Origin of the sequence: Haloplanus sp. CK5-1 (assembly GCF_037201915.1) — an archaeon.
Lineage (GTDB): Archaea > Halobacteriota > Halobacteria > Halobacteriales > Haloferacaceae > Haloplanus > Haloplanus salilacus.
The window spans coordinates 1-893128 of record NZ_CP147505.1; the positions used below are offsets into that span (position 1 = coordinate 1).

The following is an 893128-nucleotide window of genomic DNA, read 5'->3' on the forward strand; positions in this document are numbered from 1 at the left end:
CCGCAGGACGGCGCGCGGTCGGAAGGCATCTCCGTCCGGCCGGCGTAGCGGGCGTATGCGAGACACCAACCGAGCGTGGTACTTCGCGGCGCGTCCAGACGGCGAGCCGACGATGGACAGTTTCGAGTTCCGGGAGGGAGACCGGCCGGACCCGGAGGACGGCGACCTCCTCGTCCGCGTCCGATATCTCTCCGTCGACCCGTACATGCGCGGCCGGATGCGCGACTCGGCGTCGTACGCGGAGCCGTGGGCGGTCGGCGACGCGCTACAGGGGAGGGTCGTCGGCGAAGTGGTCGAGAGCGAGAGCGAGGCGTACGAATCCGGCGACCTCGTCACCGGCAACGGGACGTGGGCCGACTACGCCGTCCTCGACGCCGACGACGCCGCACCCGTCGATCCCGCGGTCGCGCCCCCACCGGCGTATCTCGGCGTCCTCGGGATGCCTGGCCGGACGGCGTATTTCGGCCTGCTCGACGTCGCCGAACCCCGCCCGGGTGACACGGTCGTCGTCTCGGGGGCGGCGGGGGCGGTCGGGTCGACGGTCGGGCAGATCGCGAAACTGAACGGCTGTCGGGTCGTCGGCTTCGCCGGGACCGACGAGAAGGCCGACTGGCTCACCGGAGACCTCGGATTCGACGCCGCGATCAACTACGAGACGACCGACGACTACCGCGCGGCGCTCGACGACACGGCACCGGACGGCGTCGACGTCTACTTCGACAACGTCGGTGGCCCGATCACGGACGCGGTCTTCACGCGACTGAACGTAGACGCGCGCGTCGCCGTCTGTGGCCAGATCGCCCACTACAACGCCGAGACGACGCCGACCGGCCCCCGGAAGCTGCCGTCTCTCATCGCGCCGCGGGCGCGGGTGGAGGGACTCCTAGTCACCGACTACGCGCCGCGGTTCGACGCCGCGACCGAGCGACTGTCGGAGTGGGTCGCGGCCGGCGACCTCTCCCACCGCGAGACGGTCGTCGAGGGGCTGGAGAACGCACCCGACGCCTTCCTCGGCCTCTTCTCGGGGGAGAACGTCGGAAAGCAGGTGGTGAAGGTCTCGGAGTAGGATGAGAGGCGGGAGCGACCGAAGGAGTGATTTTCGACAGCGGCGTGAGAGGGAGTATGACGCTGGTCGTCCCGTTCGACGGGTCCGAACTGTCGGAGGTGGCGCTCGTCCGCGCCGCGCAGTTCGAGAGCGTGCTGAACGAGCGAGTCCTTGCAGTGAGCGTGATTCCGACGGGCAACGCCGAGTACGCCAGAGCGCGGGGTTGGCTCCGGACGGGCGAGCCGTTCGACGCGGAGCGGATCGTCGATACCCTCCGGGCGTCGGTCGCCGAGATTCACCCCGACGCCGAGTACCACCACACCGTGGTGGACCGCCGCGCCCCCCGGGGAACCATCGCGAAGGCGCTGTGTCGGTTCGCCCGCGACCACGAGGCGAGCATCGTGTTCCTCGGGAGCGAGAACGCGGGGCGGGTCGTGAGCGGGTTCACCGTCGGCCGATCCGTCGCCGCCGACGACGCCTACGACACGATGATCGTCTCGGCCGTGCGGCCGTCGAACAGCAGGAGACTCGAGGCGGCGAAACCGACCACGGAAGTCCTCAAGGAGTGAGCCGGGTCGGGATCAGGGCGCGACGCCGACGGTGAGGAGCGTCCCCCACGTCCGGTAGCGATCGACCATCGCCTCGCGGGAGTCCCAGTCCTCGGTGGGGAACGCCTCGGCCGGTGGAATCTCCACTTCGCGGTCCGGGATCGTGTCCTGTTCGGCGACGCGGAGACCGGCCTCGCGGAACGCCTCGCGGTACCGGTCGCGGTCCCACAACCGCATCTCGACGCCAACCTGCTCCTGCCACTCGTGGGTGTGGGCACTCTCCTCGAAGAAGTTGACCGCGCAGAAGAACGTCCCGCCGGGGCGGAGGATGCGTCGAATCTCCCGGAGAACCGTCGGGGGGTCGGTGGCGTAGTAGAACGCCTCCATCGACCAGACGTGGTCGAAACTCTCGTCGGCGAAGGGAAGATGCTGGAAGTCGCCGGTCAGGAAGTCGATCGACTCGTCGTCGGTGTACCCGCGGGCGTTCCGAACCATCCGCGTCGAGGCGTCGATCCCGACGCCGTGGCCCGCGTCCCGCGTCTCGCGGAGCGCCCGCAGCGCGTAGCCCGATCCGGTTCCGAGATCGAGGATCCGGTCGCCGGCCTCGACGGGCATCCGCGCGAGAGCGTGTTTCGCCGTGTGCCAGTGGCGCTCTTCCATCCCCTTGTCTTTCCCCTCGGCGGCCCACGCGTCGAACTCGGTCTGGACGCTCATCGGGTACGGACGACGGTGTCGGCGCACAAACCTCTGCTGATCGGGGCGCGGGACGCGCCACCCGGTGTCGTTACAGCAGGCCCTTGACCGCGTTGACGACGGTCCAGGTCGCCTGCTTGACCGGTTTGCCGTCCTCGCCGTTGATCACGATACCGCGGACGGTCCGCTCGCCGTCCCGACGGACGAACTCGCCGTTCTGTGTCGCCGAAACGAACGGTGGGACGGGGTTGTCGGCAGTAGCGAGGTCCTCGGCGGTGTCGCGGGTCATCCGCATCTTCAGGTCCGCGTCGTCGCGGCGGGACTGCCGGAGGTCGGTGATCCGCCCGTCGGAGCGCATCCGGAAGGAGTAGACGACGTCGGTGCCGACGAGGTAGACGTTGACGACGTTGCCCGTGATCCGGTTGTACACCTGTCGCTGGGCGAAGTTCATGTCGGCGTCACCGACGTTCTCGTTGTATCGCGGCTGCATCTCCTCCAAGTCGCCGAACAGGTCGTCGGCCCACGCCGGCTGATCCGACGACTGTGCGGCGACGGGGGTCGACGTGGCGACCAACGAGAGCACGACGAGGAGTGCGACGACGATGCGTCCGATCGGCGGGTTCATATCCGGAGGATTGCGCCGAGCGTATATGTGGGTTTGGGCCACAACGCCGGTCGTGTTCGATTGACATCCTCCTCCGCCTGAAGGCGGGGGAATCCCACGGCACCGCGCCGCTGGATTGGGATATTACGGTTTGCAGTCTACCACTTGTTCCTGCGGTTGGAATCCGCTGGACAAGTCATGAAGGTAGACTCCGGGCTGTGCCAACCAGCCGGTACTCCTATCCCCACCCAAAACGGGTGCGGACTCGGAGTTACTTTGATTGATGTCGAGACGGATGTTCTCTGCCCCATTCACGTCAGCGTTGAACGCCGCATCACACGTCTCACAAACGTAGAGGCCACGGTCGACACGCTGGCTATCGTCTTCTCTACCGCAGACGCAACACGTCTTGCTCGTGTCGCGCTCTGAGACCTCTACGACTTCGATTCCCTCGACTTTCGCCTTGTATTCGAGGATGTTCGAGAACCGGTCGAACGCCCACCCGTGTAGGTCGAGGTTGCCGTGCCGACCCCAGTTCTTCGACTCGCCGTTCTCATCCTCACGAACACCAGCGAGTTTCCCAACGTTGATGCGGCCAACTTCCTGCTCGACACACCGTTCTACGATGTGCTTCGCTAAGGAGTGAAAGAAGTGGCTTCGGCGCTCCGCCCACTTCGCGTGGAGACGAGTGGCCCGTTCGCCCCCCGAATCATCGCACTTGGCGATTTCCTTTGGGAAGTAGTACCCGTCCTGTTTCAGGCGATTGCCGGGGTACAGGTCGGCTTCCTCCGTACTGTACGCGACCGCCGCGAAGTTACAGATGCCGAGGTCAACACCCGCTGTTTCGTTGCCGGGTGCGTTGGGCGTCTCGATTTCGTCTTTGCAGACGAAGTGCAGTTCCCAGCGTCCTTTCGCCTTGTCGTAGACGGCACGGACTTGTTGTAGGTTTTCGACGGTGACACCGGGGCGTGTCTCGTATTCGACAAGGATGTATTCCCACGCCTTGGGGTGTCCCTTGTGATTCGCGCCTTTGGACAGACGAACACGATTGTTTTTCGAGTCGTGTTTGATGCCGTTTTGCTTCCACGTCACCGTTGACCGAGGGTGTTCTTCGTGGACGCGATGGCCTTCTGAGTCGTAGTAGTTTTTCTTCCGGTAGCCGGGGGGATTCGCTCGACTGTCGGACTTCCTCTTGCCGTACCACGAGTTGAAGGCTTCAGCGAGTTCCTCCAGAACGCGCTGACTGGACTGCGAGTGCAATCCCTTGTATTTTGAGTGACCTTTCAACTCGTCTTTGAGGTCGCCGTGGTCGGGAATTTCGCCCGTTTTCTCCCACACTTTGCGGGAGTGGTAGTTTGCAACGTTCCAGAGTTTGCTGGCCGACCACCCATGCCGGTCGAGCGATTCCTCTACCTGACCGTGGTTGAGGATTTTCGCTCGGTAGGTGCGGTGGACTTCTAGCATTCTGAACGTCTGTATAACCACTTATACTCGATTCTCTTGTGAATTTGGTTTGAGAACGGTTGAATATCCGGCCCTGTCATCGACGGTGAGTTGTGGAAGAGTTGTCGGATTCATCCCGCGCCTAAAGGCGCGGGTATTCTCCTCGAATTTCTATAAGCCGCCGAAATTGAGACCACCTCGAAAGCCCGCTAATCTGAACAGTACCTCGTACTATCAAACTCGATTTTGATATCGGGACGCCAGAAATTAGATCGGATCGTCTGAATCGGTGAGTAATGGACCTCCAGAAGACGATCGGATTCGTCAGAACGCTCGAAAAGGAGTTGGCACTGTTCAATGTCGACCCATCCGATCCGATAGTGGAGGAACTCACGGCGTTTTTCGAGACCCAAAACGTTCGTATCACGGGAAACCGGACGCCCCCGGGAACACCGTCCGAAATCGCCGTCCTCGGCGCTCGATCGGAGGTGCATACGATCGTGGATCTCGCCCTCCTGCGCGAACTCATCACCCACTCACCGGTGAGTCCCGATGAGGTCGGGGTCGTGGATACGGAGTACGAAGCGGTACTCGGGCACCTCAAGGAGACGACGTTCACGTCCTACGATCACGAACGGATGTTTTACGCCTCCCGCGAAATCGAGAATCGAGCCCATCGAGTCGGCTACGGCACGATCCACGCGGGGTTCCAGCGGTGTTCGATCATGAATCGCCAGCAGCCGACTTACAGAGCCCTCGCTCAACGGGGGCTAGACGTTCACGTGTATGGTGTTCCCGACGCCACACCACCGGATATCGACCGAGGACAGGTTCATACCAGCGAGACGACCGAAATCGCCGCGACGTGGTTCGTCGTCTTCGACGGTGCCGGGGACGACACGCAAAAAAGCGCCCTCGTTGCCGAAGAGCAAGCCGAGGACAACTTCTACGGGGTCTGGACTTACGACCCGGTCATCGTCGATAGGGCACTCGACCATCTCGAACGGACGTACGTCGTGACGGGAGACACGCGGTCGTGTTCCGGAGCCTGAAAGTTGAATACGTGGTCGGTCACCCCATCGTCGTTCCCCCTGCACCGAATATGATCGGCAGAAATTACTTATGGTAAATTTTCTGAAAATCGTCGGCGATAATTGCTCGAATACACCTAAATAGCTGGTTTTCAAAGTTCTGGTATGAGTGAGCAACGGGAGCAAACCAATCAGTCAAACGGGAAGGATGAGGCTGTCGAATACGAAGACATCTCGGAGAAAGCGGACGGGATCCTTGATCGATTCCTCGGAGGAGATACTGGGCCCACCACGAACCGGTCTGCATCCAACGCACGAGATACGTCGGTCAGCCAGGGGAACGAAGAAGAAGACCGCTCGGACGAGGCACAGGCGCTCGTTCGGAGTATCCTCGACGGCCTCGAAGAACCGACGATCGTAGTCGATACCGACGGACACGTCACACACGCCAACTCGCAGGCACTGGAGTTATACGACTGTTCCGAGGCGGAGGCAGTCGGGGCCAGTCCACACGAACTGCAGGCCCCTGAGAGTCCAGCTATAGTAGCGTTTGTAACTGTCCGCACACCTGATCGAACGCTGTCATGCGATCAGGTATGTGATGACTTACAAAGGCTACTATAGCGACATCGTGTCTGAGGCAATGCGGCGTGAGACTGATATCCAGCAGCGTGAGGAGGCAGTGCTCGTCGCCAACGGGGAGACGCCCCTCGAACGGACAGTGGCGCTGCTGTACGACGACGACGGCACATTCGCCGGCGCGATGCTCGTCGAGAAGGACGTGACCGAACGCAATCGGCAACGCAAAAAGAAGCGGTTCCTCGAACAGTACCAGCAGGAAGTCTTAGACGACCTGCAGGACAAAGTTGCCCGACTCGCGGAGGGTGACCTCACGATCGATCCGACCGTCGACGAGCCCGACGAGGACTACGACGAAGCCGTGGAGGTTTACGAGGAATTCACGCTCCTGAACGACAACCTCAACGCGGCTGCGGACAACTTCCGTGAGATCGTCGAAGACCTCACCCAAGACGCGGAAGACCTGAGTGAGACGGGGGAGACGCTCAGCGCAAGCAGTGAAGAAGTGACAGCCTCCATCCAGCAGATCGACGCCGCCTCGACGGAGATGGCACAGGGGGCCGACGACCTCGCCACCGAGACCCAGCGAGCCAGCGAGAACGTCGACGACCTTTCGGCGTCGATCGAAGAGATCATCGCGACCGTTCAGCGGATCGATTCGCAGTCGGAGGAAGTGGCGGACATCGCTTCCGAGGGTGTGGCGGAAGCGACGGAGTCGGTGGAGCAGATCCGAAACGCAACCGACGCGACGTCGACGGTCGCGGAACGCATCGAATCCCTCGAACGGAGTATGGAGGAAGTTGGCGAGATCATCGACATCATCGCGGACATCGCGGACCAGACGAACTTGCTGGCACTGAACGCCAACATCGAGGCGGCCCGCGCCGACGCGGGAGGCGACGGGTTCGCCGTCGTGGCGGACGAAGTCAAGAATCTGGCCGAAGAGTCACAGGAGTCGGCCGACAACATCGCCACGATCATCGAGAACGTCCAGAGTCAGACGGCGGACCTCGTCGAGAGCATCAACGACGCGACGGAGGAGGTGTCGGACGGTGCCAACGAAGTGGAATCCCTCGTCGACCGGCTCGAATCGATCGACGAACGGGCGAACCAGACGAGTGCCGGACTGGACGAAATCACGGATGCGGTGGAGTCACAGGCCGACAACTCGGAGGCGGTCAGCAGTGTCATCGAAGATGCAGCGGGGATGAGCGAGGAAATTACGGCGTCGATCCAACAGATTTCGAGCGGCGTAGACGAACAGGCGGAAGCGATGGAAGAGGTGGCGGCCAACGCACAGCAACTCAGTGCCATGAGCGACGACCTATACACGCGGGTCGGCGTGTTCAAACTCGCAAGCGACGAAAACGCGAACTTGGATGCAAAAACGGCTACACGGTGATCCGACTGGCAGAGTAATCAGTGACGGCGTCAGTGATACGATGGCAGCCCACCTGCAAGAGTTAGTATCCCCGGCCGTCCTCGAAACAACGACCGCACTTTTCGGCGTCTAACTCCTCGGTGGCTCGCTCGACCTGCATCGTCCGGAGTTGCCCGCGGTCGAGGTGGTACGTCTGTCCACACAGCGTTTGGAATTTCTCTGCCCCCATCGCGTGCTTGTGGATCGTCATGCTCGTCTCGTTCAGGATTCCCCTCACGTCTTCCCGTAGGGTCTTGCTCATAGTACGTGAGCCATTTTTGATCGGACCTCTTCACTCACCGTCATTTTCACACAGAGGCGAGTTTTGATCATCTGAAAGATCTGAAACCAAAGATAGAATCATAGTATAATAAGATTTCCAGAACGAGGGGTTGCGCTATCTCTGCTTACCCGCTCAATTGTGCTGACTGCATCCTCTTTATCTCGCACAGCCTTTTTGACAGTATTTCGATAGTTCTCTCAGACGCTGCTGAATATGGGTGCATATCGGTCGCTGATCTTTGCGCAACTCGTGTAGGGACGAGTCGGTAGAGAGTAGTGGGACTTCAGTTGTGAAGTTCTAAATATTCGTGTTACTGTGTCTCCCGGGCGTAGCCAACAGTTCAGCAGACGAACAGCACTGTTTTTCGCGTGCGAACCGAACACATGCACGTGGTAGAATTACTGATTCTCGTGGGAGTGCTGGTGGCAGTGTTCGTCGGGTACAATATCGGCGGGTCATCTACTGGTGTTGCCTTCGGTCCGGCAGTCGGCAGCCGGGCCGTCAGAAAAGTCACCGCCGGAGCCCTGTTTACCGTGTTCGCATTCCTCGGAGCGTGGACGATTGGGCGGAAGGTCATCACGACGATGAGTACCGAAATCGTCGATGCTGCAGCCTTTACACCCGCAGCGAGCGTTGGCGTCCTCTTTTTCACCGGGCTCGCACTCCTGATCTCGAACCTCTACGGTGTCCCGGCGTCAACCTCGATGACGGCCGTCGCAGCAATCGTCGGCCTCGGATTGGCAACGGGGACGCTCAACACTGCGCTGATGTTTACCATCCTGTCGGCATGGATCGTTTCCCCACTGGTCGCCGTCTTCACAGGTGCGTTTATCGGCAGATATCTGTACCCGCACCTCGACGCCAAATTCGAATTTGGTCGCCTTACGAACCCGTTGATCGCAATCGATACCCAGGAGCGGCTCCCACGGCTATCGGTCAACGACACCGTCTCGCCTCGGGATCTGATCGGGTCGGCACTTGTGGTGGTAATTGCCTGCTATATGGCGTTCAGTGCCGGAGCCTCGAACGCGGCGAACGCAATCGCCCCGCTTGTCGGTAACGGGTCCCTCAACCCCAGCCCGGCGATTCTCCTCGCAATCGGGGCCATCAGCGTGGGCGGCTTCACGATTGCCCGGCGGACGCTGGCGACCGTTGGCAACGACATCACGGAGATGCCGATTCTGGCCGCGCTCGTCGTTTCAACCGTGGGAGCGACGATTATCACCGTCCTCTCGTGGCTCGGAATTCCAGCCAGTCTCGCCGTGAGTACGACCAGTTGTATCATTGGGCTCGGGTGGGGCCGTGCAAGCCGAGCGCGGACGCTCGCAGAAATAGTCACACAGTCCCCTGCCGAAGAATCCGCTCCCAAGTTTACGACTGGTGCACTCAAACTGTACCCAGTTGAAGAGGGTGTCATAGAACTCTTCTCACACCGTGATGATTGTGCTTCCCGGATTGTCTCCGCGTTCGTAGTTGGTGATTGCGACGACGAGGCGCAGACACAACGCGAGGAACACCTGCGCTCGTGCATGGACGCGGCCTCGGGCGTGCGTTCGCCCGAGGCCGCAGCCCTTGACTGATTCGTTGGTTCGTTCGACGCCACTCCGGCGGTTGTACGTCTCGTCTAGCGTTGATTGCTTCAGCTGAACGTCGTTGCTGTGTTTTTCAATGCGGTCTTCTACCCTGTACTCGATATCTTTCGGGTCGTCGGTGTTTCGTGGATTGTACGGAGCGACTGGCACGACCCCTGCGGCCAGCAGGTGGTCGTGCCAGTCGAGCGTGTCGTAGGCACTGTCTCCAAGCATCCACATCGGTTTCCCGACGGCGAGCGCGTCACGCGTGACGCGCATCGCCGTCTCTTCTGGTGCTTGTTTGCTCTCGGTGAACTCGGCTGCAATCGGGATCTTTTGCCCGGTTGAGACGATCGTGCAGCCGTAGCCGTAGTAGTACTCGTCATCGGTTGGATCATAGCACTTCGATGCGTCTGGATCGGCGGGCATCGCTCTCACGTCGGTTGAATCGATAGAATACGTCAAGTCGAGCAGGCCCCGCAAGGCGGCCTGCTCGACGAGATGGTCGAAGACCCGGTCAACAACGTGCTCAAGATCAGTGAGGAATCGATCGACCGCGTCTCTCGACGGCGGTCGATCGAAGCTACAGCTGAGCCAGACAACGGTGTTGTTCAGTTCTCGTGCAACCGGACGGATACCGTAGATGTTCTTGTAATAGCAATGGAGAAAGCCACGCATCATCTCGGGCGGCTCAAGATCTCGTGTTCGCCCCGTCTCCGCCGGGGCGAACACGTCGAACCCTTCAAGAAACTCGAAGGAGAGGTGCTCGAACAACGCCAACGTCTCCGTTTCCACGGCATTGAAGAACGATTCTACCGAAGGATCATCTTGCAGGGTCGCTGAACTCATTCCACCTCAGCGTTCACCCTGCTCTTTGGTATGCGAACTGTTCTATGACACCCTCAGTTGAAGGCAAAAAGGGGGTCGCTTCGGGCCCGACTGTGGGCGAACTCGCTGAAGGCGAGACTCCTCACCCAGACAGGCAGCACACATCCGGTGATCGTGTGTCTAGTATTGGCGAAAAAGATCCAGAGGAACTATCCGCCGAAGGCCTGTTCCACCACGCAGCGGCAGCTCGCGTCGTGACACTCTGGGTTATCACACCGATGATGTCGCTCGTGGGGTCCTATACCTTGTTTTCACTCCTCGGCTAAGAGAACTCGCTGTCTGTCCGTCGACCTCAGTCGTGGTCAGAGGTGCCACCTATCTACAGGACTCGTGCGCGGGTGGTAGATTGGCATCTTTGATATCGAGACCCCTGTGCTGACTACATCCGCTGAATCGGTTACTCCAGTTCCGTCAGGTGTTGGTACGATCCACTCGCTGACCAAGGATTGAACTCGCAAGAGGAGGGTTGAAGCACCACTCAGTCGGCCGTCGCGTCCCGAATCTCCTCGACGTCGGCGTCGGTCTTGAACGTCGTCCCCCCGTAGTGTGCGCGGGAGGCGTCGAAGCCGGCCGCCCGGAGGTCGTCGAGGAAGTCGTCCATCGCGGGCGCCGAGCGGGTCCACTCCTTACAGAGGCGGTGCTGGTCGTAGTGGGTCGGTTCGTCGAGTTCGGCTTCGAGCGTCCGCAACGTGCGGTCGGCACGGGTCGCCTCGCCCATGTCGCCGGACAGGTTCCGACGGACGGCGGCGACGAAGTCGCGGTCGCGGATCGCCCCCAACCACAGGGGGCCGGCGGTGACGAGGCGGTCGCTCCCGCAGGCCGGGCAGTCCGCGGGCGGGTCGGCGATCAGGCCGAACTCGCCCTCGCGGGCGAGGCAGTCCTCGCAGTGGTGGACGTAGCCGAGTTCGTCGATGCAGTCGTCGGCACGGGTCGCCCGCCCGTCGAGTTCGAGGTACGTCCGGGCGTAGTGTCTGGAGACGTGTGAACAGATCGGGCGGGCGGCGGTGTCGTAGCGGGCGGCGGTCCGCACCATCGCCGAGAGCAAGATTCTGAGTCCCATCTCGGGGTGGTAGTCGGTGTTCCGGGGGACCGCGGCGTACGAGCGGACGCCACTCTCGAAGTGTGCGCCACAGAGGGGCGCGGTGTCGGTCGCGGTGACACAGACCAGGTCGCGGGCGTTGGCGAAGGCGGCGTCGGCGAAGGGGACCGGCGTGCCGAAGGGGTCGATGTCGACCACGTCGAACACGGTCGTCGACTCGTGCATCAGCGCGTTCGCGTCGCGTTCGACGGCAGTAACGTCCAGATCGTTGTGGGCGGCGTTCTCGCGGACGAGGGCGACGGCGTCGGCGTCGGTGTCAGCGGCGGTGGCGTCCCAGCCCTCGGCGGCGGCCCGGAGCGCCCGCACTCCAGTCGCGGTCATCGCGTCGAGATACGTCTCGGCTCGGGGTTCGCGGTCCGCGTACGCCCGGAGGACGGCGACGGTCACGTCGCGGTTCAGTTCCTGTGTGGGGTTGTAGAAGACGTCGTCGCCGCGCCCCTCGCTCGCGCCGTCGCGGGCGTCGGGCGCGTCGAACTCCACTCGGCCCTCGGTGACGCGCATGGGGTTGGTGGGCGGGGGAGGCCGAAAAGCGGCGCGGTTCGGGGCGGATCGGTGCCGCCGCGTCCGACGCCCGGCGTGCGGTCGTCGGACCGACCGAACCCCTTTAGACGGCGAAGCCCGACGGTTCGGGTCGTGAGCGAGGACGAGGGGTGGCGAACGACGCTCTCGGCGGCCGGAGAGCTCTCCGGACCGATAGTCGACGCCATCCTCTCGGCCCACGGCGACCGCGGGCAGCGAGCCATCGAAGCCGTCTCCGAGGAACGGATCAAACAGTACCGCGATTTCACCGTCGTCGTCGGCCACGACGACGAGTACATCGTCGAGGACGGCGGCTGTACCTGCAAGGACGCGGAGTACAACCTCGACACGGCGGATCCGACACAGCGGTGTTGGCACGCCCTCGCCGTCGAGGTGGCCGAACGCGTCGACGCGGTCGACCACCACGACATGTGGTACTCCGAGGTTCGGGAGTTCCTCTGAGGGGCGAAGGGCTTTCACCGACCGCTTCGGAGCGAGCGTATGCTCGACTACGTCGACCTGGAGGCCGACCTCGGGGAGGAAGAACGGTTGGTCCGCGACACCGCCCGCGAGTTCGTCGAACGCGAGGTGCGTCCCGACATCGGCGACCACTTCTTGGAGGGGACGTTCCCGACCGATCTGATCCCGGAGATGGGCGAACTGGGCTTCTACGCGCCGAACCTCGACGGCTACGGCCTGCCGAACGTGAGCGAGCGGGCGTACGGCCTCCTGATGCAGGAACTGGAGGCCGGCGACTCGGCGGTCCGGTCGATGGCCAGCGTGCAGGGGGCGCTGGTGATGTATCCGATCCACGCCTTCGGCACCGACGCCCAGAGGGAGCGGTGGCTCCCCGCCCTCGGCCGTGGCGAGGCGGTCGGCTGTTTCGGCCTGACCGAACCCGAACACGGGTCGGATCCGGCGTCGATGGCGACGTACGCCGAACGCGACGGCGACGGCTACCGGCTCACGGGGTCGAAAACTTGGATCACCAACGCGCCCATCGCCGACGTGGCGGTCGTGTGGGCGCGGGATCGCTCGGCCGACGGCACGGTCACTGGCTTCCTCGTCGAGGTCGACCGCGACGGCGTGACGGTCGACGAGATTCCGGAGAAACTGTCGCTCCGGGCGTCGATCACGGGTGAACTCTCCCTCTCGGAGGCGTGGGTGCCCGACGAAGACGTCCTGGACGTCGAGGGGATGGGGGGACCACTCTCCTGTCTCACGCAGGCCAGATACGGCATCGCGTGGGGAGCGGTCGGAGCCGCCCGGGACTGCTTCGAGACGGCCCGCGAGTACGCCACCGACCGCGAGCAGTTCGGCAAGCCCATCGGCGGCTTCCAGTTACAGCAGGAGAAACTCGCCGAAACCGCGACCCGAATCACGACGGCCCAACTGCTGGCCCACCGCCTCGCGGACCTGAAAGAGTGCGGCGAGTTGCGCCCCCAACAGGTGTCGATGGCCAAGCGCAACAACGTCCGGATGGCCCGCGAGGAGTCGCGTCGCACCCGCGAGATGCTCGGCGGCAACGGCATCACGGCAGACTACCCGCCGATGCGCCACCTGGCCAACATGGAGACGGTGTACACCTACGAGGGCACCCACGACGTCCACTCGCTGATCCTCGGCGAGGACCTCACCGGGCTCTCGGCGTTCGAGTGACGGGCGTGGTCGTGTGCCTCGGACACACGGGCCACGTAGCCATAAGAGACTCGTAGGCGTACCGTCGAACCGAGGGAACGAACATGTCCCCGACCACCCGCCACGGTCCCGACGGCGTCGACTGCTCCCGCGAGGAGGCGTGGGTGCTCCACGCCGCGATACTCGACCACGTCCGACGCGTCGTCGCCGCCGACCGCTCGCCGGATCGGGCTATGGGCGTGCTCGAACGGGTGGAGGCGAGCGATCCGCTCGATCACGCCGACCGGAGCCTCGTCCGTGATGCGCTGGTCGCGTACCTCGACGGCGACGCTCCGGAGCGTGACCGGGCGCCGGGGCGGGCGATCCTCGCCACGCTCGCGAGTCAGCCCTCGTCGAGCCAGTAGTCGACGTCGTCGTCGCGGCGGTAGTAGCCCGAAACGGTCCGCGGGTCGTCGCTCCCGGGTGGCGACCCCGCGTAGATGCCGATCTTCCCCGAGTCCGGGTAGACGGTCACGTCCGGGTCGGCCATCGTCGACAGCGCGAGATAGCGCAGCGTATCGTCGCCGTCGTTGATCACGCGGTGAGCGCCCTCGTCGCCGGCCGGGAACGCGGCGTAGTCGCCGGGGACGAGCGATCCGGTCCCCTCGGGGGTCCGGAGGCGTCCCGTGCCCGCGAGGACGTATATCGCCTCCTCGTTGCCGGTGTGGTAGTGGAACGGCCAGGACTTGGTCCCCGGCGGGAGTTCGTAGAGCGAACAGCCGAGGCGGTCGCCGCCGGCCGCGGCGGCGAGTTTCTTCCGGCGGAACGCGGTGTCGGCGTCGTCGCGTTCGACGGTCGACCAGTCGAGGTCCGTCTCGTTGACACGCATGGCGGCCGTTGGACGGCCGGGCGCAAAACGTTCGGGGCGGACCGTTCGGAGGGAGCGGACGGTCAGCCGTCCGCTTGGGCATCCATCGCCGCGACCAGTAACTCCGTCAGGTCGAGGATATCCAAGTCGTCCTCGTAGCCACCGGTCTTGCGGCCGTCCTCGAACATCGTCGTACACATCGGACAGGCGACGACGAACGTCTCGACGGCGGGTCCGGTGTCCTCGACGGCCTCGCGGAGACGCTCCTCGCTCGGCTTCACGTCCTCCTCGACGTCGGTCCAGACGCCGCCGCCACCCCCGCCACAGCAGAACGCGTCGGCCCGGTTGCGCGGCATCTCCACGAGCGTCGCCCCCGTCGCACGGATCAGGGCGCGTGGCGCGTCGTACACGTCGTTCATGCGCCCGAGGTGACAGGGGTCGTGGTACGTGACGGAACGGTCGAGGGTCCGCGGTATCGAGAGACGCCCCTCGTCGACCAGTCGTTCCACCACTTCGGTGTAGTGGGAGACGGGAGCGTCGAAGTCGTCGAGGGTCTCGGGGTACTCGTGGGCGAACGTGTTGTAACTGTGCGGGTCGGTGCAGACGAGTTCGTCGAACTCGCAGGCCTCGAAGGCGGCGGCGTTGTCCTCGGCGAGGGTCTCGTAGAGACCCTCCTCGCCGACGCGGCGCACGTCGTTGCCGTCGTTCACCTCGTCCTCGTGGAGGATGCCGTAGGAGACACCCGCCGCCTCGAAGATGCGGGCGAGCGAGCGTGCGACGCGGCGGTTGCGCTCGCCGTAGGAGGGGTAGTCGCCGACGTACCACAGCAGATCGACCGACTCCTCGCGGGCGTCGGGCACCTCGAAGTCCAGGTCGTCGGTCCAGTCGGGGCGCGTGCGAGCGGGGTCGCCGAAGACGTTGCCCTGCTGGAAGGCGTTCATCATCGCGTCTTGGACGTTCCGGTCCATCTCCCCCGACTCCGTGAGCCGCCGGTTCATCCCCGTGAACTGCTTGACGTGTTCGATGTCGACCGGGCAGGCGTCCATGCAGGCCGTACAGGAGAGACAGGCGGTCATCGACTCGGCGGCGATCACGCTCTCGCCGCCGTCGGCGACGATGGGGAGGTCGTCCTCGCCCGCCGCCCGCGACTCGCGGTACGCCTGCAAGTCAAGGATCACGTCTCGGGGGTCGAGGTCCCGGCCGACCGCCGTCGCGGGACAGACCGAGGAACACCGTCCGCAGTTGGTGCAAGCGTCCTGGTCGAGCAGTTCGCGCCACGTGAAGTCCTCGACCGAGGCCGTGCCGATGTCCTCGGGCGCGGCGTCCTCGGGGACGCCCGGCAGCCGATTTCCGGCCTTCGGATCGCGAGTCACCACGTTCGCGAGCGACGTGAGCATGTGGACCGGCTTGGCGTAGGGGAGGAGGGCGACGAAGCCGAGTGCGAGCAGGGCGTGGGACCACCACGCGACGGCGTAGACCGACTCGGCCGTCGCGGGCGTGATGCCCGCGGTTCGGCCCGCGAGCGCCAGCGCGTAGCCGACGAAACTCACCGTCTCGAACGACGGGAACCCGGTACCGAGGATGCGCAGCGCCTCGACGAGATAGCCGCCGACGCCGAGGGCGAGGAGAGTGAGGACGAAGGCGTCGTCCGCCAGATCCGTGTGTGTCCCCCACAGGCGCGGGTCGCGGACACCGTAGCGCCGCCAGCACGCCATGCCGACGCCGACGACGAAGAGGAGGCCGAAGGCGTCGAGGACCAGCGAGTACGACAGGTAGAAATCGCCGACGAAAAACGAGTCCCGACCCAGCAGGAGAGTCCAGAGCTCCATGTCGACGGCGAGGATAGTCGTCCCGATGAGCAGGACGAGAAAACCCCACACGACGAACGTGTGCATCACGCCGGCGTAGACGTCGCGGTCGAACTGCGCCTCGTTCGTGAGCAACAGGCGGGTCGCGCGGGCGACGCGACCGGGAAGGTCGTCGAGGCGGGCGACGGGGTCGGCCGGCGCGTCGGCGTAGCGCGCGACCCGCTCGTAGACGCCGTACACGAAGACGAGGATGGCGACCGCCGAGAGGTAGTAGAAGGCGGCCTCGCCGACGTGACCGATCGTCCAGAACGTCTCTCGGGTGACGGCCCCGGACTGGAGGACGGGCATAGGTAGTTGGCGACCCACGCGGGGGTTAAAGGTTGCCACGAGGGATCAAACGACGGCCCAGACGAGGAGCGCGACGCCGGCGACGACGGCCGGGACGTCCCGCCACGTCGGATCGAGACGGGGGAGCGTCGGGTTCCAAGCGAAACACCGGGCCCGGAGCGCGAGGGCGAAGCGGTCGGCGCGGGCGAACACCCGCCGGAGACCGGTGACGCCGATCAGACGGATCCGCTCGTAGAGCGACCGCTCGGAGCCCAGCCGGGCGTCCATCGCCGCCCGGATCGTCGCGAGGTCGTGGCGGAGCAAGGGGAGAAATCGGAGGACGAACCCCACCCCGGCCCCGAGGACGACGCCCGCGCGGCCGGGGAGGAGACGCTGGACCGCGGCTCGGGACTCGCGGACGCGCGTCGTGCGGAGGTACGCCGTCGAGACGAGGAGGAGGAGGAGGACCCGATAGCTCGCCAGCGTGGGCGTGACGGCGTCGGCCGGGACGAACCACGGCGGACCGAGCGTCACCCCCTCGACCAGCGGGCCGGCGAGGAGGAATGGGAGGAAGGCACGATACGCGCGCAGGCTCCGGACGACGGGGGTCGCGGACAGCCAGCAGATCCCGAGGACGATAGTCGAGAGGGCGGCCAGTCCGCGGGGCGTGGTGTGGGCGAAGGCCGCGACGGCGAGGGCGGCCTGGGCGAACAGTTTGGTCCGTGGGTCGAGGCGGTGGACGGGCGTGTCGCCCTCGGCGTAGCCGATCATGGGGGGCGGACGCCGAGGTCGGTCAGGGCCGCGGGCGGCGGGTCGGTCGCGTCGAGCGCGACGCGACCGTCGGCCAGTGCGACCGTCCGATCGGCGAGGGCGGCGAGATCCCGGAGGTCGTGGGTGACGACGACGACGCTCACCCCCCGATCCCGGAGGTCGGCGAGACGGTCGAGGGTCGACCGTCGGGCGTCCCAGTCGAGGCCGGTAAAGGGTTCGTCGAGGACGAGGTGGTCCGGCTCCATCGCCAGCGCCCCGGCGATGGCGACGCGTTCGCGCTCGCCGCCGGAGAGTTCGTCGATGCGGTCGGTCGCCCGACCGTCCATGCGGACGGCGGCGAGGGCGTCGTCGACCCGGCGGTCGATCTCGTCGTGGGCGAGGCCGAGGTTCTCGGGACCGAAGGCCACGTCCGCACCGACGGTGGCCGCGACGAAGCCGTCGCGGGGGTCCTGAAACACCATCCCGACGTTCGATCGGGCTGCGACGGGGTCGGCGTCGACGGGGGTGTCGTTGACGCGTACCTCGCCGGAATCGGGTGTCAACAGCCCGTTGCACAGGCGGACGAGCGTGGTCTTTCCCGACCCGTTTGGGCCGGCGAGGACGAGGAACTCGCCGTCGTCGACGGCGAGAGAGACGCCGTCGACGGCGACGGTCGCGGCGTCGGCGTCACCCTCGCCGTAGCGGTAGGTGACGTCCGCGACCGTGATCGTCATCGGGCGACCAGGGCGTCGCTCCGGACGATGGCGACCGTCGCGGCGACCTTCAGGCCCGCCACGGGGAGGAAGGGGAGGACGACGGTCGAGACGGCGGCGACGAGGCCGACGGCTTGGACCAGCGAGTAGCCGACCGCGCCGGCTGCGTAGATGACGACGGTCCCGGCGAGGAGCGCGACCACGAGCCGCGGAACGGGGATGTCGTCCGGCGCGGTCAGCCCGTCGGCCCCGTGGGCGACGGTCCCGACCGTCACCGCGGCGAGCGGGAAGCCGACGAGGAAGCCGCCGGTGGGACCGAGCAACACGCCGAGGCCGGCGTTGCCGCCGGCGAACACCGGGAGGCCGAGGAGGCCGGCGAGCAGGTAGAGGGCGAACGCGACGCCGGCCCAGACCGGTCCGAGGACGACACCGGCGAGATACACCCAGAGCGTCTGGAGCGTGATCGGGACGTTGGGGGCGAGCGGGTGGACCATATCCACGGGGGCTGTGGCGCTGGTCGCCGCCGCGAACAGCACCGCGCGAGCGACGTTGCCGGTCGCCTCGTCGCCGACAAGTTCGACCGAGTCCGTTGGGGTCGACATACCACCCCGTCGTCCGTAAACCACTTAGAACCTCTTGGTTGACGAGCCGGTCGGCGACGGGTTTTTGCGTCCGAGCGCGGATCGTGTAATATGGACGAAAAGACCTCGGAACTACGGGACATCTTCGTCGACGCGACGGGGACGGAGACCGTTACGGAGCGGCAGGCCGAGCGCCGTGGGTCGATAACCGAACGCGAGGCGCCCGAAGAGGTCGCGGCGGAGGTGGACGACCTCGTCGCGACGATGCGCGAGCGCTACGATTTCCGGACGGACCTCGACGCCGAGGCGTACCGTCGGCTGGTCCGAGGCTTCCACGACGACGCGGACGACGCGGCCCTCGCCGAGGCGCTCGACATCCCCGTCGAAACGGTCGTCGACGCGCGCTTGGACCTCCACCTCGTGCGCGACGCCGACCGGGACGTGCCGAACTTCGAGGCGATAAGGGATCGGATCGTCGACGGCGCTGACGACGACGCCATCGCCGACGACCTGGGGGACGCCGAGACGCTGGCACACGTCCGACGGGTCGTCGAGAGCGAACGGGAGGCGACCCGCGCGAACGGCCGGTTCCGGGACGCCTTCGCCGAACTCCTGACGGACGCCGACCTCACCGGGCGGTTGGCGAGCGACTCCCGGGAGGACGGACTGGAGGAGGCGACCGAGGACATCGAGACGGACGTCTCGCTTTAGCGAAGACTCTTAGGGTATCGGGAACGAGCGACTGGCAATGGCGTCGTCCCCCACCGACGACCTGGTAGACCGATTCACCCAGTTCTACCGTAACTACTACCGCGACGAGATCGGCCGCCTCGCACAGCGCTACCCCAGCGAACAACGCTCGCTCCACGTCGACTACGACGACCTCTACCAGTTCGACCCCGACCTCGCGGAGGACTTCCTCGCCCAGCCCGACCAACTCGGCGAGTTCGCGGAGGAGGCCCTGCGGGTGTACGACCTCCCCGCGGACGTGTCGCTCGGCCAGGCCCACGTCCGCCTGCGCAACCTCCCTGACACCGTCGACATCCGGTCGATCCGGGTCCACGACAACCACGTCGGCCGCCTGATCGCCGTCTCGGGCATCATCCGCAAGGCCACCGACGTGCGCCCGAAGATCGTCGAGGCCGCCTTCGAGTGCCAGCGCTGTGGCACGATGACGTACATCCCCCAGACCGAGGGTGGCTTCCAGGAACCCCACGAGTGCCAAGGCTGTGAGCGACAGGGTCCCTTCCGAGTCAACTACGACCAGAGCGAGTTCGTCGACTCCCAGAAACTCCGGGTCCAGGAGTCACCCGAGGGACTCCGGGGCGGCGAGACCCCCCAGAGCATCGACGTCGACATCGAGGACGACATCACGGGCGAGGTGACCGCCGGCGACCACGTCACCGTCACGGGCGTCCTCCACATCGACCAGGTGACCGACGGCAACGAGAAGTCCCAACTGTTCGACCTCTACATGGACGGCGTGAGCGTCGAGATCGAGGACGAACAGTTCGAGGACATGGAGATCACGGAGGCCGACAAGCGCGAGATCGTCGAACTGTCCAACCACCCCGACATCTACGAGGAGATGGTCGCCTCCGTCGCGCCCTCCATCTACGGCTACGACGAGGAGAAACTCGCGATGATCCTCCAGTTGTTCGCGGGGGTGACGAAAGATCTGCCCGACGGCTCGCGGATTCGGGGGGATCTGCACATGCTGTTGATAGGGGATCCCGGTACTGGAAAGTGTCTGAAAGGTGATACGAAGGTGGCACTCGAGGACGGGCGTGAGGTGCCGATTCGCGATCTCGTAGAACGGAACCTCGACGATCCGACGCCCGTGGATGATGGCGTCTACGACGAGACCGACATCGGTCTGGTCTCGGTCACGGAGGACGGGACGGTAACGACACGGCAAGCGACGAGAGTGTGGAAACGGGAGGCACCCGAGCGACTGTATCGGATTCGGACGGCCAGCGGCCGGGAAATCGAGACGACGCCGTCGCATCCGCTGTTCGTACAGGCCAGTGGGCACCTCGAAGCGACCAGAGCCGACGAACTCGCGGTCGGTGATCCGATCGCAGTCCGGCCCAGCGACGCGACTGCCGGCACGAACCGAGAATCAGTTGGGCGAACAGCCGTCGTCCCGGACGGTGGCCCGGCGACCACCGACGGAGCAATCACGCACGGAACGAACGACGTAATCCGGGACCGGATCGAATCCATCGAGGCAGTCGAACCGGACGACGACTGGGTGTACGACCTCGAAGTCGCTGGCACGCACACGTACCTCGCGAACGGGATCGTCTCACACAACTCGCAGTTGCTGTCCTACATCCGCAACATCGCCCCCCGCTCCGTCTACACGTCGGGGAAGGGATCCAGTTCGGCCGGCCTGACCGCTGCGGCGGTTCGCGACGACTTCGGCGAGGGCCAACAGTGGAGCCTCGAAGCCGGGGCCTTGGTGTTGGCCGATCAGGGGATCGCTGCAGTCGACGAACTCGACAAGATGCGGTGTGTGACCGGCGACACGCTCGTTCATCTCGCCGACGGCACGGTCCAGCGTATCGAGGAGCTCACGCAGGACGCCGCTGCCACGGGAACGATCGAAGAACTCGACACCGGACGGACGATCAGGGACGTCGATCTCGACGCGTGGACGATGACCGACGACGGCCGGATCGTCTCCCGTCCCGTGACGGCTATCCACGAGTACGAGGCACCGGAGCAACTCACCGACGTGCGACTGGAGACGGGCGAACGGCTCACTTCGACGGCGGATCATCCCTTCTTCGTCTTCGAGGACGGGGAACGGGTCGAGCGGGGGGCCGCAGATCTGAAGGAAGGTGACCGGGTGTACGTGCCTCGAGACCTTCCACAACCGATGACTGACGGGGGAGCTAACGCCTTCGAGACTGAGAACAGCGTGTTTCGGACGGACGCGGCGAGCGAACTACCAGATGAATACGCGGATTCAGAGGACGTGATCCTGCGTCGGGTCACGTCCGTAGAAATCATCGATGCAGGTGAGCAGGGGACCGTCTACGACCTCACCGTCGAGGGAACCCACAATTTCGTCGCCAACGGGATGGTGGTGCATAATTCCGAAGATCGATCTGCAATGCATCAAGCATTGGAACAGCAAGAAATTAGTATAAGTAAGGCTGGAATAAACGCCACCCTCAAATCCCGGTGTTCCCTGCTGGGCGCGGCCAACCCCAAGTACGGCCGGTTCGACCAGTACGAACCCATCGGCGAGCAGATCGACCTCGAACCCGCCCTCATCTCGCGGTTCGACCTGATCTTCACCGTCACGGACCAGCCCGATCCCGAGGAGGACGCCGCCCTCGCGGATCACATCCTCCGCACCAACTACGCGGGCGAGTTGAACACCCAGCGGGCGGAGGTGGCGAACTCGAATCACAGTCAGGCGGAGGTCGAGGAAGTGACTGACACGGTCGAACCGGCCATCGAGCCCGACCTCCTGCGGAAGTACATCGCGTACTCGAAGCGCACCTGCTACCCGACGATGTCCGACGAGGCGAAGGCGGCCATCCGCGAGTTCTACGTCGACCTGCGGGCGAAGGGGGCCGACGAGGACGCCCCCGTCCCGGTCACCGCCCGGAAACTCGAGGCGCTGGTCCGCCTCGCGGAGGCGAGCGCGCGGGTCCGCCTCTCGGATACCGTCGCCCGGGAGGACGCCGACCGCGTGATCGACATCGTCCGCTCCTGTCTGCAGGATATCGGCGTCGATCCCGAGACCGGCGAATTCGACGCCGACGTGATCGAGACGGGCACCTCAAAGAGCCAACGCGACCGCATCAAGAGCATCAAGGACGTGATCGAGACGGTCGACGCCGAGTACGAGGGCGAGGCGGGCGCGCCGATCGACGCCATCGTCGAACGCGCCGAGGCCGAGGGGATCGAGGAGGAGAAGGTGATGGACCAGATCGAGGGGTTGCGGCGGAAAGGCGACGTGTACAGTCCGAGCACGGATCAGTACAAGGTGGTGTGATGGACCGCATCTCCGCGATCCGGAACGTCGAGGAGGCGCTCCGGTCGTTCGAGGAGGGGGAGGCGGACCTCGCGACGACCGAAGAGCGGGTGCTCGCGGCGCTCCGGACCTACGCCACCGAGTTCGGCGACGAGACGGAGCGTGCGGCGTACGTGGGGCGGGGAGCCGACGCCGTCGACGGTGTGGTCGTGGTCGCGTCGTCGCGCACCGAGGCGCGGGAACGGATCCGCGACCACGCCGCCGACGCGCCCGGAACGTTCGAGGTCGAGCCCATCGGTTGAGACTGCCGGATCCGACAGTATTAGGTGTACAGTGACGGCACGCCTCCGCCGTGTTGCTCGTCGTCATCTACTCGCGGGACGCACGAACCACGCTCCGCAACGTCTGCCGGAGCCACGAGTCGACGGTCGTCCGGCAACTGGGGCGGGCTGCGCTGTTCGAGGAGACGGAACTCGGCGCGTTCCTCGCCCTGCGGCTCCGGGCGAAACACGGCGGCGACGTACAGATCGAGCGCACCAGCCCGCTCAACGAGTTCGAATCCGTCCCCGAATCGGTTCGGGAGGCCGCGACCGCCTACGAGGACCGCGAGGCCGCGACGACGCCGTACGACAAGTTCGCGACGGGGACCGATCATCCACAACCGGACGCCATGCGTGACGCCGACCTGTAGGTGCCGAGTATGCACGTGCGTATCGACGGCGAGTGCCACGAGGGCGTCGCCATCAAGGTGACGGACGTGGACGGGCGGGAACTCGTGCGGGCCATCAGGGGCGAGGAGGCGTCGCCGAGTGTCGACTGTCCCGCGCCCGGCCCCGTCCACGGACACGTGGCGATTCTGCCTCCGAGGGCGTTCGACCGACGGGGGGCACTCGCAGCGACGGCCCGTGCGCTCGGCCACGAGTCGGCCACGCGAGCGGCGTTGGAGGACGCTCGGGCGGAACTGGCGTCGCTGTCGATGCCGGCGGTCGACGTGCGGGCGGCGCGGCGACGGGTCGCCGAGACCGGGTCCGAGGAGGAGCGTCTACGTGAGCGTGTCGCCGAACTTCGGGGGCGGCTACGGGCACGACACGAGACGGGCGCAGACACTACGGCCGTCGAAGCGCAACTGGACGAGGCGACGCGCCGCCTCTCGGAGGCCGAGACCGAACGGATCGCGGCCGAGCAAGCGCTGGACCGCGCGGAACGAGCGGCCCGGGAGGCCCGTGACCGGCGGGAGCGTCGCCTCGAACTCGAAGACCGGATCGCCAACCGCGAACGGGAGGTGCGCTACGACCTGGCGGCGGCGGTGTGGGAGCAGTTCCGATCGGCGGTCCACGCCGTACCCGGGAGCGCGACCGTCGGCCCGACGCCGGGCGAGTTCGACGGCGATCCGGCGACGGCGGCGCTCGCCGTAGCCCGCCTCGCACCGCTGGAGGCGCCGGTCGTCGTCGACGGCCTCGATCGGGTATCGGGGGCGGACGCGGCGGCGACGCTGCTGGACGCGCCGGTCATTTATACGCGGTGACGCGGCCACCCCGGAGCATGGACGCCGACTGGTCCGTCACCGGCCTCGACGGCCGCGACGACGTGCGCCTCGTGACGGTCGAACTGCGGAACCCGGACCCGGTGGACCGCCGTGTCCGGGTCGACAACCGACTCGACGGCCCCGTCCTCCCGCCCCGTCGGGCCGGCGTTCCCGATCCGGGGTGGGACCGTGACGGGTTCACCGGCGTCGTGCCCGCAGGCGAGCGACGTCCGCTCGGGTACGCCTGTCCCGCACCGCCGAGTCGACCGCCGGTGTCGGTCGTCGACGAGGGGCGGGCGACCGGAGGATCGGCCGACGACGACGCCGAGGTCGCAGTCCGGGAACTCGCCGACCCGCGGCCGCCGGCGGACGCTGTCCCGGACGCGTCGCCGGGAGGCGGGAGCGGAAGCGACCCGGAGAGGAACGCGCGGGGCGACGGGCCCCCGACTCCCGTCGCGTCGTGGCTGGCGACGGTCGAGCGTCGCATCGAACGGGGCGAGGGGATGACCGGCGCGTCGGTCGCGGCCACGGTCGAAGGGCTGGGGGCGGTCGAGGACGGCGGCCACGACGTCGCCACGCTCGACGCGCGGCTGTCGACCGACGCGACGACGCTGCGGACGGTCGCGGAGCGAGCGTCGACGCTGGCCGACCGGGCGGAAGCGGTCGACATCCCGGTCGAGGCGCTCCGGAGGCTGGCGTGATCGTCGCCGTCGCCGGTGGGAAGGGCGGTGTCGGCAAGACGACCGTCGCGTACAACCTCGGGGCGGCCCTCGACGCAGTCGTCGTCGACGCCGACCTGGGCATGGCGGACCTTCCCGATGGACGTGGACCCGACCTCCACGACGTCCTCGCGGGGCGGGCGACGGTGACGGAGGCAGTCCGCGGCGGGAGGGTGTCTATCCTCCCCTGTGGTCGCTCGCTCGCCGGAGCGCGTGCCGCCGACGTGCGCCGACTGGCGGACGCTCTGCGGGCGGTCGCGAGCGAGTACGGCGACGTGGTCGTGGACTGTCCGGCGGGCCTCCGCGCCGACGTGGGGGTCCCGCTCGCGGTTGCGGACGCCTGCATCGTCGTGGCGTCGCCACGCAGGTTCGCCCTCGCGGACGCGACACGGACGCGAGAACTGGCGCGCGAACTCGACGCCGGACTCGTCGGTGTCGCGCTCAACCGGACGACCGACGCCGACGACCCACCGGAGGGTGTCCTCCGACGGACCCTCGGCGCGCCGGTGTCGACGGTGCCGGCCGATCCCCGCGTGGGACGATCCGTCGACGACGAGCGACCGGTGGTCGAGGACGCGCCGTCGTCGGTCGCCGCCGACGCGTTCCGATCGCTCGCGACGGGGGTTCAGTCCTGTAGCAGTCGATAGGTGTTCCGGACGGTGACGGGCGTGACGTCGGCCACCTCAGCCGCGGCCGCCTGCGTGAGCGACGCGTCGGCCTCGCGTGCGGCCGTGTAGAGACACGCGGCCGCGACGCCACTCGGGTTCCGGCCGGCGGCGTCACCGGACTCGCGCAGACGCCGCGCGTACGACTCGGCGCGACGTCGGACCGACGCGTCGACGTCGAGTTCGCTGGCGTATCGTGGGACGTACTCGACCGGATGGATCGGGCCGGTCGCCACGTCGAGTTCGCGGTTGAGTGCGCGGTAGGCCGCCCGGTGTTCGTCTTCGGTCGCCTTCGCAGCCTCCACCACCTCTTCGACGGTCCGGGAGACGGAGCAGACCCGGCAGGTGGCGTACACCGTCGCGGAGGCGAACCCTTCGAGCGACCGCCCGCGGAGGAGGTCGGCGTCCTGTGCCGACCGGAACAGCGAACACGCCGACTCGCGAACGTGTTTGGGAAGTTCGAGCGCCCCGACGAGTCGGCGGACCTCCGTAAACGCGTACACCTGGTTGCGCTCGCGCTTCGTCGAGATCTGCGCGCGGTTGTGCTGGGTCCGCATCCGGGAGAGCCGCCGTCGCTTTCGCCCCTTGACTCGGGTCGACCGCCCGATGTCCGTCGAGAGCCCACGGTCGTGACGGGACTGGGTCAGGGGTGCGCCCGTCCGTTCCGGTTGGCCCTCGTCGTCGGCGAAAGATCGCCACTCCGGACCGTGGTCGATGCGGTACTCGTCGACGACCAGTCCGCACTCCCCACAGATCGTCTCCGTGCCGTCGGCGTTCAGTCGCCCGCTACACTCCGGACACTCCGCCTCGCGTGCCTGGCTCATCACAGTCGAAAGTTGGTCCCGATGGTGTATTTAAACGGGGGCGAGCGCCGGGGCGAACGGCGGCCACCACGAGCAAGAGCATACCGGTTACCGGTATGTTCGTGGGGCGACACCCCGCTCCGGCGGTGGGTTTTACACGGAGGGGGACACCAGACTCCCTCGATGGCGCTGTCGGACATCGCCGCGGGGATCGAGGTTCGGGAGGGTCAGCGCGACCGGGGCGTCACGACGGTCGACGCGACCGAGGACGGACTGGCCGCTCGGCTCGACGATCACGCGGAGCGACTGCCGTGTACGCCCGAGGCGGCCGCGAACGTCCTGGAGACCTACGCCGCGGGAACGAGCGTCGGCGACTGTGCCCGAGAGGCCGGTATCGCCCCGATGACCGCCGCCAAACTCCTCCACCGGTGTGGCGTCACGGGGGTGTCTCCGCTCGCCCCGACTGCGACACGGATTCTGCGCGATTGGCTGGACGGCGACCTCTCCCGATCGGAGGCAGTCGATCTCACCGGCGTCGACGAGGCGACGTTCGCGCTGGCGACGTTCGTGGAGACCCACGATCCGATCCCCGAGTTGACCGACGCCGTCGAGGGCGTCCTCGAACCGGACGCGACGGCGACGGTCGCCAAACGCGACGCGTTGGCCGAGACGATGAGTTCGGTCGACGACCTTCGGTAACCGTCCGCGGTCGACGACCGGAGCGCGGCGAACGCGTTATCCACCTTCGTCCCCCATCCGGAGTCGATGCTCGAACCCGGCGATCCCGCACCGGACGTGACGGCGCACAACCAAGACGGCGAGTCGGAGACACCCGACTTCGGCGGGCCGACGGTCGTCTACTTCTACCCGAAGGACTTCACCGGCGGATGCACCGTCGAGGCGAACGGGTTCCAAGCCACGCTCGCGGAGTTCGAGGAGCTCGACGTCGACATCTACGGCGTCTCGATGGACGACGTCGAGACGCACGCCGACTTCGCCGACGAGGAGGGCCTGCTGTTCGACCTACTCGCCGATCCGGACGGATCGGTCGCGGCCGCGTTCGGCGTGTCGACTGACGGTGGCCACACCGACCGGGTGACGTTCCTCCTCGGGGACGACGAGGTGGTCGAGCGGTACGAGCCGGAACTGGCGGAGCCGACGGGGCACGCCCGCGCCGTCCTAGAGGACGCCCGACGCGAGTTCGTCGTCGGCGGATAGGCCGCTCGTCGGGGCGTGAAAGCCGACGGCGGCCGAACGACTACCGCGGGACGTACTCGCCGACGGAGTCCAGCAGTCCGTACCCCGATCCGGCCGACGGATCGGCGTCGAAGACGAGACCCGCAACGTCGGCGACGCCGGTCGCCACGGACCGCTCCGACAGGCAGGTCGGTGCGGCCGCCGCGCCAGCCGTGGTTTCGGGGACGGTCGCGTCCGCCACGGAGAGGTCGCCGCGGACCGACACGACCCCGTCGAGGTCGACACCCACGTCTTCGAGGCGGCCGCGCATACGCTGGACCGCATCGCGACCACGGGCCGTCGCCGGCGTCACCACGACCGTCCGGTCGGCGGCGGTCACGGCCGCGACCGACTGGTTCGCCGCCACCGGCGGCGTGTCGACGAGGACGTGATCGAACGTCTCGGTCGCCGCGGCGATGCGTGACTCGAGGACCCGAGCGGCGTCGGGGGACTTCGCGCGGGCGAGCCGTTCGAACGGCGCGGCGGCCGGACAGCACACCAGCCGGCCGTCGGTGTCGTCGAGCGGGAACTCGACCAACCCGTCGGCGAGTGGGGCGTCGCGGTCGTCGGTCAGGAGCGTCGTCAGGTCCGGATCGATCCGCCCCGAGAGGTAGTCGGAGAGACCCTGCGTGGCGAAGGCGGCGTCGAGGATGGCCACCTCGCGGCCGTCGCTGGCCAAGAGCGCGCCGAGTTCGACCGCGAGTCGGGTGGTCCCGGCACCGCCGGTCGCCCCGACCAACGCCGCCGACGACGCGGGTGAATCTACCATGCGGCGACGTGTGGCGGCTTCGGGTAAAAGAATGGGGACGATCCTACGGCTCGGGATCCAGCGTCGGCAACCGCTCCCGCGCCGAGAAGTAGTACAGGATCACGACGAACCCGGCGGCGGGGACGACGATGCCGAGCCAGTACATCTCCGGATTCCGGAGGTTGCGGTGGCGCGCGTCGAGCGCCACCCAGACCGCGATCGGGAACTGGGCGAGGAGCGCGCCGACGAGCAGCGCCGGGACCGCGTCGGGCATGGGACGGCCTCAGTCCCGGGCGTCGGTGGTGTTGAGCCGGTAGTACGTCGTCGTCCCGTTGCCGGTGTCGACGTCCTGCTCGGCGACCATCCCCTCGGCGACGAGTTCGTCGAGGGCGTCGTCGACGTCGTCGACGAGCATCCCGCTCGCCACGACGTCACCCGCGAGGTCGACCAGTTCGTCCTGAATCTCGGTCAGCACCTCGCGGATCGTCTCCGGGCGGGCGTCGTTCCCGAAGTCGACGCCACGGACGATTTCGCGTCTGGTGTAGGCGTTGTCGACGTTGTCGGAGAGGAAGGCGACGATCAACTCCTTCTCGTCCTCGTACTCGCCGACCGGCGTCGTGTCGGCGGCATCGGCGTCGGCTTGGAGGGCACCACGGTCCCATTCGTCGTCTGAGATGGGCATACGATGCGATGGACACCGTCGGGTATGAACGTTCGGCCGGCGGCAGGGGGTGCCGACGGCTCAGAACAGCGAGTCGGCCGTCGCCGCGCCGACGACGCTGAACACGGAGCCGACGCTGACGGCCTTGAGCGTCACCTCGGCTGCGCGGAGGTCGACACCGACACCAGCGACGTCGACGAGTGGCCCGCCGGTCTCGCCGACGAACGTCGCGGGCGCGCCGAACGCCACGGCGAGGGCGAACACCGACCCGTAGGAGACGGCCACGAGGGAGAGAAACCGGACGGGAATCCCACCCACTTCGGTCTCGGCGTCTGGGTCGCGGTCGTCGGCCTTGTAGAGCGCGCCGTACCCGATCGCGAGGACGATCCCGACGGTTGCGGCGGTCTGCAGCCACGACATGCCGGCGGCGAGGACCCACACCTCCTCGGTCACGACGAACGGACCGGCGAGGAGGAAGCCCCCGACGATCTGCTGTGCGCTGTCGGCCAACTTGTACCGCCGCCGCGCTCCGACCATACACCGGGAGACACACGCAATGAGTAAAGCAGCGGTGGTTCCGGGCGGGAAACGGTTTTCTCCCCACCGACCGCACGTACCGGCGTGACGCTCGAACGTCGGCACGTCCTCGGTGCGGTGTTCGTGCTCGCGGTCGTCGGGACCGCCGTCCTCGTCGCAGACGTGTTGGCGACGGTGTTCTTCGCCGTGACGGTCGCCTATCTGCTCGTGCCGCTCCACGAGGAACTGACCAGCCGGGGGCTCTCCACGTGGTGGGCGAGCATCGCCGCGACGGCGGCGGCGGCGCTCGCGGTCGTCGCCCTCGCAGTCCCGCTCCTGTTGGTCGTGGTCGGCCGCCTCGACGAGATCCTCGCGATCCTCTCGTCGCTCCCGCCGACGCTGACGGTCGACCTCTACGGCTTCTCGGCGACGGTGACCCTCTCGGAGGCCAGGGCGATGGTCCTGGGATACGGGCGGAGCCTCGCCCGGTCGGTCGCCGTCGTCGGTCCCGTCCTGGCGCTCAAACTGACCGTGTTCGTGATGCTCGTGTTCGCCCTGCTCTCGAGGACCGCCGACGCCGACCGTGCGGCAATCGCCCTCGTCCCACAGGGGTACCGCGACCTGGCCCGGGGACTGGGGCGGCGGACCCGCGCGACCCTCTTCGGCATCTACGTCCTCCAGGCGGCGACCGCAGCCGGCACCTTCGTCATCGCGGCGGTCTTCTTTTTCCTGCTTGGCTACCCGTACGTCCTCACGCTGGCCGTCGTCGCCGCGATCCTCCAGTTCGTCCCGGTGATCGGTCCGTCGGTGTTGCTCGTCGTCCTCGCTGCCGGTCACGTGATCGCCGGCGACCTCGTGCAGGCGTCGATGGTCCTCGTCCCCGGACTCGTCCTGATCGCGTGGCTGCCGGACGTGTTGATCCGACCACGGCTCGCCCGCGAGACGGCCGACCTCCCGGGGAGTCTCTACTTCGTCGGGTTCGTCGGCGGTCTCCTGACGCTGGGACCCGTCGGAGTCATCGCCGGGCCGCTGGCCGTCGCGCTCGCCGTCGAGAGCGCCGAGCGCCTCTCGGCGGAGCTCAACGACGTCTCCGTCGCGGAGGATTGAGGGACACTCGATTCGAGGCCTCGTTCCCGTCGGTCACTCGGCCTCGCCCGTTTCGCGGCTCCCTACCGCTCCGCTTCGAGGGATCGGTCCCTTCGGTCCCTGCGCCCTCGCAACGCTCGCCGCTCCACTACGACGCCGCGTTCGCTCCGCTCACTTGGCGTCGCCCTTCTCCGCGGTTCGCTCCCGCTCACCGCTCCGTATCGAGGCCGACTAGTCGTCGGCCTCGCCCTTCTCGACGGGCGCGCCGACGAGGTTGCCCCACTCGGTCCAGGAGCCGTCGTAGTTGATCGTGTCCTCGTAGCCGAGCAGTTCGTGGAGCGCGAACCAGGCGACCGACGAGCGCTCGCCGATGCGGCAGTAGGCGACGGTCGTCCCCTCGCCGTCGATGCCTTCCTCGGCGTAGAGGTCGGCGATCTCGTCGCGGGTCTTGAACGTGCCGTCGTCGTTCGTGACGGCGGCCCACGAGATGTTCTTCGCGCCGGGGACGTGGCCGCCGCGCTGGGCGGTCTCCTGCAGTCCCGGGGGCGCGAGGATCTCGCCCGTGAACTCCTCGGGCGAGCGGACGTCAACCAGCGGCAGGCCGCGCTCGATCGCGTTCTCGACGTCCTCGCGGTAGGCACGGATGCTCTCCCGGGGACCCGAGGCCTCGTAGTCGACGGCCGAGAACTCGGGGACCTCGTCGGTCAGCGGATAGTCGTTCTCGAGCCAGTAGTCGCGCCCGCCGTCCATCAGGCGCACGTCGTCGTGGCCGTAGTACTTGAACTGCCAGTAGGTGTAGGCTGCGAACCAGTTGGAGTTGTCACCGTACAGCACGACGGTGGAGTCGTCGGAGATGCCGTGACTCCCCAGGAGGTCCTCGAAGTCCTCCTTCGAGAGGATGTCGCGCGTGGTCTGGTCTTGCAGTTGGGTCTCCCAGTTGAAGCCGATGGCACCGGGGGCGTGGCCCTCGTCGTAGGCTTCGGTGTCCACGTCGACTTCCACGAGTCGGTGGTTCGAGTCGTCACTCTGGAAGTCGTCGAGGTGGTCTTCCACCCAGTCCGCCGACACCAGAACGTCTTTCGCGTACGCTGAGTCTGACATAGCGATAGACCCTACGGCACCCTCCCGTATAATCCCCACACTGACGGCAGAGGCGGCCAATCCTCCACCGAACCGGAAAATGTTGCTACTACCTGGCCGGCCGAACGGTTCAGGACGCCGACTGTCCCGACTGACGACCGCCGGGCCGGGAAACAGGCGGCAAATATTGTCTCGGTGTGGGACGCGCCGAAGCGTCGTTTCTAAACCCGGCGGGGATGTACGGGTGGGTATGGACGAGAACATCGTCGTCTCCGTCGACTGGCTCGCGGCCAACCGCGACGCGGTGCGGGTGGTCGACGTGCGCGACGCGTGGGAGTTCGACGGTATCGGGCACGTCCCGGGCGCGGTCAATGTCCCGTTCGACCAGTTCCGGAGCGAAGCGGGCGACGAGGGGATGCTCCCCGGGCGGGAGCGGTGGTCGGAACTGATGGCGGAGGCCGGTATCGGGACCGACGACCCCATCGTCGCGTACGACGACGAACACGGGGTGTTCGCCGCTCGGTTTCTGGTCACGGCGATGCTGTACGGCCACCGCGACCTGCACTTGCTGGACGGAGACTATAGCGCGTGGAGTCGGGCCGAGGAGACGACGACCGAGACGCCCGACCCCTCGCCCGCGACCTACGAGGTCCGGGAGCCGGCGTCGTCGCCGCTGGTCGACTTCGAGACGGTCGAGGCCGCACTCGACACCGACGCGCTGATCGTCGATACCCGCGAGGCGTGGGAGTACGAAGAGGCTCACCTCCCGGGTGCGATCCAACTCGACTGGCGCGAACTCGTCGACGAGGACACCCGCGGGCTGAAACCCCGCGACGAACTGGAGGCGTTGCTGGCCGGCCGGGGAATCACCCCCGACCGCCGGATCGTCCTCTACTGCAACACCGCCCGGCGGATCAGCCACACGTACGTCGTCCTCCGGCATCTCGGCTACGAAACCGTCGACTTCTACGAGGGGAGTCTCACGGAGTGGACCGAGCGCGGGGGGCCGTTGGTGGAGGGCGACGCGCAGTGACCGCAGGGAACTGCGCGTCGTAGTGGAGCGGCGAGCGTTGCGAGGGCGCAGGGATCAAAGGGACCGAGCCCTCGAAGCGGAGCGGTAGGGAGCCGCGAAACAGGCGAGGCCGAGTGACCGACGAAAACGGAGCCCCGAACCGGAGTGGCGAGCGGGAGCGAGCCGCGGAGAACGGCGACGACTAGTCGGCCTCGTAGCGACCGCCGAACGGTAGCGGACCGCGCACCATCCACACGTTCTTCCGGCGACCGGGCGGCCAGCAACGGCTCCGGGACACCGGCGTGTGACCCGGCGAGTCGCTGGCGATGCATACAAACGACGGGCCGTCGTAGCGCCGGCCATGGACGGCACGACGCTCGTCGATAGGCTGACCGACGACCTGGAAACCGAACTCTCTCGACTCGGCTCCTCGAAGTGGCTGTACGCACTGACCGCCGGCGAGATGAACGGGGACGCGGTCCTGTCCGCGGCGGCGACGGACGCGGCGGCCGCGGCCGAGCGGTTCGAGGCGTGGGCAGACGACGGCGACGACGCGGTCCTGTTCGAAACGCTCGCGACGACCGCGGCCGACCGCGCCGAAACCGTCGCCGCCGACTCGGACGACGACCCCGCCGCCGAACGGACGTACGCGGCGCTCGCCGGGTTCGACGACCCCGTGGAGCGACTGGGCGGCGCGCTCGGCCACTCGCTCGTCCTCGACCGGACAGTCGGGCAGATGGTCGGCTTCTTCGTCGGCGACGCCGACCCCTCGACCGCCGGCACCTTCCGCGACCTCCGCGACGGGATCGACGCCGACCGCGACCGGATCGTCGACGCCCTCGACGAGAACTGCGACGGCGACGACTGGGACCGTGCGGAGACCGCCGCCCGGACGGTTATCGACGCGGCGTACGACGACTACGTCGAGATCCTCGAGTCGATGGGGATCAAGCCGAAGAACGTCTGCTGAGGGGAGTCGCTCGGCCGCGCGGATCGGCCGGCGTAATCTCCACCGGAAATGGAGGGGTTCGAGAGGCGTTCACACGGGACGTCAGACGCCTTCGATGGTCTCGCGGTAGGCGGTGATCGAATCCATCGCGGCGTCGATCCGCGCGGCCACGTCGTCGCCCGCGTCCGCCTCGAGCTCGCGGAGGGTGTTCTCGTGGCGGGCGAGGCGGCCGTGGTCCGCGCCGGTCTCGGCCAACTCCGCCAAGTGGTCGGCCTGCGTCGCCAGTCGCTCGCTGGCGTCACCGTCTGCCAGTTCTGCTGCGGCGTCCAGTTCGTCACTGGCTCGTTCGAGTTCGGATACCGTCATCGGCGGCCCTACGACTGCCACCCCAAAGTTCCTGTCCCCGTCTCCGTTCGTCTGGGAACGAGGCTCGTCCACGTCACACGCCAGCGGGCGGTACCGCTTTCCGGCAGCCAGTCGTAGAACGGGACCATGCCGACGTATCAGGAGTGGACCGACGCACAGGAGACGGCGAGCGTCGTCGTCGACGGCCACGACCTCGACGTTGCGTACCGCGACGAAGGGAGCGGTGATCCGGTCGTCTTCCTCCACGGTATTCCGACGAACTCGTACCTGTGGCGGGACGTGATCCCGCCCATCGAAGCCGAACGTCGGGTCGTCGTCCCCGACATGTTGGGGTACGGCAACTCGGCGATGCAGGACGGGTTCGACCGCTCGCTCCGCGCTCAGGAGAGGATGATCGACGGCTTGCTGGCCCAACTGGGCGTCGGGACCGTCTCGCTCGTGGGACACGACCTGGGCGGCGGGGTGTTCCTGCGCTACGCGGCGCACAACCCGGACGCGGTCGAGCAACTCGTCCTGTCGAACGCAGTCGCGTACGATTCGTGGCCGATCCAACGCATCACCGACCTCGGCCTCCCCGAGACGGCCCGCGAGACGACCCCCGAGGAACTCGGGGCACTCCTCGACGACCTGTTCCGCGAGACGCTCTACGAGGACGGCGCGAGCGAGGAGTTCCTCGAAGGCATGACGGAGCCGTGGAACTCCGAGACGGGCGTCACCTCGCTCGTGCGGAACGCGAGCGCGACGAACACGAACCACACGACCGAGGTCGATCCGACCGCGATCACCGCGGAGACGCTCCTCCTGTGGGGTGCGAACGACGAGTTCCAGGCGATCGAGTGGGCCGAGCGACTCTACGAGGATATCGACGGCTCCGAACTGATGGGGGTGGACGAGGCCAGCCACTGGGTGATGGCGGACCGACCCGAGGCCTACCGCGACCGACTGACCGAGTTCCTGTGTTGAAGCGGGCGGGCCGAACGGGGGCCCGTCGACGTCGGCGACGGGCCACGCTGCGTGACGACCGATTCGCGAGGGACGTCGGTGGCTGGCTCCGAACGTCGCCGGAGGTCGAGGGAACGTCGACCACGTCGCACGCCCTTATTCGGGGGAGTTCTCGTCGTCCGGAACCGATTCACGCTGCGCCACGAGGACCGGACCGAGAAACCGATCCGCGACCTGGTCGGCCGGCATCCCGAACACGAACGTCGCCAGCGACGGATCCGATTCACCCATGACGACCACATCGAACGCGTCGGCCGCGTCCACGATCGCGTCGAGGACGTCGTCACCGCGGTCGACCCGTGTCTCGATGGCCGAGGCGTCCGTGCCGAGATCCGCCAATCGGTCCACCAGTCCACCGAGGAGCGTCTCGATATCGTCGTCCGTCGTGTCCGCATCGGCGACGTGGTACAGCGTCACCGACGCGTCGGTCTCCCCGAACAGGCCCGCGACGACACGGGCGAGGCGGTCGACCCCAACGGCACCGCGAACGGCGACGAGGACGTCTTCCACCGGTCCGGTCGCGTTCGGGACGAGCGCGGCCAAACAGCCGTGTTCGGTCGTGATACGGTCGATGGTCTTCTGTCCGTCGTGGGTGAACACGAGTCGCCGCTCGACGGTCGCCCCTGCCTCCTCGAACATCGTCTCGTACTCGTCGAGGCGTTCCGTGGCTCGGTCCTCGAACTGCATCTGTGCCTGTCCGGTCGCCGTCTGTTCGGGGATGGCGTGGTATCCCAGCAGAACGACGTGGGCGTTCGCGAGGAGGTCGGGCACGCCCTCGGGGACGGATTCCCCTTCGAGGACGCGAATCGGGACGAGGATCGATGGTCGGTCCGTCATGGTCAGACGTCTCCTTTGAGTGTGACGGTCCCAGCGTAATAACGGTACCAGAGGTACGAGGCGATCATGACGACGACGCCGATACCGATCGATGCGGGTTGCATGAAGACGATCAGTCCGAAACTGGCGAGGGCACCGACGGCCGGAACCACCGGATAGCCGGGCACCCGGTAGCTGGGCGCGTACCACTCGGGGTTCCGCCGTCGCAACACGATCAGGGCGACACACATCAGCCCGTACATGATCAGGTGGAGAAACGAGGCGACCTCCGCGAGGAGTTCGACCCGTCCGGTCGCGACGAGGATCAGGATCGGGCCACCGGCGGCGAGGAGGGCGACGTGTGGCGTGCCGTACCGGAGGTTGACCTCGCTCGCTTTCCGGGGGAGCAGGGCGTCACGGCTCAGCGCGTACACCGCCCGCGAGGCGCTGAGGATCGACGCGTTCGCGCTCGAGAACGTCGCCAACAGCCCGGCGCCCAGGATCGCGACCGCACCGGGCAACCCGAGGAAGTCACGGGCGACTTCGACCATGGCCGTCTCCCCGAACTGTCCCAGCCGATCGGCCCCGAACGCGCTGGTCGCGACGAAGATCGTCACGACGTAGAAGACGGTGACGACGAGTACCGAGCCGACCATCGCCAGCGGGAGGTTCCGGCCCGGTTGTTTGATCTCGCCGGCGACGGTCGCGACCTGGGCGAACCCCAGATACGACGTGAACACGAGCGCCGCGGTCGTCAACACCGGAAAGTATCCCCTCGAGAAGAACTGCTCCGGAACGGTCCCGCGGCCGAACACGCCCACGGCGTCGAGGACACCGTACGAGAGAAACCCCGTGAGCACCACGAGGAGGATTCCCACGACGACGTTCTGAATCTTCGCGGTGTTCTCCGTCCCGCCGATACTCAACGCGGTCAGCGCTGCGCCGAACAGCAGTCCGATCCCGATGACGGGACTGAAGGGGAGTTCGACACCGAGTTCGGTGAAGACGGCGCTCGCGTAGTGACCGAGTCCGACCAGATAGAACGCGGAGGCGAACATCAGCCCCAGCCACAGCCCGAGGCCGACGATCGCACCGTAGGCCGTCCCCATCCCCCGGGAGATGAAGTAGTAGCCGCCACCGCTCCGGGGCATCGCCGTGGCGAGTTCGGAGGTCGGGAGCGCCACGAGCAACGCGATCAGTCCGCCGATCGCAAACGAGAGGGTGGCCGCGAGACCGGCGTTGTTCGCCGCCAACCCCGGGAAGACGAAGATGCCGGCCCCGATCATGGTTCCGATCCCGATCGCCAGTCCACCGACGAGCCCGATGGTCCGTTCGAGTTCGACGCCGTCGTCGTGGATCGTCGTGTCGGCGGTGACGGCCGCCGGCTCCGCCACGGGGACCTCACCGGCGACGTTCTCGCCCGTGCCCTCACCGTCGACAGGCTGTTCGGTCACACGGGACCGATAGTTTCAGCCGTCGGATAAATCCGCCGACCGGTCGTACGGCCCGGTTGTAAGCAGCCGGCGAGAGGGAGACGGACCCGGAGTCGTTCCGAGCACAGCTCGAGCGTGTGGACCGTCCGTGTCCGAAAGCACCACGGATGAACACGCCAATACGTCTGTGTCCGAAAGGATGGTCACTATACCATGGTGTCACTACTCGTCGTTGGTGGCCTGGTCGTCGCCGCGTTCGTCGGATTCAACATCGGAGGATCGTCGACTGGCGTCGCGTTCGGGCCTGCCGTCGGGAGTCGGCTCGTCAGGAAGGTGACGGCGGCAGCACTCTTCAGCGTGTTCGCGTTCGTCGGGGCGTGGACGGTCGGACGCAACGTCATCGTAACGATGAGCGAGGGCATCGTACCGGCCGCACAGTTCACCCCCGTGGCCGGTGTCGGCGTCCTGTTTTTCACCGGGCTCTCGCTGCTCGTCTCGAACCTCTATGGCGTCCCCGCATCGACATCGATGACGGCTGTCGGGGCCATCGTGGGGCTCGGGCTCGCGACGGGATCGCTCAACGAGACGCTGATGTTCACGATCGTCTCCGCGTGGATCGTCGCACCGCTCATCGGACTCGGAGTCGGGGCGGTCATCGGCCGGTACGTCTACCCGCAACTCGAAGCGAGGCTGTCGTTTACGCGCCTCGAACGACAGTTGGTGCAGATCGATCGGTCGGGGCGGGTTCCCCGCCTCCGATTCAACAGGAACGCGTCACCCCGTGACCTCGTTGGATCGGCACTAGTGCTTGCCATCGCCTGTTACATGGGCTTCAGCGCGGGCGCGTCGAACGCCGCGAACGCGGTCGCGCCGCTCGTCGGCAACGGCGCGGTCAGCATCGATCAAGGCGTGTTGCTGGCCGTCGGTGCCATCAGCCTCGGAGGGTTCACGATCGCCAGGCGTACGCTCGCGACGGTCGGTGACGGGATCACGGATCTCCCCATTCTGGCGGCACTCATCGTCTCCACCGTAGGTGCGACGATCATCACCGTCCTGTCGTACTACGGCATTCCGGCGAGCCTCGCAGTGAGTACGACCTGCTGTATCATCGGTCTCGGCTGGGGTCGAGCGAGCCGAGCCGCCACGCTCGCGGAACTCGCGACGCCGCCGTCCAAGGCCCAACCGGGGCCGAATCTCACGACCGGCGCCCTCGCCGCCCCGTCGGCCGAGGAGGCCGAACCGGCCGGACCGACCGTCGGTGACCTCGCGGCCGGCGAGGGGTCCGACACCGAGAGTCGACAAGACGATCCCCCGTCGATCCCACCGATCGGCGAGGAAGACATCGACGAACTGGCGGCCGAGAGTCTGTTCGACCCAGCGGCGACGAGTCGAATCGTCGTCCTCTGGATCCTCACGCCGTCACTCTCGATCGTCGGCTCGTACCTCCTCTTCGTTTTCCTGCTGTGAACCGGTCCGTGGTGTCGATACCCTCTCGAGGCGTGTCCGGCGGCGAACCGGCGACAAACGCGGGTGCTCAGCGATCCGATTCGCCGGACGAACTTTAATATCCGCGTCGGTCGAAGTGCGCGACATGGTTCACACCGCCGTCCGTGGAGGTCCCTGAACGTGGTGGGAGTCGGCTTCTGGGCGCTGGTCGGACTGGCGACACTCACCAGTCTCGCCACGGCGTGGACGCTCGGTGCCAACAGCAACTCGCCACCGTTCGCGCCGGCGATCGGTGCCAACGCCATCTCGACGATGCGGGCGGCCTTCCTGATCGGCATCCTCGCCGCACTCGGCGCACTCACCCAGGGCGGGGCGATCTCCGCGACCATCGGGGCGGGGCTCGTCGACGGCGTCCAGATCACGTCGCTGGCGGCGACTGCGGGCCTGCTGACCGCGACCGGGTTCATGGCCTTCGGCGTCTACACCGGCTATCCGGTCCCGGCGGCGTTCGCAACGACCGGGGCGATGGTCGGCGTCGGCCTCTCGCTCGGCGGCGACCCCGCCATCGACACCTACCGTCGCATCGCGCTCTTCTGGATACTCGTGCCTCCAGTTTCGGGGGGACTCGCCTACCTCACCGCCACCCTGCTCCGACGCGACGACGTCCCGGAGACGGTCGGCGTCCCGTTGCTCGCGGCGGTCGTCAGCGGCATCGTCGCCAACGTCCAACTGGGGGTCATCCCCTCGCCGCCCGACGCGACCCAGAGTTCCATCGCGGGGTTCGTCGCGAGGGGGGTCGAGACACCGACCGTCGGCGGGATCGACCCGCTGGCGGTGTTCGTGACACTTTCGGCCGCCGCGGTGGGGTTCCAGTTCGTTCGCCGGCGGACGCAGGCATCGGTCGAGGACGGCATCCGAACTTTTCTCGTCCTCCTCGGGAGCGTCGTCGCCTTCTCCAGTGGTGGCAGTCAGGTCGGGCTGGCGACCGGACCGCTCGAGAACCTCTACGGGACCGAACTCGGGTTGCCCGGCATCGTCCTGCTGGCGCTCGGCGCGGTCGGCATCCTCGCGGGCGCGTGGATGGGTGCGCCGAAACTGCTTCAGGCGACCTCCCGCGAGTACGCACAGTTGGGAGCCAGACGCTCCATCGCCGCGTTGGTTCCCGGGTTCATCATCGCGCAACTGGCCATCGCGCTGGGGATCCCCATCTCGTTCAACAACATCATCATCTCCGGCGTCATCGGCGGCGGACTCGCCGGTGGCTCGGCGGGCGTCTCTCGCCGAAAGATCGGCGTGACTCTCGCGTTTTGGCTCATCACTCTGGTCACCTCCATCGCGATCGGGTTCGGGCTCTACAGGGCCTTCGCCGCGGTGCTCGGCGGGTGAGGCCGGTTAGCGGACGACGGTCACCGTCACGGGGGCCTCGCCGACGACGCTCGTCGCCACGGTTCCGAGCAGCCGACGAGCGATATCACTCCGCTGACCGCCGTGGCCACCCATCACGACGTGATCGACGTCGTTGGCGTCGACGTAGTCGAGGATGGCCTCGGCCGGATCACCGGTCTCCACCGCCGTCTCGACCGTCCGGTCGAGGTCGGTGGCCCGCGCTCGCGCCCGATCGACGATGCGGTCGCCCCGGTCACGTGCGCTCTCGCACCGGTCCTCGCCGGGTTCGAGGATACCACCCTCGCTCATCGCCCCGTCGATCGGCGTCACCACGTTCAGGACGGTCACCCGACAGTCGAAGAGTTCGAGCGCCCGTTCGAGTGCCTCGTCCGCCAGCGGCGATCCGTCGAGCGGGACGAGGACGTGCGATGGCGCCATGGGTGGTCTTGGGCCTACGCATACATATCGACGGTGGTCGTGGACCCGCCCCCGCCACGCGCGGGTGGGACCGTGACGGCCCCGCCCAAGCGAACCCGTCAAGTGCGCCGAGCACCCACCGGTAGCCGTGAGCGACGCGAATTCGGGTCCACTGTCGCCGGACCGTCCCGACGCCGAACGTCCGTTTCGGGTCGACGCCCCGTTCGATCCCGCGGGCGACCAGCCGGACGCCATCGAGGAACTCGTGTCCGGCTACGACTCCGGGACGGAGCGCCAGACCCTCCTCGGAGTCACCGGGTCGGGCAAGACCAACACCGTCTCGTGGGTGATCGAGGAGATTCAGCAGCCGACGCTGGTGATCGCCCACAACAAGACGCTGGCCGCGCAACTCTACGAGGAGTTCCGGAGCCTGTTTCCCGACAACGCCGTCGAGTACTTCGTCTCCTACTACGATTTCCAGTCCTAAACTATATTATCCTACCGCTACATAGACTAAACGTGGCGATTCGGAATGGTATCTAAATCACACGACGAGTGGTCTGTTATCGCAAACGAACACTCTCGGCTGGAAGAGGAAGTTGAATCGGGCGATATTGTGAAAGAAGACGCCCAAGCAATTGAAGATTTCATTGAACACGACCAAGGTAAGAATAAACTTACTACTGTCCGTGGTCACTTCACTGTTCTCCGAACAGCGGCGCGACGGGCTACAGTTCCACTTGTCGAAAGTGACGAGAACAACCTATCTTCGCTTCTGTCTTCCATGCGCTCCGGAGCGCACCCTGACGTGAAAGACGAAGGTATTGGTGTCTCGAATTACCAGAAGGCTTTCCGAGTGTTCTATCGCTACCATCCCGAACTCGGAGTTGACCCTACGGCGATTGAGATTGACGAGGAACGGGGTCGGCAGGTAGGGGCTGACGACCTACTGTTTCAGGAAGACGTGGACGCTCTTCTAAAAAACTGCTACACTCTCCGTGACCGTGCCTTACTCGCTATGGGATTGGCTACGGGACAACGAATCGACGCACTTCGGACTCTCCGGAACAAGCACGTCACGATACGAGGCCAAACGATGGACATTACGCTTAATGAGGAAGAAGGAACTCTGAAAGGCGCGAGCGGATCCAAGCCTCTGCTGTGGGCCAAACATTACGTGAAGGCGTGGTACAGAAACCATCCATATAAGGACGACCCTGAAGCGGCGCTCTTCTGCCCGACTCCGGACGCGCCTCTTCCCGACGATAGAAATCCCCGTGGGCCGATCCACTACCAGACTGTTCGTGACAAACTCCACCGAATTGGAGAGAAGGCTGGCATAGAACCTGAAAAACCGGTCTATCCACACCTTCTAAGGCACACTGCGATTACTCGTATGGTGCTTGAGGGGCTGAACGAACAAAAAATCAAGAAAATCGCTGGTTGGTCGGCTGACTCGTCACAGTTCGAGATATACGTGTCCATGTCTGACGAATTGTCCAACGATTCTATCCGTGAGGACTTGGGACTGCCAACCTCTGGTGAGGTACCTGTCCTTGGCCGTCCGACGCTTCAGGAATGTCCCGAGTGCCATGACCGCCTACCTGAAGACCCCGACCACTGCCCAACCTGTCAAGTCCCACTGACCACCTACGAAGCAATCGCGGGGGAATACGAAACCGAAATACCGTCACCAGACCCGACGAATTTGGTCGAAGATATGAGCCAAGAAGAGATGTTGAAAACAGTCAAAGCGATAGAAGAAAAACTATCCGAATAATCGGGTACTACTGTTCGTCACTCACCTTCTGTTCCAGTGCTTGCCGGGTACCACACAGAACGCAGTGAGACTCTCGCAGTTCTGACCGTGGACGGGCTTCAGGGCCGATAGCACTTCCACACTCCTTGCATTTGTCGGGCGCTTCTTCCGCTGAATTTGGCGATTTTTCCATCAATCATTGTTTGTACAATTCTATCCAGCAGTTCATCGCTTACGCGAGATTCTATACGTATAAACTTAGGACTCGCCGCATAAAAGAATATCTCCGGAAATCCTGCATACAGGCCGTCTATACCACATCTGTTGGGAATAATCAATTAATCTAAGAGGATTTTTGCTGGCGTCTGAACTATGCGTATGACTAACCAAAATCCTGATGTTAAAATTCCACAGGAACCTGACGACGCTGTGGCGATGGTCGAAGAGGAAATGGACGGCGGCGAAGAGTTAGACGGGACGTTGTAGCGCCCGAGTAGTCGGAGACAACAGAACCAAGTGTTCCTCTTCGCACGCCTGATTCAGATAATCTAACCCGCCAACGTTCGTGCCGCAAATGGTACAGTCTATCATTTGTCCAGCGTGTCATAGAAACAGTCACACCCGATTTACTGCGGTTCGACCGGCAGTAGAAATGTTGAGACGACTATAGTTATAGAAGGCAGTGCGAGATATAGAGGATATAGTCAGCACTGCCTATCGTAGGGTCATCAGCGTCGGGATCTGTAGTAAGCTACGACGTTCGCCGGATGCCGTGACACACCTCGAAGGGGGGATACATTACAGTACGTCAGACAAAGCGCCGGTCATCGAATTAATGTTAATACCGTGTTCCCACTCCTCCCGGAAAGTGTTGATAGAGTGTTCTTGAACACTACCCCAACACTTATGTCCTTGTCTGTAAACAATTGAAACGCAATGGCGAACCAAAATACGATGCAAGTAGAGTGCCCGCACTGTAACGAACCATTCGTCGTCGTACAGGAGAGGTCAGAGCAGACTCACAACCAGCAGTCAGAAGAGCAGGAGGAGCCGATGAACGCTGAGCTATTGAGTTACGAGGAAATTGAAGGGAGCCAACCATACAGCGGACGTGATGAGGAAATTCCCGTCGAACAGTGTGTGCGAGCTAAGATTAACATCGACGGGAAGGTCCGCCGGTTCACTTTCTGGTATACTCCTGAGCGTGAGGGTTACAAATATATCGTCCGCGGGGAGTTCGATTCAGGTTCAAAAATGAAGACGGTCTATTCGGGAGACGGTTCTCCGTTTTACACCGACCGCGGAGTGCCGAAGAACACGGACAAAAAGTGGACCTACCTCGATGAGAAAGAATGCCGTCGTCGTGCGAAAATCGCGGGATTAGGAGAGGTGCGAGAATCTGCGGAGAATCCTGACCGATACCAAATCCCAATTGGTGAGTCGAAGGAGGGGCTTGTTGAAAACGAAAATCTCCTGCTCAAACTCTCAAAGGGGCTGTTAGTGTTCCAAACAGACAGTTACTAATTGGACGCAGGCTTTGAACTCAATTAACTATGACACGAGGACCAGAACGTGATGTAAAGCGGAAAGACGTATTGGCGACGATAGAGCCGGGTATTCCGGTGACAGCGACTACGATACAGGATAATCACTTCGACTGCCACCCCGATACGGTGATGAATCGATTGAAGGAGCTACACAAACTTGGCGAGATTGAAACGAAAAGCCTGGGCGAACGCGCCCGAGTGTGGTGGGTTCCGGCCCCGGATACGGCGGTAGACAAGTCGCTTGTTAACGACGAGATGTTCCGTTCAGCAAAAGATCCCGGTATCCTTCGTGTGATGGCGGACTATCTGAACAACGATACCGAGCCGGTTACATCCGGTGAGATTGCGGAGCGCGTCGATGATTCACCGGATATCATCTACAATCGCCTCCGCAAGTTGGACGAGAGGGGGTGGATTGAGAGTCTGAAGGTCGGGTCTACCGCTAAGGTATGGTGGCTGAATAAAGACAAACTCAAAAGTGAGTCTGATACTGGTTCCGAGGATGATGTCGATTCTACCGTTGGAGTAAATACTGAGCCTAACGCCGAACCTGGAGATTACAACAACCCTCCCTCCGGAAGCGGATCAGATAACCACATAGCAGTGAAGGAATTAACAGACCATTTTGATGAACTTGTTAAAAAAGATGACAGTGAACATGTAGACAACGTTCAGACACTCCTAAACGCACTCCTCAATATCACAAAGAATCTATCTGATGAGGAGCAGTCACAGACTAGTCTGACCCTGTCGGAGGCTCTGAAAGACCATATTCGGGAGGTTGCAGGGAAGACCGAAGCTGAAGGCGTAGAAGGCATTCAGACCCTCGAAGAGGCACTTATACATATCTTAGACAACCCTTACGACGAGAAAAAATCGCTGACCGGATATGAAAAAACTCTCGAAGAACCAATAAAAGTGAGTAGGAAAACACTCCAAAAGCTATCGGGCCTACGTGACTGGACGGGGGCACGAGATCTTGAGGAGGCAATCCGCGAGCGAGCGAACATCGAGAGACGAGACGTGGGAGAAAGACCAGTAGACGTAAGCGACTGGTAGGGTAGGCTCCTCTGTGCCTCAATGCTCGTCCACCCCTCGTTATAGCGATTATCATTCATTTCAGAGCCCTGTCGTGGGAAACCGTGAGAGAGGTAATCAATCGATGGAAGCAAATTATGGCTTTGATCACTAATCCCCACAGTTCGGGCTTGAGACGTTGAAGCCCTCGCGGTAGCACGGCCAACACGAGTACTCGGCGGCGTACCAACAGTCGCAGTCAGGTGTAAGATACGCGCCCTGTATCTTGCACGCGAGTCTTGACAAGACTTGGATAGGCAGAACGTGCGAATCTTTCTATGACACGCTCATTTGTCTGTTTGGAACGGTCGGTTTGGTTCTACTCCCGTCTATCTCAAACAGTCACACCGTTGATTTCCACTCCTTCGGGAAGGTCGTCTTCCGCAATCCCGTGATACCAGATAAACTCTTCATTCCCCTCTTCGTCGGTTGTCCGGAACACCATCGTATCTCCTTGGCCCATAACGAATGATTCGTATTCGTGATTTCGACGCTTCCACGCTTGCCATGCCGACATGAACGAGCCGTCTGACCCCGCGAACACTTTGGACATTTTTCTCTTGCCCTAATATTGCAGGGCATTATTGAACTATATTTCTATAACTATGAAGCATTAATTGTGTGCGGCACGTATACTCGGATATGGCAATTTGGATTCCTGAAGACCAGATCCCCAACGAAGAACCGTGGGCTGACAGAGAATTTCTCGAACAGGCGTACCGAGAGCGCGGGCTATCACCTCGCATGATTGCCTATGAACTCGGTGTCTCGAAGAGCTACGTCACGGTGTACTTGGAACGATATGGTATGACCCGAAAGCACCGCCATGAACCGACACTTCGTCGCCTACATATCGAGCAAGGACTGTCAGCGGACGAGATAGCGGCGCTTGAAGAGTTCGATTGCTCGCCAGTTACAGTTGAACGGTACTTGGCGAAGTACGAATTGAGCGACGACGACCCCGACGACGTGTCCTACGGCAGACTTGACGACCTCGGTAACACGGAATCAGAACGGGCAGAAGTGTAGGGGTTCGATTTAATCACTCGATTTCTAACTGACCGCTCCCACTGCCCCCCTCGTTGCCGTTCTCGTCCCATTCGAGTTCAAATTCGATACTCAATTCACCGGGGCTGTCCGTCGGCCCCTCGCGTTCGGCTTTGACCTCAAACGTCGGTCGTGCTGGCGGCTCCATCGTCACGGACTCGGAACCAGATTTAAGCGTGACCGCTTCACCTTGTTCGAGTTTGTCAGCGACACTACGAAGATATGACGCGATTTCTTCTCGGCTCTGGTCGCTCTCTGATTTGAACAGGACTTCTTCGGGCATACAGGAACAATACACCGTCTGCACCGATAAGTCCACCCACTGCGTTGACGGCTTGAATAAATATCCACACGACCACCTACGTCAGTCTGTAGCGCCAAGCCACTGTTCGATTGAATGAACTCGGTGGTGAGTCGCCCGTGTCGACGGCTTAAGAATACTAAAGAGCCATACCCCGACGACACCACTACGAGCGCACCCTGACGACGACCATCACTGGCCGTTCTCGCCCCCCAGTCTGTCCCTCTCGGTGTTGAAGCCCGACGCCGACGAGTGGCCCATGCCGTCGAAGGCGACCGTCACGACCGGCCTGAATGGCCTGTATGGGCCACGAACGGTCGGCAGATTTCTGCTAAATAGGACTGTCAAAGAGGGAGCCTCGGCACTCTGAACAAATCGCCCCCGACGACCCCCGCTCATGCCGGGCTGGCCCCCGGTGGCCTGACTACCAGTCCCGGCGGCCCCAACGGTCGTCCCCCGGTACCCGGTGGGTATGTGAGATGGTGTCACGCGCTCTCTCGCCTGTGTCGACGACGCTCGTCAGTAGGGGTACTGTGACAGGGCCAGTCTCCCCAATTCTCTGTCGCGTAGAGGCGGTCTACGGGTTTCTCTTATCGTCTAAAACGGCTTTAGAGGGGTTTAGAAAAGGTTTTGCCCATATATTATTTCCTTGTCACTTTTAAAACGCTTTTCAGAGCCGACGACCTGTGAAATACTCTTTCACCCCCTTCATCCCGATATAGGGAACGAACAAGGAGACGCCCCAGTAGGTTCTCTGAAACACCCCCGGGTGTCGATTCGAGAGCGACCGGGTAGGAGTCCCATAGTATCACCACAGAATCGGTTTCTGCCAACCGACCATCCCGAAATAAGGAACGAAGTTCGAGATAACAGGGTAGTGAGTGTAAAATGCCTCTTACAGTAATAGACCACTGTAAGAGACATTTAACATAAGAGATGACTTACGAATCCCATTCGTACTCGGTCGGCCTTTCAGAGTGGTACGCTGTAATCCAACCTTCGTCCTCGAAGTCGTCACGAGCGGTGTATATCGTTTGCCGTGAGACACCTGTTTCTGATTCGATTTCTCCGATTGTAGCCCTCTCACCTTCCTTCGCCTGCTGTCGAAGAAATCGTGCAACCTTCCGTTTTGCAGACGAGTTCTCGGTAAGAACGTCTGTCGGAGAGGCATAGGTGACCAGTCGGCTATCTTGAAGCAACTCGGGGACGGCAGTTGTGTTCAGAACGAGAGTAGCGTCCTTGCTGGTGAACCGAGTCGCCCACTTCCCTACACGGGATTCGCTGAACTGGTGTCGAACCTCGTCACCAACTCGTCCGAACGACCCTTGCTGGTTCGGTGAACCGGGAACGGACTTACCGGCGAGCGCACCCCATAGTTGGAACTCTTCGTTTTGGGGACGCGGGGAGCCGTTAAGGATAACGAGCGGTGCGTCGTCGGTAATCACAGACTCGCCACGACGGTACTGAATCCCTCGCTCGGCGTCGTCTCGAAGTAGGGCAGGTTGCTTTGCGTCGTAGGCTCTAAAACCTTTGTTCGTACTGACAATATGTGGTCGCTTGCCGAACTCACCAGTTGCCCACACGGCGATACTCGCGTCTCGTCCCGGTGTGAAACTACGGTTCTGGTTGTGGTACGAACTGTCGTATGGTTTCCTTCTGGTCGCCGTCTGAATCACGGTCGTATCCATTTCTTGGTGAAGGAACTCGGCAGTCTCGTCGTCAGAGTAGACGCGCTGATGGTCGAAATCTGCACCGTAGTAGAGGTTCCACATCCACGAAGTTGGTGCAATATCGAACGCGACGACGTTCTTGGCTTTGGAATAGTTTGGCACCTTGAGAACGTATAGAGTGTCGTCTTCGGGTGTTTCACCCGGCTCTCGAACTACCCGGTGTCGCTGGTAATCAAGGCCGACGACCTCGAAGGGATTCGGGCCTTGATTCACCTGATGGGTTGGCGTCGGACTCCCCAAATTGGACTCACGTCGGTGGTACGATGTTTCCCATCCATTCGGGAGTTTTTCGGAGTGAAGCAAGCCGAATACCGCAAGGGGTGCTAAATGGTGTCCGTCCTTGTCAATATCATAGCCGAACTCTTTGTCAGGGTCAGACGGCTCAAACGAATTAAACGGATAATCGGATAGGAACGGCGCGAATGGCGGACAGTTCATGTCTCTGTTCCGCATGAAATCGCGGTAGTCAATGAAGTCGGTATTTGTGTCAATATAAGAATTAAGTTTTTTCGGTGGATTGTCAAGTTCAGTGATGTACGCGTCTCCGCGGAGGGAGCAAGTGAAGATATGACGGTCTTCGAGAATCCTGTCCATGTAGATGTGCTTCGGATGTGCGAGAATGACCTGTTCAGTGAACGGTGGGGGATTTCGTCCACCGAAGGGACAGCCCGGTTGGCATGGTAATTTCCTGTCTTCGTGAAGGTTGCCCAAGGTTGCTCCGCGCTCAATGTGGTCTTTCACCCGTTCTTCAATGTCATTGTTATGTGCGCCGCTATAGGAACCGCACAGGTCGTACTGTGACCTAACTCGTTGAGTTGTGACGCCGTTATTGTTGAACCGTTGCTCTATTCGGGCCAACTGCCGTTTCGTCGGGGCGGTGTAGACCGCACATAGGTCGTGAGCAGCAACGAGTTTAGGAACGAGTTTTTCGGGATGGATAGTCGGTGGTGGTTGAACAAGAACTTCCTCGTCATTCTTCAGCCCATGAAGAAGGAGACGCTTCGTTTCGTCACGGGCGTACCCACGTTTGAACGTGCTATGCGATGGATTGTTAGGGGTCTGGTGCGTACCTGACATTGTAGTTCGTTGTTGATGTACATGGGGCTATCGGGCCGGTTGGGCATGGACACTCCCCGGCTCGAATCGCGTCTTCCATTGTCGCTAGTTGTCCACTCTCTTGATGGCGGCGGCAACAAGAGTCCGGTCTAACACGGTAAGGACGCTGATACGAGACGAAGTACACATCTGACGCCACGGAGAGTTGAGGAAGAGTCACAAATCTGGATTGTTTTGGCTGTAGTTGTCGTTCAGACTGATCTCCGAAGACAGCTGTCGCTGTTCGCCAGCCTCGCTTCGCCGAAGCGAGGCGGCTCAACCGAGTCCGTGTTCGTATCCTGCTGGCAGTCCTTCTCCGTTAGTCCGGTACTTCTCTTTCCAGCCGAGTTCGTCGTCTAACACCCGTTCGATCCCGTGCAAAAACGCGTCACCAAACGCGAATGTTTTCGGAAGTGCTCGCCCGCCCCGCCGTGGTCGGGCGAGCACGGCCCACTGTAACACGAGCCACAACTGCTCTAACAGAAACCCCACGCCCACGTAGAACAGCCGGATTGTCGTCGATGGCGTTGTTGTCAGGGCACGCGCTTCTCGGAACTTCTCGTAGCTCTTCTCTATCCGTGAACGCTTGTTGTAGGTCGTAGCGACTTGCGCGGGCGTGCGGTCTTCCAGACCGTACGCCGCGTATCCTGTCGCTTTCACACCAGACTTTCCGCGGTCACCGTTCTGATAGGTAACGTTCACCGCCAGTGGATACGTCTGTTCGTGCTCTTTCCCTTCGCAAATCGTCTCTTCGGTCATGTGTGACGCGGCCTTGGAGAGTTTCTTCCGGAGCGAGTCTTTCCGGGTTATGACCGGAAAGACTGGCGGTGCTGTCTCCCGAAGAATACCGATTAACTCCCCGACAAAGGCGTCCCTGTCCATGAGGATCTGGTCGGTCTCGAATGGGTATGTTTCGACGCGGGCGAGCACGCGCTCGACCGCGTCGGCCTTGCTGTCCTCGCCGTCAACTGGTTCAACCGCCAGTGTGAGTGGCTTTCCCTGCGCGATGACGAACGCAGTACAGTACCGGTGACACTTCGTGGTTCCATCTCGTGCTTCCATTCTCCTGAACTCGTCCTCGTCGTCTGGATGACCGTGGAACGGATTGTCCATGAAGTCCAGACAGATGGTTCTCGACCCGCCGCGGTCGAGAACCGTCATCGCCACCAGTGCGAGGATATCGTTGACAGCATCAAGCATCGGCTCTTTCTCCAAGGTGTGCAACCAGTCCATCACTGGCTCGCGGTTTGGCGTGTCCTCAGTGTTCGTCGTGACACCGTTGACGGAGGTTGTGTCAACAGCAGCTCGTAAGACGACTTCCATGATTTCCTCGGAATCGAGGCCGGAGCCCTCGATTCCTTCCATCGGTATCAGCTCAAGCAACTCCATGCTAAGAGACTTCAACTGGCTGCTCGAAATGTACTCGTCCGGATCTGTGAGGATGCGTTTGAGTCTTGGGAACTCCATCACACACAGGAATCCGGGCAGCGGCTGAATCAGGCGACTGATTCAGTCGCGTCATTCTAATCACTACGTGTCAGAAACTGGTCTCTTGAGCCAGAGTGGACAACTAGCGATTGTTGAAATTTGATTAGCGGATTGTCTCTTGTTTTGTGAGTAGGGATTGAGGCGTGGCTATGTCGCCCGCTTCAAAATCCGAAATTACTCCGATGGCAAATAGCGATTGTTTTGATTGTGTCTTATCTTTGAAACGAACACCCACACACGCTGACCGATGTGGATGTAGAATACACTGTTCGTGGAAAACAGTATTTGGAACCGCTGTACCATTCTCAATAGCCCAGATACCTTCCAAATCAATTGCCGCATATGGGAAGTTATCGCTGACAACATGTTCCTTCGGTTGCCCGGCGAATTCACCGAGAAGGAGATATTCATCTTCCGTATCGTATATTCCACCGGTGGTGCGAACCGCAATCGCATCATCCGCACTCAGGTCTTTGTTCACCAAGGTAACAATGCTCACTTGGTCGGTATTGTGATTTAATCGGGTCATTTTGTACAATATGTTTACTGACTACTCTCGATTAGCTGGTTCTTCTTCTTCGTATTCGTTTACGAGCCGCTGAAGTAGGTCGTCGTACCGCTCGCCACCACGCAGGTGAGATTTGATTCGCTCACGAGTGGACGGTTCAGCCGGTATGGTCACGTACTCAGGCATTACATAATTTGTTAGGTTACGGAGTGTCTTTAATGGTCGTTTTTTATACATTTATAATATTATAATTGTGGGTAAATCTTAGAAAACCAGTGAACAGAGCGCCGTAGATAACTCTCAATATGGTATCAGAAAACAATGCACTCTTGATAGAATACTATTAATTAGTTATCTACAGGATGCTTTGGGTACTCTTCTACCACGTCTCGCTCGTCGGCGGCTACGTTGCTTTTTTTGACGTCGCTTTTGCTGATGTTGCGCATACTGACGTTGCTTTTTTTGACGTTGCTCTTTCTGACGTTTCTTTTTCTGACGTTGCTTTCGCTGACGTTGCTCTTTCTGACGTTTTCTTTTTTCGCGTCGCTTTTTTCCCGCTTTTTGGAGATAATTTTGCATATCGGTAGAATTCGATATTTGCAAAGTCGCTAGTTGTCCACTCTGGCTCAAGAGACCAGTTGCTGACACGTAGTGATCAGAATGACGCGACTGAATCAGTCGCCTGATTCAGCCGCCGTCCGGATGGATGCGTGATGAGGCTACCAAAACTCAAACGCATCCTCACAGATCCGGACGAGTACATTTCGAACAGCCAGTTGAAGTCTCTTAGCATGGAGTTGCTTGAGCTGATACCGATGGAAGGAATCGAGGGCTCTGGCCTCGATTCCGAGGAGATCATGGAAGTCGTCTTACGAGCTGCTGTTGACACAACCTCAGTCAACGGCGTCACAACGAATACTGAGGACACGCCAAACCGCGAGCCAGTGATGGACTGGTTGCACACCCTGGAGAAAGAGCCGATGCTCGATGCTGTCAACGATATCCTCGCACTGGTGGCAATGACGGTTCTCGACCGCGGCGGGTCGAGAACCATCTGTCTGGACTTCATGGACAATCCGTTCCACGGTCATCCAGACGACGAGGACGAGTTCAGGAGAATGGAAGCACGGGACGGAACCACGAAGTGTCACCGGTACTGTACTGCGTTCGTCATCGCGCAGGGAAAGCCACTAACACTGGCAGTTGAACCAGTTGATGGCGAGGACAGCAAGGCCGACGCGGTCGAGCGCGTGCTCGCCCGCGTCGAGACATATCCATTCGAGACCGACCAGATCCTCATGGACAGAGACGCCTTCGTCGGGGAGTTAATCGGTGTTCTTCGGGAGACAGCACCGCCAGTCTTTCCGGTCATAACCCGGAAAGACTCGCTCCGGGAGAAACTTGCTGTCACTGCTTCGCATATGACAGAAGAGACGGTCTGTGAAGACAAAGAGTACGAACAGACGTATCCGCTGGCAGTGAACGTCACCTACCAGAACGGTGATCGTGGAAAATCAGGGCTCAAACAAACGGGCTACGCGGCGTACGGTCTGGAAGACCGCACGCCGCAGCAAGTGGCGCAGGTCTACAACCATCGGTCACGGATCGAGAAGAGCTATGAGAAGTTCCGCGAAGCGCGTGCTTTGACAACGACGCCATCGACGATAATTCGGCTCTTCTACGTGGGTGTCGGGTTCCTGTTGGAGCAGTTGTGGCTCGTGTTGCAATGGGCAGTGCTCGCCCGGCCACGGCGTGGCGGGCGAGCACTCCCGACAGATTTCACGTTCAGTGATGGGTTTCTCCACGGGATCGAGCAGGTGTTAGACGATGAGCTCGGCTGGAAGCAAAAGCATCGGACAAACAGTGAAGGGTTACCACCAGGATACGAGCACGGACTCGGCTGAGCCGCCTCGCTTCGGCTGAAGCGAGGCTGGCGAACAGCGACAGCTATCTTTTGACGGTCGTCGAAATAACTGCCACAGCGGACAACAGCCAAGTATTTGATATTTTTCTAACTCGGTGCAGCGTCAGGAGTGGAATTCGTCTCGTTTCGGCCTTCTTATCGTGTTAAACCGGACTCTTGCCACCGGCGCTATCGATAGAGTGGACAACTAGCGAAAGTACTCTTGCCGAATGGCCGTCCTGGTATCGAGGGTTCACCTACTGGGGTATGCAATTGAGGGCCACAAATTAGTGGAACGTCAGATGGAACAGTGTCTTGTAGCGGCGGTACATCGCTGATTTCGCTTTGTATTGGCAGAGTTTTAATTCGAGCAGTCCCACCAATATCAAGTTCTACTTCCTTATTGGGTTGATTGTACAGTGTCCATATGTCAAACCGACATTGTTCATCATAAGTGAACATTGGCCCATCAGCAACTTCCCATTCATGTTCCAAACAACCTGCTTCAGTCAAATCTGAATCTATTCGTGATGCTCTTACGAAGATTAGAAATTGTTCGTGTAGGTGATTGAGTTCTTCTTTAAATTCAAATGGCTGATAATGCATTGGGTCAATTAGAGAATCAGGCACTTCGTCTCTCTCATACCACATTTCGCTGTCAAATTCACCAATGATATACTGATACCAAGTAGGCGGCTCGTCAACCCACTCACGGGGGAATGTACGATATGGTAGGTTGTTTGGAATCATGTCACTCACCGTGTTCGGCAACCTCGTCGGGGTCAAATTGCAAAATCATCTGTCGGATGAGTGACTCGTAGTCTTGCCCTCCGCGTTTTAATGCCCGCACTTCGTCCCGTGTTTCGGGATGAACTGGTATACTGACATATTGTGACTGTGCCATACTTAGTAATTGTTGATAATACTTATAAAATCGAGCCCGTGGGTTCATCCTCAAAAACGCTATTAGAACGTTTGAGAGTGGAGATAATAGCATATTAGTAATTCAGTAGGGCTACTGACCGAGCAGGATACCGGCTTGGTCATAGCACGTTCCTGAAGATCCGTATACTAGTGCCTATCCGATGGATACCGTGATTCTCACGCTGTTTCTAATTGCGTTCAGTGAGAGTCACAGATATATATTGATAAAATTTATTTCTATTATAACCATTACATCTATATGAGAGCCAAAGAGAATAGAGAGTAAAGCACATGGATGACGAAACTACGATAACAGTCAAAAAGTCTGTACGTGACGAGCTTCGTCGGTACAAAGCTCAAGATGGCCTCACGTACGATGAGGCAATTGCCCGTCTCCTTGAGGAAGCGGATTGGATTGACGACAAAACAGAACTGTTAGAGAAAATCGGGAAAACGGAGAACGACCAATGACATCTGCTAACCCAAGCCTGCTGGAAGTAATCGAAAACGAGTACCCTGGACGAAACACGCGGCTCGAAATCACGTCACCGGAGTTCACGTGTCTCTGTCCAGAAAAGCCAGAACAACCGGACTTCGGGACGATCATTATTGAGTACGTCCCCGACGATCACATTATCGAACTGAAGTCGCTAAAACTCTATCTCGGATCATATCGGGACGTAGAGATCTACCATGAGCCGGCGACCAATCAGATCCTCGACCACCTTGTCGAAGCCTGTGACCCTCGCTGGATGCGTATCACCGGGCAATTCAACGTCCGTGGCGGTATCACCACCGACACGGCCGTAGAGTACGGAGAACTAACCGACGACATTCCCGAAACTCGCGCCAGTAGGGCAGATAACCTCTCCCGAACCCCATCTGAGCGATAACAATGGAGTTCTACGCTGCACTCAGCCTCTGTTCGAGTTCAATCCGGAAGACCTCTGCCAAGTTAGTTGACGGATATGGGTCACTCGAACCGCTGGAGAACGTGATGTTCACCCCGATTTCTCAGGGTGAAACGTCACATACGGCGATACGAAATCTCCAAGATCGATTCGATATTAATGTCATGTTCGATTCTGGCGGATACGAAGTCCAAGTAGGTAACAAAACGTTCGATGATCTCCAAGCCTACCTACACGACTTCTATGGCGACAACCACTGGGGTCATCGCTATGTCCTTCCAGACAACGTTCCTCTATCACAAGATTCACCGGAACTCGTTGAAAAGAAGGTGAAACAGACGGCTGATATTACCACGCTGTTCTACCGTCAACTTCCAGATCATCTGCAGGAACGTGCACTTGCTGTCATTCAAGGTCACACACAGGATCAACTCCGCCAGTGTCTCAGTACCTACAAAGAACTTGACGGACTCCAACACATCGGATTCGGCAGTTTCGGTACCAGTGGTGTCAGCAACGGCGTAAATATGCTCACGACGGAAGCGTTCCACAACCTCGAATGGGCCGTCGAAAAGGCACATGACGCCGGAATGAGCGTTCACGCGTTCGGTGTTGGCGGCCCGACAAGCATCCCCCTGCTCTATGCAGCAGGGGTCGATAGCTTCGACACAACAAGTTGGATGCGGTCAAGTGGATACGGGAACGTGTTCTTCCCGTTCAAGAGCCGGTACAACGCGTCACACCGGACAAACCGGAGCGGGAACCTACTCACGAAAGACGAGTTACCCCACCTCAAAGCAGAAACCGGTCATTCCTGTCCATTCTGTGAGTCAATGAAGCAACTCCGGAACAATCGGTGGGATCGCATAATGCACAATCTCATCGTCATCCACGAGATGACGAATCGGGTTGAGCAGATGTCGTACGAGGAGATCCTCGCTGCTATGGACGAACAATCGACGTATCGTCGTCGGTTAGAACAGGTCACGTCAGCGTCACGGCCGAAACAGGTGATCTGAACCATGGCGAAACTTCATATCGAAGGTGCGAAGCACCGACCGGAAGCGATCAAGCATTATCTGGATTTCATTGACCAGCGTGACTACGACTCTGTTGAGGGTGTGATGGATGATGTCTATCGTGAAACTGGGTTAGATGTCGTTAATACGAAGAATATGCAGACGACGCTGGCTAAGTTAGGGTTAGTTGATGATTCTGATCGGCAGCAACTGACCGATTACGGCAGAGAGCTTGTTGAAGTCTTACTCTACAACGACCAACTATTCTATGAACTATTACACTTCACCTATGCAACTGCCTACTACCGTGACCCATCTTCAGATCGGGCGATTTCGTGGGCTTATTACCAGATATGCGACGAATTTCGTCGCCGAGCACCGGTCGAATTCACCCAAGACACCAAACAGGAAATCGTTGAATCCGTAGATTTAACGGCAGAACGCAGTTCAGAGGAAGGATTGAGTGATTCCGGGCCACTCAGCACGACGAGCCTAAACAATTACGCGCGGTTCATCAAAGAACTGGATCCAGACGTTTACGACGACAGTTCAGATGAGGTGACACTCCGGTCGTTCGCACCGACCGAACTAGTTCTAGCAACAGTCGATCATCTTTACCGCACTGATATTGATTCAAGGGCTCGTAACTACGGTGATCCAGTTGAATTGTCTGGAGACACGACTGAGATAATCTGTAATATTCTGCTGTTACAGGAAGAGCAACTGCCGGACGTAATTGAACACGTCGCGTCGATGGACGCACGACTATCGATTAAAAGCGATTACCAGCTTAGGGTCAGGCTCAGCGACCCGGTGGAAATCAATGACCTCGCCTGAAGCACCACTACTACGGCAGACGAACGTCCTGAAAGAGGCTGCTGACGAGTCGCTGCTGACTGATGCCCAGAAAGACGCCCGTGATGCCATACGTCAGCACCGTGAGGATGGTGCTCGATTCATCAATCTTCACGGTCCACGGCACGCTGGGAAGACGTTCCTCTGTTGGGTGTTACACCTCTCAGAAGGCTGGGATTATTACCAGACCGGTTCAAAGAGTGTAGATACGCCCACTGTCCTCTATGACCACGGGGAACCAGAACGACGCGAAACACGGAAACTCCGGAACCAGGCCAGCATCAACGGACTTGCAACAATCGTGTACGTCACTGATCGGCCTGCCGACGAGTTGTACCCACGCGTCGAATTATGGCCAGAAGATGAACACTACCAACAAATAGCCAACACATGGGACGACCTCGGACTTGACACCGAAAACGCACCTACACCAATCCAACAATGAGCACGCAAAAACCAACTGAGAACGTCGAAGAGTTATCTGACCTCGTTCGGAAGAGTGAAGGTATCATTTCGACCTTTGAGGCCCGGAGCCTCAAGGACGAACCAGAAACAGTCGAAGATGACTATCGACGGTACGCGCAGACACACGTCTCACTAGGCGACACTAGTGAGTTTGAAAACGAGATTTACGAAACCGTCATAGACGAAGATTCAGCGACGAAGGGGTACCTGTACGGCCCGTACGGGTACGGCAAGACAAGCACTTCCGTTAGTATTTGGCATACACTCAGTGACAACGATATTATTGCAGTTCCGCCGTTTACGATGGATTCGTTTGCTGCAGTGATGCGTGCTACCTACGGGTGGCTTCGTTACGAGTTCCAGAACAAAGCCCCGGGATACGTCGACGATCTTGATGACATTCACGAGCGGTATCTGCAGCAAGAGCTGCAGTCGGTTGCGAAGCAGAAAGAAGGCCAGCACGACCTGGACTTCGACAAGCTCGTTGCGATGTTCGAGGAGATGGAACAGGAGAATGATCTCGATCTCAGCATTAACGCTGATACGCTCATTGACTTTTTCGATGAGTGTACCGAAGTCGCGGTAGATGCTGGATTCGAGGCGCTCGTTATCATCGGTGACGAGCTCCAAGAGTACTTCAACAGCGCTGATAACGAAAAGGACGCTGAATCCCGGTTCCGACGGCTTGTCTTCGGCCTTCAGGCTGGGGCACAGATTCGTGACGAGTTTGGTCTCTTCATCTCGATGCCTGAGAAGACGAAGAGTATGCTGGACTCTCGGGCAGAAGATATTCTGAACCGCCTTCAGCGTGACAACCTAACGCTGAATCTCCAGAACGTGTACGGGCGGGAATTTCCTGCGGAACTATGGGATCGCTACGCGGATCAGTTCAACTTTGCAGACCAGAAGCACGAGATCATCTCTGAGTCCGCTCTGAAAGCCACAGGTGAAGTCTGTTCGCGGAATGACATCAGTAACGGGCCGCGAACCGTGATGGACATCTTCCGCCTCGCATTGTCCCAATACGAAGATCAGCAGGAAACCTTCACGGCCCTTGATTTGGCTGACTGCTTCTACCAGGGCGAGGTTCGATACCAGGGCTCCAGTACAAAAACCCAGACCGCTATCGGTGATGCCCTTGATCACTCAGCGGTTGATACTGAAGAGAAACAGAAGTTCCTGAAGTTGTGTGCGGTGTTCCCGGTCGAAGGGATTCCTGATGGTGTTGTTGAGGAATACGGACTCGGGCAAGCGGAGACAGAACTCTCAAAGAAATTCCATGGTGAAGTCATCAAGGTTGTCTCCGATGGGTACACGCTGGTAGACCTGACTCGAACGGAAACAACTGACCCGATTCGGGAGTTGATTCGTGACTTCTGGCGTGAGTACGGTGTCGGTGAAGCTGCGGCTGCAGATGCCGTTGAGGCGCTCGCTAACAATCTCTTGGCTGGTGAAATTCTCGAACCCCAACGCGGAACACTAGATGGCTGGACGAACGGCGGTAAGGACTTCAATAAACTGGACCACACCGCATTCAAAGACCAGTTTGAGGGGACGTTCGACACACGATTCCCCAAGCGCCGTATCAGCGTTGGAGTGTGTGATGACAGGAAGGAAGATGAGATTATCAGTTCACACGAGTCGCTTGGTGAATTCTTCGGTGCACCTGACCTCGGTCTGAATTTCGTTCTCGCATGGCAGAAAGGCGGAGATGAGGTTCCCGGGTCACACATCCGTGAAGAGTCAGACCGCGAGTACACGTTCGTGCTTGATGCTCGGCAGTCATTTGATGAACTTCCGAAGGGACTAGACTTTCTCCGTGACGCCATGGACCCGAAGGCAGTCACACCATTCCTGATGCTGGCGCTCGTACACTACCTGGACGACCCGCCAGCGGAATTAGACGCACAGCAGCAACAGCGTGTCGAGTCCTTCCAGCAGAGTCTTCTTGACCAGTCACTGAAGGCGCTCTTCGATGAGCAACTTATTACGAACGCGCCGTACGAGCTGCGGCGTGCTGGAAAGCGGGCTGTTGAAGGCCTCTTTACGAAGGCGATGGAGTCGCTGTACCCCAATTACCATACGGTGATTGCGAGCCCTCAGTACCGGGGTAAGATTGACAATTACATTGATTTCTTGGAGTCGCTGGAAACGACCTCGAAGCGGAAAGGGACTAACACAGTTGTTGAAGAGACGACCAGTGAGAATAATTCAGGGAAGCACGCGATGGCCGCCCGATTCGGGCTCCGTCAGACTTCCTCGTTTGACAACAGCGTAAAGAAGCACTACGGTGACCTGTTGACGATCGTCGATGACGACGCAGATCATTACGAGGTCAGAGCAGAACTCCACCCTCTGGAAGAAGAGATTCTTGCACAACTTGAAGCGGCAGACGATGACACGCTGGCGGTAACAGATGCCGAGGATCTCGCGTTGGAGAAGGGCTATCGTGATGAGGAGCTTGAGGTCATCGCTGAACTCATTCAGCGCCGCGGTCTCGCCGTCTACGACGAGTTAAATAATGCGCTCGTCCTGCAAGAGACGGATGTCACCATCGAGGACGTTGAACATGAAATCGAGGATTGCCGAGAGAAGATCGAGACTATTGAACAACTCGAACCGAATCGCGTCCCGGATGGCGTTCCTGAGCGGATTGATGAGTTAGCTGAAGAGCTGGGACGGACGAATGCTGATGACGGTGAGAAACTGGAGAGACTGAAGGTCGATGCAGAGCACATTACTGTCAGGTTAGAAGAAGTCGGTGAGCTGCTTTACAACCACTACGAGTCCGAGTGTAGTGATGTACAGAGGGATGCTAAACGAACACGTCGGGATTTCATCCCCAGTCACTTAGAGGATGACGTGGTTAGCGGTGTCGGGTTCGTCGGTGGATTGAACGATGCTCGAACCGAGTTGCTCGCTGACTTCCGAGACCTCAATGGCGAGTTGTCCAGTGTGATTGAAGCGGTCGAAGATGCCCAGAAACGGTACGATTCACGGTCGTTGGAAGCTGCGTTGGAACTTCACTCCGAAGCGGAATCTGCACGCGACACGTTACGTGATATAGAAGAGCAGATTGACGAGTTAGAGGAATATGCTGATGAGTTGGAGCAGTGGCGAACATTTGCAGATCGCGTTGGGAATGTCAAAGAAGACATTCAAGACTACTCTCGAACGTTCGACGAGTCCATTCGAGAAGAGACTGATATTGAGGAGTTCATCGGAGAAATTCACGAGCGGCTGGCGGAGAGCCCGATTGATGCGCTGACGAACAGAGAAGCGTTTGAAGAACGGCTTGATCAGATTGAAGAAGCCTACCAACAGCGCCGTGAAGAACGCCGTGAGGTGTTCAACGCTAAGCAGGAGACATTAAACGAGATTCTTGACGAGGCAACCGGTGGGAAGGCCGGTCGACTTCGGGTAACATTCGACGTGAAACAGCCAGATGAGTCTCGTCGCCGGCTGTTCGAAGACTTTAAAGACGAATACCAAAGTCAAGTGCTGGACCAGGCTGAGAAGAAGCTCAACAATGCCGAGAATGAGGTCGAATACGCGCAGATCGTCGGGATTGAAGCAGAGACTGAAGCCGATCCAGACCACGTTGCAGAACAGATTGAACAGGCTGAAGCGACACTCCGGGGCCTTCGAGGAACACTGTCACGGTTTGAGCTCGCCGATATTGGTGATGAGACAGACCTCGGTAGCGAAGGGGCCACACTACTCACAACGGCTGATGAGCTGCAACACGAGGCCAGGGGATTCCGGGCGCAGACCGATCCAGACGATGAGGAGCTTCAGGATCTGCTGGAGCGAATCAACGAGAACCGTGGCCCCGACTTCAAGGAACTGCTGATGGAGTATCACGAGGATGGTGAGGACATCAGCGTCGATGAGTTGCTAACCCGAGTCGAGCAGCTCTTCAAACTCAACCAAATTGACATCAAGATCACCGAACGACGCGGGCGGCGATAATCATGGCGTCGTTTGAAACACTCGCTGATCGTGCCAGCGAAGCACCAGTCATCTCACCCCTTCCAGCCCTCGCTACGTTCTATTTGGATGGTCTCTCCATCTATCGATCTGTAGACACGTTTCACCGGGATCTCTACGACCCCGATTATCAGTTCGAACAGGACGTAGTGATTGATGATGATTCACGCTATCACGAATACCCGTACATCAACTGTACCACAGATCCGATAACCCCTGCACTAAATGACGTTGTAGACTGGGCAAACGAAGAACATCACGACCGGATTCGACAGGATCTTCTACAACAGTCAAAGCTGAAAAACCACATTTTAGACGCCATTACGGGCGAAGATTTTGTTGCCCTCATCATTATTGACGGGCTCTCATACGATGCCCTTCGGACGGTTAGTAATGAAATTCTCCAGCCAGTGATTGTAGACGGGATTACAACGACCGAGCCCGGATTCAGACGGATTATCTATGGTGGTGACCCAGCATCAATATACGCTTCTCTGACCGGAGAAGGATTCTACACCGGATATGGGTTCACATACTGGGAGCGCGGCCAGGAAGATCTCTCAACCGATCTCCATTCAGCGATGGGGCAGAATATCCACCGTATCCGTGATTTCGATGAGGTCATCTCAACACTCGAAGCCGATGCACCATTCACAGAGAAGACGTACGTACAAGTAACCAGAATGGGACTAGACCAAGATTCACACAACCGGAAAGAGAATCCGAATCGTAATGTTGTACGTGACGAAATCTTATCCGACGTAAAATCGCTCGCAGAAACCGCCTCAACTATGTCTGATAACTTCCGCATCTTCATGACTGCTGACCATGGCATCCTCTGGCGAGACCAACTCCCAGAAGACCCGCCGATCGTTCATGACGAATGGACGAACCACGCACGATTCCTAACCGGACAGCATAATCTAGAACATGGGATGGTTGTCAAGGATTCCACGGATCCAACTACCGGATTGGCGTACCCATACCTAACCCGGGAACTGAAAAATACTGAGTGGGGTGTCCACGGTGGCTTCTCATATCAGGAATCCATCGTCCCGCTCATCGAAGTTACATCACCAGGTGATCTCGAATGAGACTGTTCATCGGAGAAGAACTCGAAAACGGCGAAGACACGTACATAGATGCAACAAGCGCCAGGTCAATCCTTGCCTGCGGAAAACGCGGAACCGGGAAAAGCTATGCACTCGGTGACATTGTAGAGGAGATCCACACCGAAGGAATCGACGTTGTTCCTCTCGTGATTGACCCGATGGGGATTTACTGGACAATGGCGGAAGAAAATGAGGAACAACGGGACCTGCTTTGGGACTGGGGGCTAAACGAAGAAGGTTTTCCTGTGAATCTGCTCGTTCCCGGTGAACCTGAAGAGCGGTTCGACGAAGAAGTTCTGAGAGAGTTTGAACGCCGCGGAATCGATATTAACCCGTTGCTGCTGAACCCGTCAGATATGTCTCCTGACGGGTGGTGTGACCTCTTTGACCTGAATATCAACAAGCCCATGGGGATTGCTCTGTACCGGGCAGTCCGAAAGCTGAACGACGAATATGAGGATGGAGATTTCTATCTCGATGACATCATAAAGAAGATCGAGATGGATGGTGACGCGAACGAGCGAACCCAAGAAGCCCTTCTAAACCGGTTAGAAATGGCTCATGACTGGGGGATTTTCGCTGATTCCTACCAGGACATCTTCCGGACTGTTGACGAAGATCGAATCAATATCCTGGATGTCAGTGTCATCGAACCTGGAAAATACGGACTCCGAAACCTCGTTGTCGAGGTACTCGGAAAGGAACTGTTCCGTCGTCGCCAGGCTGCTCGTCGGCGAGAAGAACTCCAGCTCGGTGTTGATATTCCGAAGGTGTGGCTGTTCATCGACGAAGCACACAACTTCGTGCCGAGCGGGAAATCATCACTGGCAAAGGACACAATTATCCGGTGGGTGAAAGAAGGCCGCCAACCGGGCTTGTCAATCGTCGTTGCAACGCAGCAACCATCGGCAATTGACAGCAATGTCCTGTCGCAATGCGACGTGATTCTGTGTCATAAGATCACGACGAGAGAGGACATTAAATCGCTCAACAAACTCAGTCAGGACTACATGAGTGGTGCGCTGAAGACCTACGTTCAGAACATCGATAATGTCGGAGAAGCGGTCTACGTGGACGACGAAGAAGAGACAGTGAAGATGGTACAGATTCGTCCGCGGAAAAGCAAGCATGGTGGTGGTGAAGCATGACACAGCCAGCGAAATCAATTGCTGTTGAACAGGTCGTAGATGAGGATGATGTAGGTCGCGTCAACGACTTCTTTAATCTGCGACCGATCAAGCGGGATCTACACCAGTTCACGTATCGGGATACTCTCGATCGGGCATTCTGTCGAGATGATCGACGACTCTTCTACATTGAGAAGGACGCTACTATCATGGCTGCTCTGATGGTCTGGTGTGAATCACGGGTGCTGGATGACGATGAAGCGCAAATCCGACTAGTGGCGGTTAAACCAGAACACCGTGGGCAGGGATTTGGCCGGGCTCTCTGTGAACGGGCTGAACAGTTCGCGTTTGAGTTCGGGGAGCAGAAGATGAGTGCTGATGTTATGGCGGAGTCGCAGGCTGTCGAGTTCTGGCAGTCACTTGGATATACGATTGAAGAGGAATGGACGACCGATAATGGCCGTTCAATGTATCGGGTTTCTAAGCCTATCTGAGTTTTTCGTGCGTTCGAACACTCGATCATAGGCCATCTATTTCTCCGATATAGAGTATTTGGCACCTGCGTGGTAGGGTAACTGCTCATAGTCAATTGAATGACTTCTATAAGGCGACTACTTCGAGACGATCATAGAGAGATACGACGAGTTGGCTGAATCGGCTTCCTAATCAGGAACGGCTTCGGTCAACTGTCTTGACACCGACGAGTCGTCCGGACCAGTAGACCGCCTCAACGACCACCTCGTCCGCATCGTCAGTAGGTAATCCAATGGTCGTACTTCCACAGTCCGAACACCACACGCGGCGAATGAGCCAGCCGTCGGCGTCGTAGTAGGTCGCGTAGACGACCGCCTTGTCACCCGTCCGAACCCGTCGGTTGCATCGGTCACAGATGTGGCCTGTCTCTACGCCGTTCAGAGCCGCCGCCGGAGACGGTCGGGTCATTGACCCACCTCAAGCGACGAATAGGCGACGTTACACTCGTCACACGCCCATCCGCGTTGGCCGGTTACACAGTCCAACAACGCTCCGTATTCGAGACGCGAGCCGCAACGGAGACACGTCGGCGTATCCGTCATTCGTCTTCACCCGTTGCGTGCGGGTTCGGTTCCTCGAAGCCGTCCCTGTAGCACGGCCAACAGCACAGCCCGAGGCCGTCGTTCCAATTGCCACAGTCGCAATCCTCGGGACGGTCGTCGTCGCGGTCGTCAGCACCGAACTCTTCGAGAGTCACGCCACCGTCGGTCGCGGCCACCTTCGGTGTCTCTTCGACGTGTTCCCCAAGTTGGGCGTCTACCTCGTCGGCGTCGACCCACGCGGGAGCAACGCGCTCGCCAGTAGCGAAGGCGACACGCCGGATGTGCTTACAGCGAGTCCCCCGGTATCGGTGGTCGGCACAGGTACATCGACTCTTACGGGAATCGACGGCGTACTCTCCGTTCTGGTTCTGACCGACGACGGTGTAAATGTCTCCGCCCTTGGGGAGAACGGCCATATACTCCGTTAGGGCGCGTACATCGCGCTGTTCGAGGTCGATACAACCAGCCGTTGCGGAAGATTCACCTTCCGCTGTCTCGAATTGACTCATGCCTTCTTGGCTCCGTTGAGAAGGCCTCGTCCGGTGTTGTCGCACCGGGCGTTTTCTGTGAATCACGCCCTAAGAGACGAGTCCTTCTCTATCTATACCTTGGACGGCACGGATATTAAGTCTGTCGCCTTAGACGGAATAGTTAACTGATTACGTATAGTAGAAGGCTGTATGAGCGAAGATACGAAACCGGGGCCGACACCACGAATAAGCGACGACGAGATACTGGCCGTCTTTCGGGATACAGACGACCCCGTACTGTCTACAGCCGAAGTGACTGAACAGATACCGCTCAAACGACGAGCAACCTACAATCGGCTCCGGTCGCTGGCCGACGAGGGTCGATTAGAAAGCAAGCAAATTGGGGGTCGTAACACGGTATGGTGGATAGCCTAATCAGAGAAACTGGGGCCACGGTCGTTTTTTGAAGAGTAGTAAGATTAGTACGACCTGACGCCGACCAGAGCCGCGAGACGCCTGTCAGCGAGATCTATGCTAACATTCTATAGAATTATCACGCCACAGGAAGCCGCTGAACGGCTTTGAGAGTGAATTAGACACGACAACCAAGACCACTCGCTCGGGTGGCGGCTCCGCTCACGCCGCCAGCAGGCGGGTATATGACTTTACTGATGATCATTCGAAACCCGAAACAGAGAGTAGACGACCCAAATCTTTCGTTCATTGCGGAATAGGAAACGAAGAACCGACCGGCGTTACCCTTCTTCGTCGGGTTCGAGTTCCTCGATTTCCTCACGGTGTTCGTTGGCCTCCTTGCCTTCCGTCTCGGCCAGCCTGTACTTGTCGTAGATGGGGGTAGAGAACAAATCTCCGTACAGACCAGATTCCACATAGAATCACTGTTCACCCCCTCACTTTCCAAGCGAACTGATAAAGTGAATCAGCCACTTAGAGAAGGTATTGTGAGCGATTCGAGTGGCCCCCTCTCTCCGGATAGACCGAATGCGGATCGCGCCTTTCGAGTTGACGCCCCCTTCGACCCGGCGGGCGACCAGCCCGAGGCCATCGAGGAACTGGTGAATGGGTATAATTCTGGTATGGAGAAACAGACCCTACTTGGCGTCACCGGGTCGGGCAAGACGAACACGGTGTCGTGGGTGGTCGAAGAACTCCAACAACCGACCTTAGTGATTGCGCATAATAAGACGCTGGCCGCGCAACTCTACGAAGAGTTCGGGAATCTTTTCCCGGATAATGCAGTAGAATATTTAGTATCCTACTACGACTACTACCAGCCCGAGGCCTACGTCGAACAGACGGACACGTTCATCGACAAGGACGCCTCGATCAACGACGAGATCGACCGCCTGCGCCACTCGGCCACCCGGTCGCTGTTGACCCGGGACGACGTGATCGTCGTCGCCTCGGTGTCGGCCATCTACGGGCTGGGCGACCCCGCGAACTACGTCGACATGTCGCTGCGCCTCGAAGCGGGGCAAGCGATCGACCGCGACGAACTGCTCGCCCGCCTAGTCGACCTCAACTACGACCGCAACGACGTCGACTTCACGCAGGGGACGTTCCGGGTGCGGGGCGACACCGTCGAGGTGTTCCCCATGTACGGCCGCTACGCCGTCCGGGTCGAGTTCTGGGGCGACGAGATCGACCGCCTGACGAAACTCGACCCGCTCGAGGGCGAGGTCGTGAGCCGGGAGCCCGCGGTCCTGATCCACCCGGCGGAACACTATTCGATCCCGGAGGAGCGCCTCGACCGCGCGATCGGGGAGATCGAGGACCTGATGGAGGATCGGGTCTCGTACTTCGAGCGACAGGGCGACCTCGTCGCGGCCCAGCGGATCGAGGAACGAACCACGTTCGACTTGGAGATGCTGCGCGAGACGGGCTACTGCTCGGGCATCGAGAACTACTCCGTCCACCTCTCGGACCGCGACTCGGGCGAAGCGCCCTACACCCTGCTCGACTACTTCCCCGACGACTTCCTCACGGTGATCGACGAATCCCACCAGACCCTCCCGCAGATCAAGGGCCAGTACGAGGGCGACAAGTCGCGCAAGGACTCGCTGGTCGAGAACGGCTTTCGCCTCTCCACGGCCTACGACAACCGCCCGCTCACGTTCGAGGAGTTCGAGGCGAAGACGAGTCGGACGCTGTACGTCTCCGCGACGCCCGGCGACTACGAACGGGGCCACTCCGAGCAGGTGGTCGAACAGATCGTCCGCCCGACCTACCTCGTCGACCCCGCGATCGAGGTGGCCGACGCGACGGGGCAGGTCGAGGACCTCATGGACCGCATCGACGGCCGCATCCAGCGGGACGAGCGCGTCCTCGTCACCACCCTCACCAAGCGTATGGCCGAGGACCTCACCGAGTACCTCTCGGAGGCGGGGGTGGCGGTGGAGTACATGCACGACGAGACGGACACGCTGGAACGGCACGAACTCATCAGGGGGCTCCGCCTCGGCGAGTTCGACGTCCTCGTCGGGATCAACCTCCTCCGCGAGGGGCTGGACATCCCCGAGGTGTCGCTGGTCGCCATCCTCGACGCCGACCAGGAGGGCTTTCTCCGCTCGGAGACAACGCTCGTCCAGACGATGGGGCGGGCGGCCAGAAACGTCAACGGCGAGGTGGTGCTATACGCCGACGAGACGACCGACGCCATGCGGTCGGCCATCGAGGAGACGCGTCGCCGCCGCCGGATTCAACGGGAGTTCAACGAGGAACACGGCCACGAACCGACGACCATCGAGAAGGACGTTGGCGAGACCAACCTGCCGGGGAGCGAGACTGACACCGAAAGCGTCACCGGGGACACACCGGAGAGTGACGACGAAGCCCGCGCCCGGATCGAGGCACTCGAAGAGCGCATGGAGGCCGCCGCCGACAACCTGGAGTTCGAACTCGCGGCCGACATCCGCGATCGGATCCGCGAACTCCGCCAGGAGTTCGACTTCGACGACGACGGGATCGCCCCCGAAGTCGACTCCGACTTCTAGCCGACGGCCCGGAACCGTTTTGTCGACGGGGCCACACCTCGACGCCATGCTCGGGCGGGTGCTGGCGTGGCTCGGATCGGACGACCACGCCGAGGACGAGGTCGACGTCGACTGGGTCGATCCCGGAACGGAGTACGGGGGCGACGGTCCCGTGCGGCGGTACGTCTGTGCCGAGTGTGGGGCGACGACGGAGGGCGTCGGCCCCGACGAACAGGTGGCGTGTCCCGACTGCGAGACGGTGTTCAAGGGAGTACTCGTCCCCGACCACGCCGTCTGTCCACGGTGTGAGTCGCGCATCGACGACGCCGCCTTCTATCCGGAGACCCGCCGGGACACCGAGTTCGCGGCGTGCGGGGCGTGTGACTATCGGTGGGAGAGCGACCCGCGCTAGTCCTCGCCCTCGATCAGCGTGGTCCCGTCGTCGTCGGCGTGGTGGAGCGCCACGTCGTGGCGGGTGTGGCGGGCGTGCGTCCGCGCCCAGCGCCGGGCCGCGTCCGCGGACAGGCGTTCGACGCCGTCCGGGCAGTTGTGACAGACCGCCCGCCAGGTCGACACGCCGTCGGGGTAGTGGCCCGTGTGACGCTCGTGGTCGAGTGCGAACTGCTCGACTGCGCGGTTGCCCGCGTGCAGGTCGTCGAGTTCGTACGAGAGGTCCCACTCCCGGCCACACCGCTCGCAGCTCACGGTCGGCGCGTCGCCGGGTGGGTCGTCGCCGGTCGCGCCGTCGTCGGCGTTTGACACGGTCCCACTTAGGGCCCGGACGCCCTTGAACGTGGTCCGGTCGCTCCCCCCCGTTCGGCGACAGTTCCGTCCCACTCGTTCATCAGTTCACGACTCCCGACTGCGGTTACACCGCCACTAGTGAAAACGTTCGAGAGTGGGGGCCGACGGGTGACTGCCTTCTACCCACGCCACACGTCGTCCCCGCCACAGTTCCGGCACTCGAGGATTATCGAGACGGTGTCCTGCCCGACCGTGTAATCGTCGAACAGGATGTCGGCGTTGCTCCCGCAGTTACTACAGAGTATCCAGATGTCGTTCCCCCCCTCGCCCGAGAATTTCAGCTGGTCGTTCAGATTACACGATTTGCATTCGAACAAGAACCCCTCGGGGCCGGCTCCAAGCGAGACATCGTTACTGTTGCACCGGCTACATTCGCAGTATATCGTCGTCATCGCTCTGCCGTTACCGTAATCGTTTGATATTTTTTCCGGTCGTCCAACCCGTCACACACGGTCCGCTCGAACGTCTCCGTTCGGGGAGAAGCCGACTCCGTGGTCGGTTTGGCGCCGAACGGGGCGTTCAGAACAGGCCGGTGACGTTGCCGTCAGCGTCGACGTCCATCCCTTCGGCGGCGGGTTCGGCCGGCAGGCCGGGCATCGTGAGCACGTCGCCGGTGAGGACGACGACGAACCCGGCACCCGCGTCGGGGTAGCACTCGCGGACCGTGAGCGTCCAGTCGTCGGTCGGCGCGCCCTTCCGCGTCGGGTCGTCCGTGGTCGAGTGCTGGGTCTTCGACAGGCAGACGGGCATGTCGCCGTAGCCCTGTTCCTCCAACCGTTCGAGGTCGTCCTGGGCCTCCTCGGTGAAGTTGGCGTCCTCGGCACCGTACACCTCGGTCGCGACGGTCCGGATCTTGTCCTCGAGGCTCTCGTCGAGGTCGTACAGCGGCTGGAAGTCGCCCTCGTCGCTATCCGCGAGGTCTTTCGCCGTCTCGGCCAGTTCGGCGGCCCCGGCCCCGCCGTCGGAGAACGCCTCGCTCACGACGACCGGGTAGCCCTGCTCCTCACAGTGGTCGACGATCGCCCGAATCTCCTCGTCGGTGTCCGTCGGGAAGCGGTTGATGGCGACGACGAAGGGGACGCCGAACTGCTCGATGATGCCGGCGTGGTGGTCGAGGTTCGTCGTGCCGTCCCGGACCGCCTCGGGGTCGGGCCCTTTCAGGCGGTCGTAGTCGGTCGGCCACATCTCCAGACCGTGGTACTTCATCGACCGGACGGCGGTCGTCAGGACGGCCGCGTCGGGCGAGACGCCACGCCGGGAGACGATGTTGCCGAACTTCTCGAAACCCAGGTCGGCTGCGAAGCCGGCCTCCGTGACGAGGTAGTCGCCGAGTGCGAGGCCGAGTTTGTCGGCCACGAGCGAGTTCGTCCCGTGGGCGATGTTCGCGAAGGGGCCGCCGTGGACGAAGGCGGGCGAGCCCTCGATGGTCTGGACCAGATTGGGTCGGAGGGCGTCTTTCAACAGCATCGCCATCGCCCCCTCGATGCCGAGGTCCTCGACGGTGACCGGGTCGCCGTCCGTGTCGTAGGCGACGATCATCGTCGCCAGTCGCTCCTTGAGGTCGGCGAGCGAGTCGGCCAGACAGAGCACCGCCATCACCTCGGAGGCGGCCGTGATCTGGAAGCCGTCCTCGCGGGGCGGGCCGTTGGTCGACCCGCCGAGACCGACGACGACGTCGCGGAGCGCGCGGTCGTTCATGTCCAGCGCGCGCTTCCACGCGACTTCGTCGACGTCGACGTCGAGGTCGTTGCCGTAGTGGACCTTCGTGTCGAGCGTCGCCGACACGAGGTTGTGAGCCGTCGTCAGCGCGTGGAGGTCGCCCGTGAAGTGGAGGTTGATGTCCTCCATCGGCAGGACCTGCGAGTGACCGCCGCCAGCGGCCCCGCCCTTGATGCCGAACACCGGCCCCAGCGAGGGTTCGCGCACCGCGACGACCCCCCGGTGGCCGAGGTGGTTCAGTCCCTGACCGAGACCGACCGTGGTGACGGTCTTGCCCGCCCCCTTCGGCGTCGCCGTCGTCCCCGTCACGAGGATCAGGTTCCCCTCGTCGGCGTCGGTCAGCGTCCGCTGGATCGCCTCCTGTTCGATCTTCGCGATGCCGTTGCCCTGCGGGTCGAGGTCCTCGGCGGCGAGGCCCAAGTCGCCGGCCACGTCCTCGATCGGCCGGGTCTCGGTCGCCGTCGCGATTTCCATGTCCGTCGGTACGTCGTCGGCGTCCGTCTCGTCCGAAGTCATCCCGAAAATATACACGGCCATCCCATATGTAAGCCGCGGCGTGGGCGAGTTTCACATCATTTTTCGACATCGAGCAGGGCGACCCGCTCCGCGATCAGGTCGGAGAGGTCGCCGTCGACGGCGTCGAGTTCCGCCGCCGTCACGTCGAAAAACGCCCGTACGCGGCCCGAATCGGTCGAATCGAGCGTCCCCGTGGGGTCGAGTGCGAGTCGCTCCCGGAGGGCGTCGGCCGCGGCGGTCTCGCGGTCACCGTCGTCGTCCGCAGCCGTCACGACGACGGCGACGGGCAGCCGGCCCTCGGACACCCCCATCTCGAGTGCGTCGTCGATCTGTCGCCGGCCGGCGGCGTACAGCAGTATCTCGACACTCCGCTCGCGGGCGACGTTCTCGCCGCGAGCGAACGCGCGGTCGGTCAGGTCGACCGCACGGGCGAGGTGTCGGCGGTCGACGACGTAGCGTGCGTCGAACGCCTGGACGGTCACGTCGTGGTCGGCGGCGACGGCGTCCAGATCCGAGAGGAACGCGTCGAGATCGTCGACCGTCGCGACCCCTTCGACGACGATCACTCGAAATCACCCAGGCTGGCCTGCTGGTCGGCCCCGGAGTCGGCCGACCGTCGGTCCGTGTCGGCATCGGCGTCGGCCGACTCGCCGTCGTCCCCCGCACTCCCCTCGGCCGGCGTCACGTCCGTCATCGAGGGATCACGGCGGCCGGCGTTTTCGAGGATGCGCTCGGCGGTCGCCTCGCGGCCCCGGAGCGCACCGAGGACGACGGACTTCTCCGCCTCGCGGAGGTCGGCCCGCGACTCGACGCCGGCCTCGTAGAGGCGGCGGGCGCGTTTGCGGCCGATCCCACGGACACCGGTCAGATCGAGCAGTTCCTCGCGGACGCCGTCCGCGACGCGCCGTTTCGCCTCGTTGACGGCGGCGACACAGTCCAGATCGAGTTCGACCGCGAGTTGCTCGGCCGCGCCGAGCAACCACTCGGCGGTGTCGACCTTGCCGCGCACGTCGCCGGGACCGACGCCGTAGCGCTCGGTGATCCGGTCCTCGTCGACCTCACTCGCCCAGTCCTCCAGCAGTTTCGCCGTCTTCAGCGCCGACAGCCACTCCTCGAAGCGCACGTCCTCGAACTCCGAGGGGACGCGGCCGAGGAACTCGGCCTCGCGCTCGTAGCAGAGTTCGGTGTACGTCTCCCGATCGCCCGACTTCAGGTAGAGTTCGTACATGTCGGGGGTGCGGGAGACGAGGTGGTAGAGCCCGAGGGCGGTGGGGTCCTCGGCCGCCCGCAGGCCGTCGACGATTTCGGCCGCGCTCATCGGGTCGAGATACAGGCGGGAGACGGTGTGGCCGAGGGGAGTGGCGGTGATCCCGTCGCCGTCGCGTTCGACGAAGTCGTTGGCGACGAGATACTCCAACACGTCGTCGACGACCGACTCCAAGTGACGCGTGTCGTCGGACTGGACGGCGTACAGCGTCCGGTCGAGGAACTCGAGCAGGCCGGATCGGGTGTGGGCAAATCCGGAGGCGACCGTCGAGAGTAGGTGGGTCCGCATCGCCGGTTCGCGGGCGAGTTTCGACCCCACGGGCTCCGAATCGGCCCACACGTACCTCTCGAACAGTTCGTCCATCGTGTCGTGGTCCTTCGCGAGTAGGACGGCCTCGCCGTAGGGGTCGAGGCCCGGCCGCCCGGCGCGGCCGAACATCTGGTGGACCTCCAGCGTGTCGAGGGGTTTCATGCCGCCGAACTCGCCGTCGTAGCGCCGCCAGTCGCGGACGATCACCCGCCGGCTGGGCGTGTTGACCCCCGCCGCGAGTGTCGGCGTCGCACAGATGACTTTCAGCAGCCGGTCGCGGAAGGCGTCCTCGACGAGCGATCGGTGCTCGGCCGAGAGGCCGGCGTGGTGGAAGGCCGCACCCTTCCGGACGACTCCGGCCAGGTCGTCGCTCGTCTCGGTGTCGGAGACGCCGGCCACCTCGTCGGCGACGGCGGCGAGTTCGTCGCGTTCGTCGTCGGAGAGTCGGTCCGCAGTCACGTCGGCCAGCCGCCGGGCCTCCGCCTCGGCGTTGCGCCGGGAGTTGACGAAGACCAGCGACGAGCCGTCCTCGTCGACGGTGTCGGCGACCAGGGCGGCGGTGGCCCGTTCGCCCTTCGCCACCGGCACCTCCCGCTGATCGCCGTCGGCGAAGGTGATTGCGTCGCCGAAGTGGACTCCCGTCCGGAGGTCGATCGGCCGCCAGTCGGACTCGACGAGTTCGGCGTCCAGCCAGTCGGCCACCTCGTCGGCGTTGTCGACGGTGGCCGAGAGCGCGACGACCTGGAGGTCGGGGGTGATGCGCCGGAGTTTCGCCAGCGTCACCTCCAGCGTCGGCCCCCGGTTCGGATCGTCGACGAGGTGGACCTCGTCGGCGACGACGCAGGTGAGGTCCTCGAGCCACGGCGCGCCGTTGCGCACCAGCGAGTCCACCTTCTCGCTCGTGGCGACGACGATGTCGCGGTCGGCCAGCCACTCCTCGCTCGACTCGTAGTTGCCCGTCGAGATGCCCACCGACACGTCCGGCTCGTCGAGCTCGGCCCAGCGCTCGAACTCGGCTTTCTTCTCGCCGGCGAGCGCCCGGAGCGGGACGATGTACAGCGCCGTGCCGCCGCGGGCGACACTCGACAGCATGGCGAGTTCCGCGATCAGGGTCTTGCCGCTGGCCGTCGGCACGCTGGCGACGAGGCTGTCGCCCCCGGTGACGCCGGCGTCGACGGCCGCGGCCTGTGGCGGGTAGAGTTCCTCGATCCCCGACTCGGCGAGACGGCCGGCGGCGCCCGACGGGAGCCCGGGGATGTCGGCGGGGTTCATCGGTCGTCGGTCCTTGGCGCGTCCCCGCGTTTAACCTGTCGGGTCGCGGGTCTCGGGCCCGGCGGATTTAGGGTGTGGGGCGTAGACGATGGAACGATGACCACGCTAGAGATCGAACCGGGCGACTTGACCGCCGGCGAGATCATCGACGCCCTCGACGACGGCCAGCGGATCGTCGTTCGCCTGGAGATGCTCGGCGGCGTCCACGAGGTGACGCTCCGCCACGACGGCGACACGTACTACTGCGATACGCCGACCACGCTCCACAAACACGACGACCCCGACGCGATGCGGACGTGCATCGAGGAGATGGGGTACGGGCGCAAGGAGTGAGGGCTGCGTGGCGCAGTTTTAACCCCGCCCGTCGACAACGACACGTATGGTCGACGCCCCCGACATCGACGAACTGGTCGGCGTCGAAGAGCCGAGCTTTCGACACGTCCTATCCTGCGTGTTCGGTATCCAGGAACACGAGAGCCGGACGTATCTCGTCCTGTTGGACAACCCGGGCAGCACGGTGGCGGAACTCGCCGAGGACCTCGACCGCGACCGGAGCAACGTCAACCGATCGCTGACGACGTTGCTCGACAAGCGACTGGTCGAACGGGAGCGTCGTCTCCTCGATCCGGGTGGCTACGTCTACCAGTACACCGCGACGCCGCTCCCGGAGGCCAAGGAACTGATGCACCACACGCTCGACGAGTGGGTCGCGCAGGTCCACGACGCGATCGACGAGTTCCAGCCGTAGTGAACCCACTCGCTTTTTGTCCCACGGCCCTTCGCTCCGCCAATGAGTATGGATCTGACCGCGGCCACCCCGTCGGAACCCGCCGCCGCCGACGACGGCGTCTGGCTCGCGTGTATCGAGTGTGGCGAGACGTTCGCGCCCTTCGACGAGATCAGGTACACCTGCGACCACTGTGACTGCCTGCTCGAAGTTCGGTACGCCGAACCGCCGACCTTCGACGACTTCGAGGGACAAGGGGTCTGGCGGTACGCCGCCGCGCTTCCCTTCGAGACCGGCGTCAGCCTCCCCGAGGGCGACACGCCGCTGCACCACGTCCCGCGGCTGGAGGAGGAGTTCGGCGTCGAGCGCCTCCGGGTCAAACACGAGGGGATGAACCCGACGGGTGCGTTCAAGGACCGCGGCATGACCGTCGGCGTCCGCGTCGCACAGGAACTCGGAGTCGGGCGGTTGGCGTGTGCCTCGACGGGGAACACGAGCGCCGCCCTCGCGGCCTACGGCGCACGCGGCGGGATGGAGACGCTCGTCCTCCTCCCCGCGGGCAAGGTGGCCTCGGGCAAGATCGCGCAGGCCGCCCTCCACGACGCCCGAATCCTCGAGGTCGACGGCAACTTCGACGACTGCCTCGACATCGTGCAGGAACTCGCCACGGCCGGCGAGGTGTACCTGCTCAACTCGCTGAACCCCTTCCGACTGGAGGGACAGAAGACCATCGGCCTGGAAATCTTAGAGGAGTTCGTGGCCGACCACGGCACCTATCCGGACCGTATCGTCCTCCCGGTCGGCAACGCGGGCAACACGGCGGCGCTCTACAAGTGCTTCCGGGAACTCGTCCAGAGCGGGGCGCTCGATCCCGAAGACGTGCCGAAACTCACCGGCGTACAGGCCGAGGGCGCGGCCCCGATGGTCGAAGCGATCGAGGAGGGAAACGACGAGATCCGCCGGTGGCCGGACGTCGAGACGGTCGCCACGGCCATCCGCATCGGCAACCCGGTGAACGCGCCGAAGGCGCTCCCGGGCATCCGGGCGACCGACGGTACCGCCGTCTCGGTCAGCGACGAGGCGATCACCGACGCACAGCGTGCGCTCGCGGGCGAGGGCGTCGGCGTCGAACCCGCCTCCGCGACGTCGATCGCTGGCCTCCGGAAACTCCGCGACCGGGGGGTCGTCGACGCCGACGAACAGGTGGTCTGTCTCACCACCGGTCACCTGCTGAAAGACCCCGAGGCCGCCTTCGAAGCGGGAGGCGATCCCGAACCGGTACCCAACGACGTGGACGCCGTCCTCGAACACATCGCGGAGTAGACGGCGCTATCGAGGTGATCGTCCGAGAAGCGGGAGACGGGGCGTTGTGAGGGGGGCACGTAACCAGACGGTTCGTCGTCTCCCACTCCGAGGGTGGGGCGGAACGGTAATCAACCCCGCCGTTATCGTAATTAATTAATAGGGGCCACGGGAGTAACAGCGACCGGCGCGCCCTCGGTTCACGCTCCGATATCCGGATCGGCCGCCAGGTCGTCGAACCCGGCGAGTCGGTAGGGCCGCGAGTCGGTGCAGTCCTCGTCGGCTGCCGCCAACTCCCCGATCGCGAGGTCGTACCGGTGGGCGAAGTCGTCGTAGTCGTCCGCCACGGCGACGGAGTCGATCAGTGCCTCGGCGGTCAGGTCCTCGTCGACCTCGTCGCGGAACGCCGCGGCCGTCGCTGCGGCCGCCGCCGCCGTCTCGGGGTCGGCACCGAACCGGTCCGCGAACGCCTCGGCGACCGTCGTCTCGAAGTCGTCGTCGTTCATGGTCGTCCGAAGGACCGGTCGCCACCTATACGTTGTGCCTTCTGCGTCCGACTGCCGTCTGACGGACGTTTTTGCGTGTGTGACCAGTACACACACACATGGCTCCGAGCGGCTTCCCGACCGGGACGGTCAGTAGTGGGCGAGACGACCCCTCGGCGTCGGTGCCGAGGCGAAGCGAGGTGTCCGAGGGCGACCCGCAAGCGCGCATCGCCGAACTGGAGCGCGAGAACGAGGCGTTGCGCGAGGCGGTGGCACAGCAACGCCGCGAGAACGAACGGATCGTCGAGCGCTACGAACGGTTGCTGGACGACTGCGACGCCGAGAACCCGGACCGGGACGCGATCGGTCCCGATCGGGAGGCGTCGAGCGACCCCTCGGACGGCGTCGTCGACCGGGTCGTCGGTCTGTTCACGAACCGGCGTTAGTCGTCCTCGCCGTCACCGAGGGTGATGCCGGTCACGTCGATGATCCGCTCGTCGGCCCGGATGGTCTCGACCGCCCCCTCGGGAACCGGATCGTCAAGGTTGTACACCGTCATGGCCTCGCCGCCGACCGTCTCGCGGCCGTTGAACATCCCCGCGATGTTGACCTCGTTGTCGCCGAGGACGGTCCCGATCAAACCGAGGACGCCGGGACGGTCGTAGTTGCGGACGACGAGCATCTGTCCGTGGGGGACGGCGTCGACGCGGTAGCCGTCGATGCGGACGATGCGCGGGTCGTCGCCCGCGAACAGCGTGGTGCCGACGACGATGTCGTCGGTTCCGTCGCCGACAGTGACGGTGACGAGACTCTGGAAGTCGTCGCTCTGCCGGGTCTTCTCCTCGGTCACCTCGATGCCGCGTTCCTCGGCGATATTGGGCGCGTTGACCGCGTTCACTTGCCACTCCAGAGGTTCGAACACGCCCTTGAGCGCGCTCGCGGTGACGAACTCCACGTCCTCGTCGGCGATGTCACCCTCGTAGCGCACGCGGACCGTCGAGATCCGGCCCTCGAACATCTGGGCGGCGACTTTGCCGGCCGTCTCCGCCAGCCCGATGTACGGTTCGACCCGCGGGAACGCACTCTCGTCGATCGAGGGAGCGTTCAGCGCGTTCGCGACGGGTTCGTCGGCGAACGCGGCGACGACCTGGTCGGCGATGCTCGTGGCGACGTGTTCCTGTGCCGCCTCGGTCGACGCCCCCAGGTGGGGCGTGACGACGACGTCGTCGACGGCCAGCAGGGGGTTGTCCGGCGAGACGGGTTCGTCCGCGAACACGTCGACCGCTGCGCCGGCGAGCGTGCCGTCCTCAACGGCCGCGGCGAGGGCCGTCTCGTCGACGACGCCGCCCCGAGCGCAGTTGATCAGGTAGCCACCCTCCATGTGTGTGAGTTCGTCCCCGGCGATCAGTCCCTCGGTCTCGGGGGTCAGCGGCGTGTGGACCGTCAGGAAGTCGGCGCGGTCGAGACACGCCTCGAAGTCGACGAGTTCGGCCCCGAGTTGGTCGGCGCGCTCCTGGCCGATGTAGGGGTCGTACGCGACCAACTCCATCCCGAGCGATCCCAACCGCTTTGCGACCTCCTGACCGACGCGCCCGAGTCCGACGACGCCGAGCGTCTTGCCGTTGAGTTCGGTCCCGAGGTAGTCGCCTTTCGCCCACTCGCCGTCCCGGAGGCGGGCGTGTGCCTGCGGGATGGAGCGGGCGGTCGCGAAGGCCATCGCGACGGTGTGTTCCGCGGCCGCGCGGACGTTCCCCTCCGGCGCGTTGGCGACGATGACGCCGTGGTCGGTCGCGGCGTCGATGTCGATGTTGTCGACGCCGATCCCCGCCCGGCCGACGATGACGAGGTCGGGGGCCGCCTCGAACACCGCTTCGGTCACGTCCGTTCCCGAACGCACGACGAGCGCGTGGGCGTCCGCGACGGCGTCGAGCAGGTCGGACCCCTCGGCGTCGTAGGCGGTCTCCACCTCGTGGCCCGCGGTACGAAGCCGGTCCAACCCCGCATCGGCGATCGGGTCCGTGACGAGTACCCTCATAGTCGAATCGACCCGAGGACGGAGTTAAGCGTTTCCAAACGCTCGGGGCACCGGGGACCACACGCCGATCCGCGTCCGGACCGCCGGGACCCGTCGGCCGGTGTCGCGTGGCGGGGGATTCAAACCCTCGGCCGGCAACGGGTCGGTATGCGACTCGTCGCCTTCGACTTCGACGGCACGCTCTCCGACTCGGAGATGACGGTGCTCCTTGGCGAACAGTGTGGCGTCGCCGACCGGATGGCCGAGGTCACGGAACGCGCGATGAACGACGAGATCGGATACGCCGAGAGCCTGCGCGAACGGGCTGCGCTGCTGGAGGGACTGGACACGGAACGGGCCGACGACGCCTTCGACGGGGTGCGCCTGCGACCCGGCGCGGCCGACCTGCTCGAAGCCCTGAACGACGCCGGCCACCACACCGCCGTCCTCACGGGAGGGTTCGAACGGGGGGTCGAGCACGCCCTCGACCGCGCGGGCGTCGGCGTCGACACCGTGATCGCCAACCGCCTCCCCCGGGAGGGTGGCCACCTCACCGGCGACGTCGAGGGGCCGCTGATCGAGGGCACCAAAGACCGGGCGTTGGAGTCGCTGGCGGCCGATCTGGACTACCCACTCTCGCGAACCGTCGCCGTCGGTGACGGAGCGAACGACCTCCCGATGCTGGAAGTCGCGGGACTGTCGGTGGGCTTCCTCCCCAAGCCGGCGGTGCGGCCCGCCTGCGACGTCGTCGTGGCGTCGATGGACCGCCTCGGTCGAGCGTTCGAGGAACGGGGGCTGATCGACGCGAACCGAGCGTGACGCGGCGGGACGCGTCGCCGCCGGTCAGGTCGCGGCGTCGATGGCTCGATCCAAGTCGGCGACGATGTCCTCGACGTCCTCCAGTCCGACGGACAGACGGACCATGTCGGGCGTGACCCCCGCCGCGCGCTGTTCGTCCTCGGTCAACTGCTGGTGGGTGGTCGAGGCGGGGTGGATCACCAGCGTCTTCGCGTCGCCGACGTTCGCCAGCAGCGAGGCGAGTTCCACGTTGTTCACCGTCTCGCGGGCGGCCTCGTACCCCGCCTCGAGGCCGAAGGTGATCATGCCGCCGTAGCCGTCGTCGAGGTACTCGCTGGCGGCGTCGTGGGTCTCGTGGTCCGGGAGGCCGGGGTAGGTCACCCAGCCCACGTCGGGGTGGTCGGCGAGATGTTCCGCGACGGCCATCGCGTTCTCGCAGTGGCGGTCCATCCGCATCGGGAACGACTCCAGTTTCTGGAGGGTGACCCACGCGTCGAACGGCGACTGCTGGTCGCCCAGATCCCGCAGGCCGCGGGCGATGGCAGCGTAGGTGAAGCCCGCGGGCGCGAACGTCTCGTGGAAGTTGACGCCGTGGTAGGCGGGGTTGTCCGCGCCGATCTCGGGGTAGTCGTCGGCGTACGTCCCCCAGTCGAAGGTGCCGCCGTCGACCAGGACCCCGCCGACGGTCGACCCCGATCCGTGGAGCCACTTGGTCGTCGAGTTCCACACGAGATCAGCGCCGTGTTCGACCGGTCGGCACAGATACGGCGTCGCGAACGTGTTGTCGACGAGGAGGGGGACGCCGTTCTCGTGGGCGATGTCCGCGATGCGCTCGATGTCGGGGGTCACCAGCGCCGGGTTGCCGATCGTCTCGAGGTGGACGTACGCGGTGTCGTCGTCGATGGCGTCGGCGTAGGCGTCGTAGTCCAGCGTGTCGACGAACCGGGTCGTAATCCCACGGCGCTCGACGGAGTGGGTGAGGTACGTGTAGGTGCCGCCGTACAGCGCCGAGGCGGTGACGACGTTGTCGCCCGCCTCCGCGAGCAGGAACGTCGCGAGGTCGAGGGCGGCCATCCCGGAGGCGGTGGCGACGGCCCCGACGCCACCTTCGAGCGAGGCGAGACGCTCCTGGAGGGTGCCGACGGTCGGGTTCATCAGCCGCGAGTAGATGTGGCCCTCCGTCTCGAGGGCGAACTGCCCCGCGGCGTCGTCGGCGTCGTCGAAGACGTACGACGTGGTCTGGTAGATGGGCGGCGCGCGCGAACCCGTCGACGGATCGGGGCGCTGGCCGGCGTGCAGGCTTCGCGTGTGGAATCCGGGTGCGTCGGTCTCGTCGTCTGGCATATGGGTAGCGTTCGACGGCGACCATTCTAATAACGCTGTCGAACGTGTACGAGAACGGCGAACCGAGGAGGCGTTGCCCGATCAGTCGGTGCCGAGGTAGAGTTCGGCCACCTCGTCGCTGTCGAGCAACTCCTCGCCGGTGCCCTGGAACCGATTCTCGCCCATATCGAGGACGATGCCGCGGTCGGAGCGCTTGAGCGCCGCCCGAGCGTTCTGCTCGACCATCAGGATCGGCGTGCCGGCGTCGTTGATCTCGACGATCTTCTCGAACATCTCCTCGACGAGTTGCGGGGCCAGCCCCGCCGACGGCTCGTCGAGGACGAGCAGATCGGGATCGAGGATCATCGCGGTCCCCATCGCGACCATCTGCTGTTGGCCGCCGCTGAGGGAGCCGGCCCGCTGGTCGGCGCGGTCCTCGAGGACGGGGAACTGGTCGTACACCTCCTCGAGTCGCTCGTCAAAGTCGAACCAGTCTTTCCCCTCGGCGGGCCACGCGCCCATCTTCAGGTTCTCCATGACCGAGAGGTTCGGGAAGATGTTGTCGTTCTGGCGGACGTAACACATGCCGTACTCGACGATTTCCTCCGGCGGCTTGCCGGCCAGATCGGTGCCGTTGAAGTGGACCGAGCCCTCCCGGGCCTCGACGACGCCGACGATGGTCTTCAGCAGGGTCGACTTCCCGGCCCCGTTCGGGCCGATGATCGTGACCACCTCGCCGTCTTCCATCTGCATGTCGACACCGTGGACGATGATCGCGTCGCCGTAGCCGCTGACGACGTTCTCGAGTTCGAGTAACATTAGACGTCACCTCCGAGGTACGCTTCGAGCATCCGCTCGTCGGACTGGACTTCCTCCGGGGTACCCTTCGAGAGCACCGCGCCGTCGTGCAGGCCGATGACGGTGTCGGAGATGCGCATGATCGCTTCGATGTCGTGTTCCACGACGAGGAAGGTCATGTCGCGCTCGTCGCGCAACTCCATGATGCGCTGGAGGAGTCGGTCGGTCAGGTCCGGATTGACCCCAGCCATCGGCTCGTCGAGCAACAGGAGCTCCGGATCGGCCATCAGCGCCCGGCCGAGTTCCAGCAGCTTTCGCTGACCGCCCGAGAGGTTGCCGGCGTACTCGTCGCGCAGGTCCCAGAGTTCGAGGAACTTCAGGAGTTCCTCGGCGCGGGCGCGGGCGTCCCGCTCAAACTCGCGGACCCCGCTGGTGTTCGCGGCCGCCGCGAGCACCTTCTCGCCGGGGTTGTTCTGCGACGCGAGCAGCATGTTGTCCATCACTCGCATCCCAGTGAGTTCCTGTGCGATCTGGAAGGTCCGCACCAGACCGCGTTGGGTCCGCTCGTTGGGTGGCAGTCCGGTTATGTTCTCGCCGTCGAACGTCACGGTCCCCTCGTCGGGGTGGTGGAAGCCCGCGAGCAGTTTGAACATGGTGGACTTGCCGGCCCCGTTCGGGCCGATGACGCCGACGATCTCCGTGCGCTCGACCTCGAAGGAGACGTCGTCGACGGCGACGATGCCGCCGAACGTCTTCCGGAGGTTGTTGGCTTCGAGGAGCGTCATCGCGTCGCCTCCCCGAACAGGCCGTCCGGACGTGTGAGCAGACCGATGATCAGTGCAACGAGACCGACGCCGAACTTGTACTCCGAGGGGATGACGGCGACGCTCACTTCCTGTGCGACGCCGATGAAGTAGCCGCCGGCGACGGCACCCTTGGGGTCACCGATGCCGCCCAGGATGACCGCCGCGAAGATGGCGATCAGGGCGGTAAAGCCCATGTTCGGGCGGATCTGGGCGTCGAGTCCGAGCATAATGCCGCTGAGGCCGGCGATGGCACCGCCGATCAGCCAGACGTACAGGACGAGTTTCTCCGTGTCGACGCCGCGGATGCGCGAGAGCATCCGGTCGTCGGACGCCGCGCGCATCGCGATGCCGATCCGGGTCCGACGGAGCATGGCGTAGACGCCGAGCAACAGGAGCAGGCTCACGACGATGATCGCGATCTGTTCGACGCTGAACCTGACCCCCGCAAAGGAGGGGTTGGCCTCCATCGGGAGGTCGTAGAAGTGCCCACTGGGCCCCCAGATCGCACGCAGCAGGTTCCGGATGAAGAAGGCCACGCCAATCGAGACGATGAGCAGCGTGATCGGGCTCCGGGTCCGGAAGTGCTGGAAGACCAGTTTGTCGAGGACCACCGAACCGACGGACATGAAGAGGACGCCGGCGACGATGGCGACGCCGAGCGGCAGTCCGACCTGTGCGTTGACCGCCCAGGCGACGTACGCGCCGGCGGCCATGTAGTCGCCGTACGCGATGTTGATGAAGTTGAGGATGCCGAAGATGAGCGTCAGCCCCAACGCGGCGACGGAGATGATGCTTCCGACGACCAGTCCGTTCCAGATGAGTTGTGGATCGAGTACCATCGATGATCACTCCGAAGTGCCGGCCTGCAACCGCTCGGCGTCGCCGAGCAGGCCCTCCGGCCGGTAGTAGAGGACGAGGATCAACACCACTCCGACGACCATCAGTCGGATGTAGGAGAGTTGGTCGCCGAAGGGCACGTCGCCGGGGATGAACCGCGTGATCTGTCGGAGCCCCACGATGACGCTGGCTCCGAGGATCGCGCCGCCGTAGCTCCCCGCCCCGCCGATGATGACGGCCGCCCAGATCAGGAACGTGATGCTGGGCAGGAACATGATCGACGAGATGGCGTAGACGTAGTGCGCCCAGAGGCCGCCGGCGAGGCCGGCGATGGCCGCGCCGATGCCGAACGACTTCAGCTTGAAGACGTAGGTGTTCTTGCCGAGTGCGAGGGGCACGTCGTCGTTCTCGCGGATGGCGTGGAGCACCCGCCCGAACGGACTGGTCGAGAGCCGTTCGAACAGCAGGTAGCAGACGGCGACGATGGCCCACACGAGAACGAAGTAGAAGAGGTCGTAGCTGAACGGGATCGCGCCGTCGAGCGGGCGGGGGATGTTCTTCAGCGTCTGGGCACCCGTCGTCAGCCACGCCTCGTTGTGGATCAGCAGTCGGATGAGCTCCGCGGCACTCAGCGTCACTATCGCCAGGTAGTCGCCCTCGAGCCGGACGCTCGGGAGGGCGATCAACACGCCGAAGACGCCGGCGAGGGCGGTCCCCGCGACGAGGCCGACGATGATCGGGAAGTCGAACCCGACGACCCGCGTCGCAAGACTGCCGGTCGCCGGCGGTGTCGTGAGTATCGCGGACGTGTACGCGCCGACCGCGAAGAACGCCGCGTGTGCGAAGTTCAACAGGCCGGTGTCGCCCCAGTGCATGTTCATGCCGATCGCCAGCAGCGAGTAGACGCCGGCGATGATGCCGACGACCAGCAGTAGGTCTACAAGTGCCATGGTTCGATGTGGTTCATGTGTTGAATATTGGAAGTTGGTGTGCGTCTGCGGACGTTGCAGACGGGCCTCAAGCGGTCAGTTCCTCGGTCGAGAACGTCGTCAGCTCGGTCCACTCGCCGCCCTCGACTTCGAGGACGGAGAATGGTCCGACGGGGTCGCCGTCCTCGTCGAAGTCCTGCGGGTTCGACGCGCCCTGGTAGTTGATCTCGTTGCCGGCTTCGAGTTCCTCCTTGCCCTCGGAGAAGGTGGTGACCTCGGTACCCTCGGGGCGAGCGACCGGGTTGATGTTGTCCGTGATGGCCTGCCGGGTGGCCTCGCCGGCACGCTGGGCCGCCAGCGCGATGATGTTCATCGCGTCGTAGCCGGCGGCACCGAAGGTGCCGGGTGCCTGACCGTGCATGTCCTGGTGGGACTGCTGGAACTGGTCGTAGGCCGGGCCGGGCGCGGGAGCCTGTCCGAAGATGGGTGCCTCGGCCATCGCGTCGGCCCCGATGCGCTCGATGAAGTCGGCCGTGATGACGTCGTTCCCGATGAAGATGGGGATGTCGAGGTCGGCCTCGATGTAGTTGCGCATGAACAGCGCCGACACCTCGGTGCCGGCGGTCATGGAGATGACGTCCGCCCCGGAGTCGGCGATCTCTTGCATCTCGCTGCGGTAGGAGTCGGAGTTGATGGCGAGGGCCACGTCGGCGACCTGTTCGCCGCCCTGGCCGGTGAAGTAGTCGGCCACCGCCGCCGAGAAGCTCTGTGATCCCTTGTCGTCCTTGTAGACGACCGCCATCTGGGTGTAGTCGTTGTCGAGGGCGTACTGCCCCTGTGCGCGCCCGGCGATGGCGTCGCTCGGGACCGTCCGCCACAGGTAGTCGTCGGGGCCACCCACGTCGTCCAGTTGGGTGGTCCCCGCGGAGACGGAGAGCATCGGAAGTTCCGCGTCCGCGACCGGCTGGAACAGGTTCGGAATCACCGTACTCGACGGGCCGAGCGTGGCCACCACGCCGGCCTCGTCGAGCGTGTTGAACCCCGAGACGGCCGCCTGTGGCGTCGTCTCCGTGTCCTGTTCGTTGATCTCCACCTCGCTGCCGAGGACGCCGGCGTCGTTGATGTCGGCGAGGGCGACGTCGCGGCCGCGGGCGGCGTTCGGGCCGACCCAGCCGAGACCCTGACTGAACGGCGCGAGGGTGCCGACGAGGATCGAATCGCCGCCACCACCACCGTCGCCACCGTCGCCGCCACCACCGCCGTCGCCGCCACCACCGCCGTCGCCACCGTCGCCACCGTCGCCGCCACCACCGCCGCCGGAGCATCCAGCGAGGCCGACGATACCTGCTGCACCTGCCGCCTTGACGAATCGACGTCGTCTCACGTTTCTGTCTGGCATCTTCAATCAAATCTGCAGGGATTTATCCCCATTAATGTTTGTGGAATAGTCGGGTGACAACATTGAACATGGGAATCGGGTCGGTAGTGCCGGGAAAAAATAATAGACGTACGTTATTTCCGACGTCGGCGGTGTCCCCGATCACACCGGTATCGGGCTGACTGGGAGCGTGGGGACCCGGCTGCCGGGAGCGCCGCCGTCGATCCTGCGGTCCCGCGTCTCAGCCGCCGAACAGCGAGTTGTGGACGGGCGCGAAGTCGTCGGAGCCCTCGACATCCTCCTCCTCGGCCGTGTCGTGGATCGCGCGACCCGCCAGTCCAGCCGACAGGAAGTCCCGAATCGGCGGCCCCACCTTCTCGGGTTCGACGAGGAAGGCGTCGTGGCCGTGGTCCGACTGGACGACGTGGTGGGCGACCGGGACGCCGGCCTCGCGGCTCGCCTCGGCCAGGGATTCGGACTGCGCGACGGTGAAGTGCCAGTCGCCGGTGAAGGACATGATCAGTGCCTCGCCCTCGAAGGCGGCGAGGGCGTCGGCGTCGCTCTCGTATCCCTCGCTGAGGTCGTAGTCGTCCATGGCGCGGGTGAGGTAGAGGTAGGAGTTGGGGTCGAACCGGTCGACGAACTTCTCGGCCTGGTAGTCGAGGTACGACTCCACCTCCCGGTACGGGAAGAAGGCGGCGGCGCGGTCGGCGGGAAAGGATCGCACGGCGTCCCGGCCGGCCGCTCGACGACCGAAGCGATCCGCCATCGAAGCCTTCGAAAGGTACATGACGTGCCCGATCTGTCGGGCGAGCGCCAAGCCATCGGTGGGGGGGTCGCCGCCGTAGTAGTTCCCACCCCGCCAGTCGTCGTCGGCCGTGATCGCTCGGCGGGCGATGGCGTCCAAGGCGAGACACTGGGCGTCGAGGCGGGCGGCCGCGGCGACGGGGACGATCCGCGCAACGTCGTCGGGGTACTGCACCGCCCAGTCGAGGACGTTCATCCCGCCGGCGCTGCCACCGACGACGGCACGCAGGCGACCGACGCCGAGGTCGTCGAGCAGGCGGCGCTGACTGCGCGTCCAGTCGCCGATCGTCACGGGCGGGAAGTCGGTCCCCCAGGGCTCGCCCGTCTCCGGGTTCTCGGCCGGCGGGCCGGACGACCCGTAACAGGACCCGAGCACGTTCGCACAGACGACGTAGTACTCGGTGGTGTCTATCGCCTTGCCGGGGCCGACGATGTCGTTCCACCACGCCCGCGCCTGGCCCGCCGTCTCGGCGACGCCAGCGCTGGCGACGTTCTGACTCCCGGTGAGCGCGTGACAGACGAGGACGGCGTTGCTCCCGCCGTCCGGGTCAGCCTCGAAGTCGCCGTACGCCTCGTAGGCGACCTGCAGGTCGTCGACCGACTCGCCACACTCGAAGGTGAACTCGCCGAGACTGCGCGTGCCGCTCTCGACGGACGTCATCGGAGCCCCCGTTCGAGGTCGTCGATGACGTCCTCGCTGTCCTCCAGACCCACCGAGAGGCGAACCATATCGGGCGTGACGCCCGCCGCACGCTGTTCGTCCTCGCTCAACTGCGAGTGGGTGGTCGAGGCGGGGTGGATCACCAGCGTCTTCGCGTCGCCGATGTTGGCGAGGAAACTCGCCAGTTCGACGGTTTCACACAACTCCTTGGCCGCCTCGTAGCCGTCGGCGAGGCCGAACGTGACCATGCCGCCGTAGCCGTCGAGGTACTCGCTGGCGGCGTCGTGGGTCTCGTGGTCCGGGAGGCCGGGGTAGGTCACCCAGCCCACGGCCGGGTGGTCGGCGAGGAACTCCGCGACGGCGCGAGCGTTCTCGCAGTGGCGGTCCATCCGCAGGGGGAGTGTCTCCAGTCCCTGCATGGTGACCCACGCGTCGAAGGGGGACTGGCCGTTGCCGAGACTCCGAACCGAGCGGTAGCGGACGGCGGCCGCGAGCGCCCGGTCGCCGAACCGCTCGCCGAAGTCGAGGCCGTAGGCGGGGTTCTCGCCGGCGAGTTCGGGGTAGTCGGCGTCGGGATGGTCCCACGGGAAGGTGCCGCCGTCGACCAGGATACCGCCGAGGGTCGTCCCCGACCCGTGGATCCACTTGGTCGTCGACTCCCAGACGAGGTCCGCGCCGTGTTCGATGGGGCGACAGAGGTAGGGCGTCGCGAACGTGTTGTCGACGAACAGCGGCGTCGCCCGGTCGTGGGCGACGTCGGCGAGACGGTCGAAGTCCGGCGTCACCAGCGACGGGTTGGCGATGCTCTCGACGTGGACGAACGCGGTGTCGTCGTCGATGGCGTCGGCGTAGGCGTCGTAGTCCAGCGTGTCGACGAAGCGAGTCTCGATTCCGCGGCGCGAGGCCATCTTCGAGAAGTACGTGCTCGTCCCGCCGTACATGTCGGAGGCAGCGACGACGTTGTCCCCCGCGGACGCGAGGACGCTCGTCGCGGCGTCGAGAGCGGCCATCCCCGCGGACGTGGCGACGGCGTCGGTACCGCCGGACAGCGAGGCGAGGCGGCGTTCGAGCGTTCGGGTCGTGGGGTTGGAGAACCGCGAGTAGATGTTGTCCTCGACGTCGAGGCTGAACCGCTCGGCCGCGTCGTCGGCGTCGTCGAAGACGTACGACGTGGTCTGGTAGATGGGTGGCGCGCGCGAACCCGTCGCCGGATCCGGCTCCTGCCCGGCGTGGAGGCTGCGGGTGTGAAAACCGTCGGTCATGTGCGTAGTGCATATTCCTGAAAGAACTTATAACCGGTAGTTACGCGCGTGCGGTCACACCGGGTCGTGCTCGTCCATCTCCCACCGGCTCAGTCGGCGCAGGATCTCGTCGAGGTGGATCTGCACGGTCTCCCGGACGATTTCGTCCGGGATCGGCTCGTCCGACGACAGGCGGGTCACGTTCGACCGCACCGGGACGAGTTCGGCGTCGTAGTCGCTGACGAACAGTTGCCCCTGTTGTTCGAGGCGTGTGGGGAGCCTGTGGCGGAGAAAGGGGAGATTCGTCCGGCAGACGTACGGTGATCCCTCCTCGTCGAACTCCATCTCGCTGGTCGAAATCGGGTGGTACTGCGTGTAGTCCGACCCGACGATTTCGGCGACTAGGAGCGGAATCTTGACCCGTGACGCCCCCGAATCGGAGCGGTTCGGGTCGAGAGCGTCGCCCAACTCGTCGTACGTGCGTCCGGTGGCGAACCAGACTGCGAAGTCGGCGACTGTCGACCGGGTCTCGACCGTCAACCCACCCTCGCCGTCCGTCCCGACGTCGAACGTCGTCCGAAACGGAACGTCGGCGCCGGCCTCGATGCCGTCGACGTAGTGCTCGTCTACCAAGTCCTCGCGGATTCTCCGCTCGATGTCGTGTGTCGCCAAGAAGGCCTCGACGGCGTCGACACACAGCGTCTGCAGTTCGGCCTTGGTGGTCATACGGCGCTGTTCCGCCGCCGGGAGTAAGAGCGTGGGGACCTGCGTCGACGTGTGGCCGAGAGTCCACCGGGGGGAGCCGGCACCGCCCGGACGCCGGTCCGTTGGACACCTCCACCCGGCATCAAAAGGACCATGCCGTCTCGCCACGCCATAGTCCCTACCGGATGACGACTGAACGTGAGTACACGGGCGACTACCCCGACAAGACGCTGTACATCCCGGGTCCGACCGAGGTTCGCGACGACGTCATCGACGCGATGGCCGAACCGATGTTCGGACACCGCATGGATCGGATGACGGACCTCTACACGACCATCGTCGAGGACACGAAAGAGTTCCTCGGCACCGACAACGACGTGGTCGTCCTCACGGCGTCCGGGACGGAGTTCTGGGAGGCTTCGACGCTCAACCTCGTCGACGAGCACATCCTCTGTACCACCTGTGGCAACTTCGGCGAGCGCCACGCGAAGGTGGCCGATCGACTGGGGAAAGACGTCGACCGACTGGCGTACGAGTGGGGGACGGCGGTCAAACCCGAGGACGTGCGCGGGCGACTCGAGGGCAGCGACACGGAGTACGACGTCGTCACCTGCGTCATGAACGAGAGTTCGACGGGGGTTCGCAACCCGATCGAGGAGATCGGCGACGTCGTCGCCGAGTATCCGGACACCCGATTCGTCGTCGACGCGGTGTCCGCCCTCGGCGGTGACTACGTCGACATCGACGCCCACGGGATCGACGTCATCTTCGCGTCGACGCAGAAGGCCTTCGCGATGCCGCCCGGACTGGCCGTCTGTGTCGTCAGCGAGGACGCCTACGACCAGGAACTCGAGAGCGACGCCGCGTCTTGGTACGGCGGTTTCCAGCGGACGCTCGACTACTACGATCGGAAGGGACAGACCCACTCCACGCCGGCCATCCCGATCATGCTGGCGTACCGCCAGCAGATGAAACACATGCTCGAGGAGGGCCACGAGGAACGCGACCGGCGCCACCGCGAGATGGCCGAGTACACCCGCGAGTGGGCACGCGAGTACTTCGACGTCTACCCCGAGGAGGGGTACGAGTCCCAGACGGTGGCCTGCATCGAGAACACGCGAGGCATCGACGTCGCCGAGACCATCGAGACCGTCTCGGACCGTCACGACATGGTGTTCTCGAACGGCTATGGCGATATCGCCGAGGAGACGTTCCGCATCGGCCACATGGGCGAACACACCGTCGAGAGCATCGAGACGCTGACGGACGCCATCGAGGACGCGGCGGGGCTATAGATCCGCCTCACGGAACCACAGGAGCCCCAACAGCGGCGGGACGAGGATCCACACGAGGAGCATGAGCGTCGCCGACACCTGCATGTTCACGTCGCCGTCCGTGTACAGCGCCCCCTGCAGGAAGGCGTTGGAGACGATTTTGAACGAGCCGGTGGGGTTGATCAGCCTGAGCATCCGCAGCACTTCCTGTCCGGTGAGCGGGAGCCACGACGGTGCGCCGCCGGCCCCGAAGTAGAAACGAAGCGGGAACTGGACCGCCCCCCACAGCGGGACGAAGAGGAAGTAGATACCGACCGCGCCGGCGATGGCCCGCCGACTCGACGACGCCGCCGTCGAGAAGCCGACGGCGATGCTGACGAAGGCGACGCCCAGGATGGCCGTCAACAGCGTGTATCCGAGATAGGACGCCGCGTCGAAGTTCACGGACGGGACGACGAGAAAGACCAGTGCCGGCAGGAGGAAGCCGACGGCGATGGGCGCAGCGATGGCACCCGACCGACCGATCACCTTGCCGAACACGACGTCGGCTCGCGAGTGAGGGAGCGAGAGCAGGAGCTTCAGCGACCCCGACTCGCGCTCGCCGACGACGGCGTTGTAGGCGACGATCAGCGCGATCAGCGGCACGAGCGTCGTCACGAGGGCGTCGCGGATGAAGATGGAGTTGAGCACCGCGTTCGAGCTGAACGACTCGCCCGGAGCCGGCCGAACCAGGTAGGCCGCGGCCGCCACCAGCAGGACGAACAACACCGACAGTCCCGCGACCCACCGCGACCGAACCGCGTCCTCGAAGTCCTTGCGCGCGACAGCGCTCCACGTCATACCGACACCTCCTCTCCCTCGGTGTAGGCGATGAACAGGTCCTCCAGCGACGTCTCCTCGGTCTGGAAGTCTTTCACCGTCACGTCGGCCTCTTCCAGTGCGCCGATGACCGCCGTCTTCGCGTCGGCCTCACAGGAGACGGTGACCGTCCCGCCGTCGGTCGACGCCGCGCTCACGCCGTCGAGGGCCCGCACCGCCGCGAGGTCGTCCTCGCTCGCGGCGTCGACGGTGACCGACAGCGTCTCGCCGCCGTCGACCGCCTCGCGAAGCCCTTCGATGCTGTCCTCGGCGACGAGTTCGCCCGCCCGCAGGATGCCGACCCGGTCACAGACGGCCTCGACCTGCCCGAGGACGTGACTGGAGAAGAAGACCGTCGCGCCACGGTCGGCCTCGGCGCGGACGATGTCGCGCATCTCGCGCGCGCCGCCGGGGTCCAACCCCGAGGAGGGTTCGTCGAGGATGAGCAGGTCGGGGTCGCCAACCAGCGCCATCCCGAGGACGAGTCGCTGGCGCATCCCCTTGGAGTAGCCGCCGGCCGCGCGGTCGGCGGCGTCGGCGATGCCGACTCGTTCCAGCAACGCGTCGGGGTCGGCGTCGACCTCCTTGGATCGCATGGCGAACTCGACGTGTTTGCGACCGGTGAGGCGGTCGTACACGTCGTACCCCTCGGGCAACACGCCGGTGCGTCGCCGCACCGCGACGCTGTTTCGCTCCGCGTCCAGACCGAGGACGCGTACCTCCCCGGCGCTGGGGCGGACGAAATCGAGCAACATGTTGATGGTCGTCGACTTCCCCGCACCGTTCGGGCCGAGGAAGCCGAACACCTCGCCCTCGGGGACCGTGAGGTCGAGGTCGGAGACGGCCGTGACGTCGCCGAACCGTTTGGTCACGCCGTCGAGTTCGATTGCGGCCATGGGAACCCCTTGGGGCAGTCCCCGTTAAAGGGTTTAGGTGTCGCTCGACGGTCGCGTTAAGTTAGAGGATGAGGCGGACGAGTTCTGAGTGCTTATGCCAGAATTCGACCGCCTCAACGGATGTATCGAGTGGATCGACTTGTCGTTTGTGGAGCGAAAGCGGACTCCCGAGTGGGCGATTCGAGTGGGCATCCGGTGTCATCTCGCCGGTATGTCAACAAGGGATGCCAGTCAGTTTCTCGATGAGTTGGGAGTCAAACGTAGTCACGTCGCGGTTCACAACTGGGTGCACAAGGCCGATCTACAGCCGATGTCGACGGTGAGTGCGGATCAACTTGCGGTTGACGAGAAAGTGATCCGCATCAACGGCGACGACTACTGGCTGTACGGTGCCGTCGATCCCCAAACAAACGAAATCCTGCAGTTCAGGCTGTTTCCAGCGACGACGAAACAGACGACGCGATGGTTTCTGACCGAACTTCATCGACGATATCGGCTATAGTAACCGTTAGAATTTTTTGCTCGGAGACTGTTGTGGGTGGTAGTGGATCATCTCGACGAGATCTCCGTCGAGGAATTGCAAGACGCTCTCGACAACGTGGACGAAAAGAAGCCGACACAACGGCTCTTAGCGGCAATTGCGTACAAGAATGGTGTAACGCAGACCGAGCTAGCTGAGTGGTACGACGTTCAGCGACGGACCATCTACAGCTGGCTCAAGCGACTCGACACCGACGAGTCGCTTGAGCAAGCCGTGTCTGACGATAAACGAACTGGGAGAAAACGTAAACTTTTAGAATTACAGCAAGAAGAATTCGAGGAAACCGTTCACGATCCACCTGAAAAGGTCGGGATCGACGCGCCGGCGTGGACGCCGGCGCTTGCCCAAGAGTATCTCGAAGAAACGTACGGCGTTGAGTATTCACTCCCGAGTTGTCGGCGGTTGCTGAAAGAAGCGGGATTGAGCTATCAAAAACCACGCCGTTCAGCCGCCGAGGCTGACGAAGACGAGCAAGAAGCGTTCCACGACGAGCTCAAAAAAAGCGGCGGGAAATGGACGCCACCGTAGTTTGTATTGACCAAACCAAGAAATCCGTGCAAGTTGAGCCGCGTGCCGCGTGGTTTCCGCGCGGCACGCGGCCCTCGGTCGAGCTTTCAGGCCAACGTGATTGGACGTGTCTGCTGGGCGCGATCACCGAGGACGGTGATCGCTTCTTCTCTCGATTTACCGAGTACGTCACGGCCGAACACGCAAAGCATTTCATTTTAGCATTATGTGAAGAATTCGAAGATGACTTGATCGTCGTGTTGGACGGAGCGCCGTATTTCCAGGCGTCGGCCGTCACGGACCTAGCGGCCCGTGACGACCTCGCCTTCGTGACGTTACCCTCGTATTCACCGGAGTTGAATCCAGTCGAAGAATGCTGGAGACAGCTGCAAAAGGCTCTGAGCAACCGCTTTTTTGACTCGCTTGATGAGCTAACAACAGCGATCGACACCGCTCTCGACAAACTCTCTGTTCCTAAAGTAAGCAATTACTTCTAATGCCTACTATAGATGGCGTCGAATTTCTCGTCGATGACGCCGATTATCTAGTGAACGTCCTCGACGAAGACGGGTACCGATTCCAGATGGTTTCACATGGGAATCGGAATGCCATCGAACGTGTCTTTTGGGAAATAGAACGACGAACCTCCTCATTTGCAACTAGTTTCAGCCATGTCGAACCGCAGACAGCAGAATCGTGGCTCCAAGCCCTCGCCGTCCGGCACAACTCACGCCAAAGTTAACGCGACCTAGTCGGCCGCCATCGAAAATTTATGGTAAGTGCTCACATGCACGTCCATCCCCATCTCCATCCAACCCGTCCCCCCCGTTGGACTCGTGATAGATTTGTGCTCCGGCTTGAGTGGCAAAGTCATCACAGTCAGCATTACCACTTGATCCCGAACGTTGTCGATCAGCTAAAATAGCCAGTTGTTTCCAGTCCGGTAACTCCACCGCGTTGGGCCCCAACTCAAACGTCCGATGTAGCCTCACTGACTCTCCTGCAATTGTGGTCCGCAGCTGGATTGTTTTTATGAATCCGTCTTCTCGGATTCGGACAAAGCCGCTTGTCTCACTGTCTGGAACGGGACGATATGTATGATACGTATGATTCCGAATCGTTGAGACGTTCGTCCGAGTAAAATCTGATTTAAAAAAGGTATCGTATGCACGGAGCCGATATTGAGTGAGCGTTAGCAGCGGGATAGCTGTCACATGTCTATCCATAAACTCAGTATTTTCCCACCGAGTAACCGTGTAGTAGACATCATGCGGTGACCCATCTGGACCAACTGCACCGAATCGATAATACGTGATTGTATCTTCCGTGTATTCGGTCTTGTTCGTTACAGTCCCATCAGGCAACTCTTTTTCTTTGTCAATAATCTGTTGTTTTGCCGTGTGATTACTCGCTATTATCCCAGATCGAGTCACATCGGTTGCATCCTCAACGTTCCCCTCTCTCAAATCATCTGGCCCCTGATACCGGTACGTGACGACGTAATCGTGTTCTTCCAGTACGTCATAGTGTGCATTCAATAGTGTCTGAACATTATTGAGCGTGCTTGTGTTTGTGCCCGGTGGGGGCGAAGGAGTCGGTGTCGCTGTTGGTTCCGGAGTTGGTGATACCTGTGTGGAGGAGTTGGCCACTGATGGTTGTGGGGAGGGACTCTTAGCGATTGTCGTGTGAGTTTCATTTGTAGTTCCGCCACAGCCTGCTAACAAGAGACAGACAGTACAGATCAACAACACCTTCCTAAGCTGCGGCGGCATCGTCATTTCAGCTTGAGAGTCTTGACGCATCAATTCTTCTGTTCCATTGGAAACGGGGTAGTACAGCTAAATACACCAGCGTGTCGTAGTGAAACGCCGTTTCCCTTGTTGCCCTCTCTCGGAGCGAGGGATCCACAGCTGAGAACTGCTAGTAGGTCACCACAGCGGTGAATCAGATGTATACTGACTATCTGCCACGAATGGCGTGACCGATACAGAGGCTAAACTCAGCACGCCGTCCAAATTGTATGATCCCATTCACCGTGTTTCAAGAGGATGTCATCAGATGCGCCACGGCAGAAAGATATTCTGTGATTGCTATTCGCTGTACAGCTTTCTCTTGTTGCCGTGATAATCCCAAGAGCATTTCCACTATTCATAATATCCGTCATGATTACACTGGCAGTACTGGTCGAAGAAGCGGTCCGGCGTCTTGACGAATACTCCAAGGAATAAATGCCGCTCACACAGTGGGAACGGGAGGCTGTCTCACCCTCGCTAGCGAGTGCTGGCTATGCGCCCTCAACTCAGCACGGATCGTGAGAGTTGAGGGATATTAGACCGCTTTCATCGATGGTGGACTTGCCGAAGAGCGTCAGCCGTGGCTCGCCCGGAGATGCGAATGTACTTCTGCGCTGTTGCCAAGTCGCTCCAACCCATGAGCGCTTGAAGTGGTACCGGCGCAACGCCCTGGTAGGCGTGGTAGCTGGCAGCGGTCGCACGGAGACAATGCGGATAGACTCGGCCATCGATGTCTGTTGCCTCGGCGGCAGCTGTCACTCGTCTATTGACAGTAGTACGGGACCGAGGGAACGCTTCGTACTGGTCAGTGAATCGCTCCAGACACAACTCCAGCCGGAGCGACAAATCAATCGGGATCGACCGGGCAGAAGCAACCGTCTTCGGGTGCCAGCGAGCTTCCATCGCTTCTTCCTGTGTAAGTTGCTCATTGTGAGTCGTCTCTTGTGCTGCTTGCCGACGACAATAGCCGCACTCGCAGGGTTCGTGTTGTGGAATGCGAAGCAGCATCCGATCCCAATCGATCCACTCTGCTCGGAAGTGCGCGATCTCGCCAGCCCGGAGTCCGAGTCGGCCAGCAGCCAGACATACGAATCGTGCCTGCAAGTCTCGCGGTTCCGGCAGTGAACTACACGCTTCCAAGAGGAGTTCGAACTCCCGGTCCGTGAGTACATCCTCGTGAGTGTGCCGCGTCGTCAAGGATTGTCGGTGCTGCTGTGCCCATTCATTCGACTGATGATAGTCGTCCGTCATCTACCACAAGAGCGCTGTTCTCCCGAGTTGAAAGACAACATATCGGTAACAAGTCAACCCAGTGCCGCTGAATATAGAGAGTCAGAGAGTGTATCTGACACACGCCGATCTGAAGTCCTCTAATCGTTCGATTCGTAGCATCCCCGAAACAAGATTATTAAACCAAGCAACATAAGACTGTATGGAACTAAATGCCATTTTCCTTCGACACCACTTACAAACAGTTAGACTCGGGCCTCTATTCGAGAGTAACGCCGAAAAGTATCGCTACTCCCGAGATTTTGGTTCGTAACGACGAATTGTGTGCTGATCTCGGATTGGAGGCAGCGAGGCTCGATGCTGACGTTCTCGCCGGCCAAAACCGCCTGGAAGAGCCAATCGCCCAGGCGTATGCAGGCCACCAGTATGGGAGTTTTACTGTCTTGGGTGATGGGAGAGCGATGATTCTCGGCGAACATGTTCACGATGATAATAGATACGATATTCAACTGAAAGGGGCCGGTCGAACCCCCTACTCCGGACGAGGCGATGGCAACGCAACTGTCAGTTCGATGCTCAGAGAGTATCTGTATTCGTACGCGATGCAGAATCTGAATATCAAAACATCTAGAAGTCTGGCAGTCGTCGAAACTGACGAGGCAGTCGAACGACGACGGACAGAACCCGGCGCCATCCTCGTTCGAGTGATGAACAGCCACATTCGCTACGGGACCTTCCAGTATGTTGCAGGCAAAGCATCTGACAAGCTACAACGATTCACAGACTACGTTATTGAGCGGCACTACCCACAGCTAGAGGATACGGATCGTACATACCTGGAGTTCTTCGATGCAGTCATGCAGTCTTCGATCGAGATGGTCGTTGACTGGCTGCGTGTCGGATTCGTCCACGGCGTCATGAATACGGACAACATGAGCATCGATGGAGAGACATTTGACTACGGACCTTGTGCATTCATGAATTACTACGACGAGGAGGCGGTCTTCAGCTCGATCGATAAGCACGGGCGATATGCATTCGGAAACCAGCGACCCATCCTGCGGTGGAATCTCGAACGGTTCGCGAAGGCACTTCAACCGCTGTGTACACATTCGGCGCTCACGTACGACGAACTCGAAGTCAAGCTAGACGAATTCGAGGAGCGATTCGATGCGCGATACTACACGATGATGCGGAAGAAACTGGGGGTCGACTCAGATGGTACCCGAGAGCTGGTCGATGAATTTCTGGCGTGGCTTCGCGAATCGAACGCAGACTATACCAATACGTTCCTAGAACTAGAGACGCCTGGGACGTTCGACGACCCAGTGTTTGCAACTGCAGAGTTCGAACAGCTTCGGGATAGAGTGGCTGCTGTTGGTCTAGACGAGGAGTTGATGCAGGAAGCCAATCCGCGGTATATTCCCCGCAACTACCTGGTCGAAGAGGCACTGGACGAGTATCTCGAAACTGGGGAGCTATCCACATTCGAGGAGTTACTGACCGTGTTAGCAAACCCCTATACAGCAGAGGATATGGGTTCACGATTTCAACAACCGCCGCCACGAGAGTTCGATGCGGAGTATACAACGTACTGTAATACTTGACGGTGATCAGCAGGATGAGTATACGCATCAATCTCAATTGTCCAAAGCGGTTCCACCCCTCGATGCCATCGCAGACTGGCAGTAAGACTGACCGATCCGTGGCTCCGTGAGGAGTATGAGTGTCCTCACAGGGTGGATATTCTCCACTGCTCAGGCCGGAACGCTATCGTCGGGCTATAGTAGCGTTTGTAACTGTCCGCACACCTGATCGAACGCAGTCATGCGATCAGGTGTGTGATGACTTACAAAGGCTACTATAGCAAAGGTTGGTGTCGACGAGCTGTTGGGCATTGCAGATCGAGAGAGTCGTATCCGCACATGCAAGGCACGGTTGCCGGTGTCGAAGTGACTTACCGAGAAACCGTCAGGAAGTACGTGCAAGATATAGAGCATGACGGCACCGTAGAAAGGGTAGTCGATAAGTGACTAGAATCCATTGGATAACTCTGCTCTAACTTTGATCTATAATTTTCATAGGTTATTTACATCAGCGTCCCGTTAAATCAATAAACTGGTTGATAACGTGTTTAAAGAAAATAACGAGTATCAACAGGAAAAGCTATTTTCGCCTGTAAAGAACCTTTCTACCAGTATTGAAGAGAAATTACAAAATCACTGGTCAACTCATTTTCATCAACATATATTTACTCAGATAGATGAAACAAAGTTCGAGCGGCTATACCACGACGGGTATAGCCGTCCGAACAAGCCCGTCAATGAGCTTGTCTCACTGGAGATTATCAAACACCTGCTTGGTCTCTCTGACGAAGAACTTGAATACGCCTATATCTTCGATTTTCGCGTCAGAAACGCACTTGGGAAAGAAACACTCGGCGACAACATCTGCCAAAAGACGTTCACCAATTTCCGCCGGCGGTTGATGGAACACGAAGAAGAGACTGGTCAGGATCTGTTACACGAGGTTTTCGAAGATCATCGCAACTATTTCCAAGAAGAGTTTGAGATCGATGCCAGTACGCAGCGGATGGATTCAACGTTTATCGAGGCGAACATCAAGCAACTCTCCCGTGTTGATCTCTTCGCCAAAGTTCTCCACAACTTCCTGTGCGATCTCCCTGAGGAGATCGTACAGGAGTTGCCCGCTGGTATCGACGAGTTCGCAGACACCGATAACTTGGAACTGTCCTACCAGCTTGAACCAGGCGAGATTCCAGCAACCATGGAAACACTCGCTGAGCATACCGCGTGGCTTGTTGATCGGTTCGAAGATGACGATGAATACGCCGAGTTGGAGAGCTTTGCTCATCTTCAGCAGGTTCTCGACGAACAGTGTTATCGCATTGCTGAACTCGAAGATGACGATGATGAGGACGATTCTGCTGACCAACGCCAGCCCGGTGACGACTCGTCACCGGACTGGCAACCACTCCGAACGTACACCTCTCCCGAAGAGAGTACCAACACTGAACAAAATGAAGAAAACACAGGCTCATCCGGAGAAAACGCCGATGACCAGTCCGATCACGTCGGGCTGAAAGAGCCCGACGAGATCGACAGTGGCACGATGCAAAACCCTCACGATGAGGACGCAACCTACCGCTCGAAGAACGGTGAGGACTATCACGGATACAAGGCGAATGTAGCGGAGACGTGCAATGGTGAGAATCCATTCCGACTCATCACTGCGGTTCGGGTCGATACCAACAACACGGACGACGGCGACCTCCTTGACGAGGACGTAACGACCCTCTCAACTGAGACTGGGTTACGTGACCTGCTCGTGGATGGCGGGTACACGCACAAGGAAGTAGAGAAGCGCTGCCGTGATCAGGAGATCACGCAGCACTTCTCTGGAATCGTCGGTCAACGGCCTGGAGCGGAAAAGATGTCGCTGGCTGCGCCGGAGTGGGACGGGACGAGAATGGTTGCGTGTCCTGCCGGACACGAACCATTCGACCAGAACCACTACGAAACCGGTCGTATTTCTGGAAAGATGGAGAAGGAGTTCTGTGACGAGTGTCCGCACAGAGAGAGCTGTTTCGTCAAGGAACAACAGAAACACTATAGCTACGGTTTCAGAGAACGGCGGGTAGAAATTGCGCAGCGACGCAAGCGGTTAGATGACCCGGCTGAACAGGAGTTTCTGAAGTTACGTGCCGGCGCTGAGTCGTTGATCAACGAGATGTATCACAAAGACGGGGAGAAAACGAAGTTCGCAGGAAAAATCAAGGTGAAAAACGGGTCAATAGCGAAAGCTATCGGGAGAAACCTGAAGCGAGCCTCCGGATTCTTGGAATCGGAGGCGAAGCAAGAGAAATCGGCGGGATAGTCGGGCAGACAATTCTGTTTGTCGCTGTCAGCTAGATCTTCTGTGGTGACGGCTCGCTTCCGGTGAGATATTCACTGGTGATTGGGGCGGGGTGTTCCCGGCGGAACACCCCTTTCTACGGTGCCCTCAGAGCATCTATTCACCAATGAACTCAACACCGGTAATCTCGAAACGAGCGCCGCCGACATCGCTCTCGGTTACGCGAACGTTCCATCCGTGGGCGGTCGCAATTTCTTTGACAATTTGCAACCCGTAACCGGTTCCCTCGCTGTCTGTCGAGTAGCCCGCTTCGAATATGCGTTCACGATCCTCTTCAGGAATTCCCGATCCGTCGTCTGCCACGTAGAAGCCGTTTTCTAGATCTCCAAATGATACAGTCACGTTGTCGCCGCCGTGTTCAACTGCGTTCTTGAGTAAGTTCTCTATTACTTGCTTGAGACGACTGCGGTCTGCTTGAATCGTTTGTCCCATCTCAATAGAGATTGTGGCCTCTTTCGTCTCTACGGTTTCCCAACACGGAGGGTGTCATAGAACTCTTCTCACACCGTGATGATTGTGCTTCCCGGATTGTCTCCGCGTTCGTAGTTGGTGATTGCGACGACGAGGCGCAGACACAACGCGAGGAACACCTGCGCTCGTGCATGGACGCGGCCTCGGGCGTGCGTTCGCCCGAGGCCGCAGCCCTTGACTGATTCGTTGGTTCGTTCGACGCCACTCCGGCGGTTGTACGTCTCGTCTAGCGTTGATTGCTTCAGCTGAACGTCGTTGCTGTGTTTTTCAATGCGGTCTTCTACCCTGTACTCGATATCTTTCGGGTCGTCGGTGTTTCGTGGATTGTACGGAGCGACTGGCACGACCCCTGCGGCCAGCAGGTGGTCGTGCCAGTCGAGCGTGTCGTAGGCACTGTCTCCAAGCATCCACATCGGTTTCCCGACGGCGAGCGCGTCACGCGTGACGCGCATCGCCGTCTCTTCTGGTGCTTGTTTGCTCTCGGTGAACTCGGCTGCAATCGGGATCTTTTGCCCGGTTGAGACGATCGTGCAGCCGTAGCCGTAGTAGTACTCGTCATCGGTTGGATCATAGCACTTCGATGCGTCTGGATCGGCGGGCATCGCTCTCACGTCGGTTGAATCGATAGAATACGTCAAGTCGAGCAGGCCCCGCAAGGCGGCCTGCTCGACGAGATGGTCGAAGACCCGGTCAACAACGTGCTCAAGATCAGTGAGGAATCGATCGACCGCGTCTCTCGACGGCGGTCGATCGAAGCTACAGCTGAGCCAGACAACGGTGTTGTTCAGTTCTCGTGCAACCGGACGGATACCGTAGATGTTCTTGTAATAGCAATGGAGAAAGCCACGCATCATCTCGGGCGGCTCAAGATCTCGTGTTCGCCCCGTCTCCGCCGGGGCGAACACGTCGAACCCTTCAAGAAACTCGAAGGAGAGGTGCTCGAACAACGCCAACGTCTCCGTTTCCACGGCATTGAAGAACGATTCTACCGAAGGATCATCTTGCAGGGTCGCTGAACTCATTCCACCTCAGCGTTCACCCTGCTCTTTGGTATGCGAACTGTTCTATGACACCCTCACCAAAGGCAAAACCTTCTCCGTCCAATGCGACGACGGTTCGACCGAGACGGTCTACGTTGACCTGATAGACCACGACGACCCCGATAACAACCGCTTCCACGCCGTCAATCAGTTCTCCGTCTCCCGCGAGACGACCATTCGCCCCGACGTGAGTCTCTTCGTGAACGGGATTCCGCTGGTCACGATGGAACTCAAGAGTCAGGCCCAAGATAATGACTGGCACGACGCCGTGCGTGACCTTCGGAACTACGAGGAAGACGTTTCCCGGCTGTTCGTCCCCGGTCTGTTCAATATCGCCGCTGACACGTTTGAACTTCGCTACGGCTCGGTCGGGGCACCCAAGGAGTTCTATGAGCCATGGAACGACGCCCCCGAAGAGTACGAAGACAGCAACGACGTGAAGCAAGCGGTCAAGGCTCTCTGTAATCCGAACTCGATTCTCGACCTATTGAAGAACTTCGTCTTCTACGAGCGCCGAGCGGGTGGTGACGCAAAAATCGTCCCGCGCTACATGCAATACTACGCGGTGAACGCGATTCTCGAACGCGTCCATGAGGGCGTCCACAAGCGAGGACTCATTTGGCATACCCAAGGGTCGGGCAAGTCGTTCACCATGCTCTACGCCGCCGAGAACTTGCTGTCACGTCCCACAGTCGCCCGCAATCCACAGGTGTTCATCATTGTCGATACGGACAAGTTGAACTCTCAAATGCGCGACCAGTTGGCGAATCTCTCGCTGGAAAAGTGGACTGAAGCCGAGAGTATCGACCACCTTGAGGAAATTATCGAACAGGGACAGAGCGAACTCGTCCTTACGACTATCCAAAAGTTCCAAGACGTAGAGCCGGACGAGCAAGGCAACGACGAGGTAGTCGTCATGAGCGACGAGGCGCACAGGTTTATGGAAGCCGACCTTGGAAGCCGCCTTGACGCCGCTCTTCCCGACTGTTACCACTTTGGCTTCACCGGGACGCCTGTCCGTGAGGGAGAACGTCACGAAGACCGCAACACATTCCGTGAGTTCTCACCCGAGAATGAGGACTACTTACATCGGTATTCGGTCAAGCAAGGGATTGACGACGGTCTGATTCTACCTGTTTACTTCACCCTTCGTCACGAAATGGAATGGGAGATAGACGAGGCGGGCCTTGACGAAGAGTTTGAACAGGAATTTCGGGGATTGAGTACGGACGAGAAGCGCGAGTTCATCCAAAAGAACGTCACCGCTCGGACATTGGCTGAAATCGAACCTCGCGTAGATAGCGCCGTCGAAGAAATCGACCAGCACTACGACGAACACGTTTCACCGAATGGCTGGAAAGGCATGGTTGTCACACCGAGTCGCCGGTCAGCCGCAATGTATGGTGAGCGACTCATACGGTCGTGCGAAAGTATTTACTACAGTAGTCGTATTCTCTCGTAATGGGCCGGCTGGACGATATTACTCTGGAAGAACTCCACGAGTTACGTGAGCAAACGGAAGGAGAGATCCCGCGAGAACGTGTTCTCGCGGCGATCGGCCGGAAGCAGGGTGATGAAATCGACAGACTCGCCGAACGCCACGATGTTGTCGAGAAAACGATCCGCAATTGGCTCGATCGGTTCGACGAAGAACCGATCGAGCAGGCACCCTACGACCAGTCTCGACCTGGACGGCCCTCGAAACTTGCAGACAATCAGCGCGAGGAGTTGTTCGATCATCTGCAAGAGCCACCAACTGAGCGGGGCTACGATCAGCAAGCGTGGTCAACGAAGCTCCTGTTACACCACGTTAGAGAGGAGTATGATGTCGAATACAGCAAGGGTCATGGACGAAAGTTGATGGGGAAGGCCGGGCTGTCCTGCCGGACAGCACGGCCGCGCAATCACGAAGCTGACACAGAGAAAGAGGCCGAATTTCAACAGACAGTTCAAAAAAACGACCTGAACTGACCGAGAAAACCGTTGTTGTCGTCGATCAGTTTACCAAACGCGTCGGCACTGTTCAACGCCGTGGCTGGTACCCGATTGGGTCAAATCCGACGATAGAGACATCGAACTCATGGGATAAGGTGACAGTGCTTGGCGCTGTCACCGACGACGGTGACAGCTTCTACTGTTGGACCGAAGAGAATCTCACGTCAAAACAAGGCATTTGGCTGCTTGGTGCGCTCCAAGAGAAATTCGGTGAAGAACTGGTTGTGTTTCTTGACCGTGCTGGGTACTTCTACAACAGAGATCTCTGGGAGCATGTTAGTGATGAGCGCTCGACCGAGACTGTCGAAGACAGTTCGGTCGAGTGCGTGCGCGGAGATGAGGAAGGTGAAGAGCATCTCGATGTCTGGTACTTTCCGTCGAAATTGCCGGAACTCAACCCGATCGAAGGGTGCTGGGATCGACTCAACGAATGGTTCAAGCATCGTCTCATTCCTGATCTCTCAGCGCTAAAACAGCAGATTCAACGAGGACTCTCTACAGTGTCTGAACCGAATATCTGGAACTATCTCTGTCCATGAGTACCGGTAAAATTTAACGCACGACCGTATCATTGACCGTCGCGGCGAAGACGAGATAGAAGTTCTCTACACCGCGACCAACGACGACCCTGACCTGATTCAACAGTTCCATACCGATTCCGAAGAGCGCGACAGTATCATACAGTCGTTCAAACAGACCGACGAGGAAGCCGAGGAAGCCGAGGAAGAGACGCCGAAACTACTGGTCGTTCACAACATGCTCCTAACCGGGTTCGACGCCCCGATTCTGAAGACGATATACCTTGACCGCAACTTGAAGAACCACAACCTCATGCAAGCCATTGCCCGGACAAACCGGCCAGCCGAGGGGAAGGAGAACGGTGAGATTGTGGATTTCCAAGGTCGCTAGTTGTCCACTCTGGCTCAAGAGACCAGTTTCTGACACGTAGTGATTAGAATGACGCGACTGAATCAGTCGCCTGATTCAGCCGCTGCCCGGATTCCTGTGTGTGATGGAGTTCCCAAGACTCAAACGCATCCTCACAGATCCGGACGAGTACATTTCGAGCAGCCAGTTGAAGTCTCTTAGCATGGAGTTGCTTGAGCTGATACCGATGGAAGGAATCGAGGGCTCCGGCCTCGATTCCGAGGAAATCATGGAAGTCGTCTTACGAGCTGCTGTTGACACAACCTCCGTCAACGGTGTCACGACGAACACTGAGGACACGCCAAACCGCGAGCCAGTGATGGACTGGTTGCACACCTTGGAGAAAGAGCCGATGCTTGATGCTGTCAACGATATCCTCGCACTGGTGGCGATGACGGTTCTCGACCGCGGCGGGTCGAGAACCATCTGTCTGGACTTCATGGACAATCCGTTCCACGGTCATCCAGACGACGAGGACGAGTTCAGGAGAATGGAAGCACGAGATGGAACCACGAAGTGTCACCGGTACTGTACTGCGTTCGTCATCGCGCAGGGAAAGCCACTCACACTGGCGGTTGAACCAGTTGACGGCGAGGACAGCAAGGCCGACGCGGTCGAGCGCGTGCTCGCCCGCGTCGAAACATACCCATTCGAGACCGACCAGATCCTCATGGACAGGGACGCCTTTGTCGGGGAGTTAATCGGTATTCTTCGGGAGACAGCACCGCCAGTCTTTCCGGTCATAACCCGGAAAGACTCGCTCCGGAAGAAACTCTCCAAGGCCGCGTCACACATGACCGAAGAGACGATTTGCGAAGGGAAAGAGCACGAACAGACGTATCCACTGGCGGTGAACGTTACCTATCAGAACGGTGACCGCGGAAAGTCTGGTGTGAAAGCGACAGGATACGCGGCGTACGGTCTGGAAGACCGCACGCCCGCGCAAGTCGCTACGACCTACAACAAGCGTTCACGGATAGAGAAGAGCTACGAGAAGTTCCGAGAAGCGCGTGCCCTGACAACAACGCCATCGACGACAATCCGGCTGTTCTACGTGGGCGTGGGGTTTCTGTTAGAGCAGTTGTGGCTCGTGTTACAGTGGGCCGTGCTCGCCCGACCACGGCGGGGCGGGCGAGCACTTCCGAAAACATTCGCGTTTGGTGACGCGTTTTTGCACGGGATCGAACGGGTGTTAGACGACGAACTCGGCTGGAAAGAGAAGTACCGGACTAACGGAGAAGGACTGCCAGCAGGATACGAACACGGACTCGGTTGAGCCGCCTCGCTTCGGCGAAGCGAGGCTGGCGAACAGCGACAGCTGTCTTCGGAGATCAGTCTGAACGACAACTACAGCCAAAACAATCCAGATTTGTGACTCTTCCTCAACTCTCCGTGGCGTCAGATGTGTACTTCGTCTCGTATCAGCGTCCTTACCGTGTTAGACCGGACTCTTGTTGCCGCCGCCATCAAGAGAGTGGACAACTAGCGAAGGTGTCTTCGAGAACATTGACGACGCCCTTGATTACGACTCCGAGACGAAGGCTTACGCCGCCCGTGACAAGGACGAACTCTACGACGACCTGACCGACCAGTTGGAAACGGTTATGGACATTTTCGACGGCATACCGAAGGACGACACCCAAGAGGCCGCCTACGAAGCCGTCGAACGGATTAGCACCCATCCAGAACGCCGAAACTTCAAACAGGGCTTCCGCCGACTACAGAATCTCTACGAAGCCGTTGCTCCGGACAAGCGGCTCATTAACGAGGGAATAGAACGTGATTACAAGTGGTTGAGCCGGATTCATGTCGCGTTCAAGCGCACGACTGGCGGCGAGGACGACCCCGAAGACGACATGCGCGAGAAGACACGCGAGATAATCAACGAGAACGTCGAAATTACTGAAATCAAAGACGATTTTCCGACCTACGAACTCGGGGGAGAATACCTTGAAGACGTAGAGGGATTGGATAACCCCGGCGTGAAGGCGTCACAGATTGCCCACGCCACCCGCGAACACTTACACCCACGGGAGAACCAGAACCCCCGATACAAGCGATTGAGCGAGCGCGTGACCGGCATTGTAGAGCGCTGGCAAGGTGACGAAATTAGTGACCCCGACGCCGTAGAGGCGCTCAAATCAGTCGAAAAAGAGGTTCTCGGCGTCGAAAAAGAAGCCGAAGAACAGGGAATGGACAAGGCGGAGTTCGCTATCTATACGCACCTGACTGAAGAGACACCAGACGCAATCGACTCTGACGACCAAGCCGAAGAAGTGGCGCAAGAAATCGTCTCACAGTTCCGTGAGCGGGTCGACCGAGGATACTACGGTTGGAAGACCAATCAACAGACCACTTCTGAAATCACCCGGATTCTACTGGACGTACTGGCAAAAGAACACGACCTCGGACACCTGATTCTGGACGAGGAAGGGTTTGAGGATACGATTCGGACGTACTTAATTCAGAATCATGGCTAAAGCCCGACGCCGAGAAATCGACCTGTTGGGCAACGCTGTTGAGTACGAAGTACAGCACAGTTCTAACGCTACTGAACCCCGCATTGACGTGGACATACACGGTGTGACAGTCGTCGTTCCTGAAGGCGAGGAAGTTCAGCCAACAGAGTTACTCAAGGAGAATGCGGCATGGGTCATAGACAAGCAACGGAACTACGACGCCTACCGTGAGCAAATTCCTGACCGTTCCTTTGAGGCTGGTGAGTCGTTCCCATTCCTCGGGCAAGACCGCGAACTCGTTATCGAACCAAGACAAAAACACGGGATAGACGAGGATTCGATTCGACTCCGGAAGAGTGCCGTCGAACAATCCTCTATTAAGCAAGTTCTCGAAAACTTCTACCGGAGCCGGGCGCGGGAGTATCTCACCGAGCGTACTGACCACTACTCGGAACAGATGGGCGTCGAATACGAGAAACTCGAACTCCGAAACCAACGAACACGGTGGGGAAGTTGTTCGACCGGCGGGACAATCAGTCTGAACTGGCGGTTGATAATGGCACCAGCCGACGTTGTTGACTACCTCGTCGTTCACGAACTCGCACACCTGACCGAACAAAATCATGGGACGGATTTCTGGCGGCTCGTCGGGGAGTACATCTCCGAGTACAAAGAGAAAGCCGAGTGGCTTGAACAGAACAGCGCGAAGTTGATTTTTAGCGAAGAAGACCTATAGAATATCAGGTCTACTGTAGCGCGTCATTATCAGAGCAAGACACCGACTCGTCGCCGCCCACAGCCACGAGACGCCTTCCAGCGCGGTCTATGCTAACATTTTATAAGGTTATCACGGCACAGAAAGCCGCTGAACGGCTTTGAGAGCAAATCAGATACGACGCTAATACCACTCGTACCGACGACGACCGCGCTCACAGCCTACTCACGTCGCTCACGACTACAAACGAAGGGCCAGCGGAGTTCATCAAGAAAATGCTATTCAGAGAGCCACAAGGTAAGGAAGTATGACGGAACAGCCGGAGTCTGGTGAACTTCTCGTTGGTCATATTTTGGACAATGGTCGCACAACAAAACAGATATATTATACTTTATTAAATCGCCAATAGCCCTATTATAGCACTATTTCAAGCAATTCTCACAGTATCCATATCAGAAAACATAGCATTTACACTCCCCGCGCTCTTATGCTGAAGTGGAACAATGGGAGAAGAAACCATTACCGTAGACGGAGAACAGATTTCACTAACAACGAGCGAAACAAGATATTGTAGTAATTGTGAAGAGGACGTTGGCTCGTTCATGGATAGCACCTGTCCCGGTTGTGGTCGTGAAGATTCTGTCCGGGTCATTAGCGAGGACTACACGGAGCGGGGCAAGTTCCTCTATTACGGTACTGGCACGATAGAGGATATGGCGGAAGCCCTCGAAAAGCGGGCTAAGTTCTTGCGTGTAATGAAAGAGAACGGGTGGGAAAGAAGAGGTGTTGCCGGAGACGACTATTCCCGTCTCACGAAGACCAAAGAGGGTTTGTGACCCCATCCCATCGGGGGCATCGCGCCAAGGCGTCCCGTGATTATTAACCAACAGTACACCCATGAACGCCAAGTCTGTTGGTTAACCACATAGCGGGATTCACAATCGAATCGGCCGTCTCCACTACCCACCAGTAGCCGACTCGTGGAACGACCGACCCGAACGGAACTCGGTCAGTTCGTTGATTCGGTCTTCCAGTTGCTCAATCTCTTCGCGGAGTTCGTCGCCTTCCTCGCCCTCCGTCTCCGCCAACCTATCCTTGAGTCCCTGAAGCCGCGTCTCTTTCTCGTCTTCATTCACGTCGGCCTTGCGAACGTACTCGCTCTTCGATACGTCGTACACGTCTGTTTCGGAAATCTTGGTCACATCAAGCGCTTCGTCCACTTTGCCCGAATCGACGGTCGTCAGCCGTTCACGTTCAATCCCGGCGGCCTCAAACGTGTTCAACACTATCTCGTCGTCTTTCAGCGAGCGATTCTTCCGGCTTGTCCGTTGGACAGAACCGAACTGGCCGGATATAGGCCGGTCGTGGTGAAGCCGGTCAAGCAAGACACTCCGAATGTCCTTCCGTAGGTCGTTTGCATTCCGCTGAACATCCGATAGTAGTGTATAGAGGTTGACCAGCCCCGGTGTCTCTACGTCTTCAAGCGTGGTCACATCATGGCGTTCGAGGGCGTCGATAAGCAAGAGAGAGTCGGCATAAACGTCCACGTCCGGCTCTTCACGCTCTTCGTCGGCGTCGTCAGTATCTCCTTGGGCTTCCACCAACGGCGAGCCGGTAGACTGGTCGCTTTCGGTAAGCGTCCCCTCACGGTCGTCCATCTCGAACCGTGGGTGGAGACTCATGACGGTCGCGTAAGGCTCCGCGTCCATAGGAAGACGGTCAAGGTCAAACTCACCATGTGCGTCTTGGATACGACGATATAGCGTCTCGAATTGCTCTTTCTGAAGTGGAATCGTTTCATCGTCGTCCCGATACTGAATCAGAACTCGGTGTTCCTGTACGTCGGTGACGCGAAACACCTTCCGCGAAAGTGGGGTGACAAGAGTTGCGTCTGACGGGAGTTCTTCGACGTTTTCAATGAGATTGTGCCACGTCGAATCGAAAGTCATGGGAGTAGATACGGAGAGGTGAGGTAAAGGTTTCAGGTACCGTCCAGAGAATAGCCAATACCCTTGTCTAATGCGGGTGCAATCTCGTTTTGTATATTCTGGTAGTGGCGATAAACAGACGTATAGAGCGCTCTACTCCTTAAAACATCCCCAAACAGGAGAAGACTGAAAGGTCTACAGCCCCTACGTATTCACAGAAGCCCATGACGGCGAGGGGGCGCACTTGCGCCGCAATTGGAATCAACAGTCAAGTTCCATACAGGATTTATAAACGGTATACCGCCGTCTTGTGAATCCTGAACGAGTGCGGGAAAAGTGGGCCGGCACGAATTTGAATCGTGGTTACGGCCACCCGAAGGCCGAAGGATACCAAGCTACCCCACCGGCCCGCAGGCGGAGCAACGCCAGCGCCGAGTTTAACAGTTGTGATTCGACCCACTCAGTACGACCGGAACCCCTCGGTGTCGAGGTAGTTGTGGGTGACGGTGACGGCGTGATCGGCGTGGAGCGCTCGCGGGCCGAGGCGGAGACGCAGGTCGGCGCGGTCGGCGAGCAGGGTCGTCTCCCCGTCGGTGAAGTCGTGGTGGTCCGAGAGGACGAAGACGGGGTCGGTCGGCGGGTCGACGTCGACGACCGGCGTCCCCGCCTCGTGGAGGTGGACGACCGTGCCGTCGACGGCGTCAAGCGTCGGTTCGAGCCCCCGGCGTCGGATCGAGACGCCCGGACTCGACTCGACGGCCTGGTGGCCGATGGCGTCGTCGCGTCGCTCCAGCGCCCCCCGGATCAGCGCGGCCGTGCTCCGCTCGTCGGGGTTCAGGCGGCGGAGGTCGCTCCCCTCGAACGTGACGGTGAACGCGTCGGCGAGGACGAGGTGGACGCGGACGTCCTCGCGGATGGCGTGGGAGAGAAAGAAGGCCGACGTGACACACCGACAGAGGACGTCGAGGCGACCGGCTCCGCCCGCGAGGTCGTCGAGGGTGAACTCGGGGGTCGTCGGGGTGTCGTGCCCGACGACGACGAACTGGCGCATGGGCGGAGTGGGAGGGCGTCGGCCTTGGGTCTTTCACTCCGCGGCGGGACGGTGGGCGGGCAGTCAGGCGGGGGCGGGCGTCGACCGTGGGGTTCGGGGGGGCTCGGGCGGGGCATCCCCACCCGACTCAGTGGACCGGTCGGAGCCGGGTTCGGCGGGTGCGCCGGGCTCCTTGTCGCCGTCGACGAGGAAGTCGGCGAGGTTGCCGATGAGCACCTCGTTGTCGGCGTCGTGAGCGTTCTCCCGTGTGACGAACTCGGTGTCGCCGACCGCGGCCACGCCGCCGTTACGGACGACCACGGCGTACTGGCCGGTGTCGCGGGTCGTCGATAGCTGCGTCCCCCGAGAGGCGACGAGCACCCGCGTGGCGTCCCCGGTTCGGATCGGGGCGGCCTCGCGCATCACGACGCGGTCGACACCGTCGGTGAGGGCGGAACCGCCGGCGGGCCGGGCGTAGATGCTCTGGAAGTTGTTGTCGTTCTCCTCCATGTTGTAGAGGTAGCCCGATCCGTAGGCGATGCCGTAGTTCGACCCGAGCGACGCCGTCTGGGGTCCGGTCTCCTGGAGGCCGCCGAGGCCGAGAAGCAGGCCGCCCGTCGCCTGGACGGAGGGCGGGTCGCCCATCACGAGGACGCGGCCGCCGGCATCGGTGAAGGCCTGGACGCCGGCGAGTTCGTCGCCCGTGAACCGCTCGCGGGGACTGACGACGAGGAACGCGTCGGCGGAGCGGAGCGACTCGTTGAGGCTCGCCCGCTCGCCGCGGTAGAAGCGGATCTGGTGTCCGTTCTCGGCGAGCGTCGACAGGAGGGGTTCGAGGTCCGTCTCCGAGACGCCGTTGGCGTGCCCGACGTCGACGAGGACGGTCTTGTCGCTCGCGTCGCTGTCCATGCGGACCTCGCCGTCTTCTGCCGTCCGGTCGGGGAGGGCCGAATCGGGGTGGAACTGCTGGTTCTCGACGGCGGGCGGGTCGTCGCCACCGTCACCCGAGCCGAGGGCGTACGGAGCGACGGCCGCGCCGCCGACGACGACGACCACGATCACGACGAACACCACGGCGAGTCTGGACTTAGGCGCTGACATTGCCGATCACCTCGTCTTCGGTTTCGACTTCTCCGTACACCATCAGATACGTCGGCGCGTCGACCGCGTCGTAGCCGACGGGACTCTCCTCGACGACGACCGTCCCCCCGTCCTCGGTGCTGAGAAGGAGAAGACCGCCGGTCGCCGGCGGTTCCTTGCGGACAACCTCGTAGTCCTCGAGGCCGGCTTCGTCGGCCGCGCGCTGGATGGCATCTTCGGAGGAGCCGATCTCGTCGGCCATCCCGTTGTCGACGGCGCTGGCACCGGTGTACACCTTGGCGTGTGCCACCTCGGTTCGACTGAGTTCGAGGTCGTCGCTCCGGTGTTTCATCACGCTCCCGACGAACGCGCGCTGGAGCGTTTCGATCTGGGCGCGACGCCGGTCGGCCGTGGAACTGGCCTTGTCCGGGCCGCTCTTGATCTCTCCGGGGATCGACGGACCGGGGGCCGCGCCGCGGACGCCGACGCTCCCGACGATGGAGGCCGGCGTGACGTAGATGGCGTCGGCAGGGAGCATCGCGTAGTAGGCCCCGGACGCGCCCGCGGATTTGACGGTCGCGACGACCGGCATCTCCTGGGCCGTCCGCTGGACCGAGAGGTAGAGTTGTTCGCTCGCGGCCGCGCCGCCGCCGGGACTATCGACGTTCAGGACGACCGCATCGATCGATTCGTTCTCGCGGGCCTCGCGGAGGTCCTCCTGGATCGGGGTCACGGTGTTCGAGGAGATCATCCCCTCGACCGTGACGACTGCGACCCGACCGTCGGGTTGGGTCGCCCGATCGTAGGCGACCGGCGCGAGGATCGCACTCAACAGGACGGCCGCCGCGACGACGAGGGCGTACGACTGCACCCGCGTCAGCGAGAAACCGTCTGGGCTGTTCGACATGGCGACTGGTCCTGGGATTGCCGCCGGCTAATAACTCCCCTTGGCGAAAACGTCGATTGTACCATGACACGCCGTCACGTAGGCCGCCGCCGTCGACGGCTCACTCCGTCAACCCGTAGCCACGTTTGAAGAGGAGGTAGTCGACCGCGAGAACGGCGGCCGTCACCGTCGAGAGGACGGCGAGCGAGGTGTTCGGGTCGATCTCGGTGACACCGATCATCCCGTATCTGACGCCGTTGACCATGTACACCATCGGGTTGAGCAGGGAGATCTGCCGCCAGAGCGGTGGCAACACCGAAAGCGAGTAGAACACCGCACCGAAGAAGACCAGCGGACGGAGGATGAACTGGTTCATCACGGTGAGGTAGTCGAAGTCGTCGGCCCACAGGCCGCCGACGATGCCGAGGCCGCCGAACAGCGTGGTGATGACGACGACGTTCGCGACCAGGTAGAACGGGTGGGAGATGGGAACGGACGTGAACACGAGGCCGACGCCGACGATCAGCAACGCCGTGACGATCCCCCGGGTCGCACTCGCGATCACGTACGACGCGACCATGTTGAAATTCGACATCGGCGTGACGATCACGGCGTCAATGTAGTCGTTCCACCGGCCGTGGAAGATGGAGAAGGAGGCGTTCTCGAAGGCATCGGAGATAGCCCCGAGGACGACCAGTCCCGGCAGGACGAACTGGATGTAACTCACGCCGGCGATGGAGCCGATGCGACTGCCGAGGATGACGCCGAAGACGGCGAAGTACAGCGTGTTGGTGATGATCGGCGGGAGGAACGTGTTGTACGGCCGCCTGACGAAGCGGAGAATCTCCCGGCGCACCAGCGTCCGGAGTTGGACGGTCGCTCGGCTCACGCCGTCCCCTCCTCGGCGACCGACGAGTCCGACCGGGTCAATTCGACGAACACCTCTTCGAGCGAGGTGCGGGAGACGTCCAGGTCGACAATTTCGTAGCCCGCGGCGTCGAGTTCGCGGACGAGATCCGGTGCGACGAGACCGCCTTGGGACGCGGAGACGACGAGTCGGCCGTCCCGGACCTCGACCGCCTCGACCTGTCCGTTGCCCGCGGCGATGGCGGGGGTCGATCGGATCGGATCGCGGAAGGTGACGGTGATGCGGTCGGTGCCCCGGTCCATCAGATCGTCCGGCGTGGCGACCGTGACGACCCGCCCCTGATCGAGGATCGCCACCTCGTCACAGAGGCGTTCGGCCTCCTCGATGTAGTGGGTGGTGAGGAGGATCGTCGTCCCGCCCTCGTTGAGGTCGGTGATCAACTCCCAGAGGTCGTGGCGGAGTTGGACGTCGACGCCGGCAGTCGGTTCGTCGAGGATCAGGAGGTCGGGATCGGTGACCAGGGCGCGAGCGATGAGGAACCGGCGCTTCATGCCCCCGGAGAGCCAGTCGAAGCGGGTGTCCCGCTTCTCGTAGATGCCGACCTGTTTCAGCGCTTCGTCGGCCCGTCGTCGAGCCTCGGGCCGCGGAATCCCGTGGTAGCCCGCCTTGTGTTCGAGTACCTCACGGATCGGGAAGAAGCGGTCGACGTTGAACTCCTGGGGGGCGAGGCCGACCCGGTCGCGGGCGGCGCGGTAGTCGGTCTCGACGTCGTGGCCGAACACGCGCGCCTCGCCGCCGCTCTTGCGGACGAGGCCGACGAGGATGTTGATGAACGTCGTCTTTCCCGCGCCGTTCGGACCGAGCAGGCCGAAGAAACTCCCCTCGGGGACCGAAAGCGAAACGCCGTCCAGCGCCGTCACGTCGCCGTATCGTTTCCTGAGTCCGTCGATTTCGATAGCGGCTACCATCTACCGGTACTGGGTGCCGGACGGAATTAAGGGCCGTGGAGTCGATGTGGGTGCTGGTAACACACCTCAATTAATGTAATTAATGTATATTGTCATTATAAATCATTAACTTTATTGTTCGATCGAGCGTCGGACCGAGTGCAATGCACGTACACGGCGACGCGTTCGAAGCGAACCGGATCGAGCGACGACCGACACGCGACCACTCACCACCGACATGGAACCGACGACCCGACCCGACGACGAACTAGCACAGCAAGCGCCGCTCGTCCCCGACATCGGCCGCGCGGACGACGCCCGTACCGACGGCGGGCGGACGACGACCGGTGACCGCACGGAGCGACGACGGCCCACGACCGACGTCTCGACTCAACGCGAGTACGACGACGAACTGACACAGGAAGCGCCGCTCGTCCCCGACATCGGCCGCCCCGAGACGCGACCGATCGACGACACGGAGCCCGGCCGATGACGCCCGACGAACTCGACACCGACGCGTACACTAGGGACGTCGACAACCCCGCGGCCGAGGAGTTCCGGGAGCGACTCGCCGACCAGCAGTTCGTCTTCGCGCCCGGACTCTACCACGCCCTCGACGCCCGCCTCGCCGAGATGACGGGCCACGACGCCGTCTACATGAGCGGCTACTCGACCGTCCTCGGCCAGTTCGGGTTCCCCGACCTGGAGATGGTGACGATGACCGAGATGGTCGAGAACGCCAAGCGCATCGCGGAGGCGACGACGCTCCCGGTGATCGCCGACTGCGACACGGGGTACGGTGGAATTCACAACGTCCGCCGGGCGGTTCGGGAGTACGAGAAGGCCGGCGTCGCCGCGGTCCACATCGAGGACCAGACGACGCCCAAGCGGTGTGGGCACATCGCGGGCAAACGGATCGTCCCCCGCGAGGACGCCGAGGCCCGGTTCCGGGCGGCGGTCGACGCCAAGCAGTGCGACGACACCGTGATCATCGCCCGCACCGACGCCTACGGCTCCGCCAACGGCGACTGGGAGGAACACCTCGAGCGCGGCCGGATCTACGCCGACGCCGGCGTCGACCTGGTGTGGCCCGAGATGCCCGACCCCTCCCGCGAGGACGCCGTCGACTACGCCGAGACCATCCACGAGACGCATCCGGATCTGAATCTGGCGTTCAACTACTCCTCCTCCTTTGCGTGGTCCGAGGAGGAGGACCCGCTGACGTTCGCGGAACTGGGTGACCTTGGCTACAAGTACATCTTCATCACCCTCTTCGGCCTCCACTCCGGGGCCCACGCCGTCTACGAGGACTTCGAGGCACTCGCCGAGACGGACGAACGGGCGCAGTTCGACCTCGAAGACCGGTATCTCGGGCACCCCACGGAGAGCCACCACGAGCTCTCCTTCGTGAGCGAGTATCAGGAGGTCGAAGCCGAGTTCGACCCCGAGGCCCGCCGCAGAATGGCGGAGTCCGCGGGGTTCGCCGACGACGAGACCGACCCCATCTCCACCGACGACGAGACCGACCCCATCTCCACCGACGACGAGACCGACCCCATCTCCACCGGCGACGAGACCGAGACACCGCCGGCGAACGACGACTGACGCCCGTCTCCGTCGGTGTGACGGTCACACCGACACCGACGCTCACAGCACCGCTCCGGCGAGCCACAGCGCCGCCATGCCGACGCCGATGGTGGCGAACACGTCCTCGGTGTACCACGCCACGGCCGCGGCGACGAGGCCCGCGACGAGGCGGTCGTCGGCGAGCGTCGCCGAAACCGTCGGTCCGGGGTCGACGACGGCCGGCGCCACCAGCGCCGCCAGAACCGCCGCGGGGACGTACCGGAGCGCCGCCTCGATCCGGGGTGGCATCCCGTCGATACGGCCGAACAGGTAGACGAAGGAGTACCGGATACAGAAGGTGAGGAAGCCGACGGCGAGGACGACCACCCAGACGGACGACGGCCCGTAGGTCGTCGTCACGCGTTCACCCTCCCGTCGGCGACGACGCCGGCGACGACGCCCGCGAGTGCGCCGCCGACGAGTCCGAGGTTCAGGGGCCACCCCGCGCCGGCGACGGCGACACTTCCCCCCACGAGGGCGGCGAGGACGCGCGGCCGGTCGGTCAGATCGGGAACGAGTAGGGCGAGAAAGACCAGTGGCACGGCGAAGCCGACGCCCCAGCGGTCGGGGATCCGCGCGCCGACGACGACGCCGACGACGGTGGCGGCCTGCCAGACGAGCCACATGGCGACCGCCGCGCCGAGGTAGTAGCCACGGCGGTGTGTCGGATCGGCGGAATCGACCGTGGGGTCGTCTGAGTCGGTGTCGGACGTGTCGCCGTCCCCGCTCCGCTCCCCGCCGTCGGTGAACTCCGCGATGGCCAGCGCGTAGGACATGTCCGTCAACAGGTACGCACAGAGGATCCGCCACCGCCGGCGGAAGTCGGCGAAGTGTGGCGCGATCGACGCCGAGTACATGCTCATCCGGAGGTTGATGATCGTCGCCGTGAGGACCACGACGGCGAGCGAGGCGTCCCGGCCGAGGAGGTCGACGACGGCGAGTTGGGAAGCGCCGGCGAAGACGACGACCGAGAGTCCGACAGCCTGGAACGGTGAGAGTCCGGCGTCGACGGCGGCGACGCCGGCGACGAGGCCGAACGGAACCAGCCCGAGCAACAGCGGAAGCGACGCCCGAGCGCCGGCGAGGAGAGGCGCGTGGAGGCGGGACATGGCGTACCCTGTACCGTGGGCTAAAACGACCTTTCGGTTCCGGCCTACAGCTCCGCGACCAAGTCCGAGACGACGTCGATCTCGTCCCGGTTGACGGTGTGGGCCATCCCCTCGTAGATCCGCTCGGTCACGTCGGCGTCGAGGCGTTCGTAGGTCACGACCGACTCGTGGACCCGCTCTACGGGGATGTGGGGATCCACGTCGCTACACCCGAAGAAGGCGGGCGTGCCGTCGAGCGATCCGGCGTACCGGTCCGGATCGACCGACTCGCCGATCAGCCCGCCGCTCAGCGCGACCACGCCGCCGTAGCGAGTCGGGTTGCGGGCGGCGTACTCGGTCGCGAGACAGGCCCCCTGCGAGAACCCCAACAGCGCCGTCCGATCGGGGAGGATACCGGCGTCCGCGGCTCGGTCGAGTGTCGCACCGACTTTCGCCAGCGCGCCCGAGAGGTTCGGCTCGTTCGACTCGACGGGTTCGAGGAAGGAGCGTGGATACCACTCGCTGCCGTCGGCCTGTGGAGCGAGGAAGGCCACGCCAGCGTGCTCGAACTCGCTCGCCATGCCGAGGATGCTCCGCGCGCTCGCCCCGCGTCCGTGAAGGAGAACGACGGCGGCGTCGGCCTCGGCGGGGTCGGTGCCCGCGGTCAGTACCGGGCCGTCGGCGTGGACGTCGGTCACGGGTCCCTCCCGGAGTCGGTGTGGTCGGTCACGTCGGATCGGAGGGGACGCGACGACTTCAATAGCTCGCCACGCGCCGTCAGTGGCCGACGACGACCGCCTGCCGGATCTCCAGTGCCGTCTCGAACTCCTCGCGGCGGCCAGTGTCGGAGCCGATCCGTCGGAGCTGTTCGGCGTGGGTGCGGGCGACAGCCTCGGTCTCGCGGCGGCCGAAGTCGAGACGCTTGCCGACCGACTCCCAGTGGTCGGCCGGGACGAGAAACACCTCCCGGTCGTCGTCGGCGGCGACGCGTTCGAACTCCCGACGGTAGGTGTCGGTGCGGTCGGCAAGGTCGCTCTGGACCCGCGCCAGCAAGTCCGACAGCGCGCCGGGGCCGACGCTCGCCTTCGCGGAGGCGAGCATGAACACCTGCCCGTCGATGGGGGAGTTCGGCGCGCCGGACACCGTTACCCTCCGGCGCGCATCGCCTTCCGGGCGAACCGCTCGATGAGTGCGTCGAGGCCATCGGGGTCGCCCTCGAAGACGAGGTCGACCTGCGTCAGCGACACCGACGGCCCGACGCCGACGGTCTGTGAGGAGAGCGTCGCCGCCCAGTCGTCGGCCTCGACCCGGTCGTCGTCGACCCGTTCGGCCCCCAGATTTTCGAGATACTTGATAGCCAGGCGCTTCGAGATGCCACGGAAGGACCGCTCCCGCGTCACCCAGTCGTCGGTCGTCATCCACCCGCCACCGGCGGGAACACCGAGAGCGTGTCGCCGTCCTCCATGACCGTCGCCGGGCCCTCCATGTGGAGTACCTCACGGCCGTTTTTCAGGATGTTGAGGTTCGGTTGGAGTTCGCCCTCGTCGTCGAGCAGTTGCCCCTCCATGCCGACGTACTCGGTTTCCAGGGTCGAGAGAACGTCGCCGACGGTCGCCCCGTCCTCGAACTCACGTTCGAGAGTTTTCTGACCGACTGCCTCGCGGAACGTCGCGAAGAACCGCAGTTCCAAATCCATACCGTTCGAAGGACCGCCGCAGTGAAAAGTCACGCGGCACAGTGTGGGACGATGACACGACGGCTCGGGGCGGGACGGGGCGACTCAGATGTCGCTCAGGCGGATGCCGTCGTCGACGGTGCGGTAGGTGCGCTCGCGGTCGAGATGGCCGGCGAGCCAGTCCACGTCCTGAATCTGCATGATGAGGTCCGCCTGCAGGTTGCGCCACGCGATGGCGTAGATGGGCGACTGCCCCCACGCCCGGAGTTCGGGGACGAACTCGTCGTACTGTTCGAGTTGCTCCTCCAGTCGCTCCAAGCCGTCCGCGACGCCGCTGGCGGCCTCACGCTCAGTCTCGGCGGTCTCGACGGCCTCGTTGAGACGGGCTTCGAGTCCCGCCACGGCTCGCTGCATGTCCTGTCGGGCGGCCTCGTCGTCTTCGGGGAGCGATTCCAGAATCTGACGCGGAACACCGAGGTCGAACTCGTCCATACACGTGGAAGTTTCCGGAGAGGCAAAAGGCTCCCGACCCCGGCCGCACCTCACTCGAGGAAGTCCCGGAGCGCCGCGGCACAGCGTCGACAGAGCAACACCTGGAGTTCGCCGTCCGCGTCGAGCAGGTCGAGTGCGCCGTAGACGTGTCCCGGTTCGATCGTCTCGCCACACCGATAACAGGGGTGGGGCCGGGCGGGGTTCGACCCCGTCGACTGGCGGTCGGTCACGACCCTCGGCCGTGGCCGTTGTGGTGACGTCGGTCCACACCGTCACGGGCGCTCCGGCCGGGACGGTCGTCCCCGGCCGGCGCGCCGCCGAGTGGCGTCTCGCTATCGACGACATCCCCCAACCCGAGGCGGTCGACCGTGTCGACGGTCGGCACGCCGTCGGGGGACCAGCCCCGGGCCGCGTAGTAGGCGTCGAGCATGGCGTCGAACGCCTCGCGGTCGACGGTCCGTCCGGCGGCCGGGCCGTCGGGGAGTGGCTCCTCGAACAGGTCCGGGAGCGAGTCGTCGGCACGGTCGAACCCCTCCCGGACGTTGAACAGGCGCACGAGCGTCCAGACGCGTTCGCCGAGCGTCGCCAGCGACTCGCGGTCGTGGTCGAGTCCGGCTGCAGTCAGCCACTCTGCGCCGAGGTCGCCCCACATGGTCTCGCCGGCGAAGTCGTCGACGACGAGGCTCCAGAGCGTCGATCGGACGTTCTGTGCGCCGACCACGGTGGCGACGCGGTCGGCGTCCGTCCACTCGTCGCGGGCGAACGCCTCGCGCTCGACCGGCCGAGCGCGGCGGTGACAGCCCCCACGGTCGCTGGTGGCGTAGGCGAGCGCCATCCCCGCCGCTCCGCGGGGGTCGTACGACGGCAGTTCCATCGACTTCACCGTCGGGACAGCTCCACCGGCGTCTCGCCCCCCGGCGTGTGCCACGCCGTCGGCGAGACGGTCCCCGAGGTCGGTCGACCGGGTGGCGATGGCTTCGAGGAGCGTGGCGGCGTCGTCCGCGTCGCCGAACGAGAGGCCGTCGTCGGCCTCCGGCCGACTGCTCGTGGAGCGTGGCTCCACGCCGTCCGCTCGCATCGCCCACGCCACCGCGTTGCCGGCGCTGATGGCGTCCATCCCGAGGCGGTCACAGATCGAAGCCAGACGGACCACCGTCTCGGCGTCGTCGACGCCGAGGCCCGCGCCAAGCGACATCAGCGCGCCGCCGCGGGGGATCGACTCCCCGTCGTCGGTGTCGACGCGAAAACCCCCCGGAACGGGGTCGTCGGCGTTCTCCCGGCCGGTCGCGGCGTCACGGATCGCCTCGATGCCGATGTCGCCGGCGTCGTCGAAGCGGCCGCCCTGCCACCCGCGGGTCGAGAGGACGCCCACCTCGTTGGCGAAGTCGACGCTCTCGACGGTCTCGCCGGCGGCCTGCCACCGCCCGGTGTCGTCGTCGCGGTAGGCGGCGCCGTAGCGGTCGCGGAGGTCGGCCAGGTCCTCGGAGGGCGTCGGCGGGTCGCCGCGGACGGCGACGGCCTTCAGCCGTTTGGCGCCCATCACCGCGCCGGCTCCGCCCCGGCCCGCGTGGTGGTCGCCGCCGTCGGAGGCGACCGTCGCGTACGCCACCCGGTTCTCGCCCGCCGGACCGATGCAGGCGACCGACCCCTCCAAGGCGGCGTCGGTCTCGGCGGCGTCGGCCCCCCACAGATCGGTCGCATCCTCGATTCGAACCGTACCGTCGGTGACGGTGATCGTCCGGGGGGTGTCGGCAACCCCCTCGATCACCAGCCCGAACGCGTCGGGGAGCGCGCCGGCGAGGGCGTCGGCGAAGGAGCCGCCGCTGTAGGAGTCCAGAAAGGTCCCGGTCAGCGGCGACTTGGTGATCGCCGCGTAGCGCGACTCGCCGGGGAGGTAGCCCGAGAGCGGGCCGAGAAGGAGACAGAGCCGATTCTCCGGACCGAGTGGATCGGTCCCGGCGTCGAGTTCGTCGTAGAGGTAGCGAGCGCCGAGCCCCTTCCCCCCCAGAAAGTCGCGCCGCCACGACGTCGGGACGCGGTCGCGAGTGACGGCCCCCACCGAGAGATCGACCCGGATCACGTCGCGCCGGAGGGGTGATGACATCGACACAGGTAGTCGGGAGGCGGTGTTAAGCGTTGTCCTCGCTCTCGACGTGGCGCATCTCGACGGCGACACCGCGGGTACTCGCTCGCATCTCGCGGCCGTGCATCGCCGCGCGGCCGACGCCGAAGGCGGCCGGCCCCTCGACGACCACTTCGTCGCCGACGCGGACGTCGTCGGCGGCGTCGACGACGCCCGGCGCGAGGACGCTGCCGTGTGGGACGAAGCCGTCTATCTCGACCCGTTTGGTCGGCGCGTCGCTCTCGGCCCAGTGGCGGGCGCCCGCGAGCGTGAACGCAAGGACGCCGTACTGTGGCACCTGCGCCGCGAGTTGGGTCCCGTCGCCGTCGCGCACCTGCAGTTTGGGGTGGCGACTCGTCGTCGTCAGGTCCGGAAAGAGGTCGTCACCCGCACCGGGACCGAACTGGTAGTCCGCGATGGCTCGGATCGTGTTGTGTTGGCGCTCCCGCTTCGAGTACTTGAGTTCGCCCGACAGCGCGGAATCGAGGTTCGAGAGCGACGCCCCGGTCGTCGGGTGGTCGTCGACGGTGAACTCGAAGGGGGTGTCCACCCGGTCGGCGACGCGTTCGCAGATGTCGCAGTAGCCCTCGCCGGGGACGTGAGCGATCACGCGGGGGTAGTCGTTGCGCGACAGATACCGCTCCAGGGCCGCGGCGACGAAGGCTTTCTCCCCCTCGGTCCAGTCGCCGGTGACCACCGCGTCGTAGTGCTGGGCGGGGTAGGTGCACTCCAACTCCTGGGGGACGACGCCGATTGGCGAGGTCATCGAGGCGACGTGGCCGCGGTAGTCGATGGCGCGGTGGAACTGGGCGTGGCTCTGGGAGTCGCTGTAGGGTTTGCGCGCCGAACACGGGACGAGCACCAGCGGGTTCGAGAACCGATTCCGGTATCGCGTCGTCACCCGGTCGGCGAAGCGCTGGATCTCGACGCGGTCGAGTGTCTCCTCGCTGGCGGCGCTGATCTCCGCCTCCCGGATCACGGGCGTCCGCCGTTCCAGATAGCGGTACTCGTGGTCGAACTCCCGGAACGCGGCGGTCAGCCAGTTCTCGTGGCGCGCCTGGCCTTCGAGGTAGTCCCGGAGGCGACCCCGTCGGATCCGCGTCCGGACGGTGGCAAGCGCCGACCGGAGGGCGGCGACGTTGTGGGCGACACAGGCCTTGCGGTCGAACTCGTCGAGCGGTGGGTCGGAGGGGAAGGCGCCGGGCAGTTCGTCGAGTTCGTCGAGGTGGTACTCGCCGTCCGTGGTGAGATAGCGCCCCTGCCGGCCCTTCACCCGCACGAGTTTCGTGTCGACCAGGTCGACGCCGGCGGCGACGAGGCTGGCGACGTTCGCCGGCGTCGCGACGCCCGCGAGGTAGAGCGCGGTGTCCGGGGGGATCGACTCCCGGACGTCGATCAGTTCGTCGCGAAAGGAGGCACCGTGACCGACGACGCCGGCGGCGTTCGCCAGAACGTAGGCGTCACAGCCGTAGTCGTCGGCCGTCCGAGCGGTGATCACGCCCGCACTCGGGTAGTCGACGTCGGGGTAATCGACGGCGAAGGAGTCCTGGACGGGCGACTCCGTCCCCGCGGGAAAGGCCCGATGGGGAAGGACCGTCAGTTCGGCGTCGCTCCCCTCGGGGTGGTCGCGGTCGGCGGCCCACAGGCTCCCGGCGTCGACGACGACGTCGTCGGCGACGGCGGGGGTCGTCACGGGGTCGCGCAGGCGGAGTTCGCCCAGGCGGGCGGCCCCGTCGCGCCCGTGGACCTCGAAGTAGTCGGTCATGGGAGAGCGTCGTGGCCGAGGCGGAACTACGTTGCGTTCCGACCGCGGCTTTTAGCCGTCCGCGTCCCAACGCGGCCCGTGACCGAGTACACCGGCGAGTGGGACCGCGAGGGCGTCGCGGCGTTCCTGTCGGAGGCCCGGGTGCCGATCCGACTGGCCTGTCGGACACCCGACGACGGTCTCTGGATGCTCTCGCTGTGGTACGGCTTCGACGCCGACGCCGAGCGGTTCGTCTGTGCCACCGCGGCGGACGCGGATATCGTGCGGTATCTCCGCGGCGACGACGGCGTCGCCTTCGAGGTGTCGACCAACGACCCGCCGTACCGCGGCGTCCGCGGGCGGGGGACGGCAACGATAACGCCCGACGAGGGGAAAACCGTCCTGCGGGACCTGCTGATCCGGTATCTCGGCGGGGCGGACTCGAAACTCGCCGACCGCCTCCTCTCGCCCGACCGGGACGAGGTGACGATCCGAATCGACCCCGGGCGGTGCTACTCGTGGGACTTCAGCGATCGGATGAGCGACTCGACCAGCGACTGACGGCGAACGCGGTCGCTCGACGTGTAGCGTCGTGAAAACGAGCGTCTCGGTCGGTATCGCCGCGAGGCGACCGTGTCGAGATCAGTTACGAACGAGGTTCGTCGCGCGCGGACCCTTGGGGGAGTCCTCGATTTCGAAGTCTACGTCCTGTCCCTCTTCGAGGTCCGGACCGCCAACGTCCTCCATGTGGAAGAACACGTCGTCGTCCGCGTCGTCAGTCTCGATGAAACCGTAGCCGCCTGTGTCGTTGAAGAAATCAACTTTACCGTTTGCCATTACGGACATACGTACGTCCCGGAAGGGGATAACCGTTCCGAGAGTCGCGGTACCACGGCGGTCGGTCGACGAACGGCCACCAGAGGAGTGACGCCGACGCGGGACGACCGCCGCTCAGCCGTATATCGCGCCGCTCGCCTCGCGGGTCACCGGCAACGCGTCCTCGTACAGGCACTCGAGCAGTTCGTACTGCGTGCGGGTCGCCGCGGCGTCGTCGGCGGCGGTCCGGAGTTCGGTGACGATTTCGCCGAGGGCGACGCGGCGGGCGACGAGACTCGCCTCGCCGTCGGCAGCCGTGCGTGCCGCCATGGCCGCCCGACGTGCGTGGTGTCGTGCGGGGCCGATCGACAGCGATCCGGCAAGGTCGTCGATCCGGTCCGCGACGGACCGGAGGTCCTCCGCGGTGTCGGCCGAAAGCGGGAAGTCACGCGCCACCTCGTCCGTCGACGGCGCGGCGCGGTCTCGGTCCGTCGGGCCACCCGAGTGCGATCGGTTGGACATCTGTCACTCGTACCGACGGTTCGCGTGTATATCAATGGTGGGTGGGCGTGTAGACCGACCGAACGAACGGTCAGTCTCGGTCGTCGCCAGCGGTCGGTCCGCTCAGGCGCTCGACGGTCACCGACTCGGGGATCGGTGTGAGCGCGGACGCCGACCAGTCGTCGTGGGCGAGGGTCACGCGCGTCCCGGGGTTCTCGGCGACGAGGCGAGCGACACCGCGGGCGGCGGCCTCCCGAGCGGCCGGGTCGACCCGATCGGGAAGTTCGGCGGTGAAGGGGTAGGTCTCGGAGAGCGCCCGCGGCACGGGGCCGAAGGGCGGCACGACCCGCCAGGCGGCGTCGAAGCGGTCGCCCGAGGGCGAGGACCCCTCGGTCAGCAGGAGGGTCGCTGGCGCGTCGAGACGGCCGAGGCGGTCGTGGTGACGGACCACTTCGGGCCGGCGCGCGCTCTCGGTCGAGCAGTAGAAGAAGGTCCCCTTGGAGGCGGGGTCGTGGCGCTCGATCTGTCCGGCGTGGTCCAGCAAGGTTCGGTAGCCGTCGAGCATCGCGGGGTGGGCGCGGGCGCGTGCCTCGACGAGTTCCAGCAGGTCTCCCTCCCGGATCGCCGCCTTGATTCGGCGGATCTCGGCGAAGGAGACGTGGAGGTTGTGCTCGGCCAGCAGGCGTTCCCGCTCGTCGTCGGCCGCGTCACGGAGGTCCTCGGGCGTGTGGGACGCACAGATCGGGCACGAACAGGGGAAGTAGTCGATGTCGGCGAGGTGCTTGGTTCCGCGGACGGTGAGATAGCGGTCGTCGCGGGCGTAGATGGCGTAGGCCGCGGAGTCGAAGAGGTCACACCCCATCGCGACCGCGAGCGCGAACATCATGGGGTGGCCCGCGCCGAAGAGGTGGACGGGAGCGTCCGCGCCCAGACCGCGCTTCGCGGCCGCGACGACGTCGACGACGTCGGCGTAGCGGTAGTCGTTCATCAGGGGGACGACCGCGCCGACGGGGAACACGTCGAGGGCGGTGGCGTCGGCGTGGCGGGCGGCCGTCTCCCGCAAGTCGAGGTGGGTCGACCCCTGGATCGGCGCGTTGACCAGCATCTCGCCGGTGTCGACCGCCTCGGCGTCGGCGAGGGCCCGCTCGGTCGTCTCCAGGTCGGCCTCGGCGGTCTCGCGGGCGGCGTCGGGCGGCGTCGGCACGTCGACCGGCGTCGCCACGTCGGAGCCGATCGCTCGCTGGAACTCGAGGATCTCCCGGGTCGTCACGTCGATGTCGCCGTACTCGGAGAGCTGAAAGGAGCCGGAGTCGGTGACGACGACACCCGAGAAGTCGAGCATCTCGTGGAGCCCCACGTCGAGAGCGCGGGCGCGAAGGTCGTCGGTCCCGCGGATGATGTAGGCGTTGGTGATGAGTGCCTCCGCGCCGAACTCGGCTTCGAGGCGGGCGGGCGACACCGTCAGGAGGTTGGGGTTGATCACGGGGAGGAGCGCCGGCGTCTCGACGGTTCGACCGGCACGGGGGACGGTCAGTTCCCCGATCCGGGCGAGCCCGTCACCGCGCCGGAACTCGAAACGGTCGCGCATACTCGGGGTTCCCCGGGCGCGGCGGTAAGCGTTCCGCTCCCGACCGGTCAGATGGGGAGCGCCGTCGTCGCCGCGAGAACGGCCGACGCTCCCTCCCGAGGGAGACCGCCCGTCTCGGAGAGCCGGATCGCCAAGTAGGCGAAGGCAAAGAGCGTCGCGTTGTACGCCCCGTGGACCAGCGACGGGACGACGAGGTTGTCGGTCAGTTCGTAGACGCCGCCGAAGACGAGGGCGGGGAAAAAGAGGACCGTCACCGTCACGAGGCGGCCGCCGGCCCCGCCGGTCAGCGCGACGTAGTGGACGCCAGCGAAGAGGGCACTCGCGAGGACGACACCCGGAACGGCGTCGAACGTCTCGCGGAGGCGACCCTGAACGATGCCGCGAAAGAGGAGTTCCTCCCCGGGACCGATGAGCAGTATCGAGGCGGGGACGAGCCAGAGCAGGACCGTCGGGTCGGCGCTGGCGAACTCCGCGACCTGGTTCTCGCCGGCCGGCGCGCCGGTGACCGAGACGACGAGCGCCCCGGTGACGGCGGCCACGAACGCCGCCGCGTACCCGACGACGACGATCAGGACCTCGCGGACCGAGGGCACGCGGACGCCGAGATTCCGGAGCGACCGGTCGCGCAGGCGGAGGTACGTCAGGGCGACGCCGCCGAAGGCGATCCCCTGGATCGACACGAGCGAGATCACGAGAAGGGTCGCCGGCGACGGCTCGAGGCCGAGGCCGACCAGTCCGACCGAGAGCACGAGTACGAGACCGATGCCGACACCGAGGCCGATGGCGGAGACCAGGAGGGCGACGCCGACCGCTCGCAGCCGTTCGGCCGTCGTCTCGTCGAGCGAGGGCATACCACCACCTGGGGCGGCAGGGTCGAAAAACTTCCCGCCGGCGGGCGCGGAGTACATAGGTGTCCGGCGTCTAGACGCACCCATGACCGACGACAGCGACGGCCGCGCGGTCGCGACGCTCGCGGGCGGGTGTTTCTGGTGTCTGGAAGCGCCGTTCGAGGAACTCGCCGGGGTCAGCGAGGTCGTTTCGGGGTACTGCGGCGGGCACGTCGAGGATCCGAGCTACGAGGCGGTCTGTTCGGGGACGACCGGTCACGCCGAAGTGGTGCAGGTCGAGTACGACCCCGACGTGGTGAGTTACGAGGCACTTCTAGAGGTGTTTTTCGCCCTCCACGATCCGACCACGGAGGATCGACAGGGACCGGACGTGGGTTCGCAGTACCGCTCGGCCGTCTTCTACCACGACGACGACCAGCGAGCGACCGCCGAGGCGGTCGTCGATCGCCTGGCCGACGACTACGACGACCCGATCGTCACCGAAATCGAGCCCCTGGAGACGTTCTACGAGGCCGACCCCTACCACCAGAACTACTACGCGAACAACCCCCAGCAGGCGTACTGTCGGGTGCAGATCCGCCCGAAGATGCGGAAGGTACGCGAGACGTTCGCCGACCGGGTCGCCGACGAGTGAATCCGGTCGAATCGGAAACCGGGAACCGGGTGCTCAGGCGTCCCGTTCCAGCGCCTCCCGCCGTTGTTCGTACTCCTCGTCGGTTAACTCTCCGCGGGCGTAGGCGAGACGGAGTTCGTCGAGCGCCCGATCCGAGTCGCTCTCACTGCCCGCCACCGTCCGGTAGACGAGGTAGCCACCGCCGACGAGGGCGGCGAGGAACAGGAGCTGCATCACGAGACCGACGGCGAGCATCCACCCCGGCATCGTTCCGTCTCCCCACATTCCGCCGCCCCACATCCCACCCATCATCGGCCCGAACCCCATCATCCCGAAGCCCATGAAGAACGTCGGGAGGATGACGAGCGCGACGACGACGACGAGCAGAACCGTGACCAGTCGCGTGTCGTCCGTGTTTCGTGTCATACGTGTTTCCTCCGTGAACCCGTCGTCGTAGTACGCGACCACGGTTCAATGCGGTTGTGGGTTAGAACACTCCGACAGTCTGTCGTGAAACCTTCGTATCCATAGTCGAGAGGGTCGATTAGGAACAGTATCGTAAGGAAAACTGCAATAGACGAGCCCCACGATGGAACGTCTATGCAGGCGACGACGATCGAAGGGGTCCTCGAGGCGCTCCGCATCGGCGTGGGCTTTCTCTGGACTGCGGCGTGGGCGATCATCATGGGCCTCACGGTCACGAGTCTCGTCCAGGTCTACGTCTCGAAAGAGCGGATGGCTACCGTCCTCGGCGATGGCGACCTGACCGGACTCGCGAAGGCGACTGCCTTCGGTTCGGCGAGCAGCGGGTGTAGTTTCGGGGCCATCGCAATCGGGAAGGGCTTGTTCAAGAAGGGTGCCCACGCCGTGAACGTTCTGGCGTTCATGTTCGCGTCGACGAACCTCATTGTCGAACTCGGTCTGATGATCCTGATCCTGCTGGGCTGGGAGTTCCTCCTCGCGGAACTGCTCGGCGGCCTCGTTCTCATCGCAGTCATGGCCGTCATCGTCCACCTCACGCTCCCCGAGAACCGCTTCGCCGAGGCCCGGGCGACGCTCAACGAGCGTGACCGCGAGTCGGGCGTCACGGAAGACCCGACCTGCGGGATGGAGGGGAAAGACGAGTACACAGTCACGACCGACGGCGGGGAGACGCTGACGTTCTGCTCGGAGGGCTGTATGGAGACCTACCGTCAGGAGACGTCGAGTAGCGGCGGATGGCGTGAGGAGTTGCTGTCGTGGGGCGGGTGGTACAAGGTCGGAAACCAGTACCGCAAGGAGTGGTCGATGATCTGGACGGACGTCGTCGCGGGATTTCTCGTCTCCGGGTTCGTCATCGTCTTCGTTCCCCAGTGGGTGTGGAACACCCTGTTCGTCCAGGGCGATGGCCTCCTCGTGACCGCCGAGCACGCCATCGTGGGCGTCGCCATCGCCGTCGTCAGTTTCGTCGGCAGCATGGGCAACGTTCCCTTCGCCGTCGCGCTCTGGGGCGGTGGGATCAGTTTCGCCGGCGTCATCGCCTTCGTCTACGCCGACCTCATCACGATTCCCGTCCTCAACGTCTACCGGAAGTACTACGGCTGGACGGTGATGCTGTACATCCTCGGCGTCTTCTTCGTGACGATGGCCTTCACTGGCTTCCTCATGGAGTTGCTGTTCGACGCCCTCGGAATCGTTCCGAATCTGGCTGGTGGCGAGACGGCCACCGAACAGACGTACTTCGAACTCAACTATACGTTCTACCTCAACATCGTCGCGTTCGCGCTCTCCGGGTTCCTGCTGTACGTCTATCGTCGCGGCGTCGGTGCACCGGGGCAGTACCGCGACCCCGTCTGTGGCATGCGAACCGACGACGGCGAGCCATCGGTGACACACGACGGCGAGACGTACCACTTCTGTGCCCGGACCTGCAAGGAGACGTTCGAAAAGGACCCAGACGAATTCACGCAGCAACACCCGGAGGCGGGAGCGTCTCGAGGTCACGACCACCATTGAACGCCGACTCGAGATGTCGAAGTCGTGGGGTCGCCAGCCTCGCGGTTGCGCTGACCAATCAAAACTGGTACATCAACGTCTCACGAACTCCCACGCACGAGCAAGTGTCTCGTCGGATCGAGGTGGAGAAGATGAATCGACGGCGAGTCGATCGGTGGCTTGGTCCCTGCCGTCCTCGTCGTCGGTGGTGTGCTCACCTGGCAAGCGTATCAGCAACAGTGGGCCGTTGAGCAGATGGGCACGTCGATGAGCGCGGTTCGCGGAGCGAACCCGCTGTTGTCCGTTCTCGGAACGCGTCTCGGCTGTCGTTGGTGGGGGCTATCCCATGGTTCGAGACGAGCTCGTAGCACGGAAACAGGCGAACTAGCGGGGTGTGCTCGCGTATCCATGATCGTTTACCGTATCGCCGAGACTGAACTCGGAACGAGAACGACCGTATGAAAGTCCCTCATCGTGGGACCTTTACTCGCTGACCGCGAAGATTGAGGAATGACCTCCTCGGGACTCTCTCGCCGTGAGCTCCTCCAATTATCGGGGATATCGACTCTCGGAGCGCTCGCGGGGTGTGCCAGTCGGCTACCGGGCACCGACGACGGTGGCGGTCGGGCGGTGACCCCCCGTCCGACTGTCACGGCTGACCCGGATACATCCGTCAGCCTCACTTCGACGTCCGGGACCATTCGACCGGCTTCGGATGCGTCGACGACTACTTCGATGTACGACGGACAGTACCCGGGCCCGGAGTTGCGCGTACAGGAAGGCGACGTGCTCAGCGTGGAACTGGCTAACGACCTTCGGGAAGAGACGACGATTCACTGGCACGGAATTCCCGTCGCGAATCCGGTCGACGGCGTGCCGAACGTGACGCAAGATCCGGTTGCCGCCGGTGATACATTCACATACAAGTTCCGTGCCGAACCCGCCGGGACGTACTTTTATCACAGCCACGTCGGACTCCAACTCGATCGTGGATTGCTCGGCCCGCTGATCGTCGAAGAGCGTGACCCACACGTCGAGTACGACCGCGAGTACGTCGTCGTGCTCGACGATTACCTCTCCAGAGAACCCCGTCTTCCGTCGGACGGTGGGACGGGTGGCGGCGGAATGGGTGGAATGATGGGAGACGTTCGACCGCCATACGAGGGGCTTTTGATCAACGGTCAACTGCCCGAGAATCCCCCGACGTTCGACGTGACGGAGGGTGATCGGGTTCGCTTTCGATTCGTAAATGCCGCCAGCGCGACGGTCTTTGGTGTGCGGATCGCTGGACACGAGCTATCGGTGACCCACGCCGATGGGCGGCCCGTCGAACCGGTCGGGGCCGACTCGTTCGTCCTCGGTGCCGGCGAGCGATACGACGTCGTCGTGGAGGCGACGAACCCGGGGAGATGGTTCGTTCAGGCGAACGCGCTCGACGGGAACGAACCACCGGCCAGGGCCGTCGTCGAGTACGAATCCACAGGTGGTTCGGGCACCCCACAGCCCCCATCGTCTTCGAGTAACAGATTGCAATACGGCGACCTGCGAGCACTCTCCTCGCTCGACGGTGTGAGTGGGGATCCCGACCGGACGTTCGATCTGTCGCTCTCACGCGGGAGAGACCAGTCCTACACGTGGACGATAGACGGACAGGAGCGTGTCATAGAACTCTTCACACACTATAGTCAGTTTGATTACTATTATAGTGGGTTATTAGCTTAGAAGTACGTGCACTCAGTGCACGGAGTTCAAAACCAGTCAGAGATTTCCCTTTCGTCTCCGAATAATGATTTCTCGCACCCGTTCAGCGTGGTTCGTCTCGGAGTGAACGAACGCTGTGAGGATGGCTTCGACGGTCTCGGAGCGGCTGGCTCCGAGGTCGTCACACTCAGCGACCAGTTCATCCACTTCTCGCACGATTTCCTCGTCAACAGCGACTCCGAACTTTTCTTTTGCCATAGCTAAAACATCTAAGAACAGCGTGCACCAAGTGCACGACGGTTTCAATTTGTCTAAGCTGATTCAGCGAGCCATGTGAACTCTTCTATGACACGCTCGGACAGGCCTACCCGGATGCCGATCCGCTTCGGATTCGGCCCGGGGAACACGTCCGGATTCGGATGACCAACCAGAGCCCAGTCGTCCATCCGATGCACCTTCACGGCCACTTCTTCCAGGTCGGCAACGCGATCAAAGACACCGTTATGGTCCCCGGACATCGAGGACAGGTGACGCTGGACTTCCACGCGGATAACCCCGGTCGGTGGTTGTTCCACTGTCACAATCTGTATCACCTCGATGCAGGGATGGCGCGTGTCGTGGAATACGTCGAATGAGTCGTCTGAGACCCGATTTCTGGGTGATCGAGCTGTCGCTCGTGTGGTCTTGGCCCTGTCCCGGCCGAAAGGTGAGTGCCATCCCGACGAATTCGAGCCGGACGAACGCTTCGTTCTCTGAAACACGATCAAAGCGCTGTATACGCATTCACGGATTCTCTCCTTCGCTTTTTCACGCTCCCCGTCGCACCTTCCGAGCGGCCCTCCGACGAACCCAGGAGGAAGCCGATGACCAACGTCAGACTCGGCCGCTGGCCGCTCGTGGCGCTCGCAATCGTCGGACTCGCGTTCGCCGCCCCCGTGGTCAGCGCACACGGCACCGACACGACTGCGGAGGACGCCCACTGACGATGCTACCGCCGATGACTGGGCGGTCGGGATGGAGGCGCAGATGACCGAGCACACGGGCCCGGTGCTGTCGAGTAGATGGAGTCCCAAACCGGTGTGTCCGTCGACGAGATGGCCCAGGACATGGCCGACCACGACCACTGTCGTCGAGGCGGCGAGCGTCGCGATCCGACGGACGGAGCCCCACCCGAACGGTCCCCGTCCCGCCAGGACGACAGGCTATTTGGGGAGCGGGTGGGACGTGTACCCGTGCGACTCGTCCAGGTAATGGTTCCGCCGGGCAAGCGGGAGGCGATCCTCCGCACTCTCGACGACGAGGGTATCGACTACGTCGTGAGCGAGGAGACCAGCAACCGGGAGTACACGGCCTCGGTAACCTTCCCGCTCCCGCAGGCGGCGGTCGAACCCGTCCTCGAGAAACTCCACGAGGCGGGGTTGGAGCGGGAGGCGTACACCGTGGTGCTCAACGCGGAGACGGTGATCTCACGGCGATTCGACAAACTGGTCGAACGCTACGAGGAGGACGGGGAGAACGGCCAGCGGATCGCCCGCGAGGAACTCGCCGCGCGGGCGCGATCGCTCGCCCCGGACTGGCGGACCTTCCTCGTGATGACCGCGATCAGTTCGGTCGTCGCCACCGCGGGACTGCTCCTCGATTCCGCCGCCGTCGTCGTCGGGTCGATGGTCATCGCGCCCCTGATCGGCCCGGCGATGGCGACGAGCACCGGATCGGTGGTCGACGACCACGAACTCCTGCTTCGAGGCGTGAAACTCCAAGTCGCGGGGGGTGTCCTCGCAGTCCTCGCTGCCGCCGCCTTCGCGATCCTATTACGGACCGCCCACGTCGTCCCCCTGTCCTCGGCGGACGTGTTCGCCATCAACGAGGTACAGGAACGTCTCGTCCCGGACGTGCTCTCGCTGGTCGTCGCTCTCGGTGCCGGGGTCGCCGGCGCGCTCAGCCTCTCGACCGGCGTCTCGACGGCACTCGTCGGCGTCATGATCGCCGCGGCGCTCGTCCCACCGACTGCGGTCGTCGGCATCGGCCTCGCGTGGGGGTCGCCCGCCACCGTCACAGGGGCGTTCGTCCTCGTTCTCGTCAACTTCCTGTCGATCAACTTCGCCGCACTCGCGGTGCTGTGGGCGATGGGCTACCGGCCGCGTGGCTGGCTCCGGCGCGAGGAGGCTCGGATCGCGACGCTGAAACGCATCGCCGCGCTCGGCGTGGCGTTGCTCGTCCTCTCCAGCCTGCTCGCGGCCGTCACCTACGGCACCTACCGGACCGCGACGTTCGAGGAGGAGACGCGGGCGACCGTCGACGAGGTCCTCGCCGCCCACGACGGCCTCGAACGCCTCTCGATCAGCGTCACCTACGAGGAGACGTTTCCTTTCTCCCGACCGGATCGGGTGACCGTCACCGTCGGCCACCCACCGGGGAGCGAGACGCCGGCACTCGCGAGCGACCTCGCCGAACGGATCGACGACATCTCGGACACGCCCTTCCGCGAGGACACTCCGGTGTCCGTCGAGGTGCGGTACGTGGCGGTCGACCGGATATCCGCCGACCGATCGGATCGGATCGACCCCGAGTCGACGACACCAGTAGCGGCGGCCACACAACGAGTGTACGCCCCCGGCCCACGCGTCTGACCTGCCCGAACCGCCGACGGTGACCGCGAGCGCCGACGTGACTTACGCCGCGGCCTAGCGCGAGGGGAGGTCCGGCTCCCAGTCAACCGTCTCGACGGCCAGATCGAGGACCGCCTCGACGTTCTCGCCCTCGGTGACACTCATGTAGGCGTCGGCGTCCACGTCGGACGACCGGTCGCTCTTGTTACAGACCGTGACGACCGGCGCGTCGAAGCGGTCGACGACCGCGTCGCGCAGGGCGAGTTGGGCGTCGATCGGGTAGCCACATGCCCCGCTGGCGTCGACGACGAAGAGGACGGCGTCGGCCAGGTGAGCGAGGGCGCTCACCGCCTGACTCTCGATGTCGTTGCGCTCGTCGGCCGGGCGGTCGAGCAGCCCCGGCGTGTCGATGATCTGGTAGCGGACGTGGTTCCGCTCGAAGTGGCCGATCTGGATGCCACGGGTCGTGAAGGGGTAGCGCGCGATCTCGTTGTCGGCGCGCGTGACCGCGTTCACGAACGACGACTTGCCGACGTTGGGGTAGCCGGCGACGACGATGGCCGGTTCGTCCGGGCGGATATCGGGCAGGTCCCGCAGCGCGTTTCGCGCCTCGCCGATCCGCAGGAGGTCGTCCTCGACCTCCTCGACGACGTCGGCCATCCGCGCGAAGGCCTGCTTGCGGTGTTTTCGCGCCGTCTCCGTGTCGGCTTTGCGGAGTTTGGTGTTGTACTCCCGCTGGATCGTCTCGACCTGTCGGCTGGCCCACGTCACCTCCGAGAGACTGGCCCGGAGGGCGTCGACGCCCACCTGTTCGACCCCGTCGTCGCCGGTGCGGGACGGCATCGAGCCACGCAACACGGCGTCGGCGAGTTCGCGGTAGAAGGGGTCGACGACGCCGAAGTCCGGCCACTCCGTCACCACGTTCTCCAGATTGTCCGAGAGGATGTTGCCCGCCGTCTGCAGCATCGACTGCTGGGCCTCGAACCCCGACTTCGCGCGCCCGGAGCGGGCGGCCCGCGAGAAGGCCTTGTCGATGAGTTCCTCCGACCGGGGCGTGGTCGGTAGGGCTTCGAAAATCATTGTCGATCCTTCGACACGCGCGGATAAAAGGCCGTCCGTTCGCACCGACGCGGAGCGACACTCACCTACGCCGCGACCGGCGGGTCGGAGTCACCCTCGTCGGGTGCGGGAGGCGCGCGTCCACACGCGGACGCCGGCGGCGACGAGCAGAATCGCGCCGCCGACGAGCAGGAACGGTTCGGCCCCGAGGACGAACCGGAGGGACTCACCGCCGAGGTCGACCACGGTGTAGAGCCCCGGGTCCTGCGCGTAGTTGAGAACGGCCCGGAACACGTAGAACAGGACGACGCCACCCATCAGCACGGGGACGAGCGCGAGGCGTCGCCACCGGAGGGCGGCGACCGTCCCGCAGACGGCGACCGCCGCCGTCCATGCGAGTAGTCGCTCCTCGTGGTTCGGGTCGCCGTCCCACCCGGTCGTGACGGTGCCTTCGTACCCCGGTGCAACGTGCACCAGCCCCTGATGGACGCCGACGACGATGGCGGCGAAGCCGGCGAGTGCGACGACGACCGGGACGATTCGATCGGTCCGCATACACCCGGTTGGTCGGCGAGAGCGTATCAAACCATATCCGACCATCGGACGGCACGGTCGATCAGTCGTCGTGGCGCTCCAGATACTCCGCTTGAACCGCGACGACCGCCTCGGAGTCGGTACAGTCGGCGTACCGCCGGAGCGGTTCGTCGTTGAGTTCGAGGAACGTCTCGCCCCACGTGAACTTCGAGAGGATGCGTTCGGCCGCGGGGCGGTCACCGAGGATGACCAGACCCGCGGCGAGTGCCTCGACGGTCGTCAACCGGAACGGCCTGCCGAAGTTGACGGGGTTGGCGGCGACCAGATAGGGGAGCGCTCGGTGGTCGCCGGGCAGGGAAAAGCGGGCCTCGCCCGCCGACTCCCACGAGCAGTCCAGCGCCACGAGCGTCCCCGCCGCGTCGGCCGGCGAGAGCGCTCGTTCGGCGTGTGGGTTGAGGACGACCCCGTACGGCGTCGCGCGGTCCGAGCGGTGGAGGTCGACGAGGTCGAACCGCGCGAGTTTGCGGGCGGTGCACTTCTCGGGGTCGTCGTCGCCCGCGTATCGAACGTGCAGATCCACGCCGGAGACAGGCAGTCGACGGACAAAAACGGCTCGGGGTGGGCCGGAACGACGACAACGATTTTGCCCTGTCGCCCCGCAGCGGACGGTATGAACGACGACGCCGGCGGGGACGTGACGGCCGAAGGGACAGTTCGGGCGTTCTACGCCGCCATCGACGACGGGGAATACGACCGTCTCCGGGACCGCCTCGGTCCGGAGTTCGTCCACCGGCGGCCGGACCGCACCCTCGAGGGCCGGGAGCGGTTCGTCCGGTTCATGCGCGAGGAGCGTCCCCGGACCGACACCGAACACGTCCTCGACTCGGTGTGTGTCGGGGAGGGAGAGGCGTTCGCCCGGGGTCGCCTCCGAGCGGTCGGCGGCGACGAGTTGTTCGGCTTCGTCGACGTCCACCGAATCGAGGGCGACCGGATCGCGTCGCTCGCGACGTACACGGACTAGCCGAGCGACGGGGGCGACTCGTCGCCCGCGGCCGACAGTTCGACTTCGACCTCCAGTTCGCCGTCCGGACCGGAGACGTACTCGACCTCGAGTTCGACGGCGTCGCCGTACGCGAAGTCGAGTTCCCAGTCGCCGCCGGTGATCGTCAGGTCACCCTCGCCGGACTGGAGTTGCTCACCGAGTTCGACGAGGAACTCGCCGGCCTCGGCCGCGGTTACGTCGTACTCCTCCTCGAAGTAGTCGTCGGGGTCGGGGTCGGTGCCAGTCGTGTCCTCGGTGGGAACGTTTGCCATAGTAGACGTACGACGCTCGAGGGGATAAATGTACGCTCAAGGGCGAGACGGGAGAGCAACCGATCGCCAACGGCGACGCTCAGTCCTTGTCGCCCGCGCCGACCGCGCTCTCGCCGACCTTCTCGTGGCCCTCGACGACCGCCGTCCCGCCCATGTACGGCCGGAGCGGTTCGGGGACGGTGACGGTGCCGTCCTCGTTCTGATAGTACTCGAGGATGGCGACCATCACGCGCCCGACGGCGGTGCCCGAGGCGTTGAGCGTGTGGAGGTACTCCGCGGACTCGTGGCGCTCGGGACGGTAGCGAAGCCCCGCGCGGCGGGCCTGGAAGTCCTCGAAGTTCGATGCGCTGGAGACCTCGAGCCACCGCCCGCCCCGCTCCGGGCCGTCCTCGGCGTCGGTCCCTGGGGCCCACACCTCGATGTCGTAGGTCTTCGCCGAGGCGAAGGTCAGGTCGCCCGTACAGAGCGTCAGCACCCGGTATGGGAGGCCGAGTCGCCGGAGTACCTCCTCTGCCTCGTCGACGAGGGCTTCGAGTCGGTCGTAGCTCTCCTCGGGTTCGACGAAGTTGACGAGTTCGACCTTGTTGAACTGGTGGACGCGGACGATCCCTCGGGTCTCCGTGCCGTGTTCGCCAGCCTCGCGTCGGAAGTTGGGCGTGTACGCCTGGTGTTTGAGCGGGAGGTCGTCCCGGAGGAGGATGTCGTCGGCGTACATGTTGGTGACGGGCACCTCGGCGGTGGGACAGAGCCAGAGGTCGTCGTCGTCGTAGTCCTCGGTCTCCCCGCCGCCGATCCGGTAGGCGTCCTCGGCGAACTTCGGGAGTTGGCCGGTTCCCTCCATCGACGTGGACTTGACCGGGATGGGTGGGAAGAGGTCGATATAGCCCTGTTCGCGGTGGACGTCCATCATGAACTGGACGAGCGCGTGTTCGAGACGCGCACCGTCGCCTTTCAGGAAGTAGAAGCCCGCGCCCGTCGTCTTCGCGCCGCGGGACTCGTCGATCACGTCGAGGTCCTCGCCCAGATCGTAGTGGGGTGTGACCGTCTCGGGCAGGTCACGCAGGTCGTCGAATCCGTGCCTGCGGTCCTCGACGTTGTCGCTCTCGTCCTCGCCGACCGGGATGTCCTCGTGGGGGACGTTCGGGAGTTCCATGAGACCGGCCTCGAGGTCGGCTTCGAGGTCGTCGGCACGGGACTCGACCTCCTCGAGGCGCTCCTTGAGTTCCGACGACCGCTCGATCGCCGCTTGGGCTTCCTCCTCTTTCCCTTCGGCCTTGAGACCGCCGATCCGGTCGCTGACCTCGTTGCGCTCGTGTCTCAGGTCGTCGCCCTCGCTTTTGAGCGACCGCCACTCCTCGTCGATCTCCAGCAGTCGGTCGATATCGACGTCGGCGGCCATCCCCCGATTTTCGAGGGTTCGCCGCACTTCGTCCGGGTTCTCGCGGAGGTACTGCCTGCTGAGCATTTGCCGGGACTTCTCGCGGCCGCGACAAAACCGTGTCGGGACCGATCGGTGTGGAGCGTCAGAACGCTTTTCACCGCCGCCGTCGGGGTTCGACCATGGCCATCGGCGACCTCACCGCCGTCCCCGACTGTACCGACCTCTACTACGTTGACACGGGCGCGTACGACGTGCCCGGCTACGGCTCCGTCTACATCCTCGACGCCGAGCGACCGGCGGTCGTCGACACCGGTCTCGGGACGAACGTCGACCGCGTGATCGGCGCCCTCGATTCGGTCGGGATCGACGACCTCGCCCTCGTGTTGACGACCCACGTCCACCTCGACCACGCGGGCGGGGCGGGCTACCTCGTAGAGGAGTACCCCACCGCCACGGTCCGAACCCACGAGATCGGCGTCCCCCACCTGATCGATCCCGGACGACTGGTCGCCGGGACGAAGGCGGCCGTCGGCGGCCAGTGGGAGTACTACGTCGACCCGAAACCCGTGCCCGAAGACCGGATCGAGGGGATCGAGGGCGGCGACGCGATCGACCTCGGCGACCGCAGCCTCGACGTGGTCCACGCGCCCGGCCACGCCCCCCACCAGGTGCTCTTCCACGACCGGGCCGCCGACGTGCTCTTCTCCGGGGACGCCGCGGGCATCCGGCCGCCGGGCGCGGAGCGACTCCATCCCACGTCGCCACCCGCGAACTTCGACCTGGAGACCTGTCTCGACGACGCCGCGACCATCGCCGACCGGGACCCGGCCCGGATCTGTTTCGGCCACTTCGGCGACGCACCCTTCACCGGGGCGCTGATGGACGAGTACGAGGAGGTCCTCTCCGAGTGGGTCGAGCGTGTCCGCACGAAACGCGCGGAACTCGGCGACGACGACGCCGTCGTCGAGCACTTCGTCGAGACGGCGGAACCGATCGAGCCGTGGGGGACGCGAAAGTCGCGGGCGGAGCGCCGTCTCAACGTGCACGGCGTCCTGGGCTATCTCGACGCCGAGTGAACGACGCCCGAAGCCAACGTAGTCCGGCGATCGTTTCGGAGACGAGGGAGCGAAAAGACGGGTTTTATCGGCGTCGCTCGTGTCGTCCTGAACGCATGGAGGTGCATCGATGGCAGCCGGCGGCGGGAATCTGATCACGCTGGTCGCCGCCCTCATCGGGGTCGGCGTCGTGGCGCAGATCGTCTCCGACCGCTTCCAGGTGCCGAGCGTCGTCTTCCTGTTGGCGTCGGGGGTGGTGCTCGGCCCGGAGGTGTTGGGCATCGTCGGGCCCGAATCCTTCGGGAACGCGCTCTCCGCTATCGTCGGCCTCTCGGTCGCGATCATCGTCTTCGAGGGGGCCTTCCACCTCCGCATCGGCCGGCTTCGGGAGGCTCCGGCGGCGACGTTCAAACTGGTGACCCTCGGGGCCGTCATCGCCCTCGTCGGGACGGCGGCCGTCGTCCACTACGCCCTCGGCGTGGGGTGGATGATCTCCGCCCTCGTCGGGGCGTTGCTGGTCGCCACCGGTCCGACCGTCATCGCACCGATCCTCGAGGTGGTCCCGGTGCGGAGCCGGGTGGGAACTGCACTCGAAACGGAGGGGATCGTCAACGACGTCACGGCGGCGATCCTGGCGGTGGTGATCTTCGAGGCGATCATGGCCGACGTGCGTGCGCCCGCCGACCTGTTCGCGCTGTTCGCCCAGCGACTCGGGACTGGCATCGTCATCGGACTCGCCGTCGCCGCCGCCGTCTTCTACGCGCTCCGTTACGTCGACCTTTCACCCGGAAACGCGCCACAGAACGCCAGACTCCTCGTGCTCGGCGGGGCGTTGGTGGCCTACGGCGGGGCCGAGGCCATCGCCACGGAGGCCGGCATCGCCGCCGCCGCCACCGCGGGCGTCGTCCTCGGCAACACCGACGTACCCTACGAGGAGGAGATCACCGATTTCAAAGGCGACGTGACGCTGATCGTCCTCTCCTTTGTCTTCATTACGCTCGCGGCGCTGCTCCAGTTCGAGTACCTCCTCGGACTGGGCGTGGGCGGACTGGTCGTCGCAGCCGCCGTCGCGCTGGTGATCCGACCGCTGCTCGTGTTCGTCAGTACGGCGGGCGACCGCTTCACCCGCGGCGAGCAACTGTTCATGAGTTTCGTCGGCCCGCGCGGCATCATCCCCGCCTCCGTCGCGACGCTCTTCGCCGTCGAATTCCGGGCCGAGGGGATGCCGGCGGAGGCGAACGTGCTCGTGGGGACCGTCTTCCTAGTCATCTTCCTCACCGTCGCGTTCGAAGCCGGGTTCGCCAGACGAATCGCGGAATCCCTCGACGTGATACCAATGCGTGTGATCATCATCGGAGCCGGGAGCGTGGGCCGAACCCTCGCCGGCCGGCTCGAAGACCGCGGAGAGAACGTCGTCCTCGTCGAAGAGGACGTGAACAACGTGGAGAAGGCCCGCAACGAGGGGTTGACCGTCCACCACGGCGACGGCACCGACACCGAGGTGTTGCGCTCCGCGGGGGGGGACAACGCCAAGATCGTCGCCGCCACCACCGGCGACGACGACGTGAACCTGCTGGTCGCACAGTTGGCGGAGTCGAAGTTCGGACCCGAAACCACTCTGGCGCGGGTCAACAACCCAAACAACGTCGACGCGTTCGAGGACCTCGGGGTTCGGGCCATCTCCGCCGTCGACGCCACGGCGATGGCGTTCGACGACTACATCGAGCGGCCGTCGCTCGTCAACTGGATGGACGAAATCGGGGAGCGCGGCGACGTACAGGAGGTCGAAGTGACCTCCGAGGAACTCGTCGGCAAGACCCTCTCGGAGATCGGACCGGAGCTTCCGGCGCACTGTCTGATCGCGCTGGTGACCCGGGACGGGGAGACGGTCGTCCCGGACGGCGGGCAGACGATCGAACTGGGCGACCGAGTCACCCTCATCGGCGACGACGAGGCGGTCAAGAAGTCGCTGGCGTTGGTCAACCCCGACGAGGCGTGAGCCGGTCGGTGGGATCGCCGTCCGATCCGACGATCTTAAACGGCTGCCACGAGAACAGCAGAGGGATGAACGACCCGGCTCTCGAAGTCGTGGAGTTTCTGCTGACGGCCCACGTCTATACCGACGACCGGAGCCTCGACGAGAACGATCTCCCGCCCCGCTACCGGCGGGTGTTCTGGACCGACGAGGATGAGGACGAGGGGGACGGGGGCGACGACGTCCCCACCGGCGGGATCGAACGACCACTGGTGGTCACCGACGAAACCGCGCGCCAGGCGACCGGCGTCGAGCGACCCTGGGAGGCGGTGTCGGACCTCCTGTTCACCGAGAAGGAGAACTTCTCCGGCCGCATCTCGCTGACCGAGCAGTCGATGGCGGCCGACTGGATCGTCGATCGGATCGACCGCGAGCGGATCGCCACCAACCCGACGCTCGCGTCGGTCCTCGCCGACCACGACGAGGTCGACGTCACCGTCGCCGAAGCGCGGGAACAGACCCGCCCGATCCACGCAGATCGGGTATGGATCGACAGCCTCCTCGACGCCTACTTCGACGAGGAGGAGGATGCCGAGATGCTCGATCTCGTGCAGGTTCGAGCCCCCGAAGAGATCGAGATGACACTCGACGACCTCGTGCTTACTGAGGATCAGGAAGGCGAGATCCAGAAGATCGTCAAGGCGATCGAACACCGCGACTACCTCGCCGAGATAGGCCTGCGTGAGATAGGCAAACTCCTCTTCGTCGGCCCGCCGGGAACGGGCAAGACGACCGCGTCGCGGGCGCTGGCCCACGAACTCGGTCAGCCGTTCGTCGAAGTGAAACTGTCGATGATCACCAGCCAGTACCTCGGCGAGACGGCGAAGAACGTCGAGAAGACCTTCGAGGTGGCGAAGCGGCTCTCGCCGTGTATCCTCTTCATCGACGAGTTCGACTCGGTCGCGAAAACCCGACGCTCCGACGAACACGCCGCGCTGAAGCGGGCGGTCAACACCCTACTCAAGAGCATCGACGACATCAGCCTGATCCGGGACGACGTGCTGTTGATCGGGGCGACGAATCACCCGGACCAACTCGACGCGGCGGCGTGGCGGCGCTTCGACGAGATCGTCAACTTCCCCAAGCCCGACGTGCAGATGCGGGCCGACATCCTCGAGGTGATCACCCGTCGGATGGATATCGCCGAGTTCGATCCGATGGCGGTGGCCGAACAGACCGAGGGACTCACCGGGAGCGACCTCCGAATGGTGCTCCGCGAGGCGGTGCTAGAAGCACTCACCGAGGAGCGAACGGCGCTCACACAGGAGGATATCCTCGACGCGGTCGCCGACTTCGAGGAACGGGACAACCTGAAGAACATGGACATGATCGACGGCGACGCGGACGCTCTGGTCGCCGGTGACGGTGGGCACGCCGATCACGATCACGACCACTGACGGGCCGGTCGACTGGAGGCCGAGGAAACCCCCCACGCCGACGCGCCGCGCCTACGACGCCCAGTCGGGGCGGTAAGACGGTTCGGGGTGGTCGGGGTCCGACCGAATCAGCGACGAGACGGCGGCCGCGACGGCGAGAAAGGGGAGCACCGGCAACAGGAAGAGGAAACACAGCACTCCGACTCCCTCTCCGACCCGTGCCATGACCAGTTCCGCGAACGACTTTCCGAGGGCTGCACGTCGGTCCATAGTCGGCGGTGCGCTACGACGGTCTACTACTATTTCGTTTCGGTGACGGCGGATGTTGTCGCGGATCGGCCGACTAGTGTCCGTCGCCGCGCAGACGACCGACACACTCCTCGATTTCCGCCACCGTCTCCGTCTGGCGCTGGGCCGAGCGAGCGACCTGCGAGACCTCCTCGGCGACGCGTTCCGAGCGGTCGCGTGCCTCGTCGACCATGGCGGCGATCTCCTCGGCGCTCGCCGCCTGTTCGTCGGTCGCCTCCGACACCTCCTGGATGCCCGCGACGGCCTCCCCGACGGCCTCGACGATCTCGTCGAGTTTCTCCATGCTCGCCTCGACCTCGTCGACACCCTCGTCGATCTGGGCCTCGGTCGTCTGGAGACTGTCGACGGTCCCTTCGGTTCGGTCCTGGACGTCGACGATCATGGACTCGATCTCGCCGGCCTGCTCCTGGGCCTGCTGTGCGAGCGACTTGATCTCGTCGGCGACGACGGCGAATCCGTCGCTGTCGCGGTCGGCGCGGGCGGCCTCGATGTTGGCGTTCAACGCCAGCAGGTTCGTCTGATCCGCGATGTCGTTGATTACTTCGATCACTTCGTCGATCTCGTCGACGGTGTCGCTGAGTTCGTCCACGTCCTCGCGAACGTCCCGACTCGACATCCGGACCGACGACATCACGTCCCGGGCCTCGCCGCTCGTCTCGCTTCCCTCCTCGGCGTGATCGCGGGCCCGCCGACTGGTGTCGGCGACCGAGTCGGCGGTCGAGGCGACCTCCTCGACGGTCGCGCTGAGGTTCGACACCTCGCTGGCGACCTCCTCGCTTTGCTCGGCTTGCTCCGTGGCGATGTCCTCCATCCGGGAGGCGCTGTCGGCGACCTCCTGGGTGATCTCCCGGAGCTCTCGTGTCCGTTCGTCGACGTCTGCCACGAGTTCGTCGAGGGTTTCGCCCATCTCGTTCAGCGAATCGACGACCGCGAGCAGTTCCTCGTCGACGTACTCGTCGGCGGCGAAGTCGGCACGAGCGGCGAGGTCGCCGTCCTGAATGGCGTGCATCGTCGACGTGACCTCCTCGACGAGGTCCTCGATCCGCTGGCGGCGGCGCACGTCCTCGGTGCGGTCTTTCACCAGTTCGACCACGCCGACGAGTTCACCGTCGTCGAAGAGCGGCGACGCGCTGAACGTGATGTGACGGGTGTCGCCGCGCGTATCGGTGAACGTGCTCCGGTCCTGATACTCCGGGAACTCGCCGTCGTCGATCCGCTCGACGTCGAACTGCTGGTGGGCGTCCCGTGGGGCCTCCAGAACCTTGTCGGCCAGCGTCTTCGCCCGGCGACCGTCCTGATACCACGCCTCACCGACCGAGTCGGCCGCCCGAGCGTCGGCCTCGGTACTCCCGGTCAGTTCCGCCATCCCGTCGTTCCAGAGGACGACCTCGTGGTCGGCATCGAGGATGAAGATTGGCGCGCCGATGCGACCGACGATCCGTTCGAACGTCAGGGGGAACTCGCCCGCGTGGCGTTCGGAGTCTGCAGATGACGTCGTAGCCATGGGTAATGAGTATGTCACTCGGACTCGTGGTGATATAGTTGATGGGCTGATTATCCCAATTGATATTCGAACCCGTTCGGCGCTCAGACGTCGAGTACCGCGCGGAATCGGGCATCGTTTTCCATCATCCGCTCGTAGGCCGTGCCGACCTCGGAGAGGGCGAACGTCTCGACGACGGGAGTGATCTCTCGGAGCGAACTGAACTCGAGGGTGTCCTGTGAGTCACGGGCGTGGCCGGAGCCCCACCCCGACACCGCACCACGGGTGCCGATCAGGTGCTGGACGTCCGTGGGAACGGAGTCCCCGGGGAGGCCGACGACGACGGCCTCGCCGTCGGTGCCGAGGCCACCGATCACCGACTCGACGGCGTCGGCCGAGGGCGCCGTCGAGAGGACGACGCGTGCGCCACCGAGGTCTTGCAGCGCCTCGGCGGGGTCGGTCGCGCTGGCGTCGACGAAGTGGTCCGCACCGAGGTCGAGGGCCAACTCCCGCTTGTCCGGACTTCGGGAGACGGCGACGGTCTCGAACCCCGCGGCGTGGGCGTACTGGATGCCGAGATGTCCCAACCCGCCGACGCCGACGACCGCCACCAGGTCGCCGGGGCGGGCGTCGCTGTTCCGGAGGGCGTTGTACGTGGTGACGCCGGCACACAGGAGGGGCGCGGCGTCGACAGCGTCCAAGTCGTCGGGGACGGCAGCCACCGCCTCCGACGGGACCGTCGTGTACTCGGCGTAGCCGCCGTCGAACGTCAGTCCCGTGATGTCGGCGTTCTCACACTGGAGGAAGTCGCCGCGGCGACACGGCTCACACGTGAAGCAGTGGCCGCCGTGCCACCCCGCACCGACCCGGTCCCCCTCACTCCAGGCAGTCACGTCGGCACCGACGGCGTCGACTCGGCCGACCACCTCGTGGCCCGGGATGCGTGGGTAGGTCACGCCGGGGAAGGTTCCCTCGACGACGAACGCGTCGCTGTGGCAGATCCCACAGGCGTCGACCGCGATCCGTACCTCCGTTGGCTCCGGATCGGGGACGTCGCGTTCGACGACGTCGAAGTCGGCACCCGCTTCCGGGACGACAGCCGCCCGCATCGTGTCCGTCATAGGGAGTCGGATGAGACGACGGGGCAAAAACGCGGGGATCCGCGGGTGGTATCACCACTCGCCGGGAGTAGCGGACAAGGCTATAACCGTGGGCGGCGACACCGTGACCACGATAGCATGGGACTGAGCGAGACGGTACTCGAGGCGCTCTCCACGCCGGTCGCCGTACTCGACGGCACCGGACGGATCGTCGACGACAACGCGTCGTGGCGGCGGTTCACGGACCGGGACGATCACCCACTCGTCCCCGTCGAGGAACCCTACCTCGACGGGCTCGCCGCGTCGGACGACGACCGAGCGACGGCCGTCGCGACACGACTCCGCTCGCTCCTCGACGGGAACACGGCGAGAGGGCGTGTGTACGAATCACACGTCGACGCCGACGACGGTGCGTTCGTCGTTCGACTCGGCAGCGTCGACCACGACGGCGACCGGTACGCCGTCGTGACCTGCGTCGAGCGACCGTCCCAGTCGCGGATCGCGACCGACCTCCGCCTGAAGGAACGCGCCATGGACGAAGCGCCGGTCGGGATCACCATCTCGGACCCCGAGCAGGAGGACAACCCCGTGGTGTACGCCAACGCCGCCTTCGAGCGGATCACCGGCTACCCGACCGAGGAGGTACTCGGGCGGAACTGCCGCTTCCTGCAGGGTGAGGACACCGATCCGGAGACGGTCGCGACGATGCGCCGAGCGATCGAGAACTGGAACCCGGTCACCGTCGACGTGCGCAACTACCGTCGGAACGGCGAGGAGTTCTGGAACGAAGTGACCATCGCTCCCCTCCACGACGACGACGGGGAACCCTCTCATTTCGTCGGGTTCCAGCGGGACGTGACCGACCGAAAGCAGGCCGAACGGGAGCTCGAAACCGAGCGCGACCGCCTGGCCGTCCTCAACCAGATCGTCCGCCACGACATCCGCAACGACATGACGGTCGCGCTCGGCTGGGGGAGCGAACTCGCCGAGGACATCGACTCCGAGAACGAGGCGGCCCTCGAGCGAGTGCTGACCGCGGCGACCCACACCAAGGAACTCACCGACGCGGTCGGCGACCTCGTCGGGATTCTGGGGACGACGGACCCGGAACTCGAATCGGTCCGGGTCGATACCGTCCTCCGACGCGAGGTCGAACGCGTCCGCTCGACTTTCGACTACCGATCGCAGTCGCTCACCGTCCGCGGCGACGAGACGCTCCCCGAGACGCGAGTGTGGGCGACGTCGATCCTCGCGTCGGTGTTCGGCAACGTCCTCGACAACGCCGTCTTCCACAACGACAAGGACGCCATCGAGATCGACGTCGACATCGACGTCGGCGGGGCGTCCGCCGTCGTCCGGATCGCCGACAACGGTCCGGGGATCCCGGACGCCCGAAAGCGCGAGGTGTTCGGCCGCGGGGAGAAAGGGCTCGAAAGTCCGGGGAGCGGGCTCGGACTCTATCTCGTCGACAACCTCGTCGACACGTACGGCGGGTCCGTCTGGATCGAGGACAACGATCCCGAGGGCGCCGTCCTCTGTATCGAACTGCGGAGCGCTGACGGACAGTCTTATTTGGATTAGCCGCGGAGATGTCCCCATGAGCAGAGCGGTTCCATCGGGATGGCTGAAGACCGGACGACGCGAGTACGAGAACCGCACCGTCGACGTCGAGGTGAAGTTCCAGCCGACACCCGACCGGGACGGAACCTTCGAAGTGTGGATCGTCGACGAGGAGCGCGAGGCGTCGACGGCCGTCGACAACGTCCAACCGTCGGAGGAGAGCGTGCGCGAACTCGCGAAGGACGTGATGGAGTCGTTCACCGAGGCGTACGACGAGAGCGGGGACGAGGCCGTGGCGCGAGCGATCGATCGGGCAGTCGAGGCGAACAGCGTATAGGTGGGTGCGGGCCCGAGAGCAGCGGTCACCGCCGAACGCGAGCGGGATACGACTACAGCGGAGAGCGTTCTACCGGCCGGTGCCTCCGTGATGAACACCACACCAGCGGTCGGGCGGACCGTCACCGCAAGCGCGAGGTCGTGACGCCACAGGACCGAGTCATACGAGCCCGAAAGACGGACCACACCACTGGCGCAGTCGGCTACGACCGGTCGTGGACGGTGATGACCGGAACGAGTGCCGATCGGACCGTCTTTTCCGCGACGCTTCCGAGGAGGATTCGATCGACTCCACGGCGGCCACTAGATCCCATCACGACCGCGTGGATGTCGCTCGTTTCGACGTACTCTCGGATCACCTCGGCGGGTGGCCCCTGTGCAACGGACGTTTCGACGTGTGGCAGATCGTACGCATCGGCTTCCGCGACCACCTCGTCGACGGCCTCAGTTGCCGGTCGCTCGAGTTCGTCCACGGAGAGCCCAGCGCGAACGTCGGGGCCGACCGAGGAGTCGTCCACGACGGCGAGGACGTGGACAGTGGCGTCGAGTGCCGACGCGAGAGCCAAGCCATGCCGGGCAGCCGCGGCCGACGCAGGGCTCCCGTCGGTCGGCACGAGGACGTTCTCGTACGGGAACGTCAGCCGCTCGTCGGGTTGCATTCGAGCGGTCAGAACGGGGACGTCGGACAGCCGAACCACTTTCTCCGTGACGCTTCCGAGGAGATAGCGCGAGATACCGGTTCGTCCGTTGGTGGGCAAGACGATCAGGTCGTGATCGTATCGTTCGGCGTAGTCGACGATCTCCGGTGCTGGGCTGCCCTGAACGACGTCGGTTCCGTGCGCCACACCGAGGGAGTCGAGCGTCTCCGCGACGTCCCCGACGATCGTCTCGCCCTCCCGTTCCAGTGCGTCGACGACGTCGCCACCGACAACAGTGACGCTGTCCCGAGTCGTATCGGCGACGAACACCACCTGGATCGTCGCCGCAGTCCACTGGGCGAGGTCGGCCGCGTGACGGACGATAGTGGCTGCGTGTTCGCTGCCGTCGACCGGGAGCAGAATGGAATCGTACATCTCACTACCGGTCACTACGGTGAACAGCCACAAATCAGTTCGCACGGCACGGTTCCACCCTTCGACGGAGCCAATTTTTTGACACTGCTCGACAGTTCACGGTTGTGAACCTCAGCAAGGGGTTTCTCCTCGCCCTCGTCGTCACCCTCCTCGGGCTGTCGGCCACACTGGTCGAGCCGTTCCTCCAGTACGTCCTCGGTGCCGTCCTGCTCGCCTACGTGCTCTATCCGCTACAGATCCGTCTCGAGACACACGTCTCACCGATGGTCGCCGCACTCTCGCTCGTGATTCTGGCGGTTGCTGGCTTCGTCGCCCCGTTCGTCGTGGTCCTCGCGACGGTCGTTGACAGTGCCGACCGGATCCTCCGAGACGCCGACACTGACTCGGTGCAGCTCGACGTACTCGAACCCTGGATCGGAGAATTCACCGGCCGACAGGTCGACATCGTCGGGTCGGGGCGGGAACTCGGGACGGTCGTGTTCGAACGGTCGACCCAAGCGTTCGGAACGATCACCTTCCACGTCCTCGGAATAGCGTTAGCGCTCTTCCTCGTCTACTACTTCCTCAAAGACGGCGACGACTTGGTCGACTGGCTCCACCGAACGGTCCCCCTCCCGATGGACATCCAGCGCGACCTCTCCACCGAGATCAACGACGTGATGTGGGGCGTTCTCTTCGGACACGTCTTCGTCGCCGTCGTCCAAGGGATCGTCGCCGGGATCGGACTCGCCGTCGCTGGCGTCCCCAACGCGCTGTTCTGGACAGCCGTCATGATCGTTCTCGCGATGGTCCCGGTCGTCGGGGCGATCCCCGTCTGGGGTGGGGCGGTGGTCTATCTGTATCTCACGGGCGAACCGCTGCTCGCCGTCGGGGTGTTCGTCTACAGCGTCATCGTGGTCGGACTCACCGACGACTACCTCCGTCCGTTCGCCGTCGACAGGTACGCCAAGTTGAATCCAGCCGTCATCTTTCTCGGTATCCTCGGCGGGGCGTACGCGTTCGGGATCATGGGACTGTTCTTCGGTCCCGTCGTCCTCGGCGCACTCAAGACCACGCTCCGCGTCGGCTTGGAGAACTGGTCTCGGATCGACGAGAGGGGCGTCGGCTGACCGTCCGGTCCGTCACGAACGGAGTGGATGGGATCCTCGGGGACGTCGGCAGGGGGACGAGCGTCGAGTGTGACCGTCGCGACTGTGTGGACGATTTCCGGGGGTCACTCCCGGCGTCACGCTGCAACACCTCCCGAAGCGACAGCGTAGCCACTAGTATATGCGGTCGGACACGTGTCCGGAGACGAAGAGTGCGAAGTAGAGACTCCGGAGTTGGACTCAGGGTTCGATCCCAAGCCAAGAGCCCGAGTTAAGGCAGTGTTTCATATAGTACGAAGATTGAAACGAGATGAATTTCGGGGGTAGCCGTATCTCGAGCCCGAATACGAGTCAATCCGAGAGCCGGCACTACTGGTGCGGGGACGGCGGTTGACTGTGGTGGAGGCCATCCACACGACCAGGGAACGAAACGACCTCAGTTCCATAGTACGCCTTGACGGATGAACATCGACGAAACGACCATCCGAAATCTGTGTACCGATGCCGTGTTCGAGCGGGGGCAGAAGTACCGCAACGAGAGACGCATCCAGCGAATCGAACGATTCGACGACGTCGTTACCGCCGTCGTACAGGGATCGTCTCAATACGACGTGACCGTCGAGCTGGGAGAAAAGACCATCGACGCCCGGTGTACGTGTCCCTACGATGATGCTGGCGAGTGCAAACACGTCGTCGCAGTGTTGCTGGACGTTGCCGCCGATCCACCCCAAGACGAGAGCGGACGTGTGGACTCAGTACTCCAAAACGTCTCGGCCGACGGTCTCCGGCCATTCCTACGCGACGTACTCGCCGAACACCCGGCTCTCCGTGATCAGTTCCTCGCACGCTTTGCCGACACCGGCAAATCCGTCGAAGAGTATCGCGCCGAAATCGAGAACCTGTTCGACCGGCACACACAGGACTATCCGGCCGTCACCGACGCCATCGACTTCTCGCACTTCTTCGAGTTGGCTGAGCAGTACCACGAGCGCGAGCGCTACCTGGAAGCCGCGGCCGTCTATCGCGCGCTGTTCGAGGGGATCGACGATAACGAAGTCAGCATCGACGCCGCATACGACCACTACGCCAAAGCCTTGCAGTCTGCCCTCGACGGATACGTCGAGTGCGTGCTCGCGGCCGATTCTGACCAAGACGAGTTCGAGAAGTATATCGGTGCGCTAGAAGATCAAGCGACGTCGGAGCAACCAGCGAACACCGAGCAGTTCTACCGGGCGATCGACGACCTCGAAGAGCGACGATGACGGCCCGGTCCCCCACACGGGAAGAGATTCGGACGCTCTGCTCCGAACGATCCTTGGAGCAGGGAACCACACTGGAACCAAAGTCGGACCCGGGAGTCGACTAGAGACTCCCGGCAATTTATGCTCCCACCTGAAAACGAACCTCTATGGGCGGTATCGAGCTACGGAACGGAACACTCATCGTCGAGCGTGAGCCAAATCGGCTCGACGGGTTGGCGATTGGGTTCTCCGAGATTCTCGGTCACTTTGACATCGAGCACGTTTACATCGCGGGATACGTTTCCATCCTCGCTGGTCGGGCGCGCTCTACCGAAGACGTCGACGTCCTCATCGAACGGATCGACGAGGAGACCGCAGACGAACTCGCAGAGGCGCTTGACGAGAACGGGTTCTGGGGACCGGCAATGCCACTCACATCGATGTACGAGATGCTCGACGACGGAGATAACATCTGGGTCGCGCCAACGGATCAGATCACGCCGCACCTCGAAGTCAAGTTCGCGCGCGACGAGTTCGACCGCGCGTCCCTCGAAAACGCTACAACGGCCCGAATCGGTGGAAAGACGATTCCGATAGGCCCCTTAGAGCTCCAGATCGCATACAAACTCTACCTCGGCGCGCAGAAGGACGTCGAGGATGCGGTCCACCTCTACGCCCTTTTCGAGGAAAGTCTTAGTGTCCCCCGCCTCGAAGAGTGGGTAACGCGACTCGACGTCGAAGCCGAATATGAGCGACTCAAACGCGCATGAGCGCCTGGATGCGAAGCACGAACGCAACCGTGAGCAGCGCATCGAAGGTGTCAAGCGCTGGGTCGAATACATCGAGTCCGAACCCCCTGAGACGTGGGGACCACAGCAGAACGCAGTCGTCAACGACCAGCTCGATGCGGCCCAAAGCGTCCAGACGTCGGTAGCCCACCAGCAGCACGTAACGGATGTAGCGGCGGAGATCCTCGAAGCGAGCGACGAGTCCGACGACGATTCGGAGTAGTCGCTCCCCTCGTGGGAAATTCCTCTCGATAACCGTACATAGTGCCTCGAAATAAGAGGAGTCGCCAAGACGTAGTCGCTCGGGCTGTAGGGAAAAGTGTGAGAGCCAAGGGCCCGAGTTATAGCAGCGTTTCAAGTATGATACTCGATCACCGAACGTGAGCTATCGAAATACTACAACGTGGAACGACTGGAAATCCATATTTCGTCCCAAACTGCCACGGAAGACGACGAGAATGACCAGTTCGGTTCAGTGATAGTACAGCCCACGATAGATTATTAGACCCATAGTTCCGACGTATGTGTACGATGGCGTCTACCAGCAGCGAGCCGACCGACGAGTTGGCAACTGCCGTCGGCCGGTACGTACTCGGTGAACTTTCGCTCGGTCGCGCCGCTGAAGAGGCGGATATGTCTCGCTGGGAGTTCGAAGAAGTGCTGGAAAACGCCGGCTTCACGTCGCTATACGGCCCGCGCACGGACGACGACCTGCAGCGGGAACTCGACGTGGCGCGCGATATCGACGAGTAGATGGCGGGCAGATACCCGCAACCGATTTTTATTGACGCGACCGTCCTCAGCAATTACGCCAGCACGGACTCGATCGGGTTTCTCGTCTCAATACTCGAATCACCCGTGGTCGTCCCGGCAGTCCGAAACGAGATCGAACGGGGCCACCGGTTCGGACACGACTACCTCGCTACAGCCGTCGAAGCGTTCGACGACGGACTCCAGATCGGCGACATTCCATCAGAAACAGCGGCCGGGCAACTTCGGGATCGACTCGATCCCGGTGAAGCGGACGCGTTGCGCGGAGCCGTCGAGCGCGATGGAACACTCGCTACCGATGATCTCGCGGCTCGTCGCCTCGCCGACGAATTGGGAATCCCGGTCACGGGTTCTATCGGGTTACTCGTGGTCGGTATCGAACGCGGGCGCATCGACAGAGAAACGGCAGACGAATGGCTGGAGACGTGGCGCAACGAGCGCGGATACTACGCGCCCGTCGAGAGTGTTGGTGAACTCCTGGACGAAGAAGAGCGTGGGGAGAACGACGGGTGACCGAGCGCAGTCTATCACAGACATGGAACTCGACGAATCGACCATCCGGGACCACTGTACCGACGCAGTATTCGAACGTGGACAAAACTACCGCGACGAGGGACGCATTCGACAACTCGACCGGTTCGACGACCTGGTGACTGCGACTGTCAGCGGTTCGAAGCTGTACGACGTGACTATCGAGTTCGGTGGGCGGAGTATCGACACGCAGTGTACCTGTCCGTACAATGGGAGTGGCGACTGCAAGCACGTCGTCGCAGTGTTACTGGATATCGCGGCCGACGTGCCACAGGACGAGAGCGAGCGCGTCGAGACAGTCTTAGACGACGTGTCGGCCGACGACTTCGTGGATTCGTCCATAATGCACTCGCCGAACACGCGGAGTTGCGCGAGCAGTTTCTCGCTCAGTTCGGCGACGACCACAAGTCGGTCGAAGCGTACCGCGAGAGGATCGAGGAGTTGTTCGACCAGCACACCGAGGACTATCCAGTCGTCACGGAAGCCATTGACTTTTCTCACTTCTTCGAATCAGCCGAGCAGTACCGTGAGCGCGAGCGCTACCGGGCGGCTGTGACCGTCTACCGTGCGCTGTTCGAGAGAATCGACGACAACCACGGCCGCATCGACGCCGCATACGATCACTACGCCAAGGCCTCGCAGTCTGCGCTCGATAGGTACGTCGACTGCGTGCTCGCGGCCGACCCAAGCGACGGCGAATTCGAACAATACGCAGGCGCACTCGAAGCACAGGCGATGTCCGAACCGCGGATCAACGAGGAGCAGTTCCGACGTGCGCTCAACGCTCTCGAAGAGCGGCGATGACGGTGACTTTCTCAGTCAAGATACGACAACACGAGCGAATCCGGCTGGACAACCCACTCGAGTAGGATTGTCGCATTCCTGATATTCCGATGGGAAAAGAGGGACGTGCCAAGACAATGTCGTCTTGGGCAGTAGGGAAAAGTGTGAGAGCCAAGGGCCGGAAGTGAGCCGAAGGCTCATATGCCAATAGTGAGAGGCTCCGAGCATGGGCGATACCGACCCGCGACAGCTCGTCGACGATCTCCGGACGCGACTTCGGGGCAATGCTGAAGAACCGCCGGAGGTCCCGTTCGAGGCCGACCGTCGCCACCTCCTCAAGATGAGCGACAACATGCGGCTCATGCAGTCCGAAATCGGTGACCATCGGCAACTGAAACTCCTCCGGCACGTCCGACGTATGGCAATCGTCCCGGAGTGGCCAACCGTCGAGGACTTCGAGGACAACGATGAAGCGGCAACTGCCGGCATCAGTGACATCGACGACGTCGAGGAGCTCCTGAACGAGCACGGATACCTCGGACTCACTCTCGAGTACCGTGCAGCTGCCGACGCCCTCGTCCGCTGGATTCACAGCGAGTACGAAAACGAACACACGAACCAAGACTACCGAACGGCCTTGCGGTCGTTCGGCCGCTACAGACTGAAGCGTGACGAACCCCCCGACAGTCTCGCTTGGATCCCGACGACCACCAGCAACGACTTCGACCCCGTTCCCTCCGAACGCGATCTCCTCAGGTGGGAGGACGACGTCGTCCCGATGATCGAGGCGTGTCACAACCCTCGCGACAAGGCGCTGATCGCCGTCCAGTTCGAGGCAGGCTGTCGGAGTGGCGAACTCTTCGATATCCGCGTCGGCGACGTGTTCGACGGCGAGTACACGACGAGTCTCCACGTCGACGGGAAGCGTGGCGAACGCTCGATTGCCCTGGTGATCTCGCTGCCCTACCTCCAGGACTGGATCACCGACGACCGCTGCCCGGAGGAAGGCGACGCATTCCTGTGGTCGAAGCTGAACAAATCCGAACGGGCCTCGTACCGGACGTGGCGCGACTACTTTGAGAACGCCGCTGAACGCGCCGGCGTCACAAAGGCGGTTACACCCACTAATTTCCGGAAATCGAACACCCGATGGCTCGTCCTCCAAGGGTACAGCCAGGCGAGGATCGAAGACCGTCAAGGGCGGAAACGCGGCTCCGATCACACACGCCGTTACATGGCTCGTTTCGGCGAAGAGAGCCAAGAACGTGCGTACGCCCGCCTCCACGGCCTTGATGTCGAACCCGAAGACGACGCCGGCGACATCAGTCCGATCGAGTGTCCACGTTGCCAGCGGGAGACACCGCGGGACAAAGAGCAGTGCATGTGGTGTAACTTCGCTCTCTCCGAGGACGCGGTCGGCGCTGCCAAGACCCGTCAAGAACTCGGCCTCCAGGCCGTCGGCCAGCTCGTCAACGAGGAAGGCCTCTCCCCGGCAGAGGCGGCAGAAGCCATTCAGCGAACCGTCGACGAACGCGTCCAGGCAGCACTCTCGGATCACGAAGAACCCTCCTGAGCCTGATCCAAGATGTGGAGGATCTGTTCGGCATCCTCCGAAAGGACACCTACGTCAAGTTCTGCGAGCGCTTCAATCGCTTCGCGATGCTCGCCAAGTTCCTCCTGAATTACCGTCTCCGGATCCTCACGCGGCGGTGGGCTATCGAAATCGCCATCAGTTGTACTCATAGCTGATCACTCCGGTTCTCGCTGCGGTCTGGACACGAGGGCCGACACGTCGGGTAGCCACACGAGGGACAGAGCGTTCCGGCGCTGACTTGCCGAACAAAGTGGATGTGCTTGCAGGATTCGCCTGCTGGACCCGCGCGATACTGGTAATCACCGCACTCGCAGGTGGCGTCACGGAGATCGACGCAGTACGTGGTGTCCGAGCGCAAGTTCCGGACCTTGAAACGAGCCGGTTCAGTTCGTATAGCAGTCAGTGGTTCATAGCGGGCGCGTCGTGCCCGCTCGATGGTCGATGACTGGGAGATCATCCCACCGTCGGCCAGCACCGTCGTCGACTGCTCCGGAGCCACCCGCTCGGGATCCATCAGCCGCGACCACGGGATGCGAGCAACATCGTCGAGCCCATCCTTGGTCCATGTCTCGATCACCGCGTCGACGGTCGACGCCGGGATGAGTCGACGGGCGAGCCACTGGCCGACGTCGACGAGACAGTCGTTCTCCCAGACCAGTGACTCAGGATCGTACACGAGGATGACGTACTCGCCATCGCGCTCGAGGAGCCACTCGTGAGCGTAGCGGCGGACCTGAATCCGACCACGTCGTGACGTCTCCTGATCAGCGGTCCGATAGGCCACCGCCTTGACTTCGAATGGCGTCCCCGCAGGGACGATTTGGCCGGCTGTGTCACCTCTCAGGGGACGCAGGAACACCCCGTCAAGGCAGTTCTGTGCCGGTACGTCCTCAGATCGATCAGGAACGAGACCGACACGATCGCCGAGCCACGTTGATGCACGACATTCACCGAGATGGCCGATGTCGCTGTTCACGCCGCGAGGCTGCGTGCGACTCATCGGTCGGACCCTCCATCGGCTTGAAGCCGTGCTGCTGGTATCTCAGTCGGAGTTGAGATGCTGTCGACGACGACATCATGCTCGAAGGCAGTCCGGTGGATATCCCGCGCTCGATGCAGGCGATCACGAGCGTCTGATCCGGTCGACACTGCTTCGAAGGGGCAGTCACGGCAGACGAGACGGTACGTCGAGCACTCGTCCAGCCCTCTCTCTGAGGCGACACGTGCGTAGTTGGGCGTCGACGAAGCCCACTCTCCGACTGGTGTCTCGTCCCGGACGATCTCCAAGAGGTCGAGACGGGCGACCTGTGACCACTGATCGAGTGCTCGAACTGCCTGTCGAGCTCGTCGTTCAGCTTCGATGTGACCGATATCTCCACCATCAGTACGGAGGTCAGTCTCGTCGGCGTCACTGAGTGTCTTCGCGAGTCCATTCAGACCAGACGGGCCCACGCGCTCGCGCTCAACAGGCGAATCGAAGCGAGACCCACACGCCCGGCACCGATACTGTTCATCACCGACCGCCGTCGACGCAGGATGCTCGGGAGCACGGCGGCGGATGCGTGGATCACTACAGTCCGGACACACCTGCATACGGTCGCGATCGTCGGTGTCGACGGTCCCACCGTCCGGGAGGAGCTCCGGGTCCTTCTCATCCTCATCCTCATCCTCGTCGTGATCCATTTCCATTTGCTTTCGAGCGCGGGCACGCTCTTCGGCGCGCTCTTCGATTTCACACTGGCGACAGAGGCGTCGCGACGTCGGCGCACTGCAGAGACGGCACGTCATAGCTGCACCCCCGATTCGCAGCCGACTGCATCCAGGTCGACGCGTTCCTCGAGGTCGATCGCCGCGTCCTCAACGCAGCCGGTGATACTCCGTTGGCTCCGCCTGCCGCCCGAGCCGCCGTCCGGGTGCCCGGCCATCTCGACGGCAACGAGCTTGTCGAGCGTCCGAGTGAGCTCGATGAGTGCCGCGTTCTGGATACGCATCTGCTCTGCGACGTCCTCGAGAGCGTCGGCCTGCCGCTCCATCGCGTTCAGTTCCTCGAAGCCGCCGTCGGTGACGACTGCCGTTACCGCACGTCCGCAGTCAGGGCACCGGCGTTGTCCGGCGTCGTCGACGTTGCACCGCTCGACCTCGCCGCACTCGTCACACTCGTAGATGGTGACACCACCGTCTGTTCGGAGGTCGTCACGCCGGCAACCGTCACACTGCTCGTTTCGCGTCGCGACGGTGTTGCTACACTCCATCGTCGCACACTTATTGAGACCGCCGTCGGTCAGCAGCGACGGGTCAAGGCTGCCATCGATGCGGGGATCATTTGAGTCGGACATCATTCGACACCTCCAGCAGCTCCACCCTCATCGACGACGACCGGTACCTCACGCACGCCGCCATCAGTAGAGGCATCCGCGTCGACGACGCGCAGCCCGGCTTGGTCGGCGAGCCACTGGATGCGGTCGCGCAGGCAGGCCTGCCCGGCTCCAGTCAGGGCATACTCGTGGGTACGCCCGTCGTGTTGGGTTCGTTCGAGGATGCCCGCATCGACGAGGCCGTCTAAGTTCTGGTAGATGCGAGCCCCCGGAAGTTCCTCATCGAAGTAGAGCTGCAGGTAGGTTTTGATTGCCGCACCCGACGTGACCGTATCCGTCGCCTGCAGGTGGGCGATCGCGGCCAGCTGATCGAGCTGGAAGCGGGTGACCGTAGTTGCGTGAACGTCGTCGCGACGCTCTGTCGGTGCGTCTGCGTCCGTTGGGGCCGTATTATTATTGCCCCCGGTGTTCTGGTCTGGCATGGGTCGTTTGAAACCTCCTGTTGGGGAGAGTAGACCCAGCCCGTCGTGCTGCAACACGGCGGGCATCTTCTGCCCACAAGGCCGGGTCATCCCACCCATATCTGGCTACACACTAATACTTTTCCCGCTACTAACCGGATTTAGTGGGGTTAGTAGCCTTATAATTAAGTGTGAGTAGCCGGAAGAGTCAGTCATATCGGTGTTACTATGAGTATATCTCCCCGAAAACGGGATGGAATGCGTCGAGACGCAGACTGGATGCGGCAACCAACGGACGACCGTATCTTGGAGGTACTGCGCGAAGAGGGAAACATGACTCCTCGGGCAGTGTCTAAGGAGGGGGAAGTCGCACGCGTAGATGTTTCCCGCGATTATGCTGGTGACCGTCTCCGTGAGCTCCGACGCTACGGTTTGATCGAGCGTGTTGACCGGGGGCTCTATCGCCTCACAGACAACGGTGAGGCCTATCTCGACGAGGAACTCGACGCCAGCGAGCTTGAGCCGGTTGACGATCTCAAGTAGCACTTCTATACTCGCTGAAGCCGCACCAGGACATCATCAACCCAGTCGGGCAGGTCGATATCGGCCAAGTCATCGTTACGGTCCCACGAGGTGACGACATCGGGATCGTGTCCTTCTCGGACATACTCAACAGTGGGCAGGGACCCACCAAGTAACGGGGGTTACCTTCCGAGGGGGGTCAGTGGGATATCGAACTCAGAGGCGATCGAGGCATCGATCACCCGATACATCCGCGAGTTGTCCTCGTGCTCGGTCCAGTCGATGAGATCGTATTCGCGGAGTTTATCCAATTTCGTTCGCCGAGCTCTGCGAGAGATGGGGTGTTGGGGGCGATTCTTCGCGTACGCATGCTCTTGGATCGCCTCATACGAGTCGTGTAGCTTGCTGCTTTCGAGCGTGTCATGCGCGCGAATTAGTTCGTAGAGGACGTGGTGATGATATGGGAGCGACCGAAGGTTCGACTCCCGAATCTCGGTCTGTGCACGGGCTCGGCCGTCGGTGATATCTCGATCAGTGATCGCGTCGTGATCCTGATTTTCGGCGATCTTCGCGGCCCAGCGAAGCGTTTGGATCCCCCGACGAGCGACTCCGGCGACAATATTCCCGATCGTAACCAGTTGCTCTCGCGAGACGGCACCGGATTCAAGGCCGAACTCGGCACGCGGTTCGAGGATATCCGCCAGTTCAGTGGCCGTGTACCGAGTAAGCCGGATGTGATGATCGCCGTCGAATCGAGACCGATAGCGCGAGTCAACTCGAGCAAACCAGTCATCAGCATCGTGTGCGATGACGATCGTCGCTACTTCAGGGACCCCGGCAAGCATATCGAGGGCATCGGTCTCTGGAACGTCGTCGGCTTCGTCGATAATCAGAAGGTAGGGATCATCGACGAGCTCCTGGAGGATCTGTGGGAGATCAGCTGTCGGCGTTCCACGATGGACAGTCGTTCCACTTGGGTGGTCGTTGATCGCTTCTCGAAGGAGATCACCACAGGTCATTCCAAGCGCGCGGATGTGCGTCGTCGCAACCGCGGTTGGCTGTTGAGGATTATCAAGTAGAAATCGGGCCAGCACGGTCTTCCCGACGCCACTCGGGCCAGTGATAAGCGCGTCCTCCGGGTAGTGCCCACTCACGGCTGGTTTGAGGATACGCGAGAGCTGTGAGGTCTCACTATCACGGTGGAGGAGCTCTCGAGGGAGCCGTGTTTCGTGGAACACCTCCGGATCAGTGATCATAGACGACTCTGCACAGACCTGATACAAATAATGGGGGTTCAGTTCCGAGTCCCCCTCGAAACACAACACAGGAGTGCGTTTATCAACAGGTGCCGATTGCAGACCCTCATGGACGGGACAGAACCATGGCACCTCTATTCAACTGAAGGAGCAGCGACCCATCTGAAACGGCCCGATAGCGACGAGACGTACTGTGGTGACGCGCTCAAGACGTATCGCCCACAGGGAACGGTTACAGATCCAAGTGCGTTCTACCTTCAGGATCAGTTCTGTACGGACTGTCTATACCAAGTTCTTGGCAAACACGCGACAGCAGTACTGGACAAGATCGCGGACTCAGACGAATAGCGACAGGTGTCACTCCGTACGTAGCGTCGATAAAAGAAACCGCGTCGGGTGACCGCTACCGGCGGTCAGTCGTGGTTCCTTATTCGTCGCGCCGGGTGGCCAGCAGTGCCGCCGCCAGCAGCGCGATGACTGCGATGACTGCACCGAAGCCCGGCCCGCCGCCCTCCGTGGGCGTCGCCGTGTCGGTCGGTTCCGGCGTGTCCGTTGCCGTCGGCTCGGGCGTGTCCGTTGCCGTCGGTTCCGGCGTGTCCGTTGCCGTCGGTTCCGGCGTGTCCGTCGGTTCCGGCGTCGCAGTCTGGCGGTTCTGGACGATCTCTACGCTTTCGACGTCCTCGTTGAAGGCGTCGTCAGCCACGAGTTCGTACGTGCCAGTCTGGACGTCGTCGAGTTCGAGCGAGACCATGTACTGTCCGTCGTAGCCCCACTCGTCGGTCGTGCTCAGCGCGACCGAGTCGCCCTCGTCGGTGCTGAGCTCGACGGTGATCGAGTTGTCGTCCGGTCGCAGGTTGGTCGTCCCCGCGACGACCATCGTGTCGTCGACGGCGATCGGGTTGACGCCCGAGGCTTCAGCGCCCTCGGGGTAGACGCTCTGGATCGAGGTCGACGATTCCGCGAAGCGGAACTGCGCGTTGACGATCCGGTCGTCGCTCGCGACCGCTTCGACCGTCTGGTCGAGGAAGCGAGCGCGCATCTGGTCGCCCGTCAGACCCGAGCCAGACAGGTTGTCCTCGACGAAGTCCGCGAGGTTGCCGCTCGGGAGTTCGCCGTCGCCGTAGTCGCCGTCACGACCCGACGTCAGGATGTGAACGCTGGCCTGACCCGTCGCGAAGCCGTCGGGGCCGACGACGTTGACTTCGTCCTCTTCGAACGTGTTGTCATCGTCGACCGAGATGGTCTCGTGGTTCGCGTTCCCGCGGTTGTCGAAGAACACCACGTCGACGTCCTGGTTACCCAGGGCGGTCCCCGAGATGTTCACGTCACCGTCTTCTTCGGCCACTTGGCCGCCGACGGTCTTGACGTTCGCGCTCAGCTCAGTGTCGACCACGCGGAGCGACGACTGGCTGCTCGTGCCCGTGTTGAACTCCGAGACCGGCACGGAGCTCTGGACGTTGTTGCTGCCACCCACGTCGGCCGTGTCGATCACGCCGAGTCGGTAGCTCCCGGGCAGCGAGAGGATGTTGTTGCCCGGCTCGTCGTCACCCTGCGAGAGGATGACGTCTTCCTTTTCGAACGTGTCGTCGGCGTCGACGCCGATCTCGCCGTCGGTGCCACTGCTGTCACCGTTCAGGTCGATCAGCTTGTATTCGCCGTCGCGGCGGATGTACAGCGACACGTCGTCGATGCCTTCCGAGGCGGTCCCGTTGACGTCGATTTCGCTGCCGACAACGTAGGTGTTGTCGGGCGTGTTGAGGGAGACGCTACCCTCTTCGACGGTCAGCGAGGGGTCGTCCTCGGAGCTGGCCGGGAGGTTCGGCACTTCGTCACCGGCCGCGTAGAGGTCGAGGTCGACGTCGGTCGTGTCGAGGTTCGTCGTGTCGACCTGTCCGCGCGCGATACCGGTGTCGTCGTCGATGGTCAGGTTCGCGTACGCGTAGTTGACGTCCGAGACGTCTGCACCGGACGGAAGAGGGTCACCGCTCTGGTAGACTTCCGTGTCGTTGACGACAACGCCGACGGAGTCCGTGTCGCCGACCTGACCGAAGACGCGCCGTGCGTCGCCGATCGTGACGCCGTCACGGAGGTCGTCGGAGTCGATGGTGACGACGTGGTCCTGGCCCGCGTTCGAGCCGCGGACCGAGAAGGTCACGTCGTTCCCGCGCGTGACCGAGTCTTCGTCCAGGTCGAGCGTGACGTCGTCGTCACCGGTGACGGTGACGGTCGTCGACTCGACGGCCTGACCGAAGTCGAGGTCGTCGGAGCCGGCGACCTCGATGGTGTAGGTACCCGTCCCGAGGTCGGTGAAGTCGAGTTCCCAGCCGACGTCACCGTCGGTGCCGATACCCGACTTGATCGCGTTACCGGTCGCGTCGCGGTCGGAGATAGCGTCACCAGTGACATCGAGGCCGCCCTCGTTCTCGACGGTGAGTTCGAGGTCCTCGGCCTGCTCGTAGTTGTACGAGGCGTTGACCGAGAGGTCACCCGAGCCGCTCACGTCCGTTTCGCCTTCGGGGACGGAGCCGCCCGCGATGTCCTCGTCCTGACTGTTCAGGACTTCGAGGTCGTCGACCTGCGGTCGCAGGAGAGTCACACCAATGCCTGGTGTAGTGCCACGGAACTCGTTGGTCGGACCGTCGATGTCGTACTGGCCCGTAGCCCGATCCTGATCGATCGGGACGGTCAGCGTCTGACCTTCGGCGTCTCCGGTGACACCAGTCAGGGAGCTCACATCGTCGCCGTCCGTGGCGACGAACGTGATGCCTTCCTCACCCTGGAAGACGGTCGCGCCGTCGTAGACGTCACCGCCACCGCTACCGGGGTCGGCGCGGGTGGTGATGTCCGAGACGGTCACACTTGCGAAGGCAGTGGAACCAAGCTCGTAGGTTGCGTCGTCGTTGTCGTCCACTGCAGCCGAGAGGTCGTAGGTGCCACTCGAAGCAGTGCTCCAGTCGATGGTAACGTCGGCAGTGACAGTAACGTCCGTGTCACCGCTGGTACCATCTTGTTGAGCGCCAGGTACAGTGACAGTAAACACACCGTCAGAGGTGGCAGCGTCACTGGTAGTAAGGGAAACACCTGACGAATTCTCTGCCGAGAGGGCAGAGACTCCGCTGATTGAACCAGCACCCGAACTCAGTTGGATCGGGTTACCTGCGCCGTCGGCAGTAACATTTGTAACCGTAAACTGTACCGTATGCGTTGTACTCGCTTGCCCAGCAACAGCGGGGTCCACCGAACCGTTGGTGATCCCGTCTGCTGGGGCCGCTGCAGCCGTTCCCGAGAGCGCCACGGTGCCAGCGAAGACGCTGAACACCATGAGCGCCGCGAGAATGACTGCGCGGGCTTTGTCGTTATAGTCTGTCATGTTTTGCGTTGTTGTCTGCATCGGCAATCCAGAGTCATTCTTTCATGCCGGATTTGTGGTCTGGCACTGCGCCAACCACGGGTAGGGGTACTCAAAGGATACCGTGGGTATATTAAATGTTTTGTGGTTGAACGCTGTGTATGGCGCATGTCAGACGCTCTCACGGAGGTATACGAATATGAGCCGTTCCACCAGACATAGGCAGATACGTTATGAAGACACCCGTCGTCAGGGAAAAATAGGATACCAATGACAGAGTCCACTCTTGATCGACGTTACCTTGCGATACTGTTCGATACTGTAGGTACCATCCGTGTGAAAATTAAACAACGAGACGACCGCGCAGTCGGATACTCGCTTCGACCGCAACTCCGAGTGGGACGGCCCAATTCGCGACGGTCAATCATTGACGCCCTCGCAACGTACTGTGAGGACAACGCAATTCACTACCGAATCGAAGAGCGGACGAGTCGGGACTCAGTACGGCTTGTTGTCTCGGGAATCTCGAATAGCAAGCAATTGCTGACTGCATTTCGGCCCGATATGATTCAACAAGCCGATGCCGTAGCGATCATGTTGGATGAGATTATCCCATCGCTTGAAGCTGGCAAGCAGGGCTCGAAAGAGGGCATGCTTGAGATTATGGGGTCTGTTGATCGGTTGCGAGCGACACTCCGCCACAAAGAAGATCGCAAATACGACAAGGCCTATTTTGAGTCCGAGTGGGCGGATGAGGTAGCGTAGTCAGCGCAGGCGACATTGTCAGCAGGGTGGCCCTCCGACGTACGTTCCGGCCAAATTTCAGGCCACCCGGGCCATCGTCCTCAAAGAACGCAGATCTCGAACTTCTCTTCGTCCTCGTCAAAATCGATCGCGACGTGATCGCCTTTCTCTGCCCCCAACTGTTCGAGATCGTCTCGAGGGAGTGAGACACCGAGGGTCCCACAACTGTTCAGGTCCTGCAGTTGGCGCGTGTCGCCACCATCTGAGAGTATCTCGATGAAAGTTTCGTCCATACAGATCTGATACTGTCCAATCTACATAATCTCTCCCCAGTGTGAACACCGTTCATACTGTGAAACCATAACAACTCTGATATGTTTTAACAAATAGTACTGAGCGTGTCATAGAAGAGTTCACATGGCTCGCTGAATCAGCTTAGACAAATTGAAACCGTCGTGCACTTGGTGCACGCTGTTCTTAGATGTTTTAGCTATGGCAAAAGAAAAGTTCGGAGTCGCTGTTGACGAGGAAATCGTGCGAGAAGTGGATGAACTGGTCGCTGAGTGTGACGACCTCGGAGCCAGCCGCTCCGAGACCGTCGAAGCCATCCTCACAGCGTTCGTTCACTCCGAGACGAACCACGCTGAACGGGTGCGAGAAATCATTATTCGGAGACGAAAGGGAAATCTCTGACTGGTTTTGAACTCCGTGCACTGAGTGCACGTACTTCTAAGCTAATAACCCACTATAATAGTAATCAAACTGACTATAGTGTGTGAAGAGTTCTATGACACGCTCAATAGTACTCGGAATATTGGCTCATCGGGCCGCTGCCGGGCCCGAGTACCCCTACCCGCTCGGGAGGGAAGACAGGTGATTTCGGACGAACTCGCCCCAAAAGGGCACGACGGGAGGGTCGCCCGATGAGCAGCGGCGACTGGGAGAGCTACCAGCATCACGACGCTGGCAAGCAGGCCCACGAAGGCCGGCTCAGAACTGCACTCCGGCGGATCAGCGAGCGAGTGCGGGGTGATAGATGAGCAGTAGCTATCGCCACACGGTCTTCAGCGCCGCGAAAGAGCGCTGGCCGCTGGGCAGCCTCGGCACCGGCTTGCTGGGGGTCTACGTCGCGATCATCCCGGCGGTCGGACTCGCGCCGGCCGGCGACCTCCTGATCGTCGTGCTCGCGTCACTGTTGGTGATCGCGAGCACGCATCTCGCGCGGGCCGAAGGCCGGCGCGCGTACCTGGAGGCCGAGCGATGACGCGGCGTAACGGCGAGGTAGCGGTCAAGCGGGACGGCCACGTGCACGCAGTCGCCGCGCCGGAACTCTCCGGGCCGATCAACGTCGACGTCGACGCACTGCTGTTGCGGAAACGGGGCGGTTGGGGCACCCGGCTCGAGGAGGTCCCAGAGTGATCGTCAGCGCATCGGTGTTCCTTGGAGCTCTCGTCGCCGGAATGGCGCTCAAGATGCGCCTGTCTTCACCTATCGATCGGGTGTTCGATTTCATAGACAGAGCGTTCACGGCGCGCTATCCAGCTTGGGGTGGCTTGACCGCCTTCAGCACGCTGGCGTTCCTGTGGATGGGAGTTTACGTGCTCCCTCCAGATGGCGGGGGCGCTGTCATCGATCTGCTGTGGATCGTGATGTTGGTAGCGATCCCACTGGCCGCCTACGGCGCATCCTCTGCGTTCGTCGAGATCGGAGTCGGCTGGGTCAGGCAAACCGGGATGTCGGTCTGCGGGGCGTACCTGAGCCTCGTTGCCCACGTCGCTTGGGTGTTCAACGCGGGTTGGACGCCGTCGTTGACTGATCCCGCAAGTCGGCAACTCATCCTCGATTCGGGTGCCTTCGTGTGGTATAGTCTCGCGCTCGCCTTCGCCTCGATCGTCGTGGTCGCCGGCGGTGGCGGAGCGCTTGACCGCGCGGTCACCGCCTTTCAGCGCGCAACGGGCCGCCAGGAGGCTGTGCCGTGACCGGGCCGACCGGCATCGCCGTCTCGGACGCGTTCGCGGACTACCTCGAGGACCTCCGCCGGACGGTCCACTTCCCGCGCTGTGCATCGCTCAGACAGAATAGGGGCACGCCCAGCCCGAACCCGGGCTTCAGACTTTCATGAACACTACGAAACTCAAAGCAGTGCTGTTCGCCGCCATCATGGTCACGTCCGTGTTCGCGGGCGTGATGGGTGCGGCGACGGCCCAAAGCGACACACCGGACGCACCGGGCGTCCAGACTGAAGGTACCGTCACGATCGACTCTCACAACACGACCTGGGACTCCCCACTCCACTACGAGAACGATAACGGGGAGGTCGTCGCACTTGACGGCCACGTCAACGCCTCGCAGGACAACCCCTATCGGTTCGACGTCTCGCACGTCGAGTTCGGGGACGCCGACGAGTTCCCGCACAGTGATGCGGACATCTCGTGGTACAACGAGTCCCGATGGACGGTCGGCGGATCGGCCTCCGCGAAGGGCTCGGTCGCCGAGACGACCACCGAGGGTACGCCCGCTCTCGAGGTCGCGACCGACGACTCGATGACCTCGGGCGACACCGTCCAGGTCACGTTCGACGACGTCGACATCAGCAGCGACGTCCAAAAGAAGCACCTCGCAACGGCGCTGAACGTGCCGGCGCTCGACTCGGGCGCTGAAGTGCAGATCCGCGCCGAGGAAGCGGACGGCGACTACGTGCGCGCTGTGATCAACTCCTCCGCATCGGGCGAGGACACGATCGCGAACTCGACGGGCGACGGCCGGCTCTACCAGCGTCAGATGGGTCAGATGACGGTTTACGGCACTGGTGACGGCACGCTCTCGAACATCGACTCGGTGACCGTCCAGATCACCGACGCCGACGCGACTGTCGAGATGACGATGCTGAATCTCGACAAGATGGGGACGTACACCTACGGTGAGACTCGCGAGGACACCGACGACGATGATGAACTCGAGACGACCCAGATCACCGAGCGCAAGGACGCGGGCGCGGTCGAAGTCCACTCGCTCGACACGCTGGGCGACTCGATCCGCGGCTCGAGCGGCGCGACGGTCCACGGCCTCACGATGGACGTCATCAAAGAGGTCGAGGACGTCGACCCGGACGACATCGAGTACAACCTAACGGAGACCGACGACCGACCGGGCTACCACGGCACGGCGACGCTGTGGATCCCGACCGGCGTCGAGTCCGCGTACGAACTCGGCTGGACGGGCCTCTCGACGACGGCCGAGCAGGCCTACCTCGAGGACCGCTACCTCGCCGTCGAGTACGCTGAGGGTGTCGGTGACACGAACCCGCAGGACGTCGGCTCCTGGACGGATCAGACTGGCATGTTCAGCGAAGAGGGCACGGTCCACTCGATCGACGACACGATCCAGCCGGGCCAGACCAACTACGTGCGCGTCTCGCTACGGCTCCAAGAGAGCGAGTTCAACACGCTCCGGAACACGCTGGAGTCGCTCGGAGAGGACGTTGAGGGCGGCGTCGGCATGGGGCCCGGTAGCGGAGGCGGCGGTCCGATCAGCTTCGTCCAGGGCGTCTTCGGTTCGATCGTCGCAGTCGTGGCCGGACTGTTCGCCAAGGCTCGAGGCTGGATTCCGGGGATGGGGTAACGGATGTCCGCCTCTGGCCCCGGAAAGTGGTCGAGCCGCCTTGAGAAGATCGCCAACATCGAGGGCGGCTCGTTGACCAACGTCGTGCCCAAGGCGGCGCTGCTGCCGATCATCGCGGCGCTGGCGTCGCTCGCAGACTTGGTCGGGGCGGTGCTCGGCATCCCGATCAACATCGCGAGTGCGTTCGGCGAGGGCTTGGCGTCGGTCGCAACCGCGCTGACCGGCGGGTCCGGGCAGATCCTCCAGGCAGGAGCGACCGAGAGCGCAGAGAGTCTCACCTCTGGCGTGTGGGCGCAGTTCGGCCCGTTCACGTTCCCGCTCGCGGTCGGAATCATCGCAGTGACAGCCTACATCTTCGCTCAGGGCCGGTCCCAGGAGGAGACGGGGAACTTCTTCTGGTTTATCCCCGACTTGCCCGGCCCCCTCGGGGCGGAAGAGGAGGACGAGGATTGAGATGGAGTCGTCCTCGCGCGGCCTTCGTGGGGGTAACCTGCGTACCTCGAAGGGCGACGAGCGACGGCTGCACCGATGGAGGCGCGCGTGATGAGCAGCAACGAGGGCGCTGTGACAGACTCAGAGTCACTGACGACGAACAACGGCACCTGGATCAACTGGGGCCGGCTCGTGACGGTCGCGATCGGGTTCCTGTCGACTGTGTGGTACTCCAACATCGCGCAAGTAGTCGGTTCGGTAATCGCGGTGCCGGTCAACCTCGCTCGATCGATTGGAGACCAGGCCGGACGCGTTACCGAGCAGTTCGTCTCGACGATTCCAGTTGGGTTGCGAGCCTCGTTCCAGCCGGCCGCGGATACGATCGGTTCGTTGGGCGCATTCGCACTGCCGGCGGCGGTCTTGGTTGTCACGCTGGTCGCGTACGTCGTCGCACGGGGGTTAAACGATGGCTGAGGACGGTGGTGGTGGCGGCTTCTCTCGCGATGACCTCGAGTCGTTGCTTCCGGATTTCATCTTCTACGATTCGGTGGCACGACTTGGCGAGCAGGTCAGAAACGCCGGCGGCCCGGTCCGCTGGGTCCGCCAGCGGATCGTCGAGTACGTCCTCGGCGCCGTGGCGGCGCTCATCTTCGGCGTCGCCGATGTCATCGACCAAATGTGGGGAATCGTCATCATGGCGATCGATCAGGCCGGCGCCGCAGTCCCTCAGAGCGTCCAGTCAGCCGGCACCGGTCTCGTTGTGGTCATCGGCGACTTCCACACTGCAGTCGTGGGCGTCGCGACGGTCGCCGGTCCAGCGAGCCCGATCATCGTGGTCGGCATCTACGCCGTCACGTTGTCGCTCGTCTTCATCGCTCTTCGAGCGGCGGCCCCTGCACTCACGGACCTCTTGGGATCGGTCCCGGTCATCGGGAGCGTCCTTGACGCGCTGCTCACGTTCGCGATCCAACTGTCCGACCGCGTGGTCGCGTTCCTCGGAGGTGACGGATAATGGCTGAACTGTCGCTGCGAGAGGTCGTCGGCCATCCCGCCTCGAAGGCAACAGCGGTGGTCGGACTCCTCGGTGGGTTGCTCAACCTGCCGGTCCTGGGAGCGATCTGGGCCGGCCTGTGGACGCAACTCCCGACGGTGTTCACGGTCACGAGCATTTTCGGGTTCACGGTCGCGCCGGAGTTGAGCTTCATCCCGACCCAAACGGCGAAGGTCGTCGCGCTGCTGGTCGCTGGGCTGTACGTCCTCAAAAAGCTCCTCGACGTGCTTCGCGGCGTGCGAACACGCATCAACGACGCGGGTTCAAACACATGACACAGAGACACATCCGACTGAATCGAGTCGAATCGACTGCTGACCACTTTGCGAGGGGCGGCCGATGATGGGCGTGTCGCTCCAGCCGCTCCAGGCGGGCACGGCGATCGCCCCCATCGCGGAGTACTGGACGTACGCCGTCGGCTTCCTCGTGTTCGGTATGCTGATGTACTGGACGTTCGACGAGCGAGATCAGACTGAATCGATCGCCGAGACGGTCGAGGCGGTCGGCGAGCGCTCCCGCACCGCGACTGGCGGCCTCGTCGGCGCGCTGGGCTCGCTCGTCGTCGTCATCGTCTCGATCGGCATCACGATCGGCCAGGAACTCGTGATGAGTTTGAACGAGATCGCGCCGTTCATCATGGAGGCCCCGGCGATCACGGGCCAGATCATCATCGCGGGACTGGCACTACTGAACTTGGAGGGCTACGTCCCGCTGGAACCGTGGCAAGCGGGCACGATCTTCCTCGGCATCGTCCTGGTCACGTCGCTCTGGAAGTACACGTCGGTCCTCGAGCAGGAGCGTGGTTCGAGTGTCCTCTGACTCGGATCGTGAGACTCGGTCCGTGCCGGCCGACTGGCGGCGGTCCGCGTGGGGGCTGTTCTTGGCTCTCCTCGGGGCGTCGTTCGTCGTCGTGACGGTGCCGGTGCTGACGCCGACGGCAGCGCAGCTGATCGGCGGTGGGTTGCTGATCGGCCTCGGGATGGGCCTGACGGACCACGTCATCGAGCGCGAACACGAACGACTGGCGACTCGCATCCGCAACTGGATCAAGCACGATTCGAGGGCGTAACCCCCGATTCGCATCTTTCAGTACATGAAACGGATACTCAGCGTCTTGTTGGTGATCGTCCTCGTGGTGTCGTCGAGCGGCAGCGTCGCCGTAGCTCAGACCGATATTCCGGCGGGCATGGTCGGCGTGCCGGACGCCAACGTCAGCGAGGACGTCCCGCTGGACTCCTCGCCGGCGCTGCGCGGATCTGACTTGGAGGGCTCGGTCATGGCCTCGGACCATGCGGAGTCGCTTGAGGTGATCGTAACGACGCCAGACCGCGCCTCGGACTATCTCAACACCTCGACAGAACTCACTGGCTCGAACGGCATCTCGCTCATCCTCCAGGACGACGTCCACAGTGCTGGGCGTGAGGTCGCGATCGACGCCGGCGCGGTCCGTGACGCACTGGGATACACGCCCGAGCGCCTGTACGGAACACACGAGGACGGCGAGCAGTGGTCGCGGGCCATCGAGTACCAAGGCGGGATGCTGATCTTCGAGGTGCCGCACTTCTCGAGCAACTCGGTCACGTTCAGCTCGGAGATCTCGATCTCCGGGACATACACGACCGGATCGAGTGTCAGTTACGACGTCTCATCGCTGGATTCGGTCGACAACTTCAGCGTTGAGTTCACCGGGATGTCGACAACCGAGACAGACACGTTCAGCGTTCCTGAAGACGGCTCCTCGTCAGACCCAATAGCGGGTGAGGAAATCCCATCGTCCGCGGCTGTCGACATCTCGTGGGATACCCAAGGAATCGACAAGAACAGCGGTCCCACAATGGACCCCAGCGACAACACCTATTCAGTGACCTATTCCGGTGTGACGGACCCGGGACAGGTTCAATCGACATTCGCGGCGACCGTCGCAGGGTCGTTCGACTTCCGCGTGATCGACCGATCCGACGGGAGTGTGATGGGCGAAAAGACGTACACGAGTGGGACCTCGACGACCGCGACGTTCGACTTTTCGAGCCAAACAACACCAGACGGAATCAAGTTAGTATGGGACAACTCCGATAACGATTATAAAATAGATATTCAGGGTCACGAGGTAGAGAAGTTACCTCCGGACAGTGTCGACGCTACTGTCGATGGATCAACCAAGACGTGGACGTCTGAAGGGTCTAAAACGATCAGTCTGAACAACGACGAGACAGTCGATGCGTCGACGTCAATCTCCGGGGGCGGCAGTGGCGTGTCGACAACAGTTAGCTACCAAGAGACGAGTTACTCTGAGAACCCGACGGTCGAGGTGAACGGCGACATAACGAGTTACTCCGGAACGCTGGCTCCTGGAGAGACAGCGACGGTAACCCCTCCGGCAGATGCGGTCCAAGAATCGAACATCGTGAACGTGTCGCTGGCAGACACGACAGATGCTCCGGATCGCGCTGTCGAGATGGACTATCGACACACCGCCCAAGACGAGCAAATAGTGGAATATGAAGGGACGAAGTGGACCGAAGGCTACAACTTCTCGAAGACGTTCGCCTCGGACCGCTCGGCGGCCAGCTTGACCATCCCCTTCGAAAACGAGGTCGTCGAAATCGAGTCGATCGAGACGCGGACCAACGGCGGGCCGTGGACATCCGTCTCCGAGGACAACTACGACCTCAACAACACGGAGCTGACGGTGCATTTCGGCGCGGTCAACGGCGGTGACGAGGTCGCCGTTCGGACGACCGGCCAGCAGGTCGTTTCGGTCAACTCCACGATCACGGTCCTCGACCCGACTGCGCCCGGGGATCGACTCGACAGCAAGGTCCGTATCGACGAGTGGAACGACAACTCGTCGATCTCAGTCGGTCGGACTGAAGATTCCGGCCGGATTCACTACACGTACCAGAAGTCGTGGGATGGCGCCGATGACTACGTCGAGATCACGGACGACGGAACGCAGCAACTCTACCTTCCGGGCGCGGGCGAACTCTCGGACTTCAGAGTCCGCACGGTACCGGTCCGCGCCAACGCCCGCTCGGGCGAGGTCGAGATCTCGGTGCAGAACCCCTCGACGACCGAGCCGTCGTTCTACGTTTCGCCGGGAGCCACGCAGAACGACGACGTCGAGTACACGCTGCTCACGGCATCCGACGGCGAGGAGTACATCCTCAGAAGCGAGACGAACAACGTCGTCCACGACTCGGCCGAGGCAAGTTCGCCGGTGACGCTCGTCGACGACGACTCCGAGGAGCTCCTGGTCATCGAGCAGGACTCGACGACCGCCTCCGAAGATGACGGCCCGTCGATGGTTGGGATCGGCCCGGCGCAGATCGGCACGGACTCGCCGCTGAACTCGGTGCCGGTGATCCTGCTGGTCGGCGCGGGGATACTCGTCGCGCTGGCAGTGATCTACCGCCGCCTCGGCTGGTCGATCCGCGACGCGACGGGGCCGGTGCCGGTCGACCCGGTCTTCGCACTCGCTGCGGGCCTGATCGCGTTCGTCGTGATCGACTACGTCGGCGGGGGCGTCCTCACCAGCGCCCTCGCGACGAACATCGAGCAGATCGGGAGCGGGATCAGCCAGATCGTCCCGCTGCTCGGCATCGGCGGCGCCGCGCTCCTGGGGTACTGGCTCTATCAGAACTACATCCTTGGGAACAGCGGCGGCGGTGGCAGCGACGACGACTCGTCGCGAACTATCGTCATCCGGGATGGAGGCGGTAACGAATGAGCGGGCGCGTGCGTCTCCTGCTGGCCGCGCTCATCGTCGTCTCGATGATCGCTGTCCCGTTCGCCGCGATGGGACAGAGCGGCGGAGAGGCGGGCACAACGCCCTCCGCTGACGAGTACTCCCTCTCGGAACTCCAGAACGGGGGCGAGGTCGTGGACGAGCGCTACCCTTCGCTACGGACTGCCGGCGACTACACGGCGTTCTGGATGGTCCGCTACCCACCGCGCGGGATGGGGAGCTACGGGGATCGGGGCAGTCAGCAGTTCATCGAGCCGTCCTCGACCGTCCAGCGTCAGAAGGTCCGGATGTACGCCTCGTTCCCGTTCGACGGCGAGACGCGAAACTTCACGGTGACGAAGGTCTACTGGACGCGGGACTCCAAGACGGTCCAGACCGACAACGGGACGACGACTGAGTCGGTCGCGAACATCTCGGCGATCGACCAGCAAACACTCCAGTACCAAAGCGGGATGCGCCGGACACAGGAGGTCTCGCTCCGGGGCTACTACGACCAGGCGACGCGTGTGACGGTCTTCCTCGGCCTCCCGGACGGCGACCGCCTGCGGTGGACGTTCAACATCAAGACGATCCCGACGGCTGAGCCGGTCTCGATCGACTCGCGGGGTGACCTCTACGAGTTCATCCTGCTGTTCGTGATCCTACCGACCCTCTTGGTCGTGTGGCTCGTCGACAAGAAGGTCTCTGCGTTCCGTCGGAGCGCACTGGCGGGGACCGGCCACGGACCGGGATTCTGGATCGCGATCGGGACCGTGATGGCGGCGGTCGCCTACACCACGGGCTACTACGCGACCGCCTCGCTGACCGCCGCGCTCCCGTTCGTCTTCCCGCTGCTGGTCGGCTGGGTCGTCGGGGCGTTCCGCCTCGAGGACGACGATGACGCAGTCGAAACGTGGGGGTTCGTCAAGATGGACCCCGAGACCGCGGCCTCGCCGCTCAAGGAGAAAGCGGAGATCCTCGACTCCGCGGAGATCGAGGTCCGTGGGTTCGACGTCGTCCACACGCCGGAGGACAAGCCCGCGCTGTACTCCAAGGGCCTGCTGTCGATGTGGGCGCGTTCGAAGGGGAAGTACGCGACCATCGACATCGAGAACAAGGAGGCCGAGTGGGAGGGCGTCGGCGACTACGACAAGATCATAGTCGTCGACCAGGACGCGCCGGACCTCGTGGAACATCTCCCGGAGCGCGTCATCTGGAAGTTCCCGTGGCGGACCTACACGCCGCCGACCGACGAAGACGGGGACATCATCGAAGACGCGCACGACGCGGCGCTGTTCCGTGCGCTCCCGCAGGAACTCGACAAGAGCACGTACATCGGCATCGCGGGCATGGTCCTCACGCCGATCGCGGCGGCGTTCCTCTCCCACGAGTTCGTCGGCGCGTGGCAGTGGGGACCGATCGCGTGCGCGCCGCTGATCCTCCGCTACGCCGAGCCGATCGAGGGCGAAGCGCGGGCGTACGCGGCACCGGGACAGGCCCGCAAGGCCTGGACGACCGCGTGGTACGCCGACATCAATATGAAGCGTTTCGCGACGATCGACCAGCTGGCGAAGGCACTGCTCGAGAGCGAGGAGCGCAAGTACAACGTCGAGGAGTGGCTCAACGAGTTCCGCGAGGAGGGCGTCATCGACTCGGCGAACGACAGCGACTCGGACCCGTTTGACTACGTCATGTCGGAGGATGATCCGGCGACGACGGCCAAGAACGGGACGTCTAACGACACGGGGGCGGACTGATGTCGGCCGATCATCCCCCGGACTCGCGGCCGAACTTCGGCCGCCCGGCCCTCGAGAATCTCGAGGATGCCCACGACGTCCTGATCGCAGAGCTTCGTGACGGCTTCGCCGATCTCGACGCGGTGATCCACTGGCATCGGCGGCTGGCTGTCCGGACGCTTGGCTGTCTCGACGGCGGGTTCTACGCCGACCTCCGCACGGAGGGGAAGGTCTGGGCGGCGCTCATCACCTCAGGCGAGCGCGAGAAGTTCCTCACCTCTGCCGACGCGATCAGCGAGGAGAGCGCCCTCGAGACGCGCCTGGACTACGAGGCGACGTTCGTCCTCCCGGCCACCGAGATGGCCTTTCGGTCGCTCCGGAAGAGCGCGGCCGAGTACTTCGGCGAGGATCGCGACGAGACGGTCACCGTCGCCGGTGAGGAGTTCCATGCGATGCGGCCGGCGCTCTCGCACCTAGAGGAGCGCCAGGAGGCGATGCTCGACGATCTCCTCGACGGCGTCGACGGCGGGCGCTCGGGGCTCCTCGACTGGCTGCGGGACCTGAACGGCGCAACGTTCGGGCAGATCCATCCGCGATTCCAGTCGCAGGCCTACAAGGAAAGCGACGTCCTCCGGCGCGTCCTCCTCGACGAGTACCACGACGACGCGGCGGCCAAGCGGACGCGCCAGCGCCTCGCGTTTGCGTACCTGCTCCCCGCGTTCAACGCGGGCGTCCGTACGCTCGTCGGGAAGGCCGGCGAGGACACTGGTATCGACGAACAGCTGGGTGCGACCATGGAGAGTCTGAAAGCATGAGTACGCAGAACCAATTCGAACCGACGAAAGAGGCGGTCTTAGCAGCGTTCCCCGACCAACACACCGAGAGCCGGCAGTACACCGGCGACGACCGACGTCACGACGACGCGACCGACATGAAGCGTCGACACAGCATCCCCGAGGTCAACTGGGAGGCACAGTGGTCACGGGCCGAGGCTGCGCACAAAGACTACGCAGAGGCCGGGGAACGAAAGTGGAAGAAGAAGCTCCTTCCCAACATCATCCGCCACGAGTACGAACCGTCCGAGTCGGGGATGTCGGACGGTGGGACCGACCTGCTCTCGGTCGGCGAACCGGGCTCTGGGAAGTCGAACTTCGCTCTCTGGCTCTCCCAGCGTCTGATGAGCGAAAACAACGAGAAGGTCGTCTGGCGCGCCTCGACGTCCCGGTCGGAGTGGCTCCCGTTCGCGCCCTGGGCGCGCGTCTGCTTGCCCAAGGGCGTGGACGTCCGCGCGGAGTTCGTCCCGAAGAATCCGACTCAGGAGGGCTTCGAAGTGGACCTCGAGGACGTCGTCCGCGAGGTCGTCCGGTACAACGACGTCGTCGACCTCAACAAGCGGGTGCTAAAGCCCGGCGTGTTCCACGTCGTGTACCCCGATCCGCGGATGCGAGGCTGCCAGTGGGTCTACGAGCAAGACCCCGAAAAGCAGTACGACGGCCTCGAGTTCTCGACAGAGGATCCGATCAACCACTGGTGGTTCGGCTGGATGCACGCCCGCGTCTCGCAGGGACCGCATCACTTCTCGTCGGTGATGTTCGACGAGATCGGCGACATCGCGCCGGAATCCGCCTCGAAAGACGAGTTCGCCCACTACCAGAAGGTCGAACTCCTGAAGGACTGCTGGGTCGACGCCCGCAAGTACGGCCACTCGATCTTCGCGTTCGGGCACTCCGAGACCGACATTCACTCGATGATCCGGCGGAAGATCCGGTGGCGCGCGACGATGGCCGGCTCGACGAACCCCACCAAAGCCGGTGGCATCGTTGGCTTCGGGAAGGTCCCGATGAACCACGACCTCATGTCGAGCCGTGACATCGGTGACGTCCTGATCTACAACGAAGGCGAGTTCCAGTTCCCACCGCTCAACACGACGCACATCGAGTCACCGACCTCGATGACACTGAAGGTGGCCTACCAGGAGGGAGCATGATCGACGCGACCGCCGGGGTGGGAGGCGTCAGTTCGATGTTCCAGCGTGCCGGCTCAGTCCGGCGTGTCTTCGCTTCGTTTTCGACGCCGAGACCCACGGGGTGGTGGGTCGGAAACAGCCAGAGACGGCGATCCGCGGCGGATCTACAGATCTTTTCGCACGCGCGTAGTACAGGAGAGGTAAAAATTATCCCCGGGGGAAGGGAGCGATGACCAGTTCTGTTGCGCTCGCGTTGAATCCCTACGAGATCATCTCGGGACTACTGCGCGACGTCGTCGGGTGGCTCCTCAACGCCGCCGGCATCGAGGGCGTCGCGACCGGAGCGGTCATCATCGCGATCGTCTGGCTCTGGTGGGGCTACAAGTTGAGCGCACTCGCGAGCGCCGGGCGCACGCTGGGCGCGACGATCGCGCAGCACGCGGTCGTGTCGGCCGCGGTCGCGGCCGCAGTACTGTGCGGACTCCTGTACGCGGGCGTCATCCCGGGTGTGGACATGCAGGCCGCGGGTGCGCTCGTCTCGGGCGCGCTCGAGGTGGTTCCATGGTAGACCTTGAGACCATTCTCCACGAGGAGTACGAGAGCGACGGTGGACTCGTCCTCTTCCGGTGTGCGGAGTGTGGATACACGTCGCTCAGTCTCGGCGGGACGCACGGCCACATCGAAAAACATCGGGGATACACCCGCTTCGGCATCAAGATCCCGTTCACCAAGACCTCGATGGGCAACTGGAGCGAGTTGATGAAGCGAACCGAGGTGTTACTCGTCGAGGACACGAGCGAGATCAGCCTCGAGGAGGTCGAAGGACTGTGAACGCCGTCGCCGAGGAGGATGTCGACGGCGAGTACCACGTCGGCGAGACGTACGCCAGCCGCGTCGGCACGGGCGACACGGTCGCGGTCACCGGCCAGATCACCAAGCGGACGACCATCGATGCGAAGCTCCTCGTCGGCGTCTGGGAGTGTCGCGACTGCCGTCGTCGCGAACGTGTGCAACAGGCGTTCTGGGACATCACCCCACCGATGTACTGCGACTCGTGCGAGAAGAAGTCGGTCCACTGGGTTCCCCGGAAGAACCGGTGGCAGTACGGCGACTACCGGAAGCTCCGCCTGAAGCCGCTCCCCGAGGAGATGGACGACGACCGCGAACACATCGACGCGCATCTGACGGGCGCGCTCGCCCGGCGCGACCTCGAGGCCGGCGACCAGGTCACGGTCGTCGCTGAGTTCGAGCGCTACCACGAGCAGGGCAAGACCGTCGCGACCGACGTCCTCGATGCGGAGGCGGTGTTCGTCGACGACGACTCACTCGACGAGGACGACCTCGCGGCCTACCGCGAGCAGCTGGACGAGATCGCCGCCGCCGAGGATCCGATCCCGACGCTCGTCGACTCTGTCGCGACCGATCACTTCGGCGACCAGCATCTCAAGGAGGCGCTCCTCCTCCTGTTGGTTCGTGGCAACGACGCCGCGTCGATGCGGGGGACGATCCACATGATGTTGCTGGGCGATCCTGGCACCGGGAAGACCGACTTCGGCGAGGCCCTCGTCGAACTCGCTCCACGCGGGAAGAAGGCCTCCGGCAACTCCGGGACCAGCGCGGCCGGCCTCACGGCGGCGATCACCCGCGACGACTTCTCCGACTCGGAGTTCACGATCAGCGCGGGAGCGATCCCGCAGTGCTCCGGCGGCGCCGTCTTCATCGACGAACTCGACAGCGCCGACGAGACCGATCAGGAGGCGATGCTCGAGGCGATGGAGTCACAGGTGATCAACATCCAGAAGGCCGGGCGGGAGGCTACACTGGAGGCGTCGACAGCCGTCCTCTCCGGCGCGAATCCCGAGGACGGGAACTTCCGGGAGGACGAACCGCCCCACCAGCAGACGAACGTGCCGTCGCCGCTGCTGACCCGCTTCGACCTGATGTTCGTGACCCGGGAGCGTGAGGAGCGCGAGGAGATCGCCAACATCGCCGGCCACATCATCGACAACCACGACGTCGAGATCCGCGACCAGCGCGGCCTCGACGTCGACGACTCGCTGCGGGAGAGCGTCGAACCTGAGGTCGAGGAGGACGTCCTCCGGGCCTACCTCGCGGCCGCGCGTCAATTGGAGCCGGTATTCGCGAGTCAGGAGGTGAAGGATGTGCTGGAAACGTGGTACGTCGAGACGAAGACGCGCATCATCGCCGAGGAGGATCGAGAGTTCCCCGTGACGCCCCGCAGCGCCCAGGACCTGATCCGGCTGGCCGAGGCCTCCGCGAAGCTGCGTCACTCCGAGACGGTCGACCTCGTCGACGCCGAGCGGGCGACGCGCCTGAAGGGGCGCTCGTTCCGCGAACTCGGGCTGGAGACGCCGGCGATGGAGGTCGAGACCGACGAGGACGGAAACCTCGTCGCCGATCACGCCGAGACGCCGACCGCCGCGGTGACCGAGGCCGTCGAGGAGCTGAAGATGCAGTCCAGCGAGTACGGCGCCGATCCCGAAGCGGTGGCGGTCGCCGCTGCGGAAACGTCCGACCTCTCCGTCCGGGAGGCCGAGGCGCTCGTCGAGGACATGATCGAGGCCGGCACCCTCAGCGAGGTCGGTGGCGGCCGACTCACCGCGTAGGCGACTTCTGCAGGCCGGTTTCGGACGTTCTACCCACAGTGAGAGCGGTCAGACTACCGATCCAGATGAGAGAACGATCGTCGTCGCCGTCAGAGCACCGCTCAGAACAGTAGTAAATTCTATGTCGCTATATTAATTCCGTGGCGATGTCTCTAATTTCGTGTTTGTACAGAAACGCGCAACTATTCGGCCCATAGCCGCTCCAGACCGGCCGCGACCGCCGCCGTGCGAACCACTAAGTTGCGTGATACTCAAAATTAACGCGTAATGCGTAGCGAGCGTAACAAGGACGGCACCTGGAACGTCTGGATGAGTCGCGACGAGTACCACGAACTCCCCCGGTCCGCGTCGTCGTTCCAGCGGGAGATCGCGATCCGGTTGATGGGCGACTGCGGTCTCCGCGTCGCCGAGACGCTCGACGTCGCTCCCGAGCACGTCACGCGGACGAAGGACGGCCGCCATCATCAGCTCGAGGTCATCTCGGGGAAGGACACCACCGGCGAGTACCAGGGCGGGAAGTATCGCGAGACGTGGCTCCCCCGTGACGTCGAGGTGCTGCTGGCGCGCTACGAACAGGAGAACGGCCTCGGTCCGGGAGATCCCTTCATCGATGTGAAAAAGCGGCAGGTCCAGAACTGGGTGAACGACGCCGCCGCCAGCGCTGCCGAGGAGACCGGTGACGACGACTACCGGAAGATCTCGACGCACGACCTCCGCCGCTGCTGGGCGAACCACCTGCTCGTCGAGGAGAACGTCTCCCCGCGGATCGTGATGGCCCTCGGTGGGTGGAGTTCCTACGACGCCATCGAGCCGTACCTGGCAGCGCCGACCGAGGAGAATATCATCCAGTCGATGAGCCAGGTGTCGCTCTGACAGCCCGGACTGCTTACTTCAAGCGCGCGCGTTTAGGGACGGTCGTCGAGAACAGGTGATTCTGATCGGTGCTACCTTCGAGTTATGTGTTTTGTTGAAAATTATTAGCAACTAACACAATCTGGGTGCTGAATACAGAAGGTGTATCCAGTAGAACAGATTCAGATTAGAGTCTATTTTGATGCCCATGAGTATGAGATTCGCTCCAGAAGATCGACATCGGAGAGGACGCAGCAATCTCAGTTGACTCGGGCTACAAAAAATCGAATTCGGACTGCTCTGTGACCGCTTCCGGCGGTCAATCGTGGTTCTTATTTTTGTATCGGGTAGCCAGCAACGTCGAAGCTAGGAGCGCGAGTACTGCAACGACCACACTAAAGCCGGGGCCACTGCCCTCCGTAGACGCCGCCGTCGGTGTCTGGGTAGACGTTGTCGCCGGTGTCTGGGTAGACGTTGCCGTCGATGTCTGAGTCGGCGTCGCCGTCGGCGTTTGTGTGGGTGTTGCGGTTGCCTGCGTGTCTTGCTCGGCAACCACACCGAACACCGAGAATCCAGGCGTATCGGCCGCAACGACCACCGTACTGTCAGTCTCGCTCACAATTTCGGTGTCGAGGGTGTCAAGCTCGCCGCCAGCTTCGTCGTAGCGGGTTATTCGAAGATCCGACGGGTCCGCATCGGCATCCTCAATTGCTGCACGCGAAACGGTGAGTTCTACCGTTCCAGAGCTGTCTGCTACATCGTCGGGCGGTGAGATGTCGACTGTCGCGATCACCGATCCGGATGGGGTCGGTGCACCGCTCGGGAACCCGTTGACGGAACTGATCGAGACGAACCCAGTCGTGGGTCCACTGAACGTGGCCTTGACGTTCGAAATGTCGCCCATCGAGACACGCTGGTCCACTGAGTCGGAGCCAGCAACGAGTGACCCGCTTCCGCGATTACTCCCGCTACTGGTGTCGTCGGTGGAATCTCCGCCGTCGTCGTCAGCGACCTGCACGACAGCGAACGGCGAAAGGCTACTTGCAGTCGCCTCGAGCCGGACGTTTCCGTTGTTGGTGCGCCGGACGTCCGTCTCCAACTGTGTCCAGTTCCCATTCACGTAGTGGAGAAGCCTCACCTGATCAATATCGTCGACTGCCGACGCGTTGACCGTGAGCGCCACCGTAACGTCCTCGTTGACTGCTCGGTCTGCCGAGATATCGGCGTAGACGGACACGGATTTAGCCAGTTCCTCGGTGGGTTCGGATGCCCCTCCAGTCGGTCGATCGGATTCGACCACAGTCACGAAACTGGCGGAGGTCGACGAGTCGAACGTCACCTCCGACTCCTCGATACCGCCGACTTCGGCGCTCAGGTCGGCCCGTGCCGTCCCATTAGCGTCGACGGAGCCGCTACCGACCGATTTGCTCAGCGAGGTCCGGGCCGAATCGGTGTAGAACGGTGTGAAGTCGACGTCCCCACTCACGCTGGTGCCAGTACCTGAACTATCACCGCTGGGGCCACTGGATGCGCCCCACCAGTTGTCGGTGGCGTCAAGCGTGTCGCCGGTACCGTCGTTGGTGACCCCGGAGTTGCTGTTCCCGGACAGGTCGTTGTCGTTGACCGTGACCGAGTCAAGTGTCGCGACGCCGCTGGGGTTCACACCGGCCGGTCCCGCTGTATCATCGAGGACTCTGACACCGTCTTGATTGCTGTTGATGTCGTTGTCGCTGATATCGGCGTTGAGCGTCTCACCAGTGTCGCCGAAGTCGGAGAATTTGACGCCAATGACGTTGTTGTCCAGGGTATTGGCCGTAATACTGGCACCGGAGATACCTCCCGTGTTGGTATCCTGCGTCGAGATAGCGATCCCGTGATCGAAGTCGGTGATCTCGTTGTTATCGACGACGGTGTTCGTGTTGGTACTCTGATCGCCACGGTTGTCCGTGATTAGGATTCCCTGTTGGGGTTGACTTCCGCCGGACTGCGTGATATTGTTGTTCGAGATAGTGACGCCATCGGTTGCTCGGATTGAGACTCCTTGAGCGAACCCCTGTCCATTAACGCGTTCGATGCTGAAGTCGTCGACGGTAACGGTGCTCGCTTCGACCTGGACGACAGGCGTACTACTCGCCTCGTCGAGCCGGATCGTCGTCGCATCCGCCCCGTCGGTCGAGGTGAGCGTCAGACCGGTAGTGCTGACCGACACCGACTCGTTGTAGGTGCCGGGAGGCACTTCGATCGTCTCTCCGGCGTTGGCGTTGTCGACAGCATCCTGAATGGTGGCGTTATAGACGCTTTGGTCAACGTTGAAAACGCCCGTTGAGCTGCCGTCGACGGCATCAAGCCACGGGGCGACAGCAACCTTACTCAGATTGTTGACCTGCGTGTCGAAGTCAGGGTTGGCGCTTCCCCACCAGTTGTCGGTGGCGTCAAGCGTGTCGCCGGTACCGTCGTTGGTGACCCCGGAGTTACTGTTTCCGGACAGGTCGTTGTCGTTGACCGTGACCGAGTCAAGTGTCGCGACGCCGCTGGGTGTCGTTCCCGCTGGCCCCGTCGTATCGTCAAGGACTCTGACACCGTCCTGATTGCTGTTGATGTCGTTGTCGCTGATGTCGGCGTTGAGCGTCTCACCAGTGTCGCCGAAGTCTGAGAATTTGACACCGATGACGTTGTTGTTGAGGGTGTTGTTAGTAATACTAGCACTGGAGATGCCCCCTGTGTTGGTATCCTGTGTCGAGATGGCGACCCCGTGGTCGAAATCGCTGATCTCGTTGTTGTCGACGACGGTGTTGGTATTGGTTCCTTGATCGCCACGGTTGTCCGTGATCAGGATGCCCTGTTGAGGCTGGGTCCCACCCGTCTGCGTGATGTCGTTGTTTGAGATGGTCACGCCATCGGTGGCCCGAATCGAAACACCTTGTGCGAATGTATCACCGTTCAGACGCTCGATACTGAATCCGTCGACGGTAACGGTGCTCGCTTCGATCTGGACGACGGGCGTGCTACTCGCTTCGTCGAGCCGGATCGTCGTCGAATCGGACCCATTGACCGACTCGAGCGTTAGATCCGAAGTGCTGATCGTGACCGACTCGTTGTAGGTCCCATCCTCAACTTGAATCGTATCACCGGAATTGGCCGCGTCTACGGCTGCCTGTATCGTCTCGTACGGCGACGATCCGTTATCGCTACCGTCCGTCGCATCGACCGTAAGCGTCGACTGTGCTGTCGCGTCTCCAACAAACGCCACCCCGCCGACAGCAATTACGGACACTATCATAATAGCCGACAACGCTATCGATAGTGCTTGCCTCGATCTACCCGCACCAAGGTTGCTCATCGATTATTCCCCCCGGAAGACCGCCGATTTTGTCTCAAACTACTGTGTAACATCGATTCTGCAGCATCCGCTGCAATAACTATCGCTCTATCCACTATAGCGGTGGCCGTCTCATAGTGTCTAGGGAACTGTTTTACCGATAGAGACGCTGGCGTTGGTAATGGGTCGGCTTGACGATATCACGCTCGAAGAACTCTACGATCTCAAGGACCAGATCGACGAAGGGAAGCCGCGAGAACGTGTTCTCGCGGCGATCGGGCGCAAGAAGGGCGATCAACTGGATACACTGGCTGACCGCCACGGTGTTGTCGAGAAAACGATTCGCAACTGGCTCGATCGGTTCAAGGAAGAACCGATCGAGCAGGCACCTTACGACGCTCCTCGACCAGGAGGTCCAGCAAAAATCGAGGGCAAAGATCGTGAGCGACTGTTCGAGCAGTTGCAACAGCCGCCGACCGAACTCGGATACGACCAGCAAGCGTGGTCAGCGAAACTCTTGCTTCATCACGCCAAAGAGGAATACGGCGTCGAATACCACGAAACCTACGCGTATGACTTGTTGAAAGAGGCCGGGCTGTCCTTGCGGACAGCACGGCCTCAACATCATGAAGCCGACCCTGAAGAGAAAACTGAGTTTCAGGAGACAGTCGAAAAAAACGGCCCGAACTAACCGAGAAAACTGTCGTTGTTGTCGATCAGTTCACCAAGCACGTCGGAACTGTTCAGCGACGTGGCTTCTACCCAATTGGCTCAAACCCGACAATAGAGGTTGCAACAGCGTGGGATTCAGTGACGGTGCTGGGCGCTGTCACCGACGACGGTGACAGCTTCTTCTGCTGGACAGAAGAGAATCTCACACGGAACCACGGGATTCGGCTGTTAGAAGCGCTGAAAGACAAGTTCGGTGAGGAGTTAGTGGTGTTTCTGGATCGAGCGGGTTACTTCTACGCGAGGGATCTGTGGGAGCACGTGAGTGGTGAGCGCGAGACCGAAACTGTCGGAGACAGTTCGGTCTCGTGCGTGCGAGGGGATGATCTCGAAGTGTGGTACTTCCCGTCGAAACTTCCCGAATTGAACGCTGTCGAAGGGTGCTGGGACCAATTGCAAGAGTGGTTCAAGTATCGCCTTATGCCAGATCTCTCGACGCTGAAAGAATGCATTCCACGAGGATTGAGCGCGATCACCGAACCGAACATCTGGCCGTATCTCACCGGTAAAGATTCGAACTAAACACTATCAGGCTTCAATAATACGATCGAATCGTCTGAGTGATCCATGTGAATTTTATTGCATATATGAGTCCAGTTAGGACGACCACTGCTGGTGCTGATTCTAAACGGTATTTAGGGTTATCTCCGTAACAGGATGCCAAATACAAGTATATAAAGTCGTCGGAAAATCCAGATCTGGTCGACTTCACTTCCGCATTCGCAGACGAAGCCGTGCTCTTGGTCCGCCTCTGCTTTCGAGAGTCGGTTACTCGACATACCCCACCTCCTCGGGGCGGGGGCAGAGGCCTTCCTCCCAGTCGTCGATGTACTTCTCTACGTTCCCCGCGAGTTCGTCGGCCATCCGCAGCGCCAGGTACGGGTTGTGGACCGTCTCGCGGACGACCGTCTCGAACGGGCGATCCCCGCGACAGTCGTCGAGGCGGATCTCGAGCGCGTACCGGACCTCGTCCGGCGGCACCTCTAGGTCGATCACCTCGGCGTAGACACGGAACTTGCCATCAGGATGCACCCACGTATCCCACCCGCCACCGAGGTTTGCGTCCCAGTGGGAGAGGTCCAGCATGACCACATCATCGAGCGGGAGTGGCGTTTCCTGACCGCCGTTGGTGAGCGCTGCCTGGTCCTCGAAGAGTTGCCCACAGCGAGAGCAGAAGTACTCGTGGTTCTCGTCAGCGGCCAGCGCGCCGTTGTTCTCCTCAGTGTCGAGTTCGTGCCCGCAGTCGGGACAGTCAGTCATCGACGACCGTCACCTCCACGTCGACCTGCTCCTTGAGGTCGTCCTTCAGTTCACGCACCCGCGCGTCTTTGCAGTCCGCACAGGGCGTTCCCTCCTGGAGGCGCTCCTGCATCTTCGACCGGAGGCGGCCGTGGTGCGGGTGTTCGGTGCCGCCCGTCCAGACGGCGTCGGCCTTCCGGTCGTAGCACGGCGGACAGAGCGGGTAGACCTCGGCCTCGTCGATCCACAGCAGGTGTGTCGCCTCCGGTATCTCTTCGACGTCCAGCCGTTCCTCGGCGATCTCCCGCAGCGCTTCCGAGCGCTGGATGTCCGCCTCCATGTCGATCCACATCTGGCGCTCGTCTTCCTCCAGGTCGTCGGGGTCGAGTGGGCCGAACGCCTCCTCGTGGGTGATCTCGATGCTAATCGAGTCGGGTGTATCGGCGCTCTCGACGCTCATGCGTCCCCCCGGTCGTCGACGACGATGTCCCGCAGGTCGCTCTCGTCGCCCCCAGACTCGTCTTCGTCGGTCAGGCCCTCGGTGAACGTCTCCACTTCCTCCCGGAACAGCCGGAAGAACTCTCTGGTCGAAGACTCCGTCGAGACCGAGGAGTGTTGCTTCGTGATCGAGTTGACCAGCGACTCGAACACTTGATCCTCTTCCTCGAGGACCTCGATGCCGTCGCCGAGACGTCGGTAGGCCAGCGTCTTCTGGAACATCCGAGTGTTCACGACGGCCTCGATCTCCTCCTCGGAGAGTTGGTCCGTGTCGATCATGCCTCACTCCCTTCCAGGATCTTCACGGTCTCGACGTAGTCCAGCCCCGAGACGTAGGCCATCGATCGGGAGAGCTGTTCGCCGTACACACAGGCGTCGCCATCATTCGGCGTGATCTGGGTGAGTTCGGCGGTGTCGCCATCGAGGTTGAACGTTGCGCTCATGCCGCCCTGTTCGGTGACTTCGACTCGGTACCGCTCGCGGTCCTCGTTGAGTTTGACTGTAGCGTCCATTTTTAACAGACCTCCCGGAGTTCGACGGTCATGTCCCGCTCTCTCGCTTCGAAGCGCGCCGCGACGTCGCCGGCGTCGCCGACGCGGTCGAAGTGGACGAACTCGCCCGGTACCTGGAAGGCCTCGTCGGGATCGTCCCAGACGGTCGCTCCACATCGAAGCCCGTCCGTGTAGATCACGGTCAGCTTGACGACGCGGTCGTCGCCCCGGTCCTCCATCACGATCCCGTCGTCGACGCCATCCCGCTCGTGCATCCGCTCGTCGTTCAGGTAGACGTCCAGATCGGGGCGGTTCTCCCCGCGGATGTGGCCGTGAGTCGGTTCCTCTGTCTCGGTGTCGTCGGTCGTACTCATCGAATCACGCCCCGTGAGGGGCAGACCTCCGTCGAGGGTTCGAACCCCGAAGCGTCCTTGCAGAGGTGATCGAGGACACCGAACCCGACACCGGTCCGGCTCACATCGACCCCTCCAGTTCGTGTCCCACCCAGTCGGTCAGCGTCTGTACCGAGAGCTGGCACTTTCGGCACTCTCTCCCGTGGCGTGACTGATCGGTGCCGACGATCTCGTGCTCACCGTCGGCGCAGGGGTCGCGAACATCGCCCCGTGACGCTTCGATATCGAGATCATCGCGAATACGCTCGGCAAGCAGTCGTCGATGGCAGTAGGTATCGTCAGCCTCCCAGCAAACAAACCAGATCGTACGCTCGGTCGCCCGATCTCGAAGTGTCTCGATGACCTGCTGAGGGCCTGCCGCGTCGAGATGATCGAGATACTGCTCCTCAAAGTCGACACTCTCCCACGCGACCCGCTGGGGCTCGTCGTGGCCATCAGCTTCGGCCGCCTCTTCGATCTTCTTGTAGGCGTCGAGCAGGTGTTCGGGCGGCGCGAGCGTCTGGAGGTTCCGATCGACGACGTCGTCGGTCCACTCTGCAGGATATCGAACGACGCCGAAGAGGTCGTCATCGGGTGCTGGCGTTGCCGATCCCTGCGACAGCGCAGTGAAATACGTCGTTCGGATCGGTAGGGCGGTCACGCCGATCCACCTCCAGTAGAGACAGGTCCGTCGTCGAGATGGGTGGGGCGAAGAACACGCTCCGAAACCTGGTGCTCACAGGGGAAGAGCTGAGCACTCGACCCGACACGAGTGGCCGCCCGAACCCGCGACCCGCACTGTGGGCACTCCGGAAGATCATCGGGGACAGTATAGATCACACCGACACACCTCCAGTAGACTGCTGGATACTGGTCTGGCCGTGATCGACTTCCGCACCGAAGCGCGCCGTCGCGACCGACGCAGAGGCGACGGCCTCTTGGTCCGCCAGGGCCTGACACGTCGGGATCACCCACCAAGCCCACGCAACGTGGTCGCGGAGCGCGTCGATGTCGGGGACGCCATCGGGACCAAGGTCGATCCAGATATCCCACACCCGATCCGGGGGATCGTCGAGAGCGACGGCGTCGTAGAGGACGTCCCGAGCGAGGGTGAGGTCGTCCTCAACGAGACGAGGGAGGACATCCGCGTGGCGTTCGGCGTCAGTGCAGAACGACAGGCAGAGCCGATAACCCTGCCCAGTTGCCTCGATGAGCCCCAGTGCTTCGAGGCGAGGGAGATGGGTCCGGAGCGATCGCGTTGACCGTCCAGCCTGATCTGCCAGGGCAGATTGGGTAAGGGGTTGGTCGGCACGAAGTAGCGTCGCGACTACGTCTCGGATGGTGGGCGAAGCATTCGCGAGGAGTCCGTCGGACTGCAGAGCCTGTAGCGCCCGCCGGACTTCATCAGTCCGAATGTCCCGCTCGAAGGCTTCACGAGATAGTCCACGACCGAGAGCGACCGCAGCGTCGTATGGTGTCGCTGCGAGACCGTGGAACAACGAAACAGCGTCACGGGTCGCCCGAAGCCGCTTCGTCGCTACCAGCGACCGGACGATTGCGGCGTAGGTCTTGCGACCGTGATCGTAGACGACCGGGACGTCAACGGCGATCTCGGGAGCGTCGTCGCGAAGGGCTTGCGGCTCGGCGAGTTCCTCCTGGAGGATCGTCGCGAGACCTTCGGGGGTGCCGCCACAGTCCCCGACGACGGAGACGGATGGGATGACCGCTCCGAGTGGATCGTCGTGATCGATATCGAGGCCGGTCGTCCACTCGAGCTTCTCGTCCCGCGTCTCGAACAGTTGTCGGTAGCCGGTATGCTGACCATAACACGAGCAGATCGCGAGGCCGACCGCCAGGGATCGCGCCATGGTCCGTCGATGCTCGGTATCGAACTTCGGTAGCGAGGGAACGCGCACTTCGAAGGTGACGTCGACGTCGGCGAGGTCCAGGAGGTGGACCATCGTCCCGACGAGTCCGAGTGCTTCACGAGTGATCGTCGAGCGGAACGCATCCCGATCCTCGTAGTCGCCCTGGTGCCACTGCTTGGTAAGCTCGAGGAGGTCGTCCCGAGCGGTCTGCAGTCCGTCGATATAGTCGGCCGGCGTCTCATGATCATCCGGAAGATGACCGAGACATCGAGACCCGCGGAGGATCTGCCGATGATCGTCGAACAGATCGGCGAACTCGGGAGCCTCGAGCAGTCGGTCCTCGGTGAGGACGAACTCCCAGATACGCCAGTCGGTTAACGCAGCTGCAGTACTCACCCAGTAAGGCATGGGGGAGTCGTACTCACAGGAGACACCGACCGCGTCTGCACTCTGATCGATCCAGATGTGGCCTTCGGCACGATCATCACGCCCCTCAACAGAGTGATCGACTACCGAGACGCCGCCATCAGGGGTACATTCCCGGGCAGCGATGTACTCAGACCGGTTCCAGTCGGCCGGCGTATGGAGACTGGGGAGGCGTTCCCGGTGGAACCCGCGCTGGCCGGCCTCACCAGCCGCCGCGGCCCCCTCGTCTCCCCCCTCCCGTGCATGCGCGTGGTTACACGGCATATCTTGGAACGATTTTCCGGTCTCGCTAACGCGCTCAGACACCGCTTCGTCGAGCGACGCTTGTCTACCGTATTCCGCATCGAGCGCGTCCAAGACATCCGAACCAGTCTGGAGAATCTCGACAGCACTACCAGCAGCGGTCTCGAAGCGCTCGGAGATCAGACCGAACTCACGGAGTTCGCCGAGTAACTGGCGAACGCGAGCGGAGGAGACGTCAAGAGTGTTGTAGAGCCGTTCGTACGGAAGTGTCTCGGCGTTGGTCTGAGCGATCCGTCGAAGGAGTTCAACAGCACGTCCATCGGGATCGAGATTCGCGAGCGCTGCCCTGGAGTCGCCTTCTATGCCCCATGCTCTGCACTGCTCCCTAACGCTATCCGGGAGCTGCCCGTGATGATCGTGCGCGAGGTGGACGAGATCGAGTCGGCGACCGACCACCTGCACATCGCAGGCACAGGCGAGCGTCGCGAGTATCTCGCAGACGCGGTCGCGCTGATCACGGCGGCGGTCGAACCAGTCCGGTTCGAGTCGAAACACTAGGGTCGGAGCATGATCTGCCAGCGTTAGCAGATCTGGAATCATCGATACGTCGTCTAGATCAGAGCGACCAGACCCGACCGAACGAAGAGTCCGTCGGAAGTCCCACATGGCACGCTCGTCGCCGGATGCAATGCGAATTAGGAGACCGACCAGATCGCCGTCACGAATCTCAAGGTCGAGATCCTCGAGCTGGTCGATAGCGTCGGTGACCGTTGTGCCCTGGAGTCCGTCACGGACAGACTGGACGAGGTCCTCCTGGAGCGCAGCCGTCTCGAGTAACGAGCCGAGGAGGTCACCTGGTGGACGATCGTCGAGCGTGACCGTCGCGACTGCATCGACGGGTTGCTGCCGGGAGAGGGAAACACCCGGCGTCACGCTGCCACACCTCCCAGCGGGGCAGCATGGCCACTACCTGTTTGTACGGTCGAACAAGTATCTAGAGATGAAGAATGTGTAGTAGAATCCCTCAGGTTTTGGATTCTGAGGGTTTGCGGCCAAGCCAAGGGCCGGATTTGAACCGGCGATGGGCGGCTCTGCAGGCCGCTGCGTTAGGCCGAACTCTGCCACCTTGGCGCGTCGGATACTATCGGAGTCCGTCGCTTAAGCCTAGCGGTCGGCGTCGAAACCGGCGGCTCAACGATCGATATGCAAAAAGCCCCGCCGAGCTCGCAGCTCGACGAGGCTGAGTATGAATGGTGAGGCGGCGAATCGAAACTCCCAGAGGGTCGCCCACTCCAGTACTGCTCGATACGCAGGCGGGCTTAACGTCCGTGTTCGGGATGGGTACGGGTGTCTCCCCGCCGCTCTGGCCGCCTTCATGCCGACCGACGGAATCGAACCGCCGTCAAACCACTGTCGGTAGGGTCTCCAACCGTACGTACGTGCGATCCAGCTAGCGCCTGGACCCGACACTCAAATCGGGTCACAGTGCGACATCTGATGAATGTGGCTCGGACTGTTAGTGCTCGCGGGCTCAACGCCTCGTTGCCTCGGCGCGTACACCCCAAGTCTATCTAACTCGTCTTCTACGAGTGTCCTCGGTGGTACTTCTTTTCCAGGTGGGTTTCGAGCTTAGATGCGTTCAGCTCTTATCCCGTGGTGCGTGGCTGCCCAGCAACTGCCCTCTCGGACAACTGGTACACCAGTGGCACCCAAGCGGAGTTCCTCTCGTACTATACGCTTGTTCCCGTCAAGTACCGTCACACCCCCAATAGATAGCAGCCGACCTGTCTCACGACGGTCTAAACCCAGCTCACGACCTCCTTTAATAGGCGAACAACCTCACCCTTGCCCGCTTCTGCACGGGCAGGATGGAGGGAACCGACATCGAGGTAGCAAGCCACTCGGTCGATATGTGCTCTTGCGAGTGACGACTCTGTTATCCCTAAGGTAGCTTTTCTGTCATTTACGGCCCGCAACAAGCAGGCTCGTAAGTTCGCTAAACCACGCTTTCGCGTCAGCGATCCTCGTTGGGAAGATCACTGTCAGGCTTCCTTGTGCTCTTGCGCTCTCTTCCGGGTTCCCGACCCGGATGAGGAAACCATCGGGCGCGCTCGATATCTTTTCGAGCGCGTACCGCCCCAGTCAAACTGCCCGGCTACCGGTGTCCTCCGCCAGGAGTGAGAGTCGCAGTCACTACCGGGTAGTATTTCAATGCTGGCTCGGTGGCCCGCTAGCGCGGGTACCTGTGTACCGCCTCCTACCTATGCTGCACAGTAGCGACCACGTCTCAGCGACAGCCTGCAGTAAAGCTCTATAGGGTCTTCGCTTCCCCTTGGGGGTCTCCAGACTCCGCACTGGAACGTACAGTTCACCGGGCCCAACGTTGGGACAGTGGCGCTCTCGTTGATCCATTCATGCAAGCCGCTACTGAAGCGGCAAGGTACTACGCTACCTTAAGAGGGTCATAGTTACCCCCGCCGTTGACGGGTCCTTCGTCCGATTGTACTCGGTGTTCAGATACCCGCACTGGGCAGGATTCAGTGACCGTACGAGTCCTTGCGGATTTGCGGTCACCTGTGTTGTTACTAGACAGTCGGAGCGCCCGAGTCACTGCGACCTGCTCTTGCACAGAGCAGGCATCCCTTATTGCGAACGTACGGGACTAACTTGCCGAATTCCCTAACGTCGGTTGCTCCCGACGGGCCTTGCCTTTCGCCGGCAGAGCACCTGTGTCGGATCTCGGTACGAACACCACACTCGTCTTTTCACGGGCTCTAGGTACGGCCGAGTTGCCCTATCCCGGAAGTCGTCCGCTTCCTGCCATTACGGCTTCCACGGAGGTGTCCGGTTCGACCGGGCGAGTGCCCGGCTCGGCTGTTCCCAAAGCGTCGACTTTCAATGTGTGGTGGCGCTGGAATATTAACCAGCTTCCCTGTTGTCTCGGTCGAATTACGGCGAGACTTAGGATCGGCTAACCCTCGGCTGATTGGCAGTGCCGAGGAACCCTTGCTCGTAAGGCCGTCGGGGGTCACACCCGACTCTCGCTGCTACTGTGACCAGGATTATCGTCACCACTCGGTCCACACGAAATCTCTCCCGTGCTTCCGTCCGAGCGGTGTGCCAGTCTACGCGGTCATCCTTTCACGGATGCGGGTAGGTCTCGGTGGTGGATTTGAGCCCCGATCATTTTGGGCGCCCCGAACCTCGGCCGGTAAGCTGTTACGCTTTTCTTGGAGGGTAGCTGCTTCTAAGCTCACCTCCCGGCTGTCTAGGGCTCGGGACTACCTTCGATCGCACTTAATCCACACTTGGGGACCTTAACCTACCGCTGGGTTATCTCCCTTACGGTGCACAGGCTTACCCCGCACACCGGACTCCCTTCGTCTGTGGCGTCCGCAAGTTCGGAGTTCGACAGGATGGCCGACTCCTCTCGGAGGCGGGTCATCCAATCGGTCGCTCTACCTCGCGGACTACCTCGGAAGAGGTCATGCTTCGACATGTTTCGACTGGAACCAGCTGTTGCCGGGTTCGATGGGCCTTTCACCCCTACGCATAGGTCACGGGAGGGTATTGTAGGACACCACCCCTAACGGGCCTCCACGTGCCTTTCGGTACGCTTCACCCTGCCCACGCGTAGATCACCCGGTTTCGGGTCGCATCCGCTTGACTCCCCGCGCTTGAACACGGTGGCCCTCGTCGTCAGACTGCGGCCGTATCGGTTTCCCTGCGCCTTCCCCGATAGTCGGGTTAGGCTCGCCAAGCAAATGCACTCCCTGGGTCGTTTTTCAAAACGCACGACGGAACATCGGCTTCCCACGAGTCCTACTGGAGGGTCGCCCCTCGGTCGTTTATCGTGGGACCTTGTATGCCCCGTCGCTCGATCGCCAGCTGAGTTCAGGCTCTATTGCAGTTCCCTTCTCGGGATACTTTTCAGCGTTCGCTCACGCTACTTGTTCGCTATCGGTCTCGAGGAGTGTTTAGTCTTCCCGGTTGATGCCCGGGACGTTCACGAGGAATATCCAATCCCCGCTATTCTGGAACTGACTCCCATCGTACTGTCCTCCGATACGGGGCTGTCACCCTGTATCGCACTCCGTTTCAGGAGATTTCTCGGAGGAGGTCGGATGTTGGTGGTCAGTCCGACACCACATGTCTCGTAAGAGATTCGGTTTGGACTGGCCCGCGTTCACTCGCGGTTACTGACGGGATCGCGTTTGCGTTCTGTTCCTGTTCCTACTGAGATGTTTCAATTCGGAACGTTCCCCATTGCGCGAGGCAATTGTGTAGGGATTCCCATTCGGAGATCCTCAGTTCTTCCCTTCCATGCAGGTCCCTGAGGCTTATCGCAGCTTGGCACGTCCGTCGTCGGCTCTCGAGCCGAGCCATTCACCAGCTGGCACAGTAGCCAGATTGATGGATGTCACACTAGTGACCCGGTTTGACTGTCGGGTCCAGTGGACGCCTGGATCGCACGTACATACGGTTTCATCACCCTCCCGTGGATGCGGGAGCGTTCGACCCTTCCCATCCGCGCTTGCGCGGGATGGTGCATCGGTCTGGGATCAGTCGTACCGCCCTCGCCCACTTAAGGGGCGTGGTTTGGTTTTCCGATCCCGGCATGGACCCACTGGGATTCGAACCCAGGGCATCCTCCTTGCAAAGGAGGCACTCTACCGCTGAGCTATGGGCCCACTCCCGGGCGATCCCGGGAGCGTGATGTGAAGCGTGAGCCTTGGTGGTTCTAAAGTGCCCGATCGGCGTGGTGATCGAACCGTGGACCGCAGTGGTCGTCGGTGGGCTCTCCCGTGTGGGAGAGTCCCGGTCTGTAGGAGGTGATCCAGCCGCAGATTCCCCTACGGCTACCTTGTTACGACTTAAGCCCCCTTGCGGAGCCCAGATTCGACTTGGGTATCCAGGCCTCATCCGGACCCCACTCGGGTGCTTTGACGGGCGGTGTGTGCAAGGAGCAGGGACGTATTCACCGCGCGCTGCTGACACGCGATTACTACCGAATCCAGCTTCATGAGGGCGGGTTTCAGCCCTCAATCCGAACTACGACCGAGTTTAGGAGATTACCGTCCTCTCTCGAGGTTGGAACCCATTGTCTCGGCCATTGTAGCCCGCGTGTAGCCCAGCACATTCGGGGCATACTGACCTACCGTTGCCCGTTCCTTCCTCCGTGTTGGCCACGGCAGTCCTCCTAATGTACCCACCCAAGCGAACTTGGTGCTGGCAATTAGGAGTGCGGGTCTCGCTCGTTGCCTGACTTAACAGGACGCCTCACGGTACGAGCTGACGGCGGCCATGCACCTCCTCTCAGCAACTCTGGCAAGGTCATCAACCTGACCGTCATTACTGCTGTCGATGCTGGTGAGATGTCCGGCGTTGAGTCCAATTAAACCGCAGGCTCCTCCGGTTGTAGTGCTCCCCCGCCAATTCCTTTAAGTTTCATCCTTGCGGACGTACTTCCCAGGCGGTCTGCTTAGCGGCTTCCCTACGGCACAGCACCCACTCGTAGTGGGAGCCGCACCTAGCAGACATCGTTTACGGCCAGGACTACCCGGGTATCTAATCCGGTTCGAGACCCTGGCTTTCGTCCCTCACCGTCGGATCCGTCTTCCCGAAGTGCTTTCGCCATCGGTGGTCCGTCCAGGATTACGGGATTTCACTCCTACCCAAGACGTACCCTTCGGGTCTTCCGGTCCCGAGCCGTGCAGTTTTCACCGGACGCCCGCCAGTTGGGCTGGCGGATTTCCCGATGAACTTGCTCGGCCGGCTACGGACGCTTTAGGCCCAATAAAATCGGCCATCACTCGAGCTGCCGGTATTACCGCGGCGGCTGGCACCGGTCTTGCCCAGCTCTTATTCCACTACCACCTTACGGTAGTGAAAAGCGAGGACTGTATGCCCTCGCACTCGGGGTCCCCTTATCGCACTTGCGTGCAGTGTAAAGGTTTCGCGCCTGCTGCGCCCCGTAGGGCCCGGAATCTTGTCTCAGATTCCGTCTCCGGGTTCTTGCTCTCACAACCCGTACCGATTATCGGCACGGTGGGCCGTTACCCCACCGTCTACCTAATCGGCCGCAGCCACGTCCTCCAGCGTCGGAACGTTTTCGCGTCTCGGCATTCCAGCGTGAGACGGGTATGGACTATTAGCCTCAGTTTCCCGAGGGTATGGTCCTCTAGAGGGTGGTTTGGCCACGTGTTACGGAGCTATTTGCTACGAGTCTGAACTCGTACAACTAGCATGGCTAAATCGGACCCCGATAGCAATGGCCTCCGGCAGGATCAACCGGAATGGTCTCACTCCATGGGGAGTGAGGGGTGGCGGGAAACGTAATGTTTCCGCGTCGTGTATAGACCACTGAGGTCCGTGGTTCGGGCCACCGCGTCGATCGGGTGACACCGAACCACCAAGGCTCACATCAGATTCCGTCTTACGGCGGACCGCAGAGGTGGAATCCTCATGTTTCGTCCGGACTTGAATCGAGTCGGGCGACCCACATAAGCCCGTCGATCGGGCGTGGGGTGAGTCGGCCGGTCGGCGTATCAGTCCGAGTCGAAGGCGTTCGTGCCCTCGCCGCGCTTCGCATCACAACCGAACGCCCTTAATCACTTAAGGCCGTCGGAAGCGTTCCGCCGCGGGCGGGCGATTATGTCGGCGACCGGATCGGTTCCGGCTGCCGGAATCACCACCGGCGACGTGCGTACTACGACACATGCCGGTGGCATAAATAAGGCCGTCGAAGTGGACCGCCTTCGTGGGACGGTTCCATGGGTCGGAGAATCATGGTCGAGAAAGCGGTGTTGCGCGGCTGGAGGCCGGTCGGTCATCCCCCGCTCGTACGGACGGTCCCGCCGGGGAGCGGCCGCGCGAGTGGACGGTGGTCGGCGCACGGGCAAAGCCCTGTCGACACTCACCACCTCGCCACCGCGGCCGGGGTTAGTCTTGGTGTTCGATACCCTTCTTCGAGACGTTGCCGTTCGTTATCTCGTCGACGTCGGAGAGCCAGACTTCGCCCTCGTCCTCGGCATCCCACTCGTCCATGTCGACGTCGGGGGGCGACTCGTTCCACGCCCACGCGTCGTAGACGTGTACCTTATCGGTCCCCTTCTCCCGGAGTCGGATCTCGGTCGGGTTCGCCTCCGCTTCCTCCTCGGAGTCGGCGGGGTTTTCGAGACGGCGGGCAGCCTTCAGCGCCGCCTGCCGGGGCATGTTGCCCGAGAACACGCTGTCCTCCTCCCCGTCATCCTGTAGCGCGAAGTTCCGCTTATCGTCCTCTCGTACCATGATTGTGCACCTCTATGCGAATCGAACACATGCCACAATATAAATATGTCGGCAAATCGGGGGCTCAACGGGGGTGGAGGGATACCCGTCGGCCGGCACTCCTCGACCGACTCGTCGCGTCGGGTGTCAGGAGCGACGGTCGACGAGTAGACAACACTTATGTGTATCCTGCGGCGAAAGAGGGGTAGACACCCCCGATGGTCCGGAAAAAGAAACTCAGTCCGAGCGGTGCCAAGGACGAGAACGGCGAGTACCACAACGTCCACGTGAACCTCCACGAAGACGAACTCGCCGTGGCCGGCATGGATATCGGCGACGAGGTGTTCGTGCGGGTACGCGACGGGAAGATCATCATCCAGAAGGCCGACCCGGACGACGTGGAACACGACTTCTGAACGGATGACCGCCCACGACCACGGCGGGAGCCGACCGTCGCCGCCGGGGGACGACGACAGATGAACGGGTACGACGCGCTCAAGCCGCTGTTGTTCGCACTTCCGCCGGAGACGGCCCATCGGGTGACACACCGGGTACTCCGAGGGGTCCAGCACACGCCCGTCGAGAACTTCCTCCGGGAGCGGTACACGGTCGAGAACGACCGCCTGCGCACCGAGGCGTTCGGACTCGACTTCGAGAACCCGGTGGGCGTCGCCGCCGGCTTCGACAAGAACGGCGAGGTGCCGTCGGCGCTGGTCGCACTCGGCTTCGGTCACGTCGAAATCGGCGGCGTCACCGCCGAGCGACAGGCCGGCAACCCCCGACCCCGCCTCTTTCGGCTCCCCGAGGACGGCGCGCTGATCAACCGGATGGGGTTCAACAACGAGGGAGCGGACCGGATCGGCGCGCGACTCGACGACGCCGACCTCCCGGACGCGCCCGTGGGCGTGAACATCGGGAAGTCGAAGGCGACGCCGCTCTACGAGGCGGCCGACGACTACCGCTACACCTACGAGCGCGTGGCCGACGCCGGCGACTACTTCGTCGTGAACGTCTCGAGCCCCAACACGCCCGGCCTGCGCGACCTCCAGCACCGCGAGTCGCTCGAACGCATTCTCGGGGGACTGCTCGACGCCGGGGCGGACCCGCTGTTGGTGAAACTCTCGCCCGACCTCGCGGCCCCCGCCATCGACGAAGCCCTCGCCGTCGTCGACGACTTGGACCTGGACGGCGTCGTCGCCACCAACACGACCGTCGACCGCCCGCAGGGGCTGCGGAATCCGAACCGGGTCGAACGCGGTGGCCTCTCGGGGAAGCCGATCGAGGAACGGGCGACGGGGACGATCGAGTTCATCGCCGACCGAACCGACGTACCGATTGTCGGCGTCGGCGGCGTCACCGACGCCGAGGGTGCCTACCGAAAGATCCGTGCGGGAGCGAGCGTCGTCCAACTGTACACCGGACTGGTGTACGAGGGACCGGGGCTCGCACGCGACATCAACGAGGGGCTCCTCGACCTCCTAGAACGGGACGGCTTCGACTCGGTGGAAGACGCGGTCGGTGTCGGCCGCTAGTTCCGGACGATCACGACCGTCTCGCCCGCCTCGATCATCTCGCCCTCGCCGGCGTAGCGACGCTCCTCCTCGATGTCGAACATCTCGGGTGCGAGTTCGACGCCGTCGACGTGGAGGTGGTCGTCGACGACCTCGAACTCACCGGCTTCGATGGCGTCCTCGATGGCGGACACCTGTCCGCCGAACTCGGGACCGACCAGCGAGTAGTCGAGGTCGACGCCGGCGACGACGGACTCGACCGGGGGTTCCTCGTCGACGGACTCGAGTTCGCCGACGTGCATCACACGCCGGATGTCGTCGGCGAACGCCGAGACGTCGCCGTACACCCGAACCGCGTCCACGTCGGCGTTCATCGACAACTGGTTGTCCGACTTGTACTTCCGGAGTGCCCCGACGACGGCCATCGCCCGTTCGCCCGCCGCGAGGTCGGCCTCGACGCCCAGCGGTTCGGGCCAGTCGGTCGTGTGGACGCTCCCCTCGCTGTACATCTCCCGCCAGAGCTCCTCCGTGACGTGGGCGAGGATCGGCGCGAACAGCTTACAGAAGCGCCGGTGGGCGATCTGGAGCGTGTACGCCGCCGACTCGTCGGTACCGTCGCGCAGGCGCTGTTTGGCGATTTCGAGGTAGTCGTCGCAGAACGTGTGCCAGAAGAAAGAGCGGAGGCCGTCCCGGGCCTTCGAGAACTCGCGGCGCTCGAAGTGCTCGGTGACGGTCTCGATCTGCGCGTCGAGTTCGGCCAGCATCCAGCGGTCGATCTCCCGGAGATCGGGCCGGGAGAGCCGCTTCTCCGGCGTCAGGTCGTCGACGAGTTTCGACGCGTTCCACAGCTTTCGCATCAGGCGCTCGCCCGCACGGAGGCCCTTCTCCTTGTACGGTAGGTCGTCGCCGACGGCGCTCCCGGCGGCCCAGTAGCGTGCGGCGTCGACCGGGAACTCCTCTAAGACCTTGTCGGGCGCGACGACGTTGCCCTTCGATTTGGACATCTTCTCCCTGTTCTCGTCGAGCACCATCCCGTTGATCATCACGCTGTCGAAGGGCACCTCGCCGGTGTGCTCGTAACACTTCACGACGGTGTGGAACAGCCAGAAGGAGATGATGTCGTGACCCTGCGGGCGCACGTCCATCGGGTAGAGTTCTGGCCGTTCGATGGCCATCTCCCCGGCGTCGTCGTCGAACTCCCACCCGGCGTTGATCAGCGGCGTCAACGAGGAGGTCGCCCACGTGTCGAAGACGTCGTCTTCGGGGACGAGCGTCCCACACCCACACTCCGGACAGGCGTCGACCGGCGGGTCGTCCGAGAGGGGGTCGACCGGCAACTGGTCGCGGTCGGCGACGATCTCGGTGTCGCAGTCGTCGCAGTACCACACCGGGAACGGGATGCCCGACGACCGCTGGCGCGAGATGGCCCAGTCCCACTGGAGCCCCTCGATCCAGTTTTTGTACCGCGTGAACATCTTCTCCGGGAACCAGTCCATCGACCGCCCGGCGTCGAGGTACTCCTCGGTCTTGTCCAGCAGTTTGATGTACCACTGTTCGGTGACGAGGAACTCGACTTCCGTGTCACACCGCTCGTGGACGTTGACGACGTGGGAGATGGCCCACCGATCCAACAACGCGCCGGCGTCGTCGAGGTCGTCGACGATGCGTTCGCGGGCCGCCTCGGCGGAGAGCCCCTCGTACTCCTCGGCCACGTCGGTCATCGTCCCCGACTCGTCGATGGCGATCCGGAGGGGCAGGTCGTGGGCCTGGTACCACTCGATGTCGGTCTGGTCGCCGAACGTACAGCACATCACGATCCCCGATCCGGTCTCCATGTCGACGCGTTCGTCCTCGATGATGGGTACCGTCTGTCCGAAGAGCGGAATCTCCGCCTCCTCGCCGACGAGGTAGCCGTTCTCGTCGTCGTCGGGGTGGACGAACACCGCCACGCAGGCCGGCAGGAGTTCGGGGCGGGTCGTTGAGATGGTGAACGTCTCGTCACGCCCGGCCACGTCGAAGGCGATGTCGTGGAAGTGCGAATCCTGTTCGGAGTCCTCCATCTCGACCTGCGAGATGGCCGTCTCACAGTCCGGGCACCAGATGGCGGGCGCGCGCTGGCGGTACTCCCGACCCTGTTCGTAGAGGTCGATGAAGGAGAGTTGGGAGATGCGCTGGACGCGCGGTTCGATGGTCTGGTAGGTCTCGGTCCAGTCGATGGAGATACCGAGCGCCTGCATCTTCTCCGTGAAGTCCGCCTCGTACTTCGCACAGACCCCACGGCACATCTCCTGGAACACGTCGCGGTCGTAGTCCTGGTGTTGCACCTCGAGTTCGTCCTCGGCGAGGCGTTCCGAGGCGATGCCGTTGTCGTCGTAGCCAAAGGGGAAGAACACGTCCTCGCCCTGCATCCGGTTGTACCGGGCGACGAAGTCCTGCAGGGTGAAGCCGTAGACGTGGCCCCAGTGGAGGCTCCCGGAGACCGTCGGCGGCGGCGAGTCGATGGAGAAGACGGTGTCCGGGTCTACGGCCCCCTCGCCTTCGTAGGCGTAGAGATCCTCCTCGACCCACCGCTCCTGCCACTGTCGTTCGACCGTCTCCGGGTCGTATTCTCCGCTCGGCATGGTATTGCTCGCGTGACGCTACCGGAGCGGCCGGTGTTAAACGCCTCGGTTGGGGGCTGTCGGGGCCGAAGAAGGGAACGGGGTTTACGCCAACGCGTCCAGCCGGAACTCGAAGGCCGCGACCGGCAGTTCGAGGTCGTGTTCGACCAGAACCCGCGGGTGGACCTCGCCGATCACGCCGACCGACTCGCCGTCGATCACCACGTCGGCCGCACGGCCGTCGATGAACGTCGGGTGGTCGGTCGCCGGTGTCTCGAGGTCGACGCCGAAGCCCCGACACAGCGCCGCCAGACGGGACTTGGCGTCCTCGTAGGTCGCGTCGTGGCGGGCCAGCACGGCCGCGACGGTGCGGCGCTCCGCGACGCCCGTGTTCTCGTCGGCGTCGGCGCCCGCGGCGAGACCGATCTCCGCGAGGTCCTGTGGGTACGCCCGGTGGGTGTTGTTCTCCAACACCATCAGCAGGGAGGGGAGCGCCCACGTCCGGAGCATCGTGTAGTCCTCGCTGTACGGTTCGGTGATGGTCACCGGCGGGTCGCCGCCGTAGGCGTCGCCGCCGGCTTCGACCCCCATCCGATCGTAGTTCTCGACTTCGGAGATCATGTGGAAGTTGAGCAGGTCCTCGAAGCCGAGGCCGACGAGCCGTGTCCGCGCGGCCGACTCCAGTTTCGACCGGTCGTGTCGACTCCCGACGGTCGCCACGTCCGGATACCGTGGGTCGAGTTCGTTGAAGCCGTAGGCCCGACCCACGTCGTCGATCAGGTCGAGTGGGTGGAGGACGTCCGTGCGGTACGGCGGGATCGACACCTCGTAGGTGCCCTCTGCCTCCTCGGGGGCCGCGTCCAGTCCCGACCGCTCGAAGAGGTCGACCGCCTCCTCGACGTCGAGGTCGATCCCGAGCATCGACTCGATGCGGTCGTGGGCGACAGTCTTCGTCTCCACCTCGAAGTCGGGGCGGACCAGGCGGCCGTCCGGATACTCGACTGCCACCTCCTCTATCGTCGCACCCCGGGCGTCGAGCGCGTAACAGATCACGTTGCACATCCGGTCGATGGTCCACTGGTCGGTCCCCGTGAGTTCGACAAAGAGGTTCCGCGAGTCCGTCGACACCTCCGTCCGGCGGCCGTTGATGACCGGCGGGAACGAGAACAGGCCGATCTCGTCGTAGATGGCGGGATAGCGGTCGTACCCCTCGACGATCGGCGCGTACGTCTCGCCAGTGGGGTGATCGGTGAGCACCTCCGCGGGCGTCATCTCCCGGTCGGCGTCGAGGGGGACGAACCGGTCACCGTCGGGGTCGAGCCCGCGGTAGGTGATGGCGTTGCCGGCCGGTCCCTCGTCGTTGGGATCGTAGCCCGCCCCTTTCAGCATCGTCAGGTCGTGGATGCCGATGGCCCCCTTCGCGCGCTTGCGTCCCATCGTGGCGTGGAGTTTCTCCTGCAACTGGATCAGGGAGTCGAGCGCGGCGTCGTCCAGGTCGACGCCACGGATCACCGCGCCGGTGACACGGGGTCGCTCCTCGGGCACCGACTCGTCGACGACGATGGTCCAGTCGGCGTCGTTCGTGTTCGGGACGTAGACGCCGCGGTCGTCGCCGTACTGGTAGCGCAACGAGCGGGCGACGCCCTCGACGGAGAGGCGATCCAGCCGGTCCGGGCCGAACTCCAGTTGCAACAGCCCGTCCTCGGTCTCGCCCTCGAACTCCAGACCGAGGGCGAACAGGTCCTCCTTCAACTCCTCGTCGCTCTTCTCGTCGTGCCCCGTCAACTCCCGGAGTGCGTCGGGATCGACGTCGACGACGGGCATCAGTGCAACACCTCCGTGGTCCGCAGGAGGTCCAGATCACAGAGCGTCCCGTGCACGTCGCGGATGTCGTCGAAGCCGTACATGAGCATCAGGAGTCGTTCGAGCGCCAGTCCCCACGCCATCACGTCGCACTCGACACCGAGCGGTCGCAACACCTCCTCGCGGAACATCCCGCTGTTGCCGATTTCGATGAGTTCCCCGGTTTCGGGGTGGGTGCCGAACAGTTCGAACGAGGGTTCGGTGTAGGGGTTGTAGTGGGGTTTGAACTCCAGATCGGTGATGCCGAACTGCCGGTAGAACTCCTCGAAGGTACCCATCAGGTCCCGGACCGAGAGGTTCTCCGCCATCACCCAGCCCTCGATCTGGAAGAACTCCAAGAGGTGCGTCGGATCGAGCGTGTCGTTGCGGTACACCTTCTCGACGCTGAAGAAGCGCTCGGGAGGTTCGAGGTCGCCGATTTCGGTGCCCGACAGGTAGCGCATCGACAGGGAGGTGGTGTGGCCCCGGAGGTCGACCGCGCGGGCCACCTCCTCGGTCCACGGCGAGTGGTACCCCTGCCCGTCCTCGCCGACGCCCTCGAGGTGGGCCGAACGGACCCGGTCCAGTAGGTCTTCGGGAATCGACTCCATCGGGGGCACGTCCAGCGCGAACTGGTCCCAGTGGGTCCGCGCCGGGTGGTCTTGGGGCATGAACAGACAGTCGTTGATCCAGAACTCCGAGTCGGCGTGGGGACCCTCCATCTCGCGAAAGCCCATGCCGACGAGCGTCTCCTTGACGCGTTCGGCGGTCTGACGGAGGATGTGGACCGAGCCACCCCGCTCCTCGGGGGCGTCGGCCTCGACGTTGTACGCCGAGAACTCGGCGTCGCGCCACTCGCCGGAGGTGAGCATCTCGGGCGTGAGGCGGTCGACCGTCTCCGCCGTCTCGACACCCTCCATCAGCGCGGTCACACCCGCGTCGGTGAGCGTGACCGAGCGGACGGCCCGCTCCCGGCGGTCGACGAGGCCGCGCCGGACGAGTCCGTCGAGGGCGTCGGATTCCTCGACGGCCTGCGGCCGGCTTCCCGAGGAGTGTGGCTCCTCGCCGTCGCCGGAAGAAAGCGACGCGAGCGCCGCCGCCTCCGGATCGGCGTCCGGGTCGGCGTCCGGGTCGGCGGTGATCTCACCCGAATCGACGTCGCCGTAGCTCTTGCGGGCGTAGTTCGCCAGCGCGATGTCGACTTCGGGACCGTCGAGGTCGGCCGCGCCGATGACCTGCCCCATCGGGACGGGGGTATCGTCGGCGCCGGCGGCGAGCGCGGCGCGGTAGAGGCGAACCTCGGGTAGTCCCGCCTCGGCGTAGGTCGCTCCCTCCTCGGTCACCTCGTGGGAGACCGATTCGGACGCCGAGACGGTCACCAACCCCTCGTCTTCGAGGTCGAACGCCGCGCCGGTCACCGTCGCCGGGTCGAGGTCCGTCGACTCGCTCAACTGTGCTATCGTCCGTTCGTCCGTCGCGCTCGCGGCTTCCAACACCGCGATCTGTGAGTCCGGAAGTCGCATTCTTGTTCGTATTCACCGAAGCCGGTCAGTTAGCAGTTCCGAAGGGGTCGCGTGGCCGGTCGAGCGGCCGAGCGAGCCGGTTTCGTCCGCCCGCCGCGGGCGGAGTCCGCCGGCCTCAGACGGCGAGGAAAAAGAACCCGAACCCCGGCTCGGTCGCTTCGCGGGCGAGCGTGTCGGTCGTGGCGGGGTCGGTCGCCATACCCGTTCGATTCGGGCCGCGAGACAAAAACGTTCCCCACCGTCAGTGGTCGTCGCCGGCGACGCCCCGCCGGTCCGAGTCGAGGTCGATGTCGACGTCCTCAAGGACCGCCTCCATCTCCTCGCGTTTCTCTTGGTGGTCTTCGAGGAACTCGCGCATGAGTTCGGCGGCCTGCTCTTTGCAGCCGCCACAGAGCCGCTCGCCGCCGACACACTCCTCGTACACCTCGGTCGCGAAGTCGTCGTCGTCGCCGGCCAGCAGGTAGGCGTACAGTTCGTAGACGGGGCAGTCGTCGGCCTCGCCGCCGAGTTCCCGCTGTTTCTCGGCCGTCTCGCGGCCACCCGTCGTCGCCGCCTTTACTTTGTCGTAGCCGTCCTCGGGGTCGTCGAGCAGGGAGATGTGACTCGCCGGCACGGAGGAGGACATCTTCCCGCCCGTCAGTCCGGTCATGAAGCGGTGGTAGATCGAGGAGGGCGCACGGAAGCCGTAGCCGCCGTGGTCGAGTTCCACCTCGCGGGCGAGTTCCTCCGCGGCCGCCCGATCCATCCCGAAGGCGTCGACGTGTTCGTCGTACCGGCGTTTCTCGCCCGGTATCGCCTCGATCAGCGCGTCGAACGCCTCCTCGGTGGCGTTGCGGTCGAGGAAACGGACCCGAGGACGGAGCGGTTCCTTTCCGGCCGCCCGGAGTTTCTCGATGGCGGCGTCGCGGTCGGCGTCGGGAGTCATCTCCGTATCGAGCCAGTCGGCGGCGTCCGCACAGCGAACCGGATCCCCGTCGTCGGAGGCGAGTGCGCCGTAGGCGGCCGCGAGGTGGTCGCGTTCCCCGGGATCGGCCGCGAAGGAGGCGTACGCCTCGGTCACTTTGAAGTAGCGCGTCCGCGCGGCCACGTCCCGCGCCAGCCGCATGTGGGGGTCCTGATCCGGGCCGACCGGGATGACCGTCGGCTTGGGCTCCTCCAGTTGGGGGTAGAGGATGTCGGCTATCTGCGTGACGACGGACTGCATGTGCGAGACTGAGGTCTCGCCGTCGAAGCCGTAGATGCCCTCGAACTCGGCGAATCTGGCCTTCGATCCGAGTTCGAACGCGAGGTCCTGCACCTCGCGGTTGGTCGACTGGCGGTAGAGTTCCCCCTCCTCGGGATCGAAGCCGAGGGCGAGCAGGGAGAGCAGGTAGTCGCGGGCGTGCTCGTCGATCTCGTCCCACGAGAGGCCACGGGCGCTGTGGGCTTCGAGGTCGGCGATCAGGCCGTAGGCGTCCGCGCCCCGCTCCTGGTGCCAGACGATCTCGTCGAAGACGAGTTTGTGACCGATGTGGGGGTCGCCGGTGGGCATAAAGCCCGAGAGGACGGCCGCGTCCTCGCCCTCGCGGAGGGCACGGGCGACGGGGCGGTAGTCGCGGTGGCCGAAGATGACCCCCCGGCGCATCAGGTAGTGGGGCTCCGGCACGTCGGGGAGAACCTCGTCGAAGGCCTCGATGCCGAACTCGTCGAACAGTTTGCGGTAGTCGGCGACGGTCGACGACCCCCAGGGGTCGAGCGCGACGTCGTCCGCGCCGGCGGCGGTGCCACCGTCGGTCGCGGCGTTGTCGGCGGCCGTCTCGTCGACGGCCGCGTCGCTCGGGGCCTCGCTGTCGGCGTCCTGCGGGGTGTCTCGTGTCATGTTATGGCGTGAGTCGGTCGATCGAGAGCCAGTCTATCCCCTCGTTCACGTCGGTCAGCGCAAAAACCATTCGTTTCCGGACCCCACCGGCGAGGCGCACGTCGAGCGAGAGGTCCCGAGGGAGGAACGTGTGATCGGGCGCGACGACCCGGATCAGACGCGTCGAGTGGCCCATCTCGTCGACAGTCGTGAACCCGTCGTAGGTGCGGAAATCCGCGCCGAACTTGAACCCGCTCTTCGGGACGCTCCCCGCCGCCCGGAGCGCCGCGTACGCGCGGAGGCGCCGGTCGAACCGCTCTCCCTCGACGGCACGGCCGCGCTCGACGACGCGGGGTTCGGCGATCGAGAGGGCGTCCCGCCGGGCGAGATACGCCGCCTCAACCAAGGACAGTTGCAGCGGCCCGCCGTCCGCGTCGCGGCCCCGGAGCCGCTGGCCGTAGAACCCACGGTCGTGGAGTGATTCCGGCGGCTCCCACACTACCGCCCGGTCGGCGAGGAGCGAGGCCGCCATCCCGGTCGGCGGGTCGTACCGCGACGTTTCGTCGTCCGCGCCGGCGTCGCCCTCGGGACCGGGGCGGCCCGTCTCGAAGTAGGTGAGTTCTCCCTCCTCGTCGACGACGGCGAGAGTCACGTCGCCGAGGCCGGCCGCGGCGATGGTCTCTCGCTCGCCGGCGACGCGGACGCAGTGGGCGACGGCGTCGTCCGCCGGTCCCTTTCCGCGTGGATACACCACGAAGTCCGCTCCGTGGGGGTCCTCAACCCAACCATCGCGGGCGGGCGAGAGGTAGAAGCCCCGGTCACGGAGGTCCTTGTAGACGACGAAGTGGAGGGCTGCGTCGGTGGCGACGAGGAAGGTCCGGAAATCGAGAGCGTCGGCGTCCCCACCGTCCGCAGGCGTGACCACGGTGTCGAGGTCGCCACGGAAGAGGAGGTGTGCAGCCTCCACCGGCGCGAGTTCGATCCGGTTGCCGTCGAGTGGACGGCCGTAGCCGCGGGCGTCGTAGAAGCGCTGGCGGGCGTCGCCGCCGACGCGGACCACGCCCTCCTCGACCTCGAAGGTCCCCTGCATACCCGTGTGGCGGCGGGGCGCGGGTAAAGGGTCTGCGGTGGCTGCCGACGACCGCCGGTCAGCCGTCCCACCGGTCGCAGGTGCCGTCCAGACACCGCCTCCCCGTCGCCGTCTCGAAGACCGGGAGACCACACGGACAGTCGTCGACGAAGACGCCCGCGGGAACGGTGAAGGCCGTCTCGCAGTCGGGGTAGCCGTCACAGCCCGCGAGCAGGCGACCCTTGCGCCGGATGATCCGGAGGTCGTCCCCGCAGTCCGGACACGTCCACGCGCGGTCGAACCGTTCGCGAACGACCCCGTCGAGTGGCTGGCAGGCGCGGTCGATACACACCTCGAACGTCGCGCCGCGGTCGACGGACACGAGTGGCAGACCGCAGTCCGAACAGGCCGAATCGAGGACGGTCGCCCCGGCGACCAGCGGATACCGAGTGTCGGTATCGGCGTCGACGACCGCACCGTCCGCCCTGATCAGGGCTCCCCCGGACTCGGGGTGGGTGCCGACGGGGACGCCCGCCGCCGACGCCCGGTACACCGACTTTCGGATTCGGTCGGCGGTCACCCGGAGTCGGCGGTCGTCGAGACGGGCGGTGAGACCGACCCCCGGACCGTCCCGTTCGACGGTGACGCTGTCGGCACGGGTGAGCCACGCCACCGGCTGGTACCCGCCTGCGTCGTGGACGAGGACGGTCCGGTCGGGCTTGACGAGGACGAGCACCCGCCCCCGGTAGGTCCGGTCGTCGGTCTCGACGGTACAGTCGCCGGCGAACGCGCGGATGGCGTCTGGCATGGGAGCGGTGGGGCGCCCTCCCGCCCGAAAACCCTCGGACGAAGGTCTTTCAGCGATGGCCGATCGAAGGCGCGCATGGACGCGGTGCTCTTCGACATGGACGGCGTGATCGTCGACACCGAGGAGTTCTGGCGCGAGCGCGAGGCGGAAGTGATCCTCCCCACGGCGGTCGCGGCGGGCGACCCGAAGCAGTCCGAGATACGGGGGATCAACTACCGCGAAACCTACGACTACCTGGCCGAGCGCTACGAGGTGGCGATGGGGCGCGAGGCGTTTCTGGACCTCTACGAGTCGGCTGCGGCGGAGCTCTACGAGTCGGCCGACCTCATGCCGGGGTTCCGGGATCTACTCGCGGCGCTCCACGACCGCGGCCTGCAGGTCGCGGTCGTCTCCTCCAGTCCCCCGTCGTGGATCGAACGGGTGGTCGAGCGGTTCGACCTCGACGTGGACGCCACGGTGAGCACCGAGGACGTCGACGGTCCCGGCAAGCCGGAACCGGACGTGTACGCGGCCGCGGCAGCGCGACTGGGCGTCGATCCGGGCGACTGCGTCGCCGTCGAGGACTCCCCAAACGGCGTCCGGGCGGCGACGCGGGCCGGGATCGTAACTATCGCCTACGGCGGCGATCCCGAGGCGGCGACGTTGGCCGACCACGAGGCGGCCGACGCCACGGCGTTGCGGGCGGCGTTCGTCGGTCTCGGCGTCCTATCGTAGGGTACGGAGCCGACAGCGAGCACCGTGAGTGTGCGTACGTGGCGTCCCCGTGCTATATTATCGGGGATCACGTACCGCCCGTAAATGACGGGATCGGGGGATCTCGAGCCGCGTCGGAGACTCGTCGAGGAGTTGAACGACATCGTCGCCGTCGTCGCGGTCGACGCGACGGTAACGTACGTGAACGCCGCGGTGCAGCAGGTGCTCGGGTACGCACCGACGGAGTTGATCGGCGACGCTGGAACGGCGTACGTACACCCGGACGACCGGGATACCGTCACGGACGCGATCGAAGCGGTGGGAACCGATCGGGAGGCGTCCCGGACGGTCGACTGTCGACTCCGACGGGCCGACGGGTCATGGTGTTGGATCGAGGCGATCCTGCAGAACCGGACCGACGACGACGTGGTCGACAGCATTCTGGTGACGGGTCGTGACATCACCGACCGCAGGGAGCGCGAGGCGGAACTCGTCACGACCAAACGGCGCATGCAGCTGGCACTCGAAGGGGCGAACCTGGGGATCTGGGACTGGGACATGCAGACCGGCGAAGTGTCACGCGACGAACTGTTGACGGAGATGCTCGGCTACACGCAAGCCGAGATGGGCGATCGGATGCGTGGCTGGGAACGGGTGGTGCATCCGGAGGACAGGGAGCGACACGACGAGGCGCTCGCCGAGCACATCTCGAAGCGGACGCCGTACTACTGGTGTGATCACCGGCTGAAGACGAAATCGGGGAGCTGGAAGTGGGTGCGCACGATCGGAACGGTCGTCGAACGCGACGCGGACGGCGATCCGACACGGGCCGTGGGGATACACCAGGATATCGACGACCGGAAGCGCGCCGAGTTGGCGCTGGAGGAGGAGCGGGACATGTTCAAAGAGGGTCCAGCGGTCGTCTTCAGATGGGAAGACGCGGCGGGCTGGCCCATCGAGTACGTCTCGAAGAACGTCGAGGAAGTGCTCGGATACGCGCCGGACGAACTCCAGTCGGGAGAGTTCAGGTACATCGACATCGTCCACGAGGAAGACCGGGAACGGGTCGTTCGAGAGGCGAGCGACCTCGAGTCCGGGGCGGTCGACAGCATCACCCTCACTCCGTATCGGGTGATCACGGCGTCGGGCGACGTTCGATGGGTGAAAGAGTACACCAGAACGGTCGAAAGCGGGGGCGAGACTCCCCATCTCGTCGGCTATCTCGTCGACGTGACGGAACGCAAGCGTCGGGAACGCGAGCTACGGCAGTTCAAATCGGCCGTCGAACGGAGCGCCCACGCCATCTACATCACCGACGCCGAGGGCCGGATCGAGTACGTCAACCCGGCCTTCGAGGAGATCACCGGATACAGCGAGCAAGCGGCCGTCGGGGAGACGCCACGCATCCTCAAATCGGGAGAGTACGACGACGACTTCTACGAGGAGTTCTGGGAGACGATCACCTCCGGAGAGCAGTGGGAAGCGGAGATGATCGACGAGCGGTCGGACGACGAGCGGATCGTTCTCAACCAGACGGTCGCGCCGATTACCGACGACGACGGCGACGTCCGAAAGTTCGTCGCCGTGGCCCGGGACATCACCGAGCGCAAGGACCGGGAACGGAAGCTCAGGGAGCGGGAGCAGAAATATCGGAGCCTCTTCGAGGGCACGCGCGACGCGCTCATGGTGTTCGACCGCGACGGCTACCTCGACTGTAACGAACGGGCACTCGAACTGTTCGGTATCGGCTCCGTCGAAGAGTTCCGAGAGTACACGCCCTGGGAACTCTCTCCTCCACGACAACCGAACGGGGAGGACTCGAAAGTGGCGGCGCTGGCGCACATCGAGACGGCCTTCGAGGAGGGGGAAGCGTTCTTCGAGTGGACCCACCAGCACAGCGACGGGGAGGAGTTCCCGTCAGAAGTGAAGCTCAGCCGGTTCGAATACCAAGGGACGCCGGCGATACACGCGCTCGTCCGGGACATTTCGGCGCGGAAGAAACGGGAGCGGGAACTCAAGGAGAGCGAGGAGAAATACCGCAGCCTGTTCGAGAACACCCGCGACGCGCTCATGCTGCTCGACCGTGACGGGTTCATCGACTGCAACGAGCGGACGCTCGAGCTGTTCGGCGTCGATTCCGTGGACGCCTTCGTCGGTCGTGCGCCGTGGGAACTTTCCCCTCCACAGCAGCCGGACGGGACGGACTCGAAGGCGGCGGCGCTGGCACACGTCGAAACGGCCTTCGAGGAGGGGGAAGCGTTCTTCGAGTGGACACATCAACGCGTCGACGGCACGACGTTCCCTGCCGAGGTGAAGCTCAGCCGGTTCGAGTACGAGGGCGAGCCGGTGTTGCACGCGCTGGTTCGGGACGTGACCGCCCGAAAGGAGTACGAACGACGGTTGGAGGAGCAACGCGACAACCTCGACGTCCTCAACCGGGTACTTCGGCACGACATTCGCAACGACCTCCAGGTGATAACGGGCTACGTTGAGATCCTCGCCGACGAGTGTGACGACGAGGAGGCGGACGCCCACTTCGAGACGATCGACGAGACCCTCGATCACGCGATTGGACTCACGAAGGTAGCCCGCGAGATGGCCGACGTGATGCTCTCGACCGACGAGGCGTCACGACCCGTCGACTTTCGAACCGTCCTCGAGAACGAACTCGGCGAGATACGGTCGACGTACTCGGAAGCGGTCGTCAGCACCGAGACGGCCGTGCCACGGGTCACGGTCGAAGCCGACGATATGCTGCACTCCGTCTTCAGGAACCTCCTGAAAAACGCGATCCAGCACAACGATGCGGAGACACCGAGAGTGACCGTGTCGGTGACGGAGCGTGACGACACCGCCGTCCTTCGGATCGCCGATAACGGTCCGGGAGTCCCCGAGAACCAGCGAGAGAACATCTTCGGCAAGGGGGAGAAGGGCCTCGACAGCCAGGGAACTGGCATCGGCCTGTATCTGGTCGATACGCTCGTCGAGAACTACGGGGGCGAGGTCGGCGTCGAAGACAGCGCGGCCGGCGGAGCGGCGTTCGTCGTCGAACTACCGACAGCCGAGTGAGACGGCCGACGACTACGCCACCCGAACCGTCCGCCCTCCCACGAACGGTTGCACCGGCAACTCCGGAAATGACACCTCCACCCGGAAGTCGAGTTCCTCGGCGTCCGCCCCGAACACACCCACCGGAACGGTCGTCACGTCCGAGAGGTAGGTCGTCTTCTCGTGCATCTCGACACCGTTGACGGTGACGCGGACGCCGACACGCGCGCCGCCGCCCTCGTTGCGGATCCGGAGCTCGCACATCTCGCTGTCGCCGGTGGCGATCGAGTCGGGAAGGTCGTCCCACGACACCCTGAGCGCCGGGAGGTCGGCGGCCGCCTCGACGATGCGCTCGGCGACGCCCTCGGAGAGCCCCGCTCCAGTCAGTTCGGTCGCGCCGGCGTCGACCAAGTCCGCGGGGCGGGAGTGACCGCCGGTCGCGAGCGTGCTCGCGCGGCCGGCCCCGACGCCGTCGACGGCGGTGAGGGAGACGGCGTCGCGGCTGACGCCGTGTTCGATCCGGGCTTCGAGGCGGCGAGCGAGGTTGGCGGCCCGCGGACCGGAGAACCGGTCGAGGAACTCCCGAAGGGCGGCGAGCAGACGGAGCGCGTTCCGGCGGATGATCCACGCGTCGCTCCGCAGGTCCGCGGGGACGGAGTCGCTAGTGCTGGCCCGCAGGATGGCGAGAACTTTCCGCCCGCCGTCGTCGAGCTCCGGGCCGTCGGCGTCGCCGTCCTCCGGTGACGTCCCCGACGCCTCGCGCCCCAGAACGGCCTCGACCGCCTCGGCCTCGGACTGGCGAGCGGAGACGGAGTCGAACTCGGCGGCAGCGGCGACGGTTTCGAGGACCGCAGCGGCGTCGATCCGGTCGCAGGCAGCCAAATCCCGGAAGGCCCGCGCGGTCGACAGGCGGAGGTAGTACTTCGAGGCGAGACGGCCGAGCGGTGTGGGATCGATGCCGAGGTCCTCGCGGGTCTCGACGAAGCCGCGGTCGACCAGCGACTCCAGCGTCTCGCGAACCCGGTCACGGAGGTTCTCGAAGTCGTAGGCCGCCGGCTCCGAGTCCGCGCGGACGTAGTAGAAGGTGGTCTCTAGCCACGAGAGCACGTCGTCGAGGTCGTCGACGGTGCCCATCGCTATCTCGGCGTTGAGGTGGGCGTCGAGATCCGAAGCGAGGTGGGACTCGATCTCGGTCCCCTCGCGCAGGAGGCGCCGATACCGGTCGGCGTCGGAGCGATCACACACCACCCAGCCGTAGCCCACGTCGTCGTACCCCGGACGGCCGGCCCGCCCGAGCATCTGCAGGAGGTCGAGGGGGCTGATGTCCACCTCACCCTCCAAGGGGTCGTGGTACTTGGTGTCGCGAACGATCACACACCGGGCGGGGAGGTTGACGCCCCACGCGAGCGTCGAGGTGGAGAAGAGGACGGCTATCTTCCCCTCGCGGAACCACGCCTCGATCCGGTCGCGGTCGGCCTTCGAGAGCCCGGCGTGGTGGAAGGCGACGCCGTCGAGGACGGCCTTGCGGAGGCTGTCGTCGCTCAGTTCTTTGGCGTCTTGGTGGAAGTCGTAGTCGCCCCGGGAGCCGACCGGCACGTCTCGCTCGGCGAGTTCGTCCCGGGTCTTGGCGGCGGCGCTGACGGCGTCCTGTCTGGAGGCGACGAAGACGAGTGCCTGCCCGTCCTCGCGGACGTGGGGTTCGGCCAGGTCGAGCGCGCGGTAGAGCCGGCGGTACTTGTCGGCGAAGGAGTTCTCGCCGTGGCTGTATGTCTTCACGCCCGTCTGGAGGTCGACGGGGCGGTAGTCGTCACCGAAGGCGAAGGTCGCCTCGGGCGGGGCGTCGAGCCACGCGGCCACGTCGGAGACGTTGGGCATCGTGGCCGAGAGTGCGACGAACCGTGGGTCACAGAGCCGGCGGAGTCGGGAGACGGTGACCTCGAGGACACCCCCGCGGCGCTCCGAGTCGAGGAGGTGGACCTCGTCGATCACACAGCAGTCCACGTCGGTGACGAAGTCGTAGCGCCGGGAGTCGTGTTTGCGGGTCGCGGAGTCGACCTTCTCGGGCGTCATCACGAGGACGTCCGCGTGGCGGGCGCGCCGGGGGTTCAGGTCGCGCTCCCCGGTGACGACGTACACCGAGTAGCCCATCTCCTCGAAGCGCTCCCACTCGCTCTCCTTCTCGTTGGTGAGCGCGCGCATCGGGGCGACGAAGAGTGCGGTCCCCCCCTCACTCAGCGTCTTGCAGATGGCGAGTTCCGCCAGTGCGGTCTTGCCGCTGGCGGTCGGTGCCGACGCGACGACGTTGTGGTCCGTCTCGACGAGGACCGGCAACGCCTCGCGTTGCATCGCGTTGAACTCCTCGAAGTCGAAGGCGTCGGCGAACTCCGGAACGGCGTCGGCGACCTTCACGCGGCCGGCACCCCCGTGGCGACGCGAGCGGAGCCGTAGCGGGTCATACCCGTGTCGGGGGGACGGGACGGCAAAGGCGTTTCCGTCCGGTCGGGGGTCGACTCGGTCCGTGGACGCGGCGGCGACGGCCAGCGAGACGACGGCCGGTCGCTCACGACCGGCAGGCGTGGTCGTGACGGTCGTGGAAACGTATCCGCGGACCGAGAGGTCGTCCCACACGTTTTTGCTCGGGGACCCGAACGGGAGGGTATGGCACGCAGGCGAAAGCCCGACTGGTTGCGGATGCGGCCACCCTCGGGCGGGCGGTTCACGGAGATTCGGGAGACCCTGCGAGAACACGACCTCAACACGGTGTGTGAGGAGGCGAACTGCCCCAACCTGGGAGAGTGCTGGAGCGGCCGCGACGGTCCGGGGACGGCCACGTTCATGCTGATGGGCGACCGGTGTTCGCGGGGCTGTAACTTCTGTGACGTGGAGACCGGCGGGATGGAGCCACTCGACCCCGACGAACCGTCGAACGTGGCCGACGCCGTCGCGGAGATCGGACTCGACTACGTCGTCCTGACGAGCGTGGACCGCGACGACCTGCCCGATCAGGGCGCGGGCCACTTCGCACGCACCATCGAGGCGATCAAGAGCCGGCACCCGGGCATCCTCGTCGAGGTGCTCATCCCCGACTTCCGGGGCGACCCGGACCTGGTCGATCTGATCGTCGACGCCGGGCCGGACGTGATCGCCCACAACGTCGAGACGGTCGAGCGCCTACAGTGGCCGGTCCGGGACCGACGCGCGGGCTACGAGCAGTCGCTGTCGGTGCTCGAACGCGCCGCCGCCGCCGACGTCTACACGAAGACGAGCCTCATGCTCGGGGTGGGGGAGTACGACCACGAGCTCTACCGCACCCTCTCCGACTGTCGCGAGGCCGGCGTGGACGTGATCACGCTCGGGCAGTATCTCCAGCCCTCGCGCTCGCACCTCGACGTCTACGAGTACGTCCACCCGGACGCCTTCGAGACGTGGCGGCGGGTCGCCGAGGAGGAACTCGGCTTCCTCTACTGCGCCAGCGGGCCGATGGTCCGGTCGTCGTACCGGGCGGGCGAACTGTTCGTCGACGCCGTCCTCCGGGACGGACGGAGCGTCGACGAGGCACGCCGCGAGGCCCACGCGGCGACCTGAGGGCCCCGGAGGGTCACACCGATCCGATGGTCGACCGCGTCCACGCGGTGACACCCACGGGGCGTCGCGAGCGGGGGGTGACGCTGGATCGACTGCGCGACCGACACGGCGACGATGCGGTCCACGGCCGATGAGCACGAACACGGACACCCAGAATCTGACGCTGGTACAGGCGGTCCGGGACGGTCTCCGGACCGAGATGCAACGGAACGAGGACGTGATCGTCCTCGGGGAGGACGTGGGCAAGAACGGCGGCGTCTTCCGCGCGACGGAAGGGCTCTACGAGGAGTTCGGCGGGGACCGGGTGATCGACACGCCCCTCGCTGAGTCCGGCATCGTCGGGGCCTCGATCGGCATGGCGGCCTACGGACTCCGTCCCGTCCCCGAGATCCAGTTCATGGGGTTCATCTACCCGGCGTTCGACCAGATCGTGAGTCACGCGGCACGCTTGCGGGCGCGAAGCCGGGGGCGGTTCACGTGCCCGATGGTGGTGCGCGCGCCGTACGGCGGCGGCATCCGAGCGCCGGAGCACCACTCGGAGTCGAAGGAGGCCTTCTTCGTCCACGAGCCGGGACTGAAGGTGGTCGTCCCGTCGACGCCCGCGGACACGAAGGGACTGCTCGCGTCGGCCGTCCGGGATCCGGACCCGGTGATCTTCCTCGAACCCAAACTCGTCTACCGGGCGTTCCGCGAGGAGGTGCCCACGGGCGACCACACGGTGCCGCTCGGCGAGGCGGCGGTCCGGCGCGAGGGGAGCGACGTCTCCGTGTTCACGTGGGGGGCGATGGCCCGACCGACGATGGACGCCGCCGAGACGCTCGCCGAGGAGGGGATCGACTGTGAGGTGGTCGACCTGCGGACGCTCTCGCCGCTGGACCGCGAGACCATCGTCGACTCGTTCGAGAAGACGGGGCGGGCGGCGGTCGTCCACGAAGCGCCCCGGACCGGCGGTCTGGGCGGCGAGATCACCGCCATCCTCCAAGAGGAGGCGCTGCTCTACCAGGAGGCACCGGTCGGACGGATCACGGGCTTCGACACGCCAGTACCGCTGTACGCCTCGGAGGACTACTACCTCCCCTCGCCGACGCGGATCGAGGCGGGAATCCGGGAGGTCGTCGCGTTCCCGTGACCGTCGAGACGTTCGCACTTCCGGACGTGGGCGAGGGGGTCACCGAGGGGGAGTTGCTCCGGTGGTTGGTGGAACCGGGCGACGAGGTGGGGACGGACCAACCGCTCGCGGAAGTCGAGACCGACAAGGCAGTCGTCGACCTCCCCTCGCCGTACGAGGGGACGGTCGTGGAACTGCACGCCGAGGAGGGCGAGTTGGTGCCAGTCGGGAGCGTCGTCGTCTCGATCGAGACGAGCGACGACGGGGACGCGACGGGGGGCCCCGAGGAGGGAGGCGACGGACCCGCGTCGGCGGCCGACCGACGCGCCGTCGCGCCGCCGCGGACGCGACGGCTGGCGCGCGAACTCGGCGTCGACTTGGAGCGCGTCTCGGGATCGAGGCCGGGCGGGCGGGTCACCGACGCGGACGTGCGGGACGCGGCGGAGGGGAGCGACGACGCGACGGGACACCGGGAGTCGTCGGAGACGGTCGAGCGGGCGGCGGCCGTCGACGGGGAGAGATCGACCCGCGACCGGACGCTCGCGGCCCCGGCGACCCGTCGCCTCGCGGACGACCTCGGCGTCGATCTGGACGCGGTGCCGACCGACGAGCGCCGCGACGGGGTCGCCGTCGTCACGGCCGAACTGGTCCGGGAGTACGCGGCGAGCGAGCGGGACGACGGGAGCGAGGCGGACGGGGAGACTGGAACGACGGCGTCGACGCCGGCCGCCGACCCGAGTCCCGGCGACCGCATCCCCTACCGGGGGATCCGCCGCACCATCGGCGAGCGGATGGTCGAGTCGACGGCACGGGTGGCACACGTCACCCACACGGACGAGGTGGACGTGACGCGGCTGGTCGAGACCAAAGCCGAGCTGGAACCGTACGCCGCCGAGGAGGGGGTCGAGCTCACCTACCTGCCGTTCGTGATGCGTGCGGTCGCCGGCGCACTCGCCGAGTTCCCGCGGGTCAACGCCTCACTGGACGAGGAACGCGAGGAGATCCGCTGTCACGAGACGTACGACATCGGCGTGGCGACGGCGACGGAGGCCGGCTTGCTCGTCCCGGTGATCGAGGACGTGGACCGGAAGGGGCTGCTCGACCTCGCCGCGGAGACGGCGTCGAAGGTCGAACGCGCCCGCGACCGGCGCATCGACCGCGTGGAGATGCAGGGCGGGACGTTCACCGTCACGAACGTCGGGGTGATCGGCGGAAGATACGCCACACCCATCGTCAACCACCCGGAGGTGGCGATCCTTGCGCTGGGTCGGATCGAGGAGCAACCCCGGGTCGTCGACGGCGAGGTGGTCGCCCGGCACACGCTCCCGCTGTCGCTGTCGGTCGATCACCGCGTCGTCGACGGCGCGGTGGCCGCCCGGTTCACCAACCGCGTGATGGAACTGCTCGCGGCCCCAGCGCGGTTGCTCGTCGACTGAGTGGCTCGGGCAACCTTGCGGTAAACAAGCCCTTTATTCGGGCGTGTGTGAGAGGATAGTTCATGACAGTCACACTCACCGACATCGAGGCCGCGCGGGAGCGGTTCGACGACCCCGACATCGTCAGGCAGACACCGATCGAGACGAACCGTTCGCTGAGCGAGATGTCGGGTGGGTCGGTCCACCTGAAGATGGAGCACCTGCAGCGGACCGGCTCGTTCAAGACCCGCGGCGCGTACAACAAACTGAAACAGGAGGCCGAGTCGGAGGGCGACAAACACGTCGTCGCGGCGAGCGCGGGAAACCACGCCCAAGGGGTTGCGCTGGCGGCGACGACGGTCGGACTGGCGTCGACCATCGTGATGCCCGAGAACGCCCCGCAGGCGAAGGTGGACGCGACCCGGAGCTACGGGGCGACCGTAAAGCTTCACGGCGCGAACTTCGGCGAGGCGATGACCCACGCCCAAAAGATGGCCGAGGAACCGGGACGCCTGTTCGTCCACGCGTACGACGACCCCGACATCGTCGCCGGGCAGGGGACGCTGGGGCTGGAGATCCACGAACAGGTGCCCGACGCCGACACGGTGATCGTCCCCATCGGTGGCGGCGGTCTGATCGGCGGGATCAGCACCGCGCTGAAGGCCTTGGACGGTTCGATCCGCGTGGTCGGCGTGCAGGCGGATCTGGCGGCGACGGTGCCCGACAGCCTCCAGAAGGGCGCCCCGGTCGACGAGGAGTCCCCGAAGACCATCGCGGACGGCATCGCCACCGGCGGGATCTCGGAGTTGACGCTCGGCCTGATCGAGGAGCACGTCGACGAGGTGGTGACGGTGAGCGACGACGAGATCGCCCGGAGCCTACTGACCGTCCTCGAACGCTCGAAGCAGTTGGTCGAGGGGGCGGGCGCGGCGTCGGTGGCGGCGCTGTTGAGCGACGAGGTGGACGTCGAGGGCGAGACGGTCGTCCCCCTCCTCTGTGGCGGCAACATCGACATGTCGATGCTGCAGACGGTGTTGACCCACGCGCTGACCGACCGGAGTCAACTCCTTCGTCTGCGCATCCGCATCCGGGACCAACCGGGCGAGATGGGACGGATCTCGGGCATCATCGGCGACAAGGGGGCGAACATCCGGACGGTGCGTCACGACCGGGCGGTCGGCGACTTGGACGTCGGCGACGCCTACCTCGTCTTCCAGGTGGTCGCGAGCGGCGAGAACCACGCCGAGAGCGTCACGACCGCCATCGAGGAGGCGGGCTACGAGGTGGAACGGGTGAACTGACCGGATTCTACACGATCGATCCGGCAAAATCGGCGGCGGGCACGGCGTCGATTATATACGTCGAGAGGCCCGAGGGTCAGTAATATGCCGTACGCGACCCACTCCGGAGAGGAACGCTCGGCGATGCTCGACACCGTCGGGGTAGCCGACCCCGACGACCTGTTCGACATCCCCGAGTCGGTTCGATTCGACGGTGACTACGGGATCGAGGCCCACTCGGAGCGGGCGACCAAGGCGGCCGTCGAGGGCATCCTCGACGAATCACCCGCACTGAGCGAGTTCCTCGGTGGTGGCCACTACGACCACTACGTTCCGTCGGTCGTCGACCACCTCTCGCTGCGGTCGGAGTTCCTCACGAGTTACACCCAGTACCAGCCCGAAGTCGACCAGGGGTTCCTTCAGGCGCTGTTCGAGTTCCAGTCGCTGGTGTCCGAGTTGACGGGGTTGGACGTGGCCAACTGCTCGATGTACGACCGGTCGACGGCGGTGGGCGAGGCCATCCTGCTCGCCGACCGGGTGCGGGCGACGGACGGCGACGAAGTGCTCGTGCCGGAGAGCCTGCCCGACCGGGTCCGATCGGTGCTGGAGAACTACGCCGACGGGCCGGATATCGTGATCGACACCTACCCCACGGCGGCGGGGACGGTCGACGTCGACGGCCTGGCCGACCGGATCGACGCCGATACGTCGATGGTGTACGCCGCGACGCCGAACGCCCGCGGCCTGCTGGAACCGGACCTCGACGCCGTGGGCGACCTGGCCGACGACCACGACGCGCTCTTCTGTGTCGGCTCCGACGCCGTCGCGCTCGGACTCCTCGAACCGCCGGCGGCGTACGGCGCGGACGTCGTCGTCGGCGACGCGAGCGTGCTCGGCCTGCCGACGACGTACGGGATGGGACTGGGTCTGTTCGCGTGTCGCGAGGAGTTCCTTCGGCAGGTGCCCGGCCGCCTCGTCGGCGCGGGGACGGACGACGCGGGCAAGCGTGCGTACACGCTGACCCTGCAGACCCGCGAACAGCACATCCGCCGGGAGCGGGCGACCTCGAACATCTGTACCAACCAGGCGTGGCTGGCGCTCCGGGCGGCCATCCACGCGGCGTGGCTTGGCCCCGACGGGCTGGTCGACCTTGCCGAGGAGTGCGTGACGGGAATCGCCGAGGCCTGCGAGCGGATCGACGCCCTCGACGGCTTCGACGCCCCCGTCTACGACGGCCACCACTTCCGCGAGGCGTTGGTCGACGTCGACGACCCCGCGGGCGTGGTCGATCACTGTCGTCAGGCCGGTATCGCGCTCCGGACCGTCGAGGACGGGAGCACGGAACGGCTGGCGGTCTGCGTGACCGACACCAACCGCGAGCAGGTCGAGGAGTTGGTCGACGCCCTCGCGGGCTACGGGGGTGGCGCATGAGCCAAGAGGGCCGGGAGCGGACGGACGGCGACTCCGGCGAGTCGGCGACTGGCGGCGACGCGACCTACGAACAGGCGCGGTGGGCGGCGGGCGAGACGTACGAACCGCTGTTGATCGAGAAGGACGCGACCAGCGTGTCGGTCGACTCCTCGCTGCCCGACGAGTTGACGCGGGACGAACTCGAACTGCCCGACCTGCGGGAACCGGAGGTGGCGCGCCACTACACCCGGCTCTCGCAGATGAACTACGGCGTCGAGTCCGGGCCGATCCCGCTGGGGTCGTGTACGATGAAGTACAACCCGAAGTTCACGGAGGACGTGGCTGCCCACCGGGGTAACCGGGTGCATCCGCTGCGGGCCGACGACGACAAGCAGGGAATCCTCCGCCTGCTGTACGAACTCCAAGAGACGCTCGCGACCATCGGCGGGATGGACGCGGTGACGCTCCAACCCCCGGCGGGCGCGGCCGGCGAGTTCACCGGCATCCAGGTGGCGAAGGCGTACCACGAGGCGAACGGTGAGGACCGGAGCGAGGTGATCGTCCCCGAGTCGGCTCACGGCACCAACTTCGCGAGCGCGGCAATGGCCGGCTACGACGTGGTCGAACTCCCGTCGAACGAGGATGGACGGGTCGAGGTCGACGCACTGGAGGCGGCCGTCGGTCCGGAGACTGCGCTCCTGATGCTCACCAACCCCAACACGCTGGGGCTGTTCGAGCGGTCGATCGAGGAGATTGCGGATATCGTCCACGACGCGGGCGGCCTGCTCTACTACGACGGCGCGAACCTCAACTCCCTGCTCGGGAAGGCCCGCCCCGGCGACATGGGCTTCGACATCATGCACTTCAACCTGCACAAGACGTTCGCGACGCCCCACGGTGGGGGCGGCCCGGGACAGGGACCGATCGGCGTCCGGAGCGACCTCGCACCGTTCCTGCCGACGCCGCAGGTCCGTGAGGGGAAAGACGGGTACGATACCTACGGCCCCGACCACAGCATCGGACGGGTCCACGAGTTCGTGGGCAACTGGCTCGTGTTGGTGAAGGCGTACGCCTACATCCTGCGCCACGGCGACGAGGGCCTGGAGAACGTGAGCGAGACGGCGGTGTTGAACGCCAACTACCTGGCCGAGCGGATCGAGTACGACGTTCCCTACGGCCCCTTCCACCACGAGTTCGTCGCGAGCGCCGACGCCGACGCGGCCGACGTGGCAAAGGGGATGCTCGACCACGGCGTCCACCCGCCGACGACGAAGTGGCCCGAGATCGTCGACGAGGCGCTGATGACCGAACCGACGGAGACGGAGTCGAAGGCGCGGCTGGACGACCTGGCGGCGGCGTTCAACGCCGTCGCCGCGACCGATCCCGAGGAGTTGGCCGAGACACCGACGACGACGACCGCCCGACGGATCGACCAGGCGTCGGCGGCGCGGAACCCGGTGCTGTCGTGGCACGCGCTGGAGTAGGGAGCCCGAACCCGCGGGAAAGTTTGTGACGGACCACGCTACTTATTGTGGTGTTTTCCGTGGCATAACACGTGACGACCACCGATTCGCACCTTCGGGACACCGATCCGGCGGTCGCGGAGGCCATCGCCGACGAGGAACGCAGGCAGGAGAACAACCTCGAGATGATCGCCTCGGAGAACCACGTCTCCGAGGCGGTCATGGAGGCCCAGGGGAGCGTGATGACGAACAAGTACGCCGAGGGCTACCCCGGCGAGCGCTACTACGGCGGCTGTGAGCACATGGACACCGTCGAGACCCTCGCCATCGAGCGGGCGAAGGAGCTGTACGGGGCCGACCACGTCAACGTTCAGCCCCACAGCGGGACGCAGGCGAACATGGGTGTCTACTTCGCCACCCTGGAGCCCGGCGACCGCATCCTCTCGCTCGACCTGAACCACGGGGGACACCTGAGCCACGGCCACCACGTCAACTTCTCGGGCCAACTGTACGAGGTCGAGCAGTACGGCGTGGATCCGGAGACGGGCTACGTCGACTACGACGCGCTGGCCGAGCAGGCCGCCGAGTTCGACCCCGACGTGATCGTCAGTGGCTCCTCGGCCTACCCCCGCGAGTTCGAGTGGGATCGCCTCGCCGCCGTCGCCGACGACGTCGACGCCCACCACCTCGCGGACATCGCCCACATCACAGGGCTGGTGGCGGCGGGCGTCCACTCTTCGCCCGTCGACCACGCCGACTTCGTCACCGGGAGTACGCACAAGACCATCCGCGCCGGCCGCGGCGGGATGATCATGACGACCGACGAACACGCCGAGGCGGTCGACAAGGCCATCTTCCCCGGCGGGCAGGGCGGCCCGCTGATGCACAACATCGCGGGTAAGGCCGTCGGGTTCGGCGAGGCGCTCGAACCCGAGTTCGAGGAGTACGCCGAGCGAACCGTCTCGAACGCGAAGACGCTCGCCGACGTGTTCACCGACGCGGGCATCCAGCCGGTGTCCGGCGGGACCGACAAACACCTCCTCCTGCTCGACCTGCGTGACTCCCACCCGGACCTCACGGGCGAGGACGCCGAGGACGCCCTCGACGACGTGGGGATCACCGTGAACAAGAACACCGTCCCCGGCGAGACGCGGTCGCCGTTCGTCACCAGCGGGATCAGGGTGGGAACGCCGGCGCTCACCACGCGTGGCTTCGACGAGGACGCCATGGAGACGGTGGGCGAACTGATCGTCGAACGGCTGGACGACCCGGACGACCCGGACGTGGCCGCCGAGGTGCGCGACGAGGTCGACCGACTCTGTGCCGAGTTCCCGGTGTACGAGTAACCACCGCGACGGCCGGGGCCACCGTCCGCGCGTCGTCGTCGGACCGCTCGGTTCGGGCCAGCCAGTCTTTATCACCGGGCCGCCGCGAGGTGACGTATGGTCGTCGGAGACGTGACTACCGGGACGGACGTACTGGTCATCGGGGCGGGGCCGGGCGGCTACGTCGCCGCCATCCGCGCCGCACAGCGCGACCTCGACGTGACGCTCGTCGAACGCGACGCCTACGGTGGGGTGTGTCTCAACCGCGGCTGCATCCCCTCGAAGGCGTACATCACGGCGACGAACGTGGCCCACGACGCCGCGACGGCCGAAGAGATGGGGATCCACGCCGACCCCGCGGTCGACCTCGGGGCGATGCGCGGGTGGAAAGACGAGGTCGTCGACCGCCTGACCGGGGGCGTGGAGAAACTCTGCAAGGCGAACGGAGTGAGCCTGCTGGAGGGGACGGCCACGTTCGTCGACGAGGAGACGGTCCGCGTCGGACACGACGGCGACGGGCAGGGGGCCGAGACCGTCGCCTTCGAGCACTGCATCGTCGCGACGGGGAGCCGGCCGGTCGAACTGCCCGGCCTCCCCTTCGCGGACGATCCGATCCTCGACTCGGCGGCCGCCCTCGACCTCGAAACCGTCCCCGACCGCTTGGTCGTCGTCGGCGCGGGCTACATCGGGATGGAACTGTCGACGGTGTTCGCCAAACTGGGCAGCGACGTGACCGTCGTCGAGATGCTGGACGACGTCCTCCCGGGGTACGAGGACGACGTGGCGCGGATCGTCCGGAAGCGGGCCGAGGACCTGGGTGTCGACTTCGCCTTCGGCGAGGGAGCGACGGGGTGGCTCGACGGCGCGGACGGTGGCGTCGTCGTCACGACGGAGACCGAAGACGGCGAGGAGTCGACCTACGGCGCCGACCGGGTGCTGGTCGCGGTGGGCCGGGCCCCAGTGACCGACACGCTCGACGCCGAGAACGCGGGGTTGGAGGCGAACGACGACGGCTTCTTCGAGACCGACGATCGGTGCCGGACCGAGGTCGAGGGTATCTACGCCGTCGGCGACGTGGCTGGCGAACCGATGCTCGCACACACGGCGTCGGCGGAGGGAGTCGTCGCCGCCGAGACCATCGCGGGCGACCCCGCGGCGGTCGACGCCCGGGCGGTCCCGGCGGCGGTGTTCACGGACCCCGAGATAGCGACGGTCGGAGTGACCGAGGCCGAGGCACGTTCGGCCGGGTTCGATCCGGTCATCGGGGAGATGCCCTTCAACGCCAGCGGGCGCGCGCTGACGACGGGCGAGACCGACGGCTTCGTCCGAGTGGTCGCGGACGCCGACGGCCTCGTCCGGGGGGCACAGATCGTCGGCCCGGAGGCCTCGGAACTGATCGCGGAACTCACCCTTGCCGTCGAGATGGGGGCGACGCTGGAGGACGTGGCGGCGACGATCCACACCCACCCGACGCTGTCCGAGGCGGTGATGGAGGCCGCCGAGAACGCACGCGGGCAAGCCATCCACACGCTGAACCGGTAGTCGTCGCTCCGGCGACGACCACGACGGTGACCGCACAGTGTCTCGATTCCATCACGAAGGGATGCGAACGCGCCGTCGTCACCGGAATCGAACACGTTCGTCGGCGGAAGAGAGGGGATGTTTCCCGGAACAGCAAAGTCTAATGGTGTGGCCACGCAAGCATCCCCTGATGCCCACGGTAGAATACCTCAACTACGAAGTGATGGACGATCACGGCTGGGAGATGGAGGACGACGACCTCTTCGAGAAGGCGGCCGACGCCGGTCTCGACGACGTCGACTACGGGACGCTGGAGGTCAACGAGGGCGAGTACGTCCTCGAAGCGGCCGAGGCCCAGGGCTACGACTGGCCCTTCTCGTGCCGTGCCGGCGCGTGTGCGAACTGCGCGGCCATCGTCACGGAGGGCGACCTCGATATGGACATGCAGCAGATCCTGTCCGACGAGGAAGTCGAAGAGAAGAACGTCCGGCTGACCTGCATCGGCAGCCCGACGGCAGACGAGGTGCAGCTCGTGTACAACGCGAAGCACCTCGACTACCTCCAGAACCGCGTCATCTAACGCCGGTATCATCCCGGTCAGACCTCCCGTTTTTTCGACGTCACCGTCCAGCGGCCGCGCCGCCGAGCCGGAACCACTAATCCCCGCCGCCACCCGTACCCGACAATGCTCGCGGAGCCGACCGACCTGTTGCGGTTGATCGCGGTGCCGGCCTTCGGCTGGGCCGCCTGGCGCGACGTTCGCACTCGCCGGCTACCGAACCGGCTGTGGTACCCGCTGCTCGCCGTCGGCGTACTCGCGCTCCTGTGGGACGTCCGGACTCACCTCCCAGTCGCGGGAATCGACGACCGCCTCTTCCTCGTCCGCGTCGGGGTGAGCCTGCTCGTCGTCGTCCCGCTGGCGTACGGACTGTGGTGGATGGGTGGGTTCGGCGGCGCCGACGCCAAGGCGCTGATGACGCTCGCCCTCCTCTTTCCGACCTACCCCGTCTACTACCTCCCGTGGGGTGCCTACCCACGGGTCGAGACCACCCTCGGCGTGTTCTCGATGACGATTCTGACCAACGCCGTCCTCGTCGGCGTCGCTTATCCCGTCTATCTCGGCGTCCGCAACGCCCTCCGGGGTGACCTGTCGCGGCTCATGTGTTTCGGTCGCCGGGTCGACGTGGGGGCGCTCCCGACCGAACACGGTCGCCTGTTCGAGGACGAAGGAGGGTACACCCGGAACGGGCTGGATCTGGACGCCCTTCGGATGTACCTGCGGTGGCGCGGAACCACGCTCGCGGCGCTCCGGGCGGCCCCGACGACCCACCGCGACCCCGAGAGCGTCGGGGAGACGGGCGACCCGACGGACGGGGCGGTCGACGACGACGGCCGGGAGCGTGGCGACGCGTCGGACGACCCGACGGACGGGGCGGTCGACGACGCCGAGTTCGACGACCCGTGGGCCGCCGAACGGTTCCTCGACGAGATCGACGGAAGCGCCTACGGGACGACCCCGGAGAAACTCCGCGAGGGACTGGAGGTCGTGACGACCGAGGAGACGGTGTGGCTCTCGCCGGGCATCCCGTTCATCGTCCCGGTCTTCCTCGGCCTGTGTGTCGCACTGGCCTACGGCGACCTGCTCTTTGCCCTGCTTCGGGCGGTTGGGTTGGTGTGACCGGGGGTGGGTTTAGTCGGTGTCGAGGTCCAGTCGGTCGAGACACGTCGAGAGCCGAGGGGTGGGGTCGACCGTCCGCTCGTCAGGATCGTACGCGACGAGTCCAACGTCGGCCAAGACCGGCAGGTCGACGTGGTGGAGGCCAGTTCGGAGCGTGCGGTCCCGGTCGTCGACACGATCGCGAAGTTCCGTCGCGAGTTCCGACACGGTGAGCCCGTCGGACCGACCGGCGACGACCGACAGAACGTCTTGGCGGTGTGGCCGCGCCAGGAGAACGCTCGCGGCGTCCCACGACGGATGCTCCGGCTCCCGCAGGTCCGGGAGGGAGAGCCGCTCGGACTCCAGCGGGAGCGGATCGACGACGACGTACCCCTCCGGGCGCCGTTCGATCCACCCGGCCGCCACCAGTTTCGGGAGGCAGCGGTGAGCGAGGTCCGTCCGGAGCCCTCGGCGGTCAGCCTCGGTCGCGTCCGGCGACGCGTCGCTCCCGTCCGAGGCGAGACGAGCACGGAGTTCGTCGACCGTCGTCGGCCGGCCTCGATCCCGCAGGATCGAGAGGATCCGTCGCTGACGGGGAGCGCCGAGTATCGACGACTGCACCAGCCCGCGCCCGGCGGCCGGCAACGAGTCCTGTTCGCCGTCCATACGTCTTCCAGCCGCCGAGGACCCATAGTTCGGTTACCCCAAATTTGTGACTGGGTCAGACGTCGGCGAACATCGCGTCGAGGAGTTTGTGTTGGGCCTTGCGGACGTGTTGGTGGAACGTCGACGCTCCGATGTCGAGCGACGCGGCCACCTCCTCGCCCGAACGGTGTCGCGGCCAGTCGAAATAGCCGCCGAAGTAGCCCGCTTCGAGCGCCGCTCGCTGCCGTTCGGTGAGGTCCTCGACGAGCGTCCCCGGGACGCGCTCCGAGGGCGGAGTCTCCCTGCCAACCTGTCGCTGCCCGTCGATCCGAACGTCCAGATACGTCTCCTGTAGCCTGTCGACGACCCGTCGGACGTTCGTCCCGGGCGGGAACCGAATGGTCGCACTGTACGCCCCGTCTTCGATGGTCCCGGCGTCGACGCTCCCGCCGTAGTCCGCGACGATTGACGCCATCGGCGGATCCGAGAGTCGCTGTTCGAACCGGACCTCGCCGTCCCGGTCGTCGAACGTGCGGACCTCCTTCCACGCCGGACGCCGATCGCGGAGGGCGTTGATCGTCTCCATGGCCCCGTCGGTGGCCGTGCCGTACAGGAGGTACTCGCCGTCGCCCACCGGCGTCACCCGAGTGACGCTGATCGTGCCCTCGGTCGGAGGCGAGCCGTCCTGCGGGGGCAGGAGGTTCGGAACCTCGACGTCGAGTTCGACGACTTCGTCGCTCATGAGCGCCCGCTTGCGATCGATCGCGGCGATGGCGTGCCCGATCACGTCGCCCAGTTGACCGACGACCGCTCGCTCCTTCTCGGCGAACGCGTCCGATCGCTCCGAGCAGACACACAGGACACCGTAGAACATCCCCTGGTGAACGACCGGAATCGCGGCGAGGGATCGGTAGCCGAACTCGCGGGCGTCGTCGCGCAACTGCTCTGGGGCGTCCCCCGCGAGGACGTTCCGGGCGATCCGCATCTCGCCGGTCCGAACGGCGTCGCCGATCGGTCCCCAGTCGGCCGGATAGCCGGAGCGGTCGGGAACCGGCAGGTCGTCGATGTAGCCGCAGACACCCGCCTCGACGCGTGGCTCCAGTCGCTGCCCCGAATCGACCGCCCCCATCCAGGCCAGCCGGTAGGAATCCGAGTCGGCCAGTCGATCACACACCACGCGCTCGATCTCGTCGCGGGTGGACTGTCCGATGGCCGCCTCCGTGATGCCGCGGACGACGTCGTTGAGTTCGTCGAGGGCGGCGAGTTGCTCGCGCTGGCGCTCCAGTTCCCGCTCGTACTGTCTGCGCTCGGAGATGTCCGTCGCCATCAGGATCGCCCCGTCGAACTCCCCGTCCCGATACACCGGAACCGCACGACCAGTGAAGTACGCCTCTTTCCCGTAGATCGACTCGAACGGGAAGTCGAACTCGATCGTCTCCCCCTCCTTGAGGCGCTCGAACAACTCCGCCTGTCCCGTCTCGACGATCGACGGCAGTTCGGTGATGGCCACGCCGACCGCGTCCGACGACTCCATTCGCTCGGGCAGCCCGATTATCTCCTCGGCCCGCGGGTTCTCGTAGGTGATCCGCAACTCCTCGTCCAGCCGAAACATCCCGAACGGCGCGTTCTCCACCAACTCCTCGTTGAACCGTCGCGCGTCCCGGAGTTCCCGCTCGTACTGTCTGCGCTCGGAGATGTCCGTCGCCATCAGGATCGCCCCGTCGAACTCCCCGTCCCGATACACCGGAACCGCACGACCAGTGAAGTACGCCTCTTTCCCGTAGATCGACTCGAACGGGAAGTCGAACTCGATCGTCTCCCCCTCCTTGAGGCGCTCGAACAACTCCGCCTGTCCCGTCTCGACGATCGGCGGCAACTCGCTGATATCGACCCCGATCGCGCCCGATACGTCCTCACCTTCGGGGAGGCCGACTATCTCCTCGGCCCGCGAGTTCTCGTAGGTGATCCGTAACTCCTCGTCCAGTCGAAATATCCCGAACGGCGCGTTCTCCACCAACTCCTCGTTGAACCGGCGGGCGTCCCGGAGTCGGCGTTCCCGCGCCTTCCGGTCCGTGATGTCCCGGACGACACAGACGATACCGCCGTCGTCGGCGACGGTCAACGAGAGATCCTGCGGAAACGTCGTTCCGTCCTTCCGTCGACCGAGCGCTTCGCCACGCCACGACCCCGACTCGTAGAGCGACGGGATGATCTCGTCTTCGAACCGTTCGCGCTCCGCGTCACCGTAACACATCGTCCAGTGTTCACCGCGGAACGCCTCGGCGTCGTCGTATCCGTACACGTCGGCGTGCGTCTCGTTGACGTAGGTGTACTCGCCGTCGTCGTCGGTGATGGCGATTCCGTCGATCGCCGACTCCATCACCCGAGCCCGTCGCTCCAGATCCCGGTCGTGCCGTTCGCCGTCGGTCCCGGTGTCGGGCGCCGCGTCCGTACCGCTCGACGACACATCGTCCGGGGAACGCCACCAGACCCTGGAGTTGGACCCGGTCGCCTTCGTCCGGAGTTCGCCACGGTCGGAAAGCGTTCGCAACCGCTCGTACACGGTCCGGCGACCGACGTCGAGGGCGTCGGCCACCTCCGGAGTCGTGAGGGGTTCGTACCGATCGTCGCGCCGGTCGAAGACGGCCAACGTGTCGGCGTAGACGTCCCGCCGAGCCATGCGTGTTCATGTTTGCTATTACACATAGTTCCATCGACGGAACCACCGACCGTGGCACCCGGCGTCGGCGGCCGCGGCCGACCCGACTCGCACGGCGGCGACACAAGACCTATCGGCCGGTAACACCGAGGGGCGGGCATGACCGTCGACGTGGATTTCGGGGATGACGGCCTCGTGCCCGCCGTCGCACAGGACGCCGACTCCGGCGATGTGCTGATGCTGGCGTACGTCTCGCCGGACGCGCTCGAGCGCACCCGCGAGACGGGGCGTGCACACTACTACTCGCGGAGCCGCGACGAACTCTGGGAGAAGGGGGCGACGAGCGGCCACACCCAGTCGGTCCGGGAGGTGCGGGTCGACTGCGACGGCGACGCCTTGCTCTACCTGGTCGACCAAGAGGGCGGGGCGTGTCACACCGGCTACCGCTCCTGTTTCTACCGGACCACCGACGGCGAGACGGTCGGGGAACGGGTGTTCGACCCGGACGAGGTGTACGCGGACGGGGACGGATGAAGGGAGCCGAGGCCGACGGCGACACCGACCCGGCGGCGGCGCTCCGGGCCGCGCGGTCGGACGTGGCCGACGCCCGCGCTGCCGTCGAGGACCACGGCGAGGAGCGCCTGCAGGCGGTGCGGACGGCGTACCGCGAGGCGACCGACCTGCTCGACCGATACGAGGGGCGGGCGACCGGCACCGGCGACTTCGCCGCGTTCGTCGAGTTCCAAGAGGCGTTCGTCGAACTGGTCGAAGGGTTGGACGACGACCTGCCGGCCCGTGACGCATTCGAAGCGGCCAACGACATCCTCGATCAGCGCCGACTCGGCGAGGACGACTTCGAGCGCGCCCGCGAGGCACTCGACCCGGCGGCAGACCGGGTCGCCCTGCTCTCGGAGCGGGCGGCGGCCGAGGAGCGCCGGGAGGCGGCCCGCCGCGACGCCCGGCAACGGCTCCGCGACCTGACCGACCGGATCGAGTATCTGGAGCGACTGCGACGACTGGGCGAGGCCGACCTCGACGCGCCCGTCGAGCGCCTGCGCGATCCGGTCGAGTCGTACAACGAGGCGGTCGAGGCGGCGTGGACGACGTTCAAGCGGGAGGCGAGCGCCCGCGAGGTGTTCCGCGTCGTCGAGGCGAGCGAGGCGTACCCGCTCGCCGCGTTCCGCCGGCCGCCACCGGAGCTCCGCGAGTACGTGACGACGTACGCGGCCGGCGAGGAGTCGATCCCGACGCTCCTGACGTACGCCGACTACTCGTCGTCGAAGCTCTCACACTACGTCGACGACCCCGCGGCGCTCCGGACGCGCGTCGCGACCCACCGGACGTATCTCGAACGGCTGGACGCCGACCCGTTGACGGTGGACTGGCCGCCGCCGGCGGCGGGGACGCTCCGGCACCGCGCCGGGGAACTCGTCTCGGTTACGGCCCGGTTCGCCCCGGACGACGTCGTCGCCGCGGCGCGACGCCTCCGGACCCTGCCCGACGAGGTGGCGTACGGCCGCCTCCGGGAGACGGCGATGGCCCGCGACGAGTTGGACGACACGGAGCGCGAGCGATTGGCCGAGGGCGCGGTCGAGTCGGAACTGGAAGAGGCACGGGCGGAGCGCGAACGTCTCGAGGCGGCACTCGACGGTTAACGCGCCGCTTCGAGGTGGTCGCGGAGGTCGGCCGCGAGGTCGGCCGCGCGCGACTCGTCGCGGGCCTCGGCGTAGATTCGGACCTTCGGTTCGGTGCCACTGGGCCGGACGAGCACCCACGCGTCGCCGTAGTCGAGGCGGTAGCCGTCGGTCGTGTCCAGATCGGCGTCCGCATCGCGGGCGTACGCCGCGGCGGCGTCGAGGAGGTCGTCGAGTTCGTCGCCGTCGTAGGCGATGTCCGCCCGGACGAGGTGGTAGTCGGTGTAGGGGGCGACCACCTCGCTCGTCGGCGCGTCGGCGCGGGCGAGGCGTTCGAGGAACTTCGCGGCGGTGTACGCGCCGTCGCGGGTCAGGCGGTAGTCGGGGAAGAAGACGCCGCCGTTGCCCTCGCCGGCGACGGGGACGTGGTCGCCGGCCCGACGGCGCTCGCGGATCCGCGTCACGATGTGCGCCGAGCCGATGGGGGTGAGGTCGAGGGTCGCACCGGCGGCGCCGACCACGTCGACCAACCGCTGTGAAACGTTGACCGCGGCGACGACGACGTCGTCCGCGGCGACGTGTGCGTCCACGAGCGCCGCGAGCGAGGCGTCGCCGTCGACGAACGCGCCACGCTCGTCCACGAAGATGGCGCGGTCGGCGTCGCCGTCGTGTGCGATCCCCACGTCGGCGTCGCTCGATCGGACGAGTCGCCGGAGTTCGTCGAGGTTCCCGGCGACGGGTTCCGGGTCGCGCCCGGGGAAGTGCCCATCCGGATCGGCGTTGACCGTACGGACCGCACAGCCGAGTTCGCGGAAGAAGTCGGGCGACACCAGCGCGCCAGCGCCGTGGCCGGGGTCGAGCGCGACGGTGAGGTCGGCGGCGGCGACGGCCTCGCGGTCGACGCCGTCGAGGAGGTCCGCGCGGTAGTCGGCGTTGATGCCGTCGACGCTCCGAACCGTCCCCACGTCGTCCCACCGCACGGTGGGGGCGACCCCGTCGTCGACGGCCGACTCGACGCGTTCGTACCCGTCGACCGAGAGTTCCGTGCCGTCGTCGCCGAGGAGTTTGATCCCGTTGTACTGCGGGGGGTTGTGGGAGGCGGTGAGGTGGATGGCGGGTACACCCTCGGCCTCGCAGTAGTAGGCGACGCCGGGCGTGGGGACGACGCCGAGGCGGTCCACGTCTACCCCGGCGCTCGCGGCGGTCCCCGCGACGACGTTCGCGAGGGGCTCGCCCGAGAGACGGGTGTCGCGCCCGATGGCGATCCGGTCGGCGTCCCAGACGGCCGTCGCTGCGCTCGCGATCCGGCGGACGAGGTCCGGAGTGAACTCCTCGCCGACGACCCCGCGCGTGCCGCTGGACCCGAACAGTTGCATCGACTGGGGGTCGTCGTGCGGGGCACAAATCCGTTGCGACCGCGCGCCGTCGGCATCACCGCGGCGAGCCTGCGGCTCGCGGTCGGAGGCTTTAGGCCGCCGCCCGACCCACGCCCGCTATGACGCAGTTCCCGGAGTTCGAAGTCGTCCCCGCGGTCGACATGCAGGACGGCGAGGTGGTGCAGTTGGTGCAGGGCGAGCGGGGGACCGAGACGCGCTACGGCGACCCGGTCGACGCCGCGCGACGGTGGGTCGACGCCGGTGCGCGCACCCTCCACCTGGTCGACCTCGACGGGGCCTTCGAGGGGGAGCGAGCGAACGCGGCGGCAGTGGAGGCCGTCGTCGACGCGGTGGACGTCCCGATCCAACTCGGTGGCGGCATCCGCACCGCCGAGGACGCAGTGGGACTGCTCGACCGGGGCGTCGACCGCGTGATCCTCGGGACGGCCGCCGTCGAACGGCCGGAGATCGTCGCGGAGATCAGCGAGCAGCGACCGGGGAGCGTGGTCGTGAGCCTCGACGCGAAGGGCGACGAAGTGGTCGTCTCGGGGTGGACCGAGGGCACCGGCCTCGACCCCGTCGACGCCGCACGGCGGTACGCGGATCTGGGCGCGGCGGGCATCCTCTTCACCGACGTCGACGTCGAGGGGAAGCTGTCGGGGGTGCGGGCCGAGCGCATCGAGCGACTCGCCGACGCCGTCGACGTGCCGGTGATCGCCAGCGGCGGCGTCGCGACGCTCGACGACGTGCGCGCGTGCCGCGAGGCGGGCGCGGCGGCGGTGGTCGTCGGCACCGCACTGTACGAGGGGGCCTTCACCCTCGACGCGGCGATGGGCGTGTAGCCGGGCGCAACCGACTTAGGCACGCCGCGAGAGGGTCGGACATGGACCGCACCGCCGCGCGAAGCCGCGAGACAGCGGAGACGACCATCGACCTGACACTCGACGTGGACGGCGAGGGCGACGCCCGCGTCGACACCGGTATCGGCTTCTACGACCACATGCTCGAATCGTTCGCCAAGCACGGCCTGTTCGACCTGACGGTGGAGTGTGACGGCGACCTGGACATCGACGACCACCACACCGTCGAGGACGTCGCCCTCGTCCTCGGCGGGGCGTTCGAGGAGGCGTTGGGCGACAAGCGAGGGATCCGCCGCTTCGCCGACCGTCGCGTCCCCCTCGACGAGGCCGTCGCCTCGGTGGTCGTCGACGTGAGCGGCCGACCCCTGTTCCGGTTCGACGGCGAGTTCTCCGAGGAACGCGTGGGCGACTTTACGAGCGTCATGGCACGCCACTTCGCACGCTCCCTGTCGACCGAGGCGGGACTCACCTGCCACGCCGAAGTGACGGGCGAGAACGCCCATCACGAGGTGGAGGCGCTGTTCAAGGCACTCGCGCGCTGTCTCGACGACGCCACGCGGATCGACGAGCGGCGATCCGACACGCCGAGCACGAAAGGCGAGCTCTGAGCGGGACGGGAATACGATGCTTGTCGTATATTTGTTCGACGACCGTCGTTAGTTATTTGCCTTCGGGCGTGGAGCCGGCGGGTATGCAGACGTTCGAAACGCTAGACAGCGACACCTCGAAGCTCGTCGTGTTGTACCTCCAGCGCGTCGGCGACGCGACGCCGGACCGGATCGCGGATAGGCTCCGACTCCCGCTGATGACCGTGTTGGCGACCGTCCGGTATCTGGAAAAGGAGGGGATCGTCCGGCGGCTGGCGGGGTCGGACCGGGTCGTACTGGCCGACCACGACGCCGCACACCCGGGTCGACGGGAGCGCGCCGGGGCGGCTTCGTCCCGACCGGCCTCGGTGCCGAGGTAGTCGAGGGGGTCGCCCACTGCGACGGCCCGCGTTCGGTGTCGAGACCGGCGAACGTGTGGTCGGCGTGGACGACTCAGTCGTCGGCCGCGACGTCGTCCGGGTCGTCGTACTTCTGCTCGCGGCGCTGCTGAACGTCCTTGATCGCGTGTTCCGGCGGCACGTCCATCGAGGGGTTCTCGTCGAAGAAGTTCACCGGCTCCAGCTTGAACCCGGAGATGCGGGCCGGGAGGATCGGCCAGTCCTCGGGTCGGGTGATGTGGTTGACGCCGAGGGTGTACCAGAGGACGAGGTCCTCGCCGTCGAGGGACCGATCGGCCTCGGTCCACGCGGGCAGGCCGTCACCGCCGGGGTTCTGGTTCGGATACTCGCCGGCGGGGAACCGTTCGTCCTCGTCGTACGGCGTCGCCCAGATGTGGTTGTCGATGAACGTCGACCGCTCGTGAACGCTCGATCCGGGCTGTGCACACGCCTCGACGTTCTCGCCGGGCATGAGTTTGTAGCCGGTCGGCTTGTCGAGTTTGTTCGTCTCGTTGGGGTTCACCACCTGCCAGTACCGGCCCTTGTGGGGGTCGGTGAGTTCCTGTGCCTCCTGTTCGCTCTTCAGTTGCGTCCGCTCGGCGTAGAAGGCCTGTCCCGCCGGATTCAGATCGGTGTCCTCGCCCGGCCACTCGTTTTGTACGCCGTCGGGACCCACCGGCACCGTCTGGTTCTCGACGCGGTAGAGTTCGTTCTCTCCGCCGTCGACGTCCATGTCCAGTCGGAAGTTGAAGAAGTGCTGGTGGATCATGCCCTTGACCCCGGGTGCCAGCATCTCCGCGAAGCCGGAGGCGTCCTCGCCGGGGGCGACCAGTCCGTTGCTGTCCACACCGGTCAGCCGGACCTGTCCCTCCATCGACCCGTCCTGGTAGAGATACCAGTTGAACTGGTAGTCGTAGTTGCCAACGGTGGCGACGAAGGAGATGACGAGTCGGCGGTTCCGACGCACTTCCGTGTTCTCGGTCCGCCAGTTGGTGTGTTTCCAGAGGGTACCGTAGTCCTCCTCGTGGAGACAGACCGCGTTGGGAATGGTGTTCACTTCGCCGTCGGTGTCGTTCATCACCGCGTCGAAGTAGTGCATGTACCCCAGGCAGTCACAGCCCTCGGTCAGCGAGTTCGCCAGCCGACCGATGTTGTACTCGCCGACGTCGAAGGCGTTTTTCCAGTTGTGGTTCGGATCCCGTTCGCCGTACGGGACGGCCATCTCCGCACACGACGCGCGGTTGATGATACTGCGGACCTCGCCGTCGTCCTCGTAGCCGACGTCGTGGAGGACCAGTCCTTCCCGTTGTGTCCAGCCGACGCGGAGGTGCCAGTTCTGCCACTCGACCTTCCGGCCCTCGATGGACCAGCTCGGCCCCTCGGGCTGGTCGACGTTGTAGGGTTTCAGATCCGTTCGCAGGTCGCGGTCCTCGGCCCGATACGGCGCGTCTTCGAGGTTGTCGACGACGTTCGACTCCGTCACGCCGTTGTCGACCACCTCGACGACCTCCATGTCGTCGAGGTCGACCCAAACGTGCACCCCGTCGATGGGTCGAGCGTAGCCGTTGTCCTCCTCGCTCGTCCGGATCCACGTCATCCCGTGGGCCAACCGTCGGTCGGTGTCGACCCCGTCCGGGACGAAGTGGTGACCGGCGGACCACGGGTCGACGATGGCGAGATCGAAGTTCTCGACGCCGCGTTTCGCGACGGCCTCCCGCCACTCCTCGTTCGCCTTCACCGTCTCCTCACACACGTCGAACTCCTCAAGGGTGATCGATGGCTGGGCGCCTTCGACCTCCTCCCACGAGATCAGTTCCGCGTCGTCGAGCGACACGACCGCCTCGTAGGTGGTCTTCTCGACCGGATCTCGGAGGATAGCGAAGGCGCGTCGGGCCACCGACGTGTCGTCGCCCCGCAGTTCGTCCTTCGACGGTTCGTCGAGGACGATCTTCACGTAGCGAGTCGGTTCGTCGACCCGTGTCTCCAGTATTTCGCGTGCAGCCTCGATTTCCTCGGGTGCGAGGGGATCGAGTGGGTGATCGACCGCGGATTCCATCTCTGTCGCCATTACAGTATCGTGTCTTAACCCCCTGACCAAATAGCTTTTCGTTCATACAATAGGTGTCCGAATGTGTGATCATACATTTGGATTTCGTCCGGAACAACTCCGAGTGACACAGTTCGTGGCGGGGGTGGTCCGCCGCGTCGGGGAGTGCTTCGTCGTCCCGGAGTGCGCAGTGACACCGCGTCCCCAGACGTTACGCCGGACGGGGGCACGTTGCGCCGTTCGGTAACTATAAGTGCGGAACGGAAATACACCCAGCCGACTCGGACAACAAACACCTAACTATCGTCCAAATTAGTTAAGAACTATGCTTACATTACAGAGTATAAGTAAAGACTTCGGAGAATTGACCGCCGTAGATGACGTGAGTGTCGAAATAGAGTCCGGCGAGCTCGTCACGCTCGTCGGCCCGAGCGGATCGGGGAAATCGACGGTGTTGAACATGATCGCGGGCCACCTGGAGCCCAGCGCCGGTTCGATCATGATCAACGGCACGGACGTCACCCCCCTGTCACCGCAGAACCGACCCACGAGCATGGTGTTCCAGTCGTGGGCACTGTTCCCACACATGACCGTTCGGGAGAACATCGAGTTCCCCATCGAGGCCAACGGCGAGGACGTCGACGGGCGGGTCGAGGAGCTACTACGGCAGGTACAACTCGATCCGTCGGAGTACGCCGAAAAGAACGCGGACGAGTTGAGTGGTGGCGAACAACAGCGGGTCGCACTCGCTCGCGCCATCGCCTACGATCCCGAGATCCTGCTTCTCGACGAGCCGCTGGGGTCGCTCGACTACGTGCTTCAACAGGAGCTACGTCGGGAGTTGAGCGACCTGAACGAGGAACTGGACATGACGTTCGTCTACGTCACCCACTCGCTGGAGTCCGCGCTGATCATCAGCGACCGCATCTTCGTCCTCGATCAGAGCCGCCTGGTGCAGGCCGGAACGCCCCGAGAGATCTACCAGGAGCCGAAAAACCGGTTCATCGCCGAGTTCATGGGCGACGCGAACGTCTTCCCGATCGACGCGACGCTACAGAGCGGCGAGGCGGTGCAGCGCGCCGACGCCGACGTGGACGACCTCGTGATCGCGGACGGCCGTGAGGAGGAGGCGAGCTACCTCATCGTCCGGTACGACAGGGCGACGGTGGCACCCGATCTGGAACGAGATATGGGTGTCGAAGGGACGGTGTTCAAGAAACTGATGAAGGGGAACACCGTCCTCGTCGAAGTGGTCGGCGAGGAGACCGAGGAGCAGTACTTCGCCGAGGTGGACTACGCGGAAGCCGAGCGGTTGGACCGGGGGGACTCCGTGTACGTACAGTGGAACGAAGCCGACACGGTGGCCGTTCCGGAGTAGATCATGTCGGTACTAGACCAACTACGTCGCGACGTCGGATCGGGATCGAAGGTCGCACCCCTCTCGCGCTACGTCGACCTCCCGCACGTCCTCATCGCACCCATCGTGGCGGTGCTGCTGGTGATGTTCGTCGGACCGATGGCGATTCTGGCGCTGTTCTCGGTGCAGTCCGGAAACGAACTGATGTTGAACCCGACGACGTGGACGCTCGCGAGTTACGAGGAGTTCGTCGTCGGCATGGTCACGGGGTCCGGCGTCTACGGACAGGTGCTCTCGACGACGACGCTGATCAGCGTCGCGACGGTGCTGTTGACCCTCGCCATCTCGTTTCCGGCGGCGTACGCGCTGGCGCGGAAGATACGCCGGTTCAAAACGGCGCTCCTGGTCGCGTTGATCCTCCCCCTGCTCACGAGCGTGACGATGCGCGTGCTGGGCTGGGTGATGTTCCTGATGAAAGGCGGCGTGCTCGCGGGGTTGCTCGATCTGTTGGGGATCACGGTCGAGTCGATCCTCTACCAGGAGGCCGCGATCATACTGGGAACGACCTACGTCTACTTGCCGTACATGCTGTTTCCGATCTACCTCTCGATGCTGTCGATCCCCGAGTCGCTGTACACCGCGGCATCCGACCTCGGCGCGAGTCGGACGAAAGTGTTCAGGGACGTCGTCCTCCCCTTGAGCAAGCCCGGCGTCGTTATCGGCTGTCTGTTCGTGTTCGTGCTGTCGCTCGGTGCCTCCGTCGAATCGGAGCTACTGGGCGGAGGAAGCGCGTTCACGATGGCCAGCAACATTCAGTACTCGTTCGGCATCGCACAGAACTTCCCGCTGGGATCCGTCCAAGCGACCTCGCTGTTGGCCATCGCCGGTGGGACCGGCGTCTACATCCTGAGCAACCTTGATCTCGCCGACATCGCGGACCGGAGCGGCACAGCCGGCGGCCACACCGCGAACGCGAACTCCGACGTCGAGAACGCCATCTGGTACGGCTACGTCCTCCTGGTGGTCCTGTTTCTCATGATCCCCATCGTCGCGATCATCGTCGCGTCGACCCACGAGGCTCGGGTGTTCGTACTTCCCTACGAGTTCACCCTCGACTGGTACAGGGAGGTGCTCGGCAACGGAACCATCAGGACGGCCATCGTCAACACGCTGAAAATCGCGATTCCGGTGACGATCATCAGCACCGTGATCGGCACCGCCGGGGCGATCGGCTACACTCGGTACACGTTCGCCAGACGGGAACTGTTCAAGATCTTCGTCCTCCTCCCGATATTCTTCCCGCTGATCCTCATCGGACTGGGGATGTCCATATGGACGAGTACCATCGGATTCGGCTACGGCATCGTCCAGACCATCGTCGGCGAGGTGGTCTGGATCGCTCCGATCGTCATGTTCGTCGTCTCGATCACCGCCCTCGGCATCGATCCGGACATGGAGCGGGCGGCACGGGATCTGGGTGCCGACACGACCAAACTGTACAGGGATATCGTCCTGCCGCTCATCGCGGACGGCGTGATCTCGGGGGCCATCTTCGCGTTCGTCCTCGCGTGGAACAACTACTACATCGCGTCGTACATGTCGGGATCGAACATCCTCGTGACGACGTGGATTCACAGCCGCCTAACACAGGGGTTCTCGGCGCTCGTCCCGGGCGTCGCCGCGATCCTGTTCTACATCTCACTCGCCGGTGTCATCGCCGCCTTCGGAGCGAAACGGCTGCTGTCGAAGGGCTGAGTGACGCCGGCGTCGCCCGCCATCCACAGTGGACGACGACCACCGCGCCGTCGGCGGTCACACGCGACCCGCGTCGTGTCGGGTGACGTCGGGTCGGATCGAGACCGTCTCGGGCGCGTGTCGCGTCGACGAGTCGGTGAAAAAAAAAGCGCGTGGGGTTACATCCGGGCCTTCGCTTCCCGCCAGATGGGCTGGAAGCTCTCCAGATCGGGCACCACGTCGAAGAAGACGGAGTTCGCGAGGATGTCGTCCAGGTCCTCGGTTCGGAGGACCGCCTTCTGCTCGTCGCTGTACTGGTCGAACGAGGAGGCGTGCGGGACGACGTTCACGCTGCTCGCGCCCTCGGGCCACGAGAGGTTGTACGCGGCCTCCGGGGACTGCAGGTACGCGACGTAGTTGTCGGCCAGCGGCGAGAGTTCGCCCTTGAGGAAGGAGTCCTGTTCGACCCAGATGATCCCCCCTTCCTCGTCGGGGATGACGTTCTTGAACTCCATCCGGCCGTCGCGCCGGAGCGTCCCCTGCCCGAAGTTGCTCGACATGATGAGGATGTCGATCTCGCCGGAGCTGAGCGCCTGATTCTGGGAGGCCACGTCGGGGTAGATCGCCTCCGCGTTGTCGAACAGGTCGAAGGTCGCCTGCCGGACCTGTTCGCGCTCCTCGTCCGAGTGTTCCTTGTACGGGTCGATCCCCTCGCGGAGCATGATGATCTGGATCATCCAGAAGAACCAGTCCGAGAGGCCGACGTTGTACTCGTCGTCCCACGCGATGTCGTAGGTCTGCCAGTCGGACTCCGCGACGGTATCCTGATTGACGCACATCGAAACCCATCCCCACCGCTGAGGGAGCGCGTACAGTTGGCCGTCCGTGTCGAACTCGCCGTCCTCGTTGACGTGGGCGTACTTGTACCCGTTCTCCGGTTTGAACAGGTCGAGATAGTTGTCGAACGTGTACGGTCGCCACGCCTCCTCGTCGATGGGTCGAAGCAGATCCTCGTCGACCGCGTTGGCGATGAAGGCGTTGTTCGGCGTGAAGATGTCGAACTGACTCCACTCGCCCGAGCTGAGACGGTTGATCGCCTGCGGGTCCTCGGTGAACAGGTCCAGCGACGTGTCTGTGTCGAACTGGTCCCGGAACGGGCCTTGGACGTTCTCCCCGTCGTAGCCCGCCCACGTCAGGTGGGAGACGGTCGTGCTCAGTTCCAGTTCTTCGTCGGTCGGTTCGAGCAGTTCGGGGTGGGGCTTGCCCTGAACGGTCGCCATCTCCTCGGCCTCCCAGTCCATCTGGACGCCGTTACCGCCACTGCCTCCGCCACCACCACCACCGGTACAGCCGGCGAGTGCCGCGCTACTCGCCCCGACGGCGATACCTTTGAGATACTGTCTTCGCTTGAGATGTTCTCTCATGTAACCACTGCACCGGAGACCCCATTAACATTTAATATCTGTGGTTAAGGCAATTTGAATCGTTCATACATTCATAATACACAGATAAAAATAAATTATCACGCCCTATATTTGCTATTTGGACAATGATTCGCCAACGAATACGTTCGAAACGGCCTTGGAGCGGACATTCGTTTCGTTTCGTCTCGTTTGGTGTTCAGATGCCGAGATTCACCGTCACAAAAACTAATATGTCTCGTATTTATCGGTCGGGTAGCATGGGATCAGAGACGGAGTATCCTGTCGGTCATCCGATGGATCCGCTGGCTCCAAAGGAGATCGACCAGGCACGCGAGACGCTCGAATCGGCCAAAGACCTCTCGGAGCGGACCCGATACATCGAGATCGTGCTCGACGAACCGCGCAAGGCGGAGCGTCGGGGCGAAACGACGCCGGAGCGGCGGGCGAAGATCGTCGTCCGGGACAAAAGCGAGGGCGAGACCTACGAGGGGATCGTCTCCCTCGACGAAGGGGCCGTCCTGTCGTGGGACCACCTTCCCGACGCACAACCGCGGATGGTCGGCGAGGAGTTCGTGGGAGTGGAGGAGGCGGTGACTGCCGACGAGGAGTTCCGGGAGGCGGTCAGAAAGCGCGGTGCGGATCCGGATCTGGCGATCGTGACGGCTTGGTCGGCGGGCTACGACTTCGTTCCCGGGGACATCGACCGGAGCCGTCGTCTGGCCCACGGCGTCACCTGGGTGAAAGGCGACGAAGACGAACAGGGAGCGAACGCGTACAACCGGCCGCTATCGGGGATCCACGCGTGGGTCGACCTCGACGACATGGAGGTGCTCAAAGTCATCGACACCGGGGTGACGAACCCGGACGTGGTCGGGAACATGGACACCTACCACTATCGGGCGGAGAATCGGGAGCTTCGCGACGACCTGACGCCGTACAACGTCGTGCAGCCCGAGGGGCCGAGCTGGGAGGTGGACGGTCGCGAGATCAGCTGGCAGAAGTGGAACCTGCGCGTCGGCTTCAACCACCGCGAAGGACTGGTCCTCCACGACGTCGGCTACGAGGACGACGGTGAGGTCCGCAGTATCATCAAGCGCGCGTCGTTCCCGGAGGTCGCGGCCGTCTACAACGACCCCGATCCGGACCACTACTGGAAGACGCCGTTCGACGTGGGCGAGTACGGGCTCGGTCGGCTGGCGAACTCGCTGACCGAGGGCTGTGACTGCCTGGGCTACATGCACTACTTCGACGCGGTGATGAACGATCCCGAAGGCAATCCGTCGGTGATCGAGAACGCGATCTGTGTCCACGAGGAGGATTACGGTCTGCTGTGGAAACACCACGACTGGCGCGTCGGCGACGACGAGGTCCGCCGGAACCGACGGCTCGTCGTCTCGTTCATTTCGACCATCGGCAACTACGACTTCGGCTTCTACTGGTACTTCTACCAGGACGGCGGTATCGAGGCACAGGTCCGACTGACCGGGTGTAACGCGACCGGACCGATGCCGCCGGGGGAGACCGAGTCGGGGTACGCGGAGATGGTCGGTCCGGACCACAAGTCGATGATCCACCAGCACGTGTTCACGGCACGGCTGGACATGGCCGTCGACGGGACGCAGAACTCCGTGCGGCAGGTCGACCTCGAAACCGTGCCGTACGGCCCGGAGGGGTACGATACGGACGCACACCGGGAACCCGACCGCCAGCACCCCAACCGATACGGACAGGCAGCGTACGCGAGCCGCGAGAAATACCGGACGGAGACGGAGGCGAACGCGCGGTCGAACCCACAGAGCGGCCGATACTGGGAGATAATCAACGAAAACGAGCTCAACGACGCGACCGGACAACCGATCGGCTACCGCCTGCGGCACAAAAACGGGGACAACACGGCGTTCGCGCCACAGGCCGGGTCGTCGGACATGAACCGGCTCGGGCTGGCGGACAAGCATCTCTGGGTCACACAGCACGACGAGGACGAACGGTTCCCCGCCGGCGAGTATCCGAACCAACACCCCGGTGGCGACGGCCTCCCGGAGTGGGTCGAGCAGGATCGGTCGGTCGAGAACGAGGACGTCGTCGTCTGGTACAACCTGACCCAGACTCACGTCTCGGTCCCGGAGGACTGGCCCATCCTCCCGGCGAAGATGATGTCGTTCAAACTCGAACCGGCCCACTTCTTCGAGGAGAACCCGGCCATCGACGTACCGCCGGAACACGAGATCAAGGACGTCGAACGGTGGACGACCGACAAACAGGAGTCGATCGACCCCGACGACTGACGGGACTCCCCGGGTCGTCCGCCGGCCGGGACGGGCGGACGCCGTTCCGATCACGAGCGGATCGTCGCCGAACCGGACGGCTACAGCACCGACGCCACGTCCTCGCGGACGGCCGCGTGGAACCGATCGCTCGCGTAGCGGTCCCGGGGGAGCGTCGGCCGGTCGTCCGCGTCGACGGCGGCCGCTATCGTGTCGACGGCGTCGGCGGTCGAGTCGAAGAGGCGGTCGGCCCGGCCGTCGAGCACCTCGCGTTGCCCCCCCGAATCGGGGGCGAACGCCACCATCCCGGCGGCGACGTACTCCGCAACGGCCATCCCGAAGTGTTCCGACGGTTTGCAGTTCAGGCCGTAGCGGTGGGTCTCCAGCAGGCGGTCGACGCGCTCTCTGGAGGCGTCGCGTTCGAGGTGGACGTAAGAGCGGTCGGCGGCCGCGGCCGCGACCCGCCGGGCGTAGTCGGCGTACATCGACGAGGACGACCCGACGAGGTGGAGGTGGAGGTCGTGACCCCGGTCGCGGACGCCGTCGACGACGCGGATCGCCCGCAGTGGTCGCTTATCCGGTGCGAGACGACCGAGGACGACGACGCCGTCCTCGCGGGCCGCCCACGGTCGGGGGTCGGGCGGTGGGTCGATCGGCGGGTGGCGAACGGTCGGCCGGCGGCCGTAGACGGCGTCGACGACGTCGGCCGTCCACGCGGAGTTGGCGAGGAGGGTGGCGTCGGCCGGGAGCGTCCGGTCGCCGACACCGGCCAGCCGACTCCACAGCGGATCGAGGCGGACCCCCGCCCCGTCCGGGGCGTGACGACGGTTGAACTGCGGGTAGTGGACGTACTGCAGGGAGGGGATCGGGAGGTCGAACTCGTTTGCGGTGCTGACGGCGGCGTCGAATCGATACGCGAGTCGGTCGAACACCCACCGAAGCAGGACGCTACGGGGGGCGAGCGCCGGACCGAACCGGTCGGGGAGGGCGTCGAACGCCCGCGAGACGGCCCGCGTTCCGGTGGGTCGGTGGACCGGGACGGCGGCCGCGGTGTCGAACAGGTCGTTGAGGTCGGCGAGCGACGACCGCGAGAGGGTGACGAGCGTCACGTCGTGGACGGACTGGAGCGCCTCGCAGACGTGGAGGCAGACGGCGTCGGCCCCGCCGCGGCCGTCGAGCGTGTTGTGGAGGACGGCGACCCGCGCCATGGACGGGAGAGGGGGGCGACGGTCTTATACCCCACACCGGCGGGGGACTTTTCACGACCGCCGCCCGCCGGGAGGGCATGGAGTGTGTGTTCGTGGGGTGTGGCGCGGTCGCCCGGAAGTACGCCGCCGACCTCGATGGCTCGGCCCTCTCCGTCGCGGCCGTCTGTGACCTCGACGCCGACCGTGCCGCGTCGCTTTCGACGACGGTCGACGCGACGGCGCACACGTCCCTGGATTCGGTCCTCGGCGCGACGGACGCCCCCCTCGTCGTCAACCTCACGAGCCACGGGGCCCACGCCGACGTGACCGAGCGGGCGCTCCGCGCGGACCGGCACGTCTGGTCGGAGAAACCGCTCGCGCTCGACGCCGACCGGGCGGCAGACCTCGTGTCGTTGGCCGAACGGCGGGGGCTGGCGCTCGGCTGTGCGCCCATCAACGACCGCTGTGAGACCCAGCGCCTCGCGCGGCGGGCGGTCGTCGACGGTCGTCTCGGCCGGGTTCGGTTGGCGTACGCCCACGCCCACGTCGGCCGGGTGACGGCGTGGCACGACGACCCCGAGTCGTTCCTCCGGGTCGGCCCGCTGTACGACGGGGCGGTCTACCCCCTGACCCTGTTGGTCGCGTGGTTCGGCCCCGTCGGACGGGTCCGGAGCGCCGACGCCGCCGACCCCTGGCCCGACCGCGAGTCGCGGTCACCCGACCGACCGAGCCACGTCGAGGCGACGCTGGATATGGCCGACGGACCGCTCGTCCGCCTGACGGCGAGTTTCTACGCCCCCCACCGGAGCCGGGAGTTCACGAGCCTCGAACTCCACGGCGACGACGGTTCGTGTTACCTCGACGACGCCGGCGACCTGGGTGGTGAGCGGGACGGCCACGCCGTCTCCGTCGGCCGCGAGGGACGGCCGTACACCCCGAACCCCCTCGACCACCCGCCGCGGCGGACGCCCTACCTCGCGGGGCCGGAGCGACTGGCCGCGGGCGTCCGCCGAGGGGCACCCGAACGCCGGTCGGCCCGCCGGGGGGCCCACCTCGTCGCCGTCTGCAACGCCGTCGAACGGGCCGCCGACGGGGGCGGGAGCGTCGCCGTCGACGCCCGCGGCGTCCCGGCGCCGGACCGGAGCCGGATCGTCCCCGGGCGTACCGGCACGGACGGCGTCGTCGGCCCGCCCGACGCCGCCGTCCGCCTCCCGCCGGTCGGCTTCGGCTGTTCGCGCTACCGCGACGGGACGTACGTCGACCGTCGCGACTCGATTCGGACGGCGCTGGACGCCGGCTACCGCTTCCTCGACTCGGCGGAACTGTACGGCAACGAGGCGCGGATCGGAGCGGTGCTCGACGAACCGGGGAGCCCCGACCGGGACGCCCTCTTCCTCGCGAGCAAGGTGTGGAACACCAACCACGGCCACGTCGTCGAGGCCTGCGAGACGACGCTCGCGGACCTCGGGGTCGACACGCTTGACTGCTACATGGTTCACTGGCCGGAGTCGTGGGCGTACACCGGTCCCCTGCGCCGACTCGCCGAGTTGCCCGTCGAGACACAGGAGGCGCTCACCTTCCCGGAGACCGACGACGGCGACCGGGCGACGGGGGACGTGAGCCTCGAGTCGACGTGGCGGGGGATGGAGGCAGTCTACGACCGGGGACTGGCCGCGTCGCTCGGACTCTGTAACGTCGACCGGGAGACGCTGTCGCGGGTCGTCGAGTTCGCTCGGGTCCCGCCGACGGTGGTACAGGTGGAGTGTCACCCCTATCGTCCCCGGACCGAGTTGGTCGATTGGTGTCACGAGCGGGGGATTCGGGTGGTCGCCCACTCGCCGCTGTCGGCCCCGGGCCTCCTCGACGACCCGGTCGTCCGGGAGGTGGCCGCCGGTGTGGGTATCTCGCCCGCGACGGCCGTACTCGCGTGGACCGTCGGCCGCGGCGTCGTCCCCATCCCGTCGAGCACCGACCCCGACCACGTCGTCGAGAACCTCGCTGCCGTGGGCCACCGTCTCGACGACGACGCCCGGGAGCGACTGACCGCACTCGAGGACCCCGAGTTCGAGCGATGAGCAAGGGGCGAGTCCACCGGCGGCGGCGAGTCGTCTCGGTCGCGACCCTCGCCGCGGTCGGTCTGGGTGCGGCGGTCGGGGGGCGCGCGCTCGTGGCGGGGGCGACGGACCACGCCACGGCGACCCGGTGGCTCCTCGTCGCCGGTGCGGTGTTCGTGGCCGAAGTCGGCTTCCTGGCCGCCCACCTCGACCCCGGGCGAGCGACGGCGGCGTTCGCGCCGCCGAACCTCGTCACGCTGGCCCGCGGTGGCCTGTACGCCGCGACCGCGGGCTTTCTGGTCGTCCCGCCGACGACCCCGGCGGTGCGGTGGGCGCCCGCGGCGTGTTACGGGACGGGGGTCGCCCTCGACGTCGTCGACGGTCGCCTCGCCCGGGCGACGGGGCGGACGACCGACCTCGGGGCGCGGCTCGACCGGGGATTCGACACACTGGGCTTTCTGGTCGCACCCCTCGTCGGCGTCGTCTGGGGGCGACTGCCGGTCGTCTACCTCTCGCTGTCGGCCGCGCGGTACGTCTACCGCGCCGGACTCGCGTGGCGGGAGCGACGCGGCCGCCCGGTCGGTGAGTTACCGGACAGCCGGGTCCGGCGCCCGCTGGCGGCGCTCCAGATGGGCTTCATCGCCGTCGCGCTCGCCCCCGTCCTTCCCACGACGGTGGTCCACCCGGCGAGCGTCCTCGTCGTCGTCCCGTCGCTCGCGACGTTCGTCCGCGACTACCTGTCGGTCACGGGGCGGTTGGATCGGACGGGAAGCGGGACGGGGCCACCGGACGGCGGTAGTATGAAGTGAGCGGCGACGCTACGGGGGACGTGACAGAGCGCGTCGAGGACGCCGACTGCGGCGACGCCGAGGCCGACACCGACCGACGGGCGGTGCGGCGGTCACTCCACTTCACCGCCCCCCGAACGGTCAGTATCGAACGCGAGCGTCGCCCGGACCTCGACCCCGAGGAGGTGCTCGTCGAGTCGACCGTCTCGGCGGTGAGTTCGGGCACCGAACTGCTGATCTACCGGGGGGAGATGCCGCGCGGCATCCCGACCGACGAGACCATCGACGCCCTCGCAGGCGACCTCACCTACCCCCTGAAGTACGGCTACGCGACGGTCGGGGAGGTCACCACGCTCGGGACGGGCGTCGACGACCGGTGGCGCGGCCGGCGGGTCTTCGCCTTTACCCCCCACGAGAGCCACTTCACGGCGACACCGGACGAACTGGTGCCGGTTCCCGACGGGATGGCCTCCGAGACGGCGGCACTCCTCCCGACCGCCGAGACGGCGACGAACCTCGTGCTCGACGGGCGACCACGGATCGGCGAGCGAGTCGTCGTCCTCGGGGCGGGGACGATCGGACTCCTCACGACGAGCGCCCTCGCGTCGTTCCCGCTGGAGCGACTCACGGTCGTCGAACCCGTCGCGCGTCGCCGTCGGATCGCCGACCGCCTCGGCGCCGACGAGACGATCCACCCCGATCGGGCGGCGGGTCTCGGCGACCGGGGGGACCCGCCCGGGGCGGATCTGGCGTACGAACTGTCGGGCGCGCCCGAGACACTCGACGACGCACTCGACGTCGTGGGGTACGACGGCCGGATCGTCGTCGGGTCGTGGTACGGGCGCAAGCGTGCCGAGACCGACCTCGGTGGCTTCTTCCACCGGAACCGGATCGACGTCTCCTCGAGCCAGGTGAGCACGCTCGCGCCGGACCTCCGGGGGCGGTGGACGAAAGAGCGTCGCCTCGACGTGGCGTGGGAGCGTCTCCGCGACGTCGACGTCGACGAACTCGTCACCCACCGCGTGGCGTTCGAGAACGCGCCGGAGGCCTACCGCCTGCTCGACGACGGCCCGGAGAACGCGGTGCAGGTGGTGCTCACACACGAGTAGCGGCGGCCGAGCATATAAACCGATCCGCGGCTAGCGGCGGATATGTACCGACTCTCGGTCTCCCGGACGTTCGTCGCCCAGCACTTCCTCACCGTCCCCGACCCCGGTCCGGAGGGCGAGGTCCACAGCCACCGGTTCACGGTCGACGTACGCCTCGCCGCCCCGGAACTGAACGCGTACGGCTACGTGGTCGATATCGACGCCGTCCACGCGGCGCTCGACGACCTGGAGGCGCGATACCGGGACGCGCTGTTGAACGACCTGCCGGAGTTCGAGGGACTGAACCCGAGCGTCGAACACTTCGCGCGGCTGTTCGGCGATCGGTTCGTCGAGGCGGTACCCACGGAGCGGGCGACGTCGCTGACCGTCCGGATCCACGAGGACGACGACGCCTGGGCCAGCCACGAGCGGTCGCTTCGATGACCCACGCGGACGAGCGGTATCTGGAGGCGAAACGCACCGTCGACGACCGGGCGCTGAACCGCCGGGTCAGGGACCACCTCGTCGAGGAACTGCCCGAGGCGCCCCGCGTGTTGGAGGCCGGTGCCGGCACCGGCGTGACGGTCCCGCGCCTGCTCGACTGGGGCGTGACCGCCGGCCACTACCGCGGCGTCGACCGCGACGCGGGCGTCCTCGACGTCGCGCGCGAGCGTCGGTGCGCCGAACTCGACGGGGATCGGACCGAGAGCGGGTTCCGGGTCGACGACCTGACCGTCCGCTTCGACCGGGGGGACGCACTCGACGCCCTCTCGACCGACCGCGGCGACGTGGTCGTCGCACAGTCGTTTCTCGACCTCGTTCCGATCGACGAGGCCCTCGACGCCTTCGAGGCGGCGCTCGACCCCGGCGGACTGGTGTACGCGCCGCTCACCTTCGACGGCGAGACGGTCTTCCAGCCCGACCACCCGGCCGACGACCGCGTCGTCGCGGCGTACCACGACGACATCGACGCCCGGCCGGGGCGGGACACCCACGCCGGTCGACAGTTGCTCGACCGCTGTCGCGGGCGCGAGGGCGACGTGCTCGCGGTCGGGGCGTCGGACTGGATCGTTCGCCCCCGAGGGGGTGAGTACCCCGCCGACGAGCGGTACTTCCTCGCGACGATCCTGGCGTTCGTCGAGTCGGCCGTCGACGTACCGGGGATCGACGCGTGGCTCCGAACGCGCCGCCGTCAACTGGACGAGGGGACGCTGATCTACGTCGCCCACGGGTACGACGTGTGTTATCGTGCTCCGTGACTACGACGCCCGCCGGTAGAGGACGATCAGGACGGCGACCAGTGCCACTTGTACCGCCTTGTCGCCGAGGCCGACGGGACTGACCACGTCCGGCCAGTTCAAGGGGAAATAGAGAACGACCTGAATCGCGGTGAAGGGGATCCCGACCAGATACAGCAGTCGCCGGCGGTAGTCGACTAGGAGGAGGAGGACGGCGACGAGGAAGGCGACGCCCGCGAGGAGGAAACTAATTCCGAGCGGGGAGTCGAGAAATCGGACGCCGAGGACGAGGTGGATCACCCCCGTGACGACGGCGAGGGCGGTGCCGACCCAGTCGAGGGTCGTGAGCGACGCCGTCTCGAAGGTGGAGTTGGACGACATTGTGTCACACGTTGTCGGACCAGCGTCCTAAAGTCATCGGGACCGGGTCAGACGGGCGGTCGGTACGACGGGTTACGGCTGGCCCGGTTCGAAGACGGTGTAGGGCGTGATGGAGGTTCGGAGGACGGCGACGACCAGTAAGGGAATCATCGCAGTCAGGAGTTTGCCGGCGAGTTCCGGCGTGAGGTACCGTATCGCGACGACGGGAATCAGCGCCGTGACGAACATGACGACGCCGAGGGTTACCCGAGGTTCCGGGGGCGTACCGTCCGGCGTCGAGTCGACGGAGACGTCACCGGGGTCGTACGAGGTAGCCATTGTTATCGGCAAACGTACGACCTCCGAGAAGTTATGTTTGTCGCAATATTTTCCTCATCCTAAATGATAATTCCGGATAGAATAGCGTCGCGACTCGGCGGGGTAGCGATCCGGGGGAGGGTGTGGCGGTCAGCCGAGGTCGGCCATGTAGGACTTGTGGAGACGGTAGAACAGCCACATCCCCACGAGCCAACTGAGGACGCCGTAGCCGGCGTACGCGACGGTCGGCAGGTCCATGTAGAAGTACATGTACGACCCGATCAGGAGATACACGAGGACGAACGCTCCCAAGACGCGGATGCCACGCCCGGAGACTTGCTGTTTCGGATTGACCATGGATGGGGAACTACGGCTGACGGCGAGTCCGATATCGTCCCTCGGTCGCGACGGAGGTTAAGGACGAAAGTTAATGCAAAACCTGCGAAACCCGCTGGGATTATATGAAGGAGCGGTCAATTGGCTGTATGATACGTGTAGGCGTCAACGGCTACGGTACCATCGGCAAGCGGGTTGCCGACGCAGTGAACTCGATGCCCGACATGGAACTGGTCGGCATCGGCAAGGCGAGTCCGAACCACACGGCCGACGCGGCGGCCGAGCGAGGCTACGACATCTACGTCCCCGAGGAGCGACACGGCCGCTTCGACGACGTGGGAATGGCGGTCGCAGGCGACATCCACGACCTCATCGACGCGAGCGACATCGTCGCGGACGCGACGCCCGCGGGAATGGGCGCGGAGTACCGCCCCATCTACGAGGAGTACGACACGCCAGCCCTGTTCCAGGGTGGCGAGGGCGCGGACGTGGCCGAGGAGAGTTTCACGGCACGGGCCAACTACTCCGAGGCGATGGGCAAGGACTACGTCCGGATCGTCTCCTGCAACACCACGGGACTAAACCGGATGTTCGCGCCGCTGGTCGAGGAGTACGGCGTCGAGCGTTCGAGCATCACGCTGGTCCGCTGTCGCGGCGAACACGCCGTCATCTCGGCGGACCCGGTCACGATGCCCTCCCACCACGGTCCGGACGCCCTCGAAGTGATCCCCGAAATCGGACAGATCACCACGATGGGCATGAAGGTGCCGACGGTGCGACACCACTTCCACGGAATCAACGTCGAACTCGGCGCGGAACCGAGCGCCGAGGAAGTCGCGGACCTCTTCGCCTCCCAGTCGCGCATCCACGTCGTCGACGGCGACCTCGACATCTCCTCGGGGTGGGACCTCCAGGAGTTCGCCCTCGACCGCGGGCGCGACCGGATGAACCTCTACGAGAACCAGCTCTTCGAGGACTCCATCACGATGGAGGGCAGCCAGCTACACCTGTTCCAGTCCATCCACCGCGAGAGCGACGTGGTGCCGGAGAACGTCGACGCCATCCGCGCGATGATGGAGACGGCCGACGCCGAGGAGAGCATCGAGAAGACGAACGAAGTGATGGGGATCGGTGACGTCTAGATGACGACCACAGGTGACGTGACGAGCGAGGCGGACGACGACGAGGCGCCCGAGGCGGGCACGGAACTGGTCGACGGCTACGGGTCGAGCCCCGGCGTGGCGACCGGCCCGGTGAAGATCATCGAGGACATCGACGAGGCCGACCGGATCGACGAGGGCGACGTGATCGTCACCGAGATGACCGCACCGGACATGGTGCCGGCGATGAAGCGGTCGGCGGGGATCATCACGGACGAGGGCGGGATGACCTCCCACGCGGCCATCGTCTCCCGGGAGCTCGGCGTACCGGCCATCGTCGGCACCGGCGATGCGACGGACGTCCTCCACGACGGTCAACGGATCACCCTCGACGGTCAGAAAGGGACGGTCGTCGTCGCGGACGCCGAGTCCGAAACGGGCACCGAGGCCGAGGACGCCGACCCGGAGGGCACCGGAGCGGTCGACGTGGGCGGCGCCCCCACGACGGCGACGGAAGTGAAGGTGAACGTCTCGATCCCCGATGCGGCACAGCGGGCCGCCGACACCGGCGCGGACGGGGTCGGCCTGCTCCGCCTGGAGCACATCCTGCTCTCGACGAGCAAGACGCCGGAGAAGTACGTCGCCGATCACGGCGAGGAGGCGTTCGTCGAGGAGATCTCCGAGGAGATCCGGAAGGTCGCTGACGCGTTCTACCCGCGGCCCGTCCGCGCACGGACCCTCGACGCGCCGACCGACGAACTCGCGGAGTTGGAGGGCGGGGAGAACGAACCCCACGAGCACAACCCGATGCTCGGCTACCGCGGCATCCGCCGCAGCCTCAAGGAGCCCGAGATGGTCAAACTCGAACTCCGCGCGTTCAAGCGCCTCCACGACATGGGCTACGACAACGTCGAGGTCATGTTCCCGCTCCCCAACGACGCGGAGGACGTCCGCCGGGCGCGGGAGTTGATGGACGAGGTCGGCATCGACCGCAAGAAGCACGACTGGGGTGCGATGATCGAGACGCCGGCCAGCATCCGGAGCATCGACGAGATCATCGACGAGGGGATCGACTTCGTCGCGCTGGGGACGAACGACATCGTCCAGTTCATGCTGGCTGTCGACCGCAACAACGCGATGGTCGCCGACCGCTTCGACGACTTCCACCCCACCATCCTCGAGGCGATGGCGGAGGTCATCGAGGCGTGTAACGAGAACGACGTGGACACCACAATCACGGGACAGTCGGGCTCCCACCCCGACATGGCGAAGTTCCTCGTCGAGAAGGGCATCTCCTCGCTGTCGTCGAACATCGACGCCGTGCCCGAGGTGCGCCGGGTCGTCGCCCGCGCCGAGCGGAAACTCCTGCTCGACAAGGCCCGCGAGAACATAGACGCCGACCCGCAGATCGACTGATCGACCGGTCCATTCTTTCCTTTCTTTCGCGTCGTCCGCCGGTGAGCGACGCCGCTAGCCTGCCGGGGACGACCCGTCACGCCGCCGCGGTGATGCGTGGGGCGAGAGCACACGTCTCGGAGGCGCCGGCCCGAACCGCCGTGGCGGGAGCGTCCCGGCCGGCGTGCCGTCCGGCGGGGCCGTCGGCGGCGACGGGCGTGGGTCGGAGCCGACGGGACGACGTCGACGGCCGGCGGCGACGAGAACGCGGAGACGAACGACCGTGACTGGAAGCGGGGTGGGACGTGCGGCCGAAGTCGGGTCGTGCGTTGCTGGGAGTCGTTCGGACGGTGAGAGCGAAAAAACAGGAACGGGAACGGGAACGGGAGCGAGACCACACGTGACGGTCGACGACCGTCGGATCGAGCCTACCCGATGAGGTTCAGGATCGTCGGGTAGATCTGGTAGGCCGCAGTGCCGATGAGCGCCACGGCGGCGAAGAGTGCGAGCGCGACCGCCCACGGCCGCAACGGTGCCAGGCCGGGCTGATCGATGTCCGTGTAGGACATGTACAGCGCGGCGAGGTACATCAGGCCGACGGCGGGGGCGAAGATGATGCCCGAGAGGGCAAAGAGGAAGAGCGGCGCCTCGATGACGAGGTTCAGCGCGAGCGGAATGATCGCGAACAGGACGACGACGAGGCGGAACACCGTGTCGCGCGTGATGTCGTATTTGTCGAACAGGCCGTGGACGGCGAAGGCGTCCTCCCAGAGGCGGGACATGCCGTACAGCGGGCCGATCAGCGTCGAGAACAGCGCGGCCATCACCGACAGCAGGAAGATGCTGGCCGACCACTCGCCGTAGACGCTCGTGAAGATGGTCGCCATCTGCGGAACGACCTCGAAGCCGCCGAGTTCGCCCGACTCGACGATTTCGGTGCCGTGCAGGGTCGCGGCCGCGGCCGTCCACATGAAGAAGGAGAAGACGGCCAGGATGACCGACGAGAGGACGTTCTGCCAGAGGACGATGTCGCCCCAGCCCTTGAGGCGCTTGACCTCCTCGTCCGTGAGGTCCTGCTTGCTGATCTCGACGCCGTTAGCCTTGGGTTCGAACATGCCCATGACCTTGTCCTTCGCGAACCAGACGTAGGAGACGGTCGGGCCGAAGCCCGCACCGATCCAGCCGAACATCGTCGCGACGAAGGCGAGGCCGCCGACGCCGAGGCCGTCGACGTAGCCGGGGACGGTCGGGATCAGGCCGCTCGCCAGTCCGCTGGCCCACTGGTCGGCGGTGAGGATGGAGACGAAGGCGATCATGATCAGGAACACCCACAGTAGCACCGTCGAGAGCTTCTCGATGAGGTCGTACGAGCGCAGGAGGACGATGCCGAGGCCGAGAAGCACCGTGGCGATCATCCAGAACCCGGTGCCGTTGAGCGCGCCGACGGAACCGATGGGGACCATGGTCTGTGCGGCCCCGGCGGTCTCCCCGAGGTGGCCGGAGAGGCCGATGGCGTACACCAGTCCACCGAGGAACACGTAGTAGAACACCCACTTCAGCCACTTTGGCTGTCTGTACAGCGCGTCGAGGAACGTCTCGCCGCTCATCACGCCGTAGCGGACGAGGTAGTACTGACCGAAGATCTTGGTGAAGGTGATCAGCGGGATGAGCCAGATGGCGTTCATTCCCAGATACGCACCGCCGACGGGGACGCTGAGCGCCTCCCCGCCACCGATCTGCGAGGCGGTGAACACCCACGCCGGCCCCATGTAACTGAAGAACTCTTTCAGGGTCGACGGCGGTTCGGAGATTCGGGCCTCGGTGGCCTCGACCGCCTCCGTACTCACGCCGATTCACCCCCCGGGCGAACGCCCGCAGGCGGACGATCGAAACAGTGGTGATCTTCGGTGCGTCCCGTCGCGCCGAGGACCCTCGGCGCGGAAGTGAGTCGACGTGATTGCTGCCGCATATTCGATCGGATGAAAGATAGTGAGGGATGTATAAAGGGGGGATAGGCACACTTTTTGCATGATTTATCATGTATGCCATGTTCCTTATATACATTTAGGTTGTTGGAGGGTGGCTCGAATCGGGAGACAGCGCGGGTATCGAGGGGGGCGCAGTAACGAATGACGCGGTCGGTACTGTTTTAATTATTGTTAGGAATTACCCATAACATGGTGATACTGACAGCCATTGACAGAGATCCCGGTTGCAAGGGCGTCGTCGAGACGGCGTACGACCTCTCCACGAGCATGGACATGCAGTTGGTGATCCTGCACGTCGTGCCCGAAGACAGCGACGAGGACGCGGCACGCGAGGAGATCAGCGAGATCGTCACGTCGGTCACCGGGGATCTGGAGGATATCGACCTGCGGATCATGCCCGAACAGACCCGCCGCGACCTACCGACGGGGCGGACCGCGAACCACATCCTGCAGGTGGCCGAGGAGATCGATCCCGACTACATCGTCATCGGCTCGCGCAAGAAGACCAAACTGGGGAAGATCCTGCTCGGGAGCGTCTCGAAACTGATCCTGGCCAACGCGGAGGTGCCCGTGGTGACGGTCGAACAGACGCGGGAGAACTAACGCCGCAAGAGGAGGTAACAGCCGACGCCACCGAGGGTCGCCACGACGCCGGCGACGACGAGTAGCGCGCGGTAGCCCCCGACGGTCGTCGGGAAGGCGAGGTCGGCGGTGACGGTGAAGCCGACGGGACCGAGCGTCTGCCCGAGGCGGAGCATGCTGGTTCGCATCCCCATCACGCCGGCGCGGAGGTCGTCGTCGACGAGGGTGACGACGGCGGTGTCGATCGACGGCATCACGACGCCGAAGCCGACGCCGAAGACCAGAAGCGACGCGGCGACGGCGGCCGGTGACGGGGCGAGACGCACCGCGAGGAGGCCCACGCCGTAGGCGACGAAGCCGAGCGCGACGAGTTCCGGTGCCGTCCGCCACTCCGAGATGCGACCGTACTGCGAGGAGACGGCCGCGCTCGCGACGGCGACGGCCGACAGCGTCGCACCGATCCGCCCCGAGCCGAGGCCGAACGCGTCGCTCAGGAGGAGTGGCATCGCCGTGAGGACGGCCCCGTAGAAGAGGAAGAAGGCAACGAACAGCGCGACGAATATCGCCACCGCCTCGGGCAGGACGGCGACGGCGCGGAGGCGGCCGAGGTACGTCCGGACGTCGGTCGAGCGGTCGGCGTCGGGGTCCGCCAGTGCCACGAGGGCGAAGACGCCGACGACGGCCCCCAGCCCGAAGAAGAGGAACGGCGCGTTCCACCGGATGCCCGCGAGCGCGCCGCCGAGCAGCGGGTAAAAGGCCGCCCCGGTGCCGATCGTACTGCCGTTCAACCCCATCACCGCGTCGCGGCGAGACCCCTCGTAGACGTCGCCGATCAGTGTCACGGCGAGGGTGATGAGTGCGCTCGCGCCGACGCCTTGGAGGAAGCGGAGCGCGACCACCTCGGCGAACGTCCGGGCGACGGCGACCCCTGCCCCGGCGACAGCGAACAGGAAGAGCAGGGGGACGATCACCCGGCGTCGCCCGAACCGGTCGGCGACCAGACCGACGAAGGGCGTGACGAACACGCCGGGGAGGGTGTAGGCCGTGATCACCAAGCCGACCTGCGCGTCGCTCACACCGAAGACGGGGCGCAGGTCGGGGAGGACGGGGCTGACCAGCGAGACTCCCATCACCCCCATGAGCGAACACGCGAGGACGACGTAGAGGGTGCTCGACCGCCACGGGACGAGCGAGAGCCCGGCCTCTGTGTCGGAGTCGGCCACGACGACACGTCACGCGTCGGGCTTGTTACCGTTTCCGTCGCGGAAATCGAGACTGGCAGAACCGTGTCCCATGCCCACGTCCACCACGACGCCGACCTCGCCGGGGTCCGAACGTTGATGCGGGCCGGGATGTTACGGCCGGTACGGACACGCCCGGAGGCCACCCAATGACGAAACTTCGTGCGGCCGAGCTGGAGTACAAACTCGACGACGAGCGAATCGTCGACGGGGCGTCCCTCGCCGTCGAGAACGGGGAAACCGTCGCCATCGTCGGCCCCTCGGGGGCGGGGAAGTCGTCGTTTCTCCGGTTGCTCAACCGCCTCGACGAACCGACGGGGGGGACGGTGTACCTCGACGGGACCGACTACCGGACGATTCCGCCGGAGCGACTCCGCAAGCGGGTGGGGATGGTGCCACAGGCTCCCGCGCTGCGGGAGGGGACCGTCCGCGAGAACGTCACGCTCGGCCCCCGGCTTCGGGGTGAGGCGATCGACGAGGGGCGCGTCGAACACCTCCTCGACGACGTGGGGCTGTCGGGCTACGCCGACCGCAGGGCGAGCGATCTGTCGGGCGGCGAGGCCCAGCGCGTCGCCATCGCGCGGACGGTGATCAACGACCCCAAGGTACTCCTGCTGGACGAACCGACCGCGAGCCTGGACGGCGAGTCCGAGACGGCTATCGAGCGCCTGCTGGCCGACCTGCTCGCGACCGGGGAGCGGACGGTCGTTCTCGTCACGCACGACGAGCGACAGGCCGAGCGGTTGGCCGACCGCGCGGCCCGCTTCGTCGACGGCAGGATTACCGACGTGGGGTCGCCACGGGAGGTGATGACGTGATCGCACTCCCGGATCGACTCTCCGATCCCGTCGTCGTCGAGGGACTGGTGCAGGTCGCCGCCGCGTCGGCGCTCGCGGCCGTCGTGATCGGGCTCTCCTCGATCCGCGATCTGGACCTGGAGCGCGAACTCGGCGGATCGTTCGTCCGGGGCTTCGTGCAGGTAGTGGCGATGGGGGCGCTGATCGGCGTCCTCTTCACCATCCCACTGTCGTACTCCGGACTTCTGCTCGCGGCGATGGTCGGCTACGCGGCCTGGGAGTCGCGCAAGCGGGGCGACCGCGTCCCCGACGCCTTCCGCATCTCCGTCGTCTCGCTGGGTGTCGGCTCCGCCGTCGTCATCGTGACGATGGTCGCGGCGGGTGCCATCGAACGGACCGTCCGCAACCTCGTGCCGGTCGGCGGGATGATCATCGCGAACGCGATGAAGACCAACTCGCTGACGCTGGATCGGTTTCAGGGGGAGATCGAGTCCAACAAGGACGAGATCGAGGCGGCACTCGCACTCGGCGTCCCCCCCGAACGGGCCGTCTCGGAGTTCGTCACCGAGTCGGTCCGGGCGTCGCTCATCCCCGTCGTCGACGCGATGCGGACGCTCGGCCTGGTGTACATCCCGGGGATGATGTCGGGGATGATCCTGGGCGGGGCGAACCCAATCTACGCCGCGGAGTACCAGTTCGTCATCATGGGCATGATCTTCGCTGCGGGCGGGCTGACCAGCATGACGGCGAGCCACCTCCTCGGGCGGGCAGCCTTCACCGACGCGGCACAACTCCGGCGGTTCGAGCCGACCGAGGGGACGGTTCTGGCGACCCTGCGGTCGGCGATCCAACGGTGATCAGCGGTGTGTCAGGCCGACTCGACCGCGTCGAGGATGGCGTCGTAGTCGGGTTCGTTCGTCGGGTCGTCGGCGATCCACTGGTACGTGACGACGCCGTCCGAATCGACGACGAAGACGGCGCGGTTGGCGATCCCGTGGAGGCCGAGGTCCGGAATGTCGATCTCCACGTCGTAGGCCCCGATGGCCTCGCCGCCCATGTCGCTCACGAGGTCGAACTCGATGCCGTTCTCCTCGCGGAACGCACCCTGCGAGAACGGCGAGTCGGCGCTGATCCCGAGAACGGTCGCGCCGGCGTCCTCGAACTCGCTCAAGCGCTCCTGAAACGTGACCAGTTCGCTGCGGCAGGGTGGAGTGAACGAGCCGGGGAAGAAGGCGAGGACGACCGGGCCGTCGCCGAGGTGGTCAGCGAGGTCGAACTGTTCGTGGTCGGCCGTACCGCGCGTCGCCGTGAACGTGGGTGCAGTGTCTCCGGTGGAAACCATACACGAAGGAAGGTAAGCTGACAGCATAAAAGCATCCACGAACTCGGGGCGGGCCGAGTCGGGAACTACTAACTACCGACGGGGGGAAACGGTCGGCATGGCGGAGTTCGGTGCACTGTCGCTCGTCCCCCCGTTGCTCGCCATCGGGTTGGCCATCGTGACACGGAAGGCAGTGCTGTCGCTGTTTCTCGGCGTGTGGTCCGGCGGTGTCGTCTTCACTGGCGGGATCGGACTGAGACAGACGTTCGAGTGGATCGCCGCCGCCATCGGCGACAGCACGTTCCACGCCCAGATCATCATCTTCACGCTGTTGCTCGGTTCGGCAGTCGCGATGATCTGGCGACTCGGCGGCTCGCATGCGGTCCGGGACTGGGCCATCGAGCGCCTCGACACACGCCGGAAGGTCGGCGTCGCGACGTGGCTGCTCGGCCTCCTCCTCTTTTTCGACGACTACGCCAACACGGCCGTCGTCGGGAGTACGATGCGCGACGTCTCCGATCACCTCCGGATCTCGCGGGAGAAACTGTCGTATCTCGTCGACTCGACGGCCGCTCCGGTGTCGACGCTCGCCATCTCCTCGTGGGTCGCGTTCCAGCTGTCGATGATCGAGTCGGGGTACGAGGCGACCGCCATCGCCGCGAGCGAGGTGCCCAACGCCTTCGAGGTGTTCCTCCGGTCGATCCCGTACAACACGTACGCGATCCTCGCGCTCGCGATGGTCGCCATCGTCGTGGTGAGCGGGCGGGACTACGGCGAGATGCTCACCGCCGAGCGGCGCGCGGCGGAGACGGGGCGGGTGACCCGCGAGGACGCGCGGCCGATGCAGGACGTGGCGGCCGAACTCGGCGAACCGAACGTCGAGAACCCGCGTCTCTACGCCTTCTTCGTCCCCATCGGCGTGCTGATCGCCGCGACGGTGGGGACGGCGCTCTGGACCGGCTACACGCCGGGGGCGTCGGCGTACGACACGATCACCGAGGCCGACTACGCGATGGCGCTCATCTTCGGCTCCTTCGCCATGGTCGTCTCGACGTACGTCATCGGCATCGCCACCGACCGGCTGACGCTCGGCGAGAGCGTCGACACGACGATCGACGGCTTCGGGATCATGCTGACAGCGGTGACGATCCTCGTGCTCGCGTGGTCCATCGGCAACGTCGTCGAGGCCCTCGGTACCGGCAAGTACGTCGGGGAGGTCGCCGGGCAGGTGCTCGATCCGGCGCTGTTGCCCGTCGTCGTGCTCTTTACCGCCGCGTTCGTCGCCTTCTCGACCGGCAGTTCGTGGGGGACGATGGCCATCGTGACGCCCATCGCCGTCCCGGTCGCGTGGGAGTTGACCGGCGACCACACGATGGTGGCTGCGCTCGTCGGGAGCGTCTTCTCCGGCGCCATCTTCGGCGATCACGCCTCGCCCATCTCGGATACGACCGTCCTCTCTGCGACGTTCGCCGGCGCGGACCTGATCGACCACGTCCGCACGCAACTGTACTACGCGGTCACCGTCGCCGTCGTCGCGGCCGCCCTGCTCGTCGTCTGGGGGTACACCCGCGTCACTCCGTGGCTCTTGCTTCCGGTCGGGGTCGCCGCGCTCGTCGGGGTGGTGTACGGTCTCTCGGCGCTCGACGCCAAGCGACGCGGGGTCGAACCCGGTCTCCCCGACGCCCGGTCCGCCGACGACGACTGACTACCCGACCGCGTCGAGTCGCTCCGCAAAGTCGGTCAGCACCCCGGCGAGCGGCCCGCGGTCGCGCTCGACCCGCCCCAGGGCCGAGAGCACCGCGGGATCGACCGGCGGAGAGCGGACGAAGGCCGCACCGCCGACCGCGGTGGCATGGAGGAGCCACCGTGTGGCCGCCCGGAGCGGCGGGAGCCGGACGTCGGCCAGAACGACGGCGACGCGCCACGCCTGCGCCCGACCCTCGGTGATCGAGAACAGCGAGAGCGCCTCGTCGAACCGCCCCAGCGTGGCGTCGACCGTCGACAGCCCCGGTGCGTAGAGGTCGGCCAGCGCCTCCTGTTGGGCGTCGAGGAGGCCGGCGAGGACGGCGTCGATCCGCAGGTGATCCTCGTGCTTGCGGTCCCGGTTCGGCGACAGGCCCACGTCCCGAAGCGCAAGCGCGAGGTCGTAGTTGATGTGGGCGTTGATGCCGAGGAAGGCGTCCTGCGCGACGAGCGCCGAGCCGTCGAGGGCGGTCGAGAAGGCGACGCGCCAGGGGGCGGGGACGGCGTCGTACGCACCCCGCTCGAAGGCGAGGAAGGCCCGGCGGTAGTAGTCCGCGAAGGTGACGGTGTAGCGGCGCATCCAGTCGGGGTCGGCGAAGCGGCCGTTCGCGATGGCGTCGCGGACTGCCGCGGTCATCCGGGTGTAGATCGTCAGGAACACGGCGCGGCGGTCGTCGCGGTCGCGGAGGCGGCGTTCGAGGTCACGCAGGCGGCGAAAGACGTCGTCGACCGAGTCGAACGGCCGTTCGACCCGGTCGACCAGCGACGGATCCGTCTCGCGGGGGCGCGGCGTCGGGGGGTCGCGCCGGAGGGCGAGCGCGACGGCCCGGAGCCGCCCGGTGTCGAGCGACCGGAGGAGCGCAAAAGCGCCGGCCATGGGGCGGGAACGCGGGGGGCGAGCATATAACTGGCGACGAGCGACCGACGGACGGGCGAGCATATAGCTGGCGACGAGCGACCGACGGACGGGCGAGCGAGACGACACCCGGCGGTCACGCGCGCTCGACGGTCGCAAGCACCCGCTCGATCCGGTCGATGGCCTCCTCGATGGCCGCGGCGTCGGTCGCGTAGGAGAGGCGGAGGTAGTCGGCCGCGCGTTCGCCGAAGTCGAGGCCGGGTGTGACCGCGACGCCCGCCTCCTCGAGGAGGAGGTCGGCGACCGCCAGCGAGTCGCCGGGGAGGTCGCTCACGTCCGCGAGCAGGTAGTAGGCCCCCTGTGGGGTGTAGTCGAGGCCGAGTCCCCAGTCGGCCACGGCGTCGACGAGGAGGTCGCGGCGCTCGCGGTACGTCGCCCTGATATCGGCGAGGTGCTCCGGCGGCGTCTCCAGTGCGGCGACGCCCGCGTCCTGGACGAAGTTCGGCGCGCAGATGAGGACGTTCTGGGCGAGGCGGTTGACCGCGTCGACGTACCCCGGCGGGACGACGACCCAGCCGAGTCGCCAGCCCGTCATCGCGAACCGCTTCGAGAAGCCGTCGAGGACGAACGCGTCGTCGGTGTACTCGAGGACGCTGTGGTCGGTCGCGTCGTACGACAGTCCGTGGTAGATCTCGTCGACGACGGGCGTCGCGTCGACGGCGTCCGCGACGTCGACGATGGCGTCGAGCGTCCCGCCGGAGAGCACCGCGCCGGTCGGGTTCGCGGGCGAGTTGAGCAGGACGGCGCGGGTGTCGTCGCCGACGGCGGCCTCGAACGCCGACGGGCGCGGGCGGAAGCCGTCGCTCGCGTGCAACGGCACCGTCTCGACCCGGCCGCCGACCGTCCGGACGAAGTTGGGGTAGCAGGCGTAGTGGGGGTCGGTGAGGACCACCTCGTCGCCGGGGTCGACCAGCGTCGCCATCGCGAGGAGGAGGCCGGGCGAGGAACCCGGAGTGACGACGATCCGGTCGGGGTCGACGTCGACGCCGTACACGTGGTCGTAGCGGTCGGCGATGGCGCGCCGGAGCGCCGGCTTCCCCCGCGCGGCGGTGTAGTTCGTGTGCCCCGCCCGCAGCGACTCCACGGCTGTCTCGACCACCCGGTCCGGCGGCGAGAAGTCGGGTTCGCCCACCTCCAGATGGATCACGTCGTCGGTGTCGTTCGCCCGCTCGAGCACGTCCATCGCCATGAACGGGGTCACGTCGGCGGCTCGCTGAGAGACCATCTCGCGGGGCGATACGGAACCCCGGCAGGAATACGCTCCGGTCGGGAGTGGCCGTCACTCGGTATCGGCGTCGTCGGCCTCGGTCGGGACGCCACAGAGGTTACCCTCGTCGTCGAACAGTTTGGCACGGAGGTATCGCGTGCGGTAGCGGTTCGCGCCGTCGGACGTGTCGGCCTCGCGAATCTCGTCGGTCCGGCCGTCCGCGACGGCGTCGACGAGTTCCTCGAGTTGTGCTTTCTCGCTCGGCGTGAGGTCGAACTCGTAGGTTCGGGACGCCTCGGCCTCCATCCGGGTCCACCGGCGCGCGGCGGCGATCACCAGCGAACAGGGCTCGCGACACGGGAAGACGCCGTCGCCGCCGGGGACGTCGAGGGGCGTCTCGTCGTCGTACGCCCACTCCCGGCGCTTGAGACACTCCGAGTCGGCACAGCAGGCCTCGGCGACCCAGTTGACGTGCTCGTGACCCTCGCCCCGGTCCCACGTCTCGACGACGCCGTAGATGCCGGTCTGTCGGGCGACGGCCTCCGTCCAGTGAGTCACGTCGAGACGGCCCTCCCGTTCGCGGTGCCAGTTCCCGATCGTCGCGGGGTAGAACCCCTCGACGGCCCGAACGAGGGCCGCCGGGCCGAGGTCCGCGAACGCCCAGCCGTGGGGCAGCGTGGGAGCCGTCGACAGCGGTCGGTACCGGCCGTCGTCGTCGGTCTTGCGGATTCGTCGGGCATCGTGGGGGTCGGTGTGGACCGACAGGGCGTCGTCGTCCGTGTCGGCGTCGTCGACGTGCCGGAGGTCGTAGCGCCGGCGGCCACGTTCTCCCGTCCGGGTCTCGATCAGGAGTTGGCCCCACTCGCGGGCCGTCCCGTCGGCGAGGCGGGTGCGACGTTCGGGGAGGGGATCGTCGGCCCGCTCGACCCACCGGAGAAAGGCCCACGAGGCGTCGTCCTGCGGGGCGTGCTGGTGCCAGAAGAACCAGTCCTCGACGTACGCTTCGTGGCCCCGCGCGGCGTCGAGGAAGGCCGACGCCGAGAGGCCGTCGTAGCGGGCCTCGGGGACGGCGAGGTGGAAGCCGTCGTCGTCGCGGGTCGCCTCGAGGCCGTCGAAGTCGACGCCGTCGGCGGCGGCCGTCCGCAGGGCTTCGGCCGGATCGGTCGCCGTCGGCCCGGACATCTCAGTCACCGTCGGCCCGGGCGGCATCGGTCGTCCCGTCGCGGGGGTCGTGGGCGTCGACGTCGGCCCCCGCGTCGGCCGCGCGTTCGAGCACCACGTCTGCCATCAGCGGTTCGGTGCCGATGGCCCCGGCGTACCAGACGTCGTGGCCGTCGATCCGGGTCGGCACCGCGTAGCCACCGCGCCCGTCGTCGGTGAGGCCCACGTCCTCGGGGATGTCCTCCTGAGTGTGGTAGCCGTCGGCGACGAAGAGGGGGACGAGGACGATGTCGTCGCTCTCGAAGTGGTCGGTGACGTCGTCGACCTCGGGCTCTTCGTCCATGAACAGCGCCCGGACCTCGCCGAACCGGTCGCGGTCGCGGATCCGGTCCGCGTGGTACTGGATCGCCTTCGCGGAGTTCTCGTTGCGGTTGGTGCCGTGGCCGACCACCGCCAAGCCGACGCCCGCGCCGACGTCGTCGTCGCCCGTCACCGTCTCGGCCCGCCGGACGATGACGTCGGTCATCGCGTCGTGGGTTCCGACCGGGCCACAGTAGTGGACCGTCTTGTCGACGTCGGTCGGCGTGAACGTCGCGTGGTCGGCGCTCGTCCCGTCGGAGTCCCAGTCCGCGGCCTCGAAGTCGAGGCGGAGTTCCCGTGGGATGACCTGCTCGGTGAAGTAGCCCTCGCTGACGAACAGCGGGACGACGTACACCTCGTCGGCGGTCACCGTCCGAAGCGCGTTCCGGAACGACGGTTCTTCCTTCCAGTACGCCTCCCGGACTTCGTCGACGCGGCCCGAGGCGCGGATCGTGTCGGCGTGGTCCTGGGCCGGGGTGCTCGACCGCGGGTTGAGGTGGGAGCCGTGGGCGACGATCAGCAGTGCCTCGCTCATCGGCGACGCGTAGGCGCGACGGACTCTTAGGCCCTCCGTCCGAGCGGCGCGCGGGTGCGATTGCACGATGGGCGCGTCGCCACGGCGCGGCGACACTACGACCGGTCACCGATCGGCGGCTGCGACCTTGTACACCCCACCCGTCGGTCCGTCCTCATCCGAGAGGTGGGTGGCGGACGCACGATCGGCGAAGTAGACCGCGCCGTCGACGACCGCGGGGGAACTCGTCACGTGGCCGACGCCGTCGACCGCCCAGACCGCCTCGCCCGTCCGTGTCTCGACGGCGTAGCAGGAGCGGTCGTAGGATCCGACGAGGAGGAGGTCGCCGGCGACGGTCGGACAGCCGGTGATCCGGCCACCCGTGTCGAACGTCCAGCGCCGTGTCCCGGTCTCGGCGTCGAGGGCGTAGAGCCGCGAGTCGTGGCTTCCGACGTAGACGGTCCCCGTCTCGGGGTCGACCGCCGGCCCGGACATCACCATGTCCTCGGTGTCGACGGCCCACTCGACGGTGCCGTCATCGAGATCGACCCGGTAGATCGACCCGTCCCACGACCCGAAGAAGGCGCTCCCGCCGAACGTCGCGATCGGTCCCTTGATCGCGCCGCCCGTCTCGACCGACCACTCGAACGCCGGTTCGGGGTACGTCCACGCGTAGAGGACGCCGTCGTTCGCGCCGACGACGAGCCGCCCGGCGTCGCGGTCGATCGCACACGTCGAGTGGGGGTGGTCGGTCGGCCGCCGGTCCTCCCAGACCACGTCGCCGGTGACCGCGTCGACGCCGAACATCGCGCCGCTGGGATCGTCGTACTCGACGGCGATGTAGACGACCCCGTCGCGGTAGCCCGGACTGGAGCCGATGGCGTCGCCGAGGCGCCGCCGCCAGAACTGCTCGCCCGTCGCGAGGTCGACGGCGTAGAGCGCGCCGTCGTACGCGCCGACGTACACCGTCCCGTTGGCGATGGCCGGCGTCCCGTGGATGCCCCGCGCCGCCTCCGCGACGGCCGCGGTCCAGACGCGGTCGCCCTCGGGGGTGAGTCGCCACAGTTCGCCGGCGTCGCCGGGGACGACGATATCGCCGTCCGGGGTGGGGACGGGACTCGCCTTCGCCGCCGTGTGCTCCCCCGTGTTCAGGTCGCGACGGACCCACTCGACGACCGGATCCATCGGAACCGTCGCGTCGGGGGCGACGCCCAGCCGTTGGAGGCCGCCGCGGAACTGGGTCGCCGCGGCCGTCGACGCCGGGCGACCGTCGTCGATGGGGTCGGGATCGGAACGGGGGGCAGCGAGACAGCCGGCGACGCCGGCGGTCGCGGCGAGACCGAGCGTTCGGAGAACGGCGCGTCGGGTGCACCGAGGCATGTGTGGGGTGTCTACAGCGGAGGACCATACGCTTTCGTGCCGCGGCGGGGGACGTACGCCCGATCCGGGTGGGGTGGGGGTGTCGTCGCCCGCGCTACCGAGTGGACGACGCCGGATCTCCGGATCACCGCCGATGACGGCGAGGGTCGAGCCACCGCGACTTCGAAATCGGGAAATAGGCCGCGAGTAAAGCGAGCACCGACAGATGCGCGAGCGTCCGCCCGGCCCGGCCGCGGCCGACGGCTTCTTCGATCGGTTCGTCCACCCGTGGCTGGCGCGGGCGGCGGCGCTCGGGATCGGCCTCTGGGCGGTCGCGTTCGTTCTGGCGACGGGCGGCCTCGCCGCCAGGCGCCTCCTCGCCGGTCGGATCGCGGTGCAACTGTTCTTCTACTCCGGCGTGCTCGGGACGCTCGGGATCCTGATTCTGGGCGTCTGCACTGTCGTCCTCGCCGGGTTCTTCCTCCGTCGAGAACTCGGAGGCGGGTAGTCGACGGCGTCAGTCGGCGGGGTCGAGAAAGATCGTGCTGGCGCCGATCGCGAGGGCGGCGACGCCGGCGAGCAGCGACCACTCGCCGAGGGAGCCCTCTAGCGCGACCGCGAGCAGGACGAGTCCGAAAACCTTGCTCAGACGGTCGAGCCAGCGGAAGCGCCGCGGCGAGAGCGGGATCCGCATCTAGCCGGCGAGCCGGCGCTTGCGTCGCTTGAGCAGGGCGTACACGATCAGCGTATAGAGGACCGGAACGCCGACCGTCATCGCGACCAAGTAGGGGTACAGCACGCTCGAGGGGATTCCGAGGACCTCCGAGACAGTGCTTCGCATCCCGTCGATGGAGAGGACGATGGTGAGCATGATCGCGCCGACACCGAGTGCGGTCTGGGCCGGGCGGTCGAGGGGATCGGCGGTGAAGTGCTGTGGTTCGTCGGTGTTGTCGATCAGCGGCCAGAGGATCATGACCCCGATGATAACCATCGGGACGAGGATGCCGCCGATGAACTCCCCCCACCCGCCGAGGGAGACGGTCGTGCCACCCAGCGACAGTTGCGACGGAACCATGCGCAGCGAGCCGAACACCCACATGAAGAACCAGTCGGGGCTGGGATCGGAGGGGGCTTCGAGGCCGATGGCGGCGATGCGCTGGACGGGGAAGAAGGCGGCGAGGAAGGAGATCGTCGAGGCCGTCAACAAGAGGACGATCGTCGAGAGCAGGAACTGCTGGGGGAAGAGGGGCGATCCGACGACGAAGGAGTCGTCGGCGGCGTCGGGCGTGCGCTCGCCGTCCCGGGAACTGGGCGCGTGTTCGGTGTGTTTCTGGCGCATCAGGATCATCATGTGGAGGCCGATGATCCCCGCCAGCAGCGCCGGAAAGAGGAAGACGTGCAGGAAGTACATCTGGGGGATCACTTGTGCGGCCTGCCCCGGGAAGGCCCCGCCGAACGCGAGCGACTGGAGCCACTCGCCGACGAAGGGCACCTCGCCGGTCATGTTGAACCCGATGGTCGTCGCCGCCTTACTGAACCCGTCGAGCGGGAGCGCGTAGCCGAAAAAGCCCTCCGAGAGCGCGATGAGGAGGAGGGTGCTCCCGACGAACCAGTTGGGCTCGTGGGGGTTGCGGTAGGCACCGCTGAAGAACACGCGGAACATGTGCAGCGCGATGGCAGCGATGAAGATGTACGCCGCCCAGTGGTGTGCCATCCGCATGAACATGCCAAAGGGCGTGTCGTAGGTGATCGACAGGACGCTCGCGAACGCCCCCGGCACCTCCTGACCCGACCACTCCGCGGCGTTACCCTCGTAGGTCACGTCCGCGGCCATCGGTTCGTACATCAGCCCGAGGAAGGAACCGGTCAACACCAGGAAGATAAAGGAGAAGAGGGCGATCTCGCCGAGGAGAAAGGAGCCGTACTTGTCTTCGGGAAACGCCTTCCCGAGGACGTCGTGGTTCAGTTCGAGACGGTCGTCGAGCCAGGTGAACAGGCGGTTGTTCGGGTACTTCCGGCGGGTCTCGATCTCCCTCCCGTGAACCGGTTCGCCGCCGGTCGCCCTGTCGTAGCCGGCACCGTCCGAACGGGGTGACGGCGTGGACTCGTTCGCCTCGTCGTCGGTCGTCGTGTCGTCCGCGTTGTCGCCTGTCATTGTCATTCGGGACCGACCGGGCCCTCGAACGGGCCGGTCGCCAGGAGCAGTTGTCCGTCCTCGTCGTCAGTGACGCCGATGGGAAGCTGTGGGAGTGGGCTCGATGCCGGTCCGCCGGTCACTTCCGCGCCCTGCAGCGGGTCGAACGCCGAGCCGTGACACTGACAGTAGAGCTGAGTCCCCTCGGTCCCGTTGACGGCACACCCCAGGTGGGTGCACACCTTCGAGTAGGCGGCGTAGCCGTCGACGGTGCCGTCGAGGTTCGTCGGCTCCCGATAGCTATCCTGGGGGAACCGGACGAGCAGGACCGCCGCGCGGTCCTCGGTGATCGCACCGCCGCCCTCCTCCTCGGGGTAGACGGTCAGCGGCTCCAGTTCCTCGTTTTGTGGGATGGCGTCCGAGGCCGTGAGGGGGTTGCCGTCGGCGTCGACCAGTCGGATCCCCTCGACGAACAGCGGGTCCGGTTCCTCGATCTTTCCCGACTCGCTCAGGCCGGCGAGCGCGGAGACGCTGAAGGCGCTGACGGCACCGACGCCGCCGACCGCGGCGAGCACCTTCGCGACTCGGCGGCGCTCGATCTCTATCTCGTCGTGTGGGTCGTCGGGTGTCGTGTCGGTCGGCATTCAGTGGTCCCTCCGTTCGGCGACGGTGATCGAGGGGACGAAGAAGGCGGCGTACACCAGGACGGTGGCGGCCAGCGAGAGGAACAGCATGCCGACGTAGAAGCCGATGAACTGGTTGCGCGCCTGTCCCACCGTCTCGAGGCCCACCAGCACGGCGAAGACGACGGTGCTCCAAGAGAGCCCGGCGAGCGCGAGCAGGCCCGTCCGGTTTGCGGGGGCTGGCCAGTAGTCGACGATCCAGCGCGTGTCCGTCTGCAGGTACGGAGGAACGGTCACGACCGGCGTTCCGCCGTCGGCCTCGACGTCGGACTCGGCGACGGAGTCGCGGACGTGACTGAGTCGGTCGAGAAACCGCGTCGCGCCGACCATGGCGGCCACGGTGCCGAGCAGCGCGACCCACGTGATCACGCCGGACTGGTTCGGACCCACCTCCACGGGCGTCGGCAGGAACTTCCCGGTCGGGTCGATCTCCGCTCCCGGATCGACGGGGACGGGGTCCGCGCCGACGCCGAGGCCGATCCCACTGCCCGGGGTGCCGCTCGTGAGCGCGACGTACCACATCGGGAGGAGTACCGAGGCGATCAACAGGACGATGAGCGCCGTCTCTCGTCTCATCCACGATCACCGGCGACGAGCCGATGAACGACCTGGAACGTGCTGTGTACTCTGTGACTCATGTGTAGCGAGGGATTAGCGTGCTCCGACCGACACGGGGACGCGGGAGGCCGGGCGGAGTCGCCTCCGTCGGTGTGGGCCGGAACATTACCTATCCCGAGATATTCGGGGTTGGGTTTATGCGTCTTCCGTTCGCGTCCAACCAGGCCGGGACCACCAACCGATTCCGACAGACCTACTACCGGGACCCCGAAAGGTTCGGGCGAATTCGGCCCGAAATGAACCGACGAACCTACCTCCGACGGCTCGGGGCCGGTGGTCTCACGGCGACCGCCCTCTCGGCTCCGGTGGCCGCCACGACTCACGAGAACGGGACCAGCACCGGCAACGGGGGCGCGGCGAACGAGACCGTCTCGAGCTCCGGCGGGAGCGGCGACGGCGAGACCCACGAGGTCGATATGGTGACCGAGGGCGGGGGCTTCTACTTCGACCCCGTCGGGCTGCACGTCCAGCCCGGCGACACCGTCAGGTTCGTCAACGCCAGCGGGTCCCACAGCGCGACCAGCTACTCGACGGACAACGACGCGGCGGAGACCCAACGCATCCCCGATGGCGCGTCGGGGTTCGACAGCGGCACCCTCGAAGCGGAGGGTGCGACCTACAGTTACACCTTCGAGGTCGAGGGGACCTACGACTACTACTGCGCGCCCCACAAGACCGTCGGCATGGTCGGCCGCATCGTCTGTGGCGAACCGGGCGGCCCGGCGACCGAGGGATCGATCCCCGACGCGCCCGGTAGCGGCGTGATGCCCTCGAGTGGGGACATCGTCGACGAATCGAGTATCGGCTACCCCTACGTCCCCGGCTCCGGACTACAGCCGCTCCCCTGGCAGTTCTGGGCCGGCGCCAGCGTGTTCGGCCTCGTCCACGTCTACCTCTTCTCGAAGTACGACCGCGAGTCCGGGCGCTACAGCGCCGAGAACGCCGACGAGTAGGTGAGTGGGAGAGTCCCCCCGTGCCGCCAGCGCCAACCACGGGAGTTCGGGGACGACGACGTCGAACGAACCGGAGGGCCAGCACAGACCTGTCGGCTGTCAAACCGGTTCGCCAGTCCCGAACCGGAATCCGCGACCGAGTGGCTCCGGCCGGTCGCCTTTGCGTAGAAACACGACCGAGCCGGGCACCGTAGTGTTACCATTCGTACACTACTAATGTCACCTCCATAAATTTAATTGCGTGGGTCCATCCTGTGTTGGTACAATGTCACGGTATCGGACGCCGGATCATCTGGTCTGTTTGGGGGAGGGAGGAACCGAGGTGGGGAAGACGTTCATGCGACAGCGGTGGATCCTGGAGGAGGTCCTCCGGGACGACCCGCGGGACGAGGCACCCGACGAGGACGCCCGTCCGCTCTACGCGTACTTCATCGACTCCGACAAGTCGACGCTCTCGACCGACATCGAGGACGAAATCGAGGAGACCGTCGACTCCATCGAGGAGGAGTACGGCCTCCAGAATGCTCCCGACGTCGAGGGGAGCGTCATCAACGTCGTCGAGGGGCCGCACAAAAAACACCTCCAGTCGGAACGGGTGACCGCACGGACGGACATCAGCGAGCTGGCACTCGACCAGAACATCAAGGCCTGGTGGTTACAACAGGGAGGGGACAGCGACGTGCTCGACCCCCTCTCCGGGCTCGAACGCGGCGGCGTCGACAGGATGCGGGGACTCACGAAGGCGATCTACCGGATCAGCCAGTGGAAGGGCGACCCGCTCAGTGAGGTCGAACAGAGCGTCAGGAACGACACCCACGACGAACCCCACGTCGCCATCGTCGTCGGTCTCGGCGGTGGCACGGGGTCGGGGCTGTTTCTCGACCTCGCACACCGGATCAAGCAGGCCGGGGCGACCGTCACGCTGTTCGGCGTCCTCCCGAACCCGAGCGGTGGCGACGACAACAGCGTCCGTGCCAACGCCTACGCCGCGCTCTCCGAACTCGAATACCTCGCCCTCTCGGGGCTCAACCTCTTCGAGGCGCGCGTCCTCCTCCCATACGACCCCGCAATCAGAGACGACACCTTCGACAAGGCCGCCGTCTACACCATCAACGCCTTCTACAACGTGTCCGGCGACCAGACGAACACGTACAGCCAAGTCGACGAGACGGACGATACCGACGGACCGCCGGATTACGCCCCGTTCACCATCGGCACCACCAGATACCTCCACTACCTGAAAGAGGACATCGAGCAGACCAAGGACAACTTCGAGGGCTTCACCGACGACAAGAAGGCCGCCCTCGACGCCGAGGAGTCGCTCTACGACGAACTGAGGTCGTACCTCGAGGAGAACCACGGCGACGAGGTGGTCAAGCAACTGCGCACGACCGACGATAGCTCGACGATGCGGCTACCGAGCGGGGAGGCCCTCGACCTGTGGAACCGGCTGGACGAACTCAAGGACCTCCTCGACGAGTCCCTGATGAAGGAACTCGAGTTCAAGTCGGCGTCGGAGCTATCGGAGGCGTTCGAGGACATCAAATCGGTCTCGGAGGACGAGGCCGAGTGGGAGGACGACAGCGACAGGGAGGCGGCGGTCGCGCGGGACTTCGTCGGCCGACTGGCGGACAACATCGGCACCCCCGCCGAGTACCAACAGGACGGGGAGTGGGCGGCCGACGAGCGGGACTTCGTCGAACTGGTCGTCAGGGAGGTGGAACTGGTGGCCCGCCGGGCGGGCATCATCAAGGCGAGGGAAGCCATCGACGACGAGGACGACATCGACGACGTCAGCGTCGCCGCCACCGACAGCGACCCGGTCGACGACGTCACCACCGACATCGACACCGCCATCGCCGAGGATAACCAAGGCTACGCCGTCAACGTCGACGGCTTGATCGACGATCTAGACGATGAAAAAAGCGATCTGACGACCGAAATCGACGCCCTCGAAGCCATCACCGAGGCGGGGCGTGACGCGGTCGGCGAACTCGCCGAGGAGTGGGAGACGGAGGCGGAGGATGCGGTCGAGCAGTACTACTCGCTGTTCAGCACGAAATCCGAGATAGAGGACCTCCTCAGCGAGTTGGAAACCAAAATAGACCGGGAGACCAACCTCGAGGACGCAAACAACCCCGAAAACATCATCATCAACGGGACGGGGTTCGACGACTACGGGACGCTCACCAACTTGCTGGACGACGCCGACTGTGACGACGTCGACGAGGAGATGATCGAAGGTGCGGTCAAGGACGTCAAGCGGGCGAAGCAGAAACGGCTCAAAGCAGAGGAATACCGCGGTAGCATCAAGGAGGCGGTGCTGTCGTTCGCGGGATACGGGAGGATCGGTGGCCTACAAAGCGACTACGAGGGGCTGCGCACCACGGAACTCCCGGGCGAACTCATCCGCCTGTCGAAGTGGAACGAGGAGTTCGAGGCGAGCGTTCAGGGGCAGTACTTCCAGGAGCGGACCAACAGTCTCGACGACCGGGAGGACGACCAGTTCGACGACATCAAGGACGCAGCCGAGTCGGTACTCGCCGACGCGAAGGCGAAGGGCGCAACCCCCTCGGAGTTCTTGGACGACGACCTGGACGACGACGTCCGTGACCGGGCGACCTCCATCCTCGACGACTTCGACTTCGACGACGTCGGCGCGGACCCGAGTTCGGTCAGCGGCAATTTGGACTCGGAGGCCGAGAACGCGGACACCGGCGAGGCGCTGGTCGGTGCGCTACGGGACGGCGCGGTCAGTGACCTCCTGCGGTCCGTTCTGGTGACGACGTTCCAGCGGCGCAAAGAGGAGAGGGAAGGGGAGCTAGAGACGCTCGAATCGACGATCGACGCCTACGAGACGCTCTCGAATATCGTCTCGGATCTGGGAGGGACGTTCCACTCGAACGCGACCGACGTCGACAGCGTCGACTCGATCGTGACCTTCGAGGAGGGCGGCACCGAAGGACCGTTCAAGGTCGATACAGAGCCGTACTCGCGGGGGCAACTCTCGGGGACGGACGACCTGAGCGACGCCCCCCTCTGGACGGGCGACGAGCGAGCGGCGATCGTGGAGTCCCTGACCGACATCCTCCCACAGGTCGAGAGCGAGCACCTCCCCATCAACAAGGCGGACATCCGCGACGGCGACACCGAACGGGTGGAGTACGAGGGCCACCGCATCGGCTCGGCGTTCATGAGCCCGCTGTTCGACGGGTACGTCGACGGTCAGGAAGCCGCGATCCCGGAGGTCAAAGAGGAGATCGTCGACAACCGTCGGTTCACCGAGGAGGGCTACCACAACATCGTGGGTCGGGGCGCGTTCGCGGATTCGTTCGACTTCGCGATGTCGACGTTCCTGCGTGGCGTGTTCCTCGACAACCTCCGCATCTTCACGACCGAGTGTCGCGACGCGTACACCTCGACGACGGACGTCGAGGGCGGCGACGACCGCCACAACCCCCAAGACGAGGTGCCGGGCATCGTCAAGCGCCACTCCTACGGGCTGGATGGCCTCACCTACCTCGACGACGACTTCCTCCCCGACGAGTCCGACGGCGGGTTCTGTTACCGGCGGGACGTCCTGAACTTCAACCGCAACGGCACGGAGGTCCTACTCAACCAGACCCACGAGGAGGTGGTGGCGACGCTCCTCGAGGACTACCACGAGGTCGTCGGCTACCCATCGACCATCGAGTTCCTCGACGAAGAGGACCTGCCACGGTAAATGAGCGAGCGCGAACCGGTCCGACCCGACGGCGGTGCCCCCGAACCCGGCGGGCCGCTCACCGACCGACAACGGACGCGTCTGAAACTGTTCGTGGCGCTGGTCGTCGTCGGTCTCCTCACCGTCCGCGTCGGCGCGCTCCTGGATCGGGCGTGGGACGCCCGCGGCATCGGCCACGCGGTCGCCTTCGCCCTGACTGCCCCCCGGTTCGACATCGACTTCGCGGTGCTGTTTCCCTTCGGACTCGTCACGGGGTGGCTGGGGCTGTTCGTCGTCGACCGGACGAAGACCCACCAGCGGTGGCCCGCGATACTGGCGTACAGCCTCCTGATCGCGTGGCTCGTGTTCGTCGAAAACCGGTGGCGGGAAGAAGTGAAGTGGGTGGCGTTCTGGTACGTCGCCGCAGTCGGCGGCGTCGCGGGGCTGACGACCGGCCTCGCTCCGAAACTGTTCGGGAATAGACGGCGCGAGTTTCCCGCCGCGGCGGTCGGGCTGTTTCTCGCGGCGACGACCCTGTGTACCGTGGCGTTTCTCGACGTCTACCTGGTGGCGGCCGATCGGGTTCCCGCCGTGGGCGGCCCGGTCGGGCCGGCCATCGACGCAGTCTCAGTCGCGGGATTCGTGGTGTTGTTCGGCTGGTTCGTCCTCTACAGTGACTACCGCTCCGTCGCGGTGTTGGGCACGTCCCGCCTCCGCTGCATCGGGGTGATGGCGGGGCTTCTCAACCACGTCCAGGACGACGAGTACGACGGCGAATCGAAGGTAGGCGGGCCGGCGCTCCTCGACATGAAGCAGTCGCTCCGCGAACACAACAACGTCGACGGCTTCGGAGCCGACCACGGGCCGCAGTACTTCGAGTTCGTCTACCTGCCCTCCACCCACCCGTCCCGTCTGACGTACGTGTCGGCGGTCCCCATCGACATCGGCGACGTCGGCGAAGCGACCATCAAACGCATCGTCGGTCGCGCCGCCGACGCGGACGTCAACCGCGCCACCGACGCGCTCCGCCGCGGGCTCCGCCGCGGGCTGTCGTTCGTGGCCGACAACGTCCTCCCCGGGAGTCTCAAACGCCGACTCTCGACGGAGACCGGTCTGCTGGTCGACAACATCGCCGGCGCGGGCACGCTGGTGTTCGTCACGAGCATCGAGGACTTCGAGGGCTACGGGCCCGACGCCACGCTCGCCGACCTCTCCCCGCCGGCCGAACTGGAGAAGTTCACCAAACTGTGTACCAAGCTCGGCGGGTCACGTGATCGGGTCATCGTCGTGACCGACGCCCACGAGGTGCTCGACCTCGACGGCAGGAGCGCGGTGACCGACGACGGGTTCGCCGGCTTCGTCCGTGGCCAGTTACTCGACGTCGGCCGCGAGTACACCGTCGTTCCGGTGACCTGGGACGGGGACCACGCCGGCGACGGACTGGTCGCGGGCGTGTCGGCGCTTCGGCGCGCGCTCGACGCCTGAGCACCGACGCCGCCGGATCCGCGTACGAGTCGGCCCCACACCCGACGCCCGTCGAGGCCCCGAAGCCAGCCATCCTGACACGTCAATGAAATTTTATCACGTCGGTAACACGTGTCCTACTCGCCGGACCAAACAGTGTAAGGTTTTATTACGTCATCGCAGGGACACAGTACTGTCAGATGTCTGCGAACGAACCGGAGTTCTGGAAATTAATCAGACAGCGGCTGCGACAGTTCGTCTTCTACAATCAGGACGACCTCTCCACACTGTTGGTGAGGCTGTTCGCCGTCGTGACGACGACGGTCATCCTGACGTACGCGTGGTCGCTCGGCTGGCCGAGGGGGTTGACCTGGCACGTGATGTACGGAATCGAGGCGGCGATTCCCGGTCCGCCGGGCCCAGTGTTCGTGGCACCGCTCGGGTTCCTGGTCGGTCTCGCCTCGCTCTTCGGGCTCGACGCCTACAAGCGCATCCAGGGACTCCTGTTGCTCCCTCCCGCGCTGATCGCGATGTTCGTCGTCATCCGCGGACTCGACCGCCTCGATATCGTCTGGAGTCCTACGACCATCGGCGTCGGCTTCCTCTTTTTCCTCGTGGGACTCGGGTTCGGCAGTTTCGACATCCTCCGCTCGGGCGAACGCGAGTTGAAGCGGGGCTTTCACCGACTCATCGCCGTGGTCGGTCTCGTCTCGTTTTGGGGTATCATCGAGGCGACGGTCGACTACCCGCCGCCGATCGTCCGCCCGACCAACCCGGGGGGCGAAGGGGCACCGCCGCTCATCGTCGCCGAGAACCCGATCGTCAGCCTCGTCACCGAGACCAGTTTCGGAAGCACACTCCCCACGTCGGCGCCAGCGGGGGTGTTCTACCTGATCATGCTGGGGGGCCTCGTCTGGGCGCTCTGGGACTTCACCGAGTACGAGATGGACAAGGACGTCCTCCTCCTCGGCCCCGACCGCGCCGGCAAGACGTGGTTCATGGGCGGTGCGGGACACTGCCTCGTGGAGCAGGCACGGATGGACAGCACCTTCCAAGACCCGGACTGCAACGGCCCACTGCACACCTACAGGAGGCCGTTCGCCCGTGACGAGTTCGACGACCCGCTGCTGGAGGCAAACAACCACGGGGAGTTCAACTTCTTCAGTTTCAAGTACGAACACGGCGTGCTCCCGAAGCGACGCCTCCGCGTCCAGACCGTCGACTACGCGGGGGAGTTCATCTCCGAGGTCAACCTGAACAACCCGTGGGTGGCGTTCGACCAGTCCTGGGCGAACAAGGACGACATCGAACCCGGCGAATTCCCCGACTTCGGGACGCTCACCCAACTTAAAAAGTCGACACAATTGAATATCTCGCCAGACGACAAGGACGCCGACACCATCTATCCCGAGGACATCCCGCCGCTCCTCTCGGCGATGATCGCCGAGTACGACGCCATCGCGTTCATCGTCCCGGCAGACGAACTCGTGGGCGACCTGGACGACGACGACCTCCCGGACCATCTGGAGAAGAGTGCGTTGGAAAGCAGACTAAGCAGTCGTGAAACCTACGCGAATCCGGAGGACGTCCCATTCAACGAGAACACGTACGCGTTCTTCGAGGTGTACAAGGAAGTGATCCAGCAGTACGGGGACGAGAAGGATCTGTTTTTCACCGTGACGATGGCGGACGCCTTCCTCAAGACGTTCCGCGACGAAACCACCCACCAGGATCCGAAGGGCAACCCGAACTGGGACCAGTTCCGTCGGCACGTCTACGACAAAATCGAGGACCAGCGGTCGGACATCGACTTTATGTCCGAACCCATGGCCGAGAACTACGAGAACTACTATCCGGTGTACTTCGAGCCCAAGGACCCGCCGGGCTATACGACCCCCGGGGGAGAGTTCAGGCCCTACATGGACTGGGACGACGACTACCTGTCGCTTCGGGGACTGCAGTTCCTGTTCAAGCGGATGGGGAGGTAACAGATGTTCTACGTGTTCGACAACGGCGGCGAGATGCGGTACCCCCCGGGTGGGTTGCGGGAGGCAGAACCCGACGGGTACAGCCAGCGCAGTCGGGAACTGTGGGACGCCGGCTTCTACTTCCACTACGACGGGGGCCGAAACCACGTCGCCTGCTACTTCAAGGGCGCGATCGGTTCCGGTCAGCAGTTGGTGAACAACCAGTTCTACGGCGTCTACTACGGCGACGGGACGGACCACGACCTGCTGGCAGCCTTCGAGGACGAACTCGAATCGGCGTTCGACAGCCAGGGGTGGCGGACGTCGGACTCGGACATGGGGACCGCCGCCATCTACGCGAATCTCACGAGCGTCCAACCCGTCGATCTGGCCGTCGACCAGGAGTTGCTGCGGGCCGCCACGTCCGACGAGTCGGAGACTGCGGACGGGCCGATCCAACTCGGCGCCCCCGACTTCACGAGTTCGCTCCGGGTCTGTAAGCGACTGATCGCCGACCTCGAAGACGCCCGGGTGACGATCTGCTCGGCCGGCGCGAGCGAGACGCTCCCCGACACGGACGTCGTGGTCATCCCCGAGGCCACGGACGAGCCGGGGGCGCCGGCCCGCGGAACGAAAGTGGAGATGCAAAAAAAGGAGTTGAGACGGCGTATCACGGAGACGAAGGCGGATCTCGAAGACTTCGTCGAGGGGGAGCAGGCCCGAGCGCGGGCGCTCGTCGAGTCGATCGAATCGGGGTTCCTCGATCCGACCGTCCCGGACGTCGAGAGCCTCGGATACCGGCTCGACACCCCGGCCCGAAAGGCCGAGAAGGAGTCGAGGGACACGACCTTCTACACGGGCCTCGGCGGGATCCTCGGCACCGTCCTCACGGTCGTCGCCCTCTGGTACGTCGGCGTCGTGGGGAGGCTCGTCGAGTCCCTGAGTTCGGAGGTCACCTTCCAGTTGGGCCTCGTCCCGGGAGTCGAACCGCCGGCGTTTGCCACCACCCCTATCGGGAGCTGGCAGATCGTCGGCGTGTGTCTGGTCGTCATCGGCCTGATGGCCGGCTGGGGACACACCGACAGGATCGTCGCCGAACTCCGGACGTGGATCTCGGGCGGAGACGGGACCGACGCGGGGTCGGTCGACGGCGCGAACGAAGCCGCGAAGTCGCTGGTGGCTGACTTGGAGGAGATACTGAACCACCCGGCTACCGAGCGAAGCGAGTTCTCCGACGTCCCCGACGGGATATTCGAAGGGGAGGTACACCTGAACGTGTACGACGACGCCGACTACCGCTCGAGTACCCGGAATACCCTCGTACTCTCGATGCTCAAAGGCATCGGCGCCGTCGGCGTTGTCGGCGTCCTGTTCGCCGGCGTAGCGTGGGTCGCGAGCCAGTACTGGCAGCCCTCCCTCAGCGTCCTCGTCGGGCTCGCTATCGGGTCCGTCCTCCTCCGCCTGCCGCGCGCCGCCACGACGGTGGCCCCGCTGCTGTTCAAGGCCGCCCGGTCGGGCTCGCTCCCCGACCGGCGCGCGAGTGCGGTCGGTGGAGCGCTACTGCTCGGTGGGTGGTCCGTCAGCCAGGCCGGCGCGGTGGCGTGGCAGCGAGGATCCGGCCTCCCGTATCACCTCGTCAGCGGCATCGGCGGAGAGCTCCCGGGCCGGGTCGTGGGGCCGGCAGCCGGCGTCGAAGTGCTCTTTTTCGGCGTCGTCGGGGGCGCCCTCGCCGCGCTCGGCGTCGCGGCGTGGCGGTCGCCGGAACCGCTGGTCCAGCGCGCGCTCCTCGCGGCGACGGTCGTCGGACTCGTCAACCTCTGGTTGAGCGTCGACTTCGTCTCGGCGTGGGGCTGGTTGGCCGGGGTCGCGAGTGGTATCGGCGTCGCGGCCGCGGCCACGTGGCGAGGGGTGTCCCCCGACCGACTGACGCGCGGCGTCGGAGGGTTGTACGGCGTGGTCGTCGTGGTCGTCGGCCTCGAAAGCCAGCTGCAATACCAGTCGCCGCTGGTGTACGACGCGTCGGCCGGCGGCTTCGTAGGCGGGACCCCGTCTTTTGCGGGGTACGCGTACTCGCTGAGCGCCTCCCGGGTCGCCCTGACGCTCGTCCACATCGCCATCGCCGCCGCCGTCCTGTACGTGCTCTGGACGGAAGTCTTCGGCAGCGACCGCACCGAGGTCATGGTGGTCGGTCCCGATGGAGACGCCCAGATTCGCCACATGTCGCTGCTGTTCGGGCACTTCCTCACCGACGTAGACGGCGACGAGCCGGAACCGAACGACGCGATGAAACGGATTCGGAAGCGGGACGACGGCGGCGGGACGACGCCCATGGAGGAAATCCTCGATACTGACGGCGTACTGCCGGCGTCGTTCACCGTCGACTCGTCCAACCTGCTCGTGTGGACGCCGCTGACCTCGGGGACGGTCCTCAGCGACGAGGTGTTCACGCGGCTCGACCGGAAGCTCAACAGCCGGACCAACCTCACCGAGGATACAGTCAGGGGTGCGCCACAGTACGTCGAACTGGCGATTTCGTTACAGGAGACGGACGTACTCGTCTTGCTGTTCCCGGCCGACGACGACGACGACGAGCGACGGCAGAAGTACCTGAACGACTGCTATAAGTTGCTGGAGCAGTTCCGCGACGAAGAACTGACGACCATCGGCGTCATCACGGGAGCCGACCACCTGATCGATGGCGTCGCAACCGAGCAGTGGGAGAATTTCCGCGAGGTGGCGACCGAGGAGGCATTCGAAGGCTACTCCCAAGAACGGCGGGAGATACTGCTCTCGTACCTGGACAACGCGGACCGCGGCGTCCTGCTTCCGGTGGTCGAGACGATGGACGGGGAGATCGAGGGTCTGGACCGGGCGGTCGGATACTTCGACGGTTCGGGCGGAGGATCGACCGACGTGATGGATCGGCTGTGAGCCGGGCGTCCCGGCGTCAGTAGAAGTTCTGTGTCGTGTACATCGCTCCTTCGGGCGTGATGTAGACGCCGATGCCCTCCTTCGCGAATCGGTCCCGGAGGATGTTCTCCCGGTGGCCCTTCGAGTTCATCCACCCCTCGACCACCGACCGGGCGGCCTCACGAACCGATGCGCCGTGGTCGGGGTGTGTGAGGGCGATGTTCTCGCCGCTGCTCCGGTCGTCGTGCTCGAACCTACGGTATCGGTCGCCGGCGTCGTCGCCGTCGGGGGAGGTGTGGGAGAAGAAGTCACGCTCGGCCATGTCCCGGCTGTGCTGGAGGGCGATGGCGCTCAGGTGGTGACTGTATTCGAGCGTCCCGAGGCCGTGATCGGTCCGTCGTCGGTTCGTCGCCTCGTGGACCGTGCGCTCGACGGCCGTCCGGTCCGCCGAGAGGCTCAGGTCTACCGGGATGTCGACCCGATCGCGGTCGACCGCTGCTCCGCAGTCGAGACAGGAATCCGGTGGGGCGACGCGACTGCCACACTCGCCACACGTCCACTGCCCGCCGAGGTGGATGATGGGTGCCTCACAGCCCGGGTGGTGGCCGCGAACCGTCGATGTCCCGCAGTTCTTGCACTCGGTCCGACCGACGGTGACCGTCAATCCAGCCCGCTGGCCGCTCGTCGACTCGCCGGGGTCGTGACCCGGGTCGTCGGTCCGCTCCTCCTGTCCGGTCAGGTCGTCGACCCAGTCGGAGCCGCCGCCGCCCGAGCCACCCGAGCCACCCGAACCGCCCGAGCCGTCGTCCCCCTGGTCGTCCTCCGCCTCCTCGGCCCAGTCCGGCAGGTCGTCGCTCAACACCCGACGGAACAGCGCCGTTCGCTCGACGTCGTCGCCACGTTCTGCCATCGTCCGTGTCCCTGTCCCGCCGGCCCCTTACGCTTGTCCCCCTCGGCCCGAGCCGCCACGCCGTCAGCGAAGTGTGTCGGCGACGGCCGAACCGACGTCGCCGGTCCACCTCGTCGGGTAACTGGTGGCGTCAGTACGGCGGCAAATCGTCAGACCCATCGTCCGGTTCCAGGAGGCCGGCCGCCCGACGGAGAGCCACGATCCAGTCGTCCGGCGACGGTCGTATCCACCCGCACGCCTTTCCGTCGAAGCAGTCGGCGAACAGGTCTCGGACGTTCTCCGGGAGTCGGTCGTAGTCGGGTGCGTCGTCGTGTGGTTCCACCTCGTCCGGTTCGGGGTCCTCGTAGGGGAACGGGTTGTTCTCTATCATGTCGGCGAAGCCGCCACTTTGGGCCCATCTACCCTGCGCCTGAAACGGGTGAAAGCCCTCCATCAGCAACTGGAAGATGTGGACGCCGAGGCCGAATCGGTCAGCCTCGCGGGCCGCGTCGAGCGAGTCACCGCGCCCCTCCAGGGGCGCGTACCGCGGGAGGTAGGTGTCGCCGCCGTACGCGCCGTCCTCACCGCTGATGTGGAAGGCGTCGCAGTCGATGAGCGTGACGTAGCGGTCGTCGACGAGGATGTCACCGTGGTTCAGGTCGCCGATCGCGTGGTCTTGCTCGTGGATAGCGTCGACCACGATAGCCAAGTTGTGCGCCGTCGCGTATCGTCTCTCGGGGTCGCTGTCCGCCCATCTCAGATCTTCGCGAGCGTACCGATGGGCGTCCTTGTATTGGTCGAGGTCCACGCGGGGCATGGTGTAGCCCAGGAACGACCCGGACCGATCCTCGACGACTCCGGTCGGCCAGACGATCGACCGGACATCGCTCTGGAGGTGGGTCGTATCGGTCGGCGGGTTCGCGATCATCGCCCGCACTTTGTCGGCCTTCTCGGACCGCCGCTCTTCCTCGAACACCTTCACGACCTCGTCCGAACCGGGGAGCGCGTAGACCGATCCCTCCACCCCAATCCCCAGCCGTTCACCCAGTGTCGCCTCCTCGGAGCCGACGACGACGTGGTCCCCCTCGAAGTCAGTCATCGCGGTCCGATTCGTCGGCGTCCGACATATATCCCTCGCCCGCAGCGGGGCGACGTCACACCGCTGCGAAGAGCACGTACCCCGCTAGCAACGCGACGAGTAGGCCGCCGAAGTAGAGCAGCGTTCGTTTCAGTTCCGAGACGACGGTTCCCGCAACCTCGGACCGTCGGCTCCGTCGTGACGTCGTCACCGGTGGATCGCTCGTCTTCGATCCACCGCCGCCACCGCCACCACCGCCGGCAGGGGGTCGGGGACGCGTGTCTCGGCCCGACCCGCTGCCACCGCCACCACCGCCGGCACTGCCACCGCCACCACCGCCGGCACTGCCACCGCCGCCACCGCCGGCTGGGGGTCGGGGTCGCGTGTCTCGGTCCGATCCGCCGGACTGCGTCTCGGTTTCCGCCGTCGTGGTCGAGTCGTCGTCGGTGAGCCCGGTCACCGTTTTGAGCGTGCGGGTCCACTCGCTGGCCTTGGGGCGGGCTATCGGATGCTCCTTTCCGGCGTGGAAGCACTTGTCGAACAGTTCCCGGATGTCCGCCGGGAGTTCGTCGTAGTCGGGTGAGTGGTCGTGTGGCTCCAACCCCTCGGGCCGAGGATCCGTGTACAGGAACCGGTTCCCCTCTATCATGTCGCCGAAGTCACCGGTCGTTGCTGCGGGACCCTGTGCCTGAAACGGATGGAATCCCTCCATCAACAGCTGGAAAATGTGGATACCGAGGCCGAACCGGTCACCCTCGCGGACCGCACTCAGCGTCCTCGCCCGTCCCTCGGGGGGCGCGTACCGCGGGAAGTAGGTGTCGTCGCCGTACGTGTCGTTCGCGCCGCTGATGTGGAAGGCGTCGCAGTCGATGAGCGCGACGTAGCCGCCGTCGACGAGGATGTTCTGGTGGTTCAGGTCACCGATGGCGTGACCCTGCTTGTGGATGGCCTCGAAGACGAGCGCCACGTTGAGCGCTGTCTTGTACCGCGTTTCCGGTTCGCTGTCCGACCACTGCATGTCCTCGCGGGCGTACCGCTGGACGTTCTTGTATGCGTCGAGGTCCACGCGGGGCATGGTGTAGCCCAGAAACGCGTCGGTTGAGGGATCCTCGACGACCGCCGTCGGCCAGACGATCGACCGAACGTCGCGCTCCCGGTGGGTCGGATCTGTCGGCGGGTTCGCCACCATCGCCTGCACCTTGTCGGCCTTCTCGACCCGCTTCGTCTCCTCGAATATCTTCACGACCTCGGACTCGATTCCCTGCACTCGGTACACGGCGCCCTCCGCGCCCGTACCGAGTTGTGCGCCGAGCTGGAGCGTCCCGGCGGGGCCGCGTACCGTCTCCCCCTCGAAGTCATCGGCATTCATCGGCGAGTACCCCTGCTTCGTCGGTCTCGGACGCCAGACGGTCGCCGGAGGTTGGAGACCGGACGACTGGAGGCGTCTCGGCGGACGTGTGGTGTCGCTCCGAACCCACGCGGTCGGGGGCTACACATCACGGCGGCCATCGCTCCGGCATCTACGTCTCCGAGGTCGCGTCCGGTAGCGCCTCCACCCACGCGCTCGCGGACGGTCGCAGCCGTGGATGCGTCTTTCCCTCGACGAAACACCGCTCGAACCGCCGTCGCAAGTCGGTAGGGAGCGCCGAGTACGGGGCCGCATCACTCGGTGGCTCGAGCAGTTCCGGCTGGGGGTCGCGGTACGGAAAGGGGTTCTTCCGAATCAACTCCCCGAATCCTCCGTCGGCCGCCTCGGACCCGCGGGCCTCGAACGGGTGGTGACCACCGGTAAGGAGTTGAAACACGTGAACGCCGAGACCGAATCGATCCGCACGCTGGACCGCCTCCAGTCCCTCGCATCCCTCCGGTTGCGCGTATCGTGACAGGGCGTCGTCGCCATCGTACGTGCCGTCGGACCCCTCGATGTGAAACTCGTCACACCCGGTCAGAAACAGGTCGCCGTCGTCGACGAGTATCCGATCGTGAGTCAGGTTTCCGACTGCGTGACCCTGCTGGTGGAGGCTGTCGACGGCGGTGACCAGTTCGGCCGCCGGGCCGCCTCGGACGGCCCCGTCGCGGTCGTCGAGGAGGCCGACGGCGTCAAGTAGCCGCCCGACGACGGTCGACGGGCGGGCCGCCCGCCGGATCCCGCCCCTCGACGCCGCCCACTCCAGGACGTTCGATGGATCGTCGACATCCGGATACGACAGACGGTAACCCAGAAACTCCCCTCCATCGGGGGTCGTGACCACCGCCGTCGGCCACGCGAACGACTGCCGCTCGGTCGGGGGTCGTTCGATCATCGCCCGGATCTTCGCCTCCGCCTGTCCCCCCGACCGCCGCTCCGGCGGGAGGATCTTCACCGCGTCGGTCTCGGCTTCGACGACGCGGTAGACGTGGCCACCCGGCCCCGTAGCCAGCGTCGCGTCGAGCGGCAGGTGCTCTCCGTCGTCCGATTCGACCGTCTCGCCCTCGAAGTCGTCGGCGGACCGCTCGCCGGACCCCATGACGTCCCGTACCGTCTCCGTCCCCGTTCCATCCTCGGTCACATCCGAGGACAGCGCACCGATGGCCAGCGTCTTGTCGTCGCCCGAGTAGGTCCGGTGGTGCTCGTTGTCCAGATACTCGCACAGTTCCTGCTGTACGTCGGTCATGTCGTCCGTCGACCGAACGAGGTCGAAGATCTGGTCGAAGAAGGCGTCTTTGACGTCGTCCCGTCCGTCCCAGACGAACTCGTCGATACCGTCGGAGAACACGGCGACGGCGTCGAACTCGTCTTGGTAGCCAAACCGGTACGACTCCTCCCACGAGTCGTGCATGAGCGGAACTGTCACGTTCGCGAACTCGGTGTCCACGACGGTCATCTCCCTGGGGATCGGGAGGTCGTTCGTGCCCTGGTGGTGGCTGACGATGCCGCCGTCACCGACCACCGCCGCGCCCATCCCCGAGGGACCCGCCGCGACGGTCAACAGCGTGGTGTTCAGTTCCGACGCCGACTGGTCGAGTTTCACCGCCTCCTCCTCGACGGCGGCTCTCGCCTCCGCCATCGCGTTTTTCATCGCCTCGCCGCACGCCTCGCGCTCGATGGTCTCGGCGTCCGACAGGTAGCGACGGAGCGCGTCGGCGGCCTCGCGCGTGGCCAGTTCGGACCCCTCGTGGGAGTGGCTCGCGCTTCCGAGTCCGTCGCCCACGGCAATGACGAATCGGCCACCGGAGAGCCGGTAGCCACACCAGGCGTCCTGACACGGCTCGTCGGTCTCCTCGTGTTTGGGCCCCCTGACCGAGCATCCGACGACCTTCGATCTTCGGGGAGCGTCGTCGCTCATCTACTGGTCGTCGCTGTCCGTATCGACCTGTGCTCCGGGATCGACGTCGCCACCGTCGCCCGGCTGTGACTCCTTTTCGAGGCTGTTCGAGACGATTTCGAACAGTTCCTGGAACATCCCCTCGTCGAGCGCGACGGGATCCTTGTCGGTCACCGAAACCAGCTCGTCGAGCGTGTCCATATCCGCTTCCTCCCCGATTCCGAACGCGAAAAACAGGAAGTGGTCCTCGTCGGTCCCACGCTCGAGCAGGTTCTGTGCCGTCTGCCACTGCTGGTCCCCGGGATTCATGTCCGTCGGTTGGCCGTCCGTGAGGAGCCAGATGATCGGTCGGTTGTACGCGTACCCGTTGTCCCTGTACTGCTGTTTTCGGTCCTCGTCGAGGTTCACCGCCTTCTCGATCGCCTCCCCCATCGGGGTGTTGCCACTGGGGCTCAGCGTCGGCGGGTCCCAGTTCTGAATCGGGGAGAAGTCCTGCTCCACCGTAACCTCCCCGCCGAACGAGACGACGGCGACGTCGACGCGTGTCTCGGCGTGCTCCTCCTCCTCGATTTCACTCTTGAAGTACTGTAACCCCTCGTTCAACTGGTCGATCCGCGACTCCGTCCCACCCTGACCGTCCGGCGTCTCCGTGGTCATCGAGTACGACGTGTCCAGAATCAGCACCGTCGGCGTCCGCTCAACCGTCGGTGGTACGTCCTCGAGTCCGCCGTCGGAACCCTCTTCCTGACTCATCGTTTTGCTCCATTGGTATCAATGTGTGATATGTAACTTTAATCCTCTGGTACTATTACTGACACGATCTGGTCGAAACAGGGAGGGGGTCGCCCAAGGGTTCGGGTCGTTCCCCGCCGTGACCGGTCCCGTCGTCGGATGCGCCGGAATTATATCGCGTCTTATATGACTGTATGCCGACAGTTCTCGGCGAGCGACGGTCGGCCACGGCCGTTCCCGGGGAGTTACCACGTACTCGGGACGGGGTCATCGTCGTCGTCGTCGTCCGTCGCTGACTCGGGTTCGTCGTCGTCGGAATCGGTCGGTGGTGAGGTCCGGAACGGGTCGTCGTCGTCGTCGTCCGTCGCTGACTCGGATTCGTCGTCGTCGGAATCGGTCGGTGGTGAGGTCCGGAACGGGTCGTCGTCGTCGTCGTCCGTCGCTGACTCGGATTCGTCGTCGTCGGAATCGGTCGGTGGTGAGGTCCGGAACGGGTCGTCGTCGTCGTCGTCGTCCCCATCGTCGCCGTCCGATCCCGTTCCGCCGCCGCCCGTTCCCGTCCCTGTCCCACCACCGCCCGTTTCCGAGAGACCACTCACCTGCTTGAGGGTGTCGACCCAGTCGTCCGGCGACGGCCGTCCCCATCCCTGGTTCTTCGCGGTTTCGCTGAAGCAGTCGGCGAACAGGTCTCGGACGTCCGCCGGGAGTCGGTCGTAGTCGGGTGCGTGGTCGTGTGGCTCCAACTCGTCCGGTTCGGGGTTCTCGTAGGGAAACTGGTTGCCCTCGATCATGTCGCCGAAGCCGCCGCTCGTGGCCTCGGAGCCCTGTGCCTGAAACGGGTGAAAGCCCTCCATCAGCAACTGGAAGATGTGGACGCCGAGTCCGAAGGGATCGGCTTTCCGGACCGCACCGAGCGAGTCGCCGCGCCCCTCCGGTGGGATGTACCGCGGGAAGTAGGTGTCGTCGCCGTACGTGTCGTTCTCCCCGCTGATGTGGAAGGCGTCGCAGTCGATGAGCACGACGTAGCCGTCGTCGACGAGGATGTTCTGGTGGTTCAGGTCGCCGATGGCGTGGCCCTGCTTGTGGATGGCGTCGACCATGATCGCCAGGTTGTACGCCGTCTTGTACCGCTTCTCGGGGGTGCTGGACGACCACTGCAGGTCCTCGCGAGCGTACCGCTGGGCGTCCTTGTACTCGTCGAGGTTCACGCGGGGCATAGTGTAGCCCAGGAACGACCCGGACCGATCCTCGACGACTCTGGTCGGCCAGATGATCGTCCGCCGACCCCCATCGTCGTAGGTCGGATCGGTCGGCGGGTTGGAGATCATCGCCCGCACCTTGTCAGCCTTCTCGGCCCGCCGCTCCGTCTCGAACACCTTCGCAACCTCGTCGGAACGGGGGAGTTCGTAGACCGAACCCTCGGCCCCCGCCCCCAGTTGCTCCCCCAACGTCACCTCGTCGGTGCCGATACTGACACGCTCTCGCTCGAAGTTCGTACTGCTCATTGGTGATCTCTCATCTCCGTCGACAACTGACCAGTGTGTCGATATGACGGATACTGGAAGCCACCGATTTAAGAGTTTGGAGGGTCGGAGACAGCGTCTATGTGAGCCACTCGATCCGTTGACCGCCTCGTTCCGTATCCAACACCACCTCAGTGAACCAAATTAACTATACCCTTCCACACAGTCAACACGACTGACGGTCATGAAACTCGCAACAATCGGTGTCGGTAACGCCGGAAGTAAGGTTGTAGACCGGATGGTCGAGTTCGAATCCGAAACCAACCGGAACCTGTGCCGACACGTCCACGCGATCAACACCGCCCGAACGGACCTCGCCAAGCCCGAGTACATCCCCGAAGAACAGCGCGTCCTCGTCGGCGACACGAACCAGAAGTCGAAGGGTCACGGCGTCGGTGGTGACGTCGAGATCGGCGCGGAGGTCATGTCCGCGGACATCGACGAGATCCGCCGCGCGTTCGACGACATCGAGATCCACAACGTCGACGCCATCCTCGTCGCCGCCGGTCTGGGCGGCGGCACCGGGAGCGGTGGCGGCCCCGTCGTCATCGACGCCCTCCAAGACATGTACGACGAACCGGTGTACGCGCTCGGTGTCCTCCCCGGCGAGTACGAAGGCGGACGCCCCGCACTGAACGCCGCCCGCTCCCTCCAGTCGTTCGTCAACAAGGTCGACAACTTCATCGGCTTCGACAACGACGCCTGGCGCGCCCGCGACCAGACGATCGAAGAGGGGTACGAGGAGATGAACCGCGAACTGGCGGCCCGTATCGTGACGTTGCTGGCGGCCGGTGAAACCGACGACTCGGACGTCGCGGAGAACGCGATGGACTCCAGCGACATCATCCGGACGCTCGCCACCGACGGGGTGTCCTCCATCGGCTACGCCGCCACGGCGGTCGACGCCCAGCCCGAAGGCCTGCTGGACCGGTGGGGTGGCGGCGGAGCCGAGGAGGATCCCCTGGACGACGCCAGTCAGGCGACGAAGATCAAGTCCCTCGTCCGCCGGGCGACCAACTCGCGCCTGACGCTGCCGTGCGAGGTGTCGAGCGCCGAACGGGTGCTCGTCGTGCTGTCCGGGCCGCCGAGCGAGTTCTCCCGAAAGGGGATCGAGAGCGCCCGCCAGTGGCTCGAACAGGAGGCCGGAACGGTCGAAGTTCTCGTCGGCGACGACCCGCGAGAGAACTCCTCTCGGCTCGCGGCGGCCGTCCTTCTGTCGAACGTCTCGGGAGCCACGCGGATCGAGACGCTCCAGAACCAGGCCGTCGACGCACAGGAACAGATCGCCGAGCAGCAAGCCGCTCGGGAGGAGAAGATCAACGACCTGATCACCGACGAAAACGACGACCTCGACCCCGTCGTCTGAACCGTGTCTCGAACTGACCGCGCTACAGCCCGGCAACGGGGGCAGCGATGAAACTGGCGCTGATCGGCGTCGGTGGGGCCGGGAGCCGTCTCACCGACGCGATCCGGAGCGTCGAGGCCGAAGGAGACCGACAGCTGTGCTACGGGAACGTGCTGACGGTCGACATCTCGCGGACGGTCGCCGACGAATTCGACCACGTCCCGAAGGACCGACACGTGACGATCGGCGACACGCACCCCGACGTCGACGACGGCGTCGCCGGCGATCAGGATCTGGCGGTCGAGATCGCCCGCACCGACGCCCCCGAGATACACCGCGCCCTCGACTCGATAACCATGCGGAAACTGGACGGCGTCCTCGTCGTGACGAGTCTCGGCGGCGGCACCGGGAGCGGTGTCAGCGCCGTCCTCGTCGAGCGGTTACAGGAGATGTACGACAAACCGGTGTACGTCCTCGGGATCCTCCCGGCCACCGATGACGGCGGACGGGCGGCGCGGAACGCTGCCCGGTCGCTCAGGTCGGTCGTCCCGGCCGCCGACAGCACCCTCCTGTTCGACAACGATCGGTGGGTCGACACCGACGAGAGTGACGAGAGCGACGACGCCGACGGCACCGGTGGGCGGTACGACCGTCCGAACCGGGAACTGGCGTCCCGGATCGTGACGCTGTTCGCCAGAGGCGACACGGATCCCGAATCCATCGGCGCCAACACGCTCGATTCGAGCGACACCATCCGGACGCTCTCCCCGGGTGGGGTCGCGTCGGTCGGCTACGCCGAGATCGAACTCGAAGACGGCGGTGGGTTGCTGTCGTGGCTCCTGTCGCTACTCCCCGGGGATCGGAGCGACGGCGAGGCCGACGAGCGGACCGACGCCGGAAAGATTCAGAGCCTCGTCCAACAGTCGCTCAACTCGCGGCTGACGCTCCCGTGTGAGGTGTCGAGCGCGGAACGGGTGCTCGTCGTGCTGTCCGGGCCCCCGGAGGAACTCTCCCGACGGGGCTTCGAGAGCGCCCGGCAACGGCTCGAAGAGGAGACGGAGACGGTCGAGGTCCTCGCCGGCGACGACCCGCGGGCAGGGTCGTCGACCGTCGCGGCCGTCGTGTTGCTCTCGAACGTCACCGGCGTGCCGCGCATCGACGCGATGCAGCGACGGGCCGTCGACTACGAACACGACGGCGAGGCGGTGCAGTCGCTCGAGGAGACCGACTGACTAGCGCCGCGAGCCACCGTCGTCGCGGGGACGAACCGCGTTGGCGAACACGACGAGGAGGCTCAACCCCCAGCCGATCGGGACTGCGAGGCCGGACCACATGGCCACGAACGCGACCCCGGAGAGCTCGAACTGTTGGCGGATGACGGTGCTGAGATCCCCGACGAACAGGACGTTGTCGAGGATCCACTCGGCCAGCGACGTGCTCGTCGGGAGGATGACTTCACCCAGCGTGGGCGAGAAGAGGGCGGCCGTCACGGGCGGCAGGAAGACGGCCGCGACGACCAACGGCGACGTCGCGACGAGGGTCAGTCGCCGACCGCCGGTACGGGCGGTGATCCACGCGAGCCCCGCCGAGACGGTCGCGACCACGCTCGCCGTGAGGACGGCTTTGAACCCCGCGGCCGGGAAGCCCCCCCACGCCAACGCCGTCAGCGCGCCCCACGCCACGGCGACGACGGCGACGATGGCGATGAATCCCAGGCCCGTCGCGATTTGGTTGAGCCGTCGAGTCACGTATCGGACCCAGAAGCCGGCGACTGCGAAGGGGTATGTGACGGCGATCAGGACGGCACCGAGGGCGCTCCACAGCCAGAATGCGAGGCGGTCCGTGGTCGACTGGGGCCGCCGGCGGTTCCGAACCGGATGACTGTCCGAGGTCGTCGAGAACAGAAGCTCGCGCCAGGCAGTCAGCAGCCAAACGAGGTCGGCTTTGACGGCGGCGACGAGCTCGGAGTCAGTCGGCATCGGTCCACGGTTCTCGGGAGAGTGGTTAACAGTTTTCGCTCGACTCCGGGCGGGGCGACGCTAGGGCGTCGCCTCGGAGCAGCGGAGGGCTGACGCTCGCCGGTTCGGATTACGCGAGAAGGTTAGTAGTCCATCCTGGATTCGAACCAGGGTCGAAGCCCCCAGAAGGCTTCAGGATTGGCCACTACCCCAATGGACTGACTGCACGGGTTCGTACCCGCGGTGGCCTTGTAAGCGTTGCGAGTCGGACTCGTCACCGGCACCTACTTGTGCTCGAGGAGTCCACCGCCGTCCATGTACGTCGGACGCTTCGTCGTCGTCGGCCCTGGAATCGGTGCGTATCGCGTCTCCTCGCGTTCCTTCCCGAACCGCCACGTCGTCGACCGTGGAGACAGCCTGACCGTCGCACCGACGCCGGACGCACCGGAGACCGACAATCCGTACATCGCCTACAACTGCGTGCGGGAGAGTCGGGGACGAGCCGTCCTCGGTAACGGCTCCCACGTCGATCCGGTGACCGAGAAACTGGACATGGGGTATCCGGCCCGCGACGCACTGGCGACCGCGCTCCTCTCGCTCGACTACGAGAAAGACGACTACGACACGCCCCGGATCGCGGGTGTCGTCGAGGCCGACGCCGCCACCGTGGGAATCGTCCGCCGGGACGCGCTGCTGGTCGAACGGGTCGAGGAGCCGACGCTGGTCGCCACCTACGAGGAAGACGACCCGCGGCCGTTCGACTTCGCGGCGTCGGACGCGGCGGGTGCGGCCCGCGAGGTCTACGACCTCGACTTCGAACACGCCGTCTGTGCGGCGGGGGTCTCCGTCGACGGCGGCGGCGTGGAGACGGCGGTCGTGAACGGCGAGGAGTGAGGCGACGACAACGCCTAACCGCCCGGGACCGCAAGCGACGGGCATGCGACTTGGCGTCGTCTCCGACATCCACGGGAACCGGATCGCGTTCGAAGCCGTCCTCGACGACATGCCTAGCGTCGATCGACTGGTGTGTGCGGGCGACGTGGTCGGCTACAACCCGTGGCCGGCCGACTGCGTCGCCGCCGTCCGGGAGCGATCGATCCCGACGGTAATGGGGAACCACGACCGGGCGGTCGCCCGCGACTCGGCGTTCCGGTTCAACGCGATGGCGAAGGCGGGCGTCGATCACGCCCGGGAACATCTCGACGACGACGCACTGTCGTGGTTGGACGAACTGCCGGACGAACGGACGGTCGCGGACGGGCGGGTGAAACTCGTCCACGGCCACCCCGCGGACCCGGACCGTTACACCTACCCCGAGGAGTTCTCGCCGCGGATGCTCGACGGGGAGGACCTCCTCGTCACGGGCCACACGCACGTCCAGGGCCACCGCATCTTCAGCGAGGGGGTGGTGATGAATCCGGGGAGCGTCGGCCAACCGCGGGACGGCGACCCGAGGGCGGGCTACGCGGTGGTCGAGGTGGGGGACGGATCGGGAGGCGAGGCGGTGACGGTCGAGGAGCGGCGCGTCGAGTACGACGTCGATGCCGTCATCGAGGCGGTGGAAACGGCAGGACTGCCCGAGCGGATCGGGACACGGCTGTTGGCTGGACAGTAGCCCGTCGGCTCAGATCGTCTGTTCCTGAACGATTTCGAGGGTCTTCTCGCGGTCCTCCCAGTTGACGAAGATGGCGACGGAGGTGGCGGAGGTGATGAGGTCGTGGATGTTGATGCCGGCCTCGGACACCGGTTGAACGATGTCGAGGATGATGCCCGGCCGGTTGGGGAGTTCACCGCCCGTGACGCGGATGACGGCGAACTGGTTCTCGACGGTGACCGACGAGAGCGTATCGTCGTCGACGACCTGTTCGTGGAGGACGTACTCCGCGTCCTCCGAGAGGTCGTCGTTGACGTAGAAGGTGACCGAGTCCATCCCGCTGGCGACGGCGTCGATGTTGGTGTCCTCGTTCCGGAGCGACTGTGAGAGGTCGGCGAGGATACCGGGGCGATTGCGGAGCGCGCGGCCGGCGACGGTGATGCAGGCGAGGGGTTCGTCCTGCATGTCGATGAGGTTCTGGAACTGGCCCTCGATGCGGGTGCCGCCGGTCAGCAGGTCGCCGTGCTGGTAGTGGACGACGCGGACGGTGAGGTCCTCGTCCTTGTACGAGAGGGCGCTGGGGGCGACGACCTCCGCGCCCCGAAAGGAGAGGTTCCGGAGTTCGTCGACGGTGATATGACCGACGTTGCGGGCACCCTCGACGACCCGCGGGTCACCGGTCATGACACCCTCGACGTCGGTGACGATGACCACCTCGTCGGCGTCCATGAACTTCCCGAGCATCACGGCGGTCGTGTCGGAGCCACCGCGGCCGAGCGTGGTCACCTCGCCGTCGATGGTCTGGGCGAGAAAGCCCGTGATGACGGGGACGACGTGGTCGAGGTCAGCGGCGAGGGCCTCGGCGCGTTTCAGCGTCTCCTCGGCGTCGACCTCGCCGAACTCGTCGGTGATGATCGGCCACGCCTCGGTGCCGGGTTCGACGAACGTGGCGTCGACGCCGCGGGCGGCCAGTGCCGCCTTCAGCATCCGGACGCTCGTCCGTTCGCCCATGCTGACGATTTCGGCGCGGTCGGCGTCCTCGGCCTCGAACGTGATCTCCTCCAAGAGTTCGTCGGTCGTCGACCCCATGGCGCTGGCGACGATGGCGATCTCGTGGCCTTCCTCCACCGCTTTCGCGACGGTGTCGGCCGCGCGTTCGATGCGGTCGCCGCTCCCGAGCGACGTGCCACCGAACTTCGCCACTACGCGCATCGTGGTCCCTCCACGGTGTCCGACGGGTGCCCAAGCATGCCATGGGGTAGCGGGGTGGACGGTTATAACTGTGTTCACTTGCCCACGCAGCGGCGTGCTCACGCCGCCGGTGCGACCGAGCACCCAAAGCTGTCAAATTACTGTTTTTATGTCGTCGGCCGGGCAGCACAACCGAGGGTGTTCGGCCCGTCGGTCGCCGATACGACGATGTAATACCTCGGAAACATTTAACCTCGGCGAGTGGATCTGTCGGCGCGATGGCACGCTACCGCGTACCGGACCATCTGGTCTGTCTGGGCGGAGGCGGGATCGAGGTGGGGAAGACGTTCATGCGACAGCGGTGGATCCTGGAGGAGGTCCTCCGGGACGACCCGCGGGACGAGGCACCCGACGAGGACGCCCGTCCGCTCCACGCGTACTTCGTCGACTCCGACGAGTCGACGCTCTCGACCGACATCGAAGACGAGATCCAAGAGACCGTCGAGTCGATCAAAGCGGAGTACGGCATCCGGCGACATCCGGACGTCGACGGCACCGTCATCAACGTCGTCGACGGGCCGCACAAAAAATGCCTCCGGCCGGAACGGATGACCGCACGGACGGACATCAGCAAACTGGCACTCGACCAGAACCTCCAGGCCTGGTGGTTGCAACAGGGCGGAGACAGCGACGTTCTCGCCCCCCTCTCCGGCCTCGAACGCGGCGGCGTCGACAGGATTCGGGGACTCACGAAGGCGATCTACCGGATCAGCCAGTGGCAGGGTGATCCCCTCGGTGCGATCGAACGGAGCGTCAGGAACGACGCCCACGACGAACCCCACGTCGCCATCGTCGTCGGCCTCGGTGGCGGGACTGGGTCGGGGCTCCTCCTCGACCTCGCACACCGCATCAAGCAGGCCGGGGCGACCGTCACGCTGTTCGGTATCCTCCCGAAGCCAAGCGGGCGCGACACCACCACCGTCCTCGCGAACGCGTACGCCACCCTCTCCGAACTCGAGTATCTCGCCCTCTCGGGGCTCAATCTCTTCGATGCGCGAATCCTCCTCCCCTACGACCCCGCAGTCGACGACGACACCTTCGACAAGGCCGCCGTCTACACCATCACCGCCTTCTACAACCTGTCCGGGGCTCAGGTGGATGCGTACCGACAGTTCGACGAGACGGACGACGCCGTCGGACCGCCGGAGTACGCCCCGTTCACGCTCGCGAGCACGCGGTATCTCCACTACCCAGGCGGGCAACTCGACCGGATCCGGAACGAGTTCCATGCGTACGTCGAGGACAAGTCGGCCGCGCTCGACGTCGAGGCGGGACTCTACGACGACCTGCGGGCGTACCTCACCGAACGCCACCCGGACGCGGCGAGGGAACTACACACGACCGTGGGTCACGGCGAGTATCGGCTCCCGTCCGCCGACGCCCTCGACCTCAAGCGCCGTCTCGACGACATCAGGGAGTTGCTCGAGCGACCGCTCCTGAAGCAACTGGAGTTCCGCTCCGCGCCGAAACTCCTGGAGGTGTTCGACGAGGTCCACGCCATCGCCGAGAACCAAGCCACGTGGGACGACGACCGGTCGAAAGACGCCGCGGTCGCCCGTGACTTCGTCCCCCGACTGGCGGACGGCGTCGGCGACGTCGACGACTACGAACCCGAGGGCGGGTGGGAACCCGGCGAGGAGGAGTTCGTTCGGGCCGTCCTCCGGGAAATCGAACTCCTCGCCCGACGCGCCGGGATCATCGAAGCCACCGAGGCCCTCCGGGGCGAGGCCGACGAGGTCGCGACCGAGATCCGGAACGCCATCAGCGAGGAAAACAACGGGTACGCCACCGAGATCAGGGACGAGATCGGTGCACTCGAAGGGGAGCGCGTCACGGTGGAAGACGAGATCGAACGGCTCGAGGCGGAAATCGAGGAGGGGACTCACCGCGTCGAGGAGTACAAAGACGAGTGGGACCGCTTGGTCGTCGACGTCGTCGACGAGTACCACGCCCTCGCCGAGCGGAGGCCGGAGATCGACCGCCTCCTCGACGAGTTACGACTAGCGATCGAGGAGGCGGTCGACTTCGACGGGATCCGCCACCCCGACGAGATCGAACTCACCGGCACGGGGTTCGACCAGTACCGCAGGCTGAACGAGTTGCTCGACGATGTGGGCCACGACCCGATCGACGAGGCGATGATCGAGGAGACGATCCAGGACGTCAAGCGCGCGAAACAGCTTCGCCTCGAGGCGGCGAGGCGTCAGGGGACGCTCCGCGAACGGATCCTGAGCCTCTTCGGGATGGGAGCGATCGCCGGACTGCGAGAGGACTACCGCATGCTCGAAACGAGGATTGACGGCCACCCCGCGGTCGAAGGGGGAAGCGAACTCGTCCACATCCCGTCGTGGACGGATCTATTCGAGGCGGAGATTCGGAGGAACTACTTCGAGGAACGGTCGGCGGCGCTCGACGACCACGCCGCCGACGTACTGGACGAACTCGAGGTGGAGACGAAGCGAGTCGTCGACGACGCGATGGAGGCGACGACTGTGTCCGTCTCGACCGCTCCGGACGTCGCCATCCGTGAGCACCTGGATCCCGAGGGTGGCGACGCGACCCAGGACGCGGATAGCGCGCGGAAGTTACTCGCGGAACTCCGCGGCGGCCCGGTCGAGGAGTACCTGTCCGCCGTCCTCGTCGCGCCGTTCGAGGAGCGACTGCGGGAACGGAAGGACGAACGGGACGATCTGTTGGCGGAACTGGAGGCGTACGAAGGGTTAGAATCGATCGTCACGGGGGTCGGGCGCGAGTACACGAAGGCCGTCGAAGGGGTGGAGCGTGTCGACGGGATCGAGACACGCGATCCCGGTTACGAGGAAGGGTTTAGGATCGAGACGATGCCGTACTCGCGGGGGAAACTCTTGGGGACGGACGACCTGGGCGACGCCGACCTCTGGACGGACAAGGAGCGGACGGAAATCGTGAGTACCCTGACCGACATCCTCCCGCAGGTCGGCGACGAGTACCTCCCGATCGACCACGCGGACATCAGCGATCCCGGCACGGAACGGGTGAAGTACGATGGCCACCGCATCGGCTCGGCGTTCATGAGCCCGCTGTTCGAGGGGTACGTCGACGGTCAGGAAGCCGCGATCCCAGAGGTCAAAGAGGAGATCGTCGATAACCGTCGGTTCACCGAGGATGGCTACCACAACGTGGGCCGGGGCGCGTTCGCGGACTCGTACGACTTCGCGATGGCCACGTTCCTGCGTGGCGTGTTCCTCGACAACCTCAGTATCTTCACCACCGAGTGTCGCGACGCGTACACCTCGACGACGGACGTCGAGGGGGGCGACGACCGCCACAATCCCCAAGACGAGGTGCCGGACGTCGTCAAGCGCCACTCCTACGGGCTGGACGGCGTGACCTACCTCGACGACGACTTCCTCCCCGACGAGTCCGACGGCGGGTTCTGCTACCGGCGGGACGTCCTGAACCTCGACCGCAACGGCACGGAAGTCCTGCTCGACCGGACCGACGAGGAGGTGGCGGAGACGCTCCTCGAGGATTACCACGAAGTCGTCGGCTACCCGTCCACGGTCGAGATGGACTGACGGGCGGGGTCGGTCGTCTACCACGGGATTGCCGCGGTGCGGTCGCGGCGCGGGTCGCGGCGCGGCGAGACGGACGTCACAGCACGGGTGACCGACGGCCGAACGTCGGTGCCGGCGATCGGCGACTCGGAGAACGAGGGGCCGACGGCGAGCGTTTAAGCGCCTCCCGCGAGAATGGGTAGGTATGGACGTGCGAGACGCGGTCGAGGCCGACGCCGACGCCCTCTCGGCGATCGCGGACGTGCCCTCGGACGTAATTCGGAACCTGATCCACGACAGGACCGTTCGGGTCGCGGAGCGGGAGGAGACGACCGCGGGACCGAACGCCGACACGGACGACGATGGCCCGGACGTGGCCGGATTCGTCAGTTTCGACGTGCGGGACCGGACGGTCCACGTGACACAACTGGGCGGGACCGAACGGGCCTGTGAGCGCCTGCTGACCGAACCCGTCCGCTTCGCCACCGGCGAGGGGATGACGGTCGAACTGCTGACGGTCGACGACGACGAGGTGACCCGCGCGGCCGCCGAGGCTGCCGGGTTCGAACGCGACGGGACGGGACCGGCGTTCGACGGGAAAGAGACCATCCGGTACCGACTCGATCCGTCCGATCCGACGTAGCGCGGGAAAGGACCGGGAGTCTCACGCGAACTTGCGGACGGTCAGGTCCAGCGTGTCGAGGTCGACGATGGGAGCGAAGCCGGCGTCGGGGTCGATGTTGACGCTCTTCTGGAAGGCGGTCTGGGCCTGCCAGCATCCGCTGTTGACCGCGAGGACGTCGTGGTACTTGCCGTACCCGAGTTTGTGGACGTGGCCGGTGTGGAAGACGTCGGGCACCTCGTCGACGACGAGGTAATCCTCCTCCTCGGGGGCCAGACGGTTCCGACCGCCGTACGTCGGGGCGACGTGGCGCTTTTTCAACAACTGGTACATCGCCCGGTGGGGTTCGTCGTAACTCGCCTTCTCCTCGGGCAGTTCGGCGATCACCTCGTCGAGCGAGACGCCGTGGTACATCAACACCGAGACGCCCTCGACGGTCACGGTGGAGGGGTTGCCGACGACCCGGGCGTCGTGGGCCGACATCATGTCCCGGAGTTCCTGGTCGAAGGCCGGTTGGGGTTCGGCCAGCCTGACCGCGTCGTGGTTGCCCGGAATCATCACGATTTCCAGGTCCCCGGGGACGGCCTTGAGGTGCTCCGAGAAGCGCTCGTACTGGTCGTAGATGTCGACGATGTCGAGTTCCTCGTCCTGGTCGGGGTAGACGCCGACGCCCTCCACCATGTCGCCCGCGAGGAGGAGGTACTCGACGGCCTCGGCCTCCTCGGTGTGGAGCCAGTCGGCGAACCGATTCCAGGCGTCGGCCATGAACTCCTGACTGCCGACGTGGACGTCCGAGACGAGCGCCGCCTGGACGTGCCGGTCGGCGGTGTTGGGCCGGTGGGTCCGGGGGACGTCGGGGAAGTGGAGGGTGTCGACGAAGACGAGGCCCGCGTCGTCCGAGAGCGTTCCCTCGACGGCGAGACACTCGTCGAGAAGTATCTCGTCGACCACGCCGGCGAGGTCGCGACCTTTCGTGATCATACAGGAGACGGTTCCGGTCGTGTCTTCGAGTTCGACGATCCAGTGGCCGTTCGCCGAGGACCGGACGTCGTCCACCAGCCCGATCATCGCCACGTCGTTCCCGCCGGTCATGTCCTCGATGGCCGACGCAGGGCGGTGGTTTACGCGGCCGCGAAGCTTCGCCGAGAGCGTCTCGTAGCGGTCGCGAAAGACCGAGACGAAGTCGGCGTACTCCCCGGTTCCGGTGCTTCGCCCGGTGATGTCGCCAGTGACCGTTACCGGCGGCGGCGAGCCGGGGTCCTCGGACGGGTCTGGGGTCGGCTCGGTCGTCGTCCTCGTCGCAGTCTCACACCCCTCCGTTTCGACTGGAGAAGTCGCATCCGAGTCTGTATGTGTCGGGTCGTGTCCTGCAGTTGAAACGGAGGAGTTGGGTTCGTCGGTGGTGGTCGACGGATCGTCCGTGGTGGCGATCGCCGAACCGTCCGTGGTGGAAGCAGCCGGGTCAGTCGGAGTGGTAGTCGCCGGCTCATCCGGCGAGCCGGCGTCGGTATCGGCGTCGGTGGTAGCATCGAGCGTCGAGCGGACGTGCGCGGCGGTGAGGCGGAGGGCGTCGTCGTCGGCCGTCTCGACGGCGGCGTCGAGGGCGGCAGCAGGATCGGATGCGTTCGCGAGGAGGGTCACTGCCTCACGCTCGGCGTTGTAACCGCGGCGGGCGAGTTCTCTGGCGACCCGAACTGGCGTCTCCAGTGGCACAGGAGAGCCACGACTGGCGCGGGCAAAAGGATGCCGGAAGTCCAGAAACTTCAACTCCGCCGGCGGTGAACGGGAACCGATGAGCGAGGACGACGGCCCCCGGTCCCCCGGCGGGTCCGACCCAGTCGACGCCGATCGGTTCGACGACGACTCCCCTCCAGTCGACGACGATCAGTCGCCCGACGGATCCGAGCCAGTCGACGAGGGTCGACCCGCGGACGACCCACGCCGGATCGACGCCGACCGATCCGACGACGACCGGAGGGGACGCGACGGGCCGCTGCGTCGGGTGCTGGCGGCCGAGAGTGGGGCGCTCCTAGTCCTCCGGGAGACGGCGGTGAGCGTCGGAGCCGTCGTCGCCGTCGGCCTCCTGTTGTTCGCGATCAGCGGCGTGTGGCCGCCGATGGTGGCCGTCGAGAGCGGGAGCATGGAACCACACATGCAGAAGGGTGATCTGGTGTTCATGACAGAGCCCGGGCGGTTCGCCGGGGACGCGGCCCACGAGGGGACGGGGGTAGTGACCCGCGAAACCGCACGGCAGGGCGACCACTGGAAGTTCGGCGCACCCGGATCGGTGATCGTCTACGACGATCCGGGGAGCGCCGGGCCGCCCGTGATCCACCGCGCACAGTTCTGGGTCGAGGAGGGCGAGAACTGGTACGACCGGGCGAATCCGGACTACGTCGCGGCGAGCGACTGCGAGGAGATGCGCAACTGTCCGGCCCCGAACGACGGGTTCGTGACGAAAGGGGACGCCAACGGACGGTACGACCAGGTGAACGGTATCAGCGAACCGGTCGAGCCCGGGTGGATCGTCGGTATCGCGCGCGTCAGGATCCCCTATCTCGGCTGGGTCCGGCTGAGTGTCTCGAGTCTCGCCCTCGATTCGCCGAGTGTGGCGTCGACGACGCTCGAGGGGGAGACGGGAACGGGACTCGGTGACGCCGGATCGGGACCGGTCGGGGAGCGCGAGTCGTGGAACGCGTCGATCGGTAGTGGACGGATGGGAGTGATCCCGAGGATCACGACGACGCCACCGACCGCGTAGCACGGCCGGTCAGTTGTCGAACCGGGCCTGCACGAACGGCTGGGCGTTCTCGATGTCGCCGAGTCGGGAGTCCGAGAGGAGGACCGCTTCGGTCTCGTCGACGGGGACCGAGAGGCTGATCTCCTTGGTGCGACCGTACCGCCCCTTGCTCACGACGACGGCGTTGACGATGCCGAGCATGTCGAGTTCGGAGATGAGGTCGGTGACCCGGCGCTGGGTCAACACATCGGCGTCTATCTCCTCACAGAGGCGCTTGTAGATGTTGAACACCTCGCCGGTGTTGATGTTGTGAACGCCGTTCTTCTCGAGGAGGATGATCGCGAAGAGAACGATCTTCGACTGCGTCGGGAGGGTGCGGACCACCTCGACGACGCGGTCGAGTTCGATCTTGTCTTGGGCCTGCCGGACGTGGTTCTCCTCGACAGTGTCGGCCTGTCCGCGTTCGGCGAGTTCACCCGCGGTCCGGAGGAGGTCGAGGGCGCGGCGGGCGTCACCGTGTTCTTGGGCCGCGAAAGCGGCACAGAGCGGGATGACGTCCTCGGTGAGTGCGCCGCCCTCGAACGCCACGTCCGCCCGGTGTTGGAGGATGTCGCGGAGTTGGTTGGCGTCGTAGGGCGGGAAGACGATCTCTTCCTCGCCCAGACTCGACTTGACACGGGGGTCGAGGAAGTCGGTGAACTTCAGGTCGTTCGAGATACCCATGATGGAGATACGGGAGTTCTCGAGTTCGGAGTTCATCCGGGAGAGGTTGTACAGCGTGTCGTCACCGGACTTCTCGACGAGTTTGTCGATCTCGTCGAGCATGATGACGACGACGCGTTCGTGATAGTCGACGGCCTCGAAGAAGGAACTGTAGACCCGATCGGTCGGCCACCCGGTCATCGGGACGGAGTCCATCCCCTCGCGGTCCGCTTCGAGGGATTCGATCCGGTCGTCGATAGCCGCCGTGGAGTCGAACGGGGAGTCGGCGGGGGTGGCGTCGCCGTCCGCGATGGCCGCCCGGCGGTCGGCTAGGTCGTCGATCCGGTCCTCGATGACCGTGCGGTTTTTCTCGATGAACTTGTTGGCGAGTTGGGCCAGCACCCGGTACTGGGTGTCGGTCACCTCACAGTTGATGTACTCCACCTCACAGGGGACGTCGTACTTCTCGGAGGTAGACTCCAGTTCCTTGCTGACGAACTTCGCACTGGCAGTTTTGCCCGTCCCCGTCTTCCCGTAGATGAGGATGTTGGAGGGGGTGTCGCCCCGGAGCGCCGAGACCAAGATGGTCGCCATCCGGTTGATCTGTTCGTTTCGGTGGGGGAGTTCGTGTGGCGTATAGGAGGGCCGAAGCACCTCCTTGTTCTCGAAGATTGGCTCCCCGGAGAGTAAGTCGTCGAACAGGCCCTGGTTGTCCTCGGCATCGTCGTCGTCGAGGACGTCGTCGATGTCGACGTCGTGAGAGATATCGGACGTCCGGTCCCGGGCGGGGGCGTCGCGGAGGTCGTCCTCTTCGGGGTCGGAGGCGGACCGGTCGTCAGGGGGTGAGTCGTCGGAGTCCATCTAGTTATACCCCATCGTTTCGGGTGGAAGACGCGCCGATATCGGGGTGACTCGACTGGAATCGACCCGGCGTCCGTCCGAGCGCGTCCAAATGATCCAGACGAAACAGACGAACAGACGGTAGAAAAAGTTTCCCCCTTGAGGCGCTGACCTGGTGTCTGGAAGCCAAAAACGTCACGAGAGGGGGTGTATCGGCCTGAGAAGCGATTTTCTCGATCGATCGACGAGACGGAGTTCCCGAACTCGGAACGTGTTGGGCGATCCACACCCACCCCCCCACCCCTTCGTTTCGGGTGGAACGGATTGAAGGGGTGGGGAGGGGGAGGGAACTCTAGCAAGGACAATCTATAAGTAGTATTCAAAGAAACAGTATCCGTACTCCATTCTAATATATTATTTCGTAGGGTGAAGTATGCGTACACTACGACGTTTCTAGGTGGATCGAGTCGGTACGCTCGATGGATCGTGGAGTTGTGGCCGTTCCACCTGAAACGAAGGGGTGGGGGGCGTCCGGCTGTCCCGGGCTACGGCCGTCGGGACGGAGCTGACATTCGGTACCTACTGACAGGCCAATTATAGTTGTCTGACGCACACTTAAGTGAACGGCGTGACCTTCATCCCGCATACGCCCTCTCGCGGTCGAAACGGGAGGTGCGGGAGGACAGGATGGGACTGCTCACAGGACTCAGAGACAGCATCACACGCGTGACGGATCGACTGTTCTCGGCCAGCGATCCCAAGCGGATCGGGATCTACGGACCGCCCAACGCCGGGAAGACAACGCTCGCGAACCGAATCGCACGCGACTGGACGGGGGACGCCGTCGGCCCGGAGAGCCACGTCCCCCACGAGACCCGCCGCGCCCGCCGGAAGGAGAACGTTGAGATAGAGCGCAACGGGAGTACCGTCACCATCGACATCGTCGACACGCCCGGCGTGACGACGAAGGTCGACTACAAGGAGTTCCTCGAACACGACATCGACGAGGAGGACGCAGTCCGGCGGTCCCGGGAGGCCACCGAGGGCGTCGCCGAGGCGATGCACTGGCTTCGCGAGGACGTCGACGGCGTGATCTACGTCCTCGACAGCACCGAGGATCCGTTCACCCAAGTCAATACGATGCTCATCGGGATCATCGAGAGCCAGGATCTCCCGGTGCTCATCTTCGCGAACAAGACCGATCTGGACGACTCGAACGTCAAGCGGATCGGGGACGCCTTCCCACAACACGAGACGGTGCCGCTGTCGGCGCTCGAAGGCGACAACATGGACGAAGTGTACGACAAGATCGCGGAGTACTTCGGGTGATGGAGATGCCGGAAGCCACTCCCACCGACGGCGACGACGGCGTGCAGATCGATCTCATCAGCGGGGCGCGGATGGAGGATCTCACGGGCATGGAGAAGATCCGACTCATCCTCGACGGCGTCCGCGAGGGTAACATCGTCATCCTCGAAGAGGGCCTTTCCCCCGACGAGGAGTCGAAACTCATCGAAGTGACGATGACCGAGATCAGCCCCGACGAGTTCAACGGGATCGAGATCGAGACCTACCCCCGATCGGAGACGGCGGATCGAAGCTTCCTCGACCGATTGATGGGTCGAGAATCCACGAAGAAACTCACCGTTATCGGGCCAGCCAACCAGATCCAGACGCTCCACAAGGACGAGAACCTCATCAGCGCGCTCGTCTCCCGGAAGTAGACCGATGCCCCACCAGTGCACGAACTGCGAACGCGTCTTCGCCGACGGCTCCAAGGAGATGCTCTCGGGGTGTCCCGACTGCGGCGGGAACAAGTTCCAGTTCAAACCGGATTCCGCGGCCGACCCGCCGACGCTGGACGACGGACCGTCCGTGACTCCGTCCGACACCGGATCGACCGATTCGTCCCCCGCCTCGTCGCCGTCGCCCCCATCGTCCGGTCCCGCTACCTCGGAATCCGTGGGTTCGGAGTCGGTGCCCGACACGGACGGTGAGTTCATCGAGGCCGAATCCGATCCGTCCGCCCTCGACCGAACGGAGGACACGGCTCAGGCGGACGCTCGACGGGACGTCGTCAGCCGGGACGAACTCGACGACGTGGCCGAATCACCCCCAAAATCCGGCGACGCCGCTCGAACCATCTCCCCCGACGACGCCGAGTCTCCGGGGATCGACGACCTCCGGGAGGAACTGAACGACCAGTTCGAGAGCATCAAGATCCTCGAACCGGGGCAGTACGAACTCAACTTGATGGAACTGTACGACCGCCAGGAGTGCATCATCTCGCTCCAGGAGGACGGTCACTACGTCATCGAAGTCGCCGACGCGTGGCGCGACGATGCGTGACCGTCCGCTCCTCCGCCGACTCGCCACCCGTCCGCTCCTCCGCTGATCCGTCGACCCGCTTTCCCCGCTGATCTCGCTTTCCGCGACACCCGTGGTTCCTCGCTCGTCGTTTCCTTCGACCACCGTCTCATCCTCCGATCCCGTCTCTTCTCGTCACGCTTTTGTACTCCCTTCCACGATCACCGGCGTCACTTCCGCTCGGGTCCCCGAACGTTCGTTTGCCTCCGTCGACGTCCTCCAAGCCGCCCATCCCCGTGCCGATCACCATCGTCTGTACCCCTTCATTTCTCTTCCAATTCTTCAACGTACTTGATACAGAAGCGACGAAAGACGGATATTCGTTCGAATTGAAATTATGGATATGTCGCTCGCTCCGACTCCCGCAAGCGAGTGGTGTGACGGGGGACGCGGACGCGCCGGGAGTGCCGTGAGCAGGGCGGGACCGACGGTCCCGCTGGCAGCCGGCGCGAAGCGCCGGCGACGGACGCAGTGAGCGAACGGCACGTCGGCAACGGGACGAACGAAGCGCGTCGAATGGACTCGCCGGGAGTGAAACCCTTATGAAACGGCGCGCCGAGGGTCGACCATGAGCCAGGCGACGAAAATCGTACTCGGAACGGTCGGCGTGTCGGCGATTCTCGCGGCCGCCCTCGTCTTGGGGATCCTTCTGGGGTGATGTTCGACCGACGGTCGCTCTCCGAGGATCTGAACGCCGTCCGTGACCGTCACGTCCCGGGTGTCATCGTCCTCGATACGGACGCCGACTTCGAGACGCTCCCCCCGGCGACCGCCGAGGACCTCGGCCTCCTGGTCGACGCACTCGATCCGACCACCTATCCCGACGAGTGGGTCCCCGACGACGCACCGACTCCGCTCCACCGGTACGCGGGGTCCGACTTCACCGTCGGGCTCCCGGGCGACGGGACGGTCATGTGGACCCGGCAGACCGATCCCCCGACGGTTCTGGTCAAGGCACGGGCGGAGGGGACGCCCGACGACTTCCTCGAGTTCCTGATCGCCGAGGCCCTCGTCGAACTCGGCCTCGACGTCCCGGAGTCGTTTCTCGGCTTCTTCGGCGCTCGATATCCCGACCTCGACGCGGCGGTCCCGCTCGATCCGGCGTCGGTCTACCAGATCGGAGCCGCGCTCTACGTCGGATGGCTCGGCTGTCAGACTCGGCCGATATTCGTCGACTGGGCCGCGGACCGTTCTCGTCTCCACGAGGCGTGGGTCGACGCCGGCGACCGCCTCCGGGACCGAGTCGATAATCTTCCCGGTGCGGTCGCTCGTGGCGAGACCGACTTCGCGGACGCGACCGAACTCGCCTGTGCCGCCATCAAGCACGGTCTCGACCTCCCGGCCCCGTTCGCTGCACTCGATACGACGGCCTACGTGGACCACGGCCCCGAGTACGCCGTCCGTTGGGCGGCGACGACGTTCGACCGACTCGACCGCGAGGACTGAAGACCGTGGGCTGACCCGCCGTCGACTCACTCCTCGTCGAACTCGACAGTCAGGTTCCCGTCAACGTTCAAATCGAGGACGACGTCGAAGAGGTCCCGGAATCGCGCCAACACTGCCTCGTCGTGAACTTCCTTCGAGAGATGGAACAGGCCCACGGCGTCGAACTCCACCAGCAGATCGAGGATCCGATCGGTCGCCTCGAACACCCCTTCGTCGTCGGCGTAGTACGCCATCTCGGTGAGCGAGTCGACGCTCACCCGTCGTTTCCCCTCGTGGCTCTCGAGGAACGTCCGCGTCTTGCTCACGACTCCCTCCAAATCGTCGGGCGAGGCGACGTAGTGTACTCGATCGGACGGTCGCCGGGAGTAGCCCCGTTCCACGGAGAGCGTGTCTAGAATTTCCGCCTTCGACTCGTCGACGTCGTAGTGTTCGAGTTTCTGCTCGACCTCGCGGGCGGTGGTTCGCGTCGAGACGACGAAGAAGTTGTCCGTATCGGTCTTGAGAAAGTCGGTGTCGATTCGGTCGGTCTCGCCGATGCTCGGGTGGAGCAACAGGATGCCCGTCCCGCCGGGGATCGTCTCCGGCGCGTTGTCGATGGCGAGCGTGTAATCCATATCCGTCCCTCCGAGCGGACGGACTTAAGACTGCGGATGGGCGTCACTCGCTCCCACGCGCTCGATCCGACCGTTCGTCGACGTCTCGTTCCATCCTGGGATCGAGTCCCCTCCCGATTCATACGGATTATTGTAAGTCATTACCGGTGAGTCGCCGGACCACCTTGGCGACTCACCGGTAAACAGTTACAACAAACCGTATCAGACGTTCTCGTCGGGGTCGTGCCGGTCGGCCATCCGCGCCGCCTCCGACGCGTATCGCTCCCGTCGGTCGTCGTCCTCGACCGACTCGAGTGTCCCCGGGTCGGCGTCGACGGCGGCTGTGACGCCTCCCATCCGTTCGACTGCGATCGGTGCTCGCTCGATCCGCCGGACCGCCGACCCGTCGAGCGTCGCGTACGCGAGGACGATCAGGCCCTTGTCGTCGTAGTTCCGGTCGACGAGCCACAGTCGCTCCGTTCCGTCGTCGCTCATGTCTCGGGCATCGACGCCAGTGGTGTTATACCCTCGCTCTCGACCATCGTCCCCTCGCTTTATCTCCGTCCCTTCCCTCGCCCTCGCTCCATCGCTCGCTCGCAGGTTCTCGTCCGCCGCCCCGACGCGTCAGCCTCATGACCGTCTGGACGCTATGGGTTCAGTGATGGACGCGACTGCGGTCACAGCGCGCGCCGCCGACCTCCCTCGTGATCCGGGTGTCTATTTCTTCTACGAGGGTGACGGCGTGCGCTACGTCGGTAAGGCGGTCGACCTTCGCGAACGGGTTCGATCCTACGCCGACCCACGGAGCGACCGCATCCGTCGGATGGTCGACCGCGCCGATCGGATCGACGTGGCGGTCACCGACACCGAGACGCAGGCGTTACTGCTGGAGGCGAACCTGATCAAGCGCCACCAGCCCCGATACAACGTCCGTCTGAAGGACGACAAGTCCTACCCGCTGGTCCAACTCACCGACCACCCAGTGCCGCGAATCGAGGTGACCCGCGATCCCGACGAGGGAGCGACCGTGTTCGGCCCCTTCACCCGGAAGGGGCGAGTCGAGACGGCCGTCAAGGCGATCCGAGAGACCTACGGACTCCGTGGCTGTTCGGACCACGAGTACCGTAATCGTGACCGTCCCTGTCTCGACTACGAGATGGGCCTGTGTACCGCCCCCTGTACCGGAGAGATCGGTGAGGCCGCGTACGCCGAGGACGTCGACGCGGCCGTCCATTTCTTCGAGGGAGAGACGGGAGTACTCGCCGACCCGATCCGTCGTGAGATGGAGGCAGCCGCCCAAGAGCGGTCGTTCGAACGCGCCGCCAACCTCCGGGACCGCCTCGACGCGGTCGAGTCGTTCCACGGATCGGGCGGTGACGCAGTAGCGTCGCCGGCCGACGAGCGAACCGTCGACGTGCTCGGCGCGGCCGTCGAGGGTGACCGCGCGACGGTCGCCCGCCTCCACAGCGAGCGCGGCCAACTCGTCGACCGCTCCCGGCACCGCCTCGACGCGCCCGAGGGCGAGGATCGGGTCGGGGCCCTCCTCGCCGCCTTCGTCCCGCAGTACTACACGGATCGTGACCTCCCCGACGCCGTGTTGTGTTCGGAGCAGCCCGCCGACCCCGAAGTCGTCTCGTGGCTGGAGAGTGAGGGCGTCGCCGTCCGCGTGCCCGGTGCGGGCCGCGAGGCGAAACTGGTCGATCTCGCGTTGAAGAACGCACGGCGGCACACCGGCGGTGATGACGAACTCGGGGCGCTGGCGGACGCCTTGGGGCTCGACGCCGTCGAGCGCGTCGAAGGGTTCGACGTGAGTCACTCCGGGGGTACGGCGGTCGTCGGCAGTGACGTCTGCTTCGTCGATGGGAGCGCCGAGAAGGCGGCGTATCGCCGGAAGAAACTCCCGGACCGAAACGACGACTACGCCAACATGCGCGCGCTCGTCCGCTGGCGCGCCGAACGGGCGGTCGAGGGCCGCGACGACCGTCCCGACCCGGACCTCCTGCTGATCGACGGCGGCGAGGGCCAACTCGCGGCGGCCCGCGACGCCCTCGCCGAGACCGGCTTGGACGTCCCCGCGGTGGCACTGGCGAAGGCCGAAGAACTGGTCGTCACACCGGACGGCGTCCACGACTGGGACACCGACGCCCCCCACCTACACGTCCTCCAGCGAGTCCGTGACGAGGCCCACCGCTTCGCTTCCCAGTACCACGAGAGTCTCCGAGACGACGTGTCGACGGCGCTCGACGACGTACCCGGTGTGGGTCCCGAGACGCGAAAGCGCCTCCTCCGACGGTTCGGCAGTGTCGAGAACGTCCGCTCGGCGTCGACCGCCGACCTACAGGACGTCGACGGCGTCGGCGAGAAGACGGCGGGGGCGCTCGACCGACTGTTGTGAGCGTGCAGGTGGCGCGAGGCCTCACCGCGGGACGTGTGCCACGCTCTCGCGAGCGCCCCGCGGCCGGACGTCAGGTCACGGGGTGGCTGGCCGCGGTATCGAATAAAAAACCTCAGTCGATCTTCCCGTACTGCTCCGAGAGTTTCGCCGTGGCTTCGTCCATCAAGTCCGCCTCGTAGTCGTCGAGGTCCCACTCGACGACCTCCTCGACGCCGTCTGCTCCGAGTTTAATCGGGACGCCGACGGCGGTGTCGTCGTGGCCGTACTCGCCGTCGAGGACGACGCTGCCGGGGAGCACCTCGCCCGTATCGCGGAGCACCGCCTCGACCATGTGTCCGACGCCGGTCGCCGGCCCCCACTGGGTCGCGCCCTTGCGCTCGATGACGTCCATCGCGGACTCCTGCAGCGTGTCGAGGATCTCCTCGCGCTCGTCGGCCGAGAAGTCGAGGTCGCGGCCGTCCACCCGGACCTTCGAGAAGACGGGCACCTGCGCGTCGCCGTGTTCGCCGAGGATCGTCGCCTCGACGTTCCGGACGGGAACGTCGAACCGTTCGGCGAGCACGTACCGGAAGCGCGCGGAGTCGAGGCGGCCGCCGAAGCCGATCACCGAGTGGCGGTCTCGGTCGCCGCTCTCGTAGAGGTGGCGGTTCAGCAGGTCGACAGGGTTCGAGGTCGTGATCGAGACGAAGTCGTCGTTGTACTCGGCGAGCGACGAGCCGATGTCCTCCATGATCGGCGCGTTGTCGCCTGCGAGGTCAATCCGGGTCTGTCCCGGTTGCCGCGGGATGCCGGCAGTGATGACGACCACGTCCGACCCGGCCGTTGCCTCGTACCCGCCCTGTCGGACCACCGTGTTCGAGTCGTAGGCGATCCCATGGTTCGTGTCCGCGGCCTGCCCGACCGTCTCGCTTTCCTTGTCCGGGATGTCGACGAAGACGAGTTCGTCCGCGACCTCCCGAAGCGCGATGTTGTACCCCGCTGCGGCTCCGACGGTCCCTGCCGCGCCGATGACGCTCACTTTCGTCATATCGCGTACAGATGACGCGGGACTCCGATTAAACGCTTCGGATAGCCGGACGTTCACCGTGCCCACACCACGGTGGCCTCGTTCTCGACGTTCGCGGCCCCAGTTGGTTTCGTCGGCGTGCCGTCCCGTGGGGTTTTTCGACTTCGGTCGCCTTCCTCGATCCATGAGTGGATTCGACAAGGAGGCCGAACGCGAGCGTCTCCGGGAGAAGTACGAACGGGACCAGGAGAAGCGCGCCGCCACCCAGCGGATGAGTGAACTCCTGTTGAAGGGTGCGACGATGACGAACAGCCACTGTGATACCTGTGGCGACCCAATCTTCCGCCACGACGGACGGGCGTTCTGTCCGACGTGTCGGGGCGAGGGCGACGCCGCTGGAGATGCGGGGACGGGAGCCACCGAGCCGGACGACACGGCCGAGGCCGACGCGCAGGCCGATACCGATTCGTCCCCGGGCCAGTCCGCCGAGTCGACCGACGGACCCACTCCGGACGAGTCGGCCACACCTGTCGAGTCCAGTACTCCCGACGCCCGCGCCACCGACGCCGACGTCGCCACCAGCGGATCCCGCAGGGCACCGTCGAGTACCGATACAGAGCGGTCACCCACACCAGCAACCGGTACCCGTGGCCGTGGTTACGACTCCGACGGTGCGACCGCAGACGTGCCGGCGCAGCGATCGTCCGATCCGGACGCAGATCCCGTCGGGACGGCCCGTGCGTCGCTCTCCCGGACCCTCGTCCGATACGCGCGGGCGGCCGAGGACGCGGACGACCCCCGTCGTGCCGCGGAACTACTCGGGGCCGCCCACGAGGCGGCCGAGACGCTCGCTGCGCTCGATCCCGTTCGCTGACGGCACTACGCGCACCCACCGCCGTCACTCACCGGTAGTCGCTGCCCACCACGCGCCGAATCCGCTCGGCCGTCACCTCGCCGACTCCGTCGACCTCCATCAGATCCTCTTCGCGCGCGGTCATCACGGCCTCGACGCTCCCGAAGCCCTCCAGCAAGGAGCGTGCGGTCACCGGGCCGATGTCGGCGATGGCGCCGACGACGTACTCCTGTTGTTCGGCCAGCGTCTTCGAACTCTTCTCGCCGTGGACGCTGACCTCGCGGTCCTTCGCCGTCTGCTCCCGCCCGGCGACGACCGCCAGGAGATCAGCGGTGTCGCTCTCGTCCTCGGTCCGGAGGACACTCACCCCGAAGTCGACCGAGAGCGACGCCAGCGCCCCTCGGATGGCGTCGGGATGGACGTTGCGCTCCTCGTAGAGGCCGTCGCCTTCGAGTACGACGACCGGGCGGGCGTAGTGGCGCGAGAGGTCACCCACTTGCTCGAACAACGAGCGGTCGCCGCCGGTGAGTGTGTCGAGGAAGTCGGCCACGGATTTGCGCTCGATCGCCACCCGGTCGGAGACGACGTAGTCGCCGACGGCGAGCGTCTCCAGTCGCGTCTCTATCCCCTCGCGGGTCGAGAGGTCGCGCGCGATGGCCGAGTCGAGTTCACGCTGGTCGACGACGATTTCGACCGCCTCGTCGTCGTCGTCGCCGGCGGTGGCGACGACCCCGTCCGCCTCGTCGCCGACCGTCTCGGCTTCGTCGCCGACCGTCTCGTCGAACGCCGCGAGTCCCGGCTGGGCCGCCGTTCCCCCGTCGGCCTCCGTCGCTTCGGTCCCGGTTTCAGTCGAACCATCCCCGTCGAACGCATCCAGCGCCGTCTGGGAGTCGTCGAGGTCGGCCGCCACCTCGTCGGCGACCCCCTTCAACTGCTTCAGTTCGTCCTCCATCTCCCGCTCGCGCCGCCGGGAGATCCAGAAGAAGGCCTCGTCGCGGGTGTCCTCGGCCATGAGGACGACCACTCGTCCCTCGTCCTGTCTCCCGGTTCGACCCTTGCGCTGGATCGACCGAATCGCCGTCGGCACGGGCTCGTAGAAGAGCACGAGGTCGACCTCGGGTACGTCCAGCCCCTCCTCGGCGACGGACGTCGAGACCAGCACTTCGAACTCGCCGGCTCGGAAGGCGTCCAAGGTTTCGCCCTGTTCTTTCTGGGTCATGCCGTCCGATCCCTCCTTGTCGCCCTGGCCGACGAAGCGACGCACGTCGAAACTCTCGCGCAGGAAGCCGGTGAGCGCCTCCGCCGTGTCCCGTGACTCGGTGAAGACGATGACCCGCTCCCCGCCGCCGATACCGAGCGTCTGAGCGAGCAACACCCGCGTCTGTCGGAACTTGGGGTGGAGGTCGTCGAACGCCTCGGCCTTCCGCATCGCCTCGCGTACCGTCGGTTCGGCGACCAGTCGCTGACTCGCCTTCGACGCACCCGAGGACCGCGCGGCGTTGCGCTGTCGCTCGAAGTACCGCCGTAGCGACTCCACCGACTGCGTCTCCGCGAGTTCGACCGCTCGACGGAGTTTCATCACCTCCGCGTGGATCGACATTCCCTCGTACCCCTCGGACTGGTCGGCGTCGATCAACTCCTGTAACTCCCCACGCATCCGGTTGAGGTCGCGTTGGGAGAGGTCCGGACTCGTCGAGTTCGTGACGCCGAGTTCCTTCAGCGACTCCAGTCGGTCGGTGATCACATCGTTGATCGCGTCGCGAATCTCGATCACCTCGTCGGGCAGGCTCACTCGTTCCCACTCCACCTCGGTGTCGTGGGTGTAGTCGGCCACGTCGGCGTCGTCCTCGGTCATCACGGTCACCTCTGCGAGGCCGAGGTTCTCACACACCGTCCGGATCGCCTCCTCGTCGCCGCCGGGCGAGGCGCTCATCGCCGTCACCAGCGGTCGCTCGGCGTCGGCGTGGTAGCGCTCGGCGATGTAGACGTAGGCGTAGTCGCCGGTCGCGCGGTGACACTCGTCGAAGGTGAGGTGTGTCACGTCGGCAAGCGAGATACGGCCGCCGATGAGGTCGTTCTCGACGACCTGTGGCGTCGCGATGACGATCCGGCTGTCGGTCCACAGGTCGGCCCGGTCGTCCGGGCGAACGTCGCCCGTGAAGACCGTAATCTCGTCGTCGGGGATCGTCAGCGCCTCGCGGTAAAAGGTCGCGTGTTGCTGGACCAGCGGCTTGGTCGGGGCGAGAAAGAGTGCCGTCCCGCCGGCCTCGTGGAGACGGTCGGCGGTCACGAGCAGACTCACCGTCGTCTTGCCCAGTCCCGTCGGGAGACAGACGAGGGTGTGGTCGGCGCGTGCGGTGTCGGCGAGTTCCTGCTGGTATCGCCGGCGCTCGATGAAGCCCGGCGCGAGCAACGGGTGGTCGACGTAGTCGTCGTCGCCGCCGTCGGTGGCCGCCATCGCCCCGTCTTCGTCGCCGCCGGAGTTAAGGGTTGGCGAACCGCGGTGAAAGTGGTATCGCGTCTCGGAGCCTCCGAGGAGGCCGGGGGACCGGTCGACCTCGACACCCATCTCGATCTCGCTCGCGACGGATTCGAGAGCGGTATCCCGCACTCTCCAATCTACACGACTCGGTCGCCGTCGTCGTCGTAGAGGCGGATGGCGTCGACGGGGCAGGTCCGCGCGGCGAACTCGGCGTCCAGTTCGGCGTCCTCCGGTACCTCGCGGACGAACAGATCGGGGTCGGTCTCCTCGCTCCCGACCAAGTCCGCTTTCCCGTCGTCGCGGTTCTCCTCGAACGCCGCCCACTCCTCGACGCACTGGAACATGCCGATGCAGGTGTCTCGGTCGAACTCGACGTGCATACCGGCCGTTGGACCGAGACGGGGATAGGCGTGGTGGGTCCGACCCGGCTCGGTTCGACTCAGTTCGTCGTCGACCTCGAGTCGTCACGCTCGGGGGGCGTTTCGACCCCTTCGACGGCCTCGGCGACGGACGTCTCCTTCTCGGTGTCGACGTGCCACCGGTCGACGTCGCTCTCGTAGTCGGCGAGGCGGTCGCTCACCGCCGACTTGAGTTCGTCGTCGTTGACGTTCACCTCGAAGATGAACTGGTCCCCGTCGTCCCCGCGGGTCGTCTTTTGGACGTTCGCGCTCACGAGTTCGTTGTCGAAGTAGTAGGGTGCGAGTTGCGTCATCACCTTCCGGTAGACGGTGCCCTCGACCGCCCGGAGCGCCTTCCGCCCCGCCGAGTCGGCGGCGCGGGCGACGTAGTTGATCGAGTCCTGCCACCGATCGACGGCTTCGCCGTTGTCGCCCCGTTCGACGTGGTCGTACGACTCGGAGAGCTTCTCGCCGGCCGTCCGCAGGTCCTCGTCCGGCTCTTTCCCCGCTTTCTCGCCTTCGCCCTCGCCGACGCTCGCCTGCTCCGCGGTCTTCTCGCTCACGTCCTCGCCGAGGCGTTCGTGGGACTTGGGCCGCCACTCGTTCCACTCCTCGAAGGCCTCGCCGTCGGCGCCGGCGTCGCGGAGTGCCCGAGTGATCCGCTCCCCGTGTTCGACGATCTCTGCCCACGCACCCCGGCGTTTGAATCCGGATACGCTCTCTTCCATCGCTCGTCAGTCTCCCATGGTGTCGCCGTACAAAACGGTTCCGTGCCGCTACCGACCGCTCGGTCGGTTCGTGCCGACCGGAGCCGTCGTCACACGGCCACGCGTTCGTGTCCCGATTCCGCCCATCGTGTCCCTCGATAGGGGCGTCGACCGATTAAATCTTGCCGCCTATCGCGACGGCGGGATTTTTGTTCACCCCTCGACACCAGTGTCGTATGGGCTACCACGTCGTCGAGACGGACGAAGTCGAACCGGACCCCGACCGCCCCTGTACGCGCCGCTCGCTGTCGGAACTGGCCGGGCTCTCGGAGATGGCGATCAACCGCTACACGGCCGAACCGGGCGAGGAACTGCCGCTCGCGTACCACTACCACGACGAACAGGAGGAGGCCTTCTACGTCATCTCGGGGACCCTCCACGTCGACACGCCGGAGGGGACCCTCGAAGCGGGGCCGGACACGCTGCTCACGGTCGAACCGGACAGCCCCCAGTTCGCCTACAACCCCGAGGACGCGACCGAAACCGTCGACGTCGTCGCCGTCGGTGCACCGGCGGTCGACAGCGACGTCCACGCTTACGAGCCGTAACTACCGGTTCCAGACGAACTGCGTGACAGCGTCGTCGACGCGCGTCGAGAGCCGCGACAGCCACGCTTCGGGCGAGGCGCGCTCCACCGAGCTCCGATCGACCTCGATCCGCTCGTCGCCGAACGGATCACGGTCCTCCTCGTCGACCGCGTCGACGACGACGCTCATCGAGCAGCGTCCGCACGCTTCGGTATCTTTCGCCATCGTCCCGGATTGAGCCTCCAGTGTCTTAAATCCCGCCAGCGATGCGCTCTCGATTCCCGCCCGCGATGCGCTTTTGACCCTCGCCGGTGTACCCGTCGGCATGTATCGACTCGCGACGTCGCTCGAACCGACCGGCCATCGTCGACGCCCGCGGCGATGAGCGGGGATCGAGCCGGGGACGCGACGGAGACGGCCGACGCTCCGACCCCCACCGAGGGGCCGGCCGACCACGCGCCCGACGACGACTGGGGCGCGCCGGACGGCGAGGCCGAACGGGCCGCGACCCTGCCCGACGAGGTGGTCGAGGCAGTCCCCGACTGGACCGACGATCCGTACCTTGACCGCGTGAGCGACCGCCTGATGCACAGCTACGATCTGGAGAAGGGGGTGACCCACGGCGGCGAGCGCTGGGATCTGTACGGCGAACTCCGCGTGGTGAACCAGAAGCAGTTCGTCCACCCGGCGCTCTCCTACGCCGACCACGAGTCCGAGGAGTACCTCTTCGCTCGCCGTGTCGCTCGCCCAACCGTCGCCGAACTCGAACGGCTGGTCGACCTCGGCCACGAGGTGGCGGACGAACGTGTCACCGGCAACGAGGAGCACTACCGGACCGACGTCACGTTCGTCCTCGTCGCCGACGCGATTCCCGACCCGGTCCGGGAGTACGTCGACGGCTTCCGCGACCGAACCCTGTTGAAGTTCGGCTACTACGGCCACTACGAGGTGAACCTCGTCGTCGTCGACCCGGATCGCCGAACCGCGGTCGCCAGCGAGGCCGCCGACGCCGTCCAGGCGTTCGCCCTCTGGAAAGACCTCGACGACGCCGATCCGGGCGTCCTCGAACGCATCGCGCGGCGCTTCTGGTCGTAGCGTGCGCCGACGTCGCTTGCTCGCCGGCGGCCTCGCCTCCCTCGTCGGACTGGCCGGCTGTGGGCTGGTCCCCGAGGAAAGCGACCCGGTCGAGGCGAGCGCGACGGCACCGGCGACACTCCCCGAGGCCGCCGCGGCCGACGCTGGGTACGAACGGATCGTCGCCGAGACGACGACTGTCGAGACGACACTGGACGCGAACGTCAGTGGCGACGTGGAGTTGAACGCCAGTCGGGACGCGGTGGTGACGCTGTTCCGGCGGGCCTACCGCGCAGACGGCGGACGACGGTTCGGACTGGTCACCGCGCCGACGGTCCGCATCATCGAGAACTCGGAGACGCGGTACGACCCAGTCCCGTCGCTCGATCCAGCCCACGTCGTCGCCCTCGCGACCGACCGGTCGGTCGACGCCGTGAGCGACCCCGGCGAGTCGGAGACGGTCACACTCCTCGGGACGGCGACGGCCCGCGAGACGGCGACGGCGACCGACGGGGACCGAGACCTCGCGTTCGTCCGGGCCCGGGTCCGGGCCGGCGACGACGCCGTCACCGCCGTCGCGCTCGCACCGACGACCGACGCCGTGCGCGCGCCGTTCGACGCCGTCGCTCGCGATCCGTAGCGGCCGAAAAAGTCGATTCGAGGTCGGGAGCCGCGCGTCAGTCGTCGCTCGGTGCGCTGACCGCACCGCCCTCCTTCCGGGCGCTCCGGATGTTGCCGTAGCCGATGCGGACGAGCGACAGCGCGAGGTAGATGAGCACGAGCGCCAGTCCGGCTTGGACGGCACTGGAGATCAGCCCCGCCGTCGATTCGGCTCCACCCTGCAGGATGTTCGAGTAGATGTTCTCGTAGACGGCGAGCCACAGCAGCCCCAGGACGGTAATCGTCGTCATGATCGCCATCGGGACGCCGGTGGAGATGAGCTGTTTCGAGTCGTCCCAGTTGGCGAGCCACACCGTCGCCGTCAGGAGCGCGAGCGCGGCCAGCAACTGGTTCGCGCCGCCGAACAGGCCCCATAGGACGACCCACTCGCCCGACGCGACGAGCGCGTAGGCGGCCAGCGACTGGATCACGGGGTTGGTGTACCGGCCGCGCGCGAGGTTGCCGAGGCTGAAGCCCTCGAGACCGGTTCTGGTCTGGCCGGCCGGCATGCCCACGATCTCCTCCATCATGTATCGGCCGAGGCGGACGGCCGTGTCGGTGGAGGTCAGCAGGAAGCTCACGAGCACCAGCGCCATGAAGACGCTCGCGGCCGTCTGGGGGAGGCCGAAGCTGGTGAGAATGATCCCGCCGCCGGTGGCGAAGTTGGGGAGCGCCCCTCCGATGCCGCCGGCCGCGGCGTCGGCCGCGAAGCCACCGATGGCGAGCGTCGACAGCGCGACGGCCGCGAGCAGGCCCTCGCCGAGCATCCCGCCGTAGCCGATGAGACGGGCGTCGGTCTCCTTGTTCAGTTGCTTCGCCGTGGTCCCCGAGGAGACCAGCGAGTGGAACCCGCTGATCGTCCCACAGGCGATGGTGATGAACAACAGGGGGAACAGCGGGAGGAAGACGCCCTCGACCCCCCAGAAGCCGTTGTACATCCCGATCGAGGAGTCGACGACGAGCGGCTGGCTGCTGGTGCCGAGCACCGTGCCGACGATGATGGCCAGCAGCGCTCCCCCGACGCCCGTGTACAGGAGGAACGACGAGAGGTAGTCACGCGGCTGGAGCAACACCCACACCGGAAGCGCGCTGGCGATGCCGGCGTACACCAACACGACCGGGATCCACGCCGCGGTGTTCGCTCCGAGAGCGCCCGACGCGGGAACCCAGCTCCCGCTTCCGGAGAACACCACGAACGTGCCGGCGGTGTGAGAGCCCTCCGCCAGCGGGAACAGCGCGAACGGGTACTGGAGACCGACCCAGACGCCGCCGAAGACGCCGGCGACGAACAGGATCGTTCCCGGAATGAACGGCCCGTCGAGTTGGTAGAGGTAGACGCCGAACACGAGCGCCAGCGCCACGTACACGAAACTCGCCGTCGCTACCTGCGGGAACGCGTTGAACACGATGGCCACCACGAGGGCGAACACCGCCACCACCAGCACGATGGTGAGAAAGGCGAACCACAGCAGCATGTTCTTCCCCTTCCGCCCGACGTACTCGCCGATGATGTAGCCGATCGACTTCCCCTCGTGTCGGAGCGATCCGGACAGCGAGACGAAGTCGTGGACCGCGCCCATCAGCGGGTTGCCGATGGCGATCCACAGAAGCGCCGGCACCCATCCCCACACCGCCCCCGCGGTGATCGGGCCGACGATCGGGGCCCCACCTGCGATGCTCGAGTAGTGGTGCCCCAGTAACACCGGTTTCTTTGCCGGGACGTACTCCTGACCGTCCTCGTACTTGTGGGCTGGTGTCTCGGCGTCCTCGTCGAGGTCGACGAACTGCGCGAGGTAGCGCGAGTATCCGACGTAGCCGATCGTGAACGTCACCAGCACCGCGAGTACGATCCAGATTACTTGTGTCATGTGTCGCCTCAGACAGAAAGATAATTAAAGATCAACTTAAGCGTTGGTGTTGCGTGCACGGGCGGCGGTCACTCGTCGCGCCCGACGAACGTCGGCTCCTCGGCGGCCGGATCGATGGCGAGTTCGTCGGCCACCGCCGCCAGCAGGTCGCCACGCACCTCTCGGGTCCGCGATTCGATCTCCGCGACGAGCGGCGGCGCGAACTGCTCCCGGACCTGTTCCAGCCGGTCGCGCTCGGTCTCGATCCGATCCCGGAGGTAGCGCGCCCCCCGACCGTCCTCGTCGTCGTCCGGTGGCGGCGTCAGTCGGTTCGCCACCAGTCCCCGGACCGACAGGTCCCGCTCCTCCATCTCCTCGATCGCCCGCCCGGTCTCGTTGACCGAGAGCTGGTCGGGGTTCAACACGAGGAAGAAGGCGGCGTCGTTGCGGAGCGCGCCGCCGGCGAACTCGAAGAAATCCCGGCGCTCGGCCAGCCGTTCGAGTACGGGGTCGCCGTCCATCACCCGTCGGGGTTCGTTGTTGCCGATGGCCGCCTTCTCGAAGAGGTCGATGCTCTGGCGGCGTTTGTGGGTCAAGCGGTCGATCCAGTCGCGGAGGAACTCCGGCAGGCCGAGCAACCGGAGCGTCGACCCCGTCGGTGCCGTGTCGAACACCACCCGATCGTAGTCGTCGCTCTCGCGCATCACGTCGACGAACCGGTCGAACAGCGCGGCCTCGTAGGCACCCGGCGTCTGGTGGGCCATCTCCAATTGTCGGTTGATCTCGTTGACCATCGACGCCGATACCTGCTCCGAGAGGCGTTGTCGGATCTCGTCGAGGTGTCTCGTCACTTCCGTCTCGGGGTCGATCTCCATCGCCGACAGACCGTCGATCCCGTCTACCGCCTGCGGTTCGTCGTCGAACGCCTGATCGAAGACGTCCGAGACCGAGTGGGCTGGGTCGGTCGAGACGATCAGCGTCTCGACGCCTGCCGTCGCACACCGGCGGCCGTATCCACAGGAGACGGTCGTCTTGCCGACGCCACCTTTCCCACCGAAGAAGACGAACGGTTGCATCTCAGAAGTGGTACTGCTGGCCCTTGCGTTCGAGGTACGAGTCACGGTCCCACAGTCGACGCTCCCAGGCCTCGAACTCGTCTTCCAGGTAGGGGAGGAGTTCGGCCGTGTAGTACGACACTGGCGAGGGGATGCCGAAGGCGTCGGGGAAACAGGCCAGGAGGAACGCGTCCTCGCTGTCCTCGGCCTCCTTCTCGATTTTCTCGTAGGCGGGGTGCGAGATCATGCCGTGGTACAGGCCCTGAAGCCACTCCCGGAGGACTTCGCGGTAGGCCGCGATCCGATCGGCGACTGTCATCGTCCCTCATCCACCGCGGCGGCGAAACATAAACCCCGTGCCGGCTGTGTGCGACGGACGCGCGGAACCCGCTCTCGGCGGAACACTTACCTCCACAGTGGTCCTGCCCCGCAACGAGATGAGCGACGGTCCGGAATCGCTCGACGGACGGTCCGACGCCGGTCGCGAGGCCGTGACCCGAGCGATTCGGGACGCCGCTCGCGAAGCGCGTGGCGTCCCGGTCGTCGAGACGGTGCCCGACGCCGTCGATCGCGTCCCGTTCGGGGACGCCACCCCGGAACTCTGGTCGGCGGTCGCCGACGGCTGTCTCGTCGATCCCGCGGCCGGTGCAGCGGTCGCTCCGGCGTTGGCCGAGGGGCTCTACTACGAGGCGGCCCCCCAGGTCGCCCGTGCACTCGCCCACGTCGGCGCCGACACACCCGCGGCGGTCCGGTCGGCGGTCCCCCGCCTCGCACAGTTGCTCGCCGAACAGGAGCGGTTCGTCGCCGTCACCGAGCGACACCCCGGACGGCCAGCCGAGGCCGCGACCGTCGTCCCGGCGGTGATGGCGTTCGGTGCGCTCGCTCTGACCGACGAACTGTACGCGCCCGCGGCCGTCCGCCACCTCGTGGAGGCACTCGAATCGGTCCCCGGAATCCGGGACGAGGACTGGGACGGCCTCGACGCGTTCTCGGTGGTCGACGACCCGTCGTCGGTGACGGTCACGGCCGACCGGGGGCGGGAGCGGCCGGCCGACCGACCCGAGGCGGTCGTCGGAGTGTCGCTCGGCTGGCTGGCTACCCAGCATCCCCGTCACCGCTCGACGCTCGCCGCGTGGGCCGCGGGCGACCGCCACGACCCCCTCCTCCGCCGGATCGGACTGCGCGCCCTCGGGACCGTCGCTCGGTGTGTCGACGATCCGGACCGGATCGACCTCGACGGACTCGTCGACCCGGTGGCCGCGACGGCCGCCCACGCCACTGCGACCCCGGAACTCGGATGGCTCGCGACACGACAACTCCGTGTGTTTCTCGACCACGTCGAGGAGCGCGAGACGGGACGGGTGATCGAGGCCGGTCTCCGGCGTCCGCTCACCGACCTCGTCGAGACCCGGGCGTCCCGGTCCGCGCCCCCCGAGCGCCAGCGCTACACGGCGACGTTGGCTGCGCTGCTGGGCCGGCTTCACGCCCGCCGCTCGCCGACCGACGCCGCGGCCCTCCGCCGACGGGCGGTCGAGGCGTTCGAGACTGCGGGGCTGTCGGCGGACGCGGCCGCCGTCCTCGCCGACCTGTGGGTGGTCGTCCCCGGTCGGCTCCAGCGGCGGGACGTGGTTCCGTGGGAGCGTCTCGTCACCGGGCTGTCCGGGTCGGTCTGGGCTGGCGTTCACCAGGACACGCCGGCGTCGTTCGTGAGACGGGTCGAGCGCGAACTCGCCACTCGGTTCGCCGACGCCGTCACGACCCATCCCGGGGTCGTTCCCACGGCCGTCGGTCTGGCCGACGGCGATCACGCCGGAGTGCGGCGGTTCGGTACCGGGCTGCTCTTGCGCGTCGGGTCCGACTGGGCGTTCGACGGCGACTTCTCTCCCGGCCCGGGCCCGGAGACCGAGCCGATGGCCCCCGTCGCTGCGGCGACGCCGACGCTGGCACGACGCCTCCGAACCGACCCCGACTCGCGGGTCCGAGCCAACGCCGCGAACGCCCTCTACTACGTCGCACGGTCCCACACGGACCGCGTCGTGGCGCACGTGGACCCGATCCACCGCGGGCTGAGGGACGCCGATCCGCACGTCCGTGAACACGCGAGTACCGTGTTGTGGGCGCTCCTTGAGGAGCACCTCGGCAGACACGGGGTGACGCCGGACGGAACCCCGCAGGTCGTCGAACGGCTCCGGGGAACCCTGCCCGACGTGGTCGCCCTGTTCGGCGATCCGGCGGTCCGCGTCCGGGCGGAGGCGGTGAAGGTCGTGTTGCGACTCGCCCCGTTCGCCCCGGAGCGAGTCGCGACCTACGCACCGCAGATCCGGAACGGTCTCACTGCCGACAGTCGACTCGTCGCTCGGCGGACGGCGACGACGCTGGGCCACGTCGCTCCGGCCGCGCCCGACTCGGTCCGTCCCGCCGTCCCCACTCTCCGGAGCATCGTCCGGGACGGTGACCGCGACGGGAGCGTCCGGTCGGCGGCCGCGGTGACGCTGGCGACGGTCGGCGACGTCGTCGACGACGCCGCGATCCGGGACGACGGCGTGGCGCACCTCCGGGACCGGCTGACCGACGTGGCCGAGACCGACGGCATCCCGTCGATGGCGCCGTTCTGTCGTCTCGCCACCGGTCGACCGGCGGTGGCGGCCGAACTCCTCCCGGAGTACGTGGCCGCCACGGAGACGCTCGTCTCGACGGTCGGTGACGCCCAGTCCGGTGGCCCGTTCAGCGCGCAACCGGCGCTACGCTGTGCGTGTCACGGCCTCGCGGCCGTCGTCGGCGAGGTCCGGGCCGACGCCGACGCTCCGATCCCCGATCGTTCCCTCGAACGCTCGGCCGTCGACACGCTGGCGGACGCGGTGGCCGTCCCCGATCCCGGAGTTCGGGCCGACGCGTGCCGGGCGCTCGGTCACCTCGGCGGCGAGCGTGCCCTCTCGATCCTCCGCGAGCAACGTGGGAACGTTGTCGACCACGACCACGCCGTCGCGCGGGCGATAGCGCGGATCGAGGCTCGATCCGGCGACTGAGCGGTTCGGTCGTCCGGTCGCCGCGCCCACCCGACCGTTCAAGCCTCGCGGGTCCCACAGTCCCCCCATGACCACCACGGACCGCATCCCGGTGACGATCCTCTCGGGCAACCTCGGTGCCGGCAAGACGACGCTGTTGAACCACCTGCTCGCGAACGCCGACCGCGACGTGGCGGTCCTGGTCAACGACATGGGCGAGGTGAACGTCGACGCCGACCTCCTCGCCGAGGGGACCGACCTCGACGGCGGTCGGGTCGCCGAACTGTCCAACGGCTGTATCTGCTGTGAACTGCGCGACGACTTGGAGACCGCGGTCGTCCGACTCGCCCGAGAGCGCGACTTCGACGCCTTGGTCGTGGAGTCGTCGGGCATCTCCGAACCCGCGCCGGTCGCCCGCCTGTTCACCACCGACTCCGCGGCGGCCGCCCGATACCGCGTGAACGCCCTCGTGACCGTCCTCGATACGCGACTCTTTCTCGACGCCTTCGGCGGCGACGAAGTGCCGGAACGCCGGGGCACCGACGACGACCGTCCCCTCTCGGACCTCCTCGTCGAACAGATCGAGGTGTCGAACCTGGTCCTTCTGAACAAGGCCGACCTGTGTACCGACGCCGAACTCGACCGGGCCGAGTCGCTGGTCGCCGCACTCCAACCCGACGCCGAGACGATCCGCACCGAGTTCTCGGCCGTCGATCCCGCCCGCCTCCTCGACGCCGACGTCTTCGACCCCGACGCAGTCGCGGACCTGCCGGGGTGGAAGCGAGCGATCGAGGCCGGTCACGACCACGCCCACGCCCACCCCGACGAGGTGTACGGCGTCTCCTCGTTTACGTATCGCCGCCGCCGACCGTTCCACCCCGACCGCCTCGCCGCCGTGCTCGCCGACCTCCCCGCCGGCGTCGTCCGGTCGAAGGGGACGCTCTGGGTCGCCGGCAACGAGGCCCGGCAGTCGGCGAGTCAGGCCGGTCCGTCGGTGCGAGTGACCGCACAGGGGCCGTGGATCGCCGCACTCCCCGAGATCGAGCGGAAGACCTACCGCGACAACCGTCCGAACCTCGACTGGCACGAGGAGTACGGCGACCGCCGCACCGAGTTCGTCGTCATCGGCACCGACGTCGACGAGGCGTCGCTCCGCGACCGGTTCGACGCCGCCCTCGTCACCGACGACGAGTGGGTCGACGTCGACGGCGACGGCGTCGCTGCCGACGCCGACGGCGACGACCCGTTTCCGACCGAGTCGGGCGAGACGGCCGTCATCCGGGAGCCCTAACAGGCACAACTCGATCCGGCCGCCCGCTCGAATCGCATCTCGCCGCCACAGTCCGGACACCGCGGCGTTCCGTCCCCAGTCCGGTCGAGTCCCTCCTCGTCGACGGCGACGTCCCGCACGCGGACGCCGCAGTCGTCACACCAGTACGCGCCCGACGAGCCGTCGTCCCCACCCTCGTCCGGCGCGCGGGTGGTCGAGGCGGACAGCACCTCGGTCACCGTGTCGATAAGTCCCATACCCGACGGCACCGCGGCCAGCGGTCTAAAGCCGATCCGTTCGTGTGAGGGGGACGCACGATCGAACCGGTCAGACCGCCCCGGCCACCCGGTCGAGCAGGCGGTCGAGTTCGCCGCCGCGCTTCCAGGCCGCGATCCGATCGGCGAACGGGAGGGGAAGGGACAGCGACACCCGCGACCGGGCCCGCACCCGCGACCCCTCGTCCTCCGCCGTGACCGTGACCCACGTCTCCATCCGTTCGAACGGCCCGTCGCCGACCTGTTCGTACCGGTAGCCCGACTCGAGGGGTTCGAACTGGAGTCGGAAGGACATCCCCGGACCGGTCGCCGTGACGACGGTTCCGCCCTCCGCGTCGGCCGCGTCCGCCACGTCGAAACTCCCCTCCCACGCCACCAGGTCCCGCGGCGAGAGCAGTCGCTCGAGTTCGCTGGGGGTGGCTGCGACGAATCGCTCGCGTTCGACTTCGCGCACACCCCCGCCTATGACGGTGGGGGACTTACAACTAGTCAGAACAGCGGGAGCGACAGCGCGAGGATCACGGCCCCGAGCGCGAGCCCCATGTAGTAGAGGCGGGTCGCGTCCGTTCCCGCGCCGTCGACGGCGTCCGGCGCCGCCCGCCAGACGAACTGGTAGTACGCGCCGACGATCAGGGAGGCGGTGACCGCCGCCGCCGCCGCGACCCCCGTCCGGAGCGAGAGCCCGTACGCTAGACCGTACAGCGGCCCGGCCGAGAGGGTGAGCATCGCGCCCAGTCCCGCGACGACGACGAACGGGACGGGATCGACCGGGTGACCATCCCGGTTCGTGGGGCGGCGGTCCATGGGCACTATAGGGTCGCCAGGGACAAGAAGTAAGTGCCGTTCGGGACGCCTGTCGGTATGGCCGACGACCCCGAGGGGTTCGACGACGCGGTGACCGACGCCGAGGGCGACCCACGGGTGATCCTCGCGCTGAACCTGGTGCTGTCCTCCGCGTTCGCGTGGCTCGTGATTTGGGGCCTGTCGGTCCTCGACGTCGCCGCCTACACCGCCGTCAACGTCGCCACGCTGGCCGCCGCTCTCGTCGGTGTGACGTACCTCATCACGCGGCACTGATGGCAGTCGTTTTAAGTCGCCTCCGGCCGCTTCCCCGACGATGACGATTGAGGACCGCGACGAGGCACACCTCGTCACTCACGCGCTCGCAAAGGATACGCTGTCGAAGATCCGGGACGTCGACACCGAACAGGTGGCGTTTCGGAAGGGGTTGGTGAAACTCGGCCGCATCTGTGGCTACGAGATCATCGACGGCGCGATGGACACCGAGTACGTCGCCATCGAGACGCCGCTGGCCGACACGACCGGCGAACGGGTGAAGGGACTCGACGACGTGGTCATCATCAACGTCCTCCGGGCGGCGACGCCCTTCGTCGAGGGCCTGCTGAAGGCCTTCCCCCGCGCGAAGCAGGGCGTCATCAGCGCCGGCCGCGACGAGGAGGCCGGGATGAACGAGGACGGCGAGTTCCCCATCACCGTCGACTACGTGAAACTCCCCGAAATCGGCGAGGACGACACGATCATCGTCGCCGACCCGATGCTCGCCACGGGGTCGACCATGTGTGCGGTCCTCGACTACGTCCTCGAGGAGGCGACCGACTTCGAGAACCTCTTCGTCCTCTCGGCGGTCAGCGCGCCGGACGGCCTCCTCCGAGTGAGTGAGGCCGTCCCCGAGGCCGACCTCCTGACGGTCGCCATCGACGACCGCCTCGACGACGACGGCTTCATCGTCCCCGGCCTCGGCGACGCCGGTGATCGCGCCTTCCGGACGACCTGACCCCCTCCTTTCCGGTCGAGAACCGGCGGACGACACACCGATTCGACCAGGTAGATCTCCACCGAAGCCGACCCCGGTAGCGCTCCGGAGCGCTCGATAGCCGACCGCTACGACAGGTCGACCCGGCCGCTCGTCGCGCTCCGGAGGCGGTCCCGGAGCGCGTCGGCCTCGGCGACCGGCACCCGCACGTCGAAGCTAACCCGTTCCTCGTAGGCCGCCTCGAACTCGACGCCCTCGCTCTCTAAGACGCCGCGGACCGTCCCCGAGTCGTCGTAGTCGACGGCGACGGCCACGCGCTCGTGTGGTCGCTGCTCGACCACGCCGGCGTCGTCGACGGCCGCGGCGACCGCCCGCGAGTAGGATCGTGCCAGTCCGCCGACCCCCAAGTTCGGACCGTTCTTGTAGCGCACGACCGCGCTCGCCACGTTACGGAGGTCGCGCTGGACGAGTACGTTCAGCGCCGGATCACCCGACGATCCGGAGGGTTCACCGTCGTCGCTACACCACTCCCGGAGTCGCCCGGACGCGGGCGCCGACCCCTCGGCGGGGACGCGGTAAGCCGGAACGATATGGCGGCCGTCGGGGTAGGCCTCGTTCACCGACGCGACGAACGCCTCCGCCGCCCCGACGGAGTCGGCCGGGGTGACGAACCCGAGGAACGTCGAGCCGTCGACCTCGACTCGCGACTCCCCCTCGCCGGCGACGGTGCGGTACGACGACATCTCAGAACTCGACCCGGCGGACGTACGGCAGCTCGCGGATCCCGACCAAGAGCTCACCCGGAAGGTCGGCGTCCGTGATGACGTAGAGTTTGGGGTCGTCGACGAACTCGGGATCCTCGCTGATCACCTGGCGGATGGAGATGTCGCGCTCGGCAATGGCGGCCGTCACGTCGGCGACGATGCCGGATTCGGTCTCGTCGTCGACCCAGATCGTCAGCACCGTCAGATCGAGGACGGGGGCCAGATCCATCAGGCTCGGGATCGCCGTGATGTTCTGGAAGATCCGCCGGAGTTGCGGGTCGTCGAGGATGGCGTTCGTCGTCGAGTCGACTACCCGGCGGTCGACGTCGATCTCGCGGGCGATCCCCGTGTTGGGGATCTCGATGCCGCCGGAGACGACCCGTCCCTCGTCGTTGACGGAGAACCCCCGCTCGAGGAGAAGCCGGATCACCGCCTGTTGACTCGGGCTCCCCTCGAACTTCTCCATGATCTCGTCGAACATTCCTCGTCGGCCGTTGAGCGGGGGCACTCATATACTCTCGGCTCCCGGTCGCTCGTCCGAGTCGGTCGACACGCGGCCGTCAAAAGCCGTAGCTCCGGTTTCAGTCCTGGTCCGCGCCGTCGCGGGTCTCGCTCAGATGCTCCCAGATTTCCGTACAGCCCGCGCCGGCTTCGACGTCGGAGAGGTGGTTTCGCTCTTCGGCGGCATCTCGATCGGCGTCTGCGTCCGACGACCGGCTCACGGTCTTACTGTTCTCGCTCATCGAACACCGGTAGGCCGTGTACACGTATAAGGCCGCGTTCAGGCGTAATGGCTACCCGTTCTCCCACATTGAGGCGGGGCTTTCCGGTATCCCTGACGGACCGATACGGCGGAAATCGACTGGGGTCGGTCGATTAGGGGGGTCCTACCGTGTCCGACGACCGGCAATCGTCGCCCACGACGACGGCCTTACCGCCGTCGGGGTACAAGCGACGCCCGTGACGACGGACGTGCACCAACTCGACGACGGGGCATGGGTCAGTGTCAACGACTCCCGCGAGGTGAACGTGAGCGACCTCTGGCGCCTCGCAGCCCACGATTTCTGCGCCTGCCGTCTCGCCGACTTCCTCGCGGAGGGGTTCGTCGAAGTGGGTGCCGACGGCGCGAACGTCGAGGGACGGATCGCCGGCCGGTGTATCCAGTGTGGCGAGGAGGGCGTCACCGACTGGTTGACGCTCGGTCGCGTCGATCCGAGAACCGGGGAGTTCAGACCCGTCGTGCCGGAGAGCGTCCACCTCCCGCGCCGTCGGACGCGTCCCGAACCGACGACCTGAGGCTCCGATATAGCGGCAACAATTGTCTCCTCCCCGGAGAGGCGGGAAGGCTGGCGGTGGGACCGACGGTATATACGTTCGGGTCCACTCTATGACGGTATCATGCCGTCCAAGGTCGAGCGCTGGAAAGACGAAACCTACGGAATGGAGATACGCGACCACCTCCTCCGATTCGCGGAGGAGGGCTGGGACGCGATCCCCGACGACGAACACGACGCGTGGTTCGAGCGGTTCAAGTGGTGGGGGTTGTACCACCAGCGGAAGGGACAGGAGAGCTACTTCATGATGCGCATCGGGACGCCGATGGGCCGGATGACGCCCGAACAACTCCGGACCGTCGGTGAGGTGGCGCGCGACTACGCCACCGGCCCCGTCGACAACCCCGAGTTCGGCTCGGCGTACGCCGACTTCACGACCCGGCAGTCGATCCAACTCCACTGGATCAAAGTCGAGGACATCCCCGACATCTGGGACGAACTCGAGTCGGTCGGTCTCTCTACGATTCAGGCGTGTGGCGACTCGTGGCGCAACATCGTCGGTTCTCCCGTCGCCGGCCGCGATGCCGACGAACTCGTCGACGTCTGGCCCGTCGTGCAGGAACTCCACGAGACGTTCAAGGGCAACGACCTCTACGCCAACCTGCCCCGGAAGTGGAAGGTCGCCATGACCGGCGACCGCCGTGGCTCCGGTCAGGGCGACATCAACGACCTGGCCTTCGAACCGGCGATCAAGGAGATAGAGGGCGAGGAGGTAGAGGGGTTCAACGTCAACGTCGGCGGCGGCCTCTCCCGCAAGGAGCCCCGCTTCGCCCGCGACATCGACGTCTTCTGCCGCCCCGAGAACGCCGCGGACGTCGCCGCGGGCATGTCCGCGCTCTTCCGGGACTACGGCGACCGCGACGACCGCTTCAACGCACGCATCAAGTTCCTCGTCGACGAGTGGGGGCCCGAGAAGATGCGTTCGGTTCTGCAAGAGGAGTACATGGATTACGAACTCCCGACCGCCGGGGAGGGGCTCCGCGACGAGTACGACTACAACGCCGGCCGCTCGGACACCCACGGCGACTACGTCGGCGTCCACGACCAGAGCGACGGTCAAAACTTCGTCGGCCTCTACGTCACCGTCGGTCGGATGAACGCCGACGACGTGATCGACCTCGCCGATATGGCCGAGGCGTACGGCTCCGAGATGATCGGGCTGACCCAGCGCCAGAACGTCATCGTCGGCGACATCGCCGACGAGGACCTAGACGACTTCCTCGCCGAGGACCTCCTCGACGAGCACTCGCCCGACCCCCACCCGTTCATGCGCGGGTCCATCGCGTGTACCGGGACGGAGTACTGCTCGCTCTCCATCGTCGAGACGAAAAACCGGATGGTCCGGTACGGGCGGTGGCTCCGGGACAACGTTTCCCTCCCCGAGGGCGTCGCCGACTTCCACATCCACCTCTCTGGCTGTACCGCCTCCTGTGCCCAGCCACAGATCGCCGACATCAGTCTCCGCGGGATGAAAACGCGGAAGGACGGCGACGCGGTCGAGGCGTTCGACGTCGGCCTGGGCGGTGGCCTCGGTGAGAACCCGACCTTCGCCGACTGGGTGAAGATGCGTGTCCCCGCCGACGAGGTGCCCGGTTACATCGCCAACTTGCTTGAGGCGTTCGAGGAGGAACGCGAGAGTTCCGAGCAGTCCTTCCGCGACTTCGTCGCCGAACGCGACGAGGACGAACTCGCCGCCCTCGCCGACGGCGAGGAGACGAGTTACGAGGATCCCTACCTCGGCAACACGAAGATGACGTGGTACCCCTACGCCGAGGACACCGACATGGGTGCCTCGCCCGCGCCGACGGACCCCAACGATCAGCCGCTCCCCTCGGACGACTAGCATGGCCGACCGCGTGCTGAAGGTCAACGCCTTCACGACGTTCGACCTCCTCGACGGGAGCGTGGAGGGGCACGGCTTCGAGGAGGAGGCCTTCGCCACGCTGAACGTGCGGACGCCCCGAGAGGACCCCGACGAGGTCACGCTGGAACTCGAACTCGACAACACGCAACTCGACGGTGTCCCGACCCACGCGGATCGGGTCGGCCTCTCGGCCGACGAGGCGCGCACCCTCGCGACCGAACTACAAAAGGCCGCGGAGCGTGTGGACGATACCGAGGACAGATGACCGACCGGACGCGGGCACCGACCGCCACGCTCTTCGACGCCGGCTTCGGCGCCGACGGCACCGCCCCACCGCCGGCCGACGCGGCCCGTGACCCCCCGACCGAACAGGCATCGAACCACCTCGACACTCCCAAACGATGAGTACTACGACCACCGGCACGGTGTATCTCGTCGGGGCCGGCCCGGGCGACCCCGAACTCATGACGGTGAAGGCCCGACGGCTTCTCGACGAGGCGGACGTCGTCCTCCACGACTCGCTCGTGGGCGACGGCGTGATCGAATCGATCCCCGACGCCACCCGCGTCGAACACGTGGGCAAGCGCGCCGACGGCGAGCGGACGCCACAGGCGGAGATCAACGACCACCTCGTCCGCGAGGCGCGCGCGGGCAACGACGTCGTCCGCCTCAAGGGCGGCGACCCGACCATCTTCGCCCGCGGGGGCGAGGAGGCCGAACACCTCGCGCGCCACGGCGTCCCCTTCGAAGTCGTCCCGGGCATCACCAGCGCCATCGCCGCGCCCGGGGGCGCCGGCATCCCGCCGACCCACCGCGACCACGCCTCGACGCTCGCGGTCGTCACCGGCCACGAGGACCCCTCGAAGGCCGACAGCGCCCTCGACTGGGGCGCGCTCTCCGACCTCGTCGCCGCCGGTGGGACGCTGGTGATCCTGATGGGCGTTTCCCGCCTCCCCGACAACGCCGCCGCCCTCCGTGCGGGGGGTGTCGACCCCGAGACACCCGTCGCGATGGTCGAGCGGTCGACCCTGCCCGACGAGCGAACCGTCACGGGGACCCTCGACACCATCGTCGACCGCGCCCGGGACGCCGGGATCGACCCCCCTGCCGTCACCGTCGTCGGTCAGGTCGTCGACGTCCGCGAGACGGTCGCACACTGCCTCGGCGCGGGCGACGCGAGCGACACGGTGGCCGACGGCCCTTTTACGACCGACTTCGAAGTCGCGGAGGTGAACCGACAGTGAGCGATTCGGACGACTCGTGGCCGCTCGAGCGCCTGATGACCGAGGTGGTCGGCTCCGGGACGAAATCCGCAGAGGACATGACCCGTGCGCAGGCCGGCGACGCCATGCGTCGCATCCTCGACGGCGACCCCGATCCGACGACGCTCGGGGCGTTCTGGCTCGCCAACCGCTGGAAGCACAACACGCCGGAGGAACTCGCCGCCTTCGTCGACGAGATGTGCGATCGCGTCGAGTACGCCGAACCCGACGCCGACCCCGTCGACTGCGGGGCCAACTACGACGGCAAGGGTCGGACCGCGATCCTCGGCGTCGCCGCTGGCGTCGTCGCGGCCGCCGCGGGTACGCCCGTCGTCGCCCACTCCGGCGACCGGGTCCCCACGCAGAAACAGGACGCGTACAAACACGTCCTCGACGAACTCGGCGTGGCGACCGAACTCTCGCCCCGCGACTCCGCGGACATGGTCGACGACGTCGGCTTCGGCTTCTACTACCAGCCGGCGTTCAACCCCGCCGTCGACGCCCTGTTCGACCGACGCGACCGGATGGGCGTCCGCACGTTCGTCAACACGGTCGAGACGCTCGCCAACCCCGCCGGCGCGAGCGTCCACCTCGGCTCCTTCTACCACCTCGCCTTCGCGAAGAAGGTGGTCGAGACGTTCGACCGGTGCGAGTTCCACGGTCTGGATCGCGTCGTCATGTTCCAGGGGATGGAGGGGTACGACGACATCCGGCCCGGCTACACCAAGGTGGCCGACTGGTCGGCCTCGGGCGAGTTCGACGACTACGAGATAGAGACCGCGGCCTACGGCATGGATTTCGAGGAGGACGACCTCGAAGTCTCCGACGTTGCCGGGGACAGCGCCCGCCTCACCCGCGAGGTGGTCGCGGGCGACCGCACGGACCACTGGCGCGACGCCGTCGCCCTCAACGCCGCGTTCCGGATCTACGCCGGCGGCGACGCCGCCTCCCTGGAGTCGGGCCTCGACGCCGCCCGCGACGCCATCGACGACGGGTCGGCCGCGGCCGTCCTCGACGACCTCCGGGCGTTCTGACCCGCCCGTTTAACAGCCCGCCTCGATTACGCATCCCATGAGCGACGACGACGTCATCCGGCCGAGCGAAGTCGGCGGCGACGGCGCCCCGCCCGTCGAGACCAAACCGTACAAGGTCATCTTCGAGGCCAACAAGTGCATCGGCACCGGCAAGTGCGCCGAGGTGTCGTCGAACTGGGACCTCGACCTCGACACCGGGCTGGCGCGCCCCCGGACCTACTACGTCGGCGAGGAGGAACTGGCCCACAACGTCCGCGCTGCGGAGGTCTGCCCGGCCAAGAAGGGCAGGGGGGTCATCCACGTGATCGACCGCCGGACCGACGAAGAGCTCGCTCCCGACCCCGAGGGTGACGGCACGCTGAGTGTCGACTGGTGATCAGCCGTCCAGCGCCTCGGCGACCACCCGATCGGCGACTTCGCGGACCCGCCGTTCGTCGCCGCTCTCCCGCGCGACGGTCCACACGGCGTCGGACGCAGCGACGGCGCGGACGGCCTCGCGGCGGCGCTCGGGATCGATCGACCGCGCTTTGAGCGTCCCTCGGAGGTCGCCGACGACCGTCGCCACCACTCCCGCGCCCGCGACCGTCGACTCCAGTTCCCGGCGCAGGTGCCGGCTCACCGCGGGGCTCGTCCCGCCGGTCGTGACGGCGACGCCGACCGGACCATCGTCGACGGTTGCGGGGACGACGACGCTCCCCCGCTCCCGGCCGCCGCTCCGGTCCGCGCGGTTGACGAGGATGCCCGCCTCGCTCGCCGCCCGCCCGACCGCGGCATTGAGGACGTCGTCGTCGGTGGCCGCGACGACGAGTGCGGGGTCGGCGGCCTCGATCCACGCCGGCACGTCCGCCGGGTCGGGCGCGGCGCGGACGAACTCGCTCCCGCCGAAGGCCTCGTCGGCGAAGGTCGGGCTGACGACGACGACCCGTGCCTCCTCGGCGAAGCGCCGCGCCTTCCGCGCGCCGACGGGTCCGCCGCCGAAGATCAGCACCACTTCGCCCTCGAAGTCGTGGACGAGCGGGATCACGACGGTTCCTCGCGGTCGGCGTGTGAAAAGTCGTCCGAACAGCCGCTACCCTTTTCCTCCGACCGCACCCACCTCAGGCCATGAACCGCGCCTCCCTCGACGTGGAGTCACTGTTGAAACTCGTCCTCGTCCTCGTGGTCGTCTGGCTCGTTCTCAGAATCGCGGGTGAGGTATTCGACCTCTTTTTCGGCCTGCTGGGTTTCCTCCCGGACCTCATCGGCCTCGTCGTCGTCGTCCTGATCGTCCTCTGGTTGCTCGACCGCATCTGACCTGCCCCGCAACCCTCTTCTCCGCGCCGCGTCAGGGGTCGACGTGTACAGCCTCAACGTCCCGGTCCCGGGTCGTGTCGAACGCCTCGCGGCCGACCTGCTGCCCGAACTGACGGCGTTCGACCGGATCCGCGACCGGCACAGCCTCGTCTGCAAGCGGTTCGAGGCCGACGAGGACGGCTACCACCGCCTCCGGGAGCGCCTCCGCGACGCGCTCTCGCCGGCCCCGGCGTTCGAGGCGACGGTGACGGGGATCGACGCCTTCGAGACGCCGACCCACGGCCCCGGCCCGGTCGTCTACCTCGCCGTCGAGAGCCCCGGACTCTACGACCTCCACGCCCGACTGGTCGAGGCGTTCGGCGCCGTCGACGACGACCTGGAGGGCGAGGCGTACGTCCCGCACGTCACCCTCGCCCGCGGCGGCGACGCCGCGGCGGTCCACGACGCCCTCGTCCGACTCCGCGGGACCGACTCCGACCCGGTTACGTGGACGGTGTCGGAGCTCGACCTCTGGAGTCGCACCCGGCGCGAGGCGGCGTGGACGGTCTCACTCCCACGGCCCTAGCGCCGTTCGACCCGCATCGGCATCCCGTTCTCCGGGTGCATCGTCAGCGACCCCCGGAGGTCGAACGGCCGGTCACGGTCGTAGCGCAGGCGGAACTCCTGCCCGACGACCCCGAGAATGAGCTTCGCCTCCAACAGCGAGAACTGTCGGCCGATGCAGGCCCGCGGCCCGCCGCCGAAGGGGAAGTGGGCGAAGCGAGGGCGGTCGGCGGCCCGGTCGCGCTCCCAGCGGTCGGGGTCGAACGCCTCGGGATCCGTCCACCACCGGGGCGACCGGTGGACGGCCCACTGGGGACACATGACCGCCGATCCGGCGGGCACCCGGTACCCCCCGAGTTTCACGTCCACCGTCGGCTCGCGGAAGATGACGTACACCGGCGGGTAGAGCCGCATCGTCTCCTGCAGCACCCGGTCGAGATACGTCAACTCGCGGGTGTCGGCGAACGTCGGCGGGCCGTCGAGGGCGGCGTCGAGCTCCTCGTGGACGCGCCGTTCGACCGCCGGGTGTTCCGAGAGCAGGTAACTGGCGTAGGTGAGCGTCAGCGCCGTCGTGTCGTGGCCCGCGAGTAGCATCGTCATCACCTCGTCGCGGATCTGCTCGTCGGTCTGGTCGCCGCGGTTCTGGGCACGCAACAGCGCCGACAGCAGGTCCATCGGCGGGTCGTCGTCGTCGGCGTGGCCCTCCGTTCCCCGTCGCTCCGCGACGATGTCCGCGACCACGCCCTCCAGTCGCGCTACCGCGTCCTCGTAGGCGCGATTGCCGCGGGTGGGGAGCCAGTCCGGCGTGATAAAGCGGATCGGGTCCGGTTCGAACCGCGCGCCGAGGGGTTCGAGCGTCTCCTGGATCGTCCGCACCCGTTCCTCGGAGAGGTCGACTCCGAGCATGGCGTCGGCGATGATCCGCACCGTCAGCCGCGCCATCTCTATTTCGAGGTCGATCCGCTTGCCGTCGTCCCACTCGTCGACCGCCTCGGTCGCGTGGCGGCTCATCGTCTCCGCGATGCCGGCGAGTCGCGACATGTCGAACGAGGGGTTCGCGATGTCGCGCTGGTTTCGCCAGGTCTCCCCCTCGCTCAGTAGGAGGCCGTCGCCGAGGAGACGGCCGAGCGCGTCGTCTTGGAACTCCGGCTTCCGGAACTTCTCGTGGTCGCCAACCAGCACCCGCTCTATCTCTTCCGGGTCGGTGAGGACGTACGTCTCCATCGGTCCGAGGTCGACCCGCACCACGTCGCCGTACGCCGCCTCGCAGGCGGTCAGAAAGCCGAACGGGTCCTTCGCGTACTGCCTGCTGTTGCCGAACAGCGGCTCCCCACTGGGACCGGGTGGCCGCGACCGAGGCTTCTGGGGCATCGCGGGCCGTTAGGACGGAACCGACATAAGGACGTGGCCGCTCACCCCTCGCGCTCGGCGACGAACCAGTAGTCGTAGGGCCGGTCGTCGTCGAGATACGACGCGACCGAGAGCCGAACGCGGTAGGGACCCGCCGGCGACCCCTCGACCACCGACGCGCGCTCGTCGATCCGCATCCCGCGAACGGCCGTCCGGTTTTCGTACGTCGCCGTCACGTTCGTCACGACGAGGGCGTGCCCGGCGTCGAACCGACCGGGCGCGGTGACTCGGTCCAGTGAGCGCTCGCCGTCGACCTCGGTCAGGCCGAGGGTGATCGGCGCCGACCGGTGACAGTCGCCGCTCGGCGGTCGGATGGGCGTCACCGTCGGCTTGTACGGCCCGGAGAACGTCTCCCGCCAGCACGGCCCCATATCGTCGCGTCGCTCGACGAAGACGACTTGGAAGGTGACGGTGACGGATTCGACGTCGTCGGGCACCGTTCCCGCGCGGACGACGTACTCGACGCCGACGGGGTCGGGTGTGGTCGTCGGCGGGGGCGTGGCCGTCGGTGTCTCCGTGGCCTGTGGGGAGGGGGTGGGTGTGGCTTCGGGTGCCAGCCCCGCACAGCCGGCACCGAACAGTACGAGGACCACGACGATGGCGTGTGTGCCTCGTCGCATACGAGGATCGAACGGCGACAGCAGAAAATGCGTTTCGGAGACCCTAGGGCGTCGGCGGGTCGCCGTCGTAGGCGTCGAGGTCGGCGTAGAAGTTCAGCATCGCGAACTGTAGTTTCTCCGGAGCGACGTCGATGAGTTCGTCGCGCTCCTCCGGCGGGAACGAGTCGCGGACCCCGTACTTCCCCATGTCGCGGGCGGCGCGCGTGTAACGCTTGTCGAGGAGGACGCGCACGCCGAAGTCCTCGGGCGAGCGAATCACCCGTCCCAGTGCCTGTCGTGTCTTGCGGATCGTCGGAATCTCGACGGCGTACCGCCAGCCTGCGTCCGAGGTTCGGTCGCCGTACTCCCGGTCGTAGGCGTCCTGCACCGCCTCGAGACGCGCCGAGAGGTTTGGGTAGGGCACGCCGACGACGACGACGGTTCTGGCGTCGTCGCCGTCGAAGCTCACCCCCTCGCCGAGCGTGCCCCACAGCGACGTGAACAGGGCGGCGCCGTCGGCGTCGACGAACCGCTGGCGGAGCGCCTCGGTCGGCGTCCCAGCCTCGTCGAGGTAGGTGTCCGAGAGGCTCAGGCGGTCGTGGTATCGCTCGGCCTCCGCGTACGAGGGGAAGAAGACGAGCGTGTTGCCCGGCGTCACGCCGACGACGCCGGCGAGCGTCTCCGCGACCGTCGCCTGCGTTTTGGGGTCGTCGCGGTCGCTCGCGAACAGTGCCGGCCCCTCGACGGCGTAGGTCCGTCGGCGCTCCTCGGGGTACTCCAACCCGTAGGCGAGCGTCGCCGGCGACTCCAGTCCGAGGACGTCCGAGAGCACGTCGAACGGACGAAGCGTCGCGCTCATCAGCACGCTCGCGGCCACCTCGTCGAACAGCCCTTCGGTCACCTCCCGCGGGATCGCCGTGTACAGTTCCGCGCGGCCGTACACCTCGTCGGTCCCACGGTCGCGCCGCACCGCCGCCATCGGGTGACGGCCGCTGTCCGTCCCCTTTCCCATCCAGTCGGCGACGAACCCCGCCGCCTGGAGCGTCGACGACTCCTTTCGTGTCGTCGTCTCGCCGCGGCGGTACGCTTCCTCGTGGGCCTCGTCGATCGCCTCGCCCAACTGGAGCGCGAGGTCGATCTCGGCGTCGATCCCGTCGCCCTCGTAGGCGTCGAGGAAGCCGAGCGTCAGGTCGTCCCGGCGGTCGTCGTTGGCGATGTCGAGGTCGTGCCACTCCTCGCCGACCTGTTCGCGCTCCCCGAAGCCGAGTGCGTCGTCGACGGCTCTCTCCAGTCCCGTCAGGAACGCTTCGATCACGTTCCGCGCACTCTCGGCCCGCGAGTCGTCGGCGTCGTCGAGTTCCGCGAGTGCCCCCTCCAGCGTCCGCGCCGAGAGCGTCCGCGTGGCGTGTTCGCGGGCCGCCGACTCGATGTTGTGGGCCTCGTCGAAGACGGTGATCACCTCCGAGGGATCGCGGTCCAGCCACCGGAAGAAGTGCTCGCGGATCGACGGGTCGAGGAGGTGGTGGTAGTTACACACGACGAGGTCGATCCCCTCCATCCCCTCTTTCAGGAGTTCGTAGCCACAGAGCCCCCGTTCGTCGGCGTAGGCGTAGATCTCTTCGGGTGTGCGTACGTCCTCGAACAGCCACTCCCGAAACTCGTCGGTGTTCCGGGTGAGGTTCGCGCGGTAGTGTTCGCAGACGTTCGCCGCCTCGAGCTCCTCGATCTCCTCCTCCAGCCCTTCGAGTTCGTCGACGACGGCCGTCCGGGCCTCGGCGGCCTCCTCCTCGCCCGCCCGTACGTCGTCGAGGAGGGCGTCGCTCCGCTCGGCGAGTTCCTTGCGGTCCCGTTCGGCCTCGACCAGCGAGCGGGTGGTCTCCTTGAGGCTCCGACACTCCTCGTACCCCACGTCGAGGTGACACATCGACGCCTTCCCCTTGAACACGACCGCCTGGATGGGTTCCTCGCGTGCGATGGCGCGGGCGTCCTCGACGAACTGGCGCATCTGCTGGTGGACGTTCGTCGTGATGACCACCGTCCGGTCCTCGTCGCGGGCGTGTGCGAGGGCGGGTACGAGCGCCGACAGCGTCTTGCCCGTCCCCGGTGCGCCCTCCATCAGTACGTCCTGCCCGCGGGCCAGCGAGTTGGCGATCCGATCCATCGCCCCCCGCTGGTTCGGGTACGGTTCGTCGTAGGGGAAGAACCGCTCGTGTCCCGCCGTGTCTGCCACGGGGATCAGTTGCGCGTGCCCGAAGTAAAACCCTCTGGCGTCCGGCGTCGTTGGCCGCCCCATAGACCGCACGGAGCGTGGATTTCCCCGACTACGGCGCTCCGAAGCCTCCGCCTACCGACACCGCCGGAGCCGAATCGCCGCGTCCGCCGTGTTCGTCGCTGTCGACCGCGCTCAGAGCGCGTCGGCCGTCGCGGCGTAGACGCCGCCGAGGACGCCGCCGTAGACGACGTGCCACAGCAGCGAGGGCGGCGCGAAGTTGGGGAACGGCGGCGAGGCGGGCGAGCCGACGGCGCTCAGCCACAGGGGCATGAGCAACGCCGCCAGGACGACCCACGTCGCGACGCCCCAGGCGACACCCAGACCGACGACCTTCCCGGTCGATTTCGGATCGAGCGCGCCGACGGCCGCCGCGAACGCGACGCCGAGCACCGCGCCGTGGGAGACGTGGACGACCATCCCCAATCCCGGGTTCGGAGGCGGCGCGAGCGCGTACAGCGAGGGAATCGCCACCGCGAGCGTCGGCGCGTTCATCGCGAGAACGAGACCACCCATCGCCAACGCGCCGACCACGCCGCCGACCACGCCAGCCTGCCAGTTACCGCTCGATATCTCCGCCGCTACCGCTGATTTGGTTTCTGTTGCCATGGGTGAGTCGACCACGCGTGGTGACTACCCGTTTCGGGAGTCGGGCGTCTCCCGCACACGCCGCCGGGCGTATTATATGTCTTGATATCGAATCAACAAGAATCGCGCAGACGCGTCGCCTCACGCGAGCAGTTCGACCAGCAGGCCGGTCTGTGCGTGCAGGCGGTTCTCGGCTTGCTGCCAGATCAGCGCCCGGTCGCTCTCGATCACGGCGTCGGAGATCTCCTCGCCGCGGTGGGCGGGTAGACAGTGCATCACCTTCGCGTCGCTGTCCGCGAGACGGTCGGCGTTCACTTGGTAGCCGTCGAACGCCGCCAGTTTCTCCTCGCGAACCTCTTCCTCGCCCATCGACACCCACACGTCCGTGTAGACGACGTCGGCGTCGGCGGCCGCCCGGTCCGGGTCGTCGACGAGCGTCGGAGCCCGTCCCAGTTCGGCCGCCCGATCCAGGACGTCTCGGTCGACGCCGTACGCCGGGGGCGTCGTCACGGTGCAGTCGAGGCCCGCGAGCGCCGCGCCGAGGACGAACGACTGTGCGACGTTGTTGCCGTCGCCGATCCACGCGACGGTCACGTCGTCGAACCCGCCGAACGCCTCCCGGACCGTCAGCAGGTCGGCGAGCGTCTGACAGGGGTGGGCGTCGTCGGTCAACCCGTTGATCACCGGCACGTCGGCGTAGGCGGCCAGTTCCTCGGCCTCCGAGTGGTCGAACAGCCGCGCCATGATGGCGTCGGCGTACCCCGAGAGCGCGCGGGCGGTGTCCTTGATCGGTTCGCCCCGGCCGAGGTGGATGTCGTTCGGGCCGAGGAAGATGGCGTGGCCGCCCAGACGCGTCATCGCCGTCTCGAAGGAGGTTCGCGTGCGCGTACTCGGCTTCTCGAACACCATCGCCAGCGTCCGTCGGGGGAGGTCGGTGTCGTCCTCACCGGCCTTGATCGCGGCCGCGCGGTCGAGCACCGTCTCCAGTTCCGTGGCCGTGAGGTCGTCGACGTCCAGCAGGTCGGTCGTCTCGACGCTCATCCGTCGTCACCCCGCAGGCGCTCGCAGGCGTCGACCAACACCTCGATGGCGCGGTCGTACTCGGCCAGCGGGAGGTGTTCGTCCGGCGCGTGGTCGAGGTCCGAATCCCCGGGGCCGTACGTGACCATCGGGCAGTCCCACGTCGACGCGAAGACGTTCATGTCCGCCGTCCCCGTCTTCCGGAGGAGGCGGGGGTCGCCGCCCGCGTTTCTGATGGCCCCCCGGAACGCCCGGGCGACGTCCGTCCGCGGGCTCTCCATCACCGGCGGGACCGCGTCGTACCAGTGGACGGTGCCGCCGTTGAGTTGGCCGTCCGCCATCTCGCGGACGTCGTCGACGGTGTACTCCGGCGGGACGCGGAACTGCACCTCCATCGTCGCCTCGACGGAAAGGCCGTCGACGCTGGTGCCACCCTCGAACTCGGTGGGCTTGCAGGTCACCTGCTCGAAGACGGGCAGATACTCGTCGGGGTCGAACTCCTCTTCGACCCGCGACCACCAGTCCATCGCGTCCTGGATCGCGTTGTTCTCCGGGCGGGAGGTGTGTCCCGACTCGCTGGTGGCGACGTACGTCCCCGCCAGCAGTCCCCGGTAGCCGAGCGTGATGCCCGTCCACCCGCTGGGCTCGCCGTTGACGACCACGCCGGGTTCGGGCCGGTCGCTCTCGATCACGTGGCGTGCGCCCCGGGAGTCGACCTCCTCGCCGACGACGCCGAGGAAACTCACGCCCGTCTCCACCGCGGCGACGGCCATCGCCGCCAGCGACCCGGTTGCGTCGACGCTCCCGCGGCCCCACAGCGATCGCTCGCCGTCCGCGCCCTCGTCGATCTCGACGGGGATGTCGCCCGGCACGGTGTCGATGTGAGAGGTCAGGAGGACGGCGTCGTCCGCCGGTGCGTGGACGTTCCCCACCTCGTCGCGCCACACCTCGCGGTCGTGGCCCTCGAAGAACTCGACGAGCCGTTCGGCCGCGGCGTCCTCCTCGCCCGAAGGCGAGGGGGTCTCGACCAGGTCGACGAGGAGTCGTTGGGCGGCGCTCGACTCCGCCTCGCCCGTCTCGCTGACCGTCATTCCAGCACCGCCTCCAGCGACGCGACGAAGCTGTCGGCCTCGTCCTCCCCGATCGTCAGGGGCGGCAGCAGTCTGAGGACGGTCCGGCCGGCAGGCAGGGCGAGTACCTGTTCCTCGAGTGCCAGATCCCGCAGGAGGCGGTTGGCCCCCCGTTTCACCTCGACGCCGATCATCAGCCCCTGCCCCCGAACCTCGCGCACGGGGAGGTCGGCGTCCTCGATGGACTCCATCAGGTACCCTCCCACGTCGGCGGCGTGGGTCGGGAGGTTCTCCTCGACGACGACATCGAGGGTGGCGTTGGCGGCCGCACACACCACGGGCCCGCCACTGAACGTCGATCCGTGTTCGGGGTCGGCGTCCGCGATCCAGTCCGCACAGACGGTCGCACCCAGAGGGAGGCCGCTGGCGATTCCCTTCGCCGTCGTGAGGATGTCCGGTTCGACGCCCGCGCCCTCGGCGGCCCACAGCGTCCCCGTGCGGCCGACACCGGTCTGGATCTCGTCGAAGACGAGCGCAGCGCCGGTCTCCTCGGTCACCTCGCGTGCCCGCTCTAAGTACGCCGTCGACGCGGGGTGGATCCCGCCCTCCCCCTGGACGGGTTCGAGGAAGACCGCCGCCGTCTCCTCGTCGACCGCCTCGGCGAGTTCCTCGCCGTCCCCGTAGGAGACGAACTCGACCCCGCCCGCGAGCGGTTCGAACGGCTCCTTGTACTTGTCCTTCCACGTCATCGCCAGCGCGCCGAGCGTGCGCCCGTGGAACCCACGGCGGGTGGCGACGATCTTCTCCCGCCCCGTGGCGTTGCGGGCGAACTTCATCGCGGCCTCGTTGGCCTCCGTTCCCGAGTTACAGAGCCAGACGTTGTCCAGTCCCGGCGGCGACACCGTCGCCAACTTCTCGTACAGTTCCGTCCGCGCCGCGACCGGGTACGACGCCTGGACGTAGATGAGGTCCTCGACCTGCGATTTGACCGCGTCGACGACCCGCGGGTGACTGTGTCCCACGGACGCGACGGCGTAACTCGCGCCGAAGTCCAGGTACTCGGTGCCGTCGTCGGCGTAGAGGTGTGCCCCCTCGCCGCGTTCGATGCCGATTGGTTTCTCCGAGAAGACGAATCCGCTCATGAGTCCTCCAGTGCGCTCGCGTGGATGTGTGTACCGCTTTCGCCCAGTGCGGCCGTGACGGGCGCGTCGGCGTTGGCGTCGGCGACGACCACCTCGGTCGCCCCCCGCTCCAACGCCTCCGTCGCGGCCATTACCTTCTTGATCATAAAGCCCTCCGCAGCGTCGGTCAGCGCGTCGTACTCCGCGGGGGTGGTCACCGATTCGATCAGCGTCGACGGGTCGTCGGGGTCGGCGTACACGCCGGCCACGTCCGTGAGAACGACCAGCCGGCCGCCGAGTGCGCCGGCGACGGCCGCGGCCATCCGGTCGGCGTCCGTGTTCACCGGCACGCCGTCGTCGGCCAGCATCGGCGGCCCCGCGACGGGCGTGTAGCCGTCCCCGAGCAGACGCTCCAGCAGGTCGGCGTTCACCGACTCGATCGTCCCCGAGTGATCGCCCCGTTTGATCTTCTTCTTGCCGTCCTCGATCACGCGCACCGCCGACTTCCGCGCGCCGGTGACGAGGCCGCCGTCGACGCCGGAGAGCCCCACGGCGTCGACGCCCGCCTCCCGCATCGTCGCGACGAGGTCGTTGTTCACCCGTCCCATCGCCATGGTGAACGCTTCCATCGTCGCCTCGTCGGTGAACCGGCCGACGACGCCGTCCGGCGTCTCGACGTACGTGGAGTCGATCCCCAGTCGATCCAGCAGGTCGTCGACGGCGGTCGACCCGCCGTGGACGACGACGACGGGTTCGTCCTCGGCGACGAGGTCGGCCACGTCCGCGACGGCGCCCGCGGGGTCGACCGCCTTCGCGCCGCCGATCTTCACCACTACGGTCATGGCGCGCCCACGGGGTGGAGCCCCTGGAACTCCAAGCCTGCGGTCTCCTCGATGCCGAGGGCGACGTTGGCGGCGTGGACCGCCTGCCCCGCCGATCCCTTCATCATGTTGTCGATAGCCGAGAACACCACGAGCCGCTCGTTTCCGGGGTCGATCTCGAAGCCGACCTCGGCGTTGTTGGTGCCGGCGACCGCCTTCGGCTCGGGGTAGCGGTAGACGCCTCCCCCGCCGGCGACGGTTCGGACGAACGGCTCGTCGCCGTAACTCCCGCGGTAGGCGCTCCACATCTCCTTTTTCGTCACCGGGTCGTCGGGGAAGACGTGACAGGTGGCGGCCGCGCCGCGGGTCATGTCGACCGCGTGGACGGTGAACGACACGGAGAGCCCGAGGAACTCCTCGATCTCGGCCTCGTGGCGGTGCCCCGTCGGGGCGTAGGGACGGACGATCCCCGACCGCTCGGGATGCGAGGAGGCCGCGCCCCCGCCCGCGCCCCCTTCGGAGGAGCCGACCTTCACGTCGACGACGACATCCTCGTCGCCCGAGAGGACCCCCGCGTCGAAGAGGGGCTTGAGTCCCAGGATGGTCGCCGTCGCGTTGCAGCCACCCGAGGCGATCAGGTCGGCCCCGGCGAGGTTCTCGCGGTTGATCTCCGGCAGGGCGTACTCCGCGTCCGCGAGCAGGTCCGGCCGGTCGTGGCCGTCGTACCACTCGTCGTACTGCCCCTCGGTCGAGAGCCGGAAGTCAGCGCTCAGGTCGACGACCGTGTCCGCGGCGTCCCGGAAGTCGTCGATGCGCTCCATCGAGACGCCGTGGGGCGTCGCCGCGAAGAGAACGTCGACCGACTCCAGGTCCCCCGGAGAACTGAATCGGAGGTCCATCCCCCGGAGGTTGGGGTGCTGGTGGCCGACCGTCTTGCGTTCGTAACTCCGACTCGTCGCCTGGACCACTTCGAACTCGGGGTGGCCGTCGAGTAGACGGAGGAGCTCGCCGCCGGCGAAGCCGCTGCCGCCGACGACGCTCGCCGTGTAACTCACGCCTCCGCCTCCACGCTCCGGTCGGCTTTTGTTTCGAGCCAGTCGACGATGGCCGCGGGCACGTCGAAGTCGACACAGGAGTCGAGCGCCTTGAACTCGACCGTGTGGTTCACCTCGTGGACGGTGTAGGAGTCGCCCGTCTCCATGAGGTCGACGCCGAGCAAGCCGCCGCCGACGGCGTCGGAGGCCCGTTCCACGAGTTCCGCCACCTCGTCGTCGACCTCGAACTCGTTGACCTCGCCGCCCTTCGCGGCGTTGGTGAGCCAGTGGTCCGAACTCCGGGTCATGGCGGCGACGGGGTCGCCGTCGGTGGCGACGACGCGGATGTCCCGCCCCGGCTTCTCGACGAACTCCTGGATGTAGAACACCTTGTGCTCGTAGTGGCCGAGCGTCGCTTTGTGTTCCAAGATCGCTTCGGCCGCGCTCCGGCTCTCCACCTTGGCCATCAGCCGCCCCCACGACCCGATCACGGGCTTCAGCACGCAGGGGTAGCCAAAGTCCTCGATGGATTCGAGGGCGCTGTCGGTCGTGAAAGCGACGTCCGTGTTCGGCGTCGGCACGCCCGCGGCGTCGAGGACGAGGCTGTTTTTCACCTTGTCGGCACACAGTTCCGCCGTGTCGGCGCCGTTGACGACGGGCACATCGTAGGCGTCGAGGAACCGCGTCACGTAGCGGCTCCGACTCGTCGCCAGACAGCGGTCGACCGCGACGTCGACGTCCTCGAACGCCGCCGGCGGCTCGCTGATGTTGAACCGCTCTTTCCGAACGTCGATCTTCGTCACCTCGTGGTCGCGATCGCGCAACTCCGAGAGGAGGAGCTTCTCGTCCCGCCTGATCCGGGAGTAGAGGAGGCCGACGTGCATGCTCACTCCGCTCCCGCGCCGTCGGTCAGCGCTTCGTTCTCGTTCCCTTTGGCCTTCGCGAGCACCTTCGCCGCCAGACGCTCCTGGAAGCCGTGGTACTTCGCGACGCCCGTCGCGTCAGCCTGCGTAATCGACCCCACGTCCTCCGTGTTGAACGAGGCGAAGGACTCGTCGTACACCGCGTAGTCGCTGTCCCGGCCGACCGGGCGGGCCTGGCCGCCCTCGAACCGGATCGTCACCGTCCCCGTCACGCGGGTCTGGGTCGCGTCGATGAAGGCCTCCAGCGCCCCCATCAGCGGCGCGTCGACCAGTCCCTCGTACCCCTTTTGAGACCACTCGTCGTCGACGAGGCGCTTGAAGTCACGCTCCTCTTTCGTGAGTACGAGGCTCTCCAGGGTCTCGTGGGCGTTCAGCAGCGTCGTCGCCGCCGGATGCTCGTAGTTCTCGCGCACCTTCAGACCGAGCATCCGGTCTTCCATCATGTCCGTCCGGCCGACGCCGTACTCGCCGGCGACGTCGTTGAGGTGGTCGATCAGGCCGATCGGGTCCATCTCCTCGCCGTCGACGGCGACCGGATAGCCGTTCTCGAAGGTGATCTCGACCTCCTCGGTGTCGCCGGCCGGCGAGCGCGTCCACTCGTAGATCTCCTCGCCCGGGACGTGGCCGGGGCGTTCGAGGTCGCCGCCCTCGACCGACCGGCTCCACAGGTTCGTGTCGATGCTCCAGACGCCCTCGTTGCCGCCCTCCACTGGCAGGTTCTTCTCGTCGGCGTACTCGATCTCCCACTCGCGGGTCAGGCCGAGTTCGCGCACGGGCGCGATGACGTCGAGGTCCGAGGCGCGCCACACCGCCTCGAACCGGAGTTGGTCGTTGCCCTTGCCCGTACAGCCGTGGGCGACTGCGTCGCAGTCGTTCTCCTCGGCCACCTCGAGGATGGCCTCCGCGATGACCGGCCGCGCCAGCGCCGTCCCCAGCGGGTAGCCCTGGTAGGTGGCGTTCGCCCGCACGGATTCGAGACACATCGACGCGAACTCCGCCCGCGCGTCCACGACGTGGTGCTCCAGATCCAACGCCTCGGCCGTCTCCTCGGCCTCCGCGAACTCCGCTTCGGGCTGGCCGACGTCGACCGTGACGCCGACGACCTCGTCGTACCCCCACTCCTCTTCGAGGAGCGGGACGCATACTGTCGTGTCGAGTCCGCCGGAGAACGCGAGTGCCACACGTGTCATTACCGACCTCTCGACCCCTTAGAGACTTAAATTCTGCGTTTCTGTAATCGAAATAAAATGAGGTGCGTCGCGCTCACGACGACGGTTGGGTGGCATTCTGGGGAACGAAACGGGACGGGACGGGGGATGAGAGATAGGTGGGCCTAACGGCCCGGTCGTCGCGGTCGACGGGCCACGAACGGCGGGCGGACGAGTTCGGACGGTACAGGCGGCGTCCGGTCCATTGCCTGCGACTTTCACCGCTCCGTACTAATAACTTGCGAACCCCCGGCGAGCCACACGCGACCGGCCCCGCTCACGGGTCGGGGTAGCTGTCGGCCCACGGGCGGACGCGCTCCCCCCGGACGAGCCGCCGGCGTTGTTCGACGTGTCGAACGGCGTACTCGTCGGGCCGAACTGGCCGCCGACCGCGAGGGGGTCGACGTCGAGTACGAGGACCGCATGTGGGCCGACCCGGTGCAGTTCGCTGACGCCTGTCTCGGGGCCATCGACGACGCCGCCGACCGACTCGGGTACGACAGCGTGCGCCTCTTCAGCGGTGCCGGTCACGATGCGACGCATATGGCCGACCTGATGGACACCGGGATGGTGTTCGCCCGCTCCGAGAACGGAACGAGCCACAACGAGTCCGAGTTCACCAGTTGGGGCGACTGCTACCGGGCCACCGACACGTTCGCGAACGCGGCTCTGGATCTAGCGACGGCGTGAGTCCGAACCGCCCTCTGGGCGGGTCGGGGTCACCCTCCGTCCCCGGTCGCGCCCACGCGACGAACGGCCCGACACGGAGCCCCACCGAGCCGTCGGGAGCGACGGCACCGGCGAGTGAACGAACCGAGAGACGGACAGCACGAACACTTTACTCGCGGGCACGACAGCCACACACATGACACTAGATTCCACACGGATGACGGCCGCTGATATCGTCGACCGGGTCCGGAACGGTACGTGTTCGCCGACTGCACTCGTCGACTCCGTCCTCGACCGTATCCACGAGCGCAACGACCGGACGAACGCCTTCGTCACGATCACGGACGACCTCGCGCGTCGAATGGCGGCGGACGCCGAGCGGGCGATGGACCGGGGCGACCCCCTGGGACCGCTCCACGGCGTCCCGGTGGCGATCAAGGACCTCGACGACGTCGCGGGCGTCCGGACGACCTCCGGATCGCTCCTCTTCGAGGATCACGTCGCGGACGCCGACGATCCGTTCGTCACCCGTCTGAAGGAGGCGGGTGCGGTCATCGTCGGGAAGACGAACACGCCGGAGTTCGCCCTCGGAACCACGACGGACAATCGGGTGGCCGGCCCCACGGGAACGCCGTTCGACCCCGACCGGGTCTCCGGTGGGTCGTCCGGTGGGTCGGCGGCGGCGCTCGGGGACGGACTGGTGCCGATCGCACAGGGATCCGACGTCGGTGGCTCGATACGGACGCCGGCGAGTTTCTGTGGCGTCTTCGGGCTGAAACCGACCTACGGACTGGTTCCGATCGTCGATCGACCGAACGCCTTCGCCACCCACACGCCGATGTTTCACACGGGCCCCATGGCTCGGACCGTCGAGGACGCCGCGATCATGCTGGACGTGATGGCGGGCGTCCACCCGCGCGACCCCTTTTCGGTGCCGACACGGACCGACCACCACGCCGCCGTCGACCGACCGATCGACGACCTCACGATCGCCTACAGCCCCGGTCTGGGGACCTATCCGGTCGACCCCGCGGTCCGGGAGACGTTGGACGACGCCGTCTCCGCCTTCGAACGGGCGGGCGCGACCGTCGACAGGGTCGATCCGGACTTGGGTCACGATCGGGACGCGATCCTCGACGCCTACTACACGATGGCGACCGTCCTCTGGGAGTCGCTCTTCGACGACCTCGAGAGGCAGGGGTTCGACCCCCGCGGCGACGACCGGGACCGTCTGCGCCCGTACCTCGTCGACCTCGTCGTTGAGGCGGACACCCCGACGATGCGGGAGTACGAGCGCGCGGACATCGTCCGAACCGACGTCTTCGACGGCCTCCAGGACTGCTTCGAGGAGTACGACCTCATCGTGTCCGCGACGCTCGGGACGACGCCGTTCCCACACGGCGACGAACCGCACGAGATCGACGGCGAGGCGGTCGAACCGTTCCGAGGGTGGGTCCTCACGCAACCGTACAACTTCACGGGACAACCGGCCGCGTCCGTCCCCGCCGGGTTCGTCGACGGGCTCCCGGTCGGGATGCAGGTCGCAGCCCCGCGGTTCGCCGACGCCGACGTCCTCGCGGCGAGTGCCGCGTTCGAACGTGTTCGTCCGTGGGCCGACCGCTACCCCGCCTGACGAGCGGCCACGACCGCGAGAGTTTCGCCTCGAGGTTCGCCTTCACCGACGGCCACTCGTCGGCGAGGATGCCGAAATACACCGCCTCTCCCTGGGTTTCTGGTGTGTCTGCATGTGGTCGCGGAGCGTCGCCTCTTCGGTCCCGCCGACGCGTCGGATGGCGGCTATCGACCGGTGGTTCCGCGAATCCCTCTCTAGGTGGTCGACGCGCGACAGCGGTTCCAGACGGACGTAGTCGCCGTCGAGTGTGACCGGTGTGACGTCCAGACCCGCTTCTCGGCCCGAATCACCGTCGTTCCATCGGCGATTGGAGCGCCCCGCCGCTCACCCCGACGACCGGCCGTCCAGCCACCGGACCACCTCGTCCGCGTGGTCGTCCGGCGGAAAGACGGGGTAGAAGACGTGGTCGATCCGGCCGTCCGAGAGGACGAGTGTCAGCCGTTCGAGCAAGCGCTCCCCGCCGGCCTCGAAGGTCGGCAGGTCGAGTCGGTCGGCGAACTCCCCGTCCTCGTCGCTGAGCAGTTCGAACGGGAGGTCGAGCCGATCCCGGGCCTCCCGCTGGTAGTCACTCGACTGCACCGAGAGTCCAAAGACCTCGGCCACTCCCCGGTCTTGGAGGTCGTGATAGCGCCCGCGAAACCCGCGGGATTCGGGTGTACAGCCTCTCGCACCCGGTATCTCCTCCCACCCGTCCGGGATCACGTCCCGGTCCGGGCGCCCCGTCTTCGGATAACAGTAGACGACGGTCCGGCCGGAGACGCTCGACAGGTCGACCGTCCGCCCGTCCGTCGCCGGGAGCGGGACCGAGGGTACGGTCGCCCCCGGAAGGTGATCCGCCGCACCGTCGTCCGTCGGTTCCGGAAGGTCGTCCGGGAGTGGAAACTCTTCGCTCACGGTCGTCGCGTACGGCAGGAGGACTGAAATAACGTTCGGGCGTCGGACGTCGTTCGCCGGGACGGTCCGTCCGCGGTGTGGTGTGTGACACGACCCGGGCGCTACCACACACGATCCGGAGGGAACTCCAGTCTGTCGAATCGATCCGCCGGATCGGTGCCGAATAATTAAATACTGGCTGGGGAAAACGGCCGTTCGTAATGGTAGAAATCAGACGCGTCGATGCCCGCGAAATACTGGACTGCCGTCTCGAGCCGACGCTCCGCGTGACGGTCGAAACGGAGTCCGGTAGTGGTCGGGCCGACGTGCCGTGTGGTCGCTCTCGGGGGGAGCACGAGGCCGTCGACCTCCGGGACGGCGACGACAGATACGACGGCCTCGGCGTCCGGACCGCGGTGTCGAACGTGACGGATACCATCGCGCCCGCGCTGACGGGGCGGGACGCGCTCGAACAGCGGGCGATCGACCGGACGCTGATCGACCTCGACGGGACGGCGGACAAGTCCGCCCTCGGCGGCAACGCGCTCACCGGCGTCTCGCTGGCCGTACTCAAGGCCGCGGCCGACAGCGTCGACCTCCCGCTCTACCGGTATATCGGCGGGGCCGACGCGGGCGTGCTCCCGATCCCGTTTTTCGACCTGATCGAAGGCGGCGAACTCGCTTCGAGCGGGCTCGCGTTCCAGGAGCACCAGGTCGTCCCCGTGGGCGCGGACTCCGTCACCGAGGCCGTGCGCATGAGCGCGGAGGTGTACTACGAACTGGGTGACCTACTCGCGGAGCGACACGGTGAGGCGTCGCGCAACGTCGGGTTCGAAGGCGGCTACACTCCCATCGACGTCACCGATCCCCGCGACGCGTTCGAACTCGAACTCGCCGCCATCGAGGAGTGCGGATACGACGACGAGTTCGTACTGGCCGCGGACGTGGCCGCGTCTCACTTCTACGACGAGGCGACGGGCACGTACGGACTGATGGATCGCCGGTTCGACCGGGACGAACTGCTCGACTTCTACGAGGAACTGACGTCGACCTACCCCGTCGTGTCGCTCGAAGACCCGCTCGACCAAGCGGATTTCGACGGGTTCGCCGAGTTGACGGAGCGACTCGACATCCAGATCATCGGTGACGACCTGTTCGTCACGAACCCCGAGCGGTTACGGACGGGGTTCGACCGAGGGGCCGCGAACGCGCTGTTGTTGAAAGTCAATCAGGTGGGGACCGTCTCGGAGGCACTCGACGCCGCGGCGGCCGCCCACCGGCACGGCTACGCGGTGCAGGTCTCCGAACGCTCGGGGCAGACGGCCGACACCTGGCTCGCGGACCTGGCCGTCGGGTTGAACGCCGGGCAGATCAAGACGGGGGTCTCCAGGAGCGAGCGGACCGAGCAGTACAACCGACTGCTGGAAATCGAGGCAGCCCACGGAGCCATCTCGTTTCCCGACGGGCTGTGACCGTGTACGAGAACGAGCGGACCCTCCGTGACCACGGGAACGCGGACGCCAGAGCCGACATGCTGGCCGTCGGGGCCCACGCCGTGCGGGCCGTCCACCCCGAGAACACCGTTCCGTCCCACGTGACGGTGGCCGAGTCGACGCTCGACGTCGACGGCGTTTCGTACGATCTCGGGGCTATCGACGACGTCTACGTGGTCGGTGCCGGAAAGGGGGCCTCTCACCTCGTCTCGACGCTCCGGACCGTCTTGGGGGGGCATCTGACCGGGGGGATCGTCGTCGACAAACACGGGCAGGGGACGCCGGTCCGGGATATCGTGCTCCGCGAGAGCGGCCACCCGATCCCCGACGACGACGGACGGCAGGCCGGCGACGCGGTGATCGAACTGGCCGAAACGGCGACGGCGGACGACCTTGTGTTCGTCTGTGTCACTGGCGGGGCGTCGGCACAACTGACCGCGCCGCCGGACGGCGTCTCGACCGCCGACCTCGCGGCGCTCACCGAGACGCTGCTCAACGCCGGGCTCCCGATCCACGAGATCAACACCGTCCGAAAACACGTCTCCGAGATCAAAGGAGGGCGGCTGACCCGACTCGTCGACCCCGCACGACTCGTCACGCTCGTCCTCGTCGACGAAGTCGCCGGCGAGCCGTGGGGACCGACCGTCGGCGACGACACGACCTTCGCGGACGCGGTGGCCGTCCTCCGACGACACGGGCTGTGGACGGACACGCCGGCCCCGATCCGGGCCCACCTCCGGCGGGGAACCGACGGCAGCGTCCCCGAGACGCCCGACCGAGACACGCTTCGGCGCGCCGACTCCCAGGTCGTCGTCCTCGGCGACGCCACCGACCTCTGCGACGCGGCCGCGGCGAAAGCCGCCGAACTGGGCTACGACACGCGGGTGCTCTCCAGCGTGCTCGAAGGCGAGAGCCGCGAAGTGGGCGTCGTCCTCGCCGGAATCGCCGCGGAGATAGCCAGACGCGACCGGCCGCTGGAACCGCCCTGCGTCCTCGTCTCCGGGGGCGAAACCACCGTGACGGTCGGTGACGACCCCGGACGCGGGGGACCGAACCAGGAACTCGCCGTCCAGTTCGCCACCCGGGTGGACGGACTGGACGGCGTCACGCTGTTCTCCCTCGGGACCGACGGGACGGACGGCCCGACGACCGTCGCCGGCGGACTCGTCGACGACGGGACCCACGAACGCGCCGCCGACCTCGGGATCGATCTGTCCGACCACGTCGCCCGCCACGACACGACGGCCCCACTGGAACGACTGGGGGACGCGGTCGTCACGGGGGCGACGGGGACGAACGTGATGGACCTCCGCCTGTTGGCCGTCCACTGACCGGGAACGGGTGCGACGGCGCAGGCGAGGTCGACGGTCATCGACCCCGCCCACCCGACACGTCCGCCCCGGCCTCCGCGTTCGCCGCCTGTCGCTCCAGGTCGGCGGCGAGCGCCCGGGCCTGGTCGGGCGGGAGCGAGACGCTGTCCGCGTGGTGGCCGACGTGGTCGACGTCCTCGCCGTCGAACTCCAGTCGGAGTCTGACGCTTCCCGGCGCGGATTCGGGGCGGTCCACGTCGACGACGGCCGCCGCGTCGTCGCTCCAGTCGGGGCCGAACATCCGTCCAGTCGCGAAGTCGAGCGTCGTGTACGCGCTCACGTCGAGTAGTCTGATCGCCATCAGTCCGACGAGACCGGCACGTCGTCGACGCCTGTCGGTGCTGGACTCTCCCCCTCCGCGAACGGGTACCACGACTGCTTGGCGTCGTCCATGTAGGGGTCCTCGTAGGTGGTTTCCTCGGGTTCGCAGAGGTCGACGATCGACTCCGTACCGAAGTCCTCGACCCACTCTCGGAACGTCTGACCCTCCTCGCGGTGGGCGGAGAACGCGCCGATCAGGTTCCGGATCGCACCCGGCACCTCGTCGGCGGGCACCCGCTGGCTGACCCACTCGACGAACTCGGGACGGGCGCCGAGGCCGCCGCCGACGCCGATGTCGAGCGCTTCGACGATATCGCCGTCCTTCTGGGCCCGCATCCCTTGGAGCCCGATGTCGGCGGTTTGGGCGTGGCCACAGTCCGCGGTACAGCCGGAGTAGTGGATCTTGACCGCCTCCACGTCGTCCGGGACGTCGACGTTCGCGTTGAGCCAGCGGAGGACCCGCGTCAAGCGCAGTTTCGTCTCCGTGAGCGCGATGCCGCAGAACTCGGTGCCGGTACACGCCATCCCGCCGCGCTCGAACGGCGTCGGTTCGGGCCGGTGGGTGTCCAGCAGGGGTTCGGCGAGTAGCGGCTCGACCGCCTCCGGCTCGACGTCCATGATCAGCGGGTTCTGCCGACGGGTGAGTCGGATCTCGCCGGAGCCGTACGCCTCGGCCACGTCGGCCAGCGCGATGGCCTCCCGTGCGGTCACCCGACCCACCGGGGTGTTCAGGCCGACGTACGTCCGGCCGTCCGGTTGGTCGTGGACGCCGACGTGGTCGACCTTCCCCGCCTCGGGCGGGCGCCCCGCGTTGTACGTGTACTCGCCGCGGAAGTTCCGCCCCGCCTCGTCGAGGTCGAAGTCGACGTACTCCTCGAGGAGGTCGCGGACCTCCTCGGTCCCGTGGTCGTCGACGAAAAAACGGCTCCGGTTCTTCTGACGGTTGTCCCGCCGGCCGTGTTCGTGGTACAGTTCGACGAAGCCCCGAACCAGCTCGTAGGCGTTCTCCGGACGGACGAACGTATCGATGCTCCGCGCGCGACGGGGTTCGCGGCTGCCGGTCCCGCCGCCGACCCGGACGTTGAAACCGGTGATCGTCTCCCCCTGGATCTCCGTCTCGGCCGGTTCCAGCCCGATGCCGTTGATCGCGTCCTGCGCACAGCCCTCCCGACACCCCGTGACGCTGATGTTGAACTTCCGTGGCATGTTGGCGAGTCCGTCGTCGCCACGCAGGTCCTCCTGCAGACGTTCCAGCAGGGGCTGGGTCTCGATCAGTTCCGCCTCGTCCTTGCCGGCGACCGGACAGCCCACGATGTTGCGCATGGTGTCGCCCCCCGACGACCGCGTCGTCACGCCCACCGACTCCAGTTTGTCCCAGATGGCCGGCACGTCCTCCAGGTTGATCCAGTGGAGCTGGATCGACTGCCGGGTCGTGAGATCGATCCACGCGTCGCCGAACTCGGGATTCTCGACCGGGCCCGTGGCGTAGTCGCGGGCCACCTCGCCGATGGCCCGGAGCTGTTCGGCGTTGAACTGGCCGTTGGCGTTCGCCAGCCGCATCATGAAGTAGGACTCCTGCCCGTCACGCTGGTGGAAGACGCCCCAGAACTTGAACCGCGAGAACCACATGTCGCGCTCGTCCTCGGGGATCGACTCCCACCCCTTCTCGGCGAACTCGAGGATCTTCTCGCGAACCTCGTCGCCGTACATCCCCTCCTTCCACGCCTCCTTCTCGTTGCTCATCGGGCCTCACTTCCGGAACCAGCCGTGTGTCCATCTTTCTCCGCCGCACATTCGGGGATTCAATATTTCTCACGGAAGAGTATCTGTTGACCGTTGCGTATAAGGATATCCGTTCACAAAACGGGTTTTATTTGTCCCTCACTCCATGCTCGTTCGGTTTATTATGGGATATACCGTGTATAAGGTTGTAATTCGTCGATCTGAAGCCGAAAGAGTGGACGATCGTAGGACGGTTCGCCGCACGATGACCACGGCCGATGGTTCGGTCGAGCCACGGAGCGCGCGCCGTCAGTCGTCGTCAGCGCTGCTGAAGGTCCCCGAGTGTGGGTTGCCGTTCGGTAGGTCGACCTTGTAGGATTCGTTGATGTACCAGTAGGCGCCCCCCATCATGACCAGGCCCGCGAAGGCGTTGCCGAGCGTGACGATTGAGATGTTGTAGGCCATACCGACCCAATCGACGGCGGCGGGGGCTGCCTGTCCGGTCGTGATCTGCAGGAAGTTCGCCAGCGAGAGAACGGTCATGTTGGCGACGCTGTGTTCGAACCCCGTCCCGGTGAACGCGAGCAGACACCACCAGATCATCACGAGTTTGGCGATGGTGTTCTCGAGCCGGAAGCTGCACCACACCGCGAGCACGACCAACCAGTTACAGAAGACGGCTTGGATGAACAGTTCCAGCGGCGAGAGCGTCATCTTCGTCTCCGCCACGGCGTAGACGAGCGTGGGATCGGAGAAGACGCCGCCCCAGGCCGCCATCGCCCCAACCAGCAGGGACCCAAAGAGGTTGCCGATCCACGACCACGTCCACACCCTTCCGAGGGCCGCCCAACTCGTCTGCCCCTCCAAGGCACCGACGCCCATGATCATCGCGTTGCCGGTGAACAGCTCGGAACCGGCGACGATCACGAGGCTGAGGGCGACGCCGAACGCTCCCGCCATCACCACGCCGCGGAGCGGCTCCAGCGGCGTTCCGACCATCGGGGTCCCCAGCGCGAAGACGAGGAGGACTGCGAGACCGATGTACGCCCCCGCCATTCCCGCGTGGATCAGGTATGCCGGGAGCCGCTTGTCGATCAGTTCGATCTGTGCCGCCGCTGCATCACCGATGTCGGCGAGTTCGTCGCCGTACATCTACTCGTCCCTCTCGTCGACCGCCGTCGGTCCCCGTGAGACGTTCGCCACGATCAGTCCCAGACTCGGTCTGACCCTCATCGATGACCAAACTTTTCTGGACGATCGTATCGACTATCTCGAAACAGGTTCCTTTTCGTTCATATACGTGCGAGAAACCGATAGTATCTTCGGCATATAATTCTATCCGTTGCAGGTTTAATTTTTTCTAAGGTACATGGACATATCAGTACGTACTGAAGATATATCAATATCATTTGAGAATAAAAGGGGGAGGGGAGATTCAGACGACGATCGGTCGATCTTCGTGCCTGATCGGGTCGTCGCCCCTACCCGCCGCTCGCCCACAGGACGACCTGGATACCCAGACACGCCACCGGGGGGATGGTGAGGTTGTCGTCGACCACGTACCCCCGGATCACGGGGGTGAAGCCGTCGGCGACCGTCGCCCCCGCGCCGCCGACGGCCGCGGCAGCGAGTGCCGTCGGGAGCGCGACGTGTCCGACGAGAACTGCGGCGGCCAGCGAGAAACAGACCGCGAACATCGTGACGAGGACGCCCGCGCGCTTGGCGCGCCCGGCCTCGTTCGACCCGAGCAAACCACTGACCGGATCGCCGATGGCCAACATCAGCATGCCGGGAACCGCGACTACCGGATCGAAGAGTAGAGCTACGCCGGTCATACTGAAGGTGTACAGCGCGTAACCGGCGACGTTGTTCCGTTCGTACTCCCGGGTGAGCGTCTCGTATATCGTCCAGTCGAGGCCGACACCGAGTCGGACCGCCTCGAGACCGGCCGCGACGACCGACGCGGCGACGAGGACGTAGCCAAGTGTCACCCAATGGGCAAGTTCGAGCAGGTACAGCGCCGGGAAGCCGACGCCGCTGGCGTGGACGGCCCGCCGTTTCAATTCGCCGCGGGCTGCCATCTCAGGACCGCGTCACGTCGGTGTCGACGGGGTCGTAGCGCTCGAGCAGTCGGTCGAAGCTCTCCCCACTCTCGAGGACGGACTCCAGCGCCGCCGCCAAGTCGTCGACCGGAACGCGGACCTGCGCCGTCGTGTCGCGGTCCCGAACCGTCACCGTCCCCGGTTCCGACTCGACGCTTTCGTGGTCGACGGTGACCGACAGGGGCGTCCCGACCTCGTCCTGCCGGCGGTACCGACGGCCGATGTTGCCCGAGTCGTCGTGGGCGACCGACAGTCCCGCCCGGCGGAGGTCGGCGACCACCTCGTCGGCCAACGCCTCCAAGGCGTCGTCGCTCACGAGGGGGAAGACGGCCACGTCGGTCGGAGCCACCTCCGGCGACAGCGAGAGGTAGGTCCGCTCCTCGCCGTCCACCTCGTCGTGCCCGTAGGCGTGTGCGATCAGCGTGTACACCGTTCGGTCGACGCCGAAAGAGGGTTCGATCACGTACGGCGTGACGTGTTCGCCCGCCTCGGTCTGCTCCTCGATCCGGAAGTTCGCCACCTCGCTCTCGACGGTCACGTCCTCGCCGTCGACCGCGACGGTCACGGTCTCGCCCTCGAACGCGTCCGGGTCGCGTTCGGCCAGGTCACGGAGGGCGTCGGCGACGTCGCCGGCCCGCCCACCGAACTCCGGGCCGAGGACGCTCATGTCGGGGTCGACGACCGCTCGCTCGACGGTTCGAGGATCGTCGTACTGCTCGAAGACGGTGAAGTCGTCGTCGCCGTGTTCGGCGTGTTTCGAGAGGTCGTAGTCACCCCGCGAGGCGAAGCCGGCGATCTCGATCCAGTCGCCGTCCGTCGGATCCTCGGGGTCGTCGGCCGCGCCGCCCACCTCGCTCTCGGCGTCCCAGCAGTCGGCGGCGTAGTGGGCGCGTTCCCCCGCGAGGTGCTGTCGGAACCGGAACCGATCCATGTCGACGCCGATCCGCTCGTACCACTCCCGGGCGACGCCCAGGTAGTACGCCACCCACTCGCTGGTGACGATCCCCTCCTCGACGGCCTCGGCGACGGTCGCCTCGACGTAGCCGCCGTCACCGGCTTCGCCGGTTGCCCGAGGGATCTCCGATCCCTCGCCGTCCTCCTGTTCGGGCGCGGGGTAGAGGCGGAGCGACACGTCCGCGACCCGCTCTAGGGGCGGGTCGTCGTCGTCGGGGTCGACGAACTGCTCCAACTCCGCCTGCGTGAACTCGCGGGTGCGGACGATCCCTTTGCGGGGGCTGATCTCGTTGCGGTAGGCGCGGCCGATCTGCGTGATCCCGAACGGGAGTGTGTTGCGGGCGTACTCTTTCAGTCGGGGGAACTCGACGAAGATGCCCTGTGCCGTCTCCGGACGGAGGAAGCCCCGCTGTCCAGATCCGGGACCGATCGCCGTCTCGAACATGAGGTTGAACTCCTCGATCGATCGGCCGGCGAGGGGTGCGCCACACGAGGGGCAGGCGACCTCGTACTCCGCGACGAGGTCCTCCACCTCCGGAATCGGCAGGCTCTCCGCTTCCTCGACGTCGCTCGCGTCCTCGATCAGGTGGTCGGCGCGGTGGCTCTCCCCACACTCGCCACACTCGACGAGCATGTCGTCGAAGCCGTCGAGGTGGCCCGACGCCTCGAAGACCGGTTCCGGGGCGATGGTCGGTGCCTCGATCTCGTCGTTGCCCTCGCGGACGGTGAAGCGGTCGCGCCACGCCGACTCGACGTTGCGCTTGAGCGCCGCCCCCTCCGGGCCGAAGGTGTAAAAGCCCGCGACCCCGCCGTAGGCCTCGTTCGCCCCGAAGAAGAATCCACGACGCTTGGCGAGTTCCGTGATGGCTCGCGCGTCGCTCATACGCCCTCCAGCAGATCGATGTCGCGGACGATGCCCGCGAGCGTCCCGCCGTCGACCAGCGGAACCTGCTCGATGTCGTTCGAGAGCAGGAGCTGAGCCACCTCCTTGGCGGTCCGGTGTCCCGACACCGTCACCAACTCCTCGGTCATGAACGTCGCGACGGGTTCGCGCGGAATCTCGACGCTTCGGGTCGGGAAGTAGCGGTTGCCGACGGCCTTGATCCCCTCCCACATCCACTCGTCGTCCTCGTTCGCGATGCTCTCCCCGGTGTCGTCCTCGCCCTCGACTACCCGTGCGACCTCGATGATGTCCACCTCGGTCACCATCCCCGTCATCCCGCCCTCGTCGTCGAGGACGACCGCGTACGGCACGTCGGCGTAGTTGATCTCGCGCTCGGCGACCGTCAGCGGCGTCTCCCGGTGGGTGGTGTTGACGTCCCGCCGCGCCAGTGTGTCGACCCGCGTGTCGCCGTCGACGTCTCCCCGAGCGATGGCCCGCACCACGTCGGTCACCGTGAGGATCCCCTCGAGTTCGTCGCCGACGACGGGCACTCGGCGCGCGCTCTCGGCGACCATCATCCGGGCCACCTCGACGAGGTCGGCGTCCGTCGTCGTCGTCGGTACATCACGCATCAACAGCGCCAGTTGATCCTCGTCGGGGTTCTCGATGAGATCGTCCCGCGAGACGAGCCCGCGGTACGTCTCGCCGCCGTCGGTCGGTTTGACGACGGGAATCGAGGAGAAGCCCCGTTCCTGCAGGTACTCGAGAGCGTCGTCCCGGGTGCCCGGAAGTTCGACCGTGACGACGTCCTCGCGGGGCGTCATCGCGTCGGCTACGTGCATGTCCCCCGTTCGGCCGTCCACCCTCTAATACTCTGCGAACACGCCGACGGGGTCATCGTATCGATGTATTTATATGAGGTTGTGAGTATCTAACACACATGGCGCCCGATGTGACGGCAGCAGGGGGGCAGTGCTCGGATGTCATGGCTTCGGTGGACGACGGTAGGGGGGCCCCTGAGTTCGTCATCGCCGACGTGTCCCGCGACGACGCGTGGGTCTCCATCGATCTTCCCGACGCCCCGACGCTCGACGACTGGCGGTAGCCGGAACCCACGGCGTTCTGGATCCGCGGGCTTTATTCACGCTACCCGCCCAGGGAGAGACATGTCCGACGCCCCCGGGAACGTCCTCTTCGTCGTCATGGACACGGTTCGGGCGGACCACCTGACACCCTACGGCTACGACCGGCCGACCACCCCCGGTCTCGCCGACTTCGCCGACGAGGCGACCGTCTTCGAGGAGGCTGTCGCTCCCGCTCCGTGGACCCTCCCCGTCCACGCCTCGCTTTTCACCGGCCTGTACCCCAGCCAACACGGTGCCGATCAGGAGAACCCCTATCTCGAAGGGGCGACCACGCTCGCCGAGACGCTCTCGGCGGCCGGCTACGACACCGCGTGTTACTCCTCGAACGCGTGGATCACGCCCTACACCCACCTCACCGACGGCTTCGAGGCCCAGGACAACTTCTTCGAGGTGATGCCCGGCGACCTGCTGTCCGGCCCGCTCGCCCGCGCGTGGAAGACGATGAACGACAGCGACCGGCTTCGTGCGGTGGCGGACAAACTCGTCTCGCTGGGCAACGTCGCCCACGAGTACCTCGCTGGTGGCGAGGGCGCCGACTCCAAGACGCCGGCAGTCGTCGACCGCACGAAGTCGTTCGTCGAGGGCTCGGAGGAGTGGTTCGCCTTCATCAACTTGATGGACGCCCACCTTCCCTACCACCCGCCCGACGAGTTCGCCGAGGAGTTCGCCCCCGGCGTCGACTCGACGGCCGTCTGCCAGAACTCGAAGGAGTACAACTCGGGCGCCCGGGACATCGACGACGACGAGTGGGACGACATCCGCGACCTGTACGACGCCGAACTCGCCCACATCGACGCCCAACTCACCCGTCTGTTCGGCTGGCTCAAAGCCGAGGGCGAGTGGGACGACACCACGGTGATCGTCGCGGCCGACCATGGTGAACTCCACGGCGAACACGGCCTCTACGGCCACGAGTTCGGGCTGTACGACCCACTGGTGAACGTCCCCCTGATGGTCAAACACCCCGACCTCGACGCCGACCGGCGGACCGACACCGTCGAACTCGTCGACCTGTACCACACCGTCCTCGACGCCGTGGACGTACCGGGTGGCGACCCCGCTGCACCGGGCGAACGCGCCGTCCCACGCGACTCCACGCGCTCCCTGCTCTCCGAGAACTACCGTGCGTTCGACGCCGCGACCGACCCCGACCCCGGACAGGCCGCCGCCCCCGACGGCGCGTACGGCTTCGTCGAGTACTCTCGGCCCGTCGTCGAACTCAAGCAACTGGAGGAGAAGGCCGCTGGCGCGGGGATCGACCTCCCCGAGGACTCGCGGTTCTACGCCCGGATGCGCGCCGCGCGACGCCCGGACGCGAAGTACGTCCGGATCGACCGGATCGACGACGAGGCCTACCACCTCGACGACGACCCCGGTGAGACGACGAACCTCGCGGGCGCGGACGACGACGCCGTCACCGCGACCGACCGCGCGCTCGCCGCCTTCGAGGACCGCGTCGGCGGCGCGTGGACCGACGCCGACGGCGCCGACGTGACCGACGACGCGGTCGACGACATGGACGAGGAGACCCAAGAGCGGTTGCGGGACCTTGGGTATCTGGAGTAGGCGTCGCCCGTGTCGGTCCCGCGGTGGGTCCTCCGTCGCCCGTCCAACCTAGCACCGATTAGCGCTCTGCGCTCGCCCGTCCGCGTTCACCTCGGCGGCCAGAGTTCGCGCAGGCGCCGGCTGTCCACCGCGTCCCGGACTCGATACCCGACAGCGACGATCACGTGGACGAAGACCACGGCTACGAGTACGAGACCGATCAAACCGGCCACCACGAGCGGCGCCGACAACTCCTGTCCTCCGTCCACGATCCCTTGCGATCCGGAATCGCTCCCGCCGTCTCCACTCTCGCCCGCGACGGGCGTCGTCGTGGCCGTCGTCGTGGCCGTCGTCGTGGCCGTCGTCGTGGCCGTCGTCGTGGCCGTCGTCGTGGCCGTCGTCGTGCTAGTCGGCGGTTCGGCCGTCCGAACCGGCGTCTCAAGTGTCGTCGACTTCCGGTAGTCGCGACCGTCGGTGTCGACCGCACGGATCACGACAGTCGTCTCGCGGCTCGCGGCGGCGACCCGTTCCCGGACGACGACCTCCTCGCTCGGTTCCCCGTCGTAGGCGGTGACCGTGTCGACCGTGGTGCCGTCGGGATCTCGCGCCTCGACGACGACTCGAGTGACGCGGCCGTCGGTGACGCTCCCTTCGACCGTGACGGCGTCACCGTCGACGCGGGTGGCCGTCTCGTCGATCGTGATCGTCGGCACGAGGTGCCCCCGATAGTCGATGGGTATCTCCTTGGTCCGGGTGTTCCCCGCCACGTCGGTCGCCACCAGCGTGATCGACTCGGTGTCCTCGTTGACCGTGGCGTCGAACTCGAACTCCGTCTCGACCCGATCTCGTGTCGGCTCCTTCGACGTCGGGTTCACCGCATCCTGCCGGTCGCCCGTGTTCTCGACCCGGTACTCCAGCGAATTCACTTTGACGTTGTCGCTGACGGTGCCCTCGACTTCGAGGCGGTCGTTCGCGGTCCGCTCGAACCGATCCACGTCGATCACCGGCCGCTGAAAGTCCTCGACCGTGACGGTTAGATCGTGGGTGCGGCGATTCCCGTGTTCGTCGGTCACCTCCACTCGGAGGTCGTTCTCCCCGAGGCCGAACAGGAGCGGCTTGGAGACGTTCTCTCCGGGGTCGTCGATGCGGTACACCGTCCGATCGCGGTTCGACCCTCCGGCGAACATCCACTCGTAGTTGCGCTCGATCCGAACCTGGCTGATTTCGCTGCGGTCGCTGAGGTCGGCCGCGAGCGTCGTGTCCGCCGTTCCGATCGTCACCTCTCCATCCGGCGGACGCCCGTCTGACTCGAACGGCGACGTGTACGTCACCAGCGGTGCCGTCGAGTCCTTCCTGACCGTCGCGGTCACTCGACGCGTGTCGCTCGCCTCGACGACGACCGACACCTCGTGTTCGCCGTCGTCGAGGTCGAGCGTGATCCGCTCGGAGAACGTCTCGGCTTCCGGTTCGAAGGACCGCCTCGTCTCCCCGTCCACTTCGATCGCCACCGACTCGATCGAGGTGTCCGCCGAGGCGTCGATTTCGACCGTCGGATCGTCGGTGACGGTGATCGTCTCTCCACCCTGTACGCCGGTTCGATCGATACGCACGTCGACGTTCGGGTCCGCGGCGACCGTCGGCACGAGTGCAGTCACGAGCGCGAGACAGAGCACTACGATCGCGACGCGACCCGTACGAGTCCCCCCCATACTCCCTCGGTATCGACCGATTACACTAAGTGTTCCGCACGACTGCGTGGAGAACACGCCGATCGCCGCCCGCCGCCGGATCGACGACGTTCCGACTCCCGATCGGGGTCGGGACGGCCCGGTGGATGGCCGATCGCCCACCCGCTACATGAAGTCGTCCAGTCGCGACGGCTTGTTCCGGTCGTTCTGGAAGACGCTCTCCAGACTCTTCTCCAACACCTCCAGCCGTTGCTTGGTGTAGGGGCGACAGCCGAACTCCTCGGCCACCTCGATGGCGGTGTCCATGTACTTGTTCACCGACCCCTCGTGGACCGTGAGGTTCACCCGCCCGCCACACTCCCGGCAGTCGCCCGAGAGCGGGGCGCGGCGGTACGTTTTGCCACAGTCCAGACACCGCGTCTTCTGGCGGGAGAAGGCCCTGAGATTGCCGATCAGGTCGGGGAGGAAGTGGTACTCGATGACCCGTTCGGCCACGTCCGTCTCGTCGACGGCCCGCAGTTTCCGCGCCAACTCCAACTGGGCGTCCATCTTCTCCATCATCGACCCCAGCGTCTTGTACGCCGAGAGGTCCGGCCCCAGCGCGATGTCGGTCGTGTCGTGGGTGTGGTCGAAGCCGTGGTACTCCGAGTCGGTCCCCAGCGACGCCTCCGCGATCTCGACGTCGACGTCTTCGGGGTCGGCCATCTCGCGGGTCGCCTCGTAGAACTCCCGGGGGTACTCCCGCACCACGTCCATGTTGTGGGCCTCGTCGTCGATCTCGGTGGGGTCGATCCGCGAGGACATGACGAGGGGGGCGTCCATCGAGTTGTGTGCGTACAGCCAGTTCGCGGTGAAGATCGGCTCGCCGCCGACCTGCAGGTCGTAGAGGTGGCCCTCGTAGTCGACCTCCTCGACGCGTTGTACCCGGAGGTACGAGAGGTCGCCGTCGACGAGCGGGCGGAGTTCGTCGAGTCGAGTCTGTGCGGTCTCCGGCAGGTCTCGGCCGTCCAGGTCCGTGACGATCTCTCGAAGCTTCTCCAAGGACACGTTCTCGCGGCGCTTGAGGTACTTCGGAATCGTCCGCTTGATTCCCTCGATCTCCATCCCGTGGAGCGCCATCAGGGCGTCCGGAACCGACACGACGAGGCTCTTCGAGTGATAGGGCTCGTCACCGTCCAGAACTCTGTGCAGCGGGTTGTCGCCCGCTCCACCGGACACCGTCACGGTGTAGAGGTCTTGCCTGTTTCCGTCGCGCTCCGTCTTGACCGAGACGTTGGCTACCAGCCCGAGTCGGAGGAGCAGGAACACGATGCCGTCCTTGACGTCCTCGCTGGTCGTGTGGAACCCGACCGTGGTGACGTTGTCGTCGGTCGAGTCGCTCCCGTCGCCCGCGATGAATCCCCGCAGGAACGCGAGGACGGTTTCACGCGGTGCCCGGAGGATGGACTCGGGGATCACCTTCTCGCTGGAGTCGTACGACTCGGCGTCGACGAACCCGAGGTCGTGGAGTACGTCCTCGAAGACCGTCGGGAATCGGAGTTCGTACGTTCGGTTCGACCACCTGATGGAGGGGTCGTGACCGAGTGCCGACTCCGCACGTGAGCGCGCACGCTCGACGATCCTTTCGTCGCTGTTGTGGATCGCCGGATAGGTGCTCGACAGCGTCCCCTCCGCGACGAACAGGCCGAGGAGCCAGGCGAACTCCTCGTCGACGTCGATCTCGCGGTCGATACCCGTCTCGGAGCCGGACCGCCCCATCGTGACGTCCCCCGGAGCGCCCTCGAATCCACCCGCGTTCAGGATACGTTCGAACCGTTCGTACCCGATCTTGCGCTTGGCGAGACGGTACGACAGCCCCCGCATGAACTCGTCGTGCGCATCGCTCCCGTGATCGGTCGACTCCCAGACGGTCCGGAGTAGGTCCTCGACGTGGTCGTCGATGAAGACGTACGGATCGTCGACGACCTCGGCGACGTCGACCGTCGTTTCGACCGGATCGACGTCGAGCTGTCGCGGTGCCAGTACGAGGTCACCCTCCTCCAGATCCTCGCCGGCAACCTCTTCGATCCCGTCGTCGTACCGGAACAGGCTGTGATCAGCGGTGATGTCGAGCGAGCGACCGAACTGCGTCTCGACGCGGAGGAGCATCTCGTCGCCGTCGGCGGGATACCGGATCGCCTTCTCGATGGGTGCGAGCGACGCTCGGTGGTCGTCGTCGAAGACGTACGTCTGCCAGCCCTCCGAGAGACACGGCTTCTTCCGGAACTTCCCGTCTCGGACCACCTCGCCGCCCAGTTCCTCCCAGAACGATTCGACGGTCATGAACCGGACGTCGCCCTCGGGCGAGACGGCGACGAGCCGCGAATCGGCGGCGACGCTCCCCCCTCGCTGGTCCGGCAGGTACTCCCGACTGAAGTTGAGGAGGCCGTCCATGAGGAGCATGACGCAGTCTTCGTCACCGTCGCACTGCGCTACGGGCAGGTCGTTCGCATAGAGCGTGTGCGTATCCGCGACGGTGAGACAGTAGGTGTGGTCGACCGCCGACCGAACGGTCCGAACCCGCGTTACTGCGTCGGTATTGGCTCTCCCACCATCGGCCGCGGCCGCCGCAGTTTCCTCGACTTCGGTCGGTGGTGCGTCGAGTGGTGGCGGCAGTTCGTCACCGGCTTCCAGTTTGCACGCTTCGATACGCTCGATACCGCCGCTCCACCGCAGCACCTCGTGATCCGGCGTAACTGTGATTTCTCGACCACTCCGGGTCTCGATTTCGACGAGGTGATCCGGCGCGTGATGTTTCGACACCGCCTCGACCGGCTTCAGCACCTGCCCACCGTCGGCGTCGATACTTGGTACGTGAACGTCGCTGTCGAGTTCCTGCACGAGCGTTCCGAAGTCGTCCGTCTCCACGGTTTCCGGGTCGAGCCTATCCTCGACCAACCGCCCGATCCGCTCGTGGTTCCACGCACCATCCTCGTCCCGATACCACACCTTCGTCTCCGGATGGAAGCAGTTCCGCCGTTTCGCCGCGTGAAAGTACGGGTGCGCGTACCCCACCGACGCCGACGTGAATCCCACCACGCGTCCCACCACCGCGGCCGAAGTGTGGGGCGCCATCCCGAAGACGAGTTCGCCCACCAGTTCCGACCGCTCCTCGACCTCGTAGAACGCCGGGAGGTCGTAGAACTCGGTCAGCAGGTCGTCGACGAAGTCCGCGGTCCGGAGCAGGTGGTCGGCCGCGCCGTCCGAGAGGACGACGTCCTGCACCTTCAGTTCGACCAGTTGGTCGTCGAACCGGAGCGGGTCGCCGTCGATATCCGTCTCGTAGCCGAGTTCCCGGAGGTCCTCGGCGGTCACGTCGAGTTCCTCGGGCCGGACCGCAGTCACCGGTAGGTCCGTCATGTCGTAGCGGACGGTGCCGTCCTTGAACGCGCTCACGCCGTGTTTGGCGCGCAGGACCCCCTTCTCCATCGGTTCGGGCGTCTTGTTCGCGGAGGTGAGTCCCTTCACACCCTTCAGTATCTCGAACGCCGCCTCGCGCTCGCCGACGGCCTCGAGGGCCTCGCGGTATCGCTCCCCGACGTCGAGGGCCCGGCGCTGTGCGCTCGTCACGTCCCGGTCACAGCGGTCGCAGTGGACCCGCCCCGACTCGTCGGGGTCGACGATCCGCCCACAGGAGCCACACTCGTAGACCGGTTCCGTATGCGTGCCACAGTCCGGACAGCGCGTCCGGTAGGTCTCTCCTCCGCAGTCGTCGCACACCCGCCGACCCACCTCGACGGAAACGACGCCCCGACCCTCGTCGGTTCGGGCGGTCGCCGCCGTCCCGACGTCGCGCTGACTCCCGCCGGCCTCGCCGATCGGAAAGAGCGTGTGGACGGCCGGCGAGAGGTCGCGACTCTCCGACTTCTCCGGACGACCCATTCGGTTGCCGATGCGGGTCGGTGCGCGCTCCCTGACCGTGAAGGGAGCGACCGCCTCGACCGCACGGATCGCGTTCTCGCCGCCGTCGTACTCGCGGGCGACCGCCGGCAAGTCGTCGGCCGACCACTCGCGGTCGAGAGCCGTCGTCACGCCGAGCGACCGGGCGAGTGGCCGCCACTCCGGGATCCGGATCCGGCCGCCACCGGCGACGTGTTCGACCAACAGACGTTCGAGGATCCGTCCGACCGAGTCGTCGATGACGAGGCTGTCGGCCGCCGGATCGTCGTTCCCCGGTGGGACGGACTGTACCCCGCCGTCCCCGACCGCACGGTCGTTCGGACGGTGTGGCTCCTCGCCGTCGCCCCCGCCGGCGACCACCTCGCCAGAGGCGACCGCCCCCGCCAGCGCCTCGAATTCGTCGACGCTCACGTCGTGCCAGAGGTAGGTGTACGCCGGGTGCAGCGGGCAGTCGAACTCCGTCGCCCACCCGAGCGCCTCCGACGGTGTCGGCTCCGCGAGGTCGACCCGAGGGTCGTCCCGGAGCGCCTGTACGTCCGCGCCGCTCGCCTCGAACTCCTGTATCCACCACTCGACGGTGTAGGAGGCGGGCGCGAGCGGGTGGTTGTTCTCGACGAACTCCCCGTAGTTGACGAGGTACTCGCCGAGGTCGATGATCTCCTCGACGCCGTTTCGGACCGCCCGTGCCTCGTCGGGATCGTCGATCCGCCGCACCTCGCCGTTCGCGAGGCGGACGGTCGGCCCCTCGATGGTGTCGACGGGGACGACGCCTGCGGCCTTCCCCGGGCGTTCGGTCTTGATCTGTGTCCCGGCCGCGAGGAAGTCGTCGACCAGGTGCATCGTCGCCGGGTGGACCCCCGCAGTCGCGAACCCGTGGTTCCGGGCGCGACCGTACCGGAGGCGAAAGCCCCCCGACTCGGAGGGGTGGCCGAACACCGGCCGACCGGCGATCAGATCGCGAAGGTACTTCCCGGAGGGATCGACCCGTGGCGGCCCCACCCGCCCGGTATCGTCGTCGCCCTCGGTCCCTTCCGCGTTAGTTTCGGTCTCCGTGTCCTCTTCGCCGGGGTCGTCTCCGCTCTCGTCCGTCCCGATCGTCCCGTCGATGAGGTCCTGGAGCCACGGCCACTCCACCTCCTCCAAGTTGCGCGTGTAGCGCTGGATCTTCGGCGCTTTCAGCGCGATGCCCTCCGCGAGGACGAGACACATCCCCCCGCGGGCGGCGTTGGTGTCGATCCGTTCCAGATCACGAAAGCCGGACACCTCCTCGTCGCCCGTCGCCTCGCCGTCCAGCATGATCGGCGCGTGTTCGGCGATGAACTTCGTCTCCTTGTCCTTCGGTGTGTACTGGAGCCCCGTCTCGTCGTCGTAGAGGCTCACCTCCTCGGCGTAGCGCTCTATCTCGTCGTCGCGGGGTTCGAACGCCTCGATGTCCAGCAGCGACCGGGCGTAGTCGGCGACGAGGACCGACAGCGCCTGTGCGGTTCCCCCCGCCGAGCGGATCGGTCCGGCGTAGTATACGTTGACGAACTCGCTGCCGTCGTCGTTCTCCAGCAGCTCGACCCGGTCGATTCCCTCGATCGGCGCGGCGACGACCCCCTCGGTCAGGAGCGCGACCGCCGTCCGGACTGCTCCCTCGACCTTGCCCGCCTTCGTGTCGTAGTCGCCGACCGTCCCCTCGACGAAGTCCGTGACCAGTTCGAGCGCCGCCTCCTCGCGGGACATCTCCCCTTCGAGGTCGCGGACCCGTTCGGCGACGCCGTCGATGCCGAGGATGTTCTCGACCCGGTCGGCCATGTCGCGTGCGACCGGAATCTCCACCTCCGGTTCGGGGTCGTCGCCCCGCGATTTTGCGCGTTCGGCCCGCTCGAACGCCTCGTCGAGACGGCGTTCGATCCCCTCGAAGTACCGCTCGTCGTCGGACGTCACGATCCGGGTGAGAACGTCTCGGTCGTCCCCGCGAACGGCGTCTCGTCCTCGAAGGCACGGAGGTAGACTCGCCCCTCGACGACCGTCGCCGCGTTGAGATACCCGCCGACCGCCTGCCCGCTCGGTCGCGAGAGGACGGCGTGTGTCCGCGCGAACGGGTCGCCGTCCGGCCGGGAGACGTCGCCGACGCAGGCGGCGACCGTCAGCGGTTCGTCGAACCGGACCGATCGGTGCTCCTCTGTCGAGGGATCGTAGTACCAGACGTCGGCGTCCCGAACGGTCCCCGTTCCGGTGAACCACGCCGACGCGACTCCCTCCGCGGCGGCGGCCTCCTCGACCGCCTCGCGCCAGTCGTCGCCGTCCTCGACGGCGACGAGATACTCCGCACTCACGGCGAGTTCACGAGCGTCCATAGACGCGACACGACCGGGGTCGGATTAAACCTTACTCGGTGCGGCCGCTCGTCGGCTGAAAAACGAAGACCGAGCCGAACTGCGGACGACTCTCGGACGACGCGCCGATCAGAACGGGGCTTGCGGGCCCTCGTCGCGGCCGTCGGCCCCGTCGTCGCTCGTCTCGCCGGGGAACGAGGGCTCCATGCCGCCGTCGCCCCCCTCGCCGCCCATCCCCTCCATGCCGGTGTCGGCGTGGACCTTCGTGATCTCGGGGATCTCTTTGACCATCCGGCTCTTGATCGCCTGGATCGTCATCGGGGAGATGCCACACCCCGAACACGCGCCGCCGAGCTGTATGCTCACCTCGCCGCTCTCCATGTCGATGTGCTGGATCGCCGCGCTCCCGCCGTGCATCTGGATCTGCGGGAAGTTGCGGCGCAGGAAGTTCGTCACGCGCTCGCGGAGTTCGTCCTCGGGGTCGTCGTCGGCGTCCTGAGCGTCGGTACTCATACGCGACGGTTGGATTCCGACGGGCTTAGGCCTTTGGTTCGTCCCCCTCGTCGAGGCCGAACACGCCCCGCAGTTCGGCCTCGATCTCCTCGACGTACCGCTCCAGCGTCGCCTCGACCTTCTCGTCCTCGACGACGATGGCCGTCACCCGATCCACCGGGTCGTCGGGGAGTTCGACCCGGAACGCGCCGTCCTCGTAGAACGGTTCCGACTCGTTGAGCACCTGCTGGTCGATGGCGTGGACGAGCTCCGAGTCGAACCGCTCGTTCATCGTCTCGAAGGCGTTCTTGTAGGCCCGCTGGAGTTCGGTGAAGTAGTTGGCGTACTTGTCCTCGAACTTCTCGGGGTCGAAGTCGGCCATGGCCGCCCGTACCCGTGGCGCGGGCAAAAGTGGGACGGTCCCGGTTAGGCGTCGAACAGGTCCGTCGAGAGGTACCGCTCGCCGGCGTCCGGGAGGACCACCACCGTCGTCTCCACGGGATGTCTCCTCGCGTAGCCCGCCGCGGCCGACAGCGCCGCCCCCGAGGAGATGCCGATCAGCAACCCCGCCTCGCGACCGAGGCGGCGGGCCGCCGTCCGCGCGTCGTCGGCCGTCACCGACCGCACCTCGTCGACCAACTCCGTCCGCAACACGTCGGGGACGAACCCCGGGCCGATCCCCTGAACGTCGTGACCGTCCGAGGACGTCGCCGAGAGCGTCGGCGAGGACTCGGGTTCGACGGCGACGGTCGTCACCGCCCCCTCCCGCTCTCCGAAGTGCTCGGCGACACCGGTGATCGTCCCGCCGGTGCCGACGCCCGCGACGACGGCGTCGTCGGCCGCCGCTAGGTCCGCGGCCCGACGGTTCGCGCCGCCCATCCCCTCCTCGGCCGGCGTCAGTTCGAGGTCGGCTCCGAGTCCGGCGAGCATCGTCCGACGCTCCTCGGACATCGACTCCGGCATCGCCAGGACGCAGTCGTACCCCCGAGCGGCCGACACCATCGCCAGTCCGATCCCCGTGTTCCCGCTCGTGGCCTCGACGACCGTCCCGCCGGGCGGGAGTTCGCCGGCCGCCTCCGCGGCGTCGGTCATCGCCCGCGCGATCCGGTCCTTGACCGAGTAGGGGTTCGCCGCCTCCACCTTCCCGAGGAGGTTCTCGGCGACGCCGTCGAGTCGAAGCAACGGCGTCTCGCCGATCAGTTCCTCGACCGAACCGACGACGTTCCGTTCCGACTGGTCCGTCGGGCTCATCGGGGAGACTACTCCGCACGCTCAGGTAAGCGTTGAGCCGTACGTGTTCGCCTACAACTGGTCGGCGACGGCGTCGTCCGCGGCCTCGACGAACGCCGTCCGTGTCCCCGCCGGGATGGTCGCTCCCGCGGCGACGTCGTGGCCCCCGCCGTCGCCGCCGACCGACCGTGCGGCCTCCCGCATCACCGCCGAGAGGTCCAGTCCCTGCCGGACGAGGGTGTGAGGGGCACGCGAGGACACCTTCACCGCCTCGTCCTCGTCGTGTTCCGAGGAGCGTGGCTCCTCGCCCGCCGACGCGAACGCGACGATGGGTCTGTCGGCCCGCACGCCGTCGGTTCCGAGCGCCATCCCGGCGACGATGCCGACGATGGTCTCCCGCACCTTCGTCCCGGCGTCGAACCACTGGAGGTTGTCCTCGACGGTCACGCCCTCCGATTTCACGAGGTCTAACCCCTCCGAGAGGTTCTTGCGGTGGTTCCGGAGGAGCGTCCGCGCGCGGTCGAGGGCGTCGCCCCGGTCGCCCAGACACACCGCCAGCCCAACGTCGGCGCGGTCGTAGCGCGCCGTCGCGTTCAGCAGCGTCGAGAACTCGCTTACGTCCCTGAGTTCCGTCCCCACCTCCTCCCGGGTGAGGGTGTAGGTCGTCCCGATCAGGTCGTTCACCCCCTCGGCGGGGACGCCGCTCGCGACCGCTCGCTTGAGGAGGGCGCTCGCGACCGTCCGCCGGTCGTCGTCCGCGAGGTCGACCCAGCGTTTCCACTCGCCATCACCGGACTGCGTCCGGTTGTTCGAGGAACGGCGTTTCTCGCCATCCTCGCGGAGGTCGGCGTCTAGCTCCGCCAGAAACGACACCGTGCCGCTCTCGTCGCCGGTGATCCCCGGGATCCGCACGTCGCTCGCGTACTGCAGCAGTTTCGGCAACGGTCGGGTCTGCCGGCCGTACATCGCCAGGTCCGTCCCTTCGGCGAGGACGCCGGCCTCGATCCCCTCCGTGACGATCCCCTCGTTGGCTCCGGTGAGGCCGTCGCTCCCGCCCTGCATGTCGCCGACGGCACCGACGACCGCAAGCCCGGCGAGGTCGCGGTTGTCGACGCCGTCGGGTTCGAGTGCGCGGGCGACGGCGTAGGTCGCGCCCGCCCCGGAGAGTTCGCTCGCGCCGTTTAGCCCCTCCAGCAGGGGGTTGCAGTGGTACTCCGTCTCCGCGTCCGCCGGCTGGTGGTGGTCGGCGATCACCGGGGTGAACGCGTCGTCGTACTCGACGATGATGTCGAGTTGCCCGCTCCCGAAGTCGGTGAAGAAGGCCGTCTCGTGGTCGGTCGCCGCGACCTCCCGGATGGCCGCCTCGTCGAGTTGTTTCTCGAAGACCGCGTCGAACGGAATCCCGGCGCGTTCGAGCGCCGTCGCCGCGATGGCTGCGCTCGTCAACCCGTCGGCGTCGATGTGCGAGGAAAGCAGCACGGAGTCGGCTCGGCGGAGGCGGTCGGCACACGCCTCGGCCCGCGCGTCGAGTTCGGGGACGGGTCCCATCGGCCGGGAGTGGGTCGTCACCGCTGATAAATCATCGGTCGGCGTCGAGCGCCGCGACCGTCTCGCGGGCCAGCGTCTCGAACGTCGCCTCCGTGGCCACTACGTCGACGTCGATCCCGTGGGACGCGGCCGTCTCGCGGGTCGGGTCGCCGATGACGCCGACGACCGCCGCGTTCAGCCCTCGGACGGCGGCGTCCCGGACTCCTCGCTTGGCCGCGGCCTCGAGGAAGTGCTCGACCGTCAGCGACGAGGTGAAGCAGGCGGCGTCGAGGTCGCCCGCGGCGGCGGCCTCGGTCGAGTGGCCCGATCCGGCCGGGCGGACCAGCCGGTAGAGAACCGTCTCGTCGACGGTCGCGCCAGCGTCCCGGAGGCCGTCGAGCAGGACCGGACTGCCGTGGTCGCTGCGGGCCACTTCGACGGTCGCGCCAGCCGCACGGTCGGCGAGCGCCTCGACCAGCCCGGTCGACGAGAACTCCTCGGGCACCAGATCCACCGCGTAGCCCGCCGCTTCGAGCGCGTCGGCGGTCTTCGGCCCGATGGCGACGACCGTCGCCGTCCCCGGCTCCCAGTCGTCGGCGACGAGTTCCGCGCCGGTCTTGCTCGTGAACACGACGTAATCGGCGTCCACGGGCCGGTCGCCGGTCGGTTCGACCGCGAGCATCGGGTCGGCGACAGGGTCGGCCCCGAGTTCTTCGAGGAGGGAGCGGGCGGTCGCCAGTCGCTCGTCGTCGGGGCGGAAGACGGCCACGTGCGGCCGATCCTCACGCTCACGCTCGCGCTCGCTCACTCCTCGGCCTCCTCGCGTGCGCGGTCGATCAACTCGGCCGCCCCAGCCTCCCGGAGGTCGGCTGCCAGCGACGCGGCGGCGTCGGCGTGGTCCTCGACCGGCAGGTTGGCCGTCCGCTCGACCGTCTCGGTCCCGTCCAGCGACAACACCTGCACGACGACGTGGACGTACTCCCCCTGGACGACGGCGTAGACGCCGATGGGGGCGATACAGCCACCGCCGAGTTCCGCGAGGATCGTCCGCTCGACGGTCGTCTCGACCCGGGTGACGGGGTCGTCTACCGCGTTGCGGATCGTCTCGACTGCCTCGGTCCCCGCCCGGGCCGTCACCGCGATGGCCCCCTGTCCCGGCGAGGGGACGAACCGCTCTTTGGGGAGGCGGACGGTCCCGACCCTCTCCAGCAGGCCGCTCCGTGCCAGCCCCGCCTCCGCGAGGACGACGGCGTCGTACTCCGTCTCGACCGTCCGCTCCAGTGCCCGCCGTTCGAGTTCGCTCAGCGCGTCGAACCACTCCTGTGCCGACCGGTCGAACGCGTCCGGGTGTTCCCCTTCCGCCTCGTCTTCGGCGTCCAGCCGCTGCTGGTGTTCGCGCTGGAGGTTCGGCGCGAGCAGTTTCTCCAGCCGTGTGTCGACGTTGCCCCGGAGCGGTTCGACCGTCAGGTCGGATCGTTCGGCCCGTAACTGTGCGCCTCGACGGAGCGACGACGTGCCGACGGTGGCTCCCTCCGGGAGGTCCTCCAGGGCCACGCCGTCGCGGGTCACCAGAACGTCGCCCGCCTGCTCGCGGTCCGGCACGCCGGCGACCACCAACTCCGGCGGCGACTCCGTGGGCATGTCCTTCATCGAGTGGACGGCGGCGTCGACGTCGCCGTCGAGGACTCGTTCGTCGAGTGCCCGGACGAACGCCCCGGTCTTCCCGAGGCGGTGGATGAGTTCGTCACGGATCTCGTCGCCGCGGGTCGACACCTCGACCGTCTCGACCGTGCGGCGTCGCCCCGCCAACCGGTCGCTGACGCTCGCGGTCTGCCGGAGGGCGAGGTCGGACCCGCGCGTCGCTAGTCGTATGCTCCCGCGCGTGTTCATACTCGGACCGTCGCTCCCGAGGGTGAAAAGCGCACCAGTTCCGTCCCTTCCGAGAGGGGAACCTATTCCTCGCGGACCGGTGTAGCCGGGCACGATGTCGAGGATACCCAAGTACAACGCGGTCGGCCTCTCCCCGACGGTGTGGGGGGTCGAGGAGCGAAGCGACATCGAGACCAACTTGGAGCACATCCACGAGGCGCTCTCGGCGGCCACGTGGCTCAGCGGGTTGGAACTCCCGGTCAAACTCGCTGTGCTTCCGGAAGGTGCGCTGCAGGGGTTCACCGACGAGGTGTTCGACATGGACCACGCGACCTACCGCGAGGAGATCGCGATAGACATCCCCGGCCCCGAGACGGAGACCCTCGGGGAGTACGCCAAGGAGTTCGAGACGTTCATCGTCGCCTCCGCCAAGGAGAAGGCCCCGGAGTACGACGAGAAGTTCTACAACACCGCGTTCGTGATCGACCCCGACGGCGACGTGATCCACACCCACCGGAAGGTGACTCCCCTGTTGCCCGTCGAGCGGTCGGTGTCGCCCCACGACGTCTGGGACGACTGGACGGACCGTCACGGCGACGACCTCGACGACATCTTCCCCGTCGTCGACACCGAGATCGGACGGATCGGCATCTCGCTGGCCATCGAAGGCGCGTATCCGGAGTACGTCCGCGGGCTCGCGATGAACGGCGCGGAAATCGTCTGCCGAATCGCGTGTCCGGAGCCGCTCGTGGCGAACGATAGCTGGGAGATCCAGAACCGCGCGCGCGCCCTCGACAACACCTGCTACGTCGTCGCGCCGAACCTGGGCACCTACTACGTCAGCCCGGACGCCGACACGCCCGTCGACACCTTCGGCGGCGGGTCGATGGTCGTCGATCACAAGGGGTCGATCCTCGCCGAACACGCCTACGGCGCCGGCTCCTCGTACTGTGCGGCGACGATAGACGTCGAGGGGCTCCGCGAGTTCCGCACCTCCTCGCCGCTGACCAACTGGATCAAGGACCTCCGTACCGAGTTGATCCGCCCCATCTACGACCGGGAGATCTACCCGAAGAACCTGTGGCTCGACCGCCAGCCGGTGGACCACGAGACGTACGCCGAGGAGGTGACCGAGACACAGATCGAGAAGATGGTCGAGGCGGGGATCTTCGTCCCCCCGTACCACGAGCGCGAGGGCGGCGACGGCGACTGCGACGCGGTGTGAGCCGTCCCTACAGCGTCTCCTGATACGCGTCGATCGTCCGCTGGACGTCCGCCTCCGTGTGGGCGTAGCTCACGAACTGCGCCTCGAACTGGTTGGCGGTGAGGAAGATCCCTCGATCTTTCATCTCCTGCCAGAACACCCGCTCCCAGCGGTTCGTCTCGGCGGCGGCCACGTCCGCACCCGTCTTCGGACAGGCGTCGTAGTTGGGACAGTCCTCGCGCTGTCGACAGCCCGCCTCACAGCGTCCCTCGCCCCCCCGACCGTCGCGGGTGAAGACCGTCTTGAAGATGCTCCCCGTGCCGACGACGGTGTACTCCGGGGCTCGCTCTTCCAGCACGTCGGTGATCCCCGCGCGCAACCGCTCGCCGAGCGCGTCGACGTGGTCGTACACGTCGTTCTCGGCGGCGTAACGCAACGTTTCGAGCCCGGCGGCCATCGTCACCGGGTGGCCCGAGAAGGTGCCCGACTGGAACACGTCGCCGCCGGGCGTGAACTGCTCGACGATTTCGGCCGGCCCGCCGACCGCCCCGACCGGGAACCCCCCTCCGACGATCTTGCCGAGCGTCGTCAGGTCGGGCGTGACGCCGAACTCGCTCTGGGCACACCCCAGACCCCCGACCCGGAAGCCGGTGATGACCTCGTCGAAGATCAAAAGCGAGCCGTACTCGTCACAGAGTTCCCGCAGCGTCTCGTGGAAGCCCTCGACCGGCATCACGACGCCCATGTTCCCGAGGACGGGTTCCGTGAGGACCGCCGCGATGTCGCCGCCGTGTTCCTCGAACACGTCTGCGACGGTGTCGGCGTCGTTGAACGGGACGGGGATGGTGTGCTCGGCGAAGGAGTCGGGGATGCCGGGCGAGGAGGGTGTGGCCCCGTCGGGCCCGCCATCGACGAGTGTCGACTCCTGTGCGCCGTGGTAGCCACCCTGCATGACGACGATCTTGTCGCGACCGGTGTACGCCCGCGCCAGGCGGACCGCCGACACCGTCGCCTCGGTGCCGGAGTTGACAAAGCGCAGCATCTCCACCGAGGGGACGTGCCGGGCGACGAATTCCGCGAGGTCGACCTCCACCTCCGTCGGCGCGCCGTACATCGGTCCGGAACTGGCGTGTGACTGGATCGCCGCCTCCACCGGGTCGGGGAGGTCGTGGCCGTACAGCAGGGGCCCGTACCCCATCACGTAGTCGAGATACCGGTTGCCGTCGGCGTCGATGACGTACGCGCCGTCGCCGTCCTCGACGAAGAAGGGGTACGGCATCGACGCGCGGACCGACGAGTTGACGCCGCCGGCCAGCACCGACAGCGCGCGGTCGTACAGCGCCCGTGATTCGTCGTGGGTCATACTCACGGCTGCGTGCCACTGCGGAAAGAATGTACTGGGTCGCGTCGAAAGGAGCCACACCGCTGGTGCTCGAACCGGTCGCCGCCTTGCCGACTCAGACCGCGTCGGGACCCTCCTTGCCCGTGCGGACCTGGATCGCGTCGTCGATGGGCATGATGAAGATCTTGCCGTCGCCGGGTTCGCCCGTGTTGGCCCCCTCGCGGATGGCCTCGGCCACGTCGCGGGCAGGCACGTCGGCGACGACACACTCGATTTTCACCTTCTGGTGGAGGTCGACCGTGTACTCCTCGCCGCGCCACTGGCCCTTCTTGGCGGGCTGGGAGCCCCGGCCGGAGACGTTGGTCACGGTGATCGATGGCGCGCCGACCTCGGCGATGGCCTGTTTCACGTCGCCCAGTTTCTCCGGGCGGATCATCGCGACGACCATCTTGATCTCGCGGTCGTCCTCGCCGCCGTCGGTCCGGATCTCCGGGCCGCCGTCGGGCACCGCTTCGGGTTGATCGCCGAACTCGGGGTAGGTGTCGACGCCGTGCTCGGCGACGTCGAGTCCCTCACGCTCGTGGTCGGGCGAGACGCGAGCCTGCCCGATGGCCTTCAGGCCACCGAACACGAGCGCGGTCGAGACGATGGTCCACGCGCCGATGACGGTGACGCTGACGACCTGTGCGAGCAGGACCTGCGTCGAGAACCCGTTGATCGAGACGAACGGAAGCAGCACCGCCCCCATGGCGCCCGCACTCCCGTGGACGGGGTAGACGGCACAGACGTCGTCGATCTTGAGGTTCCGCTCGACGAATTTGAAGACGATGGGGAGTTGACCGCCGGCCAGCAGCCCGACGACGAGGGCACCCCACCACGTCGAGAGGTTGGTGATGCTGGTGATACCGACCAGGCCGGCGAGCATCCCGTTGGCGACGTAGAGGGTGTCGACCTTCTGGGTCTGCAGCAGCGAGACGCCGGCAGCGCCGATAGCCCCCGCACCCATCGCCAGCGTCGTCGTCAGCGCCACGCGGCCGACGGTGTCGGCGAAGGCACCGAGGGCGACCGAGCCCTCCTCGACGACGAACACCGAGGCGGCCGTGCCGACGTTGAACCCGTACCAGCCGAAACAGAGGATGAGCGTCCCCAGTACGGCGAAGGTCATCGAGTGACCCGGGATGACGTTCGACGAGCCGTCGTCGTTGTAGCGATCCATCCGCGGGCCGAGGACCCACGCCGCCGTGAGCCCGGCGATGCCGCCCATCCCGTGGACGATCATCCCCCCGGCGAAGTCACCGAAGCCGACGCCGAGGACGGTCGAGAGGTAGCCGCCGCCCCACGTCAGCCCCGTCACGACGGGGTAGATGACCGCCGAGAGGACGACGGTGTACGTGACGTACGCGCGGAGTTTCGCGCGCCCAGCCACGGCCCCGCTGACGATGGTCGCCGCGGTCATGGCGAACACCGCGCCGAAGAGCCAGCCGATCCACACGTCGGAGCCGCCGGTGATGTAACCGAACGGGTCCGACGCGCCGCCGACCATGCCGGAAACGCCCGCGCCGATCAGGAAGTAGACGATGACGCCGATACTCCAGGTCAGCATGTTCTTGGTCAACTGGTTCGCCACGTTCTTCGAGCGCACCTGCCCCGCCTCCAGCATGGCGAAGCCGGCGTGCATGAAGAAGATCAGGAAGGTGACGGTCAACACCCAGACGTTGTTGACGCCCGAGGCGAGTGCCGAGGCGTCGACCTGGAGTGCCGTCAGCATACGGTCACCTCCACGGGTGGTGTTTCGGTGTCAGTACTTGGACAGACGTTCGCGTTTTCGATTTTTTCCAGCATGCTCGTTCTCCGTATCGCGATAGTACGTAGGACAACGGCACAATATAAGGATTTGCGTTTACAAACGCTCGTATATAGTGATTAGTGTGGGTATTCGTCCGATATACTATCGAATAGATACTGTATAAGGTCGTAAAGTGGACACTCCTGCGGTTCGAACGCCCGAATAATCGAACGAACGTAGTGTCGTTGTCGCCCGGCGGTGTGGCCGCCGCTGCGCCCCGGTCAGAGGCCGCGCGCGACGTCCTCGGCGAAGTACGTGACGATCAGATCGGCCCCTGCCCGCTTGAGCGAGAGCAGGGACTCCCGCGCGACGGCGTCGAGGTCGAGCCACCCCTTCTCGGCGGCGGCGTGGAGCATCGCGTACTCGCCGCTGACGTTGTAGGCGGCGACCGGGTGGTCGAACTCCCGGCGGACGGCACTCACCACGTCGAGGTAGGGGAGGCCGGGCTTGACCATCAGGACGTCCGCGCCCTGTTCGGTGTCGAGGCGGACCTCGCGGAGCGCCTCGCGGCCGTTCGCGGGATCCATCTGGTAGTGGCGGCGGTTGCCGAAGGCGGGCGCGCCGTCGGCTGCGTCCCGGAAGGGGCCGTAGAACGCGCTCTCGTACTTCGCGGCGTAGGACATGATCGCCACGTCGGTGAAGCCGGCCTCGTCGAGGCCGTCCCGGATCGCCCCGACCATCCCGTCGGTCATGCTGGAGGGGGCGACCACGTCGGCACCGGCCTCGGCGTGGGAGACGGCGGTCCGGGCGAGGAGGTCGAGCGTCGCGTCGTTGTCGACGGTCAGCGTCGGGTCGTCGCGGGCGTCGGGTTCGAGGACCCCGCAGTGGCCGTGGTCGGTGTACTCGCAGAGACAGACGTCCGTGATCACCGTCGCGCCGGTCTCGGCGGTGATCGCCCGCGTCGCCCGCTGGACGACGCCGTCCTCGGCCCAGGCGCGGCTTCCCTCCGAGTCCTTCGACTCGGGGATGCCGAACAGCATCACGGCCTCGACGCCCGTCGCCAACACCTCCTCGACGCGGTCGACCGCGTCGGCGACGGGCACCCGTTCGTGACCGGGCATCGACTCGATGGGCACTCGCTCGTCGGTCGTCGCGTCGACGAACACGGGGGCGACGAGGTCGGTCGCCTCGAGGTCGGTTTCGCTGACCAGCGAGCGGACGCCGTCGCGGCGCAGTCGTCGCGGTCGGTCGCGGTGGGTCATCGTCGGTGGCCTCGGTCGGAACGGACAAAATCCCGTCGTTCCCCGCGTCGTGACGCAATAGATATGATCCTCGACGCCCCACGTCGGAGCGTGTTCACCCCGCTCCAGATCGCACAGCTCCCCACCGACCTCCGCGAGTTGCTCGCGACGGACTACGGGCTCTTGGTCCTCCTTGGCGTGTTCGTCCTCGAGGGGGCGATGCTCCTCTACGTCGTCCCGAGCGAACTCGTGGTGCCGGGCGCACTCGCCCTGCTCGGTGGCTCCGTCGAGACTGTCGTCGCCGTCGTCGCCGTCGCCGTCGTCGGCGCGACCGTCGGCCAGTACGCGCTGTTCTCGGTGACGAAGCGTGTCGGCCGGGAGCGCCTCCTCCGGTCCCGCTGGTTCCGCGTCAGCGACGACGCGTTGGCCCGCTTCGAGGGTTGGTTCGACCGGTGGGGGCCGGTGGTCGTTCCCCTGACCAACACGCTCCTGTTCACGCGCGGCATGGTGACCGTCCCCGCCGGATTGGCCGACATGGACGACCGGCAGTTCGTCCTCCTGTCGGCGCTGGGCACGCTCTCCTTCCAGTCGATCCTCGCCGGCCTGTATCTCTGGTTCGGCACCGTGCTGTAGGACGGGAAAAGAGCGCTACTCCGTGCGGTCGATGTCGATCCTCTCGCGGAGTGCCGCGAGGTCGTCGGATTCCGCGAGTTCCTCCAGACGCTCGCGGAAGTGGTTCTCGCAGAGGCCAACCCGGATTCCCTCCTTCTCCGCGGCGTAGGCGGCCTCGCGATCACAGTAGTGGCAGTTCATACCCCCGATACGGGCTCCCTCCCGTTTAACCCTGCGCATCCGGCAGACGTGCCGCGATGCGGCCGTACGCCTCGGTCGAGAGGCCGGCGATCCCGAGGCGATCGTCGTGGGCGTCGCTCCCCCCGGTCGCCAGCAGACTGTGATCCTCGATCACCCGGTCGAGTCGCGTCTCGTCGACCGGGTCGTCGTAGGGGTAGTACCGTTCGACCGCGTCGAGTCCGGTCGCGAGGTCGAGTGCGGCCTCGGTGTCGGCGTACCGGAACGGGTGAGCGAGCGACACCACCGAACACGCCGTCGAGAGGAGGGTCACCCCTCGCTCGACCGGCGGCACCGCCCGCGAGACGTAGCACGGACCGTCGTCGCCGATCAGTCGGTCGAACGCGCCGTCGTAGTCGCAGTCGGCGTCGCTCTCGTCGACCGCGCGGGCGACGTGTGGTCGGCCGACCCCCGGTTCGAACGACACGTCGAGGTCGACACCCAGTCGTGTCTCGATCCGCTCGGTCATGCGGTGGGCCCGGCTCACCCGGTCGGCCTGAATCCGGTCGAGTTCGGCTCGCAACTCCGGCGTCTCCTCGACGCCGTAACCGAGGAGATCGACCCGGCCCGTCGCCGTCTCGACCTGCAGTTCGATCCCCCGGATCACCGTCACGCCGTCCCGGACGGTCACGGGCGCGTCCAGTTCCGGGTGAATGCGGTCGTGGTCGGTGATCGCGACGGTCTCGACACCGGCCCGCCGTGCGGCCGCCGGCACGTCCCGGAGGGACAACCGGCCGTCGGAGACCGTCGTGTGTACGTGCAGGTCGGCAACCACGCCCATACCGTCCCCTCTCGATCCCCGACGATATGGTTTGCGCCGATTGGCCCGTGGTTCCACCCCTAGTGAGACGCATCCTCAATTAAGGATGATTATACATTTCGCTCTGTTTAAGGTCGTACATGGAAAACCATTATAGTTATCGACCGTGTGGAATACGATGATGAAGTTCAACGGCACTGGCGAAATGATCGACGCCCTCGAGTACCCGACGACCACCGACGAAATCATCGACGAGCACGGTCAACACGAGATCGAACTCCAGCGCGGGACCGAACGCGTCGGCGACGTCCTCGACCGACTGGCGACGGAGGAGTTCGAGACTCCCGAGGAAGTCCGTCTCTCCGTTCGCTCGGCGGTCGGACACAAGGCGATCGGTCGGCGCTTCTACAGCGACCGCGACCCGACGGCGCTCGGCGAGTCGGGGCCGACGCCGCTGTCGCTCTAGTCTAGGACCGACTCCAGATCCAGCGGCACCGAGCCTTTGGTGTATCCCGCCGTTCTCCCGTTCGGCCGCATCCGGTAGACCACCGCAGGTCGGTGGCCCACGTCCGGTCGCTCGTCGGCGACGGCCAACCAGTCGTCGTCCGGGAACGACGAGCAGTCGACGAAGAGGACGACCCCGCCCGCGTGGGCGGCTAGCTGTCCGTCGGTCTTCGTCTTCGCGGTGTCCCGAACCGCCGCACTCGGGGTTCCGGCGGAGCGGCGATTCGGCGGTAGGGGCCGCGTCACCTCCACGAGCGGCTGTTCGCCCCCCTCGCTCCGTGCCTTGAAGTCGATCGAGTGACCGGTCGTCACCTCGATCTCCGGTTCGACGTCGTAGCCGGCGTCGACGAGGAGCTTCGCCGTGTTGAACTCGCCCATCGTCGCCGCCATCCGCGTCAGGTCGAGGCGTTCGGAGGTGCCGAGTTTGCTCGCCATCGTCTCCCGGTCGTCGTCGAGGACGCCCTCGGTGAGGAAGGACTCGTAGAACGCGAGGACGTCGTCCCGGTCGGCGTCGGGGAAGCCCGCCTCGTGGTCCGCGAAGAAGTCGCGTGTCGTCCACCGGCCGTCCTTCGAGAGGAAGACGGGGAGGAAGAACCACGAGAGGTGGGGGTACTCCGCCAGCCACGGCGACTGTTCGAACAGTTCGGCGCGGAGTTCGCGCTCGGCCCAGTCGGAGACGCTCTCGGGCACCTCGTGGAAGCCGTACTTGTCGGTTCGCCAGAGAGGCCGGGGCGTCTCCGTGTTGCCCAGCCAGTAGCCGTCGTCGTCGGACCAACAGAAGAGGGCGGTGTCGCCGTTGTCGACGTCGAACCGCCGGGCGTCGTACCCCTCGGGCGGTTTGAACCACGGTCGGCTGCTGGTCGCGCCGAGGTTGGCGTCCAGCGGTTCGAACACCTCGGCTCGGACCTTGCCGTCGGTCCAGCGGCCGGGGGCGTGTCGGAAGCGAAGGGGTCGTGCCACGACCACCCTACGTCGCCGGACGGTTTACGCGTTCCGCGTCGAACACGACTGAACGTCCGTTACATATATATTCGGAGGTTTCCAAGTCACAACGTACCATGTCAATGGGTGCCTATGACGAGGACGAGCACGAACGCCGCGCGAAGAAGACCGGGCAGGTCGACACGGAGTTCGACGACGACCGCTCGGAGTATCGGGGGACCCTCTCCTACGAGTCGGGCGACTCTACCGAGGCGCTCCTGAGCCAGTTCAAGCAACTACAGGAGTGACTGCCTCGCAGTCACGGGCCGTCGCTCTCCGCCCGGAGCAGTAGCGTCGTCGCCGGCGACGGCAGTCGCGCACTCCGGCCGTCGCCCGGCATCCGGTCGACCGGCCGCCCGCCGACCCGCACCTCTTTCCGTCTCGACCTGTTCGATTCGACCGATGAGTTCCGACCCCTGTGACGGCTGTGGGACGGACGTTCCCGTCGCCGGCGGCGCCGGGAACTTCTGGACGTTCGAGGCGGAGTCGACCGGCGGGATCACGCTCGAACTCGCCGACGGTACGGAGCACTTCCTCTGTTTCGACTGTATCGAGCGCCTCCCCGACGACCGCGACGTGACCGCCGACGACGTGGCGGCGCTGTCCGAATAGTTTACCTGCGGCGGCCGGCAGGAGTCACCGTGGACCCCGACCGCATCCGTCCGTCCTTTCCCGCCCCGACGTTCCGCGGCAATCAAGAGGCCGCCCTCGACGCCATCCGGGACGCCTTCGCCGCGGGCAACGATGTCGTGTTGGTCCGCGCGCCCACGGGGAGCGGGAAGTCCTTGCTGGCCCGCGCCGTCGCCGGGGCGGCCCGCACGCCCGAGGAGGTCGATCCGGCCGACGCGACCGGCGCGTACTACACCACGCCGCAGGTGTCTCAACTCGACGACGTGGCCGAAGACGACCTGCTCGACGACCTCAACGTAATCCGGGGGAAGAGCAACTACACCTGCATCCTGCCCGACGAGACGACGACGCCCGTGGATCGCGCCCCCTGTGCCCGCGAGTCGGGGTACGACTGCACGGTACAGCACCGCTGTCCCTACTACGCCGACCGCGCCGTCGCCTCGAACCGATCCATCGCTGCGATGACGCTCGCGTACTTCATGCAGACCGCCGGCTCGGAGGTGTTCGGCCGGCGCGACGTGGTCGTCATCGACGAGGCCCACGGCCTCGCGGAGTGGGCCGAGATGTACGCCACCGTCGACCTACGGCCGTCGACCGTCCCCGTCTGGGACGACGTTGGCGTCCCCGACGTGACCGCGGCCGACGACCCGGTCGACCGGACCGCGCGGTTCGCCGAGACGCTCGCCGGCGTCTGCGAGCGGGCGGCGGGGGACCTGACCGCGAGCGACGACCTCACGCCCGCCGAGGCCGCCCGCCGCGACCGACTCCAGGAGCTCCGGTCGGAACTCCAGTGGTTCGTCTCCGACTACCGCGATCCCACGAGCGCGACGACGTGGGTCGTCGACCAACCCGACGGCGAGGGGACGGCGATCACCATCAAGCCACTCGACCCCGAGCGCTACCTCCACCACACCGTCTGGGACCGGGGGAACAAGTTCGCGCTCCTGTCGGCGACCATCCTCGACAAGGCGGCGTTCTGTCGGGGCGTCGGCCTCGACCCCGCGAACGTCGCCCTTGTCGACGTGCCCCACACGTTCCCCCTCGACAATCGCCCACTGTACGACGTAACCCAGGGGAAGATGACCTACGAGCACCGCGACGACACCCTCCCCGACGTGGCCCGACTGCTCGTCAGACTGCTGGCTCGTCACGCCGACGAGAAGGGACTGGTCCACTGTCACTCCTACGCGATCCAAGAGCGACTGGCCGACCGACTGGCCGACTTCGGCGTCGACGCCCGGGTCCACACCCACGACCGCGAGGACCGCGACCGGGCGCTCGAGGACTGGAAGGCGACCGACGACCCCGACGTGTTCCTCTCGGTGAAGATGGAGGAAGCGCTCGATCTGCGCGGCGATCTGGCGCGCTGGCAGGTGCTCTGTAAGGCCCCCTACCTCAACACGTCGGACTCGCGGGTCGCCCGCCGCCTCGAGGAGGGGCAGTGGGCGTGGTACTACCGGACCGCGCTCCGGACGGTGATCCAAGCCGCGGGGCGGATCGTCCGCGCGCCGGACGACCACGGCGCGACCTACCTCGCGGATTCGAGCCTGCTCGACCTGTTCGACCGCGCCCGGGGCGACATGCCGGACTGGTTCGCCGACGCCGTGGACCGGTCGACTCGCCCCGACCTCCCCGCCTTCGACCCCGAGGCGGCGCTCGTGGCGGTCGACGCGACGCCCGATTCCGGCGCAGGTCGGCAGTCTCGGTCGCGATCCCGGTCGACCGGGTCGACGGCTGCTCCCACGACGCGGGACGCGACGGACGACTCCGGGGCGAGTGCCGACGGGGACGACGCCCCGGACGACCACCCGCTCTCGGACGTGTGGGGCGAGTGACCGTGACATCCACACCCGTGCGTAGCGTACTCTGCGGGTCTGCTACGGTGGGCTGGGGGTCTATCCCACGCAACCCTTACCCCCGCTCGACGCCTATCGCAGACCACGCCCCGATGGTCACGAACTCCTTCAGAACGGCGTTGACTCTGTACCGCAGCGGAACCCTCTCGCTCTCGCAGGCGGCGCGACACGCCGGCTGTTCGGAGGCGGCGATGGCGGCGGCGCTCGGAGCGGACGGCGCGCCCACGCCCTCCAAGAGCGCACGTGACGGCATCGACGCACCCGCGGCGGGCGGGCGCCCCGGACCGGCCGGCGCGGACTAGTCGGGCAGGACGAACAGGCCGGTCCGCGTCTTGACGACGGGTGTCGTCTCGGCGTCGGGATCGAAGAAGTCCGGTCTGGGGATCGTCTCGGCGGCGTACGTCTCGGGATCGAGCACCTGCACCGCGTGGTCGTCCTCGACGGCGACGACCGTCGTCTCGACGGCGTCGTCGCGGGTCGCCACCCGCCGGGCGTCCGACTCCTCCTCGTCGAACGGTGCCTCGTAGTCCTCGCCCGTGGTCAGGCGGACGCCCTTCAGGTTCCCGCTGACGCTCCGGACGAGGACGGGCCCGTCGCCGTCCTCGGGATCGATCACGTCGCCGGGCGTGAACGCCGGGAGCCGAACCGCGTACGTGACCCGGTACACCTCGTTGCCGTCGCCGTCCTCCGTGACGAGGGTGGGGTAGCTCTCGACGCTCCCCCCGAGTTCGCGGACGATGCGGCGGGACACCTCCTCGCCGAGGCCGTTCGTCGACAGTTTCACGTCCGGGCCGTCGTCGGTCTCTTTCACCTCGGTGACGAAGGCCTCGCGGTCGCCGTCGCCCTCCTTGTCGGCGATGTGGGACTCGGCGATCTCGACGGCGCGGCTCCGCTCCTCGGGCGTCGGCGTCCGGTCGACCGCCCGCACCTGCACGGTGCTCGCGTAGTAGCCGCCGGCGATGCGGCCACACCGGTCGCAGGTACCCCGCGAGATCTTCACCGGGACGACCACCGTCTCCTCCAAGGGCGTCTCGCGGATCACGCCCGTGAACTGGCAGTGCATCCGGATCGTGTTCTCGTCGACCTGTTCGGGGTCGACCGCCCACGTGACGTCCCGGGCGTCGACGTGGACGCCGAGGGCCTCGCTCACCTCGTCGACGGCGACGTCGGTGTAGTCGCGGGCCTCGACGTCCACCCAGCGGTTCCCGCGGCGGACCGCACCGCACCCAGAACAGACCAGTACCTCGATCCGGTCGGGTGCGTCGACGAGGTCGAAGTCCTCGAAGTAGCAGGCGTCACAGAGGCGGCGGTCCCGGTCGCGGGGCGCGCCCGGCAACGGCTCGGGGCGTGCCGGCACCGGATCGCCACAGCGGGGACAGAACTCCCGGGAGTCGGCGTCGCTCATTACGTGACCGGAGTGGGTCAGCGGGGTTAAGTTCCGCGAATGGGCCGTTCGGTGCCCGCGTCCCGTTCGTGCCGACGGTCGGCCGTGGCGCGCTACGATCCGCTTCCGTCGGTCAGGCCTCGGTCAGCGTGAAGTCGAACGTGATCCTGTTGCATTTCCCACACTCCAACAGATACTGCCCGTCCGGATCGATCTCGTCGTCGCACGTGTCACATACCATGGTGTCCCCGTCCAGCGTGACCCGTCCGCCGCCGGCAGGACAGTGGTGGTGGTACCGGTGTTCGTTCGACAGCGAGTCGCCGCATTTCGGGCACGTTCCCTCAGCGATCACGGCCATGTTGCGTGGCAATAGATCACAGTGAACAAATAATCTATCGGGCTTCGCTCGGGGCGTCCGCTCGGCCGCGACCGGGCGATTCGGGGCGCAACTGTGTGTCGACAGGGTTTATTCCGCCCGGCGAGTACTACCGACCATGCAGTGGAAACCCGACTGGGGGCTTCGGGGTCGGATGGTCTTGACGATGTTCCTGCTGTTCGTCCTCTACATCGTCTTCGTCGCCATCCTCTGGCAGTATGCGGGGCTGTTCTTCGCCGTCGCCCTGATGGGGCTGTTCTCGCTGGGACAGTTCTTCTTCAGCGACCGACTCGCGCTGTACAGCATGGGCGCGAGACGCGTCGACGCCGACGAGTACCCCCGCCTGCACGCCATGGTCGACCGCCTCTGTCAGCAGGCCGACCTCCCGAAACCCGACGTCGCCGTCGCGGACACGACGATGCCGAACGCCTTCGCCGCCGGCCGCTCGCAGAAGAACTCGACGGTCTGTGTCACCGAGGGCCTCCTCCGCACCCTCGACGAGGAGGAACTCGAGGGCGTGATGGCCCACGAACTCGCCCACGTCAAAAACCGGGACGTGATGGTGATGACGATCGCCTCCTTCCTCTCGACGCTCGCGTTCATGGTCGTGCGGTGGGGGTGGCTGTTCGGCGGCGGGCGCAACCGTCAGGGCGGGGGTGGTGTCGTCGTGGCCATCGTCGTCTCGCTGGTCGTCTGGATCGTTTCGTTCTTCCTCGTCCGGGCGCTCTCGCGGTACCGCGAGTACGCCGCAGACCGGGGAGCCGCCGCGATCACCGGTCGGCCGTCGGCGCTCGCGTCCGCGCTGTTGAAGATCTCGGGTCGCATGGACGACGTGCCCGACCGGGACCTCCGCGAGCAGTCGGAGATGAACGCCTTCTTCGTCATCCCACTCCGGAGCGGCGTCGTCGGCCGCCTGTTCTCGACGCACCCGCCCACGGAGAAACGCGTCGACCGCCTGCGCGACCTCGAAGGCGAGATGGAACGCCGATGATGGGCCTGCTCGATTCGCTCCGATCGGTGCTCGGCGTCCGGACCGACGCCGACGCGACCCGCGACGCCGACCCCGAGGACCTGTTCGGCATGAGCACCGCCTACGTCACCATGGAGGCCGACCTCGACTTCGTCCCCGTCGACGCCGCGGCGCTCTGTTTCTCCTCGGTCGACAGCACCGACTTCGACACGACGGTCGACGACGTCGAGGAGATCCTCCGGGCGGGCGAAGCGGAGACTGGCACGACGTTCTACCGCCACGAGGACGACCACGGCTACCGCTGGGTCGTCCTCGAGGACGACGACCCCGAGGATCTGGTGACGAGCGTCCACTTCGCCGCCGACACGTTCGTCGAACGGGGGTACGGCTCCCGACTGCTGGCTGCCGTCTTCGGGTTCGAACGCGCCCGCGACGGGACGCGCGCCTACTGGCTCTACTCCTTCCGGCGGGGGGCGTACTACCCCTTCGTCCCGACGGGCGACCACGAACGCGACAACCGACTGGAGTTCAAACTCCAGTCCGTCCTCGACGGCGAACTCGACGTGGAGGACGACGAGAACTACTGGTATCCGCTGTGGCCCGGCGACGACGGCGGCCACCCGTGGACGTAGCGCGCCACCGCGGATGAATCCCCGTGGCCCCGTGTGATCGGTCACCGTGCCGTCCCGTCTTTTCACTTTCACCTTGGTGTTAACGAGGCTTTATGTACGGAGGGGCACAAGCCGAGTCACATGGCAGAAGACGACCTCGAGGACCTCCCCGGCGTGGGACCGGCGACGGCGGACAAACTGGTGGACTCCGGCTTCGAAAGCTACCAGAGCATCGCGGTGGCCAGCCCCGCGGAACTCTCCAACACGGCCGACATCGGCGAGTCGACGGCGAGCGACATCATCAACGCGGCCCGCGAGGCGGCGGACGTCGGCGGGTTCGAGAGCGGGGCGGCCGTGCTCGAACGCCGCGAACAGATCGGCAAACTCACGTGGAACGTCCCGGAAGTCGACGAACTCCTCGGCGGCGGCGTCGAGACCCAGTCGATCACCGAGGTGTACGGCGAGTTCGGCGCGGGCAAGTCCCAGGTCACCCACCAACTCTCGGTCAACGTCCAGTTGCCCAAGGAGCACGGTGGCCTCCGGGGGAGTGCCATCTTCGTCGACAGCGAGGACACGTTCCGGCCCGAACGCATCGACGACATGGTCCGGGGCCTCGACGACGAGACCATCCAGGCGACGATGGACGACCGCGGTATCGAGGGCTCGCCCGACGACGAGGAGGCGATGGAGGCACTCGTCACCGACGTCCTCGACAAGATTCACGTCGCGAAGGCGTTCAACTCCAACCACCAGATCCTGCTCGCCGAGAAGGCGAAGGACCTCGCGAGCGAACACGAGGACAGCGAGTGGCCGGTCCGCCTGCTCAACGTCGACTCGCTGACAGCCCACTTCCGCGCCGAGTACGTCGGCCGCGGGGAACTCGCTGACCGCCAGCAGAAACTCAACAAACACCTCCACGACCTGATGCGCATCGGTGACCTCTACAACGCCGCCGTCCTCGTGACCAACCAGGTCGCCTCCAACCCCGACTCCTACTTCGGCGATCCGACCCAGCCCATCGGCGGCAACATCCTCGGCCACACCTCCACGTTCCGGATGTATCTCCGCAAGTCCAAGGGCGACAAGCGGATCGTCCGCCTCGTCGACGCGCCGAACCTCGCCGACGGCGAGGCCGTGATGCGGGTACAGAACGCGGGACTCGTCCCCGAGTAACGACTCTCGCCGACGTCGCGTGTCGGTCCCATAGTATTGGAACCGAAGAACAATTTTACCACCCTCCGGTGCGTTGTCGAGAACGGTGATAACTCAATGACAACCCGTATCGCCGTCGTCGGTGGCGGCACCGGCGGCACGGTCCTCGCCAACAAACTCACGTCGAAACTCGCCGCGGAACTCGACGCGGACGAGGTGAAGGTGATCCTGATCGACGAGACGGGGACCCACGTCTACAAGCCAGTCTGGCTCTACGTCGCGTTCGGCCGGGCTGACCCGTCCGAGGGACTGCGACCGCTCGATGACCTCCTCGACCGTCGGGTTCGGCTCCGGACGAGCCGGGTGACCGACGTGGACACGGCTGGCAAGCGACTGACTCTCGGAGACGGCGAGACGCTCGAGTACGATCACTTGGTCCTCGCGACCGGGGCACGTCTGGTCCCCGACCGCGTCCCCGGACTCGCCGAGGGCGCTCACGACTTCTACAGCGCGGACGGGGCCGAACGCCTCCGCGACGCCCTCGCGGACTTCTCCGGCGGCCGTCTCGTCCTGTCAGTCGCTGGCATGCCGCACATGTGCCCGGCCGCACCGGTGGAGTTCTCCTTGATGGTCGAGGACTGGCTTCGCGACCGGGGCCTGCGCGAGGCCAGTGAGGTGGTCTACACCGCATCGACCGAGCGGTCGCACAAACTCCCGCCCGTCGCCGACTGGACGGACGAGCGGTTCGACGCCCGTGGCATCGAGGCCCACACCGACTTCGCCGTCGAACGGGTCGCCCCGGACGAGCGGACGCTCCACGCGGCGGACGGCCGGGCACTCGACTACGACCTGCTCGTGACCATCCCGCCACACGCGGGCGTCGGCCTCGTGGCCGACGCGGGACTGGGCGACGACGGCTGGGTCGAGACCGACTCCCGAACGCTGGAGGCGGCCCATGCCGAGGACGTGTACGCCATCGGCGACACGACCGACATCGAACGGCCGATGGCCGGCAGCGTCGCCCACTACCAGGCGGGGACGGTCGCCGACCGCATCGCCGCCAGCGTTCGCGGACACACGCCGACTGCGACCTACGACGGCAAGGTGCTCTGCTTCCTCGAAGCCGGCCTGGACGAGGCGACGTTCGTCTCCTTCGACTACGACTCCCTCCCCGATCTGCGCGAGGAGTCGAAACTCGTCCACTGGGCGAAGGGGGCGTACAACGAGTCGTACTGGCTGACTGCACGGGGGTTGATCTGAGATGAACGCCGACGACGAGGCGTCGAAGACGGCGGCCGACGCCCCAGACGACGCGCTGGCGGCCGCCATCGCCGAGGACCCCGAGGCCGTGGCGGCGTTCGTTCAGCGCCTCGACGACGTGAACGAACTGCTCGACGTGTTGGCCCTCGCAACCGAGGCGGCCGACGACGAGATGGTGTCGTCGGTGGCGGGCACCGCCGGATCGCTCGGCGAACTGGCCGACGAGGCCGCGGAGCCGGAAACGGTTCGGGGGGCGCGGACGCTCCTGCGAGCGCTCGGCGACGCGGGCGATCCCGACACGACCTATCGTGGTGTGGGTTCGCTCGGACTACTGCGGGCGCTTCGCGATCCGGAGGTCAAGCGAGGGCTGGCGTTTCTGGTGGCGCTCGCGCGGGGAATCGGTCGGGAACTGGATCGACAGGACCGCTGAATCACTCCTCGGTCGTCGTCTCCTCGATCTCCAACTCTCCCTCGTGGATCTTCGCGCCGTCCTGGACGACCTTCTCCGCGAGGACAGCACACTTGATCCGCATGGGGCTGATGTCGACGCCCAGCATCTCCACCACGTCGTCCCGGTCCATCTCGCCGAGTTCGTCGAGCGTGGTGCCGGGGAGTCGCTCGGTCAGCATGCTCGCGCTCGCCTGACTGATGGCACAGCCGTCGCCGGAGAAGCTGACGTAGTCGATGGTTTCGCCGTCGTCGTCGAGGCGTACGTCGATCTTGATCGTGTCGCCACACGACGGGTTCTCGCCGACGTGAGAGAACGTCGGATCATCGAGTTCCCCGTGATTCCGGGGGTTCTTGTAGTGATCGAGGATCTGCTGTCGGTACATATCCGAGCCCATACCCATAGTTGCGTCCGGGTAGGGTACTGTCGAGTAAAAGGATTCCGGGCCGGCTCAGGCCGGCACGGCCCGTTCGTCTCCTTCGTAGGCCTCGAGCAGTTCGCGGTAGCGGTTCCGGATCGTCACTTCCGAGATGTCCGCCACCTCGCTCACCTGCTTCTGGGTGACCTCCTCGTTGGTGAGCAGCGGCGCGGCGTAGACGGCCGCGGCGGCGAGGCCGACGGGGTTCTTGCCGCTGTGGACACCCCGGTTCTTGGCGGCCTCGAGCATCTCGCGGGCCAGTCGCTCGGCCTCGTCCGAGACGCCGAGTTCGGAGGCGAATCGGGTGACGTAGCTCACCGGATCCGCGGGGGCGACCTCGAGGTTGAGTTCCCGGACGACGTACCGATAGGTCCGCTTGAACTCCTCCTCGTCGACCCGGCTGACCCGGGCTACCTCGTCGATGGTTCGGGGGACGCCCACCTGTCGGGCGGCGGCGTAGAGTGCGCTGGTGGCGACGCCCTCGATCGACCGGCCGGGGAGGAGGTCGTCGGAGAGCGCGCGGCGGTAGATCACGCTCGCGGTCTCGCGGACGTTCTCGGGGAGACCCAGCGCCGACGCCATGCGATCGATCTCGCCGAGCGCCTGTCGCAGGTTTCGCTCTTGGTGGTTCTGGGTCTGGAACCGTCGGTTCCAGGTACGCAGGCGCTGCATCTTCTCGCGCTGGCGCGACGAGAGTGTCTTCCCGTAGCCGTCCCTGTCTTGCCAGTCGATGGTGGTCGACAGCCCCTTGTCGTGCATCATCTTCGTCGTCGGCGACCCGACCCGTGCCTTCTCGTCGCGTTCGGCCGCGTCGAAGGCTCGCCACTCGGGGCCGCGGTCGACTTCGTTCTCCTCGACGACGAGGCCGCAGTCGCGACAGGCCGTCTCGCCGTGTTCCTCGTCGGCGACGAGCGATCCCCCACACTCGGGGCAGCCGTGTTCGTGTTCGCGGTCGGTCGTCTCCGGCCGCGTACTCTCCCCTCGGTCCGTCTCGTCCGCCGTCCAGATGCGTGTTTCTGTCATGGTGGATAATGGATGTCACGACCGTACGGGCCGGTCCCGAACGGCGCGATTCTTCTTGACACATAGTTAGTCTTCTAAACATATAAATGCTCGGTCGAAATAGCCGAAAATACATAATATACTCGGCTATCCGGTGATTAATACTGTCATATAGTTAGAAGGAAAACGCAATTGCATATAAAGTTTCGTGTGCCGTGGCGGGCCAGTTCGCACGGTCCGTGGTTTTCCGGAGGAATTCATCGTACCGCGACCCGGCGTCGAACCCGAGCGGACTCGAACGGGACCGTCGCGACTGCCGGGTGACTCCGCACCGGGGTGACAGGCCTGTGAGGTGTGTCGTCGGGTGTGGTGGAGACGACGCGTGCCGATCCGTCCGAGGGGTTACTCGCTTTGGATGCGCGGCGCGAGCATGAACGTCACGTTCCCGAGCCCTTCGGCGAAGTCGTAGTGGAGTTTCACCGGGAACTCCTCGCCGAGTTCAACCGTCACTTCGGCGTCGCCGGGAATCGCCTTGTTCATGTCCTTCAGGTAGTCGAGCGAGAACAGCGAACTGGCCGGACCGGCGTCGAGGTCGATGAGGTCGTCGGCCCCCATCTCGAAGTCCACGTCGTCGGTGTCGCCCTCCGCTTCGATGTGGAACGTCGCGTCGTCCTCGTCGACGCGGAGGTTGATGTGGTCGGACACCATGTCGGCGGCCGTGATCCCACGGTCGAGTTGGTTCCCTTCGGCGACGATCAGCGCCGGCAGGTCGAGGTCGGGGATGTCCGGTTCCTGTCGGATGGAGTCGGGATCGATCAGCGCGAGCGTGTAGGACAGCCCGTCGATCCGGATGTGGAGTTTGCGGGTCTCTTCGTCGAGTTCGAGGTGGACGAGGTCACCGGCGTTCCCCATTCCCGCGATGTCTTCGAGACGGGAGAGGTTGACGCCGATGACGCCGCCATCGGCCTCGTAGGATTCGAACGCTGCCGCCTCCAGTGAGAGGTCGACCATCCCGACGTTCGCGGGGTCGACCGCACGGATCGCCAGGCCGTCCTCGTTGAGTCGTACCTTGCACTCGTCGACTAGCACGCTCACGGAGTCGAGGGCGTCCCGGAGCGTCGACGCGCTCACGATGGCCTTGAACATGTACGGAGTGGTACGCCCCTGGTGTTAAAAATACCCGCTGTTCGTTCGCGAGCGGGCGCGCGCGGCGCCGGCGCCGACTGCGACGGACGGCCCGGACACGAACGGGTTCGTGACAACCCACAGCCGTCCGGGACGTGTCTCGGTTGGTATGGGCGCGGAACCGACCGACGCGGACCGACGACTCGACGTCCGCGATATCGACGGCGAGCCGTTCGCTGACATCATGTCCGCTCTCGACGAGCTGGCCGCCGACGAATCGCTGTTGCTCGTGAACGGGTTCGAACCCGAACCGTTGTACGACGTGATCGAACGCCGGGGATTCGCGTACGAGACGGTCAACCCGGAACCGGGGCTGTGGTACGTCGAGGTCGAGGCCGTCTGACCGCCGACCCGATCAGAGGGGTGTCCCGTCTCGGTCGTCCGTCTCAGCTCTCCCGATCAGGACCTCGAACGCGCCGGGTTCCTGCCGTCGGTACTCCCACCGGAACGCCGGCCCCGCCTCCGCGTCGAACTGGTGGTACAGTGGCTCCGGATCGTGGTCGTTCACGAGGACGAACGCCTCCCCGGGCGCCAGCCCCTCGTACGCCTCGAAGATTGCCTCGTGACGCCGTGCAGGGGGGAGCTCGCGCACGTCCAGTTTCTCGGTCACCGACAGCGACCCCTCCGGCGGTGCCGACGGTTCCGCCGTCGCCCCGCCCGACGCGTCCCCGTTGGCCTCGTCTTCCTTCGTGATCCGAACACGACAGCGTCCCGGTTCCTCCTCGACGACCGCCCACGTGAACGACTCCCCGTACTGCTGGCGGAACTCGCGGTGTAGTGGGCGTGGTTCGTGCGGTGCGACGAGTTCCATCGTCGCCCCCTCGAGAAGGGTCCCGTACCGGTGGTGGATCGTCGGGTGACGCTCGGCTTTCGGAATCTCCCGTACGTCGAACGTCGTGTCGGCCGCGTCGTCGACCGCTCCGTCGCCGTCTCCGGTCTTGCCGATCCGGACGCGCCACTCGCCGGCTCCCTCGCTCAGGTACTCCCACTCGATCGTCTCCCCGCGCGTCGACCGCAGTTCGTGGTACAGCGGCTTCGGATCGTGATCGTTCACGAGGACGAATCCCTCGCCCGCCTCCAGCGCGTCGAACGTGCCGGTCAACTCCTCGTGGCGTCGCTGGGGCGGGAGGTCCCGCACGTCGAACGCCGGCCACTCGTCCGCGTCGAACGCCTCGCCCGTGGTGATCCGGATCTCCCGTGTCTCCGCGTCGATTCGGTCGGCCTCCCAGTCCACCCGTCGACCGCGCTCGATCCGATACCGGTCGAGGAGAGTCGCCGTCTCGACGGGGTCGGCGTCGGTGACGGCCGTCGTCGACGACTCCGGGTCGGCGTCGTCGAGGTGTTCGAAGAGGCGATCTCGGCGCTCCGCCCGTGACGCCGATCGAAGCTCCAACGTGTCCGTCATGGCGCGACGTAGTCCCAGCGTCCGGAAAGGCCCTTTCCCGAACCGCTTCGCCCGGCCAAACCGTTATCCCCCCTAGCCGCCGACCGGTGGCATGAAGCTCTCCGCCGTCGACCTCTCCCCGGTCCCCCACGGTGGCACAGCGGCCGACGCCTACGCCAACACCGTCGCGGCCGCACAGCAGGCGGAACGGCTCGGCTACTCCCGGTTCTGGGTCGCCGAACACCACGGCATGGCCGACCGACTCGCGGGGACGACCCCCGAGACGTTGCTCGGCCACCTCGCCGCCGAGACCGAGTCGATCCGCCTCGGCTCCGGAGCCGTGTTGCTCAACCACTACAGCCCGTTCAAGATCGCCGAACTGTTCGGGTCGCTGGACGCCCTCGCACCGGGCCGCATCGACGCCGGCCTCGGCCGAGCCAACGGCTCGCCGGCAGTCGACCGCGCCCTCGGGACGGAGCGGCGCGTCGAGAACCCCGACGAGGACCATGCCGAGAAACTCGAAGCCGTCGTCAACCATCTCTACGACGACTATCCGGCGGAGCACGCCTACGCCGACCTGGAGATTCCGCGGTCCGGTGCCGAACCTCCCGTCCCGTGGGCGCTCGGATCGAGTCCGTCGAGTGCAGCCATCGCCGGCGAACTCGGCCTCCCCTACTGTTTTGCCGCGTTCATCCGGCCGGGGTTCGCCGTCCGCGCCGTCGAGACCTACCGCGACCGCTTCCGGGCGTCACGGTTGGCCGGCGGCGTCGACGAACCGCGGGCGACGGTCGCGGTGAACGCGGTCTGTGCCGAGACCGACCACGACGCGGCGCGGCTCCGTGCCGTCGCCGAGGCGTCGTATCGGCGGATGCAACGCGGCGTCGTCGGGACCCACCCCACCGTCGAGGAAGCCATCGAGGAACTGGGTGAGGTCCCCGACCCGACGCCCGCGACGCTCGACGCCGACGAGTGGCCGCGGGCCATCTCCGGGAGTCCGGAGACACTCGCCGGCCTCCTCGACCAACTGGCCGACCGCGTCGGCGTCGCCGAGGTGATGATACAGCACGTCGTCGGCGACCACGAGGACGCGCTCCGCTCTCACGAACTGCTCGCCCAGGGTGTCGGGCTGGACGGGCGCTGACGGGAACTGCGGTGCGTCACGTCTATCAGCGTCGACGGCGTCCCTCCGGTATGCAACCGACACGCCGAGCCTCACACCACGCGGGGAGCCAGCGACCGGTCGCGGTGGTAGCATGACCGGCAAAGACGAGTACTACAACCGCGCGAAACAGGAGGGGTACCGCGCCCGATCGGCCTACAAACTGAAGCAACTCGACGGGACGGCCGACCTGTTCGAGACGGGCGACGCCGTGGTCGACCTCGGCGCGGCACCGGGCGGGTGGCTTCAGGTCACCGCCGAGGCGGTCGGCCCCGAGGGTACCGTCGTCGGCGTCGACCTCCAGCGGATCGAGTCGCTGGACCACGACGGCGTCGAGACGATCCGCGGCGACATGACCGACGAGGGGACGGTCGACCGCCTCCGCGACGCCGTGGGCGGTGACGACGTCGACGTCGTCGTCTCCGACATGGCGCCGAACATGACCGGCGAGTACTCCGTCGATCACGCGCGGTCGGTGTATCTCGCCCGCCAAGCCTTCGACGTCGCTCGCGACCTGCTAGCCCCCGGCGGCGACCTGGCGGTCAAGGTGTTCGAGGGACCGGACCTCGCGGACCTCCGCGCGGAGATGGAGGAGACCTTCGAATACGTCCGGGCGGTCCACCCGGAGGCCTCGCGGGACGCGTCGTCGGAACTCTACCTCGTCGCCAAGGGGTATCTCACCGCGCCCGTCACGTCGGGCGACGAATTCACCGTGGAGGTCGTCGACGAGGGGCGCGAGGGCGACGGCATCGCCCGCGTCGACGGGTTCACGGTCTTCGTCCCCGACGCCGACGTGGGCGAGGAGGTCGAGGTTCGGATCGACGACGTCAAACCCCGCTTCGCGTTCGCGGAGCGACGGAACTAGAACTCGTCGACCGGCCGATCCGCCTCGCGCTCGCTCGCCGCCCTCGCGGCGGCGGCCTTCGCCGCGGCGTCGGCCCGCGACCGCACGACCCCGACGACGGCGTACACGAAGGGCGTGTCGACGATAGCGATCAGGAGTTTGAGCAGGTACTGACCGAGCATCAGCGCGACGACGACGCTCCAAGGGGTGACGTCCCCGATTCCCGCGTACGTCGGCAGGAGGTAGAAGGCGACGCCGACGAAGATGACGGTGTCGATGGCTTGGCTCGTCGCCGTCGAGACGATGTTTCGGAGCCAGAGGAAGTCCCCGTCGGTCGCCGCCCGGAGGCGGTGGAAGACGAGGACGTCCCAGTTCTGACTGACGAGATACGCCAGCAGGCTCCCTGCGACGATGTTGGTCGCCGGGGCGAGGACGCCCTCGAACTGCGCGGCGAACTCCGCGTTCCGGCCGGGTGCGAGGATGGTCGACCACACCAGCGCCAGGAGGACGAAGTTCATCGCGAAGCCGACGTTCACCATCACCTGTGCGTCGCGCCGGCCGTAGAGTTCGCCGTAACAGTCCGACGCGAAGAAGGTGAGCGCGTAAGCCAGCGCCGCTCCCGGGAGAAATATCGTCCCGCCGATCCGCGGCAGGTCGGTCGGGAGCGGGATCGCGAGCACCTTCGCGGCGGTCAACTGTGCGGTGACGAGCGCCGTGACGAACAGCGCGAGGATCGCCACACGGCCGACCGGCCAGTCCTCGCCGGCGCTCATTCCTCGGACTCCAGTCGCCCGTGGCGGGCGTCGATGTCGTCCAACAGGTCGAGCGTCTTCCGGACCGACGCCCTGATAGCGTCGCTCCGGTTGACGAACTTGCCGTCTTCGCCGACGTGGTCGTCCAGATCGGAGAGCAGTTCGTCGGGGATCTCGACGCTGATCTTGGTCACGCCGCTCCCTCCGGGCCGCGGTCGGTCACGGGTTCTGATATTCGCATGGTGTTCTCTCGAGCATATTCTTCGATCGGACGCTTAAACGCGACGGCTTCGTCCGGAACCCGGTCGCCTCCCCTCGCGGTGTGACGGCGACCCGGGGCCACGCCCGCGACGCTCGGTGGCTACGGCTCCGGTACGACGTCCCGCTCCGGGGCCAGGTCACGACGCCCCCCGAGTGTCACCACGAACAGGACGCCGAGGCCGACACCGTAGGCGACCATCAACGGAATCGTGACGAGGAACATCGTCGTCACGTCGGCGGGCGTCGCGACGGCGGCGAAGCCCATGATGCCGACCACCACCTCGCGCCACCGTCCCCGCATGGTCCGGTAGGAGACGCCGGCGGTGTTGAGCAGGAGCATCAGGACCGGGACGTCCGCCAGCAGGCCGATGCCCGCGGTGGTGAAGAAGATGAGCCAGAAGAAGTTGGTGATGCGGTAGGCGATTATCATCTCCGCTCGGACGCCGTCGGCGACGAGGTAGGAGATGACCGTCGGCGCGACGGTGGTGTAGCCGAGGGCGAACCCGCCGAGGAGACCGACGACGAGCGCCGCGGCCCAGCCGAAGATGACGTTGCGGTTGCCACGGACGAACCCGCGTTCGCGCAGCGCCGGCCACGCGTAGTACGTGACGACGGGGAGGGTGACGAGGGCGGCGATCAGCGTCGAGAACTTCACCTCGAAGATCAACGCCTCCATCGGGTGGAGTGCGACGACGTTGATGTCCTCGGGGGTCACCTGGCTCGGCAACTGCGAGAGGAACTGTTCGAACACGCGGCCGATGCCGCCGGTGTAGAGCCAGCCGAACGTCACCGCGAGGACGATGCCGAAGACGGCGGCGATGCGGAACGCCCGCGAGGTGAGGCTGTCGAGGACGAACGTCACGTCGCTGTAGTAGCCGCCGATGTCGTCTTCGTCCGTCTCACCGCCGGTGAACTCGTCGAGGAAGGTGCCGCCGGCGCGACTCGCCCGGTCGCCGAGTTCGTCCGCCGTCGACTCGTCGCCACCGTCACCCTCGGCTTCTTCGGCCTCGTCGAACCGGTCGAGGATGGCGCGTGCCCGCTCCTCGTCGCCCGCCTCCATCGCGTCGCCCGCCATTGCCACGGCCTCGTCCTCACTCAAGTCGGCGAACGCCTCGGACGGCGCGGCCTCGATCCCCGCGGCGTCGAGTTCCGACAGGTCGATGTCGCCCGGCTCCCCGACCGTCGCGGGGTCGACCGCCGCCTCCAGTTCGGCGTAGACGAAGTACATGAACGCGACGGTGGTCCCGGCGAGGGTGCCGGCCGCGGTCCACAGCGCCAGTCCGACACCCCGCGAGACGGGGAGGCTCGCCCCCGGTCCGCCGAGGCGTCGCGAACTCCCCGCCCACGCCAGCAGGTCGTTGACGGCCGGTACGCCGCCTCGGGTGAAGAAGGCGTACGCGAGCAGTCCACCCACGACCCCGAAGCCGAGGATGACGTTCCAGTGGCGGCCGGCGGCCGTCCCGACGTCGAGTTGTGCGCTCCCACGCCTGGCCGTCACGACGACCTTCGCGAGGTAGAGGCTGAACCCGTAGAGGGCGATCATCGGCAGCGCCCACATGATCTGGGTAAACGGGTCCGGCGGGGTAAACAGCGCCCCGGCTGCGACCATACCGACGACGGCGTATCGCCACCGGTCGCGGAACGTCTCGTAGGGGACGATTTCGGCGTACGCCAGCCCACTCATCGCCAGCGGGAGTTGGGCCGCGAGGCCGAAAGAGAGCGTGAGCAGGAAGATGAACTGCGCCCAGAGGACGATGGAGTAGGTGGGAGTGAAGCCCGCAGAGAGGGCGTTGTTGGCGAGGAAGGCGAACATCACCGGGAAGAAGACGAGGTAGCCGTAGGCCAACCCGGCGAAAAAGAGGCCGGTCGCCACCAGTCCACCGAGAGCGAGTTTCCACCGTGGGACGGGCGAGGAGGGCCACAGGCCGCGGGCTTCGAGTGCGTCCCGCGAGAAGTAGACGAACACCGGGAGTCCCATGAGTATCCCCACGACGAGACCGATCTTCGCCTGCAGGAGGATCACGTCGAACGGCGTCTGGGCGATGATCTGGAGTTCGCCCGACGCCACCTCGTCCAGCCGCGACCGGGTGATCCCCTCGAGGAAGCCCCAGACGTACAACCGAAGCGCGTAAAAGGAGCCGATGAAACCGACGAGGAAGACGATGAACACCTTCTGGAGGTCCTTCTGGGCGGACCGGAGCATCGCGCCGGCCGTCTCCCGACCGGCGTCCAGCGTCTGACGGGTGTCCTCGTCCAGCGCGCTCGACATACAGCATCGAACCCGTCTCGGCGTCATCAATCTTTTCTCTCCTCTCGCCCCCGGACGGGCCGCCTCGAGGTCGGATGCCCCCGGAGACCGATGGAAAAAGGCCTATAACAGCACGGGGAATATGTCGGGTGAATGGCTGAGGACTCGGAGTCGGAATCGCCATCCGTGCCGACGGACGACGACCCTTCCGAGCCCCCGTCTACCTCCGAGTCCGCCGACCGTGACGACGACCCCGACGCCGATATCGACCCGGAGACCGACACCGTCTACACGCCGGACGACGCTCCCGAGGCGGGTGGGTCCATCGAGGACTTCCTCGACGACGACGAGACCATCGCGGCCGACGAACTCGCCCCGGCCGGCGCGACCGGTTCCGACGACCCGTACGACCGGGACGAACGCCGAAGCGTCTCCGACGCCGTCGGCGCACCCGTCCCGGACGACGAACTCGAGGACGACCCGGACCTCGAACTGGCAGCCGCGGTGGAGGACGGCGACGCGGAGTCGGCCGACACGGACACGGACGACACCGACGGTGGGTCGGCCGACACGGACGTGGATACCGACACGTCCACCGGTTCGACCACCCCCATCTCCGAGACGGTTCCGGACCACATCGACCTCTCGGACGGGTCGACGACGACCGACGACACCGACGACGGCGACACCGCCGACGCGCCGGCAGCGGGGCCGACGGCCCAGTCTCCGCCGGCCGATCCCACCGCCATGGACGACGTCGAGGACGGGGTGCTCGGCGAGGGTCCGGCCTCGGACGAGGAGATGCCGCTGGCGGACCACATCGAGGAGATGATCCGACGGCTGGCGGTCGTCCTCGTCGTCGGTGGGGTCGTCACTCTTGCCGTCTTCCCGGTCGCTGATCAACTCATCAACTTCCTCTGGAACTCCCACATCCCGGGCGCGGAGACGATCACCGACCGCCGGCCACGGCTCTACGGCCCGCTCGAACTGCTGGTCACCGAACTCAAAGTCGCCGCGCTCGCCGGATTCGTCGTCGGCCTCCCTATCGCCGTCTACGAGACGTACCTGTTCATGCGCCCCGGACTCTTCCCCCGCGAACGCCGCTACTACCTCGCCGCCGTCCCAACCAGTCTCGTCCTCGCGTTGATCGGCGTCGCCTTCTCCCACTTCGTCGTCCTGCCCGCCATCTTCGCGTACTTCACCTCCTACACCACCGGCACGGCCGTCGTCGCCTTCGGTCTCAAGGAGACGTTCGGCCTCATCCTCGTCCTCATGGGATACATGGCGCTCGTCTTCCAGATCCCCCTGTTCATCATGCTCGCGATCATGATGAACCTCACCACCCGCGAGTGGTTGGAGGGGCGTCGTCTGCTGTTCTGGGGTGGCTTCCTCGGACTGGCGTTCCTCGTCAGCCCCGATCCGACGGGGATGGCTCCCATCATCGTCGCGGCGACGATGATCACGCTGTTCGAGGGGACACTTGCCCTCCTCCGGTGGACTGACAACTGACTGTGTGATCGGTTCACACTCCGACTGCCCGGACGTACTCACCCTCGGTCTGCAGGAACGCTCTTGTACGGGACGACAGTATCGCCGGACATGACGACCGTCCTGCTGACCCGTCACGGTGAGACGACGTGGAACCGCTCCGGCCGTCTCCAGGGGTGGGCCCCGACGCCCTTGACCGACCGCGGCCACGAACAGGCTCGGTCGCTCGCCACCCACGTCGCCGCCGACTACGACGTGGACCGGGTGCTCGCCTCTGATCTCCGGCGCGCCAGACAGACGGCGTCACACCTCGCGGAGGGTGTGGACTGTGACCCCACCGTCGAATCGGCGTGGCGCGAACGCGACTTCGGCCGCTACCAGGGGCTCCCCAAGGCGACGGTGTTCGAGGACCACGACCGCTTGTCCATCCCTCGCGCCGGTCGGGACGCGGTGGACGCCCGCCCGGAGAGCGGCGAGAGTCTTCGGGATCTGGACGACCGCGTCCGCTCGCGGTGGGAGTCCCTCCTCGCCGAGAGTGCCCCCGACGAGACGGTCGTCGTCGTCTGTCACGGCGGACCGCTCTCCCTCCTCGTCGGGGCCGTCGACGACCGCGACATCGTCACCGCCGTCGCCGACGGCGAGCAGGACAACTGCGCGCTGAACGAAGTTCGGGTAGCGCACGGGACGACGACGCTCGTCGCGGAGAACCGGACCGACTTCCTCGAGACGCCGCCCGCGTAGGCCGCCCGCCGTCGGTCAGTCCTCGCCGATCGGGTACTCCTGCTCGAACACGTCCTCGACGACCGGCTCCTCCCCGTCGTCCTCGGGACTCACGCTCCCCGTTTCGTAGCCGTGGAGGTCGAGGGTGACGTGGTCGAAGCCCGCGTCGGTGAGGTGTTCGCGGGCCGCGCGGACGAACTCCTCGTCTAGGGCGGCGTCGAGTTCGTCGGGGGCGACCTCGATGCGGGCGAGGCCGTCGTGGTCGCGGACGCGGAACTGCGAGAAGCCCCATGTCCGCAACAGCGTCTCGGCCTTCTCGACGCGACTGAGTCGCTCCTCAGTCACTTCCAGCCCCGTCGGAATGCGCGAGGAGAGACACGCCATCGAGGGCTTGTCGGCGACCGAGAGGCCGTAGCGATCCGCGGCCTCGCGGACGTCCTCCTTGGTGATGTCGTGGGCGAGCAGCGGCGAGAACACCTCGAGTTCCTCGACGGCGCGCAGGCCGGGGCGGTGGCCACCGCCGGGGTCCGAGGCGTTCGTCCCGTCACACACGGTCGAGAACCCCAGATCGCGGGCCACGTCGTACATCCGTCCCAGCCGCATCGTCCGGCAGTGGTAACACCGGTCGTCGTCGTTCGCGACGAAGTCCGGGTTGTCGAGTTCGGAGAAGGTGACCGTCTCGTGGCGAACCCCGATTTCGTCGGCCACGCGCCGAGCGTCGTCGAGTTCCTCCCCCGGCAGCGTCTCGCTTCTGGCCGTGCACGCCACGGCGTCGTCGCCGAGGGCGTCGTGGGCGAGGGCGGCGACGGCGCTCGAGTCGACGCCGCCGGAGAAGGCGACGACGACGCCGTCGCGCTCCGCGAGGTCGGCCCGCGCGGCGTCGAGTTTCGCGTCGAGACTGCGTGTCATTGGCCCCCTTACCGCGTCGACGGGCAAAAGCGCGTCGTCCGAGTGTGTCACGCGGGCTGACGGCGTCGAGTGAGGTGGAGCAAGTTCTAAGTGTGACGCCGGTGTGTGGCACGCTAATGACCGAGTCGGTTCGTAATACCGACAGAACGTGTCTCCTCTTGTCCCCGGATCAAGCAGGACTGACCTGGTTTCTGGCCGGGACGGCGTTCTGTCTCGAGGACGACAGAAACGCGGATCCGAAGCCAAACTCTCAGTTCGAACAGTTTCGCGATGTCTTTCTCGCACGCGACTTCGACCATCCGTTGCTGGAATCGAACTATCTGACGGATATCCGATTCTGTACGTTCCAAGTGGCTCGGGAGGGATCTCTCGGTCAGAAGCGGACGACGATACAAACGGCCGACTACGCTGGCGGCTCTCTCGACTTGCTGATTCGGGATCCGGATGCAGCGTGGGACGCGCTCAAGGATGTGTGGGACCGCCATCAACTCCAGTCGGTGGACGAAATCGAAGCTACGCCGCTCTCACGGGACAAAGTCCTCTCGCTCCTGTCGGTACTGGTTCACGAGGCGGACCTGCTCGGATTCGTCCTGCCGATGGACGAGTTCGCGCTCGCCCAAGGGATGACGGACGCGGACCTGCCGGAGTATCTCTCACGAGCCGAACTCGAGACCCGGCAGGGAGCGAGACTGATCTCACAGATCGATCCGCAAGGCACGGGGTATCTACAGATCTACGCCGATCTGTACGAGGCGAACAACTCCTTCTTCTTGGGAACGATGAGCGACGTGTTTCTGGAGACGTTCGGGGACGCCGACTCGGGGGCGTCAGACCCGACCGATTCGTGGGATTCGTTTCGTGAGTACGTGTGGCGTCAGGTTCGCCGGACTGAGTGGTTCGAGCCGGGCCGATACGACGGGACACTCGACCACCGGGATCTGTTCCCTGTCTACTTCGAACCGGACCGAGCCGACCCGAGAACCGAACGTGGCATGTTCAAGCCGAAGCTGGACTGGGACGACGATCACTACTCGCTTCGAGGTCTCCAGCCCGTTCTGGAGCGGATGGTGGAGTGACCGGCAGACGAAGAGGAAAACTTCTTTCACCGGACCGACCAATTCGCCCTCGGGAGAGACGATACGATGCCTGCCAAGACGGGAACCTCGCACGCGCTCTCGGCGTTCGTCAGCCTGATCGTCGGCTCGATGCTCTCGAAGTACGTCTGGACCTACACTCCGTCACTCGCCGAAGCGGGTGCGACCATCGGCCGGCAACTCGAACTGTTGATCGGCGCACCGCTACCGCGGGAGATGGCCGGCGGCCTCGTCGTCGTCGTCCTGCTGTCGTTCCTGTGGGGCGTCGTCTACCACGTCGGCCGCCATGGGGAGTGAACGGGGTCCCGCGAGCGGTCGCGGGACGCGCCGGACGCCGGCCCTGCCAGTCCGGGATCACGCTCCGTCGCCAGTCCTGGCTCCGGCGTCCGCGATGTCCGACCAGTCGACCGCCTCGCCGCCCTCGTCGCCGTCGTACTGGTCCGCAACTTGGCGCCCTCGAAGTCGGCCCCTGCGAGGGTGGCGTCTGTGAGGTCGGCCCCGGAGAGCGCGGCCCCCGCGAGTTGGGAACCGGTGAGGTCGGCGTTGGTGAGATTCGTCCCGCGAAGCGCCGCGTCGGGTTCGATGTCGTCAACGTCTACCTCGTAGGCGCCCGAGAGGTCGACCATACCGTCGCTCTTGTTGTGGTCTGATAACTGTTGGTGGTCGGGCACTTCCGGGTCGCTCGACGGAAACACCCCGACCCGCAACGTTTTGCCGGATGGGGCGATACTCCCTGCCGCATGGAGCTCACGGCCATCCCGGGCGTCGGCGAGAAGACGGCGGCTGCACTCGCCGACCTCGACGACCCCGAGCGGGCGCTCCGGGAAGGTGACGTGGCGGCCCTCGCCGACGCACCGGGGGTCTCGACCGGTCGGGCCGCCGCCATCGCCCGCGCGGCCGTCCGGCACGACCACGGCGTCGACGGCGAATTCCTCGCCACCGACCGCGCCCGCGACTGCTACGAGTCGATCCTCGACCTCCTCGAGGCCCGGACCGTCACCGACTACGCCGCCCACCGGATGGCGACGCTCGTCCCCACCGGCGCGGCCTCCCGGATCGACGAGGTGCGCGACCTCGTCGACCGGGCGACGAGCCACGAGATAGACGAGGCGACCCTCGACGCGCTGGCGGGCGTCGAACCCCTCGCCGACCCGCCGCCGACCCGGGTTCGCGACCGGTGTCTCGCCACGACCGACGCCGAGACCTACGCCGCAGCCGAGGAAGCCGTCCCCGAACTCTCCGTCGAAGTCGTCGACGACGCCCGCGACCTGGCGGAACTCGCCCGCTCGTACGCGACGGTGATCGCCCTCGACGAGACGTTCGCGGGCGTCGACGTCGCCGGCGACGTCCGGGTCCGCCCCGACGCCCTCGACGACCCCGCCGAAATCGTCCCCGAGCGACTCCTCTCCTTTTTCGCGGCGAACCGCGACACCCTGTTGGCGGCCGCCCGCGTCCACGAGACGGCGGGGATCGAGCCCCCCTGTGATCTCGACGCCCTCCGGGACGCCCTCGCCCGCCTCGACGACGACGGCACCCCCGTCGGCGACGACGAACTCGACCGCCTGGTCACCGCCGTCGACGACCTGGACGCCGCCGTCGGGACCGCGGAGTCGACCGCCAACGACCACCTCCGGACCGCCATCCGCGAACGGGACGTGACCATCGAGGGGACGGACTTCCTCTCGCTGGTCGAACAGGGGGCCCGCGTCGACGCCCTCCTCTCCCGGGAACTCGAAGACGAGTTCGACCGCGCGGTCGAGAAGGCTCGCGAGGGTCTCGTCGACGCCCTCGCCCTCGAAGACGAGGCGGATCTGGCCGAACGCGTCTTCGGCGGCGACCTCACCTTCCCCGTCGAACACGACGAGGACGCCGTCTCACGGCTCCGAACCGAACTGACGGCCGCGCGAGACCGTCGGGCCGCCCGGCTCAAAAGCGAGTTGGCCGACGACCTCCGGGCGCTGCGCGACCCCGTGGAGCGGCTGGTTCGGGCGGCGCTCGAACGCGACGTCGAACTCGCGGTCGCCCGGTTCGCCGACGACTTCGACTGTACGCTCCCCGAGATCGGCGACGACGTCACCGGGATCGCCGTCGAGGGCGGGCGCTCGCCGCTGTTGGACGTGGCGTTCGCGGACGTGGAACCGGTCGATTACTCGGCGTCGGGCGTGACGCTCCTCTCCGGCGTCAACAGCGGCGGGAAGACGTCGACGCTCGACCTCCTCGCGCTGGTGACGACGCTCGCACACATGGGGCTGCCCGTGCCCGCCGACGCCGCGCGGGTCGAACGCGTCGACGAACTCCACTACTACGCCAAGAGCCAGGGTACCCTCGACGCCGGCGCGTTCGAGGCGACGCTCCGCGATTTCGCCGACCTCGCCGACGGCACCGACTCGCGGCTCGTCCTCGTCGACGAACTGGAGAGCATCACCGAACCGGGCGCGAGCGCGAAGATCATCGCCGGCATCCTCGAATCGCTCGACGGTGGCGACGTCACCGCCGTCTTCGTCTCCCACCTCGCGGGCGAGATACGGGACGCGGCCGGGATCGACGTGGCCGTCGACGGCATCGAGGCCGTCGGCCTCGTCGACGGCGAACTCCGGGTGAACCGCTCGCCGGTCACCGACCACCTCGCCCGGTCGACGCCGGAACTCATCGTCGAGAAACTGGCCGAGGATTCCGACCGCGACGGGTTCTACGCGCGCCTCCTCGAGAAGTTCTGAGAGGGTCGTCCCCTCGCCGCGGCAACCATTAAGTGGTCACGCGAGCGAGGTGAAAGTGATGACGGAGGACCCCGACGAGGGGATGCTGTCGTGGGACGAGTCGGTGTTCCGGGACGAACACGTGTTCGAAATCGACTACGTCCCCGAAACCTTCGACCACCGCGAGTCCCAACTGGAGAGCCTGAAGTACGCCCTCCGGCCGGCGGTTCGTGGCTCGCGCCCCCTCAACACGATGGTTCGGGGACCGCCCGGGACGGGCAAGACCACCGCGATCCTGAAACTGTTCGGCGAGTTGTCGGGACAGCCGGGAGTGCGGACCGTCCGGGTGAACTGCCAACTCGACTCGACGCGCTACGCCGTCTTCTCCCGTGTCTTCGAGAGTGTCTTCGACTACGAACCCCCTTCCTCGGGCATCTCCTTCAAGAAACTGTTCGGCCAGATCACCGACCGCCTCGTCGACGACGACGAGGTGCTGGTCGTCGCGCTCGACGACGTGAACTATCTGTTCTACGAGAACGAAGCCTCCGATACGCTCTACTCGCTGCTGCGTGCCCACGAGGGATCCGCGGGCGTCCGGATCGGCGTCATCGTCGTCTCGTCGGACCTCGGTCTGAACATGCTCGACGAACTCGACGGTCGCGTCCAGAGCGTCTTCCGGCCGGAAGAGACGTACTTTCCCGTCTACGACGCCGACGAAATCGTCGACATCCTGCAGGAGCGGATCGACCGCGGGTTCCACAACGGCGTGATCGGCACGCGGGAACTCGACCGGGTGGCCGAACTCACCGCCGAGAGCGGCGACCTCCGGGTCGGGATCGACCTCCTGCGGCGGGCGGGGCTCAACGCGGAGATGCGCGCCAGCAAGACGATCAGTATCGAGGACGTCGAGGAAGCCTACGACAAGTCGAAGTACGTCCACCTTTCGCGGTGTCTGCGCGAACTCTCCGACTCCGAGCGAGCGTTGGTCGAGACCATCGCGGAACACGACGGACAGCAGGCCGGCACGGTGTACGAGGCGTTCCACGAGTCGACGGAGCTGGGCTACACCCGCTACACCGAGATCGTCAACAAACTCGACCAGTTGGGCGTCATCGAGGCCGACTACGCCGACGTGGAGGGTCGGGGCCGCTCGCGGTCGCTGACGCTCTCGTACGATCCCGACGCGGTGCTCGATCGGTTGTGATCCTGACGGCCGGAACACATTTATCCGCGGCATCCTGCGTGCGACCATAGATGCCGCGTGACACGTTCACACGACGCGGGTGGCTCGCCACCATCGCCGCCGGGGTGACGGCGGGGTGTGGCGGCCGCTCGGTGTCGACGTCGACGCCGACCGACCGCCGGTCGACGCCGACGAGTACGGCGGCGGCGGCCGACGAGGTGACTGCCGAGGCGAGTGCGTCGTTCGAACGCGGTCCGGGCAACTGTGCCCTCGACTCGGCGCCCATCGCCGACGGAACGTGGCCGATGCCACACCACGACCCCGCGGGAACGAACGCTGCCTCCGAGGCCAACGGCCCCACGTCGTTCCCACTCAACGAGCGGTGGACGATGTCGGCGCTCGAATCCCAGGTGACGTTTCCCGTCTCCGACGAGAAGTACGTCTACGCCGTCGCGGCGAACGCCGACGCCGAGGGGGTTCCGAACTCGGCGTTGCTCTGTCACGACCCGCGCCGAAACGGCGAGATCCAGTGGCGACACACGGTCGACGCCACGCCAATCGGCCCGCCGGTCGTGGCCGACGACGCGGTGTACGTCCCGTTCGGCACCCGCGAGGACGCCCGCGTGGTCGCCGTCGACCGCGACGACGGCACCGCGTTGACCGAGTACGCCCTCCCCGGCCGGTTCGTGGGTGGACTGGCGACGGCGGGCACGAGTCTGGTGGTGCCGACCGACCGTTCCTACCGCGTCGTCGACGCCCGAACGGGGGGACACTGCTGGTCGTTCTCGCCCAACGACGTCAGCGAAGCGACGCGCCGCGACCGGACGATCAGGGCTGCTGCCGTGGGTGGGGAGATGGCCTACGTCGGTACCGGCTACCCCGACGGAGCACCGACGGCCGACACCGGACACCTGTACGCGGTCGATCCGTCGGTCAGCGGCATCCAGTGGCACGTCGAGTTGGGGGGGCCTGTCGGTCGCCTCGCGGTCGCCGACGGGGTCGTTCTCGCGACGACCGGTCACGGCGTCTCGGGGTTCGATCCCGAAGACGGCACGCGTCTCTGGACGGCGGCCGCCGACTCCGCCGTCCGCCCGGCAACGCTCGCGGTGACCGACGGCATCGCGGTGTACGGCACCCGGCGGACGCTCCACGGCATCGACACCGGAACCGGCGAGATGCGCTGGTCGTTCACGTTCGGCGTCCGCGGCGACGTGATCCTCGTCGGCGACGTCCTCTTCGCCATCGGCCGGACCGATCCGACGGCACAGCGCATCCTCCTCGTCGCGGCCGACGTGGAGTCCGGTCGACGCCGGTGGCAACAGGAGATTTACGACCCCATCGTGGACGTGATGGCCGCCAACGGCTACCTCTACGCCACCACGACCGACGGCCGCCTGTTCGCGTTCACGAGCATCTGAGCCCGCGTCGTCACCGACCGGGTCGTTTTTGCCCGCCGCCCGCACAGCCGTGTGTATGAAGACGCCGGGTGGATCGGACGCGGCGAAGCGTCGCGCGGGCGAACACGCCGCCGACCTCGTCGCGGACGGGACGACGGTCGGTCTCGGGACGGGCAGCACCGCCGCGCACGCGATCCGTGCGCTCGGCCGGGCGGTCGAGGACGGCCTCGATATCCGGGGTGTGGCCACCTCCTACGCCGCCCGGGATCTGGCCCGCGAGGTCGGGGTTCCGCTCGTCGCCCTCGACGCCGTCGAGCGGATCGACCTCGCCATCGACGGCGCCGACCAGGTGAGCGACGACCTCGCCTTGATCAAGGGTGGCGGCGCGGCCCACGCCCGCGAGAAGGTGGTCGACGCCGCCGCGGACCGGTTCGTCGTCGTCGTCGATCCCTCGAAGGAGACGCCGACCCTCGACCGATCCGTCCCGGTCGAGGTGTTGCCCGACGCCCGGGCGACCGCCCGCCGTGCGCTCCGTGACCTGGGTGGGACGCCGACGCTCCGCGCCGCGGATCGCAAGGACGGTCCCGTCGTGACCGACAACGGCAACCTCGTCCTCGACTGTGATTTCGGCCCCGTCTCCGACCCCGACTCGCTGGCCACGGAACTCTCGGCCGTGCCCGGCGTCGTCGCACACGGCCTGTTCGTCGGCCTCGCCGACGAGGTTCACGTCGGCCGCGAGGACGGCGTGACCGTCCGGACGGCCGACGGGAGCGACTGACCGGACGGCTCGCTACGCGGTCGAAAAAAGCGGAGAAACGGACGCCGATCTAAAGGTCGCGGGGCTGTACGGTCTTCCGGTCGTTCTGCTCTGCGCGGCGCGAGGCGTCCTCGAGGAGTTCCTCGACTTCCTCGTCGAGGGCACTGTAGAAGTCCGACGAGACGTTCTTGTCCTGGAGCGCTTCCTTGACGGCTGCTTTGACGATGAGGTCTGCCATACGACCTATACAAGCCAACCCCACTTAATAAGATTTCCCAAATCCGCCGCACGTACCGTCACAGATGCCGTTCTGCCGCCTTTCGATACGGCTATATAAACACTGTGCCGGGAACCGACACCTACGAGTGTCTCACCGCCCCACGGCCGGTATGCGCGACGTACTCGACGCGGTGGCGAACGGCGACCTCTCGCCGGCCGAGGCGGAGGTCCGACTCGCCGGCTACGCGACGACGGGCGCGGGACGATTCGATGCCGCCCGCGAGCGCCGACGGGGGATCCCGGAAGCGGTGCTCGCGGAGGGGAAGACGCCCGACGAGGTGGCGTCCATGGCGACGGCGGCCCTCGAAACGACCGGGAGAGCCGTGATCACCCGCGCCGACGACGCCCACGTCGCGGCCGTCACCGACGACCTGCCGGCGGAGGCGACGGTCGACCGCGACGACCGTGCCCGGACGCTCGTCGTCCGCACGCCCGCGTTCGATCCGCCGGACCTCGACGCGACGGTCGCCGTCGTCACCGCGGGCACCTCCGACGCGGCGGCGGCGGGCGAGGCGGGCGTCCTCGTCCGCGCCATCGGTGCGACGGTCGACCGCGTCGACGACGTCGGCGTCGCCCACCTCGGCCGGATCGTCGACCACCTCGGGACGATCCGGGCGGCCGACGTGACCATCGTCGCCGCCGGCCGTGAGGGGGCGCTCCCGACCGTCGTCGCCGGTCTCGTCGACACGCCGGTGATCGGTCTCCCGGTGTCGACGGGCTACGGCTTCGGGGGAGACGGGGAGGCGGCGCTGGGCGGGATGCTCCAGTCCTGTACCGCGCTCTCCGTCGTCAACGTCGACGCCGGCTTCACCGCCGGCGCACAGGCGGGGTTGATCGCCCGCGCCGTCGACGGTGCTCGTGACGATTGAGCCGGATACCTTCACATCTCGCCGGTTCTTGTTCCTTTTCGGATGACAATTGGACGCTTGTCCGGAGTACGCGTGCGCGCGCGGCAGGTATTTACGACTGTGACCCGAACCGACGCCGCCGGCCGCCGGTAGCCGGCACGATCATGGCACGCTGCGATCACTGCGGGTCACACGTCTCGGAACGCTTCGCACGGGTGTTCGCCGACGCGAGCGGGCGCATCCTCGCCTGCCCGAGTTGTTCGGCCAACGCCGGTATCGCGGAAGCCTCGAGACGACGCACCCCAAACGCGTAACCGCTGTAGCGACGTTCGACCACCACGCGAAGCCACCTTCCGGACGCCGTGTGCGGGCCGACACACGCCACGGCCGGGACGCGGACTACTATGTACGGCCGGAGCGAGCGTCCGACGGATGCACTACGTCTACGTCGTCGAGTGTGCGGACGGCACCTACTACACGGGCTATACGACCGACGTGGAGCGACGCGTCGCCGAACACGACGCCGGTGAGGGGGCGAAGTACACCCGCGGGCGGACGCCGGTGGAACTCGTCCACGCCGAGCGATACGAGACGCGGTCGGCGGCGATGTCCCGCGAACACGAGATCAAGTCGCTCTCCCGGCAGGCGAAGGAGCGCTTGGTCGAGGGCGACGCCGGCGACGCACCCGCGACGGACGACGACGCGTGAGCACCTTTTTGCCGTCCGCCCGGAACCGGGTCGTATGGACGCCATCTCCTTCGGCACGGACGGGTGGCGCGCCCGTCTCGACACCTTCACCGACGAGCGCGTGCGGATGGTCGGGCAGGCCGTCGCGGACTACCTCGCCGACGAGGGGGTAGACGCCCCCGTCGCCGTCGGGTACGACGCCCGCGCGACCTCCGAGGGGTTCGCCGAGTCGCTTGCGGACGTCCTCGCGGGCAACGGGTTCGACGTGCTCCTCCCGGAGCGGGACTGCCCGACGCCCGTGATCGCGTGGGGGATCGTCGACCGCGACCTCGCGGGCGCGCTGATGGTCACCGCCTCCCACAACCCGCCCGAGTACAACGGCGTGAAGTTCATCCCCTCGGACGGGGCACCCGCGCTCCCCGAGGTGACCGACGCCATCGAGGCCCGCCTCGTCCACCCGTCGACGGACGGCCCCCGCGGGTCGGTCGACCGCGTCGACTTCCTCGGCTCCCACGCCGAACAGGCCCGAGAACTGGTCGACCCCGACTGCTCGGAGCTGACCGTCGTCTACGACGCCATGCACGGGAGCGGTCGGGGCGTCACCGACGCCCTCCTCGAATCGGCGGGAGCGACGGTGATCCGGCGCCGCTGCGAACGGGACACCGACTTCGGGGGCGGGTCGCCGGAGCCGAGCCCCGAGCGTCTCGCCGGCCTCGTCGACGCCGTCGACGCCCACGACGCCGACCTCGGGGTCGCGAACGACGGCGACGCCGACCGCCTCGCTGTCGTCACGCCCGACCGCGGCTTCCTCGACGAGAACCTGTTTTTCGCCGCCGTCTACGACGCCCTCCTCGACTCCGATTCGGGCCCGGCGGTTCGGTCGGTCTCCACCACGTTCCTGATCGACCGTGTCGCCGACGCCCACGGCGAGGAGGTGATCGAGACGCCCGTCGGATTCAAGTGGGTCGCCGAGGCGATGGTCGAGGCCGACGCCCTGATCGGCGGCGAGGAGTCCGGCGGCTTCACCCTCCGCGGTCACGTCCCCGAGAAGGACGGCGTGTTGATGGCGTTGCTTGCGGCCGACGCGACGGCCGCCGACCCGCTGGACCGCCGCGTCGACCGTCTCCTCGACACCCACGGCGGGGTCGTCGCGGACAAGGTGAGCGTCGATTGCCCCGACGACCGGAAGGCCGCGGTCGTCGACGCCCTCGGCGACGCCATCCCGGAGACGGTCGCCGACCGCGCCGTCGACGACGTGATCACGCTCGACGGCTTCAAACTCCTGTTGTCTGACGGGTCGTGGCTCCTCGTCCGTCCGAGCGGGACGGAGCCGAAGATGCGCGTCTACGCCGAGGCCCGGAGCCGCGACCGGGTGGACGCGTTGCTCGCTGAGGGTCGTGACCTGGTCGTCGGGCTGGTCTGACCCCCCGTCCGTCGAAGTCGACATTCTCATATTCCTCCACTCCTCAGCCCCGTGCATGGACACGATCGATCGCGACCCACGGGAGGCGCGGGCGTGAGCAACGCACTCGGCCCCCTGTCGCGGCTTCGCCGCCTCCCGGACATGGCCGCAGTCCGGTGGTGGTGTCTCGTCGTCGCGGCCGAACTCGCGGTCGTGACTGCGTACATCGACCTCACCGGCACCATCGTCACCCAACCGCGGTACGTCGTCTACCCGTTCGTCTGGATCAACGTCGGCGTGTGGGCGATGCTCCGGACGGGGACGCCGAGCGTCGACCGCCGACAGTGGGCGTTCGCGACGGCGATGGCCGGCGGGTATCTCCTCCTCCTCTTCGTCGCCGGCGGCACGCTCCAGTTCGGGATCGGTGGGCCGCTCAACGGCGGTGCGGTCGCCTCGATTCACTGGAACATCCCCGGACTGGGACCGATCGTCGTCTACGGCACGCCGCGGGTTCGGCTGTCGGTCATCCCGTTCAAGGTCGTCGGCTACGTGGCGATGACCTACCTCGTCTACGCTCGCCTCCTCGACGCGACGCGAGCGGTCCTCTCCGGTGTGTTGGGGCTGTTCTCCTGTGTCGGCTGTGCCTTCTCGCTGCTGCTCCCCTTGCTCGGCGCGACGACGCTGTTCGGGTCGACGCTCACCGGCCTCGCGTGGGACCTCTCGACGCTCGTGTTCGTCCTCACCGTCGCCCTCCTCTACTGGGCCGACGAGGTGGGGGCCGCCGTCTCGCGTCGCCTCTAGAACTCCCCACGGAGTCGGTCGTCCGCCGCTTCGGTTTCGACGACGTCGACCCCAAGCGACTCGTAGAAGGGGCGGACCCCGGGGTCGAACTCGGCGACGAGGCGGTCCCGGTCCTCGGCGGCCCGCGACACGAGGGCGGTGCCGACCCCGCGGTCGCGCCACCGGCGGCGCGTCGCCACCGCGGTGATGCGGTCGCCGTCGCGGACGAGCGCGCCGACGACGCTCCCGTCGACGGTCGCCACCAGGACGCTCCCCGCTCCGATCCGCGCACGAACCGCCGTCGCGTCGGCGTCGAGTACCGCGCCGTCGACGATTCGCATCACGTCGAGGTGGTCGTCGGCGGTGGCCGGCCGGACTCGGATGCGGTCGGCCACGGCGTCGCCGGTCGACGCGCCCCCCTTGACGAGTCGGAGGATACGGACCCTGCCGGCGTCGACGTCGTCGTCCTCGGGGACCGGCGTCCCGTCGACGAGGACGGCTGCCTCGTGGGGGCTAAAGGACAGTTCCGCCAGCAGGTCGCCGTACGTGGCGCCGTCGTCGAGACGCAGTTCCCGCTCACCCTCGCCGACCACCTCGACGCGTACCGTCTGCATGGACCGACGGAGGGACGCGGCGGTCCTGAACCTTCGGATCCCCGACCACCCCGGTCGACGCTCGCTACGCCTCCGGCGCGTCGATCCCGAGTTCGTCGAGGAGCGTCCGGGCGGCCAGCGCCGACGACTCCGGGCCGCGTGCGGTAACCAGGTCGCCGTCGACCGTGACCGACCGGTCGGATCCGAGGTCGGCGTCCCACTCCGCGCCCGCGGCCGTCACCTCGTCCTCGACCCAGTACGGCAGTTTCCGGCCGTCGGGCATCAGGTCCCGGTCGTCGACGATACCTTCCTCCCAGGCGTTGGGGAAGCCGGTGACGCGACGCCCGGCGACGAGGAAGTCGCCCTCCCCGTCGCGGGTGAAGGCGAGGAGGCCGACGGCGTGACAGACGACCAGTGCCGTGCCGTCCGTCCCCTCGACGGCGTCGCGCAACAGCGCCCGGGCGTGTCGGTCCTGGTTCACGTCCCACTCGGTGCCGTGGCCGCCGGGGAACACGACGGCGTCGTAGTCGGCGGCGTCCACCTCGGTCACGCTCACGGGGTCGTCGAGTCTCGGGTCGGTCTCGTGAACCTCCCGGACGCGGTCGGCAGTCTCCCTGCCGACGTTCGCCGGGTCGACCGACCGCTCGTCGATCACCGGCCGCCCGCCGGTGGGCGTGGCGACGGTGACCTCCACCCCCGCGTCGCCGAGCGTGGTCAACGGCTCGGTACACTCTTCCCCCCAGTACCCCTCTTCGCTGACGACGAACAGTGCGGATGGCATACGCGCCGGCGTACGGCCGTGACGCGTAAATGCGTTCCCGACCCACCCCGTCCCGCCCCGGCCGTCGCGCCCCGTCTCGGGGAGTTTATGTGGCGACCGACCCCTCGGTACGGTATGAGCGAGGCCGACGGGTCGGGGCCGGGACGGGAGATTTGGATCGAGAAGTACCGCCCGGAGACCCTCGACGACGTGAAAGGACAGGACGACATCGTCGACCGCCTGTCGAGTTACATCGAGCGCGACGACCTGCCGCACCTCCTTTTTTCGGGGCCGGCGGGCATCGGGAAGTGCGTGACGGGCGAGTCGCCGGTGGTGACGAACCGAGGCGTCGAACGGATCGGCGATGTGGTCGGGGGTACGGATGGATTCGCCACTCCCGACGACGGCTTGGAGGTACTGACGTTCGACGACGGCTCGTTCGGGTACGCCGAACCCTCACACGTCTTCGGGAAGGACGCGGACGACCTCGTCCGCGTCACGACCCGGGACGGAAACGAGATGACCGTGACACCGGAACACGAACTACTGACGGTCGGGCGAGACGGGTTGGAGTGGGTTCCCGCACGTGACCTCGACGCCGGTTCGCGAGTCGTTCGGCCCCGACACGCGTCGCTCCCGGATGGTGACGGCCGACTGGACTGGCTCGACGCCATGGACGGCGACCGAACGTTCGTCCACGTCACCGAGGAGTTCGCGGCGACGCACGGGATCCCGGCCGAGAAGAACTACGTCGGCAAGAAACGGCGCGTGGTCGCCGGACTCCGACGCGGCGAGTCGACGGCCGCTATCGCGGACGCGGCCGATACGACGGAGAAAACGGTCCAGTCGTATCGCCGTTCGCTCGACGCGTCGCTACACGAACCGAGCACTACGTGTTCACTGTCGTATCTTCGGGGACTGGACGCCGCCGACGAGGCGTTGCGGACCCACGTCACCGAGATCCAGTACGTCAACCGCAACAATCAGCGGTCGGAGCCGATCTCGCCGCCGTGGGAACTCACCCCGGAACTGGCTGCGTTCGTCGGACTGACGGTGAGCGAGGCTCGACTCGACGGCGGTCGGGTGAAGTTCTACAACACCGACGACGGCTTGCTCGACCGATTCGACACCACCGCACGGTCGACGTTCGACGTCGAACCTCGACGGGGTGTTCAGAGCGACGTTCCGTACCGGGAGGTCTGTAACCGGACGTTGACGCACTTCTTGGAGGCTTGTTTCGACGTCGTCGACGAGACGTCCGGCGCCGGCTCCACGCTCGTTCGTGCCGACGAGGCGAGCAGGGCGGCGTTCCTTCGAGCCGTCTTCGATGCCGAGGGCCACGTCACCGAGCAGGGGGTCGTCGAGTTGACACAAAAAGACGGTAGCCTCATCACGCTACTCTCGTACTTGCTCGCTGGGTTCGGCGTTCCGAGCCGTCGGAAGCGAGTGGAGAACGCGGCGACCAACGGTTCAGACGAAGAACGGGAGTACCACGCACTCTACGTCTCCAGTTCCCGCCATCTCGAAGCGTTCGCCGAACACGTCGGATTCAGTATCGACCGGAAATCGGCCCGACTCGCGGCTAACGCCGACCGAGACTCGAATCCGAACGACGACACGATTCCAACACAGGATGCGGTCGAAACGCTCTGTGAGTCGCTCTATCTGCGGAAGACGGATCACATTCCGGATTCCCTCGACGCCACCTCGCCGGGCCGAGAACGGTACCTCGACTGTCTCGATAGCCTTCTCGACGCCGCGGAGACACGGCTCGACGAAGCGGAGCGGGCACTCGAGTGGATCGACGAACTCGGCTCCGACCTCGAGGCGGTTACGGCCGTCCCCGCAACGTGGGTCGGGACGCGTGACGAACTGGAGCCCATCGAGACGCGTCGCATCCTCTCCGAGCAGGTAGGGGTTCGATCAGACCGTCTCCTCGAATACGCCGACGGACGGCGAACTCCCGCGAGCGAGCGTGCGGTCGATCTGCTCGACCGGCTCGGGGAACACGACGCCGGCGTCGATATCGAACCCGTTCGAACGGCGCTCGATGAGATCATCGAGGGCCTGAACGTTCCGTACGCTCGCGTCGCGGACGGAACCGAGATGCGTGGGACTGACGTGCAGAACCTCCTGGACGGTGGCAACGACCTCGGGTCACTCCCCCGGTTCCGAACCGTCGCGGACCGCGTCCGATCCATCGCGACCGGGATGCTCTCCGAGGACGTACTCGAAGATCTCACGACGTTACACACCCTCACGAGCGGTGACCTCTACTTCGACGAGGTCGAGTCGGTCGAACCGATCGACGGGACGCGTCGCGTCTACGACCTCACCGTTCCCGAGACGCGCAACTACGTCGCCGGACGGGTGCCGACGGTGATGCACAACACAACCTGCGCCACGGCCATCGCCCGCGAGGTGTACGGCGACGACTGGCGGGGGAACTTCCTCGAACTCAACGCCTCGGACCAGCGCGGCATCGACGTGGTGCGCGACCGGATCAAGAACTTCGCGCGCTCCTCCTTTGGCGGGTTCGACTACCGGATCATCTTCCTCGACGAGGCCGACTCACTCACAGATGCGGCTCAGTCAGCGCTCCGCCGAACGATGGAGCAGTTCGCCGACAACACCCGCTTTATCCTCTCGTGTAACTACTCCAGTCGGATCATCGACCCGATCCAGTCCCGGTGTGCGGTCTTTCGCTTCTCGCCGCTCCCGGACGACGCCGTCGGAGCACAGGTCCGCGAGATCGCCGCCGCCGAGGGGATCGACGTGACCGACGCCGGTCTCGACGCCCTGGTGTACGCCGCCGGGGGCGACATGCGGCGTGCGATCAACACGCTCCAAGCGGCGGCGACGACCGGCGAGACGGTCGACGAGGAGGCCGTCTACACCGTCACCTCGACGGTCCGCCCGGAGAAGATCGAGTCCATGATCGAGGCGGCCATCGACGGCGACTTCCCGCGGGCGCGGTCGACCCTGGAGACGCTCCTCGTGGATTCGGGGATGGCCGGCGGCGACGTGATCGACCAACTCCACCGGTCGGCCTGGGAGTTCGACCTCGACGACCGGCGGACGGTCCGTCTGATGGAGCGGTTGGGCGAGGCCGACTACCGCATCACCGAGGGTGCCAACGAGCAGGTGCAACTGGAGGCGATGCTGGCGGCGCTGGCCCTAGAGGAGTAGTGTGCGCCGGCGACCCCGGACCCTCTCGCCTCCCGCGTCTCCCCGGAGTACGTAGGTTGGATATCCGTATTATTTCCTGATCCTGTACTTATATATGTCCGTGTGACACCCGATCCCCATGGCGGAGTTCAAGATCTCGGAGCGAGAGCGGGGGCAGGTAAACGGGGACCGCCTCACCGAGCGGATCGGCATCGACGAGGGCGAGATCAACTGGCGGAAGGACTTCACCCAGTTCGACGGGGACGACGAGCGGACGGTGGCGGACCTCTCGGACGTGTTCGACGACATCGCCGACGACCTCGTCGAGGAGTTCTACGGCCACATTCAGTCGTACTCGCAGTCGGTTTCGATCCTCGACTCGTCGTCGAAGTCGGTCGAGGCGCTGAAGCGGAGTCAGGCCGAGTACCTGCGGGATCTGGGGCGCGGGGAGTACGGACAGGACTACTTCAGCAGGCGGGCACGGATCGGGAAGATCCACGACATGCTCGATCTCGGGCCCAAGATCTACCTCGGCGCGTACTCGGTGTACTACGAGGGGATCCTCGAGGCCATCGCCGAGGACGTCAAACGCGACGCGGTCGGTGCCGGAGCGGACGGGACAGGGACCGCCGTCGACGACGCCGTCGATGAGGTCGTCGATCGGGCGCTCTCGGTGCTCAAACTCATCAACCTCGACCAGCAGGTCGCGATGGACACCTACATCCACTCGTACAGCCAGCGGATCGAGTCCGAGTTGGACCGCCAGCAGACTGTCGCCCGGACGATCGAATCGTCGGTGGACGAACTCCGCGACGCCTCCGAGGAGGTGGCGACGAGTTCCGGGGAGATCAGCGACATCACGGCGGACCAGGCCGACAGTATGGCGGAGATCTCGACCGAGATATCCAACCTCAGCGCGACGGTCGAGGAGGTGGCGTCGACGGCGAACCAGGTCGCGGAGACAAGCGCCCGCGCGGAGGATCTCGCCGTCGAGGGCAAGGAATCCGCCGAAGAGGCGATGGACGTGATGGACGACGTGGGGGAGGCCGCCGACGGCGTCACCGACGACGTCGAACGTCTCCAGACGCGCATCGACGAGATCGACGAGATCGTCGACGTGATCAACGACATCGCGAACCAGACCAACATCCTCGCGCTCAACGCCTCGATCGAGGCCGCCAGAGCGGGCGAGGCGGGCGAGGGGTTCGCCGTCGTCGCCGACGAGGTCAAGAGCCTCGCCGAGGAGTCCCAGCGACAGGCCGGGCGGATCGAGGAGATGATCGACGAGATCCAGACCGACACGGCGGACACCGTCGACAGCCTCGAAACGACGACTGAGCGGATCGACGTCGGCGTCGAGCGGGTCGAATCCTCGATGGACAAACTGGACGACATCGCCGACGCCGTCACCGAGACGTCGAGCGGTATCTCGGAGGTGGCCGACGCGGCCGACGATCAGGCCGCAAGCACCGAAGAACTCGCGTCGATGATCGATCAGGCCAGTTCGCAGGCCGCCCGAATCGAGAGCGAGATCGACGACGTCGCGACCGCCAATCGGGAGCAAGTGGAGGGACTCGACGGCATCGCCGACACCGTCCGGGAGTTGACGGCGGCGGACGACGACTCCCTCGTGTAGGGACGGGACGGCCGCCGGTGGGCGCGGATCGACGCCCGGGCGTGTGCCGTCGCGGGGACTGCAGTCCGGTCTCGTCCCTTTCCCTCCCCGAAACACGCGTTCCCGGAACTGTTTTAGGCGGAGACGGGCCAAAGAGGTGGTAATGAGCGAACTCGAAGAGGCCTACCGACTCGAGTACTTCGAGGAGGAGGGATTCACCCGACAGGAGTGTGCCTCGTGTGGCGTCCACTTCTGGGCGCGGGTGGAGCGCGACACCTGCGGCGAGCCACCCTGTGACGACTACGACTTCATCGGCAACCCCGGGTTCGACGAGTCGTACACCTTAGAGGAGATGCGCGAGGCCTTCCTCTCCTTTTTCGAGGCCAACGGCCACGAGCGCATCGACCCCTACCCCGTGGCGGCGAACCGCTGGCGCGACGACGTCCTCCTGACCCAGGCGTCGGTCTATGACTTCCAGCCGCTGGTCACCTCCGGCGAGACGCCGCCGCCGGCGAACCCCCTCACCATCTCTCAACCCTGCATTCGGATGCAGGACATCGACAACGTCGGCAAGACGGGCCGACACACGATGGCCTTCGAGATGATGGCCCACCACGCGTTCAACACCCGCGAGGACGCCCCCGACGACTACGCCTACGAAGGTGAGGTGTACTGGAAAGACGAGACGGTGGAGTACTGTGACCGCTTCTTCGAGTACATGGGCGTCGACCCCACGGACCTCACCTACATCGAGGATCCGTGGGTCGGCGGCGGGAACGCCGGCCCTGCGTTCGAGGTGATCTACCGGGGGCTGGAACTCGCGACGCTCGTCTTCATGTCGATGGAGCAAGACCCCGACGGCGAGTACGAGATGAAAGACGGCAACCGCTACAGCCACATGGACACCTACATCGTCGACACCGGCTACGGGCTGGAGCGGTGGACGTGGATGAGTCAGGGGACGCCGACCGTCTACGAGGCTATCTACCCCGACATGATCGACTTCCTCACCGATCGAGCGGGGATCGACCACTTCGAGGAGGAGCGGGCGCTGATCGAGAAGGCCGCTCGCCTCTCGGGCTATCTCGACGTCGACGAGGTCGACGACCTGGCCACGGCCCGGGCGGAGGTGGCCGACGAACTCGGCGTCGACGCCGACGACCTCACCGCCCTGCTCGAACCCCTCGAAGACGTCTACGCCATCGCCGACCACTGCCGGACGCTCGCGTACATGCTCGGCGACGGCATCGTCCCCTCGAACGTCGGCACGGGCTATCTCGCCCGGATGGTGCTCCGACGGACCAAACGCCTCGTCGACGGCCTCGGCATCGACGCCCCCCTCGACGAACTCGTCGACATGCAGGCCGACCGTCTCGGCTACACCAACCGCGATACGATCCGCGACATGGTGCGCACCGAGGAGCGAAAGTACCGCGAGACGCTCGAACGCGGCTCCCGGAAGGTCGAGAGCATCGCCGAGGAGTACGCCGACCGCGGCGAACCCATCCCCCGCGAGACGCTGATCGAACTGTACGACTCCCACGGTATCCAGCCGGACATGGTCGAGGACATCGCCGCCGACCACGGCGCGACCGTCGACGTGCCCGCCGACTTCTACGGACTGGTCGCCGCCCGCCACGGCGGGGACGACGACGACGAGACGACCGCCGGCCGCGACGGTCGGTTCACGGACCTCCCGGAGACCGACCGGCTGTTCTACGACGACCAGGATCGAACGGAGTTCGAGGCGGTCGTCCTCGACGTGTTCGAGCGCGAGGAGGGGTACGACGTGGTGCTCGACCAGACGATGTTCTACCCCGAGGGTGGCGGTCAACCGGCGGACACGGGCGTCCTCTCGACCGACGAGACGACCGTCGAGGTGACCGACGTCGAGAGCCGGGACGGGGTGGTGCTCCACCGGACCGACGGCAACCCCGGCAAAGGCGAGTTCGTCCGCGGACAGATCGACGCCGAGCGGCGGTTCAGCCTGATGCGACACCACACCGCGACCCACGTGATCGGCCACGCCGCCCGACGGGTGCTCGGCGACCACGTTCGACAGGCCGGCGCACAGAAGGGGACCGACCGGTCCCGCCTCGACGTGCGCCACTTCCAGCGCATCTCCCGCGAGGAGGTCAAAGAGATCGAACGCGTCGCTAACGAGATCGTGATGGAGAACCAACCGGTGACCCAGGAGTGGCCCGACCGCCACGAGGCCGAGGCCGAACACGGCTTCGACCTGTATCAGGGGGGCGTCCCGCCGGGCCAGCAGATCCGCCTCGTCCACGTCGACGACGACGTGCAGGCGTGTGCCGGCACGCACGTCGCCCGGACGGGTGACATCGGCGCGATCAAAGTGATCGACACCGAACCGATCCAGGACGGCGTCGAGCGCATCACCTTCGCCGCCGGCGACGCCGCCATCGAGGCGACCCAGCGGACCGAGGACGCCCTCTACGAGGCCGCGGACGTCCTCGACGTCTCGCCCGCGGACGTCCCGGAGACGGCCGAGCGATTCTTCGAGGAGTGGAAGGCCCGCGGCAAGGAGATCGACCGCCTGACTGGGGAACTCGCGGAGGCACGCGCCGCGGCCGCGGCCGACGCCGAGGGGGTCGACGTCGGCGGCGTCGACGCCGTGATCCGGCGGATGGACGCCGACGCCGACGAACTCCGCGCCACCGCCAACGCCGTCGTCGACGAGGGGGCGGTGGCCGTCCTCGGGAGCGCCCGGGGTGGGAGCGCTCAGTTCGTCGTCGGCGTTCCGGACGGCGTCGACATCAACGCCGGCGACGTCGTTGGGCGACTCGCCGGACGGGTCGGCGGCGGTGGCGGCGGCCCGCCGGACTTCGCGCAGGGTGGTGGCCCCGACGTCGACGCCCTGGACGACACTCTGGAGGACGCACCGGACGTGCTTCGGACGGTACGGAGCACCTGAGAGCGGGCGAAGGTTCATACCCGATCCCGCGGCCACGCCCGCCGTGACCTCCTCGTCGCGGCTCCCGTCGATCCCGCTGTCGGCGTACGGCCTCTTTCTCGCCCTCTCGACGGCCCTCTGGGTGCGCTCGGTTGCCGCCGCGTCGTCGCACGATCCGACGCCGACGGCGCTGCTCACCGGTCGCCCACCGATGTCGCCGGTTCTGGCGGTTGGCGGCGTCGGCCTCGCACTCCTCCTCGCCGCCACGGTGATCGGACTGGCACTCCTGACCGCCCGCGCCGCGTGACCGATGCCACTAACGGCCGGGGGCCGTAGGACCAGCCATGCCGACCGCATCGAACGGCGCGGTGTCGATCCACTACGCCACAGACGGTGACGCCGACCGGGAGACGGTCCTGTTGCTCGGCGACGTGGGCTACGGCGCGTGGCAGTGGGGCTGGCAACACGCCGGTCTGACCGGCCCCTTCGAGACGGTGGTGCCCGACCTCCGGGGTGCGGGACGGTCCGACGCACCGTCGGGGCCCTACGCTATCGAGGACTTCGTCGCCGACGTCGAGGCCGTCCTCGACGACCACGGGGCGCGGCGGGCCCACGTCGTCGGCGCGGGGCTGGGCGGGATGGTCGCACTCGAACTCGCGCGGGCGTCGACGCGTCCGCAGTCGTTGGCGCTTCTGGGCACCGCCGCGACCGGCGAGGGCCTGTCGCTCGACCCGCTGTTCGGGTCGCCGGCCGACCCCGACGACCTGACGTCGTCGCTGTCGGCGGCGCTCTCCGACGACTTCCTGAGCGCCCACCCCGAGGCGGTCGACCGGATCGTCGACTGGCGCGCCGACGAGGACGCCACCCGCGAGGCGTGGGCGGCACAGGCCGCCGGGGTCGGGGCCTTCGACGCCTCGGACTGGCTGTACGAGGTGACGCTCCCGTCGCTCGTCGTCCATGGCCGAGACGACGCCGTCTGGCCGGTCGACCGTGGCCGGCGACTCGCGGAGGGGCTCCCCCGGGGCGACTTCGTCGGCGTCGACGCGGGACATCTCGTGGGTATCGAGCGCTCCCGTGACGTGAACGACCGCCTCGTCGGGTTCTTCGAGGGTGTCGGCTCGACCGACCGGGCGTAAGCGACTAACGCCCCGCCCGCCAGGGGACACACGATGAGTCGACCTCGGATCGCGCTCTTGGACGCCTCACACGGTGCGGACCACACCCGCCGGAACTTCCGTCGGGAACTGGACGCCGACCTCGCGGAGTTCGACGCGTCGGCCGGCGAACTGCCCACCGATTTCGACTACGACGCCGCCGTCGTGACCGGGTCGAAGTCCTCCGTCTACTGGGACGAGCCTTGGATCGACGCCCTCGTCGCCTGGGTCGGGGAGGCGGCCGACCGCATGCCCGTCCTCGGCGTCTGTTACGGCCACCAAGTCCTCGCGGAGGCACTCGGCGGCCGCGTCGAGGCGATGGACGACGTCGAACTCGGCTACCGCGAGATCCGACGCCTGACCGAGGACCCCCTGTTCGCGGGCCTCGACGCCACCTTCGTCGCCTTCGAGACCCACTCCGATCGGGTGGTCGACCTGCCGCCGGGCGCGACGCTCCTCGCCGAGAACGACCGCGGCGTCCAGGCGTTCCGCCGCGGCGACTGCTGGGGCGTGCAGTTCCACCCCGAGTACGATCGGTCGAGCGCCGAGACGGTCACGCGAGGGAAGGATCTCCCCGAGGCGCGCATCGACTCGGTCGTCGCCGGCATCGACGACGACACCTACGCCGCCGCCTGCCGGACCAAGCGCCTCTTCGACAACTTCGTCGCGTACGTCGGCCAGCGGACGGGGACGGGAACTCCCGACGCCTGACGCCTGTCTCGACCTGCCAACCGTTTTGGGGGCCGCTCCCGGAGGTGGCTGTATGGGTCACACTATCGACGAGAAGCGCGTCTACGCCGACCGGACGGGGGCCGAGACGGTGCTGATCGCGTCCGAGCGGGGTGTCGTCGTCGCGTCGCTGTCGGCCGACCGCGTCGGCGAGTTCCGTCTCGACCACCGGACGGCCGCCCGTGACGTGGCCGCCAACGGGGACCGTCGCGCCGTCGCCACCGACGAGGACGTCCTCGTCGGCAGGTACGAGCCGACGGGGTTCGGGCCGGCGGTAGCGGTCGGGTTCGACGGCGACGACCTCCTCGCGGCCGGGCCGGACGGACGGGTCGCTCGCCTCGACGACGGGTGGACGACGCTGGGGACCGTCGAGACGCCCCGCGCCGTCCACGGTGGGATGGTCGCGGCCGCCGACGGCGTCTGGATGGTCGATCAGGGTCTGCGGAACGTCGGCCTCGGGGACGTCCGTGACGTCCACGGTCGGGGGATGCCCCTCGCGGCCACCGACGACGGCCTCTACCGCCTCGGCAACGGCTGGATGGACGAACGCAGCGACGCGTTCGGGGTCGTGAGCGTCGACAGCGCGGAACGACGTTCCGCGAGCAGCCGGACGCAGTCCGGCGACGCGGCCGACGACCGCGCCCACGCCGTCGGCGAGGACGGGACGTTCGTCCGCGAAGCGGTCGGCGAGTGGCGGGCGGTCGAGACGCCCGGCGATCCCGTCGACGTGGCCTACACCGACCGGGCGACGGTCGCGGTGACCGAAGGCGGGACGCTGTTGGCCGACGCGGGCGAGGGGTGGCGGACGCGGGAACTGGGCGTCGGCGGCGTCTCGGCGCTCGCGGTTCGCGGGTGAGCGCGGACGGAAACGGTTTTCGGGGCGGCCGTCGATCCACTCCACATGATCGTCCCCGGTTCGAACTCGCAGGCGCTCGGGGCGGCGCTGGCCGCCGAGACCGGCTATCCGCTCGCAGACGTGCGGTACGAGCGGTTCCCCGACGGCGAACGCATGGCGTCGACACCCGGTATCGACTCCGGCGTCGACCGGGCGGTCGTCGTCGCCTCGACGACGACCGACGCCGCCCACGTCGAGCTCCTCCAGTTGCAGGACGCCGCCCGCGAGGCCGGCGCTGACGAACTCGTGACCGTCCTCCCCTACATGGGGTACGGGCGACAGGAGCGTGCCTTCGAACACGGCCAACCCGTGTCGGCCCGCGCGGTGGCCCGCGCCGTCTCGACCGGCACGGACCGTGTCGTCCTCGTCAACCCCCACGAGGCGTCGGTGACCGACTTCTTCGACGCCCCCTGTTCGGTCGTCGACGCCGCCCCCCGACTTGCCGACCCCCTCCCCCCCGACCTCGAGGAGCCGCTCTTCCTCTCGCCCGACGCGGGCGCCGTCGCCATCGCCGAATCGACCCGGGACGCCTACGGCCGGGGCGACGTGGACTACTTTGAGAAGGTGCGCCACTCCGGTACCGAGGTGGAGGTTACGCCGGGCGACGCCGACGTGTCGGGCCGGGACGTGGTCGTCGTCGACGACATCGTCGCCACCGGGACGACGATGAGCGAGTCGGTCGGCGTCCTGGCCGACCGCGGGGCCGCCGGGGTGTACGTCACCTGCGTCCACCCGCTGTTCGCACGGAACGCACGGTCGAAACTCGAACGCGCGGGCGTGTCGGCCATCTACGGTACCGACACCATCGAGCGCGACGTGACCGCAACCTCGGTCGCCCCGGCCGTCGCCGACGCCCTGTGAGATGCCCGCCCCGTCGCCCGACCCGCCAGACCCAGACGACGCCCTCGTCCTCGCCCCCGACTGCCGGCGCTGTCCCGCCCTCGTCGAGGCCCGCGACCGGATCGCGTGGGGGAACGGGCCGCGGGACGCCGCGGTGATGGTGGTGGGCGAAGCCCCCGCCGCGGGCGACCAGACCGACGACGACTGGCCCGGGGGCAACCGCTCGGGGTTGGCGTACACCTCGCGACACTCCGGACGGTGGATCCGTTCGCTGCTCGCGGCCCACGGGGTCGAAACTCGCCCGCGGCCGTAACGTCGGGTCGCGACCCGATCCTCCCGCCAGTCGCGTGGTTTCTTTAGCGTGGCCGTGCTACGGCCGCGCATGACCGACTGCATCTTCTGTAGCATCGTCGACGGCGACATCCCCAGTCACACCGTCTACGAGGACGACCGTGTGATGGCCTTCCTCGACGCCAACCCCCTCGCTCGGGGCCACACGCTCGTCATCCCGAAGGCCCACCACGAGCGGGTGAACGACCTGCCCGCGGACCTCGCGACGGACGTCTTCGCGGCCGTCCACGACCTGACCGACCGGATCGAACGCGCCGTCGACGCCGACGCGACGACCATCGCGTTCAACAACGGCACCGCCGCCGGTCAGGAAGTTCCTCACGTCCATGCCCACGTCGTCCCCCGATCCGAGGCCGACGGCGGGCGACCGATCCACGCCCTGATCGAGGACCGCCCCGACGTGGCCGACGACGAACTCGCGGACCTGGCCGAGACCATCGGCTCCGCCTGACATGGCCCTTCGTGTCGGCCGTGCCGCCCGATGAAATGGGATTAAACAATATTATTTCGTTTCAATAAACTACTTTATACTGGCCGTCCGTTCTCCATATCGCGGAGGTGACCGACATACAGACACGAACTATCGGTAGAACACAGCATACTGCCACTACCGAATGAGGCTTGGTCAGTCTCCAGCGTGTTACGCCTGGGCATATCCCCGTTCAGTTCGTGGCAGACGCTCACACTCGCTACCGGTGGAGCGTCACCGCTTTTCGTCCGCCCGTGCCGGTCCTTCCCGCCGTCGAGCGGGTCGCGTTAACTTTGGCGTGAGTTGTGCCGGACGGCGAGGGCTTGGAGCCACGATTCTGCTGTCTGCGGTTCGACATGGCTGAAACTAGTTGCAAATGAGGAGGTTCGTCGTTCTATTTCCCAAAAGACACGTTCGATGGCATTCCGATTCCCATGTGAAACCATCTGGAATCGGTACCCGTCTTCGTCGAGGACGTTCACTAGATAATCGGCGTCATCGACGAGAAATTCGACGCCATCTAGCCGATATCGTCGATGAAGTTCGGTCAGAAACCATCGCGTCGTCTGTTTCGTCGTCGCTGGAAACAGCCTGAACTGCAGGATTTCGTTTGTTTGGGGATCGACGGCACCGTACAGCCAGTAGTCGTCACCGTTGATGCGGATCACTTTCTCGTCAACCGCAAGTTGATCCGCACTCACCGTCGACATCGGCTGTAGATCGGCCTTGTGCACCCAGTTGTGAACCGCGACGTGACTACGTTTGACTCCCAACTCATCGAGAAACTGACTGGCATCCCTTGTTGACATACCGGCGAGATGACACCGGATGCCCACTTGAATCGCCCACTCGGGAGTCCGCTTTCGCTCCACAAACGACAAGTCGATCCACTCGATACATCCGTTGAGGCGGTCGAATTCTGGCATAAGCACTCAGAACTCGTCCGCCTCATCCTCTAACTTAACGCGACCGTCAGCCCCTCACATACCTTCATAACCATCCAATTTCACTTCGGGAGTATACAAACATGGTCGGTACCCCGGACAATCCCCTCACGCAATCTTCTACGTATTCGGGCAAAGTGTATCGGCTCTCCAGCACTCAAGGATCGCTCAGTCTCGAGTTCCTTCGCGACCAACTGGACGGTACAACCATTCATCTAGACCCACCATCTGAGTACGAGGAAGATGATGACCTGATTAAACCGGATGTATTCAAGAAAGACGGTAAAATCAAGATCATCACCACCATCGAAGACGTGGAAATCGTTGGGGACGGCAGCCTAAGAGCACTCTCCGGCAATATCGTGCTCGACGAAACCGGTTCAGTCGTATTTCGAGATGATCGAGTCTTGATCTTGGATACCGAATCGGTCCGCTTTCTCTCCTTTAGCGACGGTGATGACTACTACATGGTGCTGATTGCCGGACGGAACCTCGTTGAAAACGTTCTCGAGATCATCCGTGAGAAACTCGGAAACCTGGATCTCTCACTTCTGGAGGTCAACCTCAGTTCAGACGACATCGAACACATTGCCGACCAGCTCGCCGAAGAACTCCTGAACACTACATTCCAAGACTTCCCTCAGTCCTCGATAAACAAGAAGTACATTTCTGGTCGTGGCTATCAGTCCGAGCCGGAATACCAGGAGGAAAAGAAACGGGGATCGGTGCGCACTCACATGATGGCAACACAGGAAATCGGCGAAGGCGAGAAGGTCATCAGTATCTCGGAGGATGCGCTGGTTCGAAGCTACTCTAACATGGAACTGGAGACCTATCTTACGCTGATCCAAGAGTACCTTCTCCCCCAAATCTCAAAACAATCGACGGTGACTGACTTCACGGCACCAGGTGACCAGTCAACGGTAAACGACTTCGCCGACCAAAACTGAATAGCACACTATGCCGTTCCCCGGACAACAGTCGATTCTCGAACTTGTCGGGGGAATCTCTCTGCTGGCGATTGCGCTGTTTGTCGTGAAAACCTTCCTCAATTCGGTGTTCGCTCGCCTAATCGGTGATCGAATCGTTGATCGATGGATTTCACAGGCCAAGAAGAAGGCCAAGGCATACCAAACGCGGTATAAGAAAATCAAGGCGGACTTGGAGTTCAGTGCGTATGTAACCGACAGTCGTACGGTCAATGAAGCTTCTGAGGCTGTAGAATCAGCCATCAGAAGCAGTGTCTCGCGTAGCAAGGGTGCGGCGGAAGTTCAGGAATTCCACTAGATAGACGAGAAAACGGCCAGCGTGACCGTCGACTACCTCAACAGCGATCCTTTCGAGATCACGATAGACCTCATACAGGACAACAGCTCGTTCTCACACTCAGACGTGAACTCGGTTGCTGACGCGAAACTGGATTCTATCGGCGTTGACATTTGCTTTGAGTTCGATTTTAGAAATCTCAAGGGCGTACTCATGGACGTCGGGACCTTCGCGCAATTTCTTCGGGAGAGCATGGATGACGAGTTCAATGTGAGGTCAGTTACGGAAAGTCGATTCAAGGTCGGGATGCTGGAGAATGATTTGACCCTCGACGACTGGATTCAGGAACAACGTTTTGAGACCAGTCTGTTGCTGAAGGACGAACAGGGTGAGCGGTCCATCGAATTCCGTGGTGATGAGGCGGTCATCACTGCACCGTACCCCGAGGTAGATGACCAGACGGCGGAATACATCCGACTCACGTTGCTCAACTACTATCTCTAGCAATTGGCGTCAATACTGGTGAGGGGCAGTGTGGTAGTCCGGGCGCTGATTGGTGCCAATTAGAACAATAGAGTGTCCGGTATGGTCGGTTAGTTCTGTTTCGCTGAAACCTCTCGCCAATAGACTGATGCGCCCATCTGAAGGAAACCAACATAATTGGAGTCAACTTTAATCAGTCTATGTCAGAGTAAGATATACCAACATAGACCGTATTAGTGAGTGTTGAGGCAAGCCAAATGACCGAAGACGATAACCCAGATCGGGAAGACCTCGCAGAGAGACTGAAGAAACTCCCAGCCGACGAACGGCGAAAACTATTGGAAGAGGTAGAGTCTGAAGAAGAACTACCGATACTCCGATGGTCCTCGAACCCTGTGGCAGTTAAGGCTGCGTTCAACTTCGTTGAGCGCGAGGGAACTGTGACGTTCGAAGAGTTACGGTCCTACCTCCAGAGCGAGGGGCATATCGATGCGGAAGAGGGATCGTACAACTTCGGAATCGTGGAAACTGATGATGGAGTGTTTTTCAACACTACGGGCGACCGTGAACCGGAAACAGAAATTTCGCTAACAAATACCGGGCAAGAAGTCGCAGCCGTCTTCGATGAAACCCCCGACCTTCGCCCCATCGAACGCACATTACTAATCGGTATGCAGCCATATGGAAGCGCGTTCTTCTATCTCAGTACGCTTGAGGAGAACCGCGAGGACGGCGGTCTACTTAGGGAAGACCTTGAAGAAGCACTCGTAGACGAGTATGAAGGGTCTGGAAAATACTACACGGGTTACTACAACAGCTGGTTCCACAAGTTGGGCGTAGTAGAGAAGGAAAGAGTTGGGAGGAAAGTGAAGTATCGCCTCGCAACTCCATCAGGGTGGTAGTTACGAAAACAATGACCAAAAATTCTGATATGCCAAAATTTCCCGGTTTGTACCCCTCCCGGTAGCTGTTGAGTTGCGCTGTTTCTCCGTGGTTAAAGAATTGAATTGAGAGTTTGTTAAATGTCGTCCAGATCCCGTCTGCGCTGTTCCATCTTCTCACGCTCAGTGCGACGATCGTAGTGCTTGTTGAGCACGTCGCCACTCACGTTTGCACGGTCAGACACAGCTGGTCGGGGCACATCGTTTGAGAGCCAGTGGGTGATCCCTCCACGCCGCACAGCGTGTGGCGAGACGCTTGACGGGCATTTGCTGGCTTGCTGACGGTCAGTAGCGGCTGTACAGTTCTCGACGTCTCGATTGTGTGGGCACTCCCCCGTACTTATGCACGGGCGAGTAGCGGCGTAGATGTCGACCGCAATCGTGTTGCGATGGATGCGACCATAGGTGGTGGTGATGAGCGGCTCGCGCCCGTAGTCATCGGTTCGTTCGGATCGCTTGTGGTCGGTCCAGTCGTTGAGCAGTGTGACCGTATCTGATTTGAGGGCGACAGTTCATTCACCCTCGTGCTGGTTCTTCAGGGGTGTGTTTGCTTCGGGATGGTGTCTGATCTCCAGGTACTCGTCTCGTGGGTGGTAGTCGTCGAGATCAATCGCCCGAATCGCCCCTCGCCTCAGCATCGTTCTCCATGCCAAGTGAAGGACGACGTGCTCGCGGGACGCATACTGGTACGTGTCGTAGTGGTCGAGGAGTGATTCTGCGACGTCGGAATCGAGCATCACGTCGCGCTCATTCTCATCATTCCATCTGGGTTTTGAGCGTCACGCGGTTGAGATCCCCGTCGTCTCGACGCCAGTTTCGGTACTGGTTGATAGCCGCCCCTTCAAGCTCGCTGAGGTCGTCGATGTTGGCTTCCTCGCGACACCAACGGGTAAGTGGCCGAGTCGTGAGCGGTGGCTATACAGCGTTGCTTCGGTGACGTCTCGGGAGTCGAGGTAGCGCTCAAGTGCGCCCTCGGGGTCGGAAGGGATGCTTGCGTCAGTCATGCTAGTGGTGGTGTTGAATCGTGTTCCACCACAACAGCCCGAGGATGGCGACTGGCGCGGCCCTCTTAGCTTCGGGTGCCGACCAGCGGTCGGCTTCCGGTGCCGGAAGCGCAGGCGCGCGAAGCGCGCCGAGAACCGAGCGTGGAAGTCCGCCCGGAACGGCGCGTTAGCGCCGCACGCCCGGCAGAACCCGCGAAAGTCAAGTCCTGGAGCGCCCATCGACGATTTCTCGCCCGTGATCGCACGACTGCGACGGAGCAATCGTCGACGTCGTCGTCTCTGAGTGCACTGCCGTTGATTTCGTTCAGTCACCGAACGATTCCGAACGACGGCGGTTTTGTCCCGTGGTTCGCTGTCTCTACGGCGTGGTGCATGGCTGCTAATCATTGGGTCATTAATGCCTCTCGGTTACGAGCAACTGTGTCCCGGTAAAATCAGGCGGTAGTGGTCACGGAAACGCGACACTGCCGGTAGTTGATGAGACCGAATACAGGACGCACTCGGTCATCTTGCCCTTGAGTCAGTCGAACTCGGGGACGAAATCCTCGGCGAGTTCGGGAGCGAGTTCACTACCGGTGAGCCAGGTGATTTGCTCGTCGTCGAATCCGTAGTTCGGGAGTAGCGATTCGGCTGCTTCGCCGAGTGGAATATCGTTCGTGACCACGAGAACTCGATCCCCGACCCCATCAAGCAGGATTTCGAGGGCCAGTCCCACGATTTCGGTATCCGCTTTCTCGACGACATCCTCTGATCGATCACTGGAGTTCGCGATGAAGTTCCGTGCCCGATCCATCACCGTTGAGACGTCCGAGTCCGAATAGGCCGGACTCTCGGTGACCTTCATCCATCCCTCCTGTACTGCCTCGTCGACAGGGGATTGATCCGGAGAGTACGCGTCGAGTGCAGGATCACCAGTCACCTCGGCGTACACCTGTGGCGAGATGCGAAAAACGGTATCGCGCTGATGGGCTTCGCGGGCGAGTGCTTGGAACCGCGTACCGTCACGTCGACCGCAACTGATGAGAACCGACGAATCGATGAAGACGACTTCTCCGTCGCGTCCCATACTGGATCAGGCCTCGACGACGGGGCGGAGTGCATCCAGAACGACGCCTGCTTCCAAGGGGGAAAGGTCCTGTTCACGAGCCATAATCCGGTGTGTGACGGACCCCTCGGCGTATTCGCGGGCGTAGTCGAGTGCGACGGCGAGCCCGTCGAGTCCGTGGCGGTCGATGTACGTATCGACGCCGTCATCCCGAATTCGACGGGCGATCGCCTCGACTAGCTCCGGCGTGATTCGTCGTTCGGCATCGCCCGCGACCAGTTGGAGGTCGATCTCGTGAGCCGTATATTCCGCCGGCCGTCCGTCGTTCGACTGTTCGACGAAGCCTGCGGCTTCGAGGTCGTCGACGTATTCGTAGACCGTTCGTTGTGGGAGATCGAGCGTCTCGACGACATCCTGGATCGTCGTCTCCGGATGATGGTCGATATAGGTGTAGATCCACGCTTTTCGGGGATTCTCGAGGAGCGCGAACACCTCGCCACCAGTATCGAGTGGGGTATCCCAGTTAGCTTCTCTCGTCGCCATCAGTAATAGCAAGTTGCGCGCAAATTGCAATAAGTCTTGTTGAGATGGAGTCGTCACTGACATCAACGTTCTACGAGCGCGCGGAGGGCTATCGTACGACCGGATCTCTCCCCATCGGTGTATTCAGTATCCCTCGATATCGACCGTCTCAGGCCCAGCAAGGGACTTCGTTCACCGACCGAACGAGCGCCTGCAGCGCCCATTCGCTTATCGAACGACCAACATCCGACAGACGGCGTCGGGTTGTTTATAAACCGACTTTGGCTGCCGAATTTGATTTCGTTCGATAGTCGAACGATTCCGTTTGAGTGGGGTGCCGTCTGGTGGTTCGCGTACATCCAAACCCGGTGGAAAGGGTATAATCATTGGGTCATTGGATGTCGCGCGCGACCGTAATGGTCAGGTTGTACGCTATCATCTATCAAGATGATGCGTCGGTTCGAGAAAGGAGATAGCGTCCGAGTCGACATCCCTGATGAAACGGTCGCGTTAACTTTGGCGTGAGTTGTGCCGGACGGCGAGGGCTTGGAGCCACGATTCTGCTGTCTGCGGTTCGACATGGCTGAAACTAGTTGCGAACGATGAGGTTCGTCGTTCTATCTCCCAAAAGACACGTTCGATGGCATTCCGATTCCCGTGTGAAATCATCTGGAATCGGCACCCGTCTTCGTCGAGGACGTTCACCAAGTAATCGGCGTCATCGACGAGAAATTCGACGCCATCTAGCCGATATCGTCGATGAAGCTCGGTCAGAAACCATCGCGTCGTCTGTTTCGTTGTCGCTGGAAACAGCCTGAACTGCAGGATTTCGTTTGTTTGGGGATCGACGGCACCGTACAGCCAGTAGTCGTCGCCGTTGATGCGGATCACTTTCTCGTCAACCGCAAGTTGATCCGCACTCACCGTCGACATCGGCTGTAGATCGGCCTTGTGCACCCAGTTGTGAACCGCGACGTGACTACGTTTGACTCCCAACTCATCGAGAAACTGACTGGCATCCCTTGTTGACATACCGGCGAGATGACACCGGATGCCCACTTGAATCGCCCACTCGGGAGTCCGCTTTCGCTCCACAAACGACAAGTCGATCCACTCGATACATCCGTTGAGGCGGTCGAATTCTGCCATAAGCACTCAGAACTCGTCCGCCTCATCCTCTAACTTAACGCGACCAGCGAATTCGGGACTGCGGTTATGGACCGCGAGGCTGCGTACGTGAAACAGCAAATCGCTACTGATGACCGAATTCTGAATGTAGGATGCGGCATCGGTTCGCTCGAAGAACGCTTTCCCGAGCACGAGATTATCGGACTGGATCGTTCGGCGGCGATGGTACAAGCAGCTCAAAATCGAGTTTCTGCACCGTTCGTTCTTGGCGATGCGACTGCGCTCCCGATCGCAACCGCGTCGATTGATGCGGTCGTCTTCGTCTCAACGCTCGAATTCATCCCTCGTCTCGATGCAGTACTTAGGGAAGCGACTCGCGTCCTCGCTTCCGGTGGGACGCTGGTTGCACTCGTGTTGAACACGCGCTCGGAGTATGTACAATCGAACCTTCAGCGAGAGGGTTCGTACTTCCAGCGGATGGTCCACCGGGACTCTGACGCCGTGACGAAAACCATCTTGGAATACGTTGATGGGAAGCAGGAGTTCTTTTTGGGAATCTCCGATGAGGAAGTCTTCGAGAGTACTGATCCAACGACTGCTGCGATCTCAGCGATAGTCGGAACTCCGCATGAGTGACCACAATATCCTTGCCTGCGTTCCGTGAACACGGACTATATGACTGAGTCACCGGGATCTGAGTCATCTCCGCTTTTCGAAGCGAAAGAATTCGACGAATCATCTGTGTTCACGCCGAATGCACTCCTAAAGAATGCTCGACGCCAGAAGGGGCTCTCAGAGCACTCTGTTCCGAAAATCTGCATCCTCGATCCTGATGGAGACATCGTACGTCACTTGGCGGCCACTGATGAAGCTGAGAAAGACGAAACGTGGCCCGGGTATCACACCGATCTTTATCGTTTCGAACGGAATGGTGAGAAGTTCGGAATCGTGGGGTGCGCTGTTGGAGCATCGTTCGCTGTACTATAGTAGCGTTTGTAACTGTCCGCACACCTGATCGAACGCAGTCATGCGATCAGGTGTGTGATGACTTACAAAGGCTACTATAGTAGCAGAACAACTGTTCGCTGCCGGGTGTGAATTCCTCATTAGTGTAACTTCCTCGGGCCAGATTATTCCGAAGGACGACCCACCTTATTTTGTTCTTATTGAACGGGCGCTCCGTGATGAAGGTACGAGTCATCATTACCGTTCGGCGAGTCGCTATGCGGATATTGATAGTGATCTCAGCACTTCGGTCCAAGAGGCCTGCAAAACAGTGTCCAGACCCGTCTACGTAGGGAGTACTTGGACGACGGATGCTCCGTTCCGAGAAACGGAGACTGCGATTGACCGCGCCCGATCAGAAGGGATTCTCGCCGTTGAGATGGAAGCCGCAGCACTGTATACGTTCGCGGCCGTACGAGAACAGCCTGTTGTTTGTTTCGCACACGTGACTAATCAGATGGGGCAGACTGAGGATGATTTCGAGAAAGGGAAGGCGGATGGAAGTCGGGACGCCCTAGAGGTGATCGATGCCGCTACTACTGGTTGGCAGGCGTTAGATTGAATGACACCTATACAGAGCCTTATGGGCAATCTCATCCGTCATTAGGCCAGTCATCTGGAAGCCGTGACAAGGTTGCCTTGATCGTGAGATTCCCGAGATCTGTCTGTTCCCGCAACCAGTCAGCCGCCTCAATATGGGCGTCTTGTCCGTTTGGAATATAGATCCCATCTGGAGACTGTACAACGAATGGAAGGTCAAGCACTTCGTTTTCGAGAATACGGATGAGTTCGTCGTGGTCCTCTGTTCCTGCTACTAATCGAATCAGCTGTTCAGCTGGGACCGGTGATCCCCACGAATGACGGCGAGCCAGTTTCCAGACGAATTTCGCCGCAGTATCCGACATTGCGGTACACCTCGTGCCGTGGATATTTATAAATATACAAACTAAGCGAACACCCGTGTCCAATAGGTTTAACACACTCCGCGTTCAAGATAGGGTACCAGAGTACCCCTCGATCGAACACACTATGTCAAGCCAGAAACCCCCTGCCGACCCGGTTGAGAACCTCTCAATGGACGAACTCCGCGACGAGTACCCCAGTGGATGGCGAATTCTCGTCCAGAACGAAAGCATCGGCTATATCCTTGATGCGCTAATGGATGCGCTACCAGGATCCGAATTCACGAAATCGGAACTTGCCGACAAGGCAGGCGTCAGTCGCCAGTCCGTGTATTCTCATTTGGATCTCTTGCTGGTACTGGGTGTTCTCGAACCCGTCGAAGATTCCTCACCGGAACGGTATCGAGTGAACGCTGAGAATGACCTTCTTGAGCTTCTGCATCAGGTTAATGGCGTAGTGAATGAGCGACTGGCCGACTAAAGCGACTTCCAGATCTCATCTATACTGTCGCCGTTGATGAGCTGATACATCTGTGTTTTCGTATGTTCTTCATCGTAGTATGTGAGTAGCCAACTGGAATTCCGTAGTGGTAACACTGCAAGTTCTACTAATTGACAGTCGGAGTCAGGCCATTCAATCTCCTCGCCAACTACTTTTCTGGGATCGACCTCGTAATATGTCGCGTCGTATGCTGAGGTCATAAGACATCCAACGTATCCAGCGCCCTGTTTTTCGTAGAGGGTGAACCCTGCTCCTGACTCGTGGGTGAATTCCATCACCCTCGAATCAAGCTTAATAACAGATCTGCCACGCTCCTTGCTAATCTCTTCATAGCTGTCTGGGAGCGTCGCCGCACAACTAACGTGTTCTACCTCTTCACCGCTATGTTTATCGCGCATAGCACGTGGAGTGGATTTTGTAGAGTTCCTGGTTCTTCTGCCAGAATCGTCCTTCAGGCCTTAATTTTATATACTACAACGCATCTGAATCGAGAATCTGTAAAAGCAGCATTCGTTCTAGTTTAATATTACCAGTAATATATGGTGATGAATCGCTGTACAGCCAGAGCATCTCGGACTCCTGTTCCATTGCGTTTCTCTCAGAAGCAGTGCGGTAGTCGGCGTTCTGAGTGGACTCACGTCAAGAATCACGTTTACGGAAGCAGATCGTCGTGCACTTGGTGCACGGCGTTTTGAGTGTGTTTCATAGATGGCAAAAGAGAAGTTCGGCGTTGCGATTGCAGAAGATATCGTCCGAGAGATCGATGAACTGGTTGACGAGTGCGAAGATCTCGGAGCCAGCCGCTCCGAGATCGTCGAAGCAATCCTCACAGCGTACATCCAGTCCGACACTGATCACGTTGAACAGGTGCGTGAACTCATTATTCGACGGCGAAAAGGAACTCTCTAACGTCTTTAGAAAAGCGTGCACCAAGTGCACGCTTTTCTGACAGCGTAATCGTCTCTTCTTTAACCACTTGAAACAAATCGGTGATCCGCTTGTGGCTTCTCGACTGCTGATCGCTGGAACGATTGCTGTGTCAAGCGTTAAACCTCTATGCTGTCTGTCGGTTTTGTATCTTTTATTACTGCTGGTTTTAAACTAGAACGAATGGTAAAAGCAGAGATAGTATGTGATGTGCTCTTGTAAGCAGCTATCTTTGGGTGCTATTGTGGGTCAGAGATCGTCTAGATATTCGCGTCGTTGTTCCATTTTTTCTTCCTCAGTACGCGAATCGTAGTGCATCGAAAGTACCTTTTCGCTCACATTAGCACGATCGCCTACGGCTTTCATCGGCCACCCTTCTTGCAGCGCGTGTGTGATCCCACCTCTCCGAAGGGCGTGAGGATTCACAGTCGAGGGGCATTCAGAGGCTGAATCATACGAGTTCGCCTCACACTCGTTAAGGTCACGACCGTGGGGGCATTCCCGCGTGATCACACAGGGGCGGGTATACCGGTAGCAGTCACCGCGCAGCGTCGTCGTGTGAGCTCTTCCTTCAGAGGTTGAGATCAAAGGTTTTCGTCCATCCTCAGTTACGGCTGGTCGAGTTTTTTCCATCCAGTTGTCTAGTATCTCACAGACTTCGTCGGACAGTGCGACGAACCGTTCGCCTTTCTTTTGATTCTTTAGCGTCGTTCCCGACTCCGGACGATGCACCACCTGTAATGACTGGTTGACTGAGTCGTAATCACCGCAGTCTAACGCATGAATCTCACCGACACGCATCATCGTGTGCCACATCAGGGTAATCACGACGTGCGGCCGCGAAGCATATTCGTACTTTTCGAGGTAGGTGAGGATCTGCTCTGCTCGGTCAGAGTCCAGCATCTCATCGCGGATGTTATCGTCACCGCTCAGCGTCGGAGACAGAACTTTCGTATGGAGATCCTGCTCGACGCCGTCAATCGACTCCAGCCACTTGATGAACACCCGGAGTGTATCCATCTGAGTCTTCTCTGTGGCAGGAGAAAGATCCCCTTCCATTCGTCGCCAGATCCGGAACTCATGCAGCTGGCGACCGGACAGATTATTCAGGTTCGTAATCTCAGCCTCGTCATTGCACCACCGGATGAAATGCCCAAGCCGTGAACGGTGGGAGTAAATCGTCGCTTGGGAGACGTTGTTTTCTCGGTCAGCGATGTACAGTTCGAGCGCGCGTTCGGGTTCGATGGGTTCGAGACTCATTTGTTGGTCCCACGCGAACCCCCGTCAGAACACCCATTTTGAGACGGCCGATTTCGGCCGCCTCACGCCTCAAAGGTCGATTCGTTCGACAGTCGAACAGGAGCCTGCAGCGCCCATTCGCTTATCGAACGATGTACAATCAACAGACAGCGTCGGATTCCTTATAAAGAACTCCCGCTGCGCGCGAAAGAGTTCATTCACTTCCCGAACGGGGGTCGACGCGGTCATGCGATTCGCTAGAATCAAAATCACCATCCGCCCACAAAAAGGTATGGTAACACATCGGTCACGAACTGATTCAGTATGAGCGCGCGGCCCAGGAAACCTCAAAAGACTCTGTACCTATCATGATGATATGTGGACGAACCGCGGGCAGGGTGATCCAGTGGGTGCGATCATCACGGTCACCATAGTGGCAATCATCTCTATGCTCGGAATTTACCTGTTCTCAGAATTCAGTCAGACAGTCACGATTACAGGTCCTCTTGCCGGCAATGGAGAAGAACTGTTGATCGATGCGGCTGATGTGGTCGTGTTAGCAGTTGGTGGTACCGGTATTGCTGTCACTGCTCTTCTGATCCTTCGGGGGGTTGGACCGTGAATCCCGAATATATCGGAAGGTCTGTTCTCTTCGCACTTACCGTAGTTCTGATTCTTGCTGCCTTGTGGCCATATCTTCCAATCTCAGGCCCATTCTCTCAACTTACTGTAGCAATAGAAGGAGCCAGCAAATTCGTGATACCAGCAATTGTGGTTGGCGCACCAGCAGTGGCATATTATCTCCTGAGTGAATTGTGAGGCTCTGTTGAAATTCTCAGAGGCTGATAGAGATTCTGTGCTGAACACAGAGGGTGTGTACAGTGAGCTTCGTGCCGTGATTTGAAGAGGCGATAGTCCAATCACCGTGTAATGGAAATACCACTGATCGTCGGTCCGATGGAAAGAGGCCGAGAATGGCTAAGCTCAAAGGTTCCAGTCAAGAGACCAGATTTCACGAAAATAAGTGCTCCTAGATGTCCAAGCTGCGGTACCATTCTTTCTGACGATATTACTGATAGTGTCTAGGACGAATCTTTGCTGGTGAGATACGGCCAAATGTTTGGTTCGCTGATCGCGTTCAGTCCTCGTGGAATGTACTCTTCCAGCGTTGAGAGATCGGGAATGAGTCGATGCTTGAACCACTCTTGGAGCTGGTCCCAGCAGCCTTCGACAGCGTTCAATTCGGGGAGTTTCGAGGGAAAATACCACACTTCGAGATCGTCACCGCGTACGCACGCGACCGAACTGTCTCCGACAGTTTCGGTCGCTCGATTGCCGCTGACGTGCTCCCAGAGATCTCGTGCCCAGAAGTAGCCTGCCCGGTCGAGAAACACCACTAGCTCGTCACCAAAGCGATCTTTCAACGCCTCTAACAGTCGTATTCCGTGAAATCTGGTGAGATTCTCTTCCGTCCAGCAAAAGAAGCTGTCACCGTCGTCGGTGACAGCGCCCAGCACTGTCACCGACTCCCAAGACGTTGCGGTTTCGATGGTTGGATCCGAGCCGATCGGGTACCAGCCACGCCGCTCGACGGTGCCAACGTGCTTGGTAAATTGATCGACGACAACAACGGTTTTCTCGGTCAGTTCCGGCCGTTTTTTCGACTGTCTCTTCGAACTCAGCCTTGTCTTCAGGATCAGCTTCGTGATGACGAGGCCGTGCTGTCCGCCAGGACAGCCCGGCCTCTTTCAACAAGTCATACGCATAGGTCTCGTGATACTCAACACCGTACTCCTCTTTGGTGTGATGCAGCAAGAGTTTCGCTGACCAGGCTTGCTGGTCATAGCCGAGTTCGGTCGGTGGCTGTTGCAACTGTTCGAACAACTGTTCACGCTCCTCGCCGTCGATTTTGGCTGGGCCGCCTGGTCGCGGAGCGTCGTAGGGCGCTTGCTCGATCGGTTGTTCCTCAAACCGATCGAGCCAGTTCTGAATCGTTCGCTTCACAACACCGTGGCGGTCAGCCAGCGTGTCTAATTGGTCTCCTTTCTTACGGCCAATCGCCGCGAGAACACGTTCTCGCGGCTTTCCTTCGTCGATCTGGTCCTTGAGCTCGTAGAGTTCTTTGAGTGTGATATCGTCAAGCCGACCCATTACTGGCTTTAGCGTCTCAACAAGCAAATCACTTCCCTAATCACTATCAGTGTCTGTCAGTCCGGGTGTGACCGATACGGAGGGTGTATCCAGCAGGGAACCACTTACAGAAGATCAATTGTTCAGTGAGCACTTTGAGAGGATCTTGGTCGAGCTGCCGTCTTCCATATGGCTCAGTGTAGCTTCAACCGTGGATTTGCGGGTTCGAACTCCACTCATATACCTGTTTGATATCGTATAGCTCTCTGGACGCGTGCAAGATGTTGTGCGCGAGTCTCGCACGATGACTCGGTCTGTTCGAGGCAGTTCAGCCTAGTCAGTACAAGCGGCTATTGAACGCCGTGAAGAATAAGACGACTACCTCTTTTTGTGGCCGTCAACGATCTCGGGCGGATTACCGTCACCCTCGTAGCCGCTCCGGCCGCTCTCGTCGTCGGTGGTCAACATATGCTTTTTAGCCTTCCACGAACAATTTAGATTACACATTAGATTAACAATAAATATGGCAACCAACAAACCTCAAATAGCCGTTACATTCAATCTGCAAAAATGGGCTGACGGACCGTCTCATCTAGACGATGGGGCAGACAAGCAACTGGCTCCCGCAGACAATCGGGATTCAGTGACGTTCGAAGTGCCCTGGGAAGATGGAACCGATGAGGAGGGGACTGTTTTCCCGGACGAGTCGTACGAAGCAAATCAGTTGCAATCTCACCCTACAGCTCCAGAGTGGGTACAAAACTGGGATGGACCGTACTACGTCCGGACAGAATTGGTTGACGACGAGTAAGACTCTACAGGCGAACCGGGCAAGTGCCGTAGTAGGTCAAAGAGAATCGTCACCCCAGCACGAGAATGTCTCATCTCCGCCAGTTAGTTGACGTGGACGCGTACGACGTGGCCACCACATCCGCACTGCTCGATGTACTCCCACTGGATATCTTCGTCTCCGAATCGTTCGTCGAGCGCATCGTAAAGGAATTTCTCGGGATGGCCGTGTGCTTTGTGCGTGACGAGATTCACATGGTGACCGCTGGTCGTTTGTTCGACCGCTTCGATCCCGTGCTGGGTGAGTAGCGTGAGGTCGTCTTCGTACTGTGGCTTTTCCAGATTTGCGGACCAGGAGTTGTCGTGGGTTCGGTCAGTGACTGATTCGGCTTCTTCGTGTGCGTGCTCGTGGTCGTCGCCGTGATCGTGGGAATGACTTGCCATCCTCTAGCATCGATCTGCCAGTCGTATAAGGGGTTTGGTGGTGTCTCCGCTCCAGTTCTGTGAGAGGTAGTCGTCTGGGGGTATTTCGGCTCGGAGCACGAACTGGACGTATGGATGATGATACAACTGGTGGGAATCAAGTGGATGCGACAAATAGCGCGTTCTCCGATCTCTATGGGCAGATCAAATCGTTACCGGTCACTGTCGAAGCTGTTTCGATCGAGGGGAAGCATATCGAGACGGAAGGGCAGACCTTCGAGCGGACCATCATTCGCGTTCGGGGAGATGACGAAACCGGATTCGGGGAGGATGTCACTCGACCCATAGAGGCACACGAGCGACTCCGTGAGGAGGGACTATCCCTTCCGACTGGTGAGTGGACTATCGGAACATTCTCGGATGCCCTCGATACCGATCCGGTTCGCTTGGAGCAGAGGGTGCCCAGAGAGACACCTGAGCATTTGCGCTGGGCAATCGAGAGCGCAGTCCTGGATCTAGCACTCAAACAAGCAGGACGAACCTTGGCCGCGGTGCTGGACCGAGTGTACGAGCCGATGGCATTTGTCGTTAGTCCACGGCTTGGTGACCCTCCACGTACGCGTCCCGTGAACCGCTTTCTCGAAGCGAACCCAGATACAGAGTTTAAAATTGATGTCCCTGACACACCAGGCGATGAGTTACTATCGGCTCTGTCAGATACTGGTGCAATTCGAGTCCTTGACCTGAAAGCACAGTATGATTCGAACGTCGGTGCCCCCGCTGATCCGGAACTCTACCGACGGTTGTTCGAGGCCTTCCCGAATGCGCTCATTGAGGATCCGGCCGTCACAGATGCGACACGACACGTACTCGAAAAACATTCTGACCGAATCTCCTGGGACGCCCCGATAACAAGTGTGGAAAGCATCCAGGACCTGCCGTGGGAACCGACTGTCCTCAACATCAAACCGTGTCAGTCTGGGAGACTCAAGTCCCTCTGTCGCATTCTCGACTATGCCTTTCAACACGACATCGAACTCTATGGAGGTGGCATGTTCGAACTTGATGCCGGCCGAGCGCACTCACAGGCAATAGCCTCGCTGTTCTATCCAAACAGTCCAAACGACCTTGCACCACCTGTATATCACCAATACCAGGCCGACAAATCCTACCCATCGAGTCCGCTGGATCCGCCAGCTAAACTGACTGGGATCGGCTGGTATTCGAGGTGACTACGGTCGTTTGACTCCACGGGAATTGTGCCCTGCTCTGGTGAGATCTTCTTCTTTAGATACCTACCACCAGGAAGCTACTGCTCACTCCAGCTGTCTATCGCTGACCGGATGAGCAGTAGGTCACTGTAGTAGTATTCACTTCCTAGCACACCTCGGAACCGTGTTTCGACCCGAGTACTAAATAACAGCATGTGCAACAGTAACACGATGAGTGATACTTCAGATCAGCCCGATAGCGAACCGAGTTCAGAAACATCTGAGCGCGATGAGCTCCGTACGATGTCGTTCCGGATGCGGGAAATTCAGCGGCTGCTCAGCGTCCGAGTCGAACAGGAAAACCGCAGACTCGAAGACGAAGGTATCGACCCCGTTCCTACTGCCCGTTTTCAAGAACAACTCACGTCAGAGGACATCCCAGAGGAATAACCGTCAGCGTCGAACGTCCGTGGCAAGTCCCTGCCCCGACCGATCCGTGAATAGTTCTGTAATGCGACAGCAAATATCGTAAGCCCACCCGTCCGACGCTGTGGGACTACCCGCGCCCGAAAGGACTGGTAGTCCAGTGATTGGACTGCACACCTGAAACTGCCACCGCTTGGGATTCCTCCGCGTTTACGCAAAAGAGGATGTCAAGCGAGCTCTCCGTCTTGATGTGCTCGGACGAACGCCCGTCGGAGGACTGTCAACAGTACGTACGTCTCGTATTTTTGGGTTCGGCAGTGTTCGCAGGGTTGCATCTCGGCCGTGATATCATCGATCACGTCGTCGTACTCGTCGGTCAGCGTGTCAAGTGCTGTTTCGATCTGGGGCCGGACAGCGTCGGTCATGTCTTCGATGGCTGGCTCGGCTGACTCTGGCAGCGAGTACGAGAGGACGGTCGTGTTCGCTCCGTAGTATTTCGTCGTTCCACCACGTCCCTCTTCGAACCTGACAACATCAACGAGTCCCGCATCCCGAAGCTCGTTGATATGGTGACGAACCGTGTTTTCAGTCCGGTCGATTCCCCGGTCGGAGAGACGCTCGTGTACCTCGCTCGCCGTTAGCGTCTCATCAGCGAGTATATCGAGAATCATTGTCCGCATCGGTTCGTCGATAGCATCGGACACCCGCGTATCTCGAACGGCGATGTCCTCAAGCTCGTGTTCGGCATCGGACGTGCTCATATGTGATTCGACGGCGTGTACACGCTAAGTAGTGACGACCGCTGCATAGATTCTGTTTGACGCCTTCTTCCGAGGGCCCAGTGAAAGCTCTAGACGACTCGTTTGTCCGTTCAAACATCCCGTATCTACATTCAAACATATCATCTAAAAAATACTTTAGTGGGTATGGGTGCTACGTAGAACTGTGATGAGCGAAACGACCCAATTCCGCGTAATGGACTTCGACTGTCCGAGCTGTGCAAGCACCGTCGAACGCGCCCTGTCGAATCAGGACGGCGTCGAAGACGTCGAGGTACACTACTCGACCGGCCGCGTCGAGATCGACTACGACGACAGCGTCGCCGACCCCGATACGTTCGAACAGACCATCGAAAATCAGGGCTACTCGCCCCAGCCCGCATAACGAGGAAAATCATGGATACCCAATCAATCAAACAGGACTACCGTAAACACCGAAAGGCCATCATCGTCGCGGTGAGCGGCCTGCTGTACGCTGGCGGCTGGACGCTCGGCTACGTCTCGGCCTTCGACACGGCGAGCGCCGCGATCTTGATCCTCGCGGCTATCGTCGGCGGTTACGACATCGCCAAGACCGCCTACCACGAGGTCAAAAGCCGGACGCTCGGCATCAAGACGCTCGTGACGCTGGCCGCCGTCGGCGCGATAGCTATCGGGTCGTACTGGGAGGCCGCCGCAGTGGTCTTCCTGTTCGCACTCGGATCGTACCTCGAAGGGCGGACGATGCGCAAGACGCGAAACGCCCTCGAAGAACTCCTCGAAATGACGCCAGACACAGCCACTGTGCGCCGCGACGGCGAGCAAAAAGAAGTGCCCGCCCGCGAGGTCGAAGACGGCGAGATAGTTATCGTCAAGCCCGGCGAGAAAATCCCCGTCGACGGTGACGTCGTCGATGGAGAGAGCGCCGTCAATCAGGCGCCGGTCACTGGCGAAAGCGCGCCCGTTCACAAGGCTGACGGCGACGAGGTGTACGCCGGGACGGTCAACCAGGAAGGAGCCCTCGAGGTCCGGACGACCGGTGCTGGGTCGGACACGACGCTCCAGCGGATCATCCAGCGTGTCGAAGAGGCCCAGGAGGCACAGTCGCCAACGGAGAGCCTCATCGACCGCTTCGCGAAGTACTACACGCCCGGTGTACTCGCGCTGTCCATCGGCGCCTACGCAGTCACGCAGAACGCGATTCTGTCGCTGACGCTGCTGGTTATCGGCTGTCCCGGCGCGCTGGTGATCGGGCCGCCAGTCAGCATCGTCTCTGCAATCGGGAATGCAGCTCGGAGCGGCGTTCTGATGAAAGGCGGCGAGCACCTCGAACGGGCCGGCAAGATCGACCTTGTCGCCTTCGACAAGACCGGGACGCTCACGAAAGGCGAAACGACTGTCGCCGACGTTGCCGGGTTCGACGCCGAAGCCAGCGACGTGCTGGAGCTTGCAGCCATCGCCGAGAAGAAGAGCGAGCACCACCTCGGCGACGCCATCCTCGAGGCGGCACAGGACCGTCCGGCCGCAGTCACCGATGGCGGGACGGAAGCTGTTCAGGCAGACGCCGAATCAGCACCCACGGAAGCACGCTCAGTCCCCGACCCGGACGACTTCGACGTGGTCGCCGGCAAGGGCGTCATCGCTCACCAAGGCGGCCGCGAGATCGTCGTCGGGAACCGCTCGTTGCTCGACGAGCGCGATATCGAGATCCCCGGCGAGGTTGCGGAATACGTCCGCGAGCGCGAGGAGCGCGGCGAGACTGTCGTCCACATCGTGCGTGACGGCGTCGTCATCGGCGCTATCGCCATGCGTGACGAACTACGAGAGGCGGCGCCCGGCGTCGTCCAGGAGCTTCAGGACGCTGGTATCGAGACGGTGATGCTCACCGGCGACAACGGGCGCGTCGCTGCCGCAGTGGCCGAAGAAGTCGGTATCGACGACTACCGCGCCGAACTGCTGCCCGAGGACAAGCAAGCTGTCATCGAGGAGTTCCGCGACGACGGGCACGTCGTGGCGATGGTCGGCGACGGCATCAACGACGCGCCCTCGCTGGCGACCGCCGACGTCGGCATTGCCATGGGCGCCGCCGGTACGGATACCGCCATCGAGACGGCGGATATGGCGCTGATGGCCGACGACCTCGAACGCATCCCGTACGCTGTGAAACTCAGCAAGGCCACGCGGTGGAACATCTACGAGAACGTCGGCCTCGCGGTGCTGACGGTGACGCTCCTGCTGGCGGGCGTCCTGACGAGCTACGTCACGCTCGCGCTCGGGATGCTCGTCCACGAAGCCAGCGTCCTCGCCGTGATCGGCAACGGAATGCGACTACTGCGGTACTGAACAGCATCGAATCACAAACGAGCGAATACAATCACAATGACAGAGAACACGACTCCGACCGACACGAACCGCCCCGAATCGAACTGGACCGTCGAATACGATGTCGAACCGATCCGGATCCGCGACCCAGTCGCGGAAGCACTCGCCGTCCTCGAACCCGGCGACCCGTTCGTCGTCACCTACGAGGACGTCGTGAAAGCAGCGGGTCATTCCTGTCCGACCGCGTCCGGCGCTTACCGGATCGCCCAACTGGGCCTCGACGCGCTGTATCCCGACGACGTCGCTGTCCGAAGCGAGGTCGAGGTACTCGCAGCAGGGCCGCGTGACGACGCGACGTACGGCGTCATGGGACGGCTCATCTCGTACGTGACCGGCGCCGCCCAAGAAGACGGCTTCGGTGGGCTCGCCGGCGGCCACGGTAATCGCAAGAACATGCTGACGTTCGATGCGTTCGACCCCGATAGTGCTGCCCCGACGTTCCGGTTCCGCCGGACCGACACCGACGAAACCGTCGAGGTGACCTACCACGTCGGCGACGTTCCGGATGGCGGGCCAGCTCTCGGCAACCTCCAACAGATCATCGATGGGACGGCCAGCGAGGAAGAACGCGAACTCTTCGCAGAAGTCTGGCACGGCCGCGTCCAAGCTGTCCTTTCAGAGGATTCTCTGTTCACCGTGACGACCATCGAACACTGGCAATAGAACACTCGATTTTAGTTCCACCGAGCCTACTAGTAGTTCCTCGCCCGGTAGTGTTCCGAGCGTACATTTCTGATATACTATTAGAATTATCTAAAAATAATATAGATGGCTTCAGCCAGAGTCTATCGTGGAATGAGATTCATCCGTAGTAGCCGCTCTTTCTCTTCGTATCTCGGAAACTGCCGATGATGACGAGTCTGGAATGAGGTCTGCCGAGAGTCCAGGCATCTGTCAGCTTCGGATGATCGTGCTGTATACAACGCGCGAATTCAGCAATTGGTGCTCGCATGGCCATCGCTCTCTGAGCCTTACTTCCACTCTTCGGACTCCGATTCTGCCTGCAACTCACCCTTTGCTTGCCGTCTGTCTGGCCAGAAGGTCAGAATCAGCACAGTGAGATAGTACACCCCAATAGTTCCGAGAACGAATTGACCCGGCACTTGGCCAACGGTCGCAGTTCCAAGGAGTCCGGTGGACGTTGTTGCAAACACGGTTAGCCGGACGAGCCAGGCGACGATCAAAACGGAAATCAAAGCGAAATAGACCCGTCGAAGCCGGCGCGAAACAGCTTCGACTACTGGTATTTTCATCGTTGGGTCTCGAAAATCGCCGCTGAGAAGCTCACGCCAATTGGATTGCTCTACGCCATCCGGATCGAGGGCGTTTGCGAACACGTTCTCTTCGATGAGGCGTACTCGAGACCGCCAGATATCGTACACGCGGTAGCGACGCGATTCGATGCCTAAAAATACAGATACCATAACAATCCCTATGATGAGGATGTAGTGCGGGCGTGACTCTCCCGAGAAAGCCCACGTGAGTAACGTCGCTGTCAATACAACAGCCCAGTTGGTCGTCCTATCGATCCGTGTGCGCCAGGACGTAGTGCGACCCATCTCACCACGATATGCGTGGCCCATGAGCGAGAGAAAATCCCCGCGTTCACCTGCTACCTCACCGGCAATCTCGCGTTCTTCAGGCGACTCTGGGTCGAAATCGGACGGATTATCCGACATACTGTACATATGGACAACCGATAGGTAAACGCTCCCGTGTGTGGAGTTGCTGACTACAAGCTCTGAGTCGGGCACGCACTTTCTGACAAAGTCGGGGAAGTAATTCAGCGAGTGCTGAATAGAACGCGCGAATCGGTCGCATAGCCAGCTTGTTTCAGACAAGAAACGTGCCTGGAGAACCAAGTAGGATGAATAGACTAATCAAAGCGACTATGGCTCCACAGTACGTGTTTCTATACAGTTTATTCAGATGGATGAGGGTGTCCAAGGCGTCTCTGATATATACAAGTTAGCCTATGAATCGGCACTTGCGGGCATCGCAATCGCAGATTTGCAGGGCAACTTATGCAAAGTGAACCCTGCGTTCACCGATATGTGGGGCTATGATGAAGACGAAGTCATTGACCAGCCAGTAACCGACTTTTGGGCGGATCCTGCCAAAGCAGCCTCGGTAGCAGAGGATGTTATTGAACATGGCGAATGGGAAGGGACACTCGTTGCGGAAACAAAAGACGGGAATACATTCGAGGCCCAGGCCTCAGCCAGCGTCGTAACGAATGAAGATGGGGAGCCAGCCTACATTATGTCCTCGTTTATAGACATTTCCGAACTGGCCAGCCGTGAGCGCGAACTCCAGCACAAGAACGAACAACTGGAGCAGTTCGCAAGCGCAATTTCACATGATCTTCGGAATCCGTTAAATGTTGTACAGGGGCGAATTGAATTGGCCCAAACAGAGCATGAGAGCGATCACCTTTCAGAAGCGGCGTCGGCACTGGAGCGGGCTCAAGCGATCCTTGATGATGTACTGACGTTGGCACGCGAGGGTGAAGAACTCGGTGAGACTGAACCAGTTGATCTTGCGATGGTCACTAACACGTGTTGGAGGGTGTCATAGAACAGTTCGCATACCAAAGAGCAGGGTGAACGCTGAGGTGGAATGAGTTCAGCGACCCTGCAAGATGATCCTTCGGTAGAATCGTTCTTCAATGCCGTGGAAACGGAGACGTTGGCGTTGTTCGAGCACCTCTCCTTCGAGTTTCTTGAAGGGTTCGACGTGTTCGCCCCGGCGGAGACGGGGCGAACACGAGATCTTGAGCCGCCCGAGATGATGCGTGGCTTTCTCCATTGCTATTACAAGAACATCTACGGTATCCGTCCGGTTGCACGAGAACTGAACAACACCGTTGTCTGGCTCAGCTGTAGCTTCGATCGACCGCCGTCGAGAGACGCGGTCGATCGATTCCTCACTGATCTTGAGCACGTTGTTGACCGGGTCTTCGACCATCTCGTCGAGCAGGCCGCCTTGCGGGGCCTGCTCGACTTGACGTATTCTATCGATTCAACCGACGTGAGAGCGATGCCCGCCGATCCAGACGCATTGAAGTGCTATGATCCAACCGATGACGAGTACTACTACGGCTACGGCTGCACGATCGTCTCAACCGGGCAAAAGATCCCGATTGCAGCCGAGTTCACCGAGAGCAAACAAGCACCAGAAGAGACGGCGATGCGCGTCACGCGTGACGCGCTCGCCGTCGGGAAACCGATGTGGATGCTTGGAGACAGTGCCTACGACACGCTCGACTGGCACGACCACCTGCTGGCCGCAGGGGTCGTGCCAGTCGCTCCGTACAATCCACGAAACACCGACGACCCGAAAGATATCGAGTACAGGGTAGAAGACCGCATTGAAAAACACAGCAACGACGTTCAGCTGAAGCAATCAACGCTAGACGAGACGTACAACCGCCGGAGTGGCGTCGAACGAACCAACGAATCAGTCAAGGGCTGCGGCCTCGGGCGAACGCACGCCCGAGGCCGCGTCCATGCACGAGCGCAGGTGTTCCTCGCGTTGTGTCTGCGCCTCGTCGTCGCAATCACCAACTACGAACGCGGAGACAATCCGGGAAGCACAATCATCACGGTGTGAGAAGAGTTCTATGACACCCTCTTTGGTGAGTAGTTGGTGAAAGGCTCGGTTGCCGTCCATCAAGTTCTCGGTGTCGAGGTCGCGCTTCAACGACGAAATGAACTTGTCTACGTTCTCTTCGGTCACGTCCTCGTTAAGCGCGACGACCTGTTCGGCCAGCAAGTTCCAATAGACTACTTCGTGGCTTTGGCGTTCGTAAGCGTCGTCAAGCACGTTCGCACCTCGGTCGCCGTCTTGACCGTGAGTTTCCCATCCAACGCCGTCAAGCCACGAAAGAAGCGAGCGTTCAACGCCCTGTTCGGATGGGATACTAACCATGCTGTGCGATTTCGTCAGGCACCTCTATGTTAGTGTCGGTTGTACTGACTGTTCCCGAGAGCAAGTCTTGCATGAGGCCTTGTTTGACCCGCCGTAGCCGGTCGGCATATTGTAAATTAACCATCTTTTGTTCATGTAGGCTGTCGAGTGCGTCTGTAATTTCTCGCTGTTCGTCCAAGGTAGGGAAAGTCACATCAAAGAGCCGGAAATCGTCGGTATTAAGGTCTAATACCGTACTACCAGATGCGAGTGCTTCCAAGAAGTTCTGGTTCCAATTAATGAAATAGTAGAGATAACGCGTGGTGAGGTGTTCTTCATAGTCGCGGAGAATAAGCCAATGGTCATGGATACAGGTTTGCATTCCCGTGATTCGGGCCGCTCCGACAGTACCAGCGTTTGACACAATCAGAGTACCTTCATCTACTAATTTACTACTTTGACTTCCTTTTTCAGTTACCATATCGTCTGTTGATGTGATTGTGCGGGAGTCTCCCCTGTCCCTGTCGCTAATCTTAATGATAGGAATATCCTCACCCCACAGGGAATCGTCGCTCTTTGGTCGGGGATGTGCCCCCCGCGTCACATTCATTATCTCTTCGGCTGGTTTCGTTATCCATTCACTCGGGTGCCGAGGTAGCCGGTTCCGATGGTGAGCGTCAATTGTTTCATCATGTTCATAATAGCCGTCCAGCAAGAGAGATTGCATGAGAGCCTGTTTGGCACTTTCAGTTTGATTGATGATTTCCTCGGTCTTCTGAATCGCTTGGTCAACGTTGTGAAGTACGGTGGCGATTTTGCGCTGTTCCGAGAGTGGTGGAAGGCCGAACTCAAAGTTACTGAAGAGGTTCCATGAGGTTCGCGGCATACGCGTGCCAGCCGAGGTGCGCCGAGCGTAGTCATAGGCGGTTTTTGAACTCAAGCGGTACAATAGGTACTTCGAGTTGACACTCTCTTTACCAACGATGGGGAAAATGTCGGTCGAAGCAACCCCCTCAAAACTGGGCTGTGCGGATTTCTCAAGATTGGGGCGGAGTTTTGCGAATAGAACATCTCCGGCCTTAAAATATCGTTTAGTGCTTGACAGGCCGTCAATCGGTTCCCACCCCGGGTACGGCATATTTGGGTTGATATGTTCAAGTCCGACGTGCCTCTCTAAATCCACCTCTTGCGGGTCAACATTTTCCGACCGTTTTCGAGACACGTCTTCAAGCCGCACGACTTGCCACCCCTGACCCTGACTACTCTCTGTATTGTCCTGAAACTCATCCAGAGTCGCGTCCTCACTCATAGTTCAGCACCCCCATATGCTGATTCATTTTATTCTCTATCTCGTCCCGCTCGGCTTGTAACTCACGTAGTTTCCCAAGTTCTTCCTGTACGTTTATTTCTTCTTCCGGCTCGGTCGTGTCGACGTAGAGTGCCACATTTAGATTGTAATCGTTCTCTCGAATCTCGTCCAGCGATACCGTTCGACTGACACGCTCCTCACTCGTCCAGTTGTTGAAATTCTCTACAATGTGGTCAAGACCTTCGTCAATTAGAATATTCTGACTGGATTCATCTTGATAGAAGGCCTCATCGTCGGCGTGAATGAATTGTACTTCGTTCTCACGCTCGGCGGGCTTGTCAGTATTCAGAACAAGGATTGCTGACGGGATTGGAACATTCTGGAAGAGGTTCTCGGGAAGTGCGACAACCGCTTCCACCATATCGTTCTCCAACATATACTCCCGATACTTTGCTTCGTGCTTACGGAACAGCACACCGTTGGGAATAACGATAGCCGCCTTCCCGCCCGAATCGTCGCCTCGCTCGGGGTCTTTCAGTTGCTCGGCCATGTGCATAATGAAACTGTAATCCCCTCTGTCGGCGCGGGGGAGTTTCTCATGCCAATGGAAACGCCCCCATGGGTCGTCCTGAAGTTCTTCTTTTGACCAGTTGGCCGAGAACGGGAAGTTCGCCAGCACCCGGTCGAAACGCGTCAGTTCGTTATCCTCGTCATTGGTGAACTCCGGACTCGCCAACGAATCCTCACGCTCTATCTGACCATTGAGGCCATGAATAGAGAGGTTCATTTTGGCGATAGCCGCAATGTCCGGATTGATTTCTTGCCCGGTGAAGGTCATTTTCGACGGGTCGCCACCCTGTTTCTCGCGGTAGTATCGAGCCGCCTCAATTAGCATACCACCGGAGCCGACAGTCGGGTCATGGAACGTGTGGCCGTCTTCAAACTCGTCTACGAGTCGGACACAGAGGTTGACGATTTGCGGGGGTGTGAAGAATTGACCCCCATCCTTCCCTTCTTCTGAAGCGAAATGTCGAACTAAGTCCATATACGCCTCACCGAGCATGTCCGGCGGAATGCTGTCTCGGTCAAGGTCGTGCTTCGAGAGGTGTTCAACGAGTTTCCCGAGCCGGTTGTCGTTCAGCGCGTCGGCGTCGATGTAATCTGTTCCCTCAAAAACTCCCTTCAGTTCCGGATTTTCCTCGGTAAGCGCGTCGAAGGCTTCGTTTAGGGCTTGGTCTACGTTATCTGAAACAGAGCGAACGTCTTCCCACGAATGTCCCTCGGGGACGACTGGAATATCGTATAGATTCTCTTGGCGGGCGAAATCCTCACCATACTCTTCGACGTTCTCGGCGTATTGTACCTCGAACTCGTCAGAGATTGATTTATAATATAATAATGGTAAAACATATGACTTATAATCTGTTGAGTCTACAGCGTCACGAATTATGTCGGCACACTTGAAGAGGTGAGTGTCCAGTTCTTCCAGCGAGATAGTCATAGTTGTACCATTCCACGCGGGCGTGTTATTTGCTCCGGTGAAGTTCGGGGACGACCGCGAGGTTGCCGAAGCGTACCTACGCATATTCTAAATCGGTTGGCTGGTCGCTCTGTCAGTAGCCATATTGTCGTTCATTCCCTATATTGGAATGAAAGAAGACAAATTAAATAGCCAAAAACAAAACATACATACACATAAATCTCATAGAACCACTTGGAACATGAGCCAGTTTCAAAGAACAACAATCGGTTGTGACCTGAAAACTCGGAGACGGCTTCAGTCACTCAAACGAGGCGGCGAGAGTTATGACAGACTTTTGAATAAAATGGCCGACCAGTACAACCCGGAGGCGAACCAATGAACTCCAATCACCCTACGTCGACAGAAATCGAAGTGTTGCCAAGTCAGGGCGAGTTGGCCCGTGCGATTGAGGCGATTGCGGGAGATTCGTCAACATCAGTTCCCGAAGAGCGTCTTCGCCGTGAACTCGTAGCGAATCACCCGGCTGTAGGCCAGTTGACCGACGAACCAGAACAGGCAATTCAGATTTCCGAAACCGTCGAACAGGGGCTTCTCTACCGTGACGACAAGGGGCTTCTTCGACTCAATGACTCCACTCACGTCTCGTCGATAAGTGTGACTCGTATCCGATGATTGACCGAAGGAATGCGCCGTGGCCGGAGAGTGTCCAAGTCCAACCGGCCCGGTGGTATTGCCCGCCAACTAATCGCTGTGACAGACAACTATGCCAAATCAAAATAGCGTCTATAAGAATATAGAACTACCGGATAAATCGCACTCGTTGGACGTTCTCCCCGAGGGTGAGCCACTATGTATACCAATTCAACGCGGGTCAAAAAGGCCAGAAAGAACGGGGTGGCAACAGACCGAGAATCGTATTTCTCCCGCTCGCGCAATGGCGAGAGTTCACGGTGGGGGGAACTACGGACTGTCAGTCGGCTGTGGCACCGACGAGTTCGGAAAACTGGTCGTGATTGACGTAGAGAAGGCTGGTGTGCTACCGCCAGACGCGGACACATTAGTCAATGAATATGCCCTCATGTCGTGGGAGTCGCCCCACGGTGGACACAACCGATTGCTCCGCGCGTCCGAAGACGCATTTCATATCCTTGATTGGAAAACAAAAGTCAGTCTCACCGACGACGCCGGTCATGACGTGGAACTGATTACCGGAGTCCAAGCCGTTGGGCCGGGGTCACGAATTAGTCATAGCCATTGCGAGGACTCGAAACAGAACTGTCCGAGCGAAGGGATAGGACGGTACGAATTGCGGACAACGAATCCCGAAGCACCTCTCTTGACCGAATCGAAAGCCGACCAGTTGGCTGAACACCTTGGAATAGATTTAGAAGGTCGTTCAGGGACAACCAGCCTACAAAACGACGAGACAGACCCGGACTACGACTATGACCAGCCCGACGTGGCATACGCTGAAGCGTGTCTGACTGAAATGCAATCTGACGCCACGGTCGCGTTCAAGTGCCTCATGGGTCGTCTTCAGGGTGGAACCGGGTTCAAAGACGGTCTACGACTACCAGAAGGACGAATCGACCGGAGTCAAGTAGACCTCGTGACCGTTTCTGACCTGTTCGGCGTTATGCTTCAGTACGGTGGAGAGGTAGACGAACAGCGTGCAAGGGAACTGGCTTACGCGGTCTATTCGGACTACTGTAACGAACAGGTGTGGATGAAAGACGGTCGTCCTCGGAAATGGAACCGTGACGAAGCGTACCGACGAAGTACGATTGAAGCGGCTGTAGACTACTTCGACAGCAACCAGTTCTCACGATTTCGCAACAAGGAACGAGTTGGCGACCGCGACACAGATACCGACGACTACGGCAAGATAATCTATGGTGTCGTTCAATTCGCACAGAATTATCTCGTCGGGGAACTACCAATAGATACAGACGCCGACATTGTTGACCAACTCTGTGAATTGGCTTCGGTTTACGGCTTCACGCTCGAACGCGACCGGGCTTCGGCGCTGTACGGGGAGCACCCCCTGTGTAACAATAGTACCCCCTTCCACGGGAACGGCGGGTGTCTACCACCAGAGAAATACCCGACCAAGCAAGAGGTAGTTGACGCCGCACAGATTCTCAATCCCACCCGTTCGAGGGACTCTCACGATAACGCTCTCAAGCGGTTTCGGCGCGACGGGGCTTTCACAATGGCTTGTATAAAATACGGAGTTGACTACCGCTACTACCCGTCTGACCTACCTGACCCTAAAGAAGCCGAGTATACTCGAACTGGTGGCGAGAAACACGACATACCGAGACAATAGCGCTCCGCTGAAGGCCGAACCGGTCAAAATTAGGTTGGAATGTGGGACTCCTACCCGGTCGCTCTGAAATCGACACCGGGGGGTGTTTTCGGAGAACCCCGCCGGGCCGTCTATAGACCTATCAAATTATAATCTGAAATTACCAATCTTCTGAAATAGGTCGCGGACTCTGACCGACAACCCCTCAATATGTTGATAGGTGGGTGGACGGAGAAAACCGGTTTTCAGAGGCTCTATAGCCGACTAAGAGATAGGTAGAGAGGCGTGTAGCACACCTCTACGGCCCTTTAGGGCCGTCTCTCTGGTGGCCACCCGACCTACACGCTCGTATAGTATAGATAGCCAGTAGAGCGCATAATACCGTATCCCATACCCACCGGGTACCGGGGGACACCCGTCGGGGCCACCGGGACTGGTAGTCAGGCCACCGGGACTGGCCCGGTGGGGGTCAGGGGTTCGAGGGCGTCTTCGGCGTCGATGGGGCGTCGATGGTCAGCGTCGTCGGCGCCGATGGACAGGGGGCCCCGGTGGGGGATGGGTGTTGGGGGACAGACTACCCCCCTACTCGCGGACACGTTTGTAGCGCTCGCCGTCAACGAGATACCCCCTTTCGACGCGCTCTACAGAGATACCCTCTTTCCAACACCCATATCCGAGTTGGCGTTTCGTCAGGCGACGACCGGATTTGACGCCCTCGAAAACGGCGTCCATAGGGTAGGTCACAGACCACTATTAGCGCTGTTGGGTATCGAGAGTTTCGGTGGTGATAGAGAGACGCGATTTTCTGAACTTGCTCCCACTCTCGCTCTGACAGTCATATTCAGCGGAAATCTGTCGACCGTTCGTGGCCCATACAGGCTGTTCAGGCCGGTCGTGACGGCCCCCTTCGACGGCGTAGGAATGCGTCGATGTAGGGCTTCGACGGCGACAGGGGCGAGCTGGCGGACGAGAATGGGCCTGTGGCGGTCATAGAGTGTGCTATTTTAGAAAACTCGTCTATCAATGGCTTTTTTATAATTTTAATATCCATGTTACCGCTCCGAGCAACTCGGCCCCGACCGTCATTTGTCCGGTCGGCTTGAAGCGAACGCACTCTTATTGAAGATGTATTCGTAGGTAATCTCATTGGGTCGTGTCTCAAAGAGTTTCTTCCCTTCTTTCGGTTCAATCTCGAACCAGCGTCCGGGAACCGTCATGGGTTCAGTCTTCTCTTCATTGAACTCCGTCTCATACACCACATCAATCCAAAAACAGAACTCATAGAACTCCTCTCGAAATGATTCTCCGACTCCCGACTGAAAATCTCCGTAGCCCTGACCACTCGGGTCAGGGAACGGTGGTTTCCCTCGAAACTCTACTTTTCTTTCAGTACCTATAATGTCGCGTTCCCTCAATTTCTCTCCTTCTTCGTACCGGTGTATATTGTGTTCGACTGTGAACACCTCAATGCTATCCCGATTTCGAGAATCGGAAACCATGTTCACATCGGCTTCTGTGGGGAATTCGACCATTGTACGGAGACGTAAGTTCTTGGCTAAACCCTCACCGAAATTTGAGAGGTAGAGCGTAATCTCGTCTCCGTTCATTTCCCAATCCGAGATTTCAATCGAAGGAGTCTGTTCTATTTTTAACAGATTGTATTGCTGGCGATAGAGCCACACAAGTAGAACGCTCAAAATCAACGAACCAAGCGCTCCGAGAACTTGACCCCATTTCAGTAACCAATCGAAGAACGGAGTATATGGCGAAAGGAGTGACATAAACGAAGCAATCGGGGCCACCGATAAGAATCCCGAGGTCAGGGATTTTTCAGTCACACGGTGTTGAGTTCGTCCAGCCGACCGTAGGACACGTCGTCGGGGTCGTCGTCGCTCAATTCGTACTTCGCCAAGTACCGTTCAACTGTAACTGGCGAGCAATCGAACTCTTCAAGCGCCGCTATCTCTTCCGCTGTAAGGCCTTTATCCTCGAAGAGTCGGCGGAGTGTCGGTTCGTGACGCCACGGTCGAACTATGCCATGTCGCTCTAAGAACACCGTGACGTGGCTTTTCGAGACACCGAGTGCGTAAGCGATTGCTCGGGGGGACAGGCCGAGTTCGTTGTAACAGTACGAGAGAAAGTCTTTGTCGCGCCACGGTTGCTCGTCCGGAATTTCGTCTTCGGAAAGGCCGAAGGACATACCGAGTTCTATGCCCCGTTGACAAGTAACGATTCCGCGCTGGTCACTCGTAATAACTCACGCGTTCGACAACTTCCGCGAAGGCGACGTTCTCGCGCACATCAGTAATTTCAACGGTGACGCGTTCGCCCTGTTCGGTGTCGGGTACGATAACAACGAAACCACGTTCGACACGCGTAATACCGTCACCCTGTTCTCCGAGGTCTTCGATTTCGACGGTTCGCTGTTCGCCCTCTTCGACAGGTGGTGTCTGTCGGGCTGGCTCGGGCTGTGTGTCGGCTTCAGTCTCGTCGTCGTCAATCACATCGGATTCCTCGGTCGAAGGTGACGGTAGAACGGCTACGCGATACGTCTCGCCTTCCTGAACGTCGCCAAGTTGAATCTCTTGCTCGGGAACTTCAACAACGTAGGAATCGCCTCTCTCTTCGATATTAGCCGAAAACAGACAACGGAGTTGGTCGGAAATTTCCATTTGTAGACCTTAGAACGGATACGCGACGAGGAAGAGTTAATGCTGTTGTCTCGGACTACTCCGGCGCAACCACCTTTTCACAAGATGGACACTCCGCCCACACGCCGCTGGTTTCGTCGTCCTTCTCGTATTCAACCAGTAGCCACGCTTCAGAGATACTCTCGCCGCAATCCGGACAGCGGCCGAGTGACGATTCGTCGGTACTCATGCAAAGGGGTGGAAGAAGCGTGTGACGTGTTCCTTCCATATGGATTTCAATCGGCCTTGAATGTAAGCCTTTGGCGGGTTTACCGCCCGAAAACACCAGATTCCGGGGAAAAGAGTTGTCCGCCACGGTTAACTCACCGTCACCTGTAGTCTGAAGGACAATGGGTGTCCGCACAGCCATAACTCGGCTACTTCCCGGCGGTGGGTCGAAAGTGGTAGTTGAGTGTCGCAACTGTGGGACGAGTTTGTCGCCGGGGATTGAGGAATGTCCGGACTGTGGGGAAACCGAGTTCGTCCGGTACGAGATTCCCGAGTAGACCGCGACGGTCGGGGGACAGTCAGTCAATGCCCGCGATAAGGCGAGCCTGTGCAACCGCGAGATTCTTTTCCTCGTCTGTTTCCGCGCCAGCCATGTCTTCCTCTTCGTCGGCTGGTGTGCAAATCTCATTCTGATATGGGCGACGAACAGAACCAGTACTATCAGCCGCGATACGTGAACTTCTTTCGCTGGTCGGGTGGCTGATTACGGTCACGGCGGCCTCAAGTCCTTCCACCGAAAGTCCACTACGTCGCCATCTTCGAGTTCGACCCTGAACAGTAGTGAATCACGCTCGTCGCCAGTAGCCCTATCAGCGTCGTCTTCAAGGACGGCGACGACCGTCCCCTGAACCCCGTGGTAGCGCTCAAAATCCGGGTCAGTCTCGTCGGGAATATCCACACGAACGTGGTCGCCCTCGGAGAACCGTTGCATAGCGTAGAAGAGTGACGGGGGCGAGTTAGTCCTGTCTCCTTTCATACGGTCGTGCGAAAGTATTTACTACAGTAGTCGTATTCTCTCGTAATGGGCCGGCTGGACGATATTACTCTGGAAGAACTCCACGAGTTACGTGAGCAAACGGAAGGAGAGATCCCGCGAGAACGTGTTCTCGCGGCGATCGGCCGGAAGCAGGGTGATGAAATCGACAGACTCGCCGAACGCCACGATGTTGTCGAGAAAACGATCCGCAATTGGCTCGATCGGTTCGACGAAGAACCGATCGAGCAGGCACCCTACGACCAGTCTCGACCTGGACGGCCCTCGAAACTTGCAGACAATCAGCGCGAGGAGTTGTTCGATCATCTGCAAGAGCCACCAACTGAGCGGGGCTACGATCAGCAAGCGTGGTCAACGAAGCTCCTGTTACACCACGTTAGAGAGGAGTATGATGTCGAATACAGCAAGGGTCATGGACGAAAGTTGATGGGGAAGGCCGGGCTGTCCTGCCGGACAGCACGGCCGCGCAATCACGAAGCTGACACAGAGAAAGAGGCCGAATTTCAACAGACAGTTCAAAAAAACGACCTGAACTGACCGAGAAAACCGTTGTTGTCGTCGATCAGTTTACCAAACGCGTCGGCACTGTTCAACGCCGTGGCTGGTACCCGATTGGGTCAAATCCGACGATAGAGACATCGAACTCATGGGATAAGGTGACAGTGCTTGGCGCTGTCACCGACGACGGTGACAGCTTCTACTGTTGGACCGAAGAGAATCTCACGTCAAAACAAGGCATTTGGCTGCTTGGTGCGCTCCAAGAGAAATTCGGTGAAGAACTGGTTGTGTTTCTTGACCGTGCTGGGTACTTCTACAACAGAGATCTCTGGGAGCATGTTAGTGATGAGCGCTCGACCGAGACTGTCGAAGACAGTTCGGTCGAGTGCGTGCGCGGAGATGAGGAAGGTGAAGAGCATCTCGATGTCTGGTACTTTCCGTCGAAATTGCCGGAACTCAACCCGATCGAAGGGTGCTGGGATCGACTCAACGAATGGTTCAAGCATCGTCTCATTCCTGATCTCTCAGCGCTAAAACAGCAGATTCAACGAGGACTCTCTACAGTGTCTGAACCGAATATCTGGAACTATCTCTGTCCATGAGTACCGGTAAAATTTAACGCACGACCGTATCAGTCCACTCGCACCCACAGGACTCACAGGTGTAGTGTTCTTTGACGAGTGTCGGCTCGTCCTTCGTGAACATCCACACGTCGCTATCGTCGCCGCATTTCAGACAACTCGCGTCTACCCGTTGGGCGTGGGGCATGAGTCTCTCACACCCCTTCGAGGTAGTCGCGTCTCTGTTCAACTCGAACCGATTTATCCCGACGGTCGTAATGGGCGTCAAGCACGCCTTGACTTACGTTCATCCGGTCTGATACTACCTTTTCCGGAACATCTTCGGTCAAATGATGGGTTATACTCCCTCTCCGGATTGCGTGTGGTGATACTGACGACGGACACCTACTGGCTCTTCCTCGGTCAGTTATCGCCTCACACTCGTCTATCTCTTCCCCGTGAGGGCATTCACCCTGATACTGACAGGGACGCGTCCACCGATAGACCGTCTGTCGAAGCGTGTTGTTGATGGGCCGTCCATTCTCCGTCGTCAGTAGTGGTTCACGGTCGTAGTCGTCAGTAACATCATCGCGGTGTACGTCGATGTAATCTTCGATAACGACACAGACCGAGGTGGTGAGCGCCACGAATCGCTCACCTTTGCTCTTGTTCTTGAGCGGAGTGTCGGTATTCGGTCGGTGGTTTACTGACAGGTACTCGTCGTCCGGATGGAAATCCGATACATCCAGCGAACGAATCGACCCAATACGCATTCCCGTTCGCCACAGTAGGAGAACGAGGGTGTGACTGAACGAGGCGTACTCGTACCGTTCGAGGTAGTCAAGCAACGCCTCGGCTTCGTCGGCGTCAAGTTTCACATCGCGTTGGCCGGTGCCGTCTCCGAGCGTTGGCGAAATGATTTTCGATTGAAGGTCAGTCTCTACGGCGTCTACAGTCTCACAGAACCGTATGAACACTCGAAGAGTATCCATTTGAGATTTGAGACTGACTTTGTTCAGGTCGCCATCTTCCTTCCGCCACAGTTTGTAATGGTGAAGTTTGCGACCGGTGAGGTTGTTCACGTTCTCTACATCCCCTTCACCGTTGCACCATCGGACAAAATGGTTCAGACGGTACTCATGAGCCTGTAGGGTACTCTCGGTCACGTCGGTACTCCGTTCCCGTAGGTACAGGTCAAGCGCTTCTTCTGGTGTCGTCGTCGTAAGGTTTCGATTGGGCTTGGACATGGGTTGTTCCGAAGCCCATTCAGGCGCAAGGTGACGCGGGTATCCTTCGGCCTTCGGGTGGCCGTAACCGCGTTCTCGCGAGCGAAGCGAGCGAGAGCCAGCGAGACGAGCGTAGCGAGTCTCGCGTGATTTCAAATTCGTGCCGGCCCACTGGGTACATGCCCTTTTCCCGCATTTCCTGACAGGTAGCGGCCGCTCTACGGGGTGGTCCGCATGGGCGTCGAGGAGTCGGTCGACCTCCTTCCGAACTGCCGCCACGACGAGAGCACGCGCTCCTCCCACTGATACGACTCGTACAACTCGTCGAGGTCGACATCCTGTCGAATCCACTCGGGCTCGGAATCTCCAGAGGGGAGTTCGTTCTCGTGCCCGCCCACGTCTCCGCATCCGTTCAGGAGTCACGGGATTGCGTCTCCGCGGGAACTACAGTCACGAAGATTTTAACGACTGGTATGTGAACGGTTACCGGCGATGGACTCCCATGCTCTCGAACAAGTCCTTCGGCGGAAGTCGATTCCACGTGGGCAACTCACCCTGTTGAAAGAACTCTACGAGCGAGACGAAACCGAGTGGGTATCGAGTAGCGAACTTGTAGACCGGATTCGGTGGGGGAACGAAGAGCGATTCCCCGGCGTGTTAGGAGCGTTCGGGAATCGAATCAACGCGACGGCCGAAGTCACGGGTGAACCGGGTTCGAGCGCGTTCTTCGACCGGCAGAGGATCGACAGCAAGACTCACTACCGACTCCGGTCGGACGCCCGCGAGGCGATCGAAGAGGTACACGTCCTTCTCGACACCTTCGACCAGCATTCCATGTCGGACCTGCTCGAACCGGGGACCGAAATAGAGGCTGAACGCCTCGAGAGCGAGGGTTAACCTCCGTTCTCACTCGGAGATACCATCCTTGGCGGCCGTGTCGAGCGAGTCCCGCCCGGTTCCCCGCCGCTCACCCCACCGTCTCGGAGACGAGTCGTTCGAAGTTCTCGAAGACCCGCTCTGCGGTCACGTCCGCGAACGAGCACTGTCCCGCCTGCCAGCCGAAGTCGTCGACGAGGTCCTCGCGGCGTGTGGCGGTGATCTCCGGGTGGAACTGGACGGTCCACAGCGGTGCAGTCCGGTGACGGGTCCCGAACACGCGGTCGTGAGCCGCCGACGCGATCACCGCCATGTCCCGTCCGGGTTTCGTCACTGCGTCGCCGTGCAACGCGACGACGACGGGACCGACGCCCTCGAACAGCGGGTCGTCGGCGAGGCTCGCTTCGACCAGCGTCGCCGTCGATCCGACGTTCTCGACGGTCCCGCCGAGTGCCACGTTGGCGACTTGGTGCCCGAAACAGACGCCGAGGGTCGGAATCGCTCGGTCGACGAGCGCACGGACGAGCGTCTCCTGTTCGGCGATCCACGGGTAGCTGTCAGTCTCGTGGACGGCAGCCGTACTCCCGGTCAGGACGACGCCGTCGGCCCCGTCGAGGGGGACACGGTCACCGGCGGTGTAGTCCACTTCGGTGGCGTCCGGAAACCGCGCCGCCAACTCGTCACAGTGGTACGCGAACTCCGTATCGACTTCGTTTCGGACGACGAACAGATCTGGATCACCTATGTCGGCAGTTCCCACGTATCAGCGATTCTGACCGGATACAGTTCAAAATTTCGTCTGATAGGCGGATTTGCCCGGATTTTTCACGTGTGAGAAGCAGTTTCTGTCGACGAACGAATTCGCGACTGTCCGGGGCCCGCGTGTCGGGGCATCGCTTCGAACGCGGGGCCCTCAGACGGTGTCCTCTTCGATCAGTGGTGTGTCGTCGTGAGACCGCCCCGTCGCCACCCGCCCATCCGCCCAGAGCAACTCGAAGAGTTGGGACTTCGTCTTGTACAGCGTGTCGCTCGTGGTCGAGATGCCGACGTAGCCGTCGTCGTCGCTGGCAGCGAACGCGACGAGGACGTGTGCGTTGTCGTAGAGATAGATTCGTCCCTCGATGTTCTCGACGCGTCGAATATCCATGATCTCCTCGGCGCGGTCGTAGACGGTCGACGGGATCGTTCCCTCTTCCGAAACGATGGCCTGTATCGTGGTCCCGTCCTCGGCTGCCCGGGTGAGCGCTTCGACGTGGTGGTTGAGGATGTGTTTGAAGCTCAACGGAGTCGTGACCATGCGGATCTCCGACCGGGCCGCAGCCGTGAGCTCGGCGAGTTTGTCGAGGATGTGGTGGCGGTTCGAGTACGTCCAGCAGATCTCCGAACGCTCCGGCGGCGTGGAATCACCCTCGACTTCGTCGGCGAACTGGGCACCGAGACGGCGGATGCCTGCGAGTTCCTCGTCGAACTGACGCCGTTTGAACTCGCAGAACCGCTCGATCGCTGGCTCCGGGTCCACGGGACCGAACATTTTCGGTCGCCCCGGTTGGACGTCGACGAACCCCTTCTCCGACAGTTCGTCGAGCGCGTCGTACACGCGCGGTTGTGGGATGTCCGCCCCGTCCGAGACCTCCTGTGCCGTCGATACGCCTCGTCGGAGGAGACAGAGGTAGGCGCAGGCCTCGTACTTCGACAGCCCGACCTCCTTGAGATACATCAGCGCCTCGTCGTCCATGCCACAGGTGACCGCCGTTTCAGTTAAGTGCTTTTCTTTCGTCCACAATACTTCGGACTGACGGGTAGTAAATCGGAATATAACGTCAGATAGTTTCCGTATATGTCTGTCATTCCGCCCTCAAGTAAAATATTTCGAATTTCTTGGTAGCGGCGACGGTGCACGGGAGACGACCACCTAGCGGTAGCGGGACCGTCTCGAAGCTTCGTATCGCCTCGAGCCCAACTGGTGACCGTTCACTACCGTTCAGTTGTAAGTAACGACCAACTCGGGATCGTCCGAACGATTGGGTATCGGCTCCCAACCATGAGCAAGCAACAGAACCTATCCGTCGACCATCCGCTCGAACAACTCACGGCCGACGAGATCGAGTCGGCCGTCGACCTCTTCGAGTCGGAATCGGAACTCGGTGACTACGTCCAGTACCACAACGTCACGCTCAGCGAACCTCCGAAAGCGGAGGTCAGGTCGTTCGAACCCGGCGACTCGTTCGACCGTGAGATCGACATCGTCGCGCGGGAGGCAGGCGAAACGTACGAGGCCACGGTGTCGCTCACCGAGAACGAACTCCTCCGTTGTGAGCACGTTCCCGGCGTCGAACCGGCCGTGATGCCCGAAGAGATCGAGGCGGCCCGCGAGACCGTCAAAGCGGACGCGGAGTGGCGGGAGGCAGCGAAGAAACGCGGCGTCGAGAACTTCGATCTCGTCATGGTCGACCCGTGGTCGGCCAGCGGGTTCGAACCCGAGGAACACGACGACAAGCGACTCTGTCGAGCGATCTCGTGGGTGCGAACGAGCGAAGACGACAACGGCCGCGCGCGACCGATCGAAGGCCTGTTCGCGTTCGTCGACCTCGACGAGATGGAGGTCGTCGAGATCGAGGACAACGGAATCCCCGACCCGGACAACCCACTTCCGCCCGAAGACGCCGACTACCGGGCCGACCGGGTCGACACCCGCGACGACTTCGAACACCTCGACGTCGTCCAGCCCGACGGCCCGAGTTGGGAGGTCGAAGGGAACAAGATCGAGTGGCTCGACTGGGAGATGCGCGTCGGGTGGAACGCCCGGGAAGGCCTCGTCTTCCACGACGTCTCCTTCGACGACGACGGGGAGTCCCGACGCATCCTCCACCGCGCGTCGGCGTGTGAGATGGCGGTTCCGTACGGCGATCCGGATCCGAACCACTCCTGGAAGAACGCCTTCGACATCGGCGAGTACCACGTCGGTCGGATGGCCAACGAACTCACCGAGGGCTGTGACTGTCTCGGCGTCATGAAGTACTTCGACGTCGAGATGAACACGATGGACGGCGAGTCCGAAACCCTCGAGAGCGCCATCTGTATGCACGAGGAAGACGACGGCATCCTCTGGAAACACACCGACGAGCGCAAGCCACACACCGAAGTCCGCCGCCGCCGTCGTCTCGTCATCTCCTTCATCGCGACGGTGTACAACTACGACTACGGCTTCTACTGGTACTTCTACCCCGACGGCAGCATCGAGGCGGAGGTCCGGCTGACGGGTGTCGACTCGAACGGCGTCGTGCCGGTCGACGAGACGGCCGACGACACCTACGGTCAGTACGCACTCGTCGCGCCGGGCGTCAAAGCGCCGATCCACCAGCACTTCTTCAACTTCCGCCTCGACTTCGACATCGACGGCGGGCCGATGCGGGCCCGGGAAGTGCACAACGAGCGGACGGGGAGCGAACGAAACCGGAAGAACGGCTTCCGGGCGAAGGAGACGCTCTTGGAGCGGGAAAACGAGGCCAGACAGGACATCGACCCGCTTCGCGGGCGATACTGGCGGATCGAGAGCAGCGAGACGGAGAACTCCTACGGGCGCAACTGTGGCTACAAACTCGACCCACACGACAACGTCTCGCCGCCGATGAAGCCGACGTCGAGCGTCATGGAGCGCTCCGGGTTCGTCCAGAACAACCTCTGGGTGACGCCGTTCGACGAGGACGAACGGTTCGCCGCGGGCGACTACCCCAACCTGAACGACGAGACGATCGGGCTCCCCGAGTGGACCGAGGCGGACCGCTCGCTCGTCGACGAGGACCTCGTCGTCTGGTACACGCAGGGTGTCAATCACGTTCCGAGCGCGGAGGATTGGCCGATCCTGTCGGCCGAGATCGCGAGCTTCAGTCTCGAACCCGAGGGATTCTTCGACAGCAACCAGTCGATCACGCTCCCGCCGGAACCGTGTCACACCGAGTACGACATCACTAGCCCGAGCGACGACTGACGGACGGCGTTTCACCGCGGTGTCGGTATCGAGCACGGAGCCGGCGACGCCGACCGATCGTTTCCGGTCCACCGTCCCTCGAGCGGATCGATCCCAACGGGGGGACACGAACCGCGTCCCAGCGGCGGGAAACTCGTCCCGTGAGGGCCACACGGCTGACATCCCCACCGTCGGACTCCAACGGATGGATACGGAGGGCAAGGAAGGGTGTTTATGCCTCCGACCCTACCCGAACGTGTGGACGCTCCGTACGACGTGCTGGGAGTCGATCCGGGCGCCGACGAGGCCGAGCTGGACCGGGCGTACCGGCGGCGCGTGATGGAGACCCACCCGGATCAGGGTGGCTCGGCGCGTGCCTTCCAGCAGGTGAAGGCGGCCTACGAGGCCATCCTCGACGACCGAGACGACTCGGCGCCGGACGACCGTGTGGACTCGGGGACCGACCCCGGGACCGAAGCGTCCGACGGCCACCGCGACGTCGTCTCCCGGGTCGAGTATTTGGACTACGAGGTGATCGACGACCGCGGGTGGTCGATCGACGACGACGACCTGTTCTCGAAGGCGTCGGCGGCGGACCTCGCCCCGACCGCCTACGGGGAGTTCCTGGTCAATCCGGGTGAGACGCTGCTCGAAGCGGCCGAGAACCGGGGATTCGCGTGGCCCTACGCCTGTCGGGGCGGCGCGTGTGCGAACTGTGCGGTCGCGGTCGTCGAGGGCGAGATGGCGACACCCGTCGACCACGTCCTGTCGACGGAGATGGTCGACCGCGGCATCCGGCTCTCCTGTATCGGCGCACCGACCACCGAGACGCTTCGGGTCGTCTACAACGTGAAGGGGATGCCCGACCTCGACGAACTCAAACTCCCGCCCTACCGGTTCGAGCGGTCGCGGTCGGACGACTGAACCGAGTCCGGCTCAGTGCCGTCGAGCGAGCGCCGCCACCGCGAGCACCGCGAGGAGGGCCGCCACGACGCCGAAGCCGGGCCCGTCGGCCACCGTCGTCGTCGCGGTGGGTGTCGGCGTCGGTGTTGCGGTGGGCGTCGGCGTGGGCGTCGGCGTGGGCGTGGCGGTGGGCGTCGGTGTTGCGGTGGGTGTCGGTGTCGACGTCGGCGTGGATGTCGGCGTGGGCGTGGACGTCGGCGTGGGCGTGGACGTCGCGCCTCTGACCCGTACCGTCACCGTCCGCGAGGCGGCGTCGGCGTTGCTCCCGGTCGCGGTGACGGTGTATCTGCCCGGCGTGGGGTCGCCCATGTCCACCGTGACCCGGCCGCCACTCCGGGTGATGCGTTCGGTCGCCACTTCGGTCCCCTCGGGCCCGACCACCGTCACGTCGAGGCGGTCGACGGCGTCGAAATTGTACTGGGCGCTGATCGAGAGTCGACCGAGGTTCTCGGGGTCGGTGCTTCCGTTGGTGACGGTCGACCCCCGCCGATCCCGGAGTTCGACCGAATCGATCGTCGGTCGACGAACGCTGATCTCCGCCCGGATATCGCTGTCGTTTGCGACGTAGTACGATCCGGGCTCGACCCCGTCGAAGTCGGCGGCTGTGGGGTCGTCGACGGTGAACGTCGGCCCGCCGCCGACGGCGTTGAACGTCGTCGGCTCGGTGCCGATGGTGTCGTCGTCGCCCGTCAGTTCCACCGCCGAGATGTTCAGCGTCTCGCCGATGTAAATCCGCGCGGGCGGCGCCGAACTCGGTGCGCCTCTGGGTTCTTCCACGGCGACTGCGGGGAGAGCGACTGCACCGACGAGGAGAACCACGAGGAGGGGCACGACCGCCCGTGTCACGTCCGGTATCACTCTCCGATGTTTCGCCCACAGCGACATAAATGTAAGTCGTCCAATGCGCCGAGTGGCGGGGAGAAGGCTAAATAGGTGGCGTGGAAACCCTGATCCATGGACTGCCCGCAGTGTGGCGGCACGCTCGCCACCTACGCCCTGAGCGGCCGGGAGGCGTCCGTCTGTGAGGACTGTGGCTACGTCGGTATCGCGGCCGAACACCGGGGTGACACCCGTCGGATCGAGTCGTGGAACGACGCGCTCCGCCGGTTCTACGGGAGCGACGAGGACCCGACCGTCGAACTCCGTCCCCCGCTGTCCCGGCCGTCGGGCGACGGCCCGGGTGAGGAGTCGTGGGACGACGCACTCCGTCGGTTCTACGACCGACGGACCGGCAGTGGGGACGACGTCGAGAGGGCGGACGAGACCGAACGGACCGAAGGGACGGAGGACGACGGCAGCGAGGCGGTCGACGCGGAGTCGGCGACCGCCGGCGACACTACGGACGGGACGGACAGCAGCGGGACCGAGGAGTCGACCTCCCGGCCACGGCCGTCTCAGTCTTCGGCGGACGACTCCTGAGCCTGTCGCGAGCCCTCGTCCTCTTCTTGCTCCTCGTCGGAGCGGGCGGCGACGAGTGCACCGCGCGCGACGCTGTAGAGCGGTTCGTCGACGCTCTGGACCTCGCTGATCGAGAACGGGATCGAGGCGTCGCGGAGGTGGTCCTCGAACAGTTTCTCGAAGCCGCGGGGGCTGGAGGTGCCGCCGGTGACGACGACGGGGACGTCCAGGTCCTCCTCGACGTCCTCCTCGTCGACCTCCCGGGCGATGTTCTCGATGACGTAGTCGAGCAGGTTCTCGTAGTAGATGGCGAGTGCCCCCTCGACGCCGCCCACGTCGGTGCGGAAGTCGAGTTCGAAGTCGTCTTCCTTGATGGAGGTGACCTTGTCGACGGGTGTGCCCGTCGCCTGGGCGGCCTGTTCGTCGATCCAGTCGCCACCGCGGGCGATGGAGAACTTCATGACCGGCACGGCGTAGTACGACAGGCAGACGTTGGTCATGCCCGCGCCGAAGGAGACGCCGAGGCCCGTGAAGTTGTGATTTGCGAGTTCGGAGTAGATGACCGCCATCCCCTCGTTGATCGGTTCGGTCTCGTAACCCATGTCCCCGAGCATCGATTCGAGGGTCTTCTCGTGGTACAGCGTCGAGAGATCCGAGTCGATCGGATCGGCCGGACTGGAGAAGTAGAGGCGCTCGCCCGGGTGATTTGGCTGACCGACCACCTGTTCGGTGATGAGCTTGATCATCGGGATGGCCGAGGACTCCTCGGAGGAGAGGATGCCGTGTTGCATCGGGCGGCGCGTCTCCTCGTTGAAGATGTTGGCGAAGTTGAGGGCGTCGTCGCCGACGACGTACACCTTGTCGTCCTTTCGGATGTGGAGGACGTCGCTCCGCGAGAGCATCTGCTCCGCCATGTCGGAGTACTCGATTTCGACGAAGGAGTTGCGTTGCTGGACGAAGACCGTCTCCGCCCCCTCCTGCTGTGCCGAGATGAGGTTCATGGTGCCGACGTCTAGGCCTTTTGCCATACCCGTGTGATGCCCCGTCGCCATCATAAACGTTCGCCAAAGTGTCCGACGGATTACCTAGGTCTGACGCACGTCAGACGCCCGAAATCGGGTGATCGCGGAGATGGAGCGACGGCACGCCCGCGGCGTCATCGCGAGAACAGGTCCTTCGCGCGGTCGACGAGTCCCTCGTCGTCCTCGGTGGCGATCTCCTCGGCCTCCTGTTGCTGGCGGAGTTCGCTCAGCGCCGCCGTCTGGTCGTCGACACCCGACGAGGTGTCCGTCTTCTGCTCGCGGCCCTGCAGTTTCCGAAGGTTCGAGAGCGCGTCGTCGACGCCGTCACTCGACGACCGGACGGTCGTCGCCTCCGCGTTCTCGAAGGCCTCGCGGTCGACTTCCACGTCGGCGTCGGTGTTCAACTCGAGGCGCTTCGTGTTCTTCCGGTCGACACCGCCCCACGAGAGGTCGGCGCCCGCCATCGCCTCGTCGATGTCGCGACGCACTCGCTCCTCGGAGACGGACTCGGTCGTCCCGTCGGCGGCGGTCCCGGCGTCGCTCCCGCCGGTGTTCGCCGCCCCCCCGCCGGTTGCGGCCGCCCCGTCGGTGGCGCTCCCGGCGCGTGCCACCTGGTGGCCCACCAGGGCTGCCCCCGTCGCCCCGACGACGGCGACGAGACCGACGGCGTAGACGGCGATGATCTGTGCGCTGTAGTCCGGCGACCGCGAGACGTTCCAGTTCATCGGGTACACCGACGTGAACGCCCCGACGGCGACGAAACACACCCCGAGGCCGGCGATGGCGGCGTACCGCATCCGGTCGTCGCCCGGGAGGAGAACGACGATACCGAGCAGGAGTACCGGGAAGCCGCCCGCGGACGCCACCACCGCCACCTCGCGGAGGGCGAAGGCGGTGTCCCCCGGACTGCTGGCGAGTGCCGACAGGAAGAACACGACGATACCGACGCCCCCGAGGGCGATACCGCCGAAGAAGAGCGCGAACCCGAGGTAGACGTCCGTCTCGGTCTCGGGATCTCCGATGTATCGCCCGTACCACTCGAAGAGTACGTTGTCGGGGGTGCCGTCGGGGGTCATCGGATGGGTCTACAGGCTCATCACACAAGACTGTTGGCGACCGTCTGACGCGGGTCTGACGCCGTATCCGAAGGCTTATCATCGGACTCGCCGACCCATCTACGATGCCCTCCCGGTCCAGTCTTCGCTTGGGCGACGCACTCGTCGTCCTCGGCTGTCTCTGTCTCGTCGGCACCGTCGTCGGCGGCGCGGCGCTGGCCCCGCCCGGCACGACCGGCACCGCCACCGACAACACCTCCGGCGACGTCCGGGAGACCCTCGTCGGCGTCCAAGGGGTCGGAAGCTACCACGACGGCGGCTCAGTCCGCTACTTCGACGGCACCGAGGAACGGTGGCGCGAGTCGTCGGCCCCCGTCTACTTCGACGTGACTCAGTTGGAGGACGGCCGTGTCCTCGCGGGCTACATGGCCGGCGGCTACGAGGAGTGTGGTCCCTACGAGTCGCCGTGTCACCGCACCGGCTACCGGGTCATCGACCCCGAGCCCTCGCCAGAGGTGGTCGAGGAGTGGTCGTTCCCGGTCCGAACCCGCGTCGCCAGCGAGGTCCACGACGTCGAACCCCTCCCCGGCGGCGGCGTCGTCCTCGCGGATATGGAACACGAACGGATCCTGATCGTCGAGGACGGCGAGGTGACGTGGGAGTGGGAGGCCAGTACGCGCTACGACGCCCCCGAGGATCCGACCACGGAGGACTGGCTCCACATCAACGACGTCGACCGCATCGGCGACGGGCGATTCCTCGTCTCCGTGCGGAACGCGAACCAGTTGCTCGTCCTCGAACACGGCGAGGGCGTCGTCGAGGTGATCAACGAGGACCCCGACGGCGACACCGACGACCCGACCGGCGATCCGTCGGTCCTCTACCACCAGCACAATCCCCAGTGGCTCGGTGACGGTGCCGTCCTCGTCGCCGACAGCGAGAACCACCGCGTGGTCGAACTCCACCGGACCGACTCGGGCGACTGGGAACCCGCGTGGGTGCTCGAGGGGGCCGGCGGTCAGAAGTTCGACTGGCCCCGCGACGCCGACCGCCTCCCCAACGGCAACACGTTGATCACGGACACGCGCAACGCCCGCCTCGTCGAGGTCAACGAGTCCGGCCGCGTCGTCTGGGAACGGCAACTCGACTACCGCACCCTCCCCTACGAGGCCGACCGCCTGCCCGAGGGCGAGACGGTCGGAGGACCCACCTACGGCGACGGCGGGACGGCGAACGCCGGTGGCGGGAACGTCCCGGTGCTGACGCCCCTGCTTCGGCTGGCAAGCGCCGCCGTGCGCCTCCCGCTGTGGGTGAGCGAACTCCACGTCTTCACGACGCTCGTCTCGCTCGCGCTCGTCGGATCCGGGGTCGTCCTCCGCCTGCGCCGGCGCTTCCGGTGACTCGTCGGCCGGCGCGTTTTTCCTCCACCCCACCCCACCGTCGCGTATGGACGAGGACGACCTCCGCTGGGAGACGACCGACTCGGCCGTCGACTACACCTGTCCCGGGTTCGACGTACGACGCGACGAGGTCACCCTGCCCGACGGCACCGAGACCGACTACCACTACGTCGACGAACCCGCGGCCGTCGTGGTTCTTCCCTTTACCGCGGACGGCGACGTGGTCGTCATCGACGAGTGGCGGCAGGCGGTCGGCCGCGTGAACCGTGGGCTCCCCGCCGGCTCGATGGAGGACGACGACGGCGACGTTGAGGCGGCCGCCCGGCGCGAACTCCGTGAGGAGACGGGGTACGAGGCCGGCACGGTGTCGCGGCTCTTCTCGGTCGAGCCGACCAACGGGATCGCCAACTCGGCCCACCACTACGTCGTCGCCCGCGACTGCACCCCGACCGGATCGCGCGACCTCGATTTCAACGAGAGCATCCGCGTCTCCACGACGGCGTACGACGACCTGCTCACGGCCGCCATCACCGACGCCCTGCACGACGGTCGGACGATCACCGCAGTCACGGGCTACGAACTCCGAGAACGAGACGCCGACACGTAGCCGTCGCTGGCCGGTGTGAAAAAAGCGAGAAGTCGCGATGAGGCGGAAGCCTCAGTCGTCGGCCGGAGCCTGACCGCCGGAGCCGGAGACGCCCGTGCCGGGGCCGACGTCGATGTCGAGCCGTTCGAGCGTGTCGTCGGTGACGACGCCGTCCGCCCAGCCACGGTGGCTGTAGTACTCGTCTTTCATCTCGTTGAGCTCGCAGAGTTCGCCCTCGGAGCCACCCTGACCGGGGATGGCCTCGTCGTCGCCTTCGACGAACCGACCCGGGAGCGAGTCGTCCGCGCCGTCGAAGCCGGCGAGGTTGTTGAAGTAGCGCTCGAGGTTGTACACCCGCTCGCCGGCCGTCATGAGTTCCTCTTCGGTGAGGTCACGGCCGGTCATACCGTTGTACTGCTTGATGTACTCCTCGATGCCTTCCGCGAAGGCGTTGAACTTGCAGATGTCGAACGAGTCCGAGATGGCGTGCAGGTCCTGGAAGGTGGCGCAGAGTTCACCCTTGCCCTCCCAGTCGTACGGGTCGACCTTCTCCGGAATGCCGAGGATCTCGGCCGCCGGCGTGTAGCCGCGCAGGTGGCAGGCGCCACGGTTCGAGGTGGCGTAGCCGATGCCCATGCCCTTCATGCAGCGCGGGTCGTAGGCCGCGATGGTCTGGCCCTTGACGTCGAGGCGGGTGTCGTGCCCGTCGACTTCGTCGGCGGCGCGCTCCGGGCCCTTCGCGAGGAAGTCGCCGAGTTCGCTGTTGCGGTGGCCGACCTCCTCGATGAGGTCGATCATGTGCTCCTCGTCGCCCCAGTCGATCTGGTCGTCGAGGCCGTCGAGATAGCCCTTCTCGGACATCTCCATCGACATGGCGAACATGTTCCCCATGTCGATGGTGTCGATGCCCATGTCGTTACAGCGGTCGATCATGATCGCGATGGAGTCCCGGTCGTCGTTGGCCGAGTTCGTGCCGAGGGCCCACGCCGACTCGTACTCGTAGGACTCCATCTGGACGTTCATGTCCTCACCCTTGTGCTCGTAGTTGACCTCGACCTCCTTCTTACAGGCGACCGGGCAGGAGTGACAGGTCGGCTCGTCGACGAGGATGTTCTCGCGGACGTTCTCGCCGCTGATGCGCTCGGCGACGATGTCGGTCCCCTCCTCCTCGTTCATCGCGAAGCCGGAGGTGTACTGGCCGTTCTTGGTCGGGTGGCCGTCCATCTCCTCGGTGATGTTCATCAGGACGTTCGTGCCGTACATCGAGAGCGCGCCCTCGTTGGGCGCGGTGACGTCGGACTCCTGGATGACCTGCATCGCCTGCCGGGCACCCTCGCCGAACGTATCGGAGTCCGCGGGCTTTGGCATGTCCGTGCCGGCCTTCACGACGACGGCCTTGACGCCCTTGTTGCCCATCACCGCGCCGGTGCCACCGCGGCCCGAGGCGCGGTCGTCCTCGTTGATGATCGAGGAGTAGCGGACCTCGTTCTCGCCGCCCGGACCGATGGCCATACAGGAGAGGTTCTTGCCGTAGGACCCCTCCACTTCCTCCTCGAGGGCCTCTCGCGTCTCGTGGACGCCCTTGCCCCAGAGGTGGGAGGCGTCGCGGAGTTCGAGTTCGCCGTCCTCGACGACGGCGTAGACGGGGTCGTCCGCCTGGCCGTCGAAGAGGATGCCGTCGAAGCCGGCCCACTTGAGTCGGGCACCGGACCAGCCACCGTGGTGGGAGTCCGTCACCGTCCCCGTGAGCGGGGACTTCGTACAGACTGCGATCCGACCGCTCATGACGGCCTGCGAGCCGGTCAGTGGTCCGGTCATGAAGGCGAGTCGGTTGTCGGGCCCGAGCGGGTCGACGTCGGGACCGGCGTCGAAGACGTACTTGACGCCGAGCCCGCGCCCGCCGATGTACTTCTTCGCGTCCTCGTCGTCGACGCCTTGATAGGCGACGTCGCCCGAGCCGAGGTCCACCTGTGCTACGTGATCTCTGAATCCGCCTAAGTCTGTCATGGTAACGTGCGTTAGTTGGTTATACTTCCAAGCTGTTAGTCGTTGCTCCGTCGACGTAACCACGTTCGATTACCCAAGTGCTTTTAGGCCCGCCTAATGTCACGAAAACGCGTCACGAATGCACCGATCGACCATCACGGTTGCGGTGGGTATCGTCGTCCTACTGGGATCGATCGTGAACCCCGCGTGGTTCGGGTCTCCGGGCGACGGAGCGGCGGCGCTCTCCTGGATCTTTCATCTCGTCGGTTACGCCGCCCTCGCCGCGGCCGTCCGGCCGCTGTTCGGTCCCGGGTGGCGCGGGGTCGGCGCGGCCGTCGCCGTCGCGACCGGGTTCGGGGCCGGCGTGGAACTCGTCCAAGTAGGCCTCGCGTACCGAACCGGCAGCGTCGCCGACGCCGCCCTCAATGCGGTCGGTTCGGTCGCCGGCGTGACGGTCGCCCGTGCCGTCCGCCGCCTGTGGCCGTCGCCCTCCACGGATCCGTAGCGCGTTCGCGTCGCTGCACCGACCCCGAAGCCGCTTTACGCGTCGGTCGGCTATCCCCGGCAATGAGCGAACCGAGCCCCGACGTGTACGAGCAGGGGAAGGGGATGGACGCCCACAACCAGGTGATGCGGGGGATTCGGTCCCGCAAGGACGAGACGTACGACCCACACGAGCCGACGCGGGTGTGGCTTGACGAGGATCGGACGCCGGACGGCGTCTCTCGGTCGCTGACTATCATCCTCAACACCGGCGGCTGTCGCTGGGCGCGGGCCGGCGGGTGTACGATGTGTGGCTACGTCGCCGAGTCCGTCGAAGGCGGGTCGGTCACCCACGACGCCCTCATGGATCAGATCGACGCCTGCCTCGCCCACGAACGCGAGAACGCCGACGATCCCGCAGGGCTGATCAAGATCTACACCTCCGGTTCCTTCCTCGACGAGCGCGAGGTGGGCGCGGAGAGCCGCCGCGCCATCGCCGAAACCTTCGCCGACCGCGAGCGAATCGTCGTCGAGTCCCTCCCCGACTTCGTCGACCGAGAGAAACTCGCCGACTTCACAGACCGCGGCCTCGCGACCGACGTGGCGGTCGGACTCGAGACCGCCACCGACCGCGTGCGCCACGACTGCGTGAACAAGTACTTCGACTTCGAGGACTTCGTCGACGCGACCGAGGAGGCCGACGCCGCCGGCGCGGGCGTGAAGGCGTATCTCCTGATGAAGCCACCCTTCCTCTCGGAGCGCGAGGCCGTCGAGGACATGGTCGACTCGGTGCGCCGGTGTGCGGAGTACTGCCACACTGTCTCGATGAACCCCTGTAACGTCCAGCGGTACACGATGGTCGACGACCTCTACTTCGAGGGTGGCTACCGGCCGCCGTGGCTCTGGTCGGTCGCCGCGGTGCTCGAACGCACGGCCGACGTCGACGCCATCGTCGTCTCCGACCCCGTCGGAGGCGGGAGCGACCGCGGCCCGCACAACTGCGGCGAGTGCGACGAGCGAGTCGAACGAGCCATCAAGGACTTCAGCCTCCGCGGGGACCCCTCGGTGTTCGAGCAGGTGTCCTGTGACTGCGAGGCGACGTGGGAGACGGTGCTCGACGCCGAGGCGAGTTACGCGATGCCGCTCGCGCGCTGACGACCTCGCCACAACACCTTTCGCTCGCCGGCCGCAGGTGGACCTATGTCCCGAGCAGTCGCGACCCCGGATCCACCCCGGGACGCTCTTTCGGTCCGGCCGACGCCCCGTCCGACCCGCCCGGGTGAGTCGAATGACCGACCCTGACGCCGACGCGGCCGCTCCCACCGATCCGGACCCGGCTCGGCCCGGCCTCCGCCGCCGGTCGCTGCTCTCCGCCCTCGCGGGTGCCGGAACCGCGTCGCTGGCCGGCTGTCCGGCCTCGAACGGCGGGGACGGCCCGGGCGACGGCGGCGACGGCGAGGATCCTACCCCCACGACGTCGGCCGACCCCGAGACGGCGCGTCGACTGGCCGGGCGGTTCGCGCCGACGTTCGCGTTCGACGCCGCCGAGCGGTGGCTCCCGACCGACCCCCGGACGTACACGAGCGAGCGCGACGGTCGGACGGTCGTCGACGGCTTTGACGCCTTCGACGGCTACACCCGGCGGTACGACGAGGCGAGCGATCCGCCGGAACCGACGGTGTTCTACCACGTCGTCGAGTACGGCGACTCGCCGCTCGCGGTCGTCCAGTTCTGGTACTACTCCGCGTTCGACCAGTTCACCACCAACTTCCACTGGCACGACTGGGAGGTGTTGCACGTGTTCGTCGACACCGACACCGAGGAGCCACAACTGTTCGTCGCGAGTTCCCACTCGGGGCGGGTGCCGAACAACGAACACCTCGATCCGGGCCCCGACCGTGCCCCCCGAATCCTCTCGGAACTCGGCTCGCACTCCAGCGCCCTGTCGCTGAACGACCGCCGGAACAGTTTCCAGCGCCTGCCCCTCGACGACCTCCCGGCCGACATCACGAACCGGGCGCTCGGCGCCATCGAACAGTTGGCCGAACTCCCGGCCGCGTACGGCCTCCCCCGCGACGAGGGCCTGCGCCTCCCCTACGTCGTCCCCGAACTCGACGACGAACCGATCTACGAACACGCCGACCTCCCGTCGGCCGACCGCGACGCCCTCGTCTCCGAGGCGCTGACCGTGCGGTCGTTCGACGCCCTCGCCTCGCCGCCGACCGACCTCCCGGCCCGGGAGACGGGGTTCGTCTTCGCCCCCGACGGCGGGTCGTCGACGGACGACGACGTCGACGTGACTTACGACCTCGTCCCGACGCGCGAACTCGAGGACATCGACGAGTTCACCGGCCCCCAGTTAAGCTTCGAGTTCGCCATCCCGGCGTTCGCCGAGGACGCCGTCGCGGGCCACATCACGACGGCTGGGACGCCGTGGAACCAGGAGCGGTACGACGATCCGGCCGCCGACATCACCGAACCCGCACACCGGTCGGCGCTGTCCGATCGCTACGACGCCGTCGAACCACCCGGACCGATCAACGATCTCGTCGCGACGATATCCGAGACGATCCAGTCGCCTGACGCGCCCGAGGACGAGGGCGTCGAGACGACGGACGCCTCCGTCGAGGCGATCACCCTCCTCCGGAGCGACCCCGTCGCCGCGCCGACGTTCCGCGGCGTGGCGATGCTCCGCGGCGTCGAGGCTGGCGACCACCAGTTGACGGTCAACGGCGCCGGCGTCGCCCCCCACACCGAACCGGTGACGGTCGGCGACGGCGGCGAGGCTGGCGGGACGCCGGCGGACACGGCGACGTCGGCGGATACCGACGGGTCGAACACCCTCACCCTCGCGGGCGTCGAGGGCGAAATTCCCCTCGTCCCCGCCGGCGAGGCGACCAAGGTGGAGGTCGACGCGGACGGTGCCGACGCGGACCTCGAGACGTTCGCCGTCGACGACGACTTCGGCGGCCGACTCTACGAGGCGTCGGTCGACGGCCCCGACGCCGTCTACGTCCACCGCGGCGGGGCGTACACGGCGGAGGTTCGCGACGTCGACGACGCCGTCGGTGCCTTCCGGGTCAACCCCTCGGGGACCGACCCGATCCGGATCGCCCGCCCGCGGACGGGGACGGCGTCGCTGGCGTCGTTCGTCGAGACGCTGGTCGGCGAGACGACGAACCACCTCGGCGAAGTTGGGGACGACGACGCGGACGAGGGCGGCGGCGACGACACGTCCGGTGGCGGCGGGACGACCCAGACTCTCGGCGGCCTGCTCCGAGCGCTGGAGGCGGTCAGCGGCGCGGCGGGCCGCGCGGCGGAGCGGGCCGAGTCGGGCGACCGGCGCGGGTCGGACCGGGCGCTCTCGGCGCTGGCGTCGAACCTCGAACGCGCGGTCGAACGCTTCGAGGGGCTTCGCGACACGCTGCCGGCCGACCGGGCGGCCGCGACGGACCGGCAGTTGCGGGAGGCCCAGCGACGGGCGAACCAGGCGGCGGCCGCCGAAAAGCTCTAGACGGTCACCGGCGTGGCTTCGAACCCGCGGAGGATCCCCGTCCCGTCCGTCCCGTCGAGGTCGGGGAGTGTCGCCCGCTCGGGGTGGGGCATCATCACCGTAGTCGTGCGCTGTTCGCCGACGACGCCGGCCACGTTGTCCCGCGAGCCGTTGGGGTTGGCGTCGTCGGTGACCGCACCCTCGGCGTCGCAGTACCGCAACAGGATCCGGTCCTCGTCGACCAGCCGTTCGTAGGTGTCGTCGCTCGCCTCGAACCGGCCCTCGCCGTGGGCGATGGGGAGTTCCAGCACCCGTCCCTCGTCGTACCTCCGCGTCCAGGGCGAGTCCGTCGTCTCCACCCGGACGTGGACCCGCTCACACTGGAAGCGTGCGCTCCGGTTGACGGTGAACGCGCCCGGCGTGAGGCCGGCTTCGCAGCCGATCTGTGCGCCGTTGCAGACGCCCAAGACGGGAACACCATCGCTCGCCGCCTCGCGCACTTCGTCGATGATCGGGGTACGAGCCGCCATCGCACCGGCACGGAGGTAGTCGCCGTACGAGAAGCCGCCGGGGAGCATCACGCCCGTCGCGTCCTCGGGAAGGCCGTCCTCGTACCAGACGCGGTCGGCGTCGATCCCGAGGTGGGAGAGCGCGCGCACGGAGTCGCGGTCGCAGTTGCTGCCGCCGAACTGGATCACCGCGACCGTCATCGGTCCGCGACCTCGACCTCGTAGTCGTGGATGGTCGGGTTCGCCAGTAGTCGTTCGGCCATCTCGTCGGCCCGGTCGCGCGCTGCCTCCCTGTCCTCCGCGTCGAGGTCTACCTCGAACCGGTCGGCCGACCGGAGGTCGTCGAGTTCGAACCCGAGTCGTTCGAGCGCCCGCTGGGTCGTCTCGGCCTCGGGATCGAGGACCCCGTGTTTGAGTCGCACCGTGACCGTCGCGGTGTATGCCGTCATCGGTCGACCGTGGGTGGCCACGGGGCAAAGCCGTTTTGGAGTGGCCCGGGCGCACACGACCGTCCCTTCGGGACTGCGTCGACGCGTTCAGTCCCAGCCTCCGTACTGTGTCGCGAACTCGCGTCCGCTGCAATCGTCCGTGTCCAACCCGAACAGGCGGAACTCGACGTCATCGAAGGGGATGCCCCAGACGCCGAAGTCGGGGGAAACTCGGCGTTCGCGGCCAAACTCGCGTAGGCTTGCTCCCGTTCGTCGTCCGCTATCTCGTACAGTTCACCCGTGATGACGACGCTTCGCCAGATGGCTTCGTCGTCGTCGCCCTGTTCGTACACGGTGAGACAGACGTTCGGATTCGACTCGATGATCCGACTCTTCCGGCTCTGCCGTCCGCCGCCCCACTGCATCGGAAACACCATCCGGTCGGCATCGTACCCGAACGACATCGGAACCGCGTACGGTCGTCCGTCGTCGACCATCGCGAGGAGGCCGATACCGTTCCGGACGAGGACCTCGTCGATTTCGTCCCTGTCGAGACGCCTCATCCGACGGTGTCGTGATCATATCGATAAAAAATACACGGTACACGGACCACGACCGGACACCGCCACCTCCGAACCGTCCGAACCCTACATGTGTCTCGCCCACCTACGGCCGGTATGTCCGTCCGGAGCCTCGACAGCATCCACCACCTCATTTTGATCCTGCTGTCGTTGCTCGTCGCGGCGGCGCTCTACCGGTTCGCGACGCTGTTGTTGCGCGACCTGCCGTGGCCGTCGGTCCTCCCGTAGGCTACAGGTCGCGGACGGCGTCGACGGCGTCGTCGACCGGTGGCGCGTCGAACCACGCCCCGCCGGTGTAGGCGTTCGCGCCCGCGGCGTACAGCTCCGAGACGGCGGTCACGACCGACGACGGGAGGGGGTCGGGGTCGACCGCACAGAGCCCGCGCCAGTCGGCGACGCCCCGACGGTCCGCCTCGGCTTTCGCCTCGCTCACGGCTTCGACCCACTCGGGGTCGGCGCGCTTGTAGTACTGGCGCACCACCTCCTTGGACACCTCCTGGTCGCCGTAGGCGAAGCGGTTCTCGTCGAACGTCCCGACCACGTCCGCGACCTTCACCGTCCCGTCGACGTAGCAACACTCGATCTTGCCGTCCTCGTGGACGAACCCGGCCTCCGCCGCGCGCTCGGTGACGATACGGTTCACCTCGCGGGCGAGGGTGTCGAGGGCGTCGAGGTCGGCCGCGCCCGCGATCCGGTCGGCCGCGGCGCGGTCGAGGTAGCGGTCCTGCTCCTCGTACTTCGTCGAGAACTCCACCACCGGTTCGGGGAGGTCGACCGGTCCCTCGGGCCACGCGGACAGGTCCAGCCCGTACTCTTCCGGTTCGCCCCTCGTCCGGAGGCTCGACCCCACCGGGACGGTGTTGCGGAAGACGATCTCCAGTGGGATCAGGTAGTTGCTTCCGGCCGCGCCGTGGAAGGCGTCGTAGTCGTACGCCTCATCCTCGAAGGGGAGGTCGGGCACCCGCACGAGCTCGATGGCGAGTTCCCGCGGCGCGTCGTCGAGCGCACCCAGTGGTACTGCGTCCGGGCCCACACCGCGATAGTGGGTGGCTACGCCCTCGGACTCCAGCAGTTCGAAGTTAAACGCGCCCATCGTACAGAGGCTCCGGCCCTTCTCCGGGATCCGGTCGGGCATCGCCCCCCAGTCGAAGACCGAGTAGTCGTCGGTGAAGTCGAAGCGTCCGCGCCCCGTCGCCGTCGCCGTGGGTTCGCGCTCGACGCGGAACTCCTTGACGCTCGTCATGTGTGGGTCTCGCGCGCGCCGCCGGCAAGAACCTTTCAGTTTTCCAGCTCGGACGCCACCCCGAACGCTTTCACCCCGGCGCGCCACGGATCGGACGTGCCCCGTCCGCCCGCCCCGTCGGAGAACGCCCCCGCCGACCCCGACGTCGCGGCCGACCTCCGGCGACTCAGGGACGTGAGCCACCTCCTCGACGACTCGATCCGGGTCCCCGGCACCACCTACCGCGTCGGCGTCGAACCCCTGATCGGTCTCCTCCCCGTCGTCGGCGACGCCGCCGGCCTCGCGTTCTCGGCGTACGTCCTCGTCGTCGCCGTCCGCACACGCGTCCCACGGGCGACGCTCGGGCGGATCGTCCTGACGCTGTGGATCGACGCTGCCGTCGGCTCGATCCCCCTCCTCGGCGACCTGTTCGACGCCTACTGGAAGGCGAACCTGCGGTCGACCCGTCTCATCGACGCCCGTCTCGCCGACCCCGCGGGCGCGGCCGCCGACCGCCGGTATCTGTGGCGGGCCGGGATCCTCGTCGCCCTGCTCGGCTGCCTCGCGCTGGCCGGGGCCGTCGCGTTCGGGTGGTGGCTCGCTGGGGTGGTCTGAATGGCAAGACAGTTACGCGAGCCGACCCCTCGACCGGTATGAGCCTCCTTGACGACGCCCGACGGCTCGCCGCGACCGGTCCCGTCTGTGACGCCTGTCTCGGGCGCGTCTTCGCCGACCGGAGTTTCGGACTGACCAACGCCGAGCGGGGGCGGTCGCTCCGCGTCGCCGCCGCCCTCGACGACGACGACGACTTCGACCCCGTCGCCGTCGAGGACTGCTGGGTCTGTGAGGGGCTGTGTGGCGAGTTCGACGACTGGGCCGCCCGTGCCGCCGAATCCGTCGAGGGTGTCGAGTTCGACACCTACCAGGTCGGCACCCGGACGCCGCCGCTGATCGAGGAGAACGAGCGACTGCTCCGTGAGGAGGTCGGGCGCGACCCCGACGTCGACCCGGACGGCGACGCCGCGGGCGAGCCCTTCAAGATGGAGTTCAACCGCGAGGTCGGCAAACGGGTCGGTCGCCTCGTCGACGCCGAGGTGGACTTCGAGCGCCCGGACGTGCAGTTCGTCCTCGACCTCGCGGCCGACCGCGTCGAGACGGAGATCAACTCCGCGTTCGTCTACGGCCGGTACCGAAAACTCGAACGCGACATCCCCCAGACGGAGTGGCCTTGCCGGGAGTGTCGGGGGAGCGGCCGGCAGGGGCGGGAGCCCTGTGACCACTGCGATGGATCGGGCTACCTCTACGAGCGCAGCGTCGAACAGTTGACCGCGCCGGTCGTCGAGGACGTGATGGACGGCGTCGACGCCGTCTTCCACGGCGCGGGCCGGGAGGACGTCGACGCCCGGATGCTCGGCACCGGCCGGCCGTTCGTCGTCGAGGTGAAAGAGCCACGTCGCCGCCGGGTCGACGTCGACCGCCTCGAAGCGGACGTGAACGCCTTCGCCGACGGTGCGGTGGAGGTGGAGGGACTGCGGCTGGCGACACACGGGATGGTCGAGCGCGTGAAGGGACTGGACGCGAGCAAGACCTACCGCGCAGCCGTCGAGTTCGACGCCGACGTCGACGGTGACGACTTCGACACGGCGCTTTCGACACTCGACGGCGCGACGATCGAACAGTACACGCCGAGCCGGGTCGACCACCGCCGGGCGAACCTGACCCGGACCCGCGAGGTGTACGGCGCCGACGGCGACCTCGAGGACCCCCGGCACGCGACCGTCGAGGTCCACGGCGCCGGCGGCCTCTACGTGAAGGAACTCGTCTCGGGTGACGAGGGACGCACCGAGCCGAGCTTGGCCGGACTGCTCGGCGTCGGCGCACGGGTCACCGCCCTCGACGTCCTCGCCGTCGAGGGCGAGGCCGAACCCTTCGAGGACGAGGCGTACTTCCTGTAACCCGACTTCGCACGCCAAATTTATACTCTTCTGCCGGGAACAGCGCAGTATGGGTCTTCCCGGTCCCGGTTTGGGGTTCAGAGATCGGAACGGAACCGCCCCGTGAGAGAGGGGTGCCGTCTCGCAGTCTGGTGGTCCGACTCCGGATCGCCGACCGATACCGCACCCCGGACGTCTTGCGGGCGTCGCCGGCGTCCCCGCGCCGTTGGGTGTCCGTTCCGGTCACCACCCAACCATGACCGAACGAACGTCTCACTCCACCGGGACGACGGAGCGACGGCACACGGCAAGCGCCGCCTCGAGGTTCTGGCGAAACTGCGACCGTTATCACGATCTGGCGGAGCAGTTCGCCGAAGATATCGCGATCGTACATCCGGACGGAATGTCGGGTCGCCATCCGGGTTGTCCCGGAGACTCCGAGTGTTGTGGCGACTGTCGTACCGGCGTCAGATACTACGAACACATCCCGAAGTCACGACACAGTGAGGACGAATGGCTCTGATAGCGTCGATCACGCGTGCGACGCTGCGCCCGTAACATACGAACCCTTACGGCGACCGCCTCCCAACGCCCGCCGATGAGTTCGGTTCCCGAACGGAGCGACATCGACGACGAGAACAAGTGGGATCTGGAGAGTATCTTCGCGAGCGACGAGGACTGGGAGGCGGCCCTCGCCGACGTCTCCGACCGGATTGACGACCTCGCGGCCTACGAAGGGCGCGTGACCGAGAGCCCCGAGACGCTGTTGGAACTGTTCGAACTCCGGGAGGAACTCCTGCGGGACGTGTCGACGGTGTCGACCTACGCCAACCTGCGGAGCAGCGAGGACACCAGGGAGGGGGAGTACCAGGCCATGTCGGCCCGGGCGGAGTCGCTCGCGGCCGACGCCCGGAGCGCCGCGAGTTTCGTCGAACCCGAACTGCAGGAACTCGACCGCGAGGACCTGGACGACTTCGTCGACGCCGAATCCGCCCTCGCCGAGTACGACCACTACTTCGACGACGTGCTCCGTGCGAAGCCCCACACCCGCTCGAAGGAGGTGGAGGAACTGCTGGCCGACCTCTCGGACGTGACCGACGCTGCGAGCGACGTCTACTCCATGCTCTCGAACGCGGACATGGAGTTCCCGACCGTCGAGGACCCCGACGGCGAGACCGTCGAGATCACGCTCGGCAACTTCACGAAACTCCAGAAGAACCCGGACCGCGCCTTCCGGCGCGAAGTCCACGAGGCCTTCTACGACCGCTGGGCCGACGTGCGTAACGGCGTCGGGACGGCGCTGAAAAAGAGCGTGACCTCGGACGTGAAACTCGCCCGCGCCCGTAACTACGACACCGCCCGCGAGGCGGCGCTCGACGGCCCGAACGTTCCCGTCGACGCCTACGACACGCTCGTCGACACGGTGCGGGCGAACCTCGACTACCTCCACCGCCACGCCGCCTTGAAGGCCGACGCCCTCGGCGTCGACGACCTGCGGATGTGGGACCTCTACGCGCCGATGGCCGGCGGCGACCCGCCGGAAATCCCCTACGAGCAGGCGGTCGAGTACGTCGTCGACGCGGTCGAACCCCTGGGCGAGGAGTATCAAGCGCGGATGGCCGAGGGACTCGACTCCCGGTGGGTTGACGTTTACGAGAACCGCGGCAAGCGGTCGGGTGCGTTCTCGGCGGGCACGTACGACACCCAGCCGTTCATCCTCATGAACTACCAGGACGACGTGTCGTCGATGTTCACGCTGGCCCACGAACTCGGCCACTCGATGCACTCGGAACTGACAAACGAGGCCCAGCCGTGGCAGTACAGCGACTACGACATCTTCGTCGCCGAGGTGGCGAGCACGGTCAACGAGACGCTCCTGACCCACCACCTACTGAGGACCGTCGACGACGAGGCGGTCCGCCGGCACGTCCTCGACGAGTATCTCGAACGCTTCCGGTCGACGCTGTTCCGCCAGACCATGTTCGCGGAGTTCGAACTCCGGATCCACGAGATAGTCGAGGACGACGGCGCGCTCACGCCCGACCGGTTCGACGAACTCTACCGCGACCTGAAGGCGGACTTCTACGAGCCGGCGGTCGTCGACGACCGCATCGCCCGCGAGTGGATGCGCATCCCCCACTTCTACTACGGCTACTACGTCTACCAGTACAGCACGGGCATCAGCGCGGCGACGGCAATCGTCGACCGGATCCGGTCCGAGGGCGAAGACGCCGCCGCCGACTACCGCGAGGCGCTGCGGATGGGCGGCTCCGCCTATCCGGCGGAGGTGCTGGAACGGGCGGGCGTGGACACGACCGACGCCGGGTACATCGAGACGGCACTCGAGACGTACGACGAGACGCTCGACGAGATGGCGCGGCTGGTCCGGTAGGGCCACACCGGTACCGTCGGCGGCGTCTCGGCGCTCGGCGGGTTCGCGTACCCAAAGGCACATTTACGCCCGCTACGTAGCACGGACAACCAATGTCACGGAGTCCGTCGCTTCCGGACCGCCCGCGGTTGGATCTGGATCCCGAGATGTCCGACGCGGAGCGGCTGGACGCCATTCGTCAGCACTTCGAGCGGATGGTCCGGGTGAACGAAGAACTGTCCGAGCGCCTCGACGAGACCGACGACCGTCGCGAGGAGTTGATGGAGGAGGTCGACCACCTCAAGCGACGCAACGAAGTGCTGAAGACCTCGTCGCTGTACGTCGCCACCGTCGAGGAGGTGGCCGACGACGGCGTCATCATCAAACAGCACGGCAACAACCAAGAGGTACTCACCGAACCGTCCCCGCGTATCCGCAAGGAACTCGCGGCGGGTGACCGCGTCGCCGTCAACGACTCCTTCAGCGTGCAGGCGGTGCTCGACGACGAGACGGATTCGCGGGCACAGGCCATGGAGGTCGAGGAGTCGCCGACGATCACCTACGACGACATCGGCGGCATCGACGACCAGGTGCGCGAGGTGCGCGAGGCCGTCGAGGACCCCCTCCTGACGCCGGAACTGTTCGAGGAGGTCGGTGTCGACCCGCCGTCGGGCGTCCTGCTCCACGGGCCGCCGGGAACGGGAAAGACGATGCTCGCGAAGGCCGTCGCGAACGAGACGGACGCCACCTTCATCAAGATGGCCGGCTCCGAGTTGGTCAGGAAGTTCATCGGCGAGGGCTCCCGGCTGGTCCGTGACCTGTTCGAACTCGCCGAAGAGCGCCAGCCGGCGGTCATCTTCATCGACGAGATCGACTCGGTCGCCGCCAAGCGGACGGACTCCAAAACGTCGGGCGACGCCGAGGTCCAGCGGACGATGATGCAACTGCTCTCGGAGATGGACGGCTTCGACGACCGCGGCGAGATCCGGATCATGGCCGCGACCAACCGCTTCGACATGCTCGACGAGGCCATCCTCCGTCCGGGGCGGTTCGACCGTCTCATCGAGGTGCCCAAACCGGACGCCGAGGGACGGGCCCAGATCCTCCGCATCCACACTCGCGACATGAACGTCGACGACGGCGTGGACTTCGCTGAAGTGGCCGACGACCTTGAGGATTACAGCGGTGCCGACCTCGCCTCCCTCGCGACGGAGGCAGGGATGTTCGCCATCCGCGACGACCGCACCCTCGTCACGATGGCCGACTTCCGCGACGCCAAGGCGAAGATCGAGGACAACGAAGACTCCGGGCCCGTGATGGCCTTCACCGACTACCAGTACTGACTCCGGCCGAGTCGACGACTCCGTCGACCCCCTTCTGCCGCCGATCTGAGGACGTACCGACATCCCCGCGACACCGGGAGCCTCCCGAACACCGAGGGGCGACTCGAGGCGAGTTCTCGCGGCGGCGACGGCTTTTTAGCCGCGCTCCCCATACCCAAACTGACCGCGATGAATGGAAACACGCCGTACGGAGGCGCGCCGGGAGTCGTCGACGCCGGAAAGCCGTCGACGGACGTCGAACTCACCCAGAACCAGCGACAGTCCCTCCAGCGGGCCGTGGCGGGCATCGTCTCGCAGACTCGGTCGTACCTGCCCGACAGCTACACCGTCGGGTCGGAACTGTCCTACGGGTCGAACGGGCCGACCGCGACCGTCGCCGTCCGGCCGCCGGCGGGCCACCCCGTCAGCGCGGGGTTCACCCCAGACCTCGACGACCTCGAAACCGGACTGGAAGCCGACGAACGCGACGAAGTCGCGCGCGGACTGGCAGCGAGTGCCGCGCTCCAAGTGATGGACGCCGTCGGCGACGGCATCACGCCGACCGCTCGCTGACCCTCTTTTCCCGCTCCGTCGGCGCGGCGACCGAGATTGCGTACCAGAACACCACCGCCGGCGGAACGCTCCCGACCCCGATACCGACGGCGGTCGGAATCGAAGTCATCGCCGACACGAACGCCCCGAGGAGCAACGGCACCGGGAACAGTGCCAGCAACAGATCGTATCGGGACGTCGTCGTCGGCAGGCCGATACTGTCGCTCCGGGTCGTTCGAACACTCATCGGACTCACCTCGGATTCTAGTCGTCAGGTTGCAGACTAAAACGTTTCGCCGACCGTACCCGTGGCGTCGACCGAACGTTCGAAAAACCTACGTGAATAATACGAGTGCGGTATTCGATCCCGATTCGGTCGGAGATCTTCGGGTCGTCTACTTGCCCCAGAACGGATCCCGCCGCCGGTGGTTGTCGAGGAACCCCTGCAGGGCTTCGAGTTCGTCGGCGGTGATCTCGTCGGTCAGTTCCTGTTCGAGGATCTTCGCGTGTTTCTCGGGCACGTCGACCCAGAGTTCGTCCCCTTCGTCGATCCCGCGGCCGACGGTCGGGCCGCCGATGGCGACGCTGACGCGTTCGCCCGCCCGCGCTTCGTCGACGTCGTCGCCCTGCTTCTGGATGCCGCTCAACTGGCCGACACGGTCGAACTCGTTGCCGTCGAAGCCGCCGACGTAGGAGTTGTTCTGGAGGGTGCCCGAGAGCACCTCGACGCCGACGACGGCGGGGTCGGACTGGCGGAAGACGTGGTCGTCGAGGATGCGAAAGCGGGCGGGCCGGACGATCTTGTCGAGGACGGTCTCCTGTTGGGCGCGCTGGCGCTCCTCGACGAACGCCTCGTACTCCTCGACGAGTTGGTAGATCACGTCGTCGTGGAACAGGCGGACGTCACCCTCCTCGAGTTCCCGTTCGGCGTTCGCGAGGACGTCGACGTTGAACCCGAGGATCACCTGGTGTTCGGCCTCGGCGGCGGTGCTGGCGACGGCCACGTCGCGGGGCGCCACGTCGCCCACCTCCGCACGGAGGATCGGCACCTCGGCGTCGACGAGGGCGTTGGCGATCGCCTCCAGACTGCCGAGCGTGTCGGCCTTGACGACGACGCCGTTCTCCTCGGTCTCGACCTCGATCTCGGCGAGTTCGGATTCCACGTCCGCGACGACCGCCGTTCGGTCGCGGTCACGGACGACCCTGACGGGTGCGCCGGCCATGGCCTCGGCCAGGTCGGGGGCCGCGATCTTCACCCCGGCGGCGGCGGCGACGGCGTCGACCCGTTCGAACCGCTTCTCGGTCCGGATCTCCGCGAGGGGTTTGGGTTGGAGGAGCGCCCGCACCTCGGTGACGATGGGGTCGCCGGTCCCGCCGACGACGATCTCGTCGCCCTCGCGGATCGTCCCGTCGTACATCACCGCGTCGAGGGTGGTTCCGAATCCCTTCTCCTCTTTGACTTCGAGGACCGTCCCCGCGCCCGGGCCGTCCACGTCGATCGCCATCTGGTCTTTCATGTACCGCTGGGAGAGCCCCATCAGCACGGTCAGGAGGTCGGGCACCCCCTCGCCGGTCATCGCGGAGACGGGGACGACGCCGATGTTGCCCTGGAAGTCTTGGACCCGCCAGTAGAGGTCGGCCGAGAAGCCCGAGTCCGAGAGTTGGCCGATGATCTCGTAGAGGTTCTCGTCGAGCCGTTCGCGGGCGCGGTCGCTCTGGGACTCGTAACTCACTTGGATCGGCTCGCCGTCCTGTGGGTTCCACCCCGGCGTGGTGTCGATCTTGTTGGCCGCGACGACGAAGGGCGTCCCGGTTCGTTTGAGGATGTCGATGGCCTCCTCCGTCTGGGGCTGGAACCCGTCGTTCACGTCGACGACGAGGATGGCGATGTCGGCGAGTGCGCCGCCGCGGGAGCGAAGCGTCGAGAAGGAGTGGTGGCCCGGCGTGTCGATGAACAGCAGCCCCGGCAGGTCGAAGTCGTCGGGGTCGACGAGGCTGCCGGCGATCCCAGAGATGGTGTCGAGAGGGACCGCGGTCGCCCCGATGTGCTGTGTGATCGCGCCGGCCTCGCCCTCGCTGACCGCCGAGCCGCGGATCGTATCGAGCAGGCTGGTCTTCCCGTGGTCGACGTGCCCCAGCACGGCGACGATGGGGGTTCGAAGCGCGTCCGGTCGGTCGCGTGTGTCCGAATCTGACATGGTGTCCCCCGGCAGAAGGTTGCTTGGTGGAGAAGAGCCGTGGACCGAAGTTAAGTCTTTCAACATTCCCCCGTCCCCGTCCGCCGCGACCCCGACCCCGTGGCGTTTAAGGTCGTGCCCCCGAATATCCAGCCTATGTCCGACGTACTCGCCGAAAACCTCTCGGGGAAGTCCGTGATGGGCTCCGACGGAACCGAACTCGGAATGCTGTACAACATCACCATGAACCTGAACACGGGCGCGCTGAACGACCTGCTCGTCTCCCCCAACGAGGAGTTCCCCGCCGCGGATTCCCGCTTCCAGCAGGACGACCAGGGCCGACTCGAGGTTCCCGTCTCCCGTGTGCAGGCGGTGAAAGACTACATCGTCATCGACCGGTAGATGCACGTCCTCGACTCCTCCGCGTTCATCCACGAGTATCACACCTCCGAGTCGATGGCCTCGATCCCCGCGGTCGAGGCGGAACTCGAAGACGAGAGCGCCTACCGTTTCGACGCGATGGAGGGCGCGGGGATGCACATCCACATCCCGGCGGACAACACCGTCGAGACCATCGAACGGGCCGCCATCGAGACGGGTGACGGCGAGGAACTCTCCGACACCGACGTGCGTCTCGTCGCCACCGCGTTCGAACTCGACGGGACACTCGTCACCGACGACTACGCCATGCAGAACGTCGCCGAACACCTCGGCGTCGCCGTCGAGGTGATCGCCCGCGAGGGTATCTCCGAGCAGCGCGACTGGCGCTTCCAGTGCCAGGGCTGTGGCCGCGAGTTCGACGACCACCGCGACCGCTGTCCGATCTGCGGGAGCGACCTCTCGCGGAAGAACCCCGCCTAAGGGGCGAGGGCCGCGACCGTTCGCTCCCTCGTCGCCGCGTCGACCCCCTCGGGAACGACCACGATGGGGTGGTCCACGACGTCGAGCGACGCCACCGACTCGAACCGTTCTCGCGCGCCGTCGGGCGTCCCCGCGACGCCCAGCGCGTCGACCATCTCCGCCGTCACCGCGTCACGGGCGGCGTCGCGGTCGCCCGCGCTCCAGGTCTCGGCGATGCGCTCGGCGGCGTCAGGAAACACGGACGCGACCGCGCGGCGGTAGCCCTCGCCGCTCCCGACGTAGTAGGCGACGTGCCCCCGGATCGCCGCCCGAGCGTCGGTAGGGTCGCTGGCGACTGCTGCGGGGACGTAGGGCGCGACGGTGATCTCCTCGGGAGCGCGTCCCGACTCCCGTGCCGTCTCGGCGACCGTCTCGAAGGCCGTCGCCAGTTCCCGGAAGGGGACGTTGTGGGGAAGCCAGCCGTCGGCGACCCGGCCCGTGGCGCGGCGGGCGGCCGGCCCGAGCGCCGCGGTGTACACCGACACGTCGGCGTCGAGCGCCGGAAAGTCCGCGACCGACACCGTCTCGCCCTCGTAGGTGACACGCCCCTCTCTCTCGGTGAAGGCAGCGACGAGTTCCGCCGTCTCGTGGAGGCGACGCACCGGGCGATCGTACGACCGGCCGTGGAGGTCCTCGACGGCCTTCGGCGTACTGGGTCCGATCCCGAGTCGGACACCGGCCGGCGCCACCTCCGCGAGCGACGCCGCCGCGGCCGCGAGCGTCGCCGGCGACCGAGAGAAGACGTCGACGATGGCGGTGCCGAGGTCGATCCGGTCGACTGCTTCGGCCGCCGCGGTCAGCGCGACGAACGCGTCTCGCCCCCAGAGTTCGCCCGTCCAGCAGGCGTCGTACCCCAGATCCTCGGCCCTGATCGCGGCGCTGCGGGCCTCGTCGACCCCGCCACCCGAGAGCACGACGCCGCGCGTTCGTGACACGCCTCCCCGTGTGCCCGCCCGAGGCATAACCCTTCGGTGCCCCGGCGTGTCCGTTTTGTTCCTCGGGGGCGGTGGTGGGGTATGCGCGCCGCAACCTACCACGCCCCCGGCGACATCCGGATCGAGGAGCGCCCGAAACCCGAACTCGAGGCCCCGACCGACGCCATCGTCCGAGTCACCCACACCGCGATCTGTGGTTCGGACCTCTGGTTCTACCGGGGCGAGAGCGACCGTGAGGTCGGATCGCCCGTCGGTCACGAGCCGATGGGCATCGTCGAGGCGGTGGGCGACGACGTCCGCTCGGTCCAGCCCGGCGACCGGGTCCTCGCACCCTTCCGGATCAGCTGTGGCTCCTGTGAGTTCTGTCGGAAGGGGCTGTACACCTCCTGTGTGAACGGCGACTCGTGGGGCGGGAAAAACGGCGGCGGGCAAGGCGAGTACGTCCGCTCGACACACGCCGACGGCACGCTCGTCAGGGTGCCCGAGCGCCACGCCGACGACGAGGACACCCTCCGGGCGCTCCTCCCCCTAACCGACGTGCTGGGAACGGGACATCACGCCGCCGTCAGCGCCGGCGTCTCGGCCGGATCGACCTGCGTCGTCGTCGGCGACGGCGCGGTCGGCCTGTGTGCTGTCCTCGCCGCCCGACGACTCGGTGCGGAGCGCATCGTCGCCGTCGGTCACCACGAGGACCGCCTCGCAGTCGCCGAGTCGTTCGGCGCCACCGACACCGTCGCCGACCGCGGCGACGCAGCCATCGAGCGGGTGCAGGAACTCACCTACGGCGGTGCGAACCACGTCGTCGAGTGCGTCGGCGCGTCGTCGTCGATGAACGCCGCCGTCTCGATGGCTCGCCCCGGCGGTACCGTCGGCTACGTCGGCGTCCCCCACGGCGTCGACGAACTCGACCTCTACGGCATGTTCGGCGACAACGTCACGCTCAGCGGCGGCGTCGCACCCGTCCGGGCGTACGCCGAGGACCTGATGGCCGACGTGCTGGGTGGCACCATCGACCCCTCGCCGGTCTTCACCCACACCGTCGACCTCGACGGCGTTCCCGAGGGGTACCGGCTGATGGACGACCGCGAGGCGATCAAGGTGCTCGTGAAGCCCTGAGCCCCGATCCGAGACACGCTTATGCCGTTTGGTGTGGTATTACGACCCATGTCCGGATTCGAACGGGTCGTCACGGCCGACGAGGCCCGCGAGGCGAGTCCACAGGTCGTCACCGCCGCCGGCCGGACCCTCGGCCTGTTCTACCACGAGGGGTCGTTCCACGCCGTCGACAACCGCTGTCCGCACATGGGATTCCCCCTCACCGAGGGCTCCGTCGACGACGGGATCCTCACCTGTCCGTGGCACCACGCCCGGTTCGAACTCTCCTGTGGCGACACGTTCGACCCCTTCGCCGACGACGTCACCGCTTTCCCCGTCGAGGTGCGGGACGGCGACGTGTACGTCGACCCCGATCCCGACCGCGGGCAGTCGCCGTCGACCCACTGGGAGGAGCGCCTCGACCACGGCCTCCGGGAGTCGATCGACCTCGTCGTCGCCAAAGCCGTGATCGGCCTCGACGACGCCGGTGTCGCCCCGACGGTGCCCTTGGAGGTGGGGACGGCCTTCGGGACGGGGTACCGCGAGGACGGCTGGGGGAGCGGGCTGACGACGATGGCGGCGATGGCCAACCTGTACGACGCGCTCCGCCCCGAGGACCGCCGCCGCGCCCTCTACGTCGGTCTCGGGGCGGTGGCCGACGACTGCGCCGGCGAACCCCCCTTCTTCGTACAGGACCCGCTGTCGACCGACGGCGTCGCCCCCGACCGCCTCGCCGACTGGTTCCGCGAGACGATCGACCTCCGGGACGCCGACGGCGCCGAACGGGTGCTCCGGGCGGCCATCGCGAGCGACGCCGACGAGTCGGCGCTGGCCGGCGCCCTCGTCGCTGCGGCGACCGACCACCGCTATCTCGACTCCGGTCACCGCCTCGACTTCGCGAACAAGGCGTTCGAACTGCTGGACCGGATCGGCTGGGACCACGCCGACGCCGTCCTCCCCACTCTCGTGTCCGCCCTCGCTTCCGCCGACCGTGCGGAGGAGCGGTCGTCGTGGCGCCAGCCCGTCGACGTGGCCGGCCTCGTCTTCGAGGCGAGCGACACCCTTCCCGACCTCGTCGCGAGCGGCGAGGGGGAGACGTGGACCGAACCGGACGGCTTCGTCGACCGCCTGCTGGACGACGACCCCCACGCCGTGATGGACGCGCTGACCGACGCTATCGAGGCGGGGGCGACCGCCCCCGCTCTCGCCCGGGCGGTCGCCGATGCCGCCGCCCGGCGGATCGCGCAGTTCGGCACGGCAAACGAGTTCCGCGACTGGAACACGGTCCACCACACCTACACCTACGCCAACGCGGTCTGTGGCCTCGCGGCGCGCACCGACGCCCCCGAACTGTACCGCGCCGTCTTCGACGGGGCGATGAGCGTCTACCTCGATCGGTTCCTCAACACGCCACCCGTGCCCCTCCCCGACCCCGACGGCGACGCCGACCCGGACGCCGCCCTCGACGACCTCCTAGAGACGTTCGAAATCGAGGCCGACGACACCGTCTCCCGCGCCGGCCGACACGCGGCCGAGTACCTCGCCGCTGGTGGCGACGCCGCCCGCCTGAAGCGCGCGCTCGGCGAGGCGCTGTTGCGCGAGGACGCCGGCTTCCACCCGCGACAGAACGTCGAGGCGGCCGTGTCCCGGTACGACGCCGCGGTCGCCGACGGCCGGGAGCGCCGGGGACGCGTCCACCTCGTCGCGACGGCACGCTACCTCGCCGCCCACACGCCGACCCGTCGGGAGGGTGAACAGACGTTCCGGATCGCTCAGCGCCTCGCCCGGGGTGAACCACTCCACGAGACCTGACGCCGCCCGGAACGCTTTTTTCGCCCCTCGTTTCACGGTACCACATGACAGAAGACCTCCGCGAGCGACAGGCACCGCTGAAAGAGACCTACGAGTCGGATCCCGACGCGGCGCGGGTGACGCTCACGGCCACCGGCGACGAGGCCGCCGACGCGACGGCCTGTAGCGTCGAGGTGGGCGAGGCCGTCTACGAGGCACAACTCCACGAGGGCGCGGGCGGATCCGGCACCGCGGCCTGTTCGGGCGACCTCCTGCTCGGCGCTCTCGCCGCCTGCGCACAACTGACCGCGCAAGCGGTGATCGAGAACTTCGGCGTCGACGCCGACGTGTCCGTCCGGGTCGAGGGCGACTTGGACCTCCGGGGGACGATGGGCGTCGCGGACGTGCCCGTCGGCTTCCAAGACGTCCGCCTCGACGCGACGCTATCGGGCGACCTCGACCCGGAGACGGCGGCGTCGATCCAGGACGCGACCGAGCGGTACTGCGTGGTGTACCGGACGCTCGTCGACGCGCCGGACGTAACTACCGAGTGGACGTTCGAGAGAAGCGCCGAGGATGAGATTTGAACTCATGTGTCCTGAACGGACAGTTGCTCTCGAAGCAACCGCCTTGGCCGGGCTAGGCTACCTCGGCTCGTTCGAACGTGAGCGCGCGGGCGTTTAATCGGTTTCGGTTCGATGCCGTCCCCCGATCCCGCGGATTGAAGTCGCCGTAGCCCGAGCGACGACCATGGCTATCGTCGACACGGCGGTGAACGCGATACACCTACTGGTTGCCGGTCTGTGGGCCGGGAGCGTCCTGTTCGTGGCCGGGGGGCTGTTGCCGGCCGCCCGCGACGGTGACCTCGGCGCGACGGTGCTCGGGGGGCTGATCGGCCGTTTCCGGTGGGGGTCGCGGATCGCCTCTGTCGTCCTCCTTTTCACCGGCGGTCACCTCGCGGGGACGCGCTACACCGCCGAGACGCTCCTGGGATCGACGCGTGGCTACCTCGTCGTCGCGATGGTGGTGCTGTGGTTCGCCATGACCGGTCTCGTCGAGGTGGGATCGGGCCGCCTCCTCGACGGCGTCGACGAACGGAAGGTTCGCGCCCCCGCACGCGCGGCAAAGCCTTTCTTCGCCGCCGCGACGGTCGCGGCCGTCGGCCTACTCGTCATCGGCGGTATCCTGCTCTGACCGGTCGAGACGGTGTCGGCCGCCGGAGTTTGGCGGCCGACGGAACAGTCGGTGGTTACGCCGTCGGGGTGTGCCGGTCGCCTCGGCCACGCGCCGACGACGGGTCACCGTAGACGATACGTTCGACGATCTCGTCGAAATCGGGAAGCGTCCGGTCACGCGTCGGTTCGTCCGCTGGCACGTGTGGTACGAGGGTCATCTACCGTCACCCCGGCCGGACGTGACGGCGTCGCGAGTGAAAAACGTCTTGCCGGCCCGACTCGCCCGACCGCCCGTGACACTCCGCCGTATCGCACTCACACCCACCGGGAATGCGGTCCGGACGGAGCCCGGTTCGATCCCCGACGACGCCGGAACGGGCCGGGCACACACCGGTTCCGGTCCACGGGTCGGCTGGGCCACGGGCGGCCAGATCTTTGGACACCCCCACCGCAAGAGGTAGATGCGTCCGCCGCGGAGCCGGTCGTATGTGGACACAGCGGACGCGGTCGGCGGGGAGTGAGGTGACGTGAACGGTGTCGTCATCGGTGGCACACGCTCCGGCGTCGGCAAGACCGTCGCGGCGCTCGCGACGATCCGAGCGCTGGAGGCCGAGGGGCTGACCGTCCAGCCGGCCAAGGCCGGCCCGGACTTCATCGATCCCAGCCACCACGCCGCCGTCGCCGGCCGCTCCTCCCGGACGCTCGACGTGTGGCTAGAGGGCGTCGACGGCGTTCGCCGCAACTACCACCGCGGCGACGCCGACGTCTGCGTCGTCGAGGGGGTGATGGGGCTGTACGACGGCGACGGCTCCAGCACCGCCGCCGTCGCCGAGGCGCTCGACCTCCCCGTCGTCCTCGTCGTCGACGCGAAGGCGGGGATGGAGAGCGTCGCCGCCACGGTCCTGGGATTCGAGCGCTACGCCGCCGAGGCGGGCCGCGACATCGATGTGGTGGGCATCCTCGCCCAGCGAGCCCACGGCGGCCGCCACGCCGAGGGTATCCGCGACGCCCTCCCCGCCGGCCTAGAGTACTTCGGCCGCCTCCCGCCACGGGACGACTTGGAGATTCCGGACCGACATCTCGGTCTCCACATGGGCGACGAGTCACCGCTCGACGACGACGCCCTCGACGCCGCGGCGGAGACGGTGCGGGCCGACCGCCTCCGCGCGGTGTCGCGCGAACCACCGCGGCCGGAGTCGGTCGCCCCCGACCCCGCGACGGATGCGACGGTCGCCGTCGCCCGCGACGATGCCTTCCGCTTCGTCTACCCGGCGACGCTCGAACGCCTCCGGGAGCGCGCGACCGTGACGACGTTCGCACCGACCGCCGGTGACGACCTGCCCGACTGCGACGGCGTCTACCTCCCCGGTGGCTACCCCGAGCTCCACGGCGAGGCGCTGGCGTCGAGTCCCGCGCTGTCGACGCTGTCCGACCGGGCCGCCGAGGGGCTGCCCGTGTTCGGGGAGTGTGGCGGCCTGATGGCGCTCGCACGGTCTCTGACGACTACCGAGGGCGACACACACGCGATGGCGGGCGTCCTCCCCGCAGACGTGCGGATGCACGACCGCTATCAAGCATTGGATCACGTCGAACTCCGCGCCCGCGACGACAGCCTCACCGCCGCGTCGGGGACGTCGCTCCGGGGCCACGAGTTCCACTACTCCAGCGCCGACGTGGACGCCGACGCCCGGTTCGCGTTCGACGTCGAACGGGGCGATGGCGTCGACGGCGACCACGACGGCCTGACCGTCCAGCGGACGCTCGGCACCTACTGTCACGTCCACCCCGAGAGCGGGGCGTTCGACGCCTTCCTCGACGGGCTCTAGGGGTGCCGGCGGACCCGAAACTCGCCGTAGCCGCCGTACGCGAGTTCCAGCGCGCCGATCCACCAGTTCCAGCGCTCGGCGAGCGATCCCTCGGGCGCGTCGCCGAGTTCGTCGACGACACCGGTGGCGGTGAGACTCACGCCGCGGTCGGCGGCGAGCCTCCCGGAGTCGGCCAGGTCCCGGGCCGCCCGAACGACCGCCCGCCGCTCCCCCTCGTCGGCGTCGTACCGGCCCGCGAGTTCGGAGTCGAGGCGCGTCTCGTCCATCACTCCCACCACGCGCCCCGCCGTTCGCGGTAACTCGCGTCCCGGAACGGCGGCGGTTTCTCCGCGTCCGCCTCCGCGCCGAGGGCGTGGGCCAGCCAGTAGCCGACGTGCCACCCCACGGCGTCGGTGTCGATGCCGACGAGTCGAACGTCGATCCGGGTGTACGTCTCGATGGCGCCGTCGCCGTCGGGGTCCGTGCCGTAGGACTCGACGCAGGACCCGGTCGACGACGCACAGGAAGACGTCGCGCCGAATCGGATTCGCACCTCGGTGTCCGGTCCGGGCGACCCGACCCGCTCGAATGAGAGGTTGTCGGGCATCCCCGGCGGGTCGTCCTCGTAGTAGGTCAGCGCCCGGTCGGTCTGTCGGACCACGCCGTCGGGGTCGGAGGCGTTCGCCGCGTCGACGTGGACGGTGAAGTCGGTGTCGTCCCACGGGAACGCCCGCTCGGTCGCGTTCGGTTGGGGTTCGGTGTAGATGACCGACTTCGCCCGCATCACGGACGTCGGCGCGTCGGCGTGGGTTCGCCCGAGTGTGTGCCCGAGTTCGTGTTTGGCCACCAGCGTCGTCGACTCGTTTCCGAGACTGGTCTGTACCCACACCGTCTCCGGCCGGTCCACCTGCCGGGGGTCGGTGAGCAGCGGCGCACAGCCGACGGCGTCGCTCACGTCGCCACAGTCGGGGACGTCGTCGGTGAAGGCGACCACGAGGTCCGGTTCCTCTGCGTCTGGTCGCACCTCGTAGTCGACCGAAAAGCCGAGATACCGGTCGTCGTTCGCTTCCCAGAAGTCGGCGGCCTCACGCACCAGTGGCGCGAACGTGCGGTCGCGACTCCCCTCGTTCCGGACGGCGACGACCACCGGATCGCTCCCCCACGGGTTCGCCGTCACGTTGCTCGTTCCCCCACCCGAACCGTCGTCGACGCCGTCGGTGGCGGGCGTGGTGTCGGCGTTCGTCCCTGCCGTCGTCGAATCGGGCGAGGTGGGCGTCGGTACGAACGGCGTCGCACACCCCGCGAGAACGAGGAGCACCGCGAGTGCGAGCGTGGGTGCGAGCGGCGACCGACGAGCCGTCATTTGTCGTCCGTCGGTGACGCGGGGAGAAAACCGTTCGGGCAGTGCGGAATCAGGACTCGGCGTCGCCGTCCGGCCGAACGTTCGCCAGTCGCATCGCGTTGCCGGTCACCGCGAGGCTCATCCCCATGTCGCCGATGACGACGGCGTGGATGACGCTCACGAGACCGAGGGGCGCGCCCGCGGCGAGGACGGCCTTCACCGCGAGCGACGACCAGACGTTCGACCGGATGACCCCGTTCGCCTTCCGGGCGAGGGCGACGAGGTAGGGGAGGCGGGTGAGGTCGTCGCCCATCAGCGCCACGTCGGCCGTCTCGATGGCGGTGTCGGTGCCAGCCGCGCCCATGGCGACGCCGACGGTGGCGGCAGCGAGGGCGGGGGCGTCGTTGACGCCGTCGCCGACCATCGCCACGCCCCCGCCGGCCCGGTTCCACGGCAGGCGCGTCGTCTCGTCGGCCGCCGCCTCCGAGTCGGCGGTCAGTTCGCGGACCGCGGCCACCTTCTCGTCGGGCAGGAGGTCCGCACGCACCTCGTCGATCCCGACCCGGGCGGCGATGGCGTGGGCCGTCCGTTCGTTGTCGCCGGTCAGCATCACCACGCGGTCGATCCCCAACTCGCGCAGGCGGGCGACGGTTCGCTCGGCTTCGGGGCGTACGGTGTCGGCGACGGCGATGACGCCTTCGAGTTCGTCCTCGGTGCCGACGAGGACGACCGACTTCCCGTCGGCCTGCAGGCGCGGCACCACGTCGTTGACCAGGTCGAGGTAGCTGCCGGGTCCGTGGTCGCAGGTCTCGGGAGCCAAGTCGTCGCCCACGGCGACGCCCCCGTCCGTCGCGACGTGGGTGTGTTCGAGGTCGAACCCGAGGCGTTCGAACAGCGACGGCTTGCCCGCGTAGTGGGTAACCCCGTCGAGGTCGGCCCGGACGCCTTTCCCGGTGATCGATCGGAAGTCGGCGACCTCGCGGTCGTCGACGTCCCGATCCGTCGCGTGGTCGACGATGGCAGTCGCGATCGGGTGTTCGCTCCGCCGTTCGAGCGACGCGGCACACGCCAGGACGTCGTCGTCGCTGCGGCCGTTCAGCGCCACCACGTCGGTCACGCCCAACTCGCCGGTCGTGATCGTCCCCGTCTTGTCGAGGGCGACAGCGTCCACCTCGCCCATCGCCTCCAGGCGGTCCCCGCCCTTGATCAGGACGCCGTTGCGGGCGGCACTGGTGATGCCCGAGACGACGCTGACCGGCGTGCTGATGACGAACGCACAGGGGCAGGCGACCACGAGCAGGGTCAACCCGCGCGTGAACCAGACGTCGAGTGGCGCGCCGGCGAGAAGCGGTGGGCCGGCCGCGGTCACGATAGCGAGGACGACCACGACCGGCGTGTAGTACGACGCAAAGCGGTCGACGAACCGTTCGCGGTCTGACTTGTCGCGTTCGGCGTCGGCCACGAGGTCGATCACCGTCGCGAGCGTCGACTCGTCGGCCGGCGCGGTCGTCTCCACCTCCAGGTACCCCTCCTCGACGATGCTACCGGCGTACACCTCGTCGCCCGCGGCCACGTCGACGGGGACGCTCTCGCCCGTGATGGGCGACTCGTCGACGGCGCTCGTCCCCTCGCGGACGACGCCGTCGACCGGGACGCGTTCGCCCGGCCGCACCACGACCAGTTCGCCGACGGCCACCTCGTCGACGGGGACTGTCGTCTCCTCGCTCTCGCTCTCGTCCGCCCCCGACCCACCGCGACGCACCGTCGCCGTATCCGGCGAGAGGTCCATCAACTCCGTCATCGACGACCGAGCGCGGTCCATCGAGTACCGCTCCAGCAGTTCCGACACCGAGAACAGGACGGCGAGCGTCGCAGCCTCGAACGGGAGGTCGACCGCGACGGCGCCGATCACGCCCGCGCCCATCAGAAAGTCGATGTCGAGACTCCGGGCGTGCAGCGAGTACCACCCGTTGCGGAGGATGGCCTGTCCCGCCACCGCGGCCGCGAGGACGTACAGCGCCCACGCGACGGTGATCGATCGACCGAAGACGGTCGTCAGCGTCGCGTTTGATCCCACGAGGAGATACTCGAAGCCGACGCCGGCGAGGAGTGCGACCGCGCCGGCGGCGGTCTTCAGCGCCCGGCGACTTCGCCACGCCGAGGGCGACTCGCGCTCCCCCTCGACCACCTCGTAGCCCGCGTTCTCGACGGCCGCCACCACGTCTCCCCGGGTCGTCCGATCGGGGGTGTAGGTGACCTCGACCCGGCCCGACGCGGGGCGGGCGTCGTGGTCGACGATGCCCGCGACCGACGCCAGTGCCGACTCGACCTTGCCGGCACACGACGAACAGTCCATCTCCGGCACCGAGAGTGTCTCCGTCGTCGTCTCGGCGACGGCGTAGCCCGCGGCCTCGACGCGTTCCCGGATGGCATCCGGGGCCGTCACCCCCGAGTCGTAGTCGACGACCAGCGTCCCGGTCGTCGGCCGCGGGTCGACCGACTCGACCCCCGACAGCGACCGGACGCTCCGCTCGACCTTGCTCGCACACGAGGCACAGTCCATCTCCGGCACCGACGCGCGGACCGTCGCCCCCCCGCCGGCGTCGTCCTCGTCGCTCATTGGTCGCCCTAATCGCCACGTCCTTATTAACGCTCCTGCCAGCAAATCGGCTTTACTGGCCGAATCATTAACAAAAATTTCGCGCGTAGTTGTTAATACGGGGGTTGATCGCGCGACGGCGACGGCGAAGGGACGCCCACACCGGCGACGCACGCTTTCGACGTGCTTTTTATCGGTCGCCGTCTGAATCCGGGCATGGCAGAGTTCAAGGTCGTCGTTTCGGACCCGAACACGGGTCGGACCACGCAGGTCGAGGTAGAGGGACAGGACGCCAACAGGTTTCTCGGGCGCGAACTCGGGGACGAGGTCGACGGCGAGGCAGTCGGCCTCGACGGTGCGACCCTCGAACTGACCGGCGGGTCCGACGACGCCGGGCGGCCGCTCCGGACGGACGTCTCGGGGTCGGCGCTCAAGGAACTCCTCCTCGAAGGTGGCGTCGGCTACGACCCGTCCCGCGACGGCGAGCGAAAGCGCGTCACCGTCCGGGGTCGCGAGATCAGCGAAGCCGTCGCCCAGATCAACGCGAAGGTCGTCGACGGCGACGCCGACTTCGACGACTTGACCGACGACGAGTAGCCGTGTCCGACCGCGTCGCCAGCGACGGGGACGGGGTGACCACCTACCGCGCCCGCGTCGCCCGGAGCGGCGGCACTCGTCGCCCCTGTCTGCGCCTCCCCGAGGCAGTCGACCTCGGGGAGGGCGACGTGCTCCGCCTCGTCCTCGACGGGACCGAGTACCACGCGCCCGTCCGAACCGACGCCGACGGCCGCCTGCTCCGCGGGGCCTACGACAACCGCCGCCTCGCACGGACCGACGGCGAGGGGGCGAACCGACTCGTCTCGTGGCTCCGCGACACGGACCGCGACCCGGGCCAGAGCGTCGACTTCGACGAGGTGACGCCGGGCTACCTCTACGGCGTCCGCGTTCCGGGAACGCGGACGGTGTACTCGGTCACCAGCCGACCGGACTCGTCACTCTCGGCCATCGCCGAGGACTTAGAGTAGTGCCCACACCCTGAGCGCAACGCCGACGAGCAGAAACGCCGTCCCGAGCGTCAGGAGGAGCAACAGCCACGTGGCCTGTTCGCCGACGCCGACCTCGACCCCGAACACCGTCGCGTCCGCGTCGACGAGGGAGGCGACGGCGGCGACGACGATCCAGAGCCCCAAGACGGCGGTCGCGGCCGGTAGGAGCGTGACCGACGACGCCAGATCGAGTGCGCTGTCGGCCAGCACCGCCGCGCCGAACGCGGCGTAGACCGCGCCGGTGAGTCGGGTTCGGTCGGCGTCCATACCGACAGTCGATCGTCCGGGAACAGGTGTGTTTCGGTTTCCCACGGAGAACGGCCGATCGATACGTCGTCAGGAGTCCTCCGTCGGATCGACGATATCGATCCCTTCGGGGATCTCCACGACCGGATCCACGGGCCTGATACCGCCGATTTCGTCACCACTACCGCCATCGTCGCTGCCACTCCCACCGTCGCTACCGCCGCTACTGCCGCCGTCACTACCACCACTGCCGCTACCGCCACCACCACTGCCGCCGCCACCGCCACCAGCGGTCTTACACGTGGCGTTGCACTGGACGGAACACGAATTGCTGAACCCGTTGCTCCACTTGCCGAGGATGGTCACGTTTGCCTCGCAGGAAGCTACGTTCCCCCCGCCGCCACAGGCCGTCTTGCAACGTTCGGCGCACTCGCCCCTGATGGCGTCGATGGCGATCACACCCGCACAGAGGATCGCGATGGCGACGATGGCCACGATGACGGGGTTCGCGTCGACGGCGGCGAACACTTCGTACTGCTTGTCGGCTTTGAGGTCGTGGAAGACCCCGAAGTACGTCTGGTCCTTGTCCCGGGGACCGGGGTACGTCCGAACGGAGAGTCGGTAGTTCTCTCCGGTCTCCCCTCTCGATTCGTGCCGGAGGGCGTAGGTCGTCATCCGGTCGGACTCTTCGACGACCGTAGTCGTGATCATCTGGTACTCGCGCCGGTCGAGGACGAGCCGAGTCGTGAACGGGAAGCCCTCGGGGAGCATCCGCTCGTTTTTCATCACGAGTGTGTCGTCGTCGGAACGCGGATCCCACTCGTAACAGACCGCATCGCCGGACTCGCGGTCACGGAGGAACACGAGCCGGGGATCACCCAGAAACACGTCCTCCAACGAGGGGTCCCGCCCCGTCGACGCCCCCTCGGCCGGTGTAACGCCGGTTCCGTCGGCTCCGGTCGGGTCGATGTCGTTCATTGACGAACACCGGTCGGCCATCTAGTTGACAATTACTTAATTATTGTTCAATATCATTTATCGGTGTGAGACGCGACTCGGCCGAGGAGCGTGGCGGTCCCGCCGCTCGGCTCGTGGGAACCGTCGGGGATGGCGACCCGGTGCTATAGGATCGTGGGCGGTCGGACGCGACCCGCCGTCGCCCCGAAACGACCGTTCTTTACCCCTCGGCGGCCACGGACCGGTATGACCGACACCGACCTCGACGACTTCCTCGCGGGCGACCGCTTGGACCACGTCGCGCTCTATCTCACCGACGACTACCTCGACGACGACGCCCTGTCGTCCCACGGGACGGCCGTCGAGGGCGGCGTCGTCCTCGTCGTGCCCGGGGACCGCGGGCGGGACCTCTTCTCCGCCGGTACCGGGATGGACGCCATGGCCTTCGCCAAGGAGGCGATGGGTACCGAGGGCGACGTCGACCACACGCTGCAGGGCGGCACCTGTCCCGACTGCGGCCAGGGCGCGGCGTTCGTCCTCGCGTTCGCCGAGGCCCAAAACGAGGAGGTGGGCGGCATCTACGCCGAGGGCGACGTTATCCACGCCTACGCCGCCTGTCCGGACGGCGACGCGTTCTCGGATCGGTGGCTCGTGGGCGAGGCGTAGTTACTCGTCGGCTTCCGTGTCCCGTCCCACGAGCCGCTCGAACGCCGCGAGGATCACCTGTCGGGTCGCGTACCCCTCCGACGACCAGTGGTGGGCGTAGTCGAGCATGTCGTCGTAGATGTCCGGCTTACAGCCGGCGGCGCGGGGGTGGCCCCCGCCGTTCACCTGTTCGGCGACCTCGTGGCACCGCTCGAACCCCTCGCTCCCCCGGATGCTCGCGCTCCCGGCGGGCTTGACGATCACGGCGGCGTCGGCACCGCGCTCGCGGAGCGTCTCGGCCACCTCGTTCTGGGAGCAGCGACCGTAAGTGACGCCGACGGTCCACGGCCCGACCGACCGCATCTCGGCGCGGTCGACCGCCGCCTCGATCAACCGCTTCTTCTCGACGCGCCGGTCCTCGAGGTAGTCGACCACGGGGTCGGGCAAGTCGGGTCCGTACCGCCCGACCACGGTGACGTACTCCTCGGCGCTCGCCCAGTGAGCGTAGTCGGCCAGGTCGTCGCCCCGGGGGTCCTCCTTGATCCAGAGGTCGTGATCCCGGGTGACCGCCGCCAACGCCTCGAGGTGGTCCGGAAACGCCGTATCGAGCGAGCGGAGTGCCACGTCGGCCGTACACTCCTCGTCGGACTCGCCGACGACGAGGTCGACGCCGGCGTCGCGGACGGCGGCGGCGGCAGCGTCGTCCCACTGGTGGTGGTCGAACCACCGCACTACGTCGGCGCGGTCGACCACCGTGTCGACCGTCTCGCCGATGGTGGCGTCGTCCGGACAGAGGTCACAGACGTAGACGTCGACGCCGGGGTCGGCGTACTCCGCGACGCGGTCGAGGGCCTCGGGGAGCGAGTGCGGACTGGCGGTGACGAGGCCGACCGGGGACTCCTCCCGGTCCTCGTCCTCGTCTTCGTCTCCGACCTCGCCGTCGCCGTCCAGCGCCGGATCGACGCGGGCCGCGAGCGATTCCTCGAAGGGTGCGACGTCGAGGGCGGCGTCGTACACCTCGCGGAGCAACGCCACGCAGGCAAGGCCGTCGGCGTCGCCGTCCGCGATCACCACCACCTCCGCGCCCTCGATGGCCTCACGAGCGCGCCGGTCCGCGTACTCCTCGTCGAGCGAATCCGGGTAGAAGAAGCCCGCACCCGGGAGCCGGGATTTCCGCGAGAGCGAGAGCCCGTCGGCGTCGATCAGATCGTCGTCCATACCGAGAAGTCGGGGGCCGACCCGAAGTATCCCGCGATCCACCCCGTCAGGCGGCGGCCTGGTCGCTCCCGACCTCGCCCTTGTCCAACTGTCGCACGGTCAACACCGGTACGGGACAGGTTCGGACCACCCGCTCGGCGACGCTCCCGATGAGAAACCGGTTCTCGCCGTGGCGACCGCGGGTCCCCATCGCCACTACGTCGGCGTCGACCGACTCGGCGTACTCGCGGATCTCGGTCGCCGGTCGACCCTCGCGGACCGCCGTCGTCACCGACCGATCCGTCGCCGCCGCCACCTCTTCGAGGGCGTCGTGGGCGGAGTCGTCGAAGGCGTCTCGCATCTCGTCGCGGACCCGTTCGGGCGAGGCCTCGATATCCCCTTCGTCGATCACGTAGAGGGCGTGGACCGTCGCGTCGAACCGATCAGCGAGGTCGAGTGCGACGCTCACGGCCCGGCGGACGCTCTTCGACCCGTCGGTCGCGACGACGATAGTGTCGAACATGGGGGTGGGTTCGCCCGGTCGAGTGATAAAGCCCGCGTCGCGGCGCGGTGGGAGCGTTTTTTCAGCGTGGGCCGCGCACACGTCTTCATGACCGATCCGCTCTCCCCGTCGCTCGTCCTCGTTCCCGTCGACGGGAGCGAGGAGTCGCTCTCGGCCGTCGAGTACGCGACCGCCGTCGCCGCCGAGTACGACGCCCGGATTCACGCGCTCTACGTCGTCGGCGAGGATCTCGCCCGCGCCATCGGCACCGGAGCGGTCGACGACCAGACGCTCGCGGCCGACACCGAGGCGTTCCTGGAGGCGGTCGCGGACATCGTCGCCGAGGCGGGCGTTCCGCTCTCGACGTCGATGACGCACGGCTTCTCGACGGCGCGACTGTCCCGTCATCCGGGTAGCGTCGTCCTCGACACCGCCGAGGAGGTCGACGCCGACTTCCTCGTCGTCCCGCGCGAACCCGTCTCCGGCGACCCCGACGAGGTGCTCGGCAAAGCCGCCGAGTACGTCCTTCTCTACGCGAGTCAGCCGGTGCTGTCGGTCTGAGCCAACTGGAGTTCCATCTCGTGTTCGAAGCTCTCGGTGTCGGTCGGGCGAAAGCCCATCTTCTCGTAGAGGGTGATCGCGGGGTCGTTCCAGCGCTCGACGGTGAGCCACACGCGTTCGAAGCCCGCCTCCCGTCCCGCGCCGAGTAACGCCTCGACGAGACGCGTCCCGATGCCCGACGACTGGTACGCCTGGAGGACGAAGATGGCGAGCTCGGCGACTCTGTCCTCGTCGTCGGGAACGAGCGTCGCGTGTCCGACGGGGTCGTCACCGTGCCACGCGACGACGTTCACCGTCCCCGACCCGGTGATCGCGTCCAACCAGTCGGTGATCCGGTCGGTCGTCGTGGGCGGAATGCCCTGTGCGCGGTCGGCGGAATCGAACGCCTCGTACATCGCCGTCAACGCCTCGCACTCCCGTTCGTGGTCGTAGGACTGAACGGTTATCGTCCGCCCCTCGCGGTCGTCGAAGGTCAGCGGTGGCGACGGGAATTCGCCGGTGGTGTCGTCGGTCATCGGACGAGCGTCACCGAAACGTGCGAGTTCAACAGGACGAACTCCGCGATACTCCCGAGTTTGATCTTCCCCATGGGACTGGTCTCGCCCCCACCGATGGCGATCCGATCGAACCCCTCGGTTTCGGCGAGTTCGACCAGTTCGCTTCCCGGATCGCCGTCGAGATGGCGCACCGACGCCGTCACCTCCCGTTCGTCGAGGGTCGCCCGCACTCGCTCCTCGATCCCATCGGGGGTCGCCTCGGTTGCCGGGTTCCGGAGGATCGCGACCGTCAGGTCGTCTCCGGTCTCGGTGACGCGGTCGACCACCCGCTCCAGTGCGCGGAGCGAGTCGTCGCTCCCGCCGATGCCCAGCAGTATCTTCATGCCCACCAACTCGGGGCCCCGAGTCAAAAAGGGTGGCCGTCGCGTCGGACGCCCCTCGAACGCGACGGAACACTTTTGAATCGGCGCACGGAACCGCGGCGCATGAGCGACGACGCGCCCGCGGCCGGGGACGACGCCACCCCCGAGGGCGACGGCGCGACCGGATCGTCGGTCCCGGACGACGTGCGCAAGTACGAGCGTTTCAAGAAGATCGACGGCGCACAGTACGACCGCGTCAACGACTTCCTCCGCGATCGGACGTACGTCACGGCCCGCGAGTGGGCCATCGCCCGCCTCTGTGTCGACTTCCGCACCGAGACCGGCGTCGAGATGACGAAGATTGGCGAGAACCTCCCCCAACTCGTCCCCTTCATGACCGACACCTACTCGCCACAGGCGGTCAATCAGGCCCGTGCCGCTTTCGAGGAGAAGGTCCAGAAAGCCGGCGCGACCTTCCTCTACGGCGCGATGTCCGGCTTCTTCACCGCCGAGGAACTCGACGAGATGATGTACGAGGTGACGGAGGTGGCGAAGTTCCTCCTCGAGGTCGAGGGTGTCGACCTCGCGGCGGCCGAGGAACTCGACGCTGAAGACCGCATCTCCGAGGTCATGCGCGAGGTGCGGGAGTCGAGCCAGGAGGTCCGGAGCGACCTCGACTGACGACCACTCCGCACTCAGCGCACGTTCTCGCCCTCGGCCGCGCGAAAGGTGTCCATCGCCCCGTCGTAGACGCGGTCGCCCCGAACCGTCGTCCACTCGGGGAAGACGGCCGATCGGCCCTCGAACGACGTCCACCCGCAGTTGGAGTGGAGACGCTCCCCCCGAACCGGTCGCGGCCGGTCCAGGTCGTACAGCGCGAGGTCGGCGTCCCGCCCGGCCTCGATCCGTCCCTTGTCCACCAACCCGAACGTCTCGGCGGGTGTCGTCGCCGTCAGGTCGCGGACCCGCTCGACGGTCAGCGGGCCGTCGAGCGTCTCGGCCAAGAGGAGCGGAACCATCGTCTCGACGCCGGGGACACCGCTCGGAGCCTCCCAGAGCGTCGTCTCCTTCTCCGCCCGCGTGTGGGGCGCGTGGTCGGTCGCGACGGCGTCGACGCGGCCGTCGACGATCCGGTCGTAGAGGGCGGCCCGACGCTCCTCGCTCCGCAGAGGCGGGTTCATGCGCCCGAACGTCCCCAGTTCGTTGAGGTCGGCCCGCGAGAGCAGGCAGTGGTGGGGTGTCACCTCGCAGGTCACGCGGTCGGGGGCGTCGGCGACGATGTCGACCGCCTCGGGCGTGCTGGTGTGGGCGACGTGGAGTCGCGCGCCGGCGTCGACGCCGATCTCGACGGCGCGTTCGACGGCCACGATTTCGGCCTCGGCGGTGCGGTAGGCGCTCCACGGGTCGGCGTCGGCGTTCCGACCCGTCCCCGATCCGGTGCCGTGGACGCCCGATTCGAAGCGGGTGGCGTCCTCGGCGTGGACGGTCACGGGGACACCGGCGTCGGCGGCGCGGGCGACGGCGTCGGCGAACAGGTCGCCGTCGATCCCCATGTCGCCGGTGGAGTCGGCCAGAAACACCTCGCCGAGCGCGACGATCGGGCGGTCGAACAGCGTCTCGGGGTCCCAGTCGGCGGTCACGCCGCCGTTGATGCCGAAGTCGACGAGCGACTCCCGCGCGAGGAGTTCCTTCTGGTCGTAGGCCGTCCCGGTCGTCGTCGGGGGGTCGGTGTTCGGTTGGTCGACGACCGTCGTGACGCCGCCAGCGGCGGCGCTCCGAGACCCCGTCCGCCACGTCTCCTTGTGTGGCGCGCCGGGTTCCCTGAAGTGGACGTGGACGTCGACCGCCCCCGGTAGCAGGAGGCATTCGTCGGCGTCGATCGTCCGACCGTCGCCGTCGAGGTCGATCCCGACGGTGTCGATGCGTCCTCCGTCGACGCGAACGTCCCGGACGCGGCCATCCGCGAGCGTCGCGTTCCTGACGAGCATACCCCCACCTGTGACCCTGCCGTCGTAAGTCTCCCGCTCACGCTTCGGTCTCGGCCTCGGTTTCGACCACGACGACCGTCGGGTCGGCGTCACCGACCAGCATCCCCTCGATGGCGGTCCCGACAGCGCCCGTCTCGGCCGGCCCACCCACGGCCGCAACGCTCCCGACGCTCTCGGGATCGAAGGGCTGTCCCAGGGCGGCGTACACCGGAGCCAGGACGCCGGCGAACGCCTCGCGGTCGTCGACGACGACACATCCGGCGACCAGGGCGGCGTCACCCCGGACCCGTTGGGCCACGCCCGCGACCTTCCCGTCACACTGCAGCGAGTGGGAGCCGGGACAGAACGAGCCGGCGGGCTCGCCGACCGTCGTGTCGACGCCGACTGCCGCGAGCGCACGACGGAGGCGGGCGGTCGTCGCCTCGTAGCGGGCAGTCAGCCCGGTTCGGGCGTCGTCGACCGGAACGGCGCGGGCGAACGCGACCGTCGACCCCGTGTGGGCGACGGCCCGCCCTCCGACCCGGCGCTGGACGGTCGGAAACCCGCGGTCGCGGGCGACCGAGACGGCCCGGTCGTACCCCGAGGTGGCGGCCTCGCGCCGCCCGAATGCGACGTGTCGCGGGGGCGTCCACACGCGGACCGCCGGGTCGCCCGTCTCGGCCGTCCGTGCGAGCATCGCGCCGGTTCGCTGGCGGTCTGCCGCGACCGTTCCGGCTCGACCCCTGACGACGCGCATACGATATCGGAGCGCCGGGAGACACATAATTGGCTCGCGCGAGGGGCGGGGACGAGAGACGCCGCCGGCCGTCGGGCATAAATACTCCGGGAATTCGCATCGCGTAGTAATGCAACATATATACGCGTCACCGAACGCGATCAAACGATGACCGCCAACGCGATGACTCGTGCCGAAATCGACGCCGCCCTCCACGAGTCGGGGGTCGGCGTGCTGTCGTTGACCGACGGCGCGGAGACGTACGCGATCCCCGAGTCGTTCGGGTACGACGGAGAAAACCTCTACTTCCAGTTCGCTTACGAGGAGGGGAGCCAAAAGATGGCGTTCGCCGAGACGACCGACCTCGCGACGCTCACCGTCTTCAGCGAACGGCCCGCGTGGAGTGTCGTCGTCCGTGGCGACATCGCTCCGCTCTCCGAGGTGGATGCTCCGGAAGCGGCCGACGCCATCGCGTCGAACGCGGCGGTCCCCCAGTTCAACGTCAGTCCCGACTCGCCGGCCCAGGACCTGCAGTTCGACCCCTACAGACTGACGCCGACCGAACGGTCGGGGCGGGCGTTCGGATCGATCGACGGATCGACGGAGACGTTTTAATTCCGAGTCGCGAGACCTATCACTCCGCCCGCCCGAACGACCCGTATGGTCACCGTGCCGGCGTCGACGCTCGCCCCCTTCGAGCGGTTCTCCCGTTACAACTCCCCGTACACGGCCCACGACCACGGCCGAGCGATCGACCTCTACCCCACCGGGGAGCGGGGGCCGTCGCCCGTCGCCGGCGAGGTGGTCGACACCCGAACGGTCCGCGCGCCGTCCAGATCGTACGCCGCCGATCACGACCACCTGATCCTGATCGACACTGGCGAGCGCGTCGCTCGGATACTCCACGTCGACCCCGCGGTGGAGGCCGGCGACCGAGTCGCGGTCGGCGACGACCTCGGAGCGCTGGTCCGGTCGGGGTTCTTCGCTCCGTGGGTCGATGGGCACGTCCACCTCGGCTTCCGGACGCCGGACGCGAACCCCTACCGGGCGGCCGGGTCGCTGCCGGTCGAAGTAGCGGTCGACCCCCGCCCGATCCCGTGGGACGGATCGGGCGTCGTCCGCGAGGTCGGCGAGACGTACGTCGTCCTCGACGAGCCGAGCCACCCGAATCCGGGGTCGTGGGCGGGGCTGGCCGGCGCGTCCGGAGTCGTCCTCGACGGCGGCTGTCCCCACTACGACGGCGGCGGCGTACTGCCGACGACCGACGGCGAGCGCCAGCCGGTGTCGGTCGCGGGCACGCGCGTCGGCGTCGCGGAGGGTCGCGACGTGACGTGGGACGCCGTCACGCCCCGTGCGAACGGCCGGCCGGTGACGGGGCTGTCGCTGTTCGTCGCCCGCGACGCGACGTTCGGCGCGAAGGTCGTCTGTCCGGACCACGACTTCGCGGTCGGCGACCGCATCGAACTGTCGATCCGGTGGTCGTGAACCGGGCTGGTCGATCCGGACACACGCGCACGGGAAACTTTTCACTATCCCCGCCAAACGGCGAGTAGGATGAGCGACGAGTCCGACACGTTCGACCGGCCGGTCGACCGGGAGTCGCCGGTTGGCGAACCGGTCGTCCGCGCCGATCCGACGGTGACCGGCGAGCGTGCGGAGGAGGCCGTCGGGTTCGACCCCGACGACCCCGAGAGCGTCCAACTCGCCGCCGACGTGGTGCGCTCGTTCGCGGAGAACACCGTCGGCTCCGAGGACCACGTCTACATGCTCCGGGGGGCGGCGGCGTGTGCGGCGCTGGTGCGGGGCGTCGGCTCCTACAAGGCGGCCGCGGAACGCGCCGGCGGCGACGTGTCGGTCGCCTTCATCCGCAAGTGGGCGCGGGTCCACGACCTGCCACAGGCCATCCGCCGACACGTCGCCCGCGGCACCGTCGCTCCCACTGCCGCGAAACACATCGCGCGCGTCTCGGGCGACGACCGCTACGCGCTGGCGTGGGCGACGCTCGAACACGACCTCACCGTCCGCGAGATCCGCAGTCTCGCGAGCGAGGTGGGCAACGGCGCGTCCGTCGAGGCGGCGCTCGCGGACCGCGGCCTCACCCTCGGGCACATGTCGCTCACCCTCCCTCCAGCCCAGTACATCGAACTCCGGCGGCGGGCGTCCATCGAGAACCGCGACCCCGACGACCTGGTGGCGGAGGCGCTCGAGGCGTATCTGGGTCTCTGATCGACCGGCCGTCGCTGAAAACGCTTATAGGTCCGCCACGGATACGGGATGGCGAGGGCCGGTAGCTCAGTTAGGCAGAGCGTCTGGCTTTTAACCAGACGGTCGGGGGTTCAACTCCCTCCCGGCCCGCTTCTGCGCGACACTACGCGACGAGCGGAGCGAACGGAGTGAGCGACGCGAAGAGTCGTGTCGCGCAGAAGCGGCTACTCCTCCCACCCCCGATCCAGTCCCTTCCCACCTCGAAGCCGTCACAAGACATATGCCTCGACCGTCAGGACTCCCCAGCCATGCGACAGCCCTCCACGTCGCCACGAACCCGCCGTGCCGTGTTGTCCGCCCTGGGGACGGGACTCGTCGGTCTCGCCGGGTGTGCGGGGGGTGGGACCGGCACCGACGACACCGAGCGCTACCCGACCGTCGAGCGGTCGCTCGGCGAATCCCACGACCCGCGGTCGGGACCGACGGTGACCGTCCGCAACCCGCGGCTCCGGACGGCCGTCGTGATCGACCAGCACACCAGTCCGGTGGGGATGACTGCCGGTCGCCAGTTCGTCGTCGTCGACGTCGAGAGCGCGGACGACGCCGATCCGGGGTCGTCGAGTCGGTTCCGGGCGCTGACCGACGGGACGCCCGCCGAGGGCGGGTCCGCGTCGCTCCGATCGGACGTCCACCCCGCGGAGCGGGGGCGGCCGGTCGGCGTCCCCGTCGCGGTCGACGCCGTCGACTCGGCGGGCGTGGCGTGGGTGCGGGGCCTGCCGAAGTCGGCGGTGTGGGCGCTGCCCGAGGAGGTGGTCGGCTCGCTGGGGACCGCCGCACGGTTCGAGGTCGAGGAGGCCTCGGTGTCCGACGAGACCGACCCGGAGGTGACCCTGGTCGTCCGGAACGCGGGCGACCGCGATGGAACCTTCTACGCGAACGTGAGCGGATCGCAGGTCCAGGACGGCAACGCTATCGTCGGGGTCGAGGTGCCGGCGGGCGAGACGGTCACCCACCGCGAGCGGCCGGGGATCAGGGCCCCCGCCGGCGAGGAGACCCGGGTCGTCGTCGCGTGGGGAACCGACCGGGTGGCGGTCGTCGTCCGGCCCTAAGTGTTCTCGCCCTGGTAGCTGCCGTCGTACGTGCCGTCGTGGTTGGCCTCGGCGAACACGAGTTGGGCGATCCGTGCGCCGGGTTCGATCTCGACGTCCCGGTGGACGACCAGCAGGCCTTCGCCCCGTCCCTCGTATCCGGCGTCCCAGACGGCAGTGTGGAGCATGCAGGCGTTGCGCAGCAGCGACGACCGGGGGTAGACGAAGCCGACGTGACCCTCGGGGATTCGGATCGTCTCGCCGTAGCGGAGGACGTAGCCGCCGACGGGAAGGGCGTACGCTCCGGCGTCGGGGTCGGGGTCGACGAGGTCGCGGTCGCCGATCCGCTTGCCGTCGCGGGAGATGCGGCCACCACGCGTCTCGAAGATCGCGTCGACGGTCAGATCGACGCCGTTCGGCTGCACCTGTTCGGTCTCGACCGGGGAGACGTGATCGGCCACGAACGAGCCGGCACGGAACATACCGGCCGGACGGCGAGGGCCGACAAAACCGTGCCGATCGCGGCAGTGGTCGACCGCCCGGAATCGGTCGTAGATGGCGCATACTCTACGATACGGGCCGCTGAGCGGGGTTTGGCGGCGCGAAAGGCGCGGGATTTATATCCGTCGGCGAGGGATAGCCGGACGTTATGGAACAGACGCTCACGGAGAAGATTCTAGACGACCATCTGGTCGAGGGAGAACTCGAACCCGGCGAGGAGATCGGGATCGAGATCGACCAGGTGCTCACGCAGGACACGACCGGCACGATGGTGTGGCTCCAGTTCGAGGCGCTCGACCTCGACGAGGTCCAGACCGAACTCGCCGCGCAGTACTGCGACCACCAGACGTATCAGTTCGACTTCAAGAACACCGACGACCACCGCTTCCTCCGCTCCGCCGCGGGCACCTACGGCGCGTACTTCTCCCGGCCTGGCAACGGCATCTGCCACAACGTCCACAAGGAGAACTTCGCCGCGCCCGGGAAGACGATGCTCGGGTCCGACTCTCACACGCCGACGCCGGGCGGACTGGGCGAACTCGCCATCGGCGCTGGCGGCCTCGACGTCGCCGTCGCCATGGGCGGGGGGCCCTACTTCGTCGAGATGCCCCACGTCGTCAACGTCCGCCTCGAAGGGGAACTCCCCGAGTGGGCGAGCGCGAAGGACGTGATCCTCGAACTCCTCCGTCGGCTGTCGGTCAAGGGCGGCGTCGACAAGGTGTTCGAGTACACGGGGCCGGGGGTCGAGAGCCTCTCCGTGCCCGAGCGGACCACGATCACGAACATGGGGACGGAACTCGGCGCGACCACCTCCATCTTCCCCACCGACGAGCGGACGAAGGAGTACCTCGAACGGCAGGGCCGCGGCGACGAGTACGTCGACCTCTCGCCCGACGAGGACGCCGAGTACGCCGACGAGATCGTCGTCGACCTCTCCGACCTCGAACCGCTGGTCGCCACACCGTCGATGCCGGACAACATCGTTCCCGTCCGTGAAGTCGCGGGCGAGGACGTCGAACAGGTCATCGTCGGCTCCTGTACCAACGGCGGCTACGCGGACATCCTCCCCGCGGCGAAGATGGTGGAGGGCCGCGAGATCAAGAAGGACCTCGAGATGATCGTCGCCCCGGGCTCGAAGCAGGCCGGCGAACTCCTGGCCCGCGAGGGCTGGACCGCCGAGATGATGGCCGCCGGCGTCAACGTCTCCGAGTCGACCTGTGGCCCCTGTATCGGCATCGGGCACGTCCCCGCCTCGGACTCCGTGTCGATGCGGACGTTCAACCGCAACTTCGAGGGCCGGTCGGGCATCGAGGACGACTCCGTCTACCTCTGCTCGCCACAGGTGGCCGCGGCGGCGGCGCTGGCCGGCGAAATCGTCGACCCGCGCGACCTGGCGGAGGAACTCGGCGACATGGAACCGCCGGGCGTCGAACTCCCCGACCAGTACGACGGCTCCAAGGCCGACATCATCGAACCCGAGGAGGCCGTCGACGACGAACTCATCAAGGGACCGAACATCGGTGACGTGCCGCTGAAGGATCCCCTCGGGGCCGACATCGACGGCGAGACGCTCCTGAAGATGGGCGACAACATCACGACCGACCACATCATCCCGGCCACGTCGGAGATCCTCAAGTTCCGGTCGAACATCGACCGGCTCTCCGATTTCACCCTCTCGCGGGTCGACGACACGTTCGCCGAGCGCGCGAAAGCCGCCGGCAGTAGCGTCCTCGTCGCCGGCGAGAACTACGGGCAGGGCTCCTCCCGTGAACACGCCGCGATGTGTCCGATGTACCTCGGCGTCGAGGCCGTCCTCGCGCAGTCGTTCGCCCGCATCCACAAGGCGAACCTCTACAACTTCGGACTGTTGCCCCTGACCATCGACGAGGAGACTTACGACCGGATCGAACAGGGCGACCACGTCGAGGTCGTCGACGACGTCGCCGCGGCCGTCGAGAGCGGCCAAGAAGAGTTTACCGTCCGCGTCAACGACGACTGGGAGGCGACCGCCGAGTTCGACGCCTCCGAACGCGAGCGCGAGATTCTCGCCGCCGGCGGCAAACTCACTCTCACGAAACAGCAGTACGACGAGGACGCGGGCGGCGCGACACCCGCCGACGACTGACCGTCCTCGGATCGCCAGAGGGCTTTTGCTCCCCACCGCCGTAGCCGGCCTGTGGCCGTTCACACGCAACCGGCGGACGTGACCATCCGCGACGCCGAGACGGGGGATCTCGGCGGCGTCGTCCGTATCGAACGGGCGTCGTTCGCCCAGCCGTGGCCCTACGCGGCGTTCGACCGGTTCGTCGACGAACCCGGATTCCTGGTCGCGGACCGCGACGGCGACGTCGTGGGTTACGTCGTCGGCGACGTGACGCCCGATTTCGGGCGTGATCTGGGGCACGTGAAGGACCTCGCGGTGGCTCCGTCCGACCGGCGGCGAGGCATCGGCCGAACCCTCCTGAACCGGTCGCTCACCGCACTCGCGGTCCAGGGTTCGGACCTGGTAAAACTCGAAGTGCGGGCGGGCAACGAGGCCGCCCAGACGCTGTACCGGGACGTGGGCTTCCGAGCGACGCGCCGACTCTCCGGCTACTACCGCGACGGCGAGGACGCTCTCGTGATGATGCTGCACGTCCCCGACTGGCAGGACGGGTGAACGTCGGTCGCCGGACGTTTCAGGCGGGGACGCGTACCACGCCCCATGGGATACGCCTGCCCGGTGTGTGAGACTCCCCAGCGGGACGCCGAACATCTCGCGAACCACCTCGCCTTCACCGCCATGCTCCACGGCGACGCCCACGAGACGTGGTTGGACGACCACGTTCCCGAGTGGGCGGACGCGGGCGTCGCGGAGTTGGCCCCGGTCGTCGCCGACCACGCCGAGGAGACGACCTACGAGGAGGTGTTCGAGGACACGGTCCCCCGACACGACCACGGTCACGACGCGGAGGCCCCCGTCGGCGACGCCGGCACCGCCGCGCCCACCGTCGACGTGGAGGGTCTCGACGACGACGATCGCCGCGTCCTCGCGGAGGCCCGCGAGATGACCCGGGAGATGTTGGACGACGACGGCGACGACGACGGAAAGGCGTAAGCCGCCGCCGGCGGGAGGGGACGTATGGACGTGGAACGGGAGGGTGTGTTCGAACCCGAGACGCTCGAGGCGGCCCGCGAGGCCTACGAGTCGGTGGGACCGGCGGCCAAGACGGCCGTCCGCGAGACGGCGACGGCGATGGACTTCGACCGCGAGGAGTACCGCGACCGGGTGACGGGCGACGTGGTCGAGACGGCCCGTGACGCCATCTTCGCCTCCCTACTCGTCGTTCGGGTCGCCGACCGCGACGCCTTCGAGTCGTGGCGAGAGGAGGCGGACGCCGACGTGACGACCCTCGGCAGTCCGGACGTGGACCGCGTCGTCTGGCACGTCGCTCCCGCCGCCGACACCGCCGTCGCCGCCACGTTCCAAGCGGAGCGCGAGGCGGCGGTCGCGACCCTTCGCAGGCAGGCGTTCGGGCGCGTCTACCGCGACCGGTTGTGACGGGCGAAACGGGTTTACTCCGGGCGGCCCAAACGGTCCCGTGCGACCGATCACGCGCCGTGCGGTACTCGGGTTCGTCGTCGTCTGTGTCTGCCTCCTCGCCCTCGGAGCCCTCCCCTCCTTCTCGGGGAGTGGCGACGCGTACTACCTGACCGCGACGCCGACCGAGAGCGAGGGTCCGGCGGTGAACGTCACCGGTCTCTCGGAGCGTCGCTACCCCTACCTCACGACCGCCATCGAGCGCGGCCGCTCCGACCCGTATCGGCAGGGCCCGTTCGGGCTGAAGGAGTCGTTCACCCACTCGCCGTTCGACGAGGAGGACGCGCTGTTCACCCGGAACCCGGACGCCCGTCGCGACGGGGGGATCGTCGTCGTCGACGGCGACGATCGGTATCTGATCGAGGTGGTGCGGGGTGACTGACCTCCCGTCGGCCGACGCCGCGGAGTGGTCGGTGGTCGAGTCGGTCGTCGAGTACGAGACCGGGTGGTACACCGGCGGCTACGACCTCGTCGAACAGCCCGACGGGTCGACCAAGCGCTACTACTGGGCGGAACTGTCGCCCGCCGTCGTGGTCGTGGCCCGGACCGACGACGAACTCGTCCTCGTCGAGCAGTACCGGCCGGTGATCCGCGAGACGCAACTCGAACTCCCGGCCGGCATCGTCGAGGACGGCGAGTCGTTCACGACCGCGGGGGCGCGCGAACTCCGCGAGGAGACGGGCTTCGACCCCGACTCGACGGCGTTGCTCCAGGAGTTCTGGACGACCACCGGCCTGTTGCGCCACCGCCGTGGCATCGTCTTCGCGGACGGACTGGTCCCCACGGACCGAAACCTCGACGGCAACGAGTTCCTCTCGGTGCGGACCGTCCCCGTCGCGGAGGCCGTCGCCGTCGCGCGCCGGGCCCCCACGAACGACGCCACCGTCGAGGGTATCCTGTTGGCACGCGAAGACGGGCTGTTGTAGGGGTTCGAGCGGTGGAAACGGTTATGTGACGGAGTCTGCAAGCGGGAGTACTATGGGACGAACGCTCACGGAGAAGATTCTCGAATCGCACCTCGTCGACGGGACGGTCGAAACCGGCGAGGAGGTCGGTATCGAGGTGGACCAGACCATCGCTCACGACCTGACGGGGACGATGGCGTGGCTCCAGTTCGAGGCACTCGACCTCGACGAGGTGCAAGTCGAGGTGGCCGGCCAGCACTGTGACCACCAAACCTACCAGCCCGACTTCAAGGTCTCCGACGACCACCGCTTCCTCCGCTCGGCGGCGGGCACCTACGGTGCGTACTTCGCACGGCCGGGGACGGGCATCCTCCACCAGGTCCACAAGGAGAACTACACCGCACCGGGCAAGACCTTGCTCGGGGCGGACTCCCACACCCCGACAGCGGGCGGCCTGGGTTCGCTCGGCATCGGCACCGGCGGTCTGGACGTCGCCACCGCGATGGGCGGTGCGCCGTTCTACATCGACGTCCCCGAGGTCGTCAACGTCCGACTGGAGGGGGAACTCCCCGAGTGGTCGACCGCCAAGGACGTAATTCTCGAACTCCTGCGCCGGTTCTCGGTCAAGTTCGGCGTCGACAAGGTGTTCGAGTACACGGGCCCGGGCGTCGACAGTCTCTCTGCACACGAGCGCACCGTCATCACGAACATGGGGACGGAACTCGGCGCGACCACCTCCATCTTCCCCAGCGACGAGCGAACGGAGGAGTTCCTCGAACGGTTGGGTCGTGGCGAGGACTACGTCGAACTCTCGCCCGACGAGGACGCGGAGTACGACGACGAGGTCGTAGTCGACCTCTCGGCGATCGAGCCCCTGATCGCTGCGCCGTCGATGCCGGACAACGTCGTTCCGGTGCGCGAGGTGGCGGGCGAGGCAGTCGATCAGGTGCTCGTCGGCTCCTGTACCAACGGTGCCTACGAGGACATCCTCCCGGTCGCGAAGATGCTCGACGGTCGGGAGACCGCGAAGCGAACCGAGACCATCGTCGCCCCCGGATCGAAGCAGGCCTCCGAGATGCTGGCCCGGAACGGCTACACCGCCGAGATGATGGCCGCCGGCGTCAACGTCTCCGAAGCGACCTGCGGGGCGTGTATCGGTGCGGGGCACGTCCCCGCCTCCGACTCGGTGAGCGTCCGAACGTTCAACCGCAACTTCGAGGGCCGCTCGGGGATGGAGGAGGACGCGGTCTACCTCTGCTCGCCGGAGGTGGCCGCCGCGACGGCACTGACGGGCGAGATCACGGATCCGCGGGATCTGGCGGACGAACTGGGGATCGAAGCGCCGGGCTTCGAGATGCCCGACTCCTACATCGGCACCAGCGAGGCGGACCTCATCATGCCCGACGAGGCGGTCGACGACGGCCTCGTCAAGGGCCCGAACATCGACGAAGTGCCGCTGAAGGAGCCGCTGGGGAGCGACCTCTCGGGTCCGGCGCTCCTGAAGATGCACGACAACATCACCACCGACCACATCATCCCGGCGACACAGGAGGTGTCGGTCTACCGCTCGAACGTGCCGAAGCTCTCGGAGTTCACCCTCAAGCGGGTCGACGAGACGTTCGCTGAGCGGGCCGCGGCGGCCGACGGCGGCTTCCTCGTCGCCGGCGAGAACTACGGGCAGGGCTCCTCCCGGGAACACGCCGCGCTCTGTCCGATGTATCTCGGGATCCACGGCGTCCTCGCGCAGTCGTTCGCCCGCATCCACAAGTCAAACCTCATCAACTTCGGCCTGCTCCCCCTGACCATCGACGCGGAGACCTACGACCGGATCGACCAGGGCGACGAGGTCGAACTCGTCGACGACGCCGCCGAGGCGGTTCGGAGCGGCCAAGAGGAGTTCACCGTCCGTATCGACGGCGACTGGGAGGCGACGGCGAGCCTCGACGCGAACGAGCGCGAACGCGAACTGCTGGTGAGCGGCGGGAAACTCCCCCACACCCGCAAACAGTTCGCCGACGTGGCGGACGAGGACGCTAGCGCCGACTAAGCGTCGGGAACGCCCCACGCGATCCGGTCCCACAGCCGTTCGTAGGCGTAGTACGTCCCCGTCTTGGCGACGTTGGCGACGAGGCCGATGCTCGCGGCCTCCCGAAGGTCGCCGACGACGACCAACGCGACGACGACGGTGACGACGACCATCACCAGTCGGTAGCAGAGCGTCTTCACGATGGCGCGGGAGCGCGCCTGCCGCGGCCGACGGATCCCGACGCTCGATGGCATGGCGGAGCGTACGGAACGGAGCGACGTAAAAGTAACCACGAACCATAACTATCGGGCCGAGGTGTAACTCCCCGGAGTTACGCCCCGGGCGGCCTCACTCCAGGTCGGGTCGCGACAGCTTCGTGTACTTCTGGGTCATGAACTCCAGCACGGTCGGCGTGCCGTTCTCGACCTTCTCGATCCCGCGCTCGATGGCGGGGCCGACCTCTTCGGGGTCCTCGATCCGCTCGCCGTAGCCACCGAGTGCGTCGGCCACCTCGGCGTAGTTGCCGAAGAACGGCGTGTCGTAGGAGGCCATCTCGCGGTTGTTCAGGTAGATGGTGAGGATCGGGATATCCTCGCGGGCGGCCGTCTCGAAGTCCATGCCGGTCATCCCGACGGCACCGTCACCCCAGACGTGGAGACAGAGCTTCTCGGGGTGGGCGAGCTTCGCACCCATCGCGAGGCCGAGGCCGTAGCCGAGTTGCGTGGTCTTCCCCCAGCCCATATAGGAGAGGGGTTCGGTCACCTCGAAGAAGGGGGACATGAAGTCCCGCGGGTTGCCGGCGTCCGCGGTGGCGATGCAGTTGTCCTTGTCGACGATGTCGTCGAGTTCGTTGACGACGCGGTAGGGGTTGATCGGCGTCGAGTCGTCGGTGAGGTCGTCCTCCCAGTCGGCAAGCCACTCCTCGCGGACGGACTCGATCTCGCTCACGACGTCGTCGTACCGGCCGCGGTCGTCGTCGACGCGGTCCTCGATCTCGTCGACGAGGGCCGCGAGCGTGAGTTTCGCGTCGCCAATCACGGCGATCTGGGATTTGACGTCCTTGTCGACGTCGCCGGGATCGTTCGTCGAGTGGATGATCGTGTTGTCCTCCTCGGGGGCCGTGATGCCGTACGCCGTCTTGGTGAAGCTACAGCCGATGCCGAAGAGCACGTCCGCCTCGTGGAGGAAGTGGTTGAGCTGTCGGGGTTCGCTCTTCGAACCCGCACCGAGCGAGAGCGGGTGGTCCTCGGGGAAGGCGCTCTTCCCGTTGAGGCTGGTGGCAACCGGCGCCTCCAGCAGTTCCGCGAGTTCCTGCAGTTCGTCCCAGCCCTTGGCGTAGTGGACGCCCTGTCCGGCGTAGATGACCGGAATCTCGGCGTCGACGAGGGCGTCGGCCGCCTCGCTCACGGCGTCCGGGTCCGGGGCCGTCCGTGTCGACGACGTCGGCTCGTAGTCGATGTCGCCGACCTCCTCGGGGAAGACGTCGACGGGGATCTCGACCAGTCCGGGGCGCTGTCGTCCGTTGCGGGCCGCCTGGAACGCCCGCCGGAGCGTCTCCTCGACCGCGTCGGGATCGGTCAACTGCTCGGTCGTTTTGGTGACCGACTGGTAGGTGACCAGCGAACTGAACTTGGGGTCCGTGTTCGTCTTCGCGCGGGAGTACCCCGCGGGGAGGGCGACGAACGGAGCGGATTCGGCGTAGGACTGGGCGACCCCACCGATGGAGTTCTCCGTTCCGGGGCCGTGCTGGCAGGCGAACGCCTCCACCTGATCGCCCGAGGTGACGCGTGCGATGCCGTCGAGCATGTGTGCGGCGGTCCGTTCCTGTCGGGTGACGATGGGGCGAATCCCCGCCTCCTCCGCCGCGTCGTCGTCGAACAGCGGGTTGCTCGGGAATCCGATCACGTGTTCGACACCTTCTTGGGCCAATATTTCGGCGATGGCCTCTGTTACGTTCATCGTAACGAGGTACATGACTCCCCGGGGTTGTAAAGTTAATTTTTATTAAAGATAAGGACAGATACCTAAGCGTCACTCGGCATCTGTCGAAACGTTGAATACACACAGCGCGGATGTCGGACGTATGTCCGATCGACCGAGCCTCGAACGGCTCTGCATCCACGAGACGGTAGACGAGAAGATCCCGATCGAGGCGTTCGCCGACGCCTTCTCCGACCTGGACGTGCCGGTCGAGATCGTCGGCGACGACGAGACGTTCAACGAGACGGACGCGGTGGCGTCCTTTCGACCCCGCGAGGCGTTCCTCGAGGCCGGCTGGACCCACTGCATCCGCGCGGGCTACGACGAGTTCGACACCGACGCCCACGAGGAAGCGGGCGTCCCCCTGACCAACAGCACGGGCATCCACGACACGACGGTCGGCGAACTCGCCGTCGGCTACATGGTGTCGCTGGCGCGGATGCTCCACATCTACCGCGACCACCAGACCGAGAACGACTGGCTGGCCGACCCCGAGTACGACCGCCCCTTCACCGTCGAGAACGAGCGGGTGTGTGTCGTCGGCCTCGGAACCCTCGGCGAGGGCGTCGCCAAGCGGGCGGACGCCCTCGGGATGGAGGTCGTCGGCGTCCGCCGCTCCGACGACCCCGTCCCCGGCGTCTCGAAACTCTACGACCCCGACGACCTCCACGAGGCCATCGCCGACGCACGCTTCGTCGTCATCGCCGTCCCGCACACACCCGATACCGAGGGGATGTTCTCCGCCCCCGAGTTCGAGCGGATGCGCGACGACGCCTACCTCATCAACATCGCCCGCGGCCCAATCGCCGACGAGGACGACCTGATCGAGGCGCTGGAGTCGGGCACCATCGCCGGCGCGGGACTGGACGTCTTCGAGACCGAACCGCTCCCCGAGGACAACCCGCTGTGGGACTTCGAGGAGGTCATCATCTCGCCCCACCGCGGGTCGGCCACCAACCGCTACCACCTCGACATCGCCGAACTGGTGAAAGAAATCTTCGCCCAGTACCAGGCGGGCGAGGACCTCCGAAACCGGGTCGCCTAGGGTCGAGCGAATCGTCGAGGTCCGCCCCGTCGACGCGCCCGTCACAGGCCACACACTCCTCGACGCGGTCCGGTCCCGGACCGCCCTCCACGTGAACGACACCGTAGTCGCGACACGCGTCGAGCGCTGCCTGGAGCATGCGCGCGGCCGTTCGCCGGGGAGCGGACTGTGGGTCGTGGCCGACAGGCGGCGCAACCTCCAAGACGAATCCGCCGTTACAACCGCCGATGGATCGTCGACCGCTCGCCGCCGTCGCCGGCGCCCTGGACCGCGCCGGGGTCATCGACCGCCGACGGTTCGGCGAGACGTTCGACCTCGCGTGGCCCCGGATCGTCACCGGCGTCGCCATCATGTCGAAGCGGACGGTCGACCTCGCGATGGTCGGCGTGGACGTGGGAACGGCTGCCGTCGCCGGCCTCGCCTTCGCCAATGCCTACTGGCAGGTGGGAAAGTTCCTCGGCATCGGCCTGGCCGGGGGGACCGTCACGCTCGTCTCACAGGCCTACGGCGCGGAGCGCTACGAGCGGGCGAGTGCGACGGTGGCGGTGAGCCTGGTCGTCGCCGCCGCCATCGCGATACCCATGACGGCCGCGTACGTCGGGTTCGCACCCGACCTCGTCGCGGTTCTCGGTTCGGACCCCGAACCACTGGGCCACGCCGCGACCTACTTGGCCCTCGCCGCGCCCGCCCTGTGTTTCGAGTTCCCGAATCTGATCGCCAGCCGGACGTACGCCGGCGTCGGCGACACGGTGACGCCGATGGTCGTCCGTGCGGGGGGCGCGGTGCTCAACGTCGTCTTCTCGGCGACGCTGATCTTCGGCTACGGCCTCGGCGTCGCGGGGGCCGCTCTCGGGACGACCTTCGCGACGGGCGTCGTTGCCCTCGTCTTCGGTTGGGGGCTGGCCGGGCGCACCTACGCCGGTCGGGGGGCGTGCCCCGTCTCCATCTCGCGGGCGACGCTCCGGTTCGACGGCTTCGGAGCCCTGACCCGGCGGATCCTCGTCGTCTCCGCGCCGCTGATGGCCCGCCGAACCGCGGAGATGCTCGTCGCCTTCCCCCTGGTCGCCATCGCCGCCACGTTCGGCCCCGCCGTCGTCGCCGCCTACGAAGTGGCTCGGCGGGTCCGCGGGCTGATTGACAGCCTCTCGTGGGGTTTCTCCATCGCCGCGAGCACGCTCGTCGGCCAACGTCTGGGCGCGGGCGACGCGGCCGACGCCGAGGCGTACGGCCGAGCGATCATCCGCCTCGCGGCGACGGTGTTCGTCGTCACGGCGACGGCCGCGTTCGCGCTGTCCCGACCGATCGCCGGCCTGTTCGTCGGCGACCCGGCCGTCGTCGACGTCGCCCCCGGCTTCGTCGCCGCGGCGGCCATCAGCGTCGTCTTCCTCGGTATCGACGGCTCCGCGACCGGGACACTCCGGGGCGCGGGCGACACCCGATACCCCTTCGTCGCGTCGCTGTTCGGCCGGTACGGTTGTGCGCTCCCCGTCGCGACGCTTGGCCTCGTGACGCCGCTCGGAGCGACGGCGCTGCTGGTCGCGCTGGTCGTCGAAACTGTAGTCCCCGCCGGACTGAACGTCGCCCGCGTCCGGTCGAACCGCTGGAAGGCGATCGGTCGGGCCCACGTCGCGGCCGGCGACTGACCGTCGGCGGCGACGAACTGACCTCGTTCGCCGGCGTGGACGCCCGACCCACTGGGTGCGCCGCAGCGAGGCGACCGCGAGTGGTCCACTCGCTTGCCGTGGGGTTTTGGTGCTGGGGCCGAAGTGGATGTATGACCGAAATCGGCGTCGTCGGCGCTGGAGCGGCCGCCGCCGCGGCCTGTTACGTCCTCGACGGGGCGGTGCCCGAGGCCTCGATCACCGTCTTGGAGAAGTCGGGTGGAGTCTGTGGCCGGGCGGCGACCCGTCGCCAGGGCGACGTGACCTACGACTACGGCGCGAACTACCTCAAGGACGACGACGAACGCGCCCTCGACCTCGTCTCCGAGTTCGACGACGGCCTCGTCGAGGTGGCGGGCGACATCGACGTCTTCGATCGGACGGGGACGGTGAGCGAGGGCCGCGAGTCGGACGAGCGCAAGTTGACCTACCGGACGGGACTGACCCGCCTCGCCAAGCACCTGTTCGGGGCGACCGACGCGACCGTCCACCGACGGACGCGGGTCGAGGGCGTCGCGCGGGCGGACGGATCGTGGACGCTCACGGACGCCGACGGGGAGCGGTGGGGACCGTTCGACGCCCTGCTCTGCAACCCGCCAGCCCCCCAGACGGCCGACCTGCTGGCGGGGGCGGACTGGGATACGGAGGCCAGGGACGAACTCGTGGCCGCCGCCCGGGACGTCGACTACCGCACCGTCTGGACGGCCGTCCTCGGCTACGAGTTCGAACTCGACCGGCCGTACTACGGACTGGTGAACACGGACAAGGAACACGCGGTCGGCTGGATCAGCCGCGAGGAGTGCAAGCCGGGCCACGTCCCGGACGGCGAGTCGGTGCTCGTGGTGCAGGCGAACGGCGAGTGGTCGGCCGGCCGGTACGACGAACCACCGGCCGACAACGTCGCCGTTCTGGCCGACTACGCCGCCGATATCGTCGGCGACGGCCGCCTGACCGATCCGGCGTGGACCGACCATCAGGGGTGGCGCTACGCCCTCCCCGAGTCGGGGCTCCGGACGGGGGTACTCGGTGGGGCGGAAGACGCCGGTCTGTACTGTGTCGGCGACTGGGTCGTCGGCGAGGCGCGTCTCCACGCCGCCCTCCGAAACGGCCTCGACACCGGCGAGCGGTTGGCGTACGCGCTGTAGTGGGGTCAGGCCTCGACCGCGTGACGACCCCCACCACCCCCGTCGCCGACCCGGAGGAATACGGGTATCGTCACCGCCGCGATGGCGAGTTCGAGGCCGCCGACGAGGAGAAAGGCCGTCGGGTAGCCGTAGGCGTCGGCGGCGACGCCGCCGAGGAGGATGCCGGCGAGAAAGCCGACGCTCCCGGCGATGTTGAACCCGGCCATGGCGACGCCACGTTCGTCCGGCGCGGCGAGGTCGGTCACCAGCGCCATCGTCGCGGGGACCATCAGCGCACCGAGGACGCCGACGACGACCATCGCGGCCTGTGCGGCCCGGACCGTCGTCACCGCACCGACGAGGATCACCGCCCCACCGTACAGCGCCGACCCCGCGACGATCGGGAGCCGTCTCCCGACCCGGTCGGAGACGACGCCGAAGGGGTACTGCAGGAGGGCGAAGGGAGCGAAAAACAGCGCGAGCGTCAGCCCGGTCGCGCCGGGGCTCAGCCCGAAGACGGTCCGGAAGTAGAGCGTCCCGACCAGCGAGAAGAAGCCGGCGGTCAGGCGGTCGACGAAGCCGAATGCGTAAGGGAGGGCGAGGCGTGGCGTCCGGCGGAGGCCGTCGAACGGCGACCGGCCGGACGAGCGCCCGTCGAGGGGCGCGTCGTCGACGAGCAGGGGGACGGCGACGGCGAGCACACAGAGGACGCCGCTGGCGACGTAGAGGGGGACGAGCGGACCGACCTCGTAGAGCGCACCGCCGAGAGGTGCGCCCGTGGCCGTCCCGAGGCCGATGGCGATGCCCCCGGCTCCCATGTTGCGGCCGTGCGAGCCCTCCAGATCCATGAGCATCGTCATCGACAGCGAGAACGCGCCGACCGTGGCCGCGCCCTGCAGGGCGCGGAGTGCGAGGACGGCCTCGAAAGACGGGGCGACGACGGCGGGGAGGACCGCGAGGAGCGCGTAGCCCAGTCCCCCGAGGAGGGCGCTCCCGGCGACGAAGGGGACCCGTCGACCCGCGGCGTCGCTCGCGGCCCCCCAGGGGACGGCGAAGACGACGAAGGCGGCGAATTCGGCGGTCAGAAACCACATGCTCGCGTCGAGACCGGCCGTCTCGGCACCCAGCGCCGCGACGAGCGTGTCGACGCCGGGGTAGAGGAGAACCTGTGCCAACAACACGGCGTACACCACCGTCGCGAGGGCGGCGCGACTCCGCAGTCGACTCGAGGACACGTGGGGGCGATACCGAGGCCGGCGCCTACTGTCTTTCGACCCGGCTGGGCCGAATTCTAGACGGAATCCCGACGGATCTTGAGAAACGACTTACACGTCTCGGGGCCTCGCTTCGGGTATGCGTCGACCGAACCGACACCGTCGTCGAACGGGTGCGGTTGCGACCGACCGGCGGGGTGGCGCGTGACGCTACCCTCCTCGTGGCGGCGGGCCGCCCTCGGCGGGACCGTCGCGCTCGCGTGTGGGGTGTCCGCCGTCGCCGGATCGTACGCCGTCGTCGGCGACTCGACGGCGTTCGTCGCGACGACGATAGCGAACGCGACGGTGACGCTCGCACCGGCCGTTCTGGTCACGTTTGCGATCACCGTCCTCGGTGACTTGGGGAGCGACATCGCGTACCTCTCGGGGCTCGCGGCCACCGCCGCGGTACTGGGGACGGTCGCCGGCGGTGCGCGCCTCGCCGTGGCCCGTCGTGGCCGACCGACCGCCTCGCCGGTGGCCGTCGGCGTGGCCGTCGCCGTCGTCTCTGTCGGCCTGTCGGGGTCGCTGCAATCGGCGCTCGGGGCCGCGGTCGGCGGTGCGCTGGTGGCTGTCGCCGCCGACCTCCGGGAGACGGCCACGGCCTCAGCCGCCGTCGACGACTCGCGGCGGGCGGTGCTCTCGGGGGCCACTGCTCTCGCCGTCGGTGTCGTCGGCGTCGCGGGACGGCGGGCGACACCCGGCGGCGCGGCCGGGAGTAGCATCGACGGAGGCGCGGGATCGGCCCCGATCCCCGAAGACGTTGCGGCCCTCCTCGACGAGGCCGAGTCGAAGTCGCTGTCCGTCGACGGACTGGAACCCCTGGTCAGCGACTCCTTCTACCGGGTCGACGTCGCCAACGTCGACCCCGATCCGGCCCGCGAGGACTGGTCGGTGCGGATCCACGGGGCCGTCGCCGAGGAGACGACGGTGTCGTTCTCCGAGGCCGAGGCGATGGACCACGACCACCGCTTAGAGACGCTGCGGTGTGTCGGCGAGTCGCTCAACGGCGAGAAACTCGACACCGCGCTCTGGACGGGCGTCCCGCTGACGGCGTTCCTCGACGAGGCCGACCCGCAGGGCGAGTACGTCATGCTCCGGGCGGCTGACGGCTTCTACGAGGAGTTTCCGGTCGACGCGCTCGAAGACGGCTTCCTGGCGGTGGGGATGAACGGTCGACCGCTCCCCCGCGCCCACGGCGCGCCGGCGCGGGCGCTGATCCCCGGACACTGGGGGGAGATCAACGTCAAGTGGCTCACCGAGATAGAGATCTTGGACGAACCCGCGACGGGCTACTGGGAGGAGCGGGGGTGGCACGGCACCGGCCCGGTCGAGACGGTGGCCAAACTCTGGGTGGAGAACCGCCGTCCCGACGGGAGGATCGAAGTCGGTGGCGCGGCCTACGCCGGCACGCGCGGGGTCGAGCGCGTCGAGGTGTCGACCGACGGCGGGACGACGTGGGTCGAGGCGGAGCTCTCGGAGCCGCTGCCGGGCGACGACGTGTGGCGACAGTGGGTCCACCGCTACGAGGCCGAGGGTCGCCACGAGGTCGTCGTTCGCGCCGTCGACGGGACGGGGACCGTCCAGCCACGGGAGGAGGCGGAGGCGTACCCCAGCGGCCCGAGTGGGTGGGTCTCGAAGACGGTCGACCCCCGAGCCCTGTGACCGAGGCGAAGCGTTTTGCACCCACCGCACACCACCACGGACACGGCGTCTCGATGGAGAAGGCACTCTGGTATCTGCTCGCCGGGACGCGGGGCGGGGAGAACCGCGCACGGATCATCCGCCTCCTCGACGAGCGGCCGCGCAACGCGAACCAACTCTGCGAGGCACTCGACATCGACTACAACTCCGTGCGCCACCACCTCGACATGCTCGAAGACCACGACGTGATCGAGAGCGGCGACCAAGAGTACGGCCGGCTCTACTTCCTCACCGATCGGTTCGACCGCCACCGGGACCAGTTCGAGCGGATAACGGAGCACGTCTGAGATGAACATGACACCGCTACTCACCGTCGCGACCGTCCTGTCCGCGCTGAACATCGGCCTGCTGGCCGCCCTGCTGGTCGTGTGGGGACGAAACTACCGCCGGTTCCGGACGCCGCTTACGCTGGGGCTCGTCGCGTTCGCTCTCGTCCTCGCCGTCGAGAACGTCGTCGCTATCGGCTTCTTCCTCAGTTCGGGGATGCTGTACGCCGCCGCACCGAGTGCCCAGACGGCGGTGCTCGCGATGCGCGCTCTCCAGTTCGTCGCGCTCGCCTTCCTGACGTACGTCACGATGCGGTAGGCCGGACGGCGGAACGGCTACGGCCGTTCGGACCGGAGGATCGGTACGGTCCGGGACTCGTTTCTCACGACCGAGACGCGTACGCGAACACCGCACACGCCGCGAGGGGTTTCGCGGCTCGGAAGCCGTGCGAACCGATCCGAGAGGTGGGGGGCGTCGAGAGGGTGGCTCCGGCTACCGCGTCGGTTCGACGGTCAGATCGCTCGCGATCCAGCCGTCGGTGTTGCCGGATTCGAGGAAAACCGTCCGGCCGGGACAGCTCTCACAGACCGACACCGTCGGCGTCTCGGGCAACGATGGCTCCCCGTCGTCGTCCGTGCGCGACTGCGTACCAGTGGGCATTGACAGTCTTTAGGGATACCTAAAATAAAAAGGGTACGGTTCGCGGCAACCGCCCGGGGGCGTCCCCCGACGACTCACAGTATATATACCCGGGTGTGGTTTGGCCGTGCATGTACCGAGGCGTCCTCGGGTGGCTCGGCGCGTTGCTCGGCGTCGCGATCCTCGCACCCGTCTTCCTGTACCTGTTCACCGGTGCTCTGGTCGGCTTCCTCGTCGCCTGCGGTGGCCCGTCGGAGACGGCGATGGTCGTCGGATCCTCCGGCACCGAGAGCCTGGAACTCTCGTGTTCGGCCGTCCGGACGTTGGTGAAGACGGCCGTCACGGTCGGCGGCAGTGCGGCGCTGACGGTCGGTGTCGCCGTCGTCGCCGTCGCGGACATCACGCGCAGTTCCTACCGGTGAGTCTCCTCCCCAACTTATTTACTGGTCGCCGGCGACGCTTGAAAACAAGCCGGCTTGGATTAATTCAAAATAAATTGATGTCCGGCCGGAGACACACAGATGACACACGAGACAGTCCTGCTCGTCGGACGACGGGGCGAGAACACCGAATCGGTGTTGGAGACACACGCCGAGCGGTTGCGAACGCGTGACGTCGCCGAGGACGTGGTGGCCGCGACGTACGACCACGAACCGGTCCGGGAGCTCCGGGAGACGCTCTCCGACCTTTCGGCCGACCGCGTCTACGCCCTCCCCGCGACGCTCGCCCACAGTTACGAGACGACCGAGGACCTCCCGGCGGCGCTGTCCTACGTCCCCGGCGAGGTCAGCTACTGCGAACCCGTGGGCCGGAGCCCGGCTATCACGGGCGTCGTCGAGGACCGAGCGACAGAACGGGTCTCCGCCGACTCGTCGTCGTCGGTCGTCTTGGTCGGGTTCGGCAATAGTTCCCAGTCCTACCACCGGCAGGCCGCGGAGTACCACGCGACCCGTCTGCGCGAGCGGACGGGTTACGGTGAGGTGCGGAGCTGCTTTCTGCTCCAGAACCCCGCCGTCGAGTGTGCGCGCTACAACGTGACTGGAGACCGGGTCGTCGCAGTCCCGCTGTTCGTCTCGCGCAGCGACGCCACCGAGCGGGAGGTTCCCGCGAAACTCGAACTCGACCGAGGCGGTATCGAGTACGCCGACCCCTTCGGTACCCACCCCGGCGTCACCGACGCCTTCGAGGCGGAGGTAACCCGACAGCGCGTCCTCTCGGCCGGCGGGTCGACGCCGTCGACGTTCGAGTCGACGCTCGCGTCGTCTCGGACGCCCCTCGCTACCGACGGCGAGGGACCGTCCGACTAGTCTCCTTCCGACGGGCCGGTACTCTCCTCTATGTCGACGTCGTGGGGCCTCCGGAACGTTCCCGAGTGTGTTCCTCTCCGGCACACTTACTTTACGTTCCGGCCTTTTCCTCCTCGACCCGGTACACATGGGAGACAAAGAGACGGATTCCGGACACGATGCCAACGAAGTTCGGTATCGTCACCTCATCGAACACGTTCACGACGCAGTCGTAGAGTTCGAGTTGATACGGGGGGACCCCGTCGTCAGAGACGCCAACGACGCCTTCGTCGACATCTTCGGGTACGACGCCGCCGAACTGCAGGGGGAGTCTCTCAACGAGTGGATCGTTCCGGAGTGGCGTCGTGAGGAATCACGACGACTCGATGCACGAACGGCGTCGGGCGAGGTCAGCTACCGACAGGTGGAGCGGAAAACCGCGGGTGGGATCCGGGAGTTTCTGTATCGGGGCATCCCCTACGAACACCACGCGGTCGGGATGGACGGCCTGGCTATTTACACCGATCTGACCGATATTACCCGGCAGCAACGGTAGTTGCAGGTGCTGAATCGGCTGCTCCGTCACAACCTTCGGAACACCGTCAACGTGATCTCGGGGGCTACCGACCGTCTCGTCTCCGAACTCGACGACCGAACGGACGAACGACTCGAACTGGTGGCGACCGTCGAGAGCGCGATCAGGGATCTGGAGACGCTCACGCAGGACGCGAACGATATCAACACCGTCATCAACGCGACGACTGACGATCCGTCGATCGACTGTGTGTCTCTCATCGAGGACATCGTCTCGGAGTACACCCGACAGCACCCCGAGGTGGCCCTTCGGACGACGCTGCCCGCGTCGATGACGGTGAACGCGGATGTCCGTCTCCGGTTCGCCGTCGAGAGCCTCGTCGACAACGCGATCCAGCACAATCCGAGCGACACACCGACGGTGCGGATCCGGATCGGAACTCCGGACTCCGCCGGTTGGGTCGACATCCACGTCGACGACGACGCCCCCCGGATCCCCGAAGAGGAGCGAAACCTCGTCACCGGCGACACCGAAATCACGGCGCTACGGCACGGCAGCGGATTGGGGCTCTGGCTCGCCAAGTGGACCACGGAACTGTTCGGGGGTAAGCTGTCGTTCGACACGAGCGAATTCGGCGGAAACAGCGTCCACATCCGGATTCCACGCGCCTGAGGCGGATCCGCCTACGGCCGTCACTCGGGCGGGCGTCCCTGCTCGCGTCGAACCGCGAGGACCGACAGATCGGAAAACGGCGTGTCCTCCGGATCGGATCCCCCCTCGTGAGTCGCCAGCTCTCCGAGCGTCGACCGAGTGGTCGCCTCGTCGTCGTGAGTCAACCGCTCCAGCACCAGCGCCGGTGTCCCCGGCGATGCCCCCGCCTCCAGCAGGTGGGAAGCCACATCCCCCGGCATCCAGTCGTAGGGTCGCGGCAGGACCAGTAGGTGCCGGTCGCCGGCGTCGGCCCGCAGGCGCGCGAGGTCCGCGTCGAGCGACCCACGCTTGTGGAGCGTGACGAACGTCGTCTCCTCCATCGGAGTGCGGGCGCGGCTCGCGGCCACCTGCAGCGAGGAGATGCCCGGAACGACCCGTACTCGCCCCTCGACGGCCGACTCTACCTTGCCGACGAACTGGTAGCCCGAGTGGTTCGGGTCGCCCATGAGGACGGCTACCCCGGACGCCCCCGCGTCGACACGGTCGGCGAACGCCGACAGGGTTTCGCCCTCGTCGGTGTAGCCACAGGTGAGCCAGTCGGCGCCGGTGTCGACCTCGCCCCGGACCACGTCGACGACCGTCTCGAAGCCGACGACGACGTCGGCCTCGCGGATCGCGCGCCGTGCCCGTGGGACGAGATACTCGGGGCTCCCGGGCCCGACGCCGACCGCGTGGACCGGATCGGTGGCGTCGCCCTCCGGTTCGTTCGCGGCGACGGCCGCGGGGTCGCGGTCGCGGCTCACAGATCGACGGCCCCGTTGCGGGCGTCGCTGGCGACGTGGACCAGTTCGTTCGTCAGGCCGGCCGCTAGTCCGCTCCCACCGCGCCGGCCCACGTTCGTCACCGCCGGGACGCCGTGGTCGGCGGCGACGGCCCGCAGGCGTTCGCGGCTCTCGGCGGCCTTGACGAAGCCGACGGGCGTGGCGACGACGACGGCCGGCCGGGTGCCCGACTCGATGCAGTCCGCGAGCGCCAGCGCTGCCGTCGGCGCGTTGCCGACCGTCGCGATTGCCCCGTCGTAGACGCCCGCACGGTCGAGTTCGAGTACCGACGCGGCGGTCCGGGTCATCCCCGTCTCCGCCGCCAGTTCGCTCCCGTTGCCGATGGCCTTCCGAACCGGGCAGTCGTGACCCCGGCCGGTGATCCCCGCCTTCACCATCGTGATGTCCGTGACGATCGGTCGCTCGTCGAGGACTGCGCGCGCGCCGGCCCGAACCGGGTGGTCGGGATCGTCGCCGGTGAACCGCATCAGGTGCTGGAACTCTGGATCGCCGGTCGCGTGGACGGACTTCTGTCGGATTCTGTCCGCGAGCGTCGCGTCGGGAACGAGTTCGCGGACACGGTCCATACTCGTCTCGGCGATCTCCATCGCGTCCGCGGTGGTGGCACCGAGATCGGCGTACTCCTCGGTCGTCATCGCTCTCCCTCCCGATGACGACGTGTTCCGACCGACACGCAACGACCACCGACCTCAGTCGTCATCGCTCTCCCTCCCGATGACGACGTGTTCCGACCGACACGCAACGACCACCGACCTCAGTCGTCATCGCTCTCCCTCCCGATGACGACGTGTTCCGACCGACACGCAACGACCACCGACCTCAGTCGTCATCGCTCTCCCTCCCGATGACGACGTGTTCCGACCGACACGCAACGACCACCGACCTCAGTCGTCATCGCTCGTCACCTCCGTCTCCGACTCCACCGCACCGCCACCCGACGCCCGCGCCTCCAGATCCCCGTCGACCCGCAGGTTCAGGTCGCGCAGGCGGTCGGCCGTCGCGTCGTCGGCGTCCCACAGGCCACGCTCTATCGCCTCCAGTAGGGTGTCCGTGATGCTCTCCAAGGCCCACGGGTTCACCTCGCGGAGCCACTCTTGGCGGTCGTCGTCGAAGGCGTACTTCTCGGCCACGTCCGTCCACAACCGGTCGCTCACGACGCCGGTCGTGGCGTCCCACCCCAGCGCCACGTCGACCGTCGTCGAGAGGTCGCCCGCGCCCTTGTAGCCGTGTTCTTCCATGCTGTCCAGCCAGTCGGGGTTGAGGACGCGGGCGCGCATCGCCTTGCGTACTTTCTCCTCGTTCGTGTAGACGTCGACGTGGTCGGGATCCGAGGAGTCGCCGACGTAGGAGGCCGGTTCCTCGCCCCGGGCCTCGGTCACGGCGGTGATGAACCCGCCGTGGAAGGCGTACCAGTCCGAGGAGTCGAACTCGTCCTGTTCGCCCGTGTCCTCGATTTTCACCGTCGCCTCGACGGTTCCGAGGCGGCGTTCGAAGGCGTCGTGGGCCTCCGAGACGCGCCCCCGCGAGCCGAGCGCGTAGCCGCCCCACTGGACGTACACGTCCGCGAGGTCCGAGCGGTCGTCCCACTCGCCCTCGTCGACGGCCTTGTTCGTCCCCGCGCCGTAGCCGCCGGGTCGGGTGGTGAACACGCGATGGGTCGCGGCCGTCTCGGCGTCGTCGGGATCCATCCCCTCAGCGATCAGCTCCTCGCTCTCCTCCTCGACGTGCTTCTTGACGTAGTTGCGGTCGTGGGGTTCGTCCAGTGCGACCACCGCGTCGACGGCGTCGTGGATCACGCTCGCGGCCTGCGGGAAGGCGTCGCGGAACAGCCCGGAGACCCGCGTCGTCACGTCGATCCGCGGGCGGCCCAGTTCGTCGAGCGGAGTCGGAGTCACGTCGTCGATCCGGCCGGCGTCGGTCCACTCGGGTTCGACGCCCATCAGCGCGAGCACCTGCGCGACCGTCTCGCCGCGGGTGCGGACGGTGGGGGTCCCCCACGCGACGACGCCGATCTCCTCGGGGTACTCGCCCTCCGCCGAGCGGTGTCGCTCCGCCACTCCGTCGGCCACCTCGCGGCCGACCCGCCACGCGCTCTTGGCCGGCACCTTGCGGGGGTCGAGCGTGTAGAAGTTCCGCCCCGTCGGGAGCAGGTCGACGCCGCCACGGGTTGGCGCGCCGCTCCCGCCGGGCGGGACGTACTCGCCCGCCAGTGCGTCGGCGGTGCGGGGGATCTCCTCGCTCGCGCCGGCGACGCGGGGCACGGCCTCCGCACAGACGTACGCGAGCGCCTCGCGGAGGTCGTCGTGTTCGCCCGCCCGCGCCCGCGAGTCGCCGAGGGGGTCGATGTCGACGACCAGCAGGTTCATGTTCACCTCGTCGTCGGGGCCGGCCTCGCGCTCCGACTCGGGCACGTCGAAGTCGTGGGCGGCGAGCGTCGAGACGAGGTCGCGGCTCGTCTCGTACACCTCGTCGGCCGCCTGCGCGTAGGTCATCCCCAGCGACTCGTCGTAGGTGCCGGGTTCTTCGAGCATGCGCTCGTAGTCGACGCCGAGGACGCCCGCGACGCTCTCGCGGAGGCTGGGTGCGCCCGGATTCTCGAGGCGAGTGAGCGCGACCAGATACTCGACCAACCGATCGTCGACGGGCGGTTCGCCCATCGTGTGCAGCCCCATCCGGATCTGGGTGGTCTTCACGTCGGTCAGGTACTCGTGGATCCGCTCGACGAGTTCGTCGATGGGGAGGGAGTCGCCTTCGACCGCGCCGTCTGCGAGCGTCGACCCCGCCGCGTCGGGGCCGCGCACGTCGGCCTTCTCGACGGTGCCCTCGATTCCGAGTTCCAGCGCGAGGTCGAGGTCGGCGACCGTCTCGCGGATCTCGCGTTCGAGCGCCGCGCCGTCGTCGGTTCTCGCGTCTGCCATCCCCGCCTCACGGTAGCGGTCCGCTAACTCTTCGAGTTCGGCGAGGCCGTCGTACGTCCCCGCGTTCGACATGACGGGCGTGAGGTGGTCGACGATTGCGGCGTAGGCGCGGCGCTTGGCCTGCGTCCCCTCGCCGGGGTTGTTGACGATGTAGGGGTAGACGTTCGGCAGGTCGTCGATCAGGCCGTCGGGTGCGCTCGTGCCGTCGAGACCCACGGTCTTGCCGGGGAGCCACTCCAGCGAGCCGTGGGTGCCGAGGTGAACGACGGCGTCGGCGTCGTACGCGTTCCGGAGCCACGCGTAGAAGGCAACGTAGTCGTGTGGTGGCTGGAGGTCGGAGTCGTGGTACACCTTCGAGGGGTCCATCCCGAACCCGCGGGGGGGCTGGACGGTGACGAGGACGTTCCCGAACTCGACGCCGGGGATGGCGAAGGGTCGATCGGGTGGATCGCCCCACTCCCCGATCACGTTCTCGCGGAAGCGGTCGTCCACGTCGCCGAACCAGTCGCAGTAGCGGTTCGGTGAGACGGTGTCGACGCTCAGTTCCCGGACGTCCTCGGGGGCGACCCAGCGGTCGTCGAGGGTGAGTTGGGCGGTCAGGCGGTCGATGAGCGTCGCGCCGTCGTCGGGCGCCCCGGTTCCGAGGTCGTAGCCCCGGTCGTCGAGTTCCTCGAGCAGGTTGATCGTGCTCTCGGGGGTGTCGAGGCCGAAGGCGGTGCCGATGCCGTCGTCGCTCGGCGGGTAGTTGTGGAGGACGACCGCGATCCGTTTCTCCTCGTTGGGGGTGTGACGCAGGCGCGCCCAGTTGACTGCCAGGCGAGCGACGTGGTCGATCCGGTCCTCGATGGGGAAATGCTGTTTGGGGGAGGTGCCGATGCCCGCCTCGTCCTCGGTGCGCTCCTTCCCGCTGATGGGGTGGGTGATGACGTTGCCGTCGAACTCCGGGAGCGCGACCGAGAGCGCGAGTTCGAAGCCCATGACACCCGTGTCGCTCCCCTCGTACCGGGAGCGCGAGCGCATCGTCGTCACCGTCTGGAGGACGGGAACGCCCAATCGATCCAGGAAGACCTCTTCTGCACCCTGGCCCTCGTCGGCGGCCGACCGGCCCCGCTCTTCCATCGACAGCGAGAACATGAACGAGGAGCAGACGGCGTCGACGACGGGGTCGCCGCCGTCAAGGAGCCACTCGTCGGTGACCCACTCGGCGTCCTCCTGCTCGTCGGTGTCGGTCGCCGGGTTGCAGAATATCGGGAGCGCGTCCGCGCCCTGCGCTTCGATGGCCCGCACCTGCGCGTCGACGTAGCGGGTGTTCTCGTGGGTCCAGTGGGACTCGTAGAACCAGACCGCAACCGTCGGCGTCCCGGGGTCGAACGTCGCCACGAGGTCGTCGTACCCCGCGCCGGGGTGGTCGGGATGGTACACCCCTTCGGTGGGGAGCGAGACGGGGTCGTCGTAGCTCCGGTCGACGGCTCCGAACCGGTCGATCAGGTACCGCAGGCAGTTGGCGACGTTGGTGGTGCCGCCGCGGTCGAGGTAGTCGTACACCGCGTCCCGGTCCGCCGGGGCGACGGTCGTGTCCTCTATCGCGTAGGCGTCGCCGGTCGACTTGACGACCAGCGGGATGCCCGCGTCGTCGAGGCGGTCGACGACCCGGTCGTAGCCGGGCATGCTCTCCTCGGAGCCGTGGAGCCACAACACGACCGCCGTCGCGTCCTCTACGGCGTCGACGAACGCCTCGACCGCCGTCTCGTCGTCGAGGTCGCTCTCCGATCGGGCGACCAGGTCTCCGTCGACCTCCCCCGCGGCGCGCTGGACGGCCCCGAGTTCGTTCTCCGTCGCGGTGTACAAGCCGATGGTGGGCATAACGTTGTTAAACCTCTGTTGAGTTATTGCAATTGTGCTTGAATACACCGAGGACAAAAACTCTTCGGGGATCGGGGGTGAGCGAGTCGGTTTCGACGAGATAGTCGGGCAATCCGAACTCAAGCGTGCTTTACTCGCGGTGGGCGCGAACGACGCGCTGGACGGCCTCCTGATCCGGGGGGAGAAGGGGACGGCCAAGTCGACGGCCGTCCGCGCGCTGTCGGCGTTGCTCCCGGACCGGCGGGTCGTGGCCGACTGTCCCTACGGCTGTCCGGCGGGCGACCCCGACCGGCAGTGTGCGAACTGTCGGGAGCGGGCGGACCCGCCGACCGAGACGCGGTCGGTGCCGCTCGTCACCCTCCCGCTGGGGGCGACCCGGGAGCGCGTCGTCGGGACGCTCTCCGTCGCCGACGCCCTCGACGGCGACTACGAGTTCGATCCCGGCCTCCTCGCCCGCGCGAACGGCGGCATCCTCTACGTCGACGAGGTGAACCTACTCGACGACCACCTCGTCGACGTGTTGTTGGACGCCGCGGCGGGCGGCGTCAACCGGGTCGAGCGCGACGGCGTGAGCGTCGCCCACCCCGCAGCGTTCACCCTCGTCGGGACGATGAACCCCGAGGAGGGGGAGTTGCGGCCACAACTCCGGGATCGCTTCGCACTCCAGGCGACGGTGACCGGTTGTGACGACATCGAGGACCGCGTCGCCATCGTCGACCGGGCGCTCGGACGCGAGAGCGAGGAGCCACGCTCCTCGGCAAAGAGCGAGGAGCCACGCTCCTCGGCAAAGAGCGAGGAGCCACGCTCCTCGGCAAAGAGCGAGGAGCCACGCTCCTCGGCAAAGAGCGAGGAGCCACGCACTCCGGATATCGAAGACCCGGCGACCCGCCTGTCGACCGCGCGGGACCGACTCTCCGAGGTGACGCTTCCGGACGCGTTCGTCCGCGACCTCGTCGAACTGTGCCGTGACGCGGGCGTCGAGGGCCACCGAGCCGACATCGCGACGGCGCGGGCGGCCCGGACCTTCGCCGCCCTCGACGACCGACCGACGGTGATCGAGTCCGACGTGCGGCGCGCGGCCGAACTCGCGCTCCCTCACCGCCTCGAATCCCTCCCCTTCGACGACGCGCCCGACCTGGAGACGGTCGTCGACGACCACTTCGACGAGGGGGACGACGGTGACACCGACGACCGGGACGTCGAGGATGGTGCCGAGAACGGTGGGGGTGACGCGGACGATGCCGACGCCGACGGCGGAGCCCGGACCAACGAGGGCGACGCGAGCGATGAGGAGGCGAACGGAGCAGACGGCTCCGCGGCCGACGACTCCACCGAACCCACCGGCGCCGACGACCCCGGCGGGGTGTCCTCGTCCCGATCCGGCGACCTCTCCGATGCCGGCGACGACGCGGGCGGCGACGACCCCGACGCCGATGCCGGGGGTGGAGCCGACGACGACGCTCCCGACCCGACCCCTCGCGTCCCGGGCGAACGCCCGGCTGCGGTCGGATCGGGCCGTGCCCCGTCACTCCCCGACGCCGACGATCCAGCCGACGCGTCGTCGTCGAGTGGTGGGGCGCGGGCGCGGGCGAGCGTCGACGGGACCGGCGCCCGCGTTCGTACCCGACCCACCGACGGCGAGGACGTCGACGCCGCGGCGTCGGTGCGCGCGGCGGCCGCTCGCGGCGTCGACACCGTCGAATCGCGGGACCTCCGGCGATCGGTTCGGGCCGCCGAGGCGTCGACGCTCGTCGTCTTCTCCGTCGACGCCAGCGCGTCGATGCGTCCCGCCATGCGCGCCGCCAAGGGGACCGTCCTCGAACTGCTGGAGGACACCTACCAGCAACGCGACCGCGTGAGTTTCGTCGCTTTCGCCGGCGAGGACGCGGACGTGTTGCTCCCCCCGACCGACAGCGTCACGCTCGCAGCGCGCCACCTGAAGCAACTCCCGACAGGCGATCGGACGCCACTCCCTGCCGGCCTGCGGACCGCGGGCGACGTGATCGAACGCGCCGATCCCGCCGCGAGCGTCGTCGTCCTCGTCACCGACGGCCGGGCGAACGTCGCCGACGGGAGTCCGGTCGCCGCGACTCGCCGTGCCGCCGACCGCCTGTCCGACCTCGACGCGCGCGTCCTCGTCGTCGACGCCGGTTCGGGCGACCGATCCGGCCTCGTTCCCGAAGTCGTCGAGCGGACGACCGGCCGTCGCGTCCCCCTCGACGCGCTCTCGGCCGACGCCGTCGACGCCGCGGCCGGGGCGGTCGACGAAAGTTGAGTTGTCCGCATCCGCAAGATTTACAATCTAACTTGTCTTTCACCAACTGTGTTTTAGTATGCCGGCCACCAGCGACACCGTCCACGGACGGATCGAACGGCTCGGAACCGAACTCACGCCGACGCAGTTGGCCGCGGGGATGCTCGTCGCCGTCGCACTCGGTTTCACCCTCCTGTTCGTGCAGGATCCGCTCGTCCACGACGCGATGCACAACTTCAGGCACGGCGCGGGAATCACCTGTCACTGACCGTGTTCGTCGACTACGTCACCCGAGGGGTGGAGGCGGGCCTCGTGGCGGGCCTCGTCTTCGGCCTGTTCGTGGCGACGGTCGTCAATCCGATGGTCGGCTACGCTGAGGCCGTTGGCCACGGGCACGATCACGACGTCGCCGGACACGACCACTCCGGCGGCGAGGGCGTCGTCTCGCTCGCGGCCACCGAGACGGTGAGCGTCCTCTCCGGCGTGCTGTGGGCCGTGCTGCTCGGAGCCGTCGTCTTCGGCGTCGGCTTCTACCTCCTCGAACCGCTCCTGCCGGGGAGTGGACGCCTCCGGAGTTACGTCCTCGCCGCGGCGGGGTTCGTCTCCGTCTCCGGCGCGCCGTGGCTCGTCCTCCCGCCCCGCCCCGGCGTCGAGACGGCGCTCCCCGCGGCGACCCGACTCGCCCTCTACGGCGGGATGATGGTCGCGGGCGCGTTGCTCTGTCTGCTCGCGCTGGTCGCGTACGACCGGCTCCGTCCCCGGGGTCGCGCCGTCGCCCTGATGGTCGCCGGCCTCGCTTTGACGCCGCTCGCGGTCCCCGCTTCCCTCGCACCCACTCCCGGCGTGGCGGGAGACCTCCCACCGGAACTGGCTGCCGGTCTGGTCGGCCTGATCGTCTTCGGACAGGCGCTCCTGTGGCTCTGTCTCGCGGCGACTCACGCACGCCTCCACACCGACCGCTCGCACGCCGACGCCGCGACGAGCGGCGACCCCGTCGCGGCGGACTGACCGTCCTCAGTCCAACACCGATCCGTTCAGGATCGTCGTTCCCCCCAGCGGTACCGCCCGAGAGAGCGTGCCGTGGACGTAACAGCACGCTTCGGCCGCACGTACCAGGCGCCGAACGTCGGCTTCGGGAGCGTCGGTCCGGAGGGTGGTCACGTACTCGATCCCCTCGAAGTCCGCGGGGCGGTCACGGAGGCCGAGTCCGCCCCGGCGGTCGATCTCCCCCTCCACGTCGACCGAGAGCTCGTCGAGTTCGATTCCCAGCCTGATCGCGTTGCGGACGTACTGGGCCTGCAGACAGAAGGCAAAGCCCGCGAGGAAGTACCGCAGGGGTCGCGGCGCCGTCCCCGTTCCCCCGACCTTCGAGACGGGTTCGTCGGCATCGAAGACGAACCCGTCCGCTCGCGCCCGTGCGTGGTAATTTCGAAGGGTTTCGGCCTCGACGCTGGGGTGACCGGGCTTGATCTCACGGGCGTCCCGAAGGCCTTGGATCCGGCGATTCAACCGCTCCTGGAGCGACGTGTCGACGAGCGACATACCGCCGAGAGGTGCGTGGCTCAGTTAGTTCCGACGGCGTGGACGCGGTACGCCCCCCGCTCGACGCCGTCGTCGTGGTAGCGGACGGGTTCCTCGACGGCGACGATCCGGTCGTCCCCGGCTGTGACGGCCGTGACGACGCCCTCCGTGTCAACCCGTCTCACGGGTCCGTCGACCGGATCGACGACCCGGAGGCCGTGGACGCCAGGGTCGCGGACGCGGAACCCCTGTGCGACGGGGACGACGAGTCGGCGTCCAGTGGTCGCGATTTCCGACGCGAACCCGCCGAGCGCCGCGGTGAAGCGGTGGCGTCCGTCCGGTGTGTAGCCGATCGCAGCGGTCGCTCGCCCGTGGCGTGCCTCGGTCTCCCGCCCCTCGACGGGGTAGGTGTTGCCAGTGATGACGACGACGCCGTCCGGCGTCGCGTGGACGTGGTTCGGGTAGGCGTACACCCGGTCGCCGTCGACGGCCGTCGGCGTCGCGGCGTCGACCCGCCAGCGGGTGTCGCCCGACCGCGAGAGTCGGTAGCCCCGGTGGTCGGCGTGGCTTGCGACGGCGATCCCGCCCGGCCACAGCGAGACGTCGCCGACGCGCCGGTCACCCTCGGCCTCGGGGTCCCACCGCAGGTCGACCGCCCCCGTCGTGGCGTCGTGGAACACCAGTCCGTCGTCGTGGTCGCCGGGACAACGGTTGTAGGCGACGGCGACGCGGTCCCCGTCCGTGTCGAGGGCGACCGGCGAGGCGTCGGTCCGGGCGCGCCACTCGACCGTCCCGTCCGGGGCGAACGCGAGGACGACACCCTCGAAGCGTCGCGTCTCGCCCGCGCGTTCGTACCGCCGCGCGGCGACGACGGCCCGATCGCCGGCCGTCACAGCGTCGACGACGAACGGTAGCGAGAAGCGGTCGTCGCTCGTCGGGCGGCCGACGGTCTCTGCGGTCGCCAGCCGCCACCGTACCTCGCCGTCCGCGGCGTCGTGGAGTCGCACCTCGCCGCGCGGACTCCGCTCGCCGACGAGGACGCCGCCGGCGAACGGTGTCAGGGTGACGACGCTCGTCGCGTCCCGGTCGCAGGGGACGTGCCAGCGCCCTTCGAGGGTCGCCGAGTCGAGCGCCAGCAGATCGCCGTCCGCGCTCCCGACGACTGCGAGGTCGGCGACGAGCGTCGTCGCCGACCGCCGGCCACCGTGGCGCGAGCCGGCGGGATCGATCGTCCCCAGGTCGGTCGACGTGTCGCTCACGTCACGCCTCGTCCTCGACCGGGAACGCCTCGTGGAGGAGGTCGTGGGCCTCGCCCAGCCCCGCGAGGACGTCCTCGCCCTGGCCGGTGAGGCGACCGACCGCCCGTTCGGCGTCGCGGACGGCGACCAGTCGCCCTCGGAGGTAGTCGTACTCGTCGTCGTCCGCGTCGGCCGCGGCGATCTCTTCTTCCAACTCTACCAGCGCGGCGTCGAGGTGGCGCTCGATCCCGGCGAGCGTCTCCGCCTCCGCCAGCGCCTCGATCGGGCCGTCCAGGTGGCCCTCCAGTTCCGTCTTCGCGTGCTCGCGCGCGCTTCGGTCCTCGGTGCCGAGGACGTTCATCAGTCCGAGTCGGAGTGCTTCTATCTCGTGGCAGGTCATCGTTACAGGGTTTGGTCTACGAGTTCAGAAACGATTCGGTCGCGATCCAGGTGATCCGAGACGATACGCCCGGCGTCGTTCTCGTCGACGCCGCCGTACCAGACGCCGTCCGGGTAGACGGCGACCATCGGCCCCTCGCCACACCGCCCGAGACAGGACGACCGCGTGATGCGGGCGTCGCAGGCCTCGGAGTCGCGAGCCGTCTGTCGCAGGCGTTCGAGTACCGCCGGCGCGCCGTCGGCCGCGCACGTCTGGTTCGTACAGACCGCGACGTGCTTCTCCGGCGCGTCATGGGCGTGGGGCTCGTCGTCGACGGTCGAGCGGTCGGCGTGGGCGGCCTGGTGGGTGAGCGCCCGCAGCGTCGCGCGAGCGCCGCCGACGTCCTCCTCGTAGCCGTCGAGTTCCACCTTGTACTTGCAGGTGTCACACGACATGTCCACGCTGTCGGTGCGGGCGGCCTGCCAGCGGTCGCCGAGGACGTCCAGCAGTCGCGAGTCGGTGCCCAGCGGATCGCCAGCGGCGGCGTCGACGTAGGGGTAGTCGGCGTCGAACGCCTCGGCCCCGTCGCGGATGCGGCCGGTGAGGACGCCGTCGCCGAGCATGTACGGCAGGACGACACACGCGTCCGGACGGCGCTTGGCGACGTCGTGGAGGCGGTCGTCGAGGCGAGGGTCGGTGACGCCGATGAACGCCGGCTGGACCGTCGAGAACGCCCGTCCCTCCGCGAGCAGTCGCGCCAGTTTCGCAACGTCCGCGTTGGCGTCGGGGTCGCTCGATCCCCGGGCACAGAGCACGACCGCCACGTCGTCGCTCCCGCGGTCGACGCCCAGGTCGGCCTCGACCGCCGCCGCCCGTTCGTCGAGCAGGTCGACGATGGCCGGGTGGATACCCAGGTGCGAGCCGTTGTGGATGGTGAGGTCGGGATGAGTCGTCCGCGCCCGCTTGACCGCAAGCGGCACGTCGTTTTTGACGTGGCTGGCCGCGAACAGGGAGAGGTGGACGACCGTGATCGTCGAGACGGCGGGTGCGAGCCCCGCGATGGCGTCCGTGATCGACGGCTCCGCGAGTTCGAGGAAGCCGGCGTCGACGGGCACGCCGAGGCGTTCCTCCAGCCCTACGGCGAGGGTGCGAACCTGTTCGTTCGATTTCTCGCGGCGCGAGCCGTGGCCGACGAGCAACACCGCCTCGTCGTCGAGGCTTCCCGATACCCCTGCGGGCGTCGTCTCCGCCGAGTCGTCGGTGCGCCCGCTCATGCGTCGATCCGGTCGAGGCTCCGCAGCAGTTTCGCGCGTCGCGACGGCGCGAAGAGTCCGCTCCCCCCGCTGCCCTCGTACAGCCACGGGCCCACGTCCGGGGCGGCGTCGTCCGCGAGGCCGAACCAGTACCCACCCGAGGAGCTCTCCGACACCTCGCCGGTCGGGGCGGCGACCGGTATCGCAGACAGCAGCGCGTCGATCCGCTCCAACAGCCGCCGGTCGTCGTGGACAAAGGAGATCCCCACCGTCCCCGCCGAGGACTTGAAACAGACGGTCCCACACCCCTCCAGCAGGCCCCGTAGGAGTTGGCGGCGGTGCTCGTCGAAGGTGTCGAGGCGGTACCCCCCCGGTTGGCCGTCGATCGGCAGGCCGAAGGCGGCGCTCGCCCGGTCGGCGAGGTCGCCGAACACCTGCACCGTGAACTCCTCCTCGGCGCGCGTGATCGAGGTGTCGTGGGCGTACTCCCGTTCGACGATGCGGTCGTCGACGCCGGTCCCCCCCACGGTGTCGTCGGCCCCCGCGACCGCCGCCAGTCGCTCCGCGGCCGTCCCGTCGTTCGTCCGCACGGTCACGCAGTCGGCGGTCAGGTCGCCGTCGCCGGCGACCCGCCCCCAGAAGTACGCCGTCTCGGGGTGGGCCGCGAGCATGTCCGCGGGTGGGTCGAGCGCGCTCATCGTTCCTCCACGGTGATGGCGTCGACCGGACAGGCCGCGGCGGCCCCTCGGGCGTCCGCTATGCGGTCGTCGTCGCAGTCGAGGGCCACCGTCCCCTCCGTCTTGGCCCCCGCGACCGTCGCCAGCCCGTCGTCGGCCTCGACGAAGCGGTCGTCGCGGACCAGACAGGCGAAGATGCCCTCACAGGCGCCGCGGTCGAGTCGGATGCGATAGCGGGTCATCAGTAGTCGTACTTGCTCTCGTAGCCCCGCGGCGTGACCATCCGTCCGTCCCAGACGTACGTCTCCTCGTTGCCGACGATGATCGTCGTCGTCATGTCGATCAGGTCGGTCTCGCCCAGGCCCTCCAGGTCGCCGAGGTCGACGATTTCGGTCTTCTCGTCCTCGCGGCCCGCGCCGTGGACGATCCCCACCGGCGTCTCCGGATCGCGGTGTTCCAGCAGGATCTCGCAACACTTCTCGAAGTTCTCGCGGCGCTTCCGGCTCCACGGGTTGTAGATGGCGACGGTGAACCCTTCCTTGGCGGCGGCGTGGAGGCGCGACTCGATCGTCGGCATGTCGGTGAGGTGGTCCGACAGCGAGATGGAGACGGTGTCGTTGACCAGTGGCGCGCCCAGCCGTGCCCCACAGGACTGTGCGGCGGGGACGCCGGGAACCACCTCGAAGTCGACCATCGAGGCCGTTCCACCCTTGGATTCGAGGATCTCCAGCGCCAGCCCCGCGAGCGCGTAGACGTTCGGGTCGCCGCTCCCGATGATCGCCACGTCGTTGCCCGCGAGCGCGCGGTCGATGGCCTCCTCGGTGCGCGAGACTTCGCCGCACATCGGCGTGTCGTACAGCTCGTCGGCCGACTCGGTCACCTCGTCGGGCAGGAGGTCGACGTACGTGGTGTAGCCGACGACGTGTTCCGCGTCGAGCAACGCCCCGCGGGCGCGCTCGGTCATTCCTTCGGGTTGGCCGGGGCCGAGGCCGACCGCCACGAGGCGGCCGGGGTCGGCGTCGAAGTCGTCGACGGTCGAGCCCACCTTCTCGTCGGTCGACCCGCCGCCACAGGACGATCCGCTCCCCGACGAATCGTCGGCCGAGGCGCCGCATTTCGACGCCGTCGTCTCCGTGTCGGTCGTTGTCGACGCGCCGCATTTCGAGTCGGTTGCTTCGGCCTCGGTCGTCGCCGACGCCCCGCAGGTCGTCTCCGTCTCGGTACTCGCCGTCGTGTCAGTGTCTTCGGTACTCATTGTCAGAAGTCGTCGACGTCACGCCCGCCGCGCGGGGTGACGAGGTGGTCGCCGTGGTCGTTCGTCCAGATGGTCGTCTCGGCGTTGCCAACGATGATCGAAGTGCCCATGCCTCCGACCTCGTCGTCGTGGGCGGTCGCCTCGCCGAGAGTGGTGATGGTGTGTGTCTCGCCGTCGCGGTTGCGCCCCGCGTCCTCGCGGCCGGCGTCGTTGACGATTGCGATGGGCACGTCGTCGGCGCGTTCCTGTCGGATCACGTCGATCGCTCGCTCGTAGTCCCGCCAGCAGTTGTAGAGGACGATCACGAACCCGCTGATCGCGGCCGCGCGGAGTTTCTCCTCGATCTCGTCCCACCCGCGCCACTTGTCGGACAGCGATACCGTACAGAAGTCGTTCGAGAGGGGCGCGCCGACGTTGGCCGCGCCGCCCAGCGCCGCGGTGACGCCCGGAACGACCTCGATCGGCACGTCCCTAACGTCGTCCTCCTCGGCCATCAGGTAGAGCAGGTCGCTCTTGCCGTAGACGTTCGGGTCACCTCCGGAGACGTGGACCACGTCCTCGCCCGCCCGCACCCGCTCGAACGCCTCGCGCGCGAGTTCGATCTGTCGCCCCATCGACGACCTGACGATCTCTTGCCGGCTACCGTCCGGCCGGACCGCGACGTGGCCCTCGGCGTCGGTGTGGGTGCTCTCGACGGCGTCGACGGCTTCGCCGTCACCGGACTCCGTCCGGTTGCCCGAGGAGCGTCGCTCCTCGCCGTCCCCCCGAGGCGTCCCCGACGCCTCGCTCCCCCCGTCGGCCACGGCGTCCGCCGGCGGGAGCGTGCCGTCGCGACGGAGGAACTCCTGGTAGAGCGTCGAGGCGATCACGCAGTCGGCGGTGGCGATCACGTCCGTCGCTCGCTGGGTCATCGCGTGGGGGAGGCCGGGGCCGATGCCGACCACGTAGAGGGTCCCCATCCCGTCGGTGTCGGCGGCCATCAGCGACCCACCGCCACGGTCACCGCGTCGTCGAACCGCTCTTTCTCGCGGGCGAGTTCGTGGTCGCGGCCGCCGGCGATGGCCGACGCCTCCGCGATGCCCGGCCAGCCGATGAGTTCCTTCGACCGCGAGGGGCTGGGCCCCTCGAACGCCTCCAAGGTCCCCTTCTCGAAGAGGACGACGCCGAGACCGGCCTCCCGGGCCGCCTCGTAGAGTCCCGCCTCGCCCTCCTTGCGGGTGCCCGTCGCGACGAAGTCGACGTCGTCGAGGGTCAGATCGAGGTCGGACAGGGCCGCCTCCCACGCCTCGCGGACCTGGTGGGCGTCGACGCCCGACACCGTGCCGGTGCCGAGGACGACCCCCTCGTCGGCGTTGCGCTTGAGGACGGTCACGTCGTCGCCGACCAGTACCGCTCGGGGCCCGTCGAGGCGCGCGACCGGGCCGAGCTCCTCGTTCAGGACGGCGAGGTTGGTCGCCACGGTCGAGTCGCCGTTGACGACGTGGGTGTCGAGTGCCTTGGCCTTGCTCTCGACGCCCTGCTTGCCCGCCGCCTCGCTGGCGGTCGTCATCGCGGGCACCGCGCCCATCTCCGCGAGGTCGTTCGCCACCTGGTTGGCACCGTGGTGGCCGCCGGTGATGGGGATGGCCCACGTCAGTTCCTCGTCGACGACGACGATGGCGGGATCGTCCCACTTGTCGTCGAGCAGCGGCGCGGTCTTGCGCATCGCGATCCCCGAGGCCATCAGGCCGACGAAGCAGTCGTACTCGCCCCAGAGGTCGGCGAAGACGTCGCCGTGGTACTCGACGACGTCGACCGTCTCGTAGCCCTGACCGATCCCCGCCTCGATCTCTCGGGCCGTGTCCAGTTTCCGCTCGAAGCTGATGATCGCTATCTCCTCGGCCACCTCGCCGTCCGAATCCGGCGTCGAACAGTGGCCGCCCGAGTCGTCTCCGTCCGTCGTGGTGTCGCTGTCCGTGCTCATTAGTCGTCGGCCTCCGTCGCGTCGCCGCTCGCCCAGTCGCCGTACAGGTAGGACCGTTCGTACCCCTCGGTGCTCCCGCCCCGCACCGCCTCGCCGATCACGACCAGCGCCGAGGCACGGTAGCCCGCCTCGGCCACCCGGTCGCCGATGGTGGCGACCGTCCCCTCGATTACGTCCTCGTCGGGCCACGAGGCGTGGTAGATCACCGCGACCGGCGTCTCGGGGTCGTGGCCGGCCTCCAGCAGGCGGTCCATCGTCTCCGCAACCGCGTGGGTGCCGAGGTAGATGCAGGTGGTCACGTCGCCCATCCCGACGAACTCCGCGATGTGGTCCTCATCGGGGTCGAGGGTCTTCCCCTGTGGCCGGGTGAAGGCGACGTGGTTGGCGACGCCGTTGAGCGTCAACTGGGTCCGCAGGGTCGCACTCGCGGCGAACGCCGAGGTGACGCCGGGGACGATGTAGGTCGGGACGTCCTCCCGTTCGAGGGCGTCCATCTGTTCGAGCGCCGCGCCGTAGACTGCCGGATCGCCGCTGTGGAGGCGGACGACCGTCCGCCCGTCCTCGTAGGCGTCGCGCATGAGCGGGATCAGTTCCTCGAGGTCCTTCCCGACGCTCGACACCCGTTCGGCGTCGGCGCAGTAGCGCTCCAGCAGTTCGCTGTTGACGAGCGACCCCGCGTGGACCACGAGGTCCGCCGCCTCGACGAGTTCGCGCCCGGTGACGGTCAGCAAGCCGGGATCGCCCGGCCCCGCGCCGATGAAGGGGATGCCCTCGCCGCGGTCGCCCGCCGACCGCTCGGCGATGCGGGGGTCGCGCTCTTCGCGGCGCGCCTCGGCCTCGGCGTCGATGGCCGCCTGTGGGTCGGTCATCGGGGCGGCACCTCCGGCACCACGTCGCCACAGGCCTCGCCCTCGGCGCGTTCCCACGCGATGGGGTCGACGGGCGACCCGCAAGTCCCCTCCCCGTCCTCGTCGTCGACGGGTTCGCCCCCGTCGGTGGCCGTCCGTGCCTCGTCGAACGCCGCCGTCGCCGGCGTCGTCTCCAACTCCCGCTTCTCCGCGTAGGCCAGCGTGTAGTAGTCCCGGTCCTCGAGCGCAGACGGATCCTCGGTGACGACCGTCTCCCCCTGTTCCATGAACAGGCGGCGGCCGTACTGCACGTCGTAGCCGGCGTCGACGAGGCCCTCGTGGGTCGCGGGCACGTCGGTCACCTTGAACAGGATCATGCGGTCTGGCCCGGTCGGGGCCGCGCCGCGGGCGGCCTCGCGGAGCGCGAGGCTCGACCCCGCCGCGACCTCCACGCCCAGCGCCGTCGCGAACGCGGTGACGGCGCTCACCCCCGGCACGACCTCGAGGTCGACGGCCGGGTGGAAGGTATCGAGCGTCCGCCGGAGGTGGCCGAAGGTCGAGTAGACGTTCGGGTCGCCGAGGGTGACGAACGCGACGGTGCCCTCTCGGGCACGGGGGGCGATTTCGGCCGCCGCCGCCTTCCACGCCCGCCGGAGTTCGTCGTCGTCGCGGGTCATCGGGAAGTCGAGGTCACCGATCTTCGACTCCGGGACGTGGTCGGTCGCCACGGTCTTGGAGAGGCGGCCGGGCGAGTACACCACGTCCGCGCCCTCGAGGGCGCGCTTGCCCCGAACGGTCACGAGGTCGGCATCACCGGGGCCGAGACCGACGCCGTACAGCGTCATCGCTCCCCCTCGTCGACGCCGCCGACGAGCATGTACACCGGGTTGTCCGAGTCGAAACTCGTCGCGCCCGCGAGGTCGTAGCCGTGGCTCACTTGAAACTGCACCACCTCGTCGAGCAAGTCCCGGTCGCGGAAGGCCCGAGTCGCCTCGCCCGCCACCTCCAGTCGCGAGACGTTCATCACGACCCGGTCCACGCCGGTCTCGACGGCGTAGTCGAGCACCGCCTCGTAGTTTCGACTCCCGCCCAGAAACAGGGCGTCGGCGTCGTCGGGCAACCCCTCGGGGGCTTCGGCCTCCCGGAGATCGACTGGCGTCGTCACGTCGTTGGCGTCGAGGTTCTTGCGCGCGACCGAGAGCCGTTCGGGCTTTCGCTCGACGGCGGTGACGCGCCCGGCACGACGCGCCGCCTGAACCGTGACGGCACCGGTACACGGGCCGACCTCGGCGAAGTGGTCGTCCGGGTGCAAGTCGAGTTTGTCGAGGAGGACCGCCCGGACCTCCGACTTGGTCGGGCCGGCCTTCGCGTCGTGAGGGAGCGCTACGCTGGACATCGACGGAAACAACTACCGTGGACCGTAAAACAATTTTGGTTGATTTAATAAAACTGCACTTTCAAAAATCGGCGGAGTGACGCAACTATGGCAAAAATACTTGAGTAGCCGGTTCGCAGTGGGCGTGATGGCAGAGAACGCCGACGGGGGGTCGGGCGTCCTCCGGAGCAAGCGCTCGGCGACACGGTATCAGATTCTGGTCGGCATCGCCGAGCGACAGCCGGCGGTCAGCCAGCAGGAGATTGCGGACGCCGTCGGCATCACGGCCCAGGCGGTGAGCGACTACGTCCAAGACCTGGTCGAGGAAGGGTACGTCCGGAGTCCGGGACGGGGCCGCTACGAGGTGACCAAGGAGGGCGTCGACTGGCTCATCGGCCGGACGGACGAGCTCCGGGAGTTCGTCACCCACGTCTCCGAGGACGTGATCGGTCAGGTGGAGATCGAGACCGCCCTCGCGACCGCCCGGATCGAGGAGGGTGACGCCGTCTCGCTCTCGATGCGGGACGGCGTCCTCCGCGCGACCCCCGGCGCGGCCGGGAGTACAACTGCGGTTGCAGTCACGAGCGCCGACCCGGAGGGCGACGTCGGCGTCACCGACTTCGAGGGCGTCCTCGACTACGACCTCGGGCGGGTGACGGCCGTCTCGATCCCCCGGGTACAGGACGGCGGGAGTGGGGCGGTGGCGACGGGAACGGTCGTCGACCACGCCACAGAGAGTGACCTGGTGGCGACTGCGGGGACCGAGGCGTTGGCGACCGCGCGGGCGGCCGGCCTCGCTCCCGACGTGCGCTTTGGTACCCCGCAGGCGGTCGGCGAGGCCGCCGCCCGCGGGTTGGACGTGTTGCTTCTGGCCGTGGCCGACGAACTCTCGACCCACCTCGATCACCTCCGCGACGACAGTATCAACTACGAAGTCGTCGACACGGCGGAGTAGTCGGACCGCCGCTCACACCACGACCGTCCCGCCCAGTTCGGGTGCCTCGGCGTCGAACCCGTCGGCCCGGAGTTCCTCGGCGAACCACGCACACCGGTCGCCGTGGTTCACCAGTATCCGGCTGTCGCGGTACGAATCGAGCACCGACACCAGCCCCTCACGGTCGGCGTGGGCAGAGAAGTCGTACTGTTCGACCTGCGCAGCGACGGGCATTACCCGTCCGTCGATTTCGGCTCGCCCCGTCTCGATCAGGCTCCGACCCGGCGTCCCCTCCACTTGGTAGCCGGTCATGGTGATCTTGTTGGTCGGATTGGTTCGAATCGCGGGGATGTACGTCATCGCGGGGCCGCCGGAGAGCATCCCGCTCGTGGTGATGATCGCCGCTCGCTGGTCCGTGATCCGCTCGCGCTGTCCGTCGCGGCCGGTGACGAAGCGAGCGTGGGACTTCGCCCGCCGAAGCGCGTCCGCGTCGCGGACGAACTCGGGGTGGCGCCGGAGCATCTCGGTGACGTCTTTACCCATCCCGTCGACGTAGCAGGGGATGTCGTGGGCCTCGCAGACGAGCATCATCTCCTGAGTCCGTCCGATGGCGAAGGCCGGGACGACGACCGTCCCGCCCTCCCACAGCGTCGTCTTGACGCTCTCGGCGAACCGTTCCTCGACCACACCTCGGCGCTCGTGGTCCACGTCGGCGTAGGTGCTCTCGCAGACGACGACGTCGGCTTCGGGGCGTGCCGTCGTCCCGGGGACGAGTCGCTGGCCGTTCGGTCCGTTCCGGTCGTCCGCACTCCCCGAGTCCCCCCCGTCGTCGGTGTGGAAGTCGCCGGTGTACAGCAGACGGGTGTCGCCGTCGCTGACCGAGACGTGCGCGCTCCCCGGGATGTGTCCCGCGTCGAAGAACGTCACCTCGTGGCCGGCGGCCTCGAACGACTCCCCGTAGCCGTGGGTTTCGGACACCTCGGTGACCCGCTTGACGTCGTTCTCGGTGAACGGACACTGGAGCGTGCCGCCGAAGCGTCCTTGACGCTTCGAGCCACCCCTCGCTCCGCTCGCGGAGACGCCGTGGAGTTTCAGCGTGTCGCGGGCGAGCGTGAGCGCGAGTTCTCGGGTCGGTGGCGTCCAGTGGATCGGCGGCCGGGCGTCGCCCGACAGCAGCGACGGAATCGCGCCGACGTGGTCGAGGTGGCCGTGGGAGACGACGACCGAGTCGGGGCTGGGCGTCTCCACGGGGAACTGCGGCGGCGTGTCGGTCAACATACCGAAATCGAGGAGGAGGGAGTCGTTCACGAGGACGGCGCTTCGTCCGACCTCGCGTGCGCCGCCGAGAAACCGGAGCTTCATCGCCCGTCGGTAGCCGGCCGCGCCGTTAGTGTCCGTCGCTTTCGCTCTCCGGCTTCGACTCGTACTCGATCCGATCGACGCTCTCCCCCTTCGAGACGCGGTTCGTGATCCGGACCCGCCCCACCGCCCCGAGGCGGTCGACGTGCGTCCCGCCACAGGGACACAGGTCGAAGTCGCCGATGGCGACGACACGGAGCGGGTCGACGTGCTCGGGTATCTGGTCGAGTTGGGTCCGCCCCTCAGGAACCGCCGCCTCGACCGCCTCGCGGGGTCGTTCTTCCTTCTCGACCGGGAGGGCCCGATCGATCACCTCGTTCGACCGCCGCTCGATGATCGACAGATCCTCGTCGTCGAAGTCGCCCGGTTCGAAGTCGATCCACGCGCCGTCGACCGACACCCGGTTTCCCACGGTCGCCGCCCCGTACGCGTCGAGGACGACCCGCGAGACGACGTGTTGGGCGGTGTGCATCCGCCGGAGTCGGTCGCGGCGATCGGCGTCGATCCGACCGGTGACCGTCGTCCCCGCCTCGGGGCGGTCGCCCTCCACCGTCCCGACGTGGTGGCGCACGTCGCCGTGATTCTTCTCCGCGTCGACGACGGTCGCCCGCCCGCCGTCCCACGACAGCGTCCCCCAGTCCGGCGGTTGCCCGCCGCCACCCGGGTAGAAGTGCGTCCCGTCGAGGACGAGGTAGTCGTCGGTCACCTCGACCACGGTCGCCTCGAACTCGGTGACGTCGTCGGCGTCGGGGAGGTAGCGCAGGTCCGTCATACCGGACCGATGGCGGCCGACGGACAAAAGGGTGTACTCCGGCCGAGCGAGACGACCCGACGCGGTCCCGGATTCCGGGAACGCGACCCGGGGTACTTTACACGTCGCCGCCGAGTTCGAGAGGAGGTGTGATAGCTATGCACGATCCGTCCGATTGGTCCCGGCGCGAGTTCGTGACCGCTTCCCTCCTCGGCACCGGCGCTATCGCCGGCTGCATGGCGCGAGGGCAACCAACCGACGCGAACGCCGACGACGCCCCCCGGTGTCTCGACGAGTGGCTGGCCGATGCGAACGCGTACGAGGGGGTGATCGACCGGTACGGCCCGGACGACACGCCGGAGGTGACTGTCGGCGACGCTCCCGGCGACGGCCACGGCTACGACGCCTTCGGTCCCGTGGCGATCCGCGTCCCGCCGGGAACGACCGTCGAGTGGACGTGGAGTGGTCGAAGCGACCCCGAAAACGTCGTCGCCCTCGACGGTTCGTTCGACAGCGGCGACCCCGTCGCAACCCACGGCGAAACTTTCGCGCACACGTTCGAAGAGCGCGGGACGTACCGCTACGTCTCGGAACCGAGTCGCGACGACGGGATGCGGGGTGCCGTCGTCGTCGCCGACCCACCCGAGAGCGACTACCCGGCGGTCGACTCGTGGCTGGCGGACGTGAACACGTACGACGGGACGGTCGTCGACGACGTGGACACCCCGTCGCCGATCGTCACCGTCGCGTCCGCGGCGGGCGAGCGTCCGTTCACCTTCTCGCCGCCGGCCGTCCGGGTCGGCGTCGGGGCGACCGTCCGGTGGGTGTGGCGTGGAAACGGCCCACACAACGTCGTCTTCGAGGACGTCGACGTCCGGAGTGAGGTGCGGACCGACCCCGGTGTCGGCTTCGAACACGCGTTCGAGGAACCGGGCGTCTATCGCTACGCCTGTGACCCTCACCACACGCTCGGGGCGAAGGGAGCCCTCGTCGTCGAGGAGGAGTAGCCTACTCCGGCGACACGAACGGCCCGAACTCGTCGACCGGCATCACCGAGTAGTCGACGCTGAGGGTGTCCTGTGTCGCCCTGATCTTGCCGACGAACGTGGAGATGGTCTCCAACTGGCCCTCGAGGACGAACAGTTCCATGCAGTAGTGGCTCCCGACGTGGCTGTGGAAGTTGGCGACGACGAGGCCCTCGTAGTCGTGACGTAGGCCCATCATGCGCTCTTCGACGCTCGTCGTCTCGTAGTCGAAGATGACCGTCACGACCGCCATCAGATCGCGGTTCTCGAGGCGCTTGTCCTCGAACTCGCCGAGCAGGTTCCGCGACGCCTCGCGGACGACTTCGCTCCGACCGGTGTAGCCGTGTTCGTCCGCGAAGGCGTCGATCCGTTCGACCAACTCCTCGGGCATCGAAACGCTGACGACCGTCATAGTATTAAATCATCGCCGTTCATATATTAACAGTTGCTATCCACGTTCGGCGGGAGTCGGGCTCAACAGACCGGCAGGAACTCGACTGCGTCGCGGGTGGTGGTCTCGCCGAACAGCCAGTCGGCGTGGTCGACGGCGTACTCGTGGTCGGCCTCCTCGATGTAGCCGATGGCGTCGGTCACGAGGACTGGTCGGTAGTCCCGGAGGCCCGCGCTCCCGGCGGTGTGGAGGACACAGACGTTCGCGAGCGTCCCGCAGATCAGGAGGTCGTCGATGCCACGGGCCGAGAGCCACCCGTCGAGTTCGGTGTCGTGGAAGGCGTCGTACGTGTGTTTCTCGACCACGTGGTCGTCGGGGCGGACGTCGAGTTCGGCGACGAGGTCGGCTTCCCACGACCCCTCGACGACGTGTTCGCCCCAGCGTTCGAACTCGTCGTAGTAGTGTGCGTCCTCGAACTGCTCCGGCGGGTGGACGTCGCGGGTGTAGACCACGCGCACGCCCGCCTCGTGGGCGCGGTCGACGAGTTCGGACACCTCGTCGACGGCCGCCTCGCTCGCCGGGGCGTGGAGGCTCCCGTCCGGATGGCAGAAGCCGTTCTGCATGTCGACGACGACCACTGCGGTCCTGTCGGGATCGTATGGCATGATTGCGAGTAAGAGTGCCGGAACCCTAAAAGCACGTTCGAACGCGCGTCGGGGTGTCGCTTGCCGTCGGTCCTCCGTCGTCTCCGGCGACCCTCGACATCCACGCGCACCTCGACCGCGGTACTCACGCCGACCACGACGGCCACGCCGACGGCGGACACCGGAACGCGGACGCCGACCGCGGAGAGCAGCCCCGGATTCGATGGCGGCGGCACGGTGGTCGCGTTGCTGGCGGCGAGCCTGCTGGCCCGCCGGCGTGATTGACCTCGCTAGCCAGTCCGACGCACGATTCGTACCGACGGATTTTCCCGCCTCGGTGCCGTCGTACCGACAACGAATGATCTCGAAGGGCTGTGAACAGTGCGCCAAGGGCGGAAAGATGGTGCTGTTCGTCTATGGCTACTGCGACCAGCGCGACTGCTTCTACTGCCCGCTCGGGGAGAATCGCAAGAACGTCGACACCGTCTACGCCAACGAACGCGAGGTGGAGTCGGACGAAGACGTTCTCACGGAGGCCCACCGGATGGACGCCCTCGGTACGTCGATCACGGGCGGGGAGCCACAGGAGGCGCTGGACCGTACCTGTCACTACCTCTCCCTGCTGAAAGACGAGTTCGGCGAGGACCACCACACCCACCTCTACACCGGTATCACGGGCGGTCGCGAGAACATGCGCCGCCTCTCGGAGGCCGGACTCGACGAGATTCGGTTCCACCCGCCGCTGGACCTGTGGGGCGACCTCCACGGCACCGAGTGGGAGGAGATCCTCTACGTCGCCCGCGAGGAGGGGCTCACCCCCGCGTTCGAGATCCCCGGCATCCGCGCCGAGACGGAGTTCCTCGACTTCTTGGACGAGGGCGCGGCCGACTTCTGTAACGTCAACGAGTTCGAGATGTCCGACGGCAACTACCGCCGGATGCAGGAGGAAGGCTTCGAGCGCAAGGAGGGCCACATGAGTGCCGTCGAGTCGCCGACCGAGGAGATCCTCGACGTGATGGGCGACCACGACAAGGTGTACTTCTGCACCTCGGTGTTCAAGGACGCCGCCCAGCACCGCCGCCGGCTGAAGCGGATGGCCCGGAAGATCCGCCGGGAGTTCGACGAAGTGACCGACGACGGGACGCTCGTCTACGGCAAGACGTGGGTGACCGAAGAGCGGTTGCAGGATCTGGGCGTCCCCGCTCAGTACTACACCGTCAAATCCGACCACGTCGAGCTCGCGTGGTGGCTGTTGGAGGAGATGGTCGACGAGGGCGACGTGGGCGAGGGCGAAATCGTCGAGCAGTATCCGACCGTCGACGGGACCGTGGTCGAGCGGACGCCGTTGGCGTGAGTTTTGAGTCGCAGTCGTTTTTGCCGCGCGAACGGAGCGAGTAACAGGGAGGACTGGGACCGTGGCCGAGCGGACGCCGTTGGCGTCGGGTGTCGCGGTCGATCCGGGCGGGTCCGTTCCGCAAACACCTTATATGCCCGTTCCGCAACGTTCCAACGATCAGTAGTATGCCGAGACCAGAGGTTCTCGAACGGATCAAGACGGCCGAGACCGAGGCCGAAGAGATCGTCGAGGAAGCCGAGGCCGATCGCGAGGAACGTATCGCCGAGGCGCGCGAACGGGCCGACGAGATCCGCGCCGAGGCCGAGACCGAAGCCGAGGAGATGGCCGACGAACGGCTGAGCGAGGCCGAGGCGGAGATCGAAGCCCGGGCCGAGGAGATTCGGGAGGAGGGGCAGGCGGCCCGGGAAGAACTCATCGCCCAAGCCGAGGAACGAATGGACGAGGTGGTCGAGTACGCCATCTCCCAGTTCGAGGAGGCGGTGCATGCTCAGACCTGAACGGATGAGCAAGGTTTCGGTGACGGGATCGAAGGGAGTCATGGACGACGTCGTCGAGGCGATCCACGACTGTAACCTGCTCCACGTCACCGAGTACGACGGCTCTTGGGAGGGGTTCGAACCGGGAACCCCGACCGAGGGCGCCGACGACACTTCCGAGAAACTCGTGACCGTTCGCTCCATCGAGAGCATCCTCGATGTGGACGGCGAGGACGCGGGTCCGACCCGCATCGTCACGGACGACGCACTCGACGAGGAACTCGAGGAGATCCGACAGCGCGTCAACGAACTGGAGGATCGACGCGACGAGATCCGCGACGAACTCGGCAGTGTCGAGGAGCGGATCGCGGCCGTCGAACCGTTCGCCACGCTCGGAATCGACCTCGACTTGCTCTCGGGCTACGACACGCTCGACGTGGTCGTCGGCAAGGGGAACGTCGACGAGGTCGAGCGTGCGGTGGCCGACGCCGACGGCATCGCCGCCGTCGAGGTCTTCTCCGAGGACGACGTGGTGGCGATCTGTGCCCGTCCCGCCGACGGCGCCGACGAGGACACCCTCTCCGACGCGCTCGTCGGTGTGGACTTCACGGCGCTCGACGTGCCGGACGCCGAGGGCTCCCCCGAGGAGTACGTCGCGGAACTCGAACACCGGGAACAGCAGCTGTCGTCGAAACTCGACACCGTCGAGGACGAACTCGACGAGGTGAAACTCGATGCCGCGGGATTCCTGCTGGCCGCCGAGGAGAAACTCTCCATCGACGTCCAGAAGCGCGAGGCTCCGCTCTCCTTCGCGACGACGGACAACGCCTTCGTCGCCGAGGGCTGGATCCCGGCCGCGGAGTATTCGACTCTCGTGGAAACCATCACCGACGCGGTCGGTGACCACGCGGAAGTCGAGGAACTCGAGCGGGCGTCGTTCGACGCGGACGGCTCCGAGGCGGTCCGCGAGGACGTCTCCGCTCCGGCCGACTCGGAGCCGGCGGCAGCCGACGGCGGCGAGGCGGTCCGCGCCGACGGCGGCGGTGGCGTCGTGATGCGCGACGACTCCCCGCCGGTCGTCCAGAACAACCCCGGGGTCGTCAAACCCTTCGAGGTACTCACGCAGGCAGTCAGTCGACCGAAGTACGACGAGTTCGACCCGACGGTCGTCCTCTTCCTGACGTTCCCGGCCTTCTTCGGGTTCATGATCGGCGACCTCGGTTACGGGGCGCTCTACACCCTGATCGGCTACTACCTCTACAGCAGTTTCGACAGTGACGCGTTCAAGAGCATGGGCGGTGTCACCATCTTCGCCGGCCTCTTTACGATGCTCTTTGGCATCCTCTACGGCGAGATATTCGGGCTACACCTGATCGCGACGTACTTCTGGGAGGGTGTCGTCGGTCTCTCCCACGCCCCGATGGAGAAGGGACTCTCGCCGTCGGGCCAGTCCTACGCGCTGACGTGGCTCGTCGTGAGCATCCTGATGGGCATCGTCCACCTCAACGTGGGCTACGTCTTCGACTTCATCGAGAACCTCGAACACCACGACGCGAAGCACGCGCTCTTGGAGAGCGGGTCGTGGATCCTCATGCTCAACGGGCTGTGGGTGTGGATCCTCTCGCGGAGCGCCGTGAGCTACAAGCCCAACTTCATATTCACCATCTTCGACGGGTCGGGCGCGGCTCCCGAGGCCGGCGAGGCGATCAGCGCCACCTACGCGCTGGGCTTCAACGGCTTCCCCGAACTCGTCGGGCTGGTCGGGTTCGCCGCGTTCGCCGTCGGTCTCGTCCTGCTCGCAGTCGGCGAACCGATCGAGATCATCGAGTTCCTGAACGTGCTGGTGAACGCGCTGTCGTACACCCGGATCGCCGCGGTGTTGCTCGCGAAGGCGGGGATGGCCTTCACGGTCAACCTCCTCTTTTTCGGCGTGTACGTCACCGGATCGGGCTCGGATGCGGCCTACCACTTCGGCCTCGGCCACATGCCCGAAGTGGGGAGCATGTACCACGGACACGAAGTCACCGAGATCATGTTCGGTGGCCTAGTCCACTCGGGACCGGCGATGCTCGTGGTCGGCTTGCTCGTCCTCGTGCTCGGCCACCTGCTCGTTCTCGCGCTGGGCGTGACGAGCGCCGGCTTGCAGGCGGTGCGTCTCGAGTACGTCGAGTTCTTCGGCAAGTTCTACGGCGGCGGCGGCAAGGAGTACGAACCGTTCGGCTACGAGCGGACGTACACCACCGAGGACTGACCGCTCCCGGTTTTCGCCCCCGCTCCCGTTCTGCCGTCGCGGATCACACCCTGCTCGGGGTCGACGGCGCACTCGGTGTGTGTCACGGTACCGGATGCCCCCGATAGACCGCTCTTTCGCTCTGTATTCGGCAATTTTCGCGAAGTCGTTTGGGAAGCTTTATGACGGTCGTGGAGGCAAGTACGCACTGTTCGGAGACAACTCCACACTACCATCCACAATGTACGAAATTGCAACGCAGTTGGCATCCGTCGCACTGCAGGCAGAAGGGGCAGCCGCACCGGCCATTCCGGCCTCGGCCGCCGCGGCACTGGCCGTCGGTCTGGCGGCCTTCGGCGCGGGCTACGCCGAGCGCGGCATCGGCGCCGCCGCCGTCGGCGCCGTCGCCGAGGATCAGGACCTCTTCGTGCAGGGCCTGATTTTCACCGTCCTGCCGGAGACCCTCGTGATCCTCGCGCTGGTCGTCGTGTTCCTGGTCTGAACACCTTCCTCCCGTTTCATCATGAGTTTAGAAACAGTCGCCGAGGACATTCGAGACGAGGCACGCGCGCGTGCGGAGGAAATCCGCCAAGAGGGCGAGGACCGCGCCGCCGAGATCGTCGAGGACGCGGAGGCTGACGCCGCAGAGATCCTCGAGGATCGCGAGGCGGCCGTCGAGCGCGAGATCGAACAGCGCCGCGACCAAGCCGTCTCCAGCGCGAAACTCGAGGCCAAGCAGGCCCGCCTCGAGGCGCGACGCGACGCGCTCGCGGACGTCCGCGAGGCGGTCGAGAGCACCGTCGTCGACATCGACGGCGAGCGCCGTCGGTCGCTGACGGAGACGCTTCTGGGCGCGGCCGCCGAGGAGTTCGACGAGGGCGAATCGGTGTCCGTCTACGGTCGGGCGGACGACGAGGAACTGCTCGAAGATCTGCTCGAGGAGTACGACGGCTTCAGCGTCGCCGGAGAGTACGACTGTCTGGGCGGTGTGGTCGTCGAGAGCGAGGAGTCACGCGTTCGCGTGAACAACACCTTCGACTCGATCCTCGAGGCGGTCTGGGAGGACAACTTGAAGGAACTGAGCGACCGACTATTCGAGCGATGAGCGCGAGCCCCGGCAGTTCGAATCCGGAGTACGTCTCGGCACGCGTCCGGTCGCGGAAGGCGGCGCTGTTCAGCGACGACGACTACCGGAAGTTGGTCCGAATGGGCCCCTCCGAGATCGCGCGCTTCATGGAGGAGTCGGAGTACGAACGCGAGATCAACGCGCTCGGGGCGCGCCACTCGGGGGTCGACCTCATCGAGTACGCGCTCAACCGCAACCTCGCGAAGCACTTCAACGACCTGTTGTCGTGGGCCGACGGACGGCTCTACGACCTGATCGCCCGGTATCTCCGGAAGTTCGACGCTTGGAACGTGAAGACGGTGCTGCGTGGGATCTACTCCGACGCGGCCCGCGAGGAGGTAGAGACCGACCTCATCCGGGCCGGCGAACTCTCGGAGCGGCTCCTCGGTCGCCTGCTCGACGCCGGCTCGGTGGAGGAAGTCGTCGATCTGCTCGAGGGGACGATGTTCGGTGCTCCCCTCGCCGACGCCTTCGACGACTACGAGGACAGCGGCGTGTTGGTGCCGCTCGAGAACGCGGTCGACCGCTCCTTCTACGAGCAGCTGCTCGCGGACCTCGTCGTCGACGAGGCGACGGAGACCTACCGCGAGTTCCTCGAGGCAGAGATCGACTTCCGGAACGCGCGCAACGCGCTCCGACTCGCGCGAAGTGGGGCCGACATCGACCCCTCGGCGTACTATATCGCGGGCGGAACGCTGTTTTCCGCCACCGAGTTGAACGCCCTGGCGTCGAACCTCGACGAACTCGTCGCGACGATCCGTGATGGCCCGTACGGTGACAAGCTGTCCGACGCACTCGACGAGTTCGAGCGGGCCGACAGCCTCATCTCGTTCGAGCGGGCGCTCGACGCGGCGCTGTTGGAGTACTCCGACAGGCTCGGCGTCGTCCACCCGCTGTCGGTCGCGCCGGTCCTCTCCTACATCCTCGCCAAGGAGCGCGAGGTCGACAACATCCGCGCCATCGCCCGCGGCCGCGAGGCGGGGCTCGACGAGGACGATATCGAAGGGGAGTTGGTGATCCTATGAGTCAGGAGATCGCCGTCGTCGGGAGCCCCGAATTCACCACGGGGTTCCGACTCGCTGGCGTCCGGACGTTCGAGAACGTCCCCGAAGACGAGAAGGACGAGGCGCTCGACGAGGCCGTCATGCGGACGCTCGATGACGACGACGTCGGCATCGTCGTGATGCACGACGACGACATGGACTATCTCTCCCGGGAGGTCCGGGACGCCGTCGAGGGGAGCATCGAACCGGTGCTCGTCACCCTCGGGGGCGGGGCCGGTAGCGGCGGCCTGCGCGAGCAGATCAAGCGAGCCATCGGTATCGATCTGATGGAGGAAGACTAACATGAGTCAGGCAGACACGACCGTCCGAGAGGACGGCATCATCGACAGCGTGAGTGGTCCGGTCGTGACCGCCGTCGATCTCGACGCCCGAATGAACGACGTCGTCTACGTCGGCGAGGAAGGACTGATGGGCGAAGTCATCGAGATCGAAGGCGACATCACGACGGTTCAGGTGTACGAAGAGACCTCGGGCGTCGCCCCCGGCGAACCCGTCGAGAACACGGGCGAGCCGTTGACGGTCGACCTGGGGCCGGGGCTTCTGGACTCCATCTACGACGGCGTCCAGCGCCCCCTCGACGTCCTCCAAGACAAGATGAACAGTGCCTTCCTCGACCGTGGGGTCGACGCCCCCGGCATCGACCTCGAGAAGGAGTGGGAGTTCGTCCCCGAGGTCGAAGAGGGCGACGCAGTCGAACCGGGTGACGTCGTCGGGACGGTTCCGGAGACGGTCACCATCGAGCACAAGGTGCTCGTTCCCCCGAACTCAGAGGGCGGCGAAGTGACGGCCGTCGAGGAAGGCGAGTTCACCGTCGAGGAGACGGTCGTCGAACTCGACAGCGGCGAGGAGATCCGGATGCGCCAGGAGTGGCCGGTGCGCGAACCGCGCCCCGCCGGCGACAAGAAGACGCCGACGGAACCGCTCCTGACCGGCCAGCGGGTGCAGGACGGCCTGTTCCCCATCGCCAAGGGCGGCACCGCGGCCATTCCGGGTCCCTTCGGGTCCGGGAAGACCGTCACCCAGCAGCAACTCGCCAAGTGGTCCGACGCGGACATCGTCGTCTACATCGGCTGTGGCGAGCGCGGCAACGAGATGACCGAGGTCATTGAGGACTTCCCCGAACTCCCCGACCCCCAGACGGGGAACCCGCTGATGGCTCGGACGACGCTCATCGCCAACACGTCGAACATGCCCGTCGCGGCGCGCGAATCCTGCGTCTATACGGGCATCACCATCGCGGAGTACTACCGCGACATGGGCTACGACGTGGCGCTGATGGCCGACTCCACCTCGCGGTGGGCCGAGGCCATGCGCGAGATCAGTTCGCGCCTGGAGGAGATGCCCGGCGAGGAGGGCTACCCCGCCTACCTCGCCGCGCGGCTCTCCCAGTTCTACGAGCGCGCGGGCTACTTCGACAACATCAACGGCACCGAAGGCTCGATTTCGGTCGTCGGTGCCGTCTCCCCGCCGGGGGGCGACTTCTCCGAGCCGGTGACCCAGAACACGCTCCGCATCGTGAAGTGCTTCTGGGCGCTCGACGCCGACCTGGCCGAGCGCCGGCACTTCCCCTCGATCAACTGGGACGAGTCGTACTCGCTGTACCGCGAACAACTCGACCCGTGGTTCGAGGAGAACGTCTCCGACGACTGGCCCGAGGTCCGCCAGTGGGCCGTCGACGTCCTCGACGAGGAGGGCGAACTCCAAGAGATCGTTCAGCTCGTCGGCAAGGACGCCCTGCCGGAAGACCAGCAGCTCACCCTCGAAATCGCGCGGTACATCCGCGAGGCGTGGCTCCAGCAGAACGCGTTCCACGACGTCGACACCTACTGCGAACCGGACAAGACCTACCTCATCCTCACGACCATCAAGACGTTCAGCGACGAGGCGTTCGACGCGCTGGAGGCGGGCGTCCCAGTCGAGGAGATCAGCGACGTCGAGGCGCTGCCACGCATCAACCGCATCGGCGTCCAGGAGGAGTACGAGGCGTACATGGACGAACTGAAAGACGACATCACCGAGCAGATCCGGGAGCTGTACTGAGATGAAAGAGTACAAGACGATCACCGAGATCAGCGGTCCGCTGGTGTTCGCCGAGGTCGATCAGCCGATCGGCTACGACGAGATGGTCGAAATCGAGACCCAGGACGGCCAGATCCGACGCGGGCAGGTCCTCGAGTCCGAAGACGGCCTCGTCGCCATCCAGGTGTTCGAGGGAACCTCGGGCATCGACAAGAACGCGTTCGTCCGGTTCGAGGGCGAGACGCTGAAGATGGACCTGACCGAGGACCTCCTCGGGCGCGTGCTGTCGGGGTCGGGCGAACCCATCGACGGTGGCCCGGCGGTCGAAGCCGACGAGCGACGGGACATCGTCGGCGCGGCGATCAACCCCTACGCCCGGGAGTACCCCGAGGAGTTCATCCAGACCGGCGTCTCCGCCATCGACGGCATGAACACCCTCGTCCGCGGACAGAAGCTCCCGATCTTCTCCGGATCGGGGCTGCCACACAACGAGCTCGCGCTCCAGATCGCGCGACAGGCGAGCGTGCCCGAGGAGGAGGAAGAGGGCGAGGACTCCGAGTTCGCCGTCATCTTCGGCGCGATGGGGATCACCGCGGAGGAGGCCAACGAGTTCATGGACGACTTCGAGCGCACCGGTGCCCTGGAGCGGTCGGTCGTCTTCATGAACCTCGCGGACGACCCCGCCGTCGAGCGGACGGTCACGCCGCGGATGGCGCTGACGACCGCCGAGTACCTCGCGTTCGACAAGGATTACCACGTCTTGGTGATCCTGACGGACATGACCAACTACTGCGAGGCGCTCCGAGAGATCGGCGCGGCCCGCGAGGAGGTGCCGGGACGCCGTGGCTACCCCGGCTACATGTACACCGACCTGGCCCAACTCTACGAGCGCGCCGGTCGGATCCAGGGTCGTGACGGCTCGGTCACGCAGATCCCGATCCTCACGATGCCCGGCGACGACGACACCCACCCGATCCCCGACCTGACGGGATACATCACCGAGGGACAGATCTACGTCGACCGCGACCTCAACAGCCAGGGCATCCAGCCCCCGGTCAACGTGCTCCCTTCGCTCTCGCGGCTGATGGACGACGGCATCGGCGAGGGCCTCACCCGCGAGGACCACGCCGACGTCTCCGACCAGATGTACGCCGCGTACGCGGAGGGTGAGGACCTCCGCGACCTGGTGAACATCGTCGGTCGCGAGGCGCTGTCCGAGCGCGACAACAAGTATCTCGACTTCGCGGACGCCTTCGAGACGGAGTTCGTCGACCAAGGCTTCGACACGAACCGCGAACTCGACGAGACCCTCGACATCGGTTGGGACCTCCTCTCGCAACTCCCCACGGAGGAACTCAACCGGATCGACGAGGAGTTCATCGAGACGTACTACCGCGAGGACGCGGTCGAAGAGGAGGCGACGGCGGACTGACCGCTTCCGACCACACGTCCTTTCGCCACCACGGTTCGTACTGACACCGACCAAACGCATTTGTTGCTCCGTTCCCGTGGGGAACTATGTCACGGGGGGTTGACGCCGAACCGGACGCCGAGGAGTCACACGCCGGAGTCACCGCCAGCGCGCCGGCCGTCGACGAGTCGCTGAAGACCCGGACGATGGACGAGGCACCGGTCGGGATCACGGTCGCCGACGCGACCGAACCGGACATGCCACTCGTGTACGTGAACGCGGCGTTCGAGCGGATCACCGGCTACCCACCCGAGTACGCAGTCGGCCGCAACTGTCGGTTCCTCCAGGGTGAGGGGACCCGCAACGCGCCGGTCGCGGAGATGCGGGCAGCGATCGAGGCCGGCGAGGCGACGACGGTCGAACTCCGCAACTACCGGCGGGACGGCGAGTTGTTCTGGAACGAGGTGACCATCGCGCCCCTCTACGACGACGACGGGGCAGTGACACACTACGTCGGGTTCCAACAGGACGTGACCCGCCGCAAGCGGGCCGAGCGTGCGGCCGCCCGGCGCGCGTCGCGCCTCGACCGGGAACGGGACACACAGGAGCGCCTGCTGGACCGACTCGACGGCGTCGTCGTCGACGTGACCCGTGTGGTCGCGGAGGCGCGGTCACAGGCGTCGCTCGAACGCGACGTCGTCACGCGACTGTCGGAGACGTACGCGGGCGCGCGTATCGGTCGCTACGACCCGGCAGACGAGGCTATCGTCCCGCAGGCCGACGCCGGCTGGATGGCCGACGACGAGGGTCTCGATCGAATCCCGGTCGACGCCGGGTTCGACGACGACCCCTCCCCCGTCGCGGCGGCGGTGTCGACCGCCGTCGACGACCGCACCGTCCGCATCCGACCGCTCGCGGACGCGTCGACCGCCGTCGGTGTCGTTCCCCTCCACTACGGCGACGCCATCTACGGCGTCGTCTGCGTGTACGTTCGGAACAGCGCCGACTTCGACGACCACGAACGCGCCGTCCTGACGGCGCTCGGCCGGACGGTCGCCACGGGTATCAACGCACTGGAGAGCCACCGCACGCTCCGGGCCGACGAGCGGATTGAACTCCAGTTCTCGGTGGTCGGCGACCACCCGTTGCGCTCGGTGGCGGCGGCGGCCGACTGTCGCCTGGAGTACGCCGGGAGCGTCGGTGACAGGGACCATCCGGCCGACCTGTTCGAGGTCGACGGGGCGGACGCCGACGAGGCGCGGGCGGCGACCCGAACGGTCCCGGTCGACCTCCACGCCGCGCTCGTCGAGGGGGAGGACGACTGTCTCGTCGAACTGTCGGTCACTGCCCCGTCGATCCGGGACCTCCTCGTCGAGTACGGGGCCGAACTGCACGCCGCGACGATCACCCCGTCGGTCGCCGAGTTCACCGTCGAGGTCGGGCGGGAGTCGATCGCTCGGTCGCTGGCTGCCGCCGTCACCGACCGCTTCGAGGGTGCGGACCTGACCCGGTATCGCCAGCGGGAGCGACGCCCCGAGACCCACACGGAGTTCGTCGCGCGGTTGGAAGCCGACCTCACCGACCGGCAGCGCGCGGCGCTGGTTCGGGCGTACGCCGGCGGCTTCTTCGAGTGGCCACACGAGGCGACCGGCGACGACATCGCCGAGGCGATGGGCGTCTGTCGGTCGACGTTCCACCAGCACTTGCGGGCCGCACAGCGGAAGGTCGTCGGTGCGATGTTCGACGGCTGATCCTCGGCCGATCGCCCCGGAACCCAACTAGTTGTGTACGCCGCTTACAACCGTTCCCCCCTATGTATCCAGTTGCATTATGCCACAACCAGGCAGCGAGGGGATATGGCTCTGGATCGGCACGCTCGGCATGTTCCTGGGGATGCTGTACTTCATCGCCAGGGGCTGGGGAGAAACGAACGAACGGCGTCAGGAGTTCTACATCGTCACCATATTCATCACGGCCATCGCGTTCACGAACTATCTCGCGATGGCGCTGGGGTTCGGGTTGACGATGGTGACGGTCGGTGGCGAGGAGCTACCGATCTACTGGGCGCGGTACACGGACTGGTTCTTCACGACGCCGTTGCTGTTGCTCGACCTCGGCTTGCTCGCCGGGGCGAGCCGGAACCAGCTCTCCGCGCTGGTCGGTCTGGACATGTTGATGATCGGTACCGGTGTCGTCGCGACGCTGTCGGCCGGCCCGGGCGCACTCGGTGAGGGGGCCCGCCGGCTGATCTGGTGGGGCGTCTCCACGGGCTTCCTGCTCGTGTTGCTGTACATGCTGTACGGCTCCCTCGGGAACAAGGCCAGCCGGCTCTCGGGTGACGCCGCGTCGACGTTCAGCACGCTCCGGACGCTGATCGTCGTCGTCTGGTTGATCTACCCCGTCTGGTGGATCGTCGGCACCGAGGGGCTCCAGATGGTGTCGCTGTACATCGAGACGGCCGGATTCATGGTGCTCGATCTGGTCGCGAAGGTCGGCTTCGGGATCATCCTGCTGTCGAGCCGAGAAGTGCTCGACGCCGCGGGATCGAGCACCGCCGCCGCGGACGCAGCCGACTGACGACGGCGTCGACGGTCAGTCGGCGTTTCCGTTCGTGATACTTCGACCCGCGGAGTTATACGCGCGGACGACCAACCGCCGCGCCACACCCAACCGACGGGAGACCCACGATGACCGGCCCCACGTACCTCCAGTTCCACATCGCGTTTCTGGTCCCGGCAGTGATGCTGATGATCGCAACCGCGTTCGTGAGCCGGGCGCAACTGCCCGACGCCGTGCCACGGATCGGCGCGGGCCGGTGGTACTGGAGCGGGGTCGCCATCGTCACTCTCGTCGCGTTGGTGTACACGATTCCTTGGGACAACTACCTGATCGCGAGGGGCGTCTGGTGGTACGGCGACGGGAGCACGCTCGCCACGGTCGGCCACGCGCCGGTCGAGGAGTACCTGTTCATCCTCGTTCAGCCGTGGCTGACGGCGCTGTGGCTCTCGCACCTCTCGCTCCCGGGGTCGTGGCCCGACGCCGGGCGAGCGCTCCGGTGGCGGCCGCGGCTGGCTGCCGTCGGCCTCGCCGCCTTCGTCGGCGTCGCCGGCTGGCGACTGCTCGGGACGGCGGCGACGTTCTACCTCGGGGCGATCCTCGCGTGGGCCGCCCCGGTGTTGGCGCTGCAGTGGGGGGTCGGTGCACCCCAGTTGTGGGCGCGCAAGCGACTCGTCGCCATCGGGGTGCTCGTCCCGACGGCGTATCTGTGTATCGTCGATCGGATCGCCATCGAGTACGGCATCTGGATCCTCTCCGAGGAGTACACCACCGGCCTGACCGTCGCCGGCCTCCCCGTCGAGGAAGCGACCTTCTTCCTCGTGACGAACCTGTTCGTCGTCCAAGGACTCGTCCTCTACCGGTGGGTGCTCGACCGCCGGGCCGACGGCTCGGTGGCGACGCTCCGCGTCGGGGACGACGACCCCCGCTACCCGTAGCCGATGGCTGACCGTCAGGCGTCCGATCCCGAACTCGCGGCGATCATGCGCGCGGTCGGCTGTCGCCCGGCGTGGGCCGCCGTCGCCCTCGTCGCCCTCCTCGCCGTCGTCGCGGCGGCCCTGGACGTGGCGGCGACGCTCCCGCCCTGGGTTCGGTACCTGCCCCTCGCGGCGAGCCTGCTCCTCTTCGGGCTACCACACGGTGCGGTCGATCACCTCGCGCCGCCCCGTGCGGCCGGCCGACCGACGGCGCCGCGGTGGATGGCGCTCGTCGGCGTCGCGTACCTCCTGCTCGGGGGCGGCTACGCCGTCCTGTGGACGGTCGCTCCGGTCGTCTCGGCCGCGCTGTTCGTCGCGCTGACGTGGTTCCACTGGGGGCAAGGCGACCTCTACGCGCTGGACGCCCTCGGCGCCGACCACCTCGACGGGCGCGGGGTCCGCGCCGGGACGCTCTTGGTTCGCGGTGGGCTGCCGATGCTCGTTCCGCTCCTCGCCCACCCGGAGCGGTACCGGCAGGTGGTCGACGCGTGGGTGTCGCTGTTCGGCCGCCATCTCGCGCTTTCCGTCACCGTCGACGCCCGTCTCGGCCTGGGTGTCGCGTTCGCGGCGGTAACCGCGGCGACGCTCCTCGCCGGCTACCGGCGGGCGGACGGCCCGGCATGGCGTCACGACGCCGTCGAGACGCTCTCGCTGTGGGTGTACTTCCTCGTCGTCCCGCCGCTCGTCGCCATCGGGGTGTACTTCTGTCTGTGGCACTCGCTCCGACACATCGCCCGACTGATCGGGATCGACCGCGACGGTGCGCGTGTCGCCTTCGTCGAGCGGGGGGCGGTCGCGGCGCTCCTCCGGACGGGTCGGGAGGCGGCTCCGCTGACCGGGCTGTCCGTCGTCCTGTTGGTCGGGGCGGGCGTCGTCGTCGGCATCGAGACGGTTCCCGGCCGCTTGGCCGCGCTGTATCTAGTCTTCATCGCAGTCCTGACGCTCCCACACGTCGCGGTCGTGACGTGGATGGACCGGGCCGAACGGGACGGAACAGTAAAAGGTTAACCGCCTCCGTCCACAACTGTACGGCAATGGCCGAGGACGTCAAACCCACTCGCAAGAACCTCATGGCGATCGAGGATCGGATCGAACTCTCCGAGCGGGGCCACGACACGCTCGAACAGAAGCGGGACGGCCTCATCATGGAGTTCATGGACATCCTGGATCAGGCCCAGGATATCCGCGCGGACCTCGACGCGAACTACGAGACCGCCCAGCGCAAGATCAACATGGCGCGGGCGATGGAGGGTGACGTGGCCGTCCGCGGCGCGGCCGCGGCGCTCAAGGAACACCCCGAGATCACGACCCAGTCGAAGAACATCATGGGCGTGGTCGTCCCGCAGATCGAGTCCTCGCGCGTGAAAAAGAGCCTCGATCAGCGGGGGTACGGCCTGCTCGGGTCCTCCGCCCGCATCGACGAGGCCGCGGACGCCTACGAGGAACTCCTCGAATCCATCATCCTCGCCGCCGAGGTGGAGACGGCGATGAAGAAGATGCTGACCGAAATCGAGACCACCAAGCGCCGTGTCAACGCCCTGGAGTTCAAACTCCTGCCCGACCTCCACGAGAACAAGGAGTACATCGAGCAGAAGTTGGAGGAACAGGAGCGCGAGGAGATCTTCCGCCTGAAGAAGATCAAGGCCAAGAAGGAAGCCGAGGAGAAAGCCGAAGCCGAAGCCGAAGCGGAGGCGGAGGCGGAGGCCGAGGCCGCCGACTCCGACGTCGTCACGGCCGACGACTAGATGTCGTGTCCGGCCTGCGGCGGCGACGCCGACGTCGTCTTCACCGTCCCGTCGGCGCTTCGCTCGCACGCCCCCGGGTCGGGCGAGACGGCCGCTATCTGTTCTTCCTGTCTTCGGACCCACGCCCCCACGACCGAGCGCAGCGTGTCGGCCGAGCCACCGTTCGCGTCGATCCACCCCGCCTTCCCGACGGGCGAGGCCGGGGCGGCACTCGCGCTTGCCCTCGGCCTCCTCGACTCCCTCGCGCTCCGCCGGGCCGACATCGACGACTGCTGTTCGCACGCCGAGCGCGCGGGCGCGGACGTACTGTTGACGCTCGACCGCCTGGCGACAGCCGAGGGGGTCGATCCCCACTTCGACGCCGACCGGCGACGGGTCCAGGTGGCCGAGATGCTAGCGTGATCACTCCCGGCCGGTCGTGACGGCCCTCCGGAGCGAGAGCGGGGATCCGGCCCCCGCTTGGGCGACCCGGAGGGCGGCCAGGCCGACGAGGAGGAGGTTCCCCCAGAGACCAGGTTGAAGCGGCCCCGCCGGCACCCACTCCGGTGCGAGTTTGACGGCGGTCCGCAGGCCGTAGGAGTGGGCGTGGAAGAGGAGGAGGCCGACGACCGGCAGGGTCGGCGAGCCCTCCGGCCGGTCGAGTTCCGCGGCCACCAGCAGGACCACCGCGGGGACGGCGGCGACGAAGTAGTACGCGTAGGCCAGCGGCGCGAGCAGGGGAACAGCGGCGAAGCCGAGGGCGGTCGTCTCGCGGACGGCGTCGCCGTCGTCGGCTGCCCGGAGCGCGAGCCCGACGACCGCGAGGCTGGCGAGCAGGCGGAGCGCCAGGCTGTACGGGACGCCGTACAGCGGCCGGTAGTACGGTGGGAGCCAGAGGCGCGGCGACCGGGCGTCGCTTCCCATCCGGACTCCCCACTCCAGCACCTCAAGGTAGGTCAGATGGGCCCCGATGCCGAAGACGAGGACGGAGCAGACGAGGAGGACGACGCCGCCGCCGACCGCGCCGGCGAACCGCCGTCGGTCCGCGAGGAGGTGTGTGCCGGCGGGTGCGTACGGGAGTTTGATCACGCCACAGACGCCGGTGAACACTCCACTGGCGTACCCCCGGCCGCGGAGCGACGTCGCCGCCGCGAACGCGAGCAACGCACCGAGCAGTCCGGCGGTCTGTCCCATCTTCACCGACAGGAGAAGTGGCTGGAAGCCGGCGACGACGGGGAGCGAGAGGAGTCGCTCGACGGGGTGGAGCCGACAGCCGAGCGCCGAGGCGAGACGCTGGATCGCGACCCAGAGGACGAGGACGGTGCAGACGGCCCACGTCGGCGCGGCGGTGGCGAAGGGGAACGCGAGGACGAAGGGGGCGAACGCGAGGAGGACGACCGGCGGGTAGAGGTAGCTCCCGTGGTAGCCGCCGCCATCGGATTGGACGTAGAAACTCTCGCCGGCCCGCCAGCGCCCGACGGCGTTGCTGTAGGCGCCGAAGTCCCAGAAGCCAAAGCGCGGTGCGATCCCGGCCAGGCGGAGGTAGTGGTCGACGGCCGGGTGGACGAACAGGACGAGGGAGGCGAGGAGGGCGACGGCGACGAAGACTGGCCGGTCCCCGCGGCGCGCGAGGAGACGGCGGAGGACTGACATGGCGGGGGACCGTCGACCGGTACCGACAAAAAGCTGTGGTTAGATTCCGGTCGAGTACCGCAGGATGCCGGCGATGCCGCCGAAGGCGTCGTGGAGTTGCTCGCCCTTCTCGAAGTCGGTGCTGATGAACTTCGTCTCGGTCCCCCGCTGTTCGGCGATGGCCATCAGGTGTTCGATGACGTCCTCGCGTTCCTGTACCTCGGCGTCGCTCCCGTCCGAACAGTCGTGGTCCGGCGTCGAGTGTCGGCGGTCGATCACCTCGAACTCTTCTTGCCCGTTGCAGTCGTAGACCACCACGTCCTTGCGGAGGTCCTCGCTGATGAGGAGGCGGTCGACCGACCCCATCACGAGGTTGCGGCGGGTCTGCTCGAAGCCGTAGGTGGCGAGGTCGCCGGTGTTGAGGTTCTCGAAGAACTCCTCCATCTCCACCTTGTCTTTCATTATCTCCTGGTCCGCGAGGACGTCCTGTGCGGCGTCGACGAGGTCGTAGAGCCCGGACTCGTCGGTGTAGGAGACGTCGAACTTGCCGACCACCTTGTCCCGCAGTTCGTGGTGGAGGTAGTCGCCGTCGAGGAACTCGTCTTTGGTGGGTGAGGGGCCGCCGACGAGGATGCCGTCGAGTTCGTGGCGCTTGGGAACGAAGAGGTCGTCGGCCATCCCCGCGATCTCTTGGTAGAAGTTGTCGATGGCTTCGAGGCGGAGGCGGGCGAACCGCTGGGCGGACTGGCCACCTTTCCGCTGTTTGCCGGGAACGAGCGAGGAGGCGCTCTTGACGGGTTCGACGCGTTTCCCCTTGAGCCAGCCGACGTTCGCCTCCCGTCGGTCGAGGACGATCAGTCCGAACAGACCCTTATCGGAGAGCATCTCCTCCAAGGGTTCGGTGAGGAAGTCGGAGTCGCAGTGGTAGCGAAAGGACTGGATCGGATCGGGTGGGCTCTCCAGGACCTTCGTCACCATGTCGGTCTGCCCGCCGCCGGCGTCGACCGCGCCGCTGAAGATGACGATGCCGTTGTCGGGCGGGTAGGTGTCGTAGTAGCGGAGACGGTCCTTGATGCTCGTGAGCGCGTCTTGGACGTTCGTCCGCGTCTGCTTGGACTTGATGTTGCTCGCCTCGGAGTGTTCCTGCGTGACGTGAGCGACGACGGAGGAGATCTGTTTGTCCGGGGGGATGTAGATGGTGACGAGTTGGGTCCCGGAGCCCTCGTACTCCTTCAGGTCCTCGATGACCTTCCGGAACTCGTACTTCCGACGGTCATCGTCGGCCTCTTGGGCGTCAGTACTCATTGTCGTCTCTAGTCCGGTCGGCGCTAAGTAATCTTTGACTGGGGGCGTAGGCCGACGGCCCGCGGGAAGTGCGCGAGGCGACGGCTCGCGGGAAGTGCGCGAGGCGACGGCTCGCGGGAAGGGCACGAGGCGACGGCTTCTGCACGCGGTCCGCCGCGACTGCTCGGGGAGTAGAGTTATATGCCCGTCGGGGGAGGTTTCTGACGACCTATGCGACGGGTGTACGCGGTCGCCAGTGGGAAGGGTGGTGTGGGGAAGACCACCACCGTGGCGAACCTCGGTGCGGTGCTCGCCGCCGCTGGCCACGAGACGGCGGTCGTCGACGCCGACCTCGGGATGGGGAACCTGGCCGGCGTCCTCGGTATCGACACCCACGCCGGACCGACGGTCCACGACGTGCTCTCCGGGGCCGCCGGCGTCGACGACGCCGTCCACGAGGGGCCGGTGGGTCTGTCGGTGATTCCAGCGTCGGACGACTTGGACGACTTCGGGGCGGCCGATCCCGCCAACCTGTCGGCCCTGCTCGACGTGATCGACGCCGAAACGATCCTGGTCGACACCTCCGCGGGGCTGAGTCACGACAGCGTCGAACCGCTCCGGATCGCCGACGAGGTGCTACTGGTGTCGACGCCGGAGCGGGGTGCACTCGGCGACACGGCGAAGACTCGCGACGTGGTCGGCCGCTTCGGGACGACCGTTGCGGGGGTGGTGCTCACGCGCACTACTGCCGACACCGACACCGCGACCGCCGGGGCGCGTCTCGACGCCCCGATCCGCGGCACGATCCCCGACGACCCGGCGGTGTCGGCTGCCGCCGAGGCGGGCGAGCCCCTCGTCGTCGCCGCGCCCGACGCGCCGGCGACCGACGCGTACCGTCGACTCGGGGCCGATCTGACCGGCGACGACTCGCTCGCCCCGGCGACCGACGGGAGCGAGTCGACGACCGGTGTGGCCGACGACGGCGAGGCCGAGGCGTCGGAGGCGGCCGACGACGAGGAGCGAACGGGGTTCCTGCGCTGGCTCCTCCGCTGAACGGGAAGTTCTTTGGGGCCGCCACGAGGACGGGTGCGTATGCAAGAGTCGAACTCGATCCCGCTCTGGTGGATACTGCTGTTTCTGGTGCTCGCGCTCGGCATCGGTGCGTTCGCAGTGTCGGCCGTCGGTGGCTCACTGATCGCCAGCGTCCTCGTCCCGGCGTAGGTCGAACGCGCCGGCGAGTTCACTCCTGTCGGACGACTAGGTTCGCCTCCGTCCCCTCCTCTCCGTCCTAACGATATCGTTATGCATTCCATATTCGATATGCTTATACCGATCGGACGGTAACTCGCGCGTATGGCAGAGACCGCAGCGGCGTCGACGGTCGGAAACGACGAACTCGCCGCGCTGAAGCAGGTCGCCCTGGACGGCGGCCTCTCCGCTCGAACGAAGGTGTCGTGTTCGGGGCTGGGCGACCGCCTCGATGCCTCGGCGCAGACGGCGTCCCGGCGCCTCCAGCGACTCGACGACGCGGGCTTGCTCGACCGCGAGGTGCTGTCGGACGGGCAACGCGTCGCCCTCACCGACGACGGCGCGGCGGCCCTCCACCGGGAGTACGCCGACTACCGGCGGCTGTTCGAGGCGGACACCACCCTCACGCTCGACGGCACCGTCACGAGCGGGATGGGCGAGGGTCGCCACTACATCTCGCTGTCGGGCTACATGGCGCAGTTCCGCGACCGTCTCGGCTACGAGCCGTTCCCGGGGACGCTCAACGTCGACCTCACGGCCGAGAGCGTCCGCGCTCGCGGGGAGTTGGGCGCGCTGAAAGCCGACGCGACGCCCATCGACGGCTGGGAGGACGACGATCGGACGTTCGGGCCGGCGACGTGTTACGCGGCCCGCGCGGAGGCCGACGACGCTGCCTACGACGGCACCCACGTCATCGTCCCCGAACGGACCCACCACGACGCCACTCAACTCGAACTGATCGCCCCCGTGAAGCTCCGCGAGACCCTCAATGTCGACGACGGCGACACGCTGACCGTCCACCTGGGTGAGGCCTGATGCACGGACACGGGGAGTCCACCGACTCGCTCGACCGTGCGGTGTCTTCGTTCCGGGCCGGTGGTCCGGTCCTCGTCCACGACGCCGACGACCGCGAGGGCGAGACCGACCTCCTCTACCCCGCCGCGGCGGTGACGCCCGCGGCCGTCACCCGCATGCGCAACGACGGCGGTGGACTGATCTTCGTCGCGTTCACCGCCGCCGTCGCCGACCGGTTCGACCTCCCCTTCCTCCACGAAGTGATCGACCACCCGGCCAACGACCACTCCGATCTGGGGTACGACGCCCACCCCTCGTTCTCGCTGACGGTCAACCACCGCGACGGCTTCACCGGCGTCACCGACGACGACCGGGCGCTGACGATCCGTCGCCTCGGTGAGGTGAGCGGCGACGAGAGTTACGACGTCGAGGCGTTCGCCCGGGAGTTCCGGACGCCCGGCCACGTCCACCTCCTGCGGGCATCGCCCGGACTGCTCGCCGACCGTCGCGGCCACACGGAACTCGGCTTGGCGCTCGCTCGCGAAGCCGGCACCGTCACCGCCGTGGCCGGCTGTGAGATGCTCGACGACGAGACCGGCGGAGCGCTCTCGACAGCCGACGCGCGGACCTACGCCCGCCGGCACGACCTGCCGTTCGTCGAAGGGGCGACGCTGGTTCGGGCGCTGGGCTGAGGGGGGCGATCGGGTTCCGTTCGGCCCCGTCCGCTTCGGTTCACGAGGGGGCCAGTGATCGTCCACGTCCTTTTTATCGTGTGGCGAGAGTGGGGGGCACGATGACCGACGACGACCCCACCGTCCCGATCGTCTGCTCGGCGTGCGAGACGACCACCCGCGTTCCCCTCCCGTCGGTCGCCGACGCGGTCGAACGCCACAACGAGTCCGTCCACGACGGCGAGTCGATCGCCGAGGTCGATCCCGCCGTCTCCGAACGCCTCGCCGACCTCGTGGCCGACGACATGGGCCTGCTCGACGACGGCTGAGGACGAACACGTTCGACGGAACCCTCGTTCCCGACTGGGCCCAGGATCCACGTGGGACGATGGTCGAATCCGAATCCACGCGACGGTCGGTCGTAACGGCGACGGGAACGGTCGCTCTCGGCGGTCTCACCGCTCTCGCCGGGTGTAGCGGTGGTGGCAGTGGGAGCGACGGCGAAAGCGGAAGCGACGGCGGAGACGGAGGCAGCGGAGACGGTTCCGGCGGCGACCCCGCCAGTTTCGACGGCTGGATGGACGGCGTCGACAACTACGACGGCGTCGACGACGAGACGGGGAGCAGCGAGGTGAGCGTCGCCGTCGGCGCGGCGGGCAACGGTGGCAACTTCGCGTTCGATCCGCCGGCGATCCGTGTCTCGTCGGGCACGACCGTCGTCTGGGAGTGGACCGGACAGGGTGCCCAGCACAACGTGGCCGCCGAGGACGCCGACTTCGAGAGTGACCTCACCCAGGAGGAGGGGTTCACGTTCGAGCACACGTTCGAGGAGTCGGGCACTGACCGGTACGTCTGCACGCCTCACCGCTCGATGGGAATGAAAGGCGCCGTCGTCGTCGAGTGAGTCGTCGACCGCGGTCGTCCTCGCCGTGCGCACGGCCGCACCCAGCCGCGTTCTTTTACCGTCCACGCCGCCAACGACACCCATGACCGACACACGAGCGCCCGAACGGATCACGATCTACTCCGACTACGTCTGTCCCTTCTGTTACCTGGGTCGACAGTCGCTGTCCGAGTACCAGGACGACCGCGACGAGGCGCTAGAGATCGACTGGCGACCGTTCGACCTCCGTGCCGGCAAGCGCGGCCCGGACGGCGAGATCGACCCCGACGCCGACGACGGGAAGGGCGACGACTACTACGATCAGGCTCGCGAGAACGTCCGCCGTCTCGCCGACGAGTACGACGCCGACATGGCACAGGAGATCGCCACCGACGTCGACTCCCGGCCCGCACAGATCGTCTCCTACCACGTCGGCGAGACCGAACCCTACGGGACCTGGCTGACGTTCGACGAGGCCGTCTTCGAGGCGTTGTGGCTCGACGGGCGGGACATCGGCGACCGGGACGTCCTCGTCGACTGCGCGACCGAGGCGGGGCTCGACGCGTCGGTCGTCGACGACGCCCTCGCGGACGACGACCTCCACGCGCGGATCGACGAACTGTTCGAGGAGGCCCAAACACAGGGCGTCACCGGCGTCCCGACGTTCGCGTACGACGGCCACGCCGCCCGCGGAGCCGTCCCGCCCGCGCAGCTGTCGCGGCTGGTCGACGGGGCCTGAGGCCGACCCCACACCCTCTTGTCGATCGTTTCCTTAGACCGGGTGATGGCCGATTCACGCGCGAGCAGACGGCAGTTTCTCGGACTGAGTGGCCTGGCGCTGACCGCGGGGCTCGCCGGCTGTAACCCGTCGCCGCCGACGGCAGACGACGGTGAAGCGAGCGACACGAGCCCGTACACCCGGGTCTACCGCGACACCATCGACTCGGTGCTGTTGATCCGGACGGGCGAGGGGAGCGGGACCGGATGGGTCTACGACGACGACCACGTCGTCACGAACGCCCACGTCGTCGGCGAGGCGACGGGAGTCGACCTCCGGACCGGCGACGGCAGCTGGCTGGACGGCGAGGTGGTCGGCACCGACGCGAACAGCGATCTGGCGGTCGTCGAGACGGGATCGCTCCCCGAGGCGGCGACGCCTCTCGCCCTCGCCGAGGAGCCCGCGACCGTCGGACAGGAGGTGGTCGCCATCGGCAACCCCTTCGACCTGAACGGCTCGGTCACGACGGGTATCGTCAGCGGCACCGACCGCTCGATCCCCGCGCCGACCGGCTACCGCATCCCCGACGCAATCCAGACCGACGCGGCCGCCAACCCCGGCAACAGCGGCGGACCGCTGGTGGCCCTCGACGGCCGCGTGGTCGCCGTCGTCAACTCCGGCGGCGGCGACAACATCGCCTTCGGCGTCTCCGCCGCGCTCGCCCGACGAGTGCTTCCGGAACTCGTCGAAACAGGGTCGTTCGACCACTCCTTCCTCGGGGTGTCGCTGACGTCCGTCACCCCGTCGGTCGCCGAGGCGAACGACCTCGACCAGCCACGCGGCCTGCTCGTGGTGTCGGTTCTGTCCGACGGCCCGGCCGCGGGCACGCTGCGCCCGAGCGACGACGAGGCGGTCGTCGACGGCGAGTCGATACCGGTCGGCGGCGACGTGATGCTGTCCATCGACGGGACGACCACGGACACGGCCGAGGCCCTCGGCAGTCACCTCGCCCTGGAGACGGATCCCGGAGACACCGTCTCGCTCACCGTCCTGCGCGACGGGAGCGAGCGGCGCGTCGAGGTGGAACTCGGGACGCGCCCGGAGCGGCCGTCGTGACCCCGCGTTTCCGCCGCTGATAATCGGGGCGGGTCACTGATAAGCCACCCCACCCTCGTCTCCGGTCGAGGACGGTTTCCCATGCAACACCGCGCAGTCGTCGCCGTGTTGGTACTCGTCGCGCTCGGCGCCGTGGCGGCGGGGGCGCCCGCGGCGGCCCAGTCCGGCGACGGCGGCTCGCCGACCGTTTCGGTCGACGTCGGCGGGGTGCCACTCGACGAGGGCGAGGCGTACCACACCGCCAACGATCCGTGGCTTCGGGTGACCGCGTCGGCGGACGCACCCGTCTCGCTGGTCGAGGTGCGGGTCGACGGGACGACCCGGCACAGTTTCGAACCGGCGAGCGAGTCGGTCGACCGAAGCCTCCCCCTCGATCTGGCGACGGGCGACCACCGGGTGACCGTCGTCGCCAGAGCCGACGGTGTCACCGTCCACGAGGCGACCGTCGTGAAAGACGACGTCGACCCGCGGGTCACCTACGACGACCCGCTCGAGGCCGCACCGCTCGGCGACGACCCGCCGACCGTGACCGTCGAGAACTCGACGCTCACCGTCGCCGGCACGGTCGACGATGCGTCGCCGATCGAGTACGTCCGCATCGACCACGCCTACGAGTACGAACGTGCCGCCTCCCGCGACGGCGACGACGACGATGGGGACTTCGCCTACGACATCGAGAATCAGGCGCCGTTCTCCGCCGACGAACAGTTGCCGGTCGACACGAGTCACGGCGACACCAGCGACGACGGCGACGCCGACGACCTGGAGCGGCGCGACCAGTATCTCGTCGCCTCGCCGGGCACTCGGTTCGAGGAGTCGCTGACGCTCGCGCTCGGCACCAACTACTTCCGGATCGTGGTCGAGGACGCGGCCGGTAACACGGAAGCCGCCCACCTCGCGGTCACCGTCACCGACGACACGCGCCCGACGCTGAACGTGACGCACATCGAGTACGTGTCGCCGACGCGACTCCGCATCAGTGGCTGGGCGACCGACGAGGTGCAGGTGAACGACGTCTGGCTACAGGAGTACCGGAACACGAGCGACGAGGACGAACTGGGCGAGACCGAGACCGAGGCCGAGGCCGAGCGTGGGAGCGACGCGGACGACGACCCCGACGAAACCCAGAACGTGACGGTCCGCCACCGACTGGTGTTCCGTCAGACGACGATCCCGAACCGGAGTCGGGGGAACGTCAGTTTCGACACCACCGTCTACCACCCGCCGGGCGACGACACCGTCGTGATCGGCGTGAACGACACAGCCAGAAACGACCGGGTCCGCAACTACTCGCTGTCGACCTTCCTCGCGCCGACGATCACCGTCGACGACGAGCGGACGGGCTATGTCGACGACGACGTCGCGATCGGTGGCCGCGTCGTCGACGGACAGATCGACGACGTCAGCGTCGAGGCGGTCGATCCGTCGACCGGCCGGACCGTCGACATCCGGTCGGTCGAACTCGGACGAAACGGGACCTTCGGGACGCGACTCGACGGCCTCGCGGACGCGACGCGGCTCCGAATCCGGGTGCGCGACGTGAGCGGAGCCGAACACGTCGAGTCGGTGACCGTCGACGCACCGGCCGAGGCGCCCGCGACTCCGTCCGGGTCCGGGTCCGACGGCGGCGACGGGACCGACGGAACCGGGGCGGACGACGCCGATACCGCCGCCGGGGACGGCCCAGCCACGTTCGAAATCCCCGTCGTCGGCGTCGAGGTTCCGATCCCGTCCGTCGGCGTTCCCGCACCGCTCGCCGCGTCGCTGTCGGTTCCGATCCCCCTCGTCGGACCCATCGACCTGCCGCTCGCTCCGGTCGGCCTCGTCGTCCTCGCACTCGTCGCCGTGGCGGTTCGCGCTCGGTGATCTCCCGGGGCCGCGACCCGGCGCCACGGCGAGTGGACACCCCGTGGATCCGCCGCCGGCCGGCGTCGGCGCGGAACGCCGGCTACGACGTCGACGGCCACGCGACCGGAGAGGACACGCTCCGTCGTCACCGGTGGGCGGCCGACCCCCCGACGTACCGTTCGCCGCCGACGGGACCGACACGCACTTGCTCGCGTCGCCGCAACCGGCGCGCATGGTCGGATCGCGGACCGTAACGGCGGCCGTCGGCCTGATCGCGAGCGTCGCCGTGAGCGTCGCGGCGTGGTACTACTTCGACACGCTGGTCGCGTTCCTCCTCCTGCCGTTCGTCCCCGTGCTGTTCGGGCGGGGCAACGACGCGCCGTCGCGCCGGGCGTGCCCGGCGTGTGGGTTCACCAGCCGCGACCCCTCGGTCGAGTACTGTCCCCGCGACGGGACGCGACTCGACGGCGGCGACGAGGACTGAGTACTGCGGGAAGTTTTAATTCGCGGGCGACCGTAGTCGCTGTCGACCGATGGCCATCGACCCGCGCAACTACGACCTCGACGAACTTCGGGCGGCCAGCGGCGCACCGCGGACGGCCGACCCGGAGACCGAGGCGAGTGCGGACGCGGACGTGGCCGACGACGGCTGGCCGGGCGACTGGCACGACGGCTTTCGTGACCGCCGGTCGACGTCCCACGAGACGGAGCGACCGGCGGCCGACGCGGCGTTCGAGGCGTCGGTGACCCGGGATCTGGTCACGCTGGACCGGGGAACCGACGCCCTCGACCGGCCGTACCTCCCCGCGCTGCCGGCGACCTTGCCCGCCGAACTCCTGATCTTCGACTGGCTGGAGTTCCTGCTTCTGCAGGCGGGCCGCGAGTCGGTGGCCGACGCCATCGCGTTCTACGAGTCGGTCGGCTGGATCGGCACGGACGCCGCCGACGCCCTCGAGGCGTACCTCTCGGGGCTGGACGGCCACCGGGCCAACGCCGCCAACGACCTCGACGCCGACGACCACCGCGTGAGTCTCCACTACGTCGCACGCTTGGCGTCGGTCGCCAGTCGGGAGTGATTATTTACCATCCCCCCGTGTAGCGCCGGGCACATGAGCGACTCCGACGACTCCGACGACTCCGCCGCGGAGAGCGAGGACGCCGACGCCGAAACCGGCACGCCGACCCCCATCGGTGTGAAGTTGGGCAGCACCCGGACGGTCATCGCCATCCCCGACGGCGACGGCCTGCGGACGGTGAAGACACTCACCTGCCTCGCCACGTACGAGGACGTGATCACCGGCGAGGAGCGCGTCCTCTACGGCGACGAGGCGGCGACCGAGTACCCCGACCGGGTCCAGTACACCCTCCGGTCCGGCCTCCCGGAGGACGAGGATGGCGCCGACCTGACCGCCACGTTCTTCGAGGAGGTCATCGAGGCCAACGACGTGCCCGCGGACAGCGCCGTCGTTTACGCTATCCCGACCATCGACAACGAGCAGGGACTGGCGAACCTCCAGTCGGTCATCGAGGGGAGCACCATCGGCGAGGCGCTGATCCGGAGCTATCCCGAGTCGCTGTGTGGTTCGGTGCCCGCGCTGGGCGAGGGGCTGGAGGCGGTCGACGACATCTTCGTCACGGTCAACCTGGGCTCGACCAACCTCGAAGCCTCGGCCTACCGTCGGGGCGAACAACTCGTCCCCTTCACGACGGGCGCGGTGACGGGCAACGAAGTGGACCGCATGATCGCCAACTACGTCGAGGAGGAGACACAGGGCCGAGTGAACATCGACAACACGACCGCCCGGGAGTACAAGGAGGAGCACGCGGATTTCGTCGACTTCGAACCCTTCACCGACGTGATCCAACAGCCGGGCGGGGGGTCCCACGAGTTCACCATCGAGCGCAGCGTGATGGACGCCGTCGACGAGTACGTCGACGACGCCGTCGAGGAGGTGGCCAACGCATTCCTGCCCGAACTCGCCAACGACCACATCAAGGTGTACCAACTGGCGCTCGACCGCCCCATCGTCCTCACGGGCGGGATGGCCTGTATCCCGGGCATCGTCGACGAGTTCGAGGAGCGCCTGACCGAGGAACTCGACCGCGAGGTGTCCGCCGTCGCCCCGGACGAACCGGCACTGTCGGCCGCCGTGGGTGCCCAGCGCATCGCGGAGCGGCTGGTCGACGCCGACGCGTACTGATCCGGCGGCGCGGTCCCGTCACTCCTCGTCGCCGAGTCCCGAGTCGTCCAGCTCCGAGACGGCGATGAGGAGTCGCCCGTCGTCGAGTGCGGTGACCAGTTTCGACTCGGTGAACGTGCTCCCGTCCGACCGGAGGCCCTCGCTCCGCCCCCGCCACTCCCCGCCGTTCCTGACGACCGGAGGACGTGCGTGCGGATGTGTTCGACCGCCTCCTCGGGGTGGAGGTCGGTCCAGTGTTTCCCGGCCACGTCCTCCGGATCGTAGCCGTAGGCCGAGGCGTACGTCTCGTCCGCGCGGTCGAACCGTTCGTCGACGCCGACGACGCCGACGCCGTCGAGTTGGGTCCCGGTTTCCGCGTCGAACTCCCCGTCAGACCCCACCGCGTGTTCGACGCGCCGGATGAGCATCGTGTACTGTTCGGCCCCGCCTTTCCGGAGGTAGTCCGTGAGGCCCGCACCGATCACTTCGGCGGCCACGTCGTCGGGTTCCTCGCCGGAGAACAGCAACACGGGCAGTTCGGGGTGTGACTGGCGAACGCGTTCGAGGAACTCGACGCCGTTCATCTTCGGCATGTTGTAGTCGCTGATCACGCAGTCGAACGCCGCGTCGTCGTCCCGGAGCCGTTCGAGTGCGTCCGCCGGGTCGGTGGTGGTCGTCACCTCGCAGTCCAGGTCGCTCTCACCGCGTTCCAAGTAGCGCTGGAGGAGGTCACCCAGCGCCGCGGAGTCGTCCACGTGGAGGACGCGGATGGGTGTCGTAAGCGGCTGCTCCATCGAAGACGGTTTGGACACGACCGAGATAACCGTTGCTTTGAGGAGTATTCGAGTGACGACGTCGGCCACCGCCGACGGCCACTCCCTCCGACGGATCGGCCGCTCTCGGGGGTCGAGACCGACGACGCTTTGTCCCGCGCCCCGCACCCATACCCATGAAACAGGCCATCGTCGCCCGCACCGACCTCGGGATGGGGCAGGGAAAGCTGGCCGCACAGGTCGCACACGCGGCGCTGTCGGCCTACGAGGACGCCGACGACCGCACTCGCCGGGCGTGGAAGGGCGAGGGACAGAAGAAGGTGGTGCTGAAAGGTTCCGGCGAGCGCGAACTGTTCGAACTGGCCGACGCCGCCGAGCGGGCGGGACTCCCCCACGCCATCGTCCGCGACGCCGGGCACACGCAACTGGAACCCGGGACGGTGACGACGCTCGCCGTCGGGCCGGCCGACGACGACGAGGTGGACCGAGTGACCGGCGACCTGTCGCTGTACTAGCGGCGTCGAACCGCAACCCATAGGTTGTCGGTGGGCGACGAGGGGTGTATGTCACTGGTCGCCGCGTTCGTCGCGGGCGGTGCGCTCGGCGCTCGGCACGCCCTCGAGACCGACCACCTCGCCGCGGTGACGACGCTGGTCGAGGGCGACACGGTCGAGTCCGGGTCGTCGTCCGACGGCGCGAACAGCGAGAGCGACGCCCACGCTCACCCGGGCCTCGTCGGGGCGTCGTGGGGAATCGGTCACACGGTCCCCATCGCGGCGCTCGGCGTCGCCTTCCTCCTCCTCGGGATCCGCCTCCCCGAATCGGTCACGCGCCTGTTCGAGGTCGGTGTCGGTATCGTCCTCGTCTACCTCGGGGCACGGATGCTCGCCGACGTGGTGGGGCTACAGGAACACACCCACGGCACGCGGTCGATCCACACGCACGTCCGGATCGGCCGCTTCTCCGTCGGCGGCGGCCACGCCCACCTGAGCGGCGACTCGTTGGTCGTCGGCGCGCTCCACGGCGTCGCGGGGAGCGGTGCGCTGGTGATCGCACTCGTCTCGACCGCACCTGACCTCCCGACCGCCGCCGCCTTCCTGACCGCCTTCGGGCTCTGTTCGGTCGTGACGATGGCCGCGGTGTCGGCGCTGTGGGGGCGGACGCTCTCGACCGGATTCGACCGCGCGCTCCGCGGCGTCGCCGGCGTCGTCGGCGTCGCCGCCGGACTCCTCCTGGTGGTCGAACAGGTCGGAGCGGTCCCGTTCTGATCGCGACCGACAACGACTCCCCTCGGCGGCCCGAACCGCCGACCACGATTCGATGCGCGAGGCACACCCACTGGAACGGCAGGTCGGCATCGACCACTACGTGAGCGACGGGCCGGGCGTCGGCGGGCGACTCCGGGACGACCCCTCGGAGTTCCGGGTTCGAGAGATCGAGAGCGGGGCGATCAACCCCGAACCCCTCGACGCCGACCCGTCGTCGTATCCCCACCTGCTGGTCCGGGCGACGCTCACCGACTGGGACACCAACGACTTCGTCGGCGCGCTCTCGGACGCCGTCGGGATCAGCCGCGAGCGGGTGTCGTGGGCCGGCACGAAGGACAAGCGCGCGGTCACGACACAACTGATCTCGATTCGCGGGGTCGCGCCGGCCGACCTGCCAGACCTCTCCGGGACGACCCTCGACCCGGTCGGTCGGATCGGCCGCAACCTGGAGTTCGGCGACCTCGCGGGCAACGCCTTCGAGATCACGATCCGCGATCCCGAGTCTCCGGAGGCGGTCGACGCCGTCACCGACGACCTCGCCGCGTTCGGCGGCGACCGGGTCGCCGTCCCGAACGTCTTCGGCCACCAGCGCTTCGGCAGCAAACGCCCCGTCACCCACGAGGTCGGCCTCCACGTCGTCCGCGGCCAGTGGCGCGAGGCGGTCCTGACCTACGTCGGCAACCCCGCCGAGACCGAACCCGAGCGCACCCGGGCGGCGCGGACGACGGTCGAGGCGGTCGCGTCCGGCCCCGATCCGGACTGGCACGAGGCGCTCTCGGCGACTCCGGGTCACCTCGGCTACGAGCGGTCGATGCTCCACACGCTCGTCGAGAACGGGGGGACCGAGCTGTCCGACTTCCGGGAGGCCCTCGAAGCGGTGCCGTGGAACCTCCAGCGTCTGTTCGTCCACGCGGCGCAGTCCTACGTCTTCAACCGCATCCTCTCTACGCGCCTGCGGCGGGGGCTCCCCTTCGACCGCCCCGTCGCCGGCGACGTGGTGTGTTTCGCGGACGCCGACGCCCCCGATGACCTCCCCCTTCCCGACACCGACCGCCTCCAGCGGGTGACCGAGTCGCGGGTCGACGTGGTGGCCCGTCACTGCGAACGCGGCCGTGCCTTCGTCACCGCGCCGCTCGTCGGTACCGAGACGGAACTGGGCGAGGGCGACCCCGGCGAGATCGAGCGTGCGGTGCTCGAGGACCTCGACCTCGCGCCCGCCGACTTCGACCTGCCGGGCAACTTCGACTCGACGGGGACGCGGCGGGCGATCCTCGTCGGGGCGACGCCGACGGTCGACCGCGACCCCCTCACGCTCTCCTTCTCGCTCCCGCGGGGGGCGTACGCGACGGCGGTTCTCCGGGAGTATCTGAAAGTCGATCCGCGGGACCTGTAGCGGGGACTCCGATCCGATCCCCACGATCGGCGCCCCACGCGGCGTCGTGACGGCGGATTTATCCGACGCGACCGCCTGCGACGCGTATGGAGTGTCGGCGGTGTGGGTCCCCGCTGGATCGCCCGGGCGACTACTGTCTGGTCTGTCACACCGCCAACTGCGACGCCGTCGTCCTCGACGTCGACGCCGACCGCGCCCACCTGACGATGCTCGACGAGGAGACGAGGGTCGGCGAGACGACGATCACGACCCACCCGGAACCGGAGGGGAAGCCCCGTGTCGTGGAGCGACGCAACTTCGCCGGGCGGATCGCCGACGAACTCCGGCGCAAGCGCCCGGAGACGGTGTTCGCGGCCGGCGACCGCGAGATCATCCGGGCGACCCGCGCCGAGACCCGCTACGACTTCTTCCGCGTCGCGGGCGAGGACCCAGTGACCGCGGTACTGGAGCGACGCGGCGACCGCGCCCTGGAGGTGGTGGAGACGCCGCCCAAGGAGAAACTCGGCGGTCGACACACGACGCTGATCGGCGACCGCGAGGGCCGTCGCGCCATCTCGACGGTGGCGGACCACCCACACGTCAAGAAGATCGTTCCCGGACCGATCGACGCTAGCGGGACGGGATCGCAGTCCGGCCTGCGGGCGAAGGTGACCCGGGCCGACGGCAACGGCAACGTTCGCCTCCTCCTGCGGGATGGATCGAGCGTTCAGGAGAACCGCATCGTGACGACGGCGATGGATCGCGAGACGGGCGAACGCGTCCGGGACGACCTGAACGAGGAACTCGCGGCCGCCGACCTGCAGTCGCCGTAGCCCGGACTCGCAGGGTTTATCCGTTCGCTCCCGGTATTCCGCGGTACTATGGCCGAGAACAAGGCACGCAGTACCGGGAGCGCGGGCCGATTCGGCGCCCGCTACGGGCGCGTCGCCCGCCGACGAGTCAAGGAGATCGAGAGCGACATGCAGAACGCCACCCTCGACGGCGACGACGTCACCCGAATCGGGACGGGTATCTGGAAGAACGAAGAGACGGGCGAGACGTTCACCGGTGGCGCGTACCGGCCGGAGACGCCCGGCGGCCGAACCGTCAAACGGTCGATCCGCGCGGCACTCTCGACCGACGACGAGTAATGAGTTACAAATGTTCCCGGTGTAAGCGCGACGTCGAACTCGACGAGTACGGCGGGGTCCGGTGTCCGTACTGCGGCCACCGGGTGCTCCTGAAGGAGCGCGCCCCGACGATCAAGGAAGTCGACGTCGAGTAACTGGCCGTGGTCGACGAGTCGGACGTCGACGACGCGCCACACCGCCTCTCGCTTCGCTTCGCGTACGACACCGCCCGGCGCGCACGAACCGTCGAGCGGAGCGTCCGCGTCGAGGTCGGCGAGATCGACGACGCGCGGTCGGCGGCGCGCGTCGATCGGGTTCGATCGGACGGTTCGTCGGCCCACGACACCGTCCGCGTGCGGATCGGCGCGGCCGACCTCGTCGCCCTGCGGGCCGGCGCGAACACCTGGCGCCGCCTGCTGTCGGTCGCCGAATCCGTCGCGTCGGCGGCCAACCGGTAGCGTCGCGGAATACGGGGCTTTTTCACTCCGGGTCACCACCGTTCGTCCATGCAAGGAAATATGCCGCCGGAAGCCCAGGAGAAACTCGAGGAACTGCAGGACCTGCAGGAGACGGCCCAGCAGGTTGCCGCCCAGAAACAGCAGGCCGAGACGACGCTCAACGAGTCCCAGACGGCACTCGACGCCCTCGGCGACATCGACGAGGACACCCCGATGTACCGCGAGGTCGGCGAACTCCTCGTCGAGACGGAGTACGCCGACGCCCACGAGGACCTCGAAGAGAAAGTCGAGAACCTCGAGGTCCGCGTCGAACAGCTGGGCAAGCAGGAAGAGCGCGTTCGCGAGCAGTTCGAGTCGCTCCAGCAGGAACTCCAGCAGATGCTACAGGGCGGTGCCGGCGGCGGTCCGATGGGACCTGGCGGCGCCGGCGGCGCGTAAGGTCGTGTCGGACAGCGACGAACCGGACGACGAGACGGTCGTGCGGACGGCGGCCGAAGCGGCCGAGGGCGTCGTCTTTGCACACTACCGCCAGTCCTCCGTCCGCGACCTGGACGTGACGGTGACGTTCGAGGAGGGCGTCCTCGAGGTCGACGTGTACCTGAACGTCCCCGACGACGTGGCTTCGGGCGCCGCCGACGACGCGGACCCCGAGACGGTGGCCGACGAGGCCGCCCGGACGGCCCGCGACGCCGTCGACGACCTCTTCGACGAATAGCGGCCGAACCGGGCCGATCACCGTCGACGCGATCACACGATGGGGAGTGCCGCGGGCGCGATGTACCGACAGCGTCGGGATCGACGCCGCGGTCGCGTTTGCCGTCGGCGCGAGCGCGACCGCTCTCGATCGGCGTGCCCCGCCGTCCCCCGTCCGCGGTCCGGGCAAGGTACTTCCGTTCCGCTTCCTAACGGGGGGTATGCGAAAGCGGGTATCCGTCGGTCTCGCGGTACTGATCGTCCTCGCGTCGGTCGTTCCTGCGGTCGCCGTCGGCGAACGCCCGGCGGCCGTCGGTGACGGGGAGACAACACCCCAGCGCGCCGATCCCAGCGAAGACGTGGTCGGCTGGGAAGGCGGGTACTGGCACAACGAATCCATCGACGTCGATCAGTCCGACGGGCTGACCGACGAGGAGATCGACGCCTACGTCAGTCGCGCGATGGCGCGCGTGGAGTACGTCCGGCAAAAGGAGTTCGACTCCGACGTGCCCGTGGAGATCATCTCCCGCGACGAGTTCCAGCAACGCCAGTCCGACAACGCGTCGAGCAACGCCTCCTTCGACGCCTGGAACGACCAGGTGTGGGAGGCGCTGTTCATCGTCGGCGAGGACAGGGAGGCAAACGAGGCCCTCCAGAGTGCCTCCGGGCAGTCGACCGCCGGTTTCTACGCCCCGGCGGACGACCGCATCCGAATCATCACCGACTCGCCCGACAGTCCGACCATCGACAACGCCACCCTGGTCCACGAACTCGTCCACGCTCTTCAGGACCAGAACGGGGCGCTCGGCGAGCGGATCGCTGATACGGAGACACAAGACGCCGACCTCGCGGTCGACGGCGTCGTCGAAGGCGAGGCCAACTACATCGAACAGCGCTACACCGAACGGTGTGGCGCCGAGTGGGAGTGTGTGGGGACGCCGAGCGACGACTCCTCGCCCGGTCAGCCGCCGAACCTCGGCATCCTGCTGACGCTTCTCCACCCCTACTCCGACGGCCCGGTGTACATCGACTGGCTCCGCGAGGAGGGTGGCTGGAGCGCCGTCGACGCGGCGTTCGAGGCTCCGCCCGAATCGAGCGAACAGATCATCCACCGGACCGACGAGGAGCCGGTCCCCATCGAGTACGAGGACCGCGCCCGCAACGGCTGGGAGACGTTCCCGAACCAGGGTGAAAGAGGCTCCGACACCGTCGGCGAGGCGTCGATGTACGTGATGTTCTGGTACCAGGCGCGGACGGCCAGGGCCGACACTGTCCCGGTGCGGTCCATCACCCAGACCAGCGGGCCCCTCGACATGTACAACTACGACGCCGAACCCTCGGCCGGGTGGGGGAACGACCGGGTGTTCCCCTACCAGAAGGGGAGCAGTGACGACGCCCGGAACGGCTACGTCTGGGTGACGGAGTGGGACACCGAAGAGGACGCCGACGAGTTCGTCGAGGCGTACGGAGCCATCCTCGAAGCGCAGGGCGTCTCGGACGTCGACGGCGAAGGCGTGTACGTCGTCCCCGACGGCGAGTTCGAGGACGCCTTCCGCATCGACCGCGACGGCACCCGCGTCACCATCGTCAACGGGCCGACGACCGACGCGGTGTCCGACATCCGGCCCGTTGACGGATCGAACGGCGGCGACGGGGCCGACGCCGGTGCCGGTGACGGGGCCGACGCCGGTGCCGGTGACGGGACCGACACCGGTGACGGGACCGACGCCAGTGACGGCGACGACGCGGGATCGACCGGTCTCGAAGCACCCGGATTCGGCGCGCTGACGGCCATCATCGCGCTCGTCGCCGCGGGATTCGTGGCGCTCCGCCGACGCGACTGAGGGCTGGCGACCGCCGACCGACGGCACCCTTTTCACGCCGCGACGCCGACCACCGGAGCGTGCGCTCCGCTCGTCTCACCCTCCTGGTGACGGTTCTCGTCGTTCTCGCCGGCTGTGGTGGGGGGCCGTCGTCTGGCGGTGACGCAACTCCCGAACCGACGCCGACGGGGACCGGGACGCCCGCACCCACCACCGCCGAGGCGACGCCGACGCCCACGCCGGACCGCGACGGCTTCGCCGACCCCGAGACGGACCGACTGGGTTGGGAGGCGGGCTACTGGTACGACGAACCGCTCGAGGTGAACGCGAGCGACGGCCTGAACCAAAGCGAGCGGGCGGCGGTCGTCGCGCGGACGATGGCTCGGATCGAGCGGATTCGGAATCTGGAGTTCGAGTCGGCCGTTCCGGTCGACGTGGTCGACCGCGAAGCGTACCGCGCCCGCGAGAACGTGACCGCGACGGCGTTCGACGAGCAGGTGTGGGAGGCGCTCCTGTTGGTCGGCGAGGACCGGTCCGTAGAGGCGGTCTTCGAGTCGTTCTACGGCGCGTCGGTGCAGGGGTCGTACGTACCGAGCGAGGACCGCATCGTGGTGGTGAGCGACGCCGACCGTCCCACCATCGACCGCCGGACGCTGACCCACGAACTCGTCCACGCTCTGCAGGACCAACACTTCGGATTCGACCGGAACGCGAGCGAGCCCCGCGACGCGCGGTTGGCACGGCAGGCGCTGACCGAGGGCGACGCGGGCTACGTGGCGGACCTGTACGAGGAGCGCTGCGGGACGACGTGGTCGTGTCTGCCCCGGCCCGACGGCGGTCCGGTCGCCGGTCTCGACGGCGACATGGGCGTCTACGTCGCGGCCTACCAGCCCTACAGTGACGGCCCCGCGTTCGTCCACCATCTCCGGGAGCGGGGTGGTTGGAGCGCCGTCGACGCCGCCTACGACGCCCCGCCCACGAGTGCGTCGCAGGTGATTCACCCCGACCGCTACTCCGAGTGGTCGCCCGAACGGGTCCGCATCGAGGACCGGTCGGCCGGGAACTGGAGTCGGTTCGACCGCGCGCCGCCGGGGACGACCGTCGGCGAGGCGTCGGTGTTCGCGACCCTCCACGCCAACGGCGGGGTGGAGCCGTTCCACCTCCAGCGACCCACCCGTTCCCACCGCCGCTACAACTACACCCACCCCACGTCGACGGGGTGGGTCGGCGACAGACTCGTCCCCTACCGGAGCGTAGAGGGGGAGTACGGCTACGTCTTCCGGACCGAGTGGGAGACGACGGGCGACGCCGCCGCCTTCGCCATCGCCTATCGCGGACTTTTGGGGGAGCGTTGGGGTGCCGAACGGCGCGACGGCGATGTACTGGTGGTCCCCTCCGGGCCGTACGCCGACGCCTTCCGTGTCGAGCGGTCGGGAACGACGGTGACGGTGACGAACGCGCCGACGGTCGCCGACCTCGACGCGGTCCACGCGGGCTGAAGAGGAATCCTCTTCGACAGTGTCGACCGAACAGACGGATTTTTCACTCGCCGGGGCGAAGCTGTGACGATGCCACCGTTCGACATCGTCGGCCCCGAGGCGATCCGCACGGGGACGGCGACCGACGCGTACTTTCTCCGGACGGAGACGACTCTCCGGCACGCCGACCGGAACCCACGGGTCGTCGCCGAAGTGACGGCCGATCAGTTCCCCGACGGCGACTTCGAACTGTTCGCGGGTGTGAAAGACGCCGCCACTCTCCTCTCCGGTCGCGACGTCGACGTCGACGCGATGTGCGAGGGGCAGTTGTTCGACGGCGGCCCGGTGCTCCGGATCGAGGGGTCGTACCTGGAGTTCGCCCGATTCGAGACGTCGCTGCTCGGCTTCCTCTCGCACGCCAGCGGCATGGCGACGGCCGCGATGGAAGCCCGGCGGGCCGCCCCCGAGTCGACGGTGCTCTCCTTCGGCGCGCGCCACGTCCACCCCTCCATCGCGGCCGTCGTCGAACGGAGCGCACTCCTCGCCGGCCTCGACGGGTTCTCCCACGTCGCGGCGGGTGAGGTGCTCGGCCGCGAGGCCGGGGGGACGATGCCCCACGCACTGGTGATCTGTTTCGGGCGCGGGAACCAGGAGGCGGCGTGGCGGTCGTTCGACGAGGCGGTCGGTCCCGAGGTACCCCGCGTGGCGCTGTGTGACACCTACGGCGACGAGGTCGACGAGGTGTTGCGCGCTGTCGAGACGTTGGGCGACGACCTCGACAGCGTCCGCATCGACACCACGGGGTCCCGCCGGGGTGACTTCCGACATATCATCCGGGAGATCCGGTGGGAACTCGACGCCCGCGGCTACGGCGACGTGGACGTGTTCGCGAGCGGCGGCCTCGGTCCGGAGGCCCTGCGCTCGCTCCGGGACGTGGCCGACGGCTTCGGCGTTGGCGGTCACGTCTCCAACGCCGATCCGGTGGACTTCGCGCTCGACATCGTCGAAATCGAGGGAGAGCCGGCGGCCAAGCGGGGGAAGCTCTCGGGGGCGAAACAGGCCTACCGGACGCCGGACGGCGGCCACCACGTCGGTCTGGCCGCCCGCGAGGGGCCGTCCGGTGGAGAGCCGCTGCTCGAACCCCTGATCCGGGACGGAGAAGTCGTTCGTGAGTTCGACCTGGACGCCGCGACGGAGCGGGCGCTGGCCGACGCGTCGGCCACGGGATTCGGGTCCTAGAGCTGTTCGACGCTACCGCCACCGGGACGCTCGCGGAATACCTGCCCGTCGAACAGGGTGATCATGGTGTCGTCGTCCTGCCAGGCGAGGGGGGCGACCCCGGCTTTCCGGCAGGCGTGGGTGAGGAACTGTTCTTCGTTCCAGTCGTTCTCGACGGGAAGCGTGGGGTACATCCAGGCGTGTTGCCCGTCGGCGTCGACGGCGATGCCGTGTGTACCGAGTTCGAGGTCGGCCGCCGGATCGTTGGTGAGGACGTGGTTGCCGACGACACAGACGGAGATGTTGAGGCTCTCTAGCTCCGGGGGCTCGACTTCCGAGCCACAGGAGTCGTCGGAGGCGGCCGTGATTGCGGCGTCGACGATAGCGTGTCCGAGTTGGTCGGTGCCGCGATAGGCCCCGGAACAGCCTCGGAGTCGTCCCCGCCCTCGTGTCGAGGTGATCCGGACGAACGCTCCAGTTCGCGCGTAGAACGCGTCGCGCATACTCCCCGGCTGTTCTCGCTGGCCCTGAAGCACGTACGCTTCCACTGCTTCACGAGCCAGTTCGACCGCCCGGGCCCCATCGTCGTAAGAAAGGTGTACCGTCTGCGCCTCGGACATACCGCGTACGATGCCCCGAACTGACTTGAACCCTTCCTTTCCGTAAAAAGAATCGTGATGTATTATACACAACCTATTCGCGGCGTCGGGTTCCCGACCGAACGCCTTATTCCTCGATCAGGCGTAACCTAACCCGGCAGAGAGAGCCCGGCCCCCGTGCCTTCGGGCACGAGGAAAGTCCCCCCACTGTCCGGACAGGTGACCGGGCGCAAGCCCGGAGTCGGAGACGGCTGGCTCTGGAACAGAGACGAGACCACTCGGCCCGACCGATGAGGTGTGCGAACCCGAGCGCGAGCGAGGGGAGTTAACCCACCGAGGATAGGGAGACGCCACGCGTCTCCGGAAGGTGAACGGCGCAAGCCGTGAACCGCGTGATCGCGCAGCGATCACGGGATATGCGAGCGGCGTCAGCCGCGAGCAGGGAGACGCCACGCGTCTTCCGCGACGACCGAGAACGGATGGAACGGCGAATCCCCACCGGTGCAAGTCCGCCTCGTCAAGGTAGTCCGGACGCGGAGGCGGACGCTCAGCCGAATGCCGGGTCGAACAGAAGGGGGCTTACTCCTCTCAGCCACTCACCCGCCCAGCGACCGCGCCGCCGGCCGTAGCCCGTCCTCACCCGCCTCACGCCCGCGACGCGAGCCCCGGATAGTCCGCGATCAGTCCGTCCGCACCCGCCGTCCCCGCGGCGACGGCCTCCTGCCAGGTCCGGACGGTCCAGACGTTGACCGTGCGGTCGACGGCCGAGAGGTCGGCGTCCCGGACGGCCGACAGCGACGCGTGGATCGCCTCGGCGTCGTACCGGTCGGCGAGGGTTCGACCGGTCGGTAGGTCCCGACAGAGCGCCGCGAGGCGGGCGTCGGGACCTTCCGCTCGGACCGCCGCGAGCGCACCCTCGTAGAACGACGAGATGCGTACGTCGCGGTCACCGACTGCCCCGCGGACCCGGTCGACGAACGGTGCCCATCGCTCGCGGGCGGCGTCGCGGTCGGCTGGGGGGAGCGATCCCCGGTGTCTCGTTCCCGCTCCGGGGTGTTTGAGCTCCACGTCCAGCGGGACCGCCGTGGCCTCACACAGGTCGGAGAGCGTCGGCACCTGCTCGTCGCTCGGGCAGACCGTGGCGGCCGTCACCGTCTCGGGCGGCAGCTCCCGGACCGCACCCGTTCCGTCGGTGATCCCGCGGCTCTCTCCACGGTCGTCGAGGCGGGAGTCGTGGAAGACGACCGGCGTGCCGTCGGCGCAGGCGGTCACGTCCACCTCGACACGGTCGGCGTGGGCGGCGGCCGAGCGGACGGCCGCGACGGTGTTCTCCGGGTTGGCGCCCGCGAAGCCGCGGTGGGCGACGACGGTCGTCACGCTCCCTCGAACCCCTCCTCCCACCGGAAGAGGCCGTCCCGCTGGATCGTCTCGCCGTCGACGACCAGCCGCGATCCGTCGTCCATCCGGCTGATGAGGTCGACGTGGATCGCGCTGTCGTTACCCGCCGCCCCGTCGGGCAGGCAGGCGTCGTAGGCGCGGCCGAGCGCGAGGTGGACCGTCCCAGCCATCTTCTCGTCGAAGAGGACGGTGTCGGTCGGTCGGGTGATGCCGCGGTTCATGCCGACGCCGAGTTCGCCCGCCCGCCGCGCGCCCTCGTCCGTGTCGAGCAGTTCCCCGAGCGCCGCCTCGCCTTCCGCGGCGGCATAATCGACGACCGTGCCGTCCTCGAAGACGAGGCGGGCGTCCCGGAGCCGACGGCCACGGACGGTGATGGGCACGTCGAACTCTATTTCGCCCTCCACCCCGGCCGGCGCGGTGAACACCTCGCCACTCGGGAGGTTGTGGGAGTCGTACTCGACACTCGCGGCGCTGTTGACCGCCGTCCGTCCCCCGATGTCGAGCGAGAGGTCCGTCCCCTCGGCGACGAGTCGGACCTCGCTGCCGGCGTCGAGGACGTCTTTCAGTCGGGCCATCTCCGCGGCGAGGGCCTCCCAATCCCGGAGGACGGCGTCGTAGACGAAGTCGCGGTAGGCCTCGTAGGACATGTCCGCGGCCTGCGCGAGCGAACGGGTGGGGTGGACCGTCGACACCCAGTCGGTCGCCATTCGCGCCTCGCGGGCGTCCGACCGGGCGCGGTCGTACGCGCCCCGCGTCCCGCCGGGCACGTCGGCCGTCGCCGCGGTGTTGCGGCCACCGCCCAGCGAGAGGACCACGTCCGCGCTCTCGTACAGCGCCCGTTCGGCGTCGGCCGGGGCGAAGTCGCCGTCGTGGGCGCGGAGGTACGCCCGACTGACTTCGTCGGAACCGTAGGTGGCGAGCAGGTTCGCCCCCCGGTCGCCGAGGGCGGCGGCGACGGCGACGGCGAGGTCGTGTGCGCCCTCGGCGACCCGGACCACCACGTCGTCGCCGGGGCCGACGCGGGCGCTCCAGTCGACGAGCGTCTCGGCGTGGGCGCGGATGCGGTCGTCCATGCGGGGGGATGGTCGGCGGGGTGCAAAACCCCGGCGGTCGGGGAAACCGAACCGGAACCACTACCTCCCGCCACGCGGGACGAAACGGTATGCAACTCGGAGTCGTCGGACTCGGACGGATGGGGCGCATCGTCGTCGACCGCGTACTCGACGCCGGCCACGACGTGGTGGCGTTCGACATCGACGAGGCGGCGGTGGCGTCGGCCGCCGAGGCCGGGGCGGAGCCGGCGGACTCGCTGTCCGACCTCGCCGACCGCCTCGGCGAGGCGAAGCGGATATGGCTGATGGTGCCCGCGGGTGACGCAGTCGACGCCGCACTCGACGACCTCGACCCACACCTCTCCGCCGAAGACGTCGTCGTCGACGGCGGCAACTCCCACTTCGAGGATTCGGTCCGGCGGGCCGAGTCGACGGACGCGGCGTATCTCGACTGCGGGACCAGCGGTGGTCCCGCCGGGGCGGAACTGGGCTTCTCGCTCATGGTCGGCGGGCCCGAGGACGCGTACGAGACGATGCGGCCGGCGTTCGACGCCGTCGCCACCGGTCCCGACGGCCACGCTCGCATGGGCCCGGCGGGGTCGGGCCACTACGTGAAGATGGTCCACAACGGCGTCGAGTACGCGCTGATGCAGGCCTACGGCGAGGGGTTCGAACTGCTCCACGAGGGTCGGTACGACCTCGACCTCGAAGCGGTCGCGCGGACGTGGAACAACGGGGCCGTGATCCGGTCGTGGCTGCTGGAACTCTGCGAGGAAGCGTTCCGCGAGGAGGGGACCGATCTGGGCGACGTGGCCGACCACGTCGCCGGCGGGTCGACGGGGACGTGGACGGTCCAGGAGGCCCTCGAACGCGAGGTGCCGGTGCCGCTGATTCACCAAGCGCTCGCCGAGCGGTTCGCCTCACGACGGGACCGGTTCTCGCGTCGCCTCGCCAATCGCCTGCGCTACGGGTTCGGCCGGCACGATGTCGCCCGCCGAGACGGGGCGTAAACCCCGCCGGTCACGGCGTTCCGGTCGGGGTCGTCCGCCGACGCCGCGCGGATCACAATCCCCTTAACCCCCGACTCCGTAGCGCCGCGCATGGTCGAGGTAAATCTGATCGGGCTGAGTGTCGGTGCGATGCTGACGCTCACCGCCGTCGCCCTTCATCTCTCGAAGGGCACGGGCTGGACCCCCACCACCGACATCTCGGGGGAGGTGCTCGAACGCCGGGCCGAGTCGGTCCCGGAGACGGAGTTCCCCGAACCGATGAACCGCGCAATCGGCGGCGGTGGCGGCGGGGCGGTCGCGGCCGGCGCCGTCGCCGGCGACGAGGGGGCCGAGCTCGAAGGCGACGCCGGGGCCGCCGAAGAATCCGGGCCGTGGGACCTCTCCGACGACGAGGCCGAGGTGTTCGAAATCGAGTTTGCCAAGGAGGGAGACACCATCGAGGTGGCCGAAAACGAGACCGTCCTCGAAGCCGGCGAGGACGAGGGGTGGGACATGCCCTACGCCTGTCGGCAGGGCCAGTGTGTCTCCTGTGCCGGACAGATCACCGCCGGCGGCAACAGCGAGGAGTACGTCGTCCACGACGACCAGCAGATGCTCGACGACGGCGAACTCGACGACGGCTACACGCTGACCTGCGTGGCCTACCCGAAGGCGGACTTCACGATCGAGACCGGCGAGGCACCCTGAGTCCCGTCGGTCGGCCCACGCCGTTTCCGTTCTCTCGCCGCGCTACGTCCACGAGCCACGCTCCTGCCGAGGCGACACTGTTCAGTGCTTCCGGCGAAGGAACCTCGAAAGCCCCTGGGCTCATCGGAATGTTTCACGTTCTGACCCGCCCACGAGAGCGACGCTCTCGTGAACGTCCGGGTTCGCCAGCCCCTTTCGAGGGTCGTCCACTGCCGATGGCTTCTCTGAACACTACCTCGACGCGGTCGACACTCGTGTCTCCCTCGCTTCGACACGCCATCGGTCAAGAATTCCGTCACAGCCCCGTGACCGGTCCGGTCGCACTCGACGTGTCGGCTCGGGACCGGCGGGCGTCGGCGTCTGCCGATCAGTCTGCGGTCGACGTTCCGGCCGTGGCGTCGGTCGACGCTGTCCCTGCCTCGTCGGCCAGGGCGCCCAAGCCGTCGACCGCCAGGGCGACGAACGCGGCCTTGCTGATCAGGTCGAGGTAGGCGATCACCAGCATCGCCATGTCCCGGGTGAGCAGGCCGATACCCGAGGGTGCCAACACCCAGACGATCGGATACAGCGTCCACAGCACGATGGTCAGGTTCCGGAGCGTGACGAACAGCGTCCGCGCTCGCTCGCTCTCGAACGCCGCCCGCGCGGGGATATGGTAGTAGAGATCGTACACCAGCACTCCGAACGCCGCGACGCCGCCGGCGAAGGCCAGCCAGCGGATTGGCCCGGGGACGACGACGGCGACGCCACCGAGGACGAGCAAGACCACGTCGGCGACGATCAGGCGGACGAGCGGCTCGCGGCCGGTCCCCCCGAGCATCGTGAGGAAGAGTAGGATGAGCGGCGTGGTGATCAGCCAGTCGACGTAGCGAGCGATCGAGACGCTCCGGCCGGAGACCGACACCGTCCCCACGCCGACGGCCATGAGCGCGTACGCCACGGCCGCGACGCCGGTCACCCCCGCCAAGACGAGATAGTGCTCGCGCCGGTCGGGATCGGTCCGCAATCCCCACAGCGGCGGCAACGTTCCGAGGCCCATACCGATCGCGCCGAGCGCCGCCCACGTCGTTGCCGTTCCGATCATGATGAGTCACCTCCGGTCTGCCGCCCGCCGTCGCCGAGCGCGCTCGCTCGGCCGTCCTCCGTCGTCGTCGCCGTCTCGCCGACGTCGAAGTCGGCGAGCTGTTCGCGCAGGCGGGCGGCCCGCCGCGTCAGATCGTCGGCCGCGTCGTCGACCTCCGCGATGGTCCGCTCCTGCTCGCTCGCCGTCTCCGTCACGTCGGTCGCACGCTCCGCCGTGTCCTTGCTGATCGACGCCACCTCGTCCAAGCTCTCGACGACCCGCTCCGTGGAGTCCGCCTGGCCGTCGGTGGCGTCGGCGATGCCCTGGATGCTGGTGTCGATCTCCTCGACGTAGTCGGCGATCCGTTCCAGCGCCTCGATCGCTCCCTCGATCGTCTCGACGCCCTCGCTGACGCGCTGGCCCGTCTCCTGGGTGCCCGAGACGACCTGGTTCGTCCGCTCGCGGACCGACTCGATGCGCGCCTCGATCTCGCCCGCGGACTCTTTGGTCTCCTCGGCGAGGTTCTTCACCTCGTCGGCGACGACGGCGAACCCGTCGGTGTCGGCACCGTCGCCGTTGGCGTGTGCCGCCTCGATCGACGCGTTGAGCGCCAGCAGGTTCGTCTGCTCGGCGATGTCGGAGATCACGTCGACGATCTCGCCGATCTCCGCCATCTCCGCTTGCAACGCCTCGACTTCCTCCTGGGTGTCGGTCGTCGTCGCCTCGATGCCGTCCAGTTCCTCGACGGCCGCCTCCGCGGCCGATCGGCCGTCCACGCCCGCCTCGGCCGCGCGCTTCGAGGTGTCCGCCACCGTGTCGACGGTCGCGGCGATCTCCTCGGCGCTGGCCGAGAGATCGTTCACGTCGCCGGTCATGTCCTGGAGGCTCTCGGTCTGGTTGCGTGCGCCGTCGGCGATGTCCGTGACCGCGTCGTTCATCTCCTCGCTCGCCGCCTTCACCGTCGCCGCGTTGTGGTCGACGGCCTCGGCGGCGTTGGCCACGTCGGTGCCGAACGCCTGGACCTCGCGAACGGTCGACTCGATCGACGACACCATCTCGTTGAACGCGGTGCCGATGGTGGCCATCGCGTCGTTCTCCTCGTTCACGTCGATGCGGCGGGTCAGATCGCCGTCTGCCACGTCCTGCATCACGTCGCCGTACGACTCCGCGGTGCGTTCGAGGCGCTCGTTGGTCCGCGTCGCCTCGGCACGGGCCGCCTCCGCCTCCGCACGGGCGGTCTCGGCCTCTTCGAGCGCCTCTTCGGCCTCGGTGATTCGTTCCCGGAGCGAGTCGCGCATCTGCCCGAACGACCAGTAGAGCTGTCCGATCTCGTCGGAGCGACCGGTCGTCAGGTCGACGTCCAGATCCCCGGTCGCCATCGCCTCGGCCTTCCCGGCGAGACGACGGAGCGACAGCGTCGTCCGGCTGCCGACCGTGACGCCGATCAGCGCGAGGCTGACGACCGCCACGAGGATGAGCCCGACGATCCCCGAGACGACCTGTCGTTGGACGGCGAACGCCGTCGAGAGGGGCTGTGACGTCACGACCGTCCACCCCGTCGTCGTGATCGGGGCGGCGGCGACCGCCTCCCCGTCCCGCCGTTCGAAGGTGCCGCCGTCGAACGCCGCCTCGGGGACGGTGACCGACGCCTCGGCCGCGTCGCTTCCGATCAGCGTCTCGTCGGGGTGTGCGACGATCGTTCCGCCGTCGCTCACGACCGCCGTCTCGGTCTCGCCGCTCGCCCCGCTGAACGCGCCGACCTGCCGGTCGAAGTTGACCATGTAGACCAGCAGGCGGTCCTCACGGCCGTCGACCGGCGTGGCGATCGCAACCGTGGTGAAGTCGACTACGTCCGGTCGGAACGGCTCAGTGACGAGGACGTCCTCCGAACCGTCGAAGGTGACGCCCTCCTGTGCGAAGGGTGCGCCCTGTGCTCGTGCGTCGACTCCCGCCATCTCGTCGGTGGAACTCGTCACGATTTCGCCCGTCTCCGCGTCGACCGAGTGGACGGCCACGACGCCAGGAGGTGCCCGCTCGTCGCTCGCGAGTCCGTCGAGATACGACTTCACCGTCGCCGGGTCGTCGCTCCGGATCGCCGGGTGGTCCGAGGCCGTCCGGGCCTGTGTCGTCACGCCGGTGAGCCAGGCGTCGAGGCGCTCGGCACGCTGCTCGGTCGTCCCGACCATGTCGTCCTCGACGTCCGACTGCAACTGGGACGACGCGTCGGCGCTCACGACCGCCCCGACAGATACCGTCACGAGAAGCACGGCGACGAACGCCACCGCCAGCTTGCGTCCGTACCGCTCGCGCATGCTCTCTACGAGTGGAACGCCCATGCTTGGGCCGTCTTTCACGCCGTGTTTAATAACCGCACCCCTCCGAATACAGAATCTGATAACGGCGTGGGCTCAGTCGGTCGGCGTAGCCGCGGCGTCGACGTGGCCCGCGGTGCTGAACCGCGCACGGAGGGCGGGGATCACCGATCGGTCGATAGCGAGGGGCCCACTTCCCGTGATCAACAGGGCCGAGGTGAGTCCGAACAGGGTGACGTGGGCGAGCACCGGGTCGTCCGGAAGCCCGAAGAGCGTGGTGGTGAGGATGAGAAAGCCGGCGCCGGCGGCGCTCCGGGTGAAGGTGCCGGTCAGGATGCAAAGTCCCACGACGAGTTCGCCCAGACCAGCCCCGAACACCCACATCTCCGGGGCGACCGGGAGGACGGCCGTGAGGCCGTACTTCTCGACGACTTGGAGCGACTGTCCGGGGTTGAGCCACTTCTGGGTCACGCCGAGGTAGGCGAAGTTGAACCCGAGAAAGACGCGGATGAGCAGGGGTGCGACGCCCTTCTCGACACCGGCTTTCGAGAGGAGGCCCGGGACGGTCGGGGCGTCTCGGAACCGGCTCATGATCGTCCCGTCGGTGAGGACCAGCCGACGCAGGAGGAGGTCGGCGCTCGGCTGTCCCGGTCCGACGACGAGGATGCCGAGGAAGCCGGCGACGTACTCGGAGGCGAGCAGGAGCGTCGGGAACTGCGTCGCCAACCCGACGGCGTAGACGACGAGTCCCGCCCCCGCCGCCAGTCGCGTCGCCAACCCGAACAGCAGGAGGAAGGCGAGGGTGATCTGGACGAGACGCGCCTCGACCGGCACGCTCGGGGTGAAGAAGTACCCCCCGAAGCCGGCCCCCATGAGCGGGAGTCCGGTGGCGAGTCGCAACAGCCAGCCGAGATACGGCTGGTAGGACCGGAGCGTCCGCCGGATCACCGTCACGTCCCGGAGGTGGTCGCCGTAGCGGAGCCACCCGGCCGTCGCGACGCCCACACCGACGCCGCCGGCGACGAGGAGCGCGACGTTCAGCGGCTCCGAAAGGACGGCCAGCAGGAACTCGACGACGTCCACCGGATCACCCGACCCCTCGGTGACGTAGTCGACGTGTGCGGCCACCGGTCGCGAGGCGACCAGTGTGAGGGCGAGTACACCTGTCGCGACGCGACGAAACCAGTCGGTCTTCACGGTCGCTCTACGGGGACACCGCGGTTAAAAATTCGGCTCCGCGCAGTTTCGGCCGTCGCTACAGACCGACGTTCGCCGCCAGCGGCCACGTCTCGCTCGCGAGAACGAGGAAGGCGAGCGAGCCACCGAGCAGTGCGACGTTCTTCAGGAAGTTGTTGAACTCGTTTTGGTACTGCTCTTCGGGTGCGTTCCAGAAGTCGTGCATCGTCGGCGTGGCGACGACGAAGAAGACCGCGAGTGCGCCGGCCGCGATCGTCGGGTAGACGCCGAGGACGATGCCGAGACCGCCGAACAGCAAGAGCCCCCCCGACATGGGGATGCCGAGCGACGCGGCGGGGATACCCTTGGCCTCCGCGTAGCCGATCATCGCCTCCGCGTCCGCGAAGTGGTTCAGCCCGGTGAAGGCGAGCACCGCCCCGAAGAGGACGCGAGCCAACAGGAAGACGACGCCGCCGCCCGCGGTGTCGAAGACCATCAGGCGACCTCCGTCGTCGGTGGGGTCGGTCGAAGCGATCCGTCGTCGTGGTGATCGTCCGTCATCGACTGCCGCTACGCCGCGCGACGATATATGTGTTATCTGACATCCGCGTCACCGGGTGACGCGGGTGTTACCGGTGCGGTAGCGTTTCGTTACCTGGTTCGTATCGAAATCCCTAACCTCCCGGCAGTCGTCGTCCGGGTATGTCGAATCAGACCGGCGGCAACGCCGACGCCGACACGTGTTACGTCATCGATTCGCTCGAACAGATCGGCTCGCAGTGGCGACTGGCCGTCCTGCACGACCTGCAGGACGGGGAGAAGCGGTTCAACGAACTCAAGCGCTCGACCGGTGCGAGTTCGCGGACGCTCTCCCGAGTCGTCGACGACCTCCAGGAGATGGGTTTCGTCGACCGCCGCCTCGAGGAGGACGCGCCGGTCGCGACGTACTACTCGCTCACCGAGAAGGGGCGGTCGCTCTGTCCGGTGTTCGACGCCATCGGCGACTGGGCACGCGAGTGGGTCGCCGACCCCGAGGCGGAGTTCGACGAACAGCCAGCCTGACACCCTCGCTTCGATGCGACATACTTAGCCGGCCTCGGTCCAACCCTTGCCCATGACGCACCTCCTCGTCCGCGCCGCCCGGGGCGAACGGACCGAGCGCCCGCCCGTGTGGTTGATGCGACAGGCCGGCCGCCACATCCCCGAATACCGGGAGATCCGCTCGGAGTACAGTTTCCGCGAGGCCATCGAGACGCCCGAGGTTGCCAAACGCATCACGCTCCTCCCGTGGGACCTGTACGAACCGGACGGCCTGGTCATGTTCTCCGATATCCTGACCGTCCTCGAACCCCTCGGCTTCGACTATCACGTCGAGAGCGGCGTCGGTCCGGTCGTCGAGAACCCGGTCGAGGGGCCCGGAGACGCGGAGCGCCCCCGTGGATCGGTCGAGACCGACCTCGACTTCGTCGGCTCCCTCTTGGACGAACTCGTCGCGGACGTCGGCGACGAGACGGCCATCGTCGGCTTCGCGGGTGGCCCCTTCACGCTCGCTTCCTACGCCGTCGCGGGCGGTGCGTCGCGGAACCACGGACCGGTACGGCGGTTCCGCGCCCGCCATCCCGAGGCGTTCCGGACGCTCCTCGCCGCGTTCGCCGACGTCGTCCGGGAGTATCTGGAGTATCAGGCCGACCACGGCGCGGACGTCGTCCAACTGTTCGATACGTACGCGGGCGTGCTCTCGCCGGCCGACTACCGCGAGTTCGTCCTTCCCCTCCACCGGGAGATCCTCGCCGACCTCTCGGTCCCCTCCATCGTCTTCGTTCGCAACATGGCCGGCCGCCTCGACAGCCTCGAACGCACCGGCGCGGACGTGGTCGGTCTCGACTGGACCGTCGACATGGCCGACGCGCGGGCCGAACTCGGCGACCGACCGGTGCAGGGGAACCTCGATCCGCAGTATCTCTTCGGCTCGCCGGAGTTCGTCCGCGAACGGACGGGCGAGGTGATCGACGCCGCCGGGCCGCGTGGACACATCCTCAACCTCGGCCACGGCGTCCACCGCGACACGCCGGTAGAGTCCGTGCGGGCCTTCGTCGAGACGGCGAAGTCGATCAGCCGGTAGCCTCTGCGACGGCCCGGCCGGTCCCCGACTCGGACGCGAACCGCTCGGCGAGGCGCTTCCCCTCCCTGACTCGTGCCGGGACGCCCATCCGTCCGGCGTAGTTCGACGCGAGCGTGATTCCTTCGGGAAGGTCGACCGCCTCCATCGCCGTCCACGACCCGTCGTAGGCGGGGATCCCCCGCCGATGTCGGGTGACGTTTATCACCTCGGCCGGCGCGCCCAGCACCGACTCGAACTCCTCGCGGGCGATACGGCCGATCTCCGTCTCGGAGCGATCCACCAGCCCCGGGTCGCTCATCCCGCCGAGGAAGCAGGTGTAGACGCCGTCGCGGTCGAACAGGCTGGCGTTCCACGTCACGCCGAGGGTCCGCAGCGACTCGTCGTGACGAACTTGGTAGCCGTAGCCCGCGGGGTCGGCGTCGGAGACGAGGTGGACGTACGCCAGCGGGTTGTAGTAGAGTCGCCGGAGCGCGCGGGCGCTCTCGGGGTCGACCTCGGACAGCAGGCCGGCGGTCACGTCCGCCCGCGCGGTGAGGACCACGCGGTCGACGGCGTGGCTCCCGCCGGCGGTGTCGAGTCGGTAGCCGTCGCCGGCGGCCGCGATCCCGTCGACCGGCGTCTCCAACTCCACCCGTTCGGCGTTGTGGTCGTAGAGCGCACGGGGGAGTTGGGCCATCCCGTCGTCGAACGACACCGGCGGCTGGCGCTCTTTCCCGTCGAGTCGACGGCGAACGGCCGCGCGGACGAGACTCCCCGACCGCTCCATCCGACTGACCGTCCGCAGCGCGTACTTCCCCGGCATCTCGGCCGGGTCGGAACCGTAGATGCCGCCGAACAGGGGTTCGATCACGTTGTGGTACGCCTCCCGGCCGAACTTCCGGACGAAGTAGTCGGCGGCCGTCTCGTCGTCGCGGGCCCCGTCGGTCAGCGGTTCGGCGAGCATCCGGAGTTTCCCGCGGGCCGAGAGGAGGTCCGTCGACAGGAACTCCCGGGGTGAGAACGGCACCTGCCGGAGCCGACCGTCGGCGTACACGTACAGCGGGAGGTCGGTGTCGGCGGTTCGGACGTCGTCTTCGATCCCGCAGGCCTCGATCAGCGACTCTATCTCCGGCGTCAACCGCGTGCGCTGTGGCCCGTGTTCGAGCACCCGGCCGTCGACCGTCGTCGACCGGATGACGCCACCGGGCTCCGCCGACGCCTCGAACGCGACGGCGTCGACGCCGCGCTCCCGGAGGTGGTGTGTGAGCGCGAGCCCCGTGATCCCCGCGCCGACGACGCCGACGGTCATGTCTCGTGGGGGGCGTTCAGGCACACCGTTCCGGGCTCGTCGCGGCACTCACACTGGTGGAGACCGGCGTACTCCGGATCGTACCCCGCCACGAGCGGTTCGACCAGGTCCGCGAGCGCGCCGACGAACCGCTCGTCGTCGTACGGGACGGGGACGCGGTGGAACTCCAGGCCGCGCTCCTCGGCCTCCTCCCGGAGCTCGACGTCGAGTTCCGACAGCGTCTCGCTCTGTTCGTGCATGAAGCTCACCGGTTCGACGACGACGCGGTCGGCCTCGACCGCCTCGATAACCTCCTCCACGTCGGGGTCGGTCCACTCCACGTCGCGGTTCTCGTGGTTCTGGTAGCCGAGTTCGTAGTCGTCGACGTCGAGCGCCGTCGCCACCACGTCACAGAACTCCTCGACGTACTCCACGTACCGGCTCCCCTCGTCGAGGTAGTACTGGGGCGTGCCGTGTGCGGAGAAGACGAGTCGGGTGCCGTCCCCGAGCGAGAGGTCGTTGTCGTCGAGATAGTTGCGGATGTTGTCGATGCGGACCCGGTTGTACGCAGGATGCTTGTGCCAGCCGGTCACGGCCTCGACGGGGACGTCCCACGCCGCCTCGTCGAGGGCCTCGTCGAGTTCGTCCAGCGACTGGACGGTGGTCGACGGACCACACAGCGGGTAGATCGGCAGGCCGATCAGCCGGTCGACGCCGTCCTCGCGGGCGGCCTCGATTGCGTCCGTGATGAACGGGTCGGTGTACTGCATCCCGTAGTACGTCTCGACGTCGTACCCCCGCCCCTCGACCTCCTCGGCGAGCATCGTCGCCTGCGTCGTCGCGTGGTCGATCAGTGGGGAGCCGCCGATCTCGTCGTACTCCTCCATGAGGCCGGGCGCGCGGCGCTTGGCCAGTTCCCGTGCCCGCTCCCGGGCCGCCTCCTCGCTCGTCTCGCCCTCGATGGACATGTTCGCCATGAAGATGCGCTCCAGATAGTCGAGGACGACGTCTCTTCGACCCTCCGACGGCTCACCGAAGTTGAGCAGGACGATTCCGGTTGTCATACGCTTCGCCTAGGGGGAGGTCGATACAAAACCTGTCGGTCGTCACGACGATCCGAAGTTCGACCCCACGATTTATCAACGGTCACCCGCCGAGTCGGTGGAGCGCGCCGGTCGTCCCAGTCGGCTCCGACCGTTCGCTCGACAGGACGTAGAGGCGGCCGTCCGGGTCCCGACCGAACCCGCGGACGATTCGCCCGACGTCCCGGACGGCGACCGTCGAGAGTGGCCAGCGGCCGTCCGCCGTCGGGTCGGCCACGAACAGGCGACCGTCGGCCCGTCGGTCGGCGAAGACGTACCGTCCGTCCAGCGGGTCGATCGACCCGCGATACCGGTAGCCGCCGACGACGGCGACGCCGGTCGGCGTGTCGGTCGCCGCTCTCCCCGGATGCGGATACTCCACGACCGGATCACGGAGGCGCTCGCCCGAGAGCGTGTGACTCGGACAGCCGGTCGGTTCATCGGTCGGTGCCGAGGGATCGAAACAGTGTGTCGCCTCGTGAACGTTCCAGCCGTAGTTCCCGCCCCGTGTCACGCGGTTCACCTCCTCGTAGCGACTCCCGCCCGCGTCCGCGACGAGGAGGACCTCGCCGTCGACCGAGAGGTCCCGCGGGTCGCGAAACCCCCACGCCCACTGCTCGTCGAAGCCGCGCCGACCGACCAGCGGGTTGTCCGCCGGGACGGCGTAGCCGTCGCCCCACTCGCTCACCGTCCCAGCCGTCGCCGACGGGTCGGCGTCGACGTCGACCCGGAGGACGCTCCCGAGGAGGTTGGTCGTCAGGTCCTGTCCGTTGCCACCGCGGGTCCGCTCGTACCAGTCCTCGGCGTGGCCCCGTCCCACGTCGCCACCGCCACCACCGTCCCCGATGCCGACGTAGAGGCGGTCGTCCGGCCCGAATCCGAGTGCGCCACCGTTGTGGTTCGACTGTGGCTGTGGGACCGCCAGCAGCAAGCGCTCCTCGCCGACCTCGTCGGTCTCCGGATCGAGACGGACCTCGGACAGGACGGACGTGTGGGAGTATCCCGCCGGCGTCGACTCGCCGGCCGGTCCGCTGTACCGGACGAACAGCCGTCCGGTGGCCGCGAACTCGGGGTGGGTCGCCATTCCGAGGAGGCCCCGTGTCTCCCCTTCCTCTTCGAGGGCGACGATCCGATCCGAGAGGTCGAGAACCGGGCGCTCGCGGTCGCCTCGGTACACTTGCCCCGGCTGATCGGCGACGTACCGTCGGTCGATCCCCGCCGGCATCGCCACGTCCGTCGGTGCGGTAAACCCCGTCGCGACCGGGGTGGTTCCGACCCCTGCCGAATCGGGCGACCTCACCGGCGTGTCCGTCGGCCCGTCGTCGGTCGCGGTGGGCGTCGTCCCGCCGTCGCTCCCGCACCCGGCGAGGGCAGTCAGGAGGATACCCCCCGCTCGACGCAGGAACCGGCGACGGCCCTGCCCCGTCATTCCCCGGTCGAACCGCCGTTCGGTCGGGGTCGTGTCGCTCGGTGCACGATCGTACGTGCGTCGCGACCGGTGTAGTCCCTTCGGCGGTCGGGATCGACCGCCGGCCGGGTCGACGCCAGAACGTCTCGGGGCGGCACCCCGACGGGTCGGCCGTTCTCGCGTGGCTCCCTCGGTATGCTCCGGATACCTATATCCGATGGGGGACGAGGAGGCCGTGTGTCTTCCGAGTCGACGACCGACGCGCGGGACGGTGAATCGGAGCGGATGGGGACCGCGGCCGCCATCGAGACCCAACTGATCGCGGCGCTCGAGGGGGCGGAGGATCGGGAGATTCGCTATCACCTCCGCCAGGCACTCCAACTCGTCGAGGCGCTCGACGACCCCGAGTGATGCCGTCGGTCACCCCCCGATTCGAGGGCCGACTCACGGCAGACGGCGCGAGTCGCCGTCGACAGTTAGTAATCGTTATACGCGGGGTGAACTAGGCCCCACGTATGCAACGACGCGCTGTAGCGATCTACGTCGCGTTATTCGTGGTTCTCGGCGCGGCGTCGTACTCGCTTATCGCGACGGCCAGTGCGCCGACGGTCACGTTCGAAAACCCCGATCACAGCCTCTCCGAGGGCGACCGGATCACGGTCGACGACCGCCAGTACACCGTCTCGTCGATCACGGCGGAGACGTCCGAGGGAGAGGTCACCCGCTCGGGTGAACTGAGTTGGACCAACGACTCCGCGCGCTACACCCAGACGTGGGAGCACAACGCCACCGTCACGTACCAAGACGAGGAGTACCGCGTCCTCGTCGCCGAGGGCGACGACCCCTCGACGTTCCGACTGCAGGAGGAGCTCAATCGCACCGCCATCTTACAGGAAGACGACACCGTGAACGACGAGACGGTCACCGTGAACGGCACGGAGTACGTCGTCCGTGAGGAGGGCGACAGCCGGACGCTGATCCCGTCGAGCGAGTACTTCCCCGAACCGTCCTCGACCGAGTACGGCGAGGGCGATACCATCCAGTACCAGGGCAACGCAACGACGGTCAGTAGCGTCACCGGCGACGGCGCGACGCTCGCGTGGACCGGATCGAAGACCAACACCGTCGGTGTCGACCACAACGCGAACGTCACCGTGAACGGGCAGACGTACTTCGCCCACTTCCCCGACAATAGCACGCTCGTCCTCGAAGCCGACTACGGCGCCTACGAGCGCCAGACTCAGGAGATCGACCGATACGAGAACCACGTCAACGGGCTCTGGGGTGTCTCGATCGTGAGCTTCGCCACGGCCGTCATGCTGCTCGGCATGGCGTACATGCCCTCGCGGTACTGACGACGCGGCGTCCCTTTCTCCGTACCCTCTCGCTACGACGGCTTCGTCTCGGCGGGACCGTCGGCCAACCGGCGTCTTTCCGTCCCCGGAGTGGGCGCTCCGTCGCGGGTGCCTATCGCTCGACCGACCACGAGGAGAGTGACGACGGGCGTGCGAAGCCGACAGGCGGGAGGAAGAACGGCATCAGTCGGACGACGGACGTCCCGCAACGCCGCTCGCGCGAGGGCTATCCGCCCTGTACCGGGATCTTCGCCAGTTCGACGAGCCGTTCGATCGTCTCGACCGAGCCATCGTCCTCCGGGTAGACGAGTGCCACCACCTCGACGGCGTCGGGCGTCGACCCGGCGGGGATCGACCACTCGCCGGTGACGGTTCGGCTCTCTTCCGGCGGCACTCGATCGGTGCTCGTCCGGCCGCTGATCGATCGCCCGTCGCGGAGGACGACGCTGAGCAACTGGAACTCGTAGTCCGTCTCCCCGCCGTTGGTCACGTCGACGGTGAGCGAGAGCGACCACCGGTCGCCCTCGGCCTCCCGCAGGGTCGCCTCGGTGAGCGTCTCGGTGCGGTCCGTCGTCGGGAGGAGGTCGTCGCCGACGCCGACCGCGTCCGACTCCGGCGTGGGCGTCCCCGTGTCGGTCGTGTCCTCGGGATTGTCGTCGCCGGCGAACTGCTGCCGGAAGAGTTCGAAAAACGTCGCCCCTTCGATGACGAGTGGGACGCCGATGGCGAACCCGACCAAGAGACGGATCAGTGTCCGCTTCGAGATGGCTCCGTCCTCGGTGTCGGTGTCGGTGGTCGGCGTGTCGTCGGTGTCGTCGGTCACGAGTGAGTGGTGTCGCGTGTGTTCGGACGTGTCAGACCGGGATCGGTGGGCTCCCCGGAGTCAGGAGACCGTCACCGACCAGCGCCCAGAGCGGCAGGCCGTACGCGAGGACGATCAGCAGGATGGCGACGGCGGTCCACAGTTTCAGGTTGTCGAGGATGCGGGGACTGTGCTCCGGTCCGGACAGCGGTGTGGGGATGGCGCTGTTGACTCGGATGGTGTCGGTGCCGTCGCCGCCGAACCACGTCCCGACGATGACGATCAGGAAGAGGACGAGCGCGACGAACAGCAGCGTCCCCCCGACGGCGATCTGGATACGCATCTCGCTGACGCCGCCGACGACTCCTTGGAACGTCACGCTATCGTACTGTGGTTCGGCGGTCCGGCGCGGCACGCCGGCGAGGCCGGCGCGGTGCATCGCGTTCGACATCAGGGTCATACCGACGAACCACAGGTACGGCTGGACTGTCGCGAGCGACCGGAACCGCAGGCGGTTGCCGGTGATCTGGGGGAACAGCCAGTAGCCCGCCGCCATGAACGTGAGCGCCGACGCGGTGCCGACGGTGAGGTGGAAGTGCCCCGGCACCCACAGCGTGTTGTGGATGAGGTAGTTGATGTTCATGCCCGCGTTGATCATGCCGGAGAAGCCGCCGGCGGCGAACATGAGACCGGCGAGCGCGCAGCCGGCGAACGCGGGTTCGTCCCACGGGAGTTTCCGCAGCCAGCCGAGCCGCCCCTCACCACCGCGCTGTCGCGCGCCGTGTTCCATGCTGGCGACGACGGTGAAGGCAGTGAGCAGGCTCGGCAACAGCAGGAACATGGTGTTCGTCATCGCGATGAACTTGAACCCCTCCGGGATGCCGGGGTCGGTGTACTGGTGGTGGAAGCCGACCGGCGTCGAGAGGAGGAGAAAGAGGACGAACACCACGCGTGCGAGCGGGTCGCTGAACAGCCGACCGCCCGAGAGTTTCGGCAGGACGGTGTACCAGATGAAGTAGGCCGGCATGAGCCAGAAGTAGACGACCGGGTGGCCGAAGTACCAGAACAGCGTCCGCGTGAGCAGGGGGTCGACCTGTTCGATGAGGCCGAGCGACCACGGCAGGAGGAAGAAGATGACCTCGACGGCGACGCCGGCCGAGGAGATGTACCACATCAGCATCGTCGTCAGCACCATGAACGTCTGGAGCGGGATGCGCTCGTCGGGGTTGTCGCCCCGCCACCGCCAGTAGGTGCGGAACCAGTCGAGGCCGGCGAGCCACGACCCGACGATGAACAGCGTGAGGCCCGTGTAGAAGGCCGGGTGTGCCTGCATCGGGGCGTAGAACGTGTAGAGCACGTCTGCGTTCATCGGTATCGACGGCACTACGCCGCCCAGGATGGCCGCCGCAGCCATCACGGCCCCGACGAGCATCAGCCCGAACCACGTCATCGCGAACCGTGCGCTCGGCAGGGAGCGGTCGAGGCTCCGTGTGACGCCCCAAGTGAACATTCCACAGAGCGCAAACGTCGTGAATACGAGCGCCAGGAGGACGCCGTGGCCGGTCAGCACCGTGTAGTAGTCCGCGGAACTGACGAACCCACGGAAGACGTCCGTTCGATGGAGCGCCTGTATCATGCCGAACAGGCCGCCGACCCCGAGTGCGGCGAAGGCGACGGCCATGTTCCAGCGAACGATGCGTGCGTCGGTCGGGAAGTCGTCGACGTATGCCATTTAGCTACCCTCCGTGTCGTATTCGTCCTCGGGCACGACCACGAGTTGGCCGGCCATGGTGTGGTGGGCGGCCCCACAGTACTCGTGACAGACGATGCCGTACTCCGCCGGCTCGTCGAACCTGACGGTGACCTCGGCGACCTGCCCCGGGATCACCATCACGTTGACGTTGGTACCGGCCACCTCGAAGCCGTGTGTCACGTCGGCGCTGGTGACGTAGAACGTCACTTCGGAGTTGGCCGGCACCCGGATCGGCTCCGAGGTTCCCGGTTCGAACAGGAACTGTCGAGCGACGACGTGCACCTCGTACTCATTCTCACCGACACGCTCGACACCGGGGTCGGCGAACTCCGTCTCGTCGAGCGATCCGGCGTCGATCGTTCCGCCGGAGTCGTCGACCATCTTCACGCCCGGGCCAACCGCCCCGTACGTAACCGTCGCGATAAGCCCGACGATCAACAGTAGTGCGGCTGCGGTCCATATCTTCTCGTAGCGATGGATTTCCATATCTCGTCACCTCCAGTTAGCCGATCACCGTCGGTCCGCCGCCGAGGAACTCGACGAAGTACATGAACACCCACAGCAGGCTGATGATCGCGACGTAGATCACGATCAGGGTCGCCGTGCCGGTCGGATCGAACTCGTCGTGGCCGAGTTCCCGGATCACGGCCGACTCGAACACCGACTCCGACGGGGTGCGTTCGGCCGCCGTCGGCGTCGTCGCGGAGTCGCCCGTGGTCGTGAACTGGTCGTAGTTCGCGAACACCCACGCGGTGACGCCGAGGACGGCAACCAGCGCGGCGACGACGGCACCGCCGACGAGTCGGAAGGCGAACGTGAGCGCCGGCGACGTACCGCCGCTGCCCGCGGAGTCACCTCCGCCCCCGCTGCCACTGCCGCTGCCGCTGTCGCTTCCGCCCCCGCTGCCGCCGCCACCACCGCCACCCTCGCCACCGACGACGACCGCCCCCTTCATGCCGAGGGCGAGGTGGGGCTGGCAGTAGTATTTGTACACCCCCTCGGTCTCGAAGGTGCGCTCGTGGGTGAACCCGCTGTTCTCGATCGCCTCGACGCCGCTCCAGTCTGATTCCGACGGTCCCTCCTCGATAAGCACGTTGTGGGTGTCGGAGACCCACTCGAACGTGATGGTCGTTCCGGGGTCGACCCTGACCGCGGCCGGCGCGAAGGCGTACGGTCCCCCGTTGCCATCGGCTCCGACCTCGACCGTCACCGCGTCCTGTCCGGTCCGGTCGACGGTCCCGTCGAAGTTTTGCGTTTCCCCGCCCGACTCGCTGCCGAACCAGCCGCCGTAGTCGACGCCGTTCTGTGCGGCGGCGGTGTTCGCGCTGGCGCCGACACCGACGGCGGCGGCCGCGCTCCCGACCGCCGTCCGGAGCGCCCCGCGGCGCGTCATCGTTCCGTCGTCGGGGTCGGTGTCCGATCGCGCCGGACTCGTCCCCGTCTCCCGTCGTCGCTCGGTTCGCGCGTGGTCGGATGGCGGCGGACCGTCCGTCGCTGGCACGTCCGGGTCGCTCGGTCGTCCCCCGACGTCACCCCCGCGTGACGAGTCAGCTTGCCGTTCGTTCCCGTCGACTGACGCCATACGTCCGACGACGCCACGGTGTCCATATAATACGCCGGACCGATTTTCACGCCGCTGGAATAACGGTGACACCTATTAGGACGCCGACCGGCCCATGCAGTATGGTTTCGGTTCAGCACGTGCCGATCGTCGGGTTGCTCGCACTGCTCCCCGTCGCAGTGTACGCACTCTCGGTCGAGGCGATCGTGGTGGTGGCGCTCCTCAACGTCGTCCTCATCTCCGCGAGCGTGTACACGATGTTCCTCCCCAGCGAGGCGACCGTCAAGGCCACGTCCGCGTAAGCGATGATTCCGCTTTCCGGTCCGGGTACCGGTGCAGCGGCGGCGGCAGCGAGCGATCCCGGGCTGCTGGTGTTTCTGGCCATCGGTGTGTTGGGCGGCGCGCACTGCCTCGGGATGTGTGGACCGCTCGTCACGCTGTACGCGGATCGACTGGGTTCGGAGGCCGACCGTGTCAGCCCCGTCGACGTCCGTCAACATCTGCTGTTCAACGCCGGCCGAACCCTCAGCTACGCCGCCATCGGCGCGCTCATGGGGGCGCTCGGGGCGGTCCTCTTCGACGTCGCCGCCGTCGCCACTCTCGCGACCGACGTCCGGGGCATTACGGGCATCCTCGCCGGCGGCTTCATCGTGTTCACCGGCGCGGGCTATCTCCTCCGTGGCACCGTCGGACACGGCGTCTCGATTCCCCTCGTCGGTGACGCGTTCCCCCGGGTGTACGCCGCCGTGACGACCCGCGTCGACACGTGGGTCGGCGGCCCTCGAATCCTCGCTCTCGGTGCGCTCCACGGATTCCTCCCCTGTCCCCTGCTCTATCCCGCCTTCCTCTACGCCTTCGCGGTCGGGTCACCGATCCGCGGGGCCGTCTCGCTCGCCGTCCTCGGCGTCGGAACCGTCCCGACGCTGCTCGCCTACGGGACCGTCTTCCAGTCGCTCGGAACGGGGAGTCGGGTGAGCCTCCACCGCGCCCTCGGCATCGCCTTCGTGGTGCTCGGGTACCTGCCGCTGGCACACGGGTTGATGCTCCTCGGGATTCACATCCCACACCCCCCGATCCCCGTCTACCAACCCCTCGGCTGACCCAACCATGCCCTGTCACCTCTGTGATCTGCCGACGCCGGACCCGCCCGTCACCGACGAGGACGTCGAGGGGACGTTCTGCTGTCGTGGCTGTCTGGAGGTGACGCGGGCGCTCGACGCGGACGACGTCGACGTCGACCCGGATCGGGTGCAGGCGTCGCTGGACGCGGACACGACCGACGATACTCCGACCGTCGACGACGTGGCCGCCGCCGAGGACGCGGACACCGCCTTCCTCGCCGTCGACGGGATGCACTGTTCGACCTGCGAGGCGTTTCTGGAGGCTCGGGCGACCGACCACGAGGGGGTCCTCGCGGCGTCGGCGTCGTACCCTTCGAACCTCATGCGGGTCGCCTACGATCCGGACCGTGTCGCCGCGACCGACCTCCCGGAGCTGATCGAGGGTGCGGGCTATCGCGCCCGCCGCGCCGAGGACGCGGCGGCTGCCGACGATCCGACCGCAGACCGGGAGGACGACACCACCGAGACGATCGGTCGCCTGATCATCGGTGGCTTCTTCGGCATGATGACGATGGCGTGGTACGCCCTCTTTCTCTACCCCGTCTACCTCGGTGTCGACCCCGACGCACTCCTGTTCGACGTCCACGGTCCGGCCGGGCGATACCTCCTCTGGAACGTGTGGGTGATGACGAGCGTCGTCCTCGGCTACACGGGGTTCCCGATCCTTCGGGGAGCGTACGTCAGCCTGCTGGCCCGGCGACCGAACATGGACCTGTTGGTCGCACTCGCGGCCGGGACCGCGTACGTCTACAGTACGCTGACGCTCCTCCTCGGGGGGACGGAGGTGTACTTCGACATCACGACGGTCGTCGTGCTGGTGGTGACGGTCGGGGGGTACTACGAGACACGACTGAAGTCGCGGGCCGCCGGCCAGTTGACGGAACTCACGGAGAACCGGGTCGACGAGGCGACCCGGCGCACCCCGGACGGCGAGGAGACGGTCCCCCTAGACGCGGTGTCGGCGGGCGACGAGCTCGTCGTCGGGACGGGGGATCGGGTGCCGGTCGACGGTCGCGTGGTCGAGGGGACCGCGGCGGTCGACGAGTCGCTCGTCACCGGCGAGTCGATCCCCGTCCGTCGGTCGCCGGGTGACGACGTGATCGGTGGCGGCCTGCTCACCGAGGGCGGTATCGTCGTCGAGGCGGCGGCCGAGGCGACGAGCACGCTCGACCGACTGGTGGCCCACCTCTGGCGCGTCCGCAGTTCGCAGTCGGGCGTCCAGCGACTCGCCGACCGCCTCGCGGCCGTCTTCGTCCCCGTCGTCGTCCTCCTGGCCGCCGCCGCAGTCGTCGCCCACCTCGCTCTCGGAGCGACGCCGACCGCCGCCCTCCTGACCGGACTGGCCGTCCTCGTCGTCTCTTGCCCCTGCGCGCTCGGTCTGGCGACGCCTCTCGCCGTCGCCGCGGGCGTCCGGGAGGCCCTCGACGCGGGCGTCGTCATCACCGACGGCGACGTGTTCGAGCGAGCGACCGACGCCGACGTGGTCGCGTTCGACAAGACGGGGACGCTGACCACCGGCGAGATGCGCCTCCACGACGCCCGCGGCGACGAGGAAGCCATCGCCCGCGCCGCGGCCGTCGAGACGTTCGCCGACCACCCGATGGGTCGGGCCATCGTCGAGGCGGTCGACCCCCCGGACCTGCCCGTCTCGGCGTTCGAGCGCCACCCGGGTCGAGGGGTGAGTGGGGTGGTTGGCGAGGAGCCACGGTCCTCGGGCACAGGCGAGGAGCCACGGTCCTCGGACACGGGCGACCGGGTGACCGTCGGCCGCGCCGACCTGTTCGAGGACTGTACGGTCCCCGACCGCTACCGCGAGCGGTACGAACGCGCAGTCGAGGCGGGACGCGTCGCGGCGTACGTCGGCTGGGACGGGGCGGTGCGGGGCATCCTCGTCGCCGGCGACCGACCGCGGCCGGAGTGGGAGTCGGTCGTCTCGGCCGTCGGTCGTGAGGTCGACCGGGTAGTCGTCCTCACGGGCGACGGCGAAGCGGCGGCGGCGCGGTTCCGTGACCACCCTGCGGTCGACGACGTCTTCGCCGAACTGCCGCCGGCGGCGAAGGCGACGACCGTCGACCGACTCCGGGCCGACGGGACGACGGTGATGATCGGTGACGGGAGCAACGACGCCCCGGCGCTCGCGGCCGCCGATCTGGGCATCTCGCTGGAGAGTGGCACTCGACTCGCAGCCGACGCCGCCGACGCCGTCGTCACGACCGACGATCTGACGACCGTCCCCGAGGTGTTCGACCTGACCGCGGCGACGAAACGACGCATCCGGCAGAACCTGGGGTGGGCGTTCGTCTACAACGCCGTCGCGATTCCGGTCGCGCTGATCGGCGCGCTCAACCCCCTCGTCGCGGCCGTCGCGATGGCCGCGAGCAGCCTGCTCGTCGTGGCGAACTCGTCTCGGGGGTTCGGGTCGAGCGAGTCCGCTCCCGACGTGTCGGGCGACGACCCCATCGAGTCCCCCGCGGTCGCCGCCGACGGCGGGGCGTGACGGCTCGTCGGATCACTCAAACCGTCGCTTGTGCTTTGCCCGGGCTTTTGTGTCCGGCGACCGAACGCTGGAGTGATGCCCTCCGTCCGTTCCGCGTCGCTCGCCGCCCGCGCCGGGACTGCGACCCGTGCGCTCGCCTTCTGGGCCGCCGTCGCGCTCCCCGTCCCGGCTCTCGGCCTCATCGCCGTCGGTGCCGACCTGTGGGTCGTCTTCGCCCTCCTCGCGTGTAACGCCGTGGCGCTGGTCGTCGGCCACGACTACCGCTCTCGCCCCCGCCCGAACCGCGACCACTAAGACCGACGGGCGGCAATCCCGACCGAATGCGCGTCACGCTACTCGGAACGGGGGACACGACGGGGACGCCGACCGTCGGCTGTGACTGTGCCACCTGTCGACGGGCCCGCGACCGCGGCGTCGAGCGCTCCCGGTTCTCCGTCCACGTGACCAACGAGCGGACCGGCGAGTCGCTACTGGTGGACTGCAGTCCCGACTTCCGCCACCAGTTTCTCACTCACGACGTACCGCTTCCGGACGCCGCGCTGGTGACACACATCCACTTCGACCACCTCGACGGTCTGGGCAACGCCTACCGCGTGTTCGACGACCTGCCCGTCCACGCCGCGAACGAGGTCGATCCGGTCACCGGGGAGAGTGTCGCCGACACGATCCGCCGGAAGTACGACTACCTCGACCGGGTGCGCGTCCACGACCACGTCCCGACCGAGCCCTTCCGCGTCTGCGGGCTCGACGTGCGCTTCGTCCCGGTCGATCACCCACCGCTCCTGTGTTACGGCGTCGTGATCGAGGATCCCGAGACGGGTGCGAGGTGTTCGCTCACGGGCGACACCAGTTACGCCGTTCCCGACGCGTCGCGGGCGGCGCTGTCCGACGCCGACCTCCTGCTGGCCGACGCCATCGTTCCTGCGTCGTCCTGCGAGCACCACCCGCTCGGCGGGAGCCACCACGACGCCGACGGCGTCCCCCGCACCTTCGGGTCGAAACACATGACCCGCGAGGGGGCACTCGACCTGGCGGCGGACCTCGACGCCGGCCGGACGCGGCTGGTCCACCTCGCGCACTTCTACCCCGCCGACGAGGCGTTCGACGACCCGCTGGCGGTCGACGGCGAGCAGTACGAACTTTAAGCCTCGCTGCCCACCCGCCCGTATGACGCACGTCTCCGCGCTCGGCCGCGGCGCGGCGAGCGGTTTCGCCGGCATTCTCGTCTGGGCCGCCGTCTCCTTGCTCTTCCTCGGCGTCCCGGACCCCCGTCGCGCCGCGGTCGCCGGCCTCGCCGTGGCCGTCGCCGTGGCCGTCGCGACCGAACTCGCCAGCCTCAGGTGAACCGGTCCAGCCCGGCCTGTCGGCGCGCCACGCCCGCCGGGTCCGCCACCCACGGCGTCCGCGCGTCCCGCAGTCCCTCGGGGTCCACCGTCGGCGCGCCGCCGGGTTCGTAGGCCGGACAGTCCTCGCTGCAGTCGCTCGCCGGGTCGACGGTTCGGTCGAAGGTAGTGCAGTAGGGTCGGCCGTCGTCGGTCGGCCGCATCGACGCACACGCCGGGTAGTCGTCTGCGCTGGGCCGCCACCCCTTGCCGTAGGCGCGTTCGGCGATCGCGCGCCGTTTTCGCGCCTTCGCCTCGGGGGACGCGAAGGCGACGTCCGTCCGGAGGGGTCGCTCGTCGACGCGTTCGACGCCCGTCCCACCGGGATCGATCGGCGTCGGGTCGCGGACGACCGTCAGTCGGCGATCCGTGGATCGATCTTCTCCCGCCACGAACCGCCAGACCCCCACGTGGTCGGGGATGCGGTTCAGGTGTGCGCCGGTGACGTAGCTCTCCGTCGCGAGGATCACGGCGTCGAAGAGGCCGAGCGACACGTCGCGGCGCAACTGCCGCTGGAGGTCACCCGGCCGCCCGAGATCGGGTTTGTTCTCGATGCCGATCAGACGGTCGAACCAGTCGGGATACCGGGTCGTCGCGCGGACGTGACGGCGACTCCCGCGGCGTTCCGCCTCGAAGAAGCCGACGTCGACGGCGCGGTCGGTGACCCGCCGGGCGACGGCGGGCGGGAAGTCGAGGGCGTCGACGGGATCGACCGCACGGCCGGGTCCCACGTCGCCCTCGACGGCACGGGGTGGGATGGTCTCGCTCGTGATCGCCGCCCGGCGGTCGAACTCGTCGCCGGGGACCACCCCGCAGACGTCGACGACGCGCGATCCGGGGTCGGCGACCGAAGCGCCGAGTTGCCGACCCAGTACCCAGTCGCGACTGCGTTCGAGGTGAGAACACAGCGCCAGTTCGAACGCGTACTCCGACACCGCTCAGTCGTCGACGACGACTTCCACCGGTTCGTCGTCGTCGACCGTCTCGATGCCGCCGTCGTCGCCCTCCTGCCAGAGCAGGACACCCGCCACGAGGACGACGATCCAGGACCGCCAGTTCGCCAGGTTCAGCGTGTAGCCGATGCCGAAGGGCTTCTCGACGACCATCCCCTCGCCGGGCTTCCAGTGGGCGGAGAGCAGTCGTCCGAGGCTCGGCCGTTCGAAGTTGTACGGGATTCCGAGGATCGATCCGGACTGCGGTTTGTCGGCCATGCTGACACCGTACGGTTTCGTTGGATAAATCGTTTCGGCTCACGGCGGCGCGTCCACCGCCGAACCGTTACACGACCGATCCCCCGTATCGTTCATTATCTACCGTTCTGGACGCTCTGCCGCCAGTATTATCCCTCTCGGTGACGTAGGTGTCGATAATGTCTTCCCCTCCCGTTCCGTCGCAGTCGGCCGGCAACGACGCACCCGACGGCCGCAAGTCGACGCTGTTCTGTCCGGACTGTGGCCACGCCAGTCCCGCCGACGGGGACTGGGACGTTCGAACCGTAGCCAGCCGCCGACGGCTTCGCTGTCCCGAGTGTCGGTGTGTGATCGACCGCCGCGACGCGGGGCGCGTTCCGGCACGCGCCCGTCCCTTCGGCGCACCCGCCCGGTGGTGTGCCGACGCCTGGTCGCGGTGTCTGTCCGCGTGGTCGACGCTCGTCGTCGGCCGTCGGTCGGCCGACTGCTGACGGTTTACTGGTACCGGCCCCGACCCTCTATCTCTCTGAGTCGGGACAGGACGGCGTCGTCACCGGCGTCGGCGTAGCCGGCCTCGAATGCCGACAGCACCGTGCCTGGGTCGTCGGCGGTGCCACGGACGCTCCCACCGAAGACGTGACAGTCCATCGCGTGGTCCTCGACGTGCCCGCTGTGGTAGCCGAGGCCGAAGTCGATGAGGAACAGGCGGTCCGTTCCGATCCGGACGTTCCGGACCGTCGGGTCGCCGTGGACGACGCCCGCGCGGTGGAGCGTCGCGAGGTGGTCGCCGACGGCCCGTGCGTGGGCGGGTGAGAGGTCGGCCGCGAGGTCGCGGTCGCCGACCCGGGAGAGCGTGAGCGTCGCGTCGGCCACGTCGACGTCGTAGACGACGGGCGTCGGCACCCCGTGGCGGCGCGCTTCGCTCGTGAGGCGGGCCTCGGCGACCGTCCGCTCGCGACGCAGTCTCGCGTCGAGGTCGGGGTGGCGGTACGCCTTCGGCAGGCGTCGCTTGACGACGCGGTCGTCCGCGACGGTGACGACCGCCTCCGCCCCCTGTCGTTCGGCGGTGTCGACGGCCCCCACCGAGACCGACTCCTCGGCGTGCCACGTCACGGGCACCTCGTCGGGCCGGTAGTTCGGGTCGATCGCCGACTCGTCGATTCCGATCGTCTCGCCCGCGGCCAACATCTTCCCGCCGAGAACCGCGATCATCCCCGCGTTGTCCCGCAGGTAGCGTGGGTCGGGCGCGTAGAACTCGGCCCCGCGTTCCTCGCACATCGCCGCCAGCATCCCACGCAAGCGCTCGTTCTGACCGACGCCCCCGCCGAGGACGAGTTCGTCCGCACCGGTCAGCGACAGCGCCCGCTCCGAGACTTCGGTAAGCATCGCGAAGGTCGTCTCCTGTAACGAGAAGCAGACGTCCTCGACGGGCGTGCCGTCGTCGTAGGCGCCCTTGGCGGCGCTCATCAGGCCCGAAAAGGAGAAGTCCATCCCCTTGACCACGTAGGGGAGGTCGACGTACTCGCCCCCCTTCGCGGCCTCCTCCACCTTGGGGCCACCGGGGTGGGACCAGCCGACGTGCCGGGTGAACTTGTCGATGGCGTTGCCGACGCCGGTGTCCATCGTCTCGCCCAAGACGCGGTACCGGCCGCCGTGGTAACCGAGCAAGTGGGCGTTGGCGCCGCTGGCGTTCAGACACACCGGCGCGTCGAAGCCGGAGCCGTGGCGACCGATCTCCAGGTGGGCGAGCATGTGGTTGACGCCGACGAGTGGTACGTCGAGCGTCCCCGCGAGGGCACGGGCGGCGGTGCCGACGGTCCGCAGGCAGGGCCCCAGTCCCGGTCCTCGCGAGAAGGCGACGGCGTCGATCGGTCCCTCGGCGCCATCGAGGACCGTCTCGATCACCGCTGGAATCGCCTCGCTCATGTGTTCGGCCGCCTCGCGCGGGTGGAGGCCGCCGCTGTCGGGCTGGTAGGCGTCCGTCTCGACGGTCGGCGCGGCGGCGTCGGAGAAGTCGTCGGGGTCGAACTCGAAGACCGCGGCGCTTGCCGCCCACGCCGTGCCTTCGATGCCGATGATTCGGGTCGTCATCGCACCCGTGTCGGTCGGCCCGCGGGCCGATCACACGCGGCCGTGCGATCGATCCGCGGGACGACGATAGCCACGCTCAGGCCTCTTCGGGGTCGGCGTCCTCCGCGTCGGCGTCCTCGCCGTCCGCGGTGATCTTGTTCCGCTCCAGCATGTGATCCTGTTCGACGTCGCGGGCGTGGTCCGGACTCTCGTACACCTTGGCGTAGCCGATGGTCTTGCGCATCCCGAACTTCGTGTCGAGTTCGTGGACGACGACTTCGGCGGAGTCCTTGTTCAGTTTGGCCGCGAGACTGTCACGAACCGAGAGACGGGACGGGGTCGCCTCGTCGTGTGTGGTCTGGAACCGAACGTCCGTTCGGTGCAACATGGGGTTGTCGTCTTCCTCGATGATATTGATTTCCATCGTTCAGTTACGTGTACGTGGTCCCGAACCGGACAAAAGGATTACGAAGCGGGCGGCGGCCCCGCTACAACAGGGCTAGCGCGGCGTCGGTGTCGCCGGTCATGCGGTCGAGGAGGTCCCGCGCCGTCGCTCGCGTCGACTCGGTGACGGGGACGAGCACCATCCCCTCCCCCGGTTGACCGTAGACGACCGACCCGCCGAGCGGCGTCGCGACGATGGCCGGGAGCGTCGCCAGATCCTCCTCACCGTCGACGCCGACGACCGTCGGATCGTCGGCGGCGAGCGCGGTCACGAGGGCGTCGAGCAAGTCACGGGAGAGGGTTCCCGGCGGGTTGTCGACCTCGATTCCCGGCTCGGGCAGACCCTCGGCGACCGCCTCGTCGACCCGTGCGCGCTCGGTGCGGCCGTCGATCACCGCCACGTCGGGGTGGCGACCGACCCGGATCAGGTGGTAGGTGACCACGTCGCCGACGGCGACGAGGGGGGAGCCGGCCTCGTCGTCGGCGAGGAGGTCCTCGGGGTCGGTGAAGACGCGACCCAGCGGCTCCTTGAACGCTCCCCGGAGGTCGTCGGGGAGTTCGAGCACGGTCAGCGGACCTTCAGCGCGTAGCCGCCGGATTCGGAGACGTTCATCTCCTCGGCGACCGCCGAGCGGTCGGGGTGGGTGACGATGACGTAGCCCGCCCAGTCCTCCGTGAGACTCGACGACCCGCAACTCGCACAGGTCTGTTTGTCGGGTTCGTTGATGTAGTGGCACTCACGGCAGGCGAGGCGGTCCTCGGCCATCAGTTACCCTCCATCTCCGCCTCGCGCTCCTGTCGCTCCTCTTCGAGCCAGCCGTGCTTGCCCAGTCCCGGCTGTTTCGCCGTCAGACCGATCTTGCTGTCCCGAGGGTTGCGCTCGTCGACGCTCTTGGTGACGATTCGCACCCGGACCTCGTCGCCGACGCCGAGGGTTCGGTTGGTCTCCGTCGACGCGAGCTGCTGGTTCTCGCCGTCGTAGGCGAGGTATTCGTCGGAGATCTGGGAGACGTGGAGCAGCCCGTCGACGGGACCGATCCCGACGAACGCGCCGAACTCCACGACTTCGACGACCGTGCCGTCGACGACCTCCTGCATCTGTGGATCGAAGGTGATGGCGTCGAACTCGGCCTCGTAGTAGACGCCGGGTCGGTTGGGGAGGACCGCGCCGTCACCGATGTCGTGGACGTTGACGACGCTCACGACGCTCCCCACCTCCTCGTCCATCCGTCCTTCGAGCTTGTCCTGGAGCAGGCGCTTCACCCGCTCGGGCGTCACGTCGGCCAGGTGCCGCGGGGGCACCTCGACCGTGTCCTTGAGTCGTACCCGTTTGTACATGCTAAGGTTGTGTTATGGTCAGTTTGTTCCGACCCCTTAAACCGATTACCCGAACGTCACGTCCGAGCACGCGGTCCTTGAGGGGGCCGTCGTTCGTCACGACGTAGTCGCAGTCGCCACGGTCGGCGAGTTCGACGAGGGCGTCGTCTGCGTACGATGCGTCGGTCTCCACCACGCGGCACCGCTCGGCCAGGTCCCGTCCCACGCTGGCGGCGGTTGCCTCCTCGCCCGCACCCGTCGCGAGCGAGTCGAGTTCCTCGATCACCGTCGCTGGCGTGACGAACGCGACCGACTCGAGGAGCCGATCGAGTTCGTCGAACACGCGGACGTCACATTCGACGGGCATCATGAGCGCGCTGGTGTCCATTGCGACGGGGTGGCGAGTCACTTGAGGGTGCCGATCCCGATGAGTCGCCACCGCGCACCGACACGGCGGTTGATGGCGATCTGTGCCCCCGCCTCCGCACAGACGGGGCGTTTCAGCGACACCTCACACTCGCCGGATCGGGCGCTCGTCACCGCGCCCACAGTCGTCGCGGTGCCGACGGTGAGCATCAGCGGTTCGCCCGTGGATATCTCCTCGATCTCCTCGCTCTCCTCGCCGACGACCCGATCGAGCAGATCGACGTCCATCTCGAAGGCCTCGTGGGTCGGAGGAAGCGTCCCCGGTTCGCCGGCGACCTGGCCCGCGAGCGCGTCGCCTTTCGTGAGCGCCGGATCGAGACCGGTGCCGACGCCGAGCAGTCCGCCGGGGCGGGCCACGTCGACCGACTGGTTGCCGGCCTGGAGCGACCGCACCTCGGTCGTGATCGGTCGCCACTCGCTCTGTCCCCCTTCCTCGACCTCGCGACCCGGCCGGAGCTCGATCTCCGTGCCGACCTCGAGCGTCCCGTCGACCAGGCTGCCACCGACGACACCGCCCTGGAGGTCCCCCCAGGTCGTCCCCGGCCGGTTGATGTCGAAACTCCGGGCGGCGAACATCCGCGCGGCCTCCTCGGGATCGCGCTCCGGCGTGGGGATCTCCTCCTCGATGGCGCCGATGAGGAGGTCCATGTTCACCTCCTGTTGGGCGCTGATCGGGACGATGGGGGCGTCCTCGGCGACGGTCCCTTCGACGAACGCCTCGATCTCCTCGCGGTTCCGGACCGCACCCTCGCGGTCGACGAGGTCGATCTTGTTCTGGGCGATGACGATGTTGTCGATGCCGATGATGTCGAGTGCCATCAGGTGTTCCTCGGTCTGGGCCTGTGGCACCGGATCGGTCGCGCTCACGACCAGGACGGCCCCGTCCATGAGCGACGCACCGGAGAGCATGGTCGCCATCAGCGTCTCGTGACCGGGCGCGTCGACGAAAGAGACCGTCCGCAACGGTTCGCTCTCCGAGCCGTCCGCACAGGTCTCCTCGACCGTGAACCGGTCGGGGGCGTCGAGGCCGGGGCACGTTCGGAACGTCGCGTCCGCGTAGCCAAGGCGGATCGAGATGCCGCGTTTCATCTCCTCGGAGTGCTGGTCGGTCCACGACCCGCTGAGGGCCTGGACCAACGTCGTCTTGCCGTGATCGACGTGGCCGACGAGGCCGATGTTCACCTCCGGTTGCTGGTGTGTTTCCGTCGCCATTGAGAGTAATCTTGGAGGAATTTCGCTCCCTGCGGGTGATAAACTTGCTGTTTGCCGACGCGGGTTCGCCGTCCGTCACGGTCGCCGACTCGTGTGGTCGGGGGACCGCGTCCGATCGGCCTCGAATCCGGCCTCACGGCCGGACCGACGGCTCTTTGCTCCGACCGATCCATGGCCCGGTGTGCTCCGCTACGTCACCACGAACGCGGGCAAGGTTCGCGAAGCCCGTGAGTACCTCGACGACGGCTCGGTCGCCCAACTCGACTTCGACTACGCCGAGATCCAAGCACCGACGCTGGACCCCATCGCCGCCCACGGGGCTCGCGAGGCGTACCGGCACGCCGACGAACCGGTCCTCGTCGACGACGCGGGCCTGTTCGTCGACGACCTCGACGGCTTCCCCGGTCCCTACTCCTCCTACGTCGAGGAGACGCTCGGGATCGAGCGGGTCGGCGAGTTGGCCCGCGACGCCGGCGGCGGCGACGATGCCCCGGCCCGCGCCGCCTTCCGGTGTGTGCTCGCCTACTGCGACGGCGACCCCTTCGACACCAGCCCCGATCCGGTCGACCGCGGGGACCGCGCCGCCGCGGCCGCGGCGGACGACGGAGGCGACGCCGACGACCTCCCCGTCAAACTCTTCGAGGGTGTCGTCCGCGGACGGATCGTCGACCCCCGCGGCGACGGCGGCTTCGGCTACGATCCGATCTTCGAACACGACGGGACGACGCTCGCGGAGATGAGCGCCGCCGAGAAGAACGCCATCTCGCACCGCGGGCGGGCGCTCGCGAAGTTCGCCGAGTGGTACGCGACGCGGTAGTCACGCCCGCGGATCGCGGTCCGGCCCCGGATACTCGCCGCTCACCACCTCCCGATAGAGGCTCTCGGCGTCGAACAGCGTCGCGAACGCGCGGGGATGACGCACGCTCGTCTCCACGCGCTTCCGGATGTTCGCCCCGGCCGACGCCGACAGCAGGAACTCGTCGAGCGTCAGGAGGTGCATCGCGCCGCCGCGATAGGCGGCGGCGAGCGCTGGCCGATCCTCCGCCGGGTGGTCGACGAGGGTGCACGCCTCCTCGACGCGCGCCCGCCAGTCCCGTGCTAGGTCGTCGTCCCCGAGTTCCCGGATCACCGCCGCCGCCTCGTCGAGGAGGTGGTCGCTGGCGACGAGCGTCACCCACGAGTGTTCGCGGACGTGATCGAGCGCCGCGCGGGCGTCGCCGCCGACGAGCAGATCCACCGCGAGCACGTCCGCGTCGGCGACGACCCGCGCGGGTGAGGGGTCACTCCCCATCGCGGTGGCGCGCCAGCGCGTCGGTCACGTCCGTCTCGGTCCGGTCGTAGCGGTCGGCACGAACGAAGAGGTCGGCCCAAGTCGAGGTCACGGGAGACGCTGGGTCCCCCCCGATAAAGAGGGTTGGCCTCGTCGGTCCGAGTGTGCCCCGAGAGCGAGCGACGGCGATTCGGCGCGCATCCAACGGGACCGCCGACTCATCGGATCGACGGATACCGGCTCACACACCCCGTCGCTGCCGAGGTCTTCGTAGCAGCATATAGTCCTCTTAGTCACACTCATGTGCGCATCCGCCGTGGCACGTGTGTGAGTCTACTCGCAGACGGGACGGCGGAGTCGCTCCCTATCGACCGCCTGATTCCAGCAAGGGCACAGATTCCCGACGATCCGAACCCGGGTAACTACGTCGTCGTCGACGTGGCGCAGTTCTCGACGACGGTCCCCGAACTGTTCGCCAACGGCGCTACGTACGTCCATATCACCGAAACGCGTGGCGACGAACCGGCATTCAAAGCGGACCACCCGCGGGCGAAGATCGGCGGTGGCTCCGGTCCGAACTACCGGGGTGAACCGGGCTACGACTTCTTCAATTCGCCGAGTTTCGTCCAAGACGTCGACGTTGCGGGCCGTCCGACGGCGATGACGTCCACGAACGGCGGCAACGCCGTCACCGATCTTCGGTTGGCTGGGGACGGCGACGTCGAAATCTACGTCGGTGGACTGACCAACGGCGTCGCGGTGGCCGATCACCTCCGCGAACGGGACGGGGAGACGTACTTCGTCGCCGCCGGGTCCAACGGGAAACCGTCGCCGGAGGACGTCGCCGGCGCGCTGTTCATCGCGCGACATCTGCTCGACGATCCGCCGACCGACCGCGAACTGGCGGTCTATCACGAGATGGTCGCGTTCTCGAAGGGTCCGAAGTACGAACGGCGGCCCCGGATCAAGCGCACCGATCTCTACGAGTACGCACTAAACGTCGACAGCCGGGATATCGTGCCGAAACTCGACGGGCAGAAACTGTACGATGTCGCCGGTGACGCGTGATGCGGGCGGACGTCCACACGCATACGACCTTCTCCGACGGGTCCGAGTTGTCGGCGATGATCGGGGCAGCCTCGGACGCCGGCCTCGACGCTCTGGGCCTGACCGACCACTGCATCGTGACCGACGACGCGTTCGGTCGCCGGGCACAGTACGACCTCGTCGAGACGTACGAGCGGCGGCGCGAGGTCATCGAGGCGACCCGAGAGCGGGTCGACCTGACGCTGTACGACGCCGCGGAGGTGTGTTACGTCGAGAGCGAGACCGACGCGACCGAGGCGTTCCTCGAAACCGCCGGCTTCGACTACACCATCGGCAGCGTCCACTTCGCCGACGCGTACGACTACACCAGCGATGTCCCGTACGTCGGCGAGAGCGACGAGTTCCGTCGGGCCGCGGTCGAACGCTACTACGACGCCGTCGTCGGGCTGGTCGAATCGGAACTGTTCGACGTGCTCGGCCATCTCGACCTGCCCGAACGACTGGAGACGCTGCGTGGCCACTCACACAGGGAGGACTACGAACGCGTCGCCGCGGCGCTGGCCGACTCGCGGACCGTCCCGGAACTCAACGCCGGGCGGATCAACCGGACGCTAGGTCGCCCACATCCCGATCCGTCGATGTTCGACCCGTTCGACGACCGCGGTGTCGGGTTCGTCCTCGGAAGCGACAGCCACCGACCCGACGAACTGACCGACCGCGTCCCGGTGCTCCGGGAACTCGTCGCCGAGGCGGATATCGAACCCCTCGGAATCGACGACCTGCTTGGGTAGCGATCGGCGTCCACGTTCCGAACGGGAACCGCGACGGAAGTTACAGAAATACCGCGACGACGACGACGAACAGCAGCGACACCAACATGAACGTCACGTCGCGTGGCTGGATTTCGAGGTCGCCCAGCCTGAGTTCTCGGCTGGCTTCGTCGCCCAGAGAGTGGGAGAACCCCTTGGTTTCCATCGCCTCGACGGTGACTCTAGAGCGTTTGGCGACGTTGAACGCCATCGGATAGAAGGCTTTGATCGAGAGCTTCAGCAGATACAGGTAGTATCGCCACCGAAACGGACCGCGGTTCTCGGGAGCCTCGTTTCGGAGCCGCAACGAGTTGACCAAGTCGTGGTACTCCTCGAGTAGGACCGGCATCATCCGGTAGCCATACGCGATCGCGAAGGTGAACGGCCGAGGAACACCGAGGCTCAACAGTCCCTTGGCGAGTTTCTTCGGACTCATCGCCGAGAACGCCGCTAGACTCACGACCGAGATGACGGTCAGTTTCATGGTAAACGGGAGGAGTGCGACGCTGTTGTCGACGACCGCGCCCCGGAGCCCCCCAGTTCCCCCTTGCCACCAGTAGACGACGGAACTGAGGATGACGATGAATCCGATGTTCGAGAGGCTCCCCCAGATCAGGAGCACGAGGAGGTAGACGCTGGTCTGTGAGAGGTACGCCAGCGTCAGCGACGCAACCAGCATCGCGAACAGCGGTTCGGGTTCGTAGAAGAACCAAGGGACGATGACGAAGATCGCAGACCAGACGATCACGACACGTGGGTCGAACTTGTTTAGCAACGCCCCCTCGTTGTCGTAGGCCGTCCGCATGAGGTCGACCTTGATATCGGCGATCGTAATGTTCCGGAGCGCGTCGAGATACCCCATCACTGGACCTCCCGTCTCGGCAGCCGTTCGAGGTGTTCCGATGTCGATAGCGAGGGCGGGTCGATCCCGAGCCGTTCGCTGAGTTCGACGACTTGCGGTGGTCGGAGGTGGGCCCGTTCCAGGAGGTCGGGCCGACCGAATATCGACTGTGGCGTTTCGTCGGCCAGGATTCCGTCGGGGCCGAGGACGATCACTCGATCCGCCCACTCGGCTACCAGCTTGAGGTCGTGTGTGGCGACGACGACCGTCTCCGTGCGGGACTCCGATCGCGAGAGCATCCGTGTCACCTCGCGGCGGCTCTGGAGGTCGAGGCTCCCGGTTGGTTCGTCGAGCAGTACGATGGTCGGGTCGGTCGCCAGACCGATCGCCAGCGACGCACGCCGCTGTTGGCCGATACTCAGGAGTCGGCCATCTCGGTCGGCGATGTCTTCGAGGTCGAGGAATTCGATGACGTCGTCGACCCGCTCGTCGACGTTCGGAGCGTTCCTGTTTTCCAAGTAGTACGCGACGTCGTCCCGGACCGTTTCCTCGACGAACATCTCCTCGGGATTCTGGTGGATGTACACCGTCTCCTCGGCCAGTTCCTCGGGGAGCGTGTCGTTCGTATCGTTGCCGAGAACGGTGACAGCTCCCTCGTCCGGCGATTCGAGGCCGGTAAGCAACCGGAGCAGCGTGGATTTCCCGGCACCGTTGGCTCCGACGAGGGCAACCCTGTTACCGGCGTACAGGTTCAAATCGAACCCGTCGAGAACCGTCTTTCGGCCCTCGCGAAGCGTCGGATAGCCGTGGGTCACGTCGCGGACGCTAATAAGGGTCTCAGTGGTGCCGCTACCGTCCAGCGTTACCGTGTGATCCTTTTCGGGGACGGCCGTCGGAAAGGCATCGGCGGCCTGTTCGACCGTCACCGGATACCGACCGTTCGGCAAGGTTCCGTCCTCCTCCGACAGTTGCCGGGCGATTTGGGTGACCTGTGGCGGGTGGATGTTCGCGTCGAGCAGTTCCTCGACCCGGTTCAGTCCGATGTCGACCGGGTCGGTCCACGCCACGTCGCCGTCGGCGACCATGACAAGTCGGTCACAGTAGTCGGCGATGAACTCCGTGTGGTGTTCGATCACTATCACGCCGACGTCGGTGTTCCGCTGGATATCGCGAAGCTGTTCGTAGGTTCGTCGGGCGTTGTGAGGATCGAGTTGGGCCGCCGGCTCGTCGACGATGATGATGTTCGGGTCCATCGATAGCACGCCAGCGAGGGCGACCAGATGTTGTTGGCCGCCGCTGAGTTCCCAGATGAACCGATCGGCGGCGTCGTCGAGTCCCACCGCTTCGAGTGCATCCATCGCACGGGTCCGGTAGTCTACCACCCCGTGATTTTTCGGCGCGAACGCCACGTCGTCGCGGACGATCGGCTGGACGAGTTGGTTCTCGAAGTCCTGAAACACGTAGCCGACCGTCCGGGAGAGAGCCGAGACGTCGCTCTCGGTCGTGACGGTGTCCCCAACTGTGACCGTCCCCTCGAACGTCCCGTCGAAAAAATGGGGTACCAGTCCGTTGAACGCCTTGCACAGCGTCGTTTTGCCGCTCCCGTTGGCACCGATGATCGCGGTGAACTCCTCGGAATCGATCTCGACGTTCGCGTTCCGTAACACTGGGTCGTCGCTGCCCGGGTACCGGAACGTCAGGTCGTCGACAGTGATTGTCGTTGAAGTCATTGAACTTCAAAAAAGTGAAACGGAGTGATTACGCGGTGTCCTGCTGGCGGTAGTACACCACGCCGTAGGCGACGATTGCGGCGGCGACGATCGGCACTGCGAAGAACACCTGCCCGTACGATTCGACGAACTGCGGTTCGAAGACGAGGAACGCCCCACTGGTCTCGCTGAAGGCCTCGAAGACGAACGCGATGGGAGTCAGGACGACCCATGCGAGAAGCCCCTTGTACGTATCACGGTTGATCCGCTTGCCGCTCGGGTGACCGTCGACCGGTTCCATCCCGAGCAGCGGTTCGATCTTCCCGCGCATCCGCGGATAGAAGTACATCATCGGAAGCGCGCCGAAGATGATCCCCGCGATGATGACCTGTGTGGTTGCACCCGCGATTTCGACGGCCCAGATCGTCTCCGGGAGCCACTCGATAGCCTCCAGTGACTCGACCCCGACGTAGAACTTCCCGACGTCGATGAACTGCGCCGCGAGTTCCTCCAGTCCCTTGGCGACCACCGCAAGCACCGCGAGCCACGTCACGTCCTCCGGGTCGGAGATCATCGTCGTCGCGATGTACAGCGAAACCGTGATCATGAGGAGGCTCTCGACGGCCCCGAACGCACTGAAATCGCCGATCAGGATCTCACCGAAGACGATACCACCGACCGGGACGGCCAGACAGGCCCAGAAGGATCGGAAGAGGAAGACGAGCGTGTACGAAATGAAGAGGAACGGCCCGAGTTCGAGTTCCAACCCGCCGAGCGAGAACGACGGGAGCAGTTCCGCGAACATCATCTGCAACCCGTGGAGGGACATGACGAGTATGAACACCATCATATCCTGGTTATCGAAACTGAACAACCCCTCCTCCTGTTGGTTTAGTATCGACATCCGAATACTGCTGGTCGGCAGTGTTCAAATACTGTTTATAATTTTGATATTTCCCGGTATGCTCCGATACTGCTCTCTCAATACCATCTAGAACAACCTCCGTAAACAGTATATCCGCTGTCTCTCGGTCGCTCCGACATCGCTCTCCGAATCAGTGTCTATCCGATTTACGAGAGATACGACGGTTCCCGTTGGTTTTCGAACGATCCAGACCGCGTCGAGCCTCCGACCGCGGTAACGGGGAGACATCCCCACGCAGTCCGGTGGACACACGGGCCTCTCGGTACAATCGTTCTTCGTCGACGTGTCGGCGACCTCACCGATGTCTGACGTATATTTAAGTTGGGGGGACGGCAATCGTCCGACCGGGCGCGCACACCGGCTTCAGTTCCCATCCTCCCCACCCGCGCGCCCGGCACACCCCACTGGCACCTCGGTGCTCGGTGCCGTTCCCCCACGGCACCGTCTTCGACGACGCCGTCCCGGAGGTCACTCCACGCTCCCGGGCCCGGGCACCGAGTTCGGGGTGGCGATTCGAACCTCTCCCGTTTTCATTCGCCGTTCGGTCCTGTCACGGGACTGACTGGTAGCTGGCGACGCGACGAGGCCGGCCACACCGGAGAAGGTGGCTTCCTCTTCCGCCCCGAAGCCAACTCGAATGGAGGCCAAGCACCGGTTACGGCGACACCAAGTCGCCCTGTACGCCGTCGCTCTGATCCGTCCGGCGTCGGCCTCGACCGCCGAACGGGTCGTCGACCCCGTGTTGGCGACGCTCCTCACGTCACCTTCCTCGACGTCCCCTTCGTCCGGTTTCGCCGCGCGTTCACCGACGGGCGGTTCGTGGCCGCGGCACTCGGGACGAACTTCCTCGTCGTTCCCGTCGTCGCTTGGACGCTCACGCGGGCGCTCTCACCCGATCCGGTCGTGGTCGCCGGTGCGTTGCTCGTTCTCCTGACGCCGTGTATCGGCTACGTGATCACCTTCACGCATCTCGCGGGCGGCGACGCCGAACGACTCACGGCGACGACGCCGGCCCTGATGCTCGCGCAACTCCTCGCGTTGCCCGCGTACCTGTGGCTCTTCGTCGGCCCCGCCGTCGCGGCCGTCGTCGACGCCGGGCCGTTCGTCGAGACGTTCCTGACGCTCGTCGCCCTCCCGCTGACGCTCGCGCTCCCACCAGGGTACGAACTCGTTCCCATCGTCGTCACCCAGACGCTCGTCGAACTGGTCGGCATGGTCGTACTCACGACCGCCGTCCCGACGTGGCTCCCTCCGGCCGTCCGCGCGTTCATCCGGAGTGGTGCGGGGCGGCTGACCTCCTACTCCGACGAGTCGGTCGACGCTCACTTCGTGGTGCGGCCGCCACCCCGCCGCGTCGGGGCGTCGTCCGGACCGTTTTTAGTCCTCGGATTCCTACACCGAGGGGAATGGACGGTGAAGTCGCTCGGTCGCCCGAATCAATCTACCCCGACGAGTCGAACCTCCTCGCACTCCGACCGAGGTTCGATCGGAACTGGCTCGACTCGCCGTCCGGGGACACCGCGGTGTCCCACGATTCGGGGACTCACCGCACCGACTACCTCTCGAAACGCCCCGTACTCGGGACAGGCTTACACCTGCACGCTCGGAATTCGACCTTGCCATGACCGACTCGCCGGACGATCGACCGACGGTCCTCGTCGTCGACGACGAACGCGACCTCACCGATCTGTACGAGGTGTGGCTGTCCGACGACTACCACGTCCGCACGGCCTACGGCGGCGAGGAGGCCCTCGCCGCACACGACGACGCGGTCGACGTCGTCCTGCTGGATCGGCGGATGCCCGACCTGTCCGGCGACGAGGTCCTGGAGCGACTCCGCGACCAGGGGTCCGACTGTCAGGTCGTCATGGTGACGGCAGTCGACCCGGATTTCGACATCCTCGAGATGGGGTTCGACGGTTACGTCACCAAACCCGTCGACCGTGATCAACTGCAAAGCGTCGTCGAGCGGATGCTCACGCGCCGCGAGTACGACGCGCAACTCCAGTCATACTACCGACTCGTCGCACAGCGTGCTGCGCTCGTGGCCGAGAAGGACGCCGGCGAACTCGCCTCGAACCCCGAGTTCGCCGATCTGGAGGCCCGGATCGCCGATCTGAAAGCGGAGACGGACCTCGCCGTGAGCGACTTCGACGAGACGGACTTCGACGCCGCGTTTCGGGATCTGGACGACTCCTGATCGTCACCCCGCGCTCCGTGGCTCGCTACTCTTCGCCCGAGTCGCCCCATCGCTCGACCACCTCCGGCGTTCCGGACAGCACGCCGTGCAACCGCGTCAGCGGATCGACGACCACGCGATCCGGTTCGACCTCGCGAACCCGCCGACTGATCTCCTCGGTGAGCGGTTCGCGTTCGACCTCGGCGGCCGAGAACACCTCGTACGACTGGTCTTCGGTGAACACCTCCGCGGTCGGGCGCAGATCTAGAAACGCCATCGACTCGACGTCGAACCCGAGCGACGTGGCGTTCGACTTGAGGTCGTCCAGATCCTCCTCGAGGTTGGTGAACAGGACCGTCTCGTCCGCGGCTACCCCCGCCTCCAGGAAGTGTAGCGTGAGAATCGTCTTCCCGACGCCGGGCGACCCGTCGACCATGTATCCACGGCGCTTGAGGAGGCCACCGCCGAGAACCCCGTCCAACCCCTCGATACCGGTCGAGACACGCTCCGGTGACGACATGCCGTCCGTTACTGGTCGTGACGAGTTATAACCCGAACCCAACCGCGACGACGAGACGTCGCGTCCGGTGTGGCCGACACGCCACGCCCTCCGATCCATCGACTGCCTCCGGTGTTTTATATTCGCCCGCCCTACACCAACGTGGTATGGAGGATCGGTCCGCCGAGTCGGTCGAGCGGAGTCCGGCCGACGAGCGGATCCTGTTGATCGCTAACCCCGGCCAAGATCGGACGCTCCTCCGGGACTGGCTCGACTCGCTGTCCCGGTACCGCGTCGTCGTTCGCGATCCGGGGGGATCCCTTCCCGACCCCGACTCGTACGATCTCTGTCTCCTCGACGACGCCGCGCTCGCCCGATCCGCCGACGAACTGCTCGGTCACCGGGCCGAATCGGACCCCGTCTTCCTGCCCTGTCTGCTCGTGACGACCGCACGCGACGCCGTCGGCGACCACTTCGCCGTCGAGGACGACGACGGCCGGTCGCTCGTCGACGACATCGTTCCGCTCCCGGTCGAGCAGTCGCTCCTCAGCCGCCGGATAGAGAACCTGTTGCACGCCCGGCGGGCCGCCACTCGCCTCCGGGAGCGAGAACAGCAGTACGAACGACTGGTCAACCTCACTCCCGAGGCGCTCCTCGTCCTCCGCGATCACGAGATCGTGTACAGCAACGCGGCCGCGGCCGACACCTTCGCCGGCGGCGACGACGCCGATCTGCAGGGGCGCTCCGTCACGACGCTCGTCCCGGACGACGCGCTCGACCGGTTCACCGAGACGCTGCGCGACATCGACCGCGACGGGCGGGTCGAGGGGTTCCGGAGCGTCCGCATGCGGACGACGGCCGGCGACCACGTCCGGACGAAGGTGGCCGGGACCCGTGTCGTCTTCGGCGAGGAACCGGCGACGCAGTTGCTCGTCCGCGACGTGACGGCCGAACACGAGCGCGAACAGCGGTTGTCCCTGTTCGGACGGGCGATCCAGTCGGCGGCCCAGGGCGTCACGATCGCCGACGCACGACGGGAGGACACCCCGCTCGTCTACGCCAATTCGGCGTTCGAGGAGATCACGGGCTACTCCCAGGCCGAAGCACTGGGACGGAACTGCCGGTTCCTACAGGGGAGTCGAACCGCGGACGAACCGGTCGCACGGATGCGACGAGCCATCGACACCGGAACCCCGGTCACCGTCGAAGTGCTGAACTACCGGAAGGACGGCACGGCCTTCTGGAACCAAGTGGACCTCCTGCCGGTCACCGACGACGACGGGACGGTCACGCACTTCCTCGGGTTGCAGCGCGATATCACCCGACGAAAGTCGCGCGAGGAGCGCCTGCAGGTGCTCGATCGGGTGTTGCGCCACAACCTGCGCAACCGCATGAACGTGATCATCGGACACGCCGAACGACTCCAGTCCGACGACGATCCGGCCGTCGTCGAGACGGCGGAAACGATCGAACGCGCGGGACAAAGTCTCCTCTCGATCAGCGAGCAGATCACCGAGTTCGAGGGGCTCATCAGTCGGTCGGACCAGGGACCCACGGTGTACGATCTGGCGAGTGCCCTCGAACGGGTCGTCGCCGGCGTCCGGGCGGAGCACCCGGCGGCCACGGTCCGCCTCGACAGCCCGGAGTCGGCGACTATCCGGGGGAGTCGACTCCTCCCGGCGGCACTCGAGGAAGTCCTCGAACTCGCGGTCAGGCCCGGCCCGGCCGACGCCGACGTCGAACTCGTCGTTCGGGTCGGGGGCGACCGAGTGTGTCTCGACCTGATCGACCACGGACGGACCATCCCCGAGAGCGACTTCGAGGTGATCGCCAGGGAATCGGAGTCGTCGACCGAACATCCCGACGGACTAGAATTCTGGCTGGTTCGGTGGGCGGTCCTCAACTCGAACGGCGATATGGACGCCGATCCGGTGGACGACCGCCGGTTCAGCATCCGTCTCCCGCGTGGGGGCGACGAGACGGACCGCGCGACGGAGAGGTAGCGCTCCCGACTGCGCCGAGGTCTGCGCTCGTCCCGAACCGGTTCGCTCGCCACGGGACGACCACACGGAGGCTGTCTCTACGCGGCAATCCAAGCCCGCTACGGCGAGGGATCACCCTCCGACCGGACGGCTGGACGCCGGACCTAAGATAATTAGTACTGTGGGTGAACAGTCTCGTATCGATTATGTACTCCTACGTCCGACGACGGACCTACCACCTCCTGACGCCCGAAGAGGGTGGGAAATTCGGGTACTACGTCGACGCAGCCATCATCGCTCTCATCTGTCTGAACGTCGTTATGGTCGTCCTCGAGACGGTCGACGGCCTCAGGGCGAGTTACGGGGAGTTGTTCTACTGGTTCGAGACTCTCTCCGTCGCCATTTTCACCGCCGAGTATCTGGGACGCCTCTGGACGAGCGTCGAAGACGGTGCCGGGCCAGCAGTCGGTCGATTACGGTTCGCGACCAAGCCGATGCTACTCGTCGATCTCGTGGCTATCGCACCGTTCTACATGAAAAAGCAAGGGGTACTTACGAGAAGGAGCCACGGAGAGCGGGTGGATCTTGAGTTCTGCCAAGACCCAGTCCCACTGGGACTGTCCGAACTGCTCCCACACCGCCACGAAGGCCGTCAAACACTAGTACAGAATCGCCAGCAGTATTACAGCGATTATTTTCAGCAGTAACGCGAGCCATCGCGGAGTTCGTGCTTTGCGTTACAGTGATCGTCCATACATCCATCCGAAGACCACTTCGGAGCGTCGGGTCACGAGCAGATACCTACCCCCCGGATGCGGGCGGTATCCAGCGGGCCGGTCGGGTTCATAAACCGGCCTCCAAACTAGAACCGCTGTACGGCGAGGTGGCAGATGTAACAGTAACCGGACAACTATACGAATCGCAAGACGGCGTTGGGATACCCGTGTAGTAGAAGGGCGCGTTCTTGAGCGGTGTTTGTTTCTCCAATAAGAACGCCGTGAAATGAAGAGACAAGCCGTGTAACTCCACTAAGCCTAGGCCGGAATTTGAATCCGGGGTCTCGTCCTTACCAAGGACGCGCTTTACCGCTAAGCTACCCAGGCACTCAGGGTGCGTACACCCCGATTTCTCGCCTTCTGCACCCGATTCTATTACACAGTCGTATAAGAATGTGATGAAAGCCACCGGGCGTGCCGTGCCGTGCCAAAGCAACGACCGGAAACCTTCCGAAGCTCCCACCCTCAATGAGGCTACCCTTTCGTTCAGTCGTTCGTCAAGCGGTTTCAGGCGCAACGAACGCGGTTAGCAACCAGAAAGTGAATCGACTTCGCCACCTCGTTTGTTTTCCTCGATCCCGACCGCAGTATCCTCTACAGGGGGTGTGCGACACCGCATACTCTTCCTCAATTTCTGGGACATCCGAGACAGCGTAGCACTGGATCGGTTTTTCTTGCTTCGTCGTGACGGGGAAGTCGTAGTTATCAGCCTGGTATTTGAAGTCCTTCCCCTCGGACAGACGCTCCTCGACGAACTCTTCGTGGTCGTCTAACCGTTTCTTGAAAGTCTCACGCGAGTATTCTGGAACGTCGTCGGCTCGTCGCTTGAACAACCGTACGAACTCCTCGTCCAGTTCATAGCCGACGGAATTTCGCCCCGCGACCATCGCGGCGAACGAAGGCGTCCCTGTTCCCAAGAACGGGTCAAGCACGGTATCCCCGTAGACAGAACACATGTTGATGAGTCGATACGGAATCTCGAATGGGTACGCCCCGGCCCGCTCTCTTAAATATGATCTCGCGGACGACGAGTTCGCTTCTCCTGCACTCGAACACATCAACGTTCTCAGCCTTGCCAAGGAAATGGCTAATCTTGGACCAATTAAACCCGGAGCAGGCGGCGGCTTCGAGTACAGATCGAAGTCAGACCAATCCACTGAGTATTACGAACAGGTATTCCGCCGATTCGACGATCTCATCGAAGCCAAACCAGGTGAGATAGTTTCCATCGATTCCCTCACTGACTCTGTTCCATCTCACGGTAACGGACCAAGCATTCCTGAAGACGAACAGGCTGCGGTGTTTGCTCCAAGGCATTCATCCGATCCTGATGGAACTGGGTTTGGGTTGACTATCGTTCAGCGCCTCGCTGAAGCACATGGATGGGACGTCACGCTGACTGACAGCGAGTCCGGTGGTGCACGATTCGAGTTTACTGGCGTCGAAATCCGCGATGAATACACGCCATCTGCTGCATCAACGGAGCGGAACTACTATAGTAGCCTTTGTAAGTCATCACACACCTGATCGCATGACTGCGTTCGATCAGGTGTGCGGACAGTTACAAACGCTACTATAGCAGCGCTCAAGTGTTGTGACCACACAGCGAGCAATTACTGGTAGTAAGAGCGTGTCATAGAAAAATTCGCACGCATTGCCTATCCAACTCTTGTCAAGACTCGCGTGCAAGAAGCGCGTATTCGGCAACGGAAGTATCCCTATTTACTTAAGTTATCGGTTCAAGAAAATCGATTTGGGGGCAAGCTGTGACCACAACGGACGATAGAATACACGTTCTTCATGTCGATGATGACCCGGCGTTCGATAGCATGGCCGCTGAGTTTCCGAGCCATAGCGACGACCGAATCACCGTTCGTACCGCAACCACTCCCAACGAGGGACTAGCGCGTTTAAGCAATCACGACATTGACTGTATCGTCTCCGAATACGACACACCTGGCTGCGATGGGCTTAGCTTTCTTGAGACTGTCCGCGAGGAGTATCCCGGCCTACCGTTTATTTTCTACACCAACGAGGACTTTGAGACGGTCGTATCCGAGGCAATGTCGACGGGTAGTACTGATTACGTCCCGAAAGGTAGTTCGACCGAACATTTCGCATTTCTCGCACAGCGAATCATCGCTGCAACCGAACAGCAACGAGCAAGCGAGTCCGAACGCATTGCTGCCCTCATCAGAGATATTCAGTCTGATCTCGTCCGGGCCCGGACACGTGAGGAATTCGAGACTAGCGTCTGTGAGCGGCTCGTCGACGCTGACCCCTACACATTTGCCTGGATTGGTAGCCTCGATGCTGACACTGCCCATGTGAGTACCAGAGCGTCGGCTGGACAGGAAGCGGGCTATCTTGATACGACTGAGATGACTGTCGATGACAGTGCAACTGGGCAGGGACCAACGGGGCAGGCTATTAAAACTCGCTCAACGCAGGTGGTTCAAGATATTTCGGCGGATTCAACCTACGACCCGTGGCGCGAGGCGGCGCTCGAACGGAGCTATCAATCGAGTGCTGCGATCCCGATCGAGTACGACGAAACCCTCTATGGCGTGTTGAACGTTTACGCTGCCCATCCAAAAGCGTTCGATGGTGACGAACAGTCGTTACTCGAAGATCTCAGCGAGACCATCGCGCATGCGTACTACCGCATTCAGATCCGAGACCAGTATGATTCTCAGTATCGGGAGTTGTTCGAGGACGCACCGGTAATGATGGCCTTCACGCGCGAGGCGAATGGCGAACCGATTATCGAGGACTGTAATTCGCTGTTTGCCGACAAACTGGGCTACTCACGAGAGGAGCTTCAGGAACAACCACTTGCAAACGTATACACCGAAACGTCTGCCGAGCGACTGTTAAATAAAGGCGGGTATCAGCGATCTCTCGAAGGCGAGTTCACACCTCAAGAGCGCGAGTTTGTCACAGCCGACGATGAGCGATTAGTCACACTCCTCCAGGCGACGCCACGCCGGAATGAAGAGGGCGACATTATCGGGACTCACACACTGTACGTCGACATTACCGATCGCAAGCGCGCCCAGTCGGTGCTTGAACGGGCGGAAGCGATGGACGCATCGATGGACGGGATTTCGATCCTCAACGAAAACAACGAATTGATCTATTTAAATCAGGCCCACGCGGACATCTACGGATACGATGATCCCGAAGCACTGGTCGGGAACACATGGAAAATATTTTACGAGGACAATGAGGTTGAGCGGCTCGAGAGCGAGGTCCTCAGAGCCCTCGAAGATCGGGGAAAATGGCGTGGCGAAGCCACGGGAAGACGAAAGAATGGTGAAACCTTCCACCAGGACCTATCGCTGACTGAGACTGACAACGGTGGTCTCATCTGTGTCGTTCGTGACACCACCGAGCGCAAAGAGCGAGAAGAGGAAATTAAGCACCTCAAGGAACGGCTCGAACTTGCAATCGAGGGCGCTGAACTGGGCATCTGGGACTGGGATCTGACCACCGACGAGGTGGAGTTCAACGAGCAATGGGCGCAGATGCTTGGCTACTCGCTCGATGAGATCGAGCCACACCTCGACGCCTGGGAGAAACGCGTCCATCCCGACGATGTTGACGATGTCGAGGCGGCCCTCGATGCACACATCGCAGGTGAGACCCACTACTACGACACCGAACACCGAATGCGGACCGCCGACGGCGACTGGAAGTGGATTCGCGATGTCGGTAAGATTGTCGAACGGGATGCAGACGGCAACCCCGTTCGTGCTGTGGGGATTCACATCGATATCGACGAACGGAAACAACGCGAGCAGGAACTCCAACAGTTCCGGAAAGCCGTCGAACAAACCGCTCACGTGGTGTATATTACTGATACTGACGGGACTATCGAGTACGTCAATCCGGCATTCGAGGAGATCACTGGGTTCAGCGAATCCGAAGCCGTGGGCCAAGATCCGAGTATCCTCAAGTCGGGTGAATACGACGAGGAGTATTACGAAGACCTCTGGGAGACGATCCTCTCAGGCGAGCAATGGGCCGACGAAATGCTTGAAGAAAGAGCCGACGGCGAAGAAATCATTTTCAATCAGACGATCTCACCGATCACCGACGAAGACGGACAACCACAGAAGTTCGTCGCTGTCAGCCAAGACACCACTCAGCAAAAGGAATACGAGCGAAAACTTGAAGAGCAAAGGGATAATCTCGAAGTGCTCAATCAGGTCGTACGTCACGATATTCGCAACGATATGGCTGTCGTTAGTGGTCGAGCGGACCTGCTCGAAGAACACGTCGAAGAGGCTGGAAAAAAGCATTTAGAGTCGATCCAGGACTCGGCCGAAAGCGCAACCGGGTTGACAAAGACGGCTCGTGATCTCTCCGAGGTCATGCTAAGTACTGAAGAAGACGTAGAACCTGTCAGGCTGGATCAGTGTCTCAACTCAGTGATTGAGAACGTCCGTGAGAAGTTTGATACGGCCGTGATTACTATCGAGGATCAGATTTCGGGAACCCAAGTTCGGGGAAACGAGTTGCTTGAAGCGGTGTTTCGGAACCTCATTCACAACGCGGTGGTCCACAACGACAAGCAGAAACCCGAGGTGCGGATTTCGACGAGGATTGATGAAGGGACTACCACTGTCAGGGTCGCAGACAACGGTCCCGGTATTCCCGATACTCAAAAGGAGACGATCTTTGGGAAGGGGGAAAAAGGCCTTGACAGCCCGGGAACCGGGCTCGGGCTCTATCTGGTCGAGACGCTCGTCGAGCAGTACGGTGGCGATGTATGGGTCGAAGATAACGATCCAGAAGGGAGCGTGTTCTTCGTTGAACTTCCACTCACAGAGGCGGCAGCCACGGAGTGACGCCCTTAACAACTCCTGCTGCTGAACTCACCCTCTGTATCTTGTACTGTCTTCTGTAACTATATCTATCTCAACGTTTTCACTCTTGATTGCACTGCGGTAAATCGGGTGTGAATGTTTCTATGAACCGCTTCGTTGGATCCTTGGTAGGCGGGACTTCTCAAAAACCGACTAAACGTACCGTGCATATCTCGCCCGCCGCCTCTGAGGAGGCTTGTAACAGTAGTTGTGATATGATTTCTTTATTCAAAGGTGGACTGTCTTGGGCGGGTGAGGCGAACGTTGGTGGCTGGGATGGGTACTACGCTCAGGTAGCGATCGACGAAGGAGTGAGTACTGTGTTGACGATTGACGACGACTTCGAACGGATTGATGCATTCGATACCGACGTCATCCTCTCAGCCGACGAATTTAGCGAGCTGAACAGGTTTCTTGGCAACTGATTCCAGCCTTCAGTCTGAATAACGAACCCGTATTACAAACTACTGGGACACCTGCAAGAGCGCTGAGAGTGGACTACTAGCAGTTCTCTGGTGTGGTGACCGCACACCGAGAGAGGGACAACAGTGGAAACGGCGTTCCACATCGAGAACCTACTAGTCGACACGAGTCTGCAAAGCACTATAGTAGCCTTTGTAAGTCATCACACACCTGATCGCATGACTGCGTTCGATCAGATGTGCGGACAGTTACAAACGCTACTATAGCAACCAGAGCCGATTCTCCGAATCGAACCTCTCGGTTCTGATCCGTCGTGTGTTGCCCACTCTGTGAGGAACTGCTCGCCTGCCTCGCGGTCTGCAGCGACGTTGAGCACGGTCACCTCGGTTCCGAACCCCGCTCGGAGCAATTTTGCGATGGGAGTTCTGTTCGACATCTATGACCGAACTCTCCGGCGGTTACTCTAGATCAAGTGCGAAGACACATATGCTGCCAGAGTCCCAGTGTATACATGAGCAAAACGGAGAGTAAGGACCAAGAGCGGGCCGCAACCGGTGTTCCGGGCGTGGACGATATTCTTGACGGCGGCTATCTCCCCGAATCCGCCACGCTCGTGCGAGGCGAACCCGGCTCTGGCAAGTCGATCTTCTCGTTACACTTTCTCGCTGCTGGTCTGGATACGGACGAGACCGGGCTGTACATCAACCTTGGCGAACCGGAGGACTACATTCGGGATACTGCCCGGCACTTCGGTTTCGCTATCGATGCCATCGAGTTCCTCAACCTCTCTGCCTCCGGCGACCAGTTTCAGGGTGAGGAGACGTACACCCTGTTCGAGTCCGGTGAAGTCGAAACGCCTTCGCTCGTCGAGAGCATTCGTGCAGAGGTCAAGGAGATCAACCCGGATCGTGTCGTGGTGGATCCAGTCACCGAGTTCCGGTATCTCACCCCCGACGAACACCAGTTCCGATCTCAGATCCTAGGCCTGATCAACTTTCTCAAAAGCGAGGGCGCGACGGTCCTGCTCACGTCACAAGCTGCCGCATCGATGCCCGACGACGATCTGCAGTTTCTCGTCGATGCCGTCATAAACATGCAAGCGAAGCCGGATCGGCGAACGATCCACGTCTCGAAGTTCCGTGGCTCCTCTGTCAGATCCGGTCACCACACGCTCCAGATCACCGACGATGGTATGCGGGTGTGGCCACGACTCGATCCCAACCGCCACGAGCGCGAGCACAAGTCGACCAAACTCTCCTCGGGTGTTCCGGCACTGGACTCACTGTTGTCGGGTGGCCTCACCACTGGAACGATCACGTTTCTGAGCGGGCCGACAGGGGTCGGCAAGACAAGGACTGGCCTCCAGTTCATGAAAGAGGCCGCAGGCCGAGGCCAGCGCTCGATCCTGTACAGCTTCGAAGAAGACCACAACACCCTCTTCGAGCGTGCGGAAGCCGTCAACATCCCTGTGACCGAAATGATCGACCGGGGGACGCTCAACGTAGAGGTGATCGGCCCAGAAGAACTCACCGTCGACGAGTTCACCCACCACATCCGATCGGAAGTCGAAGACAACGACGCCGAGATCGTGATGATCGACGGGACCAGCGGGTTCGAGCAGTCGCTCCGCGGCGTCGACGAAGATCCGATGCGGGACCTCGTCAAGATCGGTCGCTATCTCCGCAACATGGGCGTGACCGGACTGGTGACGAACGAAGTCCACAATATCACCGGTGAGTTCCGCGCGACCGACCAAGGCATGAGCTACCTTGCTGACAGCATCGTCGTCCTACGCCATGTCGAATACAAGGGCTCACTCCGGAAGGTGATCGGCGTCCTCAAGATGCGCACCAGCCAGTACGAAAACCAGCTCCGGGAACTGGAGATCACCGAGCACGGCCTGCGAGTCGGGGACTCGCTTCCCGAACTCCGAGGGATTCTCACCGGCACACCGACCTGGAATGACGATGGAGACTGAGTCACCGGCGCTTGGAGCCGCCGACCGGCTCGGGACAGCGACATCACCCGCGAGAGTTGTGCAGATACTGTCACATGTGGACAACCAACGAGTACTCGTCAACTGGCTCCAGCAACAGGACCGGTACGAGGTCGTCTCGGACGACGCCGCGGTACTCCCGGAGGCCGACATCGACATCGTCGTTCTCGATGCCCAGTCGCTCCGTGCGTACGATGCCGAGATCCGAGAGCGGAAGGCAGACGCAGACGCCATACTCCCGGTGCTGCTCGTGGGGTCCGACACCGGCGCTGATACACTTGATAGTCGGGAGCAGACTGAGACGGAGCCGGCGGTCTCGGAGCTTGTCGATGAAGTTCTGACGACACCGATCGACACCATGGAGTTACGAAATCGACTTGATACGCTCGGGCGCATCAGGGCCCAGTCGATCGCACTAGAAAGCAAGACTAACCAGCTGCTGTTGTTGAATCGCATCAGTCGGCACGATATCCGCAACGAGATGAACGTCGTCATCGGCTGGACCGAACAACTCGCAAAACACACTGACGACGCAGGCGATCAGATACGCCAACGAATCCTGGACAGTAGCCAGCACGTCGCTGATCTCACGAAAGCCGTGCGGGAATTCGTCGACGCACTCCAGACGGCTGATGCCCCGAACCTGGAGGCGGTCGCCCTCGAAGACGCGGTAACCGACGAACTCACGAAACGCCGCGCTACGTTCGAGGACGCCGAGTTCGTCGTCGATGGTGACATTCCACGGGTAGACGTCCGCGCAAACGACCTCTTGGCGTCGGTGTTCAGAAACGTCCTGAATAATGCCGTCCAGCACAACGACAGCGACACACCACGAGTGGAGATATCCGTCGTAGAGGGCGCCGAAACGGTTGCTATCACGATAGCCGACAACGGCCCGGGAATTCCACCGGCCCAGCGGGACGCCGTCCTGGGCCGAACCGACCGGGGACTTGATCATCCTGCAGCGGGACTCGGTCTCTACCTCGTCGATGCACTCGTCACGCAGTACGGCGGCACACTACAGATCAGCGACGCTGATCTGGGTGGGGCCAGTATCGAGATCGAACTCCGCAAAGAGCAACCGACTGGGATGAATACCGATGACAATGACTCCTGAAGCGGTGCCCGATTCCCGGAACCGGGTCCTCCCGCTCATTGCGGATTCGGAGGGTGTCATAGAACTCTTCTCACACCGTGATGATTGTGCTTCCCGGATTGTCTCCGCGTTCGTAGTTGGTGATTGCGACGACGAGGCGCAGACACAACGCGAGGAACACCTGCGCTCGTGCATGGACGCGGCCTCGGGCGTGCGTTCGCCCGAGGCCGCAGCCCTTGACTGATTCGTTGGTTCGTTCGACGCCACTCCGGCGGTTGTACGTCTCGTCTAGCGTTGATTGCTTCAGCTGAACGTCGTTGCTGTGTTTTTCAATGCGGTCTTCTACCCTGTACTCGATATCTTTCGGGTCGTCGGTGTTTCGTGGATTGTACGGAGCGACTGGCACGACCCCTGCGGCCAGCAGGTGGTCGTGCCAGTCGAGCGTGTCGTAGGCACTGTCTCCAAGCATCCACATCGGTTTCCCGACGGCGAGCGCGTCACGCGTGACGCGCATCGCCGTCTCTTCTGGTGCTTGTTTGCTCTCGGTGAACTCGGCTGCAATCGGGATCTTTTGCCCGGTTGAGACGATCGTGCAGCCGTAGCCGTAGTAGTACTCGTCATCGGTTGGATCATAGCACTTCGATGCGTCTGGATCGGCGGGCATCGCTCTCACGTCGGTTGAATCGATAGAATACGTCAAGTCGAGCAGGCCCCGCAAGGCGGCCTGCTCGACGAGATGGTCGAAGACCCGGTCAACAACGTGCTCAAGATCAGTGAGGAATCGATCGACCGCGTCTCTCGACGGCGGTCGATCGAAGCTACAGCTGAGCCAGACAACGGTGTTGTTCAGTTCTCGTGCAACCGGACGGATACCGTAGATGTTCTTGTAATAGCAATGGAGAAAGCCACGCATCATCTCGGGCGGCTCAAGATCTCGTGTTCGCCCCGTCTCCGCCGGGGCGAACACGTCGAACCCTTCAAGAAACTCGAAGGAGAGGTGCTCGAACAACGCCAACGTCTCCGTTTCCACGGCATTGAAGAACGATTCTACCGAAGGATCATCTTGCAGGGTCGCTGAACTCATTCCACCTCAGCGTTCACCCTGCTCTTTGGTATGCGAACTGTTCTATGACACCCTCGATTCGGGCAATCGCCAGTTGCTCGAACAGTGGATCGACGACCACCCCTCCTACGAATCCGTGGACGCCTCGGGAGACATCGAGGACGCGGACTTCGATGTCTGTATTATCGACAAAGGGGCGTTCCAGGAGCACCTCGATGCGCTCCGTGCGAAGAAGACTGGGGCGGCCCCCGTCTTGCTTCCGTATCTCCTGTTGCTCCCGGAGTCCGGGACTGATATCATCGATTCGGACGCCGGTCAGCTTGCCGACAACGTGGTCACGGAAACGATCGACGAGATCGTCTCGCTGCCGATCCAGCAGGCCGAACTCAACTGGCGACTGGAAGCGTTGCTCCGACTGCGGAGTCAGTCGCTCACCTTGCGGGAGCGAGAGCGTGAGCTCGAACGCCAGGTCGATCTCTTCGAGAAGGCCCAGGATATTGCGAACGTCGGCGCCTGGGAGTACGACCTGGATGCTGAGGAGGGGTGGTGGACCGACGAGGCTCGCCGCATCCACGCGCTCCCGGACGACACGCCGCCGTCACCGGAACTGAGCCTCCAACATTTCCACCCCGAGGACCGATCGATCATCCAAGAGGCATTCGAGACGGCTGTCGAGGAGGGTGAACCGTACGATTTCGAAGTCCGACTCATCGATGCGGAGGACAACTGGAGATGGGTGCGAACGAGGGGAGAACCGCAGTACGAAGACGGGGAGATGGTCCGCATTCGGGGGACGATACAGGACATCACCGAGCGCAAGGAACGCGAACTCGACCTCCAGCGCATCAAGCAAGCGGTCGAATCCGCTGGCCACGCGATTCTTATCACCGACCCCGACGGGAGAATCGAGTACGTCAACTCGGGCTTCGAGGAGATAACCGGCTTCACCCAGGCAGAGGTCGTCGGTAAGACACCGCACGTGTTGAACTCCGGTGCGATGCCGGAGGGGTATTTCGAGGACTTCTGGGACACCATCCTCTCTGGGGAGGTGTGGGCAGAGGAAATCGTCAACCGTCGGAAAAACGGGGAGACGTACACGGCGATGCAGACGGTCGCACCCGTCACCGACGGTGACGAGATTCACGCGTTCGTGGCAGTCCAGGACGATATTACGGAACGCAAAGAGCAGGAGGAGACACTCGAACGGCGGACGCACGCGATCGACGAAGCGCCAGTCGGCATCACCATCACCGATCCGGAACGGGAGGACAACCCGATGATCTACGTCAACGATGCGTTCGTGGATATGACGGGCTACCCACGTGAGGAGGGGATCGGGGAAAACTGTCGATTCCTCCAGGGCGAGAACACCGACCCGGACAAGGTTGCCGAGATTCGGGAGGCGATCGATGCGGAGGAACCGATATCCATCGACCTCAAAAATTATCGCAAGGACGGAACGGAGTTTTGGAACCACCTCGAAATTGCGCCCGTACGAGATGATGCGGGTGCTGTCGTCAACTACATTGGATTCCAGCAGGATGTCACGGAGCGCAAGGAGCGCCAACGACAGTTAGGCGTTCTCGATCGAGTGTTACGCCACAACCTGCGCAACAATATGAACGTGATTCGAGGACGAGCCGAGACGATCAACGTCGAGACGTCGGGCGAGGTTGCAGCATCCGCAGAGAAGATCGTGGACACGAGCGATCAACTGATCGAACTGGCAGAAAAAGAACGTCAGATAACGGAACTGCTTCGGGAGGACCCGACACAGAACCAAATCAACGTATGTGATCGTCTCCAGGACGTCGTTTCGAGTGTTGGTTCTGAGTACTCGGACGCGACAATTGCCGTTGAATGCCCTGGCGACGTAACTGTTGAGGCGATGCCACAGTTTGGGCAGGCGATCAAAGAACTCGTTACGAACGCGGTCATCCACAACGATTCGCCGTCGCCTGAAGTCACTGTTACCGTCACCCAGACTGATGAGACGGTTCGTCTCGCAGTAGCCGACAGTGGGCCACGCATCCCCGAGATGGAGCGAGACATACTGGTAGATCAAGCGGAACAAACACCGCTGTACCACGGGAGCGGGCTCGGGTTGTGGCTCGTGAAATTACTCACCGCTCGATCGGGCGGTACCATCACAGTCGAGGAGAATTCGCCAGCCGGCAACATCGTCGGAATAGAACTGTCACGGTGACAGTTCCGCCCGGATTCGGGCAGTATGCCCCGCTGAAACCCTATTTCCCCGACATAATCTGAGAATACAACCAGTTGACGCTACTCGGGTTATTCCCCCGAACGGGACCCGCGTCGCTAATATCGACGAAGTTCTCACCGAGGACGCGCTTTACCGCTAAGCTACCCAGGCACGCCTACATCGGTTGGCCGGAGTCGTTTTTTGACGTTTCGATTACGGGTCGGCGGCGGGCGAGGCGGCGTCGTTTCCGGCGAGCGTGAGGATGCGGTCGGCGGTGGTCTCGGTGAGCGACCCGGCCGGCGGCAGGTCGTCATCGCCCTCGCGGGCCAGTCTCGCCGCGTACGCGAGGAGGTCGTCGCCGGGGTCGACGCCCGCGGCGGTCGTGCCGGCGGCGACGGCGAGGGCCAACACGTCGGCTTCGAGGTTCCGGTCGATCGCCGAGCGATCGGCATCGCTCTCCCGACGGAGCGTCTGGTCCCGGCCGAACGACCGCACCACCCCGACGGCGCGTTCGGCCGTTTCCGTCCGTGCGAGGATGTAGAACCCGCGGGAGACGAACACGTCGGCGGCGAGGATGGCGAGGTCGGCCCGCTCCGCGGCGTCGTCGCCCTCCCTCCAGGGTTCGTCGTGGGCGAGTGATCGGGTGAGTCGCAGCCCCTCGTAGATGAGTTGGACGCCGGCACCGCGTCTGGCCACGCTGTCGACGTCGACTGCGACGTCGAACGCGTCGGCGCTCATCAGTGTGAGCACGCTGGGGGTCATCGAGGCGTCGTCGATCCGGTCCTGAAGCAACTCGCCGAGCCGTTCGGGCTCGATATCGGCGAGCGCGTCACGGGCAGCACGCCGGGCCCGCACGGCGTTGTCCATCGCCAACCGGTAGCGGTGCGAGAGGCAAAGACCTTTGGAAACGGCACCCGGGACGGCGGCTACAGGTAGAGGGACTCGGGCGTCGGCGGCACCGACCGCTTGTGTGCGCTCCGCTCGTACAGGTCGACCACGCGCTCGACCTCGTCGGCGCTCACGTCCAACTGGCGGATCGTCGCCGCCCGCGAGAGTGGGCCATCGACGTGGAGCGCGAGGATGGCGTCGAGCGTGTCGTAGTCCAGTCCCATCTCCTCCTCGTCGGTCTGCCCCGTCCACATCTCCGCCGACGGCGTCTTGGTCACGAGGTCCTCGTCGATGCCGACGTGGGCGGCGAGCTGTCGCACCTGCTGTTTGTAGAGGTTGCCGATCGGGTGGCAGTCGACGGCTCCATCGCCGTACTTCGTGAAATAGCCCGTGAGCGCCTCGCTCCGGTTGCCCGTCCCGAGGACGACCCGATCCTCGGCGTTGGCGACGAAGTAGTTGAGGACGGCCCGGATCCGGACCCGGACGTTGCCCGCGGCGGTCCGGAGCGGATCGGTCTCGATGCGGTCGCTCGTGTCGCCGGGGAACGCCTCGACGAAGGCGTCGTAGATCGCCCCGATATCGATCACGTCGTACTCGATGCCGAGGTCGCGGGCCACACGTTCGGCGTCGCTCATGTTGTCCGCCGTGTTCACCTCGCTCGGCATCACGAGGCCGTGGACGCCGTCGGCTCCGAGTGCTTCGACCGCGAGGTGGGCGGTGAGCGTGCTGTCGATGCCACCGGAGAGGCCGAGGACGGCACCCTCGGCCCCCGCATCGTCGACGATATCCTCGACGAACGCGACGAGGTGGTCGCGAGTCGCCTCCAGTTCCGCCTCCGAGAGACGGAGGTCGAGCGGGGCCGACTCCTCCAGAACGACGGATTCGTGACTCATCGGGTGCCTGTACGGATGCCAGTTTGAAATACTCTCCCGTCGGACCGATCGAGTGAACGAGCGTCGACGGTCGTCGGCGAAAACCGACGAAATGCGGGAGCGATCGTGACCGACGGACGTCCCGAAGCGGACGGCGGACGCGCTCGTTCGACGAAACGCTACGTTCAAGTGGGGAGCGACAGAAGCGACGTACACGAGCGCCGTTGGTCCAGTGGTAGGACAGTGGCTTCCCAAGCCACTAGCCCGGGTTCAATTCCCGGACGGCGCACTCCTTTCCGTCGTTTGTCGTCCGACGTCCCGTTCGTTTCCCTCACGGGACTCCCGGACGGCGCACTCCTTTCCGTCGTTTGTCGTCCGACGTCCCGTTCGTTTCCCTCACGGGACTCCCGGACGGCGCACTCCTTTCCGTCGTTTGTCGTCCGACGTCCCGTTCGTTTCCCTCACGGGACTCCCGGACGGCGCACTCCTTTCCGTCGTTTGTCGTCCGACGTCCCGTTCGTTTCCCTCACGGGACTCCCGGACGGCGCACTCCTTTCCGTCGTTTGTCGTCCGACGTCCCGTTCGTTTCCCTCACGGGACTCCCGGACGGCGCACTCCTTTCCGTCGTTTGTCGTCCGACGTCCCGTTCGTTTCCCTCACGGGACTCCCGGACGGCGCACTCCTTTCCGTCGTTTGTCGTCCGACGTCCCGTTCGTTTCCCTCACGGGACTCCCGGACGGCGCACTCCTTTCCGTCGTTTGTCGTTCCATCACGGCTGTTCGTCGTCGACGACGTCCCGAAGTCGAGCGGTCGCGTCGGCGTCGAACCGCAGGACACGACGCCACCACGGTCCCTTCCCCGAATCTTCCGAGAGATCGGTCACGAGCGACCCCGCCGTCGCCCCCGACGACGGCGCGCTCAGGGGGACTGCCCGGTCGAGGCGTCGGGACCGCTCGCCGCCGGCCACCAACACCCTCGCGTCGAACGCCTCGCGTTTGACGTGAGCGTTGCTCGCGAACCGCCCGCGCTCGGCGGCGTCGAGCGACCGGTACGCCTCGCCGGTGATCGCTCGCTCGACGCGGAACTCCCCGATCAGGTACGCCCCCCACTCCGGCGGGAATTGGGGGTTCTCGGCGGGGTCGCCCCGGAGCGAGAGCGTGGCGTAAAAGAAGAGGGAGTCGCTGGGGTCGAGCGCCGACAGCGGCCCGGCCTTCACGCCGTGTTCGTCGCCGTAGGTGTAGTCGGTCGACCCGTGGACGCCCGCGAACTCGGGGTCGAGGTGGACCCGGCGGTCGGCCACCTCGGAGACGTCGACGTCGAGCGGAAAGGAGAGGTCGGCGTACGTCGGCACGGCGTCCGCGGTCGGTTCGCGCTCGGGGATGGGCACGTACGCGAACCGGCCGTCCGGACGGACCGGCCCGCGAAAGCCCGGGAGAGTGGTGTTCGCTCCGACGTTGATGGCGACGGCTCGGGCCACGTCGTCAGGCGGGGACGAACCGGACGACGCGGTCGTCGCCCTCCACCGGCGCACCCCGGCCGTCGCGGTTGCTCGTTACGGCGTGGAGGTGGCCCTCCGGCCCCGTGAAGACCGTCCGAATCCGGCCGAACTCGCCCTCGAAGCGGCGCTCCTCCTCGAGTACTTCGGGAGCGGCGGCGTCGCCATCCAACCGGACGCGGTGGAGGTGTTCGGCGGCGAGCGTCCCGAAGAGGAGGTCGCCCCGCCAGGCCTCGATTGGGCCGTCGTACACCGCGGCGCTCGCGGGCGCGATGGTCGGCGTGTAACTCGCGACCGGATCCGTGAAGCGGTCGTCGTCGCTCGGACCGGTCACCGCGGGCCACCCGTAGTTCTCCCCCGCCCGCAGGACGTTGATCTCGTCGCCGACCTGCGGGCCGTGTTCCGTGCTGTACAGTTCATCCTCCCGGACGACGAGTCCCTGCGGGTTTCGGTGGCCGTAACTGAACACCGGCGAGTCGAACGGGTTGTCCGGGTGGGGGTCGCCGTCGAACGTCACCCGGAGCACCGACCCGGCGAGGACGTCGGGATCCTGACCGTTCGCCTCGACCGCCGCGTCGCCACAGGTCACGTAGAGCGCGCCGTCGTGAGCGAGCAGTCGCCCGCCGTCGTGGATCGGTGCGCCGGGGATCCCCGAGAGGATGGGTTCGCCCGCCCAGCCGTCGTCGAGATCGTGACGCACGAGGCGGTTCGCCGTGTTCCCGTCCCCGTCATCGTAGGTCTGGTGTGTGTACGCGTACGGCTCCTCGGGGTGGAAGGCGAGCCCGAGCAAGCCGCCCTCGCCGACGTGTTCGACACCCGACACCGCGTCGACGACGGGATCGACAGCCCCACCGTCGAGGCGGACGATCCGTCCCGGTCGCTCGGTGAGATACAGCGTCCCGTCGCGGTAGGCCGCGCCCCACGGAATCTCCAGTCCAGTGGCGAGCGTCTCGGCGAGAACGTCGCCGTCGGTGGCCGTGGCGGCGGCTTCGCCCGTCCCGTCGTCGCCGTCGGTCGACGATACGGCGGTCGGGTCGTCGGACGTGCCCCACCCGTCCGGCGGCCGACCGGCACACCCCCCGACCGCCGCCGCGCCGATGGTCGCCAGATAGCGTCGTCGATCCATACGCGACCGACGGCCCCGAGCGTGAAAAGCGGCCGGCTAGTTCGGGTTCGGGGGCGTCCGATCCCGCTGGAACTCGTCGAAGACGTCGAGGTTGTCGGGGAGGTCGTACTCGATGCGGCGGTCCTCCCGGCGGTTCTCCCCGCCGGCGTCGAGGGGGTCGGCGACCTCTTCCCACCCCGGCTTGACGCGGACGCTCTTCGCCGGCATCCCGACGGCGACGTGGTGAGCGGGCACGTCGCCCTGCACTACCGCCCGCGCGCCGACGACGGTGTTCTCGCCGACCTTCGACCCCGCGCTCACCATCGCGTCGTACGTGACACGGGCGTCGTCCTCGATCACCGTGTGGTAGTTCCGCACCTCGGTCTGATCGACGACGTCGTGGTCGTGGCTGTAGACGTGGACGCCGTCGGAGATGGAGACGCGGTCCCCGACGGTGAGTCGCCCGCGGTCGTCGAGGTGGACGTCGTCGTGGACGACGACGTTGTCGCCGACGGAGATGTTGTGGCCGTACGTGAACGAGATTCCCTTGAAGAAGCGACAGCCCTCGCCACACTCCTCGAAGAGGTGGTTCGCGAGCATCCGCCGGAACTGGAGCGCGAACTCGACGTTGTCGGCCATTGGCGTGGCGTCGAACTGCCGCCACAGCCACTGGAGGTACTTCGACTCCTGGAACAGGTCTTCGTCTTTCTCGGCGTAGTACTCGCTCTCCAGCGTGGCGTTACAGGGGTCGTACCCCTGGAGCCGGACCCGTTCGGCGGGCGACACCGACTCGCCGTCCTCCCACCGCTCGTACGCCTCGCGGTCCCCGAACAGGTCGACCAACACGTCCTGTACGACCCGGCACGTGTCTTCCTCGGAGGAGAGTCGCTCGTCGACGTAGTCGATGAACTCCCCGACGCCTGCGGTGGCCTCGGCGGGGAGCGAGACGTGTCGCTTCGTCATTTCACCCGTCGTAAGCAACGGGTGTTCAAAGGGGTTCGGGTGTGCGCGTCGCGCGCGAGGACGACTGGCATCCCGTCCACGGGCGGGCCGAGTCAGGCGAGCCGGTACAGCGACGGACCGGCGGTGACGAACACCCGCTCGTCGACGAGCGCCAGACCGCCGGGTCCGTGGTCGACGCCGTGGGTCCAGAGCACGTCCCCCGTCTCGGTGTCGTACGCACGGACCACGCCGCCTCCATCCCCTCGCCGCTCGCCGGCGACGACGAGCGTGTCGCCGCCGACGACCGGCCCGAAGGCACCGAACTCGACCGCGTCGCCCCAGCGGGTCTCGCCCGTCGAGAGGTCGAGGGCGACCACGTGTCCCGAGCCGTCGCCGTGGTCCACCGTCACGTACCCGCGGTCGCCGACGACGGCGGGCGTGGAGACGTCGGCACCGAGGTCACGAGGATCCCACAGGCGGTCGCCCGTGTCGGCGTCGAGGGCGACGACCGCCCCACCGTCCTCCGCGTAGCTCCCGATCACGAGTCGGCCGTCGGCGACCGCCGGCCGGTGCGGGAAGCCGTCGACCGGCCCGGCGCTCCAGACCCGCTCCGGTCCGGGCTCGAGACGGCGGTCGAGTCCCCGACGCCCCGAGTAGGCGACCGTCCCCGCGAGCGGCGCGTCCGCGGCGTACAGCCGTCCCTCCGCGAGGGTGGGCAACGAGCCGTCGACGTCCCAGTCTCGTCCGGCCCTGTCGACGGCCTGGAGCGTCCCGTTCGCGACGCCGACGTACACTTCGCTCGCACCGACGACGATGGCCGTCGGGTCGCTCCCGCCGCCCTCGACGCCCAGTGGGACGCGGGAGCGTTCGCGCAGGCCGTCGGCACCGTGGTCGACGACCGCCGGCTCCGGGGCCGGTCGAACCGTGTGGAGGCGACCGTCCGGGCCGAACCCGGCGAGGGCGGCCGGACCGACGGGGACGGACCCCTCGCTGCCGGTGCGAGGGTACGCCGCGGCCCCCGTCCCGGAGACGACGACGTGGTCGGGCCCGACGACCGGGTCGAGGCGTGGCCGTCGTCCCGGATCCAGGACGGACGCGATTTCGTTTGCAGTCGGCGGCCGGCGCGGCGGCGATGCGTTCGGGTTGTGGGCGGTGCCCTCGGGGTCGTACCGGCGGAGCGGCCACGTCCCCGACTCCGGGGTCCACGACTCGAAGGTGGCGCTCGCTGCGCCGCGGTGCAGGCGGTAGGTGCCGTACGTGCCGGCAGCGGCGGCGATTCCACCGAGGAGATGACGGCGCGTGATGGAGGGCATCGGTCGATCGTCTCCGCCCACGATCAAAAGCGGCGGTGGTTTCGAGGGGCCCGACCGGGAGTCGACGACCTACGCCAGGAAGACGTGTCGCGGCCGGTCGGCGAGCACGTCACGCCCCCACGAGACGGTGTCGGCGAACTCGTCGGAGCGGAAAAAGCCCATGGCGTCCTCCTGGGAGCGCCACTGGCTGGCGATGAACATGTCGTTCTCGTCCTCGACGTTGATCATCAGGTCCGTCTCGCCGTGACCCTCCATGTCCGCGAGCAGTCCACCGACCGTCTCGAACTTCTCGACGAAGTCCTCCTGGTGGTCGGGCTTGACCGTGTAGAACATCCCCATCGTCCCGAAGCCGGACTCCTCGCCGGCCCTGTTGACGATGTCCGGGAGTTCCGAGAGGAAGCCCGCGGCGGTGTCCGCCGCGCTCGCGGTGTCCCAGATGCTCACGACCGCCCGCCGGTCCCGGTCGAGGGCGTCGTACACTGCGGTCTTGACGTGCGTGTCGTAGTGGTCGAAGTTCGATCGGAGACCGTCGACCTCCTCGAACAACCCGTCGGCGTCGGCCTCGGAGTAGAGCACCGTCGCGTACACGTCCTCGCCGTGGGGCTTGCCGGCGTAGATGTCTAGGTCTTCGAGTTCGCCGCGGATGTCGTCCTCCTCGTCCCCGCCATCGTCGCCGTGAGTGTGGTCGCCGCCGTGGTGACCGCCATCGTCGCCGTGAGCGTGGTCGCCGCCGTGGTGACCGCCATCGTCGCCGTGAGCGTGGTCGCCGCCGTGGTGGCTACCACTCTCGCCGTGGGCGTGGCCGTGACCGTCGTCGTCGGCCGCCTCGGCCGGGACCGTCTCGCCCGCAAGGAACGCGGGCAGGTCCTCGGGCGGGAACCGGCGGCCCACGTAGAAGGGGCCGAACTCGCTGTAGCGGGCGCTGGCCTCGTCGTAGCGCATCTCGTAGACGATATCTTTCAGGTCGGTCGGGTCGTCGGCGAAGAGGGTGACGCCCCACTCCCAGTCGTCGAGGCCGACCGAGGAGGCGACGATCTGTTTCACCCGACCGCCGAACTCGCGGCCGTGTTCGCCGTGTTCCTCCATCATCTCTCGGCGGCGCTCGAAGGGCAGGTCGTACCAGTTGTCCTGTTCGCCCCGTTTGCGACTCATCGGGTAGAAACTCGCGTACGTGTCCGACGGCACGTCGGGTTCGAGTTTCCCCTCGATGTACCGCCGCAGCCCCGTGTCGACTTCCTCCTCGTCGTCGGCGAAGTAGGCGTCGGAGACGTAGCCGCTCACCTCGGTGACGGAGACGTAGGAGGTGGACTGCTCGGTGAACGCACCGAGCGCCGTGCGGTCGAACCGGCGTTCGGCCGTCGAGAGGGCGTCGAGCGTCGGCCGCAGGTGGACGATCATCAGGTCGGCCTTGTGGCCGAGGGTCGAGAACACGGCCGAGGCGCCGTCGTCGGCGTCGGCGACCGCCTCGTGGCGCTCGAAGTAGTCGATACCCTCCTCGATCGCTGCGTCCCGCTCCCGTTCGGGGGCGTCGCGCCACGACGCCCAGTCGATCCGACGGAAGTCGTGCAGTACGTACCAGCCTTCGTCCGTCTGGGGTGGCTCGCGCATGGTCGTCGATTAGGGCCGGTGCGGTATGGGAGTTGCGTGTCTTCCCGCGCCGTGGGGCGCGGCGGTATCGACCGATCAGTCGTCGCTCGGTGTCCCCACCTCGTCGCGGTCCTCGACGCGGAGGCCGCTCGCCCCAGTCGCGTCCTCGAACTCCTGTTTGACCGTCTCCGGCGGTTCACCCGTCGCCAGACTCGCGACGACGATGGCGATGCTGGCGAAGACGAATCCGGGGATGAGTTCGTAGACGACGCCGATGTCGAAGAACAGCCAGGCGGCGACGGTCACCATCCCGACGATCATCCCGGCGTACGCACCCCACTTGTTGAGGCGTTTCCAGTACAGCGCCGCGATGAGCAGCGGGCCGAAAGACGCCCCGATCCCGGCCCAGCCCCCGAGGATCACGGTAAACACCACGCCCGAGGGTTGGGCCAGCGCGATCGCGCCGACGACGATGACCGCCATGACGGCGCGGGACACCCAGAGTGTCTTCCGGTCGCTTGCGTCCGGGTCGACGAACCGCTTGTAGAGGTTGTAGGAGACGGCGTTGGTCGCGACGAGGAACTTCGAGTCGCTCGTCGACATCATGCCGGCGATGGCGCCGGCCATGAGGATGCCGACCAGCCACCCCGGGAGCAGTTCCTGGGCGAGTAGCGGCATCACCTGATCCGTGTTCTCGATGGCGCCGACGTACGCCCCGGCCGCCCAGCCGAGGAAGATGGCACCGTAGGTCGCGAAGATGACCCACACCATCCCGATGAGCGACGCCCGCCGGAGGTTCCGGTGGTCGTCGATACTCATGTAGCGGACCGTGATGTGGGGCTGGCCCGGGTAACCAAAGCCGATGCCGAGCGTCCCCGCGAGGAAGCCGACCAGCGCCATGAATCCGGTGCTGCCGCCGAACACGCCGGGGGCCGCGCCCGACACTCCCTGCAGTTCGGTCAGGCCGCCGGCGACGCTCCCGACGCCCAAGAAGCCGATCACGGGCAGGAGAACGACCGCGACGACCATCACGACCCCCTGCAGGACGTCGGTGTACGAGACGGCGATGAACCCACCGACGAGCGTGTAGACCAACACGAGTGCGCCGCCGATGAGGACGCCGGTGAAGAAGTCGTAGCCGAAGACGGCGTTCAGTATCTTCCCCGATCCGATGAACTCGCCGGACGTCGAGATGGTGTAGAACAGCACCAGCGACACCGAGCCGACGAGTTTGATGACGCCGTAGTCGTCACGGACGCGCTCTTCGAGGAAGTCAAGGACCGTCATGCTCCCGAGGAGGCCGCTGTAGCGGCGCATTCGCTTGCTCAGGAAGAACCAGTTGAACGCCGTCCCGCAGATGACACCGATCCCGATCCAGACCGCGGAGAACCCCATCGCGTAGGCCGTCGCCGGCAGGCCGACGAGCAACCAGATGCTCATGTCGGAGGCTTGGGCGCTCAGGCCGACGACCCAGTCTTTCATCCCGCGACCGCCGAGCGCGAAGTCCTCGAACGTCTTGGTGGCGACGTAGCCGAAGATTCCGATACCGAACACGACGACGAGATACAGCGCGAACGTGACCGTCGAGGCGGCGACCATCAGCGGTCACCTCCCGTCGACGAGCGCTCGGAGTCGTCCGCACGTTCCTCTCCCCGTTCGTCCGCTTCTTTCCCCCATCGGACGTAGTAGCCGACGGTGACGAGCAACATCGCGATCGGTGGCCCCCACAACACGACCTGTTCGATTTCCGAGAGTGCCATACGTGGGGTTGTTTCACATGGTCAGTTATATTTTGGCCCCGCACGCGGCGTCGTGTTCAGATAAGGGAGCTGCTGGTGAAGACACCTCGAAAGCCCCTTTCAGTCCCGCTCGCATCGGCTGGCCAACCGGCTGACACAGGGCGGGACTGAAAGGGGCGCTTCGCTGGAGGAAGGCGGGCGAGGCAAGCACGCGACCGTCGGGAGCGCGCGCAGCGAGCCCCCCGACTCCAGCGAAGCGGGGCTTTCGAGGTGGTTCCAAGTCCGATCTACCGCATACGGCTCTACCGGTACTCCTCCGAGGCGTGTGGGCTACGACTAGTTTTTTCGCCTGGAGACCAACAATCTCGCACACCGATGACGACGTACCCAGACTACTTCGCGACCCACGAACACACCGAGGGCTACTTCGACGTCGACGACTACGAACTGTACTACCGGAAGTTCGGCGACGGCGACGACGTTCTCGTGGGCGTCCACGGCGGCCCCGGCATGCCCCACGACTACCTCGCTCCCCTCGTCCGACACGCCGGCGACGACCTGACCGTCTACCTCTACGACCAGTTCGGGGTCGGCCGGTCCGACACGCCCGCACCCGGCGACTTCGACCGCTACACGGTCGAACACTACCGCGACGAACTCGACGCGGTCCGTCGGGCGATCGACCCCGACGGCTCGTTCGCCGTCTACGGCCAGTCGTGGGGGGGAATGCTCGCTCAGGAGTACGCCCTCGAGTACGGCGACACCCTCGACGCCCTGATCCTCGCGAACACCCTGGCCGACACCCGGACCGCCTACGAGTCGATGCGAGGCGTCCTCGACGAACTCCCGGAGGCCGACCGGGACACCATCGAGGACTGCGAGCGCAGACGGGCGTACGACGCCCCGGAGTACGAGGCCGCCCTCAACGGTGCCTACCGCGAGCACGTCTGCCGGACCGAGGAGTACCCCGCTCCGGTCCAGTCGACGTTCGAACGGATCAGCCTCGACGTGTACGGTCTCATGTGGGGCCCCAACGAGTACGTCCTCCTCGACACGGCCCGCCTCCGAAACTGGGACGTCCGTGACCGACTGAGCGAGGTCGGGACGTCGACGCTCGTCCTCTCGGGCGAACACGACGAGATCGACCCCTCGATCGCCCGCGACATCGCTGACCGCCTCCCCGACGCCGAACTCCACGTCTTCGAGGGGGGGAGCCACATGCCCTTCTGGGAGACCCCCGACGCCCACTACGACGTCGTCGAGTCGTTCCTCGCGGACGCGCTGGAGCGATAAGACCGACGCCGTCGGCTCCCGGCGGATCGGCTCACGACAGCAACTGCGGTCCGAAGATCATCAGGAGCAGCGACGCGAGCATCGTCAGGCCGATGCCCGTGGTGATCGTCCGAACCAGTCGCTCGCCGTCGCCGACCGGGAGCCGCGACACCACCGCCTCGGCACACATCCGGAGGATACGCCCCCCGTCGAGCGGGTAGCCTGGGATGCAGTTGAACAGGCCGAGTTGGAGGTTCACCCACGCGGCCCAGAAGAGGACGTTCGCGAGGATGAACACGCCATCACCGAGGGGAGCGAGCGTCCCTTCGACGACGTAGAACTCCGTCACCGACGGGGTGAAGCCGGGGAAGTTCGGGATGCCGAGCACCAGCGAGGCCAGCGGCAACACGAGCGCGACGTAGACGAGGGTGAACGGCGAGTCCGTCAGCCCGGACAGCGGCGAGGCGGCGTCCCCCCCGCCAGACCCGCCGAGCAGTTCGAGGTAAGTGCCGGCCGGGTACTCCCGGATGCCGAAGTCGGTGACGAGGAGGCCGCTCGTCCCGGGGAAGATGTCGACGCCGAGGAAACCGTTGCCGTCCCGCGGGTTCTCGCCGAGGACCACGTCGTACGTCTCCGACTCGCCGTCGACGTGGGCGTCGACCTCGACCCGGTCACCCGGGCCGTAGTCGTCCAAGACTCGGGACAGGTCGGCCGAGGAGGTGACCCGCTGGCCGCCGATACCGGTGACTATCAGGCTCCCGTTCGTCGGCGCGCTGGCGTTGGCCAGCGGCCCGCCGTCGGCGACGCGCGTGACGTACGCCCCGACGGGGACGACCCGGTCGCCCTCGCTCGTCTCGATCCGCGCGAACGTGCGGTTCGCGGTCGCGTCCCGGAACTCGCCGCGGGTGTTCACGGCAGTCCCGTTGACCGCGGTGACGCGGATCGGGTCGTCGCCGCCCTCGACCGAGAGGTTCGCGGGGTTGCCGCCGACGCTCCCGACGACCGCCAGCGACCGCTCGACCCGAACCGTCCGCTCGCCGTCGACCTCGACCTCGACGGTCCGATCCTCGGCCGCGAGCAAGGCGTCGTCGAGGTCACGCTCCGTCCGCACCTCCGTTCCGGCGACGGCCGTGATGCGGTCGCCGTGTTCGATCCCCGCCGTCGACGCGGGTGACCCTTCGTAGGCTCCGTCGACGGCGACGCCGGGCGCGACGCCGATGGCGCCGACCACGGGCCCGAAGAGGAGGGCAAAGGCCACGGCCGTCAGGACGAAGTTGTTGGTGACGCCGGCCGCGAACATCCGGGTTCGCGCGCCGCGGTTGGCCTCTCTCTGGCTCTCCTCGTCGGGTTCGACGAACGCCCCCAGCGGGACGAACGCCAGGAGGACGACACCCATGGACTCGATGTCGATGTCCTCGACCCGGCAGAGCAGGCCGTGGCCCCCCTCGTGGACCACCAGCCCGATCAGGAGGCCGAAGACGATCTCCGGCGCGACGGCGAGTGGGAGGAAGTCGTTGACGCCGGGGACGACCAGGAAGTTCTGGGGTTGGTTGACGGCCGAGGGCGACGGCGGGTTCCGGAGGATCGCCAGCGCCTGAACCAACAGGAGGACGAACATGCCGGCCATGATGACCAGGGCGACGCCGACGCCGATGTTGCTGTACGCCCGCCAGAACCGTTTCGGCTCCGCGAGGCGGGTGAGCAGCGCCCGCCCGCGCCGGGTGTGGATCGTCGCTATCGGCCCCTGAAGGCGCACGGCGTCCGGGAGGTAGCCGCGGATCTGGAGCGCCTTCGCGACGAGGGAGTAGACGAGAACGCCGACGAGGACCCACAGCAGCGTGTTCATCGACGCGAAGGAAGGTCGCGACGGCAAAAGGCGTTCGGATACGCCACGTTCGACACCCCACACGGCCCCGCCACCTCACCCCTTCCCGTCCCACCTCCGGCCCGACCCGGTCGGCTTTTTCGGCTGGGGACCGACCCGCACACATGACCCGCTTCGACGCCGCCGACGCCACCGATCGCCGGCAGCTGTTCGCCGAGGCCGTGATCGCCCACCGGACCCGCGCCAGCCCGTTTCTCACGATCGAGGTCGACGCCGCCGACGCGCCGGGCGTGGCCGACGACGGTGAGGACGACGACGAGACACCGCCGCAGGTCCCGTGGATCCAGTTCGCCGACCAGACGTTCAACCTCGACTGCACGGACGCCGAACTCGACCGCCTCAAGGGTGTCCTCTCGGAGTTCCCCGAGTGTCGCATCGACCGGATCGAGCGCCCCGAGGAGGCCGAGGGCGCGAACGTTCGGATCACCGCCCGCTCCGACCCCAACCGTCTCGGACAGTTCGCCGACCGTGCCCTCCAGGCCACCTACGACCTCGACGACGACTACCGCGCCTGGGTAGCAGGGGTGTAAGGTCGGGCGTCACCGACCCTGACGGTTTTTATCCCTCGACCGCCGGACTGGGGGTATGGACGCGGACGCGGACGCCGATACCGACGTGGACGCCGACGCGGGGACGGTCGCCGACGCCGTGACCGGCCCCCCGGACGGGATGGTCGACGTCCGCGAGGAACTGACGCCGATGCTGAGTCAGTACTTCGAGCTCTGTACGGCCTACGAGGACGCCCTCCTCCTGTTCCAGAACGGCGACTTCTACCAGACGTACTGCGAGGCCGCAGAGGAGACCGCGCGGGTGTGCGAACTCACGCTCACGCGCCGCGAGGACAGCACCGGCACCTACCCGATGGCCGGCATCCCGGTCGACGACGCCGCCGCCTACGTCGACCGCCTCCTCGACGCCGGCTACCGGGTCGCCGTCGCCGAACAGGTCGAACGCCCGGAGGACTCGTCGGGGCTGGTCAACCGGGCGGTCACACAGGTCGTGACCCCGGGGACGGTCGTCGACGACGAACTCCTCGGCACGGGGACGACCAACTACGTCGCCGCCGTGACTCGCGAGGGGTCGACCCGCGCCGTCGCCGCCGTCGACGTCTCGACCGGCGACTGTCTGGTGACGAGCGTCGAGACGGACGCGGCGCTGTGCGACGAACTCGACCGTCTCGATCCCGAGGAACTGCTCGTCGGCCCGGACGCCACTGTCGACGGCGAGGCGTTGTCGGCCGACCCGATGGTGACCGACCACGAGGCCGCCCGGATGGACACCGAGGCGGCCTCCGAACGGGTCGGCGCCTACGTCTCCGCGCCCGAGGCGGTCGTCGAGTCGGCGGCGGAACTGCGGGCCTGTGGGGTCGTCCTCGCGTACGCAGAGTGGAGTCAGGGCGACGGCGGCCCGCTCTCCCACGTCACCCGGATCGGCCGGTACGACCCGCGGGACGCCCTCGGCCTCGACGCGACGGCGGTTCGGAGCCTCGAACTGTTCGAGAACCGGGGGACGGGCGCGAGCGAGACGCTGTTCGGCGTCCTCGACGACGCCGCCTGCGCGCTGGGCCGGCGGGAACTCGACGCGTGGCTCCGGCGGCCGCTCGTCGACCGCGACCGGATCGAGGCGCGACTCGACGCCGTCGACGCCCTCGTCGCCGCGCCGCTTCCCCGCGAGACGATCCGCGAGGCGCTCCGCGAGGTGTACGACCTCGAACGCCTGGCTGGGCGCGTCTCGCGGGGGCGCGCCGACGCCCGCGACCTGCGATCGCTGGCGGCGACGCTCGATGCGATCCCCGACATCCCCGCGGCACTCGACGAGGTCGACGCCGAGGCGACGCGCCTGCGTGACCTCCGCGATCGGATCGACCCGCTCGACTCGGTTCGGGACCTGATCGACCGGGCGATCCACCCCGACCCGCCGGTCGAAGTGACCGAGGGGGGCGTGATCCGCGAGGGGTTCGACGCCGAACTCGACGACCTGCGGGCGACCGAGCGCGAGGGTCGGGAGTGGGTCGCCGACCTCGAAGCCCGGGAACGGGAACGGACGGGAATCGACTCGCTGTCGGTCGGGCACAACCAGGTCCACGGCTACTACATCGAGGTGACCGATCCCAACCTCGACCGGGTGCCCGACGACTACACCCGGCGCCAGACGCTGAAGAACGCCGAGCGGTACTACACGCCGGAACTGAAGCGCCACGAGGACGAGATTCTGGGGGCGGCCGAGCGAGCCGACACCCTGGAGTACGAGCGCTTTTGCGAGGTGCGCGACGCCGTCGCCGAGGAGACGGACCGCCTGCAGGCACTGGCCGACGCCCTCGCGGAACTCGACGGCCTAGCGACGCTGGCGACGGTCGCGGTCGACCGCGACTACGTCCGGCCGACGTTCCACGACGGCGGGGTCGAAATCGAGGCCGGCCGCCACCCGGTCGTCGAAGCGACCCAGGAGCGGTTCGTCCCGAACGACGCCGACCTCCCGCCGGGGAGCGTCTCGCTCGTCACCGGCCCGAACATGAGCGGGAAGTCGACGTACATGCGCCAGGTGGCCCTGCTCGTCGTGCTGGCACAGATGGGGAGTTACGTGCCGGCGGACGCCGCCCGGCTGCCCGTCGTCGACCGCGTGTTCACCCGCATCGGCGCGAGCGACGACATCGCGGGCGGCCAGTCGACGTTCATGCGCGAGATGACGGAACTCACGGCCATCCTCCACGAGGCGACGGCCGACTCGCTGATCCTCCTCGACGAGGTCGGTCGGGGCACCAGCACCGCCGACGGCCGCGCCATCGCCCGCGCGACCGCCGAGTTCGTCCACGACGAGATCGGTGCGACGACGCTCTTTGCCACTCACTACCACGATCTGACCGGACTCGCCGCGGAGCGCGAGCGCGTCCGGAACCTGCACTTCGCGGCCGACCGCGACGACGGCGGCGTCACCTTCCTCCACCGGGTCGACGAGGGCCCCGCCTCCTCGTCGTACGGCGTCGAGGTGGCGCGGATGGCGGGCGTCCCCGACCCCGTCGTCGAGCGGTCGCGGGCGCTCGTCGACGCCACCGACGCCGACGCCACCACACCGGACCGTGACCCGGCGACGAACGGCGACGCCGACGGGACGGGGGTGACACTCGACGGGGCGGAACGGACCGCGACGAACGGTGCCACCGACCGCTCCCCGGACGCCGACCCGGCCGTCGCCGACGCCCTCCGCGAGACCGACCTCGCGACGACGACGCCGATCGAGGCGTTGAACCTGCTCGCCGAGCTAAAAGACCGGATCGAGGAGTCATGAAACGCTTGGACCGGGAGACGGTCGACCGCATCGCGGCCGGCGAGGTGGTGACCCGACCGGCGCGGGTCGTCGTCGAACTCGTCGAGAACGCCCTCGACGCCGGTGCCGACCGGATCGAGGTCGAGGTGTGGGGCGACGGCACCGAACGGCTCCGCGTCGCCGACGACGGCCGGGGGATGGGTACCGACGAAGCGGTACTGGCGGTCGAGCGCCACACGACGAGCAAGCTTCCGGACGGCGACCTGGAATCGGTCGAGACCCTCGGGTTCCGCGGGGAGGCACTCGCCAGCGTCGCGGACGTGGCACGACTCACGCTGTCGACCAACGACGGCGGCCCCCGCGGGACGCGCGTCCGAGTCGATGGCTGCGGCGTGACCGTCGATTCCGTCGGGCGTGGCCGGGGGACGACCGTCGAGGTCCGGGACCTGTTCCACAATCGCCCGGCCCGGGCGGAGTCACTGGCCGCGCCGTCGACGGAGTTCGAGCGCATCAGCGACCGGGTCGCCACGTACGCGCTCTGTCGCCCGTCGACCGCGTTCACCCTCGACCACGACGACCGGCGGGTGTTCGCGACGCCCGGCTCCGGCGCGTTCACGGACGCCGCGCTGTCGGTCTACGGTCGGGAGGTCGCCCGCGAGAGCACGACACTCGACACCGCGACGACGGTCCCGGTCGGCGACCGCGAGACCGACGTCGCCCTCCGTGGCCTGCTCGCGTACCCTTCGGTCACGCGGGCGACGGCCGACCACGTCCGCGTCGCGGTCAACGGCCGGCCGGTTTCGCTCCCCCCGATCTGGCGGGCGGTCGAACGCGGCTACGGATCGCTCCTCCCGGGTGACCGCCACCCGGTCACGGCCCTGTCCGTTTCGCTCCCGCCCCGCGCCGTCGACCCGAACGTCCACCCGACCAAAGAGACCGTCGCGCTCCGCTCGACGGACGACCTGACCGACGCCGTCGAGGCGGCCGTCGAGGACGCCCTCTCGACGGCCGACCTCCGGCGATCGGCGGAGGTGGCGATGGACCTCGATTCGGCGCTCGACCCCGTCGACGCCGACGCCGGCGAGTCGGCGCTCGCGGACGCCGAGTACCTCGGCCGGTTCGATGGCCTCTACCTGCTCTGTGACGCCGGCGACGACCTGCTGGTGGTCGACCAACACGCCGCCCACGAGCGGATCAACTACGAGCGACTGCGGGCCGCGGTCGAGGAGGAGGGCGTGCCGTCGGCGACGCTCGACCCGCCGGCGACGCTGTCGCTGTCGCCCGCCGACGTCGCGGCCGTCGAGAGCCACGCCGCGGACCTCTCGCGGTTGGGATTCGACTGCGAACCCTTCGGCGGTGGCACCGTCCGTGTCCGGGCCGTTCCCGCACCCCTCGGCCGGGTCGCCGAACCCGAGGCGCTCCGGGAGACGCTCGCCGCCCTCCGCGACGGCGACGACGCCGGCCGGCGGGACGTCCTCCTCGCGGATCTGGCCTGTCACCCGTCGCTGAAGGCGGGCGACGCCCTCGACGACGACGAGGCCGCGGCGCTGGTCGACCGCCTCGGCGCGTGCGAACACCCCTTCGCCTGTCCGCACGGCCGGCCGACGGTCCTCGCCATCGACGAGGCCCACCTCGCGGGTGGGTTCGACCGCCACCCCCGTCGGGGCTGACTACCAGTCCTTGCAGTCGGCACAGACGAACGACCCGTCGTCTCGCCACCGCCGGGTGACGGTGTCGCCACAGCCGGCACAGGGGGCGCCTGCGCCCGACCAGCGCATGGTCGGGGCGCTCGCTTCCACGGGTTCCACGGGTTCCGCGGGCTCCGCGGCCTCCATTTCGGCCTCGGCCCCGCCGTTCTCGGTCACGAACTCGTCGAGCGATCTCTCGGTCACGCCCGACACCACGGCGACGATCACGTTATCGGTGTCGGTGAGCGGAACGGCCAAGTGAGCGCCGCGCTTTCCATCTCCATGGCTACGGTCACGCAACTCGTCGCCGAACTGCTCCGGAGCGTCGTCGACCTCGTCGTCATCTTCGCGACCGAGGTGGCGCCACAGGACCCGATCGGTCTCTTGGTCTTTCTGGCCGGAGCGGTCCTGACGACGGTCGCCGCCGGGTTCCTCGGCCTACTGGCCGTCGGTGCGTTGCTCGACGCCCTCCGCGACGCCGTCGCCGGCTAGCGGTCGGTCGCGCGAGCGTGGGCCGTCGCCGCGAGGTCGATCGCCTCGTCGAGGTCCGGTCCGAGCGGTGATCCGACGACGACGCTGTCGGCGTGGTCCAGCACCGCCGCCAGTCGGTCGGCCACGGTGTCGACCGTTCCGGCGATACAGAACGCGTCGATCATCGCGGGCGTCACGAGGTCGAACGCCGTCTCGAAGTCGCCAGTGCCGATGGCGTCACCGATCTCCGCGGCGCGGTCGGCGTCGAGGTCGTGGCGCGCGAGGACCGGCGGGGCCGCGCCGGCGGCGATAAACGCGACCGGCGGACGGGCGACGTCGCGGGCGACCTCGGCGTCGGCGGCGACGCTGACGCTCGCGTACGCCGCGAGGTCGAACGCGCCGAGGCCGTCGAGACGGTCGGTCAGGCCGTCCTCGACCTGTTCGCGCGCCCACCGCAGGTCCGCGGGGTGCGAGCCGTTGAACAGGAGGCCGTCCGCGTGTTTGGCGGCCATCTTGCACATGTGTGGCCCCTCGCCGCCGACGTACGTCGGGATCGGCCCCGGCACGTCGAAGTTGAGGCCGGCGTCCGTGGCCTCGAAGGTGCCGTCGTGGGTGACGCGCTCGCCGTCCCAGAGCTTCTGGGCCACCTTGAACGCCTCCAGCACGGACCGGAGCCCCCGGTCGTCGGCCAGCCCGAGGTTCCCCAGGGTCGAGGGGTCCCCGGGACCGATCCCGAAGACAGCCCGCCCGTCGCTCGCCTCGGCGACCGTCGCCACCTCGCCAGCGAGCGTCACCGGGTGTCGTTCGAGGGGGTTGACGACGCCCGGGCCGAGGCGGACTTCGTCGGTCGCGGCCGCGAGCCGCGACAGGGCGGCGAAGGGCGAGCGGTTGTTGTAGTGACTGGAGACGAAGAGGGTGTCGTAGCCGGCGGCCTCCGCGGTCGTGCCGAGGTCGACCACCCGATCGATCGGGTGCTCGGGCGTGAGTTCGATCCCGAACATCAGCGGTCACACCCCGGGTGGTGGTTGGCCGGCGGACACAGAGCGGTCGTCGTGAGCGAGCGCGTCGAGTTCATCCGTCCGTCGGTTGGTGTCGACGCGGAAAAACAGTTCGTCGGTGGCGGTCCCTGCCGCCGTCGGTGTCGCGGGCGTGTCGGGACCGCTCAGTCGTGGCCGTCGACCGGCACCGGTTCGTACGGCTCCTCGAGGTACGCCTGGTCGCTCTCCGAGAGCTCTATCTCCAGGGCCTCGACCGCGTCCTCGAGGTGCTCGACGCTCGTCGTGCCAACGATGGGGGCGTCCACCGTCTCCTGGTGGAGGAGCCACGAGAGCGCGATCTGTGCCATCGTGACACCCTTCTCCTCGGCGAGTTCGGCGACGCGGTCGTTGATCTCGTCGCCGTTGCCGGCGTAGTAGTTGGCGACTCGGTCGGACATGCGGTCGTGGTCGTCCATGAACTCCCCGCGGGTCGTGTCGAGGAACTCCTCGTGGGGACGGGTGAGGAAGCCACGCGCGAGCGGCGACCACGGGAGCGTGCCGATCCCCTCGCGCTCACAGAGTGGGATCATCTCTCGTTCCTCCTCGCGGTAGACGAGGTTGTGGTGGTTCTGCATGGTGACGAACCGATCGAGACCCAGGCGGTCGCTGGTGTGGAGTGCGTCGGCGAACCGGTGGGCCCACATCGACGACGCGCCGAGGTGGCGGACCTGCCCGCGCCGCACCGCGTCGTCGAGGGCGCGCAACGTCCCCTCGATCGGCGTGTCGTAGTCCCAGCGGTGGATCTGATAGAGGTCGATCGTGTCCATTCCCAGCCGGTCGAGGCTGTTTTGCAGTTCCTGCTCGATGGCCTTCCGCGACAGTCCCCGGGCGTTGGGATTGTCCTCGTCCATCGGATTGTACACCTTGGTCGCGACGACCGGCCAGTCGCGGTCGTAGTCGGCGAGGACGTTCCCGAGGATGCGTTCGGACTCTCCCTTCGAGTACATGTTGGCGGTGTCGAAGAAGTTGATCCCCAGATCGATCGCTCGCTCGATGATCGGGCGGCTCTCCGCCTCGTCGAGCACCCAGTCGCGCCAGTCGCTCGACCCGAAGCTCATACACCCTAGACAGATGCGACTCACTTTCGTCCCCGTGTCGCCGAGAGTGGTGTACTCCATGCGGATCCGCAGGCGGGGCGACGACAAAAAGATTGGTCGGTCAGTCCGCGTCGTACGACCACTCGTGCAGGGCCTGCCGGACGAAATCGCCCTCCACGTCCCGGAAGAGGGCGTCGCTGTCGCCGTGATCGCCGAAGTCGAACCCGCGGACGACGACGACGGGCGTCCCGCCCGCGCCCTCGCCGGCGACGAGGTTGGCGGCGGCCGCGAGTTCGTCGACAACCGCCTGCACCGTCACGCCGAGTTCGCGCCCCTCCCGGTCGCGCTCCCCGCGCCAGTCGCGGGCGGCCGGCAGCCCCGCCCACCCGATGGCGACGCCGCGTTGCCCGTGGCGGAACGGCCGCCCGCAGGTGTCCGTGACGATCACGCGGTCGGCGGTGAGGCCGGATTCGATCCGCGCGGCGCTCTCGCCCGGTCGCTCGGGCAGGAGCAACAGATCGCCGTCCGGGACGTTCGAACGGTCGATACCAGAGTTGACCGTAACGTGTCCGAACTGCGTCTCCGTCAGGAGGAAGGGGGCGTCCATCAGGAGGTCGGTGCTCTCGTCGAGGACCGCCTGCGCGAAGCGGGGGTCCTTCTCGTCGCCGGTGGCGCGTTCCAGTCGGGCGGCGACGTCGCGGGCGCGTGGGCCCGGATCGAACGACGACAGGTCCGCGACCCGGCCCTCGGCCTTCGAGACGACGGTGCTCGCGACACAGACCACGTCGTCGGGCCGGAGGTCGACCCGCTCCTCGACGAGCGCCGCCAGCGAGTCGCCCCGGCGCACCTCCGGGATGCCGGGGACGGCGAAGACGTTCATACCCTCCCTGCGGAGCGGGCGAATAAAAGACTCGCGTCACCGGGTCGTGGGCGACGCTACCGGCCGCCGATCCGGTGGCGTGTCACGTCGATGTCGCCGTCCCGCACCGTCGCCGTCAGCATCGTCGTCTCGGTCGCTGGTGCGGCCCCCGTCGCCGACCCGGGGTTCAACAGTCGCACGCCGTCGTGGACCTCGTCGGTGTACTCGTGGGTGTGGCCCGCGACGCCGACGGCGGTGTCTGTGTCGCCGGCGTGTTCCCGCACCGCGGCGATCACGCGGTCCTCGTAGCCAATCCGGTCGCCCGTGCCGTGGGTGACGACGAACTCGACGCCGCCCAGTTCGACGGTCGCCACGGCCGGCAGGTCGACCCCCGCGACGTCGACGTTTCCCCGGACGCCGGTGAAGGCCCCGTCCGCGAGCGAGCGGACCTCGTCGACGACCGCCGGCGTCTCGAAGTCGCCGGTGTGGATCGTGTGATCGGCCGCTTCGACCCGTTCGCGAACCCAATCCGGGATCCCGGTCGATCGATCCGGAATGTGCGTATCGCCGATGATCGCCACGTCCATACACTCCCGTTTGCAGGGAGGCGTCAAATCGTTGTCCCACCGGAGCGCAAGCGTCGTGTCGGTGGCGGCCGAAGCGCTCCCGTGACCCGCGTCGTCACCTGCTTCCTCCGACACAGAGTGGCCGTCCTGCTCCGTCGCCGCGGCGGGGCCGGCCGGTGGGACGCCGTTGCGACCCGGATCGACTCGGACACGACCCCCGAGGTCGCCGCCCGCCGCACCGTCCGCGAGGCCACCGGTCGGACGGACGCGACACTCGTCCGCGCCGGCGACCCCCTGACCGTCGGTGACCGGACCGTCTACCCCTTCGGTGTCGCCGTCGACTCGCGGTCGGTCGTGGCCGACGGGGAGGTCACCCACGAGTGGGTGTCTCCCCCCGAGATCCGGGCGCGAGCGACCGTGCCGGGGTTGTGGGACGCCTACACTGCCGTCGCACCCACCGTCGAGACGGTCGCCGAGGACACCACTCACGGCTCCGCGTGGCTCTCCGTCCGCGCACTCGAAGTCCTGAGGGACCGCGCGGCCGTCGCCGAGGACTACGCGTCGGTCGCGGCCGTCGCCGAGGACCTCCGGACCGCCCGGCCGAGTATGGCCGCCGTCGTGGCCCGGATCGACCGGGTGATGGCCGCGGCCGAGCGGTCACCCAACGCGGTCCGTGAGCGGGCCGACACGGTCGCGAGGGAGGCCCTCGACGCCGGCGAGTCGGCGGCCACGAACGCGGCCGGCCGGTGTGGCGACGCGGTCGTCACGCTCTCGCGGTCGGGCACCGTCCGGACGGCCCTCGAACTGGCGCGACCGGCGGTCCTGATCGGCGAGTCCCGACCCGGCGGGGAGGGCGTCGACGTGGCCGTCGAACTGGCCGACGCCGGCCTCGACGTGACGCTGACGACGGACACAGCGCTCCCGGTGGAACTCGCCGAGCGCGAGGTCGACGCCGCCCTCGTCGGTGCGGACGCGGTGCTCGCGGACGGCAGCGTCGTCAACAAGGTCGGCACCCGTGGACTGGCGCTCGCGGCGGCCCGCGAGGGTGTCCCGCTGTGGGTCGTCGCCGACACCGCCAAGATCCGGCCGGACGAGCGCGCCCACACCGAGACGGCCGATCCGACCGACGTCTACGACGGCGACGCGCCGGTGACCGTCGCGACGTCCGTCTTCGACCGGACGCCAGCCGACCTCGTGGCCGGTGTCGTCACCGAACGCGGCGTCCTCGACGGCGACGACGTCCGATCGGTGGCCGCGGACCACCGCGAGAACGCGGCGTGGGTGGAACACGAATAACGGAGGGACCGAACCCGGGGGCGACACGACGAGCGACTTTTACCGCCGGACGCAGTACGACGGCCCGGTGGCGATGATGACGGTTACCCCCACTCAGCCCCGTGTGATGAATCACTCACACTGAGCCACCACCGTTCGAAGACAGGCTTTTGCCGACGGATTCGGTACGCGACCGCATGCCCACGCTCGATGTTTCGACGCTCGGCGTCCACGAGTCGGTCGGTACAGTGTTTCCGCCCGCGGTGTTTCGCGACGCCCTCGACGACGCCGGGCCCTCGGTTCGGATCGTCGGCACGGCCGACGACCTCTCGGCGTGTGACGCCCTCGTCACCTTCACCTACGAGGACCGGTTTCTCGACGCCGACCTCTCGTGGATCCACTCGATCCAGGCCGGCGTGGATCGCTTCCCGTTCGACGCTCTCGAGGAGCGGGGGGTGACGCTCACCAACAGCACCGGTATCCACGGCGACGTCGTCGGCGAGACGGCGGTCGGGTGCATGCTCGCCTTTGCCCGCCGACTGCACGTCCACCGGTCGAACCAGGAGCGCGGCGAGTGGCAACAGCCCGCGTGGGACGACGCCTTCCCGTTGCGCCGGGCGTCGGCATGCGTCGTCGGCCTGGGGACGCTCGGCCGCGGCATCGCGACCCGGGCGTCGGCGCTCGGAATGGACGTCACCGGCGTCAAGCGGACGCCGATCCCGGTCGACGGTGTCGACCGCGTCGTCCCGCCCGAACGACTCCACGACGCCGTCGCCGACGCCCGCTTCGTCGCCGTCGCCGTCCCGTTGAACGACGACACCGAAGGGCTGATCGCCGACGCGGAACTGGCGGCCATGCGCGACGACGCCTACCTCGTCAACGTCGCGCGCGGCCCCGTCGTCGACCAGGACGCCCTCGTCGACGCCCTGGAGGACGACGCCATCGCGGGCGCGGCACTGGACGTGTTCGAGACCGAACCCCTCCCCGACGACTCCCCGCTCTGGGACCGGGAGGACGTGATCGTCACGCCCCACGCCGCCGGCTTCACCGACGAGTACTACGAGCGCGTGGCGACCATCGTCCGGGAGAACCTGCGGCGGTTCGCGGCCGGGGAGTCGGCGACGAACCGGGTGGTGTAGGGGCGACTACAGGAACTTCAGCAGGTCGTCGCGCTTCCGGTCGTGGAAGTGAGTCTCCAGCGCGTCGGTCAGCGCGTCGATGTCGCCGCGTTTCGCGCTGATGGGCGCGATCGTCTCCTGCCACTGTTGCCACGGCGGAAACAGTCCCAACCGGTCACAGAGGTCGTCAAGTCGCTCGTCCCGGTCGTCGACCTTGTCCATCTTGTTGACGGCGACGACGGTCGGCACCTCGACGTCCTGCAGGAAGTGGAACAGTTCCACGTCGTGGGGAACCTCGCCCTCGCCGCTGTGGCGGTCGATGATGTCGATCACGCTCTTGCCGTCGACGACGAGGACGCCCGCGAGGATGTCGTCGGCGTTGGCCTCGACGTAGCGCACCACGTCGGTCTTGATCTGCTCGCGTTGCTCCTCCGGGACGCCGGACATGAACCCGAAGCCGGGGAGGTCGGTGAACATGAAACTCTCGGGGGCCCAGTCGAAGTGGTTGGGCTGGCGGGTGACGCCGGGTTTGCGCCCCGTCGACACCTGGTGGCCGGTCAACTCCCGCATCAGCGTCGACTTGCCGACGTTCGACCGGCCGACGAGGACGACCTCGTCGCGGTCCGGGCGGTCCTCGAACATACGCCACCTTCGGGGCTGTGACGGTTAAACTCGGCGCGTTCGGCCCGGGACGGGTGACGTATATACCCGGCCCATCGACCCCGACCCTGAGACGGCCGACCTTTCGGCCGAGTCGCAGGGGTTAGAAACCCCAGACCGACGCCTCAGACGTCGACGCCGAGCGTCCGGGTGCCGGCGACGAGGACGACGAGGGCGGCGAGCAGTCCGGCGACGAGGCCGTAGGCTGCGAGCCAGCCGACGCGTCCGGCGAGCGTCCCGGTCACGACGCTCCCGAGCGAACTGACGAGCAGGACGGCCGTCCGGACGAGGCCAAAGCCCGTGCCGCGTTCGTCGGCCTCGAGGTGGTCCATGAACCGCGAGTTGAGAACGCCCGGCCAGGAGATGCCGACCCCCACGAGAACGGCGCCGACCCCGACCGTGAGAACCCCGTCGCCGCCGAAGAGGAAGGTGAGGTAGCCGACGGCGCCCGCGAGCAGCGACACGACGAGCGCCGGGTCGCGACCGGTCGCGTCCGACACCCACCCGAGCGCCGGTGCGACGCCGAGCGTGAGCGCGAAGATGGCCCCGAAGACGAGGCTGGCTCGACCGGTCGAGAGGCCGACGAACTCGACGAGGAAGGTCGGAAAGAAGGAGGCGAAGGACTGCCAGGTGAAGAAGGCGACCATGGCGAGGAGAGTGGTGAAGGCGACGGCCGGGCGGCGGAGCATGGCGAACAACTGCCCGAGGCCGATCACCCCCGTCGCGTCGGCGTCGGGGGACGGCGACGACCGCGGCACCCGCCACGCGAAGGCCACGAGGACGACGGGTGCGATGGCGGCGGGGACGAGCAGCCCCGCCCGCCAGCCGAGGCGGGTCGCGACGGCGGTGCTCGCGACGGGGGCGAGCAATCCGGCCGCCGACGCACCCACCTCGTGGACGCCGAGCGCGCGGCCGGTGTTCTCGAACCGGCGGGTGAGGAGGGATGTGCCAGCGGTGAAGTACAGCCCGGCGGACGCCCCCAGCGTGACGGCCGCGAGCGCGAAGCCGCCGATGCCGGGAGAGACCGCGAGGCCGACGCTCGTGACCGCGATGCTCCCCATCGCGAACAGGATCACCCGGCGGCTCCCGTAGCGATCGGTGACGATCCCGCCGGGAAACTGGAAGAGTGCGTAGGCCGCCCACATGCCCGTGAGCGCCAGTCCGACCGTTCCCGTCGAGACGCCGAGGGCCGCGATCACGTCGGGGACGAGCGGACTCGGCGCGAGTCGGGCGACCATCGTGACGAAGAAGGCGGCGGTCGTCGCGCCGAGGAGGTCCCAGCCACCGGAGGTAGCCATCGGTCTCGACGTCTCTCCACACCCCTTTCGGTGTTGCGCTCGCCCGTCGCGGGCCGGTCAGTCCGTGCCGTCCGCGGCCCACCAGTACCACGTCGACCCGGCGAGGGCGACGAGCCCCATCGCCGCGGCGACGGCGAAGGCCGCCCGGTAGCCAAGGGCGGTGTACACCCGAGCGCCGTCGACGACCTCGCCCGTCCAGAAGGCGTCGAGGAGCCACCCCATCACCACCGGGAGGGCGGCGACGCCGGCGAATCCGAGGCTGTTGACCGCGCCAGTCGCCGACCCGCTGGCCGCGGCGGGGTGGCGCTCCTTGACCAGCGTGAAGGTGATGAAGCCGGCCCCACCGACGAACGTCACGGCGAACAGGAGAGCCCCCACGAGGAGGAGGGGTGGGCGGCCGACGACGGCGACGAAGCCGTAGCCGGCGGCGAAACAGACGCTTGCGGCCGCGACGATGGGCGCGCGGACGCCGAGTCGGTCCGAGAGGCGTCCCATCGCCGGCGGGCCGAAGAGAAAGCCGAGGTTGCCGACGAGGACGTACGTCGACGCCCGGCGGACCGTGATCCCGTACCGGTCGACGAGGAAGGGGACGCCCCAGATGCCGAGGACGGTGAACGTCGTGCCGACGAAGGCGAGGAAGACGACGCCGAGCACCCACGTCGTGGGGTCGCCGAGCACCAGTCGGGCGTTCGTCGCTGCCGCCCGGAACGACGTCTCCGACGGCGGGTCGACGCCCTCGATGGCGGGGAGACCGGCGTCTCCGGGTGTGTCGCGGACGCCGACGTAGATACCCAGACCGGCGAGGAGCCCGACGACACCGACGGCACCGAGTGTCGCCCGCCAGCCGAGTTCGGCGACGGCCACCGCGAGCGGCGTTGTGGCGAGGATGCCGCCGATGCCCGGCATCGCCGACGTGATGCCGGTCATCGTCGCGAACTCGTCGGCCCGGTACCAGTTCGCGCAGTACCGGAGCGCGGAGATGTAGATGACGCTCCCGCCGAGGCCGATCGTCGCGCGCGCGAGGAAGGCGACGAGGTAGCCGTCGCTGGCGGCGAAGCCGAGGACGCCGACGCCCATGAGTAGGGTCCCCGCAGTGGCGATGCGGCGCGTGCCGAGGCGGTCGGCGAGCACTCCCGCGGGCACCTGCAACAGCGCGTAGATGTAGAACAGCGAGGAGTGGAGGACGCCGAGTTCGGTCCCCGTAGTGTCGAAGGCGCGCATCAGTTCGTCCGCGATGACCGACGTCGACACCCGGTGGAAGCTGAAGACGACGAAACTCGCCGCGAGGACGGCCCACCCGATCCAGCGTCGCCGCCGCGGATCCGTCCACACGTCCATCGTTCGTCCGGCCACCTTTCCGCGAGCGTGGCAATAAGCCACCGATCCGGTCGCGTCCGGCAGGGGACTTTTGGTGTCTGGGCGCGGGTGTTGGGGTATGGATCCCGGGGACGTCGCGTACGAGCCAGTCAGCGTGAAAGCCGTCCTCGCGGAGATGAAAGACACGGCGGAACTCCTCATCGACCTGTCGTACTCCGCGGTGCTCCACGGGAGCGACGAGGTGGCCGCGGAAGTGCTGGAACTCGAAGAGCGGATGGACGTATTACAGATGCAGGCGCGGATGAGCCTCCTGATGGCTGCCCGGAGCCCCGAGGACGCCGAAGCGCTCGCGCCCGTCCTCGGCGTCGTCGGGGCCGCCGAGAAGATCAGCGACGCCGCGGGCGACATCGCCAAGGTCGTCCTGGAGGACATCGGCGTCCCCGAGGCGATGCGGACGGCCATCCCGGAGGCCGTCGAGACGGTCGTCCGGGGTACGGTCGCCGCGGACTCCGAGTTCGCCGACCGGACGCTCGGCGGGCTGAATCTGGAGACGGAGACGGGCGTCCGGGTGATCGCGATCCGGCGGGCGGGCGAGTGGATCGTCAACCCCGACCGGGAGACGACACTCGACGTCGACGACGTGGTCCTCCTCCGCGGGACCGAGGCGGCGCTGGAGTCGGCGTACGGCACCGTCACCGGCGACGCCTACGACCCGCCGGAACCGGTCGACTCGACCATCGACGACCTGGACCGGGCGGTCGACTCCATCGTGTTGATGAAGAACATGAGCGAACTCGCGGTGGATCTGGCCTACGGCTCCGTCCTCTTCGACAGCGAGGGGGTCGCCGCCGAGGTGGTGGAACTCGAAGCCGAGGTGGACGCGCTGAAATCGAGGTTCGAGGCGTGGGTGTTGCGCGCCGCCGGGCGGGTCGAGGACCCCATCTCGCTCCGGGGGTTGGTTCACCTCGCGAGCGCGACGGAGGTGATCAGCGACGCCGCCCTGGAGATCAGCGAGGGCGTTCTCAGGGGGTTGGACACCCACCCGGTCGTCGCCGCCGCAGTCGAGGAGTCCGACGAGGTGATCGTCCGCGTCGCCGTCGGCGAGGGGGCGCGGCTCGCGGACGCCTCGCTGGGCGAACTCGAGGTGAAGACGGCGACGGGGATGCGCGTCATCGCGGTGCGGCGTGGCGACGGCGACTGGGCCATCTCTCCCGGGCCGGAGACGGCCGTCCACGCCGGCGACGTCCTCATCGCGAAGGGGACCCGCGCCGGGGCGTCGCGGCTCTCGGAGTTGGCGGGCGACGACGACCCTACAGACGGCGGGTGAGGCGGTAGGCCGTCGCGACCGTCAGTGCCGCCGTCACGAGCAACGCCGTCGCCGACGCGAGGACGACCCCGAGAATCAGGAACCAACCCTCGGGGCCGACCACGGGGTAGGACTGCGTACCGGCGGCGGGCCCGGCCAGTTCGAAGACGCGGACGAGGTAGCCGAGGACGGCCAGCGTGACGCCGACGACGCCGCCGACGGCGGCGTTTCGCCGAACCCGCAGTGCGTCGAGCAGTCCAGCCGACGGCGGGCGCTCCGGTGGGTCGTCGCTCACGGGGGGAGGCTGGGGCCCCACGGTCAAATCCCCATCGTTGTTCCGGTCGGGAAGCCGGGCGACTCGACCGCGACCGAACCGCTCAAAGGGGCCGAGTTCGTGTGTCGGACAATGACTTCGGTGGGCAGCGCGGACGCCTCGCCCGGGACGGTCGACACCGGCCGTCTCGACGCCGGCGAGACGCGTGACGGCAGTACGTTCGGACTCCCGGTGGCCGTCGTCGAGGGGGCACGTGACGGGAAGACCCTCTACATCCAGGCCGCCAGCGACGGCGACGAGCTCAACGGCGTCGGAGTGGTGCAACGCGTCGTTCCGCGACTCGACCCCGACGAACTCGCCGGGACCGTGGTCTTGGTCGGTATCGTCAACTACCACGCGTTCCAGGTGGCCGAACACCGCAACCCTATCGACGACACGAAGATGAACCGGGCGTACCCCGGCGACGAGAACGGCACGTCGAGCGAGCGCATCGCCGCCGCCACCTACGACGTCGCGCGGGACGCCGACCTCGTCCTCGACCTCCACCAGGGGTCGACCAGCCGCATGATCGACGAGGTCCGGGTGCGGTGTGGCCGCCGCCACCGTCTCCACTCCGAGTGTCTCGACCTCGCGAAGACGTTCGGCTGTGGCTACGTCCTCGACCAGAAGGGGCCGGACGGCCAACTCGCCCGGGTCGCCCCCTCCGACGGCACGCCGGCGATCGACCCCGAACTCGGCGGGGCCGTCGGCTGGAACGAGGGAAGTATCGCCACGGGCGTCGAGGGCGTGTTCAACGTCCTCCGGGGGTACGGCTTCCTCGACGGCGACGGGGCGGTCGAACCCCAGACACGGGCGAAGGCGTTCGACCAGTACGGCTCGCCGGTCGGTGGCCTCGTCCGCTACGAACACGACCTCGGCGACCGGGTCAGCGCCGACGAGACGCTGTTCGAGGTGACCGACCCCTTCGGGGAGTTGAAGGCTCGGATCACCGCCGACAACGACGGCATCTTCTGGCGGAGTCGTCGCCTCCCGCAGGTCGCCACCGGCGAGTACGTCTGCTCGGTCGGCAAGAACGTCGACAGCTACTAGGATGGCGACCGATCTCGTCTGCCCGCGCTGTGATCGGACCTACGCCGACCGCTGGCGCTGTTCCTGTGGATCGCCCCTCGAGTTCGCGTCGGTGCCCCGACCGGAGGGATCCGCGCCCCCGTTCGACGACTTCGATAGCCGGCGTGGGCTGTGGGCGTTCGACGACTTCCTCCCCGTCCCGTCACGCGTCACTCTCGGCGAGGGGTTCACCCCGCTCGTCGACGCGCCGGCGTGGGAGGCGACGTTCAAACTGGAGTACGTCTCCCCGACCGGGAGCTTCAAGGATCGCGGCGCGGCGACGGTCGTCTCCCGGGCGGTCGAACTGGGCGTCGACCGCGTGATCGAGGACTCCTCGGGCAACGCCGGCGCGGCGGTCGCCGCCTACGCAGCCCGCGCGGGCCTCGACGCCGACATCTACGTCCCGGCGTCGGTCACACCGGCCAAGCGCCGGGCCGTCGAGGCTGTCGGCGCGACGGCCGTCACCGTCGACGGCGACCGCGAGGCGGTCTCGGCGGCGTGTCGGCGGGCGGTCGAGGCCGGCGAGGGCTGGTACGCCAGCCACGCCTGGAACCCCGCCTTCTTCGCCGGCACCGAAACCTTCGGCCTCGAACTCGCCGCGCAACGCGACTGGGCCGTCCCCGACGCGGTGGTGGTCCCGCTGGGGCACGGCACGCTCCTGTTGGGCGCGTACCGCGGATTCCGCGCCCTCGTCGACGCGGGGTGGACGGAGCGGATGCCCCGACTGCTCGCCGTGCAGGCGGCGGGGTACGCCCCGGTCGCGGCCGACCGTGGCGGCGGTGTCGATGGGAGGAACGACCTCGCGGACGGGATCCGGATCCGGGATCCGGTGCGGCGGAGCGCCATCGAGACGGCGCTCGACGCGACCGACGGCGACGCGATAGCGGTTCCGGCCGAGGCCGTCGAACGGGCGGTGGCCGACCTCGGTCGCGGCGGATTGCGGGTCGAACCCACGGCCGCCGCCGCCCCCGCGGGGCTCCGCGCCTACCGTGAGCGGGGGGTCGTCGACGACGACGCGGACGTCGTCGTCCCCCTCACCGGGCGGGCGAAGTGAGGTTATCGGACCCCGTCGAGGGCGACGAACGCGTCGCGGTGGGCGGTGATCCACGCGCCGGTCCGACGGTCGGCCGAACGGTCCGAAGGGTAGATCGTACACCGTTCGTCGTCGATGACGTGGTCCAGCCTGAACGTCGGCCACCGATCGAGGGCGGGACTGTCGGGCGTCACGTCGGGGTCGTCGGTCGAACTCACGGCTCGATCCCCCGGTGGCGTGCGAGGCGGGTGAGCATCGTCCACACGGAGCAGCCGACCCCACTTCGATATGTGCTTCTTACCGCCGGTCAACGGGTCGTTGAACGGCTCGTCGGGGTCACCGCTCGGGGTAGGTCGGCGTGTCGAAGCCTCCCCGGATCAGGGGCTTCGCAACGTGGCGACGGGCACACGGCGGCACCTCGTACCAGCCCGGGTCGAGGCGTCGGTCGAGTTCGCGCTCGACCCGACCGGGAGCGGTCGTCCCGCAGTCCCGACAGCGGTAGCCCTGGTCGCGGCCGGCGCTCTCCATCGACCGCCCACAGTCCGGACAGGTCGGCACGGCGGATTCGGTCGTCACGGGGTCCCGGAGCGCGAACTTCTCGAGTTTGAGCGTTCCCTGGCCTACTTCGCCACACACGGTTACCCGATCCCCGGGGCGGAGGGAACGCACTCGGTCGCGGAAGCGCTTGGTGGGTTCGAACGCCACGCAGGGGAGGTGGTCGTCGCCGTCCCGGACGGTCGTGTGGACGTGGCCGCCCGCCCGCGTCTCCGGGGCGTCGTCGACGACGGCGTCGATCCGGTAGGCTCGTCCGTCCCGGACCGTCTCGACCGTCCCCGACTGGAGGTGGGCGTCCGTCCCCTGATTGGTGCGGAAGGTCGCCGACCGATCGACGGGTTCGCTCCCGATAGCCCGCGCCACCTCCCGGACCGTCTCGGGGTCGTCACCGCGGATACCGTAGAGGATTGGCCCCGGTGCCGAGGGGACACAGACGAGTTCGTCCTCGGCACGGTCGACGGTGTCCCACGCGTCGGGGTAGGCCGCCTCGGCCGCCGCGAAAACGCTCTCGCGGTCGACCTCGCGGGGGGTGCCACACCGCTCCAGTTCCCGGTACGCGACGTGTTCGTACGTCCAGTCGTCGAAGGCGCGGCCGGCACCGACCGCCGCGAGCGCGCCGATCCGCCCCCGGCCGCCGTCCCAACCGCGGTGCCGGTAGCCCAGGCGGTCGGCGAGGCCGAGCGCCTCGTCACGGTCGACTCGCTCGTGAACCGCCCGGCGGGCGAGTGCCGCGACCGGATCGGCGACGGTCCCCGTCGACGCGTCCGCGACGACGACGCCCGGACTCGTCTTCGGGTCCTCGACCGCCGCCAGCGACTCGACTGCGTCGACCGCGAGGTCGAACGCGCGGTCGGGGTCGAGGTCGGTTTCGAGACAGAGAGCGGCGTTCCCGCGGGTCTTGAACTCGATCGACGGGTCGAGCCGGATCAGAAGCCGGTGATCGACCGTCCCACCGGCCGTCTCGATGGCGGCGGCCACGCGGGTCGCCACGTATGTCGTACACATCCCGCGCTCTCGGGAGTCGGTGTCGTCGAGGCCGACGAGTGTCACGGACGGACGGAGCGGGCCGACGATCAAAGCCGTTTCGCGTCGGCGTGGGGCGACGGCCCACGGGAAAGGCGTGGGGCGACGGCCCCACGAACGGCCGTGGGAGACGGCCGGCGATCGGACGGTTGGGGCGATCCGTCGTTCGGTCCTGCCAATCGCCAGACGTAAGTCCGATGGCTACACAACTTATATATGTCACGGAACGCTTACCTTTGGGTATGTCACGGTCAGCACTGGTCGGGAACATCACGGCGATGCTCCAAGACGCGGGGTTCGTGGTGAGCGACCGGTGTTCGATCCGCCCCAAGAGCTTCGACCTCGCCGCACGGCGGGGCGACGACCTGCTCTTGGTGAAGATCCTCGCCAACGTCGACGGTCTCGACGCCGAGACCGGCCTCGAGATGCGTCGGCTCGGATCGTACCTGTCGGCGACGCCGCTGGTCATCGGCCTGCGAACCCGCGACGAGGAGCTCAAGCCCGAAGTCGTCTACTTCCGGCACGGCGTCCCCGCGATCAACCCCGACACCGCCTTCGACTTGTTCGTGGAGAACGTCCCGCCGCTCATCTACGCGGCCCCCGGCGGTCTGTACGTCAACATCGACGGCGACCTGCTCTCGGACGAACGCGAGGAGCGCGGCTGGAGTCTGGGTCGGCTGGCGACCGAACTCGGCGTCTCGCGGCGCACCGTCTCGAAGTACGAGGACGGCATGAACGCCAGCATCGAGGTGGCGATCAAACTCGAGGAACTGTTCGACCAGCCGTTCAGCGACCCCGTCGAGGTGCTCGACGGTGCCGAGGCGGTCCGCGACGCCGAGCCGACGCCCGAGGACCCCGCGGTCGACCCCGACGAGGACCACGTCCTCGCCGTCCTCGCCCGTGTCGGATTCACCGTCCACCCGACGAACCGCGCCCCCTTCACCGCCGTCAGCGAGGACGGCGACCACGAGATCGAGAACCTGCTAACGGGTCACTCCGCGTTCACCCGGAGTGCCGAGAAGCGCGCCCGCATCATGTCCTCGCTGGGCGAGGTGACCCGAACGCGGTCGGTGTACGTCACGGAGGAACGCGAGAAGCGCGACGCCGTCGAGGGGACCGCCCTCGTCAGCCAGGAGGAACTCTCGGCACTCCGGGACGCCGACGACCTCCGCGACCTCATTTTGGAGCGTGCCCGCGCACCGGCCGAGAGTTAGCCTCCCGCACGCGCCGAGGTTTTCGGGTCGTACGTGGTCGGCGTCGGGCCGTCAGTTCGCGGCGCCGGCGCCGTACGTCTCGTCGAGGTAGTCGACGATGTCGTCGCTCTCTGCCATGCCCTCGACGTCGTTGTCGGGGTCGACGAGCACCGGCACGCCGGTCTGACCGCTCACGTCTTCGACCTTCGTCCGCTCCGAGTGGGAGCGTGGCACCTCGTGGGACGTGTACTCGAGACCGAGTTCGTCGAGTTTGGTCTTGACTTTTGCGCAGTACGGACAGCCGGGCAGTTCGTAGAGTTCCAGCGTTGCCATCGTGTCCGCTTGGGTCTCGGAGAACTTGAGGTCGGCGGGCGTGTGCGCGGGGCGCGTCCGGCGACCACGGCGGACGCCCTACGCCAGCGTGCGTGTGCGAACCACGTAGTACAGGACGAACGCCGCCGCGAGCGTCCAGTGGCCGAGGCGGATGTCGCTCCACTCGCCGCGGGCGGCCTTCACGATGGGGAACGTGACGATGCCGGCCGCGATGCCGGTCGCGATGGAGTAGGTGAATGGCATGACGAGGATGGTCATCCCCGCGGGGATGGCATAAGAGAGGTCGTCCCACGCGATGTCGACGACGTTGCTCAGCATGACGACGCCGATGACCACCAGGGCGATGTGGGAGGCGTAGAGCGGGATGGCGGCCGCGAGTGGGACGGCCGCGAGCGACGCCAGAAAGAGCAGGGCGACCACCAGCGCGGTCATTCCCGTTCGGCCACCCTCCTCGACGCCCGAGGCCGACTCGATGTACGTGGTGACCGTCGACGTGCCCAGCATGCCGCCGACGGTCGTCCCGACGGCGTCGGCCATCAGCGGCCGGTCGATGTCGGGCAGGTTCCCGTTCTCGTCGAGGAAGCCGGCGATCTGTGAGACGCCGGTGAGCGTGCCCGCGGTGTCGAAGAAGTCGACGAAGAAGAAGGTGAACACGACCAGCGCGAAGGTGAACGCCTCGATGTCGGCGAGACCGACGACGAAGGCGCCCGCGAGCGGCGTGATGTCGTAGGTCGCACCCGCGCCGCCGGCGACGAGTCGCCCGGCGGCGTCGCCACCCACGAGGCCGGCGGTGGCGACGCCCCACCCGAGTGCCGCCGTCGCGAGGATGCCGAGGACGATCGAGCCACGGAGACCGCGGGCGTAGAGCGCGAGCGTCAGGAAGAGGCCGACGACGGAGACGATGGCGACCGGGTCCGAGGCGACCGGGCCCAGGGTAACGAGCGTCGCCGGATCGGCCGTGACGATGTTCATCGCCTGCAGACCGATGATGGTCAGAAAGAGGCCGATCCCGGTGCCGACCGCGAACTTGACGGGTTCGGGAAACGCTCGGATGACGTACTCGCGTGCCCCCACGGCGGTGAGGACGATGAAGACGACCCCCTCGACGACGACGGCGGCGAGGGCCGTCTGCCAGGGGATGCCGAGTGCGCCGACGACGGTGAACGCGAAGAAGGCGTTCAGGCCGAGTCCCGGTGCCTGTCCGAACGGTCGGTTCGCGTACAGCGCCATGATGAGCGTCGCCGTCGCCGCGGCGACGATGGTGACGACGGCGAGCATCGACTGCACCTCGCCGGGCCCGTACCCCGAGACGACGATGCCGGGTTTCTCGCCCGGAATCCCCGCGAGGATGCTCGGGTTCACCACGACGATGTACGACATCGTCAGGAAGGTGGTGACGCCCGCGAGCACCTCGGTACGGAGGTCGGTGCCGTGTTCCTCGAACCCGAAGTACGACGCCAGCGACTCGCGAAGTGGCATATACAGCCCGTATCCCACATTCGGAACTTAACGGTTGGCATGACCGACGTGCGAACCTCTATTGTCTGGCGGGCGCGTGATCCGGTATGGACGAGTTCGAGGGCTACCGTCGTCCGGACGGGGCGGTCGGCGTCAGGAACCACGTCGCGGTGATCCCGATATCGGTGACTGCGAGCGGACTGGCAAAGCGCGTGGCGAACGATGCCGGCGACGGAGTCCGCGCGACGCCACACGGGATGGGCGCCCGCCAGCCGGCCCCGGCCCGCGAGCAGACCCGGCGCGTCCTCAGTGGCGTGGGTCGCAATCCGAACGTCGGCGCAGCGCTCGTCGTCGCGCTCGGGACCGAGGAGATCGATACCGACGCCATCGCCGACGACGTCGCCGCGACGGGCAAGCCGGTCGAGACGCTCAGCATCCGCGAGGTCGGCGGCACGGCGGCCGCCGTCGAGGCGGGGATCGAGCGGGCCCGCGGGCTCCGGGCCGAGGCCGACGGCGCGCGTCGCGAGTCGGCCGACGCGTCGGAGCTGATCTTCGCCGTCGAGTGTGGCGGGAGCGACGCCACCAGCGGGATCGCCGCCAACCCCGCCGTCGGGGACGCCTGCGACCGCCTCGTCGCCGCCGGCGGCACCGTCTCGTTCAGCGAGACGCCTGAGTTCATCGGCGCGGAACACGTCCTCGCGGAGCGCTGTGTGGACCAGACGACCCGCGACCGCCTCCTCGACCGCGTCGCGGCGCGCGAGGACATGGCGCGGGAGATGGGTGTCGACCTCCGGGGCGCACAGCCGACCCCCGGGAACAAGGAGGGTGGGCTGACGACCATCGAGGAGAAGAGTCTCGGCGCGATCGTCAAGGGCGGGACGACACCGATCCGCGGACTGGTCGACTACGCCGAGTCCCTCCCGACCGGCGGCGGTCTCGTCTTGATGGACACGCCGGGATTCGACGTCGAGAGCGTCGTCGGCAAGGTCGCCGGCGGCGCACAGGTCGTCGCGTTCACGACCGGACGGGGGAGCACCACCGGCAACCCGATCGCCCCCGTGATCAAGGTGACCGGCAACCCCAACACGTGGGATCGCATGGCGAACAACATCGACGTGAACGCGAGCACGGTGATGGACGGCGAGTCGCTGCCGTCGATCGGCGAGCGGATCTACCGGACGATCCTCGACACCGCCGACGGCCGCCGGACCGAGGCCGAGCGCCGCGGCCTGACCGAGTTCGCGATCAACGAGGTCCACGCGACGGCCCCCAGAGGGGGGACGGGATCGTGAAGGGGACCGTCGTCGACGACGTCGCACTCGTCATGGACGCCGGCGACGTGGTCGCGACGGCGCTCGCGGACCTCGACGCAGGCGACCGACTCCCGCCCGCCGAGGGGACGCCGATCGACGAGCCGATCCGACTCGAGGAGGACGTCCCATTCGGCCACAAGGTCGCGCTCGTCCGGATCGACGCCGGCGACGAGGTGCAGAAGTACGGCGAGGTGATCGGGCGGGCGAGCGACGGCATCGCTCCCGGGGAGTGGGTCCACACGCACAACTGCGAGAGCACCCGAGGTCGCGGGGATCTGGAGGATGCGGGCGCCGACGATCCGGGCGGTGAGGCGGTGTGACCGCGCCGTCGACGGTCGACGAGTCGAGGGACGGCCCCGCGACCGACGGCGACCCGTGGCCGGTCGACGCCTACGACCGCCCGGACGGCGTCGGGGTCCGCGACCGGCTGCTGGTGCTCCCGTCAGTGATCTGCTCGCACCAGGTTGCGGATCGGATCGCCGACGCCGTCGACGGCGCGGTGAGCGCGTCCCACGACCACGGCTGTTCCCAACTCGGTGCGGACGAGACACAGACCGAGCGCAGCCTCCGAGGGGTCGCGAACAATCCCAACGTCGCCGGCGCCGTCGTCGTCGGCTTGGGGTGTGAGGGCGTCCAGAGCGATGCCCTGGCGGCGACCCTCGCGGACGACGGCGTCCCGGTTCGGGAACTCTCCATCCAGGGGGTCGGCGGGTCAGCAGAGGCGGTCGAGAGGGGCGTCGACCACGCTCGCGCGCTGATCGATCGGGGGTCGCGGACGGCGACGGCCGGTCTCGGCGACCTCACCGTCGGCGTCGTGAGCGGCGACCTCCGGGACTCGACGGTCGAGCGCGCCGACCCGCTGGTGGGGTCGCTCGTCGACCGCGTCGTCGAGGCCGGCGGGCGGGTCGTCGTCGCGGGGACCGAACGGCTCCGCCCCCACGCCGACGCGGTCGAGGGCACGGACCGCCTCGGCGCGGTGCTGGGCGGCGGGGACGCGCCGCGGACGGCGGGGCCCGCCCGCCGAGCGGCCGAGCGGTCGGTCGAGGAAGTCACGCGGGCGTGGGGTGGGCGACCGATCAGAGAACTGGTGCCGTACGGCGCGCCGGCGACCCACGACTCGGGCGTGGCGCTCGTCGACGCGCCGGCGCAGTTCGCGGAGGCCGCGACGGGGCTGGCGGCCGCCGGCGCGCACGTCGTCGTCCACGCCACGGCCGACGGCGTCCCGACCGGCCACCCCATCGTCCCCGTCTGCAAGGTGACCGGGGACGGCGAGACCTACGCCGCACTCGAAGGCGACATCGACGTCGACGCGCGGGCGGCGAGCGCCGCCGACCTCGCGTCGACGGTGGGGCGTGTCGCCGGCGGCGAGCGGACCTGTGCCGAGCGACACGGGCTGACGACCTTCGCCATCACGCGTGTCGGCCCCTCGATGTGAGTCACTCGTCGGCCAGGAGTTCGGTCGCCGTGAGCAACGACTCCAGTTCGATCCCGTGATCGGCGAGCAACTCGCTCGCGCCCTCCTCGCGGTCGACGACGACGAGCACCCGGTCGACTGTCGCGCCGGCCTCGCGGAGCGCTTCGACGGCGTCGAGTGCGCTCCGCCCGGTGGTGGCGATGTCCTCGAGGACGACCACGCGGTCGCCGTCGTCGAGGCGTCCCTCGATTCGGTTGCCCGTGCCGTACTCCTTGGCCTGCTTGCGGGCGATCACGTAGGGACGGCCGGTCTCGGCGCTCGTCACCGCCACGAGGGGAACCGCACCGAGGGCGATGCCGGCGAGTGTCGTGTCGTCGCCGACGCGGTCGGCGAAGGCCGACGCGATCAGACGGAGACACTGCGGGTCGGTCTCGAAGAGGTACTTGTCGACGTAGTAGTCGCTCGTTCCGCCGTGCGAGAGTTCGAACTCGCCGAACTTCACGGCCTCGGCCGCCCGGAGCGCGTCGATGAGGTCCTGGTCCGTCATTAGGGTGTTCGGGGCCGCGAACCGACATAAACCGGACGATCCGGTCTCACCACGGCTCCGATTTCAGGCCGAGGAGATACGCCCCGGCGTTCGTCGTGACGTGGAGCAGGGGCGTGGCGACGAGGACGACCCCCAGTCGGGGGAGCGAGAAGGTCGACGGCGTCCACGCCGGCGCGAGCAGCGCCGCGAGCGCGAGTGCGCCGACGACGAAGTCGAGTTGGTCGAGCCCCGGGACGGCCGCGCCGCGCTCTCGACCCAGGCGACGCTTCACTAGGGACGCACCGATGTCACCGAGCATCGCGCCGAGCGCCAACCCGAGGGCGGCCCGGAGCGGGAAGGCCGGGAGCGTCGTCCCCAGGGCGTCGCCGACGGCGGTCCGGACGGCGTTCAGCCCGACTGCGAGTGCGACGCCCGCGAGCGTCCCCGCGGCGGTGCCGCGCCAGGTCTTGCCGTCGCCGAGGAGGCGGCGGTCGCCGAGGGTTCGTCCGCCGTCGATCGGCCGACCCCCGCCGGCGAGGACCGCGACGTTGTTCGGCACGTACGCCGGCAGCATCGCCCAGAGCGCACCGGCGACCAGCGAGACGATCATGCGGACGTGTGGTGTCCGCGGGGTGTTAATCCCCGGCGGTTCGTCCCGTTCGTGTGAACACGCTGAAGACCCCGGCTGCCCATCACTCCCCAATGTCCTCGTGGAGACGCGACATCGCCAGCGGGCTGGTGGTGCTCGTGCCGATCCTCGTCATCGTGTTCGTCCTCAACTGGCTGTACTCCCGGGTGGCGGATCTGCCGATCATCGACACGCTCCCGCCGTACTACGGCGTGCCAGTCGCCCTCGTCGTGTTCGCCATGCTGGTGCTGTCGGTCGGCTACCTGATGCGGACGACCGCTGGACGCCTGTTCGAGGGTGTCCTCGACAGCGCGATGAACCGCGTGCCGCTCGTCCGCATCCTCTACAACGCCTCGAAACTGGCCGTCGAGACGGCTCTCACCGGCACCGAGGACCTCCAGAAGCCGGTTCGACTGGAGACGTGGCCGGGGATCAACATGACCGCGTTCAAGACGGGGAAGACCACGCCGGACGGCGAGGTGGTGTTGTTCATGCCCACCGCACCGAACATCACCACCGGCTTCGTCATCGAGGTCGACCCCGACCGGATCGAGGAGACGGGCGAGAGCGTCGAGGAGGCGCTGACGCGCATCCTCAGCGCGGGGTTCGCGGAGGAAGACACCGCTCACGGCGTCGACATCGCCGTCGACCCCGTCGACGGCGCGGATGCGGACGTGGACGCCGCCGACGAAGACGACGGCCGGTAGACACCTACGCGTCCGTCTCGACGAACTCGAACCAGTCGGCGTGGTCGTCGGTCCGGCGCTCGATCAGGTCGAAAAAGGCCTCCTGAACGTCGGTCGTCACCGGACCACGGGTCCCCTCGCCGATGACGACGTTGTCGATCTTCCGGATCGGCGTCACCTCGGCTGCAGTGCCGGAGAAGAACAGTTCGTCCGCGGTGTTGAGTTCGCCGCGGCTGATCGTGGCGTCGTCGTGGACGGTGTATCCCAGTTCGCGCGCGAGGGTGATGACCGTGTTTCGGGTGATCCCGTCGAGGATCCCCTCGGCGAGTCCGGGGGTGTAGATCTCGCCGTCACGGACGAGAAAGAGGTTCTCGCCCGGCCCCTCGGCGACGTTGCCCTCCTGGTTGAGCAGGATGGCCTCGGCGTAGCCCTCGCGTTTGGCCTCCAGACTCGCGAGGACGCTGTTGACGTACGGTCCGGTCGTCTTGGCGTTCGTCGGAATCTGCGAGGAGGCGTACTTGCGCCACGAGGAGACCGTGACCTCGACACCCTCTTCGAGGGCGTCCTCGCCCAGATAGGCCCCCCACGGCCAGACGGCGATGGCGACCCGTTCCGGGCAGTCCTCGGGACCCAGCCCCAGCATGTCGTAGCCGTAGAACGCGACGGGTCGGATGTAACAGGAGTGCAACTCCTGTCGGCGGATGAGTTCCTTCGTCGCCGCGGTCAGTTCCTCCCGATCGAAGGGAATCTCGAGGTTGTACGGCTGTCCCGACTGGTAGAAGCGGTCGAGGTGTTCGTCCCACCGGAAGATGGCCGGTCCCTCCTCGGTGTCGTAACACCGGACCCCCTCGAAGACGCCAGTACCGTAGTGGAGGCCGTGTGTGAGCACGTGGATCTGGGCGTCCTCCCAGTCGACGAACTCGCCGTCCATCCAGATGGTGTCGACGTCGCCTGCCTCGAGCATCTCGTCGAATCCCATCTCACGCCCCTCCTGTGTCGGGGCGTGCACTTCCCGTCCAGGTCGCGTCGGCAGAAGCCATCGTATCGAGCGACATCGGTTACCACGTCCTTAGCCCAATCCGCTCTTAACAGTTTCCGTGCGCGTTACGATCGCCCCCCCCGGGAGTTCGGGACTATCGACGGTCGACGGGGACCGTGCACCGAACACGGCCGCCGTGTCGTGGCGGGTCAACTGCGCTCCCCTCGGCGGCCGCCGGGGTGATCGAAGGAGCGTTCGGCCACGCTCCCGTCGGGGCGTCGACGGAGGGCAGAGAGGCCGTCGACCGTCTCGACGAGGACGGCCTCACCCCCTGCAGTCCGTCGGTTACGCCGGATGACGTTCTCACAGACGACGTTGCCGGTGCGCGTGGGCCGGTCGTGGCGCGTGTGGCCGACCACCTGTGGCGGCGCGTCCGGGGGGAGGCGGGAGAAGTCCAGCCACGCGAGACCGGCCCCCTCGCCCCGTCCCCCGCGGCCGCCGAGACCGAGGACGAGGGGGTACTCCTCGATGGCGCGGCGCTGAGTGGTCTCGTCGCTGGGTGTCCCGACCGCCGCCGCGACGTCCTCGGCGGCCGCGGCGAGGGCGTCGTTGGCGGCCGCCACGTCGTAGGGGTCGGGGCGACCCGCGTGGGCGTAGGTAACGCCGTATCCCTCGTAGGCCGCGACGACGTGGCCGTCACGGATCGCGCGACAGAACGCTCGCCGACCGTCGTCGCCGATCCGCCCGGAGTACCAGTCCCGCCAGCCGAAGCTGTCGGGGGTGAGCACGCCCATCTCGTGGTTGCCGAGCGTGACGCGGACGCGACCCGGCGGGGCTTCGGCGAGCAGTCGTGAGACCAGTCGGACGACCGCTTCGTTGTCGGGGCCGCGGTCGATCAGGTCGCCGTTGAACACCAGGACGTACCCCCCGTCGGCCCAGTGGAGGCGGCCGTCGTCGTCCGGGACGACGACCGGATCGTACTCCGGGTGGTCCGCGAGTGTCAGGAGCGCACGCCGCGCGTCGTCGAGGTAGCCGTGGATGTCGCTGATGCTCACGATCGGCGTGTGGTCGGTGGGATCGACGCCATCGCGGAGCCGCTTCGACAGGGTGGCGATCCCGTCTCGATCGGCGATGTCGGGGAACGGTTCGGTCGGTCGTGGGTCCATACCGCAACGACGTGCCCCGGCCGACCTGAGGATGTCGGTGGCTCAGTCGTCGTCGGCCTCGCCGCGCGCCCGTTCGAACATGGCGAGGGCTCGTTCTCGTCGGTCGCCGTGGTCGACGATCGGCGCCGGGTAGTCGGGAGCGGTCCGCCGTCGCTGGGTCGGCGAGAGGTCGGTCCAGTCGTGGATCAGGTCGGGGTCGACGCCGCGGAGTTCCGGAACGTACTCGCGGATGTACTCGGCGTCGGGGTCGTGGCGTTCGCCCTGTGTCGTCGGGTTGAAGATCCGGAAGTAGGGCTGGGCGTCGGTGCCGGTCGAAGCGGCCCACTGCCAGCCGCCGTTGTCGTTCGCTGGGTTGTGGTCGGCGAGTTTCCGGCGGAACCAGTCGTACCCCTCCCGCCAGTCGATCAGCAGGTCCTTCGTCAGGAAGGAGGCGACGATCATCCGCACGCGGTTGTGCATGTACGCCTCCTCGCGGAGTTGCCGCATCCCGGCGTCGACGATGGGGTACCCCGTCTCGCCGTTCCTCCATGCGCGGAGTTCGCCGGCGTCGTCGCGCCACTCGATGTCGTTCTCGTAGTCACGGTAGTTCTCCGTCACCACCTCGGGGTTGAAATAGAGGACGTGGTGGTAGAACTCCCGCCACGCGAGTTCGCCACGGAACGTCTCGACGGCCTCGCGAGCGTCGGCGTCGGGAGCGTCCTCGCGGGCGCGCACCACCCGGTCGTGGACCGTCCGGACGCCGACGGTGCCGTGGGTGAGGTGTGGCGAGAGCCGGGAGGTGGCGTCGGCCGCCGGCCGGTCGCGCGCCCGCTCGTATCGGTAGATCGGCCCCGAGCAGAACTCGTTGAGTCGGTGACGAGCTTCCTCGTAGCCGCCGGTCGGAACCGTCGCTTCGGGTTCCTCGAAGCCCAGGTCGTCGAGGGTGGGAATGGGTGTGTCGCGGTCCGGCGCGGCGAGGCGGTCCGCTCCCGGTGCCGGCACCGACTCGCGTTTCTCCCGGTCGCGCCACTTCTTCCAGAAGTAACTGTACACCGAGTACGGCTCCCCCTCGTTCGTCGTGATCGATCCCGGTTCGTGGTGGAGGTGGTCGTGGAGGGTGTGGCTCTCGACGCCGTCGGCGTCGAGGCGCTCCCGGACGCGCTGGTCGCGTCGCCGGCCGAGTCCGGAGTATGCCTGCGCCCAGGAGACGGCGTCCGCGTCGTACGCGTCGGCGAGGCGAGCGAGTTCCTCGGGTGCGGATCCCCGGACCACGAGAAGGTCGCTCTCGCGGGTGCGGTACCACTCGCGGAGCCGTTCGAGGCTGTCGATGACGAACGCGATCCGTGGGGGAGCGGCGTGGTCCAGGATCCGTGGGTCGAACACGTACACTGGGAGGATCGGCTCGTCACCGGCGCGCGGAGCGCGCCGGTTTCCCGAGGAGCGTGGCTCCTCGTCCGAATCGACCGTCGAAAGGGGTAGATTGTCGGACGGTCGCAGATCGGTCCGGTGCCAGTGGAGGCGCATGCCGGGCGATAGGGGCGGGTCGAAATAAACCCTCGATCCGGACTACCGGCGCGAGTCGACCTCGCGAGCCATCGCCCGACAGTGCTCGATGGCCGTGGGCGGATCGGTGTCGACCGCCGCCAGCGCCCGGTCACAGCCCTGGAGCAGGCGGGAGCGGAACTCGCACTCGGGGAGTTTGTTCGTCGCCACCGTCTCGGCGCTCGTGAGGCACTGTCGAGCGGTGTCCGGGTCGCCGTCGTCGAGCGCCGTCACCGCCGACTCGAACAACTGGCCGAGGACGTCCATCACGTCGCCGGAGAACTCGCTGGACACGGCGGGCGTAGGATCCCGACCCCCAAGACGGCGTCGACGGGAGCGAATCGGTCGAGTGACGTGGTCGCTCGGTGGACCACCGACCAATGCAGGACCGACCGCTCGCCGGAGGGGGTACCGCCCCCGACCCGATCGACCTCGACGACTACGCCGCCTACGAGGACGGCACGTCGATGGTGATCTGCGACCGGACGAACCCCACCGCGTGGATACGGGCGGCGACGGCGACGACGACGCTCGACCCCTAGTCGACCGGGCAGACGTCTGACCGGACCTCGGCGCGGCCGTCGTCCATCGCCGTGACCGTCCCCTCGATGGGGACGTGGTGGGCGTTGCTGACCCCGTCGCCGGGCGTGGCGACCATCTCGCCCGCGGCCACCTCGTCGCCGGGCGAGACGACCGGCTTCCCGGCCCCGACGACGCCGATGCCGCCGTTGGTCATGAGGGGACGCCGACTGCGTCGGGGACCAGTCGCGTCGGGTCGGTCTCGTGATCGCCCGCCGTCCAGCCGCGGGTGTCGAGGACGTCGATCCGACCCTCGCCGTACGTGTTGGCGGCTACGGTATCCGTGTCGAGGACGAGGAGGCCGTTGGTCCGCTTGGACGCCCGGAACGTCGCGGGCGCGCCGTCGGTCCGGAAACACCACCCCGGGCCCCCATGCAGGAGGACTTCGGTATCCGAGAGGGAGCCGATCGGTCCGCCCGCCGCTTAGAGGAGGTCGGCGGCGGGCGTCCCCACGGGCACGTCGAGAGAGCGATGCTCGGGGACGTTGCCGTCGACGAGACGACGGGCGCGGAGTGACCCCGACTCCCCGGTCGCTCAACACACCGGTTTCGGATCGATCCCGAGGCCGTCGAGTCGGCGCTCGTACTCCTCGTAGGCGACGTCGACCGTCCGCTCTGCGGCCGTCGCCGCGCGCTCCCAGTCCGCCTCGCCCGCACAGCAGTCCTCGAGGAGGGCACCCCCCTCGTCGACGAGTGCCTCCGTCTCCGCGCGGAGGTCCCGGATCGTGTCGGCCGCAGTCTCGTCGGCCTCGTTGACGAAGAAGTTCACCACCTGGAGCAGCGATCGGGCACTCACGAGTGGGCGCGCGACGAGTCCCGCGGCGACTCGCTCCGGCGTCGTCTCCAGCCCCCGGAGGTAGTCGTGGATCGGATCCGGATCGGGCTCGGCGTCGTCGACCGCCGTCTCCGACAGCGCGGCCGCCCGCTCCGCGTGTTCTCGCTCCAAGGCCGCGACGCGTTCGAAGGCGGCCCGCGCCTCGGGGTCGGTCTCGGCGTCGGCCCACCGCTCGAACGTCGCCGCGGCGCGGCGCTCGGCGTCGACGGTCGCCGACACCACGTGCGTGCGGTCGAGGCGCGCCTCCGTCGTCGCGACCAGTGCCTTCTCCGAGCCGAGGCGGTCGAGTTCCGTGGTCGTGCGGTCGGTCACCGTCTCGACCAGGCTGTCGCCGTCCATACCCTCCGCTTGGGTGGCGATACGCCTCACTCTGTCGGCGACTCCAACGCTTAACGCCCTCGGGAGCGTAGGGACGCCGATGACCGACACCGCCGGCAGCGTCACCGCGGCCGCGCTCCGGGATCGACTGGCCGCGGGCGACCCGGTGACGCTGCTCGACGTCCGAAACCGCGACGATGTAGACCGCTGGCGGATCGAGGGGCCGTCGGTCGACCGCCACCACGTCCCCTATATGAAGTTCGTCGCCGCCGGTGCCACGGGTGGGGCCGCGGACCTTGTGCCGGCGAACGCCCGCGAACCGATCGTCGTCGTCTGCCCGCGGGGCGAGGCGAGCGCGGAGGTGGCCGCGGGACTCGCGGCGGCGGGGGTCGACGCCGAGAACCTCGCGGGTGGCATGGACGCGTGGGCGCGACTGCTCGGTCGCTCGCCGGTGCCCGCCGAGGGGGGTGACGCCACGGTCTACCAGTACCACCGCCCCGCGAGTGGGTGTCTCGGCTACGCCGTCGTCGCGGGCGGCGAGATGGCCGTGATCGACCCGCTGCGTGCCTTCGTCGACCGGTACCGCGCGGACGCCGCCGATCTGGGCGCGACGATCACGTACGCCGTCGACACGCACGTCCACGCCGACCACGTCAGCGGGGTGCGGGCGCTTTCGGCGGCGACCGACGCGACGCCCGTGCTGTCGGCGTCGGCGGTCGGGCGCGGCGTCGTCGGCACGTTCGACATGGTCCGCGACGGCGACGTCCTCGACGTGGGTGGCGCGAGCGTCGCGGCCGTCGCACTCCCCGGCCACACGACGGGAATGACCGGGTTCCGGATCGGCGGGACCCTCCTGACGGGTGATAGCCTCTTCCTCGACGCCGTCGCCCGACCCGACCTACAGGAGGACGCCGACCCCGCTGTGCAGGCCCGAGAGCTGTACGCGACGCTCACCGAGCGACTGGGCGCGTTCGGCGACGACGTCCTCGTCGCGCCCGGTCACACCGACGCGGGCGTTGGCGACGACACGCCGGCAGTCGCCCGACTCGGCGACCTCCGGGGCCGACTCCCCCTCTTCGGCACGGACGAGTCGACGTTCGTCGACCGGGTCACCCGCGCCGGGGCGGAACCGGCCAACGCCGCTCGGATCGCCGCCGTCAACCGAGGCGTGGAGACCGTCGACGACGAGACCGCGTTCGAACTCGAACTGGGGCCGAACAACTGCGCCGCGGGCGGGGTGTGACTGCCGCCCCGTCCCCGGACCATTTATCAGGACGCCCGGCGACGCACGCCCATGTCCTACGATATCGCAGTGATTCCGGGCGACGGGATCGGCAACGAAGTCGTCGACGCCGTCGAACCGCTGTTGGTCGACGCGGCGGCCGCCCACGGCGTCGACGTGGCGACGACCTGGTTCGACTGGGGGAGCCAGCGCTACCTCGACGAGGGGTCGATGATGCCCGAGGACGGCCTGGACCGGTTGGAGTCGTTCGACGCCATCCTCCTGGGTGCGGTGGGCCACCCCGACGTGCCCGACCACGTCACGCTCCGTGGCCTCCGCCTCCCGATCACGAAGGGGTTCAACCAGCACGTCTGTAAGCGCCCCTCGCACCTGTTCGAGGGCGTCCGGAGTCCCCTCCGGGGCTACGAGGGCGGCGACATCGACTTCGTCGTCTACCGACAGAACACGGAGGGGGAGTACGCCGACGTGGGCGGGCGCGAACACCGTGGCTTCGGGAACGAGGTGGCGGTGCAGGCGTCGGTGTTCACCCGCGAAGCGACCGAGGCGGTCGTCCGCCCCGCCTTCGAGGCGGCGAGCGAGCGCGACGGCAAGTTGACGAACGTCACGAAGTCCAACGCGCAGGCCCACGGCATGGTCTTCTGGGACGACATCGTCGCCGAAGTGAGCGAGGAGTACCCCGACGTGGAGGTCGAACGCCTCCTCGTCGACGCCGCGAGCATGGACTTCGTCCGCCGCCCCGACGAGTTCGACGTCGTCGTCGCCTCCAACCTCTTCGGCGACATCCTCACCGACCTCGGCGGGGGGATCATGGGGAGTCTCGGCCTCGCGCCGTCGACGAACATCGACCCCAGCCGCGAGTTCCCCTCGATGTTCGAACCGGTCCACGGGAGCGCCTTCGACATCATGGGTCAGGGGATCGCCAACCCCCTCGGCACGGTGCTCTCCGGATCGCTCATGTTCGAGCACCTCGGCGAGGACGCGGTGGCCGAGGCGCTCTGGGGGGCCGTCGCCGACCAGTTGGCCGACCCCGACGCGCCACGCACCGCCGACATCGGCGGCGACGCGAAGACCGTCGCCGTCACCGACGACCTGTGCGACCACCTCACGGAGTGAGCGACCGCGGCGAGCGCACATCGACCGTATAAATACCCCCGAGCTGTTGGCTCCGGTATGCCGTTTCGGACCCGCCGGACCGTCTACTATCTCGCCTTGGTCGCCGCGGCGACCGGCCTGTTCACCGTCACCTACAACGTCGGGATGGCGACGTGGGAAGGGCGGCCACAGCCGCTGTATCGCTCGCTCGAGGTCGTGATCCAGAGCTTCACGACCACCGGGTACGGCGAGGACGCACCGTGGCGGACGCCACAGATGAACCTGCTGGCGATCACGATGCAGCTCGTCGGTATCGGGCTCATCCTCACTGCCGTGGACGTGTTCGCCGTGCCGTGGCTCCGGGAGGCGCTCGCGCCGACCGCTCCCGAAGCGATTCCGGACCTCGACGACCACGTCGTTATCTGTAAACACACCTCACGAACCGACGCCTTCGTCACGGAACTGGAGGCCAGAGAGCGGGCGTACGTCCTCGTCGAGCCCGACGAGGCGACGGCGAGCGACCTCCACGAGTCGGGCTACCGGGTCGTCCACGGTGACCCCGAGTCGACGGCGTCGCTCGCGAACGCGGGGATCGACTCGGCTATCGCCGTCGTCGCCGACGCGGCCGACGACACGAACGCGAGCATCGCGCTGTCGATCCGGGACCGTCGCCCGGACGTCCCCGTGATCACGCTCGTCGAGGACGCGGAGCTCGCCCGCTACCACCGCGCGGCCGGCGTCGACGAGGTGCTCTCGCCGCGGCAGTTGCTCGGGTCGAGCCTCGCGAGGCGCGTCCCGACCGTCGTCGCGGGAGACGCCGAAACCGTCGCGCTGGGCGAGGAGTTCGAACTCGTCGAACTCACGGTCGCACCCGAGAGCGACCTGTGCGGGCGGACGTTCGCCGACGCGGGGCTCCGCGAACGGTTCGGCGTGAACGTGATCGGGACGTGGGTCGACGGCGACTTCCGGACGCCAGTCGACCCGTACGAACGGCTCGCGGGGGGGATGCGGCTCCTGGCGGTCGGCGAGGCCGAGGCCGTCGACCGCCTGCGACGGGCGACGGGCGCGACGGTCCACGAGTTCGCCGCCTCGGGACGCATCGTCCTCGCGGGCCACGGCGACTCGGGGGCGGCGGCCCACGAGGCGCTGGTGCGATCCGGCGCGCGGCCGACCGTCATCGACGCCGAGGACGGTGACGACATCGACGTCGTGGGGGACACGCGCGACCCGGCCGTGCTCCGGGAGGCGGGGATCGAGAACAGTTCGGCACTGATCCTGACCGTCGGCGACGACACGACGGCGATCCTCACGACGCTCATCGCCCGCGAACTGAACCCGGAGCTCCACATCTTCGTCCGGGCGAACGAGGAGGCGAACGTCGAGAAGTTGTATCGGGCCGGCGGGGAGTACGTCCAGTCGCTGGCGACGGTCAGCGGTCGGATGCTGGCCTCGACGGTGTTCGAGGACGAGGAGGTGCTCGCGTACGACCAGCGCGTCAACGTCGTCCGCTTCCCGGCGGGGGAGCTGGCGGGCCACACGGTCGCCGAACGAGCGGTTCGGGCGGAGACCGGCTGTACCGTCGTCGCGGTCGAACGCGACGGGGAAACGATCACGGGGTTCGACCCCGAGACGTTCACGATCGAATCCGGAGACGGGGTCGTCGTCGTCGGCACCGACGAGGCCACCACGCGCTTCGAACGCGCGTTCGGTCCGTGAGCGATCGAGTCCGACCGCGGGTTAGACGTCGGGCGTCCGCTCGCCCGCCGGAACCGTCGTCTCCAGCCAGTTCTCCTCGGGCGGGAGCGGACAGGAGAAGGCGTCGCTGAACGCACAGAACGGCGTGTACGCGAGGTTGAAGTCGATGGGAACCTCGTCGCCATCGGAGAGGTCGCCGTCGGGGGCGAGCTCCATGTACCGGCCGCCGTGGTACGTCGCCTGCCCGGTCGTCTTGTCGCGGAAGGGGACGAACAGCTCCCCGTCCCCACCGTCCTGGCGGTAGCCGTGGAGGGTGTGGCTCTCGCCGTCGAGGTCGAAGTCGAGGGAGACGACACGCAGGTACCGGACCGTCCGGCCGTCGCTCGTCTCCATCTCGATGGGTTCGGGGTCGTCGTGGGCGGTGACGGTCGCCGTGACCCGGTAGTCGGCGTCGGGAGCGAAGTAGTCGAGGCCGTCGAAGCCCTCGCGCTTCTCGGGCGGGATCGGTGAACTCCGCTCCTCGGCGAAGACGCGGTCCTTCTCCGCCCGGTTCGCGCGCAGGCGGTCGGCGTAGTCGTCCGTGTCGGTCATACGTCCACTACCGGCGCGACGGGTTTCAGTCCGACGACTACCGTTTCCACCCCGGGTTTCTTGTTGCGCTCCGCCGAACGGTGAGCCATGCCGAACGCACGATTCGAACTGTTCGTCGACGCGGCCGACGAGTGGCGGTGGCGGCTCGTCGCCTCGAACGGCAACATCATCGCCGACAGCGGCGAGGGGTACAGCTCGAAACAGGGGGCGAAACGCGGCATCGAGAGCGTCAAGCGGGTCGCCGCGGACGCGGCGGTCAGCGAACTGGAGGAGTGAGGCGCGCTGCCCGGCGGCCGACGCGGTCAAGCGCGGCCACGGCGAGCACCTACCCGGGTAACACGTCGCCGAGGGAGGCACCGACGGCCATCACCGTCGACGTGACGAGACACTGTCCGGCGGCGATCAGGGGGGTCCCCCAGTCGACCCGCCCCCAGGCGGTCATCAGTCCGAAGCCCATGGCGGTCGCGAGCAGGGGGATGGTCACCAGACGGACCGAGACGACGCCGAACAGCATGTCCTCCCGAATCCGCTCGAACTCCACGGCGTGGAGGATGCCGTAGACGAGCGTCGCGCCGAAGGCGAGTGTCACCCCAAGCAAGAGCGGATGGGTGGCGATGTGTGCGCCGACTTCGAGCGTTCCCTCCTCGACGACCATGGGGATGCCGAAGACGAAACTCCCCACGAGCGCCTCGCCGACGTCGCGGCTGTCGAACGTGTCCCGCAGGTGACCGACCAGTCGGCCGGACCGCGACCGGCGGAGCGTCTGCATGGTTTCCATGACTTGCTTTCGTTCGTCCGGCGAGTCGACCAACTCCGCCAACTCCTCGAGTTCTTCGAACACGTCGTCGATGTCGGGTGGGTCGTCGGCCGTGGTGGGACTGCCTGCCGGTCGGTCGCCGTCCGTCCGCTTCATGTCGGACTCCTTCTCCGGCACCGACAAAAAACCGTCCCGGAGCGCGGTCCAAACGGGAGGCTGCGGCCAAGTCCCGGTGTCTGACTATCGGCGTGTGACTTTATGTCCGATCCGAGTGAACAGCCGAATATCACAGCCACCGAAATCAACATCCGAAGCACCATCGGCGGGATCACGGCCGAGGGGAGGATCCACACGCTGAGCGTCTGGTTCATCCTCGCGCTCAGGCTCATGATGGGCATCGCCTTCTTCCAGAGTGGAATCGAGAAGGTACTTTCGGGGAGTTTCGACGCGGCGGGGTACCTGCAGAACGCGCCGCCGTCGAACGGCAGTCCGGCCGCGGATCTGTTCGTCACTATGGGACAGACACCGTGGTTCGTCGAGTTCGTCAACGTGGCCGTCCCGTGGGGTGAGGTGCTGATCGGTCTGGGCCTGATAGTCGGGCTTCTGACACGCCTCGCCGCCTTCTGGGGGGCGTTCCTGATGTTGCTGTTCTATCTCGGCAACTGGGAGATCGCCCACGGCTACATCAACGGTGACTTCGCGTACATGCTCGTCTTCCTCTCCGTCGCCGCGTTCGGCGCGGGGCGAATCCTCGGGCTGGACGCGTACGTCGAGGGGTACGACGTCGGGGGCCGGCCGCTGATCGAGCGTTACCCCTGGCTTCGGTACCTGCTCGGGTGAGGGCGGCGATCAGTCGGCCCGAACGGAGAGGACGACGCTCCGGGCGTTGTCCCGGACGGTCCGGTTCGTCGACCCGGCGATGAACTGCCGGAGGCGTCCCTTGGTCGGCGCGCCGACGACCGCGAGCCCGTAGTACGCCGACTGGGTGATGATGGCTTCGGCGGCGCTCTCGGCCTCGACGATCCGCGTCGACGTCGCGTCCGGGCGGGCGATCCGGCGGGCCGCCGCCTCGACGTGTGCCTCCGCTCGGCTACGCCGCTCGGACGACGCGTCCTCGTCGACGACGTGAAACACGTCGACCCACGCATCGGCGTCGGCGGCGATGTGTCCCGCCACGTCCGCCGCCAGACCGGAGTGGGGTCCCCCGGCGACGGCGAGGAGGATCGAGGGAACCCGTTCGTAGCCACACTCCCCGCTCACGGTGACGACGTCACAGCCAGCGTGGAGCGCCAGCCGTTCGGCGAGTCCCCGGCGGAGCAGTCCCGACCCGGTCCGACCGGGCAGGACGAGGGTGTCGACGTCGTGTCGATCGATCGATCGCAACAGCCCGTTCGCGAGGCGGTGTGTGTACCGGAGCCCCGTGTCGGCGTGCGACGCCGAGGGCGTGTCGTCCTCGACCGCCCGGTCCAACAGGTCGGGTTCGTCGCCGACGGTTAGGTCTGCGCCGTGGACCGTCGTCGATCGGTCGGCCGCCGTAGTCGGATCGGTGACGTGGAGAACCGACTCCGACGCGCGCGCCAGCGACGCCGCGACACGGACCTGGTCGGACGCCGCGGGCACCCCGGACGACAGCAGGGGAACGAGGATGCGATCGCCGTCGACGCGGCCAGCGACCCGGGGTGTGTTCCCGGGCGAGCCGCCGGCTTCGACCAGCATCGCTGACGCGGATGCGAGACGCATGTCGGCCGACTACGACGCCCGACGGAAAAGGTGGTTCGATAGTTCAATACCGGTTCGTTCGGAGCGACGAGGTCTCTGCGGGGCGGAGCGGTCGTCGGCGGCGCGTTCCGGCTCAGTCGTCGAGGGCGTTGGTTCCCACCGGACGCTCGTCGGCTTGGGCGTGCCAGAGGTCGGCGTAGTCGCCGCCGCCGGCGAGCAACTCGTCGTGGCTCCCTTGCTCGACGACCCTCCCGTCGTCCATCACGACGATCCGGTCGGCGTCCTTGATCGTCGAGAGACGGTGGGCGATGACGAACGCGGTGCGGTCCGCGACGAGTCGTTCGATGCTCTCCTGGATGCGCTCCTCGGTCTCCGTGTCGACGTCGCTGGTCGCCTCGTCGAAGATGATGATCTCGGGGTCGTTCAGGAGCGCGCGCGCGATGGCGATCCGCTGGCGCTGGCCGCCCGAGAGCTTGATGCCGCGCTCCCCGATCCGCGTGTCGTAGCCGTCCGGGAGGTCGGCGACGAACTCGTGGGCTTCGGCGGCTACCGTGGCCGCACGGACCCGCTCGCGTGCGTCGGGATCACCCGATTCCTCGCCGTCCAACACCTCGCGGTCGCCGTAGGCGACGTTCTCGGCGACGGTCCCCGAGAAGAGGTACGGCTGCTGTTCGACGACCGCGACGGCGTCCCGGAGCGCTCGCAGGCGGTACTCCCGGACGTCGACGCCGTCGACCCGAACCGAGCCGGCGTCCACGTCGTAGAACCGGGGGAGAAGCTTCAGGAGCGTGGACTTGCCCGCACCGGTCCGTCCGGCGAGGCCGACCGTCGCGCCGGCGGGGACGTCGAGGTCGACGCCCCGAACCACGGGTGGTTCGTCGCCGTAGGCGAAGGTGACGTCGTCGAACGTGACGGCCCCGTCGACGGCCTCGGGGTTGTAGGGGTCCTCCGGGTCGGTGATCGTCGGTTCGCGCCCCAGCAGGCCGAAGACGCGTTCGGCACTCGACTTGGCGAGTTGGTACTTGTTCGCCGACTTACCGACGCGGCGCATCGGCGAGTAGAGGCGGCGAAGGTAGAGGAAAAAGAGCGCGAACGTCCCGGTCTGGAGGGCGGCCTCGCCGTCGGCGCTGGTGATGAAGTCCATCCCCGCGACGTAGAGGATGCCGACGAAGACGACGCCGGTCAGCAGGCGGAGGCCGGCGAAGAAGGCCCGTCTGATTCGGAGGGCGGCCACCTTCTCGTCGTGGTAGCGCTGGCTCTGGTCGGTGACGCGCCGGCGCTCGAAGTCGTAGCGGTCGAACGCCTTGATCACCGGAGCGCCGCTGAGGTTGTTGTCGAGGCGCGTGTTGAGCCGCGAGACGGTCTGTCGGATCGACCGATACCGTGGCTCGATCCACGTCAGGAAGTAGCCGCTGGCGACGCCGATGATCGGGACCGGTGCGAGCGCGATCAGCGCCAGCGTCGGCGAGTGCCAGTACAGCACGGCCGCGATGCCGCCGACGGTCGCCACCACGCGGATCAGCTGTCGAAACTCCGTGTTCAGGAACGACTCCAGTCGGTTGATGTCGCTGTTGAGGATGGACATCATCCCGCCGGTCTGGTGGTCGGTGAAGAAGTCGAGCGAGAGGTGTTGGAGGTGGTCGTACGTGTCGTTTCGGAGGTCGCGCTGGATCTTCTGGGCGGTCGACTGGAGGAGATACCGCGAGGTAAAGCGGGTGACCGACCGGACGAGGTAGGCGATGGCGGCGATGACGACGAGTCGCTGGAGGAAGTCGATCTTCGCGGCCTCGCCGGTGATCCGTCCCGGCGGCAGGAGGCCGACCGTCGTCAGCAGGCCGGGTTCGCCACTGGAGAGGACGACCCGATCGATGGCGGCGGCGACGATGATCGGCGGGACGAGGCGGGCAAAGCGCGTCACGAACGCCGACAGGATGCCGACGAACAGGCGTGGCCAGTAGGCCGTTGCGTAGGCCAGCAGGTTCACCATCGGATGGCCGTCGACGTTCTCGCGGACGCCCTCGAACCCGCCGTGGTCGTCGGCCATACCTCACCCGCAGGGACGCGGCGTGAAATATGCCGGGCTTTCGGGGAGACGGCAGATCTTCCAGGGGTTCGAACCCCCGCGAAGCACCGGACGACGCGGACCCTCCACCCGAACGGTTAATCCACGGGGCGACCACGCGGACGTATGGCCCGGTACGTCATCTCCGATCACCACTTCGGCCACGACAACATCATCGGGTACTGTGATCGGCCGTTCGGCAGCGCCGGCGAGATGGACACGGCGCTCTTGGACCGCCACTACGAGACGGTCGGGGCCGACGACCTGCTGATCCACCTCGGCGACGTGGCGATGGACATGCAGGACGGCCGGGAGACGATCGAGTACTTCGAGCGACTCGACGGCGACGTCCTCGTCCGGGGCAACCACGACGTCGGCCTCGACGCTGCGGCGGCCCCGTTTCCCGTGCTCGACTCCTGTATCCTCTCACACGGCGACTACCAGTTCTACTGCACCCACCGCCCCGAAGACGTCCCCGAGACGTGGGACGGGTGGGTCCTCCACGGTCACATCCACAACAACGACACCGAGACGTACCCCTTCGTGGCGTACGACGAGCGCCGGGTGAACGTGAGCAGCGAACTGCTGGGGTTCCGGCCGCTCACGCTCGAGACGGTGACGAGCGTGCTGGACGCGTGTCCACCGGGGAGTCGCCTCCGGGACGTCGAGGTGGCGCGGGAGCGACTCGCGACGGAGTCGTAGCGTAGCGTAGCGTCCCGTCCCCGTCCCCGTCCCACGGTCGACGGTCCCCGCCTCAGGCCGTCGCGCGGAACTCGCCGTGTTTGACGCCGATGCCGAACGCGACCAGGCCGAAGACGAGCATCGAGGGCGCGACCATCATCATGATCGTCCCGACGGCCATCACGCCGCTTGCGGCGAGGCCGCCGACGCCGACGGCGACGATCACGAGCAGTACTCCGAGAGCGACTGGCAGAGTGAACTCCATACGCCGGAGGAAGGGATCGGACCCTCATAAGCGGGTCGCCCCGAGCGGGTCGCGTCCCGACGGCGACGCGGCGTCGATGCTACGGCGCGGTCCAGTCACTCCGGCGTCGACCGCGCACTGACCCCGACCGTGCCCCGGACGCCCCGGATCACGAGCGTCGTCTCGGCGGTCCCGTCGGGGCCGCGGACGCGCACGTCGACGGCGACGGCGACGAGGGCGGTCGTGTCGGCCCGCGTCTGCGTGACGACGCCGTCGGTGACGACACAGTCGCCGAACTCGCGGGCCTCGCCGCGGGGACACGCTCGCTCGGCCCACCGCGTCGCGGCGGTAGTGTTGCGGACGACGGCGACGGCGTGGCCGCGGTCCGTGCCGGACGACTCGATCCGTTCCCGTGCGGGGGCGAGGCGGTCGACGACCAGATCGGCGAGCAACGCGTGTCTGCCGCCGTCGGTCCGGTTGGAGAGCGCCGTCGTCGCGTCGCCGACCGACCGTTCGAGGGATCGCTCGGCGTCGGTGAGCGTCGTCCGCGCGTCGGGCGTGGAGGCCGCGTCGCCGGCGTAGCCGAGTTGGGCGTACGCCAGCAACATCGGCACCAGGGCGGTGACGACGACGGCGGCAGCCAGGAGAACGAGTTGTCCCCGTCGGCGCGTCATCCGTACCACACCCTGACGGTGACCGAACCGTGTCGCGTCGGAGCCGTCGCCGATCCGACGACTCGCCCGGGCGGCCGGGGGTGGCCGAATGCGCCGTGTGGCGTGACGACTCGGAAGGCGGTATCGGCCGGAAGCAGGCGCTCGATCCGGTCACGGGTCGGGCCGCGGACCTCCTCGAACGAGGACTGGGTTCGTGCGAGCGCCACCAGTCGCGCGCCATCACTCTCGGCCGCCGGCTCCGAACCGAGAACGGTCACGGTGTCGTGTGCGAGGGCGTCGAGTCGTGGCTCCGCCGAGGGTGTCGGCGTCACACCGACGGTGAACCCCGCAGCCACGCCGACGACGAGGAGGACCCCGACGGCCGCCTCGACGACCGACAGCGAGAGCTGTCCCCGACCCCTACGCATCGACGGTCACCGTCAGCGTCCGTGCCTCGACGGTCACCGGCCGATACGTCACTGCGACGCGCCCGGTCGCGTTCGCGCCGGCGTCGACCCGGAGCGTCGTCGGTTCGTACCGCGAGAGTCGGGTGGTCGCACTCATGTCGAGGCCGCCGTCGTCGTGGAGGACGACCCGGTCGTTCGCCCGGACGGTCCGAATCGTGGTGTTCGGCCCGGGGTCGATGTCGACGGTCACCCGATCGACGCGTCGGGGGACGCGAATCGTCGATCCGTTGTCGAGGCCGTCGACTCGTCGCGTCTCCTCGGACCGGGAGACGACCACGACGCTCCGCCGGACGGTCGTCCCGCCGCCGGGCGCGCCACGGACGACGACCGGGTCGCCGTCGATGGCGACCCGGACGTCGGCTCCGGCGACCGGGGGTGAGAGGTCGTCGAGGTGCGTCGCGTTCAGGCCGCCGACCGCGTCGGCGTCGAGGGCGTTCGCCCGGACGGTCGTCGGGGCGTCGGCGGCGACCAGTCGGTCCGCGGTCGCTCGGGCGGCGTGGCGTTCGCCCGGGTCGCGGTCGGCCTCGGCGAGGGCGGCGTCGGCGAACGTGACCCCGAGGACCGTCGCGCCGGTCAGGAGGACGAGCGCGACGGCGAGAGAGAGCAGGTTGGTCTGTCCCCTCACGAGAGGATCACCCGGATACGGTCGTTCCCACCCCGAACGCGGATCCGGGCGGGGTCGTCGCTCTCCCACGACCCCTCGACCGAGATAACTCGGTCGGGGAGCGCAAGGCGGACGCGCCCGCCGAGGTCGGCGTCGGGATGGTCGAGGACGAGCGTCCGGTTCACCGCGCGGATCCGGTAGGTGGACCGCCCGATCGTGTCGGGGAGAGAGACGGTCCGGGTCACGTCGACGGCAGTCGACGGCGGTGGGACGGACGATTCGACTCCCTCGGCGGCCGACGCGAGGGTTCGGTCGCCCACCTCCGTGGCGGCCGCGGTCCGGTAGTCGGGGAGGACGCCGCCGTGGAGGGTGGTCACCAGCGAGGCGACGTACAGGAGGACGATCGCGGCCTCCAGTCCCTTCCCGACGACGGGCGTGACCCCCCGGTCGCGGTCACGACTCATCCACCCACCTCCACGTTCAGGTCGTGGACGAACAGGTAGACCTCCTCGACGTCCGGGAACCGCGCGACGACGCTCGGGACACCGTCGTCGTCGAACGACCGACGAGTGGTCGTCGCACCAACGGCGTCGAACCGCCGCTCCCAGACCCCGGGTGTGCGGGTTTCGACCGCGAGTCCGAAGCCCCTGCCCGAGAGCCGCCGACGCTCGTGGGTCACGTTCGTCCGCAGGACCGCGTCGCCGTCGACGGCAACTGCGTCGGCATCGAGGACGGGCAGGCCGACGAACAGCGCCCGGTTTCGTGTCGAGACGGGTGGCGGGGTGTGGAGGCGGGCACCGCTCCCGGTGTCGCGGACGGTCCCCCCGGCGACGTAGCGGACCCGGTGGTCGCCGGCGGCGTAGACGAGGCCACCGACCGACCGTTCGACGACCGGTTCGGTGCCGTCGAGGAGCCTGACCGTCCGCTCGACGGTTCGGAGTCGTCCCTCGGCCACGGGGAGGCGACGCTCGTGGGGGCCGCTGCGCTCGGTGTCGAGGGCGTCGCCCATCGCCGACGCGACGCTTCGGCTCTCGGCGGCGGTGGCGCTCTCGTCGACGACGGAGCCGACGGCGACGGTGAGTGCCGTGATGCTCACGACGGTCACAGCGAGCAACACGGCGACGCCGATGATCGCCGACTGGCCACGATCGGTCATATCATTCCCACCCCCGCGAAGACGGCGTGACAGACCACGACGAGCGCACCGGAGTGCAACAGCGCCTCGTAGCGTCCCCGGCTGGCGGTGCCGGCGAACCACCCCGACGCCAGCATCGTCGCCTGGGTGACGACGTAGAGCCGGTAGCGTTCGCGGGCGATGTCGATGGCCGACCCTTCGATCACGTAGCCGCCCGCGCCACGCACGCTCGCGAGCTGTTCGAACCCGTCGAAGACGTGGAGGCCGACGGCGACGGCGATGCCGACGACCAACAACGCGGTCGTCCACCCGACGGCGACGTACGCGAGCAGGTTGGCCCGGAGTTCGCGCTTCTCGTGGTAGAGGCGTCCGATCTCCGTCTGGAGCGTGTCGAAGACCGTGCCGGCGTCGCTCCCGGCGTCGAGCGCCCCCGTCACCAGCCCGACCGTCTGCTCGGCGAGTGGCGTGCCGACTCCTTCGACGAACCGGTCGAGCGCCGCAGCGCGGGCGTTCTCGTCGGTGCTCGTCTCGGGCGTAGTGAACCCCAGATTTAGTGCGAGGTCGGCCACGTCGGGGTCGAGCGGCCCGAAGTCAACGTCGCTGGCGACGAGTTCGACCGCGCGCGGGAACGGGCGACCGAGGTTGACGTGGCCGGATACGGCGTGGACGAAGTCCTTGATCTCGCGGTCCTTCGCGTCGTCGAGGCGGGCGCGTCGGACGCCGACGACACCGACTGGGAGGGCGTAGGCGGCGTAGCCGAGGAGGGAGACGTCGACCGGTCCGAGCCCTACTGCGTGGAGTGCGACGCCGACGGCGACGGCGGGGGCGACGGCGACGGCGGCGGCGCTGGCTGGGTTTCGGGTCGCGGTCAGGAGCGTCGCGGTGACGCCGGGTGGCCGATCGTAGCCGACGGTCTGTCCGGGTGGTCGGAGTCCGGCGACGACGATGCTCGCGCCGAGACCGAGGCCGAGGACGAAGCAGGCGCTGGTGTAGACGACGAGCGCTCGGGGGGTGGTCGTCCCGAGTGGCGTCGCGACCGGCGTCGAGAGGCCGGGGGAGATGATCGCGAGGACGGTCAGCACGATCACCAGCAGCGTCGGCAACACCAGCAGGACCATGAACACCTCCGAGAGGAGTTCGAGCAATCCGGTCGCTCGCTGTCGGGCGCGGTCCTGCCGGTGGGCGAGCATCCGGCTCTCCATTCGGAGGTAGTTGGCGAGTTCCGCCTCACCCTGCTGGGCGTGTTCGCTGAACTTCAGGAGGAAGGGTGCGAGTAGGTCTCGAGAGGGGGTGTCGCGGGCGACGCGCCGCAGGCCCTCGTGGAGGCTCCCCGTGAGCGAGGCGGTGTTCAACACCGCCCGGATCGACACCGCGGTCTCCCCGTACGGGTCGGTGTCGGCGACTTTCCGGAGCATCGCGCGGTGGCCGTCACCCCCCGAGGAGAGGACGTGTAGATACCGGACCGCGCCGGGGAGTGTGCGCTCGATGTCGGACCGACGAGCGCTCGCCACCCAGCGCAGATACTGGCCGCCGACTCGGACGATCGCGGCCTTGACTCCCCCACCGGCGACCAGCGCGGCCGTCACCGCGACGAGCGTCGGCGAGGGGGTCGGAAGCCCGAACCGGGCGAGTGGGAGAACGGCATCGAGGGCTCCCACGGCCGATTCGGGGAGCGCGTCCGCGAGCGTCACGGCGGCGACGACGGCGGGACCGGTCACGGCGAGCGCGACGACCCACGAGAGCCCGTAGACGCGAGCGAGATACACGTCGAAACTGAGACGGAGGTCGGTGCCGCGGTACCGTTTTCGGTCACGAACGTGGCGTCGGTCGTCGGCGTGGCGGGCGAAGAGGGCGTACAGGAGGCGGTCGATCGGGGTGGTGTACCCGGTCGGCCCCACCGACTCCGGGGACGACACCCGGTCCGTCGTCGACGTCGTCCCCACGTCGTCCGACATGCGGCGACCTGTCGCCCGATCACACTTAAACGTTGGACGCAGTTCTCAGAATTGAAGTCGCGTTGCCTCGGCCGTCGCGAGGGGTCGTCCATCCCGGCATCCGTGATCCGGAAGCGCGGCGGGCTTCGTCCCGTCGGACGCGGTCGACCGGGTCGCGGTCCGGTGTGCGCCGCGTGTGGCGGTAGTCGCCGAGTCGAGTACGGCTCTGTGGGCCGATCCTACTATAGTAGCGTTTGTAACTGTCCGCACACCTGATCGAACGCTGTCATGCGATCAGGTGTGTGATGACTTACAAAGGCTACTATAGCGTTCGAACGAATCGTCGAGGTGGTCACGGTCGTCCCATCCGAACCGTCACCGATGCCCGACGTACTCGTGACTCACAACTCCCGCGCGACGTACGCGTCCAGATCGGCCACGAGCGACTGATCGAACGTCCAGAACCCCTCCCACACGTGTGGCTCGGTCTCGATCGCCAGCAGTGCGACTGGGTCGTGGTCCGTCGACGGCGAGTCGGGCGCGTTCGCGTCCGGGGTCGGTGGCCTCGGCCTGAACAGGACGACCCACGAATCCCGGAAGTCGGCGTCGTGGCCGACGTGGGTCGTCACGTCGAAGCGCTCCGACGGCACCCAGTCGGGACGACCGTAGACGTGGACGTCGACGTCCGTCTCGGCGAGGCGCTCGTAGACCCGGCGCGTCCCGCGTTCGTCCTTGATCCGGGAGAGGTACTGGAACGACGCCCGGTGGCGACCGTGCCCGGCCTGCCAGGCGATCCCTTCGATGTACCGGGAGACGACGACGAGGAGGAGTTTTTCGGTGTTCGACTTCGGATAGCCACGGAGCGTGAACCGGACGTCGTCGAGCCGTTCGAGCACCGCGGGCATGTCTAGGTCGTCGATGCCCATGGCGCCGGTGCGGTAGAGGTCGGAGTTGACGGTGACGATGGTGTCACGGAGCGCCGACAGGGGCGACGTCGCAAGCACCTCGCCGTCCTCGACGAGGAGGACGGTGTCCGTTTCGACGTCCGGGACGGCTCGTTCGCTGACCCGTACCGGCTGATCGTCGAACGTGGCTTCGAGGACGTTCAGGATGGGGTCGGGGCTCGACCGGTTCGCGACGAGGAGGGAGCGCCGGGACTCGTCGGCTCGGTCGAGAAAGCGCTTCAGCGACATGCGTCCCTCCCGGGGGACGTCGCGTCGGTCGCGGTCGAACGTGTGGGGCGTGTCGTCGGCATCTCAGGCTCGCTGGAGTTCGACGGTGACCACTGTTCCGCGTGGCTCGTTGTCCGCGAGTCGGACGCCGCCACCGAACCGTTCGAGCAACTGGTCGACCAGGTAGAGGCCGAGGCCACTCCCCGAGCTTCGCAACCCCTGTTCGCCCTGATCGAACACCTCCTCCTTCCGGTCGTCGGAGATGCCGGGGCCGTTGTCGGCGATGTGGACGCGGACCGTCTCGCCGACGTCGACCGAGACGGTGATCCTGATCTCGTCGGCGTCGTTGTGGAAGACGGCGTTGTCGAGCAGGTTGGTGAACACCGACGACAGGAGCGGCGTCGCCAACACCTCGACGTCGGGGAGCGCCCCGTCGACCTGCAGCGAGAGCGAGTCGGCCTGGTACGCGAAGTTCGATCGGACGCGCTGGAACTCCGTGCCGAGGATGTCGGCGAGGGCAACGGGTTCGAGCGTCGGGTCCTCGGTGCTGACGATGGTGGCGAGGTCCCGAACCGCTTCGGTCAACTCCAGCGTGTGTGTCGCCGCGTCCATGATGCGGTCGAGGGCCTCGGCGTTCTCGCCCGACACGTCGTCGCGGAGCTGTGATCCCCAGCCCCGGATAACCGTCGCGTCGTTGCGGATGTCGTGACGGACGATCTGGTTCAGGAGTGCGTACTGATCGCGTTCGGTACTGAGCGCTCGTTCGGCCTCCGTGCGGGCGGTGACGTCCTGCTGGAAGCCGACCCAGTTCGTCACGGTGCCGGTACGGTCCCGGAGCGGTGCGAGCGTGACGGCGTTCCAAAACCGGTCGCCGTCTTTGTGCTCGTTGAGGAGTTCGACGGTCGTCGACTCGTTGTCGTCGATGGCCTCGCGAAACCGGGCGACGGATTCGGGGTCGGTCGTCTCGCCCTGGAGGAACCGACAGTTCCGCCCGAGAACTGCCGTCACGTCGTAGCCGGTGATCCGCTCGAAGGCGGCGTTGGCGTAGATGAGCGGGTTGTCCGGGACGGTGTAGTCCGAGATGGTGATCCCGACGGGCGCCTCGTCCATCGCTCGCTCCTTGAGTTGGCTCCGGGACCATCCGGGCGACTCCCGGTCGGCGACGCTCAGACTCGCGTACCAGTCGCCGTCGTGGACGAAGGGTTCGATGCGCAGCCGGTGCGTTCGGTCGTCGTCGCTCGCGTGGTAGGGGAGCGTCAGCGTGATGGCGAGTGCGTCGCTCGCGTCGGGATCGGTCGGCGGTTCGTGGTGACTGGTGGCGAGTGTCCCGAGGTAGTTCGTCACCGTCCGCTCGACCGACGGGTCGACGCCGGTGGTGTCGAGGAACTCCTCCCACGCGGCGTTCGACGTGATCCGCGTCCGATCCTCGTCGACGATGGCCGCACCGATCGGCAGTGATTCGAGCGTCCGGGCGGTGAATTCGTCTGACATGCGTGTTCGGTTGAGTTCGGGCCGCCGTCCGGTGTGGACCGTGCCCACGGTAGTGGCCCGTGTGCGTTCGTCCCCACCTGACGATGCGTCGCGTATAACGCTGTCCCGCGAACTATCAGCGCTGAAAACTGACGATCGCGGTCGGGTCGGCGACGGCGGCTCCGCCCCTCACGGACGCACGTCGGTGCCCCCGATCAGTCGCCGTCGACGACGAACCGGCGGAGCAGGGTGGCCACCGTGACGCCGTAGACGGCGGCGGGACCGAACCCGACGACGGCGGCGACGAGCGACGGATCGGTACCGGGTACCAGCGAGTACACCGCGGGCAGGAGGAGGCGAATCGAGGCGACGAAGACGCCGAAACCGACGGCGACGACGACCACGACGCCGAGGGCGGCGAGCGCCATCGTCGGGCCGTCGCGCCGGATCTTGGCGAGTACGTCGGTCATCGGTCCGTCCCCGCGGGGTCGTGAGCGGTCGGAACGACGACGCGGGCCGTCGCGTGTCGCAACCTTGCGGTCCGTGCTCTCGAAGCCGGCATGCTCGACCGTGGGCGTCGATGCGGTTAGCTCTACCGCCGACAGTCCGACCCCGCGATTCTCACGAATGATTCTGTCAGGGGGCACATATATATTCGGCTAGCGAACCGTATCGTAGAGATGGCGCGACTGTCGGCTCGGACGTACGGATCACTCCTCACCGCCGTGGGCGTTCTCCTCGCCGGGATTCACGTCCGCACGGCGCTCGATCTGTGGTCGAAGCCGACGGTGATGGTCGTCGAGGCGTTCGTGCCGCTGGAGCTCTCGCTGATCGTGGCGCTCGTCGGGGTGTTGGCGGTCGAAGAGCGGCTGTGCTTGGATCGATTCGCGGACCGGATGCTAGTGTGGGCTGGGATCGGGACGGTGGTACTCGGTGCCGTCGCGGGATGGGTGTTCGTCGACGCCGCCGTTCGGGGACGGCCGGTGCCGGAGACGAGGCGGATGGTCGTCAGCGCGGCCACGCTCGGTACGGTCGTCGGGGTCGTCGTCGGAATCTACGACGGCCGGGGGCGGCGCGAACAGCGGCGCGGGGACCGACTGACGGGGGTCAACGACACGCTCCGCACCGCGACCCGGGAGGTGGTGAACGCCACCACTCGCGAGGGGCTCGAACAGGGTGTCTGTGACCGGTTGACTCGGTCGGCGCTCTACGACGCCGCGTGGATCGGCCGTTACAGCCCCGGGGCGACTACCGTCGCCCCCATCGCGTGGGCGGGCCACGACGAGGCGTACATCGAGTCGCTCGAGGTCAGCGTCGACCCGGACGAATCGATCGGGCAGGGGCCTGGCGGGGAGGCCATCCAAACCGGCGAGCTCCAAGCCGTTCAGGACGTGGCCGCGGAGCCGACGCTGGAGCCGTGGCGGGACATGTTGGCCGAACGGGACGTGGCGTCGCTGGCGGTCGTTCCCCTCGTCGGCGACGACGCCGTTCACGGCATTCTCAGCGTGTACGCCGATCGTACGTTCGTGTTCGACGCCCCGGAACGGGAGGCACTCACCGAACTCGGCGAGAGCATCGGCAACGCCATCGACTCGATCCGCGCCCGGGACCGACTCTCCCGACGCGAGCGAGAACTCGCCCGACAGAACGAGCGACTCGACGAGTTCGCCAGCGTCGTCAGTCACGACCTTCGGAGCCCGCTGAACGTCGCGACGGGGAACATCGAACTCGCCAGAACGGGGGAGGACGACCGCTTGGATCGGGCGGCGAACGCGCTCGACCGCATGAACGAGTTGATCGACGACGTACTCACGCTGGCGCGGGAGGGGCGGACGGTGAGCGAGTTCGAGTCGCTCGACCTCCGGGGTGTCGCCGAAGCGGCGTGGGCGACCACCGACACGCCGGACGCGACCCTCGGATTCGAGGGTGACCTCGGTACCGTCCGCGGCGACGAGAAGCGGGTCGTCCAGGTGTTCGAGAACCTGTTTCGGAATAGTGTGGAGCACGGTTCGACCGAAACCGGCACGGAGGAAAGCGCGGGCACGGGCGGGGCGACAGTCACCGTCGGTCGAACCGACGACGGGTTCTACGTCGCCGACGGCGGGCCGGGCATCCCCGAGAGCGAGCGCGACGAGGTGTTCGAGGCGGGGTTCTCGACCGACCCCGAGGGGACGGGCCTCGGCCTCAACATCGTCCGGACCATCGGGGAGGCCCACGGCTGGGAGGTCCGTGCGACCGAGAGCGCGGCGGGCGGGGCACGCTTCGAGTTCGACGGCGTCGAACCGGGCGACTCCGACTGATCGGGTCGACCGAGACACGAACCTTCATGTCCAGTCGAGTAGCCACACGAGACGATGCGCTACGAGCGTCCGGACGCCGACCACGGTCGGGTCGTGACCGTGGACATCGAGACGACGGCCACCGACCCCAGCGAGGGTGAACTCGTCGCCGTCGGCGTCGGCGTCCACGACCGCGCGCGGCCGCTGTCCGACGCGACGTACGAACTCTGCCACCGACGGGGCGACGACGAGGGCCGGGTGATCCGCCGGGCGATGTCGTGGCTGGACGACGCCGACCCGGACGCCCTCGTCACGTACAACGGCGTCGGCTTCGACCTCCCGTTCGTCCGCGGGCGACTCGACCGACTTGGCGTCGACCTCGACCTGCCCTCGGTGACGGAGCCACCGGCACACGTCGACCTGTTTCGCGACCGGAAACGGCGGGCCGAGGCGTCGGGAGAGCCGTGGCCGAGTCTGGAGGCGTGCCTCGAAGCCTACGGCTACACACCACCGCGGACGGTCTGGCGGGGGGAACGGGTCACCAACGAGCGGTTCGGCGAGGAGATCGGTCCGGCGTACCTCCGGACGTTGGGGACCGACACGGGGGCGCGGCTCCGAGCGACGCTCTCGGAGGTGATCGACCACTACCTGCGGACGGACCTGGAGGCGACGCTGGCGCTGTTCGCGGCCGACGTGGGGGCGTCGGTCGACGCGGCGTATCTGGGGACCGAGCGACGGTTCGAGGGGTGAACGGAATCCGAACGGTCCGAGCCCACACAGTTAGGTGCGCGAAGCGCCACCACGACCCATGGAACTGACCGTCTACGGGCCGCTCCGCTCGGCGACCGGTGGGAAGCGAGTCAGCGTCGATCCGACCGAGCGAACGGTCGAGGCAGTCGTGCGGGCGTTCGTCGACGCCTACCCGCGTGCGGCGTCGCACCTGGTCGACGAGTCGGGCGACCTCCGGCCGAGCGTCCGCGTCAGGGTCGACGGCGAGCGAGCCCCCTCGACGCCGACTGCCCGCCAGACGCCGAGGTTGCGCTGTTTCCGGCGATGCGTGGGGGTTAGTGGCCGTACTGGTCGCGGACGGTGTCGGCCAGTCCAACCGCTTCGACGTTCTCGACCCGGATCGGTCGGGTGACCTCGTGTCCGCCGCGGAACTCGGGGGTGACCATCGGCCCCCAACACGCCGGCGGCGTGTGTGCGGATCGTCCCGCCGTCGGCGACCGTTCCGGCCCACTTCCGGTCCGGTCCGACGAGGCCGAGCGTGAACTGGTCGACGTCGAGTTCCTGTCGAATCTGCTCCGACATACGGTCGAAGGTGGGGGTGTGCAGTATTAACCGTTAGCGCGGCCACGCGGTCACTCGGACGCGGCGTCACACGGCACGAAGCGAGGTGGCCGGAACCGAGAGCCCTACGCCGCTCCGGCCCATCACGCCGCCATGGACCGCGATGCGATCCGACGGGCGTGGGACGACATCGCCGAGACGTACGCCTGGCGGCGCGACCCGACCGGCTCGGACGCCGACCTGCTCGACGACCTGACGGCCGACCTGCCGCCCGACCCGACGGTACTCGACGCCGGGTGTGGCGACGGGGCGCGGACGCTCGCGAACCTGTCCGGCGAGCGTATCGGCCTCGATATCTCGCGGCGGGGGCTGGAACTCGCCGGCGACACCGTCCCCGATGCCCACCTCGTGCAGGCCGACATGGGGGCCCTCCCACTCGCCGACGGGAGCGTCGACGCCGTCACCGCGTACCACGCCGTCTTCCACGTGCCCCGCGACGGACAGCCCGAGGTGTACCGGGAGTTCCACCGCGTCCTCCGGCCGGGCGGCACGCTCCTGATGACGCTCCCGAGCGGCCGGTTCGAGACGGTGCGCGAGGGGTGGATGGGCGGGCGGATGGTCTTCTCGTCACCGGGGCGCGACCGGACGCTGGATCACCTGCGTGCGGCGGGGTTCGAGGGCCTGCGGACGGAGACGGTGACCGACCCGCTCGGGAGTCGCTCGGCGTTCGTCTTCGCCCGGCGGGGTTAGTCGCGCTCCATCGGGGCCGAACACCGCAGACAGAGGACGTGGTCGGCGATCCAGTTCACGTCGGTCGAGCCACAGGCCGGACAGCGGTGGTTGTCGTCGCCGTAGGCGGTGGTCCCGCGGGGTGCGGCCAGCCGTCCGTCGTCGACGACGCGGTCGACGAGCGAGGGGAAGCGCTGGCGTTTGTACGTCGCTCGCCGGGCGAGAAACGCGCCGGCGTCGGCGGGGTCGCTCCCGTGCAGGTCGGCCCACTCGACGGCGATTTCGCCGTTCGCCGGGCCGCGGGCCACCTGCTTTATCGGGGCGGCGGCGGCCTCGAACAGCGGACTGGTCGCGACCCGTCGTGGGTCGTCGACGCCGTCGGCGTCGCGGTAGGCGTCGGCGGCGTCCGCGTACGCGTCGTCGACGCCGTCCATCGCCGCGACGGTTCGGAAGTCGGCGACGAACTCGGCGAGACAGCCCCGCTGTGCCGGGGCGTCGAGCGTGGTCAGCAGGTCGCGCGCGACGGCGATGCCTTCGGCCCCTCGGCGGGTTGCGCGGGCGTCCCGCCCCGCGACGCGGTAGGCGACGGCCGAGACGACCAGCCACCGGAGCCCCGCGCCGACCCACCCTCGTTCGTCGGCGTCGAACGGGCTCAGTTCCTCCGGGGGGCGCGGGTCAGCGAGGGACAGCCACGCCGCTCGCGTGAACTCGTCGCCCGCGCGTTCCGTGGCTCGGTCCGACAGGGCGGCGACGGCGGCGGCGACCCGGTCGTCGGTGTCGGTCTCCATGCCGGTCGTGGGGCCCGGACCGTGACAAGGGCGTCGCCCGCCGTTCCGTGTCGTGACTCACACGTCCGCCGGCGCGTGTCGCGCCACGACGGCGTAGAACGGGTCGTCCCCCGGTCGCTCGCGAACGACGGTCTCGACGTCGAGGCCCGCGTTCCGGCAGTATCCCGCGACCAGGTCGGCCCGGCCGTCCATCGGCGCGTCGCGCCACGCCCGGACCGCTTTCGTCGGGAACATCCGGTCGGTGAAACTCACGACGAGAACGCCGTCGGGGGCGAGGACGCGGGCGAACGCGGCGAAGACGTCGCCGGGGTACTGGAGATACTGCACCGACAGCGCACAGCACACGGCGTCGAACGACCCGTCGTCGAACGGGAGCGAGGGATCGGCGTTGAAATCGCGGACGAACCACTCGTCGAGGGCGTCGTTCTCGGCGAGTTCGGCCTCGTTGAGTCCGTGCCCGACCACCCGGTCGTAGTCGGTGTCCGGGAGATGCGACACCCAGCTACCCATCGCGTCGAAGACCCGGTCGCCGGGTGCGGTCACCGAGTCGTACAGGGCCGTGAGCCGAGTGAGGAAGGCGTCGTCGGCGTGCGTGACGAACCGCGGCGCGTCGTAGAACGCCCCGTCGTCGCTCGGGTCGAGTTTGGCCCGGTCGCGGTCGGAGAGCACGACCGGCGGTTGTGACTCGACCGTGAAGAGCGCTCGGACCACCCCACCTCGCGCATTTATTCGTCCACGACGTAGGGGGGCCGTGCCCACGGGACATCGAGGCCGCGACGCCGACGAGGACGAGTGGGCGACCGGGACCGCGCCGCCCGCCGTCGCCGTCGATGGCCTCCGCAAGCGGTTCGGGAGCGGGTCCGACGCGGTGACGGCCGTCGACGGCGTCACCCTCGACGTCGAGCGGGGATCGGTCGTCGGCCTCCTCGGCCCGAACGGGGCCGGGAAGACGACGCTCATCAAGTCGATCCTCGGCATGGTGTTGCCCGACGAGGGCGACGTGCGGATCATGGGGATAGACGTTCGGGACGCGCCCCGCGAGGCGTACGCACACGTCGACGCGATGCTCGAAGGCGCACGAAACGACTACTGGCGACTGACGGTCCGGGAGAACCTACGCTACTTCGCGACCGTCGGCGGCGTCGACCCGGATTCGGTCGCGACACGTCACGAACGCCTCCTCGACCGGCTGAACCTGGCCGACAAGGCCGACGAATCGGTCCGGAACCTCTCACGCGGAATGAAACAGAAGGTGTCGCTGGCGAGCGTCCTCGCGGGCGGCGCGGACGTGGTCTTCCTCGACGAACCGACGCTCGGCCTCGACGTGGCGAGCGCCCGCACGCTCCGGACGGAGTTACGCCGACTGGCCGTCGAGACGGGGCTGACGGTGATCCTCAGCAGCCACGACATGGGCGTCGTCGAAACCGTCTGTGACCGGGTCGTCGTCGTCGCCGACGGCCGGGTCGTCGCCGACGACACCGTCGCCGCGTTGCTCCGGGACGAGGGCCACACGCTCCGGCTGACGAGTCCGGCGTTCGACGCCGACCTGCTCGCGGGGCTCCGCGACCGGGTCGACGTGACGGGCGTCGAACGGCTGCCCCACGGCACGCGGGTCGGCGTGGCCACGGACACCGAGGGGCTGTACGCGCTCATGGCGTACCTCCGCCGCCACGACGTGACGCTGGCCGACATCGAGAGCGTCGACCCCGGACTCGACGACGTGTTGCTCGACCTCACGGACGGCGTGGAGTCAGGGGGGCCGGAGGCGTGACGGCCGAAGACCCGTCGACGGACCCGCCGGCACGGCGGGCGGGCTACCTCGCCCTCGCGCGGGCCGTCCTCTACCGGGAACTGCTCGTGTTCGTCCGGTATCCCGCAAACGCCGTCGGCGTCGTCGTCGTCGCGCTCTTCTTCTTCGGCGTCCTGTTCTACGGGGGGCGGATGGTGGCCGGGCGCGCACTCACCGACTCCATCGAGGGGATCGTCGTGGGCTACTTCCTCTGGACGCTCTCGGTCGGGGCCTACTCGTCGATGTCGAACGACATCGGGAGCGAAGTACAGTGGGGGACACTGGAGCGACACGTCATGACGCCGTTCGGATTCGCGCCCGTCGCGCTGTTGAAGGGGGTGGCGAAACTCGTCCGAACCTTCCTCACCTCCGCCGTCATCCTGGGCGTGATGCTCGTCGTGACGGGGACGAGCCTCAGCCTCCACGTCCCGACCGTGACCGTCGTCGCCGCGCTCAGCGTCGCCTCGGTGCTCGGCTGTGGCCTCGCGGCGGGCGGCATCACCGTCCTGTACAAGCGGATCGGGAACTGGTTGAACCTGCTCCAGTTCGGGTTCATCGTCCTCATCTCCGCGCCGGCGTTCGACCTCGGGTGGACGCGAGCGTTGCCGCTCGCTCACGGGAGCGCACTCCTCCAGCGGGCGATGGTCGACGGCGTCCGACTCTGGGAGTTCCCGGTGGCCGACCTCGCGGTCCTCGTCGGCGTCGCCGTCGTCTATCTCGGCCTCGGTTACCTCGTCTTCCAGCGTGCGACGCGGCGGGCACGCCGTCTCGGGGTCCTCGGCGACTACTGACGACCACCGTGAGCGAAACGTATACCCCCCGGGACCCCGCCCGTCGACATGGAACGGACCGGGCGGTTTCGGGTGTACCGCGGCGTCGAATCGGTGCCCCACATCAACGTCCAGGCCGTCGACGACCCGACGCTGTACTCCGTCTACCGGTCCGGCTACGCCGACGGCCAGTCGACCGTCGACGCCCTCGAAACCGGGGACCTGATCGAGGCGACGATCGCCGGCGACCCGGCGGACGAGGCCGACCCGTGGCGGCTGACCGCCGTCGAGCGAGTGGGCGGGGTCCGGACCGCCTTCGCCGTCGGCGTCGACCCGCCCGAGGTGGCCCGGGACTGCTGGACGCCCGGTTCCCGGACGCCGTCGTACACCGTCCTGACCGAGGACGGCGACCCGGTCGGCGTCTGTGGCGTCCAACCCCGCGACCCACTGCCGAACGGCGGTGCCTTCGTCCCCAGCGTTCTGACCGGTCTCCTCCCCCTCGAAGCCGAGTTCGAGTCCGTCCCGACGGTCGGCGACCCGGCCGTCGAGGCCGTGTTTCTCGACCCCGACCCCCCGGACGCGTCGTCACACGCGTGGCCGTACGGCGTCGTCTTCCTGTTCACCCGGCCGTCGACGGGCGTCGCGGAGGGGATCAGGGACGCCTACGACTGTCCGCTGGACGCCGATACGCGGCCATCGTTCGATCCGTACGGACTCTGACCGCTCACCAAAGAATGGCAGACCTGGCGGCTACGACCCGGGGTGGGGCTACGCCTCGTCGCCGCCGTCGGTCAGGAGGCTGACCTCCGTCTCGCGTTCCTCCTCGAACTCGTCGGGCACCCAGTCGTCGTCCTCGGCGTCGACGTCCGCCGTCGGTTCGTCCTCGACCCGTTCGTCGGTCCACGACTCGCGTTCGTAGTGGTGGCACATGGTCACGTCACCCACGAACGACTGAGGACTGGACGCGTAAAACTGTTAACACAAACGCGACGGGCGGCGGGTCCAGCGAGATCGCCTGCACGGTCGTCTCGGGGACCACGGGGAGTGGTCGGGTCACCCCCGTCCGACTCGCGCCTCGCCCCCGCCGACGGTCGTGGACGCGCCCGGGGTCACGCCGACCCGCCGTCCCCGGAGGGACGGGTGGCCAGCCACTCGAACTGCCTGATGTGGTCGAGGAGTTCCGGGACGCCGACCGGCGCGTATCCGATCACCTCCACCGACACGTTGACCGACCGCCGGTCCGGATCGAGGTACGGGAACCGGTCGGGCCAGTTGTTGTGGTGGTGGCCGTGGACCGTCCACCCCTTCCACTTTCGGGGGGCGTCGGCCGGGTCGTGGACGCAGTAGAACGGGACGTCGCGGTGCGTGAAGCGGAACTGCTCGTGAATGCGGACCGAATCGAGCGTCGGCATCACCGTCTCGTCGTGGTCCCCGAGGACGAAGTCGATCGTTCCGTTGAGGCGGTCGAGACGGTCGGCGAACGTCGCGAAATCGTCCGTCACCGTGAGATCGCCCAGAAACACCACGTCGTCGTCGGGGGCGACGGCGTCGTTCCAGTTGGCGACGAGTGCCTCGTTCATCCCCTCGACCGAGTCGTACGGCCGGTCGCAGTAGTCGATGATGTTCCGGTGGTCGAAGTGCGTGTCCCCGACGAGAAAACGCATTGCGTTCTTGTGACACCCCTGTCCCGGGTCCGCCTCTCACCCCTGTAAACGTTCCCCAGCGGGCGGGACTCCCGTCGGTGCTACTCGCCCGACTCCGCGGGCCCCGACGCCGACGCCGATCCGGTCTCGCTCCGTGCGCGTTCGACCGTCGCCGCCTCGTCGGTCCGCAGGTCGGAAACGAAGCCGAAAAGATCGTCGACGTCGGCGACGCCCTCCTTGACCAGATAGCGGACCGAACGTGTCATCGAACTCTTCACATACCACAGTCAATTTTATTACTATTATAGCGGATTACTCGCTTAAAATTGCGTGCACTAGGTGCACAATGTTTGAAGCTGGTTAGAGAGTACCCTTTCGTTTCCGAATAATGATTTCTCGCACTCGTTCAACGTGGTTCGCCTCAGATTGAACGAATGCTATGAGGATGGCTTCGACGATCTCGGAGCGGCTAACTCCGAGATCGCCACACTCAGCGACCAGTTCATCCACTTCTCGCACGATTTCCTCGTCAACAGCGACCCCGAACTTCTCTTTCGCCATAGCTACAACAAGCTAAGAACAGCGTGCACTAAGTGCACGGTGCTTTCAGTCCGTTAGAGTTAGTTCAGTAAACCAGGAAACGCTTCCATGACACGCTCTAGAAAGGCTATTCCGGACACGGCCACGATGACGAAGGAGCCGACAGCAATGAGCGACGGATCGATCGAACGGATTCGAAATCGTCTCCAGTTCGGCAACAAGCCAAATCGAACTGTCATGACGGGTCTCGACGATCCCCCAGTCCTGCCGGCCGGTGTCGAGGTACGGGCGGCCGAGGCGATCGATAGACGCGAGATCGAATCGCTCTGTGAGTCCCGGACTGGGTTCAGCATCTCCCAGGTGCTGGACGCCGTTTTTCACGACGAGAAGTTGGCCTACGGGTTCGCCGCGACAGAAGTCGAGAGGGTGATCGGTTTCGGCGTCGTGATCTGTCTGCCCAGCGACGACGCCGACGACCGATTCAGCGTCCGCTGACCGAGTATCCACTGGGTGAGGAGGCCGCTATCTTCTAATGAACGCGAGACCCCACTCGCCCGGGAAGTCGGCGTCGGCTCGGCCGTCGGGACGGCGTGGCTCCGGCCGCACACCGTCGATTCGTCAGCCCTCTTCGAGGAGATGGGGTTCGAGCGGATGGACACCGTCGAGGACTTCTACCGCTCGCTCGACGGCGAACGCGACTGCCCCGATTGCGGGGCCCCTGCGAGTGCTCCGCGGGGATCTACGTCCGGAGACCGCCGGACACCGCTGACTTACACACCGCAGTTCTCCGCGGAGGAGTCCCGTTCGAATCGAGGCAGCTCTACCGGCTCCGGCGAACAGCGAGCGATCAGGGCGGGCTTCGGAGACCACCCCCGGAAGAGTGACTGCGAACCAGCGGCGGTCCGCCGTTCGAAGCTCGGGCCACGTCGAAATCGGGTCTGTCAGTGCCGCTGGGTCCGGAGGACTTGGTCGCGGTATACGTCTAGCAGGCGGTCCGCGAACGCCCGGTCGTTCACTTCGACGTAGGCGTCGTCGCCGAAGATGTCCGACATCCCGTACCCCGTATCGACGCCGATCCCGATAACCCCGATCCCGTCCCGGCGGCTCCGCTCGATCTGCGATCGGGCGTCCGACTCCGGGTCCGACCCGTCCGTCAGACCGACGTTCGGCGCGCCGTCCGTGACGACCAGCAGTATCCGTTCGTTCGCGTTCGCGGCCCGCAGTAGCCGACGGCCCTCCCGGATCCCGTCCGCGAGCGGGGTCCTCCCGCCGGTTCCGACCGAGGAGAGGTGCGAGGGTTCGAACGGCTCGTTCGGGCCGGTCACGAGCGTGACCGAGCGGTCGCGCCCGTGGAACCCGGCCGCGACGAACTCGTCGCCGAGGAGGTCGGCCGCGCCCGCGAGCGACGCGAGTGCGACTTTCGCCTCGAACCCGTCCATGCTGCCGCTGAGGTCGATCGCCACGCCGAGACACCGCGACCCGGTCCCCGTGTGACGGCGGCGCGTGAACAGGCCGTCGTTCGGGAGGCGTCCGCCCGCCGACCGCGCGACCGCCGGCAGGTCGAGCCGGTGGCCGGTGTGTGCGCGCACCTCGCGCCGTTCCTCGGGCGGGAACTGCGCGAGCAGCTCCCGGATCGTCTCGTCGAGCCCCCGTTCGCTCATCGCGTCCAGGATCTCCTGGGGGTCGCCGTGCCGGCCGATCCGGTCGTCGCGGTCGGCCCTGAGTCCCTGCAGTTCGCTGCTCGTCCGCCGGTCCAGACTCGCGAGGTCGCCCAGCGCGTCGTCGATAACCGTCCCGTCGCCCTCCTCGTATTCGACGTCCACAATGCTCACCTCCCCCGGCGACGATGCCGACCGGCGCCCCGCGTCGACAAGGAGCTGTTCGGTGAACTCGGCCTCACCTGTCCCCGCTGGGGCCGTTTCCACGGGGGTGTCGGAGGCGACCGACGCGTCGTCCGCCCGTTCGTCCGGCTCGGCCGGCTCGGCGACCAGGTCCTCCTCGCCGGTTTCGGCCCCGTCGGTCGTCGTGTCCTCGAGCGCCGACTCCGTTCCCGCGTCCCGCTCACCGCTTCTCGGGTCCCCCTCATCATCACGCTCGCCGTCGCGGCTCCCGCCTTTCCCGTCGGAGCCGGCGCTCTCCCCCGGGTCCGTTTCGGTCTCTGTGTCTTCCCGGTCCGGAGTCGACTCGGGAGGGGCGTCCCGTGGTTGCGCACTCTCGGCCTGCCTCGACTCGGCGACTGCGTCCGTGTCGTCCCCGATCTGAGCCGAGAGACGCTCTTCGTCGAGGCGTTCGGGAAGGGAGCGCTCCCAGTGGTCACCCTGGGCACGTGCGAGTCCGCGTCGAGCGGCGTAGACGAGCCCGTTCCACCACCGGCGCAGTAGTTCGGCCGCTCGATACAGGGCGGATCCGATCAGCACGGGAATGCGGCGCAGTCCCTCCCGGAGCGCGTTCCCGAACCGACGGACCGCCCCCACGGCGGCGCCCCACAGCGCCACAACGCGAGCGACGAACGGCTCCCAGACGCCGGCGGCGAGCGCCGGCAGTCGAACGAGCAGCCAGACCAGGAACACCGGGAACAGAGCGCCTACCAAGGCCACCAGGAAGAGCATATACGGGACGCGTGCGATGCCATCGGATGGCACCCGGTCCGCGAACGGTTCGAGGAACGGGTCGACGTGCTCCTCACCGACGACGTACTCGGCGAGTACGTACGGGAGCATGAACAGCATGTAGTACCCAAACAGTAGCGAATCCAGGTCGACCTCCCGATCGCCGGGGAGACGGGCGTTTACGGCGCTCGCGACCTTGCCGGCGGACGAGGCGACGGCGCTCCGAGCCCGCTGGACGCCCCCGCTGAGGCCCCCTCGAATCCGGGCGGTCATGTCCGTGATACCGTCCCACGCCCCGGAGGCGCGGTCGACTATCGGCTCCCAGTAGCCGAAGCGGCTCGTGACGGACCGACACGCTCCCCAGACGAGGAAGACCGGGAGCAAGAGCGGATAGAGGACGAAGAGCAGGTTGAACGGCCCCTGGGGGAGCGGCCTGTAGAACGCTTCCAGCGTGTCCTCGTACCCGAGATGCGACGCCGCGAAGATGACCGGGAAGAGCGGGACCGTCCCGATCCACTCGAAGACGTCGCTCGCCGTGGTCGGCTCGTCGGACTCCTCCGATCCGCTTCCCCGCGGTTCGGTGTCCGTCTCCGGAGCCAGCGTCGAGGTGTGTTGGAACGGGAGGTCCAAATCCTCCCGGAGGTGGCGCTCGGCGGTCCGGGGATGGTACAGCCGGTCGACCACCGTCTCCAGTATCCGGTCGGCGACCTCGTCGCGGAGCTCGGCGGAGGCCCCGGGGTCGCGAACCCGGTCGAGTTCCGTCCCGACGTACGAGAGCGTCCCGCGGACGTCCTCCGAGGTCGACTCCAGTCCCGCGACTCGCCCGGTGTAGGCTAACTCGCGGACCCCCTCTACGAGCGCGGCGTCCTCACGGAGCCCGTCTACGCGGGGCTGCTCGTCGAACGTCGCCTCCATCCGCCGGGCGTACGGCCCCGCGAGCCCCCGGTACTCCGAGAGGCGGGCCGCGGTGACGTGGGCGTGCTCGACCATACGGTGGACGAACGTCGCGACTGGCTCAGGGTGGGCGGCCCCCGCCGCGAACGACTCGGTCCGGTCCCAGCTGTCCACCCGCCGACAGTACGACAGGTGGTTGACCGTGTCGAGCAGCAGTTCGTACTCCCGGTCGCGCGAGAGGTCGGCGTCCAGGTACTCGCCGACGCTGGCCGGGAGTACGAACTCGTGGGACGGCCCGTCCGCCCACGAACGGCTCTCCTCGACCCTGAGTTCGTCGCCGAAGCCGATGTCGACCTCCTCGTCGCCGTACACCGACCCGAGGCTCTCCAGCACGCGCCGAAGTTGCGCCCGCCCGGCGTCGGAACCGCCCTCGTCGGTGGCCATCGGTCAGATGTCGTCCTCGTCGATCGCGCTCCCCGCGAGCACGTTCTCGACGAGGGTCGAGCGCTCGTCGCCCGAGACGCGGCCGGCGAGGTCGGACGCCACCCACTCCCGGGCGGCGTCCTCGCCGAGCGGGGCGCCTTGGACGTACGACTTGACCGTCGAGGCGACCGTGGAGACGGCGTCCGGTTCGTCGTAGAACGGTCGGAGCAAGGCGTCCCGGAACGCGGTCATCATCGGTTCCTCGATCCCCTCGTCGTCGTAGACGCGTGCGGTCTTCAGCCACTCGAGCACCAGCGCCGTCGGGACCCCCCGTTCGACCGACGACCCCGAGCGCGCCGCGGTGTCGCGCACTTCGTTGACCGTAGTGAGGACGACCCGCACTAGCGGGCCGGGCGCCTCGGTCCGGTTCGTGACCAGTTCGACCGCGGCCTCGAAGTCCGACTGCGCGAGGTAGCTCATCTCGAACTTGCTACCGTAGCGACGCTGCTCCGCGAGGTCGAGCTGTTCGACGAAGTAATCGGGCCCCTCGTTCGTTGTGACGACGACGACCAGGTTGTAGGGGTCGGCCTCGACGATCTCGTTGCCCCGTCCAGTGTGAACTCTGGCGCGACCGTCGAGGATCGGGAACAAGATGCCCTTCGCCTCCGGCCGGGCGCGGTTGACCTCGTCGAACAGAAGGACCGTTCGGCGCTGTTGGCTCGACCTGAGCGCCCTAGTCACCGGCCCGTCCTGCCAGTAGACGGTCCCGTCGAGCATCGTCGGACTGCCCAGCAGGTCGGTCTCGCGGATGTCGTACAGCCCCTGCACCGTGAACAGCGGCGCGTCCAGGTCCTCGGCGAGCCGGCGGACCGCAGTCGTCTTCCCGCACCCCGTCGGCCCGGTGAACCAGAACCGCGGCAGTTTCTCGGCCCCGCGGGCGTTCCGGACGACGGCCTTCACCCGCTCCAGTTGCCCCGTGTCGTGGAACGGCGGCACGTCCGCCGGCACCGCGTAGTCGAAGTCCTCGCGTCTCCTGTGTGGGATCAGCTCCTCTCCCTGACGTTCCTGTTGAGACATCTATAGATCCTGAGATTCGACGCTACGGTTGGCGTTATCTTCCGTTTACAAATACCCTGTGATGTACCCGGTGGAGCGACAGCGAGTCGAGGGTCGAAGCGCGACGACAGCGCGAACAAATCCATCGACTACCGGAGCCCGTGGCGCGGCGGCACGTGAGTGGAGTGAGAATCTGCTCGCGACGACCTGGGGCCGCCCGTCGGTGTGCTCGCCGAGGAGATCGTCGACGACGGCGACGCCGAGGAACGACGGCCGTCGAATACACCGAGCAGGCCCTCGACCACGATACTGTTCAGATGAGCGCGATCGGAGTGAGGATACCTCGAAAGCCCCTGGCGTCATCAGAACGCAACGCGTTCTGATTGGCTCACAAGGGCTCCGGTCTTGTGACCGTCTCGGCTCCCGGGACTCGTTACGCTCCTCACTGCGTTGCGGTGCTTGCGTCGTCCGGGTTCGCCGAGACGCCAGCCCCTTTCAGTCCCGCCCGCATCGGCTGGCCGGCCGCCGCCGGGCGGGACTGAAAGGGGCGACTCGCTGGAGGACGGCGGCCGGCGTAAGCACCACAGGCCGAAGGCCGAGGAGCGCAGCGAGGTTCGCGCACGGCTCTGCCGTGCGCGTGTCCGAGGCGGCTGTGCCGCCTCGCTACCCCCGAGTTCAGCGAGTCGGGGCTTTCGAGGTAGTCCCAGTTTCGCCTGCTTATTTGAACGCTACCCCTCGACCACCTGGCGGACTTAGAACTATCCGAATCTACGGGAGGGGTGTAACACGACCGACCGAGTCACGAGCGGAACCACCCCATCGATCCCGAAATCGGTGCCGAATGGGGCCGGGGGCGGGTCAGTCGCCTTCGCTCCCGGCCGTCTCGCTCCGTGCGCGTTCGACCGTCGCCGCCTCGTCGGTCCGCAGGTCGGAAACGAAGCCGAAGAGGTCGTCGACGTCGGCGATGCCCTCCTTGACCAGGTAGCGGACGTAGCGGTGTTTGCGGTGGAACTCCTCCTCGACGGCCTCGACCTCGCGGTCGCTCGCCTCGGCCAAGCGGTGGAAGAGGCGGACGCCGAGCGAGCGGCGGCCGTCGTCGAGGTGCGGGTGGGTGTAGTCGAGGTCGAACCGCCCGTCGGTGTCCCGGCGCGCGACGACGTTCCAGTGGAGCGTGCGGTCACCCTTCTCGACGACGCCCGAGGGGAGTCGGCCGCCGTCGAGGGCCTCGTACTCGCGTTCGCTCAGGAGTTCGACCGCCTCGGCGACGTAGCGGTCGTCGTCGACGTGGTGCGGGAAGACGACGAGGTCGATCTCCCGGAGGAGGTAGGGGGCAAGTCCCTGTTCGATCACGCGGTTGATCAGCGTCTCGACGTCCTCGGCGTGGGTGGTGCCGATGACGCCGTGACCCGTATTCAGGGTCTCGCCGAACGTCTCGAAGGAGGCGGGCGTGTTGATCTCCGCGATCACCTCCACGTCCGGATTCAGGTAGTTGGTCTCGGTCATGAGTCGGGCCATCGACACCCGCTTGTACTCGTTCTCGTGGTCCCGGGTGGTGAGCGAGACGCCCGTCTCGTGGGGGAGACGGACCTCTCGACTCCCCTCGTCGATGGAGACCGGCCGGTCGTCGTAGGGGACGAACGGCATGTGGGCGTTCATCAGCGTCGTCTTGCCGACGCCCGTCGGTCCAGAAAAGAGGACAACCCCCTGGTGTTCGTACAGCATCCAGAGCAGGGTCACGAGTTCCGTCGAGATGGCGTCGCGTTCGATCAGGTCGACGGGCGTCATGGGGTCGCCGGCCTGCTTGCGGATGGAGACGTGGGGACCCCCCTCCGAGATGACGGGCAGGGCGACCGCACACCGGATCGTCTCCGCGACGCCCCGGAGGTCGAGGTTCACCTTCGCGCTCGGGCGACTCGCGTTGAGTTCCGTCCCGTCGCTCGCGGCCAGTTGCGTGACGACGTTGACGAAGGCCGTCTCGTCGTCGAAGGCGAGGTTCGTCGGGATCCGTCCGACGGGGAGGTCGTCGGCACGGGGGATCACCTTCACCCGTTCGTCGACGCGGTTCGCCTCCACGTCCTCCAGATGCGGGTCGCGGATCGGTACGGTGAGGACGCCGTGGCCAACGTAATCGCGGAGGACGTAGTAGACCAGGTCGTCGAGGCGGTCGGTGGCGTAGCGGCTGTCGACCGGCGGGACCGCGAGGCCGTACTCGGCGAGTGCCGTCGTCACGCGGTACTTCGTCGCGGCGACCCACGCCCGCGTGTTGCGGGCGGTGAGTCGCCGGGAGAGGAACCCGCGGGCGCGCTCCCGGACGAACGCGTGGCGGTCCTCGACCACGTCCTCGACGTTCGCCTCCCAAATCCGCTCTTTGCACTCCTCGATGAGTCGCTCGTCGCCGGGCAACAGGTCGGGTTCGAGCACCGCGTACTTCGTCGAGAAGTGGTCGCTCCCGAGCAAGTGGTCGCGGTAGACGACCACGTCGACGTCGAACCCCGCGAAGTCGACGGTGTAGCGCCGGAGTCGCTCGCCGGCGACCCGGTCGACGAAGTCCGCGTCGGCGTCGAAGTCGGTCCGGGCGGGCGCGTAGTTCTCCGTGTGGACGACCACCCGGTCGTCGGCCCGCCCCACGTCGACCACCTCGATCCGGTCGTCGAGGGCGAGCGGCGTCGACGGGCCGAGTAACCGGAGTTCACACAGCGCGTGGTAGGTGAGGCGTCGCCACGCGGCGGGCGAGGCGTCGATCAGGCGGTCCAGCGCCCGGCGATACTTGGGTTCGAAGCCCGCCGCCGCGCGCTCGGCGGTCCCCTCCCGCGTCAGCGGCCGCCGGCGGTTGACGACCGTGAAGTGCTCGCGGATGCGTTCCATCGCGGCGCGGTCCTCGGGGCCGAGTCCGGGTTCGCGGACCGCGTACTCGAACCCCGCATCGCCCGGCACCTCGCGGACCGTCGCCACGACGCCCGGCGACACCTCGTACTGTGCGACCACGTCGGGGGCGTACCACGCCTCGGCGTCCCCGGGCGGGACGGGCGCTGGCACGACCCGATCCGAGCCGTCGGGTCCAGCAGTCGATCCGTCGGTCATCGGTCACCACACCCCGGTCTCGGAACCGACATATCGGTTGTCACCTCGCTATCAGTGATAATACTCGGGGTGGCTCACTCCGGGAGCAGTTCGTCCAGCAACGCCCCCTGTGCGGCCGTGAGGTGTTCGGTGAACGTCGACAGGCCGATGTCGAGTTCGTCGGCGACGGCGGTGGCGTTCGCGCGACGGGGATACTCGAAGTAGCCCATCTCGTGGGCGGTCCGGAGGACTTCCCGCTGGCGGTCGGTGAGGTGGCTCCAGTCGACGACCGACCGGTCGGCGTCGTCGCCGTCGCCCGTGTGGACCAGATACCGGAGTTCGACGGTGTCGGCGGCGTCGTTGAGCGCCGCGACGACGGTGCGCAGTCGCTCGACGCTCTTGGGGTGGAGCGTGAGACGGAGCGTCCCGTCGCGGAGGCGAACGTCGGCCAGCGGGGAGCCGAGCGACTCGACGACGTCGCAGGGACAGGTCGCCTCGGCGTCGCGGTCGAAGCGATAGACACGCTCCTCGCCGATATCGACGACGGCGTCGGCGTCGGCGTCGGCGAGGACGTCGATGTCGGCGTCGCTCGGGATCCGAAACTCCTCGGCGACGCCGTCCCCGGCCTCGGCCCAGGTGACGTCGGTCACGGACGCGCCGGTTCGCTCCGAGAGCGTCGCCAGCGGACAGTTCTCCGGGCCGTGAATCGCCAGTTCGGCGCGGACGCCTCCGGGCATCGCTCGTTCTGAGCGCCGGTCGGCAATAAGGGCCGCGGCCGCGACGGAAAAAGGCCCGAAACTATGCGGGGGTGTCGCCAACCCGGTCGCATCCCAAGTGGGACCGATGCGCTCCGTACGTACTCGGTTCTCGACGGACGCCGGACCGACGGCCGTGACGCTCTCGCGGGCGTCACTGGCCGGACTGCTCGTCGTGTTCGGCGCGGCTCGTCTCCTCGGCGAGACGGTGTCGCTCCGGACACAGGCGGCCGTCTACCTCGTCGGGATGGTGGCGCTGAACCTGCCCCACGGCGGGTACGAACACTTCGCCAACTTACGGCGGCGGGCCCAGCGCTTCCGCGGCCGCTACGTCGCCGGCTACCTCTGTCTCGCGGCGGCGTTTCTCGGCCTCTTCCTCGTCGCGCCGGTGGTCGGACTGGCGCTCGCCGTCGGCGTCGCCGTCCTGAAAGGCGGGGGTGGCGACCTGTACGTCCTCGAGGCGACGACCGGAACCGGCCACCTCCGCACCCGGGGCCAGCGCCTACTCGCCGTCGTCGCACGCGGCGGCGCGGTGATGGCAGTCCCCATCGTCGCCTTCCCCGCGACGTTCCACACGTTCAGTTCGCTGATGGTGGGGATGGTCGACCCCGGCGGGCTGGCGGGCGTGGCGGCCCAGTTCGACGTGACGCGGCCGCTGATCGCCGGCGTCTACGGCGCGGCGGTACTCACTCACGTCGGCGTGGGCTACCGCCGCCGGCCCGGGACCGGGGCGTGGGCCGCCGACGCCGCCGAGACGGCGCTGCTCGTGGCGTACTTCGCAGTCGTCCCCGTCGTGGTCGCCGTGGGGCTGTACTTCCCGCTCTGGTACTCGGCGCGGCAGGTCGCGCGGGAACTCGCCGTCGACGACCCGGTCGAGGAGGGGCCGGACCTGCTCGGTGGCGACGGGGTGTCGACGGGGGCCGTCGCGCTCCGGGCGTGGGGCGTCCTCGTCGCCGGTGCGCTGGCGACGGCGGCCGTCGCCGTCGCCTTCTGGCTACTCGTCCCGAACCCGCTCCCCGGCGGGTCGCTCCGATTCGGCGGGGTCGCCTTCTGGAGCGTCTTCATCAGCGTGATCGCACTCCCGCACGTCGTCGTCGGGAGCGTCCTCGACCGAGGACGTGGTATCTGGCACGTCCCCTGATCAGTCCGCGCGGAACCGTTTGACGAGCGAGCGTGACCCTGCCCCCTCCGTCGCGTCCTCCCGAACCGCCGCGGCGGTCTGTTCGCCGCCGACGAGACACATCGGGACGCCGATGCCCGGATCGGTGAACGAGCCGGTGTAGTAGAGCCCGGGGACGGCCTCGGACCGACGATTCGGCCGGAACGGCCCGGTCTGGGTGAGCGTGTGTGCGAGGCCGAGCGCAGTCCCCCTCGGGTAGCCCATCTCGGTGAACTCGGAGAGGCAGGCCGACTCCTCGACGACGATCCGGTCGCGGAGGTCGACGCCGGTGTGTGCCGACAGGTCGTCGAGAATCGTCTCGCGGTAGCGGGCGCGTCGCTCCGGGCCGTCGTCCAGTCCGGGGGCGACCGGGACGAGGACGACGACCGTCGAGTGGCCGTCGGGGGCGACGGTGTCGTCCGTGCGTGAGGGGACGTTCACGTAGTAGGAGGGGTCGTCGGGCCAGGCGGGGTCGTCGAAGATGGCCTCGAAGTGGGTGCGCCAGTCCGTCGGGAGGACGAGCGTGTGGTGTTCCAGCGTATCGAGGTCGCCCTCGACGCCGAGATACAGGAGGAACGCGGCGGGGGCGTAGGTCCGGTCGTCCCAGTAACCGGGGTCGTGATCCGCCGTTCCCGCCGGGAGCAACTCCCGGTCGACGTGGGCCGGTGGCGCGTCGCTGACGACGCGGTCGAAGGTTCGTCTCTCACCCTCGGCCGTGACGGCCACCCCGTCGGTGGCGCGTTCGATCCGGGTGACGAGGGTGTCCGTCTCGAACGTGACGCCCAGGTCGCGGGCCAGTCGGGCGATTCCGTCGACGACGCTCGCCATCCCACCCTGTGGGTAGTAGACGCCGAGGTCGAAGTCGACGTGGCTCATCAGCGAGTAGAGTGCGGGCGTGTTGTACGGCGACCCGCCGAGGAAGACCAGCGTGTACTCGACGAGCTGTCTCAACTTCTGGTGGCCGAAGTACGTGCCGACGTGGTCGTCCATCGACCCGAGAAGGGTGACCCCGCGGGCCGCCCGCAACAGGCCGGGATCGATCCAGTCGCGGAGTCGCGGCCGGCGCTGGTAGACGAACTCCTCCATGCCGACCTCGTAGGCCTCGGCAGCGTCGGCAAGGTAGCGGTCGAGCGCGTCCCCGGCTCCCGATTCGTAGGATTCGAAGAGTGCGCGCTGACCGGGTCGATCCGCCGGGACCGCGGCGCTGTCTCCGTCCTTCCAGAACACGCGGTAGTTCGGATCGAGTCGGGTCAGCGAGTAGTACGACTCGGGGTCGAGACCGAACCGGCCGAAGAAGCGCTCGAAGACTTCGGGCATCAGGTACCACGACGGGCCGGTGTCGAACTGGAACCCGTCGCGCTCGATGCGGCCGGCCACGCCGCCGAGGCCGTCGCGCCGTTCGACGACCGTCACGTCGGCCCCGGCGTCGGCGAGGTGGCAGGCCGCCGAGAGGCCGCCGATGCCGGCACCGACGACTGCGACCGATTCGGAGTCGAGGTGTGTCGTGACCATGGTGTGGCGACGGAGCTGTCTCGCCGTCGTCTGCCGGTCGTAGGGACGCGACGGGGGTGACGGCTCTCCCCCAACAGTGGGGGGTATTATAACCGCCGGGCGGCGTCGACCGGAAGCAGGCTTTCGTCGCTTCGGTCGCAACCCCGGTCGACGTTCCCGAAGAAAGACACGAACCACGCACGCAAGGGCGCCGCCGGGGTCGGGGAGCGACCGCTACGTTACCGACACCGACTCGGTCCGGGTCGTGGCCTCGGCGTCGGTAGAGAGGTCGAACGTCTCGAGCAGTTCTTGCAGGGCCTCGGCCTGTTCCGACAGGTCGTCGATGCGCGTCGACACGTCCGCGAGGGCGTCGGCCTGTGCCTCGGCGGCGGCGGCGACGTTCGTCGCTTCCGTCGCGGTTTCGGCGCTCGTCTCCTCGATCTGCTCGATCATCGAGACGGTCTCCTCGGTCGAGGCGGCCTGCTGGTCGGTCGCGTCCGTGATCTCCTGCATCCCCTCGTCGGTCTCGGTCGCGTGTTCGGCGATGCGTTCCAGCGAGTCGATGGCGTCCTCGACGGTCTCGACCGCACCGTCGACCTCCTCGGTCGTGCGCTGCATCCCCTCGACGGTAGCCGTCGTCTGTGCCTGGACTCCCTCGATGATCTCCTGAATCCGGGTCGCCTCGGACTGGGCCTCCTCGGCGAGGGACTTCACCTCGTCGGCGACGACGGCGAACCCCTCGGTGCCTTCCTCGGAGTGAGCGGCCTCGATCGAAGCGTTGAGTGCGAGCAGATTCGTCCGCTCGGCGATGTCGGAGATGGTGGCGACGATGTCGCCCATCCGCGTCATCCGCTCGTCGAGTTCGCTGAGTTGCGACATCGTCTCGGTCGTCCGGTTCTCGATGGCGTCCATTTTCTCGAGGACGTCGGTCGCGGATTCGCGCCCCGACTCGCCAATTTCGGCGGTTCGGGTCGACACCTCGGCGACGCTGTCGGCGGAGGCCGCGATCTCCTCGACGGCCGCCGACAGGTCGCTCATCTCCGAGACGATCCGCTGGAGTTGGTCGCGCTGTTCGTCCGCGTCGGCCTCTATCTCGGCCGTCGCCGCGCTGATATCCTCGCTCGCCCCCACCACCTCGTCGACGTCGCTCGACGTCTCGACGGTCCGCTCGGAGACGGTGTCCGCGAACGCGTACACCTCCGCGATGGTCCCCTCGAGGTCGTCCAGCATCCGGTTGAACGAGCGTGCGATCGACGCCATGGCGGCGCTCTCGTCGTCGGGGTCCATCCGGACCGAGAGGTCCTTGTCTGCGGCGGCGGCCATCACGTCGCCGTACTCGTCGGCGGTGCGTTCGAGGTGGTCGGTCAGTTCCTCCAGTTCGCGCGTGTTGGTGCGGAGGTTGTCCGTCATCCGGTCGAGGTCGTCGCCGAACGACCCCGGCACCGGCGCGTCGAGGACGTCGGCGTCGAAGTCGGCCCGAGCGAGGGCGTCCGCTTTCGCCGAAATCGTCTCCAGCGACGCCCGCATCTCGTCGAACGCGCGGACGAGGCTCCCGATCTCGTCGATCTGATCGGTTTCCGAAACTTCGGCCGCGTCGAGTTCGCCCTCGGCGATGGTCGTCGCCGCCGCTTCGAGTTCCGCGATCGGCGTGATGAAGTCTCGGCGGGTGATCAACAGGGTGTTGCCGAAGGCGACGGCCGCCCCTCCGAGGAGGACGGCGGTCGCGAGCGATCGGACGCCACCGGACAGCACGAACGGGAGGCCCGCGAGCACGACCGCGACGCCGAACTGGATGGTGACGGCAGCGACGATCTTGCGTTCGACCGACTCGGTGACGCCGAGTCGATCCATCGACCCCCAGAGGGCCCGTCGGTACAGCGCGGAAATCTCGTCCATGCGTGACCCGAGTGATCGGGAACGTGACAAACTTGCGGTCGATTATCAAAAGCTGAAAACGGAGCATCCGATCCGGTCGAACGGCGCGAACGACCCCCGCGGGCGGTGCTCCGGACCGGGACGGAGCCACCGGGGACATCGGGGGGCTTATTCCCGGGACGCCCCACGGGGGAGGTATGGACGACGAGATCAACCCGGAGGAGGTCGAATCGTTGCTGGACGCGGAGGACCGACCGCGGATCGTCGACATCCGTTCGCCGGCCGAGTTCGCCCGCGGCCACATCCCCTGGAGCGAGAACGTCCCGTTCAACGAGTTGCCCGACCGGATCGACGAGTTCGCCGACGCGGACCACATCGTCACCGTCTGTCCCCACGGCAAGGCGAGCGTCCAGGCCGCCCGTCTCATCGGCTCCTACGAGGGGACGACCGCGGAGCGGATCGAGAGCATGGCCGGGGGGCTGGAGGCCTGGAGCGGCGACCTCGACGCCGACGAGGCGGACGACCGCGAGACGCCGGACTCGCCGTTCTAACGAAAAACCGCTCGCTCGACTGCGGGCCTAGAGTCCGATCACGCGACGTTGAAACCCTTGTCGCGGAGGAAGTCCTCCACGCGCCCGAGGTGATTGCCTTGGAGTTCGATCGAGCCGTCCTCGACGGTCCCACCGCAGGCGAACTTCGATTTCAGGTCCGACGACAGGCTGTCCATGTCGACGTCTTTCGGATCGAACCCTTCGATGATCGTTACTTCCTTCCCGTAACGGCGCTCGTCGATGCGGATGTTGATCTCCTGAGACTCCTTGGCCACGTCTTCGCAGACGCAGAGTTCCTCAGGCAGCCCGCACGTCGAGCAGACTTCCGACATTACAGCGTAAAAATACTGGTCGGGGATATTAAACAGTATCGGGATCGCACCCCGCGAGCCCGCGGACGCCCCGTCAGTCGACGAAGGGACGGGTCGGAAGCGTCCGCTCGCGGACGAGTTCGCCGACGGCGTCGGTCACCGCGTCGGCGGTCGCACGGTCGACGCCGTCGCCGTACCTGGCTCGCTCGTACGCGTCCAGAACCCGCCGAGCACGGTCGTCCGTCGTCACGCTCTCGACGAACGCCCGCGGCGTCTCCCCGGGGTGTCTGGGTCGTTCCTGCCGTTCGAGTAGGTAGGCGAGGCGGTCGAAGGCGCGCACGGCGTCGGCGTCGGGGTCGCGCCGCGGCCCGCGGCGGCGGAGCCAGACCGCCCGGAGTGCGCGCCGGTCCGCGCCGGTGCGTCTGATCGCCGCCCCGAGGCCGACGACGGCGACGCCGACGAGCGCGAGCGTCTCGGTCGACGGTAGCGTCGGCCCGCCGTCGGTCGGGACGGTTGGATCGGGACCCGAGTCGCCGACCGCGTCGGTGAGGTTGGCGTCGTCGGAGGCGTTGGCTCCGGGGGTCGTCGTCGCGTTCGCTCCGTCGACGTCGCCGGCTGGCGTCGAGACGGGGGTCGTCGCGAGGGAGTCGTTCGTGTCGACGCCCGTCTCGTTGATCTGGCGCGCCTCCGAGAGGCGGCTCTCTGCCGCCTCGCGCGGGTCGGCCGGCGTCGGGTCGAACTGCACCCACCCCACGTCGGGGACGTACACCTGCACCCACGCGTGGGAGTCGAAGCCACGAACCACTCGCCGGTCCTCGCCGACGCGTTCGCCGGGCGTGTAGCCGGTGACGAAGCGTGCGGGCACCCCCTCGGACCGGAGCATCGTCACCATCGTCGTCGCGTAGTAGGTGCAGTAGCCGGCGGTCATCTCGAACAGGAAGGCGTCGGCGATGGTCCCGTCCGGTCGGTCGACCGTCAGCGAGTACTCCTTGGTCGACTCCAGGTGGCGCTCTATCGCGACCGCCTTCTCGTAGGGCGTCTCGGCGTCGGCGGTCACCGCCGCCGTCCGGTCGCGCACCCGATCGGGCGTCGAGTCGGGGAGCCGCGTGTACTCCTCGACGATCCGGTCGGGGTAGTCGGTGCCCGCCCGCCGTAGGTCGGTGGTCGAGGCCTCCGAGACCCGACTCGTCACCGTGTAGGACTCGCCCGGGTCGATCGTCCCGGCCGGCCGGACGGTCCCCTGATCGGTGACCCTGATCCGGCCGCTCGAGAGACCGCCGACCGTCGCCGGTCGCCACGCCGCCGGCATCGACCCGAGTTCCGTCTCGGCGGTGATCGTCTGTCGCAGGTCGCGCGTCTCGCCCGGGGGTCGCTGGAGTCGGCCGACGTACGGGTCGGTGTCGCCGGAGCGGACCCACCCCGATCCGGTGTAGCGGTCGTAGGTGGCGGTCGTCATGTACGTCTCGGCGGGACTCTCGACGGTGAACTGCACCGTGGGCGAGAGCCGCATCGTCCCAACCACCTCCATGCGGTCGCCGGCGTCCACGAGGCTGGCCTGTCCCGTGGGAGTCGTTCGATCGGGCAGGACGGGGTCCGAGCGCGTCGCCGGCACCGCGGACAGCGCCGCCGAGATCAACACCATCGTGGCGAGCAGTATCGCCAGTCGGTCCACTTGCGCGGCCGTCCCGCCGTAGCGGTCCAACGTTCCGAGGCCGACGACGGCCGTCGCACCGGCCACGCCAGCGAGCGTCGCGAGCGTCCCCGCGTCGCCCGTCAGGACGACGAGCGCCAGTAGCGACCCGCCGCCGACGACGCTCGGGACGTACCGCCGCCGGCCGATCAGGTACCACGAGAGGAACGCCGGCGCGGGCACGACCGACAGCGCCCAGACGTTCGCCGCCGTGAGCCTGAGTACCGACAGTCCGGTGAGTAGCGCAACCGAGTCGGAGGCCAGTCGACCGACCGAGACGAGTGCGCGCTGGCTCGCGGGGACGGACAGGTAGTAGACGACACCGCCGGCGGAGAGGAAGAGGACGGTCAGGAGGACGGCCGTCCGCGCCCGGAGGAGTCGCCCCGCGGCGAGGCCGAGCGCCGACGCGCCCACGAGGGTCGCCAGCATGAGCTCGCTCCCGCCCACCACGTCGGTCACGTGGTAGAAGACGCTCCCGTACGCCGCGGTCAGGACGCCGAGGGCGACGCGCGCGGCGAGGCGGTACGTCGGGTCGACACCGACGGCTGTGGCGAGGCGGGAGTCGGCGGTCCCGGTGCTCACGCCATTACCTCCTCCCGGGACGTGCGGACGCGCCGCCCGGGATCGAACGGCGAGCGCTCGCCGTCGACGCGGATCGTCACCCCCTCGGCCGTCGCGTCGACGACCACGTCCGCCGCCTCGTCGTCCGGGTGGCCGGCGTCGACCCGCGCGAGGTGAGCGAGCAGTCCGTCGGCCTCCCCCGGCGTCGCCGTCAGTCTGCCGTCGGGGGATACGAGCGCCACGCCGACGCCCGAGTCGAGGAGGGCAATCCCGACGCTCGCGGTCGCCTCGGCCATCGCGTCCGCGTGGCCGGACGCGCCGCTCGCCGCGACGGTCACCGTCCCGCAGTCGCCCTCGTCGTCGGCGAACTCCTGGACGACGAGGTCGTCGCGTTTGGCGCTCGCCTTCCAGTGGATGTCCCGTAGCGAGTCGCCGCGGGCGTACTCGCGGAGGTGGTCGAACGCGCCGCGTTCGGCGCTGGCGACCGACGTCGACAGCGCACGCAACCGCTCGGCGACCGCGGGCGACGGCCGGTAGACCCGCGGATACACCAGCACCGGGTCCTCGCCCGCGCCGACGAACGTCCGCTCCGCCAGCCCGAGGAGGTCACGGATCCGGACGGTCGCCGGACCGACGGCGTGTTCGCCGCGCTCGCGGTACGTGATCTCGTACCGGAGCGGGTCGGCTCCGTCGCCGACGAGGCCGGCGGCGCGTGCAGTCCCGCCGACTCCCGCCGGGAGCCGATCGGTGACGACGGCGGTGGCCGGGGTGTCGGTCGCGACAGCGAGACCGACGACGCCGGTCGTCCCCGGGACGCTGGGTGGCGGGGTGGTGCGATCGACCTCGGGAGCGTCGACGGCGGCGAGTTGGACGACGGCGGCGACGAGGGCGACGGTCGCCGCGACGACGACGGCGTCGAGCGATCGGGGGCCGAACCGGACGGCCATCGCGACGCCCGCGGCGGCGGCGAGGGCGACCGCGAGTCCGCGTCGAGTGGGGCGGATCGGGAGCATCTCAGTCGACGCGAACGGTCGTCAGGGCGGCGTCGACGACGGCCCGTCCCGGGCGGTCGGCGTCGATGCGGTGGCTCCAGACGCTCGGCGCTTCGGCCTGGACGTCGTCCGGGACGACGTAGTCGCGGCCGTCGAGGGCGGCCCGTGCCTGGGCGGCGCGGACGAGGGCGATCGCGCCCCGCGGACTCACGCCGAGCGTGGCGTGTTCCCGCGTGTGCGAGGCCAACTGCGAGACGTACCGGCGGACCGGTTCGCTCAGCGTGACGGTCGTGACCGTCCGCCGGGCGTCCCGCAGGTCGTCCAGCGAGGCGACGGGGTCGAGCGACTCGATCGGGTGTTCGCCGGCGACGCGTTGCAACAGCGCCGTCTCCTCGTCCTCGTCGGGGTAGCCCAGGCGGAGTTTCTTCATGAAGCGGTCCACCTCCGCCATCGGCAGGTCGTACGTGCGGCCGGGTTCGACGTCGTTCTGGGTGGCGATCACGGTGAAGGGGTCGGGAAGGGCGCGTGTCTCGCCGTCGACGGTCACCTGCTCTTCGGCCATCGCCTCCAGCAACGCGGCCTGTGTCTTCGGCGGTGCGCGGTTGATCTCGTCGCCGAGGACGACGTTCGCGAACACGGGACCGGGCTGGAACTCGAACTCCCGGGTCTTCTGGTTGAACACGTTGACGCCGGTCACGTCCGAGGGGAGGAGGTCGGGCGTGAACTGAACCCGCTTGAACGAGCAGTCGACGGAGGTGGCGACCGCCCGCCCGAGGACCGTCTTGCCGACGCCGGGGACGTCCTCCAACAGGAGGTGGCCCCGCGCGAGGACCGCGACGAGGATGTGCTCGATGGCGTCGTGGTGGCCCACGATGACGTCCTCGACGTTGTCGACGATGCGGTCCGTGAGCGCGGCGACCGCCGACACCGACGACGGCGGGGTGTCGTTGCCATCCACCGCTACGCCGTCCGCATCCGTTCCCGGTCCCGGGGTGCCTGCGTCCGTCATGATAGGGGAGCCGACGGCGGCCAGCGAGCCGGGAGGCCGACCGGCGGCGAGTGGGAGTGTGTTACGCGTCGACGTACCTATACCTTCGGCCGACGACCACCCCGCCCGTTTTATTTCGAGGGGAGACGTACGTCCGTGCGTGCCGAGCCCACACGAGCGGAGTGAGCGTACGTGACCGACGACGAGGGTGAGAGCGAGGACGGTGGCGAGCGTTCGTCCGAAGCCGGCCTCGGCCACGGCGACCGGTCGACGCCTTTCTCGTCGAGTCGGTTCGCCGAAGTGACGGGGCAGTTCGTCCACGCGACCGAACTGGTCGCCGCGGCGGTGTTCGCCCTGCTGTTCGCCATCGGCGTCGTCGACCTCATGCTCCAGATCGTCCAAGCCATTCGGGCCGGACAGATCACCGACCCGTTGGTCGTCATCGGCTTCATCGACACCGGCCTCCTCCTCCTCATCATCGTCGAGGTGTACGAGACGGTGATCGCCTACACCGAGGAGAGCGAGACCCGCCGGATCGTCCGTCTCGTGATCTACACCGGCGTCATCGCGATGGTTCGAAAGACGATCATCTTCCGGACCGGCGAGTACGCCACCGCACAGGACGCGCTGTTCGCCGCCGTCAGCTACACCATACTGATCTTGGGGCTCGTCGGCCTGCTGCTCGTCGAGCGAGCGTACGGCGACCGACTCGGTACCTGACCGGGGCGCGCGCTTTTGTGGCTGTACCCCTACGCCGAAACATGTCGCCGGACCTCGCCCGTCCCCGCCCGTCCGAGGGGGAGTCGACCGTCGTCGAGACCAACGGCGTCCGCCTGCACGTCGTCCGGGTCGGTCCCGACGACGGCCCGCCGGTCGTCCTGTTGCACGGCTTCCCGGAGTTCTGGTACGGCTGGCACGAGGTGGCCGACCGCCTCGCAGACGCCGGCTACCGCGTGTACGTCCCGGACGGCCGGGGGTACAACGACAGCGAGAAGCCGAGCGGCGTCGCCGCCTACCGCCTCCCGACGCTCGCGGCCGACGTCGCGGGACTGATCGACACCGTTGGGAGCGACGACGCCGGCGAGGCCCACGTCGTCGGCCACGACTGGGGGGCTGCGGTGGCGTGGTGGCTGGCGCTCGACCACCCCGACCGGGTCGCGACCCTGTCGGCGGTGAACGTCCCCCACCCCACGGTGATGGCGCGGACGCTCCGGCGGTCGTGGGACCAGCGCCTGCGGAGCTGGTACTTCGGCTTCTTCCAACTGCCCCGCCTGCCGGAACTGGTCGCCCGCGCCGGGGACTGGCGGCTCTTCGAGACGACGATGCGGGCTTCGAGTCGGCCGGGGACCTTCGACGACGCCGACTTCGAACGCTACCGGGCGGCGTGGTCGAAACCCGGCGCGATCACCGGGATGGTGAACTGGTACCGGGCCATCGCACGCCACGCGCCGCCGGAGCGGACCGACCCGGTCGACCCGCCGACGCTCGTCCTCTGGGGGACGGGCGACGAGTATCTCCGGACGGAGATGGCTCGGGAGAGCGTCGCGTACTGTCGGGACGGGCGGGCGATTCTGGTCGACGACGCGACCCACTGGATCCACCACGAGGTCCCGGACCGCGTGACTGACCACCTCCGCGAGGGGTTCCGACGGGCGGGACCGACGCCCTGAAACGGGAAGGTTCAACCCCCGTTACCGACGACTGCCGGCGTGGGACTCGCCGCCCGGTTCGTCGGCGACGACGCCGACGTCGTCTCCGACCCACGGTTCAGAGTGCTGTTGCTGGGGAGCGTCGTCTCCCCCATGGGGGCCGCGCTGGTCTCGCCGCTGCTGGACACGCTGACCGGCGTCTACGGCGTGGGCGAGGCCCGGATCGGCCTCGTGATGGCGGCCTTCACCGCCCCCGCCATCGTCGCCATCCCGCTCGTGGGGCTGGCGTCGGATCGCTACGGCCGGAAACCGATCCTCACGTCGGGGTTGGCGCTGTTCGGCGCGGCGGGCGTCGGCCTCGCGTTCACCGCCGACTTCCGGACGACCGTCGCCCTCCGCCTCCTGCAGGGCGTCGGTTACACCGGCATCGCACCGATCCTCATCGCCGCCACGGGCGACCTCTTCGCCGGCGACCGCGAGGCGACCGCACAGGGGCTGCGCTTCACCACGGTCGGCCTCTCGCTCGCCGTCTTTCCCGTTCTGGCGGGACTGCTCGTCTCCCTCGCGTGGCAGTACCCCTTCTACCTGTTCGCGCTGGGACTGCCGGCGGCGGCGGTCGTCCACGTCCACTTCGAGGAGTCGGCGGCCGACGCCGGCGACGACGAACGCGCCACCGGCCTCGACCTGCGGGGACTCGCCGGCGTCGTCCGCGACCCGCGGATCGGACTGGTGCTCGTCGGGCGGACCGTCCCGTCGGTTCTCTGGTTCGGCTTCCTGACGTACAACTCGATCGTGGTCGTCCGACTGCTCGGCGGGACGCCCGGGGCCGCGGGAACGCTGGTCGGCCTCACGAGCGTCGCGAGTTCCGTCGGCGGGACACAGGTGGGGCGACTCACCGCCGCCTTCGACACCCGGCGCACGCCGTTGCTCGTCGGAACCGCCGTCTCGGGGGTCGGACTCGCCGCCGTCGCCCTCGCCCCGTCGCTCCCCGTCGCTGGCGTCGGCTCGCTCGTCGTCGGCGCGGGGTTCGGCGTCGTGCTGACGCTCTACCGGAGCACTATCTCGACGCTCGCGCCCCCCCGACACCGGGGATCGCTCGTCAGCGTCGGCGAGTCCGCCGGCCGGACCGGAAGCACCCTCGCGCCGGTCGTCATGGGTGGTCTGGTCGCCTTCGCCACGCCGCGATACGGCTTCGGTGTCGCCGTCCGCGGGACGCTCCTAGCCGTCGCCGTCGGGAGCGTCGTCGTCGGGACGGCCTGCGTTCTGCTCGCCGATCCGGGCGACGGCGACCACTAACTTCGCAAACCGGTCTTTGGCGCGGCCTGCCGTGGACCGTGACGCATGGTAGTCGACGACCGGGACCAACTCGTGGCGACACTCCGGACGGAGGCGGGCGACGCTCTCGGGGTCGTCGCCACGTACGGCGCCGACGGCTACGAGGCGTTCTACGTGCGCTCGGACGTCTCGCGGCTATCGCGGATGACCTCCACGACGACCTGGCGGCGTTCCAGTTCGTCGGCGGGGACGTCTCCGGTCCGTTCGTCAGCATCGACGCCGACGCCGACGTCTCCCTCGCGTCGTTCGCCGAGACGTGCAAGTCGCAGGTGACCTGACCGGGAGCGCCACGCCTTTTGCCGGCGGGCGGCGAGCGCCGGTATGCCCGACCCCGGAAAGATCGACCGCGACTTCTTCGAGACGCACGTCCGTCCGAACCTCGGGGCGGACCGGAACGACGTGCGCCTGGGGCCGACGCCCGGCGTCGACTTCGGCCTGATCGACGTCGGCGGCCGCGTCCTCGCTCTCGCGACCGATCCCGTCTCCATCCTGCCCGACCTCGGCCTCGCGCGCGCCGGCCGGTTCGCCCTCGACGTCGTCCTCGCGGACGTGGCCGTCAGCGGCCTGCCACCCGCCCACCTCGCGATTTCGTTCTCACTCCCACCGACGATGACCGACGACGAGTTCGCGACCGTCTGGGAGGCGATCAACGAGGAGGCGTCGGATCTGGGCGTGAGCGTCGTCACCGGCCACACGGCGCGCTACGACGGGTGTTCGTTCCCGTGGGTCGGTGGCGCGACGGCGCTCGCCGTGGGCGACCCCGCGGACGTGATCCGACCCGACGGGGCGCGACCGGGTGACGACCTCCTCGTGACGCGTGGCCCGGCCGTCGAGACGACCGGCCTCCTGACGACGCTGTTCCCCGACGGGGTCGACCTGCCGCCCGAGACGCTGGCGACGGCACGGGCGCGCCTCGACGAGGCGAGTTGTGTCCGGGACGCGATGACCGCCGCGGCCGCCGGATCGGTGACCGCGATGCACGACGCCACCGAAGGCGGCCTGCACGGCGCGTTCGCGGAGGTGGCAGCGAGCGCGGGCGTTCGACTCGCGGTCGAGCGCGACCGCGTGCCGATCCGACCGGGGGTCGAGGAGACGTGTGCTGCCCTCGGGATCGATCCGTGGACGGCCACGACGTCGGGGTCGCTCGTCCTCGCCGTCGACCCCGCGGGGACCGACGCCGTGATCGCGGCGCTCGACGACCGGGGGACGGCCGTCGAGCGTGTCGGGCGGGTCACCGAGGGCGAGGGCGCGTACGTCGATGGCGACCGGATCGAGGCGCCAGCGGTCGACGCCTCGTGGGCGGCTTACGCGCGGCTGTCGTCCTCGACCTGAACCGCGAGTTCGTCGAACCCGTCGCCGGTGTACCGGTAGGCGCGGATCGCGTCGGGCGGGGAGACGATGGCGTAGACGTACCCCGTCCACGTCGCCCGCGCCCGGTCGGTCGCGCTCGGGACCGGCGCGCTCTCGGGGTGGGAGTGGTAGAAGCCAACCACCTCGTCGCCGTCGGCCTCGACGGCGTCGACGGCGGCCATCGTCGCCTCAGGGTCGAGTTCGTACCGCGAGCGGGGGTGGTCCGCGACGTTCGGGACGCGCCGGGTCGCGGTCGCCCGGTCGGGGGCACGCCCCCCGACGAGTACGCCACACACCTCCTCTGGGGGGTCGCGGTCGGCTCCCTCGACCGCGTGGTCGAGGAGCGCGTCCCGGACGAGCGACGAGAGCCGGAGGGTATCAGTCGAAGTCACGGCGGAGCGCGATCTCGAACCACGGACAGAGCCGGAGTTGCCGGTACGCTTGCGGGTTGGCGTGGAGGTGGTCGTAGTCGACCCAGAGGCGGCCGGCGACCTCCTCGGTGTCGGGGTCGAGGCGAACGTCGTCGAGGGTCAGTTTCAACACCGCACACATCTCCCACTCCAGGCCCGCGTTCTCGTAGTAGCGCTTGTACTCGAACTTGTCCGTCACCCGGAGGTCGCCGTACTGGTCGGACGTGACGCCGAGTTCGTCGACCAGACGGTTTCGGGCGGCCTCCTTCTGTCCCTGCCCCGGTCGGGGGTGGGAGGCGACGGTGCCGTCCCAGTGGGTGTCCCAGAGGCGCTTTCCGGGGGCGCGCTGTGCGAGCAGGACCCGCCCCTGGCCGTCGAAGACGAGGGCGGTGAAGGCGCGGTGGCGGACGCCGTCGCCCGTGTGGGCGTCGAGTCGGTTGACGGTCCCCTGCTCACGGTCGTCGGCGTCGACGGCGATGACTTCCTGTTCGGCGTTGGGGTGTGCGCCGGCCGCCTCGGCGTCGCCCCCATCGTTCGCGCTCATGTGTGCCGTGTCGACGGGGAGGCTAATGGCGTCTTCGGTGCTAGGCGAGGCCGGTCGCCGACGCGTACTGGACGGCGAACAGCGTGGCGTTGTAGAGACCGTGGACGACTGCGGGGACGACCAGGTTGTGCGTCCGTTCGTACAGGTAGCCGAGGACGAGGCCGAGCGTCGCCGCGACGGCGATGTAGGCGAGTTGGCCGGTCCCGCCGCCGCCGAGGAGCGCGAAGATGTGGACGGAGCCAAAGAGGATGCTCGCCACGACGATGGCGACGCCGGGACCCCACGTCCGCCGGAGGATACCTTGCACGCCGCCCCGGAAGACGAGTTCCTCGAAGGGGCCGACCAGCAGGACGGCCACGGGGATCATGTAGAGGAAGTATCGGGGGTTCTGCTGTCCGGTGGCGACGACCTGGTTCTGGGCTGCCTGCACCTCGAGGACGGTCAGCAGGCGGGCCATGACCACCTGCGCGACGACGAGGACGACGAGACCGCCGACGATCAGGCCGAGGTGCCGGAGCGTCGGAACACGGACCTCCACGAGGTCCCACTCGTCGGTGATGGCGAGGTAGCCGGCGACGGCGACGCCGAAACCCAGAAACTGTAGGACCGAGGCGGCGACCCGGTACTCCAGTCCGCCGGCCGTGACGACGCCAGCCGCGACCAGTCCGCCCGCCCCGAGGCCGGCGACGGCGGTGGCGGTGAGGAACACGGCGACGACCAGCAGGAGGCTCCGGAGCAAGTCGAGCAGACGGGGACCGGTCGGCGCTCGGGTTCGATCGGCGTCGGGCGAGAGGGGCCCGATCCGATCCCGGAGGAGGTAGTAGCCGACCGCACCGACGAGGCCGAGGAGGAGGGCCCCAACCGCGGGAGCGAGGGGGCGGTCGCTCCCGCGGAGCGTCGCGTCCTGGTGGACGAGCGACCCGAGGACGAGTCCGCCGAGCAGGTGGAGTATCCCCCCGACGACCACGAGGTCGTTGACCATACGAGGGCAAGTCGCCCCGGGAGTAAGTATCGTCGGATTCCGAGTCGAGGTCGGCCCGCTACTCGACGATCAGCCGCCGCTTCGCGCCGACCGCCTCGGCCTCCTCGAAGTCGCCGCCGCCGAGCAGACCGCGAGCGGCGCGTTTCCCCCACTCGACGGCGGGCTGGGTGAACGTCTCGACGCCGGCGAGTTCGCCGTACATGACACAGGCCGCCTCCATCCCGTAGAGGAGTTCGCCCAGTCCCCGCTCGTCGACGCGGTCGATTTCGATCCGGACGTTCGGGCAGTCGGCGGCGGCGAGGCTCGCCTCCGTCGCCCTGAACTCGGCGTCAAGCAGCTTGCCCAGACTCCCGCCCCCCAGATACGACAGGCCGTCGAGCTCCGTCTCCGGAATCGGGGCGTCGGGTCGCTCCCGCGGGCGGACGAGCGTCACGAGTTTGTCCCGCGGGCCGGCGCGGTAGAGCTGTAACTGGGAGTGCTGGTCGGTCGCACCGAGCGCGCGGGCGGGCGTCTGCCCGACGGCGTCCTTGCCGAGGCTCTCGGCCCACAGTTGGGCGAACCACTCCGCGAACGACTCCAAGGATTCGGCGTAGGGCATCACGGCGTTGACGCCCGCGCCGCGGCGTTCGAGGGCGTAGCAGGTCGCGCCGTAGGCGTAGGCGGGCGATTCGAACAGCGATCCGACAAGGCGGTCGGCCTCGTCGCGCGCGCCGGCGAGGAGGGCATCGAGGTCGGCGCCGGCGATGGCGGCGACGGGGAGCGCGACAGTCGAGAGCGCGGAGAAGCGACCGGGGACGCCCGCGGGCACGTCGAGCGCCGGCAGGTCGTGACGGTCGGCGAGGGCTCGGAGGTTGCCGTCGGGCCCGGTCGTGACGAGCGTGCGCTCGGCCCAGTCGACGCCCGCCCGGTCCATCGCCTCGCGGACGAGCAGGAAGTTCGACAACGTCTCGGCGGTCGTCCCGGACCGGGAGACGACGTGGACGACGGTGTCCGCGAGTGGGAGCGAGTCGAGGAGTGCGGTGACGGCCGCGGGGTCGACGTTGTCGAGGACGTGGTGGTCGACGGCGCCCCCGAGCGCCTCGGCGAGCGTCGCCGCGCCGAGGGCGCTCCCCCCGATACCGACGGTCAGGACCGCCTCGGGGTCGTCGAAGCGGTCGACCGCCGCGTGGACCGCCGCCGGATCGACGGTGTCGGGCAGGTTCAGCGCCGCGTAGCCGTGGTCGGCGTCGGCGCGGCCGCGCTCGATGCGGTCGTGGGCGTCGGCGACGCGGTCGTCGAGGCGTTCGAGCGATCCTCGCGTCAGGCGGGGTTCGCCTCCGAGTGCGTTGCCGATATCGACGTGCATACCCGAAGGGTGGCGGCGGGCGGTAAAACGATTTCTCGTTAGATCCCGCCCCACCGCAGGTACACCATCACGACGACGATGGCGAGTTGGAAGAGTCCCTGTAGGCCGCTCAGGCGGGCGTTTCGCATCCCGATCCGGCTGATCACGTCCGAGTCCGGATCGCCCGAGGCCAACTGGAGGTAGATGCGCACCTCGCCGGGGAGCAGGACGCCGAAGCCGAGAACCGTGAGGACGGTCACGATGGCGAGTGTCAGCAGGATCGTCGGGGAGGTCATGCCGAACGTGGAGGCCGTGACCGCGAGGTAGGCACCGCCGCCCAGCAGGGCGACGGCGAAGGCGACGATCCACCGTGGATCGTCGAAGGCGTCGAACTGCCAGCCCAGAATCAGGAGGGCGGGCACGGTCGTCGCGAGGGTCAGGATGGCGATCCACGCCTCCGCGTACGGAAAGACGCCGATCCGGTCGGCGAGCGTGACGCCGCCGAAGATGGTGACTAAGGCGAGCGACGGCATCAGAAACGCCATCTTGGGCGTGAACCGTTCGAAGACGCTGGCGCGCTCCTCGACCGACAGGCCGCCGAGCACCGGCCCGAGGACCGCGGCCATGAACAGGTCGATCCCCGTCCACAGCACGCCGGCCATCACGTGGACGTACGTGTGCTGGGCGACCGACGCGAACAGGAGCGCGTAGACCAGTGCGGCGACCGGGACGGCGACGGCACCGACCGCAAAGGCCGGATTCGCTCGCCGTCCCATTCCCCGAACCGTCTCTCGGATCGTCGCGGTCATCGACGGGAGGGACTCGCCGGCCGAGTAAAAAACGCCCGGGCGGTTACACCACCACGCCGTCCTGCAGGAGGGTGATCAACACCGTCAGGACGGGGACGCTCGCGAGCGTCGTGACGAAGATGACCATGGTGAGATACTCCGACGCGGACACCCCCTCGCGGTCGGCCACGTCGCTGTACGAGAGGGTGAGTGCGAGGGGGATGAGGGCGACGGGGGTCGCACACAGGAGGACGAACACACGGGCGACTGCGACGTCGCCGAACGACCCGAGCGCGAGCGCGACTGCGAGGCCGACGGCCGGCGCGACGACGAGTTTGATGATCGACGGGCGGATCGCCCGGACGACCCCCCCGGACTCCAGTTCCGAGAGTTGGACGCCGACGATGACGAGCATCAGGGGAATGGAGGCGTCGCCGACGAGGCTGACCGTGGTCATGAAGGTTCCCCCAGTCGGGGGAGCGACGCCGAGCACCCGAATGAGGCCGGCGGCGGCGATAGCGTACACGAGCGGCAGCCGGAAGATCTCCTTGACCGCGCCGATCCCGGCCCGCCCGCCGCCCCGGGAGGCGACGTAGACGCCGAGGGTGTACATGAGAAACGCCTGTGCGGTGATGTAGATGACGGCGGTCGTCCGGCCGATGTCGCCGAAGGAGAACTCCGCGAGCGGGATGCCGTAGAAACCGGCGTTGGGGAGTGCGCCCGCCAGCACGTCCGCGCTCCGGTAGGGTTCCGGGACGCCGAGGACGCGGTCCGCGACTTCGGAGAAGAGCATCATGGCGACGACGAACAGGCCGACGCCGGCGAAGATCCGGGCGACCGTGTCGCCGCTCAGCGTCGTCGTGACGATACTGTGGAAGATGAGCGCGGGGAGAAACAGGTAGAGCGCGACGTCGTTCAGCGGATCGACGTCGAGGTCGACCGCCAACGACAGCACGTAGCCAAGCGCCATCACCGAGACGATCGGGAGCACCGCGGAGGTGAACGCCGAGACGAGTGACACATGCCCCGCCTCGCCACGCTGAAGACTGAATCCCGCTGTGGGAGCAAGGGCTTCCGGTATCCGAAAGTAAAGGACAGGTTTCAAGCGCGGCCTTCGCCAACCACGCGGTATGTACGACCGACTCAAGGGCTTTCGCGATTTCTACCCCGAGGAGATGGCCGCACGGCGGGCGGTCACCGACGTGCTGGAGGAGACCGCGCGTGGGTACGGGTTCCGCGAGATCGGTACGCCGACGCTGGAGCCAGTCGACCTCTACACCGACAAGAGCGGCGAGGACATTGTCGAGGAACTGTACGCCTTCGAGGACAAGGGTGGTCGCCACGTCGCCATGACACCCGAACTGACGCCGACGGTCGCGCGGATGGTCGTCGCGAAGGGCCAGGAGCTCCAGAAGCCGATCAAGTGGATGTCGACCCGACCGTTCTGGCGGTACGAGCAGGTCCAGCAGGGGCGCTTCCGCGAGTTCTACCAGACGAACGTCGACGTCTTCGGGTCGAGCGAGCCGACTGCGGACGCCGAGATCCTGGCGTTCGCGGCCGACGCGCTGACGACCCTCGGTCTCTCGGGCGACGATTTCGACTTCCGTGTCTCTCACCGGGACCTCCTGAGCGGCCTCCTGCGGGCGTTCGACGCCGACGTACGGGTTCGAGAAGCGATCCGCGCGGTCGACAAATCGGAGAAGATCGACCCCGCGGAGTACTACGACCTGCTCTACGACGCCGGCCTCTCCTACGATCAGGCCGAGACGTTCGACGAGCTGCTCTCGACCGACGACCTCGACGACCTCACCGACTTCGCCGGCACGGACGACGTGGTCGACGCGGTGGCGAACCTCCGGGCGGTGCTCGACGCGGCCGAGGACTTCGGCGTCCGCGAGTACTGCACGGTCTCGCTGGAGACGGCCCGGGGTCTCGACTACTACACGGGCACCGTCTTCGAGTGTTTCGACACGCAGGGCGAGGTGTCCCGGGCCGTCTTCGGCGGCGGCCGGTACGACGACCTCATCGAGAGCTACGGCGGCCAGCCCACCCCCGCGGTCGGCGTCGCACCCGGTCACGCCACTCTCTCCTTGCTCCTCCAGCGGGCGGGCGTCTGGCCCGACGAGGCGCTGTCGACGGACTACTACGTCCTCTCGGTGGGCGACACGCGGCCGACCGCCGCGCGGGTGGCCCGCGACCTGCGAGAGCGGGGCCACGTCGTCGAGACGGACCTCGGCGACCGGAGCTTCGGGGCGCAGATGTCCTACGCCGACGGCATCAACGCCGAGACGGTCGTCATCGTCGGCGAGCGCGACCTGGAGAACGGCGAAGTGACCGTCAAGGAGATGGCGAGCGGCGACCAGACCACCGCACCGGTCGAGGAGTTCCCGGGCGACCGGGACCGGCCGACCTACGGCGACTTCGCGTAGGGGTTAACTGCCGGGCAACCCGACCTCCGTCGATGCCGACCCGTGCCTTCCGCCTCGCGTACGACGGCCGGCCGTACTCGGGCTTTCAGCGCCAACCGGACGTGCCGACCGTCGAGGACGCCCTCTTCGACGCCCTGCGGGACCTCGACGTCCTCGCGGGGGACGCCGACACGCCGCCGAACTACGCCGCCGCGGGACGGACCGACGCGGGCGTCTCGGCGCTCGCTCAGACGGTTGCCTTCGAGGCACCGGCGTGGCTCACGCCCGCGGCGTTCAACGGGACGCTGCCGGCGGCGGTGCGGGCATGGGCGAGCGCCGACGTGAGCGAGGGGTTCCACGCCACCCGCGACGCGACCCGGCGCACGTACCGCTACCACTGCTACGCACCGACGCTCGACGACGGCCGCGTCCGGGCTGCGCTCGACCGCCTCGGCGGGGAACACGACTTCCATAACTGTACGACCGACGACGACGGGACCGTCCGCCGCCTCGAAACGGGCTGTCGGCGCGACGGCGACTTCCTCGTTTTGACGCTGTCGGCGGGCGGGTTCGCCCGGCACATGGTCCGCCGGATCGTCTCGCTCGTCCGGGCGGTGGGGTGTGGCGCGAGCGACCTCGATCGAATCGACCGGGTGTTGGGGCCGGATCCGATCGACGGGGCGGCGGGGGTCGCGACCGCCCCGGCGACGCCGCTCGTCCTCGCCGACGTGACGTATCCGAACGTCGGGTTCGAGCCCGATCCCGACGCCGTCGAGAGCGCACGCGGGGTGTTCGACGAGCGACGCGTGACTGCGATGACGGCCGCGCGGGTCGTCGACGACCTCCGTGGCGGAATCGGGGAATGAGCGACGGGCGGGCGCTACCCGACGACGTAAAACGGTGGGGCGTGTAGCCGGCCCCATGTCAGCGCGCACTGCCGTCGTACTCTCCGGGGGACGGTCGACCCGGTTCGGCGACGACGACAAGGCGGTCGCCGACCTCGCGGGGACGCCGATGATCCGCCGGGTCGTCGACCGGGTCGCACCCGCGGTGGACGCCGTCGTGGTCAACTGCCGCGAAAAACAGGTCGGGGCGATCCGGGCGACACTGGAGGGGGTCGATCTCCCCGTCTCGTTCGCGGAGGACGAGTACCCCGACGAGGGGCCGATGGCGGGGATGGCGACGGGTCTGCGGGCCGTCGAGACCGAGTACGCCTTCGTCGTCGCCTGCGACATGCCGTTCGTCGAGGCCGATTTCGTCGACTACCTGTTCGAGCGAGCGGCGGGCCACGACGCCGCGGTCCCCCGGCCGGAGCAGTGGTTCGAGACGACCCACGCCGTCTACCGGGCGGCGGCGATGGCCGACGCTTGCGAGACGGCACTCGAGGCGGGCGAAGAGCGCATCGTCGCGCCGCTGTTCGACCTCGATTTCGTCGTCGTCGACGCCGAGGCGGTGCGCGACCACGGCCACCCGCGGACGTTCGAGAACTGCAACACCAAGACGGATTTCGAGGACGCCGAACGACGGTTGGAGTGACTACTCGACCACGTCGACGACCGTCGGCTCGTTCATCCGCCCGAGGACGACCCGGGCCACGTCGGCGCGGTCGTGGACCGCGGCGGCTATCTCGCGGCCCGTCCCGGCCAGCTCCTCGTCGTCGACCATGTTCACCAGCGGGACGACCGTCGCGGTCGACGGGACGCGCTTGCGGCCGCCCAGTCGGTGCGCGAGGACGGTCCCCACGTCGGTCGGACCGATCGTGTCGCCGAGGTCGAGTCCGGTGAGGTCGGCCACTCGATCGGGGCGGTGGACGTGCTCCGGCGCGAGGGGCTTGCCGACGACCTTGGCGCTGGCGACCGGGATCACGGTATCGGCGGTCGCCGGCACCTGTGGCTCGCGGTCGTCCGGCGCTTTCAGCAGGCGCGTCCGCGCGCCGTCCGCCTTCGCGAGCACCGTCCCCGCCTCCTTCGTCGCGCGGATGGCGGTGACGGTCTCGCGGTCGTAGCCGAGATAGCGGTCGTCGCGTTCGCGTTCGGGGACGAGTCCCAGCGGCCACCGGTCGGCTGTCCGGAGCGCCCCCACGGGGTCGCGGGTGACGCGTACGTCGGCGACCCGGTCGTCGAAGATGGGGATGCGGACGGTCGCGGTGACGACGGCCCGGTCCAGCCGGGTCGCGAGCGCGTACAGCGTCGTCTTCTTGCCCCCCGCACCGACGACGCAGACGAGTTCCGTGTCGGCCGAGAGTGCCTCGACGAGGTTCATGTGCGGGCTTTCGCCCCCAGTCACTTCGGCGTATCGACGCCGGCGTCAGGGCCGCGGGCCACGGACGCGGGTCTGTTCGTGGTCGGGGAACACGTCGGCGACGGCGTCGGGGCCCTCGCGGTCGGCGAGCAACGCCCGGAGTTCGGCCTCGTAGTCGGCGCTCGGCACCGACTCGCTGGGGCCGGCGGTCACGTCGAGGCGGCCGTCGACGACCCGATCGACCGCTCCCCGACCGAAGCCGGCGAGCGGGGCGAGGTAGTCGACGCCGCGTCGGTCCTCGAGGCTCCGGGCCTCTGCCCGGGAGAGCGAGGGGACGCGGTCGTCGCGTCGGGTGCCGTCGGCGACCGCCGCGACGTCGAGGTCGGCGGCGCGTTCGAGTGCGTGGTCGTGGACCGCCCCGATCCCGTTGCGCGGGTAGCCGTCGGCGAGCATCTGGTCGACCGCGTCGGCGGCGACGGTGGCGTTGAGGTCGAGGGTCCGGAAGGGGAAGCCGAGTCGGTCGGCCGCCGATCGGGCGTGTCGCCAGTCGTCGGTAACGCCGAACGTCCCCGTGACGAGCGTCACGTCGTAGAAGGGATCGAGCGAGAGCGCTGCGAGCGTCGAGTCCTTGCCGCCGCTGTAGAGGAGGGCGGCGTCCATCGTCTCAGCGTCGCTGGATGTCGAAGCTGTTGTCGGGGGTGAGCTCCTTCAGCAGCTTCCGCATCTGGTCCTCGTCGATGCGGTCCTGGATACGGCCGCTTCGGGCGAGCGCGACGACCTGCTGTTCGACCTGGTCGGCGACCTGCGGTTTCGACATCTGGACGGCGTTGAGCCGCTGGCGCGCGCCGTCGGTGAGGTGTTGTTTCAGGAGGGCCTCCTTCTGGGCCTCGGCCTGCTGGCGCGCGGCCTCCTGGCCCTCGCCACGGCCGCCGGCACCGCCCTCTTGGGCCTGCTCTTTCAGTTCCTCCATCTTCTGCTGGCGAAGCTCTTCGATCCGTTCGTCGTCGGGGTTGCCACTCATACGTACCCGTTCCGTCGAAGCGGTGAAAACGATTTCGGAGGCCGAGGTGGTCGTCCCCGTCTGGCTCGGTCTACGCGTACTTCTCGAGGTCCGGCCGGTCGAGGTCGTCGAGCACGTCGTTGGCCACCTGATCGAGGAGGCTCCGGCCCTCCGGCGTGGCGACGCGACCCTCGCCCTGCGCGGTCGAGACGAGGTCCTCGTCTTCGAGTTGCTGGAGGATCGTCCGGATGATGTTCTTGCTGCCGGCCTCGGTGTGCGTGGCAGCGACGCGGTAGCGGGTCGAGCCCTGTTTGCGGTCGCCGTACGCCGTCGAGAGGCGGTCGACCCCGACGGGGCCGTCGACGGCGACTTTCCGCAGGAGGCTGGCCGCGCGAACCGCCCAGAAGTCGTCCTGCTGGGGAGGGAGCTCCTTGCTGGAGCCGGTCTTGGCGTAGTTCGCCCACTCGGGGTCGTCGACGCGGTCCTCGAGCCGGTCGGCGAGCTCGTCGATGAGCTCGTCCGCCGGGACGTCGTAGAGGGTTACCATTGGCTCAGGGTTCCGTCGGACGGCGTTTAAACCCATCGTATCGTCGACGCCGGCTCAGACGCTCCAGGCGCGCGCCCGGAAGCCGACGACGGCGGCGACGACGCCCCCGATGATCGTCGGGAGCCAGTACACCATGCCGCGGAAGACGACGACGGCGGCGAGGGCGACGGGCTCGGTGACGCCGGCGAGGGGCGCGGCGACGAGCAGGACGACGAGGACGCTCTCGATGCCGCCGGCACCGCCGGGTAGGGGCGTCACGCCCGCGATGGCCCCGATGGGGACGACGAAGAGCGCGACCGACAGCGGAATCGGCGTGCCGATGGCGCGAAAGGCGAGCCACAGCGCGAGCATCTGGAAGAGCCAGCCGGCCGCCGAGAGTGCGAGCGCGAGCGCCAGCCGTCGGGGGTGATCGGCGACGCGCTCGATGGCGCGGAAGAAGCCGTCGATGCGGCGCTCGATCCCCTCGGCGGTCGGCGTCGGGACCCGCGGGAGACGGCCGGCGACCCGTCGGGCGACGGTGGTCACGACGCCGACGACCCGGGTTTCGAGGCGGTAGCGACGGGTCCAGGCGAGGTAGCCAAGCGCGGGGACGCCGACGGCGAGGCCGACCACCGCGGCCAGGGCGAGTTCGAGTCGCTGGCTCGTCCCGAAGGCCGTCTCGGTGACGTAGTAGCCGACGCCGACGACGGCGATCGTGATCGAGGGGACGAAGTTCAGCGTGTCGACGCTGGCGATGGCGGCCAACCCCGTCTCGTACTCGGTGTCGGTGATCCGCGATATCAACAGGGCGGTGATGGGTTCGCCGCCCGCCTGCCCGAACGGCGTGACGTTGTTCGCGAACATCGCGCCGGCGAAGATCAGGAGGGCGTCGGGGACCGACGCCGGCACCCCCAGCGCGTCGAGGACGACCCAGAGCGACACGCCCCACGCCGCGAGCCAGCAGAGGGTGACGAGCGCGACGAGCGCGACGAGCGGGCGGTCCGCGGCGGCGAGGCGGGCGAGGAGCGCGTCGACGCCCGCGACCGAGAACAGGACCGCGAAGACGACGGCTACCCCGGCGAACCCGAGGATCGTGGCTCGAAGTCTGCCGGCGGCCATGTCCGTCGGGAGGGCAAGCCGACGCATTAACCCACCGGATCGGCACCGTTTTTCCGTCGCCTCCGCGAACCGACGGCCATGGACGAACGGAGCGCGCTGGGGGTGGTCGCCGAGCGGGTCGAGGGGGCCGGCGACGACGCCGCGGTGATCGACGGGCTGGTCGTGACGACCGACATGCTCCACGACCGGACGGACTTCCCCGCGGGGACGACCCGGTACACGGCCGGCTGGCGGGTGCTCGGCGCGTCGCTGTCGGACGTGGCGGCGATGGGCGGCCGGCCGGTCGCCGGGGTCGCCGCCTACGGTGCCCCGGCGTTCGACCGGGACGCGATCCGGTCGTTCGTCGAGGGTGCCGTCGACGTCTGCGAACTGGTCGACGCGCGGTACGTCGGCGGCGACCTCGACGATCACGACGAGTTTACCGTCGCCGGGACGGTCGTGGGGCGGGTCGACGATCCGGTGTACCGGGACGGCGCGGCCCCCGGCGAGGCAGTCTGCGTGACGGGCACACTCGGACGGAGCGGGGCCGCGCTCCGTGCGTTCGAGCGCGGGGACGCCGAGCGCGGCAACGACCTCTTTCGGTTCGAACCGCGGGTGGCGGCGGGGCGCGAACTCGCGGGCGTCGCCACCGCGATGATGGACTCCTCGGACGGTCTCGCCCGGTCGCTCCACCAACTCGCAGCCGCGAGCGACTGTGGGTTCAGCGTCGAGTGGGATCGCCTCCCCGTCGACCGGGTCGTCGACGCCGTCGCCGTCGACGCCGCCGACCGACGGGACTTGGCGGCCTTCTTCGGCGAGGACTTCGAACTCGTGTTCACGCTGCCGGAAGCGGCACTACGGACGGTCAGGACGGCGGTGTCGACTCCGATCACTCGCATCGGGACCGTGACCGAGAACACAGTCGTCGTCGACGGCGACCCGCTGCCGGACCGGGGGTACACCCACTAACCCAGCAACTGGATCGGAACCAGCAGGAAACAGAGCGCGCCGAGGCCGAAGGTGACGAGGCCGAGCGCCTGTCGCTTCCAGCCTAGGGGCGTCTCGTCCGCGGGGTCCGCGGGCCCGTTGTACGCGATGACGGTGGCGAACAGCCCCCAGACGGCCCACAGGCCGACTGATTCGTTGAACCCGAGGTCCCGGACGTAGTAGAGGTAGGCCGCGAGGCCGAACAGCGCGAGGGGGACGAGCGACGCGAGCGTCTCTTGGCGTCGGCCGAGCATCGCACGAACCATGTGTCCACCGTCGAGTTGCCCGACCGGGAGCAGGTTGAGGACGGTGAAGAACATCCCGACCCAGCCGCCGATGACGACGGGGTGGACGGTCCGGGTTGGATCCGCGTACTCCGTCGGCTGGCCGAGCGCCGTCGCGATCAGATCGAGCAGGGGTGGATCGTTGAAGATGATGACCTGTCCCGAGGCGTCGACGACGCTCGCGGGCACGGTCATCGGCTCCAGCGAGAGCCCGACGGCCGTCACGACGACGGTGGCGACGAGCCCGGCGAGTGGGCCGGCGACCCCGATGTCGAACAGCGTCTTGCGGTCGGGCATCCGACCGCGCATGCGGATGACCGCCCCGAGCGTCCCGAAGGGGACGACGAAGGGGATGAGGTAGGGTAAGGAGACGTCGACTCCGTGGTAGCGGCCGAGGAGGTAGTGGCCGAGTTCGTGGGTCGTCAACACGCCGAGGACGGCGGCGGTAAAGGGCCACGCCCGCAGTGCGAGCAGGGGGTTCGACGCGATGTCGGCCGGAGGGATGTAGTACCACGCGACTGCGCCGACGAGGAGCGTCGAGACCACCGTGGCGACGAACAGGACGAGATTCAGCCACGGAACGCCGTCGATGCGACCGTCGGCCGGCGTCGCGACGACCGCCGTCTCGTACGGTTCGCGACCCGTTTCGAGGTCGAGGCGGTAACCGGACCGACGAAACGGCCCTCGAAGTTCGCCGATGAGCGAACGCTTGGGGACCAGTGGCTCGCCGTAGTAGCGGATGCGGTCACCGTCGTGTTCGGTTTCACGGACGTAAAACACCGTTTCGAGCGCGTCGGACGGTGGTCCGTCGGCTCCGTCCATTACCGTTCGGTAGATCGCTCAGCGGTATAAAACCCGTGACAGCGGGCGGGGACCCGCGGGGGAATGCGGGGAAGCGGGCGGTCGCGGATACCGAGGTATCAGGCCGGTTCGATACGCCAGGTGGTCGCACTCGTGTACGACCACTTCTCGACCGAGAGGTCCGACGCCGAGTCGCGGAGCTTGACCATCAGCGCGCCGATCTCCTTGGGCGAGAGGTCGACTTCGTCGGCGATGAACTTGCTCTTGAAGTAGTGTTCGCCGTCTTGGGCCTTCGAGAGCAGGTACTCCTTGAGTCGCTCCTCTTTGGGCGTGCTATCGTCGGCGTCGGTGGAGGGTTCTGCGGTTGCGCTCATTTGTTGTCGCCTCGACTCTCCGTACGGGTCGGGGGATGTTATAAAGGGAGGAACGTTCGGTGTAGTTCGAGCGATTTTAACGATTTACCCGTTTTCGGAAAACGTTTAGGACGTTTCACGAAGCCGCGAGACATTTTATAAAACGATTTGAGTTATCTATTCATCGTCAGCTGTATTGAATATATAACTCCGATCGAGCCGGTGACTCCGTCGGATCGCCGCTCAGGACTGCTCGTGAATCCAGAACTCTTCGTCGGTCGTGGACTCCTTCTTGAAGATCGGCACCTCGTCTTTCAAGCGGTTGATGCCGTCCTCGACGGTACGGAACGCTTCGGTGCGGTGACCCGCGAGGACAACCACGAAGACGATATCCTCGCCGTCGGGAATGACGCCGGTTCGGTGGTGCATCAACACCTCGAAGACTCCGTCGCGGGCCTCGAGTTCCGTCCGAATCGCCGCCATGCGGTCGGCGGCGACCCCTTCGTACTTCTCGAACTCCAGGTGCGTGGTCGGATCGTCGTCCTCGGCGTCTTTCGCCCGGACGCGGCCGGTGAACGTGGCGATGGCCCCGGCACGGTCGGCGCGTGGCGACGCCTTCGCACGGGCGACGAGGGATTCGAGCGTCACGTGCGGTTCGAGCGTGTCGATGGCCCCGAGAATTCCGTCGACGTCGGCGGCGTCGGCGGTGGGGGCGGTGGCGACCACGTCGCCGGTCGGGTCGGCGTCCCCGAGAGCGACCGTCGGGAGTCGCGCTTCTTCGAAACCGATCGTGAGCGCGTGGTCGTACGCGGGAGTCAGCGAGCCGATCAGGTCGTCGAGGCTCCGACCGTCGCCCGCCCCGATCCACGAGCCGTCGGTCGAGAGCCCGAAGGCAGCGGCAGCGTCGGTGTCGTGGGCGGCGGTTTCGGGGAGCATCTCCACGGTGGCGACCCGGCCGTCGAGTCGAGCGACGAGTCGGTCGGCAAGGTCGACGGCACCCGGACCGACGAGGTTGAGTATCTTCATACTCGATGACGCGGGCGCGGATCCTTAACTGTGACTCGATTGTGAACCGGAGCCACGCGGACGGCTCACGCACGATACCCGCTTGACAACCCTTAAGCCGGTTTCGTGGCTACCGACGGGTAATGCGAGTCGTGATCTCTATCGGCGGGAGCGTCCTCGCGCCGGACCTCGACGCCGACCGCGTCGCGGGCCACGCGTCGGCAGTCGAGCGCCTCGTCGACGAAGGGTGCGAGGTCGGCGCGGTGGTCGGTGGCGGTGGCGTCGCGCGTGACTACATCGGTGCGGCGCGCGAACTCGGCGCGAACGAGGTACAGTTGGACCAGATCGGAATCGACGTGACGCGGATCAACGCACGCCTGCTGATCGCGGCGCTCTCCGGCCTGTCGGCGCCGTCGCCGGCCCACGACTACGAGGCGGCTGGCGAGGCGTTGCGCCGGGGCGACGTGCCGGTGATGGGTGGCGTCATGCCCGGACAGACCACCGACGCCGTCGCCGCGGCCTTGGCCGAGTACGTCGACGCCGACCTGTTGGTGTACGCCACGAGCGTCGACGGTGTGTTCAGCGCCGACCCGAACGGCGACGGGGACGCGGAGCAGTACGACTGCCTCACCGGGGCCGAACTGGTCGATCTGATCACCCCAATGAGCCGGGGCGCAGGGGCCTCCGCGCCCGTGGATCTGCTCGCGGCGAAACTCATCGAGCGCTCGGAGATGCGGACGGTCGTCCTCGACGGCACCGATCCCGGCCGCATCGCGCCGGCCGTCCTCCGTGGCGACCACTCCGGCACCGACGTCGTCCCGGCCGGCTGCGACGACGCGGGCCCCTGGGACCGATGACCGACGACCACAACGCGTTCTGGGCCGACGACGTCGCCGACGACGTCGAAGCCCGCGACCCCGACGACCCCATCGTGATCAAGGGCGGTGTCTCGCCCTCCGGCGTCCCGCACCTGGGTCACTTCAACGAGATCATGCGGGGCTACTTCGTCGCCCGCGTCCTCCGGGAGCGGGGGCACGAGGTCCGACAGGTGTTCACGAGCGACGACCGCGACGCCCTCCGGAGCGTCCCCCGGACCCTCGCCGACGACGAGTGGACCCTCGTCGGCCTCGGAGAGGTGGACGCCGGCTCGCTCGGCCGGAATCTGGGGGTGCCGTACACCGACATCCCGGACCCGTTCGGCGGCACCGACTCCTACGGCGCACACTTCACGGATCTGTTGGCTCGCAGCGCCGAGGCAGTCTCCGTCCCCGTCGAGATGGTGTCGAACACCGACCTGTACGAAGCCGGTGAGTTCGAGGCGGTCACCCGTGAAATTCTGGAGAAGCGCGACCTCGCCCGCGAGGTGCTCGCCGAGTACCAGGACGGCGTCGACGAGGACTACGTCCCCTTCATGCCCCAGTGTTCGGAGTGTGGCCGTCTCACGCAGGACGTCCGCGGTGTCGACACCGAGGCGGGGACGGTCGACTACCGGTGTTCCGGACTGGACGCCGGCGGCGACCACATCGAAGGGTGTGGCCACGAGGGGACCGCCACCCTCCGGGAGGGGAAACTCCCCTGGCGCTTCGAGTGGCCCGCCCAGTGGAAGACCCTCGGCGTCGACTTCGAACCCTTCGGAAAGGACCACGCGGAGGGGTCGTGGCCCAGCGGACAGGAGATCGCCCGCCGGGTGCTCGACGCGGAGCCGCCGGTCCCCATGACCTACGAGTGGTTCACGCTCAACGGCGACCCGCTCTCCTCGTCGGCGGGCAACGTCGTCACCGTCGACGAGGTGCTCGCGTTGCTGGAACCCGAGGTCCTCCGGTACTTCTTCGTCCGCAACCCGAAGCGCGCGAAGGACTTCGACGTCGAGCGGATCGATCTGCTCGTCGACGAGTTCGACCGCTTCGAGCGGGTGTACTTCGGCGAGGAGACCGACGAGGCCCTGAAACCCCTCGCCGACCGCGCCTACCCCTTCGTCGTCGACGAGGTGCGCGAGGAGCGGGTGCGCCTGCCGTACACGTTCGCGGCGGTGCTCGGCATGACCGACGACCACGAGTTGCGGGTCCGGATGGCGCACAACCAGGGTTTCGTCGACGACGACACGCCCGAGTGGGCGATAGAGGCGGTGATGGAGCGGGTCGAACGGGCGCGCACCTGGGCCGAGCGCATGGACAACGCCTACAACTACCGCCTGCAGGCGGACTTACCGGAGACCGACTTCGACGCCGACGTGCGGGCCGCCCTCGACGACCTCGCGGACTTCGTCGTCGAGGGGCACGACGGCGAGGAGATTCAGGGCCGGATGTACGAGACCGCCCGCGAACACGAGGTCGAAGTCGGCGACTTCTTCGCCGCGGGCTATCGGCTCTTCTTCGACGACACCGAGGGCCCACGACTGGGCGAGTTCCTCGGCGAACTCGACGAGTCGTTCGTCGTGACGCGCCTGCGCCGCGAGGGTTAGTCCCGCCAGTCCGGGTCGGTCCGGGGCGGGCTGAACACGTCGACACCCTCGAAGGGTTCGTCGCCCCGGTTCTCGACGGCGTGAGCGTGGCCGCCCGGGATGACGTAGGTGTCGCCGGCGGATACGACGCGCTCCTCGCCGTCGACCAGGAAGGTGGCCTCGCCGCGGGTGGCCACCCCCGCCTGCTCGTGTGGGTGGCTGTGTTCGGGGACCGTCGCACCGGGATCGATGGTGTACCCCTGAACGCTCATCTCGTCGCCGGTCGCCAACTGCGAGAGGTGGACGTCGGGGACCGCTTCGACCGTCTCGGCGTCCTCGCTCGAACGGATCTCCATACACCGGGTCGAGAGCGGGCGCGCTTAAATCTCCGGGCGGGAGCGCGGTTCACGCCTCCTCGACCCGGACCTCGTCGCCGGGGTGGACGTCGTCGGCGACACCGGCGGGGAGTTCGATCACGGTGTCGGCGGCCCCGCGGCCGAGACCGGTCCAGGCCGACAGGCGGGCGACGCGTTCGACGCGGCCGTCGAGGATCCAGACGGCGTCGATGTCGAATGGCACACAGACCATGTGGAGCGTGCGGATGCCGGCGTCACCGAACGGGAACACCAGCGCATCGCCGGGAAAGGAGCGGCGGAACATCAGGCCACGCGCCTTGCCGAGGAGTGAGTCGGCGACGGCCGCGTCGGTCGCGAGAACACGCCGGTCGTCGCCGCGCCGGTGGACGACCCGTGCCATCGGCGTCAGAGCTGTCGCGAACCGGTGGGGGTAACCGAGTCGGTTCCCGACGCGCCGGTCGAGGAGCCGTCGAACGAGTCGGCGAGGGCGGTGACGGCGACGACCCCCGCGGCGGCGACGGTGGTGACGACGACGCCGACGGCGAGTTCGGCGACCGGCGAGAGCAGGTCGGTGAAGAGAGCGATTAGCGCGACAGCGAGGGGGACGGCGGCGACAGCGAGACCGACGGCGGCGAGCCGGGCGCGCGCACCGCGGGTCCGCGACCACGCGCGGCCGACCGCCCGGCCGATGGAGTCGCCGTCCGTCGCGACGGCGACGAACACCAGCGGCAGGTGGAGAAAGAGGAGCAGTCCGGGCAGGAGAAGCACCGCGAGGCCGACGCCGGCGGCGACGGTTCCGGCGACGGCGACGACGACGGCGCGACCGTAGGCGAGGACCGTCTCGTCGAGCGTCTCACCGGCACCGAGGGGGGCGACACTTCGAGCGAGCGCCGCGAGGAGGACGGCGAGGGCGACGGTGGCGACGGCGAGGCCGACGGCCGCTCCGGTCGCGGAGAGGGGGAGTGTCGCGTCGTAGGCGAGTCGAACCGTCGTCGCCACCCCGGAGCGGGCGACGAGTGTGTTGAGCAGTACGTTCCACGCGACGTTGCCGGCGAACAGCGCGACCACGAGTGCCACGGCCCGCGAACCGACCCCATCGACGGCGCGACGGCCGGCGGACGAATTCTGGAGGGGCATCGTTCCGTTGTCTGGAGCGACGCCGACCTATAGATTTTTATCGCTATCTGATATGTGTCTGACGCGCGTCGCACAGAGGCGCTCAACGTCGTTATGAGGCCGATACACGTCGTACGGATGTCTGACAAGATCGATACGTTTTACTGAAATCGAGCGGTAGACGGGGGCATGGATCGACGGACGTTCCTCGTCGCCCTGACCCCCTTCGTCGCCGGCTGTTTCGGCGGCCAGCGGAGCCAGTCGACCCCGGAACCCACCGCGACCGACACCGCCGAATCGACGCCGACGACCACCCCCGACCCCACCGAGACGCCGACGGCGACGGCCACGCCGGAGCCCGAAGCGTCGTCGGTGGCGGCCGAGCGCATCGAGAGCGTCCAAGAACACCTCACCGAGGCCGTCTACGTCTACACCGGCGGTGTCTCGGACGACCTCCTCTCCGTGACGGCCGCCACCGAGTCGTTCCGGGCGCGGGACGTCCTCCTGCGGCTGGACGGGGTACAGCGCTCGCTCGCCGAGGCCGAGGCCGAGGCGACGACCGACGACCAGCGATCGACCGTCGAGTCGCTCGATACGATGCAGCGGTTTCTCACGCAGGCGACGGACGCCCAGTCGTGGCTCATCGACGGCCACGACGCGCTGTCGGAGGCGTACACCCACTTGGACGACGTCGACCTCGACGCCGCCGAGAACGACATCGAGACCGCCGAGACTGCCGCTGAGGAGGTCGACGGCCCGACGAGAACCGTTCGTGAGGAGATGGACGCCGCGAGTGCGACGGCCCTCGACGTGATCGGCGAGTCGGAGTACGAGGACAAGGTGTCGCAGTTGTCCGACGAGGCCGAGGTGCTCTCCACGCTCGCCGGCGACGCGGACGACATCCGGAACGGCATCGAAATGGTCGAGCGGGCCCGCGACGAGATCGACGACGACCGGACGGACCGGGCCGCCGACACGGCAGACCGCGCCTACGAGGTGTTGAGCGACGTCGAGGACCGACTCGACGAACTGCTGGACGAGTTCCCGGAGCGAGCCGACGCGTTCGAGGACGTCGTCGACGACATGCGCTATCTCGCGTCGCGCAGCGCCGACGACGCGGACACCATCTACGAGCAGTACGCGTAGCGCCTGCGAGCGGAACCGGCGACCGCGTCGCCCAAACGGTCATTTGACCCACCGAGAGGGTTTTGATCGAGGGCGGCGAGCGTCCGGACATGGATCACGACGGTGACCGTGGCTGTCCGAAGTGTGGTCACACCGAGACGGACGTGGGGAAGATATCCACTACCGGCGGCGGCCTCAGCAAGATGTTCGACATTCAGACCAACTCGTTTCGGGTGGTGTCGTGTACGTCGTGTGGCTACTCCGAACTGTACCGTGACACGGGATCGGCGGGGAGCGACATCGTCGACGTGTTCCTCGGGTGAATGGCCGGGGCCGAAGCCGGGGTGGTCCTCCTCGTCTTCGCCGTCGGTATCGGGGCCTCACTCCTCCTCTACGCGCTGGTCCGGGCGGAACACGACGAGCGCGAGGTGATGGACCGGGAGGCGGCCGAGCGGACCGCACGCCGGGACGTGGACGACGGCGACCGCCGGTGACGGGCCGACGGTCACCCCGTTCGAACATGTTCGGCGACGGGGGTTTCCGTGCTGAGGAGAAGTTGGATCACAGGCCTCGAAACTGACTTTTTCCAGCATTTGAGAACTCTCGGGGGTGCTTTCCCTTCGGGGCCTCTATGCCTATCCGTCTATGACTGACAACATCGGAGCACCCGGGACGAGTCTCTCGCGCCGACAGTTCGTGAAGGCGACCGGCACGGTGGGGATCGGTGGTCTCGCGGGGTGTGCGGCCCCGACGAACGGCGACCCCGAACGGCAGGGGGCCGGGGCCGGAACCGGGACGGCACCCCAACAGGGGGGCAGCGACCTGCCCGTATCGGGCAAGCCACAGATCGTCGACGTGAACGAACAGAACAACCAGGTGACGCTGCGGGCGGTCACCTCGCGGATGCCGGCCCACCCCGGCGACGCGATGGGTGGTCCCGTCGAACTGCCGCGGGTGTGGGCCTGGCAGGCCGACGACCGTACCCCCAGCGTCCCGGGCCCCGTCATCCGGACCACGGAGGGCGAGGACATCGAGGTGACCCTCGACAACACGGACGCGAACATGCCCCACACGGTCCACTTCCACGGCGTCCGCAAGACGTGGGAGAACGACGGCGTCCCGACCACGACGGGGATGACCGTCATGCCCGGTGAGGAACACACCTACGAGATTCCGGCGAACGTACCGGGCACCCACCTCTACCACTGCCACTACCAGACCCACCGGCACATCGACATGGGGATGTACGGTTTCTTCCGCGTCGACCCCGAGGGGTACGAGCCGGCCGATCAAGAACTGTTCATGACCGTGAAAGACTGGGACTCCCGGCTCAACCGGCAGATGGCCGGCGAGGACGTGAGTTACAGTCCCCGGGACCGCCGCCCCGACGTGTTCACGATGAACGGTCGGGTGGCCCCGCGGACGCTCCACCCCGAAGACGGGTCGCCGGTGCTCGTCTCGGAAGGTGACACCGTCAGGGTCCACTTCGGCAACAACGGCTACATGCAACACCCGATCCACGTCCACAACCACCGGTACCGGGTCGTCGAGAAGGACGGCTCGCAGATCCCGGAAGACCAGCAGATCGAACAGGACGTCATGCCCCTGTCGCCCGCCGAGCGAAAGACCATCGAGTTCGAGGCCGACGCCGACCCGGGCATCTACCTCATGCACTGCCACAAGGTGAGCCACGCGATGAACGGCACCAGTTACCCCGGTGGGATGGTCAACGCCGTCGTCTACGAGGACGCGATGGACTCGGACGTCTTCGCTCAGTTGATGGACTACGCGGGCTACGAGGCGTAGACAGGTTCATCCGGAGGGAGGCCCGACGATCCCTATGGAGCGGACGCCCACGGGCACGCCCGTCGGTGTCGACGACCCCTACGACCACGCGGGGCGGTGTGATCACCTGACCTCGGACGGATGCTGCCGGTTCGCGCTCGAACGCACCGGCGACAACGGGGAACAACGTCTCCCGAGGGGCCGGCCGTCGGCCGGTGACGACGCCGCGTTCGCGGCCGAGCGCCGCGCCGAGGACTACGCGTGTGTCGCCGCCGACGAGGACGCCGAGTGGCGCGACTGTCCACACTACCGCTCGACGACCGACGGGCGCGAGTGCCGTCGCTGTGGCCTCGACGAGGTCCGGATGGCCCACGACGACGCGCGGCCGCTGCTGGAGGAACACCACCTCTCCTACGGGTCGGCGGGGGGCGGCGACGAGGGCGACCCGGCCCACGAGATCACGGTGGCGCTGTGTCGGTGGTGTCACGCGAAGGTCCACGAGGGATGGGCACGGATTGACGACGACGCCGGCCCCGACGCCGAGGCGCTGGCGGCGCGCGAGGAGCGCCGGAGCAGGGAGCAGGCGGAGTTCGGCTTCCGGACGGCCGCGGAGCGGGACGACCGCGACTGAGACGCGTCGACCGCGCTTCCGATCCGCTTTTACGCGCCTGCGAACTACCGGGAGCCAATGACTCGGATCGTCGTCGTCGACAACCACGGACAGTTCACGCACCTGGAGCGTCGCGCACTCCGCGACGCGGGCGTGGACACCGAAATTGTCGACAACACCACGCCACCGGAAGACCTCGACGTCGACGGACTCGTCCTCTCGGGCGGGCCGGACATGGATCGCATCGGGCGCTGTGACGAGTATCTGGGGATGGGCGTGCCGGTCCTCGGCATCTGTCTCGGGATGCAGATCATGGCGACGGAACTCGACGGCGCGGTCGGCTCGGGCGACTACGGCGGCTACGCCGACGTCGACGTCGACATCGTCGACGCCGAGGACCCGGTCGTGGGGTCGCTCGCCCCGGAGACGCGGGTGTGGGCGAGTCACGCCGACGAGGTGACGGCCCTGCCGACGGGGTTCGACCGGACGGCGACGAGCGGCGTCTGTGACATCGAGGCGATGAGCGATACGGATCGGGAACTGTACGGCGTCCAGTGGCACCCCGAGGTCGCGCACACGGCCGAGGGCGAGGAACTGTTCGAGAACTTCATCGACTGCTGTCGGTGACGATGCCGGTCGGTCCGTCGTCGCGACCGGGCCGTCGACGGAGGGGCGTCCCCGTCGACGCGAGGGGAGGGATTTACCACGCCGCGCCGCGTCGGATCCACCGATGACGACCACCCAGTCCGACCTCGCCGGACTGTCGCGGTACATCTTCACCGCGCCGCGGTGGTACGCCAGTCTCGGGTTCGCGCTGATCATCGCGGCGATGGCCGGCGTCGCTGCCTTCGACTCGGGGACCAGTTCGCCGACCGTTCGCAACCTGCTCATCCTGGGCCAGGACGCGTGGCAGGGCATCTTCTTCATCGGCCTGCCGACGGTCATCGCCTCGCTCGGGACCACCGGCGTCGACCGCTTCGTCGGCGGGAAACTCACGCCGAACCGGTCGTCGCTGCTCGCCCTCCTCTGTGAACTGATCCTCGTCGTCATCGTGACGGGGGCTGGACTGATCGCACTGGTCACGCCGCTCGGACAGACGTTCGTCTACGACGCCCTCGTGGTCGCGCTGGCCTCGATCTTCGCCTTCCGACTGCTCGTCGTCATGGCGGTCTCCCAGTCGTCGCTGCTGATCGCCGCCGTCCCCGCCAGCCTCCAGACCGTCGTCGCCGCCGTGTTTCTCTTCGTCTACAGCGGCACCGTCCGGTTCATGGAACTGGGTGGGCCGCTCACGGACGCCTACCTGACGCCGTACCTCTCGCGGGCCTCGGAGGCCCCCCCGGAGCTGTGGGTGATCGGCCCCGACCACTTCGGGTTGCTCGTCGTCACCTGCGTCATCTACGCCGCCGGTGTCTACGTCTTCATCAGGGTGATCGACCGCCCGTGGCAGCAGAGCCTCGGCGTCTCGGTGCTCGACTTCATCCGCGGGTTCGTCGGCCACGTCGCCGAAGGGTCACGGGAGTTGGAAGACTTCTTCGAGAAACTCGGCGAGGAGGCGGTCGTCCCGGTGACGGTGCTCGCCTTCCGCCGTCTCGACGGCACGCAGAAGGCGCGGTTCGTCCTGCCGATGATCCACCCCGGACCGATGGGCGAGATCGGCGGCGGGAACTTCCCGGTTCGCGTCGCCGAACACACCGACGGCCTGGTCTTCCCGCCCCACGCCACCGCCGGCCACGACTTCAACCTCGTCACCGAACGCGAGGTGGACACCATCCTCGACGCTATCGACGCGGCACAGGACCGCCTCACCTACGACACGACGGCGACCCGGAGCGTCCGGACGCAGTCGGGCGAGGCGACGATGCTCGGCCAGGGGTTCGGCGACGACGCCTTGCTGGTCGCCACCTACGCGCCGGGGTTCGCCGACGACGTGGAGTACGGCGTCGGCCTCTCGGTCATGTCGGAGGCCCGGACGACCGGGCTCGACGACGTGTTGCTCGTCGACGCCCACAACTCGAACGACGGCTTGGAGGGCGACGACCTCGGCCACGTCACGCCGGGCAGCGAGCGGGCGTTCGACATGCTCACCGCGGCACGACAGGCCGGCCGCCGGCTGGGAGAGAGCCCTCGCGGGCCGATCCGACTCGGGGTGGCGTGGGACCGAACCGAGTGGGACGCACTCGACGGCGTCGGGCCGCTCGGCGTCCGTGTGGCCGTCGTCGAGGTCGAGGGCCAACACACCGCGTACGTCCTCGTCGACGGCAACAACATGGTGCCCGGACTCCGAGAGCGGATCGTCGAGTCCGTCACTGCCCACGAACCGATCGACGTGGCGGAGATCATGACGACCGACACACACATCGTCAACACGGTGGAGGCGGACAACCAGGTCGGCGCGGCCATCGACCACGGGGCGTTCGTCGGACTGATCGAACGACTCGTCGGGGAGGCGGTCGACGACCTCGAACCCGTCGAGGCGGGGCTGGCGACCGAGCGCGCGACCGTGACGGTGTTCGGCAACGACCGCACCGAGACGCTCGCGAGTCACGCGAACGCCGTCGTCTCGATGGGCGGCGCCCTCGCCGTCGCGGTTACCCTGATCGCGATGGCGGCAAGTCTACTGGTCTTCTTCCTCACCTAGAGGCGCAGTTCGCACCGGTCGACGGCCCCACAACTCGGACACCGGTGGCGGAACTCGATCCGCCGCCCCGTGGTCGTCGGGCGCCACTCGACGTCGTCCTCGTGTCCACAGGCCGGACACGTCGAACGGGACTGCTCGTAGTGGGATCGCAGCCGTCCGAACGGCGTCGAGCCGTGCCGGTTCGTGATTGATATACGCTACCAATGACCGTGATAGTAGATCAATGCTTCGCAGCGGCGAGTGCCCGAAAACAAAAATAGCCGGCCGGCATACCACTCGACGTGCTCCTGGTGCTCTGTGTCGACTTGGACGACGACCTCGGCCGCAAGACCGGCCTGGAGACGCCGGTCGTGGGACGGGAAGCGGTCGAGGACGGCGCGGTGGCCCTCGCGACGGCCGACCCGGAGGACTCCGACGTGAACGTCATGTTCCAGGGGTTGCACGTCCTCGACGACCTCCGGGCCGACGAGGACGAACAGGTGGAGGTGGCCGCGGTCACCGGTCTGCAAGGAAGCGAGGTGCGGGCGACACGCGCCGTCGGCGACGAAGTGGACACGGTGCTCGCGGGGCTCTCGACCGGCGAGTCCGTCCGGGCCATCGTCATCACCGACGGTGCACAGGACGAGTCGGTGCTCCCGGTGATCCGGTCTCGGGTCCCGATCGACAGCGTCCGTCGGGTCGTCGTCAGGCAGGCACAGGACCTCGAATCGATGTACTACACGATGAAGCAGGTGCTCGCGGACCCCGAGACCCGTGGGACGCTCCTCGTTCCGCTCGGCATCCTCCTGTTGATCTACCCGTTCGTCACCATCGCCACCTTCTTCGACGTGCCCGGGGCGGCCGTCATCGGCCTGCTCTCGGCGTTGCTCGGTCTCTACACGCTGTTCCGGGGACTGGGACTGGAGTCGACGGTCGACGACGTCGCCGACCGCGCCAGAAACCTCCTCTACGCCGGTCGGGTGACCATCATCACCTACGTCGTCGCGGCGGCGTTGCTCGTCGTCGGTGGCGCGGAGGGGATCGAGACGCTGCGGGCCGTCAGAGCCGGACTCGGCGGGTCGCCGTCGGCGGTGACGGTGCTCGCGGCGTTGGTCAACGGTGCGATCCGGTGGTTCGCCGCAGCCGGGATCACCAGTAGTCTGGGCCAAGTGACCGACGAGTATCTCGCCGACCGGTTCAAGTGGCGCTACCTGAACGCACCCTTCTACGTCGCCGCCATCGCAGTCGTCCTGTACGCGGTCACGGGCTTCCTGCTCCCGCCGGTCCCGGGCGTGACGTCGCTCTCCCTCACGGACCTCGCGGTGGCGCTCACCGTCGGGACGCTACTCGGCGTGTTGAGCACGCTCACGTTCGCCATCGCGGAGTCGCGCCACCCGACGAGCGTCGAGCCGACCTAACGCTCCCTGACGACGACGAACTCGGCGAGGTCCTGCAGGTACTCCACGGCGTCGACGTCCCGCGTCTCGGCGGCGTCGAGCGCCGAGAGCGCACGGTCCGACTCGTGGCGCGCGCGGTCGTTCGCCGCCCCCGGCGAGAGCCCGGTTACCTGCACCAGCGACGGGCGGTCCATCTCGGCGTCCTGTCCGGTCGGCTTGCCCAGGTCGTCCGGGTCGGCCGTCGCGTCGAGGACGTCGTCGCGGATCTGGAAGGCGACGCCGACCCGTTCGGCGTAGTCGCCCAGCGACTCGACGGTGAAGGCGTCGGCGCCGCCGGCGACCGCGCCCAGTTCCGCGGCCGCACGGAAGAGTACACCCGTCTTCCGTCGCGCGAGTTCCATGTACTCCCCCTCCGTCTCCGGGCGGTCGACCAGTTCGGTCGCCTCGCCCTCGCCGAGTTCGACCATCGCTTCGGCGACGATGCGCATCGCGCGTTCGTCCTGCGAGAAGAGGGCGAAGGCCTCGCCGAGCAAGCCGTCGCTGGCGACGATGGCCGGACCGTAGCCGAAGGTCTCCCACGCGCTCGGCGTGCCCCGGCGCACTGCCGACCGGTCGATGATGTCGTCGATCACCAGCGAGGCGTTGTGGACGAGTTCGATCCCGACGGCGAAGTCGACGGCGTCCTCCGGACTCCCGCCGACCGCTTCGCAGGTGAGCACCGTCACCGCCGGCCGGACCCGCTTTCCCCCAGCCAGCGCGACGTGTTCGAGTTCCGCCGCGAGTTCCGCTGGCTCGACCGCCTCGACGAGGGATTCGAGGCGGTCGTTCACCAGCCCGACCCGGCGATCCAGATACTTCATCGCCCGGTCGAAGGGGCGGCCGAGGCAAGTACGTGACGACTCGCGGCCCCCGCTACCCGAACCGCTCGATCAGTTCGGGGACCACCTCGAACAGGTCGCCGACGACGCCGTAGTCCGCCACGTCGAAGATGGGGGCGTCGGGGTCCGTGTTGACCGCGATGATCGTCTCGGACCCTTTCATGCCGGCGACGTGCTGGACGGCCCCCGAGATGCCGAGTGCGAGGTATACGTCCGGCGTCACGACCGTACCCGACTGGCCAACCTGCCGATTCTTGGGGAGCCAGCCGTTGTCGACGACGGGCCGGGACGCCGCAAGCGTCGCATCGAGTGCGTCGGCCAACTCCTCGGCGAGGTCGACGTTCTCCTCGTCGTCGATGCCGCGGCCGACCGCGACGACGAAGTCCGCCTCACTGATGTCGACGTCGCCGGTCCCGACCTCCTCGAACCCGCGGACCTGCGACCGGAGCGCCGACTCGTCGAGGTCGACGTCGAACGGTTCGATCCCGGGATCCCCGTTCCCCTCGGCCGCCGGCCACTCGCCCCCGCGGATCGTCAGCGCGACCGGTTCCGTCTCCACCTCGACCGTCGCCTCCACCTTCGATCCGTACGTCTCGCGGACCGCGGTCACGCCGTCGTCGTAGTCGATGGCGACGGCGTCGGTGACGAGCGGGATCGACAGCCGCGTCGCGACCGCGGGGGCGTAGTCGAGTCCGTTCACGCTGTGTGGCACGAGGAGTGCCGTCGGCGCGAGCGACTCGAACAGTGCCGTCGTCACCGCCGCGCACACGTCGTGGTTGAACTCCTCGCCTTCGGCGACCGTGTGGACGACGTCGACGCCCTCGACGGCGAGGTGGTCCGCGAACGTCTCCACGTCGCCGCCGCCGACGGCGACGTGCAGGTCGCCACCCGTGGCGTCCGCCAGTTCCCGTCCGGCACTGACGAGCTCGTAGCTCACCGGACGGAGGTCGCCACGGCGGTGTTCGGCGACAGCGAGGACGTCGCCGCTCATTCCGCGCCCACCCCCGCGTCCCGCAGAACGGTCTCGAGGTCGGCGGCGGTCTCCGTTGGCCCCCCTTCGAAGATGGTGGGGTCGGCGTCGGCCTCCGGTTTCGCAACCTCCCTGAGGATCAGGTCGGAGTCGAGGATCGAGGGATCGAGGCCGAGGTCGGCGAGCGTCCGGACCGCTATCTCCTTCTTCTGGGCCTGTCTGATACCCCGTAGGCTGGCGTATCGCGGGTCGTTGATCCCCGTCTGGATCGTCAGCACGGCCGGCAGGGAGACGGTCGTGAGTTCCTCGACCCCGCCTTCGAGTTCGCGCCGCACGTCGACCTCGCCGTCGCCCAGATCGAAGTCGTTGACGACGGCCGCCCAGCCCACGTCGAGTCGCTCGGCGAGGGCGACACCCGTCGCGCCGTAGCCGTCGTCGGAGGCCTGAACGCCCGAGAGGACGAGGTCGGGATCCTCGCGCTCCGCGACGGCCGCGAGGAGGCGAGCTGTCGTCGTCGGGTCGGTGACGCCCGCCTCCGCCAATCGGTCGTCCCAGACGCGGATCGCCCGGTCGACACCCTTCGCCAGTACCCTGCGGATCGTCTCCTCGCTCCGTTCCGGGCCGACGGTGACGGCCACGACCTCCACCGCCTCGTCGCGGTCCTCGGCGATTCGGACGGCCGCCTCGACGGCGTAGTCGTCCCACTCGTTGAGGTCGTACTCAAGATACGTCTCCGGGATCGCCAGCTCTTCGATCTCGAAGTCGTCGGCCACCGACGCGACCTCCTTGACGGTCACGAGAACCTTCATACGGCCACCTTCCCCGGCCGGGAGTAAACGTGTTCCGAACGGTCAGCGTTCCTCGTCGGGCAGCGAGATGAGGTTCTCGCGGCCCAGCCGGAGCTTCTCGACCCGTCCGTCGTCGGCCATCGTGGACAGCAACTGCGACACCTTCGCGTCCGACCATCCCGTCTCCCGGACGATCCGGGCCTGCCTCATCCGACCACCGTTCCGATCGAGGAGGTGTTCGACCCGCTCTTCGTCCGAGAGCAACGAGGGGTCGACGTCGTCGGTGTCGTCGGCATCGGCGTCCGCGTCACCGTCGGCCGCGCCGCTCGCGTCCGTCTCGGCGGCGTCCCCGTTCGCGCCGGCGGAGTCGGGGGAGGAAGCGGCGTCTCCGGCGTCCGGGGAGCGAGCCGTCTGGCCGGCGCCGTCACCGCGGTACCGCCGGGTGTACACGATGGCGGCGACGAGAGAGAGGCCGACCACCACCACTGCGCCGACGAGCAGCGACCACGGCGGCTCGGACGGCTCCTCGACGACGGCCTGTTGATACGAGATGGTGAGTGGCTCTTGGAACGTGTGGGGGCCGTCGACGACGACGGAGCCGTTTTCGAGTCCGAATCGGGTGTCGGTCACCTGGTAGCCGTCGGGCGTCTCGACGACCAGTCGCTGGCCCGGCCCGATCGAGGTGAGCCACGTCCGATCACCGGGCATCAACACCGCGTCCCGGATCACGAACCCGTCGCCGGCGTCGCTGACGAAGTTCGTCCAGGTGAAAGAGAGCGAGAGGACGCCAGTGCCGTTCCTGACGGTCGCGTTGCGTGTCGTGCGCACGATCTCCATCTCTCGCCCGGCCGTCAGACTGGCTTCGTTGGCGAGGGTTCGGAAGAAGTCGGCGTCGAGGCCGACGTCGGCGTCGCCTGCCTCGAAGTCCCGGCCGTAGCGGTCGAACGCCGCCCGGTCGGTCTCGTTGGAGAGGTCGTACCGGACCGAGACGGTCCACCGGGCGTCGCCGCCGGGGTCGGGGGCGATGTGGATCTCGGTGAGGAGTGGCGAATCGATGCGGGCGGGGGACGGACCGACGAGTGCCGGGCGGTCGGCCGGCGTCGCAGCGCCGCCGGAGTCGGTGGCGGGAGTGTCGACTCCGGTAGCCGCCACTGCGGGGAGCGTCCCCGCGAGGAGGATCAGGAGTGCGAGGAGGGGCACGGCAATCCGCATTGTGTGGTGCGTCTCGATGAGGCGGCAAAACGCTTTCCATCGACTCAGAACGCCTGCCGACGCGGTAGCGGTCGTGGGACGAGCGGGAAGGAGGGTTTTAGTACCATGCGGATGTACCGTCGGGCGATGAGAGCCCTCCTCGTTTTCGTGGCCGCACTCCTCGTCCCCGTGGCTGCGGTCGGGGCGGCCGGCGGTCTCGGCGGCTCCCCACCCGCCGACCCCGCGGACCGAGCGGTCGCCGACGACCCCGTCGTCGCACAAGCAGACGGGACCGTCACCCTCCAGCAGATCAACGTCCTCGACGTGCCGGCGTCGGGGGTCGAGCGGTCGTCCGTCGGGGGCCACTACGTCGACCTCGGACCGAGTGTCGGCCTCTCGACGAACGCGACGACGGACCGGCTTCGGACGTTGGAGATGGTCGAACGCGTCGAGGCCGCGGAGACGGCCACGGAGCGTCGCGAACGCCTCCGGACCGCGTTTCGGGCGTTCGAAGCGGACGTCGACGACCTCGACCGTAGACAGACGGCCGAGATCCGAGCGTACAACCGGAACGACCTCTCCTCGCGGGAACTGCTCGTCTCGCTCGTCCGTTTCAGTACCGTGGCCGAGGAGTACAACACGCGTCGGGCCCGACTGGAATCGCTGGCCGCCGAGACGCCGGGATTCGAACTCGACCGGGGCCGACTGGCGTCGATCGGGAACCGACTCTCGGCGTTCACCGGCCCGGTCCGGACCCACGCCGGGGCGGTGTTGCGCGGTGAGGCTGATCCCACCCGGTTCTACCTCGCTACCGGCACCGAGAGTGTCACCGTGACCACCGTCGTCGACGGGGACTACCTCCGCGAGTCGTACCGCGGCGACCTCCGCAACGGCGAGGGCAACGCCATGGAACTCGAGGTGGCGCTGGATATCGTCTCGGCAAGCTACCCGATCATCTGGAACACGACGCGAGAACAGACACAGGTGTTCGGCGGCGGCGAGACGTACCCCGTGCGCATCGCACACAGTCGGGGCGACCTGACCGCCTTCGTCGACAGCAACGCCCGCGTCGTCTACGCGGAACACCAGCGTCGCTCCCTCGATACCGTCGTCGCCGACGACCGATTCGAGCGGTCGAACGGCGGGATCCGACTCTCGGTGAACCACACATACCCTGGCGGCCCCGTCCGGATCCAGGCCATCGACGAATCGACTGGCGACCCGCTCGATGCCGACGTCTCGATGGCGGTCGGCTCCGGCGAGTCGGCACCGGTCGGCACCACCGGCGAGGATGGCGTCCTCTGGACGCTCTCGCCGAACCGACAGTACACCGTCGCAGTCGAGGCACTGGGCGAGTCGGCCGAGGTGGTGATCGCCCCGGGAACCCTGCCACGGGTGGAGCGAGTGACCGCGGACGGGAACGACGGCGGAGGTGGGTCCGGCAACGCGACGGCGACCCCGACACCGACGGGGTGACCGCCGACATTTATAACGGGTGACGTGGCCACTCGGTGGCGATGGTCGACCGCACGGTCCCAGTCTCGCTTTTGATCGCCGTCGCTCTCGGTACGGCCGCCGTCGCCGTCTCCGTCGGTACCCTCCCCGGCGGGCCGCCGACCGTGGCCGCCTCACTCTCGGTCGACGGGGAGCGAATCGCGCTCACCAACCGTGCTGGCCGGACCGTCGACGTGCGCCGCCTCGACGTGGTGGTGCACGTCGACGGGACGCCGCTCCGCCACCAGCCGCCGGTGCCTTTCTTCTCCGCACCGGGATTCCGTCCCGGCCCGACGGGGCCGTTCAACGCCGCCGCCGACCCGTCGTGGGACCCGGGTGAGCGGGCGTCGCTCAGGGTGGCGTCGACGAACCGACCGGCGATTCGGGTGGGCGACCGCGTGGTCGTCGAACTCCGGTACGACGGGAGCCGACTCGTCCGCCTGTCGGCTACCGCGTAGGAACCCGGGCGAGCGTCGTGATGGCGATGTCCGGGTTGTACGACGGCCCCATCGTCACGTGCCGAACGTCGTCGAAGCCGGCGTCGGCGAACATGCGGTCGGCCTCCGCTTCGTCGTAGAAGAGCATGATCGCGTCGGCGAGCCGCTGGAACACCGAACTGCTCGGGTAGTTCGGACCGACGACGAGGACAGGGCCGCCGGGTTCGACGATCCGACGGAACTCCTCGAGGGCGTCGACCGGGTTTGGCCAGTACTCGATCGACCCGGACGACCAGACGGCGTCGAAACTGTCGTCCGCGAAGGGGAGTCGTTCGGCGTCGCCGCGGTAGAAGTTCACGTCGTCGGTGCGCCCGAACTTCTCGAAGGCCTTCTCCATCTGGTGGATGCTCTGGTCGAGGCCGTGGACGTCCTCGGTGTACTCGAGGAGTCCTTCGGTGCCGAAGCCGGTGCCACAGCCGACGTCGAGCACTCGATCGTCCGGATCGAGGTCCAGGAGTTCCAGCGCCTCGGCGCGCATCTCCTCGTTCCAGATGAAGGGGTTGACCCGGTCGTACACCGTCGAGAGGTACTTGTAGAACAGGCGTGCCCGGGACTTGTCTTCGAGGATGCCCATTTAAATACAGGTTGGGCTTCGATCGGCATAATGGTGCGGATTCGGCGGTGGTCTGACTACCGGAGTCGGTCGAGCGAGCGGGCGGCCTCCCAGTCGATGGTGAGCCACTCGGTCGCGAGCGAGTCAGTACCGGGGGCGAACACCGTCAGTTTCGACGGGTCCGTGGGGTCGTCGAGGAGACACTCCAGTTCCGGACCCGACGCCTCGTCGGGCGACGGCAGGTCTGTCGTCTCCATTCAGTTGTGGCAGTGTACGCAGAGCGTGCCTTCGACCCGGTCGCCGTCGCGGGGAACGACCTCGCCACAGCCGGGACACCGGTACCGGGACCGAACGTACTCGGTGTGGGAAGCGATGCGGGACGTGGTGTGATTCCGGCTCATACCTCCACGTACGCACGACAAAATAAATAATTTTGGTATATGTGTGTATTTTGGTAGTATAGAAGAGTTTCACTCGGTTTTCGAACTTAGAATCGGAAATTCTGTGGCTACACGCGCATTTTTCTGATAGAATGTTTGGTTCGGACCGAACCGTACCTCAGGCTCCGGCGCGTTCGAGGGCGTCCTCGATCTCCGGTCGCTGCGTGACACCGACGAACTGGTCGACGATCCCGTCGTCGTTCTCGACGACGACCGTCGGGAGCGACTGGACTTCGTAGTCGCTGACGGTGGCTTGGTCGGCCTCGACGTCGATCTTCTCGAACTCGACGTCGCCGTAGTCCGCCGCCAGTTCTTCCAGGATGGGGTCCTGTGCGTCGCAGGGGCCACACCAGTCGGCGTAGAAATCGAGCAGTCGCACGGTCATTGATCCGTCGTCGGCTTCCCGGCCGGCGCTGATAAGCGTTTGCCAACCGGCGACCGGATATCGGCGGAGCGAAACGTTTAGGCGACCGAAGCGCTCACCACGGAGTATGAGTGGAAGCGGCAACAGCGGCGGACTGATGTCGAGTGCGGGACTGGTCCGCTACTTCGACGCGGAGGACCGCAACGCCATCAGGATCGACCCCAAGACCATCGTCGCGTTCGGCGTGCTGTTCGGGGTGTTCGTGCAGGTTCTGAACCTCGTCTCGCTGTGACTGCCGACCGCCGTATCGGCGTGGTCGCCGTCCAGGGAAACGTGAGCGAACACGTCACCGCAGTCCGGCGCGCGGCGAACGAGAACGTCGACGTCGTCGAGATCCGTGACGCCGGTATCGTCCCCGACTGTGACGCCCTCGTCCTGCCCGGTGGCGAGTCGACGACCATCTCCCACCTCCTCGACACCCAAGGGATCGACGAGGAGATCCGCGCCCACGCCGCGGCCGGAAAGCCGGTCCTCGCGACGTGTGCCGGCCTCATCGTCGCCTCGAACGACGCCCGCGACGACCGTGTCGAGACGCTCGACCTGATCGACGCCGCGGTCGACCGCAACGCCTTCGGCCGACAGGTCGACAGCTTCGAGGCCGGCCTCGACGTGGCCGGCCTCGACGACCCCTTCCACGCGGTGTTCATCCGTGCGCCCGTCGTCGACGAGGTGGGACCGGACGTCGAGGTACTGGCGACGTGGGAGGACCGGCCGGTCGCGGTCCGGGACGGCCCCGTCGTCGCCACCGCGTTCCACCCCGAACTCACCGACGACGACCGCCTCCACCGCCTCGCGCTGTTCGACCCGCTTCGGGCCGAAGCGTAGCGACAGGCCCTTGCCCCCGCCGGGCGTCCGGGCGGACATGACCGACGATCCCGATCCCGAGGCCGTCCTCGACGCGCTCTTCGCCACCATCGAGGACCGCCGCGACGAACTCCCCGAGGACTCCTACACCGCCTCGCTGTTCACCCACGAGAAAGGCGAGAACGCGACGCTGGAGAAGGTCGGCGAGGAGGCGACCGAGGTGATCCTCGCGGCGAAAGACGACGACCGGGAGGAACTGCTCGCCGAGTCCGCGGATCTGGTCTACCACCTGCTCGTCCTACTGGCGATGGAGGATCTGCACGTCGACGACCTGCGCACGGAACTGGAGGCTCGCTTCTAGTCGAACCGCACGCCGAGGTCGTGGAGGCCGTCGTTGTGCATCGCGACGTTGATGAGGAGTGGCGTCAGCGCCTCGATCTCCGGGGCGTTGGCCAGGCCGCCGGCGTCAAGCGGCCGGAGGCCGTCGATGTCGGCCGCGAGGAGACGGACCGTCTCCTTGGCGTCGTCGTCGTCGGCGACGAGCAACGTGTCGATGCCGAGGTCGGCGTCCAGGTTCGCGAGGCGGCCGGCCGCGAGGTTGTGGAACGCGCCGACGGCCGACACGCCCTCGGGGGCGGCGTCGGCGACGAGTCGGGTGACGCTGCCCGCGCCGGGGCGGTTGTAGTGGAAGCCGTCCTCGTCGCGTTTCATCCCCGTCGCGGGGGTGACGAGGATATCCCCCTCGTCCAGCGAGTCGGCGACTTCCTCGACCGTGTCGGTGGCGTGGTAGGCGGGGACCGCCAGCACGACCACTCGTGCCCGGTCGGCCGCCATCCCGTTCTCGAAGCCGTTGATCTTGCGGTCGACGCCACGACTCGACAGTTCGGTCTCGTACTCCTCGGCCTTCGCGCGGGCCTTCTCCGGGTCGCGGGAGCCGATCACGACCTCGTGGTCGGAGTGGTAGGCCCACCGGAGGGCCAGTCCCTCGCCGACGTCGCCGGTCCCGCCGAGTAGCGCGATTCGCATGGTCGGACTGTGGTCGGGGCGGAAGTAAGGGTTAGGATTATCGTAGGTCCTGATAGCCGCTCGCCGTCGGGCCTGGCGAGCAGCTATCGCGGCTACGATAACTCCGAACTGCCGGGAGTGGCCCTACTCTCCGCCGATAGCGACCACGTACGCCACGAGGAGTGCGACGACGACACCTGGAACGACCGAGCGGACCTGTGTGACGGGGTCGGGCGGCGTCGTCGCGGCGACGACGACGACGACGACGGCGACGAGGACGGCGGCGACGGCGGCGAACCGACGGTGGTCGGCGCTCACGGTCGCTCGAGGAGGGCGGGCAGGTCGTTCACCGTCTCGATCACGGCCGAGGCACCGGCGTCGGCGAAGGCCCGGCGACCCGACTCGCCGGTCAACCCGCCGGTGAGGACGCCGATACCGTGGTAGGTCCGGTCGGGGTCGGCGTCGGCCGCGTTCGTCGCCGTCCGCACGTCGTCGAGGGTGTCGCCCGCAAAGGCCACGGCGTCGGCGTCGAAGCGGTCCGCGAGCCTCGTCAGCGCCCGCGGGTGGGGCTTACCCTCGGCCCAGTCGTCCATCGTGAAGCGGTGAGCGTCGGCCACTGACAGGCCGACGCGGTCGAGGGCGATGTCGGCCTCGGCGGCCGGCCGCCCCGTCAGGACGCCGACCGCGAACCGCTCGGTGAGAGCGTCGAGCGTCGACCGCTCGACGAGCACGGGTTCGTCGTGGATGTACCCACCCGACTCGACGGGCGGATCGCCGCCCTCGAGGTCGCGGTACAGGTCGGTCCCGAGGTAGAGCGCCTGAAACACCGCCCGGAGGTGGTCGGGATCCCAGCGGTCGAAGACGGCGGCGGCGTCGATCGGTGCGTCGCGAACGACGCCCTCGGCCGCCTCCAACCCTCCACCCGCGGCGGCGACGGCGTCGGTGAAGGCGACCACGTCGGCGTCGTAGCCCGCGTCCCGAGCGAGGACGAACAGGGCCGCCGCGTACGTGAGCTCCCAGTCGTTGTTGAAGCCGCCGGCGTTCTTGAACCGCTGGACGCCCTCGTCGTCGACGGTCTCCCCGTACACTCGGTCGACCGTCTCGACGATGGCCCGGCGGTAAGAGTCGGCGACGTCGACGAGCACCCCGTCGACGTCGAGGACGACCGCGTCCGCGTTCATATCACGGCGACGGCGGCGTCGGGACAAGGGCCTTTCTATACCTCCTCGATCAGATGGACGGTGTAGCCGTCGGGGTCGGTCAGGGCGGCGAGCCGCCGGTTCACTCGCTCTAGGGTCCGTGGCTCCTCCTCGACGGTGACGCCGAACGTTTCGACCGCCTCCGCGACCGCGTCGTCGACGTCGTCGGCGGCGATGGCGATATGCTCGATGCCCGTGGGGTCGGGGACCGACTCGACGACCCGAAACTGGAGTTCGCCCGGGCCGCTCCCGGTGACGTAGTAGTTCTGCACGCCGTCTTTCTCGTACTCGCGGGAGCGTTCGAGGCCGAGCAACTCCTCGTAGAACGCCCGGGTCGCGTCGAGGTCCGACACCTCGATGGCCGTGTGGAGAACGTCCATACGGCCGGATGGTCGGCCGGGCTGATAAACGTGAACGCCGTCAGTCGCCCCGGGTGCTGATCTCCTCGGCGATCCGGCCGCCGGGGTAGCGGAGGTGGCCACTCTCGACTTCGTAGATGTAGCCGTGGACCGTCGCGTCGACGAGTGGATGTTCGTCCGGATACCACACCTGTGTAGCACACGCCTCGTCTATATCGTCAGAACGCGACCGCGTTCTGACTGCTAACCAGAAATCTCTGATTTCTGGTGATGTCGTCGGTCATTCGCACCCAGTCGGCGACGGAGGCGTCGCCGATCGACAGTTCCGGTAGGACCGGATCCAGATCGACGTCGTCGAGGCTCCCGCCCGCCGCGGCTTCGAGTCCCTCGCCGACGGCGTCGTCGGGGGCGCTCATCATCCCGCAGTCGGTGTGGTTGACGACGATGATCTCCTCGGTGTCGAAAAACTGGGTCGTCAGCGCCGCCGAGCGAACCACGTCGTCGATCACCTTCCCGCCGGCGTTGCGGTAGATTTGGGTGTCGCCCAGGTCGAGGCCGAGTACCTCCTCGAGGGGATGCGCTCGTCCATGCACGCGACGACGAGCAACTGCTTGTCGGTCGGGATGCCCTTCCGCCGGCGTCGCGCCCAGTCGTCGCGCGCGTCGACGCCAGCGTCGACGTAGGCGTGGTGGTGCCCCGGTTCGCGGTCGACGTCGCCGTAGTATCAATCTCCCGACATGTGTGGCAGTACGGTCGCGAGCGGTTTTGCCGTTGAGCCCTCGGCAACGATGCCCGCTATCTCGGACGGGCGAGATACAGCGTCTCGCGGGCAAGCGACTCGCGTTCGACCGGAACCGCGGGCTCCTCGAACCCGAGGGTGGTGAAGAGGAAGTCAGCGTCGGCGGCGCGAGCCACGTCCCGGGCTGGAGCCTGGAGTTCGGCGGGGAGGTTCAGCGCGTAGACGGCGTCGACGCGGTAGGGTTCGCCGGGGTGGGTGGCGTCCGAGGAGCGTGCCTCCTCGCCGAGTCCCGCCGCCCGGTCGACCACGTCGTCGCGGACGAAGCGGACGCCCTCGGGGACGGGCGCGTCGAACACGTCGGTCGCGGTCACGTCCACGCCGGCGTCGACGAGGGCGGCCGCCACCTCCGGACGGCGACCGATCCCCACCTCGACGACGCTGTCGTAGCTGGCGAGTCGATCGGCGAGTTCGGCGCGTGTGGCCGTCACGTCGGGATATTTATAGCGGGGCCGCGCTTAAGCTCTCGCATGCTCGTCGACATCGTGCCTATCGGGGACGTCCCGGCACGGGTGAAACGCGAAGCTTCTGCCGGTCTGCGGTCCGTGTACGACTGTGACGTGACGGTCCACGACGCCCAGACCCTCCCCGAGGGCGCGTTCGACCGGAACCGGAACCAGTACCGGGCCGAGGAGTTCATCGAACTCACGAGTCGGATCGGCACGGGCGAGAAGAACATCGGCATCACGACAGAGGACCTCTACTACCGGCGACGCAACTACGTCTTCGGCCTCGCCTATCTCAACGGCAACGGCTCCGTCATCTCCACCTACCGACTCCAGACCTCCTCCGACGGCGGCATGACCACGACGTCGGGCAACGAGGTGTTCTCCAACCGCGTCCGCAAGGAGGTCGTCCACGAGATCGGCCACACGCTCGGCCTCGAACACTGCGACCGCGAGCGGTGCGTGATGAGTTTCTCCCCGACCGTGCGCGAGGTCGACAAGAAAGAGGAGACGCTGTGTGGCACCTGCAGTCGCGAACACTTCTGACCGTTTCGAGCGGATCAGGCGGTGTATGCGTACCGGAGTAACACCACCCCGAGCAGTCCGAACGTCGCCCCGGCGTACAGCGCGACGACCTGTCCGTCCCCTGCCGGGAGCAGTACCCAAAGCACCGGGCCCGCGGCGACCAGACCGAATCCGAACAGTCCGGCGACAAGTCGTTCCGGTCGGCCGAGTGTCGAGTGATCCCGGTTCGAAGCGGCCGCCCCCGTCCCGAGCAGCGTCGAGACGGTATCGAGATAGTCGGAGGGGACGAGTACGAGACGGGGTGCAGTCGGAACCCCCCGCGTGTACGAGAGCCAGCAGACTGCAACCGTGTCGATGGTGACCGCCCGGACGGTGCGGACCGAGTCGGGCGGTATCCCGGTGCCGTCGACGGTGAGCGTCCCCGCCACCCGGTCGGCACGACCACTCGTCGGAAATCCGGCGGTGAGGACGACTGGCACCCAACCGGCGACGACCACAGCGAACGGTGCCACGGGATGTACCTGCGCGCTTCCGAACAGGACGAGTGCGCCGAACAGGCTCCCGGTGACGAGTCCCCGCCGCGAGTATCGGCTCCACAGGGGGTCGGTGAGGTTCGTCGCGAGTACCGCCAGAAGGTAGCGACGGGAAAGTACCGCGAGCAGCGCCGCGGCGACGACCCCGGCTGCTCGAGCGACGTTCCCGTCCAGCACCGCCGAGACGACCAGTCGGAGACCCAACCAGCCGGCGAGCATCGCGACGCCACCGAAGAGACTGGGTCCCACATACGCCAGCACCCCTAAGAGCGGAGAATCCGTCACGTCGAGCTCCCAGTCGACCGTCGGATCGTCTCCGTCGGAATCCGCCCGCCTCACGGTCTCACCCGAACCGTTCGTACCGACCATCGCCCCGTCGACCGACACTCATTCCGATCCGGGACCCGTGTTCGCGGCGATGATACCCCCGAGAGCGCCGAAGACCGACGGGAATACGACGCCGGCCAGAAGAACAGCCGGCAGGAGTTCGGGCCGGCCGCCGAAACTGGCACCGAGCGCCTCGTTCGAGACGCGGAACAGCACCGCGCCGATGGCCGACAACGCCAGATACGGGGGGACTACGAGAACGCCGGTAACCGCGCCCTCGGTCGTGTCGGTGACGCCTCGTGAACGGCCGACGGCCAGCCCGGACCCGACGAGCAACGCCACAGGAACGAGGTACAGAAGCGGCGTGAACCCGTCGCCGCCGACGAACGACGTCGTGCTCGACCCGCCGAACCCGAGGAAGTCGGCTTCGACGACCGTCTCGACGAAGTGGCCGTTGAAGAACACCCACCCGACGAGGTCGATGCTACTGCCACCGCCGTCGACGCCGTTCGATAGCTCGCCCAGTTCGGAGTTCTCGAGGCGGGCGAGAACGACCACGGCCGTGAGCACGTAGCCGACGACCCACGCGGCGGCGCCGGCGACGAACCCCTCTACGAGTGGGAGGTCGTCGAAGTCGACTGACGAGGACATACGGATACGAGTCACACATCCAACAAGACACTTCCGGTACACCGGTCGCACCGTCTGCCCGTCGGATCGGCGAGCGACCCGTGGCGCAACGGTAACCATTAGGCGCGGGGGCGTCCACCCACGCGTATGACCGACACCGACGCGAACGCGCTCGTCGACCGGGTCCGCGAGGATGACCTCCGACTCCACGAACTCGAAACCCACGCCGACGCCGACACGGCGGCGACCGCTCGACGACGCCTGATCGAATCCGACGCCGGCGTCGACCTCGACGCAGTCGGCTCCTACGGCTTCCCCGCCGACCGCGCCGACGCCAACGTCGAGAACATGATCGGCGCGGCGCAGGTGCCGATGGGCGTCGCCGGTCCGGTGACCGTCCACGGCGGTGCGGTCGACGGCGAGCGCTACCTCCCGATGGCGACCACCGAGGGGGCGCTCGTGGCGAGCGTCAACCGGGGCTGTTCGGTAATCGACGCCGCGGGCGGCGCGACCGCCCGCGTCACGAAGTCGGGGATGACCCGCGCCCCCGTCTTTCGTGTCGCGGACGTGGCCGAGGCCGAGGCGCTCGTCGAGTGGGTGCGAGCGGAGGAGGACCGCCTCCGCGAGGCCGCGGAGGCGACGACGAACCACGGCGAACTCACGGACGTGACGCCCTACGTCGTCGGCGACTCCGTCTTCCTCCGGTTCCGGTACGACACGAAGGACGCGATGGGAATGAACATGGCCACCATCGCGACGCGGGCGGCCGCCGAAGTCGTCGAGGCGGAGACGCCGGCGTCGCTGGTCGCCCTCTCGGGCAACCTCTGTACGGACAAGAAGCCGGCGGCGATCAACGCCGTCGAGGGCCGGGGACGGAGCGTCACGGCCGACGTGACGATCTCCCGCGAGGTCGTCGAGGAGCGTCTCCACACGACGCCGGAGGCGGTCGCGGAGGTGAACACGCGCAAGAACCTCGTCGGCAGCGCCAAGGCGGGGAGCCTCGGGTTCAACGCCCACGTCGCCAACGTCGTCGCCGCCGTCTTCCTCGCGACGGGACAGGATGCGGCCCAGGTCGTCGAGGGATCGAACGCCATCACGACCGCCGAGACGCGCGAGGACGGCCTCTACGTCAGCGTCTCGCTGGCCAGTCTGGAGGTCGGGACGGTCGGCGGCGGGACGACCCTCCCGACGCAGGCCGAAGCGCTCGAACTACTGGGCGTGGCCGGCGGCGGCGACCCCGCCGGATCGAACGCGGACGCCCTCGCGGAGTGTGTGGCGACCGGCGCGCTGGCGGGCGAACTCTCCCTGATCGCGGCGCTTGGCTCCCGACACCTCTCCTCGGCCCACGAAGACCTCGGCCGGTAGTCACAGGAGGCGGTAGGTGCCGCCGGACTCGGTGGCTTCGCCTCCACGGACGAGACGGTCGAGGAGGTCCGTGGCGGCGTCGGCGGGGACGCCCCGTTCGGTGGCGTACCCCACCACGGCCGCCTCGTCGGGGTCGTCGAGGCGTTCGATGGCCTCGCGGACGATTTCGGGACGGCTCCCGCTGCCCGATCCCGCCCCGCGAGACGTGCGCTCTCCCGCTTCGGCGACTTCGCCGGCGTCGACGCCAGACGCGTCCAGATACTCCCGGTCGTCGACGATCGGATCGTCGGCCGCTCGCTCCGACTCCGCGACGGAGGGCGTCGACTCGAAGGCGTCGGTCGCGTCCGCACGCTCGGCGAGCATCGTGGCTCGGGCCTCTCTCGCGATTTCGCGGTCCTCGGCGGTGAACAGGCGCTTGAGCCGTGCCGTCCGGTGACGGGTCCCGCAGGTCGGACAGGTCGCCGTCTCCGCCGAGTCGGGATTCGAGAGCAGCCACAGTCCCCCACAGTCGGCACACCCGACCACCGCGTACATGCTCGCGGGTTGTGCGCACCCGGTAATGAAGCCGTCGTTGCGGTCGGCCGCTCACGACCGCGGGGCGGCCGCCACGCGGTACGTCTCGAACCGCCGCGTCGCCCAGTCGACGACTGCCGGGTCGTCGCTCTCGAGGAGCGTGTGGGCGACTCCGTCGAGGTTCACCCCGACCACGAAGGCGTGGTCGTCGGCGATACCGAAGGAAAACCGGATGTCGTCGGGGTGGGCATAGACGTCGACGCTCGGCGCGTCGACCATCGCATCGAAATGCTCCCGATACCCCGCGGGGAACCGCTCCATCGGCGGCGAGGTAGTCCCGAGGACGAGCGTCACGTCGGGGGGCGACGACTCGTCGGTGACCCGCTCGGCCAACTGCTCGACGGAGTCGTAGAGGAGGTACGGCGCACACTCCCGAAGCTCCGTCGCGTTCGCCCGGAGGTCGAGGAGGTGATCGATCGGGTCGGTCGGGTCGTCGTCGGTGTCGACGACCGTGGCGTCGGCCGCGGCCTCGACGTCGAGGTCGACCGCCGCCGCGGGCGTCTGTTCGAACACGGGTCGGAGGCGCTCTGCGGTGCACTCCCGGTCGCGGAACTCCTCGTACGCGGAGAGGAGCATGCCCCCGAGCGACGTGAGTTCGTACGCGTCGTCGACCTCGCGGATCCAGCCCCGAGAACACATTTCCCGGAGTGTCCGCTTCAGCGTACGCCGTGAGGCGGACAACCGATCGTCGAGTTCACGGGCCGAGAGGATCCCGTCCGCCCGGAACGCTCGAAGCGTCTCGACGCGGACGGGCGATCCGACGAGGTAGTCGAGGGCAGTGTCGGACATCGTTGGACGTCACCACGCTCGTCCGTGTAAAACCCACGCGTGATTCGCCGTGCAAGACAAGTGGTCGACCCGGCGGCCAAGCGTATATGTACGCGGCGACCCCCACACCGGATGGTGACAGAGGATACCGAGGACCTGCGCCCCGACGACGCCTTCACCCTGTTGGCCGACCGTACACGCATCAAGATCATCAGGGCGCTCGGCGACGCCGCCACGCCCGGCGTTCCGGACCGACTCGCCTTCTCGGAGCTTCGCCGCCGGGCCGACATCTCCGGGAGCGGCCGGTTCAACTACCACCTGAAGCGACTGGTCGGACAGTTCGTCGAGGAGACGGACGACGGCTACCGGCTGAGCTATCCGGGGGTGCGGGTGTACCAGGCGATACAGGCCGGCACGTTCACCGACAGTTGTCGGATCGAGCCGTTCGAACTGGACGCGGCGTGTCACGTCTGTGGTGGGCCACAGGAAGCCGCCTACCACGACTGCCTGTTCCGGGTGCGGTGTGCAGACGGCTGTGACGCGGTGTTCTACCGCTACTTCTGCCCGCCGAGCAGTCTGACCGACCGGGATCACGAGGTGATCCTCCGGGCCGTCAGCGAGCGCATCCGTCGCGAGCTCGGATCGGTGGCCAGCGGCGTCTGTCCGTGGTGCTGTGGCCGGATGGAGGCACGGATCCTCCCCCCGGACGCGGAGCTTCCCCAGCGCGACAATCCAGCGATCGAACACCGGGTCCTGCACACGTGTGACACGTGCGACGGCACCGTCTACACGCGGACCGGCGACCTGTTGGTCACCCACCCCGCCGTCGTCTCCTTCTTCTACGACCACGGCGTCGACGTGACCGGGCGGCGCGTCTGGCGACTCCCCTTCGCCGCCTCCGACGAACGGACGACGGCCACGGGGACCGATCCGTGGCGCGGGACCGTCCGAATCGAGTGCGAGGGCGACACCCTCGCGCTCCGACTGGACGACGACCCGTCGGTGGTCGAGGTACGCAGTTAGTTGATCCGACAGGTCGTCCCCTCGGCCAGCCCCGCCTTCGAGATGTGGGCCGCGAGACAGCCGTAGTTGCAGAACTGGCCGTCGGACACCCGTTCGCCGTCGACGACGGTGTCGACGTACACCGGGTCGTGGGTGGTCACGTCACAGCCACAGTAGGTGCAGTCGTCCATACGCGGACGTAGCGTCGCGTTCCTCCTAACCGCTCGGCCGTCGGGCGGGCGAAACACACGTCCGTCGGGCGACCGTACCGCGGCCCATGACCGTCGTCGCACTCCTGAGTGTCGCACCGGTTCGGGAGGGGAGTATGGCCGAAGACGTCGCGGACGCGGTCGCGGCGCTGGATTCCTTCGACGTCGCGTACGAGACCAACCCCATGGGGACGGTGATCGAGGCCGACGACGTGGGGGTCCTGTTCGACGCGTGCGAGGCCGCCCATCGCGCTGTCGACGCCGACCGCGTGAGCACCGTCCTGAAGGTAGACGACAAGCGCCGGAGCGACGCGTCGGCCGACGAGAAGGTCGCCGGCGTCGAGGCGGCGCTGGGGCGGCCGGCGAAGCGGCGTCGGGAGTGAACCGGGCCACATCGACAACCCATTTAACCGAAAGCGACCAACTCGAGCGCATGGAGAGTCTCAACCGGATGGCCGTCGAACTCGTCGACGAGGCGATCGACTTCGCCGGCGAACTCAACGTCGACGTCGTCGAACTCGACTCGGGCGCGACGGTACTCGACTTCGGCGTCGAGGCGGCCGGCGGCATCGAGGCGGGGTTGTTGCTGGCCGAGATCCAGACGGCGGGGCTGGCGACGATCCAGACCCGCATGGACGAGGTAGCGGGGACACCGTTCCCCCACGTCGAACTCACGACCGACAAGCCGGCGCTCGCCCTGCTCTGTTCGCAGAAGGCGGGGTGGGAACTCGTCGCCGAGGGGGTCGACGGACTCGGCTCCGGGCCCGCGCGGGCGCTCGTCGGCGAGGAGGCCGAGTTCGAAGCGGTAGGATACTACGACGAGTTCGACCTCACGGTCCTGGCCGTCGAGGCGGCGACGCTCCCGGGCGATGCCGCCGCCGAACAGGTGGCCGACCGGGCGGGTGTCGCGCCGAGCGGCGTGTTCATGCCCGCGTACGCCACGGGGTCGGTGGCCGGAAGCGTCAGCGCCGCCGCGCGAGCGCCCGAACTCGCGCTCTTTCGCCTCTTCGAACTCGGCTACGACCCCACGGACGTGGTGTCGGCGGCGGGGAGTGCTCCCGTCGCGCCCGTGAGCCACGACGAAGGGGTGGCGATGGGCCGCACCAACGACGCCCTGGCGTACGGCGGGCAGGTGTACCTCCAGGTGCGCGAGGACTTCGACCGGTTCGACGAGGTGCCCTCCACCGCGGCCGCCGAGTACGACACCCCCTTCGAACGGGTGTTCGAGGACGCCGACTGGGACTTCTACGAGGTGCCCGAGTCGGTGTTCGCCCCAGCGCAGGTGACCGTCGACGTCGTCGACGGCCCGACGTACGCGCTGGGGGAGACGAACCACGACCTGCTGGCCGAGTCGTTCGGGCTGTGAAGTTCAAACCCGTCCCCCCTGCGCCCGCCGAGTTCGCGGTCGTCGACCGCGCCCAGGGGGCGGTGCCGCTGGTCCCCGACACCGAGGCCGACTGCTGTGCCCGCCTCGTGGCGCGTCTCGACCTCCCGAGTCGCGACGCGGCGCGGACGTGGCTCACCTTCCTCCGGGCGCTCGGACTCGCCGAGGAGACCGACTCGGGCTACCGCCGGACCGACCGGGAGCCGACCGTCGAGGGCTGTCGCGAGGCGCTCCTCGACCGCGTGTTCGCCGCCGATTCCCTCCGCGACGCGCTTCGTTCGGCGGACGACCCCCTGACCGTCGACGAGGCGTTCGAGACCGTCCGCGACCGGGTGCCCGTCTGGGAGCGCCACCGGAATCCCTCGTGGGCGGACGCGTGGCGCGAGCGCGTGTCGCGTCTGCTGGGGTGGTTCGTGCTTCTGGGCGTCGCCGACCGCGTCGCCGACACCCCGGCGTACGTCGCTCGGTGAGCGACCGGAATCCGGTCCCGTTAACTCGTGTCGACGACTACGACCGCCGATGACCGACGACTACGGGGGAATCATCGGGGCCTTCCCCTACGCCTTCCGGGCGACGGACTCGTGGCTCTGCCGGTCGTACGTCGCCGTCGGTGGCCTGTTGGCCGTCGCAGTGAGCGTCCTCTTCATCGCCGCGGTGATCGGCATCATCGCGGGGACGACCGGCGGCCGGGGTGGGAGCCTGACGCTCTCGCGCTCCTTCGTCGCCGTCGTCGGCCTGTTCGTCGTCGTTCCGCTGGTCGCACCCGTCCTGTTCGTGGCGCGTCGACACCGACGCGACGACCCCGCGACCGACCGGTACGACGCCGCCCTCGCGACCACCGGCTACCTGTTCGTCGCCGCGCTCTACGCCGGCCTCGTCGTCTCCGTGCCGCCGGACCAGCAGACGACGCCGACGGGGGCGCTGGCGCCGGTCGTCGCGGCGCTGTACGCGCTGCCACAGCTCGCGGGACTGGTGCCGCCGCTACTCGCCGCGGCGCTGATCCCGCTCTGCCACCGCGCCCTCCAGTAGCGTGACGAAACGCCGAAACCGCTCGACTGCCTACGTCGTCCCATGACCGACGACAGGGAGAAGACGGGGACCTTTCTCGTGACGGCCGGCGACGACGGCTCGGCCGTCCTCAGGGACGTGGCCGACGGCCAGATACACACGCTCGCCGAGAACCCCGGGTTCGAAACCTGTGAGGCGGTCGAGGCGACGGTCGAACCGGAGCAACCGCTGGAGGTGGCGTGGCGGGTCGTCGACGTGGTCGACCGGTGGACGATCAGCGTCGAGGAGAGTTCCGAGTCGCCGACGACGCTCGAACGCGACGTGGCGGCCGACCAAGCCGTGGGCGAGCTCACCGAGCGCGAACGCGCCGGGACGGGGGAGATTCACGTCCTCACCGTTCCGGAGGGGGAGACCGACACCGCCGTCGCGGACGTCCTCGACGACGACGAGGGCCTCCGATCGCGAGCGGCCCGCCTCGGCGTCGAGCGCGTGGTCGTCCGCTCGGCACCCGGCGTCGTGAGCGTCCGCTATCTGCCCTAGTCCGGAGCCGACGCCTACGGGATCCGGAGAGTGGCCGCCTCCACGAACGCCCGCACCTCGTCGGCCACGCGGGCCGGTGCCTCGGTCGGTCCACTGTGGCCGACGCCCTCGATCTCGACGAGTCGGGCGTCGGGCAGAGCGTCGCGAACCGCGTGCACGCCGTCGTGGAGATGGGCAGGCCCCTCGCTCTTGGCCAGGAGGAGTGCCGGCGCGTCTCGCCCGCCCGTCCGACGAGCGTGTACTCCGCCACGAACGCCGCCGACTCGAAGGCGCGTTCGACCGCCGTCTCCGACTCGCCCGTCGCGTGGACGAGGAAGGGCGGGCGGTCGCCGTGATTGGACTGGATCTCCACCTCCAGCGTCGCCGTCGGGACGTCCGCGGCGACGCCGACGAGCGGCAGGTGTTCGCAGGTGATCTCGTACTCGGCGACGAGTCCCATACGTCCCTGATGACCGGTGTCGCCAGTGTGCGTGTCGGTGGCGCAGGGGGGTGTCGTTCCGGAGTGTGCCGGACCGTCCGTTCCAGCGGACATACAAAGGCTTAGTAGGCGTCGGGGTGGACCGGCGGGCATGGTAGCGTTCGAAGTACCGGAAATCGACTACACCCGGTACACGAATCGCCAGCTCGCGGCCGTACCGCTCGGCGTCCTCGTCGTCGCCCTCCTGATCATCGGCGGCTGGTACGTCGCGACCGGCGCACCGGTCGATCCGGGACTCGACTTCACCGGTGGCGCGGAGATTCGGGTCGCCGTCGACGGCTCGGACAGCGAGGCGCGCGAACAGATTCAACAGACGTTCGACCCGGCCCCCGAGACGATCCGGAGTGTGCCCTCCGACAACACGTACATCCTGAGCTTCCAGACCGACGAGACGGGCGTGTCGGCGCTGGAGACACAGGCGCGTGACGCCGGCATGGAGGTGGAGTCGAGTTACACCGTCTCGGCCGCCTTCGGCTCCCGGACACAGCAACTCGCCTTCGGTGGCGTCGCCTTCGCCTTCTTGGGGATGAGTGCACTCGTCTTCCTGATGTTCCGGACGTTCGTCCCCTCGATCGCGGTCGTCATCTCGGCCTTTTCGGACATCGTCATTCCGGTGGCGCTGATGAACGTCCTCGGGATCGAACTCACGCTGGGGACCGTCGCCGCCCTCCTGATGATCATCGGGTACAGCGTCGACTCCGACATCCTGCTCAACAACCACATCCTCAGACGGTCGGGTGACTTCTACGAGTCGACCCACCGCGCGATGCGGACCGGCGTCACGATGACGCTCACGTCGCTGTCGGCGATGGTCGTCATGACGATCGTGGCGACGCTCTTCGGCATCCAACTGCTCGCCGCGATCGGGACGGTCCTCGTGTTCGGCCTCGCGACCGACCTGATGAACACCTACATGCTCAACCTCAGCCTCCTGCGCTGGTACAAGTACGAAGGGGTGGCGAACTGATGGGAACGATCCGTGACAACTGGCGGATCTTCCTGTTGATCATCGTCCTCTGTGGCAGCCTCTTCGCGCTGTTCTCACCGACGGTGGGCGACTCTGGCACCGACGCGCCGGGGTTGGAGAGCAGCGGATCGACCAACCTCCAGTACGGACTCCAACTCTCCGGCGGGACGCGCATCCGCGCGCCGCTGATCGGCGTCACCGCCGAGGAGGTCGATCTGGGTGAGTCGGAGGCTCCGGAGGTCGAACGCGACGTGGCGAACGAACTGGAGGGCGTGAGCGTCGCCGACGTGATCGTCCGACCGACGGGCGAGGCCGAGGGGACGATCGAAGTGACCGCCGACGGCGTCTCGCCGGGTGACCTCGGCGACACCTTGGACGCGGCCGGCTACTCGTACGGCGAGACGCGGGACGGCGTCACCGAGGAGACGCGGTCCCAGACGGTCGAGATCCTCTCGAACAAGATCAACGAGGCCGGGCTCTCCGGGGGGACCGTCCAACAGATCACGACCCCCACGGGTGAGAACTTCATCCTCGTCGAGGTGCCCGACGCGAACCGTCAGCGCGTCGTGGAACTGGTGAACCAGCGCGGGACCGTCCGCGTCGACGCGTACTACGCCACCGAGGACGAGTCCTACGAACAGACGACGGTGCTCGAACGAGACGACTTCCAGAGCATCGGCACCGCCCAGCAGGGCGGCCAAGGACAGTTGCCGAACGTCCCGGTCACGGTGCGCGAGGAGGCCGCGTCCGGATTCCAAGAGCGGATGGTCGAGACGGGCGTCGCGGGCGAGGGCGGGTCGCGGTGTAACTACGAGCAGGACCCTCAGAGCACTGGCCCGTGTCTGTTGCTCGTCGTCGACGGACAGGTCGTCAACTCCTTCGGCATGAGTCCGGGACTGGCAAGCGACATGCGGAGCGGCGACTGGGCGACCAACCCGCAGTTCATCCTCCAGACGCAGAACTTCAGCGGGGCCCGAGAGGTCGCCATCAACCTGCGGGCCGGCGCGCTCCCGGCACGCCTCGACATCGGCCCGGACGGGGAGGGGACCTCCTCGTTCATCGCGCCGAGTCAGGGACAGCAGTTCCGGACCGACTCCCTGCTGACGGGGATCATCGCCGTCTTCGCCGTCGCCGGCGTCGTCTTCCTCCGGTACGGCGAAATCGAGGTGGCACTGCCGATGATCGTCACCGCGCTCTCGGAGGTGGTGATCCTCCTCGGCTTCGCGGCGGGTATCGGCTACCCGCTCGACCTCTCGGTCATCGCCGGCTTCATCGCCGTCATCGGGACGGGGGTGGACGACCTCATCATCATCGCCGACGAGGTGATGGCTCAGGGCGACGTCAACAGTCGCCGGGTCTTCCAGTCTCGCTTCCGCAAGGCGTTCTGGGTCATCGGTGCCGCCGCCGCCACGACGATCATCGCGATGAGTCCGCTGGCGGTCCTCTCGCTTGGCGACCTGCAGGGCTTCGCCATCTTCACCATCCTCGGCGTCGTCGTGGGCGTCCTGCTCACGCGGCCGGCGTACGGTGACATCCTGCGGGCGCTGCTCACGCGGTAGGGCGCCGCGTCGCCGGTTTTCCGTCGCTAAAAGTCCGACAGCGACGACTGCTCGGCGGCGGCGAGCACGTCCTCACAGGTCGCCCACGAGGTCCGGGCACAGGCGGGTAACTCGCCGTGGTCGCGGACGTAGTCGGCCAAAAACGCTCGCGTCCGCTCGTCGCTCGGGTACCCACTCCCTACCTCGCCGTAGGCGTCCGCAATCGCCGCGACCCGCGCGTCTCGTTCGACCTTGGCGATCACGCTCGCGGCGGCGACGTGGGCGTGACGCTCGTCGGCGCGGTGTTCGGCCCGCACGGACACCGTCGCGTCGACCCCCTCGCGGACCCGCCGGCCGAACCGGTCGGCGTCGACGTCGCCCGCGTCGACGGTCACCGCGTCGTCGTCGGCCGCGACGTTCCGGATCGCCTCGGCCTGGGCGGCGACCGTCAGCCCGTTCATGTCGGTCTCGGGGTCGTCGATCCGGGCGGGTTCGACCGTCGCGACGCCGATATCGACGGCCGGGTCGTCACGGAGGCGGGCGGCTAGCTCGCGTCGGCGCTCGGGGGTGAGGCGCTTGGAGTCGTCGACTCCCGCCGGGAGCGTGTCGCCCGGCGCTCGCACCGCGGCCGCGACCATCGGTCCCAGTACCGGTCCCTTCCCCGCTTCGTCGGCGCCGACGTCCATACTCGCAGGTGTCGGGACCGGAGACAAAACGGTTCGGGTGACGGTGGACGGTCAGTCGGCGGTCGGAACCAGCGGAGGTGGCGTCGCGGCGGCCGCGTCACCGTCGTCGGTCGCCGACTCGGACTCGGACTCGGACTCGCGGTTCGCGATCAGTTCGACGGATGTGTGGTGACACATGGAACGATCCCACGTGAATTGCACGTGCGCGGATATAAATTTTCGGCGACAGGTCGACCGGGGATTTATTACAGTTCTCGTGACAATAACGACTCGACAGCTAGCCATGGGGGGCGCGAATGGCGATACGTCGAGTGGGGAGAGTATGTCAAACCGACCGACTGCAACGCTACGGTTACTCTGCGGCGCCACGAGCGACGGCGACGACCTGTTGGAGGTGTCGCCACCGGAGGTGAACGTCCTCGTGGTGTCGACGTCGCGGTCGATGACCGAGGTGGTGCGGGACTGGCGGTCCGCCGTGGGGTCGCTTCCCGCCGGCTTCGGTCTCGTCACCTTCGCGGAGTTCACGCGTTCGGCAGCGCCGGCGGACACGGCGGGCGGACAGCCCGCCCGACGGTCGGTCTCGGGCGGGGACATCACGCTGACGTCGATGGCGAACCCGGGGAACCTGCAACGCCTCGGGACGGCGGTGACGCTGTATCTCGACGACTGGGCCGACTCCGACCGGGAGACCGTCGTCTACGTCGACGCCCTCTCCCCGCTGATCAAGGAGAACGACGTCGAGTCGGCGTTCCAGTTTCTCCACCTGTTGACCCGGAGCGTCGAGCACTCCGGCGCCGCGCTGGTCGTCCGACTCGACCCTGACGCCGTGGAGGATCGGACGGCGAACACTCTCCAGCCGCTGTTCGACCACGTGGCCGACCACACCGACGACGCCTCGGGGATAGACCTCGACACCATCCACGACCTGCTCGGGAACCCCCGCCGGCGGTTCGTCCTCCGGCGGCTCTTCGAGGAGTCCCAACTCGGGCTGGACCAGTTGGCCGCCGACCTCGCCCGTTGGGAGAACGACACCGACGACCCGACGAACGCGGAGCGCGAGCGGTCGTACACCGCGCTCGCGTCGATCCACGTCCCACGACTGGCCGAGGCGAGCTTCGTGACGTTCGACCGCGAGACGGAGCGGGTTCGTCTCTGCGGTGGCACGGCGGACCTCGACCGACTCGAACGGCTGCTGAACTGGCCGTCCGGGGAGGAGTAGTTACGGATCGGGGTCGACCCGAACCTCGCCGTCCGCGTCGACGGCGACGTGACACCCCGCGAACTCGAAGGCGACCGTCCCGTCGTCGCGGAGCGTGCCGTCGTGTTTCGGGCCGAAGATTCGGTTCAGCGCGTCCGGTCGGATCGCGTCGTTGAGGTTCACCTCGGTCGGTTCTTTTCCGGTCGCGTCGAGAACCGCGTGGACCACCGTGACGCTCAGTTCCCGGTCGCCCGTCTCCCGGTGATCGGCGACGTACACGCCGCGGTCCGGGTCGTACTGGGCCGTTCGGCCGCCGTCCGTCGGAGAGGAGTCCGGCATGGTGAAACGACTGTCGTTACCGACTGATACGGCCCCTAAATAAAAAAGTGTGTGTCCGTTCGCACCGGTGATCCGCTGCAGTCCGTCGGTCACGACTCGTCGAGGGCGTCGGTCAGTCCCCACTCCTCGGCGCGGGTGCGGGCCTCCTCCCGAGCCTGTTCACGGATGGCCTCGATCTGCGCCTCGTCGTCCAGAAACGCCTCCACCGCGTCGGTGTCGTCGCTCCCCAACCGCTCGTCGGGTGCGGCGTCGCGAGTCCGCGTCACCAGGTCACGGTCGTCGGCGAGTCGTTCCGCCGGCAGTCCAGGCGACACGCGGAGGTCGTCGGCCTCGTGCGCGGCCGCGAGCGCCGAGCGGTCGAGTTCGTAGAGGTCGACGCTGTACGGCCCCGGTCCCGCGACGTCCTCGAGGGCGTCCGCGCCACCCCGGTCGGTCGTGGTGCAGTACGCGAGCACCGGGATCCCGTCCTCGAAGGTGACGACACCCCGCGTCTCGTCGCCGAGCAGGACGGCGTCCTGTGGTTCGACGACGGCGTACCCCGTGAGCCGTCGCTCCAGCGCCGTCGCGAGCGTCGCTCCCGGATCGTCGACGACTCGCGACCGGAGCAGGTCGCCGTCGGGAATCTTCATACGTCGTCCGGGACCACCGCGCTCCGGAAGCGGTCGGCCACCGTCTCGCTCGTTCCGTCGCGAACGTCGAGACGATTCGCCGCCTCGCGAAACGCCCGCGACGCCGGCGACGCCGGCGCGTGAGCAAGCAGGGGTTCGCCCGCCGCCCGGGCGCTCCGGGCGTCGTCGCTCTCCGGGACCACCCCGAGCGTCTCGCCGCCGAAGTAGCGCTCCGCCCGGTCGATCACCCGGTCGATCCCCTCGTCGTCGCGGACGCGGTTGAACAGCGTTCCCGCCGTCTCCGTGCCGTACGACCGGGCGTACTCCTGCACCTTCAGGCCGTCCGAGAGCGCCGGTATCGTCGGCTGGAGGACGACGACCGTCCGATCGGCGAGCACGACCGGGAGGACCGCGCTCTTGGATCCGAGCGCCGCCGGCGAGTCCAGCAGGAGGACGTCGGTGTCGGCGGCCAACTCCGCTACCACGTCCCGGAGGCGTTCGGGATCGGCGGCTCGAAACGCCGCCAGACTCGTCCCGCAGGGGACGACCTTCATGCCGAACCGCTCGTAGACTGCATCGTCGACGGCCGCGTCGATGTCCTCGACCAACAGGTCGTGGAGCGTCACCGTCGCGTCGTCGAGCCCGGCGTGAAAGAGCAGGTTCGCCATCCCGGTGTCGGCGTCGACGACCGTCACGTCGTGGTCCTCGGCGAGGGCCATCCCCAACGCGAGCGTGCTCGTCGTCTTCCCCGTACCACCCTTGCCGCTCGCCACGGCGAACGCCTCGACCATCGGCGACGGGTTGCGGGGCGCTGGGGTTAAACGTTCCCTTGGCCCAAGAGTTTTGCCGATCTGTGCCGTTCCGGGGGTATGCCACCCTCCTCGGCGGCGTTTCGGGAGCTCCTCGACGGGCTCGATCCCGACGCGCTCGCCGCGTTCGTCGCGGCCCTCTACGAGGCCCGTGGCCGGGAGACCGACCGCGTCGACGGCGACGTCCTCGTCTCCGACGGCGAGGGGACGCGACGGCTCGCCGTCCGACGTGGCGCGGACCCGTCGACCGCCGCGAGCGACGCCGACGCAGACGCCGTCGTGATTCCGATCGTCGCGGACGACGACGACGTCGTCGACGCCGACGACCTCAGGCGGATGTCGCTGTACGCCGTCGACGACCCCGACCGCACGCGCCTGTTCCGGCGCTTCTTCGGCGTCACCCCCGACGAGGTCGGCGACGAGACGGATCCGGATACCCGCGGCGCGGGCGGCGATCCGACGCGGTCGACGTCGCCCCGACCGACCACCGACGAGTCCCCGCCGTCGACGACGTCGGCGGTCACCGATCGGGACGACACCCACCGGCCGGGCGTCGGGCGGTCGTCGGACGATTCGGCGGCCGACGACGCGGACGACCTCCCCGTTCGCGGTCCCCTCCTGTTCGGCGTCCTCCTCCTCCTCGCCGCCGTCGTCGGCCTCGCCGTCGGTCCTGGAACGGGTGTCCTGCCGACGACCGACGGCGGGACCGCGGGCGACGCCGCCCCGAACGACACGACGGCCACACCCACACCCACCGCCGACCCGGCGGGGGTGTCGAACCGCGACCCGCCGCTCGACGCCTCGGACGTCGAGGACGTCGGTGGATCGGCGGGAGCCGTCGAGGGGCCGTACCCGCCCGGCGTCGACGCGGACGGGATCGAGAACGCCTCGGCGCTCGCGACGGCCCACCGGGAGGAACTCTCCGGCCGATCCTACCGACTCTCGGTCGTCGACCGCGAGTTCGTCGGCGGACAGCCCACCGCCGCCGCGTGGGAGCGGACGGTCGTCGAGAGTCCGACCCGGTATCGCTCCACGGTCGAAGTGGCGGGGACGTTCCGGGAGAAACCGCGAGGGGTCGCCGACGCCACCACGTACGCCGACGGGACCGAGCGGTTCGTCCGCCTGACCGCCGAGACGGACGCCGACGGGACGATTCGATTCGTCGACCGGAACTCCGACGACGGCACCGCCGGCGGCGACGGGTGGCGAAGCGTCGCGATCACCCGCGAGGACGACCCGTTCGCGACCCGCACCGCGTCGTATCTGCGGCGTGCGCTCGACGTCGAGAACTCGCGGCTGCTCGGAGCGTACGAACGCCACGGGACGCGGTACGTCTGGATCGAACTCCGTGCGCGACCCCCCAGCGGCGCCGTCACCCTCGGCAGCGTCCTCGTCGACGAACGCGGCCTCGTCCACGAACACCACCGCGAGTACGCCTACGTCCCCATCGGGGAGTCGTCGGTCCGGACGACGACCACCGTCCGGATCACGACGGGGAACGTCACTGCCGACCCGCCGTCGTGGCGCTGACCGCCTACGCGTCCCCGAACCCGAGGGCGCTCAGGTCGACTGGCTCGACGAGGTCGGCCGCGCGTTCGTACGGCGACGGCTCCTCCGCCGACGCGTCGGGTCGCGGCCGCGCGCCGTACGCCGCCTCTACGACCCTCTCGCGGACCTGCCGATTCGCGAACAGGCCGTGGAGGTAGGTCCCCACCACGCCGTCTCGTGCCGCGCCGAGTTCGGTCCCGTCCCGGCCGTCCGGCGCGGCGAAGGGGGTGTCGACCCGGCCGACCGCCCGCGTCTCACCGGCGTGGATCTCGTAGCCCTCGACCGTCGCCGAGACGCCGGCGAGCGGTCCGTGGCCGCGGCCGTCGAGGGTCCACGTCGCCGGTTCGACCCGCTTGTCGGCCGAGAACCGGGTCACGACGGGGAGTAGTCCCAGTCCCCGAACGGTCTCGGCGTCGCCGGTCCCTTCGACCGACGCCCCCTCGATCCGCTCGCCGAGGAACTGGTAGCCACCACAGAGCCCGACGATCGGTCCGTCGAACGCCCGAAGCCGCTCGTCGAGCCCCGCTTCGCGGGCGACGCGCAGGTCGTCGACGGTGTTTTTCGTCCCCGGGAGGACGACGGTGTCGGCCCCCCGACCACCGGGTCCGGCGGTCCGGAGGTCGGCAGAGAGCGGCGCGTAGACGACGCGCACGCCGGGGACCCGCGCCAGCGGTTCGAGGTCGGTCGCGTTCGAGAGGTGGGGGAGCCGCGGCACGGCGACCGTGGCCGTCCGTTCGGTGTCGACGCCGTCGTCGCCCCCGACGACGCCGCGGTCGCCCCGCGCCGGCAGGGCGACGCTGTCCTCCTCGGGAAGTCCCGGGTCCTCGTACGGCAGGACGGCGAGGACGGGGACGCCAGTCCGCTCCTCGACGGCGTCGACCCCATCCGCGAGCAACGATCGATCACCCCGGAACTTCGTGATCACGACCCCCGCGACCCGGTCGCGGAGGTCCTCCGGGAGCAGATCGAGGGTGCCGACGATGGCGGCGAAGACGCCACCCCGTTCGACGTCCGCGACGAGGAGGATGTCGGCGTCGGCGAACCGGGCCGTCTCCACGTTCGAGAGGTCGCGGTGGTGGAGGTTGATCTCGGCGATCGACCCCGCTCCCTCGGCGACGACGACGTCGGCGTCGGTCGCGAGACGTTCGTGGGCAGCCTCGACCGCGTCGCGGGCCTCGTCCCACCACCGTTGGTAATACCGGTCGGCGGCGACGTGCGCCCGGGCTTCCCCGTCGATCACGAGTTGGGACTCGCCGTCGCCCCGCGGTTTCAACAGGACGGGGTTGTGGTCGGTCGTCGGCCGGACGCCCGCGGCGCGGGCCTGGGCGTACTGCGAGACGCCGACCTCGCCGAACCCCTCGCCGTCGGCCCGCGGGACCGCGCGGGCGTTGTTCGACATGTTCTGTGCCTTGAACGGCGCGACGTCGTACCCAGCCTCGGCCAGGCGGCGACAGAGCCCCGCCGCGACCGTCGACTTGCCGACGTGACTCGCCGTCCCCGCGATCAGGAGGGTGCGGGCGTCGCTCATGGGCGCACCCGCCGCGTCGCCGACTCGGTGGTGTTCGATCGGACCGTGGTCGTGGTCGGGGTCGGTCCCCCGGCACCGGCGTCCGACTCGGTTCGATCGGCCCACGCCGGCCGCGTCACCGTCACCGGCTCCGGCGTGACGCGAACCGTCACCACCACCCGCACCGACGGTTCGCCCGTCGGCGTCGACTCCCGCCGGATGGATCGAACCAGCCCCCGCTCGTCGATCCGCGCCTCGCCCGTCACGTTCCGCGACCCGGACCACGAGTCGCCCTCCAGAGCGACCCGCACCTGCCCCCGCCCGCCGCGGGTCGCGTGACCGACGACCCGGGACTCCTCGACGCCGAGATACCAGCGCACGTACCGCCGCGAGCGGTCGACGACGCGGTTGGGGGTGGTCGTCTCCCGCGTCGTCTTCCGGACGGACCGGTCGCTTTCGGACGTGTCGAGGCCGTCGACCGGCCGGGCGTACAGCGCCGTCCCGTTCGCGTACACGGACTCCTCCGCGACGAGCGGCGAGGTGTGTTCGACCGCGCCGACGACGCGGACGCGCGATCGGTAGCGATCGGTCGACTCGACCGCGATGCGCTCCTCGGCGACGCCGCGCAGGCGGCCGTCGACGTACTCCCGGTGGAGGATGTGGATCCGGTAGGACCGCCCCGCGAGCGCCTCTGCGTGTGCGCCGGCGACCGAAATCGCGCTGGTGACGCCCTCGTCGTCGACCCCCGGTGAGAACGACGCTCCGACCGTCCCGTCGCTCCCGACGCCCGGCGTGTCGGTCTCGTTCGCCCCGTCCGCGTCGGTGCCGGCGTCGACCGCCGGCGCGAACGTCGGCCCGGCCGCCGCCGCGATGCTCCCGACCACGAGCGCCACCGCGGCCCCCACGAGGAGGACTCGCCGACCCCGCTCGCCGCTCGTCGGCCCTCCTCCCGTCGCCGACCCATCACCGCCGTTCTCGCCGTTCTCGCCGTCCGCGCCGGCCCGTCCCCTGTCGGTCGCCGCGGCTCCCCGAGACGCCGTCCCCGGGTCGCCGGCGACGCCGTCGTTCGCGCCCCCGTCGCCGGCCTCCACCGTCCCGGCCGACGCGTCGTCGCCATCGTCCTCAGCGATCGTCGCCCCGTCGCACCCGTCGATCGACCACAGGTCGTCGGGATCGGCGTCGAAGAAGCGTCGGCACAATCGCCCCCGATCGGTCGGATCGAGCGCGTAGGTCAGCAGTTCGCGCAGTTCGGCCGCGTCCAGCGGGGCGTCGTCGCCCCTCGTCGCGACGGTGGCTCCCTCGGCAGTCACCGTGAACCGCCGCGGACGGGCCGATCCCGGCGGCGTCGCCACCACCTCGTCCCCGTGCCGTATGACCGCCCACCCGCGGGCGTCGTACACCGCGGCGACGAGAGCCGCCCGTTCGTCCCGATGTAGGGCGGCGACCCGGTCTGTGAACGCGTCGCCCGTCATACCGTCCGATACGGGCGGGCGCGCAAAACCCTTCGGCTCGGACTCAGAACTCCGTTCCCTTCCGCGCCCGCTGGCCGGCGTCGATCGGGTGTCGCTCTTTCCGCACCTCGCTCACCAGGTCGGCGGCGTCCGTCAGGTACGACGGTCGCTCGTGACCGCCGGTACAGACGAGTTCCAAGTCGTCGGGTTTCCGGTCGACGAGGTCGACCACGTCCGCGGGGTCGATCAGGTCGCGGTTGGCGGCGTACAGCACCTCGTCGAGGATCAGCATGTGGACGCCCTCCTCGGGGTCGCCGTCGAGGGCGAGCGGTTCGGAGGCTTCGGCCGCCGCGTCGATCAGGTCGCGCGCCCGTTCCAACCCCCCCTTCGCCTTCGCGGCGTGGTCGTCGTCGTCGCTCCCGTCGGCGAAGCCGTGCCAGCCGTAGTGGCCGGTGTGTTCGTAACTGAACCCCGCAACCTGCTCGATGGCCGCGTACTCGCCGCGGACGTCCTCGACGCTCTCGGCCCCACCCTTCATGAACTGGAGGCAGTGGACCCGGTAGCCGTGGCCGGCGGCCCGAAACCCCATGCCGAGGGCGGCGGTGGTCTTTCCCTTCCCGTCGCCCCACCACACCTGCGCGAGGCCGAACTCCTCGGGGACGCGAGCCTCGACCGTGTCGTTCATCGTCCCGACTCGGCCCGGATCGGCCTTCAATGGTCCGGTGTGACCGGTGACGTCGTCGCCCGCTCGTCGGTTACGACGCCCGCGCCAGCCCGCGCGTCCGCCGCGGCGTCGACCGTCGCGTCGCCGTACCGGGACTCGAGGCTCGCGACGAGGGCGTCGCGGACGCAGGCGCGGGCGGCCCCGCCGACGTCGGTCGCGCTCCCCGAGAACCGCGCCGGCTCGCCCGCCGGATCGCAGGCCGCGACCACCGCGTCGGTCGTCGTTCCGGGGACGCCGGTCAGCGCGAGCAACGTCGCCGCCTTCGCTTCCGCGGCCACCGTCAGCAGGTTCGCGAGCGCACCCGGCGCCAGCGCACGAGTCGTCCCGACGACGACGTTGACGGTGCCGGCGTGTGTGGTCCCCTCGTCGCGGTCGTCGCCCCCGCCGTCCACCGTCGTCCACTCCCTGTCCACCGGGAGCGCCGCGGGGTTCGAGACGCCGGCCGTGACGACGGCCTCGACGGGGTCGAGTCGCGCCCGCCGGGCGTGGCGCTGGTCGACTCCGGTCAACAGCGCCGGGCCGCGGGCCTCGGGGTCGAAGCCGGCCTCGGCGAGTCGGTCGGCGACGTAGGCGTCGAGGTCGGTTCGGGCCCACCCCTCCGGGACGGTGCAGTTGTAGGCCGCCGGTGCGACGCTCACGCCGCCGTCGGCCCCTGTCGAGAGCCACCGGGTGTCGGGGCGGCCGAGTCGACAGACGCCCGCCCGCACCTCGGCGTCGAAGATCTTGCTCACAGCAACGCGTCGAGGAGGCGGTCGTTCTCCGCCGGGCGGCGCACGGCGACCCGGACGTGTGAATCGAGGCCTCGGAAGGTGGTGGCGTCGCGGATTGCGATACCCGCTCGCCGGGCGTCGGCGACGAGGTCCTCGACCTCCGTCTCGGTCTCCAGCAGGAGGAAGGGGGCCTCCGAGGGGTGGACGTCGAACGCCCCGTCGAGGGCGTCGCGCATGCGGCGGCGTTCGCGCCGGACCCGGTCGCGCGTCTCGGCGACGAACGCCGTCCGCCCGAGGCAGTAGGCACCGACCTCGGCGGCGGGCGTCGACAGCCCCCACGCCGGCCGCGCGGCCTCGAGTCGGTCGTGCAGGTCGCCCGTCGCGGCCGCAAAGCCCATCCGGAGTCCCGGCAGGCCGAACACCTTCGTCAGCGACCGCGCGACGACGACGCCGGGTTCGCCCGCGAGCGTCGGCCGATCGGTGAAATCGAGGAAGGCCTCGTCGACGACGAGGAGGGTGTCGGCGGCGCGACACGCCTCGGCGTACGCCACGAGGTCGGCCCGCGGGTACGCGTCGCCGGTCGGGTTGTTGGGGTTGCAGACGACGACGGCCTCGTGCCCCGCGGGATCGGTTCCGAGGAGGCGGTCGTGGTCGACGAACGTCGGGTCGGCCCCCTGGAGGCGGACCTCGCGGGCGTACTCGCCGAAACTCGGCTTCGGGAGCAGGACCCTATCGGAGGCGTCGAGGGTCACTTCGAAGGCGAGGCGGAGCGCGCCGATGCCCCCGGCCGTCGGCACGACGGTCGACGGCTCACACCCCAGATACTCGCCGGCCGCGGTGCGGTACTCGGGGTAGTCGCCGTCGGGGTACCGCGTGGCCGGCCGGTGGGCCGCGTCGTAGACGTCGGCGACTCCGCTCGGTCGCTCCGGGTTCGTGTTGGCGCTGAAGTCGAGCAGCGACGGGTCCGACGCGCCCCCGTGTGGGATGCGGTCCACGTCGGGAACGGCGTCAGGGTCCATCGCCCGAATCCATGCGTTCCACCACCTCAAGCGTTGCGTCCGCGACGCCGTCGAGGACGCCGGCCCGCTCCGCGAGCAGGAGCGCACCGCCCATCCCCGCGCCCTCCTTCGCCTCGCCGGCGGCGTAGCGCGACAGCGCGTCGGGCCGCCCCTCGAACCCGGGGTCGGTGACGACCGTCTCGCAGTCGAGGTCGGCCGCCGCGCGCCGGACGTCGGTGTCGGCGGCGACGTACGTCGTCGACGCGACGGTTAGCGGCGTGGCGACCCCGGCGTGACGAACCAGCGCGACGGCGGCGATCATCTGCGTCCCGCCGCCGAGGACGACTTCGGTTCCGGATTCGAGCGCGCCGGCTGTCAGCCCGGCGACGACCGCCAGTACGGGATCACCGAGAAAACGCGCGGCGAGCTCCGGACGGTAGGCCGCCTCGCCAGGCACGAGGTCGCTCGCCTCGAACGCCGTCTCGACCACCTCCCGTTTCAGGTCGATCGGGTTCTCCGGCAGCGACGAGGAGGTGTCGAGGTCGATGCCGAGCGCCCGGCAGACGCCGAGTGCCGTCGTCGTCCCACCGGGAATCGTCTCCCCGACGACGAGTTCGTCGTCCGGCAGCGCTCGCCCGAGTTCGCGGGCGGCGACCCACGACCCCGGTGCCGTCGGCACGGGGTCGGCCTCGCGGACGTCACGCCCCGGCTTCGCTCCCACGCCGACCGTCGGCGCGCCGGTCGGTTCGGCGAGGCCGGCGTCGACGACGAGCGTCTCGAAGCCGACTCGCTCGCGGACCGCACGGGTGACGGCTGCGGGCGTCGGACACCCCGTCGGACTCACGGGGACGACCGGAGCGCGCACCAGGTGGCCGTACTCGATCAGTTCGGCGTCGGCGCTGGGCGTGTGCGCCACGACGTCGGGATCGGCGCCGGCGGCGCTGATCCCGTCGATCCGGGCCGTCTCGGTCGTCCCCGCGACGAGGACGAACCTGGTCACACGAGCGCCTCCGCGACCCACAGATCGGTCGGACGGTTTACGTTCACGGCGAGTCGTGGGTCGTCGCTGACGTATATGTCGTCGTCGGTTCCGGCGACGACGTTACAGCCGGTGGGCGCGAGGGGCGGCCCCTCGTGGTCGAACGTCGTCCCGACGCTGACGCCGAGTCGACGCTTCAGGTCCACCGGCACTGCCGTCGTGAGCGAGCCGCCACCGGTCGCCGCGTCGAGCACGCGGTTCACGGGGGTCGCGGCCAGCAACGGCAGGTCGGCGGCGACGGTCAGTGTCGGTCTGTCGACGCGGTCCAGCGCCGTGGTCAGGTCGGCGACGTACCCCTCGCCGGGCGTCTCGACGACGGCTACGCCGGCCGTCCGGAGGTGGTCGCGCGTCGCCGGCGCGTGCGGCGAGACGGCCGCGTGGACGGTCCCGACCCGACTGGCTCCGAGGGCGTCCCGGACGCGGTCGACCATGGGGACGCCGCCCACCTCGACGAGGGGTTTCTCCCCCTCCACGTCGAGTCGCGTCCCCCGCCCACCACACATCACCAGAGCGTCCACGCGATCACCCCCGCGTGGAGCGCGGCGACCCGCCCGAGTTCGTTCGCCGCGCCCAGGGCGTCGCCCGTGACGCCGCCGAGGGCGAGCGTCGCCCACCGGCCGACGAGGAGCGCGACGGTCGGCCCCGCGAGCAGCGTCGCGACGAGCGCCGGCGTCGCTCCGGTCGGCGCGGCGAGCGCGGCGGGGACGGCCGCGGCGACGACCGGGAGGAGCGACGCGCCCCCGGCCTCTCCGACGACGGCCGACCCCAGTCCCTCGTGGCCGGGCGACCCCAGAGCCACGAGCACCGCCATCCCAACCTTGGCGCTCACCTCCGCCGCGAGGACGAGGCGGGCGGCGACCCGCGGTCCCGCGCCGGCGACGCCGAGGCCGGCGAGTGCGAGGGCGACGAGCGCGAGCCCCACCGCGAGCGCCCCGCCGACGCCGGTCCCCGGGTCCTCGAGGGCGTCGCGTCGGTCGACCGCCGTCCCGTGGACCGCGGCGGCGTCGCCCAGGTCCCCCAGTCCGTCGACGTGCGTGACGCCGGTGACGAGATACAGCGTCGCGAGGTAGCACGCGACGACCGTCGGCACGGGCACCGGGAGGGTGTGGGGGAGCGCGACGAGTGCGCCGACGACGTAGCCGGCGACGACGAAGGCGACGGGCGTCGTCCGGAAGGCGTCCCACGCGCGTTCGCCGCCGCCGACGGGGAGTCGCGTCAGGAAGGCGAGCGCCCCCCGAACCGCGGTCAACACGCCGCGACCACCCCCACTGCTGCCAGCCCGAACGCCAGCCATCCGGCCCGCGAGACGACGGCGACGCCCCGGTCGGCGTCGGCCCGCGTCGGCAGATCGGGTCCCCCGTCGAGCGCGTAGGCCCCGGGCTTCGCCAGTCGAACCCCCAGCACGGCCGCGAGCGTCGCCATGGGCCACCCGGAGTTCGGCGACGACGGCTCGTCCGCGGCTCGGAGCGCGCGCAGTACCGCGCCGGGTCGCCCCCCGGCGACGGCCAGTAGGCACGCGCTGGCGCGGGCGGGTACCCACATGACGAGGTCGTCGAGGCGCGCGGGCCCCCAGCCCATCGGCTCCGACCGGTAGCCAAAGGTGGAGTCCAGCGTGTTGACGGCCTTTATCGCCGCGGCCGCGCCCGCCGCCGCGGGCAGGGAAAGGGGTGCGACCAGGGCGAACCCGGCAAGTGGGGCGACCAGCCCGTCAGCGAGGTTCTCGGCGGCGCTCTCGACGGCCGCACTCCGCACCTCGCCGGCCGACAGGTCGGTCGTGTCTCGCCCCACGAGCGAGCGGAGGCGCTTCCGGGCGGCCGGGAGGGTCGTCCCGCTTGCGGCGACGACGGCCCGCGCCTCGTCGACGAGCATCCGCCGGCTGGTCGAGACGAAACAGACGAGGCCGGCGGTGACGGCCCCACCGACCGGGGACGCGGCGGCGGCGACGGCGACGACGATGGCGACGACGACGGCGACGAGGAGGGGAACCGAGAGCGCCGTCGCGACGCCGACGACCCGGGGGTGGCTCCACGCGCGGTCGAGCGCGCCGATCCCTCGCCCGAGCCACGCCACGGGATGCACCGAGGCGGGTGGTTCGGCGAGGAGTCGGTCGAGCCCGGCCGCGAGTGCGACGGCGACGACGGGAGTCACGGCTCGCCCCCCAGCCGATCTCCCAGCGTGGACAGCGGCGTCTCGGTCGCGTCGACGAACCGGCCGCCGAGGGCCTCGATCCCGCCGTCGGTTTCCGGATCGTCGCCGACGTGGACCAGCGCCGAGGGGTCGACGCCGAGGTCGGCCGCGACCGTCTCGAACGGTCGCGGGTGCGGTTTGCGGAAGCCACAGGCGGCGCTCGTGACGACGGCGTCGAACGTCCCCCTGAGATCGGCGCGGACGAGGGTCCGCGGGACGAGTTCCGGGACGCTACAGTTCGAACACAGGCCCACGGGACCGCGCTCCCTCGCGGCTTGGAGGGCGGCGTCGACCCCCTCCACGCGGCGCACGTCGGGGTCGAACGCGGCGACGACGGCGTGTCTGACGACGGTGTCGGACGCCTCGAAGCCGCGGCTCCGGAGCGCGGCGGCGACGTGCGCCGGGAGTGGGGTTTCCGCGCCGTCGGGCGTGTCGACGTGGGGCGTCCGGTAGGTCGTCGCCCACGCTTCGGGGACGGCGACGCCGCGGTCGCGAAGCTCTCTAGCGACGGCGGCCGCCGGGTCGTCGGGCGTCGATGCCGTCACGAGCGTCCCGAAGAGGTCGAAGGAGGCGGCGGTCACGGTTGGCGGAGGATCGGCGCGGAGCTACTTCACCGTCGCGGTCGGCGCGGTCCGGCCGCACGTATAAGTCGGGAGCGACGGTAGGTGTGTCGTGACCGTCGCCCGACTACTCGCGATCGACACGCCCGCCGACGCCGCCGACTGGTACGCGGCCGGGCGGGCGTACACCCGCCGCGTCGCCGCCGGGATGGATTTTTCGGGCGTCGACGCCGTGGACGGCGACGCCGTCGCCGCGGCGCTCCGGACGGACCCTGCGACCCTGTCGGTGCGCGAGGCCGAGTCGGCCGTCGGTGTCCTCCTCGGTGACTCCGTCTACACCGAACCGTTCTGTGCGTGGATGCCGACGTGGTACGAACTCGCGCTCCTCCCGGCGGCGCGTCTCCTCCGCCGTCGCCTCCGACGGATCGCTCGCACCGTCGCGTCGTCGACGTCGCTGACCGTCTCGGCCCCGCGATTCTCCCGCCCGCGTGACGTCCTCGTCGCCGGTCGGTCGCCCCTCGACGGTGTCTCGGGCTTTCGCGAGCGATTCGTCCTCGCCGCGGCGGTGACTCACCTCGAGTGGTTCCGCCACGCCGCCGTCGCGGACGGCATCGACCTGCCCGCGGGGTTTCTCGCCCGGGCGCGCCGCGAGACGGTCGACTACTACACCGGGGCGCGTCCGACGCTGTCCCCCCGGGTCCGTCGCTTCCAGCGGCTCCTCTTTTCGGACGGGGCGTGGGTCCGAGACGTCGACGCCGCGTACGGCCTCGACAGTTGGCTGTTCGGCGGGTGGGCGCGGCTCCTCGACGCGGAGCGACGGCGACTCGCCGCCAGCGACAGACATCCGTCAGACACGCACGAAGGTTTGATATGAGAGGGGGACGTGGCCGAGAACGATGAGCAAGATCACGTTCCGCGCCGACGACGACCTCGTCGAGCGCTTGGAGGGGTTCGACGCCTCCAAGAGCGAGGTGATGCGCGACGCGTTGCGCACGTACCTCGACGGCGCGGAGCGTGAGCGGTCGTCGCCCGACCGGTCGCTGGAGGCGCTGCTCGCCGAACACGCGTTTGCGCCGCGCGACCCACCCGAGATCAACGTAAACGTCACGCTCGACGGCCAGACTGCCGATCCGTCGGACGTGTCCGTCGAACGCGACGGCGAGCCGACGACGCGTAAGACGCAGTCCGAAAACACGGCCGACGACGCGAAAACAGGGCGTAACACGTGCTCCCAATGTGGCGAAAACATGTCTTCAGAACACGTTTACTGCCCGAACTGTGGTGAGAAGTCTGCCCACCGCGTCTTCTGTGACTGCGGCGACGAACTCCGATCCGACTGGGCGTTCTGCCCGAGTTGCGGCCGCCGAACCCCCGCAGCGGACGTGTTAGACCGACGTAAACAGCCGTGAAAGTCCTGTAAACGGACGTTTCACACATCTGTCTTACACCTGCCGTTAGTTTTATAAGGTATTGGCCTGTTGGTATGTCTGTGTAAGACGGTCGTCTTACAGGCCAACCGACTCCGGCGGTGTCCCGTTGCCGTCGGTCGGTTTCGGCGTGTAAGACAGAACAACGGGGGTGATCCCCATCCGTCTTACCGGGGGAATGCAACCATGGAGCGTGTGACACTACGAATTCCGAAACAGCAGATCGAGGAGGTCGAACAGATGGTGGAGACGGGAGAGTTCCCGAATCGAAGTGAAGCCATCCGGTCGGCCGTCCGCGAGATGCTTAACGAACAGAGCGAGTCCCGCGACGACAACCGCAAACGCAACCGCAGCTGGGCGAAGGTGTAGACGATGCAGGGATTCGTCCAAGACGCCATCGAGCGCGAGGAGGAAGAGCAGCGCGACGCCGACGAGGGCGACGACTTCGGCGATCCGCGGATCGTCATCGTCGGGGCCGGCGGTGCCGGGAACAACACGGTCAATCGGCTGTACAACCTCGGTGTCGACGGCGCCGAGACCATCGCCATCAACACCGACAAACAGCACCTGAAGATGATCGAAGCCGACACCAAGATCCTCGTGGGCAAGTCGCTCACGCAGGGGCTCGGTGCCGGTGGCGACCCCTCGATGGGCGAGCGTGCGACCGAGATGGCCCAGGGGACGATCAAGGAGGTCCTCGGCGAGGCCGACCTCGTGTTCGTCACCGCCGGCATGGGCGGTGGGACCGGTACCGGTGCCGCCCCCGTCGTCTCCAAGATCGCCAAAGAGCAGGGTGCGATCGTCGTCGGCATGGTGTCGACGCCGTTCAACGTCGAGCGCGCCCGCACGGTCAAGGCCGAGGAGGGACTCGAGAAGCTCCGCGGCGAGGCCGACTCGATCATCGTCCTCGACAACAACCGCCTGCTCGATTACGTCCCCAACCTGCCGATCGGCAAGGCGTTCTCGGTGATGGACCAGATCATCGCCGAGACGGTCAAAGGGATCAGTGAAACCATCACCCAGCCCTCGCTGATCAATCTGGACTACGCGGACATGTCCACGATCATGAATCAGGGAGGCGTCGCGGTGATGCTCGTCGGCGAGACCCAGGACAAGAACAAGAGCCAAGAGGTGGTGAGCGACGCGATGAACCACCCGCTGTTGGACGTGGACTACCGCGGCGCGTCCGGTGGACTCGTCCACATCACCGGCGGCCCCGACCTCACGCTCAAAGAGGCCGAGGGCATCGCCAACAACATCACCGAACGACTGGAGGCGAGCGCCAACGTCATCTGGGGTGCGCGCATCCAAGAGGAGTACAAGGGCAAGGTCCGCGTCATGGCCATCATGACCGGCGTCCAGAGCGCCCAGGTGCTCGGACCGTCGACCCAGCGACAGGCGGAGAAGTCCCGCAAGAGCCTCAACGGTGAGGACGTTTCGGAATTCGACGCGAGCGAGAATGTCGGTCAGGACCAGGCGTCCTGGTCGGACGGTGGTCGCGATCAGATCGACCAGCGCAACGGCGTCGACGTCGTCCGGTAGCGTCGCCGTCGACTCTCCTTTCGGTCCGTCAGACCGCTTCGATCGACTCGACGAGCCGACACTTCCTGCAGATCCGACCGCCCGTACTCGATCCACAGCGGTCGCACTCGCCGAGGTCGGTCCCGCCGTCGTCCCGGTACCGTCGTGCGGCCAGTTCGGCGAGTTCCTCGTAGCCGGCCATGATCGAGTGGCGCGTCCCGGGGTGGTTTTCCTCCATCCCGAGCAACAGGTCCCGGATCTCCCCCCGGTAGGCCTCGCTCGCGTGTGGACACTCCGTGATGTGGGCCGGCAGGTCCGCGAGGTGGGCGTACAGCGCCACCTCCTTTTCGGGCACGTCACGCAGGGGTTTGGCCCGCGGCACGAAGTGGTCGCTCTCGGCTCGTCGGTCGAACGGTCCCAGACTCGCGTCGAAGTGTTTGGCCATCTGTTTCAGGTCGCCCTCGAAGAAGTTCATCAACGCGGTCTGTGCTTCGTCGTCGAGGTTGTGCCCCGTCAGGAGTTTGTCCGCGTCGAGTGCCTCCGCGTAGGACTCCAGCAAGTCGCGCCGGAACACACCACAGTACGCACACGCCGCCATGTCCTCGGGATCCTTCTCGACGACGTCGTCCATGCGAACCCCGAGTTCGTCCGCGTAGGACACCACCTCGTGGCGCAGGTCGCGGTCCTCAGTCAGTTCCCGACAGGCGTCGAGGCTCTCGTCGCGGTAGCCCTCGATCCCCTCGTGGATCGAGAGCGCGACCAGTTCGACCCGTGGATCGCGGCCGAACGTCTCCTCCAAGATGTGGGTGAGGACGACGCTGTCTTTCCCCCCGGAGAGTCCGACGACCCACGTCTGTGGGGTCTCCGGCGAGGCGTCCGACGGCAGCAGGCCGTCCTCGCGAATCCGCCGACGAACCCGCTTCTCGACCGACTCGCGGACGTGATCCTCACAGAGGTGAGCGCCGGAGTACGCCGCGTGCATCACCGCTTCGCGGCCGCACCTGTCGCAGTCCATCACGCGCCCTTGCCGGGCGGACGGTATCACGGTTTCGTTGGACAACCGTTTTGCCCGCCGGGACGAAAGTGAGCGTGATGGATCGGGACGCCGCACTCGACCGGGCCGCCGAGATCGTCGACTGCGTGGAGCGAAGCGCCACGGACGACCCAACCGGCGCCGCCGACCGTCCGACGGCGTCCGACGCCGATCCACCCCTCCTCCCGGTTCCCGTCCGCGAGGTGTGGGTGTACGGCGACGTCGCCCTCGGTCTCGATCCGATCGACCGCCTCGACGTGTACGTCACCAAGGACCTCCTTATGCGCGGCGACGCCGACCGCGAGGCCGAGTTCGAGGCACAGTACGGCGTCTCGGGGGTCGGCAAGAGCGTCGACGCCGACTGGGCCGCCGCCTACCCCGAACACGTCCGGGCCAACGACAACGGCCACGCCGCTCCCGAACGGTGTCTCGCCGCTCACCTCCTGGACGACGACGAACCGATCCACCTCGAAGTGTGCAACGCCTCCTTTTCGGACAACGTCACCCAGCGTCTGAAGGGAGCGATGGCCCGGGAGAACTACGAACAGATCCTCGACCCCCGCGGCGTCTGTCTGTGGGCCGACGGCCGCCGCGACGACGACGCGATGGCGAAACTCCGCGGGGGCGAACTCGCCTTCCCGACCCTGTCGGAGGCTCTGGAGATGCTGGGGCTCGACGAGGCCACCGCCGCCGAGGCCGCCGACGTGATGCGGGCGCGCCGGGCCGAGGAGACGGGGCGGACGGTCCGTGGCGACGTGGTGTAGTCGGTAGACACATGCCGATCCCCGACGTCGGTCGTTCTGTGTCGGACGACACCGCGGATCCGGCGTGGACGCCCTCGGTCTCGGTCGTCGGCCTCGGCGACGCCGGCACCGAGACGGTCGACGCGGTCACCACGCCGACGGCGACCACGTTCGCCACCGTCGACGGTCCGGACGACGCGGCCGCGGTCGCGGCCTCGGTCGCGGCCGACGACTTCTGTTATCTCACCGGCGACGTGAGCGACCCGGCCGTCGTCGACGCGGCCGAGACGATACTGGACGCCACCGAGGGACACACCTCCTTCTTCCTCGAGGGGACGACCGACCGGCCCGAACCGATCGTCGAGGGCTGTGACTTCCTGCTCCCGATCGATCCCGACGCCGCGCCGCCCCCCGACGGTCGGGCACTCGTGGCGAGTGCGATCGTCGACTGCGCCGAGGCGATGCTCCGGCCGACCGGTCAGGATCTCGGGTACGGCGACATCCTGCTGGCGACCCGATCCGGCCGGATCGGATCGCTTCGGGTGGCGGCGATCGGCGGTCTCCAGCATCCCCTGACCGACCGCGTCGACGTGACCGATCCGGACGGCGTGCTCCACTTCCTCTGTGGCGACGAGACCCTCTCTCACACGTTCGCCGACGTGCGGGGATCCCGCCGCTCCCGGGAGTATCCGGACGCCAACGAGTTCCTCTGGGATCGACGCATCCACGACCGCTACGGCGACCCAGCACACGTCAAGACGATCACCACCGTCGCCGCCGACGCCGACCGTCGGGAACGGCTCCTGCGATCCTGACGCCGTCACTCGGGGACGTGCCCGACCGTCACGTCGAAGGGCACCACCTCCGCGCGGCGGTACGTCCCCGCCCGCATCGCCGCGACCACTTCGCGACCCATCTCCCGCCACGCCGCCCGGAGGTCGTCGTACTCGTCACCGACCGCCCGCTTGAGCTCCGTCTCGTGGTCGGCCAACCCCGCTCCGGTCGCCTTCCGTGTCGCGTCCTGCAGGTCACCCTCGTCGTACGGCGGTTCGATCACCTTCCGGTGGTAGTGGCGGCGCGTCGTCACGCCGACCAGCCCCGCCGCCTCGAACGCCTCGACCGTCCGGTCGCCGAGCGCCACGTCCGTCTCGACACCCTCGAGGTACGCCTCGCGGACCCGACGCTCCAGGTCGACCTCGCGGTCGACCGTCGACTCGACGGCCACGTCCGCGTTGTCGGGTTCGACGGCGGCCACGGCGTCGGCGGCGACACGGTGGAACTCCCGGACCGCCGCGTCCGGTCGCGGCAGGTTGACGAGCAACGCCTGACACGCGACGAGGTCGGCCGCGCCGTCACCGAAGGGGAGCCGAGTGGCGTCACCGGCGACGACCGGCAGGCCGGTCTCCTCGCGGGCGGCGACGAGGAGTTCGGGATCGGCGTCGACGCCGATCACCTCGGCGTCGCCCGCCTCCTCGTCGAGAACGCGGGTGAACTCGCCGGAGCCACAGCCGACGTCGAGCACCCGGTCTCGGTCCGGCAGGTCCAGGGCGTCGAGTGCCGCCCGCGACGACCACAGGCCCGCCCGCGTCCGTCGGAGGTAGTCGGCCGAGAATCTGCGCACGCCCCCTGTACCGCGTCGGGACTCAAAAGTCAGTCGTCGTGGCGGCGTGCGGCGACGGTGGCGGCCGCGACGACCGAGACGACGGTCGCCACGACCCCGAATCCCGGCGCGTCGGCGTCCGACTCGGTCCCGGTGACCGTCGGTGTGGTTCCGGCTTCGGTCCCGGCTTCGGTTTCCCGTTCCGTCGGTGACGGCGTCGGCGACGCGGTCGTCGGGTCGGCGGGAACGAGCGTCGCGACCACGCCCGCGTGGTCCGACGGCCAGAGGCGTTCGCCGTCGGCGGCGATCCGCTCCGTCGGATCGGCACCGACCCGCGTCGCGTCCGCCACACGCAGTCTATCCCCCACGAGGACGTGATCGATTCGGGCGTCGAGCGACGGGTCGGCGTTCCGCAGATCCGCCGCGTGACAGCACGTGGCACCGACTCCGGCGTCGCCGGCGGCGTCGCCGAAGTCCGCAGTGAGGTGGTCGTACGCCGCGGTCGATCCGCCGGGACCGCTGTTGCAGTCGCCGACGAGGACGACCGGACCGGCGCGGTCGACGAGGCGGTCGCGCAGCTCCGCCGCCTGCGCCGCCCGAACCTCCGCCGACGCCGATTCGAGGTGTGTGTTGCAGAACGTGACCGCGAGGTCACCGACCGACGCCTCGACGACCTCGTACCCCCGGTCGACGGCGACCGTTCGGTCGTCCACCGACAGCGAGAGGCCGGCGTCGAAGGTGCCGGTCGTCGTCCCGTCGGTCGCGACCCGTTCGTGTGCGAGTATCAGGTCTCGGTCGGTCAGGCGCACGTCTCGGGGTTCGCCCTCGACAGTCGCCGGCAACTGGACGTCCGCGGGTTCAGTCGTGGCGACGACGCGGTAGGGCAGGTCGCGCGCGTCGAGTGCCGACAGCAGCCGCTCCCGGAAGTCGTACCGAACGTCCGTCGCCGTCGGCGTGGTTCCGTCGCTCCGGGGGCCGCTCCGAATCAGGGCGGCCTCCTGTATCCCCACGAGGTCCGGTTCGGTCCGCGAGAGTTCGCCGGCGATGGCGTCGAGGCGACGGCCCACGCGACTCCGGTCGACAGCCGCGACGAGATCGGTCACCGCCGACTGGATCGTCTCGTCACCCGCCGCCGCCGCGAACAGGTCGAACAGGTCGCCGCCGAGATAGCAGTTGCGCGTGGCGACGGTGACCGTCCGGCGGTCCGTCCGTGCCCGCCCGCGCCCGCTTCCGACGCCCGCCAGTCCGCCGGCCCAACCTATCCCGGCGAGGACGCCGCGTCTGGTGACCCGTCTCATCCGCCATCCTCACCGGGTGGTTGGATCGACACCACCGTGCTCACTCCCGCAGTCCGTGGACGCGGTCGACGTTCCAGGCGAACCCCTTGCCGTCCTCGGTCGGCGTCTCGAGGACGAAGGGCAGGTCCCGCAGATCGGGGTGGTTGACGATCCGGCGCATGCCGTCGACGCCGATCTCCCCCTCGCCGACGTGGGCGTGTTCGTCCTTGTTCGTCCCGCAGGCGTGTTTCGAGTCGTTGAGGTGGATGCAGTGGAGGTCGTCGACGCCGACCACGTCGTCGAACTCGGCGACGACCCGGTCGACCCCTTCGGGCGTCGAGAGGTCGTAGCCCGCCGCGAAGGCGTGAGCCGTGTCGAGACAGACGCCCAGATCGTGGTCACAGCGGTCGCGGACCGCCGCGAGGTGTTCGAACTCGCCGCCGAGTTTCGTCCCGCTCCCCGCGTCGCTCTCGACGAGGACCGTCACGCCCTCGGGGACGTCGAGTTCGTCGAGTGCGCTCGCCGCGTTGTCGAGGCCGCCCTCGACGCCCGCGCCCGTGTGCGCCCCGAGGTGGACGTTCACGTACTCGATGCCGAGTTCCTCGGCGGCGTCCACCTCACGTTGCATGCTGTCGATCGACTTCTCGCGGAGGTCCGTCTTCGGCGTACAGAGGTTGACCAGGTAGGAGGAGTGGATCACCCACGGGCCGTCGAGGTGGGCGGCGGTCCCCTCGCGGAAGGCGGCCGCCTCGTCGTCGTCGACGTTCGGGTGTTGCCAGACCTGCGGCGAGTGGGTGAAGATCTGTCCGCAGTTGCCGCCGACGTCACGCTGGTTGTCCACCGCGTTGTCGACGCCGCCGGCGACGGATACGTGTGCTCCGACTCGCATACCGGGCGGTCGGGGCGCGCGAGCAAAGGGGCTTCGACTCCGGGGCGAACGGTTTTGTCACCCCCCGTCGAAGGACGGTGTATGGACAGGGACGGCCCGATCGAGGTCGGCGAGACGGTCCCGGACGTGACCGCGACGCTCGTCGATCCCGACGGTACCGACGAGGAGGTCTCGCTCGGCACACTCGTCGCGGATCGCCCGGTGTTGCTCAGCTTCTACACCGCGGATTTCAGCCCCGACTGCATCGACGAGTGGTGTTCGTTTCGCGACTTCGACTGGTTCTCCAGCGGCGAACACGTCCGGGTCGTCGGCTGTAGCAAGTCGAGTCCCGGTCCACCACCGGTTCATCGACTACCTCGGACTCAAGTTCCCGCTCTACTCGGACTCCGACCTCCGCGTCTCCGACGCCTTCGGCGTCACCTACCGCGCGCTCGGCGTCTCGAAGCGGTCGCGTCGCTCCTGTTTTCTCGTCGACCGGGATCTGACCGTTCGGTACCGCTGGGTCGGCGAACACTGGCTCGACCCCACGCGGGACACCCCGCCGGTCGACGAGATTCACGACACGATCACCGAGACCCTCGATGTCGGCGAGCCGGAGACGTTCGGGTTCTAGTTCGGTGTGGTCGCCGTCCCGTCTCTCACTCGCGGCCGAGTCGTCGGGTTCACCGTGGCCGACGCCGCGTCCACTCGACGCTCCCGTACTTCTCTTCCGCCCGCTCGCGCGCCCGAGAGAGTTCGTCGTCGGTCCACGCGCCCGGATCGGCGTCGGCCCACGCCCCGAGAGCCGCCTCGACGGTGTCGACGGCGTCCTCACGGCTCGTCTCCGTGTGTTCGTCGATCCCGGTCACCCGGTCACGGAACGTTCCGATGTCGACGTCGCCCTCGGCGAACACGGACAGGTGTCTGTCGGGGCGGACCGAGTACGTGAGCGACCCGTGCTGGACGACGGCGTCCGTGCGTCGGTGCTGGGCGTTCCCGCTCACCTTCCGTGGCCCACGTTCGCCCGACACGACCACGTCGTGTGCGGGGTGGAGTCCGCGCAGGTAGCAGGCCGGCTGGTGGACTGCGGGTCGCCCCGACTCGGCGAACTGTGCCGGCACGCCGAGGCGGTCGAAGGCGTCCATTATCGGGGCACAGAGCTGTCGGTACGACGCCACGAGGTCGCCCGGGAGTTCCTCGTCCGGCGCGACGATCGTGTAGGAGATGTCCCCGTCCGTGTCGTGGTAGATCCCGCCGCCACCGGTCTGACGGCGCGTGACGCCGATCCCCTCGCGCTCGCAGTAGTTCCAGTCGACGGTGTCGGGGTCTTGGTGGTACCCCAGCGAGAGCGTCGACGGCTCCCAGTGGTAGACGCGCACGGTTCGGGGGCCACCCGCGGCGGCCGTCTCCGCTGCGATCTCGTCGAGTGCCATGTTCATCGGTCCCGACCACGATTCCTCGCGGATCAGCCGCCACTCACGGTCGGCGTACGCCCCGGCGCTCGCGTCCATGCACGCAGGTCGGGCCCGACGGCAAAGGGTTTCGCGGTCGGCGTCAGCGAGCCTGTTCGTGGAGGCGGCGGAGTACGTCCGCCACCTCGTCGACGAACACCTCGAAGAACCGCTCGCCCTTCTCGGGCGTCGCCAGTTCCGGCGTTCCGACGGCTCCGGTCTCGCTGTACGCGTCGAAGTCGGCGTACGCCGCCAGCGGCCCCGGGTGCGAGAGGTCGTCGCGCGCCCGGTCGTACGGCGAGTCCCAGGGCGTCCCCTCGGCGGCCTCCATGTCGACGAGGTCCGGACGGAGGTGGCGAAGCATCGACGTCTCCACCTCGCCCGCGTGGCCGGCACCGCCGCGGTCGCTCTCCCGTATCTCGCCGATCCGGTCTGCACCCAGATCGAAGTACGTCACGCCGAGGACGTCGGCGTCGCGGTGGGCGGCCCCGACGGTGCTCGTCGCGCTCGCGACGACGGCACCGTTGCCGCCGTGGCCGTTCAAAAAGAGCAGTCCGTCGAACCCGTTGTCCAGCACCGACGCCGCGGTGTCCTCGAGCAGCGAGAGCAGGTCACCGCCGTCGAGGCTCGCCGTCCCGCCGAAGGGCGTGTGGTGTGGGGAGTGGCCCGTCCAGAGGGGCGGTGTCACGAGCACCGGTTGCTCCGCAGCGACGCGTTCCGCCGCCGTCGTCGCGACGGCGTCGGCGAGTATCGTGTCCGTCGCTGTCGGGAGGTGGTGGCCGTGCTGTTCGAGGCTTCCGACCGGAACGACTGCCGTCGATCCCTCCCGCTCGGCCAGGTCCCGAACTGCCGGATACGGGGTCCCGGCCCATTCGACCGACGACGAGCCGATGGATTCGTACACCATACCCGCGCGTACGACCGAATCACGTAAAAAGTTCTCTCCCGCAATCGCGGCACATTATTGAACGGATACAACACAAAAAACCTCGTTTATCTGATTGTTTGTGTGTTCGTATGGGGAGTGTTAAAATGACTATACAATTAGTAATCAAGGAGAACATTTTTCCCCCCGGTCGCGTTTGCCTCCAGTATGCTATCAGGGGAGTTGGTACCAACACGCGTAACACGGGCGTTCGATACCGCCCGGAACAACCACATCGTACGCAACTTCGTCAGCGGTTTGCGGATGATGCTCGGCGACCGGACGACCGCGGTGTACTTCTGGATCCTGGTCGGGATCACCATCCTCGGGATCGTCGGCCCGGCGCTCGCTCCGTACGGCATCGAAGAGACCCAGTACGACGACGAGACCGGCGAGGTGCTGTCCGCCGCACCGCCGTCACTCGATCACCCGCTCGGGACGACGTTCGCGGGGTACGACGTGCTATCGCGGCTGTTGGTGGGTGCCCGTCCGACCGTGATCACGGGCATCCTCGGGGGTGGTCTGATACTCACCATCGGGACCTCTATCGGTATCACGGCCGGGTACGTCGGCGGCCGGACCGAGACGCTCCTGATGCGGCTGACCGACTTCGTCTATGGCGTGCCGCTCATCCCCTTCGGCATCGTCATGATCACCTTCCTCGGGGTCGGCTTCCTCTCGTCGATCCTGGTCATCGGCCTGATCCTGTGGCGTGGCGGCGCGCGGGTGATACGCGCCCAGACGCTACAGATCAAGCAGTACCCCTTCGTGAAGGTCGCCAAAGCGACGGGGGCGAGCAGGCGGCGCATCATCATCAAACACGTCCTCCCGAACGTGGCCCCGATGGCCATCTTCTTCCTGGCGCTCGGGGTCGGGTACGCCATCATGCTTCAGGCGAGTCTCACCTTCCTCGGCGTCGCCTCCCCGTTCACGCCGTCGTGGGGCGTCATGATCCGGAACGCGTTCAACTCCGGCTACATGTCCGAGGCGTGGTGGTGGTCGATAACGCCCGGTCTCCTGATCGGCATCACCGTGCTGTCGACGTTCATGTTCGGACGCGGGTACGAGGACCTGATCACGGCCGACGGCGAGTCGGTCGAAGCCGACGCGGTGGGTGCCTGACATGAGTCAACCACTACTCGAGGTCGACGACCTCACGATTCGGTACGAGACGGACGGTGGCGATCTCACGGCGGTGTCCGACGCCTCCTTCAGCATCGACGAAGGCGAGTTCTTCGGTCTCGCCGGCGAGTCCGGTTCCGGCAAGAGCACGACCGCGAAGGCGATCATCGGCGGGCTCGACGACAACGGCCGGATCGACTCGGGCACCATCCGCTACCGCGGCGAGGAGATCCAAGACTTCTCCGAGGCGGAACTCAACCGGGAACTGCGCTGGAAGGAGGTCTCCTGGATCCCCCAGAGTTCGATGAACAGCCTCGACCCCCTCCAGCGCGTGAGCGAGCAGGCGATGGAGATCGGACAGGTCCACACCGACCTCTCGAACGAGGCGATCCGCGAGAAACTCAAGGAGATGTTCGACGTGGTCGGCCTCCAGCAGAGCCGGATCGACGACTACCCCCACCAGTTCTCCGGCGGGATGCAACAGCGGGCGATCATCGCACTGGCGCTGTTCTTGGAGCCAAGCCTCGTCATCGCCGACGAGCCGACGACCGCGCTCGACGTGATCATGCAGGATCAGATCTTCAAGTATCTCGACCGGATGAAGGCGGACGCCGAGACGAGCCTCCTCTTGATCACCCACGACATCAGCGTCATCTTCGAGTCGTGTGACAGCGTCGCCATCATGCACGCCAGTCAGGTCGCCGAGCGCGGCACGACGGAGTCCGTCCACGACAACCCTCGGCATCCGTACGCGTTCCTGTTCAAGGAGGCGTTCCCGGACATCCGGGAACCGGACCGCGACCTGGAGGTGATCGAAGGCTACCCGCCCGAACTCACCGGCGAGGTGTCCAAGTGCAGTTTCGCCGACCGCTGTCCGTGGGCGGTCGAGGAGTGTCGCGAGAGCGCGCCGCCCCTCGAACCCGTCGGCGACGAGGACGCGACACACGCCGCGTCGTGTTTCCGGAGCGAGGAGGCGTACGACCTGTACGAGCGACACGGGGCGGTCGACCCCGACGTCGCGGCCGACGGGGGTGAGGACTGAAATGGCCGACGACGCGCCGCTCCTGGACATCCGCGACCTGGAGAAACACTTCGAGGAGAGCGCCAACGTCCTCGACATCCTCATGCGTCGGGACCCCTCGAAGATCCAGGCCGTCGACGGCGTCTCCTTCACCCTGGAACGGAACGACTCCATCGCCGTCATCGGCGAGAGTGGCTGTGGGAAGACGACGCTGCTGTTGACGCTCATCGGTCTCCACGACATCACCGGCGGCGAGGTGATGTACAAGGGGACGCCGATGACCGAGTTCGACGCCGACGACTGGAAGGACTACCGGAGCAACGTCCAGGTGATCTTCCAGGACCCGTTCAACTCGCTGGACCCGAAGATGACCGTCGAGGAGTCGCTGAAGGAACCGCTCCAGATTCACGACGTCGGGAACCGCGACGAGCGGATCCGCCAGGTGCTCGAGGACGTGGAACTCCGCCCGCCGGAGAAGTACCTGCGTCGCAAGCCGATGAACCTGAGCGGCGGCGAGAAACAGCGGGTCGCCATCGGCCGCGCGCTGGTGCTCGAACCCGACATCATCCTCGCCGACGAACCGGTGTCGATGCTCGACGTGTCGACGCAGGCCTCGGTCCTCCGGATGCTGAAAGGCCTCATCGACGACTACGACGCCTCGATGATCTACATCTCCCACGACCTCTCGACGGTGTCGTACATCTCGGAGGTGGTGAACGTGATGTACCTGGGTCGGATCGTCGAGTCGGCCCCGACCGAGAACATCCTGGAGAACCCCAAGCATCCGTACAGCGAGGCGCTCGTCTCCGCCATCCCGGTCCCGGACCCCCACCACGACCGGTCCCGGACGGAGATGTCCGGCGCGCCGCGCGATCCGATCGACCTCGGCGAGGGCTGTCGGTTCCGGGATCGGTGTCCGAAGGTGATCCCGCCCGACGACATCGACGTGAATCAGGCGGCCTATCGGGAGGTGATGGCGTTCCGGGAGGCGCTGGAACGGGGCGACCTCCCGCTGGACCGCATCCGGAACGGACTCGACGCCTCGGACGAGGCGGCGTTCGCGGCCGCCATCCGCGACGAGTACTTCTCGGCGGAGTTGCGCGGCGAGAACGAGGCGACGGTCGAGGCCGCCCTCGACGACGTCGCCGGCGGCGACCTCGACGCGGCGGCGGACCGCCTCCGAACGCGGTTCGAGAGCGTCTGCGAGCAGACCCCACGCTCCATAGAGGACGAGACTGACTGGCACGTCGCCTGCCACCAGTACTACGACCACGACCGGCGGACCACAGAGGATCATGCACCCACGACAGACTGAGTCCCGACGCCGACGGCTCGGGTCCCGTCCCGGACACGGGGCACGGACGGCGGTCGACGGACGCCGTGACGGACAGGTACGGAGCGCGACGACCACGGCCGGGGACGGCCGTCAGTTCGGCCGGGAGGTGAGTCGCCCGTGTCGTCGATGAAGCGGTACGTCGTCGTCCGAGGCCTCCAGACCGTCTTCACGCTGTGGCTGGTCCTGACGGCGCTGTTCGTCATGTTCCGGTCGATGCCGGGCGACTTCACCTCGCAGATGGCCGTCTCCGGGGCCAGTCAGGAGTCCCTCGCCGCGCTCCGCGCACAGTGGGGACTCGACGAACCCCTCTACGTCCAGTACTGGCGGTACATCACGAACCTCGCGCAGGGCAACCTCGGCGAGTCGCCGGTCTACCGCGTCCCCGTCTGGGAGTTCGTGAAGATGCGCATCTTCAACACGTTCATCCTCGTCGCGCCGGCGATGACGTTCACGTACATCCTGGGCGCGCTGATCGGCACTATCGCGGGGAGCAAGCGGGGAAGCCGCCTCGAGAAACTGGGCCTGATCCCCGTCATCGGCGCTGGCTCCTTCCCCGCCTTCTTCATCTCCATCGTCTTGGTCGTCGTGTTCGCCAGTTGGCTCAACATCTTCCCGACCTCGGGGATGCTGTCGGCCGGCGGGAGCGAGGCCGGGACGTGGTGGGGACCGTACGTCACGCCCGACTTCGGCATCCACTACGTCCTCCCCTTCGTCGCCGTCGTCTGTCGGTACCTGTTCATCCCCTCGCTGATCATGCGGACCAGCGTCGTCGAGGTGATGGGCCAGGACCACACCGAGTACCACCGTCTGACCGGCCTGCCGGTCGGCAAGCGCCTCCGTCACGTCGCCAAACACGCCAGCCTCCCGGTGATCACCATCTACCCCGTCTCGCTCGCGCGCGCGCTCGGCGGTCTCGTGTTGATCGAAACCGTGTTCAACTGGCCGGGCATCGGCTTCACGCTCGTCGAGGCGGTACTGGGTCGGGACTACCCCGTCGTCCAGTTCGTCTTCTTCCTCGTCGCCGCGTTCGTCATCATCTCGAATTTCTTGATCGACCTGTTATACGGAGTTATTGACCCGAGAATACGGGTCGAAGACTGATATAGTAACAAATATTTAGTTTTCCACGGATTATAATTCGTTATCTGTCCATTCTACTCGGCGACAGTTTTATGTTCGTCGGCTTTAGTTCTCTGGTGTATGTCAGCAAATGACGGAGCCAGTGGCGGTGTCGACCGTCGCTCGGTGCTGAAAGCGATCGGTGTAGCGGGCGCGACGGGCCTCGCCGGTTGTGGCGGCGGTGGCGGTGGCGGCGGTGGCGGTGACCTCGGGGAGCGGGTGTCGACGCTCCAGATGGAGTACTGGTCGGACTACGGCGGCTTCACGACCACACAGGAGCAGATGGCCCCGATCATCTCGGACGGGGTCGAAGAGATCGGCGTCGGCATGGAAGTCGTCCCGGTGAGCATCACCACGCAACTCTCCCAGATGGCCAACGACACGAACCGGGAGAACAACATCTCCTTCACGTGGTGGGTGCCGGCGGCCGACCGCCTCGACCCGCAGGAACTGCTGAACAACATGCGCCTCGACTGGGCGGGCGCGAACGGGAAGAGCAACTACTCGAACTACGCGGACTGCGAGTACACGCGGCTGCTCCTCGAACAGACGACCGCGGAGTCCCAGGAGGCACGCGAGGAGGGGATCCACGAGACCATCGCACGGATGGCCGAGGACTGCGCCATCGGCAACCTCGCGCCGGTCGCCAACATCGGCGCGTACCGGACGGACATGGTCGACATGGGCGGCATCGGCAACGGCGGGATCGCCCGCTCGAACGCCGAGTGGGCGTTCAAGTCCAGCACCACGAGCGGCGACGACATGATCGTGGCGATCAACCCCATCGCCACGGAGACGTCGAACTGGCTGACCCACTCCGCCTCGATGCCGGAGGCGATGTGGCAGCACATGATCAACTCGCCGATCCACAAGTACAACGAGAACTTCGAGTTGACGGAACTGCTCGGCTCGGTCGAGGTCGTCAACTCCCAGGAGATATTGGTCGAACTGTTCGACGACGCTCAGTTCTCCAACGACGACCCCGTGACCTCCGAGGACGTGAAGTTCACGTTCGAGCAGATCAAACGCGGCGGCGAGGCCGGCGCGTACCCCGGTGCCGCGCCAGTTCCCTACGACAGCATCGAGACGCCGGACGAGAAGACGGTCCGGTTTAAATTCACGGAGCCGTACATCCCCTTCGCTCGCACGACGCTGATGCGGTGGGGGATCCTCCACAAGGATTCCTTCGAGGAGGCCGGCGCGGTCGAGAACCCCGGCGGCGCGCAGTTCGAGACGCCCATCGTCTCCTCGGGCCCGCTCGAGGTGACCGAACTCCAGCGCGGCCAGCGCGTCGTCACCGAACCCCACGACGGCCACCCCACCTACGAGGCCAGTCAGCCCGTCGTCTTCGAGGCCTACCGCAACGAGGAGACGATGATCAACGCCCTCCAGGCCGGCGAGTGTATGATCACGCCGGAGATCTCGCCGCCGAGCGCCCAGCGCGTCAACAACCAGTTCGAGAACGCCGAGGCGGAGTTCGCGGCGACGCACACGGCGTACAACCTGCAGTACGTCTGTCACACCGCGCCGTGCAAGTTCACGGAGTTCCGGAAGGCGGTCGCGGCGACGGTCAACCGCCAGAAGATGATCGACGTGGCGCTGGCCGGACGGGTCGACCCCGAGATGTACCCCACGTACATCTCCCAGAACCACCCGATGTTCCCGCCGGAGGACATGCTCTACAAGCAGGCCGAGGACCCGACCGGCAACCCCGACATGGCCCGGCAGATGCTCGAAGAGGAGGGCTGGGGTTGGGACAACAACGACAACCTCCACTACCCGCCGGACGCGGACCTCGACCCCCTGTGGCCCCAGGGCGAGGTGCCGTCCGCCGAGCAGTTCCCCTGCATCGAGGAACTGGGTCTCGACCCGTAGTCTCCCCCGAGCCAGTTTTTTCGGCGACGCGACGACTGCGCCAGCCTGAAGAGCCCTGGCCGTGAGAGGGGGCTATGCGACACCTCACCGAGGCAGAACTGATCGCACTCGGCGAGCGGTTCGGGATCGACGTCGACGACGCCAGAGCGGCGGCGCTCACCGAGACGGTCAACGCGATGCTCGACGACCTCGACGCACTCGACGACCTCGCCATCGTCGACGACGCGCCGTCGCCGACGGGTGCGCCGGCCGGCGAGCGCACCTGGGCCGACCCCGCCGAGGACCCCCACGGTGCCGTCGCCGTCGACTGTACGGTCCCCCCGTCGGCCGACGGCCACCTCGACGGCGTCGACGTCGGCATCAAGGACGTCGTCGCCGTCGCCGGCGTCCCGATGCGGTGTGGTTCGGCGACCATGCGCGGGTTCGTCCCGGCGCGGGACGCGACGGTCGTCGACCGCCTCCGGGCGGCGGGGGCGACGGTCACCGCCAAGACGGCCTGCGACGAGTTCGCCGGGAGCGCCCGCGGGACGACCGGCCACGGCGCGCCGATCACCAACCCCCACGACGACGGCCGGACCGCCGGTGGCTCCTCCGGCGGCAGCGCGGCGGCGGTGGCGGCCGACCGCGTCGACGCCGCCCTCGGCACCGACACCGGCGGCTCCGTCCGCATCCCCGCCTCGTTCTGTGGCGTCGTCGGCTACAAGCCCACTTACGGACTGGTACCGCTCACCGGCGTCGTCGAGAACACGTACACGCAGGACCACGTCGGGACGTTCACCGACACTGTCGCGGACGCCGCGGCGCTCCTCGAAGCGATGGCGGGTCCCGACGACGCCGACCCCGCGAGCCTGGCCGCGGCCGGCCGGAGTTCGTACCGCGCCGGCGGCTACCGGGACGCCGTCGACGCCCCGCCCGCCCCCGAAGACCTCCGGATCGGCCTCCTCGACGAGGGACTTGGCGACGGTGTCGCCGACCGGGTCGTCGACGCCACGGCGGCCGCCGCCGACCGTCTCGACGACGCGGGCGCGGCCGTCCGGTCGGTGTCGGTCGAGTCGTTCCACGCCGGCCGCCCGATCAAGAACGCGCTGAGTTTCGTCGAACTCGCGACCCACTGGCGCGACGGGGCCGCGCCGTACCGCCGTGGCGGCGTCGACGAGACGCTCCAGACCGGGTTCGCGCGGGCACGCGCCGCCGCCAGCGGCGAACTGAGCGACTTCTACACGAGCAAACTGCTCGCGGGGGCCCAGGTCGTCGACGCCCACGACGGCCGGCCGTACGTCCGCGCACAGGCCGCCCGCGAGCGACTCCGCGAGGCGTTCGGGTCGGCGCTCGACGGCGTCGACGCCCTCCTCCTGCCGACGATGCCCGACGTCGCACCACCGATCGACGACGTCGCCGACTGGGAGTACGACTACGCGCGAAACACGCGCGCGGCGAACGTGACTCGCCTGCCCGCGGTGACCCTCCCCAACGGGACGGCGGACGGTCTCCCCGTGGGCCTCCAACTGATGGGTGCCGGCTTCGACGACGCGCACCTCCTCGCGACCGCCGACCGGGTCGCGTCGACGCTCGGCGACTGAACGGGCGCACGCTTTATCACTCCGAAGCGGAAGGTGATGGTATGTCAGCTACCGACGCGGTCGAGCGACTCGTCGAACGCGACGTATTCCGGACCGACGGCGCGGACGAACTGCAGGTCGCGGACCCGTTCCGGGAGACCGTCGAGGCACACCGGGCGACGCTCTCCGATCACGACTCGGCCGACCGGCCGGAGGCCGTCGGCGACCTGTTGGGCGACCCCGAGACGGCGAGTGCCCTGGCGGCCGCCGAGGTGTCGGACCCCGACTTCCTGGCGCGCTACGTCGCCCTCCGGGAGCGGGACGACGACCTCTCGGCGACGCAGGCCTCGACCCTCGCCGTCGTCCTCGGACAGTTCGAGACCGGCCGCCCGCGGGACGAGAGCGCACCCGAGGCGTTCCTGTCGGTCGACGGCGAGGACCTCCTGCGCCTCGTCGCGCTCCACGACCGGTGTGTCGTCTACGCGTGGCGCGAGGACTGCCCGCCCTGCGAGACGATCAAGGCGGACTTCGACGAGTTGTTCGCCGACGGGCCGCCGGGCGACGTCCTCCCACTCGCGGTGTACGGCCCGGACTGTCCGCAACTGCTTGACCGGGAGTTCGACGTGAGCGTCGCGCCGACCCTCCTCTTTACGCTCCACGGCGACGTCGACTCCCGGTACGTCGGCGCGCCGACGACGGAGGGGCTCCGGGCGGAGATACAGACGCTCCGGGAGCGTACGCTGCCGTCGGCGGAGTGACCGTCGTCCCCATCGCGGAGATTTAAGCCCCCGACGGCCGTGGGTCGGTCATGCGCGTCGATATCGACCGCGACCGACTCGTGGACACGATGCAAGAGCAGGCGGACATCGGTGGCACCGAGGGTGGCGGCCTCCACCGTCTCGCGCTCTCCGACGCCGACGCCGAGGCCCGCGACTGGTTCGTCGACCGCGCGAGCGACGCGGGCCTCGAGGTCCGCGTCGACGCCTTCGGAAACACCTTCGCTCGCCGGGCGGGGGCCGACCCCGACGCCGCCCCGGTGCTCGTCGGGTCCCACCTCGACTCCCAACCCTACGGCGGCATCTACGACGGTGCGCTCGGCGTCGTCGCCGGACTGGAGTTCGTCCGGACGCTGAACGACCGGGAGATCGAGACCTGCCGCCCGGTCGAGGTGGTCAACTGGACCAACGAGGAGGGATCGCGCTTCCAGCCGGCGATGCAGGGCAGCGGCGTCTGGGCCGGCGCACACGACATCGACGAGGAGTACGAGAAGACCGACGCCGACAGAACTCGACTCCTCGACGAACTCGAACGGATCGGTTACCGCGGCGACGAACCCGCGGAGCCACGCGAACCCTACCACGCGTACCTCGAACTCCACCCCGAGCAGGGGCCGTATCTGGAGGAGACGGGCGCGGACGTGGGCATCGTCACCGGCATCGTCGGGCTTCGGTGGGCGGAGGTCACGCTCCACGGGCAGGCCAACCACACCGGGACGACGCCGATGGACTACCGGGAGGACGCCCTCGTCGCGGCCGCGGACGTCGTGACCGCGATCCGGCGGCTCCCGGGGACGCTCGGGGAGCGAACCGTCGCGACGGTCGGGTCGCTGAACGTCCAGCCCGACTCGGTCAACATCGTCCCCGAGACGGTGACGTTCACGACGGACATCCGCGACCCCGACGAGGCCGTCCTCGATACGGGCGTCACGCGGATGGAGGCGGAGGTGGCCGCCGCCGCCGACCGCGAGGGCGTCGAATACGACATCGAACACACGATGGCATCCCCGGCGGTCGACTTCCCGGACCGGCCGGTCGAGGCCGTCGCCGACGCCGTCGACGCCCTCGACTACGACGGCCGCCGGATGGTGAGCGGCGCGGGCCACGACGCCACGCACACGGCGTCGGTCTGTGACACCGCGATGGTCTTCTCCGTCAGCGAGGACGGCAAGAGCCACACCGAAGACGAGTTCACGAGTTGGCCGGACTGCTACCGGTCGGCGAACGTCCTGGCGAACGCGGCGCTGGACCTCGCCGGACGTGTCGACTGAGCGGGGTGAGCGTCGTTCGGGTCGGCGACGCGACCGATCGGACTGACCCGATCGGCGATCCATCCGCCCGGCCGACCGGGCGGAGCGGTCGGTGGTCGGCGGCGACCCCGATCAGGCCGACTCCGCGTCCAACGTTTCCGGACGGTACTCGCCGAGCAGTGACTCGACTGCCCGCCAGTCGACCGGCGGGACGTGATCGGCGAGCGCGGCCTCGAAGTCGGCCAGCCGGTCGCCGTAGCGGTCCCGCCACCCGACCGCCGGTTCCCCGTCGAAGCGGTCGTCGATCGACTGCCATCGGTCGTCGAGGCTCGTCAGACGGTCGTCGAGGGCGGCGAGGCCCTCGGCGTCGACGGCCCCGTGGGCGTCGTCCGGGTCGGGGTCGGGCCAGGCCCGGAGGTCGTCGACTTCGGCACGGAGGTCGTCGAGCAGGAGCCGGGCTACCCGGTGTCTGAGGGCGGTGTCGAACCCGACGGCCGCGGGCTCGACGTCCGCATCCACGTCCCCGGCTGCGAGCGCGTCGAGGGTCCCCGCCACGCCGTCGATGACGTCCGCCACTGCGTCGGCGTCGTCGTCGAGGGCGTCCAGCCGCCGGTCGGGGGTCCGGATCCACGCCTCGAACTCCTCGGCGTCGACGCCGAGTTTGTCCGCAGTGTGCTGGGCCGAGTTGGCCGCGGCGGTGAGCCGACGGATCTCGAGGGCCGTCTCGTAGATAGCGCCGGGCTCGTTCGCGAGGTCGACGACCGACTGGAGTCGGTCACCGAGGTCGTCGACGCGGGACGCGACTGCGGCGTGGCGCTCCTCGAAGTCGTCGAGACGCTCGGCCACGCCGTCGAGGTGATCGACCGCGGCGGCGGCCTCGCGAGCGTCGTCGATCAGCATCCCGGCGTTCTCCACCCGAGTCTCGGGGGTGGATACCACCTTCGAGACGTGGGCGAGCGCGTCGTCGACCGCGTCGCGACGAACCTCCCCTTCCTCGGTAACTCGTTTCAGCGCCGCCCGAACCGCGTCGGGGTCGTCGCCGGTCCGGGCGACGACGCCGTCCACGGCCGCGTCCAGCGACAGCCCGTCGAGCGAGTCGTCGTGGTCGGTCACGGGGCCCAGTTTCGTCGAGGCGGCGTTATAATTTCCGTCTCGACGCCGGTTAGAACTATTTTGTCATATATAGTGCTACGTGCCTCTCATCGGTGCCCCGTAGTGCCAACTACCCCTCATATAAACGATCTTTATTGGAACTCCGCGACTCTCGGGTGATGTCTGACAACAGCGGAGATCAGCACGACCGGTTTTCACGGCGGGGGTTCATCACAGCGACTGGCGCCGCCGGCATCGCCGGCCTGGCCGGCTGTGGCGGGCAGTCTGGCGGCGACGGCGGGGATGGCGGCGACGGCGGGGATGGCGGCGACGGTGGCGACGGCGGGTCCGATCCCACTGCGACCGAATCCGAGTCCGACGGGGGCAGCGACGACGGCCTGAACACCTCGCTGCTCAACGCCGAGGGCTCCTCGACCGTCTATCCCATTTCGAACACGGGCAGTTCCTACTGGAACTCCAACGCACCGCCGAGCGACGGCGAGTACTGGGGGTCGAACTCGGACAGCACCGTCCCCGGCTGGAGCCAACTCGGCGAGCCGGACATGCTCATCGCGGACTACTTCGCCTCGAAGTTCGGCTTCGAGCCGACCGAGCAGCGCTCCAGTCCGCCGTTCCCGACGACGGTCGGCCTGAGTCACTCGGGGACCGGCTGTGAGGCCGTCGCGGAGGGCCTGGTCGACATCGGCAACTCCTCGGGACCGATCACGGCAGAACTCGGCTGGAGCGAGGAAGAGGCCCAGAACAGGGTCGTCGACAACGTCGTCGGCCGCGACGGCCAGCCGGTCGTCGTCAGTTCGGACGTCGTCGACGCCGGCGTCACCCAACTGACCGGCGAGCAGGTCCGCGGCATCTACCAGGACGAGATCACCAACTGGAGTCAGATCGAGGGGATCGACTACGACCAGGAGATCTACGCCATCGGCCGCGCAGAGGGCTCCGGGACGGACACCTCGTTCCGCCTGAACATGCTGGGCGGTGCCGACGCCGCGATGCCGGGCGTCGACACCCGCTTCGGGCAGAACCAGCAGGTCGCACAGGCCGTCTCTCAAAACGAGGGCTCCATCGCGTACATGGCGCTCGCGTTCACGAGCGAGACGGTCACCCCGATCGGTATCGAATTCGAAGGCACGCTCTACGAACCGGACCGCGACGCGGAGAACACCATCTTCGACAGCGCCTACCCCCTCAACCGCGACCTCCACATGTACACGCTGATCGAGGACTCCAACCCGAACGGCGGCGGGTACGACGCGCGCGAGGCCGCGTTCGTCAACATGTTCCTCAACGAGTTCGGGCAGACCATCTTCGTGGAGGGGAACAACTACATCCCACTGCCGACGAGCGACCTGGAGGCAATGAAGGAGCAGGTGTCGCCGCTCGCCACCGAAGACCTCGTCATGCCCTGATCCGGCGACCCGTCCGGATCGGCTCGCCGTCCGCGACTACCCACCGTCCATTTCTATGACACCTCCCAACCCGACACACCTCGCACACGCAACATGACAGCAGCAACACGTAGCGAACGACTGAACGCGGCCGCCGAACGGCAGGTTCAGCGGGTTCGCGATTTCGTCGACGACACCGAACCCGCGGCGCTGGTCGTCGTCACGATCATCGCCCTCTCCCTGCTGATGGCCTTCGTCGGGTTCCTCGCGGTGTCGAACCTGACGGTCCTGCCCTTTGCCGCCTTCGTCGCGGCGACGGGGTACGGCTGGGTGCGACACCAAGAGGAGACGGCGCTGGTGGTGACGCTGACGATGACCGTCTCGACCCTGTTGATCCTCGGGCTGATCGTCGTGTTCATCTTCCGTGAGGCGGTCCCGGTCCTCCAGTACGAGAGCGCGACCGTGTTCGGCGTGAGCGTGCCGGGGCTTCGGATGTTCGTCGAATCCAACTGGGACGCGGTGTCGCCGCCGATCCGGTACTCGATGGTACCGATGATCCACGGGACGGTGATGGTGACCGTCGTCGCAACGGCCGTCGCCGGGCCGCTTGGCGTCGCCGCCGCGCTCTTCCTCTCGGAGATCGCACCCGACATCGTCCGGGAGTTCGTCAAGCCGGGCGTCGAAATCCTCGCCGGCATCCCCTCCATCGTCTACGGCTTCATCGGCTTCACGATCCTCAGCCCGTGGGCGTCGGACCAGTTCCAGACCACCGGCCAGGGGAGTTACCTCTTCGTCGGCATCGTCGTCGGGTTGATGGCGCTCCCGACGGTCGTCTCCGTCGCCGAGGACGCTCTCAGTAGCGTCCCCGAGTCGATGAAGAGCGGATCGCTCGCCGTCGGGACGACCGACTGGCAGACCATGACCTCGATCACCCTTCCCGCGGCGTTCTCCGGCGTCTCCGCCGCGGTCCTCCTCGGCGTCGGACGCGCCATCGGGGAGACGATGGCCGCGACGGTCATGTTACGTGGCGTCCCGCGGCTCACAGAGCCGCTGGTAAACGTCTTCTACGGCATGGAGACGCTCACGTCGCTCATCGCCCGCAACTACGGCGAGGCGGACGGCCTCCAGATGGACGCCCTGTTCGTCGCCGGCGTGATCCTCTTCATCACCGTGCTCGTCATCTCGGTCGGCGCACAGTACATCGAGTGGCGGATGCGTAGCAAGCTCGGAGGTGAAGCCTGATGGCGGGCGCGACCCGGTCGCGGCTCGTTGAGGGCGACACGACGGCGACCGACGCGGTTGCCGGCGCGACGGTCGGCCTCTCGGCGGTCCTGTTCGCGCTCGCGGTGGCCGCGATGTTCGAGTGGGTGAGTCTCACCGGCACTGTCGTCGGTCTGCCGACGGTGACGGTACTCGGTGGGTTGTTGATCGGCCTCGGCATCGCGGTGTCCCTCTTCGGCCTCGGCTCGCGGTTCGGCTACGTCGAGACCGAACCCGACGCGAGCGCCGGCCTGGTCGCGAGCGTCGGCGCGGCGATGCCGTGGTTCGTCATCGGCGGCGGCGTCGTCTCGGGGACGCTCGGGCTCGGCACCGCCGCCGGCGTCGTCGGGAGCGTCCTCGTCGGCGGCTTGGCGTTCGTCGGGACCGCCGTCCCCCGCGAGGACGTGGGCTCGACGGTTCCCCTCGGCGTCCTGCTCACGTTCGTCGGGACCGTCTTCCTCACCGGGACGATCGGTCCGGAGTGGCTGTGGGACCTCGGCTGGGAGCAGCAGGCCTCGATCACGGCCGAGTTCCTCGTCCCGATTGCGACGCTGTTTTGCGCCCTCTACGGCGGTTGGGCCGCCGCGAAGGCCTACGGACGGTTCGGCGCGCGCGGCCGCCACATGGGCGCGTACGTCCTCGTCTACCTCAACGCGATGTCCATCGTCGCCTTCCTGTTCATCCTCATCGCCTTCGTCGTCGTCCAGGGGATCACCGGCCTGCTCTACGGCGTCCAGGTCGGTGCCGGAGTCGGCCCGCAAGTGTTCGGGTCGTTCGAGTTGCCGGTGTACGTCCCGTTCGTGATGAACGGCGTCGCGCTCCTGAACGACTTCCAGGGGGTCCTCCCGGCGATCGTGGGGACGATCTGGCTGGTCATCGGCGCGGTGCTGTTCGCGGTGCCGCTGGGCGTCGGCGCGGCGGTCTTCCTCACCGAGTACGCCGAACGCGGCCGGTTCACTCAGGCCGTCGAGGTGGCGACCAACGGCCTCTGGAGCACGCCGAGCATCGTCTTCGGGCTGTTCGGGTACGCCTTCCTCATCCCGCGCTTTGGCAACGGGAAGTCGTTGCTGGCCGGGATGCTCACGCTCGGGTTCATGCTCCTGCCGCTGGTGCTCATCACGAGTCGCGAGGCGATGCTCTCGGTGCCCGACGAGTACCGCGACGCGAGCGCGGCGCTCGGCGTGCCGAAGTGGCAGACGATCCGGAGCGTCGTCCTCCCGGCCGCGCTTCCGGGCGTCATGACGGGGGTCATCCTCGGCGTCGGCCGGATCGCAGGCGAGACGGCACCGATCCTGCTGACGATGGCGGGCGGGACGTTCGTCCCCGGGGGACAGACGGTCGACGTCATCGGCGGCTTCGAGTTCACCGGCTCGCCGCCCTTCGTCGCCAACCCCGAACTCCTGCAGGCGACGTCCGCACTCCCTTACCAGCTGTACGCCCTCATCACCGCGGGCGTCGGTCTGGGGAGTAACGTCGCCGACCCCGACGGGTTCCGGTGGGCGACGGCGCTCGTCCTGCTTCTCGTCGTCCTCTCCTTTTACGCGATCGGCATCGGCGCGCGATACTACTTCCGACAGCGACTCAGGTACGAATAACGATGAGCGATTCACAGCAGACTCAAAGTCAGACCCGGACGGAGACCAGGACGACGGGCAGCGACCAGCCCCTCGAAACCACCAGCGGCGAGACGGTCGAGGAGACCAAAGACGAGTGGGTCGAGTACGACTTCCAAGGGACGGCGAAGATGGTCGCCGAGGACCTCGACGTGTACTACGGCGACGACCACGCCCTGAAGGAGGTCTCGATGGAGATCCCCGAGCAGAGCGTCACCGCGCTCATCGGTCCCTCGGGGTGTGGAAAGTCGACGTATCTCCGCTGTCTCAACCGGATGAACGACCGGATCAGCGCCGCCCGCGTCGAGGGGTCGGTCCAACTCGACGGGAAGGAGGTCTATCAGGACGGCATCAACCTGGTGGAACTCCGCAAACGGGTCGGCATGGTGTTCCAGTCACCGAACCCGTTCCCGAAGTCGATCCGGGACAACATCTCCTACGGGCCGCGGAAACACGGCGACATCGACACCGGGTTGCTGGCCCGAGTGCTCGGCCGTGACGACGACGAAGCGGAGCGCGAACTCGTCGAGCGGGCGCTCAAACAGGCCGCACTCTGGGACGAGGTACACGACCGGCTGGACGACAACGCCCTCGGCCTCTCGGGCGGCCAGCAACAGCGGCTCTGTATCGCCCGGTGTCTGTCCGTCGATCCCGAGGTCATCCTGATGGACGAGCCTGCGTCGGCGCTCGACCCCATCGCCACCGCGAAGATCGAGGACCTCATCGACGACCTCGCGGAGGAGTACACGGTCGTCATCGTCACCCACAACATGCAACAGGCCGCACGCATCTCGGACCAGACCGCCGTGTTCCTCACCGGTGGTAAACTCGTCGAGTACGACGAGACGGACAAGATCTTCGAGAACCCCGAGAGCCAGCGCGTCGAGGACTACATCACCGGCAAGTTCGGATAACCGTGCCCCGAGACGAGTTCCAACAGTCGATCGCCGACCTGCGCGCCGAGGTGCTGTCGATGAGCGACCTCGTCGGCGACCGACTCGACCGCGCCCTGACCGCCCTGGAGACCGTCGACGAGGCGACCGCCCAGGAGGTGATCGACGGCGACGACGCCGTCGACCGCCGGTATCTGGAGTTGGAGTCGACGTGTATCCAGTTGATCGCCCAACAACAGCCCGTCGCGGGTGACCTCCGCGTCGTCGCCGCCTCGTTCAAGATCATCACCGACCTGGAGCGCGTCGCCGACCTCGCGGTCAACCTCGCACAGTACACCCTCGAGGCGGATCGCAAGCGCTTCGAGCAGGTCGACCTCTCGGCGATCGGCGACCTCGCCTGCGCGATGCTCGACGACGCGATGACCGCCTACCGCACCGAGGACGCGGCGCTCTGTCGCGAGGTGGCGGCCCGTGACGACGAACTCGACTCCCTGTGTCAGCGCTCGAGCGAGCGGGTCGTTCGGGAACTCATCGAGGGCGAGGCCGAGGACGGCGACGCCTGGACGGTCGAACGGCTACTGGACGACGTCTCGCGGCTCCTGCTCATCGTCCGTGATCTGGAACGCGTCGGGGATCACGCGGTCAACGTCGCCGCCCGCACCCTGTACATGGTCGAAAGCGACCCGGAACTCGTCTGACATGGAGACACGCAAACTCCAGAAGGTCGGCGGCTCGACGTACTCGGTGTCGCTCCCCAAGGAGTGGGCGACCGACCACCATCTCGAAGCCGGGATGCCGATCCACCTCTATCCCCACGCCGACGGCTCGCTCGTCGTCCGGAGCGTCGAACAGGACGGCGGCCCCCTCGCCTCGACGGAGGTTCGGCTCCCCCGAGTCGACGACGACGCGATCCGGTGCTCGCTCGCTGCCGCCTACGCCGTCGGGTACGACGCCGTCACGCTCGTGGCCCCGGACGGTGCGTCGTTCGACGGCGACGACTACCGCCTCGTCCGGCGGCTGACGGAGTCGACCCTCGGGCTGTCGGTCGTCGAGGAGGACGCGGACCGGATCACCGTCGAGAGCCTGCTCGACGCCTCGGAGCTCTCGATCCGACAGTCGGTGACCCAACTCCGGTTCACCGCGCTCTCGATGCACCGGACCGCGGTCGACGCCTTCCCCGACGGCGACGCGGCCGACCTCGACCGCCGCGACGACGGTGCGGACAGATTGCTGGGCGTGGTGACCCGCCACCTCAACCGCTCGCTCGTCGACTTCGGCGAGGTCGACCGCCTCGACGTCCCCCGGACGTCGCTGTTCGACCACTACCTCACGGCCCGGGAACTCGAACGGGTCGCGGATCACGCGGTTCGGATCGGCTCGCTCGCCGCCCGCGTCGACGATCCGCCGCCTGCGGACGTCTTGGACGAGGTGGACGCGCTCGCGGATGCGTCGCGGGCCGTCGTCGAGACGGCGACGAAAGCGATCCTCGACGGGTCGCGCGACGACGCCCACGAGGCGCTGATCCGGCGTGACCGGGTCCTCGACGACCTCGACGCGTTCGATACGGCGCTGTTGGAGCGGTCTCCCCCCGCCGGATACGTCCTCTCGCGGGTGGTCTCGACGCTCGCCCGAACTGCCGAGTGTGGCGGAACCGTCGCGACGGTCGCGCTCCGGTCGAGCGCCCGTCCCGACGACTGATGGGGTTCAAAGCCTCTGGCGATCGAACTGCCGAGATGCCGCCGGTTACGGCAGGTGGCGACATCCGACCCACGGCGAACACGTCGTCCGTCCCGCGTGGCGTTCGAACAAAGCCCAGTCGCACCGCCCGGCTCAGTCCAGATTCGAGAGTGCCTCGTCGACGTCGAACGCGTCCGTCGTCTCCGACCCTTCCTCGCCGCGGTCGACCGTCTCCTCTTGGTCTTCGTCTATTTCGACTTCCGGGCCCTCCTCCTCTGTGAACTCCGTGTTGACTCCCCACGGCATGTTACCGGTCCTCCGTGCGCTCGGCGGGTCTCGTCATACTCTCCTTACCCGCCCGGTCGGTATATCGGTTTGGGTGTGACGCCACATTTTTCGTAGATGGGGAAGCTACAAACGAGAATGACTACTTATATTGTGACTTGTTAATAGGGAAATTGAAGATCGACTCGTACCGTGTATTAGTTCAGCATACTCGTCGCGGAACGTTTCGAGATTCCCACATCGTAGAAGTACTTCGTCTTCAGCATGAACCGTTCGGTGACTGCATAGCCTGTATAGCGAAAACGTCATTTCGAGTCGTCACGCCCCACATTCGACCAGTCTCGGAGTAACCAGACAGTATTACTATAGTAGCGTTTGGAACTGTTTGCACACCTGATCGCCAGACTGCATGCGATCAGGTGTGCGATGACTTACAAAGGCTACTATCGCTCCGCACTACATTTCCTCTACGAGTTCACGGGGAGGTTCCACGTCCGTCGGCGTCGAGGCGCTTCCGACAAGCGTCCGCCGGTCCCGGAGGGTGTGCACACAACCGACGAGCGTGAACCCCGCGGCGACGAACAGGGCGTATCCGAACCCACCCACGTACGAGAACGGCGCGAACCCGAGCGCGGCGACCGCTACCAACGCCGAGAACACGGCTCCCAACGCGAGATAGAACTGGCTCCAAGGGATGTCGTCCTGCGGCACCACGTCGAGGTAGACGTCGAACGTCCGGAGATCCCCCGTCATGGTGATCGTCCCACGGTCCTTGTCGTAGACAACGGCCCCCACCCGGTCCATCATCGGCAGGTGCGTCTGATGGAGACCGGTGTACACCCGCTTGCGCTGTTTCGGCGTCACGGCCCGGCGGTCGATGCGGTTCTCCCACGCCGCGATCTGCTCGGAGAGGTCGCGGATCGTCACCGAGTCGTCCACCTGCCGCAGGTAGTGATAGTGATTAAGGAAGTTATTTACTGTTAGACGTAGTGGGGTCGATAATGGGGCAGTTCGACGAGATCACGCTTGAGGAACTCTACGACCTCAAAGAGCAGATAGACGAGGGTAAGCCGCGAGAACGTGTTCTCGCGGCGATCGGGCGCAAGCAGGGCGATCAAATCGATACCTTGGCTGACCGCCATGGAGTCGTCGAAAAAACGATCCGCAACTGGCTCGATCGGTTCGAGGAAACACCGATCGAGCAAGCTCCCTACGATGCTCCTCGACCAGGAGGCCCAGCAAAGATCGAGGGAGAAGAGCGGGAACAGCTGTTCGAACAGTTGCAACAGCCGCCAACCGAACTCGGCTACGACCAGCAAGCGTGGTCAGCGAAGCTCCTTCTTCACCACGTCAAACAGGAGTACGACGTCGAATACCACGAGAACTACGCCTACGAGTTATTGAGAGAGGCCGGGCTGTCCTTGCGGACAGCACGGCCTCAACACCACGAGGCCGACCCCGAGGAGAAGGCCGAGTTCCAAGACACAGTCGAAAAAAACGGCCCGAACTGAGCGAGAAAACCGTCGTTGTCGTCGATCAATTCACCAAGCACGTTGGAACCGTCCAGCGGCGTGGCTGGTACCCAATCGGTTCAAATCCGACGATAGAGACTGCAACGTCCTGGAAGTCGGTGACAGTGCTTGGCGCTGTCACCGATAACGGTGATAGCCTCTTCTGCTGGACGGAAGAGAACTTGACCAGGTTCCACGGAATTCGGTTGTTAGAAGCGTTGAAAGACGAGTTCGGTGAGGAATTAGTGGTGTTTCTGGACCGAGCGGGCTACTTCTATGCGAGGGATCTCTGGGAGCACGTCAGCGGTGAGCGCGAGACCGAAACTGTCGGAGACAGTTCGGTCTCGTGCGTGCGCGGGGACAATCTCGAAGTGTGGTATTTCCCGTCAAAGCTACCCGAATTGAACGCCGTCGAAGGGTGCTGGGATCAGCTCCAGGAGTGGTTCAAATACCGCCTTATCCCAGATCTCTCGACGCTGAAAGACTCCATTACACGAGGATTGAGCGCAATCACCGAACCAAATATCTGGCCGTATCTTACCGGTAAAGATCCGACTTAATCACTATGAAGGGTATACCGACGCCGCCGACTGCTCAGCGTGTCGAAAACTACCTCTGTCGTCAGGTGCGTCTCGTCCGATAGTCTCCCCTTACCGGCTGTGGTTCCGAAGTCCGTTATCTGTGCCCCCGTCTTCATATTCGTGTATCTTCACCCATGTATAAAAATCTATATGACGATTTATGAACTTAACTAACAGTACCTTACCTCACGGATCAGCCGCCGCTCCTCGATCAGATGGCCATCGTGTGTGGTTTGTTCGGCCCCGACGGGTGATACGGTTCTCATACCTATGATTACTGACTACATACGTTGAACGATGATTCGGCACTACACTACGGACGTACTGACAGGCCTTCGTCGACCGGAGTACACCGGCGAGAACCGGTGTCTGCCCTGCACCGTGATCAACCTCGTCCTCGCGGCGGCACTGGCCGCTGCGGCGGCGCTCGTATCTCTCCCACTGGGGGTCGCTGTCGTAGTCGGGTCGCTCGCGAGCATCTACCTCCGAGGGTATCTGGTGCCCGGGACGCCCGAACTCACGAAGCGGTACCTCCCCGAACGCGTCCTCGGGTGGTTCGGGAAGGCCGACACCCTAGGTCCCGCCGCGGATATCGATTTCGACGCGGTGGCCTTCCTAAACCGCGCGGCAGTCGTCGTCGACACCGGTGACGACGTCGCCCTCGCACCGACCTTCGAGCGCCGTCTCGACGCCGCCGCGCTCGCCCTCGACACCGAGGCGGCCATGACCGCCGCCTCGGCCGACCTGCTCGACGTCGACCCGGAGCGGGTGTCCTTTGCCAGCGACAGCGGGTCGTGGCGGGTCTTGGTCGACGGATCGATACTCGGGCGGTGGGAGTCGAAGGTGGCGTTCGTCGCCGACCTCGCCGCCCACCGCACGCTCTCGGGGTGGACCGACGACTGGGCGTCGGTCCCGGGGGCTGCCCGCGGCCGGACGCTCTTGGCGGTCCGCGCCTGCCTCGACACGTGTCCAACGTGTGCGGGCGATATCCGGCTCGGGACCGAAACGGTACGCTCGTGTTGTCGCGAGTACGAAGTCGTCGCAGCCACCTGTTCCGGCTGCGACGCCCGGCTCTTCGAGACCGACGCACGGGGCCTCGCCGCCGTGGAGTGACACCGTCGGCGACACCTACGTGGGGGATGTCCGATACCACAGGGCGTCGAACCCCGTCACGCGAGCGTCGCCGACGACACGATTTCGAGCGAGTCACACACACGACCCGGGGACGGCGGACTCGGGAGTCAGTGAATGGCTAACTCGACAGACACAGGAGTATAGTAGCCTTTGTAAGTCATCGCACACCTGATCGCATGCAGTCTGGCGATCAGGTGTGCAAACAGTTCCAAACGCTACTATATTTTCGACGGGACGCCCGTCTTCAGAAGAGCTTGGCACGGAGCCGCGCGAGCCGTCCCCGCGCCCCGATCCGTGAGGCCATCAGTTGGTACGCCGTCGAGACGGCAAAGCAGACGAGGAACCAGGTCGCCGGAACGAGTGGGTCGACGGCGGCGAAGCCGGGTACCGAGGCCAGCGACGCGACGGTCGCGAACAGCCCCACGACGCCCAAGACGCGGTAGTACTCGCCCCATGTTACGCCCACGCGGGTGGTGACATCCATATACCGCCCGAGGTGTCTCGCTTCCGGACGGGCGGACACCACTTTCCGATCGGGATCGTAGACGACGAGCCCGAGGCCGTCCATCTTCGGGAGGTGGGTCTGGTGGAGCGCGTTGTAGACGCTCTCACGGAGCGCCCGCGGTGCAGGGCGCTGTCCGGACTCGGCCGCGGCGATCCGCTCGGACAGTTCACGCAGCGAAAGCGCCTCCGATTGGGTCCACAGTTCGGCGAGCGCCTCCCGCCGGCGCGCGTTACTCAGGACGTGATACACCTCCACCTCCGACAGGACGGCCCGCTGGAACATCACCTCCTCCGACGGGTTCTTGGGGCATAGCTATGGGCCGACTGCCGTTCCGTGCCACACGGAACGCTCACCGTACAGAACCCGAACCGAGCCGTTCTCGATCGGTACGTCGACCGGACTAACCGGTACGCACTCCGGATCCTACCGGTACGCACGCACACCTGTTCCGGTACGAACACAGTACGCGGCGGTACGGACCCCGTATCCGACGGCCGAATCAGGCAACGAGACCCTATAAAAAGCCGTTTTAGGGGCTCTAACGCCTGAATCAGCGCATAGGTAATACCCCCCCGGATGTGGGGTACTTTGTCCCGAGACGACCAGTGGCGGTTCCACGGTCCGACGGGAGGACAAACCAATGACGCACGACAACGACCCCAAACTGTACAGCCTCTCACGCCGCAAGATGCTCGCCGGCCTCGGTGCCGTCGGCTTCGCTTCCGCGGGCGCCGGTCTCGGTACGAGCGCGTTGTTCAGCGACCAGGAGACGTTTGAGGACAACACGATCACGGCGGGCACCCTCGATATGACGGTCAGCGCGACGCAGGTCGCGAACAGCTCCGACGCGCTTGGGGAGATCTACTACGAAAACCTCGGCCTTCAGGCCACGATCGGTGCATCGCCCGGTGACGGCGACGGCGTCCGGCTGCAGGCCGACGACGTCAAGCCCGGCGACTGGGTGATCTACTGCTTCGAGATCGACGTCGAGGACAACCCCGGGTACGTGACGATCCACGCGGACAACCTCCTCGAGAGCGGCGGGGCCAACCCCGAACCGGAGCAGGAAGCGGAAGGCAACAGCAGCAACAGCGCCGACCTCGGCGAGGCGCTGCTCGTGACCCACTGGGGCACGTTCAACGGAACTGACCCGACCTATGACGGCAGCGGCAACGTCACGAACGCGGGGACGATCGCCGGCAACTCGCGCCTCGACCTCGAGGATCTCGACAGCACGACCAACGTTGCCGGCGGCATCGCACAAGGGGCGTACGGCGTGCCCGCACTCGACGGGACGGCGACAGTCGGCTCGACCCCCGTCGAGTACACCACCCTGCGGGAGTTCGTCGAGACCTACGACACCGATCCCACGAGCGCGCCGTTCAACAACACCCAGGACCCGCCGAACAGCTCCGGCGTCCTCATCCGCAACGACACGGCCGGCGGCTCGCCAGCACCGGCTCTCCAAGTCGGCGGCTCGAACACCGGACTCGGCTCCGGCACGTTCACCTACTACATGCTGATCGAGCTCCCCTTCGACGTCGGTAACGAGGTCCAAGGCGACAGCGTCCAGTTCGACCTCGGCTGGAGCACCGAACAGGTCCGCAACAACGGCGACCCACGGAGTGGCATCACGTTCAACAATTCGACCTCGTAGGGCGTTCGACGCCACCCGACACCCATTCGGAGCACGACACACGCGTTCTCGCGTGCAGTCGTGGCACGATCCCTATAGTAGCCTTTGTAAGTCATCACACACCTGATCGCATGACTGCGTTCGATCAGGTGTGCGGACAGTTACAAACGCTACTATAGCCCGGCACTCACGCGGTGCTCGCTCGACGGTCGTGAAACGGCGGTTCGACTCCGCCGGTGGGCTTCCCCCAGTGGGGACTGGACTCGTCTCGGCGACGGTCCCACCCGAACGAGGGAGACAGACCATGACAGAACACGAATTCGACCTCTCACGGCGGAAGGTGCTCGGCGCGATCGGAGCCATCGGTGCGGCGTCAGCCGGCGCCGGCTTCGGCACGAGCGCCCTATTCAGCGATCAGGAGACGTTCGAGGACAACCGACTCGTCGCCGGCGAACTCGACCTCACAATGGACTGGGAGGAGCACTACTCTTTCCCCCAGATATACGAGGCGTTCGACGATCCGGCGGCCGGCCTCGACGTCCGAACGGAAGAACCGAACGTTCCGGACCTGTACCAGCGGTATCCTGCGGGCGCGACCGACGGAACCGACGGCGACGGTTCGATCTGGGTCAACAGGGAGGATGTCCCGACGTATATGGACAACACCGCTATCGACTCGTTCCCGGATGCCGGGAACGACGGGACGGCGGAGTTCCCGGTCGAGGAGATGGCCGAAAACGGGACGCGCGCCTGTGAACTGTTGGCCAACGTCGGCGGCGAGAGCGGCGGCCTCTCGAACTTCGGCGCAGAGACCGTCGGCCGAACCGACAACGAAGACACCCGTCTCGACGCCGGCGAGGGAGCGCCGCTCATCAATCTCCACGACGTCAAACCCGGGGACTTCGGCGAGGTTACGTTCAGTATTCACCTCTGCAGCGACCCGGGAAACCCCGGCTACGTCTGGATGAACATGCCCGGCGGCCTCACCGATCACGAGAACGACGTGACCGAACCGGAGGCGGCCGCCCCCGGCGAAGACGATCTGCCGGGTGACGCGGAGACGAGCGGCGAGCTCGCGGAGAACATCGAGACCGCGCTGTGGTACGACACGGACTGCGATAACCTCCCGGACGATGGGGGACAGCCGATCGATCTCATCGCGCTCGCCGACGTCTCCGGGTCGATAGACCCCCCCGAGATGGACGACATCGAGGACGGGGCGAACGCCTTCGTCGAGGAGCTTCCGACCGACGGAACCGTCGAGGCGGGGTTCATCACCTTCGCCGGTCCGGGCGAAGGATCCGCTTCCGGCGTGACCGTCCAGCTGGACCTCGGGCCGATCGATCCGTTCTTCCAGAACGACGACCCGACCCAGCCGGGCGACATCGGGCAATTCCTCCCCGAGAGCGGGAACGGAAGCACGCCGATGCCGGCAGCCCTCGACGTCGCACGCCAGATCCTCAACGCGGAAGCGCGCCCGAACGCCCGGAAAGTGATCCTGCTCGTCACCGACGGCGGCCCCGACTACCCGGACGTCACCTACGAGGCGACGACCGGGACGGACACGTACACGGTCCCCTCGCAGTATGTCGACGCCGGAACCAACGACGGGACGAGCTCGAATGAGGAGCAGGACCAGACCGCCGACGTCGCCGACAGCATCGACGACGACGAGATTGCGATCTTCACCGTCGCGGTCGGCGGGACGGGGGTGAATTCGATCTTCGAGGGGCCACAGACGCTGGGCTCGTTCCTCGAGAACCGGATCGCGACCTCCCCGAACGAGGCCTTCGACGCGACCGTCGCCAACGGCAACGGCGGCAACCTCGAGGGGATCGCCCAGACGATCGGGAACCGGATCTCCACGCTGGCCAGCACCGGGAACGCGGAGAAGATCGTGTTCCGGGGCACCCTCGAGGAACTCGAAACCGCGTTCGGGACCACAGAGCATGGGATCCCGCTCGATGCCGACGGTGACCCGTCGTTCGACGAGTTCGCCGATGACGCAGAGACCGACCCGCGTCGGGACTGCTTCCTCGCCGGGGCGACGTACTGCTTCGGGTTCTCGTGGTGGCTCCCGCTGGACGTCGGCAACGAAGTCCAGTCGGATTCGGTCACCTTCGATCTGGGCTTCTACACCGAACAGTGCCGGAACAACGACGGTGGCGGCGGGCAGCCAGTCACACCGACGGCTGGTGGCGACACGGGACAGTAACCGATCACCGCTCTCTCCCATTCGGATCCGACCCGCGCCGCGCGGATCGGACGGCCGCCCGACGGTTCGAAGCCGTCGATGGGCTTCCCCAAGACGGGGACCGACCGTCGTGCGACGGTCACACACGAGGAAAACCAATGAAAGACTACGAATTCGACCTCTCCCGACGCAAGGTCCTCGGCGCGATCGGTGCTATCGGCGCGGCGTCAGCGGGCGCCGGCCTCGGCACGAGCGCGCTGTTCAGCGACCAGGAAACGTTCGAAGACAACCGACTCGTCGCGGGCGAACTCGATCTCAAGATGGACTGGGAGGAACACTACTCCTTCCCGCAGTACTACGGGTTCGACGATCCGACGGCCGGGCTGGATGTCACCCGATCCGAACCCACAGACACGACCGACTACGCCGCGCTCCCCGATCCGTCGAACCCGCTCGTCTGGGTCCACAACGACGACCTCAACGCGTATATGGACAACACTGCGATCGAGGCCTACCCGGACGTGGACGACGACGGGATTCAGGATCCCTTCAGAATGGACGGGGTCGGCGACTTCTGTACCGACGGCGCCGACCTTAACGGCGGGCTCGATCCCTTCGGCGACGGTGCCTTCCGAACCAACAACGTCGATACCTATACACCCGAGACGGAGACGATCGAACCGCTCGTCAACCTCTCGGACGTCAAACCGGGCGATTTCGGGGAGCTCACCCTCAGTCTCCACCTCTGTGACAACCCGGGATACATCTGGATGAACGGCGGTCTCGTCGAGGCCCGCGAGAGCGGCATCACCGAAGCCGAGAGCGACTCCAGCGACGCTGGCCCCGCAGATGAGGTCGTGACCGATCTCACCGAGAGCGACGGCGTCGAACTCCTCGACGAAATCCAGACCGTCGCCTGGTACGACGGCGACTGCGACAACGTCCTCGACGGCAGCCGGGAAGCCACCGGAGGCGAATTCGCAGACGTCGTCATCGTGATGGACGTCTCCGGCTCGATGGACGGCGAACTCGCCGACGCGCAGGCCGGCGCGAACGAACTCGTCGCGGCCCTCGGGCCGAACGACCAGGTCGGACTCGTGTCCTTCTCCAGTTCCTCACCGAGCACGTCGTCCTCATCGCTCGATGTCGGACTGACGAGCAACCACAACGACGTTTCGACGGCCATCAACGGCCTCTCCGCCGGTGGCGGGACGAATATCGAAGCCGCGATCGAACGAGCACATGACGAACTCACAGTCGCCGATATCTTCACCGAGTACACCGAGAGCGGGAGCGCCCGCCCCGGCGCACGGCAGATTATGGTCTTCCTCGGCGACGGCTCGGAGAACGCCGGAACGGACGTGACTGATTCGGGTAACGAGGACCCCGTCCAAGAGGCCTCCAACGCGAAGGCGGACGGCATCGAGATCTTCACCATCGCATACGGTACGAGCGCGCCGAGCCTCTCGGATCTGGCGAGCGACCCGAACAATCCGCCCGAGAGCCCAGAGTCCCAGTACGCATTCGGGGCGACGACGGAGGACGTCGAGACCGTCTTCCGGAACATCGGCGGGACCGTCAGCAGCGGCGGCGAGGAGGTCTTCCACCAAGGATCGCTCCGCGACCTCCTGCTCAGGCTCGAAGACGGTGACGGGATCCCACTCGACGGCGACATCGAGACCGAGGGCCGGTCCTGTTTCGCCGGCCTTCAGACTCACTGTGTCGGACTCGCGTGGTGGATCCCCACCGAGGTCGAGAACCAGATCCAGTCGGACTCGGTCAGCTTCGACGTCGGGTTCTACGCCGAGCAGTGCCGGAACAACGAGCAGACCCCGGAGGCGGAAGTCTGAGTTACTGACCCACCTCCGGCTCGCAGAACAACTGGTTCGACCACGAACACGGACCCACTCGGATCCGACGCGTCGCGTCCGCGACTTCGGCGGCCGAGACGGCGGTTCGACGCCGCCGGTGGGCCTTCACGAACACCCCAATGAAAAAACACCTCTTCTGACGACGGATACTCACGGCCGCGGCAGGCGCAGGCCTCATCGCAGTCGGTGCTGCGCCGGCCCGAGCGGCCGCCGGCCTCGCGCCACTGGAACTGAACCAGACCGCTCAGATCCAGTCGGGCGACTCGCTGCCAGCTGTCGCGCTCGACTGGCGCGAGACGGTCAATGTGGCCGTCGTCGAGGACACTGATCTGGCTACGGTCTCGATCGAGGTAACTGGCGGGGCCGGCGTCGTCGTCGTCGACGAGGCGGTGTTGCCCGGCGATACCGGCGCCGTCACCCTGCGCGCGACCCTCGTCGAAGACGGCGACTCGCTCCAGAACGCCGAGCTGGCGCTCCACCTCGCGCTAACGGCGACCGCTGAGAACGGAACGACCGAGCCCGAGCGGCGCACCCTTAGGCGAGCGGCGAACTCGACTGCCACCGACAACTGACACCGACCCCGGTGGCTGCCGCCGCCGCTCCCGCAGCGCGCCCCGCGCCGCCGCGGTCGGCCGCTCGGGCCGGCACCATCGTCCCGGTAACGACGCCATGCCGCGGAGTACGGGCGTCGTATCGGTTGTGCAGCCGACCCATACCTATGCCCTCCGATGTCGTATCGCCCACAGAACACGGATCGGATGCCCGATCCACCCACCGACCCGGCGTATCCGGGACAACTCACATGACACTCACACGTCGAGAACTGTTGATGGGAATCGGAGCCGGTGCGATCGGTGTCGGGGGACTCTCCCTCCGTCGGCGCACACCCCCCTTCTCTCAGTACACCTATGCCGCACCGGAGGACGACACCGACGACCGGCGGCTCCGTGTCGCTTGGTACGAAACATACAACGGCGGTTTCGTCGCGAACCACGCCGGAACGAACGATAGCCTCGACACGACGCTCGATCCCGATAGCGGGCCCGAATACGTCGAGGAGGCGACCTTCGTGACTGACGCGACCGGCCCGGTTCTCTCCGTGGGGAACGTCCTCCCCCGAGACACGGGCACGCTGGTCGTCGGCCTCGAAGTAGTCGACGGTAGCGACGCGGAAGCGCTCGATGTGTGGTTCCGCGCGTCGCTGACTGACGACGGTGAAAACGGCGTGAACGGGCCCGAACGGGCCGCCGGCGACACCACGGACGACGACGGCGAACTCGACGAAGTCGCTGTCGTCGAGGTGTGGCTCGACGGCTCGCCGCTGGGGGGCTGCAACGGCACGAAGGAGTTCGACGAGACGCTCGAATCGCCGCTCGTCGCTCCCGCCCCCTTCGCCGATGCGTTCGCGCCGACAGCCGATGCTGGTGACGCCGAGGGACTACTCGCGCTGGATTGCATTCCACCGGGGTCGTTGCGGTGCGTCGCGCTCCGGTGGGAGATCCCGGCCGAAACGGGGAACCAAGCCCAAGGCGACTCCCTCGGCTTCGAGTTCGCGTTCGGCGGCGGCCCCTGCGACGGCGACAGCCCCTTCACCGTCGGGGGGACACAACGATGATCCTGAGCCGACGCCGCGTGCTGGCAGCGCTGGCCGCGGCTGGTGGCGCAGGCGCGCTCGCGGGGACCGGAACCGCCGCGGTGTTTCGAGACAGCGAGCGCTCTCGCGCGTCGATCACGGCCGGTACCGTCGACCTAGTCGTCGAGTACGAACTCCTGACCGGCCCCGGTACGGGCGGCCCCGGCAGCAGCGGCACCGTCGACGGCCCCCGCATCACGCTCCCGGTTGATTCACTCGCCCCCAATGACGACGCCGGGAGTATGCTCCTCACGTTCGCGCTCCCACAACGGGGTGACGCCATCAACAACCCCGCTGCGCTGTGGCTCGCGACCGACTGCCCCGTGCCCGAGGCGACAGGGCTGGGGGAGGCGATCCGGGTAACGCTGTCGTACGCCGACTGCGAGTCGGGGACGCCGCTTTCCCGGATCGTCAGCGGTTCGCTCCGGGAGGTCGCCGACGACCTCCGTGACGGTCGCCGTGTCGACAGCGACCCGACGACCACCGAGCCCGACTGCTTGGTGGAGGAGGTCTGCCTGCTCGTCGAGTACGAACTCGCCGGCTACGTGGGGACCGAAACGGTCGACTTTCCGTTGTGGTTCGCGGCGGTCCAGTGCCGGCACGCCACCCCGACGAACCCTTTCGCCGGCATCGACGCCGACCCGTGTCCCCCCGGCGACCCCTGCACGTGTTGCCGGACGCTCGGCAAACTGGAACTCGACTCCGGCACCCAGCCCGGGATCGACGATAGCTACGTCGAGCCCGGAACCTACGTCTTCACCGATGGCGATACCGACTACGGCCTGGAGATCTACGACACCGCGGACAAAGACGCCGGCACCGAGACCGTCGGCGTCGCCTTCCGGCTCGTGCACCTCGTCGGCGACGCCGTCCCGAGCCTCTGTACGGTGGCCATCAAGAACGGCCCCGGGTTCGAGCAGTACGACCGCGACGACGACACGCTCGCCGACACCGCCGGACTTCCCGGCAGCGACGCCGACGGGCTCGTCTACGCGCCGGACGGGAGCGCGATCAGCCACGTCACGGTCTGCGTCTGCACCACCGAGCCGGAGGCGGACTGTCCCGGGTGTACGGATCCCTCGTTCACGAACTCCGGCTCCGGCGGCCCGAGCGGGGACGACGATGCTGACAGAGACGAGCGCGAACCGAGTGGGGACGCCGACGGATCCACCGGTAGACTGGGTGGCCGCGGTGGCACCGAGCCCGACGGTTCCGACGACCCCGCCGGACGCAGCGGTCCGTCGGCGGCTCCGCCCGGAGGTGACCGATGACCCGGCTCCCGACGCCGTCACTCCCGAGCGCCAGACAGTTGCTCGCGATGATCGTCCTGCTCGCGGCAGTCTCGCCGTTCGTGGTCTTCGCCGTCCCGCAAGTGATCGGGGCCGACGAGGGGTTCGTCGTCCTCTCAGGGAGTATGGAACCGGCGCTGTCGACCGGTGATGTCGTGATTGTTGATGCCTCCGCGCCCGTGACGGTTGGCGACATTATCACCTACCGGACTGGCGCCGACGGCGTCCCGACGACCCACCGCGTCATCGGCGTGCAAGACGGCGAATACGAGACGAAGGGTGACGCGAACGGGAACGCCGACTCGGGCTTGGTCGGCTCCGAGGCGATCATCGGACGGGTCGTCCTCGCGATCCCCGTCATCGGCCACGTGATCCTGTGGGCGAACACGCCCGTGGGATACGTCACGCTGGTCGTCGGCCCGCTGGTGTTGCTCGGCGCGAACGAACTCTTCGCGTGGGCTCGGCGGGAGCCGACCGGAAGCGAACGCGAGGATCCAGCGTCCGAACAGGGATCGTCACCGGACCCGGACACGGCGGACGGCGACGCGACCGCAGACGACTGGGGGGTCCCGGAGGCTACGGTATCGGAGGTCAACGGCGGGCTGCAACCCACCCGGTCTGCCACGGTCGCCGCGGTCGATTTAAAGCTCACGCTCTTGGCGATGGGAGCGTTGTGCACGTACGCAGGGTGGAACGTGTACCGCGAGTTCTCCCTGACCGCAGCGCCGACCCCGATTTCGGTCGGGGCGCTGACGGCGGGCTTCCTCGGCCTCCTGTTCGCAGGGTCGGTGACGGTGACCGCATGGCGGGCGGCCCGCGCATCGCGCTCCGAACCGTCCGCTACGAGCACCGACTCGGTCCCCGCTCTGACGGACGGCAGCGGGGGGGCGGAGGCGGACGATGAGTGAAATGCTCGCCTTCATCTGCGCGCTGTTTGTCGTGTTCGCCTCGACAACCGCCGGCGTGTCGGTCGCGCTGCTGTCGGATGAGGAGTCGGTTTCGATCGGCTTCAGCGCCGATGTTCCGAACCCGGACGCAGTCGCGCTCGACGGCGATCCGGAGGCTACGTTGGACGCTGCAAGCGATGGACTAACGGCCAGCGTCGACTCGAATGATACCTCTCGGAACGCGACGGGAGAACCCCCAAGATCCGACGGGAACAGTTCGTCCAGTTTCAGCGGGACTCAGGACGGGAACGCCACGACTGCAGTCGACGAGAGCGACGGGAACGTCACCGACGACAACTCGGGGTCGCCTGTGTCCACCCCACAAGACGATGGATCGGAGTCGACCGACGACGCGTCCGACGAGGACGTGGATGACGAACGGACCGATTCGGTCGAATCCGATGACAACGGCGACGCGTCCACCGATGGCAGGGATTCATCGGCCGACGGAGAGGGATCATCTGAAAAAGCTGACTCCACGTCTGAGTCCGACGGCGGGTCCGACGATAGTGGCTCGTCTGAGTCCGACGGCGGGTCCGACGATAGTGGCTCGTCTGAGTCCGACGGCGGGTCCGACGATAGTGGCTCGTCTGAGTCCGACGGCGGGTCCGACGATAGTGGCTCGTCAGGGTCCACCGACAGTGGCTCGTCTGAGTCCGACGGTGGGTCCGACGATAGTGGCTCGTCTGAGTCCGACGGCGGGTCCGACGATAGTGGCTCGTCTGAGTCCGACGGTGGGTCCGATTCTAACGGATCTGGCTCCGACGGTGGCTCCGACGGTGGATCCGATGGTGGCTCCGACGGTGGCTCCGATAGTGGCTCCGACGGTGGATCCGATGGTGGATCCGATGGTGGCTCCGACGGTGGCTCCGATTCTAACGGGTCTGGATCCACGAACGACAGCTCGTCCGACGACTCCGGTACCACCTGATGGTGCCCGGCAGAACGAGTCGAGGATCTCTCCGCCTCCCCGGGACAGCCCGTGACGCCCACAGGCGGAATGTCCTCGTGATCCTCATCTATCTCTTCGTGTTCATTCTGCTCGTCGGCGTCGTTGTCGCGTTCCTGTGATTCCGAGACGGTCAGTGTGTCTACAGAGACACAGCGAGATCTATTCGTGTATTTGACACTCCTAACGCTTGGGATTCCTCCGCGTTCACGCGGAGGAGGATGTCAGTATGAACGGCGAAGCGGCCGAGACTATCGGTATCACGCGGAACCTCACCGAGCGGGTCAAACAGCAACGACGGCTCCGGAGCCAGAAAGAACAACTCGACGAGTTCGCAAGCGCGGTGTCTCACGACCTGCGGAATATGGATGTCCCACGCTCGTTGATACCGTCGAGAATTCGGTAGAGTGTCTTGAATCGGCTGTAATCCTCCAGCAGTTCACATACTGGTATTCGGGTCAACAACGTTCTCGCGGAGTTGCTTGACGGTGCACTTGGCGATGCAGGTTTTCCCCGCCCCCGACGGCCCGTACAGGAACGATAGCTCGGGGCGGCTATCGGTCATGATCGGCCGCAATGTATCTGAGAGGTGGCTCACCTCGGCGGATCGGTGTTTCACCTCCCGATGAATGAACTCAGCTTGTAACACGCAAGCATTGGTAATCGTATGTAGTCATTCGGAAACTATTCGGATAAACGGAAGGGGGTAGTTTCCGAATTTTCCGAGAACTGTCTTCAACTGTTACCTCAACGGCTTCAGAACTAACCTATCAGTATCTTTTGATTTGTAGAAATTCATCTACTGAAGCTCTGTGACGCCGCCCCGGGCAGTTTTGTATCGCGATATACGATTTATCCGGGCGACGCGGGGGGCTTTTGTCCCTCGCGCGCGGAGTCGAGGTATGGTCGAAAACGTCGCCGGCGTGGTCGCCGAACTCGAACCCGAGGATTTCTACCTCCTCTCTGGCGTCGAGCAGGGGATGCGGTTCAGCGAGTGGGTCAACCGGGAGAAACTCCCCGACTACGCGGGGCTGACGGCCGAGGAAGTGGACTACCGGCTGGACCGGTGTATGAAACGCGACCTGATCGAGCGCCGGACGATCCAGTACGAGGGGTACCAGCTCTCCTTCGAGGGGTACGATGCACTCGCCCTCCACACGTTCGCGGAGCGCGACACCGTCGAGGGGATGGGGTCGTCGCTCGGCGTCGGGAAGGAGAGCGACGTGTACGAGGTGCGGTCGTACCGCCCGCTCGCCCTGAAGTTCCACCGCGAGGGGTACACCAACTTCCGGGAGGTCAACCGCGAACGCGAGTACACCGCCGACCACCACCACGTCTCCTGGCTCTACACCGCGCGCAAGGCGGCCGAGGCCGAGTACGACGCTCTGGAGACGCTCTACCCCGACGTGTCGGTGCCCCAGCCCGTCGACCACAACCGCCACGCTGTCCTGATGGCGAAGTTCGACGGCGTCGAACTCGCGCGATCGAAACTCGACGACGACGGCGTCCTCCCGGTCGTCGACCTCGTCCTCAGGGAGGCCGCCACCGCCTACGACGCCGGACTGGTCCACGCCGATCTCAGCGAACACAACGTCGCCGTCTCGGAGTCCGGCGTCACCATCTTCGACTGGCCCCAGTCGGTGTCGACGGACCACGCGAACGCCGACGAACTGCTCGAACGGGACGTCGACAACCTGATCGGGTTCTTCGAGCGCAAGTACCCCGCCGTCGTCCCCGACGTCGATACGGCCGCCGTCGCGGAGGCCGTCACCGACGGCGAGTTCGAGACGATCCGCGCGTTCGCGACGAGTCGAAGTTCTTAAGCGCAGTCGGGGGGTAGACGCGACAACTCGCTGGTAGACGGGCCTCCAGCGGGCACCCGATTCGTCGGGACGACATGTGGCCCGCCGGCGTCGCCGGCGGGGCTGAATCGCAAGCGCCCGTGGACAACCCATGGCACGAAGCTTCTACTCGCACATCCGAGAGGCGTGGCGGGACCCCGACGACGGGGACCTCGCCGAACTGCAGTGGCAACGAAAACAGGAGTGGCGCGACCAGGGCGCCATCGAACGGATCGAGCGTCCGACCCGCCTCGACAAGGCTCGCAACCTCGGCTACAAGGCCAAACAGGGCATCGTCGTGGCTCGCACCGCCGTCCGCAAGGGGGGGGCCCGCAAGCGCCGGTTCAAGGCCGGTCGCCGCTCGAAGCGTCAGGGCGTCAATCGGATCGGTCGCCGTAAGAGTATCCAGCGCATCGCCGAGGAGCGCACGTCGCGGAAGTACCCCAACCTCCGCGTACTCAACTCCTACTGGGTCGGGGAAGACGGCTCCCAGAAGTGGCACGAAGTGATCCTCGTCGACCCCCACCACCCGGCCATCGAGGCCGACGACGACCTGAACTGGATCTGTGACGACTCTCACAAGGGTCGGGCGTTCCGCGGGCAGACGAGCGCCGGCCAGAAGGGTCGCGGCCAGCGAAAGCGCGGGAAGGGTACGGAACACACCCGACCCAGCATCGGCGGCGACCGGCGTCGCGGCAAGTAACTCCCTTCGCGGTTCTTCTTCGGTTTCACGTCGATCAGCTCCCGTGCCGTCGGTCGCGCACTGATAAACTGTATATCGCGATACAGAAGGCGGCACTCGTCGATACCCCCACCGGATTTCGACGACGAACTGCGTCGTCGGTCGGGCACGGGATCGAACCGCAGCCCGGTGTCGCCGATCGGGACTGCTGTGGTCTCGTCTGCGTGGTGTGTTATACTACACCGGATCTCGGTGTGGATGCTTCGTTTTTCGGATTCGCCACTAAACTACCAGCAAACCCTTTGTAGTCGGAGTGACGACGGCCTTTCATGCTACATAGGACCATCGAAACGGTGTGGCGGACGGAGGGGGACACGTAACGTGTCCGACCTCCCACCAGTCTACGGCGGGCGAGTTCTGCACGTCCATCTCGACGACGGGACCCACGAGATCGAGTCGATCGACCCCGCGGACGCTAGGCGGTTCCTCGGCGGCAACGGCTTCGCGGCGAAGGCAGTCCACGAGAGCGTGCCCGTCGACGCCGATCCGTTCGATCCCGAGAACGTCCTCGCCTTCACCGTCGGCCCGATGAACGGCACGCCGTTCCAATCGACGAGTCGTGGCGTCGTCGGGTTCGTCAGTCCGCAGACGAACGGCTTCTTCGACAGCACGTTCGGCGGCACGTTCCCCCGGGCTCAAAAGACGACCGGGTTCGAGTCGGTCGTCCTCCACGGATCGGCCGACGACCTCTCGTACGTCCACGTCGACGAGGACGGTGCCGAAGTGGTCTCCGCGGCCGATCTCTCGGGACTCGACACCTACGAGACGTGCGCCGAGGTGGAGTCTCGAGCGGTCGAACACGCCGACGCCGACGCCGAGGACGTCCACGTCATCGCCGCCGGTCCGGCCGGCGAGAACTTGGTGCGCTTTGCCTGTCTCCTCCACGACTCCGAGATGCGCGAGGGGGTCGCCGGCCGCGGCGGCGCGGGCGCGGTGCTGGGGTCGAAAAACGTCAAGGCGGTCGCGATAGAGGAGGGTGACTTCCGGCCCGACCCCGTCGCAGACGGTGACCTCCGCGAGTTGGCCGGCGGTCGGATGGGGCCCCTGATGGCCGAGACGGAGATGCTCCAAGACTACGGCACGAGTGGGCTGGTCAACCCGATCAACGAGATGGGGAAACTCGGCCGGCGGAACAACCGGGTCGAACAGGCTCCCGACGAGGACGCCGAGGCCATCAGCGGCGAACGCCTCCGCGAGGAGTACGTCACCGAAGACACGACGTGTGCCAACTGTGCCGTGGCGTGTGGCAAACACGTCACCGTCGAGGGCGAGGGGATCACCGAGGCGAAGATTCCGGAGTTCGAGAGCCTCTTTGCCACCGCGACGATGACCGACGTCTTCGACATCGAGCGAGTGATGGAGGCCAACGACCGCTGTGATCGGCTGGGGATGGACACCATCTCGTGGGGCGTCACCGTCGCCTTCGCCCGCGAGTGTCACGACGAGGGACTGCTGTCCGACGACGACTCCCCGCACCTCGGATTCGGCGACGCCGACGGACTGGTCGAACTCGCCCGGCAAACGGCTCACCGTGAGGGCTTCGGCGACCGGCTCGCGGAGGGGTCGTTCCGGTTGGCGGCCGACTTGGACGACGAGGCCGAGCGCTACCTCCACGGAGTCAAGGGTCTGGAGTTCGCGGCCCACTCCCCGCGGGGGTTGAAGGGGATGAGTATCGGCTACGCCACCGCGACGCGTGGCGGCTCTCACCACGACACCCGCCCGACACTCCAGTACGACGGCGAACACGACGAGACGACCGAGGGGACACCCGAGTTCGCCGCCCGGACCCAGCATTTCACCGCGCTGGGCGACTCGCTCACCCAGTGCCGGTTCGTCAGCGAGGGCGGGTGGGGCAAGCGCGTCACCGACCGCTACCGTGATGCGATCAACGCCGCGACGGGGTGGGACCTCTCCACCGACGAGGTCGAACGGATCGGCGAACGGGTCTACAACCTCGAACGCCTCATCAACGTCGAACGCGGGGTCGCGCGCCGCGAGACCGACACGCTCTCCCACCGCGTCATGCACGAACCGATCCCTGACGGCCCGGCCGAGGGGATGTACTGTCCGCCCGAGGAACTCGACGCGATGCTCGACGAGTACTACGCGTTCCGCGGCTGGGACGACGACGGCGTACCCACGGCGGAGCGGCTCGACGCCCTCGGGATGGCGGAGTTGGCGGACTGAGTTCGGCTACGTCCCCGCCTGCCGATACCCCGCTGCGACCCACGCGCCGACCGCGACGACGGCGGCGACGACGACGAACGCCCAGAACGCCGTCCACGCCGCGGCGCCGACGCTCCCCGATCGGACGCCGACGACCACGCCCGCGAGGCCGGCGGCGGCGAACGGTAGCAGGAACGGGAGGTCGGTCCACTCCCCGCCCGTGTTGTGGTACTCGACGGCGTATCCCCAGACGCTACCGGCGGTGAACTGGAACACGAGGAGTCCGAACAGCCCCGAGACGACCGCGCTGAGCACCGATCGGGTCGTGATACTCCCGGTGCGCAGGAGGACGACCGTCGTTCCGACGAGGAAGACGAGGACCATCAGGGCGTGCCAGGGTCGAAGTCGATCTTGGAGGGCCATACGCGCCCTTCGACTGCCCGACCCAAGAACGTACGCTTCGCGTGGTCCGCGCTCGTGGCGGTTCGGGGCCGATATCGCGATTCGATATCGCGACATTCCATTTACGAGTGTGGGCGGCTCGTCCGGACGACACGGATTTATCCATCCGCGCCTCCGAAAGAAGAATATGAGTGGGCTCTCGCTCGACGCCACGCAACTGGATCGCTACTCCCGGCACATCATCATGGACGAGGTCGGTCCCGAGGGGCAGAAGCGACTACTGGATTCGAGCGCCCTCGTCGTCGGTGCGGGGGGACTGGGCGCGCCCGTCATCCAGTATCTCGCGGCCGCGGGCGTCGGCCGGATCGGGATCGTCGACGACGACGTCGTCGAGCGGTCGAACTTGCAGCGGCAGGTGATCCACGGCGACGCCGACGTGGGCCGTCCCAAAGTCGAGAGCGCACGCGACTTCGTCGCGACGCTCAACCCCGACGTCGACGTCGACATCTACGAGACGCGACTCGACCGGACGAACGCCGACATCGTCGAGGGCCACGACGTGATCGTCGACGCTTCCGACAACTTTCCGACGCGCTATCTGGTCAACGACACCGCTCGCCTCGCCGGGATTCCGGTCTCCCACGGCGCTATCTACAAGTTCGAGGGACAGGTCACGACGCTCCACCCCGACGGGCCCTGCTACCGGTGTCTGTTCCGCGAAGCCCCCGAACCGGGGACCGTTCCCGACTGCGCGACGACGGGCGTCCTCGGCGTACTCCCCGGTACTGTCGGCTGCATCCAGGCGACCGAGGCCGTGAAAGTTCTCCTCGACGCCGGCGATCCCCTCGTCGGGCGGATGCTCTTCTACGACGCGATGGACATGAGTTTCGAGACGGTGCCCTACGCCGAGGATCCGGGCTGTCCGGTGTGTGGCGAGGACCCCATCGAGACCATCGACGACATCGAATACACCGACGGCTGTGCGATCAGCGCGGACTGAGACGCCGTCTCTCGTCCTCGTCACACCACGCCGTCGACGACGGCCGGAACTGATCCGTCCCCGTCCGATGGGGGGAACGAAATCCTTTAGCGCCCGCGCGGACGAACTCGGGACGCGGGACCGTGGGTTAGCCTGGTATACTTCGGGCCTTGGGTGCCCGTGACCCCGGTTCGAATCCGGGCGGTCCCACTCCTACTTTTTGCTCGGTCGCTGCGCTCCCTCGCAAAAACGTGGTGAAAAACCGCGGGGTAAGATTCGAATCAGCGAGCGACGCGAGCGGAGCGACCGTGGTTCGCAATCCGGGCGCCCCATACCGTTATCGGGGCGAAACACCAGCCGGCGAGCACCCGCTTAACTCGGGGAGGTGAGCGGCCGTGAGCCGGACCGAACGTCCGTCCGACTCCTACCCGCTCGCCGTCTGCTACTACTGCGGCCTACCGATCCCCCGTGACGGACGCGAAGACTGTCCGGCGCGGCACGAAGGGAGGTGTCGGCCGTGACGCTCGTCTGCGAGTGTGGGTCACCGGCGATCGAGATCGTCGACGCGACCGACCCCGAAGACGACGACGGGCGACCGGCCGGTAGCCATGTGACCCGAGTAGGTGGGAGGTGACGAGAGAGCAAGACTGGTAGACGCCTTCGGGGTCGACTGCGGTCTCCGTCTCACCGTCGGGAATTGCGGCCCAATCAGCCTGTGGTGTCGGCAGATCGAACAAAATTTCGCACCTCATCCAAGCGAGAGCGTACGTTTGGGCACAGAGACCTCACTCGCGTTCCGACCGGGCCAGAATGAGACTACATCGAAACACACGAATCCGATCGCCGGATCGGTGCCCTATCAGTCGACCCCCCAGGGGGTTCGGAGATTATTTGAGGTCGACGGAAATTACTTGAACTAAGCAGCAGATATCGGGCCTGTGTGCCCGAAATCGGGCATGGTTACAGATGGGCCCTTGTGGGGTCGAAGCCTCCCCGGCGTCGACGTTTCCGGGCTACCCGAGTCGTCACAGACGGACCCTTGTGGGGTCGCAGCCGACTGAAAGACCCTCGACGCCGACGGTCGCCTACCCGAAAAACGGGAGCAGGCGGGTGGCGACGAACCAGATCACGGCTCCCACGACGGCCAGGAGCGTGAGCACGCTTATCAAATCTCCGATCAGTTTGACGGGGTCCATACGCGGGCGAACTTCCGGATATAAGATAACTGTTGGGGGAGGTACCGGGAACGACATCGACCGCCGGTCTTGGCGCGTGACCGTGGACGAAAACTGATATGGTCCTCTCTCGACTCCCACAACCATGCGCTCGCTCATAGAACGAATCCCGTGGTGGGGGTACGGCGTCGTCGGCGTCCTCTATCTCGTCGCCATCGGCTACCGGCTGTTCGGGGGGTCGTCGCTCTCCCTGCCCGGACTGGTGCTCCGTCTCGTCGTCGCGTGGTGGCTCGTGTTGGTGAGCTATCTGAAGTACTACGATTACGTCTGATTTCGTTTCGCGGTGCTGTCCGCCGCGGATCGCACTCTCTCCACGACGGATACCGCACACGCCACGGAGCGGCGTCCCCCAGGCGACCGTCGCCCGGTCGAGGCACCCCCGCCGACCCGTGGCGCGCCGTCCGGCCGTCGTCTCCTCCCCCCGTACACCGCCGCGGCGGTGTACAGACATCCGTTCCGACGGCGAGTAGTTAAGGATTTTACCGTTACTATCGTTACTACTGTTACTACCGTTACTTAATTGCGCTCGGCGCTCGACGGTCCGCTCGATGAACGTCGCGGAGCGCGTCCACGTGATGCCCCTCGGATTCGAACACGACCGCATCGTCGAACCCGCGATGGAGTACCGCGCCGACCGGGTCGTCCTGCTGGACTGGTTGGCCGCCGACGTCGAGCGCCCCGACTACCACGACGACGTGGTGGCGGATCTGGAGGCCGCCGGCGTCGAGGTCGACCGTCGGGACTGCAACCTCTTCGACCTGTACGACTCCATCGGCGTCATCGCGGAGATCGTGACCGCGGAGGCACGACCGGCCGACGACGCCGACCTCGGTAACGAGGTGTACGTCAACCTCGCGACCGGAAGTAAGATCACCGCAATCGCGGGCATGATCGCGTGCATGGTCACCGGCGAGGCGCGGCCGTACTACGTCCGCGCCGAACGGTACGCCTCCGGCACGGAGCCGGTGGGGTACGGGATGGAGGTCGCGATCGATCTCCCGACCTACCCGATGGAGCGACCGGACCGCCAGCAGATCGCCGTCCTCGACCACGTCGTCGAGGAGGGGCCACGGTCGAAACGGGAGTTGATCCGGTTCGGTGCCGAGCGCGACCTCCCGTTCGTCCGGGACTGCGACCGTCCGTTCGACGCGTCGGGGAAGCCGACCAAGCAGTCCTACGCGCGCCTCCGCCGGCACGTCGTCGATCCACTCGTCGACCGTGGGTTCGTCGCTGTCGACGCCGTCGGGACGACCCGTCGCGTGCGGGCGACGGAGGACGGCCACAACGCCCGGACCGCCTTCGGCTACGTCCTCGACGCGTGAGGCGTGCCTACGGGTCGAGGCGGTCGAGTAACTGTTGGAGCCGGTCGTCCGACTCGAACCGCTCCACGAGCGTCTCGGGATCGCAGTCCAGGTCGTACGCCGGTCGTCCCTTCCCGACGGGCGAGCGGTCGTCCGTCTCGGCGGTGTCGACGAGGCCGGCCGCGTCGAGTTCGTTGAGCGCGCGCGTCACCTCCGCCTCGGAGACGCTCCCCACCACGTCGCCGTCGATCGCCTCGGCCTGCTCGTCGCAGACGCGGGCGATTCGCCCGGCGTGTGCGGGTGCCTCTCCTCGGGTCGAGAGGGAGCCGACGCCGATCAGGGTGAGTCGCTGCACGAGGGTCGTCGAGTCGAGTGAGCCGTCGGCCATACTCCACCCTCGTCGCCCCGACCACAAAATCGTACCCCTCACTTCGGGTCGTCGCGTAGCGACCCCGCGGCTCGGTACACCATCCGCATCGGGAGGTCCGTCGGATCACGCTCCGGTTCGGACGGGAGCGTCCGCAGGTCGCCGGGGCCAGGACGGGCCGTATAGCCCAGAACGACGGCGTCGAGGACGTCGTCGACGCCGACGTCCTCGCCGCCGGTCGCCTCCGCCGCCGACTGGACGACCGGTGGTGCGTCGCGGTCGAACTCGGCGAGCGTGCGCATCCGCTCGGCGTACCCCGCGGCCGTCCGCTTCGAGTAGTGCAGGGGCTCGCCCGCGAACGCCCGGAAGCACACCTCCGGGTGGGCCTCGGCGACCACGTCCCGTGCTTCCGGCAGTTCTTGGAGCAGTTCGTCCACGGCTGCGATGTCGTCGCTGATTGCGAACGCCTGTTTCGTCAGGCTCTTGCCGCTCTTTCGCTCGTTGACCCGCTTGGCCGCTGGGTAGCGTCGCTTGCGCGTCGCCTCCCGAACCGGCGGCGTGAACACGGCCCGCCGGCGCGGCCCCAGTACCTCCCGAGCCAGCCTGTCACAGGTCCGTTCGGTAGATCCATCCTCGACGAGACCGATCGGCACGTCGAGCAGGATGCGGTCGGCGCGCTCCTCGTACTCCAGCCAGAGGTCGCCCACCTCTGCGAACACCGTCGCGTGGTCGAACCCCTCGGCGTCGAACGCGACGGCGACCCACGAGCCCGACGCGACGTCGGCGCCAACGTACAGCGGATCGTCGCTCATCACGCACTACCAGACGGTGCACACGAAAAAGTTCGCCGCTCACCACGAGAGCCGGAGGCGCACGCCGTCTTGGTACGTCGAGTCGAGGGTCGCCCGCCAGCCGTGCACCTCGGCGAGCGTCCGGACCAGCGGGAGTGCGGTCCCGGACACGTCGGCCGACACGGCGTCGGCGTAGTCGAAGTACCGGTCCGGATCGCCCTCCAGTGGCTCACCGTCGTCGGTGATCGTGATCCCGTCCGGTCGGCGGGCGACGACCACCGACGACGCGCCGTTGTCGACGGCGAACTCGAAGGTACGCGCAAAGAGGAGCCGGAAGCGTGCGGGATCCGCCTCGATCGATCCGTCACCCTCGACGGTGAGGTCGACGTCGGGCGACCCCTCCGTTTCCCAGGCGTCCGTCACCGCCTCGCGGAAGTCGAGTTCGACGGCGTCGGCCATCGTCTGTCCGTACTGTGCGACCGTCGCGAAGTCGTTCATCAGCTGTGTCGTCCGGTCGGTCGTCGACGTCGCCGTCCGCAGCGCGTCCCGGGCGTCGTCGACGTCACCGCTGCCGAGTTGCTCCGTCGCCCACCGGACGTTGCCGCGGATGATCATCACCGCGTTCCGGAGTTCGTGGCGCATCCCCTCCGAGAGGTCCTCGAGTTGCTGGTTGTGGCGCTCGAGTTCCCGCCGTTGTCGTTCGATTCGGGTCACGTCCGAGAGGACGACGATCCGGCCCAGCGACCCCTGTCCGATCTCGAACGCGTTGTCGCTCACCACGTAGTGGCGACGGTCGCCGTCGACGTCCACGTCGACGACGTCCCGGTCGTCGTCGTCGTCGAGCGCCTCTGCGATCTCCGGCACGGCGGTCACCGGATCGCCGACGGCGCCGTCAAGGGCGGGAAACAGCCGACGGGCCGCGTGATTGTACTCGCGAATCCGGCCGTCGTCGTCCAGAAAGATCGTCGCGCCCTCGACCCCTTCGGTGAGTTGTACCGCGAAGAAGCGATCCTCGAAGACGAACAGGACGCCGACGGCGAACGCCGCCACGCCGAGGGGGGCGTGGATCATGTCGATCAACAGCGGTGTCGCGTAGCCGACGATGTCGAGGACGACCGGTGCGCCGGCCAACCCGACGAGGACGGCAAGCGGCGTCGCGTCGTACTCGGCGTCGGCGAACGCCTCGAAGAGGGCGAACATCCCCACGGTGGCCAGCGCGTACGACAGCCCCGTCACCACCCAGTGGAACATTCCCTGCTGGATCGCCAGATGGTCGAACGGCGTCGAGACGAATCCGGTCGTGAAGTAGAGGTGGTGGATGGGGTTGGTGACCTTCACGGCGACGACGCCGAGATACAGCGCGACCCCGGCCCACCGGTATGCAGTCCGCCGGTGGTACGTCCGGCCGGTGTACGCCGAACAGAAGTAGAGCCAGGCGAAGACGGTGCTGAACCCGAGGATCAGCCCGAACAGGTAGACCGCCGTCTTCAGAGCCTCGGCCGGCAGGACGAGGAGTGCGGCGTGGCTGGCGGCCCAGCCGCCACTCGTCGCGAGGAGGACGACCAGTCCGCGCCGCGTCTCGGCGTCCTCCACGTCGCGGGCGCGGACGACGCCGGCGGCACAGCTGACGGTGGCGGCGACGAACACCAGTGCGTATCCGGTCGCGGGCGACACTCCGACTGGCACTCCGAAACTGGTAGCGACCGCCGCCTAACCAAAGCTTCGGTTCGGTCGCGCTGCGACCGGCCCCGTGTGCCGGCGACTCACGGAAGTCTTATCTGTGGACGGGGCCTTCGCTAGAGTGCAATGGCAACTGGTACGGTCGATTTCTTCAACGACACTGGCGGTTACGGCTTTATCGAGACTGAGGACGCGGACGACGACGTGTTCTTCCACATGGAGGACGTGGGCGGCCCGGACCTCGAAGAGGGACAGGAACTAGAGTTCGAAATCGAGGACTCCCCCAAGGGTCCGCGCGCGACGAACGTCGTTCGCCTGTAAGGTTCGCCTTCGGGCGACGCGTTCCCGACGTCCACGTTTTTTGTACCGGCTCCCGTCGACCAGCGGCGGCGCTCCACTCGGGTTCTCAGCGGTGAGAACCCGAACCACATGTTGAAATCCCCCGGCCACTACACTCCGACGAGGCACACCGCTCCATGGGACCGACAGCCGTCAGAGCCGCGGTCGCACTCCTCGTCCTCGTCCTCGTCGTCCCCCCGATCACCGGGGTCGGCGGGACGGCCGTCGGTCAGACACCCCCCGAGATCACCGTCTCGGTCGACGGGTCGACGGTCGCCGACGGGGACGACACGCTGGTCGAGTCCGATCCGACCGTCGACGTCTCGGTCGAGGCCGACGATCGGATCTCCGTCGTCTCCGTCCGCGTCGACGGGACGACCCGTAGCCAGTACACACCCAACGCCACCTCGTTCGAGGAGTCGTTCGACCTCGCCCTCCGGAGCGGCGAGCACACCCTCGACGTCGTCGTCGAGGCCGGCGGCACCACGACCACCCACTCGATCACGGTGACGAAAGACGACCAGCGGCCGTACGTCCGCTACACCTCGCCGTTCGAGACCGAACTGTACGCCCCGCCTCCGGAGGTGGTGACGGTGAACACGTCGCGGATCACGCTCGCGGGCAACTTCAGCGACGTGAGCGGCGTTACGCACCTCCGCATCCTCCGAACCACCACGTACGCGGTCGGGACGGCGACCCGGACCGATCGGGACGTCTACGAGCAGTCGGAACTCAACGGTTCGTTCGAACAGTCCATCTTTCTTGGCGTCGGCCGCAACAACGTCACCGCTTGGTACTACGACGAGCTGGGGCACCCCCGAATACACCGACTGGATATCACCGTCGAGGACACCGCCCCGCCGACGCTGTCGAACCTGACCGCGGTCCGGACGTCGCCGTCGGAACTCCGAATCCACGGTAATGCCACCGACAACGGCCAGATTCGGAGCGTCACGCTCCGCTCCGAAGACGGCCCCGACTCGGCGTATCTGGTCGATCCGTCGCTGGAAAAGCCCGACCCGACGCGGCGGTCGGTCACGTTCGGGACGAACGTCTCCCTCTCCCCCGGTGTCACTGCCGTCGTCGTCAACGCCACCGACACGGCGGGGAACTCCGTCGAGCGGACCGTCACCGTCCGGCGGAACGTCGACCCCGAACTCAGCCTCGACCCCGACGCCACCCGGTTCGAGAACGCGAGTTCCGTCGCCGTCTCGGGTCGGGCGACCGACGGCGAAGTCGTCAGTGCGACCGTCGAGACGGTCGATCCATCGTCCGGCGAGGTGATCGACATCGCGTCGCTCCACGACGGCGCCGTTACGACCGACCTCCGCTTCGACCGTCGCCTCGACGCCCCCGACGGCCGGAACGTGACGGTTCGCCTCCGCGTCATCGACTCCGCCGGGACGGAACACGTCACCTCGCTCGATCGCACGCTGGTCGTCGAGACGGCGACGCCCGCGTCGACCCCGCGGCCGACGGCGACGCCGAACCCCAGCACCGCGTCCTCGACCCCGCAGCCACCGACCGTGACGCCAACTCCCGTCCCGGACACGGACGACTCGGGAGTGACCGTTCCGCTGATCGGTGTGACGGTTCCCGTCCCGTCGGTCCTGGGCGCGTCGGTGTCGCTCCCGATCCCCGTCGTCGGACCGATCGACCTCCCGTTGGTCCCGGTCGCAGTCGTCGCCTTGGTCGGCCTCGGCGCCGTGGGGCGGGCCCGCGGCTAGGCACCGGCCGAGGGGGTTTTATGTCATCGTATCATACACTTCGCGAGGTGATTCCATCTCCGCCGACACTCCGCCCGTGACCACGCTCCACGTGACGGACGCCCGGACGACGATCCGTGCCCAGCAGTGCGCCCACGCGACACCCCGGTCCTTGGACGACGATCCGGACGTGGTCGTCGTCGCACTGGCCGGATCGCCGGCCGCGTGGCTGGCACAGTGGGACGGCATCGCTTTCGACGGCGGCGGTCGGGCGACCGTGGTCGTCCAGGAGGCGGTCGACTGGGTCGCCGGCCGGCCCCGGGAACGCATCGACCGCGCCGCTCCGTCCGGAACCGACGTGGCCGTCAAGACGGTCGACTCCGTCGGCAACCTCACCGACCTCGGCGTCACGCTGGTGGAGGAACTGGACGCGTACCGAACCGCCGACTCCCCGACCACGCTCTGTTTCCAGTCGCTGACGGTCCTCCTCCAGTGGTCGGATGTGGACACCGTGTACAAGTTTCTCCACACGCTCCTGGGACATCTGGACGGTGACGCGTCCGACACCCCGGACGCGACGGCGCACTTCCACCTCCACGGGCGCGCCCACGAACCCGACACCGTCGATCGGTTGCGCCCGCTGTTCGACCGTGTCCGCCACGACCCCGCGTGAGCCACACGGCCTACACGAGCGCCACGTAGCCGAAGTAACAGCCCGCCGCGAGACAGCCGACGCCGAGTGCTTGCACCACCCGTCGCCAGCGTGTCGGTGCCGCCCCGTTCGCGCCGTACTCGCCCCGCCCGTCGTGGGGTCGACGTCCGGCGGTGTGGACGCGAACGACGGCGTCGGGGGCGACGAGACAGACGACCCCGACGAGGACGCCGAGGACGGCCGCCAGCAGCGTCCGAACGTCGACCATCTACGCCCGCAGGCGTTCGATCCGCTTCTCGACCGGTGGGTGCGTCGCGAACAGGCGGGCGAGGCCGCTCCCGTCGCCGAAGATACACAGCGCGTTCACCTGGTCGTCGACTTCGGTGTCACCGCGCTGGGCGCTCCGGCTGATCTTCTCCAGCGCGCGAGCGAGGGGTTCGCCGCCGCCGATCTCGTCGGCGGCGTCGGCGTCGGCGACGTACTCGCGGTACCGCGAGATGGCGAAGACGAACACCATCACCAGCATCTGGGTGATCTGTCCGACGACGATGGCGAGGAAGAAGTCAGCGAGGTCGTTGTCGCCGGTCAGTAGGACGGCCCACTGGGCGACGATGGCGACGATGGAGGCGACGCCCTGCCCGAGCACCATCATCACCACGTCGCGGTTGCGGATGTGGGCGAGTTCGTGGGCCAACACGCCCTCGACCTCGTCGGGGTCGAGCGTCCGCAGGAGTTCCTGGCTCACGACGACGGTTCCCGCACCCTTGCGCCCGACGGCGAAGGCGTTGGGGACGCCCATTCGAGCGATCATGAGGCGGGGCTTGTCGATCCCCATGTCGCGTGAGAGCGACTCGACGCGGTGGTGAATCTCCTGGTACTGGTTTTCGGGGAGGTCCTCGGCCCCGACGCTCCGGAGCGCCATCCACTTGCCGAGTTTGTACTGGACGCCGACGAAGGCGATGCTGCCGACGATGACCAGCGGCCACACGCCGGTTCCGAACATCGCCATCACGACGACTGCCGCGACGGCGTAGAACGCGAACAGGAGCGAGCCGACGACGGCCATCCTGACTTTGAGTCCGACGTGACGCATGCGCGAGAGTCCAGTCTCGGGACACTAAACCCTCGTGGTTCGGATCGCACGCCGGCTCGACATAGTGAACGTCTGACGTACCTTTATACGTCCGGGGCCGCCTGCTAGAGGCATGAGCAACAGGGTGGAGGAGCTCGAATCGCGGGTCGCGCAACTGGAAGCCGCCGTCGACGGTCTCACCGAGGAACTCGTCGAGACGCGGGAGCGACTCAGCAAACTCGAAGCCGACGAGGGTGTCGACAACACGCGGACGCCCGACCGTCGGGAGTCCCCTGACCTCGACGCCGACGCCGACGCCGACGCCGGGACCGAGTCGGTGGCGTCCGAGCCGGACGCCGAGAGCGAGGCCGACGCCGAGACGGAGTCCGAGGACGACTCCGATTCGGACGGTAACGACATCATCGTCGCCTGATCGGGGCCACGCCCCATGCACATCTCCGAACTCGTCCTCGACGACTTCAAGAGCTTCGGCCGGAAGACCCGCATCCCGTTCTACGAGGATTTCACCGTCATCACGGGGCCGAACGGCTCCGGGAAGAGCAACATCATCGACGCCGTCCTCTTCACGCTCGGCCTCGCGCGGACCCGCGGGATCCGCGCCGAGAAACTGACCGACCTCATCTACAACCCCGGTCACGAGGCCGACGACGACCGGTCGGGCCCCCGTGAGGCGAGCGTCACCGTCGTCCTCGACAACGGCGACGGCACGCTCGACCGCTCGCAGGTGGTCAACGCCGCCGGCACGGAGGACGTCGGCGACGTCGACGAGATATCGGTCAAGCGTCGCGTCAAGGAGACCGAGGACAACTACTACTCCTACTACTACCTCAACGGGCGGTCGGTCAACCTCTCGGACATCCGTGATCTGCTGGCGCAGGCGGGCGTGACGCCCGAAGGGTACAACGTCGTCATGCAGGGCGACGTGACCGAGATCATCAACATGTCGGCGGGTCAACGCCGGACTATCGTCGACGAGATCGCCGGAGTCGCCGAGTTCGACGCGAAAAAGGAGGACGCCTTCGAGGAACTGGAGGTCGTCCAGGAGCACATCGACGAGGCGGACCTCCGCATCGAGGAGAAGGAGACTCGTCTCGATCAACTCGAGGACGAGCGCGAGACGGCGCTCGAGTACCAGTCGCTCCGCGAGGAGAAGGCGGAGTACGAGGGCTACCTGAAGGCCGCCGAACTCGAAGAGAAGCGAACCGCCTTGGAGCGGACGGAGAAACGGACCGAGGCCAAAGAACAGGAACTCGCCGACCGGCAGGCGACTCTCGAGGAACACCAGTCCGAAGTCGACCGCCTGGAAGCCGACCTCGACGACCTCACTCGGGAGATCGAGCGCAAGGGCGAGGACGAACAGCTCCGGATCAAAGGCGAAATCGAGGAGACCAAAGGCGAGATCGGTCGCCTCGAAGCGACCATCGAGAGTCAAGAAGAGACGATCGAGGACGCCGAACAGGAGCGCCGGGAGGCCTTCGTCAGCCTCGATCGCAAGAACGAGGAACTCGACGACCTCGAAGACGAGATCCGGTCGATCAAAGTCGAGAAGGCGTCGGTCAAAGGCGACATCGAGGAGAAGGAGTCGGAGCTCCAAGCGGTAGAAGACGAGATCGAGAACGTCGACACGGCGTTCGACGAACTCAAGGCGGAGCTCGCCGAGCACAAGGAGACCCTCGAAGAGCGCAAGACCGAGCGCAACGACGCCCAGCGCGAGAAGGACCGCCTCCTCGACGAGGCACGCCGGCGCTCGAATCGGATCGGCGAGGCCCAGTCGGAACTGGAGGCGGCCCACGAGCGGGTGCCCGAGTTGAAAGCCGAACTGTCGGATCTGCGGGGCGAACTCGACCGTGCCGAGCGGAATCGCGAGACGATCGAAGACGCGATCGAGGAGTTGCGCTCGGAGAAGGCCGACCTGAACGACGACCTCGGCGAAATCGAGGACGACCTCCGGACGAAACAGAACGAGTACGCGGAACTCGAGGCGCGCGCGGACCGCGACGGCGACGACTCCTGGCCACGGTCGGTGACGACCGTCCTCAACGGCGGCATCGACGGCGTCCACGGTGCAGTCGGCCAGTTGGGAAGTGTCGACCCCGAGTACGCCACCGCGTGTGAGACCGCCGCCGGCGGCCGACTGGCGAACGTCGTCGTCGACGACGACGGCGTCGGCGCGACCTGCATCGATCACCTCAAATCCCGGTCGGCGGGGCGGGCGACCTTCCTCCCCATCACCGAGATGGACCGTCGCGGGCTCCCCTCGAAGCCCTCGCACCCCGGCGTCGTCGACTTCGCGCGGAACCTCGTCGACTACGACGACCGCTACGCCGGCGTCTTCTCCTACGTCCTCGGGTCGACGCTCGTGGTCGAGGACATGGACACCGCGCGGGACCTGATGGGCGACTACCGCCTCGTGACGCTGGACGGCGACCTCGCCGAGAAGAGCGGCGCGATGACCGGCGGCTCCGGCGGCGGGTCGCGTTACTCCTTCACGAAGAGCGGAAAGGGAAAACTGGAGCGACTAGCCGAGGAGATAGAGAGTCTGGAGGACGACCGCCGGGCGGTCCGCGAGGAGATCCGCGACGTGGAGTCCCGCCTCGACGACGCCCGCGACCGCAAGGCCGACGCGACCGAGCGGGTGCGCGAGGTCGAGGCGGAGATCGAGGACGTCGAGACGGAACTCGCGGACACGGAGGCCGAAATCGAGGAGTTGGAGGACGAACTCGACGGTCTCCGTGACGAACGCGAGGAGGTCGACGCGGAGATGAGCGAGTTGGAGGAGCGTATCGACGAACTGGACGGCGAGATCGAGGGGATCGAAGCCGAGATCGAGGCGTTGGAGGCCGATCTCGCGGACTCGCGGATCCCCGAACTCACGGACCGAAAGGAGGGAATCGAGGCAGACCTCGCGGACCTGCACGACCGGATGGACGACCTCGACGCTCAACTCAACCAGACACGAGTCGAGGCTGAGTACGCAGAGGAGGCCGTCGACGACCTCGAATCGACGATCGAGGCGGCCAAAGAGCGCAAGCGCGAGGCCGCCGACCGGATCGAGGAGTTGGAGGCCGAGGTCGAGGACCGGGAGGCGACGTTGGCGGAGAAGCGCGCGGCGATCGAGGATCTGGAGGACGAACTCGCGGACCTCAAGGCCGAGCGGGAGGGCCTCCAGAGCGACCTCCGCGAGGCGCAGTCGGAGCGCGACGCCCAGCGCGAGCGCGTTGCCGAGGTGGAGAGCGACCTCGACGACCTCGAGGAGGACGCCGACCGCCTGGAGTGGGAGATCGACGAGCTCGAGAGCGAGGTCGGGGCGTACGATCCCGAGGAGATCCCGGATCACGAGACCGTCGAGGAGAACGTCGCGCGACTGGAGTCGGAGATGGACGCGCTCGAACCCGTCAACATGCTCGCGATCGACGAGTACGACGAGGTGGAGGCGGAACTCGACGACTTACAGGAGCGACGCGACACGCTCGTCGACGAGCGCGACGCCATCCAGGAGCGGATCGAGGGATACGAGCAACGGAAGAAGGAGACGTTCATGGCGGCGTTCGAGGCCATCGACGACCACTTCCAGGACATCTTCGAGCGGCTCTCGGCGGGGACGGGCGAGTTGCATCTGGAAGACGAGGACGACCCCTTCGAGGGTGGCCTGACGATGAAGGCCCAGCCGGGCGACAAACCGGTCCAGCGGCTGGACGCGATGAGCGGCGGCGAGAAGTCGCTGACCGCGCTCGCGTTCATCTTCGCCATCCAGCGCCACAACCCCGCGCCCTTCTACGCGCTGGACGAGGTGGACGCCTTCCTCGACGCGGCCAACGCCGAGCGGGTGGGCGAGATGGTCGACGACCTGGCCGGTGAGGCGCAGTTCGTCGTCGTCTCGCACCGCTCGGCCCTGCTCGATCGGTCGGAGCGGGCCATCGGCGTCACCATGCAGGGCGACAACGTGAGCGCGGTCACGGGCATCCAACTCGACGACACCCCGGAGGCGACAGCCGATGACTGAGGATCCCCTCCCGGACGACGTCGACCTCCCGCAGACCGACGAGGACGAGGTCGAACCTGTCGAACTCCTCGTCCAACTGGCCGAAGACGGCGAGATCGATCCCTGGGACATCGACATCGTCGAGGTGACCGACGCCTTCCTCGACCGCCTCGACGAGACGGACCTCCGCACGTCCGGGCGGGCGCTGTTCTACGCGAGTGTCCTCCTGCGGATGAAAAGCGACGGCATCCTCGACGACGGGAGCGAGGAAAACGCGGAGATGGAGCCGTGGGAGGCGGCCATGGAGGGCGGCGAGGGGTCACGGAGCCCACACGGGCCGGACCCCATCGACGCCCTCGACGCGGAACTCGACCGCCGGCTGGAGCGCAAACACGCCCGCGGCTCGCCCGAGACGCTGGACGAGCTCGTCCGGGAGCTCCGCGAGGCGGAGCGCGACTCGTGGTGGAAGGAGTCCCGTTCCTACGACACCTCGGCGTCGCCCGGCGGCTACGACCGCGGCACACAGACGCTCGACTACCGGGCGGCCGACGACCTTCGCGAGGGCGGCGAGCCGACCGAGAACGACGTGACCGGCACCACCCACGCCGAGGACATCGAGACGAAGATCGAGGCGGTACGCGAGGCGGTCCGCACTCACTACGACGCCGGCCGGGCGGAGGTGCTGTTCGCCGAGGTGCGTGAGGCCGCCGGTGCGCCGGTGGATACGTTCCTCGCCCTCCTCTTTCTCTCCCACCGCGGCGAGATCAGGCTCCGGCAGGACGACCTCTTCGGCGACCTCTGGATCCGCGACCCGTCGGCACCGGGGGTCGGCGACGAAGCCGTGGCGGACTGAGGTCGTCCCGCGACGTGCAGGACGGCCGAGGGGACCCACGGGTTCGAGCCGTTGGAAGACGAAGCCGTGGCGGACTGAGGCCGCCCTACGTCGTGCAGGACGACCGAGGGATCCACGGCTTCGAGTCGCCGGGCGACGGAGCCGTCGCGGACCCGCCTCACTTCCGTGCCGGGATGGTGTCGGTGACGACGAGGACGATAGCGAGGCCGAGCACCGCGAGGAGGACGACGGCGACGCGGACGTCGAGCAGGAGGTTCGCGACGGCGACGAGCCCGGTCTCGTGGGCCAGTTCGACGGTCTCACGCTTTGCGACCGCGTACGGCGGGACGTGTACCGCTACCAGTATCGTCACGACGACGAGGAGCGCGTAGTCGAGGCCGTCTCTCTCTCGCATTCCTCGGATGTCCGAGGGGCGGTGGCTTAAACGTCGCGGCCGGCGGCTACACGAGCAGGCCACTCTCCAGCACCGCGATCAACACGGTCAGGAGCGGCACGCTCAGGAGCGTCGTGACGAGCACGGCCGTGCTGACGTACTCGGCGACAGAGAGACCGTCGCCGGCGGATTCGCCGCCGAACTCGACGACGAGGAGGAGCGGGGTGATCGCCGCCGGTGTCGCACACTCGAGGACGAACGTGCGTGCGACGGTCGGATTCTCGAACCCGACGAGTAGGACGACGGCGACGCCGACGACGGGTGCGACACCCATCTTCAGGACCGCAGCGGGGCCGACGCGGGAGAGCGCGGCTCCGTAGTCGGTGTCGGCGAGTTGGACCCCGAGGATCAGCAACATGAGGGGGATGGAGGCGTTGCCGACGAGCGCGAGCGTCTCCATGGCGGTGCCGTCCGCCGGGGGGACGGCGTCGAGCCAGCGGGCGAGCACCGCGGCGACGACGGCGTAGACCAGCGGAATCTCGAGTGCACGTTTCATGCCCGCGATTCCGCGCGACCCGCCGCCGCGTCCCGCGACGTAGACGCCGACGGTGTAGAGGACGACTCCCTGGACGGTCAGGTAGAGAACGGCGGTACCTCGGCCGTCGACGCCGAAGGCGAACTCCGAGAGCGGGACGCCGTAGTTGCCGGAGTTGGGGAAGGCACTCACGAGGACGAGCGCGCTCAGGATGGGTTCGGACTCGCCCAGCAGCCGCCCCACGAGCTCCGCGACGACGAGCATGACGAGCATGAACGCGACGGTGGCGACGGCGATGCGGGCGAGCGTCGCCTGTGCGAGCGTCGCCGTGGCGATGCTGTGGAAGACGAGCGCCGGAACGAGGACGTACACCGTGACGGTGTTCAGTGGGCCGATGGCCACCTCGCGGCGGCGGCCGAGGACGACGCCGACGCCGGCCAGTGCGACGATGGGGAGGATGGCCGTCGCGAAGATGGAGAGCAGTGCGGTCACGCGCCACCCCCAACTCGATGGTCCTCGGGGGAGTCGCATCCGGCCCGCCGCCGTCCCGTCCGGACCACGTCAGGCGAGTCGCCAGGCCTCGGCGTGGTCGGTCGGTTCGATCACCGACCGGCGCTCCATCTCCGCGAGCACTTCGCCGAGACGGTCGGGCTGGGCGATCTCCATCTCGATGCGCTGGATGTCGTGTTCGTCCGCGAGCAGGTGTCGCACGTCCGCCCGGTCGAATCGGTCGGCGTCGGCCCGTTCCATCACACCCTCGATCAGGTCGATCATGTCCTCGATGAAGTTCCACGGGTAGACGATCCACGCCCACTCCTCCAGACGCTCGCCGACGAAGTCGGGATCGAACTCGCTGGTGTCGAGAAGTTGGAGGGTGGCCGTCCGCACCGCCGAGGGGTCGCGGTCGGCGACGTACTCGTGGGCGTGGCGCAGCGACTCGCCCGTGTCGGCGATGTCGTCGACGATCAGGACGTCCTTGCCCGCGACGCTCCCCTCGGGCATCGGATACCGGACCTCGGGGTCGGCCCCCTTCGCCGCGGTGCCGACGTAGTGCTCCATCTTGAGGCTGGTGAGGTCGTCGAGGCCGAGGAAGTCACAGCAACAGCGCCCGGCGAACCAGCCGCCCCGAGCGAGCGCGACGATCACGTCGGGGTCGAACTCCGCGGCCCGCACTTCGTCGGCCACGTCCCGGCAGAGCCCGTAGATGTACTCCCAGTTCGTGATCGTGCAGGTGAAATCGTCCGGGAGGTCGCTCATGCCGGCGAGTCGGACGGCCGGGGGGTAAGGGTTTACGGGTTCCACCGACCCACAACGTCTTGACCCGCGGCGTTCAGGTCGGTGGCATGGACACGCGCCGGACCCTGTTGATCGACGCCTTCACCGACGAACCGCTCACGGGCAACCCGGCGGGTGTCGTCCCCGACGCTGCCGGTCTCGACGCCGCACAGATGGGGGCGATCGCCCGCGAACTCAACGCCAGCGAGACGGCCTTCCTCACCGACGACGACGACTCGGACCGCCGGATTCGCTACTTCACACCCACACAGGAGGTCGACCTCTGTGGACACGCCACGGTCGCGAGTCTCGCCCACCTGCACGACCAGGGTGTCCTCGACGGCGAGGGATCGCTCCGGACGAACGTCGGCGTCCTCGACGTGTCGGTCGAGGAGGGGGTCGCGTGGATGGCCCAAGACGATCCGTCGGTCGAGACCGTCGACCTCGACTACGACCGCGTGGGCGAGACGCTGGGTGTCGACCCGGCGGCGCTCCGGGACGTGGGCGCGGACCTCCCGGCAGCGGTGGCCTCGACCGGTCTCCCCTTCCTGATCGTGCCGGTGAACTTCCTCGAACACCTGGCCGACGCCGACCCCGATCCGGACGCGGTAGCCGACCTCGCGGCCGCCCACGGCGCGACGGGCGTGTACACCTTCACGTTCGACACGCTGGACGCGGCGTCGACGCTCCACGCCCGGATGTTCGCGCCGGGGGCGGGCGTGCCGGAAGATCCCGTCACGGGGACGGCCAGCGGTGCCTGTGGCGCGTACCTCCACACCGTCGACGCGTTCGACGACCCGCCCGAGGAGATGCGGTTCGAACAGGGCCACTTCGTCGACCGACCGGGACTGGTCCGGGTCCGCGTCGACGAGGGGGTCCGGGTCGGCGGGCGCGCGGTCACGGCCCTCGACGGCACACTCGTGGTTCCGTCGAGCGACGGTGACGACATCGTCGAAGCCTGATCCGGTCGGTGTCTCCAGCACGTTGCCGGCGGCGTCTGCCCCGCACGCCGACGCGTGGCTCGGCGTGTGGTACCACGAAACGTGGTCGGCCGTAGTTGCACGCTTCGAAACCTTCTTTGTGCCACTCGCGGGATTTCTCCCTACGAAATGGCTGTAGCTTGGCTGGAGGACGTACGGGCCACCGATCTGGGGACGGTCGGTGGCAAGGCGGCTTCGCTCGGCGAACTCACGGAGGCTGGACTCCCCGTTCCGCCGGGATACGTCGTAACGGCCGGCACCTATCGGACCTTCATCGAGGAGGCCGGCATCGACGACGAACTGTTCGAGGCCGTCGACGTCGACTCCGACGACTCGGCGGCGCTCGAAGCGGCCCACGACCGCGCGCACGAACTCATCATGGAGACGCCCGTCCCCGAGTCGGTGCGCGAGGGCATCCTCGAGGCGTACCGCGACCTCGACGACGGGAAGGCGTTCGTCGCCGTCCGGTCGTCTGCCACCGCGGAGGACCTCCCGGACGCCTCCTTCGCCGGTCAGCAGGAGACGTTCCTCAACGTGACCGAAGAGGACCTGGTCGAACGGGTCAAGGAGTGTTGGGCGTCGCTGTTCTCCCAGCGCGCCATCTACTACCGCAACCAGAAGGGGTTCCCCCACGACGAGGTCGACATCGCGGTCGTCGTCCAGAAGATGGTCGACGCCGAGAAGAGCGGCGTGATGTTCACCAGTCACCCCTCGACCGGCGATCCGCGCATCATCATCGAGGCGGCGTGGGGACTGGGCGAGGCGGTCGTCGCCGGCGCGGTCTCCCCGGACAACTACGTCGTCGATCGGACGACGAGCGAGGTCGAGGCGATGAACGTCGCGACCAAGAAGGTGATGCACGTCAAAGACGAGGCGACGGGCGAGACGGTCGAGACGGAGGTGCCCGAAGGGAAACGCGACCAGCAGGTGCTCGAACAGGCGGAGATCGATAGACTGGTCGAACTCGGCAAGAAGGTCGAGGACCACTACGGCGAACCACAGGACGTGGAGTGGGCAGTCGTCGACGGCGAGGTGTACATGCTCCAGTCCCGCCCCATCACGACCATCGACGAGGGCGAAAGCGAGGACGCCGACGCCGAGAGCCAGAGCGAGAGCGGGAACGACGACACGCTGCTGTCGGGTCTCGGCGCGAGTCCGGGCATCGCCGTCGGTCCCGTCCGGATCGTGACGAAACTCGACCACCTGGATCAGGTGCGCGAGGGCGACGTGATCGTCACCGAGATGACGATGCCGGACATGGTGCCGGCGATGAAGCGCGCGGCAGCCATCGTCACCGACGAGGGTGGCATGACCTCCCACGCGGCCATCGTCTCCCGGGAACTCGGCGTCCCGGCGGTGGTCGGCACCGGTGGCGCGACGAAGACGCTCGAAGACGGACAGGAGGTCACCGTCGACGGCGAGATGGGGACTGTGGTCAAGGGGCGTGCGGCCCAGTCGGAACCGACCGTCGAGCCGTCCGAGGACTCGCCGTCCGGCCCACGGCCGAAGCCGGTGACGGCGACGGAGGTGAAGGTGAACGTCTCCATCCCCGACGCCGCGGAGCGTGCGGCCGACACGGGTGCCGACGGCGTCGGCCTCCTGCGGATCGAGCACTTGGTCCTCTCGCTGGGGAAGACCCCCGAGCGGTACATCGAGGACGAGGGTGCCGAGGCCTACATCGACGAACTCACCGACGGCATCCGGCAGGTCGCGGAGGCGTTCTACCCCCGTCCCGTCCGGGTCCGCACCCTCGACGCCCCCACCGACGAGTTCCGACAGTTGGAGGGCGGCGACGACGAACCCCACGAGCACAACCCGATGCTCGGCTACCGCGGCATCCGGCGGAGCCTCGACCGTCCCGACGTGTTCGAACACGAACTCGAGGCGTTCAGCCGCCTCTACGACATGGGGTACGAGAACCTCGAGATCATGTTCCCGCTGGTCAACGACGGCGAGGACGTGGCCCGCGCTCGCGACCGCATGGCGGCCGCGGGGATCGATCCCGAGAAGCGTGACTGGGGCGTGATGATCGAGACGCCGGCGAGTGCGCTCGGCGTCGAGGACATCGTCGAGGAGGGAGTCGACTTCGTCTCCTTCGGGACGAACGACCTGACACAGTACGTCCTGGCGGTCGACCGCAACAACGAACACGTCTCCGACCGCTTCGACGAACTCCACCCCGCGGTGCTGGACATTATGGGCGAGACGCTCGACGCCTGCAACGCGGCCGGCGTCGACACGAGCATCTGTGGGCAGGCCGGATCGACCCCCGAGATGGTCGAGTTCCTCGTCCGGAACGGCATCACTTCGATCAGCGCCAACATCGACGCGGTGCAGGACGTCCTAGAGACGGTCGACGGCGTTGAGGAGCAGTTGATCCTCGACGCGGTGCGGTAGCCATCCCGGTCGGGATGGAGGGGAGGCCGCCGGATCGCTCCCTCGAAACCTGAAAGACTTAGGTCAACCCCATCCCAGGGGAGGATGTGGACGCGTTCGTCATCCCGTTGGCGACGGATCTCCTCGGCTTCGAGTGGCTCACGCGCCTCGTCCGCACGGCGACCGGGTGGGTCGGGCTGGCGATCATCTTCGTCTACTCCTTCCTCATCGCCTTCGCGCTGCCCGGCGTCAGCGAAGTCGTGCTGTTGGCTCCGCTGAACCTCGGGCTATCGACCGAGGCGCGCCTGGCGATCATCATCCTCGTCTCGGCGGTCGGCAAGGCCGCCGGGAGCGTCTTCGCCTTCCACATCGGGCAGGAAGCCAAGGAGTCCGGTCCGGTGATCCGGTGGCTCCGGCGCTCCCGCTTCGACGTGATCGAATGGTCGGAGCGACGCACCGTCGACGTCGCGCGGCGCTGGGGCTACGCCGGCCTCGCCGTCGCGCTGTCGGTCCCCTTCTTCCCGGACACGCTCTCGATATACGCCTTCGCCGTCCTCGAGGAGGATTACGTCAGGTTCGCCGCCGCCACCTTCGTCGGGAGCGTCGGCCGACTGCTCGTCACGCTCGCGCTAGGTGCGGGCGTGGTCGCGGTCCTTTAGCGACGTGCCTCGGGCGGCTCGCCCGGTAACCGATCCCGGTCGTGTCCCTCGGTGAAGTCGATGTCCGGGCCGGTCGGCACCAGTCGCTTGGGATTCACGTCGCCGTGGCTCACGTAGTAGTGGCGGGTGATGTGATCCATGTTGACGGTGCGCTCGATACCCGGCGTGGTGTAGAGGTCCTTCGTGTACCCCCAGAGGTTCTCGTACTCGTGGATCGCCCGCCGGTTGCACTTGAAGTGGGTGTGGTAGACGTGATCGAACCGCACGAGCGTCGCGAACATGGCGAGGTCGGCCTCGGTGAGGCGGTCGCCCGCGAGGTAGCGTTGCTCCGAGAGCACGTCGTCGTAGTGATCGAGGGCGTCGAACAGTTCGCCGACGGCGCGGTCGTAGGCAGCCTGCGAGTCCGCGAAGCCGGCGCGATAGACGCCGTTGTTGATGGGGTCGTAGATGTCGTCGAGGAGTTGGTCGACCTCGTCGCGGTACCCCTCGGGGTAGAGGTCGACGTCCCGGGTCGCCAGGTCGTCGCCGGCCACGTCGAGCATCCGCATGATCTCCCGGGACTCGTTGTTGACGATGGTTTCCTCCTCCCGGTCCCAGAGGACGGGTACGGTCACCCGGCCAGTGTAGTCCGGATCCGCCCGGACGTAGACGTCCCGAAGGTACTCCTCGCCGTACAGCGGATCGGGGTTGGCTTCGGAGAACTCCCAGCCCTGGTCGTAGCGTTCGGGTTGGACCAGCGAGAGCGAGATCGCGTCGTCGAGTCCCTTGAGTGCGCGCGTCATCGCGACCCGGTGGGCCCACGGACACGCCCGACAGATGTACACGTGGTACCGTCCCGCCTCGGCGGGGAAGGCCTCGCCCGGGCCGATCCGGTCGCGGAACTCCGTCTCCTGGCGTTGGAACTCACCGTCGTCGTCCGTCGCGTAGTCGGTCCCGACCCACTCGCCGTCAACGAGGCCGCTCATCGGTCGATCTCCTCGTAACTCATGTCTCTTCGTTGTCGCCTCGCGACGAAAAGGGGTTCGGTGCCGACCCTTCGGAACGTATATCAACCACCCGATAGTAGTAGCGAGTGGTATGTCTTCGTTCAGCGAATTCAGTCAGGTCGGCGAGGCGGACGTGACCCGTGCGATCGGTCAGGAGTGGACCGAGGAGTTCATGGACTTCTCGGACTCGGACGTGCTCATCGTCGGCGGTGGCCCGTCGGGGCTGATGGCGGCGAAGGAACTCTCCGAGCGCGGCGTGAAGACGATGGTCGTCGAGAAGAACAACTATCTCGGAGGGGGCTTTTGGCTCGGCGGGTTCCTGATGAACAAGGTGACGGTACGGGACCCCGCACAGGACGTGTTGGAGAACCTCGAGGTGGACTACAAGCCCGCCAACGACACCGAGGGGCTGTACGTCGCCAACGGGCCGGAGGCGTGTTCCGGTCTGATCAAGGCGGCGTGTGACGCCGGCGCGAAGATCCAGAACATGACGGAGTTCACCGACATCGTGATCCGCGAGGACCACCGCGTCGGCGGCATCGTGATGAACTGGACGCCGGTCCACGCCCTGCCCCGGGAGATCACCTGCGTCGACCCCATCGCCGTCGAGGCGGACCTCGTCATCGACGCGACGGGCCACGACGCCGTCGCGGTCACCAAACTCGACGAGCGGGGCGTCCTCGACGCGCCGGGCATCCAGCACGCCAAGGAACACAACACGGGGATGGACCAGACCGACGACGACTCCTACGGCGCGCCGGGGCACGACTCGCCGGGTCACGACTCCATGTGGGTCGGCGAGAGCGAGGACGCAGTCGTCGAACACACGGGGTTGGTCCACGACGGCCTGATCGCGACGGGGATGGCCGTCGCCACCACCTACGGCCTGCCGCGCATGGGCCCCACCTTCGGCGCGATGCTCGTCTCGGGCAAGCGCGCCGCCCAGGTCGCCATCGACGAACTCGGCGTCGACGCCGCCGACGTGGAACTCACGTCGCGGGCTCCCGCGGACGACTGAGTCCGAGGAATGGTCGAGACGGTCACCCTCTATCGCGCTCCGACGACGGCCGCGGACGCCGACGCCATCGCGGACTGGCTCCGCGACCGGATCGACGCCGAGGTGCGGGTGCGCGACCGACTGCTGGGGACCGTCGGGGACGACGACCTCGCCGAGGCGATGGCCGCGGCCCGCGTCACCGATCCCTACGAGCGGTCGACCGGGAACACGATGGTCGGTATCGTCCGCTACGAGGAGCGGGCGCTGGAGTCGCCCGAGCGGGCGGGTGGCGTCGTCTACGACGGGCACGCCGTCCAGCGGGCGCTGAACGCCCGCCTCCCGGACGAGCAGGGACTCGATCACCTGCATCTCCCCCTGCTGGATCGCGTCCTCGGTACGTGGGGCGACCACGACAGGCGGTGGCACAAGCGGGTGGCCGTCCTCGGCCAACCGGCCGCGCTCTCGGTGCCGGGGCTGTACGAGGCCCCGGCCAAGCCGGAGGCGTACTACGAAGCCAAGAGCAAGCACGCCCTGCTGACTGGCGACGCACCGCCCCGCGAGGTGCTCGAGGCGGAGATCGACGGCGACTTCCTCGTCGCCGACGACCCACGGACGACCGACGCGCTGAAGGGGTACGCCCTCGCCGCGGTGGAGTTCCTGGAGAGTGGACGCGCGTTCTGTGACGACGAGCGGTGTCGGCTGTACGACGCCCACCGACAGCCGGGTGTCGTGCGGGCACAGTTGCACGCCCCCGCGTTCTGTGACACCCACGCCGCGCGGTACGAGTAGCGTCCACCTCCGCACCCGACGGCAGTATCGTTATGTCCCTCCCTTCGGTACGGTCGGATATGGGTTCGTGCCCACACTGCGAGTTCACCGGCGAGGCGACGCTCGAAGAACTGGGGAGTCACGACGGCGAACACGAACAGTTCTATCGCGGCCAACTCGTCTGCCCGAACTGTGACGCCATCTTGGGTGGGGTTCAGTCGTACGGGATGAAGGCGGACACCGACGACCAACTCTTCTGAGCCGTCTCAGCGGCGTCGGACCCCTCCCCCACCACGTGTCGTCCGGCCGACGGCGGTCGTCCGCCGGTCGAACGTCACCGACGGTCGGGACGCCCCGCACTCAGGTAGGCGAATCCACCGGCCCGCGTCTCGTGGGTCGTCGCCGCACACGCCGCGAGCACCGTCCGGTGTGCCGCGGCGACCCGCCGGTCGAGGACGCGGGTCGGCGACTCGCCGTGGTGTGTCGCCGTCCCGGGTGGGGCCGACCCGCGGACGGCGAGGCGAAAGAGTGGGTCGAGCGGCCGGCCGGGGAGTCGGTAGCTCCGAGCGAGGTCCAGTAGGGCAATCCGGTCGGGTTCGAGGCTGTCGAGCCAGGTCCGAACCGTCGCCGCGGGGTCGGGGAGCATCCCGACGAGGAAGGCGGCGACGACGGCGTCGGCGTCGTCGAGGGGGAGCCGAGTGGCGTCACCCCGACAGACGGTCACGTTCGCCCAGCCCGCCCGGTCGATACGGTCGCGGGCACGAGCGACCGCGCCGGGGGCGAAGTCGACGCCGACGACGCGTCCCTCGGTGCCAACCCGGTCGCGGAGGTAGGGGAGCGTCGCGCCCGTGCCACAGCCGACGTCGACGACGACGTCGCCGGTGTCGGGACAGAGCGCGGTGGCGAGACGGCGCCGGAGGCGACGGACGCCGGGTGCGTGGCGCGCGAGACGGTCGTAGCCGGGGGCCCACCGCGAGTAGAAGGCTTGGGCGGCCGCCGCGCGACCGGGTGCGGGCGCGGTCATCGACACAGGTCGCGGACGATCCGTGCGACCGCCGGGGCGTCGTCGGCGAGGACGTACGTGATGGGCTCGATGCCGAAGCCGCCGGTCTGGTAGAGGACGAGCGGCGACGACGGCGTCGCATCGCCGACGGCGTCGACGATGGCTGGGCGGACGGGGTCGTGGTCGTCGTTCCCCGTCTCCCGTTCCGCGTCGAACTCGACGGTCCGGTAGCCCGCCGCGCGCAACTCGTCGAGGAGGGCGGGGTCGTGTCGCACGTTGACGGCTCCCCGGACCGGCGCGCCGGCGGCACGGGCCGACAGCAACACCGAGGCGACGTGTTCGCTGACGCCGAACTCCGGGTCCGAGGGGACCGTGGTCGTCCCGCGCACGTCGAAGATGCGGCCGGGGACGCCAGCCACGTCCTCGACGTCGGCCGCGTCGGGGAGACACTCGACGAGGTTGGAGCCGACGTTGGGAACGAGGTCGGCGAAGCCCGCGGTGTTCCGGAGGATGCGCAATCCCCGGCGCACCGAGGAGCGGACCTGTTCGGTCGTCCGCACGTCGCTCTCGGGATCGTGGACGTCGAAGGAGTCGTCGACCGCCCGGAGTTCGGGCATGACCTCGCGGTGGCGCTCCGCGAGGAGGTCGCCGGCTTCGAGACGGCGGATGAGTACCTCCGTCTCGATCAGCGCCTGCACCCGGCTCATGTCGCCGGTGGCGAGGCCCTCGCCGATCCGTTCGACGAGCGCGCCGACGCGGTCGTCCTCCCGGATCGCGTCGCTGGTCGTCACCTCGCCGTGGGCGTACTTCGAGACGGCCGACTGGGAGATGCCGAGTGCGTCCGCGACCTCGCGCTGGGTGAACCCACGCTCCCTGAGGTCCGCGGCGAGCATCGACCGTACCGTCGGGAGGAACTCCTCGACGACGATCTCCTCGACGAACTTCATGTGTCGAACTCGGGGTCGTCCCCGATGCGGGAGGCCTGTGGCCCGTCTTGGTCTTGGTACTTCGAGCCGCGATCCGACCCGTACGGCCGGTCGGCGGGCGAGGAGAGTTCGGTGAATACGAGTTGTGACACCCGCATCCCGGGGGTGAGTGCGACGGGAGCGGTACCGAGGTTCGACAGTTCGAGCGTCACCTGTCCGCGGTAGCCCGGGTCGACGAAGCCGGCGGTCGCGTGGACGACGACGGCGAGACGGCCCAGCGAGGATCGCCCCTCGACGTTGGCGACGAGGTCCCGGGGAATCTCGACGCGTTCCTTGGTCGTCCCGAGGACGAAGTCGCCGGGGTGGAGGATGAACTCCTCGCCGTCCTCGACGACCGTCTCGGAGATGTACTCGCTGACCTCGCCCTCCCGTGTGGGGTGGATACAGGAGATGTTCGTGCGCTGGAACTCCAGAAACGCCGAGCCGAGGCGGAGGTCCACGCTCGCCGGCTGTACCTGTTGATCGACGTCGTCGAGCGGGTCGATCACCAGACTCCCCTCGTGGAGGCGGCCGAGGATGTCGGTGTCCGACAGGATCATACATAGGGCGTGGTGTGGAGGGGTAAAATCCCCCCGATCGGGGGTCTCCGGGGGCGTGCTCTCGTTCCCCTCGTCCACACTGGCGGGGTACGGCGAACGGCAACGCTTTTTTGAGACGGTCCGAAACTGGTGTGGTATGTCTGATGAGGTCCAGCGGGGACTGGAGGGTGTGGTCGCCTCCGAGTCTCGACTGAGCTACATCGACGGCGACGCCGGCGAACTGGGCTACCGCGGGTACGCCATCGAGGACTTCGCTCACGAGGCGAGTTACGAGGAGGTGTTGTCGTTGCTCTGGAACGGGGAGTGGCCGACGCGCGCCGAACACGACGACTTCGCCACCCGACTGGCCGCACAGCGCGGTCTCGACCCCGCCGTCTACGACCTCATCGAGGAACTCGCGGCCCGCGACGAGGATCCGATGGCGATGTTGCGGACGGTGGTGTCCACGCTCTCGGCGTACGATCCGGACGCCGACGCCGACACGACCGACCGCGAGGCGAACCTCTCGAAAGGGTGTCGCATCACGGCGAAACTGCCGACCGCGCTGGCGGCGTTCGAGCGCCTGCGCAACGACCGGGACCCGATCGACCCCCGTGAAGACCTCGATCACGCCGCGAACTTCCTCTACATGTTGAACGGGGAGGAACCGGACGACATCGCGGCCGAGACGTTCGACACCGCGCTGGTGTTACACGCCGACCACGGGCTGAACGCCTCGACGTTCTCCGCGCTCGTCACCACCTCTACGCTGTCGGACCTCCACAGCGGCGTCACGAGCGCCATCGGCACGCTCGCGGGCGCGCTCCACGGCGGGGCGAACCAGAACGTCATGCGGATGCTCGAGGAGATCGACGAGAGCGACGCCGACCCCCGGGAGTGGATCGAATCCGCCGTCGACGACGGGCGGCGGGTCCCCGGCTTCGGCCACCGCGTCTACAACGTCCGTGATCCCCGGGCGAACATCCTCGCGGAGTACTCCGAGCGACTGGGCGACATCTCGGGCGACCCCAAGTGGTACGAGTACTCCGTCACCATCGAGGAGTTCATGACCGAAGAGAAGGGACTCGCGCCCAACGTCGACTTCTACTCGGCGTCGATGTACTACCAGATGGGCATCCCGCTGGACACCTACACGCCCATCTTCGCGCTGTCACGGGTCGGTGGCTGGATCGCACACGTCCTCGAACAGTACGAGGACAACCGCCTCATCCGGCCCCGCGCCCGCTACGTGGGGGAGCGCGGCCGCGAGTTCGTCCCCCTCGACGAGCGGTAGCGGGATGGACGTCTTCGTCTACGGCACGCTCACCGACCCCGACCGCGTGGCGACGGTCGTCGACTCCTTCGTGTTCGTTGGCTCGGCCGTTCTCGAGGGCTGTCACCCGGTCGTCGGGCGGTATCCAACGCTCGTTCCGGGCGGCGAGACGGCCGGTCGTCTCCTCCGAACGGCCGATATCGACGCCCTCGACGCCTACGAGGGCGTCGAGACGGGCCCCTACGTCCGGATGTCAGTCCCCCGAACCGACGGCGGGACCGTGGCGGTCTACGTCGGCGATCCGGACGTCTTGGTGGACGGTGACCGACCGGCCGACGGGTTGGCGTCCGACGACGAGGGTCCGGCCGAGTGGCCCGGTGACGGCCCCTTCGAGGAACGCGTCCGTCGGTATTTCGACGCCGACGCCGTCGTCGTCCGGCCACAACGTTCTTGACACCGACCGTCGGAGTCGACCGCCGACGGCCTCGTCGTCGTCCACTTTCACTTTCACTGCGCCTTCATGACGTTTTTATACTCCGGCGGTCATTGACTATACGCACGTCACACGCGTGCATTCCCCCTTTCACACCGTCGAGCGATAGCCATATCCCGCGGTACACAAACCGTTAACAGCTACCGTCGGGAATGGTGCGGTATGCTCTCGTTCGAGGACGTTGTCGCCGCCCGGGACCGGGTCATGGGCGTCGCGCGCCACACACCCCTGGAGTACTCGTACGCCTTCTCGGAGATGACGGACGCGGAGGTACACCTCAAACTGGAGAACTTCCAGCGCACGGGGGCGTTCAAGATACGCGGCGCGATGAACCGGATCGAGACGCTGTCCGAGGAGGCCAAAGAGGCGGGCGTGGTGACGGCGAGCGCCGGCAACCACGCCCAGGGTGTCGCCCTGGCCGCGACGCGTGCAGGTGTCGACTCGACGATCGTCATGCCGGACCACGCGCCCGTCTCGAAGGTGAAAGCGACCGAGCGCTACGGCGGCGAGGTCGTCCTCCACGGCGCGGACTACAGCGAAGCCCAGTCGGAGGCCCACCGGATCGAACGCGACGAGGATCGAACCTACGTCCACGCCTTCGACGACGAGATGGTGATGGCCGGGCAGGGGACCATCGGCCTCGAAATCGTCGAGGACTGCCCCGATCTGGACACCGTGATCGTCCCCATCGGCGGCGGCGGCCTGATCTCGGGCATCGCCACGGCGGTGAAGGCCCACGACGCCGACACGCGTGTGATCGGCGTCCAAGCCGAGGGTGCCTCCAGTGCCGCCGAGTCGCTCCGCCGAGGCGCGATCTACGAACGCGACAGCGTCGACACCATCGCCGACGGGATCGCCACCCGCCGCGTCGGTGACCTGACCTTCGAGGTGCTCAAAGAGCGCGTCGACGAGGTGGTGACCGTCGACGACGAGTCCATCGCCATCGCCCTGACCTACCTGCTCGAACGCGAGAAGGCACTCGCGGAGGGCGCGGGGGCCATCTCGCTTGCGGCCCTGCTCTCCGGGGCCGTCGAGTACGACGAGGGCGAGGTCATCGTCCCGGCGCTGTGTGGCGGGAACATCGACCTCAACGTGCTCACGACGGTCGTGATGCGGGGGCTCGTCGCGACGGGCCGCTACCTCCGCTTCCGGACCATCCTGAAAGACCAGCCCGGCGCGCTGGTCGAACTCGGGACGACCCTCGCCGAGCACCGAGCCAACATCACCGCCTTCCACCACGACCGCACCTCGCGGGACGTGGCGATGAACGACGCCCGCGTCGAACTCGAAGTGGAGACGCGCGGCCCGGACCACGTCGACGACCTGCTCTCGTCGCTTCGCGAGGCGGGCTACGAGGTCGAGATCGTCAACGGCTACCAGATGTCGGTCTGACTCGGCCGGCGTCGGCAGGTACGGCCGTCGCCGCCTACTTTTAACTCTCCCGCGCGTGACCGGACGAGCGTGAAACGAACCATCAGCACCGACGACGCCCCCGCGGCGGTGGGCGCGTACAGTCAGGCGACGACGAACGGCGACCTGCTCTTCACCGCGGGCCAACTCCCGCTGACGACCGACGGCGACCTCCTCGACGAGGAGTCCGTCGCCACTCAGACCGAGCAATCTTTGGACAACGTAATGGCCATCCTCGCCGAGGAGGGGGCCGACGCGAGCGACCTGCTGAAAGTCACCATCTTCCTCGACGACATCGACGACTTCGACGAGATGAACGAGACGTACGGGACCTACTTCGACGAGGAACCCCCGGCTCGGAGCGCCGTCGAAGTCGGCAACGTGCCGAAGGGTGCGGCCCTCGAAATCGAGGCCATCGCCGACGTGGCGTGATCGCTCGGGCGACCGGCGTATGAACGCCCGACAGAAGTCGAGCGCTCTGTGGGGAGTGGTCGGGGCGCTCTCCTTTCTCGTCCTCGTCCAGGGCTACCGACTGCTACTCGGTCCCCTCGGCGTCGGCACGGCCGTCGTCGCCGTGGTCACACTCGCCGTCGCCGGCGCGACGACCGGTCTCAGTTACGTCCTGGAGCCTCGGATGCGGGAAAACGGAAGGAGTTAAAGGGCCGAGCGAGTAGTCGGTAACTGCGGGCCGGGATGGCCGAGTGGTAAGGCGCACGCCTGGAAAGCGTGTTCCCTCTGGGATCCAGGGTTCAAATCCCTGTCCCGGCGTCTCCCGTTTTCGACGACAGCTACGACATCGCGTCTCGGGGCATGATCAGATCACCGCCACACTCGGGACAGCGCACGAGTGATCCGGTCACGCCCGTCGTGGTCCGGTACTCGGCGTGGTCACAGTCGGTACAGACCCACTCCGCGACGTGTTTCTCGACCGGCGACGGCTCCTCGGGGACGGGACTGCCGTGGCCGTCTTTGAGGGACATGGTAACGCTTGACACTCTTCCCACTTAAGTCACACGACGGAATCATACCCAGATCACTGGACGATCGGGCACCGCTTTCGGATTTCGGTGCCCGGGTCGACAGCCTCGCACGGCGTCGGAATCGGAGAAAGGTTGATGTACCGTGGGGTCGTCTCCACGGGTGACAATGCCTGACACGAAAAGTGGTCGCGAGCGAAAGGGCCGGAAGAAGCGCGAACAACTGCGCCAGCGCCTGTACGAGCGGGAGCTCGAAACGCTCGACGACGAGGGCGAGTTACCGGAGTTCGGCGAGGACGAGTAGGCCGTCGGCGTGCTTATATCGGTCCCGTTCGAATCGGCCACCCGTGCCACCTCGTGCGAACTACGCGACGATCCACGTCGGCGCACAGCTCGGCCCCGAGACCCGGACGCTCGACCTCGACTGGGCCGACGACGTCGGTGACGAGACCGACGCCCACGAGTTCGACGTGCCGACGGCCGACGCCGCCGACACGTACGTCGGAATCCAGGCGTTCGACGTCGGCGCGTACGGTCACGAAATCCTGATCAACGGCCAGCGATCGGGCGGCTTCGACATCCCACCCAGCGACGGCTGGCAGTACTGGGTCGACACGTTCGGCGACGCCGCCTCCCTCGTCGCCGGGGTGAACGACCTCCGGATCGCCCGCGACACCGACACCGACGACGCCTTCGCCGTCGGCACCGTCACCGTCCACTGGAGAGAGCCGAGCGACGCGTAACGTTCGCCACCCGCCCCGTCGCCGCGATATTTAAACCCGGACGATCGGTCGCCGATCACGACCGAATCGGTTCGTGATAACAGTTGCCAAGACTCTCGGGGGAGCGGCCAGGTCACGCGATTTCGTCACGGTCGTCGGTCGTCACGACGGATCGTACTGTTGCGGGTAACGCGTGGTTTTATATAGAAGGACAAACAATCTTGGAGTGAACTATGAGTGAGCGAATGCAACAGGGTCAGCCGATGATCATCATGGGCGAGGACGCCCAGCGTGTCAAGGATCAGGACGCTCAAGAGTACAACATCTCGGCTGCTCGGGCGGTCGCGGAGTCGGTACGGTCGACGCTCGGTCCAAAGGGGATGGACAAGATGCTCGTCGACTCGATGGGCAGCGTCACCATCACCAACGACGGCGTCACCATCCTCCAGGAGATGGACATCGACAACCCGACCGCGGAGATGATCGTCGAAGTCGCCGAGACACAGGAGGACGAGGCCGGCGACGGCACCACCACCGCAGTCGCCATCGCGGGCGAACTCCTGAAGAACGCCGAGGACCTCCTCGAACAGGACATCCACCCGACGGCGATCATCAAGGGATTCAGCATGGCCTCCGAGAAGGCCCGCGAGGAGGTCGACTCCGTCGCCGAGGACGTCGACCCCACCGACGAGGACCTCCTGCGGAAGGTCGCCGAAACCTCGATGACCGGCAAGAGCTCCGAACTCGACAAGGATCTGCTCGCCCGTATCGTCGTCGAGGCCGTCCGAGCCGTCACCGTCGAGGCCGACGACGGGAGCCACGTCGTCGACCTCGAGTTCGTCGAGATCGAGACCCAGACCGGCCGCTCGGCTTCGGAGTCCGAACTCCTCAACGGCGCGGTCATCGACAAGGACCCCGTCAACGACGACATGCCCGTCGACTTCGAGTCGGCGGACGTGCTCCTGTTGAACGAGCCCATCGAGGTCGAGGAGACCGATGCCGACACGTCGGTCAGCATCGACGACCCCGACCAACTCCAGCAGTTCCTCGACAGCGAGGAGCGCCAACTCCGCGAGAAGGTCGACCAGATCGTCGCCACCGGTGCGGACGTGGTGTTCTGCCAGAAGGGCATCGACGACCTCGCCCAGTACCTGCTCGCCCAGGAGGACATCCTCGCGGTGCGGCGCACCAAGAAGTCCGACATGGGCTTCCTGCAGGAGATCCTCGGGGCGGGGATCGTCACCGACCTCGACGCGGCCACCGACGCCGACCTCGGCACCGGCTCCATCGAGCGTGACGCCGAGGCCGGCCTGTTCTACGTCGAGGGATCGGACGCCCACGGCGTGACGCTCCTCCTCCGTGGCTCGACCGAACACGTCGTCGACGAACTCGAACGCGGCATCCAGGACGCCCTCGACGTGGTCTCCGCGACTGCGGCCGACGGGCGCGTCCTCCCCGGCGGCGGTGCCGTCGAGGTGGAGATCGCGAGCCGCCTGCGCGACTACGCCGACAGCGTCAGCGGCCGCGAGCAACTCGCGGTCGAGGCCTACGCCGACGCCGTCGAAGTCGTCCCGCGCGTCCTGGCGAGCAACGCCGGTCTCGACAGTATCGACACGCTGGTCGACCTGCGCGCGGCCCACGAGGGCGGAGACGCCCGTGCCGGCCTCAACGTGTTCTCCGGCGACGTCGTCGACACCTACGACGCCGGCGTCGTCGAACCCGCTCACTCCAAGGAACAGGCGTTCTCCTCCGCCACCGAGGCGGCGAACCTCGTGCTGAAAATCGACGACATCATCTCCGCGGGCGACCTCTCGACGTCCGGCGACGACGACGAGGGCGGTG

At 66.6% G+C, this 893128-nt stretch carries 916 protein-coding genes, 10 tRNA genes, 3 rRNA genes, 1 other RNA gene and 22 pseudogenes (1 of these 952 cut by a window edge); 499 read left to right on the forward strand and 453 right to left on the reverse strand.

Annotation, left to right across the window (positions count from 1 at the left end; genetic code table 11):
• Window positions 1-55: 55 nt before the first annotated feature.
• Both NBT81_RS00005 and NBT81_RS00010 read left to right on the forward strand, forming a co-directional pair.
• Complete coding sequence (locus NBT81_RS00005) at window positions 56-1066, forward strand: NADP-dependent oxidoreductase (RefSeq protein WP_338740143.1); 1011 nt, start codon at window positions 56-58, stop codon at window positions 1064-1066.
• Between the two features lie 56 nt (window positions 1067-1122).
• Entirely contained in the window at window positions 1123-1614 is a 492-nt protein-coding gene (locus NBT81_RS00010; protein ID WP_338740144.1) for a universal stress protein, read from the forward strand.
• A gap of 12 nt (window positions 1615-1626) precedes the next feature.
• On the opposite strand, the gene NBT81_RS00015 is transcribed toward NBT81_RS00010, so the two are convergent.
• The 3 genes from NBT81_RS00015 to NBT81_RS00025 all read right to left on the reverse strand — a co-directional run bounded on the left by NBT81_RS00015 (window position 1627) and on the right by NBT81_RS00025 (window position 4354).
• Window positions 1627-2307 carry a methyltransferase domain-containing protein gene (locus NBT81_RS00015; RefSeq protein ID WP_338740146.1) on the reverse strand — a complete coding sequence of 227 codons (681 nt, stop codon included), beginning with the start codon at window positions 2305-2307 and terminating at the stop codon, window positions 1627-1629.
• A gap of 70 nt (window positions 2308-2377) precedes the next feature.
• Window positions 2378-2911: a hypothetical protein gene (locus NBT81_RS00020; protein ID WP_338740148.1), complete on the reverse strand. Its 534-nt coding sequence runs from the start codon at window positions 2909-2911 to the stop codon at window positions 2378-2380.
• Window positions 2912-3034: 123 nt separating this feature from the next.
• Window positions 3035-4354 (reverse strand): transposase, encoded by a 1320-nt coding sequence (locus tag NBT81_RS00025; protein WP_338742590.1) that lies wholly within the window; start codon window positions 4352-4354, stop codon window positions 3035-3037.
• 275 nt (window positions 4355-4629) lie between these two features.
• On the opposite strand from NBT81_RS00025, the gene NBT81_RS00030 reads away from it, so the two are divergent.
• The 3 genes from NBT81_RS00030 to NBT81_RS00040 all read left to right on the forward strand — a co-directional run bounded on the left by NBT81_RS00030 (window position 4630) and on the right by NBT81_RS00040 (window position 7345).
• On the forward strand, window positions 4630-5385 hold the full coding sequence (locus NBT81_RS00030; protein WP_338740149.1) for a DICT sensory domain-containing protein: 756 nt from the start codon (window positions 4630-4632) through the stop codon (window positions 5383-5385).
• Window positions 5386-5529: 144 nt separating this feature from the next.
• Window positions 5530-5988, forward strand: a complete 459-nt coding sequence (locus NBT81_RS00035; protein ID WP_338740150.1) for a PAS domain-containing protein — start codon at window positions 5530-5532, stop codon at window positions 5986-5988.
• 19 nt (window positions 5989-6007) lie between these two features.
• Window positions 6008-7345: a methyl-accepting chemotaxis protein gene (locus NBT81_RS00040; protein ID WP_338740152.1), complete on the forward strand. Its 1338-nt coding sequence runs from the start codon at window positions 6008-6010 to the stop codon at window positions 7343-7345.
• 61 nt (window positions 7346-7406) lie between these two features.
• Here NBT81_RS00040 and NBT81_RS00045 read toward each other — a convergent pair whose 3' ends face one another.
• On the reverse strand, window positions 7407-7625 hold the full coding sequence (locus NBT81_RS00045) for a hypothetical protein (protein ID WP_338740154.1): 219 nt from the start codon (window positions 7623-7625) through the stop codon (window positions 7407-7409).
• Window positions 7626-8035: 410 nt separating this feature from the next.
• Here NBT81_RS00045 and NBT81_RS00050 point away from each other — a divergent pair.
• A pseudogene (locus tag NBT81_RS00050) lies at window positions 8036-9055 on the forward strand (anion permease); the annotation flags it as partial.
• 18 nt (window positions 9056-9073) lie between these two features.
• On the opposite strand, the gene NBT81_RS00055 reads toward NBT81_RS00050, so the two are convergent.
• Both NBT81_RS00055 and NBT81_RS00060 read right to left on the reverse strand, forming a co-directional pair.
• On the reverse strand, window positions 9074-10066 hold the full coding sequence (locus NBT81_RS00055) for a transposase (protein ID WP_338738304.1): 993 nt from the start codon (window positions 10064-10066) through the stop codon (window positions 9074-9076).
• A gap of 517 nt (window positions 10067-10583) precedes the next feature.
• Window positions 10584-11705 (reverse strand): tRNA (guanine(26)-N(2))-dimethyltransferase, encoded by a 1122-nt coding sequence (locus tag NBT81_RS00060; RefSeq protein ID WP_338740156.1) that lies wholly within the window; start codon window positions 11703-11705, stop codon window positions 10584-10586.
• 132 nt (window positions 11706-11837) lie between these two features.
• On the opposite strand from NBT81_RS00060, the gene NBT81_RS00065 reads away from it, so the two are divergent.
• From NBT81_RS00065 to NBT81_RS00075, 3 genes are all read left to right on the forward strand, one after another.
• Window positions 11838-12185, forward strand: a complete 348-nt coding sequence (locus tag NBT81_RS00065; protein ID WP_338740158.1) for a hypothetical protein — start codon at window positions 11838-11840, stop codon at window positions 12183-12185.
• 39 nt (window positions 12186-12224) lie between these two features.
• A complete protein-coding gene (locus NBT81_RS00070) occupies window positions 12225-13382 on the forward strand; it encodes an acyl-CoA dehydrogenase family protein (RefSeq protein WP_338740159.1) in 1158 nt (385 codons plus the stop codon).
• A gap of 83 nt (window positions 13383-13465) precedes the next feature.
• Complete coding sequence (locus NBT81_RS00075) at window positions 13466-13765, forward strand: hypothetical protein (protein WP_338740160.1); 300 nt, start codon at window positions 13466-13468, stop codon at window positions 13763-13765.
• Here the strand turns inward: NBT81_RS00075 and NBT81_RS00080 are convergent.
• The 5 genes from NBT81_RS00080 to NBT81_RS00100 form a co-directional block, all read right to left on the reverse strand.
• Window positions 13744-14229 (reverse strand): cupin domain-containing protein, encoded by a 486-nt coding sequence (locus tag NBT81_RS00080; RefSeq protein WP_338740161.1) that lies wholly within the window; start codon window positions 14227-14229, stop codon window positions 13744-13746. The genes NBT81_RS00075 and NBT81_RS00080 overlap by 22 nt on opposite strands.
• A gap of 62 nt (window positions 14230-14291) precedes the next feature.
• The gene (locus NBT81_RS00085) at window positions 14292-16364 is read right to left on the reverse strand and encodes a heterodisulfide reductase-related iron-sulfur binding cluster (RefSeq protein ID WP_338740162.1); all 2073 of its coding nucleotides are present in this window, start codon (window positions 16362-16364) and stop codon (window positions 14292-14294) included.
• Window positions 16365-16409: 45 nt separating this feature from the next.
• Window positions 16410-17114: an energy-coupling factor transporter transmembrane protein EcfT gene (locus NBT81_RS00090; protein ID WP_338740164.1), complete on the reverse strand. Its 705-nt coding sequence runs from the start codon at window positions 17112-17114 to the stop codon at window positions 16410-16412.
• On the reverse strand, window positions 17111-17827 hold the full coding sequence (locus NBT81_RS00095) for an ABC transporter ATP-binding protein (RefSeq protein WP_338740165.1): 717 nt from the start codon (window positions 17825-17827) through the stop codon (window positions 17111-17113). The genes NBT81_RS00090 and NBT81_RS00095 overlap by 4 nt, the downstream gene beginning before the upstream one ends.
• Window positions 17824-18408: a biotin transporter BioY gene (locus NBT81_RS00100; RefSeq protein WP_338740167.1), complete on the reverse strand. Its 585-nt coding sequence runs from the start codon at window positions 18406-18408 to the stop codon at window positions 17824-17826. The genes NBT81_RS00095 and NBT81_RS00100 overlap by 4 nt, the downstream gene beginning before the upstream one ends.
• Window positions 18409-18498: 90 nt before the next feature.
• Between NBT81_RS00100 and NBT81_RS00105 the strand changes: the two genes are divergently transcribed.
• Genes NBT81_RS00105 through NBT81_RS00135 form a run of 7 tightly spaced genes read left to right on the forward strand, consistent with a single transcriptional unit; the run spans window position 18499 to window position 25272 of the window.
• Window positions 18499-19098, forward strand: a complete 600-nt coding sequence (locus NBT81_RS00105) for a conditioned medium-induced protein 4 (protein ID WP_338740168.1) — start codon at window positions 18499-18501, stop codon at window positions 19096-19098.
• Window positions 19099-19135: 37 nt separating this feature from the next.
• Window positions 19136-22402 (forward strand): cell division protein, encoded by a 3267-nt coding sequence (locus tag NBT81_RS00110; RefSeq protein WP_338740169.1) that lies wholly within the window; start codon window positions 19136-19138, stop codon window positions 22400-22402.
• Window positions 22402-22683 carry a hypothetical protein gene (locus NBT81_RS00115; RefSeq protein WP_338740170.1) on the forward strand — a complete coding sequence of 94 codons (282 nt, stop codon included), beginning with the start codon at window positions 22402-22404 and terminating at the stop codon, window positions 22681-22683. The genes NBT81_RS00110 and NBT81_RS00115 overlap by 1 nt, the downstream gene beginning before the upstream one ends.
• Before the next feature lie 50 nt (window positions 22684-22733).
• Window positions 22734-23072 carry a hypothetical protein gene (locus NBT81_RS00120; RefSeq protein ID WP_338740171.1) on the forward strand — a complete coding sequence of 113 codons (339 nt, stop codon included), beginning with the start codon at window positions 22734-22736 and terminating at the stop codon, window positions 23070-23072.
• A gap of 9 nt (window positions 23073-23081) precedes the next feature.
• Window positions 23082-23906: a hypothetical protein gene (locus NBT81_RS00125; RefSeq protein ID WP_338740172.1), complete on the forward strand. Its 825-nt coding sequence runs from the start codon at window positions 23082-23084 to the stop codon at window positions 23904-23906.
• Between the two features lie 17 nt (window positions 23907-23923).
• Window positions 23924-24607, forward strand: a complete 684-nt coding sequence (locus NBT81_RS00130) for a hypothetical protein (protein WP_338740173.1) — start codon at window positions 23924-23926, stop codon at window positions 24605-24607.
• Entirely contained in the window at window positions 24604-25272 is a 669-nt protein-coding gene (locus NBT81_RS00135) for a MinD/ParA family ATP-binding protein (protein WP_338740174.1), read from the forward strand. The genes NBT81_RS00130 and NBT81_RS00135 overlap by 4 nt, the downstream gene beginning before the upstream one ends.
• Here the strand turns inward: NBT81_RS00135 and NBT81_RS00140 are convergent.
• A complete protein-coding gene (locus NBT81_RS00140) occupies window positions 25251-26114 on the reverse strand; it encodes a transcription initiation factor IIB family protein (protein ID WP_338740176.1) in 864 nt (287 codons plus the stop codon). The two genes, NBT81_RS00135 and NBT81_RS00140, sit on opposite strands and share 22 nt — an antisense overlap.
• A gap of 162 nt (window positions 26115-26276) precedes the next feature.
• Here NBT81_RS00140 and NBT81_RS00145 point away from each other — a divergent pair, with 162 nt between their 5' ends.
• Together NBT81_RS00145 and NBT81_RS00150 are read left to right on the forward strand one after the other, a co-directional pair.
• On the forward strand, window positions 26277-26792 hold the full coding sequence (locus tag NBT81_RS00145) for a hypothetical protein (protein WP_338740177.1): 516 nt from the start codon (window positions 26277-26279) through the stop codon (window positions 26790-26792).
• 66 nt (window positions 26793-26858) lie between these two features.
• On the forward strand, window positions 26859-27311 hold the full coding sequence (locus NBT81_RS00150; protein WP_338740178.1) for a peroxiredoxin: 453 nt from the start codon (window positions 26859-26861) through the stop codon (window positions 27309-27311).
• A gap of 40 nt (window positions 27312-27351) precedes the next feature.
• Here NBT81_RS00150 and NBT81_RS00155 read toward each other — a convergent pair whose 3' ends face one another.
• The 4 genes from NBT81_RS00155 to NBT81_RS00170 are packed head-to-tail and all read right to left on the reverse strand — an operon-like array spanning window position 27352 to window position 29275.
• Window positions 27352-28098 (reverse strand): AAA family ATPase, encoded by a 747-nt coding sequence (locus tag NBT81_RS00155; RefSeq protein WP_338740180.1) that lies wholly within the window; start codon window positions 28096-28098, stop codon window positions 27352-27354.
• Between the two features lie 43 nt (window positions 28099-28141).
• A complete protein-coding gene (locus tag NBT81_RS00160) occupies window positions 28142-28351 on the reverse strand; it encodes a hypothetical protein (protein ID WP_338740182.1) in 210 nt (69 codons plus the stop codon).
• A gap of 9 nt (window positions 28352-28360) precedes the next feature.
• Window positions 28361-28759: a hypothetical protein gene (locus tag NBT81_RS00165; protein ID WP_338740183.1), complete on the reverse strand. Its 399-nt coding sequence runs from the start codon at window positions 28757-28759 to the stop codon at window positions 28361-28363.
• A 60-nt stretch (window positions 28760-28819) separates the two neighbouring features.
• Window positions 28820-29275 (reverse strand): DUF2391 family protein, encoded by a 456-nt coding sequence (locus tag NBT81_RS00170; RefSeq protein ID WP_338740185.1) that lies wholly within the window; start codon window positions 29273-29275, stop codon window positions 28820-28822.
• A gap of 84 nt (window positions 29276-29359) precedes the next feature.
• Here NBT81_RS00170 and NBT81_RS00175 point away from each other — a divergent pair, with 84 nt between their 5' ends.
• Window positions 29360-30361, forward strand: coding sequence for an AI-2E family transporter (locus NBT81_RS00175; protein ID WP_338740187.1), 1002 nt, complete (start codon window positions 29360-29362; stop codon window positions 30359-30361).
• A 210-nt stretch (window positions 30362-30571) separates the two neighbouring features.
• On the opposite strand, the gene NBT81_RS00180 is transcribed toward NBT81_RS00175, so the two are convergent.
• Window positions 30572-31441, reverse strand: coding sequence for a sulfurtransferase (locus NBT81_RS00180; protein ID WP_338740189.1), 870 nt, complete (start codon window positions 31439-31441; stop codon window positions 30572-30574).
• Window positions 31442-31670: 229 nt separating this feature from the next.
• Between NBT81_RS00180 and NBT81_RS00185 the strand changes: the two genes are divergently transcribed.
• Both NBT81_RS00185 and NBT81_RS00190 read left to right on the forward strand, forming a co-directional pair.
• A complete protein-coding gene (locus NBT81_RS00185; protein ID WP_338740191.1) occupies window positions 31671-32453 on the forward strand; it encodes a sulfurtransferase in 783 nt (260 codons plus the stop codon).
• A 340-nt stretch (window positions 32454-32793) separates the two neighbouring features.
• The gene (locus NBT81_RS00190; RefSeq protein ID WP_338742591.1) at window positions 32794-33402 is read left to right on the forward strand and encodes a transcription antitermination protein; all 609 of its coding nucleotides are present in this window, start codon (window positions 32794-32796) and stop codon (window positions 33400-33402) included.
• Between the two features lie 81 nt (window positions 33403-33483).
• Here the strand turns inward: NBT81_RS00190 and NBT81_RS00195 are convergent, their stop codons facing one another.
• Window positions 33484-33747 carry a DUF7553 family protein gene (locus NBT81_RS00195; RefSeq protein ID WP_338740192.1) on the reverse strand — a complete coding sequence of 88 codons (264 nt, stop codon included), beginning with the start codon at window positions 33745-33747 and terminating at the stop codon, window positions 33484-33486.
• A 126-nt stretch (window positions 33748-33873) separates the two neighbouring features.
• Between NBT81_RS00195 and NBT81_RS00200 the strand changes: the two genes are divergently transcribed.
• Entirely contained in the window at window positions 33874-34710 is an 837-nt protein-coding gene (locus NBT81_RS00200) for an alpha/beta hydrolase (RefSeq protein WP_338740193.1), read from the forward strand.
• A gap of 135 nt (window positions 34711-34845) precedes the next feature.
• Here the strand turns inward: NBT81_RS00200 and NBT81_RS00205 are convergent, their stop codons facing one another.
• Window positions 34846-35586 carry a universal stress protein gene (locus NBT81_RS00205; protein WP_338740195.1) on the reverse strand — a complete coding sequence of 247 codons (741 nt, stop codon included), beginning with the start codon at window positions 35584-35586 and terminating at the stop codon, window positions 34846-34848.
• A 2-nt stretch (window positions 35587-35588) separates the two neighbouring features.
• Complete coding sequence (locus NBT81_RS00210) at window positions 35589-37019, reverse strand: APC family permease (protein ID WP_425498699.1); 1431 nt, start codon at window positions 37017-37019, stop codon at window positions 35589-35591.
• Window positions 37020-37211: 192 nt separating this feature from the next.
• On the opposite strand from NBT81_RS00210, the gene NBT81_RS00215 reads away from it, so the two are divergent.
• On the forward strand, window positions 37212-38465 hold the full coding sequence (locus NBT81_RS00215) for an inorganic phosphate transporter (protein WP_338740197.1): 1254 nt from the start codon (window positions 37212-37214) through the stop codon (window positions 38463-38465).
• Window positions 38466-38624: 159 nt separating this feature from the next.
• Window positions 38625-39830 (forward strand): inorganic phosphate transporter, encoded by a 1206-nt coding sequence (locus NBT81_RS00220; RefSeq protein WP_338740198.1) that lies wholly within the window; start codon window positions 38625-38627, stop codon window positions 39828-39830.
• Between the two features lie 6 nt (window positions 39831-39836).
• Here NBT81_RS00220 and NBT81_RS00225 read toward each other — a convergent pair whose 3' ends face one another.
• Complete coding sequence (locus NBT81_RS00225; RefSeq protein ID WP_338740199.1) at window positions 39837-40268, reverse strand: universal stress protein; 432 nt, start codon at window positions 40266-40268, stop codon at window positions 39837-39839.
• A 127-nt stretch (window positions 40269-40395) separates the two neighbouring features.
• On the opposite strand from NBT81_RS00225, the pseudogene NBT81_RS00230 reads away from it, so the two are divergent.
• The 5 genes and pseudogenes from NBT81_RS00230 to NBT81_RS00250 form a co-directional block, all read left to right on the forward strand.
• Window positions 40396-40725: pseudogene (locus NBT81_RS00230) on the forward strand (DEAD/DEAH box helicase family protein); the annotation flags it as partial.
• A 54-nt stretch (window positions 40726-40779) separates the two neighbouring features.
• Window positions 40780-42027, forward strand: coding sequence for a site-specific integrase (locus NBT81_RS00235; RefSeq protein ID WP_338740201.1), 1248 nt, complete (start codon window positions 40780-40782; stop codon window positions 42025-42027).
• Between the two features lie 915 nt (window positions 42028-42942).
• Window positions 42943-43530, forward strand: a complete 588-nt coding sequence (locus tag NBT81_RS00240) for a hypothetical protein (protein ID WP_338740202.1) — start codon at window positions 42943-42945, stop codon at window positions 43528-43530.
• 98 nt (window positions 43531-43628) lie between these two features.
• The gene (locus NBT81_RS00245; protein ID WP_338740203.1) at window positions 43629-44612 is read left to right on the forward strand and encodes a hypothetical protein; all 984 of its coding nucleotides are present in this window, start codon (window positions 43629-43631) and stop codon (window positions 44610-44612) included.
• A 660-nt stretch (window positions 44613-45272) separates the two neighbouring features.
• The gene (locus NBT81_RS00250; protein WP_338740205.1) at window positions 45273-45659 is read left to right on the forward strand and encodes a hypothetical protein; all 387 of its coding nucleotides are present in this window, start codon (window positions 45273-45275) and stop codon (window positions 45657-45659) included.
• Between the two features lie 13 nt (window positions 45660-45672).
• Here the strand turns inward: NBT81_RS00250 and NBT81_RS00255 are convergent, their stop codons facing one another.
• The 5 genes from NBT81_RS00255 to NBT81_RS17240 all read right to left on the reverse strand — a co-directional run bounded on the left by NBT81_RS00255 (window position 45673) and on the right by NBT81_RS17240 (window position 51036).
• Window positions 45673-45960: an amphi-Trp domain-containing protein gene (locus NBT81_RS00255; RefSeq protein ID WP_338740207.1), complete on the reverse strand. Its 288-nt coding sequence runs from the start codon at window positions 45958-45960 to the stop codon at window positions 45673-45675.
• 959 nt (window positions 45961-46919) lie between these two features.
• Entirely contained in the window at window positions 46920-48785 is a 1866-nt protein-coding gene (locus NBT81_RS00260; RefSeq protein ID WP_338740209.1) for a hypothetical protein, read from the reverse strand.
• Between the two features lie 294 nt (window positions 48786-49079).
• Complete coding sequence (locus NBT81_RS00265; protein WP_425498664.1) at window positions 49080-50270, reverse strand: ISH3 family transposase; 1191 nt, start codon at window positions 50268-50270, stop codon at window positions 49080-49082.
• A 124-nt stretch (window positions 50271-50394) separates the two neighbouring features.
• Complete coding sequence (locus tag NBT81_RS00270) at window positions 50395-50790, reverse strand: hypothetical protein (RefSeq protein ID WP_338740211.1); 396 nt, start codon at window positions 50788-50790, stop codon at window positions 50395-50397.
• Window positions 50791-50841: 51 nt separating this feature from the next.
• Window positions 50842-51036 carry a DUF7557 family protein gene (locus tag NBT81_RS17240; RefSeq protein WP_425498700.1) on the reverse strand — a complete coding sequence of 65 codons (195 nt, stop codon included), beginning with the start codon at window positions 51034-51036 and terminating at the stop codon, window positions 50842-50844.
• Between the two features lie 125 nt (window positions 51037-51161).
• Between NBT81_RS17240 and NBT81_RS00275 the strand changes: the two genes are divergently transcribed.
• Both NBT81_RS00275 and NBT81_RS00280 read left to right on the forward strand, forming a co-directional pair.
• Window positions 51162-51386, forward strand: coding sequence for a hypothetical protein (locus NBT81_RS00275; RefSeq protein ID WP_338740212.1), 225 nt, complete (start codon window positions 51162-51164; stop codon window positions 51384-51386).
• 126 nt (window positions 51387-51512) lie between these two features.
• Window positions 51513-52703, forward strand: a complete 1191-nt coding sequence (locus tag NBT81_RS00280; RefSeq protein ID WP_338737857.1) for an ISH3 family transposase — start codon at window positions 51513-51515, stop codon at window positions 52701-52703.
• Window positions 52704-52891: 188 nt separating this feature from the next.
• Here NBT81_RS00280 and NBT81_RS00285 read toward each other — a convergent pair whose 3' ends face one another.
• Entirely contained in the window at window positions 52892-53452 is a 561-nt protein-coding gene (locus tag NBT81_RS00285) for a hypothetical protein (protein ID WP_338740213.1), read from the reverse strand.
• 465 nt (window positions 53453-53917) lie between these two features.
• Between NBT81_RS00285 and NBT81_RS00290 the strand changes: the two genes are divergently transcribed.
• From NBT81_RS00290 to NBT81_RS00330, 9 genes are read left to right on the forward strand one after another with little or no spacing between them, the layout of a single operon-like run.
• Entirely contained in the window at window positions 53918-54097 is a 180-nt protein-coding gene (locus tag NBT81_RS00290) for a hypothetical protein (protein ID WP_338740214.1), read from the forward strand.
• Window positions 54094-54519 carry a preQ(1) synthase gene (queF, locus tag NBT81_RS00295; RefSeq protein WP_338740215.1) on the forward strand — a complete coding sequence of 142 codons (426 nt, stop codon included), beginning with the start codon at window positions 54094-54096 and terminating at the stop codon, window positions 54517-54519. The genes NBT81_RS00290 and queF overlap by 4 nt, the downstream gene beginning before the upstream one ends.
• 2 nt (window positions 54520-54521) lie before the next feature.
• Entirely contained in the window at window positions 54522-55556 is a 1035-nt protein-coding gene (locus tag NBT81_RS00300) for a hypothetical protein (RefSeq protein ID WP_338740216.1), read from the forward strand.
• Between the two features lie 3 nt (window positions 55557-55559).
• Window positions 55560-56393, forward strand: coding sequence for a hypothetical protein (locus NBT81_RS00305; RefSeq protein ID WP_338740217.1), 834 nt, complete (start codon window positions 55560-55562; stop codon window positions 56391-56393).
• A complete protein-coding gene (locus NBT81_RS00310) occupies window positions 56380-56856 on the forward strand; it encodes a hypothetical protein (RefSeq protein ID WP_338740218.1) in 477 nt (158 codons plus the stop codon). The genes NBT81_RS00305 and NBT81_RS00310 overlap by 14 nt, the downstream gene beginning before the upstream one ends.
• Entirely contained in the window at window positions 56853-60848 is a 3996-nt protein-coding gene (locus tag NBT81_RS00315; protein WP_338740219.1) for a hypothetical protein, read from the forward strand. Before NBT81_RS00310 ends, NBT81_RS00315 begins: the two co-directional genes overlap by 4 nt.
• A 2-nt stretch (window positions 60849-60850) precedes the next feature.
• Window positions 60851-61960, forward strand: coding sequence for a hypothetical protein (locus NBT81_RS00320; RefSeq protein ID WP_338740220.1), 1110 nt, complete (start codon window positions 60851-60853; stop codon window positions 61958-61960).
• On the forward strand, window positions 61957-63126 hold the full coding sequence (locus NBT81_RS00325) for an ATP-binding protein (RefSeq protein ID WP_338740222.1): 1170 nt from the start codon (window positions 61957-61959) through the stop codon (window positions 63124-63126). The genes NBT81_RS00320 and NBT81_RS00325 overlap by 4 nt, the downstream gene beginning before the upstream one ends.
• Window positions 63123-63599: a GNAT family N-acetyltransferase gene (locus NBT81_RS00330; protein WP_338740224.1), complete on the forward strand. Its 477-nt coding sequence runs from the start codon at window positions 63123-63125 to the stop codon at window positions 63597-63599. The genes NBT81_RS00325 and NBT81_RS00330 overlap by 4 nt, the downstream gene beginning before the upstream one ends.
• 578 nt (window positions 63600-64177) lie before the next feature.
• Here NBT81_RS00330 and NBT81_RS00335 read toward each other — a convergent pair.
• Window positions 64178-64597 (reverse strand): SWIM zinc finger family protein, encoded by a 420-nt coding sequence (locus NBT81_RS00335; protein WP_338740226.1) that lies wholly within the window; start codon window positions 64595-64597, stop codon window positions 64178-64180.
• A gap of 264 nt (window positions 64598-64861) precedes the next feature.
• On the opposite strand from NBT81_RS00335, the gene NBT81_RS00340 reads away from it, so the two are divergent.
• From NBT81_RS00340 to NBT81_RS00350, 3 genes are all read left to right on the forward strand, one after another.
• Complete coding sequence (locus tag NBT81_RS00340) at window positions 64862-65086, forward strand: hypothetical protein (protein WP_338740227.1); 225 nt, start codon at window positions 64862-64864, stop codon at window positions 65084-65086.
• 527 nt (window positions 65087-65613) lie between these two features.
• Window positions 65614-67665, forward strand: a complete 2052-nt coding sequence (gene uvrB / locus NBT81_RS00345) for an excinuclease ABC subunit UvrB (protein WP_338740228.1) — start codon at window positions 65614-65616, stop codon at window positions 67663-67665.
• Between the two features lie 46 nt (window positions 67666-67711).
• A complete protein-coding gene (locus NBT81_RS00350; protein WP_338740229.1) occupies window positions 67712-68056 on the forward strand; it encodes a hypothetical protein in 345 nt (114 codons plus the stop codon).
• On the opposite strand, the gene NBT81_RS00355 is transcribed toward NBT81_RS00350, so the two are convergent.
• The 5 genes from NBT81_RS00355 to NBT81_RS00375 all read right to left on the reverse strand — a co-directional run bounded on the left by NBT81_RS00355 (window position 68053) and on the right by NBT81_RS00375 (window position 73531).
• Complete coding sequence (locus NBT81_RS00355) at window positions 68053-68406, reverse strand: hypothetical protein (protein ID WP_338740231.1); 354 nt, start codon at window positions 68404-68406, stop codon at window positions 68053-68055. The two genes, NBT81_RS00350 and NBT81_RS00355, sit on opposite strands and share 4 nt — an antisense overlap.
• A gap of 161 nt (window positions 68407-68567) precedes the next feature.
• The gene (locus NBT81_RS00360) at window positions 68568-68840 is read right to left on the reverse strand and encodes a hypothetical protein (RefSeq protein WP_338740232.1); all 273 of its coding nucleotides are present in this window, start codon (window positions 68838-68840) and stop codon (window positions 68568-68570) included.
• 127 nt (window positions 68841-68967) lie between these two features.
• Complete coding sequence (locus NBT81_RS00365; protein WP_338740233.1) at window positions 68968-70683, reverse strand: formate--tetrahydrofolate ligase; 1716 nt, start codon at window positions 70681-70683, stop codon at window positions 68968-68970.
• 56 nt (window positions 70684-70739) lie between these two features.
• Window positions 70740-71249 carry a KEOPS complex subunit Cgi121 gene (cgi121, locus tag NBT81_RS00370; RefSeq protein WP_338740235.1) on the reverse strand — a complete coding sequence of 170 codons (510 nt, stop codon included), beginning with the start codon at window positions 71247-71249 and terminating at the stop codon, window positions 70740-70742.
• On the reverse strand, window positions 71246-73531 hold the full coding sequence (locus NBT81_RS00375) for an ATP-dependent DNA helicase (protein WP_338740237.1): 2286 nt from the start codon (window positions 73529-73531) through the stop codon (window positions 71246-71248). Before NBT81_RS00375 ends, cgi121 begins: the two co-directional genes overlap by 4 nt.
• A 96-nt stretch (window positions 73532-73627) precedes the next feature.
• Here NBT81_RS00375 and NBT81_RS00380 point away from each other — a divergent pair, with 96 nt between their 5' ends.
• Genes NBT81_RS00380 through thrC form a run of 3 tightly spaced genes read left to right on the forward strand, consistent with a single transcriptional unit; the run spans window position 73628 to window position 75581 of the window.
• A complete protein-coding gene (locus tag NBT81_RS00380; RefSeq protein ID WP_338740239.1) occupies window positions 73628-73864 on the forward strand; it encodes a hypothetical protein in 237 nt (78 codons plus the stop codon).
• A gap of 46 nt (window positions 73865-73910) precedes the next feature.
• Window positions 73911-74279: a helix-turn-helix domain-containing protein gene (locus NBT81_RS00385; protein ID WP_338740241.1), complete on the forward strand. Its 369-nt coding sequence runs from the start codon at window positions 73911-73913 to the stop codon at window positions 74277-74279.
• Between the two features lie 42 nt (window positions 74280-74321).
• Window positions 74322-75581, forward strand: a complete 1260-nt coding sequence (gene thrC, locus NBT81_RS00390) for a threonine synthase (RefSeq protein WP_338740243.1) — start codon at window positions 74322-74324, stop codon at window positions 75579-75581.
• A gap of 179 nt (window positions 75582-75760) precedes the next feature.
• Here the strand turns inward: thrC and NBT81_RS00395 are convergent, their stop codons facing one another.
• Window positions 75761-76066, reverse strand: coding sequence for a hypothetical protein (locus tag NBT81_RS00395; protein WP_338740245.1), 306 nt, complete (start codon window positions 76064-76066; stop codon window positions 75761-75763).
• A gap of 98 nt (window positions 76067-76164) precedes the next feature.
• Between NBT81_RS00395 and NBT81_RS00400 the strand changes: the two genes are divergently transcribed.
• Complete coding sequence (locus tag NBT81_RS00400) at window positions 76165-76491, forward strand: hypothetical protein (RefSeq protein ID WP_338740247.1); 327 nt, start codon at window positions 76165-76167, stop codon at window positions 76489-76491.
• Here NBT81_RS00400 and serA read toward each other — a convergent pair.
• The gene (gene serA / locus NBT81_RS00405; RefSeq protein WP_338740249.1) at window positions 76488-78080 is read right to left on the reverse strand and encodes a phosphoglycerate dehydrogenase; all 1593 of its coding nucleotides are present in this window, start codon (window positions 78078-78080) and stop codon (window positions 76488-76490) included. The genes NBT81_RS00400 and serA overlap by 4 nt on opposite strands.
• 147 nt (window positions 78081-78227) lie before the next feature.
• Between serA and serB the strand changes: the two genes are divergently transcribed.
• Window positions 78228-78878 (forward strand): phosphoserine phosphatase SerB, encoded by a 651-nt coding sequence (serB, locus tag NBT81_RS00410; protein WP_338740251.1) that lies wholly within the window; start codon window positions 78228-78230, stop codon window positions 78876-78878.
• A gap of 24 nt (window positions 78879-78902) precedes the next feature.
• On the opposite strand, the gene NBT81_RS00415 is transcribed toward serB, so the two are convergent.
• The 9 genes from NBT81_RS00415 to NBT81_RS00455 form a co-directional block, all read right to left on the reverse strand.
• The gene (locus NBT81_RS00415; RefSeq protein ID WP_338740252.1) at window positions 78903-80201 is read right to left on the reverse strand and encodes an O-acetylhomoserine aminocarboxypropyltransferase/cysteine synthase family protein; all 1299 of its coding nucleotides are present in this window, start codon (window positions 80199-80201) and stop codon (window positions 78903-78905) included.
• A gap of 81 nt (window positions 80202-80282) precedes the next feature.
• Window positions 80283-80999 (reverse strand): ABC transporter ATP-binding protein, encoded by a 717-nt coding sequence (locus NBT81_RS00420; RefSeq protein WP_338740255.1) that lies wholly within the window; start codon window positions 80997-80999, stop codon window positions 80283-80285.
• Window positions 80999-81763 (reverse strand): ABC transporter ATP-binding protein, encoded by a 765-nt coding sequence (locus NBT81_RS00425; RefSeq protein WP_338740256.1) that lies wholly within the window; start codon window positions 81761-81763, stop codon window positions 80999-81001. Before NBT81_RS00425 ends, NBT81_RS00420 begins: the two co-directional genes overlap by 1 nt.
• Window positions 81760-82623 carry a branched-chain amino acid ABC transporter permease gene (locus NBT81_RS00430; protein ID WP_338740257.1) on the reverse strand — a complete coding sequence of 288 codons (864 nt, stop codon included), beginning with the start codon at window positions 82621-82623 and terminating at the stop codon, window positions 81760-81762. The genes NBT81_RS00425 and NBT81_RS00430 overlap by 4 nt, the downstream gene beginning before the upstream one ends.
• A gap of 6 nt (window positions 82624-82629) precedes the next feature.
• The gene (locus NBT81_RS00435; RefSeq protein ID WP_338740258.1) at window positions 82630-83571 is read right to left on the reverse strand and encodes a branched-chain amino acid ABC transporter permease; all 942 of its coding nucleotides are present in this window, start codon (window positions 83569-83571) and stop codon (window positions 82630-82632) included.
• A gap of 67 nt (window positions 83572-83638) precedes the next feature.
• Window positions 83639-84949 carry an ABC transporter substrate-binding protein gene (locus tag NBT81_RS00440; RefSeq protein WP_338740260.1) on the reverse strand — a complete coding sequence of 437 codons (1311 nt, stop codon included), beginning with the start codon at window positions 84947-84949 and terminating at the stop codon, window positions 83639-83641.
• A gap of 220 nt (window positions 84950-85169) precedes the next feature.
• Complete coding sequence (gene metX / locus NBT81_RS00445) at window positions 85170-86396, reverse strand: homoserine O-acetyltransferase MetX (RefSeq protein ID WP_338740261.1); 1227 nt, start codon at window positions 86394-86396, stop codon at window positions 85170-85172.
• On the reverse strand, window positions 86393-87658 hold the full coding sequence (locus NBT81_RS00450) for an O-acetylhomoserine aminocarboxypropyltransferase/cysteine synthase family protein (protein WP_338740263.1): 1266 nt from the start codon (window positions 87656-87658) through the stop codon (window positions 86393-86395). Before NBT81_RS00450 ends, metX begins: the two co-directional genes overlap by 4 nt.
• Before the next feature lie 54 nt (window positions 87659-87712).
• Window positions 87713-88363 carry a hypothetical protein gene (locus NBT81_RS00455; RefSeq protein WP_338740265.1) on the reverse strand — a complete coding sequence of 217 codons (651 nt, stop codon included), beginning with the start codon at window positions 88361-88363 and terminating at the stop codon, window positions 87713-87715.
• Window positions 88364-88527: 164 nt separating this feature from the next.
• Between NBT81_RS00455 and NBT81_RS00460 the strand changes: the two genes are divergently transcribed.
• The gene (locus tag NBT81_RS00460; protein WP_338740267.1) at window positions 88528-89637 is read left to right on the forward strand and encodes an alanine--glyoxylate aminotransferase family protein; all 1110 of its coding nucleotides are present in this window, start codon (window positions 88528-88530) and stop codon (window positions 89635-89637) included.
• On the opposite strand, the gene NBT81_RS00465 is transcribed toward NBT81_RS00460, so the two are convergent.
• Complete coding sequence (locus NBT81_RS00465) at window positions 89632-90456, reverse strand: ABC transporter permease subunit (RefSeq protein WP_338740268.1); 825 nt, start codon at window positions 90454-90456, stop codon at window positions 89632-89634. The two genes, NBT81_RS00460 and NBT81_RS00465, sit on opposite strands and share 6 nt — an antisense overlap.
• Window positions 90453-91370 (reverse strand): ABC transporter ATP-binding protein, encoded by a 918-nt coding sequence (locus NBT81_RS00470; protein ID WP_338740269.1) that lies wholly within the window; start codon window positions 91368-91370, stop codon window positions 90453-90455. The genes NBT81_RS00465 and NBT81_RS00470 overlap by 4 nt, the downstream gene beginning before the upstream one ends.
• A gap of 94 nt (window positions 91371-91464) precedes the next feature.
• On the opposite strand from NBT81_RS00470, the pseudogene NBT81_RS00475 reads away from it, so the two are divergent.
• The 3 genes and pseudogenes from NBT81_RS00475 to NBT81_RS00485 all read left to right on the forward strand — a co-directional run.
• Window positions 91465-91869: pseudogene (locus NBT81_RS00475) on the forward strand (DDE-type integrase/transposase/recombinase); the annotation flags it as partial.
• A gap of 45 nt (window positions 91870-91914) precedes the next feature.
• Window positions 91915-92915 (forward strand): IS630 family transposase gene (locus tag NBT81_RS00480; protein ID WP_338740272.1). Its coding sequence is split into 2 segments (ribosomal slippage): window positions 91915-92407 and window positions 92407-92915, totalling 1002 coding nucleotides; the frame shifts between segments, so codons are not numbered across the junction.
• Between the two features lie 8 nt (window positions 92916-92923).
• A pseudogene (locus tag NBT81_RS00485) lies at window positions 92924-93160 on the forward strand (IS6 family transposase); the annotation flags it as partial.
• Between the two features lie 28 nt (window positions 93161-93188).
• On the opposite strand, the gene NBT81_RS17245 reads toward NBT81_RS00485, so the two are convergent.
• The gene (locus NBT81_RS17245) at window positions 93189-94220 is read right to left on the reverse strand and encodes an excalibur calcium-binding domain-containing protein (RefSeq protein ID WP_425498701.1); all 1032 of its coding nucleotides are present in this window, start codon (window positions 94218-94220) and stop codon (window positions 93189-93191) included.
• A 537-nt stretch (window positions 94221-94757) separates the two neighbouring features.
• Window positions 94758-95462, reverse strand: a complete 705-nt coding sequence (locus NBT81_RS17250; protein ID WP_425498702.1) for a tyrosine-type recombinase/integrase — start codon at window positions 95460-95462, stop codon at window positions 94758-94760.
• Between the two features lie 191 nt (window positions 95463-95653).
• On the opposite strand from NBT81_RS17250, the gene NBT81_RS00490 reads away from it, so the two are divergent.
• Both NBT81_RS00490 and NBT81_RS00495 read left to right on the forward strand, forming a co-directional pair.
• Window positions 95654-97048, forward strand: a complete 1395-nt coding sequence (locus NBT81_RS00490; RefSeq protein ID WP_338740273.1) for a protein adenylyltransferase SelO — start codon at window positions 95654-95656, stop codon at window positions 97046-97048.
• 523 nt (window positions 97049-97571) lie between these two features.
• Window positions 97572-99338, forward strand: coding sequence for a transposase (locus NBT81_RS00495; protein ID WP_338738361.1), 1767 nt, complete (start codon window positions 97572-97574; stop codon window positions 99336-99338).
• A gap of 135 nt (window positions 99339-99473) precedes the next feature.
• Here NBT81_RS00495 and NBT81_RS00500 read toward each other — a convergent pair whose 3' ends face one another.
• Window positions 99474-99809 (reverse strand): ATP-binding protein, encoded by a 336-nt coding sequence (locus NBT81_RS00500; RefSeq protein WP_338740274.1) that lies wholly within the window; start codon window positions 99807-99809, stop codon window positions 99474-99476.
• Window positions 99810-99877: 68 nt separating this feature from the next.
• Window positions 99878-100870 (reverse strand): transposase, encoded by a 993-nt coding sequence (locus tag NBT81_RS00505; RefSeq protein ID WP_338738304.1) that lies wholly within the window; start codon window positions 100868-100870, stop codon window positions 99878-99880.
• On the opposite strand from NBT81_RS00505, the pseudogene NBT81_RS00510 reads away from it, so the two are divergent.
• From NBT81_RS00510 to NBT81_RS00545, 8 genes and pseudogenes are all read left to right on the forward strand, one after another.
• Window positions 100869-102305 (forward strand): annotated as a pseudogene (locus NBT81_RS00510) (type I restriction endonuclease subunit R); the annotation flags it as partial. The gene NBT81_RS00505 and the pseudogene NBT81_RS00510 sit on opposite strands and share 2 nt — an antisense overlap.
• Before the next feature lie 44 nt (window positions 102306-102349).
• Window positions 102350-102859, forward strand: a complete 510-nt coding sequence (locus NBT81_RS00515) for a helix-turn-helix domain-containing protein (protein WP_338739428.1) — start codon at window positions 102350-102352, stop codon at window positions 102857-102859.
• Window positions 102856-103422, forward strand: a complete 567-nt coding sequence (locus NBT81_RS00520; protein WP_338742480.1) for a transposase — start codon at window positions 102856-102858, stop codon at window positions 103420-103422. Before NBT81_RS00515 ends, NBT81_RS00520 begins: the two co-directional genes overlap by 4 nt.
• 22 nt (window positions 103423-103444) lie before the next feature.
• Window positions 103445-103786, forward strand: a pseudogene (locus tag NBT81_RS17255) (type I restriction enzyme subunit R domain-containing protein); the annotation flags it as partial.
• A gap of 109 nt (window positions 103787-103895) precedes the next feature.
• Window positions 103896-105086, forward strand: a complete 1191-nt coding sequence (locus tag NBT81_RS00530) for an ISH3 family transposase (RefSeq protein WP_425498664.1) — start codon at window positions 103896-103898, stop codon at window positions 105084-105086.
• A gap of 178 nt (window positions 105087-105264) precedes the next feature.
• Window positions 105265-106290: a type I restriction enzyme endonuclease domain-containing protein gene (locus NBT81_RS00535; RefSeq protein ID WP_338740277.1), complete on the forward strand. Its 1026-nt coding sequence runs from the start codon at window positions 105265-105267 to the stop codon at window positions 106288-106290.
• Window positions 106283-107005, forward strand: a complete 723-nt coding sequence (locus tag NBT81_RS00540) for a SprT family zinc-dependent metalloprotease (RefSeq protein WP_338740279.1) — start codon at window positions 106283-106285, stop codon at window positions 107003-107005. The genes NBT81_RS00535 and NBT81_RS00540 overlap by 8 nt, the downstream gene beginning before the upstream one ends.
• Window positions 107006-107487: 482 nt before the next feature.
• Window positions 107488-107820 (forward strand): hypothetical protein, encoded by a 333-nt coding sequence (locus NBT81_RS00545; protein ID WP_338740280.1) that lies wholly within the window; start codon window positions 107488-107490, stop codon window positions 107818-107820.
• 123 nt (window positions 107821-107943) lie between these two features.
• Here the strand turns inward: NBT81_RS00545 and NBT81_RS00550 are convergent, their stop codons facing one another.
• The 7 genes from NBT81_RS00550 to NBT81_RS00580 all read right to left on the reverse strand — a co-directional run bounded on the left by NBT81_RS00550 (window position 107944) and on the right by NBT81_RS00580 (window position 113744).
• Window positions 107944-108933: a hypothetical protein gene (locus NBT81_RS00550; protein ID WP_338740283.1), complete on the reverse strand. Its 990-nt coding sequence runs from the start codon at window positions 108931-108933 to the stop codon at window positions 107944-107946.
• Between the two features lie 316 nt (window positions 108934-109249).
• A tRNA-Pro gene (locus NBT81_RS00555) sits at window positions 109250-109322 on the reverse strand.
• A 50-nt stretch (window positions 109323-109372) separates the two neighbouring features.
• Window positions 109373-109963, reverse strand: coding sequence for a tRNA (pseudouridine(54)-N(1))-methyltransferase TrmY (gene trmY, locus NBT81_RS00560; protein WP_338740284.1), 591 nt, complete (start codon window positions 109961-109963; stop codon window positions 109373-109375).
• Between the two features lie 63 nt (window positions 109964-110026).
• Window positions 110027-111043 carry a DUF4350 domain-containing protein gene (locus NBT81_RS00565; RefSeq protein ID WP_338740285.1) on the reverse strand — a complete coding sequence of 339 codons (1017 nt, stop codon included), beginning with the start codon at window positions 111041-111043 and terminating at the stop codon, window positions 110027-110029.
• Window positions 111030-111929, reverse strand: a complete 900-nt coding sequence (locus tag NBT81_RS00570; RefSeq protein ID WP_338740286.1) for a S49 family peptidase — start codon at window positions 111927-111929, stop codon at window positions 111030-111032. The genes NBT81_RS00565 and NBT81_RS00570 overlap by 14 nt, the downstream gene beginning before the upstream one ends.
• Window positions 111930-112029: 100 nt before the next feature.
• A complete protein-coding gene (locus tag NBT81_RS00575) occupies window positions 112030-112797 on the reverse strand; it encodes an ABC transporter permease (RefSeq protein ID WP_338740287.1) in 768 nt (255 codons plus the stop codon).
• The gene (locus NBT81_RS00580; protein WP_338740288.1) at window positions 112794-113744 is read right to left on the reverse strand and encodes an ABC transporter ATP-binding protein; all 951 of its coding nucleotides are present in this window, start codon (window positions 113742-113744) and stop codon (window positions 112794-112796) included. Before NBT81_RS00580 ends, NBT81_RS00575 begins: the two co-directional genes overlap by 4 nt.
• Before the next feature lie 217 nt (window positions 113745-113961).
• On the opposite strand from NBT81_RS00580, the gene NBT81_RS00585 reads away from it, so the two are divergent.
• The gene (locus NBT81_RS00585) at window positions 113962-114216 is read left to right on the forward strand and encodes a hypothetical protein (protein ID WP_338740289.1); all 255 of its coding nucleotides are present in this window, start codon (window positions 113962-113964) and stop codon (window positions 114214-114216) included.
• Window positions 114213-115328 carry an isocitrate lyase gene (aceA, locus tag NBT81_RS00590; RefSeq protein ID WP_425498703.1) on the forward strand — a complete coding sequence of 372 codons (1116 nt, stop codon included), beginning with the start codon at window positions 114213-114215 and terminating at the stop codon, window positions 115326-115328. The genes NBT81_RS00585 and aceA overlap by 4 nt, the downstream gene beginning before the upstream one ends.
• 42 nt (window positions 115329-115370) lie before the next feature.
• On the opposite strand, the gene NBT81_RS00595 is transcribed toward aceA, so the two are convergent.
• The 10 genes from NBT81_RS00595 to arcS form a co-directional block, all read right to left on the reverse strand.
• A complete protein-coding gene (locus NBT81_RS00595) occupies window positions 115371-115709 on the reverse strand; it encodes an AzlD domain-containing protein (protein ID WP_338740291.1) in 339 nt (112 codons plus the stop codon).
• Entirely contained in the window at window positions 115706-116458 is a 753-nt protein-coding gene (locus NBT81_RS00600) for an AzlC family ABC transporter permease (RefSeq protein ID WP_338740292.1), read from the reverse strand. The genes NBT81_RS00595 and NBT81_RS00600 overlap by 4 nt, the downstream gene beginning before the upstream one ends.
• 44 nt (window positions 116459-116502) lie before the next feature.
• On the reverse strand, window positions 116503-117135 hold the full coding sequence (locus tag NBT81_RS00605; protein ID WP_338740294.1) for a phospholipase: 633 nt from the start codon (window positions 117133-117135) through the stop codon (window positions 116503-116505).
• A 79-nt stretch (window positions 117136-117214) separates the two neighbouring features.
• Window positions 117215-117580: a hypothetical protein gene (locus NBT81_RS00610; protein ID WP_338740295.1), complete on the reverse strand. Its 366-nt coding sequence runs from the start codon at window positions 117578-117580 to the stop codon at window positions 117215-117217.
• A gap of 2 nt (window positions 117581-117582) precedes the next feature.
• Window positions 117583-117855: a hypothetical protein gene (locus tag NBT81_RS00615; RefSeq protein ID WP_338740297.1), complete on the reverse strand. Its 273-nt coding sequence runs from the start codon at window positions 117853-117855 to the stop codon at window positions 117583-117585.
• Window positions 117852-118133, reverse strand: a complete 282-nt coding sequence (locus NBT81_RS00620; RefSeq protein ID WP_338740299.1) for a ubiquitin-like small modifier protein 1 — start codon at window positions 118131-118133, stop codon at window positions 117852-117854. The genes NBT81_RS00615 and NBT81_RS00620 overlap by 4 nt, the downstream gene beginning before the upstream one ends.
• 84 nt (window positions 118134-118217) lie before the next feature.
• Window positions 118218-118604, reverse strand: coding sequence for a hypothetical protein (locus NBT81_RS00625; protein ID WP_338740301.1), 387 nt, complete (start codon window positions 118602-118604; stop codon window positions 118218-118220).
• A gap of 50 nt (window positions 118605-118654) precedes the next feature.
• The gene (locus NBT81_RS00630) at window positions 118655-118834 is read right to left on the reverse strand and encodes a hypothetical protein (protein ID WP_338740303.1); all 180 of its coding nucleotides are present in this window, start codon (window positions 118832-118834) and stop codon (window positions 118655-118657) included.
• A complete protein-coding gene (locus tag NBT81_RS00635) occupies window positions 118831-120708 on the reverse strand; it encodes an aldehyde ferredoxin oxidoreductase family protein (protein WP_338740305.1) in 1878 nt (625 codons plus the stop codon). The genes NBT81_RS00630 and NBT81_RS00635 overlap by 4 nt, the downstream gene beginning before the upstream one ends.
• A gap of 25 nt (window positions 120709-120733) precedes the next feature.
• The gene (arcS, locus tag NBT81_RS00640) at window positions 120734-122491 is read right to left on the reverse strand and encodes an archaeosine synthase subunit alpha (RefSeq protein WP_338740307.1); all 1758 of its coding nucleotides are present in this window, start codon (window positions 122489-122491) and stop codon (window positions 120734-120736) included.
• Window positions 122492-122569: 78 nt separating this feature from the next.
• Between arcS and NBT81_RS00645 the strand changes: the two genes are divergently transcribed.
• Complete coding sequence (locus NBT81_RS00645) at window positions 122570-123031, forward strand: pyridoxamine 5'-phosphate oxidase family protein (protein ID WP_338740309.1); 462 nt, start codon at window positions 122570-122572, stop codon at window positions 123029-123031.
• Window positions 123032-123112: 81 nt separating this feature from the next.
• Here the strand turns inward: NBT81_RS00645 and NBT81_RS00650 are convergent, their stop codons facing one another.
• The 4 genes from NBT81_RS00650 to NBT81_RS00665 all read right to left on the reverse strand — a co-directional run bounded on the left by NBT81_RS00650 (window position 123113) and on the right by NBT81_RS00665 (window position 126226).
• Window positions 123113-123307 carry a cold-shock protein gene (locus NBT81_RS00650; protein ID WP_299330656.1) on the reverse strand — a complete coding sequence of 65 codons (195 nt, stop codon included), beginning with the start codon at window positions 123305-123307 and terminating at the stop codon, window positions 123113-123115.
• A 114-nt stretch (window positions 123308-123421) separates the two neighbouring features.
• The gene (locus tag NBT81_RS00655) at window positions 123422-123808 is read right to left on the reverse strand and encodes a hypothetical protein (RefSeq protein WP_338740312.1); all 387 of its coding nucleotides are present in this window, start codon (window positions 123806-123808) and stop codon (window positions 123422-123424) included.
• Window positions 123809-123878: 70 nt separating this feature from the next.
• On the reverse strand, window positions 123879-125375 hold the full coding sequence (gene tgtA / locus NBT81_RS00660; protein ID WP_338740313.1) for a tRNA guanosine(15) transglycosylase TgtA: 1497 nt from the start codon (window positions 125373-125375) through the stop codon (window positions 123879-123881).
• A 47-nt stretch (window positions 125376-125422) separates the two neighbouring features.
• A complete protein-coding gene (locus NBT81_RS00665; RefSeq protein WP_338740314.1) occupies window positions 125423-126226 on the reverse strand; it encodes a CPBP family intramembrane glutamic endopeptidase in 804 nt (267 codons plus the stop codon).
• Window positions 126227-126308: 82 nt separating this feature from the next.
• Between NBT81_RS00665 and msrA the strand changes: the two genes are divergently transcribed.
• On the forward strand, window positions 126309-126857 hold the full coding sequence (gene msrA / locus NBT81_RS00670; protein ID WP_338740316.1) for a peptide-methionine (S)-S-oxide reductase MsrA: 549 nt from the start codon (window positions 126309-126311) through the stop codon (window positions 126855-126857).
• Between the two features lie 33 nt (window positions 126858-126890).
• Here msrA and NBT81_RS00675 read toward each other — a convergent pair whose 3' ends face one another.
• Entirely contained in the window at window positions 126891-127262 is a 372-nt protein-coding gene (locus tag NBT81_RS00675) for an SHOCT domain-containing protein (RefSeq protein ID WP_338740317.1), read from the reverse strand.
• A 174-nt stretch (window positions 127263-127436) separates the two neighbouring features.
• Between NBT81_RS00675 and NBT81_RS00680 the strand changes: the two genes are divergently transcribed.
• Both NBT81_RS00680 and NBT81_RS00685 read left to right on the forward strand, forming a co-directional pair.
• Window positions 127437-128831, forward strand: a complete 1395-nt coding sequence (locus NBT81_RS00680) for a permease (RefSeq protein WP_338740319.1) — start codon at window positions 127437-127439, stop codon at window positions 128829-128831.
• 489 nt (window positions 128832-129320) lie between these two features.
• The gene (locus NBT81_RS00685; RefSeq protein ID WP_338740320.1) at window positions 129321-130532 is read left to right on the forward strand and encodes a multicopper oxidase family protein; all 1212 of its coding nucleotides are present in this window, start codon (window positions 129321-129323) and stop codon (window positions 130530-130532) included.
• 36 nt (window positions 130533-130568) lie between these two features.
• On the opposite strand, the gene NBT81_RS00690 is transcribed toward NBT81_RS00685, so the two are convergent.
• Window positions 130569-130769, reverse strand: a complete 201-nt coding sequence (locus tag NBT81_RS00690; protein WP_338738562.1) for a hypothetical protein — start codon at window positions 130767-130769, stop codon at window positions 130569-130571.
• Between the two features lie 98 nt (window positions 130770-130867).
• Between NBT81_RS00690 and NBT81_RS00695 the strand changes: the two are divergent.
• Together NBT81_RS00695 and NBT81_RS00705 are read left to right on the forward strand one after the other, a co-directional pair.
• Window positions 130868-131146, forward strand: a pseudogene (locus tag NBT81_RS00695) (multicopper oxidase domain-containing protein); the annotation flags it as partial.
• Between the two features lie 597 nt (window positions 131147-131743).
• Window positions 131744-133141: a TIGR00341 family protein gene (locus tag NBT81_RS00705; RefSeq protein WP_338742594.1), complete on the forward strand. Its 1398-nt coding sequence runs from the start codon at window positions 131744-131746 to the stop codon at window positions 133139-133141.
• Between the two features lie 54 nt (window positions 133142-133195).
• Here NBT81_RS00705 and NBT81_RS00710 read toward each other — a convergent pair whose 3' ends face one another.
• The 3 genes from NBT81_RS00710 to NBT81_RS00720 all read right to left on the reverse strand — a co-directional run bounded on the left by NBT81_RS00710 (window position 133196) and on the right by NBT81_RS00720 (window position 135293).
• Window positions 133196-134200 carry an NOG1 family protein gene (locus tag NBT81_RS00710; RefSeq protein ID WP_338740322.1) on the reverse strand — a complete coding sequence of 335 codons (1005 nt, stop codon included), beginning with the start codon at window positions 134198-134200 and terminating at the stop codon, window positions 133196-133198.
• Between the two features lie 90 nt (window positions 134201-134290).
• Complete coding sequence (locus tag NBT81_RS00715) at window positions 134291-134734, reverse strand: hypothetical protein (protein ID WP_338740323.1); 444 nt, start codon at window positions 134732-134734, stop codon at window positions 134291-134293.
• Between the two features lie 61 nt (window positions 134735-134795).
• Complete coding sequence (locus tag NBT81_RS00720; RefSeq protein WP_338740325.1) at window positions 134796-135293, reverse strand: DUF367 family protein; 498 nt, start codon at window positions 135291-135293, stop codon at window positions 134796-134798.
• A gap of 90 nt (window positions 135294-135383) precedes the next feature.
• Here NBT81_RS00720 and NBT81_RS00725 point away from each other — a divergent pair, with 90 nt between their 5' ends.
• Entirely contained in the window at window positions 135384-135734 is a 351-nt protein-coding gene (locus NBT81_RS00725) for a nuclear transport factor 2 family protein (RefSeq protein WP_338740327.1), read from the forward strand.
• On the opposite strand, the gene NBT81_RS00730 is transcribed toward NBT81_RS00725, so the two are convergent.
• Both NBT81_RS00730 and serS read right to left on the reverse strand, forming a co-directional pair.
• Complete coding sequence (locus NBT81_RS00730) at window positions 135731-136027, reverse strand: amphi-Trp domain-containing protein (RefSeq protein ID WP_338740329.1); 297 nt, start codon at window positions 136025-136027, stop codon at window positions 135731-135733. The genes NBT81_RS00725 and NBT81_RS00730 overlap by 4 nt on opposite strands.
• 79 nt (window positions 136028-136106) lie before the next feature.
• On the reverse strand, window positions 136107-137492 hold the full coding sequence (gene serS / locus NBT81_RS00735; RefSeq protein ID WP_338740331.1) for a serine--tRNA ligase: 1386 nt from the start codon (window positions 137490-137492) through the stop codon (window positions 136107-136109).
• Window positions 137493-137587: 95 nt separating this feature from the next.
• Between serS and NBT81_RS00740 the strand changes: the two genes are divergently transcribed.
• The 3 genes from NBT81_RS00740 (at window position 137588) to NBT81_RS00750 (ending at window position 141895) form a co-directional block, all read left to right on the forward strand.
• Window positions 137588-138484, forward strand: a complete 897-nt coding sequence (locus NBT81_RS00740; RefSeq protein WP_338740332.1) for an MBL fold metallo-hydrolase — start codon at window positions 137588-137590, stop codon at window positions 138482-138484.
• Between the two features lie 109 nt (window positions 138485-138593).
• Window positions 138594-140462: a cation:proton antiporter gene (locus NBT81_RS00745; RefSeq protein ID WP_338740333.1), complete on the forward strand. Its 1869-nt coding sequence runs from the start codon at window positions 138594-138596 to the stop codon at window positions 140460-140462.
• Window positions 140463-140527: 65 nt separating this feature from the next.
• Window positions 140528-141895, forward strand: a complete 1368-nt coding sequence (locus tag NBT81_RS00750) for an ATP-binding protein (protein ID WP_338740334.1) — start codon at window positions 140528-140530, stop codon at window positions 141893-141895.
• 51 nt (window positions 141896-141946) lie between these two features.
• Here the strand turns inward: NBT81_RS00750 and NBT81_RS00755 are convergent, their stop codons facing one another.
• The 3 genes from NBT81_RS00755 to NBT81_RS00765 all read right to left on the reverse strand — a co-directional run bounded on the left by NBT81_RS00755 (window position 141947) and on the right by NBT81_RS00765 (window position 144787).
• Window positions 141947-142144 (reverse strand): hypothetical protein, encoded by a 198-nt coding sequence (locus NBT81_RS00755; RefSeq protein ID WP_338740335.1) that lies wholly within the window; start codon window positions 142142-142144, stop codon window positions 141947-141949.
• 73 nt (window positions 142145-142217) lie between these two features.
• Window positions 142218-143687, reverse strand: coding sequence for a methyl-accepting chemotaxis protein (locus NBT81_RS00760; protein ID WP_338740337.1), 1470 nt, complete (start codon window positions 143685-143687; stop codon window positions 142218-142220).
• A gap of 83 nt (window positions 143688-143770) precedes the next feature.
• Window positions 143771-144787: an alcohol dehydrogenase gene (locus NBT81_RS00765; protein WP_425498704.1), complete on the reverse strand. Its 1017-nt coding sequence runs from the start codon at window positions 144785-144787 to the stop codon at window positions 143771-143773.
• A 117-nt stretch (window positions 144788-144904) separates the two neighbouring features.
• Between NBT81_RS00765 and NBT81_RS00770 the strand changes: the two genes are divergently transcribed.
• Both NBT81_RS00770 and NBT81_RS00775 read left to right on the forward strand, forming a co-directional pair.
• Window positions 144905-146347, forward strand: a complete 1443-nt coding sequence (locus NBT81_RS00770) for a PAS domain-containing protein (RefSeq protein WP_338740339.1) — start codon at window positions 144905-144907, stop codon at window positions 146345-146347.
• Window positions 146348-146363: 16 nt separating this feature from the next.
• Window positions 146364-146663 (forward strand): hypothetical protein, encoded by a 300-nt coding sequence (locus tag NBT81_RS00775; RefSeq protein WP_338740340.1) that lies wholly within the window; start codon window positions 146364-146366, stop codon window positions 146661-146663.
• Between the two features lie 202 nt (window positions 146664-146865).
• Here the strand turns inward: NBT81_RS00775 and NBT81_RS00780 are convergent, their stop codons facing one another.
• Window positions 146866-147735 carry a universal stress protein gene (locus NBT81_RS00780; protein ID WP_338740341.1) on the reverse strand — a complete coding sequence of 290 codons (870 nt, stop codon included), beginning with the start codon at window positions 147733-147735 and terminating at the stop codon, window positions 146866-146868.
• Between the two features lie 104 nt (window positions 147736-147839).
• Between NBT81_RS00780 and NBT81_RS00785 the strand changes: the two genes are divergently transcribed.
• From NBT81_RS00785 to NBT81_RS00830, 9 genes and pseudogenes are all read left to right on the forward strand, one after another.
• Window positions 147840-148844, forward strand: coding sequence for an AI-2E family transporter (locus tag NBT81_RS00785; RefSeq protein WP_338740343.1), 1005 nt, complete (start codon window positions 147840-147842; stop codon window positions 148842-148844).
• Window positions 148845-149284: 440 nt separating this feature from the next.
• Window positions 149285-150085: an SWIM zinc finger family protein gene (locus NBT81_RS00790; protein WP_338740345.1), complete on the forward strand. Its 801-nt coding sequence runs from the start codon at window positions 149285-149287 to the stop codon at window positions 150083-150085.
• 146 nt (window positions 150086-150231) lie between these two features.
• Entirely contained in the window at window positions 150232-150834 is a 603-nt protein-coding gene (locus NBT81_RS00795; protein ID WP_338740346.1) for a hypothetical protein, read from the forward strand.
• Window positions 150812-151075 carry a hypothetical protein gene (locus NBT81_RS00800; protein WP_338740348.1) on the forward strand — a complete coding sequence of 88 codons (264 nt, stop codon included), beginning with the start codon at window positions 150812-150814 and terminating at the stop codon, window positions 151073-151075. The genes NBT81_RS00795 and NBT81_RS00800 overlap by 23 nt, the downstream gene beginning before the upstream one ends.
• 308 nt (window positions 151076-151383) lie before the next feature.
• Window positions 151384-151605, forward strand: a complete 222-nt coding sequence (locus NBT81_RS00805; RefSeq protein WP_338740350.1) for a UPF0175 family protein — start codon at window positions 151384-151386, stop codon at window positions 151603-151605.
• Complete coding sequence (locus NBT81_RS00810) at window positions 151606-152136, forward strand: hypothetical protein (protein WP_338740351.1); 531 nt, start codon at window positions 151606-151608, stop codon at window positions 152134-152136.
• A gap of 22 nt (window positions 152137-152158) precedes the next feature.
• Window positions 152159-152958 (forward strand): annotated as a pseudogene (locus tag NBT81_RS17260) (SWIM zinc finger family protein).
• A gap of 205 nt (window positions 152959-153163) precedes the next feature.
• Window positions 153164-154510 carry a site-specific integrase gene (locus tag NBT81_RS00825; protein ID WP_338740353.1) on the forward strand — a complete coding sequence of 449 codons (1347 nt, stop codon included), beginning with the start codon at window positions 153164-153166 and terminating at the stop codon, window positions 154508-154510.
• Window positions 154511-154524: 14 nt separating this feature from the next.
• Complete coding sequence (locus tag NBT81_RS00830) at window positions 154525-154686, forward strand: hypothetical protein (RefSeq protein ID WP_338740354.1); 162 nt, start codon at window positions 154525-154527, stop codon at window positions 154684-154686.
• On the opposite strand, the gene NBT81_RS00835 is transcribed toward NBT81_RS00830, so the two are convergent.
• From NBT81_RS00835 to NBT81_RS00845, 3 genes are all read right to left on the reverse strand, one after another.
• Window positions 154677-155315, reverse strand: a complete 639-nt coding sequence (locus tag NBT81_RS00835; protein ID WP_338740356.1) for a hypothetical protein — start codon at window positions 155313-155315, stop codon at window positions 154677-154679. The two genes, NBT81_RS00830 and NBT81_RS00835, sit on opposite strands and share 10 nt — an antisense overlap.
• 1000 nt (window positions 155316-156315) lie before the next feature.
• Window positions 156316-156870: a hypothetical protein gene (locus NBT81_RS00840; protein WP_338740358.1), complete on the reverse strand. Its 555-nt coding sequence runs from the start codon at window positions 156868-156870 to the stop codon at window positions 156316-156318.
• Window positions 156867-157328 carry a hypothetical protein gene (locus NBT81_RS00845; protein ID WP_338740360.1) on the reverse strand — a complete coding sequence of 154 codons (462 nt, stop codon included), beginning with the start codon at window positions 157326-157328 and terminating at the stop codon, window positions 156867-156869. Before NBT81_RS00845 ends, NBT81_RS00840 begins: the two co-directional genes overlap by 4 nt.
• A 258-nt stretch (window positions 157329-157586) precedes the next feature.
• On the opposite strand from NBT81_RS00845, the gene NBT81_RS00850 reads away from it, so the two are divergent.
• The gene (locus NBT81_RS00850; protein ID WP_338740361.1) at window positions 157587-157850 is read left to right on the forward strand and encodes a PhiH1 repressor; all 264 of its coding nucleotides are present in this window, start codon (window positions 157587-157589) and stop codon (window positions 157848-157850) included.
• Window positions 157851-158011: 161 nt separating this feature from the next.
• Here the strand turns inward: NBT81_RS00850 and NBT81_RS00855 are convergent, their stop codons facing one another.
• The 3 genes and pseudogenes from NBT81_RS00855 to NBT81_RS17265 form a co-directional block, all read right to left on the reverse strand.
• Window positions 158012-159085, reverse strand: a complete 1074-nt coding sequence (locus tag NBT81_RS00855; protein WP_338740362.1) for a Cdc6/Cdc18 family protein — start codon at window positions 159083-159085, stop codon at window positions 158012-158014.
• Between the two features lie 427 nt (window positions 159086-159512).
• Window positions 159513-161996: an HVO_2072 family ArtA-dependent S-layer glycoprotein gene (gene csg, locus NBT81_RS00860; protein WP_338740363.1), complete on the reverse strand. Its 2484-nt coding sequence runs from the start codon at window positions 161994-161996 to the stop codon at window positions 159513-159515.
• 366 nt (window positions 161997-162362) lie between these two features.
• Window positions 162363-162476 (reverse strand): annotated as a pseudogene (locus NBT81_RS17265) (surface glycoprotein); the annotation flags it as partial.
• Between the two features lie 522 nt (window positions 162477-162998).
• Here NBT81_RS17265 and NBT81_RS00865 point away from each other — a divergent pair.
• A complete protein-coding gene (locus tag NBT81_RS00865) occupies window positions 162999-163199 on the forward strand; it encodes a hypothetical protein (RefSeq protein WP_338740365.1) in 201 nt (66 codons plus the stop codon).
• 80 nt (window positions 163200-163279) lie between these two features.
• Here the strand turns inward: NBT81_RS00865 and NBT81_RS00870 are convergent, their stop codons facing one another.
• Window positions 163280-163471, reverse strand: coding sequence for a hypothetical protein (locus tag NBT81_RS00870; RefSeq protein WP_338740366.1), 192 nt, complete (start codon window positions 163469-163471; stop codon window positions 163280-163282).
• Window positions 163472-163670: 199 nt separating this feature from the next.
• Between NBT81_RS00870 and NBT81_RS00875 the strand changes: the two genes are divergently transcribed.
• The 20 genes from NBT81_RS00875 to NBT81_RS00970 all read left to right on the forward strand — a co-directional run bounded on the left by NBT81_RS00875 (window position 163671) and on the right by NBT81_RS00970 (window position 179208).
• Window positions 163671-163871, forward strand: a complete 201-nt coding sequence (locus NBT81_RS00875) for a hypothetical protein (RefSeq protein ID WP_338738562.1) — start codon at window positions 163671-163673, stop codon at window positions 163869-163871.
• A gap of 343 nt (window positions 163872-164214) precedes the next feature.
• Window positions 164215-164442, forward strand: coding sequence for a hypothetical protein (locus NBT81_RS00880; protein ID WP_338740367.1), 228 nt, complete (start codon window positions 164215-164217; stop codon window positions 164440-164442).
• Window positions 164439-164597, forward strand: coding sequence for a hypothetical protein (locus NBT81_RS00885; protein ID WP_338740369.1), 159 nt, complete (start codon window positions 164439-164441; stop codon window positions 164595-164597). Before NBT81_RS00880 ends, NBT81_RS00885 begins: the two co-directional genes overlap by 4 nt.
• Entirely contained in the window at window positions 164594-165157 is a 564-nt protein-coding gene (locus NBT81_RS00890; protein WP_338740370.1) for a hypothetical protein, read from the forward strand. Before NBT81_RS00885 ends, NBT81_RS00890 begins: the two co-directional genes overlap by 4 nt.
• On the forward strand, window positions 165154-165300 hold the full coding sequence (locus NBT81_RS00895; RefSeq protein ID WP_338740373.1) for a hypothetical protein: 147 nt from the start codon (window positions 165154-165156) through the stop codon (window positions 165298-165300). The genes NBT81_RS00890 and NBT81_RS00895 overlap by 4 nt, the downstream gene beginning before the upstream one ends.
• A complete protein-coding gene (locus NBT81_RS00900) occupies window positions 165297-166799 on the forward strand; it encodes a hypothetical protein (RefSeq protein WP_338740375.1) in 1503 nt (500 codons plus the stop codon). The genes NBT81_RS00895 and NBT81_RS00900 overlap by 4 nt, the downstream gene beginning before the upstream one ends.
• Before the next feature lie 3 nt (window positions 166800-166802).
• Complete coding sequence (locus tag NBT81_RS00905) at window positions 166803-167252, forward strand: hypothetical protein (protein ID WP_338740377.1); 450 nt, start codon at window positions 166803-166805, stop codon at window positions 167250-167252.
• A gap of 90 nt (window positions 167253-167342) precedes the next feature.
• Window positions 167343-167705: a hypothetical protein gene (locus tag NBT81_RS00910; protein ID WP_338740379.1), complete on the forward strand. Its 363-nt coding sequence runs from the start codon at window positions 167343-167345 to the stop codon at window positions 167703-167705.
• A complete protein-coding gene (locus tag NBT81_RS00915; protein ID WP_338740381.1) occupies window positions 167698-168243 on the forward strand; it encodes a hypothetical protein in 546 nt (181 codons plus the stop codon). The genes NBT81_RS00910 and NBT81_RS00915 overlap by 8 nt, the downstream gene beginning before the upstream one ends.
• The gene (locus tag NBT81_RS00920; RefSeq protein ID WP_338740382.1) at window positions 168243-168557 is read left to right on the forward strand and encodes a hypothetical protein; all 315 of its coding nucleotides are present in this window, start codon (window positions 168243-168245) and stop codon (window positions 168555-168557) included. The genes NBT81_RS00915 and NBT81_RS00920 overlap by 1 nt, the downstream gene beginning before the upstream one ends.
• Window positions 168558-168621: 64 nt before the next feature.
• Window positions 168622-169101 (forward strand): hypothetical protein, encoded by a 480-nt coding sequence (locus NBT81_RS00925; RefSeq protein ID WP_338740383.1) that lies wholly within the window; start codon window positions 168622-168624, stop codon window positions 169099-169101.
• Entirely contained in the window at window positions 169091-169351 is a 261-nt protein-coding gene (locus tag NBT81_RS00930; RefSeq protein WP_338740385.1) for a hypothetical protein, read from the forward strand. The genes NBT81_RS00925 and NBT81_RS00930 overlap by 11 nt, the downstream gene beginning before the upstream one ends.
• A gap of 24 nt (window positions 169352-169375) precedes the next feature.
• Window positions 169376-172009, forward strand: coding sequence for a hypothetical protein (locus NBT81_RS00935; protein WP_338740387.1), 2634 nt, complete (start codon window positions 169376-169378; stop codon window positions 172007-172009).
• Window positions 172006-173763 carry a hypothetical protein gene (locus tag NBT81_RS00940; protein ID WP_338740388.1) on the forward strand — a complete coding sequence of 586 codons (1758 nt, stop codon included), beginning with the start codon at window positions 172006-172008 and terminating at the stop codon, window positions 173761-173763. Before NBT81_RS00935 ends, NBT81_RS00940 begins: the two co-directional genes overlap by 4 nt.
• On the forward strand, window positions 173763-174557 hold the full coding sequence (locus NBT81_RS00945; protein WP_338740389.1) for a hypothetical protein: 795 nt from the start codon (window positions 173763-173765) through the stop codon (window positions 174555-174557). The genes NBT81_RS00940 and NBT81_RS00945 overlap by 1 nt, the downstream gene beginning before the upstream one ends.
• Window positions 174554-175729 (forward strand): ATP-binding protein, encoded by a 1176-nt coding sequence (locus NBT81_RS00950; RefSeq protein WP_338740391.1) that lies wholly within the window; start codon window positions 174554-174556, stop codon window positions 175727-175729. The genes NBT81_RS00945 and NBT81_RS00950 overlap by 4 nt, the downstream gene beginning before the upstream one ends.
• A 208-nt stretch (window positions 175730-175937) precedes the next feature.
• The gene (locus tag NBT81_RS00955; RefSeq protein WP_338740392.1) at window positions 175938-176276 is read left to right on the forward strand and encodes a hypothetical protein; all 339 of its coding nucleotides are present in this window, start codon (window positions 175938-175940) and stop codon (window positions 176274-176276) included.
• Window positions 176270-176539 (forward strand): hypothetical protein, encoded by a 270-nt coding sequence (locus tag NBT81_RS00960; RefSeq protein WP_338740393.1) that lies wholly within the window; start codon window positions 176270-176272, stop codon window positions 176537-176539. The genes NBT81_RS00955 and NBT81_RS00960 overlap by 7 nt, the downstream gene beginning before the upstream one ends.
• Entirely contained in the window at window positions 176536-178335 is a 1800-nt protein-coding gene (locus tag NBT81_RS00965; protein ID WP_338740394.1) for an ATP-binding protein, read from the forward strand. The genes NBT81_RS00960 and NBT81_RS00965 overlap by 4 nt, the downstream gene beginning before the upstream one ends.
• A gap of 267 nt (window positions 178336-178602) precedes the next feature.
• Window positions 178603-179208, forward strand: a complete 606-nt coding sequence (locus NBT81_RS00970; protein ID WP_338740396.1) for a site-specific integrase — start codon at window positions 178603-178605, stop codon at window positions 179206-179208.
• Between the two features lie 298 nt (window positions 179209-179506).
• Here NBT81_RS00970 and NBT81_RS00975 read toward each other — a convergent pair whose 3' ends face one another.
• A complete protein-coding gene (locus NBT81_RS00975; protein WP_338740398.1) occupies window positions 179507-182527 on the reverse strand; it encodes a PGF-pre-PGF domain-containing protein in 3021 nt (1006 codons plus the stop codon).
• Between the two features lie 160 nt (window positions 182528-182687).
• Between NBT81_RS00975 and NBT81_RS00980 the strand changes: the two genes are divergently transcribed.
• Together NBT81_RS00980 and NBT81_RS00985 are read left to right on the forward strand one after the other, a co-directional pair.
• Window positions 182688-183197 (forward strand): IS630 family transposase, encoded by a 510-nt coding sequence (locus tag NBT81_RS00980; protein ID WP_338739297.1) that lies wholly within the window; start codon window positions 182688-182690, stop codon window positions 183195-183197.
• Window positions 183198-183268: 71 nt separating this feature from the next.
• A pseudogene (locus NBT81_RS00985) lies at window positions 183269-183757 on the forward strand (IS630 family transposase); the annotation flags it as partial.
• Between the two features lie 246 nt (window positions 183758-184003).
• Here NBT81_RS00985 and NBT81_RS00990 read toward each other — a convergent pair.
• The 7 genes from NBT81_RS00990 to NBT81_RS01020 all read right to left on the reverse strand — a co-directional run bounded on the left by NBT81_RS00990 (window position 184004) and on the right by NBT81_RS01020 (window position 188413).
• Window positions 184004-184495, reverse strand: coding sequence for a hypothetical protein (locus NBT81_RS00990; RefSeq protein ID WP_338740399.1), 492 nt, complete (start codon window positions 184493-184495; stop codon window positions 184004-184006).
• The gene (locus NBT81_RS00995; protein ID WP_338740400.1) at window positions 184488-184934 is read right to left on the reverse strand and encodes a hypothetical protein; all 447 of its coding nucleotides are present in this window, start codon (window positions 184932-184934) and stop codon (window positions 184488-184490) included. The genes NBT81_RS00990 and NBT81_RS00995 overlap by 8 nt, the downstream gene beginning before the upstream one ends.
• The gene (locus NBT81_RS01000; RefSeq protein ID WP_338740402.1) at window positions 184931-185251 is read right to left on the reverse strand and encodes a hypothetical protein; all 321 of its coding nucleotides are present in this window, start codon (window positions 185249-185251) and stop codon (window positions 184931-184933) included. The genes NBT81_RS00995 and NBT81_RS01000 overlap by 4 nt, the downstream gene beginning before the upstream one ends.
• Complete coding sequence (locus NBT81_RS01005; RefSeq protein WP_338740405.1) at window positions 185248-185484, reverse strand: hypothetical protein; 237 nt, start codon at window positions 185482-185484, stop codon at window positions 185248-185250. The genes NBT81_RS01000 and NBT81_RS01005 overlap by 4 nt, the downstream gene beginning before the upstream one ends.
• Window positions 185485-185486: 2 nt before the next feature.
• Window positions 185487-185837, reverse strand: coding sequence for a hypothetical protein (locus NBT81_RS01010; RefSeq protein WP_338740407.1), 351 nt, complete (start codon window positions 185835-185837; stop codon window positions 185487-185489).
• Between the two features lie 100 nt (window positions 185838-185937).
• Window positions 185938-186516 (reverse strand): DUF488 family protein, encoded by a 579-nt coding sequence (locus NBT81_RS01015; RefSeq protein WP_338740409.1) that lies wholly within the window; start codon window positions 186514-186516, stop codon window positions 185938-185940.
• Between the two features lie 175 nt (window positions 186517-186691).
• The gene (locus NBT81_RS01020; RefSeq protein WP_338740410.1) at window positions 186692-188413 is read right to left on the reverse strand and encodes a winged helix-turn-helix domain-containing protein; all 1722 of its coding nucleotides are present in this window, start codon (window positions 188411-188413) and stop codon (window positions 186692-186694) included.
• Between the two features lie 60 nt (window positions 188414-188473).
• Between NBT81_RS01020 and NBT81_RS01025 the strand changes: the two genes are divergently transcribed.
• Together NBT81_RS01025 and NBT81_RS01030 are read left to right on the forward strand one after the other, a co-directional pair.
• Window positions 188474-188602, forward strand: a complete 129-nt coding sequence (locus NBT81_RS01025) for a hypothetical protein (RefSeq protein ID WP_338740411.1) — start codon at window positions 188474-188476, stop codon at window positions 188600-188602.
• 207 nt (window positions 188603-188809) lie between these two features.
• Window positions 188810-188950, forward strand: a complete 141-nt coding sequence (locus NBT81_RS01030; RefSeq protein WP_338740413.1) for a hypothetical protein — start codon at window positions 188810-188812, stop codon at window positions 188948-188950.
• A gap of 497 nt (window positions 188951-189447) precedes the next feature.
• Here NBT81_RS01030 and NBT81_RS01035 read toward each other — a convergent pair.
• From NBT81_RS01035 to NBT81_RS01060, 6 genes are all read right to left on the reverse strand, one after another.
• Window positions 189448-189523 (reverse strand) — tRNA-Cys (locus NBT81_RS01035).
• Window positions 189524-189645: 122 nt separating this feature from the next.
• Window positions 189646-189767 (reverse strand): 5S ribosomal RNA (rrf, locus tag NBT81_RS01040).
• A 123-nt stretch (window positions 189768-189890) separates the two neighbouring features.
• Window positions 189891-192806, reverse strand: a 23S ribosomal RNA gene (locus NBT81_RS01045).
• Between the two features lie 205 nt (window positions 192807-193011).
• Window positions 193012-193083: transfer RNA gene (locus tag NBT81_RS01050), tRNA-Ala, on the reverse strand.
• A gap of 136 nt (window positions 193084-193219) precedes the next feature.
• Window positions 193220-194690, reverse strand: a 16S ribosomal RNA gene (locus NBT81_RS01055).
• Together the 16S, 23S and 5S rRNA genes with 2 tRNA genes alongside form the textbook arrangement of a ribosomal RNA operon.
• Window positions 194691-195334: 644 nt before the next feature.
• Window positions 195335-195682 (reverse strand): non-histone chromosomal MC1 family protein, encoded by a 348-nt coding sequence (locus tag NBT81_RS01060; protein ID WP_338740414.1) that lies wholly within the window; start codon window positions 195680-195682, stop codon window positions 195335-195337.
• Between the two features lie 197 nt (window positions 195683-195879).
• Between NBT81_RS01060 and NBT81_RS01065 the strand changes: the two genes are divergently transcribed.
• Both NBT81_RS01065 and NBT81_RS01070 read left to right on the forward strand, forming a co-directional pair.
• Window positions 195880-196077, forward strand: coding sequence for a hypothetical protein (locus NBT81_RS01065; protein ID WP_049937926.1), 198 nt, complete (start codon window positions 195880-195882; stop codon window positions 196075-196077).
• 60 nt (window positions 196078-196137) lie between these two features.
• Window positions 196138-197193: a quinone-dependent dihydroorotate dehydrogenase gene (locus tag NBT81_RS01070; protein ID WP_338740415.1), complete on the forward strand. Its 1056-nt coding sequence runs from the start codon at window positions 196138-196140 to the stop codon at window positions 197191-197193.
• On the opposite strand, the gene NBT81_RS01075 is transcribed toward NBT81_RS01070, so the two are convergent.
• The 6 genes from NBT81_RS01075 to NBT81_RS01100 all read right to left on the reverse strand — a co-directional run bounded on the left by NBT81_RS01075 (window position 197190) and on the right by NBT81_RS01100 (window position 206851).
• A complete protein-coding gene (locus tag NBT81_RS01075) occupies window positions 197190-199793 on the reverse strand; it encodes a valine--tRNA ligase (protein WP_338740416.1) in 2604 nt (867 codons plus the stop codon). The genes NBT81_RS01070 and NBT81_RS01075 overlap by 4 nt on opposite strands.
• A gap of 84 nt (window positions 199794-199877) precedes the next feature.
• Window positions 199878-201596, reverse strand: coding sequence for a phenylalanine--tRNA ligase subunit beta (gene pheT, locus NBT81_RS01080; protein ID WP_338740418.1), 1719 nt, complete (start codon window positions 201594-201596; stop codon window positions 199878-199880).
• Window positions 201596-203137, reverse strand: coding sequence for a phenylalanine--tRNA ligase subunit alpha (locus tag NBT81_RS01085; RefSeq protein ID WP_338740419.1), 1542 nt, complete (start codon window positions 203135-203137; stop codon window positions 201596-201598). Before NBT81_RS01085 ends, pheT begins: the two co-directional genes overlap by 1 nt.
• A gap of 241 nt (window positions 203138-203378) precedes the next feature.
• Window positions 203379-204995 (reverse strand): tryptophan--tRNA ligase, encoded by a 1617-nt coding sequence (locus NBT81_RS01090; protein ID WP_338740420.1) that lies wholly within the window; start codon window positions 204993-204995, stop codon window positions 203379-203381.
• Window position 204996: 1 nt separating this feature from the next.
• On the reverse strand, window positions 204997-206064 hold the full coding sequence (gene endA / locus NBT81_RS01095; RefSeq protein WP_338740421.1) for a tRNA-intron lyase: 1068 nt from the start codon (window positions 206062-206064) through the stop codon (window positions 204997-204999).
• 58 nt (window positions 206065-206122) lie between these two features.
• A complete protein-coding gene (locus NBT81_RS01100) occupies window positions 206123-206851 on the reverse strand; it encodes a DUF91 domain-containing protein (RefSeq protein WP_338740422.1) in 729 nt (242 codons plus the stop codon).
• Between the two features lie 75 nt (window positions 206852-206926).
• On the opposite strand from NBT81_RS01100, the gene NBT81_RS01105 reads away from it, so the two are divergent.
• The gene (locus tag NBT81_RS01105) at window positions 206927-207565 is read left to right on the forward strand and encodes an HAD family phosphatase (RefSeq protein ID WP_338740423.1); all 639 of its coding nucleotides are present in this window, start codon (window positions 206927-206929) and stop codon (window positions 207563-207565) included.
• Between the two features lie 84 nt (window positions 207566-207649).
• Window positions 207650-210613, forward strand: coding sequence for a PAS domain S-box protein (locus tag NBT81_RS01110; RefSeq protein ID WP_338740424.1), 2964 nt, complete (start codon window positions 207650-207652; stop codon window positions 210611-210613).
• A gap of 12 nt (window positions 210614-210625) precedes the next feature.
• Here NBT81_RS01110 and NBT81_RS01115 read toward each other — a convergent pair whose 3' ends face one another.
• Window positions 210626-213001 (reverse strand): DEAD/DEAH box helicase, encoded by a 2376-nt coding sequence (locus NBT81_RS01115; RefSeq protein ID WP_338742464.1) that lies wholly within the window; start codon window positions 212999-213001, stop codon window positions 210626-210628.
• A 249-nt stretch (window positions 213002-213250) separates the two neighbouring features.
• Between NBT81_RS01115 and lipA the strand changes: the two genes are divergently transcribed.
• From lipA to NBT81_RS01165, 10 genes are all read left to right on the forward strand, one after another.
• On the forward strand, window positions 213251-214177 hold the full coding sequence (gene lipA / locus NBT81_RS01120; protein WP_338740425.1) for a lipoyl synthase: 927 nt from the start codon (window positions 213251-213253) through the stop codon (window positions 214175-214177).
• Window positions 214178-214307: 130 nt separating this feature from the next.
• Window positions 214308-215306: an alpha-ketoacid dehydrogenase subunit beta gene (locus tag NBT81_RS01125; protein WP_338740427.1), complete on the forward strand. Its 999-nt coding sequence runs from the start codon at window positions 214308-214310 to the stop codon at window positions 215304-215306.
• A complete protein-coding gene (locus NBT81_RS01130; protein ID WP_338740429.1) occupies window positions 215303-216721 on the forward strand; it encodes a dihydrolipoamide acetyltransferase family protein in 1419 nt (472 codons plus the stop codon). Before NBT81_RS01125 ends, NBT81_RS01130 begins: the two co-directional genes overlap by 4 nt.
• Before the next feature lie 62 nt (window positions 216722-216783).
• Window positions 216784-218001 (forward strand): threonine ammonia-lyase, encoded by a 1218-nt coding sequence (gene ilvA / locus NBT81_RS01135; RefSeq protein WP_338740431.1) that lies wholly within the window; start codon window positions 216784-216786, stop codon window positions 217999-218001.
• A gap of 84 nt (window positions 218002-218085) precedes the next feature.
• The gene (gene gcvPA / locus NBT81_RS01140; protein WP_338740433.1) at window positions 218086-219411 is read left to right on the forward strand and encodes an aminomethyl-transferring glycine dehydrogenase subunit GcvPA; all 1326 of its coding nucleotides are present in this window, start codon (window positions 218086-218088) and stop codon (window positions 219409-219411) included.
• Window positions 219408-220874, forward strand: coding sequence for an aminomethyl-transferring glycine dehydrogenase subunit GcvPB (gcvPB, locus tag NBT81_RS01145; protein WP_338740435.1), 1467 nt, complete (start codon window positions 219408-219410; stop codon window positions 220872-220874). Before gcvPA ends, gcvPB begins: the two co-directional genes overlap by 4 nt.
• 71 nt (window positions 220875-220945) lie before the next feature.
• Complete coding sequence (gene glyA / locus NBT81_RS01150) at window positions 220946-222199, forward strand: serine hydroxymethyltransferase (protein ID WP_338740436.1); 1254 nt, start codon at window positions 220946-220948, stop codon at window positions 222197-222199.
• Window positions 222200-222295: 96 nt separating this feature from the next.
• The gene (lpdA, locus tag NBT81_RS01155) at window positions 222296-223720 is read left to right on the forward strand and encodes a dihydrolipoyl dehydrogenase (RefSeq protein ID WP_338740437.1); all 1425 of its coding nucleotides are present in this window, start codon (window positions 222296-222298) and stop codon (window positions 223718-223720) included.
• Window positions 223721-223889: 169 nt separating this feature from the next.
• Entirely contained in the window at window positions 223890-224279 is a 390-nt protein-coding gene (fer, locus tag NBT81_RS01160) for a ferredoxin Fer (protein WP_338740439.1), read from the forward strand.
• Window positions 224280-224384: 105 nt separating this feature from the next.
• On the forward strand, window positions 224385-225377 hold the full coding sequence (locus NBT81_RS01165; RefSeq protein ID WP_338740441.1) for an A24 family peptidase: 993 nt from the start codon (window positions 224385-224387) through the stop codon (window positions 225375-225377).
• A gap of 12 nt (window positions 225378-225389) precedes the next feature.
• Here NBT81_RS01165 and NBT81_RS01170 read toward each other — a convergent pair whose 3' ends face one another.
• A complete protein-coding gene (locus tag NBT81_RS01170) occupies window positions 225390-226022 on the reverse strand; it encodes a DUF7344 domain-containing protein (RefSeq protein WP_338740442.1) in 633 nt (210 codons plus the stop codon).
• A gap of 55 nt (window positions 226023-226077) precedes the next feature.
• A complete protein-coding gene (locus NBT81_RS01175) occupies window positions 226078-228681 on the reverse strand; it encodes a PAS domain S-box protein (protein ID WP_338740444.1) in 2604 nt (867 codons plus the stop codon).
• A 138-nt stretch (window positions 228682-228819) separates the two neighbouring features.
• Here NBT81_RS01175 and hisI point away from each other — a divergent pair, with 138 nt between their 5' ends.
• Both hisI and NBT81_RS01185 read left to right on the forward strand, forming a co-directional pair.
• A complete protein-coding gene (gene hisI / locus NBT81_RS01180; RefSeq protein WP_338740445.1) occupies window positions 228820-229194 on the forward strand; it encodes a phosphoribosyl-AMP cyclohydrolase in 375 nt (124 codons plus the stop codon).
• The gene (locus tag NBT81_RS01185; RefSeq protein WP_338740446.1) at window positions 229191-230315 is read left to right on the forward strand and encodes a DUF7118 family protein; all 1125 of its coding nucleotides are present in this window, start codon (window positions 229191-229193) and stop codon (window positions 230313-230315) included. The genes hisI and NBT81_RS01185 overlap by 4 nt, the downstream gene beginning before the upstream one ends.
• On the opposite strand, the gene glmM is transcribed toward NBT81_RS01185, so the two are convergent.
• On the reverse strand, window positions 230312-231670 hold the full coding sequence (glmM, locus tag NBT81_RS01190; protein WP_338740447.1) for a phosphoglucosamine mutase: 1359 nt from the start codon (window positions 231668-231670) through the stop codon (window positions 230312-230314). The two genes, NBT81_RS01185 and glmM, sit on opposite strands and share 4 nt — an antisense overlap.
• A 119-nt stretch (window positions 231671-231789) precedes the next feature.
• Between glmM and hisA the strand changes: the two genes are divergently transcribed.
• The 3 genes from hisA to NBT81_RS01205 all read left to right on the forward strand — a co-directional run bounded on the left by hisA (window position 231790) and on the right by NBT81_RS01205 (window position 233497).
• Complete coding sequence (gene hisA / locus NBT81_RS01195; protein WP_338740448.1) at window positions 231790-232512, forward strand: 1-(5-phosphoribosyl)-5-[(5-phosphoribosylamino)methylideneamino]imidazole-4-carboxamide isomerase; 723 nt, start codon at window positions 231790-231792, stop codon at window positions 232510-232512.
• A 41-nt stretch (window positions 232513-232553) separates the two neighbouring features.
• Window positions 232554-233138, forward strand: a complete 585-nt coding sequence (gene hisB / locus NBT81_RS01200; protein WP_338740449.1) for an imidazoleglycerol-phosphate dehydratase HisB — start codon at window positions 232554-232556, stop codon at window positions 233136-233138.
• Between the two features lie 83 nt (window positions 233139-233221).
• Window positions 233222-233497 carry a hypothetical protein gene (locus tag NBT81_RS01205; protein ID WP_338740450.1) on the forward strand — a complete coding sequence of 92 codons (276 nt, stop codon included), beginning with the start codon at window positions 233222-233224 and terminating at the stop codon, window positions 233495-233497.
• A 73-nt stretch (window positions 233498-233570) separates the two neighbouring features.
• Here the strand turns inward: NBT81_RS01205 and NBT81_RS01210 are convergent, their stop codons facing one another.
• A complete protein-coding gene (locus NBT81_RS01210) occupies window positions 233571-235583 on the reverse strand; it encodes a primary-amine oxidase (protein ID WP_338740451.1) in 2013 nt (670 codons plus the stop codon).
• A 304-nt stretch (window positions 235584-235887) separates the two neighbouring features.
• Here NBT81_RS01210 and NBT81_RS01215 point away from each other — a divergent pair, with 304 nt between their 5' ends.
• Complete coding sequence (locus NBT81_RS01215) at window positions 235888-236940, forward strand: ABC transporter ATP-binding protein (RefSeq protein WP_338740452.1); 1053 nt, start codon at window positions 235888-235890, stop codon at window positions 236938-236940.
• 3 nt (window positions 236941-236943) lie between these two features.
• Window positions 236944-238674 (forward strand): ABC transporter permease subunit, encoded by a 1731-nt coding sequence (locus NBT81_RS01220; RefSeq protein WP_338740453.1) that lies wholly within the window; start codon window positions 236944-236946, stop codon window positions 238672-238674.
• A gap of 158 nt (window positions 238675-238832) precedes the next feature.
• Here the strand turns inward: NBT81_RS01220 and NBT81_RS01225 are convergent, their stop codons facing one another.
• On the reverse strand, window positions 238833-240077 hold the full coding sequence (locus NBT81_RS01225) for a PotD/PotF family extracellular solute-binding protein (protein WP_338740455.1): 1245 nt from the start codon (window positions 240075-240077) through the stop codon (window positions 238833-238835).
• A 257-nt stretch (window positions 240078-240334) separates the two neighbouring features.
• Between NBT81_RS01225 and NBT81_RS01230 the strand changes: the two genes are divergently transcribed.
• Window positions 240335-242362, forward strand: coding sequence for a primary-amine oxidase (locus NBT81_RS01230; RefSeq protein WP_338740456.1), 2028 nt, complete (start codon window positions 240335-240337; stop codon window positions 242360-242362).
• 80 nt (window positions 242363-242442) lie between these two features.
• Here the strand turns inward: NBT81_RS01230 and NBT81_RS01235 are convergent, their stop codons facing one another.
• Entirely contained in the window at window positions 242443-243549 is a 1107-nt protein-coding gene (locus NBT81_RS01235) for a glycosyltransferase (protein WP_338740458.1), read from the reverse strand.
• Between the two features lie 77 nt (window positions 243550-243626).
• Here NBT81_RS01235 and NBT81_RS01240 point away from each other — a divergent pair, with 77 nt between their 5' ends.
• The 5 genes from NBT81_RS01240 to NBT81_RS01260 all read left to right on the forward strand — a co-directional run bounded on the left by NBT81_RS01240 (window position 243627) and on the right by NBT81_RS01260 (window position 248717).
• Window positions 243627-245603, forward strand: a complete 1977-nt coding sequence (locus NBT81_RS01240) for an aldo/keto reductase (protein ID WP_338740460.1) — start codon at window positions 243627-243629, stop codon at window positions 245601-245603.
• Window positions 245600-246391, forward strand: coding sequence for a CDP-alcohol phosphatidyltransferase family protein (locus tag NBT81_RS01245; protein ID WP_338740462.1), 792 nt, complete (start codon window positions 245600-245602; stop codon window positions 246389-246391). The genes NBT81_RS01240 and NBT81_RS01245 overlap by 4 nt, the downstream gene beginning before the upstream one ends.
• Before the next feature lie 83 nt (window positions 246392-246474).
• Window positions 246475-247479: a zinc-dependent alcohol dehydrogenase gene (locus tag NBT81_RS01250; RefSeq protein WP_425498762.1), complete on the forward strand. Its 1005-nt coding sequence runs from the start codon at window positions 246475-246477 to the stop codon at window positions 247477-247479.
• Window positions 247480-247521: 42 nt separating this feature from the next.
• Window positions 247522-247902, forward strand: coding sequence for a 6-carboxytetrahydropterin synthase (locus NBT81_RS01255; RefSeq protein WP_338740464.1), 381 nt, complete (start codon window positions 247522-247524; stop codon window positions 247900-247902).
• Window positions 247899-248717 carry a class I SAM-dependent methyltransferase gene (locus tag NBT81_RS01260; RefSeq protein ID WP_338740466.1) on the forward strand — a complete coding sequence of 273 codons (819 nt, stop codon included), beginning with the start codon at window positions 247899-247901 and terminating at the stop codon, window positions 248715-248717. Before NBT81_RS01255 ends, NBT81_RS01260 begins: the two co-directional genes overlap by 4 nt.
• Here NBT81_RS01260 and NBT81_RS01265 read toward each other — a convergent pair whose 3' ends face one another.
• The 3 genes from NBT81_RS01265 to NBT81_RS01275 all read right to left on the reverse strand — a co-directional run bounded on the left by NBT81_RS01265 (window position 248718) and on the right by NBT81_RS01275 (window position 249731).
• Window positions 248718-249077: a DUF7475 family protein gene (locus NBT81_RS01265; protein WP_338740468.1), complete on the reverse strand. Its 360-nt coding sequence runs from the start codon at window positions 249075-249077 to the stop codon at window positions 248718-248720.
• 72 nt (window positions 249078-249149) lie between these two features.
• Window positions 249150-249395 carry a hypothetical protein gene (locus NBT81_RS01270; protein ID WP_338740469.1) on the reverse strand — a complete coding sequence of 82 codons (246 nt, stop codon included), beginning with the start codon at window positions 249393-249395 and terminating at the stop codon, window positions 249150-249152.
• 129 nt (window positions 249396-249524) lie between these two features.
• Window positions 249525-249731, reverse strand: coding sequence for a hypothetical protein (locus NBT81_RS01275; RefSeq protein WP_338740470.1), 207 nt, complete (start codon window positions 249729-249731; stop codon window positions 249525-249527).
• Window positions 249732-249859: 128 nt separating this feature from the next.
• Between NBT81_RS01275 and NBT81_RS01280 the strand changes: the two genes are divergently transcribed.
• From NBT81_RS01280 to NBT81_RS01290, 3 genes and pseudogenes are all read left to right on the forward strand, one after another.
• Complete coding sequence (locus tag NBT81_RS01280) at window positions 249860-250852, forward strand: type II glyceraldehyde-3-phosphate dehydrogenase (RefSeq protein ID WP_338740471.1); 993 nt, start codon at window positions 249860-249862, stop codon at window positions 250850-250852.
• A 9-nt stretch (window positions 250853-250861) separates the two neighbouring features.
• Window positions 250862-252226: pseudogene (locus NBT81_RS01285) on the forward strand (putative PEP-binding protein); the annotation flags it as partial.
• 41 nt (window positions 252227-252267) lie between these two features.
• Complete coding sequence (locus tag NBT81_RS01290; RefSeq protein WP_338740473.1) at window positions 252268-252492, forward strand: hypothetical protein; 225 nt, start codon at window positions 252268-252270, stop codon at window positions 252490-252492.
• Between the two features lie 141 nt (window positions 252493-252633).
• Here NBT81_RS01290 and NBT81_RS01295 read toward each other — a convergent pair whose 3' ends face one another.
• Complete coding sequence (locus NBT81_RS01295) at window positions 252634-254052, reverse strand: Nramp family divalent metal transporter (protein ID WP_338740475.1); 1419 nt, start codon at window positions 254050-254052, stop codon at window positions 252634-252636.
• Between the two features lie 330 nt (window positions 254053-254382).
• On the opposite strand from NBT81_RS01295, the gene NBT81_RS01300 reads away from it, so the two are divergent.
• Window positions 254383-254796, forward strand: a complete 414-nt coding sequence (locus tag NBT81_RS01300) for a universal stress protein (protein WP_338740476.1) — start codon at window positions 254383-254385, stop codon at window positions 254794-254796.
• On the opposite strand, the gene NBT81_RS01305 is transcribed toward NBT81_RS01300, so the two are convergent.
• Entirely contained in the window at window positions 254793-255998 is a 1206-nt protein-coding gene (locus NBT81_RS01305; protein WP_338740477.1) for an MFS transporter, read from the reverse strand. The genes NBT81_RS01300 and NBT81_RS01305 overlap by 4 nt on opposite strands.
• A 167-nt stretch (window positions 255999-256165) precedes the next feature.
• Between NBT81_RS01305 and NBT81_RS01310 the strand changes: the two genes are divergently transcribed.
• A complete protein-coding gene (locus NBT81_RS01310; RefSeq protein ID WP_338740479.1) occupies window positions 256166-256834 on the forward strand; it encodes a phosphate ABC transporter ATP-binding protein in 669 nt (222 codons plus the stop codon).
• On the forward strand, window positions 256831-257670 hold the full coding sequence (locus NBT81_RS01315; protein WP_338740481.1) for an ABC transporter permease: 840 nt from the start codon (window positions 256831-256833) through the stop codon (window positions 257668-257670). The genes NBT81_RS01310 and NBT81_RS01315 overlap by 4 nt, the downstream gene beginning before the upstream one ends.
• 11 nt (window positions 257671-257681) lie before the next feature.
• Here NBT81_RS01315 and NBT81_RS01320 read toward each other — a convergent pair whose 3' ends face one another.
• Window positions 257682-258155, reverse strand: a complete 474-nt coding sequence (locus NBT81_RS01320; protein ID WP_338740483.1) for a redoxin domain-containing protein — start codon at window positions 258153-258155, stop codon at window positions 257682-257684.
• 97 nt (window positions 258156-258252) lie between these two features.
• On the opposite strand from NBT81_RS01320, the gene NBT81_RS01325 reads away from it, so the two are divergent.
• The gene (locus NBT81_RS01325; protein WP_338740485.1) at window positions 258253-259839 is read left to right on the forward strand and encodes a Na+/H+ antiporter NhaC family protein; all 1587 of its coding nucleotides are present in this window, start codon (window positions 258253-258255) and stop codon (window positions 259837-259839) included.
• Here NBT81_RS01325 and NBT81_RS01330 read toward each other — a convergent pair whose 3' ends face one another.
• From NBT81_RS01330 to NBT81_RS01350, 5 genes are all read right to left on the reverse strand, one after another.
• Entirely contained in the window at window positions 259840-260754 is a 915-nt protein-coding gene (locus NBT81_RS01330) for a DUF5995 family protein (RefSeq protein WP_338740487.1), read from the reverse strand.
• Between the two features lie 115 nt (window positions 260755-260869).
• Window positions 260870-262018: a pyridoxal phosphate-dependent aminotransferase gene (locus NBT81_RS01335; protein ID WP_338740488.1), complete on the reverse strand. Its 1149-nt coding sequence runs from the start codon at window positions 262016-262018 to the stop codon at window positions 260870-260872.
• 54 nt (window positions 262019-262072) lie between these two features.
• Window positions 262073-263182, reverse strand: a complete 1110-nt coding sequence (locus NBT81_RS01340) for a DR2241 family protein (protein ID WP_338740490.1) — start codon at window positions 263180-263182, stop codon at window positions 262073-262075.
• A 1-nt stretch (window position 263183) separates the two neighbouring features.
• On the reverse strand, window positions 263184-264056 hold the full coding sequence (locus NBT81_RS01345; RefSeq protein WP_338740492.1) for a CbiX/SirB N-terminal domain-containing protein: 873 nt from the start codon (window positions 264054-264056) through the stop codon (window positions 263184-263186).
• 105 nt (window positions 264057-264161) lie between these two features.
• The gene (locus NBT81_RS01350) at window positions 264162-265415 is read right to left on the reverse strand and encodes a PQQ-binding-like beta-propeller repeat protein (protein ID WP_338740494.1); all 1254 of its coding nucleotides are present in this window, start codon (window positions 265413-265415) and stop codon (window positions 264162-264164) included.
• 205 nt (window positions 265416-265620) lie between these two features.
• Here NBT81_RS01350 and NBT81_RS01355 point away from each other — a divergent pair, with 205 nt between their 5' ends.
• Complete coding sequence (locus tag NBT81_RS01355; protein WP_338740496.1) at window positions 265621-265902, forward strand: hypothetical protein; 282 nt, start codon at window positions 265621-265623, stop codon at window positions 265900-265902.
• A gap of 9 nt (window positions 265903-265911) precedes the next feature.
• Here the strand turns inward: NBT81_RS01355 and NBT81_RS01360 are convergent, their stop codons facing one another.
• The 4 genes from NBT81_RS01360 to NBT81_RS01375 are packed head-to-tail and all read right to left on the reverse strand — an operon-like array spanning window position 265912 to window position 268787.
• Window positions 265912-266088, reverse strand: a complete 177-nt coding sequence (locus NBT81_RS01360) for a hypothetical protein (protein ID WP_338740498.1) — start codon at window positions 266086-266088, stop codon at window positions 265912-265914.
• Window positions 266089-267549: a cytochrome bc complex cytochrome b subunit gene (locus NBT81_RS01365; RefSeq protein ID WP_338740500.1), complete on the reverse strand. Its 1461-nt coding sequence runs from the start codon at window positions 267547-267549 to the stop codon at window positions 266089-266091. It lies immediately after the preceding gene.
• A gap of 2 nt (window positions 267550-267551) precedes the next feature.
• On the reverse strand, window positions 267552-268172 hold the full coding sequence (locus tag NBT81_RS01370; RefSeq protein ID WP_338740502.1) for a Rieske (2Fe-2S) protein: 621 nt from the start codon (window positions 268170-268172) through the stop codon (window positions 267552-267554).
• Window positions 268173-268787, reverse strand: a complete 615-nt coding sequence (locus NBT81_RS01375; RefSeq protein ID WP_338740504.1) for a hypothetical protein — start codon at window positions 268785-268787, stop codon at window positions 268173-268175.
• 278 nt (window positions 268788-269065) lie between these two features.
• On the opposite strand from NBT81_RS01375, the gene NBT81_RS01380 reads away from it, so the two are divergent.
• The 5 genes from NBT81_RS01380 to NBT81_RS01400 all read left to right on the forward strand — a co-directional run bounded on the left by NBT81_RS01380 (window position 269066) and on the right by NBT81_RS01400 (window position 279847).
• On the forward strand, window positions 269066-269782 hold the full coding sequence (locus NBT81_RS01380) for a plastocyanin/azurin family copper-binding protein (RefSeq protein WP_338740506.1): 717 nt from the start codon (window positions 269066-269068) through the stop codon (window positions 269780-269782).
• A 265-nt stretch (window positions 269783-270047) separates the two neighbouring features.
• Window positions 270048-273506: a tubulin-like doman-containing protein gene (locus NBT81_RS01385; RefSeq protein ID WP_338740507.1), complete on the forward strand. Its 3459-nt coding sequence runs from the start codon at window positions 270048-270050 to the stop codon at window positions 273504-273506.
• A complete protein-coding gene (locus NBT81_RS01390) occupies window positions 273507-274970 on the forward strand; it encodes a hypothetical protein (RefSeq protein WP_338740509.1) in 1464 nt (487 codons plus the stop codon). It abuts the gene before it with no gap.
• Window positions 274971-275149: 179 nt separating this feature from the next.
• On the forward strand, window positions 275150-276937 hold the full coding sequence (locus tag NBT81_RS01395; protein WP_338740511.1) for a hypothetical protein: 1788 nt from the start codon (window positions 275150-275152) through the stop codon (window positions 276935-276937).
• Between the two features lie 3 nt (window positions 276938-276940).
• Complete coding sequence (locus NBT81_RS01400) at window positions 276941-279847, forward strand: hypothetical protein (RefSeq protein ID WP_338740513.1); 2907 nt, start codon at window positions 276941-276943, stop codon at window positions 279845-279847.
• Window positions 279848-279863: 16 nt separating this feature from the next.
• On the opposite strand, the gene NBT81_RS01405 is transcribed toward NBT81_RS01400, so the two are convergent.
• The 6 genes from NBT81_RS01405 to NBT81_RS01430 all read right to left on the reverse strand — a co-directional run bounded on the left by NBT81_RS01405 (window position 279864) and on the right by NBT81_RS01430 (window position 287335).
• The gene (locus NBT81_RS01405; protein ID WP_338740515.1) at window positions 279864-280736 is read right to left on the reverse strand and encodes a CAP domain-containing protein; all 873 of its coding nucleotides are present in this window, start codon (window positions 280734-280736) and stop codon (window positions 279864-279866) included.
• Between the two features lie 130 nt (window positions 280737-280866).
• Window positions 280867-281814, reverse strand: coding sequence for a hypothetical protein (locus tag NBT81_RS01410; RefSeq protein ID WP_338740517.1), 948 nt, complete (start codon window positions 281812-281814; stop codon window positions 280867-280869).
• Window positions 281815-281869: 55 nt separating this feature from the next.
• Window positions 281870-283162, reverse strand: a complete 1293-nt coding sequence (locus NBT81_RS01415; protein WP_338740519.1) for a protein kinase domain-containing protein — start codon at window positions 283160-283162, stop codon at window positions 281870-281872.
• Between the two features lie 151 nt (window positions 283163-283313).
• Window positions 283314-285119, reverse strand: coding sequence for a protein phosphatase 2C domain-containing protein (locus NBT81_RS01420; protein WP_338740521.1), 1806 nt, complete (start codon window positions 285117-285119; stop codon window positions 283314-283316).
• Window positions 285120-285851 carry a vWA domain-containing protein gene (locus tag NBT81_RS01425; RefSeq protein WP_338740523.1) on the reverse strand — a complete coding sequence of 244 codons (732 nt, stop codon included), beginning with the start codon at window positions 285849-285851 and terminating at the stop codon, window positions 285120-285122.
• Between the two features lie 224 nt (window positions 285852-286075).
• Window positions 286076-287335 (reverse strand): hypothetical protein, encoded by a 1260-nt coding sequence (locus tag NBT81_RS01430; RefSeq protein WP_338740525.1) that lies wholly within the window; start codon window positions 287333-287335, stop codon window positions 286076-286078.
• A 202-nt stretch (window positions 287336-287537) separates the two neighbouring features.
• On the opposite strand from NBT81_RS01430, the gene NBT81_RS01435 reads away from it, so the two are divergent.
• Complete coding sequence (locus tag NBT81_RS01435; protein WP_338740527.1) at window positions 287538-288719, forward strand: tubulin/FtsZ family protein; 1182 nt, start codon at window positions 287538-287540, stop codon at window positions 288717-288719.
• Between the two features lie 47 nt (window positions 288720-288766).
• Entirely contained in the window at window positions 288767-289930 is a 1164-nt protein-coding gene (locus NBT81_RS01440; RefSeq protein WP_338740529.1) for a tubulin/FtsZ family protein, read from the forward strand.
• Here the strand turns inward: NBT81_RS01440 and NBT81_RS01445 are convergent, their stop codons facing one another.
• Both NBT81_RS01445 and NBT81_RS01450 read right to left on the reverse strand, forming a co-directional pair.
• Window positions 289931-290677: a hypothetical protein gene (locus NBT81_RS01445; RefSeq protein ID WP_338740531.1), complete on the reverse strand. Its 747-nt coding sequence runs from the start codon at window positions 290675-290677 to the stop codon at window positions 289931-289933.
• A gap of 126 nt (window positions 290678-290803) precedes the next feature.
• Window positions 290804-290876 (reverse strand) — tRNA-Gln (locus NBT81_RS01450).
• Window positions 290877-290971: 95 nt separating this feature from the next.
• Here NBT81_RS01450 and NBT81_RS01455 point away from each other — a divergent pair.
• Both NBT81_RS01455 and NBT81_RS01460 read left to right on the forward strand, forming a co-directional pair.
• On the forward strand, window positions 290972-291550 hold the full coding sequence (locus NBT81_RS01455) for an IMP cyclohydrolase (RefSeq protein ID WP_338740533.1): 579 nt from the start codon (window positions 290972-290974) through the stop codon (window positions 291548-291550).
• Window positions 291551-291593: 43 nt separating this feature from the next.
• Entirely contained in the window at window positions 291594-292271 is a 678-nt protein-coding gene (locus NBT81_RS01460) for a metallophosphoesterase family protein (RefSeq protein ID WP_338740534.1), read from the forward strand.
• 9 nt (window positions 292272-292280) lie between these two features.
• Here the strand turns inward: NBT81_RS01460 and NBT81_RS01465 are convergent, their stop codons facing one another.
• Entirely contained in the window at window positions 292281-293462 is a 1182-nt protein-coding gene (locus tag NBT81_RS01465) for an aspartate kinase (protein ID WP_338740535.1), read from the reverse strand.
• A gap of 257 nt (window positions 293463-293719) precedes the next feature.
• Between NBT81_RS01465 and NBT81_RS01470 the strand changes: the two genes are divergently transcribed.
• Together NBT81_RS01470 and NBT81_RS01475 are read left to right on the forward strand one after the other, a co-directional pair.
• On the forward strand, window positions 293720-297058 hold the full coding sequence (locus NBT81_RS01470; protein ID WP_338740536.1) for a tubulin-like doman-containing protein: 3339 nt from the start codon (window positions 293720-293722) through the stop codon (window positions 297056-297058).
• A gap of 184 nt (window positions 297059-297242) precedes the next feature.
• Window positions 297243-297680: a hypothetical protein gene (locus NBT81_RS01475; RefSeq protein ID WP_338740538.1), complete on the forward strand. Its 438-nt coding sequence runs from the start codon at window positions 297243-297245 to the stop codon at window positions 297678-297680.
• Between the two features lie 21 nt (window positions 297681-297701).
• On the opposite strand, the gene NBT81_RS01480 is transcribed toward NBT81_RS01475, so the two are convergent.
• Window positions 297702-299372 carry a DNA-directed DNA polymerase II small subunit gene (locus tag NBT81_RS01480; RefSeq protein WP_338740540.1) on the reverse strand — a complete coding sequence of 557 codons (1671 nt, stop codon included), beginning with the start codon at window positions 299370-299372 and terminating at the stop codon, window positions 297702-297704.
• Between the two features lie 79 nt (window positions 299373-299451).
• Between NBT81_RS01480 and NBT81_RS01485 the strand changes: the two genes are divergently transcribed.
• Window positions 299452-300420, forward strand: a complete 969-nt coding sequence (locus NBT81_RS01485) for a S26 family signal peptidase (protein ID WP_338740541.1) — start codon at window positions 299452-299454, stop codon at window positions 300418-300420.
• 9 nt (window positions 300421-300429) lie between these two features.
• On the opposite strand, the gene NBT81_RS01490 is transcribed toward NBT81_RS01485, so the two are convergent.
• Window positions 300430-301962 carry an orc1/cdc6 family replication initiation protein gene (locus NBT81_RS01490; protein WP_338740543.1) on the reverse strand — a complete coding sequence of 511 codons (1533 nt, stop codon included), beginning with the start codon at window positions 301960-301962 and terminating at the stop codon, window positions 300430-300432.
• A 666-nt stretch (window positions 301963-302628) separates the two neighbouring features.
• Here NBT81_RS01490 and NBT81_RS01495 point away from each other — a divergent pair.
• The 5 genes from NBT81_RS01495 to NBT81_RS01510 all read left to right on the forward strand — a co-directional run bounded on the left by NBT81_RS01495 (window position 302629) and on the right by NBT81_RS01510 (window position 305754).
• Window positions 302629-303270, forward strand: a complete 642-nt coding sequence (locus NBT81_RS01495) for a GTP-binding protein (protein ID WP_338740545.1) — start codon at window positions 302629-302631, stop codon at window positions 303268-303270.
• A gap of 5 nt (window positions 303271-303275) precedes the next feature.
• On the forward strand, window positions 303276-303665 hold the full coding sequence (locus NBT81_RS01500) for a DUF2073 domain-containing protein (RefSeq protein ID WP_338742467.1): 390 nt from the start codon (window positions 303276-303278) through the stop codon (window positions 303663-303665).
• Between the two features lie 4 nt (window positions 303666-303669).
• Window positions 303670-304290 (forward strand): OapC/ArvC family zinc-ribbon domain-containing protein, encoded by a 621-nt coding sequence (locus tag NBT81_RS01505; RefSeq protein WP_338740546.1) that lies wholly within the window; start codon window positions 303670-303672, stop codon window positions 304288-304290.
• Window positions 304291-304876: 586 nt separating this feature from the next.
• Window positions 304877-304966 carry a hypothetical protein gene (locus NBT81_RS17270; RefSeq protein WP_425498709.1) on the forward strand — a complete coding sequence of 30 codons (90 nt, stop codon included), beginning with the start codon at window positions 304877-304879 and terminating at the stop codon, window positions 304964-304966.
• Window positions 304966-305754 (forward strand): DUF7089 family protein, encoded by a 789-nt coding sequence (locus tag NBT81_RS01510; protein ID WP_338740547.1) that lies wholly within the window; start codon window positions 304966-304968, stop codon window positions 305752-305754. Before NBT81_RS17270 ends, NBT81_RS01510 begins: the two co-directional genes overlap by 1 nt.
• A 26-nt stretch (window positions 305755-305780) precedes the next feature.
• Here NBT81_RS01510 and NBT81_RS01515 read toward each other — a convergent pair whose 3' ends face one another.
• Entirely contained in the window at window positions 305781-306368 is a 588-nt protein-coding gene (locus NBT81_RS01515) for a DUF7090 family protein (protein WP_338740548.1), read from the reverse strand.
• Window positions 306369-306569: 201 nt separating this feature from the next.
• The gene (locus NBT81_RS01520; RefSeq protein WP_338740550.1) at window positions 306570-306842 is read right to left on the reverse strand and encodes a hypothetical protein; all 273 of its coding nucleotides are present in this window, start codon (window positions 306840-306842) and stop codon (window positions 306570-306572) included.
• Between the two features lie 166 nt (window positions 306843-307008).
• On the opposite strand from NBT81_RS01520, the gene NBT81_RS01525 reads away from it, so the two are divergent.
• Window positions 307009-308742 (forward strand): excinuclease ABC subunit C, encoded by a 1734-nt coding sequence (locus tag NBT81_RS01525; protein WP_338740551.1) that lies wholly within the window; start codon window positions 307009-307011, stop codon window positions 308740-308742.
• 112 nt (window positions 308743-308854) lie between these two features.
• Here the strand turns inward: NBT81_RS01525 and mdh are convergent, their stop codons facing one another.
• Entirely contained in the window at window positions 308855-309769 is a 915-nt protein-coding gene (mdh, locus tag NBT81_RS01530) for a malate dehydrogenase (protein ID WP_338740553.1), read from the reverse strand.
• A gap of 163 nt (window positions 309770-309932) precedes the next feature.
• Between mdh and NBT81_RS01535 the strand changes: the two genes are divergently transcribed.
• Window positions 309933-310622, forward strand: a complete 690-nt coding sequence (locus tag NBT81_RS01535; RefSeq protein WP_338740555.1) for an Sjogren's syndrome/scleroderma autoantigen 1 family protein — start codon at window positions 309933-309935, stop codon at window positions 310620-310622.
• Window positions 310623-310650: 28 nt separating this feature from the next.
• On the opposite strand, the gene NBT81_RS01540 is transcribed toward NBT81_RS01535, so the two are convergent.
• The 3 genes from NBT81_RS01540 to NBT81_RS01550 all read right to left on the reverse strand — a co-directional run bounded on the left by NBT81_RS01540 (window position 310651) and on the right by NBT81_RS01550 (window position 314209).
• Window positions 310651-313059, reverse strand: a complete 2409-nt coding sequence (locus NBT81_RS01540) for a DEAD/DEAH box helicase (protein WP_338742469.1) — start codon at window positions 313057-313059, stop codon at window positions 310651-310653.
• 161 nt (window positions 313060-313220) lie between these two features.
• A complete protein-coding gene (locus NBT81_RS01545) occupies window positions 313221-313463 on the reverse strand; it encodes a ferredoxin (RefSeq protein WP_338740557.1) in 243 nt (80 codons plus the stop codon).
• A 59-nt stretch (window positions 313464-313522) separates the two neighbouring features.
• The gene (locus tag NBT81_RS01550; RefSeq protein ID WP_338740559.1) at window positions 313523-314209 is read right to left on the reverse strand and encodes a DUF5828 family protein; all 687 of its coding nucleotides are present in this window, start codon (window positions 314207-314209) and stop codon (window positions 313523-313525) included.
• 215 nt (window positions 314210-314424) lie between these two features.
• Here NBT81_RS01550 and NBT81_RS01555 point away from each other — a divergent pair, with 215 nt between their 5' ends.
• The gene (locus NBT81_RS01555) at window positions 314425-314796 is read left to right on the forward strand and encodes a cupin domain-containing protein (protein ID WP_338740561.1); all 372 of its coding nucleotides are present in this window, start codon (window positions 314425-314427) and stop codon (window positions 314794-314796) included.
• Here NBT81_RS01555 and NBT81_RS01560 read toward each other — a convergent pair whose 3' ends face one another.
• Window positions 314797-315000, reverse strand: a complete 204-nt coding sequence (locus NBT81_RS01560) for a hypothetical protein (protein ID WP_338740562.1) — start codon at window positions 314998-315000, stop codon at window positions 314797-314799.
• A gap of 156 nt (window positions 315001-315156) precedes the next feature.
• Between NBT81_RS01560 and NBT81_RS01565 the strand changes: the two genes are divergently transcribed.
• Both NBT81_RS01565 and NBT81_RS01570 read left to right on the forward strand, forming a co-directional pair.
• Window positions 315157-315870 carry a hypothetical protein gene (locus NBT81_RS01565; protein WP_338740564.1) on the forward strand — a complete coding sequence of 238 codons (714 nt, stop codon included), beginning with the start codon at window positions 315157-315159 and terminating at the stop codon, window positions 315868-315870.
• A 1-nt stretch (window position 315871) separates the two neighbouring features.
• The gene (locus NBT81_RS01570; protein ID WP_338740565.1) at window positions 315872-316489 is read left to right on the forward strand and encodes a DUF6517 family protein; all 618 of its coding nucleotides are present in this window, start codon (window positions 315872-315874) and stop codon (window positions 316487-316489) included.
• 37 nt (window positions 316490-316526) lie between these two features.
• On the opposite strand, the gene NBT81_RS01575 is transcribed toward NBT81_RS01570, so the two are convergent.
• The 3 genes from NBT81_RS01575 to NBT81_RS01585 all read right to left on the reverse strand — a co-directional run bounded on the left by NBT81_RS01575 (window position 316527) and on the right by NBT81_RS01585 (window position 319730).
• Window positions 316527-318377 carry a carbon starvation CstA family protein gene (locus tag NBT81_RS01575; RefSeq protein WP_338740566.1) on the reverse strand — a complete coding sequence of 617 codons (1851 nt, stop codon included), beginning with the start codon at window positions 318375-318377 and terminating at the stop codon, window positions 316527-316529.
• A gap of 68 nt (window positions 318378-318445) precedes the next feature.
• On the reverse strand, window positions 318446-319432 hold the full coding sequence (locus NBT81_RS01580; RefSeq protein WP_338740567.1) for an ArsA family ATPase: 987 nt from the start codon (window positions 319430-319432) through the stop codon (window positions 318446-318448).
• Between the two features lies 1 nt (window position 319433).
• Window positions 319434-319730, reverse strand: a complete 297-nt coding sequence (locus NBT81_RS01585) for a hypothetical protein (RefSeq protein WP_338740568.1) — start codon at window positions 319728-319730, stop codon at window positions 319434-319436.
• Between the two features lie 118 nt (window positions 319731-319848).
• Here NBT81_RS01585 and NBT81_RS01590 point away from each other — a divergent pair, with 118 nt between their 5' ends.
• Both NBT81_RS01590 and NBT81_RS01595 read left to right on the forward strand, forming a co-directional pair.
• Entirely contained in the window at window positions 319849-322437 is a 2589-nt protein-coding gene (locus NBT81_RS01590; protein WP_338740569.1) for a hypothetical protein, read from the forward strand.
• A 67-nt stretch (window positions 322438-322504) separates the two neighbouring features.
• Window positions 322505-323707, forward strand: a complete 1203-nt coding sequence (locus tag NBT81_RS01595; protein ID WP_338740571.1) for a CobW family GTP-binding protein — start codon at window positions 322505-322507, stop codon at window positions 323705-323707.
• Here the strand turns inward: NBT81_RS01595 and NBT81_RS01600 are convergent.
• From NBT81_RS01600 to NBT81_RS01610, 3 genes are all read right to left on the reverse strand, one after another.
• On the reverse strand, window positions 323704-323943 hold the full coding sequence (locus NBT81_RS01600) for a hypothetical protein (protein ID WP_338740572.1): 240 nt from the start codon (window positions 323941-323943) through the stop codon (window positions 323704-323706). The genes NBT81_RS01595 and NBT81_RS01600 overlap by 4 nt on opposite strands.
• Before the next feature lie 70 nt (window positions 323944-324013).
• On the reverse strand, window positions 324014-324415 hold the full coding sequence (locus NBT81_RS01605) for an SRPBCC family protein (RefSeq protein WP_338740573.1): 402 nt from the start codon (window positions 324413-324415) through the stop codon (window positions 324014-324016).
• A 35-nt stretch (window positions 324416-324450) separates the two neighbouring features.
• A complete protein-coding gene (locus tag NBT81_RS01610; RefSeq protein ID WP_338740575.1) occupies window positions 324451-324765 on the reverse strand; it encodes a hypothetical protein in 315 nt (104 codons plus the stop codon).
• A 57-nt stretch (window positions 324766-324822) separates the two neighbouring features.
• Here NBT81_RS01610 and NBT81_RS01615 point away from each other — a divergent pair, with 57 nt between their 5' ends.
• Both NBT81_RS01615 and upp read left to right on the forward strand, forming a co-directional pair.
• Entirely contained in the window at window positions 324823-325038 is a 216-nt protein-coding gene (locus NBT81_RS01615) for a hypothetical protein (RefSeq protein WP_338740577.1), read from the forward strand.
• Window positions 325039-325078: 40 nt separating this feature from the next.
• Complete coding sequence (upp, locus tag NBT81_RS01620) at window positions 325079-325756, forward strand: uracil phosphoribosyltransferase (RefSeq protein ID WP_338740579.1); 678 nt, start codon at window positions 325079-325081, stop codon at window positions 325754-325756.
• A 107-nt stretch (window positions 325757-325863) separates the two neighbouring features.
• Here upp and NBT81_RS01625 read toward each other — a convergent pair whose 3' ends face one another.
• The 3 genes from NBT81_RS01625 to NBT81_RS01635 form a co-directional block, all read right to left on the reverse strand.
• On the reverse strand, window positions 325864-326478 hold the full coding sequence (locus tag NBT81_RS01625) for a YigZ family protein (protein WP_338740581.1): 615 nt from the start codon (window positions 326476-326478) through the stop codon (window positions 325864-325866).
• A gap of 1 nt (window position 326479) precedes the next feature.
• Window positions 326480-326980, reverse strand: a complete 501-nt coding sequence (locus NBT81_RS01630) for an amino acid-binding protein (protein WP_338740583.1) — start codon at window positions 326978-326980, stop codon at window positions 326480-326482.
• A gap of 100 nt (window positions 326981-327080) precedes the next feature.
• The gene (locus tag NBT81_RS01635; RefSeq protein WP_338740585.1) at window positions 327081-327242 is read right to left on the reverse strand and encodes a hypothetical protein; all 162 of its coding nucleotides are present in this window, start codon (window positions 327240-327242) and stop codon (window positions 327081-327083) included.
• Window positions 327243-327459: 217 nt separating this feature from the next.
• Between NBT81_RS01635 and NBT81_RS01640 the strand changes: the two genes are divergently transcribed.
• The 7 genes from NBT81_RS01640 (at window position 327460) to NBT81_RS01670 (ending at window position 332369) form a co-directional block, all read left to right on the forward strand.
• Complete coding sequence (locus tag NBT81_RS01640) at window positions 327460-327795, forward strand: hypothetical protein (RefSeq protein ID WP_338740586.1); 336 nt, start codon at window positions 327460-327462, stop codon at window positions 327793-327795.
• Between the two features lie 102 nt (window positions 327796-327897).
• A complete protein-coding gene (locus tag NBT81_RS01645; RefSeq protein ID WP_338740587.1) occupies window positions 327898-329676 on the forward strand; it encodes a ferredoxin--nitrite reductase in 1779 nt (592 codons plus the stop codon).
• 1 nt (window position 329677) lies between these two features.
• The gene (locus NBT81_RS01650; protein WP_338740588.1) at window positions 329678-329962 is read left to right on the forward strand and encodes a DUF6360 family protein; all 285 of its coding nucleotides are present in this window, start codon (window positions 329678-329680) and stop codon (window positions 329960-329962) included.
• The gene (locus NBT81_RS01655) at window positions 329959-330102 is read left to right on the forward strand and encodes a hypothetical protein (RefSeq protein ID WP_338740589.1); all 144 of its coding nucleotides are present in this window, start codon (window positions 329959-329961) and stop codon (window positions 330100-330102) included. The genes NBT81_RS01650 and NBT81_RS01655 overlap by 4 nt, the downstream gene beginning before the upstream one ends.
• On the forward strand, window positions 330099-330941 hold the full coding sequence (gene cobA, locus NBT81_RS01660; protein ID WP_338740591.1) for a uroporphyrinogen-III C-methyltransferase: 843 nt from the start codon (window positions 330099-330101) through the stop codon (window positions 330939-330941). Before NBT81_RS01655 ends, cobA begins: the two co-directional genes overlap by 4 nt.
• A gap of 35 nt (window positions 330942-330976) precedes the next feature.
• Window positions 330977-331993, forward strand: a complete 1017-nt coding sequence (locus NBT81_RS01665) for an anthranilate phosphoribosyltransferase (protein WP_338742471.1) — start codon at window positions 330977-330979, stop codon at window positions 331991-331993.
• A gap of 37 nt (window positions 331994-332030) precedes the next feature.
• Complete coding sequence (locus NBT81_RS01670; RefSeq protein ID WP_338740593.1) at window positions 332031-332369, forward strand: ferredoxin; 339 nt, start codon at window positions 332031-332033, stop codon at window positions 332367-332369.
• On the opposite strand, the gene NBT81_RS01675 is transcribed toward NBT81_RS01670, so the two are convergent.
• Complete coding sequence (locus NBT81_RS01675; protein ID WP_338740596.1) at window positions 332370-333017, reverse strand: bifunctional precorrin-2 dehydrogenase/sirohydrochlorin ferrochelatase; 648 nt, start codon at window positions 333015-333017, stop codon at window positions 332370-332372.
• A gap of 80 nt (window positions 333018-333097) precedes the next feature.
• Between NBT81_RS01675 and NBT81_RS01680 the strand changes: the two genes are divergently transcribed.
• Window positions 333098-333286 (forward strand): DUF7554 family protein, encoded by a 189-nt coding sequence (locus NBT81_RS01680; RefSeq protein WP_338740597.1) that lies wholly within the window; start codon window positions 333098-333100, stop codon window positions 333284-333286.
• 43 nt (window positions 333287-333329) lie between these two features.
• A complete protein-coding gene (locus NBT81_RS01685; RefSeq protein WP_338740599.1) occupies window positions 333330-333851 on the forward strand; it encodes a 2'-5' RNA ligase family protein in 522 nt (173 codons plus the stop codon).
• On the opposite strand, the gene NBT81_RS01690 is transcribed toward NBT81_RS01685, so the two are convergent.
• The 11 genes from NBT81_RS01690 to NBT81_RS01740 form a co-directional block, all read right to left on the reverse strand.
• Window positions 333848-335200, reverse strand: a complete 1353-nt coding sequence (locus NBT81_RS01690; RefSeq protein WP_338740601.1) for a cytochrome P450 — start codon at window positions 335198-335200, stop codon at window positions 333848-333850. The two genes, NBT81_RS01685 and NBT81_RS01690, sit on opposite strands and share 4 nt — an antisense overlap.
• A gap of 41 nt (window positions 335201-335241) precedes the next feature.
• Window positions 335242-335859, reverse strand: coding sequence for a hypothetical protein (locus NBT81_RS01695; RefSeq protein ID WP_338740602.1), 618 nt, complete (start codon window positions 335857-335859; stop codon window positions 335242-335244).
• A 43-nt stretch (window positions 335860-335902) separates the two neighbouring features.
• Window positions 335903-338068 carry an ATP-dependent DNA helicase gene (locus NBT81_RS01700; RefSeq protein ID WP_338740603.1) on the reverse strand — a complete coding sequence of 722 codons (2166 nt, stop codon included), beginning with the start codon at window positions 338066-338068 and terminating at the stop codon, window positions 335903-335905.
• 174 nt (window positions 338069-338242) lie between these two features.
• Window positions 338243-338716 carry a DUF6789 family protein gene (locus NBT81_RS01705; protein WP_338740605.1) on the reverse strand — a complete coding sequence of 158 codons (474 nt, stop codon included), beginning with the start codon at window positions 338714-338716 and terminating at the stop codon, window positions 338243-338245.
• Between the two features lie 120 nt (window positions 338717-338836).
• Window positions 338837-339736, reverse strand: a complete 900-nt coding sequence (gene argF, locus NBT81_RS01710; RefSeq protein WP_338740606.1) for an ornithine carbamoyltransferase — start codon at window positions 339734-339736, stop codon at window positions 338837-338839.
• Window positions 339733-340806, reverse strand: coding sequence for a [LysW]-lysine hydrolase (locus tag NBT81_RS01715; RefSeq protein ID WP_338740608.1), 1074 nt, complete (start codon window positions 340804-340806; stop codon window positions 339733-339735). Before NBT81_RS01715 ends, argF begins: the two co-directional genes overlap by 4 nt.
• The gene (locus tag NBT81_RS01720; RefSeq protein ID WP_338740609.1) at window positions 340803-341927 is read right to left on the reverse strand and encodes an aspartate aminotransferase family protein; all 1125 of its coding nucleotides are present in this window, start codon (window positions 341925-341927) and stop codon (window positions 340803-340805) included. The genes NBT81_RS01715 and NBT81_RS01720 overlap by 4 nt, the downstream gene beginning before the upstream one ends.
• Complete coding sequence (locus NBT81_RS01725) at window positions 341924-342748, reverse strand: acetylglutamate/acetylaminoadipate kinase (protein WP_338740610.1); 825 nt, start codon at window positions 342746-342748, stop codon at window positions 341924-341926. The genes NBT81_RS01720 and NBT81_RS01725 overlap by 4 nt, the downstream gene beginning before the upstream one ends.
• Window positions 342745-343782, reverse strand: a complete 1038-nt coding sequence (argC, locus tag NBT81_RS01730) for an N-acetyl-gamma-glutamyl-phosphate reductase (RefSeq protein ID WP_338740611.1) — start codon at window positions 343780-343782, stop codon at window positions 342745-342747. Before argC ends, NBT81_RS01725 begins: the two co-directional genes overlap by 4 nt.
• Window positions 343779-344645 carry a lysine biosynthesis protein LysX gene (gene lysX / locus NBT81_RS01735; protein ID WP_338742473.1) on the reverse strand — a complete coding sequence of 289 codons (867 nt, stop codon included), beginning with the start codon at window positions 344643-344645 and terminating at the stop codon, window positions 343779-343781. The genes argC and lysX overlap by 4 nt, the downstream gene beginning before the upstream one ends.
• 2 nt (window positions 344646-344647) lie before the next feature.
• Window positions 344648-345874, reverse strand: a complete 1227-nt coding sequence (locus NBT81_RS01740) for an argininosuccinate synthase (RefSeq protein WP_338740614.1) — start codon at window positions 345872-345874, stop codon at window positions 344648-344650.
• Window positions 345875-346126: 252 nt separating this feature from the next.
• Here NBT81_RS01740 and NBT81_RS01745 point away from each other — a divergent pair, with 252 nt between their 5' ends.
• Window positions 346127-346582: a M20/M25/M40 family metallo-hydrolase gene (locus tag NBT81_RS01745; RefSeq protein WP_338742475.1), complete on the forward strand. Its 456-nt coding sequence runs from the start codon at window positions 346127-346129 to the stop codon at window positions 346580-346582.
• 175 nt (window positions 346583-346757) lie between these two features.
• Entirely contained in the window at window positions 346758-348194 is a 1437-nt protein-coding gene (locus NBT81_RS01750; RefSeq protein WP_338740615.1) for an amidase, read from the forward strand.
• A gap of 324 nt (window positions 348195-348518) precedes the next feature.
• Here NBT81_RS01750 and NBT81_RS01755 read toward each other — a convergent pair whose 3' ends face one another.
• Window positions 348519-349088 (reverse strand): peroxiredoxin, encoded by a 570-nt coding sequence (locus tag NBT81_RS01755; protein WP_338740616.1) that lies wholly within the window; start codon window positions 349086-349088, stop codon window positions 348519-348521.
• A gap of 200 nt (window positions 349089-349288) precedes the next feature.
• On the opposite strand from NBT81_RS01755, the gene eno reads away from it, so the two are divergent.
• Both eno and NBT81_RS01765 read left to right on the forward strand, forming a co-directional pair.
• The gene (gene eno, locus NBT81_RS01760; protein ID WP_338740617.1) at window positions 349289-350539 is read left to right on the forward strand and encodes a phosphopyruvate hydratase; all 1251 of its coding nucleotides are present in this window, start codon (window positions 349289-349291) and stop codon (window positions 350537-350539) included.
• Window positions 350536-351891, forward strand: a complete 1356-nt coding sequence (locus tag NBT81_RS01765) for a glycerate kinase type-2 family protein (protein ID WP_338740619.1) — start codon at window positions 350536-350538, stop codon at window positions 351889-351891. The genes eno and NBT81_RS01765 overlap by 4 nt, the downstream gene beginning before the upstream one ends.
• Before the next feature lie 37 nt (window positions 351892-351928).
• Here the strand turns inward: NBT81_RS01765 and NBT81_RS01770 are convergent, their stop codons facing one another.
• From NBT81_RS01770 to NBT81_RS01795, 6 genes are all read right to left on the reverse strand, one after another.
• Entirely contained in the window at window positions 351929-352231 is a 303-nt protein-coding gene (locus NBT81_RS01770) for a DUF6360 family protein (protein WP_338740621.1), read from the reverse strand.
• Window positions 352231-353994 (reverse strand): ferredoxin--nitrite reductase, encoded by a 1764-nt coding sequence (locus tag NBT81_RS01775; RefSeq protein ID WP_338740622.1) that lies wholly within the window; start codon window positions 353992-353994, stop codon window positions 352231-352233. Before NBT81_RS01775 ends, NBT81_RS01770 begins: the two co-directional genes overlap by 1 nt.
• Before the next feature lie 288 nt (window positions 353995-354282).
• On the reverse strand, window positions 354283-355125 hold the full coding sequence (locus NBT81_RS01780; protein WP_338740623.1) for a formate/nitrite transporter family protein: 843 nt from the start codon (window positions 355123-355125) through the stop codon (window positions 354283-354285).
• Window positions 355126-355454: 329 nt separating this feature from the next.
• On the reverse strand, window positions 355455-356054 hold the full coding sequence (locus NBT81_RS01785) for a dolichol kinase (protein WP_338740625.1): 600 nt from the start codon (window positions 356052-356054) through the stop codon (window positions 355455-355457).
• A 1-nt stretch (window position 356055) separates the two neighbouring features.
• Complete coding sequence (glyS, locus tag NBT81_RS01790; protein ID WP_338740626.1) at window positions 356056-357912, reverse strand: glycine--tRNA ligase; 1857 nt, start codon at window positions 357910-357912, stop codon at window positions 356056-356058.
• Window positions 357909-358754, reverse strand: coding sequence for a CBS domain-containing protein (locus tag NBT81_RS01795; protein ID WP_338740627.1), 846 nt, complete (start codon window positions 358752-358754; stop codon window positions 357909-357911). Before NBT81_RS01795 ends, glyS begins: the two co-directional genes overlap by 4 nt.
• 98 nt (window positions 358755-358852) lie before the next feature.
• Between NBT81_RS01795 and NBT81_RS01800 the strand changes: the two genes are divergently transcribed.
• Together NBT81_RS01800 and NBT81_RS01805 are read left to right on the forward strand one after the other, a co-directional pair.
• On the forward strand, window positions 358853-359017 hold the full coding sequence (locus tag NBT81_RS01800; RefSeq protein WP_338740629.1) for a DUF7556 family protein: 165 nt from the start codon (window positions 358853-358855) through the stop codon (window positions 359015-359017).
• A 61-nt stretch (window positions 359018-359078) separates the two neighbouring features.
• Window positions 359079-360623, forward strand: a complete 1545-nt coding sequence (locus NBT81_RS01805) for a sulfatase-like hydrolase/transferase (RefSeq protein WP_338740631.1) — start codon at window positions 359079-359081, stop codon at window positions 360621-360623.
• Window positions 360624-360709: 86 nt separating this feature from the next.
• On the opposite strand, the gene NBT81_RS01810 is transcribed toward NBT81_RS01805, so the two are convergent.
• From NBT81_RS01810 to hemC, 9 genes are all read right to left on the reverse strand, one after another.
• Window positions 360710-362311, reverse strand: coding sequence for a hypothetical protein (locus NBT81_RS01810; protein WP_338740632.1), 1602 nt, complete (start codon window positions 362309-362311; stop codon window positions 360710-360712).
• A 144-nt stretch (window positions 362312-362455) separates the two neighbouring features.
• Entirely contained in the window at window positions 362456-368158 is a 5703-nt protein-coding gene (locus tag NBT81_RS01815; RefSeq protein WP_338740633.1) for an LAGLIDADG family homing endonuclease, read from the reverse strand.
• Window positions 368155-368571, reverse strand: coding sequence for a PPC domain-containing DNA-binding protein (locus tag NBT81_RS01820; protein WP_338740634.1), 417 nt, complete (start codon window positions 368569-368571; stop codon window positions 368155-368157). The genes NBT81_RS01815 and NBT81_RS01820 overlap by 4 nt, the downstream gene beginning before the upstream one ends.
• A 108-nt stretch (window positions 368572-368679) precedes the next feature.
• Window positions 368680-369063 carry a NifU family protein gene (locus NBT81_RS01825; protein WP_338740636.1) on the reverse strand — a complete coding sequence of 128 codons (384 nt, stop codon included), beginning with the start codon at window positions 369061-369063 and terminating at the stop codon, window positions 368680-368682.
• Window positions 369064-369088: 25 nt separating this feature from the next.
• Window positions 369089-369424 (reverse strand): DUF5783 family protein, encoded by a 336-nt coding sequence (locus NBT81_RS01830; RefSeq protein WP_338740639.1) that lies wholly within the window; start codon window positions 369422-369424, stop codon window positions 369089-369091.
• A gap of 44 nt (window positions 369425-369468) precedes the next feature.
• The gene (locus tag NBT81_RS01835; RefSeq protein ID WP_338740640.1) at window positions 369469-370293 is read right to left on the reverse strand and encodes a pyridoxal-phosphate dependent enzyme; all 825 of its coding nucleotides are present in this window, start codon (window positions 370291-370293) and stop codon (window positions 369469-369471) included.
• 51 nt (window positions 370294-370344) lie between these two features.
• On the reverse strand, window positions 370345-371820 hold the full coding sequence (locus tag NBT81_RS01840) for a DHH family phosphoesterase (RefSeq protein WP_338740641.1): 1476 nt from the start codon (window positions 371818-371820) through the stop codon (window positions 370345-370347).
• A gap of 31 nt (window positions 371821-371851) precedes the next feature.
• Window positions 371852-372607, reverse strand: coding sequence for a uroporphyrinogen-III synthase (locus NBT81_RS01845; protein WP_338740642.1), 756 nt, complete (start codon window positions 372605-372607; stop codon window positions 371852-371854).
• The gene (hemC, locus tag NBT81_RS01850; RefSeq protein ID WP_338740643.1) at window positions 372604-373689 is read right to left on the reverse strand and encodes a hydroxymethylbilane synthase; all 1086 of its coding nucleotides are present in this window, start codon (window positions 373687-373689) and stop codon (window positions 372604-372606) included. The genes NBT81_RS01845 and hemC overlap by 4 nt, the downstream gene beginning before the upstream one ends.
• Before the next feature lie 94 nt (window positions 373690-373783).
• Between hemC and NBT81_RS01855 the strand changes: the two genes are divergently transcribed.
• Window positions 373784-374893 carry a nitrilase-related carbon-nitrogen hydrolase gene (locus tag NBT81_RS01855; protein WP_338740644.1) on the forward strand — a complete coding sequence of 370 codons (1110 nt, stop codon included), beginning with the start codon at window positions 373784-373786 and terminating at the stop codon, window positions 374891-374893.
• A gap of 7 nt (window positions 374894-374900) precedes the next feature.
• Here NBT81_RS01855 and hemL read toward each other — a convergent pair whose 3' ends face one another.
• The 3 genes from hemL to hemB all read right to left on the reverse strand — a co-directional run bounded on the left by hemL (window position 374901) and on the right by hemB (window position 379262).
• The gene (hemL, locus tag NBT81_RS01860) at window positions 374901-376235 is read right to left on the reverse strand and encodes a glutamate-1-semialdehyde 2,1-aminomutase (RefSeq protein ID WP_338740645.1); all 1335 of its coding nucleotides are present in this window, start codon (window positions 376233-376235) and stop codon (window positions 374901-374903) included.
• A 94-nt stretch (window positions 376236-376329) separates the two neighbouring features.
• Window positions 376330-377982, reverse strand: coding sequence for an ammonium transporter (locus NBT81_RS01865; RefSeq protein ID WP_338740646.1), 1653 nt, complete (start codon window positions 377980-377982; stop codon window positions 376330-376332).
• 299 nt (window positions 377983-378281) lie between these two features.
• Entirely contained in the window at window positions 378282-379262 is a 981-nt protein-coding gene (hemB, locus tag NBT81_RS01870) for a porphobilinogen synthase (protein ID WP_338740647.1), read from the reverse strand.
• A gap of 63 nt (window positions 379263-379325) precedes the next feature.
• Between hemB and NBT81_RS01875 the strand changes: the two genes are divergently transcribed.
• The gene (locus tag NBT81_RS01875) at window positions 379326-379874 is read left to right on the forward strand and encodes a DedA family protein (protein ID WP_338740648.1); all 549 of its coding nucleotides are present in this window, start codon (window positions 379326-379328) and stop codon (window positions 379872-379874) included.
• A gap of 15 nt (window positions 379875-379889) precedes the next feature.
• Here NBT81_RS01875 and NBT81_RS01880 read toward each other — a convergent pair whose 3' ends face one another.
• Window positions 379890-380054, reverse strand: coding sequence for a DUF6757 family protein (locus NBT81_RS01880; RefSeq protein ID WP_338740649.1), 165 nt, complete (start codon window positions 380052-380054; stop codon window positions 379890-379892).
• 25 nt (window positions 380055-380079) lie between these two features.
• Complete coding sequence (locus tag NBT81_RS01885; protein WP_338740650.1) at window positions 380080-380871, reverse strand: PHP domain-containing protein; 792 nt, start codon at window positions 380869-380871, stop codon at window positions 380080-380082.
• A gap of 160 nt (window positions 380872-381031) precedes the next feature.
• Between NBT81_RS01885 and NBT81_RS01890 the strand changes: the two genes are divergently transcribed.
• A complete protein-coding gene (locus NBT81_RS01890; protein WP_338740651.1) occupies window positions 381032-381316 on the forward strand; it encodes a DUF5789 family protein in 285 nt (94 codons plus the stop codon).
• On the opposite strand, the gene NBT81_RS01895 is transcribed toward NBT81_RS01890, so the two are convergent.
• Complete coding sequence (locus NBT81_RS01895; RefSeq protein WP_338740652.1) at window positions 381313-382314, reverse strand: DUF5784 family protein; 1002 nt, start codon at window positions 382312-382314, stop codon at window positions 381313-381315. The genes NBT81_RS01890 and NBT81_RS01895 overlap by 4 nt on opposite strands.
• Window positions 382315-382412: 98 nt before the next feature.
• On the opposite strand from NBT81_RS01895, the gene NBT81_RS01900 reads away from it, so the two are divergent.
• The 4 genes from NBT81_RS01900 (at window position 382413) to NBT81_RS01915 (ending at window position 385123) form a co-directional block, all read left to right on the forward strand.
• Window positions 382413-382583, forward strand: a complete 171-nt coding sequence (locus NBT81_RS01900) for a DUF5786 family protein (RefSeq protein WP_338740653.1) — start codon at window positions 382413-382415, stop codon at window positions 382581-382583.
• Window positions 382584-382737: 154 nt separating this feature from the next.
• On the forward strand, window positions 382738-382947 hold the full coding sequence (locus NBT81_RS01905) for a DUF7561 family protein (RefSeq protein WP_338740654.1): 210 nt from the start codon (window positions 382738-382740) through the stop codon (window positions 382945-382947).
• Window positions 382948-382976: 29 nt separating this feature from the next.
• Window positions 382977-384800, forward strand: a complete 1824-nt coding sequence (locus NBT81_RS01910; protein WP_338740655.1) for an ATP-dependent DNA helicase — start codon at window positions 382977-382979, stop codon at window positions 384798-384800.
• Between the two features lie 140 nt (window positions 384801-384940).
• On the forward strand, window positions 384941-385123 hold the full coding sequence (locus NBT81_RS01915) for a DUF7317 family protein (protein WP_425498711.1): 183 nt from the start codon (window positions 384941-384943) through the stop codon (window positions 385121-385123).
• Here NBT81_RS01915 and NBT81_RS01920 read toward each other — a convergent pair.
• A complete protein-coding gene (locus tag NBT81_RS01920) occupies window positions 385120-386226 on the reverse strand; it encodes a 60S ribosomal export protein NMD3 (protein ID WP_338740658.1) in 1107 nt (368 codons plus the stop codon). The genes NBT81_RS01915 and NBT81_RS01920 overlap by 4 nt on opposite strands.
• Before the next feature lie 112 nt (window positions 386227-386338).
• Window positions 386339-386563, reverse strand: coding sequence for a hypothetical protein (locus tag NBT81_RS01925; protein WP_338740659.1), 225 nt, complete (start codon window positions 386561-386563; stop codon window positions 386339-386341).
• Between the two features lie 136 nt (window positions 386564-386699).
• Between NBT81_RS01925 and htpX the strand changes: the two genes are divergently transcribed.
• The 5 genes from htpX to NBT81_RS01950 all read left to right on the forward strand — a co-directional run bounded on the left by htpX (window position 386700) and on the right by NBT81_RS01950 (window position 391004).
• Entirely contained in the window at window positions 386700-387572 is an 873-nt protein-coding gene (gene htpX / locus NBT81_RS01930; protein WP_338740660.1) for a zinc metalloprotease HtpX, read from the forward strand.
• Window positions 387572-388183: a PspA-associated protein PspAB gene (gene pspAB / locus NBT81_RS01935; RefSeq protein WP_338740662.1), complete on the forward strand. Its 612-nt coding sequence runs from the start codon at window positions 387572-387574 to the stop codon at window positions 388181-388183. Before htpX ends, pspAB begins: the two co-directional genes overlap by 1 nt.
• Before the next feature lie 120 nt (window positions 388184-388303).
• Window positions 388304-389335: a DNA repair and recombination protein RadA gene (gene radA, locus NBT81_RS01940; protein ID WP_338740664.1), complete on the forward strand. Its 1032-nt coding sequence runs from the start codon at window positions 388304-388306 to the stop codon at window positions 389333-389335.
• A 96-nt stretch (window positions 389336-389431) separates the two neighbouring features.
• Window positions 389432-390574, forward strand: a complete 1143-nt coding sequence (locus NBT81_RS01945) for an FAD/NAD(P)-binding oxidoreductase (RefSeq protein ID WP_338740665.1) — start codon at window positions 389432-389434, stop codon at window positions 390572-390574.
• A gap of 1 nt (window position 390575) precedes the next feature.
• On the forward strand, window positions 390576-391004 hold the full coding sequence (locus NBT81_RS01950; protein WP_338740666.1) for a DUF1641 domain-containing protein: 429 nt from the start codon (window positions 390576-390578) through the stop codon (window positions 391002-391004).
• Between the two features lies 1 nt (window position 391005).
• Here NBT81_RS01950 and sufU read toward each other — a convergent pair whose 3' ends face one another.
• From sufU to NBT81_RS01965, 3 genes are all read right to left on the reverse strand, one after another.
• A complete protein-coding gene (gene sufU, locus NBT81_RS01955) occupies window positions 391006-391425 on the reverse strand; it encodes a Fe-S cluster assembly sulfur transfer protein SufU (RefSeq protein ID WP_338740667.1) in 420 nt (139 codons plus the stop codon).
• Between the two features lie 48 nt (window positions 391426-391473).
• Complete coding sequence (locus NBT81_RS01960) at window positions 391474-392463, reverse strand: transcription initiation factor IIB (protein ID WP_338740668.1); 990 nt, start codon at window positions 392461-392463, stop codon at window positions 391474-391476.
• Between the two features lie 381 nt (window positions 392464-392844).
• Window positions 392845-393588 carry a DNA polymerase sliding clamp gene (locus NBT81_RS01965; protein ID WP_338740670.1) on the reverse strand — a complete coding sequence of 248 codons (744 nt, stop codon included), beginning with the start codon at window positions 393586-393588 and terminating at the stop codon, window positions 392845-392847.
• Between the two features lie 148 nt (window positions 393589-393736).
• On the opposite strand from NBT81_RS01965, the gene NBT81_RS01970 reads away from it, so the two are divergent.
• Window positions 393737-393970, forward strand: coding sequence for a DUF2249 domain-containing protein (locus tag NBT81_RS01970; RefSeq protein ID WP_338740672.1), 234 nt, complete (start codon window positions 393737-393739; stop codon window positions 393968-393970).
• A 12-nt stretch (window positions 393971-393982) separates the two neighbouring features.
• Here the strand turns inward: NBT81_RS01970 and NBT81_RS01975 are convergent, their stop codons facing one another.
• Entirely contained in the window at window positions 393983-395032 is a 1050-nt protein-coding gene (locus NBT81_RS01975; protein WP_338740673.1) for a DUF2249 domain-containing protein, read from the reverse strand.
• Window positions 395033-395123: 91 nt separating this feature from the next.
• Between NBT81_RS01975 and NBT81_RS01980 the strand changes: the two genes are divergently transcribed.
• Window positions 395124-396152 carry an LLM class flavin-dependent oxidoreductase gene (locus NBT81_RS01980; protein ID WP_338740674.1) on the forward strand — a complete coding sequence of 343 codons (1029 nt, stop codon included), beginning with the start codon at window positions 395124-395126 and terminating at the stop codon, window positions 396150-396152.
• Between the two features lie 112 nt (window positions 396153-396264).
• On the forward strand, window positions 396265-397035 hold the full coding sequence (locus NBT81_RS01985; protein ID WP_338740676.1) for a 23S rRNA (uridine(2552)-2'-O)-methyltransferase: 771 nt from the start codon (window positions 396265-396267) through the stop codon (window positions 397033-397035).
• On the opposite strand, the gene NBT81_RS01990 is transcribed toward NBT81_RS01985, so the two are convergent.
• The 3 genes from NBT81_RS01990 to tatC (NBT81_RS02000) form a co-directional block, all read right to left on the reverse strand.
• Window positions 397032-397787, reverse strand: coding sequence for a queuosine precursor transporter (locus NBT81_RS01990; RefSeq protein ID WP_338740678.1), 756 nt, complete (start codon window positions 397785-397787; stop codon window positions 397032-397034). The two genes, NBT81_RS01985 and NBT81_RS01990, sit on opposite strands and share 4 nt — an antisense overlap.
• The gene (locus NBT81_RS01995) at window positions 397784-397960 is read right to left on the reverse strand and encodes a CopG family transcriptional regulator (RefSeq protein ID WP_338740679.1); all 177 of its coding nucleotides are present in this window, start codon (window positions 397958-397960) and stop codon (window positions 397784-397786) included. The genes NBT81_RS01990 and NBT81_RS01995 overlap by 4 nt, the downstream gene beginning before the upstream one ends.
• A gap of 167 nt (window positions 397961-398127) precedes the next feature.
• On the reverse strand, window positions 398128-400296 hold the full coding sequence (tatC, locus tag NBT81_RS02000) for a twin-arginine translocase subunit TatC (protein WP_338740681.1): 2169 nt from the start codon (window positions 400294-400296) through the stop codon (window positions 398128-398130).
• A 132-nt stretch (window positions 400297-400428) separates the two neighbouring features.
• Here tatC (NBT81_RS02000) and tatC (NBT81_RS02005) point away from each other — a divergent pair, with 132 nt between their 5' ends.
• Together tatC (NBT81_RS02005) and NBT81_RS02010 are read left to right on the forward strand one after the other, a co-directional pair.
• Window positions 400429-401784 carry a twin-arginine translocase subunit TatC gene (gene tatC / locus NBT81_RS02005; protein WP_338740682.1) on the forward strand — a complete coding sequence of 452 codons (1356 nt, stop codon included), beginning with the start codon at window positions 400429-400431 and terminating at the stop codon, window positions 401782-401784.
• A gap of 90 nt (window positions 401785-401874) precedes the next feature.
• Window positions 401875-402504 carry a histidine phosphatase family protein gene (locus tag NBT81_RS02010; protein ID WP_338740683.1) on the forward strand — a complete coding sequence of 210 codons (630 nt, stop codon included), beginning with the start codon at window positions 401875-401877 and terminating at the stop codon, window positions 402502-402504.
• A 15-nt stretch (window positions 402505-402519) separates the two neighbouring features.
• Here NBT81_RS02010 and larE read toward each other — a convergent pair whose 3' ends face one another.
• Window positions 402520-403392, reverse strand: a complete 873-nt coding sequence (gene larE, locus NBT81_RS02015) for an ATP-dependent sacrificial sulfur transferase LarE (RefSeq protein ID WP_338740685.1) — start codon at window positions 403390-403392, stop codon at window positions 402520-402522.
• A gap of 158 nt (window positions 403393-403550) precedes the next feature.
• On the opposite strand from larE, the gene NBT81_RS02020 reads away from it, so the two are divergent.
• Window positions 403551-404468, forward strand: a complete 918-nt coding sequence (locus NBT81_RS02020) for a hypothetical protein (RefSeq protein WP_338740687.1) — start codon at window positions 403551-403553, stop codon at window positions 404466-404468.
• Between the two features lie 66 nt (window positions 404469-404534).
• Entirely contained in the window at window positions 404535-404783 is a 249-nt protein-coding gene (locus NBT81_RS02025; RefSeq protein ID WP_338740688.1) for a hypothetical protein, read from the forward strand.
• On the opposite strand, the gene NBT81_RS02030 is transcribed toward NBT81_RS02025, so the two are convergent.
• The gene (locus tag NBT81_RS02030; protein WP_338740690.1) at window positions 404756-405112 is read right to left on the reverse strand and encodes a pentapeptide repeat-containing protein; all 357 of its coding nucleotides are present in this window, start codon (window positions 405110-405112) and stop codon (window positions 404756-404758) included. The two genes, NBT81_RS02025 and NBT81_RS02030, sit on opposite strands and share 28 nt — an antisense overlap.
• Window positions 405113-405226: 114 nt before the next feature.
• Here NBT81_RS02030 and NBT81_RS02035 point away from each other — a divergent pair, with 114 nt between their 5' ends.
• The 4 genes from NBT81_RS02035 to rpiA are packed head-to-tail and all read left to right on the forward strand — an operon-like array spanning window position 405227 to window position 410540.
• The gene (locus tag NBT81_RS02035) at window positions 405227-407203 is read left to right on the forward strand and encodes a helix-hairpin-helix domain-containing protein (protein WP_338740692.1); all 1977 of its coding nucleotides are present in this window, start codon (window positions 405227-405229) and stop codon (window positions 407201-407203) included.
• A gap of 58 nt (window positions 407204-407261) precedes the next feature.
• Window positions 407262-408386 carry an ORC1-type DNA replication protein gene (locus NBT81_RS02040; protein ID WP_338740694.1) on the forward strand — a complete coding sequence of 375 codons (1125 nt, stop codon included), beginning with the start codon at window positions 407262-407264 and terminating at the stop codon, window positions 408384-408386.
• A gap of 50 nt (window positions 408387-408436) precedes the next feature.
• Complete coding sequence (locus NBT81_RS02045) at window positions 408437-409783, forward strand: PQQ-binding-like beta-propeller repeat protein (protein ID WP_338740695.1); 1347 nt, start codon at window positions 408437-408439, stop codon at window positions 409781-409783.
• Window positions 409784-409838: 55 nt separating this feature from the next.
• The gene (gene rpiA / locus NBT81_RS02050; RefSeq protein WP_338740696.1) at window positions 409839-410540 is read left to right on the forward strand and encodes a ribose-5-phosphate isomerase RpiA; all 702 of its coding nucleotides are present in this window, start codon (window positions 409839-409841) and stop codon (window positions 410538-410540) included.
• 49 nt (window positions 410541-410589) lie between these two features.
• On the opposite strand, the gene NBT81_RS02055 is transcribed toward rpiA, so the two are convergent.
• Entirely contained in the window at window positions 410590-410757 is a 168-nt protein-coding gene (locus NBT81_RS02055) for a DUF1931 domain-containing protein (protein WP_338740698.1), read from the reverse strand.
• Between the two features lie 151 nt (window positions 410758-410908).
• Here NBT81_RS02055 and larB point away from each other — a divergent pair, with 151 nt between their 5' ends.
• The 5 genes from larB to NBT81_RS02075 all read left to right on the forward strand — a co-directional run bounded on the left by larB (window position 410909) and on the right by NBT81_RS02075 (window position 414536).
• Window positions 410909-411667 carry a nickel pincer cofactor biosynthesis protein LarB gene (larB, locus tag NBT81_RS02060; RefSeq protein ID WP_338740699.1) on the forward strand — a complete coding sequence of 253 codons (759 nt, stop codon included), beginning with the start codon at window positions 410909-410911 and terminating at the stop codon, window positions 411665-411667.
• Window positions 411668-411810: 143 nt separating this feature from the next.
• Window positions 411811-411960, forward strand: coding sequence for a DUF7563 family protein (locus NBT81_RS17275; RefSeq protein ID WP_251342124.1), 150 nt, complete (start codon window positions 411811-411813; stop codon window positions 411958-411960).
• 118 nt (window positions 411961-412078) lie between these two features.
• A complete protein-coding gene (locus NBT81_RS02065; protein ID WP_338740701.1) occupies window positions 412079-412354 on the forward strand; it encodes a GIY-YIG nuclease family protein in 276 nt (91 codons plus the stop codon).
• A gap of 34 nt (window positions 412355-412388) precedes the next feature.
• Window positions 412389-413756 carry a phosphoglucomutase/phosphomannomutase family protein gene (locus NBT81_RS02070; RefSeq protein ID WP_338740702.1) on the forward strand — a complete coding sequence of 456 codons (1368 nt, stop codon included), beginning with the start codon at window positions 412389-412391 and terminating at the stop codon, window positions 413754-413756.
• Between the two features lie 93 nt (window positions 413757-413849).
• Window positions 413850-414536, forward strand: a complete 687-nt coding sequence (locus NBT81_RS02075) for a DUF7546 family protein (protein WP_338740704.1) — start codon at window positions 413850-413852, stop codon at window positions 414534-414536.
• On the opposite strand, the gene samp2 is transcribed toward NBT81_RS02075, so the two are convergent.
• Window positions 414533-415129: a ubiquitin-like small modifier protein SAMP2 gene (gene samp2 / locus NBT81_RS02080; RefSeq protein WP_338740705.1), complete on the reverse strand. Its 597-nt coding sequence runs from the start codon at window positions 415127-415129 to the stop codon at window positions 414533-414535. The genes NBT81_RS02075 and samp2 overlap by 4 nt on opposite strands.
• A 64-nt stretch (window positions 415130-415193) precedes the next feature.
• Window positions 415194-415889, reverse strand: coding sequence for a type 1 glutamine amidotransferase domain-containing protein (locus NBT81_RS02085; protein WP_338740707.1), 696 nt, complete (start codon window positions 415887-415889; stop codon window positions 415194-415196).
• Between the two features lie 114 nt (window positions 415890-416003).
• Here NBT81_RS02085 and NBT81_RS02095 point away from each other — a divergent pair, with 114 nt between their 5' ends.
• The 10 genes from NBT81_RS02095 (at window position 416004) to NBT81_RS02145 (ending at window position 427985) form a co-directional block, all read left to right on the forward strand.
• Entirely contained in the window at window positions 416004-419057 is a 3054-nt protein-coding gene (locus tag NBT81_RS02095; protein ID WP_425498712.1) for a replication factor C small subunit, read from the forward strand.
• 118 nt (window positions 419058-419175) lie between these two features.
• Entirely contained in the window at window positions 419176-420672 is a 1497-nt protein-coding gene (locus tag NBT81_RS02105) for a globin-coupled sensor protein (protein WP_338740709.1), read from the forward strand.
• A 142-nt stretch (window positions 420673-420814) separates the two neighbouring features.
• Window positions 420815-423586 carry an alanine--tRNA ligase gene (gene alaS / locus NBT81_RS02110; RefSeq protein ID WP_338740711.1) on the forward strand — a complete coding sequence of 924 codons (2772 nt, stop codon included), beginning with the start codon at window positions 420815-420817 and terminating at the stop codon, window positions 423584-423586.
• Window positions 423587-423629: 43 nt separating this feature from the next.
• Complete coding sequence (locus tag NBT81_RS02115) at window positions 423630-423872, forward strand: hypothetical protein (RefSeq protein WP_338740713.1); 243 nt, start codon at window positions 423630-423632, stop codon at window positions 423870-423872.
• A 37-nt stretch (window positions 423873-423909) separates the two neighbouring features.
• On the forward strand, window positions 423910-424701 hold the full coding sequence (locus NBT81_RS02120; RefSeq protein ID WP_338740714.1) for an alpha/beta hydrolase: 792 nt from the start codon (window positions 423910-423912) through the stop codon (window positions 424699-424701).
• A 33-nt stretch (window positions 424702-424734) separates the two neighbouring features.
• Window positions 424735-425430 carry a type 1 glutamine amidotransferase gene (locus NBT81_RS02125; protein WP_338740715.1) on the forward strand — a complete coding sequence of 232 codons (696 nt, stop codon included), beginning with the start codon at window positions 424735-424737 and terminating at the stop codon, window positions 425428-425430.
• A gap of 52 nt (window positions 425431-425482) precedes the next feature.
• Window positions 425483-426304, forward strand: coding sequence for an HVO_0234 family beta-propeller protein (locus NBT81_RS02130; RefSeq protein WP_338740716.1), 822 nt, complete (start codon window positions 425483-425485; stop codon window positions 426302-426304).
• Window positions 426305-426349: 45 nt separating this feature from the next.
• Window positions 426350-427204 carry a ribose-phosphate diphosphokinase gene (prs, locus tag NBT81_RS02135; RefSeq protein WP_338740718.1) on the forward strand — a complete coding sequence of 285 codons (855 nt, stop codon included), beginning with the start codon at window positions 426350-426352 and terminating at the stop codon, window positions 427202-427204.
• A gap of 1 nt (window position 427205) precedes the next feature.
• Window positions 427206-427496 (forward strand): hypothetical protein, encoded by a 291-nt coding sequence (locus tag NBT81_RS02140; protein WP_338740720.1) that lies wholly within the window; start codon window positions 427206-427208, stop codon window positions 427494-427496.
• 69 nt (window positions 427497-427565) lie between these two features.
• On the forward strand, window positions 427566-427985 hold the full coding sequence (locus NBT81_RS02145; protein WP_338740721.1) for an HIT family protein: 420 nt from the start codon (window positions 427566-427568) through the stop codon (window positions 427983-427985).
• A gap of 305 nt (window positions 427986-428290) precedes the next feature.
• Here the strand turns inward: NBT81_RS02145 and NBT81_RS02150 are convergent, their stop codons facing one another.
• Window positions 428291-428929 carry an IS6 family transposase gene (locus tag NBT81_RS02150; protein ID WP_338739275.1) on the reverse strand — a complete coding sequence of 213 codons (639 nt, stop codon included), beginning with the start codon at window positions 428927-428929 and terminating at the stop codon, window positions 428291-428293.
• A 101-nt stretch (window positions 428930-429030) separates the two neighbouring features.
• Between NBT81_RS02150 and NBT81_RS02155 the strand changes: the two genes are divergently transcribed.
• The 4 genes from NBT81_RS02155 to NBT81_RS02170 all read left to right on the forward strand — a co-directional run bounded on the left by NBT81_RS02155 (window position 429031) and on the right by NBT81_RS02170 (window position 431598).
• Window positions 429031-429897 (forward strand): hypothetical protein, encoded by an 867-nt coding sequence (locus NBT81_RS02155; RefSeq protein ID WP_338740723.1) that lies wholly within the window; start codon window positions 429031-429033, stop codon window positions 429895-429897.
• Between the two features lie 10 nt (window positions 429898-429907).
• The gene (locus NBT81_RS02160; RefSeq protein WP_338740725.1) at window positions 429908-430234 is read left to right on the forward strand and encodes a hypothetical protein; all 327 of its coding nucleotides are present in this window, start codon (window positions 429908-429910) and stop codon (window positions 430232-430234) included.
• Between the two features lie 21 nt (window positions 430235-430255).
• Window positions 430256-430717 (forward strand): hypothetical protein, encoded by a 462-nt coding sequence (locus NBT81_RS02165; RefSeq protein ID WP_338740727.1) that lies wholly within the window; start codon window positions 430256-430258, stop codon window positions 430715-430717.
• 236 nt (window positions 430718-430953) lie between these two features.
• Window positions 430954-431598, forward strand: coding sequence for a hypothetical protein (locus tag NBT81_RS02170; protein ID WP_338740729.1), 645 nt, complete (start codon window positions 430954-430956; stop codon window positions 431596-431598).
• A 551-nt stretch (window positions 431599-432149) separates the two neighbouring features.
• Here the strand turns inward: NBT81_RS02170 and NBT81_RS02175 are convergent.
• The 4 genes from NBT81_RS02175 to NBT81_RS02190 form a co-directional block, all read right to left on the reverse strand.
• Window positions 432150-432374: a hypothetical protein gene (locus NBT81_RS02175; RefSeq protein ID WP_338740730.1), complete on the reverse strand. Its 225-nt coding sequence runs from the start codon at window positions 432372-432374 to the stop codon at window positions 432150-432152.
• 787 nt (window positions 432375-433161) lie between these two features.
• Window positions 433162-433707, reverse strand: coding sequence for a hypothetical protein (locus NBT81_RS02180; protein ID WP_338740732.1), 546 nt, complete (start codon window positions 433705-433707; stop codon window positions 433162-433164).
• Between the two features lie 6 nt (window positions 433708-433713).
• The gene (locus NBT81_RS02185; RefSeq protein WP_338740734.1) at window positions 433714-434229 is read right to left on the reverse strand and encodes a DUF7437 domain-containing protein; all 516 of its coding nucleotides are present in this window, start codon (window positions 434227-434229) and stop codon (window positions 433714-433716) included.
• 489 nt (window positions 434230-434718) lie between these two features.
• Window positions 434719-435357 (reverse strand): IS6 family transposase, encoded by a 639-nt coding sequence (locus NBT81_RS02190; RefSeq protein ID WP_338740735.1) that lies wholly within the window; start codon window positions 435355-435357, stop codon window positions 434719-434721.
• 66 nt (window positions 435358-435423) lie between these two features.
• Here NBT81_RS02190 and NBT81_RS02195 point away from each other — a divergent pair, with 66 nt between their 5' ends.
• From NBT81_RS02195 to NBT81_RS02205, 3 genes are all read left to right on the forward strand, one after another.
• Complete coding sequence (locus NBT81_RS02195) at window positions 435424-435972, forward strand: class I SAM-dependent methyltransferase (protein ID WP_338740736.1); 549 nt, start codon at window positions 435424-435426, stop codon at window positions 435970-435972.
• Between the two features lie 39 nt (window positions 435973-436011).
• Window positions 436012-436323 carry a hypothetical protein gene (locus NBT81_RS02200; protein WP_338740737.1) on the forward strand — a complete coding sequence of 104 codons (312 nt, stop codon included), beginning with the start codon at window positions 436012-436014 and terminating at the stop codon, window positions 436321-436323.
• A 118-nt stretch (window positions 436324-436441) separates the two neighbouring features.
• A complete protein-coding gene (locus tag NBT81_RS02205; protein ID WP_338742477.1) occupies window positions 436442-436903 on the forward strand; it encodes a hypothetical protein in 462 nt (153 codons plus the stop codon).
• Window positions 436904-436934: 31 nt separating this feature from the next.
• Here NBT81_RS02205 and NBT81_RS02210 read toward each other — a convergent pair whose 3' ends face one another.
• Complete coding sequence (locus NBT81_RS02210) at window positions 436935-437246, reverse strand: hypothetical protein (protein ID WP_338740739.1); 312 nt, start codon at window positions 437244-437246, stop codon at window positions 436935-436937.
• A gap of 169 nt (window positions 437247-437415) precedes the next feature.
• Here NBT81_RS02210 and NBT81_RS02215 point away from each other — a divergent pair, with 169 nt between their 5' ends.
• Entirely contained in the window at window positions 437416-437724 is a 309-nt protein-coding gene (locus NBT81_RS02215) for an ArsR family transcriptional regulator (protein ID WP_338740742.1), read from the forward strand.
• Here NBT81_RS02215 and NBT81_RS02220 read toward each other — a convergent pair.
• A complete protein-coding gene (locus tag NBT81_RS02220) occupies window positions 437721-438143 on the reverse strand; it encodes a hypothetical protein (RefSeq protein WP_338740743.1) in 423 nt (140 codons plus the stop codon). The genes NBT81_RS02215 and NBT81_RS02220 overlap by 4 nt on opposite strands.
• Window positions 438144-438453: 310 nt before the next feature.
• Here NBT81_RS02220 and NBT81_RS02225 point away from each other — a divergent pair, with 310 nt between their 5' ends.
• Complete coding sequence (locus NBT81_RS02225) at window positions 438454-438654, forward strand: hypothetical protein (protein WP_338740744.1); 201 nt, start codon at window positions 438454-438456, stop codon at window positions 438652-438654.
• Between the two features lie 267 nt (window positions 438655-438921).
• Here the strand turns inward: NBT81_RS02225 and NBT81_RS02230 are convergent, their stop codons facing one another.
• Complete coding sequence (locus tag NBT81_RS02230; protein ID WP_338740745.1) at window positions 438922-439932, reverse strand: tyrosine-type recombinase/integrase; 1011 nt, start codon at window positions 439930-439932, stop codon at window positions 438922-438924.
• 355 nt (window positions 439933-440287) lie between these two features.
• Here NBT81_RS02230 and NBT81_RS02235 point away from each other — a divergent pair, with 355 nt between their 5' ends.
• Complete coding sequence (locus NBT81_RS02235) at window positions 440288-440533, forward strand: hypothetical protein (RefSeq protein WP_338740747.1); 246 nt, start codon at window positions 440288-440290, stop codon at window positions 440531-440533.
• A 460-nt stretch (window positions 440534-440993) separates the two neighbouring features.
• On the opposite strand, the gene NBT81_RS02240 is transcribed toward NBT81_RS02235, so the two are convergent.
• Window positions 440994-441620 (reverse strand): IS630 family transposase, encoded by a 627-nt coding sequence (locus NBT81_RS02240; protein ID WP_425498763.1) that lies wholly within the window; start codon window positions 441618-441620, stop codon window positions 440994-440996.
• Window positions 441535-442062, reverse strand: a pseudogene (locus tag NBT81_RS02245) (IS630 family transposase); the annotation flags it as partial. The pseudogene NBT81_RS02245 and the gene NBT81_RS02240, both read right to left, overlap by 86 nt.
• 502 nt (window positions 442063-442564) lie before the next feature.
• Between NBT81_RS02245 and NBT81_RS02250 the strand changes: the two are divergent.
• Window positions 442565-442852: a hypothetical protein gene (locus NBT81_RS02250; RefSeq protein WP_338740749.1), complete on the forward strand. Its 288-nt coding sequence runs from the start codon at window positions 442565-442567 to the stop codon at window positions 442850-442852.
• Between the two features lie 83 nt (window positions 442853-442935).
• On the opposite strand, the gene NBT81_RS02255 is transcribed toward NBT81_RS02250, so the two are convergent.
• Complete coding sequence (locus tag NBT81_RS02255) at window positions 442936-443274, reverse strand: CGCGG family rSAM-modified RiPP protein (RefSeq protein ID WP_338740751.1); 339 nt, start codon at window positions 443272-443274, stop codon at window positions 442936-442938.
• Window positions 443275-443384: 110 nt separating this feature from the next.
• Here NBT81_RS02255 and NBT81_RS02260 point away from each other — a divergent pair, with 110 nt between their 5' ends.
• Window positions 443385-444485 carry a hypothetical protein gene (locus NBT81_RS02260; RefSeq protein WP_338740752.1) on the forward strand — a complete coding sequence of 367 codons (1101 nt, stop codon included), beginning with the start codon at window positions 443385-443387 and terminating at the stop codon, window positions 444483-444485.
• Window positions 444486-445117: 632 nt separating this feature from the next.
• On the opposite strand, the gene NBT81_RS02265 is transcribed toward NBT81_RS02260, so the two are convergent.
• Entirely contained in the window at window positions 445118-445651 is a 534-nt protein-coding gene (locus NBT81_RS02265) for a helix-turn-helix domain-containing protein (RefSeq protein WP_338740753.1), read from the reverse strand.
• A 187-nt stretch (window positions 445652-445838) separates the two neighbouring features.
• Here NBT81_RS02265 and NBT81_RS02270 point away from each other — a divergent pair, with 187 nt between their 5' ends.
• From NBT81_RS02270 to NBT81_RS02280, 3 genes are read left to right on the forward strand one after another with little or no spacing between them, the layout of a single operon-like run.
• On the forward strand, window positions 445839-446054 hold the full coding sequence (locus tag NBT81_RS02270; protein WP_338740754.1) for a heavy metal-associated domain-containing protein: 216 nt from the start codon (window positions 445839-445841) through the stop codon (window positions 446052-446054).
• Between the two features lie 11 nt (window positions 446055-446065).
• The gene (locus tag NBT81_RS02275; RefSeq protein ID WP_338740755.1) at window positions 446066-447991 is read left to right on the forward strand and encodes a cation-translocating P-type ATPase; all 1926 of its coding nucleotides are present in this window, start codon (window positions 446066-446068) and stop codon (window positions 447989-447991) included.
• Between the two features lie 36 nt (window positions 447992-448027).
• Entirely contained in the window at window positions 448028-448693 is a 666-nt protein-coding gene (locus NBT81_RS02280) for a hypothetical protein (protein ID WP_338740757.1), read from the forward strand.
• 308 nt (window positions 448694-449001) lie between these two features.
• On the opposite strand, the gene NBT81_RS02285 is transcribed toward NBT81_RS02280, so the two are convergent.
• Window positions 449002-449709 carry a DUF2270 domain-containing protein gene (locus tag NBT81_RS02285; RefSeq protein WP_338740758.1) on the reverse strand — a complete coding sequence of 236 codons (708 nt, stop codon included), beginning with the start codon at window positions 449707-449709 and terminating at the stop codon, window positions 449002-449004.
• A gap of 250 nt (window positions 449710-449959) precedes the next feature.
• Between NBT81_RS02285 and NBT81_RS02290 the strand changes: the two genes are divergently transcribed.
• Both NBT81_RS02290 and NBT81_RS02295 read left to right on the forward strand, forming a co-directional pair.
• Window positions 449960-450607, forward strand: coding sequence for a PAS domain S-box protein (locus tag NBT81_RS02290; protein ID WP_338740759.1), 648 nt, complete (start codon window positions 449960-449962; stop codon window positions 450605-450607).
• A gap of 42 nt (window positions 450608-450649) precedes the next feature.
• Complete coding sequence (locus NBT81_RS02295; protein WP_338740761.1) at window positions 450650-451642, forward strand: transposase; 993 nt, start codon at window positions 450650-450652, stop codon at window positions 451640-451642.
• Between the two features lie 21 nt (window positions 451643-451663).
• Here the strand turns inward: NBT81_RS02295 and NBT81_RS02300 are convergent.
• The 3 genes and pseudogenes from NBT81_RS02300 to NBT81_RS02310 all read right to left on the reverse strand — a co-directional run.
• A pseudogene (locus NBT81_RS02300) lies at window positions 451664-451960 on the reverse strand (type I restriction endonuclease); the annotation flags it as partial.
• Window positions 451953-453248 (reverse strand): restriction endonuclease subunit S, encoded by a 1296-nt coding sequence (locus NBT81_RS02305; RefSeq protein WP_338740763.1) that lies wholly within the window; start codon window positions 453246-453248, stop codon window positions 451953-451955. The gene NBT81_RS02305 and the pseudogene NBT81_RS02300, both read right to left, overlap by 8 nt.
• Entirely contained in the window at window positions 453241-454749 is a 1509-nt protein-coding gene (locus tag NBT81_RS02310) for a class I SAM-dependent DNA methyltransferase (protein WP_338740764.1), read from the reverse strand. The genes NBT81_RS02305 and NBT81_RS02310 overlap by 8 nt, the downstream gene beginning before the upstream one ends.
• Window positions 454750-455106: 357 nt before the next feature.
• On the opposite strand from NBT81_RS02310, the gene NBT81_RS02315 reads away from it, so the two are divergent.
• The 3 genes from NBT81_RS02315 to NBT81_RS02325 all read left to right on the forward strand — a co-directional run bounded on the left by NBT81_RS02315 (window position 455107) and on the right by NBT81_RS02325 (window position 458032).
• Entirely contained in the window at window positions 455107-455403 is a 297-nt protein-coding gene (locus NBT81_RS02315; RefSeq protein WP_338740765.1) for a hypothetical protein, read from the forward strand.
• Between the two features lie 262 nt (window positions 455404-455665).
• Window positions 455666-457060, forward strand: coding sequence for a hypothetical protein (locus NBT81_RS02320; RefSeq protein ID WP_338740766.1), 1395 nt, complete (start codon window positions 455666-455668; stop codon window positions 457058-457060).
• A gap of 510 nt (window positions 457061-457570) precedes the next feature.
• A complete protein-coding gene (locus tag NBT81_RS02325) occupies window positions 457571-458032 on the forward strand; it encodes a hypothetical protein (RefSeq protein WP_338740767.1) in 462 nt (153 codons plus the stop codon).
• Between the two features lie 89 nt (window positions 458033-458121).
• Here NBT81_RS02325 and NBT81_RS02330 read toward each other — a convergent pair whose 3' ends face one another.
• From NBT81_RS02330 to NBT81_RS02345, 4 genes are all read right to left on the reverse strand, one after another.
• Entirely contained in the window at window positions 458122-458877 is a 756-nt protein-coding gene (locus NBT81_RS02330; protein WP_338740768.1) for a hypothetical protein, read from the reverse strand.
• Complete coding sequence (locus tag NBT81_RS02335) at window positions 458874-459239, reverse strand: hypothetical protein (protein ID WP_338740769.1); 366 nt, start codon at window positions 459237-459239, stop codon at window positions 458874-458876. Before NBT81_RS02335 ends, NBT81_RS02330 begins: the two co-directional genes overlap by 4 nt.
• A 43-nt stretch (window positions 459240-459282) precedes the next feature.
• Window positions 459283-459711: a TRAM domain-containing protein gene (locus NBT81_RS02340; protein ID WP_338740770.1), complete on the reverse strand. Its 429-nt coding sequence runs from the start codon at window positions 459709-459711 to the stop codon at window positions 459283-459285.
• Between the two features lie 736 nt (window positions 459712-460447).
• Window positions 460448-460669: a hypothetical protein gene (locus NBT81_RS02345; protein ID WP_338740772.1), complete on the reverse strand. Its 222-nt coding sequence runs from the start codon at window positions 460667-460669 to the stop codon at window positions 460448-460450.
• 90 nt (window positions 460670-460759) lie between these two features.
• Between NBT81_RS02345 and NBT81_RS02350 the strand changes: the two genes are divergently transcribed.
• Together NBT81_RS02350 and NBT81_RS02355 are read left to right on the forward strand one after the other, a co-directional pair.
• Window positions 460760-461269, forward strand: coding sequence for a helix-turn-helix domain-containing protein (locus tag NBT81_RS02350; RefSeq protein ID WP_338739428.1), 510 nt, complete (start codon window positions 460760-460762; stop codon window positions 461267-461269).
• Entirely contained in the window at window positions 461266-461832 is a 567-nt protein-coding gene (locus tag NBT81_RS02355) for a transposase (protein WP_338742480.1), read from the forward strand. Before NBT81_RS02350 ends, NBT81_RS02355 begins: the two co-directional genes overlap by 4 nt.
• Window positions 461833-462005: 173 nt before the next feature.
• On the opposite strand, the gene NBT81_RS02360 is transcribed toward NBT81_RS02355, so the two are convergent.
• Both NBT81_RS02360 and NBT81_RS02365 read right to left on the reverse strand, forming a co-directional pair.
• On the reverse strand, window positions 462006-462956 hold the full coding sequence (locus NBT81_RS02360) for a site-specific integrase (protein WP_338740773.1): 951 nt from the start codon (window positions 462954-462956) through the stop codon (window positions 462006-462008).
• Between the two features lie 278 nt (window positions 462957-463234).
• Complete coding sequence (locus NBT81_RS02365; protein WP_338740774.1) at window positions 463235-463414, reverse strand: hypothetical protein; 180 nt, start codon at window positions 463412-463414, stop codon at window positions 463235-463237.
• A gap of 94 nt (window positions 463415-463508) precedes the next feature.
• Here NBT81_RS02365 and NBT81_RS02370 point away from each other — a divergent pair, with 94 nt between their 5' ends.
• Window positions 463509-463913: a hypothetical protein gene (locus NBT81_RS02370; RefSeq protein ID WP_338740776.1), complete on the forward strand. Its 405-nt coding sequence runs from the start codon at window positions 463509-463511 to the stop codon at window positions 463911-463913.
• 70 nt (window positions 463914-463983) lie between these two features.
• Here the strand turns inward: NBT81_RS02370 and NBT81_RS02375 are convergent, their stop codons facing one another.
• Complete coding sequence (locus tag NBT81_RS02375) at window positions 463984-464652, reverse strand: type 1 glutamine amidotransferase (RefSeq protein ID WP_338740778.1); 669 nt, start codon at window positions 464650-464652, stop codon at window positions 463984-463986.
• A gap of 153 nt (window positions 464653-464805) precedes the next feature.
• Window positions 464806-465627, reverse strand: a complete 822-nt coding sequence (locus tag NBT81_RS02380; RefSeq protein WP_338740779.1) for a TrmB family transcriptional regulator — start codon at window positions 465625-465627, stop codon at window positions 464806-464808.
• Between the two features lie 306 nt (window positions 465628-465933).
• Between NBT81_RS02380 and NBT81_RS02385 the strand changes: the two genes are divergently transcribed.
• Window positions 465934-467880, forward strand: coding sequence for a primary-amine oxidase (locus NBT81_RS02385; protein ID WP_338740781.1), 1947 nt, complete (start codon window positions 465934-465936; stop codon window positions 467878-467880).
• Window positions 467881-468117: 237 nt separating this feature from the next.
• The gene (gene fer / locus NBT81_RS02390) at window positions 468118-468783 is read left to right on the forward strand and encodes a ferredoxin Fer (protein ID WP_338740783.1); all 666 of its coding nucleotides are present in this window, start codon (window positions 468118-468120) and stop codon (window positions 468781-468783) included.
• A 12-nt stretch (window positions 468784-468795) separates the two neighbouring features.
• On the opposite strand, the gene NBT81_RS02395 is transcribed toward fer (NBT81_RS02390), so the two are convergent.
• Entirely contained in the window at window positions 468796-469680 is an 885-nt protein-coding gene (locus NBT81_RS02395; protein ID WP_338740785.1) for a PGF-CTERM sorting domain-containing protein, read from the reverse strand.
• Between the two features lie 96 nt (window positions 469681-469776).
• Here NBT81_RS02395 and NBT81_RS02400 point away from each other — a divergent pair, with 96 nt between their 5' ends.
• The gene (locus NBT81_RS02400) at window positions 469777-470241 is read left to right on the forward strand and encodes a hypothetical protein (RefSeq protein WP_338740787.1); all 465 of its coding nucleotides are present in this window, start codon (window positions 469777-469779) and stop codon (window positions 470239-470241) included.
• On the opposite strand, the gene NBT81_RS02405 is transcribed toward NBT81_RS02400, so the two are convergent.
• Together NBT81_RS02405 and NBT81_RS02410 are read right to left on the reverse strand one after the other, a co-directional pair.
• A complete protein-coding gene (locus tag NBT81_RS02405; protein ID WP_425498715.1) occupies window positions 470217-471248 on the reverse strand; it encodes a hypothetical protein in 1032 nt (343 codons plus the stop codon). The genes NBT81_RS02400 and NBT81_RS02405 overlap by 25 nt on opposite strands.
• Before the next feature lie 128 nt (window positions 471249-471376).
• On the reverse strand, window positions 471377-472318 hold the full coding sequence (locus tag NBT81_RS02410) for a DUF7139 domain-containing protein (protein ID WP_338740788.1): 942 nt from the start codon (window positions 472316-472318) through the stop codon (window positions 471377-471379).
• A gap of 104 nt (window positions 472319-472422) precedes the next feature.
• Between NBT81_RS02410 and NBT81_RS02415 the strand changes: the two genes are divergently transcribed.
• Both NBT81_RS02415 and NBT81_RS02420 read left to right on the forward strand, forming a co-directional pair.
• A complete protein-coding gene (locus tag NBT81_RS02415) occupies window positions 472423-473697 on the forward strand; it encodes a hypothetical protein (RefSeq protein WP_338740790.1) in 1275 nt (424 codons plus the stop codon).
• A 46-nt stretch (window positions 473698-473743) separates the two neighbouring features.
• Complete coding sequence (locus tag NBT81_RS02420) at window positions 473744-474304, forward strand: NUDIX hydrolase (RefSeq protein WP_338740792.1); 561 nt, start codon at window positions 473744-473746, stop codon at window positions 474302-474304.
• A gap of 51 nt (window positions 474305-474355) precedes the next feature.
• On the opposite strand, the gene NBT81_RS02425 is transcribed toward NBT81_RS02420, so the two are convergent.
• On the reverse strand, window positions 474356-476290 hold the full coding sequence (locus tag NBT81_RS02425) for an aldehyde ferredoxin oxidoreductase family protein (protein ID WP_338740794.1): 1935 nt from the start codon (window positions 476288-476290) through the stop codon (window positions 474356-474358).
• Window positions 476291-476408: 118 nt separating this feature from the next.
• Between NBT81_RS02425 and NBT81_RS02430 the strand changes: the two genes are divergently transcribed.
• The 3 genes from NBT81_RS02430 to NBT81_RS02440 all read left to right on the forward strand — a co-directional run bounded on the left by NBT81_RS02430 (window position 476409) and on the right by NBT81_RS02440 (window position 480266).
• Window positions 476409-476774 carry a VanZ family protein gene (locus tag NBT81_RS02430; RefSeq protein ID WP_338740796.1) on the forward strand — a complete coding sequence of 122 codons (366 nt, stop codon included), beginning with the start codon at window positions 476409-476411 and terminating at the stop codon, window positions 476772-476774.
• A gap of 62 nt (window positions 476775-476836) precedes the next feature.
• Window positions 476837-477907: an archaeosine biosynthesis radical SAM protein RaSEA gene (locus NBT81_RS02435; RefSeq protein ID WP_338740798.1), complete on the forward strand. Its 1071-nt coding sequence runs from the start codon at window positions 476837-476839 to the stop codon at window positions 477905-477907.
• Window positions 477908-478040: 133 nt separating this feature from the next.
• A complete protein-coding gene (locus tag NBT81_RS02440) occupies window positions 478041-480266 on the forward strand; it encodes a hypothetical protein (RefSeq protein ID WP_338740800.1) in 2226 nt (741 codons plus the stop codon).
• On the opposite strand, the gene purQ is transcribed toward NBT81_RS02440, so the two are convergent.
• The 3 genes from purQ to NBT81_RS02455 are packed head-to-tail and all read right to left on the reverse strand — an operon-like array spanning window position 480263 to window position 481745.
• On the reverse strand, window positions 480263-480955 hold the full coding sequence (purQ, locus tag NBT81_RS02445) for a phosphoribosylformylglycinamidine synthase I (RefSeq protein WP_338740801.1): 693 nt from the start codon (window positions 480953-480955) through the stop codon (window positions 480263-480265). The two genes, NBT81_RS02440 and purQ, sit on opposite strands and share 4 nt — an antisense overlap.
• A complete protein-coding gene (purS, locus tag NBT81_RS02450) occupies window positions 480952-481203 on the reverse strand; it encodes a phosphoribosylformylglycinamidine synthase subunit PurS (RefSeq protein WP_338740803.1) in 252 nt (83 codons plus the stop codon). Before purS ends, purQ begins: the two co-directional genes overlap by 4 nt.
• A complete protein-coding gene (locus NBT81_RS02455) occupies window positions 481200-481745 on the reverse strand; it encodes a pyridoxamine 5'-phosphate oxidase family protein (protein WP_338740805.1) in 546 nt (181 codons plus the stop codon). The genes purS and NBT81_RS02455 overlap by 4 nt, the downstream gene beginning before the upstream one ends.
• A 114-nt stretch (window positions 481746-481859) precedes the next feature.
• Here NBT81_RS02455 and NBT81_RS02460 point away from each other — a divergent pair, with 114 nt between their 5' ends.
• Window positions 481860-481991, forward strand: a complete 132-nt coding sequence (locus NBT81_RS02460) for a hypothetical protein (RefSeq protein WP_338740807.1) — start codon at window positions 481860-481862, stop codon at window positions 481989-481991.
• Window position 481992: 1 nt separating this feature from the next.
• On the opposite strand, the gene NBT81_RS02465 is transcribed toward NBT81_RS02460, so the two are convergent.
• The gene (locus NBT81_RS02465; RefSeq protein WP_338740809.1) at window positions 481993-483006 is read right to left on the reverse strand and encodes a phosphoribosylaminoimidazolesuccinocarboxamide synthase; all 1014 of its coding nucleotides are present in this window, start codon (window positions 483004-483006) and stop codon (window positions 481993-481995) included.
• Window positions 483007-483102: 96 nt separating this feature from the next.
• On the opposite strand from NBT81_RS02465, the gene NBT81_RS02470 reads away from it, so the two are divergent.
• The 5 genes from NBT81_RS02470 (at window position 483103) to NBT81_RS02490 (ending at window position 489185) form a co-directional block, all read left to right on the forward strand.
• Complete coding sequence (locus NBT81_RS02470) at window positions 483103-483600, forward strand: DUF4112 domain-containing protein (RefSeq protein WP_338740810.1); 498 nt, start codon at window positions 483103-483105, stop codon at window positions 483598-483600.
• Window positions 483601-483638: 38 nt separating this feature from the next.
• Window positions 483639-484940 carry a tRNA pseudouridine(54/55) synthase Pus10 gene (locus NBT81_RS02475; protein WP_338740811.1) on the forward strand — a complete coding sequence of 434 codons (1302 nt, stop codon included), beginning with the start codon at window positions 483639-483641 and terminating at the stop codon, window positions 484938-484940.
• Between the two features lie 577 nt (window positions 484941-485517).
• Window positions 485518-487311: an oligoendopeptidase F gene (pepF, locus tag NBT81_RS02480; RefSeq protein WP_338740812.1), complete on the forward strand. Its 1794-nt coding sequence runs from the start codon at window positions 485518-485520 to the stop codon at window positions 487309-487311.
• Window positions 487312-487403: 92 nt separating this feature from the next.
• Complete coding sequence (gene pan2 / locus NBT81_RS02485) at window positions 487404-488633, forward strand: proteasome-activating nucleotidase Pan2 (RefSeq protein WP_338740813.1); 1230 nt, start codon at window positions 487404-487406, stop codon at window positions 488631-488633.
• 168 nt (window positions 488634-488801) lie between these two features.
• On the forward strand, window positions 488802-489185 hold the full coding sequence (locus NBT81_RS02490; protein WP_338740814.1) for a DUF5811 family protein: 384 nt from the start codon (window positions 488802-488804) through the stop codon (window positions 489183-489185).
• Here NBT81_RS02490 and NBT81_RS02495 read toward each other — a convergent pair.
• Together NBT81_RS02495 and infB are read right to left on the reverse strand one after the other, a co-directional pair.
• Entirely contained in the window at window positions 489166-489411 is a 246-nt protein-coding gene (locus tag NBT81_RS02495) for a hypothetical protein (protein WP_338740815.1), read from the reverse strand. The two genes, NBT81_RS02490 and NBT81_RS02495, sit on opposite strands and share 20 nt — an antisense overlap.
• A gap of 148 nt (window positions 489412-489559) precedes the next feature.
• Window positions 489560-491362: a translation initiation factor IF-2 gene (gene infB / locus NBT81_RS02500; protein ID WP_338740817.1), complete on the reverse strand. Its 1803-nt coding sequence runs from the start codon at window positions 491360-491362 to the stop codon at window positions 489560-489562.
• Between the two features lie 135 nt (window positions 491363-491497).
• Here infB and NBT81_RS02505 point away from each other — a divergent pair, with 135 nt between their 5' ends.
• Window positions 491498-491743, forward strand: a complete 246-nt coding sequence (locus NBT81_RS02505) for a PRC-barrel domain-containing protein (protein WP_338740818.1) — start codon at window positions 491498-491500, stop codon at window positions 491741-491743.
• Window positions 491744-492202, forward strand: a complete 459-nt coding sequence (locus tag NBT81_RS02510) for an NOB1 family endonuclease (RefSeq protein ID WP_338740819.1) — start codon at window positions 491744-491746, stop codon at window positions 492200-492202. It begins immediately after the preceding gene.
• Here NBT81_RS02510 and NBT81_RS02515 read toward each other — a convergent pair.
• A complete protein-coding gene (locus NBT81_RS02515) occupies window positions 492199-493176 on the reverse strand; it encodes an LLM class flavin-dependent oxidoreductase (protein ID WP_338740820.1) in 978 nt (325 codons plus the stop codon). The two genes, NBT81_RS02510 and NBT81_RS02515, sit on opposite strands and share 4 nt — an antisense overlap.
• Window positions 493177-493257: 81 nt before the next feature.
• Between NBT81_RS02515 and NBT81_RS02520 the strand changes: the two genes are divergently transcribed.
• From NBT81_RS02520 to NBT81_RS02530, 3 genes are read left to right on the forward strand one after another with little or no spacing between them, the layout of a single operon-like run.
• A complete protein-coding gene (locus NBT81_RS02520) occupies window positions 493258-494292 on the forward strand; it encodes a zinc-dependent alcohol dehydrogenase family protein (RefSeq protein WP_338740822.1) in 1035 nt (344 codons plus the stop codon).
• A gap of 48 nt (window positions 494293-494340) precedes the next feature.
• The gene (locus tag NBT81_RS02525) at window positions 494341-496083 is read left to right on the forward strand and encodes a Rieske (2Fe-2S) protein (protein ID WP_338740823.1); all 1743 of its coding nucleotides are present in this window, start codon (window positions 494341-494343) and stop codon (window positions 496081-496083) included.
• Window positions 496084-496127: 44 nt separating this feature from the next.
• Window positions 496128-496649 carry an OsmC family protein gene (locus NBT81_RS02530; protein WP_338740824.1) on the forward strand — a complete coding sequence of 174 codons (522 nt, stop codon included), beginning with the start codon at window positions 496128-496130 and terminating at the stop codon, window positions 496647-496649.
• Here NBT81_RS02530 and NBT81_RS02535 read toward each other — a convergent pair.
• A tRNA-Ser gene (locus tag NBT81_RS02535) sits at window positions 496631-496716 on the reverse strand. The two genes, NBT81_RS02530 and NBT81_RS02535, sit on opposite strands and share 19 nt — an antisense overlap.
• Window positions 496717-496812: 96 nt before the next feature.
• On the opposite strand from NBT81_RS02535, the gene NBT81_RS02540 reads away from it, so the two are divergent.
• Entirely contained in the window at window positions 496813-497256 is a 444-nt protein-coding gene (locus NBT81_RS02540) for a transporter (protein WP_338740825.1), read from the forward strand.
• A 55-nt stretch (window positions 497257-497311) separates the two neighbouring features.
• Here NBT81_RS02540 and NBT81_RS02545 read toward each other — a convergent pair whose 3' ends face one another.
• A complete protein-coding gene (locus NBT81_RS02545; protein ID WP_338740826.1) occupies window positions 497312-497455 on the reverse strand; it encodes a hypothetical protein in 144 nt (47 codons plus the stop codon).
• Between the two features lie 309 nt (window positions 497456-497764).
• Here NBT81_RS02545 and NBT81_RS02550 point away from each other — a divergent pair, with 309 nt between their 5' ends.
• Window positions 497765-499063, forward strand: a complete 1299-nt coding sequence (locus NBT81_RS02550) for a cobyrinic acid a,c-diamide synthase (RefSeq protein ID WP_338740827.1) — start codon at window positions 497765-497767, stop codon at window positions 499061-499063.
• On the opposite strand, the gene NBT81_RS02555 is transcribed toward NBT81_RS02550, so the two are convergent.
• From NBT81_RS02555 to NBT81_RS02565, 3 genes are read right to left on the reverse strand one after another with little or no spacing between them, the layout of a single operon-like run.
• Window positions 499060-499329, reverse strand: a complete 270-nt coding sequence (locus NBT81_RS02555; RefSeq protein WP_338740828.1) for a hypothetical protein — start codon at window positions 499327-499329, stop codon at window positions 499060-499062. The genes NBT81_RS02550 and NBT81_RS02555 overlap by 4 nt on opposite strands.
• On the reverse strand, window positions 499329-500405 hold the full coding sequence (locus tag NBT81_RS02560) for a matrixin (protein ID WP_338740829.1): 1077 nt from the start codon (window positions 500403-500405) through the stop codon (window positions 499329-499331). The genes NBT81_RS02555 and NBT81_RS02560 overlap by 1 nt, the downstream gene beginning before the upstream one ends.
• A gap of 49 nt (window positions 500406-500454) precedes the next feature.
• A complete protein-coding gene (locus NBT81_RS02565) occupies window positions 500455-503004 on the reverse strand; it encodes a heavy metal translocating P-type ATPase (protein WP_338740830.1) in 2550 nt (849 codons plus the stop codon).
• A 195-nt stretch (window positions 503005-503199) separates the two neighbouring features.
• Between NBT81_RS02565 and NBT81_RS02570 the strand changes: the two genes are divergently transcribed.
• Together NBT81_RS02570 and NBT81_RS02575 are read left to right on the forward strand one after the other, a co-directional pair.
• Entirely contained in the window at window positions 503200-503580 is a 381-nt protein-coding gene (locus tag NBT81_RS02570; RefSeq protein WP_338740831.1) for a 30S ribosomal protein S6e, read from the forward strand.
• 2 nt (window positions 503581-503582) lie between these two features.
• Window positions 503583-504008 carry a DUF7112 family protein gene (locus tag NBT81_RS02575; RefSeq protein WP_338740832.1) on the forward strand — a complete coding sequence of 142 codons (426 nt, stop codon included), beginning with the start codon at window positions 503583-503585 and terminating at the stop codon, window positions 504006-504008.
• Here NBT81_RS02575 and NBT81_RS02580 read toward each other — a convergent pair.
• Window positions 504000-504296, reverse strand: a complete 297-nt coding sequence (locus tag NBT81_RS02580; RefSeq protein ID WP_338740833.1) for a hypothetical protein — start codon at window positions 504294-504296, stop codon at window positions 504000-504002. The two genes, NBT81_RS02575 and NBT81_RS02580, sit on opposite strands and share 9 nt — an antisense overlap.
• A 69-nt stretch (window positions 504297-504365) precedes the next feature.
• Window positions 504366-505253, reverse strand: a complete 888-nt coding sequence (locus NBT81_RS02585) for a hypothetical protein (RefSeq protein WP_338740834.1) — start codon at window positions 505251-505253, stop codon at window positions 504366-504368.
• A 225-nt stretch (window positions 505254-505478) separates the two neighbouring features.
• Between NBT81_RS02585 and NBT81_RS02590 the strand changes: the two genes are divergently transcribed.
• A complete protein-coding gene (locus NBT81_RS02590; RefSeq protein ID WP_338740835.1) occupies window positions 505479-505898 on the forward strand; it encodes a DUF5807 family protein in 420 nt (139 codons plus the stop codon).
• On the opposite strand, the gene NBT81_RS02595 is transcribed toward NBT81_RS02590, so the two are convergent.
• Entirely contained in the window at window positions 505899-507095 is a 1197-nt protein-coding gene (locus NBT81_RS02595) for a phosphohydrolase (RefSeq protein WP_338740836.1), read from the reverse strand.
• A 46-nt stretch (window positions 507096-507141) separates the two neighbouring features.
• Window positions 507142-507597 (reverse strand): universal stress protein, encoded by a 456-nt coding sequence (locus tag NBT81_RS02600; RefSeq protein WP_338740837.1) that lies wholly within the window; start codon window positions 507595-507597, stop codon window positions 507142-507144.
• An 87-nt stretch (window positions 507598-507684) separates the two neighbouring features.
• Here NBT81_RS02600 and NBT81_RS02605 point away from each other — a divergent pair, with 87 nt between their 5' ends.
• The gene (locus NBT81_RS02605; RefSeq protein ID WP_338740839.1) at window positions 507685-508137 is read left to right on the forward strand and encodes a universal stress protein; all 453 of its coding nucleotides are present in this window, start codon (window positions 507685-507687) and stop codon (window positions 508135-508137) included.
• Here NBT81_RS02605 and NBT81_RS02610 read toward each other — a convergent pair.
• Window positions 508116-508652 (reverse strand): GNAT family N-acetyltransferase, encoded by a 537-nt coding sequence (locus NBT81_RS02610; protein WP_338740841.1) that lies wholly within the window; start codon window positions 508650-508652, stop codon window positions 508116-508118. The two genes, NBT81_RS02605 and NBT81_RS02610, sit on opposite strands and share 22 nt — an antisense overlap.
• Window positions 508649-509017: a universal stress protein gene (locus NBT81_RS02615; protein ID WP_338740843.1), complete on the reverse strand. Its 369-nt coding sequence runs from the start codon at window positions 509015-509017 to the stop codon at window positions 508649-508651. The genes NBT81_RS02610 and NBT81_RS02615 overlap by 4 nt, the downstream gene beginning before the upstream one ends.
• Window positions 509018-509092: 75 nt before the next feature.
• On the opposite strand from NBT81_RS02615, the gene NBT81_RS02620 reads away from it, so the two are divergent.
• Window positions 509093-509677 (forward strand): DUF5806 family protein, encoded by a 585-nt coding sequence (locus NBT81_RS02620; protein WP_425498716.1) that lies wholly within the window; start codon window positions 509093-509095, stop codon window positions 509675-509677.
• Window positions 509678-509691: 14 nt separating this feature from the next.
• On the opposite strand, the gene NBT81_RS02625 is transcribed toward NBT81_RS02620, so the two are convergent.
• Both NBT81_RS02625 and NBT81_RS02630 read right to left on the reverse strand, forming a co-directional pair.
• On the reverse strand, window positions 509692-510984 hold the full coding sequence (locus NBT81_RS02625; RefSeq protein ID WP_338740846.1) for a dihydroorotase: 1293 nt from the start codon (window positions 510982-510984) through the stop codon (window positions 509692-509694).
• A 37-nt stretch (window positions 510985-511021) separates the two neighbouring features.
• Complete coding sequence (locus NBT81_RS02630; protein WP_338740847.1) at window positions 511022-511720, reverse strand: lipoate--protein ligase family protein; 699 nt, start codon at window positions 511718-511720, stop codon at window positions 511022-511024.
• A gap of 147 nt (window positions 511721-511867) precedes the next feature.
• Between NBT81_RS02630 and NBT81_RS02635 the strand changes: the two genes are divergently transcribed.
• The 5 genes from NBT81_RS02635 (at window position 511868) to NBT81_RS02655 (ending at window position 515013) form a co-directional block, all read left to right on the forward strand.
• Window positions 511868-512314 carry a pyridoxamine 5'-phosphate oxidase family protein gene (locus tag NBT81_RS02635; protein ID WP_338740848.1) on the forward strand — a complete coding sequence of 149 codons (447 nt, stop codon included), beginning with the start codon at window positions 511868-511870 and terminating at the stop codon, window positions 512312-512314.
• A gap of 45 nt (window positions 512315-512359) precedes the next feature.
• Window positions 512360-513184: a hypothetical protein gene (locus NBT81_RS02640; RefSeq protein WP_338740849.1), complete on the forward strand. Its 825-nt coding sequence runs from the start codon at window positions 512360-512362 to the stop codon at window positions 513182-513184.
• Window positions 513185-513253: 69 nt separating this feature from the next.
• Window positions 513254-513925, forward strand: a complete 672-nt coding sequence (locus tag NBT81_RS02645) for a DUF7119 family protein (protein WP_338740850.1) — start codon at window positions 513254-513256, stop codon at window positions 513923-513925.
• 55 nt (window positions 513926-513980) lie between these two features.
• Window positions 513981-514054: transfer RNA gene (locus NBT81_RS02650), tRNA-Lys, on the forward strand.
• 158 nt (window positions 514055-514212) lie between these two features.
• The gene (locus NBT81_RS02655; RefSeq protein WP_338740851.1) at window positions 514213-515013 is read left to right on the forward strand and encodes a hypothetical protein; all 801 of its coding nucleotides are present in this window, start codon (window positions 514213-514215) and stop codon (window positions 515011-515013) included.
• Here NBT81_RS02655 and NBT81_RS02660 read toward each other — a convergent pair.
• Complete coding sequence (locus NBT81_RS02660) at window positions 515010-515474, reverse strand: deoxyuridine 5'-triphosphate nucleotidohydrolase (RefSeq protein ID WP_338740852.1); 465 nt, start codon at window positions 515472-515474, stop codon at window positions 515010-515012. The genes NBT81_RS02655 and NBT81_RS02660 overlap by 4 nt on opposite strands.
• A 167-nt stretch (window positions 515475-515641) precedes the next feature.
• On the opposite strand from NBT81_RS02660, the gene NBT81_RS02665 reads away from it, so the two are divergent.
• From NBT81_RS02665 to NBT81_RS02695, 7 genes are read left to right on the forward strand one after another with little or no spacing between them, the layout of a single operon-like run.
• Window positions 515642-517618, forward strand: coding sequence for an aconitate hydratase (locus tag NBT81_RS02665; protein ID WP_338740854.1), 1977 nt, complete (start codon window positions 515642-515644; stop codon window positions 517616-517618).
• 51 nt (window positions 517619-517669) lie between these two features.
• Entirely contained in the window at window positions 517670-518152 is a 483-nt protein-coding gene (rimI, locus tag NBT81_RS02670) for a ribosomal protein S18-alanine N-acetyltransferase (protein WP_338740856.1), read from the forward strand.
• Between the two features lie 45 nt (window positions 518153-518197).
• Complete coding sequence (locus NBT81_RS02675; protein ID WP_338740858.1) at window positions 518198-518590, forward strand: DUF5810 domain-containing protein; 393 nt, start codon at window positions 518198-518200, stop codon at window positions 518588-518590.
• 30 nt (window positions 518591-518620) lie between these two features.
• Window positions 518621-519034 carry a DUF5809 family protein gene (locus NBT81_RS02680; RefSeq protein WP_425498764.1) on the forward strand — a complete coding sequence of 138 codons (414 nt, stop codon included), beginning with the start codon at window positions 518621-518623 and terminating at the stop codon, window positions 519032-519034.
• Between the two features lie 40 nt (window positions 519035-519074).
• Entirely contained in the window at window positions 519075-519455 is a 381-nt protein-coding gene (locus NBT81_RS02685) for a hypothetical protein (protein WP_338740862.1), read from the forward strand.
• Window positions 519448-519999, forward strand: a complete 552-nt coding sequence (locus NBT81_RS02690; protein ID WP_338740863.1) for an NUDIX hydrolase — start codon at window positions 519448-519450, stop codon at window positions 519997-519999. Before NBT81_RS02685 ends, NBT81_RS02690 begins: the two co-directional genes overlap by 8 nt.
• A gap of 52 nt (window positions 520000-520051) precedes the next feature.
• Window positions 520052-522025, forward strand: a complete 1974-nt coding sequence (locus tag NBT81_RS02695) for an aconitate hydratase (RefSeq protein WP_338740864.1) — start codon at window positions 520052-520054, stop codon at window positions 522023-522025.
• Here the strand turns inward: NBT81_RS02695 and NBT81_RS02700 are convergent.
• Together NBT81_RS02700 and NBT81_RS02705 are read right to left on the reverse strand one after the other, a co-directional pair.
• Window positions 522022-522258, reverse strand: a complete 237-nt coding sequence (locus tag NBT81_RS02700; protein WP_338740865.1) for a DUF2061 domain-containing protein — start codon at window positions 522256-522258, stop codon at window positions 522022-522024. The two genes, NBT81_RS02695 and NBT81_RS02700, sit on opposite strands and share 4 nt — an antisense overlap.
• A gap of 94 nt (window positions 522259-522352) precedes the next feature.
• Window positions 522353-523963 carry a thiamine pyrophosphate-requiring protein gene (locus NBT81_RS02705; RefSeq protein WP_338740867.1) on the reverse strand — a complete coding sequence of 537 codons (1611 nt, stop codon included), beginning with the start codon at window positions 523961-523963 and terminating at the stop codon, window positions 522353-522355.
• 124 nt (window positions 523964-524087) lie between these two features.
• Here NBT81_RS02705 and ddh (NBT81_RS02710) point away from each other — a divergent pair, with 124 nt between their 5' ends.
• The 3 genes from ddh (NBT81_RS02710) to NBT81_RS02720 all read left to right on the forward strand — a co-directional run bounded on the left by ddh (NBT81_RS02710) (window position 524088) and on the right by NBT81_RS02720 (window position 527835).
• Window positions 524088-525029: a D-2-hydroxyacid dehydrogenase gene (gene ddh, locus NBT81_RS02710; protein ID WP_338740869.1), complete on the forward strand. Its 942-nt coding sequence runs from the start codon at window positions 524088-524090 to the stop codon at window positions 525027-525029.
• A 227-nt stretch (window positions 525030-525256) separates the two neighbouring features.
• Entirely contained in the window at window positions 525257-526672 is a 1416-nt protein-coding gene (locus NBT81_RS02715) for an MATE family efflux transporter (protein WP_338740870.1), read from the forward strand.
• 131 nt (window positions 526673-526803) lie between these two features.
• Window positions 526804-527835 carry an NAD(P)/FAD-dependent oxidoreductase gene (locus NBT81_RS02720; RefSeq protein WP_338740872.1) on the forward strand — a complete coding sequence of 344 codons (1032 nt, stop codon included), beginning with the start codon at window positions 526804-526806 and terminating at the stop codon, window positions 527833-527835.
• Window positions 527836-527840: 5 nt separating this feature from the next.
• Here the strand turns inward: NBT81_RS02720 and NBT81_RS02725 are convergent, their stop codons facing one another.
• Window positions 527841-529049 (reverse strand): MFS transporter, encoded by a 1209-nt coding sequence (locus tag NBT81_RS02725; protein ID WP_338740874.1) that lies wholly within the window; start codon window positions 529047-529049, stop codon window positions 527841-527843.
• 183 nt (window positions 529050-529232) lie between these two features.
• Here NBT81_RS02725 and NBT81_RS02730 point away from each other — a divergent pair, with 183 nt between their 5' ends.
• Genes NBT81_RS02730 through NBT81_RS02740 form a run of 3 tightly spaced genes read left to right on the forward strand, consistent with a single transcriptional unit; the run spans window position 529233 to window position 531356 of the window.
• Entirely contained in the window at window positions 529233-530732 is a 1500-nt protein-coding gene (locus NBT81_RS02730; protein ID WP_338740875.1) for a molybdopterin-dependent oxidoreductase, read from the forward strand.
• A 53-nt stretch (window positions 530733-530785) separates the two neighbouring features.
• Entirely contained in the window at window positions 530786-531058 is a 273-nt protein-coding gene (locus NBT81_RS02735) for a winged helix-turn-helix domain-containing protein (RefSeq protein WP_338742483.1), read from the forward strand.
• 7 nt (window positions 531059-531065) lie between these two features.
• Window positions 531066-531356 carry a hypothetical protein gene (locus NBT81_RS02740; protein ID WP_425498718.1) on the forward strand — a complete coding sequence of 97 codons (291 nt, stop codon included), beginning with the start codon at window positions 531066-531068 and terminating at the stop codon, window positions 531354-531356.
• A gap of 174 nt (window positions 531357-531530) precedes the next feature.
• Here the strand turns inward: NBT81_RS02740 and NBT81_RS02745 are convergent, their stop codons facing one another.
• The gene (locus NBT81_RS02745; RefSeq protein ID WP_338740879.1) at window positions 531531-531698 is read right to left on the reverse strand and encodes a hypothetical protein; all 168 of its coding nucleotides are present in this window, start codon (window positions 531696-531698) and stop codon (window positions 531531-531533) included.
• A 110-nt stretch (window positions 531699-531808) separates the two neighbouring features.
• On the opposite strand from NBT81_RS02745, the gene NBT81_RS02750 reads away from it, so the two are divergent.
• The 4 genes from NBT81_RS02750 (at window position 531809) to NBT81_RS02765 (ending at window position 534170) form a co-directional block, all read left to right on the forward strand.
• Window positions 531809-532099 carry a hypothetical protein gene (locus NBT81_RS02750; protein ID WP_338740881.1) on the forward strand — a complete coding sequence of 97 codons (291 nt, stop codon included), beginning with the start codon at window positions 531809-531811 and terminating at the stop codon, window positions 532097-532099.
• A 99-nt stretch (window positions 532100-532198) separates the two neighbouring features.
• Entirely contained in the window at window positions 532199-532984 is a 786-nt protein-coding gene (locus NBT81_RS02755; RefSeq protein ID WP_338740883.1) for a CbiX/SirB N-terminal domain-containing protein, read from the forward strand.
• Between the two features lie 127 nt (window positions 532985-533111).
• Window positions 533112-533519, forward strand: a complete 408-nt coding sequence (locus NBT81_RS02760) for a PAS domain-containing protein (protein ID WP_338740885.1) — start codon at window positions 533112-533114, stop codon at window positions 533517-533519.
• A 6-nt stretch (window positions 533520-533525) separates the two neighbouring features.
• Window positions 533526-534170 carry a HAMP domain-containing sensor histidine kinase gene (locus NBT81_RS02765; RefSeq protein WP_338740887.1) on the forward strand — a complete coding sequence of 215 codons (645 nt, stop codon included), beginning with the start codon at window positions 533526-533528 and terminating at the stop codon, window positions 534168-534170.
• A gap of 20 nt (window positions 534171-534190) precedes the next feature.
• Here NBT81_RS02765 and NBT81_RS02770 read toward each other — a convergent pair whose 3' ends face one another.
• From NBT81_RS02770 to cobN, 3 genes are all read right to left on the reverse strand, one after another.
• Window positions 534191-534952, reverse strand: a complete 762-nt coding sequence (locus NBT81_RS02770) for a cobalt-precorrin-7 (C(5))-methyltransferase (RefSeq protein WP_338740889.1) — start codon at window positions 534950-534952, stop codon at window positions 534191-534193.
• Window positions 534949-535626: a precorrin-8X methylmutase gene (locus tag NBT81_RS02775; protein ID WP_338740891.1), complete on the reverse strand. Its 678-nt coding sequence runs from the start codon at window positions 535624-535626 to the stop codon at window positions 534949-534951. The genes NBT81_RS02770 and NBT81_RS02775 overlap by 4 nt, the downstream gene beginning before the upstream one ends.
• 249 nt (window positions 535627-535875) lie before the next feature.
• Window positions 535876-539772, reverse strand: coding sequence for a cobaltochelatase subunit CobN (cobN, locus tag NBT81_RS02780; RefSeq protein WP_338740893.1), 3897 nt, complete (start codon window positions 539770-539772; stop codon window positions 535876-535878).
• Window positions 539773-539806: 34 nt separating this feature from the next.
• On the opposite strand from cobN, the gene NBT81_RS02785 reads away from it, so the two are divergent.
• The 3 genes from NBT81_RS02785 to NBT81_RS02795 are packed head-to-tail and all read left to right on the forward strand — an operon-like array spanning window position 539807 to window position 543034.
• The gene (locus tag NBT81_RS02785; RefSeq protein ID WP_425498719.1) at window positions 539807-542047 is read left to right on the forward strand and encodes a VWA domain-containing protein; all 2241 of its coding nucleotides are present in this window, start codon (window positions 539807-539809) and stop codon (window positions 542045-542047) included.
• Between the two features lie 58 nt (window positions 542048-542105).
• Window positions 542106-542294, forward strand: coding sequence for a CbtB domain-containing protein (locus tag NBT81_RS02790; protein WP_338740895.1), 189 nt, complete (start codon window positions 542106-542108; stop codon window positions 542292-542294).
• Window positions 542295-542296: 2 nt separating this feature from the next.
• Window positions 542297-543034, forward strand: a complete 738-nt coding sequence (locus NBT81_RS02795) for a CbtA family protein (RefSeq protein ID WP_338740897.1) — start codon at window positions 542297-542299, stop codon at window positions 543032-543034.
• 6 nt (window positions 543035-543040) lie between these two features.
• On the opposite strand, the gene NBT81_RS02800 is transcribed toward NBT81_RS02795, so the two are convergent.
• Genes NBT81_RS02800 through cbiT form a run of 12 tightly spaced genes read right to left on the reverse strand, consistent with a single transcriptional unit; the run spans window position 543041 to window position 552556 of the window.
• The gene (locus tag NBT81_RS02800; RefSeq protein ID WP_338740899.1) at window positions 543041-543568 is read right to left on the reverse strand and encodes an OsmC family protein; all 528 of its coding nucleotides are present in this window, start codon (window positions 543566-543568) and stop codon (window positions 543041-543043) included.
• Window positions 543569-543588: 20 nt separating this feature from the next.
• Entirely contained in the window at window positions 543589-544806 is a 1218-nt protein-coding gene (locus tag NBT81_RS02805; RefSeq protein WP_338740901.1) for a PQQ-binding-like beta-propeller repeat protein, read from the reverse strand.
• A gap of 1 nt (window position 544807) precedes the next feature.
• Window positions 544808-545185: a DUF3209 family protein gene (locus tag NBT81_RS02810; protein WP_338740903.1), complete on the reverse strand. Its 378-nt coding sequence runs from the start codon at window positions 545183-545185 to the stop codon at window positions 544808-544810.
• A 2-nt stretch (window positions 545186-545187) separates the two neighbouring features.
• Window positions 545188-546438: a CbiX/SirB N-terminal domain-containing protein gene (locus tag NBT81_RS02815; protein WP_338740904.1), complete on the reverse strand. Its 1251-nt coding sequence runs from the start codon at window positions 546436-546438 to the stop codon at window positions 545188-545190.
• Window positions 546435-547115, reverse strand: a complete 681-nt coding sequence (locus tag NBT81_RS02820) for a cobalamin biosynthesis protein (protein WP_338740905.1) — start codon at window positions 547113-547115, stop codon at window positions 546435-546437. The genes NBT81_RS02815 and NBT81_RS02820 overlap by 4 nt, the downstream gene beginning before the upstream one ends.
• Window positions 547112-547339: a ferredoxin gene (locus tag NBT81_RS02825; RefSeq protein ID WP_425498765.1), complete on the reverse strand. Its 228-nt coding sequence runs from the start codon at window positions 547337-547339 to the stop codon at window positions 547112-547114. The genes NBT81_RS02820 and NBT81_RS02825 overlap by 4 nt, the downstream gene beginning before the upstream one ends.
• The gene (gene cobJ, locus NBT81_RS02830) at window positions 547336-548349 is read right to left on the reverse strand and encodes a precorrin-3B C(17)-methyltransferase (RefSeq protein WP_338740909.1); all 1014 of its coding nucleotides are present in this window, start codon (window positions 548347-548349) and stop codon (window positions 547336-547338) included. Before cobJ ends, NBT81_RS02825 begins: the two co-directional genes overlap by 4 nt.
• A 2-nt stretch (window positions 548350-548351) precedes the next feature.
• Window positions 548352-549329: a precorrin-3B C(17)-methyltransferase gene (locus NBT81_RS02835; protein WP_338740910.1), complete on the reverse strand. Its 978-nt coding sequence runs from the start codon at window positions 549327-549329 to the stop codon at window positions 548352-548354.
• Window positions 549329-550312 carry a cobalt-precorrin 5A hydrolase gene (gene cbiG / locus NBT81_RS02840; RefSeq protein WP_338740911.1) on the reverse strand — a complete coding sequence of 328 codons (984 nt, stop codon included), beginning with the start codon at window positions 550310-550312 and terminating at the stop codon, window positions 549329-549331. The genes NBT81_RS02835 and cbiG overlap by 1 nt, the downstream gene beginning before the upstream one ends.
• The gene (locus tag NBT81_RS02845) at window positions 550312-551181 is read right to left on the reverse strand and encodes a cobalt-precorrin-4/precorrin-4 C(11)-methyltransferase (RefSeq protein WP_338740912.1); all 870 of its coding nucleotides are present in this window, start codon (window positions 551179-551181) and stop codon (window positions 550312-550314) included. The genes cbiG and NBT81_RS02845 overlap by 1 nt, the downstream gene beginning before the upstream one ends.
• Window positions 551178-552005, reverse strand: a complete 828-nt coding sequence (locus NBT81_RS02850; RefSeq protein ID WP_338740914.1) for a cobalt-factor II C(20)-methyltransferase — start codon at window positions 552003-552005, stop codon at window positions 551178-551180. The genes NBT81_RS02845 and NBT81_RS02850 overlap by 4 nt, the downstream gene beginning before the upstream one ends.
• Complete coding sequence (gene cbiT, locus NBT81_RS02855) at window positions 552002-552556, reverse strand: precorrin-6Y C5,15-methyltransferase (decarboxylating) subunit CbiT (RefSeq protein ID WP_338740915.1); 555 nt, start codon at window positions 552554-552556, stop codon at window positions 552002-552004. The genes NBT81_RS02850 and cbiT overlap by 4 nt, the downstream gene beginning before the upstream one ends.
• A 127-nt stretch (window positions 552557-552683) precedes the next feature.
• Between cbiT and NBT81_RS02860 the strand changes: the two genes are divergently transcribed.
• A complete protein-coding gene (locus NBT81_RS02860) occupies window positions 552684-553490 on the forward strand; it encodes a MarR family transcriptional regulator (RefSeq protein ID WP_338740916.1) in 807 nt (268 codons plus the stop codon).
• Window positions 553491-553502: 12 nt separating this feature from the next.
• Here NBT81_RS02860 and NBT81_RS02865 read toward each other — a convergent pair whose 3' ends face one another.
• Together NBT81_RS02865 and NBT81_RS02870 are read right to left on the reverse strand one after the other, a co-directional pair.
• Window positions 553503-554831, reverse strand: a complete 1329-nt coding sequence (locus tag NBT81_RS02865) for an MBL fold metallo-hydrolase (protein WP_338740918.1) — start codon at window positions 554829-554831, stop codon at window positions 553503-553505.
• Between the two features lie 25 nt (window positions 554832-554856).
• Entirely contained in the window at window positions 554857-555600 is a 744-nt protein-coding gene (locus NBT81_RS02870; protein WP_338740920.1) for an alanyl-tRNA editing protein, read from the reverse strand.
• A gap of 137 nt (window positions 555601-555737) precedes the next feature.
• Between NBT81_RS02870 and NBT81_RS02875 the strand changes: the two genes are divergently transcribed.
• A complete protein-coding gene (locus NBT81_RS02875; RefSeq protein ID WP_338740921.1) occupies window positions 555738-556586 on the forward strand; it encodes a halocyanin domain-containing protein in 849 nt (282 codons plus the stop codon).
• A 1-nt stretch (window position 556587) separates the two neighbouring features.
• Here NBT81_RS02875 and NBT81_RS02880 read toward each other — a convergent pair whose 3' ends face one another.
• Both NBT81_RS02880 and NBT81_RS02885 read right to left on the reverse strand, forming a co-directional pair.
• Window positions 556588-557016 carry a CopG family ribbon-helix-helix protein gene (locus NBT81_RS02880; RefSeq protein WP_338740922.1) on the reverse strand — a complete coding sequence of 143 codons (429 nt, stop codon included), beginning with the start codon at window positions 557014-557016 and terminating at the stop codon, window positions 556588-556590.
• A 62-nt stretch (window positions 557017-557078) separates the two neighbouring features.
• Window positions 557079-557660: an isochorismatase family cysteine hydrolase gene (locus tag NBT81_RS02885; protein ID WP_338740923.1), complete on the reverse strand. Its 582-nt coding sequence runs from the start codon at window positions 557658-557660 to the stop codon at window positions 557079-557081.
• Between the two features lie 60 nt (window positions 557661-557720).
• On the opposite strand from NBT81_RS02885, the gene NBT81_RS02890 reads away from it, so the two are divergent.
• The 16 genes from NBT81_RS02890 (at window position 557721) to NBT81_RS02965 (ending at window position 573002) form a co-directional block, all read left to right on the forward strand.
• Window positions 557721-557924 (forward strand): PGF-CTERM sorting domain-containing protein, encoded by a 204-nt coding sequence (locus tag NBT81_RS02890; RefSeq protein WP_338740925.1) that lies wholly within the window; start codon window positions 557721-557723, stop codon window positions 557922-557924.
• A 73-nt stretch (window positions 557925-557997) separates the two neighbouring features.
• A complete protein-coding gene (locus tag NBT81_RS02895; RefSeq protein WP_338740926.1) occupies window positions 557998-558993 on the forward strand; it encodes a radical SAM protein in 996 nt (331 codons plus the stop codon).
• A gap of 167 nt (window positions 558994-559160) precedes the next feature.
• Window positions 559161-559493, forward strand: a complete 333-nt coding sequence (gene ahaH, locus NBT81_RS02900) for an ATP synthase archaeal subunit H (protein WP_338740928.1) — start codon at window positions 559161-559163, stop codon at window positions 559491-559493.
• Window positions 559480-561723 carry a V-type ATP synthase subunit I gene (locus NBT81_RS02905; protein ID WP_338740930.1) on the forward strand — a complete coding sequence of 748 codons (2244 nt, stop codon included), beginning with the start codon at window positions 559480-559482 and terminating at the stop codon, window positions 561721-561723. Before ahaH ends, NBT81_RS02905 begins: the two co-directional genes overlap by 14 nt.
• Window positions 561724-561943: 220 nt before the next feature.
• Window positions 561944-562204 carry a F0F1 ATP synthase subunit C gene (locus NBT81_RS02910; protein ID WP_299335135.1) on the forward strand — a complete coding sequence of 87 codons (261 nt, stop codon included), beginning with the start codon at window positions 561944-561946 and terminating at the stop codon, window positions 562202-562204.
• 21 nt (window positions 562205-562225) lie between these two features.
• Window positions 562226-562807, forward strand: a complete 582-nt coding sequence (locus tag NBT81_RS02915) for a V-type ATP synthase subunit E (RefSeq protein ID WP_338740932.1) — start codon at window positions 562226-562228, stop codon at window positions 562805-562807.
• Window positions 562804-563853: a V-type ATP synthase subunit C gene (locus NBT81_RS02920; RefSeq protein WP_338740934.1), complete on the forward strand. Its 1050-nt coding sequence runs from the start codon at window positions 562804-562806 to the stop codon at window positions 563851-563853. Before NBT81_RS02915 ends, NBT81_RS02920 begins: the two co-directional genes overlap by 4 nt.
• Window positions 563850-564173 (forward strand): V-type ATP synthase subunit F, encoded by a 324-nt coding sequence (locus NBT81_RS02925; RefSeq protein ID WP_338740935.1) that lies wholly within the window; start codon window positions 563850-563852, stop codon window positions 564171-564173. The genes NBT81_RS02920 and NBT81_RS02925 overlap by 4 nt, the downstream gene beginning before the upstream one ends.
• Before the next feature lies 1 nt (window position 564174).
• The gene (locus NBT81_RS02930; RefSeq protein ID WP_338740936.1) at window positions 564175-565932 is read left to right on the forward strand and encodes an ATP synthase subunit A; all 1758 of its coding nucleotides are present in this window, start codon (window positions 564175-564177) and stop codon (window positions 565930-565932) included.
• A gap of 1 nt (window position 565933) precedes the next feature.
• Window positions 565934-567343 carry an ATP synthase subunit B gene (locus NBT81_RS02935; protein ID WP_338740937.1) on the forward strand — a complete coding sequence of 470 codons (1410 nt, stop codon included), beginning with the start codon at window positions 565934-565936 and terminating at the stop codon, window positions 567341-567343.
• Window positions 567344-567429: 86 nt separating this feature from the next.
• The gene (locus NBT81_RS02940; protein WP_338740939.1) at window positions 567430-569073 is read left to right on the forward strand and encodes a bacterio-opsin activator domain-containing protein; all 1644 of its coding nucleotides are present in this window, start codon (window positions 567430-567432) and stop codon (window positions 569071-569073) included.
• A 79-nt stretch (window positions 569074-569152) separates the two neighbouring features.
• On the forward strand, window positions 569153-569899 hold the full coding sequence (locus tag NBT81_RS02945) for a bacteriorhodopsin (RefSeq protein WP_338740941.1): 747 nt from the start codon (window positions 569153-569155) through the stop codon (window positions 569897-569899).
• A 110-nt stretch (window positions 569900-570009) separates the two neighbouring features.
• Complete coding sequence (locus NBT81_RS02950) at window positions 570010-570816, forward strand: lycopene cyclase domain-containing protein (protein ID WP_338740943.1); 807 nt, start codon at window positions 570010-570012, stop codon at window positions 570814-570816.
• A gap of 3 nt (window positions 570817-570819) precedes the next feature.
• Window positions 570820-571863: a Brp/Blh family beta-carotene 15,15'-dioxygenase gene (locus NBT81_RS02955; protein WP_338740945.1), complete on the forward strand. Its 1044-nt coding sequence runs from the start codon at window positions 570820-570822 to the stop codon at window positions 571861-571863.
• A gap of 26 nt (window positions 571864-571889) precedes the next feature.
• Window positions 571890-572600 carry a V-type ATP synthase subunit D gene (locus NBT81_RS02960; RefSeq protein WP_338740946.1) on the forward strand — a complete coding sequence of 237 codons (711 nt, stop codon included), beginning with the start codon at window positions 571890-571892 and terminating at the stop codon, window positions 572598-572600.
• A complete protein-coding gene (locus tag NBT81_RS02965) occupies window positions 572601-573002 on the forward strand; it encodes a DUF6276 family protein (RefSeq protein ID WP_338740947.1) in 402 nt (133 codons plus the stop codon).
• Here the strand turns inward: NBT81_RS02965 and NBT81_RS02970 are convergent, their stop codons facing one another.
• Both NBT81_RS02970 and prf1 read right to left on the reverse strand, forming a co-directional pair.
• Window positions 573003-574232 carry a glycosyltransferase family 87 protein gene (locus NBT81_RS02970; RefSeq protein ID WP_338740948.1) on the reverse strand — a complete coding sequence of 410 codons (1230 nt, stop codon included), beginning with the start codon at window positions 574230-574232 and terminating at the stop codon, window positions 573003-573005.
• Window positions 574233-574271: 39 nt separating this feature from the next.
• Window positions 574272-575516, reverse strand: coding sequence for a peptide chain release factor aRF-1 (gene prf1, locus NBT81_RS02975; protein WP_338740949.1), 1245 nt, complete (start codon window positions 575514-575516; stop codon window positions 574272-574274).
• Between the two features lie 210 nt (window positions 575517-575726).
• Between prf1 and NBT81_RS02980 the strand changes: the two genes are divergently transcribed.
• The 13 genes from NBT81_RS02980 (at window position 575727) to NBT81_RS03040 (ending at window position 585502) form a co-directional block, all read left to right on the forward strand.
• Window positions 575727-576548 carry a P-loop NTPase gene (locus tag NBT81_RS02980; protein WP_338740952.1) on the forward strand — a complete coding sequence of 274 codons (822 nt, stop codon included), beginning with the start codon at window positions 575727-575729 and terminating at the stop codon, window positions 576546-576548.
• A 39-nt stretch (window positions 576549-576587) separates the two neighbouring features.
• Window positions 576588-576716 (forward strand): hypothetical protein, encoded by a 129-nt coding sequence (locus tag NBT81_RS02985; RefSeq protein ID WP_338740953.1) that lies wholly within the window; start codon window positions 576588-576590, stop codon window positions 576714-576716.
• Window positions 576717-576848: 132 nt separating this feature from the next.
• Window positions 576849-577559, forward strand: coding sequence for a DUF120 domain-containing protein (locus tag NBT81_RS02990; protein WP_338740954.1), 711 nt, complete (start codon window positions 576849-576851; stop codon window positions 577557-577559).
• On the forward strand, window positions 577559-578230 hold the full coding sequence (gene ribB, locus NBT81_RS02995) for a 3,4-dihydroxy-2-butanone-4-phosphate synthase (RefSeq protein WP_338740955.1): 672 nt from the start codon (window positions 577559-577561) through the stop codon (window positions 578228-578230). The genes NBT81_RS02990 and ribB overlap by 1 nt, the downstream gene beginning before the upstream one ends.
• 101 nt (window positions 578231-578331) lie before the next feature.
• A complete protein-coding gene (locus tag NBT81_RS03000; protein WP_338740956.1) occupies window positions 578332-578538 on the forward strand; it encodes a hypothetical protein in 207 nt (68 codons plus the stop codon).
• A 59-nt stretch (window positions 578539-578597) separates the two neighbouring features.
• Window positions 578598-579113 (forward strand): halocyanin domain-containing protein, encoded by a 516-nt coding sequence (locus NBT81_RS03005; RefSeq protein ID WP_338740958.1) that lies wholly within the window; start codon window positions 578598-578600, stop codon window positions 579111-579113.
• A gap of 82 nt (window positions 579114-579195) precedes the next feature.
• Window positions 579196-579831, forward strand: coding sequence for a DsbA family oxidoreductase (locus tag NBT81_RS03010; protein ID WP_338740959.1), 636 nt, complete (start codon window positions 579196-579198; stop codon window positions 579829-579831).
• A gap of 45 nt (window positions 579832-579876) precedes the next feature.
• Window positions 579877-580926 carry a S1C family serine protease gene (locus NBT81_RS03015; protein WP_338740961.1) on the forward strand — a complete coding sequence of 350 codons (1050 nt, stop codon included), beginning with the start codon at window positions 579877-579879 and terminating at the stop codon, window positions 580924-580926.
• 81 nt (window positions 580927-581007) lie between these two features.
• A complete protein-coding gene (locus NBT81_RS03020; protein WP_338740962.1) occupies window positions 581008-582792 on the forward strand; it encodes a hypothetical protein in 1785 nt (594 codons plus the stop codon).
• A 133-nt stretch (window positions 582793-582925) separates the two neighbouring features.
• Window positions 582926-583258 carry a hypothetical protein gene (locus NBT81_RS03025; RefSeq protein WP_338740963.1) on the forward strand — a complete coding sequence of 111 codons (333 nt, stop codon included), beginning with the start codon at window positions 582926-582928 and terminating at the stop codon, window positions 583256-583258.
• A gap of 49 nt (window positions 583259-583307) precedes the next feature.
• Complete coding sequence (locus NBT81_RS03030) at window positions 583308-583850, forward strand: FlaD/FlaE family flagellar protein (RefSeq protein WP_338740964.1); 543 nt, start codon at window positions 583308-583310, stop codon at window positions 583848-583850.
• Between the two features lie 33 nt (window positions 583851-583883).
• Window positions 583884-584975 (forward strand): hypothetical protein, encoded by a 1092-nt coding sequence (locus tag NBT81_RS03035; RefSeq protein ID WP_338740966.1) that lies wholly within the window; start codon window positions 583884-583886, stop codon window positions 584973-584975.
• 197 nt (window positions 584976-585172) lie between these two features.
• Window positions 585173-585502 carry a hypothetical protein gene (locus tag NBT81_RS03040; protein WP_338742604.1) on the forward strand — a complete coding sequence of 110 codons (330 nt, stop codon included), beginning with the start codon at window positions 585173-585175 and terminating at the stop codon, window positions 585500-585502.
• Here the strand turns inward: NBT81_RS03040 and NBT81_RS03045 are convergent.
• A pseudogene (locus tag NBT81_RS03045) lies at window positions 585461-585748 on the reverse strand (response regulator); the annotation flags it as partial. The gene NBT81_RS03040 and the pseudogene NBT81_RS03045 sit on opposite strands and share 42 nt — an antisense overlap.
• Before the next feature lie 155 nt (window positions 585749-585903).
• Here NBT81_RS03045 and pth2 point away from each other — a divergent pair.
• The 12 genes from pth2 to NBT81_RS03105 all read left to right on the forward strand — a co-directional run bounded on the left by pth2 (window position 585904) and on the right by NBT81_RS03105 (window position 595188).
• Complete coding sequence (gene pth2 / locus NBT81_RS03050; protein WP_338740967.1) at window positions 585904-586242, forward strand: peptidyl-tRNA hydrolase Pth2; 339 nt, start codon at window positions 585904-585906, stop codon at window positions 586240-586242.
• A gap of 48 nt (window positions 586243-586290) precedes the next feature.
• Complete coding sequence (locus NBT81_RS03055) at window positions 586291-586995, forward strand: high-affinity nickel-transporter protein (protein WP_338740969.1); 705 nt, start codon at window positions 586291-586293, stop codon at window positions 586993-586995.
• Window positions 586996-587047: 52 nt separating this feature from the next.
• Window positions 587048-588388: a tRNA pseudouridine(13) synthase TruD gene (gene truD / locus NBT81_RS03060; protein ID WP_338740970.1), complete on the forward strand. Its 1341-nt coding sequence runs from the start codon at window positions 587048-587050 to the stop codon at window positions 588386-588388.
• Window positions 588389-588474: 86 nt separating this feature from the next.
• Window positions 588475-589200: a DUF2103 domain-containing protein gene (locus tag NBT81_RS03065; protein ID WP_338740971.1), complete on the forward strand. Its 726-nt coding sequence runs from the start codon at window positions 588475-588477 to the stop codon at window positions 589198-589200.
• A gap of 48 nt (window positions 589201-589248) precedes the next feature.
• Window positions 589249-589518, forward strand: coding sequence for a 50S ribosomal protein L37ae (locus tag NBT81_RS03070; protein WP_338740972.1), 270 nt, complete (start codon window positions 589249-589251; stop codon window positions 589516-589518).
• Window positions 589518-589652 (forward strand): DNA-directed RNA polymerase subunit P, encoded by a 135-nt coding sequence (locus NBT81_RS03075; protein WP_114448489.1) that lies wholly within the window; start codon window positions 589518-589520, stop codon window positions 589650-589652. Before NBT81_RS03070 ends, NBT81_RS03075 begins: the two co-directional genes overlap by 1 nt.
• Window positions 589653-589658: 6 nt before the next feature.
• Window positions 589659-589955: a KEOPS complex subunit Pcc1 gene (locus NBT81_RS03080; RefSeq protein WP_338740975.1), complete on the forward strand. Its 297-nt coding sequence runs from the start codon at window positions 589659-589661 to the stop codon at window positions 589953-589955.
• Window positions 589956-590003: 48 nt separating this feature from the next.
• On the forward strand, window positions 590004-590393 hold the full coding sequence (locus NBT81_RS03085; protein ID WP_338740976.1) for a prefoldin subunit beta: 390 nt from the start codon (window positions 590004-590006) through the stop codon (window positions 590391-590393).
• Between the two features lie 4 nt (window positions 590394-590397).
• Window positions 590398-590670, forward strand: a complete 273-nt coding sequence (locus NBT81_RS03090; RefSeq protein ID WP_338740977.1) for a DUF3194 domain-containing protein — start codon at window positions 590398-590400, stop codon at window positions 590668-590670.
• 199 nt (window positions 590671-590869) lie between these two features.
• Window positions 590870-592492 (forward strand): Hvo_1808 family surface protein, encoded by a 1623-nt coding sequence (locus tag NBT81_RS03095; RefSeq protein ID WP_338740978.1) that lies wholly within the window; start codon window positions 590870-590872, stop codon window positions 592490-592492.
• Window positions 592493-592551: 59 nt separating this feature from the next.
• Complete coding sequence (locus tag NBT81_RS03100; protein WP_338740979.1) at window positions 592552-593970, forward strand: Hvo_1808 family surface protein; 1419 nt, start codon at window positions 592552-592554, stop codon at window positions 593968-593970.
• A 69-nt stretch (window positions 593971-594039) separates the two neighbouring features.
• Entirely contained in the window at window positions 594040-595188 is a 1149-nt protein-coding gene (locus NBT81_RS03105) for a nicotinate phosphoribosyltransferase (protein WP_338740980.1), read from the forward strand.
• On the opposite strand, the gene NBT81_RS03110 is transcribed toward NBT81_RS03105, so the two are convergent.
• Window positions 595185-595787 (reverse strand): TIGR00296 family protein, encoded by a 603-nt coding sequence (locus tag NBT81_RS03110; RefSeq protein ID WP_338740981.1) that lies wholly within the window; start codon window positions 595785-595787, stop codon window positions 595185-595187. The two genes, NBT81_RS03105 and NBT81_RS03110, sit on opposite strands and share 4 nt — an antisense overlap.
• A 135-nt stretch (window positions 595788-595922) precedes the next feature.
• Here NBT81_RS03110 and rnpB point away from each other — a divergent pair.
• Window positions 595923-596360: RNase P RNA component (rnpB, locus tag NBT81_RS03115), an RNA gene on the forward strand.
• Between the two features lie 51 nt (window positions 596361-596411).
• Here rnpB and NBT81_RS03120 read toward each other — a convergent pair.
• Complete coding sequence (locus tag NBT81_RS03120) at window positions 596412-597143, reverse strand: glycerophosphodiester phosphodiesterase (RefSeq protein WP_338740982.1); 732 nt, start codon at window positions 597141-597143, stop codon at window positions 596412-596414.
• Entirely contained in the window at window positions 597140-598237 is a 1098-nt protein-coding gene (locus NBT81_RS03125) for an aminopeptidase (RefSeq protein ID WP_338740984.1), read from the reverse strand. Before NBT81_RS03125 ends, NBT81_RS03120 begins: the two co-directional genes overlap by 4 nt.
• A gap of 89 nt (window positions 598238-598326) precedes the next feature.
• On the opposite strand from NBT81_RS03125, the gene gnd reads away from it, so the two are divergent.
• Window positions 598327-599226, forward strand: a complete 900-nt coding sequence (gene gnd, locus NBT81_RS03130) for a phosphogluconate dehydrogenase (NAD(+)-dependent, decarboxylating) (protein ID WP_338740985.1) — start codon at window positions 598327-598329, stop codon at window positions 599224-599226.
• Between the two features lie 90 nt (window positions 599227-599316).
• Window positions 599317-599913 carry a 2Fe-2S iron-sulfur cluster-binding protein gene (locus tag NBT81_RS03135; RefSeq protein ID WP_338740986.1) on the forward strand — a complete coding sequence of 199 codons (597 nt, stop codon included), beginning with the start codon at window positions 599317-599319 and terminating at the stop codon, window positions 599911-599913.
• Between the two features lie 367 nt (window positions 599914-600280).
• Here NBT81_RS03135 and NBT81_RS03140 read toward each other — a convergent pair whose 3' ends face one another.
• The 4 genes from NBT81_RS03140 to NBT81_RS03155 form a co-directional block, all read right to left on the reverse strand.
• Window positions 600281-600997, reverse strand: coding sequence for a bacteriorhodopsin (locus NBT81_RS03140; protein WP_338740988.1), 717 nt, complete (start codon window positions 600995-600997; stop codon window positions 600281-600283).
• A complete protein-coding gene (locus NBT81_RS03145; RefSeq protein ID WP_338740989.1) occupies window positions 600994-603312 on the reverse strand; it encodes a methyl-accepting chemotaxis protein in 2319 nt (772 codons plus the stop codon). Before NBT81_RS03145 ends, NBT81_RS03140 begins: the two co-directional genes overlap by 4 nt.
• Window positions 603313-603384: 72 nt before the next feature.
• Window positions 603385-604485, reverse strand: coding sequence for a DoxX family protein (locus tag NBT81_RS03150; RefSeq protein ID WP_338740990.1), 1101 nt, complete (start codon window positions 604483-604485; stop codon window positions 603385-603387).
• A 58-nt stretch (window positions 604486-604543) separates the two neighbouring features.
• Window positions 604544-604960, reverse strand: coding sequence for a DoxX family protein (locus tag NBT81_RS03155; protein WP_338740991.1), 417 nt, complete (start codon window positions 604958-604960; stop codon window positions 604544-604546).
• 206 nt (window positions 604961-605166) lie between these two features.
• Here NBT81_RS03155 and NBT81_RS03160 point away from each other — a divergent pair, with 206 nt between their 5' ends.
• Window positions 605167-605526 carry a helix-turn-helix domain-containing protein gene (locus NBT81_RS03160; RefSeq protein ID WP_338740992.1) on the forward strand — a complete coding sequence of 120 codons (360 nt, stop codon included), beginning with the start codon at window positions 605167-605169 and terminating at the stop codon, window positions 605524-605526.
• Between the two features lie 52 nt (window positions 605527-605578).
• Complete coding sequence (hemE, locus tag NBT81_RS03165) at window positions 605579-606586, forward strand: uroporphyrinogen decarboxylase (protein ID WP_338740993.1); 1008 nt, start codon at window positions 605579-605581, stop codon at window positions 606584-606586.
• On the opposite strand, the gene hemG is transcribed toward hemE, so the two are convergent.
• From hemG to NBT81_RS03180, 3 genes are all read right to left on the reverse strand, one after another.
• Window positions 606576-607898: a protoporphyrinogen oxidase gene (gene hemG / locus NBT81_RS03170; protein WP_338740995.1), complete on the reverse strand. Its 1323-nt coding sequence runs from the start codon at window positions 607896-607898 to the stop codon at window positions 606576-606578. The two genes, hemE and hemG, sit on opposite strands and share 11 nt — an antisense overlap.
• Window positions 607871-608917, reverse strand: coding sequence for a ferrochelatase (hemH, locus tag NBT81_RS03175; protein ID WP_338740996.1), 1047 nt, complete (start codon window positions 608915-608917; stop codon window positions 607871-607873). The genes hemG and hemH overlap by 28 nt, the downstream gene beginning before the upstream one ends.
• 82 nt (window positions 608918-608999) lie before the next feature.
• On the reverse strand, window positions 609000-610364 hold the full coding sequence (locus NBT81_RS03180; RefSeq protein WP_338740998.1) for a PQQ-dependent sugar dehydrogenase: 1365 nt from the start codon (window positions 610362-610364) through the stop codon (window positions 609000-609002).
• Window positions 610365-610580: 216 nt separating this feature from the next.
• Between NBT81_RS03180 and NBT81_RS03185 the strand changes: the two genes are divergently transcribed.
• Entirely contained in the window at window positions 610581-610754 is a 174-nt protein-coding gene (locus tag NBT81_RS03185; protein ID WP_338741000.1) for a hypothetical protein, read from the forward strand.
• A gap of 104 nt (window positions 610755-610858) precedes the next feature.
• Complete coding sequence (locus NBT81_RS03190; protein ID WP_338741001.1) at window positions 610859-611698, forward strand: hypothetical protein; 840 nt, start codon at window positions 610859-610861, stop codon at window positions 611696-611698.
• A gap of 226 nt (window positions 611699-611924) precedes the next feature.
• Here the strand turns inward: NBT81_RS03190 and NBT81_RS03195 are convergent, their stop codons facing one another.
• From NBT81_RS03195 to NBT81_RS03210, 4 genes are read right to left on the reverse strand one after another with little or no spacing between them, the layout of a single operon-like run.
• Window positions 611925-612521, reverse strand: coding sequence for a hypothetical protein (locus tag NBT81_RS03195; RefSeq protein ID WP_338741002.1), 597 nt, complete (start codon window positions 612519-612521; stop codon window positions 611925-611927).
• 31 nt (window positions 612522-612552) lie between these two features.
• Window positions 612553-614232: a b(o/a)3-type cytochrome-c oxidase subunit 1 gene (locus NBT81_RS03200; RefSeq protein WP_338741003.1), complete on the reverse strand. Its 1680-nt coding sequence runs from the start codon at window positions 614230-614232 to the stop codon at window positions 612553-612555.
• Window positions 614233-614739, reverse strand: a complete 507-nt coding sequence (locus NBT81_RS03205; RefSeq protein ID WP_338741004.1) for a cytochrome c oxidase subunit II — start codon at window positions 614737-614739, stop codon at window positions 614233-614235.
• A 16-nt stretch (window positions 614740-614755) separates the two neighbouring features.
• Complete coding sequence (locus tag NBT81_RS03210) at window positions 614756-615835, reverse strand: halocyanin domain-containing protein (protein ID WP_338741005.1); 1080 nt, start codon at window positions 615833-615835, stop codon at window positions 614756-614758.
• 101 nt (window positions 615836-615936) lie between these two features.
• Between NBT81_RS03210 and NBT81_RS03215 the strand changes: the two genes are divergently transcribed.
• From NBT81_RS03215 to NBT81_RS03240, 6 genes are all read left to right on the forward strand, one after another.
• Complete coding sequence (locus NBT81_RS03215; protein WP_338741007.1) at window positions 615937-616116, forward strand: hypothetical protein; 180 nt, start codon at window positions 615937-615939, stop codon at window positions 616114-616116.
• Window positions 616117-616119: 3 nt separating this feature from the next.
• Window positions 616120-616914, forward strand: a complete 795-nt coding sequence (locus NBT81_RS03220; protein WP_338741009.1) for a sulfite exporter TauE/SafE family protein — start codon at window positions 616120-616122, stop codon at window positions 616912-616914.
• A 7-nt stretch (window positions 616915-616921) separates the two neighbouring features.
• Window positions 616922-619432 carry a cation-translocating P-type ATPase gene (locus tag NBT81_RS03225; protein ID WP_338741011.1) on the forward strand — a complete coding sequence of 837 codons (2511 nt, stop codon included), beginning with the start codon at window positions 616922-616924 and terminating at the stop codon, window positions 619430-619432.
• 75 nt (window positions 619433-619507) lie between these two features.
• Window positions 619508-619726: a hypothetical protein gene (locus tag NBT81_RS03230; protein WP_338741013.1), complete on the forward strand. Its 219-nt coding sequence runs from the start codon at window positions 619508-619510 to the stop codon at window positions 619724-619726.
• Between the two features lie 26 nt (window positions 619727-619752).
• Window positions 619753-620577, forward strand: coding sequence for an MBL fold metallo-hydrolase (locus NBT81_RS03235; RefSeq protein ID WP_338741014.1), 825 nt, complete (start codon window positions 619753-619755; stop codon window positions 620575-620577).
• 22 nt (window positions 620578-620599) lie between these two features.
• Window positions 620600-620776, forward strand: coding sequence for a hypothetical protein (locus tag NBT81_RS03240; RefSeq protein ID WP_338741016.1), 177 nt, complete (start codon window positions 620600-620602; stop codon window positions 620774-620776).
• On the opposite strand, the gene NBT81_RS03245 is transcribed toward NBT81_RS03240, so the two are convergent.
• Window positions 620769-621749: a DUF5787 family protein gene (locus tag NBT81_RS03245; RefSeq protein ID WP_338741019.1), complete on the reverse strand. Its 981-nt coding sequence runs from the start codon at window positions 621747-621749 to the stop codon at window positions 620769-620771. The two genes, NBT81_RS03240 and NBT81_RS03245, sit on opposite strands and share 8 nt — an antisense overlap.
• A 3-nt stretch (window positions 621750-621752) precedes the next feature.
• Entirely contained in the window at window positions 621753-622025 is a 273-nt protein-coding gene (locus tag NBT81_RS03250; RefSeq protein WP_338741021.1) for a DUF5808 domain-containing protein, read from the reverse strand.
• A gap of 158 nt (window positions 622026-622183) precedes the next feature.
• Between NBT81_RS03250 and NBT81_RS03255 the strand changes: the two genes are divergently transcribed.
• Window positions 622184-622495, forward strand: a complete 312-nt coding sequence (locus NBT81_RS03255; RefSeq protein ID WP_338741023.1) for a hypothetical protein — start codon at window positions 622184-622186, stop codon at window positions 622493-622495.
• Window positions 622496-622499: 4 nt separating this feature from the next.
• Here NBT81_RS03255 and NBT81_RS03260 read toward each other — a convergent pair whose 3' ends face one another.
• From NBT81_RS03260 to NBT81_RS03290, 7 genes are all read right to left on the reverse strand, one after another.
• Window positions 622500-624095, reverse strand: a complete 1596-nt coding sequence (locus NBT81_RS03260; RefSeq protein ID WP_338741024.1) for a bifunctional N(6)-L-threonylcarbamoyladenine synthase/serine/threonine protein kinase — start codon at window positions 624093-624095, stop codon at window positions 622500-622502.
• A gap of 76 nt (window positions 624096-624171) precedes the next feature.
• Window positions 624172-624498 carry a 30S ribosomal protein S24e gene (locus NBT81_RS03265; RefSeq protein WP_338741025.1) on the reverse strand — a complete coding sequence of 109 codons (327 nt, stop codon included), beginning with the start codon at window positions 624496-624498 and terminating at the stop codon, window positions 624172-624174.
• Between the two features lie 64 nt (window positions 624499-624562).
• Window positions 624563-625084, reverse strand: coding sequence for a GTP-dependent dephospho-CoA kinase family protein (locus tag NBT81_RS03270; RefSeq protein WP_338741027.1), 522 nt, complete (start codon window positions 625082-625084; stop codon window positions 624563-624565).
• A 2-nt stretch (window positions 625085-625086) separates the two neighbouring features.
• On the reverse strand, window positions 625087-625284 hold the full coding sequence (gene spt4 / locus NBT81_RS03275) for a transcription elongation factor subunit Spt4 (protein WP_338741029.1): 198 nt from the start codon (window positions 625282-625284) through the stop codon (window positions 625087-625089).
• Entirely contained in the window at window positions 625284-625856 is a 573-nt protein-coding gene (locus NBT81_RS03280; protein ID WP_338741030.1) for a DNA-directed RNA polymerase, read from the reverse strand. The genes spt4 and NBT81_RS03280 overlap by 1 nt, the downstream gene beginning before the upstream one ends.
• 1 nt (window position 625857) lies before the next feature.
• On the reverse strand, window positions 625858-626223 hold the full coding sequence (locus NBT81_RS03285; RefSeq protein WP_338741033.1) for a PIN domain-containing protein: 366 nt from the start codon (window positions 626221-626223) through the stop codon (window positions 625858-625860).
• A 17-nt stretch (window positions 626224-626240) separates the two neighbouring features.
• Complete coding sequence (locus NBT81_RS03290) at window positions 626241-627473, reverse strand: translation initiation factor IF-2 subunit gamma (protein ID WP_338741034.1); 1233 nt, start codon at window positions 627471-627473, stop codon at window positions 626241-626243.
• Between the two features lie 181 nt (window positions 627474-627654).
• On the opposite strand from NBT81_RS03290, the gene NBT81_RS03295 reads away from it, so the two are divergent.
• Window positions 627655-628290 carry a non-canonical purine NTP pyrophosphatase gene (locus NBT81_RS03295; protein WP_338741035.1) on the forward strand — a complete coding sequence of 212 codons (636 nt, stop codon included), beginning with the start codon at window positions 627655-627657 and terminating at the stop codon, window positions 628288-628290.
• Here NBT81_RS03295 and NBT81_RS03300 read toward each other — a convergent pair whose 3' ends face one another.
• A complete protein-coding gene (locus tag NBT81_RS03300) occupies window positions 628291-628764 on the reverse strand; it encodes a DUF7384 family protein (RefSeq protein WP_338741037.1) in 474 nt (157 codons plus the stop codon). It abuts the gene before it with no gap.
• Between the two features lie 306 nt (window positions 628765-629070).
• Here NBT81_RS03300 and NBT81_RS03305 point away from each other — a divergent pair, with 306 nt between their 5' ends.
• The gene (locus NBT81_RS03305; RefSeq protein ID WP_338741038.1) at window positions 629071-629811 is read left to right on the forward strand and encodes a 2-phosphosulfolactate phosphatase; all 741 of its coding nucleotides are present in this window, start codon (window positions 629071-629073) and stop codon (window positions 629809-629811) included.
• Window positions 629811-630581, forward strand: a complete 771-nt coding sequence (locus NBT81_RS03310; RefSeq protein ID WP_338741039.1) for a PHP domain-containing protein — start codon at window positions 629811-629813, stop codon at window positions 630579-630581. Before NBT81_RS03305 ends, NBT81_RS03310 begins: the two co-directional genes overlap by 1 nt.
• Window positions 630582-630621: 40 nt before the next feature.
• Here the strand turns inward: NBT81_RS03310 and NBT81_RS03315 are convergent, their stop codons facing one another.
• From NBT81_RS03315 to NBT81_RS03325, 3 genes are read right to left on the reverse strand one after another with little or no spacing between them, the layout of a single operon-like run.
• Window positions 630622-631461 (reverse strand): energy-coupling factor transporter transmembrane component T, encoded by an 840-nt coding sequence (locus NBT81_RS03315; protein ID WP_338741040.1) that lies wholly within the window; start codon window positions 631459-631461, stop codon window positions 630622-630624.
• Window positions 631461-633170, reverse strand: a complete 1710-nt coding sequence (locus NBT81_RS03320) for an energy-coupling factor transporter ATPase (RefSeq protein ID WP_338741042.1) — start codon at window positions 633168-633170, stop codon at window positions 631461-631463. Before NBT81_RS03320 ends, NBT81_RS03315 begins: the two co-directional genes overlap by 1 nt.
• A 28-nt stretch (window positions 633171-633198) precedes the next feature.
• Window positions 633199-634053 carry a hypothetical protein gene (locus NBT81_RS03325; RefSeq protein ID WP_338741044.1) on the reverse strand — a complete coding sequence of 285 codons (855 nt, stop codon included), beginning with the start codon at window positions 634051-634053 and terminating at the stop codon, window positions 633199-633201.
• A 658-nt stretch (window positions 634054-634711) separates the two neighbouring features.
• Here NBT81_RS03325 and NBT81_RS17280 point away from each other — a divergent pair.
• Both NBT81_RS17280 and NBT81_RS03335 read left to right on the forward strand, forming a co-directional pair.
• Window positions 634712-635328 (forward strand): annotated as a pseudogene (locus tag NBT81_RS17280) (hypothetical protein); the annotation flags it as partial.
• A gap of 367 nt (window positions 635329-635695) precedes the next feature.
• Window positions 635696-636274, forward strand: a complete 579-nt coding sequence (locus NBT81_RS03335) for a response regulator (RefSeq protein ID WP_338741046.1) — start codon at window positions 635696-635698, stop codon at window positions 636272-636274.
• A 73-nt stretch (window positions 636275-636347) separates the two neighbouring features.
• On the opposite strand, the pseudogene NBT81_RS03340 reads toward NBT81_RS03335, so the two are convergent.
• Window positions 636348-636773 (reverse strand): annotated as a pseudogene (locus NBT81_RS03340) (ATPase domain-containing protein); the annotation flags it as partial.
• Between the two features lie 146 nt (window positions 636774-636919).
• Here NBT81_RS03340 and NBT81_RS03345 point away from each other — a divergent pair.
• Window positions 636920-638755, forward strand: a complete 1836-nt coding sequence (locus NBT81_RS03345; RefSeq protein WP_338741050.1) for a PAS domain S-box protein — start codon at window positions 636920-636922, stop codon at window positions 638753-638755.
• Window positions 638756-638940: 185 nt separating this feature from the next.
• Complete coding sequence (locus tag NBT81_RS03350) at window positions 638941-639441, forward strand: ion transporter (RefSeq protein WP_338741051.1); 501 nt, start codon at window positions 638941-638943, stop codon at window positions 639439-639441.
• A gap of 324 nt (window positions 639442-639765) precedes the next feature.
• Here NBT81_RS03350 and NBT81_RS03355 read toward each other — a convergent pair.
• Window positions 639766-639837: transfer RNA gene (locus tag NBT81_RS03355), tRNA-Thr, on the reverse strand.
• Window positions 639838-640007: 170 nt separating this feature from the next.
• Window positions 640008-640466: a DNA methyltransferase gene (locus NBT81_RS03360; protein ID WP_338741052.1), complete on the reverse strand. Its 459-nt coding sequence runs from the start codon at window positions 640464-640466 to the stop codon at window positions 640008-640010.
• A gap of 4 nt (window positions 640467-640470) precedes the next feature.
• On the opposite strand from NBT81_RS03360, the gene NBT81_RS03365 reads away from it, so the two are divergent.
• The 5 genes and pseudogenes from NBT81_RS03365 to NBT81_RS03385 all read left to right on the forward strand — a co-directional run bounded on the left by NBT81_RS03365 (window position 640471) and on the right by NBT81_RS03385 (window position 647917).
• Window positions 640471-641037 carry a HAMP domain-containing sensor histidine kinase gene (locus NBT81_RS03365; RefSeq protein WP_338741053.1) on the forward strand — a complete coding sequence of 189 codons (567 nt, stop codon included), beginning with the start codon at window positions 640471-640473 and terminating at the stop codon, window positions 641035-641037.
• A 239-nt stretch (window positions 641038-641276) separates the two neighbouring features.
• On the forward strand, window positions 641277-644363 hold the full coding sequence (locus NBT81_RS03370) for a PAS domain S-box protein (protein ID WP_338741055.1): 3087 nt from the start codon (window positions 641277-641279) through the stop codon (window positions 644361-644363).
• Window positions 644364-644611: 248 nt separating this feature from the next.
• Window positions 644612-644806: pseudogene (locus tag NBT81_RS17285) on the forward strand (hypothetical protein); the annotation flags it as partial.
• A gap of 509 nt (window positions 644807-645315) precedes the next feature.
• Window positions 645316-646782, forward strand: a complete 1467-nt coding sequence (locus tag NBT81_RS03380) for an ATPase domain-containing protein (protein WP_338741058.1) — start codon at window positions 645316-645318, stop codon at window positions 646780-646782.
• On the forward strand, window positions 646772-647917 hold the full coding sequence (locus NBT81_RS03385; RefSeq protein ID WP_338741059.1) for a HAMP domain-containing sensor histidine kinase: 1146 nt from the start codon (window positions 646772-646774) through the stop codon (window positions 647915-647917). Before NBT81_RS03380 ends, NBT81_RS03385 begins: the two co-directional genes overlap by 11 nt.
• A 70-nt stretch (window positions 647918-647987) precedes the next feature.
• Here the strand turns inward: NBT81_RS03385 and NBT81_RS03390 are convergent, their stop codons facing one another.
• Window positions 647988-648980 carry a transposase gene (locus tag NBT81_RS03390; RefSeq protein ID WP_338738304.1) on the reverse strand — a complete coding sequence of 331 codons (993 nt, stop codon included), beginning with the start codon at window positions 648978-648980 and terminating at the stop codon, window positions 647988-647990.
• 25 nt (window positions 648981-649005) lie between these two features.
• Between NBT81_RS03390 and NBT81_RS03395 the strand changes: the two genes are divergently transcribed.
• On the forward strand, window positions 649006-651165 hold the full coding sequence (locus NBT81_RS03395) for a PAS domain-containing protein (protein WP_338741061.1): 2160 nt from the start codon (window positions 649006-649008) through the stop codon (window positions 651163-651165).
• Between the two features lie 213 nt (window positions 651166-651378).
• Here the strand turns inward: NBT81_RS03395 and NBT81_RS03400 are convergent, their stop codons facing one another.
• Entirely contained in the window at window positions 651379-652032 is a 654-nt protein-coding gene (locus NBT81_RS03400) for a DUF7114 family protein (protein ID WP_338741063.1), read from the reverse strand.
• 59 nt (window positions 652033-652091) lie between these two features.
• Window positions 652092-652946 carry an NAD+ synthase gene (locus NBT81_RS03405; RefSeq protein WP_338741064.1) on the reverse strand — a complete coding sequence of 285 codons (855 nt, stop codon included), beginning with the start codon at window positions 652944-652946 and terminating at the stop codon, window positions 652092-652094.
• Between the two features lie 197 nt (window positions 652947-653143).
• Between NBT81_RS03405 and NBT81_RS03410 the strand changes: the two genes are divergently transcribed.
• Window positions 653144-653214, forward strand: a tRNA-Gly gene (locus NBT81_RS03410).
• Between the two features lie 480 nt (window positions 653215-653694).
• On the opposite strand, the gene NBT81_RS03415 is transcribed toward NBT81_RS03410, so the two are convergent.
• The 7 genes from NBT81_RS03415 to NBT81_RS03445 form a co-directional block, all read right to left on the reverse strand.
• Entirely contained in the window at window positions 653695-654402 is a 708-nt protein-coding gene (locus NBT81_RS03415) for a hypothetical protein (RefSeq protein WP_338741066.1), read from the reverse strand.
• A 4-nt stretch (window positions 654403-654406) separates the two neighbouring features.
• Window positions 654407-655546, reverse strand: a complete 1140-nt coding sequence (locus NBT81_RS03420) for a PQQ-dependent sugar dehydrogenase (protein WP_338741068.1) — start codon at window positions 655544-655546, stop codon at window positions 654407-654409.
• Between the two features lie 36 nt (window positions 655547-655582).
• On the reverse strand, window positions 655583-656488 hold the full coding sequence (locus NBT81_RS03425) for an acyltransferase (RefSeq protein ID WP_338741070.1): 906 nt from the start codon (window positions 656486-656488) through the stop codon (window positions 655583-655585).
• Between the two features lie 92 nt (window positions 656489-656580).
• Window positions 656581-657780: a PQQ-binding-like beta-propeller repeat protein gene (locus tag NBT81_RS03430; protein WP_338741072.1), complete on the reverse strand. Its 1200-nt coding sequence runs from the start codon at window positions 657778-657780 to the stop codon at window positions 656581-656583.
• A 69-nt stretch (window positions 657781-657849) separates the two neighbouring features.
• Window positions 657850-659388: a heme-binding protein gene (locus NBT81_RS03435; protein ID WP_338741073.1), complete on the reverse strand. Its 1539-nt coding sequence runs from the start codon at window positions 659386-659388 to the stop codon at window positions 657850-657852.
• 75 nt (window positions 659389-659463) lie between these two features.
• The gene (locus NBT81_RS03440) at window positions 659464-660966 is read right to left on the reverse strand and encodes a sodium/proline symporter (protein ID WP_338741075.1); all 1503 of its coding nucleotides are present in this window, start codon (window positions 660964-660966) and stop codon (window positions 659464-659466) included.
• Window positions 660966-661127, reverse strand: coding sequence for a hypothetical protein (locus NBT81_RS03445; RefSeq protein ID WP_338741077.1), 162 nt, complete (start codon window positions 661125-661127; stop codon window positions 660966-660968). Before NBT81_RS03445 ends, NBT81_RS03440 begins: the two co-directional genes overlap by 1 nt.
• Before the next feature lie 354 nt (window positions 661128-661481).
• On the opposite strand from NBT81_RS03445, the gene NBT81_RS03450 reads away from it, so the two are divergent.
• Window positions 661482-662399: a proline iminopeptidase-family hydrolase gene (locus tag NBT81_RS03450; protein WP_338741079.1), complete on the forward strand. Its 918-nt coding sequence runs from the start codon at window positions 661482-661484 to the stop codon at window positions 662397-662399.
• Between the two features lie 31 nt (window positions 662400-662430).
• Here NBT81_RS03450 and NBT81_RS03455 read toward each other — a convergent pair whose 3' ends face one another.
• Window positions 662431-664224, reverse strand: a complete 1794-nt coding sequence (locus NBT81_RS03455) for a site-2 protease family protein (RefSeq protein WP_338741080.1) — start codon at window positions 664222-664224, stop codon at window positions 662431-662433.
• A 143-nt stretch (window positions 664225-664367) separates the two neighbouring features.
• Here NBT81_RS03455 and NBT81_RS03460 point away from each other — a divergent pair, with 143 nt between their 5' ends.
• From NBT81_RS03460 to mutL, 3 genes are read left to right on the forward strand one after another with little or no spacing between them, the layout of a single operon-like run.
• On the forward strand, window positions 664368-664793 hold the full coding sequence (locus tag NBT81_RS03460; protein WP_338741081.1) for a hypothetical protein: 426 nt from the start codon (window positions 664368-664370) through the stop codon (window positions 664791-664793).
• Window positions 664794-664848: 55 nt separating this feature from the next.
• The gene (mutS, locus tag NBT81_RS03465) at window positions 664849-667548 is read left to right on the forward strand and encodes a DNA mismatch repair protein MutS (RefSeq protein ID WP_338741083.1); all 2700 of its coding nucleotides are present in this window, start codon (window positions 664849-664851) and stop codon (window positions 667546-667548) included.
• Window positions 667545-669197 (forward strand): DNA mismatch repair endonuclease MutL, encoded by a 1653-nt coding sequence (gene mutL, locus NBT81_RS03470; RefSeq protein WP_338741084.1) that lies wholly within the window; start codon window positions 667545-667547, stop codon window positions 669195-669197. The genes mutS and mutL overlap by 4 nt, the downstream gene beginning before the upstream one ends.
• Here mutL and NBT81_RS03475 read toward each other — a convergent pair whose 3' ends face one another.
• Window positions 669198-669419 carry a DUF7573 domain-containing protein gene (locus NBT81_RS03475; RefSeq protein ID WP_338741085.1) on the reverse strand — a complete coding sequence of 74 codons (222 nt, stop codon included), beginning with the start codon at window positions 669417-669419 and terminating at the stop codon, window positions 669198-669200. It lies immediately after the preceding gene.
• A 78-nt stretch (window positions 669420-669497) separates the two neighbouring features.
• Here NBT81_RS03475 and NBT81_RS03480 point away from each other — a divergent pair, with 78 nt between their 5' ends.
• A complete protein-coding gene (locus tag NBT81_RS03480; protein ID WP_338741086.1) occupies window positions 669498-669707 on the forward strand; it encodes a hypothetical protein in 210 nt (69 codons plus the stop codon).
• On the opposite strand, the gene NBT81_RS03485 is transcribed toward NBT81_RS03480, so the two are convergent.
• The 4 genes from NBT81_RS03485 to NBT81_RS03500 form a co-directional block, all read right to left on the reverse strand.
• Window positions 669704-670687 carry a 5,10-methylenetetrahydromethanopterin reductase gene (locus NBT81_RS03485; RefSeq protein ID WP_338741087.1) on the reverse strand — a complete coding sequence of 328 codons (984 nt, stop codon included), beginning with the start codon at window positions 670685-670687 and terminating at the stop codon, window positions 669704-669706. The genes NBT81_RS03480 and NBT81_RS03485 overlap by 4 nt on opposite strands.
• A 161-nt stretch (window positions 670688-670848) precedes the next feature.
• Complete coding sequence (locus NBT81_RS03490; protein WP_338741088.1) at window positions 670849-671841, reverse strand: aldo/keto reductase; 993 nt, start codon at window positions 671839-671841, stop codon at window positions 670849-670851.
• Window positions 671842-671881: 40 nt separating this feature from the next.
• The gene (locus NBT81_RS03495) at window positions 671882-672640 is read right to left on the reverse strand and encodes a coenzyme F420-0:L-glutamate ligase (RefSeq protein ID WP_338741089.1); all 759 of its coding nucleotides are present in this window, start codon (window positions 672638-672640) and stop codon (window positions 671882-671884) included.
• Window positions 672641-672696: 56 nt separating this feature from the next.
• On the reverse strand, window positions 672697-673206 hold the full coding sequence (locus NBT81_RS03500) for a metallophosphoesterase family protein (protein WP_338741091.1): 510 nt from the start codon (window positions 673204-673206) through the stop codon (window positions 672697-672699).
• An 81-nt stretch (window positions 673207-673287) separates the two neighbouring features.
• On the opposite strand from NBT81_RS03500, the gene NBT81_RS03505 reads away from it, so the two are divergent.
• Together NBT81_RS03505 and ddh (NBT81_RS03510) are read left to right on the forward strand one after the other, a co-directional pair.
• Window positions 673288-674481, forward strand: coding sequence for an NUDIX domain-containing protein (locus tag NBT81_RS03505; RefSeq protein ID WP_338741092.1), 1194 nt, complete (start codon window positions 673288-673290; stop codon window positions 674479-674481).
• Between the two features lie 176 nt (window positions 674482-674657).
• Complete coding sequence (gene ddh / locus NBT81_RS03510; RefSeq protein WP_338741093.1) at window positions 674658-675599, forward strand: D-2-hydroxyacid dehydrogenase; 942 nt, start codon at window positions 674658-674660, stop codon at window positions 675597-675599.
• A gap of 6 nt (window positions 675600-675605) precedes the next feature.
• Here the strand turns inward: ddh (NBT81_RS03510) and engB are convergent, their stop codons facing one another.
• The 3 genes from engB to NBT81_RS03525 form a co-directional block, all read right to left on the reverse strand.
• Window positions 675606-676220, reverse strand: coding sequence for a GTP-binding protein EngB (gene engB / locus NBT81_RS03515; protein ID WP_338741095.1), 615 nt, complete (start codon window positions 676218-676220; stop codon window positions 675606-675608).
• Between the two features lie 143 nt (window positions 676221-676363).
• Window positions 676364-677536, reverse strand: coding sequence for an MFS transporter (locus tag NBT81_RS03520; protein WP_338741097.1), 1173 nt, complete (start codon window positions 677534-677536; stop codon window positions 676364-676366).
• A 57-nt stretch (window positions 677537-677593) separates the two neighbouring features.
• A complete protein-coding gene (locus NBT81_RS03525; RefSeq protein ID WP_338741099.1) occupies window positions 677594-678874 on the reverse strand; it encodes an MFS transporter in 1281 nt (426 codons plus the stop codon).
• 97 nt (window positions 678875-678971) lie between these two features.
• Here NBT81_RS03525 and NBT81_RS03530 point away from each other — a divergent pair, with 97 nt between their 5' ends.
• Entirely contained in the window at window positions 678972-680180 is a 1209-nt protein-coding gene (locus tag NBT81_RS03530; RefSeq protein ID WP_338741101.1) for a potassium channel family protein, read from the forward strand.
• Here the strand turns inward: NBT81_RS03530 and NBT81_RS03535 are convergent.
• Window positions 680164-680454: a DUF7536 family protein gene (locus NBT81_RS03535; RefSeq protein ID WP_338741103.1), complete on the reverse strand. Its 291-nt coding sequence runs from the start codon at window positions 680452-680454 to the stop codon at window positions 680164-680166. The genes NBT81_RS03530 and NBT81_RS03535 overlap by 17 nt on opposite strands.
• Before the next feature lie 111 nt (window positions 680455-680565).
• On the opposite strand from NBT81_RS03535, the gene NBT81_RS03540 reads away from it, so the two are divergent.
• Both NBT81_RS03540 and NBT81_RS03545 read left to right on the forward strand, forming a co-directional pair.
• Entirely contained in the window at window positions 680566-681522 is a 957-nt protein-coding gene (locus NBT81_RS03540) for a succinylglutamate desuccinylase/aspartoacylase family protein (RefSeq protein WP_338741105.1), read from the forward strand.
• A 1-nt stretch (window position 681523) separates the two neighbouring features.
• Window positions 681524-682594 carry a pyridoxal-phosphate dependent enzyme gene (locus NBT81_RS03545; protein ID WP_338741107.1) on the forward strand — a complete coding sequence of 357 codons (1071 nt, stop codon included), beginning with the start codon at window positions 681524-681526 and terminating at the stop codon, window positions 682592-682594.
• Window positions 682595-682596: 2 nt separating this feature from the next.
• Here NBT81_RS03545 and NBT81_RS03550 read toward each other — a convergent pair whose 3' ends face one another.
• Together NBT81_RS03550 and NBT81_RS03555 are read right to left on the reverse strand one after the other, a co-directional pair.
• Window positions 682597-682791, reverse strand: a complete 195-nt coding sequence (locus NBT81_RS03550; RefSeq protein WP_338741108.1) for a DUF7511 domain-containing protein — start codon at window positions 682789-682791, stop codon at window positions 682597-682599.
• A gap of 118 nt (window positions 682792-682909) precedes the next feature.
• A complete protein-coding gene (locus tag NBT81_RS03555; RefSeq protein ID WP_338741110.1) occupies window positions 682910-684178 on the reverse strand; it encodes a tRNA(Ile)(2)-agmatinylcytidine synthase in 1269 nt (422 codons plus the stop codon).
• A gap of 215 nt (window positions 684179-684393) precedes the next feature.
• Here NBT81_RS03555 and NBT81_RS03560 point away from each other — a divergent pair, with 215 nt between their 5' ends.
• Window positions 684394-685365 (forward strand): transcriptional regulator, encoded by a 972-nt coding sequence (locus tag NBT81_RS03560; protein WP_338741112.1) that lies wholly within the window; start codon window positions 684394-684396, stop codon window positions 685363-685365.
• A 51-nt stretch (window positions 685366-685416) separates the two neighbouring features.
• Here the strand turns inward: NBT81_RS03560 and NBT81_RS03565 are convergent, their stop codons facing one another.
• Both NBT81_RS03565 and NBT81_RS03570 read right to left on the reverse strand, forming a co-directional pair.
• Window positions 685417-685677, reverse strand: coding sequence for a glutathione S-transferase N-terminal domain-containing protein (locus NBT81_RS03565; RefSeq protein WP_338741113.1), 261 nt, complete (start codon window positions 685675-685677; stop codon window positions 685417-685419).
• 78 nt (window positions 685678-685755) lie between these two features.
• Complete coding sequence (locus tag NBT81_RS03570; RefSeq protein WP_338741114.1) at window positions 685756-687156, reverse strand: NCS2 family permease; 1401 nt, start codon at window positions 687154-687156, stop codon at window positions 685756-685758.
• A gap of 86 nt (window positions 687157-687242) precedes the next feature.
• Between NBT81_RS03570 and NBT81_RS03575 the strand changes: the two genes are divergently transcribed.
• Genes NBT81_RS03575 through NBT81_RS03585 form a run of 3 tightly spaced genes read left to right on the forward strand, consistent with a single transcriptional unit; the run spans window position 687243 to window position 689883 of the window.
• Window positions 687243-688427, forward strand: a complete 1185-nt coding sequence (locus tag NBT81_RS03575; RefSeq protein ID WP_338741115.1) for a UxaA family hydrolase — start codon at window positions 687243-687245, stop codon at window positions 688425-688427.
• Window positions 688424-688768: a UxaA family hydrolase gene (locus NBT81_RS03580; protein ID WP_338741116.1), complete on the forward strand. Its 345-nt coding sequence runs from the start codon at window positions 688424-688426 to the stop codon at window positions 688766-688768. Before NBT81_RS03575 ends, NBT81_RS03580 begins: the two co-directional genes overlap by 4 nt.
• Window positions 688765-689883 (forward strand): UxaA family hydrolase, encoded by a 1119-nt coding sequence (locus NBT81_RS03585; protein WP_338741117.1) that lies wholly within the window; start codon window positions 688765-688767, stop codon window positions 689881-689883. Before NBT81_RS03580 ends, NBT81_RS03585 begins: the two co-directional genes overlap by 4 nt.
• A 1-nt stretch (window position 689884) precedes the next feature.
• Here the strand turns inward: NBT81_RS03585 and pyrE are convergent, their stop codons facing one another.
• Together pyrE and NBT81_RS03595 are read right to left on the reverse strand one after the other, a co-directional pair.
• Window positions 689885-690409, reverse strand: a complete 525-nt coding sequence (pyrE, locus tag NBT81_RS03590) for an orotate phosphoribosyltransferase (protein WP_338741120.1) — start codon at window positions 690407-690409, stop codon at window positions 689885-689887.
• Between the two features lie 46 nt (window positions 690410-690455).
• The gene (locus NBT81_RS03595; RefSeq protein WP_338741122.1) at window positions 690456-690998 is read right to left on the reverse strand and encodes a CDP-2,3-bis-(O-geranylgeranyl)-sn-glycerol synthase; all 543 of its coding nucleotides are present in this window, start codon (window positions 690996-690998) and stop codon (window positions 690456-690458) included.
• Between the two features lie 92 nt (window positions 690999-691090).
• Between NBT81_RS03595 and NBT81_RS03600 the strand changes: the two genes are divergently transcribed.
• Window positions 691091-691723, forward strand: a complete 633-nt coding sequence (locus NBT81_RS03600; RefSeq protein WP_338741124.1) for a DUF502 domain-containing protein — start codon at window positions 691091-691093, stop codon at window positions 691721-691723.
• 4 nt (window positions 691724-691727) lie between these two features.
• On the opposite strand, the gene NBT81_RS03605 is transcribed toward NBT81_RS03600, so the two are convergent.
• From NBT81_RS03605 to NBT81_RS03620, 4 genes are all read right to left on the reverse strand, one after another.
• Window positions 691728-692681 carry a branched-chain amino acid transaminase gene (locus tag NBT81_RS03605; RefSeq protein ID WP_338741125.1) on the reverse strand — a complete coding sequence of 318 codons (954 nt, stop codon included), beginning with the start codon at window positions 692679-692681 and terminating at the stop codon, window positions 691728-691730.
• A gap of 209 nt (window positions 692682-692890) precedes the next feature.
• Complete coding sequence (locus NBT81_RS03610) at window positions 692891-693847, reverse strand: metallophosphoesterase (protein ID WP_338741126.1); 957 nt, start codon at window positions 693845-693847, stop codon at window positions 692891-692893.
• Between the two features lie 42 nt (window positions 693848-693889).
• Window positions 693890-695350: a deoxyribodipyrimidine photo-lyase gene (locus tag NBT81_RS03615; protein WP_338741127.1), complete on the reverse strand. Its 1461-nt coding sequence runs from the start codon at window positions 695348-695350 to the stop codon at window positions 693890-693892.
• Window positions 695351-695392: 42 nt separating this feature from the next.
• Window positions 695393-695662: a hypothetical protein gene (locus NBT81_RS03620; protein ID WP_338741128.1), complete on the reverse strand. Its 270-nt coding sequence runs from the start codon at window positions 695660-695662 to the stop codon at window positions 695393-695395.
• A 71-nt stretch (window positions 695663-695733) separates the two neighbouring features.
• Here NBT81_RS03620 and NBT81_RS03625 point away from each other — a divergent pair, with 71 nt between their 5' ends.
• A complete protein-coding gene (locus NBT81_RS03625) occupies window positions 695734-695910 on the forward strand; it encodes a DUF7331 family protein (RefSeq protein WP_338741130.1) in 177 nt (58 codons plus the stop codon).
• On the opposite strand, the gene NBT81_RS03630 is transcribed toward NBT81_RS03625, so the two are convergent.
• On the reverse strand, window positions 695907-696104 hold the full coding sequence (locus NBT81_RS03630) for a hypothetical protein (RefSeq protein WP_338741131.1): 198 nt from the start codon (window positions 696102-696104) through the stop codon (window positions 695907-695909). The two genes, NBT81_RS03625 and NBT81_RS03630, sit on opposite strands and share 4 nt — an antisense overlap.
• Window positions 696105-696151: 47 nt before the next feature.
• Between NBT81_RS03630 and NBT81_RS03635 the strand changes: the two genes are divergently transcribed.
• Window positions 696152-696463, forward strand: coding sequence for a hypothetical protein (locus tag NBT81_RS03635; protein WP_338741133.1), 312 nt, complete (start codon window positions 696152-696154; stop codon window positions 696461-696463).
• An 18-nt stretch (window positions 696464-696481) separates the two neighbouring features.
• On the opposite strand, the gene NBT81_RS03640 is transcribed toward NBT81_RS03635, so the two are convergent.
• On the reverse strand, window positions 696482-697120 hold the full coding sequence (locus tag NBT81_RS03640; RefSeq protein ID WP_338741135.1) for a hypothetical protein: 639 nt from the start codon (window positions 697118-697120) through the stop codon (window positions 696482-696484).
• 79 nt (window positions 697121-697199) lie between these two features.
• Between NBT81_RS03640 and NBT81_RS03645 the strand changes: the two genes are divergently transcribed.
• The 3 genes from NBT81_RS03645 to NBT81_RS03655 are packed head-to-tail and all read left to right on the forward strand — an operon-like array spanning window position 697200 to window position 701150.
• Window positions 697200-698342, forward strand: coding sequence for an MBL fold metallo-hydrolase (locus NBT81_RS03645; protein WP_338741136.1), 1143 nt, complete (start codon window positions 697200-697202; stop codon window positions 698340-698342).
• 51 nt (window positions 698343-698393) lie between these two features.
• Window positions 698394-699455, forward strand: a complete 1062-nt coding sequence (locus tag NBT81_RS03650; RefSeq protein WP_338741138.1) for an isocitrate/isopropylmalate dehydrogenase family protein — start codon at window positions 698394-698396, stop codon at window positions 699453-699455.
• Between the two features lie 57 nt (window positions 699456-699512).
• A complete protein-coding gene (locus NBT81_RS03655; protein WP_338741140.1) occupies window positions 699513-701150 on the forward strand; it encodes a potassium channel family protein in 1638 nt (545 codons plus the stop codon).
• Window positions 701151-701171: 21 nt separating this feature from the next.
• Here the strand turns inward: NBT81_RS03655 and NBT81_RS03660 are convergent, their stop codons facing one another.
• Window positions 701172-701720 (reverse strand): DUF1684 domain-containing protein, encoded by a 549-nt coding sequence (locus NBT81_RS03660; protein ID WP_338741142.1) that lies wholly within the window; start codon window positions 701718-701720, stop codon window positions 701172-701174.
• 87 nt (window positions 701721-701807) lie between these two features.
• On the opposite strand from NBT81_RS03660, the gene NBT81_RS03665 reads away from it, so the two are divergent.
• Window positions 701808-701996, forward strand: a complete 189-nt coding sequence (locus NBT81_RS03665) for an HVO_2922 family protein (RefSeq protein WP_338741143.1) — start codon at window positions 701808-701810, stop codon at window positions 701994-701996.
• A 49-nt stretch (window positions 701997-702045) separates the two neighbouring features.
• On the opposite strand, the gene NBT81_RS03670 is transcribed toward NBT81_RS03665, so the two are convergent.
• Window positions 702046-702633 carry a hypothetical protein gene (locus tag NBT81_RS03670; protein ID WP_338741144.1) on the reverse strand — a complete coding sequence of 196 codons (588 nt, stop codon included), beginning with the start codon at window positions 702631-702633 and terminating at the stop codon, window positions 702046-702048.
• A 102-nt stretch (window positions 702634-702735) separates the two neighbouring features.
• On the opposite strand from NBT81_RS03670, the gene NBT81_RS03675 reads away from it, so the two are divergent.
• Entirely contained in the window at window positions 702736-703317 is a 582-nt protein-coding gene (locus NBT81_RS03675) for a DoxX family protein (protein ID WP_425498725.1), read from the forward strand.
• A 9-nt stretch (window positions 703318-703326) separates the two neighbouring features.
• Here NBT81_RS03675 and NBT81_RS03680 read toward each other — a convergent pair whose 3' ends face one another.
• Both NBT81_RS03680 and NBT81_RS03685 read right to left on the reverse strand, forming a co-directional pair.
• Window positions 703327-704217 (reverse strand): universal stress protein, encoded by an 891-nt coding sequence (locus NBT81_RS03680; RefSeq protein ID WP_338741145.1) that lies wholly within the window; start codon window positions 704215-704217, stop codon window positions 703327-703329.
• A 112-nt stretch (window positions 704218-704329) separates the two neighbouring features.
• Window positions 704330-706240, reverse strand: coding sequence for an ABC transporter ATP-binding protein (locus NBT81_RS03685; protein WP_338741146.1), 1911 nt, complete (start codon window positions 706238-706240; stop codon window positions 704330-704332).
• Between the two features lie 144 nt (window positions 706241-706384).
• Between NBT81_RS03685 and NBT81_RS03690 the strand changes: the two genes are divergently transcribed.
• A complete protein-coding gene (locus NBT81_RS03690; protein WP_338741147.1) occupies window positions 706385-706960 on the forward strand; it encodes a metallophosphoesterase family protein in 576 nt (191 codons plus the stop codon).
• Window positions 706961-707012: 52 nt separating this feature from the next.
• Here the strand turns inward: NBT81_RS03690 and NBT81_RS03695 are convergent, their stop codons facing one another.
• The 10 genes from NBT81_RS03695 to NBT81_RS03740 all read right to left on the reverse strand — a co-directional run bounded on the left by NBT81_RS03695 (window position 707013) and on the right by NBT81_RS03740 (window position 715088).
• Window positions 707013-707204, reverse strand: coding sequence for a DUF7333 family protein (locus NBT81_RS03695; RefSeq protein WP_338741148.1), 192 nt, complete (start codon window positions 707202-707204; stop codon window positions 707013-707015).
• A gap of 95 nt (window positions 707205-707299) precedes the next feature.
• A complete protein-coding gene (locus tag NBT81_RS03700) occupies window positions 707300-707857 on the reverse strand; it encodes a DUF7261 family protein (protein WP_338741150.1) in 558 nt (185 codons plus the stop codon).
• Complete coding sequence (locus tag NBT81_RS03705; RefSeq protein ID WP_338741152.1) at window positions 707854-708264, reverse strand: DUF7262 family protein; 411 nt, start codon at window positions 708262-708264, stop codon at window positions 707854-707856. The genes NBT81_RS03700 and NBT81_RS03705 overlap by 4 nt, the downstream gene beginning before the upstream one ends.
• The gene (locus NBT81_RS03710) at window positions 708257-708928 is read right to left on the reverse strand and encodes a DUF7263 family protein (protein ID WP_338741154.1); all 672 of its coding nucleotides are present in this window, start codon (window positions 708926-708928) and stop codon (window positions 708257-708259) included. Before NBT81_RS03710 ends, NBT81_RS03705 begins: the two co-directional genes overlap by 8 nt.
• Window positions 708925-709371, reverse strand: a complete 447-nt coding sequence (locus tag NBT81_RS03715) for a DUF7266 family protein (protein WP_338741155.1) — start codon at window positions 709369-709371, stop codon at window positions 708925-708927. The genes NBT81_RS03710 and NBT81_RS03715 overlap by 4 nt, the downstream gene beginning before the upstream one ends.
• Window positions 709368-710063 (reverse strand): DUF7289 family protein, encoded by a 696-nt coding sequence (locus NBT81_RS03720; RefSeq protein WP_338741156.1) that lies wholly within the window; start codon window positions 710061-710063, stop codon window positions 709368-709370. The genes NBT81_RS03715 and NBT81_RS03720 overlap by 4 nt, the downstream gene beginning before the upstream one ends.
• Window positions 710060-711997: a type II secretion system F family protein gene (locus NBT81_RS03725; protein WP_338741157.1), complete on the reverse strand. Its 1938-nt coding sequence runs from the start codon at window positions 711995-711997 to the stop codon at window positions 710060-710062. Before NBT81_RS03725 ends, NBT81_RS03720 begins: the two co-directional genes overlap by 4 nt.
• Before the next feature lie 380 nt (window positions 711998-712377).
• Entirely contained in the window at window positions 712378-713169 is a 792-nt protein-coding gene (locus tag NBT81_RS03730) for a histidine kinase (protein WP_338741158.1), read from the reverse strand.
• A gap of 63 nt (window positions 713170-713232) precedes the next feature.
• The gene (locus tag NBT81_RS03735; protein ID WP_338741160.1) at window positions 713233-714639 is read right to left on the reverse strand and encodes an ATP-binding protein; all 1407 of its coding nucleotides are present in this window, start codon (window positions 714637-714639) and stop codon (window positions 713233-713235) included.
• 194 nt (window positions 714640-714833) lie between these two features.
• Window positions 714834-715088, reverse strand: a complete 255-nt coding sequence (locus NBT81_RS03740; protein ID WP_338741161.1) for a hypothetical protein — start codon at window positions 715086-715088, stop codon at window positions 714834-714836.
• A 210-nt stretch (window positions 715089-715298) separates the two neighbouring features.
• Between NBT81_RS03740 and NBT81_RS03745 the strand changes: the two genes are divergently transcribed.
• Genes NBT81_RS03745 through NBT81_RS03755 form a run of 3 tightly spaced genes read left to right on the forward strand, consistent with a single transcriptional unit; the run spans window position 715299 to window position 718038 of the window.
• A complete protein-coding gene (locus NBT81_RS03745; RefSeq protein WP_338741163.1) occupies window positions 715299-716918 on the forward strand; it encodes a HAMP domain-containing sensor histidine kinase in 1620 nt (539 codons plus the stop codon).
• Window positions 716919-716972: 54 nt separating this feature from the next.
• Window positions 716973-717647, forward strand: a complete 675-nt coding sequence (locus tag NBT81_RS03750) for a ribonuclease H-like domain-containing protein (protein WP_338741164.1) — start codon at window positions 716973-716975, stop codon at window positions 717645-717647.
• 58 nt (window positions 717648-717705) lie between these two features.
• Window positions 717706-718038: a MoaD/ThiS family protein gene (locus NBT81_RS03755; protein WP_338742605.1), complete on the forward strand. Its 333-nt coding sequence runs from the start codon at window positions 717706-717708 to the stop codon at window positions 718036-718038.
• Here the strand turns inward: NBT81_RS03755 and NBT81_RS03760 are convergent.
• Window positions 718007-718208: pseudogene (locus NBT81_RS03760) on the reverse strand (acetamidase/formamidase family protein); the annotation flags it as partial. The gene NBT81_RS03755 and the pseudogene NBT81_RS03760 sit on opposite strands and share 32 nt — an antisense overlap.
• 132 nt (window positions 718209-718340) lie before the next feature.
• On the opposite strand from NBT81_RS03760, the gene NBT81_RS03765 reads away from it, so the two are divergent.
• Window positions 718341-718937 (forward strand): class I SAM-dependent methyltransferase, encoded by a 597-nt coding sequence (locus tag NBT81_RS03765; RefSeq protein WP_338741165.1) that lies wholly within the window; start codon window positions 718341-718343, stop codon window positions 718935-718937.
• On the opposite strand, the gene NBT81_RS03770 is transcribed toward NBT81_RS03765, so the two are convergent.
• Window positions 718934-719704: a hypothetical protein gene (locus NBT81_RS03770; RefSeq protein WP_338741167.1), complete on the reverse strand. Its 771-nt coding sequence runs from the start codon at window positions 719702-719704 to the stop codon at window positions 718934-718936. The genes NBT81_RS03765 and NBT81_RS03770 overlap by 4 nt on opposite strands.
• A 57-nt stretch (window positions 719705-719761) precedes the next feature.
• Window positions 719762-720415 carry a class I SAM-dependent methyltransferase gene (locus NBT81_RS03775; RefSeq protein ID WP_338741168.1) on the reverse strand — a complete coding sequence of 218 codons (654 nt, stop codon included), beginning with the start codon at window positions 720413-720415 and terminating at the stop codon, window positions 719762-719764.
• A gap of 40 nt (window positions 720416-720455) precedes the next feature.
• On the opposite strand from NBT81_RS03775, the gene NBT81_RS03780 reads away from it, so the two are divergent.
• From NBT81_RS03780 to NBT81_RS03790, 3 genes are read left to right on the forward strand one after another with little or no spacing between them, the layout of a single operon-like run.
• Window positions 720456-721475 (forward strand): ABC transporter ATP-binding protein, encoded by a 1020-nt coding sequence (locus NBT81_RS03780; protein ID WP_338741169.1) that lies wholly within the window; start codon window positions 720456-720458, stop codon window positions 721473-721475.
• Window positions 721472-722284 (forward strand): ABC transporter permease, encoded by an 813-nt coding sequence (locus tag NBT81_RS03785; protein WP_338741171.1) that lies wholly within the window; start codon window positions 721472-721474, stop codon window positions 722282-722284. Before NBT81_RS03780 ends, NBT81_RS03785 begins: the two co-directional genes overlap by 4 nt.
• A gap of 48 nt (window positions 722285-722332) precedes the next feature.
• On the forward strand, window positions 722333-722983 hold the full coding sequence (locus tag NBT81_RS03790) for a hypothetical protein (protein WP_338741173.1): 651 nt from the start codon (window positions 722333-722335) through the stop codon (window positions 722981-722983).
• A 48-nt stretch (window positions 722984-723031) separates the two neighbouring features.
• On the opposite strand, the gene NBT81_RS03795 is transcribed toward NBT81_RS03790, so the two are convergent.
• From NBT81_RS03795 to NBT81_RS17290, 4 genes are all read right to left on the reverse strand, one after another.
• Window positions 723032-723208 carry a hypothetical protein gene (locus NBT81_RS03795; protein ID WP_338741174.1) on the reverse strand — a complete coding sequence of 59 codons (177 nt, stop codon included), beginning with the start codon at window positions 723206-723208 and terminating at the stop codon, window positions 723032-723034.
• 164 nt (window positions 723209-723372) lie between these two features.
• Complete coding sequence (locus tag NBT81_RS03800) at window positions 723373-723927, reverse strand: hypothetical protein (protein WP_338741175.1); 555 nt, start codon at window positions 723925-723927, stop codon at window positions 723373-723375.
• 80 nt (window positions 723928-724007) lie between these two features.
• The gene (locus tag NBT81_RS03805) at window positions 724008-724172 is read right to left on the reverse strand and encodes a hypothetical protein (RefSeq protein WP_338741176.1); all 165 of its coding nucleotides are present in this window, start codon (window positions 724170-724172) and stop codon (window positions 724008-724010) included.
• A 94-nt stretch (window positions 724173-724266) separates the two neighbouring features.
• Complete coding sequence (locus NBT81_RS17290; RefSeq protein WP_425498726.1) at window positions 724267-724467, reverse strand: ribbon-helix-helix protein, CopG family; 201 nt, start codon at window positions 724465-724467, stop codon at window positions 724267-724269.
• A gap of 126 nt (window positions 724468-724593) precedes the next feature.
• On the opposite strand from NBT81_RS17290, the gene NBT81_RS03810 reads away from it, so the two are divergent.
• The gene (locus NBT81_RS03810; RefSeq protein ID WP_338741178.1) at window positions 724594-724941 is read left to right on the forward strand and encodes a hypothetical protein; all 348 of its coding nucleotides are present in this window, start codon (window positions 724594-724596) and stop codon (window positions 724939-724941) included.
• Window positions 724942-725387: 446 nt separating this feature from the next.
• Here NBT81_RS03810 and NBT81_RS03815 read toward each other — a convergent pair whose 3' ends face one another.
• The 4 genes from NBT81_RS03815 to NBT81_RS03830 form a co-directional block, all read right to left on the reverse strand.
• A complete protein-coding gene (locus NBT81_RS03815) occupies window positions 725388-728393 on the reverse strand; it encodes a hypothetical protein (protein WP_338741179.1) in 3006 nt (1001 codons plus the stop codon).
• A 3-nt stretch (window positions 728394-728396) separates the two neighbouring features.
• Window positions 728397-729449 carry an ATP-binding protein gene (locus NBT81_RS03820; protein ID WP_338741180.1) on the reverse strand — a complete coding sequence of 351 codons (1053 nt, stop codon included), beginning with the start codon at window positions 729447-729449 and terminating at the stop codon, window positions 728397-728399.
• A gap of 837 nt (window positions 729450-730286) precedes the next feature.
• Window positions 730287-732509, reverse strand: coding sequence for a type II/IV secretion system ATPase subunit (locus tag NBT81_RS03825; protein WP_338741181.1), 2223 nt, complete (start codon window positions 732507-732509; stop codon window positions 730287-730289).
• 74 nt (window positions 732510-732583) lie between these two features.
• Window positions 732584-733225, reverse strand: coding sequence for a helix-turn-helix domain-containing protein (locus tag NBT81_RS03830; protein WP_338741182.1), 642 nt, complete (start codon window positions 733223-733225; stop codon window positions 732584-732586).
• 106 nt (window positions 733226-733331) lie between these two features.
• On the opposite strand from NBT81_RS03830, the gene NBT81_RS03835 reads away from it, so the two are divergent.
• The gene (locus tag NBT81_RS03835; protein WP_338741183.1) at window positions 733332-734384 is read left to right on the forward strand and encodes a Brp/Blh family beta-carotene 15,15'-dioxygenase; all 1053 of its coding nucleotides are present in this window, start codon (window positions 733332-733334) and stop codon (window positions 734382-734384) included.
• On the opposite strand, the gene crtI is transcribed toward NBT81_RS03835, so the two are convergent.
• Together crtI and NBT81_RS03845 are read right to left on the reverse strand one after the other, a co-directional pair.
• Window positions 734385-736004 carry a phytoene desaturase family protein gene (gene crtI, locus NBT81_RS03840; protein ID WP_425498766.1) on the reverse strand — a complete coding sequence of 540 codons (1620 nt, stop codon included), beginning with the start codon at window positions 736002-736004 and terminating at the stop codon, window positions 734385-734387.
• A gap of 123 nt (window positions 736005-736127) precedes the next feature.
• Window positions 736128-737789, reverse strand: coding sequence for a methyl-accepting chemotaxis protein (locus NBT81_RS03845; protein WP_338741186.1), 1662 nt, complete (start codon window positions 737787-737789; stop codon window positions 736128-736130).
• 176 nt (window positions 737790-737965) lie between these two features.
• On the opposite strand from NBT81_RS03845, the gene NBT81_RS03850 reads away from it, so the two are divergent.
• The gene (locus NBT81_RS03850) at window positions 737966-738319 is read left to right on the forward strand and encodes a rhodanese-like domain-containing protein (RefSeq protein ID WP_338741187.1); all 354 of its coding nucleotides are present in this window, start codon (window positions 737966-737968) and stop codon (window positions 738317-738319) included.
• Between the two features lie 38 nt (window positions 738320-738357).
• On the opposite strand, the gene yciH is transcribed toward NBT81_RS03850, so the two are convergent.
• The 4 genes from yciH to NBT81_RS03870 all read right to left on the reverse strand — a co-directional run bounded on the left by yciH (window position 738358) and on the right by NBT81_RS03870 (window position 742882).
• On the reverse strand, window positions 738358-738651 hold the full coding sequence (yciH, locus tag NBT81_RS03855; protein WP_049935096.1) for a stress response translation initiation inhibitor YciH: 294 nt from the start codon (window positions 738649-738651) through the stop codon (window positions 738358-738360).
• Window positions 738652-738724: 73 nt separating this feature from the next.
• On the reverse strand, window positions 738725-740902 hold the full coding sequence (locus tag NBT81_RS03860; protein ID WP_338741188.1) for a transglutaminase TgpA family protein: 2178 nt from the start codon (window positions 740900-740902) through the stop codon (window positions 738725-738727).
• On the reverse strand, window positions 740899-741894 hold the full coding sequence (locus NBT81_RS03865; protein ID WP_338741189.1) for a DUF58 domain-containing protein: 996 nt from the start codon (window positions 741892-741894) through the stop codon (window positions 740899-740901). Before NBT81_RS03865 ends, NBT81_RS03860 begins: the two co-directional genes overlap by 4 nt.
• A gap of 1 nt (window position 741895) precedes the next feature.
• Window positions 741896-742882: a MoxR family ATPase gene (locus NBT81_RS03870; protein WP_338741190.1), complete on the reverse strand. Its 987-nt coding sequence runs from the start codon at window positions 742880-742882 to the stop codon at window positions 741896-741898.
• A gap of 171 nt (window positions 742883-743053) precedes the next feature.
• Here NBT81_RS03870 and NBT81_RS03875 point away from each other — a divergent pair, with 171 nt between their 5' ends.
• Genes NBT81_RS03875 through NBT81_RS03895 form a run of 5 tightly spaced genes read left to right on the forward strand, consistent with a single transcriptional unit; the run spans window position 743054 to window position 747177 of the window.
• A complete protein-coding gene (locus NBT81_RS03875; RefSeq protein ID WP_338741191.1) occupies window positions 743054-743581 on the forward strand; it encodes a phosphate-starvation-inducible PsiE family protein in 528 nt (175 codons plus the stop codon).
• Between the two features lie 41 nt (window positions 743582-743622).
• Window positions 743623-744531: an alpha/beta fold hydrolase gene (locus tag NBT81_RS03880; protein ID WP_338741193.1), complete on the forward strand. Its 909-nt coding sequence runs from the start codon at window positions 743623-743625 to the stop codon at window positions 744529-744531.
• Window positions 744532-744570: 39 nt separating this feature from the next.
• On the forward strand, window positions 744571-745806 hold the full coding sequence (locus NBT81_RS03885; protein WP_338741194.1) for an MFS transporter: 1236 nt from the start codon (window positions 744571-744573) through the stop codon (window positions 745804-745806).
• A 38-nt stretch (window positions 745807-745844) separates the two neighbouring features.
• Window positions 745845-746123, forward strand: a complete 279-nt coding sequence (locus NBT81_RS03890) for a hypothetical protein (protein ID WP_338741196.1) — start codon at window positions 745845-745847, stop codon at window positions 746121-746123.
• Window positions 746124-746166: 43 nt separating this feature from the next.
• Window positions 746167-747177 (forward strand): AIR synthase family protein, encoded by a 1011-nt coding sequence (locus NBT81_RS03895; protein WP_338741198.1) that lies wholly within the window; start codon window positions 746167-746169, stop codon window positions 747175-747177.
• Here NBT81_RS03895 and NBT81_RS03900 read toward each other — a convergent pair.
• The 6 genes from NBT81_RS03900 to NBT81_RS03925 form a co-directional block, all read right to left on the reverse strand.
• Complete coding sequence (locus NBT81_RS03900; protein ID WP_338741199.1) at window positions 747150-747587, reverse strand: desampylase; 438 nt, start codon at window positions 747585-747587, stop codon at window positions 747150-747152. The genes NBT81_RS03895 and NBT81_RS03900 overlap by 28 nt on opposite strands.
• Window positions 747574-748149, reverse strand: coding sequence for an isopentenyl-diphosphate Delta-isomerase (locus NBT81_RS03905; protein WP_338741201.1), 576 nt, complete (start codon window positions 748147-748149; stop codon window positions 747574-747576). The genes NBT81_RS03900 and NBT81_RS03905 overlap by 14 nt, the downstream gene beginning before the upstream one ends.
• A gap of 40 nt (window positions 748150-748189) precedes the next feature.
• Window positions 748190-749131: a CPBP family intramembrane glutamic endopeptidase gene (locus tag NBT81_RS03910; RefSeq protein WP_338741202.1), complete on the reverse strand. Its 942-nt coding sequence runs from the start codon at window positions 749129-749131 to the stop codon at window positions 748190-748192.
• 58 nt (window positions 749132-749189) lie between these two features.
• A complete protein-coding gene (locus NBT81_RS03915; RefSeq protein ID WP_338741204.1) occupies window positions 749190-750476 on the reverse strand; it encodes a glucose-6-phosphate isomerase in 1287 nt (428 codons plus the stop codon).
• Window positions 750477-750514: 38 nt separating this feature from the next.
• Complete coding sequence (locus tag NBT81_RS03920) at window positions 750515-751231, reverse strand: hypothetical protein (RefSeq protein WP_425498767.1); 717 nt, start codon at window positions 751229-751231, stop codon at window positions 750515-750517.
• A 76-nt stretch (window positions 751232-751307) separates the two neighbouring features.
• The gene (locus tag NBT81_RS03925) at window positions 751308-752264 is read right to left on the reverse strand and encodes an AEC family transporter (RefSeq protein ID WP_338741208.1); all 957 of its coding nucleotides are present in this window, start codon (window positions 752262-752264) and stop codon (window positions 751308-751310) included.
• Between the two features lie 109 nt (window positions 752265-752373).
• On the opposite strand from NBT81_RS03925, the gene hisS reads away from it, so the two are divergent.
• The 3 genes from hisS to mobA are packed head-to-tail and all read left to right on the forward strand — an operon-like array spanning window position 752374 to window position 755187.
• Entirely contained in the window at window positions 752374-753672 is a 1299-nt protein-coding gene (gene hisS / locus NBT81_RS03930; protein WP_338741210.1) for a histidine--tRNA ligase, read from the forward strand.
• Between the two features lie 32 nt (window positions 753673-753704).
• Window positions 753705-754517, forward strand: a complete 813-nt coding sequence (truA, locus tag NBT81_RS03935; protein WP_338741212.1) for a tRNA pseudouridine(38-40) synthase TruA — start codon at window positions 753705-753707, stop codon at window positions 754515-754517.
• Between the two features lie 55 nt (window positions 754518-754572).
• Complete coding sequence (gene mobA, locus NBT81_RS03940; protein WP_338741214.1) at window positions 754573-755187, forward strand: molybdenum cofactor guanylyltransferase; 615 nt, start codon at window positions 754573-754575, stop codon at window positions 755185-755187.
• Here the strand turns inward: mobA and yqeC are convergent, their stop codons facing one another.
• From yqeC to NBT81_RS03965, 5 genes are all read right to left on the reverse strand, one after another.
• Complete coding sequence (yqeC, locus tag NBT81_RS03945) at window positions 755188-755913, reverse strand: selenium cofactor biosynthesis protein YqeC (protein WP_338741216.1); 726 nt, start codon at window positions 755911-755913, stop codon at window positions 755188-755190. It lies immediately after the preceding gene.
• Window positions 755914-755958: 45 nt separating this feature from the next.
• Window positions 755959-756552 (reverse strand): DUF7411 family protein, encoded by a 594-nt coding sequence (locus NBT81_RS03950; protein ID WP_338741218.1) that lies wholly within the window; start codon window positions 756550-756552, stop codon window positions 755959-755961.
• A 4-nt stretch (window positions 756553-756556) separates the two neighbouring features.
• Window positions 756557-756913, reverse strand: coding sequence for a DNA-binding protein (locus NBT81_RS03955; RefSeq protein WP_338741220.1), 357 nt, complete (start codon window positions 756911-756913; stop codon window positions 756557-756559).
• Window positions 756914-756983: 70 nt separating this feature from the next.
• The gene (locus NBT81_RS03960) at window positions 756984-757439 is read right to left on the reverse strand and encodes a 30S ribosomal protein S19e (RefSeq protein ID WP_338741221.1); all 456 of its coding nucleotides are present in this window, start codon (window positions 757437-757439) and stop codon (window positions 756984-756986) included.
• 54 nt (window positions 757440-757493) lie between these two features.
• Window positions 757494-758537 (reverse strand): lysylphosphatidylglycerol synthase transmembrane domain-containing protein, encoded by a 1044-nt coding sequence (locus tag NBT81_RS03965; RefSeq protein ID WP_338742487.1) that lies wholly within the window; start codon window positions 758535-758537, stop codon window positions 757494-757496.
• Between the two features lie 78 nt (window positions 758538-758615).
• On the opposite strand from NBT81_RS03965, the gene thiL reads away from it, so the two are divergent.
• Entirely contained in the window at window positions 758616-759485 is an 870-nt protein-coding gene (gene thiL / locus NBT81_RS03970) for a thiamine-phosphate kinase (protein WP_338741222.1), read from the forward strand.
• Here the strand turns inward: thiL and NBT81_RS03975 are convergent.
• From NBT81_RS03975 to NBT81_RS03985, 3 genes are all read right to left on the reverse strand, one after another.
• Window positions 759482-760609 carry a site-2 protease family protein gene (locus tag NBT81_RS03975; RefSeq protein ID WP_338741223.1) on the reverse strand — a complete coding sequence of 376 codons (1128 nt, stop codon included), beginning with the start codon at window positions 760607-760609 and terminating at the stop codon, window positions 759482-759484. The genes thiL and NBT81_RS03975 overlap by 4 nt on opposite strands.
• A gap of 98 nt (window positions 760610-760707) precedes the next feature.
• A complete protein-coding gene (locus tag NBT81_RS03980; protein WP_338741224.1) occupies window positions 760708-760962 on the reverse strand; it encodes a DUF7123 family protein in 255 nt (84 codons plus the stop codon).
• 222 nt (window positions 760963-761184) lie between these two features.
• Window positions 761185-761967: a molybdopterin synthase gene (locus tag NBT81_RS03985; RefSeq protein WP_338741225.1), complete on the reverse strand. Its 783-nt coding sequence runs from the start codon at window positions 761965-761967 to the stop codon at window positions 761185-761187.
• A 122-nt stretch (window positions 761968-762089) separates the two neighbouring features.
• Between NBT81_RS03985 and pyrH the strand changes: the two genes are divergently transcribed.
• Together pyrH and lysS are read left to right on the forward strand one after the other, a co-directional pair.
• Window positions 762090-762803 carry a UMP kinase gene (gene pyrH, locus NBT81_RS03990; RefSeq protein ID WP_338741226.1) on the forward strand — a complete coding sequence of 238 codons (714 nt, stop codon included), beginning with the start codon at window positions 762090-762092 and terminating at the stop codon, window positions 762801-762803.
• On the forward strand, window positions 762800-764407 hold the full coding sequence (gene lysS / locus NBT81_RS03995; RefSeq protein WP_338741228.1) for a lysine--tRNA ligase: 1608 nt from the start codon (window positions 762800-762802) through the stop codon (window positions 764405-764407). The genes pyrH and lysS overlap by 4 nt, the downstream gene beginning before the upstream one ends.
• Here the strand turns inward: lysS and NBT81_RS04000 are convergent.
• Genes NBT81_RS04000 through NBT81_RS04010 form a run of 3 tightly spaced genes read right to left on the reverse strand, consistent with a single transcriptional unit; the run spans window position 764404 to window position 765879 of the window.
• Window positions 764404-764742, reverse strand: a complete 339-nt coding sequence (locus tag NBT81_RS04000) for a cupin domain-containing protein (protein WP_338741230.1) — start codon at window positions 764740-764742, stop codon at window positions 764404-764406. The two genes, lysS and NBT81_RS04000, sit on opposite strands and share 4 nt — an antisense overlap.
• Before the next feature lie 49 nt (window positions 764743-764791).
• Window positions 764792-765142, reverse strand: a complete 351-nt coding sequence (locus tag NBT81_RS04005; RefSeq protein WP_338741231.1) for a DUF192 domain-containing protein — start codon at window positions 765140-765142, stop codon at window positions 764792-764794.
• A gap of 5 nt (window positions 765143-765147) precedes the next feature.
• Window positions 765148-765879 carry a hypothetical protein gene (locus NBT81_RS04010; protein ID WP_338741232.1) on the reverse strand — a complete coding sequence of 244 codons (732 nt, stop codon included), beginning with the start codon at window positions 765877-765879 and terminating at the stop codon, window positions 765148-765150.
• Window positions 765880-766047: 168 nt separating this feature from the next.
• Here NBT81_RS04010 and NBT81_RS04015 point away from each other — a divergent pair, with 168 nt between their 5' ends.
• From NBT81_RS04015 to NBT81_RS04045, 7 genes are all read left to right on the forward strand, one after another.
• Window positions 766048-767004 carry a hypothetical protein gene (locus NBT81_RS04015; protein ID WP_338741233.1) on the forward strand — a complete coding sequence of 319 codons (957 nt, stop codon included), beginning with the start codon at window positions 766048-766050 and terminating at the stop codon, window positions 767002-767004.
• A gap of 89 nt (window positions 767005-767093) precedes the next feature.
• Window positions 767094-767306 (forward strand): zinc ribbon domain-containing protein, encoded by a 213-nt coding sequence (locus NBT81_RS04020; RefSeq protein ID WP_338741234.1) that lies wholly within the window; start codon window positions 767094-767096, stop codon window positions 767304-767306.
• Window positions 767307-767477 (forward strand): hypothetical protein, encoded by a 171-nt coding sequence (locus tag NBT81_RS04025; protein ID WP_338741236.1) that lies wholly within the window; start codon window positions 767307-767309, stop codon window positions 767475-767477.
• A gap of 151 nt (window positions 767478-767628) precedes the next feature.
• Complete coding sequence (locus NBT81_RS04030; protein ID WP_338741238.1) at window positions 767629-768789, forward strand: multicopper oxidase domain-containing protein; 1161 nt, start codon at window positions 767629-767631, stop codon at window positions 768787-768789.
• 34 nt (window positions 768790-768823) lie between these two features.
• A complete protein-coding gene (locus NBT81_RS04035) occupies window positions 768824-769399 on the forward strand; it encodes a DUF7097 family protein (RefSeq protein ID WP_338741239.1) in 576 nt (191 codons plus the stop codon).
• Window positions 769400-769456: 57 nt separating this feature from the next.
• Complete coding sequence (locus tag NBT81_RS04040; protein WP_338741241.1) at window positions 769457-770005, forward strand: GMP synthase subunit A; 549 nt, start codon at window positions 769457-769459, stop codon at window positions 770003-770005.
• 103 nt (window positions 770006-770108) lie between these two features.
• Window positions 770109-772016, forward strand: coding sequence for a DUF2070 family protein (locus NBT81_RS04045; protein ID WP_338741243.1), 1908 nt, complete (start codon window positions 770109-770111; stop codon window positions 772014-772016).
• On the opposite strand, the gene NBT81_RS04050 is transcribed toward NBT81_RS04045, so the two are convergent.
• Complete coding sequence (locus NBT81_RS04050) at window positions 772013-772210, reverse strand: HVO_0649 family zinc finger protein (protein ID WP_338742489.1); 198 nt, start codon at window positions 772208-772210, stop codon at window positions 772013-772015. The genes NBT81_RS04045 and NBT81_RS04050 overlap by 4 nt on opposite strands.
• Window positions 772211-772297: 87 nt before the next feature.
• Here NBT81_RS04050 and NBT81_RS04055 point away from each other — a divergent pair, with 87 nt between their 5' ends.
• The gene (locus NBT81_RS04055; RefSeq protein ID WP_338741244.1) at window positions 772298-773413 is read left to right on the forward strand and encodes a DUF373 family protein; all 1116 of its coding nucleotides are present in this window, start codon (window positions 772298-772300) and stop codon (window positions 773411-773413) included.
• Here the strand turns inward: NBT81_RS04055 and NBT81_RS04060 are convergent.
• From NBT81_RS04060 to NBT81_RS04075, 4 genes are read right to left on the reverse strand one after another with little or no spacing between them, the layout of a single operon-like run.
• A complete protein-coding gene (locus NBT81_RS04060; protein ID WP_338741246.1) occupies window positions 773410-774252 on the reverse strand; it encodes a polyprenyl synthetase family protein in 843 nt (280 codons plus the stop codon). The two genes, NBT81_RS04055 and NBT81_RS04060, sit on opposite strands and share 4 nt — an antisense overlap.
• 52 nt (window positions 774253-774304) lie before the next feature.
• Window positions 774305-775261, reverse strand: a complete 957-nt coding sequence (locus tag NBT81_RS04065; protein WP_338741247.1) for an electron transfer flavoprotein subunit alpha/FixB family protein — start codon at window positions 775259-775261, stop codon at window positions 774305-774307.
• Entirely contained in the window at window positions 775258-776049 is a 792-nt protein-coding gene (locus tag NBT81_RS04070; RefSeq protein WP_338741249.1) for an electron transfer flavoprotein subunit beta/FixA family protein, read from the reverse strand. The genes NBT81_RS04065 and NBT81_RS04070 overlap by 4 nt, the downstream gene beginning before the upstream one ends.
• 42 nt (window positions 776050-776091) lie before the next feature.
• Window positions 776092-777240: a helix-turn-helix transcriptional regulator gene (locus tag NBT81_RS04075; protein WP_338741250.1), complete on the reverse strand. Its 1149-nt coding sequence runs from the start codon at window positions 777238-777240 to the stop codon at window positions 776092-776094.
• A gap of 126 nt (window positions 777241-777366) precedes the next feature.
• On the opposite strand from NBT81_RS04075, the gene NBT81_RS04080 reads away from it, so the two are divergent.
• Window positions 777367-778695 carry a DUF7096 domain-containing protein gene (locus NBT81_RS04080; protein ID WP_338741252.1) on the forward strand — a complete coding sequence of 443 codons (1329 nt, stop codon included), beginning with the start codon at window positions 777367-777369 and terminating at the stop codon, window positions 778693-778695.
• Window positions 778696-778736: 41 nt separating this feature from the next.
• Window positions 778737-779171: a type IV pilin gene (locus tag NBT81_RS04085; RefSeq protein ID WP_338741253.1), complete on the forward strand. Its 435-nt coding sequence runs from the start codon at window positions 778737-778739 to the stop codon at window positions 779169-779171.
• Here NBT81_RS04085 and NBT81_RS04090 read toward each other — a convergent pair.
• The 4 genes from NBT81_RS04090 to NBT81_RS04105 form a co-directional block, all read right to left on the reverse strand.
• Window positions 779161-779784, reverse strand: coding sequence for a methyltransferase domain-containing protein (locus NBT81_RS04090; RefSeq protein WP_338741254.1), 624 nt, complete (start codon window positions 779782-779784; stop codon window positions 779161-779163). The genes NBT81_RS04085 and NBT81_RS04090 overlap by 11 nt on opposite strands.
• A 56-nt stretch (window positions 779785-779840) precedes the next feature.
• Window positions 779841-780020: a hypothetical protein gene (locus tag NBT81_RS04095; protein ID WP_338741255.1), complete on the reverse strand. Its 180-nt coding sequence runs from the start codon at window positions 780018-780020 to the stop codon at window positions 779841-779843.
• Window positions 780021-780164 carry a hypothetical protein gene (locus NBT81_RS04100; RefSeq protein WP_338741256.1) on the reverse strand — a complete coding sequence of 48 codons (144 nt, stop codon included), beginning with the start codon at window positions 780162-780164 and terminating at the stop codon, window positions 780021-780023.
• A 157-nt stretch (window positions 780165-780321) separates the two neighbouring features.
• Complete coding sequence (locus tag NBT81_RS04105) at window positions 780322-780588, reverse strand: thioredoxin family protein (RefSeq protein WP_338741257.1); 267 nt, start codon at window positions 780586-780588, stop codon at window positions 780322-780324.
• A gap of 106 nt (window positions 780589-780694) precedes the next feature.
• On the opposite strand from NBT81_RS04105, the gene NBT81_RS04110 reads away from it, so the two are divergent.
• Genes NBT81_RS04110 through hisE form a run of 3 tightly spaced genes read left to right on the forward strand, consistent with a single transcriptional unit; the run spans window position 780695 to window position 781792 of the window.
• Window positions 780695-780859 carry a preprotein translocase subunit Sec61beta gene (locus tag NBT81_RS04110; RefSeq protein WP_338741258.1) on the forward strand — a complete coding sequence of 55 codons (165 nt, stop codon included), beginning with the start codon at window positions 780695-780697 and terminating at the stop codon, window positions 780857-780859.
• Window positions 780856-781452 carry a pyridoxal 5'-phosphate synthase glutaminase subunit PdxT gene (gene pdxT / locus NBT81_RS04115; RefSeq protein ID WP_338741259.1) on the forward strand — a complete coding sequence of 199 codons (597 nt, stop codon included), beginning with the start codon at window positions 780856-780858 and terminating at the stop codon, window positions 781450-781452. The genes NBT81_RS04110 and pdxT overlap by 4 nt, the downstream gene beginning before the upstream one ends.
• A 37-nt stretch (window positions 781453-781489) precedes the next feature.
• Entirely contained in the window at window positions 781490-781792 is a 303-nt protein-coding gene (gene hisE / locus NBT81_RS04120; protein ID WP_338741260.1) for a phosphoribosyl-ATP diphosphatase, read from the forward strand.
• Here hisE and npdG read toward each other — a convergent pair.
• The 6 genes and pseudogenes from npdG to NBT81_RS04150 all read right to left on the reverse strand — a co-directional run bounded on the left by npdG (window position 781789) and on the right by NBT81_RS04150 (window position 785221).
• The gene (gene npdG, locus NBT81_RS04125) at window positions 781789-782457 is read right to left on the reverse strand and encodes an NADPH-dependent F420 reductase (protein ID WP_338741262.1); all 669 of its coding nucleotides are present in this window, start codon (window positions 782455-782457) and stop codon (window positions 781789-781791) included. The genes hisE and npdG overlap by 4 nt on opposite strands.
• Before the next feature lie 123 nt (window positions 782458-782580).
• Window positions 782581-782754 carry a DUF7534 family protein gene (locus NBT81_RS04130; RefSeq protein ID WP_338741263.1) on the reverse strand — a complete coding sequence of 58 codons (174 nt, stop codon included), beginning with the start codon at window positions 782752-782754 and terminating at the stop codon, window positions 782581-782583.
• A complete protein-coding gene (locus NBT81_RS04135) occupies window positions 782751-783617 on the reverse strand; it encodes a TIGR01548 family HAD-type hydrolase (protein WP_338741265.1) in 867 nt (288 codons plus the stop codon). The genes NBT81_RS04130 and NBT81_RS04135 overlap by 4 nt, the downstream gene beginning before the upstream one ends.
• Window positions 783618-783652: 35 nt before the next feature.
• On the reverse strand, window positions 783653-784015 hold the full coding sequence (locus NBT81_RS04140) for a VOC family protein (RefSeq protein WP_338741266.1): 363 nt from the start codon (window positions 784013-784015) through the stop codon (window positions 783653-783655).
• 40 nt (window positions 784016-784055) lie between these two features.
• Window positions 784056-784697, reverse strand: a pseudogene (locus NBT81_RS04145) (beta-class carbonic anhydrase); the annotation flags it as partial.
• A gap of 92 nt (window positions 784698-784789) precedes the next feature.
• The gene (locus NBT81_RS04150; protein ID WP_338741267.1) at window positions 784790-785221 is read right to left on the reverse strand and encodes a UPF0146 family protein; all 432 of its coding nucleotides are present in this window, start codon (window positions 785219-785221) and stop codon (window positions 784790-784792) included.
• Window positions 785222-785260: 39 nt separating this feature from the next.
• On the opposite strand from NBT81_RS04150, the gene NBT81_RS04155 reads away from it, so the two are divergent.
• Entirely contained in the window at window positions 785261-785782 is a 522-nt protein-coding gene (locus tag NBT81_RS04155; protein WP_338741268.1) for an archaemetzincin family Zn-dependent metalloprotease, read from the forward strand.
• A gap of 14 nt (window positions 785783-785796) precedes the next feature.
• Here NBT81_RS04155 and NBT81_RS04160 read toward each other — a convergent pair whose 3' ends face one another.
• Both NBT81_RS04160 and NBT81_RS04165 read right to left on the reverse strand, forming a co-directional pair.
• Entirely contained in the window at window positions 785797-786543 is a 747-nt protein-coding gene (locus NBT81_RS04160) for a hypothetical protein (RefSeq protein WP_338741269.1), read from the reverse strand.
• A gap of 138 nt (window positions 786544-786681) precedes the next feature.
• A complete protein-coding gene (locus tag NBT81_RS04165) occupies window positions 786682-787272 on the reverse strand; it encodes a transporter (RefSeq protein ID WP_338741270.1) in 591 nt (196 codons plus the stop codon).
• A 126-nt stretch (window positions 787273-787398) separates the two neighbouring features.
• Here NBT81_RS04165 and hmgA point away from each other — a divergent pair, with 126 nt between their 5' ends.
• Complete coding sequence (hmgA, locus tag NBT81_RS04170) at window positions 787399-788616, forward strand: hydroxymethylglutaryl-CoA reductase (NADPH) (protein WP_338741271.1); 1218 nt, start codon at window positions 787399-787401, stop codon at window positions 788614-788616.
• On the opposite strand, the gene NBT81_RS04175 is transcribed toward hmgA, so the two are convergent.
• Together NBT81_RS04175 and NBT81_RS04180 are read right to left on the reverse strand one after the other, a co-directional pair.
• Window positions 788617-789150: a DUF5817 domain-containing protein gene (locus NBT81_RS04175; protein ID WP_338741272.1), complete on the reverse strand. Its 534-nt coding sequence runs from the start codon at window positions 789148-789150 to the stop codon at window positions 788617-788619.
• A gap of 51 nt (window positions 789151-789201) precedes the next feature.
• Window positions 789202-789978, reverse strand: a complete 777-nt coding sequence (locus tag NBT81_RS04180; protein ID WP_338741273.1) for a helix-turn-helix transcriptional regulator — start codon at window positions 789976-789978, stop codon at window positions 789202-789204.
• A gap of 114 nt (window positions 789979-790092) precedes the next feature.
• Here NBT81_RS04180 and NBT81_RS04185 point away from each other — a divergent pair, with 114 nt between their 5' ends.
• Entirely contained in the window at window positions 790093-790980 is an 888-nt protein-coding gene (locus tag NBT81_RS04185; protein WP_338741274.1) for a helix-turn-helix domain-containing protein, read from the forward strand.
• Here NBT81_RS04185 and NBT81_RS04190 read toward each other — a convergent pair.
• A complete protein-coding gene (locus NBT81_RS04190; protein WP_338741275.1) occupies window positions 790977-791150 on the reverse strand; it encodes a hypothetical protein in 174 nt (57 codons plus the stop codon). The two genes, NBT81_RS04185 and NBT81_RS04190, sit on opposite strands and share 4 nt — an antisense overlap.
• Window positions 791151-791236: 86 nt before the next feature.
• On the opposite strand from NBT81_RS04190, the gene NBT81_RS04195 reads away from it, so the two are divergent.
• From NBT81_RS04195 to NBT81_RS04215, 5 genes are read left to right on the forward strand one after another with little or no spacing between them, the layout of a single operon-like run.
• A complete protein-coding gene (locus tag NBT81_RS04195; RefSeq protein ID WP_338741276.1) occupies window positions 791237-791551 on the forward strand; it encodes a thiamine-binding protein in 315 nt (104 codons plus the stop codon).
• Window positions 791552-791601: 50 nt separating this feature from the next.
• On the forward strand, window positions 791602-792534 hold the full coding sequence (gene mch / locus NBT81_RS04200; protein WP_338741278.1) for a methenyltetrahydromethanopterin cyclohydrolase: 933 nt from the start codon (window positions 791602-791604) through the stop codon (window positions 792532-792534).
• Window positions 792531-793022: a hypothetical protein gene (locus tag NBT81_RS04205; RefSeq protein WP_338741279.1), complete on the forward strand. Its 492-nt coding sequence runs from the start codon at window positions 792531-792533 to the stop codon at window positions 793020-793022. The genes mch and NBT81_RS04205 overlap by 4 nt, the downstream gene beginning before the upstream one ends.
• Before the next feature lie 49 nt (window positions 793023-793071).
• Window positions 793072-793581 carry a hypothetical protein gene (locus NBT81_RS04210; RefSeq protein ID WP_338741280.1) on the forward strand — a complete coding sequence of 170 codons (510 nt, stop codon included), beginning with the start codon at window positions 793072-793074 and terminating at the stop codon, window positions 793579-793581.
• A gap of 42 nt (window positions 793582-793623) precedes the next feature.
• Window positions 793624-794100, forward strand: a complete 477-nt coding sequence (locus NBT81_RS04215) for a DUF5812 family protein (protein WP_338741281.1) — start codon at window positions 793624-793626, stop codon at window positions 794098-794100.
• Window positions 794101-794114: 14 nt separating this feature from the next.
• On the opposite strand, the gene NBT81_RS04220 is transcribed toward NBT81_RS04215, so the two are convergent.
• Window positions 794115-794258, reverse strand: coding sequence for a hypothetical protein (locus NBT81_RS04220; protein ID WP_338741282.1), 144 nt, complete (start codon window positions 794256-794258; stop codon window positions 794115-794117).
• A gap of 32 nt (window positions 794259-794290) precedes the next feature.
• Window positions 794291-794539, reverse strand: a pseudogene (locus NBT81_RS17295) (helix-turn-helix domain-containing protein); the annotation flags it as partial.
• 130 nt (window positions 794540-794669) lie between these two features.
• Between NBT81_RS17295 and secF the strand changes: the two are divergent.
• A complete protein-coding gene (secF, locus tag NBT81_RS04230; RefSeq protein WP_338741286.1) occupies window positions 794670-795545 on the forward strand; it encodes a protein translocase subunit SecF in 876 nt (291 codons plus the stop codon).
• Entirely contained in the window at window positions 795545-797104 is a 1560-nt protein-coding gene (locus NBT81_RS04235) for a preprotein translocase subunit SecD (protein WP_338741288.1), read from the forward strand. Before secF ends, NBT81_RS04235 begins: the two co-directional genes overlap by 1 nt.
• A 26-nt stretch (window positions 797105-797130) precedes the next feature.
• Here the strand turns inward: NBT81_RS04235 and rnhB are convergent, their stop codons facing one another.
• Window positions 797131-797769, reverse strand: coding sequence for a ribonuclease HII (gene rnhB / locus NBT81_RS04240; RefSeq protein WP_338741289.1), 639 nt, complete (start codon window positions 797767-797769; stop codon window positions 797131-797133).
• 51 nt (window positions 797770-797820) lie between these two features.
• Window positions 797821-797946 (reverse strand): hypothetical protein, encoded by a 126-nt coding sequence (locus NBT81_RS04245; RefSeq protein ID WP_338741290.1) that lies wholly within the window; start codon window positions 797944-797946, stop codon window positions 797821-797823.
• A gap of 145 nt (window positions 797947-798091) precedes the next feature.
• Between NBT81_RS04245 and NBT81_RS04250 the strand changes: the two genes are divergently transcribed.
• Window positions 798092-798988 (forward strand): DUF7504 family protein, encoded by an 897-nt coding sequence (locus NBT81_RS04250; protein WP_338741291.1) that lies wholly within the window; start codon window positions 798092-798094, stop codon window positions 798986-798988.
• On the opposite strand, the gene NBT81_RS04255 is transcribed toward NBT81_RS04250, so the two are convergent.
• The 3 genes from NBT81_RS04255 to NBT81_RS04265 form a co-directional block, all read right to left on the reverse strand.
• Window positions 798989-799306 (reverse strand): HalOD1 output domain-containing protein, encoded by a 318-nt coding sequence (locus NBT81_RS04255; RefSeq protein WP_338741292.1) that lies wholly within the window; start codon window positions 799304-799306, stop codon window positions 798989-798991.
• A gap of 89 nt (window positions 799307-799395) precedes the next feature.
• Window positions 799396-799935, reverse strand: coding sequence for a hypothetical protein (locus NBT81_RS04260; protein ID WP_338741293.1), 540 nt, complete (start codon window positions 799933-799935; stop codon window positions 799396-799398).
• On the reverse strand, window positions 799932-800705 hold the full coding sequence (locus tag NBT81_RS04265; protein WP_338741295.1) for an AAA family ATPase: 774 nt from the start codon (window positions 800703-800705) through the stop codon (window positions 799932-799934). The genes NBT81_RS04260 and NBT81_RS04265 overlap by 4 nt, the downstream gene beginning before the upstream one ends.
• A gap of 78 nt (window positions 800706-800783) precedes the next feature.
• Here NBT81_RS04265 and NBT81_RS04270 point away from each other — a divergent pair, with 78 nt between their 5' ends.
• On the forward strand, window positions 800784-802253 hold the full coding sequence (locus NBT81_RS04270) for a hypothetical protein (RefSeq protein ID WP_338741297.1): 1470 nt from the start codon (window positions 800784-800786) through the stop codon (window positions 802251-802253).
• Between the two features lie 4 nt (window positions 802254-802257).
• On the opposite strand, the gene NBT81_RS04275 is transcribed toward NBT81_RS04270, so the two are convergent.
• The 10 genes from NBT81_RS04275 to NBT81_RS04320 are packed head-to-tail and all read right to left on the reverse strand — an operon-like array spanning window position 802258 to window position 811468.
• The gene (locus NBT81_RS04275; protein WP_338741299.1) at window positions 802258-803799 is read right to left on the reverse strand and encodes a cobyric acid synthase; all 1542 of its coding nucleotides are present in this window, start codon (window positions 803797-803799) and stop codon (window positions 802258-802260) included.
• Window positions 803796-805250 carry a hypothetical protein gene (locus NBT81_RS04280; protein WP_338741300.1) on the reverse strand — a complete coding sequence of 485 codons (1455 nt, stop codon included), beginning with the start codon at window positions 805248-805250 and terminating at the stop codon, window positions 803796-803798. Before NBT81_RS04280 ends, NBT81_RS04275 begins: the two co-directional genes overlap by 4 nt.
• 43 nt (window positions 805251-805293) lie before the next feature.
• Window positions 805294-805914, reverse strand: a complete 621-nt coding sequence (locus NBT81_RS04285) for a cob(I)yrinic acid a,c-diamide adenosyltransferase (protein ID WP_425498727.1) — start codon at window positions 805912-805914, stop codon at window positions 805294-805296.
• A gap of 26 nt (window positions 805915-805940) precedes the next feature.
• On the reverse strand, window positions 805941-806675 hold the full coding sequence (locus NBT81_RS04290; protein ID WP_338742491.1) for an adenosylcobinamide amidohydrolase: 735 nt from the start codon (window positions 806673-806675) through the stop codon (window positions 805941-805943).
• A 5-nt stretch (window positions 806676-806680) separates the two neighbouring features.
• A complete protein-coding gene (cobD, locus tag NBT81_RS04295; protein ID WP_338741302.1) occupies window positions 806681-807682 on the reverse strand; it encodes a threonine-phosphate decarboxylase CobD in 1002 nt (333 codons plus the stop codon).
• On the reverse strand, window positions 807672-808661 hold the full coding sequence (locus tag NBT81_RS04300; protein WP_338741304.1) for a nicotinate-nucleotide--dimethylbenzimidazole phosphoribosyltransferase: 990 nt from the start codon (window positions 808659-808661) through the stop codon (window positions 807672-807674). Before NBT81_RS04300 ends, cobD begins: the two co-directional genes overlap by 11 nt.
• On the reverse strand, window positions 808658-809203 hold the full coding sequence (locus NBT81_RS04305; RefSeq protein ID WP_338742493.1) for an NTP transferase domain-containing protein: 546 nt from the start codon (window positions 809201-809203) through the stop codon (window positions 808658-808660). Before NBT81_RS04305 ends, NBT81_RS04300 begins: the two co-directional genes overlap by 4 nt.
• A complete protein-coding gene (cobS, locus tag NBT81_RS04310; RefSeq protein WP_338741306.1) occupies window positions 809203-809994 on the reverse strand; it encodes an adenosylcobinamide-GDP ribazoletransferase in 792 nt (263 codons plus the stop codon). Before cobS ends, NBT81_RS04305 begins: the two co-directional genes overlap by 1 nt.
• A complete protein-coding gene (gene cbiB / locus NBT81_RS04315; protein ID WP_338741307.1) occupies window positions 809946-810848 on the reverse strand; it encodes an adenosylcobinamide-phosphate synthase CbiB in 903 nt (300 codons plus the stop codon). The genes cobS and cbiB overlap by 49 nt, the downstream gene beginning before the upstream one ends.
• Complete coding sequence (locus tag NBT81_RS04320) at window positions 810845-811468, reverse strand: HAD family hydrolase (protein ID WP_338741308.1); 624 nt, start codon at window positions 811466-811468, stop codon at window positions 810845-810847. The genes cbiB and NBT81_RS04320 overlap by 4 nt, the downstream gene beginning before the upstream one ends.
• A 91-nt stretch (window positions 811469-811559) precedes the next feature.
• Between NBT81_RS04320 and NBT81_RS04325 the strand changes: the two genes are divergently transcribed.
• The 4 genes from NBT81_RS04325 (at window position 811560) to ftsZ (ending at window position 814416) form a co-directional block, all read left to right on the forward strand.
• Window positions 811560-812321 carry a hypothetical protein gene (locus tag NBT81_RS04325; RefSeq protein WP_338741309.1) on the forward strand — a complete coding sequence of 254 codons (762 nt, stop codon included), beginning with the start codon at window positions 811560-811562 and terminating at the stop codon, window positions 812319-812321.
• A gap of 22 nt (window positions 812322-812343) precedes the next feature.
• A complete protein-coding gene (locus NBT81_RS04330; RefSeq protein ID WP_338741310.1) occupies window positions 812344-812856 on the forward strand; it encodes a double zinc ribbon domain-containing protein in 513 nt (170 codons plus the stop codon).
• 204 nt (window positions 812857-813060) lie between these two features.
• The gene (locus NBT81_RS04335) at window positions 813061-813243 is read left to right on the forward strand and encodes a ribbon-helix-helix domain-containing protein (protein ID WP_049935276.1); all 183 of its coding nucleotides are present in this window, start codon (window positions 813061-813063) and stop codon (window positions 813241-813243) included.
• 3 nt (window positions 813244-813246) lie between these two features.
• A complete protein-coding gene (gene ftsZ / locus NBT81_RS04340) occupies window positions 813247-814416 on the forward strand; it encodes a cell division protein FtsZ (protein ID WP_338741311.1) in 1170 nt (389 codons plus the stop codon).
• Window positions 814417-814444: 28 nt separating this feature from the next.
• Here the strand turns inward: ftsZ and ncsA are convergent, their stop codons facing one another.
• The gene (gene ncsA, locus NBT81_RS04345) at window positions 814445-815410 is read right to left on the reverse strand and encodes a tRNA 2-thiolation protein NcsA (protein ID WP_338741313.1); all 966 of its coding nucleotides are present in this window, start codon (window positions 815408-815410) and stop codon (window positions 814445-814447) included.
• Window positions 815411-815487: 77 nt separating this feature from the next.
• Between ncsA and NBT81_RS04350 the strand changes: the two genes are divergently transcribed.
• Together NBT81_RS04350 and NBT81_RS04355 are read left to right on the forward strand one after the other, a co-directional pair.
• The gene (locus NBT81_RS04350) at window positions 815488-816192 is read left to right on the forward strand and encodes a DUF7095 family protein (RefSeq protein WP_338741315.1); all 705 of its coding nucleotides are present in this window, start codon (window positions 815488-815490) and stop codon (window positions 816190-816192) included.
• A gap of 38 nt (window positions 816193-816230) precedes the next feature.
• Window positions 816231-816986, forward strand: a complete 756-nt coding sequence (locus NBT81_RS04355; RefSeq protein WP_338741316.1) for a hypothetical protein — start codon at window positions 816231-816233, stop codon at window positions 816984-816986.
• 5 nt (window positions 816987-816991) lie between these two features.
• Here NBT81_RS04355 and NBT81_RS04360 read toward each other — a convergent pair whose 3' ends face one another.
• The 3 genes from NBT81_RS04360 to NBT81_RS04370 are packed head-to-tail and all read right to left on the reverse strand — an operon-like array spanning window position 816992 to window position 819937.
• Window positions 816992-817792, reverse strand: a complete 801-nt coding sequence (locus tag NBT81_RS04360) for a class I SAM-dependent methyltransferase (RefSeq protein ID WP_338741317.1) — start codon at window positions 817790-817792, stop codon at window positions 816992-816994.
• A 29-nt stretch (window positions 817793-817821) separates the two neighbouring features.
• Window positions 817822-819069, reverse strand: a complete 1248-nt coding sequence (locus tag NBT81_RS04365; RefSeq protein ID WP_338741318.1) for an endonuclease/exonuclease/phosphatase family protein — start codon at window positions 819067-819069, stop codon at window positions 817822-817824.
• Window positions 819070-819109: 40 nt separating this feature from the next.
• Complete coding sequence (locus tag NBT81_RS04370; protein ID WP_338741319.1) at window positions 819110-819937, reverse strand: deoxyribonuclease IV; 828 nt, start codon at window positions 819935-819937, stop codon at window positions 819110-819112.
• A gap of 81 nt (window positions 819938-820018) precedes the next feature.
• Between NBT81_RS04370 and NBT81_RS04375 the strand changes: the two are divergent.
• Window positions 820019-820550 (forward strand): annotated as a pseudogene (locus NBT81_RS04375) (redoxin domain-containing protein).
• Window positions 820551-820599: 49 nt separating this feature from the next.
• Here NBT81_RS04375 and NBT81_RS04380 read toward each other — a convergent pair.
• Window positions 820600-821427 (reverse strand): biotin/lipoate A/B protein ligase family protein, encoded by an 828-nt coding sequence (locus NBT81_RS04380; RefSeq protein WP_338741320.1) that lies wholly within the window; start codon window positions 821425-821427, stop codon window positions 820600-820602.
• A 43-nt stretch (window positions 821428-821470) separates the two neighbouring features.
• Window positions 821471-822274 (reverse strand): creatininase family protein, encoded by an 804-nt coding sequence (locus tag NBT81_RS04385; protein ID WP_338741321.1) that lies wholly within the window; start codon window positions 822272-822274, stop codon window positions 821471-821473.
• Between the two features lie 186 nt (window positions 822275-822460).
• Here NBT81_RS04385 and NBT81_RS04390 point away from each other — a divergent pair, with 186 nt between their 5' ends.
• The 8 genes from NBT81_RS04390 to NBT81_RS04425 all read left to right on the forward strand — a co-directional run bounded on the left by NBT81_RS04390 (window position 822461) and on the right by NBT81_RS04425 (window position 832371).
• Window positions 822461-823414: an ABC transporter permease gene (locus tag NBT81_RS04390; RefSeq protein WP_338741322.1), complete on the forward strand. Its 954-nt coding sequence runs from the start codon at window positions 822461-822463 to the stop codon at window positions 823412-823414.
• A 1-nt stretch (window position 823415) separates the two neighbouring features.
• Window positions 823416-824456, forward strand: a complete 1041-nt coding sequence (locus tag NBT81_RS04395; RefSeq protein WP_338741323.1) for an ABC transporter ATP-binding protein — start codon at window positions 823416-823418, stop codon at window positions 824454-824456.
• 1 nt (window position 824457) lies between these two features.
• Window positions 824458-825750, forward strand: coding sequence for an ABC transporter ATP-binding protein (locus NBT81_RS04400; RefSeq protein WP_338741324.1), 1293 nt, complete (start codon window positions 824458-824460; stop codon window positions 825748-825750).
• A gap of 147 nt (window positions 825751-825897) precedes the next feature.
• Window positions 825898-826872, forward strand: a complete 975-nt coding sequence (locus NBT81_RS04405; RefSeq protein ID WP_338741325.1) for an ABC transporter permease — start codon at window positions 825898-825900, stop codon at window positions 826870-826872.
• 99 nt (window positions 826873-826971) lie between these two features.
• A complete protein-coding gene (locus NBT81_RS04410) occupies window positions 826972-828765 on the forward strand; it encodes an ABC transporter substrate-binding protein (protein WP_338741327.1) in 1794 nt (597 codons plus the stop codon).
• Between the two features lie 74 nt (window positions 828766-828839).
• The gene (locus NBT81_RS04415) at window positions 828840-830345 is read left to right on the forward strand and encodes an amidase family protein (RefSeq protein ID WP_338741329.1); all 1506 of its coding nucleotides are present in this window, start codon (window positions 828840-828842) and stop codon (window positions 830343-830345) included.
• Window positions 830346-830386: 41 nt separating this feature from the next.
• Complete coding sequence (locus NBT81_RS04420) at window positions 830387-831082, forward strand: thioredoxin family protein (protein WP_338741330.1); 696 nt, start codon at window positions 830387-830389, stop codon at window positions 831080-831082.
• Between the two features lie 50 nt (window positions 831083-831132).
• Entirely contained in the window at window positions 831133-832371 is a 1239-nt protein-coding gene (locus tag NBT81_RS04425; protein ID WP_338741331.1) for a Zn-dependent hydrolase, read from the forward strand.
• Between the two features lie 111 nt (window positions 832372-832482).
• On the opposite strand, the gene NBT81_RS04430 is transcribed toward NBT81_RS04425, so the two are convergent.
• Window positions 832483-833463, reverse strand: a complete 981-nt coding sequence (locus tag NBT81_RS04430) for a halo transducer protein (RefSeq protein WP_338741332.1) — start codon at window positions 833461-833463, stop codon at window positions 832483-832485.
• A 158-nt stretch (window positions 833464-833621) separates the two neighbouring features.
• Between NBT81_RS04430 and NBT81_RS04435 the strand changes: the two genes are divergently transcribed.
• The 6 genes from NBT81_RS04435 (at window position 833622) to NBT81_RS04460 (ending at window position 840312) form a co-directional block, all read left to right on the forward strand.
• The gene (locus NBT81_RS04435) at window positions 833622-834869 is read left to right on the forward strand and encodes a PstS family phosphate ABC transporter substrate-binding protein (RefSeq protein ID WP_338741333.1); all 1248 of its coding nucleotides are present in this window, start codon (window positions 833622-833624) and stop codon (window positions 834867-834869) included.
• A gap of 93 nt (window positions 834870-834962) precedes the next feature.
• Window positions 834963-836090 (forward strand): phosphate ABC transporter permease subunit PstC, encoded by a 1128-nt coding sequence (gene pstC, locus NBT81_RS04440; protein WP_338741335.1) that lies wholly within the window; start codon window positions 834963-834965, stop codon window positions 836088-836090.
• Window positions 836090-837703 (forward strand): phosphate ABC transporter permease PstA, encoded by a 1614-nt coding sequence (pstA, locus tag NBT81_RS04445; RefSeq protein WP_338741337.1) that lies wholly within the window; start codon window positions 836090-836092, stop codon window positions 837701-837703. Before pstC ends, pstA begins: the two co-directional genes overlap by 1 nt.
• Window positions 837704-837705: 2 nt before the next feature.
• Window positions 837706-838635: a phosphate ABC transporter ATP-binding protein PstB gene (pstB, locus tag NBT81_RS04450; RefSeq protein WP_338741338.1), complete on the forward strand. Its 930-nt coding sequence runs from the start codon at window positions 837706-837708 to the stop codon at window positions 838633-838635.
• 2 nt (window positions 838636-838637) lie between these two features.
• Window positions 838638-839312 carry a phosphate signaling complex protein PhoU gene (gene phoU, locus NBT81_RS04455; RefSeq protein ID WP_338741339.1) on the forward strand — a complete coding sequence of 225 codons (675 nt, stop codon included), beginning with the start codon at window positions 838638-838640 and terminating at the stop codon, window positions 839310-839312.
• A 1-nt stretch (window position 839313) separates the two neighbouring features.
• Entirely contained in the window at window positions 839314-840312 is a 999-nt protein-coding gene (locus NBT81_RS04460; RefSeq protein WP_338741340.1) for a PhoU domain-containing protein, read from the forward strand.
• 132 nt (window positions 840313-840444) lie between these two features.
• Here NBT81_RS04460 and NBT81_RS04465 read toward each other — a convergent pair whose 3' ends face one another.
• The 3 genes and pseudogenes from NBT81_RS04465 to NBT81_RS04470 form a co-directional block, all read right to left on the reverse strand.
• A complete protein-coding gene (locus tag NBT81_RS04465; protein WP_338741341.1) occupies window positions 840445-840597 on the reverse strand; it encodes a hypothetical protein in 153 nt (50 codons plus the stop codon).
• A gap of 177 nt (window positions 840598-840774) precedes the next feature.
• A pseudogene (locus NBT81_RS17300) lies at window positions 840775-840869 on the reverse strand (restriction endonuclease); the annotation flags it as partial.
• A 163-nt stretch (window positions 840870-841032) separates the two neighbouring features.
• Complete coding sequence (locus NBT81_RS04470; protein ID WP_425498768.1) at window positions 841033-841524, reverse strand: DUF7344 domain-containing protein; 492 nt, start codon at window positions 841522-841524, stop codon at window positions 841033-841035.
• Window positions 841525-841577: 53 nt separating this feature from the next.
• On the opposite strand from NBT81_RS04470, the gene NBT81_RS04475 reads away from it, so the two are divergent.
• The 3 genes from NBT81_RS04475 to NBT81_RS04485 all read left to right on the forward strand — a co-directional run bounded on the left by NBT81_RS04475 (window position 841578) and on the right by NBT81_RS04485 (window position 843781).
• On the forward strand, window positions 841578-842087 hold the full coding sequence (locus NBT81_RS04475) for an IS630 family transposase (protein WP_338738573.1): 510 nt from the start codon (window positions 841578-841580) through the stop codon (window positions 842085-842087).
• Window positions 842084-842647, forward strand: coding sequence for a transposase (locus NBT81_RS04480; RefSeq protein ID WP_338742495.1), 564 nt, complete (start codon window positions 842084-842086; stop codon window positions 842645-842647). The genes NBT81_RS04475 and NBT81_RS04480 overlap by 4 nt, the downstream gene beginning before the upstream one ends.
• Before the next feature lie 318 nt (window positions 842648-842965).
• Entirely contained in the window at window positions 842966-843781 is an 816-nt protein-coding gene (locus tag NBT81_RS04485; RefSeq protein ID WP_338741343.1) for a hypothetical protein, read from the forward strand.
• Window positions 843782-844046: 265 nt separating this feature from the next.
• Here the strand turns inward: NBT81_RS04485 and NBT81_RS04490 are convergent, their stop codons facing one another.
• The gene (locus tag NBT81_RS04490; protein ID WP_338741345.1) at window positions 844047-844589 is read right to left on the reverse strand and encodes a DUF7344 domain-containing protein; all 543 of its coding nucleotides are present in this window, start codon (window positions 844587-844589) and stop codon (window positions 844047-844049) included.
• 358 nt (window positions 844590-844947) lie between these two features.
• Here NBT81_RS04490 and NBT81_RS04495 point away from each other — a divergent pair, with 358 nt between their 5' ends.
• The 11 genes from NBT81_RS04495 (at window position 844948) to NBT81_RS04545 (ending at window position 859596) form a co-directional block, all read left to right on the forward strand.
• The gene (locus tag NBT81_RS04495; RefSeq protein ID WP_338741346.1) at window positions 844948-845964 is read left to right on the forward strand and encodes a SipW-dependent-type signal peptide-containing protein; all 1017 of its coding nucleotides are present in this window, start codon (window positions 844948-844950) and stop codon (window positions 845962-845964) included.
• 283 nt (window positions 845965-846247) lie between these two features.
• Window positions 846248-848158, forward strand: coding sequence for a vWA domain-containing protein (locus tag NBT81_RS04500; protein ID WP_338741347.1), 1911 nt, complete (start codon window positions 846248-846250; stop codon window positions 848156-848158).
• A 137-nt stretch (window positions 848159-848295) separates the two neighbouring features.
• Window positions 848296-849987 (forward strand): vWA domain-containing protein, encoded by a 1692-nt coding sequence (locus NBT81_RS04505; protein ID WP_338741348.1) that lies wholly within the window; start codon window positions 848296-848298, stop codon window positions 849985-849987.
• Between the two features lie 326 nt (window positions 849988-850313).
• Window positions 850314-850580: a hypothetical protein gene (locus NBT81_RS04510; protein WP_338741349.1), complete on the forward strand. Its 267-nt coding sequence runs from the start codon at window positions 850314-850316 to the stop codon at window positions 850578-850580.
• 257 nt (window positions 850581-850837) lie between these two features.
• On the forward strand, window positions 850838-851623 hold the full coding sequence (locus tag NBT81_RS04515; RefSeq protein WP_338741351.1) for a hypothetical protein: 786 nt from the start codon (window positions 850838-850840) through the stop codon (window positions 851621-851623).
• Window positions 851620-852912, forward strand: coding sequence for a SipW-dependent-type signal peptide-containing protein (locus NBT81_RS04520; RefSeq protein ID WP_338741354.1), 1293 nt, complete (start codon window positions 851620-851622; stop codon window positions 852910-852912). The genes NBT81_RS04515 and NBT81_RS04520 overlap by 4 nt, the downstream gene beginning before the upstream one ends.
• Entirely contained in the window at window positions 852909-853838 is a 930-nt protein-coding gene (locus tag NBT81_RS04525; protein ID WP_338741356.1) for a signal peptidase I, read from the forward strand. The genes NBT81_RS04520 and NBT81_RS04525 overlap by 4 nt, the downstream gene beginning before the upstream one ends.
• A 1217-nt stretch (window positions 853839-855055) precedes the next feature.
• Window positions 855056-855232: a hypothetical protein gene (locus tag NBT81_RS04530; RefSeq protein ID WP_338741357.1), complete on the forward strand. Its 177-nt coding sequence runs from the start codon at window positions 855056-855058 to the stop codon at window positions 855230-855232.
• A gap of 496 nt (window positions 855233-855728) precedes the next feature.
• Window positions 855729-856649 carry a serine/threonine-protein kinase RIO2 gene (locus NBT81_RS04535; RefSeq protein ID WP_338741359.1) on the forward strand — a complete coding sequence of 307 codons (921 nt, stop codon included), beginning with the start codon at window positions 855729-855731 and terminating at the stop codon, window positions 856647-856649.
• Between the two features lie 130 nt (window positions 856650-856779).
• A complete protein-coding gene (locus tag NBT81_RS04540; RefSeq protein ID WP_338741361.1) occupies window positions 856780-857370 on the forward strand; it encodes a 50S ribosomal protein L15e in 591 nt (196 codons plus the stop codon).
• A gap of 360 nt (window positions 857371-857730) precedes the next feature.
• Complete coding sequence (locus NBT81_RS04545; protein WP_338741362.1) at window positions 857731-859596, forward strand: aldehyde ferredoxin oxidoreductase family protein; 1866 nt, start codon at window positions 857731-857733, stop codon at window positions 859594-859596.
• A gap of 6 nt (window positions 859597-859602) precedes the next feature.
• Here NBT81_RS04545 and NBT81_RS04550 read toward each other — a convergent pair whose 3' ends face one another.
• A complete protein-coding gene (locus NBT81_RS04550; RefSeq protein ID WP_338741363.1) occupies window positions 859603-859998 on the reverse strand; it encodes a hypothetical protein in 396 nt (131 codons plus the stop codon).
• A gap of 166 nt (window positions 859999-860164) precedes the next feature.
• On the opposite strand from NBT81_RS04550, the gene ubaA reads away from it, so the two are divergent.
• The 4 genes from ubaA (at window position 860165) to NBT81_RS04570 (ending at window position 863513) form a co-directional block, all read left to right on the forward strand.
• Complete coding sequence (gene ubaA, locus NBT81_RS04555) at window positions 860165-860977, forward strand: SAMP-activating enzyme E1 (protein WP_338741364.1); 813 nt, start codon at window positions 860165-860167, stop codon at window positions 860975-860977.
• Window positions 860978-861093: 116 nt separating this feature from the next.
• Window positions 861094-861166 (forward strand) — tRNA-Pro (locus NBT81_RS04560).
• Between the two features lie 1110 nt (window positions 861167-862276).
• Entirely contained in the window at window positions 862277-862462 is a 186-nt protein-coding gene (locus NBT81_RS04565) for a hypothetical protein (RefSeq protein ID WP_338741365.1), read from the forward strand.
• A gap of 277 nt (window positions 862463-862739) precedes the next feature.
• A complete protein-coding gene (locus tag NBT81_RS04570; RefSeq protein WP_338741366.1) occupies window positions 862740-863513 on the forward strand; it encodes a DUF6293 family protein in 774 nt (257 codons plus the stop codon).
• Between the two features lie 7 nt (window positions 863514-863520).
• Here the strand turns inward: NBT81_RS04570 and NBT81_RS04575 are convergent, their stop codons facing one another.
• From NBT81_RS04575 to NBT81_RS04585, 3 genes are read right to left on the reverse strand one after another with little or no spacing between them, the layout of a single operon-like run.
• On the reverse strand, window positions 863521-863880 hold the full coding sequence (locus tag NBT81_RS04575; protein ID WP_338741367.1) for a hypothetical protein: 360 nt from the start codon (window positions 863878-863880) through the stop codon (window positions 863521-863523).
• A gap of 38 nt (window positions 863881-863918) precedes the next feature.
• The gene (locus NBT81_RS04580; protein WP_338741368.1) at window positions 863919-864671 is read right to left on the reverse strand and encodes a DUF429 domain-containing protein; all 753 of its coding nucleotides are present in this window, start codon (window positions 864669-864671) and stop codon (window positions 863919-863921) included.
• Window positions 864672-864710: 39 nt separating this feature from the next.
• Window positions 864711-866324, reverse strand: a complete 1614-nt coding sequence (locus NBT81_RS04585; RefSeq protein WP_338741369.1) for a histidine kinase N-terminal 7TM domain-containing protein — start codon at window positions 866322-866324, stop codon at window positions 864711-864713.
• Between the two features lie 132 nt (window positions 866325-866456).
• Here NBT81_RS04585 and NBT81_RS04590 point away from each other — a divergent pair, with 132 nt between their 5' ends.
• The 3 genes from NBT81_RS04590 to NBT81_RS04600 all read left to right on the forward strand — a co-directional run bounded on the left by NBT81_RS04590 (window position 866457) and on the right by NBT81_RS04600 (window position 869048).
• Window positions 866457-866651 carry a cold-shock protein gene (locus NBT81_RS04590; protein ID WP_049935367.1) on the forward strand — a complete coding sequence of 65 codons (195 nt, stop codon included), beginning with the start codon at window positions 866457-866459 and terminating at the stop codon, window positions 866649-866651.
• A 155-nt stretch (window positions 866652-866806) separates the two neighbouring features.
• On the forward strand, window positions 866807-868396 hold the full coding sequence (locus tag NBT81_RS04595) for a hypothetical protein (RefSeq protein ID WP_338741370.1): 1590 nt from the start codon (window positions 866807-866809) through the stop codon (window positions 868394-868396).
• A 76-nt stretch (window positions 868397-868472) separates the two neighbouring features.
• Window positions 868473-869048 carry a DUF7504 family protein gene (locus NBT81_RS04600; RefSeq protein ID WP_338741371.1) on the forward strand — a complete coding sequence of 192 codons (576 nt, stop codon included), beginning with the start codon at window positions 868473-868475 and terminating at the stop codon, window positions 869046-869048.
• 10 nt (window positions 869049-869058) lie between these two features.
• Here the strand turns inward: NBT81_RS04600 and NBT81_RS04605 are convergent, their stop codons facing one another.
• Window positions 869059-869295 carry a hypothetical protein gene (locus NBT81_RS04605; RefSeq protein WP_338741373.1) on the reverse strand — a complete coding sequence of 79 codons (237 nt, stop codon included), beginning with the start codon at window positions 869293-869295 and terminating at the stop codon, window positions 869059-869061.
• Entirely contained in the window at window positions 869296-870120 is an 825-nt protein-coding gene (locus NBT81_RS04610) for a M48 family metallopeptidase (RefSeq protein WP_425498728.1), read from the reverse strand.
• A 112-nt stretch (window positions 870121-870232) separates the two neighbouring features.
• Between NBT81_RS04610 and NBT81_RS04615 the strand changes: the two genes are divergently transcribed.
• From NBT81_RS04615 to NBT81_RS04625, 3 genes are read left to right on the forward strand one after another with little or no spacing between them, the layout of a single operon-like run.
• Window positions 870233-870532 carry a DUF7518 family protein gene (locus tag NBT81_RS04615; protein WP_338741375.1) on the forward strand — a complete coding sequence of 100 codons (300 nt, stop codon included), beginning with the start codon at window positions 870233-870235 and terminating at the stop codon, window positions 870530-870532.
• A gap of 15 nt (window positions 870533-870547) precedes the next feature.
• Window positions 870548-874123 (forward strand): chromosome segregation protein SMC, encoded by a 3576-nt coding sequence (smc, locus tag NBT81_RS04620; RefSeq protein WP_338741376.1) that lies wholly within the window; start codon window positions 870548-870550, stop codon window positions 874121-874123.
• Complete coding sequence (locus tag NBT81_RS04625) at window positions 874116-874955, forward strand: ScpA family protein (RefSeq protein ID WP_338741377.1); 840 nt, start codon at window positions 874116-874118, stop codon at window positions 874953-874955. The genes smc and NBT81_RS04625 overlap by 8 nt, the downstream gene beginning before the upstream one ends.
• Window positions 874956-875112: 157 nt before the next feature.
• Here NBT81_RS04625 and NBT81_RS04630 read toward each other — a convergent pair whose 3' ends face one another.
• Genes NBT81_RS04630 through NBT81_RS04640 form a run of 3 tightly spaced genes read right to left on the reverse strand, consistent with a single transcriptional unit; the run spans window position 875113 to window position 877120 of the window.
• Window positions 875113-875349: a hypothetical protein gene (locus NBT81_RS04630; protein ID WP_338741378.1), complete on the reverse strand. Its 237-nt coding sequence runs from the start codon at window positions 875347-875349 to the stop codon at window positions 875113-875115.
• A 46-nt stretch (window positions 875350-875395) separates the two neighbouring features.
• Window positions 875396-876394, reverse strand: coding sequence for an AEC family transporter (locus tag NBT81_RS04635; RefSeq protein ID WP_338741379.1), 999 nt, complete (start codon window positions 876392-876394; stop codon window positions 875396-875398).
• A 30-nt stretch (window positions 876395-876424) separates the two neighbouring features.
• Window positions 876425-877120, reverse strand: coding sequence for a phosphoribosyltransferase (locus tag NBT81_RS04640; RefSeq protein WP_338741381.1), 696 nt, complete (start codon window positions 877118-877120; stop codon window positions 876425-876427).
• 86 nt (window positions 877121-877206) lie between these two features.
• Between NBT81_RS04640 and NBT81_RS04645 the strand changes: the two genes are divergently transcribed.
• The 3 genes from NBT81_RS04645 to NBT81_RS04655 all read left to right on the forward strand — a co-directional run bounded on the left by NBT81_RS04645 (window position 877207) and on the right by NBT81_RS04655 (window position 881153).
• Entirely contained in the window at window positions 877207-878100 is an 894-nt protein-coding gene (locus NBT81_RS04645; protein ID WP_338741382.1) for a PhzF family phenazine biosynthesis protein, read from the forward strand.
• A gap of 147 nt (window positions 878101-878247) precedes the next feature.
• Complete coding sequence (ppsA, locus tag NBT81_RS04650; RefSeq protein ID WP_338741383.1) at window positions 878248-880515, forward strand: phosphoenolpyruvate synthase; 2268 nt, start codon at window positions 878248-878250, stop codon at window positions 880513-880515.
• 86 nt (window positions 880516-880601) lie between these two features.
• Window positions 880602-881153 (forward strand): YqaA family protein, encoded by a 552-nt coding sequence (locus tag NBT81_RS04655; protein ID WP_338741384.1) that lies wholly within the window; start codon window positions 880602-880604, stop codon window positions 881151-881153.
• Here the strand turns inward: NBT81_RS04655 and NBT81_RS04660 are convergent.
• Window positions 881150-882118, reverse strand: coding sequence for a glutathione S-transferase family protein (locus NBT81_RS04660; RefSeq protein WP_338741385.1), 969 nt, complete (start codon window positions 882116-882118; stop codon window positions 881150-881152). The two genes, NBT81_RS04655 and NBT81_RS04660, sit on opposite strands and share 4 nt — an antisense overlap.
• A gap of 112 nt (window positions 882119-882230) precedes the next feature.
• Between NBT81_RS04660 and NBT81_RS04665 the strand changes: the two genes are divergently transcribed.
• From NBT81_RS04665 to NBT81_RS04675, 3 genes are read left to right on the forward strand one after another with little or no spacing between them, the layout of a single operon-like run.
• Window positions 882231-883157, forward strand: a complete 927-nt coding sequence (locus NBT81_RS04665) for a sulfide-dependent adenosine diphosphate thiazole synthase (protein ID WP_338741386.1) — start codon at window positions 882231-882233, stop codon at window positions 883155-883157.
• A 9-nt stretch (window positions 883158-883166) separates the two neighbouring features.
• Complete coding sequence (locus tag NBT81_RS04670) at window positions 883167-883925, forward strand: DUF7001 family protein (protein WP_338741387.1); 759 nt, start codon at window positions 883167-883169, stop codon at window positions 883923-883925.
• A gap of 59 nt (window positions 883926-883984) precedes the next feature.
• The gene (locus NBT81_RS04675) at window positions 883985-884164 is read left to right on the forward strand and encodes a hypothetical protein (RefSeq protein WP_338741388.1); all 180 of its coding nucleotides are present in this window, start codon (window positions 883985-883987) and stop codon (window positions 884162-884164) included.
• Window positions 884165-884238: 74 nt separating this feature from the next.
• Here NBT81_RS04675 and NBT81_RS04680 read toward each other — a convergent pair whose 3' ends face one another.
• Genes NBT81_RS04680 through dcd form a run of 3 tightly spaced genes read right to left on the reverse strand, consistent with a single transcriptional unit; the run spans window position 884239 to window position 886432 of the window.
• Window positions 884239-884928 carry a class I SAM-dependent methyltransferase gene (locus NBT81_RS04680; protein WP_338741389.1) on the reverse strand — a complete coding sequence of 230 codons (690 nt, stop codon included), beginning with the start codon at window positions 884926-884928 and terminating at the stop codon, window positions 884239-884241.
• Window positions 884925-885854, reverse strand: a complete 930-nt coding sequence (locus tag NBT81_RS04685) for a thiamine-phosphate synthase family protein (protein WP_338741390.1) — start codon at window positions 885852-885854, stop codon at window positions 884925-884927. Before NBT81_RS04685 ends, NBT81_RS04680 begins: the two co-directional genes overlap by 4 nt.
• Window positions 885851-886432 carry a dCTP deaminase gene (gene dcd, locus NBT81_RS04690; protein ID WP_338741391.1) on the reverse strand — a complete coding sequence of 194 codons (582 nt, stop codon included), beginning with the start codon at window positions 886430-886432 and terminating at the stop codon, window positions 885851-885853. The genes NBT81_RS04685 and dcd overlap by 4 nt, the downstream gene beginning before the upstream one ends.
• A 136-nt stretch (window positions 886433-886568) precedes the next feature.
• Here dcd and citZ point away from each other — a divergent pair, with 136 nt between their 5' ends.
• The 6 genes from citZ (at window position 886569) to NBT81_RS04720 (ending at window position 890355) form a co-directional block, all read left to right on the forward strand.
• Window positions 886569-887705 carry a citrate synthase gene (citZ, locus tag NBT81_RS04695; protein ID WP_338741393.1) on the forward strand — a complete coding sequence of 379 codons (1137 nt, stop codon included), beginning with the start codon at window positions 886569-886571 and terminating at the stop codon, window positions 887703-887705.
• 4 nt (window positions 887706-887709) lie between these two features.
• Window positions 887710-888138 carry a gamma-glutamylcyclotransferase family protein gene (locus tag NBT81_RS04700; RefSeq protein WP_338741395.1) on the forward strand — a complete coding sequence of 143 codons (429 nt, stop codon included), beginning with the start codon at window positions 887710-887712 and terminating at the stop codon, window positions 888136-888138.
• Window positions 888139-888339: 201 nt separating this feature from the next.
• Window positions 888340-889569, forward strand: coding sequence for a threonine ammonia-lyase (ilvA, locus tag NBT81_RS04705; protein ID WP_338741397.1), 1230 nt, complete (start codon window positions 888340-888342; stop codon window positions 889567-889569).
• 69 nt (window positions 889570-889638) lie between these two features.
• Window positions 889639-890019 carry a Rid family detoxifying hydrolase gene (locus NBT81_RS04710; protein ID WP_338741399.1) on the forward strand — a complete coding sequence of 127 codons (381 nt, stop codon included), beginning with the start codon at window positions 889639-889641 and terminating at the stop codon, window positions 890017-890019.
• 19 nt (window positions 890020-890038) lie between these two features.
• Entirely contained in the window at window positions 890039-890245 is a 207-nt protein-coding gene (locus NBT81_RS04715) for a hypothetical protein (RefSeq protein WP_338741401.1), read from the forward strand.
• A 29-nt stretch (window positions 890246-890274) separates the two neighbouring features.
• Window positions 890275-890355, forward strand: a tRNA-Ser gene (locus NBT81_RS04720).
• 20 nt (window positions 890356-890375) lie between these two features.
• On the opposite strand, the gene NBT81_RS04725 is transcribed toward NBT81_RS04720, so the two are convergent.
• Window positions 890376-890567, reverse strand: a complete 192-nt coding sequence (locus tag NBT81_RS04725) for a hypothetical protein (RefSeq protein ID WP_338741402.1) — start codon at window positions 890565-890567, stop codon at window positions 890376-890378.
• A 166-nt stretch (window positions 890568-890733) separates the two neighbouring features.
• On the opposite strand from NBT81_RS04725, the gene NBT81_RS04730 reads away from it, so the two are divergent.
• From NBT81_RS04730 to thsB, 3 genes are all read left to right on the forward strand, one after another.
• The gene (locus NBT81_RS04730; RefSeq protein ID WP_338741404.1) at window positions 890734-890868 is read left to right on the forward strand and encodes a hypothetical protein; all 135 of its coding nucleotides are present in this window, start codon (window positions 890734-890736) and stop codon (window positions 890866-890868) included.
• 43 nt (window positions 890869-890911) lie between these two features.
• Window positions 890912-891307 carry a DUF7383 domain-containing protein gene (locus tag NBT81_RS04735; RefSeq protein WP_338741406.1) on the forward strand — a complete coding sequence of 132 codons (396 nt, stop codon included), beginning with the start codon at window positions 890912-890914 and terminating at the stop codon, window positions 891305-891307.
• A gap of 224 nt (window positions 891308-891531) precedes the next feature.
• Window positions 891532-893128: the 5' portion of a thermosome subunit beta gene (thsB, locus tag NBT81_RS04740; protein ID WP_425498769.1), read on the forward strand. It continues 50 nt past the right edge of the window; 1597 of the gene's 1647 nt are visible here — the first part of the coding sequence; its start codon is at window positions 891532-891534; its stop codon lies beyond the right edge, outside the window.

What these genes read in the sequence shown, in the direction of transcription:
- NBT81_RS03960 (WP_338741221.1), bottom strand. Translation starts at nt 757,439, where the DNA reads ATGGTAACCCTCTACGACGTCCCGGCGGACGAGCTCATCGACGAGCTC.
- NBT81_RS04190 (WP_338741275.1), bottom strand. Translation starts at nt 791,150, where the DNA reads ATGGACGACTGCACCTACTGTGGCTGTGACGTGACCACCCACGACCCG.
- NBT81_RS02385 (WP_338740781.1), top strand. Translation starts at nt 465,934, where the DNA reads ATGAGCAAGCAACAGAACCTATCCGTCGACCATCCGCTCGAACAACTC.
- NBT81_RS04005 (WP_338741231.1), bottom strand. Translation starts at nt 765,142, where the DNA reads ATGGCACGGGTCGTCCACCGGCGCGGCGACGACCGGCGTGTTCTCGCG.
- mutS (WP_338741083.1), top strand. Translation starts at nt 664,849, where the DNA reads ATGGACGCGGACGCGGACGCCGATACCGACGTGGACGCCGACGCGGGG.
- NBT81_RS02495 (WP_338740815.1), bottom strand. Translation starts at nt 489,411, where the DNA reads ATGAGTGTTCGAACGACCCGGAGCGACAGTATCGGCCTGCCGACGACG.
- NBT81_RS00825 (WP_338740353.1), top strand. Translation starts at nt 153,164, where the DNA reads ATGGGCGATACCGACCCGCGACAGCTCGTCGACGATCTCCGGACGCGA.
- NBT81_RS02775 (WP_338740891.1), bottom strand. Translation starts at nt 535,626, where the DNA reads ATGACGACCGAGGAGTACGCCGATCTCGGTGCCACCACCGCGGACGCG.
- NBT81_RS04550 (WP_338741363.1), bottom strand. Translation starts at nt 859,998, where the DNA reads ATGGCCCTCCAAGATCGACTTCGACCCTGGCACGCCCTGATGGTCCTC.
- NBT81_RS01980 (WP_338740674.1), top strand. Translation starts at nt 395,124, where the DNA reads ATGAAGCTCTCCGCCGTCGACCTCTCCCCGGTCCCCCACGGTGGCACA.
- NBT81_RS00225 (WP_338740199.1), bottom strand. Translation starts at nt 40,268, where the DNA reads ATGGCGCCATCGCACGTCCTCGTCCCGCTCGACGGATCGCCGCTGGCG.
- NBT81_RS03260 (WP_338741024.1), bottom strand. Translation starts at nt 624,095, where the DNA reads ATGACGACCCGAATCATCGGCATCGAAGGCACGGCGTGGGCGGCAAGC.
- NBT81_RS00845 (WP_338740360.1), bottom strand. Translation starts at nt 157,328, where the DNA reads ATGCCAGACCAGAACACCGGGGGCAATAATAATACGGCCCCAACGGAC.
- NBT81_RS03065 (WP_338740971.1), top strand. Translation starts at nt 588,475, where the DNA reads ATGGAGTGTCGGCGGTGTGGGTCCCCGCTGGATCGCCCGGGCGACTAC.
- NBT81_RS04370 (WP_338741319.1), bottom strand. Translation starts at nt 819,937, where the DNA reads ATGCGAGTCGGAGCACACGTATCCGTCGCCGGCGGCGTCGACAACGCG.
- NBT81_RS02260 (WP_338740752.1), top strand. Translation starts at nt 443,385, where the DNA reads ATGGATGATGATACAACTGGTGGGAATCAAGTGGATGCGACAAATAGC.
- NBT81_RS02120 (WP_338740714.1), top strand. Translation starts at nt 423,910, where the DNA reads ATGCCGACCGCATCGAACGGCGCGGTGTCGATCCACTACGCCACAGAC.
- NBT81_RS00395 (WP_338740245.1), bottom strand. Translation starts at nt 76,066, where the DNA reads ATGAACGACGACGACTTCGAGACGACGGTCGCCGAGGCGTTCGCGGAC.
- NBT81_RS00460 (WP_338740267.1), top strand. Translation starts at nt 88,528, where the DNA reads ATGACGACTGAACGTGAGTACACGGGCGACTACCCCGACAAGACGCTG.
- NBT81_RS01325 (WP_338740485.1), top strand. Translation starts at nt 258,253, where the DNA reads ATGGCGGAGTTCGGTGCACTGTCGCTCGTCCCCCCGTTGCTCGCCATC.
- NBT81_RS04615 (WP_338741375.1), top strand. Translation starts at nt 870,233, where the DNA reads ATGAGCAACAGGGTGGAGGAGCTCGAATCGCGGGTCGCGCAACTGGAA.
- hmgA (WP_338741271.1), top strand. Translation starts at nt 787,399, where the DNA reads ATGACCGACACCGACGCGAACGCGCTCGTCGACCGGGTCCGCGAGGAT.
- yqeC (WP_338741216.1), bottom strand. Translation starts at nt 755,913, where the DNA reads ATGAACCTCGTCGAGGCACTCTCGGCCGACACGGAACTCGTCTGCGTC.
- NBT81_RS03965 (WP_338742487.1), bottom strand. Translation starts at nt 758,537, where the DNA reads ATGGCCGCCGGCAGACTTCGAGCCACGATCCTCGGGTTCGCCGGGGTA.
- NBT81_RS01490 (WP_338740543.1), bottom strand. Translation starts at nt 301,962, where the DNA reads ATGGACTCCGACGACTCACCCCCTGACGACCGGTCCGCCTCCGACCCC.
- NBT81_RS00010 (WP_338740144.1), top strand. Translation starts at nt 1,123, where the DNA reads ATGACGCTGGTCGTCCCGTTCGACGGGTCCGAACTGTCGGAGGTGGCG.
- NBT81_RS03915 (WP_338741204.1), bottom strand. Translation starts at nt 750,476, where the DNA reads ATGCACGTCGATATCGGCAACGCACTCGGAGGCGAACCCCGCCTGACG.
- NBT81_RS00760 (WP_338740337.1), bottom strand. Translation starts at nt 143,687, where the DNA reads ATGGCTACGACGTCATCTGCAGACTCCGAACGCCACGCGGGCGAGTTC.
- NBT81_RS04540 (WP_338741361.1), top strand. Translation starts at nt 856,780, where the DNA reads ATGGCACGAAGCTTCTACTCGCACATCCGAGAGGCGTGGCGGGACCCC.
- NBT81_RS01855 (WP_338740644.1), top strand. Translation starts at nt 373,784, where the DNA reads ATGTCGAGGATACCCAAGTACAACGCGGTCGGCCTCTCCCCGACGGTG.
- NBT81_RS00880 (WP_338740367.1), top strand. Translation starts at nt 164,215, where the DNA reads ATGAGCAGTAGCTATCGCCACACGGTCTTCAGCGCCGCGAAAGAGCGC.
- NBT81_RS03365 (WP_338741053.1), top strand. Translation starts at nt 640,471, where the DNA reads ATGAGTCGATACGGAATCTCGAATGGGTACGCCCCGGCCCGCTCTCTT.
- NBT81_RS03950 (WP_338741218.1), bottom strand. Translation starts at nt 756,552, where the DNA reads ATGGACGCCGCCCTCCTCTACAGCGGCGGCAAGGACTCGACGCTCGCA.
- NBT81_RS00310 (WP_338740218.1), top strand. Translation starts at nt 56,380, where the DNA reads ATGACCTCGCCTGAAGCACCACTACTACGGCAGACGAACGTCCTGAAA.
- NBT81_RS04400 (WP_338741324.1), top strand. Translation starts at nt 824,458, where the DNA reads ATGGCCGACGACGCGCCGCTCCTGGACATCCGCGACCTGGAGAAACAC.
- NBT81_RS00795 (WP_338740346.1), top strand. Translation starts at nt 150,232, where the DNA reads ATGGGCGGTATCGAGCTACGGAACGGAACACTCATCGTCGAGCGTGAG.
- NBT81_RS00105 (WP_338740168.1), top strand. Translation starts at nt 18,499, where the DNA reads ATGGACGAAAAGACCTCGGAACTACGGGACATCTTCGTCGACGCGACG.
- NBT81_RS03215 (WP_338741007.1), top strand. Translation starts at nt 615,937, where the DNA reads ATGGTTTCGGTTCAGCACGTGCCGATCGTCGGGTTGCTCGCACTGCTC.
- NBT81_RS02705 (WP_338740867.1), bottom strand. Translation starts at nt 523,963, where the DNA reads ATGAACGTAACAGAGGCCATCGCCGAAATATTGGCCCAAGAAGGTGTC.
- NBT81_RS00235 (WP_338740201.1), top strand. Translation starts at nt 40,780, where the DNA reads ATGGTATCTAAATCACACGACGAGTGGTCTGTTATCGCAAACGAACAC.
- prf1 (WP_338740949.1), bottom strand. Translation starts at nt 575,516, where the DNA reads ATGAGTACTGACGCCCAAGAGGCCGACGATGACCGTCGGAAGTACGAG.
- NBT81_RS01880 (WP_338740649.1), bottom strand. Translation starts at nt 380,054, where the DNA reads ATGAACTGCCACTACTGTGATCGCGAGGCCGCCTACGCCGCGGAGAAG.
- NBT81_RS01705 (WP_338740605.1), bottom strand. Translation starts at nt 338,716, where the DNA reads ATGGCAACAGAAACCAAATCAGCGGTAGCGGCGGAGATATCGAGCGGT.
- NBT81_RS03545 (WP_338741107.1), top strand. Translation starts at nt 681,524, where the DNA reads ATGGCGACCGATCTCGTCTGCCCGCGCTGTGATCGGACCTACGCCGAC.
- NBT81_RS03300 (WP_338741037.1), bottom strand. Translation starts at nt 628,764, where the DNA reads ATGGGGAGTGACCCCTCACCCGCGCGGGTCGTCGCCGACGCGGACGTG.
- NBT81_RS04040 (WP_338741241.1), top strand. Translation starts at nt 769,457, where the DNA reads ATGACTCGGATCGTCGTCGTCGACAACCACGGACAGTTCACGCACCTG.
- NBT81_RS02035 (WP_338740692.1), top strand. Translation starts at nt 405,227, where the DNA reads ATGGAGCTCACGGCCATCCCGGGCGTCGGCGAGAAGACGGCGGCTGCA.
- NBT81_RS04565 (WP_338741365.1), top strand. Translation starts at nt 862,277, where the DNA reads ATGCGCTCGCTCATAGAACGAATCCCGTGGTGGGGGTACGGCGTCGTC.
- NBT81_RS04165 (WP_338741270.1), bottom strand. Translation starts at nt 787,272, where the DNA reads ATGTCCTCGTCAGTCGACTTCGACGACCTCCCACTCGTAGAGGGGTTC.
- NBT81_RS04680 (WP_338741389.1), bottom strand. Translation starts at nt 884,928, where the DNA reads ATGACCGCGCCCGCACCCGGTCGCGCGGCGGCCGCCCAAGCCTTCTAC.
- NBT81_RS00885 (WP_338740369.1), top strand. Translation starts at nt 164,439, where the DNA reads ATGACGCGGCGTAACGGCGAGGTAGCGGTCAAGCGGGACGGCCACGTG.
- NBT81_RS03495 (WP_338741089.1), bottom strand. Translation starts at nt 672,640, where the DNA reads ATGAACGTCTTCGCCGTCCCCGGCATCCCGGAGGTGCGCCGGGGCGAC.
- NBT81_RS03640 (WP_338741135.1), bottom strand. Translation starts at nt 697,120, where the DNA reads ATGGACGGCGACAGCCTGGTCGAGACGGTGACCGACCGCACGACCACG.
- purS (WP_338740803.1), bottom strand. Translation starts at nt 481,203, where the DNA reads ATGACGGCATACACCGCGACGGTCACGGTGCGACTCAAACACGGGGTC.
- NBT81_RS01645 (WP_338740587.1), top strand. Translation starts at nt 327,898, where the DNA reads ATGCCGTCCAAGGTCGAGCGCTGGAAAGACGAAACCTACGGAATGGAG.
- NBT81_RS01360 (WP_338740498.1), bottom strand. Translation starts at nt 266,088, where the DNA reads ATGCGGATCCCGCTCTCGCCGCGGCGCTTCCGCTGGCTCGACCGTCTG.
- NBT81_RS00905 (WP_338740377.1), top strand. Translation starts at nt 166,803, where the DNA reads ATGTCCGCCTCTGGCCCCGGAAAGTGGTCGAGCCGCCTTGAGAAGATC.
- NBT81_RS00305 (WP_338740217.1), top strand. Translation starts at nt 55,560, where the DNA reads ATGGCGAAACTTCATATCGAAGGTGCGAAGCACCGACCGGAAGCGATC.
- metX (WP_338740261.1), bottom strand. Translation starts at nt 86,396, where the DNA reads ATGACGTCCGTCGAGAGCGGCACGCGCAGTCTCGGCGAGTTCACCTTC.
- NBT81_RS00100 (WP_338740167.1), bottom strand. Translation starts at nt 18,408, where the DNA reads ATGTCGACCCCAACGGACTCGGTCGAACTTGTCGGCGACGAGGCGACC.
- NBT81_RS03835 (WP_338741183.1), top strand. Translation starts at nt 733,332, where the DNA reads ATGCGCTCCGTACGTACTCGGTTCTCGACGGACGCCGGACCGACGGCC.
- NBT81_RS00440 (WP_338740260.1), bottom strand. Translation starts at nt 84,949, where the DNA reads ATGCCAGACAGAAACGTGAGACGACGTCGATTCGTCAAGGCGGCAGGT.
- NBT81_RS02955 (WP_338740945.1), top strand. Translation starts at nt 570,820, where the DNA reads ATGGCTGACCGTCAGGCGTCCGATCCCGAACTCGCGGCGATCATGCGC.
- NBT81_RS01820 (WP_338740634.1), bottom strand. Translation starts at nt 368,571, where the DNA reads ATGGACGCTCGTGAACTCGCCGTGAGTGCGGAGTATCTCGTCGCCGTC.
- NBT81_RS04405 (WP_338741325.1), top strand. Translation starts at nt 825,898, where the DNA reads ATGAAGCGGTACGTCGTCGTCCGAGGCCTCCAGACCGTCTTCACGCTG.
- NBT81_RS01010 (WP_338740407.1), bottom strand. Translation starts at nt 185,837, where the DNA reads ATGAGTACGACCGACGACACCGAGACAGAGGAACCGACTCACGGCCAC.
- yciH (WP_049935096.1), bottom strand. Translation starts at nt 738,651, where the DNA reads ATGTCGGAAGTCTGCTCGACGTGCGGGCTGCCTGAGGAACTCTGCGTC.
- NBT81_RS03540 (WP_338741105.1), top strand. Translation starts at nt 680,566, where the DNA reads ATGACTTCGGTGGGCAGCGCGGACGCCTCGCCCGGGACGGTCGACACC.
- lpdA (WP_338740437.1), top strand. Translation starts at nt 222,296, where the DNA reads ATGGTCGTCGGAGACGTGACTACCGGGACGGACGTACTGGTCATCGGG.
- NBT81_RS01355 (WP_338740496.1), top strand. Translation starts at nt 265,621, where the DNA reads ATGCGCGAGCGTCCGCCCGGCCCGGCCGCGGCCGACGGCTTCTTCGAT.
- NBT81_RS01545 (WP_338740557.1), bottom strand. Translation starts at nt 313,463, where the DNA reads ATGCACGTCGAGTTCGACCGAGACACCTGCATCGGCATGTTCCAGTGC.
- NBT81_RS02045 (WP_338740695.1), top strand. Translation starts at nt 408,437, where the DNA reads ATGCCGCGTGACACGTTCACACGACGCGGGTGGCTCGCCACCATCGCC.
- NBT81_RS00315 (WP_338740219.1), top strand. Translation starts at nt 56,853, where the DNA reads ATGAGCACGCAAAAACCAACTGAGAACGTCGAAGAGTTATCTGACCTC.
- NBT81_RS01810 (WP_338740632.1), bottom strand. Translation starts at nt 362,311, where the DNA reads ATGGGGGGGACTCGTACGGGTCGCGTCGCGATCGTAGTGCTCTGTCTC.
- NBT81_RS01830 (WP_338740639.1), bottom strand. Translation starts at nt 369,424, where the DNA reads ATGGCCGACTTCGACCCCGAGAAGTTCGAGGACAAGTACGCCAACTAC.
- NBT81_RS00540 (WP_338740279.1), top strand. Translation starts at nt 106,283, where the DNA reads ATGGCTAAAGCCCGACGCCGAGAAATCGACCTGTTGGGCAACGCTGTT.
- NBT81_RS01460 (WP_338740534.1), top strand. Translation starts at nt 291,594, where the DNA reads ATGCGACTTGGCGTCGTCTCCGACATCCACGGGAACCGGATCGCGTTC.
- NBT81_RS01470 (WP_338740536.1), top strand. Translation starts at nt 293,720, where the DNA reads ATGGCACGCTACCGCGTACCGGACCATCTGGTCTGTCTGGGCGGAGGC.
- NBT81_RS03630 (WP_338741131.1), bottom strand. Translation starts at nt 696,104, where the DNA reads ATGACCAACGGCGGCATCGGCGTCGTCGGGGCCGGGAAGCCGGTCGTC.
- NBT81_RS03905 (WP_338741201.1), bottom strand. Translation starts at nt 748,149, where the DNA reads ATGAGCGCGAACGATGGGGGCGACGCCGAGGCGGCCGGCGCACACCCC.
- glmM (WP_338740447.1), bottom strand. Translation starts at nt 231,670, where the DNA reads ATGCAACTGTTCGGGTCCAGCGGCACGCGCGGGGTCGTCGGCGAGGAG.
- ilvA (WP_338740431.1), top strand. Translation starts at nt 216,784, where the DNA reads ATGACAGTCACACTCACCGACATCGAGGCCGCGCGGGAGCGGTTCGAC.
- NBT81_RS02315 (WP_338740765.1), top strand. Translation starts at nt 455,107, where the DNA reads ATGAACTCCAATCACCCTACGTCGACAGAAATCGAAGTGTTGCCAAGT.
- NBT81_RS02665 (WP_338740854.1), top strand. Translation starts at nt 515,642, where the DNA reads ATGGAACAGACGCTCACGGAGAAGATTCTAGACGACCATCTGGTCGAG.
- NBT81_RS00085 (WP_338740162.1), bottom strand. Translation starts at nt 16,364, where the DNA reads ATGCCCGTCCTCCAGTCCGGGGCCGTCACCCGAGAGACGTTCTGGACG.
- NBT81_RS02820 (WP_338740905.1), bottom strand. Translation starts at nt 547,115, where the DNA reads ATGAGCGCGCTCGACCCACCCGCGGACATGCTCGCGGCCCACCCCGAG.
- NBT81_RS01775 (WP_338740622.1), bottom strand. Translation starts at nt 353,994, where the DNA reads ATGAGCAACGAGAAGGAGGCGTGGAAGGAGGGGATGTACGGCGACGAG.
- NBT81_RS17240 (WP_425498700.1), bottom strand. Translation starts at nt 51,036, where the DNA reads ATGTATAAAAAACGACCATTAAAGACACTCCGTAACCTAACAAATTAT.
- NBT81_RS01750 (WP_338740615.1), top strand. Translation starts at nt 346,758, where the DNA reads ATGACACTAGATTCCACACGGATGACGGCCGCTGATATCGTCGACCGG.
- NBT81_RS00030 (WP_338740149.1), top strand. Translation starts at nt 4,630, where the DNA reads ATGGACCTCCAGAAGACGATCGGATTCGTCAGAACGCTCGAAAAGGAG.
- tatC (WP_338740682.1), top strand. Translation starts at nt 400,429, where the DNA reads ATGGCTGAGGACTCGGAGTCGGAATCGCCATCCGTGCCGACGGACGAC.
- tgtA (WP_338740313.1), bottom strand. Translation starts at nt 125,375, where the DNA reads ATGCGCGACCGTTTCGAGTTCCGGCGCGGTGACGGGCTCGCCCGGATC.
- NBT81_RS00990 (WP_338740399.1), bottom strand. Translation starts at nt 184,495, where the DNA reads ATGACTGACTGTCCCGACTGCGGGCACGAACTCGACACTGAGGAGAAC.
- NBT81_RS03005 (WP_338740958.1), top strand. Translation starts at nt 578,598, where the DNA reads ATGGTCGAATCCGAATCCACGCGACGGTCGGTCGTAACGGCGACGGGA.
- NBT81_RS01975 (WP_338740673.1), bottom strand. Translation starts at nt 395,032, where the DNA reads ATGACGGACACGTTGGAGCTTCGATCGGCGTCACGGGCGGAGCGCCGA.
- NBT81_RS00855 (WP_338740362.1), bottom strand. Translation starts at nt 159,085, where the DNA reads ATGATCACTGATCCGGAGGTGTTCCACGAAACACGGCTCCCTCGAGAG.
- NBT81_RS02425 (WP_338740794.1), bottom strand. Translation starts at nt 476,290, where the DNA reads ATGACAGACTTAGGCGGATTCAGAGATCACGTAGCACAGGTGGACCTC.
- alaS (WP_338740711.1), top strand. Translation starts at nt 420,815, where the DNA reads ATGAGCGAACTCGAAGAGGCCTACCGACTCGAGTACTTCGAGGAGGAG.
- NBT81_RS03200 (WP_338741003.1), bottom strand. Translation starts at nt 614,232, where the DNA reads ATGGCATACGTCGACGACTTCCCGACCGACGCACGCATCGTTCGCTGG.
- samp2 (WP_338740705.1), bottom strand. Translation starts at nt 415,129, where the DNA reads ATGCAGACGGTACGCGTCGAGGTGGTCGGCGAGGGTGAGCGGGAACTG.
- NBT81_RS03755 (WP_338742605.1), top strand. Translation starts at nt 717,706, where the DNA reads ATGGAACTGACCGTCTACGGGCCGCTCCGCTCGGCGACCGGTGGGAAG.
- NBT81_RS02655 (WP_338740851.1), top strand. Translation starts at nt 514,213, where the DNA reads ATGCGACAGCCCTCCACGTCGCCACGAACCCGCCGTGCCGTGTTGTCC.
- NBT81_RS03955 (WP_338741220.1), bottom strand. Translation starts at nt 756,913, where the DNA reads ATGAGTGGCAACCCCGACGACGAACGGATCGAAGAGCTTCGCCAGCAG.
- NBT81_RS04420 (WP_338741330.1), top strand. Translation starts at nt 830,387, where the DNA reads ATGTCAGCTACCGACGCGGTCGAGCGACTCGTCGAACGCGACGTATTC.
- NBT81_RS01630 (WP_338740583.1), bottom strand. Translation starts at nt 326,980, where the DNA reads ATGTTCGACGAGATCATGGAGAAGTTCGAGGGGAGCCCGAGTCAACAG.
- NBT81_RS03450 (WP_338741079.1), top strand. Translation starts at nt 661,482, where the DNA reads ATGACGACGTACCCAGACTACTTCGCGACCCACGAACACACCGAGGGC.
- NBT81_RS01595 (WP_338740571.1), top strand. Translation starts at nt 322,505, where the DNA reads ATGACCACCACGGACCGCATCCCGGTGACGATCCTCTCGGGCAACCTC.
- fer (WP_338740439.1), top strand. Translation starts at nt 223,890, where the DNA reads ATGCCCACGGTAGAATACCTCAACTACGAAGTGATGGACGATCACGGC.
- NBT81_RS00565 (WP_338740285.1), bottom strand. Translation starts at nt 111,043, where the DNA reads ATGTCAGCGCCTAAGTCCAGACTCGCCGTGGTGTTCGTCGTGATCGTG.
- NBT81_RS03570 (WP_338741114.1), bottom strand. Translation starts at nt 687,156, where the DNA reads ATGCCACTTCGCGAGTCGCTGGCGTCGTACTTCGGGTTCGAGGAACAC.
- NBT81_RS02530 (WP_338740824.1), top strand. Translation starts at nt 496,128, where the DNA reads ATGACAGAAGACCTCCGCGAGCGACAGGCACCGCTGAAAGAGACCTAC.
- NBT81_RS03435 (WP_338741073.1), bottom strand. Translation starts at nt 659,388, where the DNA reads ATGCGCGAGCCACCCCAGACGGACGAAGGCTGGTACGTACTGCACGAC.
- dcd (WP_338741391.1), bottom strand. Translation starts at nt 886,432, where the DNA reads ATGATCCTGTCGGACACCGACATCCTCGGCCGCCTCCACGAGGGGAGT.
- NBT81_RS03800 (WP_338741175.1), bottom strand. Translation starts at nt 723,927, where the DNA reads ATGCGTTTTCTCGTCGGGGACACGCACTTCGACCACCGGAACATCATC.
- NBT81_RS02585 (WP_338740834.1), bottom strand. Translation starts at nt 505,253, where the DNA reads ATGAACGACATCGACCCGACCGGAGCCGACGGAACCGGCGTTACACCG.
- NBT81_RS02675 (WP_338740858.1), top strand. Translation starts at nt 518,198, where the DNA reads ATGGGATACGCCTGCCCGGTGTGTGAGACTCCCCAGCGGGACGCCGAA.
- NBT81_RS04605 (WP_338741373.1), bottom strand. Translation starts at nt 869,295, where the DNA reads ATGGTCGACGTTCGGACGCTGCTGGCGGCCGTCCTCGGCGTCCTCGTC.
- NBT81_RS00840 (WP_338740358.1), bottom strand. Translation starts at nt 156,870, where the DNA reads ATGATGTCCGACTCAAATGATCCCCGCATCGATGGCAGCCTTGACCCG.
- NBT81_RS00435 (WP_338740258.1), bottom strand. Translation starts at nt 83,571, where the DNA reads ATGGCACTTGTAGACCTACTGCTGGTCGTCGGCATCATCGCCGGCGTC.
- NBT81_RS02340 (WP_338740770.1), bottom strand. Translation starts at nt 459,711, where the DNA reads ATGGAAATTTCCGACCAACTCCGTTGTCTGTTTTCGGCTAATATCGAA.
- NBT81_RS04010 (WP_338741232.1), bottom strand. Translation starts at nt 765,879, where the DNA reads ATGCCCCTCCAGAATTCGTCCGCCGGCCGTCGCGCCGTCGATGGGGTC.
- NBT81_RS00750 (WP_338740334.1), top strand. Translation starts at nt 140,528, where the DNA reads ATGAACGACCCGGCTCTCGAAGTCGTGGAGTTTCTGCTGACGGCCCAC.
- NBT81_RS00870 (WP_338740366.1), bottom strand. Translation starts at nt 163,471, where the DNA reads ATGGACGAAACTTTCATCGAGATACTCTCAGATGGTGGCGACACGCGC.
- NBT81_RS01300 (WP_338740476.1), top strand. Translation starts at nt 254,383, where the DNA reads ATGGTGATACTGACAGCCATTGACAGAGATCCCGGTTGCAAGGGCGTC.
- NBT81_RS03280 (WP_338741030.1), bottom strand. Translation starts at nt 625,856, where the DNA reads ATGTACAAACGGGTACGACTCAAGGACACGGTCGAGGTGCCCCCGCGG.
- NBT81_RS01240 (WP_338740460.1), top strand. Translation starts at nt 243,627, where the DNA reads ATGGAGTGTGTGTTCGTGGGGTGTGGCGCGGTCGCCCGGAAGTACGCC.
- NBT81_RS02930 (WP_338740936.1), top strand. Translation starts at nt 564,175, where the DNA reads ATGAGTCAGGCAGACACGACCGTCCGAGAGGACGGCATCATCGACAGC.
- NBT81_RS02030 (WP_338740690.1), bottom strand. Translation starts at nt 405,112, where the DNA reads ATGGTCGACCTCTCGGGCGCCTACGAGGTAGACGTTGACGACATCGAA.
- NBT81_RS03865 (WP_338741189.1), bottom strand. Translation starts at nt 741,894, where the DNA reads ATGCTCCCGATCCGCCCCACTCGACGCGGACTCGCGGTCGCCCTCGCC.
- radA (WP_338740664.1), top strand. Translation starts at nt 388,304, where the DNA reads ATGGCAGAAGACGACCTCGAGGACCTCCCCGGCGTGGGACCGGCGACG.
- NBT81_RS04235 (WP_338741288.1), top strand. Translation starts at nt 795,545, where the DNA reads ATGGGAACGATCCGTGACAACTGGCGGATCTTCCTGTTGATCATCGTC.
- NBT81_RS00465 (WP_338740268.1), bottom strand. Translation starts at nt 90,456, where the DNA reads ATGACGTGGAGCGCTGTCGCGCGCAAGGACTTCGAGGACGCGGTTCGG.
- NBT81_RS01245 (WP_338740462.1), top strand. Translation starts at nt 245,600, where the DNA reads ATGAGCAAGGGGCGAGTCCACCGGCGGCGGCGAGTCGTCTCGGTCGCG.
- NBT81_RS04080 (WP_338741252.1), top strand. Translation starts at nt 777,367, where the DNA reads ATGAGAGCCCTCCTCGTTTTCGTGGCCGCACTCCTCGTCCCCGTGGCT.
- NBT81_RS03790 (WP_338741173.1), top strand. Translation starts at nt 722,333, where the DNA reads ATGGAACGGACCGGGCGGTTTCGGGTGTACCGCGGCGTCGAATCGGTG.
- NBT81_RS02950 (WP_338740943.1), top strand. Translation starts at nt 570,010, where the DNA reads ATGACCGGCCCCACGTACCTCCAGTTCCACATCGCGTTTCTGGTCCCG.
- spt4 (WP_338741029.1), bottom strand. Translation starts at nt 625,284, where the DNA reads ATGGCCGAGGACCGCCTCGCCTGCCGTGAGTGCCACTACATCAACGAA.
- NBT81_RS02460 (WP_338740807.1), top strand. Translation starts at nt 481,860, where the DNA reads ATGTCCGTCCGGAGCCTCGACAGCATCCACCACCTCATTTTGATCCTG.
- NBT81_RS03425 (WP_338741070.1), bottom strand. Translation starts at nt 656,488, where the DNA reads ATGACGAAGCGACACGTCTCGCTCCCCGCCGAGGCCACCGCAGGCGTC.
- NBT81_RS00060 (WP_338740156.1), bottom strand. Translation starts at nt 11,705, where the DNA reads ATGCGCGTCACCGAGGGCCGAGTGGAGTTCGACGCGCCCGACGCCCGC.
- NBT81_RS02715 (WP_338740870.1), top strand. Translation starts at nt 525,257, where the DNA reads ATGGATCGTCGACCGCTCGCCGCCGTCGCCGGCGCCCTGGACCGCGCC.
- NBT81_RS01270 (WP_338740469.1), bottom strand. Translation starts at nt 249,395, where the DNA reads ATGGCTACCTCGTACGACCCCGGTGACGTCTCCGTCGACTCGACGCCG.
- NBT81_RS01110 (WP_338740424.1), top strand. Translation starts at nt 207,650, where the DNA reads ATGACGGGATCGGGGGATCTCGAGCCGCGTCGGAGACTCGTCGAGGAG.
- NBT81_RS01310 (WP_338740479.1), top strand. Translation starts at nt 256,166, where the DNA reads ATGACGAAACTTCGTGCGGCCGAGCTGGAGTACAAACTCGACGACGAG.
- NBT81_RS01965 (WP_338740670.1), bottom strand. Translation starts at nt 393,588, where the DNA reads ATGTTCAAGGCCATCGTGAGCGCGTCGACGCTCCGGGACGCCCTCGAC.
- NBT81_RS00260 (WP_338740209.1), bottom strand. Translation starts at nt 48,785, where the DNA reads ATGTCAGGTACGCACCAGACCCCTAACAATCCATCGCATAGCACGTTC.
- NBT81_RS01985 (WP_338740676.1), top strand. Translation starts at nt 396,265, where the DNA reads ATGACCGGCAAAGACGAGTACTACAACCGCGCGAAACAGGAGGGGTAC.
- gcvPA (WP_338740433.1), top strand. Translation starts at nt 218,086, where the DNA reads ATGCCGTACGCGACCCACTCCGGAGAGGAACGCTCGGCGATGCTCGAC.
- NBT81_RS04485 (WP_338741343.1), top strand. Translation starts at nt 842,966, where the DNA reads ATGATTCGGCACTACACTACGGACGTACTGACAGGCCTTCGTCGACCG.
- NBT81_RS00185 (WP_338740191.1), top strand. Translation starts at nt 31,671, where the DNA reads ATGGACGAGAACATCGTCGTCTCCGTCGACTGGCTCGCGGCCAACCGC.
- NBT81_RS01500 (WP_338742467.1), top strand. Translation starts at nt 303,276, where the DNA reads ATGCCGGAAGCCACTCCCACCGACGGCGACGACGGCGTGCAGATCGAT.
- endA (WP_338740421.1), bottom strand. Translation starts at nt 206,064, where the DNA reads ATGCAGGGGACCTTCGAGGTCGAGGAGGGCGTGGTCCGCGTCGGCGGC.
- NBT81_RS03600 (WP_338741124.1), top strand. Translation starts at nt 691,091, where the DNA reads ATGTCCTCGTGGAGACGCGACATCGCCAGCGGGCTGGTGGTGCTCGTG.
- NBT81_RS03310 (WP_338741039.1), top strand. Translation starts at nt 629,811, where the DNA reads ATGCGGGCGGACGTCCACACGCATACGACCTTCTCCGACGGGTCCGAG.
- NBT81_RS00190 (WP_338742591.1), top strand. Translation starts at nt 32,794, where the DNA reads ATGGACGGCACGACGCTCGTCGATAGGCTGACCGACGACCTGGAAACC.
- NBT81_RS03440 (WP_338741075.1), bottom strand. Translation starts at nt 660,966, where the DNA reads ATGGTCGCCGCCTCGACGGTCACGTTCGCGCTGTATCTCGTCGTCGTG.
- rpiA (WP_338740696.1), top strand. Translation starts at nt 409,839, where the DNA reads ATGAAGACGCCGGGTGGATCGGACGCGGCGAAGCGTCGCGCGGGCGAA.
- hemC (WP_338740643.1), bottom strand. Translation starts at nt 373,689, where the DNA reads ATGAACACGCGCGGGAGCATACGACTAGCGACGCGCGGGTCCGACCTC.
- NBT81_RS03480 (WP_338741086.1), top strand. Translation starts at nt 669,498, where the DNA reads ATGGCTACGGTCACGCAACTCGTCGCCGAACTGCTCCGGAGCGTCGTC.
- pspAB (WP_338740662.1), top strand. Translation starts at nt 387,572, where the DNA reads ATGGGCCTGCTCGATTCGCTCCGATCGGTGCTCGGCGTCCGGACCGAC.
- NBT81_RS02540 (WP_338740825.1), top strand. Translation starts at nt 496,813, where the DNA reads ATGGCTATCGTCGACACGGCGGTGAACGCGATACACCTACTGGTTGCC.
- NBT81_RS03345 (WP_338741050.1), top strand. Translation starts at nt 636,920, where the DNA reads ATGGAGGATCGGTCCGCCGAGTCGGTCGAGCGGAGTCCGGCCGACGAG.
- NBT81_RS04045 (WP_338741243.1), top strand. Translation starts at nt 770,109, where the DNA reads ATGACGACCACCCAGTCCGACCTCGCCGGACTGTCGCGGTACATCTTC.
- NBT81_RS04625 (WP_338741377.1), top strand. Translation starts at nt 874,116, where the DNA reads ATGACTGAGGATCCCCTCCCGGACGACGTCGACCTCCCGCAGACCGAC.
- NBT81_RS02430 (WP_338740796.1), top strand. Translation starts at nt 476,409, where the DNA reads ATGCACCGATCGACCATCACGGTTGCGGTGGGTATCGTCGTCCTACTG.
- NBT81_RS04060 (WP_338741246.1), bottom strand. Translation starts at nt 774,252, where the DNA reads ATGAAGTATCTGGATCGCCGGGTCGGGCTGGTGAACGACCGCCTCGAA.
- NBT81_RS03655 (WP_338741140.1), top strand. Translation starts at nt 699,513, where the DNA reads ATGCCGTTTCGGACCCGCCGGACCGTCTACTATCTCGCCTTGGTCGCC.
- NBT81_RS03460 (WP_338741081.1), top strand. Translation starts at nt 664,368, where the DNA reads ATGACCCGCTTCGACGCCGCCGACGCCACCGATCGCCGGCAGCTGTTC.
- NBT81_RS02455 (WP_338740805.1), bottom strand. Translation starts at nt 481,745, where the DNA reads ATGAGGCGTCTCGACAGGGACGAAATCGACGAGGTCCTCGTCCGGAAC.
- NBT81_RS01185 (WP_338740446.1), top strand. Translation starts at nt 229,191, where the DNA reads ATGAAGGGAGCCGAGGCCGACGGCGACACCGACCCGGCGGCGGCGCTC.
- NBT81_RS04260 (WP_338741293.1), bottom strand. Translation starts at nt 799,935, where the DNA reads ATGAAGATTCCCGACGGCGACCTGCTCCGGTCGCGAGTCGTCGACGAT.
- NBT81_RS04465 (WP_338741341.1), bottom strand. Translation starts at nt 840,597, where the DNA reads ATGCCGTGGGGAGTCAACACGGAGTTCACAGAGGAGGAGGGCCCGGAA.
- NBT81_RS01970 (WP_338740672.1), top strand. Translation starts at nt 393,737, where the DNA reads ATGGGCGCGGAACCGACCGACGCGGACCGACGACTCGACGTCCGCGAT.
- NBT81_RS02350 (WP_338739428.1), top strand. Translation starts at nt 460,760, where the DNA reads ATGGGCCGGCTGGACGATATTACTCTGGAAGAACTCCACGAGTTACGT.
- upp (WP_338740579.1), top strand. Translation starts at nt 325,079, where the DNA reads ATGACGATTGAGGACCGCGACGAGGCACACCTCGTCACTCACGCGCTC.
- NBT81_RS03055 (WP_338740969.1), top strand. Translation starts at nt 586,291, where the DNA reads ATGTCACTGGTCGCCGCGTTCGTCGCGGGCGGTGCGCTCGGCGCTCGG.
- NBT81_RS00380 (WP_338740239.1), top strand. Translation starts at nt 73,628, where the DNA reads ATGACCACGCTAGAGATCGAACCGGGCGACTTGACCGCCGGCGAGATC.
- NBT81_RS03845 (WP_338741186.1), bottom strand. Translation starts at nt 737,789, where the DNA reads ATGGACGAGATTTCCGCGCTGTACCGACGGGCCCTCTGGGGGTCGATG.
- NBT81_RS02735 (WP_338742483.1), top strand. Translation starts at nt 530,786, where the DNA reads ATGGAGAAGGCACTCTGGTATCTGCTCGCCGGGACGCGGGGCGGGGAG.
- cobN (WP_338740893.1), bottom strand. Translation starts at nt 539,772, where the DNA reads ATGCCCACCATCGGCTTGTACACCGCGACGGAGAACGAACTCGGGGCC.
- NBT81_RS04275 (WP_338741299.1), bottom strand. Translation starts at nt 803,799, where the DNA reads ATGAGCGACGCCCGCACCCTCCTGATCGCGGGGACGGCGAGTCACGTC.
- NBT81_RS03680 (WP_338741145.1), bottom strand. Translation starts at nt 704,217, where the DNA reads ATGCGTCTCGCATCCGCGTCAGCGATGCTGGTCGAAGCCGGCGGCTCG.
- NBT81_RS04195 (WP_338741276.1), top strand. Translation starts at nt 791,237, where the DNA reads ATGACCGTCGTCGCACTCCTGAGTGTCGCACCGGTTCGGGAGGGGAGT.
- NBT81_RS01920 (WP_338740658.1), bottom strand. Translation starts at nt 386,226, where the DNA reads ATGAGCGACGCCGACTCCCGGGAGTTCTGTCCCCGCTGTGGCGATCCG.
- NBT81_RS02745 (WP_338740879.1), bottom strand. Translation starts at nt 531,698, where the DNA reads ATGCCCACTGGTACGCAGTCGCGCACGGACGACGACGGGGAGCCATCG.
- NBT81_RS01465 (WP_338740535.1), bottom strand. Translation starts at nt 293,462, where the DNA reads ATGCGCGTAGTGGCGAAGTTCGGTGGCACGTCGCTCGGGAGCGGCGAC.
- gcvPB (WP_338740435.1), top strand. Translation starts at nt 219,408, where the DNA reads ATGAGCCAAGAGGGCCGGGAGCGGACGGACGGCGACTCCGGCGAGTCG.
- mobA (WP_338741214.1), top strand. Translation starts at nt 754,573, where the DNA reads ATGTCAGCGCGCACTGCCGTCGTACTCTCCGGGGGACGGTCGACCCGG.
- NBT81_RS01780 (WP_338740623.1), bottom strand. Translation starts at nt 355,125, where the DNA reads ATGTACGGCGACGAACTCGCCGACATCGGTGATGCAGCGGCGGCACAG.
- NBT81_RS01865 (WP_338740646.1), bottom strand. Translation starts at nt 377,982, where the DNA reads ATGCTGACGGCACTCCAGGTCGACGCCTCGGCACTCGCCTCGGGCGTC.
- NBT81_RS03105 (WP_338740980.1), top strand. Translation starts at nt 594,040, where the DNA reads ATGCCACCGTTCGACATCGTCGGCCCCGAGGCGATCCGCACGGGGACG.
- NBT81_RS00375 (WP_338740237.1), bottom strand. Translation starts at nt 73,531, where the DNA reads ATGAACCCCGCCGACATCCCCGGGCTCCCGTCGGGCGCCGCCGGCCGT.
- NBT81_RS02920 (WP_338740934.1), top strand. Translation starts at nt 562,804, where the DNA reads ATGAGCGCGAGCCCCGGCAGTTCGAATCCGGAGTACGTCTCGGCACGC.
- NBT81_RS01505 (WP_338740546.1), top strand. Translation starts at nt 303,670, where the DNA reads ATGCCCCACCAGTGCACGAACTGCGAACGCGTCTTCGCCGACGGCTCC.
- NBT81_RS04305 (WP_338742493.1), bottom strand. Translation starts at nt 809,203, where the DNA reads ATGTGTGGTGGGCGGGGGACGCGACTCGACGTGGAGGGGGAGAAACCC.
- NBT81_RS02510 (WP_338740819.1), top strand. Translation starts at nt 491,744, where the DNA reads ATGCACGTCCTCGACTCCTCCGCGTTCATCCACGAGTATCACACCTCC.
- NBT81_RS02175 (WP_338740730.1), bottom strand. Translation starts at nt 432,374, where the DNA reads ATGCTCGATTCCGACGTCGCAGAATCACTCCTCGACCACTACGACACG.
- NBT81_RS00600 (WP_338740292.1), bottom strand. Translation starts at nt 116,458, where the DNA reads ATGTCCCGCCTCCACGCGCCTCTCCTCGCCGGCGCTCGGGCGTCGCTT.
- NBT81_RS02555 (WP_338740828.1), bottom strand. Translation starts at nt 499,329, where the DNA reads ATGGACGAGACGCGCCTCGACTCCGAACTCGCGGGCCGGTACGACGCC.
- hemB (WP_338740647.1), bottom strand. Translation starts at nt 379,262, where the DNA reads ATGACCCACCGCGACCGACCGCGACGACTGCGCCGCGACGGCGTCCGC.
- NBT81_RS01905 (WP_338740654.1), top strand. Translation starts at nt 382,738, where the DNA reads ATGAGTTCCGACCCCTGTGACGGCTGTGGGACGGACGTTCCCGTCGCC.
- NBT81_RS04065 (WP_338741247.1), bottom strand. Translation starts at nt 775,261, where the DNA reads ATGAGCGGCGACGTCCTCGCTGTCGCCGAACACCGCCGTGGCGACCTC.
- NBT81_RS02285 (WP_338740758.1), bottom strand. Translation starts at nt 449,709, where the DNA reads ATGTCGGATAATCCGTCCGATTTCGACCCAGAGTCGCCTGAAGAACGC.
- pyrH (WP_338741226.1), top strand. Translation starts at nt 762,090, where the DNA reads ATGCGAGTCGTGATCTCTATCGGCGGGAGCGTCCTCGCGCCGGACCTC.
- NBT81_RS02145 (WP_338740721.1), top strand. Translation starts at nt 427,566, where the DNA reads ATGACCGACTGCATCTTCTGTAGCATCGTCGACGGCGACATCCCCAGT.
- NBT81_RS03595 (WP_338741122.1), bottom strand. Translation starts at nt 690,998, where the DNA reads ATGATCGTCTCGCTGGTCGCCGGTGCGCTCTGGGCGATGCTGCCGGCG.
- NBT81_RS03210 (WP_338741005.1), bottom strand. Translation starts at nt 615,835, where the DNA reads ATGGCGTCAGTCGACGGGAACGAACGGCAAGCTGACTCGTCACGCGGG.
- NBT81_RS02970 (WP_338740948.1), bottom strand. Translation starts at nt 574,232, where the DNA reads ATGTCAGTCCTCCGCCGTCTCCTCGCGCGCCGCGGGGACCGGCCAGTC.
- NBT81_RS04595 (WP_338741370.1), top strand. Translation starts at nt 866,807, where the DNA reads ATGGGACCGACAGCCGTCAGAGCCGCGGTCGCACTCCTCGTCCTCGTC.
- NBT81_RS00290 (WP_338740214.1), top strand. Translation starts at nt 53,918, where the DNA reads ATGGATGACGAAACTACGATAACAGTCAAAAAGTCTGTACGTGACGAG.
- rnhB (WP_338741289.1), bottom strand. Translation starts at nt 797,769, where the DNA reads ATGGACGTCGGCGCCGACGAAGCGGGGAAGGGACCGGTACTGGGACCG.
- NBT81_RS04350 (WP_338741315.1), top strand. Translation starts at nt 815,488, where the DNA reads ATGGATCGGGACGCCGCACTCGACCGGGCCGCCGAGATCGTCGACTGC.
- NBT81_RS00125 (WP_338740172.1), top strand. Translation starts at nt 23,082, where the DNA reads ATGCACGTGCGTATCGACGGCGAGTGCCACGAGGGCGTCGCCATCAAG.
- NBT81_RS00685 (WP_338740320.1), top strand. Translation starts at nt 129,321, where the DNA reads ATGACCTCCTCGGGACTCTCTCGCCGTGAGCTCCTCCAATTATCGGGG.
- NBT81_RS00360 (WP_338740232.1), bottom strand. Translation starts at nt 68,840, where the DNA reads ATGACGACGATATACTGCGAATGTAGCCGGTGCAACAGTAACGATGTC.
- NBT81_RS01340 (WP_338740490.1), bottom strand. Translation starts at nt 263,182, where the DNA reads ATGTCCGGGCCGACGGCGACCGATCCGGCCGAAGCCCTGCGGACGGCC.
- larB (WP_338740699.1), top strand. Translation starts at nt 410,909, where the DNA reads ATGCGCGACGTACTCGACGCGGTGGCGAACGGCGACCTCTCGCCGGCC.
- NBT81_RS03135 (WP_338740986.1), top strand. Translation starts at nt 599,317, where the DNA reads ATGGTCGAGGTAAATCTGATCGGGCTGAGTGTCGGTGCGATGCTGACG.
- NBT81_RS02760 (WP_338740885.1), top strand. Translation starts at nt 533,112, where the DNA reads ATGGGAGACAAAGAGACGGATTCCGGACACGATGCCAACGAAGTTCGG.
- NBT81_RS02985 (WP_338740953.1), top strand. Translation starts at nt 576,588, where the DNA reads ATGCAAGAGTCGAACTCGATCCCGCTCTGGTGGATACTGCTGTTTCTG.
- NBT81_RS02835 (WP_338740910.1), bottom strand. Translation starts at nt 549,329, where the DNA reads ATGGCCGCCGACACCGACGGGATGGGGACCCTCTACGTGGTCGGCATC.
- ahaH (WP_338740928.1), top strand. Translation starts at nt 559,161, where the DNA reads ATGCCGAGACCAGAGGTTCTCGAACGGATCAAGACGGCCGAGACCGAG.
- NBT81_RS04495 (WP_338741346.1), top strand. Translation starts at nt 844,948, where the DNA reads ATGACGCACGACAACGACCCCAAACTGTACAGCCTCTCACGCCGCAAG.
- NBT81_RS00530 (WP_425498664.1), top strand. Translation starts at nt 103,896, where the DNA reads ATGGAGTTCCCAAGACTCAAACGCATCCTCACAGATCCGGACGAGTAC.
- NBT81_RS03720 (WP_338741156.1), bottom strand. Translation starts at nt 710,063, where the DNA reads ATGACCGATCGTGGCCAGTCGGCGATCATCGGCGTCGCCGTGTTGCTC.
- NBT81_RS03350 (WP_338741051.1), top strand. Translation starts at nt 638,941, where the DNA reads ATGTACTCCTACGTCCGACGACGGACCTACCACCTCCTGACGCCCGAA.
- NBT81_RS03750 (WP_338741164.1), top strand. Translation starts at nt 716,973, where the DNA reads ATGCGCTACGAGCGTCCGGACGCCGACCACGGTCGGGTCGTGACCGTG.
- NBT81_RS03735 (WP_338741160.1), bottom strand. Translation starts at nt 714,639, where the DNA reads ATGTCAGACGAATTCACCGCCCGGACGCTCGAATCACTGCCGATCGGT.
- NBT81_RS02640 (WP_338740849.1), top strand. Translation starts at nt 512,360, where the DNA reads ATGGTCACCGTGCCGGCGTCGACGCTCGCCCCCTTCGAGCGGTTCTCC.
- NBT81_RS00025 (WP_338742590.1), bottom strand. Translation starts at nt 4,354, where the DNA reads ATGCTAGAAGTCCACCGCACCTACCGAGCGAAAATCCTCAACCACGGT.
- NBT81_RS01260 (WP_338740466.1), top strand. Translation starts at nt 247,899, where the DNA reads ATGACCCACGCGGACGAGCGGTATCTGGAGGCGAAACGCACCGTCGAC.
- NBT81_RS02880 (WP_338740922.1), bottom strand. Translation starts at nt 557,016, where the DNA reads ATGACGGTCGTCAGCGTTTCGATGCCCGAGGAGTTGGTCGAACGGATC.
- NBT81_RS00350 (WP_338740229.1), top strand. Translation starts at nt 67,712, where the DNA reads ATGCTCGGGCGGGTGCTGGCGTGGCTCGGATCGGACGACCACGCCGAG.
- NBT81_RS01535 (WP_338740555.1), top strand. Translation starts at nt 309,933, where the DNA reads ATGAGTGGATTCGACAAGGAGGCCGAACGCGAGCGTCTCCGGGAGAAG.
- NBT81_RS02980 (WP_338740952.1), top strand. Translation starts at nt 575,727, where the DNA reads ATGCGACGGGTGTACGCGGTCGCCAGTGGGAAGGGTGGTGTGGGGAAG.
- NBT81_RS01455 (WP_338740533.1), top strand. Translation starts at nt 290,972, where the DNA reads ATGTACGTCGGACGCTTCGTCGTCGTCGGCCCTGGAATCGGTGCGTAT.
- ncsA (WP_338741313.1), bottom strand. Translation starts at nt 815,410, where the DNA reads ATGGACTGCGACAGGTGCGGCCGCGAAGCGGTGATGCACGCGGCGTAC.
- NBT81_RS04500 (WP_338741347.1), top strand. Translation starts at nt 846,248, where the DNA reads ATGACAGAACACGAATTCGACCTCTCACGGCGGAAGGTGCTCGGCGCG.
- NBT81_RS02170 (WP_338740729.1), top strand. Translation starts at nt 430,954, where the DNA reads ATGACCGAAGACGATAACCCAGATCGGGAAGACCTCGCAGAGAGACTG.
- NBT81_RS03015 (WP_338740961.1), top strand. Translation starts at nt 579,877, where the DNA reads ATGGCCGATTCACGCGCGAGCAGACGGCAGTTTCTCGGACTGAGTGGC.
- NBT81_RS01585 (WP_338740568.1), bottom strand. Translation starts at nt 319,730, where the DNA reads ATGACAGTCGCCGATCGGATCGCGGCCTACCGCGAAGTCCTCCGGGAG.
- NBT81_RS01610 (WP_338740575.1), bottom strand. Translation starts at nt 324,765, where the DNA reads ATGGACCGCCGCCCCACGAACCGGGATGGTCACCCGGTCGATCCCGTC.
- NBT81_RS00075 (WP_338740160.1), top strand. Translation starts at nt 13,466, where the DNA reads ATGTCCCCGACCACCCGCCACGGTCCCGACGGCGTCGACTGCTCCCGC.
- NBT81_RS04365 (WP_338741318.1), bottom strand. Translation starts at nt 819,069, where the DNA reads ATGAGACGGGTCACCAGACGCGGCGTCCTCGCCGGGATAGGTTGGGCC.
- NBT81_RS02295 (WP_338740761.1), top strand. Translation starts at nt 450,650, where the DNA reads ATGAGTTCAGCGACCCTGCAAGATGATCCTTCGGTAGAATCGTTCTTC.
- serS (WP_338740331.1), bottom strand. Translation starts at nt 137,492, where the DNA reads ATGCTCAGCAGGCAGTACCTCCGCGAGAACCCGGACGAAGTGCGGCGA.
- NBT81_RS00715 (WP_338740323.1), bottom strand. Translation starts at nt 134,734, where the DNA reads ATGCGGACCGATCGAATCGTCCCGGTCGTCGTCGCACTCGCCGGCTTC.
- NBT81_RS00970 (WP_338740396.1), top strand. Translation starts at nt 178,603, where the DNA reads ATGCGTAGCGAGCGTAACAAGGACGGCACCTGGAACGTCTGGATGAGT.
- NBT81_RS02345 (WP_338740772.1), bottom strand. Translation starts at nt 460,669, where the DNA reads ATGCAACGGTTCTCCGAGGGCGACCACGTTCGTGTGGATATTCCCGAC.
- NBT81_RS00585 (WP_338740289.1), top strand. Translation starts at nt 113,962, where the DNA reads ATGGAACCGACGACCCGACCCGACGACGAACTAGCACAGCAAGCGCCG.
- NBT81_RS02065 (WP_338740701.1), top strand. Translation starts at nt 412,079, where the DNA reads ATGCACTACGTCTACGTCGTCGAGTGTGCGGACGGCACCTACTACACG.
- NBT81_RS04255 (WP_338741292.1), bottom strand. Translation starts at nt 799,306, where the DNA reads ATGCCGGACTCCTCTCCGACGGACGGCGGCCGAACGGCCCAGTACGAC.
- NBT81_RS02525 (WP_338740823.1), top strand. Translation starts at nt 494,341, where the DNA reads ATGTCCGGATTCGAACGGGTCGTCACGGCCGACGAGGCCCGCGAGGCG.
- hisE (WP_338741260.1), top strand. Translation starts at nt 781,490, where the DNA reads ATGACCGACGATCCCGATCCCGAGGCCGTCCTCGACGCGCTCTTCGCC.
- npdG (WP_338741262.1), bottom strand. Translation starts at nt 782,457, where the DNA reads ATGCGAATCGCGCTACTCGGCGGGACCGGCGACGTCGGCGAGGGACTG.
- NBT81_RS02410 (WP_338740788.1), bottom strand. Translation starts at nt 472,318, where the DNA reads ATGACCCCCGACGGCACCCCCGACAACGTACTCTTCGAGTGGTACGGG.
- NBT81_RS04515 (WP_338741351.1), top strand. Translation starts at nt 850,838, where the DNA reads ATGGGAATCGGAGCCGGTGCGATCGGTGTCGGGGGACTCTCCCTCCGT.
- NBT81_RS04135 (WP_338741265.1), bottom strand. Translation starts at nt 783,617, where the DNA reads ATGAACGCGGACGCGGTCGTCCTCGACGTCGACGGGGTGCTCGTCGAC.
- NBT81_RS00710 (WP_338740322.1), bottom strand. Translation starts at nt 134,200, where the DNA reads ATGATTTTCGAAGCCCTACCGACCACGCCCCGGTCGGAGGAACTCATC.
- NBT81_RS02845 (WP_338740912.1), bottom strand. Translation starts at nt 551,181, where the DNA reads ATGACCGACCCACAGGCGGCCATCGACGCCGAGGCCGAGGCGCGCCGC.
- NBT81_RS03525 (WP_338741099.1), bottom strand. Translation starts at nt 678,874, where the DNA reads ATGGACGTGTGGACGGATCCGCGGCGGCGACGCTGGATCGGGTGGGCC.
- hisB (WP_338740449.1), top strand. Translation starts at nt 232,554, where the DNA reads ATGGACCGCACCGCCGCGCGAAGCCGCGAGACAGCGGAGACGACCATC.
- NBT81_RS02490 (WP_338740814.1), top strand. Translation starts at nt 488,802, where the DNA reads ATGAATGGAAACACGCCGTACGGAGGCGCGCCGGGAGTCGTCGACGCC.
- NBT81_RS00800 (WP_338740348.1), top strand. Translation starts at nt 150,812, where the DNA reads ATGAGCGACTCAAACGCGCATGAGCGCCTGGATGCGAAGCACGAACGC.
- NBT81_RS04330 (WP_338741310.1), top strand. Translation starts at nt 812,344, where the DNA reads ATGAGCAAGATCACGTTCCGCGCCGACGACGACCTCGTCGAGCGCTTG.
- NBT81_RS02210 (WP_338740739.1), bottom strand. Translation starts at nt 437,246, where the DNA reads ATGTCGGATACTGCGGCGAAATTCGTCTGGAAACTGGCTCGCCGTCAT.
- NBT81_RS01225 (WP_338740455.1), bottom strand. Translation starts at nt 240,077, where the DNA reads ATGAGAGAACATCTCAAGCGAAGACAGTATCTCAAAGGTATCGCCGTC.
- NBT81_RS03670 (WP_338741144.1), bottom strand. Translation starts at nt 702,633, where the DNA reads ATGAAGCGGACGGACGGCGACCGACCGGCAGGCAGTCCCACCACGGCC.
- NBT81_RS04030 (WP_338741238.1), top strand. Translation starts at nt 767,629, where the DNA reads ATGACTGACAACATCGGAGCACCCGGGACGAGTCTCTCGCGCCGACAG.
- NBT81_RS01060 (WP_338740414.1), bottom strand. Translation starts at nt 195,682, where the DNA reads ATGGTACGAGAGGACGATAAGCGGAACTTCGCGCTACAGGATGACGGG.
- NBT81_RS02150 (WP_338739275.1), bottom strand. Translation starts at nt 428,929, where the DNA reads ATGCCAGAATTCGACCGCCTCAACGGATGTATCGAGTGGATCGACTTG.
- ilvA (WP_338741397.1), top strand. Translation starts at nt 888,340, where the DNA reads ATGCTCTCGTTCGAGGACGTTGTCGCCGCCCGGGACCGGGTCATGGGC.
- NBT81_RS00675 (WP_338740317.1), bottom strand. Translation starts at nt 127,262, where the DNA reads ATGACACGAAACACGGACGACACGCGACTGGTCACGGTTCTGCTCGTC.
- NBT81_RS00665 (WP_338740314.1), bottom strand. Translation starts at nt 126,226, where the DNA reads ATGCCCTCGCTCGACGAGACGACGGCCGAACGGCTGCGAGCGGTCGGC.
- ddh (WP_338741093.1), top strand. Translation starts at nt 674,658, where the DNA reads ATGCCCACGCTCGATGTTTCGACGCTCGGCGTCCACGAGTCGGTCGGT.
- NBT81_RS03725 (WP_338741157.1), bottom strand. Translation starts at nt 711,997, where the DNA reads ATGTCGGACGACGTGGGGACGACGTCGACGACGGACCGGGTGTCGTCC.
- NBT81_RS01165 (WP_338740441.1), top strand. Translation starts at nt 224,385, where the DNA reads ATGCTCGCGGAGCCGACCGACCTGTTGCGGTTGATCGCGGTGCCGGCC.
- NBT81_RS01410 (WP_338740517.1), bottom strand. Translation starts at nt 281,814, where the DNA reads ATGACTGACTTCGAGGGGGACCACGTCGTCGTCGGCTCCGAGGAGGCG.
- NBT81_RS03315 (WP_338741040.1), bottom strand. Translation starts at nt 631,461, where the DNA reads ATGGGGTATCTCGACGCGCTCCGGAACATTACGATCGCCGATATCAAG.
- NBT81_RS01590 (WP_338740569.1), top strand. Translation starts at nt 319,849, where the DNA reads ATGAGCGACGGTCCGGAATCGCTCGACGGACGGTCCGACGCCGGTCGC.
- NBT81_RS03895 (WP_338741198.1), top strand. Translation starts at nt 746,167, where the DNA reads ATGCCCGACCCCGGAAAGATCGACCGCGACTTCTTCGAGACGCACGTC.
- NBT81_RS01105 (WP_338740423.1), top strand. Translation starts at nt 206,927, where the DNA reads ATGGACGCGGTGCTCTTCGACATGGACGGCGTGATCGTCGACACCGAG.
- NBT81_RS03110 (WP_338740981.1), bottom strand. Translation starts at nt 595,787, where the DNA reads ATGTCCGAGGCGCAGACGGTACACCTTTCTTACGACGATGGGGCCCGG.
- NBT81_RS03850 (WP_338741187.1), top strand. Translation starts at nt 737,966, where the DNA reads ATGGACGACGAGATCAACCCGGAGGAGGTCGAATCGTTGCTGGACGCG.
- NBT81_RS00215 (WP_338740197.1), top strand. Translation starts at nt 37,212, where the DNA reads ATGGTGTCACTACTCGTCGTTGGTGGCCTGGTCGTCGCCGCGTTCGTC.
- NBT81_RS01795 (WP_338740627.1), bottom strand. Translation starts at nt 358,754, where the DNA reads ATGCACGTAGCCGACGCGATGACGCCCCGCGAGGACGTCGTCACGGTC.
- NBT81_RS02055 (WP_338740698.1), bottom strand. Translation starts at nt 410,757, where the DNA reads ATGGCAGACCTCATCGTCAAAGCAGCCGTCAAGGAAGCGCTCCAGGAC.
- NBT81_RS03075 (WP_114448489.1), top strand. Translation starts at nt 589,518, where the DNA reads ATGAGTTACAAATGTTCCCGGTGTAAGCGCGACGTCGAACTCGACGAG.
- NBT81_RS03745 (WP_338741163.1), top strand. Translation starts at nt 715,299, where the DNA reads ATGGCGCGACTGTCGGCTCGGACGTACGGATCACTCCTCACCGCCGTG.
- NBT81_RS00755 (WP_338740335.1), bottom strand. Translation starts at nt 142,144, where the DNA reads ATGGACCGACGTGCAGCCCTCGGAAAGTCGTTCGCGGAACTGGTCATG.
- NBT81_RS01715 (WP_338740608.1), bottom strand. Translation starts at nt 340,806, where the DNA reads ATGACGGTCAGCGAGACGGGCGAGGCGGAGTCGAGCGCCGCCCAACGA.
- NBT81_RS00170 (WP_338740185.1), bottom strand. Translation starts at nt 29,275, where the DNA reads ATGGTCGGAGCGCGGCGGCGGTACAAGTTGGCCGACAGCGCACAGCAG.
- NBT81_RS03420 (WP_338741068.1), bottom strand. Translation starts at nt 655,546, where the DNA reads ATGGATCGACGACGCTATCTGGCGACCATCGGCGCGGCGGCGGTCGGG.
- NBT81_RS00730 (WP_338740329.1), bottom strand. Translation starts at nt 136,027, where the DNA reads ATGGCAAACGTTCCCACCGAGGACACGACTGGCACCGACCCCGACCCC.
- NBT81_RS04700 (WP_338741395.1), top strand. Translation starts at nt 887,710, where the DNA reads ATGGACGTCTTCGTCTACGGCACGCTCACCGACCCCGACCGCGTGGCG.
- NBT81_RS03660 (WP_338741142.1), bottom strand. Translation starts at nt 701,720, where the DNA reads ATGACCGACACGGACGACTACGCCGACCGCCTGCGCGCGAACCGGGCG.
- NBT81_RS01350 (WP_338740494.1), bottom strand. Translation starts at nt 265,415, where the DNA reads ATGCCTCGGTGCACCCGACGCGCCGTTCTCCGAACGCTCGGTCTCGCC.
- NBT81_RS03675 (WP_425498725.1), top strand. Translation starts at nt 702,736, where the DNA reads ATGTCCGATCCGAGTGAACAGCCGAATATCACAGCCACCGAAATCAAC.
- NBT81_RS00400 (WP_338740247.1), top strand. Translation starts at nt 76,165, where the DNA reads ATGGCTCCGAGCGGCTTCCCGACCGGGACGGTCAGTAGTGGGCGAGAC.
- truA (WP_338741212.1), top strand. Translation starts at nt 753,705, where the DNA reads ATGCCGACCCGTGCCTTCCGCCTCGCGTACGACGGCCGGCCGTACTCG.
- eno (WP_338740617.1), top strand. Translation starts at nt 349,289, where the DNA reads ATGGTAGAAATCAGACGCGTCGATGCCCGCGAAATACTGGACTGCCGT.
- pan2 (WP_338740813.1), top strand. Translation starts at nt 487,404, where the DNA reads ATGTCACGGAGTCCGTCGCTTCCGGACCGCCCGCGGTTGGATCTGGAT.
- NBT81_RS02625 (WP_338740846.1), bottom strand. Translation starts at nt 510,984, where the DNA reads ATGCTCGTCAGGAACGCGACGCTCGCGGATGGCCGCGTCCGGGACGTT.
- NBT81_RS04635 (WP_338741379.1), bottom strand. Translation starts at nt 876,394, where the DNA reads ATGCGACTCCCCCGAGGACCATCGAGTTGGGGGTGGCGCGTGACCGCA.
- NBT81_RS01575 (WP_338740566.1), bottom strand. Translation starts at nt 318,377, where the DNA reads ATGACACAAGTAATCTGGATCGTACTCGCGGTGCTGGTGACGTTCACG.
- hisI (WP_338740445.1), top strand. Translation starts at nt 228,820, where the DNA reads ATGACCGTCGACGTGGATTTCGGGGATGACGGCCTCGTGCCCGCCGTC.
- NBT81_RS03400 (WP_338741063.1), bottom strand. Translation starts at nt 652,032, where the DNA reads ATGGACAACGCCGTGCGGGCCCGGCGTGCTGCCCGTGACGCGCTCGCC.
- NBT81_RS17245 (WP_425498701.1), bottom strand. Translation starts at nt 94,220, where the DNA reads ATGCGTCAAGACTCTCAAGCTGAAATGACGATGCCGCCGCAGCTTAGG.
- NBT81_RS03190 (WP_338741001.1), top strand. Translation starts at nt 610,859, where the DNA reads ATGCAACGACGCGCTGTAGCGATCTACGTCGCGTTATTCGTGGTTCTC.
- NBT81_RS00900 (WP_338740375.1), top strand. Translation starts at nt 165,297, where the DNA reads ATGAACACTACGAAACTCAAAGCAGTGCTGTTCGCCGCCATCATGGTC.
- NBT81_RS00240 (WP_338740202.1), top strand. Translation starts at nt 42,943, where the DNA reads ATGGCGAACCAAAATACGATGCAAGTAGAGTGCCCGCACTGTAACGAA.
- purQ (WP_338740801.1), bottom strand. Translation starts at nt 480,955, where the DNA reads ATGACGGTCGCGGTGATCCAGTTCGGCGGCAGCAACTGCGACCGCGAC.
- NBT81_RS03565 (WP_338741113.1), bottom strand. Translation starts at nt 685,677, where the DNA reads ATGGCAACGCTGGAACTCTACGAACTGCCCGGCTGTCCGTACTGCGCA.
- NBT81_RS02800 (WP_338740899.1), bottom strand. Translation starts at nt 543,568, where the DNA reads ATGTCGCTCGTCGACACGTCGCTCCAGGAGCGGTTGAATCGCCGGATC.
- NBT81_RS03810 (WP_338741178.1), top strand. Translation starts at nt 724,594, where the DNA reads ATGACGAAGGAGCCGACAGCAATGAGCGACGGATCGATCGAACGGATT.
- NBT81_RS01420 (WP_338740521.1), bottom strand. Translation starts at nt 285,119, where the DNA reads ATGAGCGACGACGCTCCCCGAAGATCGAAGGTCGTCGGATGCTCGGTC.
- NBT81_RS00070 (WP_338740159.1), top strand. Translation starts at nt 12,225, where the DNA reads ATGCTCGACTACGTCGACCTGGAGGCCGACCTCGGGGAGGAAGAACGG.
- NBT81_RS02405 (WP_425498715.1), bottom strand. Translation starts at nt 471,248, where the DNA reads ATGGCAAAAGGCCTAGACGTCGGCACCATGAACCTCATCTCGGCACAG.
- NBT81_RS04140 (WP_338741266.1), bottom strand. Translation starts at nt 784,015, where the DNA reads ATGGACGTTCTCCACACGGCCATCGAGGTGTCGGACCTCGACGCGACC.
- NBT81_RS01925 (WP_338740659.1), bottom strand. Translation starts at nt 386,563, where the DNA reads ATGGCCGTGATCGCTGAGGGAACGTGCCCGAAATGCGGCGACTCGCTG.
- NBT81_RS02570 (WP_338740831.1), top strand. Translation starts at nt 503,200, where the DNA reads ATGGCAGAGTTCAAGGTCGTCGTTTCGGACCCGAACACGGGTCGGACC.
- NBT81_RS02195 (WP_338740736.1), top strand. Translation starts at nt 435,424, where the DNA reads ATGGACCGCGAGGCTGCGTACGTGAAACAGCAAATCGCTACTGATGAC.
- NBT81_RS00035 (WP_338740150.1), top strand. Translation starts at nt 5,530, where the DNA reads ATGAGTGAGCAACGGGAGCAAACCAATCAGTCAAACGGGAAGGATGAG.
- NBT81_RS01615 (WP_338740577.1), top strand. Translation starts at nt 324,823, where the DNA reads ATGGCCGACGACCCCGAGGGGTTCGACGACGCGGTGACCGACGCCGAG.
- NBT81_RS00090 (WP_338740164.1), bottom strand. Translation starts at nt 17,114, where the DNA reads ATGATCGGCTACGCCGAGGGCGACACGCCCGTCCACCGCCTCGACCCA.
- NBT81_RS01125 (WP_338740427.1), top strand. Translation starts at nt 214,308, where the DNA reads ATGAGCACGAACACGGACACCCAGAATCTGACGCTGGTACAGGCGGTC.
- NBT81_RS03085 (WP_338740976.1), top strand. Translation starts at nt 590,004, where the DNA reads ATGCAAGGAAATATGCCGCCGGAAGCCCAGGAGAAACTCGAGGAACTG.
- NBT81_RS02505 (WP_338740818.1), top strand. Translation starts at nt 491,498, where the DNA reads ATGTCCGACGTACTCGCCGAAAACCTCTCGGGGAAGTCCGTGATGGGC.
- NBT81_RS01000 (WP_338740402.1), bottom strand. Translation starts at nt 185,251, where the DNA reads ATGATCGACACGGACCAACTCTCCGAGGAGGAGATCGAGGCCGTCGTG.
- NBT81_RS04535 (WP_338741359.1), top strand. Translation starts at nt 855,729, where the DNA reads ATGGTCGAAAACGTCGCCGGCGTGGTCGCCGAACTCGAACCCGAGGAT.
- ppsA (WP_338741383.1), top strand. Translation starts at nt 878,248, where the DNA reads ATGGCTGTAGCTTGGCTGGAGGACGTACGGGCCACCGATCTGGGGACG.
- NBT81_RS03605 (WP_338741125.1), bottom strand. Translation starts at nt 692,681, where the DNA reads ATGGGATTCGACGAGATGCTCGAGGCAGGCGACGTCGACACCATCTGG.
- lysS (WP_338741228.1), top strand. Translation starts at nt 762,800, where the DNA reads ATGACCGACGACCACAACGCGTTCTGGGCCGACGACGTCGCCGACGAC.
- NBT81_RS02370 (WP_338740776.1), top strand. Translation starts at nt 463,509, where the DNA reads ATGGACTCCCATGCTCTCGAACAAGTCCTTCGGCGGAAGTCGATTCCA.
- NBT81_RS01400 (WP_338740513.1), top strand. Translation starts at nt 276,941, where the DNA reads ATGTTCTACGTGTTCGACAACGGCGGCGAGATGCGGTACCCCCCGGGT.
- NBT81_RS02255 (WP_338740751.1), bottom strand. Translation starts at nt 443,274, where the DNA reads ATGGCAAGTCATTCCCACGATCACGGCGACGACCACGAGCACGCACAC.
- glyS (WP_338740626.1), bottom strand. Translation starts at nt 357,912, where the DNA reads ATGAGCGACGCGCGAGCCATCACGGAACTCGCCAAGCGTCGTGGATTC.
- NBT81_RS01475 (WP_338740538.1), top strand. Translation starts at nt 297,243, where the DNA reads ATGGACGTGCGAGACGCGGTCGAGGCCGACGCCGACGCCCTCTCGGCG.
- NBT81_RS04390 (WP_338741322.1), top strand. Translation starts at nt 822,461, where the DNA reads ATGCTATCAGGGGAGTTGGTACCAACACGCGTAACACGGGCGTTCGAT.
- NBT81_RS03220 (WP_338741009.1), top strand. Translation starts at nt 616,120, where the DNA reads ATGATTCCGCTTTCCGGTCCGGGTACCGGTGCAGCGGCGGCGGCAGCG.
- NBT81_RS02750 (WP_338740881.1), top strand. Translation starts at nt 531,809, where the DNA reads ATGTACCGAGGCGTCCTCGGGTGGCTCGGCGCGTTGCTCGGCGTCGCG.
- NBT81_RS01695 (WP_338740602.1), bottom strand. Translation starts at nt 335,859, where the DNA reads ATGCGACGAGGCACACACGCCATCGTCGTGGTCCTCGTACTGTTCGGT.
- NBT81_RS03485 (WP_338741087.1), bottom strand. Translation starts at nt 670,687, where the DNA reads ATGTTCGGGATCGAACTCACGCCCGAGCACCCGATCGATCGGGTGGTC.
- NBT81_RS02440 (WP_338740800.1), top strand. Translation starts at nt 478,041, where the DNA reads ATGACCGACCCTGACGCCGACGCGGCCGCTCCCACCGATCCGGACCCG.
- NBT81_RS02270 (WP_338740754.1), top strand. Translation starts at nt 445,839, where the DNA reads ATGAGCGAAACGACCCAATTCCGCGTAATGGACTTCGACTGTCCGAGC.
- ddh (WP_338740869.1), top strand. Translation starts at nt 524,088, where the DNA reads ATGTCCGATCGACCGAGCCTCGAACGGCTCTGCATCCACGAGACGGTA.
- NBT81_RS02185 (WP_338740734.1), bottom strand. Translation starts at nt 434,229, where the DNA reads ATGGCGACGAGAGAAGCTAACTGGGATACCCCACTCGATACTGGTGGC.
- NBT81_RS00635 (WP_338740305.1), bottom strand. Translation starts at nt 120,708, where the DNA reads ATGTCATCACCCCTCCGGCGCGACGTGATCCGGGTCGATCTCTCGGTG.
- NBT81_RS03445 (WP_338741077.1), bottom strand. Translation starts at nt 661,127, where the DNA reads ATGGCACTCTCGGAAATCGAACAGGTCGTGTTGTGGGGGCCACCGATC.
- NBT81_RS00155 (WP_338740180.1), bottom strand. Translation starts at nt 28,098, where the DNA reads ATGGTAGATTCACCCGCGTCGTCGGCGGCGTTGGTCGGGGCGACCGGC.
- NBT81_RS02720 (WP_338740872.1), top strand. Translation starts at nt 526,804, where the DNA reads ATGACCGAAATCGGCGTCGTCGGCGCTGGAGCGGCCGCCGCCGCGGCC.
- cobS (WP_338741306.1), bottom strand. Translation starts at nt 809,994, where the DNA reads ATGGCTGGCGTTCGGGCTGGCAGCAGTGGGGGTGGTCGCGGCGTGTTG.
- NBT81_RS04660 (WP_338741385.1), bottom strand. Translation starts at nt 882,118, where the DNA reads ATGAGCGGCCTCGTTGACGGCGAGTGGGTCGGGACCGACTACGCGACG.
- NBT81_RS01435 (WP_338740527.1), top strand. Translation starts at nt 287,538, where the DNA reads ATGAAACTCGCAACAATCGGTGTCGGTAACGCCGGAAGTAAGGTTGTA.
- NBT81_RS00430 (WP_338740257.1), bottom strand. Translation starts at nt 82,623, where the DNA reads ATGGTACTCGATCCACAACTCATCTGGAACGGACTGGTCGTCGGAAGC.
- NBT81_RS03765 (WP_338741165.1), top strand. Translation starts at nt 718,341, where the DNA reads ATGGACCGCGATGCGATCCGACGGGCGTGGGACGACATCGCCGAGACG.
- NBT81_RS00745 (WP_338740333.1), top strand. Translation starts at nt 138,594, where the DNA reads ATGGCAGCCGGCGGCGGGAATCTGATCACGCTGGTCGCCGCCCTCATC.
- NBT81_RS01085 (WP_338740419.1), bottom strand. Translation starts at nt 203,137, where the DNA reads ATGCGACTTCCGGACTCACAGATCGCGGTGTTGGAAGCCGCGAGCGCG.
- NBT81_RS00875 (WP_338738562.1), top strand. Translation starts at nt 163,671, where the DNA reads ATGGCAAAAGAAAAGTTCGGAGTCGCTGTTGACGAGGAAATCGTGCGA.
- NBT81_RS00055 (WP_338738304.1), bottom strand. Translation starts at nt 10,066, where the DNA reads ATGAGTTCAGCGACCCTGCAAGATGATCCTTCGGTAGAATCGTTCTTC.
- NBT81_RS02140 (WP_338740720.1), top strand. Translation starts at nt 427,206, where the DNA reads ATGCCCGCCCCGTCGCCCGACCCGCCAGACCCAGACGACGCCCTCGTC.
- NBT81_RS03385 (WP_338741059.1), top strand. Translation starts at nt 646,772, where the DNA reads ATGGAGACTGAGTCACCGGCGCTTGGAGCCGCCGACCGGCTCGGGACA.
- NBT81_RS02215 (WP_338740742.1), top strand. Translation starts at nt 437,416, where the DNA reads ATGGACGAACTCCGCGACGAGTACCCCAGTGGATGGCGAATTCTCGTC.
- NBT81_RS01825 (WP_338740636.1), bottom strand. Translation starts at nt 369,063, where the DNA reads ATGAGTACCGACGCTCAGGACGCCGACGACGACCCCGAGGACGAACTC.
- NBT81_RS00945 (WP_338740389.1), top strand. Translation starts at nt 173,763, where the DNA reads ATGTCGGCCGATCATCCCCCGGACTCGCGGCCGAACTTCGGCCGCCCG.
- NBT81_RS02095 (WP_425498712.1), top strand. Translation starts at nt 416,004, where the DNA reads ATGAGCGAGGCCGACGGGTCGGGGCCGGGACGGGAGATTTGGATCGAG.
- NBT81_RS00455 (WP_338740265.1), bottom strand. Translation starts at nt 88,363, where the DNA reads ATGACCACCAAGGCCGAACTGCAGACGCTGTGTGTCGACGCCGTCGAG.
- NBT81_RS03225 (WP_338741011.1), top strand. Translation starts at nt 616,922, where the DNA reads ATGCCCTGTCACCTCTGTGATCTGCCGACGCCGGACCCGCCCGTCACC.
- NBT81_RS00570 (WP_338740286.1), bottom strand. Translation starts at nt 111,929, where the DNA reads ATGTCGAACAGCCCAGACGGTTTCTCGCTGACGCGGGTGCAGTCGTAC.
- NBT81_RS00980 (WP_338739297.1), top strand. Translation starts at nt 182,688, where the DNA reads ATGGGTCGGCTTGACGATATCACGCTCGAAGAACTCTACGATCTCAAG.
- NBT81_RS02220 (WP_338740743.1), bottom strand. Translation starts at nt 438,143, where the DNA reads ATGCGCGATAAACATAGCGGTGAAGAGGTAGAACACGTTAGTTGTGCG.
- NBT81_RS04425 (WP_338741331.1), top strand. Translation starts at nt 831,133, where the DNA reads ATGCGCGTCGATATCGACCGCGACCGACTCGTGGACACGATGCAAGAG.
- NBT81_RS03230 (WP_338741013.1), top strand. Translation starts at nt 619,508, where the DNA reads ATGCCCTCCGTCCGTTCCGCGTCGCTCGCCGCCCGCGCCGGGACTGCG.
- NBT81_RS02700 (WP_338740865.1), bottom strand. Translation starts at nt 522,258, where the DNA reads ATGCCATCGAGCGTCGGGATCCGTCGGCCGCGGCAGGCGCGCTCCCGC.
- NBT81_RS04085 (WP_338741253.1), top strand. Translation starts at nt 778,737, where the DNA reads ATGGTCGACCGCACGGTCCCAGTCTCGCTTTTGATCGCCGTCGCTCTC.
- NBT81_RS04265 (WP_338741295.1), bottom strand. Translation starts at nt 800,705, where the DNA reads ATGGTCGAGGCGTTCGCCGTGGCGAGCGGCAAGGGTGGTACGGGGAAG.
- NBT81_RS03830 (WP_338741182.1), bottom strand. Translation starts at nt 733,225, where the DNA reads ATGCCCGGAGGCGTCCGCGCCGAACTGGCGATTCACGGCCCGGAGAAC.
- NBT81_RS04100 (WP_338741256.1), bottom strand. Translation starts at nt 780,164, where the DNA reads ATGAGCCGGAATCACACCACGTCCCGCATCGCTTCCCACACCGAGTAC.
- pstC (WP_338741335.1), top strand. Translation starts at nt 834,963, where the DNA reads ATGACAGCAGCAACACGTAGCGAACGACTGAACGCGGCCGCCGAACGG.
- serB (WP_338740251.1), top strand. Translation starts at nt 78,228, where the DNA reads ATGCGACTCGTCGCCTTCGACTTCGACGGCACGCTCTCCGACTCGGAG.
- hisS (WP_338741210.1), top strand. Translation starts at nt 752,374, where the DNA reads ATGTACGACCGACTCAAGGGCTTTCGCGATTTCTACCCCGAGGAGATG.
- NBT81_RS02190 (WP_338740735.1), bottom strand. Translation starts at nt 435,357, where the DNA reads ATGGCAGAATTCGACCGCCTCAACGGATGTATCGAGTGGATCGACTTG.
- NBT81_RS00425 (WP_338740256.1), bottom strand. Translation starts at nt 81,763, where the DNA reads ATGACGCTCCTCGAAGCCAACAACCTCCGGAAGACGTTCGGCGGCATC.
- NBT81_RS03035 (WP_338740966.1), top strand. Translation starts at nt 583,884, where the DNA reads ATGAGCGACTCCGACGACTCCGACGACTCCGCCGCGGAGAGCGAGGAC.
- mdh (WP_338740553.1), bottom strand. Translation starts at nt 309,769, where the DNA reads ATGACGAAAGTGAGCGTCATCGGCGCGGCAGGGACCGTCGGAGCCGCA.
- NBT81_RS00335 (WP_338740226.1), bottom strand. Translation starts at nt 64,597, where the DNA reads ATGGCCGTTCTCCCCAAGGGCGGAGACATTTACACCGTCGTCGGTCAG.
- NBT81_RS17290 (WP_425498726.1), bottom strand. Translation starts at nt 724,467, where the DNA reads ATGGCGAAAGAGAAGTTCGGGGTCGCTGTTGACGAGGAAATCGTGCGA.
- NBT81_RS02660 (WP_338740852.1), bottom strand. Translation starts at nt 515,474, where the DNA reads ATGTTCCGTGCCGGCTCGTTCGTGGCCGATCACGTCTCCCCGGTCGAG.
- NBT81_RS03320 (WP_338741042.1), bottom strand. Translation starts at nt 633,170, where the DNA reads ATGACTTCAACGACAATCACTGTCGACGACCTGACGTTCCGGTACCCG.
- NBT81_RS00280 (WP_338737857.1), top strand. Translation starts at nt 51,513, where the DNA reads ATGAGGCTACCAAAACTCAAACGCATCCTCACAGATCCGGACGAGTAC.
- NBT81_RS00850 (WP_338740361.1), top strand. Translation starts at nt 157,587, where the DNA reads ATGCGGCAACCAACGGACGACCGTATCTTGGAGGTACTGCGCGAAGAG.
- NBT81_RS02305 (WP_338740763.1), bottom strand. Translation starts at nt 453,248, where the DNA reads ATGAGTGAGGACGCGACTCTGGATGAGTTTCAGGACAATACAGAGAGT.
- NBT81_RS00165 (WP_338740183.1), bottom strand. Translation starts at nt 28,759, where the DNA reads ATGCCCATCTCAGACGACGAATGGGACCGTGGTGCCCTCCAAGCCGAC.
- NBT81_RS04490 (WP_338741345.1), bottom strand. Translation starts at nt 844,589, where the DNA reads ATGTTCCAGCGGGCCGTCCTGTCGGAGGTGGAGGTGTATCACGTCCTG.
- NBT81_RS01100 (WP_338740422.1), bottom strand. Translation starts at nt 206,851, where the DNA reads ATGCCAGACGCCATCCGCGCGTTCGCCGGCGACTGTACCGTCGAGACC.
- NBT81_RS00080 (WP_338740161.1), bottom strand. Translation starts at nt 14,229, where the DNA reads ATGCGTGTCAACGAGACGGACCTCGACTGGTCGACCGTCGAACGCGAC.
- NBT81_RS00955 (WP_338740392.1), top strand. Translation starts at nt 175,938, where the DNA reads ATGACCAGTTCTGTTGCGCTCGCGTTGAATCCCTACGAGATCATCTCG.
- NBT81_RS03250 (WP_338741021.1), bottom strand. Translation starts at nt 622,025, where the DNA reads ATGGCCGACAAACCGCAGTCCGGATCGATCCTCGGAATCCCGTACAAC.
- NBT81_RS02025 (WP_338740688.1), top strand. Translation starts at nt 404,535, where the DNA reads ATGCCTGCCAAGACGGGAACCTCGCACGCGCTCTCGGCGTTCGTCAGC.
- NBT81_RS02085 (WP_338740707.1), bottom strand. Translation starts at nt 415,889, where the DNA reads ATGCCATCCGCACTGTTCGTCGTCAGCGAAGAGGGGTACTGGGGGGAA.
- NBT81_RS03870 (WP_338741190.1), bottom strand. Translation starts at nt 742,882, where the DNA reads ATGACGGACGCAGGCACCCCGGGACCGGGAACGGATGCGGACGGCGTA.
- NBT81_RS00325 (WP_338740222.1), top strand. Translation starts at nt 61,957, where the DNA reads ATGAGACTGTTCATCGGAGAAGAACTCGAAAACGGCGAAGACACGTAC.
- NBT81_RS02935 (WP_338740937.1), top strand. Translation starts at nt 565,934, where the DNA reads ATGAAAGAGTACAAGACGATCACCGAGATCAGCGGTCCGCTGGTGTTC.
- cbiT (WP_338740915.1), bottom strand. Translation starts at nt 552,556, where the DNA reads ATGTCCAGCGTAGCGCTCCCTCACGACGCGAAGGCCGGCCCGACCAAG.
- NBT81_RS03235 (WP_338741014.1), top strand. Translation starts at nt 619,753, where the DNA reads ATGCGCGTCACGCTACTCGGAACGGGGGACACGACGGGGACGCCGACC.
- NBT81_RS01725 (WP_338740610.1), bottom strand. Translation starts at nt 342,748, where the DNA reads ATGACCGTAGTGGTGAAGATCGGCGGCGCGAAGGCGGTCGACCCCGCG.
- NBT81_RS00650 (WP_299330656.1), bottom strand. Translation starts at nt 123,307, where the DNA reads ATGGCAAACGGTAAAGTTGATTTCTTCAACGACACAGGCGGCTACGGT.
- NBT81_RS02380 (WP_338740779.1), bottom strand. Translation starts at nt 465,627, where the DNA reads ATGGACGACGAGGCGCTGATGTATCTCAAGGAGGTCGGGCTGTCGAAG.
- NBT81_RS04570 (WP_338741366.1), top strand. Translation starts at nt 862,740, where the DNA reads ATGAACGTCGCGGAGCGCGTCCACGTGATGCCCCTCGGATTCGAACAC.
- NBT81_RS00330 (WP_338740224.1), top strand. Translation starts at nt 63,123, where the DNA reads ATGACACAGCCAGCGAAATCAATTGCTGTTGAACAGGTCGTAGATGAG.
- NBT81_RS03390 (WP_338738304.1), bottom strand. Translation starts at nt 648,980, where the DNA reads ATGAGTTCAGCGACCCTGCAAGATGATCCTTCGGTAGAATCGTTCTTC.
- NBT81_RS03010 (WP_338740959.1), top strand. Translation starts at nt 579,196, where the DNA reads ATGACCGACACACGAGCGCCCGAACGGATCACGATCTACTCCGACTAC.
- NBT81_RS02905 (WP_338740930.1), top strand. Translation starts at nt 559,480, where the DNA reads ATGCTCAGACCTGAACGGATGAGCAAGGTTTCGGTGACGGGATCGAAG.
- NBT81_RS03825 (WP_338741181.1), bottom strand. Translation starts at nt 732,509, where the DNA reads ATGACCGACGGATCGACTGCTGGACCCGACGGCTCGGATCGGGTCGTG.
- NBT81_RS00420 (WP_338740255.1), bottom strand. Translation starts at nt 80,999, where the DNA reads ATGTTACTCGAACTCGAGAACGTCGTCAGCGGCTACGGCGACGCGATC.
- NBT81_RS03285 (WP_338741033.1), bottom strand. Translation starts at nt 626,223, where the DNA reads ATGGACACCAGCGCGCTCATGATGCCCGTCGAATGTGACGTCCGCGTG.
- NBT81_RS00550 (WP_338740283.1), bottom strand. Translation starts at nt 108,933, where the DNA reads ATGACTTTCGATTCGACGTGGCACAATCTCATTGAAAACGTCGAAGAA.
- NBT81_RS04105 (WP_338741257.1), bottom strand. Translation starts at nt 780,588, where the DNA reads ATGACCGTGCGACTGCTCGATTTCTACGCCGACTGGTGTGGCCCCTGC.
- NBT81_RS00790 (WP_338740345.1), top strand. Translation starts at nt 149,285, where the DNA reads ATGAACATCGACGAAACGACCATCCGAAATCTGTGTACCGATGCCGTG.
- NBT81_RS02335 (WP_338740769.1), bottom strand. Translation starts at nt 459,239, where the DNA reads ATGTCCTTCGGCCTTTCCGAAGACGAAATTCCGGACGAGCAACCGTGG.
- NBT81_RS03500 (WP_338741091.1), bottom strand. Translation starts at nt 673,206, where the DNA reads ATGGACGTGGCGATCATCGGCGATACGCACATTCCGGATCGATCGACC.
- NBT81_RS00935 (WP_338740387.1), top strand. Translation starts at nt 169,376, where the DNA reads ATGAAACGGATACTCAGCGTCTTGTTGGTGATCGTCCTCGTGGTGTCG.
- NBT81_RS17250 (WP_425498702.1), bottom strand. Translation starts at nt 95,462, where the DNA reads ATGACGGACGACTATCATCAGTCGAATGAATGGGCACAGCAGCACCGA.
- NBT81_RS00275 (WP_338740212.1), top strand. Translation starts at nt 51,162, where the DNA reads ATGCTTTGGGTACTCTTCTACCACGTCTCGCTCGTCGGCGGCTACGTT.
- NBT81_RS03730 (WP_338741158.1), bottom strand. Translation starts at nt 713,169, where the DNA reads ATGTCGCTGAAGCGCTTTCTCGACCGAGCCGACGAGTCCCGGCGCTCC.
- NBT81_RS02870 (WP_338740920.1), bottom strand. Translation starts at nt 555,600, where the DNA reads ATGACGGACCTGCGCTACCTCCCCGACGCCGACGACGTCACCGAGTTC.
- NBT81_RS02155 (WP_338740723.1), top strand. Translation starts at nt 429,031, where the DNA reads ATGGTCGGTACCCCGGACAATCCCCTCACGCAATCTTCTACGTATTCG.
- NBT81_RS04215 (WP_338741281.1), top strand. Translation starts at nt 793,624, where the DNA reads ATGACCGACGACAGGGAGAAGACGGGGACCTTTCTCGTGACGGCCGGC.
- NBT81_RS04520 (WP_338741354.1), top strand. Translation starts at nt 851,620, where the DNA reads ATGATCCTGAGCCGACGCCGCGTGCTGGCAGCGCTGGCCGCGGCTGGT.
- NBT81_RS00780 (WP_338740341.1), bottom strand. Translation starts at nt 147,735, where the DNA reads ATGTACGATTCCATTCTGCTCCCGGTCGACGGCAGCGAACACGCAGCC.
- NBT81_RS01840 (WP_338740641.1), bottom strand. Translation starts at nt 371,820, where the DNA reads ATGGGACCCGTCCCCGAACTCGACGCGCGGGCCGAGGCGTGTGCCGAC.
- NBT81_RS02645 (WP_338740850.1), top strand. Translation starts at nt 513,254, where the DNA reads ATGAGCGACGAGTCCGACACGTTCGACCGGCCGGTCGACCGGGAGTCG.
- pepF (WP_338740812.1), top strand. Translation starts at nt 485,518, where the DNA reads ATGAGTTCGGTTCCCGAACGGAGCGACATCGACGACGAGAACAAGTGG.
- NBT81_RS01875 (WP_338740648.1), top strand. Translation starts at nt 379,326, where the DNA reads ATGATCCTCGACGCCCCACGTCGGAGCGTGTTCACCCCGCTCCAGATC.
- NBT81_RS03030 (WP_338740964.1), top strand. Translation starts at nt 583,308, where the DNA reads ATGGCCATCGACCCGCGCAACTACGACCTCGACGAACTTCGGGCGGCC.
- NBT81_RS04035 (WP_338741239.1), top strand. Translation starts at nt 768,824, where the DNA reads ATGGAGCGGACGCCCACGGGCACGCCCGTCGGTGTCGACGACCCCTAC.
- NBT81_RS01785 (WP_338740625.1), bottom strand. Translation starts at nt 356,054, where the DNA reads ATGGCAGCCCGCGGCGAATTGAAACGGCGGGCCGTCCACGCCAGCGGC.
- NBT81_RS01230 (WP_338740456.1), top strand. Translation starts at nt 240,335, where the DNA reads ATGGGATCAGAGACGGAGTATCCTGTCGGTCATCCGATGGATCCGCTG.
- NBT81_RS04095 (WP_338741255.1), bottom strand. Translation starts at nt 780,020, where the DNA reads ATGGAGACGACAGACCTGCCGTCGCCCGACGAGGCGTCGGGTCCGGAA.
- NBT81_RS03615 (WP_338741127.1), bottom strand. Translation starts at nt 695,350, where the DNA reads ATGCGCCTCCACTGGCACCGGACCGATCTGCGACCGTCCGACAATCTA.
- NBT81_RS04575 (WP_338741367.1), bottom strand. Translation starts at nt 863,880, where the DNA reads ATGGCCGACGGCTCACTCGACTCGACGACCCTCGTGCAGCGACTCACC.
- NBT81_RS01070 (WP_338740415.1), top strand. Translation starts at nt 196,138, where the DNA reads ATGAACGGGTACGACGCGCTCAAGCCGCTGTTGTTCGCACTTCCGCCG.
- NBT81_RS01345 (WP_338740492.1), bottom strand. Translation starts at nt 264,056, where the DNA reads ATGAGCGAGGCACTGCTGATCGTCGCCCACGGCTCCCACCTCAACCCG.
- lipA (WP_338740425.1), top strand. Translation starts at nt 213,251, where the DNA reads ATGGCACGCAGGCGAAAGCCCGACTGGTTGCGGATGCGGCCACCCTCG.
- NBT81_RS03325 (WP_338741044.1), bottom strand. Translation starts at nt 634,053, where the DNA reads ATGTCGATACTAAACCAACAGGAGGAGGGGTTGTTCAGTTTCGATAAC.
- NBT81_RS00015 (WP_338740146.1), bottom strand. Translation starts at nt 2,307, where the DNA reads ATGAGCGTCCAGACCGAGTTCGACGCGTGGGCCGCCGAGGGGAAAGAC.
- NBT81_RS02475 (WP_338740811.1), top strand. Translation starts at nt 483,639, where the DNA reads ATGAGCCTCCTTGACGACGCCCGACGGCTCGCCGCGACCGGTCCCGTC.
- NBT81_RS04025 (WP_338741236.1), top strand. Translation starts at nt 767,307, where the DNA reads ATGGCCGGGGCCGAAGCCGGGGTGGTCCTCCTCGTCTTCGCCGTCGGT.
- NBT81_RS00920 (WP_338740382.1), top strand. Translation starts at nt 168,243, where the DNA reads ATGGCTGAACTGTCGCTGCGAGAGGTCGTCGGCCATCCCGCCTCGAAG.
- NBT81_RS04675 (WP_338741388.1), top strand. Translation starts at nt 883,985, where the DNA reads ATGGGTTCGTGCCCACACTGCGAGTTCACCGGCGAGGCGACGCTCGAA.
- hisA (WP_338740448.1), top strand. Translation starts at nt 231,790, where the DNA reads ATGACGCAGTTCCCGGAGTTCGAAGTCGTCCCCGCGGTCGACATGCAG.
- NBT81_RS02250 (WP_338740749.1), top strand. Translation starts at nt 442,565, where the DNA reads ATGGCAACCAACAAACCTCAAATAGCCGTTACATTCAATCTGCAAAAA.
- NBT81_RS02235 (WP_338740747.1), top strand. Translation starts at nt 440,288, where the DNA reads ATGTGGACGAACCGCGGGCAGGGTGATCCAGTGGGTGCGATCATCACG.
- NBT81_RS04090 (WP_338741254.1), bottom strand. Translation starts at nt 779,784, where the DNA reads ATGGGCATCCTCGAAGACAAGTCCCGGGCACGCCTGTTCTACAAGTAC.
- cbiG (WP_338740911.1), bottom strand. Translation starts at nt 550,312, where the DNA reads ATGAGCACGGACAGCGACACCACGACGGACGGAGACGACTCGGGCGGC.
- NBT81_RS01550 (WP_338740559.1), bottom strand. Translation starts at nt 314,209, where the DNA reads ATGGAAGAGAGCGTATCCGGATTCAAACGCCGGGGTGCGTGGGCAGAG.
- NBT81_RS02615 (WP_338740843.1), bottom strand. Translation starts at nt 509,017, where the DNA reads ATGAAGATACTGCTGGGCATCGGCGGGAGCGACGACTCGCTCCGCGCA.
- NBT81_RS01800 (WP_338740629.1), top strand. Translation starts at nt 358,853, where the DNA reads ATGGCGCCCGATGTGACGGCAGCAGGGGGGCAGTGCTCGGATGTCATG.
- NBT81_RS00680 (WP_338740319.1), top strand. Translation starts at nt 127,437, where the DNA reads ATGCAGGCGACGACGATCGAAGGGGTCCTCGAGGCGCTCCGCATCGGC.
- NBT81_RS00775 (WP_338740340.1), top strand. Translation starts at nt 146,364, where the DNA reads ATGAGCAGAGCGGTTCCATCGGGATGGCTGAAGACCGGACGACGCGAG.
- NBT81_RS04670 (WP_338741387.1), top strand. Translation starts at nt 883,167, where the DNA reads ATGGTCGAGACGGTCACCCTCTATCGCGCTCCGACGACGGCCGCGGAC.
- NBT81_RS02815 (WP_338740904.1), bottom strand. Translation starts at nt 546,438, where the DNA reads ATGAGCGGGCGCACCGACGACTCGGCGGAGACGACGCCCGCAGGGGTA.
- NBT81_RS04020 (WP_338741234.1), top strand. Translation starts at nt 767,094, where the DNA reads ATGGATCACGACGGTGACCGTGGCTGTCCGAAGTGTGGTCACACCGAG.
- NBT81_RS01335 (WP_338740488.1), bottom strand. Translation starts at nt 262,018, where the DNA reads ATGGTCTCTCAGCGAGCCGCCGACGTGACCCCGTTCATGGCGATGGAC.
- NBT81_RS03650 (WP_338741138.1), top strand. Translation starts at nt 698,394, where the DNA reads ATGTCCTACGATATCGCAGTGATTCCGGGCGACGGGATCGGCAACGAA.
- NBT81_RS01020 (WP_338740410.1), bottom strand. Translation starts at nt 188,413, where the DNA reads ATGCCGTGTAACCACGCGCATGCACGGGAGGGGGGAGACGAGGGGGCC.
- NBT81_RS02105 (WP_338740709.1), top strand. Translation starts at nt 419,176, where the DNA reads ATGGCGGAGTTCAAGATCTCGGAGCGAGAGCGGGGGCAGGTAAACGGG.
- NBT81_RS02320 (WP_338740766.1), top strand. Translation starts at nt 455,666, where the DNA reads ATGGCGAGAGTTCACGGTGGGGGGAACTACGGACTGTCAGTCGGCTGT.
- NBT81_RS01205 (WP_338740450.1), top strand. Translation starts at nt 233,222, where the DNA reads ATGCAGACGTTCGAAACGCTAGACAGCGACACCTCGAAGCTCGTCGTG.
- trmY (WP_338740284.1), bottom strand. Translation starts at nt 109,963, where the DNA reads ATGCGCCAGTTCGTCGTCGTCGGGCACGACACCCCGACGACCCCCGAG.
- NBT81_RS00110 (WP_338740169.1), top strand. Translation starts at nt 19,136, where the DNA reads ATGGCGTCGTCCCCCACCGACGACCTGGTAGACCGATTCACCCAGTTC.
- citZ (WP_338741393.1), top strand. Translation starts at nt 886,569, where the DNA reads ATGTCTGATGAGGTCCAGCGGGGACTGGAGGGTGTGGTCGCCTCCGAG.
- NBT81_RS01770 (WP_338740621.1), bottom strand. Translation starts at nt 352,231, where the DNA reads ATGGCGATCAGACTACTCGACGTGAGCGCGTACACGACGCTCGACTTC.
- NBT81_RS01210 (WP_338740451.1), bottom strand. Translation starts at nt 235,583, where the DNA reads ATGGCGACAGAGATGGAATCCGCGGTCGATCACCCACTCGATCCCCTC.
- NBT81_RS00300 (WP_338740216.1), top strand. Translation starts at nt 54,522, where the DNA reads ATGGAGTTCTACGCTGCACTCAGCCTCTGTTCGAGTTCAATCCGGAAG.
- engB (WP_338741095.1), bottom strand. Translation starts at nt 676,220, where the DNA reads ATGTTCGAGGACCGCCCGGACCGCGACGAGGTCGTCCTCGTCGGCCGG.
- NBT81_RS01005 (WP_338740405.1), bottom strand. Translation starts at nt 185,484, where the DNA reads ATGGACGCTACAGTCAAACTCAACGAGGACCGCGAGCGGTACCGAGTC.
- NBT81_RS02580 (WP_338740833.1), bottom strand. Translation starts at nt 504,296, where the DNA reads ATGGACGCCGACCGAACCCGACTCACCGGCGCGGTCTACGCCGCGTTC.
- NBT81_RS04210 (WP_338741280.1), top strand. Translation starts at nt 793,072, where the DNA reads ATGACCGACGACTACGGGGGAATCATCGGGGCCTTCCCCTACGCCTTC.
- pth2 (WP_338740967.1), top strand. Translation starts at nt 585,904, where the DNA reads ATGAAACAGGCCATCGTCGCCCGCACCGACCTCGGGATGGGGCAGGGA.
- NBT81_RS01255 (WP_338740464.1), top strand. Translation starts at nt 247,522, where the DNA reads ATGTACCGACTCTCGGTCTCCCGGACGTTCGTCGCCCAGCACTTCCTC.
- NBT81_RS02945 (WP_338740941.1), top strand. Translation starts at nt 569,153, where the DNA reads ATGCCACAACCAGGCAGCGAGGGGATATGGCTCTGGATCGGCACGCTC.
- NBT81_RS02230 (WP_338740745.1), bottom strand. Translation starts at nt 439,932, where the DNA reads ATGAGTCTCGAACCCATCGAACCCGAACGCGCGCTCGAACTGTACATC.
- tatC (WP_338740681.1), bottom strand. Translation starts at nt 400,296, where the DNA reads ATGTCGAGCGCGCTGGACGAGGACACCCGTCAGACGCTGGACGCCGGT.
- NBT81_RS01275 (WP_338740470.1), bottom strand. Translation starts at nt 249,731, where the DNA reads ATGGTCAATCCGAAACAGCAAGTCTCCGGGCGTGGCATCCGCGTCTTG.
- NBT81_RS04435 (WP_338741333.1), top strand. Translation starts at nt 833,622, where the DNA reads ATGTCTGACAACAGCGGAGATCAGCACGACCGGTTTTCACGGCGGGGG.
- NBT81_RS00865 (WP_338740365.1), top strand. Translation starts at nt 162,999, where the DNA reads ATGATTCAACAAGCCGATGCCGTAGCGATCATGTTGGATGAGATTATC.
- NBT81_RS00115 (WP_338740170.1), top strand. Translation starts at nt 22,402, where the DNA reads ATGGACCGCATCTCCGCGATCCGGAACGTCGAGGAGGCGCTCCGGTCG.
- NBT81_RS03560 (WP_338741112.1), top strand. Translation starts at nt 684,394, where the DNA reads ATGTCACGGTCAGCACTGGTCGGGAACATCACGGCGATGCTCCAAGAC.
- NBT81_RS00625 (WP_338740301.1), bottom strand. Translation starts at nt 118,604, where the DNA reads ATGGACGAGTTCGACCTCGGTGTTCCGCGTCAGATTCTGGAATCGCTC.
- NBT81_RS04395 (WP_338741323.1), top strand. Translation starts at nt 823,416, where the DNA reads ATGAGTCAACCACTACTCGAGGTCGACGACCTCACGATTCGGTACGAG.
- NBT81_RS00655 (WP_338740312.1), bottom strand. Translation starts at nt 123,808, where the DNA reads ATGTCCAACCGATCGCACTCGGGTGGCCCGACGGACCGAGACCGCGCC.
- NBT81_RS00140 (WP_338740176.1), bottom strand. Translation starts at nt 26,114, where the DNA reads ATGAGCCAGGCACGCGAGGCGGAGTGTCCGGAGTGTAGCGGGCGACTG.
- NBT81_RS01665 (WP_338742471.1), top strand. Translation starts at nt 330,977, where the DNA reads ATGACCGAGGTGGTCGGCTCCGGGACGAAATCCGCAGAGGACATGACC.
- NBT81_RS02635 (WP_338740848.1), top strand. Translation starts at nt 511,868, where the DNA reads ATGACCGCCAACGCGATGACTCGTGCCGAAATCGACGCCGCCCTCCAC.
- NBT81_RS02965 (WP_338740947.1), top strand. Translation starts at nt 572,601, where the DNA reads ATGTCGTGTCCGGCCTGCGGCGGCGACGCCGACGTCGTCTTCACCGTC.
- NBT81_RS00960 (WP_338740393.1), top strand. Translation starts at nt 176,270, where the DNA reads ATGGTAGACCTTGAGACCATTCTCCACGAGGAGTACGAGAGCGACGGT.
- NBT81_RS02545 (WP_338740826.1), bottom strand. Translation starts at nt 497,455, where the DNA reads ATGACCCTCGTACCACACGTGCCAGCGGACGAACCGACGCGTGACCGG.
- NBT81_RS04460 (WP_338741340.1), top strand. Translation starts at nt 839,314, where the DNA reads ATGGAGACACGCAAACTCCAGAAGGTCGGCGGCTCGACGTACTCGGTG.
- NBT81_RS03740 (WP_338741161.1), bottom strand. Translation starts at nt 715,088, where the DNA reads ATGACCGACGTACTCGCCAAGATCCGGCGCGACGGCCCGACGATGGCG.
- NBT81_RS02010 (WP_338740683.1), top strand. Translation starts at nt 401,875, where the DNA reads ATGACGACCGTCCTGCTGACCCGTCACGGTGAGACGACGTGGAACCGC.
- NBT81_RS04155 (WP_338741268.1), top strand. Translation starts at nt 785,261, where the DNA reads ATGCTCGTCGACATCGTGCCTATCGGGGACGTCCCGGCACGGGTGAAA.
- NBT81_RS04245 (WP_338741290.1), bottom strand. Translation starts at nt 797,946, where the DNA reads ATGTGTCACCACACATCCGTCGAACTGATCGCGAACCGCGAGTCCGAG.
- NBT81_RS03665 (WP_338741143.1), top strand. Translation starts at nt 701,808, where the DNA reads ATGCCGAACGCACGATTCGAACTGTTCGTCGACGCGGCCGACGAGTGG.
- NBT81_RS00250 (WP_338740205.1), top strand. Translation starts at nt 45,273, where the DNA reads ATGGCAATTTGGATTCCTGAAGACCAGATCCCCAACGAAGAACCGTGG.
- thrC (WP_338740243.1), top strand. Translation starts at nt 74,322, where the DNA reads ATGAGTATGGATCTGACCGCGGCCACCCCGTCGGAACCCGCCGCCGCC.
- NBT81_RS01690 (WP_338740601.1), bottom strand. Translation starts at nt 335,200, where the DNA reads ATGCCCCAGAAGCCTCGGTCGCGGCCACCCGGTCCCAGTGGGGAGCCG.
- NBT81_RS02740 (WP_425498718.1), top strand. Translation starts at nt 531,066, where the DNA reads ATGACACCGCTACTCACCGTCGCGACCGTCCTGTCCGCGCTGAACATC.
- NBT81_RS00515 (WP_338739428.1), top strand. Translation starts at nt 102,350, where the DNA reads ATGGGCCGGCTGGACGATATTACTCTGGAAGAACTCCACGAGTTACGT.
- NBT81_RS02465 (WP_338740809.1), bottom strand. Translation starts at nt 483,006, where the DNA reads ATGACGAGCGTCAAGGAGTTCCGCGTCGAGCGCGAACCCACGGCGACG.
- gnd (WP_338740985.1), top strand. Translation starts at nt 598,327, where the DNA reads ATGCAACTCGGAGTCGTCGGACTCGGACGGATGGGGCGCATCGTCGTC.
- NBT81_RS02520 (WP_338740822.1), top strand. Translation starts at nt 493,258, where the DNA reads ATGCGCGCCGCAACCTACCACGCCCCCGGCGACATCCGGATCGAGGAG.
- cobA (WP_338740591.1), top strand. Translation starts at nt 330,099, where the DNA reads ATGAGTACTACGACCACCGGCACGGTGTATCTCGTCGGGGCCGGCCCG.
- NBT81_RS00770 (WP_338740339.1), top strand. Translation starts at nt 144,905, where the DNA reads ATGGGACTGAGCGAGACGGTACTCGAGGCGCTCTCCACGCCGGTCGCC.
- NBT81_RS02885 (WP_338740923.1), bottom strand. Translation starts at nt 557,660, where the DNA reads ATGCCATACGATCCCGACAGGACCGCAGTGGTCGTCGTCGACATGCAG.
- NBT81_RS04630 (WP_338741378.1), bottom strand. Translation starts at nt 875,349, where the DNA reads ATGCGAGAGAGAGACGGCCTCGACTACGCGCTCCTCGTCGTCGTGACG.
- sufU (WP_338740667.1), bottom strand. Translation starts at nt 391,425, where the DNA reads ATGGGTATGGGCTCGGATATGTACCGACAGCAGATCCTCGATCACTAC.
- NBT81_RS03910 (WP_338741202.1), bottom strand. Translation starts at nt 749,131, where the DNA reads ATGGTCAACGACCTCGTGGTCGTCGGGGGGATACTCCACCTGCTCGGC.
- NBT81_RS04580 (WP_338741368.1), bottom strand. Translation starts at nt 864,671, where the DNA reads ATGAGCGACGATCCGCTGTACGTTGGCGCCGACGTCGCGTCGGGCTCG.
- NBT81_RS04180 (WP_338741273.1), bottom strand. Translation starts at nt 789,978, where the DNA reads ATGTCCGACACTGCCCTCGACTACCTCGTCGGATCGCCCGTCCGCGTC.
- NBT81_RS04285 (WP_425498727.1), bottom strand. Translation starts at nt 805,914, where the DNA reads ATGAACGACACGGTCGAGGCTCGCGTCCCCGAGGAGTTCGGCCTCGCG.
- NBT81_RS04640 (WP_338741381.1), bottom strand. Translation starts at nt 877,120, where the DNA reads ATGAGCGACCTCCCGGACGATTTCACCTGCACGATCACGAACTGGGAG.
- NBT81_RS02695 (WP_338740864.1), top strand. Translation starts at nt 520,052, where the DNA reads ATGGGACGAACGCTCACGGAGAAGATTCTCGAATCGCACCTCGTCGAC.
- NBT81_RS03715 (WP_338741155.1), bottom strand. Translation starts at nt 709,371, where the DNA reads ATGAGTCGTGACCGCGACCGGGGGGTCACGCCCGTCGTCGGGAAGGGA.
- NBT81_RS01525 (WP_338740551.1), top strand. Translation starts at nt 307,009, where the DNA reads ATGGACGCGACTGCGGTCACAGCGCGCGCCGCCGACCTCCCTCGTGAT.
- NBT81_RS01950 (WP_338740666.1), top strand. Translation starts at nt 390,576, where the DNA reads ATGAACGCCGACGACGAGGCGTCGAAGACGGCGGCCGACGCCCCAGAC.
- NBT81_RS01390 (WP_338740509.1), top strand. Translation starts at nt 273,507, where the DNA reads ATGAGCGAGCGCGAACCGGTCCGACCCGACGGCGGTGCCCCCGAACCC.
- NBT81_RS02895 (WP_338740926.1), top strand. Translation starts at nt 557,998, where the DNA reads ATGATCTCGAAGGGCTGTGAACAGTGCGCCAAGGGCGGAAAGATGGTG.
- aceA (WP_425498703.1), top strand. Translation starts at nt 114,213, where the DNA reads ATGACGCCCGACGAACTCGACACCGACGCGTACACTAGGGACGTCGAC.
- NBT81_RS02850 (WP_338740914.1), bottom strand. Translation starts at nt 552,005, where the DNA reads ATGACGCTGTACGGCGTCGGTCTCGGCCCCGGTGATGCCGACCTCGTG.
- NBT81_RS00200 (WP_338740193.1), top strand. Translation starts at nt 33,874, where the DNA reads ATGCCGACGTATCAGGAGTGGACCGACGCACAGGAGACGGCGAGCGTC.
- NBT81_RS00940 (WP_338740388.1), top strand. Translation starts at nt 172,006, where the DNA reads ATGAGCGGGCGCGTGCGTCTCCTGCTGGCCGCGCTCATCGTCGTCTCG.
- NBT81_RS01900 (WP_338740653.1), top strand. Translation starts at nt 382,413, where the DNA reads ATGTCAATGGGTGCCTATGACGAGGACGAGCACGAACGCCGCGCGAAG.
- NBT81_RS03685 (WP_338741146.1), bottom strand. Translation starts at nt 706,240, where the DNA reads ATGGCCGACGACCACGGCGGGTTCGAGGGCGTCCGCGAGAACGTCGAC.
- NBT81_RS00740 (WP_338740332.1), top strand. Translation starts at nt 137,588, where the DNA reads ATGGCCATCGGCGACCTCACCGCCGTCCCCGACTGTACCGACCTCTAC.
- NBT81_RS01380 (WP_338740506.1), top strand. Translation starts at nt 269,066, where the DNA reads ATGAACCGACGAACCTACCTCCGACGGCTCGGGGCCGGTGGTCTCACG.
- NBT81_RS04685 (WP_338741390.1), bottom strand. Translation starts at nt 885,854, where the DNA reads ATGAAGTTCGTCGAGGAGATCGTCGTCGAGGAGTTCCTCCCGACGGTA.
- smc (WP_338741376.1), top strand. Translation starts at nt 870,548, where the DNA reads ATGCACATCTCCGAACTCGTCCTCGACGACTTCAAGAGCTTCGGCCGG.
- NBT81_RS03705 (WP_338741152.1), bottom strand. Translation starts at nt 708,264, where the DNA reads ATGCGTAGGGGTCGGGGACAGCTCTCGCTGTCGGTCGTCGAGGCGGCC.
- NBT81_RS00160 (WP_338740182.1), bottom strand. Translation starts at nt 28,351, where the DNA reads ATGCCCGACGCGGTCCCGGCGCTGCTCGTCGGCGCGCTCCTCGCCCAG.
- NBT81_RS02070 (WP_338740702.1), top strand. Translation starts at nt 412,389, where the DNA reads ATGGACGCCATCTCCTTCGGCACGGACGGGTGGCGCGCCCGTCTCGAC.
- NBT81_RS03695 (WP_338741148.1), bottom strand. Translation starts at nt 707,204, where the DNA reads ATGGAGTTCACTCTGCCAGTCGCTCTCGGAGTACTGCTCGTGATCGTC.
- NBT81_RS03125 (WP_338740984.1), bottom strand. Translation starts at nt 598,237, where the DNA reads ATGGACGACCGCATCCGCGCCCACGCCGAGACGCTCGTCGACTGGAGC.
- NBT81_RS02940 (WP_338740939.1), top strand. Translation starts at nt 567,430, where the DNA reads ATGTCACGGGGGGTTGACGCCGAACCGGACGCCGAGGAGTCACACGCC.
- NBT81_RS00005 (WP_338740143.1), top strand. Translation starts at nt 56, where the DNA reads ATGCGAGACACCAACCGAGCGTGGTACTTCGCGGCGCGTCCAGACGGC.
- NBT81_RS01280 (WP_338740471.1), top strand. Translation starts at nt 249,860, where the DNA reads ATGATACGTGTAGGCGTCAACGGCTACGGTACCATCGGCAAGCGGGTT.
- ribB (WP_338740955.1), top strand. Translation starts at nt 577,559, where the DNA reads ATGCACGGACACGGGGAGTCCACCGACTCGCTCGACCGTGCGGTGTCT.
- NBT81_RS03455 (WP_338741080.1), bottom strand. Translation starts at nt 664,224, where the DNA reads ATGAACACGCTGCTGTGGGTCCTCGTCGGCGTTCTCGTCTACTCCCTC.
- NBT81_RS03290 (WP_338741034.1), bottom strand. Translation starts at nt 627,473, where the DNA reads ATGGCGACGGAAACACACCAGCAACCGGAGGTGAACATCGGCCTCGTC.
- NBT81_RS00020 (WP_338740148.1), bottom strand. Translation starts at nt 2,911, where the DNA reads ATGAACCCGCCGATCGGACGCATCGTCGTCGCACTCCTCGTCGTGCTC.
- NBT81_RS03000 (WP_338740956.1), top strand. Translation starts at nt 578,332, where the DNA reads ATGACCGACGACGACCCCACCGTCCCGATCGTCTGCTCGGCGTGCGAG.
- NBT81_RS00950 (WP_338740391.1), top strand. Translation starts at nt 174,554, where the DNA reads ATGAGTACGCAGAACCAATTCGAACCGACGAAAGAGGCGGTCTTAGCA.
- hemE (WP_338740993.1), top strand. Translation starts at nt 605,579, where the DNA reads ATGACGCACCTCCTCGTCCGCGCCGCCCGGGGCGAACGGACCGAGCGC.
- NBT81_RS01090 (WP_338740420.1), bottom strand. Translation starts at nt 204,995, where the DNA reads ATGACACGAGACACCCCGCAGGACGCCGACAGCGAGGCCCCGAGCGAC.
- NBT81_RS03155 (WP_338740991.1), bottom strand. Translation starts at nt 604,960, where the DNA reads ATGGTCTTCGACACCGCGGGCGGCGGCGTCGTCTTCCTGTTGGCTCGC.
- NBT81_RS00450 (WP_338740263.1), bottom strand. Translation starts at nt 87,658, where the DNA reads ATGACCGACGGTTTTCACACCCGCAGCCTCCACGCCGGGCAGGAGCCG.
- NBT81_RS00810 (WP_338740351.1), top strand. Translation starts at nt 151,606, where the DNA reads ATGGCGGGCAGATACCCGCAACCGATTTTTATTGACGCGACCGTCCTC.
- NBT81_RS01515 (WP_338740548.1), bottom strand. Translation starts at nt 306,368, where the DNA reads ATGGATTACACGCTCGCCATCGACAACGCGCCGGAGACGATCCCCGGC.
- NBT81_RS03690 (WP_338741147.1), top strand. Translation starts at nt 706,385, where the DNA reads ATGGCCCGGTACGTCATCTCCGATCACCACTTCGGCCACGACAACATC.
- NBT81_RS01425 (WP_338740523.1), bottom strand. Translation starts at nt 285,851, where the DNA reads ATGAGTCAGGAAGAGGGTTCCGACGGCGGACTCGAGGACGTACCACCG.
- arcS (WP_338740307.1), bottom strand. Translation starts at nt 122,491, where the DNA reads ATGACCGACTACTTCGAGGTCCACGGGCGCGACGGGGCCGCCCGCCTG.
- cobJ (WP_338740909.1), bottom strand. Translation starts at nt 548,349, where the DNA reads ATGAGTACCGAAGACACTGACACGACGGCGAGTACCGAGACGGAGACG.
- NBT81_RS03430 (WP_338741072.1), bottom strand. Translation starts at nt 657,780, where the DNA reads ATGCCCTCCATCACGCGCCGTCATCTCCTCGGTGGAATCGCCGCCGCT.
- NBT81_RS01990 (WP_338740678.1), bottom strand. Translation starts at nt 397,787, where the DNA reads ATGAGCGCCGGCGAGGACTGGCCGGTCGGCCGTGTGGCGATCCTCGCG.
- NBT81_RS01445 (WP_338740531.1), bottom strand. Translation starts at nt 290,677, where the DNA reads ATGCCGACTGACTCCGAGCTCGTCGCCGCCGTCAAAGCCGACCTCGTT.
- NBT81_RS03985 (WP_338741225.1), bottom strand. Translation starts at nt 761,967, where the DNA reads ATGAAGATACTCAACCTCGTCGGTCCGGGTGCCGTCGACCTTGCCGAC.
- NBT81_RS04725 (WP_338741402.1), bottom strand. Translation starts at nt 890,567, where the DNA reads ATGTCCCTCAAAGACGGCCACGGCAGTCCCGTCCCCGAGGAGCCGTCG.
- NBT81_RS03610 (WP_338741126.1), bottom strand. Translation starts at nt 693,847, where the DNA reads ATGGACCCACGACCGACCGAACCGTTCCCCGACATCGCCGATCGAGAC.
- NBT81_RS01885 (WP_338740650.1), bottom strand. Translation starts at nt 380,871, where the DNA reads ATGGGCGTGGTTGCCGACCTGCACGTACACACGACGGTCTCCGACGGC.
- NBT81_RS03145 (WP_338740989.1), bottom strand. Translation starts at nt 603,312, where the DNA reads ATGGGCGTTCCACTCGTAGAGAGCATGCGCGAGCGGTACGGACGCAAG.
- NBT81_RS02325 (WP_338740767.1), top strand. Translation starts at nt 457,571, where the DNA reads ATGGACAGGGGGCCCCGGTGGGGGATGGGTGTTGGGGGACAGACTACC.
- NBT81_RS02400 (WP_338740787.1), top strand. Translation starts at nt 469,777, where the DNA reads ATGGACTGCCCGCAGTGTGGCGGCACGCTCGCCACCTACGCCCTGAGC.
- NBT81_RS00255 (WP_338740207.1), bottom strand. Translation starts at nt 45,960, where the DNA reads ATGCCCGAAGAAGTCCTGTTCAAATCAGAGAGCGACCAGAGCCGAGAA.
- NBT81_RS04410 (WP_338741327.1), top strand. Translation starts at nt 826,972, where the DNA reads ATGTCAGCAAATGACGGAGCCAGTGGCGGTGTCGACCGTCGCTCGGTG.
- NBT81_RS00915 (WP_338740381.1), top strand. Translation starts at nt 167,698, where the DNA reads ATGGCTGAGGACGGTGGTGGTGGCGGCTTCTCTCGCGATGACCTCGAG.
- truD (WP_338740970.1), top strand. Translation starts at nt 587,048, where the DNA reads ATGCGCGAGGCACACCCACTGGAACGGCAGGTCGGCATCGACCACTAC.
- NBT81_RS01430 (WP_338740525.1), bottom strand. Translation starts at nt 287,335, where the DNA reads ATGAGCAGTACGAACTTCGAGCGAGAGCGTGTCAGTATCGGCACCGAC.
- NBT81_RS04715 (WP_338741401.1), top strand. Translation starts at nt 890,039, where the DNA reads ATGAACGCCCGACAGAAGTCGAGCGCTCTGTGGGGAGTGGTCGGGGCG.
- NBT81_RS04270 (WP_338741297.1), top strand. Translation starts at nt 800,784, where the DNA reads ATGCCACCCTCCTCGGCGGCGTTTCGGGAGCTCCTCGACGGGCTCGAT.
- NBT81_RS00615 (WP_338740297.1), bottom strand. Translation starts at nt 117,855, where the DNA reads ATGACGACCGACGACTGGGTGACGCGGGAGCGGTCCTTCCGTGGCATC.
- NBT81_RS04590 (WP_049935367.1), top strand. Translation starts at nt 866,457, where the DNA reads ATGGCAACTGGTACGGTCGATTTCTTCAACGACACTGGCGGTTACGGC.
- NBT81_RS01175 (WP_338740444.1), bottom strand. Translation starts at nt 228,681, where the DNA reads ATGGCTCGGCGGGACGTCTACGCCGACACGTTGGCCGTCTTCGACCGG.
- NBT81_RS01405 (WP_338740515.1), bottom strand. Translation starts at nt 280,736, where the DNA reads ATGGCAGAACGTGGCGACGACGTCGAGCGAACGGCGCTGTTCCGTCGG.
- NBT81_RS01495 (WP_338740545.1), top strand. Translation starts at nt 302,629, where the DNA reads ATGGGACTGCTCACAGGACTCAGAGACAGCATCACACGCGTGACGGAT.
- NBT81_RS00580 (WP_338740288.1), bottom strand. Translation starts at nt 113,744, where the DNA reads ATGGTAGCCGCTATCGAAATCGACGGACTCAGGAAACGATACGGCGAC.
- NBT81_RS00765 (WP_425498704.1), bottom strand. Translation starts at nt 144,787, where the DNA reads ATGACGGACACGATGCGGGCGGCTGTCGTCCCGGAAGCGGGTGCCGAC.
- NBT81_RS04070 (WP_338741249.1), bottom strand. Translation starts at nt 776,049, where the DNA reads ATGAAGGTTCTCGTGACCGTCAAGGAGGTCGCGTCGGTGGCCGACGAC.
- queF (WP_338740215.1), top strand. Translation starts at nt 54,094, where the DNA reads ATGACATCTGCTAACCCAAGCCTGCTGGAAGTAATCGAAAACGAGTAC.
- NBT81_RS02605 (WP_338740839.1), top strand. Translation starts at nt 507,685, where the DNA reads ATGACCGATCCGCTCTCCCCGTCGCTCGTCCTCGTTCCCGTCGACGGG.
- pheT (WP_338740418.1), bottom strand. Translation starts at nt 201,596, where the DNA reads ATGCCCGTCGTCGACGTCGATCCCGACGCACTCCGGGAGTTGACGGGG.
- infB (WP_338740817.1), bottom strand. Translation starts at nt 491,362, where the DNA reads ATGTCAGATTCGGACACACGCGACCGACCGGACGCGCTTCGAACCCCC.
- NBT81_RS03095 (WP_338740978.1), top strand. Translation starts at nt 590,870, where the DNA reads ATGCGAAAGCGGGTATCCGTCGGTCTCGCGGTACTGATCGTCCTCGCG.
- NBT81_RS00285 (WP_338740213.1), bottom strand. Translation starts at nt 53,452, where the DNA reads ATGATTCCAAACAACCTACCATATCGTACATTCCCCCGTGAGTGGGTT.
- NBT81_RS01680 (WP_338740597.1), top strand. Translation starts at nt 333,098, where the DNA reads ATGAACCGCGCCTCCCTCGACGTGGAGTCACTGTTGAAACTCGTCCTC.
- NBT81_RS02990 (WP_338740954.1), top strand. Translation starts at nt 576,849, where the DNA reads ATGGCAGAGACCGCAGCGGCGTCGACGGTCGGAAACGACGAACTCGCC.
- NBT81_RS01945 (WP_338740665.1), top strand. Translation starts at nt 389,432, where the DNA reads ATGACAACCCGTATCGCCGTCGTCGGTGGCGGCACCGGCGGCACGGTC.
- htpX (WP_338740660.1), top strand. Translation starts at nt 386,700, where the DNA reads ATGCAGTGGAAACCCGACTGGGGGCTTCGGGGTCGGATGGTCTTGACG.
- NBT81_RS01235 (WP_338740458.1), bottom strand. Translation starts at nt 243,549, where the DNA reads ATGGCGCGGGTCGCCGTCCTCCACAACACGCTCGACGGCCGCGGCGGG.
- NBT81_RS03070 (WP_338740972.1), top strand. Translation starts at nt 589,249, where the DNA reads ATGGCCGAGAACAAGGCACGCAGTACCGGGAGCGCGGGCCGATTCGGC.
- NBT81_RS04280 (WP_338741300.1), bottom strand. Translation starts at nt 805,250, where the DNA reads ATGACGGGCGACGCGTTCACAGACCGGGTCGCCGCCCTACATCGGGAC.
- NBT81_RS04110 (WP_338741258.1), top strand. Translation starts at nt 780,695, where the DNA reads ATGAGTGGAAGCGGCAACAGCGGCGGACTGATGTCGAGTGCGGGACTG.
- NBT81_RS03240 (WP_338741016.1), top strand. Translation starts at nt 620,600, where the DNA reads ATGACGCACGTCTCCGCGCTCGGCCGCGGCGCGGCGAGCGGTTTCGCC.
- serA (WP_338740249.1), bottom strand. Translation starts at nt 78,080, where the DNA reads ATGAGGGTACTCGTCACGGACCCGATCGCCGATGCGGGGTTGGACCGG.
- NBT81_RS03920 (WP_425498767.1), bottom strand. Translation starts at nt 751,231, where the DNA reads ATGGGACGGCGAGCGAATCCGGCCTTTGCGGTCGGTGCCGTCGCCGTC.
- NBT81_RS03020 (WP_338740962.1), top strand. Translation starts at nt 581,008, where the DNA reads ATGCAACACCGCGCAGTCGTCGCCGTGTTGGTACTCGTCGCGCTCGGC.
- NBT81_RS02565 (WP_338740830.1), bottom strand. Translation starts at nt 503,004, where the DNA reads ATGAGCGACGAGGACGACGCCGGCGGGGGGGCGACGGTCCGCGCGTCG.
- NBT81_RS04525 (WP_338741356.1), top strand. Translation starts at nt 852,909, where the DNA reads ATGACCCGGCTCCCGACGCCGTCACTCCCGAGCGCCAGACAGTTGCTC.
- NBT81_RS02810 (WP_338740903.1), bottom strand. Translation starts at nt 545,185, where the DNA reads ATGACCTGCCACGAGATAGAAGCACTCCGACTCGGACTGATGAACGTC.
- NBT81_RS02290 (WP_338740759.1), top strand. Translation starts at nt 449,960, where the DNA reads ATGGATGAGGGTGTCCAAGGCGTCTCTGATATATACAAGTTAGCCTAT.
- cobD (WP_338741302.1), bottom strand. Translation starts at nt 807,682, where the DNA reads ATGGACCCTGACGCCGTTCCCGACGTGGACCGCATCCCACACGGGGGC.
- NBT81_RS04175 (WP_338741272.1), bottom strand. Translation starts at nt 789,150, where the DNA reads ATGTACGCGGTGGTCGGGTGTGCCGACTGTGGGGGACTGTGGCTGCTC.
- NBT81_RS01625 (WP_338740581.1), bottom strand. Translation starts at nt 326,478, where the DNA reads ATGTCGTCGTACCGCACCGTCGCCGGCGAGGGGGAGTCGCGAGTCGAG.
- NBT81_RS03405 (WP_338741064.1), bottom strand. Translation starts at nt 652,946, where the DNA reads ATGAGTCACGAATCCGTCGTTCTGGAGGAGTCGGCCCCGCTCGACCTC.
- NBT81_RS00320 (WP_338740220.1), top strand. Translation starts at nt 60,851, where the DNA reads ATGGCGTCGTTTGAAACACTCGCTGATCGTGCCAGCGAAGCACCAGTC.
- larE (WP_338740685.1), bottom strand. Translation starts at nt 403,392, where the DNA reads ATGACACGCAGTCTCGACGCGAAACTCGACGCCGCGCGGGCCGACCTC.
- NBT81_RS02415 (WP_338740790.1), top strand. Translation starts at nt 472,423, where the DNA reads ATGCCCTCCCGGTCCAGTCTTCGCTTGGGCGACGCACTCGTCGTCCTC.
- NBT81_RS03520 (WP_338741097.1), bottom strand. Translation starts at nt 677,536, where the DNA reads ATGGCTACCTCCGGTGGCTGGGACCTCCTCGGCGCGACGACCGCCGCC.
- NBT81_RS01890 (WP_338740651.1), top strand. Translation starts at nt 381,032, where the DNA reads ATGAAGTTCAACGGCACTGGCGAAATGATCGACGCCCTCGAGTACCCG.
- NBT81_RS03575 (WP_338741115.1), top strand. Translation starts at nt 687,243, where the DNA reads ATGGACGAGTTCGAGGGCTACCGTCGTCCGGACGGGGCGGTCGGCGTC.
- NBT81_RS02630 (WP_338740847.1), bottom strand. Translation starts at nt 511,720, where the DNA reads ATGCGCGTCGTCAGGGGTCGAGCCGGAACGGTCGCGGCAGACCGCCAG.
- NBT81_RS00415 (WP_338740252.1), bottom strand. Translation starts at nt 80,201, where the DNA reads ATGCCAGACGACGAGACCGACGCACCCGGATTCCACACGCGAAGCCTG.
- NBT81_RS01365 (WP_338740500.1), bottom strand. Translation starts at nt 267,549, where the DNA reads ATGACAGGCGACAACGCGGACGACACGACGACCGACGACGAGGCGAAC.
- NBT81_RS03490 (WP_338741088.1), bottom strand. Translation starts at nt 671,841, where the DNA reads ATGGAGTACACCACTCTCGGCGACACGGGGACGAAAGTGAGTCGCATC.
- NBT81_RS00180 (WP_338740189.1), bottom strand. Translation starts at nt 31,441, where the DNA reads ATGTCAGACTCAGCGTACGCGAAAGACGTTCTGGTGTCGGCGGACTGG.
- NBT81_RS04075 (WP_338741250.1), bottom strand. Translation starts at nt 777,240, where the DNA reads ATGCGGATTGCCGTGCCCCTCCTCGCACTCCTGATCCTCCTCGCGGGG.
- NBT81_RS00505 (WP_338738304.1), bottom strand. Translation starts at nt 100,870, where the DNA reads ATGAGTTCAGCGACCCTGCAAGATGATCCTTCGGTAGAATCGTTCTTC.
- NBT81_RS03205 (WP_338741004.1), bottom strand. Translation starts at nt 614,739, where the DNA reads ATGGAAATCCATCGCTACGAGAAGATATGGACCGCAGCCGCACTACTG.
- NBT81_RS02875 (WP_338740921.1), top strand. Translation starts at nt 555,738, where the DNA reads ATGCACGATCCGTCCGATTGGTCCCGGCGCGAGTTCGTGACCGCTTCC.
- NBT81_RS17275 (WP_251342124.1), top strand. Translation starts at nt 411,811, where the DNA reads ATGGCACGCTGCGATCACTGCGGGTCACACGTCTCGGAACGCTTCGCA.
- NBT81_RS04645 (WP_338741382.1), top strand. Translation starts at nt 877,207, where the DNA reads ATGGACACGCGCCGGACCCTGTTGATCGACGCCTTCACCGACGAACCG.
- pstB (WP_338741338.1), top strand. Translation starts at nt 837,706, where the DNA reads ATGAGCGATTCACAGCAGACTCAAAGTCAGACCCGGACGGAGACCAGG.
- NBT81_RS00340 (WP_338740227.1), top strand. Translation starts at nt 64,862, where the DNA reads ATGAGCGAAGATACGAAACCGGGGCCGACACCACGAATAAGCGACGAC.
- NBT81_RS00725 (WP_338740327.1), top strand. Translation starts at nt 135,384, where the DNA reads ATGAACGACGACGCCGGCGGGGACGTGACGGCCGAAGGGACAGTTCGG.
- NBT81_RS01370 (WP_338740502.1), bottom strand. Translation starts at nt 268,172, where the DNA reads ATGCCGACCGACACGACACCCGACGACCCACACGACGAGATAGAGATC.
- NBT81_RS01170 (WP_338740442.1), bottom strand. Translation starts at nt 226,022, where the DNA reads ATGGACGGCGAACAGGACTCGTTGCCGGCCGCCGGGCGCGGGCTGGTG.
- NBT81_RS00545 (WP_338740280.1), top strand. Translation starts at nt 107,488, where the DNA reads ATGGGAGAAGAAACCATTACCGTAGACGGAGAACAGATTTCACTAACA.
- NBT81_RS02225 (WP_338740744.1), top strand. Translation starts at nt 438,454, where the DNA reads ATGGCAAAAGAGAAGTTCGGCGTTGCGATTGCAGAAGATATCGTCCGA.
- NBT81_RS01560 (WP_338740562.1), bottom strand. Translation starts at nt 315,000, where the DNA reads ATGGCGAAAGATACCGAAGCGTGCGGACGCTGCTCGATGAGCGTCGTC.
- NBT81_RS00995 (WP_338740400.1), bottom strand. Translation starts at nt 184,934, where the DNA reads ATGAGCGTCGAGAGCGCCGATACACCCGACTCGATTAGCATCGAGATC.
- NBT81_RS01805 (WP_338740631.1), top strand. Translation starts at nt 359,079, where the DNA reads ATGTCCGACGCCCCCGGGAACGTCCTCTTCGTCGTCATGGACACGGTT.
- NBT81_RS01215 (WP_338740452.1), top strand. Translation starts at nt 235,888, where the DNA reads ATGCTTACATTACAGAGTATAAGTAAAGACTTCGGAGAATTGACCGCC.
- NBT81_RS02435 (WP_338740798.1), top strand. Translation starts at nt 476,837, where the DNA reads ATGAGCGAACCGAGCCCCGACGTGTACGAGCAGGGGAAGGGGATGGAC.
- NBT81_RS00490 (WP_338740273.1), top strand. Translation starts at nt 95,654, where the DNA reads ATGCCATTTTCCTTCGACACCACTTACAAACAGTTAGACTCGGGCCTC.
- NBT81_RS02910 (WP_299335135.1), top strand. Translation starts at nt 561,944, where the DNA reads ATGTACGAAATTGCAACGCAGTTGGCATCCGTCGCACTGCAGGCAGAA.
- NBT81_RS04530 (WP_338741357.1), top strand. Translation starts at nt 855,056, where the DNA reads ATGAACGGCGAAGCGGCCGAGACTATCGGTATCACGCGGAACCTCACC.
- NBT81_RS03980 (WP_338741224.1), bottom strand. Translation starts at nt 760,962, where the DNA reads ATGAGCGCAACCGCAGAACCCTCCACCGACGCCGACGATAGCACGCCC.
- NBT81_RS04015 (WP_338741233.1), top strand. Translation starts at nt 766,048, where the DNA reads ATGGATCGACGGACGTTCCTCGTCGCCCTGACCCCCTTCGTCGCCGGC.
- NBT81_RS01740 (WP_338740614.1), bottom strand. Translation starts at nt 345,874, where the DNA reads ATGACACGTGTGGCACTCGCGTTCTCCGGCGGACTCGACACGACAGTA.
- mutL (WP_338741084.1), top strand. Translation starts at nt 667,545, where the DNA reads ATGAAACGCTTGGACCGGGAGACGGTCGACCGCATCGCGGCCGGCGAG.
- mch (WP_338741278.1), top strand. Translation starts at nt 791,602, where the DNA reads ATGGAGAGTCTCAACCGGATGGCCGTCGAACTCGTCGACGAGGCGATC.
- NBT81_RS01510 (WP_338740547.1), top strand. Translation starts at nt 304,966, where the DNA reads ATGTTCGACCGACGGTCGCTCTCCGAGGATCTGAACGCCGTCCGTGAC.
- NBT81_RS02160 (WP_338740725.1), top strand. Translation starts at nt 429,908, where the DNA reads ATGCCGTTCCCCGGACAACAGTCGATTCTCGAACTTGTCGGGGGAATC.
- thiL (WP_338741222.1), top strand. Translation starts at nt 758,616, where the DNA reads ATGGACGAACGGAGCGCGCTGGGGGTGGTCGCCGAGCGGGTCGAGGGG.
- NBT81_RS01655 (WP_338740589.1), top strand. Translation starts at nt 329,959, where the DNA reads ATGACCGACCGGACGCGGGCACCGACCGCCACGCTCTTCGACGCCGGC.
- NBT81_RS04730 (WP_338741404.1), top strand. Translation starts at nt 890,734, where the DNA reads ATGCCTGACACGAAAAGTGGTCGCGAGCGAAAGGGCCGGAAGAAGCGC.
- NBT81_RS00095 (WP_338740165.1), bottom strand. Translation starts at nt 17,827, where the DNA reads ATGACGATCACGGTCGCGGACGTCACCTACCGCTACGGCGAGGGTGAC.
- NBT81_RS02610 (WP_338740841.1), bottom strand. Translation starts at nt 508,652, where the DNA reads ATGACCGACGACACCACCGGCGAATTCCCGTCGCCACCGCTGACCTTC.
- NBT81_RS03805 (WP_338741176.1), bottom strand. Translation starts at nt 724,172, where the DNA reads ATGACACGTTCGGTCCGCTATCTGGTCAAGGAGGGCGTCGCCGACGTC.
- NBT81_RS01520 (WP_338740550.1), bottom strand. Translation starts at nt 306,842, where the DNA reads ATGAGCGACGACGGAACGGAGCGACTGTGGCTCGTCGACCGGAACTAC.
- NBT81_RS03880 (WP_338741193.1), top strand. Translation starts at nt 743,623, where the DNA reads ATGTCGCCGGACCTCGCCCGTCCCCGCCCGTCCGAGGGGGAGTCGACC.
- NBT81_RS02310 (WP_338740764.1), bottom strand. Translation starts at nt 454,749, where the DNA reads ATGACTATCTCGCTGGAAGAACTGGACACTCACCTCTTCAAGTGTGCC.
- NBT81_RS04665 (WP_338741386.1), top strand. Translation starts at nt 882,231, where the DNA reads ATGTCTTCGTTCAGCGAATTCAGTCAGGTCGGCGAGGCGGACGTGACC.
- NBT81_RS01375 (WP_338740504.1), bottom strand. Translation starts at nt 268,787, where the DNA reads ATGAGACGAGAGACGGCGCTCATCGTCCTGTTGATCGCCTCGGTACTC.
- NBT81_RS02755 (WP_338740883.1), top strand. Translation starts at nt 532,199, where the DNA reads ATGACACACGAGACAGTCCTGCTCGTCGGACGACGGGGCGAGAACACC.
- NBT81_RS01440 (WP_338740529.1), top strand. Translation starts at nt 288,767, where the DNA reads ATGAAACTGGCGCTGATCGGCGTCGGTGGGGCCGGGAGCCGTCTCACC.
- msrA (WP_338740316.1), top strand. Translation starts at nt 126,309, where the DNA reads ATGACCGACGACAGCGACGGCCGCGCGGTCGCGACGCTCGCGGGCGGG.
- NBT81_RS03140 (WP_338740988.1), bottom strand. Translation starts at nt 600,997, where the DNA reads ATGATCGGAACGGCAACGACGTGGGCGGCGCTCGGCGCGATCGGTATG.
- NBT81_RS00130 (WP_338740173.1), top strand. Translation starts at nt 23,924, where the DNA reads ATGGACGCCGACTGGTCCGTCACCGGCCTCGACGGCCGCGACGACGTG.
- NBT81_RS02265 (WP_338740753.1), bottom strand. Translation starts at nt 445,651, where the DNA reads ATGAGCACGTCCGATGCCGAACACGAGCTTGAGGACATCGCCGTTCGA.
- NBT81_RS00045 (WP_338740154.1), bottom strand. Translation starts at nt 7,625, where the DNA reads ATGAGCAAGACCCTACGGGAAGACGTGAGGGGAATCCTGAACGAGACG.
- NBT81_RS04475 (WP_338738573.1), top strand. Translation starts at nt 841,578, where the DNA reads ATGGGGCAGTTCGACGAGATCACGCTTGAGGAACTCTACGACCTCAAA.
- NBT81_RS17270 (WP_425498709.1), top strand. Translation starts at nt 304,877, where the DNA reads ATGAGCCAGGCGACGAAAATCGTACTCGGAACGGTCGGCGTGTCGGCG.
- NBT81_RS00620 (WP_338740299.1), bottom strand. Translation starts at nt 118,133, where the DNA reads ATGGATTTGGAACTGCGGTTCTTCGCGACGTTCCGCGAGGCAGTCGGT.
- NBT81_RS00690 (WP_338738562.1), bottom strand. Translation starts at nt 130,769, where the DNA reads ATGGCAAAAGAAAAGTTCGGAGTCGCTGTTGACGAGGAAATCGTGCGA.
- ubaA (WP_338741364.1), top strand. Translation starts at nt 860,165, where the DNA reads ATGAGTGGGCTCTCGCTCGACGCCACGCAACTGGATCGCTACTCCCGG.
- NBT81_RS03975 (WP_338741223.1), bottom strand. Translation starts at nt 760,609, where the DNA reads ATGGACGGAGCCGACGGACCACCGTCCGACGCGCTCGAAACGGTGTTT.
- NBT81_RS03820 (WP_338741180.1), bottom strand. Translation starts at nt 729,449, where the DNA reads ATGTCTCAACAGGAACGTCAGGGAGAGGAGCTGATCCCACACAGGAGA.
- pyrE (WP_338741120.1), bottom strand. Translation starts at nt 690,409, where the DNA reads ATGACGGACCAGGACCTCATCGACGCGCTCCGGGCGGCCGAGGCCGTG.
- NBT81_RS00205 (WP_338740195.1), bottom strand. Translation starts at nt 35,586, where the DNA reads ATGACGGACCGACCATCGATCCTCGTCCCGATTCGCGTCCTCGAAGGG.
- secF (WP_338741286.1), top strand. Translation starts at nt 794,670, where the DNA reads ATGGTAGCGTTCGAAGTACCGGAAATCGACTACACCCGGTACACGAAT.
- NBT81_RS01075 (WP_338740416.1), bottom strand. Translation starts at nt 199,793, where the DNA reads ATGCCGAGCGGAGAATACGACCCGGAGACGGTCGAACGACAGTGGCAG.
- NBT81_RS02595 (WP_338740836.1), bottom strand. Translation starts at nt 507,095, where the DNA reads ATGGACGACGATCTGATCGACGCCGACGGGCTCTCGCTCTCGCGGAAA.
- NBT81_RS00805 (WP_338740350.1), top strand. Translation starts at nt 151,384, where the DNA reads ATGGCGTCTACCAGCAGCGAGCCGACCGACGAGTTGGCAACTGCCGTC.
- NBT81_RS02590 (WP_338740835.1), top strand. Translation starts at nt 505,479, where the DNA reads ATGACCGACACCGACCTCGACGACTTCCTCGCGGGCGACCGCTTGGAC.
- NBT81_RS03265 (WP_338741025.1), bottom strand. Translation starts at nt 624,498, where the DNA reads ATGGAAATCAATATCATCGAGGAAGACGACAACCCCATGTTGCACCGA.
- lysX (WP_338742473.1), bottom strand. Translation starts at nt 344,645, where the DNA reads ATGCACGTCGGCCTCCTCTACTCCCGGATCAGGCGGGACGAGAAGCTC.
- NBT81_RS01635 (WP_338740585.1), bottom strand. Translation starts at nt 327,242, where the DNA reads ATGAGCGAGAACAGTAAGACCGTGAGCCGGTCGTCGGACGCAGACGCC.
- NBT81_RS02925 (WP_338740935.1), top strand. Translation starts at nt 563,850, where the DNA reads ATGAGTCAGGAGATCGCCGTCGTCGGGAGCCCCGAATTCACCACGGGG.
- NBT81_RS03770 (WP_338741167.1), bottom strand. Translation starts at nt 719,704, where the DNA reads ATGGAGACCGACACCGACGACCGGGTCGCCGCCGCCGTCGCCGCCCTG.
- NBT81_RS01565 (WP_338740564.1), top strand. Translation starts at nt 315,157, where the DNA reads ATGAGCGGGGATCGAGCCGGGGACGCGACGGAGACGGCCGACGCTCCG.
- NBT81_RS04380 (WP_338741320.1), bottom strand. Translation starts at nt 821,427, where the DNA reads ATGGACGCGAGCGCCGGGGCGTACGCCGACCGTGAGTGGCGGCTGATC.
- NBT81_RS01385 (WP_338740507.1), top strand. Translation starts at nt 270,048, where the DNA reads ATGTCACGGTATCGGACGCCGGATCATCTGGTCTGTTTGGGGGAGGGA.
- NBT81_RS03335 (WP_338741046.1), top strand. Translation starts at nt 635,696, where the DNA reads ATGACCGACTCGCCGGACGATCGACCGACGGTCCTCGTCGTCGACGAC.
- NBT81_RS01540 (WP_338742469.1), bottom strand. Translation starts at nt 313,059, where the DNA reads ATGGCGGCCACCGACGGCGGCGACGACGACTACGTCGACCACCCGTTG.
- NBT81_RS01555 (WP_338740561.1), top strand. Translation starts at nt 314,425, where the DNA reads ATGGGCTACCACGTCGTCGAGACGGACGAAGTCGAACCGGACCCCGAC.
- NBT81_RS02560 (WP_338740829.1), bottom strand. Translation starts at nt 500,405, where the DNA reads ATGACGGCTCGTCGGTCGCCGCTCGCACCCACGCTCGCACTCGCGGTG.
- NBT81_RS01415 (WP_338740519.1), bottom strand. Translation starts at nt 283,162, where the DNA reads ATGAATGCCGATGACTTCGAGGGGGAGACGGTACGCGGCCCCGCCGGG.
- NBT81_RS00470 (WP_338740269.1), bottom strand. Translation starts at nt 91,370, where the DNA reads ATGGCCGCAATCGAACTCGACGGCGTGACCAAACGGTTCGGCGACGTC.
- NBT81_RS01650 (WP_338740588.1), top strand. Translation starts at nt 329,678, where the DNA reads ATGGCCGACCGCGTGCTGAAGGTCAACGCCTTCACGACGTTCGACCTC.
- NBT81_RS04610 (WP_425498728.1), bottom strand. Translation starts at nt 870,120, where the DNA reads ATGCGTCACGTCGGACTCAAAGTCAGGATGGCCGTCGTCGGCTCGCTC.
- NBT81_RS02040 (WP_338740694.1), top strand. Translation starts at nt 407,262, where the DNA reads ATGACGGAGGACCCCGACGAGGGGATGCTGTCGTGGGACGAGTCGGTG.
- NBT81_RS00925 (WP_338740383.1), top strand. Translation starts at nt 168,622, where the DNA reads ATGATGGGCGTGTCGCTCCAGCCGCTCCAGGCGGGCACGGCGATCGCC.
- NBT81_RS00040 (WP_338740152.1), top strand. Translation starts at nt 6,008, where the DNA reads ATGCGGCGTGAGACTGATATCCAGCAGCGTGAGGAGGCAGTGCTCGTC.
- NBT81_RS02860 (WP_338740916.1), top strand. Translation starts at nt 552,684, where the DNA reads ATGGCAGAGAACGCCGACGGGGGGTCGGGCGTCCTCCGGAGCAAGCGC.
- NBT81_RS00910 (WP_338740379.1), top strand. Translation starts at nt 167,343, where the DNA reads ATGAGCAGCAACGAGGGCGCTGTGACAGACTCAGAGTCACTGACGACG.
- NBT81_RS04505 (WP_338741348.1), top strand. Translation starts at nt 848,296, where the DNA reads ATGAAAGACTACGAATTCGACCTCTCCCGACGCAAGGTCCTCGGCGCG.
- NBT81_RS03160 (WP_338740992.1), top strand. Translation starts at nt 605,167, where the DNA reads ATGTCGAATCAGACCGGCGGCAACGCCGACGCCGACACGTGTTACGTC.
- NBT81_RS01265 (WP_338740468.1), bottom strand. Translation starts at nt 249,077, where the DNA reads ATGTCGTCCAACTCCACCTTCGAGACGGCGTCGCTCACGACCCTCGAC.
- NBT81_RS01220 (WP_338740453.1), top strand. Translation starts at nt 236,944, where the DNA reads ATGTCGGTACTAGACCAACTACGTCGCGACGTCGGATCGGGATCGAAG.
- NBT81_RS02600 (WP_338740837.1), bottom strand. Translation starts at nt 507,597, where the DNA reads ATGTTCGACACTATCGTCGTCGCGACCGACGGGTCGAAGAGCGTCCGC.
- NBT81_RS00150 (WP_338740178.1), top strand. Translation starts at nt 26,859, where the DNA reads ATGCTCGAACCCGGCGATCCCGCACCGGACGTGACGGCGCACAACCAA.
- NBT81_RS00265 (WP_425498664.1), bottom strand. Translation starts at nt 50,270, where the DNA reads ATGGAGTTCCCAAGACTCAAACGCATCCTCACAGATCCGGACGAGTAC.
- prs (WP_338740718.1), top strand. Translation starts at nt 426,350, where the DNA reads ATGATCGTCCCCGGTTCGAACTCGCAGGCGCTCGGGGCGGCGCTGGCC.
- hemL (WP_338740645.1), bottom strand. Translation starts at nt 376,235, where the DNA reads ATGACCCACGACGAATCACGGGCGCTGTACGACCGCGCGCTGTCGGTG.
- NBT81_RS02960 (WP_338740946.1), top strand. Translation starts at nt 571,890, where the DNA reads ATGGCCGAGGACGTCAAACCCACTCGCAAGAACCTCATGGCGATCGAG.
- NBT81_RS01320 (WP_338740483.1), bottom strand. Translation starts at nt 258,155, where the DNA reads ATGGTTTCCACCGGAGACACTGCACCCACGTTCACGGCGACGCGCGGT.
- pstA (WP_338741337.1), top strand. Translation starts at nt 836,090, where the DNA reads ATGGCGGGCGCGACCCGGTCGCGGCTCGTTGAGGGCGACACGACGGCG.
- NBT81_RS03645 (WP_338741136.1), top strand. Translation starts at nt 697,200, where the DNA reads ATGACCGACACCGCCGGCAGCGTCACCGCGGCCGCGCTCCGGGATCGA.
- NBT81_RS01670 (WP_338740593.1), top strand. Translation starts at nt 332,031, where the DNA reads ATGAGCGACGACGACGTCATCCGGCCGAGCGAAGTCGGCGGCGACGGC.
- NBT81_RS01580 (WP_338740567.1), bottom strand. Translation starts at nt 319,432, where the DNA reads ATGCAACCGTTCGTCTTCTTCGGTGGGAAAGGTGGCGTCGGCAAGACG.
- NBT81_RS01720 (WP_338740609.1), bottom strand. Translation starts at nt 341,927, where the DNA reads ATGAGCGGATTCGTCTTCTCGGAGAAACCAATCGGCATCGAACGCGGC.
- NBT81_RS01395 (WP_338740511.1), top strand. Translation starts at nt 275,150, where the DNA reads ATGTCTGCGAACGAACCGGAGTTCTGGAAATTAATCAGACAGCGGCTG.
- NBT81_RS00500 (WP_338740274.1), bottom strand. Translation starts at nt 99,809, where the DNA reads ATGGGACAAACGATTCAAGCAGACCGCAGTCGTCTCAAGCAAGTAATA.
- NBT81_RS00195 (WP_338740192.1), bottom strand. Translation starts at nt 33,747, where the DNA reads ATGACGGTATCCGAACTCGAACGAGCCAGTGACGAACTGGACGCCGCA.
- NBT81_RS02275 (WP_338740755.1), top strand. Translation starts at nt 446,066, where the DNA reads ATGGATACCCAATCAATCAAACAGGACTACCGTAAACACCGAAAGGCC.
- NBT81_RS02130 (WP_338740716.1), top strand. Translation starts at nt 425,483, where the DNA reads ATGGGTCACACTATCGACGAGAAGCGCGTCTACGCCGACCGGACGGGG.
- NBT81_RS00385 (WP_338740241.1), top strand. Translation starts at nt 73,911, where the DNA reads ATGGTCGACGCCCCCGACATCGACGAACTGGTCGGCGTCGAAGAGCCG.
- NBT81_RS02125 (WP_338740715.1), top strand. Translation starts at nt 424,735, where the DNA reads ATGAGTCGACCTCGGATCGCGCTCTTGGACGCCTCACACGGTGCGGAC.
- NBT81_RS03530 (WP_338741101.1), top strand. Translation starts at nt 678,972, where the DNA reads ATGGATCCCGGGGACGTCGCGTACGAGCCAGTCAGCGTGAAAGCCGTC.
- ftsZ (WP_338741311.1), top strand. Translation starts at nt 813,247, where the DNA reads ATGCAGGGATTCGTCCAAGACGCCATCGAGCGCGAGGAGGAAGAGCAG.
- NBT81_RS02790 (WP_338740895.1), top strand. Translation starts at nt 542,106, where the DNA reads ATGCCGGCCACCAGCGACACCGTCCACGGACGGATCGAACGGCTCGGA.
- NBT81_RS03700 (WP_338741150.1), bottom strand. Translation starts at nt 707,857, where the DNA reads ATGACGCGCCGACGGGGACAACTCGTTCTCCTGGCTGCCGCCGTCGTC.
- NBT81_RS02180 (WP_338740732.1), bottom strand. Translation starts at nt 433,707, where the DNA reads ATGGGACGCGACGGAGAAGTCGTCTTCATCGATTCGTCGGTTCTCATC.
- NBT81_RS00365 (WP_338740233.1), bottom strand. Translation starts at nt 70,683, where the DNA reads ATGACTTCGGACGAGACGGACGCCGACGACGTACCGACGGACATGGAA.
- NBT81_RS04385 (WP_338741321.1), bottom strand. Translation starts at nt 822,274, where the DNA reads ATGGTGTACGAATCCATCGGCTCGTCGTCGGTCGAATGGGCCGGGACC.
- NBT81_RS01835 (WP_338740640.1), bottom strand. Translation starts at nt 370,293, where the DNA reads ATGAGCCCGACGGACCAGTCGGAACGGAACGTCGTCGGTTCGGTCGAG.
- NBT81_RS03380 (WP_338741058.1), top strand. Translation starts at nt 645,316, where the DNA reads ATGAGCAAAACGGAGAGTAAGGACCAAGAGCGGGCCGCAACCGGTGTT.
- NBT81_RS02865 (WP_338740918.1), bottom strand. Translation starts at nt 554,831, where the DNA reads ATGAAGCTCCGGTTTCTCGGCGGCGCACGCGAGGTCGGACGAAGCGCC.
- NBT81_RS03255 (WP_338741023.1), top strand. Translation starts at nt 622,184, where the DNA reads ATGTCTTCCCCTCCCGTTCCGTCGCAGTCGGCCGGCAACGACGCACCC.
- NBT81_RS02420 (WP_338740792.1), top strand. Translation starts at nt 473,744, where the DNA reads ATGGACGAGGACGACCTCCGCTGGGAGACGACCGACTCGGCCGTCGAC.
- NBT81_RS02915 (WP_338740932.1), top strand. Translation starts at nt 562,226, where the DNA reads ATGAGTTTAGAAACAGTCGCCGAGGACATTCGAGACGAGGCACGCGCG.
- NBT81_RS01065 (WP_049937926.1), top strand. Translation starts at nt 195,880, where the DNA reads ATGGTCCGGAAAAAGAAACTCAGTCCGAGCGGTGCCAAGGACGAGAAC.
- NBT81_RS04415 (WP_338741329.1), top strand. Translation starts at nt 828,840, where the DNA reads ATGCGACACCTCACCGAGGCAGAACTGATCGCACTCGGCGAGCGGTTC.
- NBT81_RS00975 (WP_338740398.1), bottom strand. Translation starts at nt 182,527, where the DNA reads ATGAGCAACCTTGGTGCGGGTAGATCGAGGCAAGCACTATCGATAGCG.
- NBT81_RS00145 (WP_338740177.1), top strand. Translation starts at nt 26,277, where the DNA reads ATGGCGCTGTCGGACATCGCCGCGGGGATCGAGGTTCGGGAGGGTCAG.
- NBT81_RS04335 (WP_049935276.1), top strand. Translation starts at nt 813,061, where the DNA reads ATGGAGCGTGTGACACTACGAATTCCGAAACAGCAGATCGAGGAGGTC.
- NBT81_RS02280 (WP_338740757.1), top strand. Translation starts at nt 448,028, where the DNA reads ATGACAGAGAACACGACTCCGACCGACACGAACCGCCCCGAATCGAAC.
- NBT81_RS01485 (WP_338740541.1), top strand. Translation starts at nt 299,452, where the DNA reads ATGAGCGAGGACGACGGCCCCCGGTCCCCCGGCGGGTCCGACCCAGTC.
- NBT81_RS03180 (WP_338740998.1), bottom strand. Translation starts at nt 610,364, where the DNA reads ATGACGGGGCAGGGCCGTCGCCGGTTCCTGCGTCGAGCGGGGGGTATC.
- NBT81_RS03360 (WP_338741052.1), bottom strand. Translation starts at nt 640,466, where the DNA reads ATGTGTTCTGTCTACGGGGATACCGTGCTTGACCCGTTCTTGGGAACA.
- NBT81_RS04250 (WP_338741291.1), top strand. Translation starts at nt 798,092, where the DNA reads ATGTCAAACCGACCGACTGCAACGCTACGGTTACTCTGCGGCGCCACG.
- NBT81_RS03815 (WP_338741179.1), bottom strand. Translation starts at nt 728,393, where the DNA reads ATGGCCACCGACGAGGGCGGTTCCGACGCCGGGCGGGCGCAACTTCGG.
- NBT81_RS02200 (WP_338740737.1), top strand. Translation starts at nt 436,012, where the DNA reads ATGACTGAGTCACCGGGATCTGAGTCATCTCCGCTTTTCGAAGCGAAA.
- argF (WP_338740606.1), bottom strand. Translation starts at nt 339,736, where the DNA reads ATGAGCGTCGAGACGACCGACCTGCTGGACGTCGACGACCTCACGGCC.
- hemH (WP_338740996.1), bottom strand. Translation starts at nt 608,917, where the DNA reads ATGACAACCGGAATCGTCCTGCTCAACTTCGGTGAGCCGTCGGAGGGT.
- NBT81_RS01330 (WP_338740487.1), bottom strand. Translation starts at nt 260,754, where the DNA reads ATGGCCGGCGCTTTTGCGCTCCTCCGGTCGCTCGACACCGGGCGGCTC.
- NBT81_RS04000 (WP_338741230.1), bottom strand. Translation starts at nt 764,742, where the DNA reads ATGGAGATCCGTTCGAGCGAGGACGCCGAGACGGTCGAAGCGGTCCCC.
- NBT81_RS01600 (WP_338740572.1), bottom strand. Translation starts at nt 323,943, where the DNA reads ATGGGACTTATCGACACGGTGACCGAGGTGCTGTCCGCCTCGACCACC.
- NBT81_RS01960 (WP_338740668.1), bottom strand. Translation starts at nt 392,463, where the DNA reads ATGACAGAAACACGCATCTGGACGGCGGACGAGACGGACCGAGGGGAG.